The 657133-nt window shown below is 61.3% G+C and carries 609 protein-coding genes, 12 tRNA genes and 7 pseudogenes (1 of these 628 only partly in view); 327 read left to right on the top strand and 301 right to left on the bottom strand.

From position 1 onward, the window contains the following. On the top strand, positions 1 to 1920 hold a 1920-nt coding region (locus VWZ85_RS13975; protein ID WP_416588814.1), incomplete at its 5' end, for a VCBS domain-containing protein. 303 nt (positions 1921 to 2223) lie between these two features. Here VWZ85_RS13975 and VWZ85_RS13970 read toward each other — a convergent pair. Further along, positions 2224 to 3534 (bottom strand): PLP-dependent aminotransferase family protein, encoded by a 1311-nt coding sequence (locus VWZ85_RS13970; RefSeq protein ID WP_416595489.1) that lies wholly within the window; start codon positions 3532 to 3534, stop codon positions 2224 to 2226. Between the two features lie 113 nt (positions 3535 to 3647). On the opposite strand from VWZ85_RS13970, the gene VWZ85_RS13965 reads away from it, so the two are divergent. Next, entirely contained in the window at positions 3648 to 4814 is a 1167-nt protein-coding gene (locus VWZ85_RS13965; protein WP_416588809.1) for an MFS transporter, read from the top strand. Positions 4815 to 5021: 207 nt separating this feature from the next. Here the strand turns inward: VWZ85_RS13965 and VWZ85_RS13960 are convergent, their stop codons facing one another. Continuing rightward, a complete protein-coding gene (locus VWZ85_RS13960) occupies positions 5022 to 5618 on the bottom strand; it encodes a TetR/AcrR family transcriptional regulator (protein ID WP_340545944.1) in 597 nt (198 codons plus the stop codon). Between the two features lie 124 nt (positions 5619 to 5742). Here VWZ85_RS13960 and VWZ85_RS13955 point away from each other — a divergent pair, with 124 nt between their 5' ends. Both VWZ85_RS13955 and VWZ85_RS13950 read left to right on the top strand, forming a co-directional pair. Further along, positions 5743 to 6162, top strand: coding sequence for a DUF4345 domain-containing protein (locus VWZ85_RS13955; RefSeq protein ID WP_416588807.1), 420 nt, complete (start codon positions 5743 to 5745; stop codon positions 6160 to 6162). A 95-nt stretch (positions 6163 to 6257) separates the two neighbouring features. Continuing rightward, positions 6258 to 6811: pseudogene (locus tag VWZ85_RS13950) on the top strand (transposase); the annotation flags it as partial. Positions 6812 to 6842: 31 nt separating this feature from the next. Here VWZ85_RS13950 and VWZ85_RS13945 read toward each other — a convergent pair. Then, positions 6843 to 7121, bottom strand: coding sequence for a hypothetical protein (locus VWZ85_RS13945; protein WP_416535168.1), 279 nt, complete (start codon positions 7119 to 7121; stop codon positions 6843 to 6845). Positions 7122 to 7146: 25 nt separating this feature from the next. Next, positions 7147 to 7344, bottom strand: a pseudogene (locus VWZ85_RS13940) (M24 family metallopeptidase); the annotation flags it as partial. 19 nt (positions 7345 to 7363) lie between these two features. Here VWZ85_RS13940 and VWZ85_RS13935 point away from each other — a divergent pair. From VWZ85_RS13935 to VWZ85_RS13920, 4 genes are read left to right on the top strand one after another with little or no spacing between them, the layout of a single operon-like run. Further along, the gene (locus tag VWZ85_RS13935; protein WP_416588804.1) at positions 7364 to 7672 is read left to right on the top strand and encodes an NAD(P)-binding domain-containing protein; all 309 of its coding nucleotides are present in this window, start codon (positions 7364 to 7366) and stop codon (positions 7670 to 7672) included. Next, positions 7672 to 8121: an NAD-binding protein gene (locus tag VWZ85_RS13930; RefSeq protein ID WP_416542117.1), complete on the top strand. Its 450-nt coding sequence runs from the start codon at positions 7672 to 7674 to the stop codon at positions 8119 to 8121. The genes VWZ85_RS13935 and VWZ85_RS13930 overlap by 1 nt, the downstream gene beginning before the upstream one ends. Next, a complete protein-coding gene (locus VWZ85_RS13925) occupies positions 8079 to 8498 on the top strand; it encodes a ThuA domain-containing protein (protein WP_416588802.1) in 420 nt (139 codons plus the stop codon). The genes VWZ85_RS13930 and VWZ85_RS13925 overlap by 43 nt, the downstream gene beginning before the upstream one ends. A 37-nt stretch (positions 8499 to 8535) precedes the next feature. Further along, complete coding sequence (locus VWZ85_RS13920; RefSeq protein WP_416588799.1) at positions 8536 to 9390, top strand: fumarylacetoacetate hydrolase family protein; 855 nt, start codon at positions 8536 to 8538, stop codon at positions 9388 to 9390. 22 nt (positions 9391 to 9412) lie between these two features. Here the strand turns inward: VWZ85_RS13920 and VWZ85_RS13915 are convergent, their stop codons facing one another. From VWZ85_RS13915 to VWZ85_RS13885, 7 genes are all read right to left on the bottom strand, one after another. Beyond that, complete coding sequence (locus tag VWZ85_RS13915; RefSeq protein ID WP_416588797.1) at positions 9413 to 11080, bottom strand: acyl-CoA synthetase; 1668 nt, start codon at positions 11078 to 11080, stop codon at positions 9413 to 9415. A 3-nt stretch (positions 11081 to 11083) separates the two neighbouring features. Next, positions 11084 to 11884, bottom strand: a complete 801-nt coding sequence (locus tag VWZ85_RS13910) for an enoyl-CoA hydratase (RefSeq protein ID WP_416588795.1) — start codon at positions 11882 to 11884, stop codon at positions 11084 to 11086. Between the two features lie 22 nt (positions 11885 to 11906). After that, the gene (locus VWZ85_RS13905) at positions 11907 to 12356 is read right to left on the bottom strand and encodes an OsmC family protein (RefSeq protein WP_340545937.1); all 450 of its coding nucleotides are present in this window, start codon (positions 12354 to 12356) and stop codon (positions 11907 to 11909) included. A 27-nt stretch (positions 12357 to 12383) separates the two neighbouring features. Beyond that, positions 12384 to 13523, bottom strand: a complete 1140-nt coding sequence (locus tag VWZ85_RS13900) for a glycine cleavage T C-terminal barrel domain-containing protein (protein ID WP_416588793.1) — start codon at positions 13521 to 13523, stop codon at positions 12384 to 12386. 140 nt (positions 13524 to 13663) lie between these two features. Next, positions 13664 to 14179 carry an Lrp/AsnC family transcriptional regulator gene (locus VWZ85_RS13895; RefSeq protein WP_416539814.1) on the bottom strand — a complete coding sequence of 172 codons (516 nt, stop codon included), beginning with the start codon at positions 14177 to 14179 and terminating at the stop codon, positions 13664 to 13666. A gap of 554 nt (positions 14180 to 14733) precedes the next feature. Further along, a complete protein-coding gene (locus tag VWZ85_RS13890; RefSeq protein ID WP_416546220.1) occupies positions 14734 to 15012 on the bottom strand; it encodes an NfeD family protein in 279 nt (92 codons plus the stop codon). Next, positions 15009 to 15902 (bottom strand): SPFH domain-containing protein, encoded by an 894-nt coding sequence (locus VWZ85_RS13885; RefSeq protein ID WP_340545933.1) that lies wholly within the window; start codon positions 15900 to 15902, stop codon positions 15009 to 15011. The genes VWZ85_RS13890 and VWZ85_RS13885 overlap by 4 nt, the downstream gene beginning before the upstream one ends. A gap of 365 nt (positions 15903 to 16267) precedes the next feature. Between VWZ85_RS13885 and tgt the strand changes: the two genes are divergently transcribed. The 3 genes from tgt (at position 16268) to lon (ending at position 21154) form a co-directional block, all read left to right on the top strand. Continuing rightward, positions 16268 to 17398, top strand: a complete 1131-nt coding sequence (tgt, locus tag VWZ85_RS13880; RefSeq protein WP_416588790.1) for a tRNA guanosine(34) transglycosylase Tgt — start codon at positions 16268 to 16270, stop codon at positions 17396 to 17398. Between the two features lie 437 nt (positions 17399 to 17835). Beyond that, positions 17836 to 18504 (top strand): hypothetical protein, encoded by a 669-nt coding sequence (locus tag VWZ85_RS13875; protein WP_416588787.1) that lies wholly within the window; start codon positions 17836 to 17838, stop codon positions 18502 to 18504. A gap of 235 nt (positions 18505 to 18739) precedes the next feature. Further along, entirely contained in the window at positions 18740 to 21154 is a 2415-nt protein-coding gene (lon, locus tag VWZ85_RS13870) for an endopeptidase La (RefSeq protein WP_416535159.1), read from the top strand. 311 nt (positions 21155 to 21465) lie between these two features. Here lon and VWZ85_RS13865 read toward each other — a convergent pair whose 3' ends face one another. Further along, positions 21466 to 21738, bottom strand: coding sequence for a YrhK family protein (locus tag VWZ85_RS13865; RefSeq protein WP_416539811.1), 273 nt, complete (start codon positions 21736 to 21738; stop codon positions 21466 to 21468). Between the two features lie 292 nt (positions 21739 to 22030). After that, a complete protein-coding gene (locus VWZ85_RS13860; RefSeq protein ID WP_416538972.1) occupies positions 22031 to 23086 on the bottom strand; it encodes a Leu/Phe/Val dehydrogenase in 1056 nt (351 codons plus the stop codon). Between the two features lie 129 nt (positions 23087 to 23215). On the opposite strand from VWZ85_RS13860, the gene VWZ85_RS13855 reads away from it, so the two are divergent. The 8 genes from VWZ85_RS13855 to VWZ85_RS13820 all read left to right on the top strand — a co-directional run bounded on the left by VWZ85_RS13855 (position 23216) and on the right by VWZ85_RS13820 (position 25934). Then, a complete protein-coding gene (locus tag VWZ85_RS13855) occupies positions 23216 to 23671 on the top strand; it encodes an Lrp/AsnC family transcriptional regulator (protein ID WP_340545927.1) in 456 nt (151 codons plus the stop codon). Positions 23672 to 23772: 101 nt separating this feature from the next. Next, positions 23773 to 23847, top strand: a tRNA-Val gene (locus VWZ85_RS13850). A 148-nt stretch (positions 23848 to 23995) separates the two neighbouring features. Then, the gene (locus VWZ85_RS13845; RefSeq protein ID WP_416536883.1) at positions 23996 to 24565 is read left to right on the top strand and encodes a histidine phosphatase family protein; all 570 of its coding nucleotides are present in this window, start codon (positions 23996 to 23998) and stop codon (positions 24563 to 24565) included. 77 nt (positions 24566 to 24642) lie between these two features. Then, a tRNA-Val gene (locus VWZ85_RS13840) sits at positions 24643 to 24718 on the top strand. A 147-nt stretch (positions 24719 to 24865) separates the two neighbouring features. Then, the gene (locus VWZ85_RS13835) at positions 24866 to 25237 is read left to right on the top strand and encodes a hypothetical protein (RefSeq protein WP_340545925.1); all 372 of its coding nucleotides are present in this window, start codon (positions 24866 to 24868) and stop codon (positions 25235 to 25237) included. A 329-nt stretch (positions 25238 to 25566) separates the two neighbouring features. Beyond that, positions 25567 to 25643, top strand: a tRNA-Asp gene (locus tag VWZ85_RS13830). Between the two features lie 50 nt (positions 25644 to 25693). Continuing rightward, positions 25694 to 25770 (top strand) — tRNA-Asp (locus VWZ85_RS13825). 87 nt (positions 25771 to 25857) lie between these two features. Continuing rightward, a tRNA-Asp gene (locus tag VWZ85_RS13820) sits at positions 25858 to 25934 on the top strand. Positions 25935 to 26061: 127 nt separating this feature from the next. On the opposite strand, the gene VWZ85_RS13815 is transcribed toward VWZ85_RS13820, so the two are convergent. Then, a complete protein-coding gene (locus VWZ85_RS13815) occupies positions 26062 to 27453 on the bottom strand; it encodes a M20/M25/M40 family metallo-hydrolase (RefSeq protein ID WP_416588785.1) in 1392 nt (463 codons plus the stop codon). 323 nt (positions 27454 to 27776) lie between these two features. On the opposite strand from VWZ85_RS13815, the gene hemA reads away from it, so the two are divergent. The 3 genes from hemA (at position 27777) to ispG (ending at position 31685) form a co-directional block, all read left to right on the top strand. Next, entirely contained in the window at positions 27777 to 29000 is a 1224-nt protein-coding gene (gene hemA / locus VWZ85_RS13810; protein ID WP_416588783.1) for a 5-aminolevulinate synthase, read from the top strand. A gap of 131 nt (positions 29001 to 29131) precedes the next feature. Then, positions 29132 to 30355, top strand: coding sequence for a helix-turn-helix domain-containing protein (locus tag VWZ85_RS13805; protein ID WP_416588781.1), 1224 nt, complete (start codon positions 29132 to 29134; stop codon positions 30353 to 30355). 208 nt (positions 30356 to 30563) lie between these two features. Next, positions 30564 to 31685, top strand: coding sequence for a flavodoxin-dependent (E)-4-hydroxy-3-methylbut-2-enyl-diphosphate synthase (gene ispG, locus VWZ85_RS13800; protein WP_340545921.1), 1122 nt, complete (start codon positions 30564 to 30566; stop codon positions 31683 to 31685). A gap of 205 nt (positions 31686 to 31890) precedes the next feature. On the opposite strand, the gene VWZ85_RS13795 is transcribed toward ispG, so the two are convergent. Both VWZ85_RS13795 and VWZ85_RS13790 read right to left on the bottom strand, forming a co-directional pair. Continuing rightward, a complete protein-coding gene (locus tag VWZ85_RS13795) occupies positions 31891 to 32679 on the bottom strand; it encodes a DsbA family protein (RefSeq protein ID WP_416534240.1) in 789 nt (262 codons plus the stop codon). Continuing rightward, positions 32676 to 34064 carry a M48 family metalloprotease gene (locus VWZ85_RS13790; RefSeq protein ID WP_416534239.1) on the bottom strand — a complete coding sequence of 463 codons (1389 nt, stop codon included), beginning with the start codon at positions 34062 to 34064 and terminating at the stop codon, positions 32676 to 32678. The genes VWZ85_RS13795 and VWZ85_RS13790 overlap by 4 nt, the downstream gene beginning before the upstream one ends. Here VWZ85_RS13790 and VWZ85_RS13785 point away from each other — a divergent pair. The 6 genes from VWZ85_RS13785 to VWZ85_RS13760 all read left to right on the top strand — a co-directional run bounded on the left by VWZ85_RS13785 (position 34063) and on the right by VWZ85_RS13760 (position 42998). Next, positions 34063 to 35211 (top strand): pyridoxal phosphate-dependent aminotransferase, encoded by a 1149-nt coding sequence (locus tag VWZ85_RS13785; RefSeq protein WP_416588779.1) that lies wholly within the window; start codon positions 34063 to 34065, stop codon positions 35209 to 35211. The genes VWZ85_RS13790 and VWZ85_RS13785 overlap by 2 nt on opposite strands. A gap of 164 nt (positions 35212 to 35375) precedes the next feature. Next, entirely contained in the window at positions 35376 to 36656 is a 1281-nt protein-coding gene (locus VWZ85_RS13780; RefSeq protein WP_416588776.1) for an N-acetylmuramoyl-L-alanine amidase, read from the top strand. 187 nt (positions 36657 to 36843) lie between these two features. After that, the gene (locus VWZ85_RS13775; protein ID WP_416588774.1) at positions 36844 to 39345 is read left to right on the top strand and encodes a penicillin-binding protein 1A; all 2502 of its coding nucleotides are present in this window, start codon (positions 36844 to 36846) and stop codon (positions 39343 to 39345) included. A gap of 179 nt (positions 39346 to 39524) precedes the next feature. Then, positions 39525 to 40649, top strand: coding sequence for a peptide chain release factor 2 (prfB, locus tag VWZ85_RS13770; RefSeq protein ID WP_340545916.1), 1125 nt, complete (start codon positions 39525 to 39527; stop codon positions 40647 to 40649). Positions 40650 to 40790: 141 nt separating this feature from the next. Beyond that, the gene (locus VWZ85_RS13765; RefSeq protein WP_416588773.1) at positions 40791 to 42215 is read left to right on the top strand and encodes an amidase; all 1425 of its coding nucleotides are present in this window, start codon (positions 40791 to 40793) and stop codon (positions 42213 to 42215) included. A gap of 12 nt (positions 42216 to 42227) precedes the next feature. Next, positions 42228 to 42998 (top strand): DUF2189 domain-containing protein, encoded by a 771-nt coding sequence (locus VWZ85_RS13760; protein ID WP_340545914.1) that lies wholly within the window; start codon positions 42228 to 42230, stop codon positions 42996 to 42998. 7 nt (positions 42999 to 43005) lie between these two features. Here the strand turns inward: VWZ85_RS13760 and VWZ85_RS13755 are convergent, their stop codons facing one another. Further along, entirely contained in the window at positions 43006 to 43764 is a 759-nt protein-coding gene (locus VWZ85_RS13755; RefSeq protein WP_340546329.1) for a helix-turn-helix domain-containing protein, read from the bottom strand. Between the two features lie 260 nt (positions 43765 to 44024). Between VWZ85_RS13755 and VWZ85_RS13750 the strand changes: the two genes are divergently transcribed. Further along, positions 44025 to 44525, top strand: a complete 501-nt coding sequence (locus VWZ85_RS13750) for a hypothetical protein (RefSeq protein WP_416595487.1) — start codon at positions 44025 to 44027, stop codon at positions 44523 to 44525. Between the two features lie 105 nt (positions 44526 to 44630). Here the strand turns inward: VWZ85_RS13750 and ilvN are convergent, their stop codons facing one another. From ilvN to VWZ85_RS13730, 4 genes are all read right to left on the bottom strand, one after another. Further along, on the bottom strand, positions 44631 to 45191 hold the full coding sequence (ilvN, locus tag VWZ85_RS13745) for an acetolactate synthase small subunit (RefSeq protein WP_340545912.1): 561 nt from the start codon (positions 45189 to 45191) through the stop codon (positions 44631 to 44633). 66 nt (positions 45192 to 45257) lie between these two features. Next, on the bottom strand, positions 45258 to 47009 hold the full coding sequence (locus VWZ85_RS13740; protein ID WP_340545911.1) for an acetolactate synthase 3 large subunit: 1752 nt from the start codon (positions 47007 to 47009) through the stop codon (positions 45258 to 45260). 462 nt (positions 47010 to 47471) lie between these two features. Beyond that, a complete protein-coding gene (locus VWZ85_RS13735; RefSeq protein WP_416538963.1) occupies positions 47472 to 48116 on the bottom strand; it encodes a response regulator transcription factor in 645 nt (214 codons plus the stop codon). 91 nt (positions 48117 to 48207) lie between these two features. After that, positions 48208 to 49641 carry a cache domain-containing protein gene (locus tag VWZ85_RS13730; RefSeq protein ID WP_340545909.1) on the bottom strand — a complete coding sequence of 478 codons (1434 nt, stop codon included), beginning with the start codon at positions 49639 to 49641 and terminating at the stop codon, positions 48208 to 48210. Positions 49642 to 49893: 252 nt separating this feature from the next. On the opposite strand from VWZ85_RS13730, the gene VWZ85_RS13725 reads away from it, so the two are divergent. The 3 genes from VWZ85_RS13725 to VWZ85_RS13715 all read left to right on the top strand — a co-directional run bounded on the left by VWZ85_RS13725 (position 49894) and on the right by VWZ85_RS13715 (position 54460). Beyond that, positions 49894 to 50976, top strand: a complete 1083-nt coding sequence (locus tag VWZ85_RS13725; RefSeq protein WP_340545908.1) for a TRAP transporter substrate-binding protein — start codon at positions 49894 to 49896, stop codon at positions 50974 to 50976. A gap of 183 nt (positions 50977 to 51159) precedes the next feature. Continuing rightward, entirely contained in the window at positions 51160 to 52086 is a 927-nt protein-coding gene (locus VWZ85_RS13720; protein WP_416534232.1) for a TRAP transporter small permease subunit, read from the top strand. 16 nt (positions 52087 to 52102) lie between these two features. Then, a complete protein-coding gene (locus VWZ85_RS13715) occupies positions 52103 to 54460 on the top strand; it encodes a TRAP transporter large permease (RefSeq protein WP_416534231.1) in 2358 nt (785 codons plus the stop codon). Between the two features lie 208 nt (positions 54461 to 54668). Here VWZ85_RS13715 and VWZ85_RS13710 read toward each other — a convergent pair whose 3' ends face one another. The 4 genes from VWZ85_RS13710 to VWZ85_RS13695 form a co-directional block, all read right to left on the bottom strand. Beyond that, the gene (locus VWZ85_RS13710; RefSeq protein ID WP_416538961.1) at positions 54669 to 55052 is read right to left on the bottom strand and encodes a VOC family protein; all 384 of its coding nucleotides are present in this window, start codon (positions 55050 to 55052) and stop codon (positions 54669 to 54671) included. A gap of 4 nt (positions 55053 to 55056) precedes the next feature. After that, positions 55057 to 55878, bottom strand: a complete 822-nt coding sequence (locus VWZ85_RS13705) for an arginyltransferase (protein WP_416555375.1) — start codon at positions 55876 to 55878, stop codon at positions 55057 to 55059. 208 nt (positions 55879 to 56086) lie between these two features. Then, on the bottom strand, positions 56087 to 56518 hold the full coding sequence (locus tag VWZ85_RS13700) for an RDD family protein (RefSeq protein ID WP_416588770.1): 432 nt from the start codon (positions 56516 to 56518) through the stop codon (positions 56087 to 56089). A 172-nt stretch (positions 56519 to 56690) separates the two neighbouring features. Next, positions 56691 to 57158, bottom strand: coding sequence for a DUF2852 domain-containing protein (locus VWZ85_RS13695; RefSeq protein WP_416534228.1), 468 nt, complete (start codon positions 57156 to 57158; stop codon positions 56691 to 56693). A gap of 480 nt (positions 57159 to 57638) precedes the next feature. Between VWZ85_RS13695 and VWZ85_RS13690 the strand changes: the two genes are divergently transcribed. The 4 genes from VWZ85_RS13690 to VWZ85_RS13675 all read left to right on the top strand — a co-directional run bounded on the left by VWZ85_RS13690 (position 57639) and on the right by VWZ85_RS13675 (position 62627). Continuing rightward, on the top strand, positions 57639 to 60455 hold the full coding sequence (locus VWZ85_RS13690; protein WP_416588767.1) for a glutamine-synthetase adenylyltransferase: 2817 nt from the start codon (positions 57639 to 57641) through the stop codon (positions 60453 to 60455). After that, the gene (locus VWZ85_RS13685; protein ID WP_340545900.1) at positions 60445 to 60738 is read left to right on the top strand and encodes a hypothetical protein; all 294 of its coding nucleotides are present in this window, start codon (positions 60445 to 60447) and stop codon (positions 60736 to 60738) included. Before VWZ85_RS13690 ends, VWZ85_RS13685 begins: the two co-directional genes overlap by 11 nt. 110 nt (positions 60739 to 60848) lie before the next feature. Further along, on the top strand, positions 60849 to 62063 hold the full coding sequence (locus VWZ85_RS13680; protein WP_416534226.1) for an RSP_2647 family RNA methyltransferase: 1215 nt from the start codon (positions 60849 to 60851) through the stop codon (positions 62061 to 62063). A gap of 21 nt (positions 62064 to 62084) precedes the next feature. Next, the gene (locus VWZ85_RS13675; protein WP_416546188.1) at positions 62085 to 62627 is read left to right on the top strand and encodes an RSP_2648 family PIN domain-containing protein; all 543 of its coding nucleotides are present in this window, start codon (positions 62085 to 62087) and stop codon (positions 62625 to 62627) included. A 30-nt stretch (positions 62628 to 62657) separates the two neighbouring features. Here VWZ85_RS13675 and VWZ85_RS13670 read toward each other — a convergent pair whose 3' ends face one another. The 3 genes from VWZ85_RS13670 to mazG form a co-directional block, all read right to left on the bottom strand. Continuing rightward, a complete protein-coding gene (locus VWZ85_RS13670) occupies positions 62658 to 63653 on the bottom strand; it encodes an LLM class flavin-dependent oxidoreductase (protein ID WP_416588765.1) in 996 nt (331 codons plus the stop codon). A gap of 197 nt (positions 63654 to 63850) precedes the next feature. Further along, on the bottom strand, positions 63851 to 64543 hold the full coding sequence (locus VWZ85_RS13665; RefSeq protein ID WP_340545896.1) for a M48 family metallopeptidase: 693 nt from the start codon (positions 64541 to 64543) through the stop codon (positions 63851 to 63853). Between the two features lie 73 nt (positions 64544 to 64616). Further along, entirely contained in the window at positions 64617 to 65453 is an 837-nt protein-coding gene (gene mazG / locus VWZ85_RS13660; protein ID WP_340545895.1) for a nucleoside triphosphate pyrophosphohydrolase, read from the bottom strand. Positions 65454 to 65517: 64 nt separating this feature from the next. On the opposite strand from mazG, the gene VWZ85_RS13655 reads away from it, so the two are divergent. The 4 genes from VWZ85_RS13655 (at position 65518) to VWZ85_RS13640 (ending at position 69158) form a co-directional block, all read left to right on the top strand. Beyond that, positions 65518 to 66693 (top strand): M20 aminoacylase family protein, encoded by a 1176-nt coding sequence (locus tag VWZ85_RS13655; protein ID WP_416588763.1) that lies wholly within the window; start codon positions 65518 to 65520, stop codon positions 66691 to 66693. An 88-nt stretch (positions 66694 to 66781) separates the two neighbouring features. Then, entirely contained in the window at positions 66782 to 67747 is a 966-nt protein-coding gene (gene speB / locus VWZ85_RS13650; protein ID WP_416588761.1) for an agmatinase, read from the top strand. Beyond that, complete coding sequence (gene speB / locus VWZ85_RS13645; protein WP_340545892.1) at positions 67744 to 68691, top strand: agmatinase; 948 nt, start codon at positions 67744 to 67746, stop codon at positions 68689 to 68691. The genes speB (VWZ85_RS13650) and speB (VWZ85_RS13645) overlap by 4 nt, the downstream gene beginning before the upstream one ends. A gap of 44 nt (positions 68692 to 68735) precedes the next feature. Further along, positions 68736 to 69158, top strand: a complete 423-nt coding sequence (locus tag VWZ85_RS13640; protein WP_416539764.1) for a DUF1499 domain-containing protein — start codon at positions 68736 to 68738, stop codon at positions 69156 to 69158. An 82-nt stretch (positions 69159 to 69240) separates the two neighbouring features. Here VWZ85_RS13640 and VWZ85_RS13635 read toward each other — a convergent pair whose 3' ends face one another. Beyond that, a complete protein-coding gene (locus VWZ85_RS13635) occupies positions 69241 to 69528 on the bottom strand; it encodes a hypothetical protein (protein ID WP_416588853.1) in 288 nt (95 codons plus the stop codon). Between the two features lie 173 nt (positions 69529 to 69701). Here VWZ85_RS13635 and prfA point away from each other — a divergent pair, with 173 nt between their 5' ends. From prfA to VWZ85_RS13620, 3 genes are all read left to right on the top strand, one after another. Beyond that, entirely contained in the window at positions 69702 to 70757 is a 1056-nt protein-coding gene (gene prfA / locus VWZ85_RS13630) for a peptide chain release factor 1 (RefSeq protein ID WP_340546327.1), read from the top strand. Beyond that, positions 70754 to 71611: a peptide chain release factor N(5)-glutamine methyltransferase gene (gene prmC / locus VWZ85_RS13625; RefSeq protein WP_416588760.1), complete on the top strand. Its 858-nt coding sequence runs from the start codon at positions 70754 to 70756 to the stop codon at positions 71609 to 71611. Before prfA ends, prmC begins: the two co-directional genes overlap by 4 nt. Positions 71612 to 71835: 224 nt before the next feature. Then, positions 71836 to 72546: a DUF4167 domain-containing protein gene (locus tag VWZ85_RS13620; RefSeq protein WP_416588757.1), complete on the top strand. Its 711-nt coding sequence runs from the start codon at positions 71836 to 71838 to the stop codon at positions 72544 to 72546. 141 nt (positions 72547 to 72687) lie between these two features. Here the strand turns inward: VWZ85_RS13620 and rsmA are convergent, their stop codons facing one another. From rsmA to lptF, 6 genes are all read right to left on the bottom strand, one after another. Continuing rightward, the gene (rsmA, locus tag VWZ85_RS13615; protein ID WP_416588754.1) at positions 72688 to 73533 is read right to left on the bottom strand and encodes a 16S rRNA (adenine(1518)-N(6)/adenine(1519)-N(6))-dimethyltransferase RsmA; all 846 of its coding nucleotides are present in this window, start codon (positions 73531 to 73533) and stop codon (positions 72688 to 72690) included. An 85-nt stretch (positions 73534 to 73618) separates the two neighbouring features. Further along, a complete protein-coding gene (gene pdxA, locus VWZ85_RS13610; RefSeq protein WP_416588751.1) occupies positions 73619 to 74623 on the bottom strand; it encodes a 4-hydroxythreonine-4-phosphate dehydrogenase PdxA in 1005 nt (334 codons plus the stop codon). Continuing rightward, positions 74620 to 75888, bottom strand: coding sequence for a peptidylprolyl isomerase (locus tag VWZ85_RS13605; protein ID WP_416588749.1), 1269 nt, complete (start codon positions 75886 to 75888; stop codon positions 74620 to 74622). The genes pdxA and VWZ85_RS13605 overlap by 4 nt, the downstream gene beginning before the upstream one ends. Then, complete coding sequence (locus tag VWZ85_RS13600) at positions 75873 to 78059, bottom strand: LPS-assembly protein LptD (RefSeq protein WP_416588747.1); 2187 nt, start codon at positions 78057 to 78059, stop codon at positions 75873 to 75875. Before VWZ85_RS13600 ends, VWZ85_RS13605 begins: the two co-directional genes overlap by 16 nt. Before the next feature lies 1 nt (position 78060). Continuing rightward, positions 78061 to 79164, bottom strand: coding sequence for an LPS export ABC transporter permease LptG (lptG, locus tag VWZ85_RS13595; protein ID WP_416588744.1), 1104 nt, complete (start codon positions 79162 to 79164; stop codon positions 78061 to 78063). Continuing rightward, a complete protein-coding gene (gene lptF / locus VWZ85_RS13590) occupies positions 79161 to 80312 on the bottom strand; it encodes an LPS export ABC transporter permease LptF (protein ID WP_416588741.1) in 1152 nt (383 codons plus the stop codon). Before lptF ends, lptG begins: the two co-directional genes overlap by 4 nt. A gap of 226 nt (positions 80313 to 80538) precedes the next feature. Between lptF and VWZ85_RS13585 the strand changes: the two genes are divergently transcribed. Together VWZ85_RS13585 and VWZ85_RS13580 are read left to right on the top strand one after the other, a co-directional pair. Beyond that, the gene (locus VWZ85_RS13585; RefSeq protein ID WP_416538948.1) at positions 80539 to 82014 is read left to right on the top strand and encodes a leucyl aminopeptidase; all 1476 of its coding nucleotides are present in this window, start codon (positions 80539 to 80541) and stop codon (positions 82012 to 82014) included. A gap of 20 nt (positions 82015 to 82034) precedes the next feature. Then, positions 82035 to 82499: a DNA polymerase III subunit chi gene (locus VWZ85_RS13580; protein ID WP_416546167.1), complete on the top strand. Its 465-nt coding sequence runs from the start codon at positions 82035 to 82037 to the stop codon at positions 82497 to 82499. 32 nt (positions 82500 to 82531) lie between these two features. On the opposite strand, the gene VWZ85_RS13575 is transcribed toward VWZ85_RS13580, so the two are convergent. From VWZ85_RS13575 to VWZ85_RS13565, 3 genes are all read right to left on the bottom strand, one after another. Further along, positions 82532 to 83113, bottom strand: coding sequence for a retropepsin-like aspartic protease family protein (locus VWZ85_RS13575; RefSeq protein WP_340545880.1), 582 nt, complete (start codon positions 83111 to 83113; stop codon positions 82532 to 82534). Between the two features lie 69 nt (positions 83114 to 83182). Then, positions 83183 to 83806, bottom strand: coding sequence for a MarC family protein (locus VWZ85_RS13570; protein ID WP_416588737.1), 624 nt, complete (start codon positions 83804 to 83806; stop codon positions 83183 to 83185). Continuing rightward, the gene (locus VWZ85_RS13565; RefSeq protein WP_340545878.1) at positions 83803 to 85656 is read right to left on the bottom strand and encodes an ABC-F family ATP-binding cassette domain-containing protein; all 1854 of its coding nucleotides are present in this window, start codon (positions 85654 to 85656) and stop codon (positions 83803 to 83805) included. The genes VWZ85_RS13570 and VWZ85_RS13565 overlap by 4 nt, the downstream gene beginning before the upstream one ends. Before the next feature lie 257 nt (positions 85657 to 85913). Here VWZ85_RS13565 and ndk point away from each other — a divergent pair, with 257 nt between their 5' ends. Then, positions 85914 to 86336 (top strand): nucleoside-diphosphate kinase, encoded by a 423-nt coding sequence (ndk, locus tag VWZ85_RS13560; RefSeq protein WP_340545877.1) that lies wholly within the window; start codon positions 85914 to 85916, stop codon positions 86334 to 86336. 116 nt (positions 86337 to 86452) lie between these two features. Here ndk and VWZ85_RS13555 read toward each other — a convergent pair whose 3' ends face one another. From VWZ85_RS13555 to VWZ85_RS13545, 3 genes are all read right to left on the bottom strand, one after another. Next, positions 86453 to 86959 (bottom strand): DUF4112 domain-containing protein, encoded by a 507-nt coding sequence (locus tag VWZ85_RS13555; RefSeq protein ID WP_416588736.1) that lies wholly within the window; start codon positions 86957 to 86959, stop codon positions 86453 to 86455. Then, on the bottom strand, positions 86952 to 87122 hold the full coding sequence (locus VWZ85_RS13550) for a YqaE/Pmp3 family membrane protein (protein WP_014874958.1): 171 nt from the start codon (positions 87120 to 87122) through the stop codon (positions 86952 to 86954). Before VWZ85_RS13550 ends, VWZ85_RS13555 begins: the two co-directional genes overlap by 8 nt. A gap of 69 nt (positions 87123 to 87191) precedes the next feature. After that, positions 87192 to 87533 (bottom strand): TfoX/Sxy family protein, encoded by a 342-nt coding sequence (locus VWZ85_RS13545; protein ID WP_416542151.1) that lies wholly within the window; start codon positions 87531 to 87533, stop codon positions 87192 to 87194. Between the two features lie 239 nt (positions 87534 to 87772). On the opposite strand from VWZ85_RS13545, the gene VWZ85_RS13540 reads away from it, so the two are divergent. Next, positions 87773 to 89131 carry an alginate biosynthesis protein gene (locus VWZ85_RS13540; protein WP_416588735.1) on the top strand — a complete coding sequence of 453 codons (1359 nt, stop codon included), beginning with the start codon at positions 87773 to 87775 and terminating at the stop codon, positions 89129 to 89131. 110 nt (positions 89132 to 89241) lie between these two features. Here VWZ85_RS13540 and VWZ85_RS13535 read toward each other — a convergent pair whose 3' ends face one another. The 3 genes from VWZ85_RS13535 to VWZ85_RS13525 form a co-directional block, all read right to left on the bottom strand. Then, positions 89242 to 90999: a SulP family inorganic anion transporter gene (locus VWZ85_RS13535; RefSeq protein ID WP_416588734.1), complete on the bottom strand. Its 1758-nt coding sequence runs from the start codon at positions 90997 to 90999 to the stop codon at positions 89242 to 89244. Between the two features lie 143 nt (positions 91000 to 91142). Beyond that, positions 91143 to 91355 (bottom strand): DUF2892 domain-containing protein, encoded by a 213-nt coding sequence (locus VWZ85_RS13530; RefSeq protein ID WP_340545873.1) that lies wholly within the window; start codon positions 91353 to 91355, stop codon positions 91143 to 91145. 179 nt (positions 91356 to 91534) lie between these two features. Next, positions 91535 to 92203, bottom strand: coding sequence for a Crp/Fnr family transcriptional regulator (locus tag VWZ85_RS13525; RefSeq protein ID WP_416538943.1), 669 nt, complete (start codon positions 92201 to 92203; stop codon positions 91535 to 91537). Between the two features lie 315 nt (positions 92204 to 92518). On the opposite strand from VWZ85_RS13525, the gene VWZ85_RS13520 reads away from it, so the two are divergent. The 3 genes from VWZ85_RS13520 to VWZ85_RS13510 are packed head-to-tail and all read left to right on the top strand — an operon-like array spanning position 92519 to position 95138. Then, positions 92519 to 93943: a cytochrome ubiquinol oxidase subunit I gene (locus VWZ85_RS13520; protein WP_416588732.1), complete on the top strand. Its 1425-nt coding sequence runs from the start codon at positions 92519 to 92521 to the stop codon at positions 93941 to 93943. A gap of 14 nt (positions 93944 to 93957) precedes the next feature. Next, positions 93958 to 94962 carry a cytochrome d ubiquinol oxidase subunit II gene (gene cydB, locus VWZ85_RS13515; protein ID WP_340545870.1) on the top strand — a complete coding sequence of 335 codons (1005 nt, stop codon included), beginning with the start codon at positions 93958 to 93960 and terminating at the stop codon, positions 94960 to 94962. Then, entirely contained in the window at positions 94959 to 95138 is a 180-nt protein-coding gene (locus VWZ85_RS13510) for a hypothetical protein (protein ID WP_416588731.1), read from the top strand. Before cydB ends, VWZ85_RS13510 begins: the two co-directional genes overlap by 4 nt. Positions 95139 to 95699: 561 nt before the next feature. Here the strand turns inward: VWZ85_RS13510 and VWZ85_RS13505 are convergent. Continuing rightward, positions 95700 to 96314 carry a response regulator transcription factor gene (locus tag VWZ85_RS13505; RefSeq protein ID WP_340545868.1) on the bottom strand — a complete coding sequence of 205 codons (615 nt, stop codon included), beginning with the start codon at positions 96312 to 96314 and terminating at the stop codon, positions 95700 to 95702. Between the two features lie 350 nt (positions 96315 to 96664). On the opposite strand from VWZ85_RS13505, the gene VWZ85_RS13500 reads away from it, so the two are divergent. Together VWZ85_RS13500 and VWZ85_RS13495 are read left to right on the top strand one after the other, a co-directional pair. Continuing rightward, entirely contained in the window at positions 96665 to 97189 is a 525-nt protein-coding gene (locus VWZ85_RS13500; RefSeq protein ID WP_340545867.1) for a molybdopterin-dependent oxidoreductase, read from the top strand. A 32-nt stretch (positions 97190 to 97221) separates the two neighbouring features. Next, positions 97222 to 99861 (top strand): ATP-binding protein, encoded by a 2640-nt coding sequence (locus VWZ85_RS13495; RefSeq protein ID WP_416588729.1) that lies wholly within the window; start codon positions 97222 to 97224, stop codon positions 99859 to 99861. Positions 99862 to 100002: 141 nt separating this feature from the next. Here VWZ85_RS13495 and VWZ85_RS13490 read toward each other — a convergent pair whose 3' ends face one another. Next, positions 100003 to 100176: a DUF1328 domain-containing protein gene (locus VWZ85_RS13490; RefSeq protein ID WP_340545865.1), complete on the bottom strand. Its 174-nt coding sequence runs from the start codon at positions 100174 to 100176 to the stop codon at positions 100003 to 100005. 20 nt (positions 100177 to 100196) lie between these two features. Further along, entirely contained in the window at positions 100197 to 100664 is a 468-nt protein-coding gene (locus tag VWZ85_RS13485) for a hypothetical protein (protein WP_416541680.1), read from the bottom strand. A gap of 144 nt (positions 100665 to 100808) precedes the next feature. On the opposite strand from VWZ85_RS13485, the gene VWZ85_RS13480 reads away from it, so the two are divergent. Beyond that, the gene (locus tag VWZ85_RS13480) at positions 100809 to 101483 is read left to right on the top strand and encodes a Crp/Fnr family transcriptional regulator (protein WP_416588851.1); all 675 of its coding nucleotides are present in this window, start codon (positions 100809 to 100811) and stop codon (positions 101481 to 101483) included. Positions 101484 to 101566: 83 nt separating this feature from the next. Here VWZ85_RS13480 and VWZ85_RS13475 read toward each other — a convergent pair whose 3' ends face one another. Further along, entirely contained in the window at positions 101567 to 105217 is a 3651-nt protein-coding gene (locus VWZ85_RS13475; protein ID WP_416588727.1) for a DUF2891 family protein, read from the bottom strand. 384 nt (positions 105218 to 105601) lie between these two features. On the opposite strand from VWZ85_RS13475, the gene dusA reads away from it, so the two are divergent. The 4 genes from dusA to VWZ85_RS13455 all read left to right on the top strand — a co-directional run bounded on the left by dusA (position 105602) and on the right by VWZ85_RS13455 (position 109217). Further along, the gene (gene dusA / locus VWZ85_RS13470) at positions 105602 to 106624 is read left to right on the top strand and encodes a tRNA dihydrouridine(20/20a) synthase DusA (protein WP_416588724.1); all 1023 of its coding nucleotides are present in this window, start codon (positions 105602 to 105604) and stop codon (positions 106622 to 106624) included. 182 nt (positions 106625 to 106806) lie between these two features. Next, positions 106807 to 107673: a sulfite exporter TauE/SafE family protein gene (locus VWZ85_RS13465; protein WP_416534198.1), complete on the top strand. Its 867-nt coding sequence runs from the start codon at positions 106807 to 106809 to the stop codon at positions 107671 to 107673. Positions 107674 to 107698: 25 nt separating this feature from the next. After that, positions 107699 to 108493 carry a hypothetical protein gene (locus VWZ85_RS13460; RefSeq protein WP_416588722.1) on the top strand — a complete coding sequence of 265 codons (795 nt, stop codon included), beginning with the start codon at positions 107699 to 107701 and terminating at the stop codon, positions 108491 to 108493. A 55-nt stretch (positions 108494 to 108548) separates the two neighbouring features. Continuing rightward, the gene (locus VWZ85_RS13455) at positions 108549 to 109217 is read left to right on the top strand and encodes an HNH endonuclease (RefSeq protein WP_416588720.1); all 669 of its coding nucleotides are present in this window, start codon (positions 108549 to 108551) and stop codon (positions 109215 to 109217) included. 184 nt (positions 109218 to 109401) lie between these two features. Here VWZ85_RS13455 and VWZ85_RS13450 read toward each other — a convergent pair whose 3' ends face one another. Genes VWZ85_RS13450 through ccmI form a run of 3 tightly spaced genes read right to left on the bottom strand, consistent with a single transcriptional unit; the run spans position 109402 to position 111361 of the window. Next, positions 109402 to 109635 (bottom strand): DUF1289 domain-containing protein, encoded by a 234-nt coding sequence (locus VWZ85_RS13450; protein WP_340545858.1) that lies wholly within the window; start codon positions 109633 to 109635, stop codon positions 109402 to 109404. 5 nt (positions 109636 to 109640) lie between these two features. After that, positions 109641 to 110114, bottom strand: a complete 474-nt coding sequence (gene ruvX / locus VWZ85_RS13445; RefSeq protein ID WP_340545857.1) for a Holliday junction resolvase RuvX — start codon at positions 110112 to 110114, stop codon at positions 109641 to 109643. Next, on the bottom strand, positions 110111 to 111361 hold the full coding sequence (gene ccmI, locus VWZ85_RS13440) for a c-type cytochrome biogenesis protein CcmI (protein ID WP_416588717.1): 1251 nt from the start codon (positions 111359 to 111361) through the stop codon (positions 110111 to 110113). Before ccmI ends, ruvX begins: the two co-directional genes overlap by 4 nt. A 281-nt stretch (positions 111362 to 111642) precedes the next feature. Between ccmI and VWZ85_RS13435 the strand changes: the two genes are divergently transcribed. The 10 genes from VWZ85_RS13435 to VWZ85_RS13390 all read left to right on the top strand — a co-directional run bounded on the left by VWZ85_RS13435 (position 111643) and on the right by VWZ85_RS13390 (position 120167). Beyond that, the gene (locus VWZ85_RS13435; RefSeq protein WP_340545855.1) at positions 111643 to 112887 is read left to right on the top strand and encodes a sarcosine oxidase subunit beta family protein; all 1245 of its coding nucleotides are present in this window, start codon (positions 111643 to 111645) and stop codon (positions 112885 to 112887) included. A gap of 95 nt (positions 112888 to 112982) precedes the next feature. Continuing rightward, entirely contained in the window at positions 112983 to 113432 is a 450-nt protein-coding gene (locus tag VWZ85_RS13430) for a hypothetical protein (protein ID WP_416588715.1), read from the top strand. Positions 113433 to 113442: 10 nt separating this feature from the next. Beyond that, complete coding sequence (locus VWZ85_RS13425; RefSeq protein ID WP_340545854.1) at positions 113443 to 113772, top strand: sarcosine oxidase subunit delta; 330 nt, start codon at positions 113443 to 113445, stop codon at positions 113770 to 113772. 58 nt (positions 113773 to 113830) lie between these two features. Then, positions 113831 to 116863 (top strand): sarcosine oxidase subunit alpha family protein, encoded by a 3033-nt coding sequence (locus VWZ85_RS13420; protein ID WP_416588712.1) that lies wholly within the window; start codon positions 113831 to 113833, stop codon positions 116861 to 116863. After that, positions 116856 to 117428: a sarcosine oxidase subunit gamma gene (locus VWZ85_RS13415; protein WP_416538932.1), complete on the top strand. Its 573-nt coding sequence runs from the start codon at positions 116856 to 116858 to the stop codon at positions 117426 to 117428. Before VWZ85_RS13420 ends, VWZ85_RS13415 begins: the two co-directional genes overlap by 8 nt. 179 nt (positions 117429 to 117607) lie before the next feature. Further along, on the top strand, positions 117608 to 118063 hold the full coding sequence (locus tag VWZ85_RS13410) for a hypothetical protein (RefSeq protein ID WP_340545851.1): 456 nt from the start codon (positions 117608 to 117610) through the stop codon (positions 118061 to 118063). A 114-nt stretch (positions 118064 to 118177) separates the two neighbouring features. Next, on the top strand, positions 118178 to 118603 hold the full coding sequence (locus VWZ85_RS13405; protein WP_416588710.1) for a hypothetical protein: 426 nt from the start codon (positions 118178 to 118180) through the stop codon (positions 118601 to 118603). Positions 118604 to 118771: 168 nt separating this feature from the next. Further along, a complete protein-coding gene (locus tag VWZ85_RS13400) occupies positions 118772 to 119371 on the top strand; it encodes a superoxide dismutase (RefSeq protein WP_102896828.1) in 600 nt (199 codons plus the stop codon). Between the two features lie 143 nt (positions 119372 to 119514). Next, positions 119515 to 119715, top strand: coding sequence for a hypothetical protein (locus VWZ85_RS13395; protein WP_340545849.1), 201 nt, complete (start codon positions 119515 to 119517; stop codon positions 119713 to 119715). Further along, positions 119715 to 120167 (top strand): host attachment family protein, encoded by a 453-nt coding sequence (locus VWZ85_RS13390; protein ID WP_340545848.1) that lies wholly within the window; start codon positions 119715 to 119717, stop codon positions 120165 to 120167. The genes VWZ85_RS13395 and VWZ85_RS13390 overlap by 1 nt, the downstream gene beginning before the upstream one ends. Before the next feature lie 87 nt (positions 120168 to 120254). Here VWZ85_RS13390 and VWZ85_RS13385 read toward each other — a convergent pair whose 3' ends face one another. Continuing rightward, positions 120255 to 120797 carry a TIGR00730 family Rossman fold protein gene (locus VWZ85_RS13385; RefSeq protein ID WP_340545847.1) on the bottom strand — a complete coding sequence of 181 codons (543 nt, stop codon included), beginning with the start codon at positions 120795 to 120797 and terminating at the stop codon, positions 120255 to 120257. Between the two features lie 165 nt (positions 120798 to 120962). On the opposite strand from VWZ85_RS13385, the gene VWZ85_RS13380 reads away from it, so the two are divergent. Next, positions 120963 to 122705 (top strand): LysM peptidoglycan-binding domain-containing protein, encoded by a 1743-nt coding sequence (locus VWZ85_RS13380; RefSeq protein ID WP_416588707.1) that lies wholly within the window; start codon positions 120963 to 120965, stop codon positions 122703 to 122705. Positions 122706 to 122842: 137 nt separating this feature from the next. Next, the gene (locus tag VWZ85_RS13375; protein ID WP_416540030.1) at positions 122843 to 124651 is read left to right on the top strand and encodes an ABCB family ABC transporter ATP-binding protein/permease; all 1809 of its coding nucleotides are present in this window, start codon (positions 122843 to 122845) and stop codon (positions 124649 to 124651) included. 35 nt (positions 124652 to 124686) lie between these two features. On the opposite strand, the gene VWZ85_RS13370 is transcribed toward VWZ85_RS13375, so the two are convergent. The 3 genes from VWZ85_RS13370 to VWZ85_RS13360 form a co-directional block, all read right to left on the bottom strand. Next, entirely contained in the window at positions 124687 to 124914 is a 228-nt protein-coding gene (locus tag VWZ85_RS13370; protein WP_340545844.1) for a hypothetical protein, read from the bottom strand. Between the two features lie 219 nt (positions 124915 to 125133). Further along, positions 125134 to 128970: an efflux RND transporter permease subunit gene (locus VWZ85_RS13365; protein ID WP_416588703.1), complete on the bottom strand. Its 3837-nt coding sequence runs from the start codon at positions 128968 to 128970 to the stop codon at positions 125134 to 125136. After that, complete coding sequence (locus VWZ85_RS13360) at positions 128967 to 130262, bottom strand: efflux RND transporter periplasmic adaptor subunit (protein WP_416534187.1); 1296 nt, start codon at positions 130260 to 130262, stop codon at positions 128967 to 128969. The genes VWZ85_RS13365 and VWZ85_RS13360 overlap by 4 nt, the downstream gene beginning before the upstream one ends. A gap of 299 nt (positions 130263 to 130561) precedes the next feature. On the opposite strand from VWZ85_RS13360, the gene VWZ85_RS13355 reads away from it, so the two are divergent. The 5 genes from VWZ85_RS13355 (at position 130562) to VWZ85_RS13335 (ending at position 136218) form a co-directional block, all read left to right on the top strand. Further along, positions 130562 to 131233 (top strand): hypothetical protein, encoded by a 672-nt coding sequence (locus VWZ85_RS13355; RefSeq protein WP_416540031.1) that lies wholly within the window; start codon positions 130562 to 130564, stop codon positions 131231 to 131233. Between the two features lie 67 nt (positions 131234 to 131300). Further along, positions 131301 to 132623 carry a PQQ-binding-like beta-propeller repeat protein gene (locus VWZ85_RS13350; protein WP_416588701.1) on the top strand — a complete coding sequence of 441 codons (1323 nt, stop codon included), beginning with the start codon at positions 131301 to 131303 and terminating at the stop codon, positions 132621 to 132623. Positions 132624 to 132722: 99 nt separating this feature from the next. Next, positions 132723 to 134183 (top strand): ribosome biogenesis GTPase Der, encoded by a 1461-nt coding sequence (der, locus tag VWZ85_RS13345; protein ID WP_340545839.1) that lies wholly within the window; start codon positions 132723 to 132725, stop codon positions 134181 to 134183. 332 nt (positions 134184 to 134515) lie between these two features. Beyond that, positions 134516 to 135532 (top strand): fatty acid desaturase, encoded by a 1017-nt coding sequence (locus VWZ85_RS13340; protein WP_416542168.1) that lies wholly within the window; start codon positions 134516 to 134518, stop codon positions 135530 to 135532. After that, the gene (locus VWZ85_RS13335) at positions 135529 to 136218 is read left to right on the top strand and encodes a helix-hairpin-helix domain-containing protein (protein ID WP_416588699.1); all 690 of its coding nucleotides are present in this window, start codon (positions 135529 to 135531) and stop codon (positions 136216 to 136218) included. The genes VWZ85_RS13340 and VWZ85_RS13335 overlap by 4 nt, the downstream gene beginning before the upstream one ends. Before the next feature lie 90 nt (positions 136219 to 136308). On the opposite strand, the gene serS is transcribed toward VWZ85_RS13335, so the two are convergent. Together serS and VWZ85_RS13325 are read right to left on the bottom strand one after the other, a co-directional pair. Beyond that, positions 136309 to 137601, bottom strand: coding sequence for a serine--tRNA ligase (gene serS, locus VWZ85_RS13330; protein WP_340545836.1), 1293 nt, complete (start codon positions 137599 to 137601; stop codon positions 136309 to 136311). Positions 137602 to 137724: 123 nt separating this feature from the next. Further along, positions 137725 to 139197 (bottom strand): pentapeptide repeat-containing protein, encoded by a 1473-nt coding sequence (locus VWZ85_RS13325; RefSeq protein WP_416588697.1) that lies wholly within the window; start codon positions 139195 to 139197, stop codon positions 137725 to 137727. Between the two features lie 179 nt (positions 139198 to 139376). Between VWZ85_RS13325 and yajC the strand changes: the two genes are divergently transcribed. The 9 genes from yajC to VWZ85_RS13280 all read left to right on the top strand — a co-directional run bounded on the left by yajC (position 139377) and on the right by VWZ85_RS13280 (position 145701). Further along, entirely contained in the window at positions 139377 to 139661 is a 285-nt protein-coding gene (gene yajC, locus VWZ85_RS13320) for a preprotein translocase subunit YajC (RefSeq protein WP_340545835.1), read from the top strand. Positions 139662 to 139695: 34 nt separating this feature from the next. Next, positions 139696 to 141357: a protein translocase subunit SecD gene (gene secD / locus VWZ85_RS13315; protein WP_416555229.1), complete on the top strand. Its 1662-nt coding sequence runs from the start codon at positions 139696 to 139698 to the stop codon at positions 141355 to 141357. A 1-nt stretch (position 141358) separates the two neighbouring features. After that, positions 141359 to 142327 carry a protein translocase subunit SecF gene (gene secF, locus VWZ85_RS13310; protein ID WP_416538922.1) on the top strand — a complete coding sequence of 323 codons (969 nt, stop codon included), beginning with the start codon at positions 141359 to 141361 and terminating at the stop codon, positions 142325 to 142327. Positions 142328 to 142493: 166 nt separating this feature from the next. Then, complete coding sequence (locus VWZ85_RS13305; protein ID WP_340545832.1) at positions 142494 to 142847, top strand: Mth938-like domain-containing protein; 354 nt, start codon at positions 142494 to 142496, stop codon at positions 142845 to 142847. Between the two features lie 95 nt (positions 142848 to 142942). Beyond that, complete coding sequence (gene ccmA / locus VWZ85_RS13300) at positions 142943 to 143569, top strand: heme ABC exporter ATP-binding protein CcmA (protein ID WP_416588694.1); 627 nt, start codon at positions 142943 to 142945, stop codon at positions 143567 to 143569. Then, positions 143566 to 144222, top strand: coding sequence for a heme exporter protein CcmB (gene ccmB, locus VWZ85_RS13295; protein WP_416588692.1), 657 nt, complete (start codon positions 143566 to 143568; stop codon positions 144220 to 144222). Before ccmA ends, ccmB begins: the two co-directional genes overlap by 4 nt. A gap of 45 nt (positions 144223 to 144267) precedes the next feature. Continuing rightward, positions 144268 to 144999 carry a heme ABC transporter permease gene (locus VWZ85_RS13290; protein WP_416588690.1) on the top strand — a complete coding sequence of 244 codons (732 nt, stop codon included), beginning with the start codon at positions 144268 to 144270 and terminating at the stop codon, positions 144997 to 144999. Continuing rightward, entirely contained in the window at positions 144999 to 145169 is a 171-nt protein-coding gene (gene ccmD, locus VWZ85_RS13285) for a heme exporter protein CcmD (RefSeq protein WP_416538919.1), read from the top strand. The genes VWZ85_RS13290 and ccmD overlap by 1 nt, the downstream gene beginning before the upstream one ends. Then, positions 145162 to 145701, top strand: a complete 540-nt coding sequence (locus tag VWZ85_RS13280; RefSeq protein ID WP_340545827.1) for a DsbE family thiol:disulfide interchange protein — start codon at positions 145162 to 145164, stop codon at positions 145699 to 145701. The genes ccmD and VWZ85_RS13280 overlap by 8 nt, the downstream gene beginning before the upstream one ends. Before the next feature lie 54 nt (positions 145702 to 145755). Here the strand turns inward: VWZ85_RS13280 and VWZ85_RS13275 are convergent, their stop codons facing one another. Beyond that, positions 145756 to 146055, bottom strand: coding sequence for a putative quinol monooxygenase (locus tag VWZ85_RS13275; protein WP_416588688.1), 300 nt, complete (start codon positions 146053 to 146055; stop codon positions 145756 to 145758). Between the two features lie 275 nt (positions 146056 to 146330). Continuing rightward, positions 146331 to 149018 (bottom strand): aconitate hydratase AcnA, encoded by a 2688-nt coding sequence (gene acnA / locus VWZ85_RS13270; RefSeq protein ID WP_416595485.1) that lies wholly within the window; start codon positions 149016 to 149018, stop codon positions 146331 to 146333. A 246-nt stretch (positions 149019 to 149264) separates the two neighbouring features. On the opposite strand from acnA, the gene VWZ85_RS13265 reads away from it, so the two are divergent. After that, positions 149265 to 149990 (top strand): DUF1223 domain-containing protein, encoded by a 726-nt coding sequence (locus VWZ85_RS13265; RefSeq protein WP_416588686.1) that lies wholly within the window; start codon positions 149265 to 149267, stop codon positions 149988 to 149990. An 89-nt stretch (positions 149991 to 150079) separates the two neighbouring features. Here VWZ85_RS13265 and VWZ85_RS13260 read toward each other — a convergent pair whose 3' ends face one another. The 5 genes from VWZ85_RS13260 to VWZ85_RS13240 form a co-directional block, all read right to left on the bottom strand. Continuing rightward, positions 150080 to 151015, bottom strand: coding sequence for a lysophospholipid acyltransferase family protein (locus tag VWZ85_RS13260; protein ID WP_416534177.1), 936 nt, complete (start codon positions 151013 to 151015; stop codon positions 150080 to 150082). 169 nt (positions 151016 to 151184) lie between these two features. Continuing rightward, positions 151185 to 152384, bottom strand: coding sequence for a flagellar motor switch protein FliG (locus tag VWZ85_RS13255; protein ID WP_416540043.1), 1200 nt, complete (start codon positions 152382 to 152384; stop codon positions 151185 to 151187). Positions 152385 to 152460: 76 nt separating this feature from the next. After that, on the bottom strand, positions 152461 to 153078 hold the full coding sequence (locus tag VWZ85_RS13250; RefSeq protein WP_416588684.1) for a tetratricopeptide repeat protein: 618 nt from the start codon (positions 153076 to 153078) through the stop codon (positions 152461 to 152463). A 169-nt stretch (positions 153079 to 153247) separates the two neighbouring features. Beyond that, the gene (purB, locus tag VWZ85_RS13245; RefSeq protein ID WP_340545820.1) at positions 153248 to 154552 is read right to left on the bottom strand and encodes an adenylosuccinate lyase; all 1305 of its coding nucleotides are present in this window, start codon (positions 154550 to 154552) and stop codon (positions 153248 to 153250) included. 253 nt (positions 154553 to 154805) lie between these two features. Next, entirely contained in the window at positions 154806 to 156056 is a 1251-nt protein-coding gene (locus tag VWZ85_RS13240; protein WP_416538915.1) for an alpha/beta fold hydrolase, read from the bottom strand. A gap of 170 nt (positions 156057 to 156226) precedes the next feature. Between VWZ85_RS13240 and VWZ85_RS13235 the strand changes: the two genes are divergently transcribed. Further along, positions 156227 to 156712: an NUDIX hydrolase gene (locus VWZ85_RS13235; protein WP_416588848.1), complete on the top strand. Its 486-nt coding sequence runs from the start codon at positions 156227 to 156229 to the stop codon at positions 156710 to 156712. A gap of 90 nt (positions 156713 to 156802) precedes the next feature. On the opposite strand, the gene dddP is transcribed toward VWZ85_RS13235, so the two are convergent. Continuing rightward, entirely contained in the window at positions 156803 to 158155 is a 1353-nt protein-coding gene (gene dddP, locus VWZ85_RS13230) for a dimethylsulfonioproprionate lyase DddP (protein ID WP_416588682.1), read from the bottom strand. Positions 158156 to 158303: 148 nt separating this feature from the next. Here dddP and VWZ85_RS13225 point away from each other — a divergent pair, with 148 nt between their 5' ends. Next, the gene (locus VWZ85_RS13225) at positions 158304 to 159077 is read left to right on the top strand and encodes a heme-dependent oxidative N-demethylase family protein (RefSeq protein ID WP_416588680.1); all 774 of its coding nucleotides are present in this window, start codon (positions 158304 to 158306) and stop codon (positions 159075 to 159077) included. A 13-nt stretch (positions 159078 to 159090) separates the two neighbouring features. Here VWZ85_RS13225 and VWZ85_RS13220 read toward each other — a convergent pair whose 3' ends face one another. The 3 genes from VWZ85_RS13220 to VWZ85_RS13210 all read right to left on the bottom strand — a co-directional run bounded on the left by VWZ85_RS13220 (position 159091) and on the right by VWZ85_RS13210 (position 162637). After that, on the bottom strand, positions 159091 to 160092 hold the full coding sequence (locus VWZ85_RS13220; RefSeq protein ID WP_416588678.1) for a hypothetical protein: 1002 nt from the start codon (positions 160090 to 160092) through the stop codon (positions 159091 to 159093). A 707-nt stretch (positions 160093 to 160799) separates the two neighbouring features. Continuing rightward, complete coding sequence (gene glnA / locus VWZ85_RS13215) at positions 160800 to 162206, bottom strand: type I glutamate--ammonia ligase (protein ID WP_340545814.1); 1407 nt, start codon at positions 162204 to 162206, stop codon at positions 160800 to 160802. A gap of 92 nt (positions 162207 to 162298) precedes the next feature. Then, positions 162299 to 162637 (bottom strand): P-II family nitrogen regulator, encoded by a 339-nt coding sequence (locus VWZ85_RS13210; protein WP_014874894.1) that lies wholly within the window; start codon positions 162635 to 162637, stop codon positions 162299 to 162301. Between the two features lie 195 nt (positions 162638 to 162832). On the opposite strand from VWZ85_RS13210, the gene VWZ85_RS13205 reads away from it, so the two are divergent. Both VWZ85_RS13205 and VWZ85_RS13200 read left to right on the top strand, forming a co-directional pair. Further along, entirely contained in the window at positions 162833 to 164533 is a 1701-nt protein-coding gene (locus VWZ85_RS13205; RefSeq protein WP_416588674.1) for an NAD(P)H-hydrate dehydratase, read from the top strand. A 112-nt stretch (positions 164534 to 164645) separates the two neighbouring features. Beyond that, a tRNA-Leu gene (locus VWZ85_RS13200) sits at positions 164646 to 164730 on the top strand. 414 nt (positions 164731 to 165144) lie between these two features. Here VWZ85_RS13200 and VWZ85_RS13195 read toward each other — a convergent pair. Further along, positions 165145 to 167349, bottom strand: a complete 2205-nt coding sequence (locus tag VWZ85_RS13195) for a methyl-accepting chemotaxis protein (protein ID WP_416588670.1) — start codon at positions 167347 to 167349, stop codon at positions 165145 to 165147. A 373-nt stretch (positions 167350 to 167722) separates the two neighbouring features. On the opposite strand from VWZ85_RS13195, the gene VWZ85_RS13190 reads away from it, so the two are divergent. Both VWZ85_RS13190 and tig read left to right on the top strand, forming a co-directional pair. After that, a complete protein-coding gene (locus VWZ85_RS13190) occupies positions 167723 to 168853 on the top strand; it encodes a porin (protein WP_416542182.1) in 1131 nt (376 codons plus the stop codon). Between the two features lie 242 nt (positions 168854 to 169095). Further along, a complete protein-coding gene (tig, locus tag VWZ85_RS13185; RefSeq protein ID WP_416534167.1) occupies positions 169096 to 170427 on the top strand; it encodes a trigger factor in 1332 nt (443 codons plus the stop codon). A gap of 226 nt (positions 170428 to 170653) precedes the next feature. Here tig and VWZ85_RS13180 read toward each other — a convergent pair whose 3' ends face one another. The 7 genes from VWZ85_RS13180 to rpsF form a co-directional block, all read right to left on the bottom strand. Further along, entirely contained in the window at positions 170654 to 171940 is a 1287-nt protein-coding gene (locus tag VWZ85_RS13180; RefSeq protein WP_416588668.1) for a calcium-binding protein, read from the bottom strand. Positions 171941 to 172238: 298 nt separating this feature from the next. Next, positions 172239 to 174197 carry a bifunctional 2',3'-cyclic-nucleotide 2'-phosphodiesterase/3'-nucleotidase gene (locus tag VWZ85_RS13175; protein WP_340545808.1) on the bottom strand — a complete coding sequence of 653 codons (1959 nt, stop codon included), beginning with the start codon at positions 174195 to 174197 and terminating at the stop codon, positions 172239 to 172241. Between the two features lie 151 nt (positions 174198 to 174348). Further along, positions 174349 to 174819, bottom strand: a complete 471-nt coding sequence (locus VWZ85_RS13170; RefSeq protein WP_340545807.1) for a lytic transglycosylase domain-containing protein — start codon at positions 174817 to 174819, stop codon at positions 174349 to 174351. A gap of 404 nt (positions 174820 to 175223) precedes the next feature. Next, the gene (locus VWZ85_RS13165) at positions 175224 to 175406 is read right to left on the bottom strand and encodes a peptidyl-tRNA hydrolase (RefSeq protein ID WP_340545806.1); all 183 of its coding nucleotides are present in this window, start codon (positions 175404 to 175406) and stop codon (positions 175224 to 175226) included. Positions 175407 to 175675: 269 nt separating this feature from the next. Next, complete coding sequence (rplI, locus tag VWZ85_RS13160) at positions 175676 to 176287, bottom strand: 50S ribosomal protein L9 (protein ID WP_340545805.1); 612 nt, start codon at positions 176285 to 176287, stop codon at positions 175676 to 175678. 12 nt (positions 176288 to 176299) lie between these two features. Beyond that, positions 176300 to 176527 carry a 30S ribosomal protein S18 gene (rpsR, locus tag VWZ85_RS13155; RefSeq protein ID WP_005982441.1) on the bottom strand — a complete coding sequence of 76 codons (228 nt, stop codon included), beginning with the start codon at positions 176525 to 176527 and terminating at the stop codon, positions 176300 to 176302. 28 nt (positions 176528 to 176555) lie between these two features. Beyond that, complete coding sequence (gene rpsF / locus VWZ85_RS13150) at positions 176556 to 176909, bottom strand: 30S ribosomal protein S6 (RefSeq protein ID WP_340545804.1); 354 nt, start codon at positions 176907 to 176909, stop codon at positions 176556 to 176558. A gap of 591 nt (positions 176910 to 177500) precedes the next feature. On the opposite strand from rpsF, the gene VWZ85_RS13145 reads away from it, so the two are divergent. Both VWZ85_RS13145 and VWZ85_RS13140 read left to right on the top strand, forming a co-directional pair. Beyond that, positions 177501 to 178082 (top strand): hypothetical protein, encoded by a 582-nt coding sequence (locus tag VWZ85_RS13145; protein WP_340545803.1) that lies wholly within the window; start codon positions 177501 to 177503, stop codon positions 178080 to 178082. A 204-nt stretch (positions 178083 to 178286) separates the two neighbouring features. Continuing rightward, positions 178287 to 178862: a YceI family protein gene (locus VWZ85_RS13140; RefSeq protein WP_416538903.1), complete on the top strand. Its 576-nt coding sequence runs from the start codon at positions 178287 to 178289 to the stop codon at positions 178860 to 178862. Positions 178863 to 178986: 124 nt separating this feature from the next. On the opposite strand, the gene VWZ85_RS13135 is transcribed toward VWZ85_RS13140, so the two are convergent. Together VWZ85_RS13135 and VWZ85_RS13130 are read right to left on the bottom strand one after the other, a co-directional pair. Continuing rightward, positions 178987 to 180276 (bottom strand): MFS transporter, encoded by a 1290-nt coding sequence (locus VWZ85_RS13135; RefSeq protein ID WP_416588665.1) that lies wholly within the window; start codon positions 180274 to 180276, stop codon positions 178987 to 178989. Between the two features lie 126 nt (positions 180277 to 180402). Beyond that, a complete protein-coding gene (locus VWZ85_RS13130) occupies positions 180403 to 181710 on the bottom strand; it encodes a cytochrome b/b6 domain-containing protein (protein ID WP_416588662.1) in 1308 nt (435 codons plus the stop codon). A gap of 186 nt (positions 181711 to 181896) precedes the next feature. Between VWZ85_RS13130 and fabD the strand changes: the two genes are divergently transcribed. The 4 genes from fabD (at position 181897) to VWZ85_RS13110 (ending at position 185441) form a co-directional block, all read left to right on the top strand. Next, a complete protein-coding gene (gene fabD / locus VWZ85_RS13125; protein ID WP_416588659.1) occupies positions 181897 to 182829 on the top strand; it encodes an ACP S-malonyltransferase in 933 nt (310 codons plus the stop codon). Between the two features lie 86 nt (positions 182830 to 182915). After that, positions 182916 to 183653 (top strand): 3-oxoacyl-ACP reductase FabG, encoded by a 738-nt coding sequence (gene fabG, locus VWZ85_RS13120; RefSeq protein WP_340545798.1) that lies wholly within the window; start codon positions 182916 to 182918, stop codon positions 183651 to 183653. A 646-nt stretch (positions 183654 to 184299) separates the two neighbouring features. Further along, a complete protein-coding gene (locus VWZ85_RS13115) occupies positions 184300 to 184533 on the top strand; it encodes an acyl carrier protein (RefSeq protein ID WP_005982462.1) in 234 nt (77 codons plus the stop codon). Positions 184534 to 184697: 164 nt separating this feature from the next. Next, entirely contained in the window at positions 184698 to 185441 is a 744-nt protein-coding gene (locus VWZ85_RS13110) for a 1-(5-phosphoribosyl)-5-[(5-phosphoribosylamino)methylideneamino] imidazole-4-carboxamide isomerase (RefSeq protein ID WP_340545797.1), read from the top strand. Between the two features lie 744 nt (positions 185442 to 186185). Here VWZ85_RS13110 and VWZ85_RS13105 read toward each other — a convergent pair. Further along, complete coding sequence (locus VWZ85_RS13105; protein WP_340545796.1) at positions 186186 to 187133, bottom strand: PilZ domain-containing protein; 948 nt, start codon at positions 187131 to 187133, stop codon at positions 186186 to 186188. A gap of 329 nt (positions 187134 to 187462) precedes the next feature. On the opposite strand from VWZ85_RS13105, the gene fabF reads away from it, so the two are divergent. The 21 genes from fabF to cysE all read left to right on the top strand — a co-directional run bounded on the left by fabF (position 187463) and on the right by cysE (position 206178). Further along, positions 187463 to 188728, top strand: a complete 1266-nt coding sequence (gene fabF / locus VWZ85_RS13100) for a beta-ketoacyl-ACP synthase II (RefSeq protein WP_340545795.1) — start codon at positions 187463 to 187465, stop codon at positions 188726 to 188728. Then, on the top strand, positions 188728 to 189882 hold the full coding sequence (gene mltG, locus VWZ85_RS13095; RefSeq protein ID WP_340546325.1) for an endolytic transglycosylase MltG: 1155 nt from the start codon (positions 188728 to 188730) through the stop codon (positions 189880 to 189882). The genes fabF and mltG overlap by 1 nt, the downstream gene beginning before the upstream one ends. Positions 189883 to 190172: 290 nt before the next feature. Further along, positions 190173 to 190514, top strand: a complete 342-nt coding sequence (locus tag VWZ85_RS13090; protein ID WP_340545794.1) for a recombinase — start codon at positions 190173 to 190175, stop codon at positions 190512 to 190514. Further along, complete coding sequence (locus VWZ85_RS13085) at positions 190486 to 191778, top strand: DNA-packaging protein (protein WP_340545793.1); 1293 nt, start codon at positions 190486 to 190488, stop codon at positions 191776 to 191778. Before VWZ85_RS13090 ends, VWZ85_RS13085 begins: the two co-directional genes overlap by 29 nt. Before the next feature lie 195 nt (positions 191779 to 191973). Continuing rightward, a complete protein-coding gene (locus VWZ85_RS13080) occupies positions 191974 to 193167 on the top strand; it encodes a phage portal protein (RefSeq protein ID WP_416588655.1) in 1194 nt (397 codons plus the stop codon). Continuing rightward, positions 193160 to 193378 (top strand): GTA head formation protein, RCAP_rcc01685 family, encoded by a 219-nt coding sequence (locus VWZ85_RS13075; protein ID WP_014874871.1) that lies wholly within the window; start codon positions 193160 to 193162, stop codon positions 193376 to 193378. Before VWZ85_RS13080 ends, VWZ85_RS13075 begins: the two co-directional genes overlap by 8 nt. A 35-nt stretch (positions 193379 to 193413) precedes the next feature. Further along, positions 193414 to 194022 (top strand): HK97 family phage prohead protease, encoded by a 609-nt coding sequence (locus tag VWZ85_RS13070; RefSeq protein ID WP_416588654.1) that lies wholly within the window; start codon positions 193414 to 193416, stop codon positions 194020 to 194022. A gap of 72 nt (positions 194023 to 194094) precedes the next feature. Continuing rightward, entirely contained in the window at positions 194095 to 195279 is a 1185-nt protein-coding gene (locus tag VWZ85_RS13065; protein WP_416542193.1) for a phage major capsid protein, read from the top strand. 181 nt (positions 195280 to 195460) lie between these two features. After that, positions 195461 to 196108, top strand: coding sequence for a head-tail connector protein (locus VWZ85_RS13060; RefSeq protein WP_416588651.1), 648 nt, complete (start codon positions 195461 to 195463; stop codon positions 196106 to 196108). Further along, complete coding sequence (locus VWZ85_RS13055) at positions 196105 to 196476, top strand: head-tail adaptor protein (RefSeq protein WP_416588649.1); 372 nt, start codon at positions 196105 to 196107, stop codon at positions 196474 to 196476. Before VWZ85_RS13060 ends, VWZ85_RS13055 begins: the two co-directional genes overlap by 4 nt. After that, the gene (locus VWZ85_RS13050) at positions 196473 to 196880 is read left to right on the top strand and encodes a DUF3168 domain-containing protein (protein WP_416534155.1); all 408 of its coding nucleotides are present in this window, start codon (positions 196473 to 196475) and stop codon (positions 196878 to 196880) included. Before VWZ85_RS13055 ends, VWZ85_RS13050 begins: the two co-directional genes overlap by 4 nt. A gap of 108 nt (positions 196881 to 196988) precedes the next feature. Further along, on the top strand, positions 196989 to 197402 hold the full coding sequence (locus VWZ85_RS13045) for a phage major tail protein, TP901-1 family (protein WP_061048939.1): 414 nt from the start codon (positions 196989 to 196991) through the stop codon (positions 197400 to 197402). An 11-nt stretch (positions 197403 to 197413) separates the two neighbouring features. After that, positions 197414 to 197806, top strand: a complete 393-nt coding sequence (locus VWZ85_RS13040; protein WP_416588648.1) for a gene transfer agent family protein — start codon at positions 197414 to 197416, stop codon at positions 197804 to 197806. After that, on the top strand, positions 197803 to 198060 hold the full coding sequence (locus tag VWZ85_RS13035; RefSeq protein ID WP_416542195.1) for a rcc01693 family protein: 258 nt from the start codon (positions 197803 to 197805) through the stop codon (positions 198058 to 198060). The genes VWZ85_RS13040 and VWZ85_RS13035 overlap by 4 nt, the downstream gene beginning before the upstream one ends. Then, complete coding sequence (locus tag VWZ85_RS13030) at positions 198053 to 198709, top strand: phage tail tape measure protein (RefSeq protein ID WP_260079402.1); 657 nt, start codon at positions 198053 to 198055, stop codon at positions 198707 to 198709. Before VWZ85_RS13035 ends, VWZ85_RS13030 begins: the two co-directional genes overlap by 8 nt. A gap of 15 nt (positions 198710 to 198724) precedes the next feature. After that, positions 198725 to 199357 (top strand): DUF2460 domain-containing protein, encoded by a 633-nt coding sequence (locus VWZ85_RS13025; RefSeq protein ID WP_260079401.1) that lies wholly within the window; start codon positions 198725 to 198727, stop codon positions 199355 to 199357. After that, positions 199357 to 200307 (top strand): DUF2163 domain-containing protein, encoded by a 951-nt coding sequence (locus VWZ85_RS13020; protein WP_416588647.1) that lies wholly within the window; start codon positions 199357 to 199359, stop codon positions 200305 to 200307. The genes VWZ85_RS13025 and VWZ85_RS13020 overlap by 1 nt, the downstream gene beginning before the upstream one ends. After that, positions 200304 to 200774 (top strand): NlpC/P60 family protein, encoded by a 471-nt coding sequence (locus tag VWZ85_RS13015; RefSeq protein ID WP_416540066.1) that lies wholly within the window; start codon positions 200304 to 200306, stop codon positions 200772 to 200774. The genes VWZ85_RS13020 and VWZ85_RS13015 overlap by 4 nt, the downstream gene beginning before the upstream one ends. Then, a complete protein-coding gene (locus VWZ85_RS13010) occupies positions 200774 to 204754 on the top strand; it encodes a baseplate multidomain protein megatron (RefSeq protein ID WP_416588645.1) in 3981 nt (1326 codons plus the stop codon). Before VWZ85_RS13015 ends, VWZ85_RS13010 begins: the two co-directional genes overlap by 1 nt. Positions 204755 to 204766: 12 nt before the next feature. Next, positions 204767 to 205063 carry a hypothetical protein gene (locus VWZ85_RS13005; protein WP_416588643.1) on the top strand — a complete coding sequence of 99 codons (297 nt, stop codon included), beginning with the start codon at positions 204767 to 204769 and terminating at the stop codon, positions 205061 to 205063. A gap of 299 nt (positions 205064 to 205362) precedes the next feature. Next, a complete protein-coding gene (gene cysE, locus VWZ85_RS13000; RefSeq protein WP_340545780.1) occupies positions 205363 to 206178 on the top strand; it encodes a serine O-acetyltransferase in 816 nt (271 codons plus the stop codon). A gap of 279 nt (positions 206179 to 206457) precedes the next feature. Here cysE and VWZ85_RS12995 read toward each other — a convergent pair whose 3' ends face one another. The 7 genes from VWZ85_RS12995 to VWZ85_RS12965 all read right to left on the bottom strand — a co-directional run bounded on the left by VWZ85_RS12995 (position 206458) and on the right by VWZ85_RS12965 (position 210441). Beyond that, positions 206458 to 206625: a hypothetical protein gene (locus VWZ85_RS12995; RefSeq protein WP_416540069.1), complete on the bottom strand. Its 168-nt coding sequence runs from the start codon at positions 206623 to 206625 to the stop codon at positions 206458 to 206460. A 19-nt stretch (positions 206626 to 206644) separates the two neighbouring features. Continuing rightward, positions 206645 to 207664 (bottom strand): protease modulator HflC, encoded by a 1020-nt coding sequence (gene hflC / locus VWZ85_RS12990; RefSeq protein ID WP_416540070.1) that lies wholly within the window; start codon positions 207662 to 207664, stop codon positions 206645 to 206647. Further along, positions 207661 to 208728 (bottom strand): FtsH protease activity modulator HflK, encoded by a 1068-nt coding sequence (gene hflK / locus VWZ85_RS12985; RefSeq protein ID WP_416588640.1) that lies wholly within the window; start codon positions 208726 to 208728, stop codon positions 207661 to 207663. The genes hflC and hflK overlap by 4 nt, the downstream gene beginning before the upstream one ends. A 72-nt stretch (positions 208729 to 208800) precedes the next feature. Next, a complete protein-coding gene (locus tag VWZ85_RS12980; RefSeq protein ID WP_340545777.1) occupies positions 208801 to 209292 on the bottom strand; it encodes a hypothetical protein in 492 nt (163 codons plus the stop codon). 13 nt (positions 209293 to 209305) lie between these two features. After that, a complete protein-coding gene (locus tag VWZ85_RS12975; protein WP_416542202.1) occupies positions 209306 to 209767 on the bottom strand; it encodes a hypothetical protein in 462 nt (153 codons plus the stop codon). Between the two features lie 8 nt (positions 209768 to 209775). After that, positions 209776 to 210162: a hypothetical protein gene (locus VWZ85_RS12970; RefSeq protein WP_416536347.1), complete on the bottom strand. Its 387-nt coding sequence runs from the start codon at positions 210160 to 210162 to the stop codon at positions 209776 to 209778. 39 nt (positions 210163 to 210201) lie between these two features. Further along, the gene (locus VWZ85_RS12965) at positions 210202 to 210441 is read right to left on the bottom strand and encodes a hypothetical protein (protein WP_416536348.1); all 240 of its coding nucleotides are present in this window, start codon (positions 210439 to 210441) and stop codon (positions 210202 to 210204) included. A gap of 374 nt (positions 210442 to 210815) precedes the next feature. On the opposite strand from VWZ85_RS12965, the gene VWZ85_RS12960 reads away from it, so the two are divergent. The 3 genes from VWZ85_RS12960 to VWZ85_RS12950 all read left to right on the top strand — a co-directional run bounded on the left by VWZ85_RS12960 (position 210816) and on the right by VWZ85_RS12950 (position 212100). Then, positions 210816 to 211232 (top strand): hypothetical protein, encoded by a 417-nt coding sequence (locus VWZ85_RS12960; RefSeq protein WP_416595483.1) that lies wholly within the window; start codon positions 210816 to 210818, stop codon positions 211230 to 211232. After that, positions 211229 to 211615: a hypothetical protein gene (locus tag VWZ85_RS12955; RefSeq protein WP_416588636.1), complete on the top strand. Its 387-nt coding sequence runs from the start codon at positions 211229 to 211231 to the stop codon at positions 211613 to 211615. The genes VWZ85_RS12960 and VWZ85_RS12955 overlap by 4 nt, the downstream gene beginning before the upstream one ends. 296 nt (positions 211616 to 211911) lie before the next feature. Beyond that, complete coding sequence (locus tag VWZ85_RS12950; RefSeq protein ID WP_340545771.1) at positions 211912 to 212100, top strand: hypothetical protein; 189 nt, start codon at positions 211912 to 211914, stop codon at positions 212098 to 212100. A 65-nt stretch (positions 212101 to 212165) separates the two neighbouring features. Here VWZ85_RS12950 and VWZ85_RS12945 read toward each other — a convergent pair whose 3' ends face one another. Next, positions 212166 to 212900 carry a Crp/Fnr family transcriptional regulator gene (locus tag VWZ85_RS12945; protein ID WP_416540075.1) on the bottom strand — a complete coding sequence of 245 codons (735 nt, stop codon included), beginning with the start codon at positions 212898 to 212900 and terminating at the stop codon, positions 212166 to 212168. 153 nt (positions 212901 to 213053) lie between these two features. Between VWZ85_RS12945 and VWZ85_RS12940 the strand changes: the two genes are divergently transcribed. Continuing rightward, positions 213054 to 213296, top strand: a complete 243-nt coding sequence (locus VWZ85_RS12940) for a hypothetical protein (RefSeq protein ID WP_340545769.1) — start codon at positions 213054 to 213056, stop codon at positions 213294 to 213296. An 826-nt stretch (positions 213297 to 214122) separates the two neighbouring features. Here VWZ85_RS12940 and VWZ85_RS12935 read toward each other — a convergent pair. The 3 genes from VWZ85_RS12935 to VWZ85_RS12925 all read right to left on the bottom strand — a co-directional run bounded on the left by VWZ85_RS12935 (position 214123) and on the right by VWZ85_RS12925 (position 217003). Continuing rightward, positions 214123 to 214755, bottom strand: coding sequence for a tyrosine-type recombinase/integrase (locus tag VWZ85_RS12935; RefSeq protein ID WP_416588633.1), 633 nt, complete (start codon positions 214753 to 214755; stop codon positions 214123 to 214125). Positions 214756 to 215310: 555 nt separating this feature from the next. Next, positions 215311 to 216153: an SDR family NAD(P)-dependent oxidoreductase gene (locus tag VWZ85_RS12930; protein WP_416588631.1), complete on the bottom strand. Its 843-nt coding sequence runs from the start codon at positions 216151 to 216153 to the stop codon at positions 215311 to 215313. Positions 216154 to 216190: 37 nt separating this feature from the next. Continuing rightward, on the bottom strand, positions 216191 to 217003 hold the full coding sequence (locus VWZ85_RS12925; RefSeq protein WP_416588630.1) for an SDR family oxidoreductase: 813 nt from the start codon (positions 217001 to 217003) through the stop codon (positions 216191 to 216193). 160 nt (positions 217004 to 217163) lie between these two features. Between VWZ85_RS12925 and VWZ85_RS12920 the strand changes: the two genes are divergently transcribed. Both VWZ85_RS12920 and VWZ85_RS12915 read left to right on the top strand, forming a co-directional pair. Further along, positions 217164 to 217913 (top strand): AraC family transcriptional regulator, encoded by a 750-nt coding sequence (locus tag VWZ85_RS12920; RefSeq protein WP_416588629.1) that lies wholly within the window; start codon positions 217164 to 217166, stop codon positions 217911 to 217913. Further along, positions 217873 to 218055 carry a helix-turn-helix domain-containing protein gene (locus VWZ85_RS12915; protein ID WP_416588846.1) on the top strand — a complete coding sequence of 61 codons (183 nt, stop codon included), beginning with the start codon at positions 217873 to 217875 and terminating at the stop codon, positions 218053 to 218055. Before VWZ85_RS12920 ends, VWZ85_RS12915 begins: the two co-directional genes overlap by 41 nt. Positions 218056 to 218479: 424 nt before the next feature. Here the strand turns inward: VWZ85_RS12915 and VWZ85_RS12910 are convergent. The 3 genes and pseudogenes from VWZ85_RS12910 to VWZ85_RS12900 all read right to left on the bottom strand — a co-directional run. Then, positions 218480 to 219010 (bottom strand): annotated as a pseudogene (locus tag VWZ85_RS12910) (aldo/keto reductase); the annotation flags it as partial. A 4-nt stretch (positions 219011 to 219014) separates the two neighbouring features. After that, a pseudogene (locus tag VWZ85_RS12905) lies at positions 219015 to 219328 on the bottom strand (aldo/keto reductase). A 77-nt stretch (positions 219329 to 219405) separates the two neighbouring features. Next, positions 219406 to 219645 carry a hypothetical protein gene (locus VWZ85_RS12900; protein WP_340546582.1) on the bottom strand — a complete coding sequence of 80 codons (240 nt, stop codon included), beginning with the start codon at positions 219643 to 219645 and terminating at the stop codon, positions 219406 to 219408. Positions 219646 to 219758: 113 nt separating this feature from the next. Here VWZ85_RS12900 and VWZ85_RS12895 point away from each other — a divergent pair, with 113 nt between their 5' ends. Next, positions 219759 to 220616, top strand: coding sequence for a LysR family transcriptional regulator (locus VWZ85_RS12895; RefSeq protein ID WP_416588627.1), 858 nt, complete (start codon positions 219759 to 219761; stop codon positions 220614 to 220616). Between the two features lie 8 nt (positions 220617 to 220624). Here VWZ85_RS12895 and VWZ85_RS12890 read toward each other — a convergent pair whose 3' ends face one another. The 7 genes and pseudogenes from VWZ85_RS12890 to VWZ85_RS12860 form a co-directional block, all read right to left on the bottom strand. Continuing rightward, positions 220625 to 221722: an endonuclease/exonuclease/phosphatase family protein gene (locus VWZ85_RS12890; protein ID WP_416588624.1), complete on the bottom strand. Its 1098-nt coding sequence runs from the start codon at positions 221720 to 221722 to the stop codon at positions 220625 to 220627. 30 nt (positions 221723 to 221752) lie between these two features. Next, entirely contained in the window at positions 221753 to 222790 is a 1038-nt protein-coding gene (locus VWZ85_RS12885) for an NAD-dependent epimerase/dehydratase family protein (RefSeq protein ID WP_416588622.1), read from the bottom strand. Positions 222791 to 223052: 262 nt separating this feature from the next. Continuing rightward, the gene (locus VWZ85_RS12880; protein WP_416588620.1) at positions 223053 to 224000 is read right to left on the bottom strand and encodes a glycosyltransferase family 4 protein; all 948 of its coding nucleotides are present in this window, start codon (positions 223998 to 224000) and stop codon (positions 223053 to 223055) included. Further along, entirely contained in the window at positions 223997 to 224326 is a 330-nt protein-coding gene (locus VWZ85_RS12875) for a hypothetical protein (protein ID WP_416595481.1), read from the bottom strand. Before VWZ85_RS12875 ends, VWZ85_RS12880 begins: the two co-directional genes overlap by 4 nt. 475 nt (positions 224327 to 224801) lie before the next feature. Beyond that, complete coding sequence (locus VWZ85_RS12870; protein ID WP_416540084.1) at positions 224802 to 225719, bottom strand: UbiA prenyltransferase family protein; 918 nt, start codon at positions 225717 to 225719, stop codon at positions 224802 to 224804. A 157-nt stretch (positions 225720 to 225876) separates the two neighbouring features. Then, positions 225877 to 226332, bottom strand: coding sequence for a hypothetical protein (locus VWZ85_RS12865; protein WP_416588856.1), 456 nt, complete (start codon positions 226330 to 226332; stop codon positions 225877 to 225879). A gap of 130 nt (positions 226333 to 226462) precedes the next feature. Then, positions 226463 to 226669 (bottom strand): annotated as a pseudogene (locus VWZ85_RS12860) (MerR family transcriptional regulator); the annotation flags it as partial. 214 nt (positions 226670 to 226883) lie between these two features. On the opposite strand from VWZ85_RS12860, the gene VWZ85_RS12855 reads away from it, so the two are divergent. Continuing rightward, on the top strand, positions 226884 to 227177 hold the full coding sequence (locus tag VWZ85_RS12855; protein ID WP_416588616.1) for a transposase: 294 nt from the start codon (positions 226884 to 226886) through the stop codon (positions 227175 to 227177). 330 nt (positions 227178 to 227507) lie between these two features. On the opposite strand, the pseudogene VWZ85_RS12850 reads toward VWZ85_RS12855, so the two are convergent. The 4 genes and pseudogenes from VWZ85_RS12850 to VWZ85_RS12835 all read right to left on the bottom strand — a co-directional run. After that, a pseudogene (locus VWZ85_RS12850) lies at positions 227508 to 228035 on the bottom strand (IS5 family transposase); the annotation flags it as partial. Positions 228036 to 228665: 630 nt separating this feature from the next. Beyond that, positions 228666 to 230132: a sulfatase-like hydrolase/transferase gene (locus VWZ85_RS12845; protein ID WP_416588615.1), complete on the bottom strand. Its 1467-nt coding sequence runs from the start codon at positions 230130 to 230132 to the stop codon at positions 228666 to 228668. Next, complete coding sequence (locus tag VWZ85_RS12840) at positions 230129 to 230899, bottom strand: MBL fold metallo-hydrolase (protein WP_416588612.1); 771 nt, start codon at positions 230897 to 230899, stop codon at positions 230129 to 230131. The genes VWZ85_RS12845 and VWZ85_RS12840 overlap by 4 nt, the downstream gene beginning before the upstream one ends. A 41-nt stretch (positions 230900 to 230940) precedes the next feature. After that, a complete protein-coding gene (locus tag VWZ85_RS12835) occupies positions 230941 to 231951 on the bottom strand; it encodes an extracellular solute-binding protein (protein WP_416588610.1) in 1011 nt (336 codons plus the stop codon). 96 nt (positions 231952 to 232047) lie between these two features. On the opposite strand from VWZ85_RS12835, the gene VWZ85_RS12830 reads away from it, so the two are divergent. Further along, positions 232048 to 233022, top strand: a complete 975-nt coding sequence (locus VWZ85_RS12830; protein WP_416588609.1) for a GlxA family transcriptional regulator — start codon at positions 232048 to 232050, stop codon at positions 233020 to 233022. Positions 233023 to 233313: 291 nt separating this feature from the next. Here the strand turns inward: VWZ85_RS12830 and VWZ85_RS12825 are convergent, their stop codons facing one another. From VWZ85_RS12825 to VWZ85_RS12805, 5 genes are all read right to left on the bottom strand, one after another. After that, positions 233314 to 234651 (bottom strand): pyruvate dehydrogenase complex dihydrolipoamide acetyltransferase, encoded by a 1338-nt coding sequence (locus VWZ85_RS12825; RefSeq protein ID WP_416588606.1) that lies wholly within the window; start codon positions 234649 to 234651, stop codon positions 233314 to 233316. A gap of 12 nt (positions 234652 to 234663) precedes the next feature. Next, positions 234664 to 236049, bottom strand: coding sequence for a pyruvate dehydrogenase complex E1 component subunit beta (locus VWZ85_RS12820; protein WP_340545753.1), 1386 nt, complete (start codon positions 236047 to 236049; stop codon positions 234664 to 234666). Positions 236050 to 236065: 16 nt separating this feature from the next. After that, complete coding sequence (gene pdhA / locus VWZ85_RS12815; RefSeq protein ID WP_340545752.1) at positions 236066 to 237079, bottom strand: pyruvate dehydrogenase (acetyl-transferring) E1 component subunit alpha; 1014 nt, start codon at positions 237077 to 237079, stop codon at positions 236066 to 236068. A 303-nt stretch (positions 237080 to 237382) separates the two neighbouring features. Beyond that, on the bottom strand, positions 237383 to 237682 hold the full coding sequence (locus tag VWZ85_RS12810; RefSeq protein ID WP_340545751.1) for an FtsB family cell division protein: 300 nt from the start codon (positions 237680 to 237682) through the stop codon (positions 237383 to 237385). Between the two features lie 256 nt (positions 237683 to 237938). Further along, positions 237939 to 239129, bottom strand: coding sequence for a phosphoglycerate kinase (locus tag VWZ85_RS12805; protein WP_416588605.1), 1191 nt, complete (start codon positions 239127 to 239129; stop codon positions 237939 to 237941). Between the two features lie 193 nt (positions 239130 to 239322). On the opposite strand from VWZ85_RS12805, the gene VWZ85_RS12800 reads away from it, so the two are divergent. From VWZ85_RS12800 to VWZ85_RS12790, 3 genes are all read left to right on the top strand, one after another. After that, a complete protein-coding gene (locus VWZ85_RS12800; RefSeq protein ID WP_340545749.1) occupies positions 239323 to 239829 on the top strand; it encodes a peptidylprolyl isomerase in 507 nt (168 codons plus the stop codon). Then, positions 239822 to 240373 carry a peptidylprolyl isomerase gene (locus tag VWZ85_RS12795; protein WP_416588602.1) on the top strand — a complete coding sequence of 184 codons (552 nt, stop codon included), beginning with the start codon at positions 239822 to 239824 and terminating at the stop codon, positions 240371 to 240373. Before VWZ85_RS12800 ends, VWZ85_RS12795 begins: the two co-directional genes overlap by 8 nt. A 201-nt stretch (positions 240374 to 240574) precedes the next feature. Then, positions 240575 to 241585: a DUF3179 domain-containing protein gene (locus VWZ85_RS12790; RefSeq protein ID WP_416588600.1), complete on the top strand. Its 1011-nt coding sequence runs from the start codon at positions 240575 to 240577 to the stop codon at positions 241583 to 241585. A gap of 88 nt (positions 241586 to 241673) precedes the next feature. Here VWZ85_RS12790 and VWZ85_RS12785 read toward each other — a convergent pair whose 3' ends face one another. From VWZ85_RS12785 to VWZ85_RS12760, 6 genes are all read right to left on the bottom strand, one after another. Next, positions 241674 to 243170 (bottom strand): calcium-binding protein, encoded by a 1497-nt coding sequence (locus VWZ85_RS12785; RefSeq protein ID WP_416588599.1) that lies wholly within the window; start codon positions 243168 to 243170, stop codon positions 241674 to 241676. Positions 243171 to 243395: 225 nt separating this feature from the next. Then, a complete protein-coding gene (locus tag VWZ85_RS12780) occupies positions 243396 to 244640 on the bottom strand; it encodes a calcium-binding protein (RefSeq protein WP_416588597.1) in 1245 nt (414 codons plus the stop codon). Positions 244641 to 244887: 247 nt separating this feature from the next. Next, on the bottom strand, positions 244888 to 245430 hold the full coding sequence (locus VWZ85_RS12775) for a bactofilin family protein (protein ID WP_416534837.1): 543 nt from the start codon (positions 245428 to 245430) through the stop codon (positions 244888 to 244890). Beyond that, positions 245420 to 246751, bottom strand: a complete 1332-nt coding sequence (locus VWZ85_RS12770; RefSeq protein ID WP_340545744.1) for a DUF5930 domain-containing protein — start codon at positions 246749 to 246751, stop codon at positions 245420 to 245422. Before VWZ85_RS12770 ends, VWZ85_RS12775 begins: the two co-directional genes overlap by 11 nt. Before the next feature lie 462 nt (positions 246752 to 247213). Further along, entirely contained in the window at positions 247214 to 248092 is an 879-nt protein-coding gene (locus VWZ85_RS12765) for a ferritin-like domain-containing protein (protein WP_416545978.1), read from the bottom strand. A 156-nt stretch (positions 248093 to 248248) separates the two neighbouring features. Next, positions 248249 to 248710, bottom strand: a complete 462-nt coding sequence (locus VWZ85_RS12760) for a peroxiredoxin (RefSeq protein WP_340545742.1) — start codon at positions 248708 to 248710, stop codon at positions 248249 to 248251. A gap of 100 nt (positions 248711 to 248810) precedes the next feature. Here VWZ85_RS12760 and VWZ85_RS12755 point away from each other — a divergent pair, with 100 nt between their 5' ends. The 7 genes from VWZ85_RS12755 to uvrA all read left to right on the top strand — a co-directional run bounded on the left by VWZ85_RS12755 (position 248811) and on the right by uvrA (position 261856). Beyond that, positions 248811 to 252467, top strand: a complete 3657-nt coding sequence (locus VWZ85_RS12755) for a DUF3971 domain-containing protein (protein WP_416588594.1) — start codon at positions 248811 to 248813, stop codon at positions 252465 to 252467. Between the two features lie 125 nt (positions 252468 to 252592). After that, positions 252593 to 253663 carry a tRNA preQ1(34) S-adenosylmethionine ribosyltransferase-isomerase QueA gene (gene queA / locus VWZ85_RS12750; protein WP_416588590.1) on the top strand — a complete coding sequence of 357 codons (1071 nt, stop codon included), beginning with the start codon at positions 252593 to 252595 and terminating at the stop codon, positions 253661 to 253663. A gap of 249 nt (positions 253664 to 253912) precedes the next feature. Then, a complete protein-coding gene (locus tag VWZ85_RS12745; protein ID WP_340545739.1) occupies positions 253913 to 255187 on the top strand; it encodes an MFS transporter in 1275 nt (424 codons plus the stop codon). 137 nt (positions 255188 to 255324) lie between these two features. Next, positions 255325 to 255903: a DUF924 family protein gene (locus tag VWZ85_RS12740; RefSeq protein WP_340545738.1), complete on the top strand. Its 579-nt coding sequence runs from the start codon at positions 255325 to 255327 to the stop codon at positions 255901 to 255903. Between the two features lie 191 nt (positions 255904 to 256094). Then, on the top strand, positions 256095 to 257489 hold the full coding sequence (gene lpdA / locus VWZ85_RS12735; protein ID WP_416588587.1) for a dihydrolipoyl dehydrogenase: 1395 nt from the start codon (positions 256095 to 256097) through the stop codon (positions 257487 to 257489). Between the two features lie 129 nt (positions 257490 to 257618). Next, positions 257619 to 258869, top strand: a complete 1251-nt coding sequence (locus VWZ85_RS12730) for an MFS transporter (RefSeq protein WP_416534842.1) — start codon at positions 257619 to 257621, stop codon at positions 258867 to 258869. Between the two features lie 110 nt (positions 258870 to 258979). Next, positions 258980 to 261856 (top strand): excinuclease ABC subunit UvrA, encoded by a 2877-nt coding sequence (uvrA, locus tag VWZ85_RS12725; protein WP_416588584.1) that lies wholly within the window; start codon positions 258980 to 258982, stop codon positions 261854 to 261856. An 856-nt stretch (positions 261857 to 262712) separates the two neighbouring features. Here uvrA and mmsB read toward each other — a convergent pair. Genes mmsB through VWZ85_RS12710 form a run of 3 tightly spaced genes read right to left on the bottom strand, consistent with a single transcriptional unit; the run spans position 262713 to position 265785 of the window. Further along, the gene (mmsB, locus tag VWZ85_RS12720; protein WP_416588581.1) at positions 262713 to 263588 is read right to left on the bottom strand and encodes a 3-hydroxyisobutyrate dehydrogenase; all 876 of its coding nucleotides are present in this window, start codon (positions 263586 to 263588) and stop codon (positions 262713 to 262715) included. A gap of 3 nt (positions 263589 to 263591) precedes the next feature. Further along, positions 263592 to 264632 (bottom strand): enoyl-CoA hydratase/isomerase family protein, encoded by a 1041-nt coding sequence (locus tag VWZ85_RS12715; RefSeq protein WP_416588579.1) that lies wholly within the window; start codon positions 264630 to 264632, stop codon positions 263592 to 263594. A gap of 7 nt (positions 264633 to 264639) precedes the next feature. Continuing rightward, a complete protein-coding gene (locus tag VWZ85_RS12710) occupies positions 264640 to 265785 on the bottom strand; it encodes an acyl-CoA dehydrogenase family protein (protein WP_416588577.1) in 1146 nt (381 codons plus the stop codon). Positions 265786 to 266092: 307 nt separating this feature from the next. Here VWZ85_RS12710 and VWZ85_RS12705 point away from each other — a divergent pair, with 307 nt between their 5' ends. Further along, positions 266093 to 267850, top strand: a complete 1758-nt coding sequence (locus VWZ85_RS12705; protein WP_416588574.1) for a UDP-N-acetylglucosamine-peptide N-acetylglucosaminyltransferase — start codon at positions 266093 to 266095, stop codon at positions 267848 to 267850. 232 nt (positions 267851 to 268082) lie between these two features. On the opposite strand, the gene VWZ85_RS12700 is transcribed toward VWZ85_RS12705, so the two are convergent. The 3 genes from VWZ85_RS12700 to VWZ85_RS12690 form a co-directional block, all read right to left on the bottom strand. Beyond that, positions 268083 to 268685, bottom strand: a complete 603-nt coding sequence (locus tag VWZ85_RS12700; protein WP_340545730.1) for a L,D-transpeptidase — start codon at positions 268683 to 268685, stop codon at positions 268083 to 268085. 169 nt (positions 268686 to 268854) lie between these two features. Next, positions 268855 to 269889 (bottom strand): fatty acid desaturase, encoded by a 1035-nt coding sequence (locus VWZ85_RS12695; protein ID WP_416538825.1) that lies wholly within the window; start codon positions 269887 to 269889, stop codon positions 268855 to 268857. Positions 269890 to 270090: 201 nt separating this feature from the next. Further along, positions 270091 to 271590 (bottom strand): CoA-acylating methylmalonate-semialdehyde dehydrogenase, encoded by a 1500-nt coding sequence (locus VWZ85_RS12690; protein WP_340545728.1) that lies wholly within the window; start codon positions 271588 to 271590, stop codon positions 270091 to 270093. Between the two features lie 132 nt (positions 271591 to 271722). Between VWZ85_RS12690 and VWZ85_RS12685 the strand changes: the two genes are divergently transcribed. From VWZ85_RS12685 to coaD, 3 genes are all read left to right on the top strand, one after another. Then, positions 271723 to 272619 (top strand): LysR family transcriptional regulator, encoded by an 897-nt coding sequence (locus VWZ85_RS12685; RefSeq protein WP_416534849.1) that lies wholly within the window; start codon positions 271723 to 271725, stop codon positions 272617 to 272619. 56 nt (positions 272620 to 272675) lie between these two features. Next, positions 272676 to 273110, top strand: coding sequence for a CBS domain-containing protein (locus tag VWZ85_RS12680; RefSeq protein WP_340545726.1), 435 nt, complete (start codon positions 272676 to 272678; stop codon positions 273108 to 273110). A 169-nt stretch (positions 273111 to 273279) separates the two neighbouring features. Beyond that, complete coding sequence (coaD, locus tag VWZ85_RS12675) at positions 273280 to 273774, top strand: pantetheine-phosphate adenylyltransferase (protein WP_340545725.1); 495 nt, start codon at positions 273280 to 273282, stop codon at positions 273772 to 273774. 113 nt (positions 273775 to 273887) lie between these two features. On the opposite strand, the gene VWZ85_RS12670 is transcribed toward coaD, so the two are convergent. Beyond that, entirely contained in the window at positions 273888 to 274031 is a 144-nt protein-coding gene (locus tag VWZ85_RS12670; RefSeq protein ID WP_340545724.1) for a hypothetical protein, read from the bottom strand. A gap of 114 nt (positions 274032 to 274145) precedes the next feature. Next, positions 274146 to 275147, bottom strand: a complete 1002-nt coding sequence (gene gap / locus VWZ85_RS12665; RefSeq protein WP_340545723.1) for a type I glyceraldehyde-3-phosphate dehydrogenase — start codon at positions 275145 to 275147, stop codon at positions 274146 to 274148. 284 nt (positions 275148 to 275431) lie between these two features. Between gap and VWZ85_RS12660 the strand changes: the two genes are divergently transcribed. Beyond that, positions 275432 to 276382, top strand: a complete 951-nt coding sequence (locus tag VWZ85_RS12660) for a DUF808 domain-containing protein (RefSeq protein WP_416588571.1) — start codon at positions 275432 to 275434, stop codon at positions 276380 to 276382. A gap of 77 nt (positions 276383 to 276459) precedes the next feature. Further along, positions 276460 to 277029 carry a hypothetical protein gene (locus VWZ85_RS12655; RefSeq protein WP_123585423.1) on the top strand — a complete coding sequence of 190 codons (570 nt, stop codon included), beginning with the start codon at positions 276460 to 276462 and terminating at the stop codon, positions 277027 to 277029. 660 nt (positions 277030 to 277689) lie between these two features. On the opposite strand, the gene tkt is transcribed toward VWZ85_RS12655, so the two are convergent. After that, positions 277690 to 279711 carry a transketolase gene (gene tkt / locus VWZ85_RS12650; protein ID WP_416588569.1) on the bottom strand — a complete coding sequence of 674 codons (2022 nt, stop codon included), beginning with the start codon at positions 279709 to 279711 and terminating at the stop codon, positions 277690 to 277692. Between the two features lie 282 nt (positions 279712 to 279993). Between tkt and VWZ85_RS12645 the strand changes: the two genes are divergently transcribed. Both VWZ85_RS12645 and VWZ85_RS12640 read left to right on the top strand, forming a co-directional pair. Beyond that, entirely contained in the window at positions 279994 to 281049 is a 1056-nt protein-coding gene (locus tag VWZ85_RS12645; protein WP_416588568.1) for a hypothetical protein, read from the top strand. Continuing rightward, on the top strand, positions 281049 to 281447 hold the full coding sequence (locus tag VWZ85_RS12640) for a cell division protein ZapA (protein WP_340545718.1): 399 nt from the start codon (positions 281049 to 281051) through the stop codon (positions 281445 to 281447). Before VWZ85_RS12645 ends, VWZ85_RS12640 begins: the two co-directional genes overlap by 1 nt. Before the next feature lie 171 nt (positions 281448 to 281618). On the opposite strand, the gene grxD is transcribed toward VWZ85_RS12640, so the two are convergent. From grxD to VWZ85_RS12610, 6 genes are all read right to left on the bottom strand, one after another. Beyond that, positions 281619 to 281981, bottom strand: coding sequence for a Grx4 family monothiol glutaredoxin (gene grxD / locus VWZ85_RS12635; RefSeq protein WP_340545717.1), 363 nt, complete (start codon positions 281979 to 281981; stop codon positions 281619 to 281621). A gap of 410 nt (positions 281982 to 282391) precedes the next feature. Further along, the gene (locus VWZ85_RS12630) at positions 282392 to 282628 is read right to left on the bottom strand and encodes a BolA/IbaG family iron-sulfur metabolism protein (protein WP_340545715.1); all 237 of its coding nucleotides are present in this window, start codon (positions 282626 to 282628) and stop codon (positions 282392 to 282394) included. A gap of 66 nt (positions 282629 to 282694) precedes the next feature. Beyond that, entirely contained in the window at positions 282695 to 283243 is a 549-nt protein-coding gene (locus tag VWZ85_RS12625; protein WP_416540111.1) for a hypothetical protein, read from the bottom strand. A 96-nt stretch (positions 283244 to 283339) separates the two neighbouring features. Next, complete coding sequence (gene purL, locus VWZ85_RS12620) at positions 283340 to 285505, bottom strand: phosphoribosylformylglycinamidine synthase subunit PurL (RefSeq protein WP_416588566.1); 2166 nt, start codon at positions 285503 to 285505, stop codon at positions 283340 to 283342. A 257-nt stretch (positions 285506 to 285762) separates the two neighbouring features. Next, entirely contained in the window at positions 285763 to 286158 is a 396-nt protein-coding gene (locus tag VWZ85_RS12615) for a hypothetical protein (protein ID WP_340545712.1), read from the bottom strand. Between the two features lie 533 nt (positions 286159 to 286691). Then, positions 286692 to 287597: a LysR family transcriptional regulator gene (locus tag VWZ85_RS12610; protein WP_340545711.1), complete on the bottom strand. Its 906-nt coding sequence runs from the start codon at positions 287595 to 287597 to the stop codon at positions 286692 to 286694. A gap of 169 nt (positions 287598 to 287766) precedes the next feature. Here VWZ85_RS12610 and VWZ85_RS12605 point away from each other — a divergent pair, with 169 nt between their 5' ends. From VWZ85_RS12605 to VWZ85_RS12560, 10 genes are all read left to right on the top strand, one after another. Beyond that, positions 287767 to 291186 (top strand): indolepyruvate ferredoxin oxidoreductase family protein, encoded by a 3420-nt coding sequence (locus tag VWZ85_RS12605; protein ID WP_416534857.1) that lies wholly within the window; start codon positions 287767 to 287769, stop codon positions 291184 to 291186. 281 nt (positions 291187 to 291467) lie between these two features. Next, the gene (locus tag VWZ85_RS12600) at positions 291468 to 292388 is read left to right on the top strand and encodes a lysophospholipid acyltransferase family protein (RefSeq protein ID WP_340546321.1); all 921 of its coding nucleotides are present in this window, start codon (positions 291468 to 291470) and stop codon (positions 292386 to 292388) included. A 20-nt stretch (positions 292389 to 292408) separates the two neighbouring features. Then, complete coding sequence (locus tag VWZ85_RS12595; RefSeq protein ID WP_416540113.1) at positions 292409 to 293218, top strand: glutamate racemase; 810 nt, start codon at positions 292409 to 292411, stop codon at positions 293216 to 293218. A gap of 127 nt (positions 293219 to 293345) precedes the next feature. Next, positions 293346 to 294374 (top strand): N-acetyl-gamma-glutamyl-phosphate reductase, encoded by a 1029-nt coding sequence (gene argC, locus VWZ85_RS12590; RefSeq protein ID WP_416588563.1) that lies wholly within the window; start codon positions 293346 to 293348, stop codon positions 294372 to 294374. 51 nt (positions 294375 to 294425) lie between these two features. Then, positions 294426 to 294869, top strand: coding sequence for a cytochrome c maturation protein CcmE (gene ccmE, locus VWZ85_RS12585; protein ID WP_416588561.1), 444 nt, complete (start codon positions 294426 to 294428; stop codon positions 294867 to 294869). 130 nt (positions 294870 to 294999) lie between these two features. Beyond that, positions 295000 to 295611: a holin-associated N-acetylmuramidase gene (locus VWZ85_RS12580; RefSeq protein ID WP_340545706.1), complete on the top strand. Its 612-nt coding sequence runs from the start codon at positions 295000 to 295002 to the stop codon at positions 295609 to 295611. Next, the gene (locus tag VWZ85_RS12575; protein ID WP_416534861.1) at positions 295602 to 296210 is read left to right on the top strand and encodes a holin family protein; all 609 of its coding nucleotides are present in this window, start codon (positions 295602 to 295604) and stop codon (positions 296208 to 296210) included. Before VWZ85_RS12580 ends, VWZ85_RS12575 begins: the two co-directional genes overlap by 10 nt. Positions 296211 to 296317: 107 nt before the next feature. Then, positions 296318 to 298282 carry a heme lyase CcmF/NrfE family subunit gene (locus VWZ85_RS12570; protein WP_416588559.1) on the top strand — a complete coding sequence of 655 codons (1965 nt, stop codon included), beginning with the start codon at positions 296318 to 296320 and terminating at the stop codon, positions 298280 to 298282. Next, the gene (locus tag VWZ85_RS12565) at positions 298279 to 298773 is read left to right on the top strand and encodes a cytochrome c-type biogenesis protein (protein ID WP_416540117.1); all 495 of its coding nucleotides are present in this window, start codon (positions 298279 to 298281) and stop codon (positions 298771 to 298773) included. The genes VWZ85_RS12570 and VWZ85_RS12565 overlap by 4 nt, the downstream gene beginning before the upstream one ends. Positions 298774 to 298953: 180 nt before the next feature. Beyond that, positions 298954 to 299730, top strand: coding sequence for an enoyl-CoA hydratase-related protein (locus VWZ85_RS12560; protein WP_340545702.1), 777 nt, complete (start codon positions 298954 to 298956; stop codon positions 299728 to 299730). A gap of 151 nt (positions 299731 to 299881) precedes the next feature. Here VWZ85_RS12560 and VWZ85_RS12555 read toward each other — a convergent pair whose 3' ends face one another. From VWZ85_RS12555 to gltX, 3 genes are all read right to left on the bottom strand, one after another. Continuing rightward, a complete protein-coding gene (locus VWZ85_RS12555) occupies positions 299882 to 300769 on the bottom strand; it encodes a calcium-binding protein (protein WP_416534864.1) in 888 nt (295 codons plus the stop codon). 331 nt (positions 300770 to 301100) lie between these two features. Continuing rightward, positions 301101 to 302396 carry a citrate synthase gene (locus VWZ85_RS12550; protein ID WP_340545700.1) on the bottom strand — a complete coding sequence of 432 codons (1296 nt, stop codon included), beginning with the start codon at positions 302394 to 302396 and terminating at the stop codon, positions 301101 to 301103. Positions 302397 to 302522: 126 nt separating this feature from the next. Beyond that, on the bottom strand, positions 302523 to 303923 hold the full coding sequence (gltX, locus tag VWZ85_RS12545) for a glutamate--tRNA ligase (RefSeq protein WP_416588557.1): 1401 nt from the start codon (positions 303921 to 303923) through the stop codon (positions 302523 to 302525). Between the two features lie 79 nt (positions 303924 to 304002). Between gltX and VWZ85_RS12540 the strand changes: the two genes are divergently transcribed. Then, the gene (locus VWZ85_RS12540; RefSeq protein ID WP_416588555.1) at positions 304003 to 306063 is read left to right on the top strand and encodes a ComEC/Rec2 family competence protein; all 2061 of its coding nucleotides are present in this window, start codon (positions 304003 to 304005) and stop codon (positions 306061 to 306063) included. Positions 306064 to 306131: 68 nt separating this feature from the next. Here VWZ85_RS12540 and lexA read toward each other — a convergent pair whose 3' ends face one another. The 7 genes from lexA to VWZ85_RS12505 form a co-directional block, all read right to left on the bottom strand. After that, entirely contained in the window at positions 306132 to 306809 is a 678-nt protein-coding gene (gene lexA / locus VWZ85_RS12535; protein WP_340545697.1) for a transcriptional repressor LexA, read from the bottom strand. A 153-nt stretch (positions 306810 to 306962) separates the two neighbouring features. Further along, positions 306963 to 308135: a gephyrin-like molybdotransferase Glp gene (gene glp, locus VWZ85_RS12530; RefSeq protein ID WP_416588553.1), complete on the bottom strand. Its 1173-nt coding sequence runs from the start codon at positions 308133 to 308135 to the stop codon at positions 306963 to 306965. After that, positions 308136 to 308606, bottom strand: coding sequence for a cyclic pyranopterin monophosphate synthase MoaC (moaC, locus tag VWZ85_RS12525; protein ID WP_340545695.1), 471 nt, complete (start codon positions 308604 to 308606; stop codon positions 308136 to 308138). It abuts the gene before it with no gap. Further along, positions 308606 to 309418 (bottom strand): indole-3-glycerol phosphate synthase TrpC, encoded by an 813-nt coding sequence (trpC, locus tag VWZ85_RS12520; protein WP_416588550.1) that lies wholly within the window; start codon positions 309416 to 309418, stop codon positions 308606 to 308608. Before trpC ends, moaC begins: the two co-directional genes overlap by 1 nt. A gap of 14 nt (positions 309419 to 309432) precedes the next feature. After that, positions 309433 to 310086, bottom strand: a complete 654-nt coding sequence (locus VWZ85_RS12515; RefSeq protein ID WP_416588549.1) for a uracil-DNA glycosylase — start codon at positions 310084 to 310086, stop codon at positions 309433 to 309435. After that, on the bottom strand, positions 310083 to 311114 hold the full coding sequence (gene trpD / locus VWZ85_RS12510; protein ID WP_416588546.1) for an anthranilate phosphoribosyltransferase: 1032 nt from the start codon (positions 311112 to 311114) through the stop codon (positions 310083 to 310085). Before trpD ends, VWZ85_RS12515 begins: the two co-directional genes overlap by 4 nt. Continuing rightward, a complete protein-coding gene (locus VWZ85_RS12505; protein WP_340545691.1) occupies positions 311111 to 311692 on the bottom strand; it encodes an anthranilate synthase component II in 582 nt (193 codons plus the stop codon). The genes trpD and VWZ85_RS12505 overlap by 4 nt, the downstream gene beginning before the upstream one ends. Positions 311693 to 311891: 199 nt before the next feature. On the opposite strand from VWZ85_RS12505, the gene VWZ85_RS12500 reads away from it, so the two are divergent. After that, positions 311892 to 313595, top strand: a complete 1704-nt coding sequence (locus tag VWZ85_RS12500; RefSeq protein WP_416588544.1) for a divergent polysaccharide deacetylase family protein — start codon at positions 311892 to 311894, stop codon at positions 313593 to 313595. Positions 313596 to 313760: 165 nt separating this feature from the next. Here VWZ85_RS12500 and trpE read toward each other — a convergent pair whose 3' ends face one another. The 6 genes from trpE to fabI all read right to left on the bottom strand — a co-directional run bounded on the left by trpE (position 313761) and on the right by fabI (position 320770). Then, positions 313761 to 315272, bottom strand: a complete 1512-nt coding sequence (trpE, locus tag VWZ85_RS12495; RefSeq protein WP_416588542.1) for an anthranilate synthase component I — start codon at positions 315270 to 315272, stop codon at positions 313761 to 313763. A 15-nt stretch (positions 315273 to 315287) separates the two neighbouring features. Beyond that, positions 315288 to 317129 (bottom strand): SurA N-terminal domain-containing protein, encoded by a 1842-nt coding sequence (locus VWZ85_RS12490; protein ID WP_416588539.1) that lies wholly within the window; start codon positions 317127 to 317129, stop codon positions 315288 to 315290. A gap of 158 nt (positions 317130 to 317287) precedes the next feature. Further along, the gene (locus tag VWZ85_RS12485) at positions 317288 to 318478 is read right to left on the bottom strand and encodes an aminotransferase (protein ID WP_416588536.1); all 1191 of its coding nucleotides are present in this window, start codon (positions 318476 to 318478) and stop codon (positions 317288 to 317290) included. Between the two features lie 207 nt (positions 318479 to 318685). Further along, on the bottom strand, positions 318686 to 319189 hold the full coding sequence (gpt, locus tag VWZ85_RS12480) for a xanthine phosphoribosyltransferase (RefSeq protein WP_340545686.1): 504 nt from the start codon (positions 319187 to 319189) through the stop codon (positions 318686 to 318688). Positions 319190 to 319239: 50 nt separating this feature from the next. Next, a complete protein-coding gene (locus VWZ85_RS12475; RefSeq protein WP_416542242.1) occupies positions 319240 to 319854 on the bottom strand; it encodes a LysE family translocator in 615 nt (204 codons plus the stop codon). A gap of 97 nt (positions 319855 to 319951) precedes the next feature. Then, the gene (gene fabI, locus VWZ85_RS12470; protein WP_340545684.1) at positions 319952 to 320770 is read right to left on the bottom strand and encodes an enoyl-ACP reductase FabI; all 819 of its coding nucleotides are present in this window, start codon (positions 320768 to 320770) and stop codon (positions 319952 to 319954) included. Positions 320771 to 320939: 169 nt separating this feature from the next. Between fabI and pdxH the strand changes: the two genes are divergently transcribed. The 5 genes from pdxH to VWZ85_RS12445 all read left to right on the top strand — a co-directional run bounded on the left by pdxH (position 320940) and on the right by VWZ85_RS12445 (position 327298). Continuing rightward, positions 320940 to 321545: a pyridoxamine 5'-phosphate oxidase gene (pdxH, locus tag VWZ85_RS12465; RefSeq protein WP_340545683.1), complete on the top strand. Its 606-nt coding sequence runs from the start codon at positions 320940 to 320942 to the stop codon at positions 321543 to 321545. Between the two features lie 118 nt (positions 321546 to 321663). Then, positions 321664 to 322200, top strand: coding sequence for a cold-shock protein (locus VWZ85_RS12460; RefSeq protein ID WP_416588533.1), 537 nt, complete (start codon positions 321664 to 321666; stop codon positions 322198 to 322200). 37 nt (positions 322201 to 322237) lie between these two features. Continuing rightward, entirely contained in the window at positions 322238 to 322726 is a 489-nt protein-coding gene (locus VWZ85_RS12455; RefSeq protein ID WP_416588530.1) for a DUF192 domain-containing protein, read from the top strand. Positions 322727 to 322769: 43 nt separating this feature from the next. Further along, a tRNA-Pro gene (locus VWZ85_RS12450) sits at positions 322770 to 322846 on the top strand. A gap of 807 nt (positions 322847 to 323653) precedes the next feature. Further along, on the top strand, positions 323654 to 327298 hold the full coding sequence (locus tag VWZ85_RS12445; protein WP_416588529.1) for a vitamin B12-dependent ribonucleotide reductase: 3645 nt from the start codon (positions 323654 to 323656) through the stop codon (positions 327296 to 327298). Positions 327299 to 327494: 196 nt separating this feature from the next. Here VWZ85_RS12445 and VWZ85_RS12440 read toward each other — a convergent pair whose 3' ends face one another. After that, a complete protein-coding gene (locus VWZ85_RS12440; protein WP_416588528.1) occupies positions 327495 to 328670 on the bottom strand; it encodes an MFS transporter in 1176 nt (391 codons plus the stop codon). Positions 328671 to 329094: 424 nt separating this feature from the next. On the opposite strand from VWZ85_RS12440, the gene VWZ85_RS12435 reads away from it, so the two are divergent. From VWZ85_RS12435 to VWZ85_RS12405, 7 genes are read left to right on the top strand one after another with little or no spacing between them, the layout of a single operon-like run. Continuing rightward, entirely contained in the window at positions 329095 to 329841 is a 747-nt protein-coding gene (locus VWZ85_RS12435) for a FadR/GntR family transcriptional regulator (protein ID WP_416595478.1), read from the top strand. Continuing rightward, positions 329834 to 330985 carry an aminotransferase class I/II-fold pyridoxal phosphate-dependent enzyme gene (locus VWZ85_RS12430; RefSeq protein WP_416540130.1) on the top strand — a complete coding sequence of 384 codons (1152 nt, stop codon included), beginning with the start codon at positions 329834 to 329836 and terminating at the stop codon, positions 330983 to 330985. The genes VWZ85_RS12435 and VWZ85_RS12430 overlap by 8 nt, the downstream gene beginning before the upstream one ends. Positions 330986 to 331026: 41 nt before the next feature. Continuing rightward, complete coding sequence (locus VWZ85_RS12425; RefSeq protein WP_340545676.1) at positions 331027 to 332283, top strand: ABC transporter substrate-binding protein; 1257 nt, start codon at positions 331027 to 331029, stop codon at positions 332281 to 332283. Continuing rightward, positions 332265 to 333215, top strand: coding sequence for a carbohydrate ABC transporter permease (locus VWZ85_RS12420; protein ID WP_340545675.1), 951 nt, complete (start codon positions 332265 to 332267; stop codon positions 333213 to 333215). The genes VWZ85_RS12425 and VWZ85_RS12420 overlap by 19 nt, the downstream gene beginning before the upstream one ends. Positions 333216 to 333223: 8 nt before the next feature. After that, a complete protein-coding gene (locus tag VWZ85_RS12415) occupies positions 333224 to 334075 on the top strand; it encodes a carbohydrate ABC transporter permease (protein ID WP_416534881.1) in 852 nt (283 codons plus the stop codon). A gap of 11 nt (positions 334076 to 334086) precedes the next feature. Then, positions 334087 to 335154 (top strand): ABC transporter ATP-binding protein, encoded by a 1068-nt coding sequence (locus tag VWZ85_RS12410; RefSeq protein ID WP_340545673.1) that lies wholly within the window; start codon positions 334087 to 334089, stop codon positions 335152 to 335154. A gap of 24 nt (positions 335155 to 335178) precedes the next feature. Continuing rightward, the gene (locus VWZ85_RS12405; protein WP_416588526.1) at positions 335179 to 336432 is read left to right on the top strand and encodes an AGE family epimerase/isomerase; all 1254 of its coding nucleotides are present in this window, start codon (positions 335179 to 335181) and stop codon (positions 336430 to 336432) included. Positions 336433 to 336659: 227 nt separating this feature from the next. Here the strand turns inward: VWZ85_RS12405 and VWZ85_RS12400 are convergent. After that, positions 336660 to 336734 (bottom strand) — tRNA-Asn (locus VWZ85_RS12400). 457 nt (positions 336735 to 337191) lie between these two features. Between VWZ85_RS12400 and VWZ85_RS12395 the strand changes: the two genes are divergently transcribed. Beyond that, positions 337192 to 340137, top strand: a complete 2946-nt coding sequence (locus tag VWZ85_RS12395; protein WP_416588524.1) for a hypothetical protein — start codon at positions 337192 to 337194, stop codon at positions 340135 to 340137. 26 nt (positions 340138 to 340163) lie between these two features. On the opposite strand, the gene VWZ85_RS12390 is transcribed toward VWZ85_RS12395, so the two are convergent. From VWZ85_RS12390 to VWZ85_RS12380, 3 genes are all read right to left on the bottom strand, one after another. Further along, positions 340164 to 341627, bottom strand: coding sequence for a phosphatase PAP2 family protein (locus tag VWZ85_RS12390; RefSeq protein ID WP_416588523.1), 1464 nt, complete (start codon positions 341625 to 341627; stop codon positions 340164 to 340166). A 133-nt stretch (positions 341628 to 341760) separates the two neighbouring features. Continuing rightward, the gene (locus VWZ85_RS12385; RefSeq protein ID WP_416588521.1) at positions 341761 to 343533 is read right to left on the bottom strand and encodes an adenylate/guanylate cyclase domain-containing protein; all 1773 of its coding nucleotides are present in this window, start codon (positions 343531 to 343533) and stop codon (positions 341761 to 341763) included. Between the two features lie 122 nt (positions 343534 to 343655). Further along, positions 343656 to 344144, bottom strand: coding sequence for an Lrp/AsnC family transcriptional regulator (locus VWZ85_RS12380; RefSeq protein WP_340545668.1), 489 nt, complete (start codon positions 344142 to 344144; stop codon positions 343656 to 343658). A gap of 94 nt (positions 344145 to 344238) precedes the next feature. Here VWZ85_RS12380 and VWZ85_RS12375 point away from each other — a divergent pair, with 94 nt between their 5' ends. After that, positions 344239 to 345444, top strand: a complete 1206-nt coding sequence (locus tag VWZ85_RS12375) for a methionine gamma-lyase (protein ID WP_416538794.1) — start codon at positions 344239 to 344241, stop codon at positions 345442 to 345444. 104 nt (positions 345445 to 345548) lie between these two features. After that, positions 345549 to 347942 (top strand): 1-deoxy-D-xylulose-5-phosphate synthase N-terminal domain-containing protein, encoded by a 2394-nt coding sequence (locus VWZ85_RS12370; RefSeq protein WP_416588519.1) that lies wholly within the window; start codon positions 345549 to 345551, stop codon positions 347940 to 347942. Positions 347943 to 348195: 253 nt separating this feature from the next. Here VWZ85_RS12370 and VWZ85_RS12365 read toward each other — a convergent pair whose 3' ends face one another. After that, positions 348196 to 349179 (bottom strand): helix-turn-helix transcriptional regulator, encoded by a 984-nt coding sequence (locus tag VWZ85_RS12365; RefSeq protein ID WP_416538792.1) that lies wholly within the window; start codon positions 349177 to 349179, stop codon positions 348196 to 348198. Positions 349180 to 349227: 48 nt separating this feature from the next. Between VWZ85_RS12365 and VWZ85_RS12360 the strand changes: the two genes are divergently transcribed. Next, positions 349228 to 349722, top strand: coding sequence for a DUF1579 domain-containing protein (locus VWZ85_RS12360; RefSeq protein ID WP_416588515.1), 495 nt, complete (start codon positions 349228 to 349230; stop codon positions 349720 to 349722). 239 nt (positions 349723 to 349961) lie between these two features. On the opposite strand, the gene VWZ85_RS12355 is transcribed toward VWZ85_RS12360, so the two are convergent. Continuing rightward, positions 349962 to 353213, bottom strand: a complete 3252-nt coding sequence (locus tag VWZ85_RS12355) for a chemotaxis protein CheB (protein WP_416588512.1) — start codon at positions 353211 to 353213, stop codon at positions 349962 to 349964. Positions 353214 to 353475: 262 nt separating this feature from the next. Here VWZ85_RS12355 and VWZ85_RS12350 point away from each other — a divergent pair, with 262 nt between their 5' ends. The 7 genes from VWZ85_RS12350 to VWZ85_RS12320 all read left to right on the top strand — a co-directional run bounded on the left by VWZ85_RS12350 (position 353476) and on the right by VWZ85_RS12320 (position 360179). Beyond that, positions 353476 to 354153: a hypothetical protein gene (locus VWZ85_RS12350; protein ID WP_416588510.1), complete on the top strand. Its 678-nt coding sequence runs from the start codon at positions 353476 to 353478 to the stop codon at positions 354151 to 354153. A 621-nt stretch (positions 354154 to 354774) separates the two neighbouring features. After that, a complete protein-coding gene (locus VWZ85_RS12345; protein WP_416534892.1) occupies positions 354775 to 355911 on the top strand; it encodes an ABC transporter substrate-binding protein in 1137 nt (378 codons plus the stop codon). 100 nt (positions 355912 to 356011) lie between these two features. Further along, positions 356012 to 356932 carry a branched-chain amino acid ABC transporter permease gene (locus VWZ85_RS12340; RefSeq protein ID WP_416588507.1) on the top strand — a complete coding sequence of 307 codons (921 nt, stop codon included), beginning with the start codon at positions 356012 to 356014 and terminating at the stop codon, positions 356930 to 356932. After that, positions 356932 to 357915 carry a branched-chain amino acid ABC transporter permease gene (locus VWZ85_RS12335; RefSeq protein WP_416538786.1) on the top strand — a complete coding sequence of 328 codons (984 nt, stop codon included), beginning with the start codon at positions 356932 to 356934 and terminating at the stop codon, positions 357913 to 357915. Before VWZ85_RS12340 ends, VWZ85_RS12335 begins: the two co-directional genes overlap by 1 nt. Next, a complete protein-coding gene (locus VWZ85_RS12330) occupies positions 357908 to 358678 on the top strand; it encodes an ABC transporter ATP-binding protein (protein WP_340545658.1) in 771 nt (256 codons plus the stop codon). The genes VWZ85_RS12335 and VWZ85_RS12330 overlap by 8 nt, the downstream gene beginning before the upstream one ends. Beyond that, the gene (locus VWZ85_RS12325; protein ID WP_340545657.1) at positions 358675 to 359364 is read left to right on the top strand and encodes an ABC transporter ATP-binding protein; all 690 of its coding nucleotides are present in this window, start codon (positions 358675 to 358677) and stop codon (positions 359362 to 359364) included. Before VWZ85_RS12330 ends, VWZ85_RS12325 begins: the two co-directional genes overlap by 4 nt. 71 nt (positions 359365 to 359435) lie before the next feature. Beyond that, positions 359436 to 360179 (top strand): glycosyltransferase family 2 protein, encoded by a 744-nt coding sequence (locus VWZ85_RS12320; RefSeq protein WP_416553730.1) that lies wholly within the window; start codon positions 359436 to 359438, stop codon positions 360177 to 360179. 56 nt (positions 360180 to 360235) lie between these two features. Here the strand turns inward: VWZ85_RS12320 and VWZ85_RS12315 are convergent, their stop codons facing one another. Beyond that, positions 360236 to 361786 (bottom strand): trimethylamine methyltransferase family protein, encoded by a 1551-nt coding sequence (locus tag VWZ85_RS12315; RefSeq protein ID WP_340545655.1) that lies wholly within the window; start codon positions 361784 to 361786, stop codon positions 360236 to 360238. A gap of 474 nt (positions 361787 to 362260) precedes the next feature. Here VWZ85_RS12315 and VWZ85_RS12310 point away from each other — a divergent pair, with 474 nt between their 5' ends. From VWZ85_RS12310 to VWZ85_RS12290, 5 genes are all read left to right on the top strand, one after another. Continuing rightward, on the top strand, positions 362261 to 362845 hold the full coding sequence (locus VWZ85_RS12310) for an outer membrane protein (protein ID WP_416553732.1): 585 nt from the start codon (positions 362261 to 362263) through the stop codon (positions 362843 to 362845). A gap of 365 nt (positions 362846 to 363210) precedes the next feature. Further along, positions 363211 to 363795, top strand: coding sequence for an outer membrane protein (locus VWZ85_RS12305; RefSeq protein WP_340545653.1), 585 nt, complete (start codon positions 363211 to 363213; stop codon positions 363793 to 363795). 340 nt (positions 363796 to 364135) lie between these two features. Continuing rightward, complete coding sequence (cysS, locus tag VWZ85_RS12300) at positions 364136 to 365533, top strand: cysteine--tRNA ligase (protein ID WP_416588505.1); 1398 nt, start codon at positions 364136 to 364138, stop codon at positions 365531 to 365533. A gap of 117 nt (positions 365534 to 365650) precedes the next feature. After that, positions 365651 to 367282 (top strand): citramalate synthase, encoded by a 1632-nt coding sequence (gene cimA, locus VWZ85_RS12295; RefSeq protein WP_416545893.1) that lies wholly within the window; start codon positions 365651 to 365653, stop codon positions 367280 to 367282. Beyond that, positions 367282 to 368061, top strand: coding sequence for a squalene/phytoene synthase family protein (locus VWZ85_RS12290; RefSeq protein ID WP_416588503.1), 780 nt, complete (start codon positions 367282 to 367284; stop codon positions 368059 to 368061). Before cimA ends, VWZ85_RS12290 begins: the two co-directional genes overlap by 1 nt. 93 nt (positions 368062 to 368154) lie before the next feature. Here the strand turns inward: VWZ85_RS12290 and VWZ85_RS12285 are convergent, their stop codons facing one another. Then, the gene (locus tag VWZ85_RS12285) at positions 368155 to 369381 is read right to left on the bottom strand and encodes an MFS transporter (protein WP_416538780.1); all 1227 of its coding nucleotides are present in this window, start codon (positions 369379 to 369381) and stop codon (positions 368155 to 368157) included. A gap of 91 nt (positions 369382 to 369472) precedes the next feature. Here VWZ85_RS12285 and VWZ85_RS12280 point away from each other — a divergent pair, with 91 nt between their 5' ends. Further along, positions 369473 to 370156: a DNA-3-methyladenine glycosylase family protein gene (locus tag VWZ85_RS12280; RefSeq protein ID WP_340545648.1), complete on the top strand. Its 684-nt coding sequence runs from the start codon at positions 369473 to 369475 to the stop codon at positions 370154 to 370156. After that, the gene (locus tag VWZ85_RS12275) at positions 370153 to 370818 is read left to right on the top strand and encodes an alpha/beta hydrolase (protein WP_340545647.1); all 666 of its coding nucleotides are present in this window, start codon (positions 370153 to 370155) and stop codon (positions 370816 to 370818) included. Before VWZ85_RS12280 ends, VWZ85_RS12275 begins: the two co-directional genes overlap by 4 nt. 48 nt (positions 370819 to 370866) lie before the next feature. Here the strand turns inward: VWZ85_RS12275 and VWZ85_RS12270 are convergent, their stop codons facing one another. Further along, positions 370867 to 371559, bottom strand: a complete 693-nt coding sequence (locus VWZ85_RS12270; RefSeq protein WP_416588501.1) for a pseudouridine synthase — start codon at positions 371557 to 371559, stop codon at positions 370867 to 370869. Between the two features lie 625 nt (positions 371560 to 372184). On the opposite strand from VWZ85_RS12270, the gene VWZ85_RS12265 reads away from it, so the two are divergent. After that, positions 372185 to 372751: an HNH endonuclease gene (locus VWZ85_RS12265; RefSeq protein ID WP_416540148.1), complete on the top strand. Its 567-nt coding sequence runs from the start codon at positions 372185 to 372187 to the stop codon at positions 372749 to 372751. Between the two features lie 90 nt (positions 372752 to 372841). Here VWZ85_RS12265 and VWZ85_RS12260 read toward each other — a convergent pair whose 3' ends face one another. Together VWZ85_RS12260 and rocF are read right to left on the bottom strand one after the other, a co-directional pair. Continuing rightward, complete coding sequence (locus tag VWZ85_RS12260; protein WP_416534901.1) at positions 372842 to 373888, bottom strand: ornithine cyclodeaminase; 1047 nt, start codon at positions 373886 to 373888, stop codon at positions 372842 to 372844. Positions 373889 to 374021: 133 nt separating this feature from the next. Continuing rightward, complete coding sequence (gene rocF / locus VWZ85_RS12255; protein WP_416534902.1) at positions 374022 to 374948, bottom strand: arginase; 927 nt, start codon at positions 374946 to 374948, stop codon at positions 374022 to 374024. A 112-nt stretch (positions 374949 to 375060) separates the two neighbouring features. Between rocF and VWZ85_RS12250 the strand changes: the two genes are divergently transcribed. After that, entirely contained in the window at positions 375061 to 375486 is a 426-nt protein-coding gene (locus tag VWZ85_RS12250; RefSeq protein ID WP_340545642.1) for an Lrp/AsnC family transcriptional regulator, read from the top strand. A gap of 75 nt (positions 375487 to 375561) precedes the next feature. Here the strand turns inward: VWZ85_RS12250 and VWZ85_RS12245 are convergent, their stop codons facing one another. Together VWZ85_RS12245 and VWZ85_RS12240 are read right to left on the bottom strand one after the other, a co-directional pair. After that, positions 375562 to 376032, bottom strand: coding sequence for a disulfide bond formation protein B (locus tag VWZ85_RS12245; protein WP_416538778.1), 471 nt, complete (start codon positions 376030 to 376032; stop codon positions 375562 to 375564). A 2-nt stretch (positions 376033 to 376034) separates the two neighbouring features. Further along, the gene (locus VWZ85_RS12240) at positions 376035 to 376613 is read right to left on the bottom strand and encodes a YqaA family protein (RefSeq protein WP_416588500.1); all 579 of its coding nucleotides are present in this window, start codon (positions 376611 to 376613) and stop codon (positions 376035 to 376037) included. Between the two features lie 312 nt (positions 376614 to 376925). Between VWZ85_RS12240 and VWZ85_RS12235 the strand changes: the two genes are divergently transcribed. Further along, a tRNA-Leu gene (locus VWZ85_RS12235) sits at positions 376926 to 377012 on the top strand. Between the two features lie 5 nt (positions 377013 to 377017). On the opposite strand, the gene VWZ85_RS12230 is transcribed toward VWZ85_RS12235, so the two are convergent. From VWZ85_RS12230 to VWZ85_RS12145, 18 genes are all read right to left on the bottom strand, one after another. Continuing rightward, a complete protein-coding gene (locus VWZ85_RS12230) occupies positions 377018 to 378220 on the bottom strand; it encodes a hypothetical protein (RefSeq protein WP_416588497.1) in 1203 nt (400 codons plus the stop codon). Continuing rightward, on the bottom strand, positions 378210 to 378458 hold the full coding sequence (locus VWZ85_RS12225) for a hypothetical protein (protein WP_317959805.1): 249 nt from the start codon (positions 378456 to 378458) through the stop codon (positions 378210 to 378212). Before VWZ85_RS12225 ends, VWZ85_RS12230 begins: the two co-directional genes overlap by 11 nt. Before the next feature lie 3 nt (positions 378459 to 378461). Beyond that, a complete protein-coding gene (locus tag VWZ85_RS12220; RefSeq protein ID WP_416588494.1) occupies positions 378462 to 378848 on the bottom strand; it encodes a hypothetical protein in 387 nt (128 codons plus the stop codon). Between the two features lie 2 nt (positions 378849 to 378850). Then, positions 378851 to 379225: a hypothetical protein gene (locus VWZ85_RS12215; RefSeq protein ID WP_416558407.1), complete on the bottom strand. Its 375-nt coding sequence runs from the start codon at positions 379223 to 379225 to the stop codon at positions 378851 to 378853. Continuing rightward, positions 379218 to 379607, bottom strand: coding sequence for a hypothetical protein (locus VWZ85_RS12210; RefSeq protein WP_416588491.1), 390 nt, complete (start codon positions 379605 to 379607; stop codon positions 379218 to 379220). Before VWZ85_RS12210 ends, VWZ85_RS12215 begins: the two co-directional genes overlap by 8 nt. Positions 379608 to 380001: 394 nt before the next feature. Then, positions 380002 to 380448, bottom strand: a complete 447-nt coding sequence (locus VWZ85_RS12205) for a hypothetical protein (protein ID WP_416588486.1) — start codon at positions 380446 to 380448, stop codon at positions 380002 to 380004. 21 nt (positions 380449 to 380469) lie between these two features. Continuing rightward, entirely contained in the window at positions 380470 to 380841 is a 372-nt protein-coding gene (locus VWZ85_RS12200) for a helix-turn-helix domain-containing protein (protein ID WP_416588483.1), read from the bottom strand. A 204-nt stretch (positions 380842 to 381045) separates the two neighbouring features. Next, a complete protein-coding gene (locus VWZ85_RS12195; protein WP_416588482.1) occupies positions 381046 to 382659 on the bottom strand; it encodes a DNA cytosine methyltransferase in 1614 nt (537 codons plus the stop codon). 636 nt (positions 382660 to 383295) lie between these two features. After that, positions 383296 to 383625: a nuclease domain-containing protein gene (locus VWZ85_RS12190; protein WP_416588480.1), complete on the bottom strand. Its 330-nt coding sequence runs from the start codon at positions 383623 to 383625 to the stop codon at positions 383296 to 383298. 47 nt (positions 383626 to 383672) lie between these two features. Beyond that, positions 383673 to 383885 (bottom strand): hypothetical protein, encoded by a 213-nt coding sequence (locus VWZ85_RS12185; RefSeq protein ID WP_416551486.1) that lies wholly within the window; start codon positions 383883 to 383885, stop codon positions 383673 to 383675. After that, positions 383882 to 384220 (bottom strand): hypothetical protein, encoded by a 339-nt coding sequence (locus tag VWZ85_RS12180; protein ID WP_416588478.1) that lies wholly within the window; start codon positions 384218 to 384220, stop codon positions 383882 to 383884. The genes VWZ85_RS12185 and VWZ85_RS12180 overlap by 4 nt, the downstream gene beginning before the upstream one ends. Further along, entirely contained in the window at positions 384217 to 384390 is a 174-nt protein-coding gene (locus VWZ85_RS12175) for a hypothetical protein (RefSeq protein WP_416588475.1), read from the bottom strand. Before VWZ85_RS12175 ends, VWZ85_RS12180 begins: the two co-directional genes overlap by 4 nt. Beyond that, on the bottom strand, positions 384387 to 385376 hold the full coding sequence (locus VWZ85_RS12170; protein WP_416588472.1) for an Rmf/CrpP family protein: 990 nt from the start codon (positions 385374 to 385376) through the stop codon (positions 384387 to 384389). Before VWZ85_RS12170 ends, VWZ85_RS12175 begins: the two co-directional genes overlap by 4 nt. Then, complete coding sequence (locus VWZ85_RS12165; protein ID WP_416588470.1) at positions 385373 to 386344, bottom strand: PD-(D/E)XK nuclease-like domain-containing protein; 972 nt, start codon at positions 386342 to 386344, stop codon at positions 385373 to 385375. The genes VWZ85_RS12170 and VWZ85_RS12165 overlap by 4 nt, the downstream gene beginning before the upstream one ends. Further along, positions 386344 to 387354, bottom strand: coding sequence for a hypothetical protein (locus tag VWZ85_RS12160; RefSeq protein ID WP_416551493.1), 1011 nt, complete (start codon positions 387352 to 387354; stop codon positions 386344 to 386346). The genes VWZ85_RS12165 and VWZ85_RS12160 overlap by 1 nt, the downstream gene beginning before the upstream one ends. A gap of 124 nt (positions 387355 to 387478) precedes the next feature. Then, entirely contained in the window at positions 387479 to 387706 is a 228-nt protein-coding gene (locus VWZ85_RS12155; RefSeq protein ID WP_416588467.1) for a hypothetical protein, read from the bottom strand. After that, positions 387703 to 387984 carry a hypothetical protein gene (locus VWZ85_RS12150; protein WP_416588465.1) on the bottom strand — a complete coding sequence of 94 codons (282 nt, stop codon included), beginning with the start codon at positions 387982 to 387984 and terminating at the stop codon, positions 387703 to 387705. The genes VWZ85_RS12155 and VWZ85_RS12150 overlap by 4 nt, the downstream gene beginning before the upstream one ends. Positions 387985 to 388228: 244 nt before the next feature. Next, positions 388229 to 388510, bottom strand: a complete 282-nt coding sequence (locus VWZ85_RS12145) for a helix-turn-helix domain-containing protein (protein WP_416588841.1) — start codon at positions 388508 to 388510, stop codon at positions 388229 to 388231. Between the two features lie 88 nt (positions 388511 to 388598). Here VWZ85_RS12145 and VWZ85_RS12140 point away from each other — a divergent pair, with 88 nt between their 5' ends. Continuing rightward, positions 388599 to 388814, top strand: coding sequence for a helix-turn-helix domain-containing protein (locus VWZ85_RS12140; protein ID WP_416588462.1), 216 nt, complete (start codon positions 388599 to 388601; stop codon positions 388812 to 388814). Between the two features lie 171 nt (positions 388815 to 388985). Here the strand turns inward: VWZ85_RS12140 and VWZ85_RS12135 are convergent, their stop codons facing one another. Together VWZ85_RS12135 and VWZ85_RS12130 are read right to left on the bottom strand one after the other, a co-directional pair. Then, positions 388986 to 389186, bottom strand: a complete 201-nt coding sequence (locus VWZ85_RS12135; RefSeq protein ID WP_416595476.1) for a hypothetical protein — start codon at positions 389184 to 389186, stop codon at positions 388986 to 388988. A gap of 9 nt (positions 389187 to 389195) precedes the next feature. Then, positions 389196 to 389378 (bottom strand): hypothetical protein, encoded by a 183-nt coding sequence (locus VWZ85_RS12130; RefSeq protein WP_416595474.1) that lies wholly within the window; start codon positions 389376 to 389378, stop codon positions 389196 to 389198. A gap of 154 nt (positions 389379 to 389532) precedes the next feature. Between VWZ85_RS12130 and VWZ85_RS12125 the strand changes: the two genes are divergently transcribed. The 7 genes from VWZ85_RS12125 (at position 389533) to VWZ85_RS12095 (ending at position 394120) form a co-directional block, all read left to right on the top strand. After that, positions 389533 to 390045: a hypothetical protein gene (locus VWZ85_RS12125; RefSeq protein WP_416595472.1), complete on the top strand. Its 513-nt coding sequence runs from the start codon at positions 389533 to 389535 to the stop codon at positions 390043 to 390045. Then, positions 390042 to 390227 (top strand): hypothetical protein, encoded by a 186-nt coding sequence (locus tag VWZ85_RS12120; protein ID WP_416551507.1) that lies wholly within the window; start codon positions 390042 to 390044, stop codon positions 390225 to 390227. The genes VWZ85_RS12125 and VWZ85_RS12120 overlap by 4 nt, the downstream gene beginning before the upstream one ends. After that, a complete protein-coding gene (locus VWZ85_RS12115; protein ID WP_416551509.1) occupies positions 390224 to 390748 on the top strand; it encodes a hypothetical protein in 525 nt (174 codons plus the stop codon). The genes VWZ85_RS12120 and VWZ85_RS12115 overlap by 4 nt, the downstream gene beginning before the upstream one ends. Positions 390749 to 391142: 394 nt before the next feature. Next, positions 391143 to 392018: a hypothetical protein gene (locus VWZ85_RS12110; protein ID WP_416588456.1), complete on the top strand. Its 876-nt coding sequence runs from the start codon at positions 391143 to 391145 to the stop codon at positions 392016 to 392018. Next, on the top strand, positions 392015 to 393433 hold the full coding sequence (locus tag VWZ85_RS12105; RefSeq protein ID WP_416588453.1) for a DnaB-like helicase C-terminal domain-containing protein: 1419 nt from the start codon (positions 392015 to 392017) through the stop codon (positions 393431 to 393433). Before VWZ85_RS12110 ends, VWZ85_RS12105 begins: the two co-directional genes overlap by 4 nt. Further along, on the top strand, positions 393433 to 393639 hold the full coding sequence (locus VWZ85_RS12100) for a hypothetical protein (RefSeq protein WP_317959832.1): 207 nt from the start codon (positions 393433 to 393435) through the stop codon (positions 393637 to 393639). Before VWZ85_RS12105 ends, VWZ85_RS12100 begins: the two co-directional genes overlap by 1 nt. Further along, positions 393629 to 394120, top strand: a complete 492-nt coding sequence (locus tag VWZ85_RS12095) for a helix-turn-helix domain-containing protein (RefSeq protein WP_317959833.1) — start codon at positions 393629 to 393631, stop codon at positions 394118 to 394120. The genes VWZ85_RS12100 and VWZ85_RS12095 overlap by 11 nt, the downstream gene beginning before the upstream one ends. Here VWZ85_RS12095 and VWZ85_RS12090 read toward each other — a convergent pair whose 3' ends face one another. From VWZ85_RS12090 to VWZ85_RS12075, 4 genes are all read right to left on the bottom strand, one after another. Further along, complete coding sequence (locus tag VWZ85_RS12090; protein WP_416551518.1) at positions 394121 to 394441, bottom strand: hypothetical protein; 321 nt, start codon at positions 394439 to 394441, stop codon at positions 394121 to 394123. Then, positions 394441 to 394632: a hypothetical protein gene (locus VWZ85_RS12085; protein WP_416588449.1), complete on the bottom strand. Its 192-nt coding sequence runs from the start codon at positions 394630 to 394632 to the stop codon at positions 394441 to 394443. Before VWZ85_RS12085 ends, VWZ85_RS12090 begins: the two co-directional genes overlap by 1 nt. Then, positions 394629 to 394913: a hypothetical protein gene (locus VWZ85_RS12080; protein WP_416588447.1), complete on the bottom strand. Its 285-nt coding sequence runs from the start codon at positions 394911 to 394913 to the stop codon at positions 394629 to 394631. Before VWZ85_RS12080 ends, VWZ85_RS12085 begins: the two co-directional genes overlap by 4 nt. Positions 394914 to 394994: 81 nt before the next feature. Then, positions 394995 to 395819, bottom strand: a complete 825-nt coding sequence (locus tag VWZ85_RS12075; protein ID WP_416588444.1) for a DUF4942 domain-containing protein — start codon at positions 395817 to 395819, stop codon at positions 394995 to 394997. 204 nt (positions 395820 to 396023) lie between these two features. On the opposite strand from VWZ85_RS12075, the gene VWZ85_RS12070 reads away from it, so the two are divergent. The 6 genes from VWZ85_RS12070 to VWZ85_RS12045 all read left to right on the top strand — a co-directional run bounded on the left by VWZ85_RS12070 (position 396024) and on the right by VWZ85_RS12045 (position 399542). Then, on the top strand, positions 396024 to 396233 hold the full coding sequence (locus VWZ85_RS12070; RefSeq protein ID WP_416588441.1) for a hypothetical protein: 210 nt from the start codon (positions 396024 to 396026) through the stop codon (positions 396231 to 396233). Positions 396234 to 396245: 12 nt separating this feature from the next. Further along, on the top strand, positions 396246 to 396392 hold the full coding sequence (locus VWZ85_RS12065) for a hypothetical protein (RefSeq protein WP_416588439.1): 147 nt from the start codon (positions 396246 to 396248) through the stop codon (positions 396390 to 396392). 12 nt (positions 396393 to 396404) lie between these two features. Continuing rightward, entirely contained in the window at positions 396405 to 396569 is a 165-nt protein-coding gene (locus VWZ85_RS12060; RefSeq protein WP_416588437.1) for a hypothetical protein, read from the top strand. Positions 396570 to 396790: 221 nt separating this feature from the next. Next, positions 396791 to 397270, top strand: coding sequence for a hypothetical protein (locus tag VWZ85_RS12055; RefSeq protein WP_416588434.1), 480 nt, complete (start codon positions 396791 to 396793; stop codon positions 397268 to 397270). 299 nt (positions 397271 to 397569) lie between these two features. Then, positions 397570 to 397956 carry a ribbon-helix-helix domain-containing protein gene (locus VWZ85_RS12050; protein WP_416588431.1) on the top strand — a complete coding sequence of 129 codons (387 nt, stop codon included), beginning with the start codon at positions 397570 to 397572 and terminating at the stop codon, positions 397954 to 397956. Between the two features lie 65 nt (positions 397957 to 398021). Continuing rightward, complete coding sequence (locus VWZ85_RS12045) at positions 398022 to 399542, top strand: hypothetical protein (RefSeq protein WP_416588428.1); 1521 nt, start codon at positions 398022 to 398024, stop codon at positions 399540 to 399542. A gap of 64 nt (positions 399543 to 399606) precedes the next feature. Here VWZ85_RS12045 and VWZ85_RS12040 read toward each other — a convergent pair whose 3' ends face one another. After that, positions 399607 to 399930: a hypothetical protein gene (locus VWZ85_RS12040; RefSeq protein ID WP_416595470.1), complete on the bottom strand. Its 324-nt coding sequence runs from the start codon at positions 399928 to 399930 to the stop codon at positions 399607 to 399609. Between VWZ85_RS12040 and VWZ85_RS12035 the strand changes: the two genes are divergently transcribed. The 22 genes from VWZ85_RS12035 to VWZ85_RS11930 all read left to right on the top strand — a co-directional run bounded on the left by VWZ85_RS12035 (position 399917) and on the right by VWZ85_RS11930 (position 421292). Continuing rightward, positions 399917 to 400144 (top strand): hypothetical protein, encoded by a 228-nt coding sequence (locus VWZ85_RS12035; protein WP_416588423.1) that lies wholly within the window; start codon positions 399917 to 399919, stop codon positions 400142 to 400144. The two genes, VWZ85_RS12040 and VWZ85_RS12035, sit on opposite strands and share 14 nt — an antisense overlap. 4 nt (positions 400145 to 400148) lie before the next feature. Then, the gene (locus VWZ85_RS12030) at positions 400149 to 401663 is read left to right on the top strand and encodes a portal protein (protein ID WP_416588421.1); all 1515 of its coding nucleotides are present in this window, start codon (positions 400149 to 400151) and stop codon (positions 401661 to 401663) included. Next, complete coding sequence (locus tag VWZ85_RS12025; RefSeq protein ID WP_416588420.1) at positions 401638 to 401976, top strand: hypothetical protein; 339 nt, start codon at positions 401638 to 401640, stop codon at positions 401974 to 401976. Before VWZ85_RS12030 ends, VWZ85_RS12025 begins: the two co-directional genes overlap by 26 nt. Further along, on the top strand, positions 401903 to 402664 hold the full coding sequence (locus VWZ85_RS12020; RefSeq protein ID WP_416588418.1) for a hypothetical protein: 762 nt from the start codon (positions 401903 to 401905) through the stop codon (positions 402662 to 402664). The genes VWZ85_RS12025 and VWZ85_RS12020 overlap by 74 nt, the downstream gene beginning before the upstream one ends. A gap of 15 nt (positions 402665 to 402679) precedes the next feature. Then, a complete protein-coding gene (locus VWZ85_RS12015) occupies positions 402680 to 403654 on the top strand; it encodes a major capsid protein (RefSeq protein ID WP_416551544.1) in 975 nt (324 codons plus the stop codon). Between the two features lie 11 nt (positions 403655 to 403665). Then, a complete protein-coding gene (locus VWZ85_RS12010) occupies positions 403666 to 404097 on the top strand; it encodes a hypothetical protein (protein WP_416551546.1) in 432 nt (143 codons plus the stop codon). 3 nt (positions 404098 to 404100) lie between these two features. Next, the gene (locus VWZ85_RS12005) at positions 404101 to 404460 is read left to right on the top strand and encodes a hypothetical protein (protein ID WP_416551548.1); all 360 of its coding nucleotides are present in this window, start codon (positions 404101 to 404103) and stop codon (positions 404458 to 404460) included. Positions 404461 to 404576: 116 nt separating this feature from the next. Further along, complete coding sequence (locus VWZ85_RS12000; protein ID WP_416558223.1) at positions 404577 to 405176, top strand: hypothetical protein; 600 nt, start codon at positions 404577 to 404579, stop codon at positions 405174 to 405176. After that, entirely contained in the window at positions 405169 to 407352 is a 2184-nt protein-coding gene (locus tag VWZ85_RS11995) for a hypothetical protein (protein WP_416588416.1), read from the top strand. The genes VWZ85_RS12000 and VWZ85_RS11995 overlap by 8 nt, the downstream gene beginning before the upstream one ends. After that, complete coding sequence (locus tag VWZ85_RS11990) at positions 407352 to 407789, top strand: hypothetical protein (protein WP_317959855.1); 438 nt, start codon at positions 407352 to 407354, stop codon at positions 407787 to 407789. The genes VWZ85_RS11995 and VWZ85_RS11990 overlap by 1 nt, the downstream gene beginning before the upstream one ends. Continuing rightward, complete coding sequence (locus VWZ85_RS11985) at positions 407789 to 410419, top strand: lysozyme (RefSeq protein ID WP_416588414.1); 2631 nt, start codon at positions 407789 to 407791, stop codon at positions 410417 to 410419. Before VWZ85_RS11990 ends, VWZ85_RS11985 begins: the two co-directional genes overlap by 1 nt. Beyond that, positions 410416 to 412641: a hypothetical protein gene (locus VWZ85_RS11980; RefSeq protein ID WP_416588412.1), complete on the top strand. Its 2226-nt coding sequence runs from the start codon at positions 410416 to 410418 to the stop codon at positions 412639 to 412641. Before VWZ85_RS11985 ends, VWZ85_RS11980 begins: the two co-directional genes overlap by 4 nt. Then, entirely contained in the window at positions 412638 to 415100 is a 2463-nt protein-coding gene (locus VWZ85_RS11975; protein ID WP_416588411.1) for a hypothetical protein, read from the top strand. The genes VWZ85_RS11980 and VWZ85_RS11975 overlap by 4 nt, the downstream gene beginning before the upstream one ends. Positions 415101 to 415157: 57 nt before the next feature. Continuing rightward, positions 415158 to 415655 carry a hypothetical protein gene (locus VWZ85_RS11970; protein ID WP_416588409.1) on the top strand — a complete coding sequence of 166 codons (498 nt, stop codon included), beginning with the start codon at positions 415158 to 415160 and terminating at the stop codon, positions 415653 to 415655. Positions 415656 to 415703: 48 nt separating this feature from the next. Next, complete coding sequence (locus VWZ85_RS11965) at positions 415704 to 418514, top strand: hypothetical protein (RefSeq protein WP_416588407.1); 2811 nt, start codon at positions 415704 to 415706, stop codon at positions 418512 to 418514. 700 nt (positions 418515 to 419214) lie between these two features. Beyond that, entirely contained in the window at positions 419215 to 419418 is a 204-nt protein-coding gene (locus VWZ85_RS11960) for a hypothetical protein (RefSeq protein WP_416588406.1), read from the top strand. Beyond that, positions 419415 to 419585, top strand: a complete 171-nt coding sequence (locus VWZ85_RS11955; RefSeq protein ID WP_416588405.1) for a hypothetical protein — start codon at positions 419415 to 419417, stop codon at positions 419583 to 419585. Before VWZ85_RS11960 ends, VWZ85_RS11955 begins: the two co-directional genes overlap by 4 nt. After that, a complete protein-coding gene (locus tag VWZ85_RS11950) occupies positions 419578 to 419994 on the top strand; it encodes a hypothetical protein (protein ID WP_416588402.1) in 417 nt (138 codons plus the stop codon). The genes VWZ85_RS11955 and VWZ85_RS11950 overlap by 8 nt, the downstream gene beginning before the upstream one ends. Positions 419995 to 420118: 124 nt before the next feature. Further along, on the top strand, positions 420119 to 420331 hold the full coding sequence (locus tag VWZ85_RS11945) for a hypothetical protein (protein WP_317959869.1): 213 nt from the start codon (positions 420119 to 420121) through the stop codon (positions 420329 to 420331). 16 nt (positions 420332 to 420347) lie between these two features. Continuing rightward, positions 420348 to 420794: a lysozyme gene (locus tag VWZ85_RS11940; RefSeq protein WP_416539444.1), complete on the top strand. Its 447-nt coding sequence runs from the start codon at positions 420348 to 420350 to the stop codon at positions 420792 to 420794. Beyond that, positions 420791 to 421096, top strand: a complete 306-nt coding sequence (locus VWZ85_RS11935) for a hypothetical protein (protein WP_416588399.1) — start codon at positions 420791 to 420793, stop codon at positions 421094 to 421096. The genes VWZ85_RS11940 and VWZ85_RS11935 overlap by 4 nt, the downstream gene beginning before the upstream one ends. Beyond that, positions 421077 to 421292, top strand: coding sequence for a hypothetical protein (locus VWZ85_RS11930; protein ID WP_416588396.1), 216 nt, complete (start codon positions 421077 to 421079; stop codon positions 421290 to 421292). Before VWZ85_RS11935 ends, VWZ85_RS11930 begins: the two co-directional genes overlap by 20 nt. Positions 421293 to 421619: 327 nt before the next feature. Here the strand turns inward: VWZ85_RS11930 and VWZ85_RS11925 are convergent, their stop codons facing one another. The 13 genes from VWZ85_RS11925 to VWZ85_RS11865 form a co-directional block, all read right to left on the bottom strand. After that, a complete protein-coding gene (locus VWZ85_RS11925; RefSeq protein WP_416540151.1) occupies positions 421620 to 423098 on the bottom strand; it encodes an HD-GYP domain-containing protein in 1479 nt (492 codons plus the stop codon). Between the two features lie 124 nt (positions 423099 to 423222). Then, positions 423223 to 423978 (bottom strand): ABC transporter ATP-binding protein, encoded by a 756-nt coding sequence (locus VWZ85_RS11920; RefSeq protein ID WP_340545624.1) that lies wholly within the window; start codon positions 423976 to 423978, stop codon positions 423223 to 423225. Further along, complete coding sequence (locus VWZ85_RS11915) at positions 423975 to 424832, bottom strand: ABC transporter ATP-binding protein (RefSeq protein WP_416538774.1); 858 nt, start codon at positions 424830 to 424832, stop codon at positions 423975 to 423977. Before VWZ85_RS11915 ends, VWZ85_RS11920 begins: the two co-directional genes overlap by 4 nt. Next, positions 424829 to 425764, bottom strand: a complete 936-nt coding sequence (gene nikC, locus VWZ85_RS11910; RefSeq protein ID WP_340545622.1) for a nickel transporter permease — start codon at positions 425762 to 425764, stop codon at positions 424829 to 424831. Before nikC ends, VWZ85_RS11915 begins: the two co-directional genes overlap by 4 nt. Next, the gene (locus tag VWZ85_RS11905; protein ID WP_416588393.1) at positions 425761 to 426819 is read right to left on the bottom strand and encodes an ABC transporter permease; all 1059 of its coding nucleotides are present in this window, start codon (positions 426817 to 426819) and stop codon (positions 425761 to 425763) included. Before VWZ85_RS11905 ends, nikC begins: the two co-directional genes overlap by 4 nt. A 1-nt stretch (position 426820) precedes the next feature. Next, the gene (locus VWZ85_RS11900; RefSeq protein WP_340545620.1) at positions 426821 to 428416 is read right to left on the bottom strand and encodes an ABC transporter substrate-binding protein; all 1596 of its coding nucleotides are present in this window, start codon (positions 428414 to 428416) and stop codon (positions 426821 to 426823) included. A 91-nt stretch (positions 428417 to 428507) separates the two neighbouring features. After that, positions 428508 to 429578, bottom strand: a complete 1071-nt coding sequence (locus VWZ85_RS11895; RefSeq protein ID WP_416588391.1) for a dipeptidase — start codon at positions 429576 to 429578, stop codon at positions 428508 to 428510. Between the two features lie 203 nt (positions 429579 to 429781). Then, the gene (locus VWZ85_RS11890) at positions 429782 to 430453 is read right to left on the bottom strand and encodes a class II aldolase/adducin family protein (protein WP_416588388.1); all 672 of its coding nucleotides are present in this window, start codon (positions 430451 to 430453) and stop codon (positions 429782 to 429784) included. Positions 430454 to 430460: 7 nt separating this feature from the next. After that, positions 430461 to 431564, bottom strand: coding sequence for an S-methyl-5-thioribose-1-phosphate isomerase (gene mtnA / locus VWZ85_RS11885; protein WP_416588385.1), 1104 nt, complete (start codon positions 431562 to 431564; stop codon positions 430461 to 430463). Positions 431565 to 431651: 87 nt separating this feature from the next. Further along, on the bottom strand, positions 431652 to 431942 hold the full coding sequence (locus tag VWZ85_RS11880; protein ID WP_416588383.1) for a MoaD/ThiS family protein: 291 nt from the start codon (positions 431940 to 431942) through the stop codon (positions 431652 to 431654). 9 nt (positions 431943 to 431951) lie between these two features. After that, positions 431952 to 434222 carry a xanthine dehydrogenase family protein molybdopterin-binding subunit gene (locus tag VWZ85_RS11875; protein ID WP_416538770.1) on the bottom strand — a complete coding sequence of 757 codons (2271 nt, stop codon included), beginning with the start codon at positions 434220 to 434222 and terminating at the stop codon, positions 431952 to 431954. Further along, positions 434222 to 434704: a (2Fe-2S)-binding protein gene (locus VWZ85_RS11870; RefSeq protein ID WP_340545614.1), complete on the bottom strand. Its 483-nt coding sequence runs from the start codon at positions 434702 to 434704 to the stop codon at positions 434222 to 434224. The genes VWZ85_RS11875 and VWZ85_RS11870 overlap by 1 nt, the downstream gene beginning before the upstream one ends. Continuing rightward, positions 434701 to 435567, bottom strand: a complete 867-nt coding sequence (locus VWZ85_RS11865; protein WP_416588381.1) for an FAD binding domain-containing protein — start codon at positions 435565 to 435567, stop codon at positions 434701 to 434703. Before VWZ85_RS11865 ends, VWZ85_RS11870 begins: the two co-directional genes overlap by 4 nt. A 712-nt stretch (positions 435568 to 436279) precedes the next feature. On the opposite strand from VWZ85_RS11865, the gene VWZ85_RS11860 reads away from it, so the two are divergent. The 3 genes from VWZ85_RS11860 to VWZ85_RS11850 all read left to right on the top strand — a co-directional run bounded on the left by VWZ85_RS11860 (position 436280) and on the right by VWZ85_RS11850 (position 440416). Continuing rightward, positions 436280 to 437245 carry a TAXI family TRAP transporter solute-binding subunit gene (locus VWZ85_RS11860; RefSeq protein ID WP_340545612.1) on the top strand — a complete coding sequence of 322 codons (966 nt, stop codon included), beginning with the start codon at positions 436280 to 436282 and terminating at the stop codon, positions 437243 to 437245. Between the two features lie 136 nt (positions 437246 to 437381). After that, positions 437382 to 439988, top strand: a complete 2607-nt coding sequence (locus VWZ85_RS11855) for a TRAP transporter permease (protein WP_416588378.1) — start codon at positions 437382 to 437384, stop codon at positions 439986 to 439988. Next, positions 439985 to 440416, top strand: a complete 432-nt coding sequence (locus VWZ85_RS11850) for a universal stress protein (RefSeq protein ID WP_340545610.1) — start codon at positions 439985 to 439987, stop codon at positions 440414 to 440416. Before VWZ85_RS11855 ends, VWZ85_RS11850 begins: the two co-directional genes overlap by 4 nt. 89 nt (positions 440417 to 440505) lie before the next feature. On the opposite strand, the gene VWZ85_RS11845 is transcribed toward VWZ85_RS11850, so the two are convergent. From VWZ85_RS11845 to VWZ85_RS11835, 3 genes are read right to left on the bottom strand one after another with little or no spacing between them, the layout of a single operon-like run. Then, the gene (locus tag VWZ85_RS11845; RefSeq protein WP_416588375.1) at positions 440506 to 441612 is read right to left on the bottom strand and encodes a lipocalin-like domain-containing protein; all 1107 of its coding nucleotides are present in this window, start codon (positions 441610 to 441612) and stop codon (positions 440506 to 440508) included. Then, entirely contained in the window at positions 441602 to 444052 is a 2451-nt protein-coding gene (locus VWZ85_RS11840; protein WP_416588372.1) for an FtsX-like permease family protein, read from the bottom strand. Before VWZ85_RS11840 ends, VWZ85_RS11845 begins: the two co-directional genes overlap by 11 nt. Next, the gene (locus tag VWZ85_RS11835) at positions 444049 to 444714 is read right to left on the bottom strand and encodes an ABC transporter ATP-binding protein (protein WP_416588371.1); all 666 of its coding nucleotides are present in this window, start codon (positions 444712 to 444714) and stop codon (positions 444049 to 444051) included. The genes VWZ85_RS11840 and VWZ85_RS11835 overlap by 4 nt, the downstream gene beginning before the upstream one ends. Positions 444715 to 444914: 200 nt before the next feature. Here VWZ85_RS11835 and VWZ85_RS11830 point away from each other — a divergent pair, with 200 nt between their 5' ends. Together VWZ85_RS11830 and VWZ85_RS11825 are read left to right on the top strand one after the other, a co-directional pair. After that, entirely contained in the window at positions 444915 to 445307 is a 393-nt protein-coding gene (locus VWZ85_RS11830) for a hypothetical protein (protein ID WP_416588368.1), read from the top strand. Positions 445308 to 445403: 96 nt separating this feature from the next. Then, entirely contained in the window at positions 445404 to 445853 is a 450-nt protein-coding gene (locus VWZ85_RS11825; RefSeq protein WP_340545605.1) for a potassium channel family protein, read from the top strand. 23 nt (positions 445854 to 445876) lie between these two features. On the opposite strand, the pseudogene cls reads toward VWZ85_RS11825, so the two are convergent. After that, positions 445877 to 447293, bottom strand: a pseudogene (cls, locus tag VWZ85_RS11820) (cardiolipin synthase). Between the two features lie 113 nt (positions 447294 to 447406). Between cls and VWZ85_RS11815 the strand changes: the two are divergent. Together VWZ85_RS11815 and VWZ85_RS11810 are read left to right on the top strand one after the other, a co-directional pair. Next, positions 447407 to 448258, top strand: a complete 852-nt coding sequence (locus VWZ85_RS11815; protein WP_340545603.1) for a YihY/virulence factor BrkB family protein — start codon at positions 447407 to 447409, stop codon at positions 448256 to 448258. A 174-nt stretch (positions 448259 to 448432) separates the two neighbouring features. Next, positions 448433 to 448630, top strand: coding sequence for a hypothetical protein (locus VWZ85_RS11810; RefSeq protein WP_416595468.1), 198 nt, complete (start codon positions 448433 to 448435; stop codon positions 448628 to 448630). A gap of 67 nt (positions 448631 to 448697) precedes the next feature. On the opposite strand, the gene VWZ85_RS11805 is transcribed toward VWZ85_RS11810, so the two are convergent. Next, entirely contained in the window at positions 448698 to 449453 is a 756-nt protein-coding gene (locus tag VWZ85_RS11805; RefSeq protein ID WP_340545601.1) for an RlmE family RNA methyltransferase, read from the bottom strand. A 71-nt stretch (positions 449454 to 449524) separates the two neighbouring features. Next, complete coding sequence (locus tag VWZ85_RS11800) at positions 449525 to 450637, bottom strand: Ppx/GppA phosphatase family protein (protein WP_340545600.1); 1113 nt, start codon at positions 450635 to 450637, stop codon at positions 449525 to 449527. A 323-nt stretch (positions 450638 to 450960) separates the two neighbouring features. Here VWZ85_RS11800 and VWZ85_RS11795 point away from each other — a divergent pair, with 323 nt between their 5' ends. From VWZ85_RS11795 to VWZ85_RS11785, 3 genes are read left to right on the top strand one after another with little or no spacing between them, the layout of a single operon-like run. After that, complete coding sequence (locus VWZ85_RS11795; RefSeq protein WP_340545599.1) at positions 450961 to 451257, top strand: virulence factor; 297 nt, start codon at positions 450961 to 450963, stop codon at positions 451255 to 451257. Between the two features lie 26 nt (positions 451258 to 451283). Next, positions 451284 to 452216 (top strand): methylenetetrahydrofolate reductase, encoded by a 933-nt coding sequence (locus VWZ85_RS11790; protein ID WP_340545598.1) that lies wholly within the window; start codon positions 451284 to 451286, stop codon positions 452214 to 452216. A 3-nt stretch (positions 452217 to 452219) separates the two neighbouring features. Continuing rightward, a complete protein-coding gene (locus VWZ85_RS11785; protein ID WP_340545597.1) occupies positions 452220 to 453281 on the top strand; it encodes a methyltetrahydrofolate cobalamin methyltransferase in 1062 nt (353 codons plus the stop codon). 337 nt (positions 453282 to 453618) lie between these two features. Here VWZ85_RS11785 and VWZ85_RS11780 read toward each other — a convergent pair. Both VWZ85_RS11780 and VWZ85_RS11775 read right to left on the bottom strand, forming a co-directional pair. After that, positions 453619 to 453695: transfer RNA gene (locus VWZ85_RS11780), tRNA-Arg, on the bottom strand. A 238-nt stretch (positions 453696 to 453933) separates the two neighbouring features. Beyond that, on the bottom strand, positions 453934 to 454503 hold the full coding sequence (locus VWZ85_RS11775; protein WP_340545596.1) for a YcbK family protein: 570 nt from the start codon (positions 454501 to 454503) through the stop codon (positions 453934 to 453936). A gap of 374 nt (positions 454504 to 454877) precedes the next feature. Here VWZ85_RS11775 and VWZ85_RS11770 point away from each other — a divergent pair, with 374 nt between their 5' ends. The 4 genes from VWZ85_RS11770 to VWZ85_RS11755 are packed head-to-tail and all read left to right on the top strand — an operon-like array spanning position 454878 to position 459164. Then, positions 454878 to 456512, top strand: a complete 1635-nt coding sequence (locus VWZ85_RS11770) for a L,D-transpeptidase family protein (protein ID WP_416595466.1) — start codon at positions 454878 to 454880, stop codon at positions 456510 to 456512. Between the two features lie 38 nt (positions 456513 to 456550). Next, positions 456551 to 457624: a UDP-3-O-(3-hydroxymyristoyl)glucosamine N-acyltransferase gene (gene lpxD / locus VWZ85_RS11765; protein WP_416588361.1), complete on the top strand. Its 1074-nt coding sequence runs from the start codon at positions 456551 to 456553 to the stop codon at positions 457622 to 457624. A gap of 48 nt (positions 457625 to 457672) precedes the next feature. Then, positions 457673 to 457927 carry an acyl carrier protein gene (locus tag VWZ85_RS11760; RefSeq protein ID WP_340545593.1) on the top strand — a complete coding sequence of 85 codons (255 nt, stop codon included), beginning with the start codon at positions 457673 to 457675 and terminating at the stop codon, positions 457925 to 457927. A gap of 28 nt (positions 457928 to 457955) precedes the next feature. Continuing rightward, positions 457956 to 459164, top strand: a complete 1209-nt coding sequence (locus tag VWZ85_RS11755; RefSeq protein WP_340545592.1) for a beta-ketoacyl-[acyl-carrier-protein] synthase family protein — start codon at positions 457956 to 457958, stop codon at positions 459162 to 459164. Positions 459165 to 459269: 105 nt separating this feature from the next. Here the strand turns inward: VWZ85_RS11755 and VWZ85_RS11750 are convergent, their stop codons facing one another. Continuing rightward, positions 459270 to 459914, bottom strand: a complete 645-nt coding sequence (locus VWZ85_RS11750; RefSeq protein WP_416534925.1) for an invasion associated locus B family protein — start codon at positions 459912 to 459914, stop codon at positions 459270 to 459272. Between the two features lie 545 nt (positions 459915 to 460459). Here VWZ85_RS11750 and VWZ85_RS11745 point away from each other — a divergent pair. After that, positions 460460 to 462004: a helicase HerA-like domain-containing protein gene (locus VWZ85_RS11745; protein ID WP_416588357.1), complete on the top strand. Its 1545-nt coding sequence runs from the start codon at positions 460460 to 460462 to the stop codon at positions 462002 to 462004. Between the two features lie 111 nt (positions 462005 to 462115). Here VWZ85_RS11745 and VWZ85_RS11740 read toward each other — a convergent pair whose 3' ends face one another. The 5 genes from VWZ85_RS11740 to VWZ85_RS11720 all read right to left on the bottom strand — a co-directional run bounded on the left by VWZ85_RS11740 (position 462116) and on the right by VWZ85_RS11720 (position 467848). Next, positions 462116 to 463438: a branched-chain amino acid ABC transporter permease gene (locus tag VWZ85_RS11740; protein ID WP_416588355.1), complete on the bottom strand. Its 1323-nt coding sequence runs from the start codon at positions 463436 to 463438 to the stop codon at positions 462116 to 462118. Beyond that, a complete protein-coding gene (locus tag VWZ85_RS11735; RefSeq protein ID WP_416540168.1) occupies positions 463435 to 464445 on the bottom strand; it encodes a branched-chain amino acid ABC transporter permease in 1011 nt (336 codons plus the stop codon). Before VWZ85_RS11735 ends, VWZ85_RS11740 begins: the two co-directional genes overlap by 4 nt. A 494-nt stretch (positions 464446 to 464939) precedes the next feature. Then, entirely contained in the window at positions 464940 to 465770 is an 831-nt protein-coding gene (locus tag VWZ85_RS11730) for an ABC transporter ATP-binding protein (RefSeq protein WP_340545587.1), read from the bottom strand. Next, positions 465767 to 466555 carry an ABC transporter ATP-binding protein gene (locus tag VWZ85_RS11725; RefSeq protein ID WP_340545586.1) on the bottom strand — a complete coding sequence of 263 codons (789 nt, stop codon included), beginning with the start codon at positions 466553 to 466555 and terminating at the stop codon, positions 465767 to 465769. Before VWZ85_RS11725 ends, VWZ85_RS11730 begins: the two co-directional genes overlap by 4 nt. 99 nt (positions 466556 to 466654) lie before the next feature. Beyond that, positions 466655 to 467848, bottom strand: a complete 1194-nt coding sequence (locus tag VWZ85_RS11720; RefSeq protein ID WP_416588351.1) for an ABC transporter substrate-binding protein — start codon at positions 467846 to 467848, stop codon at positions 466655 to 466657. 486 nt (positions 467849 to 468334) lie between these two features. Here VWZ85_RS11720 and VWZ85_RS11715 point away from each other — a divergent pair, with 486 nt between their 5' ends. Then, positions 468335 to 469441, top strand: a complete 1107-nt coding sequence (locus VWZ85_RS11715; protein WP_416553213.1) for a PQQ-dependent sugar dehydrogenase — start codon at positions 468335 to 468337, stop codon at positions 469439 to 469441. 60 nt (positions 469442 to 469501) lie between these two features. Here the strand turns inward: VWZ85_RS11715 and VWZ85_RS11710 are convergent, their stop codons facing one another. Continuing rightward, positions 469502 to 470506: a GlxA family transcriptional regulator gene (locus tag VWZ85_RS11710; RefSeq protein WP_340545583.1), complete on the bottom strand. Its 1005-nt coding sequence runs from the start codon at positions 470504 to 470506 to the stop codon at positions 469502 to 469504. Positions 470507 to 470687: 181 nt separating this feature from the next. On the opposite strand from VWZ85_RS11710, the gene VWZ85_RS11705 reads away from it, so the two are divergent. Beyond that, complete coding sequence (locus tag VWZ85_RS11705) at positions 470688 to 472058, top strand: class II 3-deoxy-7-phosphoheptulonate synthase (protein WP_416534932.1); 1371 nt, start codon at positions 470688 to 470690, stop codon at positions 472056 to 472058. 302 nt (positions 472059 to 472360) lie between these two features. Here the strand turns inward: VWZ85_RS11705 and VWZ85_RS11700 are convergent, their stop codons facing one another. Further along, positions 472361 to 473194 carry a PAS domain-containing protein gene (locus tag VWZ85_RS11700; RefSeq protein WP_416588839.1) on the bottom strand — a complete coding sequence of 278 codons (834 nt, stop codon included), beginning with the start codon at positions 473192 to 473194 and terminating at the stop codon, positions 472361 to 472363. A 245-nt stretch (positions 473195 to 473439) separates the two neighbouring features. On the opposite strand from VWZ85_RS11700, the gene VWZ85_RS11695 reads away from it, so the two are divergent. The 11 genes from VWZ85_RS11695 to phoB all read left to right on the top strand — a co-directional run bounded on the left by VWZ85_RS11695 (position 473440) and on the right by phoB (position 484330). Further along, positions 473440 to 474336 carry a YicC/YloC family endoribonuclease gene (locus VWZ85_RS11695; protein ID WP_340545581.1) on the top strand — a complete coding sequence of 299 codons (897 nt, stop codon included), beginning with the start codon at positions 473440 to 473442 and terminating at the stop codon, positions 474334 to 474336. 46 nt (positions 474337 to 474382) lie between these two features. Continuing rightward, positions 474383 to 475024: a guanylate kinase gene (gmk, locus tag VWZ85_RS11690; RefSeq protein WP_416534934.1), complete on the top strand. Its 642-nt coding sequence runs from the start codon at positions 474383 to 474385 to the stop codon at positions 475022 to 475024. Beyond that, positions 475021 to 475542 carry a gamma carbonic anhydrase family protein gene (locus VWZ85_RS11685; RefSeq protein WP_340545579.1) on the top strand — a complete coding sequence of 174 codons (522 nt, stop codon included), beginning with the start codon at positions 475021 to 475023 and terminating at the stop codon, positions 475540 to 475542. Before gmk ends, VWZ85_RS11685 begins: the two co-directional genes overlap by 4 nt. 27 nt (positions 475543 to 475569) lie before the next feature. Then, positions 475570 to 476727 carry a trans-sulfuration enzyme family protein gene (locus VWZ85_RS11680; protein WP_416534935.1) on the top strand — a complete coding sequence of 386 codons (1158 nt, stop codon included), beginning with the start codon at positions 475570 to 475572 and terminating at the stop codon, positions 476725 to 476727. Positions 476728 to 476776: 49 nt separating this feature from the next. Beyond that, on the top strand, positions 476777 to 477817 hold the full coding sequence (locus VWZ85_RS11675) for a sensor histidine kinase (RefSeq protein WP_416588349.1): 1041 nt from the start codon (positions 476777 to 476779) through the stop codon (positions 477815 to 477817). Positions 477818 to 478040: 223 nt separating this feature from the next. Then, a complete protein-coding gene (locus tag VWZ85_RS11670) occupies positions 478041 to 479096 on the top strand; it encodes a substrate-binding domain-containing protein (RefSeq protein ID WP_340545576.1) in 1056 nt (351 codons plus the stop codon). Positions 479097 to 479240: 144 nt separating this feature from the next. Beyond that, positions 479241 to 480719: a phosphate ABC transporter permease subunit PstC gene (gene pstC, locus VWZ85_RS11665; protein ID WP_416588346.1), complete on the top strand. Its 1479-nt coding sequence runs from the start codon at positions 479241 to 479243 to the stop codon at positions 480717 to 480719. Then, positions 480719 to 482098 (top strand): phosphate ABC transporter permease PstA, encoded by a 1380-nt coding sequence (pstA, locus tag VWZ85_RS11660; protein WP_416534937.1) that lies wholly within the window; start codon positions 480719 to 480721, stop codon positions 482096 to 482098. Before pstC ends, pstA begins: the two co-directional genes overlap by 1 nt. Before the next feature lie 14 nt (positions 482099 to 482112). After that, the gene (gene pstB, locus VWZ85_RS11655; protein WP_061049311.1) at positions 482113 to 482910 is read left to right on the top strand and encodes a phosphate ABC transporter ATP-binding protein PstB; all 798 of its coding nucleotides are present in this window, start codon (positions 482113 to 482115) and stop codon (positions 482908 to 482910) included. 17 nt (positions 482911 to 482927) lie between these two features. Beyond that, positions 482928 to 483638, top strand: coding sequence for a phosphate signaling complex protein PhoU (gene phoU / locus VWZ85_RS11650; RefSeq protein WP_061049310.1), 711 nt, complete (start codon positions 482928 to 482930; stop codon positions 483636 to 483638). A gap of 2 nt (positions 483639 to 483640) precedes the next feature. Continuing rightward, the gene (gene phoB, locus VWZ85_RS11645; RefSeq protein ID WP_061049309.1) at positions 483641 to 484330 is read left to right on the top strand and encodes a phosphate regulon transcriptional regulator PhoB; all 690 of its coding nucleotides are present in this window, start codon (positions 483641 to 483643) and stop codon (positions 484328 to 484330) included. Between the two features lie 74 nt (positions 484331 to 484404). On the opposite strand, the gene VWZ85_RS11640 is transcribed toward phoB, so the two are convergent. After that, positions 484405 to 485316 (bottom strand): LysR substrate-binding domain-containing protein, encoded by a 912-nt coding sequence (locus tag VWZ85_RS11640; protein ID WP_061049308.1) that lies wholly within the window; start codon positions 485314 to 485316, stop codon positions 484405 to 484407. Positions 485317 to 485418: 102 nt separating this feature from the next. Here VWZ85_RS11640 and VWZ85_RS11635 point away from each other — a divergent pair, with 102 nt between their 5' ends. Together VWZ85_RS11635 and VWZ85_RS11630 are read left to right on the top strand one after the other, a co-directional pair. Continuing rightward, positions 485419 to 486639, top strand: a complete 1221-nt coding sequence (locus VWZ85_RS11635; RefSeq protein WP_340545573.1) for an acyl-CoA dehydrogenase — start codon at positions 485419 to 485421, stop codon at positions 486637 to 486639. Between the two features lie 752 nt (positions 486640 to 487391). Next, positions 487392 to 488168, top strand: coding sequence for an SDR family oxidoreductase (locus VWZ85_RS11630; protein WP_416588344.1), 777 nt, complete (start codon positions 487392 to 487394; stop codon positions 488166 to 488168). Positions 488169 to 488176: 8 nt separating this feature from the next. Here VWZ85_RS11630 and VWZ85_RS11625 read toward each other — a convergent pair whose 3' ends face one another. The 6 genes from VWZ85_RS11625 to VWZ85_RS11600 all read right to left on the bottom strand — a co-directional run bounded on the left by VWZ85_RS11625 (position 488177) and on the right by VWZ85_RS11600 (position 494184). Beyond that, positions 488177 to 489043: an acyl-CoA thioesterase gene (locus tag VWZ85_RS11625; RefSeq protein ID WP_340545571.1), complete on the bottom strand. Its 867-nt coding sequence runs from the start codon at positions 489041 to 489043 to the stop codon at positions 488177 to 488179. Between the two features lie 78 nt (positions 489044 to 489121). Continuing rightward, a complete protein-coding gene (locus VWZ85_RS11620) occupies positions 489122 to 490333 on the bottom strand; it encodes a serine hydrolase domain-containing protein (RefSeq protein WP_416544368.1) in 1212 nt (403 codons plus the stop codon). 31 nt (positions 490334 to 490364) lie between these two features. Further along, on the bottom strand, positions 490365 to 491117 hold the full coding sequence (locus VWZ85_RS11615; protein ID WP_416588342.1) for an enoyl-CoA hydratase/isomerase family protein: 753 nt from the start codon (positions 491115 to 491117) through the stop codon (positions 490365 to 490367). A 143-nt stretch (positions 491118 to 491260) separates the two neighbouring features. Further along, positions 491261 to 492055: an IclR family transcriptional regulator gene (locus VWZ85_RS11610; RefSeq protein ID WP_340545568.1), complete on the bottom strand. Its 795-nt coding sequence runs from the start codon at positions 492053 to 492055 to the stop codon at positions 491261 to 491263. 24 nt (positions 492056 to 492079) lie between these two features. Continuing rightward, entirely contained in the window at positions 492080 to 493069 is a 990-nt protein-coding gene (locus VWZ85_RS11605; RefSeq protein WP_416588838.1) for a phosphotransferase family protein, read from the bottom strand. Between the two features lie 92 nt (positions 493070 to 493161). After that, positions 493162 to 494184: an NAD(P)H-dependent flavin oxidoreductase gene (locus VWZ85_RS11600; RefSeq protein WP_416588340.1), complete on the bottom strand. Its 1023-nt coding sequence runs from the start codon at positions 494182 to 494184 to the stop codon at positions 493162 to 493164. 164 nt (positions 494185 to 494348) lie between these two features. On the opposite strand from VWZ85_RS11600, the gene VWZ85_RS11595 reads away from it, so the two are divergent. From VWZ85_RS11595 to VWZ85_RS11585, 3 genes are all read left to right on the top strand, one after another. Continuing rightward, the gene (locus VWZ85_RS11595; RefSeq protein ID WP_416588339.1) at positions 494349 to 495350 is read left to right on the top strand and encodes an NADPH:quinone oxidoreductase family protein; all 1002 of its coding nucleotides are present in this window, start codon (positions 494349 to 494351) and stop codon (positions 495348 to 495350) included. Between the two features lie 264 nt (positions 495351 to 495614). Next, on the top strand, positions 495615 to 496064 hold the full coding sequence (gene aroQ / locus VWZ85_RS11590; protein ID WP_340545565.1) for a type II 3-dehydroquinate dehydratase: 450 nt from the start codon (positions 495615 to 495617) through the stop codon (positions 496062 to 496064). Beyond that, on the top strand, positions 496061 to 496816 hold the full coding sequence (locus VWZ85_RS11585) for a helix-turn-helix transcriptional regulator (RefSeq protein WP_416534941.1): 756 nt from the start codon (positions 496061 to 496063) through the stop codon (positions 496814 to 496816). Before aroQ ends, VWZ85_RS11585 begins: the two co-directional genes overlap by 4 nt. Positions 496817 to 497309: 493 nt before the next feature. Here the strand turns inward: VWZ85_RS11585 and tsf are convergent, their stop codons facing one another. The 5 genes from tsf to VWZ85_RS11560 form a co-directional block, all read right to left on the bottom strand. Next, positions 497310 to 498185, bottom strand: coding sequence for a translation elongation factor Ts (gene tsf / locus VWZ85_RS11580; protein ID WP_340545563.1), 876 nt, complete (start codon positions 498183 to 498185; stop codon positions 497310 to 497312). Positions 498186 to 498264: 79 nt separating this feature from the next. Further along, positions 498265 to 499038 (bottom strand): 30S ribosomal protein S2, encoded by a 774-nt coding sequence (gene rpsB / locus VWZ85_RS11575; protein WP_340545562.1) that lies wholly within the window; start codon positions 499036 to 499038, stop codon positions 498265 to 498267. Positions 499039 to 499226: 188 nt separating this feature from the next. Next, positions 499227 to 500072 (bottom strand): lysophospholipid acyltransferase family protein, encoded by an 846-nt coding sequence (locus VWZ85_RS11570; protein ID WP_416534943.1) that lies wholly within the window; start codon positions 500070 to 500072, stop codon positions 499227 to 499229. Continuing rightward, positions 500069 to 500830 carry a GNAT family N-acetyltransferase gene (locus VWZ85_RS11565; RefSeq protein WP_340546318.1) on the bottom strand — a complete coding sequence of 254 codons (762 nt, stop codon included), beginning with the start codon at positions 500828 to 500830 and terminating at the stop codon, positions 500069 to 500071. Before VWZ85_RS11565 ends, VWZ85_RS11570 begins: the two co-directional genes overlap by 4 nt. A gap of 105 nt (positions 500831 to 500935) precedes the next feature. Next, a complete protein-coding gene (locus VWZ85_RS11560; RefSeq protein ID WP_061049281.1) occupies positions 500936 to 501121 on the bottom strand; it encodes a DUF3553 domain-containing protein in 186 nt (61 codons plus the stop codon). Between the two features lie 28 nt (positions 501122 to 501149). Here VWZ85_RS11560 and VWZ85_RS11555 point away from each other — a divergent pair, with 28 nt between their 5' ends. After that, positions 501150 to 501746 carry a histidine phosphotransferase family protein gene (locus VWZ85_RS11555; RefSeq protein WP_340545560.1) on the top strand — a complete coding sequence of 199 codons (597 nt, stop codon included), beginning with the start codon at positions 501150 to 501152 and terminating at the stop codon, positions 501744 to 501746. Between the two features lie 78 nt (positions 501747 to 501824). Here the strand turns inward: VWZ85_RS11555 and VWZ85_RS11550 are convergent, their stop codons facing one another. From VWZ85_RS11550 to VWZ85_RS11520, 7 genes are all read right to left on the bottom strand, one after another. Further along, on the bottom strand, positions 501825 to 503090 hold the full coding sequence (locus VWZ85_RS11550; protein ID WP_340545559.1) for a glutamate-5-semialdehyde dehydrogenase: 1266 nt from the start codon (positions 503088 to 503090) through the stop codon (positions 501825 to 501827). Positions 503091 to 503164: 74 nt separating this feature from the next. Then, on the bottom strand, positions 503165 to 504271 hold the full coding sequence (proB, locus tag VWZ85_RS11545) for a glutamate 5-kinase (RefSeq protein ID WP_340545558.1): 1107 nt from the start codon (positions 504269 to 504271) through the stop codon (positions 503165 to 503167). After that, positions 504259 to 505293: a GTPase ObgE gene (gene obgE, locus VWZ85_RS11540; protein ID WP_340545557.1), complete on the bottom strand. Its 1035-nt coding sequence runs from the start codon at positions 505291 to 505293 to the stop codon at positions 504259 to 504261. The genes proB and obgE overlap by 13 nt, the downstream gene beginning before the upstream one ends. 109 nt (positions 505294 to 505402) lie before the next feature. Then, positions 505403 to 505942 carry a GNAT family N-acetyltransferase gene (locus tag VWZ85_RS11535; RefSeq protein WP_340545556.1) on the bottom strand — a complete coding sequence of 180 codons (540 nt, stop codon included), beginning with the start codon at positions 505940 to 505942 and terminating at the stop codon, positions 505403 to 505405. Between the two features lie 191 nt (positions 505943 to 506133). Continuing rightward, positions 506134 to 506403, bottom strand: a complete 270-nt coding sequence (gene rpmA / locus VWZ85_RS11530) for a 50S ribosomal protein L27 (RefSeq protein WP_340545555.1) — start codon at positions 506401 to 506403, stop codon at positions 506134 to 506136. A gap of 11 nt (positions 506404 to 506414) precedes the next feature. After that, positions 506415 to 507005, bottom strand: a complete 591-nt coding sequence (locus VWZ85_RS11525) for a 50S ribosomal protein L21 (protein WP_340545554.1) — start codon at positions 507003 to 507005, stop codon at positions 506415 to 506417. Between the two features lie 264 nt (positions 507006 to 507269). Continuing rightward, positions 507270 to 508088, bottom strand: a complete 819-nt coding sequence (locus VWZ85_RS11520; RefSeq protein ID WP_416534945.1) for a DUF2059 domain-containing protein — start codon at positions 508086 to 508088, stop codon at positions 507270 to 507272. A 152-nt stretch (positions 508089 to 508240) separates the two neighbouring features. On the opposite strand from VWZ85_RS11520, the gene VWZ85_RS11515 reads away from it, so the two are divergent. Beyond that, positions 508241 to 508330, top strand: a tRNA-Ser gene (locus VWZ85_RS11515). Positions 508331 to 508567: 237 nt separating this feature from the next. Then, the gene (locus tag VWZ85_RS11510; protein WP_416540182.1) at positions 508568 to 510226 is read left to right on the top strand and encodes a UDP-N-acetylglucosamine-peptide N-acetylglucosaminyltransferase; all 1659 of its coding nucleotides are present in this window, start codon (positions 508568 to 508570) and stop codon (positions 510224 to 510226) included. 159 nt (positions 510227 to 510385) lie between these two features. On the opposite strand, the gene VWZ85_RS11505 is transcribed toward VWZ85_RS11510, so the two are convergent. The 9 genes from VWZ85_RS11505 to VWZ85_RS11465 form a co-directional block, all read right to left on the bottom strand. Next, the gene (locus VWZ85_RS11505; RefSeq protein WP_416588338.1) at positions 510386 to 511606 is read right to left on the bottom strand and encodes a cysteine desulfurase; all 1221 of its coding nucleotides are present in this window, start codon (positions 511604 to 511606) and stop codon (positions 510386 to 510388) included. Next, positions 511599 to 512180: a YIP1 family protein gene (locus tag VWZ85_RS11500; RefSeq protein WP_340545551.1), complete on the bottom strand. Its 582-nt coding sequence runs from the start codon at positions 512178 to 512180 to the stop codon at positions 511599 to 511601. The genes VWZ85_RS11505 and VWZ85_RS11500 overlap by 8 nt, the downstream gene beginning before the upstream one ends. Further along, positions 512177 to 512662, bottom strand: a complete 486-nt coding sequence (locus VWZ85_RS11495; protein WP_340545550.1) for a YIP1 family protein — start codon at positions 512660 to 512662, stop codon at positions 512177 to 512179. Before VWZ85_RS11495 ends, VWZ85_RS11500 begins: the two co-directional genes overlap by 4 nt. Next, on the bottom strand, positions 512662 to 513942 hold the full coding sequence (gene sufD / locus VWZ85_RS11490; RefSeq protein ID WP_340545549.1) for a Fe-S cluster assembly protein SufD: 1281 nt from the start codon (positions 513940 to 513942) through the stop codon (positions 512662 to 512664). The genes VWZ85_RS11495 and sufD overlap by 1 nt, the downstream gene beginning before the upstream one ends. After that, positions 513943 to 514698, bottom strand: coding sequence for a Fe-S cluster assembly ATPase SufC (sufC, locus tag VWZ85_RS11485; protein WP_340545548.1), 756 nt, complete (start codon positions 514696 to 514698; stop codon positions 513943 to 513945). Positions 514699 to 514765: 67 nt separating this feature from the next. After that, positions 514766 to 515080, bottom strand: coding sequence for a heavy metal-binding domain-containing protein (locus VWZ85_RS11480; RefSeq protein WP_014874650.1), 315 nt, complete (start codon positions 515078 to 515080; stop codon positions 514766 to 514768). 38 nt (positions 515081 to 515118) lie between these two features. Continuing rightward, positions 515119 to 516642, bottom strand: coding sequence for a Fe-S cluster assembly protein SufB (sufB, locus tag VWZ85_RS11475; RefSeq protein ID WP_340545546.1), 1524 nt, complete (start codon positions 516640 to 516642; stop codon positions 515119 to 515121). A 15-nt stretch (positions 516643 to 516657) separates the two neighbouring features. Beyond that, positions 516658 to 517701: a cysteine desulfurase family protein gene (locus tag VWZ85_RS11470; RefSeq protein WP_416535947.1), complete on the bottom strand. Its 1044-nt coding sequence runs from the start codon at positions 517699 to 517701 to the stop codon at positions 516658 to 516660. 122 nt (positions 517702 to 517823) lie between these two features. Continuing rightward, positions 517824 to 518282 (bottom strand): Rrf2 family transcriptional regulator, encoded by a 459-nt coding sequence (locus VWZ85_RS11465; RefSeq protein ID WP_340545544.1) that lies wholly within the window; start codon positions 518280 to 518282, stop codon positions 517824 to 517826. 188 nt (positions 518283 to 518470) lie between these two features. On the opposite strand from VWZ85_RS11465, the gene VWZ85_RS11460 reads away from it, so the two are divergent. From VWZ85_RS11460 to VWZ85_RS11435, 6 genes are all read left to right on the top strand, one after another. Next, on the top strand, positions 518471 to 519124 hold the full coding sequence (locus VWZ85_RS11460) for an alpha/beta hydrolase (RefSeq protein ID WP_340545543.1): 654 nt from the start codon (positions 518471 to 518473) through the stop codon (positions 519122 to 519124). Then, on the top strand, positions 519124 to 519372 hold the full coding sequence (locus VWZ85_RS11455) for a hypothetical protein (protein ID WP_416535948.1): 249 nt from the start codon (positions 519124 to 519126) through the stop codon (positions 519370 to 519372). Before VWZ85_RS11460 ends, VWZ85_RS11455 begins: the two co-directional genes overlap by 1 nt. Beyond that, the gene (locus tag VWZ85_RS11450; protein WP_416588335.1) at positions 519365 to 520537 is read left to right on the top strand and encodes an HD domain-containing protein; all 1173 of its coding nucleotides are present in this window, start codon (positions 519365 to 519367) and stop codon (positions 520535 to 520537) included. Before VWZ85_RS11455 ends, VWZ85_RS11450 begins: the two co-directional genes overlap by 8 nt. Before the next feature lie 57 nt (positions 520538 to 520594). Beyond that, complete coding sequence (locus VWZ85_RS11445) at positions 520595 to 520930, top strand: DMT family transporter (RefSeq protein ID WP_340545540.1); 336 nt, start codon at positions 520595 to 520597, stop codon at positions 520928 to 520930. Between the two features lie 147 nt (positions 520931 to 521077). Next, positions 521078 to 522898, top strand: a complete 1821-nt coding sequence (gene typA, locus VWZ85_RS11440) for a translational GTPase TypA (protein ID WP_340545539.1) — start codon at positions 521078 to 521080, stop codon at positions 522896 to 522898. Positions 522899 to 523016: 118 nt separating this feature from the next. Then, positions 523017 to 523598, top strand: a complete 582-nt coding sequence (locus VWZ85_RS11435; RefSeq protein WP_416588334.1) for a VOC family protein — start codon at positions 523017 to 523019, stop codon at positions 523596 to 523598. A 108-nt stretch (positions 523599 to 523706) separates the two neighbouring features. On the opposite strand, the gene VWZ85_RS11430 is transcribed toward VWZ85_RS11435, so the two are convergent. The 3 genes from VWZ85_RS11430 to recA all read right to left on the bottom strand — a co-directional run bounded on the left by VWZ85_RS11430 (position 523707) and on the right by recA (position 528016). Beyond that, positions 523707 to 523994, bottom strand: a complete 288-nt coding sequence (locus VWZ85_RS11430) for a DUF1330 domain-containing protein (protein ID WP_340545537.1) — start codon at positions 523992 to 523994, stop codon at positions 523707 to 523709. Positions 523995 to 524072: 78 nt separating this feature from the next. Continuing rightward, positions 524073 to 526724 (bottom strand): alanine--tRNA ligase, encoded by a 2652-nt coding sequence (gene alaS, locus VWZ85_RS11425; RefSeq protein WP_416588333.1) that lies wholly within the window; start codon positions 526722 to 526724, stop codon positions 524073 to 524075. A 224-nt stretch (positions 526725 to 526948) separates the two neighbouring features. Continuing rightward, a complete protein-coding gene (gene recA, locus VWZ85_RS11420) occupies positions 526949 to 528016 on the bottom strand; it encodes a recombinase RecA (RefSeq protein ID WP_340545535.1) in 1068 nt (355 codons plus the stop codon). A gap of 204 nt (positions 528017 to 528220) precedes the next feature. Here recA and VWZ85_RS11415 point away from each other — a divergent pair, with 204 nt between their 5' ends. Beyond that, positions 528221 to 528814, top strand: coding sequence for a gamma-glutamyl kinase (locus VWZ85_RS11415; protein ID WP_416588332.1), 594 nt, complete (start codon positions 528221 to 528223; stop codon positions 528812 to 528814). A 66-nt stretch (positions 528815 to 528880) separates the two neighbouring features. On the opposite strand, the gene VWZ85_RS11410 is transcribed toward VWZ85_RS11415, so the two are convergent. From VWZ85_RS11410 to guaB, 3 genes are all read right to left on the bottom strand, one after another. Continuing rightward, positions 528881 to 531190: an ATP-binding protein gene (locus VWZ85_RS11410; protein ID WP_340545533.1), complete on the bottom strand. Its 2310-nt coding sequence runs from the start codon at positions 531188 to 531190 to the stop codon at positions 528881 to 528883. A gap of 93 nt (positions 531191 to 531283) precedes the next feature. Then, positions 531284 to 532495, bottom strand: coding sequence for an RsmB/NOP family class I SAM-dependent RNA methyltransferase (locus VWZ85_RS11405; RefSeq protein ID WP_416588330.1), 1212 nt, complete (start codon positions 532493 to 532495; stop codon positions 531284 to 531286). Positions 532496 to 532563: 68 nt separating this feature from the next. Then, on the bottom strand, positions 532564 to 534012 hold the full coding sequence (guaB, locus tag VWZ85_RS11400) for an IMP dehydrogenase (RefSeq protein WP_340545531.1): 1449 nt from the start codon (positions 534010 to 534012) through the stop codon (positions 532564 to 532566). A gap of 249 nt (positions 534013 to 534261) precedes the next feature. On the opposite strand from guaB, the gene VWZ85_RS11395 reads away from it, so the two are divergent. The 4 genes from VWZ85_RS11395 to VWZ85_RS11380 all read left to right on the top strand — a co-directional run bounded on the left by VWZ85_RS11395 (position 534262) and on the right by VWZ85_RS11380 (position 538457). Then, positions 534262 to 535437: a CaiB/BaiF CoA transferase family protein gene (locus tag VWZ85_RS11395; RefSeq protein WP_416538736.1), complete on the top strand. Its 1176-nt coding sequence runs from the start codon at positions 534262 to 534264 to the stop codon at positions 535435 to 535437. A gap of 150 nt (positions 535438 to 535587) precedes the next feature. Continuing rightward, the gene (locus tag VWZ85_RS11390; protein ID WP_416540192.1) at positions 535588 to 537684 is read left to right on the top strand and encodes an ASKHA domain-containing protein; all 2097 of its coding nucleotides are present in this window, start codon (positions 535588 to 535590) and stop codon (positions 537682 to 537684) included. A gap of 87 nt (positions 537685 to 537771) precedes the next feature. Next, positions 537772 to 537845, top strand: a tRNA-Gly gene (locus tag VWZ85_RS11385). A 135-nt stretch (positions 537846 to 537980) separates the two neighbouring features. After that, entirely contained in the window at positions 537981 to 538457 is a 477-nt protein-coding gene (locus tag VWZ85_RS11380; protein ID WP_416540193.1) for an acyl-CoA thioesterase, read from the top strand. A gap of 24 nt (positions 538458 to 538481) precedes the next feature. Here the strand turns inward: VWZ85_RS11380 and pgl are convergent, their stop codons facing one another. From pgl to VWZ85_RS11365, 3 genes are all read right to left on the bottom strand, one after another. Next, entirely contained in the window at positions 538482 to 539153 is a 672-nt protein-coding gene (pgl, locus tag VWZ85_RS11375; RefSeq protein WP_416535957.1) for a 6-phosphogluconolactonase, read from the bottom strand. Then, positions 539150 to 540634 carry a glucose-6-phosphate dehydrogenase gene (gene zwf / locus VWZ85_RS11370; RefSeq protein WP_340545526.1) on the bottom strand — a complete coding sequence of 495 codons (1485 nt, stop codon included), beginning with the start codon at positions 540632 to 540634 and terminating at the stop codon, positions 539150 to 539152. The genes pgl and zwf overlap by 4 nt, the downstream gene beginning before the upstream one ends. A 278-nt stretch (positions 540635 to 540912) precedes the next feature. Further along, positions 540913 to 541182: an usg protein gene (locus tag VWZ85_RS11365; RefSeq protein ID WP_340545525.1), complete on the bottom strand. Its 270-nt coding sequence runs from the start codon at positions 541180 to 541182 to the stop codon at positions 540913 to 540915. Positions 541183 to 541405: 223 nt separating this feature from the next. Here VWZ85_RS11365 and gyrA point away from each other — a divergent pair, with 223 nt between their 5' ends. Both gyrA and VWZ85_RS11355 read left to right on the top strand, forming a co-directional pair. Beyond that, positions 541406 to 544138, top strand: a complete 2733-nt coding sequence (gyrA, locus tag VWZ85_RS11360) for a DNA gyrase subunit A (RefSeq protein ID WP_416588327.1) — start codon at positions 541406 to 541408, stop codon at positions 544136 to 544138. Between the two features lie 123 nt (positions 544139 to 544261). Continuing rightward, positions 544262 to 544612 (top strand): DUF6614 family protein, encoded by a 351-nt coding sequence (locus VWZ85_RS11355; protein ID WP_340545524.1) that lies wholly within the window; start codon positions 544262 to 544264, stop codon positions 544610 to 544612. Positions 544613 to 544706: 94 nt separating this feature from the next. Here VWZ85_RS11355 and VWZ85_RS11350 read toward each other — a convergent pair whose 3' ends face one another. The 3 genes from VWZ85_RS11350 to VWZ85_RS11340 all read right to left on the bottom strand — a co-directional run bounded on the left by VWZ85_RS11350 (position 544707) and on the right by VWZ85_RS11340 (position 548165). Continuing rightward, positions 544707 to 546176: a carboxypeptidase M32 gene (locus VWZ85_RS11350; protein WP_416588326.1), complete on the bottom strand. Its 1470-nt coding sequence runs from the start codon at positions 546174 to 546176 to the stop codon at positions 544707 to 544709. 2 nt (positions 546177 to 546178) lie between these two features. After that, a complete protein-coding gene (gene ctaA / locus VWZ85_RS11345; RefSeq protein WP_416542308.1) occupies positions 546179 to 547327 on the bottom strand; it encodes a heme A synthase in 1149 nt (382 codons plus the stop codon). Positions 547328 to 547418: 91 nt separating this feature from the next. Next, entirely contained in the window at positions 547419 to 548165 is a 747-nt protein-coding gene (locus VWZ85_RS11340; protein ID WP_340545521.1) for an RNA methyltransferase, read from the bottom strand. 207 nt (positions 548166 to 548372) lie between these two features. Between VWZ85_RS11340 and VWZ85_RS11335 the strand changes: the two genes are divergently transcribed. After that, positions 548373 to 549008 carry a thiamine phosphate synthase gene (locus VWZ85_RS11335; protein WP_340545520.1) on the top strand — a complete coding sequence of 212 codons (636 nt, stop codon included), beginning with the start codon at positions 548373 to 548375 and terminating at the stop codon, positions 549006 to 549008. Positions 549009 to 549072: 64 nt separating this feature from the next. Here VWZ85_RS11335 and VWZ85_RS11330 read toward each other — a convergent pair whose 3' ends face one another. Further along, on the bottom strand, positions 549073 to 550296 hold the full coding sequence (locus VWZ85_RS11330) for a HupE/UreJ family protein (RefSeq protein WP_416588323.1): 1224 nt from the start codon (positions 550294 to 550296) through the stop codon (positions 549073 to 549075). Between VWZ85_RS11330 and VWZ85_RS11325 the strand changes: the two genes are divergently transcribed. The 4 genes from VWZ85_RS11325 to VWZ85_RS11310 all read left to right on the top strand — a co-directional run bounded on the left by VWZ85_RS11325 (position 550295) and on the right by VWZ85_RS11310 (position 553838). After that, on the top strand, positions 550295 to 551140 hold the full coding sequence (locus tag VWZ85_RS11325) for a DUF4198 domain-containing protein (protein ID WP_416588321.1): 846 nt from the start codon (positions 550295 to 550297) through the stop codon (positions 551138 to 551140). The two genes, VWZ85_RS11330 and VWZ85_RS11325, sit on opposite strands and share 2 nt — an antisense overlap. Before the next feature lie 48 nt (positions 551141 to 551188). Continuing rightward, positions 551189 to 552151, top strand: coding sequence for a PfkB family carbohydrate kinase (locus tag VWZ85_RS11320; RefSeq protein WP_416544350.1), 963 nt, complete (start codon positions 551189 to 551191; stop codon positions 552149 to 552151). Further along, on the top strand, positions 552148 to 553062 hold the full coding sequence (locus VWZ85_RS11315; protein WP_416595464.1) for a pseudouridine-5'-phosphate glycosidase: 915 nt from the start codon (positions 552148 to 552150) through the stop codon (positions 553060 to 553062). The genes VWZ85_RS11320 and VWZ85_RS11315 overlap by 4 nt, the downstream gene beginning before the upstream one ends. Positions 553063 to 553145: 83 nt before the next feature. Further along, positions 553146 to 553838, top strand: coding sequence for a DUF502 domain-containing protein (locus tag VWZ85_RS11310; protein WP_416538728.1), 693 nt, complete (start codon positions 553146 to 553148; stop codon positions 553836 to 553838). Positions 553839 to 553882: 44 nt separating this feature from the next. Here VWZ85_RS11310 and VWZ85_RS11305 read toward each other — a convergent pair whose 3' ends face one another. After that, positions 553883 to 554911 carry a patatin-like phospholipase family protein gene (locus VWZ85_RS11305; protein ID WP_416588836.1) on the bottom strand — a complete coding sequence of 343 codons (1029 nt, stop codon included), beginning with the start codon at positions 554909 to 554911 and terminating at the stop codon, positions 553883 to 553885. A gap of 135 nt (positions 554912 to 555046) precedes the next feature. Further along, complete coding sequence (locus tag VWZ85_RS11300) at positions 555047 to 555820, bottom strand: 3-hydroxybutyrate dehydrogenase (protein ID WP_416588317.1); 774 nt, start codon at positions 555818 to 555820, stop codon at positions 555047 to 555049. 416 nt (positions 555821 to 556236) lie between these two features. Here VWZ85_RS11300 and VWZ85_RS11295 point away from each other — a divergent pair, with 416 nt between their 5' ends. From VWZ85_RS11295 to VWZ85_RS11275, 5 genes are all read left to right on the top strand, one after another. Beyond that, positions 556237 to 558063 carry an extracellular solute-binding protein gene (locus tag VWZ85_RS11295; RefSeq protein ID WP_416588315.1) on the top strand — a complete coding sequence of 609 codons (1827 nt, stop codon included), beginning with the start codon at positions 556237 to 556239 and terminating at the stop codon, positions 558061 to 558063. 111 nt (positions 558064 to 558174) lie between these two features. Further along, complete coding sequence (locus tag VWZ85_RS11290; RefSeq protein WP_416588312.1) at positions 558175 to 559014, top strand: helix-turn-helix domain-containing protein; 840 nt, start codon at positions 558175 to 558177, stop codon at positions 559012 to 559014. A gap of 16 nt (positions 559015 to 559030) precedes the next feature. Continuing rightward, a complete protein-coding gene (locus VWZ85_RS11285; RefSeq protein WP_416588310.1) occupies positions 559031 to 559507 on the top strand; it encodes an arsenate reductase ArsC in 477 nt (158 codons plus the stop codon). After that, on the top strand, positions 559504 to 560160 hold the full coding sequence (locus VWZ85_RS11280) for an MIP/aquaporin family protein (RefSeq protein WP_340545509.1): 657 nt from the start codon (positions 559504 to 559506) through the stop codon (positions 560158 to 560160). Before VWZ85_RS11285 ends, VWZ85_RS11280 begins: the two co-directional genes overlap by 4 nt. A 191-nt stretch (positions 560161 to 560351) precedes the next feature. Further along, on the top strand, positions 560352 to 560582 hold the full coding sequence (locus VWZ85_RS11275; RefSeq protein WP_014874610.1) for a hypothetical protein: 231 nt from the start codon (positions 560352 to 560354) through the stop codon (positions 560580 to 560582). Positions 560583 to 560727: 145 nt separating this feature from the next. Here VWZ85_RS11275 and VWZ85_RS11270 read toward each other — a convergent pair whose 3' ends face one another. Further along, positions 560728 to 561351: a helix-turn-helix domain-containing protein gene (locus VWZ85_RS11270; RefSeq protein WP_340545508.1), complete on the bottom strand. Its 624-nt coding sequence runs from the start codon at positions 561349 to 561351 to the stop codon at positions 560728 to 560730. 65 nt (positions 561352 to 561416) lie between these two features. Between VWZ85_RS11270 and VWZ85_RS11265 the strand changes: the two genes are divergently transcribed. The 3 genes from VWZ85_RS11265 (at position 561417) to VWZ85_RS11255 (ending at position 565140) form a co-directional block, all read left to right on the top strand. Further along, a complete protein-coding gene (locus VWZ85_RS11265; protein WP_416588308.1) occupies positions 561417 to 563027 on the top strand; it encodes a class I adenylate-forming enzyme family protein in 1611 nt (536 codons plus the stop codon). Continuing rightward, positions 563024 to 563695 (top strand): DsbA family oxidoreductase, encoded by a 672-nt coding sequence (locus tag VWZ85_RS11260; RefSeq protein ID WP_416588305.1) that lies wholly within the window; start codon positions 563024 to 563026, stop codon positions 563693 to 563695. Before VWZ85_RS11265 ends, VWZ85_RS11260 begins: the two co-directional genes overlap by 4 nt. A 221-nt stretch (positions 563696 to 563916) precedes the next feature. Further along, positions 563917 to 565140 carry an MFS transporter gene (locus VWZ85_RS11255; RefSeq protein WP_416588303.1) on the top strand — a complete coding sequence of 408 codons (1224 nt, stop codon included), beginning with the start codon at positions 563917 to 563919 and terminating at the stop codon, positions 565138 to 565140. A gap of 92 nt (positions 565141 to 565232) precedes the next feature. Here the strand turns inward: VWZ85_RS11255 and mfd are convergent, their stop codons facing one another. Both mfd and VWZ85_RS11245 read right to left on the bottom strand, forming a co-directional pair. Further along, entirely contained in the window at positions 565233 to 568694 is a 3462-nt protein-coding gene (gene mfd / locus VWZ85_RS11250; RefSeq protein ID WP_416588301.1) for a transcription-repair coupling factor, read from the bottom strand. Between the two features lie 34 nt (positions 568695 to 568728). Further along, positions 568729 to 569253 (bottom strand): component of SufBCD complex, encoded by a 525-nt coding sequence (locus VWZ85_RS11245; protein ID WP_340545503.1) that lies wholly within the window; start codon positions 569251 to 569253, stop codon positions 568729 to 568731. A 201-nt stretch (positions 569254 to 569454) separates the two neighbouring features. Here VWZ85_RS11245 and hemB point away from each other — a divergent pair, with 201 nt between their 5' ends. Both hemB and VWZ85_RS11235 read left to right on the top strand, forming a co-directional pair. After that, positions 569455 to 570453: a porphobilinogen synthase gene (hemB, locus tag VWZ85_RS11240; RefSeq protein ID WP_340545502.1), complete on the top strand. Its 999-nt coding sequence runs from the start codon at positions 569455 to 569457 to the stop codon at positions 570451 to 570453. Positions 570454 to 570670: 217 nt separating this feature from the next. Beyond that, complete coding sequence (locus tag VWZ85_RS11235) at positions 570671 to 571246, top strand: YSC84-related protein (RefSeq protein ID WP_340545501.1); 576 nt, start codon at positions 570671 to 570673, stop codon at positions 571244 to 571246. 161 nt (positions 571247 to 571407) lie between these two features. Here the strand turns inward: VWZ85_RS11235 and VWZ85_RS11230 are convergent, their stop codons facing one another. Beyond that, entirely contained in the window at positions 571408 to 572280 is an 873-nt protein-coding gene (locus VWZ85_RS11230; RefSeq protein ID WP_416553169.1) for an NAD(P)-dependent oxidoreductase, read from the bottom strand. A gap of 136 nt (positions 572281 to 572416) precedes the next feature. Between VWZ85_RS11230 and VWZ85_RS11225 the strand changes: the two genes are divergently transcribed. Further along, positions 572417 to 574906, top strand: coding sequence for a penicillin acylase family protein (locus tag VWZ85_RS11225; protein WP_416588298.1), 2490 nt, complete (start codon positions 572417 to 572419; stop codon positions 574904 to 574906). A gap of 104 nt (positions 574907 to 575010) precedes the next feature. Here the strand turns inward: VWZ85_RS11225 and hflX are convergent, their stop codons facing one another. The 4 genes from hflX to trkA form a co-directional block, all read right to left on the bottom strand. Continuing rightward, on the bottom strand, positions 575011 to 576282 hold the full coding sequence (hflX, locus tag VWZ85_RS11220; RefSeq protein WP_416588296.1) for a GTPase HflX: 1272 nt from the start codon (positions 576280 to 576282) through the stop codon (positions 575011 to 575013). Continuing rightward, positions 576282 to 576521: an RNA chaperone Hfq gene (gene hfq / locus VWZ85_RS11215; RefSeq protein WP_008204623.1), complete on the bottom strand. Its 240-nt coding sequence runs from the start codon at positions 576519 to 576521 to the stop codon at positions 576282 to 576284. The genes hflX and hfq overlap by 1 nt, the downstream gene beginning before the upstream one ends. A 128-nt stretch (positions 576522 to 576649) precedes the next feature. Further along, positions 576650 to 578197 (bottom strand): TrkH family potassium uptake protein, encoded by a 1548-nt coding sequence (locus VWZ85_RS11210; protein ID WP_340546316.1) that lies wholly within the window; start codon positions 578195 to 578197, stop codon positions 576650 to 576652. A gap of 1 nt (position 578198) precedes the next feature. Further along, positions 578199 to 579575 (bottom strand): Trk system potassium transporter TrkA, encoded by a 1377-nt coding sequence (gene trkA, locus VWZ85_RS11205; protein WP_340545497.1) that lies wholly within the window; start codon positions 579573 to 579575, stop codon positions 578199 to 578201. 129 nt (positions 579576 to 579704) lie between these two features. Here trkA and VWZ85_RS11200 point away from each other — a divergent pair, with 129 nt between their 5' ends. Then, positions 579705 to 580166 carry a hypothetical protein gene (locus VWZ85_RS11200; RefSeq protein ID WP_374015281.1) on the top strand — a complete coding sequence of 154 codons (462 nt, stop codon included), beginning with the start codon at positions 579705 to 579707 and terminating at the stop codon, positions 580164 to 580166. A gap of 76 nt (positions 580167 to 580242) precedes the next feature. On the opposite strand, the gene VWZ85_RS11195 is transcribed toward VWZ85_RS11200, so the two are convergent. The 5 genes from VWZ85_RS11195 to dusB all read right to left on the bottom strand — a co-directional run bounded on the left by VWZ85_RS11195 (position 580243) and on the right by dusB (position 587629). Then, positions 580243 to 581658 carry a sigma-54-dependent transcriptional regulator gene (locus VWZ85_RS11195; protein WP_416544336.1) on the bottom strand — a complete coding sequence of 472 codons (1416 nt, stop codon included), beginning with the start codon at positions 581656 to 581658 and terminating at the stop codon, positions 580243 to 580245. Then, on the bottom strand, positions 581655 to 583934 hold the full coding sequence (locus VWZ85_RS11190; RefSeq protein ID WP_416588293.1) for an ATP-binding protein: 2280 nt from the start codon (positions 583932 to 583934) through the stop codon (positions 581655 to 581657). The genes VWZ85_RS11195 and VWZ85_RS11190 overlap by 4 nt, the downstream gene beginning before the upstream one ends. Positions 583935 to 584033: 99 nt before the next feature. Continuing rightward, positions 584034 to 585446, bottom strand: a complete 1413-nt coding sequence (locus tag VWZ85_RS11185) for a response regulator (protein WP_340545493.1) — start codon at positions 585444 to 585446, stop codon at positions 584034 to 584036. A gap of 6 nt (positions 585447 to 585452) precedes the next feature. Continuing rightward, positions 585453 to 586619: a two-component system sensor histidine kinase NtrB gene (locus VWZ85_RS11180; RefSeq protein WP_416535983.1), complete on the bottom strand. Its 1167-nt coding sequence runs from the start codon at positions 586617 to 586619 to the stop codon at positions 585453 to 585455. Then, positions 586616 to 587629 (bottom strand): tRNA dihydrouridine synthase DusB, encoded by a 1014-nt coding sequence (dusB, locus tag VWZ85_RS11175; protein ID WP_416588291.1) that lies wholly within the window; start codon positions 587627 to 587629, stop codon positions 586616 to 586618. The genes VWZ85_RS11180 and dusB overlap by 4 nt, the downstream gene beginning before the upstream one ends. A 191-nt stretch (positions 587630 to 587820) precedes the next feature. Here dusB and VWZ85_RS11170 point away from each other — a divergent pair, with 191 nt between their 5' ends. The 4 genes from VWZ85_RS11170 (at position 587821) to VWZ85_RS11155 (ending at position 591402) form a co-directional block, all read left to right on the top strand. Continuing rightward, positions 587821 to 589023 (top strand): bifunctional 2-C-methyl-D-erythritol 4-phosphate cytidylyltransferase/2-C-methyl-D-erythritol 2,4-cyclodiphosphate synthase, encoded by a 1203-nt coding sequence (locus VWZ85_RS11170; RefSeq protein WP_416544334.1) that lies wholly within the window; start codon positions 587821 to 587823, stop codon positions 589021 to 589023. After that, a complete protein-coding gene (locus VWZ85_RS11165; protein WP_340545489.1) occupies positions 589020 to 589526 on the top strand; it encodes a phosphatidylglycerophosphatase A in 507 nt (168 codons plus the stop codon). The genes VWZ85_RS11170 and VWZ85_RS11165 overlap by 4 nt, the downstream gene beginning before the upstream one ends. A gap of 17 nt (positions 589527 to 589543) precedes the next feature. Beyond that, entirely contained in the window at positions 589544 to 590008 is a 465-nt protein-coding gene (locus VWZ85_RS11160; protein WP_416588289.1) for a CinA family protein, read from the top strand. Positions 590009 to 590220: 212 nt separating this feature from the next. Beyond that, positions 590221 to 591402, top strand: coding sequence for an ammonium transporter (locus tag VWZ85_RS11155; RefSeq protein WP_416588288.1), 1182 nt, complete (start codon positions 590221 to 590223; stop codon positions 591400 to 591402). 84 nt (positions 591403 to 591486) lie between these two features. On the opposite strand, the gene VWZ85_RS11150 is transcribed toward VWZ85_RS11155, so the two are convergent. Then, positions 591487 to 591933, bottom strand: a complete 447-nt coding sequence (locus tag VWZ85_RS11150; RefSeq protein WP_416588286.1) for a type II toxin-antitoxin system RatA family toxin — start codon at positions 591931 to 591933, stop codon at positions 591487 to 591489. A 73-nt stretch (positions 591934 to 592006) separates the two neighbouring features. Here VWZ85_RS11150 and hpt point away from each other — a divergent pair, with 73 nt between their 5' ends. Together hpt and VWZ85_RS11140 are read left to right on the top strand one after the other, a co-directional pair. Continuing rightward, a complete protein-coding gene (gene hpt / locus VWZ85_RS11145; RefSeq protein WP_340545485.1) occupies positions 592007 to 592552 on the top strand; it encodes a hypoxanthine phosphoribosyltransferase in 546 nt (181 codons plus the stop codon). A gap of 212 nt (positions 592553 to 592764) precedes the next feature. After that, positions 592765 to 593115 carry a hypothetical protein gene (locus VWZ85_RS11140; protein WP_416540220.1) on the top strand — a complete coding sequence of 117 codons (351 nt, stop codon included), beginning with the start codon at positions 592765 to 592767 and terminating at the stop codon, positions 593113 to 593115. Positions 593116 to 593162: 47 nt separating this feature from the next. Here VWZ85_RS11140 and VWZ85_RS11135 read toward each other — a convergent pair whose 3' ends face one another. Together VWZ85_RS11135 and lipA are read right to left on the bottom strand one after the other, a co-directional pair. After that, positions 593163 to 594308 carry an amidohydrolase gene (locus VWZ85_RS11135; RefSeq protein WP_416588284.1) on the bottom strand — a complete coding sequence of 382 codons (1146 nt, stop codon included), beginning with the start codon at positions 594306 to 594308 and terminating at the stop codon, positions 593163 to 593165. Further along, entirely contained in the window at positions 594305 to 595255 is a 951-nt protein-coding gene (gene lipA / locus VWZ85_RS11130) for a lipoyl synthase (protein WP_340545482.1), read from the bottom strand. The genes VWZ85_RS11135 and lipA overlap by 4 nt, the downstream gene beginning before the upstream one ends. Before the next feature lie 359 nt (positions 595256 to 595614). Between lipA and VWZ85_RS11125 the strand changes: the two genes are divergently transcribed. Next, positions 595615 to 596163 (top strand): peroxiredoxin, encoded by a 549-nt coding sequence (locus VWZ85_RS11125; RefSeq protein WP_340545481.1) that lies wholly within the window; start codon positions 595615 to 595617, stop codon positions 596161 to 596163. A 93-nt stretch (positions 596164 to 596256) separates the two neighbouring features. Here the strand turns inward: VWZ85_RS11125 and VWZ85_RS11120 are convergent, their stop codons facing one another. After that, a complete protein-coding gene (locus VWZ85_RS11120; protein WP_340545480.1) occupies positions 596257 to 597330 on the bottom strand; it encodes a DUF6456 domain-containing protein in 1074 nt (357 codons plus the stop codon). Positions 597331 to 597569: 239 nt separating this feature from the next. Between VWZ85_RS11120 and VWZ85_RS11115 the strand changes: the two genes are divergently transcribed. Then, entirely contained in the window at positions 597570 to 597866 is a 297-nt protein-coding gene (locus VWZ85_RS11115) for a DUF6477 family protein (RefSeq protein WP_340545479.1), read from the top strand. 130 nt (positions 597867 to 597996) lie between these two features. On the opposite strand, the gene VWZ85_RS11110 is transcribed toward VWZ85_RS11115, so the two are convergent. Then, positions 597997 to 599550: a trimethylamine methyltransferase family protein gene (locus VWZ85_RS11110; RefSeq protein WP_416535996.1), complete on the bottom strand. Its 1554-nt coding sequence runs from the start codon at positions 599548 to 599550 to the stop codon at positions 597997 to 597999. 237 nt (positions 599551 to 599787) lie between these two features. On the opposite strand from VWZ85_RS11110, the gene guaA reads away from it, so the two are divergent. The 9 genes from guaA (at position 599788) to VWZ85_RS11065 (ending at position 609905) form a co-directional block, all read left to right on the top strand. Next, a complete protein-coding gene (guaA, locus tag VWZ85_RS11105) occupies positions 599788 to 601356 on the top strand; it encodes a glutamine-hydrolyzing GMP synthase (protein WP_340545477.1) in 1569 nt (522 codons plus the stop codon). A 141-nt stretch (positions 601357 to 601497) separates the two neighbouring features. Further along, on the top strand, positions 601498 to 603051 hold the full coding sequence (locus VWZ85_RS11100; RefSeq protein ID WP_416588283.1) for a hypothetical protein: 1554 nt from the start codon (positions 601498 to 601500) through the stop codon (positions 603049 to 603051). 106 nt (positions 603052 to 603157) lie between these two features. Continuing rightward, positions 603158 to 604060, top strand: coding sequence for a DMT family transporter (locus tag VWZ85_RS11095; RefSeq protein WP_416588281.1), 903 nt, complete (start codon positions 603158 to 603160; stop codon positions 604058 to 604060). Between the two features lie 106 nt (positions 604061 to 604166). Next, positions 604167 to 605324: an OmpP1/FadL family transporter gene (locus VWZ85_RS11090; RefSeq protein ID WP_340545474.1), complete on the top strand. Its 1158-nt coding sequence runs from the start codon at positions 604167 to 604169 to the stop codon at positions 605322 to 605324. Positions 605325 to 605524: 200 nt separating this feature from the next. Further along, on the top strand, positions 605525 to 606388 hold the full coding sequence (locus tag VWZ85_RS11085; RefSeq protein ID WP_340545473.1) for an ATPase: 864 nt from the start codon (positions 605525 to 605527) through the stop codon (positions 606386 to 606388). 65 nt (positions 606389 to 606453) lie between these two features. After that, on the top strand, positions 606454 to 607371 hold the full coding sequence (metA, locus tag VWZ85_RS11080) for a homoserine O-acetyltransferase MetA (protein WP_340545472.1): 918 nt from the start codon (positions 606454 to 606456) through the stop codon (positions 607369 to 607371). After that, the gene (locus VWZ85_RS11075; RefSeq protein ID WP_416538707.1) at positions 607361 to 608365 is read left to right on the top strand and encodes an alpha/beta fold hydrolase; all 1005 of its coding nucleotides are present in this window, start codon (positions 607361 to 607363) and stop codon (positions 608363 to 608365) included. The genes metA and VWZ85_RS11075 overlap by 11 nt, the downstream gene beginning before the upstream one ends. A gap of 60 nt (positions 608366 to 608425) precedes the next feature. Next, positions 608426 to 609295, top strand: coding sequence for a polyphosphate kinase 2 (gene ppk2, locus VWZ85_RS11070; RefSeq protein WP_416536008.1), 870 nt, complete (start codon positions 608426 to 608428; stop codon positions 609293 to 609295). After that, positions 609288 to 609905: a TetR/AcrR family transcriptional regulator gene (locus VWZ85_RS11065; RefSeq protein ID WP_340545469.1), complete on the top strand. Its 618-nt coding sequence runs from the start codon at positions 609288 to 609290 to the stop codon at positions 609903 to 609905. The genes ppk2 and VWZ85_RS11065 overlap by 8 nt, the downstream gene beginning before the upstream one ends. Positions 609906 to 610006: 101 nt before the next feature. On the opposite strand, the gene rpsI is transcribed toward VWZ85_RS11065, so the two are convergent. Both rpsI and rplM read right to left on the bottom strand, forming a co-directional pair. Further along, positions 610007 to 610492, bottom strand: a complete 486-nt coding sequence (rpsI, locus tag VWZ85_RS11060) for a 30S ribosomal protein S9 (protein ID WP_416536010.1) — start codon at positions 610490 to 610492, stop codon at positions 610007 to 610009. 5 nt (positions 610493 to 610497) lie between these two features. Beyond that, positions 610498 to 610956, bottom strand: a complete 459-nt coding sequence (gene rplM / locus VWZ85_RS11055) for a 50S ribosomal protein L13 (protein ID WP_260101830.1) — start codon at positions 610954 to 610956, stop codon at positions 610498 to 610500. 296 nt (positions 610957 to 611252) lie between these two features. On the opposite strand from rplM, the gene VWZ85_RS11050 reads away from it, so the two are divergent. Further along, positions 611253 to 611777 carry a hypothetical protein gene (locus VWZ85_RS11050; RefSeq protein WP_340545468.1) on the top strand — a complete coding sequence of 175 codons (525 nt, stop codon included), beginning with the start codon at positions 611253 to 611255 and terminating at the stop codon, positions 611775 to 611777. A gap of 96 nt (positions 611778 to 611873) precedes the next feature. Here the strand turns inward: VWZ85_RS11050 and VWZ85_RS11045 are convergent, their stop codons facing one another. Next, positions 611874 to 613289 carry a PLP-dependent aminotransferase family protein gene (locus VWZ85_RS11045; protein WP_416588278.1) on the bottom strand — a complete coding sequence of 472 codons (1416 nt, stop codon included), beginning with the start codon at positions 613287 to 613289 and terminating at the stop codon, positions 611874 to 611876. A 91-nt stretch (positions 613290 to 613380) separates the two neighbouring features. Here VWZ85_RS11045 and VWZ85_RS11040 point away from each other — a divergent pair, with 91 nt between their 5' ends. The 4 genes from VWZ85_RS11040 to asd all read left to right on the top strand — a co-directional run bounded on the left by VWZ85_RS11040 (position 613381) and on the right by asd (position 616275). Then, positions 613381 to 613614, top strand: coding sequence for a DUF1127 domain-containing protein (locus VWZ85_RS11040; RefSeq protein ID WP_416588276.1), 234 nt, complete (start codon positions 613381 to 613383; stop codon positions 613612 to 613614). 212 nt (positions 613615 to 613826) lie between these two features. Next, positions 613827 to 614348, top strand: a complete 522-nt coding sequence (speD, locus tag VWZ85_RS11035; RefSeq protein WP_340545465.1) for an adenosylmethionine decarboxylase — start codon at positions 613827 to 613829, stop codon at positions 614346 to 614348. Continuing rightward, positions 614345 to 615199, top strand: a complete 855-nt coding sequence (speE, locus tag VWZ85_RS11030; protein ID WP_340545464.1) for a polyamine aminopropyltransferase — start codon at positions 614345 to 614347, stop codon at positions 615197 to 615199. Before speD ends, speE begins: the two co-directional genes overlap by 4 nt. Positions 615200 to 615384: 185 nt before the next feature. Next, positions 615385 to 616275 carry an archaetidylserine decarboxylase gene (gene asd / locus VWZ85_RS11025; protein WP_416538704.1) on the top strand — a complete coding sequence of 297 codons (891 nt, stop codon included), beginning with the start codon at positions 615385 to 615387 and terminating at the stop codon, positions 616273 to 616275. Positions 616276 to 616278: 3 nt separating this feature from the next. Here the strand turns inward: asd and VWZ85_RS11020 are convergent, their stop codons facing one another. Continuing rightward, positions 616279 to 616701, bottom strand: coding sequence for a PaaI family thioesterase (locus tag VWZ85_RS11020; RefSeq protein WP_416538703.1), 423 nt, complete (start codon positions 616699 to 616701; stop codon positions 616279 to 616281). 128 nt (positions 616702 to 616829) lie between these two features. On the opposite strand from VWZ85_RS11020, the gene VWZ85_RS11015 reads away from it, so the two are divergent. The 4 genes from VWZ85_RS11015 to gluQRS all read left to right on the top strand — a co-directional run bounded on the left by VWZ85_RS11015 (position 616830) and on the right by gluQRS (position 620848). Then, positions 616830 to 617618, top strand: a complete 789-nt coding sequence (locus VWZ85_RS11015) for an enoyl-CoA hydratase (protein ID WP_340545461.1) — start codon at positions 616830 to 616832, stop codon at positions 617616 to 617618. Between the two features lie 366 nt (positions 617619 to 617984). Next, positions 617985 to 619328 (top strand): methylenetetrahydrofolate--tRNA-(uracil(54)-C(5))-methyltransferase (FADH(2)-oxidizing) TrmFO, encoded by a 1344-nt coding sequence (gene trmFO / locus VWZ85_RS11010; RefSeq protein ID WP_416536016.1) that lies wholly within the window; start codon positions 617985 to 617987, stop codon positions 619326 to 619328. Positions 619329 to 619361: 33 nt separating this feature from the next. After that, the gene (locus VWZ85_RS11005) at positions 619362 to 619976 is read left to right on the top strand and encodes a class I SAM-dependent DNA methyltransferase (RefSeq protein WP_416536019.1); all 615 of its coding nucleotides are present in this window, start codon (positions 619362 to 619364) and stop codon (positions 619974 to 619976) included. Then, positions 619973 to 620848, top strand: a complete 876-nt coding sequence (gene gluQRS, locus VWZ85_RS11000; protein ID WP_416542334.1) for a tRNA glutamyl-Q(34) synthetase GluQRS — start codon at positions 619973 to 619975, stop codon at positions 620846 to 620848. The genes VWZ85_RS11005 and gluQRS overlap by 4 nt, the downstream gene beginning before the upstream one ends. Positions 620849 to 620904: 56 nt before the next feature. Here gluQRS and hisI read toward each other — a convergent pair whose 3' ends face one another. Next, a complete protein-coding gene (hisI, locus tag VWZ85_RS10995; protein ID WP_340545457.1) occupies positions 620905 to 621282 on the bottom strand; it encodes a phosphoribosyl-AMP cyclohydrolase in 378 nt (125 codons plus the stop codon). A 59-nt stretch (positions 621283 to 621341) separates the two neighbouring features. Here hisI and VWZ85_RS10990 point away from each other — a divergent pair, with 59 nt between their 5' ends. Beyond that, positions 621342 to 621794, top strand: coding sequence for an iron-sulfur cluster assembly scaffold protein (locus VWZ85_RS10990; RefSeq protein ID WP_340545456.1), 453 nt, complete (start codon positions 621342 to 621344; stop codon positions 621792 to 621794). A 368-nt stretch (positions 621795 to 622162) separates the two neighbouring features. On the opposite strand, the gene VWZ85_RS10985 is transcribed toward VWZ85_RS10990, so the two are convergent. From VWZ85_RS10985 to VWZ85_RS10965, 5 genes are all read right to left on the bottom strand, one after another. Continuing rightward, complete coding sequence (locus tag VWZ85_RS10985) at positions 622163 to 622285, bottom strand: hypothetical protein (protein WP_024097384.1); 123 nt, start codon at positions 622283 to 622285, stop codon at positions 622163 to 622165. 190 nt (positions 622286 to 622475) lie between these two features. After that, positions 622476 to 624566 carry an ATP-dependent DNA helicase RecG gene (recG, locus tag VWZ85_RS10980; RefSeq protein WP_416588274.1) on the bottom strand — a complete coding sequence of 697 codons (2091 nt, stop codon included), beginning with the start codon at positions 624564 to 624566 and terminating at the stop codon, positions 622476 to 622478. Continuing rightward, positions 624563 to 626758, bottom strand: coding sequence for an NAD-dependent DNA ligase LigA (gene ligA / locus VWZ85_RS10975; protein ID WP_416588833.1), 2196 nt, complete (start codon positions 626756 to 626758; stop codon positions 624563 to 624565). The genes recG and ligA overlap by 4 nt, the downstream gene beginning before the upstream one ends. 202 nt (positions 626759 to 626960) lie before the next feature. Continuing rightward, positions 626961 to 627680 (bottom strand): response regulator transcription factor CtrA, encoded by a 720-nt coding sequence (ctrA, locus tag VWZ85_RS10970; RefSeq protein WP_340545454.1) that lies wholly within the window; start codon positions 627678 to 627680, stop codon positions 626961 to 626963. A 125-nt stretch (positions 627681 to 627805) separates the two neighbouring features. Continuing rightward, positions 627806 to 628084 (bottom strand): DUF1153 domain-containing protein, encoded by a 279-nt coding sequence (locus VWZ85_RS10965; RefSeq protein WP_040104126.1) that lies wholly within the window; start codon positions 628082 to 628084, stop codon positions 627806 to 627808. 149 nt (positions 628085 to 628233) lie between these two features. Between VWZ85_RS10965 and mnmA the strand changes: the two genes are divergently transcribed. Continuing rightward, positions 628234 to 629379, top strand: coding sequence for a tRNA 2-thiouridine(34) synthase MnmA (mnmA, locus tag VWZ85_RS10960; protein WP_416588272.1), 1146 nt, complete (start codon positions 628234 to 628236; stop codon positions 629377 to 629379). A 271-nt stretch (positions 629380 to 629650) separates the two neighbouring features. Here mnmA and lpxB read toward each other — a convergent pair whose 3' ends face one another. From lpxB to pyrH, 13 genes are all read right to left on the bottom strand, one after another. Next, positions 629651 to 630832 (bottom strand): lipid-A-disaccharide synthase, encoded by a 1182-nt coding sequence (gene lpxB, locus VWZ85_RS10955; protein ID WP_416588270.1) that lies wholly within the window; start codon positions 630830 to 630832, stop codon positions 629651 to 629653. Continuing rightward, complete coding sequence (locus VWZ85_RS10950) at positions 630829 to 631617, bottom strand: LpxI family protein (RefSeq protein ID WP_416588268.1); 789 nt, start codon at positions 631615 to 631617, stop codon at positions 630829 to 630831. The genes lpxB and VWZ85_RS10950 overlap by 4 nt, the downstream gene beginning before the upstream one ends. Positions 631618 to 631621: 4 nt before the next feature. Continuing rightward, a complete protein-coding gene (gene lpxA / locus VWZ85_RS10945) occupies positions 631622 to 632407 on the bottom strand; it encodes an acyl-ACP--UDP-N-acetylglucosamine O-acyltransferase (protein WP_340545450.1) in 786 nt (261 codons plus the stop codon). Between the two features lie 5 nt (positions 632408 to 632412). Beyond that, the gene (gene fabZ, locus VWZ85_RS10940) at positions 632413 to 632877 is read right to left on the bottom strand and encodes a 3-hydroxyacyl-ACP dehydratase FabZ (RefSeq protein ID WP_340545449.1); all 465 of its coding nucleotides are present in this window, start codon (positions 632875 to 632877) and stop codon (positions 632413 to 632415) included. 137 nt (positions 632878 to 633014) lie between these two features. Then, the gene (locus tag VWZ85_RS10935) at positions 633015 to 633665 is read right to left on the bottom strand and encodes an OmpH family outer membrane protein (protein WP_340545448.1); all 651 of its coding nucleotides are present in this window, start codon (positions 633663 to 633665) and stop codon (positions 633015 to 633017) included. Positions 633666 to 633670: 5 nt separating this feature from the next. After that, entirely contained in the window at positions 633671 to 636067 is a 2397-nt protein-coding gene (gene bamA, locus VWZ85_RS10930; protein ID WP_340545447.1) for an outer membrane protein assembly factor BamA, read from the bottom strand. A 125-nt stretch (positions 636068 to 636192) separates the two neighbouring features. Next, on the bottom strand, positions 636193 to 636318 hold the full coding sequence (locus tag VWZ85_RS10925; protein WP_340545446.1) for a hypothetical protein: 126 nt from the start codon (positions 636316 to 636318) through the stop codon (positions 636193 to 636195). Between the two features lie 188 nt (positions 636319 to 636506). Next, the gene (rseP, locus tag VWZ85_RS10920; protein ID WP_340545445.1) at positions 636507 to 637856 is read right to left on the bottom strand and encodes an RIP metalloprotease RseP; all 1350 of its coding nucleotides are present in this window, start codon (positions 637854 to 637856) and stop codon (positions 636507 to 636509) included. Positions 637857 to 637860: 4 nt separating this feature from the next. After that, complete coding sequence (gene dxr / locus VWZ85_RS10915) at positions 637861 to 639033, bottom strand: 1-deoxy-D-xylulose-5-phosphate reductoisomerase (protein ID WP_416588265.1); 1173 nt, start codon at positions 639031 to 639033, stop codon at positions 637861 to 637863. Next, positions 639033 to 639824, bottom strand: a complete 792-nt coding sequence (locus VWZ85_RS10910) for a phosphatidate cytidylyltransferase (RefSeq protein WP_416588262.1) — start codon at positions 639822 to 639824, stop codon at positions 639033 to 639035. The genes dxr and VWZ85_RS10910 overlap by 1 nt, the downstream gene beginning before the upstream one ends. Continuing rightward, entirely contained in the window at positions 639821 to 640579 is a 759-nt protein-coding gene (locus tag VWZ85_RS10905; RefSeq protein WP_416536039.1) for an isoprenyl transferase, read from the bottom strand. Before VWZ85_RS10905 ends, VWZ85_RS10910 begins: the two co-directional genes overlap by 4 nt. A gap of 9 nt (positions 640580 to 640588) precedes the next feature. After that, positions 640589 to 641152: a ribosome recycling factor gene (gene frr / locus VWZ85_RS10900; RefSeq protein WP_340545441.1), complete on the bottom strand. Its 564-nt coding sequence runs from the start codon at positions 641150 to 641152 to the stop codon at positions 640589 to 640591. Between the two features lie 275 nt (positions 641153 to 641427). Continuing rightward, complete coding sequence (gene pyrH / locus VWZ85_RS10895) at positions 641428 to 642177, bottom strand: UMP kinase (protein ID WP_340545440.1); 750 nt, start codon at positions 642175 to 642177, stop codon at positions 641428 to 641430. Positions 642178 to 642323: 146 nt separating this feature from the next. Between pyrH and miaA the strand changes: the two genes are divergently transcribed. The 6 genes from miaA to VWZ85_RS10865 all read left to right on the top strand — a co-directional run bounded on the left by miaA (position 642324) and on the right by VWZ85_RS10865 (position 651247). Next, a complete protein-coding gene (gene miaA, locus VWZ85_RS10890) occupies positions 642324 to 643196 on the top strand; it encodes a tRNA (adenosine(37)-N6)-dimethylallyltransferase MiaA (protein ID WP_416588260.1) in 873 nt (290 codons plus the stop codon). A 306-nt stretch (positions 643197 to 643502) separates the two neighbouring features. Further along, positions 643503 to 644327 carry an AraC family transcriptional regulator gene (locus tag VWZ85_RS10885; RefSeq protein WP_340545438.1) on the top strand — a complete coding sequence of 275 codons (825 nt, stop codon included), beginning with the start codon at positions 643503 to 643505 and terminating at the stop codon, positions 644325 to 644327. A gap of 410 nt (positions 644328 to 644737) precedes the next feature. Then, positions 644738 to 646408 (top strand): ABC transporter substrate-binding protein, encoded by a 1671-nt coding sequence (locus VWZ85_RS10880; protein ID WP_340545437.1) that lies wholly within the window; start codon positions 644738 to 644740, stop codon positions 646406 to 646408. Between the two features lie 139 nt (positions 646409 to 646547). Continuing rightward, a complete protein-coding gene (locus VWZ85_RS10875; RefSeq protein ID WP_340545436.1) occupies positions 646548 to 647600 on the top strand; it encodes an ABC transporter permease in 1053 nt (350 codons plus the stop codon). 14 nt (positions 647601 to 647614) lie between these two features. Next, positions 647615 to 649057, top strand: coding sequence for an ABC transporter permease (locus VWZ85_RS10870; protein ID WP_340545435.1), 1443 nt, complete (start codon positions 647615 to 647617; stop codon positions 649055 to 649057). Between the two features lie 102 nt (positions 649058 to 649159). Continuing rightward, the gene (locus VWZ85_RS10865; protein WP_416588258.1) at positions 649160 to 651247 is read left to right on the top strand and encodes a dipeptide ABC transporter ATP-binding protein; all 2088 of its coding nucleotides are present in this window, start codon (positions 649160 to 649162) and stop codon (positions 651245 to 651247) included. 27 nt (positions 651248 to 651274) lie between these two features. On the opposite strand, the gene VWZ85_RS10860 is transcribed toward VWZ85_RS10865, so the two are convergent. Together VWZ85_RS10860 and VWZ85_RS10855 are read right to left on the bottom strand one after the other, a co-directional pair. Further along, positions 651275 to 651649 (bottom strand): hypothetical protein, encoded by a 375-nt coding sequence (locus VWZ85_RS10860; RefSeq protein WP_340545433.1) that lies wholly within the window; start codon positions 651647 to 651649, stop codon positions 651275 to 651277. Positions 651650 to 651942: 293 nt separating this feature from the next. Further along, positions 651943 to 652527 (bottom strand): lytic transglycosylase domain-containing protein, encoded by a 585-nt coding sequence (locus tag VWZ85_RS10855; RefSeq protein WP_416538691.1) that lies wholly within the window; start codon positions 652525 to 652527, stop codon positions 651943 to 651945. A gap of 342 nt (positions 652528 to 652869) precedes the next feature. On the opposite strand from VWZ85_RS10855, the gene ssb reads away from it, so the two are divergent. Then, positions 652870 to 653397 (top strand): single-stranded DNA-binding protein, encoded by a 528-nt coding sequence (gene ssb / locus VWZ85_RS10850; protein WP_340545431.1) that lies wholly within the window; start codon positions 652870 to 652872, stop codon positions 653395 to 653397. A gap of 273 nt (positions 653398 to 653670) precedes the next feature. Next, on the top strand, positions 653671 to 655893 hold the full coding sequence (locus tag VWZ85_RS10845; protein WP_416588256.1) for a methyl-accepting chemotaxis protein: 2223 nt from the start codon (positions 653671 to 653673) through the stop codon (positions 655891 to 655893). 143 nt (positions 655894 to 656036) lie between these two features. Here VWZ85_RS10845 and aroB read toward each other — a convergent pair whose 3' ends face one another. Next, on the bottom strand, positions 656037 to 657133 hold the 3' portion of the coding sequence (gene aroB / locus VWZ85_RS10840) for a 3-dehydroquinate synthase (RefSeq protein ID WP_416544386.1). The gene runs 31 nt beyond the window's last position; the window shows 1097 of its 1128 coding nt (coding positions 32-1128); the start codon falls outside the window, past its right edge; the stop codon is at positions 656037 to 656039.

The following is a 657133-nucleotide window of genomic DNA, read 5'->3' as shown; positions in this document are numbered from 1 at the left end:
CTCGCGGTTGGAGAGACAGCAACCGACAGCTTCGCCTACACTGTGGATGACGGCAATGGCGGCACTTCCACTGAGACGGTCACTGTCACCATCACCGGCCAGAACGACGCGCCGGTCATCAATGTCGCGAACTCTGATCTGGTGGAAGAGATCGGCGCGGGCTTTGCCACATCCGGTAGCTTTGACGCGCAAGATTTCATCGAGGCCTTTGATCCCACAAGCGGCACGGCTTCGATCCAGACGGTCGGCGGTCAGGATGCGATGCGGGTGAATATCAACACCGAAGACAGGCGTGCGCCACACACCGTTTTTGATATTGTCGAGCAAGGCGCGCTGGAGGCGAACGACAAGGTCGTCGTGACTGTTCAGGGTGAAGTCGCACGGACAGGCGGCGATCAGGACGTCTTTTTTGGTCTCACCGATGGTGTCGGCCAGGTGTCGTATTTCTCTGTCAACAGCAGGGCGGGACGCCTGTATAACGGCGAGCTCAAGACGGACTCGCAGCCGGGAGACTCGCTACAGGATGGTGCGATTGAGCTGAACCTACTCAATCTGAGCGGGGGGCAGCAGAATACCTTTAGCCTCGAAATCGTCCTCGACGGCCTCAGCGATGTCATCTCTGTGTACAGCAGTTCGGGAGCGCTGATTGGCACGTTTGATGGCTTTGACCCGGCGTCCTCAACCCCCGATCAAACCAACGCGATTGATCCGTCTTTGGGTCTCAAGCTGTTCCTGGCGAGTGATGGTGACAACGAGACCAATTACTTTGTCGGCCTTGACTACGATATGGAGATCACCCGTCAGGGCACGATTGAATTCAACGATGTCGATGTCACGGATGAGCACACGGCAGAGATTGATGCGGTGCGCTTTGTGGGCGATGCAGGCGGGCTGACCTCGGCGCAGGCGCTGGCCCTGATCGAACTCAGCGTGAACAGCACCGCAGCGCAAGCGTCCGGCTCTGTGGACTGGGCTTTTGACATAGGCGCGGTGGATGCGGCCTATCTGGCCGCGGGCGAGACGCTGATGATTGAGTATGACGTGACCGTGCAGGACGGCAACGGCGGCTCTGACACGCAAACCCTGTCGTTCACAGTGAACGGCACAAACGACGCCCCGGTGGCACAAGCGGTGACCGGCACGGTTGGCGAAGATCCGCAGGTCGCCAGTTCCGACAGCGTCGGGGCCCAAACGATCCCCAATATCGGGCGTTTCTATGTCTACGATTTCGACACGGGCACGGCGGCGTCTATCCAGCGCGACGGGGGCGCGAATTTCACCTTTGATCAGATCGCCGCGCAGTATCTCAGCGAGGGCAACGGCGTGATCGTCCAGCCCAACCCCAATAGCACCGGCTGGGCATTCGCGGGCGAGGTGTTCGTGGATGGGACGGGACAGACAATCGCCTCGACCGATTGGGTCATCAACGGGGGCAACGGCGATGTCGACCTGTCGAACCCTCAGTGGATTTTGTTTGCCGACACCAATCAGAACATCGACAGCATCGAGCTGGACATCGCAGGCCTGGATCTTGGAGGCGGTGTCACGGTGGATGCCCAGATTTCGGTCGGCCCGCTGAACTACGAGTTTTTGCGGACAGATGATTTGCGTGTCGACGGCGCTTCTTTCAGCTCGACCCTGAATGGCCCCAGCCCCTCGGTCACGGTTGCAGCAAATGTCACCGATCCTGACAGCGATACCTTTGTGTTTACGATTGACGACAGCGACACGCTTGGCGATGTCATCAACAACGGCGACGGCACGTTCACCTATTCCGCAGACGGCATGTTCGAACACCTGAACAGCGGGGAGACGGCCACAGACAGCTTTGCCTACACGGTCGATGACGGCGATGGCGGTCTGGATACGGAAACTGTGACGATCACCATTTTGGGATCAGATGACATCCTGTTTGCCTAGGGGACCATTATAGCAATCGAAGCAGGCACCACATCAAGGTGCCTGCTTTCGCACGGTTTGCGGTTGCAACTGTCCATGCGCCATACGTGTCTGGTGTCAGGGGGCGTTTCTGGCCGATGAGGCCGCCCGTGTCTGAAGCCCTGCCTTTCGGATGGGTGCGGAGTGTTGGATGTTTGGCATGACACGGCTGCCAATGCTCATTCCCCCCTTTGCCGGATGTGCCGTCAGCAAGCGGCACCAAAGATGAACCGGCGGCAAACGTCAGTTCGCGGTATTCGCTCGACAGCCGGTGCCGGAGCTTCCCTAGGCTATCGAAGTTTCCTCGACGGCTTTTCGGACGGTCTGGAAAACCTCCCTCAACTCACTCTTTGAAATGCCACCGAAAGCGAGCCGCAATGCCTGTGGCACAGCAACGGTTGTCGCAAAGGGGTCTGCTCCCGATGCCGAGATGCCGTGTTCTTTCAGACGTGTGACGATAGGCTCGGCGCGGACACCTTTCTCCAGCGGCAGCCAGGCAAAACCTGCATTCGGGTGCGACAGGATGCGCGCGCCACCCAACGCGGTCCGGCAGAGCTGCTGGCGCTCAGCGCCATCCCGTCTGCGGTTTTCCTCCGAAGCCACCAGCGTGCCATCTTCCACCCAGCCCGTGACCAGACCGGAAATCAGCGCCGGAGTGTTCCATGTCGTCGCCCGGATCGCTTCAAGCAGTCTGTCGCAGTGGTTTGCAGGGGCGATCACGTATCCCAGGCGTAGCCCCGTAGCGAGGCTCTTGGAGAAGCCGCCCACATGAACGGTACGCTCCGGCGCAAGCGAGATGAGGCTCGGCGGCGGGTCCGGCTCCAGAAAGGCGTATGCAGCGTCCTCGATCACCAGAAGATCATGTTTGCGCGCGACGCCGATCAGACGGTGGCGCGTTGGTTCGTCCATGACTGCGCCCAGGGGATTATGGACGGTGGGCATCAGATAGATTGCCCGGATCTTTCGGTCGCGGCACTGTCTGTCCAGATCATCCGGGCTCATCACGCCGTCCCGCCCGTCCACCGGGATAAGGTCAATCCCCTGCAATGTCGCGATGGATTTGAAGCCGGGGTAGGTCAGCGTGTCGGTGGCGATGGCGTCACCGCGTTGAAATAGCGCAAGGGCGATGATGGCCAATCCATGCTGGCCACCGGAGGTGACCAACAGGCATTCGGGATCAATGGGCCCAAGCGTTGATGTGAGATTTTCGGCGATGATCCGGCGTTCGTGGGTGCGTCCGCCATGGGGCTGGTAGCGCAGCATCGCCTCAAGATCACCCGTGGTCGCAAGCCGCCGAAGGCCAGCACGCAGCATATCTGCATCGGCTGCGTCACCCGGCATGTTGAAGACGAGGTCGACGAGACCATCGCTGACGGTCTGTCGAACACCAAGCGTCGTCGGCAGGTCAAGGTCGCGCACATAGGTGCCGCGACCAGCCTCGCCGACAATCAGCCCGCGACGTTCAAGCTCCCCGTAGGCGCGCGTCGCCGTGGCGAGGGCGACGTTGAACTGCTCCGCAAACGCCCGATGTGTCGGGAGTTTGGTGCCCGGGGCAAGCTTGCCCTGCCGGATCACTGCCGAGAGCATGTCGGCCAAGCGTATGTATCTGGATTTCCTCATATCTTCACTGTAATTAGTACAATAGAAAAATTGTCATATTTAAAGGCTCATGGCATTCCGATCTGAAGTCAACCTTCAAGGTCCACCCCATGTCCAAACTCATCCCGATTTCGCTTCTTGCCTTTGGTTTGTTCACGGTGACATTCGCTGTGAACCTTCAGGCTCCGCTCTATGATGTCTATGCCGCCGAAAGCGATGTTGGGGCGACGGCAGTGACGGTCGCGTTCGCGGCCTATGTCGGAGGTCTCATGCCGACGCTGCTGCTGGTGGGCGGGCTATCGGATCGGATCGGTCGCCGGGTTCCGATTGCATTGGCGCTGATCTTCGGAGTCGTCGCAACCGCGCTGCTGGTGCAGGTCCCAAGCTGGACAACTCTGGTCATCGCGCGCTTCCTGCTCGGGATCGGGACAGGTCTCGCGACGACTGCCGGAACCGCCTATATGACGGAAATTCGCGGCGCGGAGCGCGCAAGGAGCGCCGCTCTGATTGTCACCTCGGCAACATCTCTCGGCTTTGGTGGTGGCGCTCTGGCGACCGGTATCAGCCTTGGTGTGCAGGGGCCAAGTTTGCTGCCTGCGAGCTATATCGCGCTGTTTGTGGCAGCACCGGTGCTTGCGGTCCTTGTCCTTGCATTGCCGCGGGTCGACACGCCCAAGCCGGTATCGGTTCTGCGCCTTCCGGTGTTCCCGGCTGGCGCTTGGGTCTTCGGGGCCGCGATGGCGCTGGCCTGGTCAACGACAGGTATGACCATTGCGGTTGTTCCGCTGGAACTCGCCGCGAACGACCTTGGCGGCTGGACGGGCCTTGTCATCTTTCTTGCGATCTTCGTGGGCTTTCTGTGCCAGCCGATTGCCCGCCGCATGACCAACGAACGGGCGCTCGCCCTCGGGTTTGTCCTGATCCCGCTCGGCTTTCTCGTTCTTCTGGCCGGTGTCTGGCTGAAGGTTCTGGCATTTGTTCTGATCGGCACCTGCATCACCAGTGCGGCCAGCTATGGCTTTACCTATCTCGCCGCTCTGGCAGAGGTCTCGTTACATGCGCCGGATGATCGGGCGCGGGCGACGGCGGGTCTCTTCGTCTATGCCTATTTCGGCTTCTCGCTGCCCGTGATTGCCAGCGGCGCACTGGCGGACAGGCTCGGCCTGCTGTCGGCCATGATCGTTTTCGCATCTGTCCAGATCGTGGTGACAGCGATCATCGTGATGCTATGGCAACGGCGACCCGTCCCGTCCTGCGCCGCTGTCAAAGCTGGGTAGCAGCGCAACCGCTAGTTTTTGAAAGCCACGGTCCGTCTAAGGTGCGGCATTGGGTGATTTCGGCGGGCCTGAGCCTATCACGGTTGGCCTGGGACAAGCTTGGGCTGGTCTCTCGGCGCCGCATCGCCTCAAGTATGCTGTCGGCCCACTGTGTCCAATGCTGCTGATCGCATGGAAGTCTGTCTCATTCCGAAACTGCCTATCGGCTTATGCAACGACGCTTTTTAATAAACGTTCGGTCATCAGTGGTGCATCGACCCAAGGGTAATCAGGGATAGTGTTCATGCAAAGAGCAATGCCGATCATTCCCGATATGAGCGTGTCGGTCCTCACTCGAACATCGGCTGCGTCCGGAAGAACCTCTCGGATCAAATCTGAAAAGACTGCGAAATGTGCCAGAGTCTTCTCATCGCTCACGAAGGTACTGACATCCGCGCGGTTCACGTCGTTGGACATAAAGACAAGTCGAAAATGATCGGGATGATTGGTCCAATAGGCGACAAAGGTTTGTGCCGCCGACTGCAACCGTTCACTTGGAGCAGCGATAACCGTTAGCGTCTTCCGGATTTCATCTGACATGTCCGATAGGACGTCCGCCCAAAGGTATCGCAGGATATCTGTCTTGCCCTCGAAATGCGCATAGATCGTCATCGGCGCGCATCCAACCTCCTTCGCCAGACGCCGGATTGAAATCGCTTCGAAGCCTTCTGCTTGGTAAATCTCAAGCGCGTGCTTCCCAATTTTTGCCTGGAATCCAAGGATATCGGTCTCGCTTCGGCGAGGTCTGCCAGCGCGTCTAGCCATGGTTGGACACTCCAATTTAATCTGGAACGCGTCCCAAATAAATCTTGCAATGTCAAGTTTTCATTAATATGGAACGCGTACCAATTATTATTCAGCCTCAGCGCCAACCTCTAGGAGACATGAAATGAAGAAGATCAAACTACTGAACGCGGTCGTCGTGATCATTGGTGCCGTCATTGTCCTCCTAGGTTTGAACGTCGGCCTTGGCGGGATAAAGACACTGGGATGGCAATCGACACGTGATTTCGTTTCGATCACCGATACGGCAGCATTCCATGCTCAAGATAGTCACATACGATTTATTGGTGGTGTCTGGTTTGGCGTCGGTGCTGTGTTCATGATCGGAGGTTTTGCAATGCGCCAGCTTCGCCCAACCTTGATCATTCTGTCGGCGATGATCGCAGTCGCGGGTCTGTTCCGACTAAGCGCCATGGACACCGGCGGGATATTCAGCGCTGCTATTGCCCCTTCGTTCGCCTTCGAGCTTGTTGGTTTTCCGCTACTCGCATGGTGGCTGATGGTGTCTGCCAAACGAGAGGCCTAGGGACAGGATCAGAAGGTTTCTGCTGCAACGCGTGATTTACGGTTCCGAAAACGGAGCGGTGAATTGTCTGATTTTTTTGGCTGACGGATGCGCATATGGCGCGCTTTGTGCCCTTCTTTCCCAAGTTCATCGACGAGACCCGCGTTGATGGCCGACGTGTGTTGAGCGGAATATCTTTATCAACTGCAATGGGTTGCGCTGGCGAGGTGCTCCTCGGGAGTACGGCCCGCATAGGACTCTCTACAGCCGCTGGACGCGCTGGAGCGAGAAGGCATCTTCGCGCGGATGATGGCGGGGCCGGCCGCCGGGCACGGCTAAGAACAGGCCGTGATGATCGACGCGACGTATCTAAAAGCCCACCGCACAGCGATCAGCATGGCCGCGAACTATGGAGGATCAGGAACTGATCCAGTGGATCAATTCCCCGACGAGGGGAGGTGCGGCCGCCTGATCCCTTGCCCGGCAGGGCATTGCGCAGCAATGTCCAGAGAGGGGGCGAGACAAGTGTAGAATGAACACCAAGCTGCATGCCATCTGCGACAGCCAGGGGACCCGCTCGATCTGTTCGTTACCGACGGTCAGGTGCGACTACATCGGCGCGCGGGCGCTGCTCAGTGGTCTCCCGAATGTCGATTGGCTGCTCGGGGACCCCGCCCAGTGCAGACCGGACGGGGCTTTGTTCAATCGTTGATATCGTGGTCGAAGTGTTTCACCTGGCCTTTTGGGCCCTTGAAGAAGTGGCGCAAGACCAGCCAGGCGATCAGCGAGAGGGTGGCGTAGATCAGCAGCAGCACCGGCAGGGTGATGCTGCCTGCGGGGGTGGCGACCAGCAGCAGGGCCACCAGCACCGCGCCGGCGGCAAAGCCTATCACGTCCTCGGCCCCGGCTTGATCCATATGGGAAAAGTCGGCGCATACAGCGGCAGCCCTGGTGCCCAACGCCCTGATCTTCATTCGCAAAGCCGAGTTCCTGGGCTGTTGGTCAAACCTCGACCACCTTGTCGGTGGAGACGCCGGGTTTGATCGTCGCGATGGAGGCATCAATCCATTCGCGCGCCTTCACATAGGCGTCATTATGCCATGGGGTCGCGCGGCCGACGTTGAACCTGCGGTAGTAGCAGGTGCGATATCCCTGATAGGATTGCAGGATATCAAAGAAGGCCTGATCGCCGGGTCGGATCAAAATCCGAAGGCGTCTGGCAGTGCAGACCCCTGCGGATCTGGCGGCGCGGGCTGACATCGTTGTGACGATGTTGGCCGATGGCGCGGCCTCTTATGCAGTGCATCTCGGACGCGGCGGATTGTTTGCCTCGACAGGCAGCGCGACCTTGGTGGAAATGGGCACGATGAGGCCTGACCACATCGCCGATCTGGTCGCAACGGCGCCAGAGAATATCCGGGTGATTGATGCGCCGGTTTCCGGGGCGACACAAGATGCTGATCTTGCGGCCGTATTCGATGCGGTGAGCCGACAAACCATCTATCTCGATCGGTCCGGGGCGGGGCTGTGATGAAACTGGCGGTGAATTCGCTGATCCACGGGATTATTCAGACGCTTGCCGAAACGATGACCATGGCCGAAGCCTCCGGCATCACGTCTGAGCAGGCATTCGATGTGATCGCGGCCTCTGCGGCCTGTGCGCCAATGCTCAAATGCCGCCGGCCGCTCTATCTGAATGAGGCAGATCACGATGTCACCTTTACCGTGGCACTGGCCCGCAAAGACATGGAAGTGACGCCACAGCTTGCAGATCGGCTTGGCACTGCGATGCCGCAAGGCCGAACCACACTGGCCAAATTGATCGAGGGGGAAAGGCAAGTTATGGCGCCCGCGATATGGCGTCGATATCGACCTACATGCGAAAGGATACACCATGAAAGCGGCGCTGTTTGTTGGCGGCTGGTTGGCACGGGCATATGGGGGATGCGTTCCGCGATCGCCCGACCTATCATTTCCTGATCGGCGGTCAGTTTGTGGCTCATCCCCCCGGATGGCCCGACAACCTGCAGCCGCGCGAAGACCATATTGATTACGATGTGACCATCTGCAAACCCGACGATCCGATTGTGCAAGACATTAAGAGTTTCCGCCTGACGACCGAGCAATACCATATGCTCGTCGATCCATCGAACGAGGTCCTGGCGACCACGACGTTTTCGGGCGATCATCTGTGGTGGATCGAAGGCACCGTGATCCCGGTTGTCTGGAAACGCCGCTGGAACAAGGGCCGCGTTTTCTATTGCTCAATCGGCCACGAGTTGGACGACCTGAAGGTGCCGCAAGTCACCGAGATTATTCGCCGTGGGGCACTGTGGGCGCCGCGCGGCGCGGCGTGATGACACGATATTCAAGTCATAATTATGAGGACACGATATGAAGCTTCTCCGCTACGGCGCGCCCGGCGCAGAAAAACCCGGGCTTCTGGATGCGTCAGGCCGCGTGCGCGATCTGTCGGGCCTGGTCCCGGATATCTCTGGTGAGACATTGCGCCCCGCTGGCCTGAAGGCGCTGCACGGGCTGGACCCGGAAACGCTGCCGCTCGTTGACGGCACACCACAGGGCGATCTGCGCCTTGGGGCCTGTGTCGGGAATATCGGCAAATTTGTCTGCATCGGCCTGAACTACGCCGATCACGCCGAAGAGGCGGGGATGCCTATCCCCGAAGAACCCATCATCTTCAACAAATGGACCTCTGCGGTGGTCGGCCCGAATGATGACATTCAGGTCCCGCGCGGTTCGGTCAAAACCGATTGGGAGGTCGAATTGGGCGTCGTGATCGGCGAACCGGGATCTTATATCGACGAGGGCAACGCGATGGACCATGTCGCAGGGTTTTGTGTGATCAACGATGTGTCAGAGCGCGATTTTCAGCTCAATCGGGCAGGCACGTGGGACAAGGGCAAAGGCTGCGATACCTTTGGGCCAACAGGGCCTTGGCTCGTCACAGTTGATGAGATCGCAGACATGGACAACATGGGGATGTGGCTGGATGTGGATGGCAAACGCATGCAGACAGGATCAACCGCGACATTGATCTTCAAGATCCCGCACCTCGTGTCCTATTGCAGCCAGTTCATGAGCCTGCAGTCGGGGGATGTCATTTCAACCGGCACGCCTCCGGGCGTGGGGATGGGTCAATCCCCGCAGCGGTATCTGCACGGCGGGGAGGTTGTGACCTTGGGTATCGACGGATTGGGCGAGCAACGATCAAAGGTTTTGCCAGCCTGACAGGATCGCAATTGACACCGGCTTACTGAGCCGGTGTCATTTGACCTGCATGTGCGTTTTCCGCGATCTTCTGGGCCTGATCGCGCAAGATGAATTTCTGGATCTTGCCGGTTGACGTGCGCGGGATCGGCATGAACACGAACTGTCCGGGCACCTTGTAGGGCGCAAGCTGGTCCTTGCACCACGCGCGCAATGTGGCGGCATCCACATGTTCACCTGTAGCCAGTTCCACAAAAGCACAGGGCGTTTCGCCCCATTTTTCGTGCGGCATGGCCACCACGGCAGCAATCGCGACGGCGGGGTGACGATAAAGCGCTTCTTCCACCTCAATGGACGAAATATTCTCGCCGCCCGAAATGATGATGTCCTTGGAGCGATCCTTCAGCTGAATATAGCCGTCCGCGTGCCGCACGCCGAGATCGCCGGAATGGAACCAGCCGCCTGCAAAGGCCTCTTGGGTGGCTGTGGGATTGCGGAAATAACCCTTCATGACGACGTTGCCGCGAAACATCACCTCGCCCATGGTTTTCCCGTCGCGCGGCACTGGCAGCATGGTGTCGGGGTGCAGCACATCCAATCCTTCCAGCGGCAGATAGCGCACGCCTTGGCGCGATTTCAGCTTTGCCTGCTCGGCGGGCGGCAGATCGGACCAGTCCTGATGCCAGTCATTCACCACGGCAGGGCCGTAGGTTTCAGTCAGCCCATAGAGATGCGTGACATCAAAGCCTGAGGTTTTCATATCCGCCAGCAGCTTCTCCGGCGGCGGGGCGGCGGCGGTAAAGAATTGCACGGTATGATCAAGTTGGCGCTTGTCGGCTTCCGGCGCCGAGATCATCAGCGACATGACAATTGGCGCGCCGCACAGGTGGGTGACGTGCTCATCTGCCAAAGCGGCCCAGATCGGTTCTGCCCGCACCTGACGCAGGCAGACATGGGTGCCGATGATCGCCGACAGCGTCCATGGGAAACACCAGCCATTGCAGTGGAACATTGGCAGCGTCCACAGATAGACCGCATGTTTCGCCATCGACGTCGTCAGCGCATTGCCCTGCGCCAGCAGATAGGCCCCCCGGTGGTGCGAAACCACACCCTTTGGATCGCCTGTCGTCCCCGATGTGTAGTTGATCGAAATCGCGTCCCATTCATCCAGCGGCATCAGCCAGTCGAATTCAGGATCGCCCGTCGACAGGAAGGCCTCGTAATCCTGCGCATCTGCCTCGGTAACGGGCCCGCAGAATTCAGCGTCGTCGTATTGGATGACAAGCGGGCGCACTGTTGCCAGCGCCAGCGCATCCTGCATCAAGGGCATGAATTCGCGGTCTACGATGACGATTTTGCACATGGCATGGTCCAGCTGAAACGCAATCACCGACGCATCTAGCCGGGTGTTCACGGAATGCAGGACACCGCCACACATGGGAACACCGTAGTGGCATTCCAGCATTGCGGGCGTATTGGCCAGCAAGGCCGACACCGTTTCACCGCGCCCGATGCCTTGCTGTGCCAAAGCAGAGGCCAACTGACGTGATCGCGCATAAAACGCCGAATAATTGCGCCGCAACGGGCCATGCACGATCGCAGTGTGATCAGGAAAGACCGAGGCCGCGCGTTCCAGAAATGTCAGCGGCGTCAGCGGCTGATGGTTTGCAGGATTGCGGTCCAGATCGGTATTATAGGGGTTTGCGGTCATGGCTCAGGCGTCCTGCCATTGGGGCGCGCGCTTTTCGATGAAGGCACCAATGCCTTCTTCGGCGTCTTGCGCTAGCATGTTATCGACCATCACAGCAGAGGCGTAATCATAGGCATCGGGCAGCGTCATTTCGCGTTGCGCGTAATAGGCGCGTTTGCCGGTTGCCAGCGTCATGCTGGATTTTGACGCAATCTTGCGCGCCAACTCCATCGTTACCGTTTGCAACGCGTCAGGTGCCGCGACGCGGTTCACAAGGCCGATTTCGGCGGCCCGCGCGGCTGAGGTTATGTCACCGGTCAGCAGCATTTCCATCGCGTGTTTGTCCGCCACATTGCGCGACAGCGCCACCATCGGGGTGGAGCAGAACAACCCGATGTGAACACCCGGTGTGCTGAACCCGGCGCTGTCCGCCGCAATGGCCAGATCACAGCTTGCGACCAGCTGGCAGCCTGCGGCCGTTGCGATGCCTGTGACCTCAGCGATGACGGGTTTGGGGCAATTCACGATGCCTTGCATCACGCCTGCGCACATCGCCATGACATGGGCAAAATAGGCTTTACCACCATCTCCGTTCAAACGCCCAGCGGTCATTTCCTTGAGGTCATGGCCTGCACAAAACGCAGGGCCATTGGCCGCCAGGACAATGACCCGCACATTTGGATCGGTCCCGGCGGCTGCAAACGCAGCACCGAGTTCCGCCAGCATCGCCTCGGACAAGGCATTGCGCCGACGCACGTCATTCAAGGTCAGGCGCAATATTCCGGTCCCGTCCAGAACGCGCAGCAGGATGTCAGATGTGGTCACGGGGGTATCCCTTATTCGAGCGCTAAAGAATGTTGATTTCGACACTGTCGGCGAGGGTGTTCGCAATAAAGCAGTAGCGGTGCGCGCGGTCCTGCATCTGCGCCAGTTCGGCGTCGCCCACCGTAAAGCCGGTGTCAAAACGCACCACCGGATGCAGATCAATCCGCGTTACCGACATCTGGCCCTTGGGGTTCTTGCCCAGATGGGCCTCGGCGTAATCGTGGTAGCTGGCCACCGGCCAGCCCGCCTTTGCGGCCAGCGCAAGAAAGGTCATCATATGGCAGCTCGACAGCGCCGAGGCGAGGGCCTGTTCGGGGTTTGTGTTCTCCGGGTTTCCGCCCCAATCAGGGGCGGAATCGACCAGCAGGTCATAGCGGTTGTTGTATTGCACGGTGTGCTCGTTCGAATAGGCACCGGTTTGCAATACGGGCGCTGCGCGCTGCCAGTGCAGCTCAATCGCGAGATCTGACATTTCGGTATTCTTTCATGTAGCAGGACGTTAAGCGGCAGCGATCTGTTTTTTGGGATCATAGAACGGACGCTCGCAGATTGTTGCGCGGACGGGGCCGGATTTCGTGACGACCTCAACCTGTGCGCCAATGTTGGCGTGTTCCGCTGACACCATGGCCAAGGCGATGTTCTGCTCCAAACGCGGGGAATAAACCGCAGAGGTGACCTTGCCGATTGCTTCGCCACCCGAATTGATGTCCCAGAATGTCGTGTTGGGACCCGCAAGAGGATCGCCGTCGATGATCAGGCCGATCTGCTTACGGCTGACACCTTCGTCCCTGATACGGCGCAACGCGGCCTTGCCGATGAAATCAGCCTCCATGTCGAGGTTCACCAACCGGTCAAACCCAAGCTCAAAGGGGGTGGTGCCCATGTCGGCATCTGCGTGATACGACAACATCCCACCTTCGATGCGGCGGATGGAGGATGTGTGGCCGGGCTTGAGGCCAAATTCCAGACCGGCTGCCATAATGGTTTCCCACAGCAGATCGCCTTTGGAACCGTCGCGCAGGTAGATTTCATAGCCCAGCTCGCTGGACCAGCCGGTGCGGGACACAATCAGCGGGATGCCGTTCAGCTCGACTTCGCGCAGCCAGTAGTAGCGCAGGTCCATGATCCCGTCGCCAAACAGCGCGCGCATGATCTCGCCGGATTTGGGGCCTTGCAATTGCAGCGGCGAGACATCCGGCTCACCAATCGTGACATCAAGGCCAGAGTTGACCGCAACCCCCTGCGCCCAAAGAAGAATGTCGCTATCAGCAAGAGAGATCCAGAAATGGTTCTCGGCAAGACGCAGCAGGACCGGATCGTTCAGAATGCCGCCATCGGCGTTGGTGATGAGGATGTATTTGCACTGGCCCACGGCCATCTTGGACAGATCACGACAGGTCAGCATCTGGGTGAATTTGGCAGCATCCGGCCCGGTGATTTCCACCTGACGCTCCACGGCGACATCACAGAGTATCGCGTCATTCACGAGGTTCCAGAAGTTTTGCTCCGGATTGCCGAAATCGCGCGGGATATACATGTGGTTGTAGACGGAGAACCCCTGCGCGCCCCAACGCACTGTCGCGTCAAAATAGGGCGACTTACGGATCTGTGTGCCGAAACCGAAATCATCTGCTTGCATTGGAACTACCTCCCGTTTTGTCCCCGACCGCTTTGATCGGAGACTGTCAAAACCTTTGCGAGATGTAGTCCAGGAGAGGCGGCGAAAGTGGTCCGAAGATTATCACTTCTCAGACCATTCAGGCCGTTTGGGGGGCCATATCAGGACCGATTGGGCCAGAGCGGCAATTTCGGATTTGCAGCGGCCAATTTCGAGAGGTTCGGCAAAGCTGATTTCACTTGGCGCGTGGCAAAATGGGTCATGTAGCGGTCAATGCCGAGGTCTTCGGCATGGAAATCTTCCATCAGGTCTTGAAACGCGGCGAGGCTGGGGCTGATGATCTTCATGATGTAATCGACCCCACCACCGGTGGCGATGCAATCAATGATCTCATCCCGGCTGTTGAGAAAAGCTTCAAAGCGCTCAAAATCAGCCTTTCGATGACGGCTGAGGGAAACCGTCACAATCACCTGCGCGAAATCTGCGAGCCGCTCCAGCGCGATATCGGCATGATAGCCGCGAATGTATCCGCCCGCTTTCAACCGGGTCAGCCGCGCCCAGCAGGGGGTCGCGGAAAGCCCGCTCAGCTCTGCCAGCTTGGCCTTGCTCAACTGCCCGTGCTGCTGGAGCGCGCTGAGAATGCGGATGTCTGCTGCATCAAGGGCAAGTCTCTTCATTCGCTCTGGTCTTTCCTTGTGTGGATGCGCGGTCATATGACCGACGATCACATGCTAGATTAGGATATCCCTACCTGAAAGCCCTCCGTCAGCTCAGTGGCTTTACGACCGAAATGAGCGCGACCACGTCCAGCTGATCGGCGTTGCCCGCCAATATGGGGCGTATCTCCGTGTGATATCAGCATGTCGCGGGTAGACGTTTCGCAACGGCAGAGCAGACCGACCCGGAGCAGACAGCGGTCTCTGCCGAAGGCCAGCAGCGGCGACAGCCAGAGCAGGAAAAGGTTCCGAGCCGCAGCCGGATCTCGGTTGCATAACATCCGATCGCAGACTGGACGCTGGACAGGATTTGCAGAGAGGAGAGTCTTGCAAGACAACATAGCCTCTGGCCGCTTCGGACGCTTTGTTGCGTTCCAGCAGGGGAGACGGGCGCCAGCTCCGAATGTCGCTATCTATACACTGCTGAGCTTGACGGTTGCGGCTGTTGTATTGGATTGCGGGACTGGTGAGGCTAGGGGGGATCCCCGCCCAGTGCAGACCGGACGGGGCTTTGTTCAATCGTTGATATCGTGGTCGAAGTGTTTCACCTGGCCTTTTGGGCCCTTGAAGAAGTGGCGCAAGACCAGCCAGGCGATCAGGGAGAGGGTGGCGTAGATCAGCAGCAGCACCGGCAGGGTGATGCTGCCTGCGGGGGTGGCGACCAGCAGCAGGGCCACCAGCACGGCGCCGACGGCAAAGCCGAGGAAGATGAAGCCCGGCGCCAGCACCTCGACGATGGCGAGGCCGATGGCAATCGCGATCCAGACCCACCAGACGGAGAGCAGGGCCGTCATTTTCCGGCCCCTTTCAGCATGTTGAAGGCGTTGCCGAAGGCCTCAATCGCATTGGCGGGCACCAGGATGGTCTGTTTGCCTTCACCTGCGCCAAGGGCATTGAGCGCCTCGACCTGTTTCAGGGCCACCTGATATTGCGCGGCCTCCAGACCGTTTTCGGCAATGGCTTTGGCGACCACCCCGGTGGCATAGGCCTCGGCATCGGCCTGAATGCGGCGGGCCTTGGCGATCTGCTCGGCGGCGTAGAGCTCGGCGTCGGCGGCCAGTTCGACCGCGCGTTTCTGGCCCTCGGCCTTGGTCACCTCGGCGCGGCGGGCGCGCTCGGCGTTGAGCTGCTGCAGCATGGCGTCGCGTGTGGCCTGATCGAGGTTCACGTCAAGGATCTCGGCGCGGGTCACTTCGATGCCCCAGTCGTCAACGGCGCTTTCGACCAGATGCTGGATCTGACCGATCAGCTGCGAGCGGTTCGACTGCACCTCATCCAGGTCCATCTTGCCGATCTCGGCGCGCACGATGCCGGCCACGGTGGTGGCAATGGCGCCGTCAACGTCGCGGATCCGATAGACGGTCTTTTCCGGTTCCAGAATGCGGTAGAACACCGAGGTGTCGATCTGCACCAGCACGTTGTCCTTGGTGATGGCGTCCTGGCTAGCGTTGGGCAGCTGGCGTTCCAGGATCGAGACCTTATGGGCGACGGAGTCGAGCAGCGGGACGATGAAGTTGATGCCGGGGCCAAGCACCGCATGCAGGCGGCCAAAGCGTTCGACCACGTATTTTTCGGACTGCGGCACGATGCGGACCCCCTTGAGGATCAGGATGATCAGGAAGATCGCGCCCAGGATATAGATGATGTTCTGCGTCAGCAGGCTCAGCAGGAGTTCTTCGGTCATTATGCCTCGCAATAAATTTGTATGCTATGGTATGCAGTTGGGGGTCGTGGACCCGGGATTCAAGCGTGGGGGGACGGCGCCCCGTTCCTCTTCTCTATGGCGTGTGCGGTGGTGGCAGGCAAGGGGAACGGCCCCGTCTGCGGCGCATCCGTGGCGTGCGGGGTGGGGGCTGGCTAGGGCTGTCGGGGCTTTGGCGCGGGCTGCGGTCATGCAGGCTTGAAAACCGCACCGGGATAAGGCACATCCGGCAGGCTCTGCCGGTATGGTCCCGGATCGCGGCGGAGCAGGGTTCAGGTGGCAGATGATCCCGTAGGAAATTCCCCGCAGCGGCGGGACCACGCACAAGACAGCCCAAGGAAGAGAACATGGCGCCGAAAATCTCATTTGACCTGAAAGCCACCGATGGCAAGGCCCGCACCGGTGTCATCAATACGCCGCGCGGCGAGATCCGCACGCCTGCGTTCATGCCCGTGGGCACGGCCGCAACAGTGAAGGCAATGCTGCCGGAGAGCGTGCGTGCGACCGGGGCGGATATCCTGCTGGGCAATACCTATCATCTGATGCTGCGCCCCACGGCAGAGCGGATCGACCGTCTGGGCGGATTGCACAAATTCATGAACTGGGAGCGGCCGATCCTGACGGACTCGGGCGGGTTTCAGGTGATGTCGCTGGCGGGTCTGCGCAAGCTGACGGAAAAGGGTGTGACCTTCAAAAGCCATATCGACGGATCCAAACATGAGCTGACGCCGGAACGGTCGATGGAAATCCAGCGCCTGCTCGGTTCGGACATCGTGATGTGTTTCGACGAATGTCCGGCGCTGCCTGCGGACCGCGACCGGATCGCCGAGTCGATGCGCCTGTCGATGCGTTGGGCGGAGCGCTCGCGCGAGGCCTTTGGCGACCGTCCTGGCCATGCGCTGTTCGGCATTATGCAGGGCGGGCTGGAGCAGGATCTGCGCGAAGAAAGCGCCGAGGCGCTGAAGAAGATCGGATTCGAGGGCTATGCGGTTGGCGGCCTGGCAGTGGGCGAGGGGCAGGAGGCGATGTTTGACTGTCTTGATTATGCGCCCGGTTTCCTGCCTGAGGACAAGCCGCGCTATCTGATGGGGGTGGGCAAGCCTGATGATATCGTCGGTGCGGTGGCCCGTGGTATCGACATGATGGACTGCGTGCTGCCATCGCGCTCGGGTCGCACGGGGCAAGCGTTTACCCGCTACGGTGTGGTCAATATCAAGAACGCCCGCCACCAGGATGACCCGCGCCCGCTGGATGAGCAGTGCAGCTGCCCGGCGTGTTCGAACTATTCGCGCGCCTATCTGCACCATGTGTTCCGCAGCAACGAGATGATTTCGGGGATGTTGCTGACCTGGCATAACCTGCATTACTTCCAGGAAATCATGGGCGGCATGCGGGAGGCGATTGCTGCGGGCACCTTCGACGCCTGGCAGAAGGATTTCCACGACACCCGTGCCGAAGGCGATATTGAGCCATTGTAGGGGCCGGCAAGGGGGATGCGCCCGGATTGTCGAAAACTTGAGCGAATGTTCATCGGCGGGTCCTGCCCTGAACACGTTTGCGCCACAAATCAGCGGTGATCTGTCAATCAGGCACTGATGACCAACGTGGAGAGATCCGATGAATGAGACGGCTTCAACTGGACTTGCGCAATGTTCGCTGATGATTTTGCTGGCGGCGGGCGTTGCTGTTTTTGCGCTTTTGGACCATGGCGGATCCTATGGGGAGCAGCCGGGGTCGCTGGCGCACCTGACGTCGGCCGCGCAGCGGTAAGGATTGCCGGAGCGCGACTGCACACAAGGCAACGGCCTGATGTCGTGCGCTTTTTGCTGCGATCTTGGGCAGGGATGATCCCGGTCCGCGTTCACCGGTTATGAAGACCTCGCTGCTAGATTCCGCCAAAACGGGAAGGGTCGCGATGAGCTGGTTTCAGGCATGGGGGAGCGTGGTGCTGCTGGGCGGCCTTGTGGCTGCCTCTGGCGCTGTGGCGCAGTCGGATCAGGCAGCTAAGGCGCCGGGGTCGCTGGCCGAGGCCTCAAGTTTTTTCAAGGCACCACCGCTTGATGGCTGCCGGATCGCATTTGACGATCTGATCAAGGGCGGCTCCAAAGCGCTGCGGGGCCAGTGGTTTGTGCAGAAGGGGCCGGGGGAGACCGGGCTGCCGGTTGGCGGCCGCGTCGATATGCAACCGCTGCCGCAGCGCGCGGGTGAGGTGCTGACACTGAGATTTCGCAATGGCCGTCTGGTGGCGGATTCTGCCGTGTCCGGGGTGATCCCCATCGGCGTGCTGGACCGGGCGCCACCTGAGCCGGGCACGGGGCTGAGGGCCGAAAGCGTTGGCCGCGGCGATCTGGCGGATGGCGCGGAGGTCTTCCTCGATGAGCTGGGCGTGGGGCGGCTGCCCTGCGGGGTGGAGCAGATGCTGCAACTGAGGCTGCAATCAGAACGCGACACCGGCACCGGAGACGTTTTGCGGCAGGATATCCGTCTGTTCCTGATTGATCAGACCCGGATGAGCGGCACCTACCGCGAAACCGGACCGGGTGGGCGGCTGGAACGCGGGGTGATCTCCCTGATGCGGCGCTGATGCTGCGGGTCAGGTCATCGGCGGAGGCTGCCGCGCGCGGCCTTCACCATTTGCTCACCCTAGCTGCATTTGCGCCCTTGTGGTCCGGGCGCGCTGCGGGCAATGTGACACCAAACATTGAGGCACGGCGGTTGAAATCCCGACACCGCTGCACCAGATAAACAGCCAATGAGGAGACGCGCCGAAGCTGCCGATAATCGGGGCGGGGGCGTCTTGCCAAACCAAAGGACCGAGTATGCAAGAGCCACTCAATTCATCCTACCCCGTCCTGCCGCTGCGCGATATCGTTGTGTTCCCGCATATGATCGTGCCGCTGTTCGTCGGGCGGGAAAAATCGGTGCGTGCCCTGGAAGAGGTGATGACCGACGACAAGCAGATCCTGCTGTCCAGTCAGATCGACCCGGCGGAAGATGATCCGCAATCCGATGGCATCTACAGTGTCGGCGTGCTGGCCAATGTGCTGCAGCTGCTGAAACTGCCCGACGGCACCGTGAAGGTGCTGGTCGAAGGTCATGCGCGGGTGAAAATCACCGAATATCTGGACAACGACAACTTCTTTGAAGCGCGCGCGGAGTATCTCAGCGAGATTCCCGGCGATGTCACCACCGTGGAGGCGCTGCTGCGCACGGTCGGCGATGAGTTCGAGCGTTATGCCAAGGTCCGCAAGAACATCCCGGAAGAGGCGCTGAGCGCCGTTGGAGAGACCACGGAGCCGGCCAAGCTGGCCGATCTGGTCGCCGGTCATCTGGGGATCGAGGTCGACAACAAACAGGATCTTCTGGAAACCCTGTCGGTGAGCGAACGTCTGGAGAAGGTCTATGGCCTGATGCAGGGCGAGCTGTCTGTGCTGCAGGTCGAGAAGAAGATCAAGACCCGCGTCAAATCCCAGATGGAGAAGACCCAGCGCGAATATTATCTGAATGAGCAGATGAAAGCCATTCAGAAGGAGCTGGGCGACAGCGAGGACGGTTCTAACGAAGTCGCCGAGCTGGAAGCCAAGATTGCCGAGACCAAACTCTCCAAAGAGGCGCGCGAAAAGGCCGAGGCCGAGCTGAAGAAGCTCAAGAACATGTCGCCGATGTCGGCGGAAGCCACGGTTGTGCGCAACTATCTGGACTGGATTCTGGCCCTGCCCTGGGGCACCAAATCCCGCGTGAAGAAAGATCTGAGCCGGGCGCAGGATATTCTGGACGCCGATCACTACGGGCTTGAGAAGGTCAAGGAACGTATCGTCGAATATCTCGCGGTGCAGCAGCGCTCGGCCAAGCTGAAGGGGCCGATCCTCTGCCTTGTTGGCCCTCCGGGTGTCGGCAAGACCTCGCTGGGCAAATCGGTGGCCAAGGCAACCGGTCGAGAGTTCATCCGCATTTCGCTGGGTGGCGTGCGCGACGAGAGCGAGATCCGCGGTCACCGCCGGACCTATATCGGCTCCATGCCCGGTAAGATCATTCAGGCGCTGAAGAAGGCCAAGACCACCAACCCGCTGATCCTGCTCGATGAAATCGACAAGATGGGGCAGGATTTCCGGGGTGATCCGGCGTCGGCGATGCTGGAGGTGCTGGACCCGGAACAGAACGCGACCTTCATGGACCACTATTTGGAAGTGGAATATGACCTGTCGAACGTGATGTTCCTGACCACCTCGAACAGCTACAACATGCCGGGGCCGCTGCTGGACCGGATGGAGATCATTCCGTTGTCCGGTTACACCGAGGATGAAAAGCGTGAGATCGCCAAGCAGCACCTGATTTCCAAGCAGGTGAAGAACCACGGTCTGAAGGCCAAGGAATTCGAGCTCACCGATGAGGCGCTGACCGAGATCATCCGCACCTATACCCGTGAGGCGGGGGTGCGGAATCTGGAGCGTGAGATCGCCAAAGTGGCGCGGAAATCGCTGACCAAGATCGTCAAGAAAGAGGCGGAGAGCGTTTCTGTCACGCCTGAGAATCTGGATGAATTCCTTGGGGTTGCGAAGTATCGCTATGGTCTCGCCGAGAAGGAAGATCAGGTCGGTGTTGTCACCGGTCTTGCCTATACTTCGGTCGGGGGTGAGCTGCTGAGCATCGAGGCGCTGCGCCTGCCGGGCAAGGGTCGGATGAAGACCACCGGCAAGCTGGGCGATGTGATGAAAGAGTCGATCGAGGCGGCTTCAAGCTATGTCCGCTCGATTTCGCCGCAACTTGGGGTGAAGCCGCCGAAATTCGACAAGCTGGACATCCACGTCCACGTGCCGGATGGCGCAACGCCGAAGGACGGCCCAAGCGCGGGTCTGGCCATGGTGACGGCAATTGTCTCGGTGCTGACAGGCATCCCGGTCCGCAAGGATATCGCCATGACCGGCGAGGTGACGCTGCGCGGCAATGCGACCGCGATTGGCGGTCTGAAGGAGAAACTGCTGGCCGCGCTGCGCGGTGGTATCAAGACGGTGCTGATCCCGCAGGAGAATGAGAAAGACCTGCCGGATATCCCGGATAACGTGAAGGAGGGGCTGGAGATCATCCCCGTCAGCCACGTCTCCGAGGTGCTGAAACATGCGCTGACCGATACGCCCGAACCCATCGAATGGGATGAGGCGGCAGAAGAGGCCGCCGCCGCTGCCAAGGCAGCATTGGGTGTTCCCGAGGATGGCGCCAGCGCCACCGCGCATTGATCCAGGCCACGGGTGCTGCCCCTAAGCTGTTGAGATCAATCCGCAATAGGTAACAATAGATGGGCGTCCCTTATCCGGGGCGCCCATCTGCCTTATGTCCTGTGAGATGCGTTTGCGACCTTCTTGAAGCAGGCGACCTGTCGGTTCGTCGGCCGTTGGAATAGGAAGAAATAGATCAGTTCGCCGCATTGTTGGGCCGCTTGATTGCCGAAACAGGGGATACGCAGGCCTGATATGACAGGGCGACGAGAAACCGGTTGTTGGCCGGTCCGCCGGGCGGTGGCTTGGCGGAGACGCGGGCGCGGGCCGTGTCATTGGCGGGTGATATCGTCATAATCGCCAAGTCGCAGATAGGCGTATTCACGGTAGAGTTTGATCGTCGGGCGCAGGCCGAAGAGGATGGATCCTACCAGAAACAGCCATGTGCCGGGGGTGACGGTTGCGTCGTTGAAGAACAGGATCGAACCTATCACAAACAGCACCGCAGCGGAGACATCGACCATCGTGTAGGCGATTTCACAATAGGCGTAGATCTTCTTGTGGCGGTCGCTGCGATTGCGATTGTCGGGGTGGAACAGGGCCATCATGTCCTCCGTCGGTCGGTGTCGGCTGCTTTTACCCTAACGCGCGGGGGGAGGATTGGTTCAAAGGGGATCTTCATAGCGGCAGTCAGTGCATCTCAGGGTTTCCCCGCAGGCCTCGCAAGAAAAAGGGCGACCGCAAAGGGCCGCCCAAATCAGGTTTTATTATTGTTTTCCCGAGGTTTCGGGTTCTTCCGTCTGGCGCCCGCTCTTATTCGGCGGGCTTGATCCAAGGCGCTGCATTGGGCAGCGCATCTTGGATGTTCGGGGCGGGCGACAGGGTCGCGATGCCGGGTCAGGCCGCTTTGGGCGCCATTTTTGCCTGCACGGTGGCGATGGCCACGGCGTCGGGGCTGACGTCATCGGCGGTGGCCTGCTTCAGGATTGCCGCCATGGTGACCTCCAGCGCCTCAAGCCGTTCGGCCACAAAGCTGTTGCGGTTGCCGATTTTCAGGATCTCGGTGGCGACATTGATAATGCCGCCGCCATTGGCCACGAAATCGGGCGCGTAGAGGATGCCGCGTTTGTGCAGTGCGGCTGCATCCTCGGCCGAGGCCAGCTGATTGTTGGCACCGCCTGCGACCAGGGCAACCTTCAGCTGCGGAATGGTTTCGCTGTTGAGGATGCCGCCGATCGCGCAGGGGGCAAAAATATCGGCCTCCACCGCGTAGATCTCATCGGGGGCGACAGCCGTGGCACCAAAGGCGGCAACTGCGCGTTCAACCTGTGCGCTGTTTACATCGGTGACGATCAGCTTGGCGCCGGCCTTGTTGAGAAAATCGCAGAGATACCAGCCGACATGGCCCAGGCCCTGAACCGAAACAACCCGGTTTCTGAGGTCGATCTGACCGGTCTTATGCGCCCAGGCGGTGCGGATCGCATTGAAGATGCCGCGCGCCGTGATGGGTGAGGGGTCACCGGAGGCATATTCACCATCGGCAAGCCCGGCGACGGAGCTGGTTTCCTCGGCCAGGATGGCCATGTCCGCGGGGCTCATGCCCATATCCTCGGCGGTGATGTAACGCCCGTCCAAGCTGTCGATGGCGCGGGCAAAGGCGCGCAGCAGCTCCGGGGTTTTCTGGGTGGCGGGATCACCCATGATCACCGCCTTGCCGCCGCCAAGCGCGAGGCCTGCTGCGGCGTTTTTGTAGGTCATGCCTTCGCTCAGGCGTTTGACATCGGTCAGCGCGTCATCGGCGCTGGCGTAGGGGCGCATCCGCAGCCCGCCGGCCGCCGGGCCAAGCAAGGTGGAATGCACGGCGATAAAACCGGTGAGACCAACCGAGGCATCCTCGACGCGGTAGATTTCTTCATGTGTCGAGGTGGCGACGGGGGTGATTGTGGCTGTCATCTTTGGATTGCTCCTCCATTTCACCGCAGAATACCGCCACGCAACCGCCGGTTTCCTCCAAAATACGTCGCAGTTATTGATGCTGTTGGTGGTTTTCCCTAATATCTGGCCAAAATTAGGGGGAAACACGTGGATAAGATTGATCGCAGGATTCTGGCCGCCCTGCAGGAGAACGGTCGGATGAAGATCGCCGAGCTGGCGGAGAGAGTCGGCCTCTCTGCGACGCCCTGTGCGCGGCGGGTCGCCAATCTGGAGGACAGCGGCGTGATTTCGGGCTATTCAGCGCGGGTAGATCAGGCCGAGGTTGGCCTGCCGGTCACCATCTTTGTCGCGGTGGAGCTGGAACGCCAGTCCAGTGAGGGATTGCAGGCCTTTGAGGCAGCGGTGCGGCGGTTCGATCAGGTGATGGAATGTTATCTGATGACCGGGAGCCGCGATATTCTTCTGCGGGTCGTGGCGCAGGATCTGACCGATTTCGATCAGTTTCTGGAGCATCGTCTGATGCGGGTCCCCGGCATTCGCAACACCCGGTCCAGTTTCACCCTGCGCACGATGATCTGCCGCAATGTGCTGCCGCTGGAGTAGGAGGGGGCAGCGCCCGTGCGGCGCAAAAATCGCAGCGCAGCGGGATTTTTCATCACCCCCCTCTTGCAGCGACGCGCGACCGGCGGTATGACCGCCGCCAAGGGTGATTAGCTCAGTGGTAGAGCGCTTCGTTCACATCGAAGATGTCAGGAGTTCAAATCTCTTATCACCCACCATCCTCCTTTTGCAGTGCCGATTAGCTGACCTCTGCGTCTTGTGGTGCGGACGTGGTGTCGCGTTTCGCGCTTGGTTCTTCTCAGGCCGGAGAAACCTGTCTAGATGTTTAGGCAAGGGCCGGAGGGTCGGGCATCAACGAGGGCGGGCATGGACTATCCGAAGATCTGGTTTCTGCGGCATGGGCAGACGGAATGGAACGCCGAAGGGCGCATTCAGGGACAGCTGGAATCGCGGCTGAGTCCGCTGGGGATTGAGCATGCGCAGCAGCAGGCGGGGCTGATGGCGCCGATTCTGGCACAGGGGCCTGCCTGCTATGTCTCGCCGTTGGGGCGGGCGCAGCAGACGGCGCAGATCGCACTTGGCGGTCAACCCTATGTCACGGACGCCCGGCTGGCCGAGGCGCAGGCCGGCGTGTTTCAGGGCATGACCCGTGCCGAGGTCGCGGCTGAATACCCGGATATCTACGCCGCCAACCCGCTCAATCTGGATTTGTTCTGTGCGGCGCCACAGGGCGAGGGCTTTGCTGCGTTTCAGGCCCGGATCACGGATTTCCTGACCGGGCTGAGTGAGCCGACCGTTGTGGTGGCGCATGGGCTGTGGGGGCAGGTCCTGCGGGGGGTGATCTGCGGCTTGTCGCGCGCGGAAATGGCCGCCTTGCCCAATGAACAGGGCTGCATCTACGAGTTGTCGCAGGGCATGGAGCGGGTGCTGCGCTAGGGGCGGGAATTTTTTCGCAGATTTTTGCGATTTGCCTCTTGCGCAGAGCGCGCGCATTCTCTAAATCCGCGCTCACCGGGTCGTTAGCTCAGTTGGTAGAGCGCTTCGTTTACACCGAAGATGTCGGGAGTTCGAGCCTCTCACGACCCACCATTTCCCCCTTGAATTCCATATCAATAAGCTCTGCCAGCGCCAAAGTTGCGAGGCATATGGTTTCACAGTAGGCTCATGTCGCTCCTTCGGCGCATTTCCCGCCGGAGGGGAGTTTTTTTACCGAGTATATGACGTGGAGTTTATGTCGTGAAATATTTTGCAATCCTTTCAGTCGTGGTCTCTGTCCTGTTCTGTCTGCCCGCAGCGGGGCAGGCCGGATCCTATAAACCGATCAAGACCGAGGCGGAGTTTCTCGCTCTTGTCGGTGGCAAGACCCTCAGCGCCGATTGGGGCAGTATGCAGATCCTGCCAAACGGGAAAATCAAGGGAAAAACCAACCAGGGCAAGCTGGTTGGCGCCTGGCAGTGGAATGGCGCCCTGTGGTGCCGCAATGTCCGCATCGGCAAGCAGCCGGAGCGGGGGACGGACTGCCAGAAAATCGGCGTCTCTGGAAACCAGATGCAGTTTATCCGCGAGCAGGGCCGGGGCGCGGCCGTTGTCATGGTTATCTCCAACTGATCAGGATAACCGGTGGCGCGGCTCTGGTATGGCGCGCCATCGGTGCTGGCTGCGGCATCTTGCGGCTGGATGGCGCTGTTGTTGTCGCCGCTTGGCTCCGTGATCCGCGGATCTGAGGTCGGCTGTGATTTTCTCGATGGATTATCCCTGGTGTCCGGCGGGACGCCAGATGGGAATTTCGGAAAAACAATGGGTTAGGCGGCAATTTGGCGGTGGCTTTGTTTTTTTTCACGGAAACCGGAGAAAATGCCAAAACACCGCTTGACGATCCCTCGGTGCTGCGAATATTACAGCCCAACATTCAGCGGCGACGTTGGATGGAACAGCAAGCGGTTGTAGCTCAGTTGGTTAGAGTACCGGCCTGTCACGCCGGGGGTCGCGGGTTCGAGCCCCGTCAACCGCGCCACTGCTGTCCGCCCCGGATCCGGGTTAAGGGATCCAGATGAAAGTAAATGCGCGGTTGTAGCTCAGTTGGTTAGAGTACCGGCCTGTCACGCCGGGGGTCGCGGGTTCGAGCCCCGTCAACCGCGCCACTTTCATACGATGCCCTGTCGTTCAGGGTCCGCCCCGGAGGGGATATATAGGTCAGGCTGCTGCCTGATTTGCCGAAAGGCCCATGCGCGGTTGTAGCTCAGTTGGTTAGAGTACCGGCCTGTCACGCCGGGGGTCGCGGGTTCGAGCCCCGTCAACCGCGCCACTTTCTTCCCTAAATTTGTGGATGAACGCTCCCTGCTTCGGCGGGGTTTTTGCGTTTTGTGGCGTGGCGTTACGGTGATTGCCCTGTCGAGATGTGGTGCGCGCCGGAGCGCACACCACTGGTGATCTTACGCTTTGGTCAGCGCGTCCAGCACGCGTGCCCAGGAGCGGATGCCCTTGTGGAAGCTTTCCAGATCGTATTTCTCATTTGGGGAGTGGATGGCGTCATCTTCATTGGCAAAGCCGATCAGCATCGCATCCATACCGAGGATGGATTTGAAGAAGCCGGCAATGGGGATCGAGCCGCCCATGCCGCAGAATACGGCTTCGCGGTTCCATTCATCCGACAGCGCACCGCGGGCGGCTTCGAATTCGGGGCGGGCGATATTCATCACCGAGGCACGCGAGCCCTCCAGATCATTGTCCCAGACCACCTTGCAGTCAGGCTTCAGCCGGTCTTCGACATGTTTGCGGATTTTCAGGCGCAGCGCATCCGGGTCCATGTCGCCGACCAGACGGCAGGTGATCTTGCAATGCGCCTCAGACGGGATCACGGTTTTGGAGCCGGCACCGTTGTAGCCACCCCAGAGGCCGTTCACCTCCAGCGTTGGGCGGGCCCATTGCTGTTCCAGAACCGAGCGGTCCTTTTCCCCGTGGGCCTGAGTATAGCCTGCGTTGGAGAGATAGTCCTTTTCATCAAAGCCGCAGCCTTCCCACTGGCGCAGCTGCTCTTCCGGCACCTCATGCACGCCCTCATAGAAGCCCTCAACCGCGACCTTGCCGGTGTCTTCGTCATAGAAGGACGCGACGATGCGGCTGATTTCGCGCAGCGGGTTGAGGCCGGGGCCGCCGTAATGGCCGGAATGCAGGTCGATGCGCGGGCCGATCAGGGTGAACTCATCCTTCAGCATGCCGCGCAGCTGCGAGGAAATCGACGGCACCCCGCGCGACACCATCGAGGTGTCGCAGATCAGCGCCAGATCCGCTTTCAGCTCGGCTGCGTGCTGTTCCATGAAGGGCACGAGAGAGGGCGAGCCGCTCTCTTCCTCGCCCTCAAAGAAGAAGGTGATACGGCAGGGCAGGGTGCCATTGACCGCCTGCCAGGCGCGGCAGGCCTCGACAAAGGTCATCAGCTGGCCCTTGTCATCCGAGGCGCCACGGCCGCGAATGACGGTGCCGCGCGCGGTCTCTTCCAGCTGCGGCTCAAACGGGGGAGTGGTCCAGAGGTTCAGCGGATCCACCGGCTGCACGTCGTAATGGCCGTAGAATAGCACATGCGGCAGCGCCTCATCCTGAGGGCCGACGTGACCTACCACCATCGGGTGGCCGGGAGTGACGCGCTTTGCGGCCTCGATGCCGATGGATTGCAGATCCGCCACCAGCCAATCGGCAGCCTTGTCGCATTCGGCCTTATAGGCGGGATCGGTTGAGATCGACTGGATGCGCAGCAAATCCATCAGCCGCTGCGTCGCGGCATCAAGGTCGCTGTCAATCCGGTTCAGGACGTCGTTCAAGGACATGGTCAGGGGGCTCCTGCAATTGATGATTGGCTCGCCGCGGAGCCTAACAGTGCCCGCCGGCAGGGGCCAGAGGCTGCCCACCTGTGATGTGCCAGTGATAAGCCTGTGATATGCGTCGGTTTGTAGCGTCAAACGGGCGTTACAATTCTTGCTGCCGTCGGCGCAAAGGTCTATTTGACCTGCATCAAGGCTGGACCGGCCCCTTCACCGTATTTGATTGATCAAACGGAGGGATCGGGTTATTTATTCGGTAACGTGAATATATCAGCCCGACCACAGCTCGCGCCAGATCCGCTGGTGCCAACTATGCCATGGAGATGCCGGTGGACTATACCGCGAAACTCGACCAAGCGATTGCTCAGCTTCACACCGAAGGTCGCTACCGGACATTTATTGATATCGAACGGCAGAACGGTCAGTTTCCACATGCGGTCTGGACCCGTCCCGACGGCAGTAAACAGGACATAACGGTCTGGTGCGGCAACGATTATCTGGGCATGGGTCAGCACCCGGTTGTGCTGGAGGCAATGCATGGGGCCATTGATGCCACCGGTGCAGGCTCCGGCGGCACCCGCAATATTTCGGGCACCACGGTCTATCACAAACAGCTGGAAGCCGAGCTGGCGGACCTGCATCAGAAAGAGGCGGCGCTGCTGTTCACCTCGGCCTATATCGCCAATGATGCCACGCTGAGCACGCTGCCCAAGCTGTTTCCCGGTCTGATCATCTTTTCCGATGCGCTGAACCACGCCTCGATGATCGAAGGTGTGCGGCGCAATGGCGGGGCCAAGCGCATCTTCCGCCACAATGATGTTGCGCATCTGCGGGAGCTGCTGGCAGAGGCGGATCCTGCGGCCCCCAAACTCATCGCCTTTGAATCGGTCTATTCCATGGATGGCGACTTTGGCCCGATTGCCGAGATCTGCGACCTGGCTGATGAATTTGGCGCGCTCACCTATATCGACGAAGTTCATGCGGTTGGCATGTATGGCGCGCGCGGTGGCGGTGTGACCGAACGCGACGGGCTGATCGATCGCATCGACATTGTGAACGGAACCCTGGCCAAGGCCTTTGGCGTGATGGGCGGCTATATCGCCGCATCGGAAAAAATGTGCGACGCCATAAGATCTTATGCGCCGGGCTTCATCTTTACCACGTCGCTGGCCCCGGCGGTAGCGGCAGGGGCGGCGGCCTCGGTTGCCCATCTGAAGACGGCGCCGGAACTGCGCGAACAGCACCAGTTGCAGGCACGTATTCTGAAGATGCGGCTGAAGGGGCTTGGCCTGCCGATCATCGACCATGGCAGCCATATCGTGCCGGTGATCGTCGGCAACCCGGTCCATACCCAGAAGCTGAGCGACATGCTGTTGTCGGATCACGGGATCTATGTGCAGCCGATCAACTTCCCGACAGTGCCGCGCGGCACCGAGCGGCTGCGCTTTACCCCATCCCCGGTACATGGTCCCAAAGAGATTGACGCCCTGGTCAAGGCAATGGATGGGCTCTGGTCGCATTGTGCGCTGAATCGTGCCGAAATGGCGGGCTGAATCATAGCGCTGTGTCAAAATGGTAAGATTGTGGTAGTATGACCATAATCAAAGGGCGCAGGCGAATCGCATTCCGCGGATCCATGACGTCCTGAATGTCGAATGCGGCAGGCTAAAATGGGACAGCAGGCATGATCGGGCGCCTTACTCAGCGCAAATCGAAGACGCACGACGAATCGCCAAGGCCTCGCAGCTTTGATGATTACGAGCTTCGGTTGGGTGACATTATGCGCGGTGAACGGGCCACGATGGGCAAGTCGCTGCTGGATGTCCAACGTGAGCTGCGGATCAAAGCCTCCTACATCGCCGCGATTGAGAATTCTGACCCGACTGTCTTTGACACGCCGGGTTTTATTGCGGGTTACGTGCGCTCTTATGCGCGCTATCTCAATATGGATCCCGACACCACATTTGACGCCTTCTGCCAGGAAAGCGGTTTCCAGGTGGCCCATGGCATGTCCGCCGAGGCATCAGTGCGCAAATCCGCCGGGAAACCGATTGCAACCGGCATGGGTGGGCTGCGCAGCGATGCCTTCACCTCTCCCAATACTCCCTTCGTACCCGCAGCCAGCAGCGTCTTCAGCCAGATCGAGTTGCGCGCGGTGGGGTCGCTTGCGGTGCTGGTGGCGCTGATCGGCGGCATTGGCTACGGCGGTTGGGCGGTTCTGAAAGAGGTCCAGCAGGTGCAGATGGCGCCGGTGGATCAGACCCCCATCGTGCTGGCTGATCTGGATCCGTTGGCCGGGGCTGCCCGCGAGGGGGATGCCCAGAACGAAGATCCCGCACTTGAGGCGCTGGATCGGCTCTATCGCCCGCAGGCGCTGGACGTGCCGGTCATGGTGCCGCGCGACGGCCCGATCGCGACGCTTGATCCACGCGGCTTCGGCAATTTTGTCATGCCGGAGCTGCCCTCGGTTGCGCTGGCAGATGCCAGCCTCAGCACGGCAGCACCGCTGCCCGCCATGCCGCAGGTCGTGGAAGAGACCGCGCCCGCGCTGCAGATGGTCGCCGTGCGCCCGTCCTGGGTTCAGGTCACTGCCGTGGATGGCAGCGTGATCTTTGAAACCATCATGGAGCCGGGTCAGCATTTCGAAATTCCCGCCACCGAAGAGGCACCGCTGCTGCGCACCGGCGAGAGCGGCGCGATTTACTTCGCAGTGAACGGCGCCCATTACGGACCGGTCGGCGAACGGGGGCAGGTGACGAAGAACGTCGTGCTGTCCTCCGATGCGCTCACCGAACGGTTTGCGCTGGCCGATCTGAGCGAGGATCGCAACAGCGCACTGGCCACGCTGGTCGCTGAATTGCAGGCCAGCAGCCTCACCGTTCCCGTGACCGAGGCCACGGGCGAATAGGCCCCGTCCGGCCGGATGTCTCCAGCCGGGGCGTCGGACCTGCCTTTGCCGTACAGCTGACCTTTCTGAGCCCGGGCCTCCCTCATGGGCCACGCGTGGTGATTGCGACATCTGGCCTGCGACCTTCAGGATTGCCCGCCTCCCATTGAAGCTGCGCGAGACTGCGCGTATCTATGCCCGGAACCCTGAACAGCGCGGACCGGACCTCATGTCGATCAACCACATTCGCCCCTGGCGCCACATCGAACGCCGCAAAAGCCGCCAGATCCATGTCGGCAATGTGCCTGTGGGTGGCGATGCGCCGATTGCGGTGCAGACGATGACCAATACGCTGACCACGGATGTTGCCGCGACGGTGGCCCAGGTGCAGGCCGCAGCGGAGGCTGGCGCCGATATCGTCCGGGTCTCGGTCCCGGATGAGGCCTCCTCCAAGGCACTAAAGGAAATCGTTCGCGAAAGCCCGGTGCCTATCGTTGCCGATATCCATTTCCACTACAAACGCGGCATCGAGGCCGCCGAAGCTGGCGCTGCCTGCCTGCGCATCAACCCGGGCAACATCGGCGATGAAAAACGCGTGGCCGAAGTGATCCGAGCGGCCCGCGACCACAATTGTTCGATCCGCATCGGCGTCAATGCCGGTTCGCTGGAAAAACACCTCCTCGACAAATACGGCGAACCTTGCCCGGAGGCGATGGTGGAGAGCGGTCTCGATCACATCCGTATCCTTCAGGATCACGATTTTCACGAGTTCAAGATTTCGGTCAAAGCCTCCGACGTTTTCATGTCCGCCGCCGCCTATCAGCAGCTGGCCGAGGCAACCGATGCGCCGATCCACCTTGGCATCACCGAGGCCGGGGGCTTTGTCTCCGGCACCATCAAATCCGCCATCGGCCTTGGCCAGCTGTTGTGGATGGGCATCGGTGACACGCTGCGGGTCAGCCTCTCCGCCGATCCGGTGGAAGAGGTGAAAGTGGGCTTTGAAATCCTGAAATCCCTCGGCCTGCGCCACCGTGGCGTCAATATCATCTCCTGTCCCAGCTGCGCTCGGCAGGGGTTTGATGTGATCAAGACGGTGGAGGCGCTCGAAAAGCGCCTGGAACATGTGAAGACCCCGATGAGCCTCAGCATCATCGGCTGTGTGGTGAATGGCCCGGGCGAGGCGTTGATGACAGACGTGGGTTTCACCGGTGGCGGCGCGGGATCCGGCATGGTTTATCTGGCCGGCAAGGCCAGCCACAAGATGTCCAATGATCAGATGGTGGATCACATCGTCGAAGAGGTAGAGAAAAAGGCGGCTCAGCTGGATGCAGAGGCCGCCGCGGCGGAATAGATCCGCGACCACAAACTGACAACGAGATGAGCAAAAGGGCGCTATGATGACATCAGCGCCCTTTTCTCGTGTCTGTTTCGCCCGTCATCTTTCCCGAAATACTCCGGGGGTCTGGGGGCTGGCCCCCAGTGTGACCTGTGCCTGGGGGCTGGCCCCCAGTCCGCCCTGCATATAGGGGGCAACCTGCGTCACAGCCCCAGAAAAATCAGCTGCGGTTCTCGCGGATCTCGGCGACCATGATTTCCATCTGATCGGCGGGCAGGTAGCCACGCAGCAGCTCATCGCCGAGGACAAAGGTCGGGGTGCCCGAAATCGCCAGCTGCTGGGCCAGCGCGCGGGTTTCCTGCAGCTGACGGGCAATCTCGGGATCTGACATCCGCGCGAGGATCGCATCGGCGTCCAGATCCAGCCCCTCTGCCAGACGGCGCAGCGTGCCTTCGTTCGGCTCGCCTCCGAGGGTGATCAGCGCGTCATGCACCATCTTGTAGGCTTCATCCCCGGCGACCATCTTGGTGGCGATCGCAAACCGCGAGGTCAGCACGGAAGCCTCGCCGAGGATCGGGAATTCCTTGATGATCAGGCGGATATTGCCATCGCCGGAGACCAGTTTTTCCACCTCCGGCGCGGCGCGGCGGCAGTAGCCGCAGCGGTAGTCCATGAATTCGACCAGCGTGATATCGCCCTCGGGGTTGCCGCCGACCCAGGAAAACCCGTCATCATGCAGCGCGGTCATATTCTCGGCCACCAGCGCATCGTCGCGGGCGGCCTCATCGGCGGCCTGCTGCTGTTCCAGCTTGTTGACAGCCTCCAGGATCACTTCCGGGTTCTCCAGCAGATAGGCACGCACCTCGGCGCCAAAGGCGGCGCGTTCCTCGGCGCTCATCTTGCCGAGGTCGAGCGCCGAAGCGGCAGGAGCGATCATCAGCCCAAGCGACAGGGCGGCCGCCGACAGAACAGGCAGCGCCGGGGCGGGAAGGCGGGCAATACGGGTCATCTCGATTTCCTTTTTTCGTGTTGTTCGGCGGCAATCAGCACATCTTGTGCACGTCGCCAGGCAGGGGATCCGGTGGGCAGCTGCGCGGTGGCCCGTTTGGCATGGAGACCCGCATCCTTCAGCCGACCCTGTAGCGCATAGCGCTCGGCGGTGGCCAGTGCTGCCATGCCGGACTGGCCAAGTTTCGCGTAGGCCTGCGCCATGTCCCGCAGCATGTTGGCGTTGCGGAAATCCTGCGCGCGGGAGGCCTCAAGGGATTTCAGCGCCGCTTTCGGCTGGCCCGCCGCCAGTTGCGCGCGTCCAAGGCTGGCGAGGATCAGCGGATCACGCCCCGCCTTCTGAACGGCCCGGCCATAGGCGGCAAGTGCCGGCTGCCAGCGGCGGTTCTCCATCAGGATCTGGCCTTTCAGCTCCTGAAAATAGGGATCGGAGGGGCGGATCGCGAGGGCGCCGTCGATGGCGCGCAGGGCCTTGTTCAGATCGTTGCGGCGGTGATGGGCGATGGCTTCGCGCATCAGGCGCACATCCTTGTAAGGCTCATCCCCGATCCGGCGCAGGGTCCATTTGGGTGACCGGGTAAAGGCTGACAGCTTGCCGCGCACCCGCGCAAACCAATAGATCGCGTTGGCATCGGGTTTGGCGCTGTCACCGTGGCTCGCCAGATAGGCCTCGGCGGCGCGGATCCGGTCGCGGCTGAGCGGATGCGAGCGCATATAGGGATCCTGATTGACCGGGCTCAGCAGCTCTTGCCCGGCAAAGATCTTATGCACATCGACCAGTCCGCGCGGGCTGACACCGGCCCGTTGCAGGATGCCTGCGGCGGTGCGGTCGGCAGAGGCTTCCTCGGCGCGGGTATGAGCCAGAAAGCCGCGCAGCGCGGAGGATTGCGTGCCAAGCGCGATTCCGGCGGCGGCTTCCCCGGCGCCAGCGGCAGCCGCCAGCACCGCAAGAGCCGCGCCAAGCCCCGCCGCGGAGCGCGCAGAGCGCATGTTCTGCATCCGCCGGGACAGGTGGCCATTGGTGATATGCGCGGCCTCATGGGCGATCACGGCCTGCAGCATCTCGGGGCGGTCCACCTTCAGGATCAGCCCGTAATGTATGAAAATCGTTTGGGAATCGATGACGAAAGCATTGAAGGAGCCGTCATTGACCACCAGCACCCGCACCCGTTTGGCATTCAGCCCGGCGGCGCGCAGCACCGGGGCTGCCAGCTCGTTCAGTCCGCGTTCGATATCAGGATCGCGCAGCAGCGAGATCGAGGCCGCCTGCGCCGCGGGGGCCAGTGACCCCGCGACGAAACACAGCGCGGCAAGGGCCAGAGCCGGGATTGACGCGAGGCGGGAGAAGCGGTCAAAGGTCATGGCCGCACCATGGGAGATCAACATGCGAAACTCAAGCCGGTCCAACGTGGATCCCTTCATTGTGATGGATGTGATGGACGCCGCACGCCGGGCCGAGGAAGCTGGACGCCATATCATTCATATGGAGGTGGGCCAGCCCTCAACCGGGGCGCCGGATGCCGCGCGCAGGGCGCTGGCGGAGGCGCTAGATCGCGACAGCCTCGGCTATACGGTGGCGCTGGGTCTGCCGGCGCTGCGCAAGCGGATCGCGCAGCTATATGGCGACTGGTACAATGTTGATCTGAATCCGGAGCGGGTGGTGATCACGCCGGGCTCTTCGGGGGCGTTCCTGCTGAGCTTTACCGCGCTGTTTGACAGTGGCGACCGGGTCGGCATCGGTGCGCCGGGCTATCCCTCCTACCGTCAGATTCTGCATGCGCTGGGGCTGACGCCTGTTGATATCGAAACCTCGCTTGATCACCGCCTGCAACCGGTGCCGCAGGATCTGGCGGGGCTGGATCTGGCGGGTCTGATGGTGGCCTCACCGGCCAACCCGACCGGCACCATGCTGGACCGGGATGCGATGGCGGCGCTGATTGATGCGGCACAGGGGCAGGGGGCGGCCTTTATCTCGGATGAGATTTATCACGGCATCGAATATGAGGCGAAAGCGGTCACCGCACTTGAGGTGACGGATGAGTGCTATGTGATCAATTCCTTTTCCAAGTATTTCTCCATGACTGGCTGGCGCGTGGGCTGGATGGTGGTGCCGGAAGACCACGTACGGGTGGTCGAGCGCATCGCGCAGAACATGTTCATCTGCGCGCCTCATGCCAGTCAGGTTGCCGCGCTTGCGGCGATGGACTGCGGTGCGGAGCTGGAGGAGAATCTGGCGGTCTATGCGCGCAACCGGGCGCTGATGCTGGAGGGGTTGCCAAAGGCCGGGTTTGACCGGATCGCGCCACCGGACGGGGCGTTCTACGTCTATGCGGATGTTTCCGAGCTGACCAATGACAGCCGCGCCTTTGCCAAGGAAATCCTGGATCAGGTCGGGGTGGCGGTGACGCCGGGGCTGGATTTCGATCCCAAGCGCGGCGCGACCACCTTGCGGTTCTCCTATGCGCGGTCGACGGCGGATATCGAAGAGGGGCTGACGCGGCTCAAGAGCTTTATGGAGCAGCGTCGGGTCTGAGAGCGCGTCGCGAAAGGGCAGGCCGTGCGGGGCAAGCGGATGAGGCTGGCAATCAGGCCTCGCGATGGCTTAGTCTTTGGCCAAAAGCCGTGCCGCCACCAGCCGCGCGGCCATCCTGTGTCCTTATGGCCGGGCAATACAAAAAAACGGGCGGAGCAACAGCCATGAGCAGACCTATAAAAGCCCTCGCAGCGCTGCTGTCGGCCCTGGTGATCGCGATGACGCCGCCGGTTGTCGCTGAGGAAACAGCTGCGGCCAGCAGTCAGATCAGCGCGCAGGGCTTCAGCGGTCTGGCGCGGATCCTGCCGCAGGACAGCCGCGCCGCCGATCGCCGCTCGGGGGTGGATGTGACATTGGCGCTGAGCCAGGGGGTGCCGTATCGGCTGTTCACGCTGGATGGCCCGCCGCGCGTGGTGCTGGATTTTCAGGAGGTCGACTGGAGCGGCCTCGGGGCCGAGGCGCTGGTGACAGAGGACGGCATACGGACGGCGCAGTTTGGCACCTATGTGCCGGGCTGGTCGCGGCTGGTGCTGGAGTTGACGCGCCCAATGCAGGTCCAGACGGCGGCGATGGAGGTTGATCCGGTGACAGCGGCTGCGGGTCTGACCGTAGCCCTGCGCGAAACGAGCGCGGAGCAATTTGCCAAAACCACCGGCGCGCCGCGCGATGCCCGCTGGGATCTGCCCGCACCAACGCCAATGATCGCACCCGAGGACAAGGATTCGCTGGCGCCGCTCTTGGTGGTGATTGATCCGGGTCATGGGGGCATTGATCCGGGGGCGGAGGCCTTTGTTCAGGGCGGTCTGGTGCAGGAGAAGGATCTGATGCTGCAATTCGCCATCGAACTGGGCGAGATGCTGGTGCGGTCGGGGCAGTTCAATGTGCAGCTGACGCGCGACGACGATTACTTCGTCTCGCTTGAGCGGCGGATCGCGCTGGCGCATCAGGCCAAGGCGGATCTGTTCCTGTCGCTTCATGCCGACAGCCTGTCCGAAGGGCGCGCTCATGGCACCACGGTCTACACGCTGTCGAAAGACGCCTCTGATGCGGCCTCGGCGACGCTGGTGGAACGTCATGAACGCGGTGATCTGCTCGCGGGGACCGATCTGAGTCAGGTCGATGACCGGGTGACCGATGTGCTGCTGGATCTGGCGCGGGTGGAGACACATCCGCGCAGTCAGGCGCTGGCCCGGGCGCTGGTCAAGGGGCTCAAGACCCAAGGTGGGGCAATGAACCGCCGACCGCTGCGCGAGGCGGGCTTTTCTGTGCTAAAATCGGCCGACATCCCCTCGGCGCTGGTGGAAATCGGATTTCTGTCCAGCCCGCGCGATCTGGCCAATCTGATGGACCCGGAGTGGCGCGAACGCACGGCGCGGGGCATCCTGAATGGGCTTTTGTCCTGGCGCATTGCCGATGATGAGACCCGCCCGCTGGTGCGTCAGTAGCTGCCGCTCGCCGGGATCGCCGGTCAGGCGGAACGGATCTGGCGCAGCGGCGTTTGATATCCGGGGACGGCCAGCACCGCTTTCCCCCTGTTTTCTCCGGGTCAGCGGCATCAATATGCCGTTTCCCGTTTTGACCCCACGCGCCGCTGCACCTATATAGGCGGCACTGCGCGAGAAAGGCTCTACAGTGGTCAGATATATTCTATCGTTCTTTGGTTCCATCTTCAGCACCATCACGCTGGGCATCGCGATGATCGCGCTGACCATTGGTGCGGTGTTCTGGATTTATGGCCGGGACCTGCCCAGCCATGAATCGCTGGCGCAGTATCAGCCGCCGACGATCAGCCGGATATACTCCGGCGAGGGGCAGCTGATTGACGAATTTGCCCAGGAACGCCGCCTGTTCACGCCTTCCGAGGAAATTCCCGATCTGGTCAAACAGGCTTTCATCTCGGCCGAGGACAAGAATTTCTACAGCCACAATGGCTATGACATGCGCGGCATCGCCGCAGCGGCGGTCGAGGCGGTGCGCTCGCGCGGGTCGAACGTGCGCGGCGCCTCCACCATCACCCAGCAGGTGATGAAGAACTTCCTGCTCTCCGGGGACCGCAAGGCGGAGCGGAAGGTGAAGGAGCTGATCCTGGCTTCCCGTCTGGAAGATACCTTGAGCAAGGAAGACATTCTCGAACTTTACATGAACGAGATCTTTCTGGGGCAGAACTCCTATGGCGTGGCCGCAGCCGCCCAGACCTATTTCAACAAGACACTGAGCGAACTGGCCCCGCATGAGGCCGCGACTCTGGCCGCCATGCCAAAGGCGCCGTCGGATTATCACCCGGTCCGCCAAAAGGACCGCCTGCTGACCCGCCGCAACTACGTGCTACGCGAGATGCGCGAAAACGGCTATATCTCTGATGCGGTCTACAAGGTCGAGGTCGATCTGCCGCTGCGCTCGGTGCAGAATGGCGATTTTGAGAGCTTCCGCACCGCGCTGCCGCCGCGCGATTATTTTACCGATGAAATCCGTCGTCAGCTTTCGGAGGATTTTGGCGAGGGCGAATTCTTCACCGGCGGCTTTACGGTGCGGGCGACGATCGACGAGGAGATGCAGGCCGAGGCCGCTGTTGCGCTGCGTGCGGGTCTTCAGGACTATGACCGGTCGCGTGGCACCTGGCGGGGCACTGGCGTGACGCTGGACGCCGATCTGCTGGCATCCGAAGACAGCTGGCGCGCGGCGCTCAGCGCTGCTGCCGTGCCGCGTGATATCGAACTGGGCGGCAAATGGCATCCGGCGGTTGTGCTGGAGGTCGGTGACCAGAGCATCAGCGTAGGCGTCGAGGAGGTGGCCGAAATCGGCTCGGTTCCGCGCTCTGACATCAAATGGATGAAGGGCAGCTTCAAGGACAATCTCGCCACCGGGGATGTGGTGCTGGTCCGCGCGGTCGAAAAGGACGGCGCACTGCAACATTGGTCGCTGCGTCAGGTGCCGGAAGTGCAGGGCGGCTTTGTCGCGATGGATGTGAATACGGGCCGGGTTCTGGCCATGCAGGGCGGGTTCTCCTACCAGCATTCGGTGTTCAACCGCGCCACACAGGCGCAGCGCCAGCCGGGCTCCAGCTTCAAACCCTTTGTCTATGCGGCAGCTTTGGACAGCGGCTATAGCCCTGCGACCATCGTTGTGGACGCCCCGATCGAGATCAACACCCCGCAGGGGCTGTGGCGCCCCAAGAACTCCACCAACAAGTTCTACGGCCCGACACCGCTACGGACCGGAATCGAGATGAGCCGGAACCTGATGACCATCCGACTGGCCCAGGAGGTCGGCATGGAGGTGGTTGCAGGCTATGCGGAGCGTTTTGGGGTCTATGACAATATGGGGGCTTTCCTTGCCAACTCGCTGGGGGCCGAGGAAACCACACTCTACAAGATGGTGGCGGCCTATGCGATGTTTGCCAATGGCGGCGAACGGGTGCAGCCGACACTTGTGGACCGCATTCAGGACCGCCGGGGCGAGACCATCTATCGCCATGATGACCGTGACTGCGTGGACTGCGCCTCGCCCGCGCTGGCACCGGGGCAGGCGCCCCGGATCGTGGACAACCGCGAGCAGGTGATGGATCCGATCACCGCCTATCAGCTCACCTCGATGATGCGGGGCGTTGTGGAGCGTGGAACCGCCTCCAGCGTGATCAACCTGCCGGTGCCGACCGCAGGCAAAACCGGCACCACCAACGACTCGCGCGATGTGTGGTTTGTCGGCTTTACCTCCAATATCGTGGCGGGCTGTTACATGGGTTATGACCAGCCGCGTCCGATGGGCCGCGGCGCCTATGGTGGCACCATGTGTGGTCCGGTGTTCCAGCAGTTCATGCAGAAAGCGACGGCCAAATATGGCGGTGGTAAGTTTGCGGTGCCGGAGGGCGGCCATTTCATCAAGATCGACCGCTACACTGGTGCGCGCCTTGCCGATGCGGCTTCGGGGGCCAATGTGGTAGCGGAGTATTTCCGCGATGGTGAGGAGCCGATCTTTGGTCTGGCATTTGACGGTGGTTTTGCGATGGGGTCGAACCTGCCGCTGTTTGAGGAAGCCGCGCAATCAGCGCGCCGGGTGACCACATCGGATGGTGGCACGGCGGTTCTGGGACCGAAGGCGAGTTTTGGCACCATCAGTTCAGGCGGGCTTTACTGACGCCGACTGTTTTGGGCAGAACCTATCTGAGGGGCGGGGCGTGGAATTCATGACCCCGCCCGTTTTATGCTCTGCGGTGGCGTGGTGCGCCAATCGCGCTGCTGCCTGCTGCGTCGGCTTGCCCGCAGGGCGCGGGTGGTTTATCACGCAGGCCTGATACGTGATTTCAAGGGATTGCCATGCGCGCCGAAACTCAGAACATCGTGGCCGATATCGAAAAGTCGCTGGAGCTTTTGGCGCAGCGTCTGGATTGGGAAACCGCAGAGTTCCGCCTGGAAGAGTTCAACGCCCGCGTTGAGGATCCCAACCTGTGGGACGACGCCGAGGCGGCGCAGGCCCTGATGCGCGACCGGCAGATGCTGGTTGATGCAATCGATACCTATAAATCCATCAAGCAGGATCTCAGCGACAATATGGAGCTGATCGAGCTGGGCGAGATGGAAGAGGACGATGAGGTCATCGCCGATGCCGAGGCCGCGCTGAAGGCGCTGAAGGAAAAGGCCGCCGAAAAGGAGCTGGAGGCGCTGCTGGATGGCGAGGCCGACAGCAATGACACCTTCCTTGAGATCAATGCAGGCGCAGGCGGCACCGAGAGCTGCGACTGGGCGTCGATGCTGGCACGGATGTATGTCCGCTGGGCAGAGAAAAAGGGTTACAAGGTTGAACTGCAGTCCGAAAGCGCGGGCGAAGAGGCGGGGATCAAATCCGCCGCCTACAAGATTTCGGGCCACAACGCCTATGGCTGGTTGAAGTCGGAAAGCGGCGTGCACCGTCTGGTGCGGATTTCCCCCTATGATTCCGCAGCCAAGCGCCACACCTCGTTCAGCTCGGTCTGGGTCTACCCTGTGGTGGACGACAATATCGAGATCGAGGTAAACCCGTCGGATATTCGGGTGGACACTTATCGCTCCTCCGGTGCCGGTGGCCAGCACGTCAACACCACCGATTCTGCGGTCCGCATCACCCACGTGCCTACCGGCATCGTGGTCACTTCCTCCGAGAAGTCGCAGCACCAGAACCGTGACATCGCCATGAAAGCGCTGAAGTCGCGGCTCTATCAGCTGGAGCTGGACCGCCGGAACGCCGATATCAACGCCGCCCATGAGGCCAAGGGCGATGCCGGCTGGGGTAACCAGATCCGTTCTTACGTGTTGCAGCCCTACCAGATGGTGAAGGATCTGCGCACGCAGCACGAGACCTCCGACACCAAAGGTGTGCTGGACGGCGATCTGGACGGGTTCATGGCGGCAACGCTGGCGTTGAACGTCGCCGGAAAGAGCCGCTCGGAAGCGCAGGGCGAGTGATTTCGACGCGGCATCCTGCCGCTTTGCGATAGCAGCACCCCCGGTTGAGAATTTGCAGACCCGTTTGCCTCGGCAAGCGGGTTTTCTTTGTGTTTTGCTGCGGCTAGGCTGACATCATCTGCCAGCCAGGAGCCCCCGGAGATGACCCAGATCCAGACCAGCGCCCGCGAGATCCTGCGCGATCTTTCGACCGGGCGTCGTCGCGCAGAGGCGCTGATGGAGGAGACGCTGGACCGCATCGAGGCGATCAACCCGAGCGTCAATGCAATTGTGGCCCTGCGGGCGCGAGACGTGCTGCTTGCCGAGGCGGCCGCTGCCGATCGGGCAGAGACGCGGGGGCCGCTGAACGGGCTGCCGATGGCGGTCAAGGATCTGGCAAATGTGGCTGGTGTTCCTTCGACGCAGGGTTCGCCATTGCTCGCAGATTTCGTGCCGCAGACGGACGATCTGATGGTGGCGCGGTTGCGGGCGGCGGGGGCTGTGATTATCGGCAAGACCAACACCCCGGAATTCGGCCTTGGGTCGCATACCTATAATCCGGTCTACGGGGCGACGGCCAACCCCTATGACCGCAGCCGCAGCTGCGGCGGTTCCTCCGGCGGCGCGGCGGTGGCATTGGCGACCGGGATGGTGGCACTGGCGGACGGGTCCGACATGATGGGATCTCTGCGGAACCCTGCCGGCTGGTGTAATGTCTACGGTTTCCGTCCCAGCTGGGGGCGGGTTCCGAATGAGCCACGCGGCGATCTGTTCCTGCATCCGCTGTCCACCAATGGGCCGATGGCCCGCAGCCCCGAGGAACTGGCGCTGCTGCTGGATGTTCTCTCCGGTCCCGATCCGCGTCAGCCGTTCTCGACCGGGTTTGCGGCGGCGGATGGTGTCGCCCCCCTGCCTGCCGCGCGACCGATGCGCATTGGCTGGCTTGCGGATTGGGGCGGTGCCTATCCGATGGAGGCGGGCATATTGGAGACCTGCGAGGCCGCGCTGGAGGTGCTGCGCGGCTTGGGGCATCAGGTCGAGCCGATTGCACCGCCTTTTGCGGCGGAGCGGATCTGGCAGAGCTGGAGCACGCTGCGCTCCTTTTCCGTGGCCTCTGGTCTCAGGGTGTTTTCCGGGCAGCGGCAACAGCTGAAAGCCAGCGCCCAATGGGAGCTGGAACGGGGCATGGCGCTGAGCGGGCAGGAGGTTCAGGCAGCATCTGATTTGCGGTCGGACTGGCAACGCGTCGCGGCGCGTCTGTTTTCGCAGTATGACGCGCTGGTGCTGCCGACCGCGCAATGCTGGCCCTTCGATATCACGCTTGAGCACCCGCAGGCGATCAACGGCACCGCGATGGACAGTTACCACCGCTGGATGGAGGTGGTGACACCGGTCAGCCTGCTGGGCCTGCCCTGTCTGGCGGCTCCGGCGGGGTTTGGAGCTGGTCAGCTGCCGATGGGCCTGCAGATCTTTTCCGCCCATGGCCGCGACCGTGACCTGCTGGCGCTGGGGCAGCAGTATCATCTTGCGACTTGCTGGCCAGAGCGGCGCCCGCCCGAGCTGCCGTGCTCGGACACGCCCCTGTAAGGAGATCCTCATATGGACGAAAAAGCCTTTGGCGTGCCGCAGTTGCAGCCGATGACCCTGTCGACCCTGGGGCAGGCGCTGCGGCGCGGATGGGCTGATTTTCGGGCCAAACCGGGCTATGGGCTGTTCTTTGCCGGGGTCTATGTGCTGGCGGGCTGGATCATGGCCTGGATTACGGTTGCGACCGGCACAACCTTCTGGCTGGTTCTGGCGGCCATCGGCTTTCCGTTGGTCGGCCCTTTTGCCGCGGTCGGCCTATATGAGGTCTCGCACCGGCTGGAACAGGGGCGGGCGCTGGGTTTTGGCGCGATCCTGAGCGTTGTGCTGCAACAGAGCCGCCGTCAGCTGCCGTCGATCTGCGCCATCATCATCATTGTCTTCCTGTTCTGGTTCTTCCTTGGTCATATGATCTTTGCGCTGTTTCTGGGCCATTCGACGATGACCAATATCTCCAGCTCGCCCGAGGTTTTCCTGACAGCAAACGGGATAACCATGCTGCTGGTCGGCAGCCTGGTCGGGGCGGTATTTGCGCTGCTGCTTTACATGATCACAGTGATTTCCCTGCCGCTGCTGCTGGATCGTGAGGTGGATTTTGTCACCGCGATGATCACCAGTTTTTCCTATGTGCAGGCCAATTTTCTGGTGATGCTTGTCTGGGCCGCAGGCATTGCCATAGCCACATTCTTGGCCATGGTGCCGGGGTTTCTGGGGCTGTTTCTGGTGCTGCCATTGCTAGGCCATGCCAGCTGGCATATCTATCGGCTGATCGCGACCGCAGCCTGAGCGGCAGCTAGCGAAACCGGGTTCCCACGCCGAGCAACCGCTGCTGAAACGGGCTCAGCTCATGCTGTTCTATGAACCCGGCCCGGCGCGCGGCGCCGAGGATGGCGGCGGGATCCTGGCCGAGATGTTCATAGACCATGCGGGTTACCCGGTCCGACGTGTCGCTTTCGCGGCTGGTGCGCGCAACATAGCCTGCCCAGATGTTGGCCTGCATTGACGGCACATTGGCCAGATAGTTGAAGGAGGAGGTCCGCCCGCCACGCCGCGACAGCAGGAAGGCTACCCCATCATCATGGGCCGAGGCGTAGCCACGGAACTCCCGTGATTGCGGATCCGACGGCAGGCCCTGGTAGCGCATGGCGGATTTCGCTTCATAACCGCGTAGGTAGGTGATGCCTTCGGTGCGAAAGACCAGCGCCAACCCCAGGATATAGCGATCCGTGCGTACAAAGCTGCGGCGTACGAACTGATAGAGGCCGGAGGGAAAGAATGCCTCGGTCACATTGGCAACGCCGGGGCCAAGAAAATCGCCGAGGAACGGCCCCTGAAGGATCTGCCCTTTGCAGGAGAGCTGATCGACGGGATCCAGCAGAATCCGCGCATCAACGTCAAAGAAATTGCAGATCCGGTCCAGCACGTCAGGGCGGGGGAAGCTCTCGCCGGTCAGGTAGCGGTTGAACTGGGTGCGATTGATCCCGAGGCGTCGAGACAGATCCGAAATTGAGCGGTAGCCCTTGGCGAGCTGACGCAGGTTGGCACCGAACATATTGCGCAGTTCCGCCGGCGAACGATCGGCCTGGTTCAAGATTGGCTCCCTCTGTGTCGTGGACCGGGTGTTACACCAGATCTTGTGGTTTCCCTAGGGACTCCCTAATGCCCTTGTAGATAATACATGAGGATTTGACGCTATCCAGCATCAATTTTGCGCAAACCGGACACAAATTGACACAGATCTTGTTACAGGTTTTTGGTGTTCCTTTGCCATGATTTATCCCAGAATAGCTCGGGACCAATGTGAGGTATGATATGATTGGCGTCGTTCTTTGGACGGACTACGATCTGCGGCAGGCGGTGATCTGGAGCGAAGATCACGGTGATCTGGTATATTATCGCTGGACCTCGCTCGATGAACCCATAGAGCTGCGCAAGGGTGACTGCGTCGCTTTTCGGGTTGAGACCAAGGGCGCGTTGCGGTTCGCCAGTGATCTGGATGTCATCGAAGAAAGCCAGAGTCCGGAACTGGCGGCGAAGCTTGGCGATGCCGAGCATGAAGCCAGCCAATCGCTGCCCAACAGCCGCTCGGAGGCGACGGTGATGACCTGGGAGGACGCGCGCCACGATCCCTTGTTTGTGGATCCCTCGGTCTACCCGGAGCATAACGCCCATGAGGTAAAAGCGCCTGTTCGTGGTGCCGGTGATAGCCAGCCGTCCAGCGCGACCATTTTGTCCTTCCCTGACAAACAGGCCCGTGACGCCCGCGCGCAGGCGAAACGGCGCAGCGCTGATCGAAAGCTGATCCGTAGCTGATCTACAGAGCGGATCCGCCGCAGGAGCGTGATCGGATCAGTTTGTATGGGACACGAAAAAGGGCTGCGCGATGGCGCAGCCCTTTTTGTCATCCTGTCGGAATGATCAATTGCCGCGCAGCAGGGCAGCTACGCCGGTGCGGGCGATCTTGGTCAGGCCCAGCGGGCGCATCATCTCGGCAAAGGCGTCGATCTTGTCCGGTGCGCCGGTCAGTTCAAAAATGAAGCTGTTGAGCGTGGTGTCGACAACCTTGGCGCGGAAAATATCCGCCAACCGCATGGCTTCCACGCGCTTGTCGCCTTCGCCGACCACTTTCACAATGGCGAGTTCCCGCTCGACAAAGGGGCCTGCGACGGTGAGGTCGGTGACTTCATGTACCGAAACGATCCGGCCCAGCTGCGCCTTGATCTGCTCGATCACCTGCGGCGTGCCGGTGGTGACGATGGTGATGCGCGACAGATGGCCGGTGTGATCGACCTCGGCCACGGTGAGGCTGTCGATGTTATAACCCCGACCCGAGAACAGGCCGATCACACGGGCCAGAACACCGGGTTCGTTTTCCACCAGAATGGTGATGGTGTGGCGTTCCTGAACATCCGAAAAATTCGGGCGCAGGTTATAGGCAGAATGGCTGGTGGAGCCTTTTTTGATGTGTAGGGCAGACATTTACGTCCCTTTCCTAGAAATCGGGGCAGGGCGATAGCGCCCCGCTGTATCTGTTCCTGAACCGGGTTAAACCAGCACCGCGCCGCCGGATTGGATGACGCCTTGGGTCTCGGCATCGCCCAGCAGCATTTCGTTATGCGCCTTGCCCGAGGGGATCATCGGGAAGCAGTTTTCGTGCTTCTCCACCAGACAGTCAAAGATCACCGGCCCGTCATAGTCGAGCATTTCCATGATCGCATCATCCAGATCCTTGGGATCTTTGCAGATGATGCCCTTGGCGCCAAAGGCCTCGGCGAGCTTGACGAAATCGGGCAGGGCTTCGGACCAGGAATGGCTGTAGCGTTCGCCGTGCAGCAGCTCCTGCCACTGGCGCACCATGCCCAGACGTTCATTGTTGAGGATGAACTGTTTCACCGGCAGGCGGTACTGCACGGCGGTGCCCATCTCCTGCATGTTCATCAGCCAGGAGGCCTCACCTGCGACGTTGATCACCAGCGCATCGGGGTGCGCGACCTGCACGCCGATCGAGGCCGGTGTGCCATAGCCCATGGTGCCCAGACCACCGGAGGTCATCCAGCGGTTGGGATCCTCAAAGCCGAGGTACTGTGCGGCCCACATCTGGTGCTGCCCCACTTCGGTGGTGATGTAGCGGTTGCGGTCCTTGGTCAGGGCTTCCAGACGCTCCAGCGCGTATTGCGGTTTGATGGAGGTCTCCGAGGCGGTGTAGGACAGACAGCGAATATTGCGCCATTCGGTGATCTGCTCCTGCCATTTTGCGATGGCAGCGCTGTTCACCTTGCGGCCGCGGCTCTTCCAGACTTTCAGAACGTCTTCCAGCACGTGGCCGATGTCGCCGACGATCGGAATATCGACGCGGATCACCTTGTTGATCGACGAGGGGTCGATGTCGATATGCGCCTTGGTCGATTTCGGGCTGAAGGCATCCAGACGACCGGTGATGCGGTCATCAAAGCGGGCGCCGATATTGATCATCAGGTCGCAGCCGTGCATGGCCATATTGGCCTCGTAAAGACCGTGCATCCCCAGCATCCCGAGCCAGTTCTTGCCCGAGGCCGGATAGGCCCCAAGCCCCATCAGCGTGGAGGTCACCGGAATGCCTGTGGCCTCGGCCAGCTCGCGCAGCAGCTGGCTGGCGCCGGGGCCGGAGTTGATGACGCCGCCGCCGGTGTAGAACACCGGGCGCTTGGCGGTTTCCATCGCAGCGACCAGCTCGGTGATGGCCTCCAGATCGCCCTTCACCGGCGGCTGGTAATGCGACGCGGCGGGTTTCGGCCCCTGATAGGTGCCGGTGGCAAACTGCACATCCTTCGGGATGTCGATCAGCACCGGGCCGGGACGACCCGCGGTGGCGACATGAAAGGCCTCGTGCAGGGTGCTGGCCAGCTTTTCGGTGTCTTTCACCAGCCAGTTGTGTTTGGTGCAGGGGCGGGTGATGCCCACGGTGTCGGCCTCCTGAAAGGCATCTGAGCCAATCATGAAGGTTGGAACCTGACCGGTGAGAACAACCAGCGGAATGGAATCCAGCAGCGCGTCGGTCAGGCCGGTCACCGCATTGGTGGCGCCGGGACCGGAGGTCACCAGAACAACACCGGGCTTGCCGGTTGAGCGGGCATAGCCTTCGGCGGCGTGAACCGCGCCCTGTTCATGGCGCACAAGAATGTGCCGGATATCATTCTGCAAAAAGATCTCGTCATAGATCGGCAGAACGGCACCGCCGGGGTAGCCAAAGACCGTGTCCACCCCCTGATCCTTCAGGGCCTGAACAACCATTTTTGCGCCGGTCATCTCACGTTTCATCTGCTTTAGCTCCAATTGGCGGCATCGTCCGTTTCGCATAAAAAAAGCCCCCGATTTCTGGTCGGAGGCGCATGGGTTCGATTATGGTCTACCGTTACCGGCCCATGCGCGTGGTTCCTACGACTACGACTAGGATATTCATCGTGTTGGCTCCTTTAGCGTTGCAGCGGACCTTAGGACCGGTGGCCGGGGGCGTCAACAGGGAAATGAACCGAAAATACCCCAGTTTCGGACATTTTGTTGCGCTGGAGGGGTTCCTGGCGACATTTTCGCCTTTCGCACGGTTAAAAATCGGGCCACTTCGGTCCTAAAGTCGAAAATCTCCCTGAACCAAAGGCCAAGGTCAGATCACGCGCGACGGCGTTTTGCCAAATTGCGAGGCGCTTCGGACCTAGTTTGCGGGAGTTTCTGCTGCATTGCGGCGCAATTTTAGCTCTGCCACCAGGCGGCGGGGTGGGCGGGTCAGAAACTGTGACCGGTGCCCTGCAGCACGCCATGTTCCAGCGCGTAGCGTGTGAGACCGGCGGTCGAGGAAATGCCAAGCTTGCGTTTGATGTTCTTGCGATGGGTTTCCACGGTGCGCACCGAGATATCCAGCGCCAGGGCAACGTCCTTGTTGGATTTGCCCTGTGCGAGTTCGAGCAGAATGGTCTGCTCACGTCCGGTCAGCGCCTCGCGGGCGGGGTCGTCCTTGGGCTTCAGCGAGCCTTCGGCGCCGGTGCAGAGATAGGTCTCGCCACGCATCACCGTGTCGATGGCCTGGCGGATCTCCTCGGTTGGGACATCTTTCAGCACATAGCCCATGGCCCCATGCGCCAGCGCGCTGGAGATATATTCGGGGCTGTCGTGCATGGACAGGATCAGGATGCGAGTGGAAGGGGTCTGTTCGAGGATGATTTCCGTGGCGCTCAACCCGCCCAGTTTCGGCATATTGAGATCCATCAGGATCACATCGGGTTTCAGCGCGCGGGCCTCGGCCACCGCCTCTTCGCCGTTGCCGGGGATGCCGACAACCTCGATATCGTCATAGCTTTCAAGGATGGATTGAATGCCCTCGGCGACCATCGGGTGATCGTCAACGATCAGAACGCGAATGGTATTTGGCATGGTCTCCCCCCTCATTTGGCGTGGCGCGGTCCAGCCCGTCGCGTGCATCCACCGGTGCGGCGGCGACAGTCTGGCAAGAGCGCCGATTGGCTCAGGACACCCGCTTGGACGCCGGTTTGGAGGCATCACCCGGGGGCAGCAGATGGCTCAGCGGCAGCAGGACCTCGATCACGGTGCCGCTTTGCGTGCCCCGTGATGACAAAATCCTGAGGGTGCCGTCAAGCTGTTCGATTCGTTCCTGCATATTGCGCAGCCCGATGCCGGGCCCGCTGCGGTCCTGAACCGGGGGCAGGCCGCGGCCATTGTCGGTGATCCGCATAGTGGCGCCGCGCGCGTGTCCGCGCAGATCCATGGTGACCTCCGTCGCCTCGGCGTGGCGTTCGATATTGGTGAGCGCTTCCTGCGCGATCCGATAGAGCGCAATCTTGGCATCCCCGTCCAGGCGGTTGCGGAACACGACAGTGCTGAAACGGGTCTCGATGCCGGTGCGTGCGGCGAAATCATCGGTCAGTGCCTTCAGCGCCGGGCCAAGGCCGAGATCATCCAGCACACCGGGGCGCAGGTCGCGGCTGATGCGGCGCACCTCGGTGATGGCGGTGCCCAGATGCGAGATCCCTTTGTTTAGCGGATCCTCGACCCGGTCAAAATCTCCCCGCGACAGGCGTCTGCGCGCGTTGTCCAGCGCGTAGCGCACCCCGACGAGGAGCTGACTGATCCCGTCGTGCAGCTCGCGCGCCACCCGGCCGCGCTCTTCTTCCTGGGCGTCGAAAACCCGCTGGGTCAGCTCTTTCAACTTGGCGTCCGCCAGACGACGCTCGCGGATGTTCAGCACCATGCCGGAGGCAAAGACCAGCCCCAGTGCAAACAGGGTGATGCCACCGATGTAGTAGAACGTACGGCGCACACGGGTCTCGACCTCGGCGCGCGAGGCCGCGACAGAGGCCAGCACATCGTCAATGAACACCCCGGTGCCGATGGCCCATTGCCAGTCCTGCAAGCCCAGCACATAGGCAACCATCTGCGCCTCTTCGCCGGTTGAGGGTTTCTCCCACATAAACGTGTGCCATCCGGCGCCCTGACGGGCCAAGCGGATGAATTCATCCACGACCGGTGTGCCGCGGCTATCGGTCAGCCCCTTCCAGTTGTTGTTGATGAACTCGGTCTGGCGCGGGCTAACCAGATTGGTGCCGTCGTAGTCATAGACAAAGAAAAACCCGTCGCGGTCATAGATCATTGCACTGAGAATCTGGGTGACCTTTTCCTTGGCCTCCTCGTCATCTGGCGCCGCCAGACCGTAGATGTGCGAAAACCCATTGCGGGCCTGGGTCACATAGTTGCGCAGCTCGGCCATCTTGGCCTGCAACAGCTGCTGTTCCAACGCTTTGATCTCGCGTTCGGCCAATGCGCGCGACTGCACGGAGACCAGCACGGCAATGGCGGCCCCGGCCACGATCAGCGGCAGCGTCGCCAGCAGGGACAGCTTCTGGGCGTAGTTGGGGCGCAAGAATTGGGGGATCAGCTGCATGGTCGAATCGTTACGCAATCCGCCCGGAGAATCAAAGCCCCCACAGCTGCGCTCAGCGCGCGAATCTCGGGATCGGCCTTGGCGGTTGTCACAGGCTGCCCAGATTTTGGCCAAATAATTTGTCCAAAATGCGGTTTTCTACGCAGTAGTAGGTATTCACATGACGCAGCGTACAGCTAGGCTTGCGTCACTCGACAAGACCCGCCTCGGGCACAGACCCGGGGCAATCCAATTAAATGGGAGGAGAAACCTATGGATCGTCGTTCCTTTTTGAAGACATCCGCGCTGGGGGGCAGCGCCGCTGCAGCAACCACTCTGGCCGCACCGGCTTATGCGCAGGGCAAGCGTACCCTGACCATGGTCACCACCTGGGGCCGTGGCGCCGCGGGCGTTCATGACTCCGCACAGCGCGTCGCAGATTCGATCACCGCCATGTCCGATGGCGACCTGACCATCGACCTCAAAGCTTCCGGCGAACTGGTTGGTGCATTTGAGGTATTTGACGCGGTGACCGCCGGTCAGGCCGACATGTACCACGGTGCCGACTATTATTTCACCGGCCAGCACCCGGCCTATGCCTATTTCACTGCAGTACCTTTCGGCATGACTCCGCAGGAACTGGTGAACTGGTACTACCAGGGCGAAGGCATGGCCCTGCATGATGAGCTGGGCCAGATCTTCGGTCTGAAATCCTTCCTTGGCGGCAACACTGGCCCTCAGGCCGGCGGCTGGTTCAACAAGGAAATCAACAGCCCCGAAGATTTCAATGGTCTGAAGTTCCGTATGCCGGGTCTGGGCGGCAAGGCGCTCGGCAAACTGGGCGCATCGGTTCAGAACATTCCCGGCTCCGAAGTGTATCAGGCGCTGTCCTCCGGTGCGATCGACGGCACCGAGTGGATCGGCCCCTGGGCAGATGAGAAGATGGGCTTCCAGGAAATCACCAAGGTCTACTACACCTCCGGTTTCCATGAGCCGGGTGCGGCGCTGTCCGTGGCGACCAACCGTGACGTGTTCGACAGCCTGTCGCCCGCGCATCAGAAAATCATCGAAATCGCGGCGGCCGAAGGTCACCAGTGGAGCCTGTCGCAGTTCATGAACAACCACGGTGCGGCTCTTCAGCGTCTGCAGACCGGTGGCGTGAAGACCCTGGAATTCCCTGACAGCGTCTGGGATGCCTTTGGCTCCGCGACCAAGGAAACCCTGGACGAGTTCATGGGTGACGAGCTGTTCGCAAAAATCCGCAACAGCGTCGAAGCGTCGATGAAAGCCTCTTCGGGCTGGATCACCAAATCTGAAGGTGCCTATCGCACCCAGCGCGACCGCGTTCTCGGCTAACCGCCCCAAGAGTGGGTTCAATCGGATCCTCCGCATCGGCGGGGGATCCTTTCGCAATAGCAGCCGACACGGATGGCTCGCGCCATTAGTGTCCATCGGGTCCCAGGATCCGTGCGGCCTGATTATTATCCCTATGATGACGATCCAGACCGCCCGCGCTGCACGCATTTATTCGAGGGAAAAATGCAGGACGAAAGTGGCGTTTCCTTTTTCGGGACCTTACTGGACGGCCTGATCTGGCTGGTACAGAACATCGCGGGCGCCTTTTACAACTTCGGCTATGCCGTCGCCAACCCGCAGCTCTGGCTCGACTGGTCGGACAAGGCTTCCATCATGCGGTTCGTCTACTATGGCGGGTCGGTTGAGTTCTTCTTTGTTGTCTTCACCGCGTTTCTGGTGCTGACGGCGGTCGGCATGTATCGCCGCTCCATCATGTGGGGGGTCGTGCGCGGACTGGAGGGCTTTGCCAACACGCTGGGTCGGCTGTTTGCCTGGGCAGGTCTTCTGATGGTGCTGCAACAGATCATCATCGTCTTCATGCAGCGGGTGTTTGCGCGCCCGGACATGAGCTTTGGTCTGGGTATCGCGCTGGAAAAAGACATCAGCTGGTTCGCAGAAGAACTGAAGCTTTACAATGCCTTGGTGGTCTGCCTTTGTGTCACATACACCTTTGTGCAGGGCGGCCACGTGCGGGTCGATCTGATCTACTCCGGCATCAGCTTCCGGGCCAAGCGGGTGGTGGACATGCTGGGATCGCTGATCTTCATGATGCCCGCTGCCGTGCTGACCTGGATGTATGGCTGGTACTTCCTGTGGCGCCACCTGATCGTGCCGAAGCCCTCGGCCTCGGACACGCTGGAGCGTCTGGTGATGAAATCCCGCGCGCTGCGCTGGAACATTGAGACCATCGGCTTCAGCCCCAATGGGTTCAACGGATACTTCCTGTTCAAGATCCTTCTGGTGACATTCGCCGGTATCGTCTTCCTGCATGCCATCGCGTTTTTCTACCGCTCGTATCTTGAGTTTGTGGAAGGCCCCGGCAGCGAGAACAAACACCTCGACAAGGACAGCCTTGGTGAAGGTGAAGAAGCCTATGAAGGCGCGCATTAAATAAGGGACAGCCCCCATGCTATTCGGACTTGATGGCGTTGAAATCGGCCTGATCATTGTCTTCTTCTGCCTTTTCGGAGGCATTCTCTCCGGCTTTCCAGTGGCCTTTGCCATTGGCGGAGCCGGCATCATCTCCTTCGGGATCATTGCGGCGCTCGACAGTGCCGGGATCCTGGTTCACCAGGCCATCGACACCTCGTCGCAGGTCTATCGCGACCTGGTGGGCTCCGGCGTCAAGCCGGATGTCATATCGGTGTTCAGATATCCTGAACTGCCACGGGTCGCCGAGGCGGTGTTCCCGCAGGGTTGGGAAGTTGCGATGGACCGCAACATCTCCTTTGTCGTGAACCGTATGAACGAACGGGTTCTGGCCGGTGCCTCGATCGAGACCCTGCTGGCAGTGCTGATGTTCGTCCTGATGGGCATCACGCTGGAACGGTCGAAGATCGCCAACGACCTGCTGACCACCATGGCGCGCGTCTTTGGTCCGCTGCCCGGCGGTCTGGCAGTTTCCATCGTGGTTGTAGGCGCTTTCCTTGCGGCCTCCACCGGGATCGTCGGCGCAACCGTGGTGACCATGGGCCTGCTGGCGCTGCCCACCATGCTGCGCAACAACTATTCGCCGGAACTGGCGACCGGTGTGATCGCCGCCTCGGGCACGCTGGGGCAGATCATTCCGCCCTCCATCGTGATCGTTCTTCTGGGCACGCTTGCGGGGGATCTCTATTCCACCGCACAGGAAACCCGTGCGCAGGAATTCGGCTGCTCCGATGCGCTGACCTATCTGGGTGAGCCAGCGGTTGTTTCGGTCGGGACGCTGTTCCAGGCCGCGCTGCTGCCGGGTATCCTGCTGGCGCTTCTCTATGCGCTCTATGCCTTTGGCTATGCGCTGCTGAATCCGGAAAAAGCTCCGGCGGTTGTGCTTGAGGGCGGTACTGGCGAGCCGATCACCCGTGGCGAAGGCCTCACCTGGTTCCTCGGTGTGCCGGTGGCGCTGATTGCCGGTGCGTTGCTGCTGGGCCAGGTGAACCTGATCGGTAGCCAGAACATCACGGTTTCGACCTTCTCCGATGCGGGGCAGACGGCATCGCTGCGCACCAATGTGGGTGCGGACTGTCAGGCGGCAATGATTGACCTGCATGGCCAGGAGGCCTGGGATGCCGCCGTCGCCGAGCAGAAGAGCATCGACGACGCAGGCGGCGTTGCCCAGGCAACCAAGCTGACCGAGGACGAGATGGCCGCAGCCCGTGTCGCCAAGATCGAAGCCGCGGCTCCGATTGGCACCGGTCTGACCGTGCTGATGGTGCTGATGGGGCTAACGCTGGCGGTTGGTCGCGGGGTTTCGCCCTCGCGGGATCCCAAGCCCTTGATCCTGGGGGCGATTGGCGTGCTGCTGATTGCGCTGGTCGATATCGTGGCAATTTCACCGACCACGACGCCCGGGGTCACCGTGCTGCTGATCGCGCTGCCAAGCCTCCTGGCGCTCTATGGGTGCAAGGTCGCGGCGGTGCGCAGTTCACAGAACGATCTGATCCGCGTGGTGTTCCCGCCGCTGATCCTGATCATTGCGGTGCTGGGGTCCATTCTGGGCGGCATCACCAACCCGACGCCCGCTGCGGCGCTGGGGGCTGGGGGCGCCATCATGCTGGCGGCCTACCGCAAGCTGCAGGACCAGGGGAAATCCGGCTGGATCATCATCTGGGCAACCCTTGCAGTGGCGATCTGTATCCTGGTTGGTGTCAACTTCGATCTGCGGATCAATGGGCAGGATGGGGTTTCGGCAGAGACCATCATCGCCTTTGGTGTGGCCTATGGCGCCTATCTCTTTGCGCTCTTCGGGCTGCTCTACGGTTGCTGGGTGCTGTTCAAGGGCGGGGTGCTGACACCGGTGGTGCGCGAAACGGCCAAGGTCACGTCGATGGTCTTCACCATCCTGATCGGCTCGCAGCTGCTCAATCTGGTGGTGATCTCCTTTGGCGGGGAACACTATATCCAGCAGTTCCTCAAGAGCTTTGACAGCGAGCTGAAGGTCTTCCTGATCGTGATGGTGGTGCTGTTCATCCTTGGCTTCGTGCTCGACTTCCTGGAGATCATCTACATCGTGATCCCGATTGTCGGGCCGGTGATCTACGGCGGCTCCTTCGATCCGAAGTGGGTGACCATCATGGTTGCGGTGAACCTGCAGACGTCGTTCCTGACGCCGCCGTTTGGATTTGCGCTGTTCTATCTGCGCGGGGTGGCACCGAAGGAGGTGACCACAGGCCATATCTATCGCGGGATCCTGCCATTTGTGCTGATCCAGGTGGTGGGTCTGGGGATCCTGTGGATGTTCCCCTCCATTGTGACCATCGTGCCGGCGCTGATGCCAAACTGATTGCAATCAGCCAAAGACGACAAAGGGCCCCGCTTGCGGGGCCCTTTTTTCATGTCGGCACCGGGGCGAAAGCAGAAACAGGGGCGCTGCCCCTCTGCGCCATGCGGCGCATTCACCCCGGGATATTTGACGCCAGAAGATTGGCCATGCAGCCGTTTGCCGATGGCAGCTGAAGGGGCGGTGCCGAATGGGACCGGCGCCCTGCGGTTCAGGTGAGCTGGAGCAGATCCCAGCGGTTGCCGAACGGGTCGCGCCAGACCGCAACCCATCCGTAGGGTTCATGGCGGGGTGCTTCGTCGAAGGTGACGCCCGCGGCCAGCATGGCGGCATGGTCTCGGGCGAAGTCATCGGTATGCAGGAACAATCCGACGCGGCCACCAAATTGATTGCCAATGATGGTCTTTTGAGCATCACTGTCGGCCCGGGCCAGGATCAGGCTGCCCTCACGGGCGCCCGGCGGCAGGATCCTGACCCAGCGCTTGCGCCCCTGATCGACATCTTCGGCCAGCTGCCATCCGAGGGTGCCGCAGTAAAACGCGAGCGCGCTGTCGTAGTCCGGGACAATCAGCGTCACGGCATGAAGAGATTGCATTGGGTTACCTGCTGTGGCTGCGCGATTCCGGCAGGTGAATATTAGCGACCTGTTCCGCAATCGGATCGGTCGACAGCGGATGCGCCGTGTCATCAAAGGCGTCGGGATCGGTCATCGGCTGCCAGGCGCCGCGATGATAGACTTCAAGCCCGGTGAACTTCGCCTTGTAGCCCATCTTGGCGCTGCCTGGCACCCAATAGCCCAGGTAGACATAGGGCAGCCCGGCCTCGCGCGCGATGTCGATGTGATCCAGGATCATGAAGGTGCCGAGCGAGTTCTGCGGCAGATCGGGCCGATAGAAGGAATAGACCATGCTCAGCCCATCCTCCAGCACATCGGTCAGCGACACCGCCGTCAGCGCGTTGCTGTCGCGGTCGATATATTCGACGACGCGGCTGCGAATGGGCGTCTCCTCGATCATGGCGGCATATTCGAAGACATCCATATCGGCCATGCCGCCATCGGCGTGCCGGCTGTCGAGGTAGTTGCGGAACAGCGTATATTGATCTTCGGTTGCCCAGGGAGAGGTCGCGCGCCGATCCAGCCCGGCGTTGCGCTTCAACGTGCGTTTCTGCCCCCGGCTGGCGGTGAAGGCGGCGACATTGATCCGGGCAGACAGGCAGGCGGAGCAATCGGAGCAGGATGGCCGGTACAGAACATTCTGCGAGCGGCGGAATCCCTGCTGCGACAGGCTGTTGTTGAGCTGTTCGACACCATCGCCCTGCAGGGCGGTGAACAGTTTGCGCTCCATCCGATCTGCCAGATAGGGGCAGGGCTGCGGCGCAGTCACGTAGAACTGTGGGGCAATCGGCAGAGTGTGGCGCATCAGGCGGTCAGGTGTCCGTTTGGGCTTGGCACAAATGGCCCCGAGTGTCGCGCGGGCGCCGAGTACTGATCACGGAGCCGCTGACAGATCGGGGCATTCTGGCCACAGGGTTATCTTGAATGATAGCAATGCCATCGCACTGCGCCAAGAGGCCAGTTGGGATTAAGGTTTACAGATTGCCCATCTTCGCCTTGAACCAGACGGCAGATCAGCGGCGCCGGTTCAGCATGACGGTCCCCATCACCGCATCCGTCAGCCCCTGACCGCGCGCGGACATCAGCATCATGAGGATGGAGATCACCTGCAGCAGCGGGAAGGCCATGGAGACTGTATATCCGGCGGTATGCAGCAAGGCGCCCTGGCCGTCGAGCTTGCGTCCCGACAGGTCGCGCAATTCGATGCCTGCGACGGCCATGCCCCAGGTCGCGGAACCAGAAGCGATGGTTGCAGCACGATAGATGAAACCGATCACCAGATAGAGCAGCGGCCAGATGAACAGCCCGGTAAAGGCGGTGAAAACCACGGCGATACTGGCAAGAACGGTGATCAACAGGCTGTCGATAAGCCAGGCAAACAGACGTTTGGCAGGGACCAGCTGATAGAAATCAGTCTGGTAGTCTGGATCGGGCAGGGCGGTCATCAAAGCTTCCTTATCGCGATAACGGGGTCGAAAGAACCGGGGCGGGGAACCGGGCTCATGGTTTGGCCGTCTGGCCAGGGTGGCGGCTGACACGAGGGCTGATCATCAGCTATGGCGCCAGGCCGCTCCCGCCGGGATAGGCCCCGCCCAATGCGGGCGGAGCTGGCGCTGGTCAGTGACGCTTGCTGCGCGGGCTGTCCGCGTCATCCTCTGCATCATCGATTTCGATGGCTTCATCGTCGTTCTGCAGCGCGCGTTCGTGCATGAACTGATCGAATTCCGATTTATCCTTTGCAGCCCGCAGACGTTGCAGGAAGGCTTCGAAATCATGCTGTTCCTGCTCCAGCCGGTGCAGCGTATCGGCCTTGTAGGCGTCAAAAGCGCTGTTGCCGGACGGGGTCATCGCGGACATGCCATGACGGGCCCAGGATTTACGGCGTGTGGTGCAGGATTTCGAGAACATGCGCTTGCTCCAGATCATGTAAAACAACAGGGCGAGGCCAACCGGCCAGAAAAAGACGAAGCCGAGGACCATGGCGGCAATCCAGGCGCCTTTGCCTTTGCTGTCGAGCCAGGATTCACTGCGGGAAAACCAGCCCTGTTCGGACGGGTGCGGGGCGGTAGAGGTGTAACTCGTCATCGGGGTCTCCAGGTTAACGTTGCGAGGTTCGGCGTCCATGTAAATGCGCTTCACATTATGGAATATCGGACTGCCCTCGCACGGTTTCAAGCCTGCATGTAAACATTTTTCACATTTTCGCAGATCGAAACAGGTAACCTGTTGATATGTTTTTATTTATTGATGATTTTGTGGCTAAGGGTAGATAAACGGCTGCGCTTTGCTGTCAGACTTTGTGATACATATCCGATGACCTGAACACGCGTTGTATCGCCATTTTGGCAATACTAGGGTGCCGGTCGGTCACTGGTGCACTGGTTACTAAGACGCTGTCTGACATGCCCCCGGAACTTGAGCGCAGCCGCAGTACCAGCATTAATGTCTCATTCATAAAAGGGCTATTCCGGTATTCCTTATCTTACGTAACCTTTTGAACTCTGGCAGGGCCAAAGGGTGGTTTCCTCAATTGACGACGGCGGCGTCTCACCCCAGTGTCTGCGGATGGGACAGTCGATTGATATTCAGCGCCTTCCACGGGCATTTGATGCGGATCTGGCCGGCGATGCGCTTGCGCTTGTGCCGGACCTTGGCGGCGATGAGGCGCGCCTGGTCGCAGGGGCGGCGGGCTCCAGCCCCTATCTGAAGGAGCTGATCACCCGCGAGGCCACCTGGCTGGCGCCCGCACTGGCGGATCCGCTGGCTGGGCTTGGTAAGATCATGGAGGCTGTGCGCGGTTTGGCACCGGATCAGCTGAAGCCGGGGCTGCGGCAGGCCAAGCGCCGACTTGCGCTGCTGAGCGGGCTTTGCGATCTGGCCGGGGCCTGGGATCTGATGCAGGTGACCAAGGCGCTGACGCAATTTGCCGAACTCTGCGCCGATCGGGCGATCAAGGCGGAAATTGCCGCACTGATCCGCCGTCAGAAACTGCCGGGCCTGACCGAGGCCGATGTGGAGACCGCCGGCGGGTTGACCCTGCTGGCCATGGGCAAGATGGGCGCCTATGAGCTCAACTACAGCTCCGACATCGACATGATCTGCCTGTTTGACGAGACACGGTTTGATCCGGCCGACTTCTATGAGGCGCGTCAGGGCATGGTGCGGGCGACGCGCAACATGTGCACGGTACTGAGCGAACGCACTGCCGACGGCTATGTCTTCCGTACCGATCTGCGCTTGCGGCCCGACCCGGGGGTTACACCGGTGGCCATGGCGATGGAGGCGGCGGAGCGCTATTACGAGAGCCTCGGGCGCACCTGGGAGCGCGCCGCCTATATCAAGGCGCGCCCCTGCGCCGGTGATCTGAAGGCGGGGGCCGAGTTCCTGCAGACGCTGCGCCCCTTTGTCTGGCGGCGGCATCTGGATTTCGCGGCTATTCAGGACGCCCATGACATGCGTTTGCGGATCCGCGAAAACAAGGGGACCGGCGGGCCACTGACGGTGCCCGGCCATGACATGAAACTGGGGCGTGGCGGCATCCGCGAAATCGAGTTCTTTACCCAGACCCGGCAGCTGATCGCCGGCGGGCGGGATGAGAGCCTGCGTCAGCGCGGCACGCTCGACGGGCTGACCGCGCTCGCGGCCAAGGGCTGGGTGCCGCAGGAGGCCTGCGCGCAGCTCAGCGCGCATTACATTGCCCACCGCGAGGTGGAGCACCGCATCCAGATGGTGCATGACGCCCAGACCCACCGGGTGCCGCAGTCCGAAGATGGCATTGCCAGGATTGCCTGTCTGATGGACCGCGACCCGCAGGCGCTGCAGGCGGAGATCCGTGGGCGGTTGCAGGAGGTGCATGAGCTGACCGAGGGGTTCTTTGCCCCGGATGTGCCAAGGCCGCAACCGACCGCGGCGGTGCCGGAGGCTCTGGATGGCGATATCCTGGCGCGCTGGCCGACCTATCCTGCGCTACGCTCGGCGCGCGGTGCGCAGATATTCGAGCGGCTGAAACCGGAGCTGCTGGCGCGGCTGTCCCGCACCGCCCAGCCGGCCGAGGCGCTGGTGGCGCTGGATGGGTTCCTGGCGGGGCTGCCTGCCGGTGTGCAGCTGTTTTCACTCTTTGAAGCCAACCCGCAACTGATTGATTTGCTGATAGATATTGTCGGCACCTCTGGTACGCTGGCGAGCTATCTGTCGCGTAATTCCGGGGTATTCGATGCGGTGATCGGCGGCTCTTTCTTCAGTGACTGGCCCAAGCGGGAGGGGCTCTGCCAGTCGCTTGCGGCGGTGCTGGCGCAGGAAGAGGATTATGAAACCCAGCTGGATGCCACCCGGCGCTGGTGCAAGGAGTGGCATTTCCGTATCGGGGTGCATCATCTGCGCGGGCTGATCGATGCTGCCACCGCAGGGGCGCAGTATGCCGAACTGGCCGAGGTGGTGATTGCCGGGGTGGCGCCGGTTGTCCTGCAGCAGTTTGCAAAGAAACACGGAACGCCTCCGGGGCGCGGGGCAGCGGTTCTGGCCATGGGATCGCTGGGTGCGGGGCGGATCAATGCGCTGTCGGATCTCGACCTGATCGTGATTTATGACCCCGGAACCGCGGAGGCCTCGGAGGGGCCGCGACCGCTGGCGACACGCCCGTATTATGCGCGGCTGACCCAGGCGCTGATCACGGCGCTGACTGCGCGTATGTCGCAGGGGCAGCTCTATGAGGTGGACATGCGGCTGCGACCCTCCGGCACCCAAGGCCCGGTGGCCACGAGCCTCGAGAGCTTCTGCGCGTATCAGCGCAATGACGCCTGGGTCTGGGAACATCTGGCGCTGACCCGGGCGCGGGCGATGGCGGCTGTGCCAGCACCGGGTGCGGAGGGGCTGGCAGAGGATATCAACGCATTTCGAGCGGGTTTTCTCGGGGCGCCGCGCAGCCGCGCGGCGATCCTGCCCGAGGTCGCCAAAATGCGCGCCCGTCTGGCCGCCGCCAAGGTGCCGACGGGTCCCTGGGACGCCAAGACCGGCGCGGGTCGGCTGATGGATATCGAGCTGATCGCCCAGGCCGGGGTCCTGCTGAGCGATGCCACCGGGCAGGACGTGGCCGCCGGGCTGGCGGGCGCTGTCGCCTGTGGCTGGCTGGATGCCGCAGATGCAGCGGAATTGCAGCGCGGCTATGATCTATTCTGGTCGGTACAGACGGCGGCGCGGCTGGTCTCGGGCAAGGCAATTGATGCACGGACATTGGGAGAGGGCGGCGCGCTCTTTCTGTGTCGCAGCACCGGCTATGACGATCTCGCCGCGCTGGAGGCGACGCTGACCGAGAGCTACCGCAGATGCGGTGACATCATCGCCGCCGCATTGGAGAGAGAGGAGGCGACAGGCCATGACGAATGAGGCGACGGTTGATGCGGCGCAGCTGGCGCGTCTGGATCCCAAGGGGTTGATCCGGGAAAGCTACCGTATCGAGGGGATTGGCGAGGGCGAATGCCGCAGCATCTTCCTGGATTGGGCGCTGAGCCTGCCTGATGGGGTCGACAGCCGTGTGGCAACCATCGCGCTCGTGGAGCAGCTGGCGGCAGTGCATCCCGATCACCCGATGACGGCTGTTCTGCGCGAGGGGCAGGAGGCTGCCGACAGGCCTCGCAGGCGCGGCGGCTGGCGTTCCCGCCCGCGGTGAACTCACTTGCGCCGCGCGGGATCGGGCCGCAGAGCCTGACGCGACCAAGGCATCGTCTCTGCGTTGCGGATGCCCTTTCAACCGCGCGTCGTTGGGAGTAAGAGAGGCGCATGACAGCATCTTCCTCCGCGCCCGAGCGCGCCCGCGTAAAACTGAAACCCAAAGCCAATGCCCGTGCCCTGCGCCACGGCTTTCCTTGGGTCTATGCCAATGAACTGGTCACCGACCGGCGCACCCGGAAACTGGCACCCGGCACCCTGGCGGTGCTGGAAGACGACGCGATGACGCAGATGGGGCTGGTTGCGGTCAACCCCGAAAGCAAGATCATCGCGCGGATGCTGGACAGCGATCCTGCGGCCGAGCTGAGCGTGGAGTGGTTCAGCGCCCGCCTGCGCCGCGCGCTGGAGCTGCGCGAACAGCTGTATGATGCGTCGTTCTACCGGCTGGTCCATGCTGAATCCGATGGTCTGCCCGGCGTGGTGATCGACCGCTTTGGCGATACCTGCGTGGTGCAGCCCAATGCCGCCTGGGCCGAAGCCCATATCGAACCGCTGACCGAGGCGCTGGTGGCGGTGACCGGGGTGACAACCGTATTGAAAAACGCCTCGGGCCGGACGCGCAGCCTGGAAGGGCTGGACGATATCAGCACTGCTCTGCGCGGCACCGCCCCCGAGGCGCCGGTAGAAGTGTCCATGAACGGCGCCACCTATATGGCGGATCTGACCGGCGGGCAGAAAACCGGCCTGTTCTACGACCAGCGCGACAATCACGCCTTTGCCGCCAAGCTGGTCAGGCCGGGCGCAAATGTGCTTGACGTGTTTTCCCATGTCGGCGGCTTTGGTCTGGCGATGCTGGCGGCTGGCGCAGCGACGGCAACCTGTGTAGACGGATCCGCTCCGGCGCTGGATCTGGCGCGGGACGGCGCAGGTGCCAGCGGTTTTGGCGATCGGTTCAACGCACGGCAGGGCGATGCCTTTGAGGTGCTGGCCCAGCTCGCCGAAGAAGGGGCGCAGTTTGATGTGGTGATCTGCGATCCGCCAGCCTTCGCACCGTCGAAACAGGCGCTTGAGGCGGGGTTGCGGGCCTATGAGCGGATTGCCAAACTGGCCGCCCCTCTGGTGGCGCCGGGTGGCTATCTGGGGCTGTGCTCCTGCTCGCATGCGGCTGACCTCAGCCGGTTCCGCAATGCCTCGGCGCGTGGCATCGGGCGCGGCGGGCGGCGCAGCCAGCTGCTGCACACCGGGTATGCCGGGGCGGATCATCCACAGCTGCCTCAGCTGGCCGAAAGCGGCTATCTGAAGGCCGTGTTCTTCCGGCTCGACTGATCTGTTGCGGTTGATCAGGCCATGAAACTGCTGCTGGACGCCTGTGTCCTCTATCCGACCGTGATGCGTGAGATGCTGCTGGGGGCGGCCCGGATTGGCCATTTCACCCCGCTGTGGTCACAGCGCATCCTTGAGGAATGGGCGCTGGCGGCGCGCAAGATCGGTCCTACGGGGGAGCCGCAGGCGCGGGCAGAGATCGCGCTGATCTCTGCGGCCTGGCCAAAGGCTGCCGTCACCCCGACAGCGGCGGTTGAAGCACGGCTTTGGCTGCCGGACGTGGCCGATATCCATGTGCTGGCCGCCGCCATTGCCGGCCATGCCGACGGGATCGTGACCGTCAACAACAAGGACTTCCCACGCCACACGCTTGCCGAGGAGGGGCTGGAACGGATCGGCCCGGACCAGCTGCTTTATGATCTGTGGCGACAGGATCCGGACGGGATTTCGGGCGTGGCTGCGGCTGTGCTCGCCGAAGCAAACCGGCTGTCAGGCGGCGGCTGGGAGCTGCGCCCGCTGCTGAAGAAGGCGCGGCTGCCAAGGGTGGCCAAGGCGCTGTCGGCCTAGCGTGCTCGGCCGCTGAGACCTTGGCGCGGCTCAGATGTCGCCCAGCACCTCAGCGGCGATCTCAAAGGATCGCAGCCGTGCATCGTGGTCATGGATCTGCCCGGTCAGAATGATCTCATCCGGTTGATACCGCTCAAGAATACCAGACAGTTCGGCGGCCACCGTTGCCTTGCTGCCGGTCGCGGAAATCCGCAGCGCCTCATTCACCCCGTGCAGCACCGGCGGGGCGATATGCTGGGTGATATCCTCCACCGGAGCCGGCAACTTGCCGGGTTTGCCTTCGTGCAGCCGGGCAAAGGCCTGCTGCATGGTGGTTCTCAGCCGCTGCCCTTCGCGGTCGGTATCGGCGGCAAAGACGTTGACCGCGATCATGGCGCGGGGAGCGTCGAGATGCTCAGATGGCTGAAAGCCGCTGCGATAGGCGGCCAGCGCCTGCTCCAGCGCGGCGGGGGCAAAGTGCGAAGCAAAGGCATAGGGCAGCCCCAGCTGTGCCGCAAGCTGCGCCCCATAAAGGCTGGAGCCGAGGATCCACAGCGGCACCCTGGTGCCCTGTCCCGGAAAGGCCCGCACCCGCGCTTCGGGTGTTTCGGGGCCAAGGTAGTTGATCAGCTCGATCACATCATGCGGGAAGGTATCGGGATTGCGCTCACCGGTTTGCAAGCCCCGACGCAGGGCGCGGGCCGTCTGCAGATCCGTGCCGGGCGCGCGTCCCAGCCCAAGATCAATGCGGTTGCCATATAGGCTGGCCAGCGTGCCAAAGGCTTCGGCCACCATATAGGGGGCGTGGTTGGGCAGCATGATTCCCCCGGCACCGACCCGGATCGTTTTGGTCTGTCCGGCGATATGGCCGATCAGAACAGCGGTGGCGGCACTGGCGACCCCCGGCATATTGTGATGCTCCGCCAGCCAGTAGCGGTGATATCCCCAGGCCTCGGCCCGCTGTGCCAGATCAGTGCTGTTGCGCAGCGATTGAGCGATGTCATGGCCTTCGGGTACGGGGGCAAGGTCAAGAACGGAATAGCGCATGGTAGGTCTCCGGGAGCCCGCCCAGGCGGGTCGTTAGGTCTTGTGTCCGCAGGGACATATCTGACTGAAACGCCTACAACGGCGGAATGGTTGCCCACAGATGGGGATGGCGGCCGCACGGGCCAAGGGGGATGACGCGCCCGGTTGCGCTTGATCTTGTGTAAATTTCAGTGAACCAATGGTTTGCAGCCTGATCTTCAGCTCTTTCCCTTACTCCAGCGCTGTTCGAGCCGGTCCAGCGCGGCAATACGCTCCTCGGTCTTGGGGTGGCTCATCAGCCAGGCGGGCGCCATGCCGCTGCGGGCCTGTGTCAGCTCTTCCAGCTTGCGAAACAGGCTTTTCTGCGGAGCGATGCCGATCCCTGCCTTGGTCAGCAGTGCTGCGGCATATTCATCGGCCTCATATTCATCGCTGCGCGACAGCCGTGCCGCCAGCAGTGAGGTCAGCACATTGGCAATCCAGGGCCCGACAAAGGGCACGAAACGGCCGATGATAAGCATCAGCGCCGTGCGCAGCGCGTTCTGCCCGGAAAAATCAATCATGCGTTTTCGCGCGTGCCCCAGCGCCACATGGCCCAGCTCATGTGCAATCACCGACGCCAGTTCAACATCGCTGACCTCGCCATTGCGGTATTTGCGATAGAACCCACGGGTGATGAAGATCCGCCCATCCGGCGCCGCCAGCCCGTTTACCGGATCGACCTCGTAGATATAGACCGGGATATGGCTGATGCCGAGCGCCGCTGCCATTCGATCCGTCAGCTGGCGCAGGCGGGCATCGGCCAGCTCGGTCGATTGCTGATCAAGGGCGCGATGGGTGCGCCAGACCGACAGGCGGTACATGACCAACCCGTAGATCACGGCGAGAAGGATGGGGGTTAGACGCAACATGCTTTAGGATATGGGGCTGGCGGTGAGAGCGGACAAGGCGCGTGGCCCGACAGACCGCGCGGTGGGCAGCGCGTCAGTCATCGCAGGATGGCGTGGCCGCGCGCGCCTCTGCCTTTACCTCGTCCCAGAGCGCGTCCATTTCCGCCAGGTCACTGTCTTCGGGACGTTTGCCGCGGTCGGAGAGCTTGGCCTCGACCCCTTCAAAGCGGCGGGTGAACTTGGCATTGGCGGCCCGCAGTGCGGCTTCCGGCTCCACCCCCAGATGGCGGCCCAGATTGGCCATCACAAACATCAGATCGCCGAATTCCTCCTCCACCTCGGCCTGGCTCAGGCTATCGCGGGCTTCTACCAGCTCTGCGGCCTCTTCAACGATCTTGGCGATCACATTGTCCGCCGACGGCCAGTCAAAGCCGACACGTGCGGCGCGTTTTTGCAGCTTGTAGGCGCGCAGCAGGGCGGGCAGGCCGACGGCCACACCGTCCAGCGTCCCCTGTTGCGCCTTGCCTGCGCGCTCCGCGGCCTTGATCGCCTCCCAGTCAGCGGTCTGCTGGTCGGCGGATTTCTCGCGGCTCTCGTCACCAAAGACATGCGGATGGCGCGCGACCATCTTGTTGGACATGGTGGTGACCACATCCTGAAAGGTGAAATGCCCGGCCTCCGCCGCCATCTGCGCATGAAACACCGACTGGAACAGCAGATCCCCCAGCTCGCCCTTCAGCTCATCCCAGGCCTCGCGCTCAATTGCATCGGCAACTTCGTAAGCTTCTTCAATGGTATAGGGCGCGATGCTGGCAAAGTCCTGTTCAATATCCCAGGGGCAGCCATGCTGTGGGTCGCGCAAGCACGCCATGATCTGCAGGAGCCGGTCGATACCGGCGGTTTCATCGTGGATCAGGTTGGTATCGGGCATTGCGGCGGCTCTTGTTCCTGTGTCAGATGCATCAATCCCGAGTCTGACCAAGGAGTCCACCCCCATGCCGGTTGTGAACCGAATTGCCGATTACGCCGAGGACATGACAGCCTGGCGGCAGCATCTGCACCAGATCCCCGAGCTGGCGCTGGATCTGCCGAAAACAGCGGCCTTCGTGGCGGAACGGCTGCGGGACTTCGGCGTTGACGAGCTGCATGAAGGGATCGCAAAGACCGGCATCGTGGCCATCATCAACGGTCAGGAGAGCAGCGCGGCGGATGCCCCCTGTATCGGTCTGCGCGCCGACATGGACGCCTTGCCAATCCCGGAGGAGACCGGTGCGGCCTATGCTTCGACCCATGCCGGCAATATGCACGCCTGCGGCCACGATGGGCATACGACGATGCTGCTGGATGCGGCGAAATATCTGGCGGAAACACGCAACTTCAAGGGCCGGGTGGCGCTGATCTTCCAGCCCGCCGAGGAGGCCATCGGCGGTGCGCGCATCATGGTCGAAGAGGGGATCATGGAACGGTTCAACATCGGTGAGGTCTACGCGCTGCACAATGCGCCGGGTCTGCCGGAGGGGCATTTCATGACAACTCCGGGTCCGCTGATGGCGGCGGTGGATAGTTTCCATATCCATATTCAGGGCGTTGGCGGCCATGGCGCGATGCCCCATGAAACCCGCGACCCGGTGATGGCGGCCTGCGGCATCGCCCAGGCGATCCAGACCATCGTCTCGCGCAACCATTACGCGCTGGATGATCTGGTGGTGTCGGTGACGCAGATCCACACCGGCACGGTGGACAATGTGGTCCCCGATACGGCCTATATCAACGGCACCGTGCGCACCTTTGATCCCAGGGTGCAGGAAATGGTGATACGGCGCATGGGTGAGATCGTGGCCGGGCAGGCGGCCAGCTACGGGGTCGAGGCGGAACTGGACTATGAGATCGGTTATCCCGCGACCATCAATGACGCGGCCAAGACCGATTTTGCGGTCTCCGTCGCGGCCGAGATCGCAGGCGCGGAGCATGTCGAGGCCGAGGCCGGCCGCGAGATGGGGGCGGAAGATTTCTCTTATATGCTACAGGCCCGTCCCGGCGCCTATCTGTTTCTGGGCCAGGGCAATAGTGCCGGGCTGCACCATCCAAAGTACGATTTCAATGACGATATCGCACCGGTCGGAGCCTCGTTTTTTGCCCGTCTGGTCGAGAAAGCACAGCCCGCAAGCTGATCTGGCGACAGCGCGGGGGCTTTCAGATGACAAGGCCACGCGCATTCGCTAGGAGATGGCCATAACCCGAGAAGAGGGAGCAGTCTGCATGGCGCTAGAAGACGCAAAGAAACAGGTCGATCAGGCCTTCACCCGCGACGACCTGAAGGGGTTGAGCTTTGAAAACACCTTTGGCGGGGCGACGTCCTTTCTGCGGCGCCGCTACACCAAGGACCTGACCCATGCGGATATTGCCGTCACAGGCATTCCCTTTGATCAGGCGGTGACGAACCGCCCCGGCACCAGGCTTGGCCCCCGCGCGGTGCGTGAAGCCTCGGCCCTGCAAAGCCCCGACGCCCCCTATGGCTGGGACATTTGCCCGGCAAGCGAGCTGGCGATTGTCGACTACGGCGATCTGGCCTTTGACTACGCCAATGTCGCGGCCTTCCCCGACACGCTCACCGAGCACATCCGCGGCATTCTGGCGACCGATACGGCTTCGGTGGCCATCGGTGGCGACCACTATGTGTCCTTCCCCATCCTCAAGGCCTATGCCGAGAAATACGGCCCGATTTCGCTGCTGCATTTCGATGCCCATAGCGACACCTGGCAGGATGATGATTTCAGCCGCGTCGATCATGGCACGATGTTCTACAAGGCGGTGAAATCCGGCATCATTGACCCCAAGACCTCGGTTCAGGTGGGCATTCGGACCACCAATGAGGACAATCTCGGCGTGCCCACCATCGACGCGCCCACCGTGCATGAGATTGGCCCGGACGAAACCGCGCGCCGTATTCGCGACGTGCTGGGTGACTGGCCGGTTTACCTGACCTTCGATATCGACTGTCTGGATCCGGCCTATGCGCCGGGCACCGGCACGCCGGTCTGGGGCGGTCTGACCTCGGCGCAGGCCGACGCCATCCTGAAAAACCTGCGCGGTATCAACATCCTGGGCGGCGATGTGGTTGAAGTGTCGCCCCCCTTTGACACCACCGGCGCCACCGCCATCGCAGGCGCGCATGTCGCCATGAGCATTATCTGTCTTCTGAGCTGGAGAATTACGGGCCGATGACTGACTTTAACCAGCCGATCAGCGGCAATGATCTGGCGCGGTTCTCCGGGCCGAACACCTTTATGCGGCTGCCGCAGGCGACCTCTCTGGAGGGGCTGGATGTGGCCATTCTGGGTGTGCCGATGGATATCGGCACCTCCTGGCGCTCAGGGACCCGCTTTGGGCCAAAGCAGATCCGCGCCGAAAGCGCGATGATCCGACCTTATAACATGACCAGCGGTGCGGCGCCCTTTGACAGTCTGAACATTGGCGATATCGGCGATCTGGCGATCAACACGTTCTCGCTGCCCGACAGCCTGCGCATCATTCAGGAAAGCTACAGCGCCATCCTGTCCAGCGACGTGACGCCGGTCGCGATGGGTGGCGATCATTCGATCACCCTGCCGATCCTGCGCGCGATTGCGGAAAAATACGGGCCTGTCGCATTGGTCCATGTCGATGCCCATGCGGATGTGAACGACGATATGTTCGGTGAGCGCGAGACCCACGGGACGGTCTTCAGGCGCGCCTATGAAGAGGGGCTGATCGTCGCGGACAAGACCTATCAGATCGGCCTGCGCGGCACAGGCTACGGGGCGGATGATTTCAAGGAGGCGCAGCGCTGGGGGTTTCAGCATTTCCCCGCAAGCGAGCTGTGGAACCGCTCCCTGCACGGGATGGGTGCGGAAATTCGTCGCGATATCGGCAATAGGCCGGTCTATGTCTCCTATGATATCGATAGTCTGGACCCGGCCTATGCACCGGGTACCGGCACGCCGGAAATCGGTGGGCTGACCACACCGCAGGCGCTGGAACTGATCCGCGCCCTGCGGGGTTTGAATATTGTGGGCTGCGATATGGTCGAAGTATCGCCGCCTTATGACACGTCGGGCAACACGGCGCTGACAGCGGCCAACCTGCTGTATGAGCTGCTCTGTGTGCTGCCGGGTGTGACAACCAAATAAGGCCGGCTGTCCAGTGGCAGCCGCCACGAGGGAGAGCGGACCATATGGGTCGAGTGATGATATTTGTCTGGTTGAGCATCGCGGCAGTCGTTGTGGTGCTCGGGTTTATCCGGCTGGCGCCCAGCGATCCGCTGGACTGGAACACCCAGCCGGAATTCACCGAAGACAAGACCTTTCGCGGTGGCGTGTTCCGGGTGCTGCGCAGTGGCGAGGACGGGCTGGAGCGGTTCCACAACGTTGCCAGCAACGCTCCGCGCACCCGTGTGCTGGCCGGTTCGGTTGAGGACGAGATGGTCACCTATGTGACGCGTACGCGGTTTCTGGGCTTTCCCGATTACACCACCGCGCGGCAGGATGGCGATCTGCTGAAAGTCTATGCCCGTCTGCGGTTTGGCCGCTCCGATCTGGGCGCCAACAATGACCGGATCAACAGCTGGATCGCGCAGATGGCGCCCACACCGCAATAGCGCCCTGATGCGGATCTCCCGGCCGCGTATGCTGCCCGGTCTGATATGACAGGCCAATCTCAACAAACGCATATCGGAGGGGTCAGATCCGTGGCAGCGGCTCCGCAGCCGTCGAGATGGCCGGCGCCGCATCAGCCTCAGCCGCAAGGCAGCCCGCCTGAACTTCGCGCCACATCGGCACATTCAGCGACATCTGGCACTGGGCCGTGAACATGCGCCCGTCGACCTGCAGGCAGACAAATTCGCCGAGCTCAACCCGGCTGCCGCTCTTGTCGGTGCAATAACAGTCGATCGTGCGCCCATTCGGCGCGACAACATCGGCCTGAATGGGCGACGCGGTTGCGCTCCACGACAGCGCAAACCCCAGCAGATACAGCAAAGAGCGGGGCAGGCCTGGTGTCGCAGGGGGCAGCCACCCAAGCTCAGGCAGGCGGCGCTGCGCATGATCCTTTCCCGCAATATGAGGACTGGCATGTTGCATGACCCTAGCATATCACAAGGGCAGCCTTGCGCAAAAGACAGATCGATACGGATATTGCACGCATGATCCCCGAAGACCGCCTCGAGCAGATTTTACAACGGTTTCAGTATCTTGAGGCCGCAATGGCAGAGGGTGTCGCAGGCGGCGATATTGCGGCTCTGGCCAAGGAATATTCCGATCTGCGCCCGGTTGCCGAGCAGATCAGCGCCTATCGCCGCCTGCTGTCCGATCTTCAGGAAGCAGAAGACATGCTCGCCGATCCCGATATGGCCGCGCTGGCGGAGGAGGAGCTGCCCCAGCTGCGCGCGGCGCTGCCCGAGGCCGAACATGCGCTACAACTGGCGCTGCTGCCCCGGGATGAGGCCGACAGCCGCCCGGCCATTCTGGAAATCCGCCCCGGCACCGGCGGCGATGAGGCGGCCCTGTTCGCCGGGGATCTGCTGCGCATGTATCAGCGCTACGCCGAGGCGCGGGGCTGGGGGTTTGACATCATCGAGGAACAGACAACCGAACTCGGCGGGCTGAAAGAGGTGGTCGCCCATGTCAAAGGCGAAAACGTCTTTGCCCGGTTGAAATATGAGTCCGGTGTCCACCGTGTGCAGCGCGTTCCGGTGACCGAATCCGGCGGGCGCATCCACACCTCTGCCGCCACGGTTGCGGTGCTGCCCGAGGCGGAGGATGTCGATCTGCGCATTGATCCGGCGGATCTGCGGATCGACACCATGCGCGCCTCCGGGGCCGGTGGCCAGCATGTGAACACCACCGACTCCGCGGTGCGGATCACCCATATTCCCACCGGTATTATTGTGGTCAGCTCCGAGAAATCGCAGCACCGCAACCGCGAGATCGCGATGCAGGTCATGCGCACGCGGCTTTACGATCTGGAGCGCCAGCGCATCGACAGTGAACGGTCCGCCGATCGCGCCAGTCAGGTCGGCTCTGGCGACCGGTCGGAGCGGATCCGTACCTACAACTTTCCGCAGGGCCGGATGTCGGATCACCGTATCAACCTGACGCTCTATAAGCTTGACCAGATCATGCAGGGCGATCTGGACGAGATCATCGACGCGCTGACGGCGGACGATCAGGCGCGGCTGCTGGCCGAGATGGGCCAATGAACGCGCCGCAGACAGCCGCGCAGGCGATGGCTGCCGCTGCGGCCCGGCTGCGCGCGGCCGGTGTGCCGGACCCGGCGCGTGATGCGCGGATCCTGCTGGCCCATGCCGCCCGGATCGAGGCCAGCCGCGTGACCCTGATCGCGCCCGAAGATCTGGCGCCTGAAATCGCCGAGCGCTATGAGCAGCTCATCGCCCTGCGCGCCATCCGGGTGCCGGTGTCTCAGCTGATTGGCGAGCGGGAGTTTTATGGCCGCCGCTTCAAGGTCTCCGGCGATGTGCTGGATCCGCGTCCTGAAACCGAAACCCTGATCGAGGCGGCGTTGGCCGAACCGTTCTCGCGGGTGCTGGACCTCGGCCTTGGTTCGGGCTGCATTCTGGTCATCCTGCTGGCCGAGCAGCGTGCCGCGACCGGCGTTGGCGTCGATCTGAGCGAAGCTGCCTGCCTTCAGGCGAGCGCCAATGCGGTGCTGCACCGGGTTGAGGCGCGTGCCGAAATCCTGCGGTCGGACTGGTTTTCCGCCGTCGAGGGGAAGTTCGATCTGATTGTCTCCAACCCGCCCTATATCGCACTTGACGAAATGTCGGAGCTTTCGGATGAGGTGCGCGCCCATGAGCCGGAGATGGCGCTGACGGATGGCGGCGACGGGCTTGGCGCCTATCGGACCATCGCCGCCGATCTCGGCGATCATCTGGCCGCAGGGGGGCGGGTCTTTCTGGAGATCGGCCCGACGCAGGGTGCGGCGGTCAGTGATCTTCTGCTGTCGGCCGGGTTGAAAGAGGTCCGCATCCTGCCGGATATGGATGGGCGCGACCGGGTGGTCTGTGGCCGCAGCTGTGGCCAAAACAGCTCCTAAACCCGTGAAAATGGCCTGAATTTGCAGTTTCGTAAGAAAAAGCACCGATAATCGCCTGGACCCCCTTGTCTGAAAGGGCGGAACATGATTACTCAAAGAAGTCGCTTTAGGGTGAGGTAAAGAATACCTCCCGGCGACATCAAGCCCAAAATGGTCGATGATCCGGCGCAGAGGCGCGCTGGTATGGATCCACGACAAATACAATCAAGGCTGACGTTAGGCATATGAGATCGTCCAAATCACGTTCGCGTTCCAAGTCGAACCGGAACCGCCCAGCAGGCGCAAATGTTGTCAACCGCGTGTTCGACAGCTCCGGCCCCGAAGGCAAGGTACGCGGAACGCCGCAACAGATCATCGACAAATACAATCAGCTGGCGCGCGATGCCCAGCTGAGTAATGATCGCGTTGCCACCGAGAATTTCCAACAGCATGCTGAGCATTACCTGCGCATGCTGAACGAAGCGCAACGCGAAATTGATGCGCGTCGCGAAGAGCAGGAACGCCAGAACCGCGAGCGTCAGGCTGAGCGGGACCGTGAACGCGCAGAGCGTCTGGAGCGCCAGGAACGCGAGGCGGGCAGCCGCTCCGACGATCCGTCCGCCGCGCCCCAGCCCGACGTGATGGATCCGCGCGATGGCAATGGTGACAGTGGCCTGGTGGAAACACCCGAGAGCCGCGATCAGTCCGCCGCCGACAGCGACGGCGACAGCAAACCGGCAAAGCCAGCAGCGCGCAAACCGCGCAGCCGCAAGCCCAAAGCTGAGGGCGACAAGCCTGACAGTGGCTCGACAGATGAGGCAAACGCGGACGCGCCCAAAGCGGACGCCGATGCCCCGGCAGCAGATGGGGCCGCGGCACCGGAACGCAAACCAGCACCCCGGCGCAAGCCCAAGCCGAAACCCACGGCTGAAGACGCTCCCGAAGCGGCCGAATGATCCGCAGACCGGTCGTTCGACCGGATCGACGAATACAGGGATAGATAAAAAGCCCGGTCTCAGCTGAGACCGGGCTTTTCTCTTGTCGGTCACATTGCGGACAGCCTGGGATGGATGTTGTTGCCTGTCTGGCGTGGCTGGTCAGGATTCGTTCTTCAGGCTTCGCGCCAGCGCGCAGAAGGCTTCCAGCCCGACCTGTTCCGCCCGCTCGGTTGGTGGAATGCCCACCGCCACAAGGTGATCCTCAATATCGGGGCTCACGCTCTTGAGACTGGCGCGCAGCATCTTGCGGCGCTGGTTGAAGGCGGCGGCCACCACCTTGTTCAGGGTGCCGGCATCTGCCGGATACTGGGGTGCCTCCAGCGCTTTCAGATGCACCACCGCGCTATGGACCTTGGGTGGCGGGCTGAAGGCCTCCGGCGGCAGCGCCAGCACGATGCGGGCATCGGCGCGCCATTGCGCCAGCAGCGCCAGTCGTCCATAGGCCTTGCTGCCGGGCTGCGCGACGATCCGTTCGGCGACCTCGCGCTGGAACATCAGCGTCAGGCTCTGCCAGAAGGGCGGCCAGGCCTTTGGTGTCAGCCAGCGCACCAGCAGTTCGGTGCCGACGTTGTAGGGCAGGTTGGCGGCGATGCGGATGGGCGGTGTCAGATGGGTGAGCGGGTTCACCTCCAGCGCGTCACCTTCGATGACCTGCAACCGGCCCGGATAGGCCGCGGCCACCTCTGCGAGTGCGGGGATGCAGCGGCTGTCCTTCTCCACCGCCAGCACGCGCCGCGCGCCTTCGGCCAGCAGACCGCGGGTCAGACCGCCGGGACCGGGACCGATTTCCAGCACGTCGCATTCGCTGAGGTCTCCGGCCTGGCGGGCAATTTTTGCCGTCAGGTTCAGATCCAGAAGAAAATTCTGCCCCAGCGATTTGCGCGCCGAGAGCTGGTGGGTCTCGATCACCTCACGCAGGGGAGGAAGGGAGTCGATAGCGCTCATATCATCTGTACCTTGGGACGGGGCGCAGCGGCTGCGCCTTAGATTTTCATGCCTCCGGCGGGGATATTTCCGGCCAGAAGAAGTTTCAAGTGCTGCTGGCCGCGTTCGGGGTCCGGCGCTGCGCCATGGATTGCGCCAGCCGCAGCGCCTCGATCAGGCTGGAGGGGTTGGCGATCCCCTGACCGGCGATATCGCAGGCAGTGCCGTGATCCGGCGAGGTGCGGATGAACGGCAGCCCCAGCGTGACATTGACGCCGCGATCGAAATCAAGCGTCTTGATCGGGATCAGCGCCTGATCGTGATACATGCAGATCGCCGCGTCATAACGCGCGCGTGCAGCGGCATGGAACATCGTGTCGGCAGGGTGCGGCCCAGAGAGCGTATAGGCGCCGCCCTGCATATCGGCAATCAGCCCGCGCATCCAATCCAGCTCTTCGTGGCCCATGGCGCCATCTTCACCGGCATGGGGGTTCAGCCCGGCAACCGCAATCCGGGGGTGGGCCAGGCCAAACTGGTCCCGCAGCCCCTGCGCGGTGATTTCAATCGTGCGGCGCAGGCCGTCGGCCGTCAGCTGCTGCGGGACCTGTGACAGGGGGATATGGATGGTGGCGGGCACCACTCGCAGCTCCGGGCTTGCCAACATCATGACGACATTTGGCGTGCCGCCCAGATGGGCGAGAAACTCGGTATGGCCGGGGTAGGCAAATGCGGCGCCGTCAATCAGCGCCTTCTTGTGGATCGGCGCGGTGCAGAGCGCGCTGGCCTCGCCGGATTGCACCAGCGCGACACCGGCCTCAATGGCGCGGATGACACCGGCGGCATTGTCGGGGTTGAGCTGTCCGGGCACGGTTGGGGCGGCAAAGTCGACCCGCAGCACAGGCACAGCGCTGGCACTGACATCGACGGCCTCAGCGGCATTGTCGATCTCTTGCCAGTCTGTTCCCGTGGGCAGGTGTCGCGGATCGCCCAACCACAGGAACGGGCAACTGTCGCGCAAGTCCTGCCAGGCTTTGACCGCCAGTTCCGGGCCGATGCCCGCCGGTTCCCCACAGCTGAGCGCGATGGGCAAGGGGCGGGCAGGGCGGCTCATTCTCCGCTGATCCGCGCGTCGGCTTTCAGCTGTTCCAGAAGGCTGTCGGCAAAGGCGCCGAGCCGTTGCTGGGTCAGCGCATTGCCGACGCTTTCGCGGCTGGCTTCGGCGTTCACTTCAGCGGTGCGGCCACAGAGCATCAGCAGCATCAGGGTCTGGCCATTGTTGCGGGTCAGCGCCAGCGAGGTCTCATTGGGATCGAGCTTGGCAAGTTCAATGGCGATATCCTGCGGGATCTCACCCGGCGCCAGGGTCTCGCGGTCCAGTACAGAGGGATCCTGACCCTTGGCCACACCGTAGAGATCATCGCAGCTGTCAACCGCATTGACCACCTTGGTGCCAGCGGCCAGCGCCTCGGGGGTGCGGCCTCCGGGCAGATAGTAGGCCGCGTATTCGATGGCGGCGTAGCTGGGTGCGGCGCCGCTGGTTTCGCGCAGATCACGCAGCTGGAACAGGGCAACCGCGCCATCCAGCGGCAGCGGCGCAGTGACTTCACCGGGGCGCAGCGCCAGGACGACCTGTTGCAGCTGGGGGGGCAGGTTGGTCAGCGGCATCCAGGGCAGCCGTCCGCCGCTTTGCCGGGTGGCCGTGGCCGAATATTGCTGCGCGGCCTGCGAAAACGCGCCGGTGGTGGTGATCCGGCTGACCTGTTGGGCGATATCCTCGACCTGGGCGGCATTCTGCGCGTTGATCGGCATGATCAGCTCGGACAGGAGCACCTCGACACCACCGGAACCGGCAAGCCCCATGGCGCGGTCGATCTCTTCCTCGCTGGGGCGGGCCTGTGCCAGATAGCGAGCGGCAACATATTCTCGCCATGCGATGCCGACGCGGGTGAAATCGCGCAGGGTTTCAGGCGCCACGCCATTCTGACCCAGCACATTCAGGAATTCCTGCAGGCTGAGATTGGCGCGGCCGGCCAGTTCGGTCATACCTGCGACAATTTCTTCTTCGGTCGGCTCGATCCCGGCCTGGGCCAGAACGTCGAGTTTCAACCGGTCCTCGATAAGGTCTTCGCGGGCTTTTTCCAGCGGATCGCCCGGATCGCGCAGCAGGGTCAGGAACCGGGCGCGCTGTTGCAGCTCGTAATTTGTGACCACTGCGTCATTCACCGTCACCGCCGGGGCAAACAGCCCCTGTGCCAGGGTGGCGGGGGCGGGGGCGAAGATCACCGCCGCTGCCAGCGCCACGGCTGTTGCGGTCTGGGTCAGTCGCTGAACGAAGGGGGCCGCATCTTGGGGCCGGAAACTCAGGTGTTTTTGCATGATCGCCTGTACTTCTTGCTGCCGCTGTCCACGGAAAACCCGTTTAACGCGATGGTAAAGCCGAAATCCGTTGTCGGCTCAACACTTGTTGTCGATGTATAGCGTCGGTTGACCGAAAGATCGACCGTCACGCATTCGTTGGAATAGACCAGCCCGAGGCCTGCGCGGGTGGCCCGGGCGTCAGAGATGTCGTAGCGCAGATTGGCGCTGGCGGTCCAGCCGGGGCTGACCTCATAGGCACCGTCGAACCAGAGTTCGGAGACCTCCTCGGCGCGGCCTTCGGCGGGATCGGTGCCCAGCCACATATAGGTGCCGGTCAGGCGGCTGCGGTCGGTCATCCAGTCGCCGCGCACCTCCGCCTTGGAGAAGTTGAGTGAGCCGTTCAACAGGCCCCGCGTGGTGATCGCCAGATCGTCGTTCAGTTTCAGCTGCGCGGCCATCAGGAGGTCGGAGGAGGTGCCGCCGAGGCCGGAGCTCTTGGTGAACCGACCATCGTCGCTGTCGCGGAACACCTGCCCGATGGTGGCAGAGGCCTGCCAGCCACTGGGCGAGAACCGCGCCCAGTTCAGCCCGAAAGCCACCGTCACCCCGTCCTCGCGCGCATCGGTGGCCGGAAACCGCGACAGATCCAGCAGGTTGCCCCGGTCGAACTCCACGAAATTGCTTTCGTCGTTGGGGACAGCGGTATCGCCGGTATCAGTCCAGCCGATCTGCAGGATCGGTTCCAGAAACTGCGTGGCGCCGGGCTGCTCCCGCCGGGTCATCGGCAGGCGGAAGGTGAGCGCGCTGCGTGGGCTGAAGCGCGAGGTGTTGTTGGCAAAGACATCGTCGTCATAGACCGCAAAGGCATCCGCCGCAGCGCCCAGCGACCAGTCCGCCACCAGCCCGTTGGCAAAGCGCCAGCTGCGGTGCCAGTCCACATCAAATGTCGCCCGGCCAATATCGCGGCCGCCCGGATCGGTCAGGTTGCCCCGGATGTCGGAGGTTCGGTTATGACCGTGGGTTTCCAGTGACAGGCGCAGCTCGCCGCCGATCTGCGTCGGGAAAAACCGCCGTTCATAGTAGAGGTTGCCGACGGAGGACGGGATCAGATCCTGATTTTCGCTATCGCGTAGTGTCTTGTAGGAAATCGCGCTGGCGCGGAACAGGCTGTCGCGCTCGACCTTGGTCACCACAACCTCGGAGCGGAGACGGTCCAGATCACGCAGGCCGTAGTCGACCAGATAGGCATCATCCGACACCGTCTTGAGATCGAACCGCAGCTTGAACGCATTGGGCAGGTCAAAGGTCCCCTCGGCAAAGACATAGCCGCGATCCTCGCCCCGGTAGAGCTCATCCCGGGTATAGGCGCCGTTGATTTCGATCTCGCCACGGCGGAAGGCCTGACGATAGCGCATGTCCAGCGTCCGGGTACGCGACGACAGGTAGGGCGACAGCGTCAGGTCACGATGTGGGCCGATGGTCAGGAAATACGGCAGTTTCACCCCGGTGCCGAGGTTCGAGGTGGTGCGGATCGACGGAATCAGAAATCCATTGGCCCGCTCCAGCGTCGGGTCGGGCAGGCGGATGCCGGGGAAATAGAACACCGGCGTGTCCAAGATCCTCAGCTGGGCGTTCTCCAGATAGAGCTGGCGCTCCTGCTGATCGTGGGTGATCCGCTCGGCCCGGATCTGCCAGAGCGGCGGCCGCCCGTCGGTGCAGACATGGCAGGAGGTGACGGCGGTTTTGTAAAGCTGCGTGTAGCGGCCGCCAACGCGGGTCATCTGCAGGGAGGCCAGTTGCAGCTGCTGCTGAAACACCATGCGCGCGCCGACCAGCAGGCCATTGCGCAGATCCCGGTCCAGCTCGGCAGCATCAGCCAGAATGGTGATGTCGCCGCCTTCGTCGATGCGAATGGGGCCTTCGATCTGCAGGGCGCCTTGGGTCTGATCAAAAGTGATCTTCCGCGCCCGGAGCCTGACATCGCCCTGGAACGCTTCGACATTGCCTTCGGCCACCAGGGTACGATCCGGGGTGATGAACAGCTGGTCTGCCACCAGAATTGCGGGCGTATCAGCCGATTGCGCAGCGGCGCCGGGGCGGGCGCTCTGGGCATGGGCGACATCGCTCAGCGCCAGCTGGCCAACCGCCAGCCAGGGCAGAACCGTCGAGAGTAGCAGGGCGCGGCGCATGTTATCCGTCCTCGGCATGTAAGAGTAACCCCATCGTCAGCAGGATCGCCGCCACCGGCGGTGCCCAGCCGGCCAGCGCCACGGGGATCTGGCCGTTTTCCCCCAGGATCTGGGCGAAATTGCGCAGGAAATAAAGCCCGAACCCCAGCAGCACCGCTGTCAGAACCGCCAGACCGGTGCCGCCAAACCGCGCATGGCGCATGGTAAAGGCGGCGCCAACCAGCGCCATGGCGATCAGAAACAGCGGTCGCGCCAGTTCCACCTGCAACCAGACCTCATAGCGCTTGGTGGAGAACCCGGCCTCGGACAGCTCGCGGATCGTGGCCGGCAGATCGTAGACGGAGATCCCGGTCGCAGTGCCCAGCGTGTCGCGAATCCGCTCCGATGTCAGCGTGGTCGAGAGGCGCAGTGTCGGGTGCCGCTCGGCGTTGGTCTCGGGGTTCACACCCACGATGAGCGGCCAGACCTTGGCCTTGGTCAGCACCCAGTCGCCGCCATCCAGCGTCGCCTGTTCCGCAAGCGTCTGGCGGATCGGGCGGCCTTCGGGGCCGTAAGAAAGGATCGTCACATCATGGAGCGTGATATCGCCGGTATCGCCGCTGTAGCCGGTGGCGTGGATGACCGATTGCCCCAGCGCGCCGCCCTGCCGCAGCCACAGGCCCTCACCGGTAAGCGACAGCGCCGCCGGGCCGCCGTTGCGGTAGGTCTCCGCCAGATCGCGGTAGCGGTTGGAGGTCGCCGCCACGATCGGGTTCAACGTGCTGACAGCCAGCACCCCGATCAGCGCCGCCAGCAGCACCGGAGCCGCCAGCGCGCGGATGCCCGAGCGGCCAATGGCGCGGGTCACCACCAGCTCGCTGCTGCGCGCCAGCCCGATGAATAGCACGATGGTGGTGAGGATCATGATCAACGGCAGAAATTCACTCAGCGCCGCAGGAGTATTGAGCAGCGTCAGGCCGAACAGCTGACCCAGCGACAGGTCCTGCGCCTCAAAACGGCGGATCTGCTCATTCAGGTCGATCAACATCACAAGCGTTAACAGGACGCCGCAAATCACTGCAAACCATTGCAAAAAGCGGCGCGCGTAATACAGGTCCAGGGTCATGTGGCGCGCTCCCTGCGGGTTTGGCGGCTATGGCGCCGCCGCGCCAGCAGCGGTCCCAGCGGCTTGGCCGCCAATTGCAGAAACGCCAGCCCGACCAGCAGCCCGATCAGCGTCGGCAGGTAGATCAGCGGCCAGAAATCGGCGTTGTGCAGCACCGGCTCGGAGACCACGCCGCGCAGCCCCTCGACAAAGATCAGTAGCACAAATGCAAGAAGCGCCTGCCGCCAGACCCCAAATCGCGAGAAACCGCCCAGCATCAGGGAGGCAAAGCCGATCAGCACCACAGCGACACAGACCAGGGCACGGGCAAACCGCAGGTGCAGCTCTTCGGCCAGCGCGCCGGCACTATAGGGGCCATCGGCGATCAGCTTCGGCATCTGGCGCAGCAACTCAAGGCTGGGGATGGCGCGGATATTGCGGGTCTTTTCTTCAGCTTTGTTGGCAAGGCTACTGATATCATAGGAAAAATCGGAAAAAATGGTGGAAGAAAGGCGCTGGGTCTCAGCGTCGATACGCTGTGACATGCCATCAACCATCACCAGATGGGTCCTGTCGTCGTCGCGCACCAGATAGGCCTTGCCGCCGGTATAGGTGACGCTTTCTGCCGGGTTGCGGCGATCGGACAGGAACACGTCATTGAGCGTCCCATCGGGGTCAATCCGACCAATGTAGAAGGTGACGCCGCGCGCCGGATGCAGGAAATCACCCTCGCTCAGCAGCTTGGCTGTCACATTGCGGGCGACCTCGGATTCGCGCTGCTCCAGCGTTGCGATGGAGGCAGGCAGCAGAACATGGGTCAGGATCGACATCATCAGCGCGGTGATCAGGCCAAAGGCCAGCGCCGGTTTCGCCATCTGCCAGGGGCTGGTGCCGGTGGCCCGCAGAACCGTCAGTTCGCTTTCGCTGTTGAGCCGGTTGGTCACCCAGACCGATGCGGCAAAGGCCGCAACCGGCAGCACCATACGCACCAGATTCGGCAGGGCAAGGGCGGTGAATTCCAGGAAAACCAAGGCCGACTGCCCGTCGCCGATCAGCCGGTCAAACAGCACCACCGCGCGGTTGATCCAGAATACGGCCACCAGAATCAAGGCAAAGAACCCAAAAAACAGCAGGTATTGGGACAGCACATATCTGTCGTATCGTGACACGCGATCCCCCCAGATCCTACTGCCCTTGTTTTGAGGAGACCTTAGAGGATTTGTTGGCCGGGGAAAACTGCATTCTGCGGACGCGCGACAGTCGGCCGGTGGCCGCCCCCTAGCCCGTTCGGCGCATCCTTCGACGGCGGTCAAACCATATCTGGCCCTAGTCATTGTCGCACAGGCAGGCTACCTGTTGGGGATTGAGGAATTGACCCTGACAGGAGCCCCGCACATGCGTCCGCTGACCCCTACACGTTTTGTCGAATTTGATCCCAAGACCCTCTCCGAGATTGAGGGCCGTGTGGTGGTTCAGATCACCCCGGAGGGGACATTGGGGCAGGCAGCGCGCACGGCAAACCGGCTGACCAAAGGGGCGCTGGCACGTCTTGTTGAAGCAAAGGGTTTTGAGAAGACCAAGGCGGGCGATGTGATTTCGCTGGCTTGGCCCGCTGGCATGAAAGCCGAGGCGCTGGATATTCTGGTCACCCCGCGCAAGATCAGCGCGATCGAGGCGCGCAAGGCCGGCGCTAAGCTGGCCGCGCGCAGCGATGGAAAATCGGTGACGGTGATGGCAGGCTCCATGCCACGCGCTGCGGATCTGGCGCTGGGGATGGCGCTGCGCGACTATCGCTTTGACGATCACAAGACCGGCGACAAGACCCCCTCCGACGCTGAGGTGGTGATCGCCCATAAATCCCCCGCCGATGTCGAGGCCGCCTATGGCCCGCTGGCAGCCGTGGCCGAAGGTGTCCACATGACCCGCGATCTGGTCAATGAGCCTGCCAATGTGCTGACCACCACCGAATTTGCCAATCGGCTGGCGGAGATGGAAAGCCTCGGACTGAAGGTTGAGGTGCTCGACGAGGACCAGCTGGAAGAGCTGGGCATGCGGACGCTGCTCTGCGTGGGGCAGGGGTCCGACAGCCCGTCGAAAGTGGTGGTGATGCAGTGGAACGGCGGCGAAACCGATGCCGCACCGCTGGCGCTGGTGGGCAAGGGCGTGGTGTTTGACACTGGCGGCATCTCGCTGAAACCGGGCGCGGGCATGGAAGACATGACCATGGATATGGGCGGTGCCGGCGTTGTTGCGGGCACCATGCGGGCGCTGGCCCTGCGCAAGGCGAAAGCCAATGTGGTCGGTCTTGTCGGGCTGGTCGAAAACATGCCGTCTGGCAATGCGACCCGCCCGGGCGATGTCATCAGATCCATGAAGGGCGACACCGTCGAGGTGATCAATACCGACGCCGAGGGGCGCTTGGTTCTCTGCGACGTGATGTGGTACGCGCAGGAGCGCTTCAAACCGGTGGGCATGATCGACCTCGCCACCCTGACTGGCGCCATTATCATCGGCCTTGGCCATGAAAACGCGGGCGTCTTCTCCAATGACGACACCTTCTGCAACCGCTTCCTGAAAGCCGCCGAAGCCGAGGGCGAGGGCGCCTGGCGGATGCCTCTGGGCAAGGCCTATGACGACATGCTGAAATCGCGCATTGCCGACATGAAGAACATCGGTGGCCGCCCGGCCGGGTCGATCACCGCCGCGCAGTTCCTGCAACGTTTCGTCAAGGAAGACACCCCCTGGGTCCATCTGGATATCGCAGGCGTCGCCTCGGTCAAGACAGACACCGACTACGCCCCCAAAGGCGCGACCGGCTGGGGCGTCATGGCGTTGAACCGGCTGGTGCAGAATATGTTCGAGACGGACTGAGACAGGCAGAGATACAGACCATGGGGGCGGCCTATTTCTACCATCTGACCCGGCGTTCGCTTGAAGAGACGCTGCCGGTCCTCCTCGACAAGGCGCTTGGCGCCGGGTGGCGCATTGTCGTGCGCGGGGTGGACCTGCCGCGGATCACGCAGCTGGACGAACGGCTGTGGCTTGGGCCGGAGGAGCAGTTTCTTCCGCATGGTATTCTCGGCGGCCCCCATGATGCGCTTCAGCCCGTTCTGCTCAGCCATGAGACGACGCCGGTGCCCGGCACCAGCTGCCTGATGGCGGTGGATGGCGCCGAGGTCACTGCGGAGGAGGTTGCCGCGCTGGAGCGGGTCTGCATTCTGTTTGACGGCACCAACCCGGACGCGGTGGCCCGCGCACGGGTGCAGTGGAAATCCCTCACCGATGCGGGATGCTCAGCGCAATATTGGTCCGAAGAGAGCGGGCGCTGGGAGAAAAAGGCCGAGAAAACCGCCTAGGTATCAACCCGCGAAGGGGGGCGGCGCTGGCCTCAGCGCGTCAGGATCAGCGATCCGTTGCGGATCTCGATGCTGGACCAGCGTTGCAGGTAATCCATTCCCAGGAGCGACTGATCCATCTGCCCCTCGTTCACCGAAAGCGTGATATCGCGGTCGGTGATGCCGCCCAGCGACATGCTCTTGACCGTGGCCAGCGCAGTGCGCACCTCGCCATTGGCGGTGCGCGCCCGTCCCAGATAGGCAAGGCTTTCGGGATCAATGCCAACCCGCCGCGCATCCTTTGCATTCAGCACCACGGCGCTGGCGCCGGTATCGACCAGGAAGCGCACCGGCACCTCGTTGACATCGACGGTCAGATAATAATGCCCGTCGCGCGCACGCGGCACATCCACGCGCCCCTCGTCGCGCATCACCACCTGCTGCGGCTGCACCGTGCTGCGGATGTCCTCCCACAGGCCGTAACCGGCTATCACGCCAAGGAAGATGAACGCCCAGATCGCCAGCTGCTGCACGGTTTTGCCCAGCCCCTGCCGGTTCTGCACAAACACCCAGGAGCCAACCGCGACCAGCAGCAACACCAGATAGATCAATCGTGGAGTTTCGATGCCGTCCAACCTGTTTCTCCTGCCTTGCGCCGATCTCTCCCCTCAATATGGGGAGGCACCCGGAAAGTTTCGAGAGGCTCAGCCCCCGGCAAATCCAAAGGCCTGCAACCCGTCCAGCACGAATTGCACCGACAGCGCGGCCAGCAGCATCCCCAGCAGCCGTGTCACAACAGTAATGCCGGTCTTGCCCAGCAGCCGTTCAAACAGGCCTGAGAACAGGCACATCAGCAACAGGATGCACAGCACTGCAAAGACCACCGCCATCACCATGGCAAATCCGGCAAACCCCGGCTGCTGACCGGTCAGCAGGATCACCGTGGCAATTGAGCCCGGCCCGGCAATCAGCGGGATCGCCAGTGGAAAGACCGAGGGATCGTCAAAGTCATCTTCCTCGCTGCGGTCCTCGCGCCGCTTGTTGCGACGTTCAAACAACATGTCGAGCGCGGTCAGGAACAGCAGAACGCCGCCCGCGATGCGAAAGGCGGCCATGGAAATCCCGGCAAACCCCAGCACCGCCTCGCCAAAGGCCGCAAACACCGCCAGCAGCACCGCAGCGGTGATGGTAGAGCGCAGGGCAATCGCCCGCCGCTGCGCTGGCGTCATGCCCTGGGTCAGCGCCAGAAAGATCGGCGTCAATCCAATCGGATCGACAATCACGAACAGCGTCACAAAGGAGGTGATCAAAAAGGCGGTATCAATCATAGCGCTTCTGCCTTTTCCAGTTTTTCAACCGCCTTCAGCCACAGATCCTCTGCCCGGTCCTGCGCCTCCATCACCTCGGCGTATTTGCGTTGCCAGACCAGCGCCTCATCCTTGCGATCTTCGTCATAGAGGGCAGGATCGGCCAGTTTCTTGGCCAGTTTGTCGCGCATTTCGCTGACCTTCTCCAGCCGTGCCTCGCCTTTGCGCACCTCGGCGCGCAGCGCCTGTAGCGCATCGCGCGACGGGCGTTTGGGCTTTTCCGCCTTGGCCTTGGATTTGCCCGCCGGTTTGTCCCGTGTAAGCAGCAGATCGCGGTAGGAGGGCAGATCGCCCTCATAGGGTTTCACCGTGCCGCCGGAGACCAGCCACAGCCGGTCGGCAACAAGGCTGAGCAGGTGCATATCGTGGCTGACCAGAATGACCGCGCCGGAATAGGCGGTCAGCGCCTCCACCAGCGCCTCGCGGCTTTCGATATCCAGGTGGTTGGTCGGCTCGTCGAGGATCAGCAGATGCGGCGCGGGCAGGGTGGCCAGCAGCAGCGACAGACGCGCCTTTTGCCCACCAGAGAGGCGCCCGACCTCGGTATCCGCCTGATCCGACCCGAGACCAAAGCCTGCCAGCCTTGCGCGCAGACGGGCCTGGCCCTCATTGGGGCGTTCGCGTTGCAGATGCTGCAACGGGGTTTCGTCAATATGCAGCTCATCGACCTGATGCTGGGCAAAAAAGCCGATCCGCAGCTTGCTGGACTGGGTCATCTTGCCCGTCATTACATCCAGCCGGCCCGACAGCATCTTGGAGAGGGTGGATTTGCCCTCACCGTTTTTGCCCAGAAGCGCAATGCGGTCGTCCTGATCAATGCGCAGGTCCAGCCGACTCAGGATCGTGGTGCCGTCATAGCCCACCGATGCGCCCTCGGTGGCGATGATCGGCGGCGACAGTTCTTCGGGTTCGGGAAAGGTGAAGACCGTGCGCGCGGCGTCTTCGGGCGCGCGGATGGTCTCCATCTTCTCCAGCATCTTGACGCGGCTCTGCGCCTGTTTGGCCTTGCTTGCCTTGGCCTTGAACCGATCGACAAAGGCCTGCAAATGCGCCCGGCGGGCGTCCTGCTTCTTGGCCTGTGCCGCCTGATTGGCGCGGTTGGCAGCGCGCTGGCGGGCAAACTGATCATAGTTGCCGGAATAAAACGTCAGCCCGAGATCTTCGAGATGCAGGATGCCATTCACCGAGCGGTTCAGCAGCTCGCGGTCGTGGCTGATGATGATCACGGTGTGCGGATACTTGACCAGATAGGCCTCCAGCCACAACGCGCCTTCCAGGTCCAGATAGTTGGTCGGCTCATCGAGCAGCAGCAGATCGGGCTGCGAAAACAGCACCGCCGCCAGCGCGACCCGCATCCGCCAGCCACCGGAGAAATCCGAACAGGGGCGCTGCTGCGCCTCATAGTCAAACCCCAGCCCCTTCAGGATCGAGGCGGCGCGCGCTTCGGCGGACCAGGCGTCGATATCGGCAAGGCGGGTCTGGATTTCGGCAATCCGGCCCGGATCCTGTGCGGTCTCGGCCTCCGCCAGCAGCTCGGCGCGCTCGGTATCGGCGGCCAGCACCGTATCGATCAGCGACACACCCGAGGCTGGCGCCTCCTGCGCGACACCGCCAATGCGCGACCGGCTGGGCAGCGAGATGCTGCCGGATTCCAGCGAGAGCTCATTGCGGATGAGGCGGAACAGGGTGGTCTTGCCGGTGCCGTTGCGGCCCACCAATCCGACCTTGTGGCCTGTGGGGATCGTGGCGCTGGCGCCATCGAACAATAGACGGCCTTCGACCGCATAGGAGATATCGCTGATACGTAACATGGCAGCGGTGTGACCCAGTGACCCGGTGCTGTCAATTGGCCTCAGGGCGTCCAATGGGCCAAAGCGTGCCGCGATGCGTCCGAACGGACATATATGTCGCGACTCTGGCCTGCTACTTTGGCCCGCCGATGGCCCGCACGGGGCAGCGGCAGTGCAACAACCCCCCTTCCCATGGCGCGCAAGCCATGCTAGGCGGCGCGCGAAGTTTCCGGTCCCGGGAGGTCCATCCCGCGACCCAAATTGCAGGAGTATGCCAAATGGCTCTGGAACGTACCTTTTCGATCATCAAACCCGATGCAACCCGTCGCAACCTGACCGGCAAGATCAACGCGAAGTTCGAAGACGCAGGTCTGCGCATCGTCGCGCAGAAGCGCATCCACATGACCAAAGAGCAGGCCGGCGTGTTCTACGCTGTCCACGCTGAGCGTCCCTTCTACGACGAACTCTGCGAATTCATGTCCTCCGAGCCGGTTGTTGTGCAGGTTCTGGAAGGTGAAAACGCCATCGCGAAAAACCGCGAAATCATGGGCGCGACCAACCCCGCAGACGCGGCTCCCGGCACCATCCGCGCCGAATTCGCCGAATCCGTCGGCGAAAACTCCGTTCACGGGTCCGACGCACCGGAAACCGCAGCGGTTGAAATCGCCTATTTCTTCTCCGGTCTGGAGCTGGTCGGCTAAGCCACCGCTGTTTCAGCCTGACCAAAATTGGAAAAGGCCGCTCCGGATCATCCGGCGCGGCCTTTTTCTTGCGGTCAAGGGTATCACATGGTCATGATGCCAGTAAGCGGCAGCGATCAGCCGTGGCGCGGCTCTGCGGCCGGGCGCGCGCGGCCCGCGTGCAGCCGACGCGGCAGATCACGGGCGGCCTTCAGTGTTCTGCGGGTTGGGGCGTTGATATGGTCAAACCCCCTGCGGGCCAGCCGTTTGGCCAGAGGCTCGCCCGCCATCGTCTTTTTTTCGAGATGCCGCCTCAGCAGGGCAACATTGCGCAGGTTGGCCTTCCAGCCGATGTCGAAAATGTCACCGATCAGGGGCACGGTGCCGATCAGCGCGTCGATGCCGATGTTGCCGACCATCCGCACCAGCGTCCCGGATGAGGCCCCCATGCGATAGCCCGAGAGCACGATATACCCCGCAGGCGCCAGCGCCAGCGCGTCGCCGACGCCGGGGACCAGCCCCAGGATACTGTCCCAGCCGATCCGCGTGCCGATCACCGGCAGGCGAAATGCGCGGTCCATCCCATGGGCCAGCCGCTCAAGCGATTGCAGGCGGTCTTCCTGCGGGATCTGCAGGTTAGGCATGCTGCGGCTCCCGCGCGATGACCCAGACGGCATGGACGATACCCGGAATGTAGCCAAGCAGGGTCAGCAGGATGTTCAGCCAGAAATGCTTGCCCAGACCGACCTGTAGAAAGACGCCCAGCGGGGGCAGGATGACGGCGGCGATGATGCGGATAAGATCCATGAGAATTCTCCCGGATGTGCGGTTGCTGTTGCGAGGACAACGCGCATCATTCGGCAAATGTTCCCGGATTCAGCGCCGTTCGATCACGCCGATCTCGTCCAGCGCCCGTTCCAGTGCCGAGCGATTGGCATCGAAACTGCCCGCCTTCAGCGCATCGAACCGCTTTCGCAGCGCCGCCTTCTCCGCCCCCTTGCAGTCGTTCCAGGGCCGTCCCTGAAGCGCCATCACCAGAACATAATAGCCGATGAAATGCGGTCTGTTGCCAGCCTCCAGCAGGCGGGTGTAGGCGGCATCTGCCCCCAGGGCGCGCAGCGCCTCGGCCGAGGTGATCCCTGCCTTGCGACAGGCCTCTTCAAAGGCGGGGCCGAGATTGCGGATCGACGACACAGGGGTGGAGGTAGATGCGGACATATCGGGAACATACTCAAGGCATCTCTGCCTGTCACGACCGTATTTTAAGGAAATTTGAAACATTTCTATGATGAATTGTGCCAAGGCCCAACGCTAAGGTTGTGCGGGTACTATCCTTTTTCGCGCTTCAAAACGCCCACTGGATAGAAGATCGCAAGCACCGACTTCCCTAGTGTGAGATCAACACGCCATCCCTGGTTCAAGCCAGACACGCCACGATACGCCGAAAGGAATGCAGCATGATCTATCCCATCGTTCTCGCCGGAGCCACAGACGCCGATGTCACCAATGGCGCCGACATGGTGCCGATGCACTTTGAGGATGCTGCCGGTGTCCAAAGCCGCTTCCAGACCCTGCTGTCGGCCGTTGCCACTGCCGAGTTTCACGCCCCGACCGTGCTCACCTGCGGCGCTTTTGCCGAGGTGGCGGCCACCCAGATGGAGGCGATGAAGGTCGCGGGCCAACTGCTGCTGGAGCCGGGCGCCACCAAAACCGCTGCCGGCACAATTGCAGCGCTGCACAGCCTGAAGGCGGCTGCCGACAGCCTGGTGCTGATCCTGCCTGCGGATCAGGATTTTGACGATGCGGATCAGCTTCAGGATGCTCTGGCTCAGGGGATGCAGGCGGCCCAGAACGGCGATATCGTGATGCTTGGCGTGCAGACCGATCGCGCCTGCCGCAGCCACGGCTATATCGAATGTGCACGCAGCCTCAACTCAGAAGGCGCCACCCCGGTCAGCAGCTTCCTCGATCAGCGCAACCCGGCCTTTGATGGCTGGCGTGATCAGCCTGCCGCCAAACTCTGGAGCACTGGTATCTATCTGGCGCGGCTCGACACTTTGATGGCCGCCTACAAGAAATACGCCGCCCGCATTCTGATGCCCGCAAAGGCCGCCGCCACCCGCGGTATGAAGGTCGACGGGATCCTCGCGCTTGATGCCGACAGCTACCGTCGGGCCCGCAGCAGCACCTTCGAAAGCGCGATCCTGTGCCATGCCGCGCGCTTGTCTGTGGTCGAAATGGATGCAGGCTGGGACGAGATGTCGGCCTGGCAGGTGGAACCGGAAGTTGCCAGCGACGCCGAGTGGGAGGCCTGGTTGGCCGGCAGCGTCTCGGGCGAGGCGACCTGGTGCAAGACCATGCCGCACAGCCGCAAGGATGGCGCGCAGGGCCCCGCCGAGTTGACCCAGACCGCAACCGGTGTCAGCGACGCTGCGAGCCTGGCCAGCTGGTACGCCGATCAGCTGAGCGAGGGCGCCTCCCGCAACAGCAGCGAAATCGAAACCGAAAGCTGGGGCCGCAGCGAGACCCTCGACACCGGCGCTCATCACATTGTCAAACATCTGACCGTCTTGCCGGGGCAGAGCCTGCCGCTGTCTGTTGCGACCCTTGGCACCTACTGGCGGGTGGTCGAAGGCTCCGCGATGGTGACCTCGGATGAGCGGGTGCGGATGGTCTGGCGTGATCAGAGCCTCACCAGCGGTGGCGAAATCCAGCGAATCGACAATATCGGTATCCGTCCGCTGCGCTTGGTCGAAGTGGCCCCGGCGCGCAGTGCCAAGATGTCGAAGCGCAAGTTTGTCCAGGTGGTTGCCTGACCCGATCAGAGCGGCGCGAAAACCTCTCGCCGGTCGCAATCCGCGCATAGCTAACCGCCGAACAGCAGGCCGCGACAGTCAGCGGCCCGCTGTCTGTGTCCAGCACCAGATTATCCGCCGTGCAGCCCGGGGACTGAGATTCGCATGGCCGCATCTTTCGGGCATAGGGCTTCTATCGCGTCGTGCTGACTGAGGAAGACCTGACCGCTCAGATGCGTCAGAAAATCGCCGCGCCGCAACCGGTCCATCACCGGTCCTTTAACCTCCGACAGATGCAGGGTGACCCCCATCTCCGACAGCCGGTGCATGATCTCCTCCAGCGAGTCCAGCGCGCTCAGGTCAATGTCATTGATCGCTGAGCATTGCAGCACCACATGGTCGATCTGCGGATCATCGGCGACCCGCCGGTGAATGCAGTCCTCCAGAAATCGCGCATTGGCGAAAAACAGGCTCTCATCCACCCGCAGCGTCAGCAGGCTGGGGTGGGTTTCCACCTCGTGACGCAGGACATTGCGGAAATGCTCAGTGCCCGGCACCCGCCCGACCTCGGCAATATGCGGGCGCGAGGATTTGTAAAGATGCAGCAGGATCGACAGTAGCACCCCGGCGGTGACCCCGGCCTCGACCCCCAGCAGCAGGGTCAGCGCGATGGTGGCCAGCACTGCGGCGAAATCCGCCTTTGAATAGGCCCAGCTCCGCCGCAGGATGGAGAAATCGACCAATCCAAGAACCGCCGTGATGATGGTCGCCGCCAGGGTCGCTTTTGGCAGGAAGTAGATCAGCGGCGTCAGCGCCACGGCGGCAATGGCCAGCCCGATGGCGGTAAACGCCCCCGCAGCCGGGGTTTCGGCGCCGGCATCAAAATTCACGACCGAGCGGGAAAATCCCCCCGTCACCGGGAAACCGCCGGTAAAGGCCGCGCCGAGATTGGCGCTGCCAAGGCCGATCAGCTCCTGATCCGGGTCAATACGCTGGCGCCGTTTCGCCGCCAGGGTCTGCGCCACGGAGATGGATTCGACAAATCCAATGACCGAGATCAGCACCGCCGGCAGTATGAGCTGCGCCAGCAGCTCATGCGACAGATCCGGCAGGGTGAAGGGCGGCAGCGCCTGTGGGACGGCCCCGACAATTCTGACCCCGCGCTCCGCCAGATCCAGCCCCCAGACCGCAAGTGTCGTGGCAATCACGGCGGCGACCGGTCCGGCCTTGGTCAGGAAGCCGGCCAGCGGTGCGCCGACCCCAAGCGCACGCAGGGCGGGGTTCAGCCCATGCCGGACCCAGACCAGAAACCCCGTCGCCCCAACCCCGATCAGTGCCGTCGGCCAGTTCAGCTCAGGCAGGTTCTGTGCCAGCGACAGGAGCAGTTCGGGCAGCGTGTGCCCGTCGGCATTCACCCCCAGCACATGTTTGATCTGGCTGGTGGCGATCAACACGCCGGAGGCGGTGATAAAACCGGCAATCACCGGATGTGACAGGAAATTGGCCAGAAACCCAAGCCGCAGCAGCCCCATCGCCAACAGGATCGCGCCGGATAGCGCCGCCAGCGACAGTGCTGCAACCCCGTAGCCGATGCTGCCCTGCGCTGCGATCTCGCTCAGGCTGGCGGCCGTCATCAGCGAGACCACCGCCACAGGTCCGACGGCCAGCGCCCGGCTGGTGCCAAACACCGCATAAAGCAGGATCGGCACGATAGAGGCATATAGCCCGGCCTCGGGCGGCAATCCGGCCAGCAGCGCATAGGCCAGCGATTGCGGGATCAGCATGATCGTTACGATCACCGCAGCGATCAGATCATTGGTGAGGTTCAGGCGGCTATACGCCCGCCCCCAGGTCAGCAGCGGCACATAGCGGATCAGCAGAGGAGGCATTCAGGTCTTTCTTCGCGTGACACCGGACCGGGGGGCGGTTCGGTAGCGTTTGGCGCTCAGTGCGCTTGGCGTGATGTTGAACAGTGATCATCACGTCGGGTCAAGGGCGCGCAAGGCGCGACAGCGCCGCGCGCCGCAACCGGTCAGCGCCGACAGCTGCGCAGGCCAAGGATCGTGTAGATCGGGCAGCTGCGCGTCAGCGCCACCAGCAGCATGACACTGCCAAGCGCCACCGACAGCAGTTTCGCCCAGCCTGCGGCAAAGATGGCATAATCACTGAGAAAGGGGGCGGCGATCAGCCCAACACCGAGCATCAGCCGAATGGCCCGGTCAAGCGTACCTATGTTTCTGGTCATCTGGTCACTCCTTTGCGATGTCTCGCACCAGAAAACGCCGGTTCTGCGCAGATGTCTGTGACTAAGTCACCCTTGCTGCGCGCCACCCGCAGCCAGCCGCCAGCCTTGGGTTCTGAAGGGACGCCCCACCGGGGCGCGACGCTGACCCGCCCATGGATCAGTGCCGGATCAGTGCCGGGTCAGCGCCGGATCAGCCGCTGCAATGCCGCGCGGTCGAGGATATCGACACGGCCGCGTGCCAGTTGCACCCAGCCGCGACGCTGGAACTCCTGGATCTGCCGCGAGACCACCTCGCGCGCGGTGCCCAGATCGACCGCCAGCTGTTGATGGGTCACGGCGAGGTGATCGCCAGCCGCGGCCAGATCCAGCAGCGCCTGTGCCAGTCGCACATCGACGCGCTGAAACGCGACCTCGTCGATCACCAGAAACAGATCGGTAATCCGTTTGGAGAAGGCCGAAAACACAAAGCTGCGAAAATCAGCAGAGGCGGCGACCAGCGCGTCAAACACTGCACGGGGCAGGATGGCTGCGGTTACTGCGGTTTCGGCAATACCCTCTGCCGCATAGTCCTCATAAGCCAGCAGGCAGGCGGTGGTCAGCACGCAGCTTTCGCCCGCGTTGATCCGATACAGCAGGATCTCGCGGCCCGTCTCGGAAACCTGCTGCACCCGTACGGTGCCATCCAGCAGGAACAGCATGTTTTCCGGGGATTTGCCGGGGCCAAAGATCACCGTGCCCCGGGGCAGGCTCAACTGAGACGACTGCGCAAGAATATGCGCCTTGGTCTTGTCATCCAGTCGGGCCAAGCCGGGAAAGCGCTCTATCCAGGGGGCCTGTGCCTCGGTCATATCTGCATCTCCGTTTCTGCCTGCGCCAATGTGCCGCCGCCCGCGCTCCGCAGGTCCGGTCTGATGGGGATGGGGGAACCGGCAGGTAAATCCGCCCCTGATGGTCCTGAACCCGCGCTTGCCGCGTCGCTGCGCGAGGCCTAGCATAGCGGAATAGGCTTGGAATAACTGAGACCTGTCGCCGCGCTGCGGCTTTCTGCCACCTGCAACTTCTCCACCACGTACTAACTTCTGTGCCAATGGATCGCTCGCTCCGCCACTGTCCGGCAGGCCAGACCGAGGCGGGCGGCGCAGTTTCTAGGAAAGTGACCAGATATGTTCGATGGGCTGACAGCCGAGACACTGGCACGCATGCAATTTGCGTTCACCGTCTCGTTTCACATCATCTTCCCGGCGTTTTCCATCGGGCTTGCCAGCTACCTCGCGGTGCTGAACGCGCTGTGGCTGCGGACCCGGGACGACACCTATTACACGCTGTTCGAATACTGGAAAAAGATCTTCGCCGTTGCCTTTGGCATGGGGGTCGTCTCGGGCATCGTGATGTCTTACCAGTTTGGCACCAACTGGTCGGTGTTCTCGGACAAGACCGGCCCGGTGCTCGGGCCGCTGATGGCCTATGAGGTGCTTTCGGCGTTTTTCCTGGAGGCCGGGTTTCTCGGGATCATGCTGTTTGGCCGTGCCCGCGTCGGCGATGGGCTGCATATGTTTGCAACCGCCATGGTGGCCTTTGGCACGCTGATGTCGGCCACTTGGATCCTGAGCGTGAACAGCTGGATGCAGACGCCGGCGGGCTATGCCATCAACGAGGTGGGCCAATTCGTACCGCAGGACTGGTGGCAGATCGTCTTCAATCCGTCCTTCCCCTATCGTCTGGTGCATATGGTGCTGGCGGCCTTCCTGACCACGGCACTGGTGGTGGGCGGTGTCGGCAGTCTGCACCTGTTGCGCGACAAGACCGATGTGGCGGCGCGGCGGATGTTCTCCATGGCGATGTGGATGCTGGTTCTGGTGGCGCCGATGCAGATCGTGGCCGGCGATATGCACGGGCTGAACACATTGGAACACCAGCCCGCCAAGGTGATGGCCATGGAAGGCCATTTTGACAGCCATCCCGACGGCGCCCCGCTCATCCTCTTTGGTCTGCCCAATGCCGAGACCAAGACAGTCGACTATGCCATTGAAATCCCCAAACTCTCCAGCCTGATCCTGAAACATGACCTGAACGCACCGCTGGCAGGGCTCGATACAATCCCCGATGAAGATGAGCCGCCGGTAGCCATCGTATTCTGGAGCTTCCGGGTCATGGTCGGCCTTGGCTTTGCCATGCTCGGCCTTGCGCTCTGGTCGCTCTGGGGGCGTCTGCGCGGGCAGCTCTATGAAAACCGCGGGCTCCAGCGGGCCTCGATCCTGATGGCACCGATGGGCTTTGTTGCGGTTCTGGCCGGCTGGATCACCACAGAGGTCGGGCGGCAGCCCTTCACCGTCTACGGGCTGCTGCGCACGTCCGACAGTCTGGCACCGGTGGCAGCGCCGGCAGTCGCCGCCTCACTCACGGCCTTCATCATAGTCTATTTCTTCATCTTCGGCGCCGGAACTTTCTACATCCTGCGGATGATGAACAAGGTGCCTGCCACCCGGAACCTGGGGCTGCGCGACGGGCCGATCCGGGCCGCAGGGATCACCCCGGCGCAGCAGGTCGATCCCGATGTCACCGATGAACCCACCCCACAAGGCAACTGACAGAGGTCCTCGCTATGCTGTTTGAACTCTCCTTTATCTGGGCCGGAATCATCGCCTTTGCGGTGCTGACCTATGTTGTGCTCGATGGGTTTGACCTTGGCGTCGGGATCCTGTTCCCCTTCGCCGGTTCCGAACGCGATCGGGCCACCATGATGAACTCCATCGCCCCGGTCTGGGATGGCAATGAAACCTGGCTGGTGCTGGGCGGCGGCGGGCTGTTTGCGGTGTTCCCGCTGGCCTATGCGGTGATCATGCCGGCGCTCTACATGCCGATCACCCTGATGTTGCTGGCGCTGGTGTTTCGCGGTGTCGCCTTTGAATACCGCTGGCGCACCACCCGCTGGCGTGGCGTCTGGGACGTCGCGTTCTTTGGCGGCTCTGTTGTGGCGGCGATCATGCAGGGCATCGCGCTGGGCGCGCTGGTACAGGGGATCGAGATCGAGGGCCGCGCCTACGCAGGCGGCTGGTGGGACTGGCTGACCCCGTTTTCGCTGATCACCGGCCTGGCAGTGCTGACCGGCTATGCGCTGCTTGGTGCGACCTGGCTCTACATGAAGACCGAGGGTGATCTACAGCATCAGATGCGCGGCTACGCGCGCTGGCTCGGCGTCGTCACATTGGCGGCAATTGCGCTGGTCAGCCTGCTCACCCCGTTTCAGGACCCGGAGTATTTCCGCCGCTGGTTCAACCTGCCGGGCAGCCTGTTCAGCCTGTTGGTACCGGGGCTGGTTGTGGCGTGCAGCTACGCGCTGTTTCAGGGGCTGAAGGGCGCGCGCGACGCCCAGCCGTTTCTGGCAGCACTTGGGCTCTTTGTGCTGGGTTTCATCGGCATTGGCATCAGCTTCTACCCGTTCATCGTGCCGCCGGGTCTGACCATCGCCGAGGCCGCCGCCCCGGATGAAAGCCTGATGTTCACGCTGGTCGGCGCGGTGGTGCTGGTGCCTCTGATCCTGGCCTATACCGCCTATGCCTATTGGGTATTTCGCGGCAAGATCAACCCGGAGGAGGGCTATCATTGAGCACCTCCGAACAGCCTCCTGAGCGGGCAACCACACCCCGCGGCAGCGCCAGTCCCGAAGCAAAGGTCAGGCATCACCCACTGGGGCGGCTGCTGTGGTTTGCGGTCATCTGGTGTGTCAGCGTCGGGGTGCTGGCCTGTGTCGCGGCGCTGATCCGCTGGGCAATCGTACCTTAGGCGCGCGCCGGTTTTCTGAGTGCAAAGGCCAGCTGGGATGCAGCCAGGTCACGTCAAGTGGTCGGCCACGTCATGTAATCGACCACCGCATAGGTGCCCACCGGCTGAGGTCGCAGCTGTACCGGGGCCATCGCAGGCGCCTGCTCGCAGGATGGGCGCTGCAACAAGTGGCAGCTGCCGAAGGCGGCTTCCCGCCTACTGGCAGATCGGGCGGACACGATTCGTCGCACCGGTTTCGGGATCAACAGCCCTGCGACACAGACCTACGGCTCAGACCCGGAGACTGGTCCTGACCCGGAGACTGGTCCCGACCTGGACACCGATCCATAGCCGGACACCGATCCAGCTCCGACATAGACGCGGACCCAGAAACAGCTCCGCACGCCTGCGGCGTCTCACGACAGGCCGACCTCGCTGGGCAGAGCCAACAGTTTTCACCGGATACGTTTCACCAACCACAGGCCCCACCCATCGCAGCCCCCTCAAGATGGATCCAGCGATCATGCCCCACATAAAGGCGCAGTCATTTGTGGCGCCGAGAGCTGCCCGTCAACGCAGCCCTCAGAACAGGCCTGCTTCCTTAGCGGTGAGAGCGGCCTGGGTGCGGTTCTTGGCCTCCAGCTTGCGGCACAGCGTGCGCACATGCAGCTTGATCGTCACCTCCTGCAACTCAAGCTCGCGGGCGATTTCCTTGTTCGACAGGCCGCGGCACAGCCCGTCCAGAACCTCGATCTCGCGCGGGCTGAGTTTTTCGGCAAGCGGATGGGCAGGGGCCTCGGCCTCCTTGCGCATCAATTCAACGGGCACATAGATTTCGCCGGCGCTCATGAAGCGGACCGCGTTCAGCAGCGATTGGGCGCCCATGGTTTTTGGAATGAAGCCAATCGCCCCGGCATCCAGAGCCTCCTGAGCAGTCCGGGTCGGCGCGCTGCCGGAGATGATCGCAACCCCCTTGCCGCCATTGGCCTTCAGCGCCGTTCCCAAACCGTCCAGCCCCTGCATTCCTGGCATATTGTAATCCAGCAGGACCAGATCATAGGGGCCGTTCTCTTCGATCTCGCTCAGCGCGCCAGGCAGATCGACGGTCGAGGTTACTGCCGCGCCGCCTTCTGATGTCAGATAAGCGGAAATGGTTTCACGCACCATGTCGTGGTCGTCCGCCAATAGAATACGCATGTAAGCTCCTGCAAAGTACCGGCCTGAACGTCAGCATACCCTCAATTTGGTTGATAAAAAGTCAATTCCACGCAACCGCAGCGCGTGCAGGGGCGCCTTTTGATGTTACCCGGACTTTGTACAGGCAGGTATTCCCCGCATCATTGCGGCCGTCGAGGCATAAAATCGGCCGGAATTGCCAAAAAAATGCAGCGCTGGTTACGAATCCTATACCAAAGAATAGCAGTCTATCCGCAGGAACAGATGCTCTGGACGGCGGTTTGTGACAGGTTCGACCCAGATCAAGAATGTGCATCACCCGGTAGCGGGGCCGCAATCGGCGGAATGGCACAGGCAAAAGGATAGACGCGATGAAATACTGGCACCTCCACATTGTAGCCCTGCTTGCAGCGGTCACATTGCTCTGCGGTCTGGCCCCTCAGGACGCCCGGGCGTCCCAATCCGGCGAGACGGTTCTGACCGTTGCCGTCAAACCCCAGAACGGCGGCGATACGCAGCAGTTCGTCTTCTCGATGGATGAATTGCGCAGCCTGCCGGTCGCCCAGTTCGATACCCGCACCATCTGGACCTCCGGCGAACAGGCCTTTACCGGTGTCAGCCTGGCAGCGCTGCTGGCCCATGTCGGTGTGGATCAACATCAGGCCGGTGTCGTCGTGGCACGGGCAATCAACGATTATGCCGTGGAGATTCCGGTTTCAGACGCCACCAATGGCGGGCCAATGGTCGCCTATGAGCGCAATGGCGCAACAATGTCGGTCCGCGACAAGGGCCCGTTGTGGATTGTCTACCCCTACGACAGCGATCCGACCTACCGTACCGAGGCGGTTTATTCCCGCAGCATCTGGCAGCTTGAGGAGATCACGATAGGCGAATGACCCGAACAGGCATAGGCACAGGTCTTTCATAGGTGCGGCTCAGGGAAAACCCTCTGCTGTCGCGCAGCGTCCTCATCACCGTGGGCTTGGTTCTCGCCTTGCTCGCGGTGCAGTCCGTTCGGCTGGGGCGCGAGGTGCTGGTGCGTCTGGATGGCCTGTCAACCGCCGCCACCGACAGCCTGCAATGGACCCTGTCACAGGCCGAAATCGAACAGCTGAAACTGGAAAACGCGGTGCTCTCCGCCCGGAGTGAGCAGGATCTGTCTCAGGTCCGCCGCGAATTCGACATCCTCTACAGCCGGGTCGCCACCATCCGCGAAAGCCGCACCTTCAAACCGGTGCGGGACGAACCCGAAAACGCCCGGGTTCTGGCGCGGGTCATGTCGCGGATCGACCGGCTGATCACCTATATCGACGGCCCGGATGAGGCGCTCCTGTTCGGGCTGCCCCAGGTGCGGGACATGCTGCGGGACAATCGCGCCGATCTGCGTGTTCTGGCGCTGGCCGGGTTGACGGAACATGCCCGCACAACCGAGGAAAAACGCCTCAACCTCTTTGCGATCCTGTCCCGGCTGGCGTGGGTGGTCCTCGCGCTCTGTGTGGCGCTGGGGCTGACGGCATTGATGATGGGACGGCTTTACCAGCGCGGCAAGCGGCTGGCGGAGCGCACACGCTTTGCCGTCAGCCGGATGCGCGCCATGATCACATCATCGCTGGATGCCATTCTGGTGGTTGGTGACGACGGGCGCATTCAGGAGGTCAACGGCGCCGCCGAGACGATTTTTGGCTATTCGCGGGGCGAAGCGACGGGCGCCGATATGGCGGATTTGATTGTCCCTGATCACCTGCGCGACGCCCATGAGCAGGGCATGCAGGCCTATCGGTCCGGGGCGACGCCCAAGGTCATCGGGCAGGGGCGTATCCAGCTGGAAGCAAAGCGTAAATCCGGCGAGGTCTTTCCGGTGGAGCTGTCGATTACGGCCAGCCAGTCGGCAGAAGAAACCGTCTTTGTCAGCTACCTGCGCGATATTTCTGACCGCATCGCCGCGGAGGAGGCGCTGACGCGCGCCCGCGATGAGGCGCTGGCCGGTGAACGGGCAAAGGCGGATCTCCTCACGGTGATGAGCCACGAAATGCGGACGCCGCTTACCGGTGTTCTGGGCGCGGTTGAGCTGCTGGACGGCACGCCACTCACCGCTGATCAGCGTGAATACCTGTCGGCGATCCGCGACTCCGGCGATCGCCTGATGGCCCATGTCAACGACGTCCTGCAGCTGTCACACCTGGAAACCGGCGTCGAATATGAACATCAGCGCATCTTCGATCTTTGCGATCTGGTGCAGGAACTGGTCGATTCCCATCAGGCCGTGGCGCGCCGCGGCCGCAACGATCTCAGCCTGCATTGCAGCCTTGGCCCCTGTGACGAAGTCCTCGGCCGCCCCGTCGCTCTGAAGAAGGTGCTGGTCAACCTTGTTGAAAACGCGTTGCAGTTCACCACCGATGGCGCGGTGTCAATTGACGTGCTGCGAGTGAGGGGCAGCGATACCGTGGAGATCTGCATTGCCGACACCGGGGCTGGCATCGCTGAGCATGATCTGGACCGGATCTTTGAAGATTTCATCCGGCTGGACGCCAGCTATGCGCGCAGCAGCGAAGGCACCGGTCTGGGTCTTGCGATCACCCGTCGTATCGTGGTGTCGATGGGGGGCGAGATCACCTGCGAAAGTGAGCTGGGGGAGGGCAGCCTGTTCACCATTTCGCTGCCACTGCCGGCCTCGGACGGGCGCGGGCGGATCGGTCAGGCGACCCCCGATACGCCGCTGATTGCGAATGCGGCACAGACGTCTCCGCAGCCCGGCGATACAGCCGCGGATGAGGCACAGTGCGCGCGGATCCTTGTGGTCGAAGACAATGAAATCAATCGTATTCTTGTCGAACGGATGCTGATCACGCTTGGGCATGAGGTGGTGCTGGCCGAGGGGGGCGCCGAAGGGGTGGAGGCCGCACGGCGAGAGGATTTTGATCTGATCCTGATGGACATCAGCATGCCTGAAGTGGACGGGATCGAGGCCACCCGCCGCATCCGCGCCGAGGCGCTGGCGGAGGGCACGCAGATTGTCGCGCTGACGGCCCATGTCGGGCAGCAGGATCACGCACGGATCCTGGCAGGCGGGCTTGCCGAAGTGGTCACCAAGCCGGTGAGCAAGCAGGCATTGGCAGAGGTGATTTCACGCCGCGCCAGATTGCAACGCAGCGCCGCAAAAGAGGTCGCCGGACAGCCGCCCGCCCAGCTGCCTGCCGCGCCTCCCAGCCCAATGCCCATGGCGCAGCCTGCACCGCAGCCAGCCGAGGGGCAATCGGACATAACGCAATTTTTTCATGCACTTGGTGCTGAACGTGGGGCGCAGTTCCTGCTCGGCTACAGTGACGAGGTCGATCAGTTCCTGACCGATCTGCGCGCGGCAGATGAGCTGGGGCAGGCGCACCGGCAGGAGGCACACAGGCTCGCTGGTTCCGCCGCGGTGCTGGGCTTTACCGCGCTGCGGGAGGCCCTGCTGACGCTTGAACATTCGGAGATGGACGCCATGCCCGATCTGATGCCCCTCATGGCCGAGTGGGAACAGGCGAGCGCGGAAATCGGTGGATATCTCCCCGGCAAGGCGGCCGGCTGAGCAGCCGCGTGTAAAAGCAAAAACGGCGCGCCGCTGACCCAGAAGGGGTATTGGCGCGCCGAGACGTGTAACACCGGCTATCAGGTCATGAGATGCCAGCCCATGCGGGGCTAAAACCGGCGGCATTTGGCCAGACGGCGTTTAGACCGGCGGCTTACCCTTGAGTGCGCGCATGACCATGGCCACGACGAACAGCACCAGGAATATGAAGAACAGGATCTTGGCGATGCCTGCCGATGCCCCGGCGATGCCGCCAAATCCGAGTAGGGCCGCGATCAGCGCCACGACCAGAAATGTAATTGCCCAACCAAGCATTCTCTCTCTCCTCCAAAAGGTTAGTCCACGATCCGCAGATGAGGAGACAACGTTTCAGCTTGCGAATTGTTCCCGGCAGGTTTCCTGGCCCCCTTGCGCCGCGGCGTCAGCCAGCTCTTGATCATTGACGCCGAAAACGGGCGAAACAGCACGGGCCAGGGGTAGGTGCCTATGTCGGCAAGCTCCAGTTCAGCCTCGGCCCGGGTGCCCATCAGAACCAATGTGCCAGACCGCGCCGCAATGATCTCGTCCAGTTTCAGCTGGTCGATCTGTGCGCTGCCGACCTCGGCAAAGACCACGGCCAGAGTGTGGCTCTTGCAGATATCCGGCATGGCCGCGTCGATCGACGGATGGCACAGCACCTCGGCGTTGGTCTCGCATTCATGAATTGTATCTGAGATATCGCAGGTGGTCAGATGATCCTGTGTTGCAATGATATAAATTTGGGTTTCCGCAGCGGTCGTATTGACCGGAACATCGTCTTGCATAAGCTGATAGACCTTCGTTTCGTGCATTCTGCGCCGAATTCAGCCTGCTCGCATTAATCTGTGACATACCATTTAGGGAATAATCCAGTGTCGACCACCGATTGCAAAGATTGTCCCCTGCGGCATCGTGATGTGTTCACGCCGATGACGGAGCAGGAGCTGGGGTTTACCCAAGGGTTCAAGACCGGCGAACTGGTTGTCGATCCGGGCACCACGATCCTGCTGGAAGGGTCAAACAGCCCGCAGCTCTACACCGTGCTAAAAGGGATGGGGACCCGCTACACCACGTTGGAGAATGGCCGTCGGCAGGTGATCAACTTTATTTTTCCTGGTGATTTCATCGGTTTGCAGGCCGGTCTTATGGGGGAGATGAAACATTCGGTCGAGGCGACAACCGCGATGACGCTCTGCGTGTTTCGCCGGTCCGAGACCTTTCGCCTGTTTGAACAGAACCCGGCGCGGGCCTATGATCTGACCTGGATCGCCGCCGTGGAGGAGCATTTCCTCGGCGAGACCATCGCTTCGCTCGGGCAGCGCGACGCTTCGCAGCGGATTGCCTGGGCGCTGGTGAAAATCTACCTGCGGCTGCGCGCTGTCGGTCTTGAGGTCGGCAATACGGTTCCGCTGGCCTATCGTCAGCAGGATCTGGCGGATGCCCTCGGTCTGTCGCTGGTCCACACCAACAAGCGGCTTAAGGTGCTGCGGGATGCGGGCCTTGCCGAATGGCAGAACGGGCTCTTGTCGATCACGGATCTTCAGGCGCTGGCAGACCTGGCGCTTGTCGATCTGGAAAAACCCGAAACGCGCCCGCTGATCTGACCGATCAGCCGCCTGGACGCAGGCAGGGTGCGGCGCCTACAGCGACCACAGCAGCTTTCGAACCCTGCCTGCCATTCTCCCGATCAGAAGATGAAGTCTTCTTCCTCAAGCTCCTGATCGGATTGAATCGTCACCAGTCTGGTTCCCTCATCAAGCTCAATATTGAAGCTGGTCTGCCCGTCGGAATGGCTCAAGGCTGCCATCAGGGCTTGGGGATCGGCGAAGAAGGAAGTCAGAGCAGAGACATCAATCTGATCAGCGTCGCCGTTTTGCCCAAAGTCGGTGATCTGCACTGACCCGGTATCCGCCGTCACGGCAAAGATGTCGTTCCCTGCGCCGCCGGTCAGAACATCATCACCCGCGCGGCCATTGAGGATATCATCGCCGTCGCCGCCATTCAGGTAGTTGTCCGCATCGTCGCCACGCAATGTGTCATCGGCGGTGCCGCCCAGAATGTTTTCAATGCGGGTGTAGCTGTTGTGGTACTGATCCGTTCCCGTGTTGAGATCAATGTTGAAGCCATAGCCGCGAACATCTGAATTCGCGATGTCATAGGTATCGCTCCCCGCGCCACCATCAAACACGTCGCCGGTTCCGTCGTCAAAACCCGCGCGCAACGTGTCGTTGCCGTGGCCGCCACGCAGGATGTCCTTGCCGTTGCCGCCGTCGAGCACATCAGCGCCATACCGCCCGGAAAGCGTGTCATTGCCATTGCCGCCATGCAGATAGTTGCGCGAGCCGTTGCCAAGCAACCGATCATTCGTATCGCTGCCCAGAATGTTCTCGATACCCGAGTAGGTATTGCCGTATTGATCCGTGCCATCCCGGAGATCGATATTGAACCCATAAACGCTGACATCGGAATTTGCGATGTCATAGGTATCTCTGCCCGCGCCACCGATAAAGACATCGCCGGTGCCATCGTCAAAACCGGCACGCAGGGTGTCATCGCCAGTGCCGCCGTCCAGGGTATCCTTGCCGCCCTGGCCGTCCAGCAGATCATCGCCCGCCCCACCGGAAAGCAGATCATTGTCATTGCCGCCGATCAGGATATCCGCACCATCGCCGCCGGCGCCGGGCACCCAGTCATCAATCTGCGTGGTCAGGCTGCCATCCGGGTCAGCCACCGGCAGCTGCGTCGGCAGGTCGGCTGCAAAAGACGCGAAGTTCGGCAGCCAATGGCCAGGCCCGATGTTGGCGCCCATTTCCGCAGCATAAGTTTCGGTCCATTCCACAACATTCGAATAGGCATGATAAAAGGCCGGGTTCTCTGTTTCGGCAAACATCGCCCAATAGCCATAGGCCGAAGAGATCGCGATACCAGCCGAATGCGAAAACCCGATCCCCGCATCCAGACGTGCACCTTCGGTATCCAGCAGCTCTTCAAGCGAACCATCGGTGACGCTCTGCAACATCTGGGCATGGATGTCGTCAAACAGCGCCGTATCTGTTTCTTCCGCAATCACATGGGCATAGGCCGAGAGCGAAAGCGACGAAAAGAAATCGCCCTCATCAATTTCCGTCTCCCCGGATACATTCGTATCCGACTGAATTTGATCAAACATCTGCATGTAACGCGCTTCAGCCGGCGCATCGTTCTGATGCTGGGCGTATTGGATCAGATTTGCGATCTGCCAGTTTGCATCACCGTAGGAGCCCGTACCCGCATCGGATGTTCCGGCTTCAATGCGCTGGGACAGACGGGCCTCCAGTTCGGCGGCAAAATGATCGCCGGCAGGTGCCAGGTTGTCGATGCCATTGTCCTGAAGCTTGGTGTCCAGTTTCAGCAGCCACGCCCAGCCATAAGGGTCGTTATGGGTGAGGTCGATTTCGCCCTGCACGTCCTCGGCGGAAAAACGGTCATCGGCAAAGGCCTGCAACCCGGCTTGATCGCCAGTGGCCTCGTAGGCCGCAACATTGGCCAGATGGGCATGCACGCTGGAATGCCAGTCAACCGAGCCATTGAAAATCGGCGCTGTGGCATGACCCCGTGCGTCAAGATACCGGTCGGCCAACGCATCAAAGGTGGTCAACAGCTCATCATCGGCATCGCCATTGAGGTAATCCGTCTCCAGCACAGGATCACCCGGGTCGGTAACACCGTCGTCAGGATCGGAGGTGTCTCCTCCGACTTCCTGCCAGGTGGCACCGGTTTCGCTGACAACCAGTTCCAGGTCCTGCTGGCTGACTTCGGCACCATTCGCATCCGTCCCGATGACGGAGATTTCATAGATATGGTCCCGGTCCAGATCCCAGACCTCTTCGTAGTTGGGCGTGAACCAGCTCTGATAGGAGACATCGCCGCTGTCAGGATCAACCAGGAATATCGCGGCGTCCTGCCCCGTCAGCGTGTAGGTTACACCGGCAGCGTTTTCCCCCTCCCAGACGCCTGCACCGGGGTCTTGCTGATCCGAGCCGCCGTTGCCAGGATTGGGGATGTCGCCAGTGGCGTCCTGCCAGGTGGCACCGGTTTCGCTGACAACCAGTTCCAGATTCTGCTGGCTGACTTCGGCACCATTCGCATCGGTCCCGATGACAGAGATTTCATAGATATGGTCCCGGTCGAGGTCCCAGACCTCTTCGTAATTTGGCGTGAACCAATCCTGATAGGAGACATCGCCAGTGTCAGGATCAACCACGAATATAGCAGCGTCCTGCCCGGCCAGCGTATAGGTGACGCCAGTTCCGCCTGTGCCTGTGCCGGTGCCTGTGTCGACATCAGGCGGAGGTGTGTCGGGGCCTGTGCCACCGCTGCCGGTATCACCGCCGCCGAATTCGGTCGGACCTTCGCCGGTGTCGGTACCGGTCAAAGCGCCAGACAGCCCAAGATCCGCCGCTGTCAGGGGTGTTTGATGCTGGATCGTGATCACCAGCTCCCCACCGGTGACATTGAGGTTCAACGTGGTCTGATAGGGACCGAAGGTCATGCCGGACGACACCGCCTCCGCTGAACCATAGCCAGTCAGCTCCGACAGATCGATCATATCCGCAGCGCCATTTGCGCCGAAATCGGTGATCAACAGGCGGCCCGGCACGTCTTGGATCAGAAAGATATCGTCGCCATCCCCGCCGGAAATTGTATCGCTGTCGCCGCCACCGGAAAGCAGGTCATTGCCGCTGCCGCCGCTCAGCAGGTCATCACCGCTGCCGCCCAGCAGCGTGTCGTTGCCAACACCTGCGGTCATCGTGTCGCTGCCCGAGCCGCCTTCTGCATAAAACGACGAACCGGCCAGGGCGCCATCGACAATATCATCGCCCGCATCCATGAAAATCCGGTCGGAGTCTTCGAACGTACCGATGAACGCGATGTCGTTTCCGTTCCCGCCATGGATCTCATCATTGCCTTGGCTGCCGGCCAGCACGTCATTGCCGTCGCCGCCATAGACAGTGTCGGTGCCAATGCTGCCAATCAGATGGTCGTCACCACTGCGCCCAAAGATAAGATCATCACCGTCGCGGCCAAAAACATGGTCATTGCCCGCGCCTGTGTCGATCACATCATTGCCGTATAGCCCCTCGATTTCGTCATCGCCGTCACCGCCTATGAGGGTATCGTCGCCGTGCCCCCCCCGCAGCGTGTCATTCCCGCTGCCGCCGACAAGTGAATCATTGCCCGCATCTCCGATCAGGCTGTCGTCGCCCCCCAGCCCAACGAGCGTATCCGCGCCCGCCGTGCCCATGATCGTGTCTGCGTTGACTGTTCCTCTGACGGGGTTCACTGGATTTACTGGCATCATCTTTCCTTCGTACAACGGAAATCGTGAATTAACGGATTTCAAATCGTCTAGCACGAAAGCAGGGCATCAATAGATTTATGGAGAAAATTGGGCCAAATTGCCCGGAAATGGTTAATAATAATGATCAATGTTTAGCTAAATTTTTCTAGAAAACCCGGACTGTTTCCAGAACGCGCCCAATCCATTTGATCGGCCCCAGCTGATCAGTCCGCTTTCGTCGTCAGAGGCAGAACAGATGGGGACAGTGGCTTAGCAGCGCTTGCAGGCGGGTGCTGGAACTTGGGGCGGAAACAGTGCTACACGGCGCCGTCGGCGCTACAGTCTGTAGCGCCGCACCCGATAACGGGGCTGAATCGGGCCAGATCGAGGGAAACGGTGACAATGGACAACTCGAAAGACCACGAAGAAATAAGGTTTTCCGAAGTTCGGAACGCGGCGCGCCTGTCCATTGCGCCGATGATGGACTGGACCGACCGCCATTGCCGGTATCTGCATCGGCTGCTGAGCCGTGAGGCGCTGCTTTATACCGAGATGGTAACGGCACCTGCCTTGGTGCGGGGCGGGGCGTTGCATCTGTTGGACTTCAGTGCCGAAGAGCATCCGGTGGCGCTGCAACTGGGCGGCTCTGACCCGGAGGAGCTGGCGCAGGCTGCCGTGTTCGGCGCCGAGGCGGGCTATGATGAGATCAATCTCAACTGTGGCTGCCCGAGCGACCGGGTGCAGTCGGGGGCCTTTGGCGCCGTGCTGATGAAAACGCCGGATCTGGTGGCCGATTGTGTAGCTGCGATGCGGGCAAAGGTCGATGTCGAGGTGACGGTGAAATGCCGCATTGGCGTTGATGACCAGGACCCGCAGGAGGTGCTGCCTGCCTTTCTTGAACGGATCGCGGCGGCGGGCTGCGAGCGGGTGACGATCCACGCCCGCAAAGCCTGGCTGAAGGGACTGAGCCCCAAGGAAAACCGGGATATCCCGCCCCTCGACTACGAGATCGTGCATCAGATGAAGGCGGAATTCCCGCAGCTGCATATCTCGCTCAACGGAGGGGTCGCACGGCTGGAGGATGCGCTTCTGCATCTGGAACGGGGCCTTGACGGCGTCATGATCGGTCGCGCCGCCTATCATCAGCCCAGCGATATCCTGTCACAGGCGGATCCGCTCATTTTTGGCAGCGGCAGCGGAACCGATCCGGTCGCGGTTGTCGGGCAGATGCTGGGGTATATCGACGATCAGATGGCGCAAGGTGCGCGATTGCATCAGATCACCCGGCATATGCTGGGGCTGTTTGCAGGCCGTCCGGGGGCGCGCAATTGGCGGCGGGTGCTGTCCGAAGGCGCCAGCCGACCGGGCGCAGATACAAGGTTGGTGGAGACCGCCCTGGAGCAGGTGACAGGCCTCGCGGCCTGATCCACCGGCGCAGCCCTGCGACCACGGGTCACCGCCACAAGCTGCTAAGCCGCACGAATTCCTGAGACAATTTTTGCCCGCCCATGCTAGGGGATGGGAATGTCAGCGCAAGACAGCCGCCCATATCCGCTGCGGATGGGGTCGGTCTGCGGCCGCTGATCCGGGTAAGAGGAGAGCCGCCGATGTCAGCCCTGACAACCAGTCTTGTGACCACTGCCACCCTGTGGCCGGAGCCTGCCGTGCTGGCGCAGATGGCCGGTCTCTTGATCGTGACAGGCGCGGTGGCCGGGGTTCTGGCGGGCCTGCTGGGGGTTGGCGGCGGCATCGTTCTGGTGCCTGCGTTCTTCTACGTGTTTCAGACGCTGGGCTATGGGGGCGACCAGCTGATGCAGATGTGTCTGGCAACGTCTCTGGCGACGATCATCGTGACCTCTCTGCGCTCGGTGATGAGCCACAACAAGAAGGGTGCCGTGGATTGGGACATCCTGCGCGGCTGGGGGCCGGGAATTGCCATCGGCGCCATCGTCGGCGTCACGGTTGCGGCCTCTTTGCGGTCAACCACATTGCAGGCGCTGTTTGGCGTGCTGGCGCTGGTGATTGGCTGTTACATGGCCTTTGGCCGCTCCGATTGGCGGCTGGGCAACGAGATGCCCAAGGGCGCGCGCCGCATCATCCTGTCCCCCATGGTCGGGTTCCTGTCGGTGCTGATGGGCATCGGCGGCGGCAGTTTTGGCGTGCCATTGATGAGCCTGCATGCAACGCCTATTCACCGGGCTGTGGCCACGGCGGCGGGCTTTGGTGTGATCATCGCGGTGCCGTCGGTGATTGGCTTTCTGTTCCTGCCGATTGATCCGTCGGCGCGCCCGCCGCTGACGCTGGGGGCGGTCAATATGGTTGCCTTTGTGGTGGTGATCGCGATGACGCTGATCACCGCCCCCTGGGGGGTGAAGCTGGCCCATGCGATGGATCCGAAACCGCTGAAACGGGTGTTTGCGGTCTTTCTGATCCTTGTCGCGCTCAATATGCTGCGCAAGTCTCTGGGCTTCTGATTTCAGGTATTGGTAAGGTTTTGCAATGGATTGGCAGCGGTTCTTGACAAAGGGGTGGTGTGATTTTCCGGCCCATGCTGCCACATTGGCCTGGGCGCGCCACGCCCATCAGGCCGGGATCCGGGCCCTCAACGATCCGACCAATGCCGATTGGCTGCAATGTGAGGGCACCTGGTTCATCGGTGTTGATGCGCTGCCCAATGACGGGCGCGGCCAGCTGCCGGCGGGGCCGCCGCTGGCCGGCCCCGCCATCGACTTCATCAGCGCCCATCTTGGCGGCCTGCCGGATCTGCATCGCGCGCAGGTCTCCTCTGTCTTCCCCGGCTATCCACGGCCGCGCCCCGGTGAGGGGGAGGCGGCGCTGCGCTACCGGATCAACCGCGACGCGGCGCATGTGGACGGGGTGAAGATGTTCGGGGAGACCCGCCGCCGCCGGGTCGAGGAACCCCATGCCTGGGTGCTGGGGCTGCCGCTGAATGTCAGCAGTCCCGATGCTTCGCCGCTGGTGATCTGGGAGGGCAGCCATGTGATCATGCGCCGCGCCTTTGCGGCGCTGTTTCAGGGCGTCCCTGCGCAGCAATGGGGCGAAGTGGATGTGACCGACGCCTATACCGCTGCCCGCCGGGAGGTGTTTGACACCTGCCCAAGGATCACGGTTTCAGCCCGCCCCGGTGAGGCCTATCTGATGCACCGGCTGTGCCTGCATGGTGTCGCGCCATGGCCCGAGGGGGCCAGCGCCCCCGAAGAGGGCCGCATGATCGCCTATTTCCGCCCCGAGCTGGCGGATTGGACCCAGAGGTGGCTGGCGGAGTGGGAGTAGAGGGCATCATTGGGTTCTTCAGTGTTGAGATCACTTTAGTTGGGAAGGACGTTGGGTGAAGTCACTTAGAGAATATGGTGTCGAGGCTCAGCACCTGCGGCAGGCTTTGGAGAGCTTTAAGGCCGGGAACCACCATGGTGTCAAATACACGCCGTCAACCAGCACCTACATTCTATGCCGTATTGATTTTGAGCTATGGGATCTAAAACCGGTGGTGCGTATGGCATTGCGCCTAGTGGGCGAAAATATTGATCCGAACAATTTTACATCTCAACGGTTCCAAGGCGAGTTATCGACCCTTGGATATCATATTGTTCGGTTCGATGAACTCCGGCAGCGCCGCCTTGGCATGCGAGGGTTCGATGCAGATGAATTGATTGCTCCGCATCGTGTATACGTACCACCCTTCATGGCGGAGAAACGCAACGGATTTGCTTCTCCCGATGTTACAGGTGGTCAAGCGGGGCCAGCTTTCAGAAAGGGCGTGAGCAACCGGTTCGTTCGAAACTCCGAAGTTAGTCGACGAGTGAGACAGAGGGCCAACGGTATCTGTGGCGCGTGTCAAAACAAGTCTTTCGAAACCCCAAATGGTGGGTGGTTTTTGGAGGTGCATCACAAAAAATGGCTAAGCGAAGGCGGTGCTGATGTTGAGGAAAACATGATTGCCCTCTGTCCGAACTGCCACCGTCAGGAGCATTTCGGTAAGAATCGAAGGTACCGATGAATGAGGTGCCGGCAGATAAAAGGTCAGCATCCCTGCCTGAATGTTTCGCGTGCGAAACAATGGGTCAGCAGTTATTCCGCATGATTTTCAGAAGGTTACCGGCGCGTGCGCAACCATTGGCGGGCAAAAGCCGAGCGCTGTCAGCCCGCTATCCGTTGCCGCGCGACATGTGCCGCGCGCCGCGTTAGCTGCGGTTTAGGCGGGCGCTGCGGCCGCCGCGGCGCTTGGTTAGCTCCTTGGCGCGGTCGGGCAGGGCTGCGAGCAGCTCGGCGCGTTCTTCGTTGCTCATCTTTGACCAGCGGGTGATTTCGTCGATGGAGCGATAGCAGCCGGTGCAGATCCGCGCCTCGGGGTGGACGACACAGATTTGGATGCAGGGGGACTGCACCTCGTCACGTTTCCAGACCTCGTCACTCATGCGTTTTATCCCGCCTTGATATGGCGCATGCGATCCAGCGCCCCTTGCAGGATATACGATGCGGCAACATGGTCGATCACCTCTGCGCGACGCTTTCGGCTCGTATCCGCCTCCAGAAGCGCCCTTTCGGCGGCGACCGTGCTCAACCTTTCGTCCCAGAAGCCGATCGGCAGTTCGGTCAGCTTGGCCAGATTGCGGGCAAAGGCGCGGGTTTTCTGGCAGCGTGGCCCTTCGGAGCCGTCCATATTGCGCGGCAGCCCCAGCAGCAGGGCGCCGACCTCGCGGGTCTTGACGATCTCGAACAGGCGGTCGGCATCCAGGGTGAATTTCTTGCGCCGGATGGTTTCCAGCGGCGTCGCCACGGTGCCCATACGGTCGGAGATGGCGACACCAACGGTTTTGTCGCCAAAATCCAGCCCCGCAATCGGGGTGAAGGCGGGGACGGCTGCGGCGAAGGCTTCGAAGTCGTCATGGATCATTGGGTCAGTCCTGCATTTTTCGCGGCTTCGGTGATGGTGGCGAGCGCCTCTGGCATCTCGGCAAAGACCTCTTGTGCCTCAGTGTAGATCGCCTGCGCGCGCTCGGTCTCTTGCAGCACGGCAAGGGCGCCGATCAGCCGTGCCCATTCCTGCGGTGTGCCGCCGCTGTCGGCCAGCCGCTGCGACAGCCCCTCGACCATGCCGCGGATCATCTGCTGGCGTTCCTGCGCGCTCATCTCCCCGGCCGCGGCGATATCGTCCTGGCTGGGACCGGAGAGCGCCGGGGTTCCGCCGGCGGCCGGTCTGCTGCCCGGGGCGATCGGCGTATAGTCGACCCCGGCGCGATAGGCGATATCCTCGATCTGGGCGGAGATGGCGGTGATCCAGGGGGCGCGCTCCGGTCCCATGGCCAGGGTCTCGCTCCAGACCTCATAGGCGAGGTCCGGGCGGCCGATCTGCGCCATCATCAGCCCCCAGTAGTAGCGCGCGCCGCCATCAAAGCGGTTGAGCGTCAGTGCGGTGCGCAGGGCGTCCTCGGCCTCTGGGGAGACATAGCCGCCTGCGGCCATGATCTGCAGCTCTGCCAGCTCGCCGAAATCGCGCGCCTCGACGTCGCCGGACATGATGCGGATGTAATTGGCCTTGGCCTGCGCGGCGGCGGCGAAATTGCCGAGGTTCGCCTCATGCTGGGCGAGCAGCGCCTGGCCCTGGGCGTCGTTGGCGCGAGCGGCGGCGGTTTCGCGCAGCTGATCGACCAGGGTCGCGTATCCGGGTTCCACCACGCGTTCGGGGCGGGCGGGGGCATCGGCCTCGGCTTCGGCCTGCGAGGGGCGGCTGGCGGCGCGTTCGGCGGCGGCATCAATCCGCAGCTGCAGGCCCAGATCGCTGTATCCGGGTGCCCCGAGATTGGCATAGAGCAGATAGGTGCCGGCGCAGATCACAGTGGTCAGCACAACAGCGGTTGCGCCGGTCAGCAGGCGCGGCTGCGAGCGGCCGGTGGCGGCGGCCTGCGCCTGGGCATCGGCGGTCAGGATGCGGCGCGAAATCTCAGTGCGGACCCGTTCGGCGTCGCCCTCCTGCAGCACGCCACGCGCCAGATCCTTGTCCACGTCGCGCAGCTGCTGGCGATAGACCTGAAGATCATAGGCCGCAGCAGGCGCGCCGCTGTCACGGCCCCGCAGCAGCACAAGGGACAGCAGAATGGCCGTGGCCAGCGTGATAAGACTGATGACAATCCAGAAGGTCATGGCGGCTCCCGCAGTTTCACACTCATGTATAGGGGCGCAGGCGCGGAAAAAAGGCCTAACTGCTGCGGCGCGCTGTCCCGGCTGGTCGGAGGGCCGCCTGCGCGCCAAAGCACAGGCAAAGCTCAGCCTACAGCTTCGGGCAAACTGGCTGGCATAGCGGCGGCGGCGCGTCGTCTTTGGGTCCGCATGTCGCAACCATGCACGATTGCGACGATAAACGGCGCAGCCCGGGGCGATCTGTGGTGCATACCCGGTAGCAGTCTCGAACCACGGATTCGCCCATGAAACGTTATTCTGCCTTTGCTGTCGCGCGTGAGGCGCTGCGCTACCACACCGGATGGGAACGCGCCTGGCGCTCGCCTGAACCGAAACGCCACTATGATGTGATCATCGTCGGGGCCGGGGGGCATGGTCTGGCCACAGCCTATTTCCTTGGCAAGAATTTCGGCATCACCAATGTCGCCGTTCTGGAAAAGGGCTGGCTGGGCGGCGGGAATACCGGGCGTAACACCACCATCATCCGCTCCAACTACCTGCAGGATCCCTCGGCGGCGATCTATGAGAAGGCGCGCTCGCTCTATGAGACGATGAGCCAGGACATCAACTACAACGTGATGTTCAGCCCGCGCGGCGTGATCATGCTGGCGCAGACCGAGCATGAGGTGCGCGGCTACAAGCGCACCGCCCATGCCAATGCCCTGCAGGGCGTGCAGACCGAATGGATCGAGCCTGCGCGCGTGAAGGAGCTGGTGCCGATCATCAACCTCGAAGGGCCGCGCTATCCGGTTCTGGGCGGCCTCTGGCAGGAACGCGGCGGCACCGCGCGCCACGATGCGGTGGCCTGGGGCTATGCGCGGGCCTGTTCCAACATGGGTATGGACATCATCCAGCAGTGTGAAGTCACCGGCGTGCGCAATGAGAATGGCCGTGTGGTTGGCGTCGACACCACCAAGGGCGCCATCGACTGCGACAAGCTGGGCATGGTGGTTGCGGGCAATTGTTCGCATCTGTCGGACATGGCGGGTTTCCGTCTGCCGGTGGAAAGCGTGGCGCTGCAGGCGCTGGTGTCCGAGCCGATCAAACCCTGCATGGATGTGGTTGTGATGGCCAATACCGTGCATGGCTACATGTCGCAGTCCGACAAGGGCGAGATGGTCATCGGCGGCGGCACCGACGGGTTCAACAACTACACCCAGCGCGGATCTTTCCATCATATCGAGGAAACCGTGCGCGCGCTCAACGAGACCTTCCCGATGGTCAGCCGTCTGAAGATGCTGCGCCAGTGGGGCGGGATCGTGGATGTGACCGGGGACCGCTCGCCGCTGATCTCCAAGACACCGGTTGGCAATATCTTTGTCAACGCAGGCTGGGGTACCGGCGGCTTCAAGGCGATCCCGGGCTCTGGCTGGGCGATGGCCGAGCTGATGGCCACAGGTCATTCGCCGCTGGCCGAAGAGTTTTCGATGATGCGCTTCAAGGAAGGCAAATTCATCGACGAGAGCGTTGCTGCCGGTGTGGCACACTGATGTGGAAATCTTATTTAGTGGATGCAGTGGGATGGTCGGGAATCCTATCGTGGGTCGGATTGTCAGCCTACAATTTCAGTGTTGCTGACGCGGAGATGTTTCAGAGCGTAGGAGTGGTCGGTATCGCTGCTGGCGTTGGATATTTTGTGATGCAACAACAAGCCACACCGCATCCTGTCGGAGCGATCGAACGTTCAGCTCTTCACTCAAAGACTTTGGTTTTGACAGGGGACGCTGCTGGTAGGGCGTTGGCAAATACTTCAATACTTGCAAAAGCAATGAAAGAGGACGCCGAAGAACAGGGGAAAAGGGTTTCCCACTTGGTTGGATCTATTGCTTCTATTCCGGACGAACACTTACGACGAATGGTGGCCTCTGGATGCGCTGAACTGACTGAAAAGATAGACGAAAATTGTGATGACATGCTTGAAGCGGACAACTTGGTGCGAAGTCAAAGCAGGAAATCAGAGCTACTTCAGGCGGTAGTTGTCATCGTTGGAACCCTTCAATCTGGCCTTGGTAGCCTATTGATTGTTCAAGTGTGAGAGATAGAAAATGCTGATCCTTGAATGCCCCTATTGCGGCGTCAAAGCCGAAGAAACTGAACTGGCCGCTGGTGGCGAGGCGCATCTGAAGCGTTTTGGTCCCGGCTCGTCGGATGACGAGTTTCATGACTATCTGTTCATGCGCGAAAACCCCAAGGGCGTGCATTTTGAGCGCTGGCGCCATGCCAATGGCTGCGGCAAGTGGTTCCATGCTGCGCGCTGCACCACCACGCTTGAGGTTTTTGGCACCTACAGCGCCCAGACCACCGAGCCGCCCAAGGACATTCTGGATGCGGTCACGGCCAAGCGCCCCGGTTGGACATGGCGGGATCTGAAATGATCGCCTGTCTGAACGTTACCTCCCTTTTCGTCGCCCTCTCTTGCGAAAGGTCCGCCACATGAGCACGCGCCTTGCCAAAAACGGCCGGTTGATCGACCGCTCCAAACCGATCGAATTCACCTTCAACGGCAAGCGGATGAAGGGCTATGCAGGCGACACGCTGGCGTCGGCCCTGTTGGCCAATGACCAGATGATGGTTGGCCGCTCGTTCAAATATCACCGCCCGCGCGGTCTGGTTGCGGCTGGCCCGGAAGAGCCCAATGCGCTTGTGGGTCTGGGCACCGGCGACCGGTTTGAACCCAACCAGCGCGCCACCACGACCGAGCTGTTCTCGGGCCTGTCGGCGCAGTCGCAGAACCATTGGCCGAGCCTTGAGTTCGACGTGGGCGTGGCCAATAACGCGCTGGCGCGGTTCCTGCCTGCGGGGTTCTACTACAAGATGTTCATCCACCCGCGTCCGCTGTGGAAACATGTCTACGAGCCGATCATCCGTCAGTCCGCCGGTCTGGGCAAAGCGCCCGACAAGGAGCTGAAGGACGCCGACACCTACGAGCATTTCTATTATTTCGTCGATGTGCTGGTGATTGGTGGTGGTGTTGCGGGTTTGCAGGCGGCCAAGGCTGCGGCGATGTCCGGTGCCAAGGTTCTGCTGCTGGAGCAGCACAACCATTGGGGTGGCCGCGCGCCAGTTGATGGCGGCACCATCGACGGGATGGAACCCGGCGCTTGGGTCGAGAAAACCCTCGCCGAGCTGCGGGGCATGGACAATGTGCTGCTGCGCGACCGCTGCATGGGCGCGGGCGTCTATGATCACGGCTATGCGCTGGGGTATGAGCGTCTGACCGATCATGCGCCGGGGCAGGGTGGTCCGCGCCACCGTCTGTGGCGGATCCGGGCCAGCCAGATTGTGACGGCGACCGGTGCGATTGAACGGCCTTTGTCCTTTGCGGGCAATGATGTGCCGGGCGTGATGCTGGCGGCCTCGATGCGCGACTATGCGGTGAACTGGGGGGTGACACCCGGCCAGAAAGTGGTTGTGGCCACCAACAATGATGACGCCTATCGCACCGCGATTGCGCTGCATGCTGCGGGTGTCGAGGTGGTGCGCGTGCTGGATGCCCGCGACAGCGGCGGCGGCGCGCTGATGGAAGAGGTTCGTCAGCTGGGCATCCGCGTCGAATGTGGCCGGGCCATTGCCAAGGTGAAAGGCGGCAAGCGCGTCACCTCGGTGGCGATCTGTGCCCAGAACGGCGAGGGCGGTGCTCAGGAGGAGGTCGAGGCCGATGCGGTCGCGATGTCCGGCGGCTGGTCGCCGGTGGTGCATCTGTGGTCCCATTGCGGTGGCAAGCTGGTCTGGGATCAGACCCATGCGAACTTCCGCCCCGATGCAACCCGTCCGCCGCTGGGTGCGGATGGCAAGGGTTTTGTGATTGCGGCGGGGGCTGCCAATGGCGCCGCTGGTCTGGCGGAGGCGCTGAGCGATGCGCAGGCCGCAGGCGAGGCGGCTGCCAAGGCCGCTGGCCGCAAGGTCAAGGCAGGCACCGCGCCCGTTGGTGATGCCCCGACAGAGACGGCGATGGAGCCGGTCTGGCTGATGCCTGCCAAGGCCGACATCAAGCTGCGGATGAAAACCTGGCTGGACTATCAGAACGACGTCAAAGTGTCGGATGTGCAGCTGGCCGCGCGCGAAGGGTTCGAAAGCGTCGAACATACCAAGCGCTACACCACGCTGGGCATGGCGACGGATCAGGGCAAGTTGAGCAATATCAACGGTCTGGCGATCCTTGCTGATGCGCTGGGGTCTGAAATCCCGCAAGTGGGCACCACCACCTTCCGTCCGCCCTATCACCCGATTTCGATGGGGGCGATCGGCGGTGAGGCCCGCGGGGATATCTTCCAGCCGCTGCGCAAGACGCCGATGTATGACTGGCACGACAGCAACGGGGCGGATTGGGAACCGGTTGGCCAGTGGCGTCGCCCCTACGCCTATGTTCGCTCCGGCGAGAGCGTGCATGACGCGGTGAACCGCGAGGTGAAGAACACCCGCGAGAACCTCGGCCTGCTGGATGCCTCGACCCTCGGCAAGCTGGTCGTCAAAGGGCCGGATGCGGGCAAGTTCCTCGACATGATGTATACCAACATGATGTCGACGCTGAAGCCGGGCAAATGCCGCTATGGTCTGATGTGTTCGGAGAACGGTTTCCTGATCGACGACGGCGTGGTTGCCCGGATCGACGAGGACACCTGGCTTTGCCACACCACCACCGGCGGTGCCGAGCGGATCCATGGCCACATGGAAGAATGGCTGCAGACCGAATGGTGGGACTGGAAAGTCTATGTTGCCAATGTCACCGAACAGCTGGCGCAGGTCGCCGTCGTTGGCCCCAACGCCCGCAAGGTGCTGGAAAAGCTGAATGAAAAAGCGGGCGGCGGTATGGATGTCTCCAAGGAGGCGCTGCCCTTCATGGAATGGCGTGATGGGGAAATCGGCGGCTTCAAGGCGCGGGCCTACCGCATCTCCTTCTCGGGCGAACTGTCCTACGAGATCGCGGTTGCGGCCTCCGAAGGTCAGGCGTTCTGGACTGCGTTGATGGAGGCGGGCAAGGAATTCGGGGTGATGCCTTATGGCACCGAATGTCTGCACATCCTGCGGGCCGAAAAGGGCTTTATCATGATCGGCGACGAGACTGACGGGACCGTTATCCCGCAGGATCTGGGGCTCAACTGGGCGCTGTCGAAGAAGAAAGAGGATTTCCTCGGCAAACGCGCGCATTCCCGCAGCCACATGGCCGATCCCGACCGCTGGCAGCTGGTGGGGCTGGAAACCGTAGACGGGTCGGTCCTACCGGATGGCGCCTATGCGGTCGGCAATGGTGTCAACGCCAATGGCCAGAAAAACACCATCGGGCGCGTCACCTCGACCTATTATTCGGCGAATCTGGGCCGTGGCATTGCCATGGGTCTGGTCAAGCATGGTCCGAAGCGGATGGGCGAGGTGATCGAGTTCCCCGGCACCGACGGGACAATCTACAAGGCCAAGATCGTCGATCAGGTCTTTTACGACAAGGAAGGGGAGAAGCAGAATGTCTGATCCTGTCAGCGCAATGAATGGGGCGAAATTCTCCGGTCTGGCACAGGTCGAGGACAGCGGGTTGCAGGGGATGATCACCCTGCGCGGCGATCTGGCCTCTGCCACCCTGAAGGCGGCGGTAAAGGCCGCCACCGGGGCGGATGTGCCGACCAGCGGACAGATCTCTCTGACCGAGCAGGGCGGTGTGGCCTGGATGTCGCCGGATGAGCTGCTGCTGCTGGTGCCTTACGGCGAGGTTGACGCCAAGGTGGCGGATCTGGCAGAGGCGCTGAAAGGCGAACATGCGCTGGCCGTCAATGTCTCCGACGCCCGTGGTCTGTTCCGCCTGTCCGGTGACAGCGCCCGCGAAGTTCTGGCGAAAATCTGCCCGGTCGATATGTCGGCTGAGGCCTTTAAACCGGGCCAGTTTCGCCGCACGCGCATGGCGCAGGTGGCGGCGGCCTTCTGGCTGGACAATAACGGTGCATTTCACATCGTTTGCTTCCGTTCAGTGGGCGGATATGTCTACAACTTGTTATGCACCGCCGCGCATCCACAATCTAAGGTAGGTGCGTTAACTGGTTAAGGCAATTTAGCCTTGTGGTGCGTTTTACGTGCAGGTAAAGTGCTTCTGGATTTCCGGGGGCACTTTTTACTTGGCTTTGTTGGTTCTTCACCATTTGTGATTCATGATCACCGCCAATTCGGGAGTTATCTGTCTGCTGCATAGCCGGGCTATGCTGTATTAACTGGTGGGAGGTTAATATGTTCAAGGTCGCTGACCTGCTGCTGCCAATTGCAAGGACGCTGGGCTTTGCTGCCTGCGTGGCACTTGGCACCGGTCTGGCGACCCCGGCGGCGGCGCTGGAAGGGATTTATACCTGCAAGGTAAAATCGCTGTCTGGCCGAGGGTGGATCCCGCCGCTGATCAGCCTGCGTTTCCACGATGAATGGTCGGCGGAAGTGGTGCATTCCGGCAATGTGAGTGCGCTGTCCGGTCGGCCGCTGAAGGCCGGGTTTTTCCGCATCAGCGATATCTCCTACCGGGTCAGCTGGACGGTCACCAGCGCCTCGGTCGGCAATGGGGCAAGCGCGGTGGAAACCCATTATCGCGCGGTGTTCAACACCCAGAACAAGAAACTGTCGGTAAAGGTGATCTCCGGTGGCGTCGGGGAGAAATCGCCACGCGGCATCGGCCAATGCGCCCAGGTCACAAGTTAGCTGATGATGTCGCGGCTGCATCGTAGCGGCAATTCCGTAGAAAAGACTTCACAACCTGCGCGCGATTGACGATATAGCGGCTGTATCCATTTCCTGAGAGCGCGAGCATTCCCGATGAAATCTTTGATCAGAGCCGCAGTGGCGGCCTGCACCCTATTTGCCGCAGCGCCCGTTGCCGCGGCACCGGTGACCTATGATTGCCAGATCACCTCCTATGAGAAATACGGATGGCTGTCGCCGCGTGTTCTGGTCTTTGTCGATCATGACCAGAAAGTCACGGGCGTGATGGATGGCGTTATTGCCAGCGTACAGAAAACCCCGATGATCGTGCCTTACGATCTGCGTTCCAAAAACCGGCTCAAGCTGAAGTGGACGGTCAATAATATTGATGCGCGTTCGGGGTCTGCCAAGGCAAGCTATTCGGCCACGATGGATGAGCCGCGTATGAAGCTGTCGATTACAGCGCGCGTGCATGGCTATGATAACCGTCCGTCCGGCAGCGGGCCGTGCACCCGCAGCAACGTCAAGCTGAGCAAGTAAGCCCGCAGTGCAGGATCCGTGGCCGATCGTCTAACGGCCTGCGGCGGCTGCCTCTTTTCGCGCTGACCGGGTTATTTTTTAGCTGTTTCCCCGGCTTGGCCTTGACCAATGGGGGCACCAGCCGCATGTATCTGCCTAGGAACGAAACAGACAATACAGGGGGCCCAGATGGCTTTTGAACTTCCCGATCTTCCTTATGCCCATGACGCGCTGGCATCCAAAGGCATGTCCGCAGAAACGCTGGAATACCACCACGACCTGCACCACAAGGCCTATGTGGACAACGGCAACAAGCTGATTGCCGGCACCGAGTGGGACGGCAAGTCCATGGAAGAGATCATCAAGGGCACCTATGACGCAAATGCCGTCGCCCAGAGCGGTATCTTCAACAACATCTCCCAGCTGTGGAACCACAACCAGTTCTGGGAAATGATGGGTCCGGGCGACAGCAAGATGCCGGGCGAGCTGGAAAAGGCTCTGGTCGACAGCTTTGGCTCCGTTGACAAGTTCAAGGAAGAGTTCTCTGCCGCAGGCGCGGGTCAGTTCGGCTCCGGCTGGGCCTGGCTGGTCAAGGACACCGACGGCGGCCTGAAGGTGACCAAGACCGAAAACGGCGTGAACCCGGTCTGCTTTGGTCAGACAGCACTGCTGGGCTGTGACGTGTGGGAGCATTCCTACTATATTGATTTCCGCAACAAGCGTCCGGCCTATCTGACCAACTTCCTCGACAATCTGGTCAACTGGGAAAACGTCGCTTCGCGCATGTGATCTTTTGGGATCAGTGATTGATCTTGGGCCTCGTCCGGTATCGGACGGGGCCTTTCTTTATTGCGCGGGGGCGGGCCGAGGGGGGAACAAAACGCCTCTTTGGCGGTTGTGTTGGTGAACCCCGATAAAAATGGAGGACCGACATGGCAGACCGCGTGAGATCAAAGGATGGCCGTCAGGAAACCAAGGAAATCCTGGGCGCCGAGGGCAGCGTTTCGCATGGCGGGCGCACCGGTGGCCGACTGGCCAGGGAGGTGGCGACCGAGGACGAGGAAAAACGTGCCAAGGAACGCCCTGCCGGTGCGACACGGGTGACCAAATCCAACGAGCAGGAGGACCAATAATGGCTCAGCTAGACCACGGCACATATGTTCTGGTGACCGACAGCGAAAAGGCATTGCTGCTGCAAAACACCACCGATGCGCAGAACCCGCATTTGGAGGTGCGCCGCAAGGAAGAGCAGGACAATCCCTCCGATATCGAACAATCGGCCAACCGTCCCGGCCGGATGCACGACGGCGGTGTTGGCCACCGTTCGGCGCTGGATGATACCGACTGGCACGAACTGGCCAAGGAGCGCTTTGCCGACGATATCGCGGAGCTGCTCTATGAGCGGGCGCACAAGGGCAAACTGGGCAAGATCGTTCTGGTCGCCTCGCCGCAGGTGCTCGGCAATCTGCGCGACAAGCTGCACAAGGAGGTGCAGGATCTGGTGCTGGCGGAGATCCCGAAGACGCTGACGAACCACCCGATCGACGAGATCGAGAAGATTGTTCAGCAGGAGCTGGCCGCCTGATCTCGGCGGTGTGCGCGAAACGCATTTATCTGGCAAATTCACAGACCAACGCGGTGCAGGAATGCGCCGCGTTATTTGTTGTCGAGATCAGCCGCGCAGCGCGGTCAGCGCATCCTCGACGCTGGTGACCCAGGTGAGCGCCGCCGTTGTCTCGGCCCCGGCGAACCCTTCGGCCACCACATGCTCCACCAGGGCCTTCAGCGGATCCCAGTAACCGTCGATGTTGAGGACCAGGATCGGTTTCCGGTGCAGGTCGAGCTGACGCCAGGTCAGCGCCTCGAACAGCTCGTCAAGCGAGCCGGCACCGCCCGGCAGCACCACCACGGCATCGGCGTTGTAGAGCATCACCTTTTTGCGTTCGTGCATGGTTTCGGTGACCACATAGGTGTTGAGGTCGGTCTTGGCGACCTCGCGGCGGACCAGATGTTCGGGAATGACGCCAAAGGTGCGCCCGCCCGCCGCCTGTGCCGCCCGCGCCACCCGGCCCATCAGCCCGACGTCCCCGGCGCCATAGACCAGCCGCTGGCCCTGTTGGGCAAGGCCGGTTCCGAGCGCCTCGGCGGCCTCGGCATAGGCCGGACGGATCCCATCGCGCGATCCACAATACACACAGACGGAATGAATACGCATGGCAGTCACCTTTTTTGTTGTGTTCGGCGGGGAAATAAGTCGTCCTTTGGTCCCTGATAGCGGCATTGTATGGCTGGCTCAAGCAAGCGGGGGGGGACATCCCGCAGGATCGGACCCGAGGACGACCGGTGGAGGTCTTTTCGGGGTCGGAAGGGAAGGAATGGAATGACGGATGTAAAGGGCAAAGGTGGCATATCCGCCATCGCCATCGGGGGCGCTGCTGCGGTGGTCGCGGTGCTGGGCGGGGTGGTTTTCCTGCAATGGGGCGGTGGTGAGCGCGGCGCGGGCGGCGATGGCTCCGCCGCCAATGGCGACAAGGTGGTGATCACGCCGAGCGTCTCCGCCTCAGATCGCAAGCTGGCTTCGCCCGAGGTGGGCAGCGATGCGCCCGAAGAGACGGTGACAGAAACCGAGGTGACAGTGGCTGCGACGGATGCGACGGCACCGGCCGAGGTCGATCAGCCTGCGGGCGGTGAAGCGCCTGTCGAAGCGGCGCCGCGCGCGGATGCGGAGCAGGCGGCCGAGGTGGTTGTGGCAGGGGCAGCAGAGACCAGCGCCGTCGAGGCCGCGCCATCGGCAGATGAGACGTCTGCTGAAACACCCGCCGTGACGCTGACAGCCCCGCAGATGGATCTTGCACGATTTGAGACCGATGGCAGCGGAATGGTTGCCGGGCGGGCGACGCCGGGATCGGTGATCTCGCTGATGCTGGACGGTGCGGTGCTGGAGACGCTGACGGTGCCGTCGGATGGCAGCTTTGTGCTGTTCACCTCGGTTGCGCCCTCGGATCAGCCGCAGGTGATTTCGCTGACAGCCACCTTGGGGGAGGCGGTTGCGGCCTCTGATGCAGAGTTCATTCTGGCACCTGTCGTGCCCGTCGCGCCGGTGCAGGTGGCACAGGCCGACGCGGTTGAGGCCCCGGTCGCCGAGGCGCCGGTGGCAGCGGATGTCGCAGCCGATGCGGCCGCCGAGGAAACCGCGACCGTGGCCGCTCAGAGCGAGGCTGCGCAGGCTGAGGCCGTGCAGAGTGAGGCAGTGGCAAGTGAGGCGGTGGCAAGTGAGGCGGTGCAGGCTGAGGTCACGACCGCTGCAACGGAAACAGCTGAAGCCTCTCCTGTTGTGAGCGCTTCACCTGCCGCACCGGTGGCGGCAGAGCTGGCCGCAGAACCGGATGCAGATCCCGCAGATGTTGCGCAGGCTGCGGTGGACAGCCCGGCTGAGGATAGTGCGGTGGCACCTGCCGAGGTGGCGGAAACCAAAGTCGAGGTGGCTGAGGCCGCTGCGGCGGATGTGGCGCAGACCACGGGCCAGGACGCGCCAGCCGCCGCCGCACCGGAACAGGTGGCGGTGCTGCGGTCCGATGCCAGCGGCGTGACGCTTGTCCAGCCCCCCACGCCGCGACTGGCAGAGGCGCCCGATACCGTGGCGCTGGAGACCATTTCCTATGATGATGCGGGCTCCGTGGTGCTGAGCGGGCGGGTGCGCGCGGATGCGGTGGTGCGCGCCTATCTCGACAATGCGGCGATTGCCGATCTGCCGGTGGATGAGGAAGGCCGCTGGTCCGGTATTCTGCCCAATGTGGCGCCGGGGATCTACGCGCTGCGACTGGATGCGCTGGATACCGAGGGCAAGGTGCTGAGCCGACTTGAAACCCCGTTCAAACGGGAAGCGCCGGAGGTGCTGCAACCGCCTGTCGAAACCGCAGCTGCCCCCGATGCCGCCCCAACCGGCACGCAGCCTCAGGTGCGCCTGGTCACGGTGCAGGAGGGCGATACGCTCTGGGCGATTTCGCGCGAACGTTACGGCGACGGGCTGCTGTATGTGCGGGTGTTTGATGCCAACCGCGCGGCGATCCGCAACCCGGATCTGATCTACCCCGGTCAGGTATTCTCGGTGCCGGTGCAATAAGACGACTGTCGCCGCGCGGGGGGCCTGCGCAAAGGCCGGGATAATAGTCGGGCCAAAAGTCGGGATACGGCGCAGGGCCATGCTGGCCAAATGGTCGGCACGGCCCTATGTCAGAGGTCTTGCAACAAGGACATGTGATGACGGACAGCGATATGACCACCGCGCAGGAGGAGCGCCGTTCCGGCCTGCGCACCCTGCGCCGCGTTTTTCCCTACCTGTGGCCAAAGGATCAGGCCTGGGTCAAATACCGCGTGGTGGTGGCGCTGGCGGTGCTGATCCTGGCCAAGCTGGTCGCGGTCTATACGCCGATGCTCTACAAGGGGGCGGTCGATAGCCTCGCTGGAGAGGGCGTGCCGCCTCTGGCGTTGGGGGCTGTTGGTCTGACGGTGGCCTATGGCGTGGCGCGGGTTCTGACCACCGGGTTTCAGCAGCTGCGTGATGCGGTGTTTGCGCCTGTCGGTCAACGGGCACTGAGGCGTCTGGCGCTGGAGACCTTTCGCCATATTCATCGCCTGTCGATGCGCTATCACATCACCCGCAAAACCGGCGGGCTGAGCCGGATTATCGAACGCGGCGTCAAAGGCGTGGAGTTCCTGCTGCGCTTTCTTCTGTTTTCCATCGGGCCTCTGGTGCTGGAGCTGGTGCTGGTTGCCGTCATCCTCGCGGTGCTGTTTGACATCTGGTATCTGGTCGTGGTGGCGGTCACTGTCGGGCTTTATGTCTGGTTCACCTTTGCGGTGACGGAATGGCGGGTGAAGCTGCGCCGCGAGATGAACAAGCAGGACACCGATGCCAACCAGAAGGCGATCGACAGCCTGCTGAACTATGAGACGGTCAAATATTTCGGCGCCGAGGATCGCGAGACCGAGCGCTACGATGTGGCGATGCGGGCCTATGCCAAGGCCGCGCTGAAGACTGCCTATTCGCTGGCATTCCTGAACTTTGGCCAGAGCCTGGTGATCACCGGCGGTCTGGTGGTGGTGATGGTGATGGCCGCGATCGGCGTGCAGCAGGGCAATCTGACGGTGGGCGATTTTGTCATGGTCAACGCCTATATGATCCAGATCACCGTGCCGCTGAACTTTCTCGGGACGGTCTACCGTGAGATCCGTCAGAGCCTTGTGGATATGGGCGAGATGTTCGATCTGATCGAACAGGACCCGGATGTGAAGGACCGGGGTGATGCCAAGGTGTTGCAGGTCAACGGCGGTGCGATCACGCTGGAGAATGTGGAGTTCGGCTACGACAGCGACCGGCAGATCCTGAAAGGCGTGAGTATTGAGGTGGCGGCGGGGCAGACCGTGGCCATCGTTGGGTCTACCGGGTCGGGCAAATCCACTATCGGGCGGCTGTTGTTCCGGTTCTATGATGTCACCCGCGGGGCCTTGCGCATTGACGGGCAGGATGTGCGGGATGTCACGCAAAAGAGCCTTCATGCCGCGATTGGCGTGGTGCCGCAGGATACCGTGCTGTTCAACGATACGATCCGCTACAATATCGCCTATGGCCGTGCCGGAGCCACGCAGGAAGAGGTGGAACAGGCCGCGCGGGATGCGCAGATCCACGACTTCATCATGCGGCTGCCTGAGGGGTATGAGACGCAGGTCGGCGAGCGGGGGCTGAAGCTGTCGGGCGGTGAGAAGCAGCGGGTGGGCATTGCCCGTACCCTGCTGAAGAACCCGCCAATCCTGCTGCTGGACGAGGCGACATCGGCGCTGGACAGCGACACAGAACAAGAGATCAAGGAGGCGCTGTCGCGCGCCGGGCAGGGGCGGACGGTGATCACCATTGCCCACCGTCTGAGCACGGTTGCAGAGGCCGACCAGATCATTGTGCTGGAACAGGGCGAGATCGCCGAGCGCGGCACCCATGACGAACTTCTGGCCAGCGAAGGCCGCTACGCGCATCTGTGGCAGCGCCAGCAATCGGATCAGGACGCCGCCTGATCACTCTGCGGGGATAAGGGGGGTCTGCGGCGCGGCTAGCCGCTGACGTAGACCCCGTCCTTTGGTTTGTAGAAAATCTTTTGATTGTGCAGCCGTCCGAGCAGATCGTGGATCTGGCGCAGGCTGTCGGCGCGGTTGTGACCGGCGATGCCCTGCACGGTCTGACTGCCGTCAGCCAGTGCGTCCCGCGTGCGTTGCAGCGCGGTTTCGATCAGATCGACGTCGGCAATGGTGAGTTCGAACATATCGTTGAAATCGGGCATCTGATGGGTCCTCTCTGCTGGCGGGGCTGGCTGGAACCGTGCGGCTGTCTTCTGGTGCCCGGCTGGTGCTGCGGTTGGCGGAATGTCTTCAGGCTGGCCCAGCTGGCCGTTCATTACCACCAAAATATGCAGATGCGGCGGATTGGTCGCTGGCCGCCGATGGCTGCGCTTTGGTCCCAACAAACGCACAACGCCCCGCGGTGGCGGGGCGTTGGCTGGTTATTCGGCGGCGCGCAGCGGTGTTGAGGGCGGTTTGCCCTTCTCTTCCTCCCAGCCCTCGTCCGGCCTGGTCTGTGCCGCTTCGGGCGCCGACATCGCTGGGTCTCGTTCATTGTCCAGCCTGCCTTCACGCTCCCACAGGATCTCGGTGGTGGGCAGGGTGCGGGCCTTGGTCGCGAGGCGCATGTCGCGCGCGATCTGGCTGGATCGCCCGCCGGTAAGCCGTGCAAGCAGGCGGCCAAGGGCGGCGACATAGATCCACAGCCACACCCGGATCGCCAGCAGCGAGGGTGTCACCAGCAGCGTCAGCACGGTGGCAATCCCCAGACCAAAGACCACGGCGGTCGCCAGCTGCTTCCACCACAGCGAGGTCGGGCTGTCGATGGAATAGCCGCCATTGATGAAATCGAGGCTGAGCCCGAACATCATCGGTGCCAGACCGGCCATCGTGGTGATGGTGGTCAGCAGAACCGGACGGATCCGCGCCTCGGCGGTGCGGATGATCGCCTCGATCCGGGGCATCTTCTGGGCATATTCCTGATAGGTGTCGATCAGAACGATATTGTTGTTCACCACGATGCCTGCCAGCGCCACGATGCCGGTGCCGGTCATGATGATCGAGAACGGCTGCTGCATGACCATCATGCCAATCAGCACGCCGGTGGTGGACAGCACCACCGCCAGAAGAACCAGGATGGAATTGTAAAAGCTGTTGAACTGCGCCAGGAGGATCACGAACATCAGCCCCAGCGCCCCGGCAAAGGCCTTCATCAGGAAGGCGCCGGATTCGGCCTGTTCTTCCTGATCGCCGGTCCATTCCCAGGTGATATCGGCGGGCAGCGGATCGCTCTCCAGCCACTCGGTCAGCTTGGCGATGCGCTCGTTGGCGTTGAGCGCTACAACACGGGCGCCATCCTCCAGCGCCGATTGCAGGGCCTCCTGTGTGGCCGCGCCTTCAAGACTGCGCAGCCTGAACGCTGTGCCATCCGGGCCGGTCAACTCGCCGGTTGCGGTTCCTTCGGGGAGAGATTTGACATAGGCCAGCGTCTGCTCCTTGCCGTCCTCGGTCTCGGTGGTGATGACCTTTGACAGGCCCGGTTCGATATCCGCCTTCACGTCGTAATAGCGCTGCTGTTCGACGCGGCTGATTTTTTCCAGCTTGGGAACAGGATGGCGGGTGATGAAGTTCGACAGCGGCACCAGCCCATCCTCGGTGCGCAGTTTCAGCGCATCAAGGGTGGAGAGGACGCGGTCTTCTTCGGGCAGGCGAACGCGGATTTCGATTTCCTCGTCCGAACTGTCGACGCGCATGGTGTCCAGAAGGATGCCGCGCGTGACCAGCTGCACCATAGCGCCAACGGTCGCCACATCGGCGCCGTATCGCCCGGCCTTTTCGACATCGACGTCGATCTGCCAGTCGATACCGGGAAGCGGCAGGCTGTCCTCGATCAGGTCAAGACCGGGGGTTGCCTCGAACTGGGCGCGGGCCTGTTCGGTGGCGGCTGTCAGCGTGTCCCAGCTGTCGCCTTTCAGACGCAGGTGCACAGGTTTGCCGGAGGCGGGCCCCTGCGCCAGCGCGCGGATTTCGGCTTCAAAGCCCGGCAGCTTGGCCAGTTCGGCGTTGATCTCCTCGATCACCGTATCGCCGTCGAACTCGGTTGCCGTCACCTCGCGGGTGAACCAGCCGTTGAACCAGCTTTCGGTCTGGGTCGGCCGGTCCTCCCATGGGATGATCTCGAACTGGACCTGACCGATGGTATCGGGTGGGGTCTGGGCGCCTGAGGCATCGGTGTTCAGCCCGCCTTCACCGGCAAAGGAGAAGACATTCACGACCGCCGGATGCGACAGGATCACCTGTTCGGTCTGGCGCACCATCTCATCCTCTTCGGTCAGCGAGGTATTGCCACGGGCGCGCACATAGGCGGTGGCCTGTTCCGGCTCGGATTCGACGAAGAATTCAACGCCGTAGTTGTTCTGACCGAACATGGTGAAGACGGTCATGATGGCAAAGGCGATCGCCCCGATGGTGACGATGGGCATGACCGGATTGCCGACGATGAATTTGATGAAATGGCCAAAGGGCGTGTGTTTGTAGCCGGCATCGACGGATTTCTCGGTCCGGTGCAGACTGGCCGCGCCCAGCGTGACCGAGGCCCCGAAGGCCGCCAGCACGAAGACCAGCGCACCAAAGATCAGCGCGGCGGTATCGGGCACCTGAGCGGGCAGCAGATAGCCCCCGTTAAGCATCTGCATCGCCCCTGCAAACATACCCCAGAGCATCACCGGCACCAGAGCGGCCCGCAGCCACCAGGGTGCAACCGCCCGCAGCCCGTCGGAGAGGTTTTCAAACAGGCGGCTCATGCGGCCGGTGACACCGCCCATGACGGGCAGATAGATCAGCGCCACCACCAGCGATGCCGAGAGCACGAAGATCAGCGTGACCGGCAGCATTCCCATGAATTCACCGGGGACACCGGGCCAGAACAGCATCGGCAGAAAGGCACAGAGCGTGGTCGCGGTTGAGGAAACCACCGGCCAGAACATCCGCTGCGCCGCCTCGACATAGGCGTGCATCGGGCCGGTGCCCTCCTTGATCCGCTTGTCGGCGTATTCGACCACCACGATGGCGCCATCCACCAGCATACCCACCGCAAGGATCAGGCCGAACATCACGATATTGGAGATGCTCACGCCCATCACCGCAAGGAAGGCAAAACACAAAAGGAAGGAGGTCGGGATTGCAAAACCGACCAGCAGCGCGGCACGGCTGCCAAGCGCCGACAGCACCACGATCATCACCAGAGCAACAGCGGTCAGGACCGAACCTTCCAGCTGGCTCACCATGGAGCCGACGACGCGGCTCTGGTCGTTGGAGGTGCCGACGGAGACCGCGGCCTTCAGCTCGGGCGGCCATTTGGTCTTGGCCTCGGCCAGGGTTGCTTTGACCAGATCCACCGTGTCGATCAGGTTGTAGCCCTTGCGCTTGACCACCTGCAACGCCACCGTGTCCTCGCCGTTGAACCGCGCGGTGCCGCGACGATCCTCGAAGGTGAAATTGATCGTGGCCAGCTCACCCAGGGTGACCACGCGGTCGCCATTGGTCTTCACGGGCAGCTCGTAGATGTCGCGCACATCATCAAAGGATGACGGGATCTTCACGGAGAAGGTGCCCTGATTGGTTTCCACCTCACCGGCGGCGATCAGCTGGTTGTTGTTCTGCACAACGGTGATCAGTTCAAGCGCGGTGACGTTATAGGCTTCGAGCCGCAGCGGGTCGATCAGTACTTCGACCATCTCGTCGCGATTGCCGGCGATCCCGGCTTCGAGCACCGGTTCCAGCGCCTCAAGATCGTCCTGCAAGTCCTTGGCGATACGGGCCATCGTGCGTTCGGGCACGGCGCCGGTCAGGTTGACGATGACGATGGGGAATTCTGAGAAGTTGATTTCGTTGATGGTGTATTTTTCAGCCCCCTCGGGGAAATCGGCCTCGGCGGCATCCATCGCGTCACGGACATCTGCCATGATCGCGGTCTTGTCCCAGCCAAAGTCGAACTCAAGCGCCACACCGGCGTAGCCTTCGGCGGCGGTTGAGGACATCTTGTCCAGCCCGTCGAGATCGGCCAGCTCGGTCTCCATCACCTTGACCAGCAGGGTCTCGGCATCCTCGGCGGAGATGCCGGGGAAGGGGACAGAGATGAACAGCGCGGGGATTTCGATATCCGGCTCGCCCTCTTTGGGCAGGCTGGCATAGGCAAAGCCGCCGACCAGCAGCGAAATGGCGATGAACGCCAGGATCATACGGGCCCGTTCTGCGGCCCAGCTGACGATACCGGTCATTGGGTAACCTCTTTATACGTGGGCTCAACAGCGACGCCCGCAACAACAAAATCCTGCCCGACAACAATCACATCCGCCTGTTCAGGCAGGCCGCCAACCCAGACACCGCTGGCCTCATCCCGCAGGAGGCTGACGGGGTAAAATCCGACCGTCCGATCCTCTTTGACCACGCGCACGCCCAGCTGGCCGTCATTGTTCAGCGTCAGCGAGGATTGCGGCAGGTAATGCGCCTTGGAACCTTCGGCGGAGATCACGATATCGGCAGTCTGGCCGTCGCGGATCGCCAGATCCGGGTTCGGCACGGTGATTTCCACCTCAAATGTGCGGGTGGTGGGATCGGCCGAGCGGCTGATAAAGGTCACCTTGCCCGCAGCCAGACGCCCGTTTGCCAGTTCGGCGCGGGCCATGGCGCCAATGGTGACGCGGTTGACTTCGGCTTCTGGCACGTAACCGACCAGTTTGATGGTTTCGAGCTGGATCACCGTTGCACAAAGACTGCCGGGCTGCATCAGGCTGCCCAGTTCGGCGGTGTCGCTTTCCAGCAGCCCGTCAAATGGTGCGAGGATATCCAGACGCGACAGTTCCTTTTCAGAGGCGGCAACCTGTGCCGAGGCGGCTTCGATGCCCGCGCTGGTGGTTTCCAGCCCGGTTTCCGCCGTTGCCACGCCCGCCACCGCAGAGCGCTCGGCAGCCTGCGCCGAAGCCAGCCGGGTTTCAGAGGCAAAGCCACCTTCGGAGAGTTTCGCCGCAGCGGTCAGATTGATCTGCGCCTCGCGCAGCCGCGCGCGGGCCTCTTCCAGCCGGGCCTTGGCCTCAGGGACGCGGATTTTCGCTTCGCTCAGCCGGGCCTTCGCCTCCAGCAGGGCTGAGGGGCGGGTGCCGGGATCCAGCTTGCACAGCAGATCGCCAGCCTTCACCTGCGCACCCTTGCGCAGCGGTTCGGACAGGACGGTGGATGTGGTTTCAGACCGGACCTCAACCTCGCGGATGGCCTGGGTCTGACCACGCAGCACGACAGCGCTGTCGATACCACGGGCGCTACTGCGGATGGCGACAACCCCGACCGGCGATTTGCCGGTCTCCTTGGTATATGCCGCCGCCGCTGCAACGGCTCCGGTTGGATCAGCGGCGTCAGCGGCCGGGGCCGCAGCGTCCGCATCAGATGGGGCAGCCACCGCGTCCACGTCGCTCTGCTCCCCCCGGGCGAAGGCAAGAAGCGCATCCCGCTCGATCACGGCATAATACAAGCCTGCCGTTACAACAGCAGCAGTTATCAGGGGAATTACACGCATCTTGGGCCTTCCTAAATTCATAGTCATCCCATCCGGGACATATAGAACCACTCAACAACCATACCATTAATTCGGCATGTTCAGGCGAACTCGCGCTAAGTGATATGGGCGATATAGGCATTGTCCATACTAAACTCTGTAGTTCAGTTCACATTTTTTGCCTTTTTGGAGCGGTTTGTGCGGGATCGGGCACAACAGGGCCACTTGGCTTGGCACCGGTTGCACTGTAAGAGAAGCAGAACACAGGAAACTTTCCGGCAAGCGCGGGGGCGGTTGCCGGATCTGCCAGGGACATTTTCATGAGCGACACCGACAGCTTTATCGATGAGGTGACAGAAGAGGTCCGTCGCGATCGCCTGTTCAAGATACTCAAACGTTATGGCTGGATTGGCGGCGTGGCCGTGGTGCTGATCGTGGGCGGGGCGGCGCTGCGCGAATACAACCGCGCCCAGACCGAGGCCGCGGCGCAGGCGCTGGGTGACCAGATGATCGCCGCGCTGGACAGCGACGACAGCGCGGCCCGTGCCAATGCGCTGGATGCCATCACCGCTGAAACCGCCGGGGGCGATACGGTGCTGAAGCTGTTGCAGGCCGGTGCTCTGGCCGACGCAGGTGAGCGCGCGGCAGCTGTTGAGCGGCTGAATGCGGTGGCCAGCAATGGCGAGATGCCAGTGATCTATCGCCATATCGCGACCTTCAAGGCGCTTGGCCTGCAGCAGGACAGCCTGCCCATCGCCGACCGCCGGATCCAGTTCGAGGCGCTGGCCCAGCCCGGTGCGCCGCTGGCGCTGCTGGCGCAGGAACAGCTGGCCCTGATCGACATCGAAGACGGCAATGCCGAGGCCGCTATCACCCGTCTGCGCGAGATTATTGCGTCGGCGGCGGTCACCTCGGACTTGAAAGACCGTGCCTCGCAAGTGATTGTGGCGCTTGGGGGAGCGCTGGAGCCGGCCGCGGCACCAGAAGGCTGAGGACAATATCTGCGCTGACGGGCGCAGCGAGAAACGTGCAGTATAAGTGCAGTAACGGGGCAGGGTAATGACGGCAGTAACAAGCTTTTGGGGAGCAAGGGGCATTCTGGCAGGAACCGCATTGGCGTTGGTCCTGTCCGCCTGCACCGAGCCTGAGGTCATCCTGCGCGGTGAACGTCTGGATCTGCGCGATGACAGCGTCGCCGTGGTGACCAATGAAACCCGCGCCATTGCCCTGCCTGCGGCACGCAGCAACACCAGCTGGCCACAGGGCCCCGGTGTCGAAGGGCTGCGGCCGGTCCACCCGGCGCTTGCCGCCGCTCCAAACGCGATCTGGTCTACCTCTATCGGCGCGGGCGACAGCCGTCGTCAGCGCATCACCGCCACGCCGGTTGTCGGCGATGGCCGCATCTATACGCTGGACAGCGGCGCCAGAGTTTCCGCCGTTGCCACAAACGGGGCCTTGCAGTGGCAGAGCGAGCTGCTGCCTGCCTCCGACAGCTCCGGTCAGGCCACCGGCGGCGGTTTGGCGTTTGACAATGGCGTGGTTTATGTCTCCTCCGGCTATGGCGTGCTGACCGCGCTGGACGCGGCGAGCGGCGCGACCCTCTGGCGGCAGGAGCTTCAGGCGACCGGCTCGGGGCAGCCCACCGTGCACGATGGGCTGATCTATCTTGTGGCCGGCGATGACACCGGCTGGGCGGTCCATGCCAAGGATGGCCGGATTGCCTGGCAGATCCAGGCCACCCCGAGCCCGTCGAACATCCTGGGCGCGCCTGCGCCTGCGGTGACCTCCGATCTGGCAATTTTTGCCTTTGGATCCGGCGATCTTACCGCGACCTTCCGCAAGGGCGGCCTGCGCCGCTGGAACGCCTCGGTTGCGGGCAAGCGGATCGGGCGGACGATTTCGCGGATCAGCGATGTGACCGGCTCGCCCGTGGTGTCCGGCAACCGCATGTATGTCGGCAACCAGTCTGGGCGCACTGCGGCCTTTGATCTGGCGGCTGGCGATCGTCTGTGGACCGCCCCCCATGGCGCGGTGGATCCGGTCTGGGCGGTTGCGGGCAGTGTTTTCCTGATCAGCGATCTGGGCCAGCTGCTGCGGCTGGACGCGGACAGCGGCGAGGCGATCTGGGCGGCCGATCTGCCCGGATACTTGAAGGACAAACCCCGCAAGCGGGGCGCCATCGTGGCGCATCACGGCCCGGTGGTGGCCGGGGGGCAGGTGGTTGTCGCCTCCAATGATGGGCTGCTGCGCTTTTTCAGCCCCGAAAGCGGAGCACTGCTGCGCACGGTTGCGGTGCCGGGCGGTGCCAGCACCGCGCCGGTGGTGGCTGGCGGCACGCTTTATGTCGTGTCGACCAAGGGGCAATTGCACGCTTTCCGATAGCGCTTTGATGCGGTAGGAGAGGGTTAAACAGCGATGTGCTCTGGCAGGGCACGCGCAGATGCGCTATGGGGCGCGTCTGAATCGCAGAAAGTTGGTCTGATGTCTTTTACCCTCGCTATTGTGGGCCGCCCGAATGTGGGCAAATCCACACTGTTCAATCGTCTCGTCGGCAAGCGGCTGGCGCTGGTGGATGACCAGCCCGGCGTCACGCGCGATCTGCGCGAAGGGGAAGCGCGTCTTGGCGATCTGCGCTTTACCGTGGTGGATACCGCCGGTCTGGAAGATGCCACCGACAACTCGCTGGAAGGGCGGATGCGCCGCCTGACCGAGCGGGCGGTCGATATGGCCGATATCTGTCTGTTTATGGTCGATGCCCGCGTCGGTGTGACTCCGGTTGATCAGATGTTTGCCGAAATCCTGCGCAAGAAATCCGCGCATGTGATTCTGGCCGCCAACAAGGCCGAGGGCAATGCCGCCGACGCCGGTGTTCTGGACGCCTGGGGGCTGGGGCTGGGAGAGCCGATCCGCCTGTCCGGCGAACATGGTGAGGGTCTGAACGACCTTTATGCGCAGCTGATGCCGCTGGCGGATGAGTTTGAAAAACGCGCCAAGGACGACAGCCCGGAGATTGACGTCGTGCTGGATGAGGACGCCGAGGAGGATGACCTCTCGGTGCCGATGCCGACCCGCAACAAACCGTTGCAGGTGGCGGTTGTCGGGCGTCCGAATGCGGGTAAATCCACCCTGATCAACAAGATCCTCGGTGAGGATCGCTTGCTGACCGGGCCCGAGGCCGGGATCACCCGCGATGCGATCTCGCTGCAGATCGACTGGCAGGATGTGCCGATGCGGATTTTCGATACCGCGGGTATGCGCAAGAAGGCCAAGGTGCAGGAAAAGCTTGAGAAACTTTCCGTGTCGGACGGTCTGCGGGCCGTGAAATTTGCCGAGGTTGTGGTGGTCCTGCTGGATGCGGCAATCCCGTTTGAACAACAGGATCTGCGCATTGCCGATCTGGCCGAGCGTGAAGGCCGCGCGGTTGTGGTTGCGGTGAACAAATGGGACATCGAGGACGAAAAGCAGGAAAAACTGCGCAATCTGAAAGAGGCCTTTGACCGGCTGCTGCCGCAGCTGCGCGGCGCGCCGCTGATCACCGTGTCGGCCAAGACCGGCAAGGGTCTGGACCGGCTGCACGCCGCCATCATGCGCGCCTATGACGTCTGGAACCGCCGGGTACCAACGGCGGCGCTGAACCGCTGGCTGACGGGGATGCTGGAACAGCACCCGCCGCCAGCCCCGCAGGGCAAACGGATCAAGCTGCGTTATATGACCCAGGCCAAGACCCGCCCGCCGGGCTTTGTGGTGATGTGTTCGCATCCCGACAAGATGCCCGAGAGCTATAATCGCTATCTGGTCAACGGGCTGCGGCAGGATTTCGACATGCCGGGCACGCCCATTCGTCTGACGCTGCGCTCGCAGTCGGACAAGAACCCTTACAAGGGCAAGAAAAAAGCGCCGCCGTCGAAGCTGCGCAAACATCTGGAAGGCCGCCGCAGCTGAGCGTTGCCGTGCTGACCGCAGGATGAGATTTCGGGCAGCCCCTTCGAGGGCTGCCTTTTTTCTTGCCCTTGTAAGGGTTCATGCCTGCGACCTTGGCCCCATTTGACCGCAAGCCATTGGCTTTGCTAGGCTTCACCATAGATTATTGAAAGCCGGGGTGGCTTCTCTGCGCTATCTGATGCCGGTCGGGCGGCCGGACCGTCAGATGCGGGGCGCCGCGTCGGGGGATTGCGGGGTATTCACAGTGGCGGTCTGAGCGTCGTCGGGCCACGGGCAATTTGCCTCAGGCCATCGTCATTTCAGCGTCACACTGCGTCTCTAAGGAACATTTCATGGATCTGAGAGCATATACGCGGACTTATTGCGAGAAGGATAACCGGCTGGCGGCGCTCAGCTATTTTGGGACGTTTGCGGTCTATTTCCTGTCGCTGTCACTGGCGATCCGCTACGCCGACATCTGGTATCTGATGGCGCCTGCCGGGGTGGTTTTTGCCTTTGCAGCGGTGCGGCTTTATGTGCTGCAACATGACACCGGGCATCATTCGCTGTTCGAAACCCGATGGCAGAACGAAGTCGCAGGCCATGTGCTGTCGCCCTTCACCTTTGCGCCGTTTGAGGTGATGAAACAGAACCACAATGAGCATCACGCCTATGTCGGCAATCTGGAACACCGCGAGTCCGGTGAGATCCACACCATGACGCTGCGCGAATGGCAGGCGGCGGGCTGGGCGCAGCGGCTGGTCTATCGGCTGTATCGCAACCCGTTTGTGCTGGTGCCGCTGGGGGCGGCGTTCACCTATTTCATCCGCTATCGCTGGCCGAAGAACACGCTGCGCTTTGGCGTCCTGGGGGTGGTGCTGCACAATGTGGTGATCGTGCTGCTGCTCGCGCTGCTCTATGCCATCGCGGGGATGACCGGGGTGCTGATCTGGCTGGGGTTTTCCTTTCTTGGTGGGATGATCGGGGTGTTTCTGGTCTATCTCCAGCATAATTTTGAGGACACCTATTGGGATCGTCGGCCGGACCTCAATCCGCAGGTGGCCGCCCTTCAGGGATCATCGTGCCTCGATTTTGGCTGGTTTTTTGACTTTGCAGTCGCCAATATCACGCTTCATGACATTCATCATTTCAACGCCCGCATTCCCAGCTACCGGCTGCGTCGGTGCCACCACAATCTGCCGCCGGAGATTGCCCCGCGCAGGATCAAATTTGGCGAGGCGGTCCGCGCCATGGGGCTGAAACTCTGGGATGAGGAGCAGCAGCGGCTGGTGCCATTCCCGCAGCAGGCGGCAGGATCGGTCGCCGTGGCGGGTGGGATGCAGGCGACCAACAGGCAGGAGACCTCATGACATCCATTGCAACACTTCCCGGTGTCGGTCCTGCCTTGGCGCAGGTTCTGGCACAAAACGGCTGCGCCACGGTTGAGGCGGTTGCCGGAAAAACGCCGGAGGAGCTGAGCCGGATCCCGCGTATCGGCCGGCTGCGCGCGCAGAAGCTTGTGGCCGAGGCGCGCAAGGCGCAGCGGGTCGCTAAGGGCGCCGGGACCGGACCGGATCACCGTGCCAATGGCGCTGCGCCCGCGACTGCGGCGCCCAATGGCGCGGATACCCAGACGGGCGATGCCGCGCAGCTCAGCTCGGCGCTTGCTGCGGCCGAGGCCGCCCGCCGCGCGGCGGAGGCCAAGGCGGAGAGGGCCGTCACCAAGGCCAAGAAGGCCGCCAAACAGGCCGCAGCCCTGGCCGAGGAATTCGCCGCCGCAAAGGTGAAGGCCAAAGCCAAGGCAAAGCGGGTGAAGGCCAAGGCAAAACGCGCCATCGAGAAGGAAAAGGCCAAGGCCAAGGCGATCCTTGAGGCCAAGAACAATCCAAAGAAAGACGGCGGTAAAAAAGACGGCGCCAAGAAAGACGCCAAGAAGGAACCTGCCAAAAAAGCCTCCGCCCGGAAAGAGACCGGCAAGAAGGAGGCGGGCCGCAAGAAGCCCAGTGCGAAGAAACAGGACGATTCTACCGCTGCCGCAAAGGGCAGGAAGAAATAGGCCTCACCGGAGGCGCGTCTCGCGAGAAAAGGAAAACCGGCGCTGGGGTGCGCCGGTTTTTATATTTTATTAACAGGTTGCAGTGCGCTGTTAAACCAGATCACCTGCCGCCGTCAGGGTCAGGCGACCGCCCAGGTAGGGGGCAAGCACCTCGGGCAGTTTGACGGAGCCGTCTTCCTGCTGGCCGTTCTCCAGCACCGCAATCAGGCAGCGCCCGACCGCCAGACCGGAGCCGTTGAGCGTGTGCAGATATTCCGGCTTGCCACCGTCCGCAGGTTTGAACCGGGCGTTCATGCGGCGGGCCTGAAAATCACCGGTGGTGGAGACCGAGGAAATCTCTCGGTAGGTGTTCTGACCCGGCACCCAGGCCTCGATGTCAAAGGTACGGCGCGCGCCAAAGCCCATGTCGCCGGTGCACAGCACGACGGTGCGGTAGGGGATGCCCAGTTTCTCAAGGATCCCTTCGGCGCAGCGCAGCATACGCTTCTGCTCATCATCGGACTGGCTGGGGTGGACGATAGAGACCATCTCCACCTTCTCGAACTGGTGCTGACGCAGCATGCCGGAGGTATCCTTGCCGGCGCTGCCCGCCTCGGAGCGGAAACACAGCGTATGCGCGGTCATGCGGATCGGCAGGGCAGCCTCGTCAAGCGTGTCGCCCGCAACGGAATAGGTCAGCGGCACCTCGGAGGTGGGCACCAGCCACCAGCCATTGGTGGTCTGATAGCTGTCATCGCCAAATTTGGGCAGCTTATCGGTGCCATACATCGCCTCATCGCGCACCAGAACCGGGGAATTCACCTCGGTCAGGCCGTTCTCATCGACATGGGTGTCGACCATGAACTGCGCCAGCGCGCGGTGGATACGGGCCACGGCGCCCTTCAGCAGCACAAAGCGGGAGCCGGAGATTTTGGCGGCGGTTTCGAAATCCATCGCAGCTGCGACGCCCTTGATTTCAAAGTGCTCTTTCGGTTCAAAGGCGAAATTGGGGATCGCCCCCCATTTGCTGACCTCGACATTGTCGTCTTCATCCGCGCCCTCGGGCACGTCCTCGGCGGGCAGGTTGGGAATGCGGGCCAGCACATCGGTGAGCTTGGCGTCCAGTTCCTTGGCCTCGGTCTGCAGGGTGGCGACTTCGGCTTTCTTGCCGGCCACTTCCGCGCGCAGACGTTCGAATTCGGCATCGTCCCCCTTGGCCTTGGCCGCGCCGATGGCCTTGGCCGCCTTGTTCTGGTCGGCCTGAGCGGTTTCGGCCGCCTGGATTTTGGCCCGGCGGGTTTCATCCAGCGCCAGGATGTCAGAGGACATCGCCGCATCCCCACGCCGCGCCAAAGCGGCGTCAAAAGCGGCAGGGTTCTCGCGGATCGCGCGGATGTCATGCATGGGGGGGCTCCTAAAGCGTTGAATCAGTGCCGCCAGCATATGCCGGATGGGGGCGGGAAGGGGAAGGGGGCGCGCACGTTTGCCGCCGGGGTGTTGTGGGATGGCACGTTAGGGGGCGGTGGTCTACTCGTCCGGTGCCGTGGGCGGGATGTAGTTGTCGGGGTCCGTTTGCCATTTCTTCCATTGTCGGAATGTTTGGCCATGGCCCATTGCAAGTTTTGGCCAATGGGCGGGCCAATCCGAGCTGTCCGGTCCGTTGCCGTTCGGAAGAATAGTATCTGTTGTGCCAAATCCGCTATTAAGCTGTTCTAGGCCTATATTTGTACGAGAAAAATCCACTTGGCTCAGCAAAGAGCCCGAAAGATCGGCTCTGTTAAGACCGCTGGCGCCATCGATGGTTGTTGCGCTAATATCTGCGCCCTGCATATTTGCGCCTCCGAGTCGTATTCCCTGCATCTTTGCTCTGCTGAGGTTTGCACCCCGCATATTCGTCGAAGTGAGGTCTGCTTTTTGCAGCTCGGCATCGTAGAGTTCAGCACCCTGCATGTCGGCATGGCGAAGGCTCGCGCCCCGTAACATCGCGCATCCAAGAAATGCTTGTCGTAGATCCGCCCAGCTAAGGTCAGCCATCAGCATTTTAGCATTGCCCAGATTTGTACCTTGCATCTTCGCAAATGGGAGACTGGCATTCCGTAACTGTGTATCTCTTAGAAATGATCCTTGCATATGGCTCCCCGACAATATCGCACCTGACAGGTCTAGACCTGTCAGATCGAACCTTTGAAGATTGGCGTGTCGCAGATCAATAGAGATGCTTACGCAGTTCACTGCTCGGATCCGTTTCATCCGGCCTAGAACCTGAACCGCATTTTCCATGTCTGAGCGTTTAACAGTTAGCCCAAATAGCCAGCGGTGCAATTCGTTAGGTGTCGGTTCTTCTGGAGGTATCTCCGCGGGTACTTCGCGAGAGAGTTCGCGCACATAAACGCTGAGCAGTCGCGAAACTCGGGGAGCTGTGTCCGGGCGCTCCTTCACCAGCCCTTCCAGTCGATCAATGGCGGCGTTGCGGCGGGTTATGTCGTCTTCCCAGATATTTTGCTTCTGCTCTTCGTCCCAGCGCTGGCGCATGGCGTGCAGGTCTTCGGTGGCGGCGTTGATCTTGTCGTTGAACAGGGATTCATCAGCTGTCTTGTTGGCCTCGCGCGTCAGTCGGATCCGGATCAGGGTGAAAGGCAGCGCCACCACCGCGCCAAGGGTTGCAGTCATCGCCGCCAGTCGCAGCAGGGCGAAACGGGCAGATGCCTCTGCCGACGGATTTTGTGGGACCACAAACCAGATCAGCTCCCACAGCATCAGCAGCAGACCGGTGAACAGCGCCAAAAACAGGCCGGACCACATCAGGGCAAGCAACAGAAACAGCCCGTCGCCGAACTGTGCCAGTCCCAGAATATCTTTGAGGCGGTCTAGCGGATCGGTTTGCTTGCCCTCCGTGCGGGGCATGGCTGCATAGACGACAGCCACCGCCAGTACAAAGCCAGCGAGGGCAACAATCGCCCAAAAATACTTGGGATCAATCGGCAGGGTAATCGTGGTCATATGGGCAATCTGGATCTGAAATGGGTTGAAAAAACCCTCTCATCGCTCCCGCCATGGGTCAACTGCGTTTGCGGTATCGCAACTGGCCCCGTTAGCCTTGCAAAGCCCCGGGCCAGCGCATAGGTTCCCCTGCAAAATTAAGGGCGTCTGAAGCGCCTGTCACACAGAAGGAATATCCCATGGAAGGTGGCGCACTCGCCCAGTTTCTCCCGCTCATTCTGATCTTTGCGATCATGTATTTCCTGCTGATCCGTCCGCAGCAGAAAAAACTGAAGACCCATCAGGCGATGGTCGAGGCGCTGCGCCGGGGCGATCAGGTGGTGACCCAGGGTGGCATCATCGGCAAGGTGGCCAAGGTCAAGGACGATGGCGAGATCGAAGTGGAAATCGCCGAGGGTGTGAAAATCCGCGTGATCAAATCCACCATCGCGCAGGTTCTGAACAAGACCGAGCCGGCAGCGTAAGTATCCCCGCTTAACCAACTGAAAAGGCAGGGCAATGCTGCAAATTGATCTCTGGAAGCGGGTTCTCATCTGGCTGGTCTGTGTGACCGGCCTTTTGCTTGCCCTGCCAAATGCGTTTTACACGCGCGTCGAGCAGGCCAATGACGCCGCCGCCGAAATAATCGCGAAGGGCGAAAGCCCCGCGCGGCTGGACGTGGCGGGCCAATGGCCGTCGTTCATGCCGTCGTCGCTGGTCAACCTTGGTCTGGACCTGCGCGGTGGCGCGCATCTTCTGGCGGAGGTGAAGGTGGCCGACGTCTACGGCGCGCGCATGGATGCGCTCTGGCCTGAAGTGCGCGACGCGCTGCGCCCTGAGCGCGGTGAGGTCGGCACCTTCCGGCGCCAGCCCGCACCGGAGGGGCAGATTCGTCTGAAGATCTCTCAGCCAGAGGGCATGGCCCGCGCGCTGGAGGTTGTGCGTGGTCTGGCCAATCCGATCACCAGCCTGACTGGCGCCGGGGCCACGGATATCACCGTGTCCGGGACCGGTGACATTCTGACCGTAGAGCTGAGCGAGCAGGAGAAGCTGGCCTCTGATGACCGCACCGTGCGTCAGGCACTGGAAATCATCCGCCGCCGGATCGACGAGGTGGGCACCCGAGAGCCGACCATTCAGCGCCAGGGCAGCGACCGGATCCTGATCCAGGTGCCCGGCATCGGGTCGGCGTCTGAGCTGAAGGCGATCATCGGCACCACCGCCCAGCTGACCTTTAACCCCGTCGTGGGGCGCGGCACGGACGCCGATGCCAATGCGGGTGTCGGCAACAAAGTCGTGCCGTCGCTGGACGAAAATGGTGTGTTCTACACCGTTGAGGCTGCACCGGTTGTGACCGGTGAGGAGCTGGTGGATGCGCAGCCGTCGTTTGATCAGAACGGCCGCCCGGCGGTCAGCTTCCGTTTCAACACCACCGGTGCGCGCAAGTTCGGCGACTATACGGCCGAAAACATCGGTTCGCCCTTTGCCATCGTGCTGGATGAGGAGGTGGTTTCCGCCCCGGTGATCCAGTCGCATATTCCGGGTGGCTCTGGCATTATCACCGGCAACTTCACCATCGAGGAAAGCACCAATATGGCGATCCTGCTGCGTGCAGGTGCGCTGCCTGCGGGGCTGGAGTTCCTTGAGGAACGCACGATTGGCCCGGAACTGGGTCAGGACAGCATCGACGCGGGCAAGGTTGCGACCATCGTCGCCTTTGTCGGGGTGCTGGTGTTCATGGCGCTGAGCTACGGTCTCTTCGGGATCTTTGCCAATATCGCGCTGATCCTCAATATCGCGCTTATCTTTGGCGCGCTGAGCCTGATTGGTGCGACGCTGACCCTGCCGGGGATTGCGGGTATTGTTCTGACGGTCGGTATGGCGGTGGATGCCAATGTGCTGATCTTTGAACGGATCCGCGAGGAGCTGAAGGCCGGTCGAGGTCCTGCACGGGCCATTGACGAAGGCTATTCCAAGGCGCTGAGCGCCATTCTTGACGCCAATATCACCACCTTCATCACCGCTGTGATCCTGTTCGCCATGGGCTCTGGCCCGGTGCGCGGCTTTGCGATCACGCTGGGGCTGGGGATTCTGACATCGGTCTTCACCGCGATCTTCGTGACGCGGGTGATCATCGTGATGTGGTTTGAACGGCGTCGTCCGAAAACAATCGAGGTCTGAGATGCGGCTGAAACTAATTCCCGAAAATACCTCGTTTGATTTCTTCAGACTCTGGAAACTGTGGCTGGGCATCTCTGCGCTGATGATCGTTGTCGGCTTTGCCTCCTTTGCCTTGCAGGGGCTGAATTTCGGCATCGACTTCCGCGGCGGCACCACCATCCGGACCGAAAGCACGACCGAGATCGACGTGGGCGCCTATCGCGGCGCGCTGGAACCGCTGGAGCTGGGGGACATCACCATCAGCGAGGTGTTCGATCCGACCTTTGACGTGGACCAGCATGTGGCCATGGTGCGCATTCAGGCGCAGGGCGATGGCGAGTCGATTTCCGGCGCAGTGATCGCGGATGTGAATGCAGCACTGGATACGGTGGCACCGGGGATCAAATTCGTCTCGGTGGAATCCGTAGGCCCCAAGGTCTCTGGTGAGCTGGTACAGACGGCAGTGCTGGCGGTCGCCCTCGCGATTGGTGCGGTTCTGATCTATATCTGGCTGCGCTTTGAGTGGCAGTTCGCGCTTGGCGCTGTTGCCGCGCTTGTCCACGATGTGGTGCTGACCATTGGCGTGTTCTCGGAACTGCAGATCAAGTTCGATCTGGCCATCATCGCGGCGCTGCTGACCATCGTCGGCTATTCGCTGAACGATACCGTGGTGGTTTTTGACCGGGTGCGTGAAAACCTGCGTCGCTACAAGAAAAAGCCACTGGCCGAGGTTCTGAACATCTCGATCAACGAAACCCTCAGCCGGACGGTGATGACCTCGGTGACCACATTGCTGGCGCTGATCTCGCTTTATGTGCTGGGCGGAGATGTGATCCGGGGCTTTGTCTTTGCGATGATCTGGGGCGTCATCATCGGCACCTATTCGTCGATCTTCGTGGCCTCCACGATCCTGTTGTGGCTGGGTGTGAAACGCGACTGGACCAAGCCGTCGAACACTGCAGGCAACCAGTTCGCCAATATCGACGCCTGAGGGTTCAGACCGCGCGACGGGTCAAAGGCCGCAGCCCCATGGGTTGCGGCCTCTTTTTATCGGCATATGCGGCGCTGGTATTTTGTCGCGGTGGCGGACATGTTATGCAGCCGGGCAGGGCAGGGTCGCCCGCCCACCACCCGACCACGTACAAAGGATGCACGCCATGCGTTTGAACGAAGTTGCCTATACGGATGCCCTGCCAATTGATGGCTATGGGCCGGGGTTCTTTCGGGTTGGCGGTGAGGTGCATCACGGCAATATCCTGACCGGGGCCACGGGGACCACGGACTGGGGCGGCTATGAGGACAGCGCGCCATTGCTGGCGCTTGCCGGGGATGTGGATGTGCTGTTCGTCGGCACCGGCGCCGAGGTGGCCCATATCCCCGCCGGTCTGCGCCAGCAACTGGAAGGGGCCGGAATCGGGGTCGAGGCGATGAACTCCCCCGCTGCCTGCCGGACCTATAACGTGCTGTTGTCCGAGGGCCGCCGCATCGCGCTTGCGGCGCTTGCGGTCTGACTGTCGCACGTGCAGGCCTGGGCTTGATCTGGCGCAAGGACAGCGGCCGCCGGATCGGCTTTTTCGAAGCAGAACCAAATGGGTAGGCGGATTTCATGACAGTGACCATCGCAGGGCTGAGCATCGCGCGCGGCGGCGTTCCGGTGCTGGAGGGGGTGAGCTTTGCGCTGACACCGGGCCGGGCGCTGATCCTGCGGGGACCAAACGGCAGCGGCAAGACCACGCTGCTGCGCACCATCGCCGGGCTGCAACCGCCGCTGGCGGGTGAGATCAGTTTTCACGGCGACGGCAGCGCCGAGGATTTTGCCTATGCCGGCCACTCCGATGGGATCAAGCTGACGCTGACAGTGGCGGAGAACCTGCGGTTCTGGGCGGCGATTTTTGCCACCGGCGCGATTGATGCCGCGCTGGATGCCTTTGACCTCCGGGGTCTGTGCGACCGGCAGGCCGGGGCGCTGTCGGCCGGACAGAAACGCCGCCTGGGTCTGGCGCGGCTGATGGTGACGGGGCGGCGCTACTGGATCCTGGATGAACCGACCGTCAGTCTGGACCGGGCCTCGGTGCAGCAGTTTGCACAGGTGGTGCAGCAGCATCTGGCCGGTGGCGGCGCGGCGCTGATCGCCACGCATATCGATCTTGGCCTGGATGGCGACACGCTGGATGTGGGCCGTTTTCGGGCCAGGCTGCCGGATCTCGACAATTTTGACGGAGCCTTCCTGTGAGGGCGCTGTTGCTGCGGGATCTGAAGCTGGCGCTGCGTGCCGGCGGCGGCTTTGGGCTGGGGCTGGCGTTTTTCCTGATTGTCACCGTGCTGGTGCCATTCTCGGTGGGGCCGCAGTCCGAATTGCTCAGCCGTATCGCGCCCGGCATCCTCTGGCTGGGCGCGCTCCTGGCCTGCCTGTTGTCGCTGGACCGTCTGCTGGCGCTGGACTGGGAGGATGGGACGCTGGATCTGATGGCCACGGCGCCGCTGCCGCTGGAAGCGGTGGTGACGATCAAGGCGCTGGCCCATTGGATCACCACCTCGCTGCCGCTGGTTCTGGCAGCACCGGCGCTCGCGGTTCTGCTCAACCTGCCGGGGCAGGGGTTTCTCTGGCTGGTGGTTTCGCTGCTGCTGGGCACGCCCGCGCTGTCGGTGATCGGCACCTTTGGTGCGGCGCTCACTGTCGGGCTGAAGCGGGGCGGTCTGCTGATGTCGCTTCTGGTGCTGCCGCTTTATGTGCCGACGCTGATCTTCGGAGCCGAGGCGGCGCGCCGGGGGGCCGAGGGCATGGCGGTAGAGACGCCGCTGTTGATGCTGGCCGGTATCTCGGCCGCCTCGCTGGCGCTGCTGCCCTTTGCCAGTGCCGCCGTACTGCGCGTCAATTTGCGCTAGGATGAATGAATTGAGATCCCTTCAAGCAAGAGCTAAATAGCCACCATGTCGATCTGGGAATACGCCAATCCAAAGAAGTTCCTGACCACCTCGGAGCGGGTCTTGCCCGCGCTGTGGGTCACAGCTGCCGTGCTGACCTGTGTGGGGCTGGTCTGGGGGTTCTTCTTCACACCAGATGACTACCGCCAGGGGTCCACGGTAAAGATCATCTTCCTGCATGTGCCTTCGGCGCTGATCGCCATCAACGCCTGGTTCATGATGCTGGTGGCCTCGCTGATCTGGGTGGTGCGCCGCCATCATGTCAGCGCCCTGGCCGCGCGTGCCGCAGCGCCCGTCGGGGTGGTGATGACGCTGATCGCGCTGCTGACCGGCGCGCTCTGGGGCCAGCCGATGTGGGGCACCTGGTGGGTCTGGGACCCGCGGCTGACCTCATTCCTTGTGCTGTTCCTGTTCTACCTTGGCTATATCGCCCTCTGGGAGGCGATCGAGGACCCGGACACGGCGGCGGATCTCACCTCGATCCTGTGTCTTGTCGGCTCGGTCTTTGCGGTGCTCAGCCGCTATGCGGTGAACTTCTGGAACCAGGGTCTGCATCAGGGCGCCTCGCTCTCGCTCGACAAGGAAGAGAATGTGGCAGATGCGTTCTCCAACCCGCTCTATGTCTGCATGATTGGCTTTGGCCTGATGTTTCTGGCGCTGGTGCTCTACCGGACCGGCACGGAAATCCGCGCCCGCCGGATCCGTGCGCTGATGCTGCGTGAAAGGATGGACGCATAATGCCCGATCTTGGAAAATATGCCGTTGAAGTGCTGTCTTCCTACGGCGCCTCGCTGGTTCTGCTGGCCGGACTGCTGGTGATCACCTTTGCCCGTGGTCGCCGGATACGGCGGGAGATGCAGGCAATGGAACAACAGATGCAGACCCGTGGAGGTGCGCCCCGTGGCTAAGATTTCTCCCGTGATGGCGCTGCCGGTTCTGGTTTTTGGCGGGCTGGTGGCCCTGTTTCTGGCTGGCATGTTCCGCGATGATCCCGAAAGCCTGCCCTCAGCGCGCGAAGGTCAGAGCGCGCCGCCGGTTGTGCTGACCGATTTTCCCGGTGAACCCGGGTTCGACGATGCCACGCTGCGTGACGGCAGCGTGAAACTGGTGAATTTCTGGGCCAGCTGGTGTGGCCCCTGCCGGGTGGAACACCCGAGCCTGGATGCGCTGTCCAAGGAAGGGCTGGCGATTTACGGGGTGAACTACAAGGATCAGGAAGACAATGCCGTTGGCTTTCTGAACGAGCTGGGCAATCCCTATACGGCCATCGGTCGCGATGAGGCAGGTCGGATGGCGCTGGACTGGGGTGTCTATGGCGTGCCGGAAACCTATGTCATCGACGGTAAGGGCACTATCATCCTGCGTTTTGCCGGTCCCATCACGCAGCGGGTGATCGACAGCACCCTGCGCCCGGCACTGGAGCGTGCGGCAGCCAACTGATGCGGCTGCCATCGGCAGGCGGCGCAGGCCTTGCGGGGCAAGCAGGATCCGATCCTAGCCGAGCTCATAGGTTCGGAAGATCTGTTCGTCCTGTGTGAACTCTGCCAGCCGGTCAAAATCACCGCGTTCTGCCCGCCAGGTGAGATAGGCGCTCTGGACCTCGCTGTTCTCCCAGATCTGGAAAATGACCACCTCGCCGCGCTCTGGTGCCAGCAGGAGATGGGCCTGGATACAGCCCTGAAAACGACGGGTTTCCGGCATCAGTTTTTGCAGCGCCGCGACCAGCTCGTCGTAGAGGTCGGGGATCGCCGTGATGGTGACAATGATAGCTTCTTTTTCAGGAGTGTCGTTCACTGGGCATCCGTCTGAGTTTAGTGCGTCTTGGGGGCGGCTGAGCACAACCTGTTGCATCTGGCAGTGCCGTCGTTACGCGGCTGCTAGATCTGTTGATAAATCCTAGACGGGCCGGCAGCCCGCCGTCCAGTTCGAAGTTTACGTAACGGCATCTTGATGCGATGATTCCGATTGGTCCCGCGAGTTTATGCCTGAATTCATCGTGTTGAAAACAAAAACGGGTGCCCCGAAGGGCACCCGCGTTGATCGCTCAGATGCTGTGACCTGCGCCTGCCTTAGGATTTGGCGAGGTTGCGCAGCACGTAATGCAGCACGCCGCCATGTTCGATGTACTCGATCTCGGGCGCGGTATCGATGCGGCACTTCAGGGTGATGGTCTTGGTGGTGCCATCGCCGTAAGTGATGTCGCAAGGAACTTCCTGCTGCGGCTTGATGGTGTCCAGACCGTGGATCGAGACCGTCTCATCGCCGGTGAGCTTCAGCGTCTTGCGCGTGTCGCCGCCGGTGAACTCAAACGGGATCACGCCCATGCCAACCAGGTTGGAGCGGTGGATACGTTCGAAGCTCTCGGCGATGACCGCCTTGACGCCCAGCAGGGCCGTGCCCTTGGCCGCCCAGTCGCGCGAGGAGCCCGCACCGTATTGTTCGCCGCCGAAGACAACCAGCGGGGTACCCTGTTCCTGATAGGCCATGGAGGCCTCGTAGACCGAGGTCTGTTCGCCATCGGGGCCTTTGGTATAGCCACCTTCGACACCGTCCAGCATCTCGTTCTTGATGCGGATGTTGGCAAATGTGCCGCGCATCATGATCTCGTGGTTGCCACGACGCGAGCCGTAGGAGTTGAACTCACGCGGCTGCACCTGACGGTCCAGCAGATACTGGCCAGCCGGGGTGGTGGTCGCGAAAGAGCCCGCCGGGGAGATGTGGTCGGTGGTGACCATATCGCCGAGGATTAAGAGCGGTTTTGCGTCCTTGATGTTGGAGATGGTACCCGGCTCAGAGCCCATACCCTGGAAGTAGGGCGGGTTCTGGATATAGGTGGAGCTTGCCGGCCAGTCGTAGGTCTCGGCGTCGGTGGTGTCCACCGCCTGCCATTTCTCGTCGCCTTTGAACACATCGGCGTATTTCGACAGGAAGGCTTCGCGGGTCACGGTTGCTTCGACCAGATCGGCGATTTCCTTTTGGCTCGGCCAGATGTCCTTCAGGTAGACATCCTTGCCGTCCTTGTCCTGGGCAATCGGATCTGACGCCAGATCAATATCCATGGTGCCCGCCAGCGCATAGGCAACAACCAGCGGCGGCGAGGCCAGATAGTTGGCGCGCACATCGGGGCTGATACGGCCTTCGAAGTTGCGGTTGCCGGACAGGACGGAGGTCGCCACCAGATCACCTTCGGCGATGGCATCGGACAGCTCCTGCTGGATCGGACCGGAGTTGCCGATACAGGTGGTGCAGCCATAGCCCACGAGGTTAAAGCCGATCTTGTCCAGATCTTCCTGCAGGCCTGCGGCCTCCAGATAGGCGGACACAACCTGCGAGCCCGGTGCCAGCGAGGTCTTGACCCAGGGCTTGCGATCCAGGCCGAGGGCAGCGGCCTTGCGCGCCACGAGGCCCGCGCCGATCATCACATAGGGGTTCGAGGTGTTGGTGCAGGAGGTGATCGAGGCGATCACGACCTTGCCGCTTTCCATGGTGTAGTCCTCGCCCTTGACGGCGACTTCCTTGCCCATGGGACGCTTGAAGGTCTCTTCCATTTCCTTCTGGAACGCCGCCTTGGCGCCGGTCAGGGCGACATAGTCCTGCGGGCGTTTCGGGCCGGAGATCGCAGGCACGATGGTGCCCATGTCGAGGCTCAGCGTGTCGGTGTAGATCGGGGCATAATCCGCATCACGCCAGAAGCCGTTTTCCTTGGCGTAGGCTTCGACCAGCGCGATACGGTCTTCGTCGCGGCCGGTGTTGCGCAGGTAGCGGATGGTTTCTTCGTCGATCGGGAAGAAGCCACAGGTGGCGCCATATTCCGGCGCCATATTCGCGATGGTGGCGCGGTCCGCCAGCGGCAGCGTATCAAGACCGGTGCCGTAGAATTCCACGAATTTGCCAACCACGCCCTTGGCGCGCAGCATTTCCACAACCTTCAGCACGAGGTCGGTGCCGGTGGTGCCTTCGCATATGGCGCCGGTCAGCTCAAAGCCGATGACCTCGGGGATCAGCATGGAGATCGGCTGACCCAGCATCGCGGCTTCGGCCTCGATACCGCCAACACCCCAGCCCAGAACGGCCGCGCCGTTGACCATGGTGGTGTGGCTGTCGGTACCGACCAGCGTATCGGGGTAGGCGACCATCTCACCGTTCTGATCCTCATCGGACCAGATGGTCTGGGCGAGATATTCCAGGTTCACCTGGTGGCAGATGCCGGTGCCCGGGGGCACAACGCGGAAGTTGTTGAACGCGCCCTGACCCCATTTCAGGAACTGGTAACGCTCCATGTTGCGTTCGTATTCGCGGTCGACGTTCATCTGGAACGCGCGCGGGTTGCCGAACTCGTCGATCATGACCGAGTGGTCGATGACCAGATCAACCGGGTTCAGCGGGTTGATCTTCTGGGCGTCGCCACCCAGCGCCTTGATACCGTCGCGCATCGCGGCAAGGTCCACAACGGCGGGAACGCCGGTGAAATCCTGCATCAGCACGCGGGCCGGACGATAGGCGATTTCGCGGGGGTTCTTGCCGCCATTGGCGCCCCATTCGGCAAAGGCCTTGATATCGTCGGTGGAGACGGAGAAGCCGCCGTCCTCAAACCGCAGCATGTTTTCCAGCACCACTTTCAGCGCGGCAGGCAGCTTGGCAAAATCGCCAAGACCGGCTTCGGTTGCGGCGGGGATCGAGTAATAGGAGATCGACTTGCCACCCGCGCTCAGTTTGCGGCGCGTCTTGGCATTGTCCTGTCCGACGGTGATAGGCATGTTTGGCCTCCCTCTGGGATGTGAAAACAGGGAATTCGCTACCGGCTATCTGCAACAGGTCGGGCGTGCATTCAATAGCTGAAACGCCGCAGGCAGCATTTTTGTATGCAATAGTACACAAAATTTGCGCCAAGGTGGAATTTTCACCCCAAACAGCACCACGCACGGGCGTCTCAAGAATGATTGATTGGTCATTTCAGGCTCAGCCCGCTAGATCCATAAGCCAGAGCAAAAAGGGTATCTTGTATGAAATGGGTCGCATCGCTTTTTCTGGCCGTGTGGATGACGCTGCCAACCGGGGCTGCCGCGCAGAGCGCTGGCGCGGCCACCGATTTGGTGGTGGTGGAGCTGTTCACCTCGCAGGGGTGCTCCTCCTGTCCGCCTGCTGATGCGCTGCTGCGGCAGCTGACGGCGCGGCCTGATGTGCTGCCGTTGGCGCTGCACGTGGATTACTGGGATTATATCGGCTGGAAAGATCAGTTCGCCGATCCCGCCCACACCCGCCGCCAGAAAGGATACGCCCACGTCGGCGGTCGCCAGATGGTCTATACCCCGCAGATGATCGTCAATGGTCAGGACGATGTTGTCGGCGCCAATGCGATGGAGCTGACCGAGGTGATCGCCAGCCATCAGACCCGGCCCAGCCAGGTGTCGATCCGCATTGATGGCAGCGCCGCTGATGGTGTCACTGTCGCGTTGCGACGGGCGGATACCGCGCCGGTTCTGTCCGGGCCGATCTCGGTGCAGCTGGTGCGTTATGCGCCGCTGAAAACCGTGGATATCTCACGCGGGGAGCTGGCGGGCCGTCGGTTGGATTACGCCAATGTCGTCGAACAGATTGACCGCGTGGCGGATTGGGACGGGCAGGGCGCGCTGGAGCTGACTGTGACGCTGACCGATGCCCGCCCGGCCGCGCTGCTGGTACAGCAGGCGCCCTATGGTGCGATCCTGGCCGCAGCCAGGCTGAACTGAAACAGGTTGAACTGAGACAGGCTGAAGTGGGCCGTGCAAACCTGAGCCAGGCCAGACGAAGACCGCACGCCGCAGCACCCCGGGCAGGCTCAGGTCGCGTCCGGCTTCCGGTCTGCCGGTGTGGGTTTCGGGATCGGCACATAGGGTTTCCACCGCCGGTGGATCCAGAACCATTGCCCCATATGTTGCCGCACCAGTTCCTCCAGCCGTTTGCAAACGGTGGTGGTCATGGTGACAGGATCCGATGGGGCGATTTCTTCCTGCACGATGATCTCGAAATCCAGCCCGTTGGGCTGGCGAATGGCGTAGACCGGGATCATCGCAGCCTTGTATTTCAGCGCCAGTTCGGCTGGCACGATGGAGGTCACGGCGGGTTCGCCGAAGAAGTCGATATTGACCCCGCCATGGGCATGCAGATCCGCCACGATGGCAATGATGCCCCCCTGTTTCAGGTGGCGAACCATCTCCATCATGCCGCGTTTGCCCTGTTCAAACATCGGTTTGCCGGTCTTTTCAATGGCGCGCACATAGTGGTCGTTGAAATAGGGATTGGCCATCCGACGATAGAGCGCCCCCATGGCAAAGCCGCGCTTGATCAGATTGGCGCGCGCGGCGTCGTAATTGCCGAAATGGCCGGTGACCAGAATGACCGGACGCCCTTCGGCGCGGGCGCGTTCCAGCGCCGCCAGACCGGGGCCGGAGACCGGCGCCGCCCAGGCGCGCTCCAGAAACGGTTGCCCGGCGTAGAGTTCCGCCACCACGCGCCCGACATTGTCGCTGACCTCATCGCAGAGACGCGCCACCTCCGCCTCCGGCAATTCGGGGCAGGTCAGCGCGAGATTGTCACGCACCCGTTTGTGAAACCCGGCCAGCGGTGCAGCCTTGCGCATCACCCAGCCCATCGCCGGAATGCGTTTGTCATAGGGGATCAGACCCAGCGCGCCGATGATCGCGCGCAGCGCCAGATTGCTGGCGTAGTAGCTGGCGCGGCGGCCTGGGGACAGGGTGGAGGGATCAACGGGCATGTCCGGTCGGCCTGCAATTGAGGAAAGCAAAATCAGCCGCGACCATAAACGGCGGCGCCAACAGGCACAAGCAACCGACCCCGTTATCGGCAACGCAGCTCTTGGCCATACGTCCGCTCAGATCCGGTGGACGCGGCCCTGGGCCGCGCCGCCGTTGCGGGCGCTGAGATCAGTCCTCTTCGTCCTCGTCAGTGGCGCGCAGCTCGATCTCGCCGGAATTCACCAGCTCTCGCAATGCGTTGACGATCGTGCCCATGGCACCTTCTCCAACGCTGCGCTTGACCTTGCCCCGTTCGGCCACTTCCTCGCGGATGTTGTTGGCCATCCGGCTGGACATATTGGCCAGCATGAATTCGCTGGATTCCACATCGTCCTCGTCGGTGGCAAAGGCGATGGCGGTGACCAGATCCTGCTGCGCCAGAACGCGCGCGATCTTGGGCACATCGACGGGGCTGACGCGCTGTGAGATCAGAGCATAGGTGAAGATCGATTTGCGGACGTCACCGGCGAATTCCTCGTCTTCCTCATCCAGCGCGGTCAGCACCTCGTCACGTTTGCCCGCTGCCGCCTGGGTCAGGATGGCCCCCATGCGCTGGCCCGGCGTCTCTTCAAAGGCGACCTCGGGCCGCGCCTCGATCTGCGCGGCGAGGGACAGGCCAATGCGATCCACTGTATCCGGGGTCACGGCGGCGGTCTGACTGACGGCATAGGTGATGCGGCGGGCCACGGGACCGGGCAGGTGGATCAGCATCTGCGCCGCCTTGGTGGTGTCGAGTTTGGACAGAAGGACAGCGGCGACCTCGGTGCTTTCGGCCTGAGCCAGCTCCGCCAGCTCCTCTGGCGGCAGGGCGCGCAGACGCTCCCACGGGTCGCCAAACTGGCGCACGCCGGCCTCCTTGCGCAGGCGGCTGGCCGTCTGGCGGCTAATCTTGCCCTCCATCGCGGAGAGCGCACCAGCCAGACCATTGGGAAAGGAAAGGCCGACGTTGTCGAGCATTTCGGCAAATTCCCCGGCCACCTCATGCAGGGTGGTGCGGTCGATCAGCCCCATGCGGCCCATCTGCTGGGTCAATTCGATCTGCAAATCGTCCGGCAGCGATTCCAGCGGGATATCGGCCCCTTCGTTCAGCAGCAGGCGGACCACAATGGCGGCTTTGGCCTTGCCGCTGAGTTTGGATTTGGCGGCGGGCATACCACCGCCCATTGCGGGCATATCCAGCGCACCGCCACCCATGCCGCCCATCCCCATATCGCCGCCGCCGAAATCGCCGCCGAAATCCATCCCGCCAAGCGGAGCCGGGGCGGAGAAATCGCCAAAGTCATCTGAGGAGGCCGCCATGGGAAGCGCCAAAGCATTTTCATTCTGCATTTATGAGCCCTAGCCAAAAAGATTCTCTTTCTGTTGTCTCCAATCTAGGGCGCAAGCCGTAAAGAAATGCTGAAAATCAATAGCTTTGCGTCTGTCCCGACAAAAGCGCCTCGCGCAGCGAGACCTCGGCCCAGCTGCCACTGCCGCCTGCGGCGCGGATCAGTTTCCACTGCTCCAGCGCAAGACCGTATTTTCCTTCAGCTACAAACCCTTGCCCCATGTAAGACCGCGCCAGATGGTTCTGTGGATCCAGCGCAATGGCACGAGTGTAATAGGACATGGCCTGGTCCCGATAGCCCTGCTTACGATAGGTAAAGCCCCAATAGGTCAGCACCCGGCTATCCATCTGGTCAGGCATCGCCGCCAGCACCGCCTGCGCGTCGCCATAGCGTCCAGCATAGGCGAGTTCGCGCACGGCGTCATACATTTCATCCGGGTCGAGCGAGGAGTGTTTGGGCGCGACGCAGCGCTGTTTCTGATCGTCCCAGACCTTGGCGCCCTTGCAGGTCTTGGTGGTGTTGGTTGGCTTTGGCGCGGCGCTGTCATCGCTCCCCGCCGCCAATGGCTGGCCTGCAAAGCCGGTGGCAAAAGCAGCCGAGAGCGCCAGCGCAGGCAGCGCGGCACAGCTGGCCCGCAGCACCGATGCGGGCAGAGAACGGGCGAGGAGGGCGGTTCGTGTCGGGATGGCAGGCATGGGATTGTCCTTTTGTCGCGCGCGCCGCGGATCTGCGGCCTGAGGTGTCTTCACCTTAGAGGGTGGACCACCGGGGCGGGATAACAAGACAGTGAGGCGCAGCGGCACGAAAAAGGCCGCCCTGCGTGTGGCAGAGCGGCCTGTGCAATCACAGAGATCACAGGTTGGCTTAGTCGCCAAACACCCGGGCAAAAATCGTGTCGACGTGTTTGGTGTGATAGCCCATGTCGAATTTCTCGTTGATCGCTTCTTCACCCAGCGCCGCAACCACATCGGCATCCGCCAGCAGCAGCTCGCGGAAATCAACACGATCTTCCCAGACCTTCAGGGCGTTGCGCTGCACCATGGAATAGGCGTCCTCGCGGCTGACACCCGCCTGCGTCAGCGCCAGCAGCACCCGCTGTGACATAACGAGGCCGGGGAATTTGTTCATGTTGTCCAGCATGTTCTCAGGGAAGACCAGCATCTTGTCGATGACGCCGGCCAGACGGTTGAGCGCAAAATCCAGGGTCACGGTCGCATCTGGGCCGATGCCGCGCTCCACCGAGGAGTGCGAGATATCGCGCTCATGCCACAGCGCCACGTTTTCCATCGCCGGGATCACCGCCATCCGCACCAGGCGCGCAAGGCCGGTGAGGTTCTCGGTCAGAACCGGGTTCTTCTTGTGCGGCATTGCCGAGGAGCCTTTCTGGCCCATCGAGAAGAATTCGGCGCCTTCCAGCACCTCGGTGCGCTGCATGTGGCGGATTTCCACTGCGATATTCTCGATCGACGACGCGATGACGCCCAGCGTGGCAAAGAACATTGCGTGACGGTCGCGCGGGATCACCTGGGTCGAAATCGGTTCAGGGCTGAGGCCGAGCTGTTCGCAGACATGTTCTTCAACACGGGGGTCGATATTGGCAAAGGTGCCAACCGCGCCGGAGATCGCGCCGGTGGCAACTTCGGCGCGGGCATTTTGCAGACGCTGCTTGTTGCGGTCCATTTCGGCATAGAAACGGGCAAAGGTCAGACCCATGGTGGTCGGCTCGGCGTGGATGCCATGTGAGCGGCCGACGCGCACGGTGTCCTTGTGCTCCAGCGCGCGTTTCTTCAGCGCAGCGAGCACCTTGTCGACGCCCTCGAGCAGGATGTCGGCGGCACGCACCAGCTGCACATTGAGGCAGGTGTCCAGCACGTCCGACGATGTCATGCCCTGATGTACAAAGCGCGCTTCCTCGGAGCCGACATGTTCGGCCAGATGGGTCAGAAAGGCGATGACGTCATGTTTGGTCACGGCCTCGATCTCGTCGATGCGGGCGACGTCGAATTCCACGTCCTTGGCTTTCCATACCGCGTCGGCGTTCTCGCGCGGGATCACGCCGAGGTTCGCCATGGCTTCGCAGGCATGTGCCTCGATTTCGTACCAGATCTTGAATTTGGTTTCCGGCGACCAGATGGCAACCATTTCAGGACGGGAATAGCGGGGGATCATGGGCAGCAGCACCTTATTGTAGCAGGGCAGAAGGGAAGCGGATGATGCCGCGCGTCTTAGAGCAGCGCGCCTCACAGGGCAAGGGCGCGGAGCCAGCCCGCGACAGAAAGCGCCCGATTTCAGCTGTCTTATGTCCCGCATCCGGCGCATCGGTGGGTTTTGCGCCACTGATAGGGAGGCAGACGGCACCCGTTACGGCCGGCAGCCAGCGGCGACATCCGCCCGCCCAAGAAATGCCGCCGTCAGCGCAGGGTCAGAACGGCAGATGTGCCGGATCCACCTCAATCTCGGCCTGATCCAGCCGCGTCGTCACCTTGGCGCCATGTTCCAGCGTGCGATGCACCGGACAGCGGTCGGCGATATCCATCAGCTTGGCGCGTTGATCTGCGCTTAGGGGGCCGGTCAGATAGATCACGCGGGTAAACTGGTCGATTTGCGCCGGACCCGAGGGCAGGGCATCCTGCGCATGGACCTTGTCATGGCACACATCGACGCTGACGCCTTCCAGCGGCCAGCCCTTGCGCCGGGCATACATGCGGATGGTCATGGAGGTACAGGCGCCGAGACCGGCGGCGATAAACCCATAGGGTGTCATGCCACGATTGCTGCCGCCATAGGCCAGCGGTTCATCGGCGTAGGTGTGATGACGGGGGCCGGACTGGATATCCTGCAAAAAGCCGTTCGGATCCGCTTCGGTGACACGCAGCACGCCTTCGGGGGCACCGGGGGGCGGAGCAGGCGGCGACAGGTCGATATAGCGCCCGGCCCAGGCGGCGATGAGGTCAGCGGCATATTCGGCATCACGGGGACGCGAGATCAGGTGGTCGGCATCGTCCAGCGTGACAAAGCTCTTGGGGTGTCTGGCCGCCATGAACAGCTCTGCTGCATTGTCGATGCTGACGGTGGCATCCAGCGGCGCATGCATCACCAGAAGCGCGGCATCCAGATCAGCAACGGCGCTGGTCAACGCCTCGCTGCGGATGTCGTCGACGAATTGCTTGCGGATCAGGAACGGGCGGTCGGCCAGACAGACCTCGGCCGCACCTTCGGTCTCAATCTGCTCCAGCGCCTCGCCAAACTGATGCGCCACATGGGCCGGATCGGAGGGCGCGCCAAGCGTCACCACGCCGCGCACCGACGGCAGGCCTGCACGGGCGCGTAGCACCGCAGCGCCGCCCAGCGAATGACCGATCAGCAGCGCAGGCGCCAGCCCGCGCCCCGCCAGATATTGTCCCGCCGCCACCAGATCGGCGACATTTGAGCTGAAGTTGGTATTGGAAAACTCGCCATCGGAATGACCCAGACCGGTGAAATCAAACCGCAGGACGGCAATTCCCATCGCCGCCAGACGGGCCGAGATGCGCCGCGCCGCCGGGATGTCCTTGGAACAGGTGAAACAATGCGCAAACAGCGCCGTTGACAGGATCGGCCCTTCGGGTAGATCCAGTCGCGCAGCCAGCTGGTCACCGGAGTGACCGGAAAAGGAAATGCGTTCGGTGGGCATAGGAATGGCCTTTATCTGGGGGTCGCCCTAAGGTGCGGCGACAGCCGGGCAGGTACAAGCCATCAGGCCCCGACGTCACGGGAAGGTGAGGGATATTGACAACAAATACGACCCTGGATCACTGCGCGGGGATCGGCGCATTCACCCCGCTGGATGCGCGTGACCGGCAGATGTGGCAGCGCCTGACCACGTTTTGCGCGCGCGAGCCAAGGGCGTTTGAACGGGATCCGGCAATCGGCCATGTGACCGGATCCGCCTTTGTGCTGTCGCAGGATCTCTCTGCGGTGCTGCTCACCCATCATGCCAAACTGGACCGGTGGTTACAGTTGGGCGGACATTGCGACGGCATCGCCGATGCAGGGTTCACCGCCTGGAAAGAGGCCTATGAGGAAAGCGGGCTCAGCCGGATCAGCCGTATTGGGGAGCAGGTATTCGACATCGACATTCACGAAATCCCGGCCAATGGCCGCGAGGCGTCGCATCTGCACTACGATGTGCGCTACCTGTTTCGCGCCGAGGCAGGCGAAATCCGGGCCACTGCGGAATCAAAGGCGCTGGCCTGGGTGCCGCTGGCAGAGCTGTCGCAATATAGTTCCGCGCCCAGTGTGCTGATCCTGAAAGATAAACTCGCCCGGTGGCAAAGCGGAGGCGCCTGACGGCGCCACAGGTTCAGCGGTCTCTCCCCCAGCGGGGAAGCGCCCGCCAGTGGGCGCTCTGCCCAGGCTCTTTGCGCGACGCCCTGCGGGTCACTTCCCGCCCGCGGTGCCCATCAACGCCGGATCGAACGGGTAGGTGGTGAGGTTCTCATAGCCTGTTTCGGTAATCAGCACCTGATCCTCCAGCTTGATCGAGAAATCGCCGCCTTCGGGGCTGACCAGTGCCTCGACACAGAGCACCATGCCCGGCTCCAGCTCATAGTCGAAGGCGCCCTCGACCATTTGATCGGGATAGGCGACCAGCGGCCATTCATCACAGAGCCCGACACCGTGCATCATGCAGCCGTATTTCTGTTTCTGGAACTGAGCATCCAGCAGATGGCAGCTGCGCGACAGCTCCTGCAGATTCACGCCCGGTTTCAGCATCTCCATATTGCTGCGGATGTGCTCAACCCCGTGCTGCATCGCATAGATCATATCGGCAGGCGGCGCGCGGTCGCCGATCCACCAGCTGCGCGAGATGTCGATACAGATCCCGTAGGAGCCGACCAGATCGGTGTCAAAGCTGATGATTTCGTTGTTCTGGATGATGCGTCCGCCGCATTCCTGAAACCACGGGTTGGTGCGCGGGCCAGAGGTCAGCAACCGGGTTTCGATCCATTCGCCACCCCGGCGGATGTTTTCGGCGTGCAGCACTGCCCAGACGTCATCTTCGCTGATCTGACCGCCGGGGATGGCGCTGCGGGCATAGCGCTCCATCGCGGCGACAGCTGTTTCACAGGCGTGATTGGCGCAGCGCATGGCGCTGATCTCATCGGGGCCTTTCACTGCGCGGCATTTCTCGGTCAGCTCCTCGCCGGGGAAGACCTCCAGCCCCTGTGCTTCGAGCGCGCGCAGCCCGTGCAGCATGATCTTGTCCACCGCGATCCGCCTGTTGCCGCCGCTGTGGGCGCGCAACAGCTCACGCACCTCATTGGCAAAGACATCCGCCGCCACATCCACCTTGTCGCCGCGATCAAAGTAGAACAGATCCGCCCCGGCGCGCTGTTCGCGCACCAGCGGGTTGAATTCGCTGAGGAAAGGCGCCTGTTTGTAGTCCCACATCACCATGTAGCCGTCAGCGCAGATCAAGAGTGCGCGAAACGGGTTATGGGTGTTCCACAGCTGCATATTGGTGGAGTCGGTGGCGTAGCGGATGTTCATCGGGTCAAACACCAGGAGGCCGCCGTAGTCGCGATCGTTGATGAACCGGGTCAGCCGCTCCCAGCGGTAGCGGCGCATCGCCTGAAGATCAGGCAGCTGCAACCCTGCGGCGGCCCATTCGCGATAGGCCAGTTGGGTGGGGCCGATCTCGACCCGGTCCTGATCGTTGGGCGTATTGTCGCCAAGGGTGGCGCCGCGCGTGGGATCAATCTTGCGGGTGTCGCGGTAGTGCTCGTTCATCTCCGGCTCCATCTCTGGACAGATCTGTCCAAAGTGGCGCGGGGCTTGCGCCGGTGTCGCTGCCAAATACGACCGTTCGGACGGTCGTTTTCAGGCTGATGCGCAAGCTGGCGGATGAAATGGCAGGCTTTGCTTGCTACAAGGTGGCATGAATGAGATTCTGCAAACCCGCCTGCCGTATAATCCCCTGGAAGAGCGCAAGCTGCCCGGCATCCAGCCGCTGGCGCCAGAAGACTGGCTCTATTTCGACGCCGCCTTCGCCGCGCAGATGACGGAGCGGGAGCGGCTGCTGACAACTCAGCGGGCGGAGGTTCTGCAATGCGGGCCGGGGGCGATGCCCGCTGCCTGCGAGTTGCTAGAGGCGGTTCTGGCGCAGCTCTACCCGGAGGCTGCGCCGTCTCGGCCAGGCCATGTGCTCCGGCCTGACGGGGTGCAGGTGCAGCTGGACTGGGAGGATCCCCTCGGCACGCTGGGGCGGATCGCGCAGCAGGATTTCTGCATTCTGGAAAAACCGCAGGGGGCGGATGAGCATGTGCTGACCGGGGCGGTGCTGTGCTTCCCGGCGAACTGGACCCTGGCGGAGAAATACCTGCGTCCGCTGATCGCCATCCATGCGCCTGTCGACAGCTATGATGCGGGCATTGCGGCGCGGGTGCAGCGGCTGTTTGACGGGGTCCAGCAGGGCCGCCCGATGTGGCGGTTCAATGCGCTGTGGTACGCCGATCCCACATTGCATCAGCCGCGCCGGGTCAGCGGGGATCGTCCACGTCCGGCGGCGGATGACGCCGGGTATCTGCGCAGCGAACGGCAGACGATCCTGCGGCTGCCGCGCAGTCGCGCGGTTGTTTTCAGCATCCACACGAGCGTGCTGGCCCGTGCGGATGTCTTGGCCCAATGGGGGGCACCGGCTGCACCGGCCTAGAGCGGGTGCGGCTCTAGAAGGCGATGGCAGCCGAGCTTTGCAGGGCCAGCAGCGCAGTTGCGCCACAGATGATATGCAGATGGCCGCGCAGCTGCGGGCTGTGCAGAATATGGGCCACCGCCGAGAGCATACGCGGCGGCACAGCCGCCAGCAGACCACCGATCCGGGCCATGTCGTAGTGGGCAGCCCGCGGATGTTGCAGGATGGCCTTGGTGCGTGCCCGCGCCCTGTTACGCGCCTCGATGGCGTGGCGACCGGTGGCGCGGAGTTCCGAGGAGTCGAGCATGGCCGCGCAATGTTCGGCAAGCTGTGCAGCGGTGACATCGACCGGCTCGAAACAGGCCCGGCCGCGCAGCCGTCCCTGGGGTCGTTGTTTGGGATCGGCTGCGGATTGCGACGCGTCCGGCACAGCGATCTGCGGCGCAATAACGGCGGAGGTGTCAGCCGCGGCGTCTGTCGGCGCGGTCACTGGTAATACGGTCAGCAACACCTCCGGCGGTACGGTTGCAGTCCCGTCTGCTGACCCGTCTAGCGGGGTGGGCATAGCCGCCTCGGAGGGTGTTTCGACCTCTGAAGCGTCCGAAAACGCACCAAGAAAGGCCGCCCGGGTCAGCGTGACGGGGGTGTCCAGCCAATCCACCGTCGCCACCTCAAGCTCTTCTGTCAGGCGGCGCAGGACCACCGCCAGCAGCAGTTCGCTCAGCTCGGCGTCGCAATGGTCAGGATGGTTCGGGATAAGCGTCACATTCAGCGCGCTGCGCAGCCGCGTCTCGGTGCAGTCCGCATCGGCGCTGTTGGCCCGCGTCGGCTTGATCGGATGGCGCAGATAGCGCAGTTCAATGCGATAATGATCGCACTCAAGCAGGATCAGATTGGGGCTGCGGGATCGGAACTGCCGCACGGCGTGACCATATTCCTCTAGCGTATCGACCACCGAGGCCGAGCTGCGGGACAAGGCCTCCGGGTGTCGGGCCTCAAAGCCGAGCTTGCCTTTGTACTGAACTGACTGTGTCACCGTCGGGATCCTCCGCTCAGATGTTTCAACAATTAAGTTAAAATTTGAAATGGTGGAAAGTGAGGCGGCGACAGGCGATTGGTAAAATAATCCTTAGGTTATTTGAATGCGTCGGTGACTCTAGCTATCATTTTGAAAATGTTGATATTTATTGCCAGTCGACCTGCTGTCACGCGACGAATGGGGCGAAACATGGGCGGGGAATGGTCACATTGATGCCGCAGCGATTGCCAATCGCCGCCAATCACTCGCAGTGTTTCCGATCAGTTGACGTAAGGGGAGCGTGTCAGAGGCGGGGGTGGCCGGAATCCGGTATGACGCGGGCCGCCGCTAGGCAAGGCCAAGTATGAAACGGGCAACATACCACCCGGTCATCGCGAGCAAAGCCCAGCCCGTCGCCGCCAGCAGCGCGCGTGAGATGCGATTTGGCCGGTAGGCCGCAAAAAGGCAGATGAGCGCCACGATCGGCATGGCGATGGGCAGTAGAACAGCAAGGATCATGCGGCGATGGAGACCGAGCGGCGGGGGGATGTCAAATCAAAAGTCGCCCCGTTGGGCCTGCACGCAATATCGCGTCGGCGGAGCGCTATGATCATATGTCGCAGCCACCCATATCTGACGAGGACGACGGCGAGCTGAGCTGCTGCGGCGCATATGAAAAAGGCGCCCCCCGAAGGGAGCGCCCAGTCAGCCTGCGTGATCGGGGATCAGCAGCTGTAGTACATGCCGTATTCCACCGGATGCGGGGTGTGTTCGTAGGTCTCCACCTCTTCCATCTTGAGGGCGATATAGCCTTCGATCTGGTCCTTGGTGAACACGTCGCCCTGCAACAGGAAGTCATGGTCGGCCGCCAGCGATTCCAGCGCTTCGCGCAGGCTGCCGCAGACGGTGGGGATGCCGGCCAGCTCTTCTGCGGGCAGGTCGTAGAGGTTCTTGTCCATGGCTTCGCCCGGATCAATCTTGTTCTTGATCCCGTCAAGGCCGGCCATCAGCAGGGCGGAGAAGGCCAGGTAGGGGTTTGCGGCCGGATCGGGGAAACGGGCTTCGACGCGCTTGGCCTTCGGGCTCTCGGTCCATGGGATCCGCACGCAGCCGGAGCGGTTGCGGGCGGAATAGGCGCGCAGAACCGGGGCCTCAAAGCCGGGGATCAGGCGCTTGTAGGAGTTGGTCGAGGGGTTGGTGAAGGCGTTCAGGGTCTTGGCGTGCTTCAGGATGCCACCAATGAAATACAGCGCTTCCTGGCTGAGATCGGCATATTTGTCGCCCGCGAACAGCGGCTTGCCGTCCTTCCAGATCGACATGTTCACATGCATGCCGGTGCCGTTGTCGCCATAGATCGGCTTCGGCATGAAGGTTGCGGATTTGCCGTAGGCATGTGCCACGTTGTGGATCACATATTTGTATTTCTGCAGCTCGTCGGCCTGTTTGGTCAGGCTGTCAAAGATCAGGCCCAGCTCGTGCTGGCACGAGGCCACCTCGTGATGGTGCTTGTCCACCTTCATGCCAAGACGCTTCATGGTCGAGAGCATTTCGGAGCGCAGGTCCTGGGCTTCGTCGATCGGGTTCACCGGGAAATAGCCGCCCTTCAGACCCGGACGGTGACCCATGTTGCCCATTTCATATTCGGTGTCGGTGTTCCAGGAGGCGTCGGTGGCGTCGACCTCGAAGGAGACTTTGTTGATGGTGTTGGAGAAGCGCACATCATCAAACAGGAAGAATTCTGCCTCGGGGCCCATATAGGCCACATCGCCGATGCCGGAGGATTTCAGATAGGCCTCTGCCTTCTGCGCGGTGCCGCGCGGATCGCGGGGGTAGGCTTCGCCGGTATCGGGCTCAACCACGGAGCAATGGATGCAGATGGTCTTTTCGGCATAGAACGGATCGACATAGGCCGAGCTGGTGTCGAGGATCAGTTTCATGTCGGAGTTTTCGATCGACTTCCAGCCGGCGATGGAGGAGCCATCGAACATGAAGCCCTCTTCGAGGAAATCTTCATCCACCAGGTCGACGTCCACGGTCACGTGCTGGAGCTTGCCCCGCACATCGGTGAAACGGATGTCGACATAGGCGGCATCTTCGTCTTTGATCATCTTCAGAACTGCGTCTGCGCTCATTTCCAATGGTCCTTCTGATCTTTTTGTCTTGAGAGTGTCCGGGCTGGCCTGCCGCGCGGCGACAGGGACAGCCGAGTATTATGTGGTCAGGCTCAGAGCGCGTCCGAACCGGTTTCCCCGGTGCGGATGCGGATTGCCTGCTCAACGGGCGAGACAAAGATTTTGCCGTCGCCGATCTTGTCGGTCTTGGCTGCTGCCACAATCGCCTCGATGGCGGCATCAACCTGATCATCGTCAAGAACCACCTCGATTTTCACCTTCGGCAGGAAATCGACGACATATTCGGCGCCACGGTAGAGCTCGGTATGACCTTTTTGACGGCCAAAACCCTTGACCTCGATCACCGAAAGACCCTGTACGCCCACGTCCTGCAAGGCTTCTTTCACCTCGTCGAGTTTGAACGGCTTGATGATGGCTTCGATCTTTTTCATCGGGGTGACTCCTCGCAACCTTGTCGAGAGAGGTCAGATCACTTCTACTGAGCCGCGACAACAAGAGCTGCAAGCGCTGCGGCGAAACTGCGCAGGATTTCATCGGATGTGCCTAAAAATTAGGCAGTGCGCCCGTTTTATGCGCAGTTCTGAATCCGTCCCGCCGTTTGCTGCCCCAATCGAGAGGTCAAAGGAATGAGCGAATTGCTGACCGCTGCCCAGATGCGCGCCATTGAACAGGCCGCCATCGGCTCTGGCGAGGTCACCGGTCTGGAGCTGATGGAGCGGGCAGGGCGGGGCGTGGTCGAGGCCATTTTCGAGGAATGGCCGGAGCTGGCGGGGCCTGCGGCTACCCAAGTGGGGGGCGCTGCCCCCCGGCCTGCGGCCTCCCCCCGGGATATTTCTGGCCAGAAGAACGGTGCCGAAGGACCCTACCGTGCCGTGGTACTCTGCGGGCCGGGCAACAATGGCGGCGACGGTTTTGTGGTGGCGCGACTGTTGAAGCAGCGCGGCTGGGGGGTGGAGGTGTTCCTTTATGGAGACCCGGACAAGCTGCCGACGGATGCGAAGGTGAATTATGAGCGGTGGCGGGAGCTGGGAGCAGTCGTTCCATATCTCGACACTGGGAGTGGCGCATTTGCACTGGATCCTGCAAAGCACCGGGAAAACACTCTTCTTGTTGATGCGCTGTTTGGAACTGGACTTACGCGGCCGGTCGAGACGTTCAATTCGTTTGGCCGGCTAACCGAGATAACCAAGTGGCGTCTGTCAGAAAGCTCCAGAACGGGGGCTTTCCCGGCGCCCCGCGTGGTCTCAATTGACCTACCCAGCGGGGCGTGCACGGACTCGGGCAAACTGCTGCGTAGTAAGGAACCGGCACGGGAATTTGAGGCAATCCGCGCTGATCTCACGGTGACCTTTCACAGCCGGAAGTTGGCGCATGTCCTGGCAGATGGACCCGAGCAGTCAGGCAGGGTTGTGGTCAAAAGCATCGGCCTGAAAACAGGGCAAGGTGCCGCAACTGGCGGCGTCGTGACCTCGGTTGCGCCACAGATAATGTCGAAGCGAAGCGGTCATCACAAATACACCCACGGCCACGCCCTCATCCTCTCCGGCGGACATGGCCGAACCGGTGCCGCGCGTCTTGCCGCCCGCGGAGCGCTTCGCATCGGGGCAGGGCTGGTGACCGTCGGCTCGCCGCGATCGGCGATGATGGAAAATGCCAGTCAGCTGACGGCGATCATGCTGCGGCAGATCGACGGCGCGCATGGGGTCAGCGAGCTTCTGGAGGACAAGCGGTTCAATGCGGTCTGCCTTGGCCCCGGATTGGGGCGCGGGGCCGACACCCAGGCGGTGGTCATGGCGGTGTTGAAGGAAAAACGCGCCACCGTTCTGGATGCTGATGCGCTGACCCGGTTCGAGCTGAAACCCGACGTCCTGTTTGAGGCCCTGCACGACACCTGCGTGATCACGCCCCATGGCGGCGAGTTTGCCCGGCTGTTCCCGGATATCGCAGAAAAACTGGCAGCACCCGCCACCTCCGGTCCCGCCTATTCCAAGGTCGACGCCACCCGTGAGGCGGCCAGACGCGCGGGCTGCGTGGTGCTGTTCAAGGGGCCCGATACGGTGATCGCCGCGCCGGACGGGCGCTGCTCGGTCAATTCCGCCCATTACGAGCGCTCCGCGCCCTGGCTGGCCACCGCCGGGTCGGGCGATGTGCTGGCAGGCTTCATCACCGGGCTGCTGGCGCGCGGGTTTTCCCCGATGCAGGCGTCCGAGACCGCCGCCTATATTCACGTCGAATGCGCGCTGGAATTCGGTCCCGGGCTGATTGCCGAGGATCTGCCCGAGCAGATCCCTTGCGTGTTGCGCAGGCTTGAGGGGCGAACCGGATAGCCGGGGCAGGGCGCGGGTGAAAAAGTTGCGCCCGAACCGCGCTTTCCCTTTTGCATCCGTCAAAAAGCTTTGCTATTGAGCGCTTCACGGTGGCTGTGACCACCGACAGGATGCGGGTGTGGCGAAATTGGTAGACGCACCAGATTTAGGTTCTGGCGCCGCAAGGCGTGGGGGTTCAAGTCCCTCCACCCGCACCATTTTTCACAGATCGTGTAGGATGACCCGGCCTATTGGGGCCGGTCTACCCCTTTGGCACCAGCTTTGACTTTCGCCCTTCGCGGCATCTGTACCGAGGACAATGTCGCCATCGGCGGGGCGGTGGATGCCATGCGTGGTGCTCTGGCTGATCTGCGTCGTCTTGATCAGCTCAGGCCCGTCTTTGATCGGCACCTGCGCCGCTGCCTGACTGGCGCGGATCGACCCTTTGGGGGATATCTTTGGCGGATATGATGAAACGCCCGGGTTGGCGGGCGTTTCAGGGGGCAGGTCAGGGGGCAGCAGGTCAGGGGGCGGAACTGGGCTCATCAGACTGCGACACCGGTCGTTGATGCCTTGGCCAGCCTCAGGTCCGACCGCAGCGCCAGCTGGGGCAGTGCGGTCAGACCGTCTGATCAGGCGGATTGGGCGTAGGCAATATCCTCATCGTCATAGGCCGGTTGCTCCCAGCTGTCGGCGATGGGTTCAGCATCGCGGTGTCCGGTGCCGGAAGGGCTGATGGTAAAGCCGGAGATCGCCCGGACCAATGTCTGCGCCTCCTCGCGCAGCATCTGGCCGGCGGCGGCGGTCTGCTCCAGCATGGCGGAGTTCTTCTGCGCATTCTGGTCCAGGGAGACGACGGCGGTGTTAACCTCTGACAGACCATTGGACTGCTCGACCGTGGTGGCGGCGATCTGCTCAACCTTGCCGACCACCGCTTCGACCGAGCTTTGGATCGAGGCCAGCGCGGTGCCGGTCTGATCGACCAGTTTCACGCCCTGGGCAACCTCGCGGGTGCTGACCTCAATCAGCGCGTTGATCTCCTGCACGGCGTCCGCAGAACGCTGCGCGAGGCCGCGCACCTCGGAGGCGACGACGGCAAAGCCGCGGCCTGCTTCTCCCGCGCGGGCGGCCTCGACCCCGGCGTTCAACGCCAAGAGATTGGTCTGAAAGGCAAGATCTTCGATCAGGTCGGTGATCTTGGCGATGGCGCCAGACGAATCCTCGATCCGCTGCATGGCGCTGATGGTCTGGCTGGCCAGTTCGCTGGTGGAGCGCGCCTGGGCAAAGGCGTCGCGCACGATATCCTTGGCCTGATCCGACCCTTCGGCGGTGCCGCGCACGGTGTCGTCCAATGTCTGCAGCGCAGCGGCGGTTTCTTCCAGGGAGGCGGCGGAGGTTTCTCCGCGGCGCGAGGCGTCCTCGGCGGCGGCCGCAATTTCTGCGGCGGTGGAATTCAGCACCTCGCTGCTGTGCGACAGTTGCCGCACCATGTTGGTGAGGCTGTCGCTGAGGTTGTCGACCGCATCGGCGATTTCCTTGAAAATCCCCTTCTGACCGTCGGGCATGCGCTGCGTGAGGTCACCTGCCGCCAGCGTGTCGAGCACCTGCCTGATATCGCCGAGGCCGCCCTCTGCCGCGTCGCCGATGGCATTCACACCGCGGCCCAGATCCGCAAAGGAGCCGCTGGCGTCCCCGATCTGCAACCGTTTGGAAAAGTCTCCGGCAGCGCAGGCGCTGATGACCTCGGCAATTTCGCGGGTCAGCTTGTCCTTCATCTCATTGTCGGCGCGCAGGTCCTCCACGGCGGCGGCAATGGTCGAGACCTCTTTGATGCGCGACTGCGGCGCCGGAGTGGAGAAATCGCCCGCCATGATCTTTTGCAGCACCAGATTGACCCGCGACAGCGGACGCGAGATCCCGATGGCAAGGGCAAATGCCACCACGACAAAGACCCCAAGCCCGCCAAAGCCTGCCTTCATAGCATTGGCATTGGCGGTGGCGATGGCCTCGGCGGCGCTGGCATGGATCATGTCCAGCCGGGCCGAGGTGAGGTCGTTCATCTTGGCCAGGATCGGCGCGCTAGCGGTTTCGATTTCATTCAGGGCCTGATAGTGGCCGTCGATCACCTTGGTCTCCTCGGCATAGGCGTTGAAGGAGTTCTGATAGGCGGTCAACAGGCTGCCGATCCGGGCCCGCTGCGAGATGTTCTTGTAATAGCTGCCGGGGAACGCACGGAATTCATCCACGCGGGCGTTCAGCCGGTCGATGTATTTTGTGTCGTGGCGCATGATGAAATCTTTCTCATGGCGCCGCATCATCAGCATCTTCACCTTCATCTCGGGCTCTGCTGTGTCTTCCAATGCCTTTTCGATGCTCCGCACAGAGCTGCGCAGCGCCCCCTGAAGCCCGTCGGTCTCATCAAAGCCCAACCGCTCCTGGCTGGCGACCACGTCGGCAAACCCGGCTTCATAGGCGGCGATTTCACTGGCCAGCAGGCTCAGCGTCTGTGCAGCCTCACTCATGTTATCCAACTCGGTGATCTGCATCCTTGCAGTCTCCAGCCGGTTGCGCAGATGCGCCATGGTCTCAGCCTGGGTGGCGATCACCTCCTGGCTCGGCTTCAGGCGAAACCCCATCTCAACAATGCGGGCGTTCTGAAAATCGCTGCTGGCCTCGGCGAGGGTCTTTGCAAACCCCTCCACGGCGACCACTTCAGTCTCGATCCCCGTGCGCAGCTGATCGGTGTATCGCGACAGGGCGATGAGCGCGAACATGACCGCGCTGGCCAGAAAGACGATCAGAAAGATGGCCGTCTTGATGGAAGTTTTGAATCTCATAGTCTGGGTACCTGCTTTGTCGATCTGCCACAGCTAACGAGCGCCCCTTAATAAACTGTGGAAATCCGCCGTTTGACGGCATGTTTCACTGAATATTCCACCAAAATGTCGACGTTTTCTGGGGGGAGCGATGTTTCGGCCCGATTGGTCAGCCTGAGGCAGCTGGGCGGCGCAGAAATTCCGGACCGATCGGCGCGATGCCGCGCAGCGGGTGATCACAATCGAGCGAGAATTCCGCCCACAGCTGGCAAGGGAACCGGCGCGGCTTATTTCAAGAGTGCAGCACCAGAAAATCGCGTGATAGCACCTGTGACAGGTCGGCCTCTCAGGGATGGAGAGGGAGCCGCCCTGAACAATATTGGAGCATCTCCTCATGAACACCAAAATTGCCTCTCACCTTGGCGTGACAGCCCTGATGTCCGGTCTTGTTGCCGGGCTGGCGGTTCCCGCCTTTGCCGGGCCCACCTACGAGAACAGCTCCGGCGGCAGCTTCCGCTACTATGGTCAGTTCAACCCCTCGTTCCAGTCGTTCGACGATGGCAGTGACGATTTCAGCACGCTGGTGGACAACGCCAATTCCAACTCGCGCATCGGCTTCTGGCTCGAACAGCCCTTTGGCGAGAACACCCTGCGGTTCAATTTCGAAACCGCTCTTGGGCTGCGCTCATCCGATGGGGTGAACCAGAACGGCCGTCCGCAGAACATCAGCTGGGACCGTACCCGGATCCGCAAGGTCGATATTCAATACGCAACACCGCGCTACGGCACCTTCTCCTTTGGTCAGGGTTCGATGGCCTCTGACGGGCTGGCGGAATCCGATTTCTCCGGCACCAGTGTCATTCAGACGTCAGCCATCGGGGATTCCGCTGGCGGCTTCCTGTTCCGCACCTCCACCGGTACGCTGTCAGGCGTCAACATCGGCTCGGCCTTCCGCAGCTTCGATGGCGGGCGGCTTGGCCGGGTGCGCTATGATACGCCGGAATTCAGCGGCTTTACCGTCTCGGCCTCTTACGGCGAAGAGATCCTGCGCTCAAATTCCGACCGCGAAGCCTATGATATCGCTGTGCGGTACAATAACGACGATCTTGGTGATTTCGCCATTCAGGGCGCGCTGGGGGCGGTCTGGAACGAAAACGGGCCGGGCACCAAAACCCGCGATATCGTGGCCTCCTTTGCCACGCTGCACGAACCAAGCGGAGTCTCGCTTGCGGTTGCGGCAGGGGATCGCGACACCGGCGGCGATTATGCCTTTGCCAAGCTGGGCTATACCGCGAATTTCCTGGCCGTGGGCGCGACCTCCTTTGCCATCGATTATTATGACGGCTCGGATATGGTCACCAGTGGCGACAACGCTGAATCCTGGGGCGTTGCAGCGGTGCAGAATTTCGACGGTCTGAACCTGGAAACCTATGTGGCCTACCGCGACTATTCCTATGCGGACACCTCTGGGACCAGCTATCAGGACAGTTCCTCCATCATGGCAGGCGCCCGCTGGAAGTTCTGATCGCCAGCGCCAGGGCAGCGCGATCCGCTGCGCCCTGAACGGCATCCGCGCAATCGGATTATGGAAAACACGTCCTTTGGGGCGTGTTTTCTGTTTTCGGGGCCAAAAAACGCCGCAACCGGCGCTGACCGGGCGGCTGCGGGGGCAATCCCTCTTGCGCCGCCGCGCTTGTGCAAATAGAAGGCCACAAATTGTCTGGGGGAGCGCCCGCGCGCGCGCCCCGAATCTCTATGGGGAATATGATGCAGGTCACCGAGACGCTGAACGAAGGTCTGAAACGCGGCTACGCGATCACCGTTACCGCCGCCGAGCTGGATGCGAAGGTCAATGAAAAACTCGTCGAGGCACAGCCCGAAGTCGAGATGAAGGGCTTCCGCAAGGGCAAGGTTCCCATGGCGCTGCTGAAGAAGCAGTTCGGCCAGCGTCTGATCGGCGAAGCCATGCAGGAAACCATCGACGGTGCGATGAACAAGCACTTCGAGGAAAGCGGTGACCGTCCGGCGATGCAGCCCGACGTCAAGATGACCAACGAAGACTGGAAAGAGGGCGACGACGTCAACGTCGAGATGTCCTATGAGGCACTGCCTGAAATCCCCGAAGTTGATCTCTCCGGCGTTGAGCTGGAAAAGCTGGTGGTCAAAGCAGACGACGCCGCAGTTGATGAGGCGCTGGCCAACCTGGCCGAGACCGCCAAGGAATTCGAAGCCCGCGAAGAGGGTGCTGCCGCTGAAGATGGCGATCAGGTTGTGATCGACTTCGTCGGCAAGGTAGACGGCGAAGCCTTCGACGGCGGCGCAGGCGAAGACTACCCGCTGGTGCTGGGCTCCAACTCCTTCATCCCCGGTTTCGAAGACCAGCTGGTCGGCACCAAGGCAGGTGACGAAAAAGACGTCACCGTCACTTTCCCCGAGCAGTACCAGGCCGAGCATCTGGCCGGTAAGGAAGCCGTATTCACCTGCACCGTGAAAGAGGTCAAAGCCGCCAAGGCAGCAGAGATCAACGACGAGCTGGCGAAGAAATTCGGCGCCGAGGACCTCGCCGCGCTGAAAGGTCAGATCTCCGAGCGTCTGGAAGCAGAATACGCCGGTGCGGCCCGCGCGGTGATGAAGCGTGGCCTTCTGGACAAGCTGGACGATCTGGTCTCCTTCGACCTGCCGCCCTCGCTGGTCGAAGCCGAAGCCAAGCAGATCGCACATCAGCTGTGGCACGAGGAAAACCCCGAGGTTCACGATCACAACCACGGTGAAATCGAGCCGACTGACGAGCACAACAAACTGGCAGAGCGCCGCGTCCGTCTGGGCCTGTTGCTGGCCGAGCTGGGTCAGAAAGCCGAGGTCGAAGTGACCGATGCGGAAATGACCCAGGCCATCATGAGCCAGGCACGCCAGTACCCGGGCCAGGAACGCCAGTTCTTTGAGTTCATCCAGCAGAACGCTCAGATGCAGCAGCAGTTGCGCGCACCGATCTTCGAAGACAAGGTCATCGATCACATCGCCGAGCAGGCCAAAGTGAGCGAGAAAGAAGTGTCCAAGGACGACCTGCAGGCCGCAGTCGAAGCTCTGGAAGAAGAATAAGTCAGATCCCGGATCCCGCCAGGCGCGGATCCGAGGTGTGCCAACGCGCAAGGCCGTCCCTTAAGGGGGCGGCCTTTTTGTTTGGCGGTGAGCGTGGGGCGGAGTAGGAGCGGTCTAAGGCATAAGAAAACCGCCGTGGAGGCGAACTCCAGGGCGGTTGTCTGATCACTCGGTTGTTTGACCTCTCGGTTGTCAGATCACCCGATGGTCTTGCGGTGGTGCCCGCTCAGAACAGAAAATTATCGGAACTGGCGAGTTCCTCGACGGTGATATTTTCAACCGTGACCACAACATTGTCAAAAGACATCACGACGTGATCACCTCTGGTCGTAAAATCGAGCTGATTGATGTTCTGTGCGCCGCTGAGGATGTCGATCTTGTCCATGCCCAGTTCAAAATCGCGGATACGGGCGCGCCCGTGGTTGCTGCCGAAGGCAAATGTGTCGGCCCCATCGCCCCCGATCATCAGGTCGTTACCACCCTGACCAAACAGCAGGTCATTGCCATTGCCGCCGATCAATGTGTCATTGCCCGCACCGGCGCGGATCGTGTCGGCCCCGTGCGAACCGTTGAGTTTGTCATCGCCGCCCTGGCCAATCAGCCGGTCGCGCCCGCCGCCACCGCGTAGATCATCATCACCCGCACGGCCTGCAAGCCGGTCGTTGCCGCCGCGCCCTGACAGCAGGTCATTTGCATCGGTTCCATCCAGAATGTCCCGGCTGACGGTGCCCAGCAGGGTCTCACCAACCAGGACGGGCTCGCTTGGCTGCGGCCCGCCCATGTCCAGCGGTGCGGTGCCGCCTGCCTTGCGATCCTGCCAGAAGGCAATCAGCGCGTCGGCCGTGGGGCTGTCGTAACCGCCGAAATCTTTCACGTATTTCAGGATCGAGGTGCCGTATTCATCGGTCGAGGCGGTATCGCTCAGCAAGAGCGTCGCCAGCCCCGAAGCACCGCGCAGATGCGCCGCAGCCATCAGCCCGGTCAGCGAGAGGGTAACATCCACCATGGCGCCATTGACATCGCGATAGGTCACGGTCTCGCCGACAAAATCGCTGATGCTGCGCCCCTGCCGACCGAGATAGTAGCTCAGCATCTCGAAGTTATAGCCAAACGCCTCATTGATGGCGGTGTCCTGTGCGGCGTGGGATTTGAAATCATCCAGGCTGTTGACGCCATTTTTCCCGGTCCAGGTGCCATCCCAGCGGTTGATGGTATCACCGCCCAGGTAGTAAACGTCGTCCTGATAATAACCGAGGTCAATCAGCAGCGCCTCGCCGAACTGATAGCCGACAAAGCCCAGCGAATTGGTGGAGTGATAGGCCATGTCCCGCCATTGGGTGTCGCTCAGCTGGCCCCAGCTGCTGAGGCCGGGATAGAAGCTGCTGACTGGCGCGCCGACCCATTGCGTCAGCTGCGCGTCGCTGATCTGCCCCGCATTGTAGCGGTCCCGGTCCCAGCCCGATTCAAACGCCAGAAGCGCATTTCGAAAATCGTTGAAACTGCCGTTTGGCATCGGAACTGCTCCTCTTGCTCATCAACCGTCTTGATGCGGGTCGCTGTTGTGCAGCGCTGATCGACACCTCGCATGTCGGAAAACTCTGCCGCAAGAAGGGGGCAGAAATTTGGCAAACAAATGCCTAAAAAGCAGTAAGGAGAGCGCAAATTTGCTCGAAATTTGTAAAAATTAACCTTTAGGGCGCCCCTCAATAACTTGTGTGCAAGCGGGGCGTGTGCGCCTAAATATGCCGCCCGACCAAGTTTGGCCGGGCGGCGAGAATCATTTCATTTTGCACAAATCGGAAACAGTTTGTTCACAGCGCAATTCTGTAGCGTGCAAAGCCATCCGGCCCTTCACCCGCAGGTTCTATTGCAATGCTCTCGACACTGTCCACATAGGCCGCCGCCTTGGGGCCGGTGTCAAACAGCACCGAGGTGTCCGCCAGCGGGGCAAAGCGCCAGTTGGCATCGGCGCGCGGGCTGATGGTGCCCTTCTCGACGATATAGCGCACGATCACATCGCGGTTGGTGTCCGGCCCCTCGAACACGATGGTATCCCCCATCGCGCCGGGGAAGGCTCCGCCACCGCCAGCACGATAGTTGTTGGTGGCGATAATGAACTCCTGTGCGGGATCGATTGGCGCGCCGTTGAACTCGAGATTGACGATGCGGTTGGCGTCGGGATTCTCCAGCTCCCCCTTCGGCCCGAACTTCGAGGGCTGCGACAGGTCGATCTGATAGGTCACCCCGTCGATCACGTCAAAGTTGTAGCTCGGGAAGGCGGGATTGAGCAGCACCTGATCGGCCTCGCCGGGGGTAATCTGGTTGAACATGCCGGCAGAGCGTTCCAGCCAGTCCTTAACCTGCGCGCCGGTCACCCGCACCGCACGGGCGGTGTTGGGGTAGAGGTAGAGGTCGGCGACATTCTTGATCGCCACATCGCCTTTTGGAACGTCGGTGTAATACTCCGCACCACCGCGGCCGCCGGCCTTGAACGGGGCCGCAGCTGACAGGATCGGCAGGCCTTCATGCTCGGTGCCCTTCAGCATCTGTTCGATATACCAGGTCTGCGCAATCGACACGATCTGCACCGAGGGATCATCGGCGACCAGTGCAAAATAGCTGTGCAGCGGCGCGTCGGTTTTGCCCACGGCGCGGCGGACATATTGCAGCGTCTCGTCATGTTCTTTCTGCGCAGCTGCCAGCACCGCAGGGGCACTTTCGACCAGGGCGGTGATCGACCGGTCCTCTTCGCGCCGCGAAATCGGGCGCGCCTCCGAGGCATGGCCCACCACGCGCCAGCCGCTGCCGTCCCGCTCCAGCATCAGGTCGATCAGACCCATATGGCTGCCCCAGAAACCGCCCATTGTGGCGGGGGTTCCGTGGATGGTGCCCTTGTCGACATCCACCCCGGCAAAATCCGCATAGGTCGAGGAGGGGAAGACCAGATGCGAATGGCCGGTCATGATGGCGTCGATGCCCTCGACGGCTGCCAGCGGCACCGAGGCATTCTCCATCCCGTCGGTCTCATCGGCGCTGCCGATCCCGGAATGTGACAGGGCGATAATGATGTCGGCGCCTTTTTCCTTCATCTCCGGCACATAGGCGCGGGCGGATTGCAGAATGTCGCGGGCCTGCACATTGCCTTCCAGATGGCGACGGTCCCAGTTCATCACCTGCGGCGGCACAAAGCCGATCAGCCCGATCTTGATGGGATGACGGTTGCCCGCGCCATCGGTCAGCTCGCGCTCCAGGATCACATAGGGCGGCAGCAGGGTCTTGTCGTCACGCGGGCCGGCACCGGTGGATGTGGCGACATTGGCGCAGACCACCGGGAACTCGGCCCCGGCGAGGGATTTCATCAGGAAATCCAGCCCGTAGTTGAACTCATGATTGCCCAGCGTCGAGCCGTCAAAGCCAACGGCGTTCATCGCCTGGATGACCGGATGGGTGTCGCCTTCCTTCATGCCGCGCTCATAGGCGATGTAATCGCCCATCGGATTGCCCTGCAGGAAGTCGCCATTGTCCAGCAGCAGCGAATTGGTCGCCTCGGCGCGAATATCGCCGATCAGCGAGGCCGTGCGCGCCAGCCCGACAGTGTCGCGCGGCTTGTCGGCGTAATAATCATAGGGAAACACATGCACATGCAGGTCGGTGGTCTCCATCAGGCGCAGATGCACCTGATTGGAAGCCGCCTGAACCGAAAACGGATGCAGCGCGATCAGACCGGCACTGCCGGCCAGAAAGGACCGGCGATCTAGTTGAATAGGCATTTTTCACTCCGACGTCTTTTTATTACAGACATCCATGCTAGCAGAAAAACGCCTTCGGTCACGTGACAGTTTTGCGCTAACAATCAGAGTGGCAAGCTGCCGCGTAAGATATCATAACTCTTTGTGATATCGTGGTTTTCAAGCGGTCTGATCAGGGGCGCAGCCCGGTTTCGCGCAACATGCCCCGCCGTTTTGCGGCATAGTAGTAGCCGCGCGAATAGTGTTTTACCGCCTGATCGTAGCTGCCATCGGAGAGGAGCCAGGCCCCGCGCAGATATTTCACCGCATATTTCAGGTTGGTATCGGCATCCAGCAGATCCTTCGGCTTGCCGCGAAACCCCATGGAGCGGGCAGTGGCCGGCAGGATCTGCAACAGCCCGTAGTAGGGCCGGTTGACCGCCCAGGGCCGATGGGTGCTCTCGCGGATGGCAAGGCGGTGGACCAGCGGGCGCGGCACCTCATAGTGGTCGGCCCAGAAATTGATCTTGCGGCGAAGCTCCGGCGTCTCGTTGGGATAGAGCGGCGGCGTTGCGGCGCGCTCGGTTGCGGCGGGTGCCTCGCCACATGCGGCAAGGGCCAGCGGGCTGAGAATAATGGCCAGAGCCGTTCTGCGATCAATCATGGATACTGCCTGTCTAAACCCCGAATACGCCGGATCGGCGGCAGATTAGGGCGCGCCTGCGGCTTGGGCAAATGGCGCGGGAACCCATCGGCGGATATCCCCCGACCGTGGCAGGCTGTCCGATGATCGCCCGCAATCCGGGGCCATCAGCCGGGATTGGACCCCCGGCGCGGCGATCCGCATGACCGGTCAGGGTGCCCCGGCTAGGGCGGGCGCTGATGGATCAAATTTTAACGGCTAAGAATTTGTCGGCGCTGATCGACTGCCGCATGATCCACGCGCGCATGAACCGGGCCTTGCCCTGTCCCAACACGGCTCCCGTGCCTGCGGCCCGATTGGGACGCCCATGCAAAGGGGCTGCGGGGGCCGAGCCTTCGTGGCCCCGTCTGCAACGCCCGCATGGTTCAGGGTTGGATCACCCGGTCAGGGTTGTGCCGGGTCAGCTCGGCGGTGATCAGCTCCGGTGGCACCAGATTGCTGATCGGTTCGCCCCTGTATTTCGGGTTTTCAAAGCTGAAGTTGCGCAAGAGCCGCAGCAGCAGGCGTCGCCGCAGCGCCGTTTCTTCCCGGATCAGATCCTCTTCCATGCTTACCCCCAGACACCAGACGCAGGCCTGGCACGACAGTCACAACCACACGTGCGCATAAACACGCGCTCCCGGAGCGATCGCTCAGGGCGGGATCTAGGCTTGCAGAAACCGGCAAAGACGAGGTTACCCGCGCCGCAGTTTCTGCGGAGAGTTTGAGGCGATTTTGATCTGTCAGCAGCGCAATCCAGCTGCGGCCGCCGCAGATATGAAAAAGGCCGCCCCGATCCGGGGCGGCCTCTCTCGATCTCGGATAGATCCAATGCCGATCAGGCGTTGGTCTCTTCGTCGTCTGCGGCCGGGGCTGCATCGTCGTCGTCGGATGCGGCAGAGCCGATATCGTCGAACAGTTCGGAGATTTCGAATTCAGCAGCGGCTTCTTCTTCAGCGGCCAGCTCTTGAATCGATTTGCCCGAGGCTTGCAGCTCAGCTTCTTCGACCGAACGCGCAACGTTCAGTTTGATCTGAACTTCGACTTCAGGGTGCAGCTTCACAACAACGCTGTGCAGACCCAGTTCCTTGATCGGCGAAAGCAGGGCAACCTGCTTCTTGTCGACCGAGAAACCTTCTGCGGTGGCGGCTTCTGCGGCGTCACGGGGGGTGACGGAGCCGTAGAGGGCGCCAGCGTCAGACGCGGAGCGAATCACGATGAACTGCTGACCGTCCAGCTTCTCTGCCAGAGCTTCCGCTTCTTTCTTGGTTTCCAGATTGCGCGCTTCGAACTGCGCTTTCTGTTCCTCAAAACGAGCGATGTTGTTCTGCGACGCGGTCAGCGCCTTGCCTTGCGGCAGCAGGAAGTTGCGAGCATAGCCGGGCTTTACGTCCACGACTTCGCCCATTTGGCCCAGTTTGGCCACACGTTCCAGAAGGATAACTTGCATGTGCTTATCTCCTTACTTCACGGCGTAGGGCAGCAGGGCGAGGAAGCGGGCGCGCTTGATAGCACGGGCCAGTTCACGCTGCTTCTTTGCCGAAACGGCGGTGATGCGCGACGGCACGATCTTACCACGTTCGGAAATGTAGCGCTGCAGAAGACGGGTGTCTTTGTAGTCGATTTTCGGCGCATTGTCGCCCGAGAACGGGCATACTTTACGACGACGGAAAAACGGTTTGGCTGCCATGGTTTAGCGTCCTTTTCTCAAGCGTTGATCAGCGGCGCTCACGACGCGTGTCGCGCTCATCGCGCTTCTGCATCTGAACCGAGGGGCCGTCTTCATGTGCGTCAACCTTGATGGTCAGAACGCGCATCACGTCATCATGCAGGCGCATCAGACGCTCCATTTCCTGGATCGCCGCTGCCGAAGCATCGGTCTTCAGGAAGGAGTAGTGGCCCTTACGATTTTTGTTGATCTTATAGGCCATCGTCTTGACGCCCCAGTACTCGCTGTCGACCAGCTTACCGCCGTTGTCGGACAGAACAGCACCGAAATGTTCGATGAGGCCTTCAGCTTGCGAGTTGGACAGGTCCTGACGCGCAATCATGACATGCTCGTAGAGTGGCATGTGAACTCCAGTTTTTGTCTAGGCGCATTTCATAGACGGGGCGGTTGTCCCTTCCGCTGCCCTGTCACGAGAGTCTGCGCGGATCGAAAATGTCGCGGAAGGAAGCCCCCATATACAGGCTCAGACCAAAAGGGCAAGGCCCGTTTCCCGCCGCGTGCCCCTGTGCTCCTCCAGATGTCCCTCTGCGCCCACGTTGCCAGTGGTCGCTGGGGTTTGATCCATAGCCTGTGAACCAAATTTTAGCAAAATTATGCAAAGCTGAGAATGGGCCACGGATCCGACAGGGCGAACCTCTTTCGCCAGCGGCCCGATCAGACCCCGCGCGCTAGCCCGGAGGGGTCAAGACGGAACCGGGGGCAGGGCGGCTGCATCTGCATATGACCTATTGAGGCCCGTTGACAAAGGGGCTGCCTATTACGGCGGATCACGACCCGTATTTACCGCAACTCCGCCCCATTTAAGCCCCAATGCTGGCGTCAATCTTGGTTAATCAAATGTTAACCATCCCGCCAGTCACAGACCAACAGGCGCAGCAGGCGTCACAGGCAAGGCAGGACAGACAGACCGCGTTAAGAGTGAAAGGGACCAGAGATGAGCATCCTCGAACCATCCGAGATCGGTTTTCAGCCCATGCAGCCGGGTCGATTTGGCAAGGTCATGCGGCGCGCGTCCTCTCAGTCTCCTGCCGCCAGACGGCTGGCCCATCTGGCCCGGTCGGCACCAATGAACCTTCAGATGCAGGCCAACTGGCCGGTCCGCTCGCTGCTGCTGCGCATTCTTGGGGGCGGTATGGTGATGGGCGCCACCGGCCTCTGGCTGCTGCCTGACGCAGGTTTCGATCCGCAGATGTCGCTGATCCGGATCGGGATTTCCGTGGCCTTTCTGTTTGTCGGCCTGATCCTGCTGACCTCGCATCACCCCGACAGCCAGCCGGAGGCCTGTTTCGACCCGATCCGGCGCGAGCTGAGGATCCTGCGCAAGACACGGCGCGGCGCACCGCGGATTGTCCTGCGGCGCAGCTACAGCAGCCTTGGCGGCGTGCGGCTCTCCGCCCATGCCATCTCGGTTCTGGATATCGACGGCGCAGTGCTGATGGAGCTGCCGATCGACAGCACCGAAACCCGCCTGCGGCTGCGCGATCAGCTGAGCGGCGCCCTACCGATCTTCAGCTAGGCGCTCCAGATCTCTGGCGGAACGCCTTGGCCCGCCGCCACCGCCTGCCGACATCACAACTGCGCGAGAACCGGCCTCTGTGCGTCAATGCGGCTTGGGTTGTTCATCTGAACACAGATAGTGTTGGCTTTTGCGGGCTTTCCTTTCTGATGACAAAGTCTTCAACTGGGAAACGAAGTCACACGGTCCAACGGAGCCAAGATTATGAAAACCACTCTCTTTGCCGCCGCCCTGATGGGGGCCGCCGCCACCACCGCCTTTGCCGCCCCTGAAGCCTACAAGCTGGATTCGAGCCACAGCCAGGTGGTGTTCAGCTACAATCACCTTGGTTTCTCGACCACCTACGGCATGTTCTCGGGGTTTGAGGGTGAAATCGCCTTTGATCAGGAAAACCCCGAAGCCTCCAGCGTCTCGGTGTCGATGCCCGCGCAATCCATGCTGACTGGCTGGGAAGCGCGCTTTGACCATTTCATGTCAAAAGATTTCTTTGGCGCCGATGATGCGGAGATGATCAGCTTCAAATCCACCGGCATCAAGGTCACCGGCGAGAATACCGCAGAAATCACCGGCGACCTGACCCTGAACGGCGTCACCAAATCCGTGGTTCTGGACGCCAAGCTGAACCAGGTCGGCGAACACCCGATGGCGGGCAAGCCCTGGGCCGGTTTCGACGCCACCACAACCCTGCTGCGCTCGGACTACGAGCTGGGCAAATTCGCCCCCTTCGTCAGCGACGAGGTCGAGGTTAAGATCTCGGTCGAGGCGATGAAGGCCGAATAACCAGACCGCACGGCGGAGGGGTCACCCCCGCCACCCACCGATCCAGAACCGCCGCCCCTTGCCGGGTGGCGGTTTTTTTGTCCCTGTAAGTGCGTCCCTGTACGAGTGAGCGCGCACCCGTCAGCTATTCGGCGATTGCCGCCAGCCGTCTGACCAACACCAAGATCAGCATCATCGCAATCACCAGAAACACCGCACCGACGATCCAGGCGACCGGTGTCGAGTAGATATCGGCGACAGCTCCGGCCAGAATCAGGCCCGATGCGGCCCCCAACTGTTGGATCAGCGACCGCAAAGACAGCATGGTCGAGCGTTGACCGTCGCCAACGCAGCGATGCAGGATGCTGCTGGCCGGGGTTTCGCAGACCCCCAGAAACACGGAATAGAGGACAAACACCGTCACAAAGCCGACGATGCTGCCTTGCAGCGCCAATGCGATCTGAACCCCTGCCAGACAGGCAAAACCCGCCGCCAGCGTCATGGCGTGCCGCCGTTTGAAAATCCGGCTGATGGGCACGGACAGGGACGCGCCGAAAGCGATGGCGAAGAAATAGCTGGCAGTGACGATACCGATGACGGTGTTTGCATAGCGCTCGTCCAGCATCGGCTTTGCATGGGTCGGCCAGATCACCTCAACAGGGTTGGTCGCCATCAAAAAGAACGCCAGCGCTGCCAGAAGGATCGACAGAGCGGGATGTCTGAGGGCCAGACGGCTCGCGTCCCCTATCACCATCGGCACATTCGCAAAGCCGTGCTTGAGAGCCGTGGCGCTCATCGGGCGCGGTGTTTCGACAATGGCCAGTACCGTGAAAACAAACACGCCCGACATCACGACGACGCTCGCAAGGTAGGACACATCATAAATGCTGAACCCAAGGCGTTTTGCGACCTCGCCGCAGAGATCGGGCAGAAGACCTCCCAGAATGGCGCCAATCGCCAAACCTATGGCATTGGCCCATTGCGCTTTGGCCAGTGCGGGCTGGACATCGACATTGGGGGCGGCGGCTTTGAAGGTTTCAACAAACCAGGCATCCAGCGTGCCCGACCGAAGCGCGCGGCCAAAGCCGATGAATGCAAACGACAGCGCCAGAACATAAAAATCGCTCGTAGAGAGAAAAAGCACGAGCGAGATCAGGCTGGCGACAACCGCCGTCAAGAAGACCGGCCTGCGCCCGATGCTGTCGGCAAGGCCACCAAACGGCAGCTCCATCGCCATCGTCGTGAGCGCGTAGATCCCGAAGAGAAACGAGATCTGCAACAGGTCCATGCCCCGGTCGGTCAAGGCCAGAGCAACCACGGCAACCGTCAGCCCCATCGCAAAACGGTCAAGGAACTGGTGTATTTGAAACACGCGAATGTGCCGTCGTACCGACGGGTTCAGTGCCGCAAAAGAGAACTCGATTTCGGTGGTCATCTTCGCAGCATCACCGGTGCTGCCGCGCGGCACAATACCTTAAGTGGGCCAGAACCTGCGGGACTATATGTCCCCATGGGGGGGGGCACGCGGCGGCCATCCCCCCCTGATCTGTGCCCACATCCGTCAGGGGGCGGCGCGGCTGGCGGTCAGGTCGACAGCGATGGTCACCGCATAGGCAAGCGAGCTTTCGTCCTGCACGCCCTGGCCGATGTTGAAATCCAGCCGGTTCACTTCGGCACTGCCGGAGATTGTGGCGGTGTCACCGTTCAGATCCAGCGTGAAGGGCAGGCGCAGCGGCACCTCCTGATCGCGGATCCGCAGGGTGCCCTCAGCGATATATCCATCTGCCAGCTTCTCGATCTCGGCGCGGAACTCTGCGGTGGGATAGGTGGAACTGTCAAAGTAATCCGGCCCCATCGCCTGATCAGTGACAGATCCGAGCTTCAGCGAGGGGATCGCCACGGTGACGGTGACCGCGCCGGCGGGGCCGGGGGCGGCAGGGTCCTCGAAATCAATCACTGCCTGCCAGCGGTCGAACTGGCCGCGCACCTCGCTGCCCATCTGCACGATGGTGAGCGCCAATGTGCCATCCTCGACCCGCCAGTTGCCGGCCGTGTCAGACGCCATCGTTGCGGCAGGATCGCCGCCATCTGTGGTCTCGGATCCAGCCTCATGTGCGGTGGCACCCGGCGCGCCATGGCTGTGCGGCGCATAAAGGCCGAAGGCGCCGCCGCCGGCTAGCACCAGGACCCAGATCGCCAGCGCCACCAGCACCGGCGCCGCCCCATGGGGGGTCTGCTCTGGCACCGTCACCTGGGGCGCGCGTCCTGGCAGCATCCGGCGCAGAGTGGCGTCGCGGTCGATCACCTCATGTTTCAGGGCCCCGGCAATATGCAGCCCCAAAGCCACCGCAAGGGTCCAGACAAACAGCCAGTGCAGCCCGCCAAACAGCGCCGCCAAGGTTTCAGATTTCGCCACAAACGGCAGGTTCTGACCAAAGGGCCACCAGATCGGCGCAAATCCCGTGGTTGCGGCGTGATGGATCCAGCCGGTCAGGGGGGCCGCCACCAGCGCCCCGTAAAGCAGCCAGTGCACCACCTCCGCCAGCAGCGTCTCGGCCCGCCGCTCCGGGTGCAGCGGCACCGGCTTGGGCTGGCTCAGCGCCCAGAGAATGCGCAGCAGCGCGGTCAGGAACAACGCCAGCCCCAGGGTCTTGTGCAGTGAAAACAGCAGCGCCGCGCGGGTCAGCGTGGCCTGTGCGCCGTCAAACTCCGGGCTTTGAATATGGTGCGCCAGATCATTGGCAAAATAACCAAGCGGGAACACCGCCAGCATCAATAGGGCTGTCAGCCAGTGAAAACCTTTGGCAACGCTGCCATAGTGGCGGGCGGTATTCTGGCGAAGCGCGGGGGCGCGGGCAGGGGAGGACACGGGCGATGAGACCTTCTCATAGGGGGCGACAGGAATACCCTATCCCTTCAGCGGTTTGACACAACACGCATCTCTGTCAGCTGATGCACAGCACCGGTGCGCCCGCGCGAAGGCTATGCTTGTACGCAGCGTCACCTGCGTCTAAACCCGATGCAACGCAGATATGCAGACAAGATGAGGTCTCAGATGACAATTGCATTCGTGTTTCCAGGGCAGGGCGCGCAGACGATCGGTATGGGCAAAGCCCTGGCCGAGGCCTATCCGGCAGCCAAAGCGGTCTTTGACGAGGTGGACGCCGCACTGGGAGAGGCGCTGAGCCAGCTGATCTGGGAGGGCGACATCGAAACCCTGACCCTCACGCAGAACGCCCAGCCGGCGCTGATGGCGACCTCGCTCGCCGCCATGCGCGCGCTGGAGGCTGAGGGTGTCAGCATCGACAAGGCGGCGTTTGTCGCCGGTCACAGCCTTGGCGAATATTCCGCATTGGCCGCAGCCGGGGCGATTTCCGTCGCCGACACCGCGCGCCTGCTGCGCATTCGCGGCAAGGCGATGCAAAGCGCCGTGCCGGTCGGCGAGGGCGCGATGGCCGCCATTCTGGGGCTCGACCTCGAGGCGGTGCGCGCCGTTGCAGACGCCGCCGCACAAGGCGAGGTCTGTCAGGCCGCCAATGACAACGACCCCACTCAGGTCGTGGTCTCCGGCGCCAAGGCCGCCGTTGAACGCGCCGCTGAAATCGCCAAGGAAAAAGGCGCCAAACGCGCCGTGATGCTGCCGGTCAGCGCGCCCTTCCACTGCGCCCTGATGCAGCCTGCCGCCGATGTCATGGCCGAGGCGCTGGCCGGGGTCGAGATCACCTCTCCTGCGGTTCCGCTGATCGCCAACGTCCGCGCCGATGCGGTCACCGATCCGGCTGAAATCCGCCAGCTTCTGGTCGAGCAGGTGACCGGCTCTGTGCGCTGGCGCGAAAGCGTGCAGACCATGGCCGCCAAAGGCGTGATCGAATTCTGGGAAATCGGCGCGGGCAAGGCGCTCTCCGGCATGATCCGCAAAATCGACCGCAATCTGGCCTGCCGTCAGATCGGCACCGCCGAGGACGTGGCAGCCATCACCGCGGGCTGAACGCGGAAATTTCATTAATATTCCGGCCCGTTGTCTTCCAAAGAAAACGGCGGACCGCGGGCCGGGGATGAGACAAAGGAAATCATATGTTTGATCTGACTGGAAAAACCGCCCTCATCACCGGGGCATCTGGTGGTATTGGCGGCGATATCGCCCGCGCCCTGCACGCCGCTGGCGCCACCGTGGGCCTCTCCGGGACCCGCGAGGCTCCGCTGCAGGAACTGGCGGCGGAACTTGGCGAGCGCGCCCATGTGCTGCCCTGCAACCTCTCCGATGCAGAGGCGGTCGAGGCGCTGCCGAAACAGGCGATCGCGGCGATGGGCTCGGTGGATATTCTGGTCAACAACGCCGGCATCACCCGCGACAATCTGTTCATGCGGATGAAGGATGAGGAATGGGCCAGCGTGCTGGAGGTGAACCTTACCTCGACCATGCGCCTGTGCCGGGGTGTTCTGCGCGGCATGATGAAGGCGCGCTGGGGCCGGATCATCAATATCTCGTCCATCGTGGGGGCCACCGGCAACCCCGGTCAGGGCAATTACGCCGCCGCTAAGGCCGGTATGGTCGGCATGTCCAAATCGCTGGCCTATGAGGTCGCCAACCGCGGCATTACGGTCAATGCCGTGGCTCCCGGCTTTATCGCCACCGCCATGACAGACAAGCTGAACGACGCCCAGAAAGACGCGATCCTGACCCAGATCCCCAGCGGTCGGATGGGCACCCCGGAGGAAATCGCCTCCGCCGTTTTGTATCTGGCCAGCGCCGAGGCAGGCTATGTCACCGGCACCACCCTGCATGTGAACGGCGGCATGGCCATGCTGTGATCCCGGGGCGCGATCCGGGCTGCAACCGGGGCCGCCGAGACCCCGGTTAGGCTTTGCGGTGACGCCGAGTCACCTGGTCCCGCCGCCGGTCCTCCGGTGGCGGGTTCTGCGTTCCGGCCGCCGCGTCAGATGTGGCCTCTATGCCTCAGGCCGGGGGGATTTTCGGTGCCGCCAGCGCGGCATCGCACAAGATTGGTCGCGGGGTTTTGCGATCCCGCCCCGCAGCTGGCCCGGTTATCCGGGACGAAATACGGCCATCCTCAGGATGGATGACCAGCTGAAAGTCGCTGCAAAATAACGGAAAATGACCTGCGGCGGTGATGGGTTGCGTAAAAATATGCACCACAAGCCTTGCATGTGGCTGCGGCTGTGGCCAAATGCTCACCCTGTTGCCTGAGCCTCAGGCGACAGGCTCCGGGCAGGCGGGTGCAGTGATGCTGCGAAACCGTTTGCCTCTGCGTCGGTCTGTGTTATAGGCGGCGCATATTCGCCATCTGGGGGTCCATGCCGGACCGGCAGGGGCGGTTCCGCTATGCGGGACACGACCGCCCGCATCGGGCACAACCACGCCGCCCCGAGCGGGCAAGGGCAGAACCGGGCGAATGCCTGACAACCGGGCGAATGCCTGAAAAGATGAGGAATTGACATGAGCGACGTCGCAGACCGCGTAAAAAAGATCGTTGTGGAACACCTGGGTGTTGAAGAAGACAAAGTGACCGAGAACGCGTCGTTCATCGATGATCTGGGCGCAGACAGCCTGGACACCGTTGAGCTGGTTATGGCCTTCGAAGAAGAGTTCGGCATCGAGATCCCCGATGACGCGGCCGAGACCATCCAGACCTTTGGCGATGCGGTGAAGTTCATCAGCGAAGCTTCCTGATCCCACCCAATCGGTGACGATCACAGACGGCGCTTTCCGGGCAGGAAGGCGCCGTTTTTCGTTTCTGGACGTTTCCGACCTCCGCGAGGTCGGGTTTTCTCCTTAGGGGTGATCGGTCTCCGTGCTAGCCTTGGCGAAACTGCCGACGACAGGAGGGCATTGCGATGATGATCTACCCCACGATGGAACTGAAGGACGGCCGCTGCGTGACGCTGGACAAGGGGCGGCTCGACACCGCCATGATCTGGCACGTGGACCCGGTTGCCACCGCCTGCGGCTTTGCCGCCGATGGTGCCGAATGGATGCATCTGACCGATTTTGATGCCATCGAAGGCGACAACCGCAATGCCGAGCTGGTGGAGGAAATCATCCGCACCGCCGGTATCCCGGTTCAGCTGGGCGGCGGTATGCGCTCGCGCGAGCATATTGAGCATTGGATCGACAAGGGGGCCGGCCGTGTGGTGGTCGGCACGCTTGCCGCCCGGGACCCCGAACTGGTGCGCACGCTGACCCGTCTTCACCCCGATCAGATCGTGCTGGCGGTGGATGTCTGGCAGGGGCAGGTGATGACCGACGGCTGGCGTCAGGCCGGCTCGTTCACGCCCGAAGCCTTTATCGACGCCTTTGCCGATTGCCCCTTTGCGGGCATCATCATCACCGATATCGAAAGCGATATGACCGATGTCGAGGCGCAGCTGGGGCTGATCGCCGGGCTGGCGGAGAAAGCGCGCACGCCGGTGATCGCCAGCGGTGTGGTCCGCACCGCCGATGACGTGGCGCGGCTGAAATACATCGGTTCGATCTCCGGCGCATTGGTCGGGCGGGCGCTGTTCCGCAAGACCCTGACCGTGGCGGAGGCGCTGGAGGCGGCCCGCCCCACGCGTGAGCCGGTTGCCGAATTCCGCTAGGTCGGCGGCACGTCTCGGGCGGCACTGCTGCCGCATCGACCAATGGGCTGCGGTGTCGTCAGGACTGCGCAGCCCTTTTGATTTCAGCGCAGCCTGCGTGTGTTGGCTGCCTTGGGGAGCGGGCAGGCCGGCGTGGGTTTGCAGCACAGGGCGCATGACCGGCGCGGCTGAGCTGGTGCGGCGCTGTCTATACAGGATCCGGTCGAAACCGCTGCCAATGGACCGGAATTGTCGAACCGACCTCTCGACGCCGCCGATGCACCGCTGATCGCGACATAAGCGGGCCGGAGCTGTGGTCTCTGCCTGAAATTGACCAAACCGGCGCGCGCGCTTCCTGCATGGTCTATACCGGCGGAAGATCTGTCTGCTTCGCCGACTGATTGCGGAGCAAAGCACGTCCTGCCCCAATGGTCCGCATCTGCCACCATCCGGCACCAACCGCCACCATCCCACTACCACAGGGGTGCCACCGGTTCGCGAGGTCGGCTCCGCAAGGCATCGCAGGTGGGATCTGTCTGCATATTCGCGATCATGGCCGCGATCATGGCCCGCCAGACGCCAGCCAGACGCCAGCCAGACGCCCGTCCGCCGCCCGCCCGCGCGATCTTTGCCGCGCGCTTCTTGCCGGTCCGCCGCGACCGGGGACCCGTGATAGCAGCCGAGCCCAAGACAGGCCGACCCCCTTGTGACATCATCACGACGAAGGACCACGCCGCAGAGTGTCGCTCCGGCCATGCCGATCCGTCAGCCAGACACCGCGCCATGTGGTTCAAGCTCGGCAGGCGTCCCGTCGCGCCCGAACTCCCGTTTGGATTTTCTGGGCGCCCTGCGAAAACCCGCCAGAGCCTTCACCATATCGCGTGTGAGACGCTCCTTGAACTGCAGGCCAAAATAGTTGGCATTGCACCATTGCACCCGACCGTGAAGATTTATCTGCGGCGCATCGCCGGGCAGGTCCAGCACGATGATATCCCCGGCGCCGAGGCGCGCTTCGGATTTGACCTTCGCCCCCTCCTGACTGATGTCCAGCAGGGTCGCCGCAACCCCGTTATCATTGTTGTGCACAAGGGTGCAGTCCAGGTTGCAGGTATGGCGCTTGCGGCGCCGCCTCAGCGTGGTCATGCGCCGTTCAAACAGCACAAAACACAGCGCTCCAAGCGCCACCAGACCCAGTGAACCGGCCGCCGCGGTGGTGCTGGAAATCTGTCCCAGCGCGGGCAAGGCGCCAAGGCCGCCGCCATCCTGCCCGCTACTGCCTGCACGAGAGCAGGGCATACGCGCCAGCTCCCGGCGATAGGCCGCCAGGGTTTCACTGGCAAAGAGTTTGACAGAGGCCCGTTCCGCATGGCGCCGGTCCTTCAGCGCCAGGACCCGCAGCAGGCTGCGGTGCTGGGCAATCAGGTTATGGGTCGCCTTCAGCAGATCGTCCATCTTTTCTCTCTGCATCGCGAGATGCAGCTCGGTCTTTGATGTCTTTGCCAGCAACCGTTCCATCTCCTGCACGGCGGGCGAATTGCTGCCGGTGCGCAGGTAGTCGAGAAAATCTTCACCGGCGAGCGTCAGCGTCATCAGTTTGTTGAAGACACGGCATTCGCGGGCGGCCAGCGGTTCAGCGCCAAGCAGCAGGCTGACCAGCAACAGCAGCGCAAATACGCCCAGCCCCCACATGCGCGAAGGGCGGCGGTGTGCCATCCGCCGAACCCTTCGTAGATCAGGATCAGGTGACGCAGGGCGTCCAAACAAGAACTCTATGTGCACCATTCACATCTTGCCCCACAGCCGCTGACCTTGGATCCTGCGCCCCGTCTGTTGGGCGCCGCATAGTGGTTCGCAGGCGCGCCATATCGGTACTGTCGCGACTACGAAACCAAAGAACAACCAAAAGGTACATTATCCAAGTTAACCGCAATCTAAGGCTGTCATTAAATTATCGCAAAACAACCGGAGACCACCGGCTCTTGCACCTCTGCGCCAATCCAAGCTATTTGGAGTCAAATTGCCGAGGCAGAGGAGTGCAAGAAATGCGTCGAGTAGTAGTTACCGGACTGGGCCTGGTCACACCGCTGGCAAGCGGCGTCGAAGAGACCTGGTCGCGGTTGCTGGACGGTCAGTCCGGGGCGGGTCCGATCACGCATTTTGATGCGGTAGAAAGCGGTGTCGCCACCACCTACGCCTGCGAAGTTCCGCGTGGCGACGGCAGCGATGGGACTTTCAACCCCGATGATTGGGTTGTCAAAAAAGACCAGAAGAAGATTGATGATTTCATCCTCTATGGCATTGCCGCGGCTGATATGGCCGTGCGTGACGCCGGCTGGACACCCGAGGACGAGCAGAGCCGCCTGCGCACCGGCGTGATGATCGGCTCTGGCATCGGTGGCCTCAGCTCGATCGCCGACACCGCCGTGATGATCAAGGAAAAAGGCCCCCGCCGGGTGTCGCCCTTCTTTATCCCCGGCGCGCTGATCAACCTGATCTCCGGTCAGGTCTCGATCCGTTTTGGCTTCAAGGGGCCGAACCACTCTGTTGTGACCGCCTGTTCGACCGGTGCCCATGCCATCGGCGATGCGGCCCGTCTGATCAAATCCGGCGACGCCGACGTCATGATCGCAGGCGGCGCCGAGGCGGCGATCTGCGAAATCGGCATTGCCGGCTTCAACGCCTGCAAGGCGCTGTCCACCAAACGCGCCGATGACCCAAAGGCGGCCTCGCGCCCCTATGACGCCGACCGCGACGGTTTCGTGATGGGTGAGGGCGCCGGCATCGTGGTGCTGGAAGATTACGACCACGCCAAGGCCCGTGGCGCCAAGATCTATGCCGAGGTGCTGGGGTATGGTCTCTCCGGCGATGCCTACCACATCACCGCTCCCTCCGAGGACGGCGAAGGCGGCGAACGCTCGATGCGCGCGGCGCTGGCCAATGCGGGGCTTGAGCCGAAGGACATCGACTATATCAATGCCCATGGCACCTCGACCATGGCCGATACCATCGAACTGGGCGCGGTTGAGCGGATGATGGGGGATGCGGCGGGCAAGGTCACCATGTCCTCGACCAAATCCGCCACCGGCCACCTCCTGGGTGCGGCTGGCGCGATTGAGGCGATCTTCTCGATCCTGGCGATCCGCGATCAGGTGGCACCGCCCACCATCAACCTGGACAACCCGGCCGTTGAAACCGCTGTCGATCTGGCCCCGAACCAGAAACGCGAGCGCGAGATCAAGGTGGCGCTGTCCAATTCCTTTGGCTTTGGCGGCACCAATGCGTCGGTCCTGTTCGGAAAGCCTGAGTGATGTGGCGCAACCTCGCCTCAAACATGCTGACGGTCCTGGTGGTGATGCTGTTCCTTCTGGGCGGCGTCATCCTCTGGGGGCAGTCGCAATATACCTCCGAAGGTCCGCTGGACAGCGCGATCTGCCTGCGGGTGCCGTCCGGCAGCACGATGTCTCGGGTCAGCCGTGATCTGGAGAGCCAAGGCGCGATCAACTCCGGCCCGCTGTTCCGGGTTGGTGTGCGCTACGCCGAGAAAACCGATGCGCTGAAGGCCGGCAGCTATCTGGTGCCCGCAGGGGCCTCGATGGCCGAGATCGTCGATCAGATCACCCGCGGCGGCGCCAGCAGCTGTGGCACCGAAATCGTCTACCGCGTGGGCGTGACACGCGTGCTGGCCGAGGTGCGCGAGCTGGACCCGGCCACCAACCGCTTTGTCGAGCGTGCGGAATTTGTGCCCGGCGTCGATGAGGTGCCCGCTGTCTACGAAGAGAAGAAAGCCGATGCCGACACCCGTTACCGCATCGCGCTGGCCGAAGGCGTGACCAGCTGGCAGGTGGTCGAATCGCTGAAAGCCATGGATATCCTCGACGGCGATCCGGGCACGCGCCCGGCGGAGGGGATGCTGGCACCCGACAGCTATGAGGTCTCCCCCGGTGATGACCGCGCCGAGATCCTGGCCGAGATGCAGGAGCGCCAGGAGCTGCGCATCAACGCCGCCTGGGAGGGCCGCTCGGACCGCGCAGCGGTTACCAGCCCCGAAGAGATGCTGATCCTCGCGTCGATCATCGAAAAAGAGACCGGCGTGGCAGAGGAGCGTGGGCAGGTCGCCTCGGTCTTCACCAACCGGCTGAACCGCGGGATGCGGCTGCAAACGGACCCGACGGTGATCTATGGTGTTACTCGGGGCGAGGGTGTCCTCGGTCGTGGCCTGCGCCAGAGCGAACTGCGCCGGGCAACCCCCTGGAACACCTATGTGATCGAAGGGCTGCCGCCGACGCCAATCGCCAACCCCGGCATGGCCAGCCTTGAGGCGGCGGTGAACCCCGATCAGGGCGACTACCTGTTCTTCGTCGCTGATGGCACCGGTGGCCACGCCTTTGCCGTCACGCTTGAGGAGCACAATCGCAATGTCGCCAAATGGCGCGAGATTGAAGCGCAGGGCAACAGCAACTAGGCGCAATCCAATCATGGATCAGATCTGGAAGGGGACGCTTCGGCGTCCTCTTTTTTGTGCGGCACCGTTAACCTTATGGTAGGTTAATCTGAAATTTACTTAACAAATCCGGCAGCTTGCGTCCGATACTTCAGGTTGCCAACTTTGACTTTTGCGCTGGTTTGTGGCAGGGTTCACAGGCAGCTGGGAAATTGGCAGATCCGCCCGCAGGACGCCCGATCATGGATCGCGCTTGTGGGGCGGCCTTGCGGTTTTCCGAACGGAGGTCCCATGACTATGAGGCCCCAACCATGAGCACCTATACCCCGGAAAATCGGCTGGCAAAGACCGCCGATCTTCTTTTCTCCCTCCATAATTCCATCGAACGGCTCCGGCAGGAGGCCGAGCAGATGCTCGAACGGCTTGCCTGCGATGCAGACGACGCCGGCAGCGCGCCGCGTATCGCCAAATTGGAAAGCCTGATCCGTGACAGCCAGAAAGTGGAGAAAACCCTTGTCGAACAAAGTGAACAGCATCAGGCCGCAGCCGGGCTCGACATCGACGCCGCCCGCAGTGAAATCGAAGAGCGGCTGGCTCGCCTGCGCGCCAGTTTCGACGCAGAAGATGTTTCTGGACCGGCTCAGCGACCATGACCTCTGTGCGATGCCCTATGTCTTTGATCTCTGGGCGCTGCCGCACCAGCTGCCGCCGGCGGGGGACTGGCGCAGCTGGGTCATCCTCGGCGGACGCGGGGCAGGCAAGACCCGCGCCGGCGCCGAATGGGTGCGTACGCTGGCCGAAGGGGCAACACCGTTGTCCGCTGGTCGCGCCCGCCGCATCGCCCTCCTCGGGGAAACCTACGATCAGGTGCGCGACGTCATGGTCCAGGGCGACAGCGGCATCCTCGCCTGCACACCCCGCGACCGCCGCCCGACGTGGAAAGCCACCGAACGGCGGCTGATCTGGCCCAATGGCGCCACCGCCCAGGCGTTTTCGGCCCATGACCCTGAGGCGCTGCGCGGCCCGCAGTTCGATGCCGCCTGGGCTGATGAGCTGGCCAAATGGAAACGCGGGCAGGACAGCTGGGACATGCTGCAATTTGCGCTCCGGCTGGGGCAGGAGCCGCGCGTCTGCGTCACCACCACACCGCGCAATACCGGCGTGCTGCGCGACCTTCTGGCCAGCCCCTCCACCGTGCAGACCCATGCCGCGACCGAGGCCAACCGTGCCAATCTCGCCGCCTCCTTTATCGCCGAGGTGCGCAGCCGCTATGCCGGGTCACGGCTAGGCCGACAAGAGCTGGACGGCATCCTGTTGCAGGATGTCGATGGCGCGCTCTGGACCAATGCCGGGCTGGTTGCGGCGCAGATCGCAAAGGCCCCGGCACTGGACCGGGTGGTGGTGGCGGTGGACCCGGCGGTGAGCGCCGGCAAACACTCCGACGCCTGCGGCATCCTCGTGGTGGGTGCCACGCTCACAGGCCCGCCGCAGGACTGGTGCGCCTATGTGCTCGCGGATTGCACGGTGCAGGGCGTCGGACCGCTGACCTGGGCGCAGGCCGCCATTGATGCGCGCGACCGCTACAGCGCCGACCGGGTGGTGGCGGAGGTCAATCAGGGCGGTGCCCTGGTCGAAAGCCTGCTGCGCCAGATTGATCCGCTGGTGCCCTTTACCGCGCTGCACGCCAGCCGGGGCAAGGGGGCACGGGCCGAACCGGTCGCCGCCCTTTACGAACAGGGCCGGGTGCGCCACCTGCCGGGGCTTGGCGCGCTGGAGGATCAGCTCTGCCAGATGACCCCGCGTGGCTATCTGGGGCAGGGCTCACCGGACCGGCTGGATGCCCTGGTCTGGGCGGTGCAGGAGCTGATCCTGACCCCGGCGACCCGCCACAGGCTGCCCCGCGCGCGCATGTTATAGGCGGGCCACCGGCCATCAAATCAGACGCAAAACGCCCGCAGTCCTGCGGGCGTTTTTTTATTTGGATCAAAGGTTTAGCGCAGGTGTTGCGTGCCCTGCGCGCGCCTTGCTCAAATCTTCTTCAACCCCCGCCGTCATAAAGGATCGCAGCAAACAGGGGCATGGTTCGCCCCCTTCAAGCAAAGGAGTGGCCCCATGGTCTTTGACCTTCTGCGGCGCAAGCAACAGCCCGTCGAAACCAAGGCAAGCGCCGCCGCCCGTGTGGTGGCCTGGCACGGTGGCACTGGCAGCACCGGCTGGAGCCCGCGCGACAGCAGTTCGCTGACCCGCAGCGGCTTTGTCGGCAATCCCGTGGGCTACCGTGCCGTCAAGATGATCACCGAGGCCGCCGCCGCGCTGCCGCTGGTGTTGCAGGACGGCGCACAGCGCTACGACAGCCACCCGCTGCTGACGCTGCTGGCCCGGCCCAATGCCGCGCAGGGCCGCGCCGAGCTGCTGGAAGCGCTGTTTGGCCACCTGCTGCTGTCCGGCAACGCTTATATTGAGGCGGTCTGCGATCCCGACGGTCGCGACGTATTGCCGGTCGAGCTGCATGTGCTGCGCCCTGACCGCATGACCGTGGTGCCCGGCAGCGATGGCTGGCCAGTGGCCTATGACTACAGCGTGTCGGGTCGCAAACACCGCTTTGATGTGACCATGCCCTGCGCCCCGATCTGCCATCTGCGCAGCTTTCATCCGCAGGACGATCACTACGGTTTGTCGCCGATGCAGGCCGCAGCCATGGCGGTGGATGTGCATACCTCGGCCTCGCGCTGGTCCAAGGCGCTTCTGGACAATGCAGCCCGCCCCTCCGGCGCTCTGGTCTGGACCGGAAGCGATGGTCAGGGGCTGATGGCTGAGGATCAGTTTCGCCGTCTAAGTGAAGAAATCGAAATGAATTTTCAGGGCGCGCGCAATGCTGGCCGTCCAATGGTGCTGGAAGGCGGGTTGGATTGGAAACCAATGGGCTTCTCGCCATCGGATATGGAATTTCACCAGACCAAGGACGCCGCCGCGCGCGAAATTGCCCTCGCGCTTGGGGTGCCGCCAATGCTGCTGGGCCTGCCGGGCGATGCCACATATGCCAATTATCAAGAGGCCAACCGCGCCTTTTACCGGCTCACCGTGCTGCCGCTTGTGACCCGTGTCACGGCGACGCTGTCGGACTGGCTGGCGCGCTATCAGGGGGCTGCGGTCACCCTGAAACCGGACCTTGATCAGGTGCCTGCGCTGGCCTCCGAACGCGAGGCGCAGTGGCGCCGCGTGGCCGCCGCGGAGTTCCTCAGCGTGGCCGAAAAACGCAGCCTTCTGGGCCTGCCCCCGCAAGAGGGGGCGATGGCGGATGACTGAAATCCCGATACCGCCGTTTGAATGCTCACCGGGTCTGCGGCTCACCGCCCATGAGCGCATCGCCGAGATCCAGCAGGAGGCGATGAACCGGCGTCTCGACCGGCTGGAGATGATGATGGAGCGGATGGAAAAACGCCTCTGGCTCACCGTTTACGGCGTTGCCGCCGTGATCCTGGCGCAGGCCTTCCAATCCTTTCTTGTGGTTCAGTAATTGCACGAAATTCAAAGAGATAGAAGGAGAAGCTGATGCCATCTCATGCGCATCTGGAGCATAAGTTCGCGCGCTTCGGCGAGGATCTGACCATTGGCGACGAGGCCGACGATATGGTCATGATCAGCGGATATGCCAGCCTGTTTGGCTGCGTCGACGCTGGCGGTGACATGGTGCAGCCGGGGGCCTATCAGGCGTCGCTCGACCGTCTGGCGCAGGCCGGGATCGCGGTCAAGATGCTGTGGCAGCACGATCCCGCACAGCCGATCGGCGTCTGGGATGAGGTCCGCGAGGATGCCCGCGGCCTGCATGTCCGGGGCCGTATCCTGACCCGCACCCAAAAGGGCGCCGAGGCTGCGGCGCTGATCGCTGTCGGCGCATTGGATGGGCTGTCGATCGGCTACCGGACCCGCCGCGCCGTGGCGCGCAAAGGCGGCGGGCGCTCCCTGTGTGAGCTGGACCTCTGGGAGGTCTCGCTGGTGACCTTCCCGATGTTGTCCTCAGCCCGCGTCAGCCCAGCCGGGGCCGCCGCCAAATCGCAGACCGCAGAGCACGGCGCCATCGCCCCGGACGATACCCCGCAGATCTGGCGGGAGGTGATCGACCTGCTGCGCAGCGGTGCCAGCCTGACGCCGCTCGGCTGAATGCAGGCCCCGGCCGCCGCTGCGGTCGCGCCCCGCTTTTGCCTTCCTCAATCGACCCAAAAGGACAGACAGATGAGCCATCCCCAATCCCACCCGGAACCAACGGCCCACTCCCATGCGGCCCCGCAGGAGGTCAAACAGGCCGTTGCTGACTTCGTGCATGATTTCAACGGGTTCAAAGACGACATTGCCCTGAAACTGAAACAGACAGAAGAGCGTATGACCATGCTGGATCGCAAATCCCACTTTGCCAATCGTCCCCCTCTGGCCGCTGCCGATGCAGGCGGCGCGCCTCATCAGAAAGCCTTTGATGCCTATCTGCGGTCCGGCGATGACGCCGCGCTGCGTGGCCTTGATCTAGATGCCAAGGCGATGGCCACCGCCGTCAATGGCGATGGCGGCTACCTGGTGGATCCGCAGACCTCCGATACGGTCAAATCCGTGTTGAACAGCACCGCCTCGATCCGCGCCGTCGCCTCGGTGGTGACGGTGGAGGCAACCTCCTACGATGTGCTGATCGACCATGGCGATGTCGGTCACGGCTGGGCGAATGAGACGGCGGCGGTAACCGAAACCGCAACCCCGGTGATCGACCGCATCACCATCCCGCTGCATGAGCTGAGCGCCTTGCCCAAGGCCTCGCAGCGGCTGCTGGACGACAGCGCCTTTGACATCGAGGGCTGGCTGGCTGGCCGGATCGCCGACAAGTTTTCCCGCGCCGAGGCGGCTTCCTTCATCAATGGCGATGGCAACGACAAACCGACCGGCATCCTCTACCACCCGGTGGTTGCCAATGACAGCTGGAGCTGGGGCAATCTTGGCTATGTCACCACCGGCGTGGAGGGCGATATCGGTGATGGCGATGCAATCATTGATCTGGTCTATGCGCTTGGCGCGCAGTACCGGGCCAACGCCAGCTTTGTGATGAACTCCAAAACCGCAGGCCTCCTGCGCAAGCTGAAGGATGCCGATGGCCGCTTCCTGTGGTCCGACGGGCTGGCAGCGGCGGAACCGGCGCGGCTGATGGGCTATCCGGTGGTCATTGCCGAGGACATGCCCGACGCCGGTGTGAACGGCTATGCCGTGGCGTTCGGCGATTTTGCGGCCGGCTACACCATCGCCGAACGCCCCGACCTGCGGGTGCTGCGCGATCCCTTTAGCGCCAAGCCGCATGTGCTGTTCTATGCCACCAAACGTGTCGGCGGCGATGTCAGCGATTTTGCCGCCATCAAACTGCTGAAATTCGGTCTGAGCTGACGCTTGGACCGATGGCGGACCCGGCAGCCCGGTTCCGTCTGCGGATGCGCGCCTTAAGGCCGCTGTCGTCCAGCTGCTCCCCTTCCGTCCAGCGGCAGCAGCCCGGCGCGCATCCGCCCCGACCCATCCGGCAACAGCCAGCCCGAGCAGCCCCCGAACGAACACCCGTTGGAGTGAAGAGATGATGTTGAATGAAGTGACACCGGTGCCAGAGGCGGTTCTGCCGCAAGAGGCGTTCAAGGCGCATCTGCGTCTGGGCACCGGCTTTGACGAGGCGGGGGTGCAGGAGGCCGTGCTGATCAGCTTCCTGCGCGCTGCCATCGCGGCGATCGAGGCACGCACCGGCCGGGTGCTTGTGGCGCGGGATTTCCTGCTGACGCTCGCCGCCTGGCGGGATCCCCAGCTACAGGCGCTGCCGCTTGCACCGGTGCAGCAGATCCATTCGGTCACGCTGAGCGATGCCGCCGGGGTCGAGACCGTGCTGCCACCCGGTCGCTACCGGCTGGAACCCGACAGCCAGCAGCCCCGGCTGCGTCCGGTTGGCGGGGTGCTGCCCACAATTGCCAGCGGTGGTGCGGCGCGGATCCTGATGCGGGCGGGCATGGCCAACAGCTGGTCGGCATTGCCCGGCGATCTGGCGCAGGCGGTGCTGATGCTGGCGGCGCATTACTATGAGTTTCGCGATGACACGAGGTTGCAGGGCGGCTGTATGCCCTTTGGCGTCACCAGCCTGATCGAACGCTATCGTGCGCTACGGGTGAGCCTGGGCGTCGGCGGCGGGCATGGGATCGGGTTTGGCCGCAGCTTTGGGCCGGGGGCAGGCGCATGAGCCGCCGCACCACATCCCGCCCCGCTGCCCGCTCCACACCACGTCTCAACCGCTGTCTGGCGCTGGAGGATCCGCGCCGCACCTCGGATGGGGCTGGCGGGTTTCTTGAGGCATGGCAGCTGCTTGGCCACCATTGGTCCGAGATGCGTGCCCTCAGTGGCCGCAGCACCGATCACTCCGGCACCAGCCTGTCATTGCAACGCTACCGCATCACCCTGCGCGCCCATCCCACCGGCAGCCCGGCGCGGCCCCGGCCGGACCAGCGGCTGCGCGATGGTGCCCGGATCTTTCGCATTGATGCGGTGGCCGAAGGCGACCCTGACGGCCGCTACCTGACCTGTTTTGCCACCGAGGAGACCACCGCATGACCTATGCCCTGGCCCTGCCGCTGCAGGAGGCGCTGTTTCAGCACCTGACCAATGACCCGGCGCTGACCACCGCGCTGAGCGGCGCCATCTATGACGCGCTGCCAGCAGGCAGCCTGCCGCAGACCTATGTGACCCTTGGCCCCGAGGAGGTGCAGGACCGCTCCGACCGCAGTGGTGCCGGCGCGCGCCACCGGGTGGAGATCACCGTCCATACCGATATCGCGGGCTTTGCCGGTGCGAAGGCCATTGCCGCCAGCATCTGCGACAGCCTCGCCAGCGCCTCGCTCAGCCTGACGCGCGGGCGACTGGTGGGCCTGTGGTTCGACCGCGCCAGCGCCAGCCGCAAACCCTCCGGCGGCCGCGAGATCCGCCTGCGCTTCACCGCGCGGCTGGAGGACAGCTGACACCCGGTCGGTTTGGCGAAAATCCAACATTAATTACAAAGCGTTGCGCGGCAAGGCTGATCTGAATTGGCGCGACGTCCCATCACTCAGCAACAGGAGATCACCGCTATGAGTGTTCAAAACGGCAAGGATCTATTGGTCAAGATCGACATGACCGGCGACGGTCAGTTCGAAACCATTGCGGGGCTGCGCGCCACGCGCATCAGCTTCAACGCCGAAAGCGTCGATGTCACCAGTCTGGAAAGCCAGGGCGGCTGGCGCGAGCTGCTGTCCGGCGCGGGGGTGCGCTCGGCCAATATCTCCGGCTCCGGTATCTTTCGCGATGCCGGGACGGATGAGCGGGCGCGGCAGCTGTTCTTTGAGGGGCTGACCCCCGCGTTTCAGGTGATTATCCCCGATTTTGGCATCGTCGAAGGCCCGTTTCAGGTCACCGCCCTGGAATATGCCGGCAGCCACAATGGCGAGGCCACCTATGAGCTTGCGCTCGCCAGCGCCGGCGCGCTGGTCTTCACCGCCGTCTGAGGGGGGTGACCATGGCCCCCTCGGAACAGCCAGCCCCGGCAGTTAATGCCTGTGCGGCCAATCCCTATGCCGGCGAGGTGCTGCTGGCGGTAAACGGCGATGTGCTGGCGTTAAAGCTCACCCTCGGGGCGCTGGCGGCGTTGGAAACGCGGCTCGGGACGGGATCGCTAATTGATCTAGTGACCCGGTTTGAAAGCGGCGGGTTCTCGGCGGCGGATGTGCTGGCGCTGCTGGCGGCGGGGGTGCAGGGCGGCGGCCACCGGCTCAGCGAGGCGGATCTGGCCGTTGCCGATATCGACGGCGGTCCGATGCAGGCCGCACGGGTCGCCGCACAGCTCCTGGCGCGCAGTTTTGCGCTGCCGGGAGAGGCGGGCGCGCAGCTGCCCGGATCGGTGGCCCCATGACGCCCCGGCAGCACTCCACAGACAGACAGAGCACCGGCCTTGACTGGCCGGCGCTGATGCGGGCGGGGCTGGCGGGGCTGCGGCTCACGCCGGATCAGTTCTGGCGCCTCACCCCGGCGGAGCTGCGGCTGATGCTGGGGCAGGACAGCGCCGTTGCGCCGCTGGGACGGGCCGGGCTGGACCAGCTGATGCGCGCATTTCCCGATCCCGCCGCGCCGAGATCCCCAGAAACAGGAGCCGTAAGCGATGAGTGACACAGGATTGAACCAGCTGGAACAGCAGGGCGAGGCGCTGAGCGACAGCCTTGGCGATGCGGCGGGCATGGCGGCCACATTCGATGCCGAACTGCGCCGGGTGCGCGCCGCCTTTGCCGCCACCGGCAAGGATGCCGAGACCCTGGAACGCGGTATGTCGAAGGGGCTGCGCCGCGCCTTTGACGGTGTTGTCTTTGACGGCATGAAGCTCTCAGATGCGCTGGATACCATGGCGCAGTCGATGATCCAGACCACCTATTCGGCGGCCATGAAACCGGTCACTTCCCATATTGGCGGGCTGCTGTCGGATGGGGTGGGCAAGCTGATGAGCGGCATTCTCCCCTTTGCCGATGGGGCGGCGTTTTCACAAGGCCGGGTGATGCCCTTTGCCAAGGGGGGGATCGTCAGCGGCCCGGTGAGCTTTCCCATGCGCGGCGGCACCGGGCTGATGGGCGAGGCAGGCCCAGAGGCGATCCTGCCGCTGACCCGTGGCGCCGATGGTGCGCTTGGTGTGCGCAGCCAGGGCGGGCGAGCCACCTCGGTGGTGATGAATATCCAGACCCCCGATGTGCAGGGGTTCCAACGCAGTCAGGGCCAGATCGCCGCCCAGCTGAGCCGCGCCCTGTCGCGTGGCAATCGCAACCGCTGAGCCGGAGGACAGCAGATGAATTTTCACGAGGTCAGATTTCCCGCATCGCTGAGCTTCGGCTCAATCGGCGGACCGGAGCGGCGCACCGATGTGGTGACGCTTGCCAACGGGCATGAGGAACGCAACACCCCCTGGGCGCATTCGCGTCGCCGCTATGATGCGGGGCTGGGCCTCAGGGGCCTTGAGGATATCGAGGCGCTGATTGCCTTTTTCGAGGCGCGGCAGGGCCAGATGTACGGTTTCCGCTGGAAGGATTGGTCCGACTACAAATCCGCCCGCGCCACGCAGGAGGTGGCGTTTGGGGATCAGGTGATCGGTATCGGCGACGGGGTGCAGCAGGTGTTCCAGCTGAGCAAGACCTATCGTTCCGGCAGCTTTGCCTATCAGCGTCCGATAACGAAACCGGTGGCGGGCAGCGTGCGCATCGGGATTGAGCAGGACGCTTTGCAGGAGACGGTAGACTACACGCTCGACAGCACCCTTGGAACCATCACGCTGGCGCATCCACCGGAGGCGGGCCTGTCGGTGAAGGCGGGGTTTGAGTTCGATGTGCCGGTGCGCTTTGACACCGATCGCATTCAGACCAGCGTGGCGTCCTTTCAGGCGGGCGACGTGCCCAATGTCCCAGTGGTGGAGGTCCGGGTCTGATGGCGGGGGTAAGCGAGGCGTTTCAATCCCATGTGGCCAGCGGTCTGACAACGCTGTGTCGCTGCTGGCTGGTGACGCGCAGCGATGGCGTGCGGTTCGGTTTTACCGACCATGACCGCGACCTGCGGTTCGAAAGCGCTGCCGAGGGCGAGGCCGGTCTGCTGTTTCGCGCAGGCACCGGGCTGACCGCGCGCAGCCTGCAACAAGCCACCGGGCTGGCGGTCGACAATACCGAGGCGCTGGGTGCGCTGAGCGATGCGGCCATCCGCGAGGACGAGATCGAGGCCGGGCGCTTTGACGGCGCCGAGGTGCGCTGCTGGCTGGTGAACTGGGCCGATGTCTCGGTGCGCTGGTTGCAGTTTCGCGGCAGCTTTGGCCAGATCCGCCGTGCCGGTGGTGCCTTTGAGGCGGAGCTGCGCGGCCTGACGGAGGCGCTCAACCAGCCGATGGGGCGGATCTACCAGAAACCCTGCACGGCGGTGCTGGGGGATGGCGCCTGCCGCTTTGACATGACCACGCCGGGTTACACGCTGGAGCTGGCCGCGGAAGAGATCCGCGAGGGGCAGTATTTCGGATTTGCCGCTCTGCCGGGGTTTGAGCCGAACTGGTTCACCTCTGGCCGTCTCACGGTGATGAGCGGTGCGGCTGAGGGGTTGTGGGGCTGGATCAAGCAGGACCGCCAGCAGGTCGGGCGGCTGGGACAGGACGCAAGCGCGCCGGATCCGAACGCAGAGCACCGCCAGCTGACCCTTTGGGAACCGCTGCGGGCGCAGATCCGACCCGGCGATCTGCTGCATCTGACAGCGGGCTGCGACAAGCGGCTGAAGACCTGCCGGCTGAAGTTCAACAATGGCGTCAATTTTCAGGGCTTTCCCGATATCCCCGGCGAAGACTGGGTGATGAGCGTGCCGCGCCAGAGCGGCAATAACACCGGCGGCAGCCGCAGATGAGCGGCGCGAGAGGGATATCGCGCGCCGAGCTGGTTGCGGCGGCGCGGGGCTGGCTGGGCACGCCCTATGTGCATCAGGCCGCCCGGCGCGGTGCTGGCTGCGATTGCCTCGGCCTGATCCGGGGGGTCTGGCGTGAGGTCTACGGCCAGGAGCCGGAGGCGGTGCCGGGTTATACGATGGACTGGTCCGAACCCCAGGGCGAGGAGGCGTTGTGGCAGGCGGCGCTGCGCCATCTCAGCCCCCGACCGCTGCATGAGGCGCGCGCCGGTGACGTGATCCTGTTTCGGATGCGCCGGGGGGCGGTGGCCAAACATATCGCGCTGCAAACTGAAACCGGCGCCATGCCGCGGTTCATCCATGCCTATTGCGGCCACGGTGTGGTCGAGAGCGCATTGAGCCAGCCGTGGCAACGGCGGATCGTGGCGCGGTTTTCCTTTCCTGATGTTGATGCTGATGAGGTGACGTGATGGCGACCATTCTTCTTTCTGCGGCGGGGGCGGCCCTTGGCGGCTCGGTTGGGGGGGCTGTGGCGGGTCTCTCCTCGGTAGCGATTGGCCGCGCACTTGGCGCCACCGTCGGACGCGCCATCGACAGCCGCCTGCTGGGCGCGGGCAGTGAGCCGGTGGAGACCGGCCGGGTGGAACGCTTTCGCCTGACCCATGCCAGCGATGGCCAGCCGATTGCGCAGGTCTATGGCCGGATGCGGGTGGGCGGGCAGGTGATCTGGGCGTCTCAGTTCCGCGAGACCTCCACCACCAGTGGCGGCGGCGGCAAGGGCGGCGGTCGGCGCCAGCCCAAGGTCACCAGCTACAGCTATGATGTGTCACTTGCCGTAGCGGTCTGCGCCGGAGAGGTGGCCTCTATCGGGCGGGTCTGGGCTGATGGCGAAGAGGTCGCGCCCAAGGATCTGAACATGACCGTCTATCGCGGCACCATGGACCAGCTGCCCGATCCGGTGATCGAGGCGGTAGAGGGCACAGGCGAGGTGCCCGCCTATCGTGGCACCGCCTATGTGGTGATGGAGAACCTGGCGCTGGACCGCTTTGGCAACCGGGTGCCGCAATTCTCGTTCGAGGTGCTGCGTGCCGAGCAACCGGCCTCCAGCACCTATGATCTGGATCTGCCGCAGCTGGTGCAGGGGGTTGCCCTGATGCCGGGGACCGGGGAATACGCACTGGCCAGCACGCCGGTGCATTACGACCACGGGCCGGGACAGGCCAAACCCGCCAATTCGCACAGCCCCTCGGGGGAGACCGATCTGGTCACCTCGCTGACGACCCTTGGCGAGGAGCTGCCCGCCTGTGGCGCGGCCTCGCTGATTGTGTCGTGGTTTGGCAATGATCTGCGCTGCGGAGTGTGTAGCGTCAAACCGAAGGTGGAGCGCCAGCATATCGAGGGGGCGAATATGCCCTGGTCGGTGGCGGGGCTGACCCGGACGGAGGCCGAGCTGATCGCGCGGCAGGATGACAGACCCATATACGGCGGCACCCCCACCGATGCCTCGGTGATCGAGGCCATTCGCGCAATGCAGGCGCAGGGCAAGCGGGTGATGTTCTACCCGTTTATCCTGATGGATCAGATGGCGGGCAATGATCTGCCAGATCCCTGGAGCGGTGAGCCGGGTCAGGCGCATCTGCCCTGGCGCGGGCGGATCACCCTGTCGCTGGCACCGGGCCAGCCCGGCAGCCCCGATGGCACGGCTATGGCGCGGGCTGAGGTGCAGCAGTTCTTTGGCACGGCAACCGCGGCGGATTTCACCGTGGCTGACGGGAGCGTCACCTATAGCGGCCCGTCTGAGGACTGGGGGCTGCGGCGGTTCATCCTGCATAATGCCGCGCTTTGTGCCGCGGCGGGCGGGGTTGAGGCGTTCTGCATCAGCTCGGAGATGCGCGGGCTGACCCAGATCCGCGATGAGGCAGGCTTTCCTGCGGTGGCAGAGCTGCGGGCGCTGACGCAGGAGGTGCGCCAGATCCTCGGGCCGGATACCAAGATCGGCTATGCCGCCGACTGGTCGGAATACTGGGGCTACCAGAGCCCGGAGGGGAACCGCTATTTCCACCTCGATCCGCTCTGGGCGGATGAGCAGATCGATTTCATCGGCATCGACAATTACATGCCGCTGTCCGACTGGCGCGAGGGGGAGGATCATCTGGACGCCCGGGCCGGGGCGCCGGGCATCCATGATCTGGCGTATCTGCGCGCCAATATCGAGGGCGGCGAGGGCTATGACTGGTATTACCACTCGCCCGAGGCCGAGGCGGCCCAGATCCGCACCCCGATCACCGATGGCGCCTATGATGAGCCGTGGATCTGGCGCTACAAGGATCTGCGCAGCTGGTGGTCCAAACCGCATCATGACCGGATCAACGGGCAACGTGCCGCGCTGCCCACCGCATGGGAGCCGCAGAGCAAACCGATCTGGTTCACCGAACTGGGCTGTGCCGCCATCGACAAGGGCACCAATCAGCCGAACAAGTTTCTGGATCCCAAAAGCTCGGAATCCAAACTGCCGAAATTTTCCAACGGGCAGCGCGATGACATGATGCAGCTGGCCTATCTGCGCGCGTTGCTGGGCTATTGGCAGGAGGAGGGGAAAAACCCCGTCTCCGAGGTCTATGGTGGCCCGATGCTGGATATGTCGAACGCCTATGTCTGGGCCTGGGACGCGCGCCCCTTTCCGGTGTTTCCCAATGCGGTGGAGGTCTGGAGCGACGGCGAGAATTACCTGCGTGGCCATTGGTTGAACGGACGGGTGGGGCAGCGCACGCTGGCCTCGGTGCTGGAGGAGATCTGTGCCGCCTCGGGTGTTGCGGCGATTGATGTCAGTGACCTGCCTGCGCTGGTGCGCGGCTATGCGATCAGCGATGTCGGTGAGGCCCGCGCCGCGCTGCAACCGCTGTTGCTGCGCCACGGGGTGGATGCCATCGAACGCGATGGTCTGCTGCGGTTTCGCCTGCGCAATGGGCGACAGGACGCAGCGCTGGATCTGGCGCAACTGGTTGAGGGGCAGGAGCTGGACGGGGTGCTGGAACAGACCCGCGCGCCGGAGGCTGAGCTGGCCGGACGGATGCGTCTGCGCTTTGTCGAATGGGGCGGGCGCCATGATCTGCGCGGCGAGGAGGCGGTGCTGCCCGATGAGGCGACCCATGCGGTCAGCGACAATGAGCTGCCGATGGCGCTGACCCGCGCCGAGGGGCGGCAGGTGGTCGAGCGCTGGCTGAGCGAGGCCCGTATGGCCCGCGATACCCTGCGGCTGGAGCTGCCGCCCTCCGCCATGGCGCTGGGCGCGGGCGATGTGATCCGCCTGCCGCTTGCCGGGGCAGAGGCAGGCCCGGAGGTAGGCTCAGAGACGGGTGCGGAGTTCGGCAGCGGTGCGCAGGCCCGGTACCGGATCGACCGGGTCGAACAGGGCGCGGCGCAGCTGATCGAGGCGGTGCGGATCGAGCCGGAGAACTACCACCCGGCACCAGTGCCGGAGGAATTGCCCGGTGTCACCGCCTTTGCGGCACCGGTGCCGGTGCTGCCGCTGTTCATGGACCTGCCGCTGATTGGCGGCGATGAGGTGCCCCATGCGCCGCATCTGGCAGTGACGGCGCAGCCCTGGCCGGGGAGCGTTGCCGTATACGGCGCACAGAGTGATGCGGATTATGCACTGGAGGAGGTGCTGGCCGCGGCTTCAACCATTGCCATCACCAATACGGTGCTGCCTGCGGGCGCGCCGGGGCGCTGGGAACGGGGCGACGATCTGGAAGTTGATATGATCTCTGGCCAATTGCAGAGTCGGGACCGGCTGGCGGTGCTGAATGGCGCCAATCTGGTGGCCATCGGCGACGGCAGCCCCGGCAATTGGGAGCTGATGCAATTTGGCGAGGCCGAGCTGATCGCACCGGGGCGCTATCTGCTGCGCGACCGGCTGCGTGGGCAGCAGGGCAGCGATGCGCGGATGCCGGTGGCCTGGCCGAAGGGCTCTTATGTGGTGGCGCTGGATGGCACGCCGCAGCAGATCGCACTGGCTGCCAATCAGCGTGGCCTTAGCCGTCACTACCGTATCGGCACCGCCCGGCGCCCCTATGATGATCCGAGCTATGTGCATCTGGAGGCGGCCTTTGCCGGTGAAGGGCTGCGCCCCTATGCGCCGGTGCATCTGCGCCAGAAAGGCGTGTTGGGCAGCGGTGCGGTCGGGCTGGACTGGATCCGCCGCAGCCGCATCGACGGCGACCGCTGGGATCTGGCGGAGATCCCGCTGGGCGAGGATCTGGAGCGCTACCGCCTGCGGATCCTGCGCGGCGGCGAGATTCTGCGCGAAGAATTGCTGGACGCTCCCGGCTGGAGCTATCCGCTGGCGGCCCAGACAGCGGATGCGGTGGTGCCGGGAGATCGCATCGAGGTGGCGCAGGTCTCGGCCCGCTACGGGGCTGGTGCGGTGACCGCCCTGCGGCTGGTCTGAGGCGGGGCGGGGATGCGACGGCCTATCCTGCCGGGTGATATCACCAGCACCGCCCGCGCCCTGCTGGCGGTGGCCCCGGCGCAGCGGCGCGCGCTGTGCCAGCGGATCTTTGCCGGGGCGGCGCAGGCGGTGCGCCATCTGCGCCGCCACCGGCGGCTCTGCCGGCGCTGGGGCGATGGCTCCCTGAGTGCTGCGGCGCGGAAATTCCCGCTGGCGGATGAGCCGTTTTATGACGCGCCGGACTATCTGGCCTGTACCCGGCTGGTGCTGGCTGAATTGGCGCGTCATATCAGGCATAATCCGGGCTAGCGGCTACCGGATGCCTTGTGATGCGGCTGTTGCGGCGCCTCAACGACGCTGGCAGCGTCTGTGCCGGGCGGCCATTTGACAGCCTGTGGCACCGTCAATATCGGGCCTGCACAGCCCCTGTGCATCGGGGCACGGGAACTGGTGCGGCGGGTGATCACCAATAAAAACAATGGGCTGTCGGTGTATGACTGCGCAGCCGGGGCAAAAAATCAGCAGATCCGATGGCTCTCATCACGGATTTGCGGTTGGCCTTTTTGCGCTGGGGGAGGTACTCTGGTTGCAACACAGGAGGCAGAGCCATGCTTGAGACGCGCCAGGCCGTCAGTTCCGTTGATCCCGTCTGGGATCAGATCACCACCGAGGCGCAGGACGCCGTGCGCCGCCAGCCGCTGATGGGCGGGCTGATCCATGCCTGCATCCTGCATCATACCTCGCTTGAGAAGGCGCTGTCCTATCGCATCGCGGCGAAGCTCTGCTCCAATGAGATGTCGATGGTGATCCTGCGCGAGATCGTCGACCGGGCCTATGACGAAAACCCGGATCTGATTGCCGCCGGGCGCGCCGATCTGATGGCGGTCTATGAACGCGATCCCGCCTGCCACCGGCTGTTGCAGCCGATCCTCTATTTCAAGGGGTATCAGGCCGTTCAGGCCTATCGGGTGGCGCATTGGCTGTGGCAGCAGGGCGATTACGATCTGTCCTATTTCTTCCAGATGCGGATTTCCGAGATCTTTGGCGTTGATATCCATCCGGCGGCCAGAATTGGCCGGGGCATCATGATCGACCACGCGCATTCCATCGTCATCGGCGAGACGGCGGTGGTGGGCGACAATGTCTCCATGCTGCATTCGGTGACCCTGGGCGGCACCGGCAAGGAAGAGGAAGACCGGCACCCGAAGATCGGCAATGGCGTGCTGATCGGTGCTGGCGCCAAGGTGCTGGGCAATATCAAGGTGGGCCATTGCAGCCGTATCGCGGCAGGATCGGTGGTGCTGGCCGAGGTGCCGCCCTGCAAGACCGTTGCGGGCGTGCCGGCCAAGATTGTCGGTGAGGCCGGCTGCGACCAGCCGTCGGTCAGCATGAACCAGGTGCTGGGCGGCGACAAGCCGCAGTAGGCCGCGCCGCTTTGCAGGTCTGGGCATGGCGGGCAGTGCGCGTGCCGCCATCGGTGCATTTGTGAGTATTTTTGGAAAGATGACGATGGAGAGGGGCAGCGCTGGCGGCCCCTTTTTTGGTGGGGTGTGGGAGGTGCGAATGGTTGCCAGTCGGGTAAGTCGCTGTCACAGCCCGAAGCGGACTTGCGGCGATGCGGCGGCAGGGCTGCCGCGAAACTTTATCGGGGCGCTTCTGCCAGACGACGTTAAGCTGCCCAACGTAGGCATGGCCGCCTCATGTCAGCTAGAGGCCGGTTTGGCGAGACGTTTCATTTCAAGTTCTTCCTGCCGCAGGCGGAGTTTTCTCTGGTCGGCTTTGAAATCCTTAAGGGCATGCCGCCGGATATCGGTCGCAATCTGGCCTTCGGCGCTTCGCCTTGCGTCTAAATCCACCGGTTTTTCCGTCATCTCTTTGTCCTCTAATACATCAGCGTTCGGCCGCGGCCGTCAGGCCGGGGGCGGGAGGAGGCGTGCTCCCAGTCGGCTCCCCGGTCTCCATTCCTCTCAGAAACCTGAAAAGTTCGCTGTCCGTTGTCAGAACCAGCGTCGTTCCCCCTGAAATCATGTCCTTGTAGGCCTGCATTGTCCGGGTGAACGCATAGAATTCGGCTGCTTGGGCGTCGGTGTTGTAGGCTTTTGCGTAGATCGCAGCCGCCGAGGCGTCAGCCACGCCGCGGATTTCCTCGACGGCGCGATACGCTTCGGACTGTATCTTGTTCAGGTCGCGCACCCGGTTGCCGCGGATCCGCGCGGCTTCGCCGTTACCTTCGGAAAGGAAACGTTCAGCGATCTGGCGGCGCTCTGAGATCATGCGGTCGTAAATCTTCGGACGCACACTCTCGTTGTAATTGATCCTCTTGAAACGGATATCGAGAAGCTCGATCCCAAAAACGCGAACCTTTTCTGAGGCGGCTGCGAAAATCTCCTGTTCAACAAGTGCACGGCCTTTCTGGATAGGAACCAGAGAACCTATGTCCTGCGCGCGCTCCTCATCGGTCAAAAGCGTGTCCCGCAGCGGGGTCCGGCCCTTCGTGGTCCGGATAATCTCTATCAGCTCGTGTTTGGCGACAGCATTGCGGGTTTCGCTGCCGAGAATATCGTCTAGACGGGATTGCGCGCTGCGCTCATCGCGCAGCCGCAGAAAATACTGCAACGGGTCGGTTATTTTCCAGCGGGCGAACAGATCGACGGATATGTAGAGCTTGTCCTTGGTGGGCATGTCAGAAGGATTGCCGTCCCACTCAAGAACCCGGCGGTCGATCCGGTTGACGTCCTGAACGATGGGCAGCTTCAGCTTTAAACCAGCCGTTATGACTGGTTCGCCCACAGGTTTACCGAATTGGGTGATAATGGCCTGCTCGACTTCGCCAACTGTGTAGAGGGAACCGGAGGCAATCACGCCGGCAGCAACCGCAATCCCTGCGAAGAGCCCCAATCTGATGTTCATGGCTGATCCTCCTGAAGCCTGTCGAGGTTCAAAAGCGGCAGGATGCTCGCAGTCGATCCGTCGACAATGATTTTTGACAGAATACTGGGCAGAACATCCTGGAGGGTTTCTATGTATATCCGCCGCCTCGTGACTTCAGGCGCCTTGACGTATTCGGCCAAAAGCGCGGTGAACCGCGCTGCGTCGCCTTCCGCCTCGTTGATGCGTTTCAGGCGATAACCGTCAGCCTCGCGGATCCGCTGATCTTTCTCGCCTTCGGCCAGCGGAATGACTTTGTTGTATTCGCGGCGCGCCTCATTGATCAGGCGCTCCTTTTCCTGCTGTGCCTGGTTGACCTCATTGAACGACGCCTGAACCGGTCCCGGCGGGTTGATGTTCTTCAGCTGGACCTGGTCGATGCTGATACCCATGGCGTATTTCGTGGACAGAGCCTGCATCTTGAGAAGCGCCTCGCTTTCGATCTCCTGACGGCCGATGGTGATGACCTCGTCAACGGTGCGGTCGCCAACAACCTCTCGCATCACGGACTCAGAGACGTAGCGCAAAGTCGCGCTTGGCTCGCGTACCTCGAACAGGAATTTCAGGGGGTCAGAGATCCGGTACTGCACCACCCATTCCACGAGCGCAGCATTCAGATCTCCCGTGACCATTTCGGTTTCGCGCCGGCCGTCTGACGGGCTCTGGAAGGGATCACTCCGGCCCGGAGTCGTGAATCCGAATTCCTGCTTCAGCTGCCGTTTCACGGGCACCAGCGTGGCAACGTCGATGCCAAGCGGGAATTTGAAATGCAGGCCAGGCGGAACCTCAGCAGTGTATCTGCCAAAACGCTGGACAACGGCGACAGAGTCGCTCGGGACTGTGTAATATGAAGACCAGGCCGCGACAGCTGCCAAGACTATCGCTCCTGCGACCAGTATGCCCTTCACAGGGGGCCGCCCATCAGGGATCAACCCGCCCAGCCGGTCGCGGCCTTGACGAAGAATTTCGTCGATATCGGGCGGATTGCGCTTCTGTCTGCTTTGCCATGGCCCGCGGTCTTCTGGGCCGCCGTTCTGGTCGGGCATATCGTTTCCTCTCCTGGTCTCTCAAACCGGCATCCGATACAGACCTTTGACGCCAAGGCGCCTGCGCGCGGCTTATTCCCTCTGTGTCGGCATTCCTTCGTTCTCCGCGGCCTGGATTGGTGAATTTTCCGTTGGCAATTCACCCGCTATAGCCGCATCCGGCGCCTCTTTGTGCGCCTGAGATGCGCCCCCGCCCGAGTAAAGGTTCCGCAGCTGAGTTTCGGAGACCCCGTCGGCCACCATCACCAGCCGGACCATCGGGTCAGAAAGCATTTCTTCCAGGAAATATTCGGCCAGTTCTTTTCCGGTGAGCTTGTCCTTTGCCAGGGCGTCATCGAGGTCGGCCAGCGAAACGGTCAAGGTTCTCGCCAGCCCGGGGTGGAATTCCCTGGGATGCAACTTCACGGCGACAGAAGCTCTCCAAGTCTCAGGCTGCAGGCTGTCGGGAGGTGAACACAGTTCCGTTTCAATGTCATATTCTCCGGCAGGGAGCGTTTCGCTGAAGCCCGGAACGTTGAAAGGCCGGGCAAAGACCGCAATGGATTTTCTAACTGCCTCGTTCATGGGTGGGGTCCTCTCATCGAAGCGACAATCGGGCCAAGGCTGCGGCTACTGACGCAGTGCCCTTGTCGTGGTAGTCCCCGTGGAAAACACCGTCCACCTTGACCTCCCAGATTCCATTCCTCTTCCGGGCACGAACGCGCTCCGCCTTCGCAGTTGGACGATAGGGGTGTGTCGAAATTTGGATATCTTCCGGCTTGTGCAGTGGCTTATCGAGCACGCTGGAGCTTGCGGCCTTTGGCAAATGCGGTTCTCCAAGAGCCATTACGGTGCGAATGAATTCCTCTGCATAATCATCCGCGTTTCGGTGGTCATGCTCATGCCTCACCATGGCCATTGGCTCAACAAAACGCTTCTTAAGGTGTTCAAGGAAGCGCGGTTCCGTGCGGGACATGTAAGCAATGAGCGACTGGAGAATCCGTTCATGGGCCAGAACGCGCCGTTCAAGATCTGTCATTTCAGGCAGAGATGGTAACATGGCACTGTTCATCCTTCATTGATCGTGTTTTCCGGGCGCTCCGACGACTTTTCGACGTCAAGGGCTGCAAGACAGGCCTGCGCAATGTCCCGGTCCGGAAACTCGGTTCCCGGGACCGTCGCCCAACCGGCTTTCATGAGGGCATCCCGCTGCCGGTAGGTAGCAACGGCCCTGATCGCTGCCAGCTTTGCGTCGCGTTCCGCATCGGTTCGGGCCATGTCCAGACAGACCGGGACCAAAGCCGTGACTACATTGTTGCGGGACATGGTCACGGCCATGCCGTGTGACGTTCCGCCGGTCACCCAGCCGCCCCAGGTAAATCCGCCGATGCCTAATAATGCGCCACCTATCACGGCGCCGTAGAGGCCGGGTTTAAGCCATTCGGGAGTGTACATTGTGAATCCTCCAGCGGGGAAAGCGCCGCCTCGCTATCTTCAAGTGTTGCGTTTCGGGTCTTGGCCGAGCGCTGCTTCCAGGTCGGTCCAGGTAGTTGGCCGCAACTCTGTCCGGCCCGGTAAACGCCCCTTGCCGTGGATGGTCAGGTAAATCGCCGTTCTGCGGTAAGCCGTGAAACTCAGCCCTTCGATAAGCTCCTCCTCGACCAGCACTTCGTATTCGCCGGAAGGCAGTTCGTCCGGATATCCGGGCAAGGTAAAAGGCTGCGGGAAAGTCATGGTGGATCTGATTGATCGCAAGGCCATCACCGGTCTCCGCGATATGTGCATGTCTGCCGCGCTGCCTTGGCTGCAGCATCCCGGTTGCCGAGAGGCAGCCAAACTTTGCGGCCCTCCTACATTACCCCGGAACCGGGCGGTGCGTGCTGACCCATGTTAGCGCCGCTGGGGTCCTGACCGCTCTGGCATACGCGGACCCAAACCTTCGGCTAGACTTCAGAGGACTGGAGACCGGCTGATCTGCGTCAGCGCGTGCGTCGGGCAATGCGGGTATGATCGGAGTTATCCGAAGCTTGTTACCCGGCAAGCGGCAGCCCGTTTCTTCGGGAACAGCCGCTTCCCGATCCGAACACCAAAAAAGGGAGGATATGCCGATGCCAGCCGCTGGCATTCTTCAACCCCACAGCCCTGAGTTTGACCGCTTTTTGCAAGCCTTCGTTGGCGAGGACCGGAATGGCAATGCAGTTACGGTTCTATCGGCCCTCGCGCGGCTTGAGCTCGAACCTTGGGAGGAGGCAGCCGCGCTTGCCGCGTTGGAGAAAGAGGTCGCAGGCTCGCGACTGGAGATGCTGCTGTCGCAATGCCGCGACGTGCCCGCACTCAAGCAGGATAGCGGAACGCTCGCGCGGAAACTGACCCGGCTTCTCCCCAAACGCAAGCGCTTGATGGCTGTTTCTGGCGCCGCAGAAAACGGGCCGACGAATTTGTCTGGGTTGATCTGGGCGGTACTGACGATCCTCTTTCTGATTTTGCAGTTAATACTCACAGGCACTCCGGGGACGGGCCAATGATGTCAGGCAAAACACGGGACGGCGACCGCAGTGATGGTAAGGACTATGCGGTGCTATGGGATCTGGAGGAGCGGTGCTGGACCAGCGGCGCGGACAGCGCCCGCACCGTGACTGCAAAAAATGCAGTGATGATACTTCCCTATCCGCCGGGCATTCTTCAGGGCGGGCAGATCCTGGAGCATGTGAAGAAAAACACGGGCTGGCGAGCCGTGGAAATGAAAGACCGCAGCCAAATCAGGCAAGGGGCCGTTGCTGTGCTCGCCTACCGCGTATTCGCCGAGAAGTCAGGCTTGCCAATCTATGAGGCGCTCTGCGCGTCCACATATCTGCTGGACAACGGCCGGTGGCTGCGGCTGTCACATCAGCAAACCCCCACCACCTGACGCCAGCGGGATGAACCCTCACCTTGGGGCGATATCTTTAACGCACTTCTCGGCATGTGAATCGGCTTCTGAGCTCTTCGTCCAAAGATCATCAGCCAGAAGATGCGGACCCGCCCGAAGCTAACCTGCATCAGTGCTGCGGAGCAGAGAAGATGGGTACATGGCTGCGTGCCTGCCGAATCTCCGGCGGCACTCATTTCCGAGCAGCAGAGAAGCACGGGATGCGTGCGGTTCCTCAAATGGACTGCATTGCAGTGCGTGCCCTATTCTCGGAATGTCCAAGAAAGGACAATCCAATGACACCCGAACAGACCAATGCCGCCGAGAAGATGACCTCGGTCAAAGCAGCCTGTGACAAGGCAATCGCCGGCCCCAAAAAAGACCGGGCTGTGAAGCACTACCAGGCGGCCGAGAAGGCGCACGCTGCGAAGAACCACGCCGAAACGAACAAGGAACTGGACGCGGCTAAAAAAGCGCTTTCGTGATACTCCTTTGCTTTAAATGAAGATCGGGCCGCCCCAGGTTGTTCCGGGGGGAGGGGCGGCCTTTTTCATTTCAAGAGCGGGCCGGTCTGATCCAGATACGCCGGATCGAACCCCGAAAACTCTACCAGCCCGTCATAATTGCCAAACGTTACACGGCCGTCCCGAAATGTCAGCAGGCCGCGTTCGCGAAGCTGCCGCAAGACACGGTTCACATGGACGGCGCTTAGGCCGAGCGCGTCAGCAAGATGATACTGTGTCAAAGGGCAGGCGTAGCCTTTCTTGCTCCCCATTCCGACCAGCTTCAGCCTTGCCCCCAATTCCAGCAGAAAATGCGCCATGCGTGCATCCGCAGCGCGGCGGCCAACTCCTACGAGATGCTCGACCACCATGGCTTCGTCCCGTGATGCCGCCCAGAGAATTGCTGCCGCGAGGCGAGGCGTCTTCTCGAAGGCTTCCAGAAGGTCGTCCGCAAAGACCTCTGCCGCCTGAATATCCGTGACCGGCTCGAAGCTATGGTCGGACGTGCGCAGCAGCACGCTGCGCAATCCAATAAAGTCCCCCGGTATCTGGAAATCCACGATCTGGCGGGTTCCGTCCGGCTGAAGCTTGTAGGAACATACCCAACCGGCGGCCAGAATATAAGCGGCCTGATCCGACTGCCCCTGATGCACGAGATCACGCCCCGCCAAAAAGGACCGGCGGCGCAGATGCAAACGCTTCAAGACGCCCAATTCATCTTCAGACAATGCGACGAAGACTTGCAGCTTCCGTGTAAGCGGGCTTTCTAAGATATCCGTCATCGGGGCCTCTCAAGCTGGAAAGAAACTCCAGACGCAATCGCGCACAGACTGCTTTCGGTTAGCCCAGCATACCATTTTTCTGCGAAGATGGTTGGGACAAGCGAGGCCAGTCTGCTGCGCGATGTTTTACCGTCACCGGAAGGATACAATAAAATGCTCAGCGAGAAAGACTTCTCGGGAATGGCTGCCCTCTCGATCTGCGAAGCACTGCTGCTGGCGATGAACGATCACAAGCTCCTGCCCGAGCGCGAGATCGTGGGTATCCTGCGGGACGCTGCAAAGACGCATGAAAACGCAGCTGTTACTGATGGCGAGATAGAGGCGCATCGAGCCGTAGCGGGTCTCATCAACCGGATCATTGCTGGCGGTAATTCCGTTCGGAGGCCTCCGGGATGATATACTCAATCGCAGCGTGAGAGACTTCGCCTATGCCGCTTTCGTTCAACTCGTGCAATGCACGGAGCCACCAGGCCGACCTGCAGGACATACCGGGTGGCACGGGCCGCAAAGACGGTAACGTCCAATCTGACATTGTCTGACGTCAGCGCCAATGGGACAGTGTAGCGCGATTTGATAAGAGCGGGTTTCCGGCTCATCGTAACCACCATTGAGTGGAGATGAGGCGACGCACTTCCGTATGCGAACGCCCAAGAACGTCCGTACCGAGATGGCCTTCCATGTCCTCGCCGATAAGATCAAGCGAATGATAGCCCCGATCGGGGTACGCGGGCTTCTGACTGCCATTCCGGCCTGATGGGCGGTGCTCAACTCAAGCTGCACCGCAGAAAAACGCCACAAAAGCGCGGATTCAGCCCTCTCCGGCGTATAAGACGCTAAAGTGTTCCTGGATCCGGCTGCCTCCCCAAAATCGACTGAAACATCCTCATCGTCGAGAAACCAGGCGAGTTTCCACAGACCCTCGGCTGAAGCCAGACAAATAGCTGCGGCAGAAGCCTTGGAGCAGGCTTTGTTGATTGTGAGCATTGTCGCGAAGAGCCTGATCGAACAGTAGTTATGACGCAGCCGGGCGATCTCCAGGCTCTGTCCATTACCTTTGCCGCTGACGCGATATACAAACCTGTGTTCAGCAGTGATCCGGCGGGACCACTAGCCGCTTAAATCGCCTTTGAGAGCCAGTATCCTCTCCTCCCGCTGGAGCCTTGCCTATGGCTAGACAAGTCAGAGGCAAGGCTTTGGGTATGTTTTTTAACGTCTTGGCGTCCTAGATCTCGACGCTCTCGGAAATTGACAAGGCATCTTCCAGGTCAACCCCTAAGTAACGGACTGTGCTATCCATCTTGGTATGCCCGAGAAGGAGTTGAACCGCTCGAAGGTTCCCGGTTTTGCGATAAATCTGGGCAACCTTGGTACGCCGCATCGAGTGGGTTCCATAGGCGCTTGGCTCCAAGCCAATGGATTTCACCCAATCCCGAACCAGTCGCGCGTATTGGCGTGTACCTATGTGCGGCCGATCGTGGAGCCTTCCAGGCCAAAGAAATTCAGATTTCTTCATTATTGGCATATCCAGCCAGGCCTGAAGCGAAGATCGCGTTCCTTCAGTAATTTCGAACCGAACCGGTCGACTGGTTTTGCGTTGGGTTATGGACGCGCGTTCTCTCACGTTGCCTGCTGCATAAACGTCAACAACACGCAAACGGACGAGATCACATCCTCTGAGTTTGCTGTCTATTGCCAAGTTGAAGAGTGCCAGATCACGCACCCTATCGGAGAGTTCAAGGCGAACGCGAATTGCCCAGACATGCTTGGGAAGCAAAGGACGTTTTTGGCCTATGATACGCCCTTTGTTCCAGGGAGCGTGACGCATGCGAATTGCGGGAAGGTTAGGAATTGACATAGTTGGTCCTCCGACCACCGCAACCCTCCACATCCTTGGCATTTCGCCAACGGTCTATGGATAGCATTTGAAGTCCATCCGTAGGTCAAAAGACTTCGAAGTATTCTGCGTTAGAGGGTAATAGTGCGGAAAGGTCTGCTTTGCTTCGCTGCAATGCAGCAGAGTGGCGACAGGGCAAGAAAGAAGCTCCGACTTTGCAAAGCCCGTTTCTGCGCACCTCTACCCCTGGTGCTGACTGCAGCACTGAAGGCAGCGCGCCAAGGCGGTTCAACGGCCGCTTTTCGGAAGCCGGCCAGGATATTTTGCAGCGGCAGCATCTTTTACATGACGCCCCCGCCAATGACCGCTCCGGGCTGCCTGGCGTCGTCTGGTAGAAGCGTCCTGGTGAAGTTTCGCTGCAACCCTGCCGCCGCAACGCAGCAAGTCGGTAGTGAGCCCAAAATACTTGATGCCGCGCTTCGCACGAATGTCCGTTAGGTATTTAGATGAGGAGTAAGCCTTGTTATTTGGACAACAGTTTCACTGGCTCCATTTACGGCCGCTCTTTTGGAGCGGCTATTCCAAGGCCTCGTGCGCGGCAAAGGCATCCGCATAGTCAGGATGCCAGCGTGAGAGCGCCGGGCGGTTGTTGATAATGTCGCCCACGGCCCATTCAACCCGTTTGCGGTCGAGCTCTTCGGACACATCATTGTCCGGGCAGAGAATATAGAAATCCCCGTCCGACATGCGCTTCAGCAGGTAGTCGATTGCCTCTTCGCTCGTCCACGCGGCGGCGGGTTTTTCCGACATGAACTTCTTAATCATACCAGTATAGGTAAATCCCGGCACAAACAGATGGGCGGTGATTTTCGCCTCGGCCTGTCGCAAATCGTGCGCCAGCATTTCTGTCATGACTTTCACGGCGGCTTTGCTGGTATTATAGGCAGGGTTTCCGGGCGGTGTGGTGATCCCCTGTTTTGACCCTGTGTTGATCACCACCGCCGGGCGTGCAGCTTCTATCATGCGTGGCAAGAAAGCATGCACGCCGTTCATGACACCAAAGAGATTGACCTCTAAAAGTTTGCGCCAGTTCTCTGCGTTTTTCCAACCGCCGGTCGGCAGCGCGATACCGGCATTGTTCATCAGGACTGCTACCTCTCCGAGCGCAAAGACCTGATCCGCCAAGGCAGTCATGGCGTCGGTGTCTGTGACATCTGTCGGAACCGCCTGAACGATTGCGGACGCGCCCGCCAGATCGCGCAATTCCGCCTCGGCTCGGTCCAAGGCCTCACCTGCCAGATCTACCAGCACAACCCCCAGACCGTCTTGTACCAGTCGTTGAGCTGCGACTTTGCCGACGCCGCTTGCCGCCCCGGTTACAATGGCCAAGCCGCCTTTTTCGATTGCTTCGCGGTACATGGATCATGCCCTCTTTCTATGAATGATTGGATAGCCTTCAGGGTCCCATCTTTTGCTTGAGACCACCGATGAACGTCTCGTCATCTTGTTGTTTGCGGGCATCGAGCAGCTCTTCAGCATCAGGTCCAGCGCGAAAGCGCAGGCGGCTTCCGGTCTCGTTGGCCGCATCCCAAATGACCAGCGCGACAGTTTCGGGCGCAGAAGGGTTCGCGGCCAGCTTGCCAAACAGGCGCCCCATGGCTTCAGCCATTGGCGCGTAGTCCGGCAGGTTTTCATCCATGGCGAAATCGAAAGAACTGCCCCCAAAGTTGGTTCGTACCATGCCCGGCTGGACAATACGGACCCGAATGCCAAGGGTCTCCAGCTCGTAATGCAGCGACTCCGAAAGTCCCTCAACTGCAAACTTGGTGCCGTGATAAAGCGCGCCAAGTGGAAATGTGATCTGCCCGCCAATGGACGAGATATTGATGATCGTGCCCGACCGGTTTTGACGAAAGTGGGGCAGAACCGCCTTGGTCACTTCGATCAATCCAAGCACGTTGGTGTCAAACTGACGCCGGATGCGATCCATCGAAAAGGCCTCTAACGCACCATAGGCGCCATAGCCCGCATTGTTCAGCAAAACATCAATCTGCCCGAACCGTTCGATGCCTTCGCCTACGGCCGTTGCAATTGAACCCGCATCCGTCACATCCAGTTGGGCCAGATGCACGTTTTCTAGCGCGCCGAGCTCCGGGCTATCCGTAGGGCTGCGCATCGTGGCGATGACATTCCAACCGTTTGCATGGAAATGCCGGGCGGTCGCCGCGCCAATTCCCGACGAGGCCCCGGTGATAAGAATGGTTTTCATATCTCGAATCCCTAACTTTCTGTTCATACGATAATCAACAAGGCAGGATTTTTCTTTCAGTATTCTCCAGCTTTCTTGCACAATCCTCGATAAACCGAAGTTTTGGGTAAGCGTTTGCTTTGTTCCCGTGGTAAAGTAGGTCGATCCACAGGAGGCATTCATGGGACCTCAGACGCTATTGGACTATGTTTTGGCGCAGCTTGACCACGCGGGCGTTGCGCAGGGTGTACTAACACATAAGGATGGCGGGACGGTTTTTCTCACCCACCCGGCGACCACCCAACATGACGCAAATGTCTACCGCCCGCTGTTGTGCGCGGTCCTGCAAGGTGCAAAAGAGGTTGGGACCAGCACCAGAACACTCACCGTGCGGGCCGGGCAGTCGCTGATCGTCAGCAACGCGCTGCCCGTTGTTTCAAGGATCACCGAGGCCGCGCCCGATCATCCCTATGTCGCGCTCGTATTCCCCCTTGATCTGGATCTCCTTCGCGCCCTGGCTCCGTCCTTGCCGCAGTCATCCGCCCAACGTGTGTCAGATCCGTTTTCGATTTGCCTCGCACCCACTGGTGACGACATGCAAGACGCCCTGTTGCGATACTTTCGCCAGTGCGAAACCGAAGTGGCGCGACACATGCTGGCGCCGATCACGTCGCGGGAAATCCATGCCCGCCTGCTGATCGGGCAACATGGCGGCACGCTTCAAAAACTGGTGTGGCACGAAAACACGGCCAGCCGGATCTTTGCGGCGACGCACGAAATCCGGTCAGATCTGGGCAAACCCCTTGTCGTCGGAGAGCTTGCCGCTCGTATGGGTATGAGCAGTTCGGCCTTTTTTCGAACAGTTCAAAGCAGTCACGGGCAACTCTCCGCTGCAATACCAGAAAGATCTGCGTCTGCTTCATGCCCGTAATGAGCTTCAAACCACCGGCTCAAAGGTCTCCGAGATTGCCTACGGGGTGGGATACGAAAGTTCGGCTCAGTTCTCGAGAGAATATGCCCGCAAATTCGGATGCTCCCCAAGACAGGATCGAGTTTCTGACGCTGCCGAATAAGTCGATAGGGACCAAATTCAAACGTCACAGCCCTGTAGCGAACAAAAGCCTCTCGGCCCGTCCATGTCCGAAAGCAGCCGTTGGCGCATCCGCAGCGAATGCGCACTTCGTCCGCTCCTTACCAGTTCTTGCGCCATGCAGCGAAGGTCGGGAATGCCTTATGATACGATTCCGCCCCAAGCCGGATCAGACCCCTTCTCAGTCTGCGTCAGTCGTTACAGGCCACCACACAGTGGGACTAACTGCTCAGGGTATAGAGTGGGCGTAAGTATTATCTCACCGTAGAAGGTCAAGTTTCACTTTGAGGTTGCAGTCCCCAGATTCTGCCAGAAGTCCAATCCTGACCAGTCCTGAAGGAACCCGTACGGGTAATTCGGCAGGCCCGGGGCCGACGCTCGCGTCAGGCGGGCGCTTTGTTCCTGCGTCAGCACCAGGTCGGCGCCGGCCAAATTGTCCGCAAGCTGCTTTTTCGTGCGCGCGCCGAGCAATGGGTACTGACGCAGGGGCGATCCGCCAACCAAGCCAGCGCGACGTGCGCCGGTGGACGCTCAAGATCTCGCGCGACCTGTTTCAGAGCCGCGAGGATCCGCCAAGTACGGTCGATGTTGCGTAAATCGTAGGCTTCGACGCCACGGTTGGGGTCTTCTCCCAGCCGGGTTACGCCGCTGGGCCCTGCTTTTTCATTGTATTTTCCCGTCAGCCACCCGCCACCGAGCGGCGACCACGGTGTCAGACCGACGCCTTCCTCGGCACAACAGGGCAGGACTTCCAATTCGATGGACCGGTCGAGAAGGTTGTACTGCGGTTGCAGCGCGACTGGTACCGGCAGGCGGTGCGCGCGCGCATGAGAGACAATTTTCTGAAGTTGCCAGCCAGCGATGTTAGACCATGCGACGTGATGAACTTTGCCTTCTCGAACGAAGTCGGATAGCGTCGAGAGTGTCTCGTCGATGTTTGTCTCACGGTCCTAGCCGTGAACGAAAAAAAACGTCGATGGTTTCCGTGCGCAGACGAGTGAGGCTGGCTTCGAGGGCTAACTGCAGGCCCCGGCGCGAAGCCCCAGAACTGTTCGGCGGTGGTGCAAAGCGGGCGTTGGTGGCGAGGATCATGTCCCCATACCCCTGAGGACGTCTCGCGGCCCACTTCCCGATGATTTCTTCGGAGGCACCCCCCCATAGGCGTCCGCGGTGTCGATCAGCGTTCTGCCCGAATCGGCAAAGTAATCTAGCTGACGATGGGCTTCGTCTTCCGGGGTTTCGACACCGAACGTCATGGTCCCGAGACCAAATCGCGAAACGTTCGGACCATTTCGACCAATGGGGCGCTTCTCGGCGTCTCCGAGCAAGTTTGTCATTTGGTGGATTTCCCTTGTTTTCGTGCCAGGCTTGCCTGAGTACGGCTGAGAAGCGTTGCTACGCTCGCCAGAAGGTGCCCCAGAAAAGTGCCGACCGATGCAATGGTTTCTATGCCCCAGAGCAGGGCGTGGGCACCCTTTCCGTCATGCATATCCATGAAAGCGTCCTGTGCCCTTTGTTCGGGCGAGGAGCGCGCGGCAGGAAATTCGGTCGATGTCTTGAGCGTATGGGGCACGAGTGATCTCCTTTCGGAGTTGCTGGGATTGCGGCGCTTGACCTGAAAGCAGGATAGCGAACAAGTTGGCGTCATGAAACGAAACGGTTTGAACTTCTCTTTTCGCTGGTGAAATGATGGTCGCGGATGATCCGAAAACGAACGAGACGATTGAAGGAACACTCGACTGGGAAGACTTGAACTTGTTCCTAGCAGTGGCGCGGGACGGCGGGCTGTCGGCCGCCGCGCGAACCACCGGGCGTAGCGCCGCCACGCTGGGGCGCCGGATGCTCGGGCTTGAACGCAGCCTTGGTCGGGAACTGTTCGTGCGTCACGACAGGGGCTATCGGCTGACCTGCGAAGGACAGGCGCTTCTGGGTGGACTGTCGGGAGTTGAGGCGCGGGTTGCTCGGCTGGTGCAGCGCCCCGGTAAAGACAGACTGCCACTGGTCAAGGTTTCCGCAGGCACCTGGACGACGCTGGCCTCGCTGCGGTCTTTTGGCGCCCTGACCGGATCCCCGCCGGACATCCGCCTGCGCTTTGTGTCCGCAGAACGCGTGATGGACATCGTGCATCGGGAAGTGGTCATCGGCTTCCGTAACCGGCGCCCAACGGAGGAGACTTTGGCGGGGCGCAAGCTGGCCGCTGTGGAGTTCGCGCCGTACGCCGCGCCCGGTGCACCGGAGCGCTGGATCAGAGTGGTGACCGAAACGCCCTCAGCACGCTGGGTGGCGCAAATCACTGGCGGCGATGCCGTGTGTGAAGTGAACAGCCCGCGCAATGCGCTGGACCTTGCCTTGGCCGGGCATGGGACCGCCCTGCTTCCGATCTTCATCGGCGAAGCGGAGCCGGGCTTGCGACGCGCTGGTCCTGTGGTGCCGGAGCTGACCCATGATCAGTGGCTGGTAACCCATGAAGCAGACCGCCACCTGCCCGAAGTGCGCCGCGCCATCGACCGCATGCGCCGTGTGCTCGAACGGCTGGGGGGCTGACCAGAAGCTCACTCCTCGCCTTCGAGCACCGAGAACGGTCGAGCGTCTATCCGCGCCGCCGTCACCCGCAGGTTGACCGCCTGTCCGAGGTGATCGGAGTTGCCTTCCGGATCGAGCTGCCAGAAATCCGCGACCTTTATGGCATTGCCCACAAGAAACCAGTCGTTGCGCCAAAGCTTTGGCAGCTGCCCACCAACGCGCCATGTTGCGGGGTAGACGATAGAGGTGTAGCTGACCGCGTCTCGCGTGGCTTTCAAAAGCTTCCGGTTGTCGCCTATGGCAGGCGAGGTGTTGAAGTCGCCGGCAATCACCAGTGGCTTCGGATTGCTGCGCACATCGGCGGTGAGCGCCGCGAATTCTTGCTGCCTGATGGCGTGCCGACGCTTGATCTCGTTGTAGAACGCGGCCGAGAACCAATCCTGCTCGATGATGATCTGGATCGGCATGTGGACGTTGTAGGTTGACACGACCGCGCCTTCGAGCTCGACATCGACCTTGAGCACGTAGGGCGGCGGTGGCAGTTGTAGAATGCGCCGCGCATCGGAGGTGACAATCTTATGCGCCTTGATCGGCAGGCGGCTGAGCGTCAGCAGGGTCCCGGCGGTGCGCGCTTCGTATTCCGGGAAGATCTCCGCTACGTCGGACAGATCGGTGACCGGCGGCGCGGTATCGCCAACTCGCGTCATGTGCTCCTGGAGCAGGTAGACGTCGGCATCGAGCGCACGTAGGTAAGCGAGCATAGCGTCCTTGTCGTGCGGATCGGTAAGGGTACCGTCCCGCATTTGTCCCCAGTAGTCGGTATTGAGCTGCACGACCTTGATCGGCAGCCCTTCGGAGCGGGGGGCGGGCGCGTGCCATAGCGCTGCGAAGTTAAACCCGGTGGAGGGTAGCGACACCGTGAAGGTGACAATGGCCAGCCCCGCGACGGCGGCGCGATGACGTTTCAGGAAGGGCGCGACGGCGAGAAACAGCACGGGCAGAGCGGCAAACATAAGTGGCGGCGAGACGCCGGGTATAACCCAGACCCAGGCGCGCCCGGTGAATATCTCGTGCGCCGCAGCAAGTACCAGCCAGAGACCGGCAAGGAACAAGATAAAACGGGACATGGCAGGATCTCCGATCCGAGTGGCAATGCGTCAGAAGATGACCTTGGCAAGACCAAGCGCGCCCTGCTTCCAAGGTTCGCGGCTGGTGCGACCGGTCGCGCCGCGTTGTCTGGCATTGGCGGGCCGCTGCGACTGCCACCATCGGAAGGTCCGCACGATGGCTTCGCGGTTGGACACGCGCGGGCGCAAGCCCAGCACCTCTTCGGCCCTGGTCGTGGCCACATAGGCATCGCGGCTGAGCTTGTAAATCAGACGCTTGTACACCGGTGACAAGCCGCTAACTTCCAGCGCGCGCAACACCGCGATGGCCGGGGCGACGGGCAGTGCGATGACGCGCTTGCCGTGTCCCGCCGCATCCAGCACGGCCTGAAAATCGTCGTGCAGGGTGGTGAAGTCGGTCGCAGCTACATTGAAGGCACCGTTGACTGCGGCATCTGGCAAGGTCATTACGGCTTCGACCGCATTCACGAGATCTTCCACGTCGAGCATCTGGCTACAATAGTGGCCGCCTCCGATCAACGGGAAGTGCCGCCCTTCGTCGGCCCACTCGAAGAGCATGGCAAAGTTGCCGAGACGGTGCGGCCCGAGGAAGGTTTTGGGCCGCAGGATCGGCAGAACCATGCCCTGGTCGCGGTAGCCTTCGCAGACCAACTCCGCGTCGATCTTGGCGCAATTGTAGGGATCGACACGCTGCCGGGGGTGATCTTCCGGCGTCGGCACGATGTCCGGCAGACCGTACACGGCGGAGGAGGAGATATGGATCACCCGTTCAATGCACGCGCTGTGGCAGGCCGCCATGACTACTTCGGTCCCGCCGACGGAAATGGAGCGGATGTCGGCGGGTTTGTAGCTCGGCAGGGCGGCGGCGGCATGAATGACCACATCCGCCCCGGTCACGGCGCGCGCCACGGTGACAGGGTCACGAATGTCTCCGATGATCTGCGTGCAACCGGGCGTCTCCGACATTTGGGAGAGGTCGAGGCTGGTCACATCATGACCCTCGTTCGTCAGGCGGGCAACAAGGTTGCGGCCGAGGACGCCTGCACCTCCGGTGATGGTGATTTTCATGGCGATTTCACTTTTCTGCTGATCAGTTTCTGGAGGTTGCGGGTTGAGAGAGGCTGTGCCGCTGCGTCACCGAGCGCGCCTCAATAAGGTCGACGATAAGATCTGCGTACCTGCGGACGCAGCCGTCCGCGCCATAGAGATCTTGCGCCAGTTTCGCGAGGCGCTGCCTCTCCGGCCCTGGGAAGTTCCGCAGCTTGATGAGCGCATCGGCAATTGCCTCCACGTTGCGGGGTTGGGTTAGGATGCCAAAGCCGGTCTCTACCTATGGCACCCGACCGCCGGGGAGGTCGGATCCGACCACCGGCAGGCCACACATCATCGCCTCGGCCTGAACGATACCAAAGGACTCGGCCACGGAGGTCAGTGCGAAAGTATCAATCGAAGCATAGAAGTCCCTTGTCTTACTGCGTTCCAAAGCGCCTAGGAACCGCACGCGTGGATCGCCGTCCGCGATGGCGCGCAGCTCAGCGATGTTCGATCCACCAGCAACGGTATCGTACTCGCCCCCCAGCAGAAGCCGGTCCTGAGGTGCGGCGGCGCGCAGGAAGGCACGGATGAGGTATTCGATGCCTTTGTCAGGCACGATCCGGTCCAAGAACCCAGTGTGATGCCCAGGACTATCTCGCATAACTGGCTGTCCCCCGCGCGGGTCGAGACAGGGCGCGGGAATGGAAGACCAGGCGCTTTGGGAAATGTCGTCCCACAGAAGCGAATGACGCGCCTGATCGTCGGAATTAACCACCACGTGATCCCCCCGCCGGATGGCGCTCCGAGCGGATCGGTTGACGGCGGCAATTTGCAGGCGGCTGGTCAGGCTAGGCGCAAGCCAGAGGTCGATGTGATAAGTCGAGACCAGCGGGATGTCAGGCGCAAGGGCGGCAATAGCCCCGGCCTCGAGCATCGGCAGATGCAGGTGCAGGGACTTCGAGTGCTTCCCGATACGCCGTACTAGCGGGATGAACCCCGGGCTAACCGGGCCACGGCCGATCTTGAACAGGACAGGTGCGCGAAAAACGTGCACTCCCCGCATAACCTCTTCGCGTGATAGGCGAGTGGCGGAGTCGGTCTCGTGGTCTGTGCAGACCACTGCAACGCGCCAGCCCATTGCCGCCAGTCCTTCAGCAACGACCCGCGCGGTTTCCGTCAGCCCGGACATATAGGGCGTGTAATAGTTCAGGACGACGCAGATATCGAAATGTCCGGGTTTCATGGCATTGCGGCCTTTCTGTTCGACAGGGGGAAGGGACCGCCCCGCGACAGCGCAAGGGCAGCGACCGTGGTGCCTAGGACATCCACAGAGACGATCAGCGCGCGGCTGAGCAGGGCGATGGCCATGGCGTCAACCGGCGCGAGTTGGCTGGCGAGGGTCACAGTGAGCGCACTATCCCGGCCCCCAAGGGCACCGGGCAACACGGAAAAGACGATTCCGACAATGGCGGAAAGTGCGAAGGCAGAGAGTAGAAACAGTGGCTCGGCATCCAGAACCGTGCCGAAAGCCACTAGGTGCAGCCCGGTCACGGTCCAGGCAAACGCCATTATGATCACCGTCACCACAAAGTCGCGGGGCGCGGGTATGCCCAACCGGGTAAGCATTTCCGGGAAAACTGGCCATACTGGTCTGAAAGCAGCCCAGAGCAGAAATGCCGCAGCTGGGATCGCAACGGAGAGGCTGGAGGGCGCAACTGGCTAGGCAATGAAGGCAGCAAACGCGGGCAATCCGAGCAGTGCTGCGGCGAGGCAGGCCGCAAGGGCCGTGCCGATGAAGACCCTGAGCAGGGGTAACGGTCCGACCCTTGCGCCAGAAGCCGTTGCCAAGCCCAAGCACCGGGGATCAGTCCGAGAATCGCCGCACCGGCAGCAAGGGCGAACGTTTGAGCATCCAGCCGGGCCGCCGCTAGCGCGAGATCGGCGGCATTGTCGAATACGAAGCGGACGAGCCAGAGAACGGCCAAGAGCGTGAGCGCAACTTGTACGCCCAAGAGCACTCGCGGTGCGTAACGGGTCAGGGACCTCATGACTGCTTCTCCATCGTCTCGAAGGCAAAAATGCCATTGAGAAGATCGGCGTTCTCGAAGGTTGTGGCGAGTCCGATAGCGGTTGCACAAGCAATCAAAGCGCAATGCATCGCGCGATCCGATAGCAGCAGGCGTGTCGGGTTTTCCGCTCCGCTCCCAGCCAAGGCCACCATTAGGTAGCGTAGGAACAGGTAAATGGCAAAGGGCAGGCTGACAAAGAACAACATCCTGAGATCAGCGGCGTTCACGATCCGCATTAGGGCAGCGAGAAAGCTGCCCAGTGCCGCTGCGGCGGCTATCTGCATGTAGACGTCCAGCAACGGCGCGGAGTAATGCGCCAGCACTGGACGATGTTCTGCGGAGCGCGACAAGCGCTGCATCTCTTCGCGGCGTTTTCCCACAGTCAGGAGCAGGCTACCGGAGAAAACCGTGGCGATTACCCAGGCGTCCGGCACCGCTTCGAACGCGACATATCCTGCGCAAGCCCGTAACGCGAAACCTGTCGCGACCAGAAGCATCTCCACGATAGGGACGTTCTTGAGGCGTAGACTGTAAGTCAGGTTGCAGGCGATGTAGAGGCTGACGATCGCGGAGATCAGCGGCGGCAGGGCCACTGCCAAGCCTATCATCAAGACCGCAAGCATTGTGATCAGGCCGACTGCGCCACGCGGACTGACGGCTCCAGAGGCCAGCGGACGATAGCGCTTAGTCGGGTGTAGACGATCCTTTTCCATGTCTGACAGATCGTTGATGACGTAGACCGCCCCAGAGGCGAGGCTGAACATCACCACGGCTCCGACCAATGCCAGCAGCCGGTTTGCATCACCATCAAGCAGCATCAAGGTCGGCCCGATAGGCACGGCGATCAGTGACTTGGACCAATGCGAAGGACGCATCAGCGCAACATACTCCATTATCACGCGTGGGATGGGCAGAGCGGTGGAGGGGGGTGAATGTCGTGCGTCATCGGAATTTCTCCGTAGGTGGAGGCAAGACTTGCCAGAGGGTCCGCAAGAAGAGGATCGGCCCGCTCGGCTGTGGGGCGAGAGCTTTTTCGCTTGCGGGAAACGTTCAGCTCAGAATGAGGGCTTCAAAGGTTTTGCCATGTACCCCGTCGTGCGGGTAGTCGGTGTAAATTTCGACAGCCACCCCGGCGGCACCCGAGCGATGTTCTGAAGGTTTTCGGCCGCCAAGGACCGCGTAACAAGAATCAAAGTAATTGTACTCGCCCGATAGACCCGTGGTTCGCATAGCAAAGTAGATGTCCTCGGGGACGAACAGGCGTTTTCCTTCGATGGCCGGAAGGCTGTTACCAGGGACAGTTTCCGTGTAGCAGGTGATGTCCACCCAATCGGCCTGTTCGTTCTCATAGCGGGCGGCGATATAACGGTTTGGCACACCTGCTTTCTCCAAGGTACTGGCGAAGTCGGCAACGTAGTCGGAAACGCGCGACTTGGACACGCTCGCCGAGCGCCCCCAAAGCCCAAATGCCTCCGTGACGTAATCGCTGTATTGTGCGGTCGGCATGGCTGGTAAGGACTTCGAGCTGTTCCAAAGCCTTGTAGGCGTTGCGTGCGACGCTCTCCAGAGACTCGCGTAACTGTATCTCGGCGGCACCGCCACACAGATCATGAGCGGAAGTTGGTTTCAGGTAGGACTCGATCTGAGCGACGGAAATGCCCGCCTGTCTGAGCAGCCGGATCAGGATCGCCCGGTCCACGTCCTTTCGGGGGTTCAATGCCTGCCGGTTGGCACCATCCTGCGGTTCGAGCAGACCTTTGTCCTCGTAAATACGCAGGGCCTTGCGGGTCAGCCCGTCTCGTATTGGAATTTTGTTCTGGTCAGCATAGTGGTCTTGCGGCACCTGACAGCGCCCCACCTTCCATATGAGTTTTGTCGTTGGGTATGGCACGTAACCGCACCACGTTTGACAACCAAAGGATGTCTTGGCCCCAAGGGCCAACGCAATAGCCGATCATAAAAATGTTGCGGAACTGAGCTACCCCCCCCCGAAATTCGGACACTGACATAAGCTACGATTTGCTGTCTGTTGATCTTCGACGAATTGGAGATCAGATATGTCGAAGCGGAAGAACCATTCACCTGAGTTTAAGGTCAAGGTCGCGCTTGAAGCATTGAAGGCGGAGCATACGGTCGCCGAGCTGGCCAGCCAATTTGGCGTTCATCCGACGATGATCCACGGTTGGAAACGGGCATTGCTGGAAGGTGCATCCGGTGTGTTCGAGCGTGGCAGCAAGAAAGCCCCCGCGATCAACGAAGAGCAGGTCAAAGAGCTGCATGCCAAGATTGGGAAGCTGGCCCTCGCCAACGATTTTTTGTCACGAAAGCTCAAACCGTGGATCGGCAAGTGAGGCGGAAAATGGTCGAACCAGCCAATTCTGGCTTGTCGGTCGGGAAACAGTGCAAGCTGCTGTCGATCCCGCGGTCTTCGTTCTACTAGGGGTCGGTTGCAGCTAGGGGCGAAATCGTACGCTAAGGGTTATCATGCGTCACGTGTCGGATTAACGCATCGACTTGATCCGGTGTGTAGGACAATATTTTCCCGATTTCGTGCTCAAGTTCTGACTGAATACCTTTGGATTAGTCAGTGATAATTTCTTTGAGGCGGATTGCGTTTACTTCAAATCGGCTCTGTTGCACAAAACAGGTGATTGCCAAGGTTCCCCTTTCCCCCGACAGACTTATCCCGCAGGTTCTGTGATTGGTATGCCGAGCGCGGTGTAGCCGTTCAGAACGGCGATCCGGACCTGGAGTTCTGCGACCTGGCGGTCGAAGTCCCGTGCCATTAGCCGCTGGCCCAGCAGTTTCACGCAATGCATCTTTGTCTCGACGCGGCTCCGGCGGTGGTATCCACTCCAACGTCGCCACAGAGCGCGGCCCAGATACTTCGATGCTCGCAGGGCCTCGTTGCGAGCCACGGCTCCAGCGGTGACGGTCTTCCATGGCTTGGCGTTCTTGCGGGGCGGGATGACGGCATGAGCGCCGCGGTCGGCGATGGCGTCATGGCATTTTCGAGTGCCGTAGGCGCCGTCGGCGGTGATGCTCCCGATCTCTTCGTTCATCGGGATCTGGCTGAGCAGGTCGGGCTGCACAGGTGCGTCGCCGATGTGGCTTCCGGTGATCTCGACAGCGCGGACCTCCAGTGTTTCCTCATCAATCCCGAGATGGATCTTGCGCCAGACGCGCCGTTTCGGCCCACCCCAAGTCCGTTACGGCCGTATATGTGTTTATCTGGCATGGAGATATGTATGCCAAGAACGCTTCTACGTCGCGAGGCAGGCAAGCCGGTAACAGATGAACTCAGGGTCCTCGAATTCGACTCTCTGAGCGAAATTCAATTTCAGCTTTGGGCTGCCCGCGGGCATTGCCCCCTGCGGCCTGAGCGACGGCTCTGTCCGCATCCCTTCCGTTCGATGATGGTTGGTGGCTGCACCTGCGGCGAAGGTCCGCTCCTTTCATTGCTCGTGCAGCATGGGATCGCCGTCCGACTGCCAGCCCCCGAGATTTTGCAATGGTCACTAACTGCGCTCCGCCGCCTCCGGTGCAACCCGCAGAATCCCATGAAGCAACTTGGCCCTGCCGAGCGTCCGCTTCCGGGAATTTGGCCGCAGACCTTTGCACCTGCGGCGATACCAGCGCCGGGCCTGGCACGGCCGTCTGCTTTGGGCTGGCTGGTGTCATCTGGTAGCTTGCTTGTGGTACGAGATCTACTGCAACCCTGCCGCCGCATCGCCGCAAGTCGGTAGTGAGCCCATATCTACCGGTGCTGCAATCAGCTCGAATGGCCGCATCGCTATCTTGCTGCGAATTTCGACTGCGAAAGCCGGTTGCCCCGTGTTTCAGGTGCGGACGTATTGGGACGCCGCGTCCTGGGCCGCTGAATAATCCCAGGCCGTGCCGTTTGCCTTCATCGCGTCATTGACCACCTGTTTCATGGCAAGCCGGTCCCAGACGTCGGATTTGATTTTCTCCAGATCGAAATAGCCGCCGGTGATTTCGCGGTTCAGCCTAGCTTCGATTTCGGTATAACCGGGATCGCCTGCCAGGTTGTTCCATTCACCGGGATCTTGCGCCACGTTGTACAGCTGCGGCGCTGAGCCGTGGCAGTAATGATACTTCCAGTCGCCCAGCCGCACCATAAAGCTGGGGCGCATGATCCCTTCGCCGTGGTATTCGGAAATCACCGGAATGACATCAAGACCGGCCCCGTGAATAGCTGGCAGCAGGGACCGGCCTTCCAGCCGCCGCACCGGTTCCTGCCCGGCGATATCAATCAGGGTTGCGGGCAGATCCAGCAAGGAAACCGGTGTGCCGATTTGCCGGGGCTCAGCCCCCGGAATGTCTATGAACATCGGGATCCGGGCGGACCATTCATATAGGCCCCTTTTCTGGATCATGCCCTTTTCCCCCAGCATTTCACCGTGATCCGATGTGACGATGACGATCGTTTCTTCGCGCAGGCCGCTGTCTTCGAGAACCTCCAGAAGCTCGCCGATTTTGTCGTCTACATAATGGGCCAAGGCGGCAAAGCCGCGACGCATCGCAATCAGGTTTGCCGGATCGCGGATCTCATCGCCCCGGATATGCAGTCCGTGCCAGCGGCGCAAAGCGAGATCATAGTCAGAATACCTGGCATCCATGTCATCGGGATAGTCAGGCAGCGGGATATCTGCATCCTTGTACCTCTCCCAGTACTTCTTAGGGACCTTGTAGGGCGGATGGGGGTTGGTAAAAGAGACTGTCAGCAGCCAGGGATTGCCCGGGGCGTTGCGCAGAAACTCCAGCGACTTGAAATGGGTCTCTTCGTCATATTGAAGCTCCTTCGACCAACCCGGCCCGATGTTTTCGGCCAGGTATTGCGGGGTGAAGTCAAAGGCTTTGAAGTTCGGATCGTTTTCCGGAGGCAGCGGGTAGGACCAGATGAACCCCGACGGATAAACGTCCGTATTCAGGCGGCGCTGGAACCCGTGCAGCTGATCGGCGCCGATGAAATGCATTTTGCCTGCCAAAACCGTCTCATACCCGGCATTGGCCAGATAATGCGCAAAGGTCGGGATGAAACTGTGATAGGGGTCGCCATTGTCATAACAGCCGGTGGTCGAGGTATAGAGCCCGGTCATGAAACAGGACCGCGCGGGCACGCAGATCGGGCTGGGCGTATAGGCATTGGTGAAATTGGCCGAACGCTGGGCCAGCGCGGTCATGTTTGCCGTCCTCGCGCCGGTGCCGCCGCATGCCTCAAGCATGAAGGGCGTCATCTGATCGGCCATGATCAGCAGGATGTTCGGTTGCTTTGTCTTGGTCATGCAGAGGTCTCGCAGGGGCTGGTTGAGAAATCGGGAAAGAGATCCGGGGACAGAACGCCCGAAATGTGGCTGCACAAAAAACGCGCGTTGTCGCGGCGCATGGCGGATAGGATCCGGCGGCGGCTTGCCTTCAGCGCGGCCGCATCCGCCCAGACGGGGCACAGGGCGGGGTTGTCAATCTCGGCCCGCACATGAAATAGATCTGCCAGAAAAAACAGAACCTCACTTTTTGAGGAGATGCGGGCCACGCAATGGCCCTCGGTTTCGCCCGGGGCCTGGATCAGGCTGATTTCTTCCGGCAAGGGAACGGCGCTTTCGCCAAAGTCAAGCAATCCGCGCCGGTATAGCATTTCAAGCGGCGCAGGATTGGCGGCATCGCCATCGGCCCGTTGCGCTTCAGGTGTCAGCGTGCCGCCGGCCCAGTCTTGCGGCGGCAGAACATGCCGCGCCGTTGGGAAGGCAGGTTCATTGCCGGGGCCGGCCACACCGCAGAAATGGTCGTGATGCCCATGTGTCAAAAGGACATGTGTTATACGCCCCGGGGAAATTCCGGCCTCCTCCAGGCGCTGCCCGATGCTGCCGCCTGCAGATCCGGTTTCCGGGTAGCACGGGGGATCGCAGGCATCGATCAGAACTGAAATGCCAGGCCCGCCGACATGCAGGCAGTTCACCGGCAGCCGTGTTTCGCCGCCCGCACCAGCCAGCGAACCCGGCGGAAACCAGCCGCGCAGATCGTCAAAGATTTCACCCAGGGGCAGGACCGTCACGCTGAGCGCTCCAACCTGGATCCTGTGCATAGGCCAGCCTGTCATCCCTTGGCTGCCGCACGGAATTTCCGGGCATATTCGCCACGGTTTTTCACAAACCATAACGGTTGCCCGGGCTGCCACCAAAGCTTACCCAGGGCACTGTCCGGATAACTGGCAGCAAAGAACGCCTGATCGTCCGGCGGCAGCAGCTCTCTTGCGCCATGGGCCGCCGGGTTGGCCCCAAAGGCTGAGGCATACAATGCAGAACCGCTTGGAGTGTTGACCCAGGAAATCCAATCCTGCGCGGGGCCCGGGTCGGCCCTAGCGCTCAGGACAAAATTCTGCAGGTAGCAATTTGCGCCCTCCGCTGGGGCGGCAAAGGCAAATGGCATGCCCTGCCGCGTCAGGGCCGCCATTGTCGTGTCCCAACTGTAGCCGATCACGCACCCGCCGGAGCGGAACGCGTCAATGCCCTCTTCCTCGCTGAACCAGAAGCGGGCAACATGGTCGGCGTGTCCGGAAAGAAACGCGCAGATGACATCGTAATTGGCAATCATCCGCTCCTCAAACGCATAGGAATCGACAAACGGGAACGGCAGCTTGCCGGCACTTTCCAGCGCCCGCCCGGCAGCGACAAAGGCCGTGTCCTCGCGCAGGGTCAGGCGCCCGGCAAAAACAGGGTCAAACAGCGCCATCAGGCTGGCCTCTGCCCCGTCAAGCGGCGCCTTACCTGTGTGATGCCCGATGCCGGCCCCGCCCCAGAGATTGGGTGAGCCATAGCGCTTGCCCCGGATGATCGTATGGGCATCGGCATGAAAGGCCGGGTCAATCCGCCCGTATCCGGCCCGGTCCTCATCCAGCGGGGCGATCAGCCCGCTGTCAAGCCAGCTGGCCAGCCTGTCGGTGGTCGGGCAGGCGATATCGAAATCTTCGGTTTGCGCCGACGCGTGCATCTCATCCTGATTGCGAACTCCCCGGAAAGTAACCGCAATTCCGGTGTCGCTGGTGAAGCTGTCAAACACTTTGCCCAGCCCCGCATCATACCCTTGCCAGCCCAGAATGTTCAGCATGGTTTCCCCCGCTCCAATCACCGTCTGGCAGCAGATTTGCATGGCCGGAGGCTTCGATAATACGGTATCCTGCCAGAATGATATGGAATACCGCCAATGCCTCCTAAGAAGCTCGCAGTCTTTGCCGTTCACACCGGGTTTTCACTTTTTGGCTACGGAATCGCGCGTGACTTGATCCGCATGGCCAATGACTCCGGCAGCAACGTACAGGTCGAGGTGGCTACCGCCGCCGGCGCCCCAGGCCCGGTGCGCAGCTCCTGCGGAGCGGTGGTCCTGGCAGATCACGGCTGGCCGGTGATTTCACGGGCCGATTATGTGTTCGTCTGTTCGTCCCGTGACCCGGGTTCGGAAGGCGCCCCAGCGGCCCTTCTGGCCGGTCTGCGGGAATGCCACCGCCATGGCGGCTGGGTCATTGGCCTTGGCACCAGTATCTTCGCCCTGGGCCAGGCGGGATTGCTGGCGGGCAGGCGGGCTGTGGCACATCCGGCGCAGCTTCCAGCACTGGAAACTGCGTTTGCCGAAACCTGTTTCACATTCCGGCCCTTTCTGATCGACCAGCGGATTGCAACCTGTGTCGGCGGAGATGCGGTGACAGACCTGATGCTTGAGCTGCTGTCGCAGGCCTTCGACCCTGCAATCGCCGAGAATGTCCGCAGGCATGTGCTGCTCAAACCTGAGCGTTCGGAAACCTTTGCTGCATCCATTGGACTAAAAGGTTCGCTGGAAAGTCTCGACCCGCGGCTCGCCCGCTATATTCAGCTGGTCGAGCAGACCCTCTCAGCCCCAAGGCCCCTGGATGAGATATGCGCCGCAATCGCTACCTCCAGCCGGACGCTTTCACGGCTGACCCGCGCTGTGTTCGACTGCACCCCAGGCGAGCTGTCAGCCCGGATCCGGCTGAACTACGCCGCCAGCCTGCTGAAGTCTTCCTCCAAGAGCTTGCCGGATATCGCGGAAGCAAGCGGCTACCGAAGCACCCCCCATTTCTCAGAAGCCTTCAATGCGCATTTTAGAATGAGGCCGGGGAAGTACCGGACACTCCAAAAGCAGCCACTCGAGCAAAAAGAATGAATGGCAGAAAAATCCCGCTGTGTGTGAATTCACCAGGTCCAACACCTCGCAGTCGCAGCGAATGACCGGAACAGCGGGCCGCGCCGCAGCATAAAACCTCACCTGGTTGCTTCAAACGGCCGAGTTTGCAAATGGCGCTATCTGCGCGTCGCTGTCTCTGGCAGCCGTCCAGCTGCGCCCGCGCGCGGGAGGCTTAAGCTGGCCTTTGGAACAAGACACCCGCTCCACAAAAAAAGGACCGGAGCGCTGCGCCGGTCCTTTCCTTTTGCTCGTCCGTTGACCTGTGGCGGTTTAGGCCAGCATCATCATCGGATTTTCAAGGTTGTCCTTGATCGCGTTCAGCAGTTCGGCGCCAAGTGCGCCGTCGATGACGCGGTGGTCGACGGACATGGTCACCGACATGACGGTGGCCACGGCCAGTTCGCCATCCGCACCGACAACCGGTTTCTTCACCCCTGCGCCGACGGCAAGGATGCCTGCGTGTGGCGGGTTCACGATGGCGTCGAAATTGTCGATGCCGAACATGCCGAGGTTGGAGATCGCAAAGCTGCCGCCCTGATATTCATGCGGCGCAAGTTTGCGGTCGCGGGCGCGTTTGGCGAGGTCTTTCATCTCCGTCGACAGCGTCGAGAGTGATTTGGTCTCGCTGTTTTGCAGAACGGGTGTGAACAGGCCGCCTTCGATCGCGACGGCAACCGCCACATCGGAGGCCTCCATCTTCAGCACGCGGTCACCGGCCCAGACGGCATTGGCATCCGGCACGGCCTGCAGCGCCAGGGCGCAGGCCTTGATGATGAAGTCGTTGACCGAGAGTTTGACGCCACGGCCCTCGAGCTGTTTGTTCAGCTCGCCGCGGAACTTCAGCAGCGCATCCAGCTGGATGTCGCGGCGCAGGTAGAAATGCGGCACCGTCTGCTTGGCCTCGGTGAGGCGGGCGGCGATGGTTTTGCGCATGCCGTCCAGTTTGACCTCCTCATAGCTGCGGCCTTCGTACATGCGGGCGACCTGATCGGCGGAGGGGCCTGTGGGGGCGGCGGCTGCGGCAGGGGCTGCGGCGGCTGCCGGAGTGGCTGCTGCCGGGGCGGCGGCGGCCTGTGGTTTGGTGTTTTCCACATCGGCCTTCACGATGCGGCCACGGGGGCCGGAGCCGGAGATGGCGGCCAGATCCAGCCCTTTGTCAGCCGCGATACGGCGCGCCAGGGGCGATGCAAAGATGCGGTTGCCATCGGCGCCCTGCGGGGCTGCGGGCGCGGGTGTTGCCGCAGCGGCGGCCTCTGCCGGCGCCGGGGAAGAGGCCGGGGCGGCTTCCTCGGACGCCGCAGGGGCGGCCTTGTCTGCCGCGGCGGCGGGGGCAGCCGGGGTGGCGCCGATGTCGTCGGCGCTTTCGCCCTCTTCCAGCAGCACGGCGATGGGGCTGTTGACCTTCACGCCTTCGCTGCCTTCGGGGATCAGGATCTTGCCGATCACCCCTTCGTCGACGGCTTCGAATTCCATCGTCGCCTTGTCGGTTTCAATCTCTGCCAGCAGGTCGCCGGAGGCGACGGTGTCGCCTTCCTTCACGAGCCATTTGGCAAGGGTGCCGTCCTCCATGGTGGGAGAGAGGGCGGGCATCAGGATTTCTGTGGGCATCGCTGTCTCTCCTTACCGGTAGGTCACTTGTTTCACCGCTTCGATCACCTCATCGGTGGTGACCAGCGCGTGTTTTTCGAGATTGGCGGCATAGGGCATGGGCACGTCCTTGCCGGTGCAGGTGATCACCGGGGCATCGAGGTAATCAAAGGCCTCCTGCATCACCACAGAGGAGATATAGCTGCCAACAGAGCCCTGCGGCCAGCCTTCCTCAACTGTAACCAGACGGTTGGTCTTCATCACCGATTTGATGATGGAGCCGGTGTCCATCGGGCGCAGGGTGCGCAGGTCGATGACCTCGGCGCTGATGCCATCCTCGGCCAGTTTCTCCGCCGCTTCCAGCGCATAGGTCATGCCGATGCCAAAGGAGACGATGGTGACGTCAGTGCCTTCCCGCCAGATCCGGGCCTTGCCAAAGGGAACGGTGTAATCATCCAGCTTCGGCACTTCAAAGGATTTGCCGTAGAGGATCTCGTTCTCGAGGAAGATCACCGGGTTGTTGTCGCGGATCGCGGTTTTCATCAGACCCTTGGCGTCGGAGGCGGAGTAGGGCATCGCCACCTTCAGGCCGGGGATCTGCATGTACCAGGCGGCGTAATCCTGGCTGTGCTGCGCGCCCACGCGGGCAGCGGCACCGTTGGGACCACGGAACACCATCGGTGCCCCCATCTGACCGCCGGACATATAGAGCGTCTTGGCGGCAGAGTTGATGATGTGGTCAATCGCCTGCATGGCGAAGTTGAAGGTCATGAACTCCACAATCGGGCGCAGACCGCCAAAGGCCGCACCGGTGGCGATGCCGGCAAAACCATGTTCGGTGATCGGGGTGTCGATCACGCGCTTGGAGCCGAATTCGTCCAACAGACCCTGAGAGATCTTATAGGCGCCCTGATATTCGGCGACTTCCTCGCCCATCAGGAAGACATCGCCGTCGCGGCGCATTTCCTCGGCCATGGCGTCGCGCAGGGCTTCGCGGACCGTGGTCTGCACCACTTCGGTGCCCTCGGGCCAGTCCGGGGTGGTGTCCACCTCGGGTGCGGCGGGGGCTGCGGCAGCAGCGGCGGCGGTTGCGGGCGCCGCAGGTGCCTCTGCCGCCGGCGCTTCGCTTGTGGAGGGCGCGGATGCTGCGGGGGCCGCATCGGGGTCGTAGCTTTCGCCCTCTTCCAGCAGCACGGCGATCGGGCTGTTGACCTTTACGTTCTCGGTGCCTTCACCGATCAGGATCTTGCCGATGACGCCTTCGTCAACGGCTTCGAATTCCATCGTCGCCTTGTCGGTTTCGATCTCGGCCAGAATATCGCCGGAATTTACTGTATCGCCCTCTTTGACCAGCCATTTGGCCAGGGTGCCTTCCTCCATGGTCGGCGACAGGGCGGGCATCAGGATTTCAGTTGCCATATCGTATTACGTCCCCTCAGGCGGTTTCTTGCGGCAGCTCATCCGCATAAATATCGGTCCAGAGTTCATCGAGCGCCGGTTCCGGGCTCTCCTTGGCGAAGTCTGCGGATTTGTTGACGATGTCCTTGATCTCTTTGTCGATCACCTTGAGGTCGTCCTCGCTTGCATGTTTGCCGGTGAGCAGCATGTCGCGGACCTGTTCGATGGGATCGCGTTCCTCGCGCATTTTCTGCACCTCTTCGCGGGTGCGGTACTTGGCGGGGTCGGACATGGAGTGGCCACGGTAGCGGTAGGTCTTGACCTCAAGGATATAGGGGCCTTTGCCTGCGCGGCAGTGGGCGACGGCGCGTTCGCCGGCCTCTTTCACGGCCAGCACATCCATGCCGTCCACTTCCTCGCCCTTGATGCCGTAGGCTTCGCCGCGTTTCCACAGGGCGGGGGATTTGGTCGAGCGCTGCACCGAGGTGCCCATGGCGTATTGGTTGTTCTCGATCACGAAGACGACCGGCAGATCCCAGAGCTGGGCCATGTTGTAGGTCTCGTAGACCTGACCCTGGTTGGCGGCGCCATCACCGAAATAGGCGAATGTCACGCGGTCGTTGCCTTTGTATTTGTCGGAGAAGGCGAGGCCTGCGCCCAGTGGCACCTGCGCGCCGACGATGCCGTGGCCGCCGTAGAAATGTTTCTCTTTCGAGAACATGTGCATCGAGCCGCCTTTGCCCTTTGAGTAGCCGCCTTCGCGTCCGGTCAGCTCGGCCATGACGCCGTTGGGGTCCATGCCACAGGCCAGCATATGGCCGTGGTCGCGGTAGGAGGTGACGCGTTTGTCGCCCTCTTCGGCGGCGGCCTCAAGGCCGACAACAACCGCTTCCTGTCCGATGTAGAGATGGCAGAAGCCGCCAATCAGACCCATGCCATAGAGCTGGCCTGCCTTTTCCTCGAATCGCCGGATCAGCAGCATCTCGCGGTAGTACTCGAGTAGCTCTTCGGCAGAAACGTTTGGTTTCTTGACACTTTTTCTCGCAGCCATAGTGGCGGGCTCCCCCTTAAGGCTAGATAGTTTAATGCTAAACTAGTTCATAATGGATTTTGTTACGTCATGCGAGTGTTATTATGACGTGCCGTCACTAAGGGGTAAAGGCGATGGTGTTTCACCAGTGTTTCAGCGGTGTCCCGGGGCGTTGACCTGAGGGCTGATCGGGGGCTGGCCTGCGGCGTGGGGTTTCGGCTGGCGTCGCGCGGCGCAGCCTCGCGCCCGCCGGACAGCAAAACGCCCGCGAGCGAGGCTGCGGGCGATCACATGTTTCAGAGCGGTCTGCGCCGGGGCGGCTGTTTAGCGGATGACGATTTCATCCGAGCGCAGCAGGCCCAGAACGGAGCGGGCCTGTTCATCCAGCAGGTCCAGATCGAGGTAATCATCGGACAGCCGGTGGGTGAGGTTCTCCATCTGCGCGGTCTCACGCTTCAGCTGGTCGAGATCCTGACGCAGCGCTTCCACTTCGGCCTGGATCTCGACCCGCCTGAACAACCCGAAATCCCCCTGCACGGCAGCGAAGGTGAAATATGCGCTCAGCGCGAATGCAATCGTGGAAAAGACGAATGCACCCAGAGAGGGTCGATTGGTTCGGGTCACGGTGATGGCCTGTATGATCTGCTGCTCAAGTCTCGCGCCGGTTTACCCGGCGTCTGCAACAATACTGCCACAGGCATCATGGTTTGTGAAAGGTGAAAATTGTTAATTATGAACATTCTGACGCAAAAACGCACCCCAACCGGATGGCAGGGGTGCGAGGTGTTAATAAGTGGTTAACGGATCTTGCGGGTCTCCGCGATCTTAACCTTTTGGCGGCGATACCGGCCTCCGGCCTGCGACAGGTGGCAGATTCGGGTCAGCCCTCCAGTGCGGCGACGCCGGGCAGGGTCTTGCCCTCCATCCATTCCAGGAAGGCACCGCCCGCGGTGGAGATATAGGTGAAATCAGCCGCGGCCCCGGCCTGATTGAGGGCCGCAACGGTATCGCCGCCCCCCGCGACGCTGACCAGCGCACCGGATCTGGTCAGCGCGGCGGCCTGTTGTGCGGCGGCATTGGTGGCAGCATCGAAGGGCGCGATTTCAAAGGCGCCCATGGGGCCATTCCAGATCAGCGTTTTGGAGGCGGAGAGCGTATCGGCGACGGCAGCGACAGTCTGCGGGCCTGCGTCGAGGATCATCGCATCGGCGGGGCAGGCGTCGGCGGCGACGGTTTCATTGTCGGCCCCGGCCTTGAATTCGCGTGCGACGACGACGTCGACGGGCAGGATGATCTTGCAGCCTGCGGCCTCGGCTTTGGTCAGGATCTCGCGGGCGGTGTCGGCCATATCGTGCTCGCAAAGCGACTTGCCCACATCAATGCCCTGTGCGGCGAGAAAGGTATTGGCCATGCCGCCACCGATCACCAGATTGTCGACCTTGCCGACGAGGTTGCCCAGCAGTTCCAGCTTGGTGGAGACCTTGGCACCGCCAACCACGGCGGTGACCGGGCGCTGGGGTTGGCCGAGGGCTGCGTCAAGCGCTGTCAGCTCAGCCTCCATCAGACGACCAGCGCAGGCGGGCAGCAGACGGGCCAGCGCCTCGGTCGAGGCATGGGCGCGGTGGGCGGCGGAGAACGCATCGTTGCAATAGATATCGCCCAGCTGGGCCATCTCAGCCGCAAGAGCGGCGTCATTCTTCTCCTCGCCCGCGTGGAAGCGGGTGTTTTCCAGCAGCAGCACGGCACCTGCGGGCAGGCCCGCCAGCGCGGCCTCGGCGGCAGGGCCGCGACAATCGGCGGCAAAGGTCACCGGCGCGTCGAAGGCGGCCTCAAGTGCTGGCACCAGCGGGCGCAGCGACATCTCTTCGACAACCTTGCCCTTGGGGCGGCCGAAATGGGCCAGCAGAATCGGGGTGCCGCCCTTGGCGAGGATATCCTTGACCGTTGGGGCGACGCGCTGAATGCGGGTGTCATCGGTGACGCGGCCATCCTCGACCGGGACATTGATATCGACGCGCACCAGAACGCACTTGCCTGCCAGGTCCATCTTGTCGAGTGCGGTCCAGCCCATGATCATATCCTTCTGTTGGTCGCGTGTGTTGGTCGTGCTGTGCGAGGCCAGTCGCGCGGAGGCGGGCTGGCGCTGTTGGCGCGATGTTTCGGGGCTTTTTGCCGCCCAGTCAATGCTCCGTGACCAAAGCTCCCTTGGCAATCGGCGGCGCGGGGCTTAACTATCGGGCGAATGCAAAGCACAGGAGGGCCACATGGCCGAGATCAAGGATCCCGAAAACACCATCATCATGGAGCTGAAAGACGGCAAGGTGGTGATCGAGCTGCTGCCCGATGTGGCCCCCCAGCACAGCGCACGCATGAAAGAGCTGGCCCGTGGCGGTGAATATGACAATGTGGCGTTTCACCGGGTGATCGACGGCTTTATGGCGCAGACCGGCGACGTGCAGCACGGCGATATGGAAGACGGGTTCAACCTGCGCATGGCAGGCACCGGCGGCTCTGACCTGCCGAATGTGCCGGCGGAATTCTCCAAGCTGCCGCATGACCGTGGCACGCTGGGCGCGGCGCGCTCCGCCAATCCGGATTCGGCCAATTCGCAGTTCTTCATCAACTTCAAGGACAACCATTTCCTGAACGGTCAGTACACGGTCTATGGCCGCGTGATCGAAGGTATGGAACATGTCGATGCGATCACCCGTGGCGAGCCGCCTGCGAACCCCGACCGCATGATCAGCGTCAAGGTGGCAGCCGATGTATAAGCTGGCAGCGGTATTTGCGCTGATGGCGGGGCCTGCGCTGGCCAGCGGTCTGGAGATCGCGGTCGAAGGCGAGGGCGCCAATGGCACCATCAAGATTGACCTGTTCGAGGATGTGGCCCCCAAACATGTCGAGCAGATCACTGCGCTGGCAGCCGAGGGCAAATATGATGGCGTGGTGTTTCACCGCGTGATCGAAGGCTTTATGGCGCAGACCGGTGATGTGGAATTCGGCAAGCTGGGTGGCGATATGCGCCGCGCAGGCATGGGCGGTTCCGAGCGCTCGGACCTGCCGGCCGAATTCTCCGATCTGGAGTTTGATCGCGGTGTGGTCGGCATGGCCCGCTCGCAGGATCCCGACAGCGCCAATTCGCAGTTCTTCATCATGTTTGCGCCGGGGCATTTCCTCAATGGTCAGTACACCATTGTGGGCAAGGTGACCGAGGGCATGGATGTGGTTGACACGATCAAGCGCGGCAGCAGCAGTCAGAACGGCGCCGTTGTCGGCCAGCCCGATGTGATGAAAACAGTCACAGTGACCGAGTGATCCTGCGATCCGGCCTGCCGGATTGACCTGATTTATATTGCAACGGCCCGTACCCTGCGTGGTGCGGGCCGTTTGCCGTTTCAGCCTGGGATATGCACGCCTGTCACGGGCTTGTGCGGTGCATGTGAGGGGATTTTGCGGCAGGCTGTGCGCCTCAAGATCAGTTGCGAAGCTGGTCGCAGGTCAAGGGGGAGCGCAGAGATGTCACGGCTGGCGATAGGGAAACGGGATCCGCTGCGCGCCGGGACAGTCGGCGCTGTGCTGGCGGCTTTGCTGGTGGTGCTGGGCGCTGTTGCGGCGGCGGCTGATCCGGCGCAATGGGCGCGGGAGTGGCCGCAGACCGATTTCAGTCGCTCCGCCGTGGCCAGCTGGGATGAGATCAAATCCGGTGGTCCGCCAAAGGATGGCATTCCGGCGCTGAGCGATCCGGCGTTTCACCCGGCGGCGCAGGTGACGGGGCTGAGCCCCGCCGAACCGGTGGTGGTGCTGGATCTGCCGGGGCAGGCGGCGCGGGCCTATCCGCTGCGCTATCTGATCTGGCATGAAATCGTCAATGACCGGGTCGGTGGCATGCCGGTTGCGATCACCTATTGTCCCTTGTGCAATTCCGCCATGAGCTTTGACCGGCGGGTGGCTGGCCGCACCCTGAGCTTTGGCGTCACCGGCAAGCTGCGCCAGTCCGATATGGTGATGTATGACCGCGAGAGCGAGAGCTGGTGGCAGCAGGCCACGGGCACCGGCATCGTGGGCGAAATGACGGGCCGAGAGCTGCGGCAGCTGCCGAGCTGGCTGGACAGCTGGCAGGCATTTCGCGCCGCCTACCCAGAGGGTCTGGTGATGGCTGAGCCGCGCCACAACCGCAGCTATGGCCGCAATCCCTATCAGGGCTATGACCGGTCGAACTGGCCGTTTCTATATGATGGCGCACCGCCGCCCCATGGTATCGCGCCGCTGGCGCGTGTGGTGCGGGTGGGGGACCGGGCCTGGCCCCTGGCGCGCTTGGCTAAGGCCGGGGAAATCCGCGAGGCGGGGGTGGTCCTCAGCTGGCGGGCCGGGCAGGCCTCGGCGCTGGATGCCGGGCAGCTGGGCAAGGGGCGCGACGTCGGATCGGTGCGGGTGCGGGGACAGAACGGTGCGGATCTGGCCCATGATGTGATGTTTGCCTTTGCCTATCACGCCTTCTGGCCCAAGGGGCGCTGGATGCTGGAGTGAGGGGGCGGTGCTCAACCGAGTTCTGCACGAAAAAGAGGGCGCACCGGCAAAGGCGCGCCCATAGCCATATTCTGAGAGCGGTATCTAATCAGAACAGGAAGTTATCGGTATCCATCAGCTGATCGACGGTCACGTCTTCGACCAGCAGGGAGACATTGGCGAAGGTGACGCGCACATCCGCGCCGAGCTGTGCAAATCCAAGGTGGTCGATGCGGGTTGCACCGCGGGTGATCTCGATCACATCCTCGCCAAGGCGGAAATCGGTGATGGTGTCCTGACCGGAACCACGGCCAAAGACAAAACTGTCGGCACCGCTGCCGCCAGTCAGGCGGTCATGGCCGGACTGACCGATGAGCCGGTCGGCGCCGTCGCTGCCAAACAGCGTGTCATGCCCGCGCCCGCCCAGCAGGAGATCATCGCCGGCATCGCCGCGCATCACGTCGTGGCCACCGCCGCCGCTGAGCCGGTCGCTGCCGGTACCGGCGGTCATCGTGTCATTGCCGCGCCCACCGGTCAGGCTGTCATCGCCGGTCCCACCGGTGATCAGATCGCGCCCGTTGCCACCGTCAAGCCGGTCATTGCCGTCGCCGCCATCAAGCGTGTCGGCGCCACTACCGGCCCTCAGCGTGTCGTGGCCTGCGTTGCCGTCAAGGCTGTCGTGGCCGCTGCCGCCGATCAGCAGGTCATTGGCATTTTCGGCCGGGCCAATCTCGTTGTCGCCACGCAGGGTGTCATTGCCAGCGCCGCCGATCAGCGTGTCATTGCCAAGACTGCCACGCAGGTTGTCGTGACCGGCCTCACCGGAGAGGTGATCGTCCCCCAGCTCGCCGTCGAGGAAATCATTGTTGCGCCCGCCCGACAGGGTGTCGGCGCCGGTGCCGCCCAGCAGGAAATCCCTGCCCGCGCCGCCGGTGATGCTGTCATTGCCGCCCCGGCCATGGATCATGTCGGAGCTGTTGCTCTCCGCCGCGTTGCGGGTGGTCAGGATATCGTCGGCGCTGCCGCCTTCCTGAATATGCAGGGTCTGGGTGGCGAGGCGCACCGTCTCCACGCTGAGCAGCAGGTCCTGTCCGGCCCGCGTCGTGAGCTGCGCGCCTGCGATGTCGTCAAAGGCAAAGCTGTAGCTGGTGATCCCCTCCGCCAGTCGCAGCTCATCCTCGCCGGGGCCGCCGATGATGGTATCATTGCCGCCGCCTGCCTGAATGGTGTCGTTGCCACCAAACCCCTGGATCCGCTCGCCACCGTTCCAGGCCGAGGTGATGGTGTCATCCCCCGCCAGCGCCAGTGCCAGCAGCGAATAAAGGTCACTGGTGGCAATCATCTGCGAGGGCAGGCTGAAGCCGCTGACCGACAGGATCAGGGTCTGGTGGTGGAACAGGGCAAAGCTGTTGAGCGGGCTGTCCGCAGTCAGATTGCCGGTCTCGTCAAAGGTGAACCTGCCCTGAAACACCAGCACAAAGTCGCGGTATTGCACGGCGATCTGGGTCTCGGATGTGCTGAGAACAGCCACTTTGGTAAAGTCGAAGTCATTGAAATCAAACGGCGGCGCCATATTTGACGCGGCCGCTACAAAAAGCTCTGCCATGGTCTGACCTACTGCCTGAATGCCCGTTGCATCTTTTTGATGCTTTTGTCGGAAACCTAGGGGGCGGGTCTGGATCGGGGAAGTCTCGGGTTAACGAATAATTAACCTTTGTTAATTCTGTTGCGAAAACTCTGCACCGTGTGCACGCCGGACTTGTCGCCTGTGGTATTGAAAAAGGCGCCCCGATTGGGGGCGCCCTTGGTCAGTGCAGATCTGCGATATCGCTCAGAAGAGGAAATTGTCCGCCGCCTCGATCTGCTCAAGCGTGCTGTTCTCGACCAGAATGGTGACATCGGCGAAGGCAATCTGAACATCGGCGCCCAGCTGGGTGAAGGTGAGATCCTCGACCCCATCCGCGCCACGCCCGATCTGAATAAGATCCTCGCCAAGGGTGAAATCGGTGATGACATCGCTGCCATAGCCACGATGGAAGACAAAGGTATCGGCGTGAGCGCCGCCGGTCAGCGTATCGTCACCCTCCTGACCGATCAGCCGGTCGCTGCCGCCATCACCATAGAGGCGGTCGTCTCCCTGGCCGCCCAGGAGTGTATCCTGGCCGGAGTTGCCGCGCAGGAGGTCGTGACCTGACTGACCGCGCAGCTGGTCATTCCCGCCGCCGCCGATGAGTTTGTCACCGTGGGACCCGCCGACGATAATATCGTCGCCAAGATCGCCAGCCAGCCAGTCACGCCCGGTGCCGCCAAGCAGGAGATCATCCCCATCGCCGCCTTTCAGCGTGTCATGGCCCGTGCCGCCGAGCAGGCGATCGTTGCCTTCTTCGCCCAGCAACATGTCGCGCCCGGAGAGGCCAGAGAGCGTATCGGCGCCACGTCCACCAAGCATCATGTCGCTGGTCAGCTGGGCATCCTGATCGCCGCTCAGCGTGTTGTCGAAACTGCTGCCGGTGCGCAGCGCGAAGCTGCGGTTGGCAAATTGCAGCTGTTCGATCGACACCAGCGTGTCGCGGCCATCGGCGGACTCCAGCGTGATGGTTCCATAGAAGGACGACGCGGAAGCGCGGCCAAAATTGTCGTTGATGATCAAACGATCGGTGCCAGTGCCGCCATTTACATAGTCATTGCCGGTGCCAAGGCTGATGACATCGTCGCCGCCATAGGCCAGCCAGCGGTTGCCCTCGGTCATGTTGGAGGTGATGGTATCATCACCGGTCAGCAGCGCAGCTTCGAGAGCGCTGCCGCTGGACGAGGCGAACCGATAGAAGTTCATCGAAAATTCGCTGAAGGAATAGACCGTTGTCCTGCCGGTCGCCACGGACATGGAGTTCACGGTCCACAGGTAGGGAGAGGATGAGGTGAAGGTTCCGGTCAGGGTGACCGAGGTATCGCTGGGGGAGGTAAAGTACAGCCGGTTGCTGGTTCGGCTACTCAGGCTTAGACCTGCAAACCCAAGATCGTTGATGCCATCCAGGGTCAGCGTTCCGGTGGGATCATTTACAGTAAAAATTGCCATAACAGAAAGAGATCCTGATGAGAGATGCAGCAGACCAAATGCCTGCAACTTTAACGGTCTCGTACACTCAGCAACCTATGCCTGCAAGATCCGCGCCTAAGAATCGCGCTGCATTCACCGGGCGACGTCGCGTCCGCGTGCTGGGATAGTCGGGTCAGACGGGCAGATGACCACGGCGCAGCAAAAACGCCGCAGGCGGAACCTGCGGCGTTGATTTTTTATCGATACGGCCAATGGAAGGCTCGGATCAGCTCTCGGCTTTATGCGCGGCGGTGGCTGCGGAGACGGCGGCGGAGGGGGCCGGTGCCGGGGCTGCGGCGCGGGGCGCTGCGGCTTTGCCGGGGTTCAGCGGGTCGTCCTGACGCTGAACGGAGCCTTCGAAATGGGCGCCGCTTTCGATTGCGATGGTCTTGTGGATGATGTCGCCTTCGACGCGGGCGGTCGAGGTCAGGCGTACCTTCAGGCCGCGCACACGACCGACAATGCGGCCATTGATCACCACGTCATCGGCGGTCACTTCGCCCTTGATAGTGGCGCTTTCGCCAATGGTCAGCAGATGGGCGCGAATATCGCCTTCGACGGTGCCTTCGACCTGGATATCGCCGGTGGTCTTGAGGTTGCCGGTGATGTGCAGATCCGAGCTGAGCACGGAGGCCGGTGGCTTGGCCTTGGGCGCGGTGGCCTTGAAATCGCTGGCGGGCGGAACCGGAGCGGAAGACGGCGCAGGTGCCGCAGGGGTTGCTTCGGCCGCTTTCTGGCCGGGCTCGTTGATTTTGCTTTTAGAAAACATTTCTCGCAGCCTTGATATAGATCATCGGGTTTACGGGGTTGCCATTGACCCGAACCTCATAGTGGAGGTGGGTCCCGGTGGACCGTCCGGTGTTACCCATATCAGCAATGTGATCCCCGCGCGAGACCCTTTGACCGACCTTCACGCGGAGTTTCGAATTATGGGCATATTTCGTCTCAATGCCAAAGGCATGTTGAATTGTCACAAGTTTTCCGTAGCCGGATTGCCAGCCGGCATGAGTCACCACGCCATCGGCGGTGGCAAAGATATCGGTGCCGGTCTGTCCGGCGAAATCGGAGCCTTTGTGCAGGCGGCGGCCGCCGGTTTTGGGGTCGCGACGATAACCAAAGCCGGAGCTGCGGCGCACCAGGTTGAGGTTCACCGGCGAGGCGAAAGGGGCCTTCTGCGCGGCCAGCCGATAAAGGTTCAGCTGGTTCATCTGGTGCAGCAGGTCGTTGGCTCTGCGCTCTTCGCGGGTGGGTTCCTCACCGCGCGTGGACAGGGCTAAAGGGCTGAGCGGACCGCCCTGACCGCTGTAACCGCGCCGGACCTGTTCAAGGATACGGTCGGTGGGCATTCCGGCACTGCGGAACATCTTGTCGAGGGGGGCGACGGAGACTTCCATCGCCTCTTCCAGCTGGCGGAAGATCTGATCGTTGCGCTCATCCATCAGTCGCAGTTCCAGCTCCAGCGCGTCGCGCTGTTCAAGCGCGGATTGGGCATTGGCTTCGATCTGGTCACGCTCCGCGGCGGTTTCGGCCAGCGCCTCGGCCATGAATTCCATCTGCACGGGCGCGCTGACGGCCATCAGCTGGGCCGGGCTGTCGGCGGCGGTTTCCTGTTTCAGCGCGGCGAGGGCGTCGCGGGCAGCTTCGCGATCCTTCATGGTCTGGCGCAGAGTGGTCTGGATCACCTCGATGCCGGTTTCCAGCTCACGGCGGCGGGTCTCGGAGGCCAGCAGCTCGGATTGCATGGAAGAAATCTGCGTCAGAGCGGCGTTGAACCGTTCCTGGGCGGCCAGCGCCTCGGCGGCGCGGTCGTTGCGCTCGCTCGACAGCGCATTGAGCCGCGCACGATAGGTCATCTGGTCGCGCTTGGCCTGTTCGCGGAAATTGCCGGAACCGATGCTGTCCATCAGCACGATGGCGGTGGCGACGATGGACCAGGCCACCAGCAGCGCCATGCCGGCAAAGGCGATGAGCTGGGTTTCGGAGCGCAGCCGGATGAAACGGGTATCCGTGTCGGATTTGAGGAACACACGTCGCTCCGGGAAACGACGTTCAAGAAATGCGTGAATTTTGATTGCCAGACGTGTTCGCACGCTTTGGTCCTTGTCCTGCCCCAGTTGTCGCACTGCCTGTACCGGCGCTCCTCCTGCCGGTGTGACGGTCGGTTCCGGTCCCCCTCGGAGCGCCCCTGTCGCAGTGCCTGGACGCGCAGATACGCGCCATGGCGAAAGGGAATAGCCAGCCGGAGGAATTTGGGCAAGCCTGTTGGCCCGGTGTTCGGCGGGAGGGCGCGGAAACCGCGCGGCAGGGCGAAGATCAGCGGGTGAATGAGCGAAAAATCGCCGATAACCGCCCGATCCGGGGTGTGAGGCCGGTAATGGGGCTGCGGCGGTCGGCCTGCCGACACGGGGCAGGCTTACCGGATCGGAGGGGTGTTCAGGTCAGGTTGCTGGACCGTCTGCGGCGTCCTGCGCAGGCCGCTGGGAGTGCGCGTTATTGGCCACTTCGCGGAGCCGATGGCGCCGCGCCCCGCGCCTGTTGCGGCTGTGGGTGGCCTAGCGCAGGGCCGGGGGCTTCATCGGGATATCTTCGGTGAGCGGCCAGTAGAAATCTGGCGGGATGCCGGCCTCGGCACGTTTTTCCTCGTTGAAGGGCGGTTTCAGATGGCCATGGAAATATCGACCGACGAGATCGTGAAAGACCTCTTTCGGGTCCAGATTGTCGCGCCCGCAGAGGAAATGGAACCATTTCGATCCATAGGCCACATGGCTGACCTCTTCGGCGTAGATCACCTCCAGCGCATCAACCGCCTGGGTGAGCTTGGCCTTGCGGAAAATCTCGATCATGCCGGGGGTCACATCCAGGCCGCGCGCCTCAAGCACCATCGGCACAACGGCGAGCCGACCCATCAGATCCTCGGCGGTGTCCTCGGCGGCGCGCCACATGCCGGCATGGGCCGGAAGATCTCCGTAATGGCTGCCCAGTGCCTCAAGACAATCACACATCAGATTGAAATGTTTGGATTCTTCATCTGCCGCCTTGACCCAGTCGTCAAAGAAGCCAAGCGGCATCGGCACATGAGAAAAGCGGGCGATGATGTCCCAGTGCAGATCCACCGCATTCAGTTCGATATGGGCTACCGCATGTAGCAGCGCCTTGCGGCCGGCCTCTGATCCGGGGCGGCGGCGCGGCACATCGCGGGGGTTCAGCAGCTCCGGGCGCTCGGGGCGGGCCGGGTGCAGCGGCGGGTTGGCGGTGCCGATCTCGATCTTATCCGCATCACCGGCGCGCGAGGCAAACCAGTGCGCGGCGTGGCGACGCGACAGCGCGGTTTTCTCGCGCCCGTCGGCGGTGGTCAGCACCTGCTGCGCCATCTGCGCAAGGGTGAGCGGGGCGGTGGTCTCGGCTGCGGTCTGCGGGGCGTCGCTGGTCATCTGGGCGGGTCCGTTACTGGCGGTGGGCTGCTCTTGTCCCTCCCTGCCACCGGCGGCTGTGGCGCGCAACCCGATAGGCGGCCCCGCGTCAGGCCGATCTGGATCAGCGGGGCGGCCGGCGCGGTGGGCGGAATGGCTGGCGGGATGGGGCCGCGTTCAGAGCGCCTGCGCCGCCTCCAGCACCTCGGCGACATGGCCGTCAACCTTCACCTTGCGCCAGATCCGGGCGATATTGCCCTCGGCATCGATGAGGAAGGTCGAGCGTTCGATCCCCCAGTGTTTCTTGCCGTACATGTTCTTTTCTTTCCAGACGCCATAATCCTCGCAGGTGGTGCCGTCGGCGTCGGACAGAAGCGGCGTGGTCAGCCCGTGTTTGGCGACAAATTTGTCGTGTTTGGCAACCGGATCCTTGGAGATGCCATAGACCACGGTTCCGGCATCGGCAAAGGCCTGCAGGTGCTCGGAAAATCCGATGGATTCCTTGGTGCAGCCCGGGGTATCATCGCGGGGGTAGAAAAACAGGACAACGGCCTTGCCGCGCAGCTCCTCCAACGTCACGGTGCCACCGCCGTCGCGGGGCAGGTTAAAGGAGGGCGCTGGGTCTGAGGGGGCGAGCATAAGTTAAGGTCTCCAAAACGGTTTCGCAGGGTTTGCGTGCCATAGTTAGGCCATCACGGGCAAAGGGAAAGCAAGGATTAAACCGGTCTCACCCATAGCGGTGGATCCCGAGCGGGAGCCATCTTCCTCTGTGTCGGCGCAGGCCACGCAGGAGGCTGCACCCGATGGGGCTGCGGCGGATGAGGATGTGGCTGTTGCGCGCGCGGTGCCGCCGCCGGAGGGGGTTGTCTATCTGGGCCCCGATGAGGCGCCACCGGCAGAACCGGTGGAACAGGCGGTGCCGGTGCCGGGGCCTCGTGCGTCGGACGGGATTTCGGCCGGGGATCTGGGCATTTCTGCGGCGGCAGGGGCTGATCTGCCGCCCGCGGCGACGGTGCGCGCGCGGCCCCAACGTCGACTGCTGCGGCGGATGCTGCGCAGTGCGACCATCACCGCCGTGCTGCTAGCGCTGCTGGCAAGCGGGGTTGTCTTTCTCGGGCTGGGTACGCGCATAGATGCGCCGGACTGGCTGCGCGACCGGGTAGAGCGGCGGATCGAGCAGCACCTCGGCGGTCTGAGCATTGAATTCGGTGCCATTCATCTGGTGGTGAACCGGGGCTGGCGGCCCCGTGTCAGCCTGCGCGATGTGACCCTGCGCGATGAGACCGGCGCGCGGGTGGCGCGGCTGGCGGACGCGCAGGCCTCGCTGGCGATGCGGCCGCTGCTGCGCGGGCAGATCCGACCCAAGACGATCATGCTGAGCGGTCTTTACGGCACGCTGCGGCGCGACAACAGTGGCGGTCTGGCGCTGAGTTTGGCCGAGGGGGAGGCGCCGCTGCGGCAGGCCGCCACCCTGCCTGCGCTGATCGAACAATGGGACCGGCAGCTGGAACTGCCGGTGCTGTCGGCGCTGGTTGCGGTGGAGACTGAGGCGCTGACCCTACGCTATGAGGACGCGCGGCTGGGTCGGGTCTGGACGCTGGATGGCGGCAGCATCCGCATGGGCCGGAGCGGACAGGAGATTGAGCTGGCCGCCGGGTTCTCGCTGTTGAGCGGGCGCGATTATGTCGGCACGGTCGAGGCGAATTACAGGTCAGCCATTGGCGACAAGGCGGCGGATTTCGGTGTCCTGGTCAATTCGGTGGCGAGCAAGGATATCGCAGCCCAGAGCGCCGCGCTCGGCTGGCTGGATGTTCTGGACGCGCCGATTTCGGGCTCTCTGCGCGGTGCCATCAGCAGCGAGGGTGCCTTGTTGCCGGTCTCTGCCAGCTTGCAGATTGGCGAGGGGGTGATCCAGCCCACCGCCGCCACCCGCCCGGTGCCGATCACCGGCGCGCAGAGCTATTTCACCTATCTGCCCGCGCGGCAGGAGCTGCAGTTCAACGAGCTGTCGGTGAACAGCGGCTGGGGCTCCGGCTCGATGGAGGGGCGGGCGCGGCTGATCGGGGTGGAGAACGGCCAGCTCACCGATCTGGTGGGGCAGCTGCGGTTTCAGGACCTGAGCCTCAATCCGGCGAAACTCTATGAGGCGCCGCTGGATCTGGCCGGGGTGACGGCGGATTTCAAGCTTGAGATGGCGCCGTTTCGACTGCGTCTGGGCGAGATGCTGGTGCGTGACGGTGAGACGCGGATCCTGCTGGATGGCGAGATTTCGGCAGGGCAGACCGGCTGGGATTACGCGCTGAACGGACGCGCCAACCGGATGACCGCCGAGCGGCTGAAAGAGGTCTGGCCTGCCGCAGCCCCGCCAAAGCCGCGCGAATGGGTGCGCGAGAACCTGCTGGCAGGCTATGCGCGAGATGTGAATTTCGCGCTGCGTGGCCAGGGCACGGCAAAGCCGTTTGTCTATCTGGATCTGGCATTCGAGCAGGCGGCGGTCCGGTTTCAGAAAACGCTGCCGCCGCTGCGCGATGCGGCCGGGCAGTTCAGCCTTTATGGCAACCGTCTGGTGGTGATGGCGACAAAGGGCTGGGTGACGGCGGATCAGGGCGGGCGCGTGGATGCGGCTGGTACGTCGTTCATCATTCCTGACACTTCGGTGAAGGACGGCGCGCCGGGGATTGCCCGGATCGAGGCCACAGGCCCGGTGACGGCGGCGCTGTCGCTGCTCAACCGTCCGCCGCTGTCGGTGATGGACAAGGCCGGGTTGCCGGTGGATCTGGCGACGGGGCAGGTTGCGATCAGCGGCACGCTGGCGGTGCCCCTGCGCAAGGGCGTCACGCCCGAGGAGATCACCTATCACTACCGGGGGCGCCTGCGTGATGTCAGCAGCGATGTGCTGGTGCCGGGTCAGCGCGTGGCGGCGAAGGCCCTGAGCCTGAGCGGCAATCAGGACCATGTGCAGATCGAGGGCGGCGGCGCGCTTTCCGGGGTGCCGGGCAGCCTGATCTGGCGGCAGGCGGTGGGACCGGCGGCGGAGCGGGCGGTTGCGGCTGCGGGCGGGGCCGCGCCGGTGCGGGTCAGCGGCACCATCGAACTGTCGCAGAACACGATTGATACGTTTGATATCGGCCTGCCTGCGGGATCGGTATTCGGACGCGGCGAAGGCCGTTATGAGGTGGTGATCGACAAGGGGCAGGCGCCGCGGCTGACCCTGGAAAGCGATCTTGCGGGGCTGGGGCTGCGCATTCCGGCGCTGAGTTGGCGGCTGAGCGAGGCAGGCACCGGCCAGCTGAAACTCAGCGCGACCCTTGGGGAGACGCCGGATGTGCAGGCGCTGTCGCTGGAGGCGGCGGGGCTGCGGGCGGCCGGTGCCATTACGCTGGAGCCAGGCGGTGGTCTGCGCCGGGCGCGGTTTGACCGCGTCGACCTGCAGGGCTGGTTCCGGGGCGCTGTCGATCTGGTGGGGCGCGGCGCGCGGTCGCCGGCCATCAATGTGCTGAACGGGGTGCTGGATCTGCGGCAGATGCCCGATGGTTCCGGCGGCAGTGGCAGCAGCGGTGGTGCCTCTGGCGGCACCGGGCCGATCAGCCTGCAACTGGACCGGATGCAGGTCACCGACAGTATCGCGCTCACCGGTTTTGCAGGGCGGTTTTCCACCACTGGGGGTCTCAACGGCAACTTCACCGCGGCGCTGAACGGGCAGACCGGGGTCAGCGGCGTGGTGGTGCCCAAGGATGGTGGCTTTGCCACCCGGATCCAGTCTCAGGATGCCGGTGGGGTGTTCCGCGCGGCGGGGGTGCTGCGCCATGGCTCTGGCGGGACATTCGACATGTCGCTGGTGCCGGCCCCCGGCGCGCCCGGCGAATATGACGGCCAGATCGAGGTCAAGAACACCCGGATCAAGGACGCCCCCGCAATGGCGGCGCTGCTGAATGCGGTCAGCGTTGTCGGGCTGATCGACGCGCTGGCCGGGCAGGGCATTCTGTTCACCACGGTGGAGGCGAGGTTCAGGCTGGGGGCGACCCATCTGATTGTCCATGAAAGCAGCGCGGTGGGGCCGTCGATCGGCCTGTCGATGGACGGCAATTACGATCTGGAGCGCAGCGTGCTGAACATGCGCGGGGTGGTCTCGCCGATTTATCTGCTCAACGCCATCGGCCGCGTCTTTACCCGCAAGGGTGAGGGGCTGATCGGCTTTGCCTTTACGCTGAAGGGCACGGCGGATGATCCTCAGGTGCAGGTGAACCCGCTGTCGGGGCTGGCGCCGGGGATGTTCCGCGAGCTGTTTCGCGGACCGGCGCCGCGGCTGCCGGGGGAGGAGCCGCCAGCCCCCGCCGTGCCGCGCGCCGAACGCGACAGGCCGAGCTATTCGGTTTCGCCGGGCGAAGACCGCTAGGGCGACCCGCTACCATCGGACCATCCATGGGCCATTCTAAGGCGATCGATGGGCGGTGTGCCGATCGCGGACAAAGGTGCAAAACCTATTGGCCAAGGGCCGCGCAACAGCCTATATCGCAGCCTATGAAACTCAGTGATTTTGACTTCGACCTCCCCGATGACCGCATTGCCACCCGTCCGGCAGTGCCGCGCAGTTCCGCGCGGCTGCTGGTGGCCGAGGGCGATAGCATCAGCGACGCGCGTGTTGCCAATCTGGGCCAGTGGCTGCGCCCCGGTGACCGGCTGGTGCTGAATGACACCAAGGTGATTCCCGCGCGGCTGAGCGGGCTGCGCCACCGCGACACCGCACAGGGGCCGATGGCCGCCAAAGTGGAGGTCACGCTGCTGGATCCCGGCGCCGATGGCAGCTGGGCGGCGCTGCTGAAGCCGCTGAAGAAGGTCAAACCGGGAGAGGAGATCGTGTTCTCCGAGGCGCTGAGCGCGACATTGGAGCGGGTTGAGGACGGGCAGGGTTACCTGACGTTCAATCTGAGTGGCACCGATTTCGATGCGGCTCTGGCCGAGGCGGGGGCAATGCCGCTGCCGCCTTATATCGCGGCCAAGCGGCCAGCGGATGAGCAGGACAAGACCGATTACCAGACCGTCTGGGCGCGCAATTCCGGCGCGGTGGCGGCGCCGACAGCCTCGTTGCATTTCGACGAGGCGCTGCTGGCAGAGCTGAAGGCCATGGGGGTCGAGATCAGCTATGTGACCCTGCATGTGGGGGCAGGCACCTTCCTGCCGGTCAAGGTCGAGGATGTGACCACCCACCGGATGCACGCCGAATGGGGCCGCGTCAGCGCCGAGGCCGCCACCGAGATTGCCGCAACCAAGGCCGCAGGTGGCCGGGTGATCCCGGTTGGCACCACGGCGCTGCGGCTGATCGAAAGCGCCGGGCGGAACGGTGCAATCGAGCCCTGGGAAGGCGATACGGATATCTTCATCTATCCCGGTTTCACCTTTCATGTGGCGGATGCGCTGATGACCAATTTTCACCTGCCGAAATCGACGCTGTTGATGCTGGTATCGGCGCTGATGGGGCAGGACCGGATCCGGGCGATTTATGATCATGCGCTGGCCGAAAACTACCGCTTCTTTTCCTATGGCGATGCGTCGCTTTTGATACCGCCGGTGGCGGAGATGTCGCAGACCTGAGGGATAATTTCAGCGAGAAGCATTTTTAACTGGTCTGGGCTATGGTCCTGCCGGATCCAATTGTCACCGGGTTTGCAATGGGCACACCCGGTTTTTGGGGTCTTTTGGTCATGCAGCTGCCATAAGATCCTGTTCATAACGGCGCCGGGCGATTGCGATGCCCGTGACCAATTCACCAGGACCCCGGAGCGGGCCCAGAGCCCGTTCGGCGCGCTCTGGTACGGACAAGCGAAGTAGGAGAGACGGGCAATGTGGCAGGTGCTGTCGAGCGCATGGGCGCTGCTTTTGGGTATGGGTATGCTGATGGTCGGCAACGGTCTTCAGGGGACCCTGCTGGGCGTTCGGGGCGAGATCGAGGGGTTTTCTACCCTCGAGATGTCCTTTGTCATGTCGGCCTATTTTGTCGGCTTTCTGGGCGGATCGCGTCTGGCGCCGGAGATGATCCGGCGGGTCGGCCATGTGCGGGTCTTTGCGGCGCTGGCCTCGTTCATCTCGGCGGTGATGATCCTTTATCCGGCAATCACCAACCCGGTGGCCTGGATGCTGGGCCGGGTGCTGATCGGTTTCTGTTTCTCCGGCGTGTATGTCACCGCCGAAAGCTGGCTCAACAATGCCTCTGACAATGCCAACCGGGGCAAGGCGCTGTCGCTCTATATGATCGTGCAGATGATCGGCATCGTCAGCGCGCAGGCGCTGTTGCTGGTCGGCGATCCCTCGGGCTATGAGACCTTTGTCATCGCCTCGGTGGTGGTTTCGGTCTCCTTTGCCCCCATTCTGCTGTCGATCTCGCCGACCCCGGCCTTTGACCGGACCAAGCCGATGACCCTGCGCCAGCTGATGGATGCCTCGCCGCTGGGCTGTGTGGGCATGTTCCTGCTGGGGGGCGTGTTCTCGGCGCAATTTGGCATGAGCGCGGTCTATGGCGCTGCGGCCGGGCTGAGCCTGACGCAGATTTCGATCTTCGTTGCGACCTTCTATGTGGGGGCTGTGCTGATGCAATACCCGCTGGGGTGGATGTCCGACCGGATGGACCGGCGGATCCTGATCCTGTTTGGCGCGGCGGTTGCCGGCGGTGCTGCGATCGGGGCGATGATCCTGGGGGCTGATTTCCGTTTCCTGCTGATTGCGGCCTTCCTGATCGGGGGCATGACCAACCCGCTTTATTCGCTGCTGATTGCCCATACCAACGATTATCTCGACTATGACGACATGGCGGCGGCCTCGGGTGGGCTGGTGTTCATCAACGGGCTGGGCGCTGTCGCCGGGCCGCTGATCACCGGCTGGCTGATGGGGGATGAGGTCTTTGGTGCGCCGGGGTTCTTCCTGTTTACCGCGCTGCTGCTGCTGATGCTGGCGGTCTATGCTGCCTATCGCACAACCCAGCGCCCGGCGATTCCCACCGAAGAGACCGGGATCATGTCTGCGATGTCGCCGACGGCCTCTCCTGTTGCGGTTGAGTTCGCCCAGGAATATGCCATCGAGGCGGACATCGAGGAGCAAGAAGCCGCCGCCGAAGCGAGCTGATTGCGCTAACTCACGGGAACTGTGGCAAGTTTTTCACGAAACTGTCGTGTATGACGCAAATCGTGACGGGCTTGCCCTTGTAAAATCTCTGCAAAAAAGTCTGAATTTCAGAACGGTATCTATGTGGAGGCAGACCTATGACAGGTCCCGAGGAGATCCTGGACTTCTGGCTTGTAAGCACGGGAGAGAAGGGGTGGTACATGCAGGATGACGCGCTGGATGAGGAGATCCGGCGCCGGTTTCAGCCAACATGGGAGGCGGCCTGTGCCGGCAAATGCGACCATTGGCGCAGCAGCCCGCAGGGGGTTCTGGCCTATATCATCCTGACCGATCAGTTTCCGCGCAACATGTTCCGGGGGCAGGCGCAGGCCTTCTCGTCGGATACATTGGCACTGGCGGCGGCGAAATGTGCGATCAGCAAGTCCTGGGACATGAAGATCGACGAACCGCAGCGGCAGTTTTTCTATCTGCCGCTGATGCATTCGGAGAACCTGTGCGATCAGGAACGCTGCGTGCGGCTGATGCTGGAGCGGATGCCCAAGAACGGCGCGTCCAATCTGCTGCATGCGCGCGCCCACCGCGAGGTGATCCGCCAGTTCGGCCGTTTCCCCTATCGCAACGAGGCGCTGGCGCGCAGCAGCACCGCGCCGGAAATGGATTACGTCATGGCCGGTGGCTATGGCAGCACCATGCGCAGTCTTCAGGCCGCAGGCTGAGGCGGCTGCCTTTCGGGCTTGCCTGAAACGCGTCCTGCCCTGACACTGTTTTTGCGCCGCGCCCCAAGGAACGGGGTGCGGCGTTGCTGTTTCTTGCATGGCTCCTATGCGGTTGCATAGTGTGATTGCAGTGCCGTGAGAAATAGTTTAACGGTGAACTAGTTTTTGATCCAGTATGGCGAGGAACCACCATGGCCGCAGAAACCTATGACGTGATCGTAATCGGCGCAGGGCCGGGGGGCTATGTTGCCGCCATCCGTGCCGCCCAGCTGGGGTTGAAGACCTGCATTGTCGAACGTGAACATATGGGTGGCATCTGCCTGAACTGGGGCTGCATCCCGACCAAGGCGCTGCTGCGCTCGTCGGAAGTGTTCCACCTGATGGAGCGGGCCAAGGATTTCGGCCTGAAGGCAGACAACATCGGCTATGATCTGGACGCTGTGGTGAAACGTTCGCGCGGGGTGGCTAAGCAGCTGTCCAGCGGCATTGGCCATCTGATGAAGAAGAACAAGATTGCCGTGGTAATGGGCGAGGCGACGATCCCGGCCAACGGCAAAGTGTCGGTGAAAACCGAAAAGGGCACGCAGGAACTGGCGGCGAAGAATATCGTGCTGGCGACTGGCGCCCGTGCGCGCGAACTACCGGGGCTGGAAGCGGACGGCGATCTGGTCTGGACCTACAAGCACGCGCTGCAACCGGTGCGGATGCCGAAGAAGCTGCTGGTCATCGGCTCCGGCGCCATCGGCATTGAATTTGCCAGCTTCTACAACACGCTGGGCGCTGACACCACGGTTGTTGAGGTGATGGACAGGGTGCTGCCGGTCGAAGACGCGGAAATCTCCGCCTTTGCCAAGAAGGCCTTTGTCAAACAGGGCATGAAGATCATGGAGAAAGCCATGGTCAAGCAGCTGGACCGCGGCAAGGGCAAAGTCACCGCCCATATTGAGGTCGGCGGCAAGGTGGAGAAACAGGAGTTCGACACCGTGATTTCCGCCGTGGGCATCGTTGGCAATGTCGAGGGGCTGGGGCTGGAAGGTCTGGGCGTGAAGGTCGACCGGACCCATGTCGTGACCGATGAATACTGCCGCACCGGTGTCGATGGGCTTTATGCCATCGGCGATATCGCAGGCGCGCCCTGGCTGGCGCATAAGGCGTCGCATGAGGGCGTCATGGTGGCCGAGCTGATCGCGGGCAAGCACGCGCATCCGGTGAAGCCGGAAAGCATTGCGGGCTGCACCTATTGCCAGCCGCAGGTCGCCTCAGTCGGCTATACCGAAGCGAAAGCCAAGGAGCTGGGCTATGACATCAAGGTCGGCCGCTTCCCCTTCATCGGCAATGGCAAGGCGATTGCGCTGGGTGAGGCCGAGGGCATGGTGAAGACCATCTTTGACGCCAAGACTGGCGAGTTGCTGGGGGCCCATATGGTTGGCGCCGAGGTGACCGAGATGATCCAGGGCTATGTGGTGGGTCGCCAGCTGGAGACCACCGAAGAAGACCTGATGAACACCGTCTTCCCGCATCCGACGCTGAGCGAGATGATGCATGAGAGCGTGCTCGATGCCTTTGATCGGGTGATCCATATGTAATCTGGTCTTTGGGCCTGATTGATTGAGATGACAGAAACGCCCGAGGCCATGCTTCGGGCGTTTCTGCGTCCGGGGGGTCGTGTTTGATGTATCGCTCGGCTGGTACTTTGCAGTGGGGCGCGCTATGCCATGCGCTTCGACCGGTTTTGGCGGATTCCAAGCGCCAGGCGCAATTGCAATGAGGGCAGCCCCATGAACACCCCCCACCTCCAGGAACCGCAGACCCGCTGGGGCGTGGTGATGATCATCTGGGTCGCCGGTCTGGGGGCAGCGGCGCAATACGGCAAGATCGCGATCATTTTTGATCAGCTGGGGCTGCTGTATCCGGGGGCGGGGTCATCGCTGAGCCTGACGGTGACCATGGTCGGGGTGCTGGGCATTCTGCTGGGCGTGGTTGCGGGCGGGTTTGTCGCCTCCTTCGGCTATCGCCGCAGCCTTGTCTGGGCGCTGTGGATCGGGGCGGCGATGTCGGCGCTTCAGGCGCTGCATCTGCCTTATGGTCTGTTTCTGGCAACACGGCTGATCGAAGGTCTGTCGCATCTGGGGATCGTGGTGGCAGCCCCAACACTGATCCCGCAGATCTGTAGCCCGCGCCACCGTGGCACGGCGCTGTCGATCTGGAGCACCTTCTTTGGCGTGTCCTTTGCACTGCTAGTCTGGTTCGGCCTGCCGCTGGTTGCCGGGTTCGGCCTGTTGTCGCTGTTTGGCGCCCATGCGCTGGTGATGGCGGTTCTGGCGCTGGTGCTGGGGCGGGTGCTGAAATCGGTGCAGGTGCCGCCGCGTCTGCCGCTGCCCAAGCTGGCGGAGCTGCCGGGCCTGCATCTTGAGATCTACCGCTCTCCGGCCAAAGTGGCCCCGGCGGCGGGCTGGCTGTTCTATACCACCTGTTTCGTGGCGCTGCTGACGGTCCTGCCGCCGCATCTGGATGCCGACGTACGGGTCGGCGTGGTCAGCGCCATGCCGCTGGTCAGCATTGCCACCTCGATGACACTCGGGGTCTGGTTGCTGCGCCGGGTGGCGGCGGTGCGGGTGGTGCAGGCGGGGTTTCTGCTGGCCGCTGGTGGCGCGGTCTGGCTGCTGCTGATGCCGGGGCTGCCGCTGGCCTGCATGGCGCTGGCGGTGGCCTTTGGGTTGGTGCAGGGGGCCAGCTTTGCCTCGGTGCCGCAGCTGAATGCTGAGGCGGCAGAGCAGGCGCAATCCAATGGCGCGATGAGCCAGGCCGGCAATATGGGCAATGCCATTGGCACGCCGCTGATGGTGGCGGCTGTTGCGCTTGGCGGATACCACGGGATGATGGGGATGGCGCTGCTGCTGTTCCTTGGCGGCTTGGCCGTGCATGTGATGCTGGCCCGGCGGCGGGCGCAAAGGGCAGCTATCTGAAGGCGTTCGCCCTCTGTTCTCTTTTTTCTATTGGAGACTCGGCGCGCAGTCCCTATCTGTAGGGTCGGACACCGGTCGCAAGGGCGGCTGGCGTTGAATCTGGGGGCAGTATGGCTGAGTTGAAATCGATCGAAGTGCGCGGCGCGCGCGAGCACAACCTGAAAAACATCGACGTGGATATCCCGCGCGATCAGCTGGTGGTGATCACCGGCCTGTCCGGCTCGGGCAAGTCCAGCCTCGCGTTTGATACCATCTATGCCGAAGGCCAGCGCCGCTATGTCGAGAGCCTGTCGGCCTATGCACGCCAGTTCCTCGACATGATGGAAAAGCCGGATGTGGATCACATCAGCGGCCTGTCGCCTGCGATCTCCATCGAGCAGAAGACCACCTCGAAGAACCCGCGTTCGACTGTGGGGACCGTGACCGAGATCTACGATTATCTGCGTCTGCTGTTTGCCCGCGCGGGCACGCCCTATTCGCCCGCCACCGGAATGCCGATCGAGGCGCAGCAGGTGCAGGATATGGTCGATCGCATCATGACGCTGGAGGAGGGCACCCGTGGTTTCCTGCTGGCGCCCATCGTGCGGGACCGCAAGGGGGAGTACCGCAAGGAGTTCCTTGAGCTGCGCAAACAGGGCTTCCAGCGCGTGAAGGTGGATGGCGAATTCTACGAGCTGGATGAACCGCCGACATTGGACAAGAAGTTCCGCCATGACATTGATGTGGTGGTTGATCGTCTGGTGGTTCGTGAGGGGTTGGAAACCCGGCTGGCCGACAGCCTGCGCACAGCGCTGGATCTGGCTGATGGCATCGCCATTCTGGAAACCGCCCCGCGTGCGGCCGAGGGCGAAGAAGCGCCGACGCCGGAGCGGATTACTTTTTCCGAGAATTTTGCCTGTCCGGTCAGCGGTTTTACCATTCCCGAGATCGAACCACGGCTGTTTTCCTTTAACGCGCCGTTTGGGGCCTGCCCGGAATGTGACGGTCTGGGGGTTGAGCTGTTTTTTGACGAGCGGCTGGTGGTGCCGGATCAGAACCTGAAGATCTATGACGGCGCGCTGGCGCCCTGGCGCAAGGGCAAATCGCCCTATTTCCTGCAGACCATCGAAGCTATCGCCAAACATTACCAGTTCGACAAGAACACCAAGTGGAAGGACCTGCCCAATAATGTGCAGCAGGTGTTTCTGCACGGTTCTGGCGATGAGGAAATCAAGTTCCGCTACGATGAGGGCGGTCGTGTCTATGAGGTGACGCGGGTTTTTGAGGGGGTGATCCCCAATATGGAACGTCGCTACCGCGAGACCGACTCCAGCTGGATCCGTGAGGAGTTCGAACGCTATCAGAACAACCGCCCCTGTGGAACCTGCGAAGGCTACCGGCTGCGCGAAGAGGCGCTGGCTGTCAAGATCGCCGGACTGCATGTAGGGCAGGTGGTGCAGATGTCGATCCGCGAGGCGCTGGCCTGGATCGAGGATGTGCCCAACCACCTGTCGACGCAGAAACAGGAAATCGCCCGCGCCATCGTGAAGGAGATCCGCGAACGTCTGGGGTTCCTCAACAATGTCGGTCTGGAATATCTGACGCTCAGCCGCAATGCCGGCACGCTCTCCGGTGGCGAAAGCCAGCGGATCCGTCTGGCGTCGCAGATCGGCTCTGGTCTTACGGGCGTTCTCTATGTGCTGGATGAACCCTCTATCGGGCTGCATCAGCGCGACAATGACCGGCTGCTGGAGACGCTGAAGAACCTGCGCGATCAGGGCAATACGGTGATTGTTGTCGAACATGATGAGGATGCGATCCGCGAGGCGGATTATGTTTTTGACATCGGTCCGGGTGCCGGGGTGCATGGCGGCCAGGTGGTCAGCCATGGCACGCCGGAGATGATCGCGGCCGATGAAGCCTCGATCACCGGGCAATATCTGTCCGGCAAGCGTGAGATCGCGGTCCCCGCCGAGCGGCGCAAGGGCAATGGCAAATCGGTGAAAGTGGTGAAGGCCACCGGCAACAACCTGAAAGAGGTGACGGCGGAGTTTCCGCTGGGCAAATTCCTCTGTGTGTCCGGCGTCTCTGGCGGCGGCAAATCCACGCTGACGATTGAGACGCTGTTCAAGACCGCCTCCATGCGATTGAACGGCGCGCGTCAGACACCGGCGCCCTGCGAGACGATCAAGGGGCTGGAGCATCTGGACAAGGTGATCGACATCGACCAGCGCCCGATTGGCCGGACGCCACGGTCAAATCCGGCGACCTACACCGGTGCTTTTACCCCGATCCGCGAATGGTTTGCAGGGCTGCCGGAGTCAAAGACGCGCGGCTACAAACCGGGTCGGTTTTCCTTCAACGTGAAGGGCGGTCGCTGCGAGGCCTGTCAGGGTGACGGGGTGATCAAGATCGAGATGCACTTCCTGCCGGATGTCTATGTCGAATGCGAAACCTGCAAGGGCGCACGCTATAACCGTGAGACGCTGGAGATCCAGTTCAAGGGCAAGTCGATTGCCGATGTGCTGGATATGACGGTGGAGGATGCGCAGCAGTTCTTCCAGGCGGTGCCGTCCATCCGTGACAAGATGGATGCGCTGATGCGGGTGGGCCTTGGCTATATCAAGGTGGGCCAGCAGGCGACCACCCTGTCCGGCGGCGAGGCGCAGCGGGTCAAGCTGTCAAAGGAACTGGCCAAACGCTCAACCGGGCGGACGCTCTATATTCTGGACGAGCCGACCACTGGTCTGCATTTCGAGGATGTGCGCAAGCTGCTGGAAGTGCTGCATGAGCTGGTCGATCAGGGCAATTCCGTCGTGGTGATCGAGCATAACCTAGATGTGATCAAAACCGCCGACTGGATCATTGATATCGGTCCTGAAGGTGGTGACGGCGGCGGTCAGATCGTGGCCGCAGGCACACCCGAGGAGGTTGCCGCCACCGAAGGCAGCCATACCGGCCACTACCTGAAGGATATCCTGAAGGCGCGCAGCCTGGCGGCGGAGTGATCCGCCAGGCGCGGCCGCCAGTCTGTGGCGGGACATAGTTCCTGTCGCGCTGAGCCGATCCTGCCAGTGTCCTGCGAAACGGTATCCTGAAACGACGAAGCCTAAAAAGACGAAGCGCCGCCGACATTCTGTCAGCGGCGCTTTCCACAGAGCTGGATTGGGACGGCGCGGCACCCTTCGGGGGGGTGGGGGAGAGCCTGCGGACGAGGGGCGCAGGCAGCAGATGCCGCAAACCAAAATCGTTTAATCCAATTGGCGTGGAAGTCTTCTTCTCAGAAGCCAAGCGAACCTGTGTAAATGCGACGAAATAGACGATACCGGTGGGGGTTCAGTGTCGTTTCTTACGTATTCGCAAAGTGTCGCTTATATATAGGTCGGTCCTTTCCTGATAATTGCTGTATTAATGTCTATACGCCATCGGCCTACTGCCAATTAACGAAATAGGGCCCGGATTGCTTCCAGAGAGAGTGGCCGTTTTTAGCCGCATCGTCAGGGGGGATCAGATATTTGGCTGATCTATTCGTAGGTTGACATATGAATATTCATGCGTCTAGGAAAAAGTTAACGCGTCGCCTTGCGTAAAAATAATAATTTTACATTTCCTAATGTGAAGATCTGTTAATTAATTGCCTGTTAACGAAGGTTTCCCGACAAACTGTTGATCATTTTATTTAATTCCCCCGCTTGTAAAGCGCCTGAGGGGGGCAGCATCAAAATGCGTGAATAACGCCAAATCAGAGAAAAACGCCGCAGCCCGGAATGGGTGCGGCGCCTGGATGTTTTTTACGAACCCTGAGTTAGGCGTCAGGTCACGGGGGGCCGGATCTGGCGGAGATAAAAAGGCTCAGCTGTCGGTTCAATCGTGGCGGCTGCGGGCCGCGAAGCGCGGCAGCATGGCGCTGAAATCCTTGCCTGCGCCGCCTTCTTCCTCAACAAACATGGAATAGAGCGCCTGTGCCAGCGCCCCCATCGGCGTGTCGGCATCGGCGCTATGGGCGGCCTGCTGGGCCAGACGCAGGTCTTTCAGCATCAGCTCGGCGGCAAACCCGGGTTTGTAGTCATTATCGGCAGGCGACTGCGGGCCAACCCCCGGCGCCGGGCAATAGGCGTTCATCGACCAGCTGTAGCCAGAGGAGGTGGAGACCACATCGAACATCTTCTGACGGTCGAGACCCAGTTTGTCGGCAAGGGCAAAGGCCTCGCAGGTGCCGATCATGGTGATGCCGAGGATCATGTTGTTACAGATCTTGGCGGCCTGACCGGCGCCGGCATCGCCGCAGTGCACAGCCTTTTGTCCCATCACGTCAAACAGCAGCTTGGCGGCGTCGAAGGCGGCCTGGCTGCCACCGGCCATGAAGGTCAGCGTGCCGGCCGATGCGCCACCAATACCGCCGGAAACCGGGGCGTCGACAAACATCAGATTGGCCGACCCGGCACGATCGGCGACCGCGCGGGCGCTGTCGACGTCGACGGTAGAGCAGTCAACCAATGTAGCACCGGTCGCCATTGCGGGGATCACGTCATCGGCAACCGAGCGCAGGATCTCGCCGTTGGGCAGCATCGTGATCACCACCTCTGCGCCGGTCGCGGCCTCAGCGGCGGAGGCCGCCATGGTGACGCCCTCGATCGAGACATCCGCCATGTCAAAGCCGGTGACGGTGTGGCCTGCCTTTGCCAGATTGGCGGCCATTGGGCCCCCCATATTGCCGAGACCGATAAATCCGATGTTCATGTCTTACTCCTCCTCGAACTGCAGCGTGTCGCGGGCCAGCGGCATCAGCATCTGGCTGACAGCGGTAGCAGGCACTTCACGATCTGCATATTGCCATTTGGGCTGGCGGTCCTTGTCAATGATCTGGGCGCGGATGCCCTCCAGAAAATCGCCCTTTTCCATTGCGCGGTGAGTAAAGCGATACTCCAGTTCCAGCGCTTTGCGAATACTCATGCTGCCAAGGCGCAGCCGGTGCAGCAGCTCGACGGTGCAGGCCATTGATAGCGGCGAATTGCGGCGCAGGGTTTTCAGCGCGTCCTCGGCAAAGCTGCTGGCGTCATGATTGAGCGCCGTCAGGATATCGCCAAGCGCCTCGCCGCCAAAGCTGCGGTCAATGTCGGCGCGCAGGGCGGCCAGCTGCCCTTCGGGGGCGGTCTCTGCGCTGCTTTCGAGACTCTCGGCACGGCCGGTCTGCTCAAGCTCCGAAATCAGCGCAGGCCAGCTGACCTCGGGAATGTAATGGTCGGCAAAGCCTGCGTAGATCGCGTCCGCCGCCGTCATGCGCGCACCGGTGAGGCCCAGATATTCACCAAGCCGACCGGGCGCCAGAGCCAGCATCAGGCTGCCGCCCACATCGGGGATGAGGCCGATGCCGACCTCGGGCATGGCAATACGTGTGCTGTCGCCGACGATGCGATGGGTGCCGTGGCAGCCAAGACCGACACCGCCACCCATGACAAACCCCTGAAGGAAACTGACCACCGGTTTGGGGTATTCGAAGATCCGGGCGTTCATACGGTATTCATCGCGCCAAAACCGGCGACCATAGTCATAGTCGCCACTGGTGCCGGTCTGGTAGAGTTCGGCAATGTCACCGCCGGCGCAGAAGGCTTTTTCGCCCTCGGCGTCCATGACCACCAGATCGACTGCGTCATCCGTTGCCCAGGCCCTGAGGGCGTCATCGACCGCCAGACACATGTCATAACTCAGCGCATTCAGCGCCTTGCCACGGGTCAGGGTGATCCGCCCGGCGCGGCCGGTGATGCGGATATCAATATCGCTCATGTCGGCCTCAGTGGTTTTCCGCCAGCAGATGGCGCGCGGTAATCACCCGCATGATTTCATTGGTGCCTTCCAGGATCTGGTGGACGCGCAGATCACGCACCAGTTTTTCGATGCCGTAATCGGCAAGATAGCCGTAGCCGCCATGCAGCTGCAAACATTGATCCACCACTCTGGAGCCTGCTTCGGTGACAAATTTCTTTGCCATCGCGCAGTGTTTGGAGGCATCCGGCGCGCCCTGATCCAGCTTCCACGCCGCCTGACGCAGGAATACACGGGCCGCCTGCAATTCGATTTCCATATCGGCGAGGCGGAATTGCAGCCCCTGAAACTGGTCGATGGTTTTGCCAAAGGCCTTGCGTTCGGACATGTATTTCAGGGTCATGGTCAGCGCCTGCTGCGCAGCCCCGAGCGAGCAGGAGGCGATATTCAGGCGCCCGCCGTCGAGACCCTTCATCGCGTATTTGAAGCCGCTGCCTTCTTCGCCGACCAGGTTATTGGCCGGGATCGTGCAGTCGTCGAACTGGACCTGCGCGGTGGGCTGGCTCTTCCAGCCCATTTTTTCCTCAAGCCCGCCAAAGCTGAGGCCTGCCGTGCCATCTTCGACATAGACGGTGGAGATCCCCTTGGGGCCGTCTTCGCCGGTGCGCACCATGCAGACATAGGCGTCAGAGTAGCCGCCACCGGAGATGAACGCCTTGGTGCCGTTGAGGGTGTAGCCCTCGTTGGTCTTGGTGGCGCGGGTTTTGAGGGCGGCGGCATCGGAGCCGGAGCCGGGTTCGGTCAGACAGTAGCTGAGCACGGTCTGCATCGACAGGATGTCGGGCATGATCCGGGCCTTCATCTCGTCGCTGGCAAAGCTGTCGAGCATCTTGGCGCACATATTGTGGATCGACAGGAAGGCGGCAACAGACGGGCAGGCCATCGACAGCGCCTCAAAGACCAATGTGGCATCCAGCCGGGACAGCCCCGCGCCGCCAGTTTCCTCGGAGACATAAAGCGCGCCGAACCCCAGCTCGCCGATCTGCGGCCAGAGCGATTTCGGAATGGTGCCTTCGGCCTCCCACTGGCGGGCGAAGGGGGCGATATGCTCCTGTCCAAAGGCGAAAGCCATATCGAAAATGGCGGTCTGTTCCTCGGTCAATGCGAAATCCACAGCATATCCTCCCTGATGTGAACGCGGCCCGGCCCGGATCTGACCCGCCGGGGTCGTCATGAATTGAACGGTTGTTTATTTTCTAGCGACCCAAGGGCAGCAGGGCAAGCCGCAGCGGTGCAAAGCTGCTGTGCAGAAATGTCGGTCCGGCGGCGTTTGCCGATGGTTGACCGTGGCATTGACGCAAGGGGCGCCATCTGGCTGTAAGTGAACCGTTTCTTAGGCATTTTCTTCCAAACTGACCGAAATTTGTCAAAAACCGTGGTGCATCGCCCGCCATGGATGATCAGCTGAGGGCAGACTTTCGATGAACAAGCCATTGCGCACCAAACATCTTCCGAAATCAGCGCGTCGCAGGCTGGAAACTCCGGCGCCATCGCCGGCGCTGGCGCTGAAAGCAGAGGCGGGGCGTGCCTTTATCGAGGCTGACTATCCACGCGCGCGCGACTTTGCGACCCGCGCGCTTGCCTTTGAGCCGGACAACGCGACGCTGCATGCGGAGATTGCTTCCAGCTTCATGCAGGAGAAAAAATACGAACTGGCGCTGAAGCATCTTATGGGTGCGCTTAAACTTGAGCCGACCAATCCGAAATGGCTCAGCGCGATCGGGACCATTCTGTTTCTGATGGACAAGCTGACAGATGCCGTTGGCTTCTTTGAGGCGGTTTATCAGATCGACCCGGAAAATGCGATGAATGTCTCCCGGCTTGTGCAGTCGCAGATGAACCTTTGCGACTGGACCGTCTACAAGGATCAGAAGAACAAGCTGAGGATCCTCGATAACGACCCGGCCAACGGCGATCCGTTCACCACGCTGCTCTATGTCGATGACGCCGCGTTGCAGAAGAAACGCGTGGTGAGCAAGACGAAGAACAAGGTGACGATTTCCGAACGGAAAGTGGCCCGTAAGTTCAACAGGACTCCGGTGGCTGGTCGCAAGATCCGGATTGGCTATTTCTCCTGCGATTTCTTCAATCACGCGACCATGTTCCTGATGGCGCGCCACTTCGAATTGCATGACCGTGATAACTACGAAATCTACATCTATGACTACAGCCGCGAACCAAGCGATGTCATGCGTCAGCGCGTGCTCGACGCTGCCGACTGCTACCGGCCGATCCATAACCTGAAAGACGAGGATGTCGCGGAGCTGGCCCGGGGGGACAGTCTGGACATCGCGATCGATCTGAAAGGCTACACCAAAGACGCAAGGCCAACGATATTCGGCTTTCGCGCGGCACCGGTGCAGATCTCCTATCTCGGCTACCCAGGCACCACGGGAATGCCCGCGATGGACTATTTCGTCGCTGACGCTGTCACCGTACCAAAAGAGGGGCGGCGCCATTTCTCAGAAAAAATCCTGTATATGCCGAATTGCTATCAGGTAAATGACAACAGTCGTCCCCATCCCGAGACCGGACCGACCCGCGCGGATATGGGGCTGCCCGAGGATGCGGTGGTTTTCTGTTCGTTCAACAACCATAACAAGGTTTCCCCGGCGGAGTTCGACATCTGGATGGACCTGCTTAAGGAGGTCGATGGCAGTGTCCTGTGGTTCCTTGCGGTGCCTGGTGTGATCCGTGATAACATCCGCAAGGAGGCGGAGGCTCGTGGCGTGCCGGCGGATCGGATCGTCTTTGCCGGGCGTTGTCCTACTCCCCATCACATTGCGCGTCTGCCGCTGGCGGATATCTTTCTTGATACCTTTGCCTGTAATGCCCACACCACGGCGAGTGAGACGCTGTGGTCGGGCGTGCCGGTGGTGACCAAACCGGGGCAGCAGTTTGCGGCGCGGGTCGCGGCGAGCGTCGTCACCGCCGTGGGTTGTCCTGAGCTGATTGCCGAGACGAAGGAGGAGTATCGCGCGCTGGCGCTGCGGCTGGCCCGGAACGCCGAGGAACGACAGGCGCTGCGCGAGAAGCTGAAGGCGAATATCGCCACCACGCCGCTGTATGATACCGAGCAATATGTCCGCGATTTCGAGGCGCTTCTAACAAAGGCGATCCAGCGCTATGACGATGGGCTGAAGCCGGATCATTTAAGCCTGGCCGAGGGCAAGGTCTAACCCGCCATCCGTGGCGTCGCTGACCGGGATCCGCATTTGCTGAGCCGGGCGGTGCTTCCGGCGCAAAGCCTGCCGTCGAAAAAGCGACCCGCCAAAGAGTAAAAAACGCGCCCCGGTCTGCCGGAGGCGCGTTTTTGTTATGACATCCGCGTGGCGAGGGGATCTGCCATGGTGGCCGACCGGCGCTCAGGCCGACGGATATTTGACCGGCAGCCGCATGCGGGCGGATGGATCAGAGCAGGCGCACCTTTGTGCCGATCTTCACCATCTCGTAGAGCGATTCGACGTGCTGATTGTAAAGGCCGATGCAGCCGGAGGAGCTTTGCCGTCCGATCTTGCGGGTGTCATGGGTGCCATGCACCAGATAGGCAGGCCAATCGAGATACATCGCACGTGTGCCCAGCGGGTTGCCCGGGTCGCCGCCGTCGATGCGGACCGGCAGTGTCGGGTCACGCTCGCGCATGGAGGCGGTTGGAGTCCAGCTGGGGTTCTCCGCCTTGCGCACGATTTCGGTATAGCCGCGTCGGGTCAGCTCCTCGGTCATCGGCACCGAGGAGGGGAACAGCCGGTAGGTCTCGCCATCCGGCCCCCAGTAATGCAGCGCGCGCGAGGAAATATCGGCCAACATGCAGCCCACGCCCAGATCATCGAAGTGATCCTGCCAGGCCTGCTGCTGGAAGGAGGAAATATTGCGTTTCACCGGGATTTCGGTTTCGATCTTTGGCTCTTCCACCGGAAAGGCGTCGCTCGACTGGGCGCGCAGCAGCGCCGGGGTGGCCAATGTGGCGCCAATCCCGGTGAGGGCAGCGCGGCGGGTCATACGAAAGTTGCTCATGGTATCCTTCGACAGTCTGCTCGGACATTAGTTGGCAAACTAGGTAGTACTGCGGAATTTCCTAGGGGCAGGTCGCGAAATTCAGCCGGTCTCACAGGGTTGTGTACCCCGGTGAGACCGTGAGTGGCGGAAGTCTGCCGTTCTTTCAGCGCCTGGGCGCCGGTGAGGGTCAGCCGTAGAGCTGGCGTGCCTGGGCAAAGGACAGCAGGCGCTTGGTCTTCTCGTCCCAGAGGTGCAGCCGCGCATTGGCAAGGCTTTCGCGGATGGTCATCCGGTTGCCCTCGGCCAGTTCGGCATGGTCGCGCAGCACCTGGGGAAGCCGGTAGAAGGGAATGCGGCTATAAAGGTGATGAACGTGGTGGATGCCGATATTGGCGCTGATCCATTGCAGCACCGGCGGCAGAACATAATGGGAGCTGCCATGCAGGGCGGCGTCATGCAGGTGCCAGTCCTCTTCCTGTTCCCACTGTGTCGTCTCGAACTGATGCTGGACGTAGAACAGCCACAGCCCGGCGGTGGCAGCGAGCAGCGTGGCGGGCACAAAAATCAGCAGCAGCGGCATCAGCCCGCCGAAATACCAGATCACCGCCAGCGCCAGAATAATGGTCAGATTGGTGCCCATGGCGCTGATCCAGTAGCGGGCCTGGCCCATCAGACCGTAGGGGATACGGTTTTGCAGGAAGAACAGATAGCCGGGGCCGATGGCAAAAAGCGTCACCGGATGGCGATAGAGCCGATACATCAGCCGGCCCCAGCGGCTTTCGGCGTGGTATTCGGCTACGGTCATGGTGTGGATATCGCCCATGCCGCGTTTGCCCAGATTGCCATGGGTGCTGTGATGGATCGAATGGGTGCGGCGCCAGACATCATATGGCGTGAGGGTCAGCACCCCGATGATGCGACCGGTCCAGTCGCTGAGCCGACGGTTGCTGAAGAAGGAGCCATGGCCGCAATCGTGCTGAATGGTGAACAGCCGCAGCAGGAAGGCGGCGATCAGAACGGAGATAGCCAGCGTCAGCCAGTAACTGATCGACAGCGACCACCAGGCCAGGGCCCAGAGCAGCAGGAAGGGCACGACCGTCACTGCCAGCTCAAAGCTGCTGCGCAGGGGGCTTGGGTCGCGGTATTGGGCCAGGATCTTGACCCAGTCGCGGGCGGATTTCGCAGCCGCCTGCGGCTGGTTGGATTCGTCTGTCGTGCTCATGCGCCTGCCGTTTTTCTGTCCATCCATGACCGGATAGACGAGTTACGCGGCGGAACAAGCATAAATTGGTCGAAGCCCTTATTTTTCTGGCCCTGTGCCGCGAATAACGCCCGCCTGCCGCTCTATCTGGGCGGGAGCGCGCGGCGCCATGGAAAAAGGCCCCGGAATGTCCGGGGCCTTTTCTCGTTTTGGGGCGACAGCTCAGTCCATCGCCTTGAAGTTGAATTCGCCACCTTCCTTGATGCCCGAAGGCCAGCGGGAGGTCACCGTCTTGGTGCGGGTGTAGAATTTGAAGCTGTCGGGCCCGTGCTGGTTCAGGTCACCGAACATCGACTTCTTCCAGCCGCCGAAGGTGTGATAGGCCAGCGGCACCGGGATCGGCACGTTGATACCTACCATGCCGATGTTCACGCGGGAGGCAAAGTCGCGCGCGGTGTCGCCGTCACGGGTAAAGATCGCGGTGCCATTGCCATACTCGTGATCCATCGCCAGCTTCAATGCTTCCTCGTAAGTGCTTGCGCGCACAGTGGAAAGTACCGGGCCGAAGATCTCCTGCTTGTAGATGTCCATGTCGGGGGTGACGTGGTCGAACAGGTGGGCGCCGACAAAGAAGCCGTCCTCGTAACCCTGCAGTTTGAAGTCGCGGTTATCGACCACCAGCGTGGCGCCCTGATCGACACCGGACTGGATCAGGCCCAGGATGCGGTCCTTGGCCGCCGCGGTCACAACCGGACCCAGATCCACGTCGTCGCCGGCGGTGTAGGGGCCGACCTTCAGTTTCTCGATGCGCGGGATCAGCTTCTCGATCAGCTTGTCGGCGGTTTCCTCACCGACCGGAACCGCAACCGAGATTGCCATGCAGCGTTCGCCGGCCGCGCCGAAGCCCGCGCCAACCAGCGCGTCAGCGGCCTGATCCAGATCGGCATCGGGCATCACGATCATGTGGTTCTTGGCGCCGCCGAAGCACTGCGCGCGCTTGCCGTTGGCGGTGGCGCGGGAATAGATGTACTGGGCAATCGGGGTGGAGCCGACGAAGGACACGCCCTGAATGATTTCGCTGTCCAGAATGGTGTCAACCGCCTCGCGGTCGCCGTTCACCACCTGGAACACGCCTTCGGGCAGGCCTGCCTCGACGAACAGTTCGGCCAGCATCAGCGGCACGGAGGGATCGCGCTCGGACGGTTTCAGCACCACGGCGTTGCCGCAGGCCAGAGCCGGGCCGACGTGCCACAGCGGCATCATGGCGGGGAAGTTGAACGGCATGATGGAGCCGACAACGCCCAGAGGCTGGCGCATGGAGTACATGTCGATGCCGGGGCCGGCGCTGTCGGTGAATTCCCCCTTCAGCATCTGCGGCGCGCCGATGCAGTATTCGATCACTTCCAGACCGCGCTGCAGGTCGCCCTTGGCGTCCGGGATGGTCTTGCCGTGCTCGCGCGAGAGCGCCTCGGCCAGCTTGTCCATGTCGCGGTTCATCAGGCCAACCATCGCCATCATCACGCGGGCGCGCTTCTGCGGGTTGGTGGCGCCCCATGCGGGCTGTGCCGCGGCGGCCTTTTCGATTGCATCGGTGGTCTCCGACGCGCTGGCCATCGGGCATTTGTACTGCACTTCGCCGGTTGCCGGGTTGAAGACATCGTCAAAACGGCCCGAGGTGCCGGACACCAGCTTGCCGTTGATAAAATGGCCGAGTTCTTTCATCGGATCCTCCTACATTCCAGTTGCCGGTATCGTAGGCTTGCAAAAAACACTGGAAAAGAGGAAAGATCTCAAAGAGGCTTTGCAGGAACGCAAAGGTTAACAGAATGTTGACGGCAGGAGAGGGAAAAGCTCATGGATCCACAATGGGATGACATGCGGGTGTTCCTGGCAGTGGCGCGCGAAAGCAGCCTGTCGGGGGCGGGGCGGATCCTGAAGATGGATCCGGCCACCGTGGGTCGGCGGATCTCGCGCTTTGAGGAGGCGCTGGACACGCCGCTGTTCGTGAAATCCCCGCAGGGCTATGCGCTGAGTGCTGCGGGGGACCGTTTGCTGGGCCATGCCGAGGCTGCCGAACAGGCGATGCGGGCCGGGCAGGAGGCGCTGGTCGGCCCCAGTGACACGCTGTCGGGACAGATCCGCATCGGTGCGCCGGATGGCAGCGCCAATTATCTGCTGCCGCAGGTCTGTGCCAGAATCGGGGCCGAGAACCCGGATCTGGATATCCAGATCGTGGCGCTGCCACGGGTCATCAACCTCAGCCGCCGGGAGGCCGATATGGCGGTGACCGTCAGCGCGCCCACCGCAGGCCAGCTACTGGTGCAGAAAATCACCGATTACAAACTGCATCTGGTGGGATCGCGCCACTATCTGCGCGCCCATCCGCCGATTGAAAAGCTGGAGGATCTGAAGGATCACAAGATGATCGGCTATATTCCTGACATGATCTTTGACCGGGAGCTGGATTATCTCAATGATCTTGGGGTGGACCGGGTGGCGCTGGCCTCCAATTCGGTGTCGGTGCAGATAAAACTGGCGGCTGAGGGTACGGCGCTGTGCGTCGCGCATGATTTTACGCTGCCGTCGCACCGCTCCCTGCGCAAGGTTCTGACCGACAAGATCAGCCTGACGCGCAGTTTTTATCTGGTGCGCCACCAGGGGGATCAGCGCAGCGACCGGCTGAACCGGTTTGCCCAGGCGTTGTCAAAAGGCATACGCGACGAAGTGGTCCGGCTGGAAGGCTTGACTTGATGCCGGGTTAGGGCAACCCTTGGTGGTACGTAATAAAATTACAAAAAGGAGCGCCTATGCTGGTTCAATTGATTCTGAAGTCCAAGGCAAGCTCTGGGGTGGTCACCATTGCTCCCGAGGCAACGATATCCGAGGCCGCCAAATTGCTGGGCGAGCACAAGATCGGTACTGTTGTTGTCTCCAGTGATGGCGAAACCGCCGAGGGTATCCTGTCCGAGCGCGATATCGTGCGCGAGCTGGCCCGCAGCGGCTCCGGCTGCCTGAGCAAGGCCACCAGCGAATATATGACCCGCAAGCTGGTCACCTGCACCAGCCAGTCCAACGTCGAGGACGTGCTACAGCAGATGACCGAAGGCCGCTTTCGCCACATGCCGGTGGTCGAAGATGGCAAGCTGATCGGGCTGGTGTCGCTGGGCGATGTCGTGAAGGCGCAGCTGGCCGAGGTCGCGATGGAGAAAGACGCCCTTGCAGGCATGATCATGGGGCACTGACCTCAGGATCCTGGCACCCGGGGCTGTGGCCCCGCGTCTGATGCGGTGTCCTCCCGCATCGGACGGCTGACGTCACGGCGCAGGAGCAGGTCGGTATTTCCACGCTCTTGCGCCCTGATGACAAAAATGTTTGCTTGCGCGCAACCAACCAGCAGGCAGGAGAGGCCCCATGCGTATTGGCTTGTATCCCGGCACATTCGATCCCATCACATTGGGGCATATAGATATTATCCGCCGGGCCAGCGCGCTGGTGGACAAGCTGGTGATCGGCGTTGCGATCAACCGGGACAAGGGGCCGCTGTTTTCGCTGGAAGAGCGTGTCGCCATGATCGAGGCGGAATGCGCCAAGCTCAGCGAACAGACCGGCACCGAGATTGTTGCCCATCCGTTTGAAAACCTGTTGATCGACTGCGCCCGCGACGTGGGCGCGCAGATCATCGTGCGCGGGCTGCGCGCGGTGGCGGATTTCGAGTATGAATTCCAGATGGTTGGCATGAACCGGGCGCTCGACAGCTCGGTTGAGACGGTGTTCCTGATGGCCGAGGCGCGCCATCAGGCAATTGCCTCCAAGCTGGTGAAGGAAATCGCCCGGCTGGGGGGAGATGTTTCGAAGTTCGTCACGCCGATGGTCAAGAGCGAGCTGAGCCGCCAGCTGGCGAAATAGTCAGCCTGCGGCGATAGAGATGCGACATTGGGAGCGGCCCGGTTCGGGGCCGCTTTTTTATGTCTGTAAACACTGTGTTGTGACCTGTTCCTGATCTGCGCGGCGCCGCCGGATCAGCGCCAGAAGGCAATCCAGTCGATCAGTTCAAACAGGCGCTTGCCCAGAAACACCATATGCCCGGTGCCAAACAGCCAGAGATCCACGGCCAGACCAGCCAGGATCAGCAGCGCAAGGAACAGGGCAATTCTATTGGTCATGATGGGTCTGGGGCCGGGGTAAACAAGATACGCCCGGCCAGATATGCCTGACCGGGCGGTGTCTTACAAGCCATGCGGGCCAAGTGCTGCACACAGAGGCCGTGGTGCCGGGGCTCAGCCCAGACGACCCATCGCGACAGCGACGTCCGCCATACGCACCGAGAAGGCCCATTCGTTGTCATACCAGGCCAGAACGCGCACCAGGCTGTTTTCCACGACGCGGGTCTGATCCGGCGCGAAGATCGAGCTTTGCTCCGTGTGGTTGAAATCAATCGAGACCAGCGGCGCGGGTTCATAGCCGATCACGCGGGACATATGGCCCTTGGCGGCTTCGCTCATGATGGCGTTGATTTCGGTGACGCTGGTCTGCTTGCTGGAGCGGAAGGTCAGATCCACAGCAGAGACATTCGGTGTCGGCACGCGGATCGCAGAGCCATCCAGACGGCCCTTCAGGTTTGGCAGCACCTCACCCAGCGCCTTGGCGGCACCGGTGGTGGTCGGGATCATCGCCATGGCAGCGGCGCGGGCGCGGTAGAGATCGTCGTGGCGGCGGTCCAGTGTCGGCTGATCGCCGGTATAGGCGTGGATCGTGGTCATGATCCCGCTTTCGATGCCGACGGTTTCATCCAGCACCTTGGCCAGAGGGGCGAGGCAGTTGGTGGTGCAGGAGCCGTTGGAGACCATGCGGTCGCCCGCCCGCAGCTTGTCGTCATTGACGCCAAAGACGATGGTCTTGTCGACATTGGTGCCGGGGGCGGACAGCAGAACCTTCTTGGCGCCGCGCGCCAGATGCGCCTTGGCCTTTTCGCCGTCGTTGAATTTGCCGGTGCATTCCAGCACCACGTCACAACCGGACCAGTCCAGATCGTCCATATTATAGGTGGAGAACATCTGCATATCGCCACGGCCGAGGTTCATGGTGTTTTCACCCAAGGTGACCTCGCCGGGGAAACGGCCATGCACGGAGTCGTATTTCAGCAGATGCGCTGCGGTTTCCAGCGGGCCGGTGGCATTGACCTTGACCACTTCGATATCGTCCCGGCCCGAGGCTGCGATATGCGCCAAGGTGCAGCGGCCGATGCGGCCAAACCCGTTGATCCCGACTTTGATGGTCATATGCGTATCTCCAAGCGAGCAAGAATTGCCTTCGCTATAGCTGCCATTCCCTCGGGTCAAAAGATTAAAAATGGCTTTATTCCAGACTGTTAGCGCAAAACTTGACTGGTTGCGGTAACAAAATTGACTGATTGCGATAACGGTTTTTGCGGCCCTGCGGCGGATGTGCGAGGCGCCCCGGATTGAACACCATTGGGAACAAAGCGGGCGCTGAACGGCTTGTACCTGTTAGGCGATAGGATAGGGTGGGCCAAAATGCGCGCGAATGGAAAAGGGGACCGGGTATGAGCGGTTTGTTGGCTTTGCTTGATGATGTGGCAGGCATTGCAAAGGTGGCTGCGGCCTCGGTGGATGATGTGGCCGCGGCGGCGGGCAAGGCGGGCGCCAAGACGGCGGGCGTGATCATCGACGATGCGGCGGTCACGCCGAAGTATCTGCAAGGCTTTGCCCCGGCGCGCGAACTGCCGATCATTTGGCGCATCACCCGTGGGTCGCTGTTCAACAAACTTATCCTGTTGCTGCCGGTCGCCATGCTGCTGGCGAATTTCGCGCCCTGGCTAATCACGCCCTTGCTAATGCTCGGCGGCTCCTATCTGTGTTTTGAGGGGGCCGAGAAGATCTTTCACGTGCTGTTCCCCCATGCGAGCCACGCCATTGACGAAGACATGAGCATCAAGGATCCCGGCCATCTGGAAGAGCAGAAGATCAAGGGCGCGATCAAGACCGACTTCATCCTGTCGGCGGAAATCATGACCATCGCGCTGGCCGCGATCGAGGCACCAACTGTGTGGATGCAGGCAGCAACACTGGCAGTGGTGGCCATCGGGGTGACGCTGGCGGTCTACGGATCGGTTGCGGTCATCGTGAAGATGGACGATGTGGGGCTGTATCTTGCGGGCAACGCACCAACGCCCATCGGGCGCGGTCTTGGCCGTGGGCTGGTGAAATTCATGCCGGTGCTGATGTGGATCCTGTCGGTGGTCGGCACCGCAGCGATGCTGTGGGTCGGCGGATCAATCATCATCCACGGGCTGGAGGTGCTGGGCTTTGGCTGGCTGGGCCATCACATCCACGACTGGGCCTACGCCGTCGGTCACGCGGTGCCTGCGGGCTGGATGGGCTTTGCTGAGTGGAGTGCCAAGGCGGCGATGGACGGAGTGTTTGGGGTTGTTTGGGGGCTGCTGCTGATCCCGCTGGCGACGAAGGTTGTGGGGCCGTTGCTTTCTAAGTTCTGAACTCGGCCCTGCTAATCATCAAACAAACCACTACTTATGTAGACGAACAAATAGACAGTTTTCAAAAGGAGCAATTGATGTTGGAGTTATTATCGAAGCGAACAGCCACTGCACTGGCAGTTTCAGCTTCTTTTTTGTCAGCTTGTGTGAGCGCCGATCAGACAACGAGTACACCAGCACCGACCTACTCATCCCCTGATCTGACACGCTCTGGTGTAATTATTAAGATGCCAACCGAACAGAAGAGGCTGCGCTTCATTAGCGCCACGGTCTCAAAACTATCAAATAATGGGCCCCACGCTGGCTATCCAGCACAAGTTGACCTGATGGTTTCAGAGGGAACTTCGTACACTAGTTCCAACGTTTTTTTGTCGCCGCTAAACCGCGAGACTGCCGAAAAGTTTGCAGCGACTTATGGCTCTGGAGAGAACTCTAGCCTTGCCTTTATGATGGGACAGGATATCGCGCGCCAAACGGTCTGCCAAGGTAGGAAAGTGACAAGAAACACCGTCGGCCGTCAATATACCGCGCCGACGAAGCCCGGTCCAATTCTTGGTCAGCCTATTCCGAAAGGTGCAGTAGGAAGAGCCATTCCTGCTGCTGAGTTTTCAAGATTTGGGTGGAGCGTGAACCTGTGGTGCCGGTGATGAGGTATTTAGTTTGGACCGGTGTTATGGTGTTGGCTTGCGGGTGTTCTCCCGGTTTGTCCTCCGAGCAGTTTCAAGCGAAAGTTCAAGAATCCGAAGCTCGTTCAGCCGCTGAGATCGCGAGCTACCCTGCTGCAACTTTCACTGTTTCAGGAATGCGGAAGCGTTACTCCGGGGCTACGTTTCTGGACTACAGCGTTCAGCATGGAACGCAGGTAGAGTACCTCGCCCCGGACGGTAGGGCCTTTCTATGGTACCCGGGAAATACGGCTGTCGTGATTGGGCAGTGGACCGTGAAACCACCCGTTGGCCGATCAAAATATGCGCGGCTATGCTGGAAGTACGGACCGCTGACTTACAACCCTGTAGCGCAGAATAGGGGTGGGGAGTTTAGTTGTGTCAAAGCAAATCGACACATTTTGGCCGAGGAAGAGTATACTCGAGGAGATCCTTTTGACTTAGACGGTAGCGGAATACCGTTTCCTTTGAAAAAGAAGCGACAATACTCGATGAAGGAACTCTCCGAACGCAGCGGCGCTACTGTTGTATTGATCCACTAGGCGTTTATTCAATCTCTCGTCCGATAGGTCCGAAGAGGTGCTGATATGGAAAAGGGGAGCCTGGAGGCTCCCCTTTTTGTTCTTGGATTTGTAGCTAGACTTACCCCAGCAGTTCTTTCACCTTCGCAACGGTGTTGTCAGCAGTAATGCCGAACTTCTCGAACAGCTCGCCTGCGGGGGCGGAGGCGCCGAAGCGGTCCATGCCGACGAAACCGGCTTTCTTTTCCTGGCCGCGCTCGCCCATCAGCAGGCGATCCCAGCCGCCGGCGCGCATGGCGGCTTCGATACCCACGCGGACCGGGCCTGCGGGCAGGACCTTGCGGCGGTAGGCTTCGTCCTGCTCGGCGAACAGTTCCATGCAGGGCATGGAGACAACGCGGGTGCCGATGCCGTCGGCCTCCAGTTTGGCCTTCGCCTCCAGCGCGACGGAGACCTCAGAACCGGTGGCGATCAGGATCACCTGACGCTTGCCCTCGGCCTCTGCCAGAACATAGCCGCCCTTGGCGGTCAGGTTGCTGAGCTTATGCTCGGTCCGCACGGTGGGCAGGTTCTGACGGGTCAGGGTCATCACCGAGGGGGTGTCCTTCGAGGTCAGGGCGATTTCCCAGGCCTCTGCGGTTTCCACGGTGTCGGCGGGACGGAACACATAGGTGTTCGGGGTCGCGCGGCAGATTGCCAGATGCTCCACCGGCTGGTGGGTCGGGCCATCTTCGCCAACGCCGATGGAGTCATGGGTCATGACAAAGACGGTCGGGATCTTCATCAGGGCCGCCAGACGCATCGCCGGACGCGCGTAGTCGGTGAAGCAGAAGAAAGTCCCGCCATAGGGGCGCATCCCGCCGTGCAGCGCCATGCCGTTCATCGCCGAGGCCATGCCGTGCTCGCGGATGCCCCAGTAGACGTAGCGGCCCTTGCGGTTGTCGGTGTCAAAGACGCCCAGATCGCCGGTCTTGGTGTTGTTGGAGCCGGTGAGGTCAGCAGAGCCGCCGACGGTTTCCGGCATGATCGGGTTGATCACTTCCAGCGCCATCTCGGAGGATTTGCGGGTGGCCACCTTCGGCTGGGTTTCGGAGACCTGCTTTTTCAGCGCCTTGATGGTGGCCGACAGCTTCTTGGGCGCATCCAGCGCATAGGCGCGGTTGAAGCGGTCCTGTTTCTGCTGCGAGGCTTCGGCAAAACGGGCTTCCCAGGCTTCGCGCTCGGCGGCGCCGCGCTGGCCGATGGCTTCCCACTGGGATTTCACATCTGCGGGCACCTCAAACGGGCCGGTGGTCCAGCCGTAGGCGGCCTTGGCGGCCTTCATCTGCTCGGCGTCGGTCAGCGCACCGTGACCCTTGGATGTGTCCTGTGCAGCGTGACCCAGCGCGATGTGGGTCTTGCAGGCGATCATCGAGGGTTTCTTCGATTTCTTCGCCGCGGTCAGGGCCTCGTCGATGGCCTTGGGATCGTGACCGTCGATTTCGATGACCTGCCAGCCGGAGGCCTTGAAGCGCTGCACCTGATTGGTGCGGTCGGAGAGTTCAACCGTGCCGTCAATGGTGATGTTGTTGTTGTCCCAGAGCACGATCAGCTTGCCCAGCGAGTGGCGACCGGCAAGGCCGATGGCCTCCTGGCTGATGCCCTCCATCAGGCAGCCGTCGCCTGCGATCACATAGGTGTGGTGATCGACCAGCTTGCGGCCGTAATGCGCGCGCTGCATTTCCTCGGCCATGGCAAAGCCAACGGCATTGGCAATGCCCTGACCCAGCGGGCCGGTGGTGGTTTCGACGGCATCAATCAGGAAGTTTTCCGGGTGACCGGCTGTCAGCGCGCCCATCTGGCGGAAATTCTTGACCTGATCCAGCGTCACCTGTGCATCGCCCATGAGATAGAGCAGCGAATAGATCAGCATGGAGCCGTGACCGGCGGACAGGATGAACCGGTCGCGGTCGGGCCACTGGGGGTTCGCCACATCGAACTTCATGTGTTTTTCAAACAGGACGGTGGCGACATCGGCCATGCCAATCGGCATGCCGGAATGGCCGGAATTTGCCGCGGCAACGGCATCAAGGGTCAGGGCACGGATGGCCGCAGCCTTGGTCCAATGTTCGGGGTTTGCGTTGCGCAGGGCTGTCAGATCCACTGGATTTTTCCTCTGGGTTTTCGGCAGACTGAGCGCTCAATAGCAGTGATATGGCAAAGATCAAGCGTTTGCGCGGCTTCCTGCGCGAAGTTGACGCTGCAAGTGGTTGAAAGCAAACAGGGGGTAATTTATCCCTGCATGAACTAAGCTGGATGTGCAGCGCCGGATCCCTCTTGATTCGCCCTCCGTTTACGGAGACGAGCGGAAAAACGGGGCGATGGCGCGGCGCAGGGTCCGGCGGAAAAGACCGGCAGATACTCACGGGGTCGTAAAGGGGCAGGCATGGAGCAGATCGAAGAATTGCAGGGTCGGATCCTGGCGGCAATGGACCGGATTGGCGCAGGTGCCGCAGCATTGCAGGCCGGCGCACAGGCTTCGGCAGAGGCGCATGCGCAGGCCCAGGCGGAGGCGCAGTCACGGACGGCTGCTGCGCAGAGCGACCTCAGCCGCGCGCTGGAAGAGGAAAAGATCGCCAATGCCCAGCTGGAAGAACGGCTGAAGGTTCTGCGCGCCAAGCTGGAGGAGGCCGAAGCCAATGCGGCCCCCGCGCAGGGCGCCGATATCGGTGAGCTGGCGGCGTTGCAGGCCGAGGTCGAGCTGCTGCGCAACGAGGTGGGCAATACCGCCGAGAAAGACGCGCTGAAGTCCGAAGTGGCGCGGCTGAAACAGGAATTGGAAGTGCAGGGCAACGAGGCGGCCACCGCCCGCGAAACCCTGCAGGATCAGCTGGATGAGGCGCAGGCCTCGCTGGCGCGGCTACAGGAAGAGCTGGCCGAGCAGCCTGATGATCTGGGGGCGGCGGTGGATACAGCCGCGCTTGAGGCCGAAGCGGAGGCGCTGCGCGGTCAGCTGGCCCGGGCTCAGGACGAGCTGGCCCAGGCGACGGCCACCCTTGCGGCGCGACCCGCAGGTCCCAGTGCCGAAGAGATTGCGCAGCAGAATGAGACGCTCTTGCGTCTGGATGCCACGCTGCAGGAGCTGCGCCACAGCAATGATCAGCTGCGGGCCTCCAATGCGGCGCTGCGAGAGGCCAATGCCGCTGGTGTTGGTGATGCGACGCTGATCAATGCAGCGCTTCAGGCCGATATCGACGCGCTGACCGCAGCGCGCGCCAGCGATCAGGCCGAGGTCGATGCGGTGCTGGCCAAACTGGAACCCCTGCTGGCGGCTGAGCCTGCGCAGGGCGAAACCCCCGCAGCCCCGACTGAGGCGGCGCCGATTGCGCAGACGGCGGCGCCCGTCGATGTGATGCCTGCATCCGCGGCGCCCCAGGTGCCCCAGGCGCCGATCACGCAGCCGCGAACCGCCCAGCCTATGCCCGAAGGGGAGGATGTATGATGCCCGAGGTTACGATTCATATCGGGGGGCGCGGTTTCGAAGTCTCCTGCCAGGAAGGCGAAGAAAGCTATCTGCATTCGGCGGCCAAGATGCTGGACGATGAGGCTCAGGTGCTGTCGGACCAGATTGGCCGTATGCCCGAGGCGCGGATGCTGCTGATGGCGGGGCTGATGCTGGCGGATAAAACCGCAGCGGTCGAGGATCGCATTAAGGAAGTTGAGGCCGAACTGGCAGAGCGCACCGCAGAGCTGGCCGAGCTGCGCGCCGCCCCGGCACCGGAGCCTGAGCGGATCGAGGTGCCGGTGGTGCCGCCGCTGGTGACCGAGACCCTCGCCGAGCTGGCCGCCCGCAGCGAGGCGCTGGCGCAGGAACTGGAAGAGCAGGGGGCCGCGGGCTGACAGGCCGCGAACCGCGACGCTCAGATTTGAAACCGCCGCATGGGTCAGCCCCATTGCGGCGGTTTTCTATGATATTGGAACCAAACGGTGCCTAAAAAAACACCCCCGGCCAACGCCGAGGGTGCGAATCTTCTGGTCGACAGCCACAACAAGAGGCCAGCGGGGACAGGCTTAGCCGTTGGCTTCGCGGATCTTGTCTGCGGCATCCTTGTCAAAGGCGACACCGTTTTCAGCAAACATGCCGTCCAGTTCACCGGAGAGGGTCATCTCGGTGATGATATCGCAGCCGCCGACAAACTCGCCTTTGACATAGAGCTGGGGAATGGTCGGCCAGTCGGAATATTCCTTGATGCCCGCGCGGATTTCCTCATCCGCCAGCACGTTTACATCGGTGTATTCGACGCCGATGTAGTTCAGCACGCCAGCCACGCGGGAAGAGAAGCCACATTGCGGCATGTCCTTGGTGCCTTTCATGAAGAGCACCACGTCGCTGGCTTTGACGGTTTCATCAATACGGGTTTTTACGTCGGTCATTTATCCATTTCCTTTTGGCGTTGCCACCGGTCGCGGTTTGTTCGGATATAGGGGAGAAGCTTCAGGAAAGTAAGCCCCGCGGGCGAAGCAAACACGGGGATTGCCGCAAGAGTTTCCAAAGTCGCGAAAATCCTCACTTTGGCCGGCGGCCGCTATCCTGAGAGTTCGTCCAGCTCTGGTTTCTGCGCTCCAGTTCACTGTTCTTACGGTTAGTCTCGTCCACCTCGTCCAAATCCACAGCTTCCAAACCGATGTCGCGAACTGGTGTTTGGGTCTGGCGTTCGGTGCGGGGCTGGCTTTGCGAAAGTGGGCGTGGGCGGCTTCGTTTTCTCAACTGAGTGTCAATGGCGTAAACACTCACAGCAAGGCAGAATAGGCCCGACAGAAACCACCAGCCCGGCGTCATCCGGTTACTCAGGCGCCTTGGTGGTCAGGGCCAGCGCGTGCAGCTCGCCGTTGGCGCCGTCCATCTTGCCCTTCAGGGCTGCATAGACGGCGCGCTGCTGCTGGACACGGTTCTTGCCGCGAAAGCTTTCGTCGATGACCATCGCGGACATATGCACACCGTCATGGCCACCAACCTGGATTTCCGCATCGGGAAACGTCTCGCGCAGCAGGTCTTCGATTTCTTGGGCTTGCATCGGCATTGGGGGGTGTCCTTATTTCTAGCTTATCAAAAATGTAGGGTGCGGCGGGGACCTCTGCAAGGCGGATTAGCCGCGCAGCGTCACATAGGGAGCAAGGCGCGGGATGAAGGCGGGCACCTCGGCCAGGGCCTCCTGGACCTGCGGCTCCTCAAAGTCCCAGATGGTGCGCCCGTCGCTGACCGCCAGCGTCGCCAACAGAACATTCAGATCGGCCCGCAGTGCGTCCGGCAGCGGCAGGCCGGCTGCCTCGCGCAGGATCAACAGCGCCTCATGGATGGGGCGCAGGACACGCAGGGCGTGGGTCATATGCGGCAGAAGGTCAGGATCGTCGCGCCATGTCTCGCCCTGAAACAGCACCTCGCTCACCCGCTGCCCGGCGCCCGCGCAGGAATAGGCAATACAGCCGCCAAAGCCACGGGTATTCAGACTGGCGTGGATGGTGCAGCTGAAACAGGATTGCGAGAGGTTGGGGCAGGGGGTGTCGGTCTCCTTCAGGATCGCGAAATCCTCGTCCTCCTCAAACGGGTAGGCCACACAGCAGAGCGCGGCGCAGCGGCTGCAATCTGCTGTCAGTTCGGGGAGGTCGATATCAGGAGTTTGGCCGGACAGGGGCATGGGGTCACCTGCGAGACATCAAAAAATGGGTGGGACGGCGATGCCATCCCACCCGGTATCATCGTGTCGAGGACCATGCCCCAACGCGGCCTGCGCTCAGGCAACGGCAGCAGCGAAGCTGCTGCGGAAGATGTCTGCCAGCTCGGCCAGCGGCGCTTCGGAGCCGCCGATTTTCACCATGTCGCCGCCGAATTTGCCGACGGTGGTGATGGTGACACCGGCCTGACCTGCGGCCATCATCAGGGCCTCGGCCTGATCGAAGTTGCAGGCCACAAGGTAGCGCGCCTGATCCTCGCCAAAAACCGTCGGGGTGTCGCCTGCGTCGAGCTGGACGCCAACACCGGCCGCTTCGGCCAGCTCAAACGCCGCCAGCGCCAGGCCGCCATCGCCCAGATCGGTGCAGGCCTTGATCAGATCGCGGTTGGCGCGGATGAATTCGCCATTGCGCTTTTCCGCTTCCAGATCCACTGCCGGTGCGTCGCCGTCCTCGCGGTTGAAAACCTCCGCCAGCAGCGCCGACTGGCCCAGATGGCCGATGGTTTCGCCGATCAACAGCGCGATATGTCCGTCGCGAACTTCGCCGGTGATGGCCTCTTCGCCTGCCGCGATCAGGCCAACGGCGCCAATCGTCGGGGTGGGCAGGATGCCCTGACCGTCGGTTTCATTATAGAGCGACACGTTGCCGGAGACGATCGGCATGTCCAGCGCAGCCACAGCCTCGCCGATGCCTTTGATCGCGCCGACGAACTGGCCCATGATCTCGGGCTTTTCGGGGTTGCCGAAGTTCAGGTTGTCGGTGGTTGCCAAGGGTTTGGCGCCGACAGCGGTCAGGTTGCGGTAGGCCTCGGCCACCGCCTGTTTGCCGCCCTCATAGGGGTTTGCCTTGACGTAGCGCGGCGTCACGTCGGAGGTGAAGGCCAGCTGTTTGTCGGTGCCATGGACCCGCACGATGCCGGAACCTGCGCCCGGGCGGCGGGCGGTGTCGCCCATCACCGTGGTGTCGTATTGTTCATAGACCCACTGCTTGCCGGCATAGTTCGGGCTGGAGATCAGCGCCTTTAGCCCGTCGATCGGGTCAATGGTCGGCACATCCGCGTCGGTCAGCGCCTCGGGCGCGGGAGTTTCCACCCAAGGGCGGTCGTATTCCGGCGCGGTAGAGGACAGTTTCGACAGCACCAGATCGGCCTTCACTTCGCCGTTGTGCATGATCAGGAAGCGGTCCTCGGCGATGGTTTCGCCGACGATGGCAAAATCGAGATCCCATTTTTCGAACACTGCACGCGCCTCGGCTTCCAGCTCCGGCTTCAGCACCATCAGCATCCGCTCTTGGGATTCCGACAGCATCATCTCGTAGGCGGTCATGTTCTCTTCGCGCTGCGGCACGTTTTCGAGATCCAGACGGACGCCCAGTTTGCCCTTGTCGCCCATTTCCACGGCAGAGCAGGTGAGGCCCGCGGCGCCCATGTCCTGAATGGAGATCACCGCGCCGGTCTGCATCAGCTCCAGCGTGGCTTCCATCAGGCGTTTTTCGGTGAAGGGGTCGCCGACCTGCACGGTGGGGCGTTTTTCTTCGATAGTGTCGTCAAATTCCGCCGAGGCCATGGTGGCACCGCCAACGCCGTCGCGACCGGTCTTGGCACCGAGATAGACCACCGGCATACCAACGCCCGAGGCGGCGGAGTAGAAAATGGCGTCGGTCTTGGCCAGACCGGCGGCAAAGGCGTTCACAAGGCAGTTGCCGTTATAGGCGGGGTGGAAGCGCACTTCACCACCGACACATGGCACGCCAAAGCAGTTGCCATAGCCACCGATGCCCTCAACCACGCCGTTGACCAGTCGCCGGGTCTTGTGGTGGGAGGGTTCGCCAAAGGACAGCGCGTTCATTGACGCGATGGGGCGTGCACCCATGGTAAAGACGTCACGCAGAATGCCGCCAACCCCGGTCGCCGCGCCCTGGTAGGGCTCGATGTAAGAGGGGTGGTTGTGGCTTTCCATTTTGAAAACAACGGCATCGCCGTCGCCAATGTCCACGATGCCTGCGTTCTCGCCGGGGCCGCAGATCACCTGAGGGCCTTCGGTCGGCAGGGTGCGCAGCCATTTCTTGGAGGACTTATAAGAACAGTGCTCGTTCCACATCGCGGAGAAAATCCCCAGCTCCGTGAAGGTTGGCTCCCGCCCGATGATGTCGAGGATCAGATCATATTCCTCGGGCTTCAGCCCGTGGTTGGCAATCAGTTCAGGCGTGATGGCGGGTTCTTGCATCCGTAAACGTCCCCAATGGCTGCGATTGCGCGCCTTTTAGGGCAAGCAGGGCCAAGGGGGAAGGAAAAAGCGCAGACTTGCAGGCGGCGGCGGGCCTGGCTCTGCCGATGCTGCGGATTTCGGCACGTCGGGGCGCGCATCACGGTGCGGGCGACGCGCCAGATCCCATGAAAAAAGGCCAGAGCCACGACGGCTCTGACCTTATGATGGTCCCCGGTCCCGCGCTGCGGCGGGGCGTGACCTTCAGACGGTGGCGATCAGTTCAGAACGGAACCGTCGGTCAGCTTCTCAGGGTTTTCGCTGGCAAAGGTTTCCAGCATGGTGCGCAGCTCGCCCGTGGTCTGACCCATGCGCAGCACGCCATCGGTTTCCCACATGCCGTCCAGCGTGAAGCGCATACCGCTCAGCTTGTCGGAGAAGCTGTCGCGGAACTCCACCAGGATCTTGCGGTCAGGGCCCGGCTCGGTGCCGACCTCAACAACTTTGCCCAGGAAGACGCCGTTGACGTCAACTACGGGGGCACCCATGAATTCCATGTTTTCCTCAAGAAAGGTCTCGCCCGCATCGTTCGGGGTGGCGTTTTCGGTCAGCACCTCGGCGCTGGCGGCGCCGGTCATTGCGATCAGGGCGGCGATAGAGGTCATGCGGAGCATAGTGGCTCTCCTTCAAGTCAGTTGCATTTGTCTTGCGTTCTGGCTGCTCAACGGAGGAGACCGGCAAAAGGTTCCTGAGTTTTTTTCGCGCGATGATGGGGGTGATCGGCATATCGGCGGTGATCTGCACAGGCTGATCGGATTTCCAGCAGCTGCGGTGAAAATTGCGGCGTTCCGGGGAAATATGCTGCCTGAATATCGCGCGCGGCGGCAGGCCCGTTGACGGCAGGCGGGGCGCTGGCGACGCTACACGCAGACCAGTCATTGCCAGCCGGCCTGTGAGTGCTGATCGTCAGGATAACGCCGAGCGATGCCTTGATCCGGCGGCCAGTCCTACGGATCACTCCGTCGACGTTTGAACCAAAAAAAAGGCCGAGCACTAAGCTCGGCCGAAGTCCAACAGGGAGGTATGAAGGGCGACAGCGTCGCTGCCTTCGAGATGTGATTTAGGGGGGCAGCGCGCCTCGATCAAGAGTTAACAGGCCCGGAAAATGGCAAGGCCGCTATGCGCTGTGCGCATGGCTCGGATCTGGCTAGATTTTGCCCAGTTCTTTCATGTGCTTGCGATGTGCAATAATCTCATTCTGGACGAAATCGCGGAATGCGGAAATCCGCCGGGAGTGGCGCAATTCTTCCGGGTAGGCGAGGTAGACCGGCACGTCGCTGGTATCCTCTTCCTGAAGCACCGGCACCAGATCCGGGAAGTCCTCGGTCACGTAATCGGGCAGAACGCCAATGCCCAGATCGTGGATAACGCCCTGCAAGACACCGAAGTAATTGTTCACGGTGAGCAGCGAAGAGGGGTTATAGGTCATCAGTTTCTGTACCAGGACCGCAGCGGAGCCAACCTGCGCCGAGCGCGGGTTCTGGCAGATCAGCCGGTGATCTGCGATATCCTCCGCCTGTTCGGGCGCGCCGTTGCGTTCGACATATGCACGGGAAGCATAAAGCTTCATCTGCACCGTCATCAGCCGCTTGCGGATCAGGTCGGCCTGGCTCGGCTCCTTCATGCGGATCGCCACATCGGCCTCGCGCATGGGCAGGTCAAGAACCCGCTCCTCCAGCATCAGGTCGATCTTGAGATCGGGGTAATGTTCATAAAGCTTGGTCAGGCGCGGCGCCAGCCACAGAGTGCCGAAGCCAAAGGTGGTGGTAACGCGCAATTCGCCAAACACCTCTTCCTCGCTGTCGCGAATGCGGGCAGAGGCGGCTTCCAGCCGTTTTGACATCGATTTCGTCGCGTCAAACAGCAGCTCCCCCTGTTCGGTGAGAATCAACCCCCGCGCGTGGCGGTGAAACAGCGTCGAGCTCAGACTCTCTTCCAATGCGCGAATCTGTCGGCTGACTGCCGATTGCGACAGGTTCAGCTTGTCGCCTGCATGGGTGAGGCTGCCTGCGTCCGCCACCGCGTGAAATATTCTAAGCTTATCCCAATCCATACCCGTCACTTTCGATGCCTCTGATGTAGCCTATATGAAATGTATCGAAACTTTCAATTTGATAGGGCGGTCAGAAACATATTCCGGCAGAAAACAGTATACAGGTCAGTAATTATGACCTAATATATCGCCAAGAAGTGCAAGCTAATCGAGGTTGGGGAGGCCCAGGATGAGCACGCAGAAGATTTCTCTGAACGACAAATTCGATCTGACAAAATCACCGGTGATGCTGAATGGCACTCAGGCGCTGGTGCGTCTGATGCTGATGCAGAAACACCGGGATAAGGCGGCGGGGCTGAACACGGCTGGTCTGGTGACAGGCTATCGCGGCTCGCCGCTTGGCGCTGTCGACATGCAGATGAAGCGGGCGGAAAAACATCTGACCGCAAGCGATGTCACCTTTCAATTCGGTCTGAACGAGGATCTCGCCGTGACCGCCCTCTGGGGTGCCCAGCAGGCCGAGGTGCGCGGCGAGGGCAAATATGACGGCGTCTTTGGCCTGTGGTACGGCAAGGGGCCGGGGGTCGATCGCTCTGGCGATGCCATCCGCCATGCCAATATGGCCGGCTCGTCGAAATATGGCGGCGTGTTGATGGCGATGGGCGATGACCACACCGGCGAAAGCTCCACCGTGCTGCATCAGTCGGAATGGTCGCTGATGGATTGTTACCTGCCCATCGTCAGCCCGGCTGGCGTGCAGGAAATCCTTGATTACGGGATCTACGGCATTGCGCTCAGCCGCTTTTCGGGGCTGTGGGTTGGTCTGAAAACCATGAAGGACACGATCGAGGTGACATCGGTCGTCGATGGCAACCCGGACCGCATGCAGCTGGTCACGCCGGAGTTCGACATGCCGGCCGATGGCCTGAACATTCGTCTGGATGATGATCGTTTCCGTCAGGAAAACCGGATCATCGACTACAAGCGCTTTGCGGCGGAGGCTTTCAGCCACGCCAACAAGATGGACAAGCGCATGTGGGGCAAGCCGGGCGCCAAGATCGGCTTTGTCGCGGCGGGCAAGAACTGGCTGGATCTGGTCCACGCGATGTCGCTGCTCAACATCGACGAGACCATGGCCGAACGGCTGGGGATTACAACCTATAAGGTTGGCCAGACCTGGCCTCTGGACATGAAGGGGTTCAACGCCTGGGCCGAAGATCTGGACCTGATCGTTGTGGTCGAGGAAAAGCGCAAGCTGATCGAGATCCAGATCAAGGAAGCCCTGTTTGACGAGCGCAAGGGCCGCCGCGTCTACGGCTGGTACAAGGGCGGCGCAGGCGGGATGCACCGCGACGAGCTGTTCCCGACCAAATATGCGCTCGACCCGATCATGATTGCCGAAAAGCTCGGCCAGATTCTGATCGAAGAGGGCCGCGAGACCGAGGCGATCCGTGCTGGTCTCTCGGCGCTGGATGAGGCGAAGCGTGCCGACAACGCCGAGGAAATCGCTGCCCGTCTGCCCTATTTCTGCTCGGGCTGTCCGCATAACTCCTCGACCAAGCTGCCGGATGGCTCCCGCGCCTATGCCGGGATTGGTTGCCATTTCATGGTGCAGTGGATGGACCGCGAGACCACCGGCTTCACCCATATGGGCGGCGAAGGTGTGAACTGGGTTGGCGAGGCGCCGTTCTCCAACCGCAAGCACGTGTTCCAGAACCTTGGCGACGGCACCTACAACCACTCTGGCGTGCAGGCCATTCGCGCGGCGCTGGCCGAAGGCACCAATATCACCTTCAAGATCCTCTATAATGACGCGGTCGCCATGACCGGCGGACAAGAGGCCGAGGGCGGGCTGACCGCCCAGCAGATCGCGCATGAGCTGACGGCGATGGGCGTGAAAACCATCGCGGTGGTCTATGACGAGAAGGAAGATGTCGACGCCAAGCTGTTCCCGGCAGGTATGCGGATGCATGAGCGTGCGGAGCTGATGGTGGTACAGAAGGAGTTTGAGAAGGTCGAAGGCGTCTCCGCCATCATCTACATTCAAACCTGCGCCGCCGAAAAACGCCGCCGTCGCAAGAAGGGCCTGTTCCCCGATCCCGACATGCGCGTGTTCATCAACTCCGACGTCTGCGAGGGCTGCGGTGACTGCGGGGTGCAATCGAACTGCGTTTCCATCGTGCCGAAGGAAACCGAACTGGGCCGCAAACGCGCCATTGATCAATCGTCCTGCAACAAGGATTTCAGCTGCGTCAAAGGCTTCTGCCCGTCATTCCTGACCATCGAAGGGGCAAAGATCCGCAAGGAGCCGACCGCCGCACTGGACCTGCCGGACCTGCCGACGCCTGAGCTGCCGAGCATCAATGGCACCCACAACGTGGTGATCACCGGCGTCGGTGGCACCGGCGTTGTCACCATCGGTGCCGTGCTGGCGCAGGCCGCGCAGATTGATGGCAAGGGCGCTGGCATGATGGAGATGGCCGGTCTCGCCCAGAAAGGCGGCGCGGTGCATATCCACTGCCGCATTGCCAACAGACCCGAAGACATCAGCGCCATCCGCGTGGCCACTGGCGAATGTGATGCGCTGATCGGCGGCGATCTGGTTGTTTCTGCCGGGGCAAAAACCATCGGGTTGATGAAAACCGGCAAGAGCGGTGCGGTGGTGAACAGCCATGAGATCATCACCGGTGATTTCACCCGCGACACGGATTTCCAGATCCCGAGTGATCGGCTTCAGGTCGCGCTTGAGGCCCGTCTGCGGGATCGTCTGGATCTTTTTGACGCCTCCGAACTGGCGCGCGCCAGCATGGGCGACTCGATCTTCTCCAACATGATGATCTTTGGCGCCGCCTGGCAGCGCGGTCTGCTGCCGATCAGCCTGGAGGCCATTCGCGAGGCGATCACCCTCAATGGGGCTGCGGTTGAGCGCAATCTGCGCGCCTTTGATATCGGTCGCTGGGCGGTGCTATATCCGCAGGAGGTGCAGAAGCTGATTGCCCCCAATGTGGTCGAACTGCCCAAGACATTGGAGGATCAGATCGCCTTCCGCAGTGCGCAGCTTGTCGATTATCAGGGGCCGCGTCTGGCCAAGCGCTATGGCAAGATGCTGGACGGCATTTCTGACAAGGCGCTGAAGGAAGCGGTGGCCAAGGGCTACCACAAACTGTTGTCCTACAAGGACGAATATGAGGTGGCGCGGCTGTTGCTGTCGAGCCGTGAGAAAGCCGAGGCCGAGTTCGAGGGCGATCTGAAGATCTCCTACAACCTCGCGCCGCCGATGCTGACTGGCACCGATCCCAACGGGCGCCCGAAAAAGCGCAAGTTTGGTCCGGGTCTGGAACGCTGGCTGCGGCTGTTGGCAAAGTTCAAAGGTCTGCGCGGCACGCCGCTGGATGTGTTTGGCTATACCGCCGAGCGCAAGATGGAGCGGGCGCTGATCAGCCAGTATGAGGCCGACATGAAGGAATGGCTGCCCAAGGCATCGCCTGAGATCATGGCACCGCTGATTGCGCTGGCGGAATTGCCGCTGGAAATCCGCGGCTTTGGTCCGGTGAAACAGGCCAACGAGACCAAGGCCGCCAAACGCCGCGAGGAGCTGCTGGCCGCATTGCGTCAGGGCGGCAGCGAGTTGAAGACGGCCGCGGAATAACGCGGGCCGTTGCTGGCGGTCGTTCTGGCCGAGCCACTTAGGCCAGACCACTTCGGAAGGGCGTCACCGGTCGGATCGGGGGCGCCCTTTGTCGTTGGTCCGGGGGATCTGGAACCGGAAAGACACAGATTCCCAACCCGCTGTCGCATCGCCGTTACCCTGGTTGTGTAGACCGGGGCACAGGCCCTATAGCCGGAACGGGGGCTTCGCTGCCCCTGCGTAAACCAGAGACTGAGACCACGAGGCTCGCTATGTCGTCCATCCGCAGCACGCCCGGCAACATGAACAGCTATGCCAGAGACACTGGATCACGACGTGAGGCGATGCGCAGCGCACGCGATCTCTCTTATGCGCATTCCGCCCAGACCCGGCCCGGACGGGCGATGATCCGGGTGATGGAGAATGCCACCGGGCGGCTACAGCTGATCAAACGTGCCGAAGGCTATGAGGCGGATGTCGCCGCCGGGCAGAGCTTCTGGACTGTCATGCGCGACCGCTACGGGCTGCAGCTGGAGCTGTTGGGAGGTACGCTTGCCAATATCCCGAAGGATCAGCCGGTGGTGGTGATCGCCAATCATCCCTACGGTATTCTGGATGGCCTGATGCTGGGGCATATCCTGTCCGAGGCGCGGGGCGATTTCCGCATTCTGGCGCATCAGGTGTTTCGCAAGGCCGACGATCTGTCCCGCGTTATCCTGCCGATTGATTTTGCCGAAACCAAGGCGGCACTGAAGACCAATCTGGAGACCCGCAAGACCGCGCTGGACTATCTGGGGCAGGGCGGCGCGATCGGCATCTTCCCGGGCGGCACGGTGTCCACCGCCGCGCGGCCCTTTCTGCGGCCGATGGTGCCGCCGATGGATCCGGTCTGGCGTGGCTTTACTGCGCGGATGATCGCCAAATCCCGCGCGGTTGTGGTGCCGATCTACTTCGACGGGCATACCTCCCGGCTGTTCCAGATCGCCAGCCATGTCCACCCGACTCTGCGTATGGGCCTGTTGATCAAGGAGTTTCGCAAACGGGTGGATACGCCGGTCCGGGTCGCCATCGGCAGCCCGATCGGGCGCGAGATCCTCGATCCGCTGGCAGGTGACGCAAAAGCAATGATGGATTTCCTGCGCAAAGCCACGTATGAGCTGTCTCCGAAACCACTCAAATCCTATGACTATGGGTATGAGTTTGAGGAGAAACACCGCGCCTGAGCGGTGAGCGAGAGAGACAGATGGCTGTAGGTATCTTTGATTCCGGCCTTGGCGGGCTGACGGTTCTGAATGCCGCGCAGGAGCGGCTGCCGGATGTGGACTTCCTCTACTACGCGGACAGCGCCCATGCGCCCTATGGCGTGCGCGATGCCGAAGACATTTACCAGCTGACCAAGGCCGCAGTTGAAGACATGTGGTCCAAGGGCTGCGATCTGGTCATTCTGGCCTGCAACACCGCCTCGGCGGCGGCGCTGCGCCGGATGCAGGAAGGCGGGCTGCCCGAGGGCAAGCGCGTGCTGGGTGTGTTTGTCCCTCTCATCGAAGCGCTGACTGAGCGGCAGTGGGGCGACAATTCGCCGCCGCGCGAAGTTGCGGTGAAACATGTCGCGCTGTTTGCAACGCCCGCCACCGTCTCCAGCCGCGCGTTCCAGCGTGAACTGGCGTTCCGCGCCATCGGCGTCGATGTCGAGGCGCAGGCCTGCGGCGGTGTTGTGGATGCCATCGAAGACGGCGACATGATCCTTGCAGAGGCGCTGGTGCGCAGCCATGTCGATGCGCTGAAGCGCAAGATGCCACAGCCGCAGGCGGCGATCCTTGGCTGCACCCATTACCCGCTGATGGAAGATATCTTTCAGGCGGCTTTGGGCGACGGGGTTCAGGTGTTCAGCCAGGGCAAACTGGTGGCCGAGAGCCTTGCCGACTATCTGGAGCGTCATCCCCATATGATGGGCGCGGGGCAGGGCGGGTTCTACACCACCGGTGTGCCGAGCCGCGTCAGCGATCGCGCCACGCAGTTCTTGCGACGAGAGATGATCTTTCAGGCGGCCTGAGCCGCGCCGGTGAGCGGATTTCGGCGATTGTTTGATCTGCCGCAACTCTGGTCACCACCGTCTTTGCTATCACTGCCGCAATCTCGACGCGGCATCTCGTTCTTCCCTCGTTTCAAAGAGGTCCATGATGACCCATAAAGTAGCTATTCTGGGCGCCTCCGGTTACACCGGCGCTGAACTGGTGCGGCTGATTGATCAGCACCCCATGATCGAAATTGCCGCCCTCTCTGCCGACCGTAAGGCAGGCATGACCATGGCCGAGGTGTTCCCGCATCTGCGCCATATGGATCTGCCGGTGCTCTGCAAGATTGACGAAATCGACTTTGCGGGCATCGACCTGTGTTTCTGCGCGCTGCCGCATAAGACCAGCCAGGACGTGATTGCCGCCCTGCCGCAGGATCTGAAGATCGTGGATCTGTCGGCGGATTTCCGGCTGCGCGATCCTGCGGAATATGAAAAATGGTACGGCAACCCCCATGCCGCGCTGGCGCAGCAGAAAGAGGCGGTCTATGGCCTGACCGAATTCTACCGCGAGGAAATCAGATCCGCGCGGCTGGTGGCCGGCACCGGCTGTAATGCGGCCACGGGCCAGTTTGCGCTGCGCCCGCTGATCGCGGCCGGGGTGATTGATCTCGATGACATCATTCTGGACCTGAAGTGCGCCGTTTCCGGCGCTGGCCGCAGCCTGAAGGAAAACCTGCTGCACGCCGAGTTGAGCGAAGGGTACCACGGCTATGCCATCGGTGGCACGCACCGCCATCTGGGCGAGTTTGACCAGGAGTTTTCCAAGATCGCAGGCCGCCCGGTCAAGGTGCAGTTCACCCCGCATCTGGTGCCGGCCAACCGCGGCATTCTTGCCACCGTCTATGTCAAAGGGAACGCGCAGACGATCCATCAGACCTTTACCAGCGCTTATGCGGATGAGCCCTTCATCGAGCTGCTGCCCTTTGGTGAGGCGCCCTCCACGCGGCATATCCGTGGCTCCAACTTCTGCCACATCGGGGTCGCCGCAGACCGGATCGAAGGCCGCGCCATCATCGTTGCGGCACTTGATAACCTGACAAAAGGTAGCAGCGGGCAAGCCTTGCAGAACGCCAACCTGATGTTAGGTGAAGAGGAGACCACGGGGCTGATGATGGCGCCGCTGTTCCCCTGATACCCGATTGTCTGGCGCCCTCCGGCGCCGGACCGCACCCAAGAGGCCCCGATGAAGTCACTGAAGAAACAACGCCGTATCCAGATCATCGCGCTCACAACTGTGGCGCTGGTGGTGGCGACGGCGTTGATTGGCTACGCCATGCGCGACGGCATCAATTTCTTCCGCTCGCCCAGCCAGGTGATTGCGGCGCCACCGGAGGCAAGCGAGGTCTTTCGCATCGGCGGGCTGGTCGAGGAGGGCAGCATCGTGCGTGGTCAGGGCGAGACCCTGAGCTTTGTGGTGACGGATGGCGGCGCCTCGGTCCCGGTCACCTATACCGGTGTGCTGCCGGATCTGTTCTCTGAGAACCAGGGTATGGTCGGCACCGGTCGCTACATCAATGGCGTGTTTGAAGCTTCTGAAATCCTTGCCAAACATGATGAGACCTATATGCCGAAAGAGGTCATGGACGCGCTAAAGGAACAAGGCGTGTATCAGGCCCCGGAGAGCTGATCCTCCAGTTTTCTTGACACCCGATCACGCGCTCGGATCGGGTGTTGCGATCCGAGCGCGCGCCGAGGTCCGGGTGCGCTCATTTTTCATTGTCATGCTGGTGTCCCGAACCAATCAAAGGGACTGACCCATGCAGGACATCAAAGCCATCGCTCAGGAAATCATTGCCCGCGAAGGCGGCTATGTGGACGACCCGGATGATCCCGGCGGCGCCACCAAACACGGTGTGACCCTCGGCACGCTCCAGCGCCTCGGCATGGATCTGACCGGCGATGGGGACATCGACAAGGCGGATGTTGCGGCTGTCAGCGAGGCGCAGGCGGTGGATCTCTACATCCGGCATTACTTCGACCGGCCCCGGATCGCGGCGCTGCCGGAGGTGCTTCAGCCCTCGGTCTTTGACATGTATGTAAATGCCGGCGCCAATGCGGTGCGGATTTTGCAGCGCCTGCTGGTGCAGATGGGCTATGAGCTGGCCGTGGATGGGCGGATCGGCCCGCAGACCGCCACGGCGGCCCGCGCGGCGGCCAAGATCGGCCGCGTTGCGCTGCGGGACGCCTATGGCGTGGCCCGGCGGAACTATTACTTTCGCATTGCCGACCGGCGTCCGGCCAGCCGCAAATATGCCCGAACCCGCAAGGGCGGCAAGGGTGGCTGGATTCTGCGGGCCGAGAGCTTCATCTCGCCGCAATATCACCTCAGCCCGGCAGAATTTCAGGCACGGGTGGCGACATGGGGCTGATTGCGGATGTGCTGCGGGGCCTGTTCGGCCGGGAGCGGAATGTCGTTGTCGAAACGCTGGAGGTGTTTCGCGAGAACGCCGAAGCCGGTGCGGAGCGGGATCAGGCGCGCCGCGCGGATGCGCTGGCCCAGCTGGCGGCGGAATTTGCCCGTGGCGGCGGCAGCGCGCCCAGAGGCTGGTTCGACCGCTGGATGGACGGGCTGAACCGGCTGCCGCGGCCCTTGCTGGCGCTGTCGACGCTGGCGCTGCTCGGCTCGGCGATGGTGGATCCCGTGTGGTTTGCGGCCCGAATGCAGGGGCTGGCGCTGGTCCCGGAGCCGCTGTGGTGGTTGCTGGGCGTGATCGTCTCCTTCTATTTCGGGGCACGCCAGCAGCTCAAGAGCCAGGGGTTCCAGCGCGAGATCGCCGAAAGCCTCGCGCAGGTTCCGGCGGTCGCGGCGAATGTCGCCCGGATCGACGCGCTGCGCCGCGCCGACCCTCAGGCCCCGGCATCGGCAAACTCACCGGTGCTGCATGGTGATGTCGACGCAAGTGATTATGATCTCGTTGAAAATCCAGCGCTGGAGGACTGGATGGCCCTCTCCCGAGCAGCCAGGTGACAGGGGTGGTGTACGCGATGCCTGTGCCCTCAGAACAGCGCACACTGCGGCGTGAGGACGCGCCGATTGCGATTGGCGGCCTTGCCGGATCGCCCTATAGATAGGCTATGATTACAGAACTCGGTCACTTCGCCCTCATCCTTGCCTTTGTGATTGCCACCGTGCAGATGGTGGTGCCCTTGGTTGGCGCCCATTTCCGCTGGCCCGGCTGGATGTCGGTGGCCGAGCCTGCGGCGCAGGCGCAGTTCTTCTTTACCGCCTTTTCCTTTGGGGCGTTGATGTGGGCCTTTATCACGTCAGATTTCTCGCTGCGGCTGGTGGCGCTGAACAGCCATTCCGCCAAGCCGATGCTTTACAAAATCTCCGGCACCTGGGGCAATCACGAAGGGTCGATGCTGCTCTGGGTGCTGATTGTCAGCCTGTTTGGCGCCGTAGCCTCGGTCTTTGGCAATGGCCTGCCGCCAACGCTGAAGGCCCGGGTGCTGTCAGTACAGGCGGCGATTGGCGTGGCGTTCTTTGCCTTCATCCTGTTTACCTCAAACCCGTTCCTGCGCCTTGCGGTGCCGCCGTTTGACGGGCAGGGGCTGAACCCCTTGTTGCAGGACCCCGGTCTCGCCTTTCATCCGCCGTTCCTCTACCTCGGCTATGTCGGCCTGAGCATGGCGTTTTCCTTTGCCTTGGCGGCGCTGATCGAGGGGCGGATTGACGCCGCGTGGGGGCGCTGGGTCAGGCCCTGGACCTTGGCGGCCTGGATCTTTCTCACCATCGGTATCGCGCTGGGGTCCTGGTGGGCCTATTACGAGCTGGGCTGGGGCGGCTTCTGGTTCTGGGATCCGGTGGAAAATGCCTCCTTCATGCCCTGGCTGCTGGCGGCAGCGCTGCTGCATTCCGCCATCGTGGTGGAAAAGCGCGAAGCCCTGAAAAGCTGGACCATCCTGCTGGCCATCCTTGCCTTTGGCTTTTCTCTGATTGGCACGTTTATCGTGCGATCCGGCCTGCTGACCTCGGTCCATGCCTTTGCCAGCGACCCGGAGCGCGGGGTGTTCATCCTCTATATTCTGGCGATTTTCACCGGTGGCGCGCTGCTGCTGTTTGCGCTGCGTGCGCAGGCGATGCAGGCCAAGGGGGTCTTTGGCCTCGTCAGCCGCGAGACCGCGCTGGTGGCCAATAACATCCTGCTGGCGGTGAGCTGTTTTGTCGTCTTCTTCGGCACGCTCTGGCCGGTGGTGGCGGAGATGGCCTTTGATCGCAAGCTGAGTGTGGGTCCGCCGTTCTTCAACGCTGCCTTCACCCCCTTCATGGTGGTGCTCGGCGCGATCCTGCCGGTGGGTGCGATGCTGCCGTGGAAACGCGGCCTTCTGGCGCGCACGGCCTGGCGGCTGCGTTTTGTCTTTGCGCTGGCGGTGGCGTTTGGCGTGCTGGCCTGGGCGATGCAGACCGGCCGGTCCGGTCTGGGGCCAATCGGGCTGTTCCTCGGGGTGTGGATCGTGGTTGGCGCCTTTGCTGACCTCTGGCTGCGGGGCAGCGCGACCGGGCGCTGGCAGCGTCTGCTGCGCCTGCCGCGTGCGGATTGGGGCAAGGCGCTGGCCCATGCCGGTCTGGGTGTCACCATCTTTGCCATCGCCGGGCTGACCGCCTGGCAGGACGAAGACATTCGCGTGGCCGAGGTGAACCGGCCCTTCGACGTCGGCGCCTATACGCTGGAGCTGCAGGCCGTGCGCCGGGTGCAGGGGCCGAATTATTTCAGCACCATGGCGGATATCGAAGTGACCCGGGCAGGGCGGTTCGTGGCGCTGCTGAACCCGGAGAAGCGTGAGTATCCGGTGTCGCGGATGCCGACCACCGAGGCGGCGATAGACTACCGGTTCCTGCGCGATCTCTACGTGGTGATCGGCGACCAGCAGGCCAATGGTGGCTGGACGGTACGGACCTATATTAAACCGCTGGCGAACTGGATCTGGGGTGGCTGCCTGTTGATGGCCTTGGGTGGTCTGCTGAGCCTGAGTGACCGTCGTTTCCGCGTTGCGGCAGGGGCGCGCCGCGCCCCGCGTGAAGGAGTGCCCGCCGAATGACACGACTGTTTCTTGCCCGGCTGTTGCTGGCGTTGACGCTGTTGGCTCCGATGGTTGCCACCGGCACCCCGGCGCTGGCGGTTGAACCTGACGAAATTCTTGATGATCCGGTTCTGGAAGGTCGCGCGCGTGAGCTGTCCAAGGACCTGCGCTGTCTGGTCTGCCGCAACGAGAATATCGACGAAAGCAATGCCGATCTGGCTCGTGATCTGCGCCTGCTGGTGCGCGAGCGGCTGGTGGCCGGTGACAGCGACGCCGAGGCGATGGCCTTCATCGTGGAGCGCTACGGCGAATATGTGTTGCTCAGCCCGCGTGCAAACGGTGCCAACTGGCTGCTTTATGCTGCCGGTCCGCTGATGCTGGTGATGGCGCTGCTGCTGGCCGGGGGCTATATCCGCGCCCGCAGCCGCACGCCGGAGGCGGAGGACCCCGGCGCCGACAGCCTTAGCGCGCAGGAACGTGCGCAGCTCGATCGCATCCTGAAAGACTGAGCCACCAAGACGTGCCGCGCGGGGGCGGCGATTGGACCGCCCATACAACCGCAGCGGCACAGCGCCGGCCAGCGCCCCCCCCGCGGGTGGTTTTGCAGTAAGAGGTTACGCGGCGTTTGCCTTTTCCTGCGGGCTTGCATAGGCAAGTCTGCGAAAAACCTTTAACCACGAGGCCCTTTGATGGATTACAAGGAAATTCTGTTCTCGCTGGAAGACGGCTTGGCCGTTGTGACGCTGAACCGACCCGCAAAGATGAACGCGCTGACCGGTCTGACGCGGGCGGAGATCACCCATGCGATGCAGCGCGCGGGCAAAGAGGCCCGTGCGGTGGTCCTGACCGGTTCCGGCGTGTCATTCTGTTCGGGGCAGGACCTGTCCGACGCCGCAAGCCAGGGCAAGCTGGATCTGGAACGGACGCTGCGGGATGAATACACCCCGATGCTGGAGGCGATCTATAACTGCCCGGTGCCCACCATTGCCGCGGTAAACGGCCCGGCTGCGGGTGCGGGTGCCAATCTGGCGCTGGCCGCCGATGTGGTGATCGCCACCGAGAGCGCTTATTTCATGCAGGCCTTTGCCCGTATTGGCCTCATGCCGGATGCCGGCGGCACCTGGTTCATGCCGCGCCAGATGGGCATGGCCAAGGCAATGGGGGCCGCGCTGTTCGCCGATAAGATCTCCGCCAAACAGGCGAGCGACTGGGGCATGATCTGGGAAGCCATTCCCGACGCCGAATTTGACGCCCATTGGCGCGCCCGTGCGGCCTATCTGGCGAATGGCCCGACCCGTGCGTTCGGCGCGATCAAGAGCGCGATCCGCGATGGCTATGGCAACAGCCTGCCGGAACAGCTGTCCGAGGAGGCCCATCTGCAAGGCCAATGCGGCAAGACCCGGGACTTCATGGAAGGGGTCACCGCTTTTATGGAAAAACGCCCCGCGAAGTTCGAAGGCCGCTAAGACGGTGCAATCCGTGATCGGCTGATGCCGTTCCTGAAATGCAAAACCCGCCCCTGATGCGCATCGACTGCGCGGGGGCGGGTTTCTTTTTGCGCCAACGGTCCTGCCGGACCGGGCCGGATCAATTGACCCGGCCCGGCAGATCACCTGGTCAGCTGCTGCGGGCCACCAGGGCGACATGTTCGGCCAGGTTGAAGCTGGCTCCGGCATTGATCAGGCGCACGACCTCCTCGCCGTCTGCAACGAGATAGGCATCGGTGCCGCCGTCCTCATTTGCGCGGGTGATCACCTCCAGCTCCGGCTCGTCTTCGGTTTCGTCGTAGTAATAGACCACCCGGTCATCATCCGCCGTGAAATCGGTAATGGTTGCCTGTTCATCCTCGGTCAGCCAGGCTCCGGTTTCGAAGCTGTCGTTGCCGCTGCCACCGGTCACCGTATCGTTGAGACCAAAGAGCACGGAGTCGTCACCGGCACCGGCATTGATGGTATCGCCAGCAGCGTCCTGATCCGCCGTGTAGTCAAAGTTCAGCAGGGCGTTGACCTCGGCTGCGGAGGTCGGCGTCTCGCGGCCCTGAACGATGTCTTCATAGGCGCCTTCGTCCAGAATGCCTGCGGCGATGATCAGGTCATTGCCCTGACCGCCGACCAGATGATCCGCGCCGCGGGTGTCAATCAGCGTGTCGTCACCGGCATTGCCGCGCATGAAATCATCGCCATTGCCACCGATGAGAGTGTCATCACCATCGCCACCAAAGACGTTGTCATTTGCCGAGCCACCGTCCAGCCGGTCGTCGCCTGCGCCGCCTTCGATCGTATCGGGACCGCCGCGTGCGTCGATATTGTCGTCACCCTCACCGCCAAGCAGGTTTTCGCTGCCGGTGGTGCCGAACAGCAGGTCGGCACCCTCGCTGCCCTCGATCACGGTCGCGTTTTCCTCGTTACCGCTTTCATCTGCGTTGGAGTCATTGCTGTCGGAATCGTCGGAATCGTTGATGATCACACCCGCCAGCAGGCCGACCCCCAACATTGTCATAAGCATTAGCACGGTGCGTCTCCCGTTAAGGTTTAATTAGCAATTGCGATTATGCCTATTGCCGAGGTCAAAATTCGTCAATCGAAACCCTTCGTAGTTGAGTAAAATGCGATGAAAAGGGTTAACCGGGTTTCTGCATTGGAAACATCCCGGACCTAACCTTTTGATTGTTGACCTATCCGAAAGGCGCGGACCTGCAATCTAAAGATGTGTCGCACTGCGGCGCGGGCGCGCGCCTTGGGGGTTGCAAGGTTGGGGCCATGAAAAAGCCCTGCCTCCTAGGAGGCAGGGCTCATATCTGTGATGGTCAGCGAGGTCTGGGCAGACCGGCTGCCGGTCAGCGCTTTTCGATGTCGACGTAATCGCGGGCGGTTTCGCCGAGGTATAGCTGGCGCGGGCGACCGATCTTGTTCTGCGGATCCGCGATCATTTCTTTCCACTGCGAAATCCAGCCGACGGTGCGCGACAGCGCGAAGATCGGGGTGAACATCGAGGTCGGGAAGCCCATCGCCTCAAGGATGATGCCGGAGTAGAAATCGACGTTCGGGAACAGTTTCTTCTCGATGAAATACTCATCGTTGAGCGCAGTGCGCTCCAGTTCCTTGGCGACCTGCAGCAGCGGGTTGTTTTCAACGCCCAGCAGCTCCAGAACCTCATCAGCGGACTGTTTCAGCACCTTGGCGCGCGGATCGGTGTTCTTGTAGACCCGATGGCCAAAGCCCATCAGACGGAACGGATCGTTCTTGTCCTTGGCGCGTTCGATGAATTCGGGGATCCGGTCAACGGAGCCGATTTCCTTCAGCATTTCCAGGCAGGCCTGGTTGGCGCCGCCGTGGGCCGGACCCCAGAGGCAGGCGATGCCCGCAGCGATACAGGCAAAGGGGTTCGCGCCGGACGATGACGCCAGACGCACGGTCGAGGTCGACGCGTTCTGCTCGTGATCGGCGTGCAGAATGAAGATCCGGTCCATCGCGCGGGCGAGGATCGGGTCGACGTGATATTCCTCTGCCGGAACCGAGAAACACATGTGCAGGAAGTTGGCCGCGTAATCCAGATCGTTGCGCGGATACACAAACGGCTGGCCGATGGAATATTTATAGGCCATCGCAGCAATGGTGGGCAGTTTGGCGATCAGGCGGATCGCGGCCACTTCACGCTGCCAGGGGTCATTGATGTCGGTGGAGTCGTGATAGAAAGCCGACATCGCACCCACAACACCCACCAGGGTCGCCATCGGATGCGCGTCGCGGCGGAAGCCACGGAAGAAGTTGTGCATCTGTTCATGCACCATGGTGTGACGGGTCACGCGGGTCTCGAAATCTTCCAGCTGGGCTGCGGTCGGCAGTTCACCATAAAGCAGCAGGTAGCAGACTTCGAGGTGGTGCGATTTGGATGCCAGCTGGTCGATCGGATAGCCGCGGTGCAGCAGCTCACCCTTGCCGCCGTCGATATAGGTGATCGTGCTGTCGCAGCTTGCGGTCGAGGTGAAACCGGGATCATAGGTGAACACACCGGCCTGGCTGTAGAGCTTGCGGATATCAAGAACATCAGGCCCGGTCGTCGGCGAAAAAATGGGAAGCTCGTAAGTTTCGCCATTCAGGCTGAGCTGGGCGGTTTTCTTTGTATCGGTCATAGATGTCCCTTCCTGATACAGGCGCGAAAGCGGGGGAGGCCCCCGCCTTGTGCAGGCAGCACCTGCACGGCAACCGCGCAGGTGAGGTCATAGCTGTACCGGCTTACCCAGCGGTTAACGATGGGGTCAGTCGGCAACGTCGGCGAGTCGGGCCAGTGTTTCGTCCCGGCCCAGAATCAGCATCATATCGAAAACTGAAGGTGTTACCGCACGGCCTGCCAGCGCTGCCCGCAACGGGCCTGCCAGTTTGCCGAACTTGGTATCCCGTGCTTCTGCAAATGTATTCAGAAGCGCCTCCAGATCGTCTCGGGACCAGCTAGCATTTTGCAGCTGCGGCGTCAATTCACTCAGTATACCGTCGGATACAGATGCCAGGGCCTTCGCCGCCTTCTCGTCGAGATCGAGCGGGCGTGAAGCCAGAATAAAATGAGCCTTTTCAAGCAGCTCCGGAAAAGTCTTGGCGCGGTCCTTGAGGCAATACATCGCACGTTCAATATCGTTTGACTGAACGTCATTTAACTGTGGCTTGCCAGCAGCGGCAAGATAGGCCTGCAGCTCATTCCGCAGCGCAGCATCATCGCTGATCGCAATGTGCTGACCACAGAGGTTTTCGAGCTTCTTGGTGTCAAATCGTGCCGGGCTTTTGCCGATACCGTCAAGGTCGAACCAGTCACGGGCCTGCTCATCCGTAAAAAATTCGTCATCGCCATGGCTCCAGCCGAGACGCGCCAGATAGTTGCGCATGCCCGCAGCCGGATAGCCCATCGCCTGGTATTCCTGCGCGCCGAGGGCGCCGTGGCGTTTGGACAGTTTCTTGCCATCAGGGCCATGGATCAGCGGGATATGGGCCCAGACCGGAACATCCCAGCCCATGGCTTCGTAGATCATCATCTGGCGCGCGGCATTGTTGAGGTGGTCATCGCCCCGGATGACATGGGTGACGCCCATATCGTGATCATCCACCACCACGGCCAGCATGTAGACGGGCGTCCCATCCGAGCGCAGCAGGATCATATCGTCAAGCTGCTCGTTCTTGATGGTGACATCGCCCTGAACCTCGTCTCGGATGACGGTGCTGCCCTGCTGCGGCGCCTTGATGCGGATCACATAGGGCGCATCGGGATGGCTGCTGGCATCGGCGTCACGCCACGGCGAGCGATAGAGCGTCGATTTGCCCTCGGCCTTGGCCTGGTCGCGGAAGGCGGCAATTTCGTCCTGCGTTGCAAAGCACTTATAGGCCTTGCCCGCCTCAAGCAGTTCACGCGCAACGGCGGCATGACGTTCGGCGCCTTCGAACTGGCTGACCACCTCGCCATCGTGATCCAGACCCAGCCAGGCCATACCCTGTAGAATGGCGGCGGTCGCCTCGGGGTTGGAGCGCTCGCGGTCGGTGTCCTCGATACGCAGCAGGAATTTGCCGCCGCGCCCACGGGCATAAAGCCAGTTGAACAGCGCGGTGCGCGCACCACCGATATGCAGATAGCCGGTGGGCGAGGGGGCGAAACGGGTGACGACCGGTTTGGACATGGGGGTGATTTACCTTTTGGAAACCATGGAAAGGGTAGTTTTGTCGCCTGTCTACCGAGCCAGAAGGCAAGGAGCAAGCATGCGCGCCCTGGGCATTCTTGACAGTCTGCTGCAATCCCAGCGCGGGGAGCTGTTTCCCTGGGTGCCGGTCCTGTTCGGCACCGGGATCGGGGTTTTCTTTTCTCTGCGGTTTGAACCTGTGGCGGTTCACTATTTCGGCCTGGGCGGCGTTGCGCTGGCTGGGGCGCTGCTGTTGCGACGTGGTGACAGGCAGGACGGGCTGGTGTTTCTGGGCTGGGCGATTGTGACGATCGCGCTTGGCTTTACGGCCGCCGGGATGCGCGCCCATTCGGTTGCCGCCCCGGTGCTGAGCTTTCGCTATTACGGCCCGGTCGAAGGGCGGGTAATCGCGATAGATCGCTCCGCCCGGGACCGGCTGCGCATCACCCTCGATCAGCCTGTGCTGGACCGTCTGGCGGCTGGGGCCACTCCGGCACGGGTGCGGCTGTCACTGCCGGTCGGGGCCGCGCTGCCGGGTATCGGCGACCGGGTCATGACCACCGCACATCTGATGCCGCCGCAGGGACCGGTGGAGCCCCATGGCTTTGATTTTCGCAGGCACGCCTGGTTTCAGCGCCTGGGGGCTGTTGGCTATACGCGGGTGCCGGTTCTGCGCGTTCAGCCGAGCCGGTCTGATCTGCCCGTACAGCAGCTGAGACAGCGGATTTCCGACCGTATCCGTGACCAGATGCCGAAAGCCACAGGTGGCTTTGCCGCGGCCATCACCACCGGGGATCGCTCTGCCATCCCGCAGGTGGAACTGGAGGCGCTTAGAGCCAGCAACCTTGCACATTTGCTGGCAATTTCAGGGCTGCACATGGGGCTTCTGGCGGGCGTCGTCTTTGGCGGCCTGCGGCTGCTGATGGCGCTGGTTCCGGCCTATGCGCAGCGGGTAAACGCCAAGAAATTGGCCGCGGTTGGTGCGCTGCTTGCGGCGAGCGCCTACCTGCTGCTGTCAGGCATGCAGGTGGCCAGTACCCGTGCCTATGTCATGGTTGCGATGATGCTGGGCGCGGTGCTGCTGGATCGGCGCGCCCTGTCGCTGCGGGCTGTGGCGCTTGCGGCACTGGTGATCCTGGCGATCCGCCCGGAAAGCCTGCTTGGCCCCGGGTTTCAGATGAGTTTTGCGGCGACAACGGCGCTGGTGGTCGTCTTCGGCGCGCTGCGGGATCACGTTGCGCCGGGTGGCGCGCGCTGGCTGCGGATGGTGGGTGGGGTGGTGCTGTCGTCCCTGGTTGCGGGCGTTGCCACGGCCCCCTTTGGGGCGGCGCATTTCAATATGCTGTCTCACTACGGGTTGCTGGCCAATGTTCTGGCGGTGCCGGTTATGGGGTTGCTGGTGGTTCCTGCGGCGGTGCTGGCGCTCTGCCTCGCACCGGTCGGGGCATCCGGTGTCGGGTTGGCGCTGATGGACCTCGGCATCCGCTGGATCCTGTCGGTTGCCAATTGGGTGGCCGGACTGGAGGGCGCGCAGGGTGCGGTCCAGATGCCGCCCGCCGTGGTGTTGCCGCTGGTTGCCCTCGGCGCGCTGCTGCTGGCCCTCTGGCGGGGGCGGCTGCGCTGGGTTGGTCTGCCGGTTCTGCTGGCGGCAGCGGGGCTCTGGTACGGACATCCCCGACCCGTGGTCCTGATCGCGCCAAATGGTGGGCTGGTTGGCGTGATGACAGCGCAGGGCCGCGCCTTGTCCCGCGCAAAGGGGCATGGCTATGCGGCCGAGCGATGGGCGGAGAACGACGGCAGCCTGCTAACCCAGGCCGAGCGTGCGCAGCTGTGGCAGCGGATCGCGGTGGCGGCGCCCAGCGTTGCGGGCAAATCGGTGTCGGCGTATCTCGCGATCTCTGATCAGCCGCTGATCCATGTGATTGGCAAGACGGCCGCAGAAGCGCTGAGCGATTGCTCGGCGGACGCGGTGCTGGTCAGCGCGATCCCACTGTCACCGGTGGGGGGCTGCAGGGTGTTTGATGCTGATAGCCTGCGCACCCTTGGCAGTGTGCAACTGCAACCGGACGGGCGCTGGATCTCGGCGAGCGACGTGGTTGGTGACCGACTGTGGAGCCATACTCCACAGCGCGACAGGTGATAATCCTCGACAGCCTCTTTCAAAGGCGTGTTTCTTGGGGCGGGTAACCTTCGAGGGCGACCCTCTGGTCAATAGGTGCGGATAAGTCCGACAAGGCGGCCCTGCACCTTTACCTGATCCTGCGGATACTGGCGGGTCTCATAGGCCGGGTTTGCCGCCTCCAGCGCAATGGTGCTGCCTTTGCGGTAGATGCGTTTCAGCGTGGCTTCCTGTCCATCGACCAGCGCAACCACCACATCGCCATTGTCAGCCACGGAGGTTTCGCGGATGACAACGATATCGCCATCATTGATGCCGGCTTCGATCATTGAATCACCACGGACCTCCAGCGCGAAATGCTGCCCCTGGGCTGACAGCATGGAGGCCGGGACCGCGACCTGATGGGAGACCTGGTTAATCGCCTCAATCGGGACACCGGCGGCGATGCGACCCATCACGGGCAGCTCCATCGCGGCGATCATTGCCGGGGCGGAGACCTGATTGGCCGGTTCGGATGGCGCTGCCTCTGTCATCTGCTGGGCGCTGCCGAGGCTGTCCGGCAGGCGGATGATCTCGATCGCGCGGGCACGATGTGCGAGGCGGCGGATAAATCCGCGTTCTTCCAAAGCGGTGATCAGCCGGTGGATGCCCGATTTTGAGCGCAGGTCAAGCGCCACCTTCATCTCGTCAAAACTTGGGGGGACGCCATCCTTTTGCAGACGTGTGTTGATGAAATCCAGCAAGTCCAGTTGCTTCTTCGTCAGCATGACATCCCTCTCAGCCGCTCGATGTTTCGCTTTGTTCTACGCATGTTCCCGTTTTGTGTCAACGGCATGTCGCATGAAACCTGTCAAACGCAGCCGAATTGATGCTGAATTGTTGGCAAAGTGAAATCCGCCGACGTGCATCGCCGTATCCGATCAGATCGGAAGGTAGGCAAGCATCGTGCCCTTGGCGCGGGGCGGATCATTGGCGGGACGGATGGCAAGCGCGTTGGCCTCGGCAAGCAATGTCAGCCGGGCGCTGTCCTGATCGTCAAACACATGCAGCTCGGCCGCGCTGAGCCGCGCCCGCATGTAGTGGGTACGCGGGCCGTTGGCCGGCAGGTCCTGCGCCAGGGGGGCCTCGGCCGGTTGCGGACCATGGGGCGGGAGCCCCTGCATGACGCGCAGCATCGGTAACAGGAAGACATGGCCGCAAACCATTGCAGACACAGGGTTTCCCGGCAGGCCGACCATGGCGGACCGGCCCAGTGTCCCGGCCATCAGCGGCTTTCCCGGGCGCATCGCAACCTTGTAGAAGGCGCGCGCCATACCCAGGCTTTCGGTCACCCCGGCAACCAGATCATGATCGCCCACCGAGGCCCCGCCAATGGTCACGATCAGATCCGCCTCGCGGGCCAGATCCAGGGCCATGCGCAGGCTGCCTTCGGTATCGCGGGCGATTGGCAGAATGCGGACGCGGGCGCCAGCCGCCGTGAGCAGCGCATCGAGGCCAAAGGTGTTGGACGCGATGATCTGGTCGGGGCCGGGCGTATCGCCGGGGAGCACCAGTTCATCGCCGGTCGAGATCAGGGCAACGGTCGGACGTACATGCACCGGCACCTCGGCGATGTTCATCGCGGCCAGCAGCGCGATATCGGCAGACGACAGCAGACGCGGCGCCGTGATCGTGCTGCCGAGCTGAAAATCGCCACCCTTGGCACGGATATTGTTGCCGGGCCCCGGATGATCCGAGATCGTGATCAGGGATCCGGTGCGGCTTGTATCCTCTTGGATAACCACAAAATCAGCGCCTTCGGGCACTGGCGCTCCGGTAAAGATACGGACCGCCTGACCGGGGCCGACGCGGCCCTTGAAGCCATGACCGGCGGCGCTTTCTCCGATCACCTTGAACATGGCGTCACGCTCAACCTCGGCGGCCTTTACCGCGTAGCCATCCATCGCGGAGGCAGCGAAGGGCGGTTGGTCGCGATTGGCCGAGACCGGCGCCGCCAGAACGCGACCGGCTGCGGCGCGCAGCGGCACCGTTTCGACCCGCATCGGGGCCACCAGTTTCAGAACTGTGTCGAGGGCCTCGGATACTGAGATCATCTACGCCTCGTAACGGCCTGATTTTCCGCCGTCTTTCAATGTTACGCGAATGCCGCCGATCTGCATCGCCTTATCCACCGCCTTGGCCATGTCATAGACGGTGAGCGCGGCGGTGGAGACAGCCGTAAGCGCCTCCATCTCGACGCCGGTCTGGCCCGTGGTTTTTACGGTGGCTTCCACGCGCACCCCCGGCAGGTCCGGATCGAGCGACAGTTCGACGGCAACTTTGGTCACCGGAAGCGGGTGGCAGAGCGGGATCAGATCTGGCGTTTTCTTGGCACCCATGATGCCTGCCAGCCGGGCAACGCTCAGAACGTCGCCTTTCTTTGCCCGACCTTCCGAAATGATATCAAAGGTTTCACGCGCCATGCTTATGTGACCTTCGGCGGTGGCGATCCGTGCCGTCACCGCCTTGTCGGAGACGTCGACCATATGGGCATCGCCCTTGCCGTCGAAATGTGTGAGCGCCATCACATGGCCCCCGGCATCAGCGGGTTTGCGAGGATATCACGGGTTGCGGCGGTCACATCCGCCTGGCGCATCAGGCTTTCGCCGATCAGGAAACTGCGGGCGCCGTACCGCGCCATGTCGGAGAGATCCTGGGGCGTCGCAAGACCGCTTTCACAGACGATGGTGCGATCCGCAGGCACCAGCCGCGACAGGGTGCGCGTGGTGTCGAGCGTGGTGTCGAAGGTCTTGAGATTGCGGTTGTTGATGCCGAGGAGGGGCGATTTCAGCTTGCAGGCGCGGTCCAGCTCTTCCTCGTCATGAACCTCAAGCAGCACATCCATATCCCATTCAAAGGCAGCGGCCTCCAGTTCGGCGGCCTGCATGTCGGAAACGGAGGCGAGGATGATCAGGATGCAATCGGCGCCAAGGGCACGGGCCTCGGCCACCTGATAGGTATCATACATGAAGTCCTTGCGCAGCACCGGAAGGGCGCAGGCATTGCGGGCCGCTGGCAAAAACGGCTTTGCCCCTTGAAAACTGGGCGTGTCAGTTAGCACGGACAGGCAAGTTGCGCCGCCGTCCTCATAGGCTTTGGCGAGGGTTGCGGGATCGAAGTCTTCGCGGATCAAGCCTTTGGAGGGGCTGGCTTTTTTGATCTCGGCGATCAGCCCGTAACCCTGACGGCCGGCCGCCATCAACGCCTTGGCAAAGTCGCGCACCGGATCGGCTTCACGGGCCTCGGCCTCGACCGTCTCAAGCGGTTTGGCGGCCTTGTCGGCGGCGACCTCTTCCAGCTTGTAGGCCTTGATCTTGTCCAGCACAGTTTCAGTCATCTTGACGCCTCCGGTCACGCGTTCCAATCAATCTGCGGCTGCCCGCGTTGGGCCAGCCAGCTGTTCACCGCCGAAAACGGGCGCGATCCGAAAAAGCCGCGGCGCGCCGAGAGGGGTGAAGGATGGGCCGTCCTCAGAATAAGGTGATCGCCCGGTTGAATATGTTTTTCAAGCCCTTGGGCCTGTTTACCCCATAATATGTAGGCCGTCGGGCGCTGACTGCTCCGGGCCAGCACCTGATCGGCCAGCGCCTGCCAGCCCAGATGCTTGTGGCCGTTGGCCTCACCTGCGGGCACGCTGAGCACGGTATTGAGCAGCAAGACACCCTGACGGGCCCATCCGCGCAGGTCGCCATTGGGTTTCTCGACACCAAGGTCAGCACTTAACTCCTTGAAAATATTGTTCAAGGAGCGCGGTAAGGGGCGGGCATCCGGCTCCACCGAGAAGGCCAGACCATGAGCATGACCCGGCGTCGGATAGGGATCCTGACCGAGGATGACAACGCGGGTGCGGTCGGGCGGCGTCAGTTCCAGCGCCGCCAGCCGCTGCGCCACGGGCGGCAGGATCTGACGTGGATCATCCGCCACCGCCTTGGCGATGCTTGCATAATCATTGGCAAAAAACGGCAGGTCACCCCAGCCACCCGGAACGGGGAGGTCTGGGGTCATTTGCTGTCAGCAGCTGCTGTAGTGATCCGCGCGACGGCTTCAATCTTGCCCCGTGCGGCGCCGCTGTCGATGCTGCTGCGCGCCATCTCGACGCCGGTTCTGAGATCATCCGCGGCGCCTGCCACCAGCAGGGCGGCGGCAGAGTTCAACAACACCGCGTCCCGGTAGGCGGATGCTTCGCCTGACAACAGCGCCTCAAACGCCTTTGCGTTGTCTTCGGGTGTGCCGCCGACGATTGCCTCAAACGGATGAACCGGCAGGCCTGCGTCCTCGGGGTGGATCTCCATTTCGGTGACATTGCCACCTGGGTTCAGTGCCGCAACCCAGCTGACGCCGGTGATGGTCAGCTCATCGGTGCCGTCGGAGCCGTGCACCAGCCAGGCCTGTTCGGCTCCCAGCTGCCCGAGGGTTTCGGCCATCGGGCGGATCAGATCGCGGCTGAAGGCGCCGGTGAGCTGACGTTTGACACCGGCCGGGTTGGTAAGCGGGCCGAGAATGTTGAAGATCGTGCGCGTGCCCAGCTCCTGCCGGGTGGGCATGACATGGGCGATGGCCGGATGATGCATCGGCGCCATCATGAAGCAGATGCCTGCTTCGCGCAGCGCCTGTTCGGCCACTTTCGGCCCGACCATGACGTTGATGCCCATCTGGCCAAGCGCATCCGCTGCGCCGGATTTCGACGACAGGTTGCGGTTGCCGTGTTTTGCAACAACGGTCCCGGCCCCCGCGACGACAAAGGCGGTCGCGGTTGAGATATTGAGCGTGCCCTTGCCATCACCGCCGGTGCCGACGATGTCGATCGCACCCGCTGGGGCCACGACGGGGTTGCATTTGGCGCGCATCACGGCGGCGGCGGCGGCATATTCATCCACCGTTTCACCACGGGTGCGCAGGGCCATCAGCAGGCCGCCCATCTGGCTGGGCGTGGCATTGCCTTCGAACAGATGGGTAAAGGCGGCCTCTGCTTCGGCCCGGCTGAGAGGGCGATCCGCAGCGGCGTCGATCAGCGGCTTCATCTGATTGCTCATGCGGGCACCTTCATCACGTCGAGGAAATTCTTGAGCAGCGCATGTCCGTGTTCGGAGGCGATGGATTCCGGGTGGAACTGGACGCCGTGGATCGGCAGAGTCTTGTGCTGTAGCCCCATGATGGTGCCATCTTCCAGCTCTGCGGTGATCTCCAGACTGTCCGGCAGGCTGTCGCGCTCCACCACCAGCGAATGATAGCGTGTCGCCTCAAAGGGGGAGGGCAGACCGGCAAATAGTCCCGTGTTGTTGTGGTGCATGGTGCCCATCTTGCCGTGAACGATGTCCTGGCAGCGCACGACCTTGCCGCCAAAGGCCTGACCGATGGTCTGGTGGCCAAGGCAGACGCCCATCAGCGGGGTCCGGGTTTCGGCGGCGGCTTCGGTCAGGGCCAGGCAAATACCGGCCTGATCGGGGTCGCAGGGTCCCGGCGACAACAGGATGCCGGCGGGGTTCATCGCCATCGCATCCTGTACGTTCAGCGCATCATTGCGATGGACCTGCACATCAGCGCCCAATTCGCCCAGATAATGCACGAGGTTGTAGGTAAAGGAGTCGTAGTTGTCGATCAGCAGCAGCATAGTCGCGGGGCTCGTTTAAGGGCTGGCGGGCCGGGGCCGCGCCGCAGTATAGTGGTCGCGACATACATGTTCAGGGTTGCGCGGCAGCGTCAAGTGCACATCACCAGCAGCGGCCAGGCCAATCGGGCCACGGGGTGTTGGGGCGGCTTGACCGACAGAATGCGACCGGTTCCAGAAGGCAACGAGAGGCAGGACAGAGATGCGAGGGTTTCTTGGAGGCGTGAGTTTCGGGGCCTTGGTGGCCGCAGGCGGCGCCGTGGTGTGGTCGCTGTCGGTGCCGTTGCCCAAATCGGTCGAGGTCAGCGTGGCTGTACCGGCGCGCAGCGTCGTGCAGGCTCCGGCGGCGGAAACGCCGGTTGACGGTGGCGGCACCGATCCAGATCTGGTGGAGGCACCGCCCGCCGCATTGGATCCGCAGGTCGTGGGCGATGATCTGGCGGCGCTGGCCGATGCCGATACGGGTCCGGCGGAACGTCCTGAAGTTGGCACCGAACTGGGGAGCGGCACCCGTGCTGCTCCGGGCGGTGTCGGCGCGCCTGCCATTGATGTCGGGCGCGATGCGCCTGTTACCCCAGTTGAGGCCTTGCCGGCCCCCAATGCGCCCAGTCAGGAGCAGAGGCTTGTCGTGGTGTCGGATCCGGCGCAGCCGCCGGTGCCTGCGGCAGCAAGCGAAGCCCCAGCCCGGCTGGCCTCCACTCCGGATCAGGGCACTGAGGCCAATCCGGGTGGCGACAGCCGCACCGCGGCAACAGCTGCACCCAGCGACGAGGAGCCAAGCGGCAGCGCAGCCGCCAGCCGTCTGCCGGTGCCGAATATTACAACCGGTGATCCGGTGCTGAGCAGCCCAGCCACGCGCGGGGCGTCAGGTCCGGCGCTTGGGGCGGCCCCCGGGCCGACACCGACACCTGTGCTGCCGGCGCCCGGCCGCGCCGGACCAGCGCAGGTGGGCACGCAGCCAGCGGCCAGTGATGCCCAGGCCAAGCCTTCGCAGCCAGAAAGCGTCGGCCAGCCAGAAAGTGCCGGAACCGGGTCAGCAGCATCGACGGCGCCAGCGACGCGGCGGATTGCGGATCTGCCGACCACCAATTCCACGCCAGAACCATCCGCTTCAGCCTCTGAGAGTGCTGGCCGTCCGCAGATCGGCACGCCGGTGCGCCCGCTGACCGAACGCGATGACGCCAAGGCCCCTGCCGCTGGCAGCCAGATTGCGACGCCATCCGCCGGGGTGCCGTTTGAGCAGAATGCCCAGCCCTTTACCCCGGAGGACGGGCGCGCGCTGATGTCGATTGTCCTGATTGACGATGCGGAGGCCATTGGCGCCGAAGCCTTGCAGGATTTCCCCTATCCGCTGACCTTTGCGCTGGATCCCGAAGATCCCGAGGCCGCAGCCAAGATGGCCCGCCATCGCGCGGCTGGTTTCGAGGTCATGGTGGTGGCGGATTTGCCGCGCGATGCGGGGCCACAGGATGCCGAAACAGCCTTGCAGGTCTGGTTGGAGACCCTGCCGGAGGCTGTCGCCGTGCTGGAAGGGGTCGAGACCGGGTTTCAGGGCAACCGCCCGCTGGCCGATCAGATGGCCACGGCGCTTGGCGCGATGGGCTACGGGATGGTGACGCAGGATGCCGGTCTGAATACCGTGCAGAAACTGGCGCTGCGTGAGGGGGTGCCGGCCGGTGTGGTCTTCCGTGATTTCGATGGCGCCGGACAGGATCCCCGGGCCATTCGCCGGTTCCTGGATCAGGCTGCCTTCCGCGCCGGGCAGGAAGGTGCGGTGATCATGCTGGGTCGGGTACAGCCGGATACGATTTCGGCGCTGTTGATCTGGGGGCTTCAGGATCGTGCCAACCGGGTTGCGCTGGCGCCGGTGTCGGCCTCGCTGCGGGCGCAGGTGCAGGCCGAGTGATCGGCGCACCGGGCTGAGCCCGCGTAAAAAAGGCGCCCCTCTGAACGAGGGACGCCTTTTTTGCCTTCGGCGAGAGTATTTTGGGAAAGATGACAGGCGGTCGAGATGCCGCGCGCATGAGATGCCGGGCGCGCAGCCTCTCGGGGGCTGCGGTTCTGTCCGGGGCTAGCCGTTGCCGTTGCCGGTAAAGCGGGCCGCATCTGCGGCGGCACGGCGGATCGCGTTGGATTTATGGACGGTCTCCATATATTCCGCCTCCGGGTCGCTGTCATAGACAACGCCGCCGCCGGCCTGGATATAGAGGGTCTGATCCTTGACGATGGCGGTACGCAGCGCGATGCACATGTCCATGTCGCCGCCGGCCGAGAAATAGCCAACACCGCCGCCGTAGATGCCGCGTTTTTCCGGCTCCAGCTCGTCGATGATTTCCATCGCGCGCACCTTTGGCGCGCCGGAGACGGTGCCTGCGGGCATGCCGGCAAAGAAGGCATCCAGCGCGTCCTTGTCCTCCGCCAGCTCGCCCACGACGTTGGAGACGATGTGCATCACGTGGCTGTAGCGTTCGATGATGAATTTTTCGGTGGGGCGCACGGTGCCGATCTTCGCCACCCGGCCGGTGTCGTTGCGCCCGAGGTCCAGCAGCATCAGGTGCTCTGCCAGCTCTTTCTTGTCGGCCAGTAGATCCAGTTCCAGCGCCTTGTCTTCCTCGGGCGTGGCGCCGCGCGGGCGGGTGCCTGCGATCGGCCGGATGGTGACCTCCTGCCCGAAGACGCGCACCAGGATTTCGGGGCTGGCACCGACCACCTGGAAGCCGCCGAAGTTGAAGTAGAACATGAAGGGCGAGGGGTTGGTGCGGCGCAGGGAGCGGTAAAGCGCGAAAGGCGGCTGCGGGAAGGCCTGTGTCCAGCGCTGTGCCGGCACCACCTGGAAGATGTCACCGGCGCGGATGTAGTCCTTGGCCTTCTCCACCGCGGCCATATAGCCCTCTTTGGTGAAATTACTCACCGGGGGCGCAACCTCGTCGGCGTCGCCAAGGTCGCGGCTTTCGGCGGGCATGGCACGTTCCAGATCGCGCACCGCGTCCATCACCCGCTCGGCAGCCTGGGCATAGGCGGCCTTGGCCGACTGGCCTTCGCTGGCCCATGCGGGGGAGACCACTGTGACCTCGCCCTTGACCCCGTCGAGCACGGCGATCACCGAGGGGCGCAGCATCAGCGCATCGGGGAGGCCAAGCGGATCCGGGTTCACGTTCGGCAGATGTTCGACCAGCCGGATCATGTCATAGCCGAGATAGCCAAAAAGACCGGCCGCCGCCTGCGGCAGGTCATCGGGCAGCTCGATCCTGCTTTCGGCGATCAGCGCCCGCAGATTGTCCATCGGGTTGCCGTCCTGAGCGGTGAAATCATCCGCATCAAACCGCGCCGAGCGGTTCAGGGCCGAGCGCTCCCCGTGGCAACGCCAGACCAGATCCGGTTTCATGCCGATGATCGAATAGCGCCCGCGTACCTCACCGCCGGCGACGGACTCCAGCATGAAGGCGTCTTTCTGGGCGCCTGTCAGCTTCAGCATCAGCGACACCGGCGTGTCGAGGTCGGCGGCAAGCCGGGTGTAGACAACCTGGTTTTCACCGGCCTCATAGGCTTTGGCAAAGGTCTCGAAATCGGGGGTCAGGGCCATCTGGATCTGCCTTGATTACTGGAAGTTGGCCTGCACGGCATTGAGCGCCTGCGGGTCGATGCGCGGCGCGGCGCGGGTCTGGGCGTCCTGCACGAAGGCTTCGAACAGGGCCTGAGCAAGCGCCTGATCCAGCTGGGTGCCCATCGCCTCGGCCAGCGCAGCCATCTCAGGCGTGTCGGCCACCGGCAGGGTTTCGGTGAGGCGCACCACAACAGTAGCACTTTCATCGCTGACCACGGCGACCTCGCCTTCGGCCAGATCAAAGACTCGGGCCATCAGCGACTGCGGGGCTGCTTCGATATAGGCGGCGCGGGTGAGGCCGGTTTCGGATGTAAGCTCAACGCCCTCGGGCAGCGCATCGCCGCTCTTCAGCAGGTCGGCCAGACGCTCGGCTTCGGCGACGGTGGCATCCTGAAGGCGCTGCTCCTGCCACGCGGCGCGCAGTTTGTCCTGAGCTTCTGCAAAGGGTTCGGGGCGTGGCTCAAGCTGTTCATCCAGGCGGATGGCAAAGAGGCTGCCATCTTCGAGGAAGTCGACCTCGGGGAAATCTTCGGTGCTGACAGCGGCAGCGGCGGTGCGGAACCCGTCATAGGCGGCGATGCCATCGGTGCTGCCGTTGTGCCAGTCGATCTTGCCCAGCTCCATGCCGGGTTCGTTGACCAGCTCTTCCAGCGTGGCACCGCCGGCGAGCATGTCGTTGATGTCCTCGGCGCGGGTTTCGATCAGGCGGCGGGCGCGGTCGGTTGCCAGCTCGGCGCGCAGCTCGTCCTTGACATCATCAAGGCTGGTCACGCGTGCCTCAAGACGGCCATTGACGCGGAACAGGGCCGGGCCGAGATCGCTGTCGAGCGGGCCAACCACATCGCCGACCTGCGCGGCAAAGACGTCCTGTCCGGCGCCGCCGAGGTCGCCCATGGTCACATCGCCCAGATCCACGTCCTGCAGGCTGAGATCACGATCGGCGACCAGTGCTTCAAACGTGCTGCCATTGATGTCGAGCTGCGCCTTGGCGCTGGCGGCCGCTTCGGTGTTGGCAAAGACCAGACGTTCCACCAGACGGCGCTCGGGCACCTGATATTCATCGCTGCGCTCGTTGAACAGCTGTTCCAGCGCGGCGGCGTCGATCTCGATTTCGTCAACCAGCGCATCGGGGCGCAGGGCGGCGTAGGTGATGACCTTGGTGCGGGGCAGGGTGAAGCGGTCGATATGCGCCTCATAGAAGCTGCGCAGCTCTTCTTCGCTGGGGTCGACGGCCGTCAGGGCGAGGCTGTCGGGGCTGACCGGCAGCCAGTCAAAGCTGCGACGGGCGCCGACATAGCTGGTGAGCGTGTCGCGCAGCGTGTCGGGCATTTCGGTGCCTGCCATGATGGCACCCTGCACCAGGGTGCGGGCGGATTCGCGACGCAGGTCGGCCTCGAAGGCGGCTTCGCTCAGGCCGATATTGTCCAGCGCATATTGATAGGTGTCGCGGTTGAAAGCGCCGCTGCCGTCCTGAAACGCCGGGATCCGGCTGATTTCGTCGAACAGGTTCTGATCGCCGATGGACAGGCCCAGATTGCTGCTTTCCTGATCGAGTGCGGCGATGGCGATCAACCGTCCCAGTACCACGCGATCAAGACCAAGCGCTGTCATCTGCGCGATAGGAATGCGCTGGCCGGTCTGGGCCTCCAGCGCGCGCTGTTCGCGCTGCAATTCGCGGGCGTAGTCATCGACCGAGACCTCCTGATCTCCGACCACCGCAACCGAGTTCACCGATCCGGTGAAATTGACCGCACCAAAGCCGGCGAGGCCGATGATCAGCATCCCCATCAGGATCCAGACAAATGTATTTGATAGTTTTTTCATGCCTGCAGCCATGATGTCCTCGTATTGCCGGTCGCCGGACTGCACGGGGCAGCCGGGAATGCTGAAATGTCGAGGCTCTGAATACGCTGCCACCTTGAAAGGGGCAAGGGACGACTGATCTGTGCCTGCGTTCAGAGCGGGTGAGAGGGTGAGATTGCGGAGGCCTCAGCTCACGGGGCCCAGTTTGCCAGCCGGTCGAACAGGGTCCGGATGCCGGATGTGTCGACATTGGCAAAGGCGATACGGAATTGCTGCGTGCCCGATGGATCACCCTTGGGCGTGAACATGCTGCCGGGTAGCATCAGGATACCTGCCTCTTTTACCAGACGCCGGGCCAGCGGGTCGCTGTGCTGGTCAAACGGGTGGGCCACATAGGCGAAATAGGCGCCACAACCGAGCAGCTGCCAGCCACGCGCCGCCAGCGGCGCAAACCCGGACTCGATGGCAGCGCGGCGGCGCAGCAGTTCCTGACGCTCTGCGGCGAGCCAGTCGTCGAGGTTTTCCAGCCCCCAGAGCGCGCCGACCTGACCAAGTTGCGCCGGGCAGATGGTGACCGTGTCGAGGAACTTCTCCATCTCCTGCAGGTGATCGCGATGCGCGGCCACGGCACCCAGCCGGTGCCCGGTGAGCCGATAGGCCTTGGAGAAAGAATAGAGATGGATCAGCGTGTCGGACCAGCCGGGATCCTGAAACAGCCCATGGGGTGGGCCATCCCGACTGTCAAAGTCGCGGTAGGTCTCATCCACGATCAGGGCAAGATCATGGGCACGGGCAAGATCATAGAACCGCTGTACCAGACCGCCGGGATATTCGACCCCGCAGGGATTGTTCGGTGTGACCAGAACGATGGCGCGGGTCCGGTCGGTGATCAGCTTTGCAGCGGCATCCGGGCAGGGCAGCATGGCTGCGCCGACCGGCAGCGGGCAGGTTTCGACCCCCTGCATGTCGAGCCACATTCTGTGATTGAAATACCAGGGGGTCGGAAGAATGACCTGATCACCCTCACCACAAAGCGCCGCGATGGTCGCGGCAAAGGCCTGATTGCAGCCGGTGGTGATGGCGACATCACCCGCCGTGAGGTCGGCCGCATAGTGGCGGCCCATCTTTGCGGCGAGCGCGGCGCGCAGGCTGTCCCGGCCCAGTACCGCACCGTAAAGGTGGCTGCTGTCGTCGCCAAGGGCGGCCTCGGCGATGGCGCGGCGCAGCCCCTCGGGGGGCGGGTCCGCAGGCGCCGCCTGACTGAGATTGAGGAGCGGCATGTCAGCAGGCAGGTTCAGCCCCTCCAACCAGCGCCGGGAATCGACGATGGGCGAGACAAAGGTGTCTTTGGTGCGGGCGTGGGGAAAACGGGCCTGTGGCATCGGGTGTCCTGTCTTGCGTCGGCGCGTCACCGGCCAGAGCCATGGCGCGCTTTGGCCACTCCGCCGCAACTGCGCCGGTTTTGCAAGGGGGTTTGACCTGCGCCGGAAAAATCCCAGCAGATCCCCGGCGCGGAAACGAAAAAAGACGCCCCCTAAGGTGCGTCTTTCCATGCGTCGTGTGACGGTTGGTGGTCCGTCAGTCGATGATCAGTCGGTCCCGCGATAGGGTTCGACATATTGCAGCGCCATATCCCAGGGGAAGAAGATCCAGGTGTCCTGGCTCACCTCGGTGATGAAGGTATCGACCATCGGCCGACCTTTGGGTTTGGCATAGACGGTGGCAAAATGCGCCTTGGGATACATCTGGCGCACCAGTTCCAGAGTTTTGCCGCTGTCGACCAGATCGTCGATGATCAGCACGCCTTCACCGTTGCCCATCAGTTCGGCGTCGGGGGCTTTCAGCACCTCCGCCTGTCCCTGATCCTGATGATGATAGGATTTCACCCCGATCGTGTCGACGATGCGGATATCCAGTTCGCGGCTGACGATCATGGCCGGAGCCATGCCGCCACGGGTGATGGCGACAACGGCACGCCAGGCGCCTTCGTCGGGGCCTTGCCCGTCCAGACGCCACGCCAATGCGCGGCTGTCGCGGTGCAGCTGGTCCCAGGAAATATGAAAGCCTTTTTCATGAGGCAGACGATCGGTCATGTTTTTGATGCTCCTGTTAGGGTCTGGCGTCCGGGATCGTGCATCTGTCCTCAGAGGGCGGCGATCTTGACGCCGAGGGCGGCCAGCAGACCACCAAAGACCCGGTCGATCACATGTTTCAGATTGATATACCCGCGGCGCGTTTTCTCAAAGGAGAAGATACGGGCCACGAGGGTGTTCCAAGTGACTTCACCCAGAAAGATGCAGGTGAGCAGCGCGGCAAGGGCCAGGCTGCTGCTGCCTTCGGGAACGGTGCCGACAAAAACGGCGCCGAAAAAGGCGGCCGGCTTGGGGTTGGCCAGCTGGGTGAAGATCCCAAGACGGAAGGCCGCAAAAGCGGTCTGCGGCAATTGTGTGTCACTGTCCTGCGACATCGGTTCGCTGGCATGGCGCCACATGTTCCAGGCCATGTAGATCAGGAACATGGCGCCGCCGATTTTCAGCAGGGTCAGCAGGAAGGGGGCATAGTCAAACAGCAGGTTCAGCCCGAAGAGCGCGGCGGAGGCCCAGAACACCGCACCCGCACCGATGCCAATCGCCAGCGCCAGACCACTGCGCCAGCCATGGGCCAGGCCGACGCGCGCAGCCATCAGAACGGCGGGGCCGGGGCTGATGGCGGCCATCAGGCACAGGAGGACGGAAGCGGTAAAAGCGGCGAGTGTCATGGTGGGTCCCTGTCATTGGAAGAGGCGCGCGTGGGCCGCGCGCCTGCTGTGTCATTCTCTGTGGTGCAGATGCGCGCAGCATCTGCTGGACCCGTGTTTATTTGCGCCCGGTTGCCGCATCGATGTCAGGGGCGTCAACCGCCTTCATCCCGACGACGTGATAGCCGGCATCCACGTGCAGATTCTCGCCGGTCACGCCGGAGGACAGATCCGACAGCAAATAAAGCGCGGATTTGCCCACGTCATCAATGGTCACGTTGCGGCGCAGTGGCGAATTATATTCGTTCCATTTCATGATGTAGCGGAAATCACCAATGCCCGAGGCGGCCAGCGTCTTGATCGGTCCGGCAGAGATCGCATTGACACGGATGCCGTCCTTGCCCAGATCTTCGGCAAGGTATTTGACCGATGCTTCGAGCGCGGCCTTGGCGACACCCATGACATTATAATGTGGCATCACCTGTTCGGCGCCGTAATAGGTCAGTGTGACCGCGCTGCCGCCCTCGGACATCATCTTCTCGGCGCGCTGCATCACCGATGTGAAGGAGTAGACCGAGATATCCATGGTCATCTGAAAGTTGCCACGGGTGGTGTCGACATAGCGACCGCGCAGCTCGTTCTTGTCGGAAAAGCCGATGGCGTGCACCAGAAAGTCCAGTTTGCCCCATTTTTCTTCCAGTGCTGCAAACAGCGCATCAACGGAGCCCTCATCGGCCACATCGCAGGGCAGGACGATATCGCTGCCAAGCTGCGCCGCCAGCGGGTCGACGCGTTTCTTCAGGGCATCGCCCTGGTAGGAAAACGCAAGCTCGGCGCCGGCGTCGGCGCAGGCTTTGGCAATGCCCCACGCGATGGATTTATCATTGGCAAGGCCCATGATGAGGCCACGTTTGCCGGCCATCAGTTGACTAGACATGCAGGTTCTCCGCCTGTGATATTCGAATTAGACGACGTTTAGTCTGTCAGGCGAGGCGCTTCAAGAGCGCTGTCTCTTGTCGTTTGTCCTGTCTCGGCCTAGGTTGCTGTCAGCCATGCGCATTGTCGCGCCAGCCAGACCCAAATAATAACAGTCCAAGAGGTGCGCCATGTCCGATCGCAGCGGTATCTTTGCGGGGGAGGATCCCTTTGCCATCGCGCGCAGCTGGCTGAGCGAGGCGGAAGAGAGCGAGATCAACGATCCCAATGCGATTGCATTGTCGACGGTGGATGCCGATGGGTTGCCCAATTGCCGGATGGTCCTGCTGAAAGAGATCGAGGACGCAGCCTTTGTCTTTTATACCAATTACGAAAGCGCCAAGGCGCAGGAGCTGGATGGCGCTGGCAAGGCGGCGTTTGTCATGCATTGGAAATCGCTGCGACGCCAGGTGCGTGCGCGCGGGATCATCAGTCGCGAGAACGGCCCGCAGGCCGATGCCTATTACAAATCCCGGTCCCTCAAGAGCCGGCTGGGGGCCTGGGCCTCGGCGCAGTCGCGCCCCTTGTCGAGCCGGGGTGCGCTGATGGCGGAGGTGGCCAAGGTCACAGCCACCAAAGGGTCAAATCCCGAGCGCCCGCCGTTCTGGGGCGGTTACCGCCTGACGCCGCTTGAGATCGAGTTCTGGGCCGATGGCGCGTTTCGTCTGCATGATCGCTTTGTCTGGCGGCGCGAGACACCCGAAGCGCTTTGGAGCGTGGAGCGGTTGTGCCCTTAGGTCACTATCGGAAAATAGCAGAATTGTGATATTGGTGTCCGTTTTTGGCTTGAACTCAGAACCGAGAATAGAGCATCACCTACTGGTTAAAAACTGAAGAATACGGTGGACTACAGCAGTGGCAGAAGACTTGAGCAGTTTGCAGCAAATACGCGGGCTGGTGAAATGGTTCGATCCAACCAAAGGTTTCGGCTTTGTCGTCTCCGATGAGGGCGGACCGGACATCCTGCTGCACGTGAATGTGTTGCGTAACTTCGGTCAGAGCTCCATCGCGGACGGGGCCGAGGTTGAACTGGTGACGCATCGCACCGAACGCGGCGTCCAGGCGGTGGAGATTCTGTCGATCACGCCTCCGGTTCGCGACGACAGCCCGGTTCTGAGCGATTTCGCGGAGATTGATGCCGAGACGCTGAGCGCCGAGCCACTGGTGCCCGCGCGGGTGAAATGGTTCGACAAAGGCAAGGGCTTTGGTTTTGCCAATGTGTTTGGCCGCGACGAAGACGTGTTTCTTCATGTCGAGGTTCTGCGCCAGTCGGGCCTGTCGGAACTGCAACCGGGCGAGGCGCTTGGGATGCGGGTGATCGACGGTAAACGCGGCCGCATGGCGATCGAGGTGCTGGCCTGGGAATCGGCGCTTCTGGAAAAGCAGGACTAAGGTGATGCGGTGCGCCTGGACCCGATTGTCAGACAGGATGACAACAGGAGCCAGAGCCGCCGCTCTCTCTATTATGTCGGTCGCTGCGATTGTGGTGGCCGGTGCGGTGCAGTCCGAAGAAACCTGCCGACCTGATCTGGTCAGCCTGCGCGGCCCCTGGGGGCAGGCGCAGTTCACCGTAGAAATCGCCGATACCATAGAAACACGCGCGCAGGGGTTGATGCACCGGCCCCATATGGCGCGTGGCAGTGGCATGTTGTTTGTCTATGAGATGCCGCAGCGCGCGAGCTTCTGGATGAAGAATACGCTCATTCCGCTGGACATGCTGTTTGTCGACAGCAGCGGGACGGTCCGACACATCCATCACCGGGCGATCCCCGGCGATTTGACGCCGATTCCGGGTGGTGACAACGTCTATGCCGTGCTGGAAATCAACGGCGGTCTTGCTGCGCTTTATGGGATTTCGGTCGGCACCCTGCTGCGCCATGAAGTTTTTTCAACGACAGGCGCAATTTGGCCCTGTTAGGGCTTTTCAAATCAGATCGGCAACGCTAGGAAGGCGCACGGTCCGGGGCGTGGCGCAGTCTGGTAGCGCACCTGTTTTGGGTACAGGGGGTCGTGAGTTCGAATCTCGCCGCCCCGACCATTTCATCCATCTGGATGTGACGTAGACGCCGACATGCCTGTCACCGGGCTGTCGGCGTTTCGCGTTCCAGCTGACCGATCCGATGGGGGCGCAGATCCGTCGTCCGCGGACGGGCAGCGGCGCTGTTCAGTCGCTGAGGGCTCGCTGAGGAGATTCGGACTGGTTTCCAAATTATGATCAAATCGGGCGTCTCGCTATGTCTGTTAAGGGTTGCTTAACCAACTGACGCGCCTTGGCGTCGATTTCCTTTTACGCTTCGTGCCAACAGGGAAAAAAAACACCTCGGCACGCCTTCTATCTGGTGGGCGTGTATTTCATTTTATCAACCCTCGGCCTGGTTGAGTGATTTCTGTTTCGGAAGAGTTCGCTGCTGCCGTTGCTGAGGCGTGACATGCGGCAAGCCCCTCTCCGCAAGGGGATTTATCGCGTCGGATGGATGGGGCTCTTGGGACCGTGCCAGGTAAAGTGATCAACTCTGAATCGCAGCTTCGTGATCGACCGCAGACCATTAAGCTATCGTCAACGAAAAAGATGGTTACGAAAGCCTAAAAATGCCGTTGACCCCATATGCCTGAATACGTCAAATTGTGTACGTCGGATGATGCAGCACAAAATATGGTGGATTTCACCCGGTGCTACACCAGACCAAGCAAAGCATTTAGCGCTGGCGGATATGGGGCCTCGGCCCTGGCACGCATCTTATGTGAGGTGCGCAGCAAGGTGTTTTGTGGCGAAGAACTCGAAGAGACGCGTCGGCCAAAAGGCGTGATTTGTGACAGTGGGACTGCAAAAAAAGAGGCAGATGGCATGAAGATTGAACGGAAATTTACAAAATCTGGGCAGGACGCATATGCCGATCTGGACTTTGTCCCTGCGACGTCGGAGATCCGCAATCCAGACGGCACCATTGTATTCCGTCTTGAGGGCGTCGAGGTTCCGGCGGGCTGGAGCCAGGTCGCCAGCGATGTGATTGCGCAGAAATATTTCCGTAAAGCCGGTGTCCCGAGCAAACTGAAAAAGCTCCGTGAAAAAGGCGTGCCCGAGTTCCTGTGGCGCTCGGTTCCGGCCGGTGATGATGTGGAATTTGGCGGCGAGACCTCTTCCAAACAGGTGTTCGACCGTCTGGCCGGCGCCTGGTGCTACTGGGGCTGGAAAGGCGGTTATTTCTCAACCGAGGAAGACGCGCGCGCCTATTTCGACGAGATGCGCTATATGCTGGCGACCCAACGCGCCGCGCCGAACAGCCCGCAGTGGTTCAACACCGGTCTGCATTGGGCCTATGGCATCGACGGCCCGGCACAGGGGCACCATTATGTCGATTACAAGACCGGCCAGCTGACCAAATCTGACAGCGCCTATGAGCACCCGCAGCCCCATGCCTGCTTTATCCAGTCGGTCTCTGACGATCTGGTGCAGGACGGCGGCATCATGGATCTTTGGGTTCGTGAGGCGCGGTTGTTCAAATATGGCTCCGGCACCGGCACCAATTTCAGCCACCTGCGCGGTGAAGGCGAACCTCTGTCCGGCGGTGGCAAATCCTCTGGCCTGATGGGCTTCCTCAAGATCGGTGACCGGGCAGCCGGCGCGATCAAATCCGGTGGCACCACCCGTCGCGCCGCCAAGATGGTGATCGTCGATGCAGATCACCCGGATATCGAACAGTTCATCGACTGGAAAGTGATCGAAGAGCAGAAGGTGGCCTCCATCGTCGCAGGCTCCAAGATGCACGAGAAGATGCTGAACGGTCTCTTCGAGGCCATTCGCAGCTGGGACGGGGCCGAGGCTGACGCCTATGATCCGGCCGTCAACGATGGGCTGAAAAAGGCAATCCGCGAAGCCAAGAAGGTCGCCATCCCCGAGACCTATGTGAAGCGCGTTCTGGACTATGCCAAGCAGGGGCATACCTCGATTGAATTCCCGACCTATGACACCGACTGGGACAGCGACGCCTATAATTCGGTTTCCGGTCAGAACTCCAACAACTCGATCCGGGTCACCAACGCCTTCCTTCATGCGGTGAAGAAGGACGCCGACTGGCAGCTGATCAACCGGGTCGATGGCAAGGTTGCCAAAACCGTGAAGGCACGGGATCTGTGGGAAAAGGTCGGTCATGCGGCCTGGGCCTGCGCCGATCCGGGCATCCAGTTCCACGACACAGTGAACGAGTGGCACACATGCCCCTCCGACGGTGAGATTCGCGGCTCAAACCCTTGTTCGGAATATATGTTCCTGGACGATACCGCCTGTAATCTCGCGTCGCTGAACCTGCTGACCTTCCTCAAGGACGGGGTGTTCCAGGCCGAGGATTACATGCACGCCTGCCGTCTGTGGACGGTGACGCTGGAAATCTCGGTGATGATGGCGCAGTTCCCGTCCAAGGAAATCGCGCAGCGTTCCTATGATTTCCGCACGCTGGGCCTTGGCTACGCCAATATCGGCGGCTTGCTGATGAACATGGGCTTTGGCTATGACAGCGCCGAAGGGCGCGCGCTTTGCGGTGCGCTGACCGCGATCATGACCGGCGTGTCCTATGTCACTTCCGCCGAGATGGCCTCCAAGCTGGGGCCGTTTGCCCGCTACGAGCAGAACGCAAGCGACATGCTGCGGGTGATCCGCAACCATCGCGCAGCCGCGCACGGCGCGGTCGACGGCTACGAAGGCTTGGCCGTGAAGCCGGTGCCGCTTGACAGTGCCAACTGCCCGGACCCGCGTCTGGCGGAACTGGCGATGAGCAGCTGGGACGAGGCGCTGGAGCTGGGCGAACGTCACGGGTTCCGCAATGCGCAGGCCACCGTGGTCGCCCCAACCGGCACCATTGGTCTGGTCATGGATTGCGACACCACCGGGATCGAGCCGGACTTTGCGCTGGTGAAGTTCAAGAAGCTGGCCGGCGGCGGTTATTTCAAGATCATCAACCGCTCGGTCCCCGCCGCGCTGGAGGGGCTGGGCTATTCCCCGGCCCAGATCGAAGAGATCGTCTCCTATGCCGTGGGCCATGGCACCATCGGCAATGCGCCGGGAATCAATCACACCTCGCTGGCCGGTCACGGCTTTGGCCCCAATGAGCTTGCGAAGGTCGATGCGGCGCTGGAGTCGGCCTTTGATATCCGCTTTGTGTTCAATCAGTGGACGCTGGGCGAGGATTTCTGCACCGGTGTTCTGGGCATCCCGACGACAAAGCTGAACGATCCGACCTTTGACCTGCTGCGCCATCTGGGCTTCAGCAAGCGCGATATCGAGGCGGCGAATGACCATGTCTGCGGATCCATGACGCTGGAAGGTGCGCCGCATCTGAAGGAAGAGCACTATCACATCTTTGATTGCGCCAATCCTTGTGGCAAGAAAGGCAAGCGTTATCTGGGGGTTGATAGCCATATCCTGATGATGGCCGCAGCCCAGAGCTTTATCTCCGGTGCAATCTCCAAGACCATCAACATGCCCAATGACGCCACCATCGAGGATTGCCAGAAGGCCTATGAACTCAGCTGGTCGCTGGGGGTGAAGGCCAATGCGCTGTACCGTGACGGCTCCAAGCTGAGCCAGCCGCTGGCGGCGGCACTGGTTGAGGACGACGATGAGGCGGCCGAAATTCTCGAAAGCGGGTCGCAGCAGGAAAAGGCCATCACCCTTGCCGAGAAGATCGTCGAGAAGGTGGTTATCAAGGAAATCGTGAAATCGCATCGCACCAAGATGCCGCAGCGCCGCAAGGGCTATACCCAGAAGGCGGTGGTTGGGGGCCATAAAGTGTACCTGCGCACCGGCGAATATGAGGATGGCAACCTTGGCGAGATCTTCATCGACATGCACAAGGAAGGTGCCGGTTTCCGGGCGATGATGAACAATTTCGCCATCGCGGTATCGGTTGGCCTGCAATATGGCGTGCCGCTGGAGGAGTTTGTCGACGCCTTCACCTTCACCAAGTTTGAGCCCGCGGGCATGGTGCAGGGCAATGACTCGATCAAGAATGCGACCTCCATTCTGGACTATGTGTTCCGTGAGCTGGCGGTCAGCTATCTCGATCGGACCGATCTGGCTCATGTCAAACCGGAAGGCGCCAGCTTTGACGATCTGGGCCGGGGCGAGGAAGAGGGTGTCTCCAATCTCTCGGAACTGAGCGAAACCGCTGCGACGCGGTCGCTGGAGGTGCTGAAACAGATTTCCTCCACCGGCTATCTGCGTAAGCGTCTGCCGCAGGAACTGGTCGTATTGCAGGGCGGGCAGACCGAGCTGCTGGCCAACATCGGGGGCGATCCGGTCGCTGCCTTGCAGTCGCTGGTGCCTGAGACATCAGCCGTTGCGCCTGCCGCGTCCGGCGGCATGGATGCCCGAACCAAGGCCAAGATGCAGGGCTACGAGGGCGAGGCCTGCGGCGATTGCGGAAATTACACGCTGGTGCGCAATGGCACCTGCATGAAATGCAACACCTGCGGCGGCACCTCTGGCTGTAGCTGAGTGCTGATGGAATTGGACTGTGACCATCGCGGCGATGCTGTCGCGCTGGTCGGAAACCCGGGGTGGGTGCGCTCACCCCGACACGGATCGGGACACAGGCAACAACCTCGGGCGGTAACAAGAACCACCTGATCCGTGCACCTGGGAGGGGGAGGCCACAGCGCCTCCCTTTTTCTTTTTTGGTCCGGAGCTTGGTTTAGCTGCGTTTTAGAACCCTTGAAAATATAACGATAAACGCTGAAAGCGCTGCAAGGATCACAAAGGCGGCAGGCAGCGACAGCAACTCGGCGGTAATGCCGATCATGGGTGGGCCGATCAGAATGCCGCCGTAGCCGAATGTCGCGACACTGGCGATGGCAGCGCCCGCGGGCAGTTCGGGATCACTGGCCGCGCGGCTGAAGGCGAGCGGCATGACCAGCGCATAGCCGATACCCATCAGGGCAAAGCCAATCATGGCAGCAGCGTAGCTGCCAAACACCACCGCGATCAATGCGCCAAGACAGGCGCTGGCACCGGCCATGCGCGCGGCGCTGACGGCCCCAAGCCGCGCGACCACAAGATCGCCGATCAGCCGCATTGCCACCATAGCGACCGAGAAAACGGCAAATCCAAGCGCGGCATCCGCTTCGCTGGCGCCCGTCGTCAGCACCAGAAAGATCGCGCTCCAGTCGGCCATCGCGCCTTCGCCAACGGCCCCGCAAAAGGCGACGAATCCCACCGCAACCAGCGGTCCACGGGGCAGAAGTGATGGTTTTTTCATCGGATTCTTGGGGGCGGGGTCGGCAGTCCAGGGGATCTGTGCGACAGAGAGCGTCAGAAGCGCTGCGATCCCCCCGGCGAGCAGGAAATGCAGCGGGATTTCTGCCCCGACGGAGGCCGCGCCGTAGCCAGACAGCGCACCAAGCCCGGCCCCAAGGCTGAACATCGCGTGAAAAGACGACATCATCGGCCGTCCGGCACGTTTCTCCACCTCGCTTGCCCATGCGTTCATCGCTACGTCCATGCTGCCATGGGCGGCACCAAAGACAAAGAGCGCGGCCGCCAGCAGCGGCAGGCTCGGCGCCAGCGCCAGCAGCACCAGCCCGAGGACATAGGCCAGCGCCACCCGGCGGGTTACATGGGCGGCCCCCATCCGATCTGCCGCCCGTCCGGCAAGCGGGAAGGAGAGGATCGCGCCTGCGGCCATTAGCAACAGCAGCAGCCCCAGCGCGCCGGGCGTCAGCCCGTGGCTGTCGGCGACGGCGGGGATGCGCGACGCCCAGATGCCAAACAGGGCGCCGTTCAGCACAAACATCGCCGCAACCGCGCGCCATGGCGTGCGCAGCCGGAACCGGGAAGACGGACGGGTCGGGTGAGGGCTGGTTACGGGCACGCGAAATCCTTTTTACGGTAGAAACTGAGGTCTCAAATCTGGCGGGCCCATACCGGCTTGGGACATCTGACGGGACCGCTTGGCGCAGACAAATCCTCGCCAGGATTTTCGCAGAGTGATTGGAACTCAATGCCGGTGCAAGCGGTTTTGGCCCAATGTGCGGCAGGTGCCCGGGTGGTTTATTCGGGCCGTATTCGGCGCGGCAGATGGATCGAATCGACGTCAGCAGGGGCCGGTTGATTGGCAAGAGCGTCTGTTCCGATCCGGCTCCGATCTCTGAGTGGTGCCTTAACATGTCTTTATAACGCATTGAATGTGCTTGATTATATAATGTCCGACAATACTGTTGATAATGTCCGACATTATTGCCATGCTGTGACAGGAACCGGGTCTGGCCAGCGCCAGATCGCATGAAAGGCACAGCATGGCAGCGCGTGATCCGAACCAGACAGCCCATCACATGGCGCCGCTTCCGGCGCGCAGCACTAGCCGGGATGTCCTTGAAGCGCTGATCCGCATGATCGAGGCTGACGGGCTGGGTGTGGGCGACCGCCTGCCGCCAGAAGTGGAGATCGCCCGTCAGCTGGGCGTAGGCCGGTCCAAGGTGCGCGAGGCGCTGACCGCCTGGCAGAACATGGGCATCGTGACCCGCAACAAGAAGGCCGGGACGCGACTGGCGACGGAGGTGGTGTCAAATGCCATCCATCTGCCGGTGATGGTCAAGCTGGAGGCCGAGAGCCTTATGCGAACCCATGCGGTTCGGCGCCCGCTGGAACTGGAAACCGTCCGCCTGGCAACCCGCAACATCACCCCGCAAAGCGCCCGTATCATCATGGGCCGTGTGACCGAGCTGATCGCGGTTCACGGTGCCGGAGAGGACTGGCGCGCCTCCGATTACCGGTTTCACGAAGCCCTGCAGGAGGCCTGCGGCAACCCGTTGTTCGGTCAGCTGATCCAGCAGATCCAGCATGGATTCAACGAGGTCTACGAGGCGCCATTCGGCAAGCCGCATCTGGGGGAGTCCTCGATCCCGCTGCACCTGCCGCTGGCCGAAGCGGTGGTCGCGGGCAATGAGGAGGAGGCGATGAAAGTGATGGAGCGCATTCTCGACATGGTCGAAGCGGAGATCCGCGAGTCGATGCAGGCGATGGTGGAGGGACATGATGACTGAGGACTTGGGCCTGGCCACGTTGATGGCGGCTGTTCTGGAGGATCGCAACGGCGCGATCACCCCGCCGATCGTACAGACATCGCTGTTCAGTTTTGACAGCTACGAAGCGTTTGAAGATCGCATGGCCGGGCGCAGCGATACGGCGATATACACAAGGGTCCAGAACCCGACGGTGGCGGCTTTTGAGGGGTTGATGGCCAAGGCCGAGCAGGGCGAGGCGGCCTGCGGATTTGCCTCCGGGATGGCGGCGATTTCCTCGACGCTTCTTGCCTTTGTGAAACCGGGCGACAGGATTGCCTGCGTCGAACATGTCTACCCCGACAGCTATCGTTTCATGGAACGGCTGTTGCGGCCCTTTGGGGTTGAAATCGACTATTACGCGCCGAAGCAGCTGGAAGAGGAGCCGGACCTGCTCAAGGGCGTGCGGCTGGCCTATCTGGAAAGCCCCAGCTCGGTGGTGTTCCAGCCTCTGAACCTCATGAAGGTTGCAGCCCATGCAAAACGGCATGGCGTGCTGACGATGATCGACAATTCCTGGGCCAGCCCTGTGTTTCAAAAACCCCTGACCCAAGGCATTGATATCGTTTTGCATTCAGCATCGAAATATATCTCCGGCCATTCCGATACCGTGGCGGGGGTGGTGGTGTCTTCGCAGGCGAATATCGACCGGATCCGTGATCTCACGTTGCCGTTGCTGGGTGGCAAGCTGGCGCCGTTCGAGGCGTTTCTGCTGACCCGAGGCCTGCGCACGCTGGCGGTACGGATGCGCCAGCACGAGGCCACGGCGACGCTCTTTATCGACCGTCTTTCGGCCTTGCCGCAGGTGCGCCGGGTGCATTCTCCGGGCCCAAACGACGTGCCGGGTCTCACCGGGCGGTCCGGTCTGATGTCGGTCGAATTTGATGACAGCGTGGATATCCCGGCATTTGCCAACGCGCTGACCCATTTCCGGCTGGGCGTCAGCTGGGGTGGATTTGAAAGCCTGATCCTGCCGGCCCGCGTCGGGCTTGCGCAGATCGGCGAAGAGAACTCGATGCAACGTTTTGGAGTTTCGCCGAACCTCGTTCGGCTGAACCTCGGGCTGGAGGAGGCCGAGGACCTGTGGGCGGATATCACATCCGCCCTCGCGACTAGCACGGTCTGACAGGGCCGTGTGCACCGTCACACGACAAGGGGAAGGACAACATGAAAAAAATTCTGACAGGGATCACGACGGCGGCCATGCTGATGGGCAGCGCCGCCTACGCGGAGACGACGCTCAAGCTGGTTGAGGTGATCACCAGCCCGGAACGCACCAAGGTGCTGCAGAGCATCGTTGACGGTTACGAGGCCGCCCATCCCGATGTTTCCGTCGAAATCATCAGCCTGCCGTGGGGGCAGGCGTTTGAGAAGCTGGCGACCATGGTTGCCGGCGGCGATATCCCCGATGTTGTCGAAATGCCCGACACCTGGCAGGCGCTTTATGCAGGCTCCGGCCAGCTGGCAAGCCTCGCCGATCATGTCGCCGACTGGGAGCATGGCGCAACGCTGACAGACAAGACGATCGCAATGGGCAGCCAGGCGGGTGATCTCTACATGATCCCCTACGGGTTCTACCTGCGCGCAATGTTCTACAACAAGAAACTGCTGGCCGAAGCCGGTGTCGAACCGCCCGAAACCATGGAAGACTTCATGGCGGCATCGGCTGCGGTATCGGAACTGGACGGCAAGTCAGGCTACTGCCTGCGCGGTGGTCCGGGTGGCACCAACGGCTGGGTGATGATGGCGGCTGCGATGAACGGCACCAATGACTTCTTCACCGATGATGGCAAGAGCCGCATGAATGAGCCAGGCTCGGTCGAGGGCATCCAGTTCATGCTTGATCTCTACCAGAAGGGCTATGCCCCGAAGGATGCGGTCAGCTGGGGCTTCAATGAGATCGTCGCCGGTTTCTATTCTGGCACCTGCGCTTTCCTCGATCAGGATCCTGACGCGCTGATCGCGATTTCGGAGCGGATGCCAGCCGAGGATTTTGCGGTGATCCCGATGCCTGTCGGCCCCTCCGGCAAGGCATTCCCGACCATCGGTTTTGCAGGCTGGTCGATCTTCAATGCGACCAAGCATGAGGACGAGGCCTTTGATCTGGTGGCGGCGCTGTCTGCACCTGAGGCCAATGGCACCTGGGCCAAGCGGGTTGGTGTGATCCCGGTCCATAAGGGCGCCGATCAGGACCCCTATTTCCAGACCGAGCAATTTGCAGGCTGGTTCAAGGAGTTGAACGGTGAGCAGTATGAGCCGACCACCATGCCGACCTTTCTGGAGAAATGGGGCTATTTTGCAAGCACCGTGGTTCTGGAAACCAGCCAGGAAGCGCTTCTTGGTCAGCGCAGCGCACAGGATCTGGCCGATGAATGGGCGGATTTCCTGACCGGCGAATATGCGAAATGGCAGGCAAAGCAGTGATTGCGCGCGCCCAAAAAAACGTCGTGCCCGGGGGAACCGGGGCACGGCGCTCGCTCTACTGGCACTATATGGTGGAGCCGTTTCTCTACCTGTCGCCGATGATCCTGTTGATCGGCAGCGTCATGCTGATGCCGCTGGTGATTGGGGTGTCCTACTCGTTTCAGGCCATTGAACTGCTGAATCCTTTCGACACTGGCTGGGTCGGGTTTGAAAACTATCAAAAGCTCTGGACGGATCGCAAATTCTGGATCGCGCTTGAGAACACCTTCTTCTGGACGTTCTGGTCGATCTTCTTTCAGTTCTTTCTCGGGCTTGGGCTGGCGATGCTGCTGAACACGCAGTTCTTTGGCAAGAAGCTGTTTCAAGCGCTGGTGTTTCTGCCCTGGGCGGTGCCGACCTTTCTGTCAGCCCTGACATGGGCCTGGCTGTTCAACCCGGTGATCGGACCGATCCCGCACTGGCTGGCCGCGCTTGGGGTGCTGTCGGAGCCCTACAATATCCTGGGTGATCCTGATCTGGCGATCTGGGGGCCGATCACCGCCAATATCTGGTTTGGCGTGCCGTTTTTCGCCATCACGCTGCTGGCTGCGCTGCAGTCCATTCCGGGTGAGCTGTACGAGGCTGCCGAAATCGACGGCGCCAGCGCGTGGCAGAGCTTTACCAAGATTACCCTGCCGTTCCTGGCGCCAATGATTGCCATCACGGTGATGCTGCGCACCATCTGGATCGCCAATTTTGCCGATCTGATCTTTGTGATGACCGGGGGTGGTCCGGCCAATTCAACGCAGATCCTGTCCACCTACATCTTTACCACCGCGTTCCGCAAACTGGACTTCGGCTATGCCTCGACCATTGCGGTGGCGCTGCTGATCATCCTTCTGGCCTATGCTGTCATCCTGCTGTGGATGCGCAGACGGCTGGTCAAGATCTGAGGATCACCATGGCTAATATCGCGCGTTCATCCAGACGTCATCCAGCGCTGGCGCTTGGGAAATATGCCGCCATCGCATTCTATCTCGGCTTTGCGCTGTTTCCGCTCTACTGGCTGATGAAAATCGCCGTTACGCCCGATGCGCTGATCTTCTCCGAGGGCACGCGGATGCTGCCCAGTGCAGTGACGTTCGAGAATTTCGCCACCGTGCTGTTTGAGACCGAGTTCCTGGCCTATTTCCGCAACTCTCTGACAGTCTCGCTCGGCACGGCGTTCTTCACCACGCTGATTGCGGCCGGGGCGGGCTATGCCTTCTCGCGATTTGTCTTTGCGGGCAAGCGGATCATCATCGGTGTGATGCTGATCACCCAGATGTTCCCGCTGCTGATGATCATCGCGCCGATCTACAAGATCGTGGCTGATCTAGGCCTGCTGAACTCGCTCACCTCGCTGATCGTGGTCTACACCGCCTTCAACATCCCATTTGCGACCTTCCTCATGCAATCCTTCTTTGACGGGATCCCAAAGGATCTGGAAGAGGCCGCGATGATGGATGGCTGCACCCGGTTTCAGGCGCTGCGCACGGTGGTGTTTCCGCTGACCCTGCCGGGGCTGGGGGCGACGCTGGGTTTTGTCTTTACCGCCGCCTGGTCCGAGCTGCTGTTTGCGCTGATGCTGATTTCCAAAAATGACGCGATGACCTTCCCGGTCGGGCTGCTGACCTTCGTGTCGAAATTCTCGGTGGACTGGGGGCAGATGATGGCGGCTGGCGTGCTGGCGCTGGTGCCAAGCTGCCTGTTCTTCATTTTCATACAACGCTACCTGGTGCAGGGCCTCACGTCCGGCGCGGTCAAAGGATAGGGGGCCGGATCATGGCACGGATCGAACTCAGAGATGTTGCGAAACGCTATGGCGCCGTTGAGGTGCTGCGCGATATCAATCTTGATATTCAGGACGGTGAATTCATCGTTCTGGTCGGGCCATCAGGCTGCGGCAAATCTACCCTTCTGCGGATGATCGCAGGGCTGGAGCCGATCACGTCTGGCGATTTCGAGATCGACGGGCAGCGCATGAATGACGTGCGGCCACGGGATCGCGACATTGCCATGGTGTTCCAGTCCTACGCGCTCTATCCGCATATGGATGTCGCGCGGAACATGGGGTTTTCCATGGAGATCCGCAAGGAACCGGCAGAGGAGCGCAGATCGCGCGTCGCCAAGGCCGCCGAAACCCTAGGCCTGTCGAAACTGGTGGATCGCTTGCCCAAGGCGCTATCGGGCGGGCAGCGCCAGCGCGTTGCCATGGGGCGCGCCATCATCCGCGATCCGCGCGCGTTCCTGTTTGATGAGCCGCTGTCCAATCTGGACGCGGCGCTGCGTGTGGAGATGCGGCTGGAGATTGCTCGGCTGCACAAGCAACTGGGCGCCACGATGATCTATGTGACCCATGATCAGGTCGAGGCGCTGACGCTGGCGGACCGCATTGTGGTGTTGAATGGAGGCGATATTCAGCAGGTCGGCTCGCCGCTCGATCTCTATGAGCGGCCCGCCAATAAGTTCGTGGCGCAGTTCATCGGCTCTCCCACGATGAACATATTGCCGGTATCCGGGGCCGATAGCGGGGTGATGGCCCGCAATGGCATGATGCTGACGCTGGATCATCTGCGCGACACCGCCGCAGCTGTGGATCTTGGCATCCGACCGGAGCATCTGGATGTGGTGGCACCGGGTGAGGGGGATCTGACTGCGGTTGCAGATGTGGTTGAACGTCTGGGATCGGACACAAACATCTATGCCAATGTCGATGGGCTGGGGCCGCTTCTCGTGCGCAAACATGGCAATATTCCGGTCCGAAACGGGGATCGGCTGGGATTGCGGGTGCAGCGGCAGAATGCTCATATCTTCAACGCAAATGGCAGGGCCATCCGGCCCGCCGCCTGACGTGCGACACAAAGGAGAGTAGCCATGGTCACGCCGAACCCTGCCGGAGCGCTGGATGCAGCCGGTTTCTGGCTGGACGACCCGGATCACCGCGCTTTTCTGATAGCGGATGCTCGTCGGCAACTGGGTTTCTTTTCTGCGAGTCTGGGCAAGGGACCGGGCTTCCATACCCTTGATGCCGCCGGTCAGCCATTGCCGGACAACACACAGGAGCTGCACACAACCACGCGTATGGTGCATTCCTACGGGCTGGCGCATATCTGCGGCTATGCCGGTGCCGACCGGATCATTGACCATGGCATCGCCTATCTCAAAAGTCATCATCGCGATCCCGTCCATGGCGGGTATCTTTGGGGGATGAAGGGCGACACGGTCGCTGATGATCGCAAACTGGCCTATGGGCATGTCTTCGTGCTGCTGGCGGCCTCCACTGCCAAGCTAGCCGGGCATCCAGGTGCGGATGCGTTGCTGTCGGATGTCGCCGAGGTGCTGGACCACAGATTCTGGGAACCGCAGGCGCAGCGCTTTGCTGATGAATGGAACCGGGACTGGACGCCGTTTTCATCCTATCGCGGCATGAACGCCAATATGCACGGGGTCGAGGCGCTGCTGACAGCCTACGAAGCCACCGGCGAGTCGATGTTCCTGGAGCGAGCGGGGCATATTCTGGCGTTTTTTGTCGGTGATATCGCCGGGCAGGACGGCTGGAGACTGCCAGAGCACTATACCGAGGAGTGGGAGATTGATCGCGCCTATGCCGGTGATCCGATGTTTCGACCTGCGGGTACCACGCCGGGCCATTCCTTTGAGATGGGGCGGCTGCTGTTGCAGCACTGGGATCTGGCCGGACGGCAGGATCCAGGCGTTCCATGCCGCGCCCGGAAGCTGATCGAGCGGGCCCTGGCGGACGCCTGGCTGCCGGATGGCGGGTTTGCCTATACGCTTGACTTTGAGGGTAAGGTTGCGATGACCAATCGATTCTGGTGGCCGGTAACCGAGGCCATCGGCGCGGTTGCCGCTTTGATCAGGCTGGACGCCCGGGCCGAGGACGAGCTGTGGTATCGCCGCCTCTGGAGCTTTGCACAGGCCCATTTCATTGATGAAGAGCGCGGTGGCTGGTACCCCGAGATTGACCAGGCGGGGCAGGTGACGCAGACGATTTTTACCGGCAAGCCGGATATCTACCACGCGCTTCAGGCCTGTCTGTTGCCAATGGGCGCCTTGCAGTTGGGCCATGTGTCAGGGCTGAAACAATTGTCGAAACCGCTGTTGTCCTGAGTACGGCGCGCACCTGAAAAAAACCGGTCCGATCACCCATCCATCTGCCGCTAGTGCAGCGCCTTGGCCCGGACATTGGTGAGCCCCGCTCGGCCCGGACGGTACCTGCGCCGGGCGTCGCAGGGCGGCCGACATTATCGCGAAATATCGACGCGATGACACCGTAAAAAATCCCGACATCAACCAAATAAGGGCTTAGCGAATGAACGCTAAGCCCTTGGAAACTTTGGCTCCGGCGGTAGGGATCGAACCTACGACCAATTGATTAACAGTCAACTGCTCTACCGCTGAGCTACGCCGGAATGTGGGGCTGATATATGGCGTGCATTCTGGCGCGTCCAGAGAAAAAATGCCCTCGGCTGCATTTTTTTGACAGCTCGATCGCGCAGTGTTTTTGGCCGTGGCGGGGCTGGGGCGATTGGCGGTCTGCGCCGCGTGATGTCCAGCAATATTCCGTCGCCCGGCGATACGGGGCGTGCTGCCGCGCGGCTACTTTCCGCATCGAAACTGTGGTAGGCTTACCGGAGGGGGATCTTTTGATCTTGCAAAGCGACCGGCGCGGCGGGTGTCGGGAGACGCGGCTGGACAAGCCAATCTCGGCAGGAGAGACGAGATCGAAAATACCAGAGCCAAAGAGGCGGGACCGCGCGACTGAGTGCGGCGGTGTTCCCCCGCAAATGGGCCATCCCTGAGGGTGTCGAGCGATAATTTTGACACAGACAGAGCATCGCCAAGGGCGTGTGCTCGAAGGGGGACGAGATGGCGAAAGTGACATTTCCGGGACGTTGGCCGCCGTCGGCAAATCTTGCCAGCAGCACGGTGAAGGCCTGGCTGCGGTACGAGCGGCAGTATCCGGGTTCGCGCCGCCCGTCGCGGCTGATTTCACATCCGACGGCCCCTTATGTCGCAGAGGCCACCGCCGGGGCGGCTGACGGGCCGATCAATCTGGCTGCGCTGACCGGCGCGGCGGCCGACTATCTGAAACACCTGAGAGCCTATGTGAACGCGACAACTCCGCCTCTGGGCGCGGCGGACCCGATGCTGGACCTGATTGCAGGTGTCGCCTCCGCTGGAAGCCTGCTTCACTGGTGCGATATCTGGCCGGAAATTGATGGGCCGTCGACCAGGTTGAAAGGGCACATTGCCAGTTGGAACATGTCACGCAATCCGAAGGGTGCGATGCCAGGCACCGTGATCCTGGTCGCGACCGAGGGGATCGAGAACCCATTGCTCTCGTCGTTCCTGATGCGGTTTCCCTCAGCAGGATTTCGGGTGCCGGTTGAGGTGCGCCAGACAACACGCGGCTTTGATCTGATCATCCGTGGTCTGACAGCTGAATTCCCGGGCGGTGCAAATCGCGCGCTGTCGGCGATCCTGGCCAACAGCAGTGCTGACGAAAAACAGTCCATTCTGAGCCGGTTGGCGCAGCCGTTGTCAAGCGTTCCGATCGGGTTTCAGGCGGCAGATGATCCTGCAACGGCCGAACCGCAGGCCGCCACGGATACCGGCGATTTGCCGACGGCATCGACCACCGATGATGCTGCGGACAGCGACACGGGCGGCGAGGCGCCCCCGGTCGTATCAGCGCCGCGCATGATGTCGATGCTTGAGGAAACTATCGCCAAACAGGCCGGGGTGGAGGCGCGGTCGCTGTTGTTGCAGGATATCCAGTTTTCGGCGGAACAGGACAATGTCGCTGCGGGGGCCTGGGAGATGACGCTGGTCCTGCTGGCGCGCGGGCAGGAGACAACGCGCGGCGCGCCGCTCAGCTATCGGCTGACGGTGCGTCTGCGGTTGCAGGACCTCGCTCAGAACAGCGTCGAAGTCGTGTCGGTGACGCGGGTGCCGCTGGTGAGCCATGCAGTGGCAGGTGGTGGCCCCCGGGTGCCGGAGCTGGAGCCATTTGTGCGGGTGTTCCCGGTGCCGCCACCGGATTGGCGCGGGCACCCGGCGCCGCCCTTGTCCTGGCGGCGCCCCACGCGGCCGGACAAGATCCTTGACCTGTTCCGCGAAAATCGCGCGATTAAGCTGGATCTGGGGATGAAGATGCAGCGACCGGCCTATGTGGTGCGCAATTGCCCGCGTTTTGTGCCGGGTGATGGTCACGGCGATCTGCCCAAGCCGCTGCCGCCGATGGATGTGTCAGATGTGCCGCCACGCCGCAACCTGTCCACCGCAATCAGCGCCTATTGGCATAGCACGGTGTTCTTTGACAGCATGAGCGGGCTGGGTTTGGCACCGGATGCCTATGTTGCGACGGCGGACGGACCGCTGGCCGTGCATTACCGCTCGGGCATCGTGCCCGGACCCGGCAGAAGCGGTCGGACAATCAACGCGCAGGTGCGTTACGACGTGGCGCCGGATGCCGCCCAGCAGAGCAAGCCGAGCATCGACATGCATCTGGCGCTGGCCAATCTCAACCGCTGGGCCAGGGTCAAGCCGGGGACGCCAGACAGCCAGCTGGAGCCGCTGGGCATCGCCAGCAGCGGGCGCTGGATGCTGCATGAATTCGGTCATTACCTGCTGGCGGCGCGGATCGGGCAGCTTGAGTTCGATTTCGCCCATAGCGCCGGCGATTCCATGGCGGCGGTTTTCTTTGACCCGTTGTCGGATCTGTCCAGCCCGGCCTATCCGGGCGATGCACGGATGCGGGGATGGACCTTCCCGTTTGTCTTTGCGCCACGGCGGCACGATCGCACCCCGGCCATGGGCTGGGGCTGGTACGGTCTGCTGAACCGCTCGGTTGTTGAGGATCCGCCCAAGTCCGGCACCGAGCATAAGGCCTATCTGACGGAGCAGATCCTGTCGTCGTCATGTTTCCTGCTTTACCGCGCGCTTGGCGGCGATACGCTGGCAGGGAGCGACGCCGATTGGGGGCAACGCACCCGCGCCTCCGATATGACGCTGTATCTGCTGCTGCAGGCAATGGCAGGTCTGGCGCAATCGCCGTCGCGCGCTGAAATGCTGGAGGTTGGGATGGAAGCCGCAGGCTGGGGTGCCCCGGCGTTGGTTCCGCTGCCCAGAGGCGGGGCAGAGTGGCAGCCGGCAACCTCGCACAAGGTGACACGATGGGCCTTTGAAACCATGGGCATGTTTCCGGCGAACCCGGAGAAGATCAGCAGCAAGGCGGGAGCGGCCCCGGTGGTGGATATCTACATCCGCGATCGCCGCGCCGATGTTTTTCCAACTGGTGATGGCCCGGTGACAGTGGGGCGCGGCAGCTATCTGCCGGTCTCTCTGCACTGGGCGCAGGATGCTGATTGGGTGATGCCGGGACTGGTGCCGGATCTCGGTAACCGGGGAACGGTCGCGGCGCAGGGTGCGGGGCTGCGCGTCTGGGGCGGATGGGTCCTGAACGATAAACCGATCTCGCAGATTATGGACCGAAGCATCCTCTGGAGTCCGCATCCGCTTGCGCTGGGGCCTTGTGACATCGGCCCGGATCAGCAGGCGGCATCGGATCTGACGCAGAATGACGCGCAGCAGATCACGCAGCTCTGTAAAGATACGCGCAATGCAGCACCCGCAGGGCTGCAGCTGGTGTTTTTCTATGAGCTGACCCATGTGAATGACCGCGCCAATACCGACCCCGCAGCGGGACTGGCGCCGCAGATCGGCGCAGGCGAAACCCCGCCACAGACGGTGCAGGCCCTTGTCGATCTGGTCGCCTGTGACAACAATCTGGGCCTGCACATGATCGGCTAGAGTCGGGAGCCAAGAGGTCCCGGAGCTCAGGCGATTTCGCTCGAAATCCACGGTGTCGGCCATTCTGTCTTGGCCTTGTCAAGGATACGGTGCAGCGTCGGAACATTGAGATGTGCCCAGGGGACTGGCCCGGCGTTCGGACCAACCGGCGCGCGGTCCATCATGCAATACCAGATCCCCGCCGCGATATGGCGGCCCGCGGTTGAATCCGACGGGTAGTGCACGCCGATCCGCTCGCGGTTCACCGCGATCCGGTTGGCCATGGTCAGCAGCGGCGAGGCGATAACGTTGGTGCCAAGCAGATCGTCATAGGTCGGCTTGCGCAGCAGAGTGCCTGCCGGGATCTGGATATTGGTTCCCGTGCCATCGGACTCATAGCCCCTCACCACGCCAAATCGCTGTGCGATGCCCGGAATCTCCAGCAGTAGCAGCGACAGGAAATGGGCGAGAAAGGCGTGGCCGCTGGGAAAGGCAGGATGGGCAGGCGGACCAAATGGCACCGTTAGCCCCGGACGCAGAATTGAGGGGCGGACCCGCTTGTAATGGGCTTTGTAGCTCATATAGGCGACATTGCCGACCGCCAGTCCCAGATCAATAAGCTTCAGCGTGAAGGGGTGATCAAAGCTGTTGGCCCCCAAAAAATGGATCAGATAGGCCGGCAGGCCATCGGCCTGAATGTCGCATTCGACCATATATTGCTGACGGTCATCCTCCATATACATCTTGAGCACTTCCAGCTCGGCGACGATGATCTCAAAGGCCTCCTTGGCGGCGTCCTGAGATTGCGTTGGGGTTCCGGTTTGGACATAGCGCCAGCGCAGATCGTTTTGTTCCAGCCAGCGGTCGCCGACATGGGCGGGATGCCAGTTCTGGTATTGCGATGCGAATTCCAGTGCTGCCATGGTGCCGGGTTCGGACCTGTCCGCCGCACGCAGCCATTCCCCAAGGTTCGGGTCAAATGGCAGCGCCCAGAACCGCAGAGCAGGATCCCAGTCCTCGGTGATCCATTCCAGCGCGATAGGGTATTGCGGTTGCGGCGGTGTGCCTTTGTCCTTTGGGATCTGATAGGGTGTGATGATCATCGACAGCGGGAAGGGATCGCCACCGTTGTTGTCCGGGCTGAAATCCAGCGTCCAGGGCAGAAGTCCCAGTTCTTTGGGCGTTGCGTAGTAGCTGCGCAGAATGCCGATGCCGGCGTCTGCGCCATTGCCCATAAGATAGCCGTTATCCTCAATCCCTAATCCCAGACCCGCGCCAAGCCCCAGACCGTTGCCGAGGCCCAGACCATTGCCGAGACCCAGGCCAAGTCCTTGACCTGCGCCCAAACCCAGCCCGTTGCCAAGTCCTAATCCCAGGCCGTTACCAAGCCCCAGACCATTGCCCAAGCCGAGGCCGTTGCCAAGCCCAAGACCATTGCCCAAACCAAGACCGAGCCCAAGTCCCAGACCAAGCCCGTTCGACGACGCTTGCGAGTTGCCATGTCCAGCCATCAGTAATCCCCCTTAAACCGTTGAATACGTGTTAAAAACAAACTGTGTGACTGCGCGTGTCGGTGCTCTGCCGGTCTGCCTCTTGATGTCCTTCCTGCTTGCCGGGTTGCCCCGATCATTGTTGTTCCAAATCCTAGTCAGGCAGCCCTGCGCGTGTCAGACCATCGGTCAGACGACCCAGGGCTTCCTTTGATTTCAGCGGATACCAGGTCGCAAATTTCGATACCGAAAATCCCGGATCCAGTTCGATTATTTCTCGGCCCACCTTGCGGGCGCTCTCGGTCTGCCCGCTGAGCGCAAAGGCGGCGGCGAGCAGCCGGAGGCTGGCCATGAACCGCGGTTTGTTGCGGCGGGCGTTCTTCAGGAACCGGATCGCTTCAGGCATGTTGCCATCGACAAATTCAGCAAGGCCCGCAGCAGTCAGGAAGAAGAAGCTCAACGGATCATAGGGTGCCAGTCGCCAGACATTGAGCAACCGTTCACGGGCCTCGGCGCCGTCGCCAAGATAGGCATATGTCGTCGCACTCAGCCCCCAGGCCAGCGGCAGGTTCATATTATGGGCCAGCGCATCCTCGAAGAGTTCCAGCGCATCCTCGGGGCTGTTCTCATGCAGGCTGAGCACATGGGCGCGGATCGACAGGGTCAGCGCGTCATCGGGGTCCAGCTCGACCGCGCGGCGGGAATGGTTGATCATGGTCAGAATATCGTCGCGCGGGTTGTGGGAATACCCTTCTGCCAGAAAGAAATTCATGCACCAGGCCAGATAGGCGTGAGCCTGGGGGTAATTAGGGTCGAGAGACACGGCGCGCTTCAACAGAGCGATGGCCTCTTCATAGCTGTAGTCATCCAGCTGATAGAGCCGCGCCAGCGCCCGCAGGACACATTTATAGGCGTCCAGGCTCTCTGTGCTGCGTGCGCTGATATGCTCCGCCTCGGTCGACAGAACCTTGGGTTCCAGCATGGCCAGAATGCTGGAGGCGATTTCATCCTGAAAGGCAAAAAGATCCTGTAGGTCACCGCGATAGGTCTGGGCCCAGATCGCCCGGTTGCGCAGAACATCCATCAATTCGACAAAGATGCGGAGCTGGTCGCCATGCTGGTCGACGGAGCCGGTCAGCAGATAGGCGACGCCTAGATTGCGGCCGATCTTGGCAGGGTTTTCCTTGCTACTGCGGAATTGCAGCGTCGAGGTGCGCGCCATGACGAACATGGTGCGGCTGCGGGAGACGCCGGAGATGATCTCCTCGGTGATGCCATCGCCGAAATACTGTTCCTCGGCCTGCGCACCGCGATCCTGAAACGGCAGGACCGCCAGCGTCGGGCGGTTTTTCCAGTCAGCATGAGGATGTAGCAGAACACTGTCGCCGCTGCTGCTGAGGACCTGATAGACGTGGACGGGCCGGTCAATATTCTTCAACAGCGGCGCGCCGAGGTCGTGAAACCTGAGCGACAGCTTCCCGCGGACGATATCGCGGACCATTTTGGTGACCACCACGGTGCCCGGATTGGCGAGCTGATGAATGCGCGAGGCGATGACAACACCGTCGGACTGCACTGTCCCCTCATCGTCGATCACATCGTCGATATTGACACCGATACGGATTTCCATCGGGCTCTCTTCGGCGACCTGCTGGCGCAACCGATCCTGAACAGCCATCGCCCAGAGCACGGCATCCGTGGCGCTGGTGAATTCGACCAGTAGCGCATCCCCGGCATCCGACCGACGCACGCCGCCATAGCGTTTCAGCTCATCCAGCAGCACGGTGTCGCGCAGCTCGCACCAGCGACGGACAGTCTCAGTTGTGCTGATCTCCATATGCCGTGTGTAGTCTGCCACATCGGCAAAGGCGAAAGCTGTCAGTCGCGTCGAGATCTTTGGAAACGTTGTTGGGATGGGCCTTTGCATGGATGATGTCCTGCCGCCAGTAGGGGGGCAGTATATCGAACGGTCGCGATTTTTAAAGAATGTAGACCGGCGGTTTGCGCATCTTTGCCAGCTATCTGCGAAATGGGCACCCTGCCGGATGATCAGCTTTGAGAGCTATCAACCTCAGGGTAGACGGCGGTCTTTTTCACCACTCCGTAGACGAAACTGGTGTCAATCGAACTGATGCCGCCGATGGGATGCAGGCGCGCGCGTACGAAGCGTTCGTAATCTTCCAGATCGGCCACCACCACACGCAGCAGATAATCGGCAAGGCCAGTCATCACGAAACATTCCAGAACCTCAGGCGTGCCACGGATCTGGCGTTCAAAGTTGGCCACCACGCTTTCGGTATGGTTCTCCAGGCTGACCCGCACAAAGACCGTGACCGGCAGGCCATAGACCTTGGCATCAACGTCGATGCTATAGCCCTGAATGACATTGCTGCTTTCAAGAATGCGCAGCCGGCGCAGGCAGGGAGAGGGTGAGAGGTTGACCTCCGCCGCGAGATCGAGATTCGTCATCCGCCCATTGCGTTGCAAGGCCCGTATGATGCGTCTGTCCGTCGCGTCCAATTTTGGCTTCTCTGGCATATTATGCCAATCCTTATGCTGTTTGAAGGTAAATTAGCAACTAATCGCCCATCTGACCATCCTAAGATGCTGGAAACACATTAGGGTGATTTTCATGAAAAAGACCGACTCCAGCTTTTCAACACGTGCAATCCACCATGGCTATGACTCGCAGTCGCAGCAGGGGGCGTTGAACCCGCCGCTTTATCTGACCTCGACCTTTACCTTCGACTCCGCCGAGGCGGGCGGCGAGATGTTCACCGGTGAGCGCGAGGGGCATTTCTACAGCCGCATTTCCAACCCGACACTGGACCATCTGGAGCAGCGCATCGCCAATCTTGAGGGCGGCGAAGCCGGGCTTGCGACCGCTTCCGGCATGGGCGCAATCACCTCGACCCTATGGTCGTTTCTAGCGGCCGGGGATGAAATCATCCTAGACAAGACACTATATGGCTGCACGTTTTCCTTCATGACCCACGGGCTGCCACGATTTGGCGTCAATGTGCGTCTGGTCGATATGACAGATCCCTCAAATCTGGCAGAGGCGATCAGCCCGAAAACCAAACTGGTCTATTTCGAAACCCCGGCAAATCCCAACAATCGCCTGATCGACATCGCGGCGATTTCCGAGATCGCGCATAAAGCTGGTGCAAAGGTGGTTGTCGACAACACCTTTGCCACGCCAGTGATCACACGCCCGATCGAACTGGGCGCCGATATTGTGGTGCATTCGGCAACGAAATTCATCAGCGGCCATGGCGATGTGATCGCCGGTCTGGTTGTCGGCTCCAAGGAGGACGTCACCCAGATCCGTCTTGTCGGGCTGAAGGATATGACCGGTGCGGTGATGTCACCCTTTAGTGCGATGCTGTTGATGCGCGGTTTGAAGACGCTTGAACTGCGAATGGAGCGTCACTGCAAATCCGCCCGCAAGGTGGCTGAGGCGCTGCAATCCCACCCGGCGGTGGAGCGGGTCTATTACCCGGGCCTTGACGGCTTTGCACAGAATGAACTGGCCGCGCGGCAGATGTCGGGCTTTGGCGGGATGATCCCCTTTGAGGTTGTTGGTGGCAAGGCTGGCGGTATCGCCATGATGAACCGGCTGGAGCTGGTCCAGCGCGCGGTGTCGCTGGGCGACGCCGAAACGCTGATCCAGCACCCGGCCAGCATGACCCATTCGACCTATACCCCCGAAGAGCGTGCAGAACATGGCATCGCCGAGGGGCTGCTGCGGATGTCAGTTGGGCTTGAAGGTGTCGATGATATCATCGACGATCTGATGCAGGCGCTGTCCTCGCATAACGCTTACGCCGCCGCCTGAGTATGGCGGCCCCTGGTGGGGTGTTTCATTCCGCCAGATTTGACAGGTCCCCTCCGCATTCGTGCGGGAGGGAGAGTATCTTCACCTAATCAATGAGTTGACCCATGACCTCTTCAGTGGCCGCGCCGATACCTTCCTCCAAAACGCTCAAGACGATCGAGCAGCGGCTATTGTGGCTGTCCCACTGGATGATCCACAACGCCAACCACCTGCGCCCCAAGGCGGACGGCATCAAGGTTGGCGGTCATCAGGCCAGCTCGGCTTCGATGGTGTCGATCATGACCGCGCTCTACTTCAGCGCGCTGCGGCCAGAGGACCGGGTGGCGGTGAAACCCCATGCCTCGCCGATCTTTCATGCGATCCAGTATCTGATGGGCAACCAGACCCGCGAGAAGATGGAAAACTTCCGCGGCTTTGGTGGTGTGCAGAGCTATCCGAGCCGCACGAAGGATATTGATGACGTGGATTTCTCAACCGGCTCCGTGGGGCTTGGGGTGGCGATCACCTCCTTTGCGTCGATGGTCCAGGATTATGTTACCGCGAAATCCTGGGGATCCGATGCGCCAAAGGGGCGGATGGTCGCGCTTGTCGGCGATGCCGAACTGGACGAGGGCAATGTTTACGAATGCCTTCAGGAGGGATGGAAGAACGACCTGCGCAACACCTGGTGGATCATCGACTATAATCGCCAGTCGCTGGATGGGATCGTGCGCGAAGGGCTGTTTCAGCGGATCGAGAAGATCTTCGACGCCTTCGGCTGGGATGTGGTGAAGGTGAAATACGGCGCCTTGCAGCGCGCCGCCTTTGAGGAGCCGGGCGGTGACAAGCTGCGCCAGTGGATTGATGACTGTCCCAATCAGACCTATTCGGCGCTGACCTTCATGGGTGGTGCTGTCTGGCGTCAGCATCTGCTGGATGATCTGGGCGATCAGGGCGACGTCAGCGCACTGATCGAGCGCCGCTCCGATGCAGAGCTGGCAGCCTTGATGGAGAACCTCGGCGGCAACTGCGTTGCGACCATGGCCGAGACATTTGCCGCCATCGACCATGACCGCCCGGTCTGTTTCCTCGCCTATACGGTCAAGGGCTGGGGCACACCCATTGCCGGCCACAAGGACAATCACGGCGGGCTGATGAACAAGACCCAGATGGCCGAATGGCAGCGCTATATGGGGGTTGCCGAGGGGCAGGAGTGGGAGCCCTTTGCGACCGTGCAGAACCCCGCTGCATTGCAGAGTTTTCTGGATCAGGTGCCGTTTTTTGCAAAAGGGGCGCGGCGTTATCACGATGCCCGCCTGCCGGTGCCGACAGTCGAGGTGAAAACCGACCGCGAGATGTCGACCCAGATGGGCTTTGGCAAGATCCTCGATGATCTCTCCAAAGGTGACAGCGACCTTGCCGCGCGCATTGTGACCATGTCGCCGGATGTGACGGGGACCACGAACCTTGGCCCCTGGGTAAACCGGCGCAAGCTCTTTGCACGTACGGCGCAGGCGGATGCCTTTATCGAACACAAGATCCCCTCAACCGCGAAGTGGGAGTTCACGCCAGAAGGCCAGCATATCGAGCTGGGCATCGCCGAAATGAACCTGTTCCTGCTGCTGGGGGCTGCCGGCCTGTCGCAATCGCTGTTTGGCAAGCGGCTGATCCCTATCGGCACGGTCTATGATCCCTTTGTGGCGCGTGGCCTCGATGCGCTGAACTACGCCTGTTATCAGGATGCCCGCTTCATGATCGTGGGCACGCCTTCCGGCGTGACCCTGGCGCCGGAAGGCGGTGCGCATCAATCCATCGGCTCACCTCTCATCGGGATGAGCCAGGACGGGCTGGCCGCCTTTGAGCCGGCTTTTGTGGATGAGCTGGCGGTGATCATGGAATGGGCCTTTGATTATCTTCAGCGCGACGGCGAGGGCGATCCGGATGAACGCACCTGGCTCCGGGATGAGACCGGCGGTTCCGTCTATCTGCGCCTGACCACCAACCCGATTGAACAGCCGGGCAAGCGGGTTGATGACGCCTTCCGTCAGGGCGCGATTGATGGCGCCTATTGGCTGAAGCAGCCGGGGCCGAACTGCGATGTGGTGATTGCCTATCAGGGGGCGGTTGCGCCGGAGGCGATCAAGGCCGCTGCCGCCATCGGCGAGGGACGCCGCGATGTCGGCGTTCTGGCGGTGACCTCGGCCGACCGGCTGAACGCAGGCTGGACTGCTGCGCAGCGGGCCCGGGCGCGCGGTGTGCCGCAGGCACAAAGCCATATCGAGGCATTGCTGGCGGAGCTGCCGCGTCACTGTAAACTGATCACGGTGATCGACGGCCACCCGGCGACGCTGAGCTGGCTGGGCAGTGTGCAGGGCCATCAGAGCATTCCGCTGGGGGTCGAGCATTTCGGTCAGACCGGCACCATCGCCGATCTCTATCGCCACTTCGGCATTGATGCGCAGGCGATCACCGAAGCGGCCGATGGGCTGACCGCAGGCAGACGGCTAAAGGTCGTATAGCAACCTCGACCCAATGCAGCGCCAGCCCTGACCGATTGGCAAAGGTAGGAAAGCGGCAGGCATCCGTGCGCCCCCGCGCATCCCGTCGCGCAGGCCCCGCCACCGCCCGCTGGGATTAAGAGGCCAATACAAAACGGCTCCCGAAGTGATCTTCGGGAGCCGTATGTGCTGAAGGTCGGCAGGCGGGCCAAGCGGGAGTTCGGTGCCGTCGCATAGGGTGCCCCCTATCTGCACTACGTGGGCCTCAACGAAATCACGATACGTATAGATCGATAACTTTGCGGGCCTCAGCGATCACCTCTTCGCGAAATGCGGCTGGCCCATGGACCTCGGCCTCAGCGCCCAGAGATAGAACGTCACGGATGGCCTTTACGCCAACCTCCATTTGTACGTTTACGCAGAACCATCCTTTTCGTTTCGGGATCAGAGCAGGGGACTGCGGTGCAAAACCCATTTCGTTCAACATGCGCAGGCCTGTTGAACTGACATGAAGTGCAACGGATTGAGACTTCAGCCGGTGCTCGAAATCTGCGATCCAGCTGTTCCAAAAGGCGCTGATATCAAAAGTCGTCGGGCGTGAGAACGTGTCGTCAAGAACCTTGATGCTCCGGATATTTGCAATCTTGTAGACACGTGGGGTTTCGACGAGCGCAACGAGATACCAGTTACCGGCTTTCAGGACAATCGCCAGGGGCGATACAACGCGGTCCACGACGCCTTTCCAGCTCTCGTATTCTATCGACAGTCGCCGTTCATTCCACACCGCAGCGGCAACCTCCGACACAAATGGAGCAGTGTCCTTCTTTCGATACCAACCCTGCGGATCCAACAAAAACCGCTCGGAAACAACAATGGCCTGATCGCGCGCGGGACCAGAGAGCGAAGCCATGACTTTTAGCTCTGTTTGGCTCGCAGCTTTCAGCAAACCCAGATCATCCAATGCAGAACCAAGCCCAGCCAGCAGCAGGCTGCGTGCTTCATCCGCATCAAGGCCTGTCAAACGGGTCTGGTATCCATCCATCAACCGATACCCGCCGCCTCGTCCCCGCTCGGCGAAAACCGGGACACCTGCATAGCTCAGCTGATCGATGTCCCTGTGGATCGTGCGCAAGCTGACCTCAAACTCATCGGCCAATTGCTGTGCCGTCATCAGGCCGCGGGTTTGGAGAAGCAACAAAATTGACAGTAAACGAGAAGATTTCATCTGCTCTCTCAAAAACATGACACGAAGTGTCATGTTATGTCGTTCATAAGCACTCTTGTCACGAAAGATAAGGGAGACACCATGCACACCGATCACGACCCCACGGCGACAACCGCTGTTGAGAATGATTTTGACTTCATGTTCGGGTCTTGGACTGTAAAGCACAGACGCTTGAAGGAGCGGCTAACCGGCTGCGATGATTGGGAGGTTTTCGATGGCCTTTCGCAAACGCAGCCAATTCTTGCAGGCAATGGAAATATTGAAGACAACTTTGTCGGGTTTCCTGGGCAGCCTTATCGCGCGATTGCGTTGCGAAGCTTCGATCCTGGTTCAGGGGTGTGGGCAATCTGGTGGCTCGACGGTAGATCACCCCACATGCTTGATACGCCGGTAAAAGGTGCATTTACAGGAGATATCGGCGAATTTCGCGCCAATGACGTGTTGAATGGGCAGCCTATAATAGTCCGATTTCTTTGGAAAAAAGGGCCGGTGCCGCGATGGGAGCAGGCGTTTTCAACCGACGATGGAACCACATGGGAAACCAACTGGACGATGGACTTTACACCGGCTGCCTGATGAACGACAGGGTTCTGCCGGATAACGGGCTTTGGGACGGAGCGCAGAAACGGTCAAACGGGCCCACAACCGCCGCTGAGGAATACGCAGCATCCTTCCCGAAAAGCCGGTGTTGATTTGGATAACACAAAGCCCGGACCGCAAGATGCGCTCCGGGCTTTTGATCTTTTCGTCGCAGATGGTGTGGCCACGACGCCAAGAGCCGGTGATTGGCTCTGCGGGCGTGTCATGAACTGCCGTCAGCTGGCGTCGGCATCGACCTCGCGAAAGATGCCGACCAGTTTGGTGACGTCCCCGTTGTCATCGCGGATCGCCATGCCTTTGCTTTCGACGCGGATCTCGACGCCGTCCTTGCGGATCAGGCGTTTGACAAAGCGGAAGCCTTCACCGCTTTCGATGGCTTCGGCGACATTGCGTTTGACGTCCTCGCGATCATCGGGATGGAAGAAGGCAATCGCGCTGTCGATATCCGGCACATAGTTCTCTGGCGTCACACCGTGGATCTCATAGACTTTCGGTGACCAATAAGGGGCCTGAGAACCGGAATCGATGGACCAGAAACCGATCCCGACCATCTCCTGTACCAGTTCGGCCTGTGTCAGCAGCGCCTCGGCGCGCTGGCGGGCCTCGACGGTTTCGGTGACATCGGTGCCGATGGTGAAAACCGTCGGCTCTCCGGTGATATGGTGCGGGAAGCGATGCCGGTCCATGTTGATCCAGCGCTCTTCGCCGCCATCGGCCAGTGTCACCTGACGCAATTCACTGTCAAAGCCTTCGGCCTTGTCCAGGACCGCGTCGTCCTGCTCGAACATCTCCTTGCCGGGGGCATTGTCTTTCATGAGTGAAAACACATTTTTCGACAATGCCTTGTCACGGCTGAGGCCCAGCAGCTCAGCATAGGCCTCACTGATGCGCAGGATTTCACCGCTGCGGGTCCGGTTCAGCAACAGCAGTTTCGAATTGTCGAGGATCATCTCCATCTCATGCGCCATGCCGGGGAATTCCGACACCACCATGGTGACGCCAAGGATCTGCCCGTTGACATCGAAGTAGGGCGAGCAGGTCAGCCGGATACGGGTGCCGCGCGAAGTGAATTCCTCGGTGACGGTCTGGCCAAGGCGCAGCGCCTCGCTACAGATCGGCGCCAGGATCGGGAATCCTTCCGGCAGGGCGCATTGGCTGATGTGCGGGCTGGAGATGGGCCGCCGGATGTTGAACATCCGGGTCGCCGCCAAAGTCGCCTGAGTGATCTGAAGCGCGCTGTCGGCCACAACAATCGCCAAGGGCGTGCTTTCGAGCACCGAAATCAGCTCGCCGGTGCGTCCGCTCAGCTCGGACGCCGTCACCTGCAATTCCTCGTTGACGGTGATCAGCTCCTCGTTGGTGGATTGGAGCTCCTCGTTGGAGGTTTCCAACTCTTCGTTGGTGGCCTGCAACTCTTCATTGGTGGATTGCAGTTCTTCGTTCAGCGATTGCAGCTCCTCATTCGAGGTTTCAAGCTCCTCGATGGTCTGCTGCAGTGCTTCGCGGGTGGTTGCAACCTCATTCTCCAGATTGCGGATCCGCTCAAATGTCGCGTCACCTTCCTCGCCGACGAACGGAGCCTGATCGATCTTGGACCGGTCTACGGTCACCGGGGTGAACACCACCAGCGCTGCACGTTCGCTGATCTCCTTGGCCACGATCGGGTAGACGTCGAGCCGGATTTCCTCATCGTCAGTCTCGGCAAGAAGGTGGCGGACACCGCCCTTATGGGAGCCGTTCTTCAACGCGATGGTGATCAGGCTGCGGGCTTCTTCGCGCAGCGGGCTGCGCAACAGATCAAGGTGCATCCGCAGCGAACTGGTCTCGTTCACCTCAATGAACTGGCTGACCGAGCCATAGACACGCGCGATGGAGAAATCTTCGGTCACCAGCAGGGAATTCTTGCCCAGCGACTGCGCCAGCGCCTCGAACAGCTGGCGATCGGTTGATGGTGCCTGCTGCGATGGCGGTTTGATGGTTGGACGCTGCGCCATCATCGGGATCGACGGCATGTTATAGGGCTGCTGCGACTGATGGGCACGCAGGGAGCGTTTACGATAGACATGAGTGGCTGAGCGGTCCTGCACAAACAGCTCATCCGATCCGGCGACGCTTTCTGCGGTGCCGAGGAACAGCAGACCATGCGGTGACATCGCGTAGTGGAAGCGCGACATGACCTTTTGCTGAAGCGGATTGCCAAAATAGATCAGTAGGTTCCGACAGCAGATCAGGTCCACCTTCTGAAATGGCGGGTCCTGGCAGACGTTGTGGTCCGAAAACAGAACCGCATTGCGCAGATTGTCGACCACCCGGACACCATCGGTCTGCCGGATAAGGTATTTGTCAGCCAGCTCCGAGGGGATATCGTTGAGTGCGGCGAGGCTATAGACTCCCTTACGGGCCGTCTTCAGCGCGTCCTTGTCGATATCCGTGGCAAAGATCTGGACCCGTGACTTCAGCTGGTTGGTCGGATTGCCGAGCGCCTCTGACACGACCATGGCGATGGAATAGGCTTCCTCGCCGGTGGCGCAACCCGCAACCCAGATCCGCAGGGGGCCGGGGCCGCGATCCTTGATCAACTGCGGCAGCAGAGTCTTCAGAAGCTCGAATTCCTCGCGATCACGAAAGAACCGGGTGACGGAGATCAGAAGATCCTTGAACAGCGCATCCACCGCATGGGGGTTGTTGCGGCAGAACTGCGTGTATTCCTCCTGGGTTTCGATCCCCAGGGCGATCATCCGCCGCTCGATACGACGGCTGATTGTTGTCTGCTTGTAGTCGCGGAAATCGACACGGGTGCGCGCAAGAAGGATCTGCAACAGATCCGAAACCGGTGAATCCCTCAGACTGTTTTCGTGGCGAAACGAGGAAAAGTCACGCGGCGAGGAAAGGATCTTCTGTAGGTTGGTGCCAATATCCTGCGGCCGCAGCACCAGATCAACGCAGCCGGTCTGCACCGCTGCTACCGGCATGCCGTCGTATTTCGCGCTTTCGGCGTCCTGTGCAATGGTGATGCCGCCAGCCTCGCGGATGGCCTGCACACCATAGGCCCCATCGCTGCCGGTGCCGGACAGGATGATCGCCATAGAGTTGTCGCCGTTCTGCTCCGCCAGGCTGACCAGAAAGCGGTCGACCGACGGGCGCGGGGTGCCGGGTTCGGCATTCGGATCCTGCAAGAGATGCAGACGGCCTTCGGAGAAGATGACATCGCTTTTGGGCGGCGTGATATACACGACATTCGCTTCCGGCACGGTGCCGTTTTCGATGGTGCCAACTTTCAGCTGGGTCTGCCGCGCGACCAGCTCGGTCATCAGGCTTTTATGGTGTGGTGACATGTGTTGCACAACAACATAGGCGGCAGGCGCATCCACCGGGAGAGTCGCGACAAGCTCTCGGATGGCTTCCAGTCCACCAGCGGACGACCCGATTCCGATGATTGTCAGGTCATTCTTCGTTTGCGTTGTCATATGCGTGCCTATCGTCTACCATATGTAAACCTCTTATCCTCTAGATCGATGTCAGGTCCATGGCAAATCCCGATCGGACTAAGGTTTTGACCGGACGATGTGTCTACCGTCACGGATGAGCAATCGAGGAGGCAACATAATGCAATTAATGGTTGTATAAAGCTTGACGTGGAATGTTACTCCAAACTACGCTGCTTAAACGGTTTGTAAACTACTCCTAACTACATATTAAAGACATCTCCAGTTATACAGGTTGGGTGTAATGAACGTTGTTGCCATGACTGACAATATGGATGCTGGAGAGGATCAGCGCAGGTTCATCGTGAACCTTATGGCTCAGAAGGGGCAGCTGCCCTTTGTCCGCTCTTGCGAGGTGGTCAGCCCGACATTCCGCAATCGCACATCCTTCGTCAAATCACTGGCGCTCGAGGAGGTGTTTTGCGACTCCATCGCCGAGGGGTTGAACGACTGCGTTAAGATGCTGTCGGGCGAGACACAGGTTATTTCGCTGCCGTCGCTGATACTTGAAGTTCCGGGACTCGTCCTTGCCGGGGCGCATATCCTGGCAACGGTCGACGATGACGGCAGTCAGTCCATTATTATCAGGTTCCGGATTAGCCTTGGCGGTATTGGCTATGCGTTCCGTCCCGACGTGGGCTTTGGTGCCGGGCTTGAAGATCTGACGCGTGAGGTGAGCGCACAGGTGCTCACCGATCTTGCGCTGCCATTGCTGAATGTCCTTTCGGCGACCGAGGCGGGTCTGGTCGATGCCGAAACCGCAATCGGCTCGCTCAGTCGGCAGCTTGCGGATCGTGTCCATGAGATTCGCTTCCAGATCGAACTGGTGAAGCGCTATACCGACGGGTTGGAACGGCAGCGCAACAGCTGCACCGCCCCAGAACCCGCGCCAAAGCAATTGCGTCAGCTCAGCTCCGGCTGACACTTGCACCGCAAGGGGCGTTAATCCCGCAATGTCGCTGCAAATGATGGCTCCGCATCTTCTGATATCTCGCGTCAATCGTCATGGTGGCTGCTCTGCTTGCGGATCTAGGTGCAATGGATTCCACCGCTGAATATAATGCCTTACCAAACAGGCGGAGACGCAAGGCCGGTTGAGTGAATTGCCTGACAGGGTTGTATTCAGCCGTTCTTATTGGGCGGTTCAACAGCCTGTTTTCATGGCAATGCGGGGGCGGGGCGCCTGTGTTGACCACAAGCCTTCTCCCCAAGGGCGGAGCGAATGCCTCGCTTGCATGGACGTGTCACGTCAGGAGGCGCGTCAGCTCCCGTAAGTTTTAAGGTTAGATATTTTAATCTTGAAATAAATATCCACTTCGGCCTAGGCTTGCCAAAGCGGCCGGTGCAACGGCCGATGGACGGAGCGCAGCCCGATGGGTGTGAGGGAACTGGACGGCAGCCATATGCTGACCGCTGTCATCGTGACAATTCCATACATCCCCGCAAAATGCTGGCGCCGCGCGGTCCAATCGGAAAGAGTAAGCAGCGAAGAGTCACCACAGAAGTGACCTTCATTGCTCAGATAGATCAGGGAGATGGACCAATGACGACACTTAAGACCATGGCGCTTGCCGCAGCGGTTTCGACGCTGGCCTTGGCCGCCGGCGCCGAGACAAAGATTGGCATGATCACAACGCTATCCGGCGGTGGTGCAGGACTGGGTGTCGACGTGCGCGACGGCTTCATGCTGGCAATGGAACAGGCCGGCCGCGACGACATCGAGGTGGTCATCGAGGATGATCAGCGCAAACCAGAAAGCGCCGTACAGATCGCCGACCGCATGATCCAGTCCGAAAAGGTTGACATCATGACCGGGATCATCTGGTCCAACCTCGCAATGGCAGTGGTGCCCGCGGCGACGGCTCAGGGCGTGTTCTACCTGTCGCCCAATGCAGGCCCCTCCGCATTGGCGGGCAAGCGCTGCCATGAGAATTATTTCAACGTCGCCTGGCAGAATGACAACCTGCACGAGGCAGCAGGTGCCTATGCCAATGACGCGGGCCTGAAAAACAGCTACATCCTCGCCCCGAATTACCCCGCAGGTCAGGACGCGCTGACCGGCTACAAGCGCATGTATAAAGGCGAATTGGCGGGCGAGACCTACACCAAGCTTGGCCAGACCGACTATGCCGCAGAGATTGCCCAGATCCGCGCATCCGGTGCCGACAGCGTCTATTTCTTCCTGCCCGGTGGCATGGGGATTTCATTCCTCAAGCAATACGCCGACAGCGGTGTCGATCTGCCCGTTGTAGGTCCGGCCTTCAGCTTTGATCAGGGGATCCTGCAGGCAGTCGGCGGCGCCGCGCTTGGGATCAAGAACACCTCGCAGTGGAACAAGGATCTCGACAACCCGGCCAACACGGCCTTTGTTGCGGCCTTTCAGCAGAAATACGAGCGTCTGCCGTCGCTCTATGCAAGCCAGGGCTATGACACTGCCAACCTCATCCTGAGCGCGCTGGATAAGGCAAGTGTCGATGACAAAGACGCATTCCGCGCCGCGCTGAAGGCGGCAGAGTTCGATTCCGTCCGGGGAGATTTCAAATTCGGCGACAACCATCACCCGATCCAGAACATTTATGTTCGTGAAGTCATTCAGGAAGGCGATGTCTACACCAATAAGATCATCGCAACAGGTCTGGAAAATCACGCCGACGCCTATGCGGCAGACTGCAAGATGTAAAACCATCTGAGTGATGCGGGCCAGTGGAGGACACCGGCCCGCATATCACAAACCCAGTTGTTGCGGAGGCACGCTGCCTCTGCCTTGGTGGAACTGTCACATGTCCCTCATTCTAATATTGGAGCAGATCCTGAACGGATTGCAGTTCGGGGTGATGCTCTTCCTCATGGCGGCTGGCCTGACGCTGGTCTTCGGCGTCATGGGGCTGATCAATCTGGCGCATGGTGCGCTTTATATGGTTGGCGCCTTTGCCGCTGCCATTGTCGCGGGCTGGACCGGTTCCTTTGTGCTTGCGCTGGTGGCCAGTCTCGCTGCCGCCGCAGCCGCCGGCGCGCTGGTCGAACTTCTGGTGATCCGCAAGCTTTATGATCGGGATCATCTGGATCAGGTGCTGGCGACCTTTGCGCTGATCCTCATATTTTCCGAAGGTACACGCTGGGTCTTTGGCTCCTTTCCACTGTTCCTCGATGTGCCAAGCTACCTGTCGGGGCCCGTCACCCTGCCGGGCGGTATTCATTATCCACTCTACCGGCTGACGATCATCCTGATCGGGCTGGTGGTGGCGGCTGGTCTGTTCTGGCTGATCGCGCGCACGCGCATCGGCATTCAGATCCGTGCAGGTGAGAATGATCGCGAGATGATCGCCGCACTTGGTGTAGATATTTCAAAGCTCTACACGCTGGTCTTCGCGCTTGGGGCAGCGCTTGCGGGCCTCGCCGGCGCATTGGTCGGGGCCATCCAGTCGGTCCAGGTCGGCATGGGAGAGCCCGTGCTGATCCTGGCCTTTGTGGTGATTGTCATTGGCGGCATCGGCTCGATCAAGGGGGCGCTGGTCGGCGCGCTTCTCGTCGGGCTGACGGATACACTTGGCGGGGTGTTCCTGCCGCAGTTCTTTGGCCTGTTCATGGAACCTGCAAGCGCGACATCCATCGGAGCATCGCTTGCGTCGATGCTGATCTACATCCTGATGGCCGCAATCCTATTGGTGCGCCCATCCGGTCTATATGGGGGACAGCATTGATGGCGCACGAAAAACTGTTGAACGCGGCGGTGATCCTGCTGCTATTGGGAATTCCGCTCTGGGCGCATTTCGCCGGCGACCCCTTTGTGATCACGCTCGCCACCAAAGTGGCAATCCTGGCGCTGGCAGGCGTCGGGTTGAACATCGCACTTGGCATCGGCGGGCTGGTCAGTTTGGGCCACGCGGCGTTCTTTGGAATTGGCGGCTATGCGATGGGGATCCTTGCCGCCCATGCGCAGAACTACGAGCCGCTGGCACAGTGGCCGATGCTGATAGAAGGCACCAACCAGATGCCGGTCATTTGGCTGGTCGCGGTTCTTGTCAGTGCCTTTGCTGCATTGGTCATTGGTGCGCTTAGCCTGCGCACATCGGGTGTCTATTTCATCATGATCACCTTGGCCTTTGGTCAGATGCTGTATTACTTCGCCATCAGCTGGACCGCCTATGGTGGCGAGGATGGTCTGTCGATCTGGGTGCGCAATGAATTCCCCGGCCTCAACACATTGGTTCCCTTGCAGTTCTTTCTGGTCTGCTATGTGATCTTATGTGCTGCGCTGTGGTTTGCGTCGCGTCTGGCGCGGGCGCCTTTTGGTCTGGCGCTGGCAGCTGCGCGGCAATGCGAGGCGCGGGTGGAGACGGTTGGGATTACGCCCTACAAACTGCGGCTGACGGCTTTTGTCATCTCTGGCGCGATCACCGGTCTGGCGGGGGCGCTATTTGCGGATCTGAACCGCTTTGTCAGCCCGACCATGCTCAGCTGGCACACCAGCGGCGAGATCATGATCTTTGTCATCATCGGCGGAGTTGGCCGCCTGTTTGGTCCGGTCATCGGCGCGGCGCTGTTCATCCTGCTTGAACACTTCCTCGGCGGGATCAGCGATTATTGGCAGATCTACCTTGGCGGTCTGTTGCTCATCATCGTGCTATATGCCCGCGGCGGCGTGATCGGCGCAATCAGCGGACGGGAGGTCGCCCATGACTGAGGTGCAGAGGTCAGAGCAGGTTCTGAAGGTCAGCAATCTCAGCAAATCCTTCGGCGCATTGCAGGCGAGCAAGAACATATCGCTTGATCTTCGGGCGGGGGAAATTCATGCGCTGATCGGTCCAAATGGAGCAGGGAAATCCACACTTATCAAACAGATATCCGGTGAACTTCGACCGGATAGCGGATCAATCTCCCTGCTAGGCCAGCCGGTTGACGAACTAGATCGCGTGGCGCGGGCGCGGATGGGGCTGGGCCGGACCTTTCAGATTTCGGCCCTCGCGATGGAGTTCACGGTGCTGCAAAACGCGGTGCTTGGCGCATTGGGCGCGCGGGGCGGCGTGTTCCGGTTCCTGGGCAATGTCATGAAGGACAAGGCGCTGGTGGCACAGGCAGAGCACGCATTGGACCGTGTCGGACTGAGCAATGAGGCGGCGCGGCGCACGGCAGATCTCTCACATGGGCAACGCCGCCAGCTGGAGGTGGCCGTTGCGCTCACCATGGCGCCTAAGCTGTTTTTGATGGATGAACCCATGGCCGGGCTTGGGGCTGGCGGATCACAGGCGCTTACCGGGTTTCTCGACCAGCTGCGACAGGAGGCGCCAATCCTGTTGGTGGAACACGATATGGATGCGGTTTTTGCGCTTGCTGATCGGATCAGCGTCCTGGTCTACGGCGAGGTGATCGCAACCGGCACCACCGATGAGATCCGCAACCACCCCGAAGTCCGCCGCGCATATCTGGGTGAGGAGGAGGCGGTATGACGCTGTTATCGCTTAAGAACGTCACGGCCTCTTATGGTCCGTCTCAGGCCTTGTTTGGGGTCGATCTGGAGATCGGCGAAGGTGAGGTTGTCGCGCTGATGGGGCGCAATGGGATGGGCAAATCAACCACGATCAAGACCATCTGTGGAATGTTGCCCGCAAGCGACGGGACGCTGTCCTTCGCCGGACAGAACCTGCGCAAACTGCCGTCGCACAAAATTGCAAGGCTCGGCGTTGGTCTGGTGCCGGAGGGGCGGCGATGCTTTGCACCGCTGACAGTGGAGGAGAACCTGACCGCCGCGGCGCGTCCGGGCCCATGGGATTTTTCCATGGTTGCGGATCTTTTCCCCCGTTTGGCGGAGCGTCGCGATCAGACGGCGTCCTCCCTGTCGGGCGGAGAGCAGCAGATGCTGGCCATCGGACGCGCGCTGATGATCAACCCAAGACTATTGATACTGGATGAGGCAACCGAAGGTCTGGCCCCGGTGGTCCGTCAGGAGATCTGGGCTGCCATTGCCCGACTGAAACGCGATAGCGGCCTTGCAATCCTGGTGGTGGACAAGACCCTGCGCGAACTGGCGGCCGTGGCGGATCGCGCGGTGATCCTGAACAAGGGGGTGACGGTCTGGACCGGCGGCATGGCCGCGCTGACGCCCGACTTGAAAGACCGCTATCTGGGCGTCTAGGCGCTGCCGCGGCTTGGACTTGTGATCTGGCTTTGCTAGGCAGGGCAAAATCCCCGGCCAAGGAGCCCGACATGCCCGCCATCACCCTCTGCATTCCGGCCTACGCAATGGGCGGCGACGGTGCGCGCTACCTTCAGGACTCCTTTGAGCACCTTTGCAATCAGAGTTTTACCGACTTTGATATCGTCGTCTCCGATCAATCCGATGACACCGCGGTAGAGGATGTTTGTCGATCCTACGAGGATCGTCTGTCGATCACGCATCTGTGGAACCGCGAGGGTCTGCGGCAGGCCTCCGCCAATGTGAACAACGCTATGGCCCATGCCACGGGTGAGGTGATCAAAGTGTTGTTTCAGGATGATTTGATTATTGATCCCAATGGATTGTCCCATATTCATGATGCAATGGGGCAGGGCGCTGACTGGTGTCTTTGCGGCTCTGGTGTGACGCGGGATGGCAGCAGCATCCTGCGCCCGATGGTGCCCCGTCTGAGCGCGCGTTTGCATTTTGGCAAGAATACCGTCTCAAGTCCCTCGGTGCTCGCAATGCGCCGCGCTTCGGCGCTGGAGTTTGACGAACAGCTGATCTGGCTGATGGATGTCGACCTGTATAAACGGTTGTGGGACACCTACGGCGACCCGGTCATTGTGCAGGGGACCATCATTGCCAATCGCATGCACGAGGGGCAGGTCAGTGCCTCTGTCAGCAAGGCGCTGCGACAGAAGGAACTGCGCTACGTCGCCCGGAAATTTGCCCGCAGCACCACGCTGCGCGGCTGGCTTGAGTATCTGCGGCAGCGTCTGAAGGCGCTGTAATCCAAGGCATGGGGTGACGGGCAAATCGGCCTTTGCCCGTCAACTATCTCAATGACTTAGCGGGGCAGGTGAATGTTGAACTGCTCACGTATCGCCTTGTCCAGAACCGGATCGAACTGTGCCTGCGATGGCTCCGCGAGGATCTGAAGCTTGCGCGCAATGGCCTTGGCCACGAGATCAGGTTTGTCGATCTCCACCCATTCCTTTGGCGATGTGCGATCGGCCAGAGCTGGGTAGATATAGTCGGTCTGCATACGTCCCAATGTCTGGTCCGACCCCAGATAATGCCCCGGCCCGCCGATACAGGTGGCGCGGATTGTCTCCAGGCTGACCGAATCTTCGTCAACCTCGATGCCGCGGACGCAGCGCAGGGCCTGCCCGATCAGATCATCCCCGAGGATCAGCGACTCCAGACAGAAGCCGAGCAGAGAGGCGTGCATTCCGGCGGCCTCGTAAACCATGTTCAGTCCTGACAATCCGGCCAGAACGTTGGAGCACATCTGCTCCCAGCCGGCCTGCATGTCCGGCATCTTGGCATCGGCAATACCCGCTGCTGCGCCACCGGGCAGCCCGTAGAAGGCGTGCATCTGTGCACAGCCCGCCGACAGCAGTGCCTGTTCGCCGGAGCCGCCGGACATCGCGCCGGTGCGCAGGTCGGAGACAAAGGGCCAGGTTCCGAAAATCGCGGGCGCGCCGGGCTTTACCGCGTTGACGTAAACCAGCCCGGCGAGGCATTCGGCAACCGCCTGAACAATGGCGCCGGCTATCGGCGCAGGCGCGGTGGCGCCGGCCTGTCCGGCAGACAGCAGCAGAACCGGCATACCTGCAAGGATCACGGCCTCCATCGCCTGACAGCTTTCGGTGGCGAATTTCATTGGCGGCACAACAAAGCAGTTGGAATTGGAGACAAAAGGCCGTTCGCGCCAGGCCGCCTCTCCGCCCGCGATCATGTGCAGCATCTCCATCGCCGGCGCAACAAAGGCGGGATCCGAGAACGACGTCCCCACATGTTTGGTCGTGCCGGAGCAGCAGGCGTAGATGGTGTTCAGATCCATCTCGAGGTTATCGGTGATATCGCGCGCCACCATGGGCCGTTGCAGGAAGTGGATATTGTCCATCCTGTCGCAGATACGGGCGGCATCGTGCAGATCCTGAACGGTGCATTCGCGGTAGTTTCGCCCGTCGATCTCGACCAGATGGACCGCCGCACCCGCAGTGCCATAATGTACTTTGTTGCCAGAGAGATGCAGGTCGTTCTTCGGGTCGCGACCATAGAGGGTCACGCTGCGATTGGCGTTGCGAATTGTATCTTCCACCAGAGCGCGCGGAAACCGGATGCGGCCGTCCTCGCCCTGGATACATCCTGCGGCAGTCAGATAGGCCACACCGGTTGGTGGTGCATCTGCCAGCCCGATCTGTTCCAGCGCGTCCAGAGCCGCCTGATGAATGCGTTCGACGCCGGCATCGCTGAGGGGGCGGTACTGCCCGCCTTCCAGTCCGGGGCGGACCGGGCGCAGGTGATCGGCAAGCGGCGCGGCACGGGCGGCACGACGGGCGGCACGTCCGCCGCTACGGGCCGCACGAGGGGAGTTCGATTGATCTGTCATTGGGGTCTCTCAGGTTTTGGGGTCGGATCTGATGGGTTCAGATCCGCTGTGGCCGCCCCCGTGCCGCACGCCCGCGAGCCGCCCCGATCGTGCGGCCGATCAGGCTGATGATCCATCGCTCGCCTGACTGTGGTTCCATCTGGATGCCTGTCATGTCGACACTCCGCTTCACTCTGGACATCGTTGCACAGAAGGGGGGCGATTCTGTCCCATTTGCGACCAATGTGAAATTTGCGACAGAAATTTCACGTAGGTCTGGAATTCCCGACCGCTGGCAGCTGCGAGCGGGTTTGGAAAAAATCTAATTAATCAATGAGATTACGATGCGGTTTTCATCTGCACCAAAGGCGCGATTTCGGGCAATCTCAAGACAGGATCATACTGAACCGAGTGTTAAACATTCTGGAGGATACTGGTCGCAGATGGGTCGTCACGCGCGCTGAAGCAGCGCGCAGCCAGAAAAGGGCAGCGCCGATGATACCGGCCATATTACGCACCACGTTGAAGAACCGCCTGTCAGCGGGTCCGGCACGCCGGTCGGATGGTTCTGGCCATCTGTGGCGTGGGGCAGCCGCTGGTCTGGTGCTGAGCATCGGGGTGGCGGGGCCGGTTGGCGCTGGCGATTGGAGCGGGTTCTTTCTGGGTGCCTCCATGGCTCGGGTGACCGGTGCCGCGTCTGACGGCGGCACTGCCAGCGCGCCCGGTCTGCATCTGGGGTATGATCACGATTTCGGCCGCGTCATCCTGGGGGGAGAGGTCGAGGTTGATCGCAGCGGCGGGGCAGGCGACAGCCAGGCAGAGGATCAGACACACCGGATCAAGCTGCGGGCCGGATATGACATGGGCGAAACACTGGGCTATGTCACCATCGGATCGGCACGTCGCGAAACAGCGACAGACAGCGACAATGGCGCGGTCTACGGGCTCGGCGTCAGCTATTCTCTCAACCGGGCGCTGCGGTTGAGCGGCGAATACCTGCATCAGGACGCCAATGACGGCGCGGCGCTTCAGGCACCAGCGCGTGATATCCTGTCGATCCGCGCGTCATTTCAATTCTAGCGGCTGACACCCGCCGCACCACGCCCAACGTGTTTCCGCGCCGCGGCGGTTCCTGATCTCGTGAGGTTCGGCGCGGCAAAATCCACCCTTGTCGATCAGGATGACGCCTTTTCGGGCATGAGCGGCAATTGGCCCGTTGGCGGTTGGGCGGGCGCAGTCTTGCCAGTCGGCAGATCCGCGCCTCAATCCTATCGGCAGGAACCTGCCCTGAGCCCTAATTTTGGGCCAATAGGCGCGCAAGATCTCCAAAAAATCCGCAGGGGGCTGGAACAAAGCGGCCGGCAATCTTCTTTAGGTGAGGCAGACGCGAGAGTAGCGCGTCCAAGCAAAGACAGATGTCGAAAGACAGACAAGGAGAAGTCGAGATGACTCGTATCGTATCCATGGCCGCTATCGCCGCCGCACTGAGCACTCCGGCCTTTGCCGGCAATCTGGAAGAGCCCGTCGTGGCACCAGCACCTGCCGCACCGCCCGTTGTGGTTGCCAATGACGGTGGTGACTGGACCGGTGCCTATATCGGTGGCCAAATTGGGCAGCTGGACGCAGACACCAGCAATGGCCTGTCGGGAGATGATGTCTCTTACGGTGTTCACGCCGGTTACAACTATGACTTCGGCCGCTTCGTACTGGGTGGCGAAATCGACTATGACGCCACCGATGTGGATCTGGGCGGCGGCGCTGCCACTGTGGACTCGGTGATGCGCGGCAAGGTCAAGGCCGGCTATGATTTCGGCCCGGTGCTGGCCTATGTGACCGGCGGTGTGGCGCAGGTTGATACCTCCGTCGGTGATGAAACCGGTGAATTCTACGGCATTGGCGTGGCCTATCGTGTCACCGATCAATGGACCGTCGGCGGTGAAGTTCTGGAGCATGACTTCGACAACCTGGGCAGCACCGGCATCAGCGCCGATGCGACCACCGTGTCGCTGCGCGCCTCTTACCAGTTCTAATGTTATCCCCCCGGGGATGATAGCGGCGCGTCCATTTCGGTGGGCGCGCCGTTTTCATGTGCAGATACCCCGCCCGGATCCACCCATACCTGCGGTGTCCTCCTTTGGTCGATTTGCAGGCTTGGCGGAGCTATTGCCTTGTGTTATGCAAATCCTATGAACCGGCTGTGCAACATTATTACCTGCTGCATTACCTGCTGAAAAACTCAGCGGGCTGGTTTCTGTCGTTCCCTTCTTTTGAACAAGTTGCTAAGCCCGCGCTGCGCGCCGCTGATCTGCGGCACCCGTTGGGAGATTGGCCTGAGGCGCCCTTGCGTTCCGGTCAGACGAAGGATTTGTGATGACGACGATCAAGCTGCACAACACACGCACCCGCCGCAAAGAGGTGCTGAACCCGATCAATCCCGACGATGTACGCCTCTATCTCTGCGGGCCGACAGTCTATGACCGCGCCCACCTGGGCAATGCGCGCCCGGTGGTGGTGTTTGATGTGCTCTATCGCCTGTTGCGCCATGTCTACGGCACCGATCACGTCACCTATGCGCGCAACTTCACTGATGTGGACGACAAGATCAACGCAACCGCTCTGGCGCGCAAGGAGGCTGGTGCCCCCGGCACGCTTGAGGAGCTGGTGCAGCAGCGGACCGAGGAAACCATCAGCTGGTATCTGGCCGATATGGCTGAACTCGGGGCGCTTGAACCGGATCACATGCCGCGGGCAACCGCCTATATCCCGCAGATGATTGACATGATCGAAGCGCTGATTGCCAAGGGCCATGCCTATGCCGACGGGGCAGGCCATGTGTTATTCTCGGTCAAGAGCTACAAGGACTACGGCGCGCTCTCCGGTCGCTCAGTGGATGACATGATCGCAGGCGCCCGGGTTGAAGTGGCGGATAACAAGCGCGATCCGATGGATTTCGTACTGTGGAAGCCCTCCACCGATGAGTTGCCGGGCTGGGACAGTCCCTGGGGGCGGGGGCGCCCGGGTTGGCATATCGAATGCTCCGCCATGAGCCACGAGCTGTTTGGCGCGAGTTTCGACATTCACGGTGGCGGCAATGATCTGATGTTCCCGCATCATGAGAATGAAATTGCGCAAAGCTGCTGCGCCCATCCCGAGGGCGATTTTGCAAAAATCTGGCTACACAATGAGATGTTGCAGGTCGAGGGCAAGAAGATGTCCAAATCACTGGGCAACTTCTTCACCGTGCGCGACCTGTTGGATCAGGGCTATCCGGGCGAGGTGATCCGCCTTGTATTCCTGCAAACCCACTATCGAAAACCGATGGATTGGACCGACAAGAAGGCAAAGGAAGCGGAGGCAACGCTGCGCAAATGGCGGGCGCTGACCGCGGGCATCGAGCCCGCGCCCACCGCTGCTGCCGCGGTTCTGGAGGCGCTGTCGGACGATCTGAATACAGCGGGTGCGCTTGCGGAGTTGCACAGGCTGGCCTCGGCCGGTGCCGCGGCGGATCTACTTGCATCGGCCAAACTGATGGGCTTGCTGAGTGATGAGATGGGGGCCTGGGCGGCAGGTGAAGATATTGATTTAAGCGCCTATGAAAAAGCGCTTTTCGAGGCGCGAGAGATCGCAATGAAAACCAAGGATTTCGCCGAGGTCGACCGGTTGAAGACCGCCTATCTTACCGCAGGCGTCGAGGTGCGGATGTCCAAGGAGGGGGTCCAGCTGGTGCCGGGGCCGGATTTCGACCCCGAAAAACTCGGCGCGATCTAGCCCCCCGATACGGATCCTCGCAGGTGGGCGCCGGGCCCGCCTGCGCCAGATCCAACAGACAGCAGAGGCCCTCATGACGGGGCAACGACCATACTTTGCCAAGCCATGAGGCCAGCCATGACCAAAGACCGTCTTTACCTTTATGACACCACCTTGCGGGACGGGCAGCAGACGCAGGGCGTGCAGTTTTCCACCGCTGAGAAAGTTCGGATCGCAACCGCACTGGATGGGCTTGGGGTGGATTACATCGAAGGCGGCTGGCCGGGGGCCAATCCGACGGACAGCGGCTTCTTTGAAACCGCCCCCAGAACGCGGGCAACCATGACCGCTTTTGGCATGACCAAACGGTCCGGGCGTTCGGCGGCAAATGATGATGTGCTGGCGGCGGTGCTGAACGCCGGCACCGCCGCGGTCTGTCTGGTCGGCAAGAGCCATGATTACCACGTGACCCATGCGCTGGGGATCGATCTTGAGGAAAACCTCGACAATATCCGCGCCTCCGTCGCCCATCTGGTGGCCGAGGGGCGCGAGGCGCTGTTTGATGCCGAACATTTCTTTGACGGATACCGGGACAATCCGGACTATGCGCTTGCGGCCTGTCGCACAGCGCTTGAGGCCGGCGCGCGTTGGGTTGTGCTCTGTGACACCAACGGCGGCACCCTTCCGGCGGATGTGGGCCGCATCGTCAAGGAGGTGATCGCGGCAGGGTTGCCGGGGGAGCGTCTGGGGATCCACACCCATAATGACACCGAAAATGCGGTGGCCTGTTCGCTGGCGGCAGTCGACGCCGGGGCGCGGCAGATTCAGGGCACGCTCAACGGTCTGGGGGAGCGCTGCGGCAATGCCAATCTGACAACGCTGATCCCGACGCTGTTGTTGAAGCAGCCCTATGCCGATCGCTATGACATCGGTGTCAGCCGGGAGGCCCTGAGCACTCTGACGGCGCTCAGCCGGATGCTGGACGAGATCCTGAACCGGGTGCCGACGAAACAGGCCGCCTATGTCGGGGCGTCGGCCTTTGCGCATAAGGCGGGGCTGCATGCCAGCGCGATCCTGAAAGATCCAAGCACCTATGAGCATATCGACCCGGCGCTGGTCGGCAATACGCGCATCATCCCGATGTCCAATCAGGCAGGTCAGTCGAACCTGCGTCGGCGCCTGTCCGAGGCAGGCCTGAGCGTCGAGACCGGCAACCCGGCCCTCGCGCGTATTCTGGAGCGGATCAAAACCCGTGAGGCCGAGGGCTATTCCTATGATACCGCGCAGGCCTCGTTTGAGATCCTTGCGCGCGAGGAACTGGGGCAATTGCCCGGTTTCTTTGAGGTGAAGCGGTACAAGGTGACGGTCGAGCGGCGCAAGAACAAATACAACCGCATGGTGTCGCTCTCGGAGGCGGTTGTTGTTGTGAAAGTGGACGGCCAGAAGCTGTTGTCGGTCAGTGAATCCCTCGATGAGACCGGCAGCGACCGCGGGCCGGTCAACGCGCTGGCAAAAGCGCTGACCAAGGATCTCGGCCAGTATTCCAAGGCGCTGGATGACATGCGGCTGGTCGATTTCAAGGTGCGGATCACCCAGGGCGGCACCGAGGCTGTCACGCGGGTCATTATCGACAGCGAAGACAGCAAGGGGCGGCGCTGGTCGACGGTCGGCGTCAGTGCCAACATAATCGACGCCTCCTTTGAAGCGCTGCTGGATGCGATCCGCTGGAAGCTGCTGCGGGACACCGACACGGCGGGCGGCGCGGCTTGATGCTTGCATTTGACGATGATGTGACCGCCTGCGCCGATCTGGTGCAGAAGGGCGACCCGGATCGCTTTGCCACGGTGATGGCTGCGCCGGTTGAAGCGCGGGCGGCGCTGTTTACGCTCTACGCCTTCAACCTTGAGCTGGCGCGGGCGCCCTGGGCCTCGGCGGAGTCGATGATTGCCGAGATGCGCGTGCAGTGGTGGCGCGATGTCGGGACAGAGATTGCGGCCGGTGGGCCGGTGCGACGGCATTACGTCGCAACGCCACTGCGGGCGGTGCTGCGGCCTGACCTTGCGGTGCATATTGATGGGATGGCAGAGGCGCGGCGCTGGGACATCTACCGCGACCCCTTCGAGGATGAGGCAGCGCTGGCGGATCACATCGACAAGACGACGGGCGCGCTCATGTGGATGGCAGCGGCGACACTGGGCGCGCGGGATGAGACGCTTGTGCGCCGCTTCGCCTATGGCGTGGGCGTCGCCAACTGGCTGCGGGCAATTCCGAAGCTGGTTGCCGAGAAACGCGTCCCGCTGCTGGATGGCACGCCGGAGGGGGTGCGCGCGCTGGCGGAGAGCGGTCTTGCAGCGCTGAAGGACGCTCGCTCCAATCGTGCTGCAATCGCAAAATCCGCCTTGCCCGCACTGCTGCCGGGCTGGCAGGCCAGCGCGATCCTGCAACAGGCGGTGGCGGAGCCTCGGCGGGTGGCCGACGGGACCCTGGGCACCAGTGAGTTCCGCCGCCGTGCCAGCCTGATCTACCGGGTCTCCACCGGGCGCTGGTAAGGCATCAAACGCCGGATAGGACCAGATAAGAAAGACGCCTGCGGCTCCCCGTCAGGCGTCTTTTCATGTCGTGCGGTCTCGGCTCGCCGGAGATCAGTGACCGTGAACAGGACGCGGTTTCAGCACCAACCACAACAGCGCGCCGCCCGCCAGCACCAGGAAGGGTGCCATCGCCATATTGACTGCGGTCCAGCCTTCGACCGGGCTGCCGCCGGAGCAATTCATCAACCCGCCTGAAGCCAGCGAGGCAAAGGTGACACCGCCAAAGACCAGCAGATCGTTGAGCCCCTGCATCCGACCGCGCTCATAGCTTTCATGAGCACCCGCCAGCATCGTGGTTGCGCCGATGAAGCCAAAGTTCCAACCGATACCCAGCAGGACAAGCGCGACAAAGAAATTTTCCAGATCAACGCCTTGCAGGGCAACAGCGCCAGCTCCGCCCAGGATCACAAGGCCCGCGCCGACGATTTTTTCGACACCGAAACGCGCGATCAGATGCCCGGTAAAGAAGGACGGTACATACATCGCCAGCACATGGGCGGTGACGACATCCGCCGCGCTGCCTTCGCTGAAGCCGCAGCCAACAACGGCCAGCGGTGTCGACGTCATCACCAGGTTCATTAGCGCGTAGGACACCATGGCGCAGATCACTGCAACCGCGATGGTGGGGTTGCGCAACAGCTCCATCCGGCTGCGCCCTCGGGGCGCATCTTCGCTGGGCACCGGCGGTTTCGGGATTTTCAGGAACAGGAACAGGACTGCGCCCAGCACATTGACGGCGACCACGGCCATATAGGTGCCAAGGAAAGGGATCACAAAGGCTTGGCTTGTCGCCTTCACGATCTGCGGGCCGATGATCGCGGAGAGCAGACCGCCAGCCATCACATAGGAAATTGCCTTGGGCCGGAACGCATCAGAGGCGGTATCGGTGGCGGCAAAACGGTAAAATCCCTGTGCACTCATGTAGATGCCGGTGAGGAAACTGCCGAGGAGAAAGATCGGAAACGAGCCGAGGTAGAGCCCATAAGCCCCGATGACACCACCCAATGTGCCACCAGCGGCGCCAACAAAGAACCCCGCCTTACGTCCGTAGCGCTGCATGATCGCCGAAATCGGCGTTGCCGCCAGCATGGAACCGGCCACAATCAGCGAAATCGGCAGCGTTGCGAAACAGGCATTGCTGGCAAGCGATTGACCTGCGAGACCACCAATGGTGAAGATCATCGGCATCTGCGCACCCAGAAAGGCCTGCGCGAGCACGAGAATGACAACATTGCGCTTGGCGATGCGGTCGTCGGGGAGGGGGAGGCTGTCTGTCATGGCAGATGCGTATCCCCGAAAATCCGACAGGGCAAGATTGATGCTGCATCGGTGCGCTATGCGCGCGAAAAAGACGCAAAGGAGCGGTACAATGACAGGATCGCAAACTCCGGTCGGTCAGTTTGGGGGTGACGCCCGGTCGGCCGCAATCGGGCGGATCATCACCAGCGATGCCTGTGTGCGTGAGGGCGCCCAATGGCTGGCCGCAAGCGACCCGCGCTTTGCCCGCGCGATCGACCTCTGCGGCCCCCTGCCGCTGCGCCGCAAACCGGAGGGTTTTGCCGAACTGCTCAGCGCGATTGTCAGCCAGCAGGTGAGCGTTGCCTCCGCCAATGCGATCTGGGGCCGGATGGTCGGAGCCGGGTTGGACACTGCGCCTGCTGTTTCCGCCGCCAGCGAGGACGACCTGCGCGCGGTTGGCCTCAGCCGTCAGAAGATCCGCTATGCCCATGCTCTTGCGGCAGCGGGACTTGATTTTGACGCGCTGCGCCAGCTCCCCGATGCCGAGGTGATCAAAATCCTGACACAAGTGTCCGGTATTGGCACATGGACCGCAGAGATCTATGCGATGTTTTCGCTTGGTCGGGCGGATGTCTTTGCCCATGGTGACCTGGCCCTGCAAGAGGGGGCGCGGATCCTGCTCGATCTGCCGCAGCGGCCAAAACCCGCCGAGATGCGCCGCATAGCTGAAGCCTGGTCACCCTGGCGGTCGGTTGCGGCGCGCGTGCTCTGGGCCTATTACCGGGTGGCAAAGGACAGGGAAGGGATCCGATGACACGAGTATTGACAGCTGAACGCAAGGCGCCCCTGTCGGGGCAGACCCGATCTGTGGTGGTGTTTCTGCATGGCTATGGCGCCAATGGGGCCGATCTGCTGGGGCTGGCGGACCCGTTGGGGGAACATCTGCCGGATACGCTGTTTGTGGCCCCGGATGCCCCGGAGCGCTGCGCAGGCACGCCCTTTGGTTTCCAGTGGTTCCCGATCCCTTGGATCGACGGCTCCTCCGAAGAGGAATCGATGCGCGGCATGATGGCCTCCATCGAAGATCTGAATGCCTTTCTGGATGCGCTGATGGTGGATGAGGATGTGCTGCCGGAACAGGTGGTGCTGTTTGGATTCTCCCAGGGCACCATGATGAGCCTGCATGTGGCCCCGCGTCGCGAAGATGCGGTGGCTGGAATCGTTGCCTTCTCCGGTCGGCTGCTGTCGCCCGAAACGCTGAAGGACGAAGTTGTCTCGAAGATGCCGGTATTGCTGGTGCATGGCGACGCCGATGACGTGGTGCCGCCGCAATCTCTGCCAGAGGCAGCTGAAGCTCTGGGGGAGGCCGGATTTCAGGACGTCTTTGCCCATATCATGAAGGGCACAGGCCACGGCATCGCGCCCGACGGTCTGAGCGTGGCGCTGGCCTTCATGCGCGACAAGCTGAGCCTCTGATCCGCCAGAGCGGTTTGCCAGACAAAACGCCGTCGAAAGCCGTGCAGCCTAGCGCTTGCGCGGCTTTCGCGGTTTGCGGGGCGGCTTTTGCGGGTCTGACGGGGTTGTTTTTGCGCCTGCCGCCTTGCGCCGGGCAATCGCCTGCCGGTTCGGGGCGGGTTTGGGTTTTGGCGGACCGGGGATGCTGGGCACCTCCAGATCTTCCCAGGTGCCGGGGCTGAGCCCGTCAAGAGTCCAGATGCCGATGGCCGCCCGGATCAGGCGTAGTGTCGGATGGCCCACTGCCGCTGTCATCCGCCGTACCTGCCGGTTGCGGCCTTCGCGAAGGGTGAGGGCGATCCAGCTGTCGGGTACGGATTTACGCACCCGGATTGGTGGGGTCCGGGCCCAGATTCCCTCCGGTTCGTCGATCAATGCGGCCTTGGCAGGTCGGGTCAGCCCATCTTTCAGCTCAACACCCTCTGCAAGCGCCTGAATGGCGGCCGCATCCGGTGTCCCCTCGACCTGCACCCAATAGGTTTTCGGCATCTTGTGCTGCGGATCCGAGATCCACGCCTGCAAGCGGCCCTGGTCGGTCAGCAGCATCAACCCCTCACTGTCGCGATCCAGTCGCCCGGCGGGATAGACACCGGGCAGGTCAATCCAGTCGCTCAGCGTGGCGCGCGGGCTGCCCTCGCTGCCGCGGTCGGTGAACTGGGGCAAAACATCGAAGGGTTTGTTGAAACGGATCAATCTGGTCATCAGTCTGCAATAGGCAGCCCCCGGCAGGCTGGCAAGGGCAGCGGCGTTGCCGGCAGTGATTTCGCATAGGGGATTTCGCGACCGCCGACCCGCCAGCAGCTGTCATGCCGCTGTCACGGAATCATCCTACCGCTTGAGGCGAAGCGAGGTCAGTGCCCCGTTGCGATCATTGATAATGGGGGCTTGCCAGCTGACTGACACGATATATAGTTAAATCAAAGCAGGGGCGGGCTCCCCGCTCTGGTGTCGAAACGCAGGCAGACAGGGCGGTTGAGCCGTTGCAGAACATGCAGATCCATCAGCAAGAGATGACAGCATATGTCGCGCCTCCGGCGTGGACTGCAATCCGTGGTCCTGTTGCGCCGCAGAATGGTACCGGGGTGAGGACGCGGCCGCAGACCGGGCTGCGAATACCTGTCTGGCCTTACCCGTGCCATCTGTCGGTATCCCTGCGGAGCACTGGCAGCAAGAAACCTGATTTGAAGACAAGCGCGTGGGCTCCACGCGCTTTTGTTTTTTTCAATACCGGGACGATCCGGCAGGCTGGAAACAGACTGCTGCGCCGCCCTGGTCAACGGCGTTGGTCCGGGCGCAGGCCACCGCTGTTGAAACGAGGAGGTGCAGTATGACCGTCGCCGTTGGTAATCTCAGAACATTGATTCTGAACGCAGATATGCAGCCACTCAGCTGGGCGCCGCTATCCGTCTGCAATTGGCAGGATGCTTTTGTTGCCGTCCATCAGGAGCGGGTCATACAGGTCAAAACCTACGAAAATGTGGCGGTTCATTCGGCCTCTGCCTCCTTTGAAGTTCCCGCCGTGGTCGCCCTCAAGCGGTATCGCAAGCGCAAGAAAGTGGCCTTTACCCGCTATAATGTCTTTCTGCGTGATGAATTCTGCTGTCAATATTGTGGCAAGCGCTTTGCTGCGAAGGATCTGACGTTTGATCACGTGATCCCTCGCAGCAAGGGCGGGGCTTCGTCCTGGACCAATATCGTGGCCTGTTGCAGCGCCGATAATCTGCGCAAGGGCAATCTGAAACCGCAGCAGGTCGGACTGAAACTGCGCCGCAAACCCTTTGCTCCCAGTCCGCATGAGCTGGATGCCATCGCCCGCCGTCTGCCCCGTCCGAAGCCTGAATTGCATCAAACCTGGATGGATTTTCTCTATTGGGATAGCGAACTGGACAGCTGAATCTCATCAGTCGTTCAAAAATAATCTAAGGCCCCGACCGGACAGGCGGGGCCTTTTTCCTTAGAATAGCTGCGAGAGACGATCCCGATTTCAGCCCTTGGCGCGCTGCACCATGCCGAAGAGATCGCGCGGGTCGTCCGGGTCGGCGAGCATGTCCAGCTCCAAAAAGAAATCCGTGTCCTTGATCCGGTCACGGATGTAGCGCAGGGCCGAGAAATCCTCGATTGCAAAGCCGACACTGTCAAACAGGGTGATCTGCTTGTCATCCCGGCGACCGGGTTTCTGGCCAAGGATCACCTGCCAGAGTTCCGTCACCTCAAAATCCTCCGGCATCTGCTGGATCTCGCCCTCGACGCGGGTTTGCGGCGGGAATTCCACAAAGACATCAGAGCGGGTCAGGATACCCGGTGCCAATTCGGTTTTGCCGGGGCAATCACCGCCGATGGCGTTGATATGGACGCCGCTGCCGACCATGTTGTCAGTGAGGATGGTGGCATATTGCTTGTCAGCGGTGCAGGTGGTCAGGATCTGCGCGCCTTCAATCGCTTCTTCGGGGGTTGCGCAGGACACCACGGTGAGGCCGCTGCCAGCAAGGTTGGCGGCACATTTCGCGGTCGCCGCCGGGTCGATATCGTAGAGGCGAACCGATTTCAGCCCGCAGATTGCCTGCATGGCGAGCGACTGGAACTCCGACTGCGCGCCATTGCCAATCATCGCCATTGTTGTGGCGCCCTTCGGGGCCAGATGTTTTGCAACCATCGCAGAGGTCGCGGCAGTACGCAGCGCGGTCAGGATGGTCATCTCGGTCAGCAGCACGGGATAGCCTGTGTAGACATCGGCGAGCAGGCCAAAGGCGGTCACCGTCTGCAACCCCTCTGAGGTGTTCTTCGGATGGCCGTTGACGTATTTGAAGCCATAGGCTTCGCCATCGGAGGTCGGCATCAGCTCGATCACGCCGACGTCGGAATGGCTGGCAACCCGCGGCGTCTTGTCAAACAGCTCCCAGCGTTTGAAATCCTCTTCGATGTAATCGGCGAGGTCCCTCATCACGGTGTCGATACCGATCGAGTGAATGAGGCGCATCATGTTGTCGACGCTTACAAAAGGCACAAGCGCCTTATCCGAAGGTTGGGTCATGACCGGATCCTTTCACGGGGGCTAAGGTGGATGCCTGCCAGCATGCAGCGCATTGACCCGCCAGCGGTTTCAGTTGTTGGAATGGCGCGTCGCAGCGGCGTGCCGTACTCAGAGGGCGCAGCCTGATGCTGGCTCATTGATAGCTTCGCGTCGGACGATCAAACACGCGCCGACCCAGGGCCGAGGCACAGAGATCGACCATCAGATGGGCCGTGCGCCCGCGTTCGTCCAGAAACGGGTTCAGCTCGACCAGATCGAGCGAGGTCATCAACCCGGAATCATGCAGCATCTCGCAGACCAGATGCCCCTCACGGACAGTTGCGCCGCCGGGGACGGTGGTGCCGACAGCCGGCGCCACGGAGGGGTCGAGGAAATCGACATCCAGCGAGACATGCAACATGCCGTTGACCTCGGCCACGCGGTTGAGAAAGGCCGAGAGCGGACCTGCAATGCCGTTCTCGTCAATCTCGCGCATGTCGTGACGATGAATGTTGCTCGCCTCCAGCGCCAGCCGCTCCGGGGTGTCGACCGACCGCAGACCGATCATACAGACGTTTTCCTGCGGCACCGGGTTCTGCACCTTCGGAAAGCCCGCAAAATCCGGACGGCCGGTGAAATACCCCACCGGCGTGCCATGCAGGTTGCCACTGTCGGAGGTGGCCGGCGTGTGGAAATCTGTATGGGCGTCGAGCCACAGCACGAATTGCGGACGGCCTTCCTTGGCGGCGTGGTTGGCAACACCGACAACGGATCCGAGCGACAGGGAATGGTCTCCGCCCAGGAAAATCGGCAGGCCGTCCTTCATCGCTTCTTCCGCAGCGCGGATCAGGCGGTTGGTCCAGCCAATGGTTTCATTGCGGGCAAAGACAAGACCGTCATTGTGGTCGGCCTCATGGCTGGCCGGACGCAGGTTGCCCTGATCAATCACCTTGTGACCCAGGCTTTCGATGGCACGTCCCAGACCGGCGGTGCGATAGGCATCCGGCCCCATCAGGCACCCTGCGCGCCGCTTGCCACTGTCTACGGGAGCGCCGATCAGAATACAGGTCTTGGATGTCACGCGCATATCTCCTCTGCGAAAAGTGAATACTCTTAGAAAGCTCCGATTTGAGGTGGAATCCAGCAATCATTTCGCTCATATAGTAGGGCAAATCGTCAAGATGGAGATCAGATTGGACAAAACGGATGAACGGCTGATTGCCGCCCTGCGCCATAACGCACGCGCCTCACTCTCCGATCTTGCCTTGCAGCTGAACCTGTCGCGGACCACCGTCCGGGCACGGATCGAGCGGCTGCAGACCAAGGGCGATATCCTTGGCTTTTCCGTAGTGCTGAAAGAGGATGTGCTGCGCGACCCGGTTCGCGGTCTTATGATGATCGGTATCGAGGGGCGCGGCACCAGCCGCATCACCCGCCAGCTTCAGGGGCTGCCCGAGGTGCGGGCGATCCATACCACCAACGGACGCTGGGACCTGATCGTCGAGCTGGGCACCGAAACGCTGGAAACGCTGGATGCCGCGCTGGCAAAGATCCGTACCTTTGAAGGTGTGGTCAGCAGCGAGACCAATCTTCTGCTCGCCACAAAGAAAGACAGCTAAAAAGGATAGATCGCCGCGTGGAGAGCTGCGGCCGGGGCCCTGTGCGTCGGCTCCCGGTGACTGGCTGCACCGGGATCAGATCCGGTTTTTGCGCATGTGGTTGGCTGCGGCAATCCAGATCACCGCCAGCAGCAGCGAGGCAATCGCATTCCAGCTGGCCATCGACAGGCTGAATAGCTCCCACGGGACCTCGTCGCAGCGCACGAGCGGTGCCGACATGATCTGCTGCATCAGATCTTCGGAGCTCAGATTGCCGATCGGGCCGGAGGTGCAGGAGTTCGGACCTTCCCACCAGCCACGCTCAACCCCGGTATGATAGGCACCGATGGCGGCAGTCGCCAGCGCGGCCAGCGCGCCAAGGTAGGGCAGGATCAGCAATGGTACCGCCAGCGCCAGAGCACCGATGACGACAGCTGCGCCATGCGGATAGCGCTGCCAGATGCACAGTTTGCAGGGGGCCATCTCGCCGATGTATTGAAATCCAAAGGCACCAAGCAGCAGTGCAGCAGATCCGGCACTGGCAATCAGGATGAGAATTCGGCTCATGTTTACAATACCTTCACTGCAAGAAACCCGCCGAACAACAACACCACAAAGACCGTAAAGACAAGCCCCAGCCGACGTTCGATGAAATCGCGGATGGGCGCGCCAAACTGCCACAGCAAGCCCGCAACCATAAAAAACCGCAGCGCACGGGCCAGAATGGAGGTCACAACGAAGGTTGCGATTGGCATCCCGGTCCAGCCTGACATGATTGTGATGACCTTATACGGAAAAGGCGTGATCCCGGCGATCAGCACCGCCCAGAACCCAAAATCATTGAAGCGGCTGTTGAATTCAGCCATGGCATCTGCCTTGCCCATCGCGGCCAGCACCGGCTGGCCGATGCTGTCGTAGAAAAATGCGCCAATGGCGTAGCCGAGCATTCCGCCAGCCACGGAGGCGACCAGAGCCACCAGCGCAACCAGCCAGGCACGTGATGGGCGCGCGAGGATCATCGGGATCATCAGAACATCCGGCGGGATGGGAAAGACCGAGCTTTCGATGAAGGCAACGCCGGCCAGCCACCACAGCGCCTTTGGGTGGTCGGCCAAGGCCATCGTTCGGTGATATAGCGCACGCAGCATCCTGTGAAGCTCTCCCTGGCAATCCGCCCTGAGCGGTGCCACGTCGGGATGAGCAGGTCAACCACGATGGTTGCCCGCTACACAGCCGTCGGCAGGCAGATGTTTTTTTGCCGCCAGGCGCGCGATTTGCCTATGGACCTCGGCCTTTGGCTTGGGTAGGAACGGGGCAGAGGCCCAAGTGGCGGAATGGTAGACGCAGGGGATTCAAAATCTCTTGTGGATGCACTGTATAGTATTGAGTTTTATAGGTTTCTTGGTCTGTTGGTACTCGCGGTTACTCGGCGCGGTTACTCGGTAGCAAGAATCCTATGTGCGGGTGTGGCGGAATTGGTAGACGCGCCGGATTCAAAATCCGGTTTCCGAAAGGAATTGTGGGTTCGATTCCCACCACCCGTACCATTCACTTATGTGCCGCCATTCCTCATAAAGACCACCTTGTTCGCAGTCTCGGATCGGTTCCGCGCATAACGGTCTGTTGTGGTCACCTGAGTGTGTTGCGCGGCATCCCTCAGGCTGTATGGATCAACCATTCCCTTGGCCTCAGAGATCCCGCCAGCCCGTGTGTCTCGGATCTGAAGTTCCTCCGGCAGTTTCAGGTCTCGGATGATCTGTTTGAAGGCTCGTGTAACCACACCGTTCTTTGGTGGTCGACCGTTAGGCAGGGTGATGACCGGACCGCGCCGACGCTCCTTTGGAACCTCTGAGAGCCGACGCTGAATGTCGGGGGTGTTCCTCAGATCATAGACGTAGGGTTCGGGCAGGCTGTCACGGGTTTTGCTGATCACCTTGGTGAGGCTGGAAAGATCCTGAGAAATCATATCCCAGGTCAGGCCGTCGACCCACATCTTGCCACCGTCCTGAATGCCGCCCTCACGACCGTTGGCATCTTCCCACTGGCCGACAACATCGACCCCGCGCAACATAAACTCGAACCGGATCAGGACCGACAGTGAGACATGACATTGCCCGCGCTTGTCCGCCTCTGCAACGACCGCATTTACCTGATCACGCGAGATACATGTGCTGCGGCTGGCTGGGTTCTTGAGCCGCATTTCCTCGCGGATGATCTTGAGTTCCCGACACTTCAACTCGCCGATCTTGATCCCGTGGGAATTGACGAGCCCCCAATGCGTGAACCATTTCTTGATGTAGTGGACCGATCGACCCTTCTCTTGCATCGACCGGCGCCACGTCATCATGCGCTCGTAGTTGGTCTCCTCGATGAGGACATTGCTGATGGCGTTCTCCACCCTGGCCAGCGCCTTGAGGTAATCCGCACGTGTGGTTGGACGGACCTCGTGGATCCCGCTGAACTGGTCGTGCTTGTATCGAGCGATAAGCCAGCCCCATGTTCCGGGTTGCCGGCCGTTGGTCTCTCCGTCGTACCATTCCAGCATTTCGCGGGTGAGTGCGCGGCACTGGCGGGCTCGATCATAATCAAGTCCATCACCTTTGCAGCCGGGCAGGGCGTATGTTCTCACGCTATACCCAGCATCCAGATACTTTTTCGGAGGGCGCCAGAAGTAAGTCCCGCGGTCTTTGCGGTGCTTGATGCAAGGCGCATAGCTGGGATCGCTATCGTCCCAGACGCTTTTATCAAAACCCATTTTGATCCTCTTGGTTGGTTGATTGTAACCGCCCTGGTCGCGACTTCGCCTTTCTGGTGTTGCGTTCGCGCGCCCATTCCTCAATTGCCTCACGGTGTCTTAGACCGATAGCCGGATCAATCTCCGGCAGGCCGTATTGCGCTTCAAGCGTGGTAGAATTCGCCCTCAGCCACTTCACGTCATGGCCGAGGAGTTTTGCAACTTCCGCTTCCTTCACGAAAAGAGACTGCACACTCATGGATCAGGTGTCCTCCTTAAGAGGCGGGGCGAACCGAGATCGAACTGCCGCCTCTGCCGCGGCCTCCGCCTCGTGCAAGTCCGGCCCTTTCAAAACAATTTCGGCATACACCATTCGTCCATAAGCCTCAGGATCGACATTGCTGGTCGCGACATAAAACGCAGATGGGGTACCCACTCGTTTCAGGGCACTTCGCAGCCTCTCCACTTCCTCATTCAGAGCGTGTTCTTTAGGGTTCGGGTTGATGCAGGCAAACCAGCGCTCGCACTTGTCTAGCGCGCGATCTGCGGCTTCGATGTCGTGATCAGTGCGGATCGCTTTACGAAGACGCGCGAAGTCCTGGAGCATTGTCTCCGCGCGCGCATGATGGACAAAATCAGGTGCTTCCATCCTCAGCCCTCCAATGCTGCTTTGATGCGAGCTTCGTAGTCGGCTTGGGCTGCGGCCTTGGCTTCCTCAAGTGTTGCAAACAGCTCTTTGGTTCCGGCGTGTTTAAACCCGCCTTTGGGGGCTTGCCAAACCCACTTAGCGACACTCGCAAAGAAGCCATCTGGCGGCGTTCCTTTCCACCGCCATCCGCCCTCGCATTCCCACACCAGCGGCTTGACCTTCACCCCATCTGCGCTTTCACGGGCTTGGTGGAAGGTGGTGAGGGCGTTACGCATGTCGCGCTCAAGGTCTCCCTTGTCATTGCACATGTCCATATAAGCAAGCTGTTCTTTCACAGCCTCCGCCAGCGCAACCGCTGCTTTAATCAGGTCAGTCATTGGGGGTGTCCTGTTCAATAAGACAGCGGACGGAAAATGGCAGCATCTCCCAGAACTTTGCCGAGCCTTCTGGATCTCGGCTCATGACTTGTAACTTTTGACCCAAAGCGTAGAGGTTCCTTGCCATTTCCCTCTCCATCTGGTATTTTTGCCAGAGTGCAGGATCCCACGGCTTTAATCTGGGTCTGGCATCGGACCATCCACCGTGACGTCCGGCAGGTGTGCCATCTGCTCGGAATTTCTGAGCGGTGCCCTCCACGAGGATCAGGCCATTCTTATAGATCTGAGTAATTTTCGACCGGGTCATGTAAAGCCGGTTTCTCATGCCTGACCGCGAAACGAGTAGAACATCCTGACCGACTTCGAACTGTGCTCCTACCATCACCCTTCCCCCTCAGTGCTGGTGTACTTGAGGGCGCGGATGCGTTTAGCCGCCTCATCACAAATCGCCACTTCCTCCGCCGTTGGGGATCCACCGTCTGGAGGCACAAGGCAGGAATGCTGTGCTTGATAGGCCGCCTCTTCCAACGCCTCATCCCGTGCAGCCCGCAGCTGGGCGCGGTGGGTGTCAGTGCGGGTGTTCCAGTCGGCGTCCGCTTCATCCTGAGTGACGCATGGCTTGCTGGAGCAGGCACAATTGTCCGAACAGCTTACCCGGTATTTGGTTTCATACCACGGCGGCCCTCCCGACACCCGATTTCCAAGGCACGTATGCCGCAGGCCAGCGCTCCCACAAAACGGGCATGGCAGCAGTTCCGCCTCTTTGCTTGTGTCAGTCATTTCGTCTCCTCCAACATCTTGCGGAGTTGCGTTTCCTGTGCGGCCTCTGCGGCGGCCCATGCGGCGGCCCATGCGGCGGCCCGTGCGGCGGCCCGCCCCGCCTCCATGGCGTCGTCGTTGCGCAGCATTGCGATCTGATCACGCACACGGGTGTCGCTTGGGCGCTCTGCTTCAAACAAGTGCAAGACCTGCTCCGCGCCCCATGCTTGGAAGTGACGCGCCAGTCTGTCATCGGGCATCGCGTAAAACAGAACCCAAAGCGCATCATCAAGGCCGTTGCTATCCAGTACTTGCAGCAGGGTGACAGGCTCATCATCGGCCTTGGTTTTGCCGAGGCTTTTGAGAAGCTTGGTGTAACCTTCCTCGCAGGCGCGCCCGCTTTGGGGACTGCCCTCACGAATGCGGCGCAAAGTGGTTGTGCTGCTGTACTTCAATTCAGTCATGTGTGTTCTCCGTTCAGAGGCTCAGGCCACGTCGCTGAGTACGCGCGCCAGATCGAACAAACGACGGCGCTGGTTCTCGGGGATCGCGTAGTAGGACCGCACGAGATCCATTGCTTCCTTGTCGCCCATCAGATCATTTGGGGTGTTACCCTCATCGCCTGTCGGTTGCGGGGCGCCGGTCAGTCCCTCAAAGAAGAAGATGATGGCCACACCAAGGGCATCCGCGATTTGCCAAAGGCGGGAAGCGCTGACGCGGTTGGCGCCGGTCTCGTATTTCTGGATCTGCTGGAACTTGACGCCGGATAGATCCGCCAGCTGCTGCTGCGTCATGCCGATGAGCCAGCGACGGTGCCGGATGCGCTTGCCTACGTGTGTGTCAACGGGATGGGTCATGTGTCTTCTCCTTTTCCCAAGGCGGGCTTTTGAGTGTTACGGGTTTACCCCGGCTATTCGCGCTGAGGCTCTGTGCCATCGTGATCCGCTCGGACTTGCTCATCGGCTGCGTTCTGCGGCGGTGCAGGTGACTTGGCGGCTGAGGTGAGCGAAGGTTCGACATATCGGCCTCCGGAGTGTTTCGGGGGTGGGGATTGTTGGAATTCAGGCGGCAACGGGAACGGCCAAATGCGCGGCGTTGGCGCTGGCAAGCACCTCGGCCATCACTGGTGGCACGCTGTTGCCGCACATGCGGGTTTGTTCGGCTTTTGTCATGATCCGCTCTCCGGCCCGGTCGACCTGGTAGTGATCTGGGAAGCTCTGGGCGCGGAATTGTTCGCGTGGTGTCAGCATGCGCATGCCGATATCGGTGACGGCGTAGGTCTCGCCATGGATCTCGACAGTCACAAGGCCGAACGTGTCGCGTGTTGCAAGGGTGTGCAAGGGTTCGTCCAAGTGTTGCCCGACGCCTTGGCCGTAGTATTTTTGCAGGAAGGCCCCGATGATCGCGCCGTGACGACCGCCCGCGCAGATAGATGGGTGGGGATCTCGGATATCGCGCGCACTTCTGCTGCTGCCGTGCATGTTCATCAGGTGCGCCGCGACGATCTGTTGCTGCGTGCCGCGCGTTGTCAGGGTGCTGAGCGGTGCAGAGGCCGGTCGTCCTGCGTTGTTCTTCATTCTCGCACCGGCGTTGTGTTGCGCCAGGAAGGCGGCAACAAGAGCGTGTTTGCCGCCGCCCGCTACGGCTGTGCCAAGGGGCTTATGCAGCCCTGGCACGCGCGGTGCCTGACCGGGCCGTTCACCATAGCCTGTTTGCACAAGGGTCGGCACGATGAGCGCGTTTTGATCTTTCGGGCTGGCCGTGATCGTGTGCATCGGATCGAAGCCGCTGCGTACAGATCCCCCTTGCTGGGCATAGGTGACCAGGAACGGTTCTTTCGCATCGATCACATAGCGCATGACGCCGCGCGCGACCCGGCGGAGTGTGGCATCTGCGAGGGGGCGAATGGCGCGCAACCCGTGCTTTTCCTTGATCTCGTCGCTGCTGTCAAAAATGCTGGGGCAGGGCAGAGACCAATCAATGATTTCAGCAGCAGTGCGCCATGGCTTTCGCTGTCCGTCAATGACCTCTGCGCTACTGGGCGCGCCATGCGTCGGGGTGGGCCAGACAATTGGCCGGCCGTCACAGCGCGCGATCAGGAACAAGCGCTTGCGGATGGTAGGAGCGCCATAATCGCAGGCGCGCAGCTCTTGCCATTCAACCTTGTATCCAAGGCGTTTAAGTTCTTTGACCCAATGCTTGAAGGTCTGCCCCTTGCGATCCGGGCAAGGGCGGTTTTCGGCTGTCAGCGGGCCCCAGTCACGGAACTCTTCGACGTTCTCCAGCATGATCACATCCGGGCGCGCGCGTTTTGCCCATAGGACCACGACCCATGCCAGATCACGGATGTTCTTTTTGACGGGCTTGCCACCTTTGGCCTTGCTGTGGTGTTTGCAGTCTGGGCTGAACCATGCCAGCCCCACGCGACGGCCCTTGCAGACCTCTGCGGGATCCACGTGCCAGACGTTGGTATTCAAGTGCAGCGTGTCGGGATGATTGGCCTGGTGCATCGCCAGCGCTGCTGCATCATGGTTGATCGCGACGTCAGGGCTGCGCCCCAAGGCCATCTCAATCCCGGTGCTGGCCCCGCCACCGCCTGCAAAGCTGTCAATGATCATGGGGCGGGCATTGATCGGTGCCGCCGTAGGCTGATCGAGCTGAAATAGGGCGTTCATCAAGCAATAACCTCTAGTCTTTGTGGATTACAGTGAGGGCAGGGCAGTCCGCGCTTGTTCTCGGAGAGCGTCCATTCGTCAGGAATCCAGCCAGTGTCATGGTCGCAGTGGGGGCACACGAAGCGAATGCCAGGACTGCCGCCGGGGAGGTGGCCAGCATCGGCAACACGCATCCGCTTGATGGGTGCCGCGCGGGGCAGGTCGTCTTTAGGGAACAGCATGGCGGCTCCATCAAAGGGGTGGGGTTCAGTTGGAAATGGGTTTGGGCTTGCGGCAGGCTTCGCCTTGGATTGCGTCACACTCGAAACACTCGCCATGCAGGTCGACGCCGCCACCGTCGCATCGCCGGTCTGTGCTTTCAGCGAGCATCATCCGGTAGCAATCGCCGCAAAGGTTCTCGCTGTATCGGCACATATTGCAGTGGTCTGGTCCCCAATTGGGCATAGGTCTCTCCATCAAAGGGGGGGCACATCGGCCCCTTTCTCCCGCCCTGGCTCACTCACGGATCAAGGCCAGGGCGGGTTTAAAAGTAAGATGCTGCGGCTGACGCGGCGACGATCAGAGCGGCGGCGATACAGATGGCGAGGGCGTAGGGCAGGGCCTTGGCCATCTCTCGAAACAGTTCGGGCAGATCACTCATGCGATCACCACCGCGTCAGGAATGATGATCACGCCATGGTCGATCAGCAGCGCGTGGGTTTCGGTGAGCCCGTGGAGCATCCGGGTCATCATCGCGGCGCCAAACTTCTTCTCCAGATAGCGAAGCGCTTCCTGATCAACACCGTCGATGATTGCGTGGCAGGCGGAACAGCCGAAAGCGACCCCCATGTCTGTGACCTTGGTGCTTTTGCCCTTGCCCCAAATCGGGAGGTGACAGCCAACTGTGGTCTCATGGTCGGCACATCTGCGGCCGGGAACGAACGACGCAATCCGAAGGGTGCAAGGCGCACCTTCTGCGGCATCCATGATACCCTCAGAACGGATCTTTGGGAGAAGATGGGGGCGGTGCTGGATCATCGCTTCCACCACTTCGGCTTCATGCCGCCGTTTTTGTTGCCGTCTGGATCGCTCCTGTCAGTGTCTTGGTCGATGCGATACATCGCACCGATCATAGAACCACGAGAAACCCTGAACCGTTGTGCGAGTTCTCCACAGGTCAGGCCGTCATGGTCCCGCAGATGCAGCGCATTGAGCAACTGCTCGTCTGACATGCCGCGCTGGGTCACTGCTCCGGTCTCCCGCCTAAGCCGCAGTATCCATGCTGATGCTCCACCTCCACCCCGTAGGCCTCAGGATCACGCATGACATTTGCCACGGCCTTCTTGTGGTACAGGTGCTGAGGCTTGGCCTTTTGACCGGTCTCTGCGGCTTTGTCTTGAGCCAGCACGGCTTCCTCGCGCTTGATGGCACTGAGGAACCGCGGATCGCTTGCGGAGTGAGGCAACCAACGCCAAATGATGCACTTTTCAGCACGGCATTTGCGTTGATCGCCGTCACCGTGGACGCGGGCGAGGGGGCAAGCCAGTTTTCCGGCCTGCTCCGGGGTGATGAAACCGCTCATGCGATCACCTGTAGGGTGAAGCCAAGTGCCAGAAACACCAGCGTGATTACCGCGAGATGACCGGATCCCTTATCGTTACCGTTCTCAAACGCCTGACCTAAGGCAATGGCGAAGAGTGCGGCGGCCAATAACAGGATCGCAGCGATGAGGTGAAGGATCACAGCGCTCATGCGTCACCGCCTTCCTGTTCGGCTGCGTTGTAGGCCTCGTTCCAGCCAGCCATCCAGTTGGTCCGCTGCGGATCGTCCTCGTGCGGGCAGTCTGAGGCGGTCTTACCTTGGGTGAAGGCGGTGGCACCCTCGTCGTGTTCAAACGTTCTCTCTGTGGTGCCACCGTCCTCCTGCTGCTCCTGCTCGACAGGGGCCGCATCCTCATCGGCGGGGAGGATTTCGCCGTCGAGGGTACTTGTCTCATCGTCTGGTGCTTTTGCTTCAGTCGACTGATCTGATTGACGAGCCCTCGTCGCGCGGGCTGCGAAACCATTGGAGGCTTCGCTTTCCGGGGTCACGTCGCGTATCGGTTTCATCTCCTCAACTTCATCAGAAGAGTAGGCTCCCATCATAACGTCCGACCGATAACGACGAGCCCAACCACGGCCAGCGGCATAGGCAAGCTGAGAATCCGGATCGTTGTGCCAGAGTGGGCTGTTCTTGATCGTGATCTGATCAAGCGTCATGGTTTCGTAGGTCAGCTCTGCACCATCAACGTCCACCCAATAGGCGATACACTTTCGATCTCCGGTGGCGGTACGTGCAGCTACCTGGTTGCCCTTGTGAGATCTCACAGGCTTGTCCAAGATCGTGATCCGACCCTCGTAGCGGTAACGCAGTTTCACTCCAGCATTACGTAGCGCTGCGGTGAATACCTTGGCTTGGTAGCCAATAATGCCGCCAGACTTCGCCTGGTACGTCTCCATGGCCAGAGCGAAGGGGTCGAAACCCCAGTGTGTGGCTCGCATGGTAACAGCCATACAGAGCGCGGGTTTATTCTGAAGATGCTGCGGCAGCATCTCTCCCGCTTTGCACATGACCTCTGAAAACTTCACCACGTCGCTTAAGCCGGCGAAATTGTAGCTTCCAAGGCCGGGGTCGAACGATTTTACGTCTGCAACCTGTTGCGCCATGCGCTGTGTGGGTGTCAGTTCATTGCTGCTCATGGGGCAACTCCTGCTGTGTTCATCTCTTCGAGAATTCTCTCGCGCTCATCATCCGACCAACGGAAGATGCCCGGGTGCTCTCCGGGTTCCTGCCAGTGGCCGCTGTCCAGACATTCGCGAAAACGACGGAGATTTTTGTGATTGTAAAAACGGCCAATCGACACCTCCTCCTCAGGGATCTCGACTGGGATGCAAAAGTGTGGTCGTCGGTCTGACTGAAATATGAGCCCCACTGCCTCAGGCTGGTTGCCGGTCAGGACCTCGTACCCTTCATGGGCAAAGCCCATCTGCATGTCGTAGCGATGCTTGCGGATCGCGCGATAGCAGAGATCTTTGTCGAAGGGCGCACCTTGGGGGCTGATCTTTTTATAGTCGCCTGCGTAGCCATCTTCTGAGACCTGATCGGGACGGGCGAGACACCAAAGATCAGTCGCCGGATCCTTCCAAGCCATGGTAATCTCGGGCAGTCCTCCCAAAAGCGAAACAGCCATTGGATCAATGGCGAGGGCCTTGCCCATGTCGCGGATCATCTGCATTTGATTTTCGGTGATCTTGTCACGAGGGTCTTGATCCACCTCGCGCCAGAAGGCGACGGAGCGATTGCCCGACTGGCTTCCACGCCCTTCTTTGATTGCAGTCAGCTGAGCGCGGGTCGGACGGTTGGGACGGTTATCAGGGAGAACATAAAAGTGACGGTCCACCTCATCCTCTCCGCCCTCCACATAGGCTGCCATAGCGCGACCAAGGCGCAGAGCGTCAGTGTCTTCCCTCTCCCAGATCCGCTCTTTGTTCAGCTGGTGGAAGGCCCAGACATCACCTGGGTATTCCAGCTCCATACGGCGCAAAATGCCGCTGGTGACGCTAGGGCCATCGCAAGGCTGACCATGGTGCACATCCAAGGGAATATTGTAGAAACCGGGTTCCCTTATTAATTCGCCTGGAGCCAGTGTGCGAACATCGAAGGTCATCAGACCGCCACCTTCACATGGGGGATCTTGCCGTCGATCATCAATTCAATCAGATGTTCGTAGGAGCGGGGCTGAACCTTGGTGATTGAAGCCACGATTTCCGCAGTAATCGCTTTGCGGTGGTCGGCGTCAGCCTTGCGCTGCGCCTCGGCTTCTTCGGCGGCGCGCTTCTCGTCCTCGATCCGCTTGCGTTCGGCGGCCGCAGCTTTATCCGCGGCATCCTTAGCCTCTTTCAGTTCCTGCTGATGGCGCGCTTCGGCATCGGCTTTTTCCTGTTCGGCTCGTTTCTCAGCTGCAATCCGCGCGCGTTCGGCTTCTTCATGAGCACGATCTTTGGCTTCACGCTCTTCCTGCTCACGCTGACGGGCCGCTTGTTCCTCGGCCTCTTTGCGTTCGCGTTCGGCCTTTTCGGCGCGCAGCTGCTCAAGTTCGGCTTCCTGAGCCTCGCGGGCCTGAGCAATGGCCAGATCATCACGATACTTGTCCAGTGCAGCGGCCTTTTGCTGGCGCGCATCACCTTCGAATTCTTCCCAGTCGGAGCTGATCTCAGTGGCTTCGATAAGGTCGATCTTGGCCTGCAACTCAGCTGAACTGTCGTGAGAGGAGAGAGCCTCAAGTGAAAACTTGTCCAAAGCCAGCATATGAGCCTTAACCCGCTCGGCTTCTTTTGCCTCAAATTCGTCGGCCGGCGCTTTGATTTTGTCCCGCAACTCGTCAAGGCGACTGGTGGCTACCTTGCGTTGATCGTTCACCTTCTTGGTCTTTTCACGCCAGTCCTCTGTCATCTCCTTTCCGACAGCATCGATCAGCGTCTTTGACCGTGACACCTTCGCCGCCAAGCTTCGGGCAGCCTTGCGTCCTTTGTCGGTTGAGTAGTCACAGTGGACAGCAGAAACCTCTGTCTCGATGAGCGTCACGAGCTCCTCAATCCCACCTTCCTTGCCAAAATACTGGGGGATCTGAGCTTTCTCGGGGATCTTCGTCAGTTCGGTGGTTGTCGTTTCGGTCATATCGTCCTCGCAAAAGAAAGGTGGCGGGCGGCAAAAGTGCCGTTCCGTGAGTGGGTGGCGAACCGCCCGCCGAGTTGCGCGCTAAGAGGCAGGGATGGGGGCCCTCGGGTAGCGCGGGGAGTGATTAGAAAGGTGGGGCCAGGATCAGCAGGCCAACAGCGAGGCCAGCGCAGAAAGCGAGAGCACTCCAAGCGACGGTATCGCCAACGTCTTTGATCTTCTCGTAGCGGCGCTCTGACCGGATGCCCGACTGAAATCCGTCGATGTAGCCAGCCTGTTCAGCCAGTTCGATGGCCTCTGGGCCTGCCGCCAGTTGACGGGCTTGCTCGATGATTGGGGTGTGAGCGCTCATGCCGTTGCCTCCCGCATCAGATCATCTGCAATAGCGATGGCCTCACGTTCGCGTTCAATGGCGCCCGGCTCCAGAGCGTCCAGAAGCTGACCGATCGCGCATGAGCAGGAAACGGAAACATGCTTTTCCGCAAAGGGGTAGCCGATCATCCGGTGGCCGTTGCCCTCATAGGTCAGGCCGGTGTTTTGGCAGTGTGGGCAGAGGCAGTCCTCAACCAGCGGACCATTGGTCACCGCCAGTACCGGGCTGCCTCCGTTGTCTTTGGTTGTGTTCGCCATGCTTCACCTCGTGTGTTGAGGTCAAGTTAGTATTCATTTTGAACACCGTCAAGAAAAAAGTATTCAAATAGAATACGTGCGTTATGGTTTCTGAGTTCTATCTGTAGATGAAGCGAACTTGTCTTGGGGATTCTAATGACTGAGTGTGAGAAATTTGACTTAATGTTGAGGGCGTTGCAGCGTGGGTTGCCGTTAGAGCGTGTCTACCGAATATTGCTCGCGGGCAACTGCACTCAAAAGGCCCCTAGAGATTGATTCTGAACTTTTCGGGTAGGTTGGTCTCCTGGCCTGCGATCAAGTATTCCATAGGAACACCGTAGATCACAAAAATATTGTAGATTTGGTCGACGGTTAACATCCGATTTCCTTTTTCGACCTGTGAGTAGTTGGATTTCGATATGCCGATCGACTCGGCAAAATCCTTACCCGATAGGCCTGTACGCTCCCGTATATAGTTCAATCGCAGTCGGAACGCGTCTCTATCGACCTGCTGTAGTTTGCGGGGTGGGTTGGTGTGATCTGACATGCCGGCATACTGCCTTTGAGGCCCCAGATCGGTAGGCCTCAAATTGATTGGACTTGACTGGTATTCAATTTGAAAACTATATGGAGTCATGCGTACCGTATCCGACATAATCTACAGCTTTGGCGGCCCTGCGGCCTTCGGTCGTTTTTTCGATGTCTCGAAGAGCACGGTCAATACGTGGAAGCGGAGAAACTTCTTTCCCGCTGATCGTGATGTTGAACTCGTAACAGAAGCTCGACGCAGGCAAATCGACCTGTCTTATGAGCATCTTGCCAAAATGAGAAGCGATGAGGCAGCGGCTTAACTCCCGGTGTTGAACATCAAAGGTGTGTTCAGACTGAACACATTACAAGGGCGGAGTGATGGAATGTCTGACCTTAAACTTGATCTCTTCGGGTTCCATGTCGTCGGTGTTCTCCATTGTGACGATGTCGCTGTGCGCGCCGGGTCTGGTACATCCGGCGCGCACGTCTGTTCATTGGCCGGGTATCAATCCGGTCAGGGCGTAGATGGTGCCTGGGACGAATGTGAGGAGCGCGAAACCTCCTCCGCTGAAAAGCAAGAAGTCCCCGCGGTCTCCATGGTTCTTAAACCGGTTCGAAAAGTGCGCGAAGCCCATGATCAGCAACATTATCGCGCCATAGCAGGCGAAGACCTCAATCAATCTGTCGAGCATGAAATCCTCTTATCCGAACAGGATTTTGTACCAACCATAGAACGGGACAAAGAGGGCCAACACCCAGTCGTACCAAAAGGTTTGAAAGCTCTTCGGACCAAACAGCACGCCCCCGAGCAGCAGAAAATGCTGCCCAATGGGCAAGCATGTAGCAATCAAAACCGTCAGTATGCTGGGGCTTTTATTTTCCATTCGAAAATCCTCCAAGGTCAATTGGGGGCATCCTGCGCGGTTTCGACCACAACCACAAGTTTTCACGGGTGGAGGCCCCTGTCGCCTTTGAGAGGCCTTCCGGGGCGCGGGCTCGCCCGTGAGAGCGCCCCATCAATCAACATTGGAGGCCAATATGGCAGACGAAGGAAAGAAGGTCCGTGTCGCAATGAACGGACCGGATATCGAGCATGATCAGCTGATCGGCAAAATCGCTGAGTTCAACGCCGAGGATGGGAAGCGCGCGTCCTCAGCTGGCGAAACCCGGCAGCAGATTGGGCAGTTTCTGGACAGCACGTCGTTGAATTCTAAGGCCTTCGCATGGCTGCGGCAGATCATGAAAACCAACGATAAGGCGGATGGTCAGGCCAAGGCGATGGATATCATCCGCTCGCTGAATACCGGCTTGCCGATGGTTGAGGCGTTTGTCGCGGGTCAGGGTTCGGGGGAGATGAACCTGGAAGGGCCGTCCGAGGCACCAGAAGAAGCGCCAGACAACGCACCCGATGAACAGTCTGAGCCAGAAGACCCGGAGACGGCCGAGTTCAACGCTGAGGTCGATGAGGCCATGGGTGATGACACGGTTGTTCCGTTCGGGCAGGGCGAGGGCGAAACCCCCATCGACTTTGATCAAGGCGGCGCAGCATGAGCGGGTTCGCAACCGACAACCCGGCCCAGCGTATTGCCGCCTTGGAGAGCGCCAAGCGTTTCGAGCGTGAACAGTTTGCCCGGATGAAAGCACGTCAGGTTGAGAAGGATCTGTTCTCGGCCCTGTCAACCAAGGCCAAGCTGCTCAGCACCACCGCGATCCTCTCTGGTTTGGTCGCATGAAGATCCTGGCACTCGATATCGCCAGCACAACGGGTATCTGCGTCGGTTCATCCGGCGCAGACCCCAGGGCATGGTCTGTGAGTTTGGGCGAGGGGTCTCAGGGCAGACGGCTCTCCCAAGCCCTTAAGATGACGCAGGGCCTCATTGTCCACCACAAGCCTGATTTGGTGGTGGGTGAGGCGGCCATTGGGGGAAAGAACGCCTCTGCCTTCCTGATCAAACTGTTTGGCTGTGTGGAGGCCGTCTGCTGGAACCGTGGGGTCAAGTTTGAGGCTGCCCATAGCGGAACAGTCCGCAAGCACTTCGTCGGCAAGGCGCTGACCACAAGAGATTTCCCCCATCTGAAGTCCGACAAGGCGAAGAAGGCGGCGATCAAGGACGTCGTGATCCGACGCTGCATGGCGATGGGCTGGGACGTCGACAATGATCCTGACGCTGCCGATGCAGCTGCCACATGGGATTGGGCCTGCGCGACGTTTTGTCGGAGCTATCAGGCAAAGCCGGTGGGGGGATTGTTCTAATGCTCCCGACACACGCGATGCAGAGAGCTTTGGAGCGGTGCCCCGGTGTTTGTCCGGGCGTCCTACTACGTGGGCTGCACTACGCCATCTTGGAGCAGGACGAGGCCTTAGCGCGGTTTGTGGGAACGATCCGGGGCGATCAGTTCCTGAGCATCTATTTCTTCCAGCTTCCTGACGGACGAACGCGATACGCCCTCGGGATCACGCCAACAGGTTTCGTGGTGACGATCCTGAAGCCGGGCGGTGAAGTCTGGACCACTCAAGGCAAGAGAATTCTTGGGCAAACGGGGTTGGAAGCCCTGCCCAAGCGGAACGAGAGGAACGAGCGATGAGAAATATGCCAGCCGTAGGACGGCGAAAGAGCCGCTTGTATGCGGCGATACCGAACGAGGCCATGCGTGATACCGCCCTGTCGTTAGACGCGCGGGGAATGCTGGCATTGCTGATGACATATTCGGATGAATGGCGGTTCCGTCGCGATCACCTGTGTAAAGTTGCCGGGATCGGGAGGGATAAATTTACCCGTGTAATGAGAGAGTTGGGGGAGGCGGGCTATGTTGAACGGGTAGCCTCTCGATTGGAAGATGGGACTCTCATAGGAACCGAGTGGATCATTCATGATGATCCCTCCAAAAGAGTTAGCTACCGAGGCCCTGAAAACCCGTCTCTCGGTTCCACCGAGGCCCTGAAAAACCGACCGCCGGTTAAACCGACCGCCGGTAAACCAGCCCCTATAAGAAATAACAAGGTTAAAGAAATACAATTAGAAGAAACCCCCAAACCCCCAAGGGGGGCTGATGATCTTTTCTCAGCAGAGAATGAAACGGATCGGCAAGACGAAACGTCGAAGGCAAAGAACGATCTGGCAGATATTGATTCAGCGTTTGACGAATTCTGGGGAGAGATCTGGCCAAGCCACGCGCGAAAGGCGGGCAAGGCAGATTGCCTCAAGGTCTACCGGCAGGCCTGTACGGGCAAACACCCGAAGGCTGATAAGATATCGCCCCGTGCGCTGAACGAAGCAACCAAGGCCTACATCGCCTCGGTCAGGGATCCGCAATATCTGAAGGGGCCTCTGCCGTGGTTGCGTCAGCCAGGGTGGGAGCCGTTTGTGCGCACTGGCGGGCAGGGGTTCCGCTGGGAGGATCTGAGCGCAGCCCAGCAGAACGCGCTGTCGGATGGCCGCTGTCCACCATCGTTGATGGAAAACGGGGCGCCTGATGAGGTGGCCGCTTATTGGCTTTCCAAGTTTCGGAAGGCGGCGGGATGAACCAGCAGAACAACGAGATATCGGCGGTTCAGTCGATCGAGGCAGAGCAGCAGCTCTTGGGCGCATTGCTGGCGAACAATGACCGGTTCCACGAGATCAGCGGTATCACCAAGCAAGAGCATTTCGCGGACCCTGTTCATGCCGATATCTGGCAGAATTTTGCTGGCAGGATGGAAGGTGATCACATCGTGACGCCCACGACCTTGGCCGCAGATATGGTGTATCACGACGGATTGGCGGAGCTGGGCGGCGCGGCTTACCTGCGAAGCCTCATGGGGGCTTCTGTCGGTGGCTTTGCGGTCAAGGAATACGCGCTGATGCTGTCCGAGATGCATCAACGTCGGACTATGGCTGGCCGGTTTGACGAGCTATCGGGTGATCTGCGCAGTGGCCGCTCCGCAAACGACGTGGCATCCGAAGTGGAACTGCTGCTGATGGACCGGGCGGAGACGTCAGCTGATCCACGCACCATGTCGTTTTCCAAGGCCCAGATGCGTTCCATCGACCAGCTGCACGAGATCAAGAAGGGCAACCTGATCGGCGTTCCGACAGGTCTCCGCGCGCTTGACGACAAGGTGACATTGGCGCCCAAGCGCTACACGATCCTTGGAGGGCAAACCTCAATGGGTAAGACCGCGTTGGCGCTGCATATCGCGCATTCAGCGGCGAAAGAGGGCTATGGCGTCGGGTTCGTCACGCTGGAAATGCCTGAGGAGGATCTGTGCAACCGGATCAACAGCATCGAGAGCGGCCTGAACTACGACACCTATGACAAACCCATGTCTCAGGCCTCTTTCGACAAGGTGGTTGAGGCAGCGGTAAAGCTGCAAGGCCTTCCTCTCGAAATATTCTCTGGCCGGGTGCGCGATGTGCCGGCGGTCCTGTCAGAGGGCAAAAAGCTGAAGCACAAATGGCAGCCTGAGGGCAAGTTTCGTGGCTTCAAGCTGCTGATCATCGACTACATCCAGCTGATGCGCGGACGCGAGAAAACCAGCTTTGAGCGCCTATCTCAGATCGCGAACGACCTCAAGAACGTGGCCAAACAATTGGATGTGCATGTGCTGGCGCTGGCACAGGTGGACCGGACGTTGGGCAAGCTGGAGAAATGGGACAAATGGTCGGACGCGCGGCCCAGTCTGGCCCATTTGCGGGGTTCCGGTGATCTGGAAAACGCGCCTGACAATGTGCTGTTCGTCTTCCGGCCTCAATATTTCCTGACACCCCCACGTTGCACACCGCCCAAAGATCCATCCGACCGGGCAGATTGGGAGGAAGAATATGCGCAGTGGAAGGACATGGCGGAAATCATCATCGGTAAGGCCCGGATGGGCGAGATCGGCAGCGTCAAAGTCGCCTGCGATATGGGCACCAACCGGTTCTGGGATCTGGATGACGGGCAGGAGAGGATGTTCTGATGTTCGCTGAAGCAAACCGCATCAAGGAACGCCTGAGCGCCTGCACAACTGTGGAGGAGGTCGAGCGTGTGGCCGAGGAGGAGCGCGCGGCGGTCATGGCGATGCAGGGCAAAGGTGGCAATCAAGGCGCCATGTTCTACCACATCATCAACCTCAAGAAATACATGATCAACGAGATCAAGCGAGCGGGTCAGGATGGACACTAAGTTTCTGAAAGCGCTGGAAGAAGCGGGTTGGCATATCGAGACCGTCACCGAGGACCACGCGATATGCAAGTGTCCCTCTCAGGGCTGCGGGCTGCGCGCCAAGTTGGCCCAGGGCAAGCCAATTCCAAGGGTGGATCCCGGCAAGCGTCGTGACCTGTTGGACCGTGATATCGCGGAATATGACGATATCCGCGAGATCCTGCGCGCGCGTCGTGAGGGGCTGGGATTGACCATTCGCGAGGTCGAGGAGGTATCAGGCATGTCGGGTGACCACCTCGCCAAGATGGAAAAAGACCAGCCGTCGAAGGTGCCTAACGCGCAGATCCTGATCGAGTGGGCGAATTCACTGGGGTTTGAGCTGGTGTTGAGACCGCGCGACCTGCCGACCTACACCCGCCGCGTGGTGGCCGAAAGCCGGGGAAAGCAAGGCCCGCGGCAAAAGCGTTTCAGGCTGGAAAACCGGCGCCGCTCCGGGCGGTGACTATTCCGTTTCGGCGTTCACAACGTCTCGGACCCGCTGCCAGTTCTGCGCGGCCAGAGCATCGGCCAGCGCCACACAAGCCCAGACCGGTGCGCCCTTGCGGCTCCATTCACCAACTGCCTGCCGGGTCAAGTCATAGCGATTGGCGAATTCAGTTTTCCAGCGCGCGGTTCCGAACAGTTGAGTTGCCATCTGGTCGAGCGCGGTAAACCTTTCCTCGGCAGTGATTTCCGTGTAATTGGTCAAGGCCTCGTTCCTTTCGTGGCAATCGCCCTGCACCCGTTCCGCCTCGAAAGAGGGGGTGCAGGGCACCTTATCCATCAAATCAGATCCAGCATATCAAGCTGTTTGGCCGAGTCGTCAAATAGGCCGACGTCGCAAGGTGCGTTGCCTCCGCTCAAGGGGCGATCCTGGGCCCGGTGCAGCCGGTCCCGTGTGGTGATAGGCTCCACGCCGGGAAGAAGCGCCTGTGTGCCCTCCGGGGTTCCCTCGGTGTCGAAAAGTTGGGTCATTGTAGGTCGCGCTCGATGGCGGAAGAAAAGGCGGGGTTTACAGCTGGACCGCCGCAATCGGAGAGTTCAACCTGATAGCCTCGGTGGGCTTCCTGATCCATTTGAGCGAAATCCCAGCCCATCAGATCACATAGGTGCCGTAAGTCGGTCAGCACGTCGCGTACCGCCGTAGCTGCGGTGTCGTCGTCATAGGCCGGATAGATAGCTCTCAAGGCTCGTGCGGCTCTGGTTGAGTTGTCGTTGTCTTCGATCTCAGATGCAAATTCGTGCCAGTTCTTCATGTCGTCGCCTTTCGTCGTGGTGGCTTCATGGGGTTCCGTCCCATGTGATGCGCGCCCATTGCTGGGCGCGTCACAGATGGGTCAGGCGGCGCGTTGGTCAGGATGAAGGTGCATCCTGCCAAGTTTCGCGCCGTAGTGCTCGGCAAGAAGCTTGTTGGCATCGCCGGTCGTGTTCTTGTTGATGAACCACACATGAACGTTGCCATTTTGAAACCAGCGGAGCCGGAAGAACTCGGTTTCAATCTCGGTTTCGCCATCCTTCATAGCCTTGGCCGCAACGTCAGCTGCGTTATGGGACCACTCTTTACCGGCCAGACAGTGAAAGGTGCGGTCAAGGTCGCCAAGTTGACTCCGGCGGTCGTTGTAGGTGCAGTATTGCCAGCTTGCGCGCCCACTCCACCATGAAACCGCGCCGGTCATTACGCAGCGCCCGCCAATCTTGAACCCGTCGTGACTGCGGAAGTCGCGGGGAAGCGCTTCAAACACATCAATCAGACCCTGCCGGAATATCTCCCCTGCGCGGCCTCGCATATCTTCGAAGGTGGCAATCGCTGCCTCCAGTGTGAACTCTGGCGGATCTTCGGACAGTTGCTTACGCAGATCTGCTTTTTGGTTCGCGCTCATCAGGTCGCGAAGCTCGGTTTTGTCCATAAGGTGATCCCATGCACCAGCATCCAAGCTTTTCCGGTAGCTCTCAACCGACGTATCGCTGCTGTATCCGCTGCGGTTAATCGTGGTGGTGATAGTCGGCAGCCTGTGGCTCTCTTGGTTCAGTGGGGTAATCAGGGTGTTGATTTCCCGTGCCTCTCTCAGCAGCGCCTCATAGCGCCTTAGTGCGCGATCCCGGATCCCGACAAGCTGGGTAATGGTAGCGCGTGGCGCGATATCTGTGTTGACGGTGGTCATTTGGCTTTTCCTCTCGTGGTTCAGATTGAGGCGAGTTCCGGTCGCCTCCGATGCACTCAATATAGGAAAGAGGGATTGCGCAATCAACCCCATTAAGGAAAAAAATCGGACTATATGGGGTTGCAAAAGGAAAAGAAGTTTCCTAGATTGAGGTCATGCCGGGACGGAACCCCGGCACCACCAACACGAAAGGAAAACAGACAAATGGCACAGCCGCACAACACCGCCGCCGCCTTCGCCGTTCATATCGAAGAGCAGGGGCAGAGCTTCCGCGTATACCTGCAACGGAACACCATCTGCGGGGTCAGCTTTGCACTGCATAAGAGTCGCCGGATTTGCTGCCCCGCCGTGGCCGCTGCTTACGCCGACGAACTGGCGGAAACACATGGCGGCTTGGCCGTCGTGCATCACTGAGGAGGGCAGAGGATGACGCTTCTACAACGGATTGAACAGGCCACCGCCGAAATGAGGACAAAGCGCGAAGCGATGGAGCAGCGGCAGGCAGAACGGCTTGCCGCGCTCGACCAGCAGATTGCAGATATCAAGGCGCGCCTGTGCGTCACGAGGCTGTGAGGAGGAGAAGGGATGCGTTACACCTACGCATGGGGCTACAAGAGCCACCAAGAGGCGGAAAGGGCTGTGGCCGACATGATGAGCGAAGGTACCATATCAGCAGCCGAGCGCCCGCAGATCGAGCGGTACGAGCCAGAGCACGGCAAGCGCCGGTACAAGATAACCCTGGCTGAATAGATCACCAGCACCTACGAACCGGTAGCAAATCAGAAACAGGGGGCCGCAAGGCCCCTTTCTCTTTGCCCAGGGTGGGGATTGAGCGCGGGCCGGGATCGTCTACGGCCATAATGCCCGGTCTTTGCCGCCGCGCCCCCACACAATCAACACCCCCACACACCACGTCAACACCTCAATATGTGCATAGGGCGCAGCCCTTCCCCTGTGGATACCCTCACCACATGAACACACCCGCACCCATTCAGAAGCGCAAAGCAACGCCCGCAAAGCCGCGCATTAGCAAGAAACTCCGCGCCGCAATCGACCTCTACACAACACAACGCATAACAAAGCAAAGCGCTGCGGAGCAGGTGGGGCTTGCCCCCTCGTACCTATATAGCTCCCTCAACAAGCCGCACGTCCGAGATTACGAACAAGAAAGATTTGCCCAGTACATTCAGGACATTGAAGAGTTAAAAGCTCCGTATAAGGCAGAAGCCTTTGAAACTGCTGCGGAACTTATGAGAACCGCAAAGAGCGAGGCTGTAAGGGCAAGAATGGTCGAGTTCCTCGCGGGCGAGCGGAAAGGCAACGCCGTCAACGTCGCTGTGCAGGTCAATAATCAGGCTCCGACCGGCTATGAATACGCCCGCCCAGATCAGGAAGTGGTTGTAATACGGGCCGGAGGAGATACCCAATCCCCCGCAGAAGATAGCGAATAGCCATATAAATAAGGGCAATGTGGACCTTTGGTTACTCGCGCCGATGAGTACCAGCCAAGTTTCTGCGCCTGCACAGGGTGTATGATGGCTAGGCAGGATCGGGGCGGGGGGCCTTGTTTATAAGGGGGTGGGGGGTAAAAACGCGCGCGCGAAATGCTGTAGTCCACCCCCTCTCACGCGGCTCCCTCTTGTTTGGCGCTTGTAATACAATGGGGCTTCAAACTGTATTACACGGTGCATCTGTAATACAAAAACTGATCCTTACGCCTGGGTTTGTAATACACCTTGGAGGTTTGGACATGCCCACGAAAATTTTTTCATTTCGTCTGGATGAGGATTTGATTGCGGAGGTCGACCGTCGTTTCCCGAAGCGTGGTGATCGGACCGAGTTTGTTGCGGATGCGGTGGCTGAGAAGCTGGGATTGGATGCCCCGGTGAAGGCAAAATTGCCGCCGATTGCGAAACGTGCTGTGGCGCCGAAACCTGAGAAGGCTCCTAAGGGTGCGGATATGTTGCGGCCGGATGCAGTGGTGTTGCTGGAGGCGTTACAGAAGAAGTCGATGACCTCGCGCCAGGCTAAGGCTGAGATGGGCTGGCTTGGACTGCGGTATGAGAACGCTGAGCGGGTTTTACTCTCGGAAGGATCGGCGGCGGTGGTGAATGGGGTTTTGGTTCCGACCGGCTGAACTTGCGGGTGCATCTGAGAGGCTTGCGTGAAAGGTGATCTTCCCTCCTGACCAAAGGAGGGATTATGCTACGGGTCACAGAGCGCGGCAATTTCTTATACGAGCCTGATGGGGCGGTCCTGAATGAGTTCTTCTGGAACCGGGACCGCTTTTGCAATGTGCAGGGCCCGATTGGATCCGGCACTTCCACGGCTTCTTGTCACAAAATCTGGGCGCTGGCCTGTGAGCAAGAGCCTGGATACGACAACGTGCGCCGGACGCGGTGGATCATCACCCGTGAGACCTACAAGGAATTGCGGGAGACCACGGTGAAGACATGGCTGGACTGGTTCCCCGAGGATATCTGGGGCCAGTTCATTCGATCGGAACCGATGAACCACCATCTGCGGCGCGATCATCCATCCAAAGACGGCACCAAAGTGGATTGCGAGGTGATCTTCCTTGCGATCCCGGATGCCGACGTCGCCGAACAGGTCTGCGCCTCCTACGAGATCACCGGTTTTTTCAAGAACGAAGGTCAGTTCACCGAGAAAGAGGTGATTGATGAACTGCTGTCCCGTTGTGGCCGCTACCCGTCGATGAAGAACGGAGCCGGTGCGACGTGGTTTGGTGGCTGGATGGACATGAACGCCCCGGTCGAAGGCCACTGGGTGCCATACATGCGTGGCGACATTCCCCTGCCGCCTGAGATGACCGAGGATGAAGCCCGCGCCTATGAGAAACCGGAAAACTGGACGTTCTTGGTGCAGCCGCCCGGTTTGCTGGAGAAAATGGTGGAGGGAAAGCCGGTCTATGAGCCGAACCCTCTGGCCGAAAACCAGCGATGGTTGCGCGAAACCTATATGGAGAAGATCCAAGGGAAAAAGAAAAGCTGGATTGATCGACGCGTTCTCAACAAGGTCGGCCTCCATCTTCACGGCAAGGCCGTCTACCCAACGTTTTCGGAGGTTGATCACGTCCATGACCGGGATCACGAACCGGTGCCGGGATTACCCATCATCGTAGGACTGGATGGGGGCCGGGATCCTGCGGCCGCATTTCTTCAGAACGTCAACGGCTGCTGGCGGGTACTATCAGAGCTGATCGGTGACAACGAGAGCGCCGCACTCTTTGCCCCCCGCGTTCGCCGCCATCTCTCTCAGAAATATCCCGGCATGGGTGCCGAGTTCTGGGGGGATCCGCGGATGCTGGATCGAACTCAGGCCAGTGAGATCACCGCGGGCGACGTATTCTTCAATCTGGGAATGGAAATCCTGCCGTCGACCTCGGACAATGATCCCGACACCCGGCGATCCACCGTGGAAAGCGTCCTCGACAGGCGCAACGGCTTTCTGGTGAACAAGAGCTGCCTGATGGTCAAGCGCGCGCTGGCGGGCGGCTATCACTACGCCAAAATCAAAGGGGTTGCCGGCATGTATTCACCTCGCCCCGTCAAAAATGGATACTCCCACATCGCAGAGGCGGTTGAAAACGCACTGATCGGCGGCGGCGAAGGTTTCGCATTGATCCAGAACCCGACGCGCGAGAAACCCCGTCCTTCCCCTGTGAAAAAGCGAAAAGTGAGCCTTCGCCGTGGACGTCGCTAAGATCTACTTCGCGTTTCATCGGCCAGCGACGTTGCGGGAATTGCTGACTGGCGCCGAGAAGTGGTCATCCGCCTTTGGCCATGTCGAGGCATTCGGGTTCACCATTGACGAAACATGGTTCTTCTTCGACCCGGGCCGACACCTCACCAATCTCAAAATCACCCACTTGCATGACGAGGTAAATCAACTCCTCGCCGAACGATACCAGCGATCTTCGACCATCTATCGGATGACCTATGAACCCGCCGAGTTTGCGGTTCCAATTCACGGTCCCATGAACTGTGTCACCCAATGCGCCGCCCTGATCGGCAAACGTGCATATACGCCAGCCGGGTTTCGCCGGATTTTGCAGCAGTGCAATGCAGAGGTGATCCATGAAGTCGAACAAGGAAAATCCAGAGGATCGGAAGGCGCGCACCCGTGATCGCCGCATCTCTCTTCTGGAAAACCGCCGCGCCGCCCAGGGCACCGCTGAAGGTCTGACCACTGATCTCGGTGGCGTCTATGGCCTGCAATCCCTCTCAATGTTCGGGCGGCCCGGTACAGGCGGGACGCCGACACCCCAACCCAAGGCTGTGACCAAGCCCAACCGGGAACGGTGAACCCTTGTCAGCACAATTCAAACCGACAAAAGAATTCAGTACCCGATACGCTGCTGCCAAGAAATGGCGGGATGCAGCGCGGCCGTTGATCGAGGAGATCTACTCCTTCATCTGCCCTGGTCGTGAGAAGGACTTCTCGCGGACACCCTTCTCCGTAACTGAAGACGAACCGGAAACCTTTATCTCTCTCCCTGAAGAACTGGCGACGGACTTTGCATCTGATCTCGTCACATACTTCACGCCCTCAGAGACACGATGGACGGATTACCTTGTTACCGCGCCGGTCCCAGAGGATGCCGCTAAGCAGGTGTTGGAGCTGGTTTCAGAGCGGGAAGAGACGATCTTTGATCTGATCCAAGGGTCGAACTACAACGACATTTCACCTCAGGTTATGTTCGAGGCGAACCATGGCACCGTCGCGATGTGGGTGGAAAAGGGGCATCTCGCTCAGCCTCTGTTTGTAGAAACTGTGCCCCCTGACGAACTTCTGATTGTTCAAGGCCATCTCGGGATCTTGGACCGTTTCAGAGAGAAAATGGTTGCCGCGTCCACACTTCCCGCGTTGTTCAATGGGTGGGAAGATATTTCGTTGGAACAGCCGAAGCTGAAGGACAAGATCAAAAAGCCTGGTGCGATGTGCAAGGTGTGCTGGGGGTTCTGGGTCGACTGGGAAGATCCCGGAAACCCAAGGTGGCGATGCGAAGTGACCATTGATGGAAATCGGGTTTCACCGCCTACCGCTATCGAACTTGGCCCGCTGGCCGGGTCCTGCCCATTGCTCGTCGGGCGCTTTAATCCGCAACCAAAGCGCCCTTGGGGGCGCGGGCCTGGCTGGAAAGCACTCCCAGATATGCGGGTCTACAATGCCGTGGATGAAGCCGTGTTGGATGGGCTTGATCAATCCCTTAAGAACACGCTGATCTATGCTGACGACGGGTTCATTGATATGTCGGAGGGTGTTGAAGCAGGCCGTGCCTATCCTGCGGCAAGAGGGTTCACCAGAGAGCAGATTTTTGAACTTCAGCGCGGCGTGAACCTCGATATGGGGTTCTTCTCCGAAGACCGCCTGGAAGAGCGTCTTCGCGAGAGGTTTTACCAAGATGGCCCGCGTCAGCGCGGCGATACCCCGCCCACAGCGTCGCAGTGGATTGACGAGCGGCGCAGGGTTCAGGTGCGGATCGGAAAGCCCTCTGCACCTCTGTGGAAAGAGTTCTTTCTCCCCTTCATCCAGCGCGTTGAAAAAATCGCTGTGGATGACGGTAAGCTGGATGCCGAGCTAACCCACAACGAGGACGTCATCTCAGTTCAACCGGTTTCGCCGCTTCAAAAAGCCCAGAACCAAGACAAAGTGATGGTTTCGAAGTCAAATCTGGACACCGGATTTGCAGTCTTCGGTGAAGCGATGGGCGAGTATGTCGACGTTCCAGCAACTCTTAGGAACCATATCCGAGTTTCTGGTGATGAGTTGACTGTAGTGAAGGAGGGGCCCGCAGATGGTACTACCACGCAGGATCAGTGAGCCTGGGCCGATCATCGACTACATCAACATGCTGCTTCGTCTCGGCCGCAGGGATCTTGCCAGTGAAGCCGTTGAAGCGGTTCGTGCAGTATTTCGAACCGATGAAGGTGCTATAGTTCTGGAATTGCTGGAAAAATCCACCCTAGAACGAACATTTCCTGTGGACAATGATCTAGGTGCATTGGCTGCAAGTAACGCTCAAAGTTTTATTCCTCTCGATCTTAGGAGGATCTTGAGCGATGAAATTGATGCAGCATTGGAAGCACATTCGACCGACACTGGCACCAGCCGACGAGGGCGCCCCCGCGGGTGATCCTCCGGCCGGAGACCCGCCTGCCGGTGATCCGCCAGCGGGGGCGCCCTCGTCGGCTCAACCTGACTTTTCATTCATTCCTGAACAGTTTCGCGGCGACGGCGGTCCTGACTTCGAGGGTTTCGGCGCTCATTACGAAGAGATGGCGTCCGCGCAAGCCATCCATCAGGAAGCCTTGGCCGACGTTCCTGAGGATGCCACAGGATACGAATTCGCCGTACCCGACGAAATCGACTTTGGCGAACTGGAATTGCCCGATGATTTCAAGTTCGAGCTGAAGACAGACGATCCGGATCTTGCCCCAGTTTTTGAGGAACTGGGCGGCATGATGCACAAGCACAACCTACCCAAAAGCGCTGCCGGGGATTTGCTCAGTGTGCTGGCAAAATATCAGGCCACCGAGTTTTCCAAGATCTACTCAGCCTCGATCTCTGAACATAAATCATTGGGTCCGAGTGCTGACGCTCGCATCTCAAACATTTCCCGAGCCATCGATTCAAAACTGCCGGCCGATCAGGCCAGCGCTTTGAAAGCCGCCACCACCACCGCCGCAGGAGTCAAAGCCCTTGAGACATTGCTCCGCCCGCGCGGCCCCTCAACTACTCCCGCCCAACCAACAGGCGCAGACACCGAAAACATGTCTCCGTTTGAGCGGTTGAAAATGGCCAATCAGCAGGCCGAAAAGTAACCAGGAGACCTCTGAATGACTGTTCACACCCTTCCCGAATACGCAAAGGGGCAAGAGGATCTGAAGGTCCGCGCAACCATCGAGCTGTTTCCTGAAGCAGTCGATTTCATGGGCGTTATCCCCTTCAAATCTGCACCATCCGGCGCATATCGCTATCAGGAAGAAGCGTCCCTTCCTGAGAATATGGGCTTTCGCGCTCTGAACGAAGAACCTACCGCTGGCTACGGTCTGCTGGTTGATCGGGTAGAACAAACCTACCCAATTGCGGGCAACATTGATGTTGATCGCCGCCTGATCGCCCGTCACGGCACCGACCGTCGCTCCACTGAAGAGCGGATGCAGATCAAAAAGAAGGCGTCGATCTGGGCCAATACTTTCATGTTTGGTGACAACCAGTCGCAGCCGCGTGAGTTTACCGGCCTCAAGGCGCGCCTGCGCCCCGTTGGAACCGGTAGCGCCTCGGTAGATGGCAGCAACTACATGAGCCGTGTCGTTGCAAACTCTCAGGCTTCAGGCGGCGGCGCGCTGTCTCTCTCTCAGCTGGACCGTGCGATTGGTTTGGTCGAAGGCTGTAACGCGCTGATCATGCCAAAAGCAATCAAGGACCGCTTCCCGGCCGCCCAGCGTGACACCAATGTTGGCGGATATATTCAGGTCAAGCCGCAGGAATTTGGCGAAGAGCAGGTCTATTACCGCGGTATCCGTATTTTCACCGGATATGGCGTCTCAAAGTTTGGCGAATTCCTGCCCTTCAATGAGGTCGGGTTCGGCGGCGGCGCTGCTGCTACTTCTTCAATCTATCCGGTTCGCTTTGATGAAACGGGTGTTTGCGCCATCGAACAAAGCCCGATGGAAGTCCAAGATATGGGCCTCACCGAGGGTGGTGTCTGGTACCGGACAAACATCGAGCATGACGTCGGCATGACTGTGGAGGATCCCTTCGGCGCTCTGCGTCTCTCTTCCATCGCAAATGCGCCTATCGTGAAATAAGGAGCAGAATGATGACGATGAAAATGTTCGCAATCGACGCGGCCCCAGGTCTTATCAAGCGTGAGCTTGGTGAAGCAGCTGTAACCGCTGATGGCTATATCGGTGTTCAGTGGGACCAAGGTGGCGCGGCCGCCACGGATTTCATCTGCGTGATCAACATCGAAAGCTGCAAGGTTTCGGCAGGTAACGAATCCTATACCTATCGCCTGATTGGGTCCAACCAGGCTGATCGTTCTGACGGTGTGATCCTCGACACATTGGAACTCGGTGATGCAGGCACCGTACCGGTTGAGACCGTGGACACGGTTGCTGGAGACCAGCTGGTGATGCGCGCTCGGTCTGAGAAAAACCGGATGCAGTTCCAGTACATCGACCTGCACTTGGATGTGTCGGGAACGTCGCCGTCTATTGGGTTTGGCGCCCATATTTCGAAGGAGTTTTAAGCAATGCCCAAGATGGTCAAAATTGGCTCCAACCCCGACTGGCGCGCGAAGGGGGAAGCCGCGACCCACAGTGAACAGCGCGAGAACTTCAAAGCGATCAAGGCTGCTGGCGCCCTTGAGGTTTCATATCAAACAGCCTTGGAGAACATCCGGCAATCTGGTGGCATGTATCGGATCCTGCCCGATCAAGAGCCGCAGAAGGTGAAGGTAGAAACTGACCTGTCTGATCTTTCGATGCAGGAGCTCAAGGTCATGATGCTGAACCTGGGGGTGAAAACCCAAAAACAGATGAAGCGTTCCGAGGTGATCGAACTCATCGAGCGGAAGCTTGATGAAGTGGAGATCCTCGACGACGAGGATTGATCCTCCAATTCTGAACTCCTCCAAAGGTCAGGAGGATCATGCGAGGGGCTGCCTTTTGGTGGCCCCTTTTGCGATTGTGCATTTGGTGGCCGACAGGCGATGCGGAATATCCGCCCATGTCGCACCAATATTCCATGCTCGAAATCATGAATGCCGCGCTCTTGGCCCAAGGGCAGGAGGAGATCGTTGTCGAGAATGACGGCTCTCTTGAATTTCAGACCCTTGCCCGCAACTGGCCGGGTATCGTTGAGTCTGAGCTGGAGGATGGAAACTACTATTTCACCAGGAAGCAGGCCACGCTGATCACCCGAAAAGATGGCCTCTTCGGGTATGATGACGGCTTCTTGATCCCATCCGACGCACTGCACGTGCGCCGCCTCTGGCTGCAAGATCCAACCTGCGGCCGCGTCGAAGTCCCATGGGTTCAGGATGGCGCCTATGTCTATCTCAACAGCCCTGATGGGTGCGTGATCGAGTATGTCGATGCCCCTGGGCAAGATCTCTGGTCGGCCAACTTTTCTCGGGGCGTCCAGAAGAAACTGGAGGCGGTGATTTCCCGCGCGATCAAGGAAGAATACGGAGACGCCGCGGTGCTGGAGCAAGAGGCGGAAACCTACTTCCAGCGTGCGCGTACCAATTCATCAAAGGCCCGCTCGGCTCAACCGCCCTACAAGAAAGGCCCGATCGCGTTGGCCCGGAGAGGTCGCCGTGGCTAGGCTGAAACAGACAATCATGCAGCGGAGCTTCACCTATATGGAGGTCCGCGAGGATTTCCTTGAAGGTGATGATCTGGAGTTGCGCCAGCAGTCGGTCCGGTCGGCGTTGAACATGAAGGGGTTGGCATCTCGTACAGCTGAGGCTCGCCCCGGCACCTTCTTTGAACGGATGCTCAGCACAGCCGAAAATGTCGAGGAGATCCGGCCGGAAAGCGGTCTGCGGTTCGGCCTTATCGTCAACGACGACTCTCTTGAGATCGTGGATGACCGCGCGGACTTGGTCCACACGGTTTCTCCTGTCCCTTGGACGGTCGGCAAAGAGGTCTGGATCAGCCCGTTTCGGAACAAGGTCGTTTTAGGCCACAGAACCGATGGGGTCTGGATCCTTTCATATGACGACGGCGCATGGGCGTTCTCGGATTTTGCGTTCACAGAAACTGCGGGCGGGGAGCTTGCGCAGCCGTATTGGGCGTATGTGCAAGACGCGCCAATCCAGCCCTCAGCTGCAACCGGAAATATCACCATCCGGGCTGCAAAGCCGATCTGGACCAATGCCTACATCGGCCAGCGCATCCGCTACGGTTCACGTGAAATCGAAATCACCGGTCGCACGAATGCCTCAGTGCTGAGGGGCACGGTGGTGAGCCAGCTGCCCCCCAGCTTCGAAATCGGCGTTGACGATGCAACCGTGTTTCGCGTCGGCGAAGCGGTGACCGGCAATGATACCAATTTTCAGGGGCTGATCGTTGGGTTCAATGGGAACCTGCTTCAGGTGGTCACCACCACGTTCTTTGAAGGCCCAGACGTGGGCGAGGAATTGTCAGGGCCTGCTGGAGCGTCGGTGATCACGACAAAGGCGGATGCAGCGCCATTTCCCTCACCCGTTTGGGATGAACCGCTGATGTCTCCGTTGCGGGGCTACCCTGGGTCTGCCGGGCAGGTCGCCGGGCGGCTGGTGTTTCTCGATTTTCCGCAAGTCCCTGATGCGGTTGGCCTGTCCTCTACACGACGGATCGAGGACTGGAACGTAGGCGCCAAGGATGATGACGCAATCCTGCGGCAGGTCGGCGATGGCGCGCCCCGGTGGCTTCATGCCGTCAATATGGGTGACCTGATCCTGTTCTCGGACAGTGGTGTCTACAATGTGCCGGCGCGCGACAACGGGGTGATTTCTCCAAGCACCTTCAACCCGGTTCTGGTGGATGACACCGGCTGCAATGAGATCAAACCCGTGAAGGTCGAAGACGGCATCATGTTTGTGGATGCGTCGGGCGAGGGGATCTCCGCCGCATTTCTCGATGGTAACGTGTATCTGAAATGGTCGGTCAAACGGATGACCACCTATCACGATCACCTCATCAAAACACCGCGCGCGCTGTGTGGCCCGGCGCTCCGTTCTCCAGCTGCGGAGAAATTCATGTTTGTGGTCAACGCAGACGGCACAGTCGCGGCGGTGTCCTGGCAACAGAGCATCAGGGATGAGGCAGTGGGCTTTGCCCCGTGGGTCACAAATGGGCGTTTCGTCAATGTTGCCCCGCTTTTTGGCGGCTACTGGGCCATCGTTGACCGCGACGTCGGCGGCACAACATCACGCTTTCTGGAGCGCTTTTCTGACGAGGCATTCCTTGATTGCGCGACCACGACCGATGACACGACCGATGCACAGTTGCTGACCGTAAATGGTCAGAACCTCACCGCGAACGGTGAAACCATCATCGTTTCATCCCCATCTGCGGCCCATCTGATCGGTGAAACCATCTCCTATTACGCTGAGGGGTGGGATTTCGGCGACTTCGTGGTTCAGCCCGACGGCACGGTAGATCCCGGCGCTTCCGTCGTTGGCGAACGTCAGATCGGCTTCAATTTCGAATGTGAGCTGGCGCCGTGGCCGGTCGAGAGCATTGAGAGCCCTCGGATTGGAACGCTTACCGCGCGAGTCCTGCAATTCATCGTCTCAGTCCAGGGCACCCTGAGCTACGAGGTCACCTGCAACAGCAAGACCAAGACGGTGCAGGCGTATCGGATTGGTGATGACCTTGACGAGCCTCCCAAGCCGCGGACTGAAATCAGGCGGTTCACGATTTACGGCAACAGAGATCACCCGTTCATTCAGGTGGCAAAACGTCGGCCCGGCCCATTTCGGGTGCTGGCCACAGGTCAGAGGGTGCAAGCGTAATGGATCCGGTATCAGCAACACTGATGCTCAGTGCAGCCTCAGCAGGGGCAACAGGCATCGCGGGCTATCAGCAGGCAAAGGGTGAGCAGGAACACGCGCGCATCAATTCATACATCGGGCGGACACGCGCCTTGCAGGAGGACACCGGCCACAGGGAAGGCCTGGACGGCGAATTGGGCTCAATGCGGGCAACCTTCGGGGCGAACCAACAACGGCCCAATGTCGGCACCCTTGAGGTGGTGAACGAGTTGCGCCGTGTCCGCGATAGCGAACGCAGGGTTGGTGTTGGCAACCGCAATTCGGAGGCCGCTGATTGGAGCCTGCGCGGACGTAATGCAGGGAGTGCAGCGCGCGCCTCCCTTTGGAAGGGGGGCTTTAAAGCGGGTGGATCGCTTTTTGACCTCCACGATTACCGAACAAACCGAGGTGGCGGATAATGGCTCAAATCAAGAAGATCGTTCGCAGCAATCCAATCTCTCAGTTTCGACAGGTCGCGCCAGATGGAGGCGCGACTTTCCGCGTTTTGGCAGATGGGTTGAATGACCTCTACGACCGGACAGCACCGGTGGCCGTCGAGCAGATGGAACGCGAGGGAAAAGAGCTGGGGCGGCAGCGCGCGCGCCAGGACTTCGGGAACATGGCACCCGCTGCTGGTGGCGTTGATCGGTTGGATGGCGGTGAGGGGGCAGATACGCTCTCCCTGCTGAGGGAATTTGAAGGCTTTCGCGAAGGCACCTACTGGGATGTAAACGCACACCGGCTAGGATACGGGTCTGACACCATCACGCTTGAAGATGGCACGGTTCGTCGTGTGAAGAAGGGTGATCGTGTGTCCCGTACAGATGCCGAGCGGGATCTCGCCCGTCGCGTGTCTGGTGAGTTTGAGCCAATTGTTCAAAAGGCCATCGGCTCCGATCGCTTCAACAGCATGACCAAAGGCCAGCGCGCCGCCGTGACCTCGATCGCCTATAACTACGGGCGGATCCCAGACAGGATCGCGGGCGCTCTGCGCAGTGGTGATGCGGCCGCTGCTGCGGAAGCCATTCGCGGACTTGGTGGCGACAACGACGGTATCAACCGGAAGCGGCGAAACCGCGAGGCGGATATCTTCCTCAGCGGTGGTGGCGGTCAGGATCAAGTGGCAGGGGGCGAAACCGGCGTCTCGATCAGAGCGCGGGACGGCTCGGTTCAGCTGCGTCGGTTCTCGCCATATGCAGGCCCCATCCTTCAGGCTCATGACGCCGCTGCGCGTGTGGCGTATCAAGCGGAAACCATCAATCAGGCATCCATTGCGCTGCACGATATCGGCAACCAGTACGAGTACGACCCCGAAGGCTACACAGAGGCCGCGCAGGCCTACATTGATGAGATGGTCAAAGGCGCCGCACCAGAGGTAGCCGGCGATCTGCGGGACGTCCTCTCAGATGCTGCCCGAAAAACCAGTCTCGGTATCATGGACGCAAAGCACACCGAGACCCGGGCGCGCGCAAACAATTCGTCCCGCGCGCTTATGGAGCGTTGGTCTGGCGAATATGCGGAGGCCATTGCTTCTGGTGACCCATCTGAGATTGATGCCGCTCAGCGGCGCCTGGACAACGTATTACAGGCCCGCGAGGCACTGCCGGGCGTAGCTTGGACCCCAGAGCAATCCGCAAATGTGTTCCTTAAGGCTGAGGATACGGCTCAGGCGCTGATTAAGCGGCGGAGAGATGCCCGCAACAGCGAGGTCAAAGACACCCTCAACCTGATCACTGATGCCGCCAAGGCTGGGCGTCAGGCCGAGGGAGAGGAAATCCTGTCTGATCCGGCAGCTGTCGCGGCACACCCGGAACTGGCCCGTGAGGCAGCAGCATTCGTGGCTCTCAGGGACAACACCCCTGGGTTTCTGCAAATGACACCGGATCAGCAGGCGCAAGAAATCGCCCGTATCATGGAGGGGCCAGTTGGCGAAAAATGGGAAATCGACGTTGCCGATGCAGCTGCAAAAATGGCGAAGGAAAACCGGAAGGCTTGGGCCGATGATCCTGTCAAACGTGCCTCCGAAGTTCTGGAAACGCCGCCGCCGCCGCTCCCGGACCTGACACCAGAGGATCCCGGAAAATTCGTGGACGCTCTTTCTGCGCGGCGGGAATATATGAACAGGCTACGCGCTGCCGGATACACGGACACCAATTCCTTTCTCAGCGAAGAGGAGGCCCAGCAGCTGGGGGTGCTGATGGGCAAGGGCACGGACCCGGCAATCGTGGCTGCGATGTCAGGGGCGATTGTTGCCGGGTTCGGGCAGGATGCAGTTCGTGTGTTCGATGAAATCGGCGGCGACCGAGTGACGATGTTCGCGGGCAAAATTCAGGCTTTAGGGGGGCGGCCCGAAGTTGCGCAGCAGATCCTGCAAGGTCAGCAAATGATCGCCGAAAACATGGTTCAGCTACCGCCGAAATCGGACAGTATTTCAGCTTTTGACGGCCAGGTTGCGACAGCATTTCATGGTATCTCAGGCGGGATAGAAGCACAGGCGGAATTGATGGAAGCGGCTAAGGCCCTCTACGCTTCTCAGGCTCAGGGGATCGACCCGACCTCCGATGCCGCAAGCGATCTGATGAAACAGTCCATTCAGACCGTTCTTGGGCAATCGAAAAACAAGCGTGGCGAAGTCACAGGCGGGGTTCAGGCCGTGATGGGGCACCAGACGCTCCTGCCTATTGGCGTGTCCGGTAATTCGGTCGACTTAGCGCTGCGAGTTGCGTTTGGTGCTGATCCAGAGCCAGGCAGAAACATCCCGAACCGTATCACGCGCGGCCTGACAAATATCGGTATGGCAGTTCTTGGGGCAGAACCAGCTGATCATAGCGCGAAATGGGCGGCTGCTGGCGTCGACGGAGTGCCATCGGTCAATGGGGAGCCGATCCCCAGCAGGTATGTCGACAACGACATGGTGCGCCCTGTCTCCATCGGCGGAAACCTGTATCGTCTGGAGGTCACCAACGGCGCGGCAAAGCTGGATGTTGAGGATGGCAATGGGAACGTTCTGATCTTTGATCTTCAGAAGTTCATGGAGGCCAGCGAGTGACCTTCTTTCTCAACCAGCCGACCGAAGCGCCGACCATCAAAGCCAGAAACGACAACGTTGAATTGGCGTCAGGTTTCTCAGATGGCCTTGGCGCCGCAATCACCGTGGCCAGCCTTGAGAACGATGCCAATTTCATCGCCCGCAGAACGACGGTGAAAACCCGTGCATCTAAGGGGTGGGAGCTGGCTGATCGTCTCGGTGCCGAAGCGATCGAGCAACGCGCGCGGGATCAAGGCATATCTGAGCAGTCGATTTCACTATTCACGCGGATGATGGACCGGCGCCCGTCTCATATGCCTGACTACATGGAGGCGGTGGTGTTTGAGCTGGCTGGCGAGGCGTCAGCTGATCAGCCCGAAGCATGGGCAGATCTTGAATTCTCAGATGACGTGATCACCGCAGAGGCTAATGCGGAGCTTCAGGCAGATTACGAGGATGCGCGCGAGACGCTGGATATGATGCCCGGCGGATCTGGCGTCGCCAGCTTTATAGGCAGCATGATCGGGATCACCGCGGATGTGAAGAACCTTCCCTTTCTTGCCCTGGGCGGCGGTGGCGGTTCGATTTGGCGCACGATTGGTCAGGAAGCGATGATCAACACCGCAGCTGAAGCCGCATTTTTGCCGTCACAGTTCGAAATGGCTGAGCGGCTGGATATCCCGGATCCTGATGTTGTGACCCAGCTGAGCCTCGCCGCGGTGGCTGGTGGTGCCCTTGGCGGGCTGGTTGAGGGAGGAGCCCGTGGCATCAGCTATTTCCAGATGCGCAACCGGGTGCCAGAGATACCCGGCTATGACGAATTTACCGCACGGGCGATGGTTGATCAGGTCGAGGATATTCTGACCAGCGACACACCGCGCCCCTTCGAGAAGATACGGCAGATGCAAGACGAGGCGCTGGCGGCACCGTACTTGCTGGAAAACCCGATTAACCCGAAACGCCCCCCGCTGATCCAAGATGCTGCCCCTGCTGCGTCACCAGACGAGCCTGATCTTCTCTCTGGTCTGCAATCAGCTGTCGATGAGGCCAGGGCAGCGGACCGTAGCGCGGCCCGACCCCTGGCGCAGTTTCTTCGCGATAATCACAAGGGCGGCGGGGAAAACCTCCAAATCCATCCTGAGGGTATGGCCGCAGATGAGTTGAAAGTCAGCGGCATCACGCCGAAGACAATGCCCGGTCTGTTCTCTCGCAACGGCCGCAAGGATTTTGACAATCTGGTGGCTGATGAGTTGGAAGCAGAATTCCCGGGCATCATTGAGGCAACAGGCACTCAGCGAGGCTCCCTATATCTGGATCGGGATGGTTTCCTTGAAGTGCTTGGTCGAGATCTCGATCGAGACAGCAGCTGGTTGCAGTCCCGCGCCGAGGTCGAGGCAAGAGAGGCGGATCTGGAGGCCTATCTGCGGGAAGGTGATGGCAAGCCCGCCGATGACTACACCGCCGGTGCTGAGGCCGAAGGCGGGATGTTCGTTGATCTCAATGAATATGAGTTTGTCCACGGCAACAACGCGGGCTTAGAGATTGAGCGTGATCTCGACAGGTATCTGGAACGCAACGGTCTGACCTTCCTTACAAAGGAGGAGCGGGCTGAAATCCTTGATCAACTGCAAACCCGTGGTGGCGAGGCTGAATATCTGGTAGAACGTATCGCAGAACGCGAGATTGAGCTCGCCACTGCACCGCTGCCGGAGGATGCCTTCGATGAAATCCCTTTCCCAGATGCGCCCGCGGCGCCGCGCAATGATGGACAAAGCGCAGACGGTGCTGGACGATCCAACGGCGACGCCGGCACAGAAGGCACGGGCGGAACGCGGACAGCAGATCCTCCAGCAACTCGAACAGAGCAAACAGCCGCAGGGGAGCAAGTCGTCGCCACCGGCATCGAGCCGCTAAGCCAACGCCAACAACTTGAGGCTCGGCAGGGCGCGCCGATGCGCGGTGGCGATGCCGCCGCCGATGATGGGCTTTTCGATCTGGGAGCGCGGGCCCAGACCGATATGTTCGATGATCCTGCCAGCCCGGAAGCCCGCACTATTCAGCAAAATGTCGCCTCATCGTTCCGTGATGAGATCGAGGCAAACGGGCCGACTGTGGTTGACATGGTGACCGAGGATGGCCGTGTGTTGCGGACTGATCAGGACGTCTTGGATTATCTGGACGAAGGCGACCAATTCAGCAGCCGTATTGATCTTTGTGGCATGGCGCCTGGAGGGGAAACATGAGTTTCTGGAATTGTGTAGAGGACGCCATTGACGAGGGCAGTGCTGATCGAGAACGCGGCGAGCGCGCCCAGCGGATGTGGGAGGATCTGCGGGACCGGTACGAGCGCCAGGGTCACAGCAGGAACAATGCCGAGGCAATGGCGGCAGAGGATGTGAAAGAGGCATTCCGGCGCGAGGCGGGCGAGACACGTCACGTTTTTCAGGCAAAAATGGCGAATAACCGAAAGCTTCAGCAAGGCGTGTCTGCGGCCCCGGATCTGGCCAAGCACCAAACCCGCACCGTCGAGGATCTGGATTACAAGGCGCGGGGCCTCGTTCGTCGCTTCAACGGGCGTCTGGCCTCATTCCTTCGCGATCATCACCGTGACCTCTTGGGCAATGTGACCAAACCGGCTCAAATGCGGAACCTCTTGGCCGAGTTGCATGGCGAAAGCACGGGCGATGCTGCGGCGGCAGCGCTGGCAAAAGGCGTGGGTGAGGCGCTGGAGGATATGCGGCTCATGTTCAACGAGGCCGGTGGCATTATCGGCAAGCTGGACAACTACGGCATCCCTCATAGCCACAGCCGTCGCGCTGTCACAAAGGCTGGGTTTGACCGGTGGTTCTCAGATATCCATCAGGGCATCGAGTGGACACGCATCGAAGACCACCTGACCGGCCGTCCGTTTCAGGCCGAAGGTGGACCGGCGCCGGATCTAAAAACTCAGGAGCGTTTCCTTCGCGAGATCTACGACAATATCGCCTATGGCCGTGAAAGCCGCGAGGCTGTCTATGGCCGACCAAAGGGTTCAGCACTCTACCGGCGCCGCGCGGAAAGCCGTGTCCTGCATTTCAAAGCCTCTGACGACTGGATTGCTTACAACAAGGCATACGGCACGGGTGATCCGTTCAAGAGCCTGATGGGGCACGTCCACAAGATGAGCCGGGATATTGTGGCGATGCGCGAGTTTGGGCCGAACCCTGGCCTCGGTGTCGAGTACCAGCAGCAGCTGGCCATGAAGCGCGCGCGTGACGAAGGGCTGGACCCACAGAAGGTCGAAGGCAACGGTAACCATGCGCGGCGCATGTTCGCGGTCGAGAGCGGCGGCGGAATGCCAGAGACGCTGTTTCAGGACTATGTGTCGACCTTCATGAGCAGCGCCCGCCACGTGATGACGTCGGCATTTCTCGATCGGGCAATCATCTCCTCGGTTTCGGACCTGAACACCATGAGGCTGGCGGCCCAAGCTGTCGGCGCGAGCCCAACCAATGTCATGCGTCGGCATGTTGAGATCATGGCCAACGAATTATCCGGGGGAGAGGCGCTGCGCGCGCACTGGGTCGCGGACACGCTGGCAGATCCGGGTATCGCCTTGGCACGGTTCCAGAGCGAGGTCCCGCCCTCAGAGATCGCAGAGCGCCTTTCCAGCGCCTCCATGCGCATTCAGGGGCTCTCTGGCTGGACCGATGCTGCCCGGATGGCATTCCAGTGGGAGATGGGCGGCGTGATGGCGGGGCAGGCGGGAAAGAAACTCGCCGATATTGATCATCCGATTGGGAAATTCCTGCGGGATTCCGGGCTGACAGAAGGCGAATGGGGCGCGCTGACTGCCCCAGAGGCGATGTTCACTGCCGGAAATGGTGCCACTTTTGTTGATCCGCTTTACTGGCGAGAAGCCACGGACCTGCCACGTGATCGCGCCGATGAGATCTTCTTCAAAGTCCAGGGCATGATCGAGGAACAGACTGAGTTCGCCGTTCCCACCCAGAGCCTTTTGGCGCGAGGGATGCTGGACCCAGCCTCGACAGACTTGCCCCCAGGAACATTGCCTTACGAGATCTGGAAATCAGGCCTAATGTTCAAGAGCTTTGCGATGACCTTCACCGTCAACCAGTTCCGGCGCACAATGGCTCAGCCAACGCTCAGCGGTAAAATCGGGTATGCGATGAACCTTGCTGCCGGGGCAACCGTCATGGGCGGGATTGCTCTCCAGCTAAGCGAGATCATCAAAGGCAATGATCCGATGGATATGACTAGTCCGGCATTCTGGGGCAAAGCAACACTCAAGGGCGGCGGTTTCGGCATCATCGGCGATATCGTGTCGACAGGACAGGCGTCTTGGGGAGGCGGCTTCCCGGCCTATGTCGCGGGTCCGGTTCCGCAGGCCATTGGTGACGTCTGGAACCTGACCATCAAAAACGCCTGGGAGTTTGCGACAGGCCAAGACACCAACTTTGCCAAGGAATTCACGGATATCGGGCGCAGATATACACCAATGGGGCAGACCCCAGCAATCGGCCCTGCCATGGATCGGTTGCTATGGGATCAGTTGCAGATGCTCCTGGATCCTGAAAGCGCTGCCAAGATCAAGAAACGGGCTCAAGCGCGTGAAAACCGGGACGGAAACTCCTCGTGGTGGATGCCCGGAAGCCCGACGCCTGACCGCGCCCCGGATCTCTCAGATATTCTCGGTGGCTGATGTGCATTGGGTGGCGCGGCGTCCTGACGGATTGTCGCGTCATTCAATGAGGTCACCATGTCAACAGAGATCACAGGGCTAAACGAGCTTTCAGCGGCAGATATCAGCGACAATGACGAGCTGGTGATCTACGACGTTTCAGCCGGCACCAACCCCAGCAAAAAGGTCAAGCGTTCGACGCTGCTCACAGGCGTTGCCAAGGACGGCGGCAACCACAATTTTGGAACCAGCGAGATTGAAAACCTCACTGCTCTCAACGCCACCCTTGGATTTGACGGCGGGGCCACTCTCCAGAACGTGCTGCATGGCGAGGTAAGCCTTTCGCCGATCTCGATTGCAGCTGGTGCTTCTGAGGTGGTGACCGCGACCCTTACGGATGCGGTGGTCACAGATCAGTTGGTGTGGGCGCTCACGGGCGAACTGGCGCATGGTCTGACATGTCAGGCGTGGATTTCAGCCGCCAATACCGTGTCGTTCAAGTTCTACAACACCACCAATGGAAGCGTTGCCGGAGCAACCTATGGCGCTCGTGTGACCGCTCTCCGGCTCACCTAAGGCCACATGTGCATTTGTTAGGCGGTCATGGCGGGCAAAGTCTCGCTCATGGCTACCGTTGCAAAATCCGATCGTTCCACGACCATCACACTGGCCTCTGCGAGCGCGGGCCCGTTTGATCTCGATTTCCGTCTTTTCGATACAGATGGGCTGGCTGTCTACGTCAATGACGCGCCGCGGGAGGATTGGACGCTATCAGCCCGTTTCAACGACGGGTTTGACGACAACGCGACGCTCACGTTCAACGACGCATTGGGCGAAGGTTCAATCATTGTCATTGATGGCGCTCTCACACCCTGGCGCCAGCAGGACTATCTGAACAGCGGTCAGCTGGTGCAAAAGCTGAATGTGGAGTTAGGGCGGATCTGGTCGGTTGTGTCAGAGCTGTTCCGCAACAGCCGTCGGAGCTTGCGCTTCTTCAAAGCCATCGACCCGGTTCCCCTGACGGCTGGCAAGGTTCTGGCAATCAATGCTGAAGGAACAGGTATCCAGTTGGTCGAACCGCGCGATGCGGGGGTGCCAGATGACGAACTGACGATGATCAAGGCGTTTCGCACCGGCCAGGCACTATTGGCTGATCCGACTGAGAGCTACACCGTCGGCACGATCCTTTCACCGGAAACCGAGAACACCCGCTACATCGTAGCCCATCCCACTGAAGCAAACCCGGATATTGTGACCGCTGGCGGGGTCAAGGCGTTTGAGATCGGGCCTGAGTTCTCCGACATTTACAAGCTGCGCGGCGCGATCCAGCGCGGGGATCTGCGGGATGGCCAGCGGGTTTTCTGCAACGGGGCAGGATATACGGTAGACAGCACTGCAACTGGTCTTGATGGCGCTCTCTGGCGGTTCGGCGTGGATGGCTTGCGCCATGAGGGCGGGGAGCTGGACAACCTGTTCTTGATGACAGCTTTCAAGAACCAGGACGTGACAGCGCAATATGCCTTTCTCTCGAATGATGGCTTAAGCCTGAAGCGCCTGAACCAGACGCCGATCACGCGGGGGGCGGGCGATGCGACCACCGGCGGGCGTGATAGCCAGCCCTTCTGGGCGCGGCAGCGCCGGAACGATCCGTGGATGATGCCGGTGACGGCTGGCGAAGGGCTTGAATATGACTTCTCGATCTTCGTATCGAGCGATATTGTCACTCCCGTAAGTGTGAAGTGCCAGCTTCAAGGCGGCAACGCTTTTGGCGGTGTTCGCGGTACGGTCCTGCCGGGGGCCACGCGGGCGGTAGATCTGCTGTGGAGTCCGCGCCTGCACAATATCGGTGACAAGGTCTATTTGACCATCAGCCTCCGCACACAGGACGATTACACAGATGGTTTCGGCAATCCGTCTCCGACGTTCCGGCCATTCATCGCAGAGTGTCTTGATATCGAGGCTCTGACATTCGGGCCGCCTGTCGCGATGAGCGTTGGCACAACCACAACCGCGATGCTGGAACCTGACCTTGTGCAGGCGGAGAACGGCACCTGGTACATGTGCATCAAGAACAGCGCAAACCGGAATATCGAGATCCACTCCGCGACTGATCCCATCAACGGCGCGTGGTCTTTTGTCACCACCCTCGATCTTGACGGCACCTTGAACAGCCTTGAGGGTGCGATCTGGGTTGAACAGGTCTATCGCGATGCCAGCACCGGCGAGAGGTTGTTGAAGTATCGTGTCCATGTCGCGAACAACCGTAATGCAGATGATGAGCTGCGCGGTGTGCCTGTCGAGTTCATCAGCACCGGCGGCCCTGAAGGGCCATATGGCGCGGCGCAGGATGTGAATAACAGCCACTCCATGCGTAACGGCGACATGCTCAACGTCGCTCTTGAGCCTGATCCGCGCGCGATCCGGTCCCTCCTTGATGTTGCCAGCAGCTTTTCCGGGGAATATCCCGCCGGGGTTGATGAGTGCATCCGCTTGCCTGATGAGCCGCACAACCTGACGCCACAGCAAGACAGCCTGTATTACGTCAACACCGCCGGGTACGCTTGCACCTTGACCATCGAGAAGGCGGAGGCACGGCGGTTCTGGCTGGCCTCTCTCAGCTCCGATGCCGGCACATACATTGACGTGGAGAACAACTCCCTTTGCGTCGGTAATACCCGGATCGGCGGGGGCGCGTTCCAAATCACGGAGTTCCTGTGGGTTGACTTCCTCGGCAAGTATGTCGGCGTTCAGAGCTATGCCGTGGGCGGTGGTGGATCGGCTGACGGCGTTGTGACCGGTGTTTCGTTCGACAGCGGGACCAACGTCCTGACGCTCACCCGGTCGGTCGGCGGCGATCTGACGGTGGACCTCTCCGCGCTGGATGGCGGCGGGTCTGGCCTGATCAACTGGTCGGAGAGCGGGAATAACCTCGTGCCGACAACTGCGGGGGCGCTGGGCAATGCCGCAAACCCGGTGCGAGGGTTGGTGCTTGAGCCTAGGGATGCTGCGGGCGCGACGGGGGCAGCAACGCCACTTGAGCTGTTCCGGGCGAACAACGGGGCGATCCGCGATGGCACAGTCGGGGATACTGCCAGCAACGACGGCGCTGATATTGGCCATTACACGCAGCACCTATCCTCATCGGCCACATCAGGAACAGTCGTGTGGGATCGCGCCAACGGAAACGGGCTGAACATCACAGGCGGGCCGCTGACCGGAACGCTGACCGTGGACCTTTCCGCCCTGATCGTGACGGAAACGGTGTGCGTGATCGTGGCTGAGCCAAATTCGCAGACCATTAACTTCACCCTCCCCGGCGGCGGGGTGAAATGGGCAGGAGGTGCCCAACCGTCCAGCGGGACCGCAACGCTGGAATTTACATTCAAGCGGCACGGGTCATCGAATACCCATGCAACCGGCGTGGAGTTCTCCTAATGAGCAAGCTTTTCGCAAATGCCATGATGGCTTACGTGGCTGCCAATCAGGGCGGGGGTGGACCTTTAATTGGAACCACTACTATTGTGGCGACGGCGGGGCCATATTTGGACTGGGACTTTGCTAGCACTTTTCCCAATGCGCAGGTTGGGGATGTACTGGTTGGTGCTGGGGCTTCTGACAGCAGCAACTTGGGCTTAGCCGACTATACGTCAGGGCCATTAGCTGCACAAAAAATATCAGCGGTTTCAACCACCTCGCCCGGACACGCCTTTCTGGTAGCTACTTGGGATGGTGTAAACACTCGTATCACGAGCGACACTACGGTAAGCGCCAGTGAGGCGAACTATTGCGGCTGGGTTTTTGGGTTATTCAGAGGGTTTACGGCGAGTGGGCTGACCTCAGCCAATACAAGTGGTAGTTCCGGTATGCCGGATTGTCCGAACTTGTCGGGTGCAGGTGTTGGGTCACTTGTTCTTGCTTGCGGGGCTATAGACGATGATGCAGTAACCGATGTAACGTCGCCTACTGGCTTCGAGTTGGTAGGATCGAGAACGTCAAGCCCAACCCCAGAATCCACTGCTACTGCTATGTTGGCATGGGCCGTATCCGATGTTCTTAATATAGATCCCGGTCCATTCGGGGGTTCCGGTACTGATGGCTGGCGATCCGCTACAATAGCCCTACCGCCGGTGTAGCCATGGACCTCTCCCTCATCATCGAGGAAATCGGAGGCGGGCTTAGCGCTGTTGTGATCGCAGCCCTGTCCTACGCCGTCGGCCACCTCTACCGCCGCAACAACCGCCAGACTGACCGCCACCTTGACCGGGAGCGTGAACACAGCGCCGAGCTGGTAGAGACCATCCGGGCAATCGACAGATACAGCCGGGAGCGCGGGCAATGAAGTGGCCGCAGTTTCTGCGCCGGATCGACGCGACCGCAAAGCAGGCCGCCCTTGCGCGGGCCGAGTTGCGCAATGATCGGCTGAGACGGGAGGCCGCGCAGCTCCGCAGCGACCTTCTACGCAAGACAATCGAGGCAAGCCGGGGGGCAAAGCAGACAGATGGGTGATTGGGTTTCTTGGGGTGCAGGCGTTGCCCTGATGTTCTACGGCGCGCTGGTGATGTGGGCCTATAGGCCTACGCGCTGGACCGACCCAGACGCGCCGGGGTGGCTTCAGGCCGCGATCTTCTGCGGGTTCCTCGCGGCGGTCGGGAACACGGCTTTCTGGCAGGTGTTCGGGCAGCCTGCGGTCAAGCTGGGGTGGCTCACTGTCGCGCAGCTGCGCGGGGCTGGCAATTGGCTTGACCTGCTGTTCAAGGGCGGCGGCGCTCTGGCGGCATATCTGCACCTCAAGGCCATGCACAAGTCCCTGAGCGACGAAGAACAGGCCCGGTGGTCTGTCACGGAAATGGCGTTCTATCCCAACCGGCGGCTGTGCCTGCGGGTGCTGGCCCGGATCACAAAACGCCGGAAGTAAGCCACCCACAACCGAACCAGACAGCCCGCCAGCGGGCTTTCTTCGCATGGGGCGAGCATTTGGGCAAACCTCCGATGCGCCGATCCTTCTGGGGCCATCCATTTACAATACGCAGAGGAAGAAAATGAAACTGACGCACGATTGGCAAAAGATTGCACTCGAAGCTTGGTCCATGTGGGGCCTCTACCTGATGATCACTCTCAGCGTGGTTCAGGCGGTTCTGCCGTTCTTCGAGGCCGGGATCCCGTCCCAGATCTATTCCGGCTTGATGATTGCGCTGGCCGGTCTGACTGCCGTGGCCCGGGTTATGACCCAGTGGGGTGCCTACCGTGGGTAAGGCGCGCAAAACAGTCATGGGAGCCGCAGCAAGTGCTGCTCTGGCGACCGCATTCATCGGCGGGTGGGAAGGCCTTCGGACGGAGGCATATCGCGATGCCGTGGGCGTCTGGACCGTCTGCTATGGCGAAACCAAAGGTGTTGCCCCCGGAGATAGTTACAGCAAAGCCGAGTGTGACGCGATGTTCGCGCTGGAACTCCGCAGCTATGAGGCCCAGCTGGACCGTTGCCTGAAGGCTGATGTTCCGACCGGCGCCAAGATCGCGTTTCTGTCCTGGACCTACAATGTCGGGGCAGGGGCGGCCTGTCGGTCCACGCTCGTGCGCAAGGCCAACGCCGGGGATCTGGTCGGTGCCTGCAAAGAGCTGCCACGCTGGAACCGTGCCGGGGGTCGTGTGCTGCGCGGTCTGACCAATCGCCGGATCAGCGAGCGCACGATGTGCCTCAAGGCGGTGAACGGGTGATCCGCAACGCTCTGACCACCACTGCCCTTATCGCCGCCCTGACCGCAACTGGCTGGGGCTGGTGGCAGTCCGGGCGCCGTGCCGCGGTACAGGACGAACTGAACGCAGCCAAGCGCCGCCTTTGGGTCACCGAACGGCAGGTCGAAGACGCGCGGCAGGCGGCTGATGTGTTGGACGCCCACATCAAGCGGATGCAGAGCGAACAGCGCCAACTGGATGCTGACCTGCGCCGCCTGCGCGAAATGGAGGGGTATGATGCGCCACTGTCTGATTTTCTCGGCGATGCTTTTGACCGGCTGTAGCTGGCTGGTGCCCGAACCGGTGCCTGTCTATGTCGAGCGCCCAATACCTGATGAGCTGACCACGCCTTGCTCTGAACCGGTGAAGGGCGCACGATCAGAGGGCGGTCTGATTGAGCTGACCTATGGTTGGCGCTCTACCGCACGGTGCAACGCCGGAAAGCTGGCGGATATAGCGGAACTGACCGGGCCGCGCTGATACCCGCATGACTGGCGGAGCTTTTGCGTTTCTTGATCCGCTCTTGATCGTGCGCTGATGCACAAATTGGTGTGTTTGGGGGTGAGTACCGGACGGCATCACATCGACGCCGCCCAGCTTTTCCTGAGTACAACCACTTTGATTTTGAAGAATAACTTCGGAATTCAAAATCCCCCGCCTTTGCGGGCGTGCCGGTTCGAGTCCGGCCTTGGGTACCATGAAAAGCAGAGAGCGCGATTGCTGCCTCTCTGCTTTTTTGTTGTCTCCAGCGCCGTTTTGCCTGCATCCGGTGGACTGCTGACAAACGCCAGATAAGTATCTGGGGCGCTAGAGTTTTGGTGAGAATGGCCGCTCTTCGCGGGCAGGCCAGGGGCTGGCGGCTATGGCATCCTTCAGGGCCTGATATATCGCCGGATCTATGGCCGTTCCCTGCATATCATCCATTATCTCAAAGGCCTTTTCCAGCGGCAGTGCCGAGCGATAGGGCCGGTCCGCGGTCAGCGCGTCAAAGATGTCAGCAACCGTCAGCACGCGCATGTCGGTGGTGAGATCGGCGGCTGCAAGCCCATACGGGTAGCCTTTCCCGTCGAGCCGTTCATGATGGGCGGCTGCCACCTCCGCCACGTCTTCAAAGACTGAAATCCGCCGCAGAACGTCATGTCCCAGCACGGGATGCAGCTTCATGCAGGCGAACTCTTCCTCCGTAAGCTTGCCCGGTTTGTCGAGGATCGCATTGGATACCCCCAGCTTTCCCAGATCATGCAGAAGTCCGGCCCGCACCATCCAGCGACGATGCACCAGATCATGGCCCAACTGTTCACAGATCATGTCCGTGTAATGGGCGACCCGTTCGGAATGGCCGTAGGTAAAGGGGCTTTTTGCGTCGATAACCTTTGAAAAAGCGTAGGAAATTTCATCGAGATAGGTTTCATCAACCGTGAGGGTCGCCCGGGCGGAGCGATCCGAGAACACGCTCGCTTCCAGTCGACTGCTGGTCAATGCGTCATAGAAACCGGGGGATCGGATCACCCGGGTAAACACCGGAACGAGATCGGGATCGAACCAGCTTCCGGCACGCTCCTCCAGCTCGGTAGCGGCGGCTTTTGAGCCCATCTGTAGCGTGAACACATCGGTGACCTGAGCCATCAGCGCAATGCGCGAAAACAGCGGAATCTCGTCACCGCTGATGCCGGCCGGGTGGCCGCCGCCGTTCCAATGCTCGTCCAGCCCTGCGATCCCTTCTGCGACCTGTTCGGAGAACCGCATCAGCCGGGCGATCTCCGCGCCGCGATCGCAGCGGGTCTGGATCAGCTCAGTCGCCAGACTGCCGCTGCGGCCAATCACGCCGGTCACTGTTTTCAACCGCTTCAACCGGCTGTCGCCCTGGCCGGTATGGCGCAGGACAAATTCGAGCTTCTGCCGGGTGGTTCCGTCTACGAATTTGAAATTGCGTTTGAAGGTCAGATCATCCGTGCGGTAGAGCGCGCAGATGCGGGCGGCGTTAGAGCTACAGCCGAGATCCTTCAGAAGCAGGGTAAAGTAGAGATCAGCGCGATCCTCCTGCGACAGATCGAGGTAATCGGCGACCTGCATGCCGATCCAGCAGCATCTTACGCAATGACCCTCTGGCTGGCCTTCTGTAAGATCAAGCGCATGGCTGAGCGCGCCGAGGAGTTCGCCCAGCTGGACGGTCTGGCCGCCAACCTTTGGGTAGGTCACGCCATGCAGGACACCAGAGGAGACGGTCGCAACCGTCATCCCCGGACCCGGTCCGGACAGCGAATAGGGGGTCGGCGTGGCCACCATGACACGCATCCTTGTTCAAACGCGCGTCAAGCCTACTATCTTGGCCTTAATCTCAGGTTACCGCCCCGTGCGCGGCGCATTACGAGGGGCGTCACCCGTTTGGCAGCCCCCTGACAGCCCCATCTCAGGCCACCCGATTGGCCGAGGCCCGCAGCAGCGTTTGCGTATAGGGGTGCTGTGTCTGCCCGGCGCGCATGGCATCAATGCTGAGCACCTCTACAATCTCGCCATGCTGCATCACCGCCGCCGCATCACACATATGCGCAACGACCGCGAGGTCATGAGACACCATCACAAAGGTCAGCCCATGCGCGGCACGTAAATCGCTGAGAAGGTTCAGGATCTCCGCTTGCACCGAGACATCCAGCGCCGAGGTCGGCTCGTCCAGCAGCAGGATATCCGGCCGTGGGGCCAGCGCGCGGGCGATGGCGACGCGCTGCCGCTGACCACCGGACAGCTGGTGCGGATAGCGAAAGCGGAACGACGGCCCAAGACCAACATCCTGCAGCAGCTGTTCCACCCGTGCATCGATGTCGCGGAACCCGTGCAGATGCAGTGTCTCCGACAGCACCTGATCCACGGATTGACGCGGGTGCAGCGAGGCATAGGGATCCTGAAACACCATCTGAACGGTCTTGTAGAATGCGCGGTCACGGGTCGGTCCAAGCCGTTTGCCCTCAACCGATATCTCACCGTTCCACTGCGGCGCGAGACCGGTGATGGCTTTCAGGATAGTGGATTTTCCTGAGCCGCTTTCGCCGACGAGGCCGAAACTGGCGCCGGTCTCGACCGCCAGAGACGCCGATTTCACGGCATGGACCAATGCGCCACGGTCGCCGAAATAGACGTTTAAGTTATTGATTTCCAGCGCCATTGTCATCTGCGACCCTCCACGCTGGGCGCATCCCGCCAGGCGGGATCACGTTGCAGCACCTCAAGCCGAGGACGCGGAGCATCAAATCGGGGCAGGCTGCCGAGCAGACCTCGTGTATAAGGGTGCTGCGCTTCGTGCAGCTGATCGGCGTCGCAGACCTCGACGATGCGGCCTGCATACATGATCAGCACCCGATCACAGAACTGCGACACCAGATTGAGATCGTGGCTGATAAAGATCAGCCCCATGCCGCGTTCCTTCACCAGCCGATCCATGATCGACAGCACCTGTCCCTGCACCGAGACATCCAGCGCCGAGGTCGGCTCATCCGCGATCAGGATTTCGGGGTTTGGGATCAGCATCATGGCAATCATGATCCGTTGCCCCATGCCACCCGACATCTCATGCGGGTAGGCGGTCATCACGCGCTCCGGGTCGCGGATCGACACAGCCTCCAGCATTTCCAAGGCCTTGGCATAGGCCTCGGTCTTGGTGGATTTGCTGTGCAGGCGGTGGGCTTCGATCAGTTGATCGCCGATGGTCATCACCGGGTTGAGCGAGAATTTGGGATCCTGCATCACCATGGAGATCTGTTCGCCGCGAACCTTGCGCATCTCGCGCTCCGATTTTGCCAGCAGGTTCTCGCCGTGCAGACTGATGTGATCCGCCTCGACAATGCCGGGTGGCCGGATCAGTCGTAGGATGGCGCGACCGGTCATTGACTTGCCGGAGCCGCTTTCCCCAACGATGCCGAGCCGTTCACGGCCGAGCGAGAAGGACACACCGCGCACTGCGTCAAAGATGCCATTGCGGGTGGGAAACCGCACCCAGAGGTTTTCGATATCCAGAAGCGGGCTCATGAGGCGCTGTCCTTTGGGTCCAATACGTCGCGCAGGCCATCTCCGAGCAGGTTGAACGCCAGCGAAACGGCAAAAATGGCAAGACCGGGCATGGTGGCCACCCACCAGTGATCGAGGATGAACCGGCGCCCTTCGGAGATCATCGCGCCCCATTCCGGGCTTGGTGGCTGGGCGCCAAGGCCGAGGAATCCCAGACCGGCGGCGGCCAGAATGATGCCTGCCATATCGAGCGTCACCCGAACGATCAGCGAGGAGATGCAGAGTGGCCAGATATGTTTGATAATGATCCTGAGCGGGCCTGCGCCTTGCAGGCGGATCGCGCTGATATAGTCTGAGGAGCGGATCGTCAGTGTCTCGGCCCGCGCCATCCGTGCATAGGGCGGCCAGGCAGTGAGCGAGATCGCCAGCACCGCGTTTTCAATCCCGGCGCCAAGAGCAGCGACAAAGGCCAGCGCCAGCACCAGCCGTGGAAACGCCAGGAAAATATCGGTGATCCGCATCAGAATGATATCGGCCCAGCCGCCGACGTAGCCGGAGACGGTGCCAACCAGAAGGCCCGCAACCGGTGCAATCAGCGCCACCAGCGCCACGATATAGAGGGTGATGCGGGCGCCATGGATCAACCGGCTGAGGATATCACGACCAAGGGAATCCGTGCCCAGAATATGCCCCTCGCTGCCCAACGGTTGCAGCCGATTGGCGAGATTCTGCACATATGGGTCATGGGGCGCGATCACCGGCGCCAGCAGCGCGATGGAAATCAACAAAATCAGGATGGCCAGCCCGACCATCGCCATATGGTTCTGCTTCAGCGACAGCCAGCCCTGATAGAGTGCCGCTAGCCGGGCCTGACGCCGCGATCTCGGCGTGTCGGTCAGCAGCCAGGCGCGCAGGCCCTGCTGAGGGGCCGGGGTTTGCGATGACAGGCTCATTTCGACCTCGGATCAAAGACTTTGTAGAGAAGATCGGAGAAGATATTGAGGCAGATGAACACGAGCCCCACAACAACTGTACCGCCCAGTACCGCATTCATGTCAGCCGACAAAAGTGCGGTGGTGATATAGCTGCCGATCCCCGGCCAGGAAAAGATGATTTCGGTCAGAACCGATCCCTCAAGCAGATTGGCATAGCTTAGGGCGATCACGGTGATCAGCTGCACGCGGATATTGCGAAATGCGTGCGTCCAGACCACGGCCCATTCACTCATGCCTTTGACGCGGGCGGTGGTGATATATTCCGCCGAGAGCTGTTCGAGCATGAACGAGCGCGTCATGCGGCTGATATAGGCAAGGCTGTAATAGCCGAGCAGCGCGGCGGGCAGCGCGATATGAGAAAACGCGTCGCGAAACGCGCCCCAATCACCTGCAATCAGCGAGTCCACCAGGATCATGCCTGTGACCGACGGGATCATATCCTCGTAGAAAATACCCTGACGTCCGGGGCCGCCGACCCAGCCCAGAATGCCGTAGAACAGCAAGAGCCCCATCAGTCCGAGCCAGAAGATCGGCATGGAATAGCCCACAAGTGCAATCACGCGGGCAATCTGGTCGATCCAGCTGCCCCGGCGTACGGCGGCGATGACCCCCAGCGGCACGCCCAGAATGCAGCCGAAGAGAATGCCAATAGTGGCAAGTTCAAAGGTCGCCGGAAACACGCGCGCGATATCGGAGGAAACATCCCGCGCGGTCAGCAGCGAGGTTCCGAAATCACCGCGCAGCACATCGGTGACATAGTAGAAAAACTGAATAGCCAGCGACCGGTCCAGACCCAGCTCACGGTAGGCGGCATTATACTGCTCCTCGGTGGCGCGTTCCCCCACGATGGCCAGCACCGGATCAATGGGCATCACCCGACCAATCAGGAAGGTCACGAACAAGAGGCCCAGCATGGTGACTGCGATGGACGACAGCGTCACCAGTGTGCCGCGCGCCCAAGGGGGGAGAGGCAGCCAAGGCCGCCGCTCCGTTTCTGTTGCGAAATTCGCCATTTTACTTGGTCACGTCCCAGTAGGCGACGGAGGTGATCGCCCCGCCGAGGCTCAGCCCTTCGACATTGTCGGCCATGCCAGCCTGTTCGATCAGCTGGAACATGATGGCAAAGGGGGCTGTGTCGCGGAACTCTGCCTGAATTTCGTGGTACATCTCGGCGCGCTTGTCGGTGTCGCCCTCGACCACGGCGGCGGCAACCTTTTCCGTCAGCCCGCCGGTGTCCCAGCCGTTGCGCCAGGCCAGAAGACCGGTTGCATTGGCTTCGTCCGAGTTATCCGGGTTATAGGCAAAGGTCCCCGCATTGGTATGCGGATCAGGATAGTCCGGGCCCCATGCGCCCAGATAGATATCCAGTTCCCGCGCGCGGTATTTGCCCAAGATCTGTTTGCCAGTGCCAACCTCAAGGTTCAGCGTGATCCCGGCCTGTGCAAAGGTGTTTTGCAGCGACTGTGCAATTTCCAGCCGTTCCTGCGCTTCGCGTACGCCGACGGTCAGCTCCAGATTTTCGACACCGGCCTCTGCCAGCAGCGCCTTGGCCTTTTCCACATCGAGCGAGAAGGGGTTTTCGTCCACAGCGCCCAGATAGGTCTTCGGCAGGAAGTTCTGGTGACCGACATACCAGTTCTTCAGGAAGCTGTTTTCCATCCCGTCATAGTCGATGAGATATTTCAGCGCCTGACGGACCTGCGGCTTCGACAGTTCCGGGTGTTTCTGGTTGAAGGAGACATACATCAGGCGGCCGCGCATTTCGCGCAGCACCTCGACACCCTCAACACCGGCCAGACCGTCCACATCCGAGGGCGTCAGATCGCGGGCCACGTCGATATCACCGCGTTCCAGCATCAGGCGCTGGGTGGCGCTTTCCTGAACGTGGCGCACGATGACGCGCTTCATTTCTGGCTCACCGCCATAATACGAGGGGTTTGCGCTCAGGGTGACACTTTCCTTCGGCTTCCAGCTGGCCAGGCTGTAGGGGCCGGAGCCTGCCGAATTGGTGGTCAGCCAATTGTTGCCCATATCGCCATCGACCTCATTGGCCATGACCAGTTCCTTGTCGACGATGGCGCCGATGGTCGCCGTAAGGCAGTTCAGAACAAAGGAGGTCGCATAGCGTTTGTCGGTGGTGATAGACAGCGTATTGCCATCAACCTTGATGGTTTCATCGACGTTTTCGGGCGTAAAGCCAAACTGCGTGATGATGAAGGACGGCGTCTTGTTCAGAATGACCGCGCGCTTCAGCGAAAACGCCGCATCCTCGGCCCGGACCGGGTTGCCGGACTGGAAGGTCACGCCTTCGCGCATGGTAAAGGTGATGGTGCGGCCATCCTCGGAGACGGTCCAGCTTTCGGCCAGATCGGGCTGATAGCCGGCGTCCAGATCGGAGGGGTCAAAGTTGACCAGCTTGCCATAGATGTTGCGGATCACATCGGCACCCGCAAATTCAAAGCTCTGCGCCGGATCCAGCGTGGTGATATCGTCAATGCGGTTGGCAATAACCAGCATATTGGCGGGCGTCTCAGCCATGGTCGCCATCGGGGTGAGGCCAATCGCCAGCCCCAGCGCGGCGGTGCCAAGAAGGGTATGAATGGTTTTCATCTTTAACTCCCTATTGTGTTTTTGATCTTGGAATATCGCGCTGTTGTCAGCGTCTTGTTGTTGTGTGGGTCTGAACCGGAGCGCGCACCGGTCAGCTGCACGCCTCCGTTTTCGGGCTGCGCCAGGTGGCATCCAGAACCCGCATCCAGTTGTCGTGACATAGTTTCTTCATCAACGTCTCATCCACACCGTGGTGACGCAGAGCGGCGCGAAGCGCGGGCAGGCCTGCAACGGTCCTGATCTCCCGCGGTACGGTGGCCCCGTCGAAATCCGAGCCGAAACCAACCCGATCCTCGCCGAGCTGGCTGATCAGGTGGTCGATATGGCGCAGCATCCGGTCAATCGGGGTGTTTTCGTCCATCCGACCATCTTCGCGCAGAAAGGCGACCGCAAAGTTCAGGCCGACCATCCCGTCACTGTCGCGGATCGCGTGCAGCTGGCGGTCGGTGAGGTTGCGGCTGTGCGGCGTCAGCGCATGGGCATTGGAATGGGTGGCCACCAGCGGCGCTGCGCTCAGCTTGGCGACATCCCAGAAACCGGCCTCGTTCAGATGCGACAGGTCGATCATAACACCCAGATCATTGCAGCGCCGGATCAGCCGTTTGCCATCCTCCGTCAGCCCCGGACCGGTATCGGGTGATCCCGGAAACCGGAAGGGCACGCCATGGCCGAACCTTGTCGGGCGGCTCCACACCGGACCGATTGAGCGAAGCCCGGCCTGATAAAGCAGGTCGAGCATGTGTAAATCCGGATCAATTGCCTCCGCGCCCTCCATATGCAGCACCGCCGCCATCATCCCGGTCGAGAGGCAGTCGCGAATATCTTCGGTTGTGCGGCAGACCTTCAGCGCGCCGTCGCTTTCCAGCTGAAACAGCAGGGACGCCTGCGACAGAGCGACAGGGGCGGCATCGGGCCAGCTGATCGCCGCCGACAGCGGCATATCATAGCTGTCTGCCATCATCTCGTCTTCGCTATCCAGACTGTGGCCATCCGGAATATAGATCGCAAAGAAGCCGCCGCCAAAGCCGCCCGTGCGCGCTTTGGCCAGATCAATCTGGCGCCCGCCGTTGCCTTGGAACCCGTCCACGCCGGATGAAATATCGCGATTGTGCAATCGCAGCAAAACATCGTTGTGGCCGTCGAAAATCAGAGGGTCAGTCATTTTTCTTCCTAATTCCCTGATATGAGGTCGTATCTTTTGCGCTAACGCAAGGGAATTTACGCCAGTTTCCCGGATAAGACGGACGACGGCCCAAAAACTGCCATCTAACTGGGAGGAATGGCGTGACAGCGGTCATCTTGCCCGCTGGTCGTTCGACCGGGCCGGGAAGATGTTCGATTATCGCGCAATGGCGACTCGGCTGGTCAGGCCTGTTTCAGCCCGTAGGTGGCGAAGGCAGCAAGCGCCTCCTCCATCTGCGCGGTGCTTAGCAGTTTTGGTGTGCCGATGCTGCGGGCCAGTATGTACGTCCGCGCCAAACTCTCCAGCTCCACCATGCGCCACATCGCCCGCGCCAGCGTATCACCGGTCACAAGGGCCCCATGGTTTGCCATCAGGCAGGCGTGGCGGTCGGCCATGGCGTGGACGACATGATCCGACAATTCAGCCGTACCGAACAGCGCGTAATCCGCCAGCGGCACGTCATCTCCGCCAAAGGCCGCGACCATATAGTGGCAGGCCGGGATCGTCATGTGGTTCACGGCGAGAGCGCAGCAATGCGCCGGATGGGCATGGACGACCGCCATCGCCTCCGGCTTCGCCGCAAGCAGCGCCTGATGAAACTGCCACTCCGACGACGGGGCCGGCTGTGCATCCTCGGGATCAGGCCCGCCCGCAAGCGGCATTCGGACGATCATCTCCGGGCTCATCGCCTCATAAGGGATGCCGGACGGGGTGATCAGCATGTCACCCCCAGCGATCCGCACGGAGATATTGCCGGAGGTGCCCTGATTGATGCCGGTCCGGTTCATCTCCAGGCAGGCATCAATGATGGACTGACGCAGGGCGCGGCTGTCATCCGGGGCGGGTCTGATCATGGCGCGGTCACCCGGCCTTGCGGATAAGATCGGGGAACAGCGCCGCCAGCCCCTCGGCAGAGGCATCGCAGATGCCGCGCTCTGTGATCAGCCCGGTGACCAGCCGATTGGGGGTCACGTCAAAGGCCGGGTTGCCGCAGACCGCGCCGTCCGGTGTCACACGCGCAAGCCCGATGTCGCCGCTATCAAGCACGCCCTGCACATGGCTTACCTCGCGGCTGTCGCGGTCCTCGATCGGGATCTCTGCAACGCCATCGGTCACCGTCCAGTCGATGGTCGGCGAGGGCAGGGCGACATAGAAGGGCACCCCGTTGTCATGGGCTGCCAGTGCCTTCAGATAGGTGCCGATCTTGTTGCAGACATCACCCTGACGCGTGGTGCGGTCGGTGCCGGTGATCACCAGGTCGACCTGTCCGTGCTGCATCAGATGACCGCCGGCATTGTCGGTGATGTAGCTGTGGCTAATACCATGGCTGCCCAGTTCCCAGGCGGTCAGCGCGCCCTGATTGCGCGGGCGGGTCTCATCGACCCAGACATGGATCGGAATTCCGGCATCATGGGCCTGATACATCGGGCTGGTGGCGGTGCCCCAGTCAACCGTGGCGATCCAGCCTGCATTGCAATGGGTGAGCAGCCGCACCGGCTCACCTGCGGGTTTCTTCTGTGCGATCTCACGGATCAGGGTCAGCCCGTAAGTGCCGATGCGCCGGTTGATTTCAACATCCTCATCGGCGATTGCATGGGCCAGTTTCAGTGCGGCGTCAGCACGCTCATCCTCGGGCAGGGGACGCAGGACCTCCATGCAGCGGTTTAGCGCCCAGCGCAGGTTGATCGCAGTGGGGCGGGTCGCATTGAGCTGCTCCCAAGCGGCCTCCAGCGCACCGTCCGAAGGATCAAGCTCGGCCGCCAGCGCCATGCCATAGGCAGCGGTGGCTCCGATCAGCGGCGCGCCACGCACCCGCATCTCGACGATGGCGGTCGCGAAATCATCCAGTGTTGCAACCGGCTGAATGCGAAACTCATGGGGCAGCCAACGCTGGTCGATAATCATCAGAACCGATTGATCCTCGTCCCACCAGAGCGAGCGATAATGTGTGCCGTTGACCTTCACTGCGGTGTCCTCCGTTGATGGCTGGCCCAGCGCCGCCGCTGATGCCGTCCTTGCGCATTGGCGGTAAAGTGCAATCCTCTTGCGCAGCTAGCCGCCGCGCAACCTCTGCATGAGGTAGATTTCATTCTGGGGCCGGAGCGGTTCATCAAGACTGGCAGCAATGATCCGGCCGTCCACGGCAACGGATACGCCTGCGTCGAGAGCCGGTGCAAGTGCGGGATAGGCAGATTTGAGCGCTGCGATCATCCCGCCGATTGTGGCGGCCTGAACCTCCACTGCGTCCTGCCCATCTGCAAACCGTCGCAGGCCCGACCAGAGGTGTACGGTCAGGCGCGGTGTGCCCGCGCCCTGACCTGTGGCGCTGTACTCAGGTGCCATTGCGGCGCCTCAGCCCGTCTTGGCACGCTGCTGATCCAGGGCGGCCAGAATGCGCGGTGGCGACATCGGCAGCGCATGCAAGCGCACCCCCGCCGCCGCAGAGACTGCATTGGCGATGGCCGCGAGAGGCGGACAGATCGAGGTTTCGCCGACACCGCGCACGCCAAAGGGATGACCGGGGTTCGGCACCTCGACAATCACCGTGTCGATCATTGGCAGGTCCGAGGCGACGGGGATCCGATAGTCGAGGAACACCGCATTCTGCAACCGGCCGTCCTCGCCGTAGATATATTCCTCATTCAGCGCCCAGCCGATGCCCTGTGCGGCACCGCCCTGAAACTGACCTTCGACATAGGTGGGATGGATCGCCTTGCCAGCATCCTGAATGACCGTATAGCGCGTCACAGCGGTCTTGCCGGTTTCGGGATCTACCTCCGCATCGACGATATGGGTGGCAAAGGAGACGCCGGCCCCTTCGGGCGTCGCCTCGAAATGGCCCGAGATCGGTCCGCCGGTCTTGCCCATGTCGCGGGTAATCTCCGCCAGCGGCATCGGGTCGAAGTTGCCCGCATTGGGACCGGAGGGCACGGCATGGCCGTCCTCCCATTTCACAGCATCCTCGGGAATACCCCATTTGGCCGCGGCGCGTTTGCTGAGCTTGGCCACGGCATCCTCTGCCGCCTTGATCGTGGCAAGGCCGCTGGCATAGGTCACCCGGCTGCCGTGGGAGACGTCATTATAACCAAGCGTGGCAGTATCGGCGATGGTGACGCGGATGCTCTCATAGGGAATGCCCAGAACCTCTGCCGCCATCAGCGCCATGGAGGCGCGGGAGCCGCCGATATCGGGCGTGCCAACAGAAATCTGACAGGTGCCATCCTCTGACAGCGACAATGACACCGAGGTTTCGCCACCATGGTTGAACCAGAAGCCGCAGGAGATCCCGCGCCCCTGACCGGGCTTCAGCGGGGCACTGTAGTGGGGATGCGCCTTGGCAGCCTCGAGCGTTTCGACCAGACCAATACGTTCGAACTTTGGCCCGTAGGAGGCTTTGGTGCCCTCGCGCGCGGCATTTTTCAGGCGCACTTCGATTGGGTCGAGATCCAGTTTACGGCAGAGCTCGTCAATCACAGATTCCACCGCATAAGCCGCCATCGGAGAGCCGGGCGCGCGATAGGCCGCCTGTTTGGGGCGGTTGCTCATGACGTCATAGCCAATCTGCTGGACGTTCTTCAGATCATAGGGCGCAAAGGCACACATTGCGGTCATATCCGCAGGCGCACCCGGAAAGGCACCGCCCTGTAGGCGGAAGGTGCCCTGTGCTGCGGTAATGATACCATCAGCGGTCATGCCGATCTTGATATCCATGGAGGTCGAGGCGGTGGGGCCGGTGGCGCGGAACACCTCGGGGCGGCTCATCACCAGTTTGACCGGGCGATTGGACTTGCGCGACAGGGCCAGTGCGACAGGTTCGATGAACACCGTGGTCTTGCCGCCAAAGCCACCGCCGATTTCCGAGGCGGTGACGCGCAGCTGCGATGTCTCAATCCCCAACAGCGCCGCGCAGTTCTTCTGCACATACCAGTGGCCCTGCGTACAGCACCACAGCTCACCCTTGCCGTCCTGTCCCAGCTGCGCAAGGCAGGCATGGGGTTCGATATAGCCCTGATGCGTCGCCTCGGTGACGAAATGCTCCTCGACCACCAGATCGGCCTTGGCAAAGCCCGCCTCGACATCGCCATGGCCGCTTTCGTGGTAGCGCACCACGTTTGGGTGCATCCCCTCCGGCACAGAGTAATCGGCAGCGCCCTCGCGGATCACCGGTGCATCCTTGGCCATCGCCTTATCGACATCGGTCACATGGGGCAGCACCTCATACTCGACCTCGATCAGCTTCAGCGCGTCACGTGCGGCGAGGGCCGAGGTGGCCGCCACAGCCGCGATGGCATGGCCATCATAGAGCGCGGTATCGCCCGCCATCACGTTTTCCAGCACATTCCATTGTTCGCCTTCCAGCCCCGGCGCGGGTTTGATGGCGTCCGAGAAATCGGCACGGGTGACAATCGCCTTCACATCGCTCAGCGCCTCGGCCTTGCTGGTGTCGATATGTTTGATCCGGGCATGGGCGTGAGGGCTACGCAGGATGGCCCCGAAGAGCATTCCCGGTGCCGTGATATCGGCGCCAAAGCGCGCCTTGCCCGTGACCTTGTCCAGACCATCGGGGCGGTTGGGACGGGTGCCCACCTGGGTGAAATCGGTCTTGCGTTGATCCAGAGCCATTATGATGCCTCCCGCATCTCTGCCGCCGCGTCCATGACGGCGCGAATGATCTTGTCATAGCCGGTACAGCGGCACAGATTGCCCGCCAGCCAATAACGCACTTCGGTCTCGCTGGGGTCCGGGTTCTTCTCCAGCAGCGCCTTGGCCGCGACCAGAATGCCCGGCGTGCAGATACCGCATTGCAGCGCGGCGTGGTCGATGAACTTCTGTTGCAGCGGATGCAGTGTTTCGCCAGCAGCGATGCCTTCGACGGTGGCGATTTCCTGGCCTGCGGCTTCGACGCCGAGCACCAGACAGGAACAGACCAGCCGCCCGTTGAGAGTGATCGAACAGGCGCCACAGTCGCCGGTGCCGCAGCCTTCCTTGGCACCGGTGAGGTTCAAACGGTCGCGCAGCACATCAAGTAGCGTTTCGCGCGGATCGCAGAGGTAATCGACGGCATCGCCGTTGACGGTGGCCGAGACGTGGATCTTCGTGCTCATGCTTTGTCTCCCTTGGCGCGGGCATAGGCGGTTTCTGCGGCGCGGCGGGCCATTACGCCCGCCACCTGCGTGCGAAAGGCAATGGTGCCGCGTTTGTCGGTGATCGGTGAGCAGGCATCAGAGGCAGCGGTGGCCAGTCGCCCCAAGGCCGCGTCGTCCAGCCTGGAGCCGATCAGGGCATCGGCACAGGCCTGCACCAGCAGTACCGTGGGCGCGACAGCTCCGAGGGCAACGCGGGCATCCGCGACGGTGTCGCCCTCCAGCCGAAGCCAGACACCACAGCCGACCACGGCGATGTCCATCTCGGTTCGCGGGATAAACCGCAGATAGGCGTCGCCCTGACCGGGTACGGCGGGCGGCAGATGCACCGCCGTGATCAACTCGCCGGGCTTCAGCGTGGTCTTGCCGGGAGCTGCCGGAATATCCACGACCGCGGCGCGGCGATTGCCGTCAGGTCCGGTGATGCTGACCGATGCACCTGCCGCAACAATAGCCGGCACGCTGTCGGCGGCAGGGGAGGCATTGCAGAGGTTACCGACAAGCGTGGCCCGGCCCTGCACCTGGGTGGATCCGATCAGGTCCATCGCCTCAACCACGCCCGGCCATGCGGCCGACAGGTCATCATGTTCGGACATTTCGGCTCCGGCCACCGCGGCGCCGATGGTCCAGCTGCCATCGCTTTCCTTGCGGATGTCGCGGACGCCATCAATCGCCTTGATGTCGATCAGCGTATCCGGCGTGACGATATCGGCGCGCATCTGCACCAGCACATCGGTGCCGCCGGCCAGAACACGGGTAACACCCGATGCTGAAGCCGCCAGCTCCGCCGCTTCGGCAAAGCTGGTTGGTCGGTGATAGTTCATTGGGACTGTCCTTTTGCTGGCCTGCTGCAGGTGGCTGATGGGTGGGTCCGGATGTCCGGGGCATGGAATGCGCTGCGGGCTGTCTCGACGCATATGCCTGGCCGCGGGCCAAGGCGGTGCGCTTTTCGGTATCTTGCGTCCTTGCGCAGTCTTCGGCAAGCCGCCATCGCAGCCGGTTTCGGACATAGGCGTGAAATCTCACGCTCGCAAAGTACAATCGGCAGTGATGTTCACATACCGCACCGGGCAACGACCGAGGGCGCGCTTAGGTGGCAGGGGCCCATAAACGGGGAGGGTATTACGCTTTTGCCCCTTGCGGTGTCGGATCCAGTCTTTTATGGCGGCGGCAATTCCAGAAATATTCTAGAAAATATCGCCATCAAAGGGGTTTGAATGGCGAAGTTGGGTTGCGCATGGGTGTGACAATCTGCCACAGTGCGCCGAATCCAATGGATGTGGATGCGGGGGAATATTCCGGGATTGGTATCAGATACGCTGAAACCTCGTGCCTGCGGGGCCACAGGCCGATCGTAAGCCTTGACTTGGTCTGATGCGCCTGAAACGCTTTAACCGCTGGACCTGCCGGAAATTGTTGCCAGAACGCGCGACAAAACACACCTGGCGTCTACATGTCCCCAAGGGTTCAACGACCCCAGCCGCGCCGTGTGCGGCTCTACGGTTTCGAAGACAAAAACGTGGGAGAACACTACATATGACCAACACCAAGCTGGCCGTTAGCGCCCTTGTGGCTACCGCCTTCATGGCACCTGCCGCGATGGCAGAAGAATTCATCACAATCGGTACCGGCGGTGTGACCGGCGTGTACTACCCGACCGGTGGCGCGATCTGCCGTCTGGTCAACAAGACCCGCAAGGAGCACGGTATCCGCTGCTCCGTGGAATCCACCGGTGGCTCCGTCTACAACATCAACACCATCCGTGATGGTGAGCTGGAATTCGGTGTGGCGCAGTCCGACTGGCAGTACCACGCCTATAACGGCACCTCCAAATTCGAAGAGCAGGGCGCCTTTGAAGGTCTGCGTGCCGTGTTCTCCGTTCACCCGGAGCCCTTTACCGTTGTGGCGCGTGCCGATGCCGGCATCACCAATTTCGACGACCTCCAGGGCAAGCGCGTCAACATCGGCAACCCCGGTTCCGGTCAGCGTGGCACCATGGAAGTGCTGCTGGAAGCCAAGGGCTGGGGCATGGACAGCTTTGCGCTGGCAACCGAGCTGAAGGCCGCCGAACAGTCCGCAGCGCTCTGCGACAACCAGATCGACGCCATGGTCTACACCGTTGGCCACCCCTCCGGCTCGATCCAGGAAGCCACCACCGCCTGCGACTCCGTCCTGGTGACCGTGGATGGCGAAGCGGTTGAAAAGCTGATCGCTGACAACTCCTTCTACCGGACTGCAACCATTCCCGGCGGCATGTACCGTGGCTCCGACGCGGATGTGAGCACATTCGGCGTTGGCGCGACCTTCGTGACCTCTGATCAGGTCTCGGACGAGGCGGTCTACACCGTGGTGAAAGCGGTCTTTGAAAACTTCGAAGACTTCAAAAAACTGCACCCGGCCTTCGCCAACCTGAAGCCTGAGGAAATGGCAACTGCAGGCCTGTCCGCACCGCTGCATCCCGGCGCGGCGAAGTACTACAAAGAACAGGGCTGGGTTGAATAACCAGACCGATTGATCGAACGGGGCGCCATGGCGCCCCGTTTTGCACCTGCGGTCTCCACGTCCGCTGACCGGGGTGTCAAGAACAAGTGGAGCAGTACCTGCACCCAAGCGGTACGAGCTTTCGAGGGGAACCATCATGACAAGTGAAACACAGGGCAAAGGTCCGCTGTCGGAGGAAGAGCTTCAGGCTCTTGTTGCCTCATCAGACTCCGGCGCCCGCAACCCGATTGGCAGCGTAGGGCTGTTCCTGGCCATTGTGGCCTGCATCTGGTCGGCCTTTCAGGTGCTGCTGGCCTCTCCGGTTGCCAATCTCGTGCTACCGGGCAGCGTCGTAAACAATGCGCGCCAGATCCATCTGGCCTTTGCCATTTTTCTCGCCTATGCGGCCTATCCCGCGCTGAAGAGCAGCCCGACGGACCGGATCCCGGTTCAGGACTGGATCCTGGCGCTGATGGGCACATTTACCGCACTTTATGGCTATATCTTCTACGAGAAGATCGTGAATGCCGGTGGCAAGGGTGATGACATCGACACGGTCTTTGCTGCGATCGGTCTTGTGCTGCTGTTTGAGGGCGCGCGCCGCGCCCTTGGCCCGGCGATGGCAATCGTGGCCTCTGTGTTCCTGCTGTATGTTTTCTTCGGCTCATCCGAGCTGGTCCCCGATGTGATCCGCTGGAAAGGCGCATCGCTGGACCGCGCGATGGAGCAGATGTGGATCACCTCGGAAGGTGTGTTTGGCATCGCGCTGGGGGTGTCGACGAAATTCGTGTTTCTCTTCGTCCTGTTCGGTGCACTTCTGGATAAGGCGGGTGCCGGCAATTACTTTATCAAGATGGCCTTTGGCGCGCTTGGTCACCTGCGCGGCGGCCCGGCAAAGGCGGCGGTGGTCGGCTCGGCCGCAACCGGTCTGATCTCCGGCTCCTCGATTGCCAATGTCGTGACCACCGGCACCTTCACCATTCCGCTGATGAAGCGGGTTGGCTTCACCTCGGAGCAGGCCGGTTCGGTAGAGGTTGCCTCCTCTGTCAATGGCCAGATCATGCCGCCGGTTATGGGCGCGGCTGCGTTTCTCATGGTGGAATATGTCGGTATTTCTTATGTCGAGGTGATCACCCATGCGTTCCTGCCGGCGACGATCTCCTATATCGCGCTGATCTACATCGTGCATCTGGAAGCGGTAAAGCGGAAGATGCCGACCCTGGGCAACCGCGAAGTAAACCTGATGCGCACGGCGCTGGGGATGCTGAGCTTCTTCCTGGTGTTTGCGGGGCTGTGCTATGGCACCCAATTCCCGGTTGATGCGATCGAAGCCGTCGCTCCAAGCGCAGCCGGCCTGATCATCACCTGTCTGGTTGCATTGGTCTATGTCGCGCTGGTCTATATGGCAGCGCAGGTTCCCGACCTTGAACCCGATGATCCCAACGCCAAGGACATCGAACTGCCCGAGGTTGGCGAGATCTACAAGGCCGGTCTGCATTACCTGCTGCCGATCATCGTGCTGGTTTACTTCCTGATGATCGAACAGAAATCGCCGGGCCTGTCGGCTTTCTGGGCGACCGCCTTGCTATTCGTGATCCTGCTCACCCAGAAACCGCTTAAGGCGCTGTTCCGCGGGCAGAGCAACCTGCTGCACAACTTTATGGATGGGCTCAACGACCTGTGGCACGGCATGGTGGATGGTGCGCGCAACATGATCGGTATCGCGCTGGCAACAGCAACAGCCGGCGTGATCGTAGGCACGGTGACCCTCACCGGTGTTGGTCAGGTCATGGCCGATCTGGTTGAGTTCCTGTCGGGCGGCAACCTGATCCTGATGCTGGTGATGGTAGGGCTGTTGTCCCTGATCCTCGGCATGGGTCTGCCCACGACGGCGAACTACATCGTTGTCAGCTCGCTGATGGCGGGCGTTGTGGTAGAACTGGGGGCGCAATCCGGTCTGATCGTGCCGCTGATCGCGGTGCATCTATTTGTGTTCTACTTCGGCATCATGGCGGATGTGACACCGCCTGTGGGCCTTGCGAGCTTTGCCGCGGCGGCTGTCTCCGGGGGCGATGCGATCCGTACCGGCTTCATCGCCTTCTTCTACAGCCTGCGCACCGTGGCGCTGCCGTTTGTGTTCATCTTCAACACCGATCTTCTGCTGATTGATGTCACCTGGGCTGAGGGGATACTGGTTGCGGTGACCGCCACCATTGCGATCCTTGTCTTTACTGCCGGCACCATGGGATATTTCCTGACCCGCAGCCGGATCTATGAAAGCGTGGCGCTGGTGGCGATTGCCTTTGCAATCTTCCGTCCCGGCTTCTTCATGGATTACATCCAGCCGCCGTTCACGCAGGTAGAGCCGGCCGAGCTGGTCACCGCGCTCGACGATGTCCCCGAAGGCACCGAAGTGCGCGTGAAAGTGGCGGGTCCCGATTTCGACACTGGCGAGATGACCGAAACCACTTTGGTTCTGACCGTCGGCGCAGAGGGCGGGCAGACAAGCCTCGATCAGTTCGGACTGCTGCCGCTGGAAGAAGACGGCATTGTCAAACTGGAAGAGCCGATGTTCGGCACCCCGGCGCAGCCGATGCTGGACGGGTTTGATTTCTATCTGGATGACCCGGTATCCTTGACCTCGGTGCAGGTGCCGTCGGATCAGCTGCCCAAGGAGCTGATCTTTATCCCGGCGCTGCTGCTGCTGGGGCTTGTTGCCCTGATGCAAACGGGCCGTGCCCGCCAAGAGGAGGCAATGGCATGAGTAAATCTGTTCTCTGCGCGCTGGAACTGAACGGCGACACGACGGACCGCAAGGTGCTGGCAGAGGCGGCCCGACTGGCCGATCTGGATGGCGCGCAGCTGGATGTCGTCAATGTGCTGCCCGATTTTGGCGAAAGCTGGGTCTCGGGGTTCTTCGAAGAGCACCACCATGAACGCGCGGTAAAGGAAACCGCAGATCATCTGGGCAAGCTCTGCGAGGAGGTCCTCGGCGCCGAACGCAACGCCAAGGTGCGGCATCTGGTGGCCACCGGCAAAGCCTATCAGGAAATCCTGAAGGTCGCGGACAAGGCGGGAACCGATCTGATCGTGATCGGCGCGCATAAGCCGGAGCTGTCGGATTATCTGCTGGGACCCAATGCGGCGCGGGTGATCCGCCATTCCACCTGTTCGGTCTATGTGGTGCGCTGATCCGCAGGCATTCTAACCGCATATCTCCGTATTTAAGGGGCGCCCGATCGGGCGCCCCTTTTTCCGTCGCCCATGCGCCCGGTCTGCCTTTAGTCGGGAGGCGGCGCGTAACCTGTCATCTCCAGATATCCCTTACCGCTGTGGCTGCCGGTGATCCGCACCGGTCCCTCCCAATAGGGAAAGGACATCGCCATCCAGGCCTGCGGGTTCAGCGCGGTGACTTCGATATCGAGGCCGCGTTCGGGCAGGCGCAGGTTCCACTCCGTTGGGACCGCGCGACCGGCAACCTGTGTCAGCCCGCGCGGCGTTGCCTGAAGATGCCCCGGCTCCAGCGGAGAGGGCGTGCCATCGGCTGCGATCCATGTGCCTGAGGTGAACAGGCTGCTGCCCCGCAACTGAAACCCCATCAGCTTTTCGCCACTATCAAAGCGCAGCGAAAACCAGTCCCAGCCGCTCTGATCCTCAGACAGGGGCTGGCTTGACCATTCACGGTCCAGCCAGCCTTCTCCGGTCACCTGCACCGGGCCGCCGGGCAGCTGCAATGTGCCGCTCAGCTGATAGTGCGGCTGGGAATAATAGTAGCTGGCCTGTCCATCCGCCGATTTCACCGAATAGCCGCCATCCCCCTGCAAGACCAAGGGACCATTGGCTGTGAGAGAGAGATCATAGCGAAAATCCTGCCCGGTCGCGCGCAGGCTCAGCGCGTCCAGACCGGCATCGCGGCCGCGCATGAACCAATCGTCGATATAGGCCTCAAACGGAGCGGTGGTGACACCGGCCTGCCCAATGCCACCCCGCGCCAGCCGCTCGGCGTGAAAATGGGCGTCGGGCGTCGTCAGACCGGCGTGGCCCATCCAGATCTGGGGGTCTTCCCAGGCGGATGCGGTCGGCATCGAACGGGCATCACCCGGTTGCAGGGCAGACCGGAACAGCGTCCACTGAACCCCGTAGTCACGCCCGTCATCTCCGGTCAGATTGGCGGTCAGATACCACCACTCGATGCGGAACTCGGGGTGCGCGCCGTGATCACGCGGGAAAACCAGCTGGGTGCCGCGTGCAGGTACTGCAAACCCGTCCACCTCGGTTCCGAGCCCGGCATATCCCTGCGCCGCAGCCGGACCGGCAAGCCGGATTACCAGCACCAGCACCGCGACAAGGCCGCAGAAAATCGCTTGGAGAGCAGGCTTAGCGTTCATTGGCAAAGACCCTCAGCAGATCGGCGGGTTTCAGCTTTGACAGCCGCCGTGCCGGCAGGGCCGCCGCCAGCGCGGCCGCCGCCAGCGCCATCAGGAACAGCCTTAGCCAGTCCAGCGGAAACAGAAACATCGGCAGGCGCCAGCCGAAGGCTTCGACATTGACAACCGCGAGCAATGCCCAGCCCAGCAACAGGCCGAGAGGCAGGGCGAGCAGGGCCGTCAGCCCGGCCAGGATCACGCTGCGCAGAAGTTCATATCTGGCCAGTTGACGGCGTGTCAGCCCCATCGCCCAGATCGGCGCCAGCTGCGGCAGACGTTGGCTCCAGAGCGTCAGCAGGCTGGTCAGCATTGCAAAGCCAGCGACGCCGAAAGTCAGCAGATTCAGCGCTCCGGTCACGACAAAAGTACGGTCAAAAATCGCCAGCGACTGCCGCTTAAGCGCGCTCTGGTCGATGAAGGCACTGGACGGCAGATCGAAATCCTGTTGCAGCTGACGGCGCAGGCGCGCCACGTCCTCAACCGGCAGACGCAGGCCAAAACGGCGGTTCTCGATCAGCGGGCGATGCTCCAGCAGGGTGGCGAGACCGACAATCGCCTGCGGGTTGGGGTTGCCATAGTCGGAATAGACGCCTGCTATCCGCATGTGCCATTCCGGTGCAATCTGCAGCAGATCTCCGGTTTCCAGGTCGCCACGGCGCGCCAGCTGTTCGTTGATCAGCGCGCCGCTGCCGTCGGCCACCTGCTGCCAGACGGTTGCGTCGGCCTGCAACAGCGGCCAGTTGTCGCGATAGGTGGCATCATCGACCACACCGTAAACGTCCATCGGGGCGCCGCTGTAGCGCTCATCACTGTGGCGGATTGGCAGGGCGCGGATGCCCCTCTCCGCCAGCCAGGGCAGCACCTCATCGGCCATCTCGTCGCGCGGAAGCGTCATATAGAGCTCCGAGGCCAGCCGTTGATCTAACCAGCCAAGGAAGGTGAGGCGAAAGCTGGAAACCATTGTGCCAACACCGATATTTGTCGCCAGCGCCAGAAGAAGTGCCATCAGCGCCAGCGACAGACCCGGCAGCTGCGCGCGCATGTCCGCCCATAACCAGAGCGTCACCGGGCCACGCGCCATTCGGGTTCCGACCAAGGCCAGCCGCGATAGCGTCAGCGGCAGCAGCAGCGCGGCCCCCAGCATCAGACAGCCGAGAAAGACAAAGCCAGCCAGCAGCCCGTCGAACAGCACCGGTATTGCTGCCGCCGCCAGCACCATCAGCGCACCGGTCGCAGCAGAGAGCCGATGGCCGCGCAGCGCCTGCTGACCGCGCGCGGTTGCAGCTGGCGCTGCAAGAATGGGCAATCGCGACAGGCTGTACCAGCTTTGACCACCGGCCAGCATCATGCCTGCCAAGGCCATGGCAAGGCCAGAAAGCACCCAACCCGGACGCAGGTTCAGGCTGCCGTCGACCGAGGCGCCATACAGCCCCGAAAGGGTTGCGCTGACACCGGGAAGGAGAGCCGCCGCGATCAGATAGCCAAGGATCAGGCCAAGCAACGCCGCCACAAGCGTGATTGCCAATAGTTCAGCAAAAACAAGCCAGACCAGAGTGTTGAGCGGTAACCCTAAACTGCGCAGGCTGCGGAACATGCCGCGTCTCTGCTCAATCCCCAATGCGATGGTGCCCTGTACGATGAACAGGCCCACCGCAAAGGACAGCAGCCCAAAGGCGGTGAGGTTGAGGTGAAAACTGCGGGTGAGCTGCGCCGTATCCGCGCCGGTTGATGCGCTCTGCAAACGCAGGTCAGGTACCAGTTCGCCCAGCGATCTGAGCCCGCCGGGTTGCGCATCCAGCACCATCAGGCGGCTGATCGCATCCGGTCGCGCGAGCAGTCGCGCCGCAGTCGCTATGTCACTGATCAAAACGTCTCGGGGAACCGCTGTGCTGCGCGTTGTCGGAGGCAGATCAAGATCGAGGTCGGTCACATCCGTCTCGGGGTGCAAGAACAGGTGACCAGGTGCCAGCAGCAGATCCGCCGGGGAAAGCGCCACAGATGTGTCGCCGTCGGATTCTGTCGCAGTTCCGGCTTCGCTCAGCCGTTCCATCATCGGATGCGAGAGGATATCAATGCCCACCATCTGAAGACGCCTTCGGCCGGAGCCTGTTTGTTGGTTTGTGAGGTAACCGATCAGTATCGGCGAGAGCTGCCAACCTTCACGTCGCAGCGCAACATATTGGGAAATATTAATATCTCCCTCTGGATTTACGAGATAGCTTTGTCCGGACGGGGAGATGCTCTCTGCGGCTTCGGCATAGCTTGCACGCGCCTCGGCATTGATCGCCTGCACCGCAGACCAGAGCGCGGTGGCCAGCGCGAGACCGGTGATCAGCATGGCCAATTGTAGCGGGTGCTGGCGCCAGTGAGACTGAATCGCGGAGAATGCAGCCGCTCTCATGTCCCGGCCTCACGCAGGCGGCCATTGCTGAGGTGGATTTGCCTGTCTAGCAAGCCCGCAATGGCCTGCGAATGGGTGACGAGCAGCAGCGCCGCGCCAGTTTCCCGCACCAGTTCCAGCATCAGCTCCATGACCGAAGCACTTGACGTTTCGTCCAGATTACCGGTCGGCTCATCCGCCAGCAGCAGCTTTGGGCGCAGCGCCAGCGCGCGGGCAATAGCGACCCGCTGCTGCTGTCCGCCAGACAGCTGTTCGGGGTAGCGCCCCTGTAGTTCGGCCAGCCCCAGCCGACGGGTCAATGCCTCGATCCAAGGGGCATCAACCGTGTCGGCCAGCCGGGCATGCAGGCTGATGTTCTGACCAACGGTCAGGGCCGGGATCAGGTTGAACTGCTGAAACACCAGGGACACATGTCGTCGCCGCAGCGCCGCGCGCCCGGTGTCATCCAGCTCGGCGAGGGACACATCATCCACCACTATGCGGCCGCGGTCGAACTGATCCAGCGCGGCCGCCAGGTGCAGCAACGTGCTTTTGCCGGATCCGCTGTCTCCGGTGAGTGCGAGGCTGCACCCGGCGGCCAGATCCAGCGAGACACGGTCCAAAACCGGAACAGCGCCGGACGGCCCCGAATAGGACTTGCTGACCTCCTCAATGATTAGCATCGACGTATAACCTTTTGCGGTTGTTATGGTTTGTCCGACTGCGCCGCGATACATCCGGCGACCAGACAGGCAGATCTTGCAGGCTGACCTTTCCGGGGGTCCCGGCCCAAGACAACAGATAACATTGACGCGCCCTGATGTAGGCCCCATTTGAAGCTTGCCCATGCAATAATGGGGTTGGGCTCAACAAAGGCTACGCCATGTCGCTGTTCTCACTGCCATTCCGCTGGTCATCGCGAGGTCTGGCACCTGCCATTCTGGCCGCTCTGGCAGCGGTCCCGCTGACGGAGGTCGCCGTGGCGCAAACGGCGTCCGGCAGCCGCGAAGCGCTCTGCCGCAGCCGGGCGGAGGCCTACGCCGGCGCGCCGCGCAGTGATGCCCCTGACGGTCTGCGGCTGGGCAATGATCGCGCCGGGATCACTTTCTCCGGGACAGTTCGGATCGGGATCAGTGTGCAGGAGGGCAAGCTGCGCCGCGCGAGATCACGCAGCGGTTCCGAAGCCGAGGACCGCGATGATTACTTCAACACGCCCGAGGCGCAGCGCAAGCGGCTGGTCAAACAGTACTATCGCGATTGCATGTTGCAGAGCTGATTTCGTAGACTGCGCCAAAACCGGAGCCGTGAGCCGAGCCGATCGCGGCTGATCGACAGATCCATCGGCGCAAGGTCAACGAATGAGGGCAGGGACATGACACTCATCCAGCAGCTGCTGCTCGGCAGCCTGTACCTTGGGATCTGCCTTGTCGTGGAGGCTGGGTTGCTGGTGTTCTGCATCCATGTTCTGCGCAGACGGCTTGGCGTGCTGCAACGTGGGCGGCGCTTTGTGCAGATGAGCGCAGTGCTGGCGGTTGCCATCGGGCTGATCGTCTTTGCTCATACGCTGCAGGTCTGGATCTGGGCCACGGCGCTGATTTTCTCTGGTGCCATAGGCGACTGGAATACTGCGATTTATTTCTCGCTCGCGACCTATACCACCCTCGGCTACGGCGATATCGTCCTTGGCGAGGGGATGCGGATCTTTGCGGCCTTCGGCGCAGTTACCGGGCTCTTTGCCTTTGGCATCAGCACGGCGTTTCTGGTGGCTGCATTGCGAGAGGTGTTTCTGCTGGAAGATACCGCGCCGGTGAGAGTACGCTGACCCGTCACCTCCGGCGTGGTGCCCTACAGGATTGGCGCCAGCAGGCGCGCGACAGGCGCACCAAAGCGGATGGTCACCGGTTGCGCGTCCAGATCCGTCTCCAGAAGCGTTGACGATGCCATGTCCTCATCCAGCATCTGCGCCACCTGTTCTGCCGTTTCCGCATCAAAGCACAGCGCCATACTCTCAAAATTCAGCCGGAAAGAACGGTTGTCGAGGTTCATCGTGCCCACCGCCGCGATGGTATCATCCACGACAAAAACCTTCTGGTGCACAAATCCGGCCTGATACCTGTAGATTTTGACACCAACCTCGCGCAGGTCGTCAAAATAGGCGTAGGCAGCCAGCCAGGGTGCGTAGTGATCCGCAGTCTCGGGCAACAGGATGCGCACATCGACCCCGCGCATGGCGGCGTTCTTCAACGCAGCCACAACATCCTGATCCGGCACGAAATAAGGCGAGGCAAGCCAGATCCGGGAACGCGCTGCGGAGATGGCAGAGAAATACAGCATCGAGCCGTTGATGGTACTGTCTCCCGGCCCGGTTTCGACCACCAGCGCGGGTTTGCCTGTGCCCTCAACCGGGGCGCAGTCCCAGGTCAGCAGGTCAAGGATCGGATCCTCGGTCAACCAGAACCAATCCTCCGCATAGCCCAGCTGTAGCTGCTGCACGACCGGACCGGTCAACCGCACCTGCGTATCGCGCCAAGCGCCAAAGGTCGGGTCGCGCCCCATGTATTCATCGCCGATATTCATTCCGCCCGTAAAGCCGACACGCCCATCGACGATGACCGTCTTGCGATGGTTCCTGAAGTTCAGGTGAAACCGATGTTTCGGGCCGGGGCGGGTGCTGGGGTCAACCTGATTGACACCTGCCGCCTCCAACGCCTCGCGGTATCGGTTTGACAGCCCGTGACTGCCTACCGCATCCGTCATGAACCAGACAGCAACGCCGCGCGCGTGCGTCAAGCAAGGCGGTCTTGAACCGCTGTCCGATCTTGTCATCGCGCACGATGTAGAAATGGACCAGAACGTAATCCTCTGCCGCATCAATGGCCTCGATAATCGCATCGGCGATTTCAGCGCCGTTTTTGAGCAGCTCAAACCCGTTGCCCCGGCAAACCGGATAACCGGCCAGCCGTTCGAAGGGGGCCTGGTTCGCGGCCAGTTGATCGCGGTCCTGTGTGTGAAGATCTGAGTAGACGCGCAGCGCGTTCAGGACCCGCTCCGCCTCGCGCCGGGTGGCGCGATACCTCGAAAACCGGCGTTGCCCGAAAAACAGATAGAGCGGCAGCGCCACCAGCGGAGCGGACAGCAAAAATACCACCCAGCCGATTGCCCCTTGCGGCGTGCGGGCGGTGCGGGCCGCCTTCAGAGAGGCCAGACCCGCAAGCACCCACATCATCAGCACTGCCGATGTGCTTATCGCAATCCAGGCCATCGCCGCGCTCCCTGTCGCATATCTTCTGGCCAAACCTACATCCGGCGGATGGGCTTGGCTATATCTCCCTGAAAGGGCTGGTTTTTTGAAGCGAGCTATGAGACCGTCAGGCCATGAGCATGCGACCCTATGTGAAACCCGGCGCCTATGCGTTGTATCTGGCCGCCAAGCGGTTCAACGACAAGAACGGCTGGGTGCTGAGCAGCCATATCGCCATGTCGCTGATGCTCGCCTTGTTTCCCTTTATCCTTTTTACCGTGGCGCTCACCGGTGCGGTGGCGGGGTCACTGTCGGGCGGGGTTGATCTGGAAAACCTGGTGGAGCTGGTCTTTGGCTCCTGGCCGGAAAGCGTCTCGGATCCCATCGTGCGGGAGGTCTACTCGGTGCTTGCCACATCTTCCACCGGGGTGGTCACGCTGGGTGGTGTCATCGCTATCTACTTTGCCTCCAACGGGGTGGATGCGGTGCGTCTGGCAATGGTGCAGGCCTATCATGAACGCGATACCAGGCCGTTCTGGAAGACCCGGGGCCTGTGCATTGGTCTGGTGATCCTGGGGGGCGCGGGCATTATGGCGGCGGCGGTGTTTGAGCTGATCCTGCCGCTTTATGCGCGCCATCTGGCCAGTTTCTTCCCGCAAGTCCCGCTGAGAGGCAACTGGGAGGGCGGTCTGAACGGGGTTCTGGTTGCGGTGATCCCGCTCGTTGCTGTGTTTGCCTTCCACATGCTGCTCCCGGCGAAGCGTCACCGGCTCTCACAGGTGCTACCGGGGGTGCTGCTGACAGTGGTGCTGTGGTGGGCGGCCGGCCTCGCCTTTGCCATCTACATCAGCAGTTTTGCGGCCTATTCGGCCACCTATGCAGGGCTGGCGGGGGCTATGGCGGCGCTGATCTTTCTCTATCTGAACTCAGCCATTCTGATCCTTGGCGCGGAACTCAATGGGGTGCTGCTGCATCCAACCTCCTGACCTGTCGCAGGCGTTTGCAACCGTCCGAGTGCACCAGCCCGTGCCTGAACTGAAATTGTTTCGAAAATCGCAACAATAAGGCAGTTCTGCCACAATTGAGCCACGATGCTGGCCCAGTGGCCGGTCTATTCTTCGATGAGAACAGCCCGAACGCTCATACGGTACGAGGAACTGATGCGTCTTTTGCAAAGCAAACTTCCGCCCCGCCAATTGGTGCAACGCCTGCTGAAACAGCCTGTCGCAGCGCCTCATCGCACCGAGAAGGACAGCCCGCGCGTGACGCTGCGCGCTGAAGGCACTTCACTGGAAACCATCGCCTTGCAGGCGCTGGCGCTGCGGTCGTTTTCCAGCACCGCTCAGCGCGGCAGCTGATCGCCCAGACCTGAAAGCCGGGGCAGGGCGGCGGTTGCCATGCGCCCGGCCACAGCCCGGTTAGAGATCAATCGTCAGACGCATCCGAAGGCTCACCGCGAAATCCGGTTGCAACCACGAATTTTTCCGAACTGTCCGAACGTGACGATGGCGGTTTGACGTGGAAAACCTTGGTGAATTTCTGCTTCAGCAGCTTTTGCAGATCACCCTCGGCCCCGCCGGCCAATACCTTGGCCACGAAGGTGCCGCCTTCTTCCAGAACGTCGAAGGCAAAATAGGCCGCGGTTTCACAAAGCGAGATAATCCGCAAATGGTCGGTCTGCTTGTGACCGGAACTGGCAGCTGCCATATCCGACATCACCACATCTGCCTTGCCACCAAGCCATTCCTTGACCTTGTCGTCGGCCCCTTCGTCCATGAAATCCAGCTGGTGGAACTCGGCACCCGCCAGCGGCTCGACCTCCTGCAGATCAACGCCGATGATGCGGCCTACCGCCTTACCCGGCTTTTCCCCCAGCGCATTGATCCGCTTCACCGCTACCTGCGCCCAGCCGCCCGGGGCGCAGCCCAGATCGACCACCCGCGCGCCATTCACAAGGAAGCGGAATTTATCGTCGACTTCCATGATCTTATAGGCCGCGCGCCCACGGTAGCCTTCGGCCTGGGCGCGTTTCACATAAGGGTCGTTCAACTGCCGCTGCAACCAGCGGGTGGAGCTGAGTTTACGCCCACGGGCAGTCTTGACCTTGACCTTCAGGTCACGCTGTCCGCGCCCGGAGGTGTTCTTGCCAGTGGGTGTTTTTCCCGTGGGTGTCTTTGCCATATTTGCTGTTCCCTGTCGTCCGTGGCCGCATCGGGGCCAACTGTCGGACGCTCATATCCTGTGTGTGGCCGTCAGAACGGCCCGTCTTCCAGAACGCCATCGGCGCTCATCTGTGCATAAAGCAGGCCTTCGCGCAGGCCCCGGTCCGCAACGGACAACCTGTCCGTCGGCCAGCACCGCAAGAGCGCCTGTAGAATTGCCGCCCCCGACATGATCAGCGCCTGACGGTCTTCGCCAATACGCGGGTCGCTGCGGCGTCCCTGAGGGCCGAGTTCTAAATAAGAGCGGATAACCTTGTCAATCTGATCGCTGGTCATGCGCAGCCCGTCCACCTTGGTCCGGTCATAGCGTTTCAGCCCCAGATGCGAGGCGGCAACGGTGGTGACGGTGCCAGAGGTGCCAACGATCTGAAAGCCCTGTCGGGTCTGCTCGTCCTTATAGGGCGCAAAATCGGCGAGGTTCTCTTCAAAGAACCAGCTCATCAGGGCAAAACGGGCCGCGTCATCCTCGACGTCGTGGAACTGATCGCGCAGCGTCGCGACCCCAAGTGGTACTGAGATCCAGTCAACAACCTTGGCCGCGGGAAAGGGGCTTTCAACGGGATGAAACCCTGCGTGCAGCCGCATGATGGCGGATGGCCGGTCGCGGCGCGGGATCGAGGAGATGTCGATCCAGACCAGTTCGGTGGAGCCGCCGCCAATATCGACCACCAGCAGCTGATCCGTCTTGGTCGACACCAGCGGCGCGCAGGAAATCACTGCCAGACGCGCTTCTTCCTCGGGTTGGATGATCTCCAGCGTCAGACCGGTCTCGCGGCGCACCTGACGAATGAACTCTCGCGCGTTCTTCGCCCGACGACAGGCCTCGGTCGCGACCAGCCGCATCCGTTTCACCCGGTTGCGTTTGAGCTTTTGCTGGCAGATACGCAGAGCCTGGATGGTGCGCGCCATCGACGCGCGCGACAAGCGCCCGGTCCGCTCCAAACCGGCGCCAAGCTGCACCGATTTTGAAAAGCTGTCCACCACATGGAAGCCGCTGCCCTTGGGTTGGGCAATCAGCATCCGGCAGCTATTTGTCCCCAGATCGAGCGCCGCATAGAGCGCATCAGGATCTGGGCGGGCCGGTGCAGGGCTCTCTACCACTCGGGGAAATGCGCCCGCACCTTTGGAACGCCTGGGCGCCATGATTCACGCCCTCCGATAATCGTGTTGATCCAAGCATATGTGGGCTGACCGCCACGTGCAAGGTGGCCCGAATGCCCCGATGACGATTTGCCGATTGACGAATTGACGTTTCTTGAACGGTTTTGAGCGCTTTGCCGATCAAATTCATAAAGCTGTTGAATATTATGAGGGCGCTGCCCGGTAGCCAGCCCGGCCCGCCGTTGCTATCCAGAAGCGACCCGGAAAAGGTCGCTCAGAACCAATGTCAGGTCGAAATCCGACGAACGCGCCCGGCGATGCCACACTAGAAACGCAACTACACAGACGCAAAGGAAGCTCAGGCAATGCCCGACGTCACCATCGTATATTGGCGCGACATCCCAGCACAGATCATCGTCGGCAAAGGCCGTCGCGGGGCCAAACGTCAATTGGAAGAGCGGTTTGAACAAGCCATCGACCGTGCGGCAATGAAGGTGAACGCGAAGGACGCCGACGCCTATCTCGCGGAATGGCGCAAGGCTGCGCCCTACGCCATGGATGGTGAACCGGCCGATATCGCCGAGGCCGAGGCCAAGCGTCTGGAAGCGGATTATGATCAGGACCGGCTCAAGACACTGATCGCTAACGACGGATGGGCATGAGCCTGACATCTTTTTGGGAGGCCACGATGGCTTTGTTGAACTTCAAGAAACGCGATGCTGGCGTAGCGCAGCCCAGCAGCCCCGAGGTCGAGGCCTTTCTGGAAAACTACTCGATCGAGGTGATGCCCCGTACCGCTGCCAAGGTCGAGAGCTTCCGCGATCTGCTGCCCGCCGGCACCCGCGTCTACATCGCCCATATCGAAGGTACGCCGATCGAGGAAATGGTGGAAACCGCCAAGCGGCTCAATGCCGAAGGCTACCCGGTGATGCCGCATTTTCCCGCGCGGATCATCCAGGACGAGGCCACGCTGGCCGACTGGATCGCCCGCTATCAGGGGGAGGCCGATGTCAAGCAGGCGCTGTTGCTGGCCGGTGGTGTTGCCAAACCTCATGGTGCCTTTGACAGCTCCATGCAGCTCTTGGAAACAGGATTGTTCGACAAGGCCGGGTTCACCAACCTGCATGTTGCGGGCCACCCCGAAGGCAACAAGGATATCGATCCTGACGGCAGCATGAAGAACGTCTCGGATGCGCTTCTGTGGAAACAGAAATTCTCCGAACGCACCGATGCGAAGATGGCGCTGGCAACCCAGTTCGCCTTTGAGGCGAAGCCGATCATCGAATGGGCCGACAGCATCAAGGCCGCAGGCGTAGATCTGCCGATCCATATCGGCATTGCCGGCCCGGCCAAACTGCAGACGCTGATCAAATTCGCCATCGCCTGCGGTGTTGGTCCGTCCCTCAAGGTGCTGCAAAAGCGCGCGATGGATGTCTCCAAGCTGCTGCTGCCCTATGAGCCGACAGATGTGATTGCCGAGCTGGCTGCCCACAAGGCCGCCAACCCCGATTTCAACATCACCAATGTGCATTTCTTCCCGCTGGGTGGCATTAAGACCAACGCCACCTGGGCCATCAACAACGGCGGCGCAGCAGCGCAGCCGGTCAATTCCCAAGGATAAAAAATGACCCGTACCGTCGTAGAATCTAAGACAAAAACCGCAATCCTGGGATTTGATGAGCCGTTCTGTGTGATCGGCGAACGGATCAACCCCACAGGCCGCAAGAAACTCGCGGCCGAGTTGGAAGCCGGCGATTTCTCCACCGTTGAACAAGACGCGATTGCGCAGGTGATGGCCGGCGCCAACATCCTCGATATCAACGCGGGCGTTGTCTACAACTCCAACCCGAACCCGAACGAGACCGAACCGCCGCTGATGACCAAGATCGTCCAGCTGGTGCAAGGTCTGACCGACACGCCGCTCTGCATCGACTCCTCGGTGCCCGGCGCGCTTGAAGCCGGTCTGCAGGCCGCCGAGGGGCGTCCGCTGCTGAACTCGGTCACCGGCGAGGAAGAGCGCTTGGAGCACGTGCTGCCGCTGGTCAAAAAGTACAACGTGCCGGTCGTGGCCATTTCCAACGACGACACCGGCATCTCCGAAGATCCCGACGTCCGCTTTGCCGTCGCCAAGAAGATCGTCGAGCGCGCCGCAGATTTCGGCATTCCTGCGCATGACATCGTGGTTGACCCGCTGGTGATGCCGATTGGCGCGATGGCGACCGCAGGCCAGCAGGTCTTTGCACTGGTTCGCCGTCTGCGCGAAGAACTGGGCGTGAACACCACCTGTGGTGCCTCGAACGTCTCCTTTGGCCTGCCGAACCGTCACGGCATCAATAATGCTTTCCTGCCGATGGCGATGGGCGCGGGGATGACCTCTGCGATCATGAACCCGGTGGCACTGCCGGTAACCCAGAAGAAGATTGCCGAAAAGAGAGCCGAAGTGGAGGCCGCCGGGATCATCCTGCCCGAGGGCATGGAAGACGAGGCCTTTGTTCAGATGTTCGGTCTTGGATCCACCAAGCCACGTCCGGGCAAGGAGATGGAAGCGATCCGCGCCGCCAACCTGCTGACCAACAACGATCCTCACGGTGGTGAATGGATCAAGGCCAACAAAGAGCCGGCAAAAGAGGGCGAGGAAAGCCGTGGTCGCGGTGGTCGCGCCGGCAGCCGTCGCCGTCGCGCCTGACTCGCCGCCCATACAAGCTACGAGAGGTCAGACCACTGGTCTGGCCTCTTTTTTTTGCCTGGAAATCCAGTTGTTTCGCAAGCTGTCTGGCGCGGGGCTGCGGCGTCCCGATTGGCGCTAAAACGAGCGACCCACGGGTAAAACCATTCCTGAATGGACGCAGGCCGCTCTCTCCCGCCCCGGATTTGTCGGGATTAACCAATAATAGTGCGAGGGCGCAACAGCGTCCACTTATGGCCCTTGGACCGGCAAGCCCTTGCCACACAGCCCGCGCAACACAGGCACAGCACACAGGCGCCAGCGGCATCGGTGCATATGCGAAACATGGTGTGAGAGATGGCGCACCTGAGAGGATTCGAACCTCTGGCCTCTGCCTTCGGAGGGCAGCGCTCTATCCAGCTGAGCTACAGGTGCCTATATGCGTCGTATAGCTGCCGCGCGGTGGCTCTGCAATGGCAAAAAACATGGGAACCATAATTCAATTCAGGCGTTTGCAATCTGTATGATTATGCAGCGAATGGACATTGGACAGACTATGGTGCGCGCGGGAAACTCGCTGAATTCAGACGTCAGAGCACAGCAAAAAACCCATGTTGTCGGGCAACATGGGCTTGCAAAGGCTCGGGACACGAGAACAGGCGGGGCAGGCTGTTTAGCCGTTCCAGCTGCGGACAACACCGCAGTCCATATGAACGAAATTCGAGCCGCTGTATTTGCCAACGCCACCGGCACGGCAGGCCATTGCGGCTTTCGCCATCTGCGATACGGAGCGCGAGGAGAGCCGCAGGTCAGCGGCCTGACCCCGCATGTGAAGCGAGTTCTTCGCAACCCCGCGCGAGCGGCTGCGCAGCATCGCGTTGGTTTTCGGGCTGCGGTAGCCCGACAGCATCATATAGGGCTCATTCACATCAAGAAGATTGTGGGAGGCGGCCATGATGTCGATCGTACGCAGGTCGATTTCCTTGACCTGATCGTTGCGCCAGTCGCGCATGAAGTGGTTCACTTCCTTGATCGCATCTTTGATGTATTTGCCGTCGATCCAATACACCATGTCGATCCGCTCACCGGTGCGGCCTGAGTACATCCGGATCCGCCGGATATCACCTGCGCCGCGCAGGAAGCCCGCTGCATTGGAGAAGGTCGGAGCGGCGACCATGGTTGTTGCCGCGAACGCACCCAATAGAGCACGACGGGAGAAACCCGATTTTTCAGTTTTAGCCATTGTCACTGCGCTGTCCCGTACGCCTGATGTCTCTGCCTGTGCCCGATGTTACGGACAGGGTGTGGTCCTGTTTCCACGCGAGAACTGTATTGCACATACAGAATCGCGCGCCAAGTTTTGAATGTTGCAGCTCGACATGAACTGTGATTTTCGGCAATTTTTTGCGCAAAAGGGAAATAAATGGTTAATTTCCCCTCAATGTGTCGTGGCGATCACGGCCCGAGTGGTCGTAATTGAGACCGATAAGACGCAGGTGCCTGTTGCCTGTTTGCGCTGTTTAAAATGTGAATGGACAGCGGGGGCTGGCGTTCACCAGGATTTCATGTAGGCAACTGCAGACTGTGAAAAGCAATTCATTTGAGGACCGTACCCATATGTCGCCTGTGTTGATGACCCGTGCCATTTCGACCGTTGGCCCGACGCTGAAGGCGGGAGTTTTTGCACTTGCACTGGGCGGGGCTGCCCTTGCCATGCCCTCCGGTGTCAGGGCAGAGGTGACGGCGTTCAAACAGGCGGTTGCCGAAGCGGCCTCAGCGAGCGACCCGGTTGCCGCGTTTTACCGCGAAACGGGCTATGCTGCGATCTGGACCGGCAGCGATGATGCCGCGCGCATCCGGCGCGCAGCGCTGTTTCGCGCCCTGCAGGAGGCCCCGGTTCACGGGCTTCCGGATCGCAGCGCCGAAATAGATGCGCTGATGGAGCTGCTGAGCCAGGTTCGGACCACCCGTGACCTCGGTCGTGCCGAAGTCGCGATGAGCCGCGCGCTGGTGGGCTATGCCAGCGACCTGCAAACAGGTCTGCTTGAACCGCGCCTGATCGACGACGGTATCGTCCGCGAGAAACACCAACCGGATTTCGCCGCCTATCTGATCGGGATCCGTGATCAGTCTCCTGTGGCCTATCTGCGCAGCCTGGCGCCGCAAAGCGCCCAGTATCAGGCGCTGCTGCGTGAGAAGATGCGACTGGAAAAGCTGCAGGCGGCCGGCGGCTGGGGCCCACGGGTTGCGGCACAGAAACTGGAACGTGGCGACAATGGCCCGGCGGTGATTGCCCTGCGCAATCGTCTTATTGCGATGGGGTATCTGCCACGCAGCGCAGCGCGCAGCTACGATGGCGCGTTGGAGCAGGCCGTGCAGGCGTTCCAATCCGATCACGGGCTGACCGCCGATGGGGTCGCCGGTGGCGGGACAATCGCGGAAATCAACAAACCGGTTTCGGACCGGCTCAAATCCGTTCTGGTAGCGATGGAGCGCGAACGCTGGCTGACCCCGGATCGCGGCAACCGTCATATTCTGGTCAATCAGACCGATTTCACCGCAAAGATAATCGACAATGGCGAAGTGACCTTTGTGACCCGCTCTGTCATCGGCAAGGACAATGCCGACCGACGCTCGCCGGAATTCTCTGACGAGATGGAGCATATGGTGATCAATCCCAGCTGGTACGTGCCCCGGTCCATCGTGACCAAGGAATATCTGCCCAAGCTGCGCAGCAACCCAAACGCGGTGAGCCATATCGAAATCACCGACAGCCGGGGCCGCAAAGTGAATCGCGCAACCGCTGATTTCTCCAAATATACCGCGCGCACCTTCCCCTTTGCCATGCGCCAGCCACCCAGCAGCAAGAACGCGCTCGGGCTGGTGAAGTTCATGTTCCCGAACAAATACAATATCTATCTGCATGACACACCGCAGAAGAGCCTGTTCCAGCGTGAGGTCCGCGCCTTCTCGCATGGCTGCATCCGGCTCGCGCAACCATTTGAATTCGCTTACGCTTTGCTGGCTCGCCAGACTGAAAACCCAAAGGATTTCTTTCACCGTATTCTGAACAGCGGCAAGGAGACCAAGGTGGTCCTTGATCAGAAGGTTCCGGTGCATATTATCTATCGGACCGCCTTTGTGTCCTCAAAAGGGCAGCCCGAATACCGTCGCGACATCTACGGTCGTGACGCCAAGGTATGGGCCGCGTTGGAACGGGCAGGGGTGGTGTTGCCGGGCGTACAAGGGTAATCCTCGGGCCCAAAGGCAACAGACCGGAAGGGCCCGACATGTTTACAGTCCGCGAAATCGCCGCCTCTCTTCAGGCAGAGGCCGCAGGAGATCTGGACCTGGTGGTGCAGCGCGCCGCTGAACCGCAGGATGCAGGCCCCGATGATCTGGCCATGGCCATGGCCCCGAAATACGCCGAAACCCTGAACGAAGGCAGCGCCCGCGTCGGATTGGTCTGGGAGGGCGCCGACTGGCAGGCGATGGGGCTGAAGGCCGCCATCTTTGCCCCGCGCCCGCGCCTCGCGATGGGCGGTTTGACCCGGCTGCTGGACCGGGGACAGGGATTTGGCGATGGAATTCACCCCAGCGCTGTGATCGACCCCTCCGCAGAACTGGGCGAGAATGTCTCCGTCGGCCCTCTGGCGGTGATCGCCGCGGGTGCGCGGATCGGCGCAGGGTCAGTGATTGGCCCGCAGTGCTACATCGGGGCGGATGTCACCATCGGCACCGAGGCGCAGCTGCGCGAAGCTGTCAGCATTGGTGCCCGTGCCATCATCGGTGATCGCTTTCGCGCCCAGCCCGGCGCACGGATTGGCGGCGACGGGTTTTCCTATGTGACACCGGAGGTCTCCGGCGTGGAAACTGCGCGCAAAACCATGGGCGATCAAGGCGATAGCAAGGCGCAGAGCTGGCTGCGGATCCATTCGCTCGGCGCAGTCGAGATTGGCGATGACGTCGAACTCGGCACCAATTGCACCATTGATAATGGCACCATCCGCAACACCGTGATCGGCAGCGGCAGCAAGCTCGATAACCTCGTTCATATTGGCCATAACACCCGTGTCGGTCGGGACTGTCTGCTTTGTGGTCAGACCGGAATTTCAGGCTCCGTCGATATTGGCAACAACGTGGTTCTGGGCGGTCAGACCGGGGTTGCCGACAATATCTTTATCGGTGACGGGGTGATTGCCGGGGGTGGAACCAAGATCCTGTCAAACGTGCCCGCAGGCCGTGTGGTGATGGGCTATCCCGCTGTCAAAATGGAGACACATACCGAGATGTATAAGGGGCAGCGGCGTCTGGGCCGTCTGATGCGCGACATCGAGGCGCTGAAGAAGGCGGTTTTCAAATAACGGCGCACCACTTACATGACGCAAAATACCACTGATCAGGGATCCCTCATGAGCACGCAGGACAAGGTCATCGCCATCATCGCCGAACAGGCTGTGCTGGAACCATCGGATGTGACACTCGACAGCACATTGGAAGACCTCGGTATCGATAGCCTTGGCCTTGTCGAGAGTATCTTTGCCATTGAGGAAGAGTTCGACATCACCATCCCCTTCAACGCAAATGAACCGGACAAGAGTGATTTCGACATCTCCAATGTCGCTGCGATCATCGTCGGCATTGATAAGCTGATCGCCGAAAAATAACGATGTTCAGCGGGGTTGGAGGCACAAGATGAACCGGGTTGTCATCACTGGCATGGGGACAATCAACGCCCTTGGCCATACGGTGGCCGACACGCTGGCCTCAATGGCCGAAGGTCGCTGTGGCATCGGAGAGCTCGATTTTCGCGACGTTGACCGCCTGTCGATCCGCATCGGCGGACAGGTGCGCGGGTTTGAGGCCGAGGGCCGGTTCAACCGGCAACAGATGAGCCTTTATGATCGTTTCACCCAATTCACGCTGACCGCCGCAAAAGAGGCGATTGAGCAGTCGGGGCTGGAGTTTCACGGCGAGCTGTCTCAGAAATCCGGCGTGGTGCTTGGGACGGCCGGCGGCGGGGTCTCGACATGGGACGACAATTATCGCTCGGTTTACGAGGACGGCAAAAACCGGGTCCACCCCTTTGTCGTGCCCAAGCTTATGAACAATGCCGCAGCCAGCCATGTCTCGATGGAACATAATCTGAAGGGGCCGAGCTTTACCGTCTCGACAGCCTGCGCCTCTTCAAATCATGCCATGGCCCAGGCGTTTCAGATGGTCCGCTCCGGGATGGCGCCGGTGATGATCACCGGTGGATCTGAATCGATGCTCTGCTTTGGCGGCGTCAAAGCCTGGGAAGGGCTGCGGGTCATGTCACGGGATGCCTGCCGCCCGTTCAGTGCCAACCGCAACGGCATGGTGCAGGGCGAGGGGGCCGGGATCTTCGTTTTTGAAAACTATGATCACGCCCGCGCCCGCGGCGCCGATATCATCTGCGAGGTCATCGGCTTTGCCATGTCCTCGGATGCGGCAGATATCGTCATGCCCAGCAAACAGGGCGCCGCGCGCGCCATTGCCGGCGCGCTGCAGGACGCAAAGGTCAACCCCGAGGACGTCGGCTACGTCAACGCCCATGGCACCGGAACCGCCGCCAACGACAAAACGGAATGCGCGGCCGTGGCGGATGTCTTTGGGCCCCATGCGGATAATCTGATGATGTCCTCGACCAAATCCATGCACGGCCATCTGATCGGCGGCACCGGAGCGGTCGAACTGCTGGCCTGCATCATGGCGCTGCGTGACGGTATCGTTGCGCCAACCATCGGTTATGAGGAACCTGATCCGGAATGCGCGCTGGACGTGGTTCCGAATGAGGCACGGCAGGCCAATGTGACCGTCGCCCTCAGCAATGCCTTTGCCTTTGGCGGGCTGAACGCGGTGCTTGCTCTGCGCAAGATCTGAGCGATCGCCAGCCGCAGAGCCGAAAAAAACCGCCGCATCCTGATCCAGGGTGCGGCGGTGATCGTTTTTTCTGGACAGCGGCTTTCTGTTTGCCGCACCGGATGTTTATTGCTTCACAACGTCCACGACATTGTAACCGGCGGTAAATCCGCTGAGCGACAGCTCCATATTGATCACCTGATCCGGCGCTGGTGCGGGCCGCAGGCTCAGCGTGGCGATCTTGCCCTTTTTGAACGCGGCGATATCGGTCTCGGTCAGCCCGATCTGGGCGACGCAGCCCATTGGGCTACAGAAGGAATAATTATACCGCTTGCCGGGGGCGCCATCGATGGAAATGGTCAGCGCGGCCGGCAGCAAGGTTTCAAGCGGCACGATCACCGTCGCACCGGCGACAGCCTGGCTGCCTTCCTGATCAATCCGGAACAGCGAAAACTCCGCCATCGGATTGCCGCTGTCGTCGGACATGATCTGCAACAGCGAACAGGGATCGGTTTCTTCCTCGGTCTTGACGCAGGCCAGATCCCAATCGCCATGGGTTTCTTTGGAATAGCGCTGCCCCAGCTTGGGGCCATCCTGTACGGGCTGGCCAAGATCCAGAACCTCGTCGGCTTTTGGTGCCTCCGTGGCTGCGGCATCTGCGGCGGGCTGGCTCTCTTCGGTCTCGGCCGCCCCGGCGGTCTCCTGCGCCATCAGCGGCAGCGGCAGCGCCATCAGCGCGGCCAGGGTCATCGGGGTCAGGGACTTGATCATGATTGCCTCATCTATCCTGTGGTGTCGGATTCGATGTAGCATGGCCGAACCCCGGTGTCAGGCCAATAACCATGTTTGCCCGCTTCACTGGCGGGGAATTGACCGGATCGCGCGCCACGACTGGAAGCGCTTGGAACAAAACAAAAAAGGGAGCACAACTGCCCCCTTTTTCGTATTTTTTCTCCCCGTCGGACTGGCCGACTTAGTTATTGGGAGGACGTTACGAAAGGGTCGGCCATCGGTCAACATGGAAAGAGAAAAAAATGTCGCAGTTGGTGGAATAATTGACGCCTACGCCCATAGCGCGCGCAATATGCACAAAACACCTGCCCGTAAGGCGCAGCTGATCGCCACGGGCCGGCCGCGAGCGCAAAAAAAAGGCCGTGCCCGAAGCACGGCCCAGTCTGACAGGGAGGAAATGTCCGCCGACACAACCGCATGATGGTCGACGGGCAATTATCACTCTCGCATTCAAAGGTTAATTTTGTATTTTCATTTGAGACCGATCGCATTTTTCGCGGGATCACAACAGTCAGGGGCAGATCATGCAGGACAAACTCTTTATCGGCGGCGGTGGCGAAGCCTATGCTGATCCACAGGCGCTGGCGCTGAAATATGCCAATCGTCACGGGTTGATCGCCGGAGCAACCGGCACGGGCAAGACGGTCACGCTACAGATCCTCGCCGAGAGTTTCTCCAATGCCGGCGTGCCGGTAATCCTGTCGGATGTGAAGGGCGATCTGTCCGGCCTGGCGAAATCCGGCAGCGCCGACCATAAGCTACATGATGCCTTTACCAGCCGGGCGACCAAAATCGGCTTTGACGACTACCGCTACCATTCCTGCCCGGTCACCTTCTGGGACCTCTACGGTGAGCAGGGGCATCCGGTCAGGACGACCGTGGCCGAGATGGGGCCATTGCTGCTGGCGCGGCTGTTGGAACTGAGCGAGGCACAGGAGGGCATCCTGAACATCGCCTTCCGTCTCGCGGATGAGGAAGGTCTGGCGCTGCTGGACCTGAAGGATCTACAGGCGCTGCTGGTCTGGGTGGGTGAAAACCGCGCGCAGCTATCGCTGCGCTACGGCAATGTCTCCACAGCCTCAATCGGGGCAATCCAGCGGCGGCTGCTGGTGCTGGAGAACCAGGGCGGGGCGCAGCTCTTTGGCGAACCGGCCCTGGCGCTGAGCGACCTGATGCGCGGCACCGCTGACGGGCGTGGCATGGTCAATATCCTCGCCGCTGACAAACTGATGGCGGCGCCGGGACTATATGCAACATTCCTGCTCTGGCTGCTGAGCGAGCTGTTCGAGGAGCTGCCAGAGGTTGGCGATCCTGAAAAGCCCCGGCTGGTGTTTTTCTTCGACGAGGCGCATCTGCTGTTCGACGACGCTCCCAAGGCGCTCATCGACAAGGTGGAACAGGTGGCGCGTCTGATCCGCTCCAAGGGGGTGGGGATCTATTTCATCACGCAGAACCCCGCAGATGTGCCGGAGGACATTCTCGGCCAGCTTGGCAACCGCATCCAGCACGCACTGCGAGCGTTCACCGCGCGCGACCGGAAAAACCTGCGCATGGCGGCCGAAACCTACCGTGAGAATCCACGGTTCTCCACCGAGGAGGCGATCCGCGAGGTCGGCGTCGGTGAGGCGGTTACCTCGATGTTGCAGAAAAAAGGTGTCCCCGGCGTTGTTGAGCGCACGCTGATCCGCCCGCCCAGTTCTCAACTCGGCCCGATCACCGCTGAGGACCGCAGGGCAATCTTGCAGAGCTCGGACATGGCCGGGAAATATGACCAGACCACCGACCGGCTGTCCGCCTATGAAATCCTGGCGGAACGCGCCGCAAAAGCCGCCGCCGAGGCTGAGGCCGCAGAAGATTACGCCGAGGCGGCACCCGAACCGATGGCACGCGAATATAACGCCGGGCGGCGCTATTCTGGCAGCCGGGTCAGCCGGTCCTCCGCGCGGCGGGTAAAACCACGAGACAGTTTTGCCTCAGCCATGTCCGAGGCGGTCATCAAGGAATTGAAAGGCACCACCGGTCGACGGCTTGTGCGCGGCATCCTCGGCGGTCTGTTCAAGGGGCGGTGAGCCGGCCCGACCTGCCAGAGCAAAACAAAACGCCGCCCGGGGAGCATATCCACGGGCGGCGTTTCGCGTTTCCATAGGTCCGATTGTCAGACCGGTCGCGGATCTGCGACCTCAGCGCTCGGGGATCAGGCCACGGGGGCTGAAACGCAGCACCAGCAGCAGGATCAGCCCCATGGTCAACAGACGCATATGCGACGCGCTTTCCAGCAGATGAACCTTCAGCGCATTGGTGTCGGCCATGCCTGCGGTCAGGGTCTCGATCAGCAGGATGCCCATCGGCTCAACCTTGATCCACAGGAACCAGATCAGCAGACCTCCCAGCACCGCGCCAAAGTTATTGCCGGAGCCACCAACAATTACCATCACCCAGATCAGGAAGGTGAAGCGCAAGGGATTATACGTGCCCGGCGTCAGCTGGCTGTCGAGCGTGGTCATCATAGCCCCGGCAATGCCACAGATCGCAGAGCCAAGGATGAAGATTTGCAGATGGCGGCGGGTCACATCCTTGCCCATCGCCTCAGCTGCCACCTCATTGTCGCGAATGGCGCGCATCATCCGGCCCCAGGGGCTCTTCAATGCCATCTGCGCCATCCACAGCAGCACCAGCAGCACGACGGTGAACAGCAGCGAGTAGCCCAGCTTGACATAGAGCGTGGAGGCCAGAACCGGATCCAGACCATAGTCCGCCGCCTTGGCGACAAACTCCGCATCATTCTGCAGATCGACCTCATAGGGCAGGGGCCGGGGCAGGCCGACGACGTTTTTCACGCCGCGCGACAGCCAGTCCTCGTTCTTCAGCACCGAGATGATGATCTCGGCAATGCCAAGCGTCGCAATCGCCAGATAATCAGACCGCAGACCGAGGGCCGTCTTGCCGATCAGCCAGGCAACGCCGGCCGCCAGCAGACCGCCCGCAGGCCAGGCCAGAAGCACCGGCAGACCCAGCCCGCCTAGGTTGCCCTCCAGCGCCGGGTTGATCGCCTCGACCCCGGCAACCGCCGGATCGAAGATTGCGCGATACACCACAAAGCCGACGATCAGCACCGCCAGCAGCACCGCAACGCGCAGCTTACCGGCAGGGACCATCCGCATGGTTGCAACGGCCGCGACCAGCGTCATCGCCCCCATGGCCAGGGCCATGATGATCCCGACACCGCCCTGGCTCCACGCGCCCGGTGTTGGCGCGGTAGAGACCAGCACAACGGCCAGACCACCAAGCGCCACGAAGCCCATGATGCCGACATTGAACAAACCGGCAAAGCCCCACTGAAGATTGACGCCAATCGCCATGATCGCAGAGACCAACCCCATGTTGAGGATCACCAGAGCCGAGTTCCAGGATCCGGAGAAAAACAGAAAGCTTGTGCTGCCCTCAAGCAGGATCAGAATGCCAACAAACAGAAACAGCAGGGAGGTTTTGACTGTCTCGCTCATACCACTTTTCCTTTGAAAAGGCCCGTGGGCTTGAACAGAAGCACGACCACAAGGATCGCAAAGGACACGGCGAATTTGTAATCCGTGCTCAGAAGCTGGACGAGGCCATCAGGCTCGAACGACTCCGGAACGACGTAGGTCAGCACTTTCTTCCAGGCATAGGTGATGGTCACCTCGGAGAACGCGATGATGAACCCACCAGCGATGGCCCCGACCGGGCTGCCCAGACCACCAACGATAGCGGCGGCAAAGATCGGCAGCAGCAGCTGGAAATAGGTGAAGGGTTTGAAAGATTTGTCCAAACCATAAAGCACGCCGGCAATGGTCGCGAGGGTCGCAACGATCAGCCAGGTATACATCACCACCCGCTCCGGGTTGATGCCCGAGAGCAGCGCCAGATCTTCGTTGTCGGAATAGGCGCGCATGGATTTACCGGTGCGGGTCTTGTTCAGGAACCAGAACAGCAGCGCCACAACCACCACTGCGGTGATCACGGTGATGCCTTGCGTGGTCTTGATCGCCAGCCCCTCACTCAGGCCGGTCATCGCCTTGAAATCCCGCGCGGAAATCAGAAAGCGTTCGCCGTCAGCAAACCGCTGATCGCCCGGCCCGATGACAAATCGCACAAGGCCATTCATCATGAACATGACGCCCAGCGACACCATGACAAAAATCACCGGCTTGGCTTTCTGTGTCCGGTAGAACCGATAAACGGTGCGATCGGTGACCAGCATCAGAAGCATACAGCTCACGATGCCAAGCGGCAGCGCCAGCAGCGCAGTTGGCAGCGGGCCAAAGCTGATGCCCATCGACTGCAACCACCAGGTCACCATGATGGTCACCATCGTGCCAAAGGCCATAGTGTCGCCATGGGCAAAATTCGAAAACCGAAGCACCGAATAAATCAGCGTCACACCCAGCGCACCAAGCGCCAGTTGACTGCCGTAAGCGATTGCCGGAACCCCGACAAAATTTGTAAGCGCCACAAGGGCGTTGAGGAAGTCCATTATTTATCCTCTTGGCAGGTGCCGGTATATGTCACTTGGGAGGGATACCTTCTGGCACTTTTTTCATCGAGTGAGACATTGTCGCCGCTCATGAGTATCATCCAGCTGTCTACGGATGTGTCGGCTGGAGGGACCTTTGCGAACCTTATGGACGAACCAAGCTCCAGAAACGGGGCAAGTGAAACAAACTCTTCCGAGTCTCCTTGTGTCCAAGCGAAACGAGCCAGACCGCCACCGGCACCCCTATCTTCTGAAAGCACCGCAAGGGTGATCTTCATTTCGATGGGATCGGCAGGACACCTTTGAACCGTCTTGCAGTCCGCAGCATCGTTGGTGGTGCATTCCAGAACAGAAGTGCACTTAGGTTCCAAGTAGCAGCTGAGGTTAGTCCCAGCTTGGTCAGCAAGAGCAGCAGCAGGGCTAAGTGTCGTACAGATAACGAGAGCTCGACTGTGGTTTATTACAGCCGATTTTCTTAGTAGAGGCATACTCGGTCACCCCCCCAAGAAAGATTTGCGCACTTCGGGATCGGCGAGCAGCTCTTGGCCGGTGCCGGTGTAGGCATTGCGGCCCTGTACCAGAACGTAACCTTTGTCCGCGATCTCAAGCGCTTGTTTGGCGTTTTGTTCGACCATCAGGATCGGCAGGCCGGTGCGGGCCACCTCGATGATACGGTCGAACAGCTCGTCCATGACGATGGGCGACACACCTGCTGTCGGCTCGTCCAGCATCAGAACCTTCGGCTTGGTCATCAGCGCGCGGCCAACGGCCACCTGCTGGCGCTGACCCCCGGAGAGTTCGCCCGCCGGCTGGTTACGTTTTTCACGCAGTATCGGAAACAGCTCATAGACCTGCTCCATGGTATCGCGGAAATCATCGGTGCGGATGAAAGCACCCATTTCCAGGTTTTCCTCAACCGTCATCGAGGTGAAGATATTGCTGGTCTGGGGCACAAACCCCATGCCCTTGATCACCCGGTCCTGGGGGGTCAGCAGGGTGATATCCTCGCCGTCCAGACGCACGGCACCTGCGCGGACATCGAGCATCCCGAACACAGCTTTCATCGCGGTGGATTTCCCGGCACCATTGGGGCCAACGATAACGGCGATCTCGCCCTTATCGACGGCAATGGTGCAGTCGTGCAGGATATCCGGCCCTTTGCCGTAGCCGCCGGTCATCGTGTCACCGATCAGAAAGGGACCACCGTCCACCTTGCGTGTGGGGCCGCTTTTGCTGTGGGCAGGCTGCATCGTTCCGACACCATGCGGATTGGTGATCGAGGCATCACGATTGCCGTGATCGTTCTGGTAGGGATTGTCGCTCATGCTCCAGCCTCCAGTTTATCTTTGTTTTTCAGGCCGGTGCCGAGATAGGCTTCGATCACCTGCTCGTTGGCCTTGATCTGATCCAGCGTGCCTTCAGCCAGTTTCTTGCCCTCGGCCATGCAGATAACCGGGTCGCAGAGGCGCCCGATGAACTCCATGTCGTGCTCGATCACGACGAAGGTATAGCCGCGCTCTTCGTTGAGGCGCTTGATGGCATCGGCAATGGTATAGAGCAGGGTCCGGTTCACACCTGCGCCCACCTCATCGAGGAAGACGATCTTGGCGTCCACCATCATGGTTCGGCCCAGCTCAAGCAGTTTCTTCTGCCCGCCCGAGACCTGACCGGCCTTCAGATCAGCGATATGGCTGATGGTCAGGAATTCCAGAACCTCATCTGCCTTGGCCCGCAGCGCGCGTTCCTCATCCGCAATGCGCTTGCGGCCGAACCAGGTGTTCCACAGCGTCTCACCCGACTGCGCACTTGGCACCATCATCAGGTTCTCGCGGCAGGTCATCGACGCAAATTCATGCGCGATCTGGAACGTCCGCAGCAGCCCCTTGTGGAACAGCTCATGCGGCGGCAGGCCGGTGATGTCCTCACCGTCCATGGTGACCCGGCCAGAGGTCGGTTCAAGCACGCCTGCAATCACGTTGAAAAGAGTGGTTTTTCCGGCGCCGTTTGGCCCGATCAAACCGGTTATGGAGCCCTTAGCGATTTCCAGCGACGCGCCATCAACCGCATGGAACCCGCCGAAGTGCTTGTGCAAGTCCTCGACGACGATCATGTCATTTCATCCCCCACCGTCTTTTTGACGGCTTTTGAATTTGGAACAGCCCGGGCAAAACCCGGGCTGATCATCTTGGTTCGATCCGATTTTACGGGATCAGCGGAATTTCACGGTGGCGTTGGCGCCGTCCTTGACTTCGATCTCACGGTAGGAGCCTGCGCTCTCACCGGGGCCGATCAGTTCTACGCCAGTCGCACCCTCATAGTCGATGTCGCCGCCATTCGCGAGGATTTCCAGGGCCTTGCCCAGCTCGCCGGGGTTGATCTTCTCACCGGGCGCATTGGCTACTTCAAGGATCTTGGAGCCATAGTCGGCCGGATCCTTGGAGTTTGCGGCCTGCATTGCCAGCATGAACAGCGCGGCAGCGTCATAGCTCTCCGGGGAATAGGCGGAGGTGCCGTCGAAACCGGCGGCTTTGGCCAGCTCAGCATAGATCGCCGCACCTTCGCTATCGGAACCGGCAATCTGGCCAAAGGAGCCATCAAGATCCGGGCCGATGTTCTTGGGCAGGGAGTCACCGATCATGCCACCGGGCAGACCGAAGGTGTCATAGGCACCGGAGTCGAGCGAGGCCTGAATGATGCCCAGGCCGCCCTGATCCAGGTAGCCGGCAACAACCAGAATATCGCCGCCAGCGGACGCCAGTGCGGCGACTTCTGCGGAATAGTCGCCCTTGCCGTCTTCATGCGCGGTCACGATGGTGACTTCACCGCCGACTTCCTCAAAGGAGGTTTTGATCGCGTCGGCCAGACCTTTGCCGTAGTCGTTGTTGGTATAGGTCAGGGCGATGGAGTTGACGCCGCGCTCTTTCAGCACTTCGGCCATCACCTGGCCTTCGCGGGCATCGGAGGGCGAGGTACGGAAGAACAGGTCGTTGTCTTCCATGGTCGACAGGCCGGGCGAGGTGGCCGACGGCGAGATCATCACCATGCCGTTCGGGATCGCGACGTTCTGCAGGATCGCGCCGGTCACGCCGGAGCAGTCACCGCCGATGATGCCGTTGACACCGTCAGCAACCAGCTTCTCGCCGTTTGCCGTCGCCAGACCATTGTCGATACAGCCGGTGTCTGCGCGCACCGGAATGACAGTCGCCGCATCAAGCAGCTTGCCGGATTTGGTCACTTCCTCCATCGCCAGCTCAGCGCCGGAACCCATGGCCGGGGCGAGGGATTCGATCGGCCCAGTAAAGCCGAGAAGCACACCCAGCTTCACTTCCTTGGCGTGGCCACCCGCAAACGCAGTGCCAGCAGTCAGGGCAGCGGCGGCTGTCGCCATCATCATTTTTTTCATTTTTGTGAACTCCCATTTGTTGGAACATATTTGTTCAAATCGGACCCTAGGCAAGCGTGGTAAAAAAGGGAAGTCCTCTAGCGCCAACATGTCGCAGGTTTTTTCGCCCCGGTTACGGAGAATGGAATGTTCACAATGGGGTAGATGACCCAACGGCCGCTCGCCCCTTGGGCATCGGGGATCAGCTCACCGCAGCGCTCGTCGCAAGTCCCCAGATCCGCGTCGCATTTCATGCCGGGCGGCGCAAAAGCTGGCCAAATAGAAAATTCGCGCTAAATTCGGTCGAATAGCATGAATATGAGCCATTGGACCGCTCCCCCCAGGGTCTGATCACGGAATTGCGCAGGAGGCGTCATGCATATGGGGAGGTCTGTTATTAGAGTGCTCCAAGTCAACCCATCGTGTCAGGCGATGCGACCCCGGCGACGGCAATCGTCGGCTTGTCAGCCGGAAAGACCGACCGGCCAGACGCGACAGATCCGGCCGATGCTGGCATCCCTGGCACAGCGCTTTATCGCATTAACCCTGCTGGCCACCGTTGGCACCGCGGTCTCGGCACAGACGCTGAGCAGCGATCACGGAGTGTTGAAGGTAGAGCGGATGGCCCACGGGCTGGATATCCCATGGGCTTTTGATTTCCTGCCTGATGGCTCGGTGCTGATCACTGAAAAAGACGGTGACCTGTTGCACCTGGCGGCGGGCCGTCTGACCCGCGTCAAAGGCACTCCGAAAGTGCTCGATCAGGGGCAGGGCGGGCTGCTGGACGTGTTGATTCCGCGCAATTTTGGCAGAACCCGGCGGATATATCTCTCTTATTCGAAACGGCTTGGAAGAGGCTCTGCCACAGCGGTGGCCACCGGGCAGCTCGCCCGGCGCAACACCCAGCTTGAGGGGCTGCGGGACATCTTCGTCGCCGCGCCACCCGCCGACAGTGGGCGCCATTTCGGATCGCGGCTGGCAGAAGGGCCTGACGGAACTCTCTATGTCACTCTGGGTGATCGCGGCGACCGGCCATCTGCCCAATCCCTCACCTCACATCAGGGCAGCATTCTGCGTTTGAATCCCGACGGATCCGTCCCGCGCGACAACCCCTTTACCAAACAGAAAGGGGCGCAGCCGGAAATCTGGTCCTACGGGCATCGCAACCCCCAGGGACTGACCTTTGCCGCCGATGGCCAGCTCTGGTCTGTTGAACATGGCGCCCGTGGCGGGGATGAGGTCAATCTGATCGAGAAAGGCGCAAATTACGGCTGGCCGGTCATCGCCTACGGCCGGCATTATTCAGGGCTGAAAATCGGCGAAGGGACCACAAAGCCGGGCCTGAAGCAGCCGGCCCACTATTGGGACCCCTCGATGGCGCCCTCAAACCTGCTGGTGTATTCCGGCAGCATGTGGCCGGACTGGCGCGGGGATATCTTTGTCGGCTCGCTCAAGTTCGGCTATATCGCGCGGCTCTCCGGGCAACCACTGGCGGAGGTTGAGCAGATCAGGGGCGATGAGACAGGACGCATCCGGGACCTGCGCGAGGCCCCGGACGGTAGCATCTGGTTCCTGTCCGAGACCAATGGCGCGCTCTACCGCCTGTCGCGCTGAACCGGCGCGAACCGGACCCCGGGCCGATCCGGCATAGGCCTGATCCGGTAGGGGCGCGGGTCACAACGTCGGCGGGGCCGATTTGCTGCCGCGTTCGCGATAAGGCGTCGTGTCGTAATGCGCCCGGTAGCATTTGGAGAAATGCGAAGGTGATGCAAACCCGCAGGCAAGCGCCACATTGATCACACTCATATCGGTCTGCATCAACAGGTTGCGCGCCTTCTGCAACCGCAGTTCCATATAATAGCGTTTGGGAGATCGGTTGAGATAGCGACGGAACAGCCGCTCCAGCTGGCGGGTCGACATGCCGACATTCTGCGCCAGAATGGAGGGGCTGATCGGCTCCTCGATATTGGCTTCCATCATCTGGATCACCATAGACAATTTTGGGTGGCGCACCCCGATCCGGGTCGGGATCGACAGGCGCTGCGTGTCCTGATCGGTCCGAATCGATGAATAGATGAGCTGATCGGCCACCGAATTGGCGATATCCTCGCCGTGATCATTGGCAATCAGCTTCAGCATCAGGTCGATGGAGGAGGTACCGCCGGCTGTCGACATCCGGTTGCCGTCGATGACAAAGACCGATTTGGTCAGCTCGACCTCGTCAAACTCCTCGTTGAAACTGTCGGCATTCTCCCAGTGAATCGTGGCACGTCTGCCATCCAGCAGGCCCGCGCGCGCCAGCGCATATGACGCCGTGCACAGCCCGCCAACCTTCAACCCCTTGCGCGCTTCGCGACGCAGCCACGACAGCAGTTTTTTTGTGGTGGCTTCCTGCACCGAAATACCGGAGCACAACAGAATTGTGTCATCGCGCTGGAGTTCGATCAGGTCGTCATCCACCTGAAAGGATGTTCCGGCCGAACAGCTGACCGTGCCGCCGCCTTCGGCCAAGAGCATCCAGGTGTAGACCTCGCGGCCAATCATCCGGTTGGCAATTCGCAGACATTCCAGCGCCGAGGCAAAAGACAGCATCGTAAAACGGTCAAGCAAAACAAAGGCATAACGCCGGGATTGGGGCCCTTTGGTCGGGCTTGGTGTTGGCTTGCTCTGCGTCTGCATGGCCAGCGTCCTCATTCAATATTTCTGTTCTTCGCAAGGGCGGATTTTGCGAAATTCGGGCACCGTGTTCATAGCTTCGCGGTGTCGTCAAGACTTTGCAAATCTAAACTGGTCAGCCGGAGTGTGATTTCGTATAGATGGCGTTCGTTAACTTTGAGACCTCTTATGCGGAGACACAGCTATGAGTGAGTGGCAAAAATCGACCTGGCGCCAAAAACCGCGGGTGCAAATGCCAGAATATACCAACGCCGACGCGCTGTCGGCTGTTGAGGCTCAGCTGTCAAAATATCCGCCGCTGGTATTTGCCGGTGAGGCGCGACGGCTGAAACAACACCTCGGCGCTGCCGGCCGGGGCGAGGCATTCCTGCTTCAGGGCGGCGACTGCGCCGAAAGCTTCGACCAGTTCAGCGCCGATGCGATCCGCGATACCTTCAAGGTGATGTTGCAGATGGCGATGGTGCTAACCTACGGTGCCAAGGTGCCGGTGATCAAGGTCGGCCGCATGGCGGGCCAGTTCGCCAAACCCCGCAGCGCACCGACAGAGACCGTGAATGGCGTCGAGCTGCCCAGCTACCGCGGTGACATCATCAACGATCTGGCCTTCACCGAGGCCTCCCGCGTGCCAGACCCGCAGCGGATGCTGCAGGCCTATACTCAGGCCGCCGCGACGCTGAACCTGATCCGGGCGTTCTCAACCGGCGGTTATGCCGATGTGAACCAGGTCCACGCCTGGACGCTGGGCTTTACCGAGGGCGAGAAGGCCGAAAGCTATCGTGAAATGGCGAATCGCATCACCGATACGCTCGACTTCATGAAGGCGGCCGGCATCAACAATGATACCGCGCACACCTTGCAGTCGGTTGACTTCTACACCAGTCACGAAGGTTTGCTGCTGGAGTATGAAGAGGCGTTGACCCGTCTGGATTCGACCTCCGGCAAATGGCTGGCCGGCTCCGGCCACATGCTGTGGATCGGCGACCGGACCCGTCAACCGGATGGCGCACACGTGGAATTCTGCAGCGGCGTGCTGAACCCGATTGGTCTGAAATGTGGTCCGACCACAACGGCCGAGGATCTGAAGGTTCTGATGGCCAAGCTGAACCCGGAGAATGAGGAAGGTCGTCTGACCCTGATCGCACGCTTTGGCGCAGGCAAAGCCGGCGAACACCTGCCACGCCTGATCAAGGCGGTTCAGGAAGAGGGCGCCAAGGTGACCTGGGTCTGCGACCCGATGCACGGCAACACCATCAAATCCTCCACCGGCTACAAGACCCGCCCGTTTGAGAGCGTCCTGCGCGAGGTTCGCGACTTCTTTGCGATCCACACCGCAGAGGGCACCATCCCGGGCGGCGTGCATTTCGAGATGACCGGTCAGGACGTCACCGAATGCACCGGCGGCGTGCGCGCAGTCACCGATGAGGATCTCAGCGACCGTTATCACACGGCCTGCGACCCGCGCCTGAACGCCAGCCAATCGCTGGAGCTGGCCTTCCTCGTTGCGGAAGAAGTCTCGCAGCTGCGCGCCCGCACCGCGGAGCGTCAAGCCGGCTGATCACCCACAGATCCACCCTGATCATCAGGATGGCACCTAGCAATGGACCCTCACCCATCCGGGTGAGGGTCTTTTTATTCAAAGGGTTGGGAGAAGTTTCTGAGGCACCTTAGCCAGAGTTTCGGCAGCGATCCGCAAGGCGCCACCAGCCCCGTGGGCGCAGCACCTTGAACATGGCGACAGGTTGTTTGCGCATCTGACAAAAGGGAAACGCCCCGGACCTTCTGTCGCGGGGCGTCTGCTTTCTAGCTATGTCCAGTAGCGCGAAAGTATCTCGGGAATATGCTGTGCCGTCTCAGGCCTCAGTCTTTGCTGACCACCAGTCGCAGGTGGCTGCCGCGCGTCTTGGCGGGCTGTTTTTCGGCCTTTGGCGCCACGTCCTTCGCGCTCGACATCTGGCGGCTGCGCTCAATCAGCGAACGCGCTTCCGTCATCACGCTCGGCTCTGGCTCAAACCGCGCCTGGGTCTCGGCAAACCCTGGATTGGGTGTGTTGACGTCCTGCGGTTTACGCTGGGGTGCGACCGGATCAGCGGCGCGTGGCTTGGCCTTAAAGGGGGTGTCGCCCTTATGGCTGACCTGACGGATCTTTGTTTCGGTGATGGAGAACCGCTGTGACGTACCGGTCGGGTTGCCTTCGGAGATGAAAACACCCAGCGCACGGCTGATGTCGCCCAGATCGCTGCGCAGCGGCAGCAGCAGCATCCGCGCCTCACGTGCACCGCGCAGACGGTTGTTTTCGGTCTGAAGCGTCAGTTCGATGATGGCGGGCGTGTCGAACATGGTTTCCATTGCCGCGCTCATCTGTTTGCGCGCCTCCGGTGTGAAGAAAGCGGTGATCGGCATGCCGCGCACTTCCATGCCAGCCATTTCATTCACCCGCTGTCCGGCCAGACGGAACCGGGCGATACCGGGCGCGATCCGTTCCAGAATAAAGGTCTGGGGCAGGATGTTCTCCAGCCCGCGCGGGTCAATCTGCGACCGGCTGGGAATGTCATCACCCCGGCGCAGGGCGGTCCAATAGGCCTCCGCCTGACGCATGGGCGACAGCGATCCCGCAGCACGGAACCGGTCCATTGCCACAACCTTAGTTTGACCATCGGTCTGATCGTTATCTTTGCGGCCGCCAAAAAACATCGCTGTCATCCTCGCTGGATCCGGCTGGGTCATGCGCCAAGCTAAAGTTGGTTGCCTAACGATTAATGCCGAATTGGTTATCCTGAAGTTAACATGCCACAATCTTATTCAATTTTGGACTACTTCTTTAATCAATGGTTAACACTTTAGGATAGGACCGCGCGCTTATGGACTTGTCGGCTGCCCGTTTGTAAACCTTTGACCACGCAAAACTGCGCCTTGGGCGCCTCGGAGGGCAGCAGGACATGACCATCCATTCAATGACGAGCTTTGCAGCGGGACAGGGCAGCATCGGCGCCCATAGCTGGTCGTGCGAATTGCGCTCGGTCAATGCCAAGGGGCTGGATCTGCGGCTGCGCATTCCGGACTGGCTGGAGGGGCTTGAGACCAACCTGCGTGGCCAATTGAGCAAGGCGCTGTCGCGCGGCAACGTCTCCATGACCCTGCGCATCAGCCGCAGCGAAGCCGCCGCAAGCGCGCTTGAGATCAACCAGCCGGCGCTGGCATCGCTATTGCAGGCGATTGCCGAGGTGGAGCGTCAGGCCGATGCGGCGGGCATCGTGCTGGCACAGACCACGGCGGCCGATCTTCTGGCGCAGCGCGGCGTGTTGGAGCAGGCCAGCAGTGCCGATGATCCCGCCCCGATCGTGGCGGCACTGAGCGCAGATTTCGCCGCAATCCTGTCCGACTTTGTTAACATGCGCGCCAGCGAGGGCGCCGCGCTGAAGACCGTGCTGATGGACCAACTGGACCAGATCAGCACGCTGCGCGATGAGGCCGCACGCCGCGCCGAGGCCCGCAAGGATGAGGTTGCCGCAAACCTGCGGACCAATCTTGCGCGGGTTCTGGACAACAGCGACGGCGTCGATGAAACCCGTCTGGCGCAGGAACTGGCGCTTCTGGCGGTGAAATCCGACGTCACCGAAGAATTGGACCGGCTCACCGCCCATGTTGCGGCAGCGCGTGACCTTCTGGCCAAGGGCGGGGCGGTCGGGCGCAAACTGGATTTCCTGATGCAGGAATTCAACCGCGAGGCCAACACACTCTGCGCAAAAGCGCAGAACAGCGATCTGACGGCGGTCGGGCTTGAGCTGAAGGCGGTGATCGACCAGATGCGCGAGCAGGTCCAGAACATCGAATAACGACACAGAATAACAACAACGTCATAAGACATAAGGAGAGCACGCCATGGCAGATCGGCGCGGCCTGTTGATCATCCTTTCTTCGCCCTCGGGGGCCGGGAAATCCACATTGGCAAAACGACTGCGGTCCTGGGATCCCAGCATCGAATTCTCCGTCTCCGCCACCACGCGCAACCCGCGCCCGGGCGAGGTGGATGGGCAGGACTATCATTTTATCACCACCGATGCCTTTAAAACTGCGGTGAGCGAAGGCGACATGCTGGAACACGCTCATGTGTTCGGCAATTTCTACGGCTCGCCCAAGGGGCCGGTAAAGGCGGCGATTGATAGCGGGCGCGACGTGCTTTTTGATATCGACTGGCAGGGCGCCCAGCAGATCCGCAACTCGGATCTGGGCCAGCACACGCTGTCGATCTTTCTGCTGCCCCCCTCGATCTTGGAGTTGCGCCGTCGTCTGGAAAGCCGGGCGCAGGACGATGCCGCTACGATCACCCGCCGGATGGAGAAAAGCTGGGACGAGATCAGCCACTGGGGCAGCTATGACCACGTGCTGATCAACGATGACCTCGACGCAACCGAGACACAGCTGAAGACAATTATCACCGCCACCCGCCTGCGCCGGATCCAGCAGCCCCATCTGATGGACCACGTGCGCGGCCTGCAAAGCGAATTTGAGGAACTGTCATGACCATCTATGCCCTGGGCGACAAGACCCCGAACATCCACGCCGACACCTGGGTCGCGCCCGACGCCAACCTGATTGGCCTTGTGGTGCTGGAGGAGGGGGCCTCGGTCTGGTTTGGCACCACCATCCGGGCCGATCACGAAGAGATCCGTATCGGTCGCGGCTCCAACGTGCAGGAAAACTGCGTCATGCACATTGACGCAGGCTACCCGCTGACCATTGGTGAAAACTGCACCATCGGCCACAAGGTGATGCTGCATGGCTGCACCATCGGCGACAACTCCCTGATCGGAATGGGTGCGACCATTCTGAACGGTGCCAGAATCGGCAAGAACTGCCTGATCGGTGCGGGCGCCCTGATCACAGAGAATAAAGAAATCCCAGATAACTCTCTGGTCATGGGCGCACCCGGCAAGATTGTCCGGGATGTTGACGAGGCTCTGGTGCAGTCGCTGCGCCAGAGCGCTGAGCACTACCAGGAAAACATGCGTCGTTTTCGCGACGAACTGACAGAGGTCTGACACGTGAGAAATTCCAAAGGGTCGCTGATGCGGCCAGATCCCTTGCCCTTCAGCGCGAGCCATCCGGTTGTGACACCGCTCAGCCCGTCGGTGGTCTATGCCAGCGAAACGCCAGATGCGCTTGATGACCAGTACGAAGGGCGGGTGCACGGCTATACCTACTCCCGCGAAGGCCATCCCAATGCCGATGTGGTCGCCAAGCGGCTGGATGCGATGGAAGGTATGCCCGGCGGTGTCGTGACCGGCTCCGGCATGGCGGCGGTTTCGGCCGTTCTGCTGGGCCTGCTGAAAACCGGCGATCACGTGATTGGCGGCAATCAGCTCTACGGGCGGTCGATGCGCCTGATGGCCGAGGATCTGCCGCGTCTGGGCATTGAAACCACTTTGGCCAATCCCGGTGATGTGGCCGCAGTGGAGGCCGCGATCCGCCCCGAAACCAAGATGATTCTGGTCGAGGCGGTGTCAAACCCGACGCTTGCCGTCGCCGATATCGACGGGCTGGCCCAGCTCTGCAAGGATCGCAATATTCTCTTGGTGGTGGACAATACCTTTACCACGCCGCGGGGCTTTCGTCCCTTTGACCACGGCGCCGATATCGTCATCCATTCAATCACCAAGCTGCTGGCCGGCCATTCCGATGTGATGCTCGGTTATGTCGTGGCCAAGGATCCTGAGATCAACACCCGTCTCAGCGTCTATGTGGTGACCACCGGCATGACGCCCAGCCCGTTCGACTGCTGGCTCGCCGAACGCGGTATGCTCTCGTTCGAGCTGCGGTTTGAACGCGCCCAGGCCACGGCGGTGACGCTGGCGGACCATCTGGCGGGGCTGCCGGGGGTGAAGCGGGTGATCTACCCGACCCGCAAGGATCATCCCGATCACGAGCGCGCAATGGCGCTGTTGGAGGGCAGGGGCTGCAATATGGTCAGCTTCGAGCTTGAGGGCGGGCGCGCTGCCGCCAATGCCTTTACCCGGGCGGCAGATGGGCTGAACTTTGCCCCGACCCTTGGCGATGTGGGCACAACGCTGTCGCATCCGGCCTCTTCCTCGCACCGCGCCCTTAGCGCGGAGGATCGCGCAAAACTGGGGCTGAGCGAAGGGTTCTTCCGCGTCTCGGTCGGGCTTGAGGATCCGGCAACGCTCTGCGCTGTCTTCACCGAAGCGGTCGCGGCTGCCATGTCATAGTTACAATTGATTTGTAACACGGCCGGCACAGCTAAAACGCGAGGGGCACATGACTGACGATCTGATTAACGGTTTCATGGAGGCCATCCCCTTGCCAGCTGTGCTGGTCGATCAAAGCGAAAGGTTCATCGCGGCAAATGCGGCGGCGACCACGCTGCTGGGCGCCAATCTGGTCGGGCGCCATTTCGCCACCATCCTGCGCCAGCCCAATGTGGCCACGGCGATCGAAAGCTGCCTTTACGACCGCAGCGCCAAAACCGCGCGTCACCTGTCCAATGATGGCGCACAGGACACCACGTTTGAGGTGGCCCTGCGCTATGTGCCGGGCATCGGCGCCGTGAATGGCGGCGCGGCGCTGATCAGCCTCACGGATATCACCGAGCGCGAGCAGGCGAGCCAGATGCGGCGTGATTTTGTCGCCAATGTCAGCCATGAACTGCGTACGCCGCTCACTGCGCTTATGGGGTTTATCGAAACGCTGCGCGGCCCTGCACGCGATGATACTGCGGCACGGGATCGGTTTTTGCAGATCATGCAGGATGAAGCCAATCGGATGAACCGGCTGGTTGGTGATCTTCTGTCGCTGAACCGGGTCGAAAGCGAGGAGCGGGTGCGCCCGCGCGAACAACTGGATCTGGGCGCTCATCTGGCCTCGACCCTGAAATCGCTGGAGCCGGTTGCAGAGGCCGCCGAGGTGCAGCTGACGCTCGACATACCGGAGACGCCAACCGCCGTTACCGGCGATCCAGACCAGTTGCAGCAGGTCTTCACCAATCTGGTTGAGAACGCGATCAAATATGGCGGCGATCACGTCACGCTGCGGTTGCGGACCCGTGATCGTGATCCAGCGGTCCGCGCCGCTGCGGTCAGGGTCGAGGTAATCGACAATGGCAGCGGGATCGACCCCGTGCATCTGCCGCGCCTGACCGAACGGTTCTACAGGGTGGATACCCACCGATCCCGAGAGCAGGGCGGCACCGGTCTGGGGCTGGCGATTGTCAAACATATCGTCAACCGCCATCGCGGCCGCCTGCGGGTTGAAAGCAGCGCCGCCACTGGCACCGTCTTTACCGTCATCCTGCCGCGCTGAGCCGGCCACCGGGGCGCCGATGTCGCCTAAGCCGCGCCAACAGCCGCCAGCGATTAACAAAAACCGGGGCACCCGGAGCGTTTTGTCACAAAAATCCGCCAGAAATCCGGGTTTGTCATACAGCTGTTACATAGCTGTCACAAAAGGCTCACGCGCCGCCCTTAGGTGAGGGCGCAAGATCATCACGGGATGATCCTGAAAATTGACACCCAAGGAGACACAGATGTCCTTTGTGAAACTCACCGCATCCGCCCTGGCCATTTCGGCTGTTTCTGCCACTGCTGCGGCAGCGCGCGATCAGGTTCAGGTTGCCGGTTCTTCGACCGTTCTGCCCTATGCCTCCATCGTGGCCGAAGCCTTCGGCGAGAACTTCGACTTCCCGACACCGGTTGTCGAATCCGGTGGGTCCTCGGCTGGCCTCAAGCGGTTCTGCGAAGGTGTTGGTGAAAACACCATCGACGTGGCCAACGCATCGCGCCGCATCAAGGACAAGGAAATCAAGGCCTGCGCCGAAAACGGCGTGACCGATATCATCGAAGTTCAGATCGGCTATGACGGCATCGTGTTTGCCAATGACATTAAGGGCAACGCCTTTGAATACACGCCGACCGACTGGTTCCTGGCGCTCTCCGACGAAATCCTGGTTGATGGCAAAATGGTCGCCAACCCGAACAAGACCTGGGCCGACGTCAACAGCGCCTTCCCGGCACAGAACATCCAGGCCTTCATCCCCGGCACCAAGCACGGCACCCGTGAAGTCTTCGAAGACAAGGTGATCCTGGCGGGCTGTGAAGCCACCGGCGCATTCGAACACCTGCTGGCGCACGCCGAAGGCGACAGCGACAAGGCCAAGAAGAAAGCCGCAGAGAAAGCCTGCATCTCGCTGCGCACCGATGGTGTGTCGGTGGACATCGACGGCGACTACACCGAGACCCTGGCGCGGATTGAATCCAACAAGGACGGTATCGGGGTCTTTGGTCTGGCGTTCTACGAGAACAACACCGACAAGCTGCAGGTTGCCACCATGTCCGGCGTGGTTCCCACCACCGAGAGCATTGCCGAAGGGGAATACCCGGTATCGCGTCCGCTGTTCTTCTACGTGAAGAAAGCCCATATCGGCGTGATCCCCGGCCTGAAGGAATATGCTGAATTCTTCGTCGCCGATGAAGTGGCCGGTCCCGATGGCCCGCTGGCGGAATACGGTCTGGTTGCCGACCCCGAGCTGAGCAAGACACAAGCCGTGGTTTCCGAAGAAGAGGTCATGGGCGGCAATTCCTGATCGCTCGGCCAGAATGAGACAACGGGCCGGGGCATCTAGGGTTGCCCCGGCCCATTTCACGACCACCAAATGAAATACCCCTGCATGTCGGCGCGTCCGGCGCCGCAGGAGCGGAGTTTCCGCCCCACTCAAACGGAGTAGCCGATGCCGACAGTCTGGCTCGTTATTGCCCTGATCGCCCTTTCGGGGCTGGGCTTTGTGCTTGGGCGCAAGCGTGCGCTTGCTTCGGCCGGGGGCGACGCCAAGGCGTTGCATTCCCTGCCGGCCTACTATGGTCACAACGTGGCCTTCAGCGCGCTGGTGCCTGCCCTTGCCGTGTTGGCGATCTGGACATTGGCCCAGCCCATGGTGATCGAGAATCGCGTCTCGGCGATGATCCCCGCCGAGATGGTGCAGGAGAACTCCACTCTGGGTCTGGTGATGAGCGACGTGCGCCGTCTTGCCGACGGGCTGGATCAGGCGGTGGCGCAGGGGCTGCTCTCGCCGGATGAGGCGCGCAGCCTCGACAGCGGTGAAACGGATATTCGTGCCCGCCTCGGCGACATCGGCGTCGCTCTCGGGTCTGAAGTCCGCCCGGAGGTTCTGAGCGCGGCCCAGAGCTATCGCAGCCAGTCAAACAAAGGCCAGATCATCATGTCGGTGATCGTCGGTCTTCTGGCGATTGTCGGCTTTGCCTGGGCCTATGGCCGCACGCATAAGGATTTCCGCGCCCGCAATGTGGTGGAACAGGGGATCATGGCACTGCTGGTTCTGGCGGCCAGCCTCGCGATCCTGACCACGGTCGGTATCGTTTTCTCGATGCTGTTTGAGAGCATCAACTTCTTTGGCCTTCACGCCTGGTCAGATTTCTTCTTTGGCACCACATGGGCGCCGAATTTCCGCGGCGACAGCGATCTGTCGATCCTGCCGCTGCTGTGGGGCACGCTTTATATCTCTGCAATCGCCCTTGCTGTCGCAGTGCCTGTGGGCCTGTTTGCCGCCATCTACCTGTCAGAATACGCCGGCAGCACCACGCGCGCATTTGCAAAACCGCTGCTGGAAATCCTCGCAGGTATTCCGACCATCGTTTACGGCCTGTTTGCGCTGCTGACGGTTGGTCCGCTGCTGGTCAAGGTCTTTGGCCAGGGTGAGGATGGTCTGCTGGGCGTCGAATGGATGAGTGGTGCGACCTCGGTGCTGACCGCCGGACTGGTGATGGGCATCATGCTGATCCCCTTTGTCTCCTCGCTCTCTGACGACATTATCAACGCAGTGCCGCAGGCGATGCGTGATGGCTCGCTCGGGCTTGGCGCCACCAAATCGGAAACCATCCGCCAGGTGGTCCTGCCGGCGGCGCTGCCGGGCATCGTCGGCGCGGTGCTGCTGGCGGCCTCACGCGCCATTGGCGAGACGATGATCGTCGTGATGGGGGCAGGGGCGATTGCCAAGTTCTCGCTCAACCCGCTGGAATCAATGACCACGATCACCACCCGTATTGTCAGCCAGCTGACGGGTGATACGGATTTCGCCAGCCCCGAAACGCTGGTTGCCTTTGCTCTGGGGCTCACGCTGTTCGTGCTGACCCTCGGCCTGAATGTCCTGGCGCTCTATATCGTGCGCAAATACCGGGAGCAGTACGACTAATGACCGATATCAGCCAAAACACTCCGGGAAACACTCCTGGGCCAAACGCTGGTGCCGAACGGCGCCATGCAGGCTCGCTGTTGCAGCAATCGGATCGCACCCGCAAGCGCAACGCCGCCGAGCGCCGCTTTCGCGGCTATGGCATGGCCGCAATCGCGGTTGGCCTGCTGATGCTCGCTGTGCTGGTGTTCACCATCGTCAGCCGGGGCACCGGTGCCTTTCAACAGACTTTCATCACGCTTGAGGTGGAGCTGCTGGAAAGCAAGCTCGACAAATCCGGCACCCGTGATCTGGAGGCCATCAAGAAGGTGACCACCTTTGGCTACGCGCCGCTGATCAAGAACGCGATGGAAACCAAGGTGGCCGAGCTTGGCATCCAAACCGGCCTCAAGCCCAAGGAACTGGCGGGCCTCCTGTCCAAGGACGCCGCCGCGCAGCTGCGCAGCTTTGTGCTGGCCAACCCCGACCAGATTGGCGAAACGGTTGTGTTCCGCTTCCTCGCCTCCAGCCGTGTCGACGGCTACCTCAAGGGCCGGGTCAGCCGTGACAGCATCGCCAATGACAAGAGCATTTCCTCCGAACAGCTGGATCTGGTCGATGCCTTGGTTGCGGCGGGGATCGTGGCCAAGACCTTCAACCTGGATTTCATCACCGGTGCGGATGCGTCTGACGCGCGCCCCGAAGCCGCGGGCATGGGGGTTGCGATGATGGGGTCGCTGTTCATGATGCTGGTGGTGCTCGCGCTGGCGCTGCCGATTGGCGTAGCCGCGTCGATCTATCTTGAAGAATTTGCACCGAAGAACTGGCTCACCGACGTGATCGAGGTGAATATCTCCAACCTCGCGGCGGTGCCGTCCATCGTGTTCGGTATCCTCGGTCTTGCGGTGTTCATCAACTACATGCACCTGCCGATGTCGGCACCGCTGGTCGGCGGTCTGGTGCTGACGCTGATGACCCTGCCGACGGTGATCATCTCAACCCGCGCCGCATTGAAGGCTGTTCCACCGTCGATCCGCGACGCGGCGCTGGGAGTGGGGGCCTCGCGGATGCAGGCGGTGTTCCACCATGTGCTGCCGCTGGCGGCACCGGGGATCCTCACCGGCACCATCATCGGGCTGGCGCAGGCCCTTGGCGAGACCGCACCGCTGCTGCTGATCGGCATGGTGGGCTTCATCGCCTCCAACGCGCCGGAAACCATTGCCGACGGCCTGCTGGCGCCAAATTCCGCCATGCCCGCGCAGATCTACGAATGGGCAAAACGTGCCGATCCGGCATTTTACGAACGCGCCTGGGGCGGTATCATCATCCTGTTGATCTTCCTCGTGACCATGAACACAGTGGCCGTGATCCTGCGCCGCCGCTTTGAACGCCGCTGGTAAGAGGGGCAGCCGAAATGAACCAGATGACTGCATTGGACAAAGACGTGCACACAGAAAAAACCAAGATCGCCGCCAAGAATGTGAATGTCTATTACGGCGAGGCCCACGCGATCAAGGACGTGAACGTCGAGATCGAAGACAACACCGTCACCGCCTTTATCGGTCCGTCGGGCTGCGGCAAATCCACGTTCCTGCGCTGCCTGAACCGGATGAACGACACCATCGACATCTGCCGCGTGACCGGTGATATCTCGATCGACGGAGAGGATATCTACGACAATCGCGTCGACCCTGTGCAGCTGCGCGCCAAGGTTGGCATGGTGTTCCAGAAGCCGAACCCGTTCCCCAAGTCGATCTACGACAATGTTGCCTATGGCCCGCGCATTCACGGCCTGGCCGCCAATAAGGCCGAGCTGGACGAGATCGTCGAGAAATCCCTGCGCCGTGGCGCCATCTGGGATGAGGTGAAGGATCGCCTGGACGCGCCCGGCACCGGTCTGTCCGGTGGCCAGCAGCAGCGCCTGTGCATTGCGCGCGCCGTCGCGACGGAGCCGGAAGTGCTCTTGATGGATGAGCCATGTTCGGCGCTGGACCCGATTGCAACCGCCCAGATTGAAGAGCTGATCGACGAGCTGCGCAACAGCTATTCGGTGGTGATCGTCACCCACTCGATGCAGCAGGCCGCGCGCGTCAGCCAGAAAACCGCCTTCTTCCACCTCGGCAACCTGGTGGAGTTTGGCGCGACCGGCCAGATCTTTACCAATCCCGAAGATCCCCGCACCGAAAGCTATATCACCGGCCGCATCGGCTGATCGTGAGGACCAAAGACATGCCAGAGCAACATATCGCATCCGCCTTCGACCGGGATCTGGAAGCCATTCAGGCGCAGATCATGAAAATGGGGGGCCTTGTCGAGGCCGCCATCATGGACGCCGCTCGTGCACTCGAAACCCGCGACGAAGAGCTCGCCCAGCAGGTGCGCAACGGCGACAAGGCCATCGACGGGCTGGAAGAGCTGATCAACGAAGAAGCCGCCCGCGTCATCGCCATCCGCGCGCCTGCTGCGGTCGATCTGCGGCTGGTGCTGTCGGTGATGAAAATCTCCGGCAATCTCGAACGTATCGGCGATTATGCCAAGAACATTGCCAAACGCACCGCCGTTCTGGCGCAGGGGCCCAGCGTCTCTGAGAGCGCCGCCGCCATGCGCCGTATGGCGCGCGAGGTCGAGCTGATGCTGAAGGACGCGCTGGATTCCTACATCCAGCGCGACGTGGAACTGGCGCAGGACGTGATCGCCCGCGACAAAGACGTCGATCAGATGTACAACGCGCTGTTCCGCGAATTCCTCACTTTCATGATGGAAGACCCGCGCAACATCACCCCCTGTATGCACCTGCATTTTATCGCCAAGAACGTCGAGCGCATGGGCGATCATGTCACCTCGATTGCCGAACAGGTGGTCTATCTGGTGACCGGCGACAAGCCCGAGGATGACCGGCAGAAAGCCGACACGACATCCTCTGTGCCGCAGGAGGTCTGACCATGGCTGCCGACCAACCCACCGTTCTGGTGGTCGAGGACGAATTGGCCCAACGCGAGGTTCTTTCCTATAATCTTGAGGCCGACGGGTTTCGTGTGCTGCGCGCCGAACATGGCGAAGAGGCGCTGCTGGTTGTCGAAGAGGACATGCCCGATATCATCGTGCTCGATTGGATGATGCCCAATCTCAGCGGCATCGAAGTCTGCCGTCGGCTGAAGTCGCGCCCCGAAACCCGGAACATTCCGATCATCATGCTGTCGGCCCGTTCGGAAGAGGTCGACAAGGTGCGCGGGCTGGAAACCGGCGCCGATGATTACGTGGTGAAGCCCTATTCGGTGATCGAACTGATGGCCCGCGTGCGCACGCAGTTGCGGCGGGTACGCCCCTCGACCGTCGGGGTGCGGCTGGAATTTGACGATATCGTGCTGGACGCCGAGACTCATAAGGTCAGCCGGGCCGAGGCGCCGCTCAAACTTGGCCCGACCGAGTTTCGCCTGCTCTCCACCTTCATGGAGAAACCGGGCCGGGTCTGGAGCCGCGAGCAGCTCTTGGACCGGGTCTGGGGGCGCGATATCTATGTCGATACACGCACCGTCGATGTCCATATCGGCCGGCTGCGCAAGGCGCTGACCCAACACGGCGGATCCGACCCGGTGCGGACGGTCCGTGGCGCGGGCTACGCGTTAGGGTAGCAATCTAACTACATGAAAAATATGCGGCTTACGGGATTGCCCCGGGCCGCGCTTCGCTGGATTGATCAGCCGATCTATCGCGGCAACGGGTCTTCCGGCTGCGCCTGACCGGCCAGCCAGTTGCGGAACTTGATCAGGGCGGGATCCTTTGACCGGGCCTCTGGCCAGACCAGATAATAGGCGCCCTTGCTCTCGGTTGCCGTTGGGTAGAGCGCCACCAGACGCCCCGTTGCGAGATCCTGCTCCACCAGATAATCCGGCATCAAAGCCACCCCAAGCCCATGCAGTGCAGCCTGGGTAATGGTTGCGAATTGGTCATACATGGTACCGGATAATCCATCCTTCAACGCGATATCATGGGTCTCAAACCATTGCTGCCAGGCCTTTGGACGGGTCTGGATATGCAACAGGGGCAGGGCGGTGATATCTCCCGCGGTCTCGATCTGCCGACCGTTCAGAAGCTCCGGCGCGCAGACTGGCAACATCTGTTCGTGCTTCAGCAGCAGCGCGTCAGTTCCGGGCCAGTCAGCAGTGCCAAAATGTATCGCCGCATCAAAGCCTTCGCTGACGAAATTAAACGGTTCAAGCCGGGTCGACATATTGATGGTCACATCCGGGTGCAGCCGCGCGAATTCCGGCAGGCGCGGCATCAGCCAGCGCATCCCAAAGGCCGGCAGAATGGCCAGGTTGAGCGTACCGGCCAGCGGCGCGGCCTGAACCCGCAACGTCGATTGCGCGATCTGATTGAGCGCCTGACGTATTTCGGCGGCGTAAGTCTGCGCTTCTGCCGAGAGCATGAGCCGCTTCTGGTCCCGCCGCACCAGATCCACGCCCAATTGTCGTTCCAGCGCCTGCAGTTGGCGGCTGACAGCGCCTTGCGTCAAAGCCAATTCATCCGCCGCGGCAGAGGCGCTGCCCAGACGGTCCAGCGCTTCCAGCGCGCGCAGCGCGGCAATTGAGGGGAGAAAGCGTCTCGGCGTGGCCATCTATGAGCTTTTGTAATGTTTGCTTGTGGTTCTGTCGCTGTCATTCCTCTTACCGCAAGGTTAAGGTCGGCGGCAAGTTTTGGATCAGGAAGGTGATGACAAATGACCGAAAAACCCGCATTGCGCGCCAAAGATGCCCCGGATCTCGGCCAGTTCAACTGGGAAGACCCGCTGCGTCTGGATGATCAGCTGGGCGAAGATGAACGCATGATCGCAGCTTCCGCGCGGTCGTATGCTCAGGAAAAACTTCAACCTCGGGTTCTAAGTGCCTATGAAAACGAGGAAACCGATCCCGAGATCTTCCGCGAGATGGGCGAGATGGGTCTGCTCGGCACCACCATTCCGGAACAATACGGCGGCCTTGGTGCAGGCTATGTCTCCTACGGTCTGGTTGCACGCGAGGTCGAGCGCGTTGACAGCGGTTACCGCTCGATGATGTCGGTGCAGAGCTCGCTGGTGATGTATCCCATTTACGCATATGGCAGCGAAGAACAGCGCCAGAAATACCTGCCCAAACTCTCCTCCGGTGAGTGGATCGGTTGCTTTGGCCTGACCGAACCCGATGCGGGCTCGGATCCCGCCGGCATGAAAACCCGGGCCGAGAAAACCGATGGCGGGTATCGTTTGACCGGGTCCAAGATGTGGATTTCCAACGCGCCCATCGCCGATGTCTTTGTGGTCTGGGCCAAGTCCGAGGCCCACGGCGGCAAGATCCGCGGGTTTGTTCTGGAAAAAGGCATGAAGGGGCTTTCAGCTCCCAAGATCGCCAACAAGGCGTCGCTGCGCGCGTCGATCACCGGCGAAATCGTCATGGATGGCGTCGAGGTCGGCGACGACGCGCTGCTGCCGCATGTCGAGGGGCTGAAAGGTCCGTTCGGTTGTCTGAACCGCGCGCGCTACGGCATCAGCTGGGGGGCGATGGGTGCGGCAGAGGCCTGCTGGCACGCCGCCCGTCAATACGGTCTGGATCGCAAGCAGTTTGGCCGCCCGCTGGCCAACACCCAGTTGTTCCAGCTGAAACTCGCCAATATGCAGACCGAAATCACCCTTGGGCTCCAGGCCTCATTGCGGGTTGGCCGCCTGATGGACGAAGCCAATGCAGCGCCAGAGATGATTTCCATCGTCAAGCGCAACAACTGCGGCAAGGCGCTTGAGATCGCCCGCAACGCCCGTGACATGCACGGCGGCAATGGCATCAGCCTAGAGTTTGGCGTCATCCGACATATGGTGAACCTCGAAACGGTGAATACCTATGAGGGCACACATGATGTCCACGCCCTGATCCTGGGCCGCGCCCAAACCGGTCTGCAGGCGTTTTTCTAAACAGATCGCATAACAAATCGTTTAAAAAGCGCATCGTTGTCTGACAACGGTGCGCTTTTTCGTTAACATCGTAAATCAGAGATGACTGGAGGCACGCGTTAATCAACGCCCAGACACTGATATTTCTGCAAGGCAGGTTTGCAAAAACGCAAATCATGGACATCGCTTTATCCGCGCAAAGATTCTGACCGCTCTTTGCTGGACGAGCATCCCTCTGTCGCACGCTGAAAGGTTAATGGGCAAGACGTGACAAATCCGGTCTTTCGTCGCAAAACACAGGGCTCAGCGCGCGAGTGGGTTAACGCGTTCATGAAGCGGTGCAGTCCAGAGCGACCAGGCGGGTGCGGGCACCAAGATTTTTGCACAGGGGTGTTGCAATGGGTAATAACCGTCATAGACCTGCGCCGCTGCAAAACACCAATGCCAGATCGGGGCAAACCCGTCTGGCGGCGGGTTAATCCCGTTGCTGGCATGCAAACCCGGGCCAGCGTAACCTCCGATGGCCAGGCCAATCCTACAAAGCGTCCATGAAGTTCTGCATATTGGCAGGCGCAAATCTGCCAGATGGATCAACTTCCATGAACAAGCGGTAAAATCAGAATACCCGTGGTGTACGACGGGTGGTAGGACCGAAACACATTGCCTGTAATCAGTATTATGTATAATTTGTATGATGCAGCGTCACTGTTGCAGGCTTGGCCGCAACATCGAACAGTTGCACAGCATATGTTCCAACGACAGCTGAGGCCCAAATGGATTTGCAAGGCAAAACGATTGTTATCACAGGCGCCGCTACAGGTATCGGGCGGGCTTTGGCGCTGACGATCGCCAAGCACGGCCCACGGCACATCATCTGTGCCGATATTGATGGCGCCAGTGCCCAGCATACCGCCGATGATGTTGGTGGCAGCGCCTTTGCCGTGGATGTCGGATCAGACCAGGCCATGGCGCAGATGATCGAGGCGATCGAGCGTGATATCGGACCGATTGATGTTTTCTGTTCGAACGCCGGAATTCTCAGGATCGGCGGCCTGGAGACCTCCCTTGCGGATTGGCAGCGCAGCTGGGATGTAAACGTAATGGCACATGTTTCCGCCGCCCGGCATCTCGTGCCACGTATGCTCGAACGTGGCGGCGGTTACTTCCTGAATGTCGCCTCGGCGGCCGGCTTGCTGAACCAGATCGGCGCCGCCAGCTACGGGGTTACCAAACATGCCGCCGTGGGGTTTTCAGAATGGCTGGCGATCACCCATGGCGACCAAGGGATCGGTGTTTCCGTCGTTTGTCCGCAAGCGGTGAAAACTGCCATGACCGAAGGATTGGAACATAGCGCTGCGGCTGTAGACGGTATGATCACCGCCGAGGACGTCGCAAGGATCTGCGTAGAAGCCATTGAGAACGAAACATTTCTCGTGCTTCCACACCCAACGGTGGCAAGCTACATCCAGGCCAAGGCCGCCGACACTGGACGCTGGATTACTGGTATGCAGCGGTTGCGCGACAAGTTCGACGCCCCAAACTCAGAATAATGGCTGCATCAGGATTTGGCGATGGGCCGCATCAGACCTTCCTGAGCGACGCTCGCCACCAAACGGCCATCCTGCGTGAAGATAGATCCGCGATTGAAGCCGCGGCCGCCTCCGGCAAAGGGTGAATCCATCGTATAGAGATGCCAGTCGTCGAATTTCACCGGTCCATGGAACCACATCGCGTGATCGAGACTGGCCGTCATCGCCTGTCCCTTTACAAAGCTCAGACCATGCGGACGCAGCGCCGAGCCCAGCAAACCATAGTCAGAGACATAAGCCATCAGCACATGTTGCAGCTGCGGGCTGGCGTCCTTGGCGGCTTTCATCCTGACCCACATATGGTTGATATCACTGCATTTACCGGGATTGATCGGATCGCGCGGCTCAACATCGCGGATTTCGAACGGGCGTTCTCGGGAAAATTCTACGCGCAGTCGGCCATCCAGCGTTTCGGCTAGCTCACGTAGCAACACGTCACGAGATACCAGCGCATCGGGTGCCTTTACCTCCGGGATCTCATGCTGATGTTCCCAGCCCGGTTCATCAATGTGAAAGGACGCCGCGAGATTCAGGATCTGCTTGCCATTCTGCAAGGCGGTGACCCGCCGGGTGGTAAAGCTGCCGCCATCCCGCGCCGGATCCACCGCGTAAATCACCGGCTTTGACGGATCTCCCGGACGGATGAAATATGCGTGCAGCGAATGGCACAGACGATCCGGCACTGTCGCATAAGCGGCCATCAGAGCCTGAGCGATAACCTGACCACCGTAAATCCGGGTCGGCGTCTCACCACCGGATCCAATTCCGCGATAGAGGTTGCGGTCCAGTTCCTCAAGATCGAGGAGATTGAGCAAAATTTCAGCTGCGTCAGGCATTTGTTACGTCCTGTTGATCTTTGCGCGGGTCATCGGCTGTGCGTCACCCTGCCCTCATGGCGTGGCCGACAGGCAGGATTAGCCCGTTATCGCTCCGTGAACCAGCGCCTTTAGCTCCGCGCGTGCCGGATAGGAGCTGGATGGTGCCAGCTGTGTAAAAAACACGACACTCAGATCCAGCAGCGGGTCAACCCAGAAGAACGTCGACGCCATACCGCCCCAGCTGAAATCGCCCACCGATCCCGGACATCGCGCCCGCGCCGGATCAAGCACAACAGCGCCGCCGAGACCAAAACCCATCCCCTCCATCGGCTGTTCCGCAAAGCTCTGCGGTCCCATCGACGCAATATCGCCTGGAAGGTGGTTTTGGCACATGAAATCAACGATTTGTGGACTGATCAGATGGTGTTTCCCCAACCGCCCACGCAACCGGATCAACTCAACAAAGCGCATATAGTCGTCAATCGTACTGAGCAGGCCGCCGCCGCCCGAGTGCATCTCGGTCCGGCCAAACGGCGTATCGACGTAGCAGTCAATCAGCCGCAGACTTTCGTCTCCCTGCTCTGCACCATTCAAATCCATGGCGTCGCCACTCAGCGGAGAATATAATGAAGCCAGACGGTTACCGGTTTCCGCTAAGGTGTGAAATGCGGTTTGATCCATGCCAAGCGGGTCAAATATCTCACGCTTGAGGAACGCCGCAAGGCTGTCACCGGTTACAACCTCAATCACCCGGCCAATCACGTCAATGCCAACCGAGTATTCCCAACGTTTTCCCGGTTCAAAAGCAAGCGGAAGCGAGGCCAGTTCCGTGACCTTCGTCGCAAGAATCCCCTGATCCGGTTTGAACATCAGATCTGTTTTCGACATTTCTTCTGCCAGCAAGCCCGGATTGAACGGGTAGCTCAACCCGCTGGTATGGGTCAGCAGCTCATGCAGCGTGGGCGCGCGGCAGGGCTGTGTCTGGTCAATATCGGTCGCGCCATCAATAAGACAGTGCATATCAATGAATTCAGGAAGAAATTCCGACACCGGCGCATCCAGATGTAACAGACCGCGTTCCAGCAGCAGCAGCAATGCAAGCGAGGTGACCGGTTTCGTCATGGAATAGATCCGTGTCACCGTATCGCGGGTGAATGGCAGATCTTCGGCGATATTGCGATGACCAACTGCGTAGAAATAGCATTCTTCGCCGCCGCGGTTGATCAGCAGCGAACTGCCGGCATATTTGCGGTGATCGACATAGCGATGCTGCCATCTTCTGATGTTTTCTAACCGCGCGGCATCCATGGGGGCTCCTGTCGTCAGATATCGGTAAGGTTCAGCCGATGAGCCTGGTCATCGCTGGCACAGTTTCGCTGGTAAACCAGGGGGTATCATCCGATTCCGCTGCCATCGCCGCCTTGATCCTGGCGATCGTCTCGCCTCGGAGCTGCTGCTTGATCGCGCCGTAGGTTCCGGCAGGTAAGTCCGCCAGTGTCCGCGCTTCCTTCAGCGCGTATCCGAGCAGATCTTCGGCATCATCGGCAATGATATCAACGATATCAAAGTTGCGGGCTGCGATTGGCCCAATGGTCTGCCCGGTCAGCATCAAACGCCGCTGAATATTGGGGCTGAGGGTTGCCCGGGCGATCTCCAGCGGTGCCACGGGAAAATCCACCCCGGCCTGCACTTCTGCAAGACCAAACTTGGATTTAACCAGGGCTACACGCACATCACTGCAAAGGACAAAGAACAATCCACCGGCAATCGCCGCACCATTAACAGCCGCAACCACCGGCTTGGGACAGGCGTAAAGCGCGAGGAACGCCTCGTTCAGCCCATCAACGGCAGCCCGCTGACCTGCGAGATCGAAATCCTTCGCGGCTTTCAGATCGAGGCCTGCCGAGAACACCTTGAACGCGCTGGTCAACAGGATCGCACGGACGGAAGAGTCCTCTCCGAATTCTTTGATTACATTGGCGAAATCCATCAGGAACTCGGGCGACAACGCATTGACCGGCGCCCGTGATAGTTTGAGTTCGACAACCCCGTCCCCATGTGACTGCCGGAACAACCAGTCGCTCTGTGTCATCTCTGCCTCTTCCCTTTGGGCTGGCGATCTGCTGCCAGCTGTTTGCGATATCATGCGTGGTTTGCTGACTGAGGTCGAGTATTTTGACCTACGTAAAACCACGCATAAAGCTATATCGCCCCCGCTTTGGCAAAGGGTTACCGCTAGGGGCGCATACTTAAGGTTTCGGCAGCAGAAATCAGCTGATCGGCGTAGCGCTGTTCCAGAACGGCGCGGCTTACGTGAAAGGACGGTCCACCGACATTCAGCCCGTAGACCCGTGTCCCGTTCAGCGAGACAACCGGCACCGCGATACCGTTCACATCCTCGCGCCAATCGCCATAGCCGGTGCAAAAGCCCCGTGCCGCATATTCCTCCTGCGCGCGACCCAGACAATCCTGCCGCGCCTGTTTTCCCTCAGGGTCAAGCGCGTCGGCGATCTTCAGGCTCTCCGTCCGCTGATCGGGTGACATGCCGGCCAGAATGGCGCGGCCAACGGCCGAGAAAAACAACGGCAGACGCATCCCGACATGTGCCGCAAGCGAGACATCCTCGCGCGAGCGATGCACCGCGATATAGATGACGTCAGCATGATGTGCTTCGCCTAATGCGCTGGTAATATAGGAATTTTCTCCATTCCTCAGATCCCGCAGGATTTGCGAGGCACGGTCGCTGATATCCATTCCCGCCAGCACGCCATAGCCCAGACGCAGAACCCCTGCCCCCAACCGATACGTCCCCGACTGCGGATCCTGCACGAGGTAGCCCAATTGGCACAGGGTATAGGTCAGCCGCGATACGGTCGGCTTTGGCAGGCCTGTGCGGTCGGCCAGATCAGTGTTGGTCAGCTCCAGCTCATTGCGCCGAAACGCGCGCAGCACATCCAGCCCCCGCGCCAAGGCGGTGACAAAATTGCGGTCTTTCTCCGCATCCGCTGACGCTGTGTGGTTGCTGTCCATGCCCTGTCCCCTTGGCCGCTTGGCCTAGTCAAAACTACGCGTCAACGCGGCGAGCCCGGCGCGCGCAAACTCCGGCACAAATGCGCCCAGTCGCGCTGCATGTTCGGGGTTTGACGCATTGCCATCAAGCCCTCTTTTGCGCACACCCTGCAGGATCGCAGCCATCCGAAAGAAGCTGAAGGAGAGATAATAGCCAAAGTTATCAACTCCGGGCAAACCTCTGCGTTTACAATAGCTTGCAATAAAGGCTTTATCTGATGGCAGACCAAGCTCGCGCCGGTCAAGCCCGGCCAGTCCGCGCCCCTCGCTGCCGGGTGGCATCTGCCACTGCATGATGACCCCGGCGAGATCTGCATAGGGGTGGCCGATCGTCGACAGCTCCCAGTCGAGCACCGCACGACAGTTGGTTCCCTCTGCAGCAAAGATCATATTGTCGATGCGGTAATCACCGTGCACCAATCCGCGCTGCCCATCATCCGCAGGCATCTGCGCATCCAGCGCGGCGATCAGATCATCCATTTCGGCAACGGTTTCAACCTCGCTGGCGCGATACTGCTTGCTCCACCGCGCCAGCTGACGCGTGAGGTAATTGCCCTCGGGCCCGTAGTCGGACAGACCGACAGCGGTGACATCAACCCCGTGTAGCGCCGCCAGAACGCGGCTCATTTCATCCATCACCGCGCCGCGCTCGGTCGGCGACAGATCCGGCAGTGACGGGTCTGAGAAATTCCGCCCAACCACATGTTCCATCAGGTAAAAAGACGATCCGATGACGCTATCATCCTCGCAGAGATGATGCATCATGGCGACCGGCACTTCGGTGTTGCGCAAGGCGGTCTGAACACGAAACTCACGCTCGACCGCATGGGCAGATTTCAGCAGCACACCGGGTGGTTTACGTCGCAGCACATATTGCCCCGCATCGGTCGACAACAGATAGGTGGGATTGGACTGGCCGTTCTGGAATTTGCGGGCTGTGATCGGCCCGTCAAAGCCCGGCAGCCGTCCGCGCATGTAATGCTCTATAGCGCGCAAATCCAGCGCCGCTGCGCCTTGTTCACGATCAGAGCCGCTGCGGTCTTTGCCGTTTGAACTGCCGCGTCCCATTATTCGTCTCCGATTGTGGTAAACTCTGCCGCCAGCGCTCTGCCCGCGGCCTCGTAATCGGCGGCGATCTCCGCAACCAATGTGGCGACCGGCTGCACCTCTGTCACCGCCCCGATACCTTGACCGGATCCCCAGATCTCCTTCCAGGCCTTGGGCTTGGATGACCCACCGGCGAAATTCATCGCCGTCGCATCAGCGCTGGCCAGATTGTCGGGATTAAGCCCCGCCTTCTGAATGGAACCACGCAGGTAGTTACCAGAAACACCTGTAAACAATGAGGAATAGACGATATCATCGGCACTGCTGTCGACGATCATCTGCTTGTACGCCTGCTGCGCATTGGCTTCCTCAGTGGCGATAAAAGGTGACCCGGCATAGCCGAAATCGGCCCCCAGCGCCCGGGCCGCCAGCAGAGAGCGGCCATTGGCGATTGCTCCCGACAGCGCAAGGGGGCCGTGAAACCAGCTGCGGATTTCGCTGATCAGCGCCAGCGGCGACAGCTGCCCGGCATGGCCGCCTGCCCCGGCGGCAACCGCGATCAGACCATCTGCGCCCTTCTCGATGGCCTTATGGGCAAAGCGATTGTTGATCACGTCATGCAGCACGATGCCGCCGCAATCGTGAGCCACCTCATTCACCTCTGGTCGCGCCCCCAGTGATGTGATCCACAGCGGCACCTTCCAGCGATGACAGATCTCAAGATCACGCTCCAGCCTGGTATTTGACCGGTGAACAATCTGATTGACCGCAAAGGGTGCCGCCGGATGATCCGGGTTGTCCTGGTTATGGCGGTCCAGCGCCTCGGTGATCTGTTTCAACCAGGCTTCCAGAAGCGGCGGCTCGCCCTCAGCCTCACGCGCGTTCAGCGCCGGGAAGGACCCAACGATTCCGGCCTTGCATTGGGCAATGACGAGGTCGGGCACGGATATGATGAACAGCGGCGCGCCAATCAACGGCAGCCCAAGCCCCTGCAGGGCTTTGGGCATAGGCTGCCCACCCTGGGTGAGGTAATTTTTCTTCATTTCCAGCCCCTTATCCAGCAGAATTCAGGCCGCTTTCCGGTTGGAAAACAGATCGTTTGCAGAGCAGAATTGCATTTCGCAAATTCATTGACAACGTAAGATCTGCACAGAAGACTTGACGTCACACCGGCCAGGGTTCGGCCACCATGACAGGATAATCACTCATGCATGCGATGCTCTCCACCGCTCCAGGCGGCCCCGAAACCCTGCAGTGGAGCGCACAGGACGATCCCGTCCCCGGCCCCAGGGATGTGCTTGTGGCGATCCATGCCGCCAGCGTGAACTATCCTGATACTCTGATGATACAGGATCTCTATCAGATCAAACCACCGCGTCCCTTTGCACCGGGCGGTGAAATCGCGGGCGAGGTTATCGCCCTTGGCAAGGACGTCGATAATCTGAACATCGGCGACCGGGTTCTGGCGCTGACGGGATATGGCGGGTTTGCCACCCATATCTGCGTCCCTGCCGCCAGCGCCATCAAGATTCCCGATCAGATGCCCTATCTCGATGCGGCTGGTTTTGTCTTTACCTACGGCACATCTCATCACGCGCTGAAGGAGCGGGCACAGCTGCAACCCGGAGAGACCGTGCTGGTGCTGGACGCCGCTGGCGGGGTTGGCTCTGCCGCAATCGAACTCGCCAAGGCCGCAGGGGCGCGTGTCATCGCTGCGGTGTCCTCCGCCGAGAAGGCGGCCTTCTGCGAGGAGATCGGCGCGGATGCGACGGTGATCTACGGCCATGCGCCCGACAAGGAGGACCAGATTGCCTTTGGAAAGAACCTCAAGGCGATGGCGGGGAAAACCGGGATCGATGTGGTCTATGATGCGGTCGGCGGCCCCTATGCCGAACCGGCGCTTCGCGCGATGGCCTGGCAGGGCCGCTATCTGGTTGTCGGTTTTGCCGCCGGCATCGCGAAAATGCCGATGAACCTGCCGCTCCTGAAAGGATGCCAGATCGTCGGCGTATTCTGGGGCGCCGCCGTTCAGCGGGCGCCAGAGCAGCATCGCACCAATGTCGGTGAGCTGTTTGAGCTCTATTGCAAAGGTGACATTCGACCGCGCATCCACGCGCAGTATCCGATGACCGAAGCCGCTGCTGCCCTGACAGAAATGCAAAACAGAAGCGTTCTGGGCAAGATCATCCTGACAAACACGCCAGATTGACACTGCTCGTCTAGAAGACAACGTTAGCGATAGCTCGCTTGCATATTATTCTAAAATATATATCAATATGAGCGAATTACGGCGGAGCGGCCGCAGCGCTGATGGGCTGGCCAACCGATCCTGCGCCTGTCACTTGGGCCAGCCAACGACGCGCCGGCAGGGCTGGAGACTGGCGACCATCCCGGCGAGCCCGCACCATGGCAAATGTCCTCTATTGGGCGGAAGACGGGCAATCGGGGCATCACAGAGTTATTGGATATCGACATGCACAACATCCTGGTTTTGAACGGCCCCAACCTGAACCTGTTGGGAACGCGCCAGCCTGAGGTTTACGGGCATGAAACGCTGGCGATGGTTGAACAACGCTGCATCGACCATGGCGCGTCACTTGGGCTTTCGGTGACGTGCGAGCAGTCCAATCACGAAGGCGCGCTGCTTGATGCGCTGCACGGGGCCCGCGGCAGCTACGCCGGGATCATCCTCAATGCAGGCGCCTATACCCATACCTCCATCGCGCTGATGGATGCGATTTTTTCCATCGCCCTGCCGGTGGTTGAAGTTCACCTGTCAAACATCCATGCACGCGAGGAATTTCGCCATCGCTCCTATATCGCGCGCGCCGCGCTTGGACAGATCTGCGGATTTGGGTCACAGGGCTATCTGATGGCACTTGATGCGCTCAACAGCCATTTGAATCAGGAAAAACCGGGATGAAGCTGCGTGCCTACATAGACTTTCTATGCGGGGCGCGGACGCTTGAGGAGCTTTGGCTGGAACACGTCAAACAGATGCAGGCCTTTCGTTTTGACCGGCTGATCTATGGCTATACGCGTCACAAGACCAAAACCTCGCTCGGTGACCCCGAAGATTTCGTGATCCTGTCCAATCACTGCACCGAATACGTGAAAGGCTTCGTAAACTCCGGCCTCTATTTCGACGCGCCGATGTTGCAATGGGCGCTGAACAACGAAGGGGCCGGCAGCTGGCGCATGGTGCAGGAGCAGATGGCAAATCAATGCCTGACACCACAGGCGCAGAAAGTGATCGATTTCAATACGGCTATGGGGGTAAAGGCGGGCTACACCGTCAGCTTCTATTCGGCTTCTCAGCGGTTCAAGGGCGCGATATCTTTGGCGGCGGAGGAAACCCTCAGCCAGGATGAGGTCGATGAGATCTGGGCAACGCATGGGCATGATATCGTTCTGATGAACAATGTCGCGCATCTGAAGATCCTCACGATGCCTTATGACCCCCCAAACCGCAGCCTGACAAAACGCCAGAGAGAAGCGTTGGAATGGGTTGGTGACGGCAAGACCACTCAGGATATAGCGGTTCTTATGGGGCTGACGCCTGCGACCGTCGAAAAACACCTGCGCCTGGCACGCGAGGCACTGGCCGTTGAGACAACAGCCCATGCGGTACTCAAAGCGGCACTTCACAACCAGATGTATATTATGGAGAACTGATAATCCCTATAATATATCTTGGATATTACAGCTGATATTCAGAGAGTTTCTTCCAATTTTCGCAATCTATCTGCAATTGGGTATGGAATTCATTACTTCCCCAATAGGCGAACTACAGGCACACTTATCATGTTCCGTGAGTGGGGCTTTGGCCTGGGACGGCGCAGGGCATGACCCTTGGGATTGCAAGGCTCTCTAACCTGTCCGGTAGCTGCGCGTATTGTTCCGCGCCAGCGCCGGGATATTCTGAGGGGCTTGTTGCGGCCATTCGATGTCTTTCCTGACATGGGCCCGCGACAGGCCCCTCACCCTCTTCCGACGGTATGACTGCCAATATGATATGCGCCATGGGCTTTGCCATCTGGGCGCTGCTGACGCGCCCTGCCCCTGATCGCCGCGCCTCTCACATTGCATTGTCACAAAGGAAAAGGCCGACGAAACGCGTTCGTCGGCCTTTAATTGTCTTACGGTCGGGCGTTAGCCCGCGTCGGGCTTAGCCCTGGGCTGCCTTGGCAACCTCAGCTGCGAAGTCTTCTTTTTCAACTTCGATGCCTTCGCCGACTTCCAGACGCACGAAACCGGTGATGGTGGCGCCCGCTTCCTTGGCCGCTTCTTCAACGGTCAGGTCAGGGTTCACAACGAACTGCTGGTTCAGCAGGGTCGATTCAGCCACGAATTTCTTCATGCGGCCGACGATCATCTTCTCGATCACCTGCTCCGGCTTGCCGGATTCGCGGGCGATGTCCATCTGGACCTGCTTTTCTTTCTCAACAACAGAGGCGTCCAGCTCCGCTTCGCTCAGCGCGGCGGGGTTCACAGCTGCGATGTGCATCGCAATCTGCTTGCCGATCGCTTCGTCGCCGCCGTTCATGGCAACCAATACGCCGATCTTGCCCATGCCTGCGGTCGCAGCGTTGTGCACATAGGACACAACGGTTTCACCTTCGAGGGAGGCCATACGGCGCACGGCCATGTTCTCACCGATGGTGGCGATCTTGTCGGTCAGGGTTTCGGCAACGGTTTTGCCGCCCATGTCCGCCGCCAGCAGCGCGTCGACATCGGCTGCATTCACTGCGGTCTTGGCAATGCCGGACACCATTTCCTGGAACTCGGCGTTTTTGCCGACAAAGTCGGTTTCCGAGTTCACTTCGACGGCAACACCTTTGTTGCCTTCGACGACCACGGCGACCAGGCCTTCTGCGGCGGTACGGCCGGATTTCTTGGCCGCTTTTGCCAGACCCTTGGTGCGCAGCCAGTCAACGGCGGCTTCCATGTCGCCATTGGTTTCGGTCAGCGCCTTCTTGGCGTCCATCATGCCTGCGCCGGTGCTGTCGCGCAGTTCCTTAACCATGGATGCAGTAATTGCCATCTTAGGCTCTCCTCAATTCAAAAACGGATATGGGGCAGGTGATAGCCTGCCCCGCATGTCAACTCCGTGACAGGACGGATCAGGCGTCAGCGGCGGCGTCTTCAGCAACGGCTTCTTCTGCCGGTGCCTCTTCCAGGGCGCCAAGATCAACGCCTGCGGCGCCGAGCTGTGCGGACATGCCGTCCAGAGCAGCGCGGGCAACCAGATCGCAGTAAAGCGCGATGGCGCGGGCCGCGTCGTCGTTGCCGGGGATGATGTAGTCAACACCATCGGGCGAGCAGTTGGTGTCGACGATGGCCACAACCGGGATACCCAGCTTGTTGGCTTCGGCGATGGCCAGCGCTTCTTTTTTCACGTCGATGACGAACAGCAGGTCAGGAACGCCACCCATCTCGCGGATACCACCGAGCGAGGCTTCCAGCTTCAGCTGGTCACGCTCCATGCCCAGACGCTCTTTCTTGGTCAGGCCTTCGGCGCCGGACGCCATTTTCTCGTCGATTTCCTTCAGGCGGTTGATCGACTGGGAAACGGTTTTCCAGTTGGTCAGCGTGCCACCGAGCCAGCGGTGGTTCATGAAGTACTGAGCGGATTTCTCAGCTGCGTCTGCGATCGGCTGAGCCGCCTGACGCTTGGTGCCGACGAACAGGATCCGGCCGCCCTTGGCGACGGTGTCGCGGACAGCGTTCAGAGCTGCGTCCAGCATGGGAACGGTCTGGGTCAGGTCCAGAATGTGGATGCCGTTGCGTGCGCCATAGATGAAGGGCGACATGCGCGGGTTCCAGCGCTGGGTTTGGTGACCAAAGTGTACGCCTGCCTCAAGCAGCTGACGCATGGAGAACTCGGGAAGAGCCATGTATCTTTTCCTTTTCCGGTTTCGTGCCTCGGCGGGGGTCTCAGAGCGGATGCTCCAACCGGCGGTCTGCCAGGGATGTCTCCCCCGGTCAGGCCAATCCCCACCTGCGGATTGAATGGCGCGCGTATATGCCAGCGCTGAAGGATGCGCAAGGGCAAAAGACATATCCGCGCCCTGCCCCGGCCATTTCAGCGCGCGCCCTGCCCAACGCGCTGCCAAAGCGCGGTATGTCCGGCGCTGACCTCGGCTTCGCAGGCGGTCGCAAGGGCCTTGCGATCGGCGAAATCGGACACCCGCAGCGGAGTATGATAGTGCAGCACCACCTCGCCCTGACGCAGCGACGCCATTGTTTTCAGCAGATGTGAGCCGAAATCCATGTCTCCCCACCAACCATAAAACCGCGGATCCTCTCCATTTGGCGGGTAGAACACCACCGAAACCGGCTGGATCGAGATCATATCGCGCAGCTCGGGGTGAAAGAACGCCGCAAAAAGCGTTGTCTTGAACGGCAGCACCCGCAGACCGTCGGTCGATGTCCCTTCGGGAAAGAACAGCAGCTTGTGCCCCAGCAGCAGGCGCTGCTGGAACAATGCCGTCTGTTGGCGCGCTTCCCTTGCGTCGCGTTTGATGAACACCGTGCCCGTGGCCCGTGCCAGCCAGCCAATACCCGGCCATGAGGCAACCTCCGCCTTGGAGACGAAATAGATCCGCTTGCGGGCGTTCAGAGCAAAAATATCCAGCCATGACGTATGGTTGGCGACCACTGCGCCGCGTTGCGTCATCAATGAGCCTTCGGTGCGGAACCCGATGCCCAGAATACGAAAGGCATTGCGGCAGACGCATTGCGTGATGAACGGCGTCACCGGCCGGCTGAGACCACAAAGCGGCCGTTCGATCAGGCGCACCAGCAGCAGCACCAGCAAGCCGCCAAAGACCAGCGTGCCCAGACATAGGCCGCGACCCAGGATCAACACCCATCCAATGGCGCTGATCTTGATCGGAGGCGGCGCGTCCTCTCCCTCCCAGGTGGTCATGGCTCGCTGCGCCCTGCCTCGTAGATCCGTCGCTGACGCGCGTTCATGCGCGCCGTGTCCAGCACAAGACAGATATCGGTGGTGTTGAAATCATGGTCGATATAGGCGCCATCGCCCACGCAGCCGCCAAGCCGCAGGTAGGCCTTGATCAGCGCCGGCGTGTCCAGCATGGCGCGGCGACGGTCCAGATCGCCTGCCGGGATCAGGTCCATGGATTGGTAGCTGCGCGAAACCGGCCGCAGATCTTCCGGCGCGAGATGGTTGTGGTGCAGCGATGACAGCGCATTGGCCAGCGGCGCAACCTCCGTCCCATGAAAACTGGCAACGCCAAACAGCACCTCGATCTCATGCTCGGCCACATAGGCTGAAAGCGCGGACCACAGGTGAAACATCGCGGTTCCGCCCCGATAATCCGGGTGCAGGCAGGAACGCCCCAATTCCAAAAGCTTACGACCCGAAGCTCTCAGTTTAGAGAGGTCATATTCATCCTCGGAATAGAACTGCCCGGCCAAAAGCGCCTGATCGCCACGCAGCACCCGGTAGACGCCAACCACCGCATCGCGCGTCTGGTCCCAGAGCAACAGATGGTCGAAAAACGCATCAAAACGATCCTGCTCCAGCCCTGCCTCGTGATCCACCAGCGCGCCGCCCCCTCCAAGTTCACTGACAAAAACGTCGTATCTGAGCGCCTGCGCCGCGCGTAAATCCGCCGATGTCTGTGCCAGTTTGACCTGAAATGCAGGAGAACTGCCGCCCATGAGCTTGCTCATCAATGGTTTGCCTTGCGTGCAGCTAGCCTATAAGGCACGGCATGTGCAAGTTTCGTTCAAATTGGTGAACAGGCGTTAACCGTTCATCAACGCTTATGACGGATCAAAGACTGGAATAAGGGCCACCTGCGCGCTGTTGAACACCACCTTGCCCTGATCGGGAAAGTTAACGGTGATCTTGCCGGCGGCGTTGGACTGGACCTGCCCCGTCCCCCATTCCGGGTGGTTGGGGTGGGTCACGAACATGCCAGGGGCAAGTATAGCGTTGAGGTCGTTCATGCGTGATGGCCCACTTCGGAGGAAAGATATGTCAGTAGATAACGCTAATCTCGCGGCTTTGATAGGGTCGCGTATCTGTCATGACCTGATCAGCCCGATCGGCGCGATCAATAACGGGCTCGAACTGCTTGGAATGTCTGGGGATATGTCCGGCCCCGAGCTGGAGCTGATCTCCGACAGCGTGGCCAATGCCAATGCCCGTATCCGGTTCTTCCGGATTGCCTTTGGCGCAGCCAGCGAACAGCAGATCAGCCGCGCCGAAGTGGTGTCGGTCCTGGAAGACATCGGCAAGGGCGGGCGGCTGAAATATCAATGGGCGCCGCAGGAGGCCTCGAGCAGGACCGAGGTGCGTCTCGCCTTTCTTGCCGCTTTGTGCCTCGAAACCGGCCTACCCTATGGCGGCACGGTCAAGATCCTCTGCGCGGATGGCAAATGGACCGTCATCGGCGAAGGCAGCAAGCTGAATATCGACGATGATCTGTGGGCGCGGGTCAGCGGCGGCACCTCTTCGGCAACAGTGACCCCGGCGCTGGTCCAATTCGCCATGCTGCCCGAAGCGGCGAAGGATCTGGGGCGCACCGTGCGCGTGGAACAGACATTGGAGCGGGTGACGATCCACTTCTAACCCGCATCAGGCGACCGAAATATGAAAGCGCTGCAATCACTTGCAGCGCTTTTATTATGTCAGATGGGTTGGATGCTGTCAGCTGCGGACCGCACCGTTCCCGCGCACCAGATATTTGAAGCTGGTCAGCTGCGCCGCGCCCACGGGGCCCCGCGCGTGCATCTTCCCGGTTGCAATACCGATCTCGGCCCCCATGCCAAATTCACCACCATCCGCAAACTGGGTTGAGGCATTGTGCATCAGGATCGCGCTGTCCAGCTCAGCAAAGAACTGCGCAACGGCGCCGTCATCCTCGGTGATGATACAATCGGTGTGCTGCGAATGATGCGCGCGGATATGGGCGATGGCCGCGTCCAGATCCTGGACCTGTCTGGCGGCAATGATCGCATCCAGATATTCGCAGCCCCAATCGGCTTCGGTTGCCTCTGTCATGCCATCCGGGCCCGGCAGACCAGCCTCGGCGCGGATTTCCACACCGGCGGCGGCCAGCGCGGTCAGCACGTCGCGCCCAATCGTATCCGCGATATCCCGGTGGATGAGCAAGCATTCCGCAGCGCCACAGATGCCAGTGCGGCGCGTCTTGGCATTCAGCACGATCTCCAGCGCCTTTTGCGGATCTGCAGCCTTGTCGAGGTAAATATGCACGATCCCCTCCAAATGCGCAAAGACCGGCACCCGGGCCTCGCGCTGGACAAGACCGACCAACCCCTTGCCACCACGCGGAACAATCACATCGACCGTATCGGTCATCGTCAGCAGCTCCTGCACCGCTGCACGGTCGCGCGTCGGGACCAGCTGGACCGCATCCTCCGGCAGATCGGCGCTGCGCAGACCCGCAACAAGGCAGGCGTGGATGGCCTGGCTCGAGTGAAAACTTTCCGAGCCACCGCGCAGGATCACCGCATTCCCCGACTTCAGGCAGAGCGCGCCGGCATCGGCGGTGACATTCGGGCGGCTTTCGTAGATGACACCGATCACGCCAAGCGGTGTGCGAACACGCTGGATCTGAAGCCCAGAGGGTTGCGACCATTCCGCCAGCACTTCTCCCACCGGATCGGCCTGCGCTGCGACCGCCCGCAGACCGGAGACAATTCCGGCAATCCGGTCTTCATCCAGCGCCAGACGGTCCATCATCGCAGGCGAAAGCCCCTTGGTGCGGCCGAAATCGAGATCCTTGGCATTGGCGGACAATATCTCTGCCCGCTTGTCCCAAACCGCATCAGCAGCGGCATTCAGCGCGGCGGTTTTGCATTCGGCACTGGCAACAGCCAGTTTTGCGGCGGCTTGCTTTGCACGTTTGCCGATGTCAGCCATCAGCGCAGCAATATCTTGCGTCTCATTCATCACTGGAAACCTTTTGTGGACCCACTTTGACACATCTGGTGGTCAGGCGGGGTCAGCCCTAACATAAATCACGGTTACAGCGCCATATCATCGCGGTGGATGACGGCCGCGCGCCCCGCATACCCAAGGATCGCTTCAATCTCGGCCGACTGGCGTCCCTGAATGGCGGCAGCTTCCTCAGCCGTGTACCGGCTGAGCCCCTGCCCCAGTTTTCGCCCGTCTGGGCCAAGGATGGCCAGCGGATCGCCGCGGCCGAAGTCTCCTTCGATATGTCGGATGCCCGCGGGCAGCAGGCTCTTGCCGCGACCTAGCGCCCGTGCGGCGCCTTCGTCGATGGTGATCACGCCACGGGTTTTCATCGCTGCAATCCAGCGTTTACGCGCCACCTGCGGATCACCCTGTGCCGAGAACCACGTGGACGGCGCACCGTCTTCCAGCAATTTCAGAGGGTTGTGTCGCGACCCTTCAGTGATTGCCATGGCGCAGCCAGCCGCTGTCGCCATCTTGGCGGCCAGCAATTTGGTGATCATCCCGCCCTTGGAGAGGCCAGAGACGCCATCCCCGGCCATCGCCTCGATCTCGGCTGTGATGTGATCAATCCGGTCATAACGCTGCGCAGTCGGGTCCAGCACCGGATTGGCGCTGTAAAAACCGTCAACGTCCGACAGCAGGATCAGCGCATCAGCTCCGACGGTCACCGCAACCTGCGCCGCCAGTCGGTCGTTGTCGCCATAGCGGATCTCATCGGTGGCAATGGTGTCGTTTTCGTTGACGATGGGCACCACGCCAAGGCCGATCAACGTCTCCAGCGTCGCACGAGAATTCAGGTAGCGACGGCGATCGGTGCTGTCTTCGAGTGTCACCAACACCTGCCCGGTGGTGATTTCATGCGGCGCAAGCGCTTCCTCATAGGCGCGCGCGAGACGGATCTGGCCGACCGCCGCTGCCGCCTGCGATTGCTCCAGCGGCAGCTCCCGCGCCGCAAGGTCGAGCACGCGACGCCCCAGGGCGATGGATCCCGAGGATACAAGGATCACGTCCTTGCCCATGGATTTCAGCCAGGCAACATCCTCTGCCAAGGCCCGCAACCAATCCGCCCGCAATGCGCCGCTGTTCCGGTCCACTAGCAGGGCGGACCCGATCTTGACGACAATACGCCGGGCGTCGGTCAGGGTTGCCACGTGCCCTGCTCCCCCTGAGGTTTCTGGCGCAGACGATCTTCGTCGATCTGCGTACGCATGGCACGCAGCACCTCGTTCAGACCCTCCCGGCTGACGCCGGACATCATGAAGACGGGACCGCCGACGGCGGCTTCCAGCTCGGCTTTGGCCTCCGCGCGTTCCTCATCATCAAGGGAGTCGACCTTGTTCAGCGCAGTGATGCGCGGCTTGTCCGCCAGCTCGCCGCCATAGGCCTCCAGCTCATTGATGATGGTCTGGTAGTCCTCCGCCACGGTTTCCGATGTCCCATCCACCAAATGCAGCAGAACGGCACAGCGCTCAACATGGCCAAGGAATCGGTCACCGATCCCGCGCCCCTCATGGGCGCCTGCGATCAGACCGGGGATATCGGCCACAACGAACTCAACCCCGTCGATGCCAACAACGCCGAGATTCGGATGCAGCGTTGTAAACGGGTAGTCCGCGATTTTTGGCCGGGCGTTGGATGTCGCCGAGAGAAAGGTTGATTTTCCGGCGTTGGGCAGGCCCAACAGGCCGACGTCCGCGATCAGTTTCAGCCTCAGCCAGATGGTCCGCTCAATCCCGTCCTGACCGGAGTTGGCCCGGCGCGGCGCCTGATTTGTCGCGCTTTTGAAATGGAGGTTGCCAAAGCCGCCATTGCCGCCTTTGGCCAGGAGAAAACGCTCACCGACCTCCGTCAGATCCGCAAGAACGGTTTCCTGATCCTCATCCATGATCTCCGTGCCAACCGGCACGCGCAGCACGATATCATCGCCATCCTTGCCGGTGCGCTGGCGCCCCATGCCGGATTGGCCGTTCTTGGCAAAAAAGTGCTGCTGATAGCGGAAATCAATCAGCGTATTCAGCCCCTCGGTCACCTCGACCCAGACTGACCCGCCACGGCCGCCGTCGCCGCCGTCGGGGCCGCCATACTCCATAAATTTTTCACGGCGAAAGCTGACGCAGCCGTTCCCGCCCGCGCCGGAGCGAATGTAGACTTTGGCCAGATCGAGGAATTTCATGTCAGCTCCTTGCTGATGACCTGCCGCCACAGGCGGAGGGAAGATGGGTCGTGCCGCCCGCTGTCGGGGGCTGTTGCCCCGACTTAACGCAAAGCGCGCGGCGCGCCAATCACAGTTTTCTGCTGTAGGTCCAGGTTGGCACCGTCGCATCGCGGGCGACCGAGAATGTTTCGGCGTCACCGAGATATTCAAAGCCACAATGGGTCAGGACACGCGCCGAGGCGGGGTTGTCCTGAAAAGCGCTGGCAAACATCGCGCTGCACCCTTGCGGATTGGTCTCGACCAGAGCCCGCAGCGCCTCGGAGGCCAGACCATTGTTCCAGAACACCGGCGCAATCCAATAGCCGACCTCGCTCTGGTCACGGTCAAGCCGCTTGAGGCTGATGATACCTTTCAGTTCTTCGCCACCATCTGCGGTGCCGTCGATGGCCCAGACATCTTCTTCGCGCTCTTCGTCGGTTGCGCGGGCAACAAATGCCTCGATCGCGCCGGGCGGCAGCGGGTGCGGAATGGCGGTGGTCATGCGGGCGACACGTTCGTCGCTCACGTAATGGGCAATCAGCCCCTCGTCGGATTTACGCAGCGGGCGCAGGACAAAACGTCCCGCATCGATCACAGGCTGTTCTGCTCTTTTATGATCCAAACTCATGCCCTCGCTCCTCTCGAAGAATACAAAACCGACCATCTGGCCGGGTAAACCTAGTGGGCCTTAACAAACTGACGCGCTCTGCCATACAGCAAAGCCGTTTAGAACTGGTTAGGGTTTGCGCCCCCGGGAAAATAAAAAGGGACCGGCGGTGTCGCCGATCCCCTGATTGTGTCTCACCTTTCAGGTTCGGCTTATTCAGCGGCCTCCGCCACTGGCAGAACCGAAATAAAGGTGCGGCCCTTGAGGCCCTTGTGGAAGGTCACAGCACCGTCGGTGGTCGCAAAGATTGTGTGATCTTTGCCCAGACCTACGCCTTCACCCGGCCAGAACTTGGTGCCGCGCTGACGAACGATGATGTTGCCAGAGATGGCCGACTGACCACCGTAGAGTTTCACGCCAAGGCGGCGACCGGCTGAGTCGCGGCCGTTACGTGAGGAACCACCAGCTTTCTTATGTGCCATTGTCTATCTCCTTAGCCTTTAGCCAATTCTTTGGCCTGCTCAACCCATTCGGGTTTCACTTTGACCGCGTCGATAGCAGCAATGTCAGCATCCGACAAGGCCGCGATCTGGGCAAAGCTGGTCAGACCGGCTTCTTCCAGTTTCTTGGCAGCAGCAGGACCAACACCGGTCAGCGCAGTCAGGTCGTCGCCCGATGCAGCCGGAGCGGCTTTCTTGGCAGCAGGCGCAGCTTTGGCAGCAGGAGCAGAGCCCTGGCCGCTGGCAGCTTTCACGCCGGACTTGTCAGCGCCGGAGGCCAGGATCTCAGTGATCTTGACCAGGGTCAGCTTCTGACGGTGGCCCTTGGTGCGCTTGGAGGAGTGCTTACGACGGCGCTTCACAAAGTGAATGACCTTCTCGCCTTTGATCTGGTCGATGACTTCGGCTTGAACCGCAGCACCATCCACAAAGGGCGCACCCACAACCGGTGCATCACCACCGAGCATCAGAATGTCGTTGAACTGGATTGTTTCGCCAGCATCAGCAGCCAATTTTTCCACGCGCAGCATATCGCCGGCCTGAACTTTGTACTGCTTGCCGCCGGTTTTGAGGACCGCAAACATATGCGTCTTTCCTTTTCTACCCGCGTCCTACGGTCCCGGATGTATCCTGCGATACGGTCGGTGTTTCGGCCAGTGGGCCACCTCGAACAGCGCGCCCCCTGGGGGCGTATGACAAATAAACCCCGGCACAGGGAATCCGGGCCGGGATGCGGGCTTATGCGGCGAATTGAGCAGCGTGTCAACCCTGCGCTGCCCCCTACGCCAGTGGCCAGTGTCGCGCCGTGTTTTGCAGGGATGTTTCACACTTCGGGCGCGGATTGCCCCTTACAGATCCTGCGCCGGTTCAAGCCCCTTCAGACGATAGGCCAGAAGTTCAAAGCGGTTGGCGGTGATCTCGAATGTAACCGCATTCAGCAGCTCATAGACCCGCTGCATCAACGGATGCTCCAGCGCGGCGATATATTGCTCCAGTTCTGCGTCGCTGAACCCCTGATAGGTATAGGCATTGGCTGCCAGATTGGCCGCCTGCATCGCCATCCGCGTCGACGCCTGCTGCTCCTTCATCAATGCACGCAGCCCATCTGCATCGAGCTGCAGGTCAATCACCCCAGCCGCGCTGGCAGCCATCAGGAAGCGGAACTGGATCTCCTGCACCGCCTTCACTCCGGTACCATCGGAATCCAGCGCCAGCCCCATGCGCTGAAAAAGATGCGGGCGATCACTGCCGTCCGCCACCAGATCGGAGATAATGCGCATGCCCGCCTGCTGCTTGGTTTCGTCATCCTCCACCATGTGAGAGGCGTTCTCCGCTTTCACCAGACGTGCGCCCAACGGGCTGGCGTAGAACTCCGCCGCGTGGGACAGCGCGTCCTCCTCAAGCGTTTCCTCCAGAATGCCAAGGGCGATCTCGCGCATTTCCCTGCGGTCAAAGACATCCTGCGACAGCTCTACCCAGGCTGCGCCAAAATCACCGGCATCAACACCCAGCATACCCGGTGCCATCTCAGCCGAGAGTGCGATACTGTCCAGCGCGACGTCAAAACCAGTTGTTTCAAGGAACGCGACAACCCGGTCACGATCCGCTGCCTGCGCGCCGGAGAATGCAAATAACGATGCAAGAACAAGGCCCAAGAGCGGTTGCATCAGAAGTTTTCGGAGGGGTGAAAGCTGTTTCATACCACGAAATCTAAGGGTTTTATCGCGCGAGACAATGAAAATTCCGATTTCCTGCAGAAAGCGCAAAATCCCCCCTTGCGCGCCCAAGCTTTCCACTTTAAACGGCCCTCACCCCCCGCGGAGAGGTGCCGGAGTGGTCGAACGGGGCGGTCTCGAAAACCGTTGTTCCTTCACGGGAACCCAGGGTTCGAATCCCTGTCTCTCCGCCATTGTTCCCCTGAAATTCATGAAACCGATAATTTCTAAGGGGATAGTGCAGTTCTTACAGGATAACCCCGCATGTATTGGCCCTCAACCAATGCCTCTCCAGGGGGTGGTACGTAGATATGCCGGTCGGTCACCATCAAAACACCACAGCACGATCGAGGAGCGTTAATCCGCCCATCATAACGGGTTCTTAAGAATTTTATATAAAAACAAGGGAGAGCAAGGGCAGGAGTTGCGTTGTGACCGTTGCATTCCCAAAGGGATTTGACAGCCCGATATACAATCGCGCTGTCTTGCTGATGAGAAACGGCGAATTTTCAGAGGCTGAAACACTGATGCGCAGTTCGATTGAATGCGAGGGTCAGACAGCACTCAGCTATCACTATCTTGCGGAAGTTGTTGCTTCCCAATCCGGGCGCATTCAAGACGCGATCAAGCTGCAGAGGAAAGCCCTATCACTTGCGCCGACAAATTCGGTTTTCATAGCCGCACTTGGGTCACGCTTGAAAGATGGCGGGTTTGACCGGGATGCGCTTGAAATGCTGGAGGTCGCCCTTTCTATCGACGCAAACAGCCCTATTGCACTGCCGTTGGTCATGCGGCTTCGAAGACAATTTCTATCTTGGGAAGATAATAAGCAAGAGGCGTCCACAATTCTGAGGATTATACAGAACGGTCACGCCTTCGATCCTCTGGCGCTGCTCGCCTATATTGATAACCCACAGAGCCAGCTAACAAATGCCTATGCGCGGGCACCGCACTCTGCGGGCAAGACGGTGCCACCGCATCAACCAGGCGATAAAATACGAATTGGCTACTTCTCCAGCGACTTCCATGAACATGCAACGATGCATCTATTCGAAGGAGCGCTCAAAGCCCATAATCGCGATCAATTCCAGTTCTTTGTCTACGATATCAAGCCGCGCGAACGGTCGCGGCAAAATAGGTTCATACGGGAATTTGCCGATATATATCGGGATGTATCACGGCTGACAGCTGAAGAAATCGCTCAGCTGGCGATTGATGATAACGTCGACGTCGCGGTTGATCTGAAAGGCGACACCGCCGATGCAAAGCAAGAGATATTCGCAGTCCGGGCCGCACCGGCTCAGGTGTCATTCCTAGGCTTTCCAGGGACATCTGGAATGGCCACGATGGACTATATGATCGCAGATAACATCACAGTACCCGAAGAAGACGAACAATTTTACAGTGAAGACATCGTTAGAATGCCGACCTGTTACCAGCCTAACAGCAATTGCCGCTATGTTCCAAAGCCTGAAAACAGCCGGTCACGCTATGGTCTTCCAGACGACAAGTTCGTCTTTGCAAATTTGAACAACACCTACAAAGTTGGCCCTCGCGAGTTCTCGGCCTGGATGAAAGTCCTGAAACGTGCTCCAGATTCAGTTTTGCTATTCTACACCGGTAAGGAAGACAACTCTGCCGCTATTTTCGACAAAGCGCGCGCTCTTGGTGTCAGCCCCGAGCGGATAATACCTTGTACGGTGTTACCTCAGTCGGAACATCTGGACAGGATTTCACAGGTCGATCTTTGTCTTGATTGCTTCAGCTACAATGCTCACACAACTGCGTCTGATGCGCTCTGGGCAGGTGTTCCAATCCTTACTATCTACGGAAAACAGTTTTCCGCGCGGGTAGCGACAAGCATACTAAATGCCGCAGGTCTTCCAGAACTATCTGTGAAGTCAGAAAAACACTTCATCGACAAGGCCGTTAGCCTGGCACAAGACCCAGAGGAAATGCACCGGCTCAAGAGGCACCTTAGTGAAAACCGCTACGCACTCCCGCTATTCGACACCAAGGGTTGGACAAAAGACTTCGAAGAGGTTCTTCGAACGATTTATGAGGCATCACTGAACACACCCGTAACGTGAGGTTCACGATCCGGCTCTGATACAAAAGGTAGGATCGTGCGGGAGATATCAACACACATAGACTTCGATGTATCACCCGGCCCATGACCGCGCGGATCAACTGCTACGGCTACATTAGAAAATCGAAATCTCTATGTCAGTCAGACCACCAGATCGCTGTTAGGCAAATAGATCGTGGGCCAGTTCCAGCGCCTCGATCAGCACGTCGACCTCGTCCTTGGTGTTATACATGGCAAAGGACGCACGACAGGTCGCCGCAACGCCAAGGTGATCCATCAGCGGTCCGGCGCAATGTTGTCCTGCGCGTACCGCGACACCCTTCTTGTCGAGAATGGTCGAGATGTCATGTGCATGTGCCGCGCCTTCCAGGGTGAAGCTGAAAATAGCAGCCTTGTCAGCGGCTTGACCTTGGATATTGACCCAGTTCAGACCGTTCAGCCGTTCGCTGGCATAGGCGGTGATCGCCGCCTCATGGGCTGCGATATTCTCCATGCCGATAGCCATCATGTAATCCAGCGCAACACCCAGTCCGATCATCTGTACGATGCCGGGCGTGCCAGCCTCGAATTTCATCGGAGCGTCATTGTAGATCACCTGATCGCGGGCAACCTCCTTGATCATGTCGCCGCCACCCATGAAGGGGCGCATTTCAGCCATGCGCTCCGGGCGAATGTAGATGGCACCGGAAGAGGACGGCCCGTAGAGCTTATGACCGGTAATCGCATAGAAATCACAGCCCATATCCTGCACATCCACGGGCAGATGAACCGCCCCCTGCGAGCCATCAACCAGAACCGCAACGCCGCGCTGGCGTGCCTCATGGCAGATGGTTTTCACATCAACGATGGTGCCCAAGACATTGGAACATTGGGTAACAGCAATAAGCTTTGTCTTTGGACCGATGGCGTCCAGCACGGCCTGCGGATCGAGGCTTCCGTCGGCTGCTGTCTCCACCCATTTCAGAACCACGCCCTGACGTTCACGCAGGAAATGCCATGGAACGATATTTGCGTGATGCTCCATCACGCTGAGAATGATCTCATCCCCGGCCTGAAGCTGCGGCATGGCCCAGCCGTAGGCGATCGTGTTGATCCCCTCCGTGGTCCCTGAATTCATGACGATGGTATTTTCGTCGCCCGCATTCAGGAACCGTGCAATGGTGCCCCGAACGCTTTCGTATTTCTCGGTCGCTAGATTAGAGAGATAGTGCAACCCTCTGTGAACGTTTGAGTATTCCTCAGAATAGGCGCGCGTAATTGCGTCAATTACAACCTGGGGCTTCTGTGCCGATGCGCCATTGTCCAGATAGGTCAGCGGTTTGCCATTCACCTGACGAGACAGGATCGGAAAATCGGCGCGGATTTTTTGGACGTCATACATGGTCGGGAAGCCCCAGTAGTGCCGGGGCCTGCGCCCCCAAAAGCAGAGAGAGAAGAATGACGATCAAAACCGCCGACATCAGAACCGAGCCGATGGCCCGCCAGATGGATGTAAACTGATGCGCTTCCTTGATAAACAGCAGAAAGATTGCCAGCATCATGAAATTCGCGAGCAAGGCGATCAAGGATGCCGCCAGCGGCAGCACCAGATGCAGCAGCATCACCGCCACCAAAAGCGCGATCTGCACGGCATTCAGCCAGACATTGACCGCCAGAATATCGCTGAACTCCGCCTTGCCGCCAATCCAGCGACCGGTCCAGGTCAGAAGCGCCGTCACGGCCAGATGCAGCGCAAAAACAGCACCGGCATAGTACAGGGGTTGAATGGCGGCCAGTACCGCGATGTTGCCCGGAAGGATCAGATCGGCGAGCTGAAGGATCATCGTGTTGACAACCGCCGTCAACAGCAAGGCAAGAACAAGCACCCGGCGCGGCCAGTCAACGGACAGAAGAACCCGCGCCGCCGCTGTGGGAGCGCTGAAGGTAAGGCCCGCAAGTGACTGATAAGGGATCATTCTTTGCCCCAATACGCCTGAACCATCCCGCTGCCCCAGAACCACAGGAACAGCACAAACCATAGCCCGCCAACCAGATTGAGCTCCAGCCCCGGGCCGATGAATCCCGCGACAAGCCCGTTCAACAGCATCAGCGGACCAGCCGCGAGGAACGCCCAGAACAAGGCCAGACGTGCCTGCGCGCTGTCGCCAGAGCCGCCAAAGATCCGCGCGACGCCATGCGCCAGAAAGGCCACCCCGTAGAGGAGCAGCGGCGCAATGAAGATCAGCGCCAGCAGCGAGCCGCCCAGCAGCATGTTCAGCTCCTGCCCGCTCAGATGCGCCTCACGCGCCCGAGCTGGCATCTGAGCAATGAACGCCAGAGCGCAGCCGGCCATGAGCATGGCCAGCAGCCGATCTTCACGCAGCCCCATGGCCAGACGCCGCGCATAAACCCTGCGCGGCCCCCTGTAGGTGGCAACGATGTCCTGACTGACGGACATCAGCGGCGCCGGGCCAGCCAGCCTTCCAGCCGGTCCACAACGCTTGCCGCAACATCGGCGTCTTCGATCTCCTCAACTGCTTCAGCAAGGAAGGCAAGGGTCATGAGATCGGTTGCTTCAGCCTGAGGAATGCCGCGCGACCGCAGGTAGAACAGACCCTCCTCGTCAATTGCGCCTGAGGTGGAGCCATGCGAACAGGCCACATCATCGGCGTAGATTTCCAGCTCGGGTTTGGCCAGAAACTGGCTGTCGTCATCCAGCAGAAGAGACTGAGAAATCTGATATCCATCAGTCTTTTGCGCGCCTTCCTTGACCAGGATTTTGCCCTGGAAAACACCGGTTGCCCCGTTGCGCAGAACCTTCTTGAAAACCTGGCGGCTCTCACAGTTCACCGCATCATGGGTGATGAAGACGGTGTCATCGTGGTGGAAATCACCATCACCGACACAGGCGCCTGCGATATGCGCGACCGCATCATCGCCGGTCAGTTCAATCACCGCCTCATTGCGCGTCAGCACGCCGTTTACCGTGAGGGTGAATGCCTTGAACACGGATTCAGTACCGAGGCGTGCAAACAGATGCGTTGCAGCCCGGCGCTCATGATCACGCCCCTGCGCCCGCACCAGATGCAGAGACCCGCCGTCGGCAACGTCGATTTCCATACATTTGTTGAACCGAGATGCAGCCGGGCCGTTTTCCAGAATGGTCGCTGATGCCCCGCTTTCAACACGGATCACGTGATGCAGGATGGCGTCTGACTCTTCTGCCGCGTGACGGTAGATCAGATTGACCGGTTTGGACGGGCTGCCGGTCACACGGATGGCGACACCATCGCTGGCAAATGCGGTGTTCAGCGCCGCCAGAGGGCGGGCAACAGGCGTCTGTCCGCGCGCTTCAAGAACGCCGTACAAGTCCTTGGCCCAATGGATATCTTTGTCACAGATATCGGCGATGCGATCAATGCTGATGCCCTCCAGCGACAGATCGTCAGAGGCATCGGCATCAAAGACACCGTCAACGAACACGATCTTGATGCGATCAAATTCGTTGAACATCGGTGCTTCGCCAGCATCAAAAACTGCGGCCTTTGGTGCCACGGCGGCGGTCAGTGTGTCCGGGCGGGTGTATTTCCAGTATTCATCGCGGCGGTTCGGCAGGCCCAGTGTCTGAACCCGCGACAACGCCGCATGGCGCGCCTCGGCCAGACAGCCACCCTCCGGCATGGTCAGCGCCGCCAACCGTGCCTCGGTTTCGCTTTGTTTTCTTTCAGGAGCGGCCATTTACACACCCTCTGCCAGAATATCGGCATACCCGTTGTTTTCGACTTCCAGCGCCAGCTCGGGACCGCCGGTTTTTACGATGCGGCCGTCTGCCATGATGTGAACGACGTCGGGTTTGATGTGGTCCAGCAGGCGCTGGTAATGGGTGATCACCAAGAAGCCGCGGCCTTCGTCGCGCAGGGCGTTCACACCTTCGGCAACCAGTTTCATCGCATCGACATCCAGACCGGAATCGGTCTCATCGAGGATGCACATCTTTGGCTCAAGCATCGCCATCTGTAGGATTTCGTTACGCTTTTTCTCGCCGCCGGAGAAGCCGACGTTGACCGGGCGCTTCAGCATATCGGCGTCGATTTTCAGGGTCTTTGCCTTGGCCCGCACTTCCTTCAGAAAGTCGGAGGCGCTCAGCTCGTCTTCGCCACGCGCCTTGCGCTGCGCGTTTACGGCAGTGCGCAGGAAGGTCATATTGCCGACACCTGGGATCTCGACCGGGTATTGGAACGCGAGGAACACACCTGCGGCGGCGCGCTCTTCCGGCTCCATGTCCAGCAGATCTTCGCCAGCCAGCGTCGCCGCGCCGTCGGTGACCTCATAGCCATCGCGACCAGACAGCACATAAGAGAGGGTCGATTTGCCAGAGCCGTTCGGCCCCATGATGGCATGTACCTTGCCAGCCTCAACGGTCAGGTTGACACCTTTGAGGATCTGTTTGTCCTCTTCTTCAAGTTTGACGTGCAGGTTTTTGATTTCGAGCATTTTTTCCTCGTTTATATCTCTTCGGAGCATCGCCCCGGTTGTTTCTGTGCCCCGTAGGACGAATTCCTTAGCCGATCACTACGGCTGTTCCACTGGCAGAGACCATCAACATGGACTGGCCTACCACCTCGTAATCCAGGTCGACGCCGACAACCGCATTTGCGCCCTTGGCCCGCGCACGGTCTTCCAGCTCTGCCAGCGCGGTCTCGCGCGCGTCCTGCAGCTTACTTTCATAGGCACCGGAGCGGCCGCCGACGATGTCTGTGATCGAGGCAAAGACATCGCGCACCACATTGGCGCCCATGATCGCCTCGCCCACCACGATGCCCTTGTATTCGGCGATCTGGTAACCTTCGACGTTTGGTGTGGTTGTGATGATCATTTTATTGTTTCCTCGCGATGATGCCCAAGGGCCTGCCATTACCCGACAGACCCTTCCAGCGAGATCGCAACCAGCTGCTGCGCTTCCATGGCGAACTCCATCGGCAGCGCCTGCAGCACGTCCTTGCAGAAGCCGTTCACCACCAGGGCCACCGCCTCTTCCTCGTCCATGCCGCGCTGGCGGCAGTAGAACAGCTGGTCGTCATCTACCTTGGAGGTGGTCGCCTCATGCTCCACGCGCGACGAGTTGTTCTTGACCTCGATATAGGGAACCGTGTGCGCCCCGCATTTGTCACCGATCAGCAAGCTGTCGCACTGGGTGTAGTTGCGCGAGTTCTTCGCCTTCGGGTGCATCGACACCAGCCCGCGATAGGTGTTCTGCGCCTTGCCGGCAGAGATCCCCTTGGACACGATGCGGGATTTCGTGTTTTTGCCCAGATGGATCATCTTGGTGCCGGTATCGGCCTGCTGCATGTTGTTGGCGATGGCGATCGAGTAGAATTCGCCCTGGCTTTCCTCGCCGCGCAGAATGCAGGAAGGGTATTTCCAGGTCACCGCAGAGCCGGTTTCCACCTGTGTCCACATCACCTTGGCGCGGTCGCCGCGGCAGTCGGCACGTTTGGTCACGAAGTTGTAGATGCCACCCTTGCCGTTCTCATCACCGGGATACCAGTTCTGGACGGTGGAATATTTCACCTCGGCGTCTTCTTCGATGATGATCTCCACGACAGCTGCGTGCAGCTGCGCGATATCGCGGGCCGGTGCAGTACAGCCTTCCAAGTAGCTGACATAGCTGCCTTTATCGGCAATGATCAGGGTGCGCTCGAACTGACCGGTGTTTTCCGCGTTGATGCGGAAATAGGTCGACAGTTCCATCGGGCAGCGCACACCCGGCGGCACGTAGACAAAGGAGCCGTCAGAGAATACCGCGGAGTTCAGCGTGGCATAGAAGTTATCGGAGACCGGAACCACGGTGCCGAGGTATTTCTTTACCAGCTCGGGGTGTTCGCGGATCGCTTCGGAGATCGAGCAGAAGATGACGCCTGCCTTTTTCAGCTCGGCCTGGAAGGTGGTGCCGACCGAAACGGAGTCGAACACCGCGTCAACTGCGACCTTGCGACCTTCGGCGGGCATGTTTTCAGCCCCCTCGACGCCCGCAAGGATCATCTGTTCTTTCAAAGGGATACCGAGCTTTTCGTAGGTAGCGAGCAGTTTTGGGTCGACCTCATCCAGCGACTTTGGCTTCACCTCCATTGATTTCGGACGGGCATAGTAATACTGGTCCTGGAAATCGATTTCAGGATAGTCGACCATCGCCCAGGTCGGCTCTTCCTTCTGAAGCCAGCGATCATAGGCCTCAAGCCGCCAGTTCAGCATCCATTCCGGCTCCTCGTTCTTTTCCGAGATCAGCCGCACGATATCGGTGGTCAGGCCCTTGGGCGCGTATTCCATCTCGATATCGGTTTCCCAACCGTATTTATAGGCGCCGCCCACCTCGCGGACCGCATCGACCGTTTCCTGGTCAACGCCTTCTTTCACCTGAACATCATCCAATGCTGTCATGGTCATCTCCTGCACTCACGCCACCCGGGCGCGATGTTTCTTTTGTTTGGCGCACCAGCTTTCGGCAAAGCGCAGCACATCCGTTTCTGTTGTGTTCGGCCCAAGCGAGACGCGCACGGCGCTCTGGGCGGTTAACTCGTCATATCCCATGGCGGTGAGCACCGCGCTGGCGCGGACCTTGCCGCTGGAACAGGCGCTGCCGGCGCTGATGGCAAATCCGGCCAGATCCATCTGCATGACCTGGGTTTCGCCCTTCCAGCCCGGCGTGGCAAAACAACTGGTATTGGGCAGGCGCGCCGCTGATGTCCCAACAAAAATAGTGTCAGGGCTGCCCGCTGCAAGGGCGGCCTCCATTGTGTCGCGCAGCTCTGCCACACGTTCCCAGACACCATCCGCCAGCGCCCTTGCCGCAGCTTCCGCGGCCGCTCCGAACCCCGCGATCCCTACGACATTTTCCGTGCCGGAGCGACGCCCCATCTCCTGACCGCCGCCGGTGATCTGCGCCGCCAGATCGGTTCCCCGTTTCAGGACCACCGCGCCCACGCCCTTTGGCCCGCCCAGTTTATGCGCCGAGATCAGCGCCATCGTGGCCCCCATCCAATTGAAGGCGACAGGCAGCTTGCCGAAGGCTTGCGTCGCATCGGTCACCGCCAGCCCTTCGGGCAGCTTCTGGATGACGCCGGTTTCAGAATTGGCCAATTGAACGGAGGAGCGCTGCGGATCAATCACCGCAACAGCGCCATCAGGTGAAACCTGCAAATCCTCGACAGACCAGGACCTTACGGCGTCATGCTCAACTGCTGCACCATGCAGATCGCGGCCGCTCATTGCCAGCGCGGCCCCTTCTGTCGACCCGGAGGTGAACACGATATCAGCGCCATCTGCCCCAAAAGCCGAGGCAATCTGCGCCCGCGCGCGTTCAACCAGCGCCTTGGCGGCACGGCCTTCGGCGTGAACGGAAGAAGGATTTCCGCAAACCTCCATCGCGGCAACCATCGCGGCCTTTGCAGCATCGCAAAGCGGCGTGGTGGCGTTATGGTCAAGATAGACACGCGACATCGGCGCTGCGGATCCTTCTGTCTTGTCCCTCGCACCCATCAGGATGCTGTAACGAGGGCGTTCTTAAATCTACGAAACAGCGCAGGCCGCGCCGGGGTTAGAGGGGCGGATATCTCGGGCCGTCAGTCGTCGACCACCGCAAACAGGCTGGGCACCGCCGGACATGGCGCCAGATCGTTCTTGATCACGTCAGACAGGCGGGTCTGATGCAGGAACACATAGACATGGGCGCTCAGCCCTTCCCAGAGGCGGTTGGTCAGCGATTGCGCGCGACTCCCGGACAAGGCACCGGATGCGCCTGCGCCCTTGTGCATCGCATCAACCGTTTCATCAACTGCGCTCAGCACATCGACGATGCGAATGTCAGAGGGCGGATGCGCAAGACGGTAGCCCCCACCCGGACCGCGCACAGAGACCACAAGCCCGCTCCGACGCAGCTTCACAAACAGCTGCTCCAGATAGGGCAGCGAAATATCCTGACGTTTGGAGATATCGCCCAACACCACCAGACTGCCCTCCGGCTGCAAGGCGATATCTGCCAGCGCCACCATTGCATAGCGTCCCTTGGTCGAAAGTTTCATATTTTCAAATCCTCCGACCCTGGCGGCACAGCGAAAAGATTGACCTTGAACGCTGCAATGCGTATCTCAGCGAGACGGCAGCGAAACTTGACCTCTGCCATCAATTAGAACCGTTCTAAGGTGCCTTACGGAATTCGTCAAGTATTCCAGTCGGCATCCCCGAAAATAAGAGTAGGATCCACCCACCCATGCCTGAGGTCATTTTTCCCGGACCCGAAGGCCGCCTGGAAGGCCGCTATCACCCGCAAAAAGAAAAAGACGCCCCGATTGCCATCGTTCTGCATCCGCATCCGCAGTTCGGCGGCACGATGAACAACAAGGTCGTCTACAATCTGCATTATGCGTTCTACAACATGGGCTTTACGGTTCTGCGGTTCAATTTCCGCGGCGTTGGCCGGTCGCAGGGCGAATATGATCAGGGTGTTGGCGAATTGTCCGACGCGGCATCGGCGCTGGATTACCTCCAGTCGATGAACAACAACTCCAAACATTGCTGGGTCGCCGGTTTTTCCTTTGGGGCCTGGATCGGTATGCAGCTGTTGATGCGCCGCCCGGAAATCACCGGCTTCATCTCGGTGGCACCGCCAGCCAATATGTATGACTTCTCGTTTCTGGCGCCCTGCCCCTCCTCGGGTCTGATCATCAATGGCACCGCAGACCGCGTGGCGCCGCCCGCCGATACGGTAAACCTGGTGAACAAGCTGCACGAGCAGAAGGGGATCACCATAACCCATACCGAAGTTGAAGGCGCCGATCACTTCTTCCAGGACCCTTATATGGATCCGATGATCAGCAATGTCTCCGACTATGTGAAACGGCGGCTGACAGAAAGCTCCCGCTGATGAGCACGATCGAGACGCTGGCCCAGAAACTGGCCGCCGACACGCTGAAGGTTCAGGACGCCACTGGCGAAGAGCGCCTTTACATGGAGGTGAGCGAGGTTCTGGGGGCAGCGTCTCAGTCGCTTGAGGAAGCCTTCCTCACTGAAATGCGGGTCCGCCTTGCCGAGCGCAAAGCGCGTGCCTTTCTCAACAGCAAGATCAGCGCCGCCAAGGCCAAGATCGCATCCAGGGCCCCAGAGAATGACTGACCAATCGACGCGGCTTGCCAGCCAGTTCCGTTTCTTGCTGGAGGCGGACAAGCTGCGCCGCGTGGAGCGTCAGAACCTGATCCTGGATGGCTCACGCTGCGAAAACTCCGCCGAACACAGCTGGCACCTGGCGGTTTATGCGCTGGTGCTGGCCCCGTTTGCGCCTGCTGATGTCTCGGTTGAACGGGTTGTACAGATGCTTTTGCTGCATGATCTCGTCGAGATCGACGCAGGCGATCACCCGATTGATGGGGATGTCGACTGGGAGGCGGTTGCCAGCGCCGAAGCGGTGGCCGCAACCCGGCTGTTCTCGCTCCTGCCAGCCGATCAATCAGCTTTTCTGCATGGGCTCTGGCGCGAGTTCGAGGCCAGCCAGACACCTGACGCCCAATGGGCAAAGCGGATTGACCACTGCCAGCCGATTTTCCAGACGCTCTACAACGAAGACGTGCCTGCGGCACATATCGAGGTGGTGCGCGGCAATCTCTTTGGCGGACGCGCTGCGGCCCTGCAGGACGCCTTTCCCGAGGTATTTCACCACGCCGTCGCCCACCTGGAAGGCTTGCAGCCACAGGATGCGCTCACCGCACCCCTCAGCTTCCTAAATGAGGTCGACGGGCTGAAGACGGTCCTGCGCGCAACGACGCTTGCCGATGGCAGCCGCCGCGAAAACTCGGCCGAGCACAGCTGGCATATCATGCTCTATGCCTGGGTGTTGGCCCAGCACAGCCACGCGCCCGTCGACATGGCCAGGGTGCTGCAGATGCTGATGCTGCATGACATCGTGGAGATCGACGCAGGCGATGTGCCGATCCACGCAACCCTGTCGGAGGCTGAACAGGCCGCGATTGCCGCCAATGAACAAGCCGCCGCAGAACGGATTTTCGGCCTGTTGCCCGCCGCGCAGGGCGAGGTCTTTCACCGTATCTGGACGGAATTCGAAGCCGCCGAAAGCCCCGAAGCGATCTATGCCAAGGCGATTGACCGGGTACAGCCTGTGCTGCTGAACCTGATGTCAGGCGGCGGCAGCTGGCGCGCGTATAATGTCACGCTGGAGCAACTGGAGGCCCGTGTCGGCCACAAGGTCGCCCGTGGGGCACCGGCGGTCTGGGATCATGTGCGCGCTGCTGTCGCTCCCTGGTTTGCCGAAAATACCAGCGCCTGACCCCGGCGCTGCGCGGGCTGGTTCCGCGCGCAGCCCATCCTCAGCGGAGGCCTGATCATGCCACTCCATTATCTCTATCTTGTGCTCGCGGTTGCGGCAGAGACCATTGGCACCACTGCGCTACAGGCCAGTCAGCAATTCACCCGGCTTGGCCCGTCACTGCTGGTGGTGGTCGGCTACGGGCTGGCCTTCTATCTGATGGCCCTGACGCTGCGCCACATGCCGGTCGGGATTGTCTACGCGATCTGGTCCGGCCTCGGGATTTTCCTCATCGCCATCATTGGCTGGGTCGTCTTTGGCCAACGGCTTGATTTGCCAGCGGTTCTGGGGCTGCTGTTGATCCTTGCCGGGATTCTGGTGATCCATCTGTTCTCCAGCACAACCGGCCACTGACGGCGCAACCGGCGCGTCACCGAATGGCCGCACGCAGCCGGACGACCCACCGGATCGCCCCTGCGCGCGCAAAAAGATGTATTTCCTCTGGTCTTTGGCCAACGATCACGCTATGCGCGCGTCAACTTCCTTACAAAGGCTGACGTCATGGACCTGCGCAACATTGCGATCATTGCTCACGTGGACCACGGGAAAACCACCCTGGTTGATGAGCTTCTGAAACAATCCGGCGCCTTCCGCGAAAACCAGGCTGTGGCGGAACGCGCCATGGACAGCAACGATCTGGAACGCGAGCGGGGCATCACAATTCTGGCCAAGGCCACTTCGGTGGAGTGGAACGGCACCCGGATCAACATCGTCGACACTCCCGGCCACGCCGATTTCGGCGGCGAGGTCGAGCGGATCCTGTCGATGGTCGACGGGGTGGTGCTGCTGGTTGACGCCGCCGAAGGCCCGATGCCGCAGACCAAATTCGTGACCTCCAAGGCGCTGGCCCTTGGTCTGCGCCCGATCGTGGTTGTGAACAAGGTCGACAAGCCCGACGGCGAGCCTGACCGCGCGCTGGATCAGTGTTTCGACCTCTTTGCCAACCTTGGTGCAGATGATGATCAGCTGGATTTCCCGTCCATGTATGCCTCCGGTCGCGCCGGTTGGGCCGACATGGAGCTGGACGGCCCGCGCAAGGATCTTTCTGCGCTGTTTGACCTGATCGTCAAACACGTCCCCGCCCCAAAGCAGATCGAGCAAAAAGGCGAGCCTTTCCGTATGCTGGCAACCACGCTGGGCGCGGATCCTTTCATGGGCCGTATTCTGACCGGTCGCGTTGAATCCGGCACCCTGAAGGCTGGCGACAGCCTCAAGGCGCTGAGCCGTGACGGTGAGCTGATCGAGAACTTCCGCTGCACAAAAGTGCTGGCGTTCCGTGGCCTCGGTCAGCAGGCCATCGACGTGGCGGAGGCCGGCGATATCGTCTCCATCGCGGGGATGACCAAGGCCACCGTGGCCGACTCGCTGGTGGATACCTCGGTGACCGAAGCGCTGCCCGCCCAGCCGATTGACCCGCCGACCATCACCGTGACCTTTGGCATCAACGACAGCCCGCTGGCCGGTCGCGATGGCAAAAAGGTTCAGTCCCGTGTGATCCGTGATCGCCTGATGAAGGAAGCAGAATCCAACGTCGCGATCCAGATCTCCGACACCCCCGGTGGCGAAGCGTTTGAGGTGGCCGGTCGCGGCGAACTTCAGATGGGTGTTCTGATCGAAAACATGCGCCGCGAAGGCTTCGAGCTGTCGATCTCGCGCCCGCAGGTTCTGTTCAAGGAAGAAGACGGCGTTCGCATGGAGCCCGTCGAAGAGGCCACCATCGACGTTGACGATGAATACTCCGGCGTTGTGATCGAGAAACTCACCGGCCACCGCAAAGGTGAACTGGTCGAGATGAAGCCCGCAGGCGCTGGCAAGACCCGCATCATCGCGCATGTCCCCTCACGCGGTCTGATCGGCTATCACGGCGAGTTTCTGACCGACACCCGCGGCACCGGCGTTCTGAACCGTGTGTTCCACGGCTGGACCCCGCACAAAGGGTCCATTCCCGGCCGTCGCGCTGGTGTTCTGATCTCCATGGAGAACGGCACCTCGGTGGCCTACGCCCTGTGGAACCTCGAAGAGCGCGGCAAGATGATGATCGGCGCACAGGAAGACGTCTACACCGGCATGATCATCGGCGAGCACAGCCGCGACAATGATCTGGAAGTGAACCCGCTGAAGGGCAAGAAGCTGACCAACGTCCGCGCCTCCGGCACCGATGATGCCGTACGTCTGACCACGCCGATGAAGCTCTCGCTGGAAGAGGCGATTGCCTATATCGACGATGACGAGCTGGTAGAGGTAACCCCGAACTCCGTGCGTCTGCGCAAGCGCTACCTGGATCCGCATGAGCGCAAGCGGATGGCCCGCGCCAACGCCTGATCCTGACAGTTCAGCTGGAAAAAACAAAGGCCGCCCGGCAATATGGGCGGCCTTTTTGCTATCTGCCGCCTGCGTGCTACCCTTTGCAAAATCAGGCGTTTAACCAGGGAGAGACAGCATGCGCAAGCTACAGGTTCAAGGCGTCCACCACATCACCTTGACCGGCGCTGACCGGCAGACATCCATTGATTTCTGGGAAGGTGTCCTTGGGATGCCCTTCATCTTTGACCAGCCCAATCTGGATGACCCGGACGAGGGGCATCTCTATTTTGATCCCGGCGATGGGCGCCTGATCACCGTCTTCACCAACAAGCGCCGTACAGCTGACCGTCGCCGCACCCCGACGGAGCCGGGATGCGTCCATCATCTGGCTTTCAACGTCTCAAAGGCGACATTTGCCCAGGCGGTCGAGCGGCTGGACGAACGCGGCATCGGGCATTCAGGACCAAAGGATCGGGGATTTATGGAATCGATCTACTTCAAGGACCCGATGGGGCTTCTGATCGAGCTTGCCTGCTATAAATTCGAACCGCCAATGGGATGCTCCCACGCCGATGTGATGATCACCGCCCATCGTGTCCGGGTGGCCGCAGGGGACGCCCATATTCAGGAGATCCATCTGGCCGAGGCGATTGAGCAGCTTGTTCAGCAGCGCCAGCCCTCGCTGTCGGATAACCGCGCGCCACGCGATCCCTATTGATCGACCGGCCGGGCTGGCGCAAATGAAAAAAGAGCGGCCAGAAGCCGCTCTTTCATCGTTCCTGGCGGCATCGTCCCTTAGGGGATCCGACGCGCAGGTATGTCGCGCTCATTCGGTGATTTCGACCACCATCAGCTCCCGCTCGGAGGCGTCGCGCGCATGGCTCAGCGCCTCCTGGTATTCTGGGCTGTTGTAGCAATCCACCGCCGCATCGACGCTGGGAAAGCGGGCTACCACATTGCGCGGGCGTTCCTTGCCTTCCAACTGTACAAACCGACCGCCACGGGCAATGAACTGCCCTCCGTGTTTGGCAACGGCCGGTCCCGCCAGCTCGGCGTATTTGCCGTAGGCCTCGGCATCGGTGACGGTAACATGCGCAATCCAGAGTGCGGGCATCTGAGCCTCCTTTGGTGATGATCTTCCCGGCAGCTTAGGCAGATTGCGGGAAAGACCAAGGTTTTTTTGACCAGTTGGTCAGCCTGCCAGCAAAGCCTCGGCCGCCTTGATCGCCTCTTCGGCGCCGGAGAAATCCTTGCCGCCGCCCTGCGCCATATCGGGACGACCACCGCCGCCCTTCCCGCCAACAGCCGGAACCGCCGCTTTCAGCACATCTACGGCAGAGATCTCGCCGGTCAGATCGTCGGTGACACCCGCGGCGACCGCGACCTTGCCGTCATCATTGGCAATCAACAGGATCACGCCTGAGCCGATCTTTTGCTTGTGGGCATCTATCAACCCGCGAAGATCCTTGCCAGAGACGCCTTCCAGCGCCTGCCCGAGGAAGGTTTTACCGCCGATTTCCTTGGTTGCGGATCCGCCTGCCGCGCCGCCGCCCATGGCGACCTGCTGTTTCAGCTGGGACACCTCATTCTGCAACGCCTTGCGTTCGTCCATCAAGGCTTTCAGGCGGTCCATGACTTCGGCCGGCTGGGCCTTCAGGACGCCTGCAACCTCGGCCATACGGCCTGCTTCACGCTCCAGATGCTGCACCGCTGCCGCACCGGTCAGCGCCTCGATCCGGCGCACGCCGGCTGAGGAGGCGCTATCGCCCAGAATGACAAAGGTGCCGATGTCACCGGTCTGCTTCACATGGGTGCCGCCGCACAGCTCAATCGAATAGGTATCGCCGTCCTGACCCTTACCCGTCGCTGCGCGGCCCATGGAGACAACGCGGACCTCTTCGCCGTATTTCTCGCCAAACAACGCCTGCGCACCTAGCGCGCGCGCATCATCCGGGGTCATGATCCGGGTCGAAACCGGCGTGTTCTGACGAATGAAATCGTTCACCTCGGCGCCGACCTTGGTCAGTTCCTCTGCGCTCATCGCCTTGTTATGGCTGAAGTCGAAGCGCAGCCGGTCCGCAGCATTGAGCGAGCCCTTCTGCGCGACATGCTCGCCAAGCGCGTTGCGCAGCGCCTCGTGCAGCAGGTGGGTGGCCGAGTGGTTGGCGCGGATCTTGCTGCGGCGGTCGTGATCCACTTCCATCGCAGCACCCTGCCCGACGGCGATGTCGCCCTCGGTCACCTCGGCGATGTGCAGGAACAGCCCCTCTACTTTCTTGGTGTCGGTGATGCGGGCTGCACCGCCCTCAACGGTCAGGACGCCACTGTCGCCAACCTGACCGCCGCTTTCACCGTAGAACGGCGTCTGGTTCAGGATGATCTGCACCGTGTCGCCCTTAGCGGCGGTTTGGAGCTGAGCACCGTCCTTGACCATGGCCATGATCTGACCTTCAGCCTTCTCGGTCTCATAACCCAGAAAGTCGGTGGCACCGACCGCGTCAACAATGTCGAAATAGACCTTCACATCCGCCGCTTCGCCAAGACCGATGCCGCCAGCACGGGATTTCTCCTTCTGCTCCTTCATCGCCGCATCAAAGCCATCGGTATCGACCTCGATCTCCTTGGCGCGCAGGGCGTCCTGAGTGAGGTCGAGCGGGAAGCCATAAGTGTCATAGAGCTTGAACGCAGTCTCACCCGGTAGGACGTCGCCCTTGTCCAGATCGACCGAGGCTTCGTCCAGCAGTTTCAGGCCACGGTCCAGCGTTTTGAGGAAGCGGGTTTCCTCCTGCTCGAAGGTTTCTTCGATCAGCGCCTGGCCTTGGCCAAGCTCAGGATAGGCGGCACCCATCTTCTGCACCAGCGATGGCACCAGCTTGTGCATCACCGGATCGGTGGCGCCCAGGAGCGAGGCGTGACGCATCGCCCGGCGCATGATCCGGCGCAGCACGTAACCGCGACCTTCGTTCGACGGCAGCACGCCTTCGGCAATCAGGAAGGAGCAGGAGCGCAGGTGATCCGCTATCACCCGGTGATGCACGTTGTGATCCCCGAATGGGTCGGTGTTCGTCGCGTTCGCGGACGCCTCGATCAGCGACTTGAACAGATCCGTTTCATAGTTGTCATGGGTGCCCTGGAGCAACGCCGCGATCCGCTCCAAACCCATACCGGTGTCGATAGACTGCATCTCAAGATCGACCATTGAGCCATCGGCGAATTTCTCGTTCTGCATGAAAACGAGATTCCAGATCTCGATGAAACGATCGCCGTCTTCCTCCGGCGAGCCCGGAGGGCCGCCCCAGATGTGGTCGCCGTGGTCGTAGAAGATCTCGGTGCAGGGACCGCAGGGACCGGTGTCGCCCATCTGCCAGAAGTTGTCAGAGGTCGCGATGCGGATGATCCGCTCCTCCGGCACACCCATCTTTTTCCAGATCTCAAAGGCTTCGTCATCGGTGTGATAGACGGTGGTGTAGAGCCGGTCCTTCGGAATATCGAATTCCTTGGTGATCAGCTCCCAGGCAAAGGGGATCGCTTCATGCTTGAAATAGTCGCCAAAGGAGAAGTTGCCGAGCATCTCGAAAAACGTGTGGTGGCGCGCGGTATACCCGACGTTGTCGAGGTCGTTGTGCTTGCCGCCGGCGCGCACGCATTTCTGCGCTGTGGTCGCGCGCTTGTAGTCGCGGGTTTCCACGCCGGTAAAGCAGTTCTTGAACTGCACCATGCCCGAGTTGGTGAACATCAGGGTCGGGTCGTTGCGGGGCACCAGAGGGCTGGAGTCAACCACCTCATGCCCCTGTTTGGCAAAGTAGTTCAGGAAGGTGGAGCGAATATCATTGAGCGTCGGCATAATCGGGATCTCTCGGCTGGCTGTCTCAGCGGTTCGGGAAGATGTATCCGGCCCCAGTGAGCCTGTCCAGCGCTGCGGTGCGGAAAGGCGCCGTGAAACCCGCATGAAAAAGGGCGCGGAGTGATCCACGCCCTGATTTGATCAGATTTTTCAGCCTGCGCCGGTGTTTATCGAGCAACCGCTGCCCTTTTCATCACCCGGCAAGAGGCGTCATCAGCCTTGTGTCAGGCTTCCAGAATATCGTCATCGGCGCCGTCAGGACGGTGGAACTCCAGCCCGTGCGCCGCGCGGATCTTATCCTCAATATCATAGGCGATATGGGGGTTCTCTCGCAGGTATGTCTTAGCGTTTTCACGCCCCTGCCCGATCCGTTCATCGCCATAGGAGAACCAGGCCCCGGATTTCGCGACAACACCAGCCGCTACGCCCAGATCCAGCAGTTCGCCCATCTTGGAGATGCCTTCGCCATACATGATGTCGAATTCAACCTGTTTGAACGGAGGCGCCACCTTGTTCTTCACGACCTTGACGCGGGTTGCGTTGCCGACCACCTCGTCACGGTCCTTGATCGCGCCGATGCGGCGGATGTCCAGACGCACCGAGGAGTAGAATTTCAGTGCGTTACCACCGGTCGTAGTTTCCGGCGAGCCGAACATCACACCGATCTTCATGCGGATCTGGTTGATGAAGATCACCATACATTTGGAGCGGCTGATGGAGCCGGTCAGCTTGCGCATCGCCTGGCTCATCAGGCGAGCCTGGACGCCCACATTGCTGTCGCCCATGTCGCCTTCCAGCTCCGATTTCGGAGTGAGGGCTGCCACGGAGTCCACGATCACCATGTTCACCGCGCCGGACCGCACCAGAGTGTCCGTGATTTCCAGGGCCTGTTCGCCGGTGTCGGGCTGCGAGATCAGCAGCTCATCAAGGTCAACACCCAGTTTCGCCGCATATTGCGGGTCCAGCGCATGTTCCGCATCCACAAAGGCGCAGACGCCACCGTTCTTCTGCTGCTCTGCAATGCAGTGCAGAGTCAGCGTTGTCTTGCCCGAGCTTTCGGGACCGTAAATCTCGATAATGCGGCCCATCGGCAGACCGCCAATGCCAAGCGCAATGTCCAGCCCCAGCGATCCCGTTGAAGAGGCCTCAATCTCGGCCAGGGGATTACCATCGCCCAGCTTCATGATCGAGCCCTTGCCAAACTGCCGCTCAATCTGCGCCAGAGCGCTGTCCAGCGCCTTTTGTTTGTCGCCGCTCTTCTTATTGTCTTTCATGGTCAAAAGATCCGCCATAGTCCCTTGTCCCTTTCTATGTGTCACACCCGCGACCGGGCGGCAATCACTGCTTTGTTCGCCTCTTGTTCTATATGAGATCAAAAAGAGAACATTGCAACGGAAATCTTACATGATCACTCCCATACCGATCTGGTGGCCAAGAGGGTTAAGAGAGTGTTATCCAAGGGAGACACCGATCATTTGCTGCGGAAATTTCACGCTATGCTCATCTTTTTCAAGGAACGGCTGGCTCTGCTGAGCGTGCCCAAAACCGGGACAACCGCCTATCACGCCGCTCTGGCCAGCCGTGCCGACATGGTGTTTGCCAATCCGCCGCAGCTGAAACACGCGCCGGTCTATCGCTACAATCGCTGGATTCGCCCGATGCTGGCAAAGGTCTGTGACGCCGAGATGGAGCTGGTTGCCGTCATGCGTGAACCTGTCAGCTGGCTGGGCAGCTGGTACCGGTTTCGTCAGCGCGACGATCTGCGCGATCATCCCAACAGCACCCAAACCATCAGTTTTGACGATTTTCTGCGAGACGCCTGCAAGGGCAAGCCGCCAGCCCATGCCGACGTCGGCAGCCAGGCGAAATTCCTCGAGCCGCAGCCCAATGGCTGCGCGGTCACTCATCTGTTTCGCTACGAGGCCCCAGAGGCTCTGCAGTCATTTCTACAGGAGCGGCTACAGACCCGCATCGACCTGCCCAGACTGAATGTCAGCCCGAAAGCGCAGTTACGCCCAAGCGAGGCAGCGCTGGAGATTGTCCGACGTAAACGCGCGGCGGAGTTCGACCTTTATGACAGCCTGACCTAAGAGACACGCGGGCGACCGGCCAAAAGGGGCGACAGACGCCACCCCGGGCCGCTCCGGGGGGACTGCCTAGTGTAGCTGCTCATGGACGGTTTCGGTCAGCTGGTTCAGCGAGAAGGGTTTGGGCAGGAACACCGAGTTCGGCACCGATGGCTCTGCCTCGCCAAAGGCCCCCTCGGCGTAGCCCGAGACAAAGACGACGCGGGTGTCGGGCCGTGTCTTCAGCGCCTCACGCACCCAACTCGGCCCATCCATTCCCGGCATCACCACATCGGTGACAAAGACATCAACGGTCAGACCCGGATCTTCGAGTGTGCGCAGCGCGTCCTCAGCGGATTCGGCTTCGAGAACCGTATAGCCGCGCATCCGCAGAGCCCGCGAGGCAAAGGCCCGCACCGGCGCTTCGTCTTCGACCAGCAGAACAACCCCCTCGCCGTGCTGTGCCGCAACCGGTTTGGCAGCTGGGTTCACGGTGACTGTGGCTTCTGGTTCGGGCTGCGTGTTGACAGGGAAGAACAGAGTGAACTGAGTCCCCTGATCCTTGATCGAGTCGACAAAGATGTAGCCGCCCGTCTGTTTGATAATCCCATAGGCGGTTGAGAGACCCAGACCGGTCCCCTCACCTGTCCGTTTGGTGGTATAAAACGGCTCGAACACCTTCTGCAGCTTATCCGGCGCGATACCGACCCCCTCGTCGGAGACTTTGACAGTGACCCAGTCACCGGCGGGGACCACCGCACGGTTGCGCTCCAGCGGTTCATCCAGAACCACCGCTTCGGTCTCGATACGGATCTCGCCGCCCTGTGGCATCGCATCACGTGCGTTCACCACCAGGTTCATCAGCACCTGCTCCAGCTGCCGTTTGTCCGCGCGGATCGACCGCATCACCGGATCATGGCTGAGCGTCAATGTCACCTTCTCACCAACCAAGCGATTCAGAAGATGGGTCAGATCCGACAGGGTATCGCGAACATCCAGCACTTCGGGCTGCAGCGTCTGCTTGCGTGAGAAGGCCAGGAGCTGGCTGACCAGAGCGGCCGCGCGGTTGGCATTCTCGTGGATCTGGATCAGGTCGCCGAAATCCTGGTCGCCCTGATCGTGCCGCAGCAGCAGCAGGTCGCAATGCCCGGAGATGGCTGTCAGCAGGTTGTTGAAATCATGCGCCACACCGCCGGCCAACTGACCAATCGCCTGCATCTTCTGGCTTTGAACGAACTGCGCCTCAAGCGTCTTCAGCTCGGTGGCATCGTTCAAGACCGCAATCAGAACGGTCTCACCCTCTTCGATCACACGGGTGAGTGTCACCTGAACAAAGACTTCCTTGTCACGGCGGGTGAGACGCAGGAATTCGGATTTATGCGAGGCCTGGCCCTCGGCGGTATCGCGCAGCCAGTCCGACATCGGACGGCCAAGTCCATCCATCAGCTGGCCGATATTCAGGTTGCCGCAGGAGCTGATACCAAGCAGGTGCATCCCCATCTTATTCGCCGAAAGCAATGTTCCCTTGGGATCCACCTTGACGAAGGGAACCGGCAAGCTCTCGAGCGAGGCCTGACCGACCGAGGCTTCGCTGGCATCCAGCTGCAGAAAATACAGTTCGCTCCGCCCCTGGCTGCGGTTCTTCTCGCAGACCAGAACCTCGATCAGCCCGCTTTTGGTGCTCATCGTGTTGATCTGCCCGGACAGCACCGGCAGCGAGGGGAAGAGACGATCAGTGGATTTGACCCGTTCCCCGATCAGGCTGCGCGCGGCTTCATTCATGAACAGGACGGCGCCGGTCCGGCCAATGGTCAGCATCGGGATCGGCACCGCATCGGCACCACGGCTGGTTGTTGGACGATCGGTGATTTCTTCGACCCGCCACAGAAAGCTGCCGCCCTGCATCTGATGGACCGCCAGCCGCACATGGCCGCGTCGCGTCACGATATCCTCGCGCGCCGCGCCATCGACACGCGCGCGGCTCTGCATCCGAAAGAGCACGGCCGAAGGATTGGCCAGGATGGACCGCAGCGTCCCTGCCAGCGTTTCGGTATCAACATCGGCAAAACGCTTGCGAGCGGCCCCGTTCGAAGCATGGATCATACCGTCATCGTCACAAACGAAGGTTGCGGTCGCATCCTTGTCGATAAAGCCGGTAAGAAGCGCTGTCGCCACCGCCCGTGCGCGCAGACGTGTGCGGGCCTGTATCAGCATCATCAGGGCCACCGCAATCAGCGTCAGGCCAACCGTGACCAGCCCGCGGGTGATCCAGTCCGGGGTCTGTAGCAGCCAGGGCGCCGTGATGACCATGGCCGACAACAGCAAAACCGCCGCCAGACGAGCGTGTTCTGGCGTGTAGACGCGCAATTGGGGAACGGGTGAAGCTTGGCGACCGTTCATTGCGGCTCCCTCGATGAATTGATCTGCTTATATCGAGACGAATTAAGTTAAAACTGCGTTAAGAATGCAGCGTATGGCTTGCATATAGCGTGGTCAATCGTCGCCCAAACGGACCATCACGGCAACATAGAAACCGTCGGTTCCATTGTGGACCTGCCAGCCGTGATCCTGTTGCAACTGCCAGCCCGGGTTCTCGGCTAGAAACCGATCCACCTGCGCGCGGTTTTCCACATCCAGCATCGAGCAGGTTGCATAGGCCAGCACACCGCCTGCGCCGACCAACTGGCTGGCATCGCTGAGGATCTGCGCCTGGATCCCGCAGAGCTCATCCAGTTTCTCCTGCGTGAGCCGCCACTTGCCCTCGGGCGCACGCCGCCATGAGCCGGAGCCGGAACAGGGCGCGTCGCAGAGCACCAGATCAAAGGGCGCGCGGGCTTCCACGTCATCGGGCGCGAGCAACGTGATGGCGGCTCCGGCACGCGCAGCACGGGTCGGGAGATCCTTCATCCGCTGAGGCGCGATGTCATGAGCAAAGACATCCAGACTGGCCCGGGCCGCCATGGCCAGGCTCTTGCCGCCGCCGCCTGCGCAGAAATCAAGGACGCGCAGGCCATCCGCCAGCGGCAGTGCTTCGATCACCGCCTGGCTTGCCGCGTCCTGTAACTCGACCAATCCGTTTGTGTAGGCATCGCTGTTGCGCAGCTTGCGAGCGCCTTCGGTCACACAGAGGGCCGTGGCCGCCGCCGGATGTGGTTCAGCAAGGATGCCCTCTTCCGCCAGCCGCGCAATCGCTGTGGCCCGATCAGGATGGCTGCGGTTGACGCGCAGATGCACCGGGGCCCGCTCCTGCAATGCGCGTGCCGCAGTCTCGGCGGCGCTGCCAAGGCTGGCTTCAAATGCAGGCCAGAGCCAGTCGGGCATGTTCAGCTCTTCAGCCTGCCCCATCTGCGGCGCGGTCTGCAACAGCGCCTGTTCGGCGGCGTCCAGCGGCGCCGGTGCGTGGCCCACGCCGGTGAAGATATCGGCCGGATCAACCTCTTCTGCGCGCAGAGCCCCCAGCATCAGCTGTCGACCGGTCGTATTGCCGTCAGAGACAGGTGCAGCACCACCGCCGCCACCAAGGGCTGCATAGGACCGCAGGCTGCGCAGCGCGTCAAAAACATGATCCCGCACCGCTGCCCGGTCCTTGGACCCCGCAAACCGGCTCCGCCGCGCCCAGGCCGTCAGCTCCTTCTCGGCAGGCTGTCCCGTCAGGATCTGATCAAGGATCTCAATCGCGGCCTGACGGCGGGCAGCCGGGGTCATACCCCGGCCTCTGGGTGATGGCGGTTGGTCATGGCGACGATGGTCATCGGGGGATCTCCCTGGCTGGCTCAGCCAATACGGTAGTTCGGGCTTTCGCGGGTGATCTGCACGTCATGAACGTGGCTTTCCTTCAGACCAGCGCCGGTGATGCGAACAAATTCGCAGTTCTTGCGCATCTCGTCGACCGTGGCACAGCCGGTGTAGCCCATGGCGGCCCGCAACCCGCCAACCAGCTGATGGATCACCGCCCCGGCCGAGCCTTTATAGGCCACCTGCCCTTCGATGCCCTCCGGCACCAGCTTGTCGCTGGCCGCATCCTTCTGGAAGTAGCGATCCGCAGACCCCCGCGCCATTGCGCCAAGCGAACCCATCCCGCGATAGGATTTGAACGAGCGCCCCTGATACAGGATCACCTCACCGGGGGACTCATCCGTGCCCGCAATCATCGAACCGACCATCGCGCAGGACGCCCCTGCCGCGATCGCCTTGGCAAAATCGCCGGAGAATTTGATGCCACCGTCGGCAATGATCGGAATATCACCGGCAGCGCCTGCGCAATCCATGATCGCGGTCAGCTGCGGCACCCCGACACCTGCCACCATACGTGTGGTGCAGATGGAGCCGGGACCAATGCCGACCTTCACGGCATCCGCACCAGCATCAATCAGCGCCTTGGTTGCGGCGGCTGTGGCGACGTTGCCTGCCACGACCTGCACCTTGGAGGACAGCGCCTTGATCCGCTTCACCGCGTCGATGACGCCTGCCGAATGGCCATGGGCCGTATCCACAACGACGATATCAACACCTGCATCAATCAGCGCCTCGGAACGGGCAAAGCCGCTGTCGCCGACCGAGCTGGCCGCCGCGACACGCAGGCGCCCCAGATCATCCTTGCAGGCGGTGGGGTTCAAAACCGCCTGTTCAGTATCCTTGAGTGTCAGCAGACCTGTCAGCTTGCCAGCCTTATCGGTGACCAGCAACTTTTCGATGCGACGCGCCTTCATCATCGACTTGGCCTCTTCCAGCTCGGCCGGCTCATGCAGCAGCGCGAGATTGTCAGAAGTCATCATCACCGAAACCGGCGTATTGTCGTCAGTGGCAAAGCGCATATCGCGGTTGGTCACGATGCCAACCACACGGCCGTCATTGTCCACAACCGGGAAACCGGTGACGCGGTAGCGCTCCTGCAGAGCCTTGGCATCCGCCAGGGTCTGATCGGCGGTCAGGGTGATCGGGTTGTAGACGATGCCGCTCTCGAAGCGTTTCACGCGGCGCACCTGGCGGGCCTGCTCTTCGAGGTCGAGATTCTTGTGAATGACACCCATGCCGCCGGCCTGCGCCATGGCGATGGCCATACGCGACTCTGTCACCGTATCCATGGCAGAGCTGAGCAGCGGTATGTTAAGGGAGATGCCACCGGTCACCCGCGTGCGGGTATCCGCAGTGCTCGGCAGAACGCTGGACGCAGCCGGTACCAGAAGAACATCGTCGAATGTGAGAGCCTCACGAATCTGCATTTGTCATCCCCATGCATAACCCCGTTTGGCGATGACCCTATGGCACAGAAGCCGAAGGGGGAAAAGAGGCCGAACCGGAAAATCGGAAGAATTGCGCGGGTTTCTCTTGCCGGTGACGAACGGCCCTTGGCGTGGCTCTACGCCCCGCCTGCGCGTCCGCACACCCGTCGCCCGGCTGATCTGTATCAAGGCAGGCCCGCCGCCAATCCGCCACCAAGGGCGCGCGGACAGAGCAAACAGGAGACCCCGATGATTTACCCGCTATCCGGCATTGTTGTTCTTGACCTCACCCATGTTCTGGCAGGTCCCTATGCCTCGATGACGCTCAAGGATCTCGGCGCAAGAGTCATCAAGGTGGAGCGACCGGGCCTGGGTGATGATACCCGTGCATTCCCGCCCTTCAAGGACGGCGAAAGCGCCTATTTTGCCACCATCAACCATGGCAAGGAAAGCATCGCGCTGGACCTGCGCGCCGAGGAAGATCGCGGTATCTTCGATCAGCTGCTGAACGAGGCCGATGTGATCCTCGAGAACTTTCGCCCCGGCGTGATGGAGCGGCTGGGCTACGGCTGGGAGGCGTTGCACACCCGGTTTCCCAAGCTGGTTTATGGCGCCGTCTCGGGCTTTGGTCACAGCGGGCCTGACCGGCTGCGCCCGGCCTACGACATGGTGGTGCAGGCGCGCGGGGGTGTGATGTCGATCACCGGCGAGCGCGACCGCGAACCGGTTCGCGTCGGCGCCTCCATCGGGGATATCGCGGCTGGCATGTTTCTCTGTCAGGGGGTTCTGGCCGCGCTTTATGCGGTGCGCGGCGGCGCGCCGGGGCAGAAAGTGGATATCTCGATGCTCGACAGCCAGCTTGCGCTGCTGGAACATGCAGTGGCGATCACCTCCGTAACGGGTCAGCCGCCGCGTCCTTCGGGCGCCCGCCATCCGTCGATCACCCCGTTTGAGACCTTTCACGCCAGCGACGGTTTGTTCGTGATTGCTGCCGGGAATGACGCGCTCTTTGCCACCCTCTGCACCGCGCTGGAACTGCCGCTGGCCAATGATCCGCGCTTTGCCGACAATCAGTCGCGCTGTGAAAATGCCCGTCTCCTCAAACGGTTGATCGAGGCGGTCACGCTGGATCAGCCGGCGAGCCACTGGATCGACCTGCTTCAGCGCGCAGGTGTGCCCACCGGCCCGATCCAATCGGTGGCCGAGGTAATGCAGGACCCGCAGATCCTGGCGCGCAATATGCTGGTGGATGTCTGCGACAAGGACGGCACACCGAGGTTCAAGGCCGCAGGCAATCCGGTCAAACTCTCCGAGCTGCCCGATGCAACGACCCGCAGGCCCGCCCCGAAACTGGACGAAGACCGGGCCGACATCCTGCGCTGGCTGGCTGCGACTACGGGCGAGTCTCCGGCACGGACCCCTTAGATCGCCGTGACGCCGCCAAAGGGGCGCCAGTTTTGAGCAAATGCGCTCAGAAATGACGCCCGGAGACCGCAAAATGACGCGCGCCGCCTTCCCTCGCGCAAAAAACGCCATATGCTCCGCCCAAACCGCGCAAGCAAGATAGGTACAGGCATGGCAAACGATCCCGTCACCGAGATCCCGACCGAGACCGCAACTGATCCCGCGTCCCATCCGCTGGTGGTCTTCACCCCCTCGGGCAAACGGGGCCGGTTTCCGGTTGGCACCCCGGTTCTCACCGCGGCCAGACAGCTCGGCGTCGATCTGGATTCGGTCTGTGGCGGCCGAGGCATCTGCTCGAAATGCCAGATCACGCCCTCTTATGGTGAGTTCTCCAAACATGGAGTCACCGTCGCCGATGATGCGCTGACCGAGTGGAACAAGGTCGAACAGCGCTATAAGGACAAACGCGGGCTGATCGACGGGCGGCGGCTGGGCTGTCAGGCACAGGTGCAGGGCGATGTGGTGATCGACGTGCCACCTGAAAGCCAGGTCCACCGCCAGGTGGTGCGCAAACGCGCAGAGGCCCGCGAAATCACCATGAACCCCTCCACCCGGCTCTATTATGTCGAGGTGGAAGAACCCGACATGCACAAGCCCACCGGCGATATGGAGCGGCTGATCGAGGCGCTGGACAGCCAGTGGAACTTGAAGGGGGTCAAAACCGACCTGCATATCCTAAGCGTGTTGCAGCCTGCCCTGCGCAAGGGCGGCTGGAAAGTCACCGTGGCCGTGCATCTGGGCGATGCAAACCACCCGCCCAAGATCATGCACATCTGGCCCGGCTTCTACGAAGGCTCGATCTACGGGCTTGCTGTTGACCTCGGTTCCACCACCATCGCCGCGCATCTGTGTGATTTGCAGACCGGCGAGGTCGTGGCCTCCTCCGGCATCATGAACCCGCAGATCCGCTTTGGCGAAGACCTGATGAGCCGGGTCTCCTATTCGATGATGAACAAAGGCGGCGATCAGGAAATGACCCGCGCCGTGCGCGAGGGCATGAATGCGCTGTTCACCCAGATCGCGACTGAAGCGGGCATTGACAAGGCGCTGATCGTCGATGCGGTCTTTGTCTGTAACCCGGTGATGCACCACCTGTTCCTTGGCATTGATCCGTTCGAGCTGGGCCAGGCGCCCTTTGCCCTGGCGACATCCAATTCGCTGGCCCTGCGCGCAAGCGAGCTGGAGCTGAACATCCACCCGGCTGCCCGTGTCTACCTGCTGCCGTGCATCGCTGGCCATGTCGGCGCCGATGCTGCTGCGGTGGCGCTGTCGGAAGCCCCCGACAAATCCGAGGATCTGGTGCTGGTGGTCGATGTGGGCACCAACGCCGAGATCCTACTGGGCAACAAGGAAAAGGTTCTGGCCTGCTCCTCCCCCACCGGGCCCGCATTCGAGGGCGCGCAGATCTCCAGCGGCCAGCGCGCCGCGCCCGGTGCGATCGAACGTGTCGAGATTGATCCCGCCACCAAGGAGCCGCGGTTTCGCATCATCGGCTCTGAGCTCTGGTCCAATGAGGACGGTTTCGCCACGGCTGTCGCCACGACCGGGATCACCGGCATCTGTGGCTCCGGCATCATCGAGGCCATTGCCGAGATGCGACTTGCGGGCATTCTAGATGCCTCCGGTCTGATCGGATCTGCCGAACAGACCGGCAGCACGCGCTGCATTCAGGACGGGCGCACCAATGCCTATCTCCTGTGGGATGGCTCGGCCGACGGCGGCCCGACCATCACCGTGACCAACCCGGATATCCGCGCTATCCAGATGGCAAAGGCCGCGCTTTACTCTGGTGCGCGGTTGCTGATGGACAAATTCGGGATAGACAAGGTGGACCGGGTTGTCCTTGCCGGTGCCTTTGGCGCGCATATCTCGGCAAAACATGCGATGGTTCTGGGCATGATCCCGGATTGCCCGCTCGACAAGGTTACCTCGGCCGGCAATGCGGCAGGCACCGGCGCACGGATCGCGCTCCTCAACACCGCTGCCCGCGCCGAGATCGAGGCCACCGTGCAGCAGATCGAGAAGGTCGAAACCGCTGTGGAACCACGCTTTCAGGAGCATTTCGTGAATGCCTCCGCAATCCCCAATTCCATGGAGCCATTCCCGATCCTCAACAGCATCGTCACCCTGCCGGATGTCAACTTCAACAGTGGCGGCGGTGACAGTGGTGACGACGGCGGACGCCGTCGCCGCCGGCGCCGTGGCTAGCGTCTGTTGACGGTTCAAATTTGCTGGTTGGAGGGCGGTTGTGCGCTTGACCCTCCCCGGCGAAACCGGTAATCAGCCCTTATTGGCGCGGGTATGGTGAAAAGGTATCACGGCAGCTTCCCAAGCTTTAGTTACGAGTTCGATTCTCGTTACCCGCTCCAAAATCTCCCAGATCAGCACACTACGCCAAGCCATTGATATTTCGCTGGATTTTTCGGCGCGTGATTGGCGTTTCCCACATAGTTACGCCGCAAGTCGACTTGCGACCTGCCGCCATTCCTTCTACCGACAGGGCCATGGATCTGATTTTTCACACCCCGCTCAGCCCCGAAGCGCAACGCCATCACGGGCTGGAGACGCCGCAGCCGCTTGCCATGGCGGATCGGGTGCGGTTCTCTGAATTGGACATTCTGCACCACGTCAATAACAAGGCCTATCTGAGCTGGTTCGAAACCCTGCGCGTGGCCTATTATGATCGGTTTTTTGCGCCCCATTTCACGGGAATGCCCACGCCACGCAATGTATTGCGCAACGCCAATGTCCATTATGTCAAAGAGATGGTGCTGGATGAGAGCTATATCGCCACCGCCCGTGTGGTGTCGTTCCGGCGCACTTCATATGTCATGGAACAACAGATCTGGTCAGGCGATCTGCGTGCCAGGATGACCGGAGTCATGGTGCTGCGTTCGCCAGATGGACGCGCAGGCTATCCGCTCCCCGACAGTTTGCGCGCCGCCCTGATGGAGCAGGACGGCGCAGTCGCAGAGGCCTGAGCCATCAGCAGAAGGTCACATCACTTAAGGCGCCCAATGCACTGTCATTTCTGACAAAACCGCCTGAATCGGCGCCTCTTCGGGCGGCAGAGATTTCGCCCGTTCCAATGCCTCACGCTTGGCATCGCCATAAATCACCAGATGTTTGGCAATCGCAGCGTCCAATACACGCGCCGACAGGCTGACACGCGGTTCGGGCTGGCTGTCGGGCCGCATCACCGCCAAAATCGGCGCATCCGCAGCCAGAGCCTCGGCCAGCCCGGAGACGCCGGGAAACAGCGAAGCTGTATGCATGTCCTCGCCCATACCAAGCAGCACCACCGACAGCGGCAGATCCGGCTGGATCTGGCTTTCGACTTCGGCCAGCACCTCCTCGGGCGCGCGCGCGGGCACATGGAACGGCAGAAACGTCGCCGCAGCGGCGCGGTTGACCAACAGCCGTTCACGGATCATCCGCGCATTGGAACGCGCGCTGTCAGACGGCACCCAGCGCTCATCTGTCGCCATGAGGCGCACCCGCGCCCAGTCAATATCGGCAGCGCAGAGGTCGTCAAAAATCGGCGCAGGCGTGGTGCCGCCCGCAACGGCAAAAGACGCGCTGTCATGATGCAGCAGATGGGTTTTCAGGTCACCGGCCAGTTGATTGGCCACATCAATGGCCAGCATGTCCCGATCAGCATATTCGATAATATTCATGGGTTGATCCCCCGCCATTCCCGTTGATCGCGCCGCATCAGAAGATCCGCATCCCCCGGCCCGGTGCTACCGCTATCATAGGGTTTTGGCACATCCCCGCGCGATGTCCAGCCCGCAATGATGGGATCTGTCCAGGCCCAGGCCGCTTCGACCTCGTCGCCGCGCATGAACAACGTCTGATTGCCCCGGATCACATCGGTGATCAACCGCTCGTAAGCATCCGGTGCGCCGTCGATATCGGCCCCCAGCGCCTGGGCAAAGCTCATATCCAGCGGCACGTCGATCAACCGCATACCGCCCGGCCCCGGCTCCTTGATGGTCACCTTGAGGGTGATGCCCTCATCCGGTTGCAGGCGAATGGTCAGCAGATTGGCATGGCGCCCGGCATCAGCACCAAAGATCGAATGTGGAGCATCCTTGAAAAACACATTGATCACCGAGGATCGCGCCACCAGCCGCTTGCCGGTGCGCAGATAGAACGGCGTGCCCGCCCATCGCCAATTGCTGATATGCGCCTTCAGCGCCACATAGCTTTCGGTGGTCGAGCGCGGATCACCGGCGGTTTCGCGATAGGAAAGATCCGCGCCCGGCTCCGCCCCCTCAACAGAGGTATATTGGCCGCGCACGATATGGTGCGGCTCCACCGGTTCCAGCGCCCTGATCACCTTAAGCTTTTCGTCACGTACGGCGTCGGGATCAAACTTCGCCGGAGGCTCCATCGCAATCAGGCAGAGCAACTGCATCAGATGGTTCTGCATCATGTCACGCATCGCGCCGGATTTGTCGTAATACGACTCCCTGCCGCTTACGCCCACCGATTCAGCCACTGTGATTTGAATATGATCAACATACTGACTATTCCACAGAGGCTCAAAAAGCATGTTGCCGAACCGGATCGCCATCAGGTTCTGCACTGTCTCTTTGCCCAGGTAGTGATCAATCCGGTAGATCTGGCTTTCATCGAAATGGCTGGCGAGCGTACGGTTCAGCGCCTTGGCCGAGGCAAGATCATGCCCGAACGGCTTTTCCACCACGATTCGGGTGTGATCATCGGCCAGTTCATGGGCCCAGATCTGTTCGGCCAGCGGTGCAAATAGAGTTGGCCCGACGGAAAAGTAGAACACCCGCACACGGTCCGTCGTCGGCCGGCCCAATTGCTGCGCCAGCGCGCGCCAGCCTGCTGTCTCCGTGGCATCAATGGCAAGATAGTCCAGCCGCGCCAGAAACCGCTCAAGCTCAGCGGCGCGCATCGCCAGATCTGTGGCGCCGCTCTCATCCTGCAAGGCGCGGCGGACCAGATCGCGATACCCGTCACTGCCAAGGTCGCCCCGCGCCGCGCCCAGAATACGGGCATCCTGTGGCAGCTGGCCCGCGCAATGGCGCCGGAACAAGGCGGGCAGAATCTTGCGCTGCGCCAGATCGCCGGTACCGCCAAATATGACCAGATCGAAGGCCTGAACCGGAATAACACGAGAAACCATGATGCGCCTTCTCTCACCCCTGAGATTCCACGCCGCGGCGAGATGCGCCTCAGGCACATGCACGCGGCCGCAAACCGTTACCGAAGCGGGCGCCAACCAGCTGGGCCCACCTGTTTTCGGTTCTATTCGGCGCCAGTATAAGCAGTTGCCAGTGAAAGAAAACAGCTCTCCGGCACGCCGAAGTGACAGCAGCACAGCTGGAGAGCGGCCGCAGGTAAGATGGCTCAGCTCTGCTCAGCCCCCAGCGTCTTCACCGGGGACCGTCCAATGGGGCGCTGTCAGTGGATCTGCAACACGCCTTTGACGTGGCGCCACTCTCCGGGGCTGATCATCTTGCGATGGGTAAATCGGACAGAATGAAGCGGGCCGTCGATCTCACGGTGCCAGAATTCAATGAATTTGAACAATCGCGGATGGTCCGGTGCAAGATCATAATCCTGCCAGATAAAGGTGTTCAGGACATGGGTGTGATCCGGCATATGATAGGTCATCTCTGCCGTGGTCAGACCGTAACCCTTCAGCATCAGTTCGGTTTCGCTTTCCTTCATTTCAGGTCTCCCTTACGGATCCCCCCATTCCACACTAGCACGCAATGGGTTAATTCTTAACGAATACAGTTCCTTGCCCAAAAACATCGGTCATTGACCGGGTGAAAACCCCTGCTTGCTTGCGCCTTATATGCCCTGTCTGTTAAGGTGCTGACACAATATATAGACCCAATAATAACAACGGGCAGCCAACGTGAACGATACGCCGGAAACTCCTGAAAACATGGACGAAAACAAACCCGCAAGGCCCAAATACGACGGCCCGACGGTGTCCATCGAATCCGAGATGCGCACATCGTATCTCGATTATGCGATGTCGGTTATTGTCAGCCGCGCCATTCCCGACCTGCGCGATGGTCTGAAACCGGTTCATCGCCGGATCCTCTACGCCATGCATGAGGTCGGAAACTCGCATGACAAACCCTATCGCAAATCGGCGCGTCCGGTTGGTGATGTCATGGGTAAATACCATCCCCATGGTGACTCCGCGATCTATGACGCGCTGGTGCGAATGGCGCAGGATTTCTCCATGTCGCTGCCGCTTCTGGACGGTCAGGGCAACTTCGGCTCGATGGACGGCGATAACCCGGCGGCGATGCGTTACACCGAGGTGCGGATGGACAAACCCGCAGCCTCGCTGCTGGCGGACATCGAAAAAGAGACGGTCGATTTTCAGGACAACTACGATGGCAAGGACCGTGAACCCACGGTACTGCCCGCGCGTTTCCCGAATATGCTGGTCAATGGCGCTGGCGGTATTGCCGTCGGCATGGCCACGAATATCCCTCCTCACAACCTCGGCGAGGTGATCGACGCCACGCTTTCGCTGATCGAGGATCCCGATCTGACCAGCGAGCAGCTGATCGATTATATCCCCGGCCCCGACTTTCCGACCGGCGCGCTGATGCTGGGTCGCTCCGGTGCCCGCAAGGCCTATCTTGAGGGGCGCGGCAGCGTCATTATCCGTGCGAAGACGCGGGTCGAGGAAATCCGCAAGGACCGCTATGCCATTGTCGTGGATGAGATTCCCTATCAGGTGAACAAGGCCGCGATGATCGAGAAAATCGCCGAGCAGGTTCGCGAGAAGAAGATCGAGGGCGTCGCCCACGTGCAGGACGAATCTGACCGCAACGGCGTGCGTGTGGTCGTGGAACTGAAGCGCGATGCCACCGCCGAGGTGGTGCTGAACCAGCTCTACCGGTTCACGCCGATGCAGACGCATTTCGGCTGCAACATGCTGGCGCTGAACGGTGGGCGTCCCGAGCAGCTGACGCTGCGCCGGTTCCTGACCTCCTTCCTTGATTTCCGCGAAGATGTGATTGCCCGGCGCACCGCCTATGATCTGCGCAAAGCGCGTGAACGCAGCCATATTCTGTGCGGCTTGGCGGTTGCTGTCTCCAATGTGGATGAGGTGGTTGCGACCATCCGTGCCTCTGCGGATGCAGCCGAGGCGCGGCACAAGCTGATGACCCGGCGTTGGCCGGCCGCAGATATTGCGCCCTATATCCGTCTGATCGACGACCCGACCCATACGATGAATGACGATGGCACCTATAACCTCTCCGAGGTTCAGGCCCGCGCCATTCTGGAACTGCGGCTGCAGCGTCTGACCCAGATCGGCGTCAAGGAAGTCACCGACGAGCTGGAACAACTGGCGGGCAAGATCAAGGAATACCTTGAAATTCTCTCCTCGCGTGAGCGGATCCTTGGCATCATCTCCGACGAGCTGCGCGAAGTGCGTGACAATTTCGCGGTTCCCCGTCGCACCGAGATCGTCGACTGGTCCGGTGATATGGACGACGAAGATCTGATCGAACGCGAGGACATGGTCGTGACGATCACCAGTGGCGGCTATATCAAGCGGACCCCGCTTGCCGATTTCCGCGCGCAAAAGCGCGGCGGCAAGGGTCTGTCGGGGATGCAGACAAAGGAAGAGGATGTTGTCACTAACCTCTTTGTCGCCAATACCCACACGCAGCTGTTGTTCTTCACCACTGATGGCATGGTCTACAAGCTGAAGACCTGGCGTCTGCCACAGGGCGGCCGTACCTCAAAAGGCAAGGCAATCGTCAACATCCTGCCGATCCCCACCGGGGTGTCCATCGCGGCGATCATGCCCGTCGATGTGCCGGATGACGAATGGGAAAACCTGCAGGTGGTCTTTGCCACCAGCGGCGGTGACGTGCGCCGCAACCGGCTTTCGGATTTCACCAATGTACGCCGCAACGGCAAGATTGCGATGAAGCTGCCCGAGGATGGTTCGGTCAAGCTGGTCAATGCCCGGATCTGCTCCGAAGATGATGACGTGATGCTGTTCACCGACTCCGGTCGTGCGATCCGCTTCCGCACCACTGATGTGCGGGTCTTCAACTCACGTGAATCGACCGGTGTCCGCGGCATCCGCCTGACTGGTGATGACCATGTGGTGTCGATGTCGGTGATCCGCCATTTCGAAGCCTCGCCCGAGGAACGCGCCGCCTATCTCAAGATGCGCCGCGCGGTGGCAGGTCTGACTGATGATGGCGAAGGTGACGAGGAAGAGGCCGTCGCAGGCGCCATCAGCCAGGAGCGCTATGCCGAGATGTCGGCCTCCGAGAACCTGATCCTGACCATTACCTCCGGCGGCTCGGGCAAGCTCAGCTCCAGCCATGATTACCCGGTACGTGGCCGCGGTGGCATGGGTGTCACCGCAATGGACAAGGCGATGCGCGGCGGTGCCATTGTTGCCTCCTTCCCGGTTGAGATGGATGACCAGATCATGCTTGCCACCTCCAAGGGGCAATCGATCCGGGTGCCGGTTGATGGCATTTCCTTCCGGTCGCGCTCCGCCGGTGGCGTGCGGGTGTTCAACACTGCCAAGGGCGAAGAGGTTGTCTCGGTTGCCTGGATTGCCGAGCAATCCGACGATGACGACGATCTGCCAGACGCGGATACCGCCGCCAGCGCAGAGGCCTGATCCCGCCCGGGATCATCTGCCAAGACTTCAAAACGCCACCCTCGGGTGGCGTTTTCGTTAATCAAAACCTAAGCAGTGTCTGTCATTCTTCCTCCCACAAACGCCATCGCGAAGGGAGGCACCATGAACCTCTATCACTGCTCGATCGACCTGCATCATGAGGCCAAGGCGCTTGCCTTTGCCAACGCCGTGGACCAATGGATGTCTTATCTGCGCGAGCGTGAGGTGATCCAAGGCTGGCGCCTGCTGCGCCGCAAGCTGAACCTCGCCAGCGACAAGCACCGGGATTTCCTGCTGGAAATCGAATTCGCCAATATGACCCAACTGGATCAGGCGTTTCGGGTGCTGGGCGAATTGGACGAGCATGTCGAGCGGCTCTACGCAAATGTGAATGCGCTGATCGCCTCGGCTGATTTCGGGCTTTATCGCCCCTTCCCCGATCCCGAACGTGCCGAGCGGATGGCGCTGATCTGACTGGCAGGACTCCGGCTGGAACAGACAAATAAGCCCCCGCCAGTTTCCGGCGAGGGCTTTGAATTACTGCTCAAGATCTTGAACCAATGCGCGCTTACAGCCCGTAGAGCGCGCCGAACTTCTGTTCCAGATAGGACAGCAACGGCTCCGGGCTGGGCGCCATGCCCGCAGCATGAGTGATCGTCTCGACCGGGCTACGCAACCCGCCATGGGTCTGCAGGTTATCCCGCAGCCAGCTGGTTGCCGCCACGGTATCACCCGTCGCCAGCTGCGCTTCCAGATCCGGCACTGCCTGACGCAGCGCGTCATAAAGACAGCCGGCATAGACATTGCCCAGCGAATAGGTCGGGAAGTATCCAAACAGCCCCACCGACCAGTGCACGTCCTGCAGGCAGCCGTTGGATGGCTTATCAACGGCATAGCCAAAATCAGCGGCAAAACGGTCGTTCCAGGCTGCCTCCAGATCCTTAACCTGCAAATCGCCGGACATCAGCGCCCGTTCCAGATCAAACCGCATCATCACATGCAGGTTATATTGCAGCTCATCCGCCTCGGTGCGGATATAGCCGTTATGCACCGCATTCACGGCCGCATAGAAGGCATCAGCATCCGCAATGCCGAAATCACCAAACTGCAGCACCATCTGATCGAACAGCCAGCCGGTGAAGGCACGGCTGCGGCCCAGCTGGTTCTCGTAGATCCGGCTCTGGCTTTCGTGCACCCCCATCGACACGCCACGCCCTAGCGGCGTGAACAGATAGGCATGGTCAATGTTCTGTTCATATGCGGCATGGCCCACTTCATGGATGGTCGAGTAGAAGCAGTTGAACGGATCCTCATCGCTGGTGCGGGTGGTGACGCGCACATCAAGCCCGCTGCCGGAACAGAAGGGATGCACCGCCTTGTCGACCCGGCCGTGGCTCATCTGATAGCCGAAGGTCTCGGCCAGCGTGGTGGTCAGGGCCATCTGTTTATCGGCATCGAAATGACCGCTGACGCCTTTGGGCGTGGGGCGGTCCAGCACGCGGGCGCGCAGCTCCACCAGACGCGGGCGCATGGCATCAAACAGCGTCGCAATTTCCGCCCCTGTGGTGCCGTGTTCATAATCCGCAACCATCGCGTCATAAACATCGCCCCCGGCGGCGAGTGCCTGCCCCTCTTCGCGCTTCAGGGCAACCACCTCTTCCAGCACGGGCAGGAAGGCTTCGACATCCTCGGCGGCACGGGCAGCCGCCCATTTGCCCTGCGCCTCGGAGGTAACGCGGGCGATACGTTTGGCGAGATCTCCGGGCACTTTCACGGCGCGCTCGTAGCTTCGGCGGATCTCGCGCAGCTGGGCGGCACCGATCTCATCGGGCGCGTCGGCCTGCTCCAGCCAGTCAGCGACCTGCGGATCAGAGCGGCGGGCGTGCAGCACAGCCTCGATGGCGGCCATTTCCTCGCCCCGCTGAGGCGCGGCACCGCGCGGCATCATCGTCTCCTGATCCCAACCCAAACGGCCGGCAATCTGGCCAAGCGCCTGGGTGTCACGCTCATAGGCCATCAAATCGTCAAATGCGCTCATTCTCAGTGATCCTTAATCGAAGTTGCAATCGGATAGCCCGACAGATACCGCGCCCTGAGGATCAGGACCCAGAGGCAAACAGCCATCAGCTGATGCAGGATCGCAACCTGCCAGGGTGCGGCATAGAGCACGGTGACAATACCCAGAACCATTTGCAACAGCAGCGCCGCAAAGACCGCGTTAAAGGCAAAGCGCGTCCGCGGATGGGCGCTGCCTCTGCCCCGCAGCCAGACAACAACGCCAAAGGCCAACAGGAGATATCCGCTGACGCGGTGAATGAACTGCACAAGGCCGGGGTTTTCAAAGAAATTGGTCCAGAGTGGCTCCAGCATGAAGGGCTGCGGCGGCAGGATCTGCCCCCCCATCAGCGGCCAGTCGGTGTAGGAACGGCCCGCATCAATGCCGGCAACCAGCGCGCCCAGAAGGATCTGCAAGAAGCTGAAATGCAATAGCCCGGTCGACAGGCCGAACAGCTTGGTCTCCTTGGCGCGACGCGCCTGCATCAGATCGCGATCCTCACGCCCCAGCAGGAACATATACCAGGAAATGAACCCCAGAATGACAAAGGCGAGCCCCAGATGCGTCGCCAGCCGGTAAGAGGCAACCGAGGTCATGCCTTCACCCTGCGTGACACCCGATTCCACCATCCACCAGCCGATCGCGCCCTGCACGCCGCCCAGAACACCCAGTAGCGCCAGACGTCCGGTCCAGCCGACCGGGATCTGCCGCGCCAGCGCAAAACCTAGGAACCCCAGCGCCCAGACCAGACCAATAACGCGGCCCAGTTGGCGATGGCCCCATTCCCACCAGTAGATTTCCTTGAAGTCGGCCAGCTGCATCCATTGGTTGGCAATGCGCCACTGGTCGATTTCCTTGTATTTGTCGAACTCCGCCTGCCAGTCTGCCTCGGTCATGGGGGGGATCGCGCCGGTGATCGGCCGCCATTCGGTGATCGACAGACCGCTGTCGGTCAGGCGCGTCAGCCCGCCCACCACGATCATTGCCACCACCAGCGCAAAGAGCACCGCAAGCCACGCGCGGATTGCCCCCCTTGCGCCACGGCGGGCACGGTCGATGCCGCCCGGTTGCGCCTGCGGGCGCTCCTGCGGCTCATTGCCGGAAACCTCTTCGAAAATGCTGCGCTTGCTCATGCTTGCCTCTTCCAATTTCCCGTCAAGCTAGGCCGCAGACGCGACCCCGTCCAGTGGGCGACTATGGCGCAAATCGGCCCGAAGTCGCGTCTCAGTCGCGTTTTTCTTTCCAGCGGACCATCTGTCGCATGATCCCGTGCAGCATCTGCACATCGGCGCGGGTCAGCGGCATCCGGCTGAACAGGTTGCGAAACACCGTCTTCATGCTTGGGGCCTTGTCCGGCGGAAAAAAGAAACCAGCCTCGTCCAGCCGTTCCTCATAGTGATTGACCAGCGCATCAACATCGCCATGAGTGGCCCAATCCGATTTGCCAAGGTCGGTCACAACCGGCATCACCTCAGTCACCTGCCTGCGCCATTCATAAGCGGTGAGCAGGACGCATTGACCAAGGTTGAGCGAGGCGAAATCCGGGTTCACCGGAACCGATATGATGGCATTGGCTCGGGCGATGTCCTCATTCTCAAGGCCCGCCCGTTCGGGTCCGAACATCACGGCCACCCGTTCGCCAGCTGCAATTTTCTCCGCAGCCAGCTTCATCGCCGCCTCGGGGCTGTAGACCGGTTTGGTCAGTTCACGCGGGCGCGCCGTCGTGGCAAAGACAAAATCGCAATCCGCGATGGCGCCTGCCAGATCTTCGGCCAGCTGCGCCTCATCCAAGAGCCGCCCAGCACCAGAAGCCATGGCCACCGCCTTGGGGTTCGGCCAGCCATCGCGCGGGGCCACGATGCGCATCCGGTCCAGCCCGAAGTTCCACATCGCCCGGGCGGCGGCGCCGATATTCTCGCCCATCTGCGGGCGCACGAGGACAAAAGCGGGTTGAGGGGTGTCGCTGGGCATCCGTTTCTCCAAAAAATCTGCTCTGCTCTAATCGGCGCGGGCCTGATGGGCAAGGCTCGGTCGCGGGACTTCTGTGCAAACGCTGCTATATTCCCGCATAATGAGCGTAGCATCACACGGAAATATCCCACCCGGGATGTCGCCAAATCCTTGCGTCCAGTGGCAGATGCGCTAAACACCGACAACCACTGAACAGGAGCCCTCCCGATGGACAGCCCCGCTGACGCCCCCGAAACGCCGCAGATCTATCTGACGACACCTCCCAGTTTTGAGCTTGGCCGGTTTCCCGACCAGCTGGCGCGGGTGCTGGATGAAGTGGAGATCGCCTGCGTCCGGCTGGAGCTGGCCAGCCGCGATGAGGACACACTGAGCCGTGCCGGCGATGCGCTGCGCGCTGTCGCCCATGCCCGCGACGTGGCGATTGTGATCACCGATCATCAGATCCTCGCCGAGCGTCTCGGCCTTGACGGCGTGCATCTCTCCGATTCAGCCCGCCCGGTGCGCGCCGCGCGCAAGGCGCTTGGCGCCGATGCAATTGTCGGCAGTTTCTGCGGTGCCTCACGCCACGACGGGCTGACCGCTGCCGAAGCCGGCGCTGATTACGTCAGCTTTGGCCCGATTGGCACCTCCGGGCTTGGCGATGGCAATCAGGCGCAGAAAGATCTGTTTGAATGGTGGTCGCAGATGATCGAAGTGCCCGTGGTCGCCGAAGGCGGGCTGACCGTTGATCTGGTCCGTGATCTGGCACCCTATACTGATTTCTTCGGTATCGGCGATGAGATCTGGCGCGAGGAAGATCCTCTGGCGAGTCTGCGGCAGCTGATGGCCGCAATGGAAGGCTGAAACCGCCCATTTTGTCTGGCCAAGGCCACATATCGGAAACGAAGCTGACCGGCGCCACCGCCGGTCAGAGGAACAGACGCTCCACGCACCAGTATCCGCCGATCAGCGCGATCGTGAAACTGGCGGGGATGGCAACCCGGCCGCGGTATTTCGGATGCCGCCAGAACCAGAACCCCAGCAGCCCATAGGCCGCGCCGACAACGGTCAGCTGCCCCAGTTCAACGCCAACATTGAACCCCAGGAGTGCCGGCAGAAACTGCGCCTCAGGCAGGCCGAATTCGCCCAGCACCGAGGCAAATCCCAAGCCGTGCAACAGGCCAAAGCCAAAGATCACCAGAGTGCGCCAGCTGTGCAGCTTGCGGGCAAAGATATTCTCAACCGCGACAAACACGATGGATCCTGCGATCAGCGGCTCAACTATGGCCGGGTTGATATGCACCAGCCCCAATGCCCCGAGCGCCAGCGTGATTGTATGCGCTACGGTAAAGGCACTGATCTGCCATATCAGCGGCCGCAGCCGGGTGCTGAAGAAGAACAACCCCAGTACAAACAGAATATGATCCAGCCCCTTTGGCAGGATATGCGTATACCCGACCGGCACATAGTCGACGAAGGCCTCGCTTGGCGTCTTGGCCAGCCCGCCGGACAGCGGAATGGTTGGCGTGGTCTCGCCGCCTTGCAGATAGCCGGTATAAGGACCTTCCACACCGTTCTGACGCAACACCACACCGCCTGATCCCTTGGGCCAGCCGATCTTCAGCCCGCGTGCACCGGTGGGAACCTCGCCCGACAGCTGCAGGATGCTGCTGCGCGGCAGGCTGACGTCACCCGGCTCCGGGATCTCGATCCCGACCACCTCCAGTGCGATATCGCCACCCGCCTCGATCCGCAGCGCCTGCAGCCAGTCTTCGGCAAAGACCTGAACCATCGGTTTCAGCTCATCCGGGCCAAGCCCGCGCAGGTCGTCATAGTCCCGCGCCTGATCAACGGTATCCGTATCGTCAACGCCATCAAGATCGATGCCTGCGACAAATGCCTCGGCGTTCAGACGCAGGTCCATCTTCAGCCGCCCGTCGGCAATTTCAAAATCCGCAATCGTCGGCGTGACTTCATGCGCAAAAACACTAGAGTAGGAGAGGCTCCAGAAGAGCCAGACCAGCAACAGACGGCTCAGCTGGGGGAGCCTGCGACCGGCGTGGCTGCGACGTCGCACCGGAGCCTCCATCGACGCCGCGCGTTGCCCGTCTCTGTCATCCTGCGCCCCAGCCAGAGGTCCCATCTGCGCCATGCGTTCTGTCCACCCTGTTGTTCTTATTCTGCTCACGCTCGCCACCAATATCATCGGCGGCCGCGCCCTTGCCCATGAGTTTTGGATTGCGCCAGAAAAATATCAAGTGAAATTAGGCGCCTCGGTGCAGGCAGATCTGCGGAATGGGCAGTTCTTCAGCGGGTCGCGCCTGGCGTATTTCGACCGCAATATCGCCCGCTTCGAGATCTGGGATCAGCTCGGTGCCCATCCCTACGCTGGTCGGATGGGAGATATGCCGGCATTACAGCTCGAGCCACCGGCCGAGGGGCTGCTGGTGGTGGTCCACGAAACCACGCCGGACACGCTGACCTACAAGACCTGGGAGGAGTTCGCAAAATTTGCGGCCCATAAGGATTTCGCCGATATCAAGTCCCGCCATGCCGCGCGCAACCTGCCGGATGCGGGCTTTGCAGAGCGCTATACCCGCCACGCCAAATCGCTGGTTGCTGTGGGCAACGGCGCCGGGGCGGATCGCGCAACCGGTCTGTTGACCGAGTTCGTCGCGCGGGCCAACCCCTACACCGACGATCTCACCGCTGGCCTGCCGGTTGAGCTGCTGTTCGAGGGGACCGCGCGCCCCGACGCCCAGATCGAAGTGTTCGAGCGCAGCCCAGATGGCAATGTCGCTGTCACATTGACCCGCAGCGATTCCCAAGGGCGGGCGACGATCCCGGTCAAATCCGGTCACGTCTACCTGCTCGACGCCGTGGTGCTGCGCAGTCTGGACGCCGAGGCGGGTGCGTCCGATGATGGCGCTACCAAAAGAGGCCCCATACCGGTCTGGCAAACCCATTGGGCGGCGTTGACTTTCGCGGTTCCCTAGATCGGTTGCGCCTTGCGGGGGCGGGAAAAACGCGGCAATACGGGATTTATGACACAGGTTCCGCACTCTCCCGCTTCACCTAGATCTGAGGCTCCGGCCGCCTTGGGCGTCGGCACCGCCGCAGATCAGCCTGACATCCTCTGCATTGGCTCCGTCCTCTGGGACATTATCGGCCGCTGCACGGCTGAAATGCAGCGCGGATCCGATATGCCCGGACGTATCAGCCGCCTGCCCGGCGGTGTTGCGATGAATATCGCGATGACACTGGCCCGCTTTGGTCTGCGTCCGGCCCTGCTCAGCGCAATCGGGCGCGACCCGGAGGGTGACGAGCTGGTCCATGCCTGTGCCCATCTCGGCCTTATCACCGATCATCTCTACCGCTCGGAAGATCTGCCCACCGACCGCTATATGGCCGTCGAAGGTGCCAACGGTCTGATTGCCGCGATTGCCGATGCCCATTCGCTTGAAGCCGCAGGTGCCAAGATCCTGCGACCGCTCAGCGATGGTACTCTTGGCAGTGCGGAAACGCCCTATACCGGTCCCGTCGCGCTTGATGGCAATCTGACGCTGTCGCTGCTGGACGACATCACTGCCGACCCGATCTTTGCCAAGGCGGATCTGCGCGTCGCGCCCGCCTCTCCGGGCAAGGCCGAACGCCTGCGCCCCTTTCTGCTGCGCAGCTGTGGCACGCTCTATGTGAACCTCGAAGAGGCCGGCCTGCTCTGTCAGGACGACTTCACCGACAGCGCCACCGCTGCCCGCGCCATGCTGGATCGCGGCGCAGCGCGGGTACTGGTCACCGATGGTGGCAGCACCGCCACCGAAGCCGACCACAACGGCCTGATCACCCAGGCGCCACCGCGCGTGACCGTGGCGCGCGTCACCGGCGCCGGTGACACTTTCATGGCCGCTCATATCGCGGCCGAGGCCCGCGGCGAAGACCGCGAAACCTCCCTTGCGTCGGCATTGAAAGCCGCTGCCACCTATGTTTCAGGAGAACCACCCCTTTGATCAATATGACATTTTCCGCCGAGGTCGCCGCCGCCCGCGACTCCGGCCAGGCCATCGTTGCGCTTGAAAGCACCATCATCACCCATGGCATGCCCTATCCGCAGAACGTCGAAGTCGCCGCTCAGGTCGAAGACGACATTCGCGCCGCAGGCGCGGTGCCTGCCACCATGGCCGTGATCGAGGGCGTGCTGCACATCGGCCTTGAACCCGATCAGCTGCAGGCGCTTGGCCAGGCAAAGAACGTCGCCAAGATCTCGCGCGCGGATATGCCGGCCTGTATCGCCACAGGCGGCACCGGGGCAACAACCGTCGCAGCCACCATGATTGCCGCACGGCTGGCCGGGATCAGCGTCTTTGCCACCGGTGGCATCGGCGGTGTCCACAAAGGCGCCGAGACCAGCTTTGACATTTCCGCCGACCTTATGGAGCTGGCCCAGACCCCGGTAACCGTGGTCGCCGCAGGCGCCAAGGCGATCCTCGACATTCCGAAGACGCTCGAGGTGCTGGAAACCCAAGGCGTGCCGGTCATCGCCTATGGTCAGGACAGCTTCCCTGCGTTCTGGTCCGCAACCTCGGATCTGGCCGCCCCCCTGCGCATGGACAGCGCCGCAGAGATCGCCCGTGCCCATGCCACCCGTCAGGCGATGGAGCTGCCCGGTGGCCAGCTGATCGCGAACCCGATCCCGGCAGCAGACCAGATCGCAGCCGAGGATCTGGCCCCGGTTCTGGCCCAGGCCCAGTCCGAAGCGGACGCGGAAGGCATCAGCGGCAAGGATGTAACCCCCTTCCTGCTGCAGCGTATTTTTGAGCTGACCGAGGGCCGCTCGCTCAAGGCCAATATTGCCCTGGTGCGCAACAATGCCCGTCTCGCAGCGGAAATCGCCAAGGAATTGGTCAACTTGAAGCAATAAAAGGTCTTTCTGCGCAGCTGCCCATTGCGGTTGCGCAGTTCCCTGCCTAGCTTCCTTACGTTCCTCTTTGGTGAAACGCACAGATGACCACGCCCTTCGACGACGAAACCACCCCCCGCCGCCCCGGCCTTTTTGCCCGGCTGCGGTCGTCCTTCTTTACCGGCATCGTGGTCATTGCCCCGGTTGGCTTGACCATCTGGCTGCTATGGACCGTGATGGGCTGGATCGACGGGGTTGTGCTGCCGCTGGTGCCGCATACCGTGCGGCCAGAACAGTATATCGGGATCAACCTGCGTGGCGTCGGGCTGATTATCTTCTTGCTGTTCACCATTGTGGTTGGCTGGATCGCCAAGGGGATCATAGGCCGTTCGCTCATCGGCTTTGCCGAGAGCCTGGTGGATCGCATGCCGGTGGTGCGCTCGATCTACTCCGGGATCAAGCAGATCTCGGAAACCGTGTTTGCCCAGACCGAGCGCAGCTTTGATACCGCCTGCCTGATCCAGTATCCCCGCCGCGGCATCTGGGCGATCGGCTTTGTCTCCACCACGGCCAAGGGCGAGGTGGCCGACCGCGCTGAAACCGGCGGCAACCTTCTGTCGATCTTCGTGCCGACAACGCCGAACCCGACCTCCGGCTTTCTGCTGTTCTTCCCCGAAGAAGACGTCATCATGCTGGATATGAGCGTGGAAGAAGCTGCAAAACTGGTGATTTCCGCCGGGCTTGTCTATCCGAACGCCAAGGATCCGACCAAACCTGTCGACCCCAGCGCAGATTAAGCCTCCGCTTAAGCCCCGGCCGTTTCCTTGACGGGCGGCCGCATTTAGCCAAACATCTCGGCCAGATCCACTGTCGATGAGACGCCGATCGCGGCGCAATCCTGTTCCAGAAAGCGCTCCGCTGCGGCCCGGCCTGCCGCCTTCAGCTTTGCCAGGATCTGCGGGATCGGGATCAGCTTGGTATTGACCGATAGCTGCCGCATCAGATCATCATCAGCGATCATATGCACCAGCACCCGCTTCATCTGTCCCGGCTCCAGATGCCCGTCGGCCAACAGCCGCTGAACAAAGGAGATCGCCCGCAGCTCACGCAGCAGCGAGGAATTGAAGCTGATTTCATTCACCCGGTTCTGGATCTGCTGCGGCGTCCGCGGCAGCTCATCGCGCTCCAGCGGGTTGATGCTGACAATCACCACATCCGGCGGCAGCTCAGGCCGATACAGCGGAAACAGCGCCGGATTGCCGGTATAGCCGCCGTCCCAATATGGTTCCAGACGCCCGGTCTTGGGGTCCTCTATCTCGATCGCCTGAAACAGGTTGGGCAGGCAGGCCGAGGCAAGAATGGCATCGGTTGTGACCTCGTCACCGGAAAAAACCCGCACCTTTCCGCTGCGCACCGAAGTGGCGCAGATAAACAGCTGCGGCCCCTGATCCGCGCAGACCTCGGCAAAATTGAATGCCTCCACGACAGGCGTCAACGGATTGCGATAAAACGGCCCGTAGCTGTAAGGCGACAGGATCTGCCCCATCGCCTCACGCGGGGAAAACGGCGCGATCCAGTCCAGCGCTCCGAGCAAAGGCGCCGCATCAAGCCCCGCCAGCCAATGGGCAAAGCGCAGATCGCCGACCGCTCCCATCCGCTGCCAAAGCTGATCGAGACACGCGCGCGCACCGGCAGGACCGCCATGCACCAGCCCGGATTTCAACGCAGCCCCGTTGAGCGCTCCGGCAGAGGTGCCGGTGATGGCAGCAATCTCCAGCTCGTCGCTTTCAAGCAGCCGGTCCAGCACCCCCCAGGTGAACGCCCCATGGGCGCCACCGCCCTGAAGGGCCAGGTTGATCCGCTTCGTCATCTCTGCCTCCTGATCGGCGCGTCCCCGCCGCGGAGCCATGCCCGCTGCGTGTCACCTTTCTCAAAATACTCCGGGGGTGAATTGCCCTGAACAGGGGCAAGAGGGGGCGGGCCCCCTTCCCGGTCTCCGCGCGGCCTACAGCGCGGTCCAGCCACCATCGACGCTGAGCGTGGTGCCTGTCATCTGGGCTGCCGCATCAGAGCAGAGGAACACTGCCGTGCCACCAAGCTGCTCCACGGTCGCAAACTCGCGTGAGGGCTGGCGTTCCAGCATCACCTTCTTGATGACCTCTTCGCGTCCCATATTGTACTTTTCCATGGTGTCCGGGATCTGCGCCTCGACCAGCGGGGTCAGCACGTAACCGGGGCAGATTGCATTGGCGGTGATCGGCTCTTCTGCGGTTTCCAGAGCCAATGTCTTCGTCAGCCCGACAACGCCGTGCTTGGCTGCGACATAGGCGGATTTGTAGGGCGACGCCGTCAGCCCATGCGCCGAGGCGATATTGATCACCCGGCCCCACCCCGCAGCGCGCATCATCGGCAGCGCTGCCGCCGCCGTGTGGAACGCCGATGACAGGTTGATCGCCAGGATGGCATTCCATTTGTCGATCGGGAAGTCCTCAACAGGTGCGACATGCTGGATGCCCGCATTGTTGATCAGAATGTCGCAGCGCCCAGCCGTGGTGATCAATGCCCGGCAGGCCTCTGCATCGGACATATCGGCCTGAATGTAGCGCGCCTTGATGCCGAATTCTTCGGCGATCCCAGCTGCCAGCGCGTGGTCCTCATCGCGGTCGGTAAAGGAATTCAGCACCACATCCGCCCCGGCCCGCGCCATTTCCCGCGCGACCCCAAGCCCGATGCCGGAATTCGACCCGGTAATCACCGCGCATTTGCCCGTCAATGTCATCTTGCTCTTCCCTTCCTGTGCAAAACCTGATTGGTGCGACTGTGACATGCTGCACCTGCAAAGGGAACGGCAATCCCGGCCGGAAAGTTGCGAGAAACCGCGGCAAAACGGTCCAAATGCTGGCCCATGCAACAACCGCGTGCAAGAGATGTGCGCCGAATGGGCACCGCCAGCGGGGCCGACCATCGTCCGGCAAGCCCGTCAAATATATCGCGAAGCACCGCACAAAAAAACGCCCGCACGAAGCGGGCGTTAAGTTATTGAGGCAGGTTTCATACAGGCAAGAAACCTATCGAGCAGTGAGACCTTTATAAGCAATTTCCCCCGCTCATCCAAGCTAAAAGTTTGAATTGACGCGGCAGCGCCGTTAGCGTTGGTGTTCATGAAAATAAGGCCAGAGCGGGATTGTTGCAAAAGTGCGTCCAGATTTTTTCTTTAGAGTTCGACCGGCCTTGGCCGGAATCATCCTCAGCGCATGCGCAAATTTTGCACAGGCAGAATCAGCGCATGGCATAGCTATGTATGGGGACCCGGCACTACCACCGGATTTTGTGTCTTTACCCTATGCAAATGCCGATGCCCCCAAGGGCGGCACCGTGGTCTTCGGCAACACCGGCGGCTTTGATACGCTGAACCCGTTTGCCCAAAAAGGCGCCCCGCCCTGGCAGCTCCGTTTCTGGGGATATGAGAGCCTGATGGGGCGCTCGGCGGATGAACCTTTCACCCTCTACGGGCTGCTGGCCGAATCGATTGAGGTGCCAGAGGATCGCGCCTGGGTTGAATTCACCCTGCGCCCCGAGGCCCGATTCTCCGATGGATCGCCTGTCACGGTCGAGGATGTCATCTGGTCCTACCAGACCCTCGGCCAGGAAGGGCATATCCGCTACCGCCGGTTCTGGACCCAGATCGACAGCATCGAACAGACCGGAGAGCGCAGCCTGCGCATCACCTTCAACGAAGACAACCGCGAACTGGCGCTGATCGCCGGGCTGCGTCCGATCCTGAAAAAGGCGCAGTGGCAAGGCAAGGATTTCGCCGAGTCCGGCCTGCAGGAAGCCCCGATCGGCTCCGGCCCCTATACGGTGGCGGATTTCGAACCCGGTCGTTTCATCCGTTTTTCCCGCAACCCGGAGTACTGGGGGCAGGATCTGCCGCTGCGGCGCGGCACCAATAATTTTGATGAGATCCGGCTCGATTTCTATGGCGACCAGACCGTCCTGCTGGAGGCCTTCAAGGCCGGGGAAATTTCTGCAATCCGCGAATTCAACGCCGCCAAATGGGACAAGGCCTATGATTTTCCTGCGGTGACCTCCGGTGAGGTGATCAAGACCGTCATCCCCAATGGCAACCCTTCGGGCATGACCGGCATCGCTATGAATACCCGCCGTGCCCCATTCGACGATTGGCGGGTGCGCGAAGCGCTGATCCAGGCGTTCAACTTCGAATATATGAACGAAACGCTGACAGGTGGCACCCAGCCGCGGATTTCTTCCTATTTCTCGAACTCCTATCTGGCCATGCAGCCGGGAGCTGCCGAAGGCAAGGTGCGCGAGCTCTTGACCCCGTTCAAAGACAGCCTGCTCCCCGGCGTGATGGAGGGCTATACGCTGCCGGTCAGCGACGGGAGCGAGCGCAATCGCAAGAACCTGCGCACCGCAACCAAACTGCTGGCGGAGGCCGGATGGACGGTCCAAGACGGCATCATGCGCAACGCAGATGGCGAGGCGCTTGAGATCAAGGTGCTGTTGACCCCCGGCAATCTGGGCGAAGGCGAGATGCGCTCGGTCGTGGAAATCTATGCCCGCGCTCTGGAACGTCTCGGTATCGCGCTGGAGGCCGACATGGTGGACAGTGCCCAGTTTGTCGAACGTCAGCAGGAATTCGACTACGACATGACCTTCTTCCGCCGCTCGATGTCGCTCAGCCCCGGCAACGAGCAATATCTTTACTGGGGCAGCGACGCTGCGCAGCAGCCGGGATCGCGCAATCTGATCGGGATCGAGGACCCTGCCGTGGATGCAATGATCGACGCCATGCTGACCTCCAAAAACAAAGAGGATTTCACCGCCGCCGCCCGCGCGCTTGACCGTCTGCTGACCGCAGGACGCTATGTGATGCCGGTCTGGCAATACGCCGAAGGCCGCATCGCCCATCGCAAGGAGTTGAAATTCCCCGAGCGTCTGCCCGTCAGCGGCGATGGTATCAGCTACATGCCAGAGGTCTGGTGGTATCAGGCCGACTGACCAAGCCACAGCAGCAGCTGACAGTAGCCCGCCCCGGTCATCGGTGGCGGGCTTTTTTTCGGCCAGCCAAAACGGTTGACGCAGGAATAGTATTTCCGTATTTCGTGAAATATGGAAATAAAGCTTACATCACAGCTTTCCGCCTTGGCCCACCCCCAGCGGCTGGCGCTGTTTCGTCTGCTGATGCGGCGATATCCCGATGCGGTTCCCGCAGGCGAAATCGCGACGGCGCTGGCGCAGAAGGCCAATACCGTTTCCGCTTATCTTTCAACGCTCAGCGCGGCGGGGCTGATCCTGTCGCAGCGGCAAGGCACGTCTCTGCTCTATCAGGCACATCTGAACGGGCTGCGCGGGGTGTTTGATCAGCTGCTGTCCGACTGCTGCCAGAACCGCCCGGATATCTGCACCCCGCCGGATCACGAGACGGCGCTCATCCCCACGGCTGAGCGCCCGCTGAATGTCCTCTTCATCTGCACCGGCAACTCAGCCCGGTCGATCATGGCCGAGGCGATCCTGACCCAGGAGGGGCATGGCCGCTTCATCGCGCATTCTGCTGGCAGCCAGCCCGCGACAGCCCCACGACCCGACGTTCTGGCGCTGCTGCGCGCCAAGGGTCATGACACCGCCACCTTGCGCTCCAAACATCTCAGCGCGGTCTCCGGCGAGGTTGCGCCGCAGATGGATTTCGTCTTTACCGTCTGCAATCACGCCGCAAATGAAGCCTGCCCAACCTGGCCCGGTCAGCCCATGAGCGCTCATTGGGGCCTGCCTGATCCCGTGATGACCAAAGGGACAGAGGCGCAGAAACAGCTTGCCTATCAACAGGCCTACGGGCTGCTGCGAAATCGCATCCGGGCCTTTGCGGCGCTGCCTTTTGACACACTCAACCGACTGTCGCTGCAACATCATCTGGATGATATCGGCCGTCACAAAGCCACCGAACGCTCCTAAGAAACGGGTTTCCCATATGAATATCCTCGTCCTCTGTACCGGCAATTCAGCGCGGTCTATCCTGCTGGAAACGCTGCTGAACACCCATGGTAATGGCCGTGTCCGCGCATATTCCGCCGGATCCAAACCCGCCGGAAAAGTGCATCCGCAGTCATTGGTTCTGCTGAATGAGAAAGGCCATGACACAGACGCGGCCCGGTCAAAAAGCTGGGACGAATTTGCAGGCCCCGATGCCCCTGAGATGGACCTTGTGATCACCGTCTGCGCCTCCGCCGCAGGCGAAACCTGCCCGATCTGGCCCGGCGCGCCTCTCCGCGCCCATTGGGGTATCGAGGATCCGGCCGCCGCCGCGGAGCCAGATTGGGACGCTGCCTTTCAGACCGCCTATGCGCGGCTGGAGCGCCGCGCGCTGGCCTTCCTTGATCTACCGCTGGAGACGCTGAATCGTGACAGCCTGCGCCAGGAGCTGACACGCATCGGAGAGCTGCCATGACCACGCAGAAGCTGATGGCCGAGGGGCTAGGCACCTGTTTCCTGCTGATTGGCGTCGTGGGCTCCGGCATCATGGCCGAAACCCTGTCGGGCGGAAATGTCGGGCTGGCGCTGCTGGCCAATGCGGTGGCAACCGGCGCGATGCTCTATGTGATCATCACCACGCTGGGACCGATCTCGGGCGCGCATTTCAATCCGGCTGTGACGCTGGCCTTTGCGCTGCGCGGTGACCACAGCTGGCGCGCGGTTCCGCCCTATCTGGCGGCGCAGATCATAGGGGGCATCCTCGGCGTCTGGGCAAGCCACGTGATGTTCGATCTGTCGATCCTGCAAAGCTCCAGCACAATGCACCGAACCGGTATGGCCCAGTGGTTCTCCGAAATCCTCGCGACATTTGGATTGCTCTTCGTGATCTTCGGCGGGTTGCGATCGCGGCCCGAGGCCGTGCCGACGCTGGTCGCCTTCTACATCACAGGTGCCTATTGGTTCACTTCCTCCACCAGCTTTGCCAATCCGGCGGTCACCATTGCACGCGGGTTCAGCGACACCTTCGCCGGGATCTACCCCGGCCATATCCTGATGTTCATCGTGATGCAGGTGATCGGCGTCGGGCTGGCGCATCTCCTCTTGCCGCGCCTGTTCCGTCCCAGCTGACCCTGCCCCTGACGCGAACCCGGATCCCGGCAGAGATTGGCACCGATCCCGTCAGCCGCCTCTTGCTATAGCTGCGCCCCGGCCGGTCCACCCCGTGCCGGGGCGCAGCACGTCTGACGCGGACTTTCTTTTTTTGCAAAAAATGCTAGCATAAATACCCACGCGCAATTTTGACCCGGAGGGACCCCCCCATGCCTGTTCAAACAGCCCGCGCCAGCTGGTTCGACAGGATGCCCCGTCTCAAGCAACGGTTTCCGCATCTGCAAACTCGCTCGGCCCCATCCCTGTTCGACGACAAGGATAAGTTTGTGGCTTATCTCGCCCGAACGCACCATCTGACGCTGACCGAAGCGCGTGAGGAAGTGGATGATTTTCTCTACACGGAAAGCCTGCACCGCGAGCTGGAGCATCAGCTGAACTGATCTCTGATCCCGCATGGCTTAGGTACGCGCCAGGCGATGGCGGTTGCCTTGGTGGCGCGCGAACGTCTGCAACCTAAATCATCCTGATTGCATCAGGCTGAGCATGGTCCGGCAGCGCGCGCGGCCCCCGCTGCGCCTGCGATGATCAGGACAGGGATGTCACCCAGAGGATACTGGCGTCTTCGTCGCTGAGCGAAATCACGTTATGGCCCATCGCCGCATCGTAATAGGCGCTGTCACCGCGCCGCATTTCGATCGGTTCATAGAACTCGGTATAGAGCCGCACGACGCCGGTCAGCACGTATAGGAATTCCTCGCCATCGTGGCGTACCCAACCATCAAACTCGTCCATCGAGCGCGCCCGAACGCGGGCGCGATAAGGCAGCATCCGCTTGCGCGTCAGGCTGTCGGCCAAGAGTTCATGTTCGTAGGTGGTGGTCGCATGGGCAGACCCCTGACCGGTCTTTGTGACCGTCAGACGCCCGTTCACCTGATCCCGCTGCGGCTGCGTAAACAGCTGTGGAACCGAGATCTGAAGCCCGACGGCAAGCTTCTTCAACGCCTCGTAAGTCGGTGACATCTGGCCATTTTCGATCTTTGACAGGGTCGATCGGGCCAGGCCGGCCTGATTGGCCGCATGTTCCAATGTCCAGTCCCGCGCCTTGCGCAGCTCACGCACACGGGCGCCCAGATCCAGCGGCTCGGTTTCGGCAGCCTCGCCCGACGCACGGGCAATAGTGATGAGCGATTTTGGATCACGAGAGGTCATGCTTTTTCCTATAGGCCGGGGCGCGCCATCTTGCAACGCGTGGATTGCCAAGTTAGCCAATCGACATGCAATCCCTGTTTGACAGCGGGCCCTTCGCGCCCTGCCCCGCGCCGTTCAATCTGGCTGACCACGTGCTTTACCAACGTGGGTCGGTCCAACCTGCCGCCGCGGATGCCATGGCACTTGCGGTTCTGGCGGTTCAGGCAACCGCCGAAGCGTCGACGTCACCGGGCCAGCAGCCAAGCCCCCAGGTGCAGTCCTGGACCTATGGAAACCTGCGGGCCGCTGTGCGTGGAACCGGTACGGGATTGCTGGCGCAAGGTCTGAAACCCGGCGACCGGGTGTTGCTGCGCCTTGGCAATACGCCGATCTTTCCGATCGCCTATCTGGGCGCCATTGCCGTGGGTCTGGTGCCGGTCCCTACGTCATCGCAGCTGACCGAACCGGAGGTGGCACGTATTATCGACGACCTGTCTCCCGCCGCTGTGCTGCGCGATCCCGAGGTTCGGTCGGTACCACATCCCCACGAGATTGACCGCGACTCACTTGAGGCAATGCAGCGCCACGCTCCGGCAGAAGACAGGTTTCAGATGCCCCTCGGCGACCCTGATCGGCCCGCTTATATCGTCTATACCTCCGGGACCGGCGGAAATCCGCGCGCGGTTGCCCATGCCCATCGCGCCATCTGGGCGCGGCAGATGATGATCCGCCACTGGTATGATCTGCGCCCCGACGACCGGCTGCTGCATGCCGGGGCCTTCAACTGGACCTTCACCCTCGGCACCGGTCTGATGGACCCCTGGAGTATCGGCGCGACAGCTCTGATCCCCGCGGAGGGCACGCCAGTGACCGCGCTGCCGGAGCTGTTGCGTCAGCATCGCGCCAGCCTCTTTGCCGCCGCGCCCGGTGTCTATCGCAAGCTGCTGCAGGCTGACGGGTTGCCTGATCTTCCGGCCCTGCGCCATGGTCTGTGCGCCGGGGAAAAGCTATCGGGCCAACTGGCTCGGAGCTGGCATCAGACCACCGGCACGCAGCTCTATGAGGCCTTTGGCATGTCGGAGTGCTCCACCTTCATCTCCGCGGATCCGGCGCGTGATCGCGATGCGGCTGAGGTCGGCGATACCCTGGGGTGGCCGCAGCCGGGGCGACGGGTTGCCATCCTCGATCCTGACGGCAATCCGGTCCCCCGCAACACCCCCGGCGTCATTGCCATTGATCGCCACGATCCCGGGCTAATGCTGGGCTATGTCAACGCGCCCGAGGCGACCAGGGACCGCTATAGGGGCGACTGGTTCCTGACCGGTGACCTTGGCGAAATGACGGGAGATGGCCAGATCCGCTACCTCGGTCGCAACGATGACGTGATGAATGCAGGCGGCTATCGCGTCTCCCCGCTGGAGGTGGAGGCCGCGCTGATGGCCCACCCCGATCTGGAACAGGTTGCCGTCACCTCGGTCGAGGTGAAACCCGACACTCATATTATCGTCGCGTTCTACACCGGTGCCAAAGACGTGACCGCCGAGGCGCTATCGACTTTTGCCAAGACCCGGCTGGCACGATACAAACAGCCCCGCGCCTATCTGCGCCTCGACGCGCTGCCCAGCGGAGCCAACGGAAAACTGCTGCGGCGCGCCCTGCCCGATTGCTATATTCGACACCAAAGGACCCCGTCATGAGCCTCGTTAAGCTGGATATCCTGTCCGACCCGATCTGCCCCTGGTGCTATATCGGCAAGACCCACCTGGACAAGGCGCTGGCCGACGTCGGCGATCATCCGTTTGTCATCGAGTGGCATCCGTTCCAGCTGAACCCTGACATGCCACACGAAGGCATGGATCGGCGCGCCTATCTTGAGGCGAAATTCGGCGGCAAGGATGGCGCGGTCCGGGCCTATGCCCCGGTCGTTGAACACGCCAGCGCCGCCGGTCTGGAGATCAATTTTGAGGCCATGGAGCGCACCCCCAACACGCTGGACGCCCATCGGCTGATCCACTGGGCCGGGATCGAAGGCAAACAGGGCGCCGTGGTCGATGCTTTGTTTGACGCCTATTTCGTCAAAGCGCGGGATATTGGCGACGCCGAGGTCCTCGCCGATATCGCCGAAGCGGTCGGCATGGACCGGGCCGTCACCCTGCGCCTGTTGTCCGGCGACACAGACGCCGAGGAGATCCGCAGCCGCGATGCCCATTCGCGCAAGATGGGGATCACATCTGTCCCGACATTTGTGGTGGCCAATCAGCACGCCGTTCCCGGCGCCCAACAGCCCGAACTGTGGAAACAGGTTATCGCCGACATTCAGGCGCAGCTGGACCAGGACGCCGCTCCAAATGCGGAGCCGACCTGAGGGGCGCACGGTAACACACTGAAATACTATAAAAAACAATGAAACTGGATCGCTGACCTCTGGCGGTCCGCTTCGCATCTGGCTTACGACGCATAAAGATGCACATAATACTGTGCGCCCCCGCTTCTGGCCCAATCCCGGTGGATATGTTAGCGCGGACAGAGTGACGCCCAGACAGCGCCCGATTACCGGGGCTCCTGATGTGTCACCAGAGGTTTCAAATGACAAAAGATATTCACATCAGCATGTCAAAAGCTGAGTTCATTGCCCTGATTGCGATGATGTTCGCAACCGTTGCATTTTCCATCGACGCCATGCTGCCAGCCCTGCCCGAAATCGGTCAGACGCTCAGCCCTGACAACCCCAACCGTGCGCAGCTGGTCATTGCCGCCTTCGCGCTTGGCATGGGGATCGGGACCTTCTTTACAGGCCCGCTTTCCGATGCCTTTGGGCGCAGGACGGTCATTTTTGCTGCGGCTGCTCTTTATATTCTCGCCGCGCTGGCGGCCTACGCTAGCTCTTCTATCGAAATGCTGCTGCTCAGCCGTGTGGTCATGGGGCTTGGCGCTGCCGGTCCGCGTGTCGTGGCTCTGGCCATCGTGCGCGATCTCTATTCCGGCCGGGAAATGGCGCGGATGATGTCCATTGCCATGCTGATCTTCACCCTGGTCCCGGCCATCGCGCCGATGCTGGGGGCTGGTATTATTCTGCTGACAAGCTGGCGTGCGATCTTCCTGGCCTTTGCGCTATTTGCGATCATCATCATTCTGTGGATGGGGCTGCGCCTGCCCGAACCCCTGCCGCGGGAAAATCGCCGTCCGTTCCGCCTGCCAAGCCTGCTGGCTGCCGTGGCCGAGATGCTCCAGCACCCGACCGTCCGGCTGTCAATGATGGTCCAGTGCCTGTGCCTGGCGATGCTGTTTTGCATGATCACATTGGTGCAGCCGATCTTTGACGTGGTCTTTGACCGCGCGGCCAGCTTCCCCTTCTGGTTTGGCTTCATTGCCGTGATGTCTGGCACTGGCAGCCTGATCAATGCCTCCGTTGTGGTCCGCCTTGGGATGCGGCGCATGGTGACCTGGGCGCTGGGGGGGCAGATCCTGCTGTCAGCGATCATGCTGAGCCTGGGCACGCTGAACCTGCCGAATGATGTGATGTTCGGCCTCTTTGTGGCCTGGCAGACAAGCGTCTTTTTCATGGCTGGGCTGACCCTAGGCAACCTCAACGCAATGGCGATGGAACCGATGGGTCATATTGCAGGTATGGCAGCCTCGATCGTCGGGGGGGTCTCCACCGTCTTTGCTGCCGCTGCGGCTGCAACCGTCGGGCTTCTGTTTGACGGCTCCATTGCGCCACTGACCGGGTCGATCCTGCTCATGGTCGCCGCGGGCTTTTTCATCATGCTGCATATGGCGCGGGTGGAGAACCGGATCGCAGCCGAATAATCCCGCCCCCAAGAGAATGAAAAACAAAGCCCCTCCAAAATGTTGGAGGGGCTTTTTCACGTTCTCACTTCAAGCCGATCAGATCAGGCCGATCAGCTGGTTTTGGCCCTGGCCTTCTTCTTCTCGGCAACCACTTTTTCCGCCAGATCCCGCGCGATGGCAAAGGCACCTTTGATCTTGTCGCCGTCTTTCTTCCAGTCCCGACGGACGACAATCTTGTTGTCTTTCACCTTGGCCAGCCCATCCTGGGCCTGGATGAAGTCCACCAGCCCCTGGGGTGATGCGAATTTATCGTTGTGGAACTGGATCGTTGCCCCCTTGGGCCCGCCGTCCAGTTTGGCAATGCCAGCGCGTTTGCACATTGCCTTGATCCGCACCACAAGCATCAGCGTATTGACCTCCTTCGGCAGCGGACCGAAACGGTCGATAAGCTCCGCCGCAAAGCCTTCCAGCTCCACCTTGGTACTAAGGTCGGAAAGCCGACGATACAGGCCCAAACGCACATCCAGATCGGGTACGTACTCCTCTGGGATCAGGACTGGCACCCCTAGGTTGATCTGCGGCGCCCATTGATCATCGCTGCCGGTCAACCCTTCCAGCTCACCAGATTTGATCTTGGCAATCGCCTCTTCCAGCATGGACTGATAAAGCTCATAGCCCACATCACGCATCTGGCCGGATTGCTCCTCGCCCAGGAGGTTGCCAGCGCCGCGAATGTCCAGATCCTGTGACGCCAGAGAGAACCCCGCGCCCAGCGTATCCAGCGACCCCAGCACCCGCAGGCGTTTCTCGGCTCCGGGTGTCAGACGCACCCGCGGCTTGGTCGTGAGATAAGCATAGGCGCGCGTCTTTGACCGGCCCACGCGGCCCCGGATCTGATAGAGCTGCGCCAGACCAAACATATCGGCACGATGCACGACCATCGTATTGGCGGTCGGAATATCGAGGCCGGACTCCACGATTGTGGTCGCCAGCAGAATGTCGAACTTGCCATCGTAAAAGGCATTCATCCGGTCATCCAGATCCCCGGCGGCCAGCTGGCCGTGGGCGATAACGTAGCTCAGCTCGGGCAGCTGCTCCTTCAGGAAGGCCTCGACATCGGGCAGATCGGTGATGCGCGGCACCACGTAAAAGCTTTGCCCGCCACGATAATGTTCCCGCAGTAGCGCCTCGCGGATGGTGACGGCGTCAAACTCGCTGACATAGGTGCGGATCGCCAGACGGTCCACCGGCGGCGTGCCGATGATCGAGAGGTCCCGCACCCCGGTGAGGCTCAGCTGAAGCGTACGCGGAATCGGCGTCGCGGTCAGCGTCAGGACGTGAATGTCGCTGCGCATCTGTTTCAGCCGTTCTTTATGCGCGACCCCGAAATGCTGTTCCTCGTCGATGATCAGCAGGCCAAGGTTCTGAAACCGGATCGATTTGGCCAAAAGCGCATGGGTGCCAACCACGATATCAACCGTTCCGCGAGCCATGCCTTCGCGGGTTTTCGCCGCTTCCTTTGCTGAAACAAAGCGTGACAACTGCCTGACTTCCAAGGGAAACCCACGAAACCTCTGGGCAAAAGCCGCCGCATGTTGACGGGCAAGCAGCGTCGTCGGCGCGACAATAGCCACCTGCACACCGGACATCGCCGCAATGAAGGCCGCGCGCATCGCAATCTCGGTCTTGCCAAATCCAACGTCACCGCAGATCAGACGATCCATCGGCGAGCCGGACTGCAAATCCTCCATCACCTCGGCAATGGCACGCAGCTGGTCGTCGGTCTCCTGATAAGGGAAACGGGCGGAGAATTCCTCCCAGGCGTGCGGCGGCGGATCCATCATCGGCGCCTTGCGCAGCGCCCGTTCTGCGGCCACACGGATCAGCCGATCCGCCATCTCGCGGATGCGTTCCTTTAGCTTGGCCTTCTTGGCCTGCCAGGCACCGCCGCCGAGCCGATCCAGAAGCCCCTCATCGTGGCCGTATTTGGACAGCAGTTCAATGTTTTCGACTGGCAGGTACAGCTTTGATTGTTCTGCATATTCCAGCAGAATACACTCATGCGCCGCGCCAGCGGCGGTCACCACCTCCAGACCCTTGTAGCGGCCAATCCCATGGTCCACATGCACCACCAGATCACCCGGGCTGAGCGATTGGGTTTCGGTGAGGAAATTCTCGGCCTTGCGCCGCTTCTTGGGCGCGCGGATCAGCCGGTCACCCAGCACATCCTGTTCGGAAATCACCGTCAGATCGGCGGTCTCGAACCCGTGCTCCAGCGCCCAGACCGCCAGATGCAACCCAGATTTGCCGATCCGGGTGCCATCGCGGATCGCGATCACCTCGGCCAGGCCCTCATCCTCGATCAGGCCGGTCAAACGCTCTCGGGCGCCCTCTGAATAAGAGGCAACAACCACCGGACCCACCTGCAAACGCGCTTTAATATGATCTGCCAGCGCACTGAACAAGCTCACATTTTCCAGCTGTCGCTCCGGCGAGAAATTGCGTCCGATCCGCCCACCGGCATCAATCACCCCCGGCCCGCTGGCCTGTGGCAGCGGATGGAACTGGATCACCCGGTGATCCGCGATCGCGGCCTCCCAAGCGGCATCATCCAGATACAGCAGCCCCGGCGGCACCGGTTTATAGACGGTATCCATCCGCCCCTTCTGCGCCATCGCGATCTTGCGCGTCTCATATTGGTCCGCGATGCTGTCCCAACGCGCCAACCGAGCCGGTGTCACCTGATCGTCCAATGTCACCGTGGCTGACGGCAGATAGTCAAACAGCGTTTCCAACCGCTCATGAAAGAACGGCAACCAATGCTCGATGCCCTGGTATTTTCGCCCGGCTGAAACCGCCTCGTAAAGCGGATCATCGGTGCCCGCTGCGCCAAACTCAATCCGGTAGTTCTGCCGAAACCGGGTCACCGCCGCCTCATCAAGGATCACCTCGGAAACCGGCGCCAATTCAACCACGCTCAGCTTTTCAGTGGTCCGCTGGGTGGCGGGATCAAACCGCCGGGCCCCATCCAGCACATCCCCAAAAAGATCCAGCCGCACCGGGCCGCTGTGTCCCGGCGGATAGATATCAATGATACCGCCCCGCACCGCAAAATCTCCCGGCTCCATCACCGTCGGGCTCTTGGTGAATCCCATCCGTGTGAGGTAGCTGCGCAGCGCCTCTTCGTCGATGCGACGGTCCACTTCGGCGGTAAAGGCGGAATCCTTCAGAACCTGTCGTGCAGGCACCCGCTGGGTCGCCGCATTCAGCGTGGTGAGCAGCACAAATTGCCCCGGCATCTGATGCACAAGCGCCGCCAGCGTCGCCATCCGGGCCGCGGCAATATCTGCATTGGGCGACACACGGTCATAAGGCAGGCAATCCCAGCCCGGAAAGCTGATCACCGGCATGTCGGGCGCAAAAAAAGCCAGCGCCGCCCGGGTCGCTTCCATCCGCTTGTCGTCGCGCGCCACATGCAGGACAGGACCATTGCTGCTGGCCGCCTCTTTCAGGATCAGCCGCGCATCAAAACCCTCTGGTGCGCCGCCCGCGGTGATTGCCCGTTGCGCCATCTACGTCTCTCTTTCGTCGTCTGCCCGCAGGCGATTAGCCGAGGAACCCGATTTGAAGGTTCTGATACATGCCCCAGAGCGCGGTGACAAAAATCGCCACCATCCCCACCAGCTGAATGAACAGTCGGCTGAGGGTCAGCTGCCGGATCAGGGTTTCCCCGGCCAGCCCTTCGCGGTGGATCCGGCGTGCGGAGTTCCAGTTAATTAGGCCGACAAACCCCATGGGAAAGGCCAGCAGGAACACGGCCTGGGCAAATTCAACACCGTAGTAAAACCCCAGCATCCCCAGCATGGCGAGCACAAAACAGGTCATGCCCAGTACCCAGTGGCCCGATACATCGGTGATATACATCATCCGGTTCACATTGACCCGCGCAATCGCCTCCAGATCCAGCGCTGCCTGTCCACCTTGCTTGCGGGCGCGGTACACCATGTCAAACGGCACTCCCATCACCCAATGGCTGGCAGAGGACCAAACAACGGCCAGCGCGATCCAATACCACAGGTTGGAAAAGGACCGCAGATCAATCAGCTCGGTCAAGGTATGAAACAGATCCACTGCGCGGCCCTTCTCTCGTCCAGTCTTTGCGCTCCTATATCCCCCGCGCGGCGCCCTGGCACAAGGGGTGGCCCCGCGCCGCCATAAGATGGGGACATTTGGCGCGGCGAATCTGTCACTTGTCGCCGCCGTCATTCCATGCGACCCAAAGGGAGACCACCGCGACCGCCCCCGGTCGCGCCAAAGACCTGCGAGGACCCGATGAAGCCGACCGTCGCCCCATTTCCCGCTGCCCGTCCACGCCGGCTGCGCAGCACCTCTGCCCTGCGCAATCTGGTGCGTGAAACCACCTTGACCAGCGACGATCTGATCTGGCCGGTTTTTGTCCGCGACGGCGAGGCGATCGAAGAGCCGATCCCCTCCATGCCTGGTGTCACCCGGCGCAGCATCGACAAGGTGGCCGAAGCCGCCGTCGAGGCGCAGGCGCTTGGTATTCCGGCGATCTGTCTGTTTCCCTATACCGACCCTGCGCTCAAGACCGAGGATTGCGCAGAAGCCTGGAGCCCCGACAATCTGGTCAACCGCGCCATCCGCGCCATCAAATCCGCCGCACCGGATATAGCGGTGATGACCGATGTGGCGCTGGATCCCTATAATATCAACGGCCATGACGGCTATGTCGTCGATGGTGAAATCGTCAACGACGAAACCGTCGAGGCGCTGGTTAAGATGACGGTGGCCCAGGCCGATGCCGGTGCCGATATCATTGGCCCCTCCGACATGATGGATGGTCGCATCGGCGCCATGCGCCGCGCGCTTGAAGCGGCGGGCCACCGCAATGTCACCATCCTGTCCTATGCGGCCAAATACGCCTCCGCATTCTACGGACCCTTTCGCGATGCCGTCGGCGCCTCCGGCGCGCTAAAGGGGGATAAGAAGACCTATCAAATGGACCCGGGCAATACCGATGAGGCGCTGCGTATGATCGAACGCGATCTGAGCGAAGGCGCCGATATGGTGATGATCAAACCGGGGCTGGCCTATCTCGACATCTGTCAGCGGGTGAAATCCACCTTTGGCGCGCCCACCTTTGCCTATCAGGTCTCCGGCGAATACGCGATGATCGAGGCCGCTGCGCAGAATGGCTGGATCGACGGCGAACGCATCATGATGGAAAGCCTCATGGCCTTCAAACGGGCGGGCTGCGATGGCGTGCTGAGCTATTACGCCCCGGCTGCGGCGCGGCTGCTGAACGGCTGATCCGCATCGGACCGGTGGCTGCTTTCGTGCATTGCGCGGGCAGCGGATCGCCTAAAATTGACGGCAGGAAGCCGCTGATTGCGGCGGTCGCAGTGATGACAGACGGCAGCTTTCCGCGTATACCATGCCACAGAGCCAGAGAACTGGCCGCAACTGAACAGTGACAGGCCGAAATGACAGCCCGCGCGGCGCCGGCCCCAGAAAACAGGCAAACAAGATGAGCAGCTCTTATTCTTCCCGTTTGACCCGGCGCGGTTTTGCGCTTGGCGCCCTCGCCGGTGCCGGTGTCACCGCCGCCTGCGGCAATGGCATCGGCAACAGCAATGCCAGCAAGATCGACGCCCGCGTCGATGCAACTCTCAGCCAGATGTACAGCCAATACCCCGGCGCCGTCGCACTGGCCGAAAAATCAACCGGCATGCTGGTGATGCCACTGGTGACCGAGGCAGGCTTCCTTGTCGGCGGTGCCTTCGGTCGCGGCGCGCTGCGCATCGACGGCGTAACGGTGGATTATTATTCCACCGTAAAGGGGAATGCAGGCCTGCAGATCGGCGCACAGCAATACGCTCATGTGCTGTTCTTCATGACCCAGGAAGCACTGTCGAACTTCCGCCGCTCCTCCGGCTGGGCCGCGGGCGCCGATCTGGAATATGTGATCCGCGACGAAGGCGACTCGCTGGCCGCCGATACCAATACGCTGAACAGCCCTATCCTGGCAGCGGTCTTCGGACAGGCAGGGCTGCGTCTTGGCGCCACCCTGGAAGGCACCAAATACACCCGCATTATCCCCTGATCCCTGCCCGTGCGCGCCCCGGCGGAGCGGATCAGCCAAGCTGGCAACGCGCGCGGCATGAAACTGGGTTTCGACCGTCGCGCGGCTGCCTATCTTCTGGCCCGAAATATCCCCGCCGGAGGCATGGCCTTTCCATCAGGAAAGGCCATTTTCATACCGACCTACTCAAAGGCCTTCAGGCGTTTGAACAGGCTGGAGGTGTCCCAGCGGCCGCCGCCCAATTTCTGGACATCCTTGTAGAACTGATCGACCAGCGCCGTAACCGGCAGGCTCGCGCCGGTTTCCTCCGCCGCATCCAGACAAATGCCCAGATCCTTGCGCATCCAATCGACCGCAAACCCATGCTCGAAGTGATCGTCCAGCATGGTCTCATGCCGATTGACCATCTGCCAGCTGCCTGCCGCGCCCTGGCTGATCACTTCCACCACAGCCCGACCATCCAGCCCCGCCTTCTCGGCGAAATGCAGCGCCTCGCTCAGCCCCTGAACCAGCCCGGCGATGGCAATCTGGTTGCACATCTTGGTCATCTGGCCAGCGCCGCTGTCGCCGATCCGGCGGCAGATCCGCGCATAGGCGCCGATGATCGGCTCTGCCTTGTCATAGGCGGCCTGATCGCCGCCGCACATGACCGAGAGCACGCCATTCTCCGCCCCCGCCTGTCCGCCGGAGATCGGCGCATCGACAAAAGCCAGATCCAGATCCGCCGCAGCGCCATATAAGTCGCGCGTGACCTTCGCCGATACGGTGGTGTGATCGACAAAGATCGCCCCCGCGTCCATGCCGCCAAAGGCACCGTCATCGCCCAAGCAGACGCTGCGCAGATCATCGTCATTGCCAACGCAGGCCATCACGAACTCAGCCCCTGCCGCGGCCGCACGCGGCGTTGCGGCGGCGCGGCCACCATGTTCCTTGGCCCAAGCCTCTGCCTTGGCCGCAGTGCGATTATACACTGTGACCTCGTGACCGGCGGCCACCAGATGACCGGCCATCGGATAGCCCATCACTCCCAAACCCAAGAATGCAATCTTCGCCATCTGCTTTCCCCCTGATGCGTCTTGTCCTATGTTGGCGCCACCCTAGCAGCCGCGCCGCCCGGTGCAATCTGCGAGGGCGACAATCTGCGCCATAACCGGGCCAATAACGCCAAAAACCTGAGGAAACGCACCACCGATGGGACTTCTCTTTCGCTGGCTCCTGCGCCTTGCCGCCGCTTTGATTCTGCTTCTGGTGATGGGGCTTGGTCTGGTCTATTTCCTCGCCGCGCAATCCCTGCCCGACTACGACAAGGAGATCACCCTGCCCGGCCTCCTCGCACCGGTGGAGATCGTGCGTGACAATGCCAATGTGCCGCATATTTTCGGCAGCTATGGCGCCAGCGATGAAGATGTCTATTTCGGTCTCGGCTATGCCCATGCGCAGGATCGCCTGTGGCAGATGACCACCCTGCGCCGCACCGCCATGGGCCGCCTGTCGGAGATCTTTGGCAGCCGCACCGTACAGGTCGACACGCTGATCCGGCGGCTGGACATCTACCGGCTGGCGCAGCAGTCGGTCGCCGCGCAGACGCCTGAGACGATGACCGCCCTGCGCGCCTATTCCGCAGGGGTCAATGCCCGGCTGCAAGAGATCAACGAGGATGCGCTGGGGCGCGGCGCACCTGAGATGTTCCTGTTCAATGTGCCCATGGCGCCCTGGCAGCCCGCCGACAGTATCGCGGTTATGAAACTGATGGGCCTCAAGCTATCAGGGCACATGCAGGAGGAAATCCTACGCGCCCGTACCTCTCTGGCGCTGCCGGATCCCAGCCGACTGAAGGACATCCTGCCCGATGCCCCCGGCAATGGCGTGGCGGCCCTGCCGGAATATGCCGCGCTGTTTCCCCAGCTGCCCCGTCATGCCAGCACCATCACCGATGGCAGCCAGACGCTGCCCTTCATGCCGATTGCGCCGCGCGGGCTGGCCGGCGCCTCCAACGCCTGGGCTGCGGCACCCAGCCGGTCGGCGGCGGGCGGTTCGCTGCTGGCCAATGATCCGCATCTGGAGCTGACGGCACCCGGTCTGTGGTATCTGGCGCGGCTGGAACTCGGCACCGGCGGTGTCATCGGCGCCACCATTCCCGGCATTCCCGCTGTGATCTCCGGCCGCTCGGACTTGCTCGGCTGGGGGGTGACCTCCTCTTATATGGATGATCAGGATCTGTTCATCGAACAGCTGAACCCGGACAATCCCGAGGAATACAAGACCGCCGACGGCTTCAAGCGGTTCACCAGCCGCCCTTCGATCATCAATATCAAGGATGAGACGCCGGTCACCCTGACCCTGCGCTGGACCGACAATGGCCCGGTGCTGCCCCGCTCGCTGTTCGATCTTGCGTCGATCACACCGCCCGGTCATGTGGTCAGCCTCGGCTGGACCGGCCTTAGTGCGCAAGACACCTCGATGAGCGCCGCACTCGAGCTGATGCGGGCCAATACGGTCGCAGAGGCGATCGAAATCGGCGAAGGCTATTTCGCCCCCTCGCAGAACCTGACCCTTGCCGACAGGACCACGGTCGCGCTCAAAACCGTGGGCGCCATACCGCAGCGCGACGCACGGCACCAAAGCCAGGGCCGGATGCCGAGCCAGGGCTGGCGCCCCGAGAACCAGTGGCAGGGCCGCGCACCCTATGCCGCCAACCCGGAATTTGTCTCGCCCATCGGCGGCATTCTCGGCAATACCAACAACAAGCTACTGGACCGCCCCTTCCCCAACCATGTGTCCTACACCTGGGGGGATACCCAGCGGATCAACCGCTGGAAAAAGCTGATGCAGGACCGCCAGGTCCATACCCGTGACAGCTTTATCGAGGCACAGCTCGACACCGTGTCCTATACCGCGCGCACCCTGCTGCCGCTGATTGGTGCCGATCTGTGGTTCACGGGAGAGGCCGCCCCCGAGGGTACCCGCGAACGTCAGCGCCAGATCGCCCTGACCCTGCTGTCAGAGTGGAACGGTGAGATGAACGAACATCTGCCGGAACCGCTGATCTATGCCGCCTGGGTTCGGGCTTTGCAGAAACGCCTGATCACCGACGATCTCGGCCCGCTGGCTGCTGAGTTCACGCAGGTCGACCCGCTGTTCCTTGAACGGGTCTTCCGCGATGTCGAAGGCGCCTCGGTCTGGTGCGATATCCGCCAAAGCGCACCTACAGAGAGCTGCACCGAATTGGCCCGCCTGGCCCTTGATGATGCACTGATCTGGATCGAAGAAACCTATGGGACCGCATTGGAATCCTTGCGCTGGGGCGATGCCCATCAGGCCACCCAGAACCACGAAGTGCTGGGCGAGGTGCCCCTGCTGCGGGTTTTTGTAAACATCCGTCAGTCCACCAGCGGCGGCGACAACACGCTGCAACGCGGGCTCACCTCCGGCAAAGGCGAGCACCCGTTCAGCAACGTTCACGCCGCCGGCTATCGGGGGGTCTATGATTTTGCCGATCCTGACAGCTCCGTTTTCATCACCGCCACCGGCCAATCCGGCCATTTCCTGTCGCGGCACTACGACGACATGTCCCAGCTCTGGCGGCGCGGCGAATATATCCCGATGTCACTGGACGAGGATTTGGCCCGGGCAGCAGCCGTTGGTATCACCCGGCTGATCCCCGCGGCCCCCGCGGAATGAGGCGGGCGATCCGGCGCCCGTAGCTAAACGTATCTGTTTCAAAACAAAATACCCCGCAACCGGTCCGGTTGCGGGGTATTTTCTAGACGAACTGCGCGATCTGATCAGAGCGCCGCGAAGCGATTCTTCTGTGTCTCGGTCCACAGAACAGTCAGTTCAAACCCGGTATCGGTCTGGGTTTCGCTTTGCACAACATCCTGTTCAAACAACCAGGCACGCTGCTTTCCTTGCGCAAATGTCAGGGTGATATCATCCTCATGCCGGATCAGCCGCAGCTTGTCGGTGATATCCGCCAACAGCCCATCCAGCCCCTCGCCGGTGATCGCAGAGATGGCATGAATGCCATCTTCACGCTCAGCGCGCTGGCGGCGGGCCTCGGCCTCTTCCTCATCCAGAAGATCAAGCTTGTTCCAGACCTCAATCCGCGCACGGCTGTCATCAACCCCGAGCGAGGTCAGAATGCTCTCGACATCCGCCGCCTGGTTCTGGGTCTCGTCATGGCTGATATCGCGTACATGCACGACCACATCGGCGGCCAGCACCTCTTCCAGCGTTGCCCGGAACGCAGCAACAAGCTCGGTCGGCAGATCAGAAATAAACCCAACCGTATCCGACAGGATGATTTCCGGCCCATCCGGCAGCTCAACCCGGCGCATGGTCGGATCCAGCGTTGCAAAAAGCATGTCCTTTGCCATCACCTCGGCACCGGTCAGCCGGTTGAAAAGCGTCGATTTTCCGGCGTTGGTATAGCCCACCAGCGCCACAATCGGATAGGGAATCTTGGCCCGTGCTGCGCGATGCAGCGTCCGGGTTTTCACCACCTTGTCCAACTGCCGACGAAGCCGAACGAGCTGCTCGTCAATGGCGCGCCTGTCGGCCTCGATCTGGGTTTCGCCGGGTCCGCCGACAAATCCCAATCCGCCACGCTGCCGCTCCAGGTGGGTCCAGGCCCGCACCAGTCGCGTGCGCTGATAGCTGAGTGCCGCCATTTCAACCTGCAACACCCCCTCACGGGTGCGCGCCCGGTCCGAGAAGATCTCGAGGATCAGCCCGGTCCGGTCAAGGATTTTGACCTTCCAGGCCTTCTCAAGATTGCGCTGCTGAACCGGCGACACCGGGCCGTCGATCAGGACCAGCTCCACCTCTTCGGCCTGGAACATCGCCTTCAGCTCTTCGATTTTCCCGGATCCAAACAGCATCCCCGCATGCGCCTTTGGCAGGCGCACGACGTCCGATCCGATCACCTCGATGTCGGGCAGAGCCTCGGCCAATGACACGCCCTCAGCAAGGGCGGACACCGCATCGCGGCGATCGCGGTCTGATTTGATATCGGGATGCACCACCCAGGCACGGGTGGGCGTCCGGTCATGCTCCATCAAGAGGCGTCTTCACCTTCATACAGGCTGATCGGCTGGGCAGGCATGATCGTCGAGATGGCGTGTTTGTAAACCAGTTGCGACTGCCCGTCCCGACGCAGCAGGACACAGAAATTGTCAAACCATGTGATCACACCCTGCAACTTTACGCCGTTGATCAGAAAGATGGTGACCGGAACCTTGGTTTTACGAACGTGGTTCAGGAAGGCATCCTGAAGATTCTGTCTGTCCGAAGCCATTATTATTATCTCGCCTTTGTTCTTGTCGCGCTGCGGACCAGCGCCCCGTTAATGAATACTATGAACGCAGATAGTCGGAGTTTCCACCCGAAAATTACTCATATGACGTCCACGGTAACCATGATTGATCAGCTGCGCCAGAGGTTTGGTGTCATAAGGGCAATGATCGCCAATGTTTCCAGCCGTCCCAACACCATGGCAAAGCACAGGATCAGTTTTGCGCTGGCTGTCAGATGGATCAGTGCGATGGGTTCGGATCCTGCGACCTCGGTCAGCGGGCCGGTTGTGGACAGGGTCGCAATGGTCAGGATCAGCGCCTGTTCGAAATCCGAACCAACTGCGGCCAGGCTGATGCTGATCACCGCCAGTGACAGCGCAAACAGCATGAAGAACACCCAGGCAACAAAAGCCCCGTTGCGTTGCAGTCGCCGATTGCCCTTGCCCTCGTTGCTGACGGAGGACGGATGCACCAGCCGTTCCATCTCGCGCAAGCCGTTCAGATAAAGCGCATAGACCCGCAGCAGTTTCACCCCGCCTGCCGTGGTGGCGACGCCGCCGCCGATCACCGCAAGCCCCAGTAGGATCATGCCCGGCGTATCCAGCCCCGACCATTGGCGGGCGGTTTCCCAGTCGGCGCTCTCGAACCCGGTGGTCGACAGGAACGACAGCACGGTAAAAGTTGCCCCCCACCATGAGTGCAGCCCCTGCATCAGATCACTGGTGGTTGCGACATCAAAACTGGCGATCCAATGGCGCAGGAACAACAGCAGAGGCACGCCAAAGACGATCAGCAGGCCGATGCGGAACTCCGGGTCGCGATCCAACCGGCTATGGCCGCTGGTCACCGTATCGGTCGAAAACGTCAGCCGAGACAGGGCAAAGAACATGAACAGGAACATCACCATTTCCCCGGCGATGCCACTGGCGCCATTTTCCACCCCGCCCACCGCCGAGATCCCGGAGGTGGCCAGCACCGACATCGCATGTCCCAGCGCAACAAGGGCGGTCTCGCCCGTGATGATCAACAGGATCCACAGAACCAGCGTCAGCCCGGCATAGAGCGGCGCCAGGGTTTTGGTCACCACCACCAGTTTGCGACGTGGATCAGCCCGCTGCATATGGAGCGGCGTCTCGGTGCCGCGTCCCGGCTCCCCCCGCGCGGTCACCTCAAATCCCCCCAGCGACAGCGGCGCCAGAATGGCCGAGGCCGCAACCCACATCAGCAGCCCACCCAGCCAGCCCACCATGGCCCGCCACAGATGCACGCTCGGCGGCAGGCGGTTGGGATCGGCAAATACATCCGCCCCGGTGGTGGTGATCGCGCTGACCATATCGAAATAGGCGTTGAGATAGCTGGTGTTGCCCAGGGCATCCTGTACCGGAACCGCCAGGAATGCGGGCAACACGGCAAAGCTCGCAAGCAGCGAGGTGAGCTGCCCCGGCATGCTGTACCGCGGCATCCGGTTGCCCATCGACAGCCCGACCAGCACAACCAGCATCAATCCCAGCACACCGGAATAGAAGAAACTGCGCGAGGTCTGGTGATCATCCAGGATCAGCGCGTGAACGGCAGGCACCCACATCGCCAGCGCGGCCACCATCAGGATCAGCAGAAAGAGCGGCAGACGCAGCAGGCCGCCTGTCTTTTCCATCGGCTGTTTGCGATGACGCGCCATGTTAGAAGAAGTCAATCGAGACCTGCATCAGGCGCTCAACCTCCGGCACATCCGCAGCCATGGCAAAGAGCGCGATCACATCGCCCTCCTCGATCCGCATTCCACCGGTCGGCCGCATCACCTTACCGTTCTTGCTAACGGCGCCGACCAGTACCCCTTCGGGGAACGCGATGTCGCGGATCATCTGCCCAGCCATGGGAGAGGTCGACATCACCTCGGCCTCGATCACCTCGGCCTCGGCATCGCCGATGGAATAGACCTGTCGCACCCGGCCATAGCGGATGTGGCGCAGGATCGAGCTCACCGTTGTGGCCCGCGGATTGATATAGGCGTCGATCCCCAGCGGCGCCATCAGCGGCACCAGCGTCGGATCGTTGATCAGTGCAATCGCCAGCGGGCAGCCTTCGGCCTTGGCCCGCACAGCGGCCAGCATATTGACCTTGTCGTCATCGGTGACCGCCAGCATGGCGTCGGCCCGGTCGATCCCCGCCTCGATCATCAGGCTGCGATCCAGACCATCGCCGTTCAGCACGATGGTTCGCTCCAGCGTCTCGGCGGCGCGTTCGGCACATTTGCGGTTGCGCTCAATCATCTTGGCACGGGTGCGCCCAGTCCGGGCCTCCAGCGCCTTGGCCACCTCAAGCCCGACATTGCCGCCGCCAACGATCACCACGCGATCCTGGCGTTTCTGTTGTTTGCCAAACACTTCGATCGTGCGGCTCACGTCATCAACATGGGCAAACACATAGGCGCTGTCCCCCACAAACAGCTGATCCCCCGGCTCTGGCGCAAACAGGGTGCCATCGCGGCGAATGCCCACAACGATGGCCCGCAGCGTCGAAAACAGATCCGTCAGCTGTCGCAGCGGCGTGTTGACCACCGGACAGTCCTCGTCAATCTGAACCCCCAGCAGCTGCGCTTTGCCGTCCATGAACATCTCTGTATCAAAGGCGGCAGGCGCCGAAAGACGCTGCATCGCCGCCGCTGCCACCTCGCGCTCGGGGCTGATCACCACATCAATCGGCAGGTGGTCGCGGCGGTAGAGATCCGAATAAATCGCTTCGAGATAGCTTTTTGAGCGCAGTCGCGCGATCTTGCGCTGGATCGAAAAGACCGAATGAGCCACCTGGCAGGTGACCATATTGACCTCATCCGAATGTGTGGCCGCAATGATCATGTCTGCGTCACGGGCACCGGCGCGGGTCAGCACGTCCGGGTAGGAGGCAAAGCCGGCAATCCCCTGCACATCCAGCGTATCCGTCGCGCGGCGCACCAGATCGGGATTGTTGTCCACCACGGTCACGTCATTGTGCTCCCCCGACAGGTGCCGGGCGATTTGCCAGCCGACCTGACCTGCGCCACAGATAATAACCTTCATGTGCTTGTTCCTCAGGGCGCTGCTGCGCGAAATCGCGCGTTTTGAATGACAGAAGCCGCCGGAACGGTCAATTCAATTGTCTTACCGCCCGTTCTGGCGCACAATCAAAGGATGTCCATAAGAAATCATATGCTTGCCGCACTGCTGGTGACATCAGCGCTGGCGGCCTGTGGCCCGGTTCCGGTCTATTACCGCGCCGGTGCGGATGTAGCCCGGCGCGATGCGGATCTCCTCGCCTGCGAGGTCAGCGCCCTGCGCGACGCCCCGGTGGCCACCCAGATCCGCCAGCACCCGCCGATCTTTCGCCCCGGTGGCGAGGTTTGCCGCAACGGGCGTTGCTATCACCGGGCCGGCTATTGGGAGGATGGCGGCATCTATACCGTGGACGTAAACGCCGATCTGCGCCAGCGGGTCGAGCGGTCCTGCATGGCCGCGAAGGGCTACGAAAACATCGCCGTAAAACGCTGCCCGCAGTCGGTGGCGGATGCCGTCGGGGCGCGGCGCGCCGCAACCCTACCTCAACTCAGCCAGACCTCCTGTGCGATCGAACGCCGTGGTCAGTCGCCACAGATTGTGGCGACGACGCCCTAAGGCTCAACCACGGCGTACCGAGCTTTCAGTCAGGAAACCCTGACAACCCACTGATAAGCAGGGGATATGGCCTGAATCAGACCATATCCTCTTCGGTTTCCTTCTCAACATGCGCGATCCGCGCGCCTGCCTTGTTCGAGGTGACAACCCCCAGCGATTTCAGTTTGCGGTGCAAGGCGGAGCGTTCCATCCCGACAAAAGACGCGGTGCGGCTGATATTGCCGCCAAAGCGGTTGATCTGGGTCAGCAGATATTCGCGTTCAAACGCCTCGCGGGCCTCCCGCAGCGGCAGGGTCGCCAGCGCCCCGGAAAGCACAACCCGGCTCTGGTCATCAACCGCTTCTTCATCGCGGGGCAGATCCTTTGGCTCAATCGGACCGCTGCTTTCGCCAAGGATCAGAACCCGTTCCACCATGTTCTTCAACTGCCGCACATTGCCCGGCCACAGCATGGTCTGCATCAGGGCAATGGCATCCTCGCTAAGCTTGCGCAGCGGCAGGCCCTGGCTCTGGTTGAAATGCGCGATGAAATGATCCGCCAGCAGCGGAATATCCTCGCGCCGGTCGGCCAGCGAGGGCACCGGGATCGGCACCACATTCAGGCGGTGATAGAGCTCCTGACGGAAGCGATCCGCCTCAATCTCGCGCTCCAAGTCCTTGTTTGTTGAGGAAATAACCCGCAGGTCAACGCGTACCTTATCGGCCCCGCCAACCCGCTGGAACTGCTGATCCACCAGCACCCGCAGGATCTTTGACTGGGTCCCAAGCGGCATATCCGCCACCTCGTCAAAGAAGATCACGCCACCATGTGCCTGTTCCAGCAGCCCCGGCTCAACCCCGCGCTCGGCGCTTTCCCGACCAAACAGCACCTCTTCCATACGGTCCGGCTCGATACTGGCGCAGTTCACCGTCACAAAGGGGGCCGAGGCGCGATTGGACTGCGTGTGAATATAGCGCGCTGCAATCTCCTTGCCGCTGCCCGCAGGCCCCGTCAGCATCACCCGGCCGTTGGACTTTGTCACCTTGTCCAACTGGCCAATCAGCGCACGATAGGCCGCGGAGGCCCCGATCATCTCGCTCACGCCGGCATCCTGACGCTTCAGATCGGAGTTTTCGCGGCGCAGCTTCGAAGCCTCCATCGCGCGGCGAATAACCACCAGCAACTGGTCGATATTAAAAGGTTTTTCGATGAAATCATACGCGCCCTGCTTGATCGCAGCGACGGCAATTTCAATATTTCCATGGCCGGAAATAATCACCACGGGGATTTCCGGGTTGTCGCGTTTCACCACCTTCAGGATGTCGATCCCATCCATCTGGCTGTCCTTCAGCCAGATATCGAGGATCAGGAGCGCCGGCGGCTCGGCGTTGAGCGCGGCCATGCATTCCTCAGAGCTGCCGGCCTTGCGCGTTGCATAGCCTTCATCCTCAAGGATATCGGAAACCAGCTCACGGATGTCGCGTTCGTCGTCAACAATCAGAATGTCACTCATGTCAGACCTGCTTTCACTGTACTCTTATTGGGGGCTGCCGCCTCATGTGCGGCAGGCAGGCGGATCACGGCCATGGCGCCATAATGGGCCTGACCTTCGAACACCGGTGCGTCTTCCAGCACCAGCGTTCCGCCGTGTTCTTCGATGATCTTCTTGACGATCGGCAGGCCGAGGCCGGTGCCTTCGTCACGGGTGGTCACATAGGGTTCAAACAAACGGGCACGGTCTTCTGGCAGACCGATGCCATTGTCGGCGATGGTGACCTCATAGCCGGTTTTCGTCGAGGTGACGGCAATGCGAATTTCCGGATCCAGATCCGGCACGCTGCCTTTTTGCTTCAGGGTTTCAACGGCTTCGCCCGCGTTCTTGATCAGATTGGTCAAGGCCTGGCCGATCATGGTTGCATCCAGATCGGCAAGCATCGGTTCGGTGGGCAGATCGGCGGTGATGCGCAGATCAGGCTGGCCTGCCCGTTGCAGGGTCACCGCATCGCGCAACAGCTTCACCAGATCCTCTTCGCGGCGCTCCGGCTCCGGCATCCGTGCGAATTTTGAAAACTCGTCAACAATGCGGCGCAAGTCATTGGTCTGGCGCACAATCACATCTGTCATGGATTGCAGGAGATCGCTGTTCTCCTCACCCAGCTTGGGCGCGAATTTGCGCTTGATACGCTCGGCACTCAGCTGGATCGGGGTCAGCGGGTTCTTGATCTCATGGGCAATCCGACGGGCCACATCGCCCCATGCCGCCATCCGCTGGGCGCTGACCAGGTCGGTGACATCGTCAAAGGCAACCACATAGCCCTCAAGCCGCCCCTCCTCGCTGCGCCGTGGCGACATCCGCACCAGCAGGTTCTCCAGCTGCCCCTGGCGCGTCACCTTGACCTCATCCTGAACCACATCGGCGCCGGTTTCGCTCAACTCCACAAACAGCGGCCCAAACTCCGGCACGGCCACAGCCAATGCCAGCGACTGACGATCGCCATTCCAATCCAGCAGGCGCTCGGCGGAGCGGTTCACAAAGGTCACCCGCCCCTCAGGGTCCAGCCCGACCACACCCGAGGTCACCGACATCAGCACGGAATCAAACAACCGGCGGCGGCGTTCGATCTGGCGGGTGTTCTCAAGCAGCGTGTCGCGCTGCTCGCGCAGCTCCAAAGTCATCTGGTTGAAATAGCGCCCCAGCTGCGAAATCTCGTCATCGCCGTCGTCTTCGGGCACCTGCACGTTGAGATTGCCCGCCCCGACCCGGCGCGCGGCAATCGTCAGCCGTCCGACAGGCCGCGACAGCCGTTCGGCAAACCACATGCCCAGCCACATCGCCGCAAGGATCAGGATCACCGCAAACCCGAGGTACAACAGCACAAAGTCAAACAGAACCCGCCCGCGTTCGCTCTCCAGCTGCTGGTAGAGATGCGCGGTTTCCTTGGTGTCATCCAGGAGGCTCAGCAACTCACCGTCCACATCACGGCTGACATACAGGAAGCGGTCGACAAACGCATCCAGCCGCACCAGCGCCCGCAGTTCGCTGTTTTCCCAGTCCTGGATCAGCGTAACCCCGTTAAACGACGCCTTGCTGATGTCAGTGGCGCGCGGCTCTTCAAAGTCAAACTCATAGGAGCGTTCGCCACGGGCCCGGATGGCCCCGGCGCCATCCACCACATAAGCCTCCTGAAGGCCGCGTTGGATCTGCAATTGCCCCTGTGTCAGCACCTGGCGCAGCTGCCCGTCGCTGATGAAGAAATTGCGGTTCCGGCTGTTGTCGATATAGCGCGCCAGCGCCACCGCATCCTCCGACAGGTCGCGCTGCTGCTGCTCCTGATAGGCCTCAGCGGCGGCAAGCGAACTTCCCACGACCTGACGGACCCGGTCCGAAAACCAGCCCTCAAGGCCCACGTTCACGGTCAGCCCGGCAAACAGCGCCACGATCACGGTGGGCGTCAGCGCCAGAAAGGCGAAGGCCCCGATCAGCCGCAGATGCAGCCGGGAACCCGCGGATTTGGCCCGTCGGGCTGCGATCAACCGCCCAACCTGCGTCAGGACCAGTGCCGCGACAGCCAGCACATAGATCAGATCAGCCAGCAGGATCAGCCGCAGCGACAGCGAGGCGACCCCTTGCGAGAACGGGCCGATGATCAGAAATGTCGAGAGCGCCAGCACAGGCCCCAGAACAACCAGCCCAAGCGCGCCGACATTGCGTGCCCTGCGGGTTCTGCGCCAGCGGTCAAGGGCCGCAAATGGCCCGTATGCCGAGCGAAGATGTGACCTCTGCGCCACGTACCGTCCCCATCCTGATGTGCGACCATTCTGGCCGACCGCCACATATCGTGATCGTCACCAGCGCGAACGCTGATCTGCCACGGTTCTGTGGCTATATTACATCAGTTTGCGACGGCGTGTCACCTCAATATCAAGGTCGGTGATCTTCTTGCGCAGCGTATTGCGGTTAATACCAAGTAAATCCGCACATTTTGCCTGATTTCCGCCGGTCATCGCGAGCGATAATTCAATCAAAGGGGTCTCAACCTCCCGCATCAACCGGGCATATAGGCCGGGTGGCGGCAGCATATCGCCGTGCAGATCGAAATAGCGCTGCAAATGGCGCGCCACTGATTCCGACAGTTTCTCGGTACTGAGGGCCGCACCGCTGGCTGCCAGCGGCTCCCCGCCCGATTGCGCGCCCAGCGCACCGTTGACTTCATCCAGGCTGATGTCCTCGCTGCGGGCGGTCAGCGCCAGACGCCGCATCACATTCTCCAGCTGGCGCACATTTCCCGGCCACGGGAACTGCCGCAGCGGTTCGCGCGCTGCCTCGCTCAACCGGCGGTGCGGTGCGCCATCATTTTCGGCCCGCGTCAGGAAATGCGCGCAAAGCAGCGGAATGTCATCCACCCGCGCCCGCAGCGCAGGCACGGGGAGCTCCGTGCCGCTGATCCGGTAATAGAGATCCTGTCGCAGCCGCCCGGCCTCCATCGCTGCGGTCAGATCCTGCTGGCTGGTGGCGATGAAACGCGGCTGGTGGTCTCCGGGGGCATCCATCATGCGAACGACGCGTGCCTGTGCCTCCTCGGAGAGATCTGCCAGCTCATCCAGCAGCAGCGTGCCGCCACGGGCCTGCGCCAGCAACTGCGCCGGACCATCGAGCGAGGCGAGATCAGCCGCCTCAGCCCTGACAAACGGCAGGGTGCGCCGATCCGAAAGATCATGCATGGACCGCGCGATCAGGGATTTTCCAGTGCCGCTCTCGCCGGTGATCAACAGCGGGATATCGGTGTTCATCACCCGCGCCACCAGACGGTAAAGTGTCTGCATCACCTCGGTGCGCCCCACCAGTGGCAGGTCCTCATGGGTCTCGCCGCTATGAAGGCCGAGATCGCGCGCGCCCTCCCCCTGCGGCGTCGAACGCCCCTGCCCCTGCGTTTGCCGCCGCTCCGTCAGCGCCTTGGCAGTCCGCTTCATCAGCTCCGGCAGGTCGAACGGTTTGGGCAGGTAATCATAGGCCTCGGCCTCAGCCGCCTTGATCGCTGTCATGATGGTGTTCTGCGCCGAGATCACGATCACCGGCAGCCCTGGCCGGTCATCGGCGATCTTGGGCAGCATCTCCAGCCCATTGCCATCCGGCATCATCACGTCGGAGATGACGACATCACCCTTGCCCTCGCCAACCCAGCGCATCAGCGTCGTCAGAGAGGAGGTCGCATGCACCTTGCACCCGGCCCGCGTCAGGGCCTGTGTCAAAACCGTGCGGATAGTGCGATCGTCATCTGCGACCAGAACGGTGCCGTCCATGATGTGCTACTCCTTGGGTGCGTCTGCGGTATGGTTGGGATCATGTGGAAACGGTGCCGGGCGCGGCGCCGTCGGCACGCGCGACAGCGACAGGCGAAACACCGTCTGTCCGGGTTCGGAACTGACCGAGATCCAGCCCTGATGATCGGCAATGATCTTGCTGACCAGCGCCAGTCCCAGACCAGTGCCATTCTCGCGGCCAGAAACAAACGGATCAAAGATATCATCGCGGATCGCCTCAGGCAGACCCGGACCGTCATCGGAAATCTCAATCTGCAGCGGCAACAGCTTGCCCGACCCATCACTGCGCCGAAGGCGGAACGAATGCTCATAGAAGGTACGGATGCGAATGGTTCCACCACCGGGATCGGCGGCCTCTGCTGCGTTCTTCAGCAGGTTCAGGACCACCTGCAACAGCTGGTCCCCATCGCCCCAGGCCATCGGCAGCGAGGGGTCGTAATCCTCGATGATGGTCATCTGCGCGCCAAACCCCAGCAACGCAGAGCGGCGCGCCCGGTCCAGCACATCATGGATATTGACCTCCTGAAAGGCCGGGGCCGAGAGGTTGCCGAATTGCTCCACCTGTTCCAAGAGTTTCACGATCCGCCGACTTTCGCTCACGATCAGATCGGTCAGCTCCAGATCATCCCCCGACAGCCCCATGGACAGCAGCTGCGCCGCACCGGTGATCCCTGCCAGCGGGTTCTTGATCTCATGGGCCAGCATCTCGGCCATACCGATTGCGGATTGCGCGGCGGATTTGGCCGAATGGTTCTGCGTCAACCGCCCGGCCAGCTCGCGCGGGGAGAGCAGGATCAGCATCCCCCCCTGAACGCCCTGCACCCGCGCCACCTGTACATTGCATTGCAGCGGCGCCCGCCCGGGGGTGCCGACGTCGATATCGTTCACAAACAGCGGCGTGCCATTGTCGCGGGCGCGCTCCACCGCCTCGTCAATGGCCGGGGCAATGATCACATGCTGCCAGATGCCCTGGCCCAGCAGCGCCTTGCGCGAGGTATTGAGGAAGCCCTCACCGGCGGAATTCACATCCGCAATCCGGGCCTCGCGATCTATGACAAAGGCCGGAATCGGCAGCGACGCCCAGAGCGCGCTGTCTGCACCGTTCCAATCGACCTGCGTGGCGCCGGTTTTTCCGCCCTCTGCCTGTGTCATGCCGCCTGCCCGCCCATGGTTTGTGGCCCAAGATCCGGCCCAGCGCCCCCGGTCAGCGCCGCAGGCAGGAGGCTGAGCACCGTCTTGGGGTCCTTGGCTGTCAGTACCTCCCGGCGCAGCTGAGCAGGAGTGGCGGCCTCATCCATATACCAGCCCAGATGTTTGCGTGCGACCCGCAGGCCCAGATCCACGCCGTAAAAGGCGATCATCGCCTCGTAATGAGCGCTGACCATCTGAACCAGATCCGAACCGGTCGGCACATCGGGGGCTGCACTGCCCCAGATGTCATGCGCCACCTCAGCCAGCAGCCAGGGCTTGCCCTGCGCCCCGCGCCCAATCATCACGCCATCCGCACCCGAGAGTGCCAATGCACCGCGGGCCGTGGCCGTATCCACGATATCGCCATTGGCCAGCAGCGGAACCGTCAACGCAGCTTTCACTGCTGCAATGGCCTGCCAATCTGCATTGCCCTTGTAGAACTGACACCGGGTACGGCCATGGATGGTGACCATCTGCACCCCGGCCTCCTGCGCGCGATAGGCCACATTGGCGGCGTTCAGACAGCTGTCGTCCCAGCCAAGCCGCGTCTTCAACGTCACCGGCACCGAGACCGCAGCCACCACCGCCTCAATCAGCGACAGCGCATGATCCGGTGTCTTCAGCAGGGCCGAGCCGGAATAACCATTGGTCACCTTCTTGGCCGGGCATCCCATATTGATATCAATCAGATTTGCGCCCCGGCTTTCCACCTGCCGCGCGGCCTCTGCCATCCAATAGGCATCGCGCCCGGCAATCTGCACCGCCGTATTCTCCACATCCGCACTCAGCTCGGCCCGTTCACGCACGCCGGGCTTGGCCTGCACCATTTCCTGACTGGCAACCATCTCGCTCACCATCAGCCCGACACCAAAGCTGCGCACCAGATCGCGAAACGGCCGATCGGTGATTCCAGCCATCGGCGCCAGCGCGATGGGAGGGGTCAGAGAGGTGGAACCGAGAGTGAAGGACAACTGCCTAATCCTTGTGCATATATGGTGTTTCTATCCGAAGCAGCCTCTATGCGACAATGAAACCCCTGGCGGCAAGGCTGCTTCTTTTGGCAGTTGCCTAATTTTTAGGCACTTTACCCAGGGTGACGCGCTGCCATTGCCTCCCCTTGCATCACCTCCTAAACATTTGCGACCCAAGAAAGAGCCTTCCCATGCCGTCTGCCCCCCTACCCACCGCGCCGGTTACCACCGCAGCTGATCCTGCGTCCCACCAAACCGCAGCGCTGATTGTTGCCGCAGGCAAGGGCCTGCGGGCCGGCGGCGGTCTGGCAAAACAATGGCGCCCCCTGATGGGACGCCGGGTAATCGACTGGACCATTGATGCCTTCCTACGCGCAGGCGTTCAGCGGATTGCCCTCGTTCTCGCTGCTGAGGATACCGATCACTGGCAGGAGTTTGCATCGCGCGCGGAGCTGCTGCTCACAAAGGGTGGCGACACAAGGGCGCAGTCGGTGGCCAACGGGGTGGAACTGCTCAATCAGCACGGGCTCCACAGGGTTCTGATCCATGATGCCGCCCGCCCCTGTGTCTCTCCACGGGTGATCCGCGATGTGATGGCCGCGCTTGATAACCATCCGGCCGCCGCCCCGGCGCTGGCGGTGACCGATGCGCTGTGGCGCGGGGATGGTGGGACGGTTACCGGCACAGAGAACCGCGACGGCCTGTTTGCTGCCCAGACCCCGCAAGGCTTTCACCTGCCGCAGATCCGTGCCGCCCATCAGCAGCTTGCCGCATCCGGCGGCGACGCTGCAGACGATGTGGCCGTGGCCCGTGCGGCAGGGATTGACGTTGCCATCATTCCGGGCGACCCAGACAATATCAAAATCACCCGCCCGGAGGACTTTGACCGGGCTGCGCGCATATTAGGGGGCGACATGGATGTAAGGCTTGGCAATGGCTATGATGTTCACCGGTTCGGACCGGGGGATGAGGTCGTGCTCTGCGGTGTGCCCGTGGCCCATGATCGCGGCCTTCAGGGCCATTCCGACGCCGACGTCGGGCTGCACGCCATCACCGATGCCCTCTATGGTGCGCTGGCAGAGGGCGACATAGGTCGCCACTTCCCGCCCTCGGATCCCCAGTGGAAAGGTGCCGCCAGCGATATCTTCCTGCGCCACGCCGCCGATCTGACCCGCTCCAAGGGCTATCAGATCTCGAATGTGGACTGCACGCTGGTCTGTGAATTCCCCAAGATCACGCCCCATGCCCCCGCCATGCGCGCGGCGGTGGCCGAGATCCTGTCGATTGATATCTCCCGCGTCTCGATCAAGGCGACCACCTCCGAACGGCTTGGCTTTACCGGTCGCGGCGAAGGCATCGCCGCCCTCGCCACCGCCTGCGTGGTGAAATCATGAAACGCTCGCGCCTCGCCTTTCTGATCGGCACCGTGGGCGGCATCGGCTACATGCGTCCGGCACCCGGCACCTGGGGGTCGCTTGCAGCGTTGCCCATGGCTTTTGTCCTGCATCAGCTGGGCGGATTCCTCCTGCTGGCGCTGGCAACCGTGATCTGCATGGTGGTCGGCGTCTGGGCGGCGGAGGCGATGACCCGCAACCGCGAAAACATGGATCCTTCCGAATTTGTGCTGGATGAGGTGGCAGGCCAGTTTGTTGCCCTCTGGGCGATTTCCTATCCCGCCTGGGCGCATGACATTGCCATCACTGCACTCTGGCCCGGCTGGATTGCCGCCTTTGTGCTGTTTCGCCTGTTTGACGTGTGGAAACCCGGCCCCGTTGGCTGGGCCGACCGTCAGAAAGGGGCCACAGGGGTGATGATGGATGATATCATCGCAGGCATCCTTGCTGCCATCGGTGTCGCCGCGCTGGCCGGCCTCACCCATGGTGTACTGGGCCTGTAAATTGCAGAGGTAAGTCCATGGACGCGTCCGACATCATCCGCAAGGCCAGCGCAAAAGGCCTGACCATCGCCACCGCAGAGAGCTGCACCGCCGGTATGATCGCCGCTGCGCTCACCGATGTGCCCGGCTCCTCGGCGGTGGTTGATCGGGGCTATGTCACCTACTCAAATCGCGCCAAGCAGGAGATGCTGGGCGTGCAGGCCGCAACACTCGAGGCTCTCGGCGCGGTCAGCGAGGAGGTCGCGATCCAGATGGCAGAAGGCGCCCGCAGCCGCGCCCGTGTCGATATCGCGGTGGCCGTGACCGGGATCGCAGGCCCCGGCGGCTCCGAACACAAACCCGAAGGCCGCGTCTGTTTTGCGCTGGCAGCCAGGGACCGCAGCACCCATGTCGAAACCGTCGATTTCGGCGCCCTTGGCCGCGACGCGGTGCGACGGGCCACCCGCGACTATGCGCTGACATTGATCCGACAGGTGCTCTGAACCCGCTGACGCAAATCACCGCCCATCTGCCGCAATTTCATATTCTGTGCGCAGATTGAGCAGCACCCCCTCGATTGTGCTCATTTTTTCGGCACTTTGACAAAAGCCCGCTTTTTTAGCGCCAACATCAAACCTGCCGCTTTTTTCAACGCTGCAACTCCGCTTTGTCAGGCCTCAGATAGAAATCAGCCTGAAATGCGGAAGGAACGGCGATGAACGCAGCCGATACAGCTTGGATTATTGTGGCCACGGCCCTTGTCCTCTTTATGACTTTGCCGGGGCTAGCCCTGTTCTACGGCGGGCTTGTCCGTGCCCGCAATGTGCTCAGCGTGTTCATGCAGTGCTATGCGATTGCCTGTTTGATGAGCGTTCTATGGCTCGCCTTCGGCTATTCCATCGCCTTTGGCAGCGGCACCTCCGGCATCTGGGGCGGCCTGGACAAGATGTTCCTGTCCGGCGTCACCGCCGACAGCCTGTCCGGCTCCCTACCCGAGGTTCTGTTCTTTGCCTTTCAGATGACCTTTGCCATCATCACGCCCGCGCTGATCGTCGGTGCCTATGTCGAGCGCGTCGGCTTTGGCTTTGTGCTGGTCTTCTCCGGCCTCTGGATGCTTCTGTGCTACGCGCCGGTGGTGCATTGGATCTGGGGCGGCGGCATGATGGCCGATGGCGGCATCTTTGGGGAGACTGGCGTGCGCGACTTTGCCGGTGGTATCGTGGTCCATGAAACCGCCGGTCTGGCTGCGCTGATCATCGCTGTCTTCCTCGGCCCGCGCAAAAACCGCACCACACCGCCGCACAACCCCGGCTATGTCTTCATCGGTGCCGCGATGCTTTGGGTCGGCTGGTTCGGCTTTAACGGTGGCTCGCAGCTGGCCGCCGACGGCGGTGCGGCAATGGCGCTGACCGTGACGCATATTTCTGCCGCGACGGCCTCTCTCACCTGGGCGCTGTGGGAAAAGATCAAATACGGCAAGGCCTCAATGGTCGGTCTGGTCACCGGCACCATCGCGGGGCTGGCCTCAATCACGCCGGCCTCTGGCTTTGTAGGTCCGGTTGAGGCGCTGATGATTGGCGCTGTCGCGGGTATCCTCTGTCAGGAAGCCGTGAATCTGGTGCGCAATGTGCTGAAGATCGACGACACGCTTGATGTCTTTGCCGTGCACGGTGTCGGCGGCATCTTTGGCACCATCATGATCGCGCTCTTTGGTCAGGGCACCTGGCTGGCACAGCTGGGCGGTCTTGCGATCGTCGGTATCTTCACCGCCGTTGTGACTGTTGTTCTGGTCAAGGTTACCGCCGCGATCACCCCGCTGCGCGTCGATCCGGAGACCGAGACAAACGGCTTGGACATCTCCGTCCATGGCGAACGCGCCTATGATATGACCAGCTGAGGACGCAGCACCATCCGCCATAAAAAAGAAACGAGCCTGCATCGCGGGCCCGTTTTCTTTCAATAACTTACAATGCGTTCCTGATCAGCCATACAGCTCCGCCGCGCGCCGCTCAAACGCCCGCACGATCCGCTGCATCGCCTCGTTGAAGACCACACCAATAATGCCCTGCAACACTGCGTTCTTGAACTCAAAATCCACGAAGAAGGACACGTCGCAACCGCCATCCGCACGGTCGGCAAAGGCCCAGTTCGACTTCATATAGCGAAACGGACCGTCCAGATATTCGGTGTCGATCTTCTTATCCTCGGCATAGAGCGTCACGCGGCTGCCAAAACGCTCGCGGAACACCTTGAAGGAGATCACCAGATCCGCCTCCATCACCTCCGCGCCCCCCTGCGGCACCCGGCTACGGATCCGCGCCGCCGCACACCAGGGCAGAAACTTCGGATAATCCCCGACATCAGCCACCAGATTATACATCTGCTGTGCCGTGTAGGGCATTGGCCGGGTTTCTGAATGGGTAGGCATGAGTGGCGCATTTCCTGCTATGATCATCCCGCGTCATGTCATATGAACGCGCGGGAATTTCAAGGGGGCACCCATGACACAGCGGCCATATGTCATCGATGTGATGATCTCAGCCAAGGCCATTGCGGCCCGGATCGAAGAGCTTTGCGCCGAGATCCAAGACGAATTTCAGGGCACCGACAAACTGGTGGTGGTGGGGCTGCTGCGCGGCAGCTTCGTCTTTATCGCAGATCTCGTGCGGGAACTTGACCTGCCGATCGAGGTCGATTTCCTCGAGGCGTCCTCTTATGGGGACGCGATGGAAAGCAGCCGGGAAGTTCGTATTCTTAAGGACTTGCGCGGCGCAATTGAAGGGCGCGACGTGCTGGTTGTCGAAGATATCGTCGACACCGGTCATACCCTGAACCATGTCACCCATCTGCTCCGCAGCCGTCAGCCTGCACGGTTGAAGTCGATCGCGCTGCTTGACAAACCATCACGGCGTGAGGTCGATTTCCGCTCCGACTGGATCGGCTTTGAGATCCCGGACGAATTTGTGGTGGGCTACGGAATCGACTACGCGCAGCGCAACCGCAACCTGCCCTTCATCGGCAAGGTCCGCTTCACCGATGAGGGCTGAGCGCCGCACGGAACTGCCCGGCCGGTATCAGAGCACCTAACATGGCACCGAGAAAGGCGCGCAGACACCGCGCCTTTTTTCATGCGCGAGGGAACCGGCGGCCCCTTGCCGATTGTCGCACCCCGGTCAGCACAAAGCAGCGCAGGCGATTTGCCAAAACCGGCAGGCTCCCCCATGTCTTGGTCAAAGCAGAGATCACGAGGAGATCCGCCATGACGACGAAATACCTTGCCGCCGCGGCCACTGCCGCCGCGCTGAGCCTGACGCCCGCCCTTGCCCCGACCATCGCCAATGCGGCGCCGCCAAAATGGGCTCCGGGCCATAATAACAGCGCCGCCCATTACGCGCCTGGGCAAATCAAGAAACAGTATAAGAAGCGCCACAAGACGCGGGAGCGCATCAGCGGCGACTATATCTATATCGACGATTACGCGCGTTGGGGTCTGGCACCACCGGCTCCCGGCCACCGCTATGTGCGCAAGGATGACCGCATCTATGAGGTGGTGCGTGACACGCTGGCAATCGTAGGGGCCGTCGCACTGGTCGAAGCCCTGACAAACTGACGCTTGAGCGGATTGAACAGGTCCGCGCAAGGGCCTGTTGCAACACGCTAATCGCTCAAAATCTCGGCGATAACCTCGGCAAAGATGGCAACCCCGACCGGGATTGCCGCATCCGGGAAATCATAATCGGGATTGTGCAGCTGCGGCTGATCCAGGCCGGAGCCGAGCCAGAACATAGCTGCCTTGGCCTGCTTGCCAAACTGGCCAAAATCTTCGGACCAGCGCTGTGGCTGCACCCGCATCCGAACTGCATGGCCTGCGCGCGTGCAGGCGCGCCGCAGCAGCGTCACCGCCTCGGCGTCATTGGTGCAGGCCTCGAACACATCATCAAACCTGATCTCACAGCCAAGGCCGCTCTCAAGGCAGGTGCTCTGAACCAAAGTCGTGGCGGCCGTGATCAGCTCCGCCATGCGCGCATCATTCACCGTGCGCAGCGTGGCCCAGACCTCCCCTTCGCCGGGAGCGATGCCAAACGTGGCCTGCCCCAGTCGCGCATGGGTCAGCGTGACCAGCGCGTAATCGGGGCCAAGATCCCCACCACCCCCCAGCGCGACCAGCCCCGGAAGCAGCTGCGCCATGGCAGATGCAGGCGAAATTCCATCCTGCGGCGCCGCCGCGTGAGAGGTCCGGCCAGTCAGCTGCACCCGCATCCCCCGCGAGGCACAATTGGCGGCACCCGCGCAGAGCGCAATCTCCCCAACCGGCAGCCCCGGCAGATTATGCAATGAAAACGCGTAGTCAGGCGCGATAGTGGCAAAGGCCGGGTCGCCGATCACCGCAGCGGCCCCCTTGCCGGTCTCTTCGGCCGGCTGGAACAGGAGCACCACGCGCCCGCGAGACGGGCGTAGGGCTGCCAGATCCTCTGCCAGCGCGGCGACCATCACCATATGGCCGTCATGGCCGCACAGATGGCCACGCCCGGAATGTTTGGATCTGTAGGGCTGCTCCGACAGCTCCTCGATTGGCAGGCCATCGAGCTCGCAGCGGATCATGACGGTCGGCCCCGCCTCTATGCCCTGATAGACTGCAGCAACGCCATGGCCGCCGAGCCCGGTCAGCAGCTGGTCCGGCCGGTATTGGTGCAGATAGCGCGCCACCATCTCCGCCGTCTTCTCCTCGGCACCCGAAACCTCCGGGATCTGGTGCAGGCGATGGCGCAGCCCGGTCAGCCGCGCCAGACGCTCCGGTGTCATGCCTGGCCGAGCTTGGCGTTCCGTGCCGCACGCAGCCGGGCAAAATCATCCCCCGCGTGATAAGATGACCGCGTCAGCGGCGTCGCCGATACCATCAGAAAGCCCTTGCCATAGGCGGCTTTCTCATAGCTCTCGAATTCTTCCGGCGTCACAAAACGGTCCACCGCATGGTGCTTTGGCGTGGGCTGAAGATATTGGCCGATGGTCAGGAAATCGATATCCGCGGCGCGCATATCGTCCATCACCTGCTTTACCTCCTGCGCATTCTCGCCAAGGCCGACCATGATGCCGGATTTGGTGAAGATCGCAGGGTCCAGCTCCTTTACCCGCTGCAACAGCCGCAGGGAGTGGAAATAGCGCGCACCCGGGCGGACACCGGGATAGAGACCGGGCACGGTTTCCAGATTGTGGTTGAACACATCCGGGCGGGCCTCCACCACGGTTTCCAGCACCTCAGGGGCGCATTTCAGGAAATCCGGTGTCAGGATTTCGATCGTGGTTGTCGGGCTGCGATGGCGGACCGCGCGAATGGTCTGGGCGAAATGGTCTGCACCGCCGTCTTCCAGATCGTCGCGGTCGACGGAGGTGATCACAACATGGTTGAGGCCAAGTTTCTGCACCGCATGGGCGACGCGACCCGGCTCAAACGCATCCAGCGTATCGGGTCGGCCGGTGGCGATATTGCAGAAGGTACAGCCGCGGGTGCAGATTTCACCCATGATCATCATGGTGGCGTGCCCCTGGCTCCAGCATTCGCCAACATTCGGGCAGCCGGCTTCCTCACAGACCGTGACGAGGTTGTTCTCACGCATGATCTTATGCGTTTCCGCGTAGCCTTTGCCCCCTGGCGCCTTGACCCGGATCCAGCTCGGCTTCTTCGGCTGAGCATTGTCAGGACGATGCGCCTTTTCCGGGTGGCGTTGCTCGGGGATTTTCAGATCTCGCACGTCGATGTTCCCTTGCGGCAATGGTCTTTTGGTCTTCGTAACATAGTTGCAATCGCTTGGCACGACCAGTTCTGCACCTGACGACGACGGCAAAACGGATCAGCTCTGCGCCGTAATAATCTGTCTTGATTAAGATATTTGCGCGCAATGCAGAATTTGCAACCCTGCCCGCCGGTTTTGCCTTCCACGCTATTGCAGGATCAAACCCGCCTCCGAGTCGGTCAGAAAGCGGCGCATGACCACAGCGATGCGGCGCCACCCGGACACCGCTGCACCAGCGCGCGAATACCCCATTGCGGGCGATTTAGAACTATTATAAGTCACCGCCCGACACCGAATTGATCAACTAGGAGCCGATGATGAAAGCTGGCGTAAAACTGCCCGACGTGACCTTCCGCACCCGTGTTCGCGACGAATCCGTGGGCGGCCCGAACCCGTTCCGCTGGGAAGACAAAACCACCGCTGACTATTTCGCGGGCAAGCGCGTAGTGCTGTTCTCCCTGCCCGGTGCTTTCACCCCCACATGCTCGACCTATCAGCTGCCCGGTTTTGAAAACGGCTTCGCCGACTTCCAGGCCGAAGGCATCGATGCGATCTACTGCATGTCGGTGAACGACAGCTTCGTGATGAACAAATGGGCCGAATCCCAGAACCTGAAGAACGTTGGCGTGATCCCCGACGGGTCGGGCGAATTCACCCGCAAGATGGGTATGCTGGTGGCCAAGGATAACCTGGGCTTTGGCAACCGGTCCTGGCGCTATGCAGCCATCGTCAACAACGGTGTTGTCGAGGCATGGTTCGAAGAGCCGGGCCTGTGCGACAACCACGGCGAAGATCCCTATGGCGTCTCCTCCCCGGAGACCGTTCTGGAGCACTTGAAAACAGCCAAGGCTGAGGTCGCCGCCTGATCCGCGCGACCCCGGTCAGGTCCGGACCGGCCAGATAAAATCCGCAAACCCGGTGCCGCATGGCGCCGGGTTTTTCTATGTCAGACCATGTGTTCAGCCGATAAGCTCATCCTGCGCCTGCTGGGCGTCATAGTGAAGTTTCAGCTGTTGCAAGGCGATGCGCAGCACCACCTTGCCTGACCGTGCCGACCAGCCCAGCTGGCGTTCGGCCGCCTCCAGCCCTTCCAGATGGCAGCAGCAGCGCATCACGATGTCGCTCAGCCCCTCGCCAAGCGCGTTGAGCGCGGCAGAGGCCCGGCGTTTGGCGGCTGCCGCGGCCTGTCCGGGTCGGCGACGGCGGGCGGCGGCCGGACTGCAATCGCCATCGGCAAACTGCGCCACCGATTGCGCCAGATGATCGCCGACCTGCGCCAGTTCGAAATCTTCGCGCAGTCGCTCACCGGCGCGCACCAGATCGCTGGTCAGAAACGGCGTCCCATCACGATCCGTCAGCCGCGCCAGCATATGCAGCGGCGTCTCACCCAGCCCATAGCGCGCCCGGCGTGGACGACGCGGACCGCGACCAACCTTGCGCGTCGCCAGGCTGGCGCTTTCCAGTCGGGAACGGGCGCGGTTCTCGCGGCGGGCCACAAACTGGCTGAGCGCGGTGCGCCCTTCGGGCGTGATATGATAGCGGCTGAGCCGCCCCGGCGCCGGACAGGCGATCCAGTCGCGCAGCGCCATGGCCTCGGCCAGGATGCGATCCACCACGACCTTCTTGTCACCGCTTGCCGCCTCCCGCACGACAACCGCTTTCTCCATGCCATCCGCCACCGCGAGCACCGCGCCCTGCGGGTTCAGACAGGTCAGGATTTCGACCACCTCGCTCTCGAAGGCTTCGGCGCAGGCGGGCACTGTGCCCAGGGCCAGGGCACGGGCCGACATTGGCCTGGGCCCCGGCATCGTTTCGGCGTAGTGGCGGGCCGCCAGCGACGCCAAGGCGCCATCGACCAGCGGATCGTCACGTCGGGTTTCGACCCGTCGGACCTGTCGCAATACCGTGGACGGGTGGCAGCCCGCCTGTTTTGCAAGATTGCGGATCGAACGGCCCGCTTCGGTGTGTTCAAGATATCGGCACGCCTCCTCAGGCACCCATTCCGGCAGGCCGGATACAGCCATAGTTTGCATTTTATCACCCCACATGTGATCATTCGAAACTATCCTCCCACTGGCCGCCTACGTGTTATCCACAGACACCATTCACCGTACTGGCCTGATTTTTCTGGATAGTCTCAGTCAGAGCATCATTGGTTTCAAATTTTCATCAATCAATATCGAATAGACCGTTCGCCGAACCGGCCCCTTCGGCAACACCCGCTTCAGTTGTGTTACACAGCGCTATCAACAGAGCTGGAAAGGACATGACGATGCAGGATATCTTTGGTCATCTGGCCGCTTTGCGCCGCCCTCGACTGTTGGTGCGGACCGCGCGGATCGGCGCGCGGGACTATAGCCGGCGGCGCGATTTGAAACGGGTGCTGGGCTATGGCACCCTGCCGAAACCGGCCGCTGCGGTGATGCGGCTGCTGGATCTCGAACACGATTACAACCGCCAGCGCGAGTCCGGCGATGCCGGGTATTCACTGACCCGCCATGTCGATGTGCTGATTGCCCTGATGGGCGAGGCCGAGGGGCTGCGCCGCCCGACCCTTAAAGTCGCCTGAGACCGTCGCCAGACAGGATGGATCCCAGGGCAGACCACCGGCCCGTAACGCAAAACGGCGGCCCCGAGGGACCGCCGTCTGCCTGCCAGCCGGGCTGGCATATACCTCAGAGTGCCGATCTCAGCCGGTCTTACATGAAGGCATCGGGCATCGAGGCTTTCTTCTCGGCGACATAGGCCTCCAGCCTGCTCAGCACTTCAGGATCGAGCGGCGGCGCCTGATAGGCGTCGAGCAGCGTTTCCACCCGGCTGCTGGCCAATGCAACGGTGTCACGCGCACCTTCTTCTTCCCAGGTTTCAAAGGGCTTGTAGTCCAGCAGCTCGGATTTCCAGAATGCGGTCTTGAAATTCGCCTGCGTATGGGCGCAGCCAAGGTAGTGACCACCGGGACCAACCTCGCGGATGGCGTCCATGGCTTGGGCTTCCTCGTCCACGGCGACACCTTTGGCAAGACCATGCAGCGCGCCCAGCTGATCGGCGTCCATCACGAACTTCTCGAAATCGGCAACCAGACCGCCCTCGAGCCAGCCGCAGGAGTGCAGCTGGAAGTTCACGCCCGACAACAGGCCCATGTTGAGCGAATTGGCGGTTTCATAGGCCGCCTGCGCGTCGGGCAGCTTGGAGCCACAGAACGATCCGGCCGAACGGAACGGCAGGTTCATCCGGCGTGCAAGCTGACCGGCCCCATAGGTCACCAGCGAGGCTTCCGGCGTCCCGAAGGTCGGCGCACCGGAGTTCATGTCGATCGAGGAGACAAAGGCGCCGAAGATCACCGGCGCACCGGCGCGGATCAGCTGGCTATAGGCCACGCCTGCCATCACCTCGGCCAGAACCTGAGTCAGCGTACCGGCAACCGAGACCGGCGCCATGGCACCGCCAACGATAAAGGGCGAGATGATGCAGGCCTGGTTGTGGGCGGCGTAGACCTCCAGCGCACCCATCATCACATCGTCAAAGGTCATTGGCGAGTTGATGTTGATCAGCGAGGTCATCACGGTGTTGTCGCGCACGAAATCCTTGCCAAAAAGGATCTCGCACATCTCGATGGAATCCTGCGCCCGGCTGGGCTCGGTCACCGACCCCATGAACGGCTTGTCGCTCAGGGTCATATGCGCCATCAGCATGTCGAGGTGGCGTTTGTTCACCGGTACGTCGGTCGGCTCGCAAACGGTACCGCCGGAATGGTGCAGCCATTTGGACATATAGCCCAGCTTCACGAATTTCTGGAAATCATCCAGCGTCGCGTAACGGCGCCCGCCCTTGGCATCGCGCACAAACGGCGGGCCATAGACCGGTGCCAGCACCATGTTCTTGCCGCCGATGACCACGGATTTCTCCGGGTTGCGGGCATGTTGGGTGAATTCGGACGGGGCCGTCTTGCACAGCTCGCGCGCCAGGCCGCGCGGGATCCGAACCCGCTCGCCATCAATCGTGGCCCCGGCCTCGCGCCAGCGCTCCAACGCGCCGGGGTTGTTCACGAAGTTGACACCGACCTCTTCGAGGATGGTTTCGGCGTTGGCTTCGATGGTCTGCAGCGCCTCTTCGCTCAACACTTCGAAATTCGGAATATTCCGCTCGATGTATTTTGCGGTATCAATCTTGACGCCGGTTCGTTCTGCGCGACGGGCGGCACCACCGCCTCCACGAGCGCGACGGCGCGGTGCTGCTGGAGCTGCTTCTGTCATGGTTGTTCCTCACCACAGGCATTTCGTTGCTGGTGTGATTATAGCGCCCAAGACCAAAGCCGCCGCAGGATTACGGCCATTGAAGTTGAAAAGCGACATTCCCGACAGGTTTCTCGCGCCTGCGGCCCGATATCGGCCGTAAGAGGCCGCGCGACAACCGGATCAGAGATTGTGCAAACGCGGCCCGAAACACGAAAATACCTTGCGAATTTCGCGCCGCTGCCCTATGGCGCGTGCATGACAGAGACATCCCACGACCGCCTTCTCATCATCGACTTTGGCAGCCAGGTCACGCAGCTGATTGCGCGCCGCCTGCGCGAACTGAATGTCTATTGCGAAATTCACCCCTACCAGAATGTCACGATGGATTTTGTGCGCGAAATGGCGCCCAAAGCCGTGATCTTTTCCGGTGGCCCGGACAGCGTGACCCGCGAAGGCAGCCCCCGTGCGCCGCAGGAAATCTTTGACCTTGGCGTGCCGATCTTGGGGATCTGCTATGGTCAGCAGGTGATGATGCACCAGCTGGGCGGCAAGGTGCTCTCCGGCCATGGCACCGCCGAGTTCGGTCGCGCCTATGTGACGCCGACGGTCAGCAGCCTGCCGCTGCTGGATGGCTGGTTTGCAGATGACAGCGACCGCGAACAGGTCTGGATGTCTCACGGTGATCATGTCAGCGAAATCGCGCCCGGTTTTGAGGTCTACGGCACCTCGCCCAACGCGCCTTTTGCCATCACCGCCGATGTGTCGCGCAATTTCTACGCGGTTCAGTTCCACCCGGAGGTGCATCACACTCCTAATGGTGCGAAACTCTATGAGAATTTTGTCAAGATCGCAGGTTTCACCGGCGACTGGACCATGGGTGCCTACCGCGAACAGGCGATCCAGGCGATCCGCGATCAGGTGGGCGACAAGAAAGTCATCTGCGGCCTCTCCGGCGGCGTTGACAGCTCGGTTGCGGCGATCCTGATCCACGAGGCCATCGGCGACCAGCTGACCTGTGTGTTCGTGGACCACGGGTTGCTGCGCAAGAACGAGGCCGAAGAGGTCGTCACGATGTTCCGTGACAACTACAATATTCAGCTGATCCACGCAGATGAAAGCGATCTGTTCCTGGGCGAACTGGACGGCCAGTCCGACCCGGAAACCAAGCGCAAAATCATCGGCAAACTGTTCATCGACGTGTTCCAGAAACACGCCGACACGATCGACGGCGCCGACTTCCTGGCGCAGGGTACACTCTACCCGGATGTGATCGAATCCGTGTCCTTCTCGGGCGGGCCGTCTGTCACCATCAAATCGCACCACAACGTCGGCGGCCTGCCGGAAAAAATGGGGCTGAAGCTGGTCGAGCCGCTGCGTGAGCTATTTAAGGATGAAGTCCGCGCGCTTGGCCGCGAACTGGGCCTGCCGCAAAGCTTCATCGGTCGCCACCCCTTCCCCGGACCGGGCCTTGCGATCCGCTGCCCCGGCGAAATCACCCGTGAAAAACTGGAAATCCTGCGCGAGGCGGATGCGATCTATATCGACCAGATTCGCAAGCATGGTCTCTATGATGAAATCTGGCAGGCCTTTGTGGCGATCCTGCCCGTTCGCACCGTCGGCGTGATGGGCGACGGCCGCACTTATGACTATGCCTGTGCCCTGCGCGCGGTGACATCTGTCGATGGTATGACTGCCGATTATTACCCGTTCAGCCACGAATTCCTGGGGGAAACCGCCACGCGGATCATCAATGAGGTCAAGGGTATCAACCGTTGCACCTATGACATCACCTCGAAGCCTCCGGGCACGATCGAGTGGGAATAATCTAAGCCCCTGAAACCCCGGCCAACTGGCCGGGGTTTTCTACGATGACGACGCGTAATCATATGTTTCATTTAGACTTTTAACGTTTTGATCAGTTCTGGCTGCGAGGTTTCGGACATGTCTGAAACGAAGCACATTTGAATGATTATTTGCCACCCTCTCAAACTGATTTTCATTAAGACCAAGAAGGTTGCTGGAACCTCGTTTGAAATCGCACTGTCCAGCTATTGTGATGAAAGCAGCATCATCACACCAATCAGCCCAAAGGATGAAGAGAGCCGGAGGGCGTTGGGCTATCCCGGTCCTCAGAACCATCAGACCCAGACCTGGCCGGATGGAAACGAGGGCACGCAGGTTTTCTTCGATCACATGACCGCCGGACAGATCCGCGCCGCAGTTCCTCAGGATATCTGGGAGACCTATACCAAAGTAACGATCCGGCGCGATCCCTACGATGCCATGGTTTCCCGCTACTACGACGAGGCGATGGATCAGAGAGATGTTCCGCTTGATATCTTTGTCGGGCGCTACCGCAGTCTGTTGAGCGAAAACCGCCGTATTGCACCACTGGATGGTCCGAATTCCGCAGATGTCGTGCTGCGCTATGAGCATCTTGAGGAGGATATAAATGCGCTCGATATCGACGGGCTTTGGGAGCGGTTTTCGAACCTGAACGCCAAGGCGCCGATGCCTGCGAAAATTGGCGCTGATGCGACCAGGCTCTTCACAGCCCACCCGGAAGCGGCGGACGTGATCGAGGTCGAGGCCGTCGGCGAAATTTCCCGGTTCGGCTACACCCGCCCGGCACTGGCTGCCGCAGTCCCAACTCTTGCCACGCAGGTGTCAGAAAACGCTCAACAACGCTTAAAGCCTGAATTCATCTTCACCCTCTCTGCCGGACGTACGGGCACCGCATGGCTTGCGAAATTTCTGGGTGAGAACCTGAATATCCCGTCGGTGCATGAGCCGCTTGGCGCGAATGACTATGGCATTCGTATGCCCGGTATTGGACACATGCGTGGGTTCAATACCTACGGGATGAACGCGAATGTCTGCGACTTCTGGGAGGGCAAACTGGGCAACCTGCAAGCCCCCTATGCGGAAAGCAACCATACATTGGGCAAATGCGGGTTGATTGAGGCGCTGGTGGAACACGGTTTAGCGCCGCGAACCCGCGTGATCATCCTGCGCCGCAACCTTGGCAAACAAATCGCAAGCTATGTGAACCGTAATGATTTCTGCAATATTACAATACCTTGGCAATGGTACCTGCATCCCAACTATCGCAACAAAATTGTGGATCCGACCCCTCTGAAGCATCTGGGAGATGTCGGCACCGCGATCTGGTATGCGCTGGAGATGGAAGTGCGCTACGCCTATTACAAACAACTCTACGGCGACCAACTCCACTTTATCGAAACCACGCTGAAGCAGGCCACGACGCCGGATGGCGCTCGAAACCTGCTGCAAGAGCTGGGCCACACCGCAGGACCGATCCTGCCGCAGAAGGTCAATGCGTCGCCACAAGGCAGCGCCACGACCAATGCGCTGGTTGAGGAAATCGAGACGCTGCTGTCACGTTTGGGGTTTGATGCCGACACGATAGCGAAGGAGTATATCGAGCGCGGGAACCGGCTGGACCTCCCCTCACTGCCCCACGCGGCAATGCTCAAGCAGACGGTTGCCGCCGAATAGACGCCTGTTCTGCGCGGCCCGGACCCGCGACCGCCGCCGCGCAGAGATGACTTGACCCGCCTGCTAAATTAGCCCTTCTTCGTGACCAACGGGCAAGGGGGCGGCCATGGCGCAGGGTGAGTTAAGAATAGGCACGGCTGCGCTCTGGATGGTCGGGGCGATTGTCTCGTTCTCCTCGATGGCCATCGCTGGCCGCGAAGCCGGGTTGCGCCTCGACACCTTTGAGATCATGACCTATCGCAGCGCCGTCGGGCTGGTGATTGTTGTCATCTGTCTGACCGCCACCGACAGCTGGGGCCAGGTGCGGCGCGATCGGCTGGGCCTGCATCTGATCCGCAATGCCGCCCATTTCACCGGACAGAACCTGTGGTTCCTTGCGGTAACGCTGATCCCGCTTGCACAGGTTTTTGCGCTGGAGTTCACCTCGCCGCTCTGGGTGCTGCTGCTGTCACCGCTGCTGCTGGGCGAGCGGCTGACGAAGCCCCGCGTATTGGCCGCCGCGCTAGGCTTTGTCGGCATTTTGATCGTGGCCCGCCCCAGCCCGGAGACGCTGAGCCTTGGCGTTTTTGCGGCAGCGGCCTCAGCCATCTTCTTTGCGCTGACCATCCTCTTCACCAAAAGGCTGACCCGGCACGAGCCCATCAGCTCCATTCTGCTCTGGCTCACACTGCTGCAACTCGGCATGGGGCTGGTGATATCGGGGTGGGACGGGCAGATCACTCTCCCAAATGCCGCAACGGCACTTTGGCTGCTGATTATCGGCTGCGCCGGGCTTGCCGCGCATTTCTGCATGACCAAGGCGCTCTCCATTGCCCCGGCCACCGTTGTGGTGCCGATTGATTTCGCCCGACTGCCCACCATCGCCGTGGCCGGAATGTTGATTTACGGTGAAGCGCTTAACCTCTGGGTACTGATCGGGGCCGCGGTGATTTTCTGCGCAAACTACATCAATATTCTGGATGCCGCCGGACGTTTCCGCGCGCCCCGCCGACACGGTCATTCTGCCTGATTTTCTTGCCGTTGATTGCCTTTGCGTCAACATTGACCGAAAAAACCCCCCTTGCTAGCGTTTCGCAATGTAAAACCAGGCGCCCAAGTCTGGACAGGGAGGAACAATGAAACGCTATCTTGCAACGTCAGCAGCGCTGGCGCTGGCTTCCGGCGCAGCTATGGCAGGCGGTCTTGACCGCACCGGCCAGCCCGTTGGGATCATCTTTGAAAAAGGGAACTACGCAGAGCTCTCGTTCTCGCACACCAACCCGGATGTAACCGGCACGGACGTGCGGACGCTCAACCCTGCCGGAACCCCGAGCGGCAATGTCGCACTGAGCTTCAACCAGATTTCCGGTGGCATCAAATACGACCTGAACGACCGCGTATCGTTCTCGATGATTTTTGACCAGCCGTGGGGGTCGGACGTCAGGTATCCGAGCGCAGATGCCAACCCGATCACACCCGGCTCTTTCCTGCTTGGCGGAACCACAGCGATTGCCGATTCAGAAGCAATCACCGGGATCGTTCGCTACAAGTTCAACGAGAATTTCAGCGTGCACGGTGGTATTCGTTACCAGCAGATCAAGGGCGACATCACCCTGAAAGGGCTTGCCTATAACAGCCCCTTGACACCCGGCAATGATCTCGACGGTTATAACGTCAGAGTAGCGCGTGATGGCGCGGTTGGCTGGCTGGTTGGTGGTGCCTATGAGCGTCCCGACATCGCCCTGCGCCTGGCTGTGACTTATCAATCTGAGATCGAGCATACCTTCGCCACCACCGAAAGTCTGCCGGATGTCCCGGGCACGACCTTCAACGGATCGACGACAACCAAGACTCCTCAGTCGCTTAACGTTGATTTCCAGACCGGTATTGCTAAGGACACGCTCCTGCTGGCCGGTATTCGCTGGGCCGAGCATAGTGTCGTCAAACTGCGCCCCAGCACTGCCAATGTCGATCTGATCGACCTGTCTGACTCGGTGTCCTACACGCTGGGTGTCGCGCGCCGGTTCAACGAAAATCTAGTCGGCTCGATCAGCCTCGGCTATGAAGCCGAAGACAGCGACAATCTGGTGTCGCCGCTGGCCCCGACCAATGGCTACAAGAGCATCTCAGTCGGGCTGCAATACACCAAGGATCAGTTCAAGATCTCGGGCGGCGTGCGCTATACCGACCTTGGCGATGCCTTTGCTGAGACCGGAACGCCGGATGTCGCCCGCGCCTCCTTCAGCGGCAACAAGGCGGTCAGCGTTGGCGTGAAGTTCGGCTACTACTTCTGATCCTGGCGTAGACCTGCGTGCGCCACAGGCAGCGCTGGAACAAAGACAGGTACAGGACCAGTTCTCCCCCGCATCCTATGGTGCGGGGGTTTTGCGTGGTCCATCGCCAGCCGCCGCGCCCAGGTCCTCCAGCGCTGCCGATTGACCCGCAGGCCCGGGGCGATTAGCAAGGCAAGGAACCAGAAGGGACCGGATTTCACATGCTCTATTCGTCTGCCGAAGATTGGCGCAATGCGGCGCATAAGCGGGTTTTGTTCTTTGGCATGTCCGGACTGGGCAAAACCTATATCAGCAATATTCTGCGCGGCGCGGGCAGCTGGTTCCACTACTCGATCGATTATCGGATCGGCACCCGATACATGGGCGAATATATCGCCGACAACGCCAAGGCAGAGGCGATGAAAGTGCCGTTTCTACGCGATCTGCTGCTGTCGGATTCGATCTATATCGGCTCCAATATCAGCTTTGAAAACCTGACACCCGTTGCCTCCTATCTGGGCAAGCCCGGCAATCCGGCCAAGGGCGGGCTGGCAATGGCGGAATATACCCGCCGCCAGGACCAGTTTCGCACCGCGGAACTGAACGCGCTGCGCGATACCGGTTATTTCATCGACCGGGCCGAGCGGCTCTATGACTATCCGAATTTCATCTGCGACACCGGCGGCAGCATCTGCGAATGGGTCGATGCCAATGATCCAAGCGATCCGCTGCTGAGCGAGCTTGCTAAACACACGCTGATGGTCTGGATCAAGGGGGACGACGCCCATACCCAGGAGCTGATCCGCCGGTTTGATCGCGCCCCCAAGCCCATGGCCTATGAACCGGCTTTTCTCGCCCGCGTCTGGCAAGAGTATCTAAAGGAAAACCACCTATCTGAAAACGAGGTGGACCCTGACAGCTTCATCCGCTGGACCTATGCCCAGGCGCTGGCCCATCGCCAGCCCCGCTATGCCGCCATGGCTAAGAACTGGGGCGTGACGGTCACGGCGGATCAGATTTCGGGCATCCGCAACGAGGCCGATTTCACAGATGTGATTGCGGGCGCTCTTGAGGCGCGCGGCTAGGCCTTCTACATCACAGCGCCAAGACTCCGTCCAGAACGGGCGGAGCATAGACCAAAGGACACGACATGCCGATCAAGATCCCTTCTGACCTGCCCGCCTATGACGTTCTCACGAACGAAGGCGTGATGGTCATGTCGCCGGATCAGGCGGCCCGTCAGGATATCCGTCCGCTGCGCATCGGCCTGCTCAACCTGATGCCGAAGAAGATCCAGACCGAGAACCAGTTTGCCCGGCTTATCGGCGCCACACCTTTGCAGATCGAGCTGTCCCTGATCCGCATGACCGAACATCAGACCCGCAACACCGCCGCAGAGCATATGGCGGAGTTCTACCGGCCGTTCCAGGAGATCAAGGACGAGCGTTTTGACGGTCTGATCATCACCGGCGCGCCGATCGAACATCTCGAGTTCGAGGATGTCACCTATTGGGATGAGCTGTGTGAGGTCTTTGACTGGACCCAGACCAATGTGCATTCCACCTTTGGTGTCTGCTGGGGCGGCATGGCGATGATCAACTATTTCCATGGAGTGAAGAAACACCTCTTGGATCACAAGGTCTTTGGCTGTTTCCGGCATCAGAACCTTGATCCCGCATCCCCCTATCTGCGGGGGTTTTCCGATGACTGCGTCATTCCCGTGTCGCGCTGGACCGAAATCCGCCAATCCGAAATTGATGCCCGACCCGGCCTGCGCAGCCTGCTGGGCAGCCCCGATGCCGGCCCCTGCCTCATCGAGGATCCCAGCCACCGTGCGCTCTATATCTTCAACCATTTCGAGTACGACAGCGATACGCTGAAGCAGGAATATGATCGCGATATCGCCAGCGGCACGCCGATCAATATTCCGATGAACTACTACCCGGACGACGATCCCAGCCGCAAACCGCAGAACCGCTGGCGCAGCCACGCGCATCTTCTTTATGGCAACTGGATAAATGACATCTACCAGTCCACCCCGTTTGATATGGCGCAGATTGGGCGTTAAGCGCGTGCTGACAGCCGGTCTGATTCTGGCGCTTGCGGCTGGCGGAACGCTGTGGCGGGCCAAGGCTCGCGAGGCGGACGCCATCGCCGCCTATCCGCCGCTCGGCAGCTTTGTCACGGTTGATGGCCAGCAGCTGCACCTGCTTGATCTGGGGCAGCCGACACCCCGCCCCGACGGGCTGCCTGCGGATGCGGCAGCGCCGGATCTGGTGTTGATCCACGGCGCCAGCGGGCACATCCGCGATATGACCTTCCGGCTGGCCCCGGCCCTCAGCAGCCGCTTCCGGGTGATCATCGTGGATCGCCCCGGGCTGGGCTATAGCGATCCCACCGGTGGCGCGCAGGCGTCCCTCAGCAAGCAGGCCGCCATCATTCGCCAAGCGGTTGCCGCTCTGGGTGCAGAGCATCCCATCGTGCTGGGCCAGAGCTATGGCGGCGGTGTCGCCCTCGCCTGGGCGCTGGATGCGCCCGACAGCCTCTCGGCGCTGGTCACTGTCGGCGCGGTCTCCCATCCTTGGCGGACGCCGCTCAGCACCTTTTACAAGGTCACTTCCTCGCCGCTGGGCCAGCGGCTGGCGGTGCCGCTGCTGACCGCCTATGTGCCCGAAAGCACCATTCGCGACACCCTGACCGAGGTCTTTGCGCCGCAGGCCGTGCCAGCGGGGTATTTCGAACATTTCGGCCCGGGGCTGACCCTGCGCCGCTCCGCGCTGCGGGCCAATGCCCGCCAGCGCGCTGACCTTCTGGCCGAAATCAGAGCGATGGCCCCCCGCTACGGCGATCTCAGCCTGCCCATTGAGGCGGTTCATGGCAGCGCCGACACCACGGTGGGGCTGGATCTGCACGCGCGCCAGCTGGAGCGCGATGTCCCCTCGCTGAACCTCACGGTGCTGGATGGCGTCGGCCATATGCCACATCAGGTGGCCACCGATGCGGTTGTGGCGGCAGTAGACCGGGCGGCGGCGCGGGCAGCTACGGCACGGAATTTGCGTTAAAACGATTCACATTTCGCCGCAAAGCCCCATATAAGGGACAGAAGACAGAAGGAATTTTCTATGCCCCTGCCCTTTGACGGCGCAATCAGCGCGTTCTACGAGACCAAGGCCCCAGAGGAAATCCGCGCCGCGATCAAAGCTTCGCAGAAGGATGACCTGCTGGATCCGGGCTTTCCCTATGACACGCGGATGAGCCGCAAGCGCTATGAGAAAGAGATGGCGCGGCTTCAGATCGAACTGGTCAAGATGCAGTCCTGGGTGCGTGAGACCGGGGCACGTGTCGCCATTCTCTTTGAAGGGCGAGACGCCGCTGGCAAGGGCGGCACCATCAAACGGTTTCGCGAAAACCTGAACCCGCGCGGGGCGCGGATCGTGGCGCTGTCAAAACCCAGCGAGCGGGAACAGACCCAGTGGTATTTCCAGCGCTATATCACCCATCTGCCCGCCGCAGGTGAGATCGTCTTCTTTGATCGCAGCTGGTACAATCGCGGCGTGGTCGAGCCGGTCTTCGGCTTTTGCACCGACGGTCAGCGCGAACGGTTCTTTGATCAGGTCAACGGCTTTGAGGAGGCGCTGGTCGAGGACGGGATTCAGCTGTTCAAGATCTGGCTCAACGTCGGACGCGCCGAACAGCTGCGGCGGTTCCTCTCGCGCGAGACCGATCCGCTGAAGCAGTGGAAACTCAGCCCGATCGACGTCAAAGGTCTGAGCCTCTGGCAGGAATACTCCACCGCCATTACGGATACGCTGACACGTAGTCACACCGAGCACGCCCCCTGGACCATCGTGCGCTCCGACGACAAGCGCCGGGCCCGGCTGGCCGCCATTCGCCGGGTGCTGCACTCCGTCGATTACACCAACAAGGACGCCAAAGCCCTTGGCGATCTGGATGATTCCATCAGTGGCGGACCGGATCTCTGGGATGCCTAAGCGGGGGTATCACCACGGCAACCTGCGCCAGGCGCTGGTCGAAGCCGCATTGAAGCTGATCGAGGCCAAGGGCCCCACCGGCTTTACCCTGTCGGAGGCGGCCAAACAGGCCGGCGTCACCCCGGCCGCGGTCTATCGTCACTTCAACGGGCGCGAGGATCTGATCGCCGAGGCAGGCCGTCAGGGCTATGTGATGTTTGCCGATCTGATGCAGCACGCCTATGACAAATATCAACCTTCGGCCCTGGCGGCGTTTGAAGCGACGGGCCGGGCCTATCTCGCCTTTGCACGCAAACATCCAGGCCATTACATCGCGATGTTCGAAAGCGGGATCTCCGTCAACCGTACGCCTGAGCTGGCCGAGGCCGCCAACCGCGCCCGCGCCATTCTGGAACGCGCCGCCGCAGATCTGAGCAAACATATCCCGGCCGAAAAACGCCCGCCCGCCTCGATGTTCTCGGCGCATGTTCTGGCGATGAGCCATGGCGTGGTGGAGCTCTATGCCCGGAACTCTCCCGGTGCGGCCTCCCCCTTCCCGCCCGAGGATCTGCTGGAGAGCGGCATCGGCATCTACCTGCGCGGGCTGGGCCTGATCGAACCGGACAGCTAAGACTGACCGCTGCGCAGGCTCAGGCAGCATTCGAACAATCCACACAAAGAAAAGGCCGCAGATTGCTCTGCGGCCTTTTCCAAATCCATGTGATCCAGCGATTAACGCTTGGAGAACTGGAACGAACGACGCGCTTTGCGGCGGCCGAATTTCTTACGCTCGACAACACGGCTGTCGCGGGTCAGGAAGCCTGCGGCTTTCAATGCGCCACGCAGCGACGGATCGTACAGCTGCAGTGCTTTGGAGATGCCGTGCTTGACCGCGCCGGCCTGACCGGAGAGGCCACCGCCCTTGACGGTTGCGTAGACGTCGAATTCGCCTTCGACACCGGCAACCTGGAACGGCTGGCGCAGGATCATCTGCAGCACGGGGCGTGCAAAATATGCGTTCAGCTCTTTACCGTTGACGGAGACCTTGCCGGAACCCGGCTTGATCCAGACGCGGGCAACCGCGTCTTTCCGCTTACCGGTGGCATAGGCACGGCCCAGCTCGTCGCGAACGGGTTCGCGCACGATGGTTTCTTCGGCTACGGTTTCTACGCCTGCAACGGCGCCGAGCTCTTCGAGAGTGTTGATCTGATCAGCCATCGGTCTCAGCTCCGGGTGTTTTTCTTGTTCATGGATTTGACATCCAGAACCTCGGGGGACTGGGCTTCATGCGGGTGCTCGGCACTTGCATAGATGCGCAGGTTGGTCATCTGCTGACGCGACAGACGGTTGCCGGGCAGCATCCGCTTGACGGCCTGATAGACAACGCGCTCGGGGTGGGCACCGTCCAGGATTTCCTGTTTGGTGCGGGATTTGATACCACCGGGGTGGCCGGTGTGCCAGTAGAAGTGCTCTTCGCGCTTCTTGCCGGTCATCTGGATCTTGTCAGCGTTGATCACGATGACATTGTCGCCCATATCCATGTGAGGAGTGAAGGACGGCTTGTGCTTACCACGCAGGCGCATGGCGACGATCGAGGCAAGACGGCCCAGCACCACGCCTTCGGCGTCGATGATGATCCACTTCTTCTCGATGTCTGCCGGTGTAGCAGAGAAGGTTTTCATAGCAGGTCAATCCTGTTTGACGTGAAGGGCACCCCCAAAACGGCGCGCCCGAATTCGATGGACGGGGTTTACGGCAGGCCTGCGCATAGGTCAACACCCTGAAATCATATTAAAATGTTTAAAAACAGCACCTTACAAAATAGGTATTATAATACCCCATATTTGAGCACCCTCGGATACGCTCCTGCCCCGATCCTGACCGCATCTGTCGTCGCGGAACAGGTCTGGGCGCCTTTTCAGCCGGTGTTTCACACGCTAAAGCTGCACCGGAAAGACAAATTATAGGATCCTACTACATGTTTCGAAAACTTGCTCTGGTTGGCGCCCTGCCGCTGGCCCTTGGTGCCTGCATGCAAAACGCCGAAGTCACCGCCCCCCCGGTAACGGTCGCGCTCAAGAATCAAGGCTCAACAGCGCCGCGCGTTCAGGGCTACAAAGAGCTGACCTTCCGCACGCATGTCGTGCTGGACAAGGAAAAGATGAAGGCGACAGGCGGTCAGCCCAGCAGCGCCAACATGCGCGAAGTTGTAGGCGCCCGGTGCACCGTCGAAAGCGCCGAATTCAAGGCGACATTCATCACCCCGGCTCTCGTCAACGTTCCGGTGCTCAAACGCCGTCCGACCCCGGCCTATGTGCAATGCGACGCGGGCCAACAGTCCGGCCAGACCACGCTTAAACCTGAGCTGAACGGCACAGTGGTTGGCGGGGCCTCGGCAGCAGGTCTTCTGGCCGCTGCCATCACCGCTGGCATCGCTGCTGGTCGCGACAACTGGTCTTTTATCGGGAACCACACCTCGGGCGTGTCGATCCTGGTCGAATAAGCACCCCGGTCGATCACCGCTTACATATAAGGGGGGCCTGAGTGTTCAGGTCCCCTTTTCCTTTGCAAAACGGCCCGCCCCGAACCGGGCAACAGTTCAGACGCTGATCTGCTCCGGTGGGTTGTCGAGCAGTGCGCGCAGCCGCAGCATTGCCTCCTCAAACCGTTTGGGCGTGACGTGGCCGTTCACCGCGATCCGCACCGCATTGGGCGCGCGGCCGTCGCGCAGGGCGAATTCATCGGCCGAGCGGATCTGAACCCCCTGCGCCTCTGCCGCGCGGGTGAACGCGGCTGAACGCCAGCCCGATGGCAGCCTTAACCACAGGAAGGGCACGCTGTCCGACCAGACAAGTTCAAAACTGCCCAGAGCGTTGACGGCAATGCGGACGTATTTGGCCATCTCCTTGCGGACATCGCGCACCAGCTGCGGCGTGCGAGGGTCGGACAGCAGGATACGGGTCAGCTCCGCCAGTGGCTGTGCGATTCCGAAATAACTGTATTCCGCCGTGCGCCGCAGATCGGCGCCACGCCCCTTGGGGGCGAGTGCGAACCCCACGCGCAGCGCCGGTGTTATCGTCTTGGAAAATGAGGTGACATGCCAACCCAGCTCAGGAGCAAGCACGCGGTAGCTTGGCGCACGCGCCTCCCCCATCCGGTAGCAGTCATCTTCTATGATCTGAACCTCGTGGCGCCGGGCGATCTCGACAATCTCCTTGCGACGCTCCAGCGGCGTATAAAGCCCGGTCGGATTATGCACCTCCGGGCTGGTGCATAGAACGGTGGCGCCTGTCTTGCGAATGGCGAGTTCCAGTGAATCCGGCAGGATGCCCTTGTCATCCATCGCCACCCCCACAACGCGGGCGCGTGCCAGCTCTGCGGCGCGCCGAAACCCAGCATATGAGAGATCTTCGACCAGAATCGTCGGCTGCGGCCCCTCAAGCACGGTTTGCAGCACCGTCAGGATGCCGTTCTGCCCGCCGTGGGTCAGCACGACGTCATTCTGATGCACATTGCCCAGCAGCTCATCCGAGAGCCAATCGGCAACCACCTCGCGTACCGGTTCATAGGCATCGCGTGTGGGGTAGTTCAGGAATTGCAGCGGATCGCCCTGGGACACTTTCACCATCGCCTCGCGCAATGCCGCAACCTGACCAACATCCGCGAGGCGGGGACTGAACAGGCTGACGTGGCCGGGATTAGTGGCCTCCAGCAGATGCAGCTGCCGCGACCAGACATCATCCGGCACTTTGGTTTCCGGTTCCGCCACAAAAGTCCCGCGCCCGACCTCCGCCTGCAACAGCCCGTCATCGGTCAAGAGCGAATAGGCCCGCGCCACCGTGCCGGGGGTGATCTTCAGCTGATAGGCCAGCTCCCGCACCGGCGGCAGCTTTGTACCGATACAAAGTGTGCCATCTTCAACCGCCGCGCGGATGGTATCAGCCACCCGTTGATATTTTGGCCCGGATCGCCCGGAAAGATCAGCCGGCAGCTCGTTTGGCCAAATTGTACCCATTACAATCCTTTCTTGGACAAGACGTCGCGCAAATTGTACCCATTGATTGTGATATAAACACAGGATTGTATCAATACAATAGGAAACTGCCATGACACAGAACGCAACACCCTCTTCGCCCGAAATGATCTATCTTTCCAGCCGCCCCACCCTGCCGGTGCTGGCTGAGATCGCGGTCTCCTTTGCGGTTCTGGTCACCAAATGGACCGTGCGTCAGCGCACGCGACAGGCATTGCGTCAACTGCCGCCGGAACTGCTCAAAGATGTTGGGCTGACCCGCGAGGACGCCGAGTATCAAGGGACTCTTCCGTTCTGGCGCCCATGATCCCCGGGCAACGGAACCACCTGATGACCGGGGCTTGCCCCGGTCTTTTTTATGGCACGATGGTGTTCATTTTACAAAAAACCCCTTGATCGAATCCCGCCCCCACAATAGATGCCCCCTCACTTTCGGTACCGATCCCAACCCCGGACTCTTATCCGGGGGGGCGCTAAGGGCCGGCTGGATTGTCATCTACTGGAACGAAGGGGAGTGTCATGACGGACGCCAACCTCTTCCAACTGGGGATCGGTCTGGAGACAGGCGCCCAAGAGGAAGATACCGCCCGCAGTGCAACCACTGCGATCGTAAACTCACTTGTGGATTCGGATCGCGAAGACCATTTCATCCGTCGGGATGGAAAGGTATTTGCCGGAACCCATCTCATTATCGAGGTCATGAACGGCAGCGGTCTGGATTGCGAAACCCGCATTCAGAACGCCTTCCGCAAGTGTGTCGAAGTCTGTGGCGCAACGCTGCTGCACATCCATACGCATAAATTCTCGCCGCAAGGCGTCTCCGGCGTGGCCGTTCTGGCCGAAAGCCATATCTCCGTCCACACCTGGCCCGAGATCGGCTATGGCGCCTTTGACGTCTTCATGTGCGGCGATGCCGAGCCGTGGAAAGCGGTTGATGTGCTGAAAGAAGCCTTCGACACACCGACGGTTGCGGTGCGCGAACTGCTGCGCGGCGAGGAGTTCCTGGCAAAGGGCATCCTGACCAAGGAAGTGGCGGCATGAGTGATCACACCTGGATCACCGAAGGCCTACACGCCCATTACGCCCAGCGTTTGCGCGTCGATGAGATGCTCTATGACAGCAATACCGAGCACCAGCGTCTGAAGGTGTTTCAGAACGGCCAGTTTGGCCGCATTCTGACGCTGGACGACGTGGTGCAGACCACCGAAGGCGATAACTTCATCTACCACGAGATGCTGACCCACGTGCCGATTCTGGCCCATGGCAATGCAAAACGGGTGCTGATCATCGGTGGCGGCGATGGCGGCATGGCGCGCGAAGCGCTGCGCCACCCATCGGTCGAGCATGTCACCATGGTGGAAATCGACGGCGGTGTGGTGGAATTCTCCAAAGAATACCTGCCGATGCTGAGCGATGGCGCCTTTGATGATGCCCGCCTCAATCTGGTGATCAACGATGGTGCGCTCTTCATGAAAGAGAACACCGAGAAATTCGATGTGATCATCGTCGATTCCACCGACCCGATCGGCCCCGGCGAGGTGCTGTTCACCGATACTTTCTATGGCCACGCAGCCCGTTCGCTGACTGAGGATGGCATCATCGTGACGCAGAATGGCGTGCCCTTCATGCAGGGCGATGAGCTGACCGGCACCCTGCGGGCGTTTCAGGCGCTGTTTGCGGATGCCTCCTGCTATCTGGCCACCGTGCCGACCTATGCGGGTGGCCCGATGGCGTTTGGCTGGGGCAGCCATTCGGACAAGGCGCGCAGCGTGAGCCTTGCGGATCTGGAGGCACGTTTTGCCGCCGCGGGGATCGACACCGGCTATTACAACCCGGAGGTTCACAAGGCCGCATTCGCCTTGCCGAACTATGTGAAGAAGCTGTTCCCGTAAGGGGCAGGCATCAGGGGGCTTCGGCCCCCTTTTTCGTTGCTCTCCTGGCAAAAAATCACGTCGCACGGACACCGGACCTTTGGGCCGTGGCGGCCTGCCCGTCGCCTTGCGCTCCAAATCCCCCTTGGCGTGACTGCCGCTTCTTGCTAGGCGCGGCGGGAGCGAAACAAAATCTGGCAGGCCCCATGCAGCGCGACCCTATCCTAGTTGTTGACCGCGACACCGGAGACACCTTTGAAGAGGTCGTTCTGGGTGAAAAATGGATCCGCTGGGCCTATCAGAACGCCAGCGCAAAACCGGTGGAAAAACTGTTGTTCCGCTCCGCCCTGATCAGCCGCCTGATGGGAGCATGGTTTGATTCGTCCCTCTCCAGAGGGAAGATCCAGACCGTGGTCGACGATCTTGCCATCGACATGAGCGAGGCAACGGAACCGACGGAAAACTATGCAACTTTCAACGCCTTCTTTGCCCGCCACCTGAGGCCGGAGGCACGTCCCTACAGCGACGATCCCAGCGAAATCGTCAGCCCCGCCGATGGTCGGGTGCTGGTCTTTCCCGAGCTGGCGGAGGATGTCTTTGTCCCCGTAAAGGGACATCCGATGTCGGTGCGGACCATGCTGCCCGGTATTTCTGACCGCTTTGTTGGTGGCGCGTTGGCCATCGTCCGGCTCTGTCCTGCGGATTACCACCGCTACCACTTCCCGGCCGCCGGTCGCATCACCGCCGCGCAGGATATTCCGGGCGCGCTGCATTCGGTGAACCCCATCGCGCTTGGCGCAGGTCCGGATGTCTTTGGCGAGAACAAACGCAGCTGGACCCTGATCGACACAGACACCATTGGCAGCTACGCCTTTGTCGAGGTCGGCGCCTTTGGCGTTGGCTCCATCGTCAACACCCGCACCTCGGGCGCGGTGCAGAAGATGGACGAAAAGGGCTATTTCAAATTCGGCGGCTCCACCGTTGTGGTGGTGTTCGAACCGGGCCGCGTGCAGTTCAGTGACGATCTGGTCACCAATAGCGCCAGGGGCCGCGAAACCCTGGTGAAAGTTGGCCAGCCGCTGGCCACTGCGCGCTAGGTCCTACCGGTCTGGCGGGATGGCATAGGTCATGGTGGAGCGGGCCACCGGACGCGGATCCCCTTCGGAGAATAACAGCACATCGCCCACCGCCAGCTGGCGTCCCAGTTTCAGCAGCTTGCCTTCGGCAATCAAGGGCGTGCCGCCTGCCGGTTTGCGCATGAAGTCGAACGAGGCATTGGTGGTCACCGCCAGCGCCTTGCGCCCCAGCCGCGACAGCACCAGCGCATAGATGGTGACATCGGCCAGACCAAACATCGACGGTCCTGAAACGGTCCCACCGGGGCGCAGGTGACGCTCATCCACCAGAAGCCGCATCGTGATCCCGTCCTCATCCAGCCGGTCAATCACAAAATCATTGGCCACCTCTGCAAACACCTCATGCAGATAAGCTCCCAACCCTGCGGCATCAAACGCCAAGCCCATGCTGTCTCTCTCCCTCACTGTTGCCGGTTCCCTGCGAGCCGATGTCGCATGGGGTGGCGGCGCAATACCGGTTCCCCCCTAAGTGCAACATGTTCTAACGTTGGCCTTAATCCGGGGAGGGACACAAGATGACAATTTTGGAACGTCACGACAGCAACGGCATCGCCACGCTCCATCTCAACGCGCCCGAGCGGCTGAATGCGCTGTCGGACGGGATGCTGGCCGCACTTCAGGGGCAGATCGACAGCCTGCGCGACGACGACGAAACCCGCGTCGTCATCCTCGCCGGACGGGGCAAGGCGTTCTGCGCGGGCCATGATCTGCGTGAAATGACAGCCGGGCGGCAGGCCGAGGATGGCGGACAGGCCTATTTCGCCGATCTCTTTGCCCGCTGCACCGAGGTGATGCTGGGCCTGCAACAGATCCCGCAGCCGGTAATCGCACAAGTCCACGGTATTGCCACCGCAGCCGGCTGCCAGCTGGTGGCCTCCTGCGATATGGCCGTCGCCGCCGAGGGCACACGGTTTGGCGTCAATGGCGTCAATATCGGCCTGTTCTGCTCCACTCCCATGGTGGCGCTGACCCGGAATATCTCGCGCAAACATGCCTTTGAAATGCTGACCACCGGCGATTTCATTGACGCCACCCGCGCCGAGGAGCTGGGGCTGATCAACCGCATCGCCGCAGCTGAGGATCTGACCGAGACCACAAATGCCCTCGCCCAAACCGTGGCAAGCAAACTCGGCGCCGCCGTCAAGATCGGCAAACGCGCGTTTTATGACCAGCTTCAGCTGCCCACGGCCGATGCCTATGCCCACACCGGCGCCGTCATGGTCGAAAACCTGATGCTGCGCGACACGGTCGAAGGTATTGATGCCTTTCTGGAAAAACGCGACCCGGACTGGAAAAATCGCTGATCTGCTCAAAAAATCTAAAAGACATCGAAAATTTTAGTCTTTGTTTACGATTGGTGATTTATTGTTTCCATGTCAGGTCTTTCAAACAAGGCAAGATCATGGCAAAGATTGGGCAGGGCTTGTGAGACATGGTCACGAACCCCAGCACAATTAGGGTCGCTGATGCGGACCGTCCCTCCACCGGGTCTCTCCCCCGGCCAGACAGTTCCCCAGCGACCCCAATACCCCTCCCGCTCAGACCAGTCGACATATCCACTGCTTGCGACAGGCTCGCTCGGCCCAAAAAGCACCAGTTTTTCGTGCCGATCTGCACAAGCCGCACCGCGCAATATTGCGTGACGGCCCCAGCTGCCCTATGTGGCGGGCATGACAAAAACATTGCATATCGTGGGCGGCGGCATGGCCGGCTCAGAGGCCGCATGGCAGGCCGCACATATGGGCGTAGAGGTGGTGATCCACGAAATGCGCCCAAAGGTGGAAACCTTTGCCCATCAGACCGGCAATCTGGGCGAGATGGTCTGCTCCAACTCTTTCCGCTCAGACGATGACGAGCAGAACGCCGTGGGCCTCCTGCATTGGGAGATGCGCGCAGCCAACGGGCTGATCATGTCCACCGCCGAACAACACCGCCTGCCCGCCGGCGGCGCACTGGCGGTGGACCGCGAGCCTTTTGCCGAAACCGTCACCGCGCGGCTGAAGGCGCTGCCGAATGTCACAGTTTCCTATGAGGAAATCACCGAGCTGCCCGCCGATGGCCACTGGATCTTTGCCACCGGTCCGCTGACTTCGCCTGAACTCGGCAAGGCCATTCAACGTGAGACCGGCGCCGAGGCGCTGGCCTTCTTCGACGCCATCGCCCCGATCATCTACGCCGACAGCATCGACATGTCGCAGGCCTGGATGCAGTCGCGCTACGACAAGGGTGAGACCGAAGAAGAGCGCACCGCCTACCTCAACTGTCCGATGGACAAGGATCAGTATGAAGCGTTCATCGACGCACTGCTGGCCGCCGACAAGACCGAATTCCACGAGGGTGAGACCGCAGGCTATTTCGATGGCTGCCTGCCGATCGAGGTGATGGCCGAACGCGGCCGTGAAACCCTGCGCCATGGCCCGATGAAACCGGTGGGGCTGACCAACCCGCACCAGCCGGAGGTCAAGGCGCACGCGGTGGTCCAGCTGCGGCGCGACAATGCGCTGGGAACGCTGTTCAACATCGTCGGCTTCCAGACCAAGATGAAATACGGCGCCCAGACAGAGGTGCTGCGGATGATTCCGGGGCTGGAAAACGCCAGCTTTGCCCGCCTCGGCGGCATCCATCGCAACACATTCCTGAACTCCCCCACCCTGCTCGACGCGCAGATGCGGCTGAAATCAAAACCGCACCTGCGGTTTGCCGGCCAGATCACCGGGGTCGAAGGCTATGTGGAAAGCGCCGCCATGGGCCTGCTGGCCGGCCGTATGGCCGCTGCCGAAATCCTTGGTCAGGAGCTGCCAGAGGTGCCGCAGGACAGCGCCATGGGCGCCCTGATCCATCACATCACCGGCGGCGCCGAGGCCAAGACCTTCCAGCCGATGAATGTGAACTTCGGCCTGTTCCGTCCGGTCGATGGTCTCAAAGGCGGCCGCCGTGGCCGCAAGGACCGCTACAAGGCCTATACCGACCGGGCCAAAGCCGCGTGGCAGGACTGGCTTGGCAACTTTTCCTAGACGCTTCGGGCGGCGAAGGCATAAACTGTCGTCATGAGCAAAAAGTTCCTCGACAAATCCTATGACCTGGAAACACCGGAAGCGACCCTGGCGCATTACGACCAATGGGCCGCTTCCTACGATGCCGAAATCGCCGAGAACGGTTACGCGACGCCGGGACGGATTGCCCTGGCGCTGGCGAAATTCCAATCGGACATGAGCGAACCCGTTCTGGATTTTGGCTGCGGCACCGGCCTGTCAGGTCTGGCGCTGCGCCTCCAGGGGTTTGAAACCGTCGACGGGATGGAGCCCTCCGCCCGGATGCTGGAGCAGGCCCGAGCCAAAGACGCCTACCGCCAACTGACGCAGATCGACGCCGCCGACCGCCAGCCAATCCCCAAGGGCGCCTATCGTCTGATCACCGGCTGCGGCGTTCTGGGCACCGGTGCCGCTCCGCCTGCGGTCTTCGACAGCATCCTGCACGCCCTGCCGCGCGGCGGCCTCTTTGCCTTTTCCTACAATGATCACGCACTGGAGGATCCCGCCTATACCGGCAAGCTCAACGAATGGCTGGATTGTTCGGCGGCACGGCTGCTGTTTCGGGAACACGGTGACCACCTGCCCGGAATCAACCTGAAGTCCACCGTTTATGTGATTGAGAAAGCGTGACATTCGCAACCCGATTTGCGCCATCCCCAACTGGACCACTGCACCTCGGCCACGCCTATTCGGCGCTTCTGGCACATGATATGGCGCGGGCAGCGGAGGGCATTTTCCTGCTGCGCATCGAAGATATCGACCAATCCCGCTCCCGGCCCAGCTGGGAGGCGCAGATCTATGACGACCTGCATTGGCTCGGCCTCCGCTGGCCGCAACCGGTGATGCGCCAGTCCGAACGGCTGCCACGCTATCGCGCCGCGCTGGATCAGCTTGCGGCAATGGGGCTCACCTATCCCTGCCGCTGCAACCGCGCCGATATCGAGGCCGCCGCAGGCGCGCCGCAAGAAGGCGTACCGCAATTCGGCCCCGACGGGCGCATCTATCCGGGCAGCTGCCGCAGCCGCGCAATGGCCGACGCCGCACCGCAGGACGTGATACGGCTCAACATGGCAAAAGCGCTGGATGCGGCCAGCCTGCGCAGCTTCTCGGAAACCGGCCTATCCCATCAGGGCCGGCACCGGCTGAACCCCGATCAGCTGCTCACCGCGGTCGGCGATATTATCCTCGTCCGCCGCGGCATGGGCAGCGCCTACCACCTCTCCGTAGTGGTCGATGATGCCGATCAGCAGATCACCCATGTCGTGCGTGGAGAGGATCTGTTCGAGGCTACGCAGATCCACGTGCTGCTCCAGGCACTGCTCGGCCTGCCGACACCCATCTACCACCACCACGGGCTGATCCGCGACGATCAGGGCAAGCGACTTGCCAAGCGCGACGATGCCCGTGCCCTCGCCAAATACCGCGCCGAAGGCGTCAGCCCGTCGCAGATCCGCGCCATGGTCGGCTGCGCTGCGGTGCCCGAACAGACATCTTCTGGCTAGAAATATCCCCGCCGGAGGCACGGCCCGCACCGGGCCGTCCCCTCAGCCGGTTGCTGTCAGACCATCGGCGCCATCAGCTCGACCTCATCGCCATCGCGAAGGGCAGTATAAAAACAGCTGCGCCGGTTGGTGTGGCAGGCAGGCCCGGTCTGACGCACCACCGCCAGCAGGCAATCGCGATCGCAATCCACGCGCAGATCGACCAGTTCCTGCACATGTCCCGAGCTTTCGCCCTTGACCCAGAATGCCTGCCGCGACCGCGACCAATAGGTGACCCGGCCACTGTCCAGCGTCTGTCTCACCGCATCGGCATTCATCCAGGCCATCATCAGGACCTCGCCGCTGCCCTCCTGCTGCGCGATGCAGGGGATCAACCCGGCCTCATTGTACTTTAGGCTAAGAGGATCAAACGACATGGCAAAAACCTTTTGCATCTGGAGACTGGCTCCCTATGTATTGGGAACAGCACGTAAGGGAAAGCCCGAGGTATCCGATGTCCGGCGAGACTGATCTGATAAAACTCTACTCCGCACGGATCCTGGCCCTGGCCGCCGATATCCCGCATCTGGATCGTCTCGACGCCCCGGATGTTACGGTTAAAAAACGCTCGCCCCTGTGCGGCTCGACCGTGACCGTCGATCTTCGGATCGAGGATGGCGCGATTGTCGGATTTGGTCAGGACGTCAAAGCCTGTGCGCTTGGCCAGGCCTCGGCGGCGGTTGTCGGCGAGGTCATCCTGGGTCGCACCCTGCCCGAGGTTGAGCGTGCCCGCCAGCAGCTGAAGGCCATGCTGACCGAAGATGGCCCGGTTCCGGACGCGCCGTTTGACGGGTTTGAAGTCCTGATCCCCGCCCGCGAGTTCAAGAACCGCCACGCCTCGATCATGCTGGCGCTCGATGCCACCTATGAGGCTATGCAGACCCATCAGGAACAGAGCTGCGCCTGATGGCCGCCTGCCGATCCAGCGTTACAAGTTCAACACGTTGGATCAGTCGCTCACGCCAATAAGGCAGATCCGCAGTCATGATCCAAGGCCGCCATCTCAGCCGCCGATTGATATGCCTGTCTCACCAGCGCCCGTGACGACAGCCAGAACAACCCCTCCAAAAGGGCCACATGAAAAAACCGCCGCACACCTGACAGGTGGCGGCGGCAGTATGCTCTCTCATGCGGGACCCGAACGGGGCCTGTTGACCTGAGGCAGGTCGGCCAGACCGGCAGGCAAACCGGGCAGGCTTGGGACAGGCGGCCCCGTCCGGCATAAAGAGTGCGATCAGGAAATCTCAAAAACTCAAGGCTGGTCGCCCGGCGTCATCACAGCAGACCCGGCAGGTGCAACCCCGCGACCAGCATCACAACCAGTGCCGCCGCGCCAATGGCGTCTTGCAACAGTGTCGATTGGGCATTCTGAACAGTCGTCTTGATTTGGGTCATCATGGTGCATCCTCCTGTCTGTCTTGCGCTCGCTCTCTGGCGTGTTGTTGCCTATTTGTTCTCATATTCAAACGCAGCTGTAAAGAACTTTATGAGAACATTTGCGAACACGAGAGAACACGGCGCAAAAACGCAAAGCAGCGTCCCGATCATAAGGGCCGCCGCTGATGAAGGTTCAGCTCAGGAAGACGTGCTAACCGACAGAAATCAAACGGATCGCCTGATCCTGTTTCATCAGCCACAGAAGAACCCGCGCCGCCTGTCCGCGCGGGCTGGACAGATCGGGATCGCTGGCCAGCAGGGCCCGCGCGTCGCTTTGTGCAACAGCCATCAACCCGGCCTGACGGTCCAGATCGGCGATGCGGAATCGCGGCAGCCCCGATTGTGCGGTGCCGATGACGTCGCCCGCACCGCGCATCTCAAGATCGGTTTCGGCAATGCGAAAACCATCCTCGGTCTCGCGCAGGATCTCCAACCGTTTCTGGCCGCCCTTGCTGAGCGGCGCCTGATAGAGCAGCAGACAGGTCGAAGCCGCATCCCCGCGCCCGACGCGGCCGCGCAGCTGATGCAGCTGTGCAAGGCCGAATATCTCGGCCCGCTCGATCACCATGATCGACGCATTGGGCACATTGACTCCGACCTCGATCACCGTCGTGGCCACCAGAACCTTGGTCTCTCCAGCCTGAAAGGCAGCCATCGCCGCGTCTTTCTCCGCCGGGGGCATCTGTCCGTGAACCAGCCCGACCACGCCATCTCCCAGCGCCGCCCGCAGATGTTTGAACCGCTCCTCGGCGGCGGTCAGATCCATCACCTCAGATTCCTCAACCAGCGGACAGACCCAGTAGCATTGCCGCCCGGCTTCGATGGCGCCGCGCAGATGGCTGACCACCTCCTGCATCCGCTCGGTGCTGATAACCGCAGTCTTGACCGGTTTGCGACCGGGCGGTTTTTCATCCAGTACCGAAACTTCCATATCGCCATATTGCGTCAGCGCCAGCGACCGCGGAATCGGTGTTGCGGTCATCACCAGCACATCCGCGCCTTTGCCCTTTTCCGCCAGCTCCATGCGCTGACGCACGCCAAACCGATGCTGTTCGTCGACAATCGCCAGCCGCAGATCCCGAAACACCACATCCGGCTGAAACACCGCATGGGTGCCGACCAGAATATGAATGTCCCCCCGCGCCAGCGCCGCGCATTTTGCGGCCCGCTCCCGGCCCTTGTCGCGGCCTGTCAGGATTTCCAGAACCACGCCTGCGGTTTCCGCCAGCGGGCGCAGCGCCTCCAGATGCTGACGGGCCAGAATTTCTGTCGGCGCCATCATGACACCCTGCCCGCCTGCTTCAACTGCGACCAGCAAAGCCATGAAAGCAACGAGAGTTTTGCCAGCCCCGACATCGCCCTGCAACAGACGGTTCATCCGCGCGCCAGCCGCCATATCGGCGGTGATCTCCGCAATTGCGCGGGCCTGCGCATTGGTCGGCCGATAGGGCAAGGCCGCAAGCACCCGCGATTGCAACGCCCCGCTGGCCAGGCTGCTGCGCCCCGGCAACGTCCGATCCCGCAGCCGCGCCAGCGCCAGTGTCAGCTGATGGGCAAACAGCTCATCATAGGCAAGACGTGTCCGACCGGGTGCCTCTGCTGCCAGCGCATCCGGCCCATCGGGGTTATGCGCAGCGCGCAGCGCCTGCTGCCAGCTTGGCCAGGATTCCTTGGTGATCTGCGAGGGATCTGCCCATTCGGCCAGCTCCGGCAAGCGCGATAGCGCGCTTTGCGCCGCCTTGAACATGGTTTTCTGCGACACACCATGGGTCAGGTGATAGACCGGCTCAAAATCGGGGATCTCGGCAGCCTCTGCCAGCGGCAGCATATGGTCAGGGTGCACCATCTGCGCCATGCCATCAAACAGTTCCAGTTTGCCCGACACCACCCGCCGCGCCCCCTCCGGCAGCTGGGCCTCCAGATAGCGGCTGCGACCGTGGAAAAATACCAGCTGGAATTCCTCCTCGGCGTCGCTCACCTGGATCCGGTAGGCGCCCCCCTTGTTCCGCGCCGGCCGATGCGCGCCGATGGTCACCTCAACCGTTGCAACCGTGGGAAAATCAAGCCCGCGAATACTGTCGCGCCGCCGTCGATCCACCACCGAATAAGGCAGCGAAAACAACATGTCACGCGGCGTTTCTATATCAATCTGCGCAAAATGCTGCGCCGTCTTCGGGCCGATACCCTGAAGCGTTTCCAACCCGGCAAACAGCGGGAAGAGGATCTCTGGTCTGCCGCTCATGCGCCCGCAATCAGCTCCAGCCAGCCGTCTTCGTCGAGGATCCGCACACCAAGATCGCGAGCCTTCTGCTCCTTTGACCCCGCACCGGGACCTGCGACCAGAATATCCGTCTTTTTCGACACCGAGCCGGCCACCTTCGCCCCCAGGGCTTCGGCGCGTGCCTTAGCTTCGGCGCGGGTCATTTTCTCCAGCGTCCCGGTAAAGACCACCGTCAGGCCGGTGACCGGGCTGTCGTTCTTCGGAGCTTCGGGCGGAATGATCGACAGATGGCCGCGCAAGGCGTCGAAGGCCGCCCGCTCATCGCTATTGGCAAAAGCATCGGAAAGCGACAGACCCAGCGTTGCGCCAATGCCGTCGATCCCGATCAGATCCTCCCATGCCGCGGCGGCCTCCGCAGGCACGTTCAGCGCCGCAATGGCCCGGTCTCGCGCTTCCTTGATGCGGGCGCGACGGCCCTGCTGGGCTGCTGCAACCCGCTCGGCCTCCTCGGCCTCATCCGCTGCGCGCTGCGCCAGGGCGGCCGGGCGGGCCAGATCAACAGCCGCCGCCATCGCGTCCCAATCCGCATAATGGAGCGCCAGATCGCGCGCCCCGACCTCGCCCACGTGGCGAATGCCAAGACCAAAGATCAGTCGGGCCAGCGCGATGTTGCGCTTCTCGTCAATCGCGGCGAAGAGGTTGGCGGCAGAGGTCTCGCCCCAGCCATCGCGGTTTTTCAACTTGGCCAGATTCTGCGCATCCCGCGCCTGAAGGGTAAAGATATCGGCCGGCGTTTTGATCGCCAGACCCGCGTCACTGTAAAAGGCTTCGATCTGCTTGGCGCCCAGACCTTCGATATCGAAAGCCTTGCGCGAGACAAAATGCTTCAGCTTCTCAACCGCTTGTGCCGGACAGATCAAGCCGCCGGTACAGCGTCGCACCGCGTCGCCCTCCTCACGCACGGCCGGGCTGCCACATTCCGGGCAAACGGTCGGAAAGGCGAAGGCAACCGCGCTCTCGGGACGTTTGGACAGATCCACATCGGCAATCTTCGGGATCACATCCCCGGCACGGTAGACCTGAACCCAGTCGCCGACCCGGATATCCTTGCCGTCGCGGATTTCTTCACCCTTGGAATCCAGCCCGGCGATATAATCCTCATTGTGCAGCGTCGCATTGGAGACAACAACGCCGCCCACCGTCACCGGCTGCAACCGCGCCACCGGGCTGAGTGCGCCGGTCCGTCCAACCTGAATGTCGATGCCCTCCAGCCGCGTCCAGGCCAGTTCAGCCGGAAATTTATGCGCAATCGCCCATCGCGGGGTGGTTGAGCGGAAGCCGAGACGGTCCTGCAAGGCCAGCGCATCCACTTTGTAAACCACGCCGTCGATATCGTAGCCAAGCGTCGCCCGCTGTTCCTCGATCAGGCGATAATGCGCAATCAGCTCGGTTGTGCCCTTGCAATATTTGGTCAGCGGGTTGGTCTGAAAGCCCATGCCCTGCAGGCGTTCGAGCGCTGAAAACTGCGTATCGGCGAGCGGCTCCGACAGCTCGCCCCAGCTGTAGGCAAAAAAGCGCAGCGGCCGCGACCGGGTGATTTCAGCGTTCAGCTGCCGCAGGGATCCCGCCGCCGCATTCCGGGGATTGGCGAAGGTTTTGCCACCCTGTGCGGCGTGCCGCTCATTCAGCGCCGTAAAATCCGCATGGCTCATGTAGACCTCGCCACGCACCTCAAGCACCGCCGGAGCATCGTCGATCCGCTGCGGAATATCGGCAATGGTCAGGGCGTTTTCGGTGACATTCTCCCCCACCGCCCCGTCGCCACGGGTGGCCGCATGGATCAGCCTGCCCGCTTCATAGCGCAGCGACAGCGACAGCCCGTCGATCTTCGGCTCCGCCGTATAGGCCAGCGGGTCCTCGGCGCCGAGGCCAAGATATTTGCGCAGACCTTTGTCGAAATCGCGCACGTCCTCGTCGTCAAAGGCGTTGCCCAGCGACATCATCCGCTGTGCATGGGTGATCTTGCCAAAGCCGGAGGCTACCGGCGCACCAACCGTCTCCAGCTCGGTTGCGATCTCAGCCAGATCGGGAAATTGCTCCGCCAGCGCGCGGTAGCGGCGTTTCTTAGCGTCATATTCCGCATCGCTGATCTCGGGATCGTCGGCCTGATGATAGGCAAGATCGGCGGCGCGCAACTGCTCCTGCAACGCCATAAATTCGCGGCGCGCCTGATCCTTGGTCAAACCGTTCAAATCGCTGTTGCCTGACTGTGTCACGTCTGTCGCCTCGCTTTATCTTAGCTAGGTGATAGGACGGTGACGCCATCGCGTCCAGCCACAGCGCAGGTGGCAGACGTGAAAAATCCCGCCGTAGCGGGATCGTTCGGGAACCGGGTGAGATGAAGGTCGCGCCGGATCAGGCGCCAACAGCCATCCGGTGACCACCAGTCAGCTGATCGTCCTGCGGATCGCGCAGCACATAGCCGCGGCCCCAGACTGTTTCGATGTAGTTATCGCCACCTGTCGCCGTGCTCAACTTCTTGCGCAGCTTGCAGATAAAGACGTCGATAATCTTCAGCTCGGGCTCATCCATGCCGCCATAGAGATGGTTCAGGAACATCTCCTTGGTCAATGTGGTGCCCTTGCGCAGGCTCAGCAGCTCCAGCATCTGGTATTCCTTGCCGGTGAGATGCACGGCCTTGCCTGCAACTTCCACCGTCTTGGCATCCAGATTGACCGAAATCTTGCCGGTGTTGATAATCGACTGCGAATGCCCCTTGGAGCGGCGGATGATGGCGTGAATACGGGCCACCAGTTCCTCGCGATGGAAGGGTTTGGTCAGATAATCATCGGCGCCAAATCCAAAGCCCTTGATCTTGTTTTCGGTGTCATCTGCACCGGACAGGATCAGAATGGGCGTCTCGATACGGGCCATGCGCAGCTGCCGCAGCACCTCGTGGCCGTTCATATCGGGTAGGTTAAGATCCAGCAGGATCAGATCGTAATCGTAGAGTTTAGCAAGATCGATCCCCTCTTCGCCGAGATCGGTCGAATAAACGTTGAGGTTGGCATGAGTCAGCATCAACTCAATGCTCTTCGCCGTTGTTGGATCATCCTCAACAAGAAGAATGCGCATATTATTTTCTCCGCCTGTACACTGTTTCCCTCAGGTCGAATTAACCTTGGTGGAAAAAAGTTAATGGCCCGTTACCATGATGGTTAATTTGCGCGTTCACCTCAAGTCTGAATGATTTTTTTGCGTCAGGATTTACGATAGTCTTTGAGACGGGTGGCTTTCAGGGCGTCCTCGCCAAAGTCCGCAACAGCGGAAACCCAGCTGCGAAACTCCTCTTCGGAGAGGCTGTATCTGCGCAATGCCTCGCTTTGCGGGATCAAGCCGTAGAGGACACCGCGCACAACCGCCGCCTTGCGTGAGGCCACCCAGCGCCGCGTGGTCTTTGGCGGCAGATCCGCGCGCGTCATCACCGTGCCATCCGGCAGGGTCACAGCGCGCGGGCCATCGACTTTCTTCAAGAACATCTTTTCTTCCTTCGTGTGGAGCATAGAAATTGGTCCGTCCCCACATTTCGCGCAAACGCCTTAAGGAGGGGTGAACCTGCCCCCTTGAGGATCATTAGGATTTTCCTATATTCTGCGGTGTCTTTCCCACATATCCGAGGAGTCGCCTGATGGCGCAGGATGCCAATCCCCAACTGAATTCGCTTGGCTTTGCCAAACCACCGTCGGAGACGCGGGTGGTTGTCGCCATGTCGGGTGGCGTCGACAGCTCTGTTGTTGCTGCACATTTGGCCGATGAAGGCTATGATGTGGTGGGCGTGACGCTACAGCTCTACGACCATGGTGCGGCGCTTGCAAAGAAAGGCGCCTGCTGTGCGGGGATCGATATCCATGATGCGCGCCGAGTCGCCGAGGAGCGCGGCTTTCCGCATTACGTGCTGGATTATGAGAACATTTTTAAGGATGCGGTGATCGATGAGTTCGCCGACAGCTATCTGGCTGGCGCAACCCCGGTACCCTGTATCCGCTGCAACGAACGGGTCAAGTTCAAGGATCTGCTGGAAACCGCCCGCGATCTGGAAGCCGACTGCATGGCCACCGGCCACTATATCCAGCGCAAGGATGGACCAAACGGGCCCGAGCTGCATTCGGCCGAGGATGCCAACCGCGACCAGAGCTATTTCCTGTTCTCCACCACCCCCGAGCAGCTGGACTATCTGCGATTCCCGCTGGGACATCTGCCGTCAAAGGACGCCACCCGCGAGATGGCGGCACAATATGGTCTGGCGGTGGCCGATAAACCCGACAGCCAGGACATCTGCTTTGTTCCCAATGGTGATTATGCCAGCGTGATCGAGAAACTGCGCCCCGGCGCGGCGGAGCCGGGGGACATCGTTCATGCCGATGGCCGGGTGCTCGGCCGTCACAACGGTGTCATCCACTACACCATCGGCCAGCGTCGCGGCCTCGGCATCGGCGGGCTGAGCGAACCGCTTTATGTGGTGAAACTGGATGTGGACAAGAAACATGTCGTCGTTGGGCCCAAGGACTTGCTGGCCACCCGCACCATCCCGGTGCGGGAAATCAACTGGCTCGGCGATGAGCCTTTCACCAGCCGCGACGAATGGCATCTGAAGGTCAAGGTCCGCTCGACCCGGCCCCCGCGCGATGCGGTGATCCGTCCGATCTCGGAGACCGAAGCCGAGGTCGAACTGCTGACCCCGGAAGAGGGTATTTCTCCCGGACAGGCCTGCGTGTTCTATGCTGAGGAGGGCAGCCGTATCTTTGGCGGCGGCTGGATCTGGCGCGGCTACTGACACGGCCAGTAACACGGTGCGTCTGTCAGGGAAGGCGCAGCCTCCGCGCGGGACGCGCGGCTTGTCCTTGACAGGCCCTCCCCAAACCCAAAATCGAGATAGCGCCTGAGGGCAGACCTGCCCTTAGGCGCGTCTCAGCATAACAAAATCCATCACCACACCACGCCCAACGGCACATGCTCAGTCACCCGCATTGCGGCGCGCACCGCGCGGGTGCATAGCGCCCGCGCTACGAGAGGCCACCTGCCGGAGGCTCTGCATCCGGCAGGCTTCAGGAGACGGCGGAGGTCTGCGCAGACAAACGATCCAACACTGCGCGGGCCGCGCGCAGACCGGGGTCTTCGCCCCCCTCGCCCAGCCGCTCCATCGTGATGGCCATGGCAGAGGATTGCGCGGTAGGCGCCGCCTTGACCTTGATCAGCGCCTTGGCGATAGCCTCCGGCGTACACTCAGGGCCGAGGCATTCCGGCACCACGCGTGTATCGCTGACCAGATTGACCAGCGTGACGGTGTCAATCAACGCCATGCGCCGCATGATATGCCAGGTGAGCCACTGAAACTTATAGGCGATCACCATTGGGGTGCGCGCCGCCGCCAGCTCCAGCGAGACCGTACCAGAAGCCGCAAGCGCCAGATCCGCCGCCGCAAAAGCCGCGCGTTTATGCGCCTTGGCCACCTCACCGTCCAGCGTATTGGGGTCGATCACCACCGCGGTATCCGACCATTCCGCAAGATGGCTGCGCACCAGATCGGCAACCGGAGCTGCGGCCGGCACCACGATCCGGTATTCGGGATTGCTGTCCTGAAACTGTTTCAGGGCCGCACCGAATACCGGCGCCAGACGTGTCACCTCAGAGCGCCGCGATCCCGGCAGCGCCAGAATGCAGGGCGCCTCCTCCAGCTGGTACTGGCTGCGAAAGGCGGCAATCTCCTCCGCCGTGGCCTGTGGCTCCCCCACAACGGGGTGGCCAACGAAATCACACTCCATGCCAGCCGCTTCCATATAGGGCGGCTCAAACGGCAGCAGCGCCAGCACATGATCGATGACCTTGGCCATCTTCTCCGCCCGCTTGGGGCGCCAGGCCCAGACCGATGGCGCCACATAATGTACCGTGCGAATACTGCTGGCTTCTTTCACCAATGCGGCGACCCGTAGGGAGAAATCCGGGCTGTCGATGGTGATCATCACATCCGGCTTCATGTCCAGAACCGCCTCTGCGGTTTCGCGAATGCGGCGCTTCAGCTGACGGTATTTCGGCAGCACCTCGGCCAGTCCCATGACCGACAGCTCCGACATATCGAAGCGCGACTTTAGGCCCTGTTCAGCCATCAGCGCGCCGCCAACCCCCTCAAAGATGATATCCGGGCAGAGCTGCCGCAGACCTGCCATCAGCGCACCGCCAAGGCGGTCCCCAGAAGGCTCGCCTGCGAGGATGAACACCCGTAGGCTCATGCGCTGCGCAGCCAGAGAAACAGCCCGAGCCGATTGCTGGTGGCCACCACCTCATCCTGATCAAGCACGATAACACCGCCTGCCTCCAGCACGATCCCCGACAGCCCAGCCTTGGCCGCCAGCTCAACCGTCTGCACGCCGATCGTGGGCAGATCCGCGCGGCGGTCCTGTCCGGGTTTGGGCGCCTTGAACAGCAGACCTCCGGTGCCGTCAGGCCGGTTCTGCAACGCCGTCAGCATCCAGTCGGTGCCAAAGAGGTTCTCGACCGCAATCGCCTGTCCGCGCCGCACCGCGCAGGACTGGCCGACATCGGCGCGGCACATGGCCTCGACAACCTCTGCGCCGCGTTCTGCATCGCGCCGGTCCAATTCGCCGGGCTGCACCTCGGTCGGGATGCCCTCGGCCATCACCAGATCTGGTGCTACCTCATGGGCAGCGCGCACGCACATGCCCGCCTGCTCAAAAAGGCCGATGATGGCGCGCAATGCCCCGTCGTCACCTGCGGCAATCGCCCCCTGCAGAATCGGAACCAGCGGCATGGTCTCGGCATCAATCTGCGATGGATCAATGGCCGGGCGGCGCACTGCGCCCGCCAGGCAGATCTCGCGCACACCGCTGGCCGACAGGCGCGCGATAAAGCTGCCGAGCTGTTCCAGGCGAAAGGTCAGCTCCGGCTCAATGTGATCGGGCTCGGAGCCGCGCATGGCACAGACCAGTGGCCGGTCGGACAGGCGCGCGGCCAGTTCGGCAGGCAGTGCGCCCTGCCCTGCAATCAATGCCAGCATGGTCTCAGCCTCCCGGCGTCAGGAAAGAGCGGTCACTCTCGCCGGTAATGAAATCAACGATTTCCTGCACGTATTCGCTGTCGCTCTCTGCGCCAAGACGGCGCGCGCGCTCCTGAAACGTGCCCTCGCCCTGGGCCAGCATCTGAAAGGCCGCCCGCAGCGCGGTGATATCCGCACGCTGCACGCCCCGGCGTTTCAGACCGACAAGGTTCAGCCCGTCCAGCTCACCGCGCGGCGCCTGCACCAGCCCGTAGGGAATCACATCATTGGTCACCATCGTGACCGCGCCGACAATGGCGCCGTGACCGATGCGCACCCATTGGTGAATGCCGGACAGGCCGCCGATGATGACGTCATCTTCCAGCACGCAGTGGCCCGCAACCGCAGCGGAATTCACCACGATCACACGATCTCCGATCTGCGCATCATGGGCGATGTGGCAACCGGCCATAAACAAGCCGTCATCACCGATCCGCGTGATCCCGCCGCCGCCTTCGGTGCCGGCATTCACCGTCACATGCTCTCGGATGCGGTTGCGCTTGCCGATCACGGTCTTGCAGCGCTCGCCCTTGAACTTCAGATCCTGCGGAATCTCGCCCAGCACGGCAAAGGAGAACACCGTGGTATCCTCTCCGATCTCGGTATCTCCGGTGACGACCACATGGGATTTCAGCTCAACCCGGTCGCCGAGCACGACCTCAGGGCCAATCAGGCAGAACGGGCCAATGACGCAATCGGCGCCAATCTTCGCCCCTTCTTCGACCACCGCGCTGGGATGGATCCGGGTCATCTGTGTCAATCCTTCTGCACGTCGATCATGGCCGAGAACTCGGCCTCCGCCGCAGTCTCACCATTGACGGTTGCAACACCCTTGAACTTGAAGATCTTGCCACCGGGCTTGCCACGTGTGGTCTCCACCCGCATCTCCAGCACATCACCGGGGATCACCTTGCGGCGGAATTTGCATTTGTCGATGTTCATGAAATAGATCAGCAGCTCGGTGTCGATCATATCCATGCCTACGCCCAGCATCACGCCCGCAGTCTGTGCCATCGCCTCGACGATGGTGACGCCCGGCATAATCGGCGTGCCCGGGAAATGGCCCTGGAAATGCGGTTCGTTCATGGTGACGTTCTTGATCCCGCAGGCCGAGGAATAGCCGTCGATCTCGACCACCTTGTCGACCAGCAGAAACGGATAGCGATGCGGCAGGATCCGCTGGATCAGGTGAATGTCGGCGCTTTTCAGCTCGGTTGTCATTGCGGTTTCCCCGTTTTCTGAATGTTAGGTATGTCCTAGCAACTGCCCACAGCTTCGGCAAGCGGCAGACCCGGCGATGGCTGCACGGTCGGCGCCCTGCCTCCGCCTGAGGCAATCGCCAGCCGGGCGCGGTAAGCCTATTCGCCGGTGGCCTCGGGCAGGCTCTCACGCCCGTCGCCGAGCACTTCGTTCACCCGCGCAATCGCCAGATCCGTGACATCCGCGGCATCTGCGCTCAGAAACACGCTGGCGTGTTCCAGAATGGCTCCAGCCCCGGCTTCCAGCATGATCTGTTGCAGCACAGGCAGCGAAGCGGTGAAGAAATCACGCCGCGCATCTTCGCCGATCTGGTTGATATCGCGCAGTTTCTGATCCTGTTGACGACGGGTTTCCTGCACCTTTTTGTCAAAAGCATCGGCCAGCGCGCGAAACGCCGCAGGATCCATGCTGCTGCGGCGCTCGGTCAGCTCAAGTTCCTCTGCGCGCAGCTCCGCCTCGATCCGGCGGTTTTCGGCCGTCAGGACCGCACCCTCGGCATCCAGTTCCTGGGAAACACGCTGACCAAAGGCGCTCTCGGCATAGAGCCGCTCGGACTGGATGGTCAGCAGCCCGGTCTGCGGTGCGCCCAGCTGCAATGTCTCGCCAAAGGCAAAGCCCGCCCCCGGTAATGCCGTCTCCTGCGCCATCGCAGGCAGCACCAGCAGCGGCAGCATCGCAAGCCCGCGCACAAAAGGCGCCAGCATCTCAGCCAGCGCCCCCGTGTGCCGTGTGTCCACAGCTCGTGTCATTGCGATCAGAACCGCGCCTGCAACGTCAAATCAAAGCTCTGCTCTTGGTCGAAGTCTTCTTTCTTCAGCGCCTTGGAGAAATTGAACCGCAAAGGGCCAAATCCGGTTGTCCACAACAGCGAGAAGCCGACCACATGACGGTACGACCCGCCGCGCCCGACAATATTGCCGCCCGCCGCGCCGGTATCGGCATTGTTCAGACCCCAGAGGTTGCCCACATCATAGAACAGACCGCCACGCAGGCCGATCTCTTCTGGCAGGCCCAGCGGGAATTCCGCATCAAAGCGGGCCGCCGCGTAATAGTTGCCGCCGAGGAAGTCGTTATAGGTCCCGCCTGCGCCATTGGGCGACTGGTCCCGTGGACCGATACCACCCGGTTCAAAACCACGCAGGATATTGGGCGACAGGACAAACCGATCAATGGAGCGGCTGAAGCCATCCCCCTGCCAGGCAAAGGCGCCTGCCTCGATCGTTGCCCGCAATGTCACCTCTTCGTTGAAGACACGACGCTGGGCGATGATCTTTGCGGTGGTGCGCAGATATTCGGAATCCCCGCCAAGCCCGGCATAATCGGCCCCAACCTGGAACAGATAGCCCGAATTCGGATCCAGTCCGTTCAGGCGGCTGTCAACAGTATAGGTAAAGCCGATGGAACTGGCGTTGATCGCACCCTGGTTGATCTCGCTACGAACCACAGGACCGGCCAGCGGGATCCCGGCGGAATCATCACCACGGGTGATCATCTCATCCTCATCCCAGGTGTACCGGATCTGAAGGCTGCTGTTTTCCGAGGTTTGGAAGGTCAGCGCGGGCGAGAAGAACGCACGTTTGGTGTCGTAAAGCGCAAAGCTGGAATCCGTCTCAGACAGACCCAGATCCAGATCAAGACGCAGGTCGCGCCCCAGAAGATAGGGCTCGGTGAAGCCAAGCGTGTATTCCTCGGCGTCCTGAGCGGTCGAGATGTTGAACGACAGGCGCTGCCCCCGACCAAGGAAGTTGTTCTCCGACAGGCCGATGCTGAGACCGAAGCCGTCGTTGACCGAGTAGGCACCACCAAGGCTCAGTGCACCCGTTGGCTTTTCCTCGACGTCCACATCGACAACCACCTCACCGGCGCTGCTGCCTTCGCGCACGTCCACCTCGGCGGTTTCAAAGAACCCCAGCGCACGGATGCGTTCAGCGCTTTCGCGGATTTCGCGCGGATTGAACGGGTCGCCCTCGACGGTGCGGAACTGCTGACGGATCACCCGGTCCAGCGTGGTTGTGTTGCCTTCGATGTCGATCCGCTCAACGAACACGCGCGGACCACGGGTCAGCACAAAATCCACGTCCAGCGTCAGCTCGCGATCATTGCGGCTGATCCGCGGCTCGGCCCGCAGGAAATCAATCCCCTTGCGGATCGCATATGTTTCCAGGCGCCGGATGGCATTTTCCACCACACTCGGCGAATAGGTTACCCCGGGGCGGACCCTCAGAACTTTGCGGAACTCATCGGCGTCAGCTTCCGACATCTCGCTGGTGACCGAGATTTCGCCAAACTCGAACTTCTGGCCCTCGCTGATATCCACCACCAGGAAGGCGGCGTCGCGTTCTTCGGTTACCTCGGCATTGGTGCTGTTGATACGCACGTCAACATAGCCGCGCGACAGGTAGAAATCGCGCAGCACCTGCTTGTCGAATTCCAGACGGTCCTCGATCAGCGTATCGGCGCGGATGAAGGTGCGCAGCAGACCGGCCTGTTTGGTCTCCAGCACGCGGCGCAGACGCCGATCGGAATAGACGCGGTTGCCGATGAAGGACACGCGCTCGACCTCGATGGTGTCACCTTCGGAGATTTCGAACACCAGATCGACACGGTTGTCACTGCGGCGGATGATGCGCGGTGTCACGGTTGTGGCCAGACGTCCCTGTGCACCATAGGCTTCGGCCAGATTGGAGGCGTCACGCTCGGCGACCGTGGGGTTGAACACCCGGCGCGGCGCCGATTCGATCAGCTCGGCCATGGCATCGTCTTTGATGCGGCGGTTGCCTTCAAAGCTGATCTTGTTGATGGTCGGAAATTCGGTGACCTTGATCACCAGCGTATTGCCCTGCGGAACAATCTCGACGCTTTCGAATACGCCGCTGTCCAGAATGCGCTGATAGGCATCGTTGAGCTGCCCGGCGCTCACCGATTTGCCCCGCTCAATGCCGGTATAGGCCACAATTGTTGAGGTCTGGATGCGTTGATTGCCCTCGACCTGAACGTTTGTGAAACTATAGCTCTGCGCCACTGCGAACTCTGGCGTCAGGACAAATCCCAAGGCAACAGCCAGCGCTACAGCAGATGCGTTTCTATACAAAATATGGGCACCTAATTTGCGCCCCCCACAGGATCTACCTGTGTGCTTCCCCCGAACCATCAGTCAAAACCCGATTTTTTTACAGCTTAATCCGTGCGTATCGGGTTTATCAGCGCTTGTCAAAAACAACAAAAAGGCGCGCGGGATGACCCCACGCGCCAGATTGCTTGCAACAGGTTGAAAACTCAGAGACTGCCGATCCAGGCCCCGGCCACCAGCGCCCCCAAAATCGTCGCCACAGACATGGCGCGGTCCCAGTTCAGGCGCATAAAAAGACCCAATCCCGTATTGGTAATATGCAGGCTGCTCATGGCGTCCACTCTCCCGTTTATCTAAAAAAAGATCCCACATCCGCCACAACCGCGCCGCGATCTGCGGCACCGCTGCCCACCGGCGGCTTACCAAAGGATTAACAGGGGAATGTGGCGACAGTTTGGCGCGCCCTGCTGCTGCGGGATCTGCCGACCAGCCGGATCGTGGCCGGTCGGCAAGAAAGCGCCTAGCAGAAGATATCGTTGAAAAGCGCAAACATCATCAGGCTGAGGATGGCGGAGATGCCAACCGCCATCAGTACCCGCATCACCGCATCATTCGGCGGCTTACCGGTCACCGCCTCATAGGCGTAGAACATCAGATGCCCGCCATCCAGCGCCGGGATCGGGAACAGGTTCAGCAGGCCAACGGCAGTGGAGAGCACGGCGATAAACCGAATGAAGCTGGCCGCCCCCTGGCTTGCCATCGCACCAGAGGTCTCGGCAATGCCAATCGGACCCGACAGGTTGCAGGTGCTGATCGCACCGGTGATCATATGTTTCAGCCCGGAAAGCGACATTTCGACCACGCCCCAGACCTGCGCCGCGCCACCGCCAAGCGCCTCTCCAAGGCCCAGGCTCTCGGTCGCAGGCTCAAACGCCAGACCACCGACAATGCCCATACGCCAGCGGGTGGCAAAGCCACCATCCGCCTGCGGCTCATCCACACGGCGGGGCGCCAGAGCCATCTCGAACTCTTCGCCAGCGCGCCAGACCTTCAGCAGCAACACCTTGCCCTCGGCGCTTTCAACCGCACGTTTCAGCTGGTCAAAGGCAAAGATCGGCGCGCCATCCACGGCGGTGATCACATCGCCTGGCTGCAGGTCGATGTCAGACGCGGCACTGCGCGGTGCCACGCCACGCACATGCGGCGGCCAGGGATACGGTCCCTCGACCTCGGTCTGCTGGCCGTCGCGCAGCACGGTATAGGTTAGAGGCTGCTGTTCCGGCACCGCATCGCGGAAGGCCGCAAAGGCAGTGTTATCCTCCAGCGAGGGAACATCGACACCGTTGATCTGCAACAGTGCGTCACCTTCGCGCAGGCCGGTTTGCAGCCCCGGCAGCGGCACCAGCCGCTCCACCGTCAGCGGATCGCGCATGGTGCCCTGCACCATGAAAACACCGGCAAAAATCAGCGCGGACATGATGAAGTTGAACACCGGCCCCGCCGCGACGGTGGCCGCCCGCGCCCAAAGCGGCGCGCCGTGCATCGTGCGCCGCAGCGCCACCGGATCAGCCGCCGCATCCGCCATTGCCGCGCTATCCTTGCCCGAGGCCGCATCCGCATCACCAAGGAACTTCACGTAGCCACCAAACGGCAGCAGCGCCACCTGCCAGCGGGTGCCGCGCTTGTCCACCCGCGAAAACAGCACCGGACCGAATCCCAGCGAGAAGACCTCGGCATGGATCCCGGACCAGCGCCCGACGATGTAATGGCCATATTCATGCACAGCCACGATCACCGACAGGGCCACCACAAAGCTGGCAATCACATAGAGATACCCGCCAAACTGCGGAAGAAAGGAGACGAGATCCAAGGGCTTACCTTACATATTTCAAAATTTCATTGTCGGCGTCCATACGGGCGAGATGGTCGGTCCGGCGCACCGTATCAAGTGTCATTGCCTCATCTAGCCCGCGATCTGCACTGTCAAATTGATCCAGCACCCGCGCCACCACTTCGGCCATGTCCAGAAAGCCGATGCGCCCGGCGATGAAATGATCCAGCGCCCGTTCCTTGGCGGCATTGAACACCGCCCCCATCAGCCCGCCCCGCGCCATCACATCATAGGCCAGCCGCAATGCCGGATAGCGCGCGGGATCAGGCGCCCGAAACGTCAGCTGCGCCAGCCGCGCCAGATCCAGCCGCTCCACAGGCAGCTCGCGCCGTTCGGGCCAATGCAGCGCATAACCAATGGCATGGCGCATATCCGGCGCGCCGAGATGCGCCATCAGCGCACCGTCGCGAAAACCGACCAGCGCGTGAACGATGGATTCAGGATGCACCACCACTTCGATCTGGTCTGGATCGACGCGAAAAAACTCACGGGTCTCAATGACTTCCAGCGCCTTGTTGAACATGGACGCACTGTCGATAGTGATCCGCTGGCCCATGTCCCAATTGGGATGCGAGGAGGCCTGTGCCACCGTGGCGGTCTTCAGCTGCTCCAGCGGCCAGTCGCGAAACGCCCCGCCAGAGGCGGTGATCACCACACGTTCCACCGCCGCGATGTCTTCACCGACCAGCCCCTGAAACACCGCCGAATGTTCGCTGTCCACGGGCAGGAGCCGCGCATTATGGCTGCGGGCGGTCTCCAGCAGCAGTGCTCCGGCGCAAACCAGCGATTCCTTATTCGCCAGCGCCAGAGTCGCGCCCTGTTTCAGCGCCTCGAGCCCCGGAGCAAGGCCAGCCGCGCCGACAATCGCCGACATGACCCAATCCGCAGGCCGCGACGCCGCCTCGACCAGCGCCGCCTGCCCGGCGGCCGCCACGATGCCCGAACCGTCCAGGGCGGCCCGCAGCTCCGGCAGCTTGTCATCATAGGCGGTCACGGCGATATCGGCACGCAGCGCTCTGGCATCCTGTGCCAGCTGGGCAATATTGGCGCCACCGGTCAGCGCCACCACATTGTAGTCACCGGGGGCCCGCCGGATCAGGTCAATCGTATTCTGACCAATGGATCCGGTGGCCCCGAAAATCGAGATCTTGCGCATCAGATCGTCCCGCCGGGCAAACCCCACAGGCTGAGTACCAGCAGCACCATGGCCGCCGCGCCCAGCATACCGTCAAAGCGGTCGAACAGCCCGCCGTGGCCCGGGATCAGGCCGCTGGAATCCTTCACAGCCATCTTCCGTTTCAGCGCGCTTTCGGCAACGTCACCGGCCTGGCTGGCCATGGAGACCAGCACCGACAGCAGCACGACGCCAAAGCCAAGCCCGCCCTGCACCGCAAAGACCGCACCAACAGCTGCGGCCGCGATCCAGCCCGCAGAGGTGCCGGACCAGGTTTTCTTCGGGCTGACACGCGGCCAGAATTTCGGCCCGCCAAAGGTCCTACCGGCGAAATAGCCCGCAATATCCGTGGCCACCACAACCGAGATCAGCCAGATCATCCAATCCAGCCCCAGCGCGCTGCGCATCCAGATGAACGCATAGGCCGCGAACAGCACCCAAAGCGCGAAACCGATGTAAATGCCCCGGCGGATGTCGATGGCCAGCGCGCCCAGCAGCGCCGGTATCAGCAGCAGGCCAAGCGCCCAGCCGCCGCCCATCAGCGCTGCGGCCAGCACCGCCCCCATCGACAGGACGCCGAGCGGCAGCGCCAGCCCCTGACGATCAGGCACCACCATGCGCAGCAATTCCCAGATCATGCCACCACAGGCCGCCGCGATCAGCAGGTCAAACACCACGCCCCCGCGCCACACAGCCCAGCCACCCACGACGATCATTACGATGGCGGAGATCACCCGCGGCATCAGATCGGCCCAACGTCCCGCGGCGCTCATGTCTTCACCGCGCCAAACCGGCGATCCCGCTGCCCGTAGCTGCGGCACAGCCGGTCCATCTCGTCGGCGGTGAAATCCGGCCACAGCGTGTCGATGAACTCATATTCCGCATAGGCCGACTGCCACAGCAGAAAGTTGGAGATCCGCGCTTCACCGCTGGTGCGGATGACCAGATCTGGATCGGGCAACACATGGGTATCGAGATAACGTGGCAGGGTTTCCTCATCCACATCCGCCGGGTTCAGTCGCCCCGCTGCCACATCCTCGGCCAGCCGTTTGGTGGCCCGCGCCACCTCGTCACGGCTGCCATAATTCAGCGCGATGGTCAGGTGGGTACCGTCATTGCAGGCGGTCTCCTGCTCCAGCTGGTCCATCAGCGCGACCAGCTTTTTGTCCAGCCGCACCCGGTCCCCGATGAAACGGACCCGGACATTGCGCTGCGACAGCGCTTTCATCTCCTTGGAGATATAGCGGCGGAACAGGCTCATGAGGCCTGCGACCTCCACCTGAGTGCGCTTCCAGTTCTCGGTCGAGAAGGCAAAGATGGTGAGATATTTCACCCCCAGCGCAGGGCAGCATTCCACCACCTCGCGCACCCGTTTGGCGCCCGCGTGGTGACCGAACAGACGCGGACGGCCCCGCGCCTGCGCCCAGCGGCCATTGCCATCCATGATGATGGCAACATGTTTCGGGCCGCGTTCCGGTGCGGGGTCGCTCTCATCCGGCGCCAGGACGGTGTCTGTGCTCTGTGACATAAGCAGGTGTCAGACCTGCATAATTTCGGCTTGTTTGGTTTCCAGAGCCGCGTCGACAACCTTAATCATCTTGTCCGTCAGCTCCTGAACTTCGCCTTCCCAGAGCTTCTGGTCGTCCTCGGACATACCGTCGGCCTTGGCTTTCTTGATCTGGTCCATCCCATCGCGGCGCACATTGCGGATCGACACCCGCGCGTGCTCGGCATACTGGCCGGCCACTTTGGTCAGCTCACGGCGACGTTCTTCGTTCAGCTCGGGGATCGGCAGCATGATGATGGTGCCATTTAGCTGCGGGTTGATGCCCAGACCGGATTCACGGATGGCTTTTTCGACCTTGCCGACCAGCGCCTTGTCCCAGACGTTGATGGTGACCATGCGCGGCTCCGGCACGTTGACGGTGCCAACCTGGTTGATCGGCGTCATCGAGCCATAGGCGTCCACCATCACGGGCTCCAGCATCGAGGCGGAGGCACGACCGGTCCGCAGCGACGCGAATTCGGTTCTGAGATTGGCCATGGCACCATCCATGCGGCGCTGTAGATCATCGGTATCGAGAATAAAATCGTCAGACATTCTGCTCTCCCCTGACTTGAGGCGGTGTTTGCATTGCTCATAAGACATTGGTGCGGCGTTGTATAGCGATCTTGCCGCAGATTTGAAGCGGCCACAGGCAGGGTTCTGCCCTTCTCCGGGACGGCCCGGCACCGCAGCCGGTCAGCCGCCGCCGCACAAGACCCGCCGCCAGCGCCGCGCGCCGCATGAAAAAACCGCGCGCCGGATCTCGATCCGGGCGCGCGGCTCATTGTGCATGTGGCAAGGGCAAGTGCGCCCCGCCCACCCCGGCGCGGTTAGCCGTGAACCTTCGTGTAGGTCCCCTTGCCCGCCAGAATGCCCCGGAAGCCGCCCGGCTCATCCAGCGGGAACACCATCAGCGGCAGGTTGTTGTCGCGCGCCAGCGCAATGGCCGAGGCATCCATCACCTTCAACCGCTTGGCCAGAACCTCGTCGTAGCTGATGGTGTCATAACGCACCGCGTCGTCATGCTGCGCGGGATCCTTGTCATAGACACCATCGACGCCATTCTTACCCATAAAGATCGCCTCGCAGGCCATCTCATTGGCGCGCAGCGTGGCCGCGGTATCGGTGGTGAAATAGGGGTTGCCGGTGCCTGCGGCAAAGATGCAGACCCGTTTCTTTTCAAGGTGACGCACGGCGCGGCGGCGAATGTAGGGCTCGGCCACCTCATCCATGCGAATGGCCGAGATCACCCGGGTAAAGACACCCAGACCTTCCAGCGCCGACTGCATCGCCAGCGCATTCATCACCGTGGCCAGCATCCCCATATAGTCGGCCGTTGTCCGCTCCATCCCCTGGGCCGAGCCGGACAACCCGCGGAAGATATTGCCGCCGCCGATCACCATGCAGATCTCCACGCCCATGTCTCGCACGGATTTCACCTCCTGCGCGATGCGCTGGACGGTCGGCGGATGCAGGCCAAACCCCTGGTCCCCCATCAGCGCCTCGCCTGAGATTTTCAGCATCACACGTTTATAGGTTGCCGCCGGCGTGGCCTCCGGCTGATCGTTTGTAAGGGGCATGTTGCGCTCCGGAATATGACGGGGTTAATTTGCGCGCAAAATGAAGCAAATCGGCGGCAGGATCAATGCGGCCTGAGATGTTTTTCGGCGCCCCACCGCAGCAACGCTCCGCGCGCCGCAGAACATCCAAAGAACAGGACGCCCGCATGACCACCGCAACCCAGCTGCCAGACATCCCGCCGCACCAGCCGGTGCTGATCGCCGGGCCAACCGCCTCCGGCAAATCGGCGCTGGCGCTTCAGATCGCCGAAGCTCAGGGCGGCGTGATCGTCAATGCCGATGCCAGTCAGGTCTATGACTGCTGGCGGGTGATCACCGCCCGCCCCTCCCCCGAGGAAGAGGCACAGGCCCCGCATCTGCTCTATGGCCACCAGCCTTATGACGCCGACTATTCCGTCGGGCATTGGCTGCGCGAGGTGCTGCCGCTGCTGGACCACGGCCCCCGTCCGATCATCGTCGGTGGCACCGGGCTTTATTTCAGCGCCCTCACGCAGGGCCTTGCGGAGATCCCTGCCACCCCGGCCGAGGTCCGGGCGCAGGCCGATCTGCTGTCGCTTGAGGATATGCGCGCGGCGCTGGATGCCGCGACGGCTGAGCGGATCGACCTTCTCAATCGCGCCCGGGTGCAGCGCGCCTATGAGGTGCTGACTGCGACCGGTCGTGGCCTGGCCGACTGGCAGGCCGAAACACCGCCGCCGCCGCTGCCACTGGATCGCTGCACCGCGATTGTTTTTGACACCGACAAGGACTGGCTCGAAGCGCGCATCCGCCGCCGCTTTGATGCGATGATGGAGGCCGGTGCGATGGAGGAGATTGCCGCCATGCAGGATCGCTATGATCCCGCGCTGCCCTCCTGCCGCGCAATTGGCGTGCCGGAGCTGATGGCGCATTACCTGGGCGAGATGACCGAGGCGGAGGCGCGGGAGCGGGCCTCGGTTGCGACGCGGCAGTTTGCCAAACGTCAGCGCACTTGGTTCCGCGCGCGAATGAAGCAGTGGACGCCCTACCGTCCGGCCTGAGGGCCGTCCGAACAGCCTCGAAAACACCGTCTGAACGCCGCCTTGGCGCTGCCTGGCACCCCGGCTTGCGTCCGGTCGATAGCGCTTCCGCTGGCCAGAATGACATCGGCGGCACGGTGCGCGGAACAGATGTGGACAAAATGTCCAGATGACCGCGCGTCATACGCACATTGTTGCCCAAACCCCATGCAGAGACCTGCAATTCTATTAAATCCTTAAGCATTTTTCGGCAAAAACTTGCCAGAATCAATTTTTCATGTCCATTTGCGCCAACCGAAAATACGAGCATCACATATCAACCAGCCTATGCCTTTTGACCCCACCCATATCGGCGAGATCACAGTCGCACCGCTGTCGCAGCTGACTCCCGATGGGCCTTGGCAGGTCGAATTGGCACATGACCGCCCCGAAAATCTGCTGATCTGGATCACCCGTGGCCAGGGGCGGGTCTTTCTGAACGGGCAGCAGCGTGGCTTTGGCCCCAACAGCGCCATCTTTGTTCCGGCCGGGACCCTGTGGTCGCTGGAGCTGGGTCGGCAGTGCATCGGCCAGGTCATGAATGTGCCCACCTCGACCCCGATGGATTTCCCCGATGCCGCCGACACGCTGCGCATCCCCGATGCTCAGGATCAGGCGGTGATCAACAGCATGTTCCAGGCCATGCAGGCCGAACAGCAGGATCGCCCCGCACTGTGGTATCGCGCGATGCAGGCCCATGGCACGCTGATCGCTATCCACATCCGCCGCCTGATGGCGGAACGCAGCAGCACCAGCGGCAAACCCACCGCTGCCCAGCGGCTGGCTCAGGGCTATTGCGGGCGCATTGTCGAATGCTATGCCCAACATGCCAGCATGGCCGATCATGCCGCCGCGCTGAATGTGACGCCGACACATCTGACCCGCGTCTGCAAATCCGAAACCGGCAAGACGGCGGGCGCTCTGCTGACCGAGCGCCAGCTGCACGCGGCGCGCAGCCTGCTGATCAACTCTGAATTGCCGATGCGCGATATCGCCTCGACCCTCGGCTTTGGCAGCGCCGCCTATTTCACCCGCTTCATCACCCAGCACACGGGTGAAACCCCAAGCCGTCTGCGCAAACAGGCGCGCGAAAAGCTGAAACGCGCCGCCTGAGATATCAGGCCGCACCAGATCTCCCCCGCACCGTGTCCACCGGGGGCGCAGCGGCGCCGCGCCTGCGCGCCTGCACCACCTCGCGCCGAATTCCCCAGCCCCTGGACCGCGCTAAACGTCCACGAGTCACCCCGGCGACAGACGCGCGGCCTTCCGGCTGACTGTGCACATATGCCCAGTACTAAAACTTTCGGACCGGCCTCTCTTGGGGAAAAACGCAAAACCGACACCAACAATGTCGCAAAAGTCATGTGAAACGTCGACTTCTTACATTGACCTAACCCGCGATCTGGGGCCGAATGATCAGACGGGGAAACAATCTTTGAACACAGCACCTCAAACGGCGCCAGCCAGCTCAGATGGCCCGCCGTTCCAAAAGCGAAAACTTGCGGTGCAACAGGGAGAGCCACATGACAAAAGACACCATCACCGGGACCGATATCCACCCGGCGGCAAAGATGTATGCGACAGAAACCCTTGCTGGGAAGATGGATCGACGCGAATTCATGGTCCGCGCCACCGCGCTTGGCGTCAGTTCGGCTGCGGCATACGGCCTCCTTGGGCTTGACGCCCCTGTTCAGGCCGCAGGTCATGAACAGACCGGCGGCACCCTGCGCATGCAGATGGAAGTGCGCGCCCTGAAGGATCCGCGCACCTATGACTGGGCGCAGATCGCAACCTTTACCTCCGGCTGGCTGGAATTCCTGGTTGAATACAACAGCGATGGCTCCTTTGAGCCGCTGCTGCTGGAAAGCTGGGACGTCAACGAAAACGCGACCGAGTTCACCCTGCATGTCCGCAAAGGGGTGAAGTGGAACAATGGCGACGATTTCACCGCAGAGGACGTGGCCCGCAACATCACCGGCTGGTGCGACAAGAGCGTCGAGGGCAACTCCATGGCAGGCCGTATGGCGTCGCTGATCGACGCGGAGACCGGCCAAGCTGCCGAAGGCGCCATCACCGTTGTCGACAGCCATACCGTGCTGCTGAAAACCAACACCCCGGACATCACCATCATTCCGGGGATGGCTGATTATCCCGCGCAGATCACCCATGCCAGCCATACCGGCGACACCATGCTGGAGAACCCCATCGGCACCGGCTACATGCTGCCTGAGTCGATGGAAGTCGGCGTGAAAGGCGTCCTCGTACGCAACGAAGACCACGAATGGTGGGGCACCGCAGCGGGCAAAGGCGGCTATCTGGACCGGATCGAATTCATTGATTACGGCACCGATCCGGCTTCGTTCCTGGCGGCCTATGAGGCCGAAGAAATTGATATGAACTGGGAATCCGTGGGGGAATACGTCGATATCTTTGACGGCATCGGCCTGAACCGCTCGGAAATCGCCTCCGGCTTCACCATCGTGATCCGCCCCAACCAGCTGGCCGAGGTCAACGGCACCAAGCCCTATGCCGACAAGCGCGTGCGCCAGGCGATTGCCATGGCGGTGGACAACACCGTCTGCCTTGAACTGGGCATGTCCGGCTATGGCATTCCGGCAGACAACTGCCATGTCGGCCCGATGCACCCCGAACACGACCCGACTGTGACGCGGCTGCCGTTTGACCCGGCCAAGGCCAAGGCGCTGATGGAAGAGGCAGGCATGCTCGATTATGAGCACGAGCTGCACTCCATCGACGACGACTGGCGCCGCAACACGACCGACGCGGTCGCAGCCCAGCTGCGTGACGCGGGCTTCAAGGTCAAACGGACCATTCTGCCCGGCTCGACCTTCTGGAACGACTGGGCGAAATACCCGTTCAGCTCCACCAACTGGAACCACCGCCCGCTCGGCACCCAGGTTCTGGGACTGGCTTACCGCTCCGGCGAAGCCTGGAACGAAGCCGGTTTTGCGAATGAAGAGTTCGACAGCCTGCTGGCCGAAGCCAACGCACTTGCAGATGTCGATAAACGGCGCGAAGTCATGGCCAAGCTACAGGCCATCATGATTGACGAAGGCGTTACCATCCAGCCCTTCTGGCGGACCGCCATCCGCCACCACACCGACAATGTGGTCGGCGTCGACAAGCACATCGCCGATCTGCCCCAGATCTACAAATGGGCTTTCAAGGCCTGATCTGACACAGCGGGCCGCGCCGCACGGCGCGGCCCAAAGCTTCTGGCCGCAAGAAAACGCTCAAAAGCCTGGCAGGCCGCCGACTGCGGCCTGACCATTGGCCTAACTCAAGGCGTACAGCCACCAACGGGAGCATTCCATGGGACTGTTCATCCTCAGGCGCGTCGGGATCATGATCCTGACCGCGCTCTGCCTGACCTTCATCGTCTTCACGCTGACCAATCTCTACCCGAACCTTGAAAAACTCGCCAAGACCCAAGGCAACTTCCGCATGTCGGACGAGGCGGTCGCCAGCTGGCTGGAAAAGGGAGGGTATCTGCAACCGATGCCGGTGAAATACGGCCAATGGCTGGGAGTGCTGCCGGGCTGGACCACGGTGACAGATGAGGGGACCACAGGGCGCTGCATCACCGGGGTTCAACCCGCCGAAGAGGCCGCAGCTGCCCCACGTTTCTGCGGCATTCTTCAGGGCGACTGGGGCCATTCGAGCGTTTTCAAGGATGATGTCAGTTCCATCATTGCAACGCGCCTTGGCAATACCGGTTTTCTGATGATGTGGGTGCTGATCCTGATGGTGCCCTCGGCGCTCTTGATCGGGATCCTGGCCGGGATGCGCGAAGGCTCCGTCACGGACCGCACACTGTCAACCGCCTCGATCCTGACCACGGCAACCCCGGAATATGTCTCCGGTGTGATCTTCATGGCGGTCTTCACCTCCTCTGCCGTTGGCTTGAAATGGTTCAAGGGCACCGCAAATTCGGCGATGGTCGACGCCAATTTCGAAAACTTCTTCCTGCCGGTACTGACCATCGCCCTTTATGGCATCGGCTACATCGCCCGGATGACCCGCGCCTCCATGACCGAGGTGATGACCGCACAGTATATCCGTACCGCCCGGCTCAAGGGCGTCAGTTTTCCAAAAATCGTCATGCGTCACGCGCTGCGGAATGCGCTGATCGCCCCCTTCACGGTGATCATGCTGCAGTTTCCCTGGCTGCTGAACGGCGTGGTGATTGTCGAGACCCTGTTCAACTACAAGGGCTTCGGCTGGGCGCTGGTCGAGGCGGCTGGCAATAATGACATCGAACTGCTCTTGGGGATTTCGGTGGTCTCTGTCGTTGTCGTGCTGCTCACGCAGCTGATTTCCGACATTGGCTATGTCTATCTCAATCCCCGTATCCGGATTTCCTGAAGGAGGAACGCAGCATGGACCCTCTCAGCTGGACCGGAAGTCTTGCCTTTCTGAACCCGGTGCTGATCCTTGCCCTTGTGGCACTGGCGCTCTGCATCATTGCCTGGCTGGTGCTCAGCATCGTCACGGTCAGCCCGACAACGATGATCAACGCCCATGGCAGCGCCGGTCTCGCGACCACACCCGATGTGCTGGCCGGCAGGGCGGTGCGCCTCAGCTTTCTTGCGGTGATCGGACTGATCCTGATCTATATCCTCTTCGGCGTGCTGTTTGGCGCCAGCGGCGGCATCGTCGGTGCCATGGCGCGGCTGCTGCTGCCGGTCTGGATCGCGCTGGTGGTGCTGTTTGCGGTGTCGATGACCTTCAAGCGGCGGCTCGGTCTTTATGGCAAGCTGTTCGACAGCCCAATCGGTATGATCGGCTTTGCGCTGGTGATGTTCTGGGTCTTTACCGGTGTGCTGGGCGCGATGGATCTGATCTCACCGCACGACCCGCTGACCCAGGTCAGTGGCCTCAAGAACAAGCTGCCCGGCACCCCCCTGCCCGGCGCCGAGGCCGACAGTGGCATTGCGGCCTGGTATCTGCTTGGCGGTGACAACCTGGCACGCGACGTCTTCAGCCGCCTGATAGATGGCGCCTGGGTGGTGGTGCAGATCGCGCCGCTGGCCACGGTGTTTGCCTTTATGGTGGGGATCACGCTGGGGCTGCCTGCGGGCTATTACGGCGGCCTGTGGGACACGGTGCTGTCCTTCCTCGCCAACCTGATCCTGGCCTTCCCGGTGATCCTGCTGTTCTACCTGCTGGTCACCCCGGAGATCATCGCAACCGGCCTGCCGCAATATATCGCCGTGGTGCTCTTTGCCTTTCCGCTGATCTTTGTCGGGGTGCTGATCCACTCGCGCTTCCGCACCCGGCCGCAGCACAGCGCGCTCTGGCTGGCCGTCGTACTGATCCCGGGCCTGCTGGGCTATCTGTCGCTGATCAATGAGGCGGGATCCAAGATCACCTTCTGGCCGCTCGATCTCTTTGACGTGCCGGGCGGTATTCTGGTGGTCTTTGTCTCGGTTGTCTTTGTCAATTCGCCCACCGTGTTCCGCATCGTGCGCGGGCTCACCATGGACATCAAGACCCGCGACTATGTCGCCGCCGCCCAGACCCGGGGGGAACGGCCCTGGTACATCATGCTGTGGGAAATCCTGCCCAATGCGCGCGGGCCGCTGATCGTCGATTTCTGCCTGCGCATCGGTTATACCACCATCCTCCTCGGCACGCTGGGCTTTTTCGGACTGGGCCTGCCACCGGAAAGCCCTGACTGGGGCAGCACCATCAACGACGGGCGCAAGCTGCTGTCGGTCTACCTGCACCCGCCGCTGCCGCCGGCCCTGGCGCTGCTGAGCCTGGTTCTGGGGCTGAACCTCCTGGCCGATGGCCTGCGCGAAGAAAGCCTGCGCGATTGATCCGAACCGGTCGGACCGGGGGCCAGCCCCCGGACCCCCGGGATATTTTGGGGCCAGAAGAAGGGCAGACCACCCTTCCAGCTCCAACAGGGAGATAAGACGATGAACAAACTGGCAGATTATGACGGCCCGATCCTCGAAATCGACAAGCTGTCGATCTCCTTTTTCACCCGGTTGCGCGAAATTCCGGCGGTGATGGATTTCTCCGTCACCGTGCAGCCCGGCGAGGCGGTGGGGCTGGTCGGGGAATCGGGCTGCGGCAAATCCACAGTGGCGCTTGGCGTGATGCAGGATCTGGGCAAGAACGGCCGCATCACCGGCGGCTCCATCAAGTTCAAGGGCCGCGATCTGGCGGAAATGAGCGCCGAAGAGCTGCGCGATGTGCGCGGCAATGAGATCGCGATGATCTATCAGGAGCCGATGGCCTCGCTCAATCCGGCGATGAAAATCGGCAAGCAACTGATGGAAGTGCCGATGATCCACGAGGGCGTCAGCAAGGAAGAGGCCTATCGGCGCGCGCTGGAGGTGGTGAGCGATGTGCGCCTGCCCGACCCAGAGCGGATGCTGAATTCCTTTCCGCATCAGCTGTCGGGCGGCCAGCAGCAGCGTATCGTGATCGCCATGGCCTTGATGTCGAAACCGGCGCTGCTGATCCTGGATGAGCCAACCACCGCGCTCGACGTGACGGTGGAGGCCGCCGTGGTCGAGCTGGTGAAGGATCTGGGCAAGAAATACGGCACCTCAATGCTGTTCATCAGCCACAACCTCGGGCTGGTGCTGGAAACCTGCGACCGGCTCTGTGTGATGTATTCCGGCGAGGCGGTGGAGCGCGGCTCCATCCATGATGTGTTCGACGAGATGCAGCATCCCTATACGCAGGCGCTGTTCCGCTCGATCCCGCTGCCCGGCGCGGATAAGAATGCCCGCCCCCTGGTGGCGATCCCCGGCAATTTCCCGCTGCCCCACGAACGCCCGCCCGGCTGCAACTTTGGCCCGCGCTGCGACTATTTCGTGGCCGGGCGCTGTGATGCCCAGGATATTCCGATGGCAGCCGTCCATGGCAACGACCGCCACCACACCCGCTGTCTGCGCCATGATGAAATCGACTGGAACGCCCCGATTGCCGCCGCTGTGCAAAAGGAAAAGCCCGAGGTCGGCAAGGTGGTCCTGAAAATCGACAATCTGCGCAAATATTACGAGGTCTCGGCCAATGCGCTGTTTGACAGCGGCGCGCGCAAGGTGGTGAAGGCCAACGAAACCCTGAGCTTTGAGGCCCGAGAGAGTGAGACCCTGGCCATCGTCGGCGAGAGCGGCTGCGGCAAATCCACCTTTGCCAAGGTGCTGATGGGGCTGGAGACCGCGACCGATGGCGCCATCGAACTGGATGGCAGGAATATCGAAGCCACCCCGATCGAACAGCGCGACACCCGCACGGTGTCCGATGTGCAGATGGTGTTTCAGAACCCGTTCGACACGCTGAACCCCTCGATGACCGTGGGCCGTCAGATCATGCGGGCGCTGGAAATCTTTGGCATCGGCGACAGCACGGCGGCGCGCCGGGAGCGGATGCTGGAGCTGCTGGATCTGGTCAAGCTGCCGCGGGCTTTTGCCGACCGGATGCCGCGCCAGCTGTCAGGCGGGCAGAAACAGCGCGTCGGCATTGCCCGCGCCTTTGCCGGTGGCGCCCGCATCGTAGTGGCGGATGAGCCGGTCTCGGCGCTGGATGTCTCGGTGCAGGCGGCGGTCACCGATCTGCTGATGGAAATCCAGCGCAAGGAGAAGACAACGCTCCTGTTCATCTCCCACGACCTCAGCATTGTGCGCTATCTCAGCGACCGGGTGATGGTGATGTATCTCGGCCATGTGGTGGAACTGGGCACCACCGATCAGGTCTTTGCCCCGCCCTATCACCCCTATACAGAGGCGCTGCTGAGCGCCGTGCCGATCGCCGATACCTCGGTTGAGAAACGCCATATCGTGCTGGAAGGCGATATCCCCTCGGCGATGAACCCGCCGCCCGGCTGCCCGTTTCAGACCCGCTGCCGCTGGAAGTCGAAGGTGGCCGATGGGCTCTGCGAACGCGAGGTTCCGCCGGTCCGCACCCTTGCGGGGGGCCATCAGGTGAAATGCCATCTCGACGATGCCGAACTGGCCCAGATGGAACCGGTGATCAAAGTCGCCGCCGAGTGATCGGCGGTCAGGGCGCCTGGGAAACGATTAGCCCAGCAGCAGCATCACGATGATCAGCAGGTTCATCGAGGCAAACTGCATCAGTCGCGGCATATCGTGGCGGCGCAGCACCGCATAGGCGGCCAGCGCAATAGAGGCCGCCGCCCCGGCGAGAGAGGCGCCGCCGATCAGCAGCCCGATCTGGCCGGTATTGGGTCCCCAGGGCGCGCCGGGCGTATAGATCCCCTTGAGGCCGACACCGATCAGGATGCCCAGAATGGCGCCCGCCAGCGTGAACTCCACGCCGCGGATCGCCAGCGGCGCGCGGTCGGCAATCACACTGTCAACGATCTGCGGCGACGGGCCGGACTGGGGCTGCCATTGCATCTGGTTCAGGCGTTCGTCGAAGCGTTTGAAAGACACCGGGATATTCCTCTTCTGAAGCTTCCGATTAGTTGCCAAGAGATTAAGGCAACTTTCTGGCAACCAGACGGAGTTAACGCGGCATTAAGGAAGATTATCAGCGCATTAATGCCGATCCCCCGGACAATCGGCAAGCTGCTGCCGAAACTGCGTAGAATTTCAGATTTGAAGCTCAGATTTCAAACAGAGAAAACACGCAGACCCCCGGTCAATTGCGCCCCCAAGCGCGCAGGCTCGGCGTGGTCAGGCTGCTGCGCGACGGTCACTCTGGCGCGATCCCCTGCCGGAGGGGCTTAGCTGCCCCAGATCTTCTTCACGTAGTTCTGGGTCTCGCGGTAGGGCGGCACACCGCCATGTTTGCGCACCGCTTCGGGGCCTGCGTTATAGGCCGCCAGCGCCAGCCGCCAGGATCCGAACTTGCGGTACTGCCGGGCGAGATAGCGCGCGCCACCTTCCAGGTTCTGCCTGGGATCGGTGGCATCCACCCCCAGCGCCTTGGCGGTGGCGGGCATCAGCTGTGCCAGCCCCAGCGCGCCCTTGTGGGATTTTGCCGTCGGGTTCCAGCCGCTTTCCTGCTGCACCAGTCGCAGAAACAGATCCTCCGGCACGCCGTGTTTCTGCGCCGCGGCCCGCGCAATGTTCAGATACTGGCCCCGATATTTGCCACTATACGGCAGGCTGCCGTGTTTGGAGGGCGTATGGATGGTGGGCGGTTGCAGGCGGATCGAATTCTTGTACTGCCCGGCAGCGCGCTCATCCAGAACCCGCGCGTGCGAGGCAAACAGCTTGCGCTGGCTCTTTGTGCTGAACATATCTGCCATTGCCATCTGGCCCGATACAACACCGGCCAGCGTGACCCCCACCAACAGCCTACGCATAAAACGCCCTGCCCTGTCCCTGTTTTTCCGTATCCTGGATTGCGCGAAACTATATCCGGATTGACTAAAAAGAAAAGAACCTTCGCGTTTCCTGCGGCTGCGGCCGGTGATGCGGGCGCCTCTCGCGCAAAATATGAGGATGACCTCAGATATCGCCGCCAGCCGACTTTCATGTGGCGACCCGGAGCGGTAGTGTGGCCGCCAACCCGGCGCGACCAGATTCGGACCGGACAGATTTCATACCCCGACGGGGCCCGCCGAAACCGCTGAGCTGGAGGGGTAGACCACCCGGCTTTTGCTGATTTTCGCGACTCCGAACGACCAGACCAAGAGGACAGACCCATGGCAGGCTCAGTCAACAAAGTAATCCTGATCGGCAACCTCGGCCGTGATCCCGAAGTGCGCAGTTTCCAGAACGGCGGCAAGGTCTGCAACCTGCGGATCGCAACCTCCGAGACCTGGAAAGACCGCAACACCGGCGAGCGTCGTGAAAAAACCGAATGGCATTCGGTCGCGATCTTCTCCGAAGGTCTGGTGCGCGTGGCAGAACAATATCTGCGCAAAGGCTCCAAGGTCTATATCGAGGGCCAGCTGCAAACCCGCAAATGGCAGGACCAGAGCGGCCAGGACCGCTACTCGACAGAGGTGGTCTTGCAGGGCATCGGCGGCACGCTGACCATGCTTGATGGCCGCAACGAAGGCGGCCAGGGTGGTGGCAGCGGCTATGGTGGCGGTCAGGGCGGCGGCAGCTATGGCGGCGGCGGTGGCTACGACAGCGGCCCCAGCGGCGGCGGTCAGGGCGGCGGCTTCGGCGGCGGCAACCAGGGCGGCGCATCGCATAATATCGACGATGACGAGATCCCGTTCTAAAGGCGAATCACAGTCACGAACCGGCGCCAAAAGCCCGGTCGACTGGTGTTTTTCCTGCGCAGACCTCCATCGGTCTGCGCATTTTTTTTTGCAAAACCCTTAGTTCCCATAGCGATAGCGGCGGCGATTGATCCCAGCCAATAACCAGCAAAACAAGGCGATTTTGAATTCATCTTTTATCTAAAATCTCTATCGGGCGATAAAGTACATATTCTATTAGCACCTCGAACCTACGGTTTTGCGGACCGATAACGTTAAGCCGGAGCGTAGAGTATGATCAGCCGACTGTTGCAGCGTATGTCCATCCGGGCAAAGATTATGACCCTCATCGGGTTGCCTCTCCTTATTATTATCGGGATATCCGGCGCGGTGCTGTACACGCTGAACAAACGGGCGAGTTTCGACACCACGCTGACCCGGGACATCATGCTGACCGCGAGCGAGCTGGTTCATAATCTACAGCTGGAGCGCGGCATGTCTGCGGAGTTCCTCGCCACCGAGGCGACCGCGCTCCCTGCCCGGCTGGAAACCCAGCGCCAGACATCGCAGGAGTTGCGCGAGCATATGCTGGAGGTGATCGAAACCGCCGATCTGTCACAGTTGCACGACAACACGCGTGTCTTCGTCAGTCTCGCCCATGACGAGCTGGAAGCCCTGGATGACATGCGCCTCAAGATCGCGGATCGGGCCATCAGCGCGCCGGAAGCGGTCGAATTCTACAGCAAACTGAACCTCCACCTGCTGGAAACCGCCCTTGCCTTTGAGGTGCTGGTCCACGACACCGAACTGGCCGAGCGTGCGATGGCCTTTACCTATTTTCAGATGGCCAAAGACGCCTATGGCATCCAGCGTGCGGTCGGTGCCCAGGGCTTCGCCAACGGCTGGACCGAAAACCTGCAATCACGGATGCTCATTTCCTATATGCAGTCAAAAGAACGCATGCGCGTTTTCCATGAGCTGTCCGACAGCGAAAGCGTCGAGCTTTTTGACGGGCAGGCCGCAGGCGAAACCTATCAGACCTTTGCGAATATCCGGTCGGATGTGCTCGCCGGTCGCACCCCTCAGGACCTGACCGCCGAGGAGTGGTTCGAGATCGCCACCAACGCGATTGAGATTGTCAAAGAGGTCGAAACCGAGATCCGCGATCAGCTGATGGCCGATTTCGAGGCTTTCGACAGGTTCAACAACAATGCCTTCTACCAGACGCTGGCTGGCCTCTCCTTTGTGATCGTGGCGATAAGCCTTGGCGCGCTGGTGATGGCCCGCGATATCGCAGGCGGGGTGCGGATGGTAACCACCGCTCTGGAGCGGATCAGCTCCGGTGAGCTGGAGATCGACATCTCCGGCAAATCGCGCAAGGACGAGATCGGCAATATCGCGCGACAGGCCGAAATCCTGCGCGGTCACGCCCTCGAAAAACGCGCGGCCGATGATCATCTGGACCGCGCGATGGCCGAACAGAAACTGGTCTCCGACGCCATCGCCGAAGCGCTGAGCCAACTCAGCAACAAGGTGCTGGTCTACCGTCTGAAAGACCATTTCCCCGAAGATTTCAAAAGCCTGCGCATGGATTTCAACGAACTGGCCGCCTCGCTACAGGATGCCATGAGCACCGTCCGCAGCGCCGCCCTGTCGGTTGGCGACGACAGCCAGACCATTGCCGCCAATATGGATGATCTGTCCCGGCGCACCGAATCGCAGGCCGCCGCGCTCGAACGCTCCACCCATGCCATGAATGAGATCACCACCAGCGTTGGCGAATCCGCCAGCAACGCCAAGGAGGCCGAGACCATTGCCGGCACCACTCAGGACAAGGTCAACGATTGCGAAGAGATCGTTCAGAAAACGGTGACCGCGATGGAGGAGATCCGCGCCTCCTCCGACGAGATTTCCCAGATCACCAAGGTGATCGAGGATATCGCCTTCCAGACCAATCTGCTGGCGCTCAATGCCGGTGTCGAGGCGGCGCGCGCTGGTGAGGCCGGTCGCGGATTCGCGGTGGTCGCCAGCGAGGTGCAGCGGCTGGCACAGCGCTGCTCCGATGCGGTGTCGCAGATCGACGAAATCACCGCCCGCAGCTCGGCACAGGTCAATACCGGATCCAGCCTCGTCGGCTCTGCCGGCAGCGCCATGTCCGAGGTCAGCACCCAGGTGAGCGCGATTTCCGAACTGATCGTCTCGATTGCAAAGGGGCTGGAGACCCAGTCGACCCAGCTGAGCGAGGTGAACCACGCCGTCGGCGAGATGGAACAGATGACGCAGACCAATGCCGCCATGACCGAGGAGACCACCGCCTCGGCTACGCAGCTGTTCCAGCAGGCACGCGAGCTGAACACGATGATCGGCGCCTTTCAGCTGGAAGGCACAGCAGCCCCCGCCTCAGCGCAGGAGGAGCACAGCGACGCGGAGATGGCGGCGCAGATGGCCGCCGCCGCCGAGCATGACGCCGCAGATATCGAAGCTGGCGTTGACGACGACGAATCCTGGGTCGCCTGATCCACAGGCCAGCCAGGCCAGATCCTCATCCGGCATATGACACAGCCCCCGCCATGGCAGGGGCTGTCGTCAGTTGAACGGCGTGCCGAGCAGCGCGCCGTCACGTCGGGATCAGGTCTGGGCCAGCGCCGCCCCTCAGGCCGTCACCGCTGCGCCAGCGCCTCGCGCAGCACCTCCAGCACCGCCTCCGGCGGCACGTCCCCGGTGACAAAAGCATGGCCGATGCCGCGCGCCAGAATGAACCGCAGCTGGCCATCGACCACCTTCTTGTCCTGCCCCATCAGCGCCAGCAGCACCTCGGCATCCGGCAGGTCGCCGGGGATATCGGCGAGATCGGTCTTCATCCCCATCGCCTTCAGATGCGCCCGCACCCGGCTGGGGTCTTCCTGGCTGCACAGGCCCAACCGCGCCGAGAGCTCAAACGCCAGCGCGCAGCCGATCGCCACCCCTTCGCCATGCAGCAGCCGGTCACCATATCCGGTGGCCGCCTCCAGCGCATGACAGAAGGTATGGCCAAGATTAAGCAGCGCGCGGTCGCCCTGTTCGGTCTCGTCACGCACCACGATATCGGCCTTCATCTGCACCGAGCGGGTCACCGCCTCCACCCGTGCCGCGCGCGCACCGGCCGCCAATGTCGGCCCCTGCGCCTCCAGCCAGTCGAAAAACGCCGCATCCCCCAGCAGCCCGTATTTGACCACCTCGCCATAGCCGGCCAGAAAATCGCGCGGCGTCAGCGTGCTCAGCAGCGCGGTATCCGCCAGCACCAGCGAGGGCTGATGAAAGGCACCGATCAGGTTCTTGCCCTGCGGCGCATTGATGCCGGTCTTGCCGCCGACGGAGCTGTCGACCTGCGCCAGGAGCGACGTCGGGATCTGCACAAACCGCACCCCGCGGCGCAACACAGCCGCCGCAAACCCGGCCAGATCGCCGATGACCCCGCCGCCAAAGGCGATGACGATGTCATTGCGCTCGACCTTCTGCTCCAGCAGCCATTCCACCGCGCGGCTGAACTGCGGCCAGCCCTTGGTGCTTTCTCCGGGGGGCAGCGCCAGCGCCGCCATCTCGATCCCCGCCTCCGCCAGCCCGGCCTGCAAGGCCTCCAGATGATGCGCAGCCACTGTCTCATCGGTCAGCACCGCCACTTTCGGACGGCGCAGCAATGGTTGCAGCCGCGCGCCCACATCCGCAAGAAGATCCGGCCCGATCACCACGTCATAGGCCCGCTCGCCCAGGTCGACAT

Source organism: Phaeobacter sp. JH20_29 (assembly GCF_048056175.1).
Taxonomy (GTDB): Bacteria; Pseudomonadota; Alphaproteobacteria; order Rhodobacterales; family Rhodobacteraceae; genus Phaeobacter; species Phaeobacter bryozoorum.
The sequence above is the reverse complement of the archived record's forward strand: the minus strand, read 5'-3'. Positions and strand labels throughout refer to the sequence as shown.

Coding starts and splice junctions, on each gene's coding strand:
- VWZ85_RS13020 (WP_416588647.1), top strand. CDS start 199,357: ATGGCGGGGGTAAGCGAGGCGTTTCAATCCCATGTGGCCAGCGGTCTG.
- VWZ85_RS13360 (WP_416534187.1), bottom strand. CDS start 130,262: ATGCGTGTAATTCCCCTGATAACTGCTGCTGTTGTAACGGCAGGCTTG.
- VWZ85_RS11410 (WP_340545533.1), bottom strand. CDS start 531,190: ATGAACGGTCGCCAAGCTTCACCCGTTCCCCAATTGCGCGTCTACACG.
- VWZ85_RS11955 (WP_416588405.1), top strand. CDS start 419,415: ATGAAGTGGCCGCAGTTTCTGCGCCGGATCGACGCGACCGCAAAGCAG.
- ctaA (WP_416542308.1), bottom strand. CDS start 547,327: ATGAGCAAGCGCAGCATTTTCGAAGAGGTTTCCGGCAATGAGCCGCAG.
- VWZ85_RS13375 (WP_416540030.1), top strand. CDS start 122,843: ATGACGGACAGCGATATGACCACCGCGCAGGAGGAGCGCCGTTCCGGC.
- VWZ85_RS13485 (WP_416541680.1), bottom strand. CDS start 100,664: ATGCAAGACGATGTTCCGGTCAATACGACCGCTGCGGAAACCCAAATT.
- VWZ85_RS12135 (WP_416595476.1), bottom strand. CDS start 389,186: ATGCTCGACAGATTGATTGAGGTCTTCGCCTGCTATGGCGCGATAATG.
- mnmA (WP_416588272.1), top strand. CDS start 628,234: ATGGCGCAGGATGCCAATCCCCAACTGAATTCGCTTGGCTTTGCCAAA.
- sufD (WP_340545549.1), bottom strand. CDS start 513,942: ATGGCCGCTCCTGAAAGAAAACAAAGCGAAACCGAGGCACGGTTGGCG.
- VWZ85_RS12805 (WP_416588605.1), bottom strand. CDS start 239,129: ATGGGCTGGACCGCACTCGACAAGATGGACCTGGCAGGCAAGTGCGTT.
- VWZ85_RS13410 (WP_340545851.1), top strand. CDS start 117,608: ATGTTCAAGGTCGCTGACCTGCTGCTGCCAATTGCAAGGACGCTGGGC.
- VWZ85_RS13585 (WP_416538948.1), top strand. CDS start 80,539: ATGCGTCCGCTGACCCCTACACGTTTTGTCGAATTTGATCCCAAGACC.
- VWZ85_RS11750 (WP_416534925.1), bottom strand. CDS start 459,914: ATGATCAAGTCCCTGACCCCGATGACCCTGGCCGCGCTGATGGCGCTG.
- VWZ85_RS13665 (WP_340545896.1), bottom strand. CDS start 64,543: ATGTTGCGTCTAACCCCCATCCTTCTCGCCGTGATCTACGGGTTGGTC.
- VWZ85_RS11985 (WP_416588414.1), top strand. CDS start 407,789: ATGGCTCAAATCAAGAAGATCGTTCGCAGCAATCCAATCTCTCAGTTT.
- VWZ85_RS11095 (WP_416588281.1), top strand. CDS start 603,158: ATGGCGCAGGGTGAGTTAAGAATAGGCACGGCTGCGCTCTGGATGGTC.
- VWZ85_RS11725 (WP_340545586.1), bottom strand. CDS start 466,555: ATGATCGTCGTCGAGGACTTGCACAAGCACTTCGGCGGGTTCCATGCG.
- VWZ85_RS13525 (WP_416538943.1), bottom strand. CDS start 92,203: ATGACCGAGGCACAGGCCCCCTGGATAGAGCGCTTTCCCGGCTTGGCC.
- VWZ85_RS12230 (WP_416588497.1), bottom strand. CDS start 378,220: ATGGGTTTTGATAAAAGCGTCTGGGACGATAGCGATCCCAGCTATGCG.
- VWZ85_RS10885 (WP_340545438.1), top strand. CDS start 643,503: ATGCCTTTTGACCCCACCCATATCGGCGAGATCACAGTCGCACCGCTG.
- coaD (WP_340545725.1), top strand. CDS start 273,280: ATGCGTATTGGCTTGTATCCCGGCACATTCGATCCCATCACATTGGGG.
- VWZ85_RS11640 (WP_061049308.1), bottom strand. CDS start 485,316: ATGGCCACGCCGAGACGCTTTCTCCCCTCAATTGCCGCGCTGCGCGCG.
- VWZ85_RS11555 (WP_340545560.1), top strand. CDS start 501,150: ATGTCAGTAGATAACGCTAATCTCGCGGCTTTGATAGGGTCGCGTATC.
- ccmE (WP_416588561.1), top strand. CDS start 294,426: ATGAAGTCACTGAAGAAACAACGCCGTATCCAGATCATCGCGCTCACA.
- VWZ85_RS13865 (WP_416539811.1), bottom strand. CDS start 21,738: ATGGCCCTGTTCCACCCCGACAATCGCAATCGCAGCGACCGCCACAAG.
- VWZ85_RS12075 (WP_416588444.1), bottom strand. CDS start 395,819: ATGACCACCGTCAACACAGATATCGCGCCACGCGCTACCATTACCCAG.
- VWZ85_RS11350 (WP_416588326.1), bottom strand. CDS start 546,176: ATGAGCGCATTTGACGATTTGATGGCCTATGAGCGTGACACCCAGGCG.
- cysE (WP_340545780.1), top strand. CDS start 205,363: ATGCTTGAGACGCGCCAGGCCGTCAGTTCCGTTGATCCCGTCTGGGAT.
- VWZ85_RS13860 (WP_416538972.1), bottom strand. CDS start 23,086: ATGACAGCCACAATCACCCCCGTCGCCACCTCGACACATGAAGAAATC.
- VWZ85_RS11825 (WP_340545605.1), top strand. CDS start 445,404: ATGACACTCATCCAGCAGCTGCTGCTCGGCAGCCTGTACCTTGGGATC.
- VWZ85_RS10870 (WP_340545435.1), top strand. CDS start 647,615: ATGGACCCTCTCAGCTGGACCGGAAGTCTTGCCTTTCTGAACCCGGTG.
- VWZ85_RS12890 (WP_416588624.1), bottom strand. CDS start 221,722: ATGTCCCGTTTTATCTTGTTCCTTGCCGGTCTCTGGCTGGTACTTGCT.
- VWZ85_RS11625 (WP_340545571.1), bottom strand. CDS start 489,043: ATGCCTGACGCAGCTGAAATTTTGCTCAATCTCCTCGATCTTGAGGAA.
- VWZ85_RS13655 (WP_416588763.1), top strand. CDS start 65,518: ATGCCGGTTGTGAACCGAATTGCCGATTACGCCGAGGACATGACAGCC.
- VWZ85_RS11170 (WP_416544334.1), top strand. CDS start 587,821: ATGCCGTCTGCCCCCCTACCCACCGCGCCGGTTACCACCGCAGCTGAT.
- VWZ85_RS12565 (WP_416540117.1), top strand. CDS start 298,279: ATGACACGACTGTTTCTTGCCCGGCTGTTGCTGGCGTTGACGCTGTTG.
- VWZ85_RS12220 (WP_416588494.1), bottom strand. CDS start 378,848: ATGGAAGCACCTGATTTTGTCCATCATGCGCGCGCGGAGACAATGCTC.
- VWZ85_RS13725 (WP_340545908.1), top strand. CDS start 49,894: ATGGATCGTCGTTCCTTTTTGAAGACATCCGCGCTGGGGGGCAGCGCC.
- VWZ85_RS13735 (WP_416538963.1), bottom strand. CDS start 48,116: ATGCCAAATACCATTCGCGTTCTGATCGTTGACGATCACCCGATGGTC.
- VWZ85_RS12105 (WP_416588453.1), top strand. CDS start 392,015: ATGAACCAGCAGAACAACGAGATATCGGCGGTTCAGTCGATCGAGGCA.
- VWZ85_RS12210 (WP_416588491.1), bottom strand. CDS start 379,607: ATGGTAGGAGCACAGTTCGAAGTCGGTCAGGATGTTCTACTCGTTTCG.
- speB (WP_340545892.1), top strand. CDS start 67,744: ATGACTGACTTTAACCAGCCGATCAGCGGCAATGATCTGGCGCGGTTC.
- VWZ85_RS12365 (WP_416538792.1), bottom strand. CDS start 349,179: ATGACACTTCGTGTCATGTTTTTGAGAGAGCAGATGAAATCTTCTCGT.
- aroQ (WP_340545565.1), top strand. CDS start 495,615: ATGCACAACATCCTGGTTTTGAACGGCCCCAACCTGAACCTGTTGGGA.
- VWZ85_RS11270 (WP_340545508.1), bottom strand. CDS start 561,351: ATGACCTCTCGTGATCCAAAATCGCTCATCACTATTGCCCGTGCGTCG.
- VWZ85_RS11960 (WP_416588406.1), top strand. CDS start 419,215: ATGGACCTCTCCCTCATCATCGAGGAAATCGGAGGCGGGCTTAGCGCT.
- VWZ85_RS12370 (WP_416588519.1), top strand. CDS start 345,549: ATGACCTCTTCAGTGGCCGCGCCGATACCTTCCTCCAAAACGCTCAAG.
- ccmA (WP_416588694.1), top strand. CDS start 142,943: ATGACAGTGACCATCGCAGGGCTGAGCATCGCGCGCGGCGGCGTTCCG.
- VWZ85_RS11005 (WP_416536019.1), top strand. CDS start 619,362: ATGAGCAAAAAGTTCCTCGACAAATCCTATGACCTGGAAACACCGGAA.
- VWZ85_RS12140 (WP_416588462.1), top strand. CDS start 388,599: ATGCGTACCGTATCCGACATAATCTACAGCTTTGGCGGCCCTGCGGCC.
- VWZ85_RS13205 (WP_416588674.1), top strand. CDS start 162,833: ATGAGCGAATTGCTGACCGCTGCCCAGATGCGCGCCATTGAACAGGCC.
- hemB (WP_340545502.1), top strand. CDS start 569,455: ATGAAGCCGACCGTCGCCCCATTTCCCGCTGCCCGTCCACGCCGGCTG.
- VWZ85_RS12625 (WP_416540111.1), bottom strand. CDS start 283,243: ATGCCCCTGTCCGGCCAAACTCCTGATATCGACCTCCCCGAACTGACA.
- VWZ85_RS11790 (WP_340545598.1), top strand. CDS start 451,284: ATGGCTTTGTTGAACTTCAAGAAACGCGATGCTGGCGTAGCGCAGCCC.
- VWZ85_RS11925 (WP_416540151.1), bottom strand. CDS start 423,098: ATGGTGGCCACGCCGACCCCCTATTCGCTGTCCGGACCGGGTCCGGGG.
- bamA (WP_340545447.1), bottom strand. CDS start 636,067: ATGGTTCGGGGGAAGCACACAGGTAGATCCTGTGGGGGGCGCAAATTA.
- VWZ85_RS12320 (WP_416553730.1), top strand. CDS start 359,436: ATGCCCGCCATCACCCTCTGCATTCCGGCCTACGCAATGGGCGGCGAC.
- ccmD (WP_416538919.1), top strand. CDS start 144,999: ATGCCCGATCTTGGAAAATATGCCGTTGAAGTGCTGTCTTCCTACGGC.
- obgE (WP_340545557.1), bottom strand. CDS start 505,293: ATGAAATTCCTCGATCTGGCCAAAGTCTACATTCGCTCCGGCGCGGGC.
- VWZ85_RS11565 (WP_340546318.1), bottom strand. CDS start 500,830: ATGGGCGGCAGTTCTCCTGCATTTCAGGTCAAACTGGCACAGACATCG.
- VWZ85_RS12435 (WP_416595478.1), top strand. CDS start 329,095: ATGGCAGCGCGTGATCCGAACCAGACAGCCCATCACATGGCGCCGCTT.
- VWZ85_RS12315 (WP_340545655.1), bottom strand. CDS start 361,786: ATGACAGATCAATCGAACTCCCCTCGTGCGGCCCGTAGCGGCGGACGT.
- VWZ85_RS13435 (WP_340545855.1), top strand. CDS start 111,643: ATGAAACGTTATTCTGCCTTTGCTGTCGCGCGTGAGGCGCTGCGCTAC.
- VWZ85_RS11705 (WP_416534932.1), top strand. CDS start 470,688: ATGAGTGAGTGGCAAAAATCGACCTGGCGCCAAAAACCGCGGGTGCAA.
- VWZ85_RS13450 (WP_340545858.1), bottom strand. CDS start 109,635: ATGAGTGACGAGGTCTGGAAACGTGACGAGGTGCAGTCCCCCTGCATC.
- VWZ85_RS12960 (WP_416595483.1), top strand. CDS start 210,816: ATGCCAGCCGCTGGCATTCTTCAACCCCACAGCCCTGAGTTTGACCGC.
- VWZ85_RS11800 (WP_340545600.1), bottom strand. CDS start 450,637: ATGGCGCCCAGGCGTTCCAAAGGTGCGGGCGCATTTCCCCGAGTGGTA.
- VWZ85_RS12160 (WP_416551493.1), bottom strand. CDS start 387,354: ATGACCGAAACGACAACCACCGAACTGACGAAGATCCCCGAGAAAGCT.
- VWZ85_RS12045 (WP_416588428.1), top strand. CDS start 398,022: ATGCTACGGGTCACAGAGCGCGGCAATTTCTTATACGAGCCTGATGGG.
- frr (WP_340545441.1), bottom strand. CDS start 641,152: ATGTCTGACGATTTTATTCTCGATACCGATGATCTACAGCGCCGCATG.
- argC (WP_416588563.1), top strand. CDS start 293,346: ATGACCCATAAAGTAGCTATTCTGGGCGCCTCCGGTTACACCGGCGCT.
- VWZ85_RS12245 (WP_416538778.1), bottom strand. CDS start 376,032: ATGAGCCGAATTCTCATCCTGATTGCCAGTGCCGGATCTGCTGCACTG.
- VWZ85_RS13960 (WP_340545944.1), bottom strand. CDS start 5,618: ATGGCTAGACGCGCTGGCAGACCTCGCCGAAGCGAGACCGATATCCTT.
- glnA (WP_340545814.1), bottom strand. CDS start 162,206: ATGAGCGCAGACGCAGTTCTGAAGATGATCAAAGACGAAGATGCCGCC.
- VWZ85_RS11605 (WP_416588838.1), bottom strand. CDS start 493,069: ATGCGCGGACGGCTGCCGGGCTTTGACGGGCCGATCACAGCCCGCAAA.
- VWZ85_RS11905 (WP_416588393.1), bottom strand. CDS start 426,819: ATGGCGAATTTCGCAACAGAAACGGAGCGGCGGCCTTGGCTGCCTCTC.
- VWZ85_RS12730 (WP_416534842.1), top strand. CDS start 257,619: ATGCGCTTCGACCGGTTTTGGCGGATTCCAAGCGCCAGGCGCAATTGC.
- guaA (WP_340545477.1), top strand. CDS start 599,788: ATGACAGAGACATCCCACGACCGCCTTCTCATCATCGACTTTGGCAGC.
- VWZ85_RS11875 (WP_416538770.1), bottom strand. CDS start 434,222: ATGGCTCTGGATCAACGCAAGACCGATTTCACCCAGGTGGGCACCCGT.
- asd (WP_416538704.1), top strand. CDS start 615,385: ATGCAGCGCGACCCTATCCTAGTTGTTGACCGCGACACCGGAGACACC.
- VWZ85_RS11870 (WP_340545614.1), bottom strand. CDS start 434,704: ATGAGCACGAAGATCCACGTCTCGGCCACCGTCAACGGCGATGCCGTC.
- lon (WP_416535159.1), top strand. CDS start 18,740: ATGCAAGAGCCACTCAATTCATCCTACCCCGTCCTGCCGCTGCGCGAT.
- VWZ85_RS12270 (WP_416588501.1), bottom strand. CDS start 371,559: ATGACCAGATTGATCCGTTTCAACAAACCCTTCGATGTTTTGCCCCAG.
- VWZ85_RS11355 (WP_340545524.1), top strand. CDS start 544,262: ATGAACCTCTATCACTGCTCGATCGACCTGCATCATGAGGCCAAGGCG.
- VWZ85_RS11745 (WP_416588357.1), top strand. CDS start 460,460: ATGCAGGACAAACTCTTTATCGGCGGCGGTGGCGAAGCCTATGCTGAT.
- VWZ85_RS11740 (WP_416588355.1), bottom strand. CDS start 463,438: ATGAGCGAGACAGTCAAAACCTCCCTGCTGTTTCTGTTTGTTGGCATT.
- VWZ85_RS12870 (WP_416540084.1), bottom strand. CDS start 225,719: ATGGAGTATGTTGCGCTGATGCGTCCTTCGCATTGGTCCAAGTCACTG.
- VWZ85_RS13490 (WP_340545865.1), bottom strand. CDS start 100,176: ATGCTTGGTTGGGCAATTACATTTCTGGTCGTGGCGCTGATCGCGGCC.
- VWZ85_RS11595 (WP_416588339.1), top strand. CDS start 494,349: ATGCATGCGATGCTCTCCACCGCTCCAGGCGGCCCCGAAACCCTGCAG.
- VWZ85_RS13015 (WP_416540066.1), top strand. CDS start 200,304: ATGAGCGGCGCGAGAGGGATATCGCGCGCCGAGCTGGTTGCGGCGGCG.
- VWZ85_RS13365 (WP_416588703.1), bottom strand. CDS start 128,970: ATGACCGGTATCGTCAGCTGGGCCGCAGAACGGGCCCGTATGATCCTG.
- VWZ85_RS13520 (WP_416588732.1), top strand. CDS start 92,519: ATGTTCGATGGGCTGACAGCCGAGACACTGGCACGCATGCAATTTGCG.
- VWZ85_RS12685 (WP_416534849.1), top strand. CDS start 271,723: ATGGATCCACAATGGGATGACATGCGGGTGTTCCTGGCAGTGGCGCGC.
- VWZ85_RS13240 (WP_416538915.1), bottom strand. CDS start 156,056: ATGCCCACCGAACGCATTTCCTTTTCCGGTCACTCCGGTGACCAGCTG.
- VWZ85_RS13685 (WP_340545900.1), top strand. CDS start 60,445: ATGACGAATGAGGCGACGGTTGATGCGGCGCAGCTGGCGCGTCTGGAT.
- pdxA (WP_416588751.1), bottom strand. CDS start 74,623: ATGAGCCGCCCTGCCCGCCCCTTGCCCATCGCGCTCAGCTGTGGGGAA.
- VWZ85_RS12830 (WP_416588609.1), top strand. CDS start 232,048: ATGCCTCCTAAGAAGCTCGCAGTCTTTGCCGTTCACACCGGGTTTTCA.
- VWZ85_RS12360 (WP_416588515.1), top strand. CDS start 349,228: ATGCACACCGATCACGACCCCACGGCGACAACCGCTGTTGAGAATGAT.
- VWZ85_RS12215 (WP_416558407.1), bottom strand. CDS start 379,225: ATGACTGACCTGATTAAAGCAGCGGTTGCGCTGGCGGAGGCTGTGAAA.
- phoU (WP_061049310.1), top strand. CDS start 482,928: ATGCCAGAGCAACATATCGCATCCGCCTTCGACCGGGATCTGGAAGCC.
- VWZ85_RS13815 (WP_416588785.1), bottom strand. CDS start 27,453: ATGTCCTTGAACGACGTCCTGAACCGGATTGACAGCGACCTTGATGCC.
- VWZ85_RS11380 (WP_416540193.1), top strand. CDS start 537,981: ATGGATCTGATTTTTCACACCCCGCTCAGCCCCGAAGCGCAACGCCAT.
- recG (WP_416588274.1), bottom strand. CDS start 624,566: ATGAGCGGCAGACCAGAGATCCTCTTCCCGCTGTTTGCCGGGTTGGAA.
- queA (WP_416588590.1), top strand. CDS start 252,593: ATGAAACTCAGTGATTTTGACTTCGACCTCCCCGATGACCGCATTGCC.
- VWZ85_RS11140 (WP_416540220.1), top strand. CDS start 592,765: ATGACGACGAAATACCTTGCCGCCGCGGCCACTGCCGCCGCGCTGAGC.
- VWZ85_RS12410 (WP_340545673.1), top strand. CDS start 334,087: ATGGCACGGATCGAACTCAGAGATGTTGCGAAACGCTATGGCGCCGTT.
- VWZ85_RS12240 (WP_416588500.1), bottom strand. CDS start 376,613: ATGCTGCGTGCGCTATATCACCGAACGATGGCCTTGGCCGACCACCCA.
- VWZ85_RS12335 (WP_416538786.1), top strand. CDS start 356,932: ATGGCGCACGAAAAACTGTTGAACGCGGCGGTGATCCTGCTGCTATTG.
- VWZ85_RS12425 (WP_340545676.1), top strand. CDS start 331,027: ATGAAAAAAATTCTGACAGGGATCACGACGGCGGCCATGCTGATGGGC.
- VWZ85_RS13085 (WP_340545793.1), top strand. CDS start 190,486: ATGTTTCTGGACCGGCTCAGCGACCATGACCTCTGTGCGATGCCCTAT.
- VWZ85_RS13400 (WP_102896828.1), top strand. CDS start 118,772: ATGGCTTTTGAACTTCCCGATCTTCCTTATGCCCATGACGCGCTGGCA.
- VWZ85_RS13035 (WP_416542195.1), top strand. CDS start 197,803: ATGACGCCCCGGCAGCACTCCACAGACAGACAGAGCACCGGCCTTGAC.
- VWZ85_RS11065 (WP_340545469.1), top strand. CDS start 609,288: ATGCCTAAGCGGGGGTATCACCACGGCAACCTGCGCCAGGCGCTGGTC.
- VWZ85_RS11100 (WP_416588283.1), top strand. CDS start 601,498: ATGATTATTTGCCACCCTCTCAAACTGATTTTCATTAAGACCAAGAAG.
- tig (WP_416534167.1), top strand. CDS start 169,096: ATGCAGGTCACCGAGACGCTGAACGAAGGTCTGAAACGCGGCTACGCG.
- VWZ85_RS13265 (WP_416588686.1), top strand. CDS start 149,265: ATGAAATGGGTCGCATCGCTTTTTCTGGCCGTGTGGATGACGCTGCCA.
- VWZ85_RS12975 (WP_416542202.1), bottom strand. CDS start 209,767: ATGTTACCATCTCTGCCTGAAATGACAGATCTTGAACGGCGCGTTCTG.
- hfq (WP_008204623.1), bottom strand. CDS start 576,521: ATGGCTTCGGACAGACAGAATCTTCAGGATGCCTTCCTGAACCACGTT.
- dusA (WP_416588724.1), top strand. CDS start 105,602: ATGGACAACTCGAAAGACCACGAAGAAATAAGGTTTTCCGAAGTTCGG.
- VWZ85_RS13580 (WP_416546167.1), top strand. CDS start 82,035: ATGGGGGCGGCCTATTTCTACCATCTGACCCGGCGTTCGCTTGAAGAG.
- VWZ85_RS12615 (WP_340545712.1), bottom strand. CDS start 286,158: ATGCTCCGCATGACCTCTATCGCCGCCCTGATCGCAATGACCGGCGCC.
- VWZ85_RS11450 (WP_416588335.1), top strand. CDS start 519,365: ATGACTGACCAATCGACGCGGCTTGCCAGCCAGTTCCGTTTCTTGCTG.
- VWZ85_RS11900 (WP_340545620.1), bottom strand. CDS start 428,416: ATGAAAACCATTCATACCCTTCTTGGCACCGCCGCGCTGGGGCTGGCG.
- VWZ85_RS11975 (WP_416588411.1), top strand. CDS start 412,638: ATGAGTTTCTGGAATTGTGTAGAGGACGCCATTGACGAGGGCAGTGCT.
- VWZ85_RS11830 (WP_416588368.1), top strand. CDS start 444,915: ATGTCGCTGTTCTCACTGCCATTCCGCTGGTCATCGCGAGGTCTGGCA.
- VWZ85_RS11050 (WP_340545468.1), top strand. CDS start 611,253: ATGTTTCGAAAACTTGCTCTGGTTGGCGCCCTGCCGCTGGCCCTTGGT.
- VWZ85_RS11335 (WP_340545520.1), top strand. CDS start 548,373: ATGGACAGCCCCGCTGACGCCCCCGAAACGCCGCAGATCTATCTGACG.
- VWZ85_RS11415 (WP_416588332.1), top strand. CDS start 528,221: ATGCTCATCTTTTTCAAGGAACGGCTGGCTCTGCTGAGCGTGCCCAAA.
- VWZ85_RS11045 (WP_416588278.1), bottom strand. CDS start 613,289: ATGGGTACAATTTGGCCAAACGAGCTGCCGGCTGATCTTTCCGGGCGA.
- VWZ85_RS12265 (WP_416540148.1), top strand. CDS start 372,185: ATGACCGTCGCCGTTGGTAATCTCAGAACATTGATTCTGAACGCAGAT.
- VWZ85_RS10985 (WP_024097384.1), bottom strand. CDS start 622,285: ATGATGACCCAAATCAAGACGACTGTTCAGAATGCCCAATCGACACTG.
- VWZ85_RS12515 (WP_416588549.1), bottom strand. CDS start 310,086: ATGACCCCAGACCTCCCCGTTCCGGGTGGCTGGGGTGACCTGCCGTTT.
- rpsR (WP_005982441.1), bottom strand. CDS start 176,527: ATGGCAGCCAAACCGTTTTTCCGTCGTCGTAAAGTATGCCCGTTCTCG.
- VWZ85_RS12995 (WP_416540069.1), bottom strand. CDS start 206,625: ATGACGGAAAAACCGGTGGATTTAGACGCAAGGCGAAGCGCCGAAGGC.
- VWZ85_RS12155 (WP_416588467.1), bottom strand. CDS start 387,706: ATGAGCGCTCACACCCCAATCATCGAGCAAGCCCGTCAACTGGCGGCA.
- VWZ85_RS12930 (WP_416588631.1), bottom strand. CDS start 216,153: ATGTACCGCGAAGCAATCGAAAAAGGCGGCTTGGCCATTGTAACCGGG.
- prfB (WP_340545916.1), top strand. CDS start 39,525: ATGCGCGCCGAAACTCAGAACATCGTGGCCGATATCGAAAAGTCGCTG.
- lexA (WP_340545697.1), bottom strand. CDS start 306,809: ATGCTGACGAAGAAGCAACTGGACTTGCTGGATTTCATCAACACACGT.
- VWZ85_RS12340 (WP_416588507.1), top strand. CDS start 356,012: ATGTCCCTCATTCTAATATTGGAGCAGATCCTGAACGGATTGCAGTTC.
- VWZ85_RS12800 (WP_340545749.1), top strand. CDS start 239,323: ATGGCCGAGATCAAGGATCCCGAAAACACCATCATCATGGAGCTGAAA.
- VWZ85_RS11550 (WP_340545559.1), bottom strand. CDS start 503,090: ATGAATGAGACGCAAGATATTGCTGCGCTGATGGCTGACATCGGCAAA.
- VWZ85_RS12475 (WP_416542242.1), bottom strand. CDS start 319,854: ATGACACTCGCCGCTTTTACCGCTTCCGTCCTCCTGTGCCTGATGGCC.
- VWZ85_RS13695 (WP_416534228.1), bottom strand. CDS start 57,158: ATGACGAGTTACACCTCTACCGCCCCGCACCCGTCCGAACAGGGCTGG.
- VWZ85_RS12715 (WP_416588579.1), bottom strand. CDS start 264,632: ATGAGCGATATTGATATCCGCATCACCGGCCGCGCCGGGCGGATCACC.
- pstC (WP_416588346.1), top strand. CDS start 479,241: ATGCCGACAGTCTGGCTCGTTATTGCCCTGATCGCCCTTTCGGGGCTG.
- VWZ85_RS12190 (WP_416588480.1), bottom strand. CDS start 383,625: ATGGATGCCGCAGAAGGTGCGCCTTGCACCCTTCGGATTGCGTCGTTC.
- VWZ85_RS11310 (WP_416538728.1), top strand. CDS start 553,146: ATGACCACGCCCTTCGACGACGAAACCACCCCCCGCCGCCCCGGCCTT.
- VWZ85_RS13090 (WP_340545794.1), top strand. CDS start 190,173: ATGAGCACCTATACCCCGGAAAATCGGCTGGCAAAGACCGCCGATCTT.
- mazG (WP_340545895.1), bottom strand. CDS start 65,453: ATGCCCGATACCAACCTGATCCACGATGAAACCGCCGGTATCGACCGG.
- ispG (WP_340545921.1), top strand. CDS start 30,564: ATGTCGATCAACCACATTCGCCCCTGGCGCCACATCGAACGCCGCAAA.
- miaA (WP_416588260.1), top strand. CDS start 642,324: ATGACCACCGCAACCCAGCTGCCAGACATCCCGCCGCACCAGCCGGTG.
- VWZ85_RS11500 (WP_340545551.1), bottom strand. CDS start 512,180: ATGATCCCTTATCAGTCACTTGCGGGCCTTACCTTCAGCGCTCCCACA.
- VWZ85_RS13885 (WP_340545933.1), bottom strand. CDS start 15,902: ATGACCGAAGAACTCCTGCTGAGCCTGCTGACGCAGAACATCATCTAT.
- VWZ85_RS11495 (WP_340545550.1), bottom strand. CDS start 512,662: ATGTCCGTCAGTCAGGACATCGTTGCCACCTACAGGGGGCCGCGCAGG.
- VWZ85_RS12405 (WP_416588526.1), top strand. CDS start 335,179: ATGGTCACGCCGAACCCTGCCGGAGCGCTGGATGCAGCCGGTTTCTGG.
- VWZ85_RS11150 (WP_416588286.1), bottom strand. CDS start 591,933: ATGCCTACCCATTCAGAAACCCGGCCAATGCCCTACACGGCACAGCAG.
- VWZ85_RS11085 (WP_340545473.1), top strand. CDS start 605,525: ATGCTCTATTCGTCTGCCGAAGATTGGCGCAATGCGGCGCATAAGCGG.
- cydB (WP_340545870.1), top strand. CDS start 93,958: ATGCTGTTTGAACTCTCCTTTATCTGGGCCGGAATCATCGCCTTTGCG.
- VWZ85_RS12355 (WP_416588512.1), bottom strand. CDS start 353,213: ATGACAACGCAAACGAAGAATGACCTGACAATCATCGGAATCGGGTCG.
- uvrA (WP_416588584.1), top strand. CDS start 258,980: ATGGCTGAGTTGAAATCGATCGAAGTGCGCGGCGCGCGCGAGCACAAC.
- ctrA (WP_340545454.1), bottom strand. CDS start 627,680: ATGCGCATTCTTCTTGTTGAGGATGATCCAACAACGGCGAAGAGCATT.
- VWZ85_RS12980 (WP_340545777.1), bottom strand. CDS start 209,292: ATGAACGAGGCAGTTAGAAAATCCATTGCGGTCTTTGCCCGGCCTTTC.
- gpt (WP_340545686.1), bottom strand. CDS start 319,189: ATGACCGATCGTCTGCCTCATGAAAAAGGCTTTCATATTTCCTGGGAC.
- VWZ85_RS11230 (WP_416553169.1), bottom strand. CDS start 572,280: ATGGCGAAGATTGCATTCTTGGGTTTGGGAGTGATGGGCTATCCGATG.
- VWZ85_RS13920 (WP_416588799.1), top strand. CDS start 8,536: ATGAAGCTTCTCCGCTACGGCGCGCCCGGCGCAGAAAAACCCGGGCTT.
- VWZ85_RS12775 (WP_416534837.1), bottom strand. CDS start 245,430: ATGTTTTCTAAAAGCAAAATCAACGAGCCCGGCCAGAAAGCGGCCGAA.
- VWZ85_RS11340 (WP_340545521.1), bottom strand. CDS start 548,165: ATGCCCAGCGACACCCCTCAACCCGCTTTTGTCCTCGTGCGCCCGCAG.
- VWZ85_RS11110 (WP_416535996.1), bottom strand. CDS start 599,550: ATGACAGAAGCAGCTCCAGCAGCACCGCGCCGTCGCGCTCGTGGAGGC.
- VWZ85_RS12795 (WP_416588602.1), top strand. CDS start 239,822: ATGTATAAGCTGGCAGCGGTATTTGCGCTGATGGCGGGGCCTGCGCTG.
- VWZ85_RS11615 (WP_416588342.1), bottom strand. CDS start 491,117: ATGACACAGAGCGACTGGTTGTTCCGGCAGTCACATGGGGACGGGGTT.
- VWZ85_RS12885 (WP_416588622.1), bottom strand. CDS start 222,790: ATGAAAATCACCATCACCGGAGGTGCAGGCGTCCTCGGCCGCAACCTT.
- VWZ85_RS11805 (WP_340545601.1), bottom strand. CDS start 449,453: ATGGCAAAGACACCCACGGGAAAAACACCCACTGGCAAGAACACCTCC.
- VWZ85_RS13475 (WP_416588727.1), bottom strand. CDS start 105,217: ATGCCAGTAAATCCAGTGAACCCCGTCAGAGGAACAGTCAACGCAGAC.
- trkA (WP_340545497.1), bottom strand. CDS start 579,575: ATGAAGGTTATTATCTGTGGCGCAGGTCAGGTCGGCTGGCAAATCGCC.
- VWZ85_RS12820 (WP_340545753.1), bottom strand. CDS start 236,049: ATGGCAACTGAAATCCTGATGCCCGCCCTGTCGCCGACCATGGAGGAA.
- VWZ85_RS12010 (WP_416551546.1), top strand. CDS start 403,666: ATGACGATGAAAATGTTCGCAATCGACGCGGCCCCAGGTCTTATCAAG.
- VWZ85_RS13845 (WP_416536883.1), top strand. CDS start 23,996: ATGGACTATCCGAAGATCTGGTTTCTGCGGCATGGGCAGACGGAATGG.
- VWZ85_RS11850 (WP_340545610.1), top strand. CDS start 439,985: ATGAGTAAATCTGTTCTCTGCGCGCTGGAACTGAACGGCGACACGACG.
- VWZ85_RS12130 (WP_416595474.1), bottom strand. CDS start 389,378: ATGGAAAATAAAAGCCCCAGCATACTGACGGTTTTGATTGCTACATGC.
- VWZ85_RS12555 (WP_416534864.1), bottom strand. CDS start 300,769: ATGCTTATGACAATGTTGGGGGTCGGCCTGCTGGCGGGTGTGATCATC.
- VWZ85_RS12765 (WP_416545978.1), bottom strand. CDS start 248,092: ATGACCAGCGACGCCCCGCAGACCGCAGCCGAGACCACCGCCCCGCTC.
- VWZ85_RS12740 (WP_340545738.1), top strand. CDS start 255,325: ATGACAGGTCCCGAGGAGATCCTGGACTTCTGGCTTGTAAGCACGGGA.
- VWZ85_RS11280 (WP_340545509.1), top strand. CDS start 559,504: ATGACCACGCAGAAGCTGATGGCCGAGGGGCTAGGCACCTGTTTCCTG.
- VWZ85_RS12970 (WP_416536347.1), bottom strand. CDS start 210,162: ATGTACACTCCCGAATGGCTTAAACCCGGCCTCTACGGCGCCGTGATA.
- acnA (WP_416595485.1), bottom strand. CDS start 149,018: ATGCCTATCACCGTCGGACAGGACAATGCCAAGACGCGCCGCAAACTG.
- trpE (WP_416588542.1), bottom strand. CDS start 315,272: ATGGCCCTGACCCCCGATTTCGAGACCTTTGCCAAAGCCTATGAGGCC.
- cimA (WP_416545893.1), top strand. CDS start 365,651: ATGACCAAAGACCGTCTTTACCTTTATGACACCACCTTGCGGGACGGG.
- VWZ85_RS12290 (WP_416588503.1), top strand. CDS start 367,282: ATGCTTGCATTTGACGATGATGTGACCGCCTGCGCCGATCTGGTGCAG.
- VWZ85_RS12025 (WP_416588420.1), top strand. CDS start 401,638: ATGGTACTACCACGCAGGATCAGTGAGCCTGGGCCGATCATCGACTAC.
- VWZ85_RS12100 (WP_317959832.1), top strand. CDS start 393,433: ATGTTCGCTGAAGCAAACCGCATCAAGGAACGCCTGAGCGCCTGCACA.
- VWZ85_RS12225 (WP_317959805.1), bottom strand. CDS start 378,458: ATGAGTGTGCAGTCTCTTTTCGTGAAGGAAGCGGAAGTTGCAAAACTC.
- recA (WP_340545535.1), bottom strand. CDS start 528,016: ATGGCGGATCTTTTGACCATGAAAGACAATAAGAAGAGCGGCGACAAA.
- VWZ85_RS13080 (WP_416588655.1), top strand. CDS start 191,974: ATGGTCTTTGACCTTCTGCGGCGCAAGCAACAGCCCGTCGAAACCAAG.
- VWZ85_RS13350 (WP_416588701.1), top strand. CDS start 131,301: ATGACGGCAGTAACAAGCTTTTGGGGAGCAAGGGGCATTCTGGCAGGA.
- VWZ85_RS13955 (WP_416588807.1), top strand. CDS start 5,743: ATGAAGAAGATCAAACTACTGAACGCGGTCGTCGTGATCATTGGTGCC.
- VWZ85_RS13335 (WP_416588699.1), top strand. CDS start 135,529: ATGACATCCATTGCAACACTTCCCGGTGTCGGTCCTGCCTTGGCGCAG.
- VWZ85_RS12695 (WP_416538825.1), bottom strand. CDS start 269,889: ATGAGCACGACAGACGAATCCAACCAGCCGCAGGCGGCTGCGAAATCC.
- VWZ85_RS11855 (WP_416588378.1), top strand. CDS start 437,382: ATGACAAGTGAAACACAGGGCAAAGGTCCGCTGTCGGAGGAAGAGCTT.
- hflC (WP_416540070.1), bottom strand. CDS start 207,664: ATGAACATCAGATTGGGGCTCTTCGCAGGGATTGCGGTTGCTGCCGGC.
- VWZ85_RS11525 (WP_340545554.1), bottom strand. CDS start 507,005: ATGTTTGCGGTCCTCAAAACCGGCGGCAAGCAGTACAAAGTTCAGGCC.
- VWZ85_RS11260 (WP_416588305.1), top strand. CDS start 563,024: ATGAGCCTCGTTAAGCTGGATATCCTGTCCGACCCGATCTGCCCCTGG.
- VWZ85_RS13465 (WP_416534198.1), top strand. CDS start 106,807: ATGTCAGCCCTGACAACCAGTCTTGTGACCACTGCCACCCTGTGGCCG.
- VWZ85_RS12065 (WP_416588439.1), top strand. CDS start 396,246: ATGACGCTTCTACAACGGATTGAACAGGCCACCGCCGAAATGAGGACA.
- VWZ85_RS13390 (WP_340545848.1), top strand. CDS start 119,715: ATGGCTCAGCTAGACCACGGCACATATGTTCTGGTGACCGACAGCGAA.
- VWZ85_RS11200 (WP_374015281.1), top strand. CDS start 579,705: ATGCTTGCCGCACTGCTGGTGACATCAGCGCTGGCGGCCTGTGGCCCG.
- VWZ85_RS11785 (WP_340545597.1), top strand. CDS start 452,220: ATGACCCGTACCGTCGTAGAATCTAAGACAAAAACCGCAATCCTGGGA.
- VWZ85_RS11520 (WP_416534945.1), bottom strand. CDS start 508,088: ATGCAACCGCTCTTGGGCCTTGTTCTTGCATCGTTATTTGCATTCTCC.
- VWZ85_RS11810 (WP_416595468.1), top strand. CDS start 448,433: ATGCGTCTTTTGCAAAGCAAACTTCCGCCCCGCCAATTGGTGCAACGC.
- VWZ85_RS12655 (WP_123585423.1), top strand. CDS start 276,460: ATGTTGGAGTTATTATCGAAGCGAACAGCCACTGCACTGGCAGTTTCA.
- VWZ85_RS13565 (WP_340545878.1), bottom strand. CDS start 85,656: ATGTTACGTATCAGCGATATCTCCTATGCGGTCGAAGGCCGTCTATTG.
- VWZ85_RS11455 (WP_416535948.1), top strand. CDS start 519,124: ATGAGCACGATCGAGACGCTGGCCCAGAAACTGGCCGCCGACACGCTG.
- VWZ85_RS13540 (WP_416588735.1), top strand. CDS start 87,773: ATGATCTATCCCATCGTTCTCGCCGGAGCCACAGACGCCGATGTCACC.
- VWZ85_RS12490 (WP_416588539.1), bottom strand. CDS start 317,129: ATGGCTGCAGGCATGAAAAAACTATCAAATACATTTGTCTGGATCCTG.
- VWZ85_RS11395 (WP_416538736.1), top strand. CDS start 534,262: ATGATTTACCCGCTATCCGGCATTGTTGTTCTTGACCTCACCCATGTT.
- VWZ85_RS13690 (WP_416588767.1), top strand. CDS start 57,639: ATGGGACAGTCGATTGATATTCAGCGCCTTCCACGGGCATTTGATGCG.
- hflX (WP_416588296.1), bottom strand. CDS start 576,282: ATGGAGCATGACCGGACGCCCACCCGTGCCTGGGTGGTGCATCCCGAT.
- VWZ85_RS13605 (WP_416588749.1), bottom strand. CDS start 75,888: ATGCAAAAACACCTGAGTTTCCGGCCCCAAGATGCGGCCCCCTTCGTT.
- VWZ85_RS13305 (WP_340545832.1), top strand. CDS start 142,494: ATGCGTTTGAACGAAGTTGCCTATACGGATGCCCTGCCAATTGATGGC.
- VWZ85_RS11015 (WP_340545461.1), top strand. CDS start 616,830: ATGACAATTTTGGAACGTCACGACAGCAACGGCATCGCCACGCTCCAT.
- VWZ85_RS13570 (WP_416588737.1), bottom strand. CDS start 83,806: ATGATTGATACCGCCTTTTTGATCACCTCCTTTGTGACGCTGTTCGTG.
- VWZ85_RS12110 (WP_416588456.1), top strand. CDS start 391,143: ATGCGTGATACCGCCCTGTCGTTAGACGCGCGGGGAATGCTGGCATTG.
- VWZ85_RS12420 (WP_340545675.1), top strand. CDS start 332,265: ATGGCAGGCAAAGCAGTGATTGCGCGCGCCCAAAAAAACGTCGTGCCC.
- mfd (WP_416588301.1), bottom strand. CDS start 568,694: ATGGCGCAACGGGCAATCACCGCGGGCGGCGCACCAGAGGGTTTTGAT.
- VWZ85_RS12705 (WP_416588574.1), top strand. CDS start 266,093: ATGAACAAGCCATTGCGCACCAAACATCTTCCGAAATCAGCGCGTCGC.
- VWZ85_RS12275 (WP_340545647.1), top strand. CDS start 370,153: ATGACACGAGTATTGACAGCTGAACGCAAGGCGCCCCTGTCGGGGCAG.
- VWZ85_RS12605 (WP_416534857.1), top strand. CDS start 287,767: ATGAGCACGCAGAAGATTTCTCTGAACGACAAATTCGATCTGACAAAA.
- moaC (WP_340545695.1), bottom strand. CDS start 308,606: ATGGCGCTCACACATTTCGACGGCAAGGGCGATGCCCATATGGTCGAC.
- VWZ85_RS13530 (WP_340545873.1), bottom strand. CDS start 91,355: ATGACCAGAAACATAGGTACGCTTGACCGGGCCATTCGGCTGATGCTC.
- VWZ85_RS13135 (WP_416588665.1), bottom strand. CDS start 180,276: ATGACCACCGAAATCGAGTTCTCTTTTGCGGCACTGAACCCGTCGGTA.
- VWZ85_RS11965 (WP_416588407.1), top strand. CDS start 415,704: ATGGCTACCGTTGCAAAATCCGATCGTTCCACGACCATCACACTGGCC.
- VWZ85_RS13680 (WP_416534226.1), top strand. CDS start 60,849: ATGACAGCATCTTCCTCCGCGCCCGAGCGCGCCCGCGTAAAACTGAAA.
- ruvX (WP_340545857.1), bottom strand. CDS start 110,114: ATGATCCATGACGACTTCGAAGCCTTCGCCGCAGCCGTCCCCGCCTTC.
- tsf (WP_340545563.1), bottom strand. CDS start 498,185: ATGGCAATTACTGCATCCATGGTTAAGGAACTGCGCGACAGCACCGGC.
- VWZ85_RS11265 (WP_416588308.1), top strand. CDS start 561,417: ATGCAATCCCTGTTTGACAGCGGGCCCTTCGCGCCCTGCCCCGCGCCG.
- ppk2 (WP_416536008.1), top strand. CDS start 608,426: ATGCCCCTGCCCTTTGACGGCGCAATCAGCGCGTTCTACGAGACCAAG.
- fabG (WP_340545798.1), top strand. CDS start 182,916: ATGTTTGATCTGACTGGAAAAACCGCCCTCATCACCGGGGCATCTGGT.
- ligA (WP_416588833.1), bottom strand. CDS start 626,758: ATGGCGTTGCAGGAGCAGTTGCGCGCCGCCGATCTTGCCTATCATCAG.
- VWZ85_RS11365 (WP_340545525.1), bottom strand. CDS start 541,182: ATGAAGGAAAGCGAAACCGAACTGATGCTGAAGGGTTACGGTCTGACC.
- VWZ85_RS13055 (WP_416588649.1), top strand. CDS start 196,105: ATGAGCCGCCGCACCACATCCCGCCCCGCTGCCCGCTCCACACCACGT.
- VWZ85_RS13405 (WP_416588710.1), top strand. CDS start 118,178: ATGAAATCTTTGATCAGAGCCGCAGTGGCGGCCTGCACCCTATTTGCC.
- VWZ85_RS11865 (WP_416588381.1), bottom strand. CDS start 435,567: ATGAACTATCACCGACCAACCAGCTTTGCCGAAGCGGCGGAGCTGGCG.
- VWZ85_RS12375 (WP_416538794.1), top strand. CDS start 344,239: ATGAAAAAGACCGACTCCAGCTTTTCAACACGTGCAATCCACCATGGC.
- VWZ85_RS12570 (WP_416588559.1), top strand. CDS start 296,318: ATGATTACAGAACTCGGTCACTTCGCCCTCATCCTTGCCTTTGTGATT.
- rplI (WP_340545805.1), bottom strand. CDS start 176,287: ATGCAAGTTATCCTTCTGGAACGTGTGGCCAAACTGGGCCAAATGGGC.
- VWZ85_RS13050 (WP_416534155.1), top strand. CDS start 196,473: ATGACCTATGCCCTGGCCCTGCCGCTGCAGGAGGCGCTGTTTCAGCAC.
- VWZ85_RS11255 (WP_416588303.1), top strand. CDS start 563,917: ATGACAAAAGATATTCACATCAGCATGTCAAAAGCTGAGTTCATTGCC.
- pdxH (WP_340545683.1), top strand. CDS start 320,940: ATGTCCGATCGCAGCGGTATCTTTGCGGGGGAGGATCCCTTTGCCATC.
- VWZ85_RS12415 (WP_416534881.1), top strand. CDS start 333,224: ATGGCTAATATCGCGCGTTCATCCAGACGTCATCCAGCGCTGGCGCTT.
- VWZ85_RS11620 (WP_416544368.1), bottom strand. CDS start 490,333: ATGGATGCCGCGCGGTTAGAAAACATCAGAAGATGGCAGCATCGCTAT.
- VWZ85_RS13710 (WP_416538961.1), bottom strand. CDS start 55,052: ATGCAATCTCTTCATGCCGTGACGCTGATTGTCCCGGACTACGACAGC.
- VWZ85_RS13395 (WP_340545849.1), top strand. CDS start 119,515: ATGGCAGACCGCGTGAGATCAAAGGATGGCCGTCAGGAAACCAAGGAA.
- VWZ85_RS10855 (WP_416538691.1), bottom strand. CDS start 652,527: ATGCGTAGGCTGTTGGTGGGGGTCACGCTGGCCGGTGTTGTATCGGGC.
- VWZ85_RS13235 (WP_416588848.1), top strand. CDS start 156,227: ATGTGGCAGCGCCTGACCACGTTTTGCGCGCGCGAGCCAAGGGCGTTT.
- VWZ85_RS11020 (WP_416538703.1), bottom strand. CDS start 616,701: ATGGGCTTGGCGTTTGATGCCGCAGGGTTGGGAGCTTATCTGCATGAG.
- VWZ85_RS12350 (WP_416588510.1), top strand. CDS start 353,476: ATGAACGTTGTTGCCATGACTGACAATATGGATGCTGGAGAGGATCAG.
- VWZ85_RS13140 (WP_416538903.1), top strand. CDS start 178,287: ATGAAAACCACTCTCTTTGCCGCCGCCCTGATGGGGGCCGCCGCCACC.
- VWZ85_RS13780 (WP_416588776.1), top strand. CDS start 35,376: ATGAGCAGACCTATAAAAGCCCTCGCAGCGCTGCTGTCGGCCCTGGTG.
- VWZ85_RS11585 (WP_416534941.1), top strand. CDS start 496,061: ATGAAGCTGCGTGCCTACATAGACTTTCTATGCGGGGCGCGGACGCTT.
- VWZ85_RS11760 (WP_340545593.1), top strand. CDS start 457,673: ATGAGCACGCAGGACAAGGTCATCGCCATCATCGCCGAACAGGCTGTG.
- VWZ85_RS11610 (WP_340545568.1), bottom strand. CDS start 492,055: ATGGACAGCAACCACACAGCGTCAGCGGATGCGGAGAAAGACCGCAAT.
- VWZ85_RS13290 (WP_416588690.1), top strand. CDS start 144,268: ATGTCGATCTGGGAATACGCCAATCCAAAGAAGTTCCTGACCACCTCG.
- VWZ85_RS12080 (WP_416588447.1), bottom strand. CDS start 394,913: ATGAAGAACTGGCACGAATTTGCATCTGAGATCGAAGACAACGACAAC.
- VWZ85_RS12575 (WP_416534861.1), top strand. CDS start 295,602: ATGGGGCTGATTGCGGATGTGCTGCGGGGCCTGTTCGGCCGGGAGCGG.
- VWZ85_RS12485 (WP_416588536.1), bottom strand. CDS start 318,478: ATGCCACAGGCCCGTTTTCCCCACGCCCGCACCAAAGACACCTTTGTC.
- VWZ85_RS11930 (WP_416588396.1), top strand. CDS start 421,077: ATGCTTTTGACCGGCTGTAGCTGGCTGGTGCCCGAACCGGTGCCTGTC.
- VWZ85_RS11675 (WP_416588349.1), top strand. CDS start 476,777: ATGACTGACGATCTGATTAACGGTTTCATGGAGGCCATCCCCTTGCCA.
- VWZ85_RS11795 (WP_340545599.1), top strand. CDS start 450,961: ATGCCCGACGTCACCATCGTATATTGGCGCGACATCCCAGCACAGATC.
- serS (WP_340545836.1), bottom strand. CDS start 137,601: ATGCATGACATCCGCGCGATCCGCGAGAACCCTGCCGCTTTTGACGCC.
- VWZ85_RS13930 (WP_416542117.1), top strand. CDS start 7,672: ATGAAACTGGCGGTGAATTCGCTGATCCACGGGATTATTCAGACGCTT.
- VWZ85_RS13535 (WP_416588734.1), bottom strand. CDS start 90,999: ATGCCTCCTCTGCTGATCCGCTATGTGCCGCTGCTGACCTGGGGGCGG.
- VWZ85_RS11195 (WP_416544336.1), bottom strand. CDS start 581,658: ATGAGTGACATTCTGATTGTTGACGACGAACGCGACATCCGTGAGCTG.
- VWZ85_RS13025 (WP_260079401.1), top strand. CDS start 198,725: ATGAATTTTCACGAGGTCAGATTTCCCGCATCGCTGAGCTTCGGCTCA.
- VWZ85_RS11945 (WP_317959869.1), top strand. CDS start 420,119: ATGAAACTGACGCACGATTGGCAAAAGATTGCACTCGAAGCTTGGTCC.
- hpt (WP_340545485.1), top strand. CDS start 592,007: ATGACACAGCGGCCATATGTCATCGATGTGATGATCTCAGCCAAGGCC.
- fabF (WP_340545795.1), top strand. CDS start 187,463: ATGCGTCGAGTAGTAGTTACCGGACTGGGCCTGGTCACACCGCTGGCA.
- rplM (WP_260101830.1), bottom strand. CDS start 610,956: ATGAAAACCTTCTCTGCTACACCGGCAGACATCGAGAAGAAGTGGATC.
- VWZ85_RS11435 (WP_416588334.1), top strand. CDS start 523,017: ATGCGCAAGCTACAGGTTCAAGGCGTCCACCACATCACCTTGACCGGC.
- VWZ85_RS11715 (WP_416553213.1), top strand. CDS start 468,335: ATGCTGGCATCCCTGGCACAGCGCTTTATCGCATTAACCCTGCTGGCC.
- VWZ85_RS12280 (WP_340545648.1), top strand. CDS start 369,473: ATGACAGGATCGCAAACTCCGGTCGGTCAGTTTGGGGGTGACGCCCGG.
- VWZ85_RS13425 (WP_340545854.1), top strand. CDS start 113,443: ATGCTGATCCTTGAATGCCCCTATTGCGGCGTCAAAGCCGAAGAAACT.
- VWZ85_RS11320 (WP_416544350.1), top strand. CDS start 551,189: ATGACACAGGTTCCGCACTCTCCCGCTTCACCTAGATCTGAGGCTCCG.
- VWZ85_RS11880 (WP_416588383.1), bottom strand. CDS start 431,942: ATGGCACCTGAGTACAGCGCCACAGGTCAGGGCGCGGGCACACCGCGC.
- VWZ85_RS12310 (WP_416553732.1), top strand. CDS start 362,261: ATGATACCGGCCATATTACGCACCACGTTGAAGAACCGCCTGTCAGCG.
- VWZ85_RS13340 (WP_416542168.1), top strand. CDS start 134,516: ATGGATCTGAGAGCATATACGCGGACTTATTGCGAGAAGGATAACCGG.
- VWZ85_RS11115 (WP_340545479.1), top strand. CDS start 597,570: ATGCAGGATATCTTTGGTCATCTGGCCGCTTTGCGCCGCCCTCGACTG.
- VWZ85_RS12060 (WP_416588437.1), top strand. CDS start 396,405: ATGCGTTACACCTACGCATGGGGCTACAAGAGCCACCAAGAGGCGGAA.
- lpdA (WP_416588587.1), top strand. CDS start 256,095: ATGGCCGCAGAAACCTATGACGTGATCGTAATCGGCGCAGGGCCGGGG.
- secD (WP_416555229.1), top strand. CDS start 139,696: ATGCTGCAAATTGATCTCTGGAAGCGGGTTCTCATCTGGCTGGTCTGT.
- VWZ85_RS11670 (WP_340545576.1), top strand. CDS start 478,041: ATGTCCTTTGTGAAACTCACCGCATCCGCCCTGGCCATTTCGGCTGTT.
- lpxA (WP_340545450.1), bottom strand. CDS start 632,407: ATGACCCGGATCCATCCCAGCGCGGTGGTCGAAGAAGGGGCGAAGATT.
- pgl (WP_416535957.1), bottom strand. CDS start 539,153: ATGAATATTATCGAATATGCTGATCGGGACATGCTGGCCATTGATGTG.
- VWZ85_RS12095 (WP_317959833.1), top strand. CDS start 393,629: ATGGACACTAAGTTTCTGAAAGCGCTGGAAGAAGCGGGTTGGCATATC.
- secF (WP_416538922.1), top strand. CDS start 141,359: ATGCGGCTGAAACTAATTCCCGAAAATACCTCGTTTGATTTCTTCAGA.
- rpsI (WP_416536010.1), bottom strand. CDS start 610,492: ATGGCTGATCAGATCAACACTCTCGAAGAGCTCGGCGCCGTTGCAGGC.
- grxD (WP_340545717.1), bottom strand. CDS start 281,981: ATGACCGACGTAAAAACCCGTATTGATGAAACCGTCAAAGCCAGCGAC.
- VWZ85_RS11330 (WP_416588323.1), bottom strand. CDS start 550,296: ATGGCGCAGATGGGACCTCTGGCTGGGGCGCAGGATGACAGAGACGGG.
- VWZ85_RS13555 (WP_416588736.1), bottom strand. CDS start 86,959: ATGCCTAACCTGCAGATCCCGCAGGAAGACCGCCTGCAATCGCTTGAG.
- lpxD (WP_416588361.1), top strand. CDS start 456,551: ATGTTTACAGTCCGCGAAATCGCCGCCTCTCTTCAGGCAGAGGCCGCA.
- VWZ85_RS12855 (WP_416588616.1), top strand. CDS start 226,884: ATGTCGAAGCGGAAGAACCATTCACCTGAGTTTAAGGTCAAGGTCGCG.
- hisI (WP_340545457.1), bottom strand. CDS start 621,282: ATGCAAAAGGTTTTTGCCATGTCGTTTGATCCTCTTAGCCTAAAGTAC.
- trmFO (WP_416536016.1), top strand. CDS start 617,985: ATGACAAAAACATTGCATATCGTGGGCGGCGGCATGGCCGGCTCAGAG.
- alaS (WP_416588333.1), bottom strand. CDS start 526,724: ATGCCGACGCTCAATGATATTCGCTCCACCTTCCTGAACTACTTTGCC.
- ccmI (WP_416588717.1), bottom strand. CDS start 111,361: ATGACCTTCTGGATTGTCATCAGTCTTATCACGCTGGCCACGGCCATT.
- VWZ85_RS11755 (WP_340545592.1), top strand. CDS start 457,956: ATGAACCGGGTTGTCATCACTGGCATGGGGACAATCAACGCCCTTGGC.
- mmsB (WP_416588581.1), bottom strand. CDS start 263,588: ATGAACATCGGATTTATCGGTCTCGGCAATATGGGGGGCCCAATGGCC.
- VWZ85_RS13765 (WP_416588773.1), top strand. CDS start 40,791: ATGACCCAGATCCAGACCAGCGCCCGCGAGATCCTGCGCGATCTTTCG.
- VWZ85_RS13740 (WP_340545911.1), bottom strand. CDS start 47,009: ATGAAACGTGAGATGACCGGCGCAAAAATGGTTGTTCAGGCCCTGAAG.
- VWZ85_RS10910 (WP_416588262.1), bottom strand. CDS start 639,824: ATGAGCGCCGCGGGACGTTGGGCCGATCTGATGCCGCGGGTGATCTCC.
- VWZ85_RS11480 (WP_014874650.1), bottom strand. CDS start 515,080: ATGATCATCACAACCACACCAAACGTCGAAGGTTACCAGATCGCCGAA.
- VWZ85_RS12965 (WP_416536348.1), bottom strand. CDS start 210,441: ATGACTTTCCCGCAGCCTTTTACCTTGCCCGGATATCCGGACGAACTG.
- VWZ85_RS12785 (WP_416588599.1), bottom strand. CDS start 243,170: ATGGCAGAGCTTTTTGTAGCGGCCGCGTCAAATATGGCGCCGCCGTTT.
- VWZ85_RS12505 (WP_340545691.1), bottom strand. CDS start 311,692: ATGCTGCTGCTGATCGACAACTACGACTCCTTTACCTACAACCTCGTG.
- VWZ85_RS13620 (WP_416588757.1), top strand. CDS start 71,836: ATGAGATCGTCCAAATCACGTTCGCGTTCCAAGTCGAACCGGAACCGC.
- metA (WP_340545472.1), top strand. CDS start 606,454: ATGCCGATCAAGATCCCTTCTGACCTGCCCGCCTATGACGTTCTCACG.
- rpsB (WP_340545562.1), bottom strand. CDS start 499,038: ATGGCTCTTCCCGAGTTCTCCATGCGTCAGCTGCTTGAGGCAGGCGTA.
- pstB (WP_061049311.1), top strand. CDS start 482,113: ATGAACCAGATGACTGCATTGGACAAAGACGTGCACACAGAAAAAACC.
- VWZ85_RS13045 (WP_061048939.1), top strand. CDS start 196,989: ATGAGTGTTCAAAACGGCAAGGATCTATTGGTCAAGATCGACATGACC.
- VWZ85_RS12395 (WP_416588524.1), top strand. CDS start 337,192: ATGGCGAAAGTGACATTTCCGGGACGTTGGCCGCCGTCGGCAAATCTT.
- trpC (WP_416588550.1), bottom strand. CDS start 309,418: ATGACTGAAACTGTGCTGGACAAGATCAAGGCCTACAAGCTGGAAGAG.
- VWZ85_RS11940 (WP_416539444.1), top strand. CDS start 420,348: ATGGGAGCCGCAGCAAGTGCTGCTCTGGCGACCGCATTCATCGGCGGG.
- prfA (WP_340546327.1), top strand. CDS start 69,702: ATGATCCCCGAAGACCGCCTCGAGCAGATTTTACAACGGTTTCAGTAT.
- VWZ85_RS12090 (WP_416551518.1), bottom strand. CDS start 394,441: ATGGATAAGGTGCCCTGCACCCCCTCTTTCGAGGCGGAACGGGTGCAG.
- VWZ85_RS13640 (WP_416539764.1), top strand. CDS start 68,736: ATGGGTCGAGTGATGATATTTGTCTGGTTGAGCATCGCGGCAGTCGTT.
- VWZ85_RS13005 (WP_416588643.1), top strand. CDS start 204,767: ATGCGACGGCCTATCCTGCCGGGTGATATCACCAGCACCGCCCGCGCC.
- fabI (WP_340545684.1), bottom strand. CDS start 320,770: ATGTCTAGTCAACTGATGGCCGGCAAACGTGGCCTCATCATGGGCCTT.
- VWZ85_RS13175 (WP_340545808.1), bottom strand. CDS start 174,197: ATGCCTATTCAACTAGATCGCCGGTCCTTTCTGGCCGGCAGTGCCGGT.
- ndk (WP_340545877.1), top strand. CDS start 85,914: ATGGCTCTGGAACGTACCTTTTCGATCATCAAACCCGATGCAACCCGT.
- VWZ85_RS10990 (WP_340545456.1), top strand. CDS start 621,342: ATGTCCGGCGAGACTGATCTGATAAAACTCTACTCCGCACGGATCCTG.
- VWZ85_RS10875 (WP_340545436.1), top strand. CDS start 646,548: ATGGGACTGTTCATCCTCAGGCGCGTCGGGATCATGATCCTGACCGCG.
- VWZ85_RS11770 (WP_416595466.1), top strand. CDS start 454,878: ATGTCGCCTGTGTTGATGACCCGTGCCATTTCGACCGTTGGCCCGACG.
- VWZ85_RS13030 (WP_260079402.1), top strand. CDS start 198,053: ATGAGTGACACAGGATTGAACCAGCTGGAACAGCAGGGCGAGGCGCTG.
- VWZ85_RS11560 (WP_061049281.1), bottom strand. CDS start 501,121: ATGAACGACCTCAACGCTATACTTGCCCCTGGCATGTTCGTGACCCAC.
- VWZ85_RS13210 (WP_014874894.1), bottom strand. CDS start 162,637: ATGAAAAAGATCGAAGCCATCATCAAGCCGTTCAAACTCGACGAGGTG.
- speE (WP_340545464.1), top strand. CDS start 614,345: ATGAGTGATCACACCTGGATCACCGAAGGCCTACACGCCCATTACGCC.
- VWZ85_RS12550 (WP_340545700.1), bottom strand. CDS start 302,396: ATGACCGATACAAAGAAAACCGCCCAGCTCAGCCTGAATGGCGAAACT.
- VWZ85_RS12285 (WP_416538780.1), bottom strand. CDS start 369,381: ATGACAGACAGCCTCCCCCTCCCCGACGACCGCATCGCCAAGCGCAAT.
- ilvN (WP_340545912.1), bottom strand. CDS start 45,191: ATGTCTGCCCTACACATCAAAAAAGGCTCCACCAGCCATTCTGCCTAT.
- guaB (WP_340545531.1), bottom strand. CDS start 534,012: ATGCAGATTCGTGAGGCTCTCACATTCGACGATGTTCTTCTGGTACCG.
- VWZ85_RS11600 (WP_416588340.1), bottom strand. CDS start 494,184: ATGAAGAAAAATTACCTCACCCAGGGTGGGCAGCCTATGCCCAAAGCC.
- VWZ85_RS13670 (WP_416588765.1), bottom strand. CDS start 63,653: ATGCGCTATTCCGTTCTTGACCTTGCCCCCGTACCCGAAGGCCATGAC.
- VWZ85_RS11090 (WP_340545474.1), top strand. CDS start 604,167: ATGAAACGCTATCTTGCAACGTCAGCAGCGCTGGCGCTGGCTTCCGGC.
- VWZ85_RS13255 (WP_416540043.1), bottom strand. CDS start 152,384: ATGCAGAATGAAAATGCTTTGGCGCTTCCCATGGCGGCCTCCTCAGAT.
- VWZ85_RS13500 (WP_340545867.1), top strand. CDS start 96,665: ATGAAATACTGGCACCTCCACATTGTAGCCCTGCTTGCAGCGGTCACA.
- VWZ85_RS13905 (WP_340545937.1), bottom strand. CDS start 12,356: ATGTCAGATCTCGCGATTGAGCTGCACTGGCAGCGCGCAGCGCCCGTA.
- VWZ85_RS13785 (WP_416588779.1), top strand. CDS start 34,063: ATGCGAAACTCAAGCCGGTCCAACGTGGATCCCTTCATTGTGATGGAT.
- VWZ85_RS13075 (WP_014874871.1), top strand. CDS start 193,160: ATGACTGAAATCCCGATACCGCCGTTTGAATGCTCACCGGGTCTGCGG.
- VWZ85_RS13190 (WP_416542182.1), top strand. CDS start 167,723: ATGAACACCAAAATTGCCTCTCACCTTGGCGTGACAGCCCTGATGTCC.
- VWZ85_RS13260 (WP_416534177.1), bottom strand. CDS start 151,015: ATGCCCGTTGATCCCTCCACCCTGTCCCCAGGCCGCCGCGCCAGCTAC.
- gyrA (WP_416588327.1), top strand. CDS start 541,406: ATGGACGAAAACAAACCCGCAAGGCCCAAATACGACGGCCCGACGGTG.
- fabD (WP_416588659.1), top strand. CDS start 181,897: ATGACAATTGCATTCGTGTTTCCAGGGCAGGGCGCGCAGACGATCGGT.
- VWZ85_RS13170 (WP_340545807.1), bottom strand. CDS start 174,819: ATGATTGATCGCAGAACGGCTCTGGCCATTATTCTCAGCCCGCTGGCC.
- VWZ85_RS12645 (WP_416588568.1), top strand. CDS start 279,994: ATGGAGCAGATCGAAGAATTGCAGGGTCGGATCCTGGCGGCAATGGAC.
- VWZ85_RS12165 (WP_416588470.1), bottom strand. CDS start 386,344: ATGACCTTCGATGTTCGCACACTGGCTCCAGGCGAATTAATAAGGGAA.
- VWZ85_RS12540 (WP_416588555.1), top strand. CDS start 304,003: ATGCGCGCCCTGGGCATTCTTGACAGTCTGCTGCAATCCCAGCGCGGG.
- VWZ85_RS12660 (WP_416588571.1), top strand. CDS start 275,432: ATGAGCGGTTTGTTGGCTTTGCTTGATGATGTGGCAGGCATTGCAAAG.
- VWZ85_RS12305 (WP_340545653.1), top strand. CDS start 363,211: ATGACTCGTATCGTATCCATGGCCGCTATCGCCGCCGCACTGAGCACT.
- VWZ85_RS12935 (WP_416588633.1), bottom strand. CDS start 214,755: ATGTCAATTCCTAACCTTCCCGCAATTCGCATGCGTCACGCTCCCTGG.
- VWZ85_RS11895 (WP_416588391.1), bottom strand. CDS start 429,578: ATGACTGACCCTCTGATTTTCGACGGCCACAACGATGTTTTGCTGCGA.
- VWZ85_RS12865 (WP_416588856.1), bottom strand. CDS start 226,332: ATGCCGACCGCACAATACAGCGATTACGTCACGGAGGCATTTGGGCTT.
- VWZ85_RS13070 (WP_416588654.1), top strand. CDS start 193,414: ATGCCATCTCATGCGCATCTGGAGCATAAGTTCGCGCGCTTCGGCGAG.
- VWZ85_RS13010 (WP_416588645.1), top strand. CDS start 200,774: ATGGCGACCATTCTTCTTTCTGCGGCGGGGGCGGCCCTTGGCGGCTCG.
- VWZ85_RS12610 (WP_340545711.1), bottom strand. CDS start 287,597: ATGGATTGGGATAAGCTTAGAATATTTCACGCGGTGGCGGACGCAGGC.
- VWZ85_RS12150 (WP_416588465.1), bottom strand. CDS start 387,984: ATGGCGAACACAACCAAAGACAACGGAGGCAGCCCGGTACTGGCGGTG.
- VWZ85_RS13795 (WP_416534240.1), bottom strand. CDS start 32,679: ATGACCCGTATTGCCCGCCTTCCCGCCCCGGCGCTGCCTGTTCTGTCG.
- VWZ85_RS11860 (WP_340545612.1), top strand. CDS start 436,280: ATGACCAACACCAAGCTGGCCGTTAGCGCCCTTGTGGCTACCGCCTTC.
- VWZ85_RS12445 (WP_416588529.1), top strand. CDS start 323,654: ATGAAGATTGAACGGAAATTTACAAAATCTGGGCAGGACGCATATGCC.
- VWZ85_RS12380 (WP_340545668.1), bottom strand. CDS start 344,144: ATGCCAGAGAAGCCAAAATTGGACGCGACGGACAGACGCATCATACGG.
- VWZ85_RS11470 (WP_416535947.1), bottom strand. CDS start 517,701: ATGTCGCGTGTCTATCTTGACCATAACGCCACCACGCCGCTTTGCGAT.
- VWZ85_RS13675 (WP_416546188.1), top strand. CDS start 62,085: ATGAAACTGCTGCTGGACGCCTGTGTCCTCTATCCGACCGTGATGCGT.
- VWZ85_RS12330 (WP_340545658.1), top strand. CDS start 357,908: ATGACTGAGGTGCAGAGGTCAGAGCAGGTTCTGAAGGTCAGCAATCTC.
- VWZ85_RS13705 (WP_416555375.1), bottom strand. CDS start 55,878: ATGCGCCACACTCTGCCGATTGCCCCACAGTTCTACGTGACTGCGCCG.
- VWZ85_RS13700 (WP_416588770.1), bottom strand. CDS start 56,518: ATGACCGCCCTGCCCGATCCAGACTACCAGACTGATTTCTATCAGCTG.
- VWZ85_RS12325 (WP_340545657.1), top strand. CDS start 358,675: ATGACGCTGTTATCGCTTAAGAACGTCACGGCCTCTTATGGTCCGTCT.
- VWZ85_RS11735 (WP_416540168.1), bottom strand. CDS start 464,445: ATGGACTTCCTCAACGCCCTTGTGGCGCTTACAAATTTTGTCGGGGTT.
- VWZ85_RS12500 (WP_416588544.1), top strand. CDS start 311,892: ATGCGAGGGTTTCTTGGAGGCGTGAGTTTCGGGGCCTTGGTGGCCGCA.
- VWZ85_RS11390 (WP_416540192.1), top strand. CDS start 535,588: ATGGCAAACGATCCCGTCACCGAGATCCCGACCGAGACCGCAACTGAT.
- VWZ85_RS12950 (WP_340545771.1), top strand. CDS start 211,912: ATGACACCCGAACAGACCAATGCCGCCGAGAAGATGACCTCGGTCAAA.
- VWZ85_RS12680 (WP_340545726.1), top strand. CDS start 272,676: ATGCTGGTTCAATTGATTCTGAAGTCCAAGGCAAGCTCTGGGGTGGTC.
- lptG (WP_416588744.1), bottom strand. CDS start 79,164: ATGACCCTGGACCTGTATTACGCGCGCCGCTTTTTGCAATGGTTTGCA.
- cysS (WP_416588505.1), top strand. CDS start 364,136: ATGACGACGATCAAGCTGCACAACACACGCACCCGCCGCAAAGAGGTG.
- VWZ85_RS11235 (WP_340545501.1), top strand. CDS start 570,671: ATGAGCAGCTCTTATTCTTCCCGTTTGACCCGGCGCGGTTTTGCGCTT.
- VWZ85_RS12205 (WP_416588486.1), bottom strand. CDS start 380,448: ATGACTGAATTGAAGTACAGCAGCACAACCACTTTGCGCCGCATTCGT.
- VWZ85_RS12145 (WP_416588841.1), bottom strand. CDS start 388,510: ATGTCAGATCACACCAACCCACCCCGCAAACTACAGCAGGTCGATAGA.
- VWZ85_RS13505 (WP_340545868.1), bottom strand. CDS start 96,314: ATGCGTATTCTATTGGCGGACGACCACGACATGGTGCGTGAAACCATT.
- VWZ85_RS12595 (WP_416540113.1), top strand. CDS start 292,409: ATGGCTGTAGGTATCTTTGATTCCGGCCTTGGCGGGCTGACGGTTCTG.
- VWZ85_RS12385 (WP_416588521.1), bottom strand. CDS start 343,533: ATGCAAAGGCCCATCCCAACAACGTTTCCAAAGATCTCGACGCGACTG.
- VWZ85_RS13370 (WP_340545844.1), bottom strand. CDS start 124,914: ATGCCCGATTTCAACGATATGTTCGAACTCACCATTGCCGACGTCGAT.
- VWZ85_RS12875 (WP_416595481.1), bottom strand. CDS start 224,326: ATGGCGTTTGCCTGGACCGTGACCGGGCTGCACCTAGTGGCTTTCGGC.
- VWZ85_RS13355 (WP_416540031.1), top strand. CDS start 130,562: ATGAGCGACACCGACAGCTTTATCGATGAGGTGACAGAAGAGGTCCGT.
- VWZ85_RS11730 (WP_340545587.1), bottom strand. CDS start 465,770: ATGAGCGACAATCCCTACCAGAACGATCACGGCAATCGTGATGCCTCG.
- VWZ85_RS13720 (WP_416534232.1), top strand. CDS start 51,160: ATGCAGGACGAAAGTGGCGTTTCCTTTTTCGGGACCTTACTGGACGGC.
- VWZ85_RS13805 (WP_416588781.1), top strand. CDS start 29,132: ATGATCGGGCGCCTTACTCAGCGCAAATCGAAGACGCACGACGAATCG.
- VWZ85_RS12670 (WP_340545724.1), bottom strand. CDS start 274,031: ATGACCAATAGAATTGCCCTGTTCCTTGCGCTGCTGATCCTGGCTGGT.
- VWZ85_RS11570 (WP_416534943.1), bottom strand. CDS start 500,072: ATGACCACCTGGGAGGGAGAGGACGCGCCGCCTCCGATCAAGATCAGC.
- VWZ85_RS13180 (WP_416588668.1), bottom strand. CDS start 171,940: ATGCCAAACGGCAGTTTCAACGATTTTCGAAATGCGCTTCTGGCGTTT.
- VWZ85_RS11275 (WP_014874610.1), top strand. CDS start 560,352: ATGCCTGTTCAAACAGCCCGCGCCAGCTGGTTCGACAGGATGCCCCGT.
- VWZ85_RS13060 (WP_416588651.1), top strand. CDS start 195,461: ATGATGTTGAATGAAGTGACACCGGTGCCAGAGGCGGTTCTGCCGCAA.
- fabZ (WP_340545449.1), bottom strand. CDS start 632,877: ATGACAACCGAGCTGAAAAGCGCCGACATTCACCTGATCCAGCGGATC.
- VWZ85_RS13750 (WP_416595487.1), top strand. CDS start 44,025: ATGATTGGCGTCGTTCTTTGGACGGACTACGATCTGCGGCAGGCGGTG.
- gltX (WP_416588557.1), bottom strand. CDS start 303,923: ATGTCCAAACCGGTCGTCACCCGTTTCGCCCCCTCGCCCACCGGCTAT.
- VWZ85_RS13325 (WP_416588697.1), bottom strand. CDS start 139,197: ATGACCACGATTACCCTGCCGATTGATCCCAAGTATTTTTGGGCGATT.
- VWZ85_RS11430 (WP_340545537.1), bottom strand. CDS start 523,994: ATGCCCGCACTCTGGATTGCGCATGTTACCGTCACCGATGCCGAGGCC.
- VWZ85_RS11305 (WP_416588836.1), bottom strand. CDS start 554,911: ATGACGAAGCGGATCAACCTGGCCCTTCAGGGCGGTGGCGCCCATGGG.
- VWZ85_RS11700 (WP_416588839.1), bottom strand. CDS start 473,194: ATGTTTTTTGGCGGCCGCAAAGATAACGATCAGACCGATGGTCAAACT.
- VWZ85_RS13875 (WP_416588787.1), top strand. CDS start 17,836: ATGAGCTGGTTTCAGGCATGGGGGAGCGTGGTGCTGCTGGGCGGCCTT.
- VWZ85_RS11290 (WP_416588312.1), top strand. CDS start 558,175: ATGGAAATAAAGCTTACATCACAGCTTTCCGCCTTGGCCCACCCCCAG.
- VWZ85_RS12175 (WP_416588475.1), bottom strand. CDS start 384,390: ATGAGCGCTGTGATCCTTCACCTCATCGCTGCGATCCTGTTATTGGCC.
- VWZ85_RS12020 (WP_416588418.1), top strand. CDS start 401,903: ATGAAATTGATGCAGCATTGGAAGCACATTCGACCGACACTGGCACCA.
- gap (WP_340545723.1), bottom strand. CDS start 275,147: ATGACCATCAAAGTCGGGATCAACGGGTTTGGCCGCATCGGCCGCTGC.
- VWZ85_RS13165 (WP_340545806.1), bottom strand. CDS start 175,406: ATGGAAGAGGATCTGATCCGGGAAGAAACGGCGCTGCGGCGACGCCTG.
- VWZ85_RS12035 (WP_416588423.1), top strand. CDS start 399,917: ATGAAGTCGAACAAGGAAAATCCAGAGGATCGGAAGGCGCGCACCCGT.
- VWZ85_RS12000 (WP_416558223.1), top strand. CDS start 404,577: ATGTCGCACCAATATTCCATGCTCGAAATCATGAATGCCGCGCTCTTG.
- VWZ85_RS11325 (WP_416588321.1), top strand. CDS start 550,295: ATGCGTTCTGTCCACCCTGTTGTTCTTATTCTGCTCACGCTCGCCACC.
- der (WP_340545839.1), top strand. CDS start 132,723: ATGTCTTTTACCCTCGCTATTGTGGGCCGCCCGAATGTGGGCAAATCC.
- VWZ85_RS11685 (WP_340545579.1), top strand. CDS start 475,021: ATGACCATCTATGCCCTGGGCGACAAGACCCCGAACATCCACGCCGAC.
- VWZ85_RS12955 (WP_416588636.1), top strand. CDS start 211,229: ATGATGTCAGGCAAAACACGGGACGGCGACCGCAGTGATGGTAAGGAC.
- VWZ85_RS12835 (WP_416588610.1), bottom strand. CDS start 231,951: ATGCTGAACATTCTGGGCTGGCAAGGGTATGATGCGGGGCTGGGCAAA.
- VWZ85_RS12845 (WP_416588615.1), bottom strand. CDS start 230,132: ATGACCAAGACAAAGCAACCGAACATCCTGCTGATCATGGCCGATCAG.
- VWZ85_RS11970 (WP_416588409.1), top strand. CDS start 415,158: ATGTCAACAGAGATCACAGGGCTAAACGAGCTTTCAGCGGCAGATATC.
- pstA (WP_416534937.1), top strand. CDS start 480,719: ATGACCGATATCAGCCAAAACACTCCGGGAAACACTCCTGGGCCAAAC.
- VWZ85_RS10905 (WP_416536039.1), bottom strand. CDS start 640,579: ATGTCACAGAGCACAGACACCGTCCTGGCGCCGGATGAGAGCGACCCC.
- VWZ85_RS12260 (WP_416534901.1), bottom strand. CDS start 373,888: ATGACCCAACCTTCGGATAAGGCGCTTGTGCCTTTTGTAAGCGTCGAC.
- VWZ85_RS11460 (WP_340545543.1), top strand. CDS start 518,471: ATGCCTGAGGTCATTTTTCCCGGACCCGAAGGCCGCCTGGAAGGCCGC.
- VWZ85_RS12690 (WP_340545728.1), bottom strand. CDS start 271,590: ATGAAAGAACTCGGCCATTTTATCAACGGCAAGCTGGTGTCCGGCACC.
- VWZ85_RS13890 (WP_416546220.1), bottom strand. CDS start 15,012: ATGACGGCCCTGCTCTCCGTCTGGTGGGTCTGGATCGCGATTGCCATC.
- VWZ85_RS11445 (WP_340545540.1), top strand. CDS start 520,595: ATGCCACTCCATTATCTCTATCTTGTGCTCGCGGTTGCGGCAGAGACC.
- VWZ85_RS11135 (WP_416588284.1), bottom strand. CDS start 594,308: ATGACACCGGAGCGTCTGGCGCGGCTGACCGGGCTGCGCCATCGCCTG.
- VWZ85_RS11465 (WP_340545544.1), bottom strand. CDS start 518,282: ATGAAACTTTCGACCAAGGGACGCTATGCAATGGTGGCGCTGGCAGAT.
- VWZ85_RS12345 (WP_416534892.1), top strand. CDS start 354,775: ATGACGACACTTAAGACCATGGCGCTTGCCGCAGCGGTTTCGACGCTG.
- dxr (WP_416588265.1), bottom strand. CDS start 639,033: ATGCGCAAGATCTCGATTTTCGGGGCCACCGGATCCATTGGTCAGAAT.
- VWZ85_RS10880 (WP_340545437.1), top strand. CDS start 644,738: ATGACAAAAGACACCATCACCGGGACCGATATCCACCCGGCGGCAAAG.
- VWZ85_RS13755 (WP_340546329.1), bottom strand. CDS start 43,764: ATGTTCGGTGCCAACCTGCGTCAGCTCGCCAAGGGCTACCGCTCAATT.
- VWZ85_RS11125 (WP_340545481.1), top strand. CDS start 595,615: ATGAAAGCTGGCGTAAAACTGCCCGACGTGACCTTCCGCACCCGTGTT.
- VWZ85_RS11505 (WP_416588338.1), bottom strand. CDS start 511,606: ATGTATGACGTCCAAAAAATCCGCGCCGATTTTCCGATCCTGTCTCGT.
- VWZ85_RS11185 (WP_340545493.1), bottom strand. CDS start 585,446: ATGGACGGCACCGTTCTGGTCGCAGATGACGATCGCACTATCCGCACG.
- VWZ85_RS11680 (WP_416534935.1), top strand. CDS start 475,570: ATGCGGCCAGATCCCTTGCCCTTCAGCGCGAGCCATCCGGTTGTGACA.
- trpD (WP_416588546.1), bottom strand. CDS start 311,114: ATGAGCAATCAGATGAAGCCGCTGATCGACGCCGCTGCGGATCGCCCT.
- VWZ85_RS11160 (WP_416588289.1), top strand. CDS start 589,544: ATGGACGCGTCCGACATCATCCGCAAGGCCAGCGCAAAAGGCCTGACC.
- sufC (WP_340545548.1), bottom strand. CDS start 514,698: ATGCTCGAAATCAAAAACCTGCACGTCAAACTTGAAGAAGAGGACAAA.
- VWZ85_RS13430 (WP_416588715.1), top strand. CDS start 112,983: ATGTTTCAGAGCGTAGGAGTGGTCGGTATCGCTGCTGGCGTTGGATAT.
- VWZ85_RS12070 (WP_416588441.1), top strand. CDS start 396,024: ATGGCACAGCCGCACAACACCGCCGCCGCCTTCGCCGTTCATATCGAA.
- VWZ85_RS11120 (WP_340545480.1), bottom strand. CDS start 597,330: ATGCAAACTATGGCTGTATCCGGCCTGCCGGAATGGGTGCCTGAGGAG.
- VWZ85_RS13480 (WP_416588851.1), top strand. CDS start 100,809: ATGACGGAGCAGGAGCTGGGGTTTACCCAAGGGTTCAAGACCGGCGAA.
- VWZ85_RS13380 (WP_416588707.1), top strand. CDS start 120,963: ATGACGGATGTAAAGGGCAAAGGTGGCATATCCGCCATCGCCATCGGG.
- VWZ85_RS11845 (WP_416588375.1), bottom strand. CDS start 441,612: ATGAACGCTAAGCCTGCTCTCCAAGCGATTTTCTGCGGCCTTGTCGCG.
- VWZ85_RS13145 (WP_340545803.1), top strand. CDS start 177,501: ATGAGCATCCTCGAACCATCCGAGATCGGTTTTCAGCCCATGCAGCCG.
- VWZ85_RS10965 (WP_040104126.1), bottom strand. CDS start 628,084: ATGTTCTTGAAGAAAGTCGATGGCCCGCGCGCTGTGACCCTGCCGGAT.
- VWZ85_RS13040 (WP_416588648.1), top strand. CDS start 197,414: ATGGCCCCCTCGGAACAGCCAGCCCCGGCAGTTAATGCCTGTGCGGCC.
- VWZ85_RS13415 (WP_416538932.1), top strand. CDS start 116,856: ATGTCTGATCCTGTCAGCGCAATGAATGGGGCGAAATTCTCCGGTCTG.
- lpxB (WP_416588270.1), bottom strand. CDS start 630,832: ATGAGCCTACGGGTGTTCATCCTCGCAGGCGAGCCTTCTGGGGACCGC.
- VWZ85_RS13250 (WP_416588684.1), bottom strand. CDS start 153,078: ATGCCTGCCATCCCGACACGAACCGCCCTCCTCGCCCGTTCTCTGCCC.
- VWZ85_RS11920 (WP_340545624.1), bottom strand. CDS start 423,978: ATGACAATGGCGCTGGAAATCAATAACTTAAACGTCTATTTCGGCGAC.
- VWZ85_RS11990 (WP_317959855.1), top strand. CDS start 407,352: ATGGATCCGGTATCAGCAACACTGATGCTCAGTGCAGCCTCAGCAGGG.
- VWZ85_RS12115 (WP_416551509.1), top strand. CDS start 390,224: ATGAAGATCCTGGCACTCGATATCGCCAGCACAACGGGTATCTGCGTC.
- pdhA (WP_340545752.1), bottom strand. CDS start 237,079: ATGGCTGCGAGAAAAAGTGTCAAGAAACCAAACGTTTCTGCCGAAGAG.
- VWZ85_RS10950 (WP_416588268.1), bottom strand. CDS start 631,617: ATGCTGGCATTGATTGCAGGGCAGGGCGCACTGCCTGCCGAACTGGCC.
- phoB (WP_061049309.1), top strand. CDS start 483,641: ATGGCTGCCGACCAACCCACCGTTCTGGTGGTCGAGGACGAATTGGCC.
- speD (WP_340545465.1), top strand. CDS start 613,827: ATGACGGACGCCAACCTCTTCCAACTGGGGATCGGTCTGGAGACAGGC.
- VWZ85_RS11840 (WP_416588372.1), bottom strand. CDS start 444,052: ATGAGAGCGGCTGCATTCTCCGCGATTCAGTCTCACTGGCGCCAGCAC.
- VWZ85_RS13420 (WP_416588712.1), top strand. CDS start 113,831: ATGAGCACGCGCCTTGCCAAAAACGGCCGGTTGATCGACCGCTCCAAA.
- VWZ85_RS12920 (WP_416588629.1), top strand. CDS start 217,164: ATGGGACCTCAGACGCTATTGGACTATGTTTTGGCGCAGCTTGACCAC.
- VWZ85_RS13115 (WP_005982462.1), top strand. CDS start 184,300: ATGAGCGACGTCGCAGACCGCGTAAAAAAGATCGTTGTGGAACACCTG.
- VWZ85_RS13760 (WP_340545914.1), top strand. CDS start 42,228: ATGGACGAAAAAGCCTTTGGCGTGCCGCAGTTGCAGCCGATGACCCTG.
- VWZ85_RS11950 (WP_416588402.1), top strand. CDS start 419,578: ATGGGTGATTGGGTTTCTTGGGGTGCAGGCGTTGCCCTGATGTTCTAC.
- VWZ85_RS12015 (WP_416551544.1), top strand. CDS start 402,680: ATGACTGTTCACACCCTTCCCGAATACGCAAAGGGGCAAGAGGATCTG.
- VWZ85_RS12945 (WP_416540075.1), bottom strand. CDS start 212,900: ATGACGGATATCTTAGAAAGCCCGCTTACACGGAAGCTGCAAGTCTTC.
- gmk (WP_416534934.1), top strand. CDS start 474,383: ATGGCAGATCGGCGCGGCCTGTTGATCATCCTTTCTTCGCCCTCGGGG.
- rpmA (WP_340545555.1), bottom strand. CDS start 506,403: ATGGCACATAAGAAAGCTGGTGGTTCCTCACGTAACGGCCGCGACTCA.
- nikC (WP_340545622.1), bottom strand. CDS start 425,764: ATGAGCCTGTCATCGCAAACCCCGGCCCCTCAGCAGGGCCTGCGCGCC.
- VWZ85_RS11180 (WP_416535983.1), bottom strand. CDS start 586,619: ATGACACAGGCAGAGGGCGGAAAAACCGGCGCCACGCAGGTCGATTGG.
- VWZ85_RS13195 (WP_416588670.1), bottom strand. CDS start 167,349: ATGAGATTCAAAACTTCCATCAAGACGGCCATCTTTCTGATCGTCTTT.
- VWZ85_RS10845 (WP_416588256.1), top strand. CDS start 653,671: ATGATCAGCCGACTGTTGCAGCGTATGTCCATCCGGGCAAAGATTATG.
- purB (WP_340545820.1), bottom strand. CDS start 154,552: ATGATCCCCCGCTATTCCCGTCCTGAAATGGTTGCCATCTGGTCGCCG.
- VWZ85_RS11300 (WP_416588317.1), bottom strand. CDS start 555,820: ATGACATTGACGGGCAAATGCGCGGTGATTACCGGGTCGAATTCCGGC.
- VWZ85_RS13715 (WP_416534231.1), top strand. CDS start 52,103: ATGCTATTCGGACTTGATGGCGTTGAAATCGGCCTGATCATTGTCTTC.
- VWZ85_RS10925 (WP_340545446.1), bottom strand. CDS start 636,318: ATGAGCAGCCTGCATATTACCAATACGGGATTGGGTCTTTTTATGCGC.
- VWZ85_RS12050 (WP_416588431.1), top strand. CDS start 397,570: ATGCCCACGAAAATTTTTTCATTTCGTCTGGATGAGGATTTGATTGCG.
- VWZ85_RS12455 (WP_416588530.1), top strand. CDS start 322,238: ATGACAACAGGAGCCAGAGCCGCCGCTCTCTCTATTATGTCGGTCGCT.
- VWZ85_RS12120 (WP_416551507.1), top strand. CDS start 390,042: ATGAGCGGGTTCGCAACCGACAACCCGGCCCAGCGTATTGCCGCCTTG.
- dddP (WP_416588682.1), bottom strand. CDS start 158,155: ATGAACGAGCACTACCGCGACACCCGCAAGATTGATCCCACGCGCGGC.
- VWZ85_RS13900 (WP_416588793.1), bottom strand. CDS start 13,523: ATGCAAGCAGATGATTTCGGTTTCGGCACACAGATCCGTAAGTCGCCC.
- pyrH (WP_340545440.1), bottom strand. CDS start 642,177: ATGCCCCTTACAAACGATCAGCCGGAGGCCACGCCGGCGGCAACCTAT.
- VWZ85_RS11285 (WP_416588310.1), top strand. CDS start 559,031: ATGAATATCCTCGTCCTCTGTACCGGCAATTCAGCGCGGTCTATCCTG.
- VWZ85_RS13110 (WP_340545797.1), top strand. CDS start 184,698: ATGATGATCTACCCCACGATGGAACTGAAGGACGGCCGCTGCGTGACG.
- VWZ85_RS12195 (WP_416588482.1), bottom strand. CDS start 382,659: ATGAACGCCCTATTTCAGCTCGATCAGCCTACGGCGGCACCGATCAAT.
- typA (WP_340545539.1), top strand. CDS start 521,078: ATGGACCTGCGCAACATTGCGATCATTGCTCACGTGGACCACGGGAAA.
- VWZ85_RS11225 (WP_416588298.1), top strand. CDS start 572,417: ATGGGACTTCTCTTTCGCTGGCTCCTGCGCCTTGCCGCCGCTTTGATT.
- VWZ85_RS12600 (WP_340546321.1), top strand. CDS start 291,468: ATGAACAGCTATGCCAGAGACACTGGATCACGACGTGAGGCGATGCGC.
- VWZ85_RS11915 (WP_416538774.1), bottom strand. CDS start 424,832: ATGAGCCCGCTTCTGGATATCGAAAACCTCTGGGTGCGGTTTCCCACC.
- VWZ85_RS12390 (WP_416588523.1), bottom strand. CDS start 341,627: ATGGCTGGACATGGCAACTCGCAAGCGTCGTCGAACGGGCTTGGTCTG.
- zwf (WP_340545526.1), bottom strand. CDS start 540,634: ATGGTTTCTCGTGTTATTCCGGTTCAGGCCTTCGATCTGGTCATATTT.
- VWZ85_RS13600 (WP_416588747.1), bottom strand. CDS start 78,059: ATGCGCCGCGCCCTGCTACTCTCGACGGTTCTGCCCTGGCTGGCGGTT.
- VWZ85_RS13385 (WP_340545847.1), bottom strand. CDS start 120,797: ATGCGTATTCATTCCGTCTGTGTGTATTGTGGATCGCGCGATGGGATC.
- VWZ85_RS13225 (WP_416588680.1), top strand. CDS start 158,304: ATGAATGAGATTCTGCAAACCCGCCTGCCGTATAATCCCCTGGAAGAG.
- VWZ85_RS11405 (WP_416588330.1), bottom strand. CDS start 532,495: ATGACCCCGGCTGCCCGCCGTCAGGCCGCGATTGAGATCCTTGATCAG.
- VWZ85_RS13105 (WP_340545796.1), bottom strand. CDS start 187,133: ATGGCACACCGCCGCCCTTCGCGCATGTGGGGGCTGGGCGTATTTGCG.
- glp (WP_416588553.1), bottom strand. CDS start 308,135: ATGATCTCAGTATCCGAGGCCCTCGACACAGTTCTGAAACTGGTGGCC.
- sufB (WP_340545546.1), bottom strand. CDS start 516,642: ATGACAGCATTGGATGATGTTCAGGTGAAAGAAGGCGTTGACCAGGAA.
- VWZ85_RS12200 (WP_416588483.1), bottom strand. CDS start 380,841: ATGACCCATCCCGTTGACACACACGTAGGCAAGCGCATCCGGCACCGT.
- VWZ85_RS11040 (WP_416588276.1), top strand. CDS start 613,381: ATGACACAGAACGCAACACCCTCTTCGCCCGAAATGATCTATCTTTCC.
- VWZ85_RS11775 (WP_340545596.1), bottom strand. CDS start 454,503: ATGGCTAAAACTGAAAAATCGGGTTTCTCCCGTCGTGCTCTATTGGGT.
- speB (WP_416588761.1), top strand. CDS start 66,782: ATGGCGCTAGAAGACGCAAAGAAACAGGTCGATCAGGCCTTCACCCGC.
- VWZ85_RS13065 (WP_416542193.1), top strand. CDS start 194,095: ATGAGCCATCCCCAATCCCACCCGGAACCAACGGCCCACTCCCATGCG.
- VWZ85_RS12760 (WP_340545742.1), bottom strand. CDS start 248,710: ATGCTCGCCCCCTCAGACCCAGCGCCCTCCTTTAACCTGCCCCGCGAC.
- VWZ85_RS12940 (WP_340545769.1), top strand. CDS start 213,054: ATGCTCAGCGAGAAAGACTTCTCGGGAATGGCTGCCCTCTCGATCTGC.
- VWZ85_RS12005 (WP_416551548.1), top strand. CDS start 404,101: ATGCCCAAGATGGTCAAAATTGGCTCCAACCCCGACTGGCGCGCGAAG.
- VWZ85_RS12180 (WP_416588478.1), bottom strand. CDS start 384,220: ATGAGCGGTTTCATCACCCCGGAGCAGGCCGGAAAACTGGCTTGCCCC.
- VWZ85_RS13925 (WP_416588802.1), top strand. CDS start 8,079: ATGGGGGATGCGTTCCGCGATCGCCCGACCTATCATTTCCTGATCGGC.
- VWZ85_RS13790 (WP_416534239.1), bottom strand. CDS start 34,064: ATGTTGATCTCCCATGGTGCGGCCATGACCTTTGACCGCTTCTCCCGC.
- VWZ85_RS12560 (WP_340545702.1), top strand. CDS start 298,954: ATGGATTACAAGGAAATTCTGTTCTCGCTGGAAGACGGCTTGGCCGTT.
- VWZ85_RS10935 (WP_340545448.1), bottom strand. CDS start 633,665: ATGACACGAGCTGTGGACACACGGCACACGGGGGCGCTGGCTGAGATG.
- VWZ85_RS12745 (WP_340545739.1), top strand. CDS start 253,913: ATGTGGCAGGTGCTGTCGAGCGCATGGGCGCTGCTTTTGGGTATGGGT.
- VWZ85_RS12925 (WP_416588630.1), bottom strand. CDS start 217,003: ATGAAAACCATTCTTATCACCGGGGCCTCGTCGGGAATTGGCGCGGCG.
- VWZ85_RS12825 (WP_416588606.1), bottom strand. CDS start 234,651: ATGCCCACAGAAATCCTGATGCCCGCCCTCTCTCCCACCATGGAGGAC.
- VWZ85_RS11835 (WP_416588371.1), bottom strand. CDS start 444,714: ATGCTAATCATTGAGGAGGTCAGCAAGTCCTATTCGGGGCCGTCCGGC.
- VWZ85_RS13895 (WP_416539814.1), bottom strand. CDS start 14,179: ATGAAGAGACTTGCCCTTGATGCAGCAGACATCCGCATTCTCAGCGCG.
- yajC (WP_340545835.1), top strand. CDS start 139,377: ATGGAAGGTGGCGCACTCGCCCAGTTTCTCCCGCTCATTCTGATCTTT.
- hflK (WP_416588640.1), bottom strand. CDS start 208,728: ATGCCCGACCAGAACGGCGGCCCAGAAGACCGCGGGCCATGGCAAAGC.
- VWZ85_RS13915 (WP_416588797.1), bottom strand. CDS start 11,080: ATGACCGCAAACCCCTATAATACCGATCTGGACCGCAATCCTGCAAAC.
- VWZ85_RS13730 (WP_340545909.1), bottom strand. CDS start 49,641: ATGCAGCTGATCCCCCAATTCTTGCGCCCCAACTACGCCCAGAAGCTG.
- VWZ85_RS12125 (WP_416595472.1), top strand. CDS start 389,533: ATGGCAGACGAAGGAAAGAAGGTCCGTGTCGCAATGAACGGACCGGAT.
- VWZ85_RS10865 (WP_416588258.1), top strand. CDS start 649,160: ATGAACAAACTGGCAGATTATGACGGCCCGATCCTCGAAATCGACAAG.
- ssb (WP_340545431.1), top strand. CDS start 652,870: ATGGCAGGCTCAGTCAACAAAGTAATCCTGATCGGCAACCTCGGCCGT.
- VWZ85_RS12790 (WP_416588600.1), top strand. CDS start 240,575: ATGTCACGGCTGGCGATAGGGAAACGGGATCCGCTGCGCGCCGGGACA.
- VWZ85_RS12630 (WP_340545715.1), bottom strand. CDS start 282,628: ATGCCGATGCAAGCCCAAGAAATCGAAGACCTGCTGCGCGAGACGTTT.
- purL (WP_416588566.1), bottom strand. CDS start 285,505: ATGCAAGAACCCGCCATCACGCCTGAACTGATTGCCAACCACGGGCTG.
- VWZ85_RS11815 (WP_340545603.1), top strand. CDS start 447,407: ATGAGCATGCGACCCTATGTGAAACCCGGCGCCTATGCGTTGTATCTG.
- VWZ85_RS11635 (WP_340545573.1), top strand. CDS start 485,419: ATGACCGAAAAACCCGCATTGCGCGCCAAAGATGCCCCGGATCTCGGC.
- VWZ85_RS11535 (WP_340545556.1), bottom strand. CDS start 505,942: ATGAGTTTGGATCATAAAAGAGCAGAACAGCCTGTGATCGATGCGGGA.
- VWZ85_RS12895 (WP_416588627.1), top strand. CDS start 219,759: ATGATGGTCGCGGATGATCCGAAAACGAACGAGACGATTGAAGGAACA.
- mltG (WP_340546325.1), top strand. CDS start 188,728: ATGTGGCGCAACCTCGCCTCAAACATGCTGACGGTCCTGGTGGTGATG.
- VWZ85_RS11165 (WP_340545489.1), top strand. CDS start 589,020: ATGAAACGCTCGCGCCTCGCCTTTCTGATCGGCACCGTGGGCGGCATC.
- VWZ85_RS12430 (WP_416540130.1), top strand. CDS start 329,834: ATGACTGAGGACTTGGGCCTGGCCACGTTGATGGCGGCTGTTCTGGAG.
- VWZ85_RS12085 (WP_416588449.1), bottom strand. CDS start 394,632: ATGACCCAACTTTTCGACACCGAGGGAACCCCGGAGGGCACACAGGCG.
- VWZ85_RS11630 (WP_416588344.1), top strand. CDS start 487,392: ATGGATTTGCAAGGCAAAACGATTGTTATCACAGGCGCCGCTACAGGT.
- VWZ85_RS12640 (WP_340545718.1), top strand. CDS start 281,049: ATGCCCGAGGTTACGATTCATATCGGGGGGCGCGGTTTCGAAGTCTCC.
- rsmA (WP_416588754.1), bottom strand. CDS start 73,533: ATGAGCGCTATCGACTCCCTTCCTCCCCTGCGTGAGGTGATCGAGACC.
- VWZ85_RS11720 (WP_416588351.1), bottom strand. CDS start 467,848: ATGAAAAAAATGATGATGGCGACAGCCGCCGCTGCCCTGACTGCTGGC.
- rpsF (WP_340545804.1), bottom strand. CDS start 176,909: ATGCCACTCTACGAGCATGTCATGATTGCGCGTCAGGACCTGTCCAAC.
- VWZ85_RS12580 (WP_340545706.1), top strand. CDS start 295,000: ATGCAGGACATCAAAGCCATCGCTCAGGAAATCATTGCCCGCGAAGGC.
- VWZ85_RS11210 (WP_340546316.1), bottom strand. CDS start 578,197: ATGGCGCGTCATCGCAAACAGCCGATGGAAAAGACAGGCGGCCTGCTG.
- prmC (WP_416588760.1), top strand. CDS start 70,754: ATGAACGCGCCGCAGACAGCCGCGCAGGCGATGGCTGCCGCTGCGGCC.
- VWZ85_RS13965 (WP_416588809.1), top strand. CDS start 3,648: ATGTCCAAACTCATCCCGATTTCGCTTCTTGCCTTTGGTTTGTTCACG.
- VWZ85_RS12055 (WP_416588434.1), top strand. CDS start 396,791: ATGAACACACCCGCACCCATTCAGAAGCGCAAAGCAACGCCCGCAAAG.
- VWZ85_RS12170 (WP_416588472.1), bottom strand. CDS start 385,376: ATGAGCAGCAATGAACTGACACCCACACAGCGCATGGCGCAACAGGTT.
- VWZ85_RS13460 (WP_416588722.1), top strand. CDS start 107,699: ATGGATTGGCAGCGGTTCTTGACAAAGGGGTGGTGTGATTTTCCGGCC.
- VWZ85_RS13545 (WP_416542151.1), bottom strand. CDS start 87,533: ATGTCCGCATCTACCTCCACCCCTGTGTCGTCGATCCGCAATCTCGGC.
- VWZ85_RS12880 (WP_416588620.1), bottom strand. CDS start 224,000: ATGAAACCCGGACATTTCGATATCTGCGTCGTCCTGAACTATTACACG.
- VWZ85_RS12700 (WP_340545730.1), bottom strand. CDS start 268,685: ATGAGCAACTTTCGTATGACCCGCCGCGCTGCCCTCACCGGGATTGGC.
- tgt (WP_416588790.1), top strand. CDS start 16,268: ATGGCGCCGAAAATCTCATTTGACCTGAAAGCCACCGATGGCAAGGCC.
- VWZ85_RS13550 (WP_014874958.1), bottom strand. CDS start 87,122: ATGGATCTTATCCGCATCATCGCCGCCGTCATCCTGCCCCCGCTGGGC.
- VWZ85_RS11155 (WP_416588288.1), top strand. CDS start 590,221: ATGAACGCAGCCGATACAGCTTGGATTATTGTGGCCACGGCCCTTGTC.
- VWZ85_RS12780 (WP_416588597.1), bottom strand. CDS start 244,640: ATGGCAATTTTTACTGTAAATGATCCCACCGGAACGCTGACCCTGGAT.
- VWZ85_RS11695 (WP_340545581.1), top strand. CDS start 473,440: ATGACCATCCATTCAATGACGAGCTTTGCAGCGGGACAGGGCAGCATC.
- VWZ85_RS11710 (WP_340545583.1), bottom strand. CDS start 470,506: ATGCAGACGCAGAGCAAGCCAACACCAAGCCCGACCAAAGGGCCCCAA.
- VWZ85_RS11890 (WP_416588388.1), bottom strand. CDS start 430,453: ATGATCAGACCCGCCCCGGATGACAGCCGCGCCCTGCGTCAGTCCATC.